This window comes from Streptomyces sp. Ac-502, assembly GCF_045222935.1.
In the GTDB taxonomy this organism is placed as follows: Bacteria; Actinomycetota; Actinomycetes; order Streptomycetales; family Streptomycetaceae; genus Streptomyces; species Streptomyces monomycini.
In genome coordinates this window covers 2,694,694-3,617,439 of record NZ_JBHFFO010000001.1, presented here as the reverse complement: position 1 = coordinate 3,617,439, position 922,746 = coordinate 2,694,694, and the positions used below count along the sequence as shown (strand labels likewise).

696 protein-coding genes, 1 tRNA gene, 3 rRNA genes, 1 other RNA gene, 127 pseudogenes and 4 riboswitches (2 of these 832 cut by a window edge) are annotated in these 922,746 nt (G+C 72.2%); of the genes and pseudogenes, 484 read left to right on the top strand and 344 right to left on the bottom strand.

The genetic code is table 11. From position 1 onward, the window contains the following. Nucleotides 1–761, bottom strand: the 5' portion of a protein-coding gene (locus ACEXOX_RS16310; RefSeq protein WP_406521454.1) for a peptidoglycan-binding protein. Its footprint begins 313 nt before the window's first position; only the first 761 of its 1,074 coding nucleotides appear in the window; the start codon lies at nt 759–761; its stop codon lies beyond the left edge, outside the window. Nucleotides 762–1,037: 276 nt separating this feature from the next. Between ACEXOX_RS16310 and ACEXOX_RS16305 the strand changes: the two are divergent. After that, nucleotides 1,038–3,103: pseudogene (locus tag ACEXOX_RS16305) on the top strand (MDR family MFS transporter). Nucleotides 3,104–3,142: 39 nt separating this feature from the next. Here the strand turns inward: ACEXOX_RS16305 and ACEXOX_RS16300 are convergent. Further along, nucleotides 3,143–3,688 (bottom strand): GNAT family N-acetyltransferase, encoded by a 546-nt coding sequence (locus ACEXOX_RS16300; RefSeq protein ID WP_406521453.1) that lies wholly within the window; start codon nt 3,686–3,688, stop codon nt 3,143–3,145. 203 nt (nt 3,689–3,891) lie between these two features. Between ACEXOX_RS16300 and ACEXOX_RS16295 the strand changes: the two genes are divergently transcribed. Both ACEXOX_RS16295 and ACEXOX_RS16290 read left to right on the top strand, forming a co-directional pair. Beyond that, nucleotides 3,892–4,701: a hypothetical protein gene (locus ACEXOX_RS16295; protein WP_406521451.1), complete on the top strand. Its 810-nt coding sequence runs from the start codon at nt 3,892–3,894 to the stop codon at nt 4,699–4,701. Then, nucleotides 4,698–5,297, top strand: coding sequence for a hypothetical protein (locus tag ACEXOX_RS16290; protein ID WP_406521449.1), 600 nt, complete (start codon nt 4,698–4,700; stop codon nt 5,295–5,297). Before ACEXOX_RS16295 ends, ACEXOX_RS16290 begins: the two co-directional genes overlap by 4 nt. A 31-nt stretch (nt 5,298–5,328) precedes the next feature. Here the strand turns inward: ACEXOX_RS16290 and ACEXOX_RS16285 are convergent, their stop codons facing one another. After that, entirely contained in the window at nt 5,329–5,661 is a 333-nt protein-coding gene (locus tag ACEXOX_RS16285; RefSeq protein WP_406521448.1) for an antibiotic biosynthesis monooxygenase family protein, read from the bottom strand. 72 nt (nt 5,662–5,733) lie between these two features. Beyond that, nucleotides 5,734–6,237: a DUF2000 family protein gene (locus ACEXOX_RS16280; protein ID WP_406521447.1), complete on the bottom strand. Its 504-nt coding sequence runs from the start codon at nt 6,235–6,237 to the stop codon at nt 5,734–5,736. A gap of 135 nt (nt 6,238–6,372) precedes the next feature. On the opposite strand from ACEXOX_RS16280, the gene ACEXOX_RS16275 reads away from it, so the two are divergent. Both ACEXOX_RS16275 and ACEXOX_RS16270 read left to right on the top strand, forming a co-directional pair. Beyond that, nucleotides 6,373–6,897 (top strand): nitroreductase family deazaflavin-dependent oxidoreductase, encoded by a 525-nt coding sequence (locus ACEXOX_RS16275; RefSeq protein WP_406521446.1) that lies wholly within the window; start codon nt 6,373–6,375, stop codon nt 6,895–6,897. A 174-nt stretch (nt 6,898–7,071) separates the two neighbouring features. Beyond that, the gene (locus ACEXOX_RS16270; RefSeq protein WP_406521445.1) at nt 7,072–7,335 is read left to right on the top strand and encodes a hypothetical protein; all 264 of its coding nucleotides are present in this window, start codon (nt 7,072–7,074) and stop codon (nt 7,333–7,335) included. 108 nt (nt 7,336–7,443) lie between these two features. On the opposite strand, the gene proP is transcribed toward ACEXOX_RS16270, so the two are convergent. After that, nucleotides 7,444–8,979: a glycine betaine/L-proline transporter ProP gene (proP, locus tag ACEXOX_RS16265; protein ID WP_406521443.1), complete on the bottom strand. Its 1,536-nt coding sequence runs from the start codon at nt 8,977–8,979 to the stop codon at nt 7,444–7,446. Nucleotides 8,980–9,474: 495 nt separating this feature from the next. Here proP and ACEXOX_RS16260 point away from each other — a divergent pair, with 495 nt between their 5' ends. Then, nucleotides 9,475–10,044 carry a superoxide dismutase family protein gene (locus tag ACEXOX_RS16260; protein ID WP_406521442.1) on the top strand — a complete coding sequence of 190 codons (570 nt, stop codon included), beginning with the start codon at nt 9,475–9,477 and terminating at the stop codon, nt 10,042–10,044. A gap of 192 nt (nt 10,045–10,236) precedes the next feature. Next, entirely contained in the window at nt 10,237–11,238 is a 1,002-nt protein-coding gene (locus tag ACEXOX_RS16255) for an aldo/keto reductase (RefSeq protein WP_406521441.1), read from the top strand. Between the two features lie 78 nt (nt 11,239–11,316). Here ACEXOX_RS16255 and ACEXOX_RS16250 read toward each other — a convergent pair whose 3' ends face one another. Further along, nucleotides 11,317–12,411 (bottom strand): CU044_5270 family protein, encoded by a 1,095-nt coding sequence (locus tag ACEXOX_RS16250; RefSeq protein ID WP_406521440.1) that lies wholly within the window; start codon nt 12,409–12,411, stop codon nt 11,317–11,319. After that, nucleotides 12,404–13,129 (bottom strand): RNA polymerase sigma factor, encoded by a 726-nt coding sequence (locus ACEXOX_RS16245; RefSeq protein ID WP_406521438.1) that lies wholly within the window; start codon nt 13,127–13,129, stop codon nt 12,404–12,406. The genes ACEXOX_RS16250 and ACEXOX_RS16245 overlap by 8 nt, the downstream gene beginning before the upstream one ends. Before the next feature lie 81 nt (nt 13,130–13,210). Between ACEXOX_RS16245 and ctaD (ACEXOX_RS16240) the strand changes: the two genes are divergently transcribed. Both ctaD (ACEXOX_RS16240) and ACEXOX_RS16235 read left to right on the top strand, forming a co-directional pair. Further along, entirely contained in the window at nt 13,211–14,836 is a 1,626-nt protein-coding gene (ctaD, locus tag ACEXOX_RS16240) for a cytochrome c oxidase subunit I (protein ID WP_406521437.1), read from the top strand. Then, a complete protein-coding gene (locus ACEXOX_RS16235; RefSeq protein ID WP_406521435.1) occupies nt 14,833–15,186 on the top strand; it encodes a hypothetical protein in 354 nt (117 codons plus the stop codon). Before ctaD (ACEXOX_RS16240) ends, ACEXOX_RS16235 begins: the two co-directional genes overlap by 4 nt. A 120-nt stretch (nt 15,187–15,306) precedes the next feature. Here the strand turns inward: ACEXOX_RS16235 and ACEXOX_RS16230 are convergent, their stop codons facing one another. The 4 genes from ACEXOX_RS16230 to ACEXOX_RS16215 all read right to left on the bottom strand — a co-directional run bounded on the left by ACEXOX_RS16230 (nt 15,307) and on the right by ACEXOX_RS16215 (nt 18,972). Next, nucleotides 15,307–16,146 (bottom strand): hypothetical protein, encoded by an 840-nt coding sequence (locus tag ACEXOX_RS16230; protein WP_406521434.1) that lies wholly within the window; start codon nt 16,144–16,146, stop codon nt 15,307–15,309. 170 nt (nt 16,147–16,316) lie between these two features. After that, nucleotides 16,317–16,832 (bottom strand): DUF6114 domain-containing protein, encoded by a 516-nt coding sequence (locus ACEXOX_RS16225; protein WP_406521432.1) that lies wholly within the window; start codon nt 16,830–16,832, stop codon nt 16,317–16,319. Then, nucleotides 16,823–17,443 carry a DUF6230 family protein gene (locus ACEXOX_RS16220; RefSeq protein WP_406521430.1) on the bottom strand — a complete coding sequence of 207 codons (621 nt, stop codon included), beginning with the start codon at nt 17,441–17,443 and terminating at the stop codon, nt 16,823–16,825. The genes ACEXOX_RS16225 and ACEXOX_RS16220 overlap by 10 nt, the downstream gene beginning before the upstream one ends. Nucleotides 17,444–17,739: 296 nt before the next feature. Next, complete coding sequence (locus tag ACEXOX_RS16215; RefSeq protein WP_406521428.1) at nt 17,740–18,972, bottom strand: cytochrome P450; 1,233 nt, start codon at nt 18,970–18,972, stop codon at nt 17,740–17,742. Nucleotides 18,973–19,289: 317 nt separating this feature from the next. Between ACEXOX_RS16215 and ACEXOX_RS16210 the strand changes: the two genes are divergently transcribed. Then, the gene (locus ACEXOX_RS16210) at nt 19,290–20,459 is read left to right on the top strand and encodes a steroid 3-ketoacyl-CoA thiolase (protein ID WP_406521426.1); all 1,170 of its coding nucleotides are present in this window, start codon (nt 19,290–19,292) and stop codon (nt 20,457–20,459) included. A 216-nt stretch (nt 20,460–20,675) separates the two neighbouring features. Here ACEXOX_RS16210 and ACEXOX_RS16205 read toward each other — a convergent pair whose 3' ends face one another. The 7 genes and pseudogenes from ACEXOX_RS16205 to ACEXOX_RS16175 form a co-directional block, all read right to left on the bottom strand. After that, nucleotides 20,676–21,116 (bottom strand): transglycosylase SLT domain-containing protein, encoded by a 441-nt coding sequence (locus ACEXOX_RS16205; protein ID WP_406521425.1) that lies wholly within the window; start codon nt 21,114–21,116, stop codon nt 20,676–20,678. Nucleotides 21,117–21,462: 346 nt separating this feature from the next. After that, nucleotides 21,463–22,374: an ECF transporter S component gene (locus ACEXOX_RS16200; RefSeq protein ID WP_406521423.1), complete on the bottom strand. Its 912-nt coding sequence runs from the start codon at nt 22,372–22,374 to the stop codon at nt 21,463–21,465. Beyond that, nucleotides 22,371–24,185: an ABC transporter ATP-binding protein gene (locus ACEXOX_RS16195; protein ID WP_406521421.1), complete on the bottom strand. Its 1,815-nt coding sequence runs from the start codon at nt 24,183–24,185 to the stop codon at nt 22,371–22,373. The genes ACEXOX_RS16200 and ACEXOX_RS16195 overlap by 4 nt, the downstream gene beginning before the upstream one ends. Further along, entirely contained in the window at nt 24,182–25,516 is a 1,335-nt protein-coding gene (locus ACEXOX_RS16190; RefSeq protein WP_406521419.1) for an energy-coupling factor transporter transmembrane component T, read from the bottom strand. Before ACEXOX_RS16190 ends, ACEXOX_RS16195 begins: the two co-directional genes overlap by 4 nt. After that, nucleotides 25,449–26,168 carry an SCO2322 family protein gene (locus ACEXOX_RS16185; protein WP_406521417.1) on the bottom strand — a complete coding sequence of 240 codons (720 nt, stop codon included), beginning with the start codon at nt 26,166–26,168 and terminating at the stop codon, nt 25,449–25,451. Before ACEXOX_RS16185 ends, ACEXOX_RS16190 begins: the two co-directional genes overlap by 68 nt. Then, nucleotides 26,168–27,497: pseudogene (locus ACEXOX_RS16180) on the bottom strand (prenyltransferase/squalene oxidase repeat-containing protein). Before ACEXOX_RS16180 ends, ACEXOX_RS16185 begins: the two are co-directional and overlap by 1 nt. A gap of 206 nt (nt 27,498–27,703) precedes the next feature. Further along, a riboswitch (cobalamin riboswitch) is annotated at nt 27,704–27,838 on the bottom strand. A gap of 57 nt (nt 27,839–27,895) precedes the next feature. Continuing rightward, complete coding sequence (locus ACEXOX_RS16175) at nt 27,896–29,014, bottom strand: MBL fold metallo-hydrolase (protein WP_406521416.1); 1,119 nt, start codon at nt 29,012–29,014, stop codon at nt 27,896–27,898. Nucleotides 29,015–29,280: 266 nt separating this feature from the next. On the opposite strand from ACEXOX_RS16175, the gene ACEXOX_RS16170 reads away from it, so the two are divergent. The 6 genes and pseudogenes from ACEXOX_RS16170 (at nt 29,281) to ACEXOX_RS16145 (ending at nt 37,784) form a co-directional block, all read left to right on the top strand. Then, a complete protein-coding gene (locus ACEXOX_RS16170) occupies nt 29,281–30,732 on the top strand; it encodes an aldehyde dehydrogenase (RefSeq protein ID WP_406521414.1) in 1,452 nt (483 codons plus the stop codon). Between the two features lie 8 nt (nt 30,733–30,740). Further along, nucleotides 30,741–31,022: a ferredoxin gene (locus ACEXOX_RS16165; RefSeq protein ID WP_406521413.1), complete on the top strand. Its 282-nt coding sequence runs from the start codon at nt 30,741–30,743 to the stop codon at nt 31,020–31,022. A 150-nt stretch (nt 31,023–31,172) separates the two neighbouring features. Beyond that, a pseudogene (gene lanKC, locus ACEXOX_RS16160) lies at nt 31,173–33,826 on the top strand (class III lanthionine synthetase LanKC). A 158-nt stretch (nt 33,827–33,984) separates the two neighbouring features. Next, nucleotides 33,985–34,101, top strand: coding sequence for a SapB/AmfS family lanthipeptide (locus tag ACEXOX_RS16155; RefSeq protein WP_063726143.1), 117 nt, complete (start codon nt 33,985–33,987; stop codon nt 34,099–34,101). Nucleotides 34,102–34,219: 118 nt separating this feature from the next. Further along, nucleotides 34,220–35,926 carry an ATP-binding cassette domain-containing protein gene (locus ACEXOX_RS16150; protein WP_406521411.1) on the top strand — a complete coding sequence of 569 codons (1,707 nt, stop codon included), beginning with the start codon at nt 34,220–34,222 and terminating at the stop codon, nt 35,924–35,926. Continuing rightward, nucleotides 35,919–37,784, top strand: coding sequence for an ATP-binding cassette domain-containing protein (locus ACEXOX_RS16145; RefSeq protein WP_406521409.1), 1,866 nt, complete (start codon nt 35,919–35,921; stop codon nt 37,782–37,784). Before ACEXOX_RS16150 ends, ACEXOX_RS16145 begins: the two co-directional genes overlap by 8 nt. On the opposite strand, the pseudogene ACEXOX_RS16140 reads toward ACEXOX_RS16145, so the two are convergent. Both ACEXOX_RS16140 and ACEXOX_RS16135 read right to left on the bottom strand, forming a co-directional pair. Further along, nucleotides 37,710–38,300 (bottom strand): annotated as a pseudogene (locus ACEXOX_RS16140) (response regulator); the annotation flags it as partial. The gene ACEXOX_RS16145 and the pseudogene ACEXOX_RS16140 sit on opposite strands and share 75 nt — an antisense overlap. 100 nt (nt 38,301–38,400) lie before the next feature. Next, entirely contained in the window at nt 38,401–39,054 is a 654-nt protein-coding gene (locus ACEXOX_RS16135; RefSeq protein WP_406521407.1) for a TetR family transcriptional regulator, read from the bottom strand. Nucleotides 39,055–39,339: 285 nt separating this feature from the next. Here ACEXOX_RS16135 and ACEXOX_RS16130 point away from each other — a divergent pair, with 285 nt between their 5' ends. The 3 genes and pseudogenes from ACEXOX_RS16130 (at nt 39,340) to ACEXOX_RS16120 (ending at nt 42,725) form a co-directional block, all read left to right on the top strand. Beyond that, a complete protein-coding gene (locus ACEXOX_RS16130) occupies nt 39,340–40,752 on the top strand; it encodes a glycosyltransferase family 4 protein (RefSeq protein ID WP_406521405.1) in 1,413 nt (470 codons plus the stop codon). Nucleotides 40,753–40,855: 103 nt separating this feature from the next. Then, on the top strand, nt 40,856–41,659 hold the full coding sequence (locus tag ACEXOX_RS16125) for a class I SAM-dependent methyltransferase (protein ID WP_406521404.1): 804 nt from the start codon (nt 40,856–40,858) through the stop codon (nt 41,657–41,659). Continuing rightward, nucleotides 41,656–42,725, top strand: a pseudogene (locus ACEXOX_RS16120) (prenyltransferase/squalene oxidase repeat-containing protein). The gene ACEXOX_RS16125 and the pseudogene ACEXOX_RS16120 overlap by 4 nt, the downstream one beginning before the upstream one ends. Before the next feature lie 34 nt (nt 42,726–42,759). Here the strand turns inward: ACEXOX_RS16120 and ACEXOX_RS16115 are convergent. Then, nucleotides 42,760–43,059, bottom strand: a complete 300-nt coding sequence (locus tag ACEXOX_RS16115; RefSeq protein WP_406526364.1) for a hypothetical protein — start codon at nt 43,057–43,059, stop codon at nt 42,760–42,762. Nucleotides 43,060–43,167: 108 nt separating this feature from the next. Here ACEXOX_RS16115 and ACEXOX_RS16110 point away from each other — a divergent pair, with 108 nt between their 5' ends. Together ACEXOX_RS16110 and ACEXOX_RS16105 are read left to right on the top strand one after the other, a co-directional pair. Next, entirely contained in the window at nt 43,168–43,971 is an 804-nt protein-coding gene (locus ACEXOX_RS16110; RefSeq protein ID WP_406521403.1) for a maleylpyruvate isomerase N-terminal domain-containing protein, read from the top strand. A gap of 112 nt (nt 43,972–44,083) precedes the next feature. Further along, a complete protein-coding gene (locus tag ACEXOX_RS16105; protein WP_406521402.1) occupies nt 44,084–44,326 on the top strand; it encodes a hypothetical protein in 243 nt (80 codons plus the stop codon). Between the two features lie 142 nt (nt 44,327–44,468). Here ACEXOX_RS16105 and ACEXOX_RS16100 read toward each other — a convergent pair whose 3' ends face one another. From ACEXOX_RS16100 to ACEXOX_RS16085, 4 genes and pseudogenes are all read right to left on the bottom strand, one after another. Beyond that, nucleotides 44,469–45,479 (bottom strand): LLM class F420-dependent oxidoreductase, encoded by a 1,011-nt coding sequence (locus tag ACEXOX_RS16100; protein ID WP_406521400.1) that lies wholly within the window; start codon nt 45,477–45,479, stop codon nt 44,469–44,471. A 173-nt stretch (nt 45,480–45,652) separates the two neighbouring features. Beyond that, nucleotides 45,653–46,516 carry a DUF5336 domain-containing protein gene (locus ACEXOX_RS16095; protein ID WP_406521398.1) on the bottom strand — a complete coding sequence of 288 codons (864 nt, stop codon included), beginning with the start codon at nt 46,514–46,516 and terminating at the stop codon, nt 45,653–45,655. A gap of 176 nt (nt 46,517–46,692) precedes the next feature. After that, nucleotides 46,693–47,670, bottom strand: a complete 978-nt coding sequence (locus ACEXOX_RS16090) for an N-acetylmuramoyl-L-alanine amidase (RefSeq protein ID WP_406521397.1) — start codon at nt 47,668–47,670, stop codon at nt 46,693–46,695. A gap of 21 nt (nt 47,671–47,691) precedes the next feature. Further along, nucleotides 47,692–48,341 (bottom strand): annotated as a pseudogene (locus ACEXOX_RS16085) (class I SAM-dependent methyltransferase). Between the two features lie 421 nt (nt 48,342–48,762). Between ACEXOX_RS16085 and ACEXOX_RS16080 the strand changes: the two are divergent. Both ACEXOX_RS16080 and ACEXOX_RS16075 read left to right on the top strand, forming a co-directional pair. Next, nucleotides 48,763–51,024, top strand: coding sequence for an acyl-CoA dehydrogenase (locus tag ACEXOX_RS16080; protein ID WP_406521395.1), 2,262 nt, complete (start codon nt 48,763–48,765; stop codon nt 51,022–51,024). 82 nt (nt 51,025–51,106) lie between these two features. Further along, nucleotides 51,107–52,303, top strand: a complete 1,197-nt coding sequence (locus ACEXOX_RS16075) for a lipid-transfer protein (RefSeq protein ID WP_406521393.1) — start codon at nt 51,107–51,109, stop codon at nt 52,301–52,303. Between the two features lie 33 nt (nt 52,304–52,336). Here the strand turns inward: ACEXOX_RS16075 and ACEXOX_RS16070 are convergent, their stop codons facing one another. Continuing rightward, a complete protein-coding gene (locus ACEXOX_RS16070; protein ID WP_406521391.1) occupies nt 52,337–53,611 on the bottom strand; it encodes a VanZ family protein in 1,275 nt (424 codons plus the stop codon). Nucleotides 53,612–53,781: 170 nt separating this feature from the next. Here ACEXOX_RS16070 and ACEXOX_RS16065 point away from each other — a divergent pair. The 3 genes and pseudogenes from ACEXOX_RS16065 to gcvH all read left to right on the top strand — a co-directional run bounded on the left by ACEXOX_RS16065 (nt 53,782) and on the right by gcvH (nt 56,496). Beyond that, nucleotides 53,782–55,226, top strand: a pseudogene (locus ACEXOX_RS16065) (MFS transporter). Further along, on the top strand, nt 55,219–56,031 hold the full coding sequence (locus ACEXOX_RS16060; protein WP_406521389.1) for an SDR family NAD(P)-dependent oxidoreductase: 813 nt from the start codon (nt 55,219–55,221) through the stop codon (nt 56,029–56,031). Before ACEXOX_RS16065 ends, ACEXOX_RS16060 begins: the two are co-directional and overlap by 8 nt. A gap of 69 nt (nt 56,032–56,100) precedes the next feature. Beyond that, nucleotides 56,101–56,496 (top strand): glycine cleavage system protein GcvH, encoded by a 396-nt coding sequence (gcvH, locus tag ACEXOX_RS16055; RefSeq protein ID WP_406521387.1) that lies wholly within the window; start codon nt 56,101–56,103, stop codon nt 56,494–56,496. A 15-nt stretch (nt 56,497–56,511) separates the two neighbouring features. Here the strand turns inward: gcvH and ACEXOX_RS16050 are convergent, their stop codons facing one another. From ACEXOX_RS16050 to ACEXOX_RS16040, 3 genes and pseudogenes are all read right to left on the bottom strand, one after another. Continuing rightward, nucleotides 56,512–57,150, bottom strand: a complete 639-nt coding sequence (locus ACEXOX_RS16050) for a response regulator (protein WP_406521386.1) — start codon at nt 57,148–57,150, stop codon at nt 56,512–56,514. Nucleotides 57,151–57,301: 151 nt separating this feature from the next. Then, nucleotides 57,302–58,698 (bottom strand): annotated as a pseudogene (locus ACEXOX_RS16045) (condensation domain-containing protein). Nucleotides 58,699–58,820: 122 nt separating this feature from the next. Next, nucleotides 58,821–60,017, bottom strand: a complete 1,197-nt coding sequence (locus ACEXOX_RS16040; protein WP_406526363.1) for a sensor histidine kinase — start codon at nt 60,015–60,017, stop codon at nt 58,821–58,823. A 517-nt stretch (nt 60,018–60,534) separates the two neighbouring features. On the opposite strand from ACEXOX_RS16040, the gene ACEXOX_RS16035 reads away from it, so the two are divergent. From ACEXOX_RS16035 to ACEXOX_RS16025, 3 genes and pseudogenes are all read left to right on the top strand, one after another. Beyond that, on the top strand, nt 60,535–61,401 hold the full coding sequence (locus ACEXOX_RS16035) for a MaoC/PaaZ C-terminal domain-containing protein (RefSeq protein ID WP_406521385.1): 867 nt from the start codon (nt 60,535–60,537) through the stop codon (nt 61,399–61,401). A gap of 58 nt (nt 61,402–61,459) precedes the next feature. Continuing rightward, a complete protein-coding gene (locus ACEXOX_RS16030; RefSeq protein WP_406521384.1) occupies nt 61,460–62,545 on the top strand; it encodes a Zn-dependent alcohol dehydrogenase in 1,086 nt (361 codons plus the stop codon). A 52-nt stretch (nt 62,546–62,597) separates the two neighbouring features. After that, nucleotides 62,598–63,550 (top strand): annotated as a pseudogene (locus ACEXOX_RS16025) (3-oxoacyl-ACP reductase). 163 nt (nt 63,551–63,713) lie between these two features. Here ACEXOX_RS16025 and ACEXOX_RS16020 read toward each other — a convergent pair. Together ACEXOX_RS16020 and ACEXOX_RS16015 are read right to left on the bottom strand one after the other, a co-directional pair. Next, a complete protein-coding gene (locus ACEXOX_RS16020) occupies nt 63,714–63,863 on the bottom strand; it encodes a hypothetical protein (protein WP_406521383.1) in 150 nt (49 codons plus the stop codon). Nucleotides 63,864–64,082: 219 nt separating this feature from the next. Then, nucleotides 64,083–65,471 (bottom strand): hypothetical protein, encoded by a 1,389-nt coding sequence (locus tag ACEXOX_RS16015; RefSeq protein ID WP_406521382.1) that lies wholly within the window; start codon nt 65,469–65,471, stop codon nt 64,083–64,085. 298 nt (nt 65,472–65,769) lie between these two features. Here ACEXOX_RS16015 and ACEXOX_RS16010 point away from each other — a divergent pair, with 298 nt between their 5' ends. The 4 genes and pseudogenes from ACEXOX_RS16010 (at nt 65,770) to ACEXOX_RS15995 (ending at nt 70,941) form a co-directional block, all read left to right on the top strand. Then, nucleotides 65,770–66,636, top strand: a complete 867-nt coding sequence (locus ACEXOX_RS16010; RefSeq protein WP_406521381.1) for a Nif3-like dinuclear metal center hexameric protein — start codon at nt 65,770–65,772, stop codon at nt 66,634–66,636. Beyond that, nucleotides 66,633–67,375, top strand: a pseudogene (locus tag ACEXOX_RS16005) (zinc ribbon domain-containing protein). Before ACEXOX_RS16010 ends, ACEXOX_RS16005 begins: the two are co-directional and overlap by 4 nt. Before the next feature lie 3 nt (nt 67,376–67,378). Further along, nucleotides 67,379–68,572, top strand: coding sequence for a bifunctional RNase H/acid phosphatase (locus tag ACEXOX_RS16000; protein ID WP_406521380.1), 1,194 nt, complete (start codon nt 67,379–67,381; stop codon nt 68,570–68,572). A gap of 446 nt (nt 68,573–69,018) precedes the next feature. Then, on the top strand, nt 69,019–70,941 hold the full coding sequence (locus ACEXOX_RS15995; RefSeq protein WP_406521378.1) for an alkyl/aryl-sulfatase: 1,923 nt from the start codon (nt 69,019–69,021) through the stop codon (nt 70,939–70,941). A 33-nt stretch (nt 70,942–70,974) separates the two neighbouring features. Here the strand turns inward: ACEXOX_RS15995 and eda are convergent, their stop codons facing one another. Both eda and yaaA read right to left on the bottom strand, forming a co-directional pair. Beyond that, nucleotides 70,975–71,619, bottom strand: coding sequence for a bifunctional 4-hydroxy-2-oxoglutarate aldolase/2-dehydro-3-deoxy-phosphogluconate aldolase (gene eda, locus ACEXOX_RS15990; RefSeq protein ID WP_406521376.1), 645 nt, complete (start codon nt 71,617–71,619; stop codon nt 70,975–70,977). Nucleotides 71,620–71,725: 106 nt separating this feature from the next. Next, entirely contained in the window at nt 71,726–72,523 is a 798-nt protein-coding gene (yaaA, locus tag ACEXOX_RS15985) for a peroxide stress protein YaaA (RefSeq protein WP_406521374.1), read from the bottom strand. 216 nt (nt 72,524–72,739) lie between these two features. Here yaaA and ACEXOX_RS15980 point away from each other — a divergent pair, with 216 nt between their 5' ends. Next, on the top strand, nt 72,740–74,203 hold the full coding sequence (locus tag ACEXOX_RS15980; RefSeq protein WP_406521373.1) for an RNB domain-containing ribonuclease: 1,464 nt from the start codon (nt 72,740–72,742) through the stop codon (nt 74,201–74,203). On the opposite strand, the gene ACEXOX_RS15975 is transcribed toward ACEXOX_RS15980, so the two are convergent. Further along, nucleotides 74,190–74,831, bottom strand: coding sequence for a hypothetical protein (locus ACEXOX_RS15975; RefSeq protein WP_406521371.1), 642 nt, complete (start codon nt 74,829–74,831; stop codon nt 74,190–74,192). The genes ACEXOX_RS15980 and ACEXOX_RS15975 overlap by 14 nt on opposite strands. 163 nt (nt 74,832–74,994) lie before the next feature. Here ACEXOX_RS15975 and rnpB point away from each other — a divergent pair. Continuing rightward, an RNA gene (gene rnpB / locus ACEXOX_RS15970) (RNase P RNA component class A) lies at nt 74,995–75,395 on the top strand. A gap of 147 nt (nt 75,396–75,542) precedes the next feature. Here rnpB and pepN (ACEXOX_RS15965) read toward each other — a convergent pair. Further along, nucleotides 75,543–77,774 carry an aminopeptidase N gene (gene pepN, locus ACEXOX_RS15965; RefSeq protein WP_406521370.1) on the bottom strand — a complete coding sequence of 744 codons (2,232 nt, stop codon included), beginning with the start codon at nt 77,772–77,774 and terminating at the stop codon, nt 75,543–75,545. A gap of 14 nt (nt 77,775–77,788) precedes the next feature. Next, a complete protein-coding gene (locus ACEXOX_RS15960; protein WP_406521368.1) occupies nt 77,789–78,058 on the bottom strand; it encodes a hypothetical protein in 270 nt (89 codons plus the stop codon). Nucleotides 78,059–78,742: 684 nt separating this feature from the next. On the opposite strand from ACEXOX_RS15960, the gene ACEXOX_RS15955 reads away from it, so the two are divergent. From ACEXOX_RS15955 to ACEXOX_RS15845, 23 genes and pseudogenes are all read left to right on the top strand, one after another. Beyond that, on the top strand, nt 78,743–79,834 hold the full coding sequence (locus tag ACEXOX_RS15955) for an acetyl-CoA carboxylase biotin carboxylase subunit family protein (RefSeq protein WP_406521366.1): 1,092 nt from the start codon (nt 78,743–78,745) through the stop codon (nt 79,832–79,834). A 377-nt stretch (nt 79,835–80,211) separates the two neighbouring features. Beyond that, a complete protein-coding gene (locus ACEXOX_RS15950; RefSeq protein WP_406521364.1) occupies nt 80,212–80,622 on the top strand; it encodes a ParB/RepB/Spo0J family partition protein in 411 nt (136 codons plus the stop codon). A 391-nt stretch (nt 80,623–81,013) separates the two neighbouring features. Next, on the top strand, nt 81,014–81,253 hold the full coding sequence (locus tag ACEXOX_RS15945) for a hypothetical protein (protein WP_406521363.1): 240 nt from the start codon (nt 81,014–81,016) through the stop codon (nt 81,251–81,253). After that, the gene (locus tag ACEXOX_RS15940; RefSeq protein ID WP_406521361.1) at nt 81,250–81,681 is read left to right on the top strand and encodes a VOC family protein; all 432 of its coding nucleotides are present in this window, start codon (nt 81,250–81,252) and stop codon (nt 81,679–81,681) included. The genes ACEXOX_RS15945 and ACEXOX_RS15940 overlap by 4 nt, the downstream gene beginning before the upstream one ends. Then, nucleotides 81,678–82,721 (top strand): FAD-dependent oxidoreductase, encoded by a 1,044-nt coding sequence (locus ACEXOX_RS15935; RefSeq protein WP_406521360.1) that lies wholly within the window; start codon nt 81,678–81,680, stop codon nt 82,719–82,721. Before ACEXOX_RS15940 ends, ACEXOX_RS15935 begins: the two co-directional genes overlap by 4 nt. 340 nt (nt 82,722–83,061) lie before the next feature. Further along, nucleotides 83,062–84,348: a lysine N(6)-hydroxylase/L-ornithine N(5)-oxygenase family protein gene (locus tag ACEXOX_RS15930; RefSeq protein WP_406521358.1), complete on the top strand. Its 1,287-nt coding sequence runs from the start codon at nt 83,062–83,064 to the stop codon at nt 84,346–84,348. 34 nt (nt 84,349–84,382) lie between these two features. Further along, the gene (locus ACEXOX_RS15925) at nt 84,383–84,781 is read left to right on the top strand and encodes a cupin domain-containing protein (RefSeq protein WP_406521357.1); all 399 of its coding nucleotides are present in this window, start codon (nt 84,383–84,385) and stop codon (nt 84,779–84,781) included. A gap of 71 nt (nt 84,782–84,852) precedes the next feature. Next, nucleotides 84,853–85,340 (top strand): annotated as a pseudogene (locus tag ACEXOX_RS15920) (class I tRNA ligase family protein). Next, complete coding sequence (locus ACEXOX_RS15915) at nt 85,298–86,362, top strand: class I tRNA ligase family protein (protein WP_406526362.1); 1,065 nt, start codon at nt 85,298–85,300, stop codon at nt 86,360–86,362. The pseudogene ACEXOX_RS15920 and the gene ACEXOX_RS15915 overlap by 43 nt, the downstream one beginning before the upstream one ends. A 74-nt stretch (nt 86,363–86,436) precedes the next feature. Further along, nucleotides 86,437–87,684, top strand: a complete 1,248-nt coding sequence (locus ACEXOX_RS15910) for an ATP-grasp domain-containing protein (protein WP_406521355.1) — start codon at nt 86,437–86,439, stop codon at nt 87,682–87,684. After that, on the top strand, nt 87,681–88,085 hold the full coding sequence (locus ACEXOX_RS15905; RefSeq protein WP_406521353.1) for a hypothetical protein: 405 nt from the start codon (nt 87,681–87,683) through the stop codon (nt 88,083–88,085). The genes ACEXOX_RS15910 and ACEXOX_RS15905 overlap by 4 nt, the downstream gene beginning before the upstream one ends. Then, nucleotides 88,082–89,860, top strand: coding sequence for an ABC transporter substrate-binding protein (locus tag ACEXOX_RS15900; protein ID WP_406521351.1), 1,779 nt, complete (start codon nt 88,082–88,084; stop codon nt 89,858–89,860). Before ACEXOX_RS15905 ends, ACEXOX_RS15900 begins: the two co-directional genes overlap by 4 nt. Continuing rightward, nucleotides 89,850–91,187 (top strand): cation:proton antiporter, encoded by a 1,338-nt coding sequence (locus ACEXOX_RS15895; protein WP_406521349.1) that lies wholly within the window; start codon nt 89,850–89,852, stop codon nt 91,185–91,187. The genes ACEXOX_RS15900 and ACEXOX_RS15895 overlap by 11 nt, the downstream gene beginning before the upstream one ends. A 51-nt stretch (nt 91,188–91,238) precedes the next feature. Next, the gene (locus ACEXOX_RS15890; RefSeq protein WP_406521347.1) at nt 91,239–92,270 is read left to right on the top strand and encodes a 3-oxoacyl-[acyl-carrier-protein] synthase III C-terminal domain-containing protein; all 1,032 of its coding nucleotides are present in this window, start codon (nt 91,239–91,241) and stop codon (nt 92,268–92,270) included. Beyond that, a complete protein-coding gene (locus ACEXOX_RS15885; RefSeq protein ID WP_406521345.1) occupies nt 92,270–93,499 on the top strand; it encodes an HAD-IIIC family phosphatase in 1,230 nt (409 codons plus the stop codon). Before ACEXOX_RS15890 ends, ACEXOX_RS15885 begins: the two co-directional genes overlap by 1 nt. Further along, complete coding sequence (locus ACEXOX_RS15880) at nt 93,466–94,080, top strand: hypothetical protein (RefSeq protein WP_406521343.1); 615 nt, start codon at nt 93,466–93,468, stop codon at nt 94,078–94,080. The genes ACEXOX_RS15885 and ACEXOX_RS15880 overlap by 34 nt, the downstream gene beginning before the upstream one ends. A 28-nt stretch (nt 94,081–94,108) precedes the next feature. Then, nucleotides 94,109–94,360: an acyl carrier protein gene (locus tag ACEXOX_RS15875; RefSeq protein WP_406521341.1), complete on the top strand. Its 252-nt coding sequence runs from the start codon at nt 94,109–94,111 to the stop codon at nt 94,358–94,360. 66 nt (nt 94,361–94,426) lie between these two features. Next, nucleotides 94,427–94,753 (top strand): hypothetical protein, encoded by a 327-nt coding sequence (locus tag ACEXOX_RS15870; protein ID WP_406521340.1) that lies wholly within the window; start codon nt 94,427–94,429, stop codon nt 94,751–94,753. A gap of 61 nt (nt 94,754–94,814) precedes the next feature. Then, nucleotides 94,815–95,669 carry a dimethylargininase gene (ddaH, locus tag ACEXOX_RS15865; RefSeq protein ID WP_406521338.1) on the top strand — a complete coding sequence of 285 codons (855 nt, stop codon included), beginning with the start codon at nt 94,815–94,817 and terminating at the stop codon, nt 95,667–95,669. 34 nt (nt 95,670–95,703) lie between these two features. After that, on the top strand, nt 95,704–96,147 hold the full coding sequence (locus tag ACEXOX_RS15860; protein ID WP_406521336.1) for an MmcQ/YjbR family DNA-binding protein: 444 nt from the start codon (nt 95,704–95,706) through the stop codon (nt 96,145–96,147). Further along, nucleotides 96,144–96,509 (top strand): cupin domain-containing protein, encoded by a 366-nt coding sequence (locus ACEXOX_RS15855; protein ID WP_406521334.1) that lies wholly within the window; start codon nt 96,144–96,146, stop codon nt 96,507–96,509. The genes ACEXOX_RS15860 and ACEXOX_RS15855 overlap by 4 nt, the downstream gene beginning before the upstream one ends. Nucleotides 96,510–96,846: 337 nt before the next feature. After that, the gene (locus tag ACEXOX_RS15850) at nt 96,847–97,080 is read left to right on the top strand and encodes a ferredoxin (RefSeq protein ID WP_406521333.1); all 234 of its coding nucleotides are present in this window, start codon (nt 96,847–96,849) and stop codon (nt 97,078–97,080) included. Between the two features lie 31 nt (nt 97,081–97,111). Beyond that, a complete protein-coding gene (locus tag ACEXOX_RS15845; protein ID WP_406521331.1) occupies nt 97,112–98,338 on the top strand; it encodes a cytochrome P450 in 1,227 nt (408 codons plus the stop codon). A gap of 84 nt (nt 98,339–98,422) precedes the next feature. Here the strand turns inward: ACEXOX_RS15845 and ACEXOX_RS15840 are convergent, their stop codons facing one another. Together ACEXOX_RS15840 and ACEXOX_RS15835 are read right to left on the bottom strand one after the other, a co-directional pair. Then, the gene (locus ACEXOX_RS15840; protein ID WP_406521329.1) at nt 98,423–98,911 is read right to left on the bottom strand and encodes a hypothetical protein; all 489 of its coding nucleotides are present in this window, start codon (nt 98,909–98,911) and stop codon (nt 98,423–98,425) included. Then, nucleotides 98,908–99,507 carry an HD domain-containing protein gene (locus ACEXOX_RS15835; protein ID WP_406521327.1) on the bottom strand — a complete coding sequence of 200 codons (600 nt, stop codon included), beginning with the start codon at nt 99,505–99,507 and terminating at the stop codon, nt 98,908–98,910. The genes ACEXOX_RS15840 and ACEXOX_RS15835 overlap by 4 nt, the downstream gene beginning before the upstream one ends. Nucleotides 99,508–99,680: 173 nt before the next feature. Between ACEXOX_RS15835 and ACEXOX_RS15830 the strand changes: the two genes are divergently transcribed. Then, the gene (locus ACEXOX_RS15830; protein WP_406521325.1) at nt 99,681–100,994 is read left to right on the top strand and encodes an MFS transporter; all 1,314 of its coding nucleotides are present in this window, start codon (nt 99,681–99,683) and stop codon (nt 100,992–100,994) included. Between the two features lie 76 nt (nt 100,995–101,070). Here ACEXOX_RS15830 and ACEXOX_RS15825 read toward each other — a convergent pair whose 3' ends face one another. Beyond that, on the bottom strand, nt 101,071–102,063 hold the full coding sequence (locus tag ACEXOX_RS15825) for a GlxA family transcriptional regulator (protein ID WP_406521323.1): 993 nt from the start codon (nt 102,061–102,063) through the stop codon (nt 101,071–101,073). Nucleotides 102,064–102,133: 70 nt separating this feature from the next. Between ACEXOX_RS15825 and ACEXOX_RS15820 the strand changes: the two genes are divergently transcribed. From ACEXOX_RS15820 to ACEXOX_RS15795, 6 genes are all read left to right on the top strand, one after another. Continuing rightward, nucleotides 102,134–103,495 carry an APC family permease gene (locus ACEXOX_RS15820; RefSeq protein ID WP_406521321.1) on the top strand — a complete coding sequence of 454 codons (1,362 nt, stop codon included), beginning with the start codon at nt 102,134–102,136 and terminating at the stop codon, nt 103,493–103,495. Further along, the gene (locus ACEXOX_RS15815; protein WP_406521319.1) at nt 103,495–104,172 is read left to right on the top strand and encodes a hypothetical protein; all 678 of its coding nucleotides are present in this window, start codon (nt 103,495–103,497) and stop codon (nt 104,170–104,172) included. The genes ACEXOX_RS15820 and ACEXOX_RS15815 overlap by 1 nt, the downstream gene beginning before the upstream one ends. Before the next feature lie 304 nt (nt 104,173–104,476). Then, nucleotides 104,477–105,412: an alpha/beta fold hydrolase gene (locus ACEXOX_RS15810; RefSeq protein ID WP_406521317.1), complete on the top strand. Its 936-nt coding sequence runs from the start codon at nt 104,477–104,479 to the stop codon at nt 105,410–105,412. 158 nt (nt 105,413–105,570) lie between these two features. Further along, nucleotides 105,571–106,809, top strand: coding sequence for an MFS transporter (locus ACEXOX_RS15805; protein ID WP_406521315.1), 1,239 nt, complete (start codon nt 105,571–105,573; stop codon nt 106,807–106,809). 19 nt (nt 106,810–106,828) lie between these two features. After that, entirely contained in the window at nt 106,829–108,214 is a 1,386-nt protein-coding gene (locus ACEXOX_RS15800; RefSeq protein ID WP_406521314.1) for an aminotransferase class V-fold PLP-dependent enzyme, read from the top strand. Between the two features lie 71 nt (nt 108,215–108,285). Further along, complete coding sequence (locus ACEXOX_RS15795; RefSeq protein ID WP_406521312.1) at nt 108,286–108,786, top strand: peptidylprolyl isomerase; 501 nt, start codon at nt 108,286–108,288, stop codon at nt 108,784–108,786. A gap of 87 nt (nt 108,787–108,873) precedes the next feature. Here ACEXOX_RS15795 and ACEXOX_RS15790 read toward each other — a convergent pair whose 3' ends face one another. The 9 genes from ACEXOX_RS15790 to ACEXOX_RS15750 form a co-directional block, all read right to left on the bottom strand. Continuing rightward, on the bottom strand, nt 108,874–108,951 hold the full coding sequence (locus ACEXOX_RS15790; protein WP_370443954.1) for a 50S ribosomal protein bL37: 78 nt from the start codon (nt 108,949–108,951) through the stop codon (nt 108,874–108,876). 191 nt (nt 108,952–109,142) lie between these two features. Beyond that, on the bottom strand, nt 109,143–109,934 hold the full coding sequence (locus tag ACEXOX_RS15785; protein ID WP_406521310.1) for a hypothetical protein: 792 nt from the start codon (nt 109,932–109,934) through the stop codon (nt 109,143–109,145). Further along, on the bottom strand, nt 109,880–110,110 hold the full coding sequence (locus ACEXOX_RS15780) for a hypothetical protein (RefSeq protein WP_406521308.1): 231 nt from the start codon (nt 110,108–110,110) through the stop codon (nt 109,880–109,882). The genes ACEXOX_RS15785 and ACEXOX_RS15780 overlap by 55 nt, the downstream gene beginning before the upstream one ends. Nucleotides 110,111–110,130: 20 nt before the next feature. Continuing rightward, complete coding sequence (locus ACEXOX_RS15775) at nt 110,131–111,168, bottom strand: ArnT family glycosyltransferase (RefSeq protein ID WP_406521306.1); 1,038 nt, start codon at nt 111,166–111,168, stop codon at nt 110,131–110,133. A gap of 209 nt (nt 111,169–111,377) precedes the next feature. Next, nucleotides 111,378–111,566: a hypothetical protein gene (locus ACEXOX_RS15770; RefSeq protein ID WP_406521304.1), complete on the bottom strand. Its 189-nt coding sequence runs from the start codon at nt 111,564–111,566 to the stop codon at nt 111,378–111,380. Beyond that, complete coding sequence (locus tag ACEXOX_RS15765) at nt 111,563–112,276, bottom strand: SAM-dependent methyltransferase (RefSeq protein ID WP_406521303.1); 714 nt, start codon at nt 112,274–112,276, stop codon at nt 111,563–111,565. Before ACEXOX_RS15765 ends, ACEXOX_RS15770 begins: the two co-directional genes overlap by 4 nt. A gap of 446 nt (nt 112,277–112,722) precedes the next feature. Beyond that, nucleotides 112,723–113,844 carry a trypsin-like serine peptidase gene (locus ACEXOX_RS15760; RefSeq protein WP_406521301.1) on the bottom strand — a complete coding sequence of 374 codons (1,122 nt, stop codon included), beginning with the start codon at nt 113,842–113,844 and terminating at the stop codon, nt 112,723–112,725. Nucleotides 113,845–114,054: 210 nt separating this feature from the next. Continuing rightward, complete coding sequence (locus tag ACEXOX_RS15755) at nt 114,055–114,870, bottom strand: SDR family oxidoreductase (RefSeq protein ID WP_406521299.1); 816 nt, start codon at nt 114,868–114,870, stop codon at nt 114,055–114,057. Between the two features lie 213 nt (nt 114,871–115,083). After that, nucleotides 115,084–116,010: a DUF4429 domain-containing protein gene (locus tag ACEXOX_RS15750; RefSeq protein WP_406521298.1), complete on the bottom strand. Its 927-nt coding sequence runs from the start codon at nt 116,008–116,010 to the stop codon at nt 115,084–115,086. A gap of 320 nt (nt 116,011–116,330) precedes the next feature. On the opposite strand from ACEXOX_RS15750, the gene ACEXOX_RS15745 reads away from it, so the two are divergent. From ACEXOX_RS15745 to ACEXOX_RS15730, 4 genes are all read left to right on the top strand, one after another. Then, nucleotides 116,331–117,935: an alkaline phosphatase D family protein gene (locus tag ACEXOX_RS15745; protein ID WP_406526361.1), complete on the top strand. Its 1,605-nt coding sequence runs from the start codon at nt 116,331–116,333 to the stop codon at nt 117,933–117,935. 106 nt (nt 117,936–118,041) lie between these two features. Next, entirely contained in the window at nt 118,042–119,361 is a 1,320-nt protein-coding gene (locus ACEXOX_RS15740) for a multidrug effflux MFS transporter (protein WP_406521296.1), read from the top strand. A gap of 11 nt (nt 119,362–119,372) precedes the next feature. Continuing rightward, a complete protein-coding gene (locus ACEXOX_RS15735) occupies nt 119,373–120,563 on the top strand; it encodes a serine hydrolase domain-containing protein (protein WP_406526360.1) in 1,191 nt (396 codons plus the stop codon). A 41-nt stretch (nt 120,564–120,604) separates the two neighbouring features. Next, nucleotides 120,605–121,585, top strand: a complete 981-nt coding sequence (locus ACEXOX_RS15730) for a small ribosomal subunit Rsm22 family protein (protein WP_406521294.1) — start codon at nt 120,605–120,607, stop codon at nt 121,583–121,585. Nucleotides 121,586–121,594: 9 nt separating this feature from the next. On the opposite strand, the gene ddaH (ACEXOX_RS15725) is transcribed toward ACEXOX_RS15730, so the two are convergent. Further along, nucleotides 121,595–122,431, bottom strand: coding sequence for a dimethylargininase (gene ddaH / locus ACEXOX_RS15725; RefSeq protein WP_406521292.1), 837 nt, complete (start codon nt 122,429–122,431; stop codon nt 121,595–121,597). Between the two features lie 106 nt (nt 122,432–122,537). Further along, nucleotides 122,538–122,726, bottom strand: coding sequence for a DUF6243 family protein (locus ACEXOX_RS15720; protein WP_406521290.1), 189 nt, complete (start codon nt 122,724–122,726; stop codon nt 122,538–122,540). 124 nt (nt 122,727–122,850) lie between these two features. Here ACEXOX_RS15720 and ACEXOX_RS15715 point away from each other — a divergent pair, with 124 nt between their 5' ends. Beyond that, nucleotides 122,851–123,453: a TetR/AcrR family transcriptional regulator gene (locus ACEXOX_RS15715; protein WP_406521289.1), complete on the top strand. Its 603-nt coding sequence runs from the start codon at nt 122,851–122,853 to the stop codon at nt 123,451–123,453. A gap of 213 nt (nt 123,454–123,666) precedes the next feature. After that, complete coding sequence (locus tag ACEXOX_RS15710; RefSeq protein WP_406521287.1) at nt 123,667–124,416, top strand: bifunctional DNA primase/polymerase; 750 nt, start codon at nt 123,667–123,669, stop codon at nt 124,414–124,416. 12 nt (nt 124,417–124,428) lie between these two features. Here ACEXOX_RS15710 and ACEXOX_RS15705 read toward each other — a convergent pair whose 3' ends face one another. From ACEXOX_RS15705 to ACEXOX_RS15690, 4 genes and pseudogenes are all read right to left on the bottom strand, one after another. Beyond that, nucleotides 124,429–125,406, bottom strand: coding sequence for a hypothetical protein (locus ACEXOX_RS15705; RefSeq protein ID WP_406521286.1), 978 nt, complete (start codon nt 125,404–125,406; stop codon nt 124,429–124,431). 199 nt (nt 125,407–125,605) lie between these two features. Next, a complete protein-coding gene (locus tag ACEXOX_RS15700) occupies nt 125,606–126,460 on the bottom strand; it encodes a heme ABC transporter ATP-binding protein (protein ID WP_406521285.1) in 855 nt (284 codons plus the stop codon). After that, nucleotides 126,457–127,473: pseudogene (locus tag ACEXOX_RS15695) on the bottom strand (FecCD family ABC transporter permease); the annotation flags it as partial. The pseudogene ACEXOX_RS15695 and the gene ACEXOX_RS15700, both read right to left, overlap by 4 nt. A 210-nt stretch (nt 127,474–127,683) precedes the next feature. After that, nucleotides 127,684–128,733, bottom strand: a complete 1,050-nt coding sequence (locus tag ACEXOX_RS15690; protein WP_406521284.1) for a hemin ABC transporter substrate-binding protein — start codon at nt 128,731–128,733, stop codon at nt 127,684–127,686. A 139-nt stretch (nt 128,734–128,872) separates the two neighbouring features. Between ACEXOX_RS15690 and ACEXOX_RS15685 the strand changes: the two genes are divergently transcribed. The 4 genes and pseudogenes from ACEXOX_RS15685 (at nt 128,873) to ACEXOX_RS15670 (ending at nt 132,907) form a co-directional block, all read left to right on the top strand. Then, a complete protein-coding gene (locus tag ACEXOX_RS15685) occupies nt 128,873–130,360 on the top strand; it encodes an HtaA domain-containing protein (protein WP_406521282.1) in 1,488 nt (495 codons plus the stop codon). A 59-nt stretch (nt 130,361–130,419) separates the two neighbouring features. Next, a pseudogene (locus ACEXOX_RS15680) lies at nt 130,420–130,965 on the top strand (HtaA domain-containing protein); the annotation flags it as partial. 332 nt (nt 130,966–131,297) lie between these two features. Continuing rightward, complete coding sequence (locus tag ACEXOX_RS15675) at nt 131,298–132,020, top strand: HtaA domain-containing protein (protein WP_406521281.1); 723 nt, start codon at nt 131,298–131,300, stop codon at nt 132,018–132,020. A 193-nt stretch (nt 132,021–132,213) separates the two neighbouring features. Next, nucleotides 132,214–132,907 (top strand): annotated as a pseudogene (locus ACEXOX_RS15670) (PhzF family phenazine biosynthesis protein). A gap of 61 nt (nt 132,908–132,968) precedes the next feature. Here the strand turns inward: ACEXOX_RS15670 and ACEXOX_RS15665 are convergent. Together ACEXOX_RS15665 and map are read right to left on the bottom strand one after the other, a co-directional pair. Further along, nucleotides 132,969–133,658, bottom strand: a complete 690-nt coding sequence (locus ACEXOX_RS15665) for a heme oxygenase (biliverdin-producing) (RefSeq protein ID WP_406521280.1) — start codon at nt 133,656–133,658, stop codon at nt 132,969–132,971. Nucleotides 133,659–133,880: 222 nt separating this feature from the next. After that, nucleotides 133,881–134,738 carry a type I methionyl aminopeptidase gene (gene map, locus ACEXOX_RS15660; RefSeq protein WP_406521279.1) on the bottom strand — a complete coding sequence of 286 codons (858 nt, stop codon included), beginning with the start codon at nt 134,736–134,738 and terminating at the stop codon, nt 133,881–133,883. Nucleotides 134,739–134,805: 67 nt separating this feature from the next. Here map and ACEXOX_RS15655 point away from each other — a divergent pair. Further along, a pseudogene (locus tag ACEXOX_RS15655) lies at nt 134,806–135,021 on the top strand (hypothetical protein); the annotation flags it as partial. 105 nt (nt 135,022–135,126) lie between these two features. Here the strand turns inward: ACEXOX_RS15655 and ACEXOX_RS15650 are convergent. Beyond that, nucleotides 135,127–135,408 carry a hypothetical protein gene (locus tag ACEXOX_RS15650; RefSeq protein ID WP_406521278.1) on the bottom strand — a complete coding sequence of 94 codons (282 nt, stop codon included), beginning with the start codon at nt 135,406–135,408 and terminating at the stop codon, nt 135,127–135,129. Nucleotides 135,409–135,640: 232 nt separating this feature from the next. Between ACEXOX_RS15650 and ACEXOX_RS15645 the strand changes: the two genes are divergently transcribed. From ACEXOX_RS15645 to ACEXOX_RS15610, 8 genes and pseudogenes are all read left to right on the top strand, one after another. Further along, the gene (locus tag ACEXOX_RS15645; RefSeq protein WP_406521276.1) at nt 135,641–136,768 is read left to right on the top strand and encodes an exo-alpha-sialidase; all 1,128 of its coding nucleotides are present in this window, start codon (nt 135,641–135,643) and stop codon (nt 136,766–136,768) included. Between the two features lie 89 nt (nt 136,769–136,857). Continuing rightward, a pseudogene (locus ACEXOX_RS15640) lies at nt 136,858–138,158 on the top strand (ABC transporter substrate-binding protein). A gap of 125 nt (nt 138,159–138,283) precedes the next feature. After that, the gene (locus tag ACEXOX_RS15635) at nt 138,284–139,144 is read left to right on the top strand and encodes a carbohydrate ABC transporter permease (protein ID WP_406526359.1); all 861 of its coding nucleotides are present in this window, start codon (nt 138,284–138,286) and stop codon (nt 139,142–139,144) included. Next, nucleotides 139,141–140,100 (top strand): carbohydrate ABC transporter permease, encoded by a 960-nt coding sequence (locus ACEXOX_RS15630; RefSeq protein ID WP_406521274.1) that lies wholly within the window; start codon nt 139,141–139,143, stop codon nt 140,098–140,100. Before ACEXOX_RS15635 ends, ACEXOX_RS15630 begins: the two co-directional genes overlap by 4 nt. A gap of 13 nt (nt 140,101–140,113) precedes the next feature. Next, entirely contained in the window at nt 140,114–140,863 is a 750-nt protein-coding gene (npdG, locus tag ACEXOX_RS15625) for an NADPH-dependent F420 reductase (RefSeq protein WP_406521272.1), read from the top strand. Nucleotides 140,864–141,027: 164 nt separating this feature from the next. Then, entirely contained in the window at nt 141,028–141,330 is a 303-nt protein-coding gene (locus ACEXOX_RS15620) for a hypothetical protein (protein WP_406521271.1), read from the top strand. A 136-nt stretch (nt 141,331–141,466) separates the two neighbouring features. Then, complete coding sequence (locus ACEXOX_RS15615; RefSeq protein ID WP_406521269.1) at nt 141,467–141,664, top strand: hypothetical protein; 198 nt, start codon at nt 141,467–141,469, stop codon at nt 141,662–141,664. 83 nt (nt 141,665–141,747) lie between these two features. Continuing rightward, on the top strand, nt 141,748–142,761 hold the full coding sequence (locus ACEXOX_RS15610) for a transcriptional regulator (protein WP_406521267.1): 1,014 nt from the start codon (nt 141,748–141,750) through the stop codon (nt 142,759–142,761). A 6-nt stretch (nt 142,762–142,767) separates the two neighbouring features. Here ACEXOX_RS15610 and ACEXOX_RS15605 read toward each other — a convergent pair whose 3' ends face one another. Next, the gene (locus tag ACEXOX_RS15605) at nt 142,768–143,934 is read right to left on the bottom strand and encodes a helix-turn-helix transcriptional regulator (protein ID WP_406521266.1); all 1,167 of its coding nucleotides are present in this window, start codon (nt 143,932–143,934) and stop codon (nt 142,768–142,770) included. Nucleotides 143,935–144,276: 342 nt separating this feature from the next. On the opposite strand from ACEXOX_RS15605, the gene ACEXOX_RS15600 reads away from it, so the two are divergent. Both ACEXOX_RS15600 and ACEXOX_RS15595 read left to right on the top strand, forming a co-directional pair. After that, nucleotides 144,277–144,756: a glycine-rich domain-containing protein gene (locus ACEXOX_RS15600; protein ID WP_406521264.1), complete on the top strand. Its 480-nt coding sequence runs from the start codon at nt 144,277–144,279 to the stop codon at nt 144,754–144,756. 39 nt (nt 144,757–144,795) lie between these two features. Further along, nucleotides 144,796–144,927 (top strand): hypothetical protein, encoded by a 132-nt coding sequence (locus tag ACEXOX_RS15595; RefSeq protein ID WP_406521262.1) that lies wholly within the window; start codon nt 144,796–144,798, stop codon nt 144,925–144,927. An 82-nt stretch (nt 144,928–145,009) separates the two neighbouring features. Here ACEXOX_RS15595 and ACEXOX_RS15590 read toward each other — a convergent pair. Next, a pseudogene (locus ACEXOX_RS15590) lies at nt 145,010–145,797 on the bottom strand (site-2 protease family protein). Nucleotides 145,798–145,953: 156 nt separating this feature from the next. Here ACEXOX_RS15590 and ACEXOX_RS15585 point away from each other — a divergent pair. From ACEXOX_RS15585 to ACEXOX_RS15570, 4 genes and pseudogenes are all read left to right on the top strand, one after another. Beyond that, a pseudogene (locus ACEXOX_RS15585) lies at nt 145,954–146,751 on the top strand (DUF6578 domain-containing protein); the annotation flags it as partial. Beyond that, a pseudogene (locus ACEXOX_RS15580) lies at nt 146,680–148,435 on the top strand (ATP-binding protein); the annotation flags it as partial. The pseudogenes ACEXOX_RS15585 and ACEXOX_RS15580, both read left to right, overlap by 72 nt. A gap of 296 nt (nt 148,436–148,731) precedes the next feature. Continuing rightward, nucleotides 148,732–149,877 carry a hypothetical protein gene (locus ACEXOX_RS15575; protein WP_406521261.1) on the top strand — a complete coding sequence of 382 codons (1,146 nt, stop codon included), beginning with the start codon at nt 148,732–148,734 and terminating at the stop codon, nt 149,875–149,877. Beyond that, nucleotides 149,853–150,161: a hypothetical protein gene (locus tag ACEXOX_RS15570; protein ID WP_406521259.1), complete on the top strand. Its 309-nt coding sequence runs from the start codon at nt 149,853–149,855 to the stop codon at nt 150,159–150,161. The genes ACEXOX_RS15575 and ACEXOX_RS15570 overlap by 25 nt, the downstream gene beginning before the upstream one ends. Before the next feature lie 33 nt (nt 150,162–150,194). On the opposite strand, the gene ACEXOX_RS15565 is transcribed toward ACEXOX_RS15570, so the two are convergent. The 3 genes and pseudogenes from ACEXOX_RS15565 to panB form a co-directional block, all read right to left on the bottom strand. Further along, a complete protein-coding gene (locus tag ACEXOX_RS15565; RefSeq protein ID WP_406521257.1) occupies nt 150,195–151,037 on the bottom strand; it encodes an ABC transporter permease in 843 nt (280 codons plus the stop codon). Then, nucleotides 151,034–152,088: pseudogene (locus ACEXOX_RS15560) on the bottom strand (ATP-binding cassette domain-containing protein). Before ACEXOX_RS15560 ends, ACEXOX_RS15565 begins: the two are co-directional and overlap by 4 nt. 193 nt (nt 152,089–152,281) lie before the next feature. Further along, entirely contained in the window at nt 152,282–153,214 is a 933-nt protein-coding gene (panB, locus tag ACEXOX_RS15555) for a 3-methyl-2-oxobutanoate hydroxymethyltransferase (protein WP_406521255.1), read from the bottom strand. Between the two features lie 165 nt (nt 153,215–153,379). Here panB and ACEXOX_RS15550 point away from each other — a divergent pair, with 165 nt between their 5' ends. From ACEXOX_RS15550 to ACEXOX_RS15535, 4 genes are all read left to right on the top strand, one after another. Then, complete coding sequence (locus ACEXOX_RS15550) at nt 153,380–155,002, top strand: MFS transporter (protein ID WP_406521253.1); 1,623 nt, start codon at nt 153,380–153,382, stop codon at nt 155,000–155,002. Beyond that, complete coding sequence (locus ACEXOX_RS15545; protein ID WP_406521251.1) at nt 154,999–155,754, top strand: TetR/AcrR family transcriptional regulator; 756 nt, start codon at nt 154,999–155,001, stop codon at nt 155,752–155,754. Before ACEXOX_RS15550 ends, ACEXOX_RS15545 begins: the two co-directional genes overlap by 4 nt. A 354-nt stretch (nt 155,755–156,108) precedes the next feature. Continuing rightward, nucleotides 156,109–157,116, top strand: a complete 1,008-nt coding sequence (locus ACEXOX_RS15540; RefSeq protein WP_406526358.1) for an endonuclease/exonuclease/phosphatase family protein — start codon at nt 156,109–156,111, stop codon at nt 157,114–157,116. Nucleotides 157,117–157,401: 285 nt separating this feature from the next. Continuing rightward, the gene (locus tag ACEXOX_RS15535) at nt 157,402–158,622 is read left to right on the top strand and encodes an MFS transporter (RefSeq protein ID WP_406521249.1); all 1,221 of its coding nucleotides are present in this window, start codon (nt 157,402–157,404) and stop codon (nt 158,620–158,622) included. Between the two features lie 86 nt (nt 158,623–158,708). Here the strand turns inward: ACEXOX_RS15535 and ACEXOX_RS15530 are convergent. Beyond that, nucleotides 158,709–158,945: pseudogene (locus ACEXOX_RS15530) on the bottom strand (YbhB/YbcL family Raf kinase inhibitor-like protein); the annotation flags it as partial. Between ACEXOX_RS15530 and ACEXOX_RS15525 the strand changes: the two are divergent. After that, nucleotides 158,946–159,592, top strand: a pseudogene (locus tag ACEXOX_RS15525) (SCO6745 family protein); the annotation flags it as partial. It abuts the pseudogene before it with no gap. 70 nt (nt 159,593–159,662) lie between these two features. Here the strand turns inward: ACEXOX_RS15525 and ACEXOX_RS15520 are convergent. Together ACEXOX_RS15520 and ACEXOX_RS15515 are read right to left on the bottom strand one after the other, a co-directional pair. Beyond that, nucleotides 159,663–161,270, bottom strand: coding sequence for a multicopper oxidase family protein (locus ACEXOX_RS15520; RefSeq protein ID WP_406521247.1), 1,608 nt, complete (start codon nt 161,268–161,270; stop codon nt 159,663–159,665). A 97-nt stretch (nt 161,271–161,367) separates the two neighbouring features. Further along, nucleotides 161,368–161,937: a hypothetical protein gene (locus ACEXOX_RS15515; protein ID WP_406521245.1), complete on the bottom strand. Its 570-nt coding sequence runs from the start codon at nt 161,935–161,937 to the stop codon at nt 161,368–161,370. 137 nt (nt 161,938–162,074) lie between these two features. Here ACEXOX_RS15515 and ACEXOX_RS15510 point away from each other — a divergent pair, with 137 nt between their 5' ends. Both ACEXOX_RS15510 and ACEXOX_RS15505 read left to right on the top strand, forming a co-directional pair. Then, a complete protein-coding gene (locus ACEXOX_RS15510) occupies nt 162,075–162,779 on the top strand; it encodes a DUF998 domain-containing protein (protein WP_406521244.1) in 705 nt (234 codons plus the stop codon). Nucleotides 162,780–162,859: 80 nt separating this feature from the next. Further along, entirely contained in the window at nt 162,860–163,696 is an 837-nt protein-coding gene (locus tag ACEXOX_RS15505; protein ID WP_406521243.1) for an alpha/beta fold hydrolase, read from the top strand. Here ACEXOX_RS15505 and ACEXOX_RS15500 read toward each other — a convergent pair. From ACEXOX_RS15500 to ACEXOX_RS15490, 3 genes are all read right to left on the bottom strand, one after another. Further along, on the bottom strand, nt 163,686–165,329 hold the full coding sequence (locus tag ACEXOX_RS15500) for an IS200/IS605 family accessory protein TnpB-related protein (RefSeq protein ID WP_406521241.1): 1,644 nt from the start codon (nt 165,327–165,329) through the stop codon (nt 163,686–163,688). The two genes, ACEXOX_RS15505 and ACEXOX_RS15500, sit on opposite strands and share 11 nt — an antisense overlap. Beyond that, a complete protein-coding gene (locus tag ACEXOX_RS15495; protein ID WP_406521240.1) occupies nt 165,322–165,897 on the bottom strand; it encodes an IS607 family transposase in 576 nt (191 codons plus the stop codon). The genes ACEXOX_RS15500 and ACEXOX_RS15495 overlap by 8 nt, the downstream gene beginning before the upstream one ends. Before the next feature lie 243 nt (nt 165,898–166,140). Continuing rightward, complete coding sequence (locus ACEXOX_RS15490; protein WP_406521238.1) at nt 166,141–166,758, bottom strand: DsbA family protein; 618 nt, start codon at nt 166,756–166,758, stop codon at nt 166,141–166,143. Nucleotides 166,759–167,055: 297 nt separating this feature from the next. Between ACEXOX_RS15490 and ACEXOX_RS15485 the strand changes: the two genes are divergently transcribed. Together ACEXOX_RS15485 and ACEXOX_RS15480 are read left to right on the top strand one after the other, a co-directional pair. Next, a complete protein-coding gene (locus tag ACEXOX_RS15485; RefSeq protein WP_030670291.1) occupies nt 167,056–168,417 on the top strand; it encodes a glutamine synthetase family protein in 1,362 nt (453 codons plus the stop codon). Continuing rightward, nucleotides 168,414–171,451, top strand: a pseudogene (locus ACEXOX_RS15480) (bifunctional [glutamine synthetase] adenylyltransferase/[glutamine synthetase]-adenylyl-L-tyrosine phosphorylase). Before ACEXOX_RS15485 ends, ACEXOX_RS15480 begins: the two are co-directional and overlap by 4 nt. A gap of 82 nt (nt 171,452–171,533) precedes the next feature. Here the strand turns inward: ACEXOX_RS15480 and ACEXOX_RS15475 are convergent. The 3 genes from ACEXOX_RS15475 to ACEXOX_RS15465 form a co-directional block, all read right to left on the bottom strand. Next, nucleotides 171,534–172,370: a phosphatase PAP2 family protein gene (locus ACEXOX_RS15475; protein ID WP_030019827.1), complete on the bottom strand. Its 837-nt coding sequence runs from the start codon at nt 172,368–172,370 to the stop codon at nt 171,534–171,536. Between the two features lie 163 nt (nt 172,371–172,533). Further along, nucleotides 172,534–173,667, bottom strand: coding sequence for a LacI family DNA-binding transcriptional regulator (locus ACEXOX_RS15470; protein ID WP_406521236.1), 1,134 nt, complete (start codon nt 173,665–173,667; stop codon nt 172,534–172,536). A gap of 104 nt (nt 173,668–173,771) precedes the next feature. Further along, the gene (locus ACEXOX_RS15465) at nt 173,772–175,379 is read right to left on the bottom strand and encodes a glycoside hydrolase family 13 protein (RefSeq protein ID WP_406521235.1); all 1,608 of its coding nucleotides are present in this window, start codon (nt 175,377–175,379) and stop codon (nt 173,772–173,774) included. A gap of 354 nt (nt 175,380–175,733) precedes the next feature. Here ACEXOX_RS15465 and ACEXOX_RS15460 point away from each other — a divergent pair, with 354 nt between their 5' ends. From ACEXOX_RS15460 to ACEXOX_RS15430, 7 genes are all read left to right on the top strand, one after another. Continuing rightward, nucleotides 175,734–176,999: an extracellular solute-binding protein gene (locus ACEXOX_RS15460; RefSeq protein WP_406521234.1), complete on the top strand. Its 1,266-nt coding sequence runs from the start codon at nt 175,734–175,736 to the stop codon at nt 176,997–176,999. 14 nt (nt 177,000–177,013) lie between these two features. Further along, complete coding sequence (locus tag ACEXOX_RS15455) at nt 177,014–177,982, top strand: carbohydrate ABC transporter permease (RefSeq protein WP_406526357.1); 969 nt, start codon at nt 177,014–177,016, stop codon at nt 177,980–177,982. After that, nucleotides 177,982–178,821 (top strand): sugar ABC transporter permease, encoded by an 840-nt coding sequence (locus tag ACEXOX_RS15450; RefSeq protein WP_406521232.1) that lies wholly within the window; start codon nt 177,982–177,984, stop codon nt 178,819–178,821. Before ACEXOX_RS15455 ends, ACEXOX_RS15450 begins: the two co-directional genes overlap by 1 nt. Nucleotide 178,822: 1 nt before the next feature. Next, the gene (locus ACEXOX_RS15445; protein WP_406521231.1) at nt 178,823–180,460 is read left to right on the top strand and encodes a glycoside hydrolase family 13 protein; all 1,638 of its coding nucleotides are present in this window, start codon (nt 178,823–178,825) and stop codon (nt 180,458–180,460) included. Beyond that, a complete protein-coding gene (locus tag ACEXOX_RS15440; RefSeq protein ID WP_406521229.1) occupies nt 180,457–181,536 on the top strand; it encodes a LacI family DNA-binding transcriptional regulator in 1,080 nt (359 codons plus the stop codon). The genes ACEXOX_RS15445 and ACEXOX_RS15440 overlap by 4 nt, the downstream gene beginning before the upstream one ends. Before the next feature lie 77 nt (nt 181,537–181,613). After that, complete coding sequence (locus tag ACEXOX_RS15435) at nt 181,614–182,267, top strand: maltokinase N-terminal cap-like domain-containing protein (RefSeq protein ID WP_406521227.1); 654 nt, start codon at nt 181,614–181,616, stop codon at nt 182,265–182,267. An 870-nt stretch (nt 182,268–183,137) separates the two neighbouring features. Further along, nucleotides 183,138–183,836 (top strand): hypothetical protein, encoded by a 699-nt coding sequence (locus tag ACEXOX_RS15430; protein ID WP_406521225.1) that lies wholly within the window; start codon nt 183,138–183,140, stop codon nt 183,834–183,836. Nucleotides 183,837–184,013: 177 nt separating this feature from the next. Here ACEXOX_RS15430 and ACEXOX_RS15425 read toward each other — a convergent pair whose 3' ends face one another. After that, nucleotides 184,014–184,484 carry a hypothetical protein gene (locus ACEXOX_RS15425; RefSeq protein WP_406521223.1) on the bottom strand — a complete coding sequence of 157 codons (471 nt, stop codon included), beginning with the start codon at nt 184,482–184,484 and terminating at the stop codon, nt 184,014–184,016. Between the two features lie 244 nt (nt 184,485–184,728). Between ACEXOX_RS15425 and ACEXOX_RS15420 the strand changes: the two genes are divergently transcribed. Further along, nucleotides 184,729–186,141, top strand: coding sequence for an alpha-amylase family protein (locus tag ACEXOX_RS15420; RefSeq protein ID WP_406521222.1), 1,413 nt, complete (start codon nt 184,729–184,731; stop codon nt 186,139–186,141). Between the two features lie 127 nt (nt 186,142–186,268). Beyond that, nucleotides 186,269–188,908, top strand: a complete 2,640-nt coding sequence (gene pulA / locus ACEXOX_RS15415) for a pullulanase-type alpha-1,6-glucosidase (protein WP_406521220.1) — start codon at nt 186,269–186,271, stop codon at nt 188,906–188,908. 343 nt (nt 188,909–189,251) lie between these two features. Here the strand turns inward: pulA and ACEXOX_RS15410 are convergent, their stop codons facing one another. From ACEXOX_RS15410 to ACEXOX_RS15375, 8 genes are all read right to left on the bottom strand, one after another. After that, nucleotides 189,252–189,779 (bottom strand): GNAT family N-acetyltransferase, encoded by a 528-nt coding sequence (locus ACEXOX_RS15410; RefSeq protein ID WP_406521218.1) that lies wholly within the window; start codon nt 189,777–189,779, stop codon nt 189,252–189,254. A 178-nt stretch (nt 189,780–189,957) separates the two neighbouring features. Next, nucleotides 189,958–190,674, bottom strand: a complete 717-nt coding sequence (locus ACEXOX_RS15405; RefSeq protein WP_406521217.1) for a TetR/AcrR family transcriptional regulator — start codon at nt 190,672–190,674, stop codon at nt 189,958–189,960. 88 nt (nt 190,675–190,762) lie between these two features. Then, nucleotides 190,763–191,857 (bottom strand): PDR/VanB family oxidoreductase, encoded by a 1,095-nt coding sequence (locus tag ACEXOX_RS15400; protein ID WP_406521215.1) that lies wholly within the window; start codon nt 191,855–191,857, stop codon nt 190,763–190,765. A 1-nt stretch (nt 191,858) separates the two neighbouring features. Next, entirely contained in the window at nt 191,859–192,839 is a 981-nt protein-coding gene (locus ACEXOX_RS15395; protein ID WP_406521214.1) for a metal-dependent hydrolase, read from the bottom strand. Nucleotides 192,840–192,918: 79 nt separating this feature from the next. Continuing rightward, nucleotides 192,919–194,919, bottom strand: a complete 2,001-nt coding sequence (locus ACEXOX_RS15390) for a hypothetical protein (protein WP_406521213.1) — start codon at nt 194,917–194,919, stop codon at nt 192,919–192,921. Nucleotides 194,920–195,027: 108 nt separating this feature from the next. After that, a complete protein-coding gene (locus ACEXOX_RS15385) occupies nt 195,028–195,273 on the bottom strand; it encodes a DUF397 domain-containing protein (RefSeq protein WP_030019849.1) in 246 nt (81 codons plus the stop codon). A gap of 124 nt (nt 195,274–195,397) precedes the next feature. Then, complete coding sequence (locus tag ACEXOX_RS15380) at nt 195,398–196,045, bottom strand: LuxR C-terminal-related transcriptional regulator (protein ID WP_406521210.1); 648 nt, start codon at nt 196,043–196,045, stop codon at nt 195,398–195,400. After that, nucleotides 196,009–197,331, bottom strand: coding sequence for a sensor domain-containing protein (locus ACEXOX_RS15375; RefSeq protein WP_406521209.1), 1,323 nt, complete (start codon nt 197,329–197,331; stop codon nt 196,009–196,011). The genes ACEXOX_RS15380 and ACEXOX_RS15375 overlap by 37 nt, the downstream gene beginning before the upstream one ends. 223 nt (nt 197,332–197,554) lie before the next feature. Here ACEXOX_RS15375 and ACEXOX_RS15370 point away from each other — a divergent pair, with 223 nt between their 5' ends. From ACEXOX_RS15370 to ACEXOX_RS15360, 3 genes are all read left to right on the top strand, one after another. Beyond that, the gene (locus ACEXOX_RS15370; protein WP_406521207.1) at nt 197,555–198,364 is read left to right on the top strand and encodes a GNAT family N-acetyltransferase; all 810 of its coding nucleotides are present in this window, start codon (nt 197,555–197,557) and stop codon (nt 198,362–198,364) included. Continuing rightward, the gene (locus tag ACEXOX_RS15365; protein ID WP_406526688.1) at nt 198,361–198,612 is read left to right on the top strand and encodes a hypothetical protein; all 252 of its coding nucleotides are present in this window, start codon (nt 198,361–198,363) and stop codon (nt 198,610–198,612) included. Before ACEXOX_RS15370 ends, ACEXOX_RS15365 begins: the two co-directional genes overlap by 4 nt. A gap of 100 nt (nt 198,613–198,712) precedes the next feature. Next, the gene (locus ACEXOX_RS15360) at nt 198,713–199,288 is read left to right on the top strand and encodes a lysophospholipid acyltransferase family protein (RefSeq protein WP_406526356.1); all 576 of its coding nucleotides are present in this window, start codon (nt 198,713–198,715) and stop codon (nt 199,286–199,288) included. Here ACEXOX_RS15360 and ACEXOX_RS15355 read toward each other — a convergent pair. From ACEXOX_RS15355 to ACEXOX_RS15340, 4 genes are all read right to left on the bottom strand, one after another. After that, entirely contained in the window at nt 199,264–199,866 is a 603-nt protein-coding gene (locus ACEXOX_RS15355; protein WP_406521205.1) for a winged helix-turn-helix domain-containing protein, read from the bottom strand. The two genes, ACEXOX_RS15360 and ACEXOX_RS15355, sit on opposite strands and share 25 nt — an antisense overlap. 244 nt (nt 199,867–200,110) lie before the next feature. Further along, nucleotides 200,111–200,836 carry a rhomboid-like protein gene (locus tag ACEXOX_RS15350; RefSeq protein ID WP_406521203.1) on the bottom strand — a complete coding sequence of 242 codons (726 nt, stop codon included), beginning with the start codon at nt 200,834–200,836 and terminating at the stop codon, nt 200,111–200,113. 57 nt (nt 200,837–200,893) lie between these two features. Beyond that, nucleotides 200,894–201,157 (bottom strand): carboxypeptidase-like regulatory domain-containing protein, encoded by a 264-nt coding sequence (locus tag ACEXOX_RS15345; protein ID WP_406521201.1) that lies wholly within the window; start codon nt 201,155–201,157, stop codon nt 200,894–200,896. 53 nt (nt 201,158–201,210) lie between these two features. Further along, the gene (locus tag ACEXOX_RS15340) at nt 201,211–202,140 is read right to left on the bottom strand and encodes a trypsin-like serine peptidase (RefSeq protein ID WP_406521199.1); all 930 of its coding nucleotides are present in this window, start codon (nt 202,138–202,140) and stop codon (nt 201,211–201,213) included. Between the two features lie 409 nt (nt 202,141–202,549). Between ACEXOX_RS15340 and ACEXOX_RS15335 the strand changes: the two are divergent. Continuing rightward, nucleotides 202,550–203,453, top strand: a pseudogene (locus tag ACEXOX_RS15335) (Gfo/Idh/MocA family protein). A 25-nt stretch (nt 203,454–203,478) separates the two neighbouring features. On the opposite strand, the gene ACEXOX_RS15330 reads toward ACEXOX_RS15335, so the two are convergent. Further along, complete coding sequence (locus tag ACEXOX_RS15330; protein WP_331787454.1) at nt 203,479–203,952, bottom strand: hypothetical protein; 474 nt, start codon at nt 203,950–203,952, stop codon at nt 203,479–203,481. A gap of 222 nt (nt 203,953–204,174) precedes the next feature. On the opposite strand from ACEXOX_RS15330, the pseudogene ACEXOX_RS15325 reads away from it, so the two are divergent. The 6 genes and pseudogenes from ACEXOX_RS15325 to ACEXOX_RS15300 all read left to right on the top strand — a co-directional run. Then, nucleotides 204,175–205,433: pseudogene (locus ACEXOX_RS15325) on the top strand (AMP-binding protein); the annotation flags it as partial. 42 nt (nt 205,434–205,475) lie between these two features. After that, on the top strand, nt 205,476–205,910 hold the full coding sequence (locus ACEXOX_RS15320) for a class I adenylate-forming enzyme family protein (RefSeq protein WP_406526355.1): 435 nt from the start codon (nt 205,476–205,478) through the stop codon (nt 205,908–205,910). A 249-nt stretch (nt 205,911–206,159) separates the two neighbouring features. Next, nucleotides 206,160–206,888, top strand: coding sequence for a response regulator (locus ACEXOX_RS15315; protein ID WP_406521197.1), 729 nt, complete (start codon nt 206,160–206,162; stop codon nt 206,886–206,888). Nucleotides 206,889–206,968: 80 nt separating this feature from the next. Beyond that, nucleotides 206,969–208,777, top strand: coding sequence for a sensor histidine kinase (locus tag ACEXOX_RS15310; RefSeq protein ID WP_406521196.1), 1,809 nt, complete (start codon nt 206,969–206,971; stop codon nt 208,775–208,777). Beyond that, a complete protein-coding gene (locus ACEXOX_RS15305; protein WP_406521194.1) occupies nt 208,774–209,421 on the top strand; it encodes a hypothetical protein in 648 nt (215 codons plus the stop codon). Before ACEXOX_RS15310 ends, ACEXOX_RS15305 begins: the two co-directional genes overlap by 4 nt. 157 nt (nt 209,422–209,578) lie before the next feature. Beyond that, the gene (locus ACEXOX_RS15300; RefSeq protein ID WP_406521192.1) at nt 209,579–209,938 is read left to right on the top strand and encodes a hypothetical protein; all 360 of its coding nucleotides are present in this window, start codon (nt 209,579–209,581) and stop codon (nt 209,936–209,938) included. A 229-nt stretch (nt 209,939–210,167) separates the two neighbouring features. On the opposite strand, the pseudogene ACEXOX_RS15295 reads toward ACEXOX_RS15300, so the two are convergent. Continuing rightward, a pseudogene (locus ACEXOX_RS15295) lies at nt 210,168–212,493 on the bottom strand (germacradienol/geosmin synthase). Between the two features lie 275 nt (nt 212,494–212,768). Between ACEXOX_RS15295 and ACEXOX_RS15290 the strand changes: the two are divergent. Both ACEXOX_RS15290 and ACEXOX_RS15285 read left to right on the top strand, forming a co-directional pair. After that, nucleotides 212,769–213,053, top strand: a complete 285-nt coding sequence (locus ACEXOX_RS15290) for a multiprotein-bridging factor 1 family protein (protein WP_406521190.1) — start codon at nt 212,769–212,771, stop codon at nt 213,051–213,053. A gap of 199 nt (nt 213,054–213,252) precedes the next feature. Beyond that, nucleotides 213,253–213,738: a hypothetical protein gene (locus tag ACEXOX_RS15285; RefSeq protein ID WP_406521188.1), complete on the top strand. Its 486-nt coding sequence runs from the start codon at nt 213,253–213,255 to the stop codon at nt 213,736–213,738. Nucleotides 213,739–214,152: 414 nt separating this feature from the next. On the opposite strand, the gene ACEXOX_RS15280 is transcribed toward ACEXOX_RS15285, so the two are convergent. Then, nucleotides 214,153–217,593, bottom strand: coding sequence for a tetratricopeptide repeat protein (locus ACEXOX_RS15280; protein WP_406521186.1), 3,441 nt, complete (start codon nt 217,591–217,593; stop codon nt 214,153–214,155). Nucleotides 217,594–217,996: 403 nt separating this feature from the next. Here ACEXOX_RS15280 and ACEXOX_RS15275 point away from each other — a divergent pair, with 403 nt between their 5' ends. After that, nucleotides 217,997–218,317 carry a hypothetical protein gene (locus ACEXOX_RS15275; RefSeq protein ID WP_406521184.1) on the top strand — a complete coding sequence of 107 codons (321 nt, stop codon included), beginning with the start codon at nt 217,997–217,999 and terminating at the stop codon, nt 218,315–218,317. 587 nt (nt 218,318–218,904) lie between these two features. Here the strand turns inward: ACEXOX_RS15275 and ACEXOX_RS15270 are convergent. The 6 genes from ACEXOX_RS15270 to ACEXOX_RS15245 form a co-directional block, all read right to left on the bottom strand. Next, nucleotides 218,905–219,741: a hypothetical protein gene (locus ACEXOX_RS15270; RefSeq protein ID WP_406521182.1), complete on the bottom strand. Its 837-nt coding sequence runs from the start codon at nt 219,739–219,741 to the stop codon at nt 218,905–218,907. 376 nt (nt 219,742–220,117) lie between these two features. After that, nucleotides 220,118–221,275, bottom strand: coding sequence for a caspase domain-containing protein (locus tag ACEXOX_RS15265; protein ID WP_406521180.1), 1,158 nt, complete (start codon nt 221,273–221,275; stop codon nt 220,118–220,120). Next, complete coding sequence (locus tag ACEXOX_RS15260) at nt 221,272–221,637, bottom strand: hypothetical protein (protein WP_406521178.1); 366 nt, start codon at nt 221,635–221,637, stop codon at nt 221,272–221,274. Before ACEXOX_RS15260 ends, ACEXOX_RS15265 begins: the two co-directional genes overlap by 4 nt. A gap of 122 nt (nt 221,638–221,759) precedes the next feature. Further along, nucleotides 221,760–222,764 (bottom strand): tyrosine-type recombinase/integrase, encoded by a 1,005-nt coding sequence (locus ACEXOX_RS15255; protein ID WP_406521176.1) that lies wholly within the window; start codon nt 222,762–222,764, stop codon nt 221,760–221,762. Then, nucleotides 222,665–223,036, bottom strand: coding sequence for a hypothetical protein (locus ACEXOX_RS15250; protein ID WP_406521175.1), 372 nt, complete (start codon nt 223,034–223,036; stop codon nt 222,665–222,667). Before ACEXOX_RS15250 ends, ACEXOX_RS15255 begins: the two co-directional genes overlap by 100 nt. Then, the gene (locus ACEXOX_RS15245; RefSeq protein WP_406521173.1) at nt 223,029–223,346 is read right to left on the bottom strand and encodes a helix-turn-helix domain-containing protein; all 318 of its coding nucleotides are present in this window, start codon (nt 223,344–223,346) and stop codon (nt 223,029–223,031) included. The genes ACEXOX_RS15250 and ACEXOX_RS15245 overlap by 8 nt, the downstream gene beginning before the upstream one ends. A 424-nt stretch (nt 223,347–223,770) precedes the next feature. On the opposite strand from ACEXOX_RS15245, the gene ACEXOX_RS15240 reads away from it, so the two are divergent. The 4 genes and pseudogenes from ACEXOX_RS15240 to ACEXOX_RS15225 all read left to right on the top strand — a co-directional run bounded on the left by ACEXOX_RS15240 (nt 223,771) and on the right by ACEXOX_RS15225 (nt 228,415). After that, the gene (locus ACEXOX_RS15240) at nt 223,771–224,001 is read left to right on the top strand and encodes a helix-turn-helix transcriptional regulator (protein ID WP_406521171.1); all 231 of its coding nucleotides are present in this window, start codon (nt 223,771–223,773) and stop codon (nt 223,999–224,001) included. A gap of 712 nt (nt 224,002–224,713) precedes the next feature. Continuing rightward, nucleotides 224,714–225,865, top strand: a pseudogene (locus ACEXOX_RS15235) (DUF3631 domain-containing protein); the annotation flags it as partial. A gap of 399 nt (nt 225,866–226,264) precedes the next feature. Beyond that, entirely contained in the window at nt 226,265–226,747 is a 483-nt protein-coding gene (mobC, locus tag ACEXOX_RS15230; RefSeq protein ID WP_406521169.1) for a plasmid mobilization relaxosome protein MobC, read from the top strand. Then, nucleotides 226,737–228,415, top strand: a pseudogene (locus ACEXOX_RS15225) (relaxase/mobilization nuclease domain-containing protein). Before mobC ends, ACEXOX_RS15225 begins: the two are co-directional and overlap by 11 nt. Before the next feature lie 90 nt (nt 228,416–228,505). On the opposite strand, the pseudogene ACEXOX_RS15220 reads toward ACEXOX_RS15225, so the two are convergent. The 4 genes and pseudogenes from ACEXOX_RS15220 to ACEXOX_RS15205 all read right to left on the bottom strand — a co-directional run bounded on the left by ACEXOX_RS15220 (nt 228,506) and on the right by ACEXOX_RS15205 (nt 231,567). Further along, nucleotides 228,506–229,083, bottom strand: a pseudogene (locus ACEXOX_RS15220) (HAD domain-containing protein). Nucleotides 229,084–229,117: 34 nt separating this feature from the next. Then, a complete protein-coding gene (locus ACEXOX_RS15215) occupies nt 229,118–229,810 on the bottom strand; it encodes a class I SAM-dependent methyltransferase (RefSeq protein WP_406521167.1) in 693 nt (230 codons plus the stop codon). Beyond that, on the bottom strand, nt 229,811–230,722 hold the full coding sequence (locus ACEXOX_RS15210) for an aminoglycoside phosphotransferase family protein (protein ID WP_406521166.1): 912 nt from the start codon (nt 230,720–230,722) through the stop codon (nt 229,811–229,813). A 95-nt stretch (nt 230,723–230,817) separates the two neighbouring features. Then, nucleotides 230,818–231,567, bottom strand: a complete 750-nt coding sequence (locus ACEXOX_RS15205) for a hypothetical protein (RefSeq protein ID WP_406521164.1) — start codon at nt 231,565–231,567, stop codon at nt 230,818–230,820. A gap of 219 nt (nt 231,568–231,786) precedes the next feature. Between ACEXOX_RS15205 and ACEXOX_RS15200 the strand changes: the two are divergent. The 6 genes and pseudogenes from ACEXOX_RS15200 to ACEXOX_RS15175 form a co-directional block, all read left to right on the top strand. Continuing rightward, nucleotides 231,787–232,440: pseudogene (locus tag ACEXOX_RS15200) on the top strand (tetratricopeptide repeat protein); the annotation flags it as partial. 112 nt (nt 232,441–232,552) lie between these two features. Next, entirely contained in the window at nt 232,553–233,770 is a 1,218-nt protein-coding gene (locus tag ACEXOX_RS15195) for a tyrosine-type recombinase/integrase (RefSeq protein WP_406521162.1), read from the top strand. Then, entirely contained in the window at nt 233,731–234,018 is a 288-nt protein-coding gene (locus ACEXOX_RS15190; protein ID WP_406521160.1) for a hypothetical protein, read from the top strand. The genes ACEXOX_RS15195 and ACEXOX_RS15190 overlap by 40 nt, the downstream gene beginning before the upstream one ends. Beyond that, on the top strand, nt 234,018–235,754 hold the full coding sequence (locus ACEXOX_RS15185) for a hypothetical protein (protein WP_406521159.1): 1,737 nt from the start codon (nt 234,018–234,020) through the stop codon (nt 235,752–235,754). Before ACEXOX_RS15190 ends, ACEXOX_RS15185 begins: the two co-directional genes overlap by 1 nt. Next, complete coding sequence (locus ACEXOX_RS15180) at nt 235,751–238,015, top strand: site-specific integrase (protein WP_406521158.1); 2,265 nt, start codon at nt 235,751–235,753, stop codon at nt 238,013–238,015. Before ACEXOX_RS15185 ends, ACEXOX_RS15180 begins: the two co-directional genes overlap by 4 nt. 1 nt (nt 238,016) lies before the next feature. Beyond that, entirely contained in the window at nt 238,017–238,499 is a 483-nt protein-coding gene (locus ACEXOX_RS15175) for a hypothetical protein (protein ID WP_406521156.1), read from the top strand. Between the two features lie 28 nt (nt 238,500–238,527). Here ACEXOX_RS15175 and ACEXOX_RS15170 read toward each other — a convergent pair whose 3' ends face one another. The 5 genes from ACEXOX_RS15170 to ACEXOX_RS15150 are packed head-to-tail and all read right to left on the bottom strand — an operon-like array spanning nt 238,528 to nt 243,049. Next, complete coding sequence (locus tag ACEXOX_RS15170; RefSeq protein ID WP_406521154.1) at nt 238,528–239,052, bottom strand: AAA family ATPase; 525 nt, start codon at nt 239,050–239,052, stop codon at nt 238,528–238,530. Between the two features lie 48 nt (nt 239,053–239,100). After that, on the bottom strand, nt 239,101–239,967 hold the full coding sequence (locus tag ACEXOX_RS15165; protein ID WP_406521153.1) for a glycosyltransferase family 2 protein: 867 nt from the start codon (nt 239,965–239,967) through the stop codon (nt 239,101–239,103). Beyond that, entirely contained in the window at nt 239,968–241,197 is a 1,230-nt protein-coding gene (locus ACEXOX_RS15160) for a glycosyltransferase (protein WP_406521151.1), read from the bottom strand. Then, the gene (locus ACEXOX_RS15155) at nt 241,194–241,898 is read right to left on the bottom strand and encodes a hypothetical protein (RefSeq protein ID WP_406521149.1); all 705 of its coding nucleotides are present in this window, start codon (nt 241,896–241,898) and stop codon (nt 241,194–241,196) included. The genes ACEXOX_RS15160 and ACEXOX_RS15155 overlap by 4 nt, the downstream gene beginning before the upstream one ends. Then, entirely contained in the window at nt 241,895–243,049 is a 1,155-nt protein-coding gene (locus ACEXOX_RS15150; RefSeq protein ID WP_406521148.1) for a glycosyltransferase family 1 protein, read from the bottom strand. The genes ACEXOX_RS15155 and ACEXOX_RS15150 overlap by 4 nt, the downstream gene beginning before the upstream one ends. Nucleotides 243,050–243,194: 145 nt before the next feature. Here ACEXOX_RS15150 and ACEXOX_RS15145 point away from each other — a divergent pair, with 145 nt between their 5' ends. The 8 genes and pseudogenes from ACEXOX_RS15145 (at nt 243,195) to ACEXOX_RS15110 (ending at nt 251,589) form a co-directional block, all read left to right on the top strand. Then, nucleotides 243,195–244,169, top strand: a complete 975-nt coding sequence (locus ACEXOX_RS15145) for a multiprotein-bridging factor 1 family protein (RefSeq protein ID WP_406521146.1) — start codon at nt 243,195–243,197, stop codon at nt 244,167–244,169. Further along, complete coding sequence (locus ACEXOX_RS15140) at nt 244,166–244,729, top strand: peptide deformylase (protein ID WP_406521145.1); 564 nt, start codon at nt 244,166–244,168, stop codon at nt 244,727–244,729. The genes ACEXOX_RS15145 and ACEXOX_RS15140 overlap by 4 nt, the downstream gene beginning before the upstream one ends. A 368-nt stretch (nt 244,730–245,097) precedes the next feature. Then, nucleotides 245,098–246,324 carry an ABC-three component system protein gene (locus ACEXOX_RS15135; protein ID WP_406521143.1) on the top strand — a complete coding sequence of 409 codons (1,227 nt, stop codon included), beginning with the start codon at nt 245,098–245,100 and terminating at the stop codon, nt 246,322–246,324. Continuing rightward, nucleotides 246,311–246,769: a three component ABC system middle component gene (locus ACEXOX_RS15130; RefSeq protein WP_406521141.1), complete on the top strand. Its 459-nt coding sequence runs from the start codon at nt 246,311–246,313 to the stop codon at nt 246,767–246,769. Before ACEXOX_RS15135 ends, ACEXOX_RS15130 begins: the two co-directional genes overlap by 14 nt. A 19-nt stretch (nt 246,770–246,788) precedes the next feature. After that, a complete protein-coding gene (locus ACEXOX_RS15125) occupies nt 246,789–248,759 on the top strand; it encodes a DUF3732 domain-containing protein (RefSeq protein ID WP_406521140.1) in 1,971 nt (656 codons plus the stop codon). Nucleotides 248,760–249,006: 247 nt separating this feature from the next. Then, nucleotides 249,007–249,726: pseudogene (locus ACEXOX_RS15120) on the top strand (tetratricopeptide repeat protein); the annotation flags it as partial. 10 nt (nt 249,727–249,736) lie between these two features. Beyond that, nucleotides 249,737–250,270 (top strand): NUDIX domain-containing protein, encoded by a 534-nt coding sequence (locus ACEXOX_RS15115; protein WP_406521138.1) that lies wholly within the window; start codon nt 249,737–249,739, stop codon nt 250,268–250,270. A gap of 326 nt (nt 250,271–250,596) precedes the next feature. Next, entirely contained in the window at nt 250,597–251,589 is a 993-nt protein-coding gene (locus ACEXOX_RS15110) for a hypothetical protein (protein ID WP_406521136.1), read from the top strand. A gap of 521 nt (nt 251,590–252,110) precedes the next feature. On the opposite strand, the gene ACEXOX_RS15105 is transcribed toward ACEXOX_RS15110, so the two are convergent. Both ACEXOX_RS15105 and glnA read right to left on the bottom strand, forming a co-directional pair. After that, nucleotides 252,111–252,410, bottom strand: coding sequence for a hypothetical protein (locus tag ACEXOX_RS15105; RefSeq protein WP_406521134.1), 300 nt, complete (start codon nt 252,408–252,410; stop codon nt 252,111–252,113). A 557-nt stretch (nt 252,411–252,967) separates the two neighbouring features. After that, on the bottom strand, nt 252,968–254,377 hold the full coding sequence (glnA, locus tag ACEXOX_RS15100) for a type I glutamate--ammonia ligase (RefSeq protein ID WP_406521133.1): 1,410 nt from the start codon (nt 254,375–254,377) through the stop codon (nt 252,968–252,970). Nucleotides 254,378–254,766: 389 nt separating this feature from the next. Between glnA and ACEXOX_RS15095 the strand changes: the two genes are divergently transcribed. Next, nucleotides 254,767–255,234, top strand: a complete 468-nt coding sequence (locus ACEXOX_RS15095) for an RDD family protein (protein ID WP_033038675.1) — start codon at nt 254,767–254,769, stop codon at nt 255,232–255,234. 189 nt (nt 255,235–255,423) lie between these two features. Here the strand turns inward: ACEXOX_RS15095 and ACEXOX_RS15090 are convergent, their stop codons facing one another. From ACEXOX_RS15090 to lipB, 4 genes are all read right to left on the bottom strand, one after another. Next, on the bottom strand, nt 255,424–256,140 hold the full coding sequence (locus tag ACEXOX_RS15090; protein WP_406521132.1) for a DUF4191 domain-containing protein: 717 nt from the start codon (nt 256,138–256,140) through the stop codon (nt 255,424–255,426). A gap of 10 nt (nt 256,141–256,150) precedes the next feature. Further along, on the bottom strand, nt 256,151–256,369 hold the full coding sequence (locus ACEXOX_RS15085) for a hypothetical protein (protein WP_030022010.1): 219 nt from the start codon (nt 256,367–256,369) through the stop codon (nt 256,151–256,153). 228 nt (nt 256,370–256,597) lie between these two features. Beyond that, nucleotides 256,598–257,548, bottom strand: a complete 951-nt coding sequence (lipA, locus tag ACEXOX_RS15080; protein ID WP_030022011.1) for a lipoyl synthase — start codon at nt 257,546–257,548, stop codon at nt 256,598–256,600. A gap of 181 nt (nt 257,549–257,729) precedes the next feature. Next, complete coding sequence (lipB, locus tag ACEXOX_RS15075; protein ID WP_406526354.1) at nt 257,730–258,503, bottom strand: lipoyl(octanoyl) transferase LipB; 774 nt, start codon at nt 258,501–258,503, stop codon at nt 257,730–257,732. Nucleotides 258,504–258,904: 401 nt separating this feature from the next. On the opposite strand from lipB, the gene ACEXOX_RS15070 reads away from it, so the two are divergent. Beyond that, on the top strand, nt 258,905–260,470 hold the full coding sequence (locus tag ACEXOX_RS15070) for a regulator (RefSeq protein WP_406521130.1): 1,566 nt from the start codon (nt 258,905–258,907) through the stop codon (nt 260,468–260,470). A 194-nt stretch (nt 260,471–260,664) separates the two neighbouring features. On the opposite strand, the pseudogene ACEXOX_RS15065 reads toward ACEXOX_RS15070, so the two are convergent. Continuing rightward, nucleotides 260,665–261,889: pseudogene (locus ACEXOX_RS15065) on the bottom strand (FAD-dependent oxidoreductase). 520 nt (nt 261,890–262,409) lie between these two features. After that, on the bottom strand, nt 262,410–263,342 hold the full coding sequence (locus ACEXOX_RS15060; protein ID WP_406521128.1) for a TIGR01777 family oxidoreductase: 933 nt from the start codon (nt 263,340–263,342) through the stop codon (nt 262,410–262,412). 41 nt (nt 263,343–263,383) lie between these two features. Between ACEXOX_RS15060 and ACEXOX_RS15055 the strand changes: the two genes are divergently transcribed. Then, the gene (locus tag ACEXOX_RS15055; protein WP_406521126.1) at nt 263,384–263,875 is read left to right on the top strand and encodes a GNAT family N-acetyltransferase; all 492 of its coding nucleotides are present in this window, start codon (nt 263,384–263,386) and stop codon (nt 263,873–263,875) included. A gap of 50 nt (nt 263,876–263,925) precedes the next feature. Here ACEXOX_RS15055 and ACEXOX_RS15050 read toward each other — a convergent pair whose 3' ends face one another. The 3 genes from ACEXOX_RS15050 to ACEXOX_RS15040 all read right to left on the bottom strand — a co-directional run bounded on the left by ACEXOX_RS15050 (nt 263,926) and on the right by ACEXOX_RS15040 (nt 266,463). After that, nucleotides 263,926–264,762 carry an alpha/beta fold hydrolase gene (locus ACEXOX_RS15050; RefSeq protein ID WP_406521124.1) on the bottom strand — a complete coding sequence of 279 codons (837 nt, stop codon included), beginning with the start codon at nt 264,760–264,762 and terminating at the stop codon, nt 263,926–263,928. Continuing rightward, a complete protein-coding gene (locus ACEXOX_RS15045) occupies nt 264,759–265,361 on the bottom strand; it encodes a TetR/AcrR family transcriptional regulator (protein WP_406521122.1) in 603 nt (200 codons plus the stop codon). Before ACEXOX_RS15045 ends, ACEXOX_RS15050 begins: the two co-directional genes overlap by 4 nt. A 583-nt stretch (nt 265,362–265,944) precedes the next feature. Beyond that, a complete protein-coding gene (locus ACEXOX_RS15040; RefSeq protein ID WP_406526353.1) occupies nt 265,945–266,463 on the bottom strand; it encodes a DUF4240 domain-containing protein in 519 nt (172 codons plus the stop codon). A 132-nt stretch (nt 266,464–266,595) separates the two neighbouring features. Here ACEXOX_RS15040 and ACEXOX_RS15035 point away from each other — a divergent pair. Further along, nucleotides 266,596–267,638, top strand: a pseudogene (locus ACEXOX_RS15035) (SDR family oxidoreductase). Between the two features lie 42 nt (nt 267,639–267,680). On the opposite strand, the gene ACEXOX_RS15030 reads toward ACEXOX_RS15035, so the two are convergent. The 6 genes and pseudogenes from ACEXOX_RS15030 to ACEXOX_RS15005 form a co-directional block, all read right to left on the bottom strand. Continuing rightward, nucleotides 267,681–268,661, bottom strand: coding sequence for a helix-turn-helix transcriptional regulator (locus tag ACEXOX_RS15030; protein WP_406521120.1), 981 nt, complete (start codon nt 268,659–268,661; stop codon nt 267,681–267,683). 181 nt (nt 268,662–268,842) lie between these two features. Further along, nucleotides 268,843–271,502 (bottom strand): annotated as a pseudogene (gene aceE / locus ACEXOX_RS15025) (pyruvate dehydrogenase (acetyl-transferring), homodimeric type). A 215-nt stretch (nt 271,503–271,717) separates the two neighbouring features. Then, complete coding sequence (locus ACEXOX_RS15020) at nt 271,718–272,341, bottom strand: GntR family transcriptional regulator (protein WP_030022023.1); 624 nt, start codon at nt 272,339–272,341, stop codon at nt 271,718–271,720. Nucleotides 272,342–272,517: 176 nt separating this feature from the next. Beyond that, nucleotides 272,518–274,307: pseudogene (gene sucB / locus ACEXOX_RS15015) on the bottom strand (2-oxoglutarate dehydrogenase, E2 component, dihydrolipoamide succinyltransferase). Nucleotides 274,308–274,361: 54 nt separating this feature from the next. Beyond that, a complete protein-coding gene (gene lpdA, locus ACEXOX_RS15010; protein ID WP_406521118.1) occupies nt 274,362–275,750 on the bottom strand; it encodes a dihydrolipoyl dehydrogenase in 1,389 nt (462 codons plus the stop codon). Nucleotides 275,751–276,061: 311 nt separating this feature from the next. Then, nucleotides 276,062–277,611, bottom strand: a pseudogene (locus tag ACEXOX_RS15005) (leucyl aminopeptidase). Nucleotides 277,612–277,974: 363 nt separating this feature from the next. Between ACEXOX_RS15005 and ACEXOX_RS15000 the strand changes: the two are divergent. The 5 genes and pseudogenes from ACEXOX_RS15000 to ACEXOX_RS14980 all read left to right on the top strand — a co-directional run bounded on the left by ACEXOX_RS15000 (nt 277,975) and on the right by ACEXOX_RS14980 (nt 285,459). After that, nucleotides 277,975–280,068 (top strand): hypothetical protein, encoded by a 2,094-nt coding sequence (locus ACEXOX_RS15000; protein WP_406521116.1) that lies wholly within the window; start codon nt 277,975–277,977, stop codon nt 280,066–280,068. A gap of 667 nt (nt 280,069–280,735) precedes the next feature. After that, nucleotides 280,736–282,292 (top strand): annotated as a pseudogene (gene pelF / locus ACEXOX_RS14995) (GT4 family glycosyltransferase PelF); the annotation flags it as partial. After that, complete coding sequence (locus ACEXOX_RS14990; protein WP_406521115.1) at nt 282,231–283,697, top strand: hypothetical protein; 1,467 nt, start codon at nt 282,231–282,233, stop codon at nt 283,695–283,697. The pseudogene pelF and the gene ACEXOX_RS14990, both read left to right, overlap by 62 nt. Nucleotides 283,698–283,830: 133 nt before the next feature. Next, nucleotides 283,831–284,508 (top strand): annotated as a pseudogene (locus ACEXOX_RS14985) (spherulation-specific family 4 protein); the annotation flags it as partial. Nucleotides 284,509–284,580: 72 nt separating this feature from the next. After that, nucleotides 284,581–285,459 (top strand): endo alpha-1,4 polygalactosaminidase, encoded by an 879-nt coding sequence (locus ACEXOX_RS14980; RefSeq protein ID WP_406526352.1) that lies wholly within the window; start codon nt 284,581–284,583, stop codon nt 285,457–285,459. Between the two features lie 73 nt (nt 285,460–285,532). Here the strand turns inward: ACEXOX_RS14980 and ACEXOX_RS14975 are convergent. Beyond that, nucleotides 285,533–286,347, bottom strand: a pseudogene (locus ACEXOX_RS14975) (adenosylcobinamide-GDP ribazoletransferase). Nucleotides 286,348–286,425: 78 nt separating this feature from the next. On the opposite strand from ACEXOX_RS14975, the gene ACEXOX_RS14970 reads away from it, so the two are divergent. Beyond that, nucleotides 286,426–287,163 carry a hypothetical protein gene (locus ACEXOX_RS14970; RefSeq protein WP_406521113.1) on the top strand — a complete coding sequence of 246 codons (738 nt, stop codon included), beginning with the start codon at nt 286,426–286,428 and terminating at the stop codon, nt 287,161–287,163. 39 nt (nt 287,164–287,202) lie between these two features. On the opposite strand, the gene ACEXOX_RS14965 is transcribed toward ACEXOX_RS14970, so the two are convergent. From ACEXOX_RS14965 to ACEXOX_RS14945, 5 genes are all read right to left on the bottom strand, one after another. Continuing rightward, on the bottom strand, nt 287,203–287,901 hold the full coding sequence (locus ACEXOX_RS14965; RefSeq protein ID WP_406521111.1) for a hypothetical protein: 699 nt from the start codon (nt 287,899–287,901) through the stop codon (nt 287,203–287,205). After that, complete coding sequence (locus ACEXOX_RS14960; protein WP_406521110.1) at nt 287,898–289,667, bottom strand: phosphatidylglycerol lysyltransferase domain-containing protein; 1,770 nt, start codon at nt 289,665–289,667, stop codon at nt 287,898–287,900. The genes ACEXOX_RS14965 and ACEXOX_RS14960 overlap by 4 nt, the downstream gene beginning before the upstream one ends. Nucleotides 289,668–289,756: 89 nt before the next feature. Beyond that, nucleotides 289,757–290,803, bottom strand: a complete 1,047-nt coding sequence (gene cobT, locus ACEXOX_RS14955) for a nicotinate-nucleotide--dimethylbenzimidazole phosphoribosyltransferase (RefSeq protein WP_406521108.1) — start codon at nt 290,801–290,803, stop codon at nt 289,757–289,759. A 10-nt stretch (nt 290,804–290,813) separates the two neighbouring features. Continuing rightward, complete coding sequence (locus tag ACEXOX_RS14950; RefSeq protein WP_406521107.1) at nt 290,814–291,581, bottom strand: class I SAM-dependent methyltransferase; 768 nt, start codon at nt 291,579–291,581, stop codon at nt 290,814–290,816. Between the two features lie 62 nt (nt 291,582–291,643). After that, entirely contained in the window at nt 291,644–292,912 is a 1,269-nt protein-coding gene (locus tag ACEXOX_RS14945; RefSeq protein WP_406521106.1) for a bifunctional adenosylcobinamide kinase/adenosylcobinamide-phosphate guanylyltransferase, read from the bottom strand. A gap of 228 nt (nt 292,913–293,140) precedes the next feature. Here ACEXOX_RS14945 and ACEXOX_RS14940 point away from each other — a divergent pair, with 228 nt between their 5' ends. Then, a complete protein-coding gene (locus ACEXOX_RS14940) occupies nt 293,141–293,347 on the top strand; it encodes a hypothetical protein (RefSeq protein WP_406521104.1) in 207 nt (68 codons plus the stop codon). An 83-nt stretch (nt 293,348–293,430) separates the two neighbouring features. Here the strand turns inward: ACEXOX_RS14940 and ACEXOX_RS14935 are convergent, their stop codons facing one another. Both ACEXOX_RS14935 and ACEXOX_RS14930 read right to left on the bottom strand, forming a co-directional pair. Further along, complete coding sequence (locus tag ACEXOX_RS14935) at nt 293,431–294,096, bottom strand: rhodanese-like domain-containing protein (RefSeq protein WP_406521103.1); 666 nt, start codon at nt 294,094–294,096, stop codon at nt 293,431–293,433. A 143-nt stretch (nt 294,097–294,239) separates the two neighbouring features. After that, nucleotides 294,240–295,345, bottom strand: a pseudogene (locus ACEXOX_RS14930) (S1C family serine protease). A gap of 177 nt (nt 295,346–295,522) precedes the next feature. Between ACEXOX_RS14930 and ACEXOX_RS14925 the strand changes: the two are divergent. After that, on the top strand, nt 295,523–295,891 hold the full coding sequence (locus ACEXOX_RS14925) for a hypothetical protein (protein WP_406521101.1): 369 nt from the start codon (nt 295,523–295,525) through the stop codon (nt 295,889–295,891). Nucleotides 295,892–296,235: 344 nt separating this feature from the next. Here ACEXOX_RS14925 and ACEXOX_RS14920 read toward each other — a convergent pair whose 3' ends face one another. Next, nucleotides 296,236–296,973 (bottom strand): class I SAM-dependent methyltransferase, encoded by a 738-nt coding sequence (locus ACEXOX_RS14920; protein ID WP_406526351.1) that lies wholly within the window; start codon nt 296,971–296,973, stop codon nt 296,236–296,238. A gap of 86 nt (nt 296,974–297,059) precedes the next feature. Beyond that, a complete protein-coding gene (locus ACEXOX_RS14915) occupies nt 297,060–297,656 on the bottom strand; it encodes a DUF3043 domain-containing protein (RefSeq protein ID WP_030022050.1) in 597 nt (198 codons plus the stop codon). 316 nt (nt 297,657–297,972) lie between these two features. Here ACEXOX_RS14915 and ACEXOX_RS14910 point away from each other — a divergent pair, with 316 nt between their 5' ends. The 6 genes and pseudogenes from ACEXOX_RS14910 to ACEXOX_RS14885 all read left to right on the top strand — a co-directional run bounded on the left by ACEXOX_RS14910 (nt 297,973) and on the right by ACEXOX_RS14885 (nt 305,431). Continuing rightward, complete coding sequence (locus ACEXOX_RS14910) at nt 297,973–298,761, top strand: PspA/IM30 family protein (RefSeq protein ID WP_406526350.1); 789 nt, start codon at nt 297,973–297,975, stop codon at nt 298,759–298,761. Nucleotides 298,762–298,872: 111 nt separating this feature from the next. Further along, complete coding sequence (locus ACEXOX_RS14905; protein WP_406521099.1) at nt 298,873–299,151, top strand: hypothetical protein; 279 nt, start codon at nt 298,873–298,875, stop codon at nt 299,149–299,151. A gap of 91 nt (nt 299,152–299,242) precedes the next feature. After that, entirely contained in the window at nt 299,243–300,535 is a 1,293-nt protein-coding gene (locus tag ACEXOX_RS14900; protein WP_406521098.1) for a sensor histidine kinase, read from the top strand. Next, nucleotides 300,532–301,218 (top strand): response regulator, encoded by a 687-nt coding sequence (locus ACEXOX_RS14895; protein ID WP_406521097.1) that lies wholly within the window; start codon nt 300,532–300,534, stop codon nt 301,216–301,218. The genes ACEXOX_RS14900 and ACEXOX_RS14895 overlap by 4 nt, the downstream gene beginning before the upstream one ends. A gap of 242 nt (nt 301,219–301,460) precedes the next feature. Beyond that, nucleotides 301,461–304,634 carry an efflux RND transporter permease subunit gene (locus tag ACEXOX_RS14890; RefSeq protein WP_406521096.1) on the top strand — a complete coding sequence of 1,058 codons (3,174 nt, stop codon included), beginning with the start codon at nt 301,461–301,463 and terminating at the stop codon, nt 304,632–304,634. Between the two features lie 249 nt (nt 304,635–304,883). Beyond that, nucleotides 304,884–305,431, top strand: a pseudogene (locus ACEXOX_RS14885) (Uma2 family endonuclease). Between the two features lie 90 nt (nt 305,432–305,521). Here ACEXOX_RS14885 and nadA read toward each other — a convergent pair. Then, nucleotides 305,522–306,709 carry a quinolinate synthase NadA gene (gene nadA / locus ACEXOX_RS14880; protein ID WP_406521094.1) on the bottom strand — a complete coding sequence of 396 codons (1,188 nt, stop codon included), beginning with the start codon at nt 306,707–306,709 and terminating at the stop codon, nt 305,522–305,524. 292 nt (nt 306,710–307,001) lie between these two features. Between nadA and ACEXOX_RS14875 the strand changes: the two genes are divergently transcribed. Beyond that, nucleotides 307,002–307,355: an iron-sulfur cluster assembly accessory protein gene (locus ACEXOX_RS14875; RefSeq protein ID WP_030022062.1), complete on the top strand. Its 354-nt coding sequence runs from the start codon at nt 307,002–307,004 to the stop codon at nt 307,353–307,355. Between the two features lie 85 nt (nt 307,356–307,440). On the opposite strand, the gene ACEXOX_RS14870 is transcribed toward ACEXOX_RS14875, so the two are convergent. Beyond that, a complete protein-coding gene (locus tag ACEXOX_RS14870) occupies nt 307,441–308,871 on the bottom strand; it encodes a hypothetical protein (protein WP_406521093.1) in 1,431 nt (476 codons plus the stop codon). A 225-nt stretch (nt 308,872–309,096) separates the two neighbouring features. After that, complete coding sequence (locus tag ACEXOX_RS14865; protein ID WP_406521091.1) at nt 309,097–309,318, bottom strand: hypothetical protein; 222 nt, start codon at nt 309,316–309,318, stop codon at nt 309,097–309,099. A gap of 141 nt (nt 309,319–309,459) precedes the next feature. Between ACEXOX_RS14865 and ACEXOX_RS14860 the strand changes: the two are divergent. Further along, a pseudogene (locus ACEXOX_RS14860) lies at nt 309,460–310,433 on the top strand (carbohydrate kinase family protein). A gap of 112 nt (nt 310,434–310,545) precedes the next feature. Here ACEXOX_RS14860 and ACEXOX_RS14855 read toward each other — a convergent pair. Beyond that, on the bottom strand, nt 310,546–311,934 hold the full coding sequence (locus ACEXOX_RS14855) for a cysteine desulfurase/sulfurtransferase TusA family protein (RefSeq protein WP_406521090.1): 1,389 nt from the start codon (nt 311,932–311,934) through the stop codon (nt 310,546–310,548). Between the two features lie 278 nt (nt 311,935–312,212). On the opposite strand from ACEXOX_RS14855, the gene coxB reads away from it, so the two are divergent. From coxB to ACEXOX_RS14830, 5 genes and pseudogenes are all read left to right on the top strand, one after another. Continuing rightward, nucleotides 312,213–313,175, top strand: coding sequence for a cytochrome c oxidase subunit II (gene coxB, locus ACEXOX_RS14850; RefSeq protein WP_030022068.1), 963 nt, complete (start codon nt 312,213–312,215; stop codon nt 313,173–313,175). After that, entirely contained in the window at nt 313,172–314,902 is a 1,731-nt protein-coding gene (ctaD, locus tag ACEXOX_RS14845) for a cytochrome c oxidase subunit I (protein ID WP_125056785.1), read from the top strand. The genes coxB and ctaD (ACEXOX_RS14845) overlap by 4 nt, the downstream gene beginning before the upstream one ends. Beyond that, nucleotides 314,899–315,297 (top strand): cytochrome c oxidase subunit 4, encoded by a 399-nt coding sequence (locus ACEXOX_RS14840; RefSeq protein ID WP_030020847.1) that lies wholly within the window; start codon nt 314,899–314,901, stop codon nt 315,295–315,297. The genes ctaD (ACEXOX_RS14845) and ACEXOX_RS14840 overlap by 4 nt, the downstream gene beginning before the upstream one ends. 107 nt (nt 315,298–315,404) lie before the next feature. Further along, nucleotides 315,405–316,004, top strand: a pseudogene (locus tag ACEXOX_RS14835) (Ig-like domain-containing protein); the annotation flags it as partial. Beyond that, on the top strand, nt 315,968–316,678 hold the full coding sequence (locus ACEXOX_RS14830) for a L,D-transpeptidase (RefSeq protein WP_406526349.1): 711 nt from the start codon (nt 315,968–315,970) through the stop codon (nt 316,676–316,678). The pseudogene ACEXOX_RS14835 and the gene ACEXOX_RS14830, both read left to right, overlap by 37 nt. Nucleotides 316,679–316,721: 43 nt before the next feature. On the opposite strand, the gene ACEXOX_RS14825 is transcribed toward ACEXOX_RS14830, so the two are convergent. Further along, nucleotides 316,722–317,123, bottom strand: coding sequence for a hypothetical protein (locus ACEXOX_RS14825; protein ID WP_406521087.1), 402 nt, complete (start codon nt 317,121–317,123; stop codon nt 316,722–316,724). A 297-nt stretch (nt 317,124–317,420) separates the two neighbouring features. Between ACEXOX_RS14825 and ACEXOX_RS14820 the strand changes: the two genes are divergently transcribed. The 6 genes from ACEXOX_RS14820 to ACEXOX_RS14795 all read left to right on the top strand — a co-directional run bounded on the left by ACEXOX_RS14820 (nt 317,421) and on the right by ACEXOX_RS14795 (nt 324,660). Then, complete coding sequence (locus ACEXOX_RS14820; RefSeq protein WP_030020850.1) at nt 317,421–318,041, top strand: heme-copper oxidase subunit III; 621 nt, start codon at nt 317,421–317,423, stop codon at nt 318,039–318,041. A 79-nt stretch (nt 318,042–318,120) separates the two neighbouring features. Next, complete coding sequence (locus tag ACEXOX_RS14815) at nt 318,121–318,930, top strand: c-type cytochrome (protein WP_030020851.1); 810 nt, start codon at nt 318,121–318,123, stop codon at nt 318,928–318,930. Further along, complete coding sequence (locus ACEXOX_RS14810) at nt 318,927–319,991, top strand: Rieske 2Fe-2S domain-containing protein (RefSeq protein WP_406521084.1); 1,065 nt, start codon at nt 318,927–318,929, stop codon at nt 319,989–319,991. Before ACEXOX_RS14815 ends, ACEXOX_RS14810 begins: the two co-directional genes overlap by 4 nt. Next, nucleotides 319,988–321,625, top strand: coding sequence for a cytochrome bc complex cytochrome b subunit (locus tag ACEXOX_RS14805; RefSeq protein ID WP_406521082.1), 1,638 nt, complete (start codon nt 319,988–319,990; stop codon nt 321,623–321,625). Before ACEXOX_RS14810 ends, ACEXOX_RS14805 begins: the two co-directional genes overlap by 4 nt. Before the next feature lie 179 nt (nt 321,626–321,804). Further along, entirely contained in the window at nt 321,805–322,869 is a 1,065-nt protein-coding gene (trpD, locus tag ACEXOX_RS14800) for an anthranilate phosphoribosyltransferase (protein ID WP_406521080.1), read from the top strand. An 84-nt stretch (nt 322,870–322,953) separates the two neighbouring features. Then, a riboswitch (SAM riboswitch) is annotated at nt 322,954–323,071 on the top strand. 170 nt (nt 323,072–323,241) lie between these two features. Beyond that, a complete protein-coding gene (locus ACEXOX_RS14795) occupies nt 323,242–324,660 on the top strand; it encodes an aminotransferase class V-fold PLP-dependent enzyme (RefSeq protein WP_406521078.1) in 1,419 nt (472 codons plus the stop codon). Nucleotides 324,661–324,760: 100 nt separating this feature from the next. On the opposite strand, the gene ACEXOX_RS14790 is transcribed toward ACEXOX_RS14795, so the two are convergent. Together ACEXOX_RS14790 and ACEXOX_RS14785 are read right to left on the bottom strand one after the other, a co-directional pair. Continuing rightward, complete coding sequence (locus ACEXOX_RS14790; protein ID WP_030020856.1) at nt 324,761–325,042, bottom strand: Lrp/AsnC ligand binding domain-containing protein; 282 nt, start codon at nt 325,040–325,042, stop codon at nt 324,761–324,763. Further along, a complete protein-coding gene (locus ACEXOX_RS14785) occupies nt 325,039–325,758 on the bottom strand; it encodes a rhomboid family intramembrane serine protease (protein ID WP_406521076.1) in 720 nt (239 codons plus the stop codon). The genes ACEXOX_RS14790 and ACEXOX_RS14785 overlap by 4 nt, the downstream gene beginning before the upstream one ends. Before the next feature lie 272 nt (nt 325,759–326,030). On the opposite strand from ACEXOX_RS14785, the gene ACEXOX_RS14780 reads away from it, so the two are divergent. From ACEXOX_RS14780 to ACEXOX_RS14760, 5 genes and pseudogenes are all read left to right on the top strand, one after another. After that, a complete protein-coding gene (locus tag ACEXOX_RS14780; RefSeq protein WP_031004082.1) occupies nt 326,031–326,270 on the top strand; it encodes a hypothetical protein in 240 nt (79 codons plus the stop codon). 31 nt (nt 326,271–326,301) lie between these two features. Beyond that, nucleotides 326,302–327,678 carry an NYN domain-containing protein gene (locus ACEXOX_RS14775; protein WP_406521074.1) on the top strand — a complete coding sequence of 459 codons (1,377 nt, stop codon included), beginning with the start codon at nt 326,302–326,304 and terminating at the stop codon, nt 327,676–327,678. A 419-nt stretch (nt 327,679–328,097) separates the two neighbouring features. Then, nucleotides 328,098–329,153, top strand: a complete 1,056-nt coding sequence (locus ACEXOX_RS14770) for an NlpC/P60 family protein (protein ID WP_406521073.1) — start codon at nt 328,098–328,100, stop codon at nt 329,151–329,153. A 264-nt stretch (nt 329,154–329,417) separates the two neighbouring features. After that, nucleotides 329,418–330,446 (top strand): NlpC/P60 family protein, encoded by a 1,029-nt coding sequence (locus ACEXOX_RS14765; protein WP_406521071.1) that lies wholly within the window; start codon nt 329,418–329,420, stop codon nt 330,444–330,446. Nucleotides 330,447–330,549: 103 nt separating this feature from the next. After that, nucleotides 330,550–331,764, top strand: a pseudogene (locus ACEXOX_RS14760) (hypothetical protein); the annotation flags it as partial. Here the strand turns inward: ACEXOX_RS14760 and ACEXOX_RS14755 are convergent. Next, a pseudogene (locus tag ACEXOX_RS14755) lies at nt 331,759–332,981 on the bottom strand (glycosyltransferase 87 family protein); the annotation flags it as partial. The pseudogenes ACEXOX_RS14760 and ACEXOX_RS14755 sit on opposite strands and share 6 nt — an antisense overlap. A 194-nt stretch (nt 332,982–333,175) precedes the next feature. Between ACEXOX_RS14755 and ACEXOX_RS14750 the strand changes: the two are divergent. Then, a complete protein-coding gene (locus ACEXOX_RS14750) occupies nt 333,176–334,318 on the top strand; it encodes a glycosyltransferase family 4 protein (RefSeq protein ID WP_406521069.1) in 1,143 nt (380 codons plus the stop codon). 76 nt (nt 334,319–334,394) lie between these two features. Here ACEXOX_RS14750 and ACEXOX_RS14745 read toward each other — a convergent pair whose 3' ends face one another. Continuing rightward, nucleotides 334,395–336,191: an AMP-dependent synthetase/ligase gene (locus ACEXOX_RS14745; protein WP_406521067.1), complete on the bottom strand. Its 1,797-nt coding sequence runs from the start codon at nt 336,189–336,191 to the stop codon at nt 334,395–334,397. Between the two features lie 307 nt (nt 336,192–336,498). Between ACEXOX_RS14745 and ACEXOX_RS14740 the strand changes: the two are divergent. The 6 genes and pseudogenes from ACEXOX_RS14740 to ACEXOX_RS14715 all read left to right on the top strand — a co-directional run bounded on the left by ACEXOX_RS14740 (nt 336,499) and on the right by ACEXOX_RS14715 (nt 341,635). Continuing rightward, nucleotides 336,499–337,274 (top strand): annotated as a pseudogene (locus ACEXOX_RS14740) (metallophosphoesterase). A 198-nt stretch (nt 337,275–337,472) separates the two neighbouring features. After that, the gene (locus ACEXOX_RS14735; RefSeq protein WP_365847100.1) at nt 337,473–337,946 is read left to right on the top strand and encodes an SRPBCC family protein; all 474 of its coding nucleotides are present in this window, start codon (nt 337,473–337,475) and stop codon (nt 337,944–337,946) included. 2 nt (nt 337,947–337,948) lie between these two features. Continuing rightward, nucleotides 337,949–339,156, top strand: a pseudogene (locus ACEXOX_RS14730) (ArsA family ATPase). Nucleotides 339,157–339,257: 101 nt separating this feature from the next. After that, entirely contained in the window at nt 339,258–339,797 is a 540-nt protein-coding gene (locus ACEXOX_RS14725; protein WP_406521065.1) for a DUF5304 domain-containing protein, read from the top strand. 89 nt (nt 339,798–339,886) lie between these two features. Beyond that, complete coding sequence (locus ACEXOX_RS14720; RefSeq protein ID WP_030020869.1) at nt 339,887–340,828, top strand: ROK family glucokinase; 942 nt, start codon at nt 339,887–339,889, stop codon at nt 340,826–340,828. Nucleotides 340,829–340,834: 6 nt separating this feature from the next. After that, nucleotides 340,835–341,635 (top strand): endonuclease/exonuclease/phosphatase family protein, encoded by an 801-nt coding sequence (locus tag ACEXOX_RS14715; protein ID WP_406521064.1) that lies wholly within the window; start codon nt 340,835–340,837, stop codon nt 341,633–341,635. 24 nt (nt 341,636–341,659) lie between these two features. Here the strand turns inward: ACEXOX_RS14715 and ACEXOX_RS14710 are convergent, their stop codons facing one another. The 3 genes and pseudogenes from ACEXOX_RS14710 to ACEXOX_RS14700 form a co-directional block, all read right to left on the bottom strand. Continuing rightward, entirely contained in the window at nt 341,660–342,913 is a 1,254-nt protein-coding gene (locus ACEXOX_RS14710; protein WP_406521062.1) for a hypothetical protein, read from the bottom strand. A gap of 170 nt (nt 342,914–343,083) precedes the next feature. Continuing rightward, the gene (locus ACEXOX_RS14705; protein WP_406521061.1) at nt 343,084–343,851 is read right to left on the bottom strand and encodes a hypothetical protein; all 768 of its coding nucleotides are present in this window, start codon (nt 343,849–343,851) and stop codon (nt 343,084–343,086) included. Beyond that, nucleotides 343,838–344,634: pseudogene (locus ACEXOX_RS14700) on the bottom strand (alpha/beta hydrolase). The gene ACEXOX_RS14705 and the pseudogene ACEXOX_RS14700 overlap by 14 nt, the downstream one beginning before the upstream one ends. 290 nt (nt 344,635–344,924) lie before the next feature. Between ACEXOX_RS14700 and ACEXOX_RS14695 the strand changes: the two are divergent. From ACEXOX_RS14695 to ACEXOX_RS14675, 5 genes are all read left to right on the top strand, one after another. Then, the gene (locus ACEXOX_RS14695; RefSeq protein ID WP_406526348.1) at nt 344,925–345,755 is read left to right on the top strand and encodes a lysophospholipid acyltransferase family protein; all 831 of its coding nucleotides are present in this window, start codon (nt 344,925–344,927) and stop codon (nt 345,753–345,755) included. Nucleotides 345,756–345,783: 28 nt separating this feature from the next. Next, nucleotides 345,784–347,097, top strand: a complete 1,314-nt coding sequence (gene macS / locus ACEXOX_RS14690; protein WP_406521059.1) for a MacS family sensor histidine kinase — start codon at nt 345,784–345,786, stop codon at nt 347,095–347,097. A gap of 23 nt (nt 347,098–347,120) precedes the next feature. Further along, nucleotides 347,121–347,765: a response regulator gene (locus tag ACEXOX_RS14685; RefSeq protein ID WP_406526347.1), complete on the top strand. Its 645-nt coding sequence runs from the start codon at nt 347,121–347,123 to the stop codon at nt 347,763–347,765. A 233-nt stretch (nt 347,766–347,998) separates the two neighbouring features. After that, nucleotides 347,999–349,027, top strand: a complete 1,029-nt coding sequence (locus ACEXOX_RS14680; RefSeq protein WP_406521058.1) for a 6-phosphofructokinase — start codon at nt 347,999–348,001, stop codon at nt 349,025–349,027. A 183-nt stretch (nt 349,028–349,210) separates the two neighbouring features. Next, the gene (locus ACEXOX_RS14675; RefSeq protein WP_406521056.1) at nt 349,211–350,227 is read left to right on the top strand and encodes a 2-hydroxyacid dehydrogenase; all 1,017 of its coding nucleotides are present in this window, start codon (nt 349,211–349,213) and stop codon (nt 350,225–350,227) included. Here the strand turns inward: ACEXOX_RS14675 and ACEXOX_RS14670 are convergent. Together ACEXOX_RS14670 and ACEXOX_RS14665 are read right to left on the bottom strand one after the other, a co-directional pair. Then, nucleotides 350,193–352,186: pseudogene (locus ACEXOX_RS14670) on the bottom strand (anthranilate synthase family protein). The gene ACEXOX_RS14675 and the pseudogene ACEXOX_RS14670 sit on opposite strands and share 35 nt — an antisense overlap. 164 nt (nt 352,187–352,350) lie before the next feature. Next, a complete protein-coding gene (locus ACEXOX_RS14665) occupies nt 352,351–353,178 on the bottom strand; it encodes an alpha/beta fold hydrolase (RefSeq protein ID WP_406521054.1) in 828 nt (275 codons plus the stop codon). 135 nt (nt 353,179–353,313) lie between these two features. On the opposite strand from ACEXOX_RS14665, the gene ACEXOX_RS14660 reads away from it, so the two are divergent. From ACEXOX_RS14660 to ACEXOX_RS14650, 3 genes are all read left to right on the top strand, one after another. Beyond that, entirely contained in the window at nt 353,314–354,696 is a 1,383-nt protein-coding gene (locus tag ACEXOX_RS14660; protein WP_406521053.1) for a PLP-dependent aminotransferase family protein, read from the top strand. Nucleotides 354,697–354,815: 119 nt separating this feature from the next. After that, nucleotides 354,816–356,165 (top strand): class II 3-deoxy-7-phosphoheptulonate synthase, encoded by a 1,350-nt coding sequence (locus ACEXOX_RS14655; RefSeq protein WP_406521051.1) that lies wholly within the window; start codon nt 354,816–354,818, stop codon nt 356,163–356,165. Between the two features lie 145 nt (nt 356,166–356,310). Then, on the top strand, nt 356,311–356,622 hold the full coding sequence (locus tag ACEXOX_RS14650; protein ID WP_406521049.1) for a bacterioferritin-associated ferredoxin: 312 nt from the start codon (nt 356,311–356,313) through the stop codon (nt 356,620–356,622). A 104-nt stretch (nt 356,623–356,726) separates the two neighbouring features. On the opposite strand, the gene bfr is transcribed toward ACEXOX_RS14650, so the two are convergent. After that, nucleotides 356,727–357,206, bottom strand: coding sequence for a bacterioferritin (gene bfr / locus ACEXOX_RS14645; RefSeq protein ID WP_030020883.1), 480 nt, complete (start codon nt 357,204–357,206; stop codon nt 356,727–356,729). Between the two features lie 155 nt (nt 357,207–357,361). On the opposite strand from bfr, the gene ACEXOX_RS14640 reads away from it, so the two are divergent. Continuing rightward, the gene (locus ACEXOX_RS14640) at nt 357,362–357,985 is read left to right on the top strand and encodes a sulfite oxidase-like oxidoreductase (RefSeq protein ID WP_406521048.1); all 624 of its coding nucleotides are present in this window, start codon (nt 357,362–357,364) and stop codon (nt 357,983–357,985) included. 126 nt (nt 357,986–358,111) lie between these two features. Here ACEXOX_RS14640 and ACEXOX_RS14635 read toward each other — a convergent pair whose 3' ends face one another. The 5 genes from ACEXOX_RS14635 to thiO form a co-directional block, all read right to left on the bottom strand. Then, nucleotides 358,112–359,050 (bottom strand): deoxyribonuclease IV, encoded by a 939-nt coding sequence (locus ACEXOX_RS14635; protein WP_406521047.1) that lies wholly within the window; start codon nt 359,048–359,050, stop codon nt 358,112–358,114. Between the two features lie 173 nt (nt 359,051–359,223). Next, entirely contained in the window at nt 359,224–361,224 is a 2,001-nt protein-coding gene (gene pknB, locus ACEXOX_RS14630) for a Stk1 family PASTA domain-containing Ser/Thr kinase (RefSeq protein ID WP_406521046.1), read from the bottom strand. Nucleotides 361,225–361,431: 207 nt separating this feature from the next. Beyond that, nucleotides 361,432–362,226 (bottom strand): thiazole synthase, encoded by a 795-nt coding sequence (locus ACEXOX_RS14625; protein ID WP_406521044.1) that lies wholly within the window; start codon nt 362,224–362,226, stop codon nt 361,432–361,434. 10 nt (nt 362,227–362,236) lie between these two features. Beyond that, a complete protein-coding gene (gene thiS / locus ACEXOX_RS14620; RefSeq protein WP_030020888.1) occupies nt 362,237–362,455 on the bottom strand; it encodes a sulfur carrier protein ThiS in 219 nt (72 codons plus the stop codon). Further along, nucleotides 362,452–363,759: a glycine oxidase ThiO gene (gene thiO, locus ACEXOX_RS14615; protein ID WP_406521041.1), complete on the bottom strand. Its 1,308-nt coding sequence runs from the start codon at nt 363,757–363,759 to the stop codon at nt 362,452–362,454. The genes thiS and thiO overlap by 4 nt, the downstream gene beginning before the upstream one ends. Continuing rightward, a riboswitch (TPP riboswitch) is annotated at nt 363,757–363,872 on the bottom strand. It overlaps the preceding gene by 3 nt. Before the next feature lie 150 nt (nt 363,873–364,022). Between thiO and ACEXOX_RS14610 the strand changes: the two genes are divergently transcribed. From ACEXOX_RS14610 to ACEXOX_RS14590, 5 genes and pseudogenes are all read left to right on the top strand, one after another. Continuing rightward, nucleotides 364,023–365,303, top strand: a complete 1,281-nt coding sequence (locus tag ACEXOX_RS14610; RefSeq protein ID WP_406521040.1) for an NAD(P)/FAD-dependent oxidoreductase — start codon at nt 364,023–364,025, stop codon at nt 365,301–365,303. A gap of 202 nt (nt 365,304–365,505) precedes the next feature. Beyond that, complete coding sequence (locus ACEXOX_RS14605) at nt 365,506–365,871, top strand: Rv2175c family DNA-binding protein (RefSeq protein WP_406521039.1); 366 nt, start codon at nt 365,506–365,508, stop codon at nt 365,869–365,871. Nucleotides 365,872–366,026: 155 nt separating this feature from the next. After that, a pseudogene (gene thiE, locus ACEXOX_RS14600) lies at nt 366,027–366,676 on the top strand (thiamine phosphate synthase). A gap of 165 nt (nt 366,677–366,841) precedes the next feature. After that, nucleotides 366,842–367,759 (top strand): methylenetetrahydrofolate reductase [NAD(P)H], encoded by a 918-nt coding sequence (gene metF, locus ACEXOX_RS14595; protein ID WP_406521037.1) that lies wholly within the window; start codon nt 366,842–366,844, stop codon nt 367,757–367,759. Nucleotides 367,760–367,812: 53 nt separating this feature from the next. Beyond that, nucleotides 367,813–368,979 carry a hypothetical protein gene (locus ACEXOX_RS14590; protein WP_406521036.1) on the top strand — a complete coding sequence of 389 codons (1,167 nt, stop codon included), beginning with the start codon at nt 367,813–367,815 and terminating at the stop codon, nt 368,977–368,979. An 85-nt stretch (nt 368,980–369,064) separates the two neighbouring features. Here the strand turns inward: ACEXOX_RS14590 and ACEXOX_RS14585 are convergent, their stop codons facing one another. From ACEXOX_RS14585 to ACEXOX_RS14565, 5 genes and pseudogenes are all read right to left on the bottom strand, one after another. Further along, nucleotides 369,065–370,615: a phytoene desaturase family protein gene (locus tag ACEXOX_RS14585; RefSeq protein WP_406521034.1), complete on the bottom strand. Its 1,551-nt coding sequence runs from the start codon at nt 370,613–370,615 to the stop codon at nt 369,065–369,067. Between the two features lie 178 nt (nt 370,616–370,793). Further along, nucleotides 370,794–371,414, bottom strand: a complete 621-nt coding sequence (locus ACEXOX_RS14580) for a DUF4126 domain-containing protein (protein ID WP_406521032.1) — start codon at nt 371,412–371,414, stop codon at nt 370,794–370,796. 429 nt (nt 371,415–371,843) lie between these two features. Next, a pseudogene (locus ACEXOX_RS14575) lies at nt 371,844–372,454 on the bottom strand (TetR/AcrR family transcriptional regulator). Nucleotides 372,455–372,489: 35 nt separating this feature from the next. Continuing rightward, nucleotides 372,490–374,697, bottom strand: a complete 2,208-nt coding sequence (locus ACEXOX_RS14570; protein WP_406521030.1) for a YhgE/Pip family protein — start codon at nt 374,695–374,697, stop codon at nt 372,490–372,492. Then, nucleotides 374,669–375,511: an ATP-binding cassette domain-containing protein gene (locus tag ACEXOX_RS14565; protein WP_406521028.1), complete on the bottom strand. Its 843-nt coding sequence runs from the start codon at nt 375,509–375,511 to the stop codon at nt 374,669–374,671. The genes ACEXOX_RS14570 and ACEXOX_RS14565 overlap by 29 nt, the downstream gene beginning before the upstream one ends. Before the next feature lie 225 nt (nt 375,512–375,736). Here ACEXOX_RS14565 and ACEXOX_RS14560 point away from each other — a divergent pair, with 225 nt between their 5' ends. The 3 genes from ACEXOX_RS14560 to ACEXOX_RS14550 all read left to right on the top strand — a co-directional run bounded on the left by ACEXOX_RS14560 (nt 375,737) and on the right by ACEXOX_RS14550 (nt 377,752). Beyond that, nucleotides 375,737–376,222, top strand: coding sequence for an SAV_6107 family HEPN domain-containing protein (locus ACEXOX_RS14560; protein WP_031003997.1), 486 nt, complete (start codon nt 375,737–375,739; stop codon nt 376,220–376,222). A gap of 95 nt (nt 376,223–376,317) precedes the next feature. Then, complete coding sequence (locus tag ACEXOX_RS14555) at nt 376,318–377,073, top strand: class I SAM-dependent methyltransferase (protein WP_406521027.1); 756 nt, start codon at nt 376,318–376,320, stop codon at nt 377,071–377,073. A gap of 256 nt (nt 377,074–377,329) precedes the next feature. Continuing rightward, nucleotides 377,330–377,752 (top strand): DUF3040 domain-containing protein, encoded by a 423-nt coding sequence (locus ACEXOX_RS14550; RefSeq protein WP_406521026.1) that lies wholly within the window; start codon nt 377,330–377,332, stop codon nt 377,750–377,752. Nucleotides 377,753–378,727: 975 nt separating this feature from the next. Here the strand turns inward: ACEXOX_RS14550 and ACEXOX_RS14545 are convergent. The 4 genes and pseudogenes from ACEXOX_RS14545 to ACEXOX_RS14530 all read right to left on the bottom strand — a co-directional run bounded on the left by ACEXOX_RS14545 (nt 378,728) and on the right by ACEXOX_RS14530 (nt 384,533). Then, on the bottom strand, nt 378,728–381,268 hold the full coding sequence (locus ACEXOX_RS14545) for a transglutaminaseTgpA domain-containing protein (protein ID WP_406521025.1): 2,541 nt from the start codon (nt 381,266–381,268) through the stop codon (nt 378,728–378,730). Beyond that, nucleotides 381,265–382,694: pseudogene (locus ACEXOX_RS14540) on the bottom strand (DUF58 domain-containing protein). The gene ACEXOX_RS14545 and the pseudogene ACEXOX_RS14540 overlap by 4 nt, the downstream one beginning before the upstream one ends. Then, nucleotides 382,694–383,751, bottom strand: a pseudogene (locus tag ACEXOX_RS14535) (AAA family ATPase). The pseudogenes ACEXOX_RS14540 and ACEXOX_RS14535 overlap by 1 nt, the downstream one beginning before the upstream one ends. 272 nt (nt 383,752–384,023) lie before the next feature. Further along, the gene (locus ACEXOX_RS14530; protein WP_406521023.1) at nt 384,024–384,533 is read right to left on the bottom strand and encodes a beta-class carbonic anhydrase; all 510 of its coding nucleotides are present in this window, start codon (nt 384,531–384,533) and stop codon (nt 384,024–384,026) included. Nucleotides 384,534–385,071: 538 nt separating this feature from the next. On the opposite strand from ACEXOX_RS14530, the gene rsmH reads away from it, so the two are divergent. The 17 genes and pseudogenes from rsmH to ACEXOX_RS14445 all read left to right on the top strand — a co-directional run bounded on the left by rsmH (nt 385,072) and on the right by ACEXOX_RS14445 (nt 403,791). After that, nucleotides 385,072–386,031 carry a 16S rRNA (cytosine(1402)-N(4))-methyltransferase RsmH gene (gene rsmH, locus ACEXOX_RS14525; RefSeq protein WP_361142933.1) on the top strand — a complete coding sequence of 320 codons (960 nt, stop codon included), beginning with the start codon at nt 385,072–385,074 and terminating at the stop codon, nt 386,029–386,031. Between the two features lie 88 nt (nt 386,032–386,119). Next, nucleotides 386,120–386,707: a septum formation initiator family protein gene (locus ACEXOX_RS14520; RefSeq protein WP_406521021.1), complete on the top strand. Its 588-nt coding sequence runs from the start codon at nt 386,120–386,122 to the stop codon at nt 386,705–386,707. Nucleotides 386,708–386,710: 3 nt separating this feature from the next. Next, nucleotides 386,711–386,854, top strand: coding sequence for a hypothetical protein (locus ACEXOX_RS14515; RefSeq protein WP_406521019.1), 144 nt, complete (start codon nt 386,711–386,713; stop codon nt 386,852–386,854). A 706-nt stretch (nt 386,855–387,560) separates the two neighbouring features. Next, nucleotides 387,561–389,291 carry a peptidoglycan D,D-transpeptidase FtsI family protein gene (locus ACEXOX_RS14510; protein WP_406521017.1) on the top strand — a complete coding sequence of 577 codons (1,731 nt, stop codon included), beginning with the start codon at nt 387,561–387,563 and terminating at the stop codon, nt 389,289–389,291. 18 nt (nt 389,292–389,309) lie between these two features. Next, nucleotides 389,310–391,072 (top strand): annotated as a pseudogene (locus ACEXOX_RS14505) (Mur ligase family protein). Nucleotides 391,073–391,134: 62 nt separating this feature from the next. Then, nucleotides 391,135–392,568, top strand: a complete 1,434-nt coding sequence (murF, locus tag ACEXOX_RS14500; RefSeq protein ID WP_406521015.1) for a UDP-N-acetylmuramoyl-tripeptide--D-alanyl-D-alanine ligase — start codon at nt 391,135–391,137, stop codon at nt 392,566–392,568. Further along, nucleotides 392,565–393,629, top strand: a complete 1,065-nt coding sequence (gene mraY / locus ACEXOX_RS14495; protein WP_030024670.1) for a phospho-N-acetylmuramoyl-pentapeptide-transferase — start codon at nt 392,565–392,567, stop codon at nt 393,627–393,629. The genes murF and mraY overlap by 4 nt, the downstream gene beginning before the upstream one ends. Continuing rightward, nucleotides 393,626–395,046, top strand: a pseudogene (gene murD / locus ACEXOX_RS14490) (UDP-N-acetylmuramoyl-L-alanine--D-glutamate ligase). The gene mraY and the pseudogene murD overlap by 4 nt, the downstream one beginning before the upstream one ends. Nucleotides 395,047–395,260: 214 nt before the next feature. Beyond that, nucleotides 395,261–396,445, top strand: a complete 1,185-nt coding sequence (gene ftsW, locus ACEXOX_RS14485; RefSeq protein WP_406521013.1) for a putative lipid II flippase FtsW — start codon at nt 395,261–395,263, stop codon at nt 396,443–396,445. A 6-nt stretch (nt 396,446–396,451) separates the two neighbouring features. Further along, nucleotides 396,452–397,536 (top strand): annotated as a pseudogene (murG, locus tag ACEXOX_RS14480) (undecaprenyldiphospho-muramoylpentapeptide beta-N-acetylglucosaminyltransferase). Nucleotides 397,537–397,600: 64 nt separating this feature from the next. Then, the gene (locus ACEXOX_RS14475) at nt 397,601–398,503 is read left to right on the top strand and encodes a cell division protein FtsQ/DivIB (RefSeq protein WP_406521011.1); all 903 of its coding nucleotides are present in this window, start codon (nt 397,601–397,603) and stop codon (nt 398,501–398,503) included. Between the two features lie 274 nt (nt 398,504–398,777). After that, a complete protein-coding gene (ftsZ, locus tag ACEXOX_RS14470; protein ID WP_030024674.1) occupies nt 398,778–400,007 on the top strand; it encodes a cell division protein FtsZ in 1,230 nt (409 codons plus the stop codon). A 13-nt stretch (nt 400,008–400,020) separates the two neighbouring features. Continuing rightward, nucleotides 400,021–400,770, top strand: coding sequence for a peptidoglycan editing factor PgeF (pgeF, locus tag ACEXOX_RS14465; protein ID WP_406521009.1), 750 nt, complete (start codon nt 400,021–400,023; stop codon nt 400,768–400,770). 3 nt (nt 400,771–400,773) lie between these two features. Beyond that, entirely contained in the window at nt 400,774–401,505 is a 732-nt protein-coding gene (locus ACEXOX_RS14460; RefSeq protein WP_406521007.1) for a YggS family pyridoxal phosphate-dependent enzyme, read from the top strand. A gap of 124 nt (nt 401,506–401,629) precedes the next feature. Further along, nucleotides 401,630–402,250, top strand: a complete 621-nt coding sequence (locus ACEXOX_RS14455) for a cell division protein SepF (protein ID WP_030024677.1) — start codon at nt 401,630–401,632, stop codon at nt 402,248–402,250. Nucleotides 402,251–402,321: 71 nt separating this feature from the next. Further along, the gene (locus ACEXOX_RS14450) at nt 402,322–402,615 is read left to right on the top strand and encodes a YggT family protein (RefSeq protein WP_030024678.1); all 294 of its coding nucleotides are present in this window, start codon (nt 402,322–402,324) and stop codon (nt 402,613–402,615) included. 49 nt (nt 402,616–402,664) lie between these two features. Continuing rightward, nucleotides 402,665–403,791 (top strand): annotated as a pseudogene (locus ACEXOX_RS14445) (DivIVA domain-containing protein). Between the two features lie 388 nt (nt 403,792–404,179). On the opposite strand, the pseudogene ileS reads toward ACEXOX_RS14445, so the two are convergent. Then, nucleotides 404,180–407,318: pseudogene (gene ileS, locus ACEXOX_RS14440) on the bottom strand (isoleucine--tRNA ligase). A gap of 615 nt (nt 407,319–407,933) precedes the next feature. Between ileS and ACEXOX_RS14435 the strand changes: the two are divergent. The 4 genes from ACEXOX_RS14435 (at nt 407,934) to ACEXOX_RS14420 (ending at nt 412,475) form a co-directional block, all read left to right on the top strand. Beyond that, nucleotides 407,934–408,794, top strand: coding sequence for a TraR/DksA C4-type zinc finger protein (locus ACEXOX_RS14435; RefSeq protein WP_406521005.1), 861 nt, complete (start codon nt 407,934–407,936; stop codon nt 408,792–408,794). Between the two features lie 241 nt (nt 408,795–409,035). Continuing rightward, nucleotides 409,036–409,713 carry a signal peptidase II gene (gene lspA, locus ACEXOX_RS14430; protein WP_406521003.1) on the top strand — a complete coding sequence of 226 codons (678 nt, stop codon included), beginning with the start codon at nt 409,036–409,038 and terminating at the stop codon, nt 409,711–409,713. A gap of 80 nt (nt 409,714–409,793) precedes the next feature. Beyond that, complete coding sequence (locus ACEXOX_RS14425; RefSeq protein ID WP_406521001.1) at nt 409,794–410,735, top strand: RluA family pseudouridine synthase; 942 nt, start codon at nt 409,794–409,796, stop codon at nt 410,733–410,735. A gap of 138 nt (nt 410,736–410,873) precedes the next feature. Continuing rightward, complete coding sequence (locus ACEXOX_RS14420; protein WP_406520999.1) at nt 410,874–412,475, top strand: Na+/H+ antiporter; 1,602 nt, start codon at nt 410,874–410,876, stop codon at nt 412,473–412,475. A 66-nt stretch (nt 412,476–412,541) separates the two neighbouring features. Here the strand turns inward: ACEXOX_RS14420 and ACEXOX_RS14415 are convergent, their stop codons facing one another. Next, nucleotides 412,542–413,663: a mechanosensitive ion channel family protein gene (locus tag ACEXOX_RS14415; protein WP_406520997.1), complete on the bottom strand. Its 1,122-nt coding sequence runs from the start codon at nt 413,661–413,663 to the stop codon at nt 412,542–412,544. A 105-nt stretch (nt 413,664–413,768) separates the two neighbouring features. On the opposite strand from ACEXOX_RS14415, the gene ACEXOX_RS14410 reads away from it, so the two are divergent. After that, nucleotides 413,769–414,383: a dienelactone hydrolase family protein gene (locus ACEXOX_RS14410; protein WP_406520995.1), complete on the top strand. Its 615-nt coding sequence runs from the start codon at nt 413,769–413,771 to the stop codon at nt 414,381–414,383. 15 nt (nt 414,384–414,398) lie between these two features. Here ACEXOX_RS14410 and ACEXOX_RS14405 read toward each other — a convergent pair. The 5 genes and pseudogenes from ACEXOX_RS14405 to ACEXOX_RS14385 form a co-directional block, all read right to left on the bottom strand. Further along, a pseudogene (locus tag ACEXOX_RS14405) lies at nt 414,399–416,077 on the bottom strand (alkaline phosphatase D family protein). Nucleotides 416,078–416,182: 105 nt separating this feature from the next. Beyond that, nucleotides 416,183–417,037 (bottom strand): thioredoxin domain-containing protein, encoded by an 855-nt coding sequence (locus ACEXOX_RS14400; protein WP_406520993.1) that lies wholly within the window; start codon nt 417,035–417,037, stop codon nt 416,183–416,185. Between the two features lie 168 nt (nt 417,038–417,205). Continuing rightward, the gene (locus tag ACEXOX_RS14395; RefSeq protein ID WP_406520992.1) at nt 417,206–418,045 is read right to left on the bottom strand and encodes a thioredoxin domain-containing protein; all 840 of its coding nucleotides are present in this window, start codon (nt 418,043–418,045) and stop codon (nt 417,206–417,208) included. A gap of 61 nt (nt 418,046–418,106) precedes the next feature. Beyond that, a complete protein-coding gene (locus ACEXOX_RS14390) occupies nt 418,107–418,766 on the bottom strand; it encodes a hypothetical protein (RefSeq protein ID WP_406520990.1) in 660 nt (219 codons plus the stop codon). A gap of 87 nt (nt 418,767–418,853) precedes the next feature. Further along, nucleotides 418,854–420,197: a DUF2252 domain-containing protein gene (locus ACEXOX_RS14385; RefSeq protein WP_406520989.1), complete on the bottom strand. Its 1,344-nt coding sequence runs from the start codon at nt 420,195–420,197 to the stop codon at nt 418,854–418,856. A 280-nt stretch (nt 420,198–420,477) separates the two neighbouring features. On the opposite strand from ACEXOX_RS14385, the pseudogene dnaE reads away from it, so the two are divergent. Both dnaE and ACEXOX_RS14375 read left to right on the top strand, forming a co-directional pair. Further along, nucleotides 420,478–424,019: pseudogene (gene dnaE, locus ACEXOX_RS14380) on the top strand (DNA polymerase III subunit alpha). A gap of 176 nt (nt 424,020–424,195) precedes the next feature. Continuing rightward, nucleotides 424,196–424,441 (top strand): hypothetical protein, encoded by a 246-nt coding sequence (locus tag ACEXOX_RS14375; protein ID WP_406520987.1) that lies wholly within the window; start codon nt 424,196–424,198, stop codon nt 424,439–424,441. A gap of 92 nt (nt 424,442–424,533) precedes the next feature. On the opposite strand, the gene ACEXOX_RS14370 is transcribed toward ACEXOX_RS14375, so the two are convergent. Next, nucleotides 424,534–424,710, bottom strand: coding sequence for a hypothetical protein (locus ACEXOX_RS14370; RefSeq protein ID WP_406520985.1), 177 nt, complete (start codon nt 424,708–424,710; stop codon nt 424,534–424,536). A gap of 272 nt (nt 424,711–424,982) precedes the next feature. Here ACEXOX_RS14370 and ACEXOX_RS14365 point away from each other — a divergent pair, with 272 nt between their 5' ends. The 4 genes and pseudogenes from ACEXOX_RS14365 to ACEXOX_RS14350 all read left to right on the top strand — a co-directional run bounded on the left by ACEXOX_RS14365 (nt 424,983) and on the right by ACEXOX_RS14350 (nt 429,378). Beyond that, the gene (locus ACEXOX_RS14365; protein WP_406520983.1) at nt 424,983–426,323 is read left to right on the top strand and encodes an NYN domain-containing protein; all 1,341 of its coding nucleotides are present in this window, start codon (nt 424,983–424,985) and stop codon (nt 426,321–426,323) included. Between the two features lie 257 nt (nt 426,324–426,580). After that, nucleotides 426,581–427,587 (top strand): annotated as a pseudogene (locus tag ACEXOX_RS14360) (ABC transporter ATP-binding protein). Next, on the top strand, nt 427,584–428,537 hold the full coding sequence (locus ACEXOX_RS14355) for an ABC transporter permease (protein ID WP_406520981.1): 954 nt from the start codon (nt 427,584–427,586) through the stop codon (nt 428,535–428,537). The pseudogene ACEXOX_RS14360 and the gene ACEXOX_RS14355 overlap by 4 nt, the downstream one beginning before the upstream one ends. Nucleotides 428,538–428,802: 265 nt before the next feature. After that, nucleotides 428,803–429,378 carry a DUF2567 domain-containing protein gene (locus ACEXOX_RS14350; RefSeq protein ID WP_406520979.1) on the top strand — a complete coding sequence of 192 codons (576 nt, stop codon included), beginning with the start codon at nt 428,803–428,805 and terminating at the stop codon, nt 429,376–429,378. Nucleotides 429,379–429,709: 331 nt separating this feature from the next. Here ACEXOX_RS14350 and ybaK read toward each other — a convergent pair whose 3' ends face one another. From ybaK to ACEXOX_RS14335, 3 genes and pseudogenes are all read right to left on the bottom strand, one after another. Then, nucleotides 429,710–430,240 carry a Cys-tRNA(Pro) deacylase gene (gene ybaK / locus ACEXOX_RS14345; protein ID WP_406520977.1) on the bottom strand — a complete coding sequence of 177 codons (531 nt, stop codon included), beginning with the start codon at nt 430,238–430,240 and terminating at the stop codon, nt 429,710–429,712. Between the two features lie 74 nt (nt 430,241–430,314). Next, nucleotides 430,315–431,135, bottom strand: a pseudogene (locus ACEXOX_RS14340) (LON peptidase substrate-binding domain-containing protein). Between the two features lie 246 nt (nt 431,136–431,381). Beyond that, entirely contained in the window at nt 431,382–432,947 is a 1,566-nt protein-coding gene (locus ACEXOX_RS14335) for an oxidoreductase (protein ID WP_275128459.1), read from the bottom strand. A gap of 496 nt (nt 432,948–433,443) precedes the next feature. Here ACEXOX_RS14335 and hisD point away from each other — a divergent pair, with 496 nt between their 5' ends. The 9 genes and pseudogenes from hisD (at nt 433,444) to ACEXOX_RS14290 (ending at nt 440,229) form a co-directional block, all read left to right on the top strand. Beyond that, nucleotides 433,444–434,766, top strand: a complete 1,323-nt coding sequence (hisD, locus tag ACEXOX_RS14330; RefSeq protein ID WP_406520975.1) for a histidinol dehydrogenase — start codon at nt 433,444–433,446, stop codon at nt 434,764–434,766. An 8-nt stretch (nt 434,767–434,774) separates the two neighbouring features. Beyond that, nucleotides 434,775–435,890: a histidinol-phosphate transaminase gene (locus ACEXOX_RS14325; RefSeq protein WP_406526346.1), complete on the top strand. Its 1,116-nt coding sequence runs from the start codon at nt 434,775–434,777 to the stop codon at nt 435,888–435,890. Continuing rightward, entirely contained in the window at nt 435,887–436,480 is a 594-nt protein-coding gene (gene hisB / locus ACEXOX_RS14320) for an imidazoleglycerol-phosphate dehydratase HisB (protein ID WP_030020917.1), read from the top strand. Before ACEXOX_RS14325 ends, hisB begins: the two co-directional genes overlap by 4 nt. Beyond that, nucleotides 436,477–436,641, top strand: coding sequence for a hypothetical protein (locus tag ACEXOX_RS14315; protein WP_030020918.1), 165 nt, complete (start codon nt 436,477–436,479; stop codon nt 436,639–436,641). The genes hisB and ACEXOX_RS14315 overlap by 4 nt, the downstream gene beginning before the upstream one ends. Then, nucleotides 436,638–437,303, top strand: coding sequence for an imidazole glycerol phosphate synthase subunit HisH (gene hisH, locus ACEXOX_RS14310; RefSeq protein ID WP_406520973.1), 666 nt, complete (start codon nt 436,638–436,640; stop codon nt 437,301–437,303). The genes ACEXOX_RS14315 and hisH overlap by 4 nt, the downstream gene beginning before the upstream one ends. Nucleotides 437,304–437,314: 11 nt before the next feature. Further along, nucleotides 437,315–438,039: pseudogene (gene priA, locus ACEXOX_RS14305) on the top strand (bifunctional 1-(5-phosphoribosyl)-5-((5-phosphoribosylamino)methylideneamino)imidazole-4-carboxamide isomerase/phosphoribosylanthranilate isomerase PriA). Further along, the gene (locus ACEXOX_RS14300) at nt 438,036–438,431 is read left to right on the top strand and encodes a RidA family protein (protein WP_406520972.1); all 396 of its coding nucleotides are present in this window, start codon (nt 438,036–438,038) and stop codon (nt 438,429–438,431) included. The pseudogene priA and the gene ACEXOX_RS14300 overlap by 4 nt, the downstream one beginning before the upstream one ends. Further along, nucleotides 438,428–439,183 (top strand): imidazole glycerol phosphate synthase subunit HisF, encoded by a 756-nt coding sequence (gene hisF / locus ACEXOX_RS14295; RefSeq protein ID WP_406520970.1) that lies wholly within the window; start codon nt 438,428–438,430, stop codon nt 439,181–439,183. Before ACEXOX_RS14300 ends, hisF begins: the two co-directional genes overlap by 4 nt. Nucleotides 439,184–439,461: 278 nt before the next feature. Beyond that, the gene (locus ACEXOX_RS14290) at nt 439,462–440,229 is read left to right on the top strand and encodes a M23 family metallopeptidase (protein WP_406520968.1); all 768 of its coding nucleotides are present in this window, start codon (nt 439,462–439,464) and stop codon (nt 440,227–440,229) included. A gap of 17 nt (nt 440,230–440,246) precedes the next feature. On the opposite strand, the gene ACEXOX_RS14285 is transcribed toward ACEXOX_RS14290, so the two are convergent. The 3 genes from ACEXOX_RS14285 to ACEXOX_RS14275 are packed head-to-tail and all read right to left on the bottom strand — an operon-like array spanning nt 440,247 to nt 443,645. Beyond that, nucleotides 440,247–440,993, bottom strand: coding sequence for a succinate dehydrogenase/fumarate reductase iron-sulfur subunit (locus ACEXOX_RS14285; protein ID WP_406520966.1), 747 nt, complete (start codon nt 440,991–440,993; stop codon nt 440,247–440,249). Further along, nucleotides 440,990–442,939: a fumarate reductase/succinate dehydrogenase flavoprotein subunit gene (locus ACEXOX_RS14280; RefSeq protein WP_406520965.1), complete on the bottom strand. Its 1,950-nt coding sequence runs from the start codon at nt 442,937–442,939 to the stop codon at nt 440,990–440,992. Before ACEXOX_RS14280 ends, ACEXOX_RS14285 begins: the two co-directional genes overlap by 4 nt. 1 nt (nt 442,940) lies before the next feature. Next, nucleotides 442,941–443,645, bottom strand: a complete 705-nt coding sequence (locus tag ACEXOX_RS14275) for a succinate dehydrogenase cytochrome b subunit (RefSeq protein ID WP_406520963.1) — start codon at nt 443,643–443,645, stop codon at nt 442,941–442,943. 95 nt (nt 443,646–443,740) lie between these two features. Here ACEXOX_RS14275 and ACEXOX_RS14270 point away from each other — a divergent pair, with 95 nt between their 5' ends. The 6 genes from ACEXOX_RS14270 (at nt 443,741) to ACEXOX_RS14245 (ending at nt 449,434) form a co-directional block, all read left to right on the top strand. Beyond that, nucleotides 443,741–444,643, top strand: coding sequence for a LysR family transcriptional regulator (locus ACEXOX_RS14270; RefSeq protein WP_406520961.1), 903 nt, complete (start codon nt 443,741–443,743; stop codon nt 444,641–444,643). A 275-nt stretch (nt 444,644–444,918) separates the two neighbouring features. After that, a complete protein-coding gene (locus ACEXOX_RS14265) occupies nt 444,919–445,485 on the top strand; it encodes a phosphoribosyltransferase family protein (protein WP_030020928.1) in 567 nt (188 codons plus the stop codon). Between the two features lie 103 nt (nt 445,486–445,588). Beyond that, a complete protein-coding gene (locus tag ACEXOX_RS14260; RefSeq protein ID WP_406520960.1) occupies nt 445,589–446,557 on the top strand; it encodes a PLP-dependent cysteine synthase family protein in 969 nt (322 codons plus the stop codon). Then, nucleotides 446,554–447,252 (top strand): YggS family pyridoxal phosphate-dependent enzyme, encoded by a 699-nt coding sequence (locus tag ACEXOX_RS14255; protein ID WP_406520958.1) that lies wholly within the window; start codon nt 446,554–446,556, stop codon nt 447,250–447,252. The genes ACEXOX_RS14260 and ACEXOX_RS14255 overlap by 4 nt, the downstream gene beginning before the upstream one ends. 9 nt (nt 447,253–447,261) lie before the next feature. Further along, nucleotides 447,262–448,197 (top strand): EamA family transporter, encoded by a 936-nt coding sequence (locus tag ACEXOX_RS14250; protein ID WP_406520956.1) that lies wholly within the window; start codon nt 447,262–447,264, stop codon nt 448,195–448,197. After that, nucleotides 448,178–449,434, top strand: a complete 1,257-nt coding sequence (locus ACEXOX_RS14245; protein ID WP_406520955.1) for an ATP-grasp domain-containing protein — start codon at nt 448,178–448,180, stop codon at nt 449,432–449,434. Before ACEXOX_RS14250 ends, ACEXOX_RS14245 begins: the two co-directional genes overlap by 20 nt. Nucleotides 449,435–449,477: 43 nt before the next feature. On the opposite strand, the gene ACEXOX_RS14240 is transcribed toward ACEXOX_RS14245, so the two are convergent. Continuing rightward, nucleotides 449,478–450,110 (bottom strand): TIGR03085 family metal-binding protein, encoded by a 633-nt coding sequence (locus tag ACEXOX_RS14240; protein ID WP_406520954.1) that lies wholly within the window; start codon nt 450,108–450,110, stop codon nt 449,478–449,480. A 428-nt stretch (nt 450,111–450,538) separates the two neighbouring features. On the opposite strand from ACEXOX_RS14240, the gene hisI reads away from it, so the two are divergent. From hisI to lgt, 11 genes and pseudogenes are all read left to right on the top strand, one after another. After that, nucleotides 450,539–450,904 carry a phosphoribosyl-AMP cyclohydrolase gene (gene hisI / locus ACEXOX_RS14235; RefSeq protein ID WP_030020933.1) on the top strand — a complete coding sequence of 122 codons (366 nt, stop codon included), beginning with the start codon at nt 450,539–450,541 and terminating at the stop codon, nt 450,902–450,904. 10 nt (nt 450,905–450,914) lie between these two features. Next, nucleotides 450,915–452,438 carry an anthranilate synthase component I gene (locus ACEXOX_RS14230; RefSeq protein ID WP_406520952.1) on the top strand — a complete coding sequence of 508 codons (1,524 nt, stop codon included), beginning with the start codon at nt 450,915–450,917 and terminating at the stop codon, nt 452,436–452,438. Between the two features lie 170 nt (nt 452,439–452,608). Beyond that, a complete protein-coding gene (locus ACEXOX_RS14225) occupies nt 452,609–453,262 on the top strand; it encodes a TIGR02234 family membrane protein (RefSeq protein ID WP_406520950.1) in 654 nt (217 codons plus the stop codon). Between the two features lie 86 nt (nt 453,263–453,348). Then, nucleotides 453,349–453,594, top strand: coding sequence for an HGxxPAAW family protein (locus ACEXOX_RS14220; RefSeq protein WP_406520948.1), 246 nt, complete (start codon nt 453,349–453,351; stop codon nt 453,592–453,594). 274 nt (nt 453,595–453,868) lie between these two features. Next, entirely contained in the window at nt 453,869–454,231 is a 363-nt protein-coding gene (locus ACEXOX_RS14215; RefSeq protein ID WP_406526345.1) for a DUF2752 domain-containing protein, read from the top strand. Nucleotides 454,232–454,552: 321 nt separating this feature from the next. Then, on the top strand, nt 454,553–455,362 hold the full coding sequence (trpC, locus tag ACEXOX_RS14210; protein WP_406520946.1) for an indole-3-glycerol phosphate synthase TrpC: 810 nt from the start codon (nt 454,553–454,555) through the stop codon (nt 455,360–455,362). A gap of 9 nt (nt 455,363–455,371) precedes the next feature. After that, nucleotides 455,372–455,605, top strand: a complete 234-nt coding sequence (gene trpM / locus ACEXOX_RS14205; protein ID WP_406520944.1) for a tryptophan biosynthesis modulator TrpM — start codon at nt 455,372–455,374, stop codon at nt 455,603–455,605. Between the two features lie 339 nt (nt 455,606–455,944). Further along, nucleotides 455,945–457,249, top strand: a complete 1,305-nt coding sequence (gene trpB, locus ACEXOX_RS14200) for a tryptophan synthase subunit beta (protein ID WP_406520943.1) — start codon at nt 455,945–455,947, stop codon at nt 457,247–457,249. Next, nucleotides 457,249–458,067 (top strand): tryptophan synthase subunit alpha, encoded by an 819-nt coding sequence (trpA, locus tag ACEXOX_RS14195; RefSeq protein ID WP_406520941.1) that lies wholly within the window; start codon nt 457,249–457,251, stop codon nt 458,065–458,067. Before trpB ends, trpA begins: the two co-directional genes overlap by 1 nt. 240 nt (nt 458,068–458,307) lie before the next feature. Then, the gene (locus tag ACEXOX_RS14190; protein WP_406520940.1) at nt 458,308–459,414 is read left to right on the top strand and encodes a DsbA family protein; all 1,107 of its coding nucleotides are present in this window, start codon (nt 458,308–458,310) and stop codon (nt 459,412–459,414) included. Between the two features lie 509 nt (nt 459,415–459,923). Beyond that, a pseudogene (gene lgt, locus ACEXOX_RS14185) lies at nt 459,924–460,965 on the top strand (prolipoprotein diacylglyceryl transferase). A gap of 214 nt (nt 460,966–461,179) precedes the next feature. Here lgt and ACEXOX_RS14180 read toward each other — a convergent pair. Together ACEXOX_RS14180 and ACEXOX_RS14175 are read right to left on the bottom strand one after the other, a co-directional pair. After that, complete coding sequence (locus ACEXOX_RS14180) at nt 461,180–461,533, bottom strand: beta/gamma crystallin domain-containing protein (protein ID WP_406520938.1); 354 nt, start codon at nt 461,531–461,533, stop codon at nt 461,180–461,182. Nucleotides 461,534–461,832: 299 nt separating this feature from the next. After that, nucleotides 461,833–462,735, bottom strand: coding sequence for an aminoglycoside phosphotransferase family protein (locus ACEXOX_RS14175; RefSeq protein WP_406520936.1), 903 nt, complete (start codon nt 462,733–462,735; stop codon nt 461,833–461,835). A gap of 442 nt (nt 462,736–463,177) precedes the next feature. Between ACEXOX_RS14175 and ACEXOX_RS14170 the strand changes: the two genes are divergently transcribed. From ACEXOX_RS14170 to ACEXOX_RS14160, 3 genes and pseudogenes are all read left to right on the top strand, one after another. Continuing rightward, nucleotides 463,178–463,909 (top strand): VIT1/CCC1 transporter family protein, encoded by a 732-nt coding sequence (locus ACEXOX_RS14170; protein WP_406526344.1) that lies wholly within the window; start codon nt 463,178–463,180, stop codon nt 463,907–463,909. A 401-nt stretch (nt 463,910–464,310) separates the two neighbouring features. Then, nucleotides 464,311–468,878, top strand: a pseudogene (gene gltB / locus ACEXOX_RS14165) (glutamate synthase large subunit). After that, nucleotides 468,871–470,331 carry a glutamate synthase subunit beta gene (locus ACEXOX_RS14160; protein WP_406520935.1) on the top strand — a complete coding sequence of 487 codons (1,461 nt, stop codon included), beginning with the start codon at nt 468,871–468,873 and terminating at the stop codon, nt 470,329–470,331. Before gltB ends, ACEXOX_RS14160 begins: the two are co-directional and overlap by 8 nt. Before the next feature lie 104 nt (nt 470,332–470,435). On the opposite strand, the gene ACEXOX_RS14155 is transcribed toward ACEXOX_RS14160, so the two are convergent. After that, on the bottom strand, nt 470,436–471,356 hold the full coding sequence (locus ACEXOX_RS14155) for a serine hydrolase (protein ID WP_406526343.1): 921 nt from the start codon (nt 471,354–471,356) through the stop codon (nt 470,436–470,438). A gap of 341 nt (nt 471,357–471,697) precedes the next feature. Then, entirely contained in the window at nt 471,698–472,237 is a 540-nt protein-coding gene (locus tag ACEXOX_RS14150) for a MarR family winged helix-turn-helix transcriptional regulator (protein ID WP_406520933.1), read from the bottom strand. Between the two features lie 81 nt (nt 472,238–472,318). Between ACEXOX_RS14150 and ACEXOX_RS14145 the strand changes: the two genes are divergently transcribed. Continuing rightward, complete coding sequence (locus ACEXOX_RS14145) at nt 472,319–473,044, top strand: SDR family NAD(P)-dependent oxidoreductase (RefSeq protein WP_406520931.1); 726 nt, start codon at nt 472,319–472,321, stop codon at nt 473,042–473,044. Nucleotides 473,045–473,059: 15 nt separating this feature from the next. On the opposite strand, the gene ACEXOX_RS14140 is transcribed toward ACEXOX_RS14145, so the two are convergent. Next, nucleotides 473,060–473,566 (bottom strand): PPOX class F420-dependent oxidoreductase, encoded by a 507-nt coding sequence (locus ACEXOX_RS14140; protein WP_406520929.1) that lies wholly within the window; start codon nt 473,564–473,566, stop codon nt 473,060–473,062. Nucleotides 473,567–473,711: 145 nt separating this feature from the next. Here ACEXOX_RS14140 and ACEXOX_RS14135 point away from each other — a divergent pair, with 145 nt between their 5' ends. The 3 genes from ACEXOX_RS14135 to ACEXOX_RS14125 all read left to right on the top strand — a co-directional run bounded on the left by ACEXOX_RS14135 (nt 473,712) and on the right by ACEXOX_RS14125 (nt 475,947). Further along, nucleotides 473,712–473,972, top strand: a complete 261-nt coding sequence (locus ACEXOX_RS14135; protein ID WP_406520927.1) for a hypothetical protein — start codon at nt 473,712–473,714, stop codon at nt 473,970–473,972. Between the two features lie 25 nt (nt 473,973–473,997). Next, a complete protein-coding gene (locus ACEXOX_RS14130; protein WP_406520925.1) occupies nt 473,998–475,092 on the top strand; it encodes a hypothetical protein in 1,095 nt (364 codons plus the stop codon). A 93-nt stretch (nt 475,093–475,185) separates the two neighbouring features. Beyond that, a complete protein-coding gene (locus tag ACEXOX_RS14125) occupies nt 475,186–475,947 on the top strand; it encodes an MBL fold metallo-hydrolase (RefSeq protein ID WP_406520924.1) in 762 nt (253 codons plus the stop codon). 51 nt (nt 475,948–475,998) lie between these two features. Here the strand turns inward: ACEXOX_RS14125 and ACEXOX_RS14120 are convergent, their stop codons facing one another. Continuing rightward, entirely contained in the window at nt 475,999–476,523 is a 525-nt protein-coding gene (locus ACEXOX_RS14120; RefSeq protein WP_406520923.1) for a GNAT family N-acetyltransferase, read from the bottom strand. Nucleotides 476,524–476,588: 65 nt separating this feature from the next. Between ACEXOX_RS14120 and ACEXOX_RS14115 the strand changes: the two genes are divergently transcribed. The 5 genes from ACEXOX_RS14115 to ACEXOX_RS14095 all read left to right on the top strand — a co-directional run bounded on the left by ACEXOX_RS14115 (nt 476,589) and on the right by ACEXOX_RS14095 (nt 484,730). Next, complete coding sequence (locus ACEXOX_RS14115; RefSeq protein ID WP_030020956.1) at nt 476,589–477,284, top strand: alpha/beta fold hydrolase; 696 nt, start codon at nt 476,589–476,591, stop codon at nt 477,282–477,284. A 318-nt stretch (nt 477,285–477,602) separates the two neighbouring features. Beyond that, nucleotides 477,603–478,214 carry a sigma-70 family RNA polymerase sigma factor gene (locus ACEXOX_RS14110; RefSeq protein WP_406520921.1) on the top strand — a complete coding sequence of 204 codons (612 nt, stop codon included), beginning with the start codon at nt 477,603–477,605 and terminating at the stop codon, nt 478,212–478,214. Further along, entirely contained in the window at nt 478,211–479,974 is a 1,764-nt protein-coding gene (locus tag ACEXOX_RS14105; protein WP_406520919.1) for a hypothetical protein, read from the top strand. The genes ACEXOX_RS14110 and ACEXOX_RS14105 overlap by 4 nt, the downstream gene beginning before the upstream one ends. After that, nucleotides 479,971–481,590 (top strand): hypothetical protein, encoded by a 1,620-nt coding sequence (locus tag ACEXOX_RS14100; RefSeq protein WP_406520917.1) that lies wholly within the window; start codon nt 479,971–479,973, stop codon nt 481,588–481,590. Before ACEXOX_RS14105 ends, ACEXOX_RS14100 begins: the two co-directional genes overlap by 4 nt. After that, nucleotides 481,587–484,730, top strand: a complete 3,144-nt coding sequence (locus tag ACEXOX_RS14095) for an FtsK/SpoIIIE domain-containing protein (protein WP_406520915.1) — start codon at nt 481,587–481,589, stop codon at nt 484,728–484,730. The genes ACEXOX_RS14100 and ACEXOX_RS14095 overlap by 4 nt, the downstream gene beginning before the upstream one ends. Nucleotides 484,731–484,810: 80 nt before the next feature. Here ACEXOX_RS14095 and ACEXOX_RS14090 read toward each other — a convergent pair whose 3' ends face one another. Together ACEXOX_RS14090 and ACEXOX_RS14085 are read right to left on the bottom strand one after the other, a co-directional pair. Continuing rightward, nucleotides 484,811–485,119, bottom strand: a complete 309-nt coding sequence (locus ACEXOX_RS14090; RefSeq protein WP_406520914.1) for a hypothetical protein — start codon at nt 485,117–485,119, stop codon at nt 484,811–484,813. A gap of 81 nt (nt 485,120–485,200) precedes the next feature. Next, nucleotides 485,201–486,211, bottom strand: coding sequence for a hypothetical protein (locus ACEXOX_RS14085; protein WP_406520912.1), 1,011 nt, complete (start codon nt 486,209–486,211; stop codon nt 485,201–485,203). A 326-nt stretch (nt 486,212–486,537) separates the two neighbouring features. Here ACEXOX_RS14085 and ACEXOX_RS14080 point away from each other — a divergent pair, with 326 nt between their 5' ends. The 9 genes from ACEXOX_RS14080 (at nt 486,538) to ACEXOX_RS14040 (ending at nt 499,641) form a co-directional block, all read left to right on the top strand. Then, on the top strand, nt 486,538–488,199 hold the full coding sequence (locus tag ACEXOX_RS14080) for a hypothetical protein (RefSeq protein WP_406520911.1): 1,662 nt from the start codon (nt 486,538–486,540) through the stop codon (nt 488,197–488,199). A gap of 29 nt (nt 488,200–488,228) precedes the next feature. Then, the gene (locus ACEXOX_RS14075) at nt 488,229–488,708 is read left to right on the top strand and encodes a hypothetical protein (protein ID WP_406520909.1); all 480 of its coding nucleotides are present in this window, start codon (nt 488,229–488,231) and stop codon (nt 488,706–488,708) included. Nucleotides 488,709–488,734: 26 nt separating this feature from the next. Continuing rightward, complete coding sequence (locus tag ACEXOX_RS14070; protein ID WP_406520907.1) at nt 488,735–489,382, top strand: hypothetical protein; 648 nt, start codon at nt 488,735–488,737, stop codon at nt 489,380–489,382. Further along, nucleotides 489,379–490,320, top strand: coding sequence for a hypothetical protein (locus ACEXOX_RS14065; protein ID WP_406520905.1), 942 nt, complete (start codon nt 489,379–489,381; stop codon nt 490,318–490,320). Before ACEXOX_RS14070 ends, ACEXOX_RS14065 begins: the two co-directional genes overlap by 4 nt. Beyond that, a complete protein-coding gene (locus ACEXOX_RS14060; RefSeq protein ID WP_406520904.1) occupies nt 490,251–490,814 on the top strand; it encodes a hypothetical protein in 564 nt (187 codons plus the stop codon). Before ACEXOX_RS14065 ends, ACEXOX_RS14060 begins: the two co-directional genes overlap by 70 nt. Further along, nucleotides 490,703–491,998, top strand: a complete 1,296-nt coding sequence (locus ACEXOX_RS14055) for a hypothetical protein (RefSeq protein WP_406520902.1) — start codon at nt 490,703–490,705, stop codon at nt 491,996–491,998. Before ACEXOX_RS14060 ends, ACEXOX_RS14055 begins: the two co-directional genes overlap by 112 nt. Next, the gene (locus ACEXOX_RS14050; RefSeq protein ID WP_406520901.1) at nt 491,995–494,346 is read left to right on the top strand and encodes a hypothetical protein; all 2,352 of its coding nucleotides are present in this window, start codon (nt 491,995–491,997) and stop codon (nt 494,344–494,346) included. Before ACEXOX_RS14055 ends, ACEXOX_RS14050 begins: the two co-directional genes overlap by 4 nt. Nucleotides 494,347–495,769: 1,423 nt before the next feature. Further along, nucleotides 495,770–498,568, top strand: coding sequence for a right-handed parallel beta-helix repeat-containing protein (locus tag ACEXOX_RS14045; protein ID WP_406520900.1), 2,799 nt, complete (start codon nt 495,770–495,772; stop codon nt 498,566–498,568). Nucleotides 498,569–498,663: 95 nt separating this feature from the next. After that, on the top strand, nt 498,664–499,641 hold the full coding sequence (locus tag ACEXOX_RS14040; protein WP_406520898.1) for a hypothetical protein: 978 nt from the start codon (nt 498,664–498,666) through the stop codon (nt 499,639–499,641). A 159-nt stretch (nt 499,642–499,800) separates the two neighbouring features. On the opposite strand, the gene ACEXOX_RS14035 is transcribed toward ACEXOX_RS14040, so the two are convergent. Further along, nucleotides 499,801–500,724 carry a hypothetical protein gene (locus ACEXOX_RS14035; RefSeq protein WP_406520897.1) on the bottom strand — a complete coding sequence of 308 codons (924 nt, stop codon included), beginning with the start codon at nt 500,722–500,724 and terminating at the stop codon, nt 499,801–499,803. Between the two features lie 265 nt (nt 500,725–500,989). Here ACEXOX_RS14035 and ACEXOX_RS14030 point away from each other — a divergent pair, with 265 nt between their 5' ends. From ACEXOX_RS14030 to ACEXOX_RS14015, 4 genes are all read left to right on the top strand, one after another. Then, nucleotides 500,990–501,802, top strand: coding sequence for a S1 family peptidase (locus ACEXOX_RS14030; protein ID WP_406520895.1), 813 nt, complete (start codon nt 500,990–500,992; stop codon nt 501,800–501,802). 1,267 nt (nt 501,803–503,069) lie between these two features. Further along, entirely contained in the window at nt 503,070–503,768 is a 699-nt protein-coding gene (locus ACEXOX_RS14025) for a response regulator (protein ID WP_406520894.1), read from the top strand. Between the two features lie 5 nt (nt 503,769–503,773). After that, a complete protein-coding gene (locus ACEXOX_RS14020) occupies nt 503,774–504,937 on the top strand; it encodes a sensor histidine kinase (RefSeq protein ID WP_406526342.1) in 1,164 nt (387 codons plus the stop codon). A gap of 675 nt (nt 504,938–505,612) precedes the next feature. Continuing rightward, nucleotides 505,613–508,705, top strand: a complete 3,093-nt coding sequence (locus ACEXOX_RS14015) for an endo-alpha-N-acetylgalactosaminidase family protein (RefSeq protein WP_406526341.1) — start codon at nt 505,613–505,615, stop codon at nt 508,703–508,705. Nucleotides 508,706–508,709: 4 nt separating this feature from the next. Here ACEXOX_RS14015 and ACEXOX_RS14010 read toward each other — a convergent pair. Further along, nucleotides 508,710–510,490, bottom strand: a pseudogene (locus tag ACEXOX_RS14010) (glycoside hydrolase family 35 protein). Between the two features lie 345 nt (nt 510,491–510,835). Here ACEXOX_RS14010 and ACEXOX_RS14005 point away from each other — a divergent pair. The 4 genes and pseudogenes from ACEXOX_RS14005 (at nt 510,836) to ACEXOX_RS13990 (ending at nt 518,082) form a co-directional block, all read left to right on the top strand. Further along, nucleotides 510,836–511,711, top strand: coding sequence for a helix-turn-helix domain-containing protein (locus ACEXOX_RS14005; RefSeq protein ID WP_406520892.1), 876 nt, complete (start codon nt 510,836–510,838; stop codon nt 511,709–511,711). 159 nt (nt 511,712–511,870) lie between these two features. After that, complete coding sequence (gene pepN / locus ACEXOX_RS14000; RefSeq protein WP_406520890.1) at nt 511,871–514,459, top strand: aminopeptidase N; 2,589 nt, start codon at nt 511,871–511,873, stop codon at nt 514,457–514,459. Between the two features lie 403 nt (nt 514,460–514,862). After that, nucleotides 514,863–516,559 (top strand): annotated as a pseudogene (locus tag ACEXOX_RS13995) (pyridoxal phosphate-dependent decarboxylase family protein). After that, on the top strand, nt 516,556–518,082 hold the full coding sequence (locus ACEXOX_RS13990) for a lysine N(6)-hydroxylase/L-ornithine N(5)-oxygenase family protein (RefSeq protein ID WP_406520889.1): 1,527 nt from the start codon (nt 516,556–516,558) through the stop codon (nt 518,080–518,082). Before ACEXOX_RS13995 ends, ACEXOX_RS13990 begins: the two are co-directional and overlap by 4 nt. 118 nt (nt 518,083–518,200) lie before the next feature. Here ACEXOX_RS13990 and ACEXOX_RS13985 read toward each other — a convergent pair whose 3' ends face one another. After that, complete coding sequence (locus ACEXOX_RS13985; protein ID WP_406526340.1) at nt 518,201–520,006, bottom strand: bifunctional metallophosphatase/5'-nucleotidase; 1,806 nt, start codon at nt 520,004–520,006, stop codon at nt 518,201–518,203. A 235-nt stretch (nt 520,007–520,241) separates the two neighbouring features. Here ACEXOX_RS13985 and ACEXOX_RS13980 point away from each other — a divergent pair. Both ACEXOX_RS13980 and pyk read left to right on the top strand, forming a co-directional pair. After that, nucleotides 520,242–520,951 (top strand): annotated as a pseudogene (locus ACEXOX_RS13980) (SIMPL domain-containing protein). Between the two features lie 146 nt (nt 520,952–521,097). Next, nucleotides 521,098–522,534: a pyruvate kinase gene (gene pyk / locus ACEXOX_RS13975; protein WP_406520887.1), complete on the top strand. Its 1,437-nt coding sequence runs from the start codon at nt 521,098–521,100 to the stop codon at nt 522,532–522,534. A gap of 22 nt (nt 522,535–522,556) precedes the next feature. Here the strand turns inward: pyk and ACEXOX_RS13970 are convergent, their stop codons facing one another. From ACEXOX_RS13970 to ACEXOX_RS13960, 3 genes are all read right to left on the bottom strand, one after another. Next, a complete protein-coding gene (locus tag ACEXOX_RS13970; RefSeq protein WP_406520886.1) occupies nt 522,557–523,330 on the bottom strand; it encodes a transcriptional regulator in 774 nt (257 codons plus the stop codon). 21 nt (nt 523,331–523,351) lie between these two features. Continuing rightward, nucleotides 523,352–524,125 (bottom strand): helix-turn-helix domain-containing protein, encoded by a 774-nt coding sequence (locus ACEXOX_RS13965; RefSeq protein WP_406520884.1) that lies wholly within the window; start codon nt 524,123–524,125, stop codon nt 523,352–523,354. Between the two features lie 109 nt (nt 524,126–524,234). Continuing rightward, nucleotides 524,235–524,307: transfer RNA gene (locus ACEXOX_RS13960), tRNA-Leu, on the bottom strand. Nucleotides 524,308–524,406: 99 nt separating this feature from the next. On the opposite strand from ACEXOX_RS13960, the gene ACEXOX_RS13955 reads away from it, so the two are divergent. Then, nucleotides 524,407–525,096: an ANTAR domain-containing response regulator gene (locus ACEXOX_RS13955; RefSeq protein WP_406526339.1), complete on the top strand. Its 690-nt coding sequence runs from the start codon at nt 524,407–524,409 to the stop codon at nt 525,094–525,096. 47 nt (nt 525,097–525,143) lie between these two features. Here the strand turns inward: ACEXOX_RS13955 and ACEXOX_RS13950 are convergent. The 4 genes and pseudogenes from ACEXOX_RS13950 to ACEXOX_RS13935 form a co-directional block, all read right to left on the bottom strand. Further along, nucleotides 525,144–528,107: pseudogene (locus tag ACEXOX_RS13950) on the bottom strand (BTAD domain-containing putative transcriptional regulator); the annotation flags it as partial. A 161-nt stretch (nt 528,108–528,268) separates the two neighbouring features. Further along, nucleotides 528,269–528,952 (bottom strand): annotated as a pseudogene (locus ACEXOX_RS13945) (BTAD domain-containing putative transcriptional regulator); the annotation flags it as partial. Further along, nucleotides 528,942–529,439, bottom strand: coding sequence for a BTAD domain-containing putative transcriptional regulator (locus ACEXOX_RS13940; RefSeq protein ID WP_406520883.1), 498 nt, complete (start codon nt 529,437–529,439; stop codon nt 528,942–528,944). The pseudogene ACEXOX_RS13945 and the gene ACEXOX_RS13940, both read right to left, overlap by 11 nt. Before the next feature lie 62 nt (nt 529,440–529,501). Then, on the bottom strand, nt 529,502–529,771 hold the full coding sequence (locus ACEXOX_RS13935) for a hypothetical protein (RefSeq protein ID WP_406520881.1): 270 nt from the start codon (nt 529,769–529,771) through the stop codon (nt 529,502–529,504). Between the two features lie 424 nt (nt 529,772–530,195). Here ACEXOX_RS13935 and ACEXOX_RS13930 point away from each other — a divergent pair, with 424 nt between their 5' ends. Beyond that, nucleotides 530,196–530,393, top strand: a complete 198-nt coding sequence (locus ACEXOX_RS13930; protein WP_406520879.1) for a hypothetical protein — start codon at nt 530,196–530,198, stop codon at nt 530,391–530,393. 68 nt (nt 530,394–530,461) lie between these two features. On the opposite strand, the pseudogene ACEXOX_RS13925 reads toward ACEXOX_RS13930, so the two are convergent. From ACEXOX_RS13925 to ACEXOX_RS13895, 7 genes and pseudogenes are all read right to left on the bottom strand, one after another. Beyond that, a pseudogene (locus tag ACEXOX_RS13925) lies at nt 530,462–531,183 on the bottom strand (ABC transporter ATP-binding protein). Then, entirely contained in the window at nt 531,180–532,175 is a 996-nt protein-coding gene (locus tag ACEXOX_RS13920; protein WP_406520877.1) for an ABC transporter ATP-binding protein, read from the bottom strand. The pseudogene ACEXOX_RS13925 and the gene ACEXOX_RS13920 overlap by 4 nt, the downstream one beginning before the upstream one ends. A gap of 7 nt (nt 532,176–532,182) precedes the next feature. Beyond that, complete coding sequence (locus tag ACEXOX_RS13915) at nt 532,183–534,054, bottom strand: branched-chain amino acid ABC transporter permease (protein WP_406526338.1); 1,872 nt, start codon at nt 534,052–534,054, stop codon at nt 532,183–532,185. Beyond that, the gene (locus ACEXOX_RS13910; RefSeq protein WP_406520875.1) at nt 534,044–534,973 is read right to left on the bottom strand and encodes a branched-chain amino acid ABC transporter permease; all 930 of its coding nucleotides are present in this window, start codon (nt 534,971–534,973) and stop codon (nt 534,044–534,046) included. Before ACEXOX_RS13910 ends, ACEXOX_RS13915 begins: the two co-directional genes overlap by 11 nt. A gap of 227 nt (nt 534,974–535,200) precedes the next feature. Continuing rightward, the gene (locus tag ACEXOX_RS13905) at nt 535,201–536,433 is read right to left on the bottom strand and encodes a branched-chain amino acid ABC transporter substrate-binding protein (RefSeq protein WP_406526337.1); all 1,233 of its coding nucleotides are present in this window, start codon (nt 536,431–536,433) and stop codon (nt 535,201–535,203) included. Between the two features lie 514 nt (nt 536,434–536,947). Further along, nucleotides 536,948–537,424, bottom strand: a complete 477-nt coding sequence (locus ACEXOX_RS13900) for a PaaI family thioesterase (RefSeq protein ID WP_030020997.1) — start codon at nt 537,422–537,424, stop codon at nt 536,948–536,950. Nucleotides 537,425–537,579: 155 nt separating this feature from the next. Continuing rightward, a complete protein-coding gene (locus ACEXOX_RS13895; RefSeq protein ID WP_406520873.1) occupies nt 537,580–539,868 on the bottom strand; it encodes an FdhF/YdeP family oxidoreductase in 2,289 nt (762 codons plus the stop codon). 243 nt (nt 539,869–540,111) lie between these two features. Between ACEXOX_RS13895 and polA the strand changes: the two are divergent. Next, nucleotides 540,112–542,770 (top strand): annotated as a pseudogene (gene polA, locus ACEXOX_RS13890) (DNA polymerase I). Nucleotides 542,771–542,947: 177 nt separating this feature from the next. Here polA and ACEXOX_RS13885 read toward each other — a convergent pair. Further along, a pseudogene (locus ACEXOX_RS13885) lies at nt 542,948–543,807 on the bottom strand (DUF4184 family protein). A 156-nt stretch (nt 543,808–543,963) separates the two neighbouring features. Here ACEXOX_RS13885 and ACEXOX_RS13880 point away from each other — a divergent pair. The 3 genes from ACEXOX_RS13880 (at nt 543,964) to ACEXOX_RS13870 (ending at nt 547,236) form a co-directional block, all read left to right on the top strand. Beyond that, complete coding sequence (locus ACEXOX_RS13880; protein ID WP_406520871.1) at nt 543,964–545,877, top strand: lytic transglycosylase; 1,914 nt, start codon at nt 543,964–543,966, stop codon at nt 545,875–545,877. Nucleotides 545,878–546,089: 212 nt separating this feature from the next. Continuing rightward, on the top strand, nt 546,090–546,224 hold the full coding sequence (locus ACEXOX_RS13875) for an SPW_0924 family protein (RefSeq protein ID WP_406520869.1): 135 nt from the start codon (nt 546,090–546,092) through the stop codon (nt 546,222–546,224). Nucleotides 546,225–546,243: 19 nt separating this feature from the next. Further along, entirely contained in the window at nt 546,244–547,236 is a 993-nt protein-coding gene (locus ACEXOX_RS13870; RefSeq protein ID WP_406520867.1) for a DUF3068 domain-containing protein, read from the top strand. 34 nt (nt 547,237–547,270) lie between these two features. Here the strand turns inward: ACEXOX_RS13870 and hrpB are convergent. Next, nucleotides 547,271–549,974 (bottom strand): annotated as a pseudogene (hrpB, locus tag ACEXOX_RS13865) (ATP-dependent helicase HrpB). A gap of 268 nt (nt 549,975–550,242) precedes the next feature. Continuing rightward, complete coding sequence (locus ACEXOX_RS13860) at nt 550,243–551,112, bottom strand: class I SAM-dependent methyltransferase (RefSeq protein WP_406520866.1); 870 nt, start codon at nt 551,110–551,112, stop codon at nt 550,243–550,245. A 373-nt stretch (nt 551,113–551,485) separates the two neighbouring features. Between ACEXOX_RS13860 and rpsA the strand changes: the two genes are divergently transcribed. Further along, the gene (rpsA, locus tag ACEXOX_RS13855) at nt 551,486–553,003 is read left to right on the top strand and encodes a 30S ribosomal protein S1 (protein WP_030021005.1); all 1,518 of its coding nucleotides are present in this window, start codon (nt 551,486–551,488) and stop codon (nt 553,001–553,003) included. Between the two features lie 171 nt (nt 553,004–553,174). On the opposite strand, the pseudogene ACEXOX_RS13850 reads toward rpsA, so the two are convergent. After that, nucleotides 553,175–554,190 (bottom strand): annotated as a pseudogene (locus tag ACEXOX_RS13850) (sheath polysaccharide-degrading enzyme). Between the two features lie 449 nt (nt 554,191–554,639). Here ACEXOX_RS13850 and ACEXOX_RS13845 point away from each other — a divergent pair. The 3 genes from ACEXOX_RS13845 to ACEXOX_RS13835 all read left to right on the top strand — a co-directional run bounded on the left by ACEXOX_RS13845 (nt 554,640) and on the right by ACEXOX_RS13835 (nt 557,330). Further along, entirely contained in the window at nt 554,640–555,587 is a 948-nt protein-coding gene (locus ACEXOX_RS13845) for a proteasome assembly chaperone family protein (RefSeq protein WP_030021007.1), read from the top strand. A 103-nt stretch (nt 555,588–555,690) separates the two neighbouring features. Continuing rightward, complete coding sequence (gene coaE, locus ACEXOX_RS13840) at nt 555,691–556,287, top strand: dephospho-CoA kinase (protein ID WP_406520863.1); 597 nt, start codon at nt 555,691–555,693, stop codon at nt 556,285–556,287. A gap of 659 nt (nt 556,288–556,946) precedes the next feature. Then, nucleotides 556,947–557,330 (top strand): tetratricopeptide repeat protein, encoded by a 384-nt coding sequence (locus ACEXOX_RS13835; protein WP_406520861.1) that lies wholly within the window; start codon nt 556,947–556,949, stop codon nt 557,328–557,330. Nucleotides 557,331–557,385: 55 nt separating this feature from the next. Here ACEXOX_RS13835 and ACEXOX_RS13830 read toward each other — a convergent pair whose 3' ends face one another. Further along, entirely contained in the window at nt 557,386–557,763 is a 378-nt protein-coding gene (locus tag ACEXOX_RS13830) for a DUF6343 family protein (RefSeq protein WP_406520859.1), read from the bottom strand. A 200-nt stretch (nt 557,764–557,963) separates the two neighbouring features. Beyond that, nucleotides 557,964–559,502: a UvrD-helicase domain-containing protein gene (locus tag ACEXOX_RS13825; RefSeq protein WP_406520857.1), complete on the bottom strand. Its 1,539-nt coding sequence runs from the start codon at nt 559,500–559,502 to the stop codon at nt 557,964–557,966. 469 nt (nt 559,503–559,971) lie between these two features. Here ACEXOX_RS13825 and ACEXOX_RS13820 point away from each other — a divergent pair, with 469 nt between their 5' ends. The 5 genes from ACEXOX_RS13820 to ACEXOX_RS13800 all read left to right on the top strand — a co-directional run bounded on the left by ACEXOX_RS13820 (nt 559,972) and on the right by ACEXOX_RS13800 (nt 569,862). Continuing rightward, the gene (locus tag ACEXOX_RS13820) at nt 559,972–562,950 is read left to right on the top strand and encodes an SNF2-related protein (protein WP_406526336.1); all 2,979 of its coding nucleotides are present in this window, start codon (nt 559,972–559,974) and stop codon (nt 562,948–562,950) included. Then, nucleotides 562,947–564,662 (top strand): SWIM zinc finger family protein, encoded by a 1,716-nt coding sequence (locus ACEXOX_RS13815; RefSeq protein WP_406520856.1) that lies wholly within the window; start codon nt 562,947–562,949, stop codon nt 564,660–564,662. The genes ACEXOX_RS13820 and ACEXOX_RS13815 overlap by 4 nt, the downstream gene beginning before the upstream one ends. Before the next feature lie 1,356 nt (nt 564,663–566,018). Beyond that, entirely contained in the window at nt 566,019–566,774 is a 756-nt protein-coding gene (locus tag ACEXOX_RS13810) for a helicase-associated domain-containing protein (protein ID WP_406520855.1), read from the top strand. A 196-nt stretch (nt 566,775–566,970) separates the two neighbouring features. After that, nucleotides 566,971–567,429 (top strand): hypothetical protein, encoded by a 459-nt coding sequence (locus ACEXOX_RS13805; protein ID WP_406520854.1) that lies wholly within the window; start codon nt 566,971–566,973, stop codon nt 567,427–567,429. A gap of 42 nt (nt 567,430–567,471) precedes the next feature. Further along, nucleotides 567,472–569,862, top strand: coding sequence for a tetratricopeptide repeat protein (locus tag ACEXOX_RS13800; RefSeq protein ID WP_406520853.1), 2,391 nt, complete (start codon nt 567,472–567,474; stop codon nt 569,860–569,862). Here ACEXOX_RS13800 and ACEXOX_RS13795 read toward each other — a convergent pair. Both ACEXOX_RS13795 and ACEXOX_RS13790 read right to left on the bottom strand, forming a co-directional pair. Further along, nucleotides 569,846–570,823 carry a hypothetical protein gene (locus ACEXOX_RS13795; RefSeq protein ID WP_406520851.1) on the bottom strand — a complete coding sequence of 326 codons (978 nt, stop codon included), beginning with the start codon at nt 570,821–570,823 and terminating at the stop codon, nt 569,846–569,848. The genes ACEXOX_RS13800 and ACEXOX_RS13795 overlap by 17 nt on opposite strands. Nucleotides 570,824–570,897: 74 nt before the next feature. Further along, the gene (locus ACEXOX_RS13790) at nt 570,898–571,821 is read right to left on the bottom strand and encodes a hypothetical protein (RefSeq protein ID WP_406520849.1); all 924 of its coding nucleotides are present in this window, start codon (nt 571,819–571,821) and stop codon (nt 570,898–570,900) included. Between the two features lie 82 nt (nt 571,822–571,903). On the opposite strand from ACEXOX_RS13790, the gene ACEXOX_RS13785 reads away from it, so the two are divergent. Further along, nucleotides 571,904–572,542, top strand: a complete 639-nt coding sequence (locus ACEXOX_RS13785; RefSeq protein ID WP_406520848.1) for a uridine kinase — start codon at nt 571,904–571,906, stop codon at nt 572,540–572,542. A gap of 94 nt (nt 572,543–572,636) precedes the next feature. Next, nucleotides 572,637–573,242, top strand: a complete 606-nt coding sequence (locus ACEXOX_RS13780; protein ID WP_406526335.1) for a DUF1349 domain-containing protein — start codon at nt 572,637–572,639, stop codon at nt 573,240–573,242. A 56-nt stretch (nt 573,243–573,298) separates the two neighbouring features. Here the strand turns inward: ACEXOX_RS13780 and ACEXOX_RS13775 are convergent, their stop codons facing one another. The 3 genes and pseudogenes from ACEXOX_RS13775 to ACEXOX_RS13765 all read right to left on the bottom strand — a co-directional run bounded on the left by ACEXOX_RS13775 (nt 573,299) and on the right by ACEXOX_RS13765 (nt 575,509). After that, entirely contained in the window at nt 573,299–573,841 is a 543-nt protein-coding gene (locus ACEXOX_RS13775; RefSeq protein ID WP_406520846.1) for a DUF1697 domain-containing protein, read from the bottom strand. Between the two features lie 127 nt (nt 573,842–573,968). After that, nucleotides 573,969–574,516 (bottom strand): annotated as a pseudogene (locus tag ACEXOX_RS13770) (methylated-DNA--[protein]-cysteine S-methyltransferase). 111 nt (nt 574,517–574,627) lie between these two features. Further along, nucleotides 574,628–575,509 carry a glycerophosphodiester phosphodiesterase gene (locus tag ACEXOX_RS13765; protein WP_406520844.1) on the bottom strand — a complete coding sequence of 294 codons (882 nt, stop codon included), beginning with the start codon at nt 575,507–575,509 and terminating at the stop codon, nt 574,628–574,630. A 498-nt stretch (nt 575,510–576,007) separates the two neighbouring features. Here ACEXOX_RS13765 and uvrB point away from each other — a divergent pair, with 498 nt between their 5' ends. The 5 genes from uvrB (at nt 576,008) to ACEXOX_RS13740 (ending at nt 583,422) form a co-directional block, all read left to right on the top strand. Then, nucleotides 576,008–578,137, top strand: coding sequence for an excinuclease ABC subunit UvrB (gene uvrB / locus ACEXOX_RS13760; RefSeq protein WP_406520843.1), 2,130 nt, complete (start codon nt 576,008–576,010; stop codon nt 578,135–578,137). Nucleotides 578,138–578,555: 418 nt separating this feature from the next. Next, on the top strand, nt 578,556–579,134 hold the full coding sequence (locus ACEXOX_RS13755; RefSeq protein ID WP_030023542.1) for a TerD family protein: 579 nt from the start codon (nt 578,556–578,558) through the stop codon (nt 579,132–579,134). Between the two features lie 56 nt (nt 579,135–579,190). After that, entirely contained in the window at nt 579,191–581,329 is a 2,139-nt protein-coding gene (locus ACEXOX_RS13750; RefSeq protein ID WP_406520842.1) for a TerD family protein, read from the top strand. Nucleotides 581,330–581,723: 394 nt separating this feature from the next. Next, entirely contained in the window at nt 581,724–582,728 is a 1,005-nt protein-coding gene (locus ACEXOX_RS13745) for a TerC family protein (RefSeq protein WP_406520840.1), read from the top strand. A gap of 235 nt (nt 582,729–582,963) precedes the next feature. After that, complete coding sequence (locus ACEXOX_RS13740) at nt 582,964–583,422, top strand: lamin tail domain-containing protein (RefSeq protein ID WP_406520839.1); 459 nt, start codon at nt 582,964–582,966, stop codon at nt 583,420–583,422. 135 nt (nt 583,423–583,557) lie between these two features. On the opposite strand, the gene ACEXOX_RS13735 is transcribed toward ACEXOX_RS13740, so the two are convergent. The 3 genes from ACEXOX_RS13735 to ACEXOX_RS13725 all read right to left on the bottom strand — a co-directional run bounded on the left by ACEXOX_RS13735 (nt 583,558) and on the right by ACEXOX_RS13725 (nt 587,055). Beyond that, complete coding sequence (locus ACEXOX_RS13735) at nt 583,558–584,214, bottom strand: MBL fold metallo-hydrolase (RefSeq protein ID WP_030023536.1); 657 nt, start codon at nt 584,212–584,214, stop codon at nt 583,558–583,560. Between the two features lie 9 nt (nt 584,215–584,223). Beyond that, nucleotides 584,224–584,994, bottom strand: a complete 771-nt coding sequence (locus ACEXOX_RS13730; protein ID WP_406520836.1) for a maleylpyruvate isomerase family mycothiol-dependent enzyme — start codon at nt 584,992–584,994, stop codon at nt 584,224–584,226. Nucleotides 584,995–585,150: 156 nt separating this feature from the next. Continuing rightward, on the bottom strand, nt 585,151–587,055 hold the full coding sequence (locus ACEXOX_RS13725; protein ID WP_406520834.1) for an FAD-dependent monooxygenase: 1,905 nt from the start codon (nt 587,053–587,055) through the stop codon (nt 585,151–585,153). Between the two features lie 48 nt (nt 587,056–587,103). On the opposite strand from ACEXOX_RS13725, the gene ACEXOX_RS13720 reads away from it, so the two are divergent. The 3 genes from ACEXOX_RS13720 (at nt 587,104) to uvrA (ending at nt 591,450) form a co-directional block, all read left to right on the top strand. Continuing rightward, nucleotides 587,104–587,376, top strand: a complete 273-nt coding sequence (locus ACEXOX_RS13720) for a TetR/AcrR family transcriptional regulator (protein ID WP_406520832.1) — start codon at nt 587,104–587,106, stop codon at nt 587,374–587,376. Further along, a complete protein-coding gene (locus ACEXOX_RS13715) occupies nt 587,373–587,804 on the top strand; it encodes a hypothetical protein (protein ID WP_406520831.1) in 432 nt (143 codons plus the stop codon). The genes ACEXOX_RS13720 and ACEXOX_RS13715 overlap by 4 nt, the downstream gene beginning before the upstream one ends. A gap of 553 nt (nt 587,805–588,357) precedes the next feature. Beyond that, the gene (uvrA, locus tag ACEXOX_RS13710; protein ID WP_406520829.1) at nt 588,358–591,450 is read left to right on the top strand and encodes an excinuclease ABC subunit UvrA; all 3,093 of its coding nucleotides are present in this window, start codon (nt 588,358–588,360) and stop codon (nt 591,448–591,450) included. Nucleotides 591,451–591,616: 166 nt separating this feature from the next. Here uvrA and ACEXOX_RS13705 read toward each other — a convergent pair. Continuing rightward, nucleotides 591,617–592,617, bottom strand: a pseudogene (locus ACEXOX_RS13705) (carbohydrate kinase). 41 nt (nt 592,618–592,658) lie between these two features. Continuing rightward, the gene (locus tag ACEXOX_RS13700) at nt 592,659–593,666 is read right to left on the bottom strand and encodes a LacI family DNA-binding transcriptional regulator (protein ID WP_406520828.1); all 1,008 of its coding nucleotides are present in this window, start codon (nt 593,664–593,666) and stop codon (nt 592,659–592,661) included. A 199-nt stretch (nt 593,667–593,865) separates the two neighbouring features. Here ACEXOX_RS13700 and ACEXOX_RS13695 point away from each other — a divergent pair, with 199 nt between their 5' ends. The 6 genes from ACEXOX_RS13695 to ACEXOX_RS13670 all read left to right on the top strand — a co-directional run bounded on the left by ACEXOX_RS13695 (nt 593,866) and on the right by ACEXOX_RS13670 (nt 599,234). Further along, nucleotides 593,866–594,900, top strand: a complete 1,035-nt coding sequence (locus ACEXOX_RS13695; protein WP_406520826.1) for a zinc-dependent alcohol dehydrogenase family protein — start codon at nt 593,866–593,868, stop codon at nt 594,898–594,900. 6 nt (nt 594,901–594,906) lie between these two features. Then, a complete protein-coding gene (locus ACEXOX_RS13690) occupies nt 594,907–596,355 on the top strand; it encodes a sugar porter family MFS transporter (RefSeq protein WP_406520824.1) in 1,449 nt (482 codons plus the stop codon). A 34-nt stretch (nt 596,356–596,389) separates the two neighbouring features. Continuing rightward, nucleotides 596,390–596,800, top strand: a complete 411-nt coding sequence (locus tag ACEXOX_RS13685) for a Rieske 2Fe-2S domain-containing protein (protein WP_406520823.1) — start codon at nt 596,390–596,392, stop codon at nt 596,798–596,800. Between the two features lie 292 nt (nt 596,801–597,092). After that, on the top strand, nt 597,093–597,644 hold the full coding sequence (locus ACEXOX_RS13680) for a hypothetical protein (protein WP_406520821.1): 552 nt from the start codon (nt 597,093–597,095) through the stop codon (nt 597,642–597,644). After that, nucleotides 597,629–598,786, top strand: a complete 1,158-nt coding sequence (locus ACEXOX_RS13675; RefSeq protein ID WP_406520819.1) for an MAB_1171c family putative transporter — start codon at nt 597,629–597,631, stop codon at nt 598,784–598,786. The genes ACEXOX_RS13680 and ACEXOX_RS13675 overlap by 16 nt, the downstream gene beginning before the upstream one ends. 61 nt (nt 598,787–598,847) lie before the next feature. Continuing rightward, nucleotides 598,848–599,234 (top strand): MTH1187 family thiamine-binding protein, encoded by a 387-nt coding sequence (locus ACEXOX_RS13670; RefSeq protein WP_406520817.1) that lies wholly within the window; start codon nt 598,848–598,850, stop codon nt 599,232–599,234. Nucleotides 599,235–599,298: 64 nt separating this feature from the next. Here the strand turns inward: ACEXOX_RS13670 and ACEXOX_RS13665 are convergent, their stop codons facing one another. After that, a complete protein-coding gene (locus tag ACEXOX_RS13665) occupies nt 599,299–600,273 on the bottom strand; it encodes a hypothetical protein (RefSeq protein ID WP_406526334.1) in 975 nt (324 codons plus the stop codon). A 352-nt stretch (nt 600,274–600,625) separates the two neighbouring features. On the opposite strand from ACEXOX_RS13665, the gene ACEXOX_RS13660 reads away from it, so the two are divergent. From ACEXOX_RS13660 to ACEXOX_RS13590, 15 genes and pseudogenes are all read left to right on the top strand, one after another. Beyond that, nucleotides 600,626–601,276 (top strand): papain-like cysteine protease family protein, encoded by a 651-nt coding sequence (locus ACEXOX_RS13660; protein WP_406520816.1) that lies wholly within the window; start codon nt 600,626–600,628, stop codon nt 601,274–601,276. 4 nt (nt 601,277–601,280) lie between these two features. Further along, complete coding sequence (locus ACEXOX_RS13655) at nt 601,281–602,177, top strand: hypothetical protein (RefSeq protein WP_406520815.1); 897 nt, start codon at nt 601,281–601,283, stop codon at nt 602,175–602,177. A gap of 199 nt (nt 602,178–602,376) precedes the next feature. Next, a pseudogene (gene uvrC, locus ACEXOX_RS13650) lies at nt 602,377–604,535 on the top strand (excinuclease ABC subunit UvrC). A gap of 101 nt (nt 604,536–604,636) precedes the next feature. Further along, nucleotides 604,637–605,527, top strand: coding sequence for an RNase adapter RapZ (gene rapZ, locus ACEXOX_RS13645; RefSeq protein WP_307721268.1), 891 nt, complete (start codon nt 604,637–604,639; stop codon nt 605,525–605,527). Beyond that, nucleotides 605,524–606,588: a uridine diphosphate-N-acetylglucosamine-binding protein YvcK gene (gene yvcK, locus ACEXOX_RS13640; RefSeq protein ID WP_030023513.1), complete on the top strand. Its 1,065-nt coding sequence runs from the start codon at nt 605,524–605,526 to the stop codon at nt 606,586–606,588. Before rapZ ends, yvcK begins: the two co-directional genes overlap by 4 nt. Then, nucleotides 606,579–607,568, top strand: a complete 990-nt coding sequence (gene whiA, locus ACEXOX_RS13635) for a DNA-binding protein WhiA (RefSeq protein WP_003987139.1) — start codon at nt 606,579–606,581, stop codon at nt 607,566–607,568. Before yvcK ends, whiA begins: the two co-directional genes overlap by 10 nt. Before the next feature lie 1,272 nt (nt 607,569–608,840). Continuing rightward, nucleotides 608,841–609,182, top strand: coding sequence for a hypothetical protein (locus ACEXOX_RS13630; RefSeq protein WP_406520813.1), 342 nt, complete (start codon nt 608,841–608,843; stop codon nt 609,180–609,182). A 156-nt stretch (nt 609,183–609,338) separates the two neighbouring features. Further along, nucleotides 609,339–612,296, top strand: a complete 2,958-nt coding sequence (locus ACEXOX_RS13625) for a M14 family zinc carboxypeptidase (RefSeq protein WP_406520811.1) — start codon at nt 609,339–609,341, stop codon at nt 612,294–612,296. Nucleotides 612,297–612,466: 170 nt separating this feature from the next. After that, nucleotides 612,467–613,471 (top strand): type I glyceraldehyde-3-phosphate dehydrogenase, encoded by a 1,005-nt coding sequence (gene gap, locus ACEXOX_RS13620; RefSeq protein ID WP_030017967.1) that lies wholly within the window; start codon nt 612,467–612,469, stop codon nt 613,469–613,471. Nucleotides 613,472–613,585: 114 nt separating this feature from the next. Beyond that, nucleotides 613,586–614,797: a phosphoglycerate kinase gene (locus ACEXOX_RS13615; RefSeq protein WP_406520809.1), complete on the top strand. Its 1,212-nt coding sequence runs from the start codon at nt 613,586–613,588 to the stop codon at nt 614,795–614,797. 6 nt (nt 614,798–614,803) lie between these two features. After that, on the top strand, nt 614,804–615,580 hold the full coding sequence (gene tpiA, locus ACEXOX_RS13610) for a triose-phosphate isomerase (protein ID WP_406520807.1): 777 nt from the start codon (nt 614,804–614,806) through the stop codon (nt 615,578–615,580). A gap of 133 nt (nt 615,581–615,713) precedes the next feature. After that, complete coding sequence (gene secG / locus ACEXOX_RS13605) at nt 615,714–615,950, top strand: preprotein translocase subunit SecG (RefSeq protein WP_030017964.1); 237 nt, start codon at nt 615,714–615,716, stop codon at nt 615,948–615,950. Nucleotides 615,951–616,107: 157 nt separating this feature from the next. Next, nucleotides 616,108–616,443 (top strand): RNA polymerase-binding protein RbpA, encoded by a 336-nt coding sequence (locus ACEXOX_RS13600; RefSeq protein ID WP_003986538.1) that lies wholly within the window; start codon nt 616,108–616,110, stop codon nt 616,441–616,443. A 216-nt stretch (nt 616,444–616,659) separates the two neighbouring features. After that, entirely contained in the window at nt 616,660–618,312 is a 1,653-nt protein-coding gene (pgi, locus tag ACEXOX_RS13595; protein ID WP_406526333.1) for a glucose-6-phosphate isomerase, read from the top strand. Beyond that, nucleotides 618,312–618,575, top strand: a complete 264-nt coding sequence (locus ACEXOX_RS13590) for a hypothetical protein (RefSeq protein WP_406520804.1) — start codon at nt 618,312–618,314, stop codon at nt 618,573–618,575. The genes pgi and ACEXOX_RS13590 overlap by 1 nt, the downstream gene beginning before the upstream one ends. A 610-nt stretch (nt 618,576–619,185) precedes the next feature. On the opposite strand, the gene pgl is transcribed toward ACEXOX_RS13590, so the two are convergent. The 5 genes and pseudogenes from pgl to tkt form a co-directional block, all read right to left on the bottom strand. After that, nucleotides 619,186–619,968 (bottom strand): 6-phosphogluconolactonase, encoded by a 783-nt coding sequence (gene pgl / locus ACEXOX_RS13585; RefSeq protein WP_031007103.1) that lies wholly within the window; start codon nt 619,966–619,968, stop codon nt 619,186–619,188. Further along, nucleotides 619,965–621,092, bottom strand: coding sequence for a glucose-6-phosphate dehydrogenase assembly protein OpcA (opcA, locus tag ACEXOX_RS13580; protein WP_406520803.1), 1,128 nt, complete (start codon nt 621,090–621,092; stop codon nt 619,965–619,967). Before opcA ends, pgl begins: the two co-directional genes overlap by 4 nt. Further along, nucleotides 621,089–622,611: pseudogene (gene zwf, locus ACEXOX_RS13575) on the bottom strand (glucose-6-phosphate dehydrogenase). The gene opcA and the pseudogene zwf overlap by 4 nt, the downstream one beginning before the upstream one ends. Before the next feature lie 6 nt (nt 622,612–622,617). After that, nucleotides 622,618–623,736, bottom strand: a complete 1,119-nt coding sequence (gene tal / locus ACEXOX_RS13570; protein ID WP_406520801.1) for a transaldolase — start codon at nt 623,734–623,736, stop codon at nt 622,618–622,620. 35 nt (nt 623,737–623,771) lie between these two features. Then, the gene (gene tkt, locus ACEXOX_RS13565; RefSeq protein WP_406520799.1) at nt 623,772–625,850 is read right to left on the bottom strand and encodes a transketolase; all 2,079 of its coding nucleotides are present in this window, start codon (nt 625,848–625,850) and stop codon (nt 623,772–623,774) included. Nucleotides 625,851–626,367: 517 nt separating this feature from the next. On the opposite strand from tkt, the gene ACEXOX_RS13560 reads away from it, so the two are divergent. The 3 genes from ACEXOX_RS13560 to ACEXOX_RS13550 all read left to right on the top strand — a co-directional run bounded on the left by ACEXOX_RS13560 (nt 626,368) and on the right by ACEXOX_RS13550 (nt 629,044). Continuing rightward, the gene (locus ACEXOX_RS13560) at nt 626,368–627,354 is read left to right on the top strand and encodes a heme o synthase (RefSeq protein WP_406520797.1); all 987 of its coding nucleotides are present in this window, start codon (nt 626,368–626,370) and stop codon (nt 627,352–627,354) included. A 109-nt stretch (nt 627,355–627,463) separates the two neighbouring features. Beyond that, entirely contained in the window at nt 627,464–627,847 is a 384-nt protein-coding gene (locus ACEXOX_RS13555; RefSeq protein ID WP_406520795.1) for a hypothetical protein, read from the top strand. Nucleotides 627,848–627,988: 141 nt separating this feature from the next. Beyond that, nucleotides 627,989–629,044, top strand: a complete 1,056-nt coding sequence (locus tag ACEXOX_RS13550) for an amidohydrolase (protein ID WP_406520793.1) — start codon at nt 627,989–627,991, stop codon at nt 629,042–629,044. Here the strand turns inward: ACEXOX_RS13550 and ACEXOX_RS13545 are convergent. From ACEXOX_RS13545 to ACEXOX_RS13535, 3 genes are all read right to left on the bottom strand, one after another. Next, entirely contained in the window at nt 629,008–630,048 is a 1,041-nt protein-coding gene (locus ACEXOX_RS13545) for a COX15/CtaA family protein (protein ID WP_406520792.1), read from the bottom strand. The genes ACEXOX_RS13550 and ACEXOX_RS13545 overlap by 37 nt on opposite strands. A gap of 131 nt (nt 630,049–630,179) precedes the next feature. Then, on the bottom strand, nt 630,180–630,896 hold the full coding sequence (locus ACEXOX_RS13540) for an ABC transporter permease (RefSeq protein WP_406520790.1): 717 nt from the start codon (nt 630,894–630,896) through the stop codon (nt 630,180–630,182). 85 nt (nt 630,897–630,981) lie between these two features. Continuing rightward, entirely contained in the window at nt 630,982–631,884 is a 903-nt protein-coding gene (locus ACEXOX_RS13535) for an ABC transporter ATP-binding protein (RefSeq protein ID WP_406526332.1), read from the bottom strand. 417 nt (nt 631,885–632,301) lie between these two features. On the opposite strand from ACEXOX_RS13535, the gene ACEXOX_RS13530 reads away from it, so the two are divergent. The 11 genes and pseudogenes from ACEXOX_RS13530 to ACEXOX_RS13480 all read left to right on the top strand — a co-directional run bounded on the left by ACEXOX_RS13530 (nt 632,302) and on the right by ACEXOX_RS13480 (nt 642,614). Beyond that, nucleotides 632,302–633,174 (top strand): helix-turn-helix transcriptional regulator, encoded by an 873-nt coding sequence (locus tag ACEXOX_RS13530; protein ID WP_406520788.1) that lies wholly within the window; start codon nt 632,302–632,304, stop codon nt 633,172–633,174. Continuing rightward, nucleotides 633,171–634,592 carry a Fe-S cluster assembly protein SufB gene (gene sufB, locus ACEXOX_RS13525; protein WP_406520787.1) on the top strand — a complete coding sequence of 474 codons (1,422 nt, stop codon included), beginning with the start codon at nt 633,171–633,173 and terminating at the stop codon, nt 634,590–634,592. Before ACEXOX_RS13530 ends, sufB begins: the two co-directional genes overlap by 4 nt. A 60-nt stretch (nt 634,593–634,652) precedes the next feature. Continuing rightward, nucleotides 634,653–635,866 (top strand): annotated as a pseudogene (gene sufD, locus ACEXOX_RS13520) (Fe-S cluster assembly protein SufD). Beyond that, a complete protein-coding gene (locus ACEXOX_RS13515; protein ID WP_406520785.1) occupies nt 635,863–636,198 on the top strand; it encodes a non-heme iron oxygenase ferredoxin subunit in 336 nt (111 codons plus the stop codon). The pseudogene sufD and the gene ACEXOX_RS13515 overlap by 4 nt, the downstream one beginning before the upstream one ends. Nucleotides 636,199–636,204: 6 nt before the next feature. Continuing rightward, entirely contained in the window at nt 636,205–636,969 is a 765-nt protein-coding gene (sufC, locus tag ACEXOX_RS13510; RefSeq protein ID WP_406520783.1) for a Fe-S cluster assembly ATPase SufC, read from the top strand. Next, nucleotides 636,966–638,222 carry a cysteine desulfurase gene (locus ACEXOX_RS13505; RefSeq protein WP_406520782.1) on the top strand — a complete coding sequence of 419 codons (1,257 nt, stop codon included), beginning with the start codon at nt 636,966–636,968 and terminating at the stop codon, nt 638,220–638,222. Before sufC ends, ACEXOX_RS13505 begins: the two co-directional genes overlap by 4 nt. Before the next feature lie 21 nt (nt 638,223–638,243). Beyond that, a complete protein-coding gene (sufU, locus tag ACEXOX_RS13500) occupies nt 638,244–638,702 on the top strand; it encodes a Fe-S cluster assembly sulfur transfer protein SufU (protein ID WP_406520781.1) in 459 nt (152 codons plus the stop codon). Then, the gene (locus ACEXOX_RS13495) at nt 638,699–639,034 is read left to right on the top strand and encodes a metal-sulfur cluster assembly factor (RefSeq protein WP_030021265.1); all 336 of its coding nucleotides are present in this window, start codon (nt 638,699–638,701) and stop codon (nt 639,032–639,034) included. The genes sufU and ACEXOX_RS13495 overlap by 4 nt, the downstream gene beginning before the upstream one ends. A 276-nt stretch (nt 639,035–639,310) precedes the next feature. After that, on the top strand, nt 639,311–639,670 hold the full coding sequence (locus ACEXOX_RS13490; RefSeq protein ID WP_406520779.1) for a hypothetical protein: 360 nt from the start codon (nt 639,311–639,313) through the stop codon (nt 639,668–639,670). A 202-nt stretch (nt 639,671–639,872) separates the two neighbouring features. Continuing rightward, entirely contained in the window at nt 639,873–640,433 is a 561-nt protein-coding gene (locus ACEXOX_RS13485) for an ABC transporter ATP-binding protein (RefSeq protein WP_406526331.1), read from the top strand. A gap of 477 nt (nt 640,434–640,910) precedes the next feature. After that, nucleotides 640,911–642,614, top strand: coding sequence for a hypothetical protein (locus ACEXOX_RS13480; protein WP_406520777.1), 1,704 nt, complete (start codon nt 640,911–640,913; stop codon nt 642,612–642,614). A 53-nt stretch (nt 642,615–642,667) separates the two neighbouring features. Here ACEXOX_RS13480 and ACEXOX_RS13475 read toward each other — a convergent pair whose 3' ends face one another. After that, nucleotides 642,668–642,892 (bottom strand): hypothetical protein, encoded by a 225-nt coding sequence (locus tag ACEXOX_RS13475; RefSeq protein ID WP_406520776.1) that lies wholly within the window; start codon nt 642,890–642,892, stop codon nt 642,668–642,670. A 117-nt stretch (nt 642,893–643,009) separates the two neighbouring features. Between ACEXOX_RS13475 and ACEXOX_RS13470 the strand changes: the two genes are divergently transcribed. The 3 genes from ACEXOX_RS13470 to ACEXOX_RS13460 are packed head-to-tail and all read left to right on the top strand — an operon-like array spanning nt 643,010 to nt 644,447. Next, on the top strand, nt 643,010–643,837 hold the full coding sequence (locus ACEXOX_RS13470; RefSeq protein WP_406526330.1) for a Scr1 family TA system antitoxin-like transcriptional regulator: 828 nt from the start codon (nt 643,010–643,012) through the stop codon (nt 643,835–643,837). Continuing rightward, the gene (locus tag ACEXOX_RS13465) at nt 643,821–644,030 is read left to right on the top strand and encodes a DUF397 domain-containing protein (protein WP_406520774.1); all 210 of its coding nucleotides are present in this window, start codon (nt 643,821–643,823) and stop codon (nt 644,028–644,030) included. Before ACEXOX_RS13470 ends, ACEXOX_RS13465 begins: the two co-directional genes overlap by 17 nt. A gap of 51 nt (nt 644,031–644,081) precedes the next feature. Beyond that, nucleotides 644,082–644,447, top strand: a complete 366-nt coding sequence (locus ACEXOX_RS13460) for a VOC family protein (protein WP_406520773.1) — start codon at nt 644,082–644,084, stop codon at nt 644,445–644,447. A 6-nt stretch (nt 644,448–644,453) separates the two neighbouring features. Here the strand turns inward: ACEXOX_RS13460 and ACEXOX_RS13455 are convergent, their stop codons facing one another. Then, a complete protein-coding gene (locus ACEXOX_RS13455; RefSeq protein WP_406520771.1) occupies nt 644,454–645,329 on the bottom strand; it encodes an alpha/beta fold hydrolase in 876 nt (291 codons plus the stop codon). A gap of 88 nt (nt 645,330–645,417) precedes the next feature. On the opposite strand from ACEXOX_RS13455, the pseudogene ACEXOX_RS13450 reads away from it, so the two are divergent. The 8 genes and pseudogenes from ACEXOX_RS13450 to ACEXOX_RS13415 all read left to right on the top strand — a co-directional run bounded on the left by ACEXOX_RS13450 (nt 645,418) and on the right by ACEXOX_RS13415 (nt 651,393). Further along, nucleotides 645,418–645,737, top strand: a pseudogene (locus ACEXOX_RS13450) (DMT family transporter). Further along, nucleotides 645,737–646,278: pseudogene (locus ACEXOX_RS13445) on the top strand (TetR/AcrR family transcriptional regulator). Before ACEXOX_RS13450 ends, ACEXOX_RS13445 begins: the two co-directional pseudogenes overlap by 1 nt. A gap of 168 nt (nt 646,279–646,446) precedes the next feature. Continuing rightward, a complete protein-coding gene (locus tag ACEXOX_RS13440; protein ID WP_406520770.1) occupies nt 646,447–647,460 on the top strand; it encodes a hypothetical protein in 1,014 nt (337 codons plus the stop codon). Between the two features lie 145 nt (nt 647,461–647,605). Then, nucleotides 647,606–648,604, top strand: coding sequence for a 2,3,4,5-tetrahydropyridine-2,6-dicarboxylate N-succinyltransferase (dapD, locus tag ACEXOX_RS13435; protein WP_406520768.1), 999 nt, complete (start codon nt 647,606–647,608; stop codon nt 648,602–648,604). 246 nt (nt 648,605–648,850) lie between these two features. Continuing rightward, entirely contained in the window at nt 648,851–649,366 is a 516-nt protein-coding gene (locus tag ACEXOX_RS13430) for a hypothetical protein (RefSeq protein WP_406520766.1), read from the top strand. A gap of 285 nt (nt 649,367–649,651) precedes the next feature. Continuing rightward, the gene (locus ACEXOX_RS13425) at nt 649,652–649,816 is read left to right on the top strand and encodes a hypothetical protein (protein WP_406520764.1); all 165 of its coding nucleotides are present in this window, start codon (nt 649,652–649,654) and stop codon (nt 649,814–649,816) included. Continuing rightward, nucleotides 649,813–650,520: a hypothetical protein gene (locus ACEXOX_RS13420; protein ID WP_406520763.1), complete on the top strand. Its 708-nt coding sequence runs from the start codon at nt 649,813–649,815 to the stop codon at nt 650,518–650,520. The genes ACEXOX_RS13425 and ACEXOX_RS13420 overlap by 4 nt, the downstream gene beginning before the upstream one ends. A gap of 57 nt (nt 650,521–650,577) precedes the next feature. Then, nucleotides 650,578–651,393, top strand: coding sequence for an EI24 domain-containing protein (locus ACEXOX_RS13415; protein WP_406520761.1), 816 nt, complete (start codon nt 650,578–650,580; stop codon nt 651,391–651,393). Here the strand turns inward: ACEXOX_RS13415 and dapA are convergent. Further along, nucleotides 651,350–652,264 (bottom strand): 4-hydroxy-tetrahydrodipicolinate synthase, encoded by a 915-nt coding sequence (dapA, locus tag ACEXOX_RS13410; RefSeq protein ID WP_406520759.1) that lies wholly within the window; start codon nt 652,262–652,264, stop codon nt 651,350–651,352. The two genes, ACEXOX_RS13415 and dapA, sit on opposite strands and share 44 nt — an antisense overlap. An 86-nt stretch (nt 652,265–652,350) precedes the next feature. Beyond that, entirely contained in the window at nt 652,351–654,006 is a 1,656-nt protein-coding gene (locus ACEXOX_RS13405) for an endonuclease/exonuclease/phosphatase family protein (protein WP_406520758.1), read from the bottom strand. Between ACEXOX_RS13405 and ACEXOX_RS13400 the strand changes: the two genes are divergently transcribed. Both ACEXOX_RS13400 and ACEXOX_RS13395 read left to right on the top strand, forming a co-directional pair. Then, on the top strand, nt 653,996–654,181 hold the full coding sequence (locus ACEXOX_RS13400; RefSeq protein ID WP_406520756.1) for a hypothetical protein: 186 nt from the start codon (nt 653,996–653,998) through the stop codon (nt 654,179–654,181). The genes ACEXOX_RS13405 and ACEXOX_RS13400 overlap by 11 nt on opposite strands. A gap of 330 nt (nt 654,182–654,511) precedes the next feature. Beyond that, complete coding sequence (locus tag ACEXOX_RS13395; RefSeq protein WP_406520754.1) at nt 654,512–656,005, top strand: hypothetical protein; 1,494 nt, start codon at nt 654,512–654,514, stop codon at nt 656,003–656,005. 129 nt (nt 656,006–656,134) lie between these two features. Here the strand turns inward: ACEXOX_RS13395 and ACEXOX_RS13390 are convergent, their stop codons facing one another. Both ACEXOX_RS13390 and ACEXOX_RS13385 read right to left on the bottom strand, forming a co-directional pair. Beyond that, complete coding sequence (locus ACEXOX_RS13390; RefSeq protein ID WP_406520752.1) at nt 656,135–656,575, bottom strand: hypothetical protein; 441 nt, start codon at nt 656,573–656,575, stop codon at nt 656,135–656,137. Nucleotides 656,576–656,598: 23 nt separating this feature from the next. Continuing rightward, a complete protein-coding gene (locus ACEXOX_RS13385; protein ID WP_406520750.1) occupies nt 656,599–657,756 on the bottom strand; it encodes a hypothetical protein in 1,158 nt (385 codons plus the stop codon). 490 nt (nt 657,757–658,246) lie between these two features. Between ACEXOX_RS13385 and ACEXOX_RS13380 the strand changes: the two are divergent. Both ACEXOX_RS13380 and ACEXOX_RS13375 read left to right on the top strand, forming a co-directional pair. Then, nucleotides 658,247–659,721, top strand: a pseudogene (locus tag ACEXOX_RS13380) (alkaline phosphatase PhoX). A gap of 177 nt (nt 659,722–659,898) precedes the next feature. Then, nucleotides 659,899–660,894: pseudogene (locus tag ACEXOX_RS13375) on the top strand (LLM class flavin-dependent oxidoreductase); the annotation flags it as partial. A 49-nt stretch (nt 660,895–660,943) separates the two neighbouring features. Here the strand turns inward: ACEXOX_RS13375 and ACEXOX_RS13370 are convergent. From ACEXOX_RS13370 to ACEXOX_RS13360, 3 genes are all read right to left on the bottom strand, one after another. Beyond that, nucleotides 660,944–661,210, bottom strand: coding sequence for a hypothetical protein (locus tag ACEXOX_RS13370; protein WP_406520748.1), 267 nt, complete (start codon nt 661,208–661,210; stop codon nt 660,944–660,946). A gap of 67 nt (nt 661,211–661,277) precedes the next feature. Beyond that, on the bottom strand, nt 661,278–661,730 hold the full coding sequence (locus ACEXOX_RS13365) for a hypothetical protein (protein WP_406520746.1): 453 nt from the start codon (nt 661,728–661,730) through the stop codon (nt 661,278–661,280). A gap of 489 nt (nt 661,731–662,219) precedes the next feature. Further along, a complete protein-coding gene (locus tag ACEXOX_RS13360; RefSeq protein ID WP_406520745.1) occupies nt 662,220–662,678 on the bottom strand; it encodes a hypothetical protein in 459 nt (152 codons plus the stop codon). Between the two features lie 579 nt (nt 662,679–663,257). Here ACEXOX_RS13360 and ACEXOX_RS13355 point away from each other — a divergent pair. Both ACEXOX_RS13355 and ACEXOX_RS13350 read left to right on the top strand, forming a co-directional pair. Beyond that, nucleotides 663,258–664,166 carry an ABC transporter ATP-binding protein gene (locus ACEXOX_RS13355; RefSeq protein WP_406520744.1) on the top strand — a complete coding sequence of 303 codons (909 nt, stop codon included), beginning with the start codon at nt 663,258–663,260 and terminating at the stop codon, nt 664,164–664,166. Further along, the gene (locus tag ACEXOX_RS13350) at nt 664,163–665,071 is read left to right on the top strand and encodes a hypothetical protein (protein WP_406520742.1); all 909 of its coding nucleotides are present in this window, start codon (nt 664,163–664,165) and stop codon (nt 665,069–665,071) included. Before ACEXOX_RS13355 ends, ACEXOX_RS13350 begins: the two co-directional genes overlap by 4 nt. Before the next feature lie 171 nt (nt 665,072–665,242). On the opposite strand, the pseudogene ACEXOX_RS13345 reads toward ACEXOX_RS13350, so the two are convergent. Together ACEXOX_RS13345 and ACEXOX_RS13340 are read right to left on the bottom strand one after the other, a co-directional pair. Beyond that, nucleotides 665,243–665,641, bottom strand: a pseudogene (locus ACEXOX_RS13345) (flavoprotein); the annotation flags it as partial. Continuing rightward, nucleotides 665,638–666,678 carry a hypothetical protein gene (locus tag ACEXOX_RS13340; protein WP_406520740.1) on the bottom strand — a complete coding sequence of 347 codons (1,041 nt, stop codon included), beginning with the start codon at nt 666,676–666,678 and terminating at the stop codon, nt 665,638–665,640. The pseudogene ACEXOX_RS13345 and the gene ACEXOX_RS13340, both read right to left, overlap by 4 nt. A 517-nt stretch (nt 666,679–667,195) precedes the next feature. On the opposite strand from ACEXOX_RS13340, the gene ACEXOX_RS13335 reads away from it, so the two are divergent. Next, on the top strand, nt 667,196–667,531 hold the full coding sequence (locus ACEXOX_RS13335; protein ID WP_406520738.1) for a hypothetical protein: 336 nt from the start codon (nt 667,196–667,198) through the stop codon (nt 667,529–667,531). Between the two features lie 174 nt (nt 667,532–667,705). On the opposite strand, the pseudogene ACEXOX_RS13330 reads toward ACEXOX_RS13335, so the two are convergent. The 3 genes and pseudogenes from ACEXOX_RS13330 to ACEXOX_RS13320 form a co-directional block, all read right to left on the bottom strand. Next, a pseudogene (locus tag ACEXOX_RS13330) lies at nt 667,706–668,954 on the bottom strand (TerD family protein). A 103-nt stretch (nt 668,955–669,057) separates the two neighbouring features. Next, a complete protein-coding gene (locus ACEXOX_RS13325) occupies nt 669,058–669,330 on the bottom strand; it encodes a GlsB/YeaQ/YmgE family stress response membrane protein (RefSeq protein ID WP_406520736.1) in 273 nt (90 codons plus the stop codon). A gap of 133 nt (nt 669,331–669,463) precedes the next feature. Next, a complete protein-coding gene (locus ACEXOX_RS13320; RefSeq protein WP_406520734.1) occupies nt 669,464–670,273 on the bottom strand; it encodes an NAD-dependent epimerase/dehydratase family protein in 810 nt (269 codons plus the stop codon). A gap of 343 nt (nt 670,274–670,616) precedes the next feature. Between ACEXOX_RS13320 and ACEXOX_RS13315 the strand changes: the two are divergent. The 4 genes and pseudogenes from ACEXOX_RS13315 to ACEXOX_RS13300 all read left to right on the top strand — a co-directional run bounded on the left by ACEXOX_RS13315 (nt 670,617) and on the right by ACEXOX_RS13300 (nt 674,048). Continuing rightward, nucleotides 670,617–671,563 (top strand): annotated as a pseudogene (locus ACEXOX_RS13315) (5-dehydro-4-deoxyglucarate dehydratase). A gap of 37 nt (nt 671,564–671,600) precedes the next feature. Further along, on the top strand, nt 671,601–672,833 hold the full coding sequence (locus ACEXOX_RS13310; protein ID WP_406520732.1) for a hypothetical protein: 1,233 nt from the start codon (nt 671,601–671,603) through the stop codon (nt 672,831–672,833). 20 nt (nt 672,834–672,853) lie between these two features. Continuing rightward, nucleotides 672,854–673,123, top strand: a complete 270-nt coding sequence (locus ACEXOX_RS13305) for a hypothetical protein (RefSeq protein WP_406520730.1) — start codon at nt 672,854–672,856, stop codon at nt 673,121–673,123. Between the two features lie 16 nt (nt 673,124–673,139). Next, a complete protein-coding gene (locus ACEXOX_RS13300; RefSeq protein WP_406520728.1) occupies nt 673,140–674,048 on the top strand; it encodes a hypothetical protein in 909 nt (302 codons plus the stop codon). Between the two features lie 35 nt (nt 674,049–674,083). On the opposite strand, the gene ACEXOX_RS13295 is transcribed toward ACEXOX_RS13300, so the two are convergent. From ACEXOX_RS13295 to ACEXOX_RS13275, 5 genes and pseudogenes are all read right to left on the bottom strand, one after another. Further along, nucleotides 674,084–674,776 carry a class F sortase gene (locus ACEXOX_RS13295; RefSeq protein WP_406520726.1) on the bottom strand — a complete coding sequence of 231 codons (693 nt, stop codon included), beginning with the start codon at nt 674,774–674,776 and terminating at the stop codon, nt 674,084–674,086. A gap of 88 nt (nt 674,777–674,864) precedes the next feature. After that, entirely contained in the window at nt 674,865–675,371 is a 507-nt protein-coding gene (locus ACEXOX_RS13290) for a hypothetical protein (protein ID WP_406520724.1), read from the bottom strand. Nucleotides 675,372–675,711: 340 nt separating this feature from the next. Then, nucleotides 675,712–676,335 (bottom strand): response regulator, encoded by a 624-nt coding sequence (locus tag ACEXOX_RS13285; RefSeq protein WP_406526329.1) that lies wholly within the window; start codon nt 676,333–676,335, stop codon nt 675,712–675,714. Nucleotides 676,336–676,558: 223 nt separating this feature from the next. Beyond that, nucleotides 676,559–677,743, bottom strand: a pseudogene (locus ACEXOX_RS13280) (sensor histidine kinase); the annotation flags it as partial. Between the two features lie 188 nt (nt 677,744–677,931). Continuing rightward, the gene (locus ACEXOX_RS13275) at nt 677,932–678,702 is read right to left on the bottom strand and encodes an IclR family transcriptional regulator (protein WP_406520723.1); all 771 of its coding nucleotides are present in this window, start codon (nt 678,700–678,702) and stop codon (nt 677,932–677,934) included. Between the two features lie 190 nt (nt 678,703–678,892). Between ACEXOX_RS13275 and ACEXOX_RS13270 the strand changes: the two are divergent. Beyond that, a pseudogene (locus ACEXOX_RS13270) lies at nt 678,893–680,439 on the top strand (aldehyde dehydrogenase (NADP(+))). A gap of 11 nt (nt 680,440–680,450) precedes the next feature. Then, nucleotides 680,451–681,002 carry a GNAT family N-acetyltransferase gene (locus tag ACEXOX_RS13265; protein WP_406520721.1) on the top strand — a complete coding sequence of 184 codons (552 nt, stop codon included), beginning with the start codon at nt 680,451–680,453 and terminating at the stop codon, nt 681,000–681,002. Here the strand turns inward: ACEXOX_RS13265 and ACEXOX_RS13260 are convergent. Both ACEXOX_RS13260 and ACEXOX_RS13255 read right to left on the bottom strand, forming a co-directional pair. Continuing rightward, complete coding sequence (locus tag ACEXOX_RS13260) at nt 680,980–681,633, bottom strand: class I SAM-dependent methyltransferase (protein WP_406520719.1); 654 nt, start codon at nt 681,631–681,633, stop codon at nt 680,980–680,982. The genes ACEXOX_RS13265 and ACEXOX_RS13260 overlap by 23 nt on opposite strands. A gap of 381 nt (nt 681,634–682,014) precedes the next feature. Next, the gene (locus tag ACEXOX_RS13255; protein ID WP_406520718.1) at nt 682,015–682,320 is read right to left on the bottom strand and encodes a hypothetical protein; all 306 of its coding nucleotides are present in this window, start codon (nt 682,318–682,320) and stop codon (nt 682,015–682,017) included. Between the two features lie 448 nt (nt 682,321–682,768). Between ACEXOX_RS13255 and ACEXOX_RS13250 the strand changes: the two genes are divergently transcribed. The 3 genes from ACEXOX_RS13250 (at nt 682,769) to ACEXOX_RS13240 (ending at nt 686,395) form a co-directional block, all read left to right on the top strand. Next, nucleotides 682,769–683,983, top strand: a complete 1,215-nt coding sequence (locus tag ACEXOX_RS13250) for a helix-turn-helix domain-containing protein (protein WP_406520716.1) — start codon at nt 682,769–682,771, stop codon at nt 683,981–683,983. A 487-nt stretch (nt 683,984–684,470) separates the two neighbouring features. Then, the gene (locus ACEXOX_RS13245; protein ID WP_406520714.1) at nt 684,471–685,220 is read left to right on the top strand and encodes a DsbA family oxidoreductase; all 750 of its coding nucleotides are present in this window, start codon (nt 684,471–684,473) and stop codon (nt 685,218–685,220) included. 116 nt (nt 685,221–685,336) lie between these two features. After that, nucleotides 685,337–686,395 carry an aminotransferase class V-fold PLP-dependent enzyme gene (locus ACEXOX_RS13240; RefSeq protein ID WP_406520712.1) on the top strand — a complete coding sequence of 353 codons (1,059 nt, stop codon included), beginning with the start codon at nt 685,337–685,339 and terminating at the stop codon, nt 686,393–686,395. 86 nt (nt 686,396–686,481) lie between these two features. Here the strand turns inward: ACEXOX_RS13240 and ACEXOX_RS13235 are convergent, their stop codons facing one another. Further along, nucleotides 686,482–687,792 (bottom strand): alpha/beta fold hydrolase, encoded by a 1,311-nt coding sequence (locus tag ACEXOX_RS13235; protein WP_406520710.1) that lies wholly within the window; start codon nt 687,790–687,792, stop codon nt 686,482–686,484. Between the two features lie 155 nt (nt 687,793–687,947). On the opposite strand from ACEXOX_RS13235, the gene ACEXOX_RS13230 reads away from it, so the two are divergent. Beyond that, nucleotides 687,948–688,529 carry an RNA polymerase sigma factor gene (locus tag ACEXOX_RS13230; RefSeq protein ID WP_406520708.1) on the top strand — a complete coding sequence of 194 codons (582 nt, stop codon included), beginning with the start codon at nt 687,948–687,950 and terminating at the stop codon, nt 688,527–688,529. 415 nt (nt 688,530–688,944) lie between these two features. Next, nucleotides 688,945–690,123, top strand: a complete 1,179-nt coding sequence (locus ACEXOX_RS13225) for a hypothetical protein (RefSeq protein ID WP_406520706.1) — start codon at nt 688,945–688,947, stop codon at nt 690,121–690,123. A 97-nt stretch (nt 690,124–690,220) separates the two neighbouring features. Here the strand turns inward: ACEXOX_RS13225 and thpD are convergent, their stop codons facing one another. The 4 genes from thpD to ectA form a co-directional block, all read right to left on the bottom strand. Next, nucleotides 690,221–691,120, bottom strand: a complete 900-nt coding sequence (thpD, locus tag ACEXOX_RS13220) for an ectoine hydroxylase (RefSeq protein ID WP_406520705.1) — start codon at nt 691,118–691,120, stop codon at nt 690,221–690,223. An 86-nt stretch (nt 691,121–691,206) separates the two neighbouring features. Further along, nucleotides 691,207–691,629, bottom strand: a complete 423-nt coding sequence (locus ACEXOX_RS13215; protein WP_030021321.1) for an ectoine synthase — start codon at nt 691,627–691,629, stop codon at nt 691,207–691,209. Between the two features lie 57 nt (nt 691,630–691,686). Then, nucleotides 691,687–692,955 carry a diaminobutyrate--2-oxoglutarate transaminase gene (gene ectB, locus ACEXOX_RS13210; RefSeq protein WP_406520703.1) on the bottom strand — a complete coding sequence of 423 codons (1,269 nt, stop codon included), beginning with the start codon at nt 692,953–692,955 and terminating at the stop codon, nt 691,687–691,689. A 65-nt stretch (nt 692,956–693,020) separates the two neighbouring features. Further along, a complete protein-coding gene (gene ectA, locus ACEXOX_RS13205; RefSeq protein WP_406520701.1) occupies nt 693,021–693,587 on the bottom strand; it encodes a diaminobutyrate acetyltransferase in 567 nt (188 codons plus the stop codon). Nucleotides 693,588–694,021: 434 nt separating this feature from the next. Between ectA and ACEXOX_RS13200 the strand changes: the two are divergent. Beyond that, a pseudogene (locus ACEXOX_RS13200) lies at nt 694,022–695,112 on the top strand (amidohydrolase family protein). Nucleotides 695,113–695,874: 762 nt separating this feature from the next. On the opposite strand, the pseudogene ACEXOX_RS13195 reads toward ACEXOX_RS13200, so the two are convergent. Both ACEXOX_RS13195 and ACEXOX_RS13190 read right to left on the bottom strand, forming a co-directional pair. Beyond that, a pseudogene (locus ACEXOX_RS13195) lies at nt 695,875–696,854 on the bottom strand (bile acid:sodium symporter family protein). An 85-nt stretch (nt 696,855–696,939) separates the two neighbouring features. Then, the gene (locus ACEXOX_RS13190; protein ID WP_406520700.1) at nt 696,940–697,311 is read right to left on the bottom strand and encodes an ArsR/SmtB family transcription factor; all 372 of its coding nucleotides are present in this window, start codon (nt 697,309–697,311) and stop codon (nt 696,940–696,942) included. Nucleotides 697,312–697,453: 142 nt separating this feature from the next. Here ACEXOX_RS13190 and ACEXOX_RS13185 point away from each other — a divergent pair, with 142 nt between their 5' ends. After that, entirely contained in the window at nt 697,454–697,837 is a 384-nt protein-coding gene (locus ACEXOX_RS13185) for a hypothetical protein (RefSeq protein ID WP_406520699.1), read from the top strand. Between the two features lie 41 nt (nt 697,838–697,878). Beyond that, nucleotides 697,879–698,625 carry an SDR family NAD(P)-dependent oxidoreductase gene (locus ACEXOX_RS13180; protein ID WP_406520698.1) on the top strand — a complete coding sequence of 249 codons (747 nt, stop codon included), beginning with the start codon at nt 697,879–697,881 and terminating at the stop codon, nt 698,623–698,625. Between the two features lie 15 nt (nt 698,626–698,640). Here the strand turns inward: ACEXOX_RS13180 and cobC are convergent, their stop codons facing one another. Continuing rightward, nucleotides 698,641–699,744: an Rv2231c family pyridoxal phosphate-dependent protein CobC gene (cobC, locus tag ACEXOX_RS13175; RefSeq protein ID WP_406520696.1), complete on the bottom strand. Its 1,104-nt coding sequence runs from the start codon at nt 699,742–699,744 to the stop codon at nt 698,641–698,643. After that, nucleotides 699,741–700,220, bottom strand: a complete 480-nt coding sequence (locus ACEXOX_RS13170; protein ID WP_406520694.1) for a cobalamin biosynthesis protein — start codon at nt 700,218–700,220, stop codon at nt 699,741–699,743. Before ACEXOX_RS13170 ends, cobC begins: the two co-directional genes overlap by 4 nt. A 152-nt stretch (nt 700,221–700,372) precedes the next feature. Here ACEXOX_RS13170 and ACEXOX_RS13165 point away from each other — a divergent pair, with 152 nt between their 5' ends. After that, nucleotides 700,373–701,098: a ZIP family metal transporter gene (locus ACEXOX_RS13165; RefSeq protein WP_030021331.1), complete on the top strand. Its 726-nt coding sequence runs from the start codon at nt 700,373–700,375 to the stop codon at nt 701,096–701,098. Nucleotides 701,099–701,136: 38 nt separating this feature from the next. Here the strand turns inward: ACEXOX_RS13165 and ACEXOX_RS13160 are convergent, their stop codons facing one another. From ACEXOX_RS13160 to ACEXOX_RS13120, 9 genes and pseudogenes are all read right to left on the bottom strand, one after another. After that, a complete protein-coding gene (locus ACEXOX_RS13160) occupies nt 701,137–701,781 on the bottom strand; it encodes a VOC family protein (RefSeq protein ID WP_406520693.1) in 645 nt (214 codons plus the stop codon). Further along, entirely contained in the window at nt 701,774–703,171 is a 1,398-nt protein-coding gene (locus ACEXOX_RS13155; protein WP_406520691.1) for a cobyrinate a,c-diamide synthase, read from the bottom strand. Before ACEXOX_RS13155 ends, ACEXOX_RS13160 begins: the two co-directional genes overlap by 8 nt. Nucleotides 703,172–703,226: 55 nt before the next feature. Then, nucleotides 703,227–703,826, bottom strand: a complete 600-nt coding sequence (gene cobO, locus ACEXOX_RS13150) for a cob(I)yrinic acid a,c-diamide adenosyltransferase (protein WP_361142324.1) — start codon at nt 703,824–703,826, stop codon at nt 703,227–703,229. After that, a complete protein-coding gene (locus ACEXOX_RS13145; RefSeq protein WP_406520689.1) occupies nt 703,826–705,961 on the bottom strand; it encodes a putative cobaltochelatase in 2,136 nt (711 codons plus the stop codon). The genes cobO and ACEXOX_RS13145 overlap by 1 nt, the downstream gene beginning before the upstream one ends. 91 nt (nt 705,962–706,052) lie before the next feature. Next, nucleotides 706,053–707,579 (bottom strand): annotated as a pseudogene (locus ACEXOX_RS13140) (cobyric acid synthase); the annotation flags it as partial. A gap of 31 nt (nt 707,580–707,610) precedes the next feature. Beyond that, nucleotides 707,611–708,672: a cobalamin biosynthesis protein gene (locus tag ACEXOX_RS13135; RefSeq protein WP_406520688.1), complete on the bottom strand. Its 1,062-nt coding sequence runs from the start codon at nt 708,670–708,672 to the stop codon at nt 707,611–707,613. A 130-nt stretch (nt 708,673–708,802) separates the two neighbouring features. After that, a riboswitch (cobalamin riboswitch) is annotated at nt 708,803–708,953 on the bottom strand. 171 nt (nt 708,954–709,124) lie between these two features. After that, nucleotides 709,125–709,370: a hypothetical protein gene (locus tag ACEXOX_RS13130; RefSeq protein WP_406520686.1), complete on the bottom strand. Its 246-nt coding sequence runs from the start codon at nt 709,368–709,370 to the stop codon at nt 709,125–709,127. Between the two features lie 37 nt (nt 709,371–709,407). Then, entirely contained in the window at nt 709,408–710,736 is a 1,329-nt protein-coding gene (locus ACEXOX_RS13125) for an anion permease (protein ID WP_406520684.1), read from the bottom strand. 337 nt (nt 710,737–711,073) lie between these two features. After that, nucleotides 711,074–711,918 (bottom strand): annotated as a pseudogene (locus ACEXOX_RS13120) (lysozyme). Between the two features lie 290 nt (nt 711,919–712,208). On the opposite strand from ACEXOX_RS13120, the gene ACEXOX_RS13115 reads away from it, so the two are divergent. The 3 genes and pseudogenes from ACEXOX_RS13115 (at nt 712,209) to ACEXOX_RS13105 (ending at nt 716,746) form a co-directional block, all read left to right on the top strand. After that, nucleotides 712,209–712,862 (top strand): class II aldolase/adducin family protein, encoded by a 654-nt coding sequence (locus ACEXOX_RS13115; protein ID WP_030021341.1) that lies wholly within the window; start codon nt 712,209–712,211, stop codon nt 712,860–712,862. Between the two features lie 246 nt (nt 712,863–713,108). After that, nucleotides 713,109–714,224: pseudogene (locus ACEXOX_RS13110) on the top strand (alpha/beta hydrolase); the annotation flags it as partial. Nucleotides 714,225–715,191: 967 nt separating this feature from the next. Further along, nucleotides 715,192–716,746, top strand: a pseudogene (locus ACEXOX_RS13105) (hypothetical protein). A gap of 257 nt (nt 716,747–717,003) precedes the next feature. Here ACEXOX_RS13105 and ACEXOX_RS13100 read toward each other — a convergent pair. Both ACEXOX_RS13100 and ACEXOX_RS13095 read right to left on the bottom strand, forming a co-directional pair. Then, on the bottom strand, nt 717,004–717,438 hold the full coding sequence (locus tag ACEXOX_RS13100) for a VOC family protein (RefSeq protein WP_406520682.1): 435 nt from the start codon (nt 717,436–717,438) through the stop codon (nt 717,004–717,006). A 220-nt stretch (nt 717,439–717,658) separates the two neighbouring features. Then, complete coding sequence (locus ACEXOX_RS13095) at nt 717,659–718,549, bottom strand: neutral zinc metallopeptidase (protein WP_406526328.1); 891 nt, start codon at nt 718,547–718,549, stop codon at nt 717,659–717,661. Between the two features lie 470 nt (nt 718,550–719,019). Between ACEXOX_RS13095 and ACEXOX_RS13090 the strand changes: the two genes are divergently transcribed. The 3 genes from ACEXOX_RS13090 to ACEXOX_RS13080 all read left to right on the top strand — a co-directional run bounded on the left by ACEXOX_RS13090 (nt 719,020) and on the right by ACEXOX_RS13080 (nt 722,087). Continuing rightward, the gene (locus ACEXOX_RS13090; protein WP_406520681.1) at nt 719,020–720,618 is read left to right on the top strand and encodes an ABC-F family ATP-binding cassette domain-containing protein; all 1,599 of its coding nucleotides are present in this window, start codon (nt 719,020–719,022) and stop codon (nt 720,616–720,618) included. A gap of 346 nt (nt 720,619–720,964) precedes the next feature. Then, complete coding sequence (locus ACEXOX_RS13085; protein WP_030021347.1) at nt 720,965–721,186, top strand: helix-turn-helix domain-containing protein; 222 nt, start codon at nt 720,965–720,967, stop codon at nt 721,184–721,186. 121 nt (nt 721,187–721,307) lie between these two features. Then, nucleotides 721,308–722,087, top strand: a complete 780-nt coding sequence (locus ACEXOX_RS13080; protein WP_030021348.1) for an enoyl-CoA hydratase/isomerase family protein — start codon at nt 721,308–721,310, stop codon at nt 722,085–722,087. A 15-nt stretch (nt 722,088–722,102) separates the two neighbouring features. Here ACEXOX_RS13080 and ACEXOX_RS13075 read toward each other — a convergent pair whose 3' ends face one another. Continuing rightward, the gene (locus ACEXOX_RS13075) at nt 722,103–722,846 is read right to left on the bottom strand and encodes a hypothetical protein (protein WP_406520679.1); all 744 of its coding nucleotides are present in this window, start codon (nt 722,844–722,846) and stop codon (nt 722,103–722,105) included. Nucleotides 722,847–723,038: 192 nt separating this feature from the next. On the opposite strand from ACEXOX_RS13075, the gene ACEXOX_RS13070 reads away from it, so the two are divergent. From ACEXOX_RS13070 to amaP, 5 genes and pseudogenes are all read left to right on the top strand, one after another. Continuing rightward, nucleotides 723,039–723,521 carry an Asp23/Gls24 family envelope stress response protein gene (locus ACEXOX_RS13070; protein WP_406520678.1) on the top strand — a complete coding sequence of 161 codons (483 nt, stop codon included), beginning with the start codon at nt 723,039–723,041 and terminating at the stop codon, nt 723,519–723,521. Between the two features lie 82 nt (nt 723,522–723,603). After that, complete coding sequence (locus ACEXOX_RS13065; RefSeq protein WP_406520677.1) at nt 723,604–723,801, top strand: hypothetical protein; 198 nt, start codon at nt 723,604–723,606, stop codon at nt 723,799–723,801. A gap of 6 nt (nt 723,802–723,807) precedes the next feature. Beyond that, a pseudogene (locus ACEXOX_RS13060) lies at nt 723,808–724,200 on the top strand (hypothetical protein); the annotation flags it as partial. Between the two features lie 7 nt (nt 724,201–724,207). Then, complete coding sequence (locus tag ACEXOX_RS13055) at nt 724,208–724,999, top strand: DUF6286 domain-containing protein (protein ID WP_406520676.1); 792 nt, start codon at nt 724,208–724,210, stop codon at nt 724,997–724,999. Between the two features lie 8 nt (nt 725,000–725,007). Next, nucleotides 725,008–725,612 (top strand): annotated as a pseudogene (gene amaP, locus ACEXOX_RS13050) (alkaline shock response membrane anchor protein AmaP). A 69-nt stretch (nt 725,613–725,681) separates the two neighbouring features. Here amaP and ACEXOX_RS13045 read toward each other — a convergent pair. Next, the gene (locus ACEXOX_RS13045; RefSeq protein WP_406520674.1) at nt 725,682–727,199 is read right to left on the bottom strand and encodes an MFS transporter; all 1,518 of its coding nucleotides are present in this window, start codon (nt 727,197–727,199) and stop codon (nt 725,682–725,684) included. Between the two features lie 144 nt (nt 727,200–727,343). Between ACEXOX_RS13045 and ACEXOX_RS13040 the strand changes: the two genes are divergently transcribed. Both ACEXOX_RS13040 and ACEXOX_RS13035 read left to right on the top strand, forming a co-directional pair. Then, nucleotides 727,344–727,826, top strand: coding sequence for a MarR family winged helix-turn-helix transcriptional regulator (locus ACEXOX_RS13040; protein WP_406526327.1), 483 nt, complete (start codon nt 727,344–727,346; stop codon nt 727,824–727,826). A gap of 83 nt (nt 727,827–727,909) precedes the next feature. Next, nucleotides 727,910–728,920 (top strand): aldo/keto reductase, encoded by a 1,011-nt coding sequence (locus tag ACEXOX_RS13035; RefSeq protein WP_406520672.1) that lies wholly within the window; start codon nt 727,910–727,912, stop codon nt 728,918–728,920. Between the two features lie 103 nt (nt 728,921–729,023). Here ACEXOX_RS13035 and ACEXOX_RS13030 read toward each other — a convergent pair whose 3' ends face one another. The 5 genes from ACEXOX_RS13030 to ACEXOX_RS13010 form a co-directional block, all read right to left on the bottom strand. After that, nucleotides 729,024–729,779 carry an SDR family oxidoreductase gene (locus ACEXOX_RS13030; protein ID WP_406520670.1) on the bottom strand — a complete coding sequence of 252 codons (756 nt, stop codon included), beginning with the start codon at nt 729,777–729,779 and terminating at the stop codon, nt 729,024–729,026. Between the two features lie 5 nt (nt 729,780–729,784). Beyond that, nucleotides 729,785–731,569: a glycoside hydrolase family 15 protein gene (locus ACEXOX_RS13025; RefSeq protein WP_406520668.1), complete on the bottom strand. Its 1,785-nt coding sequence runs from the start codon at nt 731,567–731,569 to the stop codon at nt 729,785–729,787. Between the two features lie 29 nt (nt 731,570–731,598). Next, the gene (locus ACEXOX_RS13020) at nt 731,599–732,435 is read right to left on the bottom strand and encodes an SURF1 family protein (protein WP_406520666.1); all 837 of its coding nucleotides are present in this window, start codon (nt 732,433–732,435) and stop codon (nt 731,599–731,601) included. A 50-nt stretch (nt 732,436–732,485) separates the two neighbouring features. After that, a complete protein-coding gene (locus ACEXOX_RS13015) occupies nt 732,486–732,719 on the bottom strand; it encodes a hypothetical protein (RefSeq protein WP_063726112.1) in 234 nt (77 codons plus the stop codon). A 64-nt stretch (nt 732,720–732,783) separates the two neighbouring features. Then, nucleotides 732,784–733,815 carry a DEDDh family exonuclease gene (locus tag ACEXOX_RS13010; protein WP_406520664.1) on the bottom strand — a complete coding sequence of 344 codons (1,032 nt, stop codon included), beginning with the start codon at nt 733,813–733,815 and terminating at the stop codon, nt 732,784–732,786. 369 nt (nt 733,816–734,184) lie between these two features. Here ACEXOX_RS13010 and ACEXOX_RS13005 point away from each other — a divergent pair. The 3 genes and pseudogenes from ACEXOX_RS13005 to ACEXOX_RS12995 form a co-directional block, all read left to right on the top strand. After that, nucleotides 734,185–735,019 (top strand): annotated as a pseudogene (locus ACEXOX_RS13005) (sterol desaturase family protein); the annotation flags it as partial. Nucleotides 735,020–735,148: 129 nt separating this feature from the next. Then, nucleotides 735,149–735,856, top strand: a complete 708-nt coding sequence (locus ACEXOX_RS13000) for a lysoplasmalogenase (RefSeq protein ID WP_406520663.1) — start codon at nt 735,149–735,151, stop codon at nt 735,854–735,856. A 91-nt stretch (nt 735,857–735,947) separates the two neighbouring features. Further along, nucleotides 735,948–737,615 (top strand): TIGR03086 family metal-binding protein, encoded by a 1,668-nt coding sequence (locus ACEXOX_RS12995; protein ID WP_406520661.1) that lies wholly within the window; start codon nt 735,948–735,950, stop codon nt 737,613–737,615. Here the strand turns inward: ACEXOX_RS12995 and ACEXOX_RS12990 are convergent. Both ACEXOX_RS12990 and ACEXOX_RS12985 read right to left on the bottom strand, forming a co-directional pair. After that, nucleotides 737,576–739,096, bottom strand: a complete 1,521-nt coding sequence (locus ACEXOX_RS12990; protein WP_406520659.1) for a S8 family peptidase — start codon at nt 739,094–739,096, stop codon at nt 737,576–737,578. The two genes, ACEXOX_RS12995 and ACEXOX_RS12990, sit on opposite strands and share 40 nt — an antisense overlap. 192 nt (nt 739,097–739,288) lie before the next feature. After that, the gene (locus tag ACEXOX_RS12985) at nt 739,289–739,495 is read right to left on the bottom strand and encodes a hypothetical protein (protein ID WP_406520657.1); all 207 of its coding nucleotides are present in this window, start codon (nt 739,493–739,495) and stop codon (nt 739,289–739,291) included. Nucleotides 739,496–739,676: 181 nt separating this feature from the next. Here ACEXOX_RS12985 and ACEXOX_RS12980 point away from each other — a divergent pair, with 181 nt between their 5' ends. The 3 genes from ACEXOX_RS12980 to moaA all read left to right on the top strand — a co-directional run bounded on the left by ACEXOX_RS12980 (nt 739,677) and on the right by moaA (nt 742,858). Then, entirely contained in the window at nt 739,677–740,024 is a 348-nt protein-coding gene (locus ACEXOX_RS12980; protein ID WP_406520655.1) for a DUF485 domain-containing protein, read from the top strand. Further along, nucleotides 740,021–741,706 carry a cation acetate symporter gene (locus ACEXOX_RS12975; RefSeq protein ID WP_406520653.1) on the top strand — a complete coding sequence of 562 codons (1,686 nt, stop codon included), beginning with the start codon at nt 740,021–740,023 and terminating at the stop codon, nt 741,704–741,706. The genes ACEXOX_RS12980 and ACEXOX_RS12975 overlap by 4 nt, the downstream gene beginning before the upstream one ends. Before the next feature lie 159 nt (nt 741,707–741,865). Then, nucleotides 741,866–742,858: a GTP 3',8-cyclase MoaA gene (gene moaA / locus ACEXOX_RS12970; RefSeq protein ID WP_406520651.1), complete on the top strand. Its 993-nt coding sequence runs from the start codon at nt 741,866–741,868 to the stop codon at nt 742,856–742,858. A gap of 116 nt (nt 742,859–742,974) precedes the next feature. Here the strand turns inward: moaA and ACEXOX_RS12965 are convergent, their stop codons facing one another. Both ACEXOX_RS12965 and ACEXOX_RS12960 read right to left on the bottom strand, forming a co-directional pair. Next, nucleotides 742,975–743,256, bottom strand: a complete 282-nt coding sequence (locus tag ACEXOX_RS12965) for a hypothetical protein (RefSeq protein WP_406526326.1) — start codon at nt 743,254–743,256, stop codon at nt 742,975–742,977. Nucleotides 743,257–743,516: 260 nt separating this feature from the next. Continuing rightward, nucleotides 743,517–743,891: a DUF3099 domain-containing protein gene (locus ACEXOX_RS12960; RefSeq protein ID WP_406520649.1), complete on the bottom strand. Its 375-nt coding sequence runs from the start codon at nt 743,889–743,891 to the stop codon at nt 743,517–743,519. 218 nt (nt 743,892–744,109) lie between these two features. Between ACEXOX_RS12960 and ACEXOX_RS12955 the strand changes: the two genes are divergently transcribed. After that, nucleotides 744,110–744,388 (top strand): GlsB/YeaQ/YmgE family stress response membrane protein, encoded by a 279-nt coding sequence (locus tag ACEXOX_RS12955; protein WP_030021373.1) that lies wholly within the window; start codon nt 744,110–744,112, stop codon nt 744,386–744,388. Between the two features lie 99 nt (nt 744,389–744,487). Here the strand turns inward: ACEXOX_RS12955 and tyrS are convergent, their stop codons facing one another. From tyrS to ACEXOX_RS12940, 3 genes and pseudogenes are all read right to left on the bottom strand, one after another. Continuing rightward, nucleotides 744,488–745,891, bottom strand: coding sequence for a tyrosine--tRNA ligase (gene tyrS / locus ACEXOX_RS12950; RefSeq protein ID WP_406520647.1), 1,404 nt, complete (start codon nt 745,889–745,891; stop codon nt 744,488–744,490). 130 nt (nt 745,892–746,021) lie between these two features. After that, nucleotides 746,022–747,413 carry a metallopeptidase TldD-related protein gene (locus ACEXOX_RS12945; RefSeq protein WP_406520645.1) on the bottom strand — a complete coding sequence of 464 codons (1,392 nt, stop codon included), beginning with the start codon at nt 747,411–747,413 and terminating at the stop codon, nt 746,022–746,024. 8 nt (nt 747,414–747,421) lie between these two features. Beyond that, a pseudogene (locus ACEXOX_RS12940) lies at nt 747,422–748,952 on the bottom strand (TldD/PmbA family protein). A gap of 207 nt (nt 748,953–749,159) precedes the next feature. On the opposite strand from ACEXOX_RS12940, the gene fabG reads away from it, so the two are divergent. Both fabG and fabI read left to right on the top strand, forming a co-directional pair. Continuing rightward, nucleotides 749,160–749,864 (top strand): 3-oxoacyl-[acyl-carrier-protein] reductase, encoded by a 705-nt coding sequence (gene fabG, locus ACEXOX_RS12935; protein WP_030021377.1) that lies wholly within the window; start codon nt 749,160–749,162, stop codon nt 749,862–749,864. A gap of 5 nt (nt 749,865–749,869) precedes the next feature. Further along, the gene (fabI, locus tag ACEXOX_RS12930; protein WP_406520643.1) at nt 749,870–750,646 is read left to right on the top strand and encodes an enoyl-ACP reductase FabI; all 777 of its coding nucleotides are present in this window, start codon (nt 749,870–749,872) and stop codon (nt 750,644–750,646) included. Nucleotides 750,647–750,722: 76 nt separating this feature from the next. Here fabI and ACEXOX_RS12925 read toward each other — a convergent pair. Then, nucleotides 750,723–751,393, bottom strand: a pseudogene (locus ACEXOX_RS12925) (FadR/GntR family transcriptional regulator). A gap of 201 nt (nt 751,394–751,594) precedes the next feature. Here ACEXOX_RS12925 and ACEXOX_RS12920 point away from each other — a divergent pair. The 4 genes and pseudogenes from ACEXOX_RS12920 to ACEXOX_RS12905 all read left to right on the top strand — a co-directional run bounded on the left by ACEXOX_RS12920 (nt 751,595) and on the right by ACEXOX_RS12905 (nt 754,085). Continuing rightward, nucleotides 751,595–752,931: pseudogene (locus ACEXOX_RS12920) on the top strand (CynX/NimT family MFS transporter). Between the two features lie 4 nt (nt 752,932–752,935). Further along, nucleotides 752,936–753,052 carry an SGM_5486 family transporter-associated protein gene (locus tag ACEXOX_RS12915; protein WP_406520641.1) on the top strand — a complete coding sequence of 39 codons (117 nt, stop codon included), beginning with the start codon at nt 752,936–752,938 and terminating at the stop codon, nt 753,050–753,052. A gap of 207 nt (nt 753,053–753,259) precedes the next feature. Continuing rightward, the gene (locus tag ACEXOX_RS12910) at nt 753,260–753,469 is read left to right on the top strand and encodes a hypothetical protein (protein WP_406520639.1); all 210 of its coding nucleotides are present in this window, start codon (nt 753,260–753,262) and stop codon (nt 753,467–753,469) included. 97 nt (nt 753,470–753,566) lie between these two features. Next, nucleotides 753,567–754,085 carry a SixA phosphatase family protein gene (locus tag ACEXOX_RS12905; RefSeq protein ID WP_406520637.1) on the top strand — a complete coding sequence of 173 codons (519 nt, stop codon included), beginning with the start codon at nt 753,567–753,569 and terminating at the stop codon, nt 754,083–754,085. Between the two features lie 204 nt (nt 754,086–754,289). Here ACEXOX_RS12905 and serB read toward each other — a convergent pair. Continuing rightward, a pseudogene (gene serB, locus ACEXOX_RS12900) lies at nt 754,290–755,536 on the bottom strand (phosphoserine phosphatase SerB). 107 nt (nt 755,537–755,643) lie between these two features. Further along, a complete protein-coding gene (locus tag ACEXOX_RS12895; protein WP_406520636.1) occupies nt 755,644–757,647 on the bottom strand; it encodes a streptophobe family protein in 2,004 nt (667 codons plus the stop codon). A gap of 240 nt (nt 757,648–757,887) precedes the next feature. On the opposite strand from ACEXOX_RS12895, the pseudogene ACEXOX_RS12890 reads away from it, so the two are divergent. Further along, nucleotides 757,888–760,610 (top strand): annotated as a pseudogene (locus ACEXOX_RS12890) (FHA domain-containing protein). Between the two features lie 74 nt (nt 760,611–760,684). Here the strand turns inward: ACEXOX_RS12890 and ACEXOX_RS12885 are convergent. From ACEXOX_RS12885 to ACEXOX_RS12870, 4 genes and pseudogenes are all read right to left on the bottom strand, one after another. Continuing rightward, nucleotides 760,685–761,431, bottom strand: coding sequence for a transglycosylase SLT domain-containing protein (locus ACEXOX_RS12885; RefSeq protein WP_406520634.1), 747 nt, complete (start codon nt 761,429–761,431; stop codon nt 760,685–760,687). Nucleotides 761,432–761,795: 364 nt separating this feature from the next. Then, nucleotides 761,796–762,497, bottom strand: a complete 702-nt coding sequence (locus tag ACEXOX_RS12880; protein ID WP_406520632.1) for a nitroreductase family protein — start codon at nt 762,495–762,497, stop codon at nt 761,796–761,798. 16 nt (nt 762,498–762,513) lie between these two features. Then, nucleotides 762,514–763,632 carry an S-adenosylmethionine:tRNA ribosyltransferase-isomerase gene (locus ACEXOX_RS12875; RefSeq protein WP_406520630.1) on the bottom strand — a complete coding sequence of 373 codons (1,119 nt, stop codon included), beginning with the start codon at nt 763,630–763,632 and terminating at the stop codon, nt 762,514–762,516. After that, nucleotides 763,629–764,266, bottom strand: a pseudogene (locus tag ACEXOX_RS12870) (SDR family NAD(P)-dependent oxidoreductase). The gene ACEXOX_RS12875 and the pseudogene ACEXOX_RS12870 overlap by 4 nt, the downstream one beginning before the upstream one ends. A gap of 202 nt (nt 764,267–764,468) precedes the next feature. Here ACEXOX_RS12870 and ACEXOX_RS12865 point away from each other — a divergent pair. From ACEXOX_RS12865 to ACEXOX_RS12850, 4 genes are all read left to right on the top strand, one after another. Next, the gene (locus ACEXOX_RS12865) at nt 764,469–765,644 is read left to right on the top strand and encodes a GAF domain-containing sensor histidine kinase (protein ID WP_406520629.1); all 1,176 of its coding nucleotides are present in this window, start codon (nt 764,469–764,471) and stop codon (nt 765,642–765,644) included. Then, nucleotides 765,637–766,284, top strand: a complete 648-nt coding sequence (locus tag ACEXOX_RS12860) for a response regulator (RefSeq protein ID WP_406520627.1) — start codon at nt 765,637–765,639, stop codon at nt 766,282–766,284. Before ACEXOX_RS12865 ends, ACEXOX_RS12860 begins: the two co-directional genes overlap by 8 nt. A 215-nt stretch (nt 766,285–766,499) precedes the next feature. Next, nucleotides 766,500–766,739, top strand: a complete 240-nt coding sequence (locus ACEXOX_RS12855; RefSeq protein WP_406520625.1) for a chaplin — start codon at nt 766,500–766,502, stop codon at nt 766,737–766,739. A gap of 112 nt (nt 766,740–766,851) precedes the next feature. Next, nucleotides 766,852–767,097, top strand: coding sequence for a chaplin (locus ACEXOX_RS12850; protein ID WP_406520623.1), 246 nt, complete (start codon nt 766,852–766,854; stop codon nt 767,095–767,097). A 289-nt stretch (nt 767,098–767,386) separates the two neighbouring features. Here ACEXOX_RS12850 and ACEXOX_RS12845 read toward each other — a convergent pair whose 3' ends face one another. Beyond that, a complete protein-coding gene (locus tag ACEXOX_RS12845; protein WP_406520621.1) occupies nt 767,387–768,208 on the bottom strand; it encodes a hypothetical protein in 822 nt (273 codons plus the stop codon). A 107-nt stretch (nt 768,209–768,315) separates the two neighbouring features. Here ACEXOX_RS12845 and ACEXOX_RS12840 point away from each other — a divergent pair, with 107 nt between their 5' ends. The 4 genes from ACEXOX_RS12840 to ACEXOX_RS12825 all read left to right on the top strand — a co-directional run bounded on the left by ACEXOX_RS12840 (nt 768,316) and on the right by ACEXOX_RS12825 (nt 771,630). Then, nucleotides 768,316–769,107, top strand: coding sequence for an ABC transporter ATP-binding protein (locus ACEXOX_RS12840; protein WP_406520619.1), 792 nt, complete (start codon nt 768,316–768,318; stop codon nt 769,105–769,107). Nucleotides 769,108–769,195: 88 nt separating this feature from the next. Beyond that, nucleotides 769,196–769,606 (top strand): NfeD family protein, encoded by a 411-nt coding sequence (locus ACEXOX_RS12835; protein ID WP_030021396.1) that lies wholly within the window; start codon nt 769,196–769,198, stop codon nt 769,604–769,606. 139 nt (nt 769,607–769,745) lie between these two features. Continuing rightward, nucleotides 769,746–770,696: an SPFH domain-containing protein gene (locus tag ACEXOX_RS12830; protein ID WP_406520617.1), complete on the top strand. Its 951-nt coding sequence runs from the start codon at nt 769,746–769,748 to the stop codon at nt 770,694–770,696. Between the two features lie 166 nt (nt 770,697–770,862). Then, on the top strand, nt 770,863–771,630 hold the full coding sequence (locus ACEXOX_RS12825; protein WP_406520616.1) for a sulfite exporter TauE/SafE family protein: 768 nt from the start codon (nt 770,863–770,865) through the stop codon (nt 771,628–771,630). Between the two features lie 12 nt (nt 771,631–771,642). Here the strand turns inward: ACEXOX_RS12825 and ACEXOX_RS12820 are convergent, their stop codons facing one another. From ACEXOX_RS12820 to ACEXOX_RS12810, 3 genes are all read right to left on the bottom strand, one after another. Further along, nucleotides 771,643–772,146, bottom strand: coding sequence for an HNH endonuclease (locus ACEXOX_RS12820; RefSeq protein WP_406520614.1), 504 nt, complete (start codon nt 772,144–772,146; stop codon nt 771,643–771,645). A 443-nt stretch (nt 772,147–772,589) separates the two neighbouring features. Continuing rightward, entirely contained in the window at nt 772,590–773,129 is a 540-nt protein-coding gene (locus tag ACEXOX_RS12815) for a YbhB/YbcL family Raf kinase inhibitor-like protein (RefSeq protein ID WP_406520613.1), read from the bottom strand. Nucleotides 773,130–773,251: 122 nt separating this feature from the next. Beyond that, nucleotides 773,252–774,034, bottom strand: coding sequence for a sporulation protein (locus ACEXOX_RS12810; protein WP_406520611.1), 783 nt, complete (start codon nt 774,032–774,034; stop codon nt 773,252–773,254). A gap of 185 nt (nt 774,035–774,219) precedes the next feature. On the opposite strand from ACEXOX_RS12810, the gene ACEXOX_RS12805 reads away from it, so the two are divergent. The 6 genes from ACEXOX_RS12805 (at nt 774,220) to ACEXOX_RS12780 (ending at nt 783,172) form a co-directional block, all read left to right on the top strand. Next, complete coding sequence (locus tag ACEXOX_RS12805; RefSeq protein WP_406520610.1) at nt 774,220–774,873, top strand: DNA-3-methyladenine glycosylase; 654 nt, start codon at nt 774,220–774,222, stop codon at nt 774,871–774,873. 717 nt (nt 774,874–775,590) lie between these two features. Further along, nucleotides 775,591–777,119, top strand: a 16S ribosomal RNA gene (locus tag ACEXOX_RS12800). Between the two features lie 303 nt (nt 777,120–777,422). Beyond that, nucleotides 777,423–780,544 (top strand): 23S ribosomal RNA (locus tag ACEXOX_RS12795). Nucleotides 780,545–780,665: 121 nt separating this feature from the next. Beyond that, nucleotides 780,666–780,782 (top strand): 5S ribosomal RNA (gene rrf / locus ACEXOX_RS12790). Together the 16S, 23S and 5S rRNA genes form the textbook arrangement of a ribosomal RNA operon. A gap of 126 nt (nt 780,783–780,908) precedes the next feature. Continuing rightward, a complete protein-coding gene (locus ACEXOX_RS12785) occupies nt 780,909–782,363 on the top strand; it encodes a hypothetical protein (RefSeq protein WP_406520608.1) in 1,455 nt (484 codons plus the stop codon). Further along, on the top strand, nt 782,291–783,172 hold the full coding sequence (locus ACEXOX_RS12780; protein ID WP_406526325.1) for a hypothetical protein: 882 nt from the start codon (nt 782,291–782,293) through the stop codon (nt 783,170–783,172). The genes ACEXOX_RS12785 and ACEXOX_RS12780 overlap by 73 nt, the downstream gene beginning before the upstream one ends. 88 nt (nt 783,173–783,260) lie before the next feature. Here ACEXOX_RS12780 and ACEXOX_RS12775 read toward each other — a convergent pair whose 3' ends face one another. The 5 genes and pseudogenes from ACEXOX_RS12775 to ACEXOX_RS12755 form a co-directional block, all read right to left on the bottom strand. Next, on the bottom strand, nt 783,261–785,084 hold the full coding sequence (locus ACEXOX_RS12775) for an IucA/IucC family protein (RefSeq protein ID WP_406520606.1): 1,824 nt from the start codon (nt 785,082–785,084) through the stop codon (nt 783,261–783,263). Next, nucleotides 785,078–785,650 carry a GNAT family N-acetyltransferase gene (locus ACEXOX_RS12770; RefSeq protein WP_406520605.1) on the bottom strand — a complete coding sequence of 191 codons (573 nt, stop codon included), beginning with the start codon at nt 785,648–785,650 and terminating at the stop codon, nt 785,078–785,080. Before ACEXOX_RS12770 ends, ACEXOX_RS12775 begins: the two co-directional genes overlap by 7 nt. After that, on the bottom strand, nt 785,647–786,969 hold the full coding sequence (locus ACEXOX_RS12765; RefSeq protein ID WP_406520603.1) for a lysine N(6)-hydroxylase/L-ornithine N(5)-oxygenase family protein: 1,323 nt from the start codon (nt 786,967–786,969) through the stop codon (nt 785,647–785,649). Before ACEXOX_RS12765 ends, ACEXOX_RS12770 begins: the two co-directional genes overlap by 4 nt. Nucleotides 786,970–787,033: 64 nt before the next feature. Continuing rightward, a pseudogene (locus ACEXOX_RS12760) lies at nt 787,034–788,634 on the bottom strand (pyridoxal phosphate-dependent decarboxylase family protein). Nucleotides 788,635–788,949: 315 nt separating this feature from the next. Continuing rightward, a pseudogene (locus ACEXOX_RS12755) lies at nt 788,950–790,211 on the bottom strand (DUF1015 family protein). Between the two features lie 140 nt (nt 790,212–790,351). On the opposite strand from ACEXOX_RS12755, the gene ACEXOX_RS12750 reads away from it, so the two are divergent. After that, nucleotides 790,352–791,380, top strand: a complete 1,029-nt coding sequence (locus ACEXOX_RS12750; RefSeq protein WP_406520601.1) for an HAD-IIA family hydrolase — start codon at nt 790,352–790,354, stop codon at nt 791,378–791,380. Nucleotides 791,381–791,529: 149 nt separating this feature from the next. Here the strand turns inward: ACEXOX_RS12750 and ACEXOX_RS12745 are convergent, their stop codons facing one another. After that, entirely contained in the window at nt 791,530–792,417 is an 888-nt protein-coding gene (locus tag ACEXOX_RS12745; RefSeq protein WP_406520599.1) for a siderophore-interacting protein, read from the bottom strand. A 107-nt stretch (nt 792,418–792,524) separates the two neighbouring features. Continuing rightward, on the bottom strand, nt 792,525–793,556 hold the full coding sequence (locus tag ACEXOX_RS12740; protein ID WP_406520597.1) for an ABC transporter substrate-binding protein: 1,032 nt from the start codon (nt 793,554–793,556) through the stop codon (nt 792,525–792,527). A 185-nt stretch (nt 793,557–793,741) separates the two neighbouring features. Between ACEXOX_RS12740 and ACEXOX_RS12735 the strand changes: the two genes are divergently transcribed. The 3 genes from ACEXOX_RS12735 to ACEXOX_RS12725 all read left to right on the top strand — a co-directional run bounded on the left by ACEXOX_RS12735 (nt 793,742) and on the right by ACEXOX_RS12725 (nt 796,846). Next, nucleotides 793,742–794,785 (top strand): iron chelate uptake ABC transporter family permease subunit, encoded by a 1,044-nt coding sequence (locus ACEXOX_RS12735; RefSeq protein WP_030024173.1) that lies wholly within the window; start codon nt 793,742–793,744, stop codon nt 794,783–794,785. Beyond that, a complete protein-coding gene (locus tag ACEXOX_RS12730) occupies nt 794,782–795,894 on the top strand; it encodes a FecCD family ABC transporter permease (RefSeq protein WP_406520595.1) in 1,113 nt (370 codons plus the stop codon). The genes ACEXOX_RS12735 and ACEXOX_RS12730 overlap by 4 nt, the downstream gene beginning before the upstream one ends. Nucleotides 795,895–796,033: 139 nt before the next feature. Continuing rightward, nucleotides 796,034–796,846, top strand: coding sequence for an ABC transporter ATP-binding protein (locus tag ACEXOX_RS12725; protein WP_406520593.1), 813 nt, complete (start codon nt 796,034–796,036; stop codon nt 796,844–796,846). A gap of 149 nt (nt 796,847–796,995) precedes the next feature. On the opposite strand, the gene ACEXOX_RS12720 is transcribed toward ACEXOX_RS12725, so the two are convergent. Continuing rightward, the gene (locus ACEXOX_RS12720) at nt 796,996–797,343 is read right to left on the bottom strand and encodes a sterol-binding protein (protein WP_030024178.1); all 348 of its coding nucleotides are present in this window, start codon (nt 797,341–797,343) and stop codon (nt 796,996–796,998) included. 76 nt (nt 797,344–797,419) lie between these two features. Here ACEXOX_RS12720 and ACEXOX_RS12715 point away from each other — a divergent pair, with 76 nt between their 5' ends. From ACEXOX_RS12715 to ACEXOX_RS12705, 3 genes are all read left to right on the top strand, one after another. Then, entirely contained in the window at nt 797,420–797,893 is a 474-nt protein-coding gene (locus ACEXOX_RS12715; protein WP_406520591.1) for a hypothetical protein, read from the top strand. A gap of 7 nt (nt 797,894–797,900) precedes the next feature. Next, entirely contained in the window at nt 797,901–798,716 is an 816-nt protein-coding gene (locus ACEXOX_RS12710; protein WP_030024180.1) for a TlyA family RNA methyltransferase, read from the top strand. Nucleotides 798,717–798,820: 104 nt separating this feature from the next. Continuing rightward, the gene (locus ACEXOX_RS12705) at nt 798,821–799,693 is read left to right on the top strand and encodes an NAD kinase (protein WP_406526324.1); all 873 of its coding nucleotides are present in this window, start codon (nt 798,821–798,823) and stop codon (nt 799,691–799,693) included. Here ACEXOX_RS12705 and ACEXOX_RS12700 read toward each other — a convergent pair. Next, nucleotides 799,629–800,606, bottom strand: coding sequence for a type II CAAX prenyl endopeptidase Rce1 family protein (locus ACEXOX_RS12700; RefSeq protein WP_406520589.1), 978 nt, complete (start codon nt 800,604–800,606; stop codon nt 799,629–799,631). The genes ACEXOX_RS12705 and ACEXOX_RS12700 overlap by 65 nt on opposite strands. Nucleotides 800,607–800,778: 172 nt before the next feature. Then, nucleotides 800,779–801,906: pseudogene (locus ACEXOX_RS12695) on the bottom strand (S41 family peptidase); the annotation flags it as partial. An 828-nt stretch (nt 801,907–802,734) separates the two neighbouring features. On the opposite strand from ACEXOX_RS12695, the gene recN reads away from it, so the two are divergent. The 4 genes from recN to ACEXOX_RS12675 all read left to right on the top strand — a co-directional run bounded on the left by recN (nt 802,735) and on the right by ACEXOX_RS12675 (nt 807,851). Further along, a complete protein-coding gene (gene recN, locus ACEXOX_RS12690; protein ID WP_406520588.1) occupies nt 802,735–804,471 on the top strand; it encodes a DNA repair protein RecN in 1,737 nt (578 codons plus the stop codon). 160 nt (nt 804,472–804,631) lie between these two features. Continuing rightward, nucleotides 804,632–805,414, top strand: a complete 783-nt coding sequence (locus tag ACEXOX_RS12685; RefSeq protein ID WP_406520586.1) for a hypothetical protein — start codon at nt 804,632–804,634, stop codon at nt 805,412–805,414. A 465-nt stretch (nt 805,415–805,879) separates the two neighbouring features. Then, on the top strand, nt 805,880–807,022 hold the full coding sequence (locus ACEXOX_RS12680; protein WP_406520584.1) for a glycosyltransferase family 4 protein: 1,143 nt from the start codon (nt 805,880–805,882) through the stop codon (nt 807,020–807,022). A gap of 142 nt (nt 807,023–807,164) precedes the next feature. Next, nucleotides 807,165–807,851 (top strand): LysE family translocator, encoded by a 687-nt coding sequence (locus tag ACEXOX_RS12675; RefSeq protein ID WP_406520582.1) that lies wholly within the window; start codon nt 807,165–807,167, stop codon nt 807,849–807,851. 23 nt (nt 807,852–807,874) lie between these two features. On the opposite strand, the gene ACEXOX_RS12670 is transcribed toward ACEXOX_RS12675, so the two are convergent. Further along, entirely contained in the window at nt 807,875–809,500 is a 1,626-nt protein-coding gene (locus ACEXOX_RS12670) for a PucR family transcriptional regulator (RefSeq protein WP_406526323.1), read from the bottom strand. Between the two features lie 89 nt (nt 809,501–809,589). Further along, nucleotides 809,590–810,636 (bottom strand): LacI family DNA-binding transcriptional regulator, encoded by a 1,047-nt coding sequence (locus ACEXOX_RS12665; RefSeq protein ID WP_406520580.1) that lies wholly within the window; start codon nt 810,634–810,636, stop codon nt 809,590–809,592. 173 nt (nt 810,637–810,809) lie between these two features. Here ACEXOX_RS12665 and ACEXOX_RS12660 point away from each other — a divergent pair, with 173 nt between their 5' ends. Continuing rightward, entirely contained in the window at nt 810,810–811,814 is a 1,005-nt protein-coding gene (locus tag ACEXOX_RS12660; protein ID WP_406520578.1) for a glycoside hydrolase family 16 protein, read from the top strand. Further along, on the top strand, nt 811,811–812,977 hold the full coding sequence (locus ACEXOX_RS12655) for a beta-1,3-glucanase family protein (RefSeq protein ID WP_406520576.1): 1,167 nt from the start codon (nt 811,811–811,813) through the stop codon (nt 812,975–812,977). Before ACEXOX_RS12660 ends, ACEXOX_RS12655 begins: the two co-directional genes overlap by 4 nt. An 87-nt stretch (nt 812,978–813,064) precedes the next feature. On the opposite strand, the gene ACEXOX_RS12650 is transcribed toward ACEXOX_RS12655, so the two are convergent. Further along, nucleotides 813,065–814,876: a glycoside hydrolase family 15 protein gene (locus ACEXOX_RS12650; RefSeq protein ID WP_406526322.1), complete on the bottom strand. Its 1,812-nt coding sequence runs from the start codon at nt 814,874–814,876 to the stop codon at nt 813,065–813,067. A gap of 436 nt (nt 814,877–815,312) precedes the next feature. Here ACEXOX_RS12650 and ACEXOX_RS12645 point away from each other — a divergent pair, with 436 nt between their 5' ends. The 11 genes and pseudogenes from ACEXOX_RS12645 to ACEXOX_RS12595 all read left to right on the top strand — a co-directional run bounded on the left by ACEXOX_RS12645 (nt 815,313) and on the right by ACEXOX_RS12595 (nt 828,806). Next, on the top strand, nt 815,313–816,992 hold the full coding sequence (locus ACEXOX_RS12645; protein WP_406520574.1) for a CTP synthase: 1,680 nt from the start codon (nt 815,313–815,315) through the stop codon (nt 816,990–816,992). Nucleotides 816,993–817,117: 125 nt separating this feature from the next. After that, nucleotides 817,118–817,744, top strand: coding sequence for an NUDIX domain-containing protein (locus ACEXOX_RS12640; RefSeq protein ID WP_406520572.1), 627 nt, complete (start codon nt 817,118–817,120; stop codon nt 817,742–817,744). 408 nt (nt 817,745–818,152) lie between these two features. Further along, entirely contained in the window at nt 818,153–820,144 is a 1,992-nt protein-coding gene (locus tag ACEXOX_RS12635) for a tetratricopeptide repeat protein (protein ID WP_406526321.1), read from the top strand. 166 nt (nt 820,145–820,310) lie between these two features. After that, nucleotides 820,311–821,426, top strand: a complete 1,116-nt coding sequence (ald, locus tag ACEXOX_RS12630; protein WP_406526320.1) for an alanine dehydrogenase — start codon at nt 820,311–820,313, stop codon at nt 821,424–821,426. A 489-nt stretch (nt 821,427–821,915) separates the two neighbouring features. After that, nucleotides 821,916–822,931, top strand: a pseudogene (locus ACEXOX_RS12625) (ParA family protein). Next, a pseudogene (locus ACEXOX_RS12620) lies at nt 822,928–823,502 on the top strand (hypothetical protein). The pseudogenes ACEXOX_RS12625 and ACEXOX_RS12620 overlap by 4 nt, the downstream one beginning before the upstream one ends. 674 nt (nt 823,503–824,176) lie before the next feature. Then, complete coding sequence (locus tag ACEXOX_RS12615; protein WP_406520570.1) at nt 824,177–825,052, top strand: segregation and condensation protein A; 876 nt, start codon at nt 824,177–824,179, stop codon at nt 825,050–825,052. Beyond that, complete coding sequence (gene scpB, locus ACEXOX_RS12610; protein ID WP_406520568.1) at nt 825,049–825,708, top strand: SMC-Scp complex subunit ScpB; 660 nt, start codon at nt 825,049–825,051, stop codon at nt 825,706–825,708. The genes ACEXOX_RS12615 and scpB overlap by 4 nt, the downstream gene beginning before the upstream one ends. Then, nucleotides 825,708–826,931 carry a pseudouridine synthase gene (locus ACEXOX_RS12605; protein WP_406520566.1) on the top strand — a complete coding sequence of 408 codons (1,224 nt, stop codon included), beginning with the start codon at nt 825,708–825,710 and terminating at the stop codon, nt 826,929–826,931. Before scpB ends, ACEXOX_RS12605 begins: the two co-directional genes overlap by 1 nt. Nucleotides 826,932–827,017: 86 nt before the next feature. Further along, the gene (locus tag ACEXOX_RS12600) at nt 827,018–828,028 is read left to right on the top strand and encodes an ADP-ribosylglycohydrolase family protein (RefSeq protein ID WP_406526319.1); all 1,011 of its coding nucleotides are present in this window, start codon (nt 827,018–827,020) and stop codon (nt 828,026–828,028) included. Next, nucleotides 828,021–828,806, top strand: a complete 786-nt coding sequence (locus ACEXOX_RS12595) for a DNA polymerase beta superfamily protein (RefSeq protein WP_406520565.1) — start codon at nt 828,021–828,023, stop codon at nt 828,804–828,806. Before ACEXOX_RS12600 ends, ACEXOX_RS12595 begins: the two co-directional genes overlap by 8 nt. On the opposite strand, the pseudogene ACEXOX_RS12590 reads toward ACEXOX_RS12595, so the two are convergent. Then, nucleotides 828,759–829,486 (bottom strand): annotated as a pseudogene (locus ACEXOX_RS12590) (DNA polymerase beta superfamily protein). The gene ACEXOX_RS12595 and the pseudogene ACEXOX_RS12590 overlap by 48 nt on opposite strands. Nucleotides 829,487–829,627: 141 nt before the next feature. Here ACEXOX_RS12590 and ACEXOX_RS12585 point away from each other — a divergent pair. From ACEXOX_RS12585 to der, 6 genes are all read left to right on the top strand, one after another. Beyond that, the gene (locus tag ACEXOX_RS12585) at nt 829,628–830,101 is read left to right on the top strand and encodes a YidB family protein (protein ID WP_406520563.1); all 474 of its coding nucleotides are present in this window, start codon (nt 829,628–829,630) and stop codon (nt 830,099–830,101) included. Between the two features lie 220 nt (nt 830,102–830,321). Beyond that, nucleotides 830,322–830,684, top strand: coding sequence for a chorismate mutase (gene aroH, locus ACEXOX_RS12580; protein ID WP_406520561.1), 363 nt, complete (start codon nt 830,322–830,324; stop codon nt 830,682–830,684). Then, nucleotides 830,681–831,766, top strand: coding sequence for a prephenate dehydrogenase (locus ACEXOX_RS12575; protein WP_406520560.1), 1,086 nt, complete (start codon nt 830,681–830,683; stop codon nt 831,764–831,766). Before aroH ends, ACEXOX_RS12575 begins: the two co-directional genes overlap by 4 nt. Nucleotides 831,767–831,925: 159 nt before the next feature. Further along, nucleotides 831,926–832,639 (top strand): (d)CMP kinase, encoded by a 714-nt coding sequence (cmk, locus tag ACEXOX_RS12570; RefSeq protein ID WP_406520558.1) that lies wholly within the window; start codon nt 831,926–831,928, stop codon nt 832,637–832,639. An 89-nt stretch (nt 832,640–832,728) separates the two neighbouring features. Beyond that, entirely contained in the window at nt 832,729–833,316 is a 588-nt protein-coding gene (locus ACEXOX_RS12565; protein WP_406526318.1) for a lysophospholipid acyltransferase family protein, read from the top strand. A 72-nt stretch (nt 833,317–833,388) separates the two neighbouring features. Further along, nucleotides 833,389–834,849, top strand: a complete 1,461-nt coding sequence (gene der / locus ACEXOX_RS12560; protein ID WP_406520556.1) for a ribosome biogenesis GTPase Der — start codon at nt 833,389–833,391, stop codon at nt 834,847–834,849. A 778-nt stretch (nt 834,850–835,627) separates the two neighbouring features. Here der and ACEXOX_RS12555 read toward each other — a convergent pair. Next, nucleotides 835,628–836,440: a hypothetical protein gene (locus ACEXOX_RS12555; RefSeq protein WP_406526317.1), complete on the bottom strand. Its 813-nt coding sequence runs from the start codon at nt 836,438–836,440 to the stop codon at nt 835,628–835,630. A gap of 603 nt (nt 836,441–837,043) precedes the next feature. Between ACEXOX_RS12555 and ACEXOX_RS12550 the strand changes: the two genes are divergently transcribed. Both ACEXOX_RS12550 and ACEXOX_RS12545 read left to right on the top strand, forming a co-directional pair. Continuing rightward, nucleotides 837,044–837,706 (top strand): transglycosylase family protein, encoded by a 663-nt coding sequence (locus tag ACEXOX_RS12550; RefSeq protein WP_406520555.1) that lies wholly within the window; start codon nt 837,044–837,046, stop codon nt 837,704–837,706. 162 nt (nt 837,707–837,868) lie between these two features. Next, nucleotides 837,869–838,339, top strand: coding sequence for a transglycosylase family protein (locus tag ACEXOX_RS12545; RefSeq protein WP_406520553.1), 471 nt, complete (start codon nt 837,869–837,871; stop codon nt 838,337–838,339). On the opposite strand, the gene ACEXOX_RS12540 is transcribed toward ACEXOX_RS12545, so the two are convergent. From ACEXOX_RS12540 to ACEXOX_RS12530, 3 genes and pseudogenes are all read right to left on the bottom strand, one after another. Then, nucleotides 838,308–839,006 carry an ATP-binding cassette domain-containing protein gene (locus ACEXOX_RS12540; protein WP_406520552.1) on the bottom strand — a complete coding sequence of 233 codons (699 nt, stop codon included), beginning with the start codon at nt 839,004–839,006 and terminating at the stop codon, nt 838,308–838,310. The genes ACEXOX_RS12545 and ACEXOX_RS12540 overlap by 32 nt on opposite strands. 82 nt (nt 839,007–839,088) lie before the next feature. Further along, nucleotides 839,089–841,772, bottom strand: a pseudogene (locus ACEXOX_RS12535) (ABC transporter permease subunit). Beyond that, nucleotides 841,769–842,314: a hypothetical protein gene (locus tag ACEXOX_RS12530; protein WP_406520551.1), complete on the bottom strand. Its 546-nt coding sequence runs from the start codon at nt 842,312–842,314 to the stop codon at nt 841,769–841,771. Before ACEXOX_RS12530 ends, ACEXOX_RS12535 begins: the two are co-directional and overlap by 4 nt. A 113-nt stretch (nt 842,315–842,427) precedes the next feature. Between ACEXOX_RS12530 and ACEXOX_RS12525 the strand changes: the two genes are divergently transcribed. From ACEXOX_RS12525 to ACEXOX_RS12505, 5 genes and pseudogenes are all read left to right on the top strand, one after another. Then, nucleotides 842,428–842,985, top strand: coding sequence for a hypothetical protein (locus tag ACEXOX_RS12525; RefSeq protein ID WP_406520549.1), 558 nt, complete (start codon nt 842,428–842,430; stop codon nt 842,983–842,985). Beyond that, a pseudogene (locus tag ACEXOX_RS12520) lies at nt 842,963–844,293 on the top strand (ABC transporter substrate-binding protein). The gene ACEXOX_RS12525 and the pseudogene ACEXOX_RS12520 overlap by 23 nt, the downstream one beginning before the upstream one ends. Nucleotides 844,294–844,748: 455 nt before the next feature. Next, nucleotides 844,749–845,855, top strand: coding sequence for a hypothetical protein (locus tag ACEXOX_RS12515; protein ID WP_406520548.1), 1,107 nt, complete (start codon nt 844,749–844,751; stop codon nt 845,853–845,855). A 71-nt stretch (nt 845,856–845,926) separates the two neighbouring features. Beyond that, nucleotides 845,927–846,097, top strand: coding sequence for a hypothetical protein (locus ACEXOX_RS12510; protein ID WP_030019458.1), 171 nt, complete (start codon nt 845,927–845,929; stop codon nt 846,095–846,097). Nucleotides 846,098–846,150: 53 nt separating this feature from the next. After that, nucleotides 846,151–847,230 carry a helix-turn-helix transcriptional regulator gene (locus ACEXOX_RS12505; RefSeq protein WP_406520546.1) on the top strand — a complete coding sequence of 360 codons (1,080 nt, stop codon included), beginning with the start codon at nt 846,151–846,153 and terminating at the stop codon, nt 847,228–847,230. Here ACEXOX_RS12505 and ctaD (ACEXOX_RS12500) read toward each other — a convergent pair. From ctaD (ACEXOX_RS12500) to ACEXOX_RS12445, 12 genes and pseudogenes are all read right to left on the bottom strand, one after another. Beyond that, a pseudogene (gene ctaD, locus ACEXOX_RS12500) lies at nt 847,220–848,868 on the bottom strand (cytochrome c oxidase subunit I); the annotation flags it as partial. The gene ACEXOX_RS12505 and the pseudogene ctaD (ACEXOX_RS12500) overlap by 11 nt on opposite strands. A gap of 198 nt (nt 848,869–849,066) precedes the next feature. Continuing rightward, nucleotides 849,067–849,342, bottom strand: a complete 276-nt coding sequence (locus tag ACEXOX_RS12495; RefSeq protein WP_030019461.1) for a gas vesicle protein K — start codon at nt 849,340–849,342, stop codon at nt 849,067–849,069. A 40-nt stretch (nt 849,343–849,382) separates the two neighbouring features. Next, nucleotides 849,383–849,604, bottom strand: a complete 222-nt coding sequence (locus tag ACEXOX_RS12490) for a gas vesicle protein (RefSeq protein ID WP_406520544.1) — start codon at nt 849,602–849,604, stop codon at nt 849,383–849,385. Next, nucleotides 849,601–850,428 (bottom strand): GvpL/GvpF family gas vesicle protein, encoded by an 828-nt coding sequence (locus ACEXOX_RS12485; protein ID WP_406520542.1) that lies wholly within the window; start codon nt 850,426–850,428, stop codon nt 849,601–849,603. The genes ACEXOX_RS12490 and ACEXOX_RS12485 overlap by 4 nt, the downstream gene beginning before the upstream one ends. Next, a complete protein-coding gene (locus ACEXOX_RS12480; RefSeq protein WP_030019464.1) occupies nt 850,425–850,748 on the bottom strand; it encodes a gas vesicle protein in 324 nt (107 codons plus the stop codon). The genes ACEXOX_RS12485 and ACEXOX_RS12480 overlap by 4 nt, the downstream gene beginning before the upstream one ends. Next, nucleotides 850,745–851,917: an SRPBCC family protein gene (locus ACEXOX_RS12475; RefSeq protein WP_406520540.1), complete on the bottom strand. Its 1,173-nt coding sequence runs from the start codon at nt 851,915–851,917 to the stop codon at nt 850,745–850,747. The genes ACEXOX_RS12480 and ACEXOX_RS12475 overlap by 4 nt, the downstream gene beginning before the upstream one ends. Next, complete coding sequence (locus ACEXOX_RS12470) at nt 851,910–852,587, bottom strand: DNA primase (protein ID WP_406520539.1); 678 nt, start codon at nt 852,585–852,587, stop codon at nt 851,910–851,912. Before ACEXOX_RS12470 ends, ACEXOX_RS12475 begins: the two co-directional genes overlap by 8 nt. Next, entirely contained in the window at nt 852,584–852,766 is a 183-nt protein-coding gene (locus ACEXOX_RS12465) for a hypothetical protein (RefSeq protein ID WP_406520538.1), read from the bottom strand. The genes ACEXOX_RS12470 and ACEXOX_RS12465 overlap by 4 nt, the downstream gene beginning before the upstream one ends. Further along, nucleotides 852,763–853,008 (bottom strand): gas vesicle protein GvpG, encoded by a 246-nt coding sequence (locus ACEXOX_RS12460; RefSeq protein ID WP_030019466.1) that lies wholly within the window; start codon nt 853,006–853,008, stop codon nt 852,763–852,765. Before ACEXOX_RS12460 ends, ACEXOX_RS12465 begins: the two co-directional genes overlap by 4 nt. A 3-nt stretch (nt 853,009–853,011) precedes the next feature. Continuing rightward, a complete protein-coding gene (locus ACEXOX_RS12455; RefSeq protein WP_030019467.1) occupies nt 853,012–853,752 on the bottom strand; it encodes a GvpL/GvpF family gas vesicle protein in 741 nt (246 codons plus the stop codon). Next, on the bottom strand, nt 853,749–854,180 hold the full coding sequence (locus tag ACEXOX_RS12450) for a gas vesicle structural protein GvpA (RefSeq protein ID WP_406520536.1): 432 nt from the start codon (nt 854,178–854,180) through the stop codon (nt 853,749–853,751). Before ACEXOX_RS12450 ends, ACEXOX_RS12455 begins: the two co-directional genes overlap by 4 nt. Continuing rightward, complete coding sequence (locus ACEXOX_RS12445; RefSeq protein WP_406520534.1) at nt 854,177–854,497, bottom strand: gas vesicle protein; 321 nt, start codon at nt 854,495–854,497, stop codon at nt 854,177–854,179. Before ACEXOX_RS12445 ends, ACEXOX_RS12450 begins: the two co-directional genes overlap by 4 nt. Nucleotides 854,498–854,897: 400 nt before the next feature. On the opposite strand from ACEXOX_RS12445, the gene ACEXOX_RS12440 reads away from it, so the two are divergent. Next, complete coding sequence (locus ACEXOX_RS12440) at nt 854,898–855,113, top strand: I78 family peptidase inhibitor (protein ID WP_406520533.1); 216 nt, start codon at nt 854,898–854,900, stop codon at nt 855,111–855,113. A 115-nt stretch (nt 855,114–855,228) separates the two neighbouring features. On the opposite strand, the gene ACEXOX_RS12435 is transcribed toward ACEXOX_RS12440, so the two are convergent. Continuing rightward, complete coding sequence (locus tag ACEXOX_RS12435) at nt 855,229–856,251, bottom strand: phosphatase PAP2 family protein (RefSeq protein WP_406520531.1); 1,023 nt, start codon at nt 856,249–856,251, stop codon at nt 855,229–855,231. 265 nt (nt 856,252–856,516) lie between these two features. Next, nucleotides 856,517–857,748 (bottom strand): annotated as a pseudogene (locus ACEXOX_RS12430) (hypothetical protein). A gap of 212 nt (nt 857,749–857,960) precedes the next feature. Between ACEXOX_RS12430 and ACEXOX_RS12425 the strand changes: the two are divergent. Beyond that, nucleotides 857,961–859,580 carry an MFS transporter gene (locus tag ACEXOX_RS12425; protein ID WP_406520530.1) on the top strand — a complete coding sequence of 540 codons (1,620 nt, stop codon included), beginning with the start codon at nt 857,961–857,963 and terminating at the stop codon, nt 859,578–859,580. 201 nt (nt 859,581–859,781) lie between these two features. Next, on the top strand, nt 859,782–860,978 hold the full coding sequence (locus tag ACEXOX_RS12420) for an acyl-CoA dehydrogenase family protein (protein ID WP_406520528.1): 1,197 nt from the start codon (nt 859,782–859,784) through the stop codon (nt 860,976–860,978). Between the two features lie 72 nt (nt 860,979–861,050). Here ACEXOX_RS12420 and ACEXOX_RS12415 read toward each other — a convergent pair whose 3' ends face one another. Further along, a complete protein-coding gene (locus ACEXOX_RS12415) occupies nt 861,051–861,503 on the bottom strand; it encodes a cell division protein SepF (RefSeq protein ID WP_406520527.1) in 453 nt (150 codons plus the stop codon). 994 nt (nt 861,504–862,497) lie between these two features. On the opposite strand from ACEXOX_RS12415, the gene ACEXOX_RS12410 reads away from it, so the two are divergent. The 7 genes and pseudogenes from ACEXOX_RS12410 to ACEXOX_RS12380 all read left to right on the top strand — a co-directional run bounded on the left by ACEXOX_RS12410 (nt 862,498) and on the right by ACEXOX_RS12380 (nt 871,501). Further along, nucleotides 862,498–864,303 carry an FAD/NAD(P)-binding protein gene (locus ACEXOX_RS12410; protein WP_406526316.1) on the top strand — a complete coding sequence of 602 codons (1,806 nt, stop codon included), beginning with the start codon at nt 862,498–862,500 and terminating at the stop codon, nt 864,301–864,303. 52 nt (nt 864,304–864,355) lie between these two features. Beyond that, nucleotides 864,356–865,396 carry an LLM class flavin-dependent oxidoreductase gene (locus ACEXOX_RS12405; RefSeq protein WP_406520526.1) on the top strand — a complete coding sequence of 347 codons (1,041 nt, stop codon included), beginning with the start codon at nt 864,356–864,358 and terminating at the stop codon, nt 865,394–865,396. A gap of 77 nt (nt 865,397–865,473) precedes the next feature. Continuing rightward, nucleotides 865,474–866,803 (top strand): annotated as a pseudogene (locus tag ACEXOX_RS12400) (NtaA/DmoA family FMN-dependent monooxygenase). Nucleotides 866,804–866,807: 4 nt separating this feature from the next. After that, a complete protein-coding gene (locus ACEXOX_RS12395) occupies nt 866,808–867,611 on the top strand; it encodes a DUF1684 domain-containing protein (RefSeq protein WP_406520525.1) in 804 nt (267 codons plus the stop codon). 286 nt (nt 867,612–867,897) lie between these two features. Next, a pseudogene (locus tag ACEXOX_RS12390) lies at nt 867,898–868,804 on the top strand (alpha-lytic protease prodomain-containing protein). A 228-nt stretch (nt 868,805–869,032) separates the two neighbouring features. Further along, nucleotides 869,033–869,992, top strand: a complete 960-nt coding sequence (locus ACEXOX_RS12385) for a slipin family protein (RefSeq protein ID WP_406520524.1) — start codon at nt 869,033–869,035, stop codon at nt 869,990–869,992. 445 nt (nt 869,993–870,437) lie between these two features. After that, nucleotides 870,438–871,501 (top strand): annotated as a pseudogene (locus ACEXOX_RS12380) (S1 family peptidase). Between the two features lie 805 nt (nt 871,502–872,306). On the opposite strand, the gene ACEXOX_RS12375 reads toward ACEXOX_RS12380, so the two are convergent. Continuing rightward, a complete protein-coding gene (locus ACEXOX_RS12375) occupies nt 872,307–872,795 on the bottom strand; it encodes a subtilase-type protease inhibitor (protein ID WP_406520523.1) in 489 nt (162 codons plus the stop codon). A gap of 456 nt (nt 872,796–873,251) precedes the next feature. Here ACEXOX_RS12375 and htpG point away from each other — a divergent pair, with 456 nt between their 5' ends. Beyond that, nucleotides 873,252–875,174, top strand: coding sequence for a molecular chaperone HtpG (htpG, locus tag ACEXOX_RS12370; protein ID WP_406520521.1), 1,923 nt, complete (start codon nt 873,252–873,254; stop codon nt 875,172–875,174). Nucleotides 875,175–875,251: 77 nt separating this feature from the next. Here htpG and ACEXOX_RS12365 read toward each other — a convergent pair whose 3' ends face one another. Further along, nucleotides 875,252–875,950 (bottom strand): TetR family transcriptional regulator, encoded by a 699-nt coding sequence (locus tag ACEXOX_RS12365; protein ID WP_406520520.1) that lies wholly within the window; start codon nt 875,948–875,950, stop codon nt 875,252–875,254. A gap of 128 nt (nt 875,951–876,078) precedes the next feature. Between ACEXOX_RS12365 and ACEXOX_RS12360 the strand changes: the two genes are divergently transcribed. Then, nucleotides 876,079–876,843: an SDR family NAD(P)-dependent oxidoreductase gene (locus ACEXOX_RS12360; protein WP_406520519.1), complete on the top strand. Its 765-nt coding sequence runs from the start codon at nt 876,079–876,081 to the stop codon at nt 876,841–876,843. 87 nt (nt 876,844–876,930) lie between these two features. On the opposite strand, the gene ACEXOX_RS12355 is transcribed toward ACEXOX_RS12360, so the two are convergent. Together ACEXOX_RS12355 and ACEXOX_RS12350 are read right to left on the bottom strand one after the other, a co-directional pair. Next, entirely contained in the window at nt 876,931–877,176 is a 246-nt protein-coding gene (locus ACEXOX_RS12355; RefSeq protein ID WP_406520517.1) for a hypothetical protein, read from the bottom strand. A 212-nt stretch (nt 877,177–877,388) separates the two neighbouring features. Beyond that, nucleotides 877,389–878,482, bottom strand: a pseudogene (locus ACEXOX_RS12350) (ABC transporter permease). Between the two features lie 263 nt (nt 878,483–878,745). On the opposite strand from ACEXOX_RS12350, the pseudogene ACEXOX_RS12345 reads away from it, so the two are divergent. Beyond that, a pseudogene (locus ACEXOX_RS12345) lies at nt 878,746–882,551 on the top strand (DNA polymerase III subunit alpha). Beyond that, nucleotides 882,548–883,624: a DNA polymerase thumb domain-containing protein gene (locus ACEXOX_RS12340; protein WP_406520516.1), complete on the top strand. Its 1,077-nt coding sequence runs from the start codon at nt 882,548–882,550 to the stop codon at nt 883,622–883,624. The pseudogene ACEXOX_RS12345 and the gene ACEXOX_RS12340 overlap by 4 nt, the downstream one beginning before the upstream one ends. Here ACEXOX_RS12340 and ACEXOX_RS12335 read toward each other — a convergent pair. After that, nucleotides 883,588–884,253, bottom strand: a complete 666-nt coding sequence (locus ACEXOX_RS12335; RefSeq protein WP_406520515.1) for a pyridoxamine 5'-phosphate oxidase family protein — start codon at nt 884,251–884,253, stop codon at nt 883,588–883,590. The two genes, ACEXOX_RS12340 and ACEXOX_RS12335, sit on opposite strands and share 37 nt — an antisense overlap. Before the next feature lie 717 nt (nt 884,254–884,970). Beyond that, entirely contained in the window at nt 884,971–885,996 is a 1,026-nt protein-coding gene (locus tag ACEXOX_RS12330; protein WP_406520513.1) for a lytic polysaccharide monooxygenase, read from the bottom strand. Between the two features lie 376 nt (nt 885,997–886,372). On the opposite strand from ACEXOX_RS12330, the gene ACEXOX_RS12325 reads away from it, so the two are divergent. The 6 genes and pseudogenes from ACEXOX_RS12325 to ACEXOX_RS12300 all read left to right on the top strand — a co-directional run bounded on the left by ACEXOX_RS12325 (nt 886,373) and on the right by ACEXOX_RS12300 (nt 892,978). Then, nucleotides 886,373–887,656, top strand: coding sequence for an acetyl-CoA carboxylase biotin carboxylase subunit family protein (locus ACEXOX_RS12325; RefSeq protein ID WP_406520511.1), 1,284 nt, complete (start codon nt 886,373–886,375; stop codon nt 887,654–887,656). A 146-nt stretch (nt 887,657–887,802) separates the two neighbouring features. Then, nucleotides 887,803–889,143: an IucA/IucC family protein gene (locus tag ACEXOX_RS12320; RefSeq protein ID WP_406520509.1), complete on the top strand. Its 1,341-nt coding sequence runs from the start codon at nt 887,803–887,805 to the stop codon at nt 889,141–889,143. Next, on the top strand, nt 889,059–889,700 hold the full coding sequence (locus ACEXOX_RS12315; RefSeq protein WP_406520507.1) for an IucA/IucC family C-terminal-domain containing protein: 642 nt from the start codon (nt 889,059–889,061) through the stop codon (nt 889,698–889,700). Before ACEXOX_RS12320 ends, ACEXOX_RS12315 begins: the two co-directional genes overlap by 85 nt. A gap of 181 nt (nt 889,701–889,881) precedes the next feature. After that, nucleotides 889,882–891,213, top strand: a pseudogene (locus ACEXOX_RS12310) (IucA/IucC family protein); the annotation flags it as partial. A 107-nt stretch (nt 891,214–891,320) separates the two neighbouring features. Beyond that, nucleotides 891,321–891,689: a ferric iron reductase gene (locus ACEXOX_RS12305; RefSeq protein ID WP_406526315.1), complete on the top strand. Its 369-nt coding sequence runs from the start codon at nt 891,321–891,323 to the stop codon at nt 891,687–891,689. Beyond that, nucleotides 891,686–892,978, top strand: a complete 1,293-nt coding sequence (locus ACEXOX_RS12300) for a type III PLP-dependent enzyme (protein ID WP_406520506.1) — start codon at nt 891,686–891,688, stop codon at nt 892,976–892,978. The genes ACEXOX_RS12305 and ACEXOX_RS12300 overlap by 4 nt, the downstream gene beginning before the upstream one ends. Here ACEXOX_RS12300 and ACEXOX_RS12295 read toward each other — a convergent pair. After that, nucleotides 892,885–893,853 carry a GNAT family N-acetyltransferase gene (locus ACEXOX_RS12295; RefSeq protein WP_406520504.1) on the bottom strand — a complete coding sequence of 323 codons (969 nt, stop codon included), beginning with the start codon at nt 893,851–893,853 and terminating at the stop codon, nt 892,885–892,887. The two genes, ACEXOX_RS12300 and ACEXOX_RS12295, sit on opposite strands and share 94 nt — an antisense overlap. 205 nt (nt 893,854–894,058) lie before the next feature. Here ACEXOX_RS12295 and ACEXOX_RS12290 point away from each other — a divergent pair, with 205 nt between their 5' ends. Continuing rightward, entirely contained in the window at nt 894,059–894,457 is a 399-nt protein-coding gene (locus ACEXOX_RS12290; protein ID WP_406520503.1) for a GntR family transcriptional regulator, read from the top strand. Then, nucleotides 894,454–894,879 (top strand): VOC family protein, encoded by a 426-nt coding sequence (locus tag ACEXOX_RS12285; RefSeq protein ID WP_406520502.1) that lies wholly within the window; start codon nt 894,454–894,456, stop codon nt 894,877–894,879. The genes ACEXOX_RS12290 and ACEXOX_RS12285 overlap by 4 nt, the downstream gene beginning before the upstream one ends. Nucleotides 894,880–894,921: 42 nt before the next feature. Here the strand turns inward: ACEXOX_RS12285 and ACEXOX_RS12280 are convergent, their stop codons facing one another. Together ACEXOX_RS12280 and ACEXOX_RS12275 are read right to left on the bottom strand one after the other, a co-directional pair. Continuing rightward, entirely contained in the window at nt 894,922–895,278 is a 357-nt protein-coding gene (locus ACEXOX_RS12280) for a hypothetical protein (RefSeq protein WP_406520501.1), read from the bottom strand. A gap of 190 nt (nt 895,279–895,468) precedes the next feature. Then, a pseudogene (locus ACEXOX_RS12275) lies at nt 895,469–896,580 on the bottom strand (DUF5925 domain-containing protein). A gap of 296 nt (nt 896,581–896,876) precedes the next feature. Here ACEXOX_RS12275 and ACEXOX_RS12270 point away from each other — a divergent pair. Beyond that, nucleotides 896,877–898,174 (top strand): annotated as a pseudogene (locus ACEXOX_RS12270) (xylan 1,4-beta-xylosidase). Between the two features lie 3 nt (nt 898,175–898,177). On the opposite strand, the gene ACEXOX_RS12265 reads toward ACEXOX_RS12270, so the two are convergent. The 6 genes and pseudogenes from ACEXOX_RS12265 to ACEXOX_RS12240 all read right to left on the bottom strand — a co-directional run bounded on the left by ACEXOX_RS12265 (nt 898,178) and on the right by ACEXOX_RS12240 (nt 906,948). After that, nucleotides 898,178–902,161, bottom strand: a complete 3,984-nt coding sequence (locus ACEXOX_RS12265) for a lipopolysaccharide biosynthesis protein (RefSeq protein ID WP_406520500.1) — start codon at nt 902,159–902,161, stop codon at nt 898,178–898,180. After that, nucleotides 902,154–902,965: pseudogene (locus ACEXOX_RS12260) on the bottom strand (polysaccharide deacetylase family protein). The gene ACEXOX_RS12265 and the pseudogene ACEXOX_RS12260 overlap by 8 nt, the downstream one beginning before the upstream one ends. Beyond that, nucleotides 902,962–904,101: a glycosyltransferase family 2 protein gene (locus ACEXOX_RS12255; RefSeq protein ID WP_406520499.1), complete on the bottom strand. Its 1,140-nt coding sequence runs from the start codon at nt 904,099–904,101 to the stop codon at nt 902,962–902,964. The pseudogene ACEXOX_RS12260 and the gene ACEXOX_RS12255 overlap by 4 nt, the downstream one beginning before the upstream one ends. Then, a complete protein-coding gene (locus tag ACEXOX_RS12250) occupies nt 904,098–904,913 on the bottom strand; it encodes a glycosyltransferase family 2 protein (RefSeq protein ID WP_406520498.1) in 816 nt (271 codons plus the stop codon). The genes ACEXOX_RS12255 and ACEXOX_RS12250 overlap by 4 nt, the downstream gene beginning before the upstream one ends. A gap of 387 nt (nt 904,914–905,300) precedes the next feature. Further along, the gene (locus ACEXOX_RS12245; RefSeq protein ID WP_406520497.1) at nt 905,301–906,398 is read right to left on the bottom strand and encodes a GNAT family N-acetyltransferase; all 1,098 of its coding nucleotides are present in this window, start codon (nt 906,396–906,398) and stop codon (nt 905,301–905,303) included. 1 nt (nt 906,399) lies between these two features. Next, on the bottom strand, nt 906,400–906,948 hold the full coding sequence (locus ACEXOX_RS12240; RefSeq protein WP_406520495.1) for a hypothetical protein: 549 nt from the start codon (nt 906,946–906,948) through the stop codon (nt 906,400–906,402). A 355-nt stretch (nt 906,949–907,303) separates the two neighbouring features. Between ACEXOX_RS12240 and ACEXOX_RS12235 the strand changes: the two genes are divergently transcribed. Continuing rightward, nucleotides 907,304–908,107, top strand: a complete 804-nt coding sequence (locus tag ACEXOX_RS12235) for an SGNH/GDSL hydrolase family protein (RefSeq protein WP_406520494.1) — start codon at nt 907,304–907,306, stop codon at nt 908,105–908,107. Between the two features lie 86 nt (nt 908,108–908,193). Here the strand turns inward: ACEXOX_RS12235 and ACEXOX_RS12230 are convergent, their stop codons facing one another. Both ACEXOX_RS12230 and ACEXOX_RS12225 read right to left on the bottom strand, forming a co-directional pair. After that, on the bottom strand, nt 908,194–909,693 hold the full coding sequence (locus ACEXOX_RS12230; protein ID WP_406526314.1) for a serine/threonine-protein kinase: 1,500 nt from the start codon (nt 909,691–909,693) through the stop codon (nt 908,194–908,196). Nucleotides 909,694–910,430: 737 nt separating this feature from the next. Next, nucleotides 910,431–912,041, bottom strand: a complete 1,611-nt coding sequence (locus tag ACEXOX_RS12225; RefSeq protein WP_406520493.1) for a DUF4331 domain-containing protein — start codon at nt 912,039–912,041, stop codon at nt 910,431–910,433. 202 nt (nt 912,042–912,243) lie between these two features. Here ACEXOX_RS12225 and sigK point away from each other — a divergent pair, with 202 nt between their 5' ends. The 3 genes from sigK to ACEXOX_RS12210 all read left to right on the top strand — a co-directional run bounded on the left by sigK (nt 912,244) and on the right by ACEXOX_RS12210 (nt 914,103). Next, a complete protein-coding gene (gene sigK / locus ACEXOX_RS12220; protein ID WP_406520491.1) occupies nt 912,244–912,843 on the top strand; it encodes an ECF RNA polymerase sigma factor SigK in 600 nt (199 codons plus the stop codon). Then, nucleotides 912,840–913,700, top strand: coding sequence for an anti-sigma factor (locus ACEXOX_RS12215; protein ID WP_406520489.1), 861 nt, complete (start codon nt 912,840–912,842; stop codon nt 913,698–913,700). The genes sigK and ACEXOX_RS12215 overlap by 4 nt, the downstream gene beginning before the upstream one ends. A 133-nt stretch (nt 913,701–913,833) precedes the next feature. Next, nucleotides 913,834–914,103: a hypothetical protein gene (locus tag ACEXOX_RS12210; protein ID WP_033039582.1), complete on the top strand. Its 270-nt coding sequence runs from the start codon at nt 913,834–913,836 to the stop codon at nt 914,101–914,103. A gap of 31 nt (nt 914,104–914,134) precedes the next feature. Here ACEXOX_RS12210 and ACEXOX_RS12205 read toward each other — a convergent pair. Together ACEXOX_RS12205 and ACEXOX_RS12200 are read right to left on the bottom strand one after the other, a co-directional pair. Next, a pseudogene (locus tag ACEXOX_RS12205) lies at nt 914,135–915,339 on the bottom strand (CaiB/BaiF CoA transferase family protein). Between the two features lie 71 nt (nt 915,340–915,410). Further along, nucleotides 915,411–916,615 (bottom strand): annotated as a pseudogene (locus tag ACEXOX_RS12200) (type ISP restriction/modification enzyme). A gap of 279 nt (nt 916,616–916,894) precedes the next feature. Between ACEXOX_RS12200 and ACEXOX_RS12195 the strand changes: the two are divergent. Beyond that, a complete protein-coding gene (locus ACEXOX_RS12195) occupies nt 916,895–918,256 on the top strand; it encodes an MFS transporter (RefSeq protein ID WP_406520487.1) in 1,362 nt (453 codons plus the stop codon). 67 nt (nt 918,257–918,323) lie between these two features. Here ACEXOX_RS12195 and ACEXOX_RS12190 read toward each other — a convergent pair. The 3 genes and pseudogenes from ACEXOX_RS12190 to hmgA form a co-directional block, all read right to left on the bottom strand. After that, nucleotides 918,324–919,191, bottom strand: a pseudogene (locus tag ACEXOX_RS12190) (poly-gamma-glutamate hydrolase family protein). A gap of 70 nt (nt 919,192–919,261) precedes the next feature. Next, nucleotides 919,262–920,010 (bottom strand): annotated as a pseudogene (locus ACEXOX_RS12185) (GntR family transcriptional regulator). 102 nt (nt 920,011–920,112) lie between these two features. Next, on the bottom strand, nt 920,113–921,438 hold the full coding sequence (hmgA, locus tag ACEXOX_RS12180; protein WP_406520486.1) for a homogentisate 1,2-dioxygenase: 1,326 nt from the start codon (nt 921,436–921,438) through the stop codon (nt 920,113–920,115). A gap of 294 nt (nt 921,439–921,732) precedes the next feature. Here hmgA and ACEXOX_RS12175 point away from each other — a divergent pair, with 294 nt between their 5' ends. After that, nucleotides 921,733–922,746: the 5' portion of a CitMHS family transporter gene (locus tag ACEXOX_RS12175; RefSeq protein WP_406520484.1), read on the top strand. The gene runs 528 nt beyond the window's last position; 1,014 of the gene's 1,542 nt are visible here — the first part of the coding sequence; it begins with the start codon at nt 921,733–921,735; the stop codon falls past the right edge of the window.

Genomic DNA, 922,746 nt, shown 5'->3' with positions numbered 1-922,746 from the left:
CCGGGCGTCGGGGACGAGGTACGGGACGGGCCGGCGGACGGCTGGGCCCTGGTCACCCGCTGCGGCGCCGGTGTGGGAACGGCCGACGGCGGCGCGGCGCGGCGCCCCGGGCCGCCGCCCACCGGGCCGCCGTCGCCGCTGCCCGGGGTGCGGGCGGCGCTGGGCATGTGCCGGTGGTTGTCGGGCAGCGCGCGGTCCTGGTCCGCGTCGTTCAGCAGCGCGCCGCTGAGCAGCACCGCGCCCGCGGCCAGGCCCGCCGCGGAGACCGCCATGGCGGCCAGAGCTGCTTGCTTCTTACGGCGCCGGGAGGCCGCGTACGTGTCGGATTCGGTGTCAGTGCCGGTGCTGATGTGGGCGCGGGCGGGGGCGTGGGAGCCGGCGGGGGCGTCGGCCTTGGCCTCGGCGCCGGTGTGGGAGGCGGCGCAGGTGTCGGCCGGTGAACCGGCGCGCGGGCCGGTCTGTGCCCCCGTCCGCCCTCCGGAGCGCAGGCCCGCGCGTGCCCCGGCGCGCGCGCCCGACCGGGAGCCGGCCGGCGGCACCGTACGGGAGCCGAAGCGCGGCGCGGGACGCGGGTCGGGGCGCATGGCTTCCACCGTCGGGCCCGCCGCCGTACCGGTGGTTTCCGCCCCGTCCGGCAGCTGCACGTACGGGCGTACCCGCAGCGGATCGAAGTCCTCGGCGCCGGCCGCCTCGCACAGGCACCTCGGCCGGCCGTCGTCACGCGTGGGTGCCGAGCAGTGCGGGCAGGACTGAGCCGTCACGAGCGTTCCCCCTCCTGAACCTCTCGATCGGTCAGTGATTATCCCGGTCTGGCCCCTTCCTGCACAGGGAGCCTTCGGGCACCACCGGGCCCCACGGCTCCCAGCAGGCCGTATCCCGCCGAAACGATCAGGATGGAACCGAAGCCCGGCCCCGGCCCCGCACGACCGGCCCGTTCGACCGGGCCCGCACAACCCGCCCGCACGACCCGTACGCCCCACCCGTACACCCACCCGCCCCGAACACCCCGCCCGCCCCGCACGAAGAGAGAGACGCACATGGCGCAGGACACCGGTGCTCCGGCCGCCCCCGGCGAGGGGCAGTCCCGGCGGACGGTCCTCGTCGCGATCGGCGCGCTGCTGCTCGGCCTGCTCATCGCGGCACTCGACCAGACCATCGTCGCCACCGCGCTGCCCACCATCGTCAGCGACCTCGGCGGCCTGGACCACCTGTCCTGGGTGGTCACCGCGTACCTGCTGGCCTCGACCGCCGCGACCCCGCTCTGGGGCAAGCTCGGCGACCAGTACGGGCGCAAGCGGCTGTTCCAGACCGCCATCGTGATCTTCCTGATCGGATCCGTGCTGTGCGGCATCGCGCAGGACATGCCGCAGCTGATCGCGTTCCGCGCCGTCCAGGGGCTGGGCGGCGGCGGTCTGATCGTGCTGTCGATGGCGATCGTCGGTGACATCGTGCCGCCCCGCGACCGCGGCCGCTACCAGGGCCTGTTCGGCGCGGTCTTCGGCGCGACGAGTGTGCTCGGGCCGCTGCTCGGCGGCCTGTTCGTGGACCACCTCAGCTGGCGCTGGGTCTTCTACGTCAACCTGCCCATCGGGATCGTCGCGCTGGCCGTGATCGCCGCCGTGCTGCGCATCCCGGTCCGCCGCACCCCGCACCGCATCGACTACCTCGGCACCTTCCTGATCGCCGCGGTCGCCGCCTGCTTCGTCCTGATGACCTCGCTCGGCGGCGTCAGCTACGACTGGGGCTCCTGGCAGATCATCGGCCTCGGAGTGCTCGGCCTGGTCCTGCTGGCCGTGTTCGTCGCCGTCGAGCGGCGGGCCGCCGAACCGGTCCTGCCGCTGCGCCTGTTCCGCCTGCGCTCCTTCACCCTCACCGCGGTCATCGGCTTCGTCATCGGCTTCGCGATGTTCGGCTCGATGACCTACCTGCCGACCTTCCTCCAGGTGGTGCAGGGCGTCTCGCCGACCATGTCCGGGGTGCACATGCTGCCGATGGTCGTCGGCATGCTGCTGTCCTCGACCGGCTCCGGACAGCTCGTCAGCCGTACCGGGCACTACAAGGTCTTCCCCGTCGCCGGCACCGCCGTCACGGCCGTCGGCCTGCTGCTCCTGCACCAGCTCGGCCCGTCCAGCAGCACCACCGTGATGAGCCTGTACTTCTTCGTCTTCGGCTTCGGGCTCGGGCTGGTCATGCAGGTCCTCGTCCTCATCGTGCAGAACGCCGTCGACTACCAGGACCTCGGTGTCGCCACCTCGGGCGCCACCTTCTTCCGTTCGATCGGCTCCTCCTTCGGCGTCTCCGTCTTCGGCACGATCTTCGCCAACAAGCTGGGGCCCCGGATCGCCGACGCCCTCGCGGGCAAGCAGCTGCCGCCCGGCACCGACCCGTCGAAGATCGCCGAGGATCCGCGTACGGTCGGACAGCTGCCCCCGACGCCGCGGCCGGCGTGCTCGACGCCTACTCGACCTCGATCACCGACGTCTTCCTCTACGCGGCCCCGGTCGTCCTCATCGCCTTCGTGCTGGCCTGGTTCCTGCGCGAGGAGCCGCTGCGCCGGGGCGTCACCGCGCCCGACACCTCCGAGGTGCTGTCCTCGAATCCCGTACACCGTTCCTCGTACGACGAGGTCTGCCGCGCACTGTCCAGACTGGGCAGCCTGGAGGGCCGCAAGGCGGTCTACGAGCGGATCACCGAAAAGGCCGGGCTGGACCTCGCACCCGCGGCGAGCTGGATGCTGCTGCGCATCAACCGCTTCGGGTCGGTGGAGCCCGCGCTGCTCTCCGAGCGCAGCATCGTGCCGTTCCGGGTGATCGGCGCTGCCACCCGGCAGATCGAGGAGCGCGGCCTGGCCGTACGGGAGGGGCTGCCGCTGGTCCTCACCGACAAGGGCCGCGCGGTCGCGGAACGGCTGGCCGCCGCGCGCCGCGCGTCGCTGGCCGAACTGCTCGGCGACTGGTGGACCGAGGACCGGCCGACCGACCTCACGGAGCTGGTCGACGAGCTGACGGCGGAACTGTGCGGCTCGGACGCGGAGAGCCCGCACCAGGACGACACCCGCGGACGGGACGACACCCGCAGACGGTGGCCGCCGACGGGGCGCTGAGCAGAGTCTCGCGCATGGCCCCGCCCCGGGGCATCGGCCTCAACGTCCCGCGGCCGGCCCCGCCGCCACCGCCTTCTCGAAGAACACCTCCGCGTACCGGTCCTCCTTGTACGCGGGAATCTCCTCGTACCCGTACGCCCGGTACAGCGCGACCGCCTCGGTCAGATCCCGCCGGGTGTCCAACCGCAGCCGTTCGGCGCCCAGTTCCGCCGCATGCCGCTCGACGGCGCGCATCAGCACGCCCGCCGCGCCCCGGCCGCGCCAGGGCTCGCGGACGAACACCCGCTTCAGCTCCGCCGTACGCCCGCCGTCGATGAGCAGCAGCCCGGCGCACCCGACGGCCTCACCGGCCTGCCGGGCGATGACCAACACGCCGCCCGGCGCCACCAGTTGCCCGGTCGGATACTCCGCCACGCCCTCGTCGATCTCCTCGGACGTGATCCGCGGCTGGCCGCGCAGGACGTGGTACCGCTGTGCGACCTCGGTGTAGTACTCGCGGAACAGGGCGGTGGCGGCGGGCGAGTCGTCGGGCTCCGTCGAGAGGTGCCAGGTCCCGGGCCGGTGCCTGGTGGCGGCGTCAGTCATGGCGGCATTGTGCCGGTACGGGCGGGGTCGCCGCCTCCGGATAAGTTCGCGCGACGCCCCGCCGGGCCGGGCGGTGGCGCCCGCCGGGCCGGGCGGTGGCGCCCGCCGGGCCGGGCGGTGGCGCCCGCCGGGCCGGACCGCGCGCCTCAAGGGGCCGTCAGCAGCCGGGGTTTGGCGTCCGGCGGCGTGGCTACCCGATCCGTATGTCCCTCACCTTGATCATCGTCCCTGTGGTGGCGCTTCTGGTGATCGCCGCTCTCGTCCTCATGGCACGCGCCAAGGTCGCCCGCAGTGGCAGCAGAGGCCTGCGGCGCCGCTTCGGCCCGGAGTACGAACGGGCCGTCGCCGTGCACGACGGCGACACCGCGGCCGCCGAACGCGAACTCAACCAGCGGCTGGACCGCCACGGCGCGTTCCGCCCGACCCCGCTGACCGCCGAACTGCGCCTCCAGTACGAGGAGCGGTGGGAGGCCGTACAGCGGCAGTTCGTCGACGAGCCGGAACAGGCCGTCGTCGAGGCCGACCTGCTGATCGGCCGGCTCGCCCGCGAGCGCGGCTACCCCGCGGACACCTACGACGAGCAGACCGACGCGCTCTCCGTCCACCACGCGCAGGGCGTCCACGACTACCGCAAGGCCCACGAGACCGCCGTACGCGCCCGGAACAACCGGCCCGAGAACGCCGCCGGTACCGAGGAACTGCGCGCCGCCGTGGTGCACGCGCGCGCCCTGTTCACCGAACTCCTCGAAGCCGGTACGGGCCGCTCCGCCTCGCACGGCCACCGTGACCACGGCCCCCGGAACCACGGCCCGCGCGGCCACGGCCGCGGCGGCACGGCGCACGGCCGCACCGACCCGGCCCGCGACGGCTACGACGGTCACGACCCGTCGGCCGCCCGGTCCGGCCCCCAGCACCACGAGACCACCGCCCGGCGGCTCGGCGACCGGCTGCGTTCCCCCTGGACGCACGGCCGCGGCCACGGGCACGACACTGCGGAAGGCGGTGCGCGATGAGCACCTACGACGAACGCGGTACCGGTCCCGTCGAGACGCCCGGCGAGCGCGCGGCGAGCGAAGGCATGCCGCCCCCGGAGCGCGGAGCCGCGGCGTACGAGGGCGACCGCGGCGCGCAGCAGCCGACCGCACCGCCGCCCACCACCACGTCGGGCGCCACCGAGTCCGTACCGGGCGTGTACGCGGGCCTGCCCGGCACCGAGACCGACTACCCGGCGGGAACGCCCGGCGGCCCCGGCACACCGGGCACTCCTGCCTCGTCCACCCCGGGCTCGTCCACCCCGGGCTCGTCCACGCATGGCGAAAGCTTCGGCCGGGAGGCGGGCGCCCCCGAACCCCTGCTCCCCTCCGACGCCCGGGAGAAGCTGCGGCAGCGGCTCGACCACGCCGTCAACGGCTTCGTCGACCGCCCCCGTGAGGCCGTGCAGGAGGCCGACGGCATCTACGAAGAGCTGGCCGCCCTCCTGCCGGAGGCCCTGGCCGCCCGCCGCCGCGCGTTGCACTCGTCCTGGGAGCAGGGCAACACCGACACCGAACAACTCCGTGTCGCCCTGCGCCACTACCGGGAAACCGCCCAGCGCCTGCTCGACTTCTGAGCCGCCGCCCGCACCCCGGCAACCCGGCGGCTCAGCCCTGTTCCTTCGGCCCGGCCTGCTGCACCACCTCGAACGACCAGAGCGTGGACCCGGATGCGGCGGGCTTGGGCCGCTCGCCGCCTTCCGTGCCGCCGCCCTGGTGCGCGGCCTTCATCGGGCCCTCCATCCAGGCCTGGAACGACTCCTCGTCGCGCCACCGCGTGTAGACGAGGTACTGGTCGGTGCCCTCGACCGGGCGCAGCAGCTCGAACCACTCGAAGCCGTCCGACGACTCGACGGAACCGGCCCGCGCGCCGAAGCGCTTCTCCAGGACCTCCCGCTGTTCGGCGGGAACGGTCAGCACATTGATCTTCACGATGCTCATACCGAACATCGTGCCCCATACCGTCCGGCGGGTGGAGGCCAGGGCCGGTCGGCGGGCCGTCCGGGGCCGGGATCAGCCGTGCAGCTTCAGACCCTTGATCACCTTGTCGACCAGCTTGCGGGGGCCGTGGACCGCCACGCCGACCAGGTCGAGGTCGTCGGCGGCGACGGCGCGGACGACCGCGCGGTTGTCGTCGTCGTTGCCGGTGGTGAACATGTCCGCGGTGTACAGCGCGGTGGGCAGCTCCCGGGAGAGGGCGCGGGCGCGGGTGCGGGCCAGGCCGGCGGAGTCGGCGGCGAAGCACAGGACCGGTTCGCGGAGCAGGGCCAGGTAGTCGTTGGCCGAGGCGTCCTCGTAGCGCTTGCCCATGATGTCGTCGGCGGCATGCGCCACGCCGCTCGCCAGGAAGGCCGTCACATTCAGTTTCTGCCAGGTGGCGAGGTCTTCACGGACCACGAGGGCGGTCTTCGTGGGGAAGCGTCCGGCGGTCTCGGCCGGTGCTTCGGCGGACGGGCCGGCAGCGGACGGGGCGGCCGTCAGGTCGGCAGGGGTTCCGGCGGCCAGGTCGGTGCTCATGTGACGAGTCTGGTCCGGGTGGGGAGCGCTGTATTGAACGCTGGTGCGCCCCGGGGCGGGCCGGCCGCTCCCGAGTGCCGCAGCTCGGCCGGTTGCGTCACTTCCGTTGTCGGTGGGTGGGGTTAGCGTCGGAGTATGTCGAACTCAGAAGCGGGACAGGAGTCGTCGGGGACACCGCGGGCGGCGCGGCGGGTCAGCAGGCCGGCGCGGCCGACGGGCTGGAAGCGGCTTGCCCTGCGCGCTCCGATCCACCTCTACCGGCTCGGTCTCGGTGGTCTCTTCGGCAAGCGGCTGCTGCTTCTGGAGCATCTCGGCCGTACGTCGGGCAAGACCCGGCGCGTCGTCCTGGAGGTGGTGTCGTACGACCGGCAGGCCCGTACCTGGACCCTGGCGTCCGGCTTCGGCCCGGGCGCGCAGTGGTACCGCAACCTCCGGTCGCAGCCCAGGGCCACCATCCAGGTGGGCCGCAGGCGGTGTGCCGTGATCGCGCACTTCCTCCCCGCCGAGGAGGGCGGCCGGATCATGGCGCGGTACGCGCCGAAGCACCCGAAGGCGGCCCGGCAGTTGACGGCGTACATGGGCTTCGAGGTCGACGGCACGGCGGAGGGCTACCGGCAGGCGGGGGAGAACATACCGTTCGTACGGCTCGTGGAGCAGTGACCTGAAGGGGTTCAACGGGGCGGCGGCGCGGCGGTGACGGCCGTGTCCGCTGTTGGGGTTGCAGCCGCCGGGGCGCCGGAGTGTGGCCGGGCCGGGACGGAGGTTTCCCGCCAGCATGGCGGCCGGGGCGTGCGAGGGCGCGGCCCGGTGACGAAAGGGAACCTCTTGTACTCCATGCGGAAGTTCACCCGTGCCGTGGCGGTGTCGGTGTCCGCGGCCGGCGCCGTCCTGGCGGCCGTACCCGCCGCGTCGGCCTGTCCCGCGCACGACCGTGCGGCGGGCGGTGACAGCTGCCGCTTCGCCTACACCAGCTTCTTCCCCTCGCCGTCCGGCGCGACCACGGGTGACGGGCTGTACGCGCACGGCCGGAAGGACCCGACGGGGCGCACCTGCGACAACGGCGGGTGGGTGGGCCCGAACCGCCCGAGCGACACCTGAGGTACGGGCCCCACGGGCACGTGAGAACGCCTGTGCGCGAGGACGGTCTCGTCCTCGCGCACAGGCGTTGTCCGATGTACGGGGCGGGGGCTCGCGCCACCGGCCGTATCAGGCAGGCGACTCCGCTGTCACCCGTCGCTTGCCCGATGCGGCCTTGGAACCCGAGCCCGCAGCGCCGGCCCGGCGCAGCGCGCGTGCCTCCGAATGCGTCTCGACCGCCGGGGGCGACCCTGGCAGCGGCTTGCCCGCGCTCTCCGACATCAGCAGGACCGCGATCCCGCCGACCACGGCGGCGGCCATCATGTAGAACGCGGGCATCATGTTGTTGCCCGTGGCGCCGATCAGCGCGGTCACCACCAGCGGAGTCGTACCGCCGAAGATGGAGACCGAGACGTTGAAGCCGATGGACAGCGAGCCGTAGCGCACCTTCGTCGGGAACAGCGCGGGCAGCGTGGACGGCATGGTGGACGTGAAGCACACCAGCAGCAGGCCGAGGACGGCCATGCCCAGTGCGATGCCGGCCAGCGAACCCTGCCGGATCAGCAGCAGCGACGGCACGGACAGCACCAGGAAGCCGACACAGCCGGTCGCGATGATCGGGCGGCGCCCGAAGCGGTCGGTGAGCCGGCCCGCGAAGGGCTGCACGCACATCATCACGACCATGACCGCCAGTACGACCAGGAGTCCGTGCGTCTCGTCGTACTTCAGCTCCGAGGTCAGGTAGCTGGGCATGTACGACAGCAGCATGTAGTCGGTGACGTTGAAGACCAGGACCAGGCCGACGCAGAGCAGCATCGGGCGCCACTGGCCGAAGATCATCTCGCGCAGGCCGATCCGCTTCTCGGCCTCCCGGCGCTCCTTCTCCTTGGACCGCGCCTCCTTCTCCAGCTGCGCGAAGGCGGGGGTCTCCTCCAGCCGCATCCGCAGGTAGAGGCCGATGACGCCCATCGGGCCCGCGACCAGGAACGGGATGCGCCAGCCCCAGGAGAGCAGGGCGTCGTGGTCGTGACGGAAGAGGTAGGTCAGCAGCGTGACCAGGCCGGCGCCGCCGACGTAACCGGCGAGGGTGCCGAACTCCAGCCAGCTGCCCATGAAGCCGCGCTTCTTGTCGGGCGCGTACTCGGCGATGAAGGTGGAGGCGCCGCCGTACTCGCCGCCGGTCGAGAAGCCCTGGATCAGCCGGGCGACCAGCAGGAGGATCGGTGCCCCGACGCCGATGGAGGCGTACGAGGGGATCAGGCCGATCGCGAAGGTGCCCGCCGACATCATGATCATGGTGATGGCGAGGATCTTCTGGCGGCCGATACGGTCGCCGAGCGGCCCGAAGACCATGCCGCCGATGGGGCGGACGAGGAAGGCCGCGGCGAAGGTACCGAACGTCGACAGCAACTGCGCGGTCGGGTTGCCGGACGGGAAGAAGACCTGTCCGAGCGTGACCGCGATGTAGCTGTAGACGCCGAAGTCGAACCATTCCATCGCGTTGCCGACGGCGGCTGCCGAGACGGCCCGCTTGACCATGGACGGATCGACGACGGTGACGTCGCCGCTGCCCTGCCCCCGCTTCTCCGGTTTCTCCGGCTTCGCCGGGTCGGGTACGGGACCACCGGTACGGGTCCGCGGTGCGACGGGTGACTGCGTCGGCACGTGCTCGCTCGCCTGCGCTCTCTGGGACGACTGCATGGAAGACCCGCGCTGGCGGGTCGGGCCCGCCATGGCGTGACGGGCAAAGAACGACCATAGGGGCAGAGCGGCTCATCACGGACAGTGAGCGTATGACGGCGCAACAGCGCGGATCCCTGCTCCTGGCAGGGAAGGAAGCGCCCCGAGGGTCCTTATCCGGCCTTTATGAATGTGATCCATCTCGCCAGGATCACCGCAACCGAATTGCCCTGTTGTGCGCCGGATATGCACGGCACGGACCTGACCCTGCCCACTCCGGGCGGATGTATGCGGGCCATGCCCCACAATTTTTCCAAGGTTCACCCGGCCCACTTCAGGACCTCCTCGAACCCGCCTCCCGTGTGCCCCGCGGACCCTCTCGCAACCCTTCCCCCACACCTCTTCCATAACGTCCCCGCACACCCCGCCTGACCGAATACCCGGTTCCGGCCGGCGCGCCGGGACGCGAGGGTGCGTCGCATGTCTATCGCTACGGCAGCAGTGCTGACCGCATCACTGGCGATGGCGCCCGCCGCCGCGCCGTCCATGGGAGTGCAGAGCACCAACGTGACCGTCCGTGCCCACTTCACCGCGTCGCCGACGGGTGAGGCCGTCACCCACGACCCGGCCCTGGTGCCCGAGGGCAGCCGGGTCACGGTCGTGGAGAAGCGGTACGGGTCCGGCAAGGACGCCCGTACGGTCGTCGGCCTGCGCCTGGCGGGCCTGGTGCCGGACCGTACGTACGGCGCTCATGTCCACACCAAGCCGTGCGGGGCCCAGCCGGCCGACTCCGGGCCGCACTACCAGAACGTGCCCGACCCGGTGCAGCCCTCCACCGACCCCGCCTACGCCAACCCGCGCAACGAGGTGTGGCTCGACCTGAAGACGGACGCGGACGGCGACGGCGCCTCGGTCGCCAAGGTCAACTGGCACGTCCGCTACGGGCAGGCCCGCTCGGTGGTCGTCCACGAGCACAAGACGCACACCGAACCGGGCCACGCGGGGACCGCGGGCGCCCGCCTGGCCTGCGTCAACGTTCCGCTGGCCTGACGCTGTCGGGCGCCGGGCGCGGAACGGCCTGACGCGTCGGGTGCCGGGCGCGGGCTCGCCGGGCGCCGGACGCGAGCGGCGCGGCAGTGCTCCACCGCCGCGCCGCGGGATCGTCGCGCCCATCAAGCATCAGCCATCCGGCCGTACGCTGCCACTCGGCGGAGCAGACCCGGCGAGTGATGGAGGAACGCCATGAGGTATCGACGGCTCGGTGGGCCGGGCGGGGCCGCGGTGTCGGCCGTGGGGCTCGGGTGCATGGGGATGTCCGTCGCGTACGGGCCGGCCGACCCGGCGGAAGCGCGACGGGCGCTCGACCGGGCCGCGGACCTGGGCGTGACGTTCCTCGACACGGCCGACGCGTACGGGCGCGGCGCGAACGAGGAGTTCGTCGGCGACTGGCTGCGCGGCCGGAGCGCGCGGGAGGACGTCGTCCTCGCGACGAAGTTCGGGCTGCGGCACGACCCGGCGACCGGGCGGGTCGACACGGTGGACACGTCGCCCGCGTACGTACCGGTGGCCTGCGACGCCTCGCTGCGCAGGCTCGGCGTCGAGTACATCGACCTCTATTACGCGCACCGCCGCGACCCCGCCGTACCGGTCGAGGAGACCGTCGGCGCGATGGCGGAGCTGGTCGCGGCGGGGAAGGTGCGTCACCTGGGCCTCTCGGAGGTCAGCCCGCGGACACTGCGCACGGCGCACGCCGTGCATCCCGTCAGCGCGGTCCAGGTCGAGTACTCGCTGTTCACCCGGGGCGTGGTCGAGGGCGAACTGCTCGCCACCTGCCGCGAGCTGGGCGTGACCGTGGTGGCGTACTCGCCCCTCGGGCGCGGGATGCTCGCGGGGGCGCTCGCCTCGCGCGAGGAGCTGAGCGAGGACGACAACCGGCGTCGCTGGCCGCGGTTCTCCGCCGAGAACATCGAGCGCAACCTGGAGCTCGTCCGCGCGGTGCGCCGCGTGGCGGACGAGCTGGAGGTGCCGCCGGCGCGCGCGGCGCTCGCCTGGCTGTTGGCGCAGGGCGAGGACATCGTGCCGATCCCCGGGACGAAACGGGCGCGTTACGTGGCCGAGAACGCCGCCGCGGCGGACCTGACCCTCACCGGGGAACAGGTCGCGCGGCTGCGCGCGGCGGTGCCCGCCGACGCCGTGGCGGGCGCGCGCTACCCGCAGCAGGCTCTGGAGCGGCTCGGTCACTGAGGGACCTGGAGCGGCTCGGTCACCGAGCGGACGGTGCGGGCCTGCCGGAGAGGCATCGCCCGGCGGCCCGCCCGTACCTCACGGCATCCACGCCTCGTACGACAGCACATCCCCCGACTTGATCTTGAAGTCGGGGACGTCCTTCGTCAGCGTCGTCTCCATACCGAGGAGCCGGCCGGTCTCCGGGTTGAGGATGACCAGTTGCAGGGTGCCGTCCATGGACCCGCCCGAGGTGTCCGTGCCGCGGTAGGCGTACGCCTGGCCACGCCGCCCGAGACGGTCGATGACCTGCCCGGCCGGGCGCAGGTCCTTCGTCCGGGAGAGCATCCGGACCAGCGCCGCCGACTCGCGCGGGCCCGGGGTCCACTCCTGGAGGAACGAGGAGAGGGCCATCAGCAGCGGCTGCGTCTCGGTGCCGGCGCCGCTGTAGAAGGTGGACAGGTAGGAGCGCAGCTCGTCCGGGTCGGCGGGCGGCCGGGCGGGCAGGGTGCCGTCCCCGGTGGCCGGGTCGTCCAGGCGGGTGCCCGCCGGGTAGGTCTTGCGGTGCAGGACCTTGCCGTCGTTGACGGTGCGCCACTCGCCGTCGGCGTCGTTGATCACCGGGCGGCCGGGGTGCCGGGGGTCGGTGGCGACGACGAGTTCGGAGCCGCTGCCGTCCGGGTTCCAGCGGGTGATGCGCTCCTCGGGGATGGTGACCGGCGGCTGCGCGTCGGGGCCGGTCTCCATGCTCAGGTACCAGCTCTGCAGATGGCTGCCCCGGTGCGGCTTGGGGGCGTCGTGCAGGGCGCGGGCGTACGCCTCCGCCCGGCGCGCGACCTCGTCCAGCGGCAGGACCGGGGCGTCGGGCTGCACGACGAGCGCGGTCGGGGAGGCCGCCGCCGGTGCCGTGCTGACGCCGGAGAAGGTGAGGGTGAGGGCCGCGATGGCGGCGGCCGAGGCGGCGGTGGCGCCGATGAGCAGACGGCGGGTGCGGCGCGGCCGGGCAGCGCGGGGGAGACGGGCGGGGCGGGAGGCGCGTTCAGGAGTACGCGCCGGCGTGGAAGACGGCGCGTCGGCGCTCGTCAGCGCCGCCAGCCGGTGTTCGGCGCGCGCGGTGAGCGGGCGGTCGCGCCAGGGGCCCTCGTCGGACCGTACGGGATCGGCCTGCCGCAGCAGCTCCAGTTCGTCAGTCAAGGCTGCGGCCTCCGGCTCGGGTCGGCACCGCGGGTGCGGGCAGAGGGGGACGTACAGGGGTACGGCGTGCGGGTGGGCGGTGCGCGCGCGGGCGCGGTGGGGGAGCGGCGCCCGGGTCGGGCCCTGGTTCCGGCGCTTCCTTCGGCCGGAGACGGTCTATCTGCGTACGGAGCCGGTTGCGCGCCCGGTGCAGCCGCATCGCCGCGGCGCTCTGGCTGCAATCGAGGGTGACGGACAGTTCCTGGAGGGTCAGTTCCTCCCAGGCCGTCAGACGCAGCACTTCCTGGTCGGCGGGGGAGAGACGTTCCAGCGCCTCGTGCACCCAGGACCCCGGCCGTTCCGAGTCGGGGCTGTCCACGGTCTGGCGGCGGTGCGCGGCCTCGTGGTTGCCGAGGCGGTGCAGCAGGCGCCGGTAGCGGCCGAAGCCGCGCACCGTGTTCGACAGGCAGTTGCGCGCCACGCCGTACAGCCAGGGCAGCGGGGACGGCGGCAGCTCGGCGCGCCGCCGCCAGGCTATGGAGAAGACCTCCGCCACCACCTCCTCCACGTCGTCCTCCTGCCCGCTGTCCAGCCGGCGGGCGACGAAGCGGCTGACCGCCCAGTAGTGCGCGCGGTAGGCGGCGGCGAAGGCTTCGTCGACGTCCTGGCCGAGGTCTGTGCCGGGGCCCGCGCCGAAGTCCTCGTCCGGGCCGTCCCCGGCGGCTGCGTCCTTGCTCATGATCTCTTGGTGTCCGGCACGCCTGCGATCTTCACACCCTGCCGCGGTGAAGTTTCCGGCGGCCCCGGACACCTACGGTGCATGAAGTCCCCCGTGAAGTGGCTGACGACCACCGACCACAAGACCATCGGCACGCTGTACCTGATCACCTCGTTCGCGTTCTTCTGCATCGGCGGCCTGCTGGCCCTGCTGATGCGCGCCGAGCTGGCCAGGCCGGGCCACCAGATCCTGTCCAACGAGCAGTTCAACCAGGCGTTCACGATGCACGGCACGATCATGCTGCTGATGTTCGCGACGCCGCTGTTCTCCGGTTTCGCGAACTGGATCATGCCGCTGCAGATCGGCGCGCCCGACGTCGCCTTCCCCCGGCTGAACATGCTCGCCTACTGGCTGTACCTCTTCGGCTCGCTGATCGCGGTGGGCGGATTCCTCACGCCGCAGGGCGCCGCCGACTTCGGCTGGTTCGCCTACGCGCCGCTCTCCGACTCCGTGCACTCCCCGGCGATCGGCGGCGACATGTGGGTCATGGGTCTGGCGCTGTCCGGCTTCGGGACGATCCTGGGCGCGGTCAATTTCATCACCACCATCATCTGCATGCGCGCGCCCGGCATGACGATGTTCCGGATGCCGATCTTCACGTGGAACGTGCTGCTGACCGGTGTGCTGGTCCTGCTCGCCTTCCCCGTACTGGCCGCGGCCCTCTTCGCGCTGGAGGCGGACCGTAAATTCGGGGCGCACGTCTTCGACGCGGCCAATGGCGGCGCGCTGCTGTGGCAGCACCTTTTCTGGTTCTTCGGCCACCCCGAGGTCTACATCATCGCGCTGCCGTTCTTCGGCATCATCTCCGAGGTCATTCCGGTCTTCTCCCGGAAGCCGATGTTCGGTTACATCGGTCTGATCGCGGCGACGATTTCGATCGCGGGCCTCTCGGTCACCGTCTGGGCGCACCACATGTACGCGACGGGCGGCGTACTCCTGCCGTTCTTCTCCTTCATGACCTTCCTCATCGCGGTACCGACCGGGGTGAAGTTCTTCAACTGGATCGGCACGATGTGGAAGGGCTCACTGTCCTTCGAGACGCCGATGCTGTGGGCCGTCGGCTTCCTGATCACCTTCGTCTTCGGCGGCCTGACCGGCGTCATCCTGGCGTCGCCGCCCATGGACTTCCACGTGACGGACTCCTACTTCGTGGTCGCCCACTTCCACTACGTCATCTTCGGCACCGTCGTCTTCGCGATGTTCGCCGGATTCCACTTCTGGTGGCCCAAGTTCACCGGCAAGATGCTCGACGAACGGCTCGGGAAAATCACGTTCTGGACGCTGTTCATCGGCTTCCACGGCACCTTCCTCGTCCAGCACTGGCTGGGCGCCGAAGGCATGCTGCGCCGCATCCCCGACTATCTGGCCGCCGACGGCTTCACCACGCTGAACACGGTCTCGACGATCGCCTCGTTCCTGCTCGGCCTGTCGATCCTGCCGTTCCTCTACAACGTCTGGAAGACCGCGAAGTACGGGGAAAAGGTCACGGACGACGACCCGTGGGGCTGGGGACGTTCGCTGGAGTGGGCGACCTCCTGCCCGCCGCCGCGCCACAACTTCACCTCCCTGCCGCGTATCCGCTCCGAATCCCCGGCCTTCGACCTGCACCACCCCGAGGTCGGCACGCCCGGACTGGACCCCGAGAAGGAACGCGAGGTGCTGGTATGAGCGGAAGCACGCCGGTGAGCACGGCCGAGGCCATCAACGAGATCGAGGGATATCTGCTCTGGGAGGCGGAGAAGGACCGCGCCCGCACCCGCGCCCGCGACTTCACCGCCCGCCTGCCGTGGCTGACCCGCGCGCAGCAGGAGGAGGTCGAGCGGCAGTACCAGGCCGACCAGCTGGAATTCTCCCGCGCCTACCTGCGGCGGATCGCCGCCCGCAGCGGAGAACTGCGCGCCGAGTACGAGGGCGTGTACCGGGTGCTGCGGCGCCGGCTGGTGACGGGCCTGCTCGCCGTGGCAGGGGCGCTGGTGATCGGCGCGGTGACGGTCGCCGTCGCCCTCACCGGCGGGTGAGGGCGACGGACTGACGACGACCGGGGGCGCCCGCGGCTGAGGGGTCGGCCCGCGGGCGCCTCCCGGCCGTCAGCCGGAGCCGGCCGTCAGCCGGGACCGTCTGTCAGCCGGGACCGCCTGTCAGCCGGTGACCGTGATCTGCGACGCCGGGTCGGTGGTGTCGGTCACCTTGTACGTGGCGTTGAAAGCCGACGTCGTGGCGCTGGTCGGGCAGCCGAAGCCGCCGACGACCTTCACCGGCACCGAGGCGTTGGTGAAGGTCAGGGTGGACGGCGCGCCGTTCGCCCAGGCGCCGCTCACCGTCGCCGCACCGGTGGGAGCGGCCGTCACCGTACAACTGGCCAGGCCGCTGGTCCTGAGGACGAAACCGGCGGTGGGGATGGTCAGCCCGGCGGTGCTCGGCGCGCCGTTCTGCATGGTGACGCCCCAGTCGCCGGACGTCTGGATGGTGGCGCCGACCCCCGGCATGCTGGTAGTGCACGAGGTGTAGCCGGGCGCCGAGATGCCGTTGCTGACCGGGCCGGAGGCGTTGGAGTTGCCCGGGGCTTCCGGGACCTGGCCGGTGGCCTTGGAGACGGTGCAGGTCACCGTCACCGAACCGGCCTTGAAGGTGGCCTTGCCGCTGAGGGTGGCGGCGTAGGCGTGGCCGGCCGGGGAGACGGTGGTCGGGCCGGCGGTGACCGGGGTCCCGGTGGGCCGGGCGGTGGCCGAGCCGGTCAGGGCCAGGGAGAGGACGCGGTCGCGAGGATGCCCGTACCGGCGGCGAGCAGGGCGCGCGGCCGCCGGGTGACGGAGTGGTGTGCGCGAGAGCGTGCGGGTCTGTGCGTCATCGCGGATCTCCTTCTGCGAGCGGTGTTGGTGGGGCGACGCAGGTGCCTGCGAACACCTGCGGGTCGGAGGGGGTGTGCGGTCCTGCCGTACGCGGGCGACGGGGCCCGGCGGGCCGCCCGTGGCGGGCACCGTCGTACGGGTACGGCAGGCGCCTTCGTACGGGTACGAGGGCGCTGTCTTACGGGCGCGAGGGCGCCGTCTTACGGGTCCGGGAGTGGCGCCGTACGGGCGTGAGGGTGGCGCCGTACGCGTACGAGGTGTCCGGCGTACGCGTACGGCGGTCCTGCCGCGCGGCCCGGTCAGCTCTGCGGCTGGGGGCGGTGCGGTGCGGACGGCTCGCTGTCGGACGGCCCCGCACCCGGCCCGGCACCCGGCTCCGGTCGCGGGCCCGAACCCGTGTCCGTACCCGCGTCCGCCTGCGGTTCCGGCCCGGGCTCCGGCAGCGGGCGTGGCTGCCAGGCGAAGATCATGCCGCCGCCGATGATGCCGACGATCGTGCCGAACAGGAATCCGCCGAGGTTGGACATCACCAGTGCGGCGGTGGCCACCAGGACGGTGAGGATGCCGGCCAGGCCCCGGTAGTGCGGCGCGAACCACGCGGACAGGCCCATCAGGATCATCACCAGGCCCATCAGGACGGACGGGATCCCGGCGATGCCCTGCTGGAGCATGACCTTCAGCGGTGCCAGCGGGATGGCGCAGATCTCCGCACCGGCGACGACGGCCGCCAGCCCGCCCCAGAAGGGGCGGCCCTTGCGCCAGCGCCGCCAGGCCGCACGCCCGCGCCGCCAGGAGCCCTTCCCGGTCAGAAGCATTCCTTCTTGCCCTTGGAGATCTTCATGCTCAGGCCGGTCAGCCGGAACGTGCCGGCGTTGGTGGCCCAGGCCGTCTGCTTGAGGTTGGTGATGTTCACGTCGTCGGCCTGCTGGGCGAACAGGTCCTGCATGCCCTGGGCGGTCGCCGGTCCCTTGTCGAGGGTGGAGGCGTCCCGGCCGATCTCGATGTTGTTGAAGTCCACGTTGCCGGAGAGCTGGGTGGCGTCGACGAAGAGGTCGGTCGCCTTGACCGGCGTCTTGCCGCCGCCCGCGGTGAGGGTGAGGGAGATGTCGCCGATGACCGGCAGCGTGGTGACCACCGACTGGCACAGTTTGTGCAGGTCGGCCTTCTTGATGGCGGTCACGGCCACCGGCAGCAGCTCGCCGCGCGCGTTCTGGTCGACGCCGCCGTACTGGGCGAAGCCTTCGCCGTTGAGAGAGGCGGCGGACACCTTGAACTGCTGTCCCGATACGGCGAACGAAGCCGCCAGCGCGCCGTTGGCCAGCGCGATGGCCAGCGCGGCGGTCCCGGCGAGGGCCGGGACGGACAGCACGGCGAACTTGCGCCAGCTGACCCGCCCCGTGACGTGTCTGCCGTGTGCGTCCTTCATGAGAGTGGTCCCCTTCGAAGTGCGGTGGATCGCGCAGCCGAGAGTTGTGGGGGGACGTGCTGGGCACCGGGCCAGGAAACGGCAAGCGTGTGGCGATCAGGTGGAGGGTGTGAAGAACTGGCCGGTGTTACTGGCGAGTTGAATGTAAGTCTGCCAGTAGCCGTTGGCAAGGTTGAGGACCGAAGGAACCACAGGAGACGCAAAAGAGACGCGGCGGTACGCCACCCGGCGCCGCCGCCGTACCCGCGCGCCTTCGTACAGCTCGGCTCCGCCGCGTCTTCGCGTACGCGCACGCCTCACGCGTACCGGACGCGCAGTTCCTTCACCCCGTTGAGCCACGCCGACCGCAGCCGGCGCGGGGCGCCGGCGAGAGCGATGTCCGGCACGGTGTCGGCGATGGCCTGGAAGATCAGGTCGATCTCCAGGACGGCGAGCGACTTGCCGAGGCAGAAGTGCGGGCCGCCCCCGCCGAACCCCAGGTGGGGGTTGGGGTCCCGGGTGATGTCGAACGTTCCGGGGTTCTCGAAGACCTCCGGGTCGTGGTTGGCGGAGGCGTAGAAGAGGCCGACGCGCTGCCCCTCGCCGATCCGCACGCCCCCCAGGGTGGTGTCCTGGGTGGCGGTGCGCTGGAAGGAGACGACGGGCGTCGCCCAGCGCACGATCTCCTCGGCGGCGGTGCCGGGCCGTTCCCGTTTGTACAGCTCCCACTGGTCGGGGTGGGTCAGGAACGCGTGCATCCCGTGGGTGATCGCGTTGCGGGTCGTCTCGTTGCCCGCGACGGCCAGCAGGAGGACGAAGAACCCGAACTCGTCGGACGCGAGGTTGCCCTCGTCCTCCGCCGCGACGAGCCGGCTGACGATGTCCTGGGCCGGGCACTCCTTGCGGGCCGCGGCCAGGTTCATCGCGTACGAGATCAGCTCGGCCCCCGCGGTGCTGCCGACCTCCTCGGTGACGGCCAGCTCGGGGTCGTCGTACGCGACCATCTTGTTCGACCAGTCGAAGATGCGGGACCGGTCGTCCTGGGGGATGCCGATCAGCTCGGCGATGGCCTGGAGCGGGAGTTCGCAGGCGATGTCGGTGACGAAGTCGCCGGACTCCTTGCCGCGGGCGGCGGCGACGATGGTCCGCGCGCGGTCGCGCAGGGCGCCTTCGAGGGCGCGGATCGCGCGGGGCGTGAAGCCGCGCTGGACGATCTGCCGGACCCGGGTGTGTTCCGGCGGGTCCATGTTCAGCATGATGAGCTTCTGGATGTCGATCTTTTCGCGGGTCATGGCCGCGTTGAAGCGGATGATCGAGGTGTTGCGGTTCGCCGAGAAGACCTCCGGCCGGGTGGAGACCTCCCGGATGTCCTCGTGACGGGTCACCGCCCAGTAGCCGTCGTCGCCGAAGCCGGCGATGCCGTGCGGCTGGGCGTTCCACCAGACGGGCGCGGTGCGCCGCAGCTGGGCGAACTCGGGGAGCGGCACGCGGCGGTGGTAGACGTCGGGGTCGGTGAAGTCGAACCCGTCGGGCAGCGCGGGGCATGGCATCTCGGCGACTCCAGCTCTGGTCCGGCCCGGTGCCGGTCGGGGGTCCTGGCGGCCCGCCGTCGTACGGATGCCGACCGGCGGTCCTGACGGGCCGTCAGCTCATGGCGGTGAAGGTAGTAACGAGTTCTATAAGTGGCAAGGGGGTGCGGGGCGTCAAGTCCGCCCGCGCGCGGCCGTCGGGGGCGGAAGGCCCGTGCAGCACTCTTGCGCGGCCGCCCGCGGCTCAAAGAGACTGGCCGGGGAACTAGAACGCGTACCAGTTCCGTCGTCGGGGTGCCGGGACGTCCTGCGGGACGTGAGGAGAGGACGAGTCAGTCATGGCCGCGGAACCCGTCATCGTGGAAGCCGTACGCACCCCGATCGGCAAGCGCGGCGGCGCGCTCGCCAACCTCCACCCCGCCTACCTCCTCGGCGAGACCTACCGCGAACTGCTCGCCCGCACCGGTATCCAGCCGGACTGCGTGGAACAGATCGTCGGCGGCACGGTCACCCACGCCGGCGAGCAGTCCATGAACCCGGCCCGCACGGCCTGGCTGGCGATGGGCCTGCCGTACGAGACGGCCGCCACCACCGTGGACTGCCAGTGCGGCTCGTCTCAGCAGGCCAACCACATGGTCGCCAACATGGTCGCGGGCGGCGTCATCGACATCGGCATCGGGTGCGGCGTGGAGGCGATGTCCCGGGTGCCGCTGGGCAGCGGCTCCAAGCACGGGCCCGGCAAGCCCTGGCCGGACGAGTGGAACGTGGACCTCCCCAACCAGTTCGAGGCGGCCGAACGCATCGCCCGCAACCGGGGGCTGACCCGCGAGGACGTCGACGCACTCGGGCTGCGCTCGCAGGAGCGGGCCGCGGCGGCCTGGGCCGAGGAGCGCTTCAAGCGCGAGACGTTCGCCGTACAGGTGCCGACGACGGAGGACGAACAGGCCGCCGGGCAGGGCATGTGGCGGCTCGTGGACCGTGACGAAGGGCTGCGCGACACGAGCATGGAGGCGCTCGGCGGGCTCAAGCCGGTCATGCCGACCGCCGTGCACACGGCGGGCAACTGCTCACAGATCTCGGACGGCGCGAGCGCGGTGATGTGGGCGTCCAAGCGGATGGCCCGCGCGCTGAAGCTCCGGCCGCGGGCCCGGATCGTCGCGCAGGCGCTGGTCGGCGCCGACCCCCACTACCATCTCGACGGGCCCGTCGACGCGACGCGGGCCGTGCTGGGCAAGGCCGGGATGTCGCTCAAGGACATCGACCTGGTCGAGATCAACGAGGCGTTCGCGTCGGTCGTCCTGTCCTGGGCGCGGGTCTTCGACCAGGACCTGGAGAAGGTCAACGTGAACGGCGGCGCCATCGCCCTCGGCCACCCGGTCGGCGCCACGGGCGCCCGCCTGATCGCCACGGCGCTGCACGAACTGGAGCGTACGGACAAGGAGTTCGCGCTGGTCACGATGTGCGCGGGCGGAGGGCTGGCGACGGGGACGATCCTCCAGCGGCTGTGAGGGGGGCCGGAGGTGAAAGCCGGGGCGAGGGGCGTTGTCAGTGGCCCCTGTCACACTCCCCTCATGACCGGATCAGGGGTGCGGGGGACGGCGGGCGGTCTCGGCGGGGTGCGCGAAAGCGGCCGGCGCCTGGGGCGTCGGCCGCTTCGGGGCTACGGGGTCACGGGCAGGCCGGTACCGGCGTCAGGGACGCGGGCGGTCCGGGGGCCCGGCCGCTCAGTACCAGTTGTGGGACTGCCAGAACTTCCAGGCGTCGCAGGGGCTGCCGTAGGTGGAGTTCATGTAGTCCAGGCCCCACTTGATCTGGGTCTCCGGATTGGTCTTCCAGTCCGCACCGGCCGAGGCCATCTTCGAGCCCGGCTGTGCCTGGACGAGGCCGTAGGCGCCGCTGGACGGGTTGGTGGCGGTCGGGTCCCAGCCGCTCTCACGCTCGACGATGTTGCTGAAGCACTGGTACTGCGCCTGGTCCGGGATCAGCTTGTGCGCCGCGGCCTTGGCGTCGCTCGCGCTCGCGGAGGAAGGGGCCTGCGCGGGAGTGGCGGCCTGGGCCGGCGTGGCGGCGAAGGCCGAAGCACCCAGGGCGACGGCACCGGCGGCGACGACGGCCTTCTTGTGCAGGGCAAGACGGCTGGTGATCGTGGACGGGGTGACGCTCACGGGAGAAGAAGCCTTCCGGTGGGGTGTGAGGGGCGCCGCCGAGGCTGCGGGCCAGGGGGAAGAGGCACGCTGCTCTCGGCGACACATTCACCTTGGGAAGTGCTCGGGCGGGTTGGCAATCCCCGTACGTACTAGTGGATCTCGCACGCAGGGCGGGAAGTCCCGCCCGTCAGTTCCCGAAGGGGAGCGGATCGAGGGGAGGGGCCGGGCTACGAAGGCGGGTCGTAGGTGACGGAAGTCCTGTGGGTGGGGTCACAGGATCGGGGGATGGGGGTAAGGGTCTATGGCCTAGGCGACCTATTACGCAGGGCGATCGGTGACTATGGCGACCGGGTGCCTTCGAAGGTCACTCGGGGTTGTTCCGGGCTGGTGTTTCCGGTCCCGGTCCCGGTTCCGGTTCCGTCGTGAACGTCGCCGGGGCGTCGAACGCCGCGCGGCGGGTGGCGCGGCGCAGGGCCTTGAGGAGGGTGTGGCCGAGGGTGAGGGTGAGGACGACCGTGACCAGGGCCCGGGGCAGGTCCCAGCCCAGCGAGGTCGCCAGGCAGTAGGCGACGAAGCGGGCCAGATTGTCGGGCAGCGGGTCGCCCGGCACGAACGAGACACCGGTGGCCATACCGCCGATGTAGGGCCAGCCCTGGAGGTTCATGGCCAGGCCGTACAGGACGGCGGAGACCGCGCCGTACACCGCGATCATGGCCAGCTCGCGGCGGCCGCGCAGCCGGTCCGGGCCCGGCAGCAGGCCCGCGCCCATCGCCACCCACCCCATCGACAGCATCTGGAACGGCAGCCACGGCCCCACCCCGCCGGTCAGCAGCGCGGAGGCGAACATCGACACCGAGCCGAGCACGAACCCGAAGCCCGGCCCCAGTACCCGCCCGGACAGCACCATCAGGAAGAACATCGGCTCGATGCCGGCGGTGCCCGCGCCCAGCGGGCGCATCGCCGCGCCCGCGGCGGCCAGCACGCCGAGCATGGCGATGGCCTTCGCGTCCAGGCTGGGCGCCCCGCCCGTCGCGGCGGACGCCGAGGTGTCGGCGATCGTGGCCACGACGACGGCGAGCAGCAGCGGCAGCAGGGCCGCGAACAGCCACGGCGCGTCCTTGGAGTGCGCGAGGCCGGAGGCGGAGTCGGCCAGCAGGGGCCAGCCGAAGGCCATCACCCCCATGACCGAGACGAGGACGAGCGCGGCCACGGCGCGCGGGCCCAGCCGCACCGCCCGTGCCTGCCGGTCCCGGGGAGCGGGGGACGTACGGGTCATGCCGTGGCCTCCAGGGCGTGGGCGACCTGGGGGACGGTGAGCCACGGCAGTGGCGCCAGCACCTTGGAGACCTGCGGTGCGAAGGCGGGCGAGGAGACGACGACCTCGGCGGTCGGGCCGTCCGCGACGACCTCGCCGTCCGCGAGGATGACGACACGGTGGGCCAGCTCGGCGGCCAGTTCTACGTCGTGGGTGGCCAGGACGATCGTGTGCCCCTCGGCGGCCAGCCCGCGCAGCAGCTCCACCAGACGGCCCTTGGCCGCGTAGTCCAGCCCGCGGGTCGGCTCGTCGAGCAGGAGCAGCGGCGGCCGGGCGGTCAGTACGACGGCCAGCGCGAGGGCGAGCCGCTGGCCTTCGGAGAGGTCGCGCGGGTGGGTGCTGTCCTGTACGTCCGGGAGCAGCCGGGTGACCAGGCCGCGGCAGGTGCCGGGGGCGGCGTCCGCGTCGTGGTCGGCGGCGGCGCACTCGGCGGCGACGGTGTCCGCGTACAGGAGGTCGCGCGGCTCCTGCGGTACGAGGCCGACGTGCCGCAGCAGCGTGCGCGGGCCGGTGCGGTGCGGGGTCGCCCCGCCGACGCGTACCGAGCCGGCGGTCGGCTCGTGCATCCCGACGAGGGTGCTGAGCAGGGTGGACTTGCCTGCGCCGTTGCGGCCCATGAGGGCGATCGTCTCGCCGGCGCGGACGGTCAGGCCGACGCGGTGCAGGGCGTCGATCCGGCCGCGCCGTACGGAGAGCCCGACGGTCTCGGCGGCGAGGGGGCTGCCGGAGCCCTCCGGGGCGCGCACGGGCTCTGACCCGGGTGTCACCCCGGCCCGGTGGCGGTCCTCGCGGCGGCGCCACCGCCCGAAGCGCTTACGGGCGGAGCCCCCGTCCTCCGGGCCGGCGTCGGCACCGGCGTCGGCACCGGTACCAAGGCCGGTACCAGGGCCGGCACCGGCACCGGGCGCCCCGGGACCGGCATGCGGCTCCGTCGCCCCGCTTCCCGCCGGCTCCACCCCCGCCAGCCGCTCGCGCAGCGACGACGCCTTGCGGCGGGCGTCGCGTACCGACAGCGGCAGCGGTGACCAGTGGGCGAGCCGGCCCAGGGCCACCACCGGCGGGTGGACGGGGGAGACGGCCATGATGTCGGCGGGCGCGCCGACGACCGGGGGCGAGCCGGGCGCAGGCAGCAGGATGACCTGGTCCGCGTACTGGACGACGCGCTCCAGCCGGTGTTCGGCCAGCAGGACCGTCGTGCCGAGGTCGTGCACCAGGCGTTGCAGCACGGCGAGCACCTCCTCGGCGGCGGCCGGGTCCAGGGCGGAGGTCGGTTCGTCCAGGACCAGCACCTTGGGGTGGGTGGTGAGGACGGAACCGATGGCGACGCGCTGCTGCTGGCCGCCGGAGAGTGTGGTGATGGCGCGGTCGCGCAGGTCGGCGAGGCCGAGGAGGTCCAGGGTCTCCTCGACGCGGCGCCGCATGACGTCCGGGGCCAGGCCCAGTGACTCCATGCCGTACGCGAGTTCGTCCTCGACGGTGTCGGTGACGAAGTGGGCGAGCGGGTCCTGGCCGACGGTGCCGACGACGTCGGCCAGTTCGCGCGGCTTGTGGGTACGGGTGTCCCGGCCGGCCACGGTGACGCGGCCGCGCAGGGTGCCGCCGGTGAAGTGCGGCACGAGGCCGCAGACGGCGTTCAGCACGGTGGACTTGCCGACGCCGGACGGGCCGACGAGCAGGCACAGTTCACCTTCGGGCACGGTCAGGTCGACGCCCTGGACGGCGGGCTCCGCCGCGTCCCCGTAGGTGACCGACACCTGGTCGAAGCGGATCACTGAGGGGACTCCTTCGTGTGCGGCGCGCCCGGCGCCGGAGACTTCCTTACTCGTGCCCGCCCGGAGCCCGGTTCTCCCGGCACGGGTCCCGGTGCGGCCCCCGGCCCCGGTACCGCCCCCGGCTCCGCGGCGGCCCCCGCCCCGGACCCGGACCCGGCCCCCGCCCCCGCCGCCCGCATCGGCAGCGGTGCGACGAACGCCGGAAGCAACCCCACCAGCACACCGGCCGCCGGCCACAGCGGCAGGACGGGAGCGGTGAGCGGGACGGCGGGCGGGTGCAGGGCGGCCGGGTCGTAGGAGTTCGCCCAGATCATCAGGGCGGCCACCGCGATGCCGGAGCCCGACACCAGCCAGGCGCGCAGGCCCCACCGGTCGGGCCGGTAGCGGCTGCGCACGGACCGGCGGCCGCCCAGCCACAGCCCGCCGAGGGCCGCGACGAGTCCGGCGAGCAGCACCGGCAGGCCGTACGCGGCTCCGGTGTCGGCCAGCAGCCCGTACGTACCGGCGCAGACCCCGAGCAGGCCGCCGAGGGTGAGTGCGGTGGTGGTGTGCCGTACGGCGGGCGGTACCTGCGCCGTACGGCCGTAACCGCGCGCGTCCATCGCCGCCGCCAGCGACACCGAACGCTCCAGCGCGCCCTCCAGGACCGGCAGCCCGACCTGGAGCAGTGCCTTGACGCCCCGGTCCGGGCGGCCGCGCAGCCGACGCGCCGCGCGCAGCCGCTGGACGTCGGCGACGAGGTGGGGCGCGAAGGACATCGCGACGACGACCGCGACGCCCGCCTCGTACAGCGCCCCCGGCAGGGACTTCAGCAGGCGGGCCGGGCTGGCGAGCGCGTTCGCGGCGCCGACGCAGATCAGCAGGGTGCCCAGCTTCAGCCCGTCGTAGAAGGCGAAGAGCATGCCCTCCGCGGTGACCCGGCCGCCGACGCGCACCCCGCGCGCCCACTCGGGCAGCGGCACTTCCGGCAGCGTGACCAGGGTGTGCGTACCGGGGATGGGCGAGCCCAGGAAGAACGCGAAGACCAGCCGGATGCCGATCACCAGCAGGCCGAGCTTCAGGAACGCGCCGTACGAGCGGGCCCACGGCGCGTCCGTGCGGCGCGCCGCGACGACGTACCCGGCCACGCCGATCAGCAGGCCCAGCAGCAGCGGGTTGGTCGTCCGGGACGCCGCGGTGGCCAGGCCGAGCGCCCACAGCCACCAGGCGCCCGCGTGCAACGCGGTGGAGCGGGTGGCGCGGGGGCGGCGGCGACGCGGGCGCTCATCCGCGACGGCGGCGGGCCTGCCACCCGGCCGCCGCGCCCAGGACGACCACGACGGCGATGCCACTGATCAGTCCGGCGGAGGGGCCGCCCGAATCGTCGTCCGCCGCCTGCTCGCCGGAGGCGGAAGCGCCCTCGGAAGCACCCGGGTCCGGCGCACCGGAAGCGGAACCGGAGCCGGAAGCCTTGTCCGCGCACCCCGCCTTCGGATACCCGGCGATCGCGCACAGCAGCGCGCTCGCGTCGTACCGCAGCGGCTTGGCGACGGCCGCCAGCGCGTCACCGACCGTCCCGTCCTCCGGCAGCCGCGCGCACTCCGTACGGATCGGCGGCGGGTTCTCCCCGGCCGCCGCCTCCGCCTTCGTACCGAAGTCGAGGACCAGGCCGACGCGCTTGGTGCCGTCCTGCGCGGGCGTCTTCCCGCAGATCGCGGCGAAGTCCGCGGCGCGCCGCGGCTTGCCGACCGCCGCCGAGTCGGCGCCGACGGTGAAACGGAAGCCCGCCACGGCGCCGTCCCGGGGGCGGCTGGTGGCCGGCCCCTCGGTCGCGTACGACCAGCCGCCGTCCCCGGAGGCCGGGGCGCCGGCGGCGGGCCCGTCCCAGAAGGACCAGTAGCGGTACTCCTGCGCCTGGGCGGGCGCCGTGCCCAGGCCCGTGACCGTACCGGCCAGGGCCAGGGCGCCGAGGAGGCGGGCGGAGCGGGACCGCGGCGGGCGCATCAGACGTCGCTCTTCTTCCGGCGGCCGCTGAGCAGGAACCCGGCGCCGATGCTCGCCACGAACACGATGCCGAAGATCCACCACACGCCGGAGTTCTGCTCGTCCTGGTCCTGCGCGTCCTTCTCCGGCGCGGCGGACGGCGCGGAGCTGCCGGCCGGCTTGGGGCCGGTGGCGTTCAGCTGTGCGACCAGGTCGGCGCCGCCGAAGGAGCGCGGGTCGGCGCCCGCGGCGTGCGCGGCGAGCACCAGCTGCGCGTACGCGGCCGGGCCGGCCTCCTTGGCCCAGTTCGCGGAGTTCTTCTCCAGCCACTTCAGCGGCGCCTGCGCGGCGTCGCCGTGCGAGCCGGCGGCGAGGGCCACCACGGCGTCGGCGGTGTTGCCGACGTCGGGCTGGTCCTCGGCACCGGGCATCGCGGACTTCAGGTGCCGGCCATTGGCGCCGAGCACCGCGGCCAGGTAGGCGGCGCCGCCCTCGGCGGCCTGCTTCGGGTCGCGCTTCGCGTCCTGGTCCGCCGCGCCACCGTCGCACTTCAGGGGCTTGACCGGCGCGTTGACGTCCTTGCCCGCCGGGTCGACGACGAAGCCGTCGCCCAGCCCGCCGAGCACGGCGGCGGCCGTGGCGTCCGCGTTCGGGGCCAGCTTGCCGTCCTTGGGCTGGAAGGCGAACGCGCCGCGCTCCCCTCCTTCGCGTCGCAGCCGAGCTGGAAGGTGACCAGCGCGTCGTACGGGGACTTGCCGCCCTTCCGCACGGACTCCGGCTTCTGCCCCGCCGCCTTGAGCGCGCCGATCACCACGGAGGTGGAGTTGGCGTCACTGGGCGAGCCGCCCATCGAGGGCCAGCCGCCGTCGTCGTTCTGTACGGACTTCAGCCACTTCACGGCCTTCTGCACGGCGTCGTCGTGCCCGCCGAGCGCGGCCAGCGCCTGTACCGCGGCGGCCGTCTGGTTGGTGTCCCGCATCGTCTTGTCGTCGCACGCCTTGGCCGGGTCGGCGCGGTAGGCGCTGAAGGCGCCGTCGGAGCACTGCTGCCCGGCGAGCCAGTCGACGCCCGTCACCGACGGACGCACCCCGACGGTGCGCTGCGCGAGGAGGGCGAGCGACTGCCGCCACACGCCGTCGAACTGCGGGTCCTTGCTGCCGTACAGCCCGTCGGGCAGCTTCGACGCCTGCGCGGCGGGCGCGGGGAGTCGGCGGCCGCCACGGGGGCACCGGCCGCGCACAGCACGGCGGCCCCCGCCAGCGCCGCGGCGGCGCGGCGCGCCAGGGCGGCGAAGGTGGGGGCCGTGGAAGCCCTGGGAGCCAGGGAAGCCTGGGAAGCCGTGGTGGCCATCGGGTCGGTGCCTCTCGGATCAGGTCGCTGCGGTGGGTCCGCGGTGGGCCGGTGATGGGTGCCGCGGTGGACGCGCAGCCGCACTCGGACGCCCCGCCGCCCGCCGGTCGGTGACCGGCCGCGGTGGCACCGGGCTCAGCTCCGCATACCTCGACGGTGCCGCGCACCGGCCGTCCGCGCGAGGAGGCGCGGCCTTCCGGTGGCGGGAGCCTTGGTCGTGCCCCAGCGGGTGCTCCGGCTCGCCGGGCGTACGGTGCCGTACGCGTCGGATCACGGTTGCGGGTCAGCGCCGGATTTCCACCGGCTTCCCCCGATCGGGCACAGGATGAAATTGTCTCGCACACCTTAACCGGCGGGCCGGGGAGCCCCGGGTACGGGCTGGCCGGCAGGTGCAGGCCTCACACCGCCCGGTACGTCACCGGCTCCGGCCCCGAGGCCCCCGCTGCTCCCGACGCTCCCACCGCGCCCGGAGCCCCCGGCACCGCCTCCGCCAGCCCCAGCCGCACCAGCCGCCGCAGATGCGCCTCCGCCTCCGCGACCGCGATGGTGCGCGACGCGTACGGGATCCGCTCCCACGGCCGGTTCCACTCCATGGCTTCGGCGAGCTGCCACGGCGTACGGGGTACGGCGAGCAGCGCGCGCAGCCCGGCCAGCCGCTCCTCGTGGTGGGCGAGCAGCTCGCGGACCCGGCCGGCCGCGTCCGTGAACGCGTGCTGGTGGGCGGGGAGCACCTCCGCGGGCGCCAGCCGGGCGACGCGTTCCAGGGAGGCCAGGTAGTCGCCGAGGGGGTCGGCGGGCGTCGCGTCGTCCGGGTCCTCGTAGAGCCCGATGTGCGGGCTGATGCCCGGCAGCAGGTGGTCGCCGGAGAAGAGCCGGCCGTGGCCGGGCCGCTGGGCCGGATGCTCCTCCTCCAGGTGCAGGCACACGTGGCCGGGCGTGTGGCCCGGTGTCCAGACGGCGCGCAGCCGGCGGCCGGGCAGGTCGAGGAGGGCGCCGGGTTCGATCGGGCGATCGGGCAGCGCCGCCCGCTGCCCGGGGAGATCACGTACCGGTCCCTTGGCGCGCACCTGACGCAGGGGCGCCAGGTGGCTGTCGGGCGCGCCGGCCGCGGTCAGCTTGGCGATGAGGTGGTCCAGCCACCGGCCGGGTTCGGTCTCCCGGGTGCGGCGTACGACGGCGGCGTCCGCCGCGTGCATGGCGATCCACGCGCCGGACGCCTCCCGTACGCGGGCGGAGAGGCCGTGGTGGTCGGGGTGGTGGTGCGTGATCAGGACCCCGTGCAGGTCGGTGACGTCGAAGCCGCAGGCGGTGATCCCGGCGGTCAGGGTGTCCCAGGCGTCCGGGTCGTCCCAGCCGGTGTCCACGAGGACCGGGCCGCGGCCGGTCTCCAGGAGGTGGACGAGGGTGTGGCCGAGCGGGTTGTCCGGGATGGGGACGGCGATCGACCACACACCGCCCCGGTGGTCGGTCACCCGGGGCCCGGTCTCCGCCGCCCCCGTACGGGCCGCTGCCGTCATCCGCCGCACCTCCGCTTCCGCGCGGACGCGCCGCGCCCCCGTACGAGCCACCGTGCCACCGGGCCGGAACCCGAACCGGGCCTCCGAGCCGGGACGCCGTGCCGGGCCCTGGACCGGGCCGCCGTGCTGGCCCCCGAACCGAGCCTCCGTGCCCAGCATTGCCCAGCATAACTAGAACTGATATCAGTCCTGATGCAGCGTCAGGAACTTTCCGCACGGCTCCCGTACACGACCACCCACCGTCCGACCCGCAGGAGGCGGCAGCCATGAGCGCACTCGTCGAGTACGAACAGCTCTACATCGGCGGCGAGTTCACCGACCCGGCCGGCGGCGGCACCATCGAGGTGGTCTCGCCGCACACCGAGCAGGTCATCGGCCGGGTGCCGCACGCCTCGCGGACCGACGTGGACCGGGCCGTCTCCGCCGCCCGCGCCTCCTTCGACTCCGGGGTGTGGGCGGACACCCCGCTCGCGGAGCGGATCGCGGTGGTCACGCGCATCAAGGACGCCTTCGCCGTACGGAGTGAGGAGATCGCCCGGGTCATCAGCGCCGAGAACGGCACCCCGTACACCTCCGGCGTGCTGGTGCAGGCGCTGGCCGCGATGATGGTGTGGGACGCGGCGCTCACCGTCGCCCGCGACTTCCCGTTCGAGGAGCGCCGGGCCGGTGTGCTCGGGCCGCTGCTGGTGCGGCGCGAGCCGGTGGGTGTGGTGGCGGCGGTGGTGCCGTGGAACGTGCCGCAGTTCACCGCGGCGGCCAAACTGGCGCCCGCGCTGCTGGCCGGCTGTTCGGTGGTCCTCAAGGTGTCGCCCGAGACGCCGCTGGACGCCTACCTGCTGGCGGACATCGCGAGCGAGGCCGGGCTGCCACCGGGCGTGCTGTCCATCCTCGCGGCGGACCGGGAGGTGAGCGAGTACCTGGTCGGGCACCCGGACGTGGACAAGGTGGCCTTCACCGGGTCGGTCGCCGCGGGCAAGCGCGTCATGGAGGTCGCGGCGCGCAACCTGACGCGGGTGACGCTGGAACTGGGCGGCAAGTCGGCCGCCGTGATCCTGCCGGACGCCGACCTGGACGCCGCGGTGGCGGGCATCGTGCCGTACGCGTACCTGGTCAACGGGCAGGCGTGCATCGCGCAGTCGCGCATCCTGGCGCCGCGCGAGCGCTACGACGAGATCGCCGAACGCTTCGCCGCCGCCGCGTCCGCGCTGCGCGTGGGCGACCCGCTGGACCCGGCGACCGAGATCGGCCCGCTGGTTGCCCGGCGCCAGCAGCAGCGTTCGCTGGACTACATCGCCCTCGGGCAGCGCGAGGGCGCCAAGGTCCTCACCGGCGGCGGGCGGCCGAAGGGCCAGGAGACCGGCTGGTACGTGGAGCCGACGCTGTTCGGCGAGGTGTCCAACTCCATGCGCATAGCCCGGGAGGAGATCTTCGGCCCGGTGATCTGTCTGCTGCCGTACGAGAACGAGGACGAGGCGGTCCGCATCGCGAACGACTCCGACTACGGGCTCTCCGGCTCGGTGTGGACCGCGGACACCGCGCACGGCATCGACATCGCCCGGCGGGTGCGGACCGGTACGTACTCCGTGAACACCTTCAGCATCGACATGCTCGGCCCCTTCGGCGGATATAAAAACTCCGGGATCGGGCGGGAATTCGGGCCCGAGGGCTTCGGCGAGTACCTGGAGCACAAGATGATCCATCTGCCGGCGGAGGGGTGAGGGACGGTATGAGCGGTACGGACGGCAAGGGCGGGAAGGGCGCGGCGGCCGGGCCGGAAGGGCCCCGCTGGCGCGTGGCGGTCGACCGGGGCGTATGCATCGGCTCCGGCCTGTGCGTGGCCACCGCGCCCGGCGGTTTCGCGCTGGACGCGGCCCGCCAGTCGCACCCCGTACGGCCCGAGTGCGAGGCGTCCGACGACGTGCTCGCGGCGGCCGAGGGCTGCCCCGTCGAAGCGATCTCCGTGACGGACGCCGCCACGGGGGAGGCCGTCTTCCCGCCCGAGGAGTGAGCGCCGCGCGGTACGGGTGCGAGGCCCGCGCCCACCGGTGCGTACCGTCGGTAACCCGTGAACTTCTCACGGTGATCTCGTGACATCTGCGACTGTTAACACTCCCCGGCGGCGTGGAACTCTCTGAGCCACGCCGCCGAGGGGGAGACGATGGACAAGCGGTACGAGGTTTACTGTCTCGCCGACAGATTCTTCTACGAGACCCCGGACCGACTGTCCGCCGGAACCGGAGCCGCGTCGGGCCGCGGCCCCCTGTACGAAGCGGCCCAGCGCGCAGTCCCCGAAGGGTGGCGGTGTTTCCTCTCCGGGGACTGGCTCCACGTCAACCCGGTCGACGCCGGAGGACAGCCGCTTCCCGGACTGCCCCCGCAGGGCTGGAAGATCCACGTCTCGGCCTGTACCGACAACGCCGAGAAGATGGCGTCCCAGGTGTGGGACTACTGCGTCGCCCGACTGATCCCGTTCAAGTTCGTGCCGGGTCCGCGGCCGCTGCACCTGCGCAACTCCAAGTACGCCGACCGCGGTTCGAGCGGCAAGTTCGCCACCATCTACCCGTCGGACGAGCAGCAGCTGCACACCGTCCTGCGGGAACTGGGCGCGCTGCTGGCCGGCGAGCCGGGCCCGTACATCCTCAGCGACCTGCGCTGGCAGGACGGCCCCTCTACGTGCGGTACGGCGGCTTCACCCGGCGCTACTGCGTCGACGAGCACGGCAACCTGGTCGGCGCGGTCGAGAACGCCGACGGCAAGCTGGTCCCCGACCGGCGCGAGCCGCGGTTCCACGTACCGGAGTGGATCGAGCTGCCGGACTTCCTCGCCCCGCAGCTCGCCGCCCGCAACTCCACCACCGTCACCGACCTGCCGTACCAGATCGAGTCGGCGCTGCACTTCTCCAACGGCGGCGGCGTCTACCTCGGCCGCGACCGGCGCACCGGCGACAAGGTGGTGCTCAAGGAGGCCCGCCCGCACGCCGGGCTGGCCGCCGACCGCGCCGACGCCGTCACCCGCCTGGAGCGCGAACGGGCCGCCCTGGAGAAGCTGTCCGGACTCGGCGTCGCGCCGGAGGTCCGCGACTGGTTCACCCTGGACGACCACCGCTTCCTGGTCATGGACTTCCTGGAGGGGCGCACCCTCAACGCGTTCTTCGCCGAGCGGCACCCGCTGATGGGGCCGACGCCGGAGCCGTCCGCGCTGGCCGACTACACGCGGTGGGCGCTGGGCGTCCACGCGGCGGTCGAGGACGTGGTGGCCGCCGTGCACCGCCGCGGCGTCGTCTTCAACGACCTGCACATGTTCAACATCATGGTCGCGCCCGACGAGAGCGGCGTGAAACTCCTGGACTTCGAGGCGGCGGCGGACGCCGGCGAGGCGCAGCGGCAGACGCTGGCCCATCCGGGCTTCATCGCCCCCGCCGACCGCACCGGCTTCGAGGTGGACCGCTACGCGCTCGCCTGCCTGCGGCTCGCGCTGTTCCTGCCGATGACCACGCTGCTGGTGATCGACCGGGACAAGGCCGCGCACCTCGCCGAGATCGTGGCGCACGAATTCCCCGACGTACCGGCGGAGTTCCTGGCCGAGGCGGTGGACGTGATCCAGGGGACACCGGGGGCCGACGGGTCCGCGGCGGCGGCGCCCGGCGCGGCCGCGCCGGTGACGGCCCCGCCCGCCAAGCGCCGTACCGGCCCCGCGCCCTACCTCCCCGCCGAACCCGCCGACTGGCCGCACAGCCGCGACGCGATGGTCGCCGGCATCCTGGCCTCGGCCACCCCCGAACGCACCGACCGGCTCTTCCCCGGCGACATCGCCCAGTTCACGGACGGCGGCGGACTGGGGATCGCGTACGGCGCCGCCGGCGTCCTGTACGCGCTCGCCGAGACCGGTGCCGGGAGGTACGGGGAAGGCGAGGAGTGGTTGTTGCGGCAGACCGCCCCGCCTCCTCCCGGCACCTCGCTGGGCTTCTACGACGGACTGTCCGGCGTCGCCTGCGTACTGGACCGGCTGGGCCACCCCGAGCGCGCCATGGAGCTGATGGAGCGGGTCCTCGCCGAGAAGTGGCACCGCCTCGCCCCCGACCTGCACGGCGGCCTGGCCGGCGTCGGCCTGGCCCTCGACCACCTCGCCCGCACCCGCGGCGAACAGGACCTGCGCGACCGGGCCCTGGAGGCCGCCGGGCACACCGCCGACCGGCTGGACGCCTGCGGAAAGCGGGCCGGCCTGCTGCGCGGCGCCAGCGGTCCCGCGCTGCTCTTCCTGCGGCTGTACGAGTCCACCGGCGACCCGGGCCTGCTCGACCTCGCGGCCGAGGCGCTCCGGCGCGACCTGGCGCGCTGCGTACGGAACAAGAACGGCACCCTGGTCGTCGACGAGGGCTGGCGGACGCTGCCGTACCTCGGCGCCGGCAGCGTGGGCATCGCGGCGGTGCTGGACGACTACCTGGTGCACCGCGCGGACGAGGAGTTCCAGGAAGCGCGGACCGCCATCCTGCCCGCCGCCCGGTCCCGCTTCTACGCGCAGCCCGGCCTCTTCCGCGGCCGCGCGGGATGCGTCCTGCACCTGGCGCGCACGACCACGCCGGGCACCGACCTCGACGGTGCGCTGGCGGCCCAGATCTCCTACCTGGGCTGGTACGCCATGCCCTACCAGAAGCACCTCGCCTTCCCCGGCGACCAGATGATGCGCCTGTCGATGGACCTGGCGACCGGTACGGCGGGCTGCCTGCTGGCCCTCGGTGCCGCGCTGCACGACCGGCCCGTCCAGTTGCCCTTCCTCCCGCCGCCGCCCTCCGCGGAGGTCCGGCGGCCCTGAAGCCGGCCCCGGCCACCGTGCCGGAGCCGTACCACCGGGTGCCACGGGGAGACCCGCCACCCGGAACCGCAGCAACACCCGCAACACAGCACCACCCAGCAACACAGCAGTACAGCAACACCAGTACGACTACGTCCCCATAGTGAGAGGAAAGTGTCATGGCGCTTCTCGACCTCCAGGCGATGGACGCACCCGAGCACGGCGGCGGCGGTGGCGGCAGCGAGGCCAGCCTGCTGCTCTGCTGGAGCGAGGCCAGCATCGTCCTGTGTCTCTGACCTGACCGGTCGGTGACCGCTGCCGGAACGCCTGAACCGGCAGCCCAGATCCGGGACTTGTGATCCGGACGTGCGTGCGGCCCCTGCGCGGGCCGCACGCACACCCCGTCGAGAGGCTGTGACCGTGACCCCCGCCGACCGGCTGCTGGCCGGCGCCCTGCGCCACAGCGCCCTGCGCGCCACCGCGCTCCTGCTGCTCACCGCCGCATCGGCCGGCCTCGGCCTGGCCCTGCCCGCCGCTCTCGGGCGCACCCTCGACCTGCTCCTCGACCACCGGCCCGCGGCCGGCTGGCTCACCTTCTGTGCGGCCCTGACCTGCCTGATCGTCCTGCTGGACGCCCTCGACGGGCTGCTCACCGGCACCACCGACGCCCGCGGCACCGCCTGGGTACGGCGGCGCCTGACCCACCACCTGCTCGCCGCCGGACCGCGCGCCACCGAGCGGTACGGGACCGGCGACCTGGTCACCCGCGTCGTCGGCAACGCCACCCACGCCGGTACCGCGCCCACCGCACTCGCCGCCTCCGTCGCCGCCGTCATCACCCCGGTCGGCGCGCTGGCCGCCCTCGCGCTGGTGGACGTGTGGACCGCCGTCGCCTTCCTCCTGGGCATGCCGCTGCTGGCCCTGCTGCTGCGGGCCTTCGCGCGCGACACCGGCGACTGCGTCGGGCGGTACCAGGAGAGCCAGGGCGACATGGCCGGACGCCTGGTCGAAGCGGTCGGCGGCGCCCGGACCATCACCGCCGCCGGCACCCAGCGCCGCGAGGCCGCCCGCATCCTCGCCCCGCTCCCCGGCCTCGCCGAGCACGGGCACCGCATGTGGCACGTCCTGGGACGGTCCACGGCCCAGGCCGCCATGCTCGTACCGCTGCTCCAGATCGCCGTGCTGTGCGTGGCGGGCGTCCGGCTGTCGCAGGGCGCGCTGACCGTCGGCGCGCTGCTCGCGGCCTCCCGGTACGCGGCGCTGGCCTCCGGGATCGGCCAGATCGTCGGCCGGCTGAACAGCCTGGTGCACGCCCGCGCCGCCGCCCGGCGCATCGCGGAGGCCCTGGAGGTGCCCGCGATGCCCTACGGGAGGCGGCAGCTCGGCGCGGGCGGCGGCACGCTGAAGCTGCACGGCGTGACCGTACGGCGCGGCGACCGTGCCGTACTGCGCGGCCTGGACCTCACCGTGCCCGGCGGCACCTCGCTCGCCGTCGTCGGCCGCTCCGGCACCGGCAAGTCCGTGCTGGCCGCCGTCGCCGGACGGCTGGCCGACCCCGACTCCGGCATGATCACCCTCGACGACGTACCGCTGCGCGACCTGTCGCACGACGCCCTGCGCCGCGCGGTCGGCTACGCCTTCGAACGCCCGGCGCTCCTCGGCACCACCCTCCGCGACACGCTGACGCTCGGCTCGTACGCCCCCGGGCGCGAGGAGGTGGAGGCCGCCGCCGAAGCCGCCTGCGCCGCGCCCTTCATCCACCGGCTGCCCGACGGCTACGCGACCCCGTGCGCGGACGCCCCGCTCTCCGGTGGCGAGCTGCAACGCCTCGGCCTGGCCCGGGCGTTCGCGCACGCCGAGCGGCTGCTCGTCCTCGACGACGCCACCTCCAGCCTGGACACCGTCACCGAGCTGAACGTCACCCGCGCCCTGCTGCACGACGTCAAGGCCGCCACCCGGATCGTCATCGCGCACCGCGCCGCCACCGCCGCCCGCGCAGACCTGGTGGCCTGGCTCGACGACGGGCGGATTCGCGCCCTTGCGCCGCACGCCGAACTGTGGGAGCTGCCCGCGTACCGGGCGCTGTTCGCCACGGCCCCGAAGGAGACCGCGCATGTCTGAAGCCCAGCGGCAGGGGACCGCCCCGGGGATCCCGCTGCGGCGGTCCGGACCGCGCTTCCTCAAGCGGCGGCGTACGGTCCTGGCCCGGCTCGCGGGCTGGTCGCTGGTCGAGTCCGCGCAGACCTTCCTGTTCGGGTTCGCGCTCGCACACGCCCTCGACGACGGGTTCCTGCGCGGCGAACCGGTCGTCGGCGCCGCCTGGCTGGCCGCCGCCGCGGTCTGCGTCGGCGCCGGCGCGTACGGTACGGCCCGGGTCTACGGGGCCGTGGCCGACCTGGTGGAACCGCTGCGCGACACCCTGGTCCGCAAGGTCGTCACCCGCGGGCTGTACGCCCCGGACGGCGCGGCGGTCTCCCGGCTGACCCACCAGGTGGAGATCGCCCGCGACACCTTCGCCGGACTGGTGCTGGTGTCCCGCTCGTTCGTCTTCGTCACCGCCGGCGCGCTGGTCGGACTCTGCTCGCTCGCGCCCGTACTCCTGCTGCTGGTGCTGCCGCCGCTGGTGCTCGGCCTGGCGCTGTTCGCCGGGGCGCTGCGGCCGATGGCCCGCCGGCAGGAGACGTTCCTCGCCGCGGACGAGGCCATCGCGGCGGAGACCGGGACGGCGGTCGGCGGGCTGCGCGACATCACCGCGGCGGGCGCGGAACGGACGGTGGCCGACGCGGCGGGCGAGCGGTTCGACGCCGAAGCGCGGGCGTCCGGCGCCCTGGCCCGCTGGAGCGTGATCCGGGTGCTCGCGCTCGGGATCAGCGGCCGGCTGCCCATCGTCCTGCTGCTGGTCGCCGCGCCCTGGCTGCTGGGCCGGGGCGTGACACCCGGCGCGCTGGTCGGCGCCCTCGCGTACCTCACGCAGTCGCTGCTGCCCGCGCTGCAGAGCCTGATGCACGGGCTGGGCACGGCCGGCACCCGCCTGGGCGTGGTGCTGCGCCGCCTCACCGCCGAACCGGCCACCGGCGCGGCGGACGCCCGCCCGCACCGCACGCCCCGCGACGGACACGCCGTCGAACTCACCGGCGTGACCTTCGCCTACGGCCCGCACGCCGACCCGGTCGTGCGCAACCTGGACCTGGCCGTGCCGGCCGGCGGGCACCTGGCCGTCGTCGGCCCGAGCGGCATCGGCAAGTCCACCCTCGCCGCGCTGGTCGCGGGCCTGCTGGAGCCCGGCAGTGGCGAGGTCCGCCGCCCCGCCACCGCGGACCGGGTGCTCGTACCGCAGGAGGCGTACGTCTTCTCCGGCACCGTACGGGAGAACCTGGCCTACCTGTGCCCCGGCGGCCGGGCCCCGGACGCCGACCTGCTGGCGGCCGCCGCGGAGATCGGCGCGGGCGCGCTGCTGGCGCGGCTGGGCGGGCCGGACGCCACGCTCGCCCCCGCCGAACTGTCCGCGGGGGAGCGCCAGCTGTTCGCCCTGGTGCGCGCCTACCTCGCGCCCGCGCCGCTGGTCGTCCTGGACGAGGCGACCTGTCACCTCGACCCGGAGGCCGAGGCCCGCGCCGAACGCGCCTTCGCGGCCCGGCCCGGCGGCACGCTGATCGTCGTCGCGCACCGCATCAGCTCGGCGCTGCGGGCCGACCGGGTGCTGGTGATGGACGGTACGCACGCCCGTACGGGACGGCACGGCGAACTGCTGCGGCGGTCCGCGCTCTACCGCGAACTGACCGGCGGGTGGGCGCACGAGGAGCCCCCGGCCGCCGCGCCGCTACAGCCAGCCCTCGCCGCGCGAGATGCGGATGGCGTCGACGCGGTTGCGGGCGCCCGTCTTGCGGGTGATGGCGGACATGTAGTTGCGCACGGTCCCGGTCGACAGATGCAGGACGCCGGCGATCTCGGAGACCGAGGAGCCCTCGGCGGCCAGTGACAGCACGCTCAGTTCGCGGCGGGTCAGCGGGATGTCGGCGGCTTGCAGGAAGCCGAAGCCCAGCGATCCGTCGATGAACCGTTTCCCCTCCGCCACCTGCCGTATTCCGGTGGTCAGCTGTACCGGCGAGGCCTCCTTGTCGACGTAGCCGAGGGCCTCCGCCTCGAAGGCCCGGCGCAGCGGTCCGGGCCGGTGCGCCGAGCCCAGCACCAGCAGGGCCGGTGATTTTCCCGGGCCTTTCCCTTTCGCGAGTTTGGATAACTTGCGCAATATGCCCGGCCCGGTGGGCTCCGGGCTCTCCGCGTCCACCACGCAGACGTCGGGGCGCACTGTGCGCACCCGTTCCGCCGCGTCACGGGTGGTGGCGGCGGAGACGTCGATGTCGTTCTCCCGGTCGAGCACTTCTGTCAAAGCCCACCGGAACAGACAGATGTCATGCACGAGTAGCACCCGGATCACTGCAGTCCCCCTCCGAACCCCCGTGTACCGGCACCGTTGCGAGTACCCGGAATTCATACCGGCAATGCCGCTGTCATGGACCCGAAGAATTGGCCAAGCGGGGGGCGTGGGGGCGCGCGTTGGGGGAGTGCGCGCCCCGAATGCGCCTCGTTAGGGGTTACCCGTTCGTAGTCTTCGGGTCGGGTACGCGCCGCGGCGCGGTGAGGTCGATGAGCCGGCAGACCGTCTCGATGTCGATCTTCACCTGGGCGATCGAGGCACGCCCGGAGAGCCAGGTGATCAGCGCCGAGTGCCAGGTGTGCTCGATGACCCGGACGGCGGACAACTGCTCCGGCGTCGGCGCGCCGTCCAGCCCTATCGCGTCCAGGATGATCGCGGTGGTGAGCCGGGAGACGGTGTCCACCTCCGGGCTGACCGAACGGTCGGCGAACGTCAGGGCGCGCACCATCGCGTCCGCCAGCTGCGGCTCGCGCTGGAGCGCCCGGAAGGCCCGCATCAGGGTCTGCGCCACCCGGGCGCCCGGTTCCCGCTCCGTCGGCGGGCGCTTGCGCAGCGTCTCGTGCATGTGCCGCAACTGGTCCTGCATGGTCGCCACGAGCAGGTGCACCTTGGAGGGGAAGTACCGGTACAGGGTGCCGAGCGCGACGTCGGACGACTCGGCGACCTCGCGCATCTGTACGGCGTCGAACCCGCCGCGGCCGGCCAGCCGGGCGCTGGCGTGCAGGATGCGGCGGCGGCGGGCCTCCTGACGCGCGGTCAGGGGAGGACTGGCGGGGAGCGTCGCTCCGGCCGCTGTGGAGTCCGTAGTCATATGTCCCATTCCGTGACAGTCCGCCCGCGGTGCGGCGCGTACCGGTCATGCGATCGGCACAGCATGGCAGGGGCGCAGGTGGTGGCGCGAATCACCTGGTGCCGCTCTTTCCGCCGGGTTTCCGGCCGGTAGATTCGAACCTCCTTGAACTGGTCGGTAGCCCACCGGCCGCCGTGGCCCGTCGGCCGGTCACCGGCCGGCCGCGGCCGAACCGTACTGAAACTTGTTCTAGATTAGCGCCAGCGGTTACGCTCCGGCGAAAGTCCAGCGAGAAGGGGGCCGAGAGTGTCCGCCGAGGCCGTCCAGGCAGCCGCGCAGCACCCCGCCGAGGCCCCCGCCGCCTCCCCGGGTCCGGACGGCGACCGCCCCCTGCGCATCGCCCTGCTGACCTACAAGGGCAACCCGTTCTGCGGCGGCCAGGGCGTCTACGTCCGCCATCTCTCCCGCGAACTGGCCCGCCTGGGCCACACCGTCGAAGTGATCGGCGCCCAGCCGTACCCGGTCCTCGACGACGTGGCCGCCTCCTCCCGGCCGGAGTCCGGGGGCGGCGTCACCCTCACCGAGCTGCCCAGCCTCGACCTCTACCGCCAGCCCGACCCGTTCCGCACGCCCAAGCGCGGCGAGTACCGGGACTGGATCGACGCCGTCGAGGTCGGCACCATGTGGACCGGCGGCTTCCCCGAACCGCTCACCTTCTCGCTGCGCGCCCGCCGCCACCTCGCCGCCCGCCGCGGCGACTTCGACGTCGTGCACGACAACCAGACCCTCGGCTACGGCCTGCTCGGCGACCTCGGCGCGCCCCTGGTCACCACCATCCACCACCCCATCACCGTCGACCGGCAGCTCGACCTCGACGCCGCCGAGGGCTGGAAGCGGCGCGTCTCGGTCCGCCGCTGGTACGGCTTCACCCGGATGCAGAAGCGCGTCGCCCGCCGCCTGCCGTCGGTGCTGACCGTCTCCGGCTCCTCCCGCCAGGAGATCGTGGACCACCTCGGCGTACGGGACGGCCGGATCCACGTCGTGCACATCGGCGCCGACACCGACCTCTTCTCACCGGATCCGTCGGTCCCCGAGATCCCCGGCCGGATCGTCACCACCTCCAGCGCCGACGTCCCCCTCAAGGGCCTGGTCCACCTGGTCGAAGCCCTCGCCAAGGTCCGTACCGGAAACCCCCGGGCCCACCTGGTGGTCGTCGGCAAGCGCGCCGACGACGGCCCGGTCGCCGCCGCCATCGCCCGGCACGGCCTCGGTGACGCGGTCGAGTTCGTCAAGGGCATCAGCGACAGCGAACTCGTGAACCTGGTCCGCGGCGCCCAGATCGCCTGCGTCCCCTCCCTCTACGAAGGCTTCTCGCTGCCCGCCGCCGAAGCCATGGCCACCGGCACGCCGCTGCTGGCCACCACCGGCGGCGCCATCCCCGAGGTCTCCGGACCGGACGGCGAGACCTGCATGTCCGTACCGCCCGGCGACGCGGACGCGCTGGCCGCCGGACTGACCCGGCTGCTCGACGACGACACCCTGCGCCGCCGGCTCGGCGCCGCCGGACGCGAACGCGTCCTCGCCCGCTTCACCTGGCGCCAGGCCGCCATCGGCACCGCCGAGCGCTACCGGGAGGCCATCGCCGTGCAGTCCCGGAGCGGGCGCGCCGCCCGCGGCTCCGCGCCCGCCATCGCACCGTCCCCGGCCGGCCGCGCCTGATGCGCACCGGCCGGGCACCGACCCGCACCACCGTGACCACCGCCATGACCCGCCGCCGTCGGCCGTAGCTGCCGCGGACCTCCAGGACGAAAGCAGAGAGCCCTTGCTGACCGTCGACTTTTCCCGATTCCCGCTGGCGCAGGGCGACCGCGTCCTGGACCTGGGCTGCGGCGCGGGCCGGCACGCCTTCGAGTGCTACCGGCGCGGCGCGCAGGTCGTGGCGCTCGACCAGAACGCCGAGGAGATCCGCGAGGTCGCCAAGTGGTTCGCCGCGATGAAGGAGGCCGGGGAGGCCCCGGCGGGCGCCACCGCCACCGCCATGGAGGGTGACGCGCTGGCCCTGCCGTTCCCCGACGAGAGCTTCGACGTCGTCATCATCTCCGAGGTCATGGAGCACATCCCCGACGACAAGGGGGTGCTCGCCGAGATGGTGCGGGTGCTGCGGCCCGGCGGGCGGATCGCGGTGACCGTGCCGCGCTACGGCCCGGAGAAGGTCTGCTGGGCGCTCAGCGACGCTTACCACGAGGTCGAGGGCGGCCACATCCGCATCTACAAGGCCGACGAACTCCTCGGCAAGATGCGTGAGGCGGGCCTGAAGCCGTACGGCACCCACCACGCGCACGGGCTGCACAGCCCCTACTGGTGGCTCAGGTGCGCCTTCGGCGTCGACAACGACCAGGCGCTGCCGGTCAAGGCGTACCACAAGCTGCTGGTCTGGGACATCATGAAGAAGCCGCTGGCCACGCGGATGGCCGAGCAGCTGCTCAACCCGGTCATCGGCAAGAGCTTCGTCGCGTACGCCACCAAGCCGCACCTGCCGGAACGGGCCGCCGGCCCCGTCGCCACGGACGTCACCGCCGCCCCCGTCGCTGAAGCTGACGCTGCCGCCTCCGGGGCCGCCAAGTGACCACACCAGGACGTACCGAACGCCTGGTCCTGCCCGGAGTGCTGACCGCCGAACAGGCGGCCCGCACGGTCGCCGGCATCCTGGCGACCCAGCGCGAGGACGGCGCCATCCCCTGGTTCCGCGGCCACCACCTCGACCCGTGGGACCATACCGAGGCCGCCATGGCCCTGGACGCGGCCGGCGAGCACGAGCGCGCCGAGGCCGCGTACGACTGGCTGGCCCGGCACCAGAACCCGGACGGCTCCTGGTACGCGGCCTACGCCGACGGGAACGCCGCCGCCCCCACCGACCGCGGCCGCGAGACCAACTTCTGCGCGTACCTCGCCGTCGGCGTCTGGCACCACTACCTGTCCACCGGCGACGACACCTTCGTCGACCGCATGTGGCCCGCCGTCTACGCGGCCGTCGAATTCGTCCTCGACCTCCAGCAGCCCGGCGGCGAGATCGGCTGGAAGCGCGAGGACGACGGAACCCCCGTCACCGACGCCCTGCTGACCGGCTCCTCCTCCGTCCACCAGGCGCTGCGCTGCGCGCTCGCCATCGCCGAACAGCGCGAAGAGCCCCAGCCCGACTGGGAGCTGGCCCTCGGACGGCTCGGCCACGCCATCCAGCACCACCCCGAACGCTTCCTCGACAAGGCGCGCTACTCCATGGACTGGTACTACCCGGTCCTCGGCGGCGCCCTGCGCGGCACCGCCGCCAAGGAGCGCATCGAGTCCGCCTGGGAAGACTTCGTGGTCCCCGGCCTCGGCGTACGCTGCGTCCTGCCCAACCCGTGGGTCACCGGCGGCGAGAGCGCCGAACTGGCCCTGGCGCTCTGGGCGATGGGCGAGTCCGACCGTGCCGTGCAGATCCTCAAGTGGGTCCAGCACCTGCGCGCCGACAACGGCATGTACTGGACCGGCTACGTCTTCGACGACGACGCGGTCTGGCCCGAGGAGCAGACCTCCTGGACGGCCGGATCGATGCTGCTGGCCGTGGCCGCGCTGGGGGAGACGAGGCCACCACCGCCGTCTTCGGCGGCGAACGCCTGCCGACCGGACTCGACCCGGACTGCTGCCGCTGACGCGTACGGAGGGGCGCCCCGGTGCTGCCCCTCCTCACCGCTCGATCCGCCGGATACGGGCGGCCAGCGCGTGCCCGACGCACAGGTACACGAGCGCGGGCAGCCCGTAGTTCAGCAGCGTCCGCAGCCAGTCGGCGTCGAAGGTGAAGAGGTTGTAGGACCAGCCCGCCAGCCACCGCGCCGCGCCCTGGACGAAGTGCACCAGGTCGTTGGCGCGGTTCGCGTCGAGCAGGTACATCGCGATCCACAGGCCGAGGATGACGGCCGTGACGTCCGCGACGACGGTGACGGCCGTGGCCGCGTGACTGCTTCCGTACCGGTGTCTCCTGGACATGCCAGCCGGGTAGCCGTACGGGCCCGCGATAAACAACTCCGCGCCCTGCGCGCGCCGTTCGCGGATATCCGGAGGTGGCATCCGCTCCTACCCGTTACTGTGCGACCCATGACGACCATGAACGGAACACTCGACCACGACCGCTACTGCGCCGAAGTCCTCGTGGAGGGCGACCGGTTCCGGGAGACCATCCGGGGCGCCGACCTGACGGCGGCCGTACCGACCTGCCCGGACTGGACCCTGGAAGACCTCGTCCGGCACGTCGGCGGCGCCTACCGCTGGGCCGCCATGACCGTACGGACCCGGGCCACCGAGATGGTGCCCTACGAGACGGTCCCGGAGGCCAAGGGCCCGTCCGCCGACGACCCGGCGGCCCTGGACGCCTGGCTGGAGGAGGGCGCACGGCTGGCCGCCGAGGCGATGCGCGAGGCGGGCCCCGACGCGCCGGTCTGGGCCTGGGCCCCGGGGCAGCCGTCCGGCTTCTGGCCCCGGCGGCTGACCCACGAGACGATCGTCCACCGGGCGGACGCGGCCGCCACCACGGGCGCCGCCTTCCCCCTGGACCCGGCGGTCGCCGCCGACACGATAGAGGAGTGGTCCCAGCTGATGTGCCTGCTCCCCACCCTCCGGCCCGGCCACGCCCTCAACACCCTCCTCGGCTCCGACCGCACCGTCCGCCTGCACGCGACCGACACCCCGCCCGGCGCCCCCGCCGACTGGCTCCTCGACTTCACCGGCACCACCCCCGCCTACCGCCACACCCCCGAACCGGCCACCGCCACCCTCCAGGGCCCCGCCGCCGACCTCCTCCGCGTCTACTACCGCCGCCTCCCGCTCGACACACCGGGCATCGAGGTCACGGGCGACCGGGCGTTCCTGGAGGAGTGGCTGGGGATGGCGGTGTTCGGCTGACCCACCGGCCACGGCGCCCGGCAACGCGACCGGGCGCCGGCTTCTTCGCGGCAGGCCGGGCGCCCGGTCTCTGCTGGTCAGGCCGGGCGACGGCCTCTTCGGGGCAGGCGGCGTGCGGGGCGAAGGACAGCGACAGCTCGTCCGAGTCGATGGACAGATCGAGCTGCGCGTCGAACGCACCCGCCAGCCGGCGCAGCAGCGGCAGCGTCGGCACGGTGCCGCCCCTTCGATCCGCTCGACCTCGTCCTCACCGAGCCCCGCCCGGCGCGCCAGCTCACTCACCGACATCCCGAGCGCACCGCGCACGTCGAACACCGCCTGCCCGAGCGCGATCGCCGCCCGCGCCTCCACGTAGGCCGGGTCACTGTGGTGCTCTTCCGGCACCTGCCACTGGGTGTGGTACGGGGCTTCCATGGCGCGAGGCTAGGAGCGCAGGTGGCAGGGCGGCGGATGGAAAGGGGGTGGTTCACCCGCTCGTGTGGGGGTGTGTGGTGGGGTCAGCCGTTCAGCTCCGCCAGTGCCCGCAACGTCTTCAGGTCGGGGGACGTGACGAGGAGGTCGGTCACCGGGCCCTTGCGCCAGGCGGTGAGGCGGTCGGCGAGGCGGGGGCGGGGGCCGATGAGGGAGATGTCGTCGGCGAAGGTGTCGGGGACGGCGTGGACGGCTTCGTCGCGGCGGCCCTGGAGGAAGAGGTCCTGGACGCGGTGGGCCGCTTCCTCGTGGCCCATGCGGGACATCAGGTCCGCGTGGAAGTTGTGGGAGGCGTGGCCCATGCCGCCGATGTAGAAGGCGAGCATGGCCTTGACGGGGAGCAGGCCCTCGGCCACGTCGTCGCAGAGCTGGGCGCGGGCCATCGGGGCGACGAGGAAGTTCTCGGGGGCGTCGGCGAGGGACGCCTCGTAGGCGTCGGTGCGGTACGGGGACCAGTACAGCGGGAGCCAGCCGTCGGCGATGCGCGTGGTCTGGGCGATGTTCTTGGGGCCCTCGGCGCCGAGGAGGACGGGGAGGCCGGGCCGGCGGGGGTGGGTGATGGACTTGAGCGGCTTGCCGAGGCCGGTGCTGTCCGGGCCGCGGTAGGGGAGCGGGTGGAAGCGGCCGTCGAGCGTCACCGGGGCTTCCCGGCGCAGCACCTGGCGGACGATGTCCACGTACTCCCGGGTGGCGGTGAGCGGGCTCGCGGGGAACGGGCGGCCGTACCAGCCCTCCACCACCTGCGGCCCCGACAGACCGAGCCCGAGCAGCATCCGGCCGCCGGACAGATGGTCCAGGGTGAGGGCCTGCATCGCGGTGGCGGTGGGGGTGCGGGCGGCCATCTGGGCGATGGCGGTGCCCAGCTTGATCCGGGACGTGTGGGCGGCGATCCAGGTGAGGGCGGTGAAGGCGTCGGAGCCCCAGGCTTCCGCGGTCCATACGGAGTCGTAGCCCAGCCGTTCGGCCTCCTGGGCGAGTTCGACGTGCCGGGGGTCGGGGCCGCGGCCCCAGTAGCCGAGCGCCAGTCCGAGTCGCACGGTGGGCCCCTTCCGGGACGGCCGACGGGAGGGAGGAGAAGTGACAGGCGGGCAGGCCGACTTGGCGGTCGGTGCACTGTACGAGGGGCGGGAGGCGAAAGGAAGGCCGGGTACGGCGACGGCCCCTCACCCGGAGCGGGTGAGGGGCCGTACGGCGCGGGCGGCGGCCGGTGTCAGCCGCGCTGGATGCCGGTCGTGTCCTGGAGGACGCCGCGGCGCCCGTCCTGCGTCTGCGCGATGAGCGCCTGACCCCGCTGGTCCACGGCCAGGTACCACGTGCCGGGCGCCAGTTCGGCGATCGGCGTGGGCGCGCCGTCCTCGCCGTACAGCGGACGCGCCACCGGCACCGCGAACCAGAACGGCGCGAAGTCCGCGGCGGGCGCCGGCTGCTGCGCGGCGGCCGGGGAGGGCTGCTGCCCGCCGTACGACTGCGGGCCGGGCTGGGCCTGGGCCTGCCCCGGCTGCGGCTGGCCCTGGCCGGGCTGCTGGGCGCCCGGGTAGCCGTACCCGCCGTGGCCCGGCTGCTGCTGGTGGGCACCGGGGTAGCCGTAGCCCTGGCCCGGAGCCGCGCCGTACGGGGACGGGGTCTGCGGCCGCGGGGCCGGGACGAGGCCGGCCTTCAGAGCCGGTACCAGCGGCGTGGCCACGGCCGCGGCGGCCAGCACGAGCGCGGCGATCAGGCCGAGGATCAGGCCGGCGCCCGCACCGCCGCTGTTGACCGTCGTCCAGAAGGCGAACCAGGCGACGAACACGGTCCACGCGACGCCGAACTGCCCGAGGTCGAGCCCGGCGACCTTCAGCGGCTGCGGCAGGGCGCGGGCCGCCACGATCAGGGCGGCCGCGATCACGCCGGCCAGGAACATGCCCATCAGCAGGGACAGCGAGTCCCAGGCGTTCGTGGACGTGATCTTCGGGCAGAAGCTGCCGGTGCAGTCGGATCCGTCGTACGAGCTGATGTCGAGAAACGAGGCGATGAACAGCAACACCGCTGCTCCGATCACCACGCCGTCGCCTCTAGTGAGGGAGCGGATGTTCACGTAAGGGTCCTTTGTCGGTTCCGGTGTTCTGGTCTTCGCTGTCGCTGCCGTAAGCGCTGGTGGGCGCGTGGCGAGGCACGGGGTGGCCCCCCATCGTAAGGGGGAACCTACCGCCGGATCCTGTGGGCCGTCTTGTAGGTATCGGTCAGGTATCGAGTCGGTATCGGCGCCGCCCGCTAGCGGGTCAGGAAGCCCGTAATGCCCTCGGCGATCCCGCGGGCCGCCTTTTCCCGCCATTGCGGATCGGTCAATTGCGCGGCGTCCTTCGGGTCGCGCATATTGCCGCACTCCAGGAACACCTTGGGAATGCCGGAGAGGTTGAGGCCGCCGAGGTCGGACCGGACGACCAACCCGGTACCGCCGCCCAGGTAATTGGCCGGCGCGCTCCCGGTGGCCGCCACGAAGCGGCCCGCCAGGCGTTCGCCGAGCTCCCGGGACGGGCCGACGATGGCGGAGGTGTCCGCCGCGCCCGCGGTGACCCGGGCGGGCAGGATCACGTGGAAGCCGCGGTTGCCGTCGCCCGCCCCGTCGGCGTGCACGGACACCGCGGCGTCGGCCTTCGCCTCGTTCCCGGCGCGGGCCCGCTCGTCGACGCACGGGCCGTACGGACGGTCGCCGTCCTGGGTGAAGACGACCTTGGCGCCCTCGGCCTGGAGGAGGGTACGGGCGCGCCGCGCGACGTCGAGGGTGAAGGACGCCTCGGCGTAGCCGTCGTTGGTGGAGGTGCCGGTGGTGTCGCACTCCTTGTGCGCGTTGCCGACGTCCACCTGGCGCGCGATCTCGCGGGTGTGGTCGCGGTTGTGGAGGTTGTGGCCGGGGTCGAGGAGGACGACCTTGCCCTGGAGCCGGGTGCCGGCCCGGCCGCCGGGCCCGGCCTGGTCACCCTTGCCGTCACGGTCTCCGCCGGTTCCGGCGTTCCCGCCGTCCGTCCGGTCCGGTCCGCCGTCGCCGGGAGTGCCGTCCGTGCCGGGCCGGCCGTCGGGGGAGGCCGGGGTCGCGGCGGGCAGGGCCCTGGGGGGCTTGTCGCCGCCGTGCCCGCTCGCGGACCGCCAGATCAGCCAGCCCGCGGCGCAGGCGGCCAGCAGTGCGGCCAGGACGACGACGAGGGTGCCGCCGAAACGGCGGCGCGGGGGGAATGTACTGCCGTTCGTCACATCGCGATCGTAGTGGTGAGGTCAGTGTCCTTCGCCGGTACGACGCAGCACGTGCAGCGATCCCTGTACCGACATTTCGGTGAAGGCGCCGGATTCCAGGGCGCGCCGGTAGACGCGGTACGGGGCCTGGCCGCCGTCCGCCGGGTCGGCGAAGACGTCGTGGATGACGAGCAGCCCCCGGTCGCGACGTGCGGCGCCCAGCCCTCGTAGTCGGCGGTGGCGTGCTCGTCGGTGTGGCCGCCGTCGATGAAGACCAGGCCGACGGGGGTGTTCCAGAGCGCGGCGGCCTGCGGGGAGCGGCCCACCAGGGCGACGACGTGGTCTTCCAGCCCGGCCGCGTACAGCGTGCGGCGGAAGGCGGGCAGGGTGTCCATCAGGCCCACCTCGGGGTCGACCACGGTCGGGTCGTGGTACTCCCAGCCGGGCTGCTGCTCCTCGCTGCCGCGGTGGTGGTCGACGGTGACGGCTGTCACGCCCGCCGCGCGCGCGGCGTCGGCGAGCAGGATCGTGGAGCGCCCGCAATAGGTGCCGACCTCGACGAGCGGCATCCCCAGCGCCGCCGCCTCGCCGGCCGCCGCGTAAAGGGCCAGCCCTTCGTCGAGCGGCATGAACCCTTTTGCCGCCTCGAATGCGGCGAGTATCTCCGGCTTGGGGGTGTTCGCGGCGGCCATGGGGATTCCTCCTCGGTCGTACGGTCACCGGAGTGCGGCGGTGACTCATAACGACGGATCGTACGTGCCGTTAATGCGCGGGACGGGCGGGTGGGTGTTCGGTGCCGGGAGGGGGAACGGCGGGTCGGCGGGGAATGGGGCGGGGAATTCCGGAGTCCGGGGAATGCGGCGGTGGGGCAGGTTGCGGGGAATCCGGAGGGGGTGGAGTTCGGAGGGGGCTAGGAGTTCGGGGGTGGGGACGTGTGGGCGGTGGCACCGTACGGCAGGGGGCGCCGCGTGGTCGAGGGCGCCGTGCGGGCGACGGTGCCGTACGGCCGGTGGCGCGGTCCGGGAGTGGGGCCGGCCGGCCCCACGCGGTCAGGCCCATGCGCTGCCCCGTCTGACCTACCGTCAGTTTTGAACGTGTTCTAGTCTGCCCGGCATGGGCATCGGAATCACACCGGAGCAAGGGGAGCTGGCCGAGGCGGTACGGGGGTGGGCGGCCCGGGCCGTGCCTCCGGAGGAGGTGCGCAAGCTGCTCGACGCCGGGCCCGCCCGTCACGGCCGCCCCGCGTACTGGGACGGGCTCGCCGAAATGGGCCTGCTCGGGCCGCACCTGCCGCAGGAGTGCGGCGGGGGCGGCGGCGAACTGCTCGACCTCGCCGTCGTGTTGGAGGAGACCGGCCGTGCCGCGCTGCCCGGCCCGTATCTGCCCAGCGTGCTCGCCGCCGAACTGCTGCGGCGCGGCGGCGCCCCCGATCTGGCGCGGGCCCTGGCCACCGGCGAACGCATCGGCGCGGTGGCGCTCGGCGCGGGCACGCTCCGGGCGGCCGCGACGACGGACGGGTACGTGCTGGACGGCGCCGCGCCGCCCGTCCTCGGCGGCGGCGACGCCGACCTGATCATCCTGGCGGCGGCGGAGACGGAAGCGGCGGAAGAGACCGCCCCCGACGACCCGCCCGCCGACTCGCCCACCGGCCCGTCCGCCGCACCGCCGCGCACCCTCTGGCTCGCCGTGGACGCCGACGCCCTCGCCGTACGCGTGCCGTCCGCCGCCGACCCGACCCGCCCGGCCGCACGCGTGACGGCCGAGGGCGTCACGGTCCCGTCCGCGCGGCTGCTGGACATCGACTCCGCCCTCGTACGGGACCTGGCCGCGACGCTGTTCGCGGCGGAGGCGTGCGGTACGGCGGACCGGGCCCTGCACACCGCCGCCGAGCACGCCCGCGTACGCGAACAGTTCGGGCGGCCGATCGGTCAGTTCCAGGCGGTCAAGCACCTCTGCGCGGACATGCTCTTACGCGTCGAGCAGGCCCGCGCCCTGGCGTGGGACGCGGCGCGCGCCGCGGACGAGGCCCCGGCGACCCGCGGCATGGTCGCCGCGCTGGCCGCCGCCACCGCCCTGGACGCCGCCTTCACCTGCGCCAAGGACTGCATCCAGATCCTCGGCGGCATCGGCTTCACCTGGGAGCACGACGCGCACCTGTACCTGCGGCGCGCGACCGTGGCCCGCCAACTGCTGGGCGGCGGCGCCGAACACCGGCTGCGGGCGGCCGGGTACGGCGCCGGGGGCGCCCGGCGCGAGCTGCGCGTGGACCTGCCCGAGGAGCGGACGCGGGAGGCGGCCCGGTACCGCGAGGAGGCCCGCGCGGTGATCGCGGAGGTGCGCGGCCTGGACCCCGGAGCCGTACGCCGTGAGCTGGCGCCCACCGGGTACGCGGCGCCGCACCTGCCCGCCCCGTACGGTCTGGGCGCCGGCCCCGTACAGCAGCTGGCCGTACAGCGGGAACTGCGGGACGCGGGGGTCCGGATCAGCGATCTGGGGATCGCCACCTGGGTGGTGCCCTCCCTGATCACCTACGGGACGCCGGAGCAGAAGGAGCGCCACCTGCTGCCGACGCTCCGCGGCGACCAGCTGTGGTGCCAGCTGTTCTCCGAGCCGGAGGCCGGGTCGGACCTGGCGGCGCTGCGTACCCGGGCCGAGCGGGTGGACGGCGGCTGGCGGGTCAACGGCCAGAAGGTGTGGACCTCGGCGGCCCAGTGGGCGGGGTACGGCATCCTGCTCGCCCGGACGGCCCCGGAGGTGCCGAAGCACCAGGGCCTGACCTTCTTCCTGGTCGACATGTCGGCACCCGGCATCGAGGTACGGCCGCTGCGGGAGATCACCGGCGACGCGCTCTTCAGCGAGGTGTACTTCGACGACGTCCTGCTGCCGGCGGATGCGGTGGTGGGGGAGGTGGACGACGGCTGGACGGTGGCCCGGCACACCCTCGGCAACGAACGCGTCCACATGGTCGACCAGGTGACTTTCGGCACCGGCCTGGAGGCGCTGATCGAGCGGACCGCCGGACTGGACGGCGCGGTACGCGAGCGGATGGGCGCGCTGGCCGCCGAGGCGCACGCGCTGGCCTGCATCGGGCTGCGCACCACCCTCCAGCAGGTGGCGGGACGGGAGCCGGGCGCCGGTGCCAGCATCCGCAAACTGGTGCAGACCGCGCACCAGCAGAAGGTCGCCGAGCTGGCCCTCGAACTCCTCGGCCCGGAGGGCGCGACGGGTGAGGGCGAAGCGGAACGCGCCCTGCACGGCTTCCTGATGTCGCGCTGCCTGACGATCGCGGGCGGTACGACGCAGGTGCAGCTGAACGTCGTCGCGGAGCGGCTGCTCGGCCTGCCCAGGGATCCGGAGCCGCGCCCGCTGATCTGACCCGTTACCCGGAGACCCGTTACCCGGAGACCCGGACGCCCGGACAGCAGGGCCCGGGGACGCCCCGAGGAGGAGGACGGACATGGCCGGCAAGGCGTACATCATCGGCGTGGGCATGACGAAGTTCGAGAAGCCGGAAACCCGCGACTGGCAGTACTGGGACATGGCGGGGGAAGCGGGCGGCAAGGCCCTCGCCGACGCGGGCATTCCGTACAACGCCGTGGAACAGGCACCGGTCGGCTACTGCTACCAGGCCTCCACGGCCGGCCAGCGCGCCGTCTACGAACTGGGCCTGACCGGCATCCCCGTCTACAACGTCAACAACAACTGCGCGACCGGCGCCACCGCGCTGATGATGGCCCGGCAGTTCGTCGCCTCCGGCCTCAACGACTGCGTACTGGCGCTCGGCTTCGAGAAGATGAAACGCGGCGTGCTCGGCGGCGGCGCGGACAGCGGCGACTTCGCGGCCTCCCCGGTGGCCCGCCACTACGCGGTGATGGCCGCCGCGCACGGCTTCGAGATGACCCCGCCCACCGCGCAGCTCTTCGGCAACGCCGCCCGCGAGCACATGGACCGGTACGGCACCACCGCACGCCAGCTCGCCGCGGTCGGCGCCAAGAACCACCGGCACTCGGCGGACAACCCGAACGCCCAGTTCCAGGACGTGTACACGGTCGAGGAGATCCTCGCCGCCCGGACCGTCCACCGGCCGCTGACCAAGCTCCAGTGCTCACCGACCTCGGACGGCGCGGCCGCCGCCGTCGTCGCCTCCGAACGGTTCGTCCGCGAACACGGCCTGGCCGACCGGGCGGTGGAGATCGCCGGGCAGGCCATGACGACCGACACCCAGGACAGCTTCGCCTCCGGCTCCTGCATCGACGTCGTCGGCCGCCCGATGTCCCGGGCCGCCGCCCGCCAGGCGTACGAGGCGAGCGGCCTCGGCATCGAGGACGTGGACGTGATCGAGCTGCACGACTGCTTCTCGGTCAACGAACTGCTGACGTACGAGGCGCTCGGCATGTGCGCGGACGGCGAGTCCGGCAAGCTGGCCGAGGACGGCGCCACGACCCACGGCGGCCGGTGGGTGGTCAACCCGTCCGGCGGCCTCATCTCCAAGGGCCACCCGCTCGGCGCGACGGGCCTGGCCCAGGCCGCCGAGCTGGTGTGGCAGCTGCGCGGAACGGCGGGCGCCCGTCAGGTACCCGGCGCGCGCGTCGGCCTCGCGCACAACATCGGGCTGGGCGGCGCGGCGGTGGTGACGCTGCTGCGGAAGGGGTGAGGGCCGGAGCCCCGGGGCCCTCGCCCGCCCCGGTCACCCGGCGGCAGCGCGCGCGGGATCGTTGGTCCTGCGTTCGGTCAGGTCGCTGACGCGCCCTTCACCGTCCATACGCAGGTCGAGCCCCGGAGGGAGGAGGACCTTGCCTTCCTGCCGACGCCAGTAGACGTGCCAGCCGCGGCCGGCCTGCCCGTCGTCGCGCGAGACATGGATCTTCGCGTTCTTCAGCCACCCGGGCGCGTACCGGCCGGCGTACGCCTCGGCGATCCGCACGGCATCCGGGCCGGTCGCGGGCCGCGGCTCGGTGCCCGGCACCGCGAAGGCCTGGCCGGACGCCACGTCCGCCGGGGGCATCGAGGCGGTGAACTCGCTCTGGTCCGGCCAGCTCAGCTGGGCCGCACCGGCACCGAAGAAGGCGGTGACGGTGCCGGTACCGTCCTCGCCGAGCGTGACGCTGTGGTCGGTCGCGCGGTACGCGCCACCGAAGGCGGCCCGGAGCCGGCCGTCGATCGCGGCCTTCTGTTCCGCCGTGGCCGCCACGGCGCCCACCGTGCGGCCGACGACGCTGAACTCGGTGAAGGAGAACAGCAGGGCGCCCATGACGACCGCCGCGACTCCGCCGCCGAGGAAGACTCTTCCGGTCGCGCCGGGGGACAAAGGGGTAGCGCGGCCGAACCTCGCGAGGACGGTGCCGGCCGCCGTCCCGAGCAGCGCGCCGAGGCCGTTGGCCACCAGGTCGCTCGTGTCGCACGCCCGTCCTATCGGGGCCAGCGCCTGAGCCGTCTCGATCGCGGCCGGGAGCAGGAGGCCGAGCGCGGCGGTCAGAACCGGACGTCCGGTGGCGAGGACGCCGAGCAGGCCGAACGGCACCAGCATTCCGAAGTTGAGCAGCCCCTGCGTCTGCCGGAAGGGCTCGAAGACATCGAGGTTCACGGTGCAGGACGCCGCTTCGCCTCCGTCGCCGGTGCTCCACAGCGTCAGGGCGAGCGTGGCGGTCGTACAGGCGCCCCACAGTCCCCAGGCAAGGAGGCGGGAGCGTTTCCTGCGGGCGACGGCGCAGATCACCGCGCCCACGGCGCAGGAGAGAACGACGGCGAGGGCGACGAACAGCCCGTGCCCGCTGAAGACGGCGGTCAGCGTACGACCGGGGCCGGGCCGGGGGTGGCGATCGCGGCCACGGTGGGCAACGCTGAACGGCTGGGTGATGCCGCAGGTAATGCCGCAGGTAATGCCGTACGGCTGCGTAGGCGCATGGTGTCTCTCCTGGCAGGTGAGGGCGCGCGTGGTCGGCCGCGCGCTCCCGGTGATCAATGACGGTAACCCTGAAGGGCGCGGACGCGCGGATACCGCCTCGTCCGGCCGGGACCTCCGGCCCGGCCCTGCGACCTTCGGCCCGGACCCGGTGACCTTCGGCGTAGGCCCGCCGACCGGCCACCTCCGGGCCGATAATCCGATGCCGCCGACGCGTGTCAGGTGCAACTATGGAGACCATGCCCCCGACAGCCACCCCCGCCACGCTGCCCGGAAACGCCCGCCGTACCCCGCCCGTCTGGCTGGTGACGCTGCTGGTCTGCGCCGGGCAGTTCCTCGTCGTCCTCGACGTCTCGGTCGTCAACGTCGCGCTGCCGAGCATGCGCACCGGCCTCGGGCTCAGCGAGCTGGGGCTGCAATGGGTGGTCAACGCCTACGTGATCACCTTCGCCGGGTTCATGCTGCTCGGCGGCCGGGTGGCCGACCTCTTCGGGCGCAAACGGATATTCGTCGTGGGGCTCACCCTCTTCACCGTCGCCAGCCTGGCGGGCGGCCTGGCGCAGGAGCCGTGGCAGCTGATCGCGGCCCGCGCGGTGCAGGGCATCGGCGCCGCGGTGCTCTCCCCGGCCACGCTCACCATCCTCACCACCGCGTTCCCCGCGGGCCCGGCCCGGACCCGCGCCATCGCCACCTGGACCGCGGTCGGCGCGGGCGGCGGCGCCGTCGGCGGCCTGGTCGGCGGCGTACTCACCGAGTACCTCTCCTGGCGGTGGGTGCTGCTGATCAACGTGCCGGTCGGCGCGCTCGTGCTGGCCGGGGCGCTGCGCTGGCTCACCGAGAGCCGGCGCGGCGAGGGGCGCCGGCTCGACATACCGGGCGCCCTGCTGGTGACGGCCGGCCTCGCGCTGGTGGCGTACGGCATCGTGCAGACCGAGTCGGACGGCTGGACCTCCGCGACCGCGCTGCTGCCGCTGGCCGCCGGCCTGCTGGTGCTCCTCGCCTTCGTGGCCGTCGAAGCCCGTACGAAGGCACCGCTGATGCCGCTCACGCTCTTCCGGCTGCGCTCGGTGTACGCGGCGAACAGCGCCATGGTGCTGGCCGGCGCCGCGATGTTCTCCATGTGGTACTTCCTCTCCCTCTACGTGCAGAACGTCCTCGGCTACACCCCCTCGAAGCCGGCCTCTCCTTCATCCCGCACTCGCTGAGCATCGTGCTGGGCTCCAAGATCGCGCCGCGCCTGATGAAGCGGGCGGGCGCCAAGACGCTGGCCGTCACGGGCGCGCTGGTCTCCGCCGCCGGCATGCTCTGGCAGGGGCAGATGGACGCCGACGGCACGTACCTCGGCACGCTGCTCGGCCCCGGCGTCCTGATGGCCTTCGGCGCGGGCCTGACCGCCACCCCGATCGCCTCCATCGCCACCTCCGGCGCCGCCCCCTCCGACCAGGGCCTGGTCTCCGGCCTGATCAACACCTCGCGGCAGATGGGCGGCGCGCTCGGCCTGTCGGTCCTGTCCACGGTCGCGGCCACCCGCATCGCGGCGGACCACGGCGGCCGGGCCGCGATGGCCGCCGGGTACGGCCTCGCCTTCCAGGTCGGCACGGTCGTCCTGCTGGCGAGCGTGCTCCTGATGGTCCTTGCCCTGCCGCGCCGACCCGAGGACGCCCACCATGACTGACCCCGCACCCGTGCCCTCCGCTCCCGCCGCCCCCGTCCCGGCGTTCCCCGCCACCGGCCGCCGCGTCCTGGTCAGCGGCGCCTCGCGCGGCCTCGGCCGGGCCGTCGCCCACGCCTTCGCCGCGAACGGCGACCGGGTCGCGGTGCACTACGGATCGCGGCGCGCCGACGCCGAGGAGACCCTCGCCGCGCTGCCCGGCAGCGGCCACGTCCTGCTCGGCGCCGACCTCGCCGACCCGGCCGGTGCCGCCGCGCTGACCGGGGCGGCCGTCGAGGCGCTCGGCGGGCTCGACGTCCTGGTGAACAACGCCGCCGTCAACACCCCGCACCCGCCCGCGACCACGCCGTACGACGACTGGACCGCCGCCTGGCAGCAGCACGTCGCCGTCAACCTGCTCGGCACGGCCCACCTCGGTCACGGCGCGGCCCAGGCGATGATCGCGCAGGGCACCGGCGGCCGGATCGTCAACATCGGCTCCCGCGGGGCCTTCCGCGGCGAACCCGACCATCCCGCCTACGGCGCCACCAAGGCCGCCGTGCACGCCCTCGGCCAGTCGCTCGCCGTCGCCCTCGCCCCGTACGGCATCGCGGTGGCCTCCGTAGCGCCCGGTTTCATCGACACGGACCGGGTGGCCCACCGCCTGACCGGCGCCGAGGGCGCGGCGATCCGCGCGCAGAGCCCGTTCGGCCGGGTCGCCACGCCGGAGGAGGTCGCGGCCGCCGTACGGTGGCTGGCCTCCCCGGAGGCGCAGTGGAGCTCGGGCGCGGTGCTGGACCTGAACGGGGCGTCGTACCTGCGGACGTGAGCGGCCGCCGGACGTCCGTCCCCGCCGGAAGCCTTCCCTCCGCCCGGGCGCGGTGGCACCGTCCGCGGCATGGCGAACATCCCCGCGGATCTTTCGTACACCAAGGACCACGAATGGGTCCGGGTCAGAGGCGATCAGGTCACCGTCGGCATCACCGACCACGCGCAGCGGCAGCTGGGCGACATCGTCTATGCCGAACTGCCCAAGCAGGGCGAGCGGTTCGAGGCGGGTGACGCGTTCGGGTCGCTGGAGTCGGTCAAGGCCGTCACCGAGGTCTACGTACCGCTGACCGGTACGGTCCTCGTGGTCAACGACACCGTCAACGACGCCCCCGAGCAGATCAACGACGAGCCGTACGGCGCGGGCTGGCTGATCGTCCTCCGCCTGTCCCGGCCCGCCGAACTCGACGCGCTGATGGACGCGAAGGGCTACGAGAGCTATCTCCAGGAGGGCACGGAGAGCTGACGGCCCGGCCCGCCGCTACAGCCAGCCGTTCTGGCGGGCGGTACGCGCCGCCTCCATACGGTTGCGCGTGCCGGTCTTGCCGATGGCGCCGGAGAGGTAGTTGCGCACCGTCGCCTGCGACAGGTGCAGCTTCCCCGCGATGTCGGCGACGGTCGCCCCGTCCACGGACGCGGTCAGCACATCGCGCTCACGCTGGGTCAGCGGATTGGGCCCCGCGCTGAGCGCGGCGGCGGCCAGCCCCGGGTCGATGACCCGTTCCCCGGCCAGCACCCGCCGGATCGCCGCCGCCAGCTCCTCCACCGGCCCGTCCTTGACGAGGAACCCGGAGGCGCCCGCCTCCATCGCCCGCCGCAGGTACCCGGGCCGCCCGAACGTCGTCACGATCAGCACCTCGCAGGACGGCAGCGCCTCCCGCAGCTCCGCCGCCGCGTCCAGCCCGCTGCGGCCCGGCAGCTCGATGTCCAGCAGCGCGATGTCCGGCCGCGCCTCCAGCGCCGCCCGCACGATCTCGTCCCCGGCCGACACCTGGGCGACGACCTCCATGTCGTCCTCCAGGTTGAGCAGCAGCGCGAGCGCGCCCCGCATCATTCCCTGGTCCTCGGCGAGAAGGACTTTCACGCATGTGTCGGCCTGCTCGCCGCCCGGGTCGGTCATGGGTCAAGCCTAACCAGCGCGCGGGCGGGCCCTGGTCACGGTGCGGTCATGCGGTCATGCGGCCCCAGCGCTGTCGCCGGACCGGGCGGCCGGGACCCGTACGGAACGGGCCCCGGCCGGCGTTCGGCTCGGATCAGGGGGCCGGGCGACCTCACACGGGCGTCGCGACGCCCTCGCGTGCCACCGACAGGACGATGTCCCGCAGCCGCTCGACGTAGAGCCGCAGGCTGCCGTACGCGGCGTCGGTGTCCGGGTAGCGGCCGGCGAACTGCAGGCCCTCGTGGAGCCTGGTGATCCACGCGCACACCTGGTCGCCGTACGAGACCCGGATCAGCCCGTACGCCTTGAGGTGCTGCCACTGTTCGGAACCGGGGACGTCGCGCGCGTCGACGAACGAGACGATCGAGTACAGGTCGGGGGACGTGGGCCGGAAGTCCGAGCCCAGCAGCCGGAGCACGCGGGCGAGGGGGATCCGGGACAGCGACCGGTTCTCGCGTAACGCGGTACGGACCATCCGCATGGCGGTGTCGAAGTCCGGCGCCTGGCCCACGGGCACCTCGATCGGCGCGCCGCCCACGTACCAGCCCACGGAGTCCGACCACCGGGACTTCGCCCGGGTGTGGAAGGGCACGACGGTGCGGTACACCGGGTGGCCGCCGACGTCGCGGACGATGAGGCCGGTGGCGGCGAGGACGCCGATGAAGCTGCCGCCGTACGGACGGCAGTACGCCTCGAAGGCGGCCGCCGCGGCGTCGTCCACCAGCATCTCGTGCAGGAACTTCTGCGTGGGCAGCGGGCCGGCGGGGTCGAGGCCGAGGTCGAGGGGAAGTTCGGCAGCTTCCCGTCGCACTGGGCGATGAACTTCCGCCAGCGGGCGACGATCTCGTGCGTGTCGTCGACCTCGTCGGCGGTGCTGCGTTCGGTCGCGCAGAAGTCGACGTAGCTGGCGACGGGCGCCGAGTCCACGGTGCGGCGGTCGAGACCGGCCGCGTAGAGCTCGTGGATCTCGGCGGTGATCCGCTGGATGGAGTACGCGTCGACGTTGCTGTGGTCGAACGCCATGTAGACACTCGTACTGTCGTCCCGGACGACCGCGGCGAAGATGAAGTTCGGCCAGCTGAGCGCGTCCGCCGCGATGTCGAATCGATCCTGCAGATGCTGGGTCAGCGCCGCCGCGTCGGTGAAGTCGCCGGCCTCCGTACGGTGCAGCACGACGTCGCCGGCGTCGAGCGTGAACCGCTGCATCTCGTCACCGGCCCAGCGGAAACCGCTGCGCAGCGTCTCGTGCCGGAGGGTCCAGGTCCGCAGCGCCTCTTGCAGGACGTCGAGGTCGGCTCTCTGCGGTATGTCGAAGGCGGTGCCGAGCCAGGTGGGGACGAACAGCCCGTCCTCGCGTACCGATCGTGCCGTGCGCACGTGGGATTCCTGGATGTAGGCGGGCGGGCGCGCATCGTTCGGCAAGCTCGTGGCGGCCTCGACGACCGCCGGGTGCAGGGTCCACTCCACGAGGCGTCCGGGCCGTACCTCGCAACGCTGGATGTCGGTCATGCGCACAGGGGTTCTCCGTTCGTAGTCGCGGGAACTCAGCTACAGGTTGTCCCGGACGGGGCGGGAGTTATCCCATGAGAGCGAAGTTGCACCGTGGGGCGGAACTGTGCGGTAAGGACACGCTAGCGCCTCGTGGGCTCCTCGCCGCCCAACGGCAGCTCCGCCACCAGCCGGAATCCCCGGCGGCCGTCCGCCCCGGCGTCCAGCGTGCCGCCGGCGGCCGCGAGGCGTTCGGTGAGGCCCTTGAGGCCGGTGCCGCCGGTGGTGGCGGGTGCGGCGGACGGGGCGGGGCCGTGGCCGTCGTCGGTGACGGTGAGGCGGGCCCGGTCGCCGGCGGCGTCGGTACGGACCTCGATCTCGCAGCGGGTCGCGCCGCTGTGCCGCACGGTGTTGGTGACGCCTTCGCGCACGACCCAGCCGAGCAGCGCGCTCGCCTGCGGGGGCAGCGGCGGGCCGGACTCGCGTACGACGGGTTCGATGCCGGCGGCCTCCAGGGCGGACCGGGCGCGGTCCAGCTCGGTGCTCAGACTGCCCTCGCGGTAGCCGGTGACCGCCTCGCGGATCTCGGTGAGCGCCTGGCGGCCCACCGCCTCGATGTCGGCGGTCTGGGCCAGCGCCGCGTCGAGGTCGCGCGGCGCGAGCCGCCGTACCGCCTCCGCCTTGACCACGATCACCGACAGGGTGTGGCCGAGCAGGTCGTGCAGGTCCCGGGAGAAGCGCAGGCGTTCCTTCTCCACGGCGGTGCGGGCCAGCTCCTGGCGGGTCGCGTCGAGCTGCTTGACGGTGTCGAAGAGGCTCAGGACGGTGGCGGTGACCATGCCGGAGAGGAAGGTGCCGTAGCCGATGGCGGCGGCCTCCCAGTGGTCGCCGACGAGCCGGCCCGCGATGGTGCCCGCGGAGCCGCTGAGGACGAACAGCAGGATGAAGTGGGGCTTGCCGCGGATGGCCCGGACCGCGCCGGAGGCCAGGGACAGGAGCGGGAAGAAGAGCAGCCAGGAGTGGCCGAAGGTGATCGAGATGGCGTAGGTGACGGCGGTCAGGGCGGCGAGGCCGTACACGGGGACGCGGGAGTCGCGGTAGCGGGGGTTGAAGGCCGAGAAGACGACGAAGATGTAGATCGAGTTGAAGGCGAGCAGGCCGAGGCCCGCCAGCCAGGTGTTCTGCGACTTGCCGCTGATGATGTTGGACAGGGCGCCGACACCCATCAGCAGCCACGGCAGGAAGGTGAAGGCGCGCGGGCCCTTGTCCTTGGCGGAGGTGTCCTTGGCGGGGGCGCTCCCGTCGCTCGTCCCGGCCCCGACGGCCCTGTGCGGCTCGATGGGTACGTCGAACAGGCCGGACCAGCCCGGCCGGGGCTGCTCACGGGGGCGGCGCCGGCCGGGCCGGGCCCGCCCGCCGCACGCGTCCTGCGCCTCCTGACCGTCTCGCCCGTCCCGTCCGTCCGCTTCGGTCTGCCGGTTCCTGCGCACGTTCCGTACTGCCTCTTCCCTGTTCCGCGCCGCTGTCCGCGCTCTGCCGACGACGCTATCGACGCCGTCCGCGGCCTCGGCAGGGGTGAATGTACGCGGTCGGTACCGACAAATGTCACAGAGACGGGCGGTGGGTGCACCGCGCCTACCTGACGGTGCGTCAGGGGGTTCCGGGCTCCCGCCGGATCGGCTATACATGGGAGCCGTCGGATAGAACGCGTTCTAGAACGGCGGGCCGGGCGCCGTGGCCGGCCCCGTACCGCCCGGACCGCCGACGCGACGGCCGACCGCAGGCGACCCCGGCACGGCCGACGGTGCGGACGGCCGGGCCGGGGTCTTCCCACCGTGGTGAAGGAGCAGCAGCCCCATGCCCATCGACGCCGCCAAGGCCACCTCCGCCGAGCCGCGGACCACCGAACTCGCCTGGGAGCCGAAGGACGTCCTGCTCTACCACCTGGGCATCGGCGCCGGCGTGCCCGCCACCGACCCCGGCGAGCTGCGCTACACCCTGGAGAGCAAGCTGCACGTACTGCCCAGCTTCGCGACGGTGGCGGGCGGCGGCATGGCACTGGCCGGCGGCCTGTCCGCGCCCGGCATCGACGTGGACCTGGCCGCCGTCCTGCACGGTGGCCAGACCGTGACCGTGCACCGGCCCCTGCCCGTACGGGGCCGGGCCGTCCAGACGTCCACCGTGCCCGCCGTGTACGACAAGGGGAAGGCCGCGGTCATCGTGCTGCGCTCCGAGACGGCCGACGACGACGGGCCGCTGTGGACGTGCGACACGCAGATCTTCGTCAAGGGGGAGGGCGGCTTCGGCGGGGAGCGGGGCCCGTCCAGCCGGCGGAAGCTTCCCGAGCGCGCGCCGGACCGCACCGTCGAACGGCCCGTACGGGAGGACCAGGCCCTGCTCTACCGCCTGTCCGGCGACTGGAACCCCCTGCACGCCGACCCCGACTTCGCCAAGCTGGCCGGCTTCGACCGGCCGATCCTGCACGGGCTGTGCACCTACGGCATCACGCTGAAGGCGGTGGTGGACGAGGTGCTGGACGGCGACGTGGCGCGCGTCACCGCGTACACGACCCGGTTCGCCGGGGTGGTCTTCCCCGGCGAGACGCTGCGCGTCCGCATGTGGCGGGAGCCGGAGCGGGTCCTGGTGTCGGTCACGGCGGCCGACCGGGAGGACGCGCCGGTCCTGGCGGACACCGCCGTCGAGACCGGCCCGCCGGGTGTGTGAGGACAGGCCCGGCCGCACATGACCACCCCACTCTGGCCGCCCCGCGAAGGGAGCGCACATGCGCGCAGCGATTCAGCACCAGACAGGGCAGGACAAGCTGGAAGTCGTCGACGGTATCGAGGCGGTCGGGTTCGGCCCGGGAAAGGTCCGTATCCGCATCCGGGCCACCGGGCTGTGCCACTCCGACCTGTCCGCGATGAGCGGGGTGCTGCCGCAGCCCGCCCCGTTCGTCCCCGGACACGAGGGCGCGGGCGAGGTCCTGGAGGTGGGTGACGGCGTCGCGGGCCTGTCGGCGGGCGACCGGGTGCTGATGTGCTGGCTGCCCGCCTGCGGTACGTGTCCGTCCTGCAAGCGCGGCCAGACCCACCTGTGCCTGGCCGGGTTCATGAACGCCGGCACCCCCAACTTCCGCCGCCCCGGAGCCGACCCGTCCGAGGTCTTCGGCTTCGCGGGCACCGGCACCTTCGCGGAGGAGGTGGTGGTCGCCGCCAACTGCGCCGTACCGATCCCGGACGACGTGCCGTACGAGATCGCGGCGCTGATCGGGTGCGGGGTGACGACGGGGCTGGGCGCCGCGCTGAACACCGCGCGGGTGGCACCCGGCTCGTCGGTCGCCGTCATCGGCTGCGGCGGCGTGGGGATCTCCGCCGTCCAGGGCGCGCGGGTGTGCGGGGCTACGTCGATCGTCGCGGTGGACCCGGTGGAGACGCGGCGCGAGGCGGCGCTGCGCTTCGGCGCCACGGAAGCGGTCGCCCCGGAGGCGCTGGCCGACGCCGTACAGCGGATCACCGCCGGTGAAGGCTTCGACTACGTCTTCGAGGTCGTCGGCAAGTCCGCCACCGCGCGCACCGCCTACGAGGCGACGCGGCGCGGCGGCACCCTCTGCGTCGTCGGTGCCGGGGCGATGGACGACCACTTCCAGGTCAACATGTTCGAGCTGTTCTTCGACGAGAAGCGCATTCTGCCGTCGCTGTACGGGGGCGGGGACGTGCTGCGCTCCTACGAGCGGGCCGTCGCCCTGTGGCGGGCGGGCCGCATCGACCTGGCGGGGCTGATCACCCACCGGGTGCGGCTCACCGAGATCAACGAGGCGCTGGAGCAGATGCGCACCGGCGTCGCGCTCCGTACGTGCGTCGAGATGTGACCCGTCCCGGCGCGGGTGGCACGCCCCCGACGAACGAGAGGAAGCCGAGAACGTGACTCTTCCCACCGAACGGCCGCTCGACGGCCTGACCGCGATCGTCACCGGGGCGGGCCGCGGCCTGGGCCGGGCGGAGGCGCTGGAACTCGCCCGGCTCGGCGCGGCCGTCGTCGTCAACGACTACGGGCAGCCCGGCCGCGACGGCTCCGGCGCCGCGTCGGCGGCCCCGGCCGAGGAGACCGCCGCCGAGATCCGCGCGGCGGGCGGCGAGGCCGTCGCGCACGTCGGCGACGTCGCCGACCACGAGACGGCCCGCGGCCTGGTCCGGGAGGCCGTGGACCGCTGGGGCAAGCTGGACGTGCTGGTCAACAACGCGGGCATCCTGCGTGACCGGATGGTGTTCTCCATGACGGAGGACGAGTGGGACTCGGTGATCCGCGTCCACCTCAAGGGCCACTTCAACACCACGCATTTCGCCGCCGCCCACTGGCGCGAACGCTCCAAGGCCGCCGGTGCCGCCGTGTACGGGCGGATCGTCAACACTTCGTCCGAGGCGTTCCTCGCGGGCTCGGCGGGCCAGCCCAACTACGCGGCGGCCAAGGGCGGCATCGTCGGCCTCACCACCTCCTCGGCGCTCGCCCTGGCCAAGTACGGGGTCACCGTCAACGCCATCTGCCCGCGCGCCCGTACCCGGATGACCGAGGACGTCTTCGCCGGGTTCGAGGTGCCGGGGAGGGGGCCCTCGACGCGCTGGCCCCCGAGCACGTCGCGCCCCTCGTCGGCTACCTGGCCTCGCCCGCAGCGGCGCGGGTCAACGGGCAACTGCTCGTGGTGCACGGCGGCATGGTCGCGGTGGTCGAACGGCCCAGGGTGGCCGCGCAGTTCGACACCGCGAAGGACGCTTTCACGTACGCGGAGCTGGACGGCGTCCTGACGCCGTACTACGCGGAGCGCCCGCCGGACGAGACGTTCGCGGCGGCGGAGGTGCTCGGCCTCAAGCGGAGGTGAGTCCTCCGGCCCCCTGACACACCCGACGGCCGTGCCCGCCGTGCCCCTGACCGGGCGGCACGGAGGTCACGGCCGTCGCGTGGCGCGCGGCCCGGGGCGGGCGGGCCCCACGGGCCCGGAGCGGCCCCGGAGGCCCGGACGCGGGCTCTCGGGCGTCCCGCGGCTACTGGTCCCGGCGGTGCCTGCCGTTCGGGGACGCGGCGGTGTCCTCCGAGGCGGCCGGGCCACGGTGTTTGCCGGCGCCTGCCGCCGCGGCGGCCCGGTCGGCGTCCTGCCTGCGCGCCTGGGTCGTATCGGTTCGGGCTTCGGACATGTGGGGAGTCACTCCGTCGGATCGCTTACGGCGGTACGCGTCGGACCTCTCCCAGTCACCACTGGGACCCAGTCACCGCTGGGACCCAGTCACCGCTGGGACCCAGTCACCGCTGGGACCCAGTCGCCACTGGGACCCAGTCACCACTGGGAAGTGCCGCGGCGAGATGCCGTCGGCGGCCGGTCGACCGCCGATCCTAACGAAGCGAACGATCTTGCTCTACCGGGCTTCCCGGGCCGCCAGCGGCGCCTGTTGCAGCGGCACCGGTCTGCACGGAGAGGGATGCGCGGACGCGCCGTACGGTTCCAGGGTCACGGGTTCCGCTTGTGTGAATGGTGTGGAGGGAGCGGGCGGTGGCGGCGTACGGACGTGCAGCCCCGCGGGAGTTGAGGGGATACGTACCCATCGTGCGGCTCTGACCGGAAAACCGGCGGGCGTCGGATCACCGGAGGAAGCGCCGGACGGACCACCGGACGGACCACCGGAGGCACCGGGCACGGCAGGCGGCTCCGCGCGACGCCCGGCGCCCGCGGACAGCACGACGGGCGCGGCATCCCGGGGCTGCGCCCCCGTGGCCGCCGCCGGCAGCCGGGCCACCCCGCACGGCACCGCCGGTGTCTCGAACGGCAGCCGCAGTTCGCCGTCCGCCGTCCACAGCCCGGTGCCCGCCAGCCACCCGCGCGGCGGCGGCAACTGGCGCAGTCGGCGCTCCGCCGGCCGCCAGACGCCCAGCCAGGTCCCGGCGGCCGCGTCCACACGGAACGCCACCGCGCAGCTCTCCGGCGCCAGCGCCTGCCCCGACTGCACGGCGAACGGCCGCAGCGCCGCGTCCGGCAGCCGCAGGCACTCCGGGAAGCGCACCGGCAGCGCGCTGCCCAGCACGCCCCAGCCCAGCCGGTCGTGCCCCGCCGCGTCCGACCGCAGCACCAGCAGCCCGCTGTCCGGGTCGGCCAGCAGCAGCCGGTCGTTGCTCTCCTCGGTGATCTGGAGCAGCGGGCTGACCTCGCCGCCGCGCTCCAGATCGACCGCCACCGTCTTGGTGCGCCCCGCCACCTCCTGGTCCAGGGCCAGCAGCCGGCCCGTACGGTCCAGCCAGACGCCGCCCGTGCAACGGCCCTCGATCTCGGCGACGCAGGCGGGCACGGAGCGCGCCCGGCCGGGAACGGTGGACGGCCGCCCGTCGTGCACCAGCCACAGCACGGTGGAGCGCTCGCCGGGCGCCAGCGCGTACGCGCGCGAGCCGCACGGCGCGGCGGGCAGCAGCGTCAGCTCCGCCGTCTCGACGGCGCCGAGCGGCAGCTCGCCGGTGCCCGGGCCGGTCGGGTACAGCAGGCCGAGCGTGCAGCGGTCCGCGACCCGGCGCCGGATCAGCACCCGGCCGTCCGTCAGGGGCAGCAGCCCGGTGTCCGCCTCCTCGGGCTGGTGGCCGGGCAGGGGGACCGCGTACGGCTCGGGGCCCGCCAGCGTCCAGCGCTCGGGGTACCAGCTCCCGGTGCTGCGGTGCCGCGCGAGCCGGGCGGCGTAGGAGCCGTCGGCGGCGATCGTCAGCGCCGCGCCGTGCTGCCGGGTTTCCGGCGTCGCGGCGTCCTCGGTGACACAGGCTGTCATCGAGTGCTCACCTCCAGTCAGTGCGGTCGAAGCTAGTTTTCGCACTCTCAAACGAGGAGAGAAGGTTGCGGCACTTCACGCGAAAGAGTGGCTGATGTCCGGTTCGCCTTGAGGTGCGAGGGGTGATTGTGCTTTGTGCGGCGGGACGGGGCGGCGGCGGGAGCGGCCACGACGCCGGAGGGCCCCCGGCGGCCCCGGTGCCCGCCGTACGCCTCGGCGGCCGCGGCGCTCCCGGCCTGCCGGGCCGCCGCCCGAAGCGGCCCGGCGCGGTGGTGCGGCTGGGAGGTAACCTTCCCCCGTGCCCGTACTGTCTGAAGTCCTTGCCGCGCTCGACGCCCTCTGGCCCCCCGAGCGGGCCGCGTCGTGGGACGCCGTCGGCACGGTCTGCGGTGATCCGGACGCCGAGGTGCGCCGGGTCCTGTTCGCCGTCGACCCCGTCCAGGAGATCGCCGACGAGGCGGTCCGGCTCGGCGCCGACCTGCTCGTCACGCACCATCCGCTCTACCTGCGCGGTACGACCACGGTCGCGGCCGGCACCTTCAAGGGCCGCGTCGTGCACACGCTGATCAAGAACGATGTCGCGCTGCACGTCGCGCACACCAACGCCGACACCGCCGACCCCGGCGTCTCCGACGCCCTGGCCGGCGCGCTGGACCTGCGGATTCTGCGTCCGCTGGTGCCGGACGAGACCGACGCCCACGGCCGCCGCGGCCTGGGACGGATCTGCGAGCTGCCGCACCCGATGACGCTCGCGGAGTTCGGCCCGTACGCCGCCGCCCGGCTGCCCGCCACCGCGCAGGGTGTCCGGATCGCCGGCGACCCGGACCGTACGATCCGCACGGTCGCCGTCTCCGGCGGCTCCGGCGACAGCCTCTTCGACGACGTACGGGCGGCCGGTGTGGACGCGTTCCTCACCGCCGACCTGCGCCACCACCCCGCCTCCGAGGCGACCCAGAAGAGCCCGCTGGCACTGCTGGACGCCGCGCACTGGGCCACCGAGTGGCCCTGGTGCGAGCAGGCCGCGGCCCAGCTCGACGAGATTTCCGACCGGCACGGCTGGAACCTGCGCACCCACGTGTCGCGCACGGTCACCGACCCCTGGACCGCCCACGCGGCGTCCGATGCCCGCACGACCCCGACGAACACATCAGGAGCCCCCCGCTGAACGCCGCGCCCGCCGACCAGATCCGCCTCCTCGACGTCCAGGCCCTGGACGTGAGGCTCAGCCAGCTCGCGCACAAGCGCAGGACCCTTCCCGAGCTGGCCGAGATCCAGACCCTGGAGGGCGACCTCACCCAGCAGCGCGACCTGCTCGTCGCCGCGCAGACCGAGGAGAGCGACACCACCCGCGAGCAGACCAAGGCGGAGCAGGACGTGGACCAGGTGCGCCAGCGCGCCGCCCGCGACCAGCAGCGCCTGGACTCCGGCACCAGCACCTCGCCCAAGGACCTGGAGAACCTCCAGCGGGAGATCGCCTCCTCGCCAAGCGCCAGGGTGACCTGGAGGACGTCGTCCTGGAGGTCATGGAGCGCCGCGAGTCCGCCCAGGAGCGGGTCACCGAGCTGACCGGACGCGTGGAGTCCGTCCAGGCCAAGGTCAACGACGCCACCGCCCGCCGGGACGCCGCCTGGGCCGAGATCGACGCCGAGGCCGACACGGTCCGCAAGGAGCGCGAGCTGACCGTCGCCGACATCCCGGCCGACCTGCTCAAGCTCTACGACCGGCTGCGCGAGAAGCAGGGCGGCCTCGGCGCCGCCCGCCTCTACCAGCGCCGCTGCGAGGGCTGCCGCCTGGAGCTGGACATCACCGAGCTGAACGACGTGCGCAGCGCGCCCGCCGACAAGGTCGTGCGCTGCGAGAACTGCAGCCGCATCCTGGTGCGCACGCCCGACTCGGGCCTGTAGACCGTGGCCCGTACGTTCGTCGTCGAGGCCGACGGCGGGTCCCGGGGCAACCCGGGGCCCGCGGGCTACGGCGCGGTCGTCATCGACCCGGAGACCGGGCAGGCGCTCGCCGAGGCCGCCGAGTACATCGGTACGGCGACCAACAACGTCGCCGAGTACCGGGGCCTGGTCGCCGGCCTGCGCGCCGCGTACGCGCTGGACCCGGAGGCGGACGTCCGGGTGCGGATGGACTCCAAGCTCGTCGTGGAGCAGATGTCCGGGCGCTGGAAGATCAAGCACCCGGACATGCGGCCGCTGGCGGCGGAGGCGCGGAGCGTCTTCCCGCCCGCGCGGGTGACGTACGAGTGGATCCCGCGCGAGGAGAACAAGCACGCCGACCGGCTCGCCAACGAGGCGATGGACGCGGGCAAGGCGGGCCGGCAGTGGGAGCCGCGGGACTCGCGGGCCGAACTGGACGCGGGCGGTCCGGCGCGCAGTGCCGCCGCCCGCGCGGCCGACGCGGCGGCGGAGGCCGCGGAGACCGGGGCGGCCGACGAGCCCAAGGCGCCGCCGGCCGGCTGGGCGCCCGCCGACCTGGGCGCGCCGACCACCCTCGTCCTGCTGCGGCACGGCGAGACCGCGCTGACACCGCAGAAGCGGTTCTCCGGCAGCGGCGGCTCCGACCCGGAGCTGTCCGAGGCCGGCCACCGGCAGGCCGAAGCGGTCGCCGCCGCGCTCGCCGCCCGCGGCACCGTCCAGGCCGTCGTCAGCTCGCCCCTCAAGCGCTGCCGGCAGACGGCCGAGACCGTCGCGGCCCGCCTCGGCCTGGACGTACGCGTCGACGAGGGCCTGCGCGAGACCGACTTCGGCGCCTGGGAGGGCCTGACCTTCGCCGAGGTCCAGGAGCGCCACCCCGAGGACCTCACCGCCTGGCTCGGCTCCGCCAAGGCCGCGCCCACCGGCGGCGAGTCCTTCGCCTCCGTCGCGCGCCGCGTAGCCCTCTCCCGCGACAAGCTGCTGGCCCGGTACGCGGGCCGCACGGTGCTGCTGGTCACCCACGTCACCCCGGTCAAGACGCTGGTACGGCTGGCCCTCGGCGCCCCGCCGGAGGCCCTGTTCCGGATGGAACTCTCCGCCGCGTCCCTGTCGGCCGTCGCGTACTACGCCGACGGGAACGCGTCGGTACGGTTGTTGAACGAGACGGCGCATCTGCGGTGACGCAGCGGACCGTGCGCCCCTGAGGCGTCCCTGAGGAACCTCACCGCCTGTGTGCCCCAGAAGGGCCGCGGGCGGTTTTCCGTATCGCCGGTCGGTTTTTTCCGGGCTGTTGCCGACCTGCCGCCCGTCTTTTCCAGCCCCGTTCATCTGGCGTGTTCCCTGCGCTTTTCTTCGCTGCGGGGCCGGTTCAGGCTGCTGGCTTGATTGGTTCCTTGTAACCCGCACACCGGTTTCATAGCGTCGCTCGCACACCACGGCGCGATCGCGCCTTTTCCCTCGCCTCATGCGTGAATTCCGCATGCCTGTACGGAGGTTGGTATGCCCAGCGAGTACACCGAGCCCGTCGAGATTTCCCCGTCCGTCGCGGAGGCCAACCGGAAGGCCGCGGAGCGCCTTCGGGAGCGCGGTTCGCAGGACTTCGAGGACGCGCAGCGGGGCTGCTGGCGGTGCCGGACGTACCGGCGATCCATTCCCGGTCGGACAGCGGCAAGGTGGTGTGGAGCTTCACGGCGTACGACTTCCTCACCGACGGCGACGAGCAGGCGCCCCCGACCGTCAACCCGAGTCTGTGGCGCCAAGGTCAGCTCACCGCGGTGGCCGGGCTGTTCCAGGTCACCTCAGGCGCCCGCGGCGGCGTCCACCAGGTGCGCGGCTACGACCTGTCCAACATGACGATCATCGAGGGCGATCGCGGGATCATCGTCATCGACCCGCTGGCCTGCTACGAGACCGCACAGGCCGCCCTGAAGCTGTACCGCGACACCACCGGGAACCGGAACCCGGTCAGCGCGCTGATCTACACCCACAGCCACGTCGACCACTTCGGCGGCGCCCGCGGCCTGTTCGCCGAGCGGAACGACGAGATCCCCGCCGACCTCGCGGTCCTCGCGCCCGACGGGTTCCTGGAGCACGCCGTCAGCGAGAACGTCTACGCGGGCCCGGCGATGCAGCGCCGCGCCGAGTACATGTACGCGGCGGGGCTGGACAAGAGCCCGTACGCGCAGATCGGTTCGGGCCTGGGCCTGACCGTCTCCACCGGCGAGGTCACCCTGCTGCCGCCGACCGACTGCATCGGCGGTGGCCAGGCCGTCGCGGGCGACGACTGGTCGCCCGCCGACGTCATCCCGTGGCGGGCGGGGCTGCACCGCCGCGTCATCGACGGCGTACGGCTGCTCTTCCAGCTCACGCCCGGCACCGAGGCGCCCGCGGAGATGAACATCTACCTCCCCGAGCTGCGGACCCTGTGCATGGCCGAGAACGCCACCCACAACCTGCACAACATCCTCAGCCTGCGCGGCGCCCAGGTGCGGGACGCGCACGCCTGGGCGAAATACCTCACCGACGCGATCCAGACCTTCGGCGAGCACACCGAAGTGGAATTCGCCTCGCACCACTGGCCGCGCTGGGGCAAGGAAAGCATTCTCGAATTCCTCAGCAATCAGCGGGACATGTACGCGTACCTCAACGACCAGACGCTGCGGCTCGTCAACCGCGGATACACGGGCATCGAGATCGCCGAAGAACTCCGGCACCTCCCCGCCGGTCTCGCCGAGCACTGGTACAACCAGGGCTACTACGGCTCGCTCAGTCACAACTTCAAGGCCGTGTACCAGCGGTACATGGGCTGGTTCGACGGAAATCCCGCCCACCTGTGGAATGTGCCGCCGACAGTCGCCGGTACGCGCTACGTGGCGGCGATGGGCGGCGCCGAGGCCGTCGTACGGAAGGCGCAGGAGGCGTACGACGGGCACGAGAGCGACCCGGACGCGTACCGCTGGGTCGTGGAACTGCTCAACCACGTCATCTTCGCCGACCCCGCCACCGTCCCCGAGAAGGCGGTCCAGGACGCCAAGGCACTCCAGATCAAGGCCTTCGCGCAGCTCGGCTACGGCGCCGAGAACGGGCCGTGGCGCAACTTCTACCTGACCGGCGCGGACGAACTGCGCCACGGCCCGCAGGAGCCCACCAGCAAGGGCGCCCCCGACCTGGTCCGCAGCATGACCCTGGAACAGGTCTTCGCGGCGATGGCCCGCAGCGTGGACGGGCCGAAGGCGGCACAGGAACAGCGCGCCGCGATCGTCCTCCAGTGGCAGTTCACGGACACCGGGCAGGAGTGCACCACCACGCTGCGCAACGGCGTTCTGGTGTACGTGGACGGCAAGGACCTGTACGCGGGCAAGCCGCAGGCCACCATCTCCCTGACCCGGGCGGCGTTCGACTCGCTGATCCTCGAAGGCCCGCTGTTCCGGCGGAACTTCGACGCGGCGGTCAAGGCGGGCAGCATCCGCGTCGACGACCAGCCGGCGGCGGACACCGTCTTCGGCTACCTGACGGTGCCGGACCCGTCGTTCCCGATCGTCACGCCGTAGCACCTGCGGGCCCGCACCGCCGCGGCGTCGCCCTCAGCGCAACGCCGCGGCCTCGCGGGCCAGCCGCTCCACCCGGCCCCAGTCCTTGGCGCGCAGCGCGTCGGCCGGCAGCATCCACGTACCGCCCACGCAGCCCACGTTCGGCAGCGCCAGGTAGTCGGGCGCGGAGGCCAGGCCGATGCCGCCGGTCGGGCAGAACCGGGCCCGGGGGAGCGGCGAGGCGAGCGACTTCAGGTACGCGGTGCCGCCCGCGGCCTCCGCCGGGAAGAACTTCATCTCGGTCACGCCCTCGTCGAGCAGCGTCACCACCTCCGACGCCGTCGAGACACCCGGCAGGAACGGCAGGCCGCTGGCCTTCATCGCGGCCAGCAGCCGCGGCGACCACCCCGGGCTGACGAGGAAGCGGGCGCCCGCCGCGACGGCCGTCTCCACGTGCCCCGGGGTCAGGACCGTACCGGCGCCGACGACCGCCTCCGGGACCGCGTCGGCGATGGCCCGTATCGCCCGCGGCGCGGCCGCCGTACGCAGCGTCACCTCGATGGCGGGCAGCCCGCCCGCCACGAGCGCGCGGGCGAGCGGGACGGCGTCGGCCGCGTCGTCGAGGACCACGACCGGGATCACGGGGGCGAGGCCCAGTACGGAGGGCGGGGCGGCGGGGGAGGGGGCAGCGTCAGTCACGGGCCCATAGTGCGCCCGCCGCACAGCATCCGCAACGACTGTTGCAAATACTGCAACGCGGCGGTCTGAGTGAGTGGGGACGTACCCTCCGCCCCCAGTCCCTCCCCTACAACTCCCTCACCACCACATCGATCGCCCACGCCTTGCCCGCCTTCGCCGGCGCCTCGGCCTCCACCACGTACCCGAGGTCGCCCAGCGCCTCGACCAGCTCCGCCGGGCCGTCCGGCGTCCGCCCCTCGGTCAGCAGGTCTCGGACCAGCCGCCCCTTCGTCGCCTTGTTGAAGTGGCTCACCACCGACCGCTTCTCGACACCGTTCACGATCTTCGACTGGAGCACCCGCACCGTCGCCGTACGGCCCGCGACCTCACCCTTCGGCTTCCAGGCCGTCGCGTACGCCGCCGACCGCAGGTCGAGGACCAGCCCGTCCCCGGCGGCCGCGGGCAGCACCTCGGCCATCGGCGCCCGCCAGTACGCGCCCAGCGCGCCCAGGCCCGGCAGCTTGACCCCCATCGAACAGCGGTACGACGGGATCCGGTCGCCCACCCGTACCGCGCCCCACAGTCCCGAGAACACCAGCAGTGACGACCCGGCCAGGCGCCGCGCCGCCGCGTCCAGCGTGGCGAGCCCCAGCGCGTCGTACAGCACGCCCGTGTAGATCTCCCCGGCCGGCCGCGTCCCGGCCTCGCGCAGCCCGGCGTTCTTGGCGATCTCGCCCTTGAGGCCGTCACTCAGCCCCAGGACCTCCTGCGCCTTCGTCTCGTCCGCCGCGCACAGCCCCACCAGCTCTTCGAGGACCGCCTCCCGCGCCGGGCCCAGCCCGGGCAGCGACAGCGCCCCCAGGTCCAACGGCTTCCCGCCCCCGGACGCGGCCTTCCCTTCGGACGGCGGCAACAACACGAGCACGCGCTTCTCCTTAGCCTTCTGTGCACTGGCCCCGCCACTTTACGGTTCGCCGCACGGACGGGCCGCAGCCCGAGGGGGCCCGCCCCGGCGCCCCTTTCGTCGCCTCCCCAGAACTCCCGCCGCAGCCCTCCCGCCGCCGCCTCCGAACACCCCCTTCCCCCTCAGCCCTCCCACCCTGACGTGCCCCCGCCCCCCAACCGCCCTACGCTCAAAAGCATGCCCCGCCGCCACCTCCGCGTGACCGCCGCAGCCGAGGCGCCCGTGCGTGCCGCGCTACGGGAACTGCGGGCGCGACTGGACATCCCCCAGACGTTCCCGCCCTCCGCGCAGGCCGAGGCGGACAGTGCCGCGCGCTGGCCGCACCCGCCCGCCGACACCGCCGCCACCGACGCGACCGACATCCCGCTGTTCACCGTCGACCCACCCGGCTCGATGGACCTCGACCAGGCGATGTATCTCTCCCGGCGCCCCGGCGGCGGCTACCGCGTCGACTACGCCATCGCCGATGTGGCCTCCTTCGTCACCCCCGGCGGCGCGCTGGACGCCGAGGCGCACCGCCGCGTGACGACCCTCTACTTCCCCGACGGACACGTCCCGCTGCACCCACCCGTCCTCGGCGAGGGCGCCGCCAGCCTGCTCCCCGACGAGGACCGCCCCGCCGTCCTGTGGCGGCTCGACCTCGACGCGGACGGCGCGCTGCGCTCGACGGACGTACGCCGGGCCCTCGTCCGCTCCCGGGCCCGCCTGGACTACGAAGGCGTGCAGCACGCCATCGACTCCGGCACCGCCGAGGAGCCCCTCTCCCTCCTCCGTACGATCGGACGCCTCCGCGAGGAGCAGGAGGCCGCCCGCGGCGGCATCTCCCTCAACGTCCCCGAGCAGGAGATCGTCGAGCACCCGGACGGCTACGCCCTCACCTACCGCGCCCCGCGCCCCGCCGACGCCTGGAACGCCCAGATATCCCTGCTCACCGGCATGGCAGCGGCCGAGCTGATGCTCGCCTCCGGCACCGGCGTCCTGCGGACGCTCCCCACCGCCCCGGACGGCGCCGTCGCCCGCCTGCGCCGCACCGCCCACGCCCTCGGCGTCGACTGGCCGCACCACACCTCGTACGCCGCCCTCATCCGCACCCTCGACCCCGCCCGCACCACCCACGCCGCCTTCCTCCAGGACTGCACGGCCCTGCTGCGCGGCGCCGGCTACACCGTCTTCGACGGCGACCCGCCGACCCCGGAACACGCCCGGCACGCCGCCGTCGCCGCCCCGTACGCGCACGTCACCGCGCCGCTGCGACGCCTCGCCGACCGCTACGGCGCCGAACTGTGCCTGGCCGCGGCGGCCGGCAGGGAACCGCCCGACTGGGTCCGTACGGCACTGCCCGCCCTGCCCGGCGAGATGACGGAGGGCGGCCGCCGGGCCGCCCGGGTCGAGCGGGAGTGCGTCGACCTCGTCGAGGCGGCCCTGATGCGGGACCGGCTGGGCGAGACCTTCGACGGCTATGTGGTCGACGTCCAGGACGGCCGGCCGGACCGGGGCACGGTGCACCTGGACGACCCGGCCGTGATCGGCCGTATCGACGGCGGCGAGCAGGTTCCGCGGCTGCCGCTGGGCCGGCGCCTGCGCGTCCGCCTCACCGAAGCGGACCCGGGCCGCGCCCCGGTCCGCTTCACACCGGCGTGACCGTGTCCCGGCCCCTGCCGCCCTCGCCCTGGCCGTCCCGCTCCCGTCCTTCCTCTCGCTCTTCGGCCCGCCGGGCCAGCGCCTCCCGTACGGCGGCGACCGCGGCCCGGCCCTCGTCCGCGTGGAAGCGCACGGTACGGGCCTCCACCCGCTGCCCCAGCAGCTTCACGGCGGTGACCGGCTCGGTCAGCTCGACCGTCACACAGGTCTGCGCCGCCACCGCCACCTCCAGCACACCGTCCCGCTCCTGCGCCTGCCGCCCGGCCGTCTCCGTCTTCGGGAACCGCAGGTCGTAGCGGACGGACGCGATCCGCTCCAGCGGTATCCACACGTCCAGCAGCGCGCCGTTGCGCACGCGCAGCCCGGCGGGCCCCACGACGTGCGGCCGGGTCACGGCGGCGGCCTGGAAGCCCAGCACCATGGCCAGGGTGTAGAGGTCCAACGCCAGCATGATCCAGTGCGCGACCGGCAACCCGGCGAGCAGAAACGTGACGCCGACCGTCTCCACCGCGCACACGAACACGAACCCGTACAGCATCGGCGCCTGCGCCCGCGCATACCCGAGCGCCCGCTCCCCGGCGCCCACACCGTCCCGCCGCCGCGTCACCCACAGTCCCAGACTGGCCATCCACCGCTTCTCGTACGCCAGTAACCGCCGCCCGGTGCTTCCACCGCGTCCTTCGTCCACGTAACGCCCCCTCCCGATACGTTCCCGCACCCAGTAGAAACGTTGTCGCTACGACAAGGTCAAGCCCTCGTCGGCCGGGAGGTACCATGGTCCGCACGGCGGACGAGCCGGCCGGACGGCCGCGTGGGGATGCATCGCATCCTCCCGAGGAACGTCCGGGCTCCACAGGGCAGGGTGGTGGGTAACGCCCACCCGGGGTGACCCGCGGGACAGTGCCACAGAAAGCAGACCGCCGGTGCCGTAAGGCGCCGGTAAGGGTGAAACGGTGGTGTAAGAGACCACCAGCCTCCGAGGTGACTCGGAGGGCTAGGTAAACCCCACCCGGAGCAAGGTCAAGAGGAAACACCCCGGTGTTTCTGCGCGGACGACCGAGGGCGGCCCGCCCGAGTCCGCGGGTAGACCGCACGAGGCTGCCGGCAACGGCAGCCCTAGATGGATGGCCGTCTCCCGACGGGCCGCAAGGCCCGCCGGCGACAGAACCCGGCGTACAGGCCGACTCGTCCGCCCCACTTCCCCGCTTCGGCAGGCAGGTGGGGTGACCGGTGCCGAAGCTGTCCTTCACTCGCCGGACGGAGCGGAATCGCCTCACGCTCCGGGAGCGCGAGGCAGTACGGCACGCACCGGTCCCACGGCTCCCGTGCGAGGGCCGGGTCAGCTCTCCTCCGCGCTCCTGCGGACCTCCAGCGCTCGGGACAGGTCGTACGTCAGGTCGTTGACGGCGCGGCGCAGGGCGGCGGGCAGAGCGGGATGGGCCAGGAGGTTCTCCGCTGCCGTGAGGGTCTCGGGAGCGGCGGCGTGTCTGGGGTAGAGGTGTTTGATCAGGAGGTCGAGGGTCAGGTCGCCGTAGTGGGCTGCCGCGGCGGGGAGTTCGGTGAAGAAACGCTCGACGTACGGGGCGGTCAGGGCGGCCTGTTCGGGGTGCCAGAAGCCGTCGGCCAGGGCCAGCAGCTCGTAGTTGGAGACTTCCTCCGAGGAGAACAGCCGCTGCCAGGCGGCTTCCTTCGCGGCCGGGTCGGGCAGCGCCGCACGGCACTTCGCCACGCCCTCGTCCGCCCCCGAGCCGACGTCCGCGGCGTGCGCCGCCGTCAGCTCCCGCGGGCCCAGGGCGCCGAGCACGGTGAGCCGCAGCCGGATGCGCCAGGCCAGGTCGCTGCTGAGGTGCAGGCCGGCGGGGAGCGGGGCGGCCGGAGCCCCGGATCCGGTGCCGAGCCAGCGGCGCAGTTCGGCGGTGTCGTCGGTGAAGTCGACGAGCGCGCGGAAGAGGGTCAGCGCGGTCTGGTCCCCGGCCCCGGTGCGGGCGAGCCTTTCGCGGAGCGCGGCGGCGACGCGCGCGAGCGCGGCCGGCCGGCGGGCGGGGAGCAGGAAGCGGTCGGCGACATCGAAGCGGGCCTGCTCCAGCACCTCGGTCAGGATGGGCAGCTCCGGCTCCACGGCGACCATCACGGCCACCAGCGAGAGGTGCTCCTCGGCCGGGTGGGCGCCGTCCTGTACGGCCAGCAGCAGCGAGGCCCACACCATCGCCCGGTTGATCGGTGACAGGGCCGGGAGCAGGGCGGGCAGCGCGGCGAGCGAACGCTCGTCCAGGCGGATCTTGGCGTAGGTGAGGTCACCGTCGTTGAGCAGGGCCAGTTCGGGTGCGGGCAGGCCGACCAGGTCCGGTATCGCGGTGCGGTCGCCGTCGATCGCGGCGCGTACCAGGGCGGTTCGGCCATCGGCGGTGTAGAGGCCGATGCCGAGGGTGTGCGGACGCAGCACCGGGTGGCTGTCGGGCGCGCTCTGGTGGACGGTGGCCGAGGTGATCGTTCCGTCCCGCGTGGTCAGCTCCAGGCGCAGGGTGTTGACGTTGGCCGAGGTGAGCCAGAGGTCGGACCAGCGGTCGAGGTCGAGCCCGGCCTCGCCCGGGGCGGACCCGAGGGCGTCGAGGAAGTCCCGGTACGTGGCGGTCGAGTAGGCGTGCCGCTCGACGTAGGTACGCAGCCCCGCGCGCAGCGCCTCGTCGCCGATCACGGTGGCGAGCTGGCGGAGCGCGGAATGCCCCTTGAAGTAGGAGATGCGGTCCAGGTCGAGGAGGGCGGAGGCGACGTCCCGGGCCTGGAGGCTGACCGGGTGCGTGGACGGGCGCTGGTCGGCCGCGTACGCCTGGCCCTTGCGGCGGGCGGCGAACGTGGTCGGCGGGCCGGTGAAGCGAGTGACCTCGCTGGTGACCCGGTGGGCCAGGTAGTCGGCGAAGGTCTGCCCGAGCCAGAGGTCGTCCCACCAGGCGCTGGTGACGAGTCCGGCCATCCACATCAGGGAGATGCCGTGCGCGAGGACGACGGCCCTGGTCTCACGCTCGCTGTCCGTGGCGCCGGAGCTGAAGACATAACTCTCGCGCAGCAGCACCAGGCCGGGGTGGTCCAGGGACAGGACGCTGAACTCGGGGGCGAAGAGCTGGTCGAACGCGGGCAGGTGGTAGGGGGAGCCGAAGAGCCGGTGCCCCTCGTCCAGGCACTGACGGGTGACCTCGAAGAGTTCGCCGAGGTCGTCCTTCAAGGCATCGGCGAGGGAGGCCCGGCAGTGCAGGCCGAGCCGGGTGCCGCGGTGCTGTGCGTGGTACGAGGCGTACGGGCCGGCGGCCACCGTGGTCAGGTACGTCGCCTGCGGCGCGGTGGGGCCGGCGCGCCAGTGTCCGGGGCCGGTCTCGGTGGTCTCGCCGGTCGCCAGCACCCGCCAGTGCGCCGGGACGGTGATGTCGAAGGTGAAGGGCGCCTTGAGGTCCGGCTGGTCGAAGCAGGCGAAGATGCGCGGCGCCTGGTCGACGTAGGGGAAGCCGTAGACGTAGACCTCGCCGTCGGCGGGGTCGGTGTAGCGGTGCAGGCCCTCGTTGCTCCGGGAGTAGCGCATGTCGGCGGTGACGATCAGTTCGTTGTCGGCGGCGAGGCCGCCGAGGGGAACCGGCCGTCGGCCAGCCGGCCGGGGTCCAGAGCGGTGCCGTTGAGGGTGACGGAGCGCAGCGCCGACGGCCGCAGGTCGACGAAGGTTTCCTGCTCCGGCAGTTCTGACCGGAATCGAATGGTGGTGACGGAGCGGAACACCTCCTGACCGGTGAGGTCGAGAGCCACGTGATAGGAGTCCACGGCGACCGTGGCGGCACGGTCGGTCGCCTCGGTCTTGGTGAGACTGGGCATGTTCCACCTCTTTCAGCGGGGTGTCCCGCTGTGCAGACAAGGGTTCGAAGACGGCTGCGGCCCCCGGGGTGGGCAGTGGCGTGAACCCTTCGCTTGAGTAGGGCGCGGAAGGCCCCGGCGGGGCCGGGATAATTATTCGGGTGACGGTCTGTACACGTCAATGCAGCACATCAGGCGCTGGTCGGACCTAAACATTCCACTTTTGCGGGTAATTCCGTCGCGCCGTCCGCAGAGATTTGGCCGGTAGTGGACGGATGGATTCCGGCTGCGCTGTTCGAGCGCGGACATTCTTCAGTTGTACGTTGAAGGACCGGCCGCGCGCGGCTCCGCCGAGCGGCGGGCAGGACCCGGCGCGACCTCGCGGAACAGGCATGATGTGGGGTGGCGAGGAATCCGGACGGGGGCATTCCCGGGGGTTCCGGAGGGCATTGTTTTGAGATTTCTTTGCGTCACTCCCGCCACACCAGTCACTCTGACCACTCCCTCGACATTGCCCTGATGCCCTGGGTAGTCTCGATCCCTGCGTTCTGAGTCGCAAATTAGGTGATCTTCGGTCGTCGGCCGAGTGGGCGACCGAAAAGGCGTGGAGGGGAAGTCCGAGACGTGGGAAGTTCTGAAGACAACGAGGCGGGATTGCCGCTGCTGCTTCTTGTCGGGTCGGGAATGCAGCCTTATCGCGAGTATTTGCTCCGTTCGATCGGCAAGGAATTCCGTATTCACCTCTTCCACGAGTCGCAGCCGACGTGGGAGGTTCCGTACCTGGACGGCTCGACCGTTCTGGAGAACACCTGCGACGGCTTCGCCATGGCCGCCGAGGCGGGAAAGCTGCACGCCGCCACAGCCGTAAGCGGAGTGCTCTGCTGGGACGAGACGCGCATCCACGCCACCGCGTACGTGGCCGAGGCCCTCGGCCTGCCGAACGGTGATCCCGCGGTCATCTGGAGGCTGCGTGACAAGGCGCAGACGCGAGCGGCGCTGGACGTCGCCGGCGTGCCGCAACCGCGTTCCGTCCCCGTCGGCACCGTCGAACAGGCCCTCGCGGCCGCCGGACGGATGGGCTACCCGGTCGTCCTCAAGCCACGCGGGCTCGGCGCCAGCCTCGGCGTCATCACGGTGGACGACCCCGCCGCGCTGCGCGCGGGCTTCGGCTTCACCAGCTCCGTCGCACTGCCGGAGGGGGTCGTCTACAACTCCCCCGAGCCGTACCTGGTCGAGGAGTGTGTGCGCGGCGAGGAGATCAGTGTCGACGCGGTCGTGCACGACGGCGGGGTCACCCCCGTCTTCATCGGCCGCAAGGTCGTCGGATACCCGCCGTACGCCGAGGAGACCGGCCACTTCGTCGACGCGGCGGACCCGCTGCTGACCGACCCGGAGCTGTGCCGGGTGCTGTCCGAGGCGCACGCCGCGCTGGGCTTCACCGACGGCTGGACGCACACCGAGTTCATGCTCACCGCGGACGGGCCCAAGCTCATCGAGGTCAACGGCCGGCTCGGTGGCGACCTCATCCCCTGCCTCGGCCACCTGGCCACCGGCATCGACCCCGGCCTCGCGGCCGCCTCGGCGGCGTGCGGGCTGCCACCGGACCTGCGGGCGACCCGGCAGCAGGTCACCGCCGTCCGCTTCTTCTACGTGGACGACGAGGACACCACCCTCGGGGAGGTCGCCTTCCGGGGCGAACTCCCCCGGCCGTGGACCAGGCCGTGGTGGTGGCCCGGCCGGGCGCCGTGGTCTCGCCGCCGCCCAAGGGCACGGTGTGGGGACGCATCGCTTACGTGACGGTCGCCGCGCCCACCCGTACCGAGGCCCTCGCCGCACTGGACGCGGCGGAGTCGGCCCTGGTCGTCCGTACGGGCTGACGGCACCGCCGGTCCGTTCCGCGCGTCCCCGCGGTGCACGGCCGAGGGCCCGGGGCCCGCCACGGCCGACGCGCGAGGTGCCCTTCCCGGCCCGGTCCCGGGGACGCCGGGACCGGCACGTCCCGTATCCCTCCGCGCCGGCCGGCCGTGACCGCGTCCCGGCAGAAGCAATCAGCTGTACCTGTGCAGTCGCAGAGCAAGGTCCTTTCGCCGCAAACTCCACGCGGGAGAGCGCAAATGAGTCAGAAGGAAAGAGTCTTGGTATCGGCGATTCTCCCCGGAGAATCGCCCCGCTTCGTGCAACAGGACGAAGCGCATATCAGGCGCCTCGCCGAAACCGACAGCGAACTGCCCCCGATCCTGGTACACCGGCGCACCATGCGCGTCATCGACGGCAGCCACCGGCTGCGGGCGGCGCTGCTGCGACAGCGCGAGTACATCGACGTCGAGTTCTTCGACGGGACCGAGGCGGAAGCGTACGTGATGGGCATCCAGGCCAACACCGCGCACGGTCTGCCGCTCTCCCTGGCCGAGCGCAAGGCGGCCGCCGGCCGCGTCATCCAGCTCCAGCCCGAGCGGTCGGACCGGGTGATCGCCCGCATCACGGGACTGTCCGCCAAGACCGTCGGCGCCCTGCGCGGGCGTTCGAGTGAGGAAATCCGCAGCCGAACGCCCGGCTCGGCAGGGACGGCCGGGTCCGGCCGCTGAGCTTCGAGGAGGGGCGGCGCCGGGCACTGGCCGTCATCAAGGAGCGGCCGGACGCCACCGTACGGGAGATCGCCCGCGAGGCCGGGGTGTCCATCGGTACGGCGCACAGCCTGCGCGTGCAGGTCGAGCGGGGCCGGCCGGCCGAACCGGCGGACGGCGCGGAGACCGGGTGCCGGATCGACGCCTGCGCCGACCGCACCCCTCCGGACGAGGCGCAGGCCAAGAAAGCGCCGCCGCGCGACGTGGCACGCGTGGCGTACCCCTTGGACAACCGGCGGGCCCCGGACGTGACGTCGCGGATCTCCGGACCGGTCGGCGAGCCCGGGGAGCGGGGCAGCAGCCGCGGCTCCCGGGGACCGCCGGGGCGTGCGGCAGCCCGGTCTACGTGCGGATGGAAAGGCTCCAGCGCGATCCCTCGCTGCGCTTCTCCGAGCGGGGCAGGTCCATGCTGATCTGGCTGCGCCGGTGCCTGGTCACCGCGAACGAGGCCGAACTCGAACTCGGCGACCTGCCGCAGCACCTCCTGCCGACCGTGGCCGGCCTCGCCAAGGAATGCGCCGACGAATGGCAGCGGCTCGCCGGCGAGTTGAACAGCCGCACCCGTCAGCTCGACCTCCAGGACCTGAAATGATCATTCGGTTCGATCATGTGGGGGTGGCGACGGGCGATCCGGCGGCGGCGGGGCACCTGCTCTCCGACCTCGGGCTCGTCAGGTCGGACACGGGTACGGCAGAGGCGTACGGCGTCAGTTGTGACTTCTGGTCACCGGGCGCGGACGCGACGGGGGCCGCGGTGGAGCTGGTCGCACCGCTGTGCGCCACCGCGGCGGTCCAGGGCCACCTCGACCGCCACGGACCGGGGCTGTACCACGTGGCCTTCGAGGTCGACGACGTACAGGCCGAGCTGGACCGGCTGCGGACGGACGGATTCGTACCGGTCGACACGGAGCCGAAGGCCGGTGCGCGCCCGGGTATGCGGGTCGCGTTCGTCTACGCCAAGCGGCCCGCCGGCCTGCTCGTCGAACTGGTGCAGTACGACCGGGCGGAGCGGCCGGCATGAGGGCCGCGATCGCCGGCGGCGGGCTGGCCGGGGCGGCTCTCGGCTGGCGTCTGGCGCAGCGCGGCGTGTCGGTGACGGTGTTCGTGGCGGGAGCGGGCCGGTGGCGGGACGCGACCGGCGCCTCCGGCGGGCTGGTCCGCGGGTTCGACACCGATCCGGACACCGGCCGTCTCGCCGCCGAGAGCCTGGCCGAGCTGCGTGGCGACCCGCGGCTGCGGGACTGGGCGGGCTACCAGGAGGGCACGTCGACCTACCTGCTGCCGCCCGACGCGGACGTGGACCGGGCCCGCGGCACGCTGCGGACCGTGGACGCGCTGCTGCCCGGCTCGGCCGAACTGCGGCCGGCGGCCGGTCTCGCCCCCTTCCGCGGCCTGCCCGAGGGCACCTGGTGCGTGCGCGAGCGGTACGCCGGCCACATGTCACCCGGGCGGCTGCGCGACAGCCTGCTGAGAGCCGTCGCCGACCTGGGCGGCACCCTGCGCTGTGAACCCGTGCTGGGCGTCCTGCCCGGTCCGGCCCTGCGCCTCGGTCCCGGCGTCGAGCGCCGCTACGACGTGGTGGTGCTCGCCACCGGGCCGTGGACGCCGCGCCTCCTCGACCGGTGGGGACTGCCCGGCCAGGAGCTGAGCACCCGCCAGATCCAGTACACCCTGGGCCGGACGGTGCCGCCGGGGCTCGGCGCCTTCGTCGACGAGACCTCCGGTCTGTACGGGCGGCCGGTCGGCACCGGCCAGATGCTGCTGGGGCTGCCGACCACCCGCTGGGGTGTGGGGCCGGACGAGGTGGCCCCGGATCCGGCGCTGGTCCGGCGGGTCGCCGAGTGCGCGGGCCTGCGGCTCGGGCTGACGGCCTGGCCCGGCCCGGGAGCGCGCACGGTGGCCTCGCTCGACTGCTACCCGGTCGGCGGGCGCGGGGGCCTGGCCCTGCGTGGCTGCCGACCGGACAGCGCGCTGTACACCTTCGCCGGAGGTGGGGGAGGGGCCGCGAAGACCGCCCTGGCCGCCGGCCGGCTGGCGGCCCGCACGCTGTGTTCCGCCTGACCTGACGCCCGGTTTCCGCGAAGCGCGGTGCCCCGGAACCGCTGTCCCGCGAATCCGCGTCACGTTGCCGCCTTTGCGGCCGCCGCTCGCCGAGTCACTGTCCCCCGTGTCGTACCGACGCGTCCCTTCTTCTTTCCGGCGTCCTGACGTGGGAACTGCCCACCTTTTTCCTCCGCCTTTCCCGGCGGTATTTTTCCGTGCCCTGTTCCGGCCCGCCGGAAAATGGAACGTGAACATGGTGTGGACCTTCCCGGCTCTCTCATTTTCTCAATCATCGCGCTAGTATTCCGTTCCGTGAGTCCGTGCAGACCCGTCCAATTGCCCGTGATGGGAGAATGTCTTGACGGAGCATGACGTAGAAGTTCTGGCCATAGGCGCAGGACCGGCGAACCTGGCCCTTGCCGTGGCCATGGAGGAAAGCGCCGGAAGTGATATTGCGAAGAACGCGCTGCTGGTCGAGGAACACGCCGATGTGGCCTGGCAGCGCGGCATGCTGCTGCCCTGGACGCAGAGTCAGGTGTCTTTCCTCAAGGATCTGGTGACGCTACGCAACCCACGCAGTAAGTTCTCCTTCGTCAATTACCTGCACGCGGTCGGCAGGCTCGACGAATTCATCAACCTGGGGACCTTCACCCCCTACCGCCAGGAGATATCGAACTACCTCCGATGGGTCGCCGACTCGCTGTCCGACGTACGGGTCGAGTACGGTCGGCGTGCCGTGCGGATCGCCCCGACCCACAACGCCGCCGGCCGGGTCGACGGTTGGCGCACCAGCTTCGCCAACGGCACCGCGCTCACTTCCCGCAGCGTGTCGATCGGCGCGGGCCGGGACCCGCGCATCCCGGCCGAGCTGCGGAACCTGCCGGCCGATCAGCTCGTCCACAGCGCCGAGTTCAGTGAGAAGGTCGCCAAGCTCGACGCCGCAGGCGCCCGCCGCATCGTCGTCGTCGGCGGGGCGCAGAGCGCCGCCGAACTGGCGTGGGCGGCGCACCAGGGTTTCCCCGAGGCGCGCGTCACGATGGTGATGCGTTCGATCGGGCTGAAGAACTACGAGTCGTCGAGGTTCACCAACGAGATCTTCTACTCGTCGTTCATCGACGACTTCCACGCCGCCCCCGAAGAGGCGCGGCGCCAGCTCCTCCGGGAAATGCATCTGAGCAATTACGGCGGTCTCGCCCCCGGCATGCTCGAAACCCTCTACCGGCAGCGGTACCTGGAACGTCTGACCGGTGGGGAGCGGCTTTTCCTCACCACGATGACCGACATCACCGGTTCCCGGACGGACGGTGACGACATCGTGCTGTCGCTCAAGGACCGGCGTACCGGACTGCCGAGCGAGCTCCGCTGCGACGCGGTGTTGCTGGGCACCGGATTCAACAGTGCGATGCCGCGGCTCATCCAGGACCTGACGGATTCTCTGGGGCTGCAGAAAACGGTCGTCGACCGTGGGTACCGACTCCGGGTGCCGGACTGCGACGGCGCGTCCTGCTTCTTGCAGGGGGTCAACGAGGCCACCCACGGAATCGCCGATTCGCTGCTGAGTGTCCTCGCCAGCCGGGCCCAGGACATCGTCGACGGGCTCTTGGCGGAACGGTCCGGCGGCCGGCTGCTCGCCGAGGTCGGCTGAGGATTTGCCCGCACCACAGACACCGAGTGGAGACATGACTGTGCCCATGGAGATCCGCTCGCTGCGACGCGGCGAGCTGAAGCCCGACAACCAGCTGCGGGCCCAGCGGCTGATGCCCTGGCCGCGGCTGAACGCCCCTTTCGAGGGCTCGTGGTGCGTGGCCGCGCCCGGCGTCTCGTCGGGCGCCCACGGCCATCACGAATACGAGATCTGGATCGCGGTCAGTGGCGCCGCGGAGATCCTCGTCGAAGGCCGACGTGTCCCGTTCACCACCGGCGACATCATCCACTTCGTCCCGGGGACCGAGCACCAGCTCGTCAACGACTCGGACGAGGACTTCGAGATGTACGCCCTGTGGTGGGACGCCGACATGACGGAACGGTTCGCCGCACGGCACCGGACCGCCGCCGGCGCCGAGGGGGCGCGGCCGTGACCGCCGGCGACCGCCCGGTGATCATCATCGCGGCCACCCCGACCCCCAACGGGGACCTGCACGTCGGGCACATGGCCGGGCCGTACCTCGCCGCCGACATCTACGCCCGCCAGCTGCGCGCGGACGGCACCCGGGCGACGTACACCACGGTGACGGACAACAGCCAGACCTACGTGCTGACCACGGCGGCCCGTCAGAACCTCGCCCCCAGGAGCTCTGCGACCGGTCGACGGCCGCGATCGAGCAGTCCCTGACCGCGCTCGGCATCGAGCTGACCGCCCCCGCCGGCCGGGTGCTGCCGCCGGTCGACGACCACTACCGCGCCGCGGTCACCTCCTTCGTGCGGGCCCTGCGCGACGCGGGCCGGCTCCGGGAGCGTACGGTGCGGCTGCCGTACGCCCGGGAAAGCGGACGCTACCTCTACGACGGCCTGCTCAACGGCCGCTGCCCGGCCTGTGACGCGTCCAGCGGGGAGGCGCCTGCGAGGACTGCGGCCACCCGAACAACTTCGACGAACTGCTCGACCCGCGTCATGCCCTCGACCCGCGGGAGACGGTGATCTTCCGCGAGGAGCGCATCCTGGTGCTCCCGATGGAGGAGTACCGCGCGGAGCTGACCGCGCACCTGGACGCCGTCGCCGGCCGCTGGCGCCCGCATCCGCTGCGTCTGGCCCGCGAGCTGCTGGCGCGTCCGCTGCCGGTCATCCCGGTGACCTTCCCCGGCACCTGGGGCGTACCGGCGCCCTTCGAGGACTTCGCCGGGCAGATCGTCTACCCGTGGGCGGAGGCCATGCCGGCGTCGATGTACGCCACGTGGTGGGCACACGGCAGCCCGGCGGACCTGCCGTACGACGCGTTCTGGAAGGCGGACCGGGACGCGGAGCTGGTCTACTTCCACGGTTTCGACAACGTGTACCACTGGTCCGTGATGGACCTGGTGCTGCTGCTCGCGCACGGCGACCGCTACATACGGCCGTACGCCAGTGTGTGCAACGAGTTCTACGAGCTGGAGCACGCCAAGTTCTCCACCAGCCGCAACCACGTGGTCAGGGCGGGCGACCTGGTCGCCGACGTGCCCCGGGACATCGCCCGCTACTACCTGGCGCTGACCGCGCCGGAGCGGGAGCGCACCAACTTCGACCCGGCCGAGCTGGCCGCTCACCCGCTGGCCGGCGAGTGGAACGAGCTGGCCGCGGTCGTGGACACGTTGCTGGCCGGCCGCGACTTCCAGGAACCGCTGCCCGTCACGGACGAGGGGCGCCGCGCCGACGCGCGGCTCGCGGCGCGGCTGCGCGCCTGTTTCGCACCGGAGACCTTCAGCCTGGCCCGCGCGGCCCGGTTGATCGCCGAGCGGACAGCCGAACTCCGCGACACCGCAGCCGGGTTCGCCGCTCCCGGCGACTTCCTGCTCGCCGTGCGCACCCTGCTGGCCTGGTCCGCGCCGATTCTCGTGGACGTGGGCAGGCGAGCCGCCGAGGGCGGTGTCGACCTCAGCCTGTCCGGCGCCCGGGACACGGTGGTGGAGAAGATCGCGCCGTTCCGGCTGCCCCGGCTGCCCGAGAGCACCGGTACGCACGGCTGACGCCACGGCGCGGCCCCGGTCGGACGCCGCCCGCGCGACAACCCCGAGTGCCACACCGAGGCATGGAGTGCCATGTGAAGCTGCTCACCATCGAGACCACGCAATACCTGGACTACTACATATCCCGCTACCGGCAGGTGCAGGGCCACGGCATCGACCTGTACGTCCTCAACGGCGAGGGCACCGAGGACTTCTGGCCGCGGGAGAAGTACCGGCTCGCCGGTACCCGCGACCTGGACACCATCGTCAAGACCGCCCAGGAGTGGCACCGCACCGAACGGTTCGACGGCGTCATCACCTTCTCGGAGTCCGCGGTCATCACGGCCGCCGCGGTGGCCGAGGCGCTGGGCCTGCCGGGCATCGGGCAGGAGGCCGCCATCGCGTGCCGCAACAAGTACCTGATGCGCCGCGCCCACGAGCGGGCCGCCGCGCCGCATCCGCGGTTTCGCCTGGTGGACTCGCTCGACGAGGCCCGGCAGGCGGCCGAGGACTTCGGGTACCCGCTCATCCTCAAGCCGACCATGGGCGCCGGCTCGCACTTCGTCTTCAAGATCGATACTCCGGAGGAGCTGGTGGACCGCTACGAGCGGGCCGCCAAGGGAATCCAGGACCTCTTCTGGGCCCGCTCCGAGGCGTCCGGCGTGGACCTGGGCCCCAACGGGCTGCTGATCGAGTCCTATCTGGACGGCCGCGAGTACCTGATGGAGGTACTGGCCTGGGACGACGAGGTGTACCTCGGCTCGGTGGTGGACCGCGTGACCGAGGAGAACGGCACCTACGACGACGACGTGCACCACGCGCCGACCTCCCTGTCGCCGGCCGACCTCAAGGCCGTCCACGAGGTGGTCGCGGCCGGATGCCGGGCACAGGGGCTGCGCCGCAGCGTCGGCCACGCGGAGGTGCGCTTCCACGAGGGCAAGCCCTACCTGCTGGAGATCGCGGCCCGGGTGGGCGGCGGAGGGCTGGACGAGATCTCCCGGCTGACGGCCGGCTACGACCCGGTCAAGGCCGTCGTGGACGTCGGCTCGGGCGTCAAGCCCGAGGTGCGGCACTACCGGCCGACCGGGACCCACATCACCGCCATGTGCCTGATCTGCGACGCGGGCACGGTACACCACGTGGACGTACCGGCGGAGGTCGCCGAGTCGGAGCACACCTTCCTGCTCAAGATCACCGCTCGGCCCGGTGACGTCATCCTGCGGCCGCCGAACGGCAACACCATCTTCGGCTTCCTGGGCACGACGGGCACCTCGCTGGACGACGCCATGCGGCGGATGAACGACTACGCAGCCAAGATCACGGTCACTCTGGAGCCGCAATGATCAACTATGACGGCAGGAAGTTCCGGCCCGTCGGGACGGACCCGGGCGAGTCCGGCCGGGTCGCCGTCTACCACCAGGAAGGCGACCTGCTCTGGGGCGAGTTCACCGGCGGCGACGCCCGCCGGGGCGTCCTGAGCGGTGTCTGCGCCCCGGACGGCGCGCTGGAGTTCGCGTACTGCGTCGTACTGACCGACGGCGCCGTCGTCTCGGGCCGGTGCCGGTCGCGGCCCGAGGTCCTCGCGGACGGCCGTGTCCGGCTGGCCGAGCGCTGGGAGAGGTTCGGCGCGCACGCCGCCAGCGGCGTTTCGTGCATCGAGGAGATCCGCGGTCCCCGAGGTGCACCGGCCGGCGCCGGCGCACCGGGCCGCGCCGCCACCACCAAGGACGGAAACCGACGATGACCGCTGCCGAAGAACGCAAGCCGAAGCGGGGCGGCACCGTCACCTGGGCCTGCGCGCCCGGTTTCCCGCCCGCGGTGATCTTTCCGTTCACGCCGGCCGAACGCATGGGCACCCGGAACGTCCTGGAATTCCAGGCGCTCATGTACAGCACCCTCTACTACTTCGGCAGCAACGGCCTGCCCGAACCGGACTGGGACCGCAGCATCGGCGAGCAGCCCCGCTGGAGCGCGGACGGGCTGACCGTCACCATCAAGGTCAAGCCGTGGAAGTGGAGCAACGGCGAGACACTGTGCGCCGACAACGTGCTGTTCTGGGTCAACCTGATGAAAGTCAAGGGCGACCGCTACGGCGAGTACGTCCCCGGATACTTCCCCGACAACCTGACGGACTACGGCAAGCGCGGCGAGGACACCGTCTACTTCACCTTCGACCGCCCGTACTCCCAGCGGTGGGTGCTGATGAACCAGCTCAGCACCATCACCCCGCTGCCGAAGTCCTGGGACCGTACCGCCGAGGGGCCGGCCAACGCCTCCGGCGACCCGGCCGACGTCGAGGCGGTCTACGCCTACCTCATGGCCGAGCAGGGCGACATCGTCGACGAGGGCAACACGCACCGCACCCGGTGGGCCGACAGCCCTGTCTGGTCCACGGTCAGCGGCCCCTGGCGGCTCAAGAGCTACACCGTCGAGGGCGTGGTGACCTTCGTACCCAACGAGAGCTACTCGGGGCCCCACAAGCCCTACCTCGACGAGTTCCGGCAGGTACCGACCTTCTCGGACGAGGAGCAGTACGAGATGCTCCGGCGCGGCCCGCGCGGCAAGGACGCGATCCAGGTCGGCTACCTGCCACTGAGCTTCGCCACCGAGCCGACCACCAGCCCCGACAAGGGCGGCCCCAACCCCCTCGACAACTACCGCCTCGTTCCCCAGACCGCCTACTGCGTCCGTTACACCGCGCTGAACTTCAACAACCCGACGGTCCGCGGGAAACTCTTCCATCAGACGTACTTCCGGCAGGCCCTCCAGTCCTGTCTGGACCAGGACGCCGCGGTCCGCGACATCTACCAGGGCTACGCCTACCGGCAGAACGGCCCGGTACCGATGTACCCGGAGACCGACTTCGTCTCGCCCCGGCAGCGCGAGGGCGCCTGGCCGCTGCCCTTCGACGTCGACCACGCCAGACGGCTGCTGGAGGACAACGGCTGGGACACGAGCGTCACCCCCGCCGTCTGCGTCCGGCCCGGCACCGGTCCCGGAGAGGCGGGCGAGGGCATCCCGGCGGGCACCGAGCTGACGTTCCTGCTCCGTTACGCCGAGGGCCGCCCCGCCCTGACCCGGCTGATGCGTCAATTGCGCGCGGACGCCGCCAAGGCCGGAATCGACGTACGGCTCGAAGAGGTCTACGGATCGGTGCTGGTCGCGGAGGACGCCCCCTGCGAGGCGGGCCCGGACTGCCTGTGGGAGGCGTGCTGCTGGAACGGCGGCTGGGTCTTCCACCACCCCACCGGCGAGATCCTCTTCAGCACCGGCGCGGGCGGCAACTTCGGTCACTACAGCGACGCGGAGGCCGACCGGCTGATCGACGCCTCGGTGACCACCGACGACCCGCAGGCCCTCTACGACTACCAGGACTACATCGCCGAGCAGGTGCCGGTGCTGTTCACCCCGAACTTCCCCATCCGGCTCTTCGAAGTCTCCGAGGACCTGCACGGCTTCGAGCCCGTCAACCCGTTCGGCATGATCAGCCCGGAGAACTGGTACTACCTTGAGGACTGATCCGGCGACCCTCCAGGCGGCGCTGCCCGTCCCACCGCTGGGCAGCCACTCCCTCCTCGTCCTGCTGCTCCAGCTCGCCGCGCTGCTGGGCCTCGCCCTGCTCCTGGGCCGCCTCGCGGTCCGTCTCGGCTGGCCGGCGGTGGTCGGGGAGCTGTGTGCCGGGGTGCTGCTGGGGCCGTCGGTCCTGGCGCACCTCGCGCCGCCCGTCTCGCGCTGGCTGTTCCCGAGCGTGGCGGAACAGGCGCATCTCCTGGACGCGGTGGGCCAGTTCGGCGTCCTGCTGATGGTCGCCGTCAGCGGGCTCCACCTCGACCTGGGACTCGTCCGGCGCCAGGGCGCGACGGCCGCCCGGGTCAGCTTCTTCGGCCTGGTCGTGCCGCTGGGCCTGGGCCTGGCGCTGGGGCTGGTCCTGCCGGCCACCCTGTTCGGACCGAACGGCGACCGCACCGTCTTCGCCCTGTTCCTCGGCGTGGCGATGTGCGTCAGCGCCATCCCGGTGATCGTCAAGACGCTGATGGACATGAACCTGCTGCACCGCGACATCGGGCAGCTCACCGTCACCGCCGGCATGATCGACGACGCGGTGGGCTGGATGCTGGTGTCGGTCGTGACCGCGATGGTCACCGCCGGATCGGCCGGTGTGACGGTACTGGTGTCGCTGGCCGCGATCGCCGGTACGCTCGCCGTCGCCCTGCTCGTACGGCGGCCCCTGCGCGCACTGTTCTCGGCCGCGCGGCGCGCGGAGGGGGACGGACCGGTCACCGCGCTGACCGTGGTGCTGGTGCTGGCCGCCGCCGCGGGCACCCACGCCCTGGGTCTGGAACCGCTGTTCGGGGCGTTCGTGTGCGGGGTGGTGATCGCGGCGTCCGGCGGTGTGCGGCCGGCGCGGCTCGCCGCGCTGCGCACGGTGACGATGGGCGTACTCGGGCCGCTGTTCCTCGCCTCCGCGGGCCTGCGCATGGACCTGACCCAACTGGCCGACCCCCAGGTCGCCCTTATGGGGGCCGCGACCCTGGCCCTCGCCGTCATCGGCAAGTTCGCCGGGGCCTACCTCGGCGCCCGTACCAGCCGGCTCGGCCGGTGGGAGGCGGTGGCGCTGGGCGGCGGCATGAACGCCCGCGGTGTCGTCGAAGTGGTCATCGCCCTGGTCGGACTGCGGCTCGGCGTCCTGACCACGGCGACGTACACGGTGATCGTGCTGGTCGCGGTGGTCACCTCGCTGATGGCCCCGCCCGTCATCCGGATGGCCATGAACCGGATCGAACAGACCCCGCTCGAAGAGCAACGCCGGCTGGCCCACGCGGGCGCGGCCGCCGGCCAGGCATAGACCACCCGCCTCGATGGCGCGTCGAGGCGGCAGAATCCGCAGGGAGACCACGTGACCACCACCCTTCCAGAGTTCGGCATAGCCGGGTACGGCTGCGCCTTCGGTGAGGACCAGGACGTCGCCTCGACCGCCGGGCAGTTCGTCGACGACCCCGAGCGGGTGTTCCGCTGGGGCTACCGGACCTTCCACCGCGCGGCCCCGGACGTCACCGCCACCCACCTGGCCGCCGAGGCCGGCCGGGCCGCCATCGCCGCGGCCGGACTGAGCGCCGGCGACATCGACTACGTCGTCCTCGCCCTCTCCGACGTGCCCGAATACCTCAACTTCGACTCCAGCGCGGCCCTCGCCCGCGAACTCAAGATCCACCTCAGGCCGACCCTGCTGCTCGGCGAGGGCTGCGCCTCCGGCGTCACCGGACTGGGCAACGTCGCCGGCCTCTTCGCCACCCAGCCCGACCTCACCCACGTCCTGTTCGTCGCCGTCAACCGCGTCAGCGAGTACCACCGGAACCGGATGAAGGTGAACAACTCCATCCACAGTGACGGCGCCAGTGCCGTCGTGCTGCGCCGCGGGCACACCGCCGGGCGGTGGCTGGCCACCACCCAGTTCACCGACCCGGAGGTGGCCGACTGGTTCCGCACGGACCACGGCGGCGCGGTGTCCCCCGTCGCCCCCGACGGCTGGTCGTCGCGCAGCGACGTCAACGGCCTGGAGCGGGTGCAGGAACACTTCCGGGCCGACCCCAAGGGCCTGCGGGACTTCGTGCAGGCGCTCAACCGCAGGCTGGTGGAGGTGGTCGACCAGGCGTGCGCCCGCTCCGGCGTAGCCCGGGCGGACCTGGCCAAGGTCGTCCACCTCAACGACAACCAGGGCTCCTTCGAGGAGATCTCCGATGAGTTCGGCATCCCGATGAGCCGCACCAACGCGGCCCTCGCCGCACAGCACGGACACATGGGCGCGGCCGACCACCTGGCCACCCTGGCGATGCTCACCGAGAGCGGCGAACTCACCACCGGCGACCTGGTCGCGCTGATCGGCATATCGATCGGTATGCGCTGGTACTGCACCCTGGTCAGGATCTGATGTCGGAGACGGTCATCGCACTCAAGGACGCCGTGGCGTCCGGCACTGCCCCCGGCCCCGCGCTCCGGCTGGCGCTGGCCCGTATCGACGACCCGGCCGCCCTGCGCCGGGCAGGACGCGCCCTGACAGGGCTCGCGGACCCGTCCGGCGACCTGCGGCCGGCCCGCGTCGCCGTGGTCGCGGACTGCACCGTCGGCGCCTTCGAACCGATGCTGCGGGCGGGCCTCGTGGGGGCCGGAGCGCTCCCGGAGATCGTCACCGCCCCGTACGGCGCCTTCGACCTGACGCTGGCCACCGGCGGCTTCGACCCCGCCAGCGACGTGGTGAGCTGCCTGCTCGACGCGTCGTACTTCCTTCCCGGCGACCTGGACCACGCGGAGCCCGGCACGGCGGCGGACCACCTCACGCAGCGGCTGGCGCACCTGCGCGGCCTCGTCACGGCGGCCCTGGCCGCCACCCACGCGACCCTGGTGCTGCACACCGTCCCGCTGCCCGGCAACGTCCGCGACGGCGTGCTCAGCCTGCGCGCCCGCGGCGAACTGACCCGGCTGTGGTACCGGCTCAACCTCGGGCTGCTGGAGCTGGCCGAGACCTCACCGCAGATCGAGGTGGTGGACCTCGCCGGGCTGCTGGCCGACTCCGCCGCACCGGCCCGCGACGACCGCCTGCACAGCTACGCCGATCTGCCGTACAGCGACGCGGCACTGTTCGTCCTGGCCCGCGAGGTCCGGCGGATCACCCAGGCCCGCCTGGGACTGTCCAAGAAGGTGCTCGCCCTCGACCTGGACAACACCCTGTGGGGCGGGGTCCTGGGCGAGGTGGGCGCGGAGGGCGTCGCCCTCGGCGGCCTCTACCCCGGCAAGGCGTACCAGGAGTTGCAGCGGACCGCGAGCCGGCTGCGGGACCAGGGCGTCGTCCTCGTCCTCGCCAGCAAGAACGACGAGGAGCCGGTGCGCCGGGCACTGCTGGAGCACCCGGAGGCGGCGCTGCGCCCCGACGACTTCTCGGTGCTGGTGGTCAACTGGGACTCCAAAGCCGCCAACCTGACGCGGGCGGCCGGGTCGCTGGGCCTGGGGCTGTCCTCGGTGGTCTTCATGGACGACTCGCCGTTCGAGCGGGGGAGGTCGAGGCGCGGCTGCCCGAGGTCGCCGTCATCGACGCGGGCGGCGATCCCGCGGGGCTGGTCACCTCCCTGGTGCGGCACGGCTGGTTCGACGTACCGGAGCTGACCGGCACGGACCGCAAACGGCCCGAGCTGTACCGGGCGCGGAGCCTGCGCAGCGACTTCTCCGGCGGGTTCGCCTCGGCCGAGGACTACCTCAAGGCGCTCGACCTGCGGGTGGCCGTCGAGCCGGTCACCCGGTTCACCGCCACCCGCGTCGCCCAACTGGCGGCCCGCACCAACCAGTTCAACCTGACCGGGGTGCGCTTCGACGAGGCGGCCACGGTAGCCATGCTCACCGACCCGGCGTACCTGGTGGTGTCGGTCTCCGTACGCGACCGCTTCGGCGACGAGGGCGTGGTCGGCGCGGCCTGGGTGGAGAAGGCGGCGGACGCCTGGCATGTGCGGAACCTGGTGCTCAGCTGCCGGGTCCTGGGCCGGGGCGTGGAGTTCGCCGTGGCGGGCCGGCTCGCCCGGCAGGCCCGGGAGGCCGCGGTGCCCCGGCTCACGGGGGCGTTCGTGCCGTCCGCGAAGAACGCGGTGGCGGCGGCCTTCTGGGAGAAGGCGGGCTTCGTGCCGGCCGGCGAGGGAGCTTCGAGTTCGCCCCCGCGGAGATGCCCGACCCGACCCCGTCATGGATCGAAGTGACCAGTGGCGGACCGACTGAGGAGGACGCGTGAACGGCACCACTTCGGAAGACATCGGCGCGACCGTGCTGGACGTCGTCAGCGACGTCCTCGGCCGGTCCCCCGAGGCCCTGCGGGACCAGCCGGTGCTGGCCGCGCACGACTGGGACAGCATCGCGTCGCTGGAGGCGCTGGCGCAGCTGGAGAGCGGCTTCGGCATCCGCCTGGAGCTGCGGGAGTTCCACGCGGCCCGCACGGTGGACGACATGACGGCCCTGGTCGCGGCGGCCCTGGGCCGCTGAAGCCCCGGCGGCCCGGCCGCACCGGCCTACCAGTCCACCGGCCCACCGGCCAGAAAGGAAACGAGCGTGAGCCTGCTCGAAATCCGCTTTTTCACCGTGCACCCCGGCAGGCGCGAGGAGTTCGACCGCCTCAGCCGTGAGGAAACCATTCCCCTGATGCGCCGCTGGGGCATCACGGTGCTCACCGGCGGCCCCGCCCTCAACGACGAGGACGGTTACTGCCTGGTGCGGGCCTTCGCCTCCGAGGAGGAGCGGGTCGGCCTCCAGGAGCGCTTCTACGCCAGTGCCGAATGGAACGACAACTACGACAAGCCCGTGATGGCGATGATCGCCGACTACAAGACGGTGGTCCTCCCGCTGACCCCGGAACTCAAGCGCCGGTTCGGAGCCTGAGCCGACCCCGCTCCCCGGCCCCCCACCCGGGGCCACCGCCCCGTCCTCGAAGGGAACACCCATGTCCCGTACCGCCGTGCCCGCCCAGGAGCGCGCCACCCGCGAGCCGCGCGTGGCCACTCCGCGCCGGCTGCTGATGTGCCGGCCGCAGCACTTCGACGTCACGTACTCGATCAACCCGTGGATGGACCCGCGCAAGCCGTCCGACACCGGTGTCGCCCTGCTCCAGTGGGAGCGGCTGCGCGAGCTCTACCTCTCGCTCGGCCACACCGTCGAGGTCATCGAACCCGACCCGGCCTTCCCCGACATGGTGTTCGCCGCCAACGGCGCCACCGTCGTCGACGGCAAGGTCCTCGGCGCCCGTTTCCGCCACGTCGAGCGGACCGGTGAGGGGCCCGCCTACTTCCAGTGGTTCCTGCGCAACGGCTACGAGGACGTCCTGTGGCCGGAACACATCAACGAGGGCGAGGGCGACTACCTCACCGTCGGGCGGCGGCTGCTGGCCGGCACCGGGTTCCGCACCGACCCGCGCTCGCACGCCGAGGCCCAGGAGTTCTTCGGCATTCCTGTGACCGGGCTCACTTTGGTCAACCCGAACTTCTACCACCTGGACACCGCGCTGTCGGTACTGTCCGATGACGAGATCATGTACTACCCGGCGGCCTTCTCTCCCGGAAGCCTCGCGGTGTTGCGCGAACTCTTCCCGGACGCCGTCACCGCGTCCGACGAGGACGCCGCGGCGTTCGGCCTCAACGCCTTCTCCGACGGCCGCCACGTCGTCCTGCCGCAGGCGGCCACCGGGCTCGCCGACCAGCTCAAGCGGCGCGGCTTCGAGCCGGTCGGCGTGGACATCGCCGAACTGCTCAAGGCCGGCGGCAGCGTCAAGTGCTGCACGCTGGAGCTGCGTGACCGGTGAGGCATCGGCGGTGACACGAGGAAGGAAGCGGTCGATGGCGACTGCGCAGGACGTCAGACGGGTGACGAGCGCGTTACCCCGCAGCTATGAGGCGCTCGTACGCGACCAGGCGAAGTTCCGGGTCGGGCGGCTGGTCTACCTCGCGCTGTCCCGGGACGAGGAGTCGATGGGCTTCGCGTACCCGCGCGAGGAGCGGGCCGCACTGGTCGCCTCCGCCCCGGAGGTCTTCTTCATGCCGGTCCCCTCGGACGAACGGTACAACTGGGTACGGGCCCGGCTCGCTCCGCTGGAGCGGCGGGAACTGCGCGAGATCGTGGTGCACGCCTGGACCATGGTGGTACCGAAGTTCCTCGCGGCGCAGCAGTCCGAACTGCTCCGTGCCACCGACGGCTCCCCTTCCGTACCCGGTGCGCCGGCCCTGGACGCACCGGTCCCGGACACACCGGCCCGCCACGAGGACGAGGGAGCCGCGCGTTGAGTGACGCCGAGCTGTTCGACATCAAGGAGCTGTCCGCCCGCCAGGACGCCGACGACCGCCGTTACCTGGAGTTCCTGCGTGTCCCGGCGATGAGCGCCGGGGTGTACGTCCTGGCGGCGGGGAGCGAGGACCCGCAGAGCCCGCACGGTGAGGACGAGCTGTACCACGTGCTCGCCGGCCGTGCCGTCCTGACGGCCGGTGAGCGGGAGTACGAGGTGGCGGCCGGCTCGGTCTGCTTCGTACCCGCCAAAATGCCGCACCGCTTCCACACCATCACCGAGGACCTGCGGGTGCTCGTCTTCTTCGCCCCGTGCGAGCGGGAGCCAGACGCTCCGGCGGGGCCGGACGCCGTACGGCCGTGAGGGTCGGCGGACCCGCCGCCGGCGGGTCCGCCGGGTCCCCGGCGCGTTCGACTGCCTCGATTCCCCGGCTGAACGCCGGTCGAGCATTGCCCGCCCGCGACTCGGCTCATAAAGTCGCAGAGCCGCAACCGTCGTCCCTCCGTCACCGCCCGGCACACCCGCACCGGTGACCGGCACCCACGCGTTCTCCCCTCCCGCGCTTCTTCCCCCGCGATGTCCTCCGCCACCACATCGCCCTCCCGCGATGCCGCCGGTGCCGCCACCGGCCGGCGGCGGGGCCGCCCCTCGCGGTTCCGTACTCCCTCGCAAGCCAACGCACCAGGTGAGGAGCTACACGATGTCCGCAGAACCCCGCTGGCGCGTCACGGTCGACCGCGACGTGTGCATCGGCGCCGGAGTGTGCATGGGCGACCTCCCGCACCGGTTCCGGTTCGTGAACGGCCAGTCGCAGCCGGTCGACGCAGAGATCGACGCCGACGACGAGGTACTGGCCGTCGCGGACTCCTGCCCGCGCGAGGCGATCCAGGTCCTGGAGATCTCCAGTGGCCGGGTCATCGCGCCCCTCGACTGACCGGCAAGCAGACAGGAAAGAGGCCCACGCTGTGCATACCCAACCGACCGAAGAGCTGGAGAAGCTCTCCGCGGAATTCGTCCAGGACGTCTACGAGCTCTACGCCCGCCTGCGGGCGGAGGGGCCGCCCCGCAAGGTCCTGATGCCGCACGGCATCAAGGTCTGGATGGTCACCCGCTACGACGACGTACGGTCCCTGCTGGCCGACGGACGGGTGAGCAAGGACGGCCGGCGCATCAACGAGATGTTCGCGCGCCACTCCGAGACGCCCACCGAGGCGCCGGCCGCCGTCAACGACGACCTGGCGGCGCACATGCTCAACAGCGACCCGCCCCAGCACGCCCGGCTGCGCCGACTGGTCGGCAAGGCGTTCACCGAGCGCCGCACCAAGGCGCTGCGCCCGCGCATCGAGGCGATCACCGACGAGCTGCTCGACCGGCTGGCCCAGCGGCCGGACGCCGACCTGATCGAGGACCTGGCCGCCCCGCTGACCATCACCGTGCTGGCCGAACTGCTCGGCGTGCCGCCGGAGAACCGCACGGTCTTCCGGCAGTGGACCAACACCCTGGTCGGCGCCAACCACACCGAGGAGGAGGTGGCCGCCGCCTCCGCCGCGGTCGCCAAGTTCACCGAGGACCTGATCGACGCCAAGACCGCCGAGCCCGGCGAGGACATGTTCAGCGCCTTGGTGCAGGCCACCGAGGATGGCGACCGGCTGACCAAGACCGAACTGATCGCCATGGTCTTCCTCCTGGTCGTCGCGGGCCACGACACCACCCTGAGCATGATCGGCAACGCCGTGCTCGCCCTGCTCAAACACCCCGAGCAGCTGGCCCTGCTCCAGGAGCGGCCCGAACTCCTGCCGAACGCGGTCGACGAACTGCTGCGCTACGAAGGCCCGGTGGGCATGGCGACCTTCCGTTTCACCACGGAGGACATACCGGTGGGCGGCATCACCATCCCCGCAAAAGAGATCGTCATGGTGGCGCTGGGCTCGGCCAACCGCGACGCCGCCAAGTTCGAGAACCCCGACGCGCTGGACATCACCCGGCGCATCGGCGGCCACCTCGCCTTCGGACACGGCATCCACTACTGCGCCGGCGCGCCCCTCGGCCGCCTGCAGGTGGAGATCGGAGTCAGCCGGCTGCTCCAGCGCTTCCCGCAGCTGCGCCTGGCCGCGAAGTCCGAGGACCTGGAATGGAAGGCCAGCACGATCATGCACGGCCTGGTCGGGCTGCCGGTCACCCTCAACGCCTGACCGGCACCCGCGGCGGCCGGCCCGGCCGCCGTCCCACCGGAGGAACCGGGCGGGGCGGGGCCGTGCCGTCCGGGCCCGCCCGGCTCAGCCGGTACGGCTCAGGCTCATTGTCCAGTTGGTCTCCCACGTACCGCCGCCGTCCGGCGAGAAGGCCTGCTCCCAACGGGCCGCGTCCGCGGTGATCCCCGACCAGACGAAACGGCACGGCACCACGGCGTCCTCGTGGGCCTCCTCGCCGTGGAACTCGCCGCGCCGGTCCGTGTCGAAGCGGCCGACGATCGGCGCGGACAGCCGGCCGCTGAGGCTGGTGGACCAATTCAGTGACCACTCGGCGCTCCGCGGGTCGTACAGCCGCAGCGTCAGCCCGCTGAACCCCTTGGTGGTGAAGGTGATCTCGTCGAGGTTGGCGGCACCGGCGAAGAGGGTGCCGTGGCACACGGCCGTCCCCGGGAACTCCTCCCACGCGTCGCTCCCCGTGAGGGGCGCGAGCAGCCGACGGTTGTGCACGTGCCAGGTGCCGATGAGGAAGTCGAAGTCGCCGGGCCCCGGACGGTACCGCGTGTCAGCGCTCACGCGCCCGCCTCCTGGGTGCCGAGGTGCGCGCGGAGCAGTCCGCCCGGCCAGGAGAACTCCGGTGCCTTGTCCTGTCGGCGGAGCGCCTGGGAGACCACCGCGCCGGTGAGTTCGGCCTCGAAGTCCAGACGCGGGTAGCGCTCCTCGATGGCGGCCTTCACGGCCCTGCCCCCGGGGCCCGGGTCCTGGAAGTCGCTGAGCACGCCCAGCCGGGTCAGCATCGTGACGGGCCCGCGGCGCTCGGCGATCTGCGGGGAGGTGTGCAGCGCGATGGCCTCCCAGACGACGTCGATCTGCTCGGGGTCCAGGCCGCGCCCGGCGAGGAAGGCACCGGCCGCGTCGGCGCCCTCCACCTCGAATCGCTGGGGGCCGTCATGCTCGTCGGCCGTTCCGAGGTCGTGCAACAGGCAGGCGTAGTAGAGCAGGTCGGGGTCGAAGTCCGTGGCAGGGACCATCTCCCGCCGGGCCGCCTCGTGCAGCGCCCACAAGTACGTGCGGACGCTGTGGTTGGCGATCGAGGGGTGTTCCCGTGCGGTGACGATTTCGAGTGCCGCCAGCGCACCCGGGTGCTGGGGAAGGGCATCAATTTCGATCATCACTCCACCCTAGGGAGCGGGCGCCGGTGCGCCAGGGGCGTGGACGCCGAATTCCCGACAATCCGCCGCCGAATTCCCGACCCTTTACCGCCCGTTGGCCCGCTGACCGATGACGTATTCCCCAGTGGGCCGCCCGCGACCCCCGCGGGCGCACGAGAGAGATGCGACGACGTATGGCGACCGATACTCAACAGACGCCCCCGACCACCGTCGGAATATGGGCCACGTTCCGTGGCTCACCGCTCGCGGTGAAGACGATTCTCGCCGGTGTGCTCGCCAGCCGCCTCGGCGGATTCCTGAACATCTTCCTCGTCCTCTATCTGACCGACAGGGGGTATTCGGCCGAACAGGCCGCGTTCGCCCTGGGTGTCTACGGCATCGGCGGCGTGGCCGGCGTCTTCCTCGGCGGCACCCTCGCCGAGCGGCTCGGCGCGCGCAACGCGACGGTGCTGGGCATGGCGTCCACCGCCGCACTGACCGCGGCCCTCCTGTACCTGCCCGGCTACGGTCTGCTGCTGGCGGCGATCGCCCTGGTCAGCATGGCGGCCCAGCTCTACCGTCCGGCGTCGACGACCCTGCTGTCCGATCTGACGTCCCGCGACGGCCAGGTCATGATCTTCGCGATGTACCGCTTCAGCCTGAACCTGGGCACCACGATCGCCCCGCTCCTCGGCTTCGCCCTCTACAACCTGGACGACAGCTACGCCCTCCTCTTCTGGGGCGAAGGCGCCGTCGCGCTCGGCTACGCCGTGCTCGCGCGGGTCACCATCCCGGCCCGCCCGCGCCCGACGGCGCCGGGGGAGACGGAGACGGACGCCGCCGGGGAGACGGCAGCGGACGGTTACCGGGTGCTGTTCCAAGACCGGCGCTACCTGCTGTTCCTGCTGGCCGCGATGGTCAACGCGATGGTCTACGTGCAGTACTTGTCGACCCTGCCCCTGGATGTGAAGGCGTCGGGGATGCCCATCCTCTGGTACACCGTCGCGGTGTCGGCGAACGGATTCATCGTGATCGCCTTCGAGCTGGGGCTGACCAAACTCTCGCAGAAGTGGCCGATGAAGATCACGATCGCGGTGGCATGGACCCTGATCGGTCTCGGCGTGGCCCTCTACAGCCTGCCGCTGGGCGCCGCGGTGGTCATCGGTGCCACGCTGGTGTGGACGCTGGGCGAGATCGTCGGCGGGCCCTCGGTCTTCGCCTACCCCGCGCTGGCAGGACCGGCCCGGCTGCGCGGCCGTTACATCTCCTCGTTCCAGTTCGCCTACGCGCTGGGCATGGCCCTCGGACCGGCCCTCGGCGGTGTGCTGTTCACCCGGCTCCAGCACGGCGTATGGCCGGTGTTCGGCGCACTCGGCCTCTTCGCGGCCGTACTGGGCGTGGCGGCGGTACGCGTACCGTCCGCATCGGCGACCGCCGGACCGGACGCGGACGCGGACGCGGACACCGCCGAGCCCCAGGACGCCGGGGCCGGCGGTACCCGGACCTGACCGCGGCCCGGCGGGAGCGCGCGGCCCCGCCGGGGTCCGCGGCGGCCGGCCGCCGCGAAACCTCGCGCGGTACGCCTCAGGACGCGGCGCTGCGGAGCTGCCGCTGGGCGGCGGCGCGGTGCCGGAAGACGTGCCGGTAGGTCTGCGGGGAGACGCCGGTGACCCGGCCGAAGTGGTAGCGCAGGTTCGTCGCGGTGCCGAAGCCGCTGTGCCGGGCGACGCTGTCCACCGGTTCGTCCGTGGTCTCCAGCAGTTCCTGCGCCAGCCGTACCCGCTGCTGGAGCAGCCACTGGAGGGGCGTGGTGCCCACCGCCTCCCGGAAGCGCCGCGCGAAGGTCCGCTCGCCGAGGTTCGCCACCCGGGCCAACTGCGGCACGGTCAGCGGCTCTTGCAGGTGGTCGCGGGCCCACTGCAGTACGGGAGCCAGCTCGTCGCCCTCGCGGGGGCGCGCGGGCGGCTTCGTGTACTGCACCTGCACGCCTTCACGGTGCGGCGGTACGACCATCCGCCGGGCGATCTCCGTGGCGACCGCCGAGCCGTGGTCCTGGCGTACGAGGTGCAGGCACAGGTCGATGGCGGCACCGCTGCCGGCGGACGTGAAGAGATTGCCGTCCTCGGTGTAGAGCACGGAAGGCGTGAAATCCACCTCCGGAAAACGATGTCCAAAATCCGCCGCGTTCATCCAGTGGGTGGTCGCCGGACGGCCGGTCAGCAGACCGGCGTGCGCGAGCACGTACGAGCCGGTGCACAGGGAGACGATCCGGCGCCCCAGCTCGTGGGCCTTGCGCACGGCGGCGATCAGGGACGCGGGCGGATCGAGCTGGACGGCGCGGGCACACGCCGCCACGATGACGGTGTCCGCCTCCAGCAGGTCGTCCATGTCGTAGGGCGCCTCGATCCGCAGGCCGGCCGGGGTCCGCAGCGGCGTCGGCTCCGCCGCGCACAGCCGTACTTCGTACCAGGGATCGGCGATGTCGCTGCGGTCCACACCGAAGACCTCGCAGGGTACGGCCAGTTCGAAGGTCGGCGTCGCATCGGTGACCGCGATCGCCACGACATGACGGGGCATGGCAGGAACTTAGCGCACGTCGGCAGTTCTGCAGGTGTTCCCAGGGTCTTGTTCACGTCAAGCTACCGACGTGACGGAGACGTTGATCAAGGGCGCCGCCCCGGAGGGCGGGCTCACCGCCGTACAGGGCACCGCCTTGTACGTCGGCGCCGTGCTGGGCACCGGAGTGATCGCCCTGCCCGCCCTCGCCGCCGAGGCCGCGGGCCCCGCCTCCCTGCTGGCCTGGATCGCCATGGTGCTGGTCTCCGCGCCGCTGGCCGCCTCCTTCGCGGCGCTCGGCGCCCGATTCCCCGATTCGGGAGGCGTGTCGACGTACGCGCGGCTGGCGTTCGGCGACCGGCCGGCGGCCGTGGTGGGCTGGTGCTTCTACCTGGCGGTCCCCACCGGTTCGAGCGCGGCGGCCCTCTTCGGGGGCGCGTACGTCTCCGAAGCCCTGGGCGGCTCCACGCTCACCACCGTCGCGACCGCCGCCGGCCTCATGGTGGCGGTCACCGTGTTCAACGCCGCCGGCGTGAAGGTGGCCGGACGCTTCCAGCTGGCCTTCGTGGGCTTGCTGATCGTGCTGTTGCTGCTCGCGCTGGCGCTGTCCCTGCCGTACGCGCGGGCGGCGAACTTCCAGCCGTTCGCTCCGCACGGCTGGTCGGCGATCGGCCCGGCGGCGGCGCTGCTGGTGTGGAGCTTCGCGGGGTGGGAGGCGATCACGCACCTGGCGGCGGAGTTCCGCCGGCCGGCCCGTACCGTACCGCTCGCCGCGGGCCTGGCCGTGGTGATCGTCGGCGTGCTGTACGTGTCGGTCGCCTTCGCCGTCATCGCCGTACTGGGACCGGGCGCGGCGGACACCGAGGCGCCGCTGGGCGAACTGATGGCGCGCGGCCTGGGAGGCCACGCCCGCCTGCTCGCCGCCGGGGCCGCCCTGCTGCTCACCCTCGGCGCGATGAACGCCTACTACGCGGGCGCGGCCAAGCTCGGCGCCGCCCTGGGCCGGGACGGCGCGCTGCCGGCGTGGCTGGCCCGCGGCAGCGTCGCCGGCGAAGTGCCGCGCCGCAGCCTGGGCGTGATCTCCGTACTGGGCTTCGCGGCCCTGTTCGCGACGGTCCTCACGCGCACGGGCGCCCGCCCGCTGGTGTTGCTGACCACCGGCTCCTTCGTGGCGGTGTACGCGATTGGGGTCGCCGCCGCGATCCGGTTGCTGCCGCGCCGCAGCAAGGGGCGCGCGGCGTCCTTCGCGGCGCTGGCCGCCGTTGTGGTCCTGCTGGCGATGTCGGGCGGCTATCTGCTGTGGCCGCTGGCCGTGTCCGGGGCGGCCCTGCTGTACGTGGGGTGGCGCCGGCGGCGGGCACCCCGGGACGGCCCGCCGGCCGCCCCCACGGACGGGCCCTTTGCGGCCCGGCCCGCCACACCGGACGTCGTCGAGGCCTCGGAGGTCGTGTGATGGGAAACGAGCTGCTGTCCGGCGCGGGGGCGCGGACGTCCGATGCGCGGGACGCCGCGGCGCCGGATCTGGAGACCCTGCGCGCCGCCGTCGCGGCGTTCACGGGCGGGGCGTCCGCCACGGCCACGGACCGGACGGAACTCGATCCGGCGCTGCACGGCCATCGCCGGGAACTGCTGCGCTGGCTGAACTCCTGGGGCTGCCGGCTGCGGTATCCCCGGCCGGGCGAGATCGACCTGTTCGAGGTCGGCGTGCGGGACTGGTGGACCCGGTGGGCCGCCGCCCTGCCCGTCGGCGGCTCCCTCGCGGAGCTGACCGACCCGCAGATCGACGCCGTGGCGGGCGGCTTCGAGGACCTGTCCGCGGTGCCCGTGGGGGCTCCGGAGCGGTCCCGTCCGCTGGGGCCTACGGCCGCCTCCAAGCTGCTGTACCGGCTGTGCTCGCGGGCCGTGATGCCGTGGGACGAGGCCATCGCCCGCCGCCTGCACGGCACCCGGGACGCCGCCGCCTTCGCGGCCCACCAGCGTCTGGGGCGGTCCTGGGCGCGGCACCTGCTCGCCGAGACGGGGCTCGACGAGCAGGCGGTGGCGGTCGAGCTGGGCGGCCCGGGCCGTTCCCTCGCGAAGATCCTTGACGACTACTGCTACCTCCGCTTCACCCGGGAGACGGAATGGTGACGCGTACCGCGCACGAATCCGGCCACCTGGAGCACCGAATTCCGGCCGAATGGCGGGAATGACCCGCCAGTTTTTCCCCATGGTCCGGCGGGGAGTCCGGCGGGTATCAGCACCATCCGACACCAGCTGTATATGGCAGGAATTCAGTGGCCGCTGACGGTTCTGATGATTGCCGCCCGGCGGGAGACTCCGGAATCCTTGAACAGCGGTGCGTCGGGATGCCGGACACCGCGGCCGCCGGGCCGATCGCGAAGGCGAAAAACGGCCATGGCCCCGTGAGCACGTGAGTGAGGAAAGACCAACGATGATCCCAGCCGCAGAGACCTTCGACGGCACGTGGCCCTACCGGCCGCATTTCACCGACGCAGCGGGATTCCGGCAGCATTATGTGGACGAGGGGGCCGAGCACGGCGGCCCCGTCGTGTTCCTGCACGGCGAGCCGACCTGGGGCTACCTCTGGCGCCATCTGATCGGCCCGCTCGCCCGTGAGCGGCGGGTCGTCGTTCCCGATCACATGGGCTTCGGCAAGAGCGCCACTCCGGCGGACCGTACGTATCTCGCCGCCGAGCACGTGGACAATCTGGAGACGCTGCTCGTCGACGTCCTCGACCTGCACGACATCACCCTGGTCCTGCACGACTGGGGCGGCCCCATCGGCACCGGGTTCATGCTGCGGCACCCCGACCGCGTCGCCCGGATCTTCGCCACCAACACCGTGCTCCCGCTCGGCCTGCCCGGTTACGACAAGCTGATGGCCGAGAACATGGCCGACAGCCACTGGTTCCGCTGGGCGGGCGCCGCCCACGCGAACGGCACACTGGAGCGGGCGCTGGGCGGCGCGGGGGACAGTGTCACCCACCTGATGCTCTCGTTGCAGACCATCGCCCGGCCGCAGATCGTCACGCCCACCTGGGTGCGTGCCTACGCCGCGCACTTCACCGACCGGGCCGCCTGCGAGGGTGTGCTCCGCTTCCCACAGCAGCTCGTGGCCCCGGACCCGGAGGCGGCCCCCGCACCGGACCCGGACCCGGCCGCCGTCGCCGCCGTACGCGCCAAGCCCGCCATGCTCGTGGAGGGGATGCGCGACACCGCGCTGCTGCCTCGCCACGTCGTCCCCGCCTTCCGGCTCGCCTTCCCCGACGCCCCGGTGATCGAACTGCCGGACGCCGGGCACTTCCCCTCCGAGGACGCCCCCGAGACGCTGCTGGCACTCCTCCAGCTCTTCCTTCAGACCACCTGACCACACCGGCAACGTCACCCTCGACCGGGTCACCGACACACGCCGCGCAGCTCAGGCCCCCGGTTCCCGGCAGCCCCTCCCGGGGACAGCCGGCCGACCGCGCCCACCCGGCCCGCGCGTCACCTCGGGGCCCGGTCCGTCCTTGGAGGTGCTCTCCCATGGTCCGTCGTGTATGGCTGCTGATGCTCGCGGTCGGTACGTTCGCCATCGGCACCGACGGTTACGTCATCGCCGGTCTGCTGCCCGAGATGGGGCGCGACCTCGGCGTCTCCGACAGCCAGGCCGGCCAGTTCGTGACCGTCTTCGCGCTGGCCTACGCGATCGGCGCCCCGCTGCTGGGCGTCGCGATCGGCAGCCTGCCGCGCCGCCCGCTCCTCATCGGCAGTCTCGCCCTGTTCGCCCTTTCCAACGTCGCTGCCGCGCTCGTCGATTCGTACGGGACGATGCTCGCCGTACGGGTTCTCGCGGCGCTCACCGCCGCCGTGTTCACCCCGGCCGCGGCCGCTGCCGTGCCGCCGCTGGTGCCCGCCGAGGAGCGCGGCCGGGCGCTGGGCACCGTGGGGGCCGGCATCGCCGTGGCCACCGCCATCGGCGTGCCGCTGGGCACCTTCATCGGCGGGGCGTTCGGCTGGCGCACCACGTTCGTGGTGGTGGCCGGACTGAGCGTGCTGGCCACGGCCGGTCTGCTGTGGAAGCTCCCGGCGATGCCGCCCGAGCCCGCGGCCGGCATCATGACGCGGCTGTCCGTGGCCCGGGTCCGCGGCATCCCGACCGCGCTCGGCCTCACCGTGCTGTGGATCTCCGGCGCGTTCACCGTCCTGACCTTCATGAGCCCGGTCCTGGACGCGATCGCCGGCATCCGCGGCGGAATGCTCAGCATCTGGCTGATGATCTTCGGTGTCGCGGCGGTGGCGGGCAACGCGCTGGGCGGCCGGGCCGCCGACCGCCTGCCCACCACCCGGCTCATGGTGATCAGCACCTGCGGCCTGACCGTGGCCCTGGCCTCCCTGGGCGCGCTCGGCTCGCTGGGCGTGCACGGCTCGCTCGGCGCCGCCCTGGCGGCCGTGGCCCTGGTGGTCTGGGGCATCTTCGGCTGGTCCTTCGCCCCGCTCCAGCAGCACCGGCTCGTGGAGCTGGCACCGCAGTCGGCGGGCGTCGTCCTGTCGCTCAACGCCAGCGCCATCTACGCCGGAATCTCCCTCGGCGGGTTCCTCGGCTCCGTCGCCCTCGACCACTCCGGCGCCTTCGCCGTCGGCTGGACCGCCGCCGGCCTGGAGATTCTCGCCGTCGCCGCCGCGGTCGCCATCGCGGTCCGCGTGAAGCGGCACCACCAGGGCGCCCCCACGGCCTCCGCGGCTTCGCCCACGAGCGCGGACAGCACATCACTGCCTCTCTGACGACGAACGGGGAACCGCCTTGAACGCCTCTCCCAGACCCTCGCCCACCACGGAGCCCGGCACCGGCCGGAGCGCCCTGAGCCGCCGCGGCTTCGCCACGGCCGTCATCGGCGCCACCGCGGTCACCGGATTACCGGCGGCCACGGCCCAGGCGGCCACCGCCCGGGCCGGCTCCGCCACGCCTGCCGCCCCGGGCGCCTTCGACCCGCGGGACTGGACGTCCGTACGCGACCAGTTCGCCCTGTCGCGCGACTACCTCCAGTTCTCGGCGTACGTCCTCGCCTCGCACCCACGGCAGGTACGCGAGGCCATCGACCGCACCCGCGACCAGCTGGACGCGGACCCGATAGCCGTCGGCGCCGGCTTCGTCGACGAGGACCGCAGCCTGGAGGTCCGCACCTCCCTGGCCGGCTACCTCGGCTGCCACGCGGACCACGTGGCGCTGACCGACAGCACCACCATGAGCCTCGCCCTCCTCTACGGCGGCCTGAAGCTGCGGCCCGGCCAGGAGATCCTCACCAGCGAACACGACTTCTACGCCACCCATCAGGCGCTCCGGCTGCGCAACCAGCGGGACGGCACGCCCGTCCGCAAGATCCGGCTGTACGGCGATCCGGCGCGTGCCACCACCGACGAAATCGTCTCCCGTATCGTCCGCGCCCTCACCCCGCACACCCGCGTGCTGGCCCTGACCTGGGTCAACTCCGACAATGGCGTCAAGCTGCCGGCGCGGGCGGTGGCCGACGCGCTACGGGAGGTCAACGCGCGGCGGGCCCGCGCCGACCATGTCCTGCTCTGCCTGGACGGGGTGCACGGCTTCGCCGCCGAGAACGTCACCATGGAGGGCCTGGGCTGCGACTTCTTCGCCACCAGCACCCACAAGTGGCTGCACGGTCCGCGCGGCACGGGCCTGTTGTGGGGCAAGCCCGAGCACTGGCCCCTCGTGCGGCCGGTCATCCCCAACTTCAGCCGGGAGGGCTACGAGGGCTGGGTCGGCGGCCGGGACCCGGTGGCGGCCCCCGCGATCCTCGGAACGCCCGGCGGCTACCACTCCTTCGAACACCGCTGGGCCGTCCCCGAGGCCGTCCGCTTCCACGAGATGATCGGCCGGGCCCGGGTCACCGCCCGCATCAAGTCCCAGGCGGCCCTCCTCAAGGACGGCCTGCGCAGGCTCCCCGGTGTGCGCGTCCTGACCCCCGACGACCCGTCGATGTCGGCCGGCGTCGTCTGCTGCACGGTCGAGGGCTGGACCGCCGCCCGCGCGGAACACGAACTGCGCGCCGCCCATCGCGTCATCGCCACCGAGACCCCCTACGCCGAGCCGCACCTGCGCTTCGGCCCCACCGTCGTCACCGGCCCCGAGCAGACAGCGAAGGTCGTCAGGGCCGTGGCCGCCCTCCGCTGACCCGGCCCGCTCCGGCACCCCGCGCCGACCTGGGGCGCCGGGGCGGGTGGGGAAGTGGAAGGATGGGACCCATGAGTTCCAACGTATTTTTCGACATCACCATCAACGGCGACAAGGCCGGCCGCATCGTTTTCAAGCTGTACGACGAGGTCGTGCCCAAGACCGCGCGCAACTTCCGTGAGCTGGCCACCGGCGAGCACGGCTTCGGTTACGCCGGTTCGCCCTTCCACCGGGTCATCCCGGAGTTCATGCTCCAGGGTGGCGACTTCACCCGCCGCAACGGCACCGGCGGCAAGAGCATCTACGGCGACCGCTTCGCGGACGAGAACTTCGAGCTGAAGCACGACCGCCCGTTCCTGCTCTCCATGGCGAACGCCGGCAAGAACACCAACGGCTCGCAGTTCTTCATCACGACGGTGGCCACCCCGTGGCTGGACGGCGCGCACGTGGTCTTCGGCGAGGTCGTCGAGGGCTCTGACCTGGTCAAGAAGATCGAGGGCCTGGGCTCCCGCTCCGGTGCCACCTCCGCGACGATCGAGGTGGCGGACTCGGGCGTCGTGGACGCCGCGTAACGGGTACGCAGCACCCTGAGACATGCGAAGACCCCCGGGACGGTGTCCCGGGGTCTTCGCATGTCCGGAGTCCGGCGGGCGGACCGCTCAGGACTGGGGACGGCTGCCGTGGTTGGCGCCGTTCTTCCGGCGGGCCTTCTTCTTACGGCGTCGCTTCGACGACATGGCGTCTCCTCTCCGCAGGGGTTTGCAGGGCTTTCCTCCGCATTTCTACCATTTCACAGCGGTGGCCTGTCCTGCGATCCCGGGGCCGGATACCCGACTCAGGGAGCCCCACACGTCTCGTGAGACACATCACGGGCAACGAGGGGAGGGGCGGGAGGGTGCGGGGAGGAGGGAGAGAAGGGTGAGAGGGGTCAGTGGGGGTGGGTGCAGTCGTAGAGGGGTTCGGGGAGTGAGGGGTCGGCGGAGGCCGCGTACGTCTTCGGGTCGACCTTGGTGCAGGTGGTGCGCACCCAGGCGTTGATCTTGGACGTCTCGGAGGCGTTGCCGGCCGCGGGGGTGGTGGGGTTGAGGAGGGCGAAGCGCAATTGGCCGGAGGCGATCAGGTGCCGGTACTCGGCGAGGGTGACGGAGGTGGCCATTCCGGCGAAGCCGCCCAGCGGCAGGATCGGCAGGCCGGTGTGGGTGATGGCACGGGAACGGGCCCAGCCGCCGTCGGCGGAGAGGGTGTACGTGGCGTTGCCGTCGTGCCGCTGTACGTAGTTCAGCAGGCGCTTCTGGGCGGCGGTCAGCGGGGCCGGTGACATGTCGTACGAGGCGCCGCCCGCGCCCCCGTAGACCGCGCTGCCCGGTGCGCCGGCCGTGGCGTTCTGGCCGCCGGGTCCGGCGTGCGCCTCGAAGGACGAGCCCGCGTACCGCTGGTCCAGTACGGACAGTGACCAGGCCGCCGGGGCGGCGAACAGGGCTACGCAGGTGGCGGACAGGGCCATGAGGGCCACAGGGCGCAAGCGGCGGCCGGTGGCGCGGCCGTACGAGAGAAGGGTCACGATGCTGACGAGCGCTGCTGTGATGATCGCCGGGATCAGCCAGGGGGCGAAGCCGGTGTGGTCGGCGGCGAGGGAGGAGGCCCAGGCGGCCTGGACGGTGATGGTCAGGGGAGGAGCAGGCGCGCAGGGGCGCTGGTGGCGGTGCGGTGGGCGCGCCACAGGGTGACGGCTCCGGCGGCGGCCAGCGCGGCCAGCGCGGGGGCCAGGCCCGCCACGTACGCGGTGTGCGGGATGTCGACCACGCTCAGGACGACGGCCGTGGTCAGCAGCCAGCCGCCCCACATCAGGTAACCGCCGCGCAGCCGGTCCGTACGGGGGCGCCTGCCGCGCCGCACCAGGCCGTGGGCCAGGCCGATCAGGGCGAGGGGTACAGCCAGCCGATCTGTGGGGTGAAGCGGGAGGTGAGGAGCTTGTACCAGGTGTTCTTCTCACTGCCCAGGCTGACCATTTTGCGGGAGGCGCCGGAGGGTTTTCCGCCGGTGGCCGGTCGGGGGTGTGGCTGCGTGCCTGTGGCGGGTGGACTGGTGTGGTCGGTGGGGCCCGCGGGCTGCATGGCGGAGCCGCCTGGTCCGCCTGACCCGCCGGGCCCGCCCGGTCCGCTGTTCGCCGGGCGGCTGAAGCCGTTGTACTGGAAGACCATCGACAGCGCGCTGTTGTTCGTCGAGCCGTCCGCGTACGGGCGTACGTCCTTCGGAGTGAAGGTCATCATCAGTACCCACGAGAACGACACCGCGAACAGCACGGCCCCGGCGGTCAGCAGATGGCCGATCCGGGCGCGCGCCGTGACGGGTGCGGTGACGAGGTAGCCGACGGCCAGCGCGGGGACGACGAGCCAGGCCTGCATCATCTTGGCCTGGAAGGCCAGGCCCACCCACACGCCGGCCCAGACCAGCGAGCGCAGACGGGCGCCGCGTGCGGCGAGCTGGTAGCGGTCGACGGCCAGGACCAGGCACATGATCAGGGCCGCGTCGGGAATCGGGTGGCCGAACAGGGAGGCGGTGACGGGGGTGAGGGTGAGCAGCCCGGCGGCCAGGAGGCCGGTGGCGGGGCCCTGCCAGCGCCGTACGACCCGGTAGAGCACGAGGACGGAGACGACGCCCTCGACGCACTGCGGCAGGGTCAGGGCCCAGTCGTGGAAGCCGAAGAGGCGGGCGGAGAGCGCCTGCGGCCAGAGGAAGCCGCCGATCTTGTCGAGGGTGATGGTGGCGGACGGGTCGTAGGCGGTGAAGAGGAAAGCCTTCCAGCTCTCGGTCATGCTGCGGGCGGCGACGGAGTAGTACGGGGCCAGGCCGCTGGTGGTGATGTTCCACGCGTACAGGAGTGCGGCCAGGGCCGCGACGCCGAGCAGGGCGGGGCGCGCCCAGCGGGGCTGGCCTTCGGGTGAGCGCCACACCTCCCAGCGGCGGCGCGGCCGTCGGCCCGGTGTGGTGTCGAGGGGGAGGGCGTGCGCTGGGCGGGCGGCGAAAGCGTCGCGGGCCGGGTGGGGGAGGCGGCGGAAGGCAGGGAGTCGGAATCGGGCAGGCCGAAGGGCGGTTTGGCGGCCATAGGGGGAAGTCAGCTCTCGAATCGGTGCGGACGGGCTGCCGGGTCCGGGCCGGCCGGTCAGTTCTCCGGCTTGCCGAGCAGCAGCAGGTAATAGTCCACGTGCTCCCGGCAGAATGTACGGAACGGTTCCATCAGCGGATCGGTGTGGGCGACGGCCTCTTTTCCGAAACGCTGCTCGATGGCGTCACGCTGTTCCTGGTAGAGCACGTGCATCAGCTCGCCGCACAGTGCGACGTTCGCTGTCATGTTCTGTATGCGGGCGATACGGAATCCGGCTTCTTCGACCTCTTCGAGAAGCGTGGCGAAGGGGGTGGGCGGCGGGGACGCCCACAGCCGGGTGAACGCCTCGGTCTCCGGGGGACGGCGGTGCCGCGCCGGGCGAACTCCGTCATCAGCAGACGGCCGCCGGGCCGCAGGACGCGCCGGGCCTCACGCAGGCCGGCGGGCCGGTCCGAGAGGTGCGGGAAGCAGTCGATGGACCAGGCCGCGTCGTACGTGTCGTCCGCGTGATCGAGCCGCATCACGTCGCCGTACGTGAAGTCGACCCGTCCTTCGAGACCGGTGGCGGCGTTCAGCCGTTCCCCGCAGCGGGCCAGTTGTCCCCGGCTGACGGTGATGCCGGTGACCCGGCCGCCGGTGCGCCGGGCCAGGTGGAGGGCGGGGCCGCCGGTGCCGCAGCCGATGTCGAGCAGGCGGGGGTCCGGCGGGAGACCGTCGGCCAGGATGTCCGCGAGGTACGCGGTCTGCCGGTCCTGGGCGAGGCCGGACAGGCCGAGGAGGGAGGCGGCCGCGGTCCGTTCGCCGTGCGGGACGAACATGCCGACGTGCAGGGCGCTGCGGCCGAGCACCATGGCGAGCAGGTCGCCGAACCGGTCGTACATCGCGCCGACTTCTTCGGGAGCGGGAGCGGGAGCGGGCGCCGGGCCGCTGTTCGCACTGTTGTCGGCCACTGTCATGGAAGTCCCCTCGCGACGGATGGTCGGGCAAGGAATCAGTGAGCAGGGAGTGCACTTCTGCTCGGTGGACGCTAGCACCGAATTGCGTGGAGTGGGGGCTTCCATTCCGCAAGGGAAAAATTCGGACAGTGGTGGGTGGGGAATGCATGATCGGTTTTGGGGTGCTGCTCCGGCGTAATGGCAGCCGGTGGAGGGGCGTTGCTGATGAGTTTTCGATGAGAAGGGCATGAAAAGCGTGAGAATGGCGCCGCGGGCATACCTTTTTCTGCATAACGTGTGCGTGAATTGTCGGGCAGCCCCGGAAATGAGAGCTCCGGGGAACAACCCCGTGATGCGGTACCTGCCGTCCGGAGGGGCGCCGCTGGGCGCGCCCCTCCGGACGGTGCGTGTGACGGTCCGGTTCGGGTTCCGGCTGCGGGCCGGACGTACCGTACGCGGGAGTTCGGTCAGCTCGACTGCGCCTCGTCGTAGAGGTTCTCGGCATCGGCACCGAAGTACGGCCCGAACATGGTGTTCGGCAGGAAGGTGTAGCCGAAGCTGTTCACCGAGGACTGGAGGCCGGTGCCGCCGGCCTCGTCGAACGAGGTGAACCAGGGGCCGCCGCTGGAGCCGCCGGTCATGTTGCAGGACAGGCCGTGGTCCGTGGAGAACAGCGGGTCCTTGATGGTGTTGCCGCTGCAGTAGACGAGTTTGCTGCCGTCGTACGGCGCCGCGGCGGGGTAGCCGAACGCGTACATCGGCTTGTTGTAGCCGGTGTTGAAGGCGAGGCCCTGACCGCCGACGACATCGGTCAGCCGCTGTCCGCCGACCGGGGCGACGACCGCGGCGCCGATGTCGTAGTTGATGTTCTCGCTCGCTGTCCACTGCGGCGTGCTGAGGGTCTTCGATGCGGCCCATTTGCCGTACGGGGCCTGGCCGTCGTGGTAACCGGGCACGAAGACCCAGTCGCCGTGCCAGGCGCCGTTGAGCTTCACGCAGTGCCCGGCGGTGAGCACCGTGCTCTTGTTCGCGCTGGTGACGGCGTTGCCGGAGCAGGAGGCGGTACGGCCCTGGTACGTGAAGAACACCCGTCCCGCGGTGTTGGTCACGGCGCCGCCACCGGTCCACGGGGCGCCTGCCTGCGGGAACGCCTTGGGGGCCGGGGAGGGGGCGGACGTGGTGGTGGCGGGGCGGGAGGGGCGTACAGTGCGCTCGGTGCCGCGCTGGACGGGTGGGGCGGTCGGGCGCGTTGTGCCGCCGGATCGTTTCTCCGCGGCGGTGGATCGTTTCTTCTCAGCGGCGGACCGTTGCGCCGGCCCGTCGGTCCCGGCCGACAGCAGGTCCAGCGGGGTGGCCTCGCGCATCCGCTCCGCCGTCCAGAAGTCGGCCACGGAGGAGGGTGTATCCGTACCCGCACCCGTACCCGCACGGGCCGAGGACGTGTCCGTGCCGACCGGACCGGCCGCGCCCGCCGCACCGGTCTGCGGAGCCGAGACGAGCAGGGCGCCGGCGGCGGTCAGGGCGCAGGCGACGGCCCGGGACGCGCCGCGCCGACGGGTGCCGGGGGAGGTACTGACGTTTCGTCTCACGCGTGACTCCTTCTGCAAGGCCGCGCGATGGCGAACCGCGCGGCCGTCGACTACGTGACCGCGGGTCCCGCGGCCCGGCAGATGAGCGGTGCGGATGGACGTGCGTCAGGAAGAGTCCCACCGGACGCGCCGTCTGTCAGGAGCGCGTCGCGCCGAAGTCGGGGACGCGGGGCGGCGGGCGGGGAGTCGGCGACGGCGGCCGGGTGACCGTCAGCCGCGGCCGATGTACGGCATGGCTGTCGCCAGCACCGTCGCGAACTGCACGTTCGCGCCCAGCGGCAGCTGCGCCATGTGCAGGACCGTACGGGCCACGTCCGCCGCGTCCATCACCGGCTCGACCGCCGTACTGCCGTCGGCCTGAAGGATGCCGGTCCGCATCCGCCCGGTCATCTCGGTGGCCGCGTTGCCGATGTCGAGCTGCCCGCAGGCGATGCCGTACGGACGCCCGTCCAGCGAGAGCGACTTGGTCAGGCCGGTCATGGCGTGCTTGGTGGCGGTGTACGCGACGGAGTGCGGGCGCGGCGCGTGTGCGGAGACCGAGCCGTTGTTGATGATGCGGCCGCCGCGCGGGTCCTGGTCCTTCATGGCGCGGAAGGCGGCCTGGGCGCAGAGGAAGGCGCCGGTGAGGTTGGTGTCGACGACCGCGCGCCAGTCGTCGTACGCCAGTTCCTCCAGCGGTACGGGCGGGCCGAACGTTCCGGCGTTGTTGAACAGCAGGTCCAGCCGGCCGAACCGGTCGCGAGCGGCGGCGAAGAGGGCGTCCACCTGGTCGGGGCGGGTCACGTCGGCCGGGACGCACAGCACGGCGGGGCTCTCGGGTCCGTCGGCGTTCCGCTCCGCCTGGCGGGCGGTCTCCGCAAGGGCGTCGGCGCGCCGCCCGGCGAGCACCACCGACCAGCCGGCCCCGGCGAGGGCCAGGGCGACGGCCCGGCCGATGCCGGAACCGGCACCGGTGATCAGCGCGGTCGGCGCGGGTGCGGGCGGGGTGGCGTCACGGGCTGCGGTACCGGCGTCGGATGTCGTCATGGCGGCAGGGTAGGGGGCGGGGCGTGCGCCCGGGGAACCGGCGCTCGGGGGACCGGCGCCGGGAATCGGTGCCCGGAGACCGGCGCCCGGAGAACCGCTGTCCGGTTCACCCCGCCCCGCCCTCACCTGCCCCGCCCTCACCTGCCCCGCCCTCACCTGCCCCGCCCTCACCTGCCCCGCCCCCACCCGCCCCGCACTCACCCCGCCCCGCACTCACCCCGCCCCGTGAAACCCCTTGAGCACCGCCGCCTTGGCCGCGGCGAACTCCTCGGCGGTCAGGATGCCGTCCCGGTGCAGTTCGCCGAGTTCACGCAGTCGGCGGAGCAGGACGTCGGGGTCCTGGCCGCCGCCCTGGGAGCCCCGTTCCGCCGCCGCCTCCAGGGCCGGTGCGGGCTGCGCCGAGGCCACCGGGGCCGCCGCCCTCGGCGCGGATCCGCCGGACGGGTGCGGCAGCCGTGCCGCGACCGCGGCCGCGAGCAGGGCGGTGCGGCCGCTCTCCTTCTTGAAGCCCCACAGCTCGATGGCGTTCGGGTCGTGCTCCGGCTTGAGCTTCGCGGTGACGCCCTTCGGGCGGAAGCGCAGATAGCCGGACTCCAGCCCGGAGGCGGGGCGCCAGTCGACCCCTGCCAGGTCGGCGAGGGCGAAGTCCCGCGCACCCGCGTGCTTCTTGCTCTCGCTGGTGGACCAGCGCCAGTCGATGTGCACCTGCTCCCCGTCGAAGGTCGCCACGCCGTCCACGCCCGCGGCGGACAGCGGCACGGCGGGGCCCGGCAGCAGATAGCGGTCGGTGGGCCCGGTCACCACCTGGTCGAGGAGCAGGGACTGGCGCACCTCGTCGGCGAAGTACTCGGCGACGCCGGTACGGTCCGGGTCCACGCTCACCTGGTAGGGGTTGGCGTCGTCCGGCAGGCTGCCGCCGGTGACGTACAGCAGCGGGTCGGCGCCGTCCCGCAGCCGCAGGCGCAACCGTCCGCCCTTGCGGGCCGGTTCGTACGCGATGCCCGCGAGCGCCTCCAGCGGTACGGAGGTCTCGCCGAGGTCCTGCCGCAGCCGGTGCACGCCCCGTTCCTGCCCCGGCACGATCCACACCCGGTCACCGTCGAAGGACCACGTGCCGTCGCGCACCATCAGTTCAGCCATGTCCCGAATCCTACGGAAACGCCGCTCCGGCGGCGGAGGGCGAGCCCGGCGCTTCAGGCGCTGTCGGCCCTGTCGGCCCGGTCGGCGCTCCGGGCCCGCAGGCCCGTCCGCCGCGATTGTCCGCGGGCGTCCGATACGGGCGCAGTCCTCATCCGGTTGTCATGTGTGCGTCGAACCCGGGACAGCGGGACGCCGTCGTCCGCCCCTCCAATCGCTGGTGACAACACCAGCCCAGGGAGGGGCAGATGGCCCGTCAAGGTCAGCACGAGCAGGACGCGCGGCCCGCACAGGGGCCGCAGGGCGCCCCGTACACCCAGGAGATGCGGGCCACCGCCGCGCACCTCGCCCGGCGCCGCTTCCTCACCGGCACCGGGGCCGCCGCGGCGCTGGCCTTCGCGGCCAACCTGCCGGGCACCGGCGTCGCGTACGCCGCCGCCGAGGCCGACGCCCGCAAGATCACCGAGAACCCGTTCACACTCGGGGTGGCCTCCGGCGACCCGCTGCCCGGCTCCGTCGTGCTGTGGACCCGGCTCGCCCCGAAGCCGTACGAGCCGGGCAGCGGCATGCCCAAGGCCCGGGTGACGGTGCGCTGGGAGGTCGCGTACGACGAGAAGTTCCGGCGGCTGGCAGGGCGCGGGCGAGGCGAGGCGCACCCGGAGTTCAACCACGCGGTGCACATCGAAGCCACCGGCCTCGCACCGGACCGCGTCTACTACTACCGCTTCCGCGCCGGCAACTGGATCAGCCCGGTCGGCCGCACCCGCACCGCGCCCGCGCGCGGGGCGCAGAACAAGGAGCTGCGTCTGGGCGTCGTCTCCTGCCAGGCGTACCACGACGGCTACTACACCGCCCACCGGCACCTGGCCGCAGAGGACCTGGACGTGGTCTTCCACCTCGGCGACTACCTGTACGAGTATCCGGTGAACGCCGTCGGAGGGGCCCGCAAGTACACCGACCGCAAGCTCCCCGCGCGCTTCAACCGCGAGACGGTGACGCTGGAGGACTACCGGCTGCGGTACGCGCTCTACAAGTCCGACCCCGACCTCCAGGCCGCGCACGCCGCCCATCCATTCATCGTCGCCTGGGACGACCACGAGGTGGAGAACAACTACGCGGACGACGTCAGCGAGAACAACGCCCCCAAGGGCGAGTTCCTGCTGCGCCGGGCCGCCGCCTACCGTGCGTACTGGGAGAACCAGCCGCTGCGCCGCCCGCAGCGCCCGAACGGCCCGGACGCCCAGCTCTACCGTCGCGTGCACTTCGGGCAGCTCGCCCAGTTCGACGTGCTGGACACCCGCCAGTACCGCTCCGACCAGGCGTACGGCGACGGCTGGCACGCGCCGGGCCCGGAGTCCACGAACGCCGCCCGCACCCTGACCGGCAGCAAGCAGGAGCGCTGGCTCGTCGATGGCTGGCGGTCCTCCTCGGCGCTGTGGAACGTGCTGCCGCAACAGGTCACCTTCGCCGAGCGGCGCAACGCCACCGGCCCCGGCCACAAGCTCAGCATGGACTCCTGGGACGGCTACCCGGCCTCCCGGGAGCGGGTGCTGAAGGGCGCGGAGGCGGCGGGCGTGGACAACCTCGTCGTGCTGACCGGCGACGTGCACGTGCACTACGCGTTCGACATCAAGCGGGACTTCCGGGACGAGAAGTCGCGTACCGCGGGCGTGGAGTTCGTGACCACCTCGATCGCCAGCGGCGAGGACGGGGCGGACAAGCCGGCCAACTGGGGCACGTACATGGCGGCCAACCCGCACCTGAAGTTCTACAACGGCCGGCGCGGATATGTGACCGTCACGCTGGACCGGGAGAAGGCGCGGGCCGACTTCCGTACGGTGGCGAAGGTGACGAAGCCGGGGGCGCCGGTGATCACGGCCGGGTCGTTCGTGTCCGAGGCGGGCAGCCCGGGGCTCAAGCCGGCCTGAGACACGAGGGCGGAAGTCGGGCCCTGGGGCCCTGGCCGAAAGCGCGCCGGGGGTCTCTCCGTGCATGACACCATGGTCAAGCCATCAAACATCCATGGAGACACTCATGACGGACCCCGGCACCGGAACGACGGAGCCCCAGGACAGCGTTCCGATAGCCGAGCGGGACGTGGCGGCGGCACCCGCCGCGTCCCGCCGTACCAGCCTGCTCGTCACCCTGATCCTCGGCGGCCTGACCGCGGTGCCGCCGCTCTCCATGGACATGTACCTCCCGGCCCTGCCGGAGGTCACCGACGCGCTGCACAGCCCGGCCGCCACCGTCCAGCTCACCCTGACCACCTGCCTCGCGGGCATGGCCCTGGGGCAGATGGTCGTCGGCCCGATGAGCGACAAGTGGGGCCGCCGCCGGCCGCTGCTCGCCGGCATGGTGATCTACGTCATCGCCACCGCGCTGTGCGCCCTGGCCACCAACGCCGAGCTGCTCATCGCCTTCCGCCTGCTCCAGGGCCTGGCGGGCGCGGCCGGCATCGTCATCGCCCGGGCCGTGGTGCGCGACCTGTACGACGGCGTGGCGATGGCCCGGTTCTTCTCCACCCTGATGCTGATCTCCGGCGTCGCCCCCGTCGTCGCGCCGCTGATCGGCGGGCAGATCCTCCAGGTCACCGACTGGCGCGGCGTCTTCGTCGTGCTCACCGTCGTCGGCGTGCTGCTCACGCTGCTGGTCTGGCGCCGCCTGCACGAGACGCTGCCGCCCGAGCGGCGGCACTCCGGCGGCCTCGGCGAGGCCCTGCACACCATGCGCACCCTGCTCGCCGACCGAGCCTTCTCCGGCTACCTGATCGTCGGCGCGTTCGCCTTCGCCGCGCTGTTCGCCTACATCTCCGCCTCGCCGTTCGTGATCCAGGAGATCTACGGCGCCTCCCCGCAGACCTTCAGCCTGCTGTTCGGCGTCAACTCCGTGGGCCTGGTCCTGGTCGGCCAGATCAACGGCAAGGTGCTGGTCGGCCGGGTCAGCCTGGACATGGTGCTGGGCATCGGCCTGGGCCTGGTCACCGCCGCCGCGACGGCGCTGCTGCTGATGGCCGGCGGCGTCTTCGGCGAGGTCGGGCTGTGGCCGATGGCCGCCGGGCTGTTCGTCCTGATGTCCGCGATGGGCCTGGTCATGCCGTCGGCCAACACCAAGGCGCTGCTGCGCTCGGGGCACGCGGCGGGCTCCGCCTCGGCGCTGCTGGGCACCTCCACCTTCCTGCTCGGCTCCGTCGCCTCGCCGCTGGTCGGCATCGCGGGCGAGCACACCGCCGTACCGATGGCCGTGGTCCAGCTCTCCTGCGGCGTACTGGCGCTGCTGAGCTTCCTGGGAATGTGCCGCCCGTGGCAGCGTAGGGAGGAGACCGCCACCGGGACCGGCGAGAGGACCAGGCTCTGAACGCGACCGGACTGCGACACGGCACCCCCGCCGCCGCGGGGCTGGACCCCGCCTGGACGCGGCGCCTGGTCCACGGGGTGCGGGAGGCGACCGAGGGGCCCGCGCCCTGGTGCGCGGGCGCCGTGGTGCTCGCCGGGCGCGGCCCGGTGGTCGCCGCCGAGGAGGCGGCGGGCTGGGCGCTGCGCTACGCGGGGTACGACCCCGAGCGCGACCGCGGTGTGGAGCTGCCCCGGGAGCACCGGGAGCCGATGCGCGTCGGCACCGTCTTCGACCTGGCCTCGCTGACCAAGCTGTGCACCGCGATCGTGGCGGTCCAGCAGGCCGAGCGGGGCCTGCTGGACCTGGACGCCGCGGCCGGCCGCTGGCTGCCCGGCTTCGCCGACGGCATCACCGTCCGCAGCCTGCTCACCCACACCTCGGGACTGCGCCCGGAGCTGCCGTTCTACGAGCGCCACGGGCGCACGGCCCAACTGGAGCTGCTGTGGGCGGAAGCGGCGGCGCCCGCCGCGCCGCCCGGCAGCACGTACCGCTACTCCGACCTCAACCTCATCGCCCTCCAGCTGATCCTGGAACGCCTCACCGGCCTGCGGCTGGACGCCCTGGTGGCGGGCGGGATCACCGGCCCGCTGGGCATGACCAGCACGGCGTTCGGGCCGCTGGCCCCGGCGGGCGTGGCCGCGACCGAGGACCAGCGGCGGCCGTGGGCCAAGGCCGACCGCGGCATGGTGCGCGGCGCGGTGCACGACGAGAACGCGTGGGCGCTGGGCGGCGTCGCCGGGCACGCGGGCCTGTTCTCGACGGCGCAGGACCTGGCGGTGCTGTGCCGGACGCTGCTCGGCGGCGGCGCGTACGGCCGGGAGCGCATCCTCAGCGCGGAGTCGGTGGCGCTGCTGCTGGACCCGCCGGGCCTCGGCTTCGGCGTGGACCAGCCGTACTTCATGGGCGAGCTGGCGGGGCGCGGAGCAGCCGGGCACACCGGGTTCACCGGTACGAGCCTGGTGCTGGACCGGGCGACCGACACGTTCCTGGTGCTGCTGGCCAACACCGTCCACCCGCGGCGGCGCGAGGCGGGCAGCGCGCCCCGGGCGGCGGCCGCGACCCGGCTGGCACGGGCGGTACGGGCCGGCGGCGGGCCGCACGCGTACGGAACGGGCGGGCCGGGGCGGCGGCCGGCCGGGCCCGGGCGTCCCGGCCCGCCGTGAGACGGGTCCGGGGCCCGCCGCTGCCCCGTAAAATGGCGGGAATGCACGACGAACTGCGCGCCGCACTGGCCGGCCTGCTCGACGGCCTGCCGCCCACGCAGGCCGCGCGGGCCGTCGACCGTCTGATCGCCAACTACCGGGGCCGGACCCCGACCGACGCCCCGGTCCTCAGGGACCGCGCGGACGTCGCCGCGTACGCCGCCTACCGGATGCCCGCGACCTTCGAGGCCGTACGGCACGCGCTGGACGCCTTCGCGGCGCGGCTGCCCGGCTGGGCGCCCGCCTCCCACGTGGACATCGGCGGCGGCACCGGCGCCGCGACCTGGGCGGTCGCGGCCACCTGGGACGGCCACCGCACGACCGTGTACGACTGGGCCGAACCGGCGCTGGAGCTGGGCCGCGAGCTGGCCGACGGCGTCCTGCCGGACACGGACTGGCAGCGCCGGGTCATCGGCGCGGGCATGGCGGTCCCGGAGGGCACGGACCTGGTCACCGTCTCGTACGTGCTCGGCGAGCTGCGCCCGGAGGACCGCCGCGCGGTCGTCGGCGCGGCAGCCGGGGCGCCGGCCGTCGTCCTGATCGAGCCCGGCACCCCGGACGGTTATCTGCGCATCCGCGAGGCCCGCGAGCAGCTCACCGACGCCGGTCTGCGCGTCGTCGCGCCGTGCCCGCACAGCGGTGGGTGCCCGATCGTGCCGGGCGAGGACTGGTGCCACATGGCCGCCCGGGTGACCCGCTCCTCGCTGCACCGCCAGGTCAAGGGCGGCTCGCTGCCGTACGAGGACGAGAAGTTCAGCTATGTCGCGGCGGTGCGGCCGGACGTGGTGGGCGGCGCGGACGGTGCGGCGGCCGCACCGGCGCGGATCGTCCGCAAGCCCCAGCTCCGCAAGGGACAGGTCCTGCTGGACCTCTGTACGGAGGAGGGGCTGCGGCGCGACACGGTCACCAAACGGCACGGCGACTGCTACAAGGCCGCCCGCGACGCCGAATGGGGCGACGCCTGGGAGCGGCCGACGGGCTGACCGTTCCCCCTACGGGAGGGCCGCCCGTAGCTCCTGCGTGCAGCACTTGACGCTGCCGCCGCCCTTGAGCAGTTCGGCCAGGTCCATGCCCACGGGCTCGTACCCGCGCTCGCGGAGCGGAGCGAAGAGCCCCACCGCGGCCTGCGGCAGCAGCACGTGCCGCCCGTCGCTGACCGCGTTCAGCCCGAACGCCTCCGCGTCCGCACGCGAGGCGATCAGGGCGTCGGGGAAGAGCCGGGCCAGCACGGCCCGGCTGCCCGCCGAGAAGGCGCCCGGGTAGTACATGACCTCCGAGTCCGTCGCGTCGTCCAGCACGCACAGCGCCGTGTCGAGGTGGTAGTAGCGCGGGTCGACCAGGTCCAGGCCGATCACCGGACGGCCGAAGTACTCCTGCGCCTCGGCGTGCGAGAGCGGACTGCTGCGGAAGCCGCGCCCGGCCAGCAGCCACGACGCGGTGACCGCGAAGTCCCCCTCCGCCTCGTTGACGTTCTCCGGCTCGCGGACCTCGGTGAAGCCGTGGTCGCGGTACCACGCGGCATGGACGGCGGCCTCGCCGCGGCGCTCCTCGAAGGCGAACCGCGCGCCGAGCACCCGGCCGTCCACGACGGTGGCGCCGTTCGCGGTGTAGACCATGTCCGGCAGGCCGGGGTGGGGCCGCAGTTCCTCGACGGTGTGGCCGAGTGCGCGGTAGCGGTCGCGCAGCACCTCCCACTGGGCCAGCGCCAGCGGCAGATCGACGGGTTTGTCCGGGTCCATCCAGGGGTTGATGGAGTAGCTGACCTTGAAGTGGGCCGGCGGGCACATCAGGTAGCGCCGGGGACGGGCGACGCGCGGAGGTGTACGCAAGGAAGGCTCCTCACGGTGGGTGGGGCGCGGAGGCGTACGAGGTGTGTACGCGCTCAAATGGTCCACCGTGAGGAGCTCGTTGCGCAGTGATCCGTTCGGGTGGTTTTCACCCCTGGCGGGTTTCTCCGGCGCCGCGCTGCTCCTGGAGTCTGCGCAGCAGCGCGCGCCGCTGCGCCATCGGGTCGGTGCCGCCGCCCACGCCGTTGCCGCCCCGGCCGCCGCGCAGCGCGCCGCGGGAGAGCTTGCTGCGGGTACCGCCGATGCCGAGCATGTTGCCCGCGCTGCCCTTGCTCATGGGGTCGTCTCCTTCGTCCATCGATGGGACGAGACGGTTCGTCTCGCTCGATGACGAGTCTGTGCGAGACGCTCCGTCTTGTCAAGACGATACGTCTCGCCTCACCTGTCGGTAGACTCCGGGCATGGCCAACAAGACGGCGCCCGACGCCTCCCGCCGCAGCGAACGCTCCCGCCGCGCCATCTTCGACGCGGCCCTCGACCTCGTCGGTGAGGTCGGCTACCAGAAGCTCACGATCGAGGGCATCGCCTCCCGCGCCGGCGTGGGCAAGCAGACGATCTACCGCTGGTGGCCCTCCAAGGCCGCCGTCCTGCTGGACGCCTTCACCCAGGACGTGGAGGGGTACGAGGCCGGGCTGCCGGACACCGGCGACCTCGCCGCCGACCTCAAGTTCGTCCTGCGGGCCACCGCCGACGAGTTCAACGACGAGAAGTGGCAGGCCCCCTACCGCGCGCTCGCGGCGGCCGGCGCGAACGACGCGGAGCTGTCGGCGCGCTTCGTCGAGCGGCTGCTGGAGCCCGGGATCGCGGTGTACGTGAAACGGATGCGGGCCGCCCAGGAGGCGGGCGAGATCGGGCCGGAGGTGGACGTACGGGTGGCGGCCGAGCTGGTGCTGAGCCCGTTCTCGCAGCGCTGGCTGATGCGCACCGGCGAGCTGACGTACGCGTTCGTGGACACGCTGGTCGACATGGTGCTCGCCGGTCTGCGGCCGCGTACCTCCGGCTGACCGGCGCCCCCGGGGGCGCGCACTCCCGGGTGAGGCGCCGGGATCGCCCAGGGGGCGTGAAAGGTAAAGGAAAGTGAACGAAGTGGGGTGGAAACCGACCGTATTGGTGGGATTCGCCCGTTCTCCGGTCACCCCGGATCCGTACTCCGGTCACCCGAAGAGGAGGATGGTGGCAGCATTGATCCCAGACCACCGCTCGAAGTGAGGGGATAGATGGAACGCAAGAGCAGGTTCTCCCAGTGGCTTCGCCGGCCGAGGAGCGGTTCGGACGGCGGCGATACGGACACGGGATCGGCGGCCGCGCAAGGCCGCGAGGACCTGCTGCTGGCGGTCGCCGACGCCGGTTTCCCGCTCGCTCCGGCCGCCCACCCCTCCGGCTACGGCTGTTCCTGCGAGCGCATCGGCTGCCCCACGCCCGGCCGGCACCCCGTCTCCTTCGGCTGGCAGACCGTCGCCAGCACCGACCGCGAGAAGGTCGCCGCCTGGGCGCGCGCCCATCCGCAGGCCAACTTCATCACCGCCACCGGCATCGCCCACGACGTGCTGGACGTCCCCGTCGAGGCGGGCCGCAGCGCCCTGGAGCGGCTGGAGGCGGCCGGCATCGAGGTCGGCCCGGTCGCGCTGAGCGGCGCGGCGCTCGGCCAGGGCCGGATGCTGTTCTTCACCGCCACCCGCGGCACCCCGGACGACGAGGACGAGTGGTGGCCCTGCGAGCTGGACTGCCATCCGGAGACCATGGACGAGCATCCGGGCCTGCGCTGGCACTGCCGCGGCAGCTACGTCCTCCTGCCGCCCTCCCGCCTGCCGGGCGACCAGCCCGCGGTGTCCTGGCTGCGCGGCCCCGAGCGGCCGGTGCCGGACCCGCTGACGCTGCTGGAATCGCTCACCGACGCCTGCGCCGCGTACGCGGACCAGCAGCCCGATCACGACCACGAAGCCGCCGCCTGGCCGATCGGCCGGTGACGCCCGTCCCGCCTACAGCGACTTCGCGGACGTCTTCGCCTCCAGCCGGTGCAGGACGCCGACCTTCCCGTCGGCGCCCGCCGCCGGAACCTTCACCACCTGCTCCGACAGGGTCGTGAACGTCATCCGGTTGGACGGCTTCGCCGGACCGTCCATGATCCCCTTCAGCTCCGGGCCGATGCTGATCCGCGACCCCTCGGAGACCGTCTTCTGCTGGTGGTAGTAGGTCGAGAAGAAGACCAGCGCGCCGCCGTCCTTGGTGCGCAGCGCGACCGGCGCGTACGTGGACGCCTGGTCCTCGTACTGGATACGGGAGCCCGGCTGCCGCCCCTGCCGCTCGCGCAGCGCCCGCCACCGGTCGGTGTGCGGCCCCGGGGCGAAGGTGTCGCCCTTGCCGGTGTTCAAGTACGCCGCGTACGCCTCGCCCAGCTCGCCCGGCGCGACCTTCAGCCCGGAGTCCTTCGCGTCGGCCGGCACCACCTCGGCGAAGCCGTCCTGGTCCGTCTTGAACTGCGGGATCTCCTCGTCGGTCAGCGAGGACAGATAGCTGGCCTTCCACTTCGCGCCGGCCGCGTCCCGGGTGAACACCAGGAACCACCGCGCGTTGCTGCGGTTGCTGACCGCGTCCGCCAGGAACACCTTCGGCCAGCCCGCCTGCTTGGGCACGGTGAACGTCGGGTTGGTCAGCTTCAGCGGCGGGAACTTGGGGTTGCCCCGAGGGCTGACCGCGTGCCCCGCCTTGGTGAGCGCCTGGTCGACGGCGAGCAGCGAGTCCGTCTCGTAGGTCGGGTTCACCTTCGGGTCGAGCTTGCTGTTGGACGTGTTGAAGCCGTCGACGAACTGCTGGAGCGCCGTGGCGGCCTCGTCCTTCGACACCGCCGGCAGCATCTCCCGTTCGCCGTGCACGGTCATGCACCCGCTCAGCGTCAGCAGCGCCGCGCTCGCGGCGGTCAGCGCTACGGGCACCCGGAACGGCGACCTGCGTGTCATGGGGCTCGGGCTCCTTCGGGGCGACCGGGGCCGGGGCGGCCTGGGCGGCCGCCGGGGTGGCGAGATTCGGCGCAACCCTACCGGGGAGGGGAGGCGGGCGGGCGCGGGGACCGGCAACAGCGCCCGCACCGTGACCTGGCGGACGGCCGGCCCCACCGGCCATTACGGGACGCAACGGCCGCGCCCGGACACGAACCGGTCAGGTTTCACGCAAAGGCATGACCAGGGGAACGCCGGTGCGCGGGTGCCCGATCACCTCGACCGGCTGCCGGTAGACCCGGCTCAGCAGTTCCGCGCCGAAGACCTCGCCGGGCGGGCCCTGCGCGGCGATCCGCCCGCCGTGCAGCAGGGCCGCCCGGTCCGCGTACGCGGCGGCCAGCCCCAGATCGTGCAGGACCACCGCCACCGCGGCCCCCGCCGCCGCCCGCTCCCGGCAGAGCCGCAGCACCAGTTCCTGGTGGCGCAGGTCCAGCGCGGCGGTCGGCTCGTCGAGCAGCAGCAGCGGGGCGCGCTGGGCCAGGACGCGGGCGAGCGCCACCCGGGCCCGTTCGCCGCCGGACAGCGCGGAGAACGGCCGGTCCGCGAAGCCGGTCACCTCGGTCGCCGCCATCGCCTCCGCGACGGCCGCCTCGTCCTCGTCCTCGCCCGGGGTGCCCGCCCAGGGCGCGCGGCCCATCCGTACGACGTCCGCCACCGTGAACGGGAAGGACAGCGCGGCGGACTGCGGCAGGACGGCCCGGCGCAGCGCGAGTTCGGGCGCGGTCCAGGCGGTGGCGGGGCGGCCGTCGACGCGTATGCCGCCGGTGGTGGCGGGCAGGTCGGCGGCGAGCGCGGCGAGCAGCGTGGACTTGCCCGCGCCGTTCGGCCCGACGAGCGCCAGCACCTGGCCCGCGGTCACCTCCAGATCGATGCCGTCCAGGACCGTACGGCCGCCCAGCCGTACGCCGAGACCGTGGGCTTGCGCGTACGCCGTGCCCGCGGCGACGGGCGCGGGCAGCGTACGGGCGCGCTTCGCGAACCACGTACCGAGCGCCGGAAACCGTCCCCGGCTCATGCCCAGCCCCCTTGCTTGCGGCGGGTCCTGCGCAGCAGCCAGAAGAAGAACGGGCTGCCGAACAGGGCGGTCAGGACACCCAGCGGCAGTTCCGCGGGCTGGGCGACGGTGCGGGCGGCGAGGTCGGCGACGACCAGCACCAGCGCGCCGCCCAGGGCGCTGCCCGGAATCAGGAAGCGGTGCCCGGGCCCGGCCGCCATCCGCAGCAGGTGCGGTACGAGCAGGCCGACGAAGGAGATGACACCGGCCACCGCCACGGCCGCCGCGGTGAGCAGCGCGACGACCAGGATGAGGACGACGCGCAGCCGCTCCACGTCGACGCCGAGGTGCCGGGCGGGGCGTTCGCCGAGGGCCAGGAGGTCCAGTTTGCGGGCGTAGCAGGGGGCGACGGCCAGCCCGGCGACGGCACACGGCAGGACCGCCAGCACCTTGGGCCAGACGGCCCCGGACAGCGAGCCGAGCTGCCAGAAGGTGATCTGCGAGACCTGCGCGTTGTCCGCGAAGAAGAGGAACAGGCCGATCAGCGCGCCGGCGAAGGCGTTCACCGCGATGCCGGTGAGGATCAGCGTGACGACCTCGGTACGGCCGCCCGAGCGGGACAGCGCGTAGACGACCAGGACGGTCAGCAGGCCGGTGGCGAACGCGCAGGCCGGGACCGTCCACATGCCCAGGAAGCCGAGGCCCAGCGCGATCGCGCCGACGGCGCCGACCGCGGCGCCCGACGAGATGCCGATGACGCCCGGCTCGGCGAGCGGATTGCCGAACACGCCCTGCATCAGCGCGCCCGCGCAGCCGAGCGACGAGCCGACGAGCAGGGCCAGCACGACGCGCGGCAGCCGCACGTTCCACAGCACGCTCTCGCCCACCCGGTCCAGCTCGGCGCCGCCGAGGTGCAGATGGTGCAGGAGCGAGCCGAGGACGTCGCCGAGCGGGATGCGGTACGCGCCGAGCCCGGCGGAGAGCAGACAGCCGGCCAGCAGGGCGAGGGCGAGGCCGGTGGTCAGGAGGGTGGTGCGGGGGACGCGGTGCGGGGGTGGCGGGGGGCTCGCGGCAGCGGCCGAGTCCGTGGCGGAGTGCCCGCCCGTGCCGGAGTGCGTACCCGCGCTGGGGCGCGAGTCCGTGCCGGAGTGCGAGCCCGCTTCCGTGCCGGAGCGCGCGCCCGCGCCCGTACCGGTGCCCGCGCCCGTACCTGTACCCGTGTCCGTCCGGGGAGTGCCGTCATCTCACTTCCCCTTGGCGTGGATCTGCTGGACCAGGGAGCGCAGTACGGCGTCCGTGCGGGGCCCGTAGTTGAGCAGCACGCCGTCGTCGACGGCGGCCACCCGCCGGTCCATCCCGGCCGGGGTCTGCGCCACGCCGGGGATCTTCACCAGTCCGTCGATGCCGCCGACGGACTCCAGACCCTTGGTCATCACGAGGATGACGTCCGGCGCGGCCTTGGCGAGCGCCTCGCTCGTGATCGGGGCGAAGTCCTTCTCCAGGCCCGACTCCTTGCCCGCGTCGATGCCGCCGGCCGCTTCGATCAGCGAACCGGCACCGGAGCGGGCGCCCCCGATGAGGTAGACGGAGGCGGAGCCGCGCAGGTAGAGGAAGGCCACCCGGGGGCGGTCGGCGGCTTCCGTGCCGCCGTGCGGGGCGCTCTTGCGGACGGCCTCGATCCGCTGGTCGGTCCGGGTCTTGAGGGCTTCGCCCGCCGTACGGACACCGAGGGCCGCCGCGACCGCGTCGATCCGGGTGTCCACGTCGGCGAGCCGCGTCGCGGGCTTGAACGTGACGACCGGGACACCGGCGTCGCGTATCTGGCCGACGGCCTCCGCCGGTCCGGTGGTGGTGTCGGCGAGGACCACGTCGGGCTTGAGCGAGAGCACGCCTTCCGCCGACACGTCGTGCGCGCGGGTCACCACGGGCAGCTTCGCCGCCTGCTCGAAGGTGGCGGTGATGTCGCGCGCGACGACCCGGTCGCCGAGCCCGAGGGAGAAGACGATCTCCGAGAGGGAGCCGGTGAGCGGCACGATCCGGTCGGCCTTGCGCACCGTCACGTCGTGGCCGTCCGCCGACCGTACGGTCGCGGGCAGTTCGGGCCGGGGCGCCGGGCCGGTCAGCGGCTCGACGCGGTCGGCGGAGGGCCGGTCGGCGGACTGCGCCGGGGGAGCGGCGGCGTCCGTACCGCCGCCGCAGCCGACGAGCGCGAGGGCCAGCGCCAGGGTGGTGGCGAGTGCCGCCGCGGGGCGTGACAGGCGCCGGCTGCCCGGCTCCCGGAAGGTTGCTGTCACTGTCCCGCCTTTCTGTGTACGCCAGTTGACCGGTACCGGTGGTGCGGGCGGGGGCCCGGCCGACTCCCGGGGTTCCGCTGCGGTCGCGGTTAGCTTAGGTTAGCCTTCCCTTATTCGCTAGCCCTCGGAGGGGTCCTCCATGCTGCCGTTCAGACCGGCCGGCGGCCGTGCACACGGCCGCGCCCGCGTGCTCGCCGCCGCCTTCCTGGTGGCACTGCTGGGCACGCTGCTCCCCGCGCTGCCCGCGGCTCCCGCCCAGGCGGTGGCCCGCACGGTCGCGGGAGGCCGGCTGGACTGGGGTATCAAGTCCTCCTTCCAGTCGTACGTCACCGGGCCCATCGCGCAGGGCAGTTGGACCGTGAACGGCGGCGCCGCCACGGTCGGCGACAGCCGGTTCCGCTTCCACTCCGCCACCGGCGGCTACGACCCGGACAGCGGCGCCCTGACGGCCGGCTTCTCCGGCGGCGTCCACTTCACCGGCCACCGCAAGCCGGACGGCTCGTACGAGATGGACCTGACCATCAGCCGTCCCCAGGTCGCCGTCGCCGACGGCCGCGGCACCCTCTTCGCCGACATGACCAGCAAGGAGAAGGGCACCGGCCGCGTCACCACGGCCGCCCGGGTGCCGCTCGCCACCCTGGAACTCGGCGGCGTCGACACCCGGGGCGGCGGCACGCCCGTCGCGCTGACGAACGTCCCGGCGAAGCTGACCGCGCAGGGCGCGCGCGCCTTCGCCGGGTACTACACGGCAGGGACGCGGCTCGACCCGGTGAGCCTGTCCGCCGATGTACGCGCGGACGGCGGGCAGAGCCCGGAGCCCAGCCCGGAAGCCACTCCCTCCGGTGGCGGTGACGGTGCCGGCGACGGCGCCGAGGGCGGCGACGCCCGGCGTGGCGCCTTCACCGAGGCCGCCGTCGACTGGGGCGTCCGCCGTACCTTCCGCGAGTACGTCACCGGCGCCATCGCCCATGGCAGGTGGCAGCTGTCCGACGGCGCCCAGGACGGCGGCGCACTCTTCCGCTTCCCGCGCGGCAAGGGCACGTACGACGTCGAAAAGGGCACCCTCGACGCCGACTTCACGGGAAAGCTGCACTTCACCGGCGAGAACCTGGACCTGACCCTCACCGCCGTCTCGGTCACGGTGCGGGACGGCCGCGGCACCTTCGCCGCCGACGTCACCCACGACGGCACGACCACCGAGGGCACCCCGCTGGCCACCTTCGAGGCGAAGCGGCTCACGCCCGAGAAGGGCCTGATCAAGCTCACCGAAGTGCCGACGCGGCTCACCGCCGACGGCGCGAAGGCGTTCGGAGGCCTGTACCGGGAGGGCACGGACATGGACCCCGTGTCCCTCGCGGTCGCCGTCGACAAGAAGGCCACGCTGCCCGCCCTCCCCGACCTCGGCACCGATCCCAAGGCCGCCGCCGCGGACGGGAAGACGGACGGGAAGGCGGACGGGAAGCAGGCGGAGAAGGCCGCCCCCGAGCAGACCGCGCCCGCCTCGTCCGGCTCCACCCGCACCGTCGTCCTCCTCGTCGCGGCCGGCGTGCTGCTCGTCGCCGTCGCCGCCTTCCCCGTCCTGCGCGCCCGCCGCCGTACGGCCCCCTCGGCGCCCCCGAAGGACTGACCCACCGCACCCCCCACCGCACCCCCCACCGCACCCCCACCCAAGGAGAGCCACCGACCATGGCCGCCATCCGCCGCCCGCTCGCCCTCGCGGCAGCCATCGCCACCGCCGCCACCACCGCGGCCCTCTGCCTGCCGTCCGTCGCCACGGCCGCCCCCGCGACCGGCACGGCAGCGCCGAAGATCCAGCTGACGAACGGCACGCTCGACTGGGGCGTCAAGGAATCCTTCCGCAAGTACGTCAAGGGCATGGCGCACGGCGAGATCACCACCGCCGACGGCGCGCGGCAGGCCCCGGACAACGGCCCGTTCACCTTCACCAACGGCACCGGCACGTACGACATGAGCACCCACGCCGTCGCCACCACCTTCCAGGGCAGCGTCCGCTTCACCTCGAAGATGCACGGCTTCGACATCCAGCTGGCGGACCTGAAGGTCGCCACGAAGGGCACGTCGGGTGCCATCACCGCGGACGTCACGGCGGCGGGCACGACGCAGGACGACGTGGCCCTGGCCTCGCTCGACCTGTCGGCGGTACGGCCGGGCAGCGGTACGGGCGGCGCGATGACGTTCGCGAGGATCCCGGTGAAACTGACCGCCAAGGGCGCCGAGGCGTTCAACGGCATGTACAAGGAGGGCCAGGAACTCGACCCGGCCACGCTGACGGTGACCCCGGAGGGCACGCCAGGGAAGCCTGCGCGGCCCGCACCGGGCGGGAAGGACCAGAGCGGCCACAGCGGTCAGGACGGCAAGGACGGCAAGAAGGGGGAGCAGACCGGCGGCGAATCCGGCGAAAAGCAGGGCCTCCACGCGCACTCGGGTGCGGACTCCGGTTCGGGCTCGGGCAGCGGTTCCGGTACCGGCTCCTCGGACCGGAAGCCGGGTTCCGCCGGCGCCCCGCCTCCGGCGCCGCCGCGTCCGCCGCCGCCTCCGGCAAGGTGCTCGACGGCGCCCTCGACTGGGGTGTCAAGCAGTCCTTCCGCGAGTACATCACCGGCCCCATCGCGCACGGCAAGGCCGAACTCGCGGGCGGCGCCGTCACGTCCGCGGCCGGTTACCGCTTTCCCAAGGGCCACGGCACGTACGACGCCGCCAAGGCCTCCCTCGCCGCGCAGTTCAACGGCTCGGTCCGCTTCACCGGCCACGACGGTGTCCTGGACCTGAAGTTCAGCAACCTCAAGGTCACGGCGAGCGGCACCAAGGGCACACTGGTCGCGGACGTCTCGGCCAAAGCGCGCGCCACCGGCAAGGTCACCGACACGCCGGGCATGGCGGTGGCCGACCTCAAGATTCCCGCCGGGGCCCTCGCCGCCAAGAACGGTGTCGTCACCCTCAAGAACGTGCCCGCGACGCTGACCGCCGCAGGCTCCAAGGCGTTCGACTCCATGTACAAGCCCGGCCGGGCGCTCGACCCGGTGACGGCCGTAGTCGCAGTCGACCCCAAGGCACAACTGCCCGCGAGCAGCGGCGACGCGTCCGGCTCCTCGGCCGTCACCGGCGGCACCGCGAGCTTCAGCAGCGGCAGCGGCGCCTCCGGCAGCGGCTCGCTCGCGGCCACCGGCGCCACCGTGCCCAGCGGCGCGCTGGCGGGCGTGGCCGGTGCGCTGATCGTCGCGGGCGGCGCGGCCACCTATGCCGTACGCCGCCGCACCGCTCTGTAACCCGCCCTCCGGACCCCCCCCACACCCCCGGGGCTCCGCACCCCAGGGGCCGCCTCCCCACACCCCACACAGGCGAGCCCCGGGCCCAGGGGCCGGCCGTACCCGCCGCGCACGCCTCCGCGCGGCGGGTACTTCGGCGTTGTGGCGTGCCCCCGGTGATCCGCTGCCGCCGCACGCGCGATGGAATACGGTCATGACAGCGCCAGAGGCCCCCGAACTGCATGTCGTACGCGTCTTCTGCGGCCCGGACGGCCGGGGCGGCAACCCCTGGGCGTCGTACGGAACGGAGCGGCCGTACCGGACAGTGCCGCGCGCCAGGCGCTCGCCGCCGAACTCGGCTTCAGTGAGACCGTCTTCCTCGACGGTGCGGGCGGTGGCCGGCCCGGCACGCTCGACATCCGCACCCCCAGCGTGCGACTGCCCTTCGCCGGACACCCCTTGGTCGGTACGGCGTGGCTGGTCCGGCACCTCGGGCAGCCGGTGGCCGCGCTGCACCCGCCAGCCGGCGAGGTGCCGGTCACGTACGAGGGGAGACCGTCTGGGTGCGCGGGCGCCCGGAGTGGTCCACGGGGCGCCGTACGCAGGAGTACGCGACGGTGGCGGAGGTGGCGGCGCTGCCCGGACCGCCGCCCGGGGAGGGCCCGCTCTACGTCTGGGCGTGGCGGGACCGCGGCGCGGGGACGGTACGCGCCCGCTACTTCCCCCGCCGCGGTGACGGCATCGTGGAGGACGAGGCCACGGGGGCCGCGGCGCTCACCCTCACCCACGAACTCGGCCGTGCCCTGGACGTCCGCCAGGGCACCGGCTCCCGCATCCTGACGCGCCCGCACGCGGACGGCACGATCGCGCTGGGCGGCCGGGTGCTGCCCGTACGGACGGCGCCCTGACGGGAGCCCGGAGCGGGGAAGCCGGTCACTCCCGTCCGCTCACTCCCGTCCGTTCACGCGTTCACGCGCTCAGCGGGAACTCTGCCCCCAGCTCACGGAAGACCGCCGTGTTCAGCGCGAAGGCGCGCTTGCACTCGTCGACCACCCGCTGCTTCTCCAGGTCGTCCACCGGCAGCGCGTCCAGCAGCTCGCGGTACTCCCGTTTGAAGGCGGCGGGGTTGCCTATCCCTTCGAAGACGTAGAAGCGCACGCCGTCGCCCTTGCGGGCGAAGCCCCAGGTCTTCTCGGCCGTACCGCGGATGATCTGGCCGCCGGAGAGGTCGCCCAGGTAGCGGGTGTAGTGGTGCGCGACATAGCCGGCGGGCCAGCGGGCGGCGCACTCGGTGACGCGGTCGGCGTACGCGGCGGTGGCCGGCAGCGGCTCCAGGCCCGTACGCCAGGACGGGCCGCCGAGGTGGGCGAGGTCCCGCTCCAGCTCTGCCGTACGGGCCAGCTCAGGCCGGAGGAACGGTCCGGCGACCGGGTCCCCGGCGAGCGCCTCGGCGGCGCCTTCCAGCGCGCGGTAGACGAACCACAGCTGCTCGGTGTAGCGCCGGTAGGCCGTGACGCCGAGTTTGCCGCCGAGCAGGTCGCCCATGAAGGACGAGTTCTCGGCCTCCGTGTGCTGCTCGTGCGACGCGGTGCGGATCAGGGTGGAGAACGGCACCGATGCGGCGGCGTGCGCGGACGGGGTCGAGCTGGGCGCGGCCAAGGCGGACCTCCGGGGACCGATGGGGTGCGTACGGGAACAGATTGTGGTTGGTTAGGCTTACCTAAGTCAACCTGTTCCCGACGGGGCGTCGGCAACCGTGCCGACGACATGTCGGCAACGTTCCCGACATCATGTCGGTAAAAACCCCGCGACGAAAGCCCCCGTGGCACGGAAGGCGGAAGCCGCGGGGGCCGGAACGTCGGGCGTTACGGGAAGGTATGCCTACGGCAGGGTGAGGATCTCCGCGCCCGTCTCCGTGACGACGAGGGTGTGCTCGAACTGCGCGGTGCGCCTGCGGTCCTTCGTCACCACCGTCCAGCCGTCCTCCCACATGTCGTACTCGTGGGTGCCCAGCGTCAGCATCGGCTCGATGGTGAAGGTCATGCCGGGCTTGATGTCGGTGGTGTGGTGCGGGCTGTCGTAGTGCGGGACGATCAGTCCGGAGTGGAAGGACGAGTTGATCCCGTGGCCGGTGAAGTCGCGGACGACCCCGTAGCCGAAGCGCTTGGCGTACGACTCGATGACCCGGCCGATGATGTTGATCTGGCGGCCCGGCCTGACCGCCTTGATCGCGCGGTTCAGGGACTCGCGGGTCCGCTCCACCAGGAGCTTGGACTCCTCGTCCACGTCGCCGCACAGGTACGTGGCGTTGTTGTCGCCGTGCACGCCGTTGATGTACGCGGTCACGTCCAGGTTCACGATGTCGCCGTCCTTCAGGACGGTCGAGTCCGGGATGCCGTGGCAGATGACCTCGTTGACCGAGGAGCACAGGGACTTCGGGAAGCCGCGGTAGCCGAGGGTGGAGGGGTAGGCGCCGTGGTCGCACATGAACTCGTGGGCGACCCGGTCCAGTTCGTCGGTGGTCACGCCCGGAGCGATCAGCTTGGCGGCCTCCTCCATCGCCTGGGCGGCGATCCGCCCCGCGATGCGCATCCGCTCGATCGTTTCCGCGTCCTGCACCTCGGGGCCCGTATAGGGGGTGGGCGCGGACTTGCCCACGTACTCGGGGCGCGGGATGGAGGCGGGGACGGGGCGAGTGGGGGAGATCGTCCCCGGGACAAGAAGCGACTGGCCAGACATGCCAGCGAGTGTATCCGTGGCCCATCGGGCAGGATGGCGGCACAGGTGTCGCAGACAGGAGGCCGTGATGGCGCTGTTCAAGAGGCGGACGGCCGGCAAGGCCGGCGAGTGGTACTACTGCCTCAAGCACGGAACGGTCGAAGAGGGCCCCGAGTGCCGCGCCGCCGACCGCTTCGGTCCGTACGCGACGCGCGAGGAGGCGGCCCACGCGATGCAGACCGCTGACGAACGCAATCGGGAGTGGGAGACGGACCCCCGCTGGCACGAGAAGGGACAGGGCCCGGGGAGGAGAAGAGCCAGGAGTAGGGGCGGGGCCCCGGCCCCGGTCACACCGCCGCGTACAGCACTGCCCGCCCGTGCCGGTGCACCCGTGAGGTTCAGCCGCTGGTCAGGCTGACCAGGCAGGACCCGGCGGGCAGTGCCGCGTACTACCCCACGCCTCATGGGCGCGGGAGGGGCCCCCATGCCCGAGCGCCCGTGGCGCGCCCAGGTCGTCCGCCAGGAACGGGAAGATCGCCATCGGGAAGGCGAAGAGCATGGCGGTCAGGTCGACGGCGTACGTACCGAAGAAGTCGGCGGAGGAGCGCCACGACGCCAGGTCGGGGAGCAGGGCGGCGGACCGGCGGGAACGTTGCGGAGGGGAGGGGTTTCTTCGGTCGCAACGCACCATCGTGCGGCGGCGCCGGGGCGGCGGGCGACGGAATTCCGGGCGGGCGGGCAGCGGCCGGACGGGGTGGACGCCAGGTGTCCGGAAGGCGGCTTTCCGGTGCCGTGCGTGCCGTGGCGACGCAGTCGGGTGGCGGCCCGCGTCATCCGTGTGCCGTGCCTTGACGGCCAGTTGGGGGCTCCCTATGGTCACGCTGACAGAGGACGTCCTACGTCCGGTCTGCCGGGGAGGACCCATGGCTCACCAGACTTCCGTTCCGTTCCGTGCCGGGTCCGAGGGTTACGCGAGCTTCCGCATCCCGGCCGTGGTCAGCACCGGCCCCGCGGCTTCCGACGGCACCGCCACCGACCCCGGCACCCTGCTCGCCTTCGCCGAGGGCCGGGTGCACAGCGCCGCCGACCACGGTGACATCGACATCGTGCAGAAACGCTCCGCCGACGGCGGCCGCACCTGGGGCCCGCTCCAGACCGTCGCCCGCAACGGCACGGGCACCGCGGGCAACCCGGCACCGGTGGTGCTGGACGGCGGCCGGGTCCTGCTGGTGCACGTACGCAGCGCCGCCACGGCCACCGAGGACCGCATCCGCCGCGGTCTGGTGTCCGCCGCCGACGGACGGCGCGTCTGGGTGCAGCACAGTGACGACGAAGGCGCCGCCTGGAGCCCGCCGCGCGAGATCACCGCGCAGGTCAAGCGCGCCAACTGGCGCTGGTACGCCACCACCCCCGGCCATGCCCTCCAGCTCCGGCGCGGCCCGCGCGCCGGCCGCCTGGTCGTCCCGGCCAACCACTCCGTCGCCCCCACCGTCTCCGGCGACAACGGCACCGAGGGCCGCTACAACGGCGGCCATGTCCTGCTCAGCGACGACGGCGGCGCGAACTGGCGCATCGGCTACACGGACAGCAACCCCAACGGCTACATCAACGCCAACGAGACGACCGCCGCCGAACTCCCCGACGGCACGCTCTACTTCACCACCCGCAACGACTCCCCGGCCCCCGGCAACCGCGCCGACGCCCACTCCGCCCCCGCGGACGCCGGCGAGCGCCTGATCAGGCCGTTCCGTCCGCAGGCAGGCCTCGTCGGGCCCGTCGTCGAAGGCAGCGCGCTGCACCTGGGGGAGCCCGACGTACTGCTCTTCTCCGGCCCCGCCGACCCGGACGCCCGCGCCCTGATGACCGTACGGGCCAGCCGCGACCGCGGCCTGACCTGGCACCCCGCGCACACCGTCGACGGGCTCCCGGCCGCCTACTCCGACCTCGTACGGATCGACGCGGCGACCGTCGGGCTGCTCTACGAGACGGGCGACTTCAGCGCCTATTCGACGATCACCTTCCGCCGCATCCCCGTGGAGGAGCTGGTATGAGCACCGGGACGTACGACAGCGGCCGGGAGCAGGGCCGGGAGCAGGGCCGGGAGCACGGCCGGGGGCAGGGCCGCCTTCGTCGCCGGGCCCTGCTCGGCGGGGCCGCCGCGGCCGCCGCCGGGTTCGCGCCGGCCGGCTGCGGCGACGGCGCTGACGGCGACGCGGCCCCGCAGGAGCGCAAGAAGGGCCAGAAGATCACGCTGTCGTTCTGGTCCTGGGTGCCGGGCATCGACAAGCCGGTGGACCTGTGGAACAGCGGGCACCCCGAGGTGCAGGTCGAGGTGGAGACGGTGTCCGCCGTGGACGGCCGTCAGTACGCCAAGATGCACGCCGCCGTCAAAGCCGGGAACCCGCCGGACCTGGCCCAGATCGAGTTCCCCGTCGTACCCGGCTTTCTGCTCGACAACGCCCTGATGGACCTGTCCGCGCTCGGCGTCGCCCGCTACAAGGACCGGTTCGTGGGCTGGCAGTGGCAGCAGTCGGTGTTCGGCAAGGGCGTCTACGCCGTCCCGCAGGCGTCCGGCCCGATGGGGCTCTTCCTGCGCCAGGACCTCTTCGACCGGTGGAGCATCCAGTTCCCGCAGACCTGGGACGAGTACGAGGAGGCGGCGAAGGCGGTCCGCCGGCAGGGCGCCTGGATCGAGACGTTCGCTCCCGCCAACGGCAACCGTTTCGCCGGGCTGGCCTGGCAGGCGGGCGCCAAGTGGTACGCCGCCCAGGGCGACACCTGGACCGTGCACATCGACGACGAACCCACCCGCAAGGTCGCCGACTACTGGGAGTCGCTGGTCCGGCGCAAGCTCGTCAAGACGATCCCGGACCGGCAGAACGCCTGGTACAAGGACATCCAGACCGGCGCCATCCCGGCCTGGATCGGCGCCAGCTGGGGCGACGCCCTGCTGGCGGGCAACGCGCCCGGCACCAGGGGGCATGGCGGGCCGCGCCCCTCCCGCAGTGGCGGAAGGGCGCCGACGCGCACGCCAACTGGGGCGGTTCGACCACCGCGATCTTCGCGAAAGCCTCCTACCCCAAGGACGCGCTGGACTTCGCCCTGTGGCTCAACAGCGACCCGAAGTCCATCGCGCTGCTGATCGACGGCGGCTACGGCTTCCCGAGTGCGAAGAAGGGCTACGCCACCGCCGACCTCGACGTGTACCAGGACTTCTTCGGCGGGCAGGCGTACAGCAGGGTCTTCGCGGACGCGGGCGCGCACGTCGACACCAGCTGGCAGTGGGGGCCGGGCGTGGACACCCTCTATCAGCGGCTCGGCGACGCGTTCACCGAGGCGCTCGGCAGCGGCGGATCGTTCCGCTCCGTGCTCCGCGCCGTACAGGCGCAGACCGTCTCCGACCTGCGGGGCAAGGGCCTGAAGGTGGAGAGCGGCGGGTGAGCGGAACGGACCGGGGCCGGGCCGCCACCGGGTGCGTACAGCGCACGCGTCACCCCCGTAACTCCCGTAATCTCCGGCTCACCCGTACCGAAGCCCGCAACGCCCGCGCCGCGGCCGCCTTCGTCCTGCCCTTCCTCGCCCTCTTCCTCCTCTGCTTCGTCGCCCCGATCGTCTACGCCGTCCACCAGAGCCTGCACCGCACCGAGCGCACCGGCCCGCTCGGCCTCGGCGGCCAGGAGCGCGAGGTCTTCGCGGGCCTCGCCAACTATGCGCACGCGCTCACCGACGACCGTTTCCTGACCGGCTTCGGCCGGGTCCTGCTCTTCGGTGTCGTACAGATACCACTGATGATCGCCCTGGCGACCGTCCTCGCCCTCCTCCTGGAGAGCGCGAGCGCGCGCGGCATCCCGTTCTTCCGCAGCGCGTTCTTCCTGCCGTACGGCGTCCCCGGCGTCATCGCCTCCATCCTGTGGGGCTTCCTGTACGTACCGGGCATCAGCCCGCTCGTGGAGATCGCCGGATCGCTCGGCCTGCACGTGGACTTCCTGGCCCGCGACACCGTCCTGTGGTCCATCGCCAACATCGTCACCTGGCAGTTCACCGGCTACAACATGCTCGTACTGATCTCCCAGCTCAAAGCCGTACCGGACGAGCTGTACGAGGCGGCGCGCATCGACGGCGCGAACGCCTGGCACCTCGCCCGGCACATCAAGATCCCGCTGATCCGGCCCGCGCTCGTGCTGACCACCGTCTTCAGCATCATCGGCACGCTCCAGTTGTTCGCCGAACCGATGGTGCTACGGCCCCTCGCCGCCACCATCGACTCCGGCTTCACCCCCAACCTGCACGCCTACAGCGAGGCGTTCGTCAGCAACAACCAGCACATCGCGGCGGCCGAGGCGGTGCTGCTGGCGCTGGTCGCCTGCGTGCTGTCGTTCGGCTTCCTGCGGCTGGTCGGGCAGCGCGGCGACGGGAGCGACCGATGAGCCGGGCCGCCGGGCGCGACGCCTCCGGCCACGACGGCCCCGGCCACGACGCCTCCGTACGGCCGTCCGGAAGCCCTGCCCGCCCCGCACGCCGCTCCACCCGGGCCGCCGCCACCCGCCCACCCCTCCGCTACCGCGTCATCACCGCCTCACTCCTCACCGTCGCCGCGCTCTACTTCCTCACCCCTGTCTACTGGCTCGTCGTCTCCGCCACCAAGAACAGCGCCGACCTCTTCGGCACCTTCGGCTTCTGGTTCGCCCACCCGCGCCCCCTGGAACACCTGCGGGACGTCCTCACCTACGACCACGGCATCTACGTACGCTGGTTCACCAACTCGCTCCTGTACGCGGGCGTCGGCGCCCTCGCCGCCACCCTGCTCTCCGCGGCGGCCGGCTACGCGCTCGCCAAGTTCCCGTTCCCGGGCCGCGAGGCCGTCTTCAACCTCGTCCTCGCAGGCGTCCTGATCCCCGGTACGGCCCTCGCCCTCCCCCTCTACTTCCTCTTCAGCACCATGGGCCTCGCCAACACCTACTGGGCCGTGCTCCTCCCCAGTGTCGTGAGCCCCTTCGGCGTCTACCTCTGCCGGATCTACGCGGCGGCCGCCGTACCCGACGCACTCCTGGAAGCGGCCCGCATCGACGGCGCGGGCGAGGCCCGTATCTTCGCCGGCCTGGGCCTGCGCCTGATGACCCCGGCCCTGGTCACCGTCTTCCTCTTCCAGTTCGTCCACATCTGGAACAACTACTTCCTGCCGCTGGTCATGCTCGCCGACTCCGACCTGTATCCGATCCAGCTCGGCCTGACCTCCTGGACCGGGTACGCGGACCGCCGGCCGGAGCTGTACCAGTACACGGTGGGCGGCGCGTTCCTGTCCGTACTGCCGCTGATGGTGCTGATGACCGTCCTGCAGCGGTACTGGCGTACGGGGCTCACCGAGGGCAGCGTGAAGGCGTGACAGTATCGCTGTCATGACTACTCCTGACGACGCGACGACCGGCAACGGCGCGCAGCCCGTGAATGTCGCCACCGAAGCCAAGAAGGCGCTCAAGAGGGACCCCTGGGACCTCCCCGACGTGTCCGGCCTCGTCGTCGGCGTCCTCGGCGGCACCGGCGACCAGGGGCGCGGCCTGGCCTACCGGCTCGCCCGGGCCGGCCAGAAGGTGATCATCGGCTCGCGCGCCGCGGAGCGGGCCCAGACCGCCGCCGGCGAACTGGGCCACGGCGTCGAGGGCGCGGACAACGCCGAGTGCGCGCGGCGCAGCGACATCGTCATCGTCGCGGTCCCGTGGGAAGGCCACGCCAAGACCCTCCAGTCCCTCCGCGAAGAGCTGACCGGAAAACTCGTCATCGACTGCGTCAACCCGCTCGGCTTCGACAAGAAGGGCGCCTACGCGCTCAAGCCGGAGGAGGGCAGCGCCGCCGAACAGGCCGCGGCCCTGCTCCCCGACTCCCGGGTCACCGCCGCCTTCCACCACCTCTCCGCCGTCCTCCTCCAGGACCCGGAGATCGAGGAGATCGACACCGACGTGATGGTGCTGGGCGAGTCCCGCGCCGACACCGACCGGGTCCAGGCCCTGGCCGCCCGCATCCCCGGCATGCGCGGCGTCTTCGCCGGCCGCCTGCGCAACGCGCACCAGGTGGAGTCCCTGGTCGCCAACCTGATCTCCACCAACCGGCGCTACAAGGCGCACGCGGGACTGCGGCTCACGGACGTGTAGCCACCGGGCAGGCCGGTCGCTGTCCTGCAAGGCTGTCCACTTCCGTGGAGGGCTGTGCGTCCGGTACGGCGGGCGAGGGAAGGAGTGTGCCCCATGCGGTGGTTGCCCCGGCCGCCCGCCCGGACAGACCGGGAGCACGGGCGGCGGGTTCCGGAAGGAACGCGATGTCCCGTACGGACAAGACGAAACCCCTGTGGATACGCCACGCGGAACACGACCCCCGCCCGGCCCATGATCACCGCTACGGCCCCTGCGACCTGCCCCCGCACCCGACGCGGAAGCCCGCGGACACCCGCTGCCGGTGGGAACACCCCAGCGTGATCCTGTTCGGCTCCACCTGCTGCGCGGGCTGCCACAAGCGCGGCTGCGTCAAGGAGTGGCAGGGCTACGTCAAGACCGGCAACCGCCAGCAGCGCTACGCCGGCCGACGCGAGGCCCGCCGCTGCACGGCAGCGGACGACGACTGACCCGCCGACGGGGGCGGCCCCACGGGCCCGCCCCCGTCCCCCTGCGCACCGTCTCCCGAACCCTCGGCATCCGCCCCCGGCCCCATGGTGGACACTGGAGGTAAACCCCATACCCCCTCGCACAGGAGCCGACCCCATGCCCCGCCTCGCCGTCTTCGCCCTCGTCGTCTGCGCCCTCGCCGTCGCCGCGGCCGTCGTCTCCTTCACCCAGGGCAGCTGGCTCGGCATCGTGTGGATCCTGATGGCGGGCATCTCCAGCAACATGGCGTGGTTCTACGTACGCAAGTCGAAGATGGATCGCGAGCGGCGTGCAGGGACGCCCGTAGCGAGCTGAGATCCGACCGGGGCCCGGCCCCGGCGCCCTGGGCCCTGGCACGTGCAAGAGCCCCTACCTTGGTGTCAGAGGTAGGTGATGCCATGTCTCCGGAGATCTTGTCCGACCTCCGCCGCCACCTGATGCCGCCCCTCGGGCTCGTCGACGCGCTCGGGCCGCCCGAGGGAGGCGTACCCCGCAGCACGCTCCTCCAGGACATCGACGAAGCACACGCCCTCTACCATGCCGACCGCTACGACTCGGTCGCGCGGCGGCTGCCCGGCATCCTCTCCGCCGCCGGAGGAAGCGTGCGCACGGCCGACGGAGATGATCAGCAGCGCCAGGCCCTGGTGACCCGCGCCCGCGCCCTGTTCCTGGCGGGCAAGTTCTTGACCCAGGTCCGGCAGTACGTCCTGGCCTACCAAGCGCTGGCCTCAGGCATCCGGGACGCCCGGGAGGCCGAAGCGACGCCCACCGCCGCCGTCGGGGTCATCGGCATGTGCTGGCTCCTGCTGCGACAGGACCGCTTCGCCGAATGCGCGGACCTGGCGTCGGACACCGCCGACGCGATGGAGCCCAAGATTTCGAAGGCGACGCCGGAGGAACTGGCCGTCTGGGGCGAACTGCTGCTCCGCGTCGCAGCCGCTGCCGTACGCAACAACTGGAAAGCGGAGGCGGAGGATGCCCGCAGAATGGCCGCCACCGCCGCACAGGCCATCGGCCGCGAACACACCGACTTCCGGACCCACTGGGGACCGTTCGGACCGGCCACGGCCGAGATCAAGGTCATCGAAGACCTGTCACTGAAAGGGGACGCGCGGGGCGTCCTGCGGCGAGTGGACACCGGACCACTCCACCCGGACAGCCTCAAGGCGTACGGCACCCCCACCAGCAATGTGTGGGGCCGCTACCGGCTGGACGTCGCACAGGCCCACAGCCGGACCGGCGCCCACCATGACACCATCGGCGAACTCATGGGCATCTACCGCTCCCACCCGGAGTGGATGCGGCATCAGCCGATGGCGCGCCGCGTGCTGGAGAAGGTGCTCAAGACCCGGACACGCACCTCGACCAAGGGCATGCGAACCCTGGCCGCTCACCTGGGCCTCGACGGCTGACCATGCTCAGAGTGCGTACGGATCCGCGTGCATGGCGTCGATCAGATGCTTGAGGGTGTCGCGGAGCCGGGCCGGCGCTTTTGCTGAGCCGAGTCCGTTCTGTGCGGCTTCGTCCAGCAGCCGCAGGGTCCGTGCGGACGCAGTCTCGCCGACGGTGGGCACTATTCCGACGGCCAGCTCTTCCGCGTCCCGCCACGCGTGCAGATGCAGCAGGCAGTCCAGCAGCCGGGCAGGGGCCATGCCCCGGTGGCCGACCACGGGCCCGCCTCGCCGCTCCGCTGAGCGCTGGAGGAAGTGCACGGCGCCCGCGTGGTCGCCCGCGGTCTGGAGTGCGTGCCCGTGATGCCCGTCGATCTCGTTGGGCATGATCCACCATGACCAGGCGGGATCGTCCGACTTGCCGTCGCACTCCAGCAGGGAGTGCGCCTTCTCGAACATCCGGCCCGCCCCGGCCAGGTCGCCGCAGCCCGCAAGCCCTCTGGCCTCACGCATACGAAAGATCGCCTCGACACGTGGTGACAGGCGCCCCTGCTCGATGACCGCGCGCGCCACGGCCAGCTCCTCGCGGTACCGTCCGAGCCAGCCGGCGTGCATCGCCATGTTCTGCAGGATGAGCAACTCGATCGACCGGTCACCCGACAGCCTCGCCAGGAACAGCGCCTCCCGGTTGAAGCGGCGAGCGGCTTCGTGCTGCTCGGCGTCGAAGAGGACCCAGCCGGCGATTTCGGCCAGCTCACTCGCCGCCGCTCTGATGTCGCGCTCGTACGTACTGTCGTAGTCGCCGTCCCCCAGCCGCCTGTGCACGCTCTTGAAGGTGCGTGCCGCCACCTCGGCGACGGGCATCCCCGTCAACTCGTTGTCCAGAAAGACCAGCCGCTGTGACGCCTCCCGGATGGCCTGGACGTACTCGGATCCGCGCGTCTCGTTCAGGCGGAGCAGCGGTACGCGGTCGTGACCGTCCTCGCGCAACTGCCTCGCCGGGACGTCCAAGGCGGCAGCGATGAAGGAAAGCCATTCCCGGGGAACCCGTTTCCCCAGCTCCCACCTGCTGACTTCCTTGCGCGTCACGGGATCGCCGCAGACGCCGGCGGCCTTGCAGACCTCGCGCGCCAGCCACGCTTGCGAGCGCTCGCCCCGAAGGTGGCGGATGCGAGCCCCGATATTTTCCGGCATGACTCCATAGTGGCCGACACGCGGCCGGCAAGAGGCCGACATGGGGCGGCTGTTGCATGTGGCGCGGTGGCGACATGGTGCTCTCGTGAACGAACCCCGCCGCACCCTGGACCCCCCGGTGTACCTGCCGGACCCGTACGGGGATGACATCGACCCCGTCCCGAAGCCCGGTTGTGCACGCTGCGCTGAAGAACACCGCCGCCGCGCCGATGCTCGCGCAGCCGGTTTTACGGCCACGGCCGTAGTCGCCAGCATCGAAATCCGGCGCCACCCACACCTGGACAGCAAGACGAACGGCCAATGGTGACGATGAGCCCGTTCCGATCACAGAAGGAGCCGCACGTGAAGAACGCACGGGAACTGATCAGCGCTGCCGCGCACGTCAGCATCGTGAGTACCGTCCAGGACAACAATCCGGGCATGGACGTCGCCACTGCCGTCCGCATCACCGACGAAGGCCTGAAGTTCGTCTCCGCCAGCGCTGCCACCCCCGGCGCACCGCTCGCGCCGTCCCGCGTCGTGGACGAGGGCTGGCACGCGCTCATCCTTCACACGGCCGTGTACGAGGAGCTGTGCGCAGCGCTGGGGCACCGCGTGCACCACTACCCGGGGTACGCACCGGAGAACTACGACCCGGCGATCCTGGAACGTACCCAGGACGCCATCAGGGCGGCAGGCTACGACGTCGACAGTGACCTTTGGGGGCCTCCGGCAGGAACGGAGCTGGTGACGGTCGCCGCCCGGTGCCAGCACTCCCCACCGGACGGCGGGCCGATCAAGCCCATGCCCGCGCCACGGCCTCCATGCCGCGACAAGCCGTAGTGGACTTCTGCCACACTCGGCACATCGACAGGAGGCCTCATGGCTGAGTGGACAAACTCCCGATACGCCGAACTGGTGCGGTCCTACCGGGCAGCCGAGGAGGAGGGGCACGCCGACGTCCCGCTCCGCGGCTTCGTCATTCCGGACACCGCCTCAGGACAGCCGGAATAACGCCGGGACTCTGAACCCTGCTCGCGAGCGCACGTGCTCGTGGGCAGGGCTGGTGGAGAGCTGTTACGCCAGGCCCGCCCCACTACGGCACCTGCGGCTCTCCCTGCCAGAAGCGGAACAGCTGCTGGCCGAAGTACGTGTCCCAGTTGGTGATGCCCAGGGCGCGCAGGATGGCGTCGACCGCGTCGAAGAAGACGGCGTTGACGCCGGGGATCCACAGGAGGCCGAAGACGGCGAGCAGGCCGAACGGGGCGATGGGCTCGACCTGGCGGCGGATCTTGTACGAGAGCCAGGGTTCGATGACGCCGTAGCCGTCCAGGCCGGGGACCGGGACGAAGTTGAGGATGGCGGCGGTGACCTGGAGGAGGGCAAGGAAGGCGAGGGCGAAGCGGAACTGCTGGGGGACGCCGTCCATGGCGCCGAGCCAGAAGGGGGCCGAGACGACGGCCGCGAAGAGGATGTTCGTGAGGGGCCGGCCGCCGAGATCAGGCTGTGCCGCCAGCGGCCCTGGATACGGCCGCGTTCGATGAAGACCGCCCCGCCCGGCAGGCCGATGCCGCCCATGATCACGAAGATCACCGGCAGCACGATGCTGAGCAGCGCGTGGGTGTACTTGAGGGGGTTGAGGGTGAGGTACCCCTTGGCGCCGATGGAGATGTCGCCGCTGTGCAGCGCCGTGCGGGCGTGCGCGTACTCGTGCAGGCAGAGCGAGACGATCCAGCCGGAGACCACGAAGAGGAAGACGGCGAAGCCGGGGCTCGCCGCGAGGCGTCCCGTCCAGACGGCCCATCCCGACACCGCCATGACGGCGACGAGCGCGAGGAAGACCGGGCTGACGCGGCGGTCGGTGCGCTGGGCTGATGTGGTCATGGTGTGGGGCTCCTGGGTGTTGCCGTGGGACTCGGTGTGGGTGGCGGTGTCGGCGTGCGGTGCCGTTACGGGCAGCCATGACCGTATCCGCGGACGGGGCGGCCGTGCACGGAAAACGACAGGCGGCGGGCGGGAGGTTCCAGGCAGTCTGGGCCCATGACGGAATCGGGCGCGGTACGGACGGTACGGGTGTTCCACCGCGACTGGGAGATGGAGTGCTGCGGCACGCCGTTCTCGGTGGGGGACGAGGTCGCGTGGCCGCTGGTCTTCGAGAGCGTTCCGGAGGCGGACACGGCGGTCTGGGCGGACTGCCTGGACGAGCGGGGACTGCTGCGGGTGGCCACGCTGCACGGTGACGCGGCGGACAAGAGGTACGGCGCGTCGCGGATCGCGGGGCGTGTCCGGTCGATCCACGTGGTGATCGTGGGGTACCGGGGGCTGAGCCGGTGCCCGGTGAACGATGGTCGCGTCCGGTCGAGCGTTGCCCGAAGCGGTTCTCCGACCGTGTCCCGGAGGGTGTGGGCCGTCGGGACGGGAAGGGTGGCACGGGGCCGGGCGGCGGGAGGGCGTGTACGGGGCCGGGTGGCGGGCGGCGCGGGCCGGGCGGCGGTGGCTGGGCAGGTCAGGGCGAGGGGATTGCCTCCGGGGCGAGGGGGCTTATCGGCGGGTCGAACGCGGCGTCGTCGTCGAGGTCGATGTGGCGTGCGCGGAGCGCGGCGCGTGAAGCGGCCGCCCGTACAGGACAATGGGCCGGTGCGCTACGGAATCCTCGGCACCGCCCAGGCCCACCGGAGCGACGGTACGCCCGTCGCCCTCGGTGGCTCGCGGCTGCGCGCACTGCTCACGGCGCTCGCGCTGCGGCCCGGGCGTGCGCTCACCGTCGACCTGCTGATCGCGGACGTCTGGGGCCCGGAGCCGCCCGCCGACGCGAACGGCGCGTTGCAGGCCCTGATCGCGCGGCTGCGCCGGTCCGTGGGCCGGGACGCGATCGCCTCCGTACACGGCGGGTACCGGCTGTGCGCCGACCCGTCCGACGTGGACCTGAACCGTTTCGAGGAACTGGCCGCCGAAGGGGCGCAGGCCCTGGAGGGCGCCGATCCGGTCAAGGCCGCCGTGCTGCTCGACGACGCCCTCGCGCTCTGGCGCGGCCCGGCGCTGGCCGACCTCCCGGAGGCGGCGGGCGAGGCGGCGCGCGCCGAGCGCGGCCACCTGGACGCCCGCCGCAACCGGCTCGCCGCGGAGGTCGCCCTCGGGCGCCCCGGCCAGGCGCTGCCCGCGCTGGCGTCCCTGTGCGCGGACCATCCGCTGGACGAGCCGCTCCAGGCCCTGCGCCTGCGCGCCCTGCGGACCGCGGGCCGCACGGCCGAGGCGCTCGACGCGTACGCCTCGGTGCGGGCTGCCATCGTCGATCGGCTGGGCGTCGAGCCCGGTCTCGAACTGCGAGGACTGCATGGGGAGTTGCTGCGGGGGAAGATGGTCCCGCGGGGCGGGCGGAGGCGGCGGAAGCGGGGGTGGCGGTTTCGGGCGTGTCGGCTCCGGACGTGCCGGCTTCAGGCATGACGGCTTCTGGCATGACGGCTTCGGGCATGACGGCTTCGGGCATGACGGCTTCGGGTGTGTGGGCTTCGGGTTCCGGTGGTGGACGGGCCGGCCGGCGGGGTGCGGGGACGGCTGTGAGCCCGTCGGCGGGGAGCGGTGCCCGTAACGGGTCCGGCGCCCGGCCTGGGAACCTGCGGTCGCGGCCGACCTCCTTCGTGGGCCGGGAGGACGACCTGGCCGCGATCCGCGCCGACCTGGCCGCCCACCGCCTGGTGACCCTGCTGGGTCCGGGCGGCGCGGGCAAGACGCGGCTCTCGCAGGAGAGCGCCGAGGCGGCGGCCGCCGCCGCGCCGGACGTCTGGACGGACGGGGTGTGGTTCGCGGAGCTGGCGCCCGTGGACGACCCGCAGACCGTCCCGGAGGCGGTGCTCACCGCTCTCGGGGCGCGCGAGACCGTGCTGCGCGGCACCACCACCGAGGAACTGCGCGCCGCCTCCGACCGGTCCGCGTACGACCCGATGACCCAGCTCGCCGAGTTCTGCGAGCACCGGCGGATGCTCCTGGTCCTCGACAACTGCGAGCATGTGATCGGCGCCGCCGCCGACCTGGCCGACCGGCTGCTGGCCGAATGCCCCGGCGTGACGGTGCTGGCCACCAGCCGGGAGCCGCTGGCCGTGCCGGGGGAGGCGGTGCGGCCGGTGGAACCGCTGCCCGACCCGGTCGCGCTGCGGCTGCTGGCCGACCGGGGGCCGCCGCGCGGCCCGGGTTCCGTATCGAGGACGACCCGGTCGCCTGCGCCGAGATCTGCCGGCGGCTCGACGGGCTGCCGCTCGCCATCGAACTGGCCGCCGCCCGGCTGCGGTTGCTCGGCCCGCGCCAGCTGGCCGACCGGCTGGACGACCGGTTCCGGCTGCTGACCAGCGGGAGCCGCACCGTACTGCCCAGGCAGCAGACGCTGCGCGCGGTGGTGGACTGGTCCTGGGACCTGCTCGACGACGCCGAACGGGCCGTGCTGCGCCGACTGTCGGTCTTCTCCGGCGGCTGTGATCTGGTCATCGCGGAGGAGGTCTGCGGGGACGGGCCGGAGGGGTTGGAAGGGGCAGGCGGTGCGGAGGGGCCTGAAGGGCCGGACGGGCTGGAAGGGCCGGACGGGCGGGGTGGCGTGGCGGGCTCCCGGACGCGGGTGGCGCCCCGCGACGTGGCCGTCCTGCTCGGTTCGCTGATCGACAAGTCGCTGGTGGTCGCGGCCCAGGACGGCGACGGGCGGATGCGCTACCGGCTGCTGGAGACCGTCTCGGAGTACGCCGGTGAGCGCCTGGACGAAGCGGGGAGCGGCCCGCGACCGAACGGCGTCACCTGGTCGCCTACCGCGAACTCGCCCGTAACGCGGACCCGTTGCTGCGCGGCCCCGAGCAGCGCGCCTGGCTGGACCGGCTGGAGCTGGAACACGACAACCTGCGCACCGCGCTGCGCCGGGCCGTCGCCGCCCACGACGAGCACGAGGCCCTGTGCCTCGTGCTCTCGCTCCAGTGGTTCTGGACGCTGCGCGACCACCGCGCCGACGCCCGCGCCTGGTCGGCCGCCGTGGCGGCCCTCGGCCCCGACCCCTTCGCGCTGCCCGTCGAACCGGCGCCCGTGCTGCACGCCCGGCCCATCGACGCGCCACCGCCGATGGACCCCGAACAGCTGAAGGAGGCGCGCCGCGAGGCCCGGCTGGTCGGGCTGGCCAGCGTCGAGAGCGACATCGAGGCGCTGCGCAAGCGGGAACTGCGGGACGAGCTGACCGGCATCCTGGCCGCCTACCGCAGTGGCCTGCCGCAGACCTGCAAGCTGCCGGGCGTGATGTGGTACTACGCGGTGCTGCTGACGGGCCGGTTCGACGAGCTGGCGCAGATGGCGGAGGACGCGGTACGCGCCTGCCGGGAGTACGGCTACGCGTGGGAGCTGGCCTTCGTCCTCCAGCTGCGTTCCAAGATCTTCAACGACCGGCCGGACGGCCTGGCCCAGGCCCGCAGGGACGCCGACGAATCCCTGGAGATCTTCGTACGGCTCGGGGACGCGTGGGGCGCGGCGGAGGCCATCGCGGGGCGCGGCGAGTCGCGTGAGGGGCGCGGCGAGTACGCGCTCGCCGCCGAGGACTACCGGGCGGCCATCCGCTACGCCGAGGAACTCGGGGCGCGCAGCCAGGTGCTGCTGCTCCAGACCCGACTGGGCAGCGTGCTGATCGAGGACGACGACGAAGCGGCTGGCGAGCGGCTGCTGTACGAGGTGCTGGAGCGGGCGAAGGAGCGAAACAGCGGCCGGGACGCGGTGTCGTTCGCCCACCTGACGCTCGCGATGCACCTCACGTGCGCGGGCCGGCTCCAGGAAGCGCGCGGCCATCTGGAGGAGGTGCGCAAGGCGTTCGGCCAGCGCGGACCGGAGATGTTCAAGGGCGTGCTGGCCATGTCCCTGGTCTCCCTGGACGTCGAGGAGGGAAGTACGGCGCCGACATGCTGCCCCGGATCCGGTCGGCCATGGAGCTGTTCCAGGACGAACTGACGCAGATCGTCGCGCCCGACCTGCCCGTGATCCAGCTCCTGACCGGGGCGCGGGCGCTGCTGGGCGTACGGGGCGCGGCGGCCGGCGGCCCGGACGCGGCGCGGCTGATCGGCGCGTACGACGCGCTCCGCTCCCGCTCGCACCGGCCGCAGCGGATCATCCGGAAGGGCCGGGCGGCGGCCGAGGCGGAGGCACGCGCGGCGCTCGGCGACGACGCCGCCTACGAACGGGCGTACGCCGAAGGCGGCGGCCTCTCTCTCGAAGAGGCCACCGCCCTCATCTGACGCGAGCCGGGCGAAGGTGACGCGTCAGGGCTCTCAGGTCTTCTTGCGGAACTTGTTCACCGCGAGGGGCGCGAAGACCAGGGTGATGCCGGCGGTCCAGGCCAGGGTGATCAGTACGGGGTGGGCGACCGCGCCCTGGCCGTTCATCAGGGCCCGGGCCGCGTCCGCCAGGTTCGACAGCGGGTTGATCTTGGTGAACGCCTCCATCCAGCCCGGCATCGTCGTGGGCGGGGCGAATATGGAGGAGCCGAACTGCAACGGCATCAGCACCATGAAGCCCACGCCCTGCACCGCCTGCGGCGTCTTCATGGTCAGCCCGAGCAGCATGAAGATCCAGGTCAGCGAGGAGCCGAAGAGCAGCGCCAGGGCGACGGCCGCCAGCAGCTCCAGCGGGCCGGTCCGCAGGTCGAAACCGATCAGGAACGCCAGCGACAGCAGGATGACGGTGGAGACCAGCATCCGCCCGGACTCCACGAGCATCTTCGCCGTCAGCACCGAGGAACGGGCGATCGGCATCGTGCGGAAGCGGTCCATCACCCCCTTGTTGAAGTCGTCGTTGACACCGGAACCGACCGACATGGCGATGTTCAGCCCGCCCATCGCCAGCAGACCGGGGATGATGTAGTTCACGTACGCGGAACGGTCGCCGCCCAGGCTGCCGCCCATCGCGCCGCCGAAGACGTACACGAACAGCAGCGTGAAGACGATCGGCATCAACAGGGCGTCGAACATCGACTCCGGGTCGTTCTTGATCTGCATCGCGTTGCGGCGCACCAGGGCGCCCGTGTGACGCAGATGGGCCCGCGGGCCGATCCGGCCCTCGTCGGCACCCGGCCGCTGCGGCTTGCCCGGCGCCGCCACCGTCGCGGCACTCATGCCGGAACCTCCTCGAACTGCTTGTCCTGAACGTCCTGCGGGTGACGCGGCCCGTCCTCGGGGCCGCCGCTGCCTGCCTCCGAGGTCTTCTGGCCGGTGATGGCCAGGAACACCTCGTCCAGGCTGGGCAGGTGGGTGTTGATGCCGGAGATCGTGAAGCCCCGCTCGCCGAGCATGCCGACCACGGCGGACAGCTGCTCGTCGCTGACGATCGGCACGTTGACCACGCCGTCCTCGGGGTCGGCGGTGGCGCCCGCGACGCCGTCCAGTCCGGCCTGCGCGATGGCGCCGACCATCCGGTCCAGCTCGTCGCGCTGCGCCGGGCGTATCTGGAGCGTGCGGCCGCCGACCTTGGTCTTCAGCTCGTCGACCTCGCCCTCCGCGATGACCCGGCCGCGGTCGATGACCGTCAGCTCATTGGCCAGCTGCTCGGCCTCTTCCATGTACTGGGTGGTGAGCAGGACCGTCGCGCCGTCCCGCACCATGCCGCGGACCTCGTCCCAGACCTCGTTGCGGGTGCGGGGGTCGAGGCCGGTGGTCGGCTCGTCCAGATACAGCACCGCGGGCCGGCCGATCATCGAGGCGGCCAGGTCCAGGCGGCGGCGCATACCGCCGGAGTACTTGGCGGCGGCCCGGCCGGCGGCCTCGGTGAGGAGAACCGCTCCAGCAGCTCGTCGGCCCGCGCGCGGGCGTCCTTGCGGGAGAGGTCCAGCAGCCGGCCGATCATGTACAGGTTCTCCCGGCCGGAGAGCTTCTCGTCGACCGAGGCGTACTGGCCGGTGAGGCCGATGGTGCGGCGCAGCGCACGAGGCTGGCGCACCACGTCGAAGCCCGCCACGGTCGCCGTGCCGGCGTCCGGGACCAGCAGTGTGGACAGGCAGCGGACCAGCGTCGTCTTGCCCGCGCCGTTCGGCCCGAGCACACCGAGCACGGTGCCTTCCCGCACATCGAGATCCACCCCGTCCACGGCCTTCACCTCGCCGAAGTGCTTGACCAGCCCCCGCACTTCGACGGCGTTCCCCGCGCCGTTGGATGTCGTCTTTCGTGTCATGCCCCCACGATGGCAGGCACCACTGACAAACGACCGACAGCTGACCGACAGCCCAGGTGGGAGCCGTGCGGGGACGTGCGGGGGACGTGCGGGGACGAGGCGGCGGGCCGGCGGCGGGTGTCGGCGGTGGACCGATGGCGGGCCGGCGGCGTACCGGTGGCGGCGCCGGGAAGACGCCGCCACCGGAGTCCCGTCAGCGGAAGCTGTGCTCCTGGGCCGGGAACGTGCCGCCGACGACCTCTTCCGCGAAGTCCTTGGCCGCGCTGCCCAGGACGTCGCGCAGATTCGCGTACTGCTTGACGAAGCGGGGCACATGGCCGCTGGTCAGGCCGGCCATGTCCGTCCAGACCAGGACCTGGGCGTCACAGCCGATGCCGGCGCCGATGCCCACCGTGGGGATGTGCAGCGAGCGGGTGACCTCGGCGGCCAGCTCGGCCGGTACGGCTTCCAGGACGACGGAGAAGGCCCCCGCGTCCTGGACGGCCTTGGCGTCGCGCAGCAGTTGCTGGGCCGCCTCCTCGCCGCGGCCCTGCACCGGGTAGCCCCCGTACGCGTTGACGGACTGCGGCGTCAGGCCGACGTGGGCCATGACCGGGATGCCGGAGGAGACCAGCAGCTCGACCTGATGGGCGGAACGCTCGCCGCCCTCCAGCTTGACCGCGCCCACACCGGCCTCCTTGACCAGGCGGGTGGCGTTGCGCAGGGCCTGGACCGGGCTCTCCTGGAAGGCGCCGAAGGGCAGGTCGGCGACGATCAGGGCGCGCTTGGTGCCGCGGACGACGGCCGCGGACAGCATCGTGATCTCGTCCATCGTGACCGGCACGGTGGACTCGTACCCGAGGTGGCAGTTGCCCATCGAGTCGCCGACCAGCAGCACCGGGATGCCGGCCTCGTCGAAGACGGACGCGGTCATCGCGTCGTAGGCGGTGAGCATGGGCCACTTCTCGCCGCGCTCCTTGGCGGCGGCGATGTCGCGCACGGTCACGCGGCGTGAACTCTTCCCTCCGTACAGCGCCTTCTTGCTGCTGTCGGATACGGGCTTGGCGGCGGATCCGCCGGGCGCGGGTGTCCCGGGCGCGGGTGTCCCGTCCGCGGACGGATTCTGGGCAGGCGAAAGCTGCGTCATGGCGACGGCTCCTGTTCGTCATCTCGAAGCGCCCTGACGGCGTCTCCGGACTCCCTTCCATGCTGGCACGTGCCGCGGGGGAAGTGGAAGGGGCGTCGCGGGGGTGCCCTGGACACCCCCGCGATACGGAACGGGCCCGTATCGGAATCGGCGTAGGGTGGGGACATGGCCAGCTCATCGACCCCCGCCGGCATAACCGACGCGCCCCGGCTCGTGCCGGAGCACATCCACCGCCGCCGCTGGGTGATCCTTTCCGTCCTGATGCTCAGCCTGCTGATCGTGGTGCTGGACAACTCGATCCTCAACGTGGCGATGAAGACGATCGCCACCCCGGCCCCCACCGGCCTCGGTGCCACCCAGAGCCAGCTGGAGTGGGCGATCAACTCCTACACGCTGGTCTTCGCGGGCCTGCTGTTCACCTCCGGGCTGCTCGGCGACCGCCTGGGCCGCAAGAAGGTGCTGATCTTCGGACTGGTGGTGTTCGGCGCCGGCTCCGTGCTGGCCGCCGTCGCCGGGTCACCTGGCCAGCTCATCGCCTTCCGGGCCGTGATGGGCCTGGGCGGCGCCTTCGTGATGCCCGCCACCCTCGCCATCCTGATGAACGTCTTCGAGCGGGACGAGCAGCCGAAGGCGATCGGCATCTGGGCGGGCGGCGTGGGCCTGGCCATCGCGATCGGCCCGATCGCGGGCGGGCTGCTGCTGGACCACTTCTGGTGGGGTTCGGTCTTTCTGGTGAACGTTCCGATCGTGCTGGTCGCCCTGGCCGCGATGGTCCTCCTGGTCCCCGACTCCAAGAACCCCCGGCCGGGCAAGCTGGACCCGGTCGGCGTGCTGCTCTCGGTCGTCGGCCTGGTGCTGCTGGTGTACGGGATCATCAAGGGCGGCCAGCTCGCCGACTTCACCGATCCGCAGGTGCTGGGGACCGTCCTGGGCGGACTGCTCGTCCTGGTCGGATTCGTGCTGTACGAGAAGCGCATCGATCACCCGTCGATCGACGTCGATCTCTTCCGCAAGCCGGCTTTCTCGGCCGCCGTCGGTGCCATCGCGCTGGTCTTCTTCGCGCTGATGGGTGTCACGTTCTTCGTCGTCTTCTACGTCCAGAGCGTGCGCGGCTTCACGCCGCTCCAGGCGGGCCTGCTGATCCTGCCGCTGGCCGCCGCCCAGATGATCTTCGCGCCCCGGGCCCGGCACGTCGTCGACCGCTTCGGCTCACGCGTGGTCTGCACGGTCGGGATGCTGCTGGTCGCCGCCACCATGTCCGGCTTCCTGCTGCTGGACACCGACACCCCGATCTGGGTGCTGGAAGTGCTCTTCTTCGTCCAGGGCACCGGCATGGCGCACATCATGCCGCCGGTCACCGTGTCGATCATGCAGGCGCTGCCGCGCGAGAAGGCGGGCTCCGGATCGGCGCTCAACAACACGTTCCGGCAGGTCGGCGGCACGCTCGGGGTCGCCGTACTGGGCTCGCTGCTGTCCACGGTCTACCGCGACGGCATCGAAGGGACACTGCGGTCCGTCCCCGGCCTGACCGAGGCCGCCCGGCACGCGGCGGGCGAGTCCATCGAGGCGACACTCGGGCTCGCCCGGATCCTGGGCCCGGCCGGGCAGGCACTGAAGGGCGACGCGACCGCGGCGTTCATCCACGCCATGCACGTCACCGCGCTCGGCTCCGCCGCCATCGCGGTGCTCGGCGCCGTCGTGGTCGCCGCCTTCCTGCCGGGCAGGATGGGGAACGACGCGCGCGGTACGGGCCGGGCGAAGCAGGAAAAGGCGGAAGCACGGACATGAGCGGGACGCCGGGGGTCGAAGTGACGGAAGGGGACGTGGCGGGGGAAGACCTGGCCGGGGAGGGCGTCGCGGCGCAGGCGGAGGCGGCGGTTCGTACGCCGGACGCCGCGGACCGACCGGACGCTGCGGACGCCGCGGACGCCCCGGCCCCGGACCCCCACGCGGAAGGCCCCCGCCGGGGCCGCCCCCGCAGCGCGGCCGCCGACACCGCGATCATCGAAGCCGTACTGCGCATGATCGAGGACGGCGTCTCCATCGGGGAGCTGTCGATGGAGGGCATCGCCCGTGAGGCAGGCGTCGGCAAGGCCACCGTCTACCGGCGCTGGCCGGGCAAGAGCGCCCTGATGCTGGACGTGATGCGCTCGCTGGACACGGACGTCCCGCCGCCGGCCGGGGTGTCCGTACGCGACGACCTCGTGGGCATCATCGAGTTCCTGCGCATCCGCGGCCTGGCCAAGCGCAACTCGGCGCTGCTGCGCACCGTCGTCACGCACGTCAAGGCGCAGCCCGCGCTCTGGCGGGAGTACCACGAGACGGTGGTGCAGGCCCGCCGCGAGGTGCTGCTGTCCGTGCTGCGCCGCGGCAGGGAGCGCGGTGAGGTGCGGACGGACCGGGACATCGACCTGCTCGCCGACCTCTTCGTGGGCCCGGTGCTGTCCCGGGCCGTGCTGCACGAGTGGGCGGACCTGCCGGAGGGGCTGGCCGAGGAGATCGTCGACACGGTGCTGGACGGCGTACGGCCGCGGGGCTGACGTCCGGCCGGCGCCGCCCGACGCCGGGCCGGTGCCCGCCCGTGGCTCGTCGTCCAGAGACCGTCCAGAGATCGTCCGAAGACGGTCGGAGAGATCCGGTCGTCAACCGCCCGACAACAGCGCCCCATCGAGCGACAAGCAGCCGCGGAAGGCGCCTCACCTGTCCGCTCCATGACGGGACTATGCCCGTTCTGTCACAGCCCCCGCCACGGCCCTCGCGGCAGGAACCCCGAGCCGTCAGCGCGCCGTCTCCACTTCTAAGAAAACGCATTACGGGCCATCGCCTAGGGTCGGAGACCACAGGTGGGGCGTACGGAGCACGGCAGTGAGGGCAGCGGCATGGCGCAGGCATACATGACGGAGTCGGGGCAGGGCCAAGACCCTGAGCGGGCCGCCTCCGGAACACGGCGCCTGCGCGACTGGTGGCGCCCGGAGGGCATGTGGCGGCGGGGCATCGTGCTCGCGGTCCTGGCGGTCCTGCTCGGGCTGCTGATGATCGTGCACGCGCACGTCCCCAACACCGTGGGCAACCTCGGCAGCCTGCTGGAGACGTTCCTGCCGTGGCTCGGTCTGCTCGGCGTCCCGGTGCTGCTGATCGCCGCCGTGCTGCGGCGTTCCACGACGGCGATCATCGCGCTGCTGCTGCCCGCGGTCGTCTGGGTCAGCCTCTTCGGCGGACAGGTCACGGACAAGAAGGGCACCGGCGGCAACCTGACCGTCGCCACCCACAACGTGGACGCCGACAACCCCGACCCGGCGGGCACGGCCAGGGACATCGTGAAGTCCGGCGCGGACGTGGTGGCCCTGGAGGAGCTGACCGGCGACGCGCTGCCCACGTACAAGGAAGGGCTGGCCAAGGCGTACCCGTACCGCACGGTGCAGGGCACGGTCGGGCTGTGGAGCAAGCACCCGATCTCCGACGCCGCGCCCGTGAACATCAAGATGGGCTGGACCCGCGCGCTGCGCGCCACCGTCAAGGCGCCCGACGGCCGGCAGGTCGCCTTCTACGTCGCGCACCTGCCGTCGGTACGGGTCAAGCTCAACGCGGGCTTCACCGCCAACCAGCGCGACAACAGCGCGGCCGCCCTCGGCGAGGCGATCTCCAAGGAGCGCATCGAGCAGGTCATCCTGCTCGGCGACCTCAACGGCACGATGAACGACCGTTCGCTGGCCCCGGTCACCTCGCAGCTGCGCTCGGCCCAGGGCGCGGCGGGCGACGGCTTCGGCTTCAGCTGGCCGGCCGGTTTCCCGATGGCGCGGATCGACCAGATCATGATGAAGGGGATCGACCCGGTGTCCTCCTGGTCGCTGCCCCGGACCGGTAGTGATCACCTTCCGCTCGCCGCCTCGGTCAAGATCTGACAAAGCCCGGACGGCCGCGGCGCCCCGGCCGAGCAGGCACTTGCCCGCTCGGCCGGGGCGCCGCGACCGTCCGTCGCCGCTCCTGCGCAACATTCCGTTCTCCCGTCGGAATGAATGGGCTGAGAGACTTTGTTCCGTAGAAGAACTTACGGACATCCAGCCGCGTACGCCGTACGGAACCCCGGCGCCCCGGCGCGCCGCACGGACCGCTCCGGTGCTCCGGTGCCCAGCGCATCGCAGCACCACCGTGCCCGGGACCGTACGCACGTTTTCGAAAGGTCTCTCATGCCCCTGGCGCTGCTCGCGCTGGCCGTCTCCGCCTTCGGCATCGGCACCACCGAGTTCGTGATGATGGGTCTGCTGCCCAATGTCGCGGACGATCTGGGTACGTCCGTGCCCACGGCCGGCTATCTCGTCTCCGCCTACGCCCTCGGCGTCGTCATCGGCGCCCCGCTGCTGACCGCCCTCGGGTCGCGCATCCCGCGCAAGCGGATGCTCCTGCTGCTGATGGCCGTCTTCACCGTGGGCAACCTGGCCTCGGCCCTGGCGCCCAGCTTCGGTCTGCTGATCGCCGGCCGGCTGCTCGCCGGGCTCCCGCACGGCGCGTTCTTCGGTGTCGGCGCGGTGGTCGCCGCCCGGCTGGTCAAGGAAGGCCGGCAGGCCCGCGCGGTGGCCACCATGTTCCTCGGCCTGACCGTCGCCAACATCGTCGGCGTGCCCGCCGCGACCCTGCTCGGCCAGCACCTCGGCTGGCGCGCGACCTTCCTGGTCGTGGCCGCCATCGGCCTGGTGGCGATGGCCGCGCTGGCCCGCCTCGTACCGCACATGCCACGCGCGGAGCACGGCGGCGTGGCCCACGAGATCCGCGCCATGGGCAACCGGCAGGTCGTCCTCGGCCTGGTCACCGCGGTCTTCGGCTTCGCCGGAGTGTTCGCCGTCTACAGCTACCTCGCCTCCATGATGACCGAGGTCTCCGGCTTCGCCGAGGGATCCGTCCCGCTGGTCCTGGCGCTCTTCGGCGCCGGTATGACACTGGGCGCGCTGGCCGCGGGCCCGCTGACCGACCGCGCGCTGCGGCCCACGCTGTACGGGGCGCTCGGCGCCCTCGCCGTGACCCTCGTGGTCTTCACCTACGCGGTGCACGTGCAGTGGGCGGCCCTGGTCTGCGTCGTCATCCTGGGCGCGGTCGGCTTCATGACCACCACCCCGCTGCAGATGCTGGTCATGAAGAAGGCGCAGCACGCGCCCACCCTGGCCTCGGCCTCCAACCACTCGGCGTTCAACCTGGCCAACGCGGGCGGCGCCTGGGTCGGCGGCGTGGCCATCGCGGCGGGCTGGGGCTGGACCTCCCCGGCGCTGGTCGGCGCGGTGCTGGCCGTCATCGGCCTGGGCATCGCGGTGACCGCCGGACTGCTCGACCGCGGCGGCTCCGGGTCCTCGCGCATCGTCGCGAGCAGCGAGGACGCCGACGACGTACCGGCGGAACTGCCGGACCGGGTGAACTGACCCGGCGCCGCCGGACCACCGCGAGAGCGGCCCCCGACCACGACCGTGGCCGGGGGCCGCTTCTGTCGTTCCGGGGTGCGGGAGCGTCAGGCGGCAGGGGTTTCGGCGGTGGCGGTCAGGACCGCGCGGCCGAGGGTGCGACCGGACATGGTGAAGCCGAGGACGGCCGGGGTGGCGCCGGCCGGGACGCCGATGGACTCGACGTCGAGGGCGTGCACCACGACGAAGTAGCGGTGCGGACCGGGCCCGGCGGGCGGGGCGGCCCCTGTGTAACGGGCGGCGTGGGCGTCGTTGGGCAGTTGGCAGGCGCCCTCGGGCAGCACGTACGGCGGTACCTCCCCGCCGCCTGGACAGTCACCGCCCCTGAGGCAGTGGTCGCGGCCCGGCAGCGCGGCATGGACAAGGCGCTGCGGCGGCTGCTCGGCGAGGACGCCTGCACGTCGCACGACATGGCCGAAGCCGCCGAACTGGCGTTGCGCGCCACCGAGGTGTGCCGCCGCGAGGCGCGGCCGTTGTACGCCGCGAACGCCGGCCTTCCCGTGCCCGAGGAGCCGCACCTGGCCCTGTGGCACGCCGCGACGCTGCTGCGCGAGCACCGGGGCGACGGCCACTTCGCCGCCCTGGCGGTGGCCGGCCTGACCGGGATCGAGGCGCTGGTCCTGCACAACGCCACCGGCACGGCGCCGACATCGGCGCTCTTCATGCGGACCCGCGGCTGGTCGGCCGAGCAGTGGGCCGCTGCCCGGGACGGGTTGCGCGAGCGTGGGCTGCTGGACGGGGCGGGGGCCTCACGGAGTCGGGCATAGCCCTGCGCGGGGAGGCGGAAGCCCTCACCGACCGCCTCGACGCCGCCCCGTACGACCATCGCGGTCCGGCCGCCACCGCGCGGCTGACCGAGTTGGCCGACGGTTTCGCCAAGGCGCTGAGGGCCGCGGGCGCCTTCCCTGCGCACGCGTTCGGCAAGGGCTGAGGCGTGAGCCCGAGGTGAGTGCGCGCGAGCGGGGCCGGCCGCCGGACGGCCGGCCCCGCTCCCGTACCGCCTACTTCCGGTACCCGAGGACCGTCATCATCCCGGACTCCGCGTGGTAGACGTTGTGGCAGTGCAGCATCCACAGGCCGGGGTTGTCCGCGTCGAGGTCGACGTCCAGCCGGCGGCCCGGCAGCACGATCGCGGTGTCCTTGCGCGGCCCGCCGTCCGGCAGCGCGAAGGTGTGCCCGTGCAGGTGCATCGGGTGCCACATGGTGGTGTTGTTGCGGAACGAGAGCCGTACGCGTTCCCCGGCCCGCACCGGATAGCGCTGGTCCGGCGTGTACTTCTTGCCGTTGACGGCCCAGTCGTACTTCTCCATCGAGCCGGTGAGGTCGAACCGGAGGGTCCGGTCCGGCTTGCGCGCCGCCAGCCGCACCGGCCCGTCGGCCTTCAGCCGGTCGGCCGTCAGCAGCCGCCCGTCCAGCTCCTTCGGCCGTACGGACTCCTCGGGAGCCGCCCCGCCGCCGGTGCGCAGCACGGCCAGCGCGGTCCGCTTCTTGCCCTCGGCGAGCGCGGTCAGCGGGAAGACGCCGTCCTTGACCGTGACCACCACGTCGTAGCGCTCGCCCATGCCGAGCAGCAGGGCGTCCGTCGGGGCGTGGGTGACGGGGTAGCCGTCGGTGTGCGTCACGGTCATGGTGTGGCCGCCGAGCGCGACGCGGTACGCGGTGTCGCCGCCCGCGTTGACGAAACGGATGCGGACCCGGTCGCCGGGGCTCGCGCGGAAGGTCTGCGGATCCTGCGGCGTACGGCCGTTGGCCAGGTGGTACGGGTGGTCCACGTCGCCCGCGTCGCCGCCCAGCAGCTTGCTGGCGGCGCCCATCAGCATGCGGGAGGGGCCGGCGGGGGAGGGCGCCGCGCGACCGCCCATGGAGTGTGCCCCATGATCCATCCCGCCATGCCGCATCCCGCCATGATCCATTCCCCCGTGGTCCATGCCCTTGGACAGTTCGGCCAGCACCGCGTCCGGCGTGCTGCCGTGCACCCCGTCGACCCAGTCGTCCAGGACGACCACCCACTCCTTGTCGTAGGCGAGGGGCTCCTTCGGGTCCTCGACGATCAGTGGCGCGTACAGACCGCGGTCCTGCTGCACGCCCGAGTGCGGGTGGAACCAGTACGTGCCGGGGTGGCTGACGGCGAAGCGGTACGTGAACGAGCCGCCCGCCTTCACGGGACGCTGGGTCAGGTCCGGTACGCCGTCCATGTCGTTGCGCAGGGCCAGGCCGTGCCAGTGCAGGGAGGTGGCCTCGGGCAGGTGGTTGGCGAGCGTCAGTTCCAGGGTGTCGCCCGCGGTGACCCGTACCTCCTTGCCGGGCAGGTCGTCCCCGTACGCCCAGCTGCCGACCGTACGGCCGCCCAGGTCGAGCCGGGCGGCGGTGGCGGTCAGCGCGACCTTCCGTACGGGGCCCGAGCCCCGCTTCGCCTCGGCGGCGGCCACTTCCGGGCCGCCGGGGGAGACGTAACCTTCCGGCGCCTCGGCCGGGTTGCCGGCGTGGCCCGAGTGGGCGGCGTCCTTCGTGCCGTCCGTGCCGGAGCCCGACGAGCAGGCGGCGAGCAGGCCGCTGCCGGCGGCCGCGATGCCCGCGCCGAGCACGGCGCGGCGGGTGTGCGTACGCATGGTGGAGAAACACCTCGTAAGGGTGGGAAACGGTTGCGGTGAGCGCGCGTGAGCCGGGCCGCGGACGCGCGCAGGCGTCGGCGGCCGGGCCGCGCGTCTACACGCGCAGGACCGAGAGCCGGGCGAGGTGTTTGTGCCGGGGGACCGGTGGCGGCAGGGGGCGCAGGCCGCGCAGCAGTCGGGCCCGTACGGCAGCCAGCAGGTCGGCGGCCTGCCGGCCCAGCAGTCGTCCCGTACGGACGAGGGCGAGTACGCAGAGGGAGAGCACGGCCAGGCAGACCGCGCCGGGATTCATGGCGTGGTGGTCGTCGGCGGTGGCGGAGCCCTGGGCACGGGGTGGAACCTGAGGCGCGTGGTGTGCCTGAGGCGCGGACTGTGCCTGTATCGGGTGGTGTGCCTGAGGTGCCGACTGTGCCTGTAGCGGGTGATGTGCCGGCGGCGTGTGTCGGGTCTGTAGCGCGTGCTGCGTCTCAGGGCCGGGGCGTGCCTCGCCGACGGGCTGCTCCTGATGTGCCGCGGGCAGCGGCCCCGAGCCGTGCCCGCCCACCGGGTGCCCCAGCGTGTGCATGCCGACGATGCCGACGATCAGCGCGGCGAACAGCAGCAGACGGCCGCACCACGCGGCGGCCTTCCCCCGGCTTCCCCGGCTTCGCGCTGCGTACGGCATGTCGACGGCCCTCCCGGTACCACTGCCCAGCACCCTACCCCTGTGGGGTATCCCCCTCCCGAGGGCCCCGGACCGCGCGCACTTTGCCTATCCTTGACCTTCCCAGGCGCCCCAGGCGTCCCAGCCCGACCTCCAGGATGTCCGTGCAGCCGAGCAAGAGCCGTCGCGCCGCCCCCGTACTCCTCCTGCTCGGTGCGGTGGCGTACACCGCCTGGGTCCTGGAGGTCGTCCTGTCCACCGGCCTCGACCCGGTCCGGACGTACGTCAGCGAACTGGCCGCCGCCGACCGGCCGCTCGGCGGCCTGTTCCGCGCGACGGACCTGCTCGCCGGACTGCTGGTACTGGCGGGCGCGGTCGCCGCGCTCCGCACCCTTCCTCGCCGCCCCTGGGCCACGGCGGGCTGGGCGGCGCTCGCCCTCTTCGGCGCCGCCACCGCCGTCGACTCCCGGCTGCCGCTGAGCTGCGCGCCCACCAGCGACCCGGAGTGCGCGGCCCGCGAGACCGCGGGCCTGGTGCCCGCCACCCATACCGCGCACGCGATCAGCAGCTCGCTGGCCATGGTGGGCGCCCTGGCCGGGCTGGTCCTGCTGACCGTGGCCGCCCGCCGGTACGGCTGGTGGCCGCCGCTCGGCCGCGTCGCGCCGTGGCTGACCCTGGCCGAACTGGCCGCCACCGCCTGGACGCTCTCCTCCATCGCGGCCTTCACCGAAGGCCACGGCACCTGGGCGCTGGGCGTCGGCCAGCGCCTCCAGGTGCTGCTCGTCGCCCTGTACGTCGGGCTGCTCGCGTGGTGTGTCGGGCGAGCGGGCACCACTACGGGGAGGGAAGGGGAACCGGTATGAGCGGGGACGGCGAGCGGCGGAGGCGGAAGAGCACGAGAGACGGCACGAAGGGATCCCCGGGCGTCCCCGGACCCGGCCGCATGCTGCGCGTCGACGGCGTGGTGCTGCACGTACTGTGCGAAGGCAGCGGCCCGGTGTGCGTGCTCAGCGGCGGGCTGGGCATGAGCTGGTTCGACTGGGACGCGGTCGCGGCCCGGCTCGCCCCGCACCGTACGGTGGTCCGCTTCGACCGGCCCGGCCTGGGGCTGAGCGCGCCCGCCCAGGAGCCGCCCACCGCCGTGGGCGAGGCCGCCCGGATCGCGCACGTCCTGGACGCGCTCGGGCTGCCCGGCCCGTGCACCGTCGTCGGCCACAGCCTGGCCGCCTTCCACGCCGAGGCGTTCGCCCGGCTGTACCCGGACCGCACCGCGGGCATCGTGCTCGCCGACGGCAGCGTGGAGGAGGACCCGCGGCCGCTGCTGCCGCGTGCCGTCCGTACGGCCTGGGCGGGCGGCCTGGCCTCCGTACTCTCGGCGGCCGGGGTGCCGCGCGCCCTCGGCCCGGCCGCGCGCCGGCTGACCACCCGCGTCCTGACCGTGCGCGACCACCCGCGTGATCCGTACGAGACCGGTGCCTACCGCACCAGCCGGGTGCTGCGCGCCTGCGCCCTGGAGAACGCGACGTACGGCTACCAGGCCGCCGAGGTCGCCGCGCTGCGCCCGGACCGTCCGCTGCACGGCGTGCCGGTGACGGTCCTGGCGGCGTACGAGGGCAGCGAGACACCGCGGGAACTGCGCTGGCTGGAGCGGCAGCGGGCACTGGCCACGCAACTCGGCGGCACCTTCGCCGTCGCCGCCCCGGCCGGACACCTGGTGATGGCCGACGCGCCGGACGCGGTGGCCACGGCGGTCCTGTCGCTCACCGTTCCTAATCAGTGAGCAGGAGTGAGTCTTGGACCCATACCGGCTCAACTGGCGCATCCCGAACGGTTTTGGATGCGCTGGTTGCCCGCGTTCCTGCCGCGTCCGGCTGCACGCATCGGGTGCGTGGTCCGGGTACGCGGGGGCGGGTTTCCTCACGCCCCTGGTCATGCGGTCCGGCCTGGGCGGTCCGATGCCCACGACGATCACTCCGGTCGTCGTGGGGCGGTGCCGTCCGTCGCCGGATCGCATGCCCGAGGGCGCGCCTGCCGATCGCCACCGAGGCGGCGGCGTGTCGGGAAGTCTTCCTGTTCTTGCTGGTCAGCGGCTTCTGCCAGTGCTCCGCGCCCCACCTGGAGGTGTAGGCGGGATCGACGGCGATCACGCTGATACCGGCCTCGGCGCACATCGACAGGAGCCGGGCGCGGAGTTTGCCGGTGGGGATGCCGGAGACGAGCTGCCGGAACTTCTTCTTCCGGCCGTGCTTCTCCCTGGTGGTGGAGTCGGTGAAGTCGAGGTCTTCGATCGCGATGGCCTGCATCCCGCACGTCGTGGCCCAGTGCAGGAGGCGGGTGAGGGCGTGACGGAGCTGGGCGTCACGGTGGGTGGCGGTGCCGGTCAGGTCGTAGTCGAAGCGGCGGGGCGCACCGGTCGGGTTGCCGTGCTCGTCCAGCAGCCAGGCGGCCAGGTGGTCGGCGTTGGTGTCCACGCCGATCACGCCCGAGGCTCGCAGCGCATCGAGCGGGACCACGGGCAGGTCTTTACGCGTCCACGATGCGTCGAGGTACCAGCGTCCCCGGGTCACGTCCAGGTGGATGCGGTAGGCCACAGCCCGGTTGCAGGTGACGCGGTCGCGCCACTCTGCGCCCCGGTGGGGGAAGGCGACGCGGGCGGCGAGGACGTACCGGCCGTGCCGGGCGTTCGCGTGCTCGGCGAGCGGGGCGGGGAGCTTGATGCTGACCTCGCCGTCGGGGGTGACGCGGATGGTCTCGTTGCCGTGCCGCTTGCCCAACTCGCCGTCCGCGGTCAGGAACCAGCGGGCCGCCTCCCACTCGGACCGCCACTGCTCGGGCGTCTTCTTTGCGGCGGTGAGGTGGTGGCGCTGGTTGAGCAGACGGCGGCCACCGCGCACCACGCAGACCTGTCCGGCCTCCCGCTCGGCGCGCACCCGCTCGCAGCGGTCTTCGAGGATCGCCAGGCGGCGCGTCTTGGCGAACCATTCGTGCTTCGACCGGTAGCCGCCGGGCCTGCCCCGACTGCCCTTCTGCCCGACGGGCAGGGACAGCCGGTGGCGGATCATGCGGATACCGGCGTCCAGGGACATCAGGTGCTGGTGCTGGGCGCGGCGGGACAGGCCCCACTGGTCGTGGGTGCCGGCAGTGACCGACCCGGCCCACCGGGACGACGACAGGGCGCTCAGGTCCCGCTTCCGCCCGGCCCAGGTGTCGGTGCAGTGGTCCAGACCGTCACGGCACCTGCGGGCCAGATCGGCGCAGGCGAGGCGTCCCATGTGCTCGCCGACCAGGCGCAGCATCTGCTCGTCCTCGGGCGTGAGGCCCTTGAGGCGGTCGCGGATGCTGACGCCGGACGGCCCGTCGGCGACGAACGGACGGGCGATCTGCCGCAGCGGCTTCCGCTTCTGCTCAGCCATGCTCGGCGGCCTGAAGCGCCTTGCGGGCCCGGTTCTTCGTCGACCGCCGCCCATACAAGCGGGCACACAACGACGTCAGCACCTCCACCACATCGCGCACCAGGTCGTCTTGCACCTCACCGTCGTCCAGGGCGACGAGGCGACGCCCGTGCGCGGCCAGCGCAGCCTCGACAAGCTCGACGTTCATCCGCCCAAGGCGGTCCTTGTGCTCGACCACGACCGTGGTCACCGCCGGATCGGCCAGCAGCCGCTGCGCCTTCGGCCGGGCGCCGTTCATGCCGGAGGCGATCTCCGATTCCACCCGCACCACGGGACGGCCGGTGGCCGCAGCCCAACGGGTCAGCCGGGCGACCTGACGCTCAAGGTCGTCCTTCTGGTCGTGGGAGCAGACACGGGCATACAGGCCCAGGCCGCCCACCGCTTCCGGCGCAGCGTTGGCCTTCACATTCACCAAGATCGTGCGCGGCCCGACCCGCTGAGCCGGTACCGGCAACGTCCCCTCACGGAACCAGCGATACGCGGTCTGCGGATGCACGCCCTGCGACTTCGCCCACTCCGTCAGATTCACACCCGGACAACGACACTCACTCAGGCATGGTTACGCTCACTCCCGCAACCTTGGAGATAGGCAGTTGATTACCCCTGACCTGGAGGGCCCGCAGCGCGGACGCTGAACCTGCCGCCCACAGTCGGGCAGCAGCCTCCCACTCCGCGAACGTCCGGCAGGCCGTGTCGGTCGTGATCGGCCGGATCGAGAGCTACGTCGTGAAGTAGCCGGCCGGCCGAACCGCGCCGGTGGAATCGCGGATGCTCACGGCTTCGCCGTCCGCCGCGCCCGCAGCTCGAAGAGGTGCGGTACGGACGCGGCGCCTACGAACGCGTCCCACAGGCGGTCGGCCTCCGCGCCGGTCGGTGTGGGCGCCACCACGGGCCCGAAGAAGCCGCGTTCGCCGCGGCGGGTGGTGAGGACCGTGACGGGCGAGCCCGCGTCCTCGCCGGAGTACTCCTGCGCCTGCTCGCGGGCCCGGGCCACCGGCCGGTCCAGCGCGGCGTCGTGCAGCGCGTCGGCATAGGTCGCGGCGCCCGCCTCCGCCAGGCACCGTTCGGCCAGCTCCGGCGACGGGTCGGCGTCGCCGTCGAACACCGCGGCGCCGTACGCGGCGTACACCGTGCCGGTCAGGGTGTCCCGGCCGTCGGCGTGCGCGGCCTCGGCCAGCCGCAGCAGACAGCGGCTCCCGGCGGCGGCCGCGCGGCGCTTGGCGGGCAACTCGTCCAGAGGCGCCCCGTCGGTCAGGTCGAAGGCGCGGTAGGACAGCGGGATGCCCCGGCGCCCGGTGGCGTCCACCAGCCAGCACGCGGTGCGCCAGGTCCAGGGGCACGCGGAGTCGAAGTAGAACGTCACGGCCGTGACGTCGAAGTGCTTGCTCACGGGTTCTCCTCGGCCGTCGGCGGGCACTCGGGGGAGGCGCGGACCAGGACCGGTCCGGCGTGGCGGCACGGCCCCGGGCGCCAGTGGGGCAAAGCGGGATGATCCGGGCCGCCCTCTCCCGGAGTACCGCCCACCGCCCCCGGGCAAACGTGCCGGTGTCGCCCCGGGTCCGGCGGTTCTGTTCCCGGCCGAGGGTGCGTAATGTGACGGTAACCCCCTCACGTGATACTGGTGTGCCACACCTCGTTGCCCGATGGGGTGGGGACGGGCCGATTGACCTGCAAGGATTGGTGAGCCATGGACAAGCAGCAGGAGTTTGTGCTCCGTACGCTGGAGGAGCGCGACATCCGCTTCGTACGACTGTGGTTCACCGATGTGCTGGGCTTCTTGAAGTCCGTGGCCGTGGCCCCCGCCGAACTGGAGCAGGCGTTCGACGAGGGCATCGGCTTCGACGGCTCCGCCATCGAGGGCTTCGCGCGGGTGTACGAGTCCGACATGATCGCCAAGCCGGACCCGGGCACCTTCCAGATCCTGCCCTGGCGCGCCGAGGCCCCCGGCACCGCCCGGATGTTCTGCGACATCCTGATGCCGGACGGCTCCCCGTCCTACGCCGACCCGCGCTACGTCCTCAAGCGCATCCTGGCCAAGACCTCCGACCTCGGCTTCACCTTCTACACCCACCCCGAGATCGAGTTCTTCCTGCTCAAGGACAAGCCGGTGGACGGCACCCGGCCGAGCCCGGCCGACTCCTCCGGCTACTTCGACCACACCCCGCAGAACGTCGGCATGGACTTCCGCCGCCAGGCGATCACCATGCTCGAATCGATGGGCATCTCGGTGGAGTTCAGCCACCACGAGGGCGCCCCCGGCCAGCAGGAGATCGACCTGCGCTACGCCGACGCGCTGTCCACCGCCGACAACATCATGACGTTCCGGCTGGTGATGAAGCAGGTCGCGCTGGAGCAGGGCGTGCAGGCGACGTTCATGCCCAAGCCGTTCTCGGAGTACCCGGGTTCGGGCATGCACACCCACCTCTCGCTCTTCGAGGGCGACCGCAACGCCTTCCACGAGTCCGGCGCCGAGTACCAGCTCTCCAAGGTCGGCCGTTCCTTCATCGCCGGACTGCTGCGGCACGCGGGCGAGATCTCCGCCGTCACCAACCAGTGGGTCAACTCCTACAAGCGCATCTGGGGCGGCGCCAACCGCACCGCCGGCGCCGGCGGCGAGGCCCCCTCGTACATCTGTTGGGGCCACAACAACCGCTCCGCGCTCATCCGCGTCCCCATGTACAAGCCGGGCAAGATGGGCTCCACCCGGGTCGAGGTCCGCTCCATCGACTCCGGCGCCAACCCCTACCTGACCTACGCGGTGCTGCTGGCCGCCGGCCTCAAGGGCATCGAGGAGGGGTACGAGCTCCCGGCCGGCGCCGACGACGACGTGTGGGCGCTGTCCGACTCCGAGCGCCGCGCCATGGGCATCGAGCCGCTGCCGCAGAACCTCGGCGAAGCTATCGACCTGATGGAGCGCAGCGAACTGGTCGCGGAGACCCTCGGTGAGCACGTCTTCGACTTCTTCCTGCGCAACAAGAAGCAGGAGTGGGAGGAGTACCGCTCCGAGGTGACCGCGTTCGAGCTGCGCAAGATGCTGCCGGTCCTGTGACCGCGCACCCCGCTCCGCAGGGCCAGGGGCGGCGCAGCAGCGCCTTCTCGCGGCTGCTGCGGTACGGCTTCACCGACCCGTCGGCGGCGGGGCGGCTGCTGGAGGTGCCCGAACTGGCCGCCGTACGGGACGACTCGGTGCTCCTGGAGGCGCTGGGCGGCACCGCCGACCCGGACCTGGCGCTGACCGCGCTGGTGCGGCTGGCGGAGGCGCAGGACGAGGACGAGCGGCACAAGCTGCTGTCCACGCTGATCACCGCGAAGCCGCTGCGCGACCGGCTGCTGGGGGTGCTCGGCGCGTCCGAGGCGCTCGGCGACCACCTCGTACGGCATCCGCGCGACTGGCGGTCGCTGGTCACGTACGAGGCGGCCGACCTGCATCCGACCACGCCGGAGTTCGAGGCGGCGCTGGCCGAGGGCGTCTGGGGCGAGCGGGGCCGGGACCGGCCGCGCCCGGACGCGCTGCGCGCCGCGTACCGCCGGTGCCTGCTGGGCATCGCGGCGCGCGACGTGTGCGGGACGACCGATCTCGCCGAGACCGCCGCGGAGCTGGCCGACCTGGCGACCGCGACGGTACGCGCCGCGCTGGAGATCGCCGGCGAGGAACAGCCCACCGACGCCGCCGCCTGCCGGCTCGCCGTCATCGCGATGGGCAAGTGCGGCGGCCGGGAGCTGAACTACGTCTCGGACGTGGACGTCATCTTCGTCGCGGAGGCGCGCGACGGCACCGAGGAGGCCAAGGCGCTCCAGGCCGCGACGCGGCTGGCGGGCCGGATGATGCGGGTGTGCTCCGACGTCACCGCCGAGGGCACGATCTGGCCGGTGGACGCCAACCTGCGCCCCGAGGGCCGCAACGGCCCGCTCGTGCGCACCCTCAACAGCCACCTCGCCTACTACGAACGCTGGGCCAAGACCTGGGAGTTCCAGGCCCTGCTCAAGGCCCGGCCGATGGCGGGCGACGAAGAGCTGGGCAAGGAGTACGTGGCCGCGGTCACCCCGCTGGTCTGGCAGGTCTCCGAGCGCGAGAACTTCGTGACCGACGTACGGCAGATGCGCCGCCGCGTCGTGGAGAACATCCCCGCCGCCCAGGTCGACCGCGAACTGAAGCTGGGGCCCGGCGGGCTGCGCGACGTGGAGTTCGCCGTCCAGCTCCTGCAACTGGTGCACGGCCGCAGCGACGGCACGCTGCACAGCCCGAGCACCCTGGAAGCCCTCTCGGCGCTGGCGTCCGGCGGCTACGTGGGCCGCGAGGACGCCAAGGCGCTGGACGCCGCGTACTGCTTCCTGCGCACGCTGGAACACCGCATCCAGCTCTACAAGCTCCGCCGCACCCACCTGATGCCCGAGGACGAGCCCGACCTGCGGCGACTCGCCCGCTCCATGGGCCAGCGCACCGAACCGGTGACGACGCTGCGCAAGGAGTGGAAGTGGCACGCCCGCGAGGTGCGGCGGCTGCACGAGAAGCTGTTCTACCGGCCGCTGCTGGACGCCGTCGCGCACCTGGAGCCCGGCGGGACCCGGCTCTCCGCCAAGGCCGCCGGCCAGCGCCTCGAAGCGCTCGGCTACGCCGACCCGGTCGCCGCGCTGCGCCACCTCGAAGCGCTGGCCTCCGGCGTCACCCGCAAGGCCGCCATCCAGCGCACCCTGCTGCCGGTCCTGCTCGCCTGGTTCGCGGACTCCGCCGACCCGGACGCCGGACTGCTCAACTTCCGCAAGGTCTCCGACGCGCTCGGCAAGACCCCTGGTACCTGCGGCTGCTGCGCGACGAGGGCGCCGCCGCCGAGAACCTGGCCCGCGTCCTGTCGGCCGGCCGCTTCGCCCCCGACCTGCTGCTGCGCGCCCCCGAGGCGGTCGCGCTGCTCGGCGCCAAGGACGGGCTCCGGCCGCGCTCCCGTGCCGCGCTGGAGCAGGAGGTGCTGGCCGCGGTCGGCCGCGCGGAGGGCGCCGAGCAGGCCGTCGCCGCGGCCCGCGGGGTACGACGGCGTGAGCTGTTCCGTACGGCCGCCGCCGACCTGATCGGCGCGTACGGCACCGAAGGCCACCCGGCCGAGGCGGACCGCGGCCACGCCGCCGACGTGATCGGCACCGCCGTCTCCGACCTGACCGCCGCCACCATCGCGGGCGCGCTGCGCGCCGCCGTACGCGACCAGTGGGGCGACACCCTGCCCACCCGCTTCACCGTCATCGGCATGGGCCGCTTCGGCGGCCGGGAGCTGGGGTACGGCTCCGACGCCGACGTGCTGTTCGTGCACGAGCCCCGCGAGGGCGCCGACGAGCAGGAGGCCGCCAAGGCCGCGCACGCCGTCGCCAACGAGATGCGCCGCCTGCTCCAGCTGCCGTCCTCCGACCCGCCGCTGCCGATCGACGCCGACCTGCGGCCGGAGGGCAAGACCGGACCGCTGGTCCGCACGCTCTCCTCCTACGCCGCCTACTACCGGCGCTGGTCGCTGGTGTGGGAGTCACAGGCCCTGCTGCGCGCCGAGCCGGTCGCGGGCGACGCCGACCTGGGGGAGCGCTTCATCGAGCTGATCGGCCCGCTGCGCTACCCGATGGAGGGCCTGGGCGAGGACGCCGTACGGGAGATCCGCCGGCTCAAGGCCCGGATGGAGACCGAGCGGCTGCCGCGCGGCGCCGACCCGACCACCCACACCAAGCTGGGGCGCGGCGGCCTCAGCGACGTGGAGTGGACCGTACAGCTGCTCCAGATACAGCACGCCTGGAACGAGCCGGGACTGCGCACCACCCGTACCCGCACGGCGCTGGCGGCGGCCCGCGACGCCGGGCTGCTGGCCACGGAGGACGCGCAGATCCTGGACGAGGCGTGGGTGCTCGCGTCGCGGGTGCGCAACGCCACGATGCTGGTACGGGGCCGCCCCGGCGACACGTTCCCGTCGGACGCGCGGGAGCTGGCGGCGGTGGGCCGCTACCTCGGGTACGAGGAGGGGCACGTCGGGGAGATGCTGGACGACTACCGGCGGACGACCCGCAGGGCCCGCGCGGTGGTGGAGGAGCTCTTCTACGGGGCGGCGGGCTGAGGACGGGCCCGGGGCGGGCAGGTCCGGGTCGGCAGGTCCGGCTTCGGCCGGTCCGGGCCGGACGGGCCCGGGGCCCGCGGCCTCAGGCCGTGGCCACCCGTCGCGGCAGCCGGTGCGGCAGCGCCGCGTACCAGGCGAAGGCCAGGCCGATGCCGAAGGCGAGGCACAGGATGCCGCCCACCGCGTCGAGCCAGAAGTGGTTGGCGGTGGAGACGATGACGACCAGCGTCGTCGTCGGGTAGAGCAGGCCCAGCACCTTGGCCCACACCGGCTTGGCGATCAGCGCGATCATCACGCCGCACCACAGCGACCACCCGATGTGCATGGACGGCATCGCCGCGTACTGGTTGGACATCGACGCCAGGTTGCCGGACGCCATCGAGCCCCAGGTGTGGTGGACGATGACGGTGTCGATGAAGCCGCCGCCGTTCATCAGGCGGGGCGGGGCCAGCGGGTAGAAGTAGTAGCCGACGAGGGCGACGCCCGTGGTGGCGAAGAGCGCGAGGCGGGCGGCCGCGTACCGGCCGGGGTGCCAGCGGTAGAGCCAGACCAGCACACCGATGGTCAGGATGAAGTGCAGCGTGGCGTAGTAGTAGTTCATCGAGACGATGAGCCAGGTCACCGAGTCCACGGCGTGGTTGACGGTCTTCTCCACCGCTATGCCGAGGGTCTGCTCGGCCTGCCAGATCCAGTCCGCGTTCTTCAGCGCCTGGGCCTTCTGCTCGGGCACGGCGTTGCGGATGAGGGAGTACACCCAGTAGCTGACCGCGATCAGCAGGATCTCGAACCAGAGCCGCGGGGTACGGGGAGAGCGCAGGCGGGCCAGCCGGCCACCGGAGGGCGCACTGGGCGCTTCGTCCTCGGTGGGTGGCGGCACGGCCGTACGGCCGTCAAGAGTCTTCACATGCGCTTCACCCATAGGCAGACAGTCTGCCAGAAAGGGGTCGGCGGCCGATCACCCTCCGGTCGGGTCCTGGGGAGGCCCGCCTAGCACCTTAGGGGAGGCGCCTCCCCCACCCCGGTCGGGGGTGGCTCTGCCTTTCGGCAGGGACGGACCGGGCCGCCGGACACCGCCGGACCACTCAGGCAGAGCTTCCGTCCGTACCGGGCCTGCTGCCTTCCGGGCCGGACCGTTCTCCGTCCGTACCCGCCCGGCTGCCGTCCGTGGCGGCGGAGCCGCCCTGACCGGGGACCCGGACGGTCTTCGGCGCCGAAGCGGTGGAACCGCGGACGACCAGCTCCGGGTGGAAGACGAACTCGCTGTGCGGCGCCGGGGTGCCGCCGACCTCCTCCAGCAGGGCGCGCACCGCCGCCTGCCCCATCGCGGTGACCGGCTGCCGGATCGTGGTCAGCGGCGGGTCCGTGAAGGCGATCAGCGGGGAGTCGTCGAAACCGACGACGGAGACCTCCCGCGGCACGTCCAGGCCCTGCTGCCGGGCGGCCCGGATCGCGCCCAGGGCCATCATGTCGCTGGCGCAGACCACCGCCGTGCAGCCGCGGGCGAGCAGCGCGCCGGCCGCGGCCTGCCCGCCCTCCAGGGTGTACAGGGAGTGCTGGATCAGCTCCTGGGCCGCCTCCCGGTCCAGGCCGAGCTGCTCGTTCATGCTGTGCAGGAAGCCCTCGATCTTGCGCTGGACGGGCACGAAGCGCTTCGGCCCCAGGGCCAGCCCGATCCGCTGGTGGCCCAGTGCCGCCAGATGGGTGACGGCGAGGCGGATCGCGGCCCGGTCGTCCGGCGAGACGAAGGGCGCCCGCACCTTGTCGGAGAAGCCGTTGATCAGGACGAAGGGCACGCCCTGGCCGCGCAGCTGCTCGTAGCGCTGCATGTCGGCGGAGGTGTCCGCGTGCAGTCCGGAGACGAAGATGATCCCGGCGACGCCGCGGTCCACCAGCATCTCGGTCAGCTCGTCCTCGGTGGAGCCGCCCGGCGTCTGGGTGGCCAGTACCGGGGTGTAGCCCTGGCGGGTCAGCGCCTGGCCGATGACCTGGGCGAACGCCGGGAAGATCGGGTTCTCCAGTTCCGGGGTTATCAGGCCGACCAGCCCGGCGCTGCGCTGCCGCAGCCGGACGGGACGCTCGTAGCCGAGCACGTCGAGCGCGGCCAGCACGGACTGGCGGGTGGTGGCGGAGACACCGGGTTTTCCGTTGAGCACCCGGCTGACGGTGGCCTCGCTGACACCCGCCTGCGCTGCGATGTCGGCCAGCCGGGCGGTCATGGAGGGGACTGTACCGGTCGCCTGTCGGATTGCCCACGTTGCCCGCACCGCTCGGCGGCGGGCCGTGCCGCCGGGCGGCCCGTCCGGTGCGCGGGAGCCGCCCGTCAGAGGGCCCACCAGGTGCAGGAGTCGCCCGGCAGAACGGCGGTGGCGCCGTCGGCGGGGACCGTCGCGGAGGAGAGCAGCAGCCGTCCGGGGCGGGGCAGTTCGACGGCGCGGTCCAGGGTGTTCAGGGTGCACAGCAGCTCCGTACGCCCCGGGCGGCCGGTGCGGGTGAAGGCCAGCAGCCCGTCGGGGGCGTCGGCCCAGGCGAGGTCCCCGTCGCCGAGGCACGGGTGCGCGCGGCGCAGGGCCAGCGCCGCGCGGTACAGCTCCAGGGTGGAGGCCGGGTCGCCGGTCTGGGCCCGTACGGACAGGTCCTTCCAGGAGCGCGGCTGGGGCAGCCAACTGCCGCCGGGACCGAAGCCGTACGCGGCCGAGTCGCCGCACCAGGGCATCGGGACGCGGCAGCCGTCGCGGTACCCGTCCTGTCCGTCACCGCGGAAGAACGCGGGGTCCTGGCGCACTTCGTCGGGCAGGTCGGTGACCTCCGGCAGGCCCAGCTCCTCGCCCTGGTACAGGTAGGCCGAGCCGGGCAGCGCGAGCATCATGAGCGTGGCGGCACGGGCCCGCTGGAGGCCGCCGAGGCGGGTCGTGTGCCGGACCACGTCGTGGTTGGACAGCACCCAGGAGGTGGTGGCGCCGACCGAGGCGGTCGCGGCGAGGGAGGCGTCGACGACGGCGCGCAGCGAGGCGGCGGACCAGTCGGCGGTCAGGAACTGGAAGTTGAACGCCTGGTGGCACTCGTCGGGGCGGACGTACAGGGCGAGCCGCTCGGGGCTGGGGGCCCACGCCTCGGCGACGCCGATGCGCTCGCCGGGGTAGGAGTCCAGCAGCCGGCGCCAGGCGCGGTGGATCTCGTGGACGCCGTCCTGGTCGAAGAAGGGCAGCACCTGGCTGCCGATGAGCTTGGCCTGCTCCTTGTGGCCGATGTCGGGCAGGCCGGGGGCCTTGACCATGCCGTGGGCGACGTCGATGCGGAAGCCGTCCACGCCGAGGTCGAGCCAGAACCGCAGGACCGACTCGAACTCGGCGTGCACGTCCGGGTCGTCCCAGTTCAGGTCGGGCTGCTGCGGGGCGAACAGGTGCAGGTACCAGTCGCCGCGCTCGGTACGGGTCCAGGCGGGCCCGCCGAAGACCGACTCCCAGTCGTTGGGCGCCAGCTCGCCGGAGGCGCCCTTGCCGGGGCGGAAGATGTAGCGCCGGCGGGCCAGTTCCGGGTCCTGGAACCAGGGGTGCTGGTCGGAGGTGTGGTTGGGCACGATGTCGACGATCACCCGCAGGCCCAGCGCGTGCGCCGCCCGTACCAGGTCGTCGGCGTCCTGGAGGCTGCCGAACAGCGGGTCGACGGAGCGGTAGTCGGCGACGTCGTACCCGCCGTCGGCCTGCGGGGAGGCGTAGAACGGGGTGAGCCAGACGGCGTCCACACCCAGTTCGCGCAGGTAGGGCAGGCGTTCGCGGGCGCCGCGCAGATCGCCGATGCCGTCCCCGTCGCAGTCGGCGAAGGAGCGGACGTACACCTGGTAGATGACGGCGTCGCGCCACCAGCCGGGGCGCCCGCCGGGCTCCGCCGCCGCGTGGCCGGGGTCGGTCGAGGTCAGCTCCTGGGTCATCTGGCATCCCTGTTCGAGAGTGGGGCGATTCGGGGCAGAGCGTCCATGCATCGTCTTGCAGGGTCCAGGCATCGATCGTCGGACGGTCGTCTACGGACTCAACGCGCGGAGCACGGCGGGGTGACGGGCCCGTGGGCGCTCGGAGCCCTGGTGAGCGGCCTGCTGGGGTGCGGCGGGCGTGGCGTGCGCGGGCGCCGCCCCCTGTAACGCCTTCCTGTCTCCTTGCAGAAATTTACCGCAAGGTCTTTCGAATTGATGTCGGCGCTGTTACGTTCCTGTCCGCCATCACAGGCGTTCCGAACGGCCGGGCAAGGCGTTCCGACGCCATCTCGGGCGTTCCCTTAAGGAGTTCACATGCGGCGTGGCATGGCGACTACCGCGTTGGTCGCGGGTCTGGCAATGGCGGCGACGGCGTGCGGAGGCGGCGGCGGAGGCGACCAGCAGAGCGGGGGCGAGCTGTCGGGCACCGTGACCTTCTGGGACACCTCCAACGACGCCGAGAAGGCGACGTACAAGAAGCTGGCCGAGAGCTTCGAGAAGGAGCACCCGAAGGTCGACGTGAAGTACGTCAGCGTCGCGTTCGGCGAGGCCAACGCCAAGTTCAAGAACGCCGCGGGGGCCGGCGCGGGCGCCCCCGACGTGATGCGCACCGAGGTCGCCTGGGTCGCCGACTTCGCCAACCTCGGCTACCTCGCCCCGCTGGACGACACCCCGGCCCTGGACAACACCGGGGACTACCTGCCGCAGGCGCTCGGCAGCACCAGATTCAAGGACAAGACCTACGCGGTGCCGCAGGTCACCGACACCCTCGGCCTCTTCTACAACAAGCGGCTGCTCAAGCAGGCCGGTGTCGAGGTCCCCAAGACCGTCGCCGAGCTGACCGCCGCCGCCAAGCAGATCAAGGAGAAGACCGGCGCCACCGCGCTGTACCTGCGCGGCGACGACCCGTACTGGTTCCTGCCCTACCTCTACGGCGAGGGCGGTGACCTGGTCGACGCCCGCGACAAGGTCGTCACGATCGACGACGACGCCGGTGTCAAGGCCTTCAAGGCCATCAAGGACCTGGTCGACGCCAAGGCCGCCGTCACCGACGCCACCGACGGCCAGGAGAACCAGCTCAAGGCCCTCAAGGACGGCAGCGTCGCGATGGCCGTCAGCGGCCCCTGGGACCTCGAAGGCGTCCGCGCGGGCAAGGAGTTCAAGGACAGGAAGAACCTGGGCATCGCGCCCGTCCCCGGCGGCAGCGCCTCCCAGGGCTCCCCGCAGGGCGGCTGGAACCTCTCCGTCTACGCGGGCTCGAAGAACCTCCAGGCGTCCTACGCCTTCGCCAAGTACATGAGCTCGGCGAAGATCCAGCAGCAGACCACCGAACAGCTGAGCCTGCTGCCCACCCGCAAGTCCGTGTACGAGGTGCCGTCCGTCAAGAACAACGAGATGGTCGCCTTCTTCAAGCCCGCCGTCGACAAGGCCGTCCAGCGCCCCTGGATCGCCGAGGGCAACGCCCTCTTCGAGCCGATCAAGGTCCAGATGAACAAGGTCCTCACCGGCGCCAGCACCCCCGAGCAGGCCGCCAAGGCCGTCGGCGACAGCTACCGCAAGCTCCTCAAGGACTACAAGTGACGGACACCGCGCGGATGGCCCGGGCCCGGCGGAAGGAGGCTGCCGCCGCCGCGCCGCCGGGCCGGGTACGCAGAGCCCTGGGCACCCACTGGTACGCCTGGACCATGGTCGCCCCGGTGGTCCTCGTCATCGGCGTCATCATCGGCTATCCCCTGGTCCGCGGCCTGTACCTGTCGCTGACGGACGCCAACGAGGCCAACGTCGAGCGCAACATCGGCATGAACCACATCCCGGCCACCTACAAGTTCACCGGCCTGGAGAACTACACCGAGATCCTCGGCGACAACGTCTTCTGGGGCCGGCTCGGCTGGACCGTGCTGTGGACGGTGGCCTGCGTCGCCCTCACCTTCTCCATCGGCCTGGCCCTCGCCAACCTGCTCAACCGCGGGCTGCGCGGCCGCACCTGCTACCGGCTGGCGCTGATCCTGCCCTGGGCCATCCCCGCCTTCGTCTCCGTCTTCACCTGGCGGCTGCTCTACAACGAGAAGAACGGCCTGCTGAACAAGCTCCTGGCGGGCGGCGGCATCGACGCGGTGCCGTGGCTGAACGACCCGACCTGGGCCAAGCTGTCGGTCATCGCCGTCAATGTCTGGCTGGGCGTACCGTTCATGCTCGTCGCGCTGCTCGGCGGGCTCCAGTCGATCCCCGGCGAGCTGTACGAGGCCGCGGAGATGGACGGCGCCAACGCCTGGCAGCGGTTCCGCAACATCACCCTGCCCGGTCTGCGCGGCGTGAGCAGCACCGTGATCCTGCTCTCCACCATCTGGACGTTCAACATGTTCCCGGTGATCTACCTGCTCACCCGGGGCGGCCCCGGCGACGCCACCGAGATCCTGGTGACGTACGCCTACCGGCTCTCCTTCGTCGACAGTCCGCGGGACTTCGCCGGCTCGGCCGCCTGGGGCGTGCTGATCCTGCTCCTGCTGTCCCTGATCGCGGTGGTCTACCGCCGCTCGCTGCGCAAGCAGGGTGAGGTGTGGTGATGGCCAAGTCCCCGCGCGACAGACGCAGCCCGCTGGCCTCCGTCGGCCTGCACGCGACCCTCCTGACCGCCGCCGCCGTCGCGGTCTTCCCGCCCCTGTGGCTGCTCATCACCTCCTTCAAACCGAAGAACGACGCCTTCTCCACCGAGCTGGTCACCCACTTCACCTTCGCCAACTACCGGCACGTGATCGCCGACACCCAGTTCCTGGCCTGGTTCGGCAACTCGCTGGTCGTCGTCGGCATCACCACCGTCCTCGGCGTGTTCGTCGCGGCCACCACCGGCTACGCCGTCAGCCGCTTCCGGTTCCCCGGGATGCGCCCGCTGATGTGGCTGCTGCTGATCACGCAGATGTTCCCGGTCGCCGTGCTGATCGTGCCGCTGTACAACCTGATGGCGAGCCTGGGCCTGCTCAACCAGCCGGCCGGTCTGGTCGTCACGTACCTGACCATCGCCGTCCCGTTCTGCGCCTGGATGATGAAGGGCTTCTTCGACACCATCCCGGTGGAGATCGACGAAGCCGGACGCGTCGACGGTCTCAACCCCTTCGGCACCTTCTGGCGCCTGGTCCTGCCGCTGGCCCGCCCCGGCCTGGCCGTCACCGGCTTCTACACCTTCGTGACGGCCTGGGCCGAGGTCGCGTACGCCTCCGCCTTCATGACGGGGGAGGAGAACCTGACCCTCGCCGGCGGCCTGCAGACCTTCGTCAACCAGTACGTCAACGACTGGGGCTCGATGACCGCCGCCGCCGTGATCATCGCGGTCCCCGCCGGCCTGGTCTTCGCCTTCGCCCAGCGCCACCTCGTCGCCGGACTGACCTCCGGCACCACCAAGGGATGACATGACCCAGCAGACCACCCAGCACCACGCCACCGGAGCGCCCGCCGACGCCGCGGACGCGACCGCACCCGGTGCCACCCAGTGGTGGCGCGACGCGGTGATCTACCAGGTCTACCCGCGCAGCTTCGCCGACGGCGACGGCGACGGCATGGGCGACCTCCCGGGCATCCGCACCCGCCTGCCCTACCTCAGGGACCTGGGCGTCGACGCCGTCTGGCTCAGCCCGTTCTACTCCTCCCCGCAGGCCGACGCGGGCTACGACGTCGCCGACTACCGCGTCATCGACCCGGCCTTCGGCACCCTCGCCGACGCCGAGGCCGTCATCCGCGACGCGCACGGCCTGGGCCTGCGCGTCATCGTGGACGTCGTCCCCAACCACTGCTCCGACCAGCACGCCTGGTTCCGGCAGGCGCTGGAGGAGGGCCCCGGCTCGACGCTCCGGGACCGTTTCCACTTCCGCAAGGGCCGCGGCGAGAACGGCGAACTCCCGCCCAACGACTGGGAGTCGGTCTTCGGCGGCCCCGCCTGGACGCGCGTCACCGACGGCGAGTGGTACCTCCACCTGTTCGCCCCCGAACAGCCCGACTTCAACTGGGACAGCCCGGCCGTCCAGGACGAGTTCCGCTCCATCCTGCGCTTCTGGCTCGACCTCGGAGTGGACGGCTTCCGCATCGATGTCGCCCACGGCCTGGTCAAGGCCCCCGGCCTGCCCGACATGGGCCGCAAGGACCAGCTCAAACTCCTCGGCAACCAGGTCCTGCCCTTCTTCGACCAGGACGGCGTGCACCAGATCTACCGCTCCTGGCGCACGGTCCTGGACGAGTACGCGGGCGAGCGCATCGGCGTCGCGGAAGCCTGGACCCCCAGCGCCGACCGCACCGCCCTCTACCTGCGCCCCGACGAACTCCACCAGGCGTTCAACTTCCACTACCTCGGCACCGGATGGGACGCCGCCGCACTGCGCGCCGCCATCGACGACTCCCTCGACGCCATGCGGCCCGTGGGCGCCCCCACCACCTGGGTCCTGTCCAACCACGACGTCGTACGGCACACCACCCGCCTCGGCGGCGACGCGCGCCGCGCCCGCGCGGCCGCCCTCCTCATGCTCGCCCTGCCCGGCTCCGCCTACGTCTACCAGGGCGAGGAACTGGGCCTCCCCGAGGTCACCGACCTGCCCGACGAGGTCCGCCAGGACCCCGCGTTCTTCCGCGGCGACGGCCAGGACGGGCTGCGCGACGGCTGCCGGGTCCCGATCCCGTGGTCCGGCGACACGGCCCCGTACGGCTTCGGTACGGGCGGCAGCTGGCTCCCGCAGCCGCCGGAGTGGGCGGGGCTGAGCGTCGCCGCCCAGACCGGCGACCCGGCCTCCATGCTGGAGCTGTACCGTACGGCCCTCCGGCTGCGCCGCACCCACCCCGGGCTCGGCGCGGGCGACGAGGTCGAGTGGCTGGACGCACCCGAGGGCGTCCTGGCCTTCCGCCGCCCCGGCGGCTTCGTCTGCACGGTCAACACCACACCGGAGCCCGTACGCGCCCCCGCCCACGCCGGCTGGCGCCCGCTGCTCTCCTCCGGCGAACTCCGCACCGTGGACGACGAACTCACCCTCCCGGCGGACACCGCCGTGTGGTGGGAAGCGTGACCGACCTCCCCGACGCGCCGCCGGCCGGGGGCAACGGCCCCCGGCTGGCGCACATCGCGGCGCAGGCCCGGGTCAGCGAGGCGACCGTCAGCCGGGTGCTGAACGGCAAGGCGGGCGTGGCCCGCGGCACCCGGCAGCGGGTCCTGGCCGCCCTCGACCTGCTCGGCGGTGAACGCCCGGTACGTCTGCGGCGCGCCAGTGCCGGACTGGTCGGCCTGATCGTCCCGGAGCTGACCAACCCGATCTTCCCGGCCTTCGCCCAGCTCATCGAACAGGCACTGGCGGGCCACGGCTACACGCCCGTGCTGTGCACCCAGCTCCCCGGCGGCGCCACCGAGGACGAACTCGTCGAGCAGCTCGAAGCCCGCGGTGTCACCGGCATCATCTTCCTCTCCGGCCTGCACTCCGACAGCACCACCGACCCCGCCCGCTACAACCGCCTCACCGACCGCGGCCTCCCGTACGTCCTCATCAACGGCCACCACGAGGGCATCGCCGCTCCCTTCGTCTCCCCGGACGACCGGGCGGCCTCCCGTATGGCCGTACGCCACCTCGCCGAACTCGGCCACCGGACCATCGGCCTGGCGGTCGGCCCGGTCCGCTACGTCCCGTCGCGCCGCAAGGCCGAAGGCTTCGCAGCGGCGCTGAAGGAGGAATTCGGCCTGCGGAAGGAGGCGGCCGAACACCTCACCCGCCACACCCTCTTCGGCGTCGAGGGCGGCCACGCGGCAGCCGCCTCCCTCCTGGACGCGGGCTGCACGGCGGTCGTCTGCGGCAGCGACCTGATGGCCCTCGGCGTCGTACGGGCGGCCCGCCAGCGCGGCCTCGACGTACCGGGCCGGATCTCCGTCGTCGGCTTCGACGACTCCCAGCTCATCGCCTTCACCGACCCGCCGCTGACGACCGTGCGCCAGCCGGTACGGGCGATGGCCTCGGCAGCCGTGGACGCGCTGATCGAGGAGGTCCGCACCCGCGCGGACGGCGACGGGCCGCCCGACCGGCACACGGAGTTCGTCTTCCAGCCGGAGCTGGTGGTACGGGGATCGACCGCCCGGCTCCCGGAGCCGGCGGGGTAGCGCGCACGGCCGCGGATGGCAGGATGACCACACAATCGCGTGATCACCGCCACCACTCGACGGGAAGGTGCCTGACCATGGCCGTCATCCACCACACCACCCTCTCGCCCACCAAGCTGGAACTCCTCGCCCGCTGGCTCCCCGCCCAGTCCTGGTACGCGGGCGACGGTGCCGCCCCGGACCTGACCACGGCCGGCGGCTTCCGGCTGGACGACCCGGAGGGCGAGGTCGGCATGGAGTTCATGGTCGCCACCGACTCCTCCGGCGCCGCACCGGTCCGCTACCACGTCCCGCTCACCTACCGGGGCGCACCGCTGCCCGGCGCCGACCACGCACTGATCGGCACCCTGGAACACGGCGTACTCGGCAAGCGCTGGGCCTACGACGGCACCCACGACCCGGTCCTGGTGGCCCAGCTCTTCGCCCTCCTCACCGGCCAGGCCGAGGCCCACGCCCAGAGCGTCAGCGACACCCTCGACCCCACCGTCCAGGCCCGACTCACGGGCACCGACCACAGCGCCGTACAGGCCCCTGCCTCCGTGACCCAGAGCCCGTCCGCCACCGACATCCTCGTCCGCTCCACCCACCCGCTGCTCCTGCGCGTCCACCGCGTCCTGACACCGGACGAGAGCGACGGCGGGGCCACGACGGGCCACATCAGCGCGACGTGGACCGAGGCGTCGGGGGAGCGGGTGCGGGGGGTGTTCTTGACGGTGCATGAGGGGGCGTGAGATGTCGGACCGACGGCGCCGGACGCGCGCGATGCCGTGCAGGCCCTGAAGGCCGCGACGACCGCGCTCACCCGCCGAGCGGCGAACCGAGCAGCCAGTTGCCCGGGGCGTCCGGGTCCGGGCTGAGGTAGAACTCCTCGATGGCCTGGCGGAACTCGGCGTGGCTGATGACGCCGTCGCCGTCGCGGTCCAGCCGCTGGAAGGCCGGGCCCGAGGTCTCCGGGGGATGTGCAGCGCCTCGTACATCCGGACGTATTCGTCGGTGCTGAGCACGCCGTCGCGGTCGGTGTCGAGGGCCTGCATGAGCGCGTCGACGATCTGCAGCACGACGTGCTCGAAGGTCTTCGGGTCGGTGACGTGCGAGCGCATCAGGTCGATGAACGGCCGGCGGCCGACCCGGCCTTCGTCGTCCGTGCCGCCGGCGGCGCGCAGGATCTCCCACCACCTGCCGAACGCCTCGCGCAGCGCGGCCCGGTTCTCGTGGTCCCCGGGGCGGGCCACCGCCAGGAACAGCCCGGCCATCACCTCGAAGTCCGCGTGGGTGAGCCAGCCGTCCTCGGTGCGGTCGAACCAGTCGAAGAGAATGCTGAACTTGCGGTCGAGGGCGTCGTTGGCCATCGCACTCACCGTCCTTCCGCGGGGCGTCAGAGGCGCGTTCCATGCAACTGCCGGTGCAGGGCGCGGACAACGACGGTTCGGGTCAGGTTGTCCGCGCGGCCGGGTTCCGCGGTCCGGCCCGGCACCCCGTCGCTCGTCGCAGCCGTGTTAGCCGGGTGTTAGCGGAGCGGCAGTACTGCGCTAGTGGCCCCGGACAGAGTGGGTGACGTACCGAGCAGACACCACGTCACCGATTGCCCCCGGGGGTTCGTCATGAGCGCCAGCACCACCGTCCGCACCGCCCGTCGCCGTACGCTGCGGGTCGCCGCCGCGGCCCTGGTCGCGGCGGCCGGCCTGTCCCTGACCGCCTGCTCCGGCTCGGATGCCACCGGCACCAAGGCCGCGGGGCAGACGGACATGGGCACGGTGGCCGAGTCCCGCGACGCGGGGTCGTCCGCAGGGCCGCAGGGGGCCGAGGTCAAGGCGGGCGCCGCCTCCGCGGCGGACGGCAAGGCCGGTGCCGTGGGCCCGCAGGCCGCCCGGCCCAAGGCGGGGGCCCCGGTCCGCACCGTGCCCCTGGCGGACGGCATCAGCAAGGCGGAGATCCGACAGCTCGGTGACCAGCACTACCGGGCCAAGATCGTCGCCCGTGGTGACGTCCTCGCCACGCTGGAGACCAGCCAGCGTGACGCCGGTCTGGACGCCAACGACATGTTCGTCGTGCTGTCGCTGGACGGCAAGGTGCACTCCTGGATGGGCGGCGGCCATCAGGGGCCGGGCACCTTCAAGCTGGCGGGCGGCTGGACGGCCAAGGTCACCAAGGTCGGCGAACTGCACTACCGCGCGCAGATCCTCGGCAGGGGAGGCGTGGTGTACGGCACGGTCGAGGCCGACCAGCAGGACGCCGGGCTCGTCGCCAACGGGGTGCCCATCGTGCTCAGCACCGGTGGTGTGATCAGCGCCCACGCGTAGCCACCGGTGCTCGTCGGGGCAGCTCGGGACGTTGCGGTCCGGAGTTCAGGGACCCGCTGACCGCTTTCCGGCTTCCGGCTTCCGGCGGGGAATCGTTCCGCCGACGTGGTGTTGAGAGAGTCCGCTGCTCCGAAGCAGCGGACTCTCCGCGTTCCGGATGCCGTCCGCCCGTCGGGATCACTTGGCGTCGAGGAATTTCTCCAGGAACGAGGCGGGGGCGTGGCGGGCGACGGCCGCGCAGGTGACGCACAGGGCGACTCCGACGAAAGTGACGGCGGAGAAGTTCCCGACCAGGAGCAGGACGAGCATCAGTACGGCGGCCACCACGGGCACCACCACCCTTACGGGTCGCACCCGTTCCTCCTGGGCGTGCAGCGCGCTCGCGATGTCCTGGCTGCGTAGCCGGCGCTGACGTTCCCGTTCCCTGCGCCACTCGGCCTCCCGCCTGGCCTCCTCCTGGGCTTCCAGGTGCTGCCGCATCTCCGCCATGGCGGATTCCTGCTCGGCGCTCCGCTCCGGCGGTGTGTGCACATGGAGGTCGCCCTCGAAGGAGCCGGTCTGGATCACCAGTCCGTGGTTGACCTCCGCGCTGAACACGTTCGTGACGGTTTTCTCGTCGATGTCCCGGCGCTGTATGTCATCCCCCATGCCACCGACGGTACCGGCGCTCCATCGGGAGCACCATCAACATCCGCGCCCGGCAGGGCGTGCGGCTTCAGGGCTGTACACCCCGCCGGGCGCCGCGCTTTGGTGGTGGGGACCGCCGTCGCGCCGTGGTGCCGGCACGTCGTGCCGCCGTAGCGTCGTTGCAATCTCTTGCGCAAACTATTGCACCCATCAAGCGCGGCGGATAGAACAACGGCTGAACACCTCCCACCCCTCAGGAGGAACCATGGCCCCCACCCGCCGCAGGCGACCCGCGCGCAGACCCGTGGCCGCCGTGCTCGCGCTCCTCTCCGGTGCGGCGGCGGCCGTTCTCGCCCCGCCGCCGCAGCCCGCGCACGCGGCGCCGCCCGGGACCAAGGACGTCACCGCCGAACTCTTCGAGTGGCGCTACGCGTCGGTCGCGAAGGAGTGCGGGACCACGCTCGGGCCCGCCGGTTACGGTCATGTGGAGGTGTCCCCGGCCACCGAGCACATCCAGGGCGGCCCGTGGTGGACCTCCTACCAGCCCGTCAGCTACAAGATCGCCGGGCGGCTCGGCGACCGGGCGGCCTTCGAGAACATGGTGGACGCCTGCCACGCGGCTGGGGTCAAGGTGATCGCGGACGCGGTGATCAACCACATGGCGGCCGGCTCGGGCACGGGCACCGGCGGCTCGCCGTACACGAAGTACGACTACCCGGGGACCTACCAGCGCCAGGACATGGACGACTGCACCGGCCAGATCACCGACTACCGCGACCGCTGGAACGTGCAGCACTGCGAACTGGTCGGCCTGGCGGACCTGGACACCGGCGAGCCGTACGTCCGGTCCCGGATCGCCGCGTACCTGAACGACCTGCTGTCGCTCGGCGTGGACGGCTTCCGGATCGACGCGGCCAAGCACATGCCGGCGGAGGATCTCGCCGCGATCAAGCGGCAGTTGAAGAATCCTTACGTCTACTGGAAGCAGGAAGCGATTCACGGGGAGGGCGAAGCCGTCTCCCCGGCCGAGTACCTGGGGAACGGCGACGTACAGGAATTCCGGTACGGCCGCGACCTCAAGCGCGTGTTCCAGAACGAGAAGCTGGCCTATCTGAAGAACTTCGGCGAGGGCTGGGCCTACCTGCCCTCCGCGCAGGCCGGGGTCTTCGTCGACAACTGGGACACCGAGCGCAACGGCTCGACGCTGAGCTACAAGGACGGCGCGGACTACACCCTCGCCAACGTCTTCATGCTGGCCTGGCCGTACGGGGCGCCCGACGTCCATTCGGGGTACGAGTTTTCCGGCCACGATGCCGGGCCGCCCAACGGGGGCGCGGTGACAGCCTGTTGGCAGGACGGCTGGAAGTGCCAGCACAACTGGCCCGAGATTCGCGCCATGGTCGGCTTCCGCAACGCGACCCAGGGCGCGCCCGTCACCCACTGGTGGGACAACGGCAACGACGCCATCGCCTTCGGGCGCGGCGACAAGGGCTACGCCGTGGTCAACCACGAGGGCAGCGCGCTGACCCGTACGTTCCAGACCGCGCTGCCGGCTGGCACGTACTGCGACGTACAGAGCCGCAAGCCGGTGACGGTGGGCGGCGACGGGCGTTTCACCGCCACCCTCGCCCCGAACACGGCGCTCGCGCTGCACGTCGGCGCGCGTAGCTGCGGCTGACCCGTACCCGCACCCGACGCCCGACGCCCGACGTCCGAGGACCGAGGCCCGAGGCGGCGGCGGGCCGGGGACGTCAGCCACCCCCGGCCCGCCTCGCACGTACCGAACGTCCTGAAGGAGTCCTTACGTGAGGCGCACCCTCCGCCGTACCGTCGCAGCTGTGGCCATGGCCCTGTGCGCGGCGGTCCTGCCCGCCCCGCCTTCCGCGAACGCCGCACCGCCACCGGCTCCCGCCACGGCGGCGGCCCAGTGGATCGACCGCGACACCGTGGTCTGGAAAGGCGCCCGACGGGCGGACGCCCAGCTGGAGTTCGGGGCGGAGGGGGAGGGGCAGGGGGTACGGCGGATACGGCTCACGCCCGGCGCCCTGACCCCGGACGAGCAGGCCGCGTACCCGCATCTGAGGAACTTCCCGGCGTTCGCCGTCGACCCGCGCGACCGGAAGTTCACCCTCACCGCGCTGCGCGACCGGCTCGTCGCCGTCCAGCCGGACGCCGACGGGCGGCGCGTCAGCACCGGCGTCCAGCTCCCCGGCGTACTGGACGACCTGTACGGCCCGGCCGCGGCCACGGCGCCGCTCGGCCCGGTCTTCCGGCGCGGCAGCCCCACCCTCTCCGTCTGGGCGCCGACCGCCCGCACCGTCGCGCTGGAACTCGACGGCCGTACGGTCCCGATGCGGCGGGACGACGCGAGCGGCGTGTGGCAGGCGCGGGGCACGCGCGGCTGGGCGGGCAAGCCGTACCGGTACGTCGTGACCGTCTGGGCGCCCACCGCCGGCCGCTTCGTCACGAACAAGGTCACCGACCCGTACGCGACCGCCCTCACCGCCGACTCCACCCGCAGCCTCGTCGTCGACCTCGCCGACCCGCGCCTCGCGCCGAAGGGCTGGGACCGGCTCAAGAAGCCCGCCGCGGTGCCGCTGAACCGGGCCCGCATCCAGGAGCTGCACATCCGGGACTCCTCCGTGGAGGACCGCACCTCGCGCCACCCGGGCCAGTACCTCGCCTTCACCGACCGTCGCTCGGACGGGATGCGGCACCTCAAGGCCCTCGCCGACGCCGGCACCTCGTACGTCCACCTGCTGCCCGCGTTCGACATCGCGACTATCCCGGAACGGCGCTCCGAGCAGGCCCGCCCGGACTGCGATCTGGCGGCGCTGCCCGCCGACTCCGAGCGGCAGCAGGAGTGCGTGGGCAAGGCCGCCGCGCGTGACGCGTACAACTGGGGGTACGACCCGTTCCACTACACCGTGCCGGAAGGCTCGTACGCCTCCGACCCCGACTCGCCACGGGCCCGGACCGGCGAATTCCGCCGCATGGTGCAGGGCCTGAACGGCGCCGGACTGCGCGCCGTCATGGACGTCGTCTACAACCACACCGCCGCGAGCGGCCAGCACGCCCTGTCCGTACTGGACCGGATCGTGCCCGGCTACTACCACCGGCTGCTGGACGACGGCTCCGTGGCCACCTCCACCTGCTGCGCGAACACCGCGCCCGAGCACAGGATGATGGGCCGGCTCGTCGTGGACTCGATCGTCACCTGGGCCCGGCAGTACAAGATCGACGGCTTCCGGTTCGACCTGATGGGACACCACCCGAAGGCCAACATCCTCGCCGTACGCAAGGCCCTGGACGCGCTGACCCCCGCCAAGGACGGAGTGGACGGCAAGGCGGTCGTCCTGTACGGGGAAGGCTGGAACTTCGGCGAGGTCGCGGACGACGCGCGCTTCGTGCAGGCCACCCAGCGGAACATGGCTGGGACGGGAATCGCCACCTTCAACGACCGCGCGCGCGACGCCGTACGCGGCGGCGGGCCCTTCGACCCGGACCCGCGCGTCCAGGGCTTCGCCTCCGGCCTCGCCACGGACCCCAACGCCTCGCCCGCCAACGGCACCCCGGCCGAACAGCGCGCGCGCCTGCTCCACTACCAGGACCTGCTCAAGGTCGGCCTCACCGGCAACCTCGCCGACTACACCTTCACCGACACCTCCGGCCGTACGGTCAAGGGATCGGACGTCGACTACAACGGCGCCCCGGCCGGGTACGCCGCCGCCCCCGGCGACGCCCTCGCCTACGCCGACGCCCACGACAACGAGACGCTCTACGACGCCCTCGCCTACAAACTCCCGCAGGACACCTCGGCCACCGACCGCGCCCGGATGCAGGTCGTCGCCCTGGCCACCGCCGCGCTCTCCCAGGGCCCGGCCCTCTCCCAGGCGGGCAGCGACCTGCTCCGGTCGAAGTCGCTGGACCGCAACTCGCACGACAGCGGCGACTGGTTCAACGCCCTGCACTGGAACTGCCGGGACGGCAACGGCTTCGGCCGCGGCCTGCCGCCCGCCGCCGACAACAAGGACAAATGGCCGTACGCCCGGCCGCTGCTCGCCGACCCCGCCCTGCGCCCCGGCTGCCCGCAGATCACCGCCACCTCCGCCGCCTACCGCGACCTGCTCCGCATCCACGCCACCGAACCGGCCTTCGGGCTCGACAGCGCCGACGCCGTACAGGACGCGCTCTCCTTCCCGCTGTCGGGGAGGGAAGAGACACCCGGCGTCGTGACCATGCGGCTCGGCAAACTGGTCGTGGTCTTCAACGCGACGCCGCAGCGGCAGCTCCAGCACCTGCCGTCGCTCGCGGGCCGGCGGTACGGGCTGCACCGTGTACAGGCGCGCGGCGCTGACCCGGTGGTGAAGACGGCTTCGTACGAGAAGCGGACGGGGACGTTCGGCGTCCCGGCGCGTACGGTCGCGGTGTTCGCCGCGCGGTGAGCGGCCGCGCCACTCATGGGCGGCCGCCTCGCGCCGCCGCCGCGTCGTCGGGTCGTCCATGGGCCGCCCTGCCCATGGACGACCCATCCGCCGATGGCGGCTCCGGGGCCTGTTTCCCCCGTGGACCGTCCCCCATGGTTCCCCCATCCGTCCGCCGGAGCGGACTCCATGGGCCCCCGTGATCCCGTGCCCTCAGGCCCCGGTGACACCACTGTGCGCCGTCCGGGAATTGTCCGAAAGCCCTGGCGGCGCCGGACAAAGGGCCGTACAACCCGCATCGGTTGCGCGGCGGACCGGCGCGCGCTGGTGAAGTGCGCCGGTTGTGCGCTCCCTGCGCCCGCGCCTACGCCCCAGGTCCGGGCAGCTGCTTCTCCAGCAGCGTGACGGTGTACCGGCTCCCGTCCGAGCCCTCCTTCGCCCGCTGCTCGCCGACGGCCCGGTAGCCCGCACTCTCGTAGTACGGCCGCAGGCGCGGATTGCTCGACTTGCAGTCGAGGCGGCTCAACGGACGGCCCGCCTCGGCGATCCGCCGCTCGGCACGGGCCAGCATCGCGCGGCCGGTGCCCGCCGGCGCCCGGTCGCGGTCGACCATCAGCCGGTGCAGATAGCCCGCGACGGGCGGCTGCGGGCCCCACGCGGGAAGGTCCTGCCACCACAGCTCCCACGCCCCGGCGATCTCCCCGCCCACCTCGGCGAACCAGACCTCGTCCTGCTTGATCCGCAGCCGGAAGTGCTCCGCGTCCCGCTCGCCGGGCGTCCACTGGTTGATCCCGCGGCCCTGCATCCAGCGGGCGGCGCCGTCGTAGAGCGCGACGAGGGCGGCCACGTCGGCGTCGGTGTCCGCGGCGCGGCGGAAGGTGATCATCTCCATGCGCGGATTGTGCCCCAGCGGTACCGGAACGGGCTCGTCCGTCTCAGGACGGTTGAGGTCAGGATGGCTGCGGTTCCGACGGCTGCGGTTCCGACGGCTGAGGTCAGGACGGCCGTGGTTCCGACGGTTGTGGTCAGGACGGCCGTGGTCCCGACGGCTGTGCTCAGGACGGTTGTGGTCAGGACGGCTGTGGCGCCAGCGCCAGCAGCCGGGTCAGCAGATCGCCGAACGGCCCGTCGGACGGCTCCCCGGCCAGCACCCGCCCCAGGACCCCGGCCATCTCCTCGTCGTACGCGGCACTCACCGCCGCCAGCGCCGCGAAGTCGTGCACCAGCTGGCGCTCCAGTTCGCCGCGCGGAATGGCGCGGCTGTCCAGCCAGATCAGCGCGGTGGTCTCGGCGAGCGAGATCCAGGAGCGGACCACCAGTTCCGTCCGCGGAGCGGGCCCTTCCACCCCGAGGTGGGAGAGGATCTGCTCGTACGCGGCCTGGCGCACCCCGTCGATCATCGCGCTCGTCCGGCCCGATCCCACGGCCTCCATGGCGCCGATGGACGGGCCGCCGCGCATCAGCGCGGAGAAGCCGGGCCCGTGCTCCTCGACGAAGTCGAAGAACCGTTTCATCACGCGGAGCAGGCGGGCGCCGAGCGGCCCCTCGTGCGGTTCCACGAAACGGGCGGCCAGTTCGTCGGCCGCCCGGCGCAGCGCCGCCTCGTACAGACTCTGCTTGCCCGGGAAGTAGTGGTAGACCAGCGGCCGGGAGATGCCCGCCGCCTCGGCTATCTCGTCGATCGAGACCTCTTCCGGTGCCCGGTGGCTGAACAGGCCGAGCGCCACGGCGATCAGCTGCTCGCGTCGTTCCTCGACACCCATCCTGCGGCGCGCCCCGTTGGTCATGCGCACACCCTAACCACCGGGGAGGCACCGCGGAATCGAGCGACCGGGGGCCGGACGGCGGGGACCGGCCCGGCCCGGCGGGCGGACGTCAGAGGTCGAGCACCAGGCGTTCCCCGCGGGCCCGCGAGACGCAGATCAGCATCGAGTCGTCCCGCTCGGCGTCGGTCAGCAGCTCGTCGCGGTGATCGACCTCGCCGGAGACCACCCGCTGCTGGCAGGTGCCGCAGAAGCCCTGCTCGCAGGAGTAGGGGAGGTTCGGCAGGGCCTGCTCGCGAATGGCGCGCAGGGCGCTGCCGTCCGCCGGGACGGTGACCGTGCGGCCGGTGCGCCGCAGCTCCACCTCGAACTCCGCGTTCTCGCCCGGCGCCGGCGTGGCGGCCGGCGCGAACCGCTCGGTGTGCAGGGTCAGCCCGCGCGCTCCCTGCGGCAGCAGCCCGGCCACGGCGTCCATCAGCGGATCAGGGCCGCAGCAGTAGACGGCGGCGTGTGGCGGGGCGTCGGCGAGCGCGCCCGCCAGGTCCGGCAGCCCGTCCTCGTCCTCGGCGACCACCGTCACCCGGTCCGACGCCGCGCCCGCCAGCTTCTCGATCTCCGTCAGGAACGGCATCGACGCGCGCGACCGCCCGCCGTACACCAGCCGCCAGGGCACGCCCTCGGACTCGGCCTGCCGCAGCATCGGCAGGATCGGCGTGATGCCGATGCCGCCCGCGATGAACAGGTAGGCGTGGCACTCCTCCAGCCGGAAGCGGTTGCGCGGCCCGCGCACCTCGACGGTGGTGCCCTCGTGCAACTGCTCGTGCACCTCGCGCGATCCGCCCCGGCCGTCCTCGATCAGCCGTGTCGCGATCGTGTACGAGCCGGTGTCGGCGGGGCTGCCGCACAGCGAGTACTGCCGTACGGCGCCGGAGGGCAGCACCACGTCGAGGTGGGCCCCGGGCTCCCAGCCCGGCAGGCCGTCGCCTTCCAGGCGCAGCCGTACGACGCCCTCGGCCTCCTCCGCGCGCTCCACGACCAGCAGGCGCAGGGGTCCCGAGCGGTTCCGGCCCTGGCCGGAGACGGGCTGTTCCAGCGCGGGCATCGGCCACAGCGGCGACCGGCCGATGCGCCGCCGGAGGGCCCGCTGGACGACCAGCGCGGCTCCGGCGGCGACCAGGACCGTACGTATCCGGGGCAGGGACGGCATCTCAGGCGGCTCCTGTCGGGTGCTCTGTCGGCTGGTTCATCGGCTGCTTCGCCGGGCGGGCCTCGGCGGCGGTCGCGGCGGGGGAGCCGGCGAGATAAGCGGCGGCCTGCTCGGTACTGCCGTACCGCGAGGGGTGATAGGTCCGGCTGAGGTACTGGGGGATGGAGCGGGCCATGGCGCCGGGGGCGGGCAGTACGCCTTGCCGCCCCGCGCGGAAGAACTCCCTGAAGCTGGCCCTGCCGTCCGGGAGCGAGGGGTCGTTCGCCATGAAGAAGCGGGTGCCGCGCTGCCAGAGGAAGACCAGCGCGGAGAACGCGGTGGCCCAGGTCCGCACCCGTCGCCGGTATCCGCCGTCCAGGTGCGTGAACAGGTCGAAGGCGACCGAGCGGTGCTCGACCTCCTCGGCGCCGTGCCAGCGCAGCAGGTCCAGCATCGTCGGATCGGCGCCCCTGGCGTCCAGCGCCTCCGCGTTGAGCACCCAGTCCCCGAGGAACGCCGTGTAGTGCTCGATCGCGGCGATGATCGCGACGCGCTCCATCAGCCACCACTGGCCCGCCCGGCCCGGCGGCAGTGGGGGCACCGCCCACGCGTTGAGCAGTGGGGGACGGTCGCCGAGCAGCTTCTCGAAGAGCCAGTCGACCTGCGCGGTGTACGGGGCCGGGTCCAGCCCGAGCCGCTTGAGGTGCGGCAGCACGTCGTCGTGCGCCTGGGAGTGCATCGCCTCCTGGCCGATGAACCCGATCACGTCCTCCCGCAGCCGGGCGTCCCGGATCTGCGGCAGCACCTGCTTGTAGACGTGCACGAACCAGCGTTCGCCGGCGGGCAGCAGCAGGTGCAGCACGTTGATGGTGTGGGTGCTGTCCGGGTCGCCGGGGATCCAGTGCAGGGGGGTGTCCGCCCAGTCGAAGGCGACGTCGCGTGCTTTCAGCGGGGTGTGCTCGGAGGCGACCGGCCGGGGCCGCAACGAGGCCGTATTAGACATGGCGTCAATGTACTGGCGGGTACGAAATCGGCAACAGGCTTCGGGCCGGAAAATCCGCGGGGCCGCGCGCACCGTCGGGCTATCGCAGCCCCCGCACCCGCTCCCCGCTCCGCAGCCGCCCCGACAGCTCGGCCCGGGCGCCCGCCGCGGCCGGTACGGCCAGCTGCGGGCCCGCCGCACGGCCGGTGGTCCCGCCGCTCGCGCTGACCTCCGTGAGCTGTCCGCTGCCTGCGGCCACCAGCCACCACTGTCCGCCGGGCGCCTTCCACACCACCCCGGCCAGCGCCCACGGCTCGCGCGGGCCGCATCCCGGGCCGCCCTCGGAACGCGCCACCACCGTGCCCGGTGCGTACCCCTGCCCGCCCGTAGGTGGTGTCTGGACCTGCGCGAAGGTACGGCTGCCCGCGCCCCGCCAGGTCTCGGCGCGCGTGCACACCCACGTCGCGGTCCCGCCCCCGGCGGGCAACCGCTGCTGCGCGAACGTCCAGGAGTTGACCGTACGGACGCCCTGACCGCGGAGCCCGCCGAGGTGGCACGCCGTGCGCGCCCAGGCGGTACGCGCCTGCGGTCCGCCGTCCGGTCCGTCCGGGTCGCCGGGCCGGTCCGGTGACCCGGACGTCAGGCGGGCCGGGAGCAGTTCGCCGAGGTCGGTGAAGAGGTGGCCGTCCATCCGCAGGGCCTGCCAGGCGGTGCAGGTGGTGGCGCGCGCGGGGGACGGTACGGGGCCGGTCGTGCCGTCCTCGCCGATGGGCAGGGGGCGGGCCGCGCCGGTGGGCTCCAGCAGGTCGGTCAGCTCGGTGCGCCCGGTCCAGGGGGCGGTCAGGTAGCGGACGTTGCTGTCCGTACGGCTGAGCACCAGGGCGGTGGCGGAGGAGTCGTCAGCGCCGTCCGTACGGGCGAGGTCCAGCACCGCGCCGCCCGTCCCGTCGGAGCCGTCCGCAGGTTCCGCATACCGCACCACGCGCAGTCCGTCGTACAGGAGCACCACCGCGGCACGGTCCGCCACGCCCGCGTAGAGCAACTGTGGCGGGCCGGCCGCAGGGCCCTTGGCGGTGCCCGGGGTGGCCGAGACCTGTACGTCCGGGCCGGGCCTGGCCCACACGGCCAGCGCGCGCCGCAGCAGCGCCCGGTCGTGCGTACGGTCTCCCCGGGCAGGCCATGCCGACAGGCCCCGCCGCGTCGCGTTCCGCCACGTGCCGGCGGCGGCCCGGGTCACCTGGGCGGGGTCCAGGGCGGCCTGCGCTGCCGCGTTCTCGGTGTACGGGGGAGCCGCGGCGCCATCGGGGCCCCGCCCGCCGCCCGGCACGGTCAGCAGCGCACCGCACACCAGCGCCGCCGCCCCCGCCAGCGCCGTACGCGCGTGCCGGCGGCGGCGCAGGAGGTCGGTGGGCCGGGCCTGGAGGGAGCAGGGGTCGAACTCGGCGGATTCCAGCAGTGCCCGGTCCCGGCCGCCCGCCGCCGGAGCCGCACCGGACGCCGCGGCGAGCGCGCCCCGCACGTCCTCGGCCCCGGCCGCCTCCAGGACCGCCCGCACGTCCGTGTCACCGAGGCCCTCCAGCGCGCGCAGCACATACGCCGCGCGGGCCGCTGCGGGCAGCGCCGACAGGGCGCGGTGCAGGGTGAGTTCGTCCATGCCGCCGGAGCGGGGGAACAGCCGCAGTCCCCAGACCTGCGGCAGCAGCGGCGACATCGGGGGTACGGGCACCTCGCGGCGCACGAACGGCAGCCGCACCCGGGGGTGTTCGGCGACCAGGGACGCGCGCAGCACCCGTAGCCGTACCAGCGCGTAACCGGGGTCGGTGACCGGCCGGCCGGGGCGGCGCTGGGACGGCAGAGCATGCGGCTGTGCGGGAACGCCCTTGCGCGGCAGCGCGCGCTGGACGACCGAATGCGCCGTCAGGACACGCCGGTTGCGCCCCAGCGTGGGCGGCAGCACCAGATAAGCCAGGCGCGTCAGCCGCGGATAGTGCTCGACCAGGGCCGCCTCCGCCTGGTCGACACCGACGAAGGCGGCCGGAACGCCACCGGACCCGGGGCGCGGGCCGTCCGGACGGGGTGCTGTTGCCTGCTGCTGCTCCACGGTCGGTGAAACGAGTGAATCCTGGGATGGTCACCTGAATCACCACGCGCCCCGGTCGGTCACCACGCGCCCCCGGACGGCGCCCCGCCCCGCCCGCCCCGGTACGGACTATCCCGGGCGGTGTGTGACGTCCAGGTCGAACTCCCCGTCCCGCGCGCCCAGGACGAACGCGCGCCACTCCGCCTCGGTGTACCGCAGCACCACGTCGGGCTCCTTGGAATTGCGCATGGCCACCGCGCCCTGTTCCAGGAAGGCGATCTCCACCGCCTCCTCGGACTCGCCGGGGGCGCGCTGCCAGGTGGCGTCGGAGATGTCGAGGGCGTAGAGCCACTCCTTGTCAGCTGCGGCACTCATGCGGTGAACTCCTCGCTCGCGGTCCGTACGGGTCTGCGTACGGATCGTCAGCGTACGCGGTGGCCGGATGAGCTTCCAGCGGTCCTCGGAGGTGTGCTACAGGAGCCCGCCGGGGCCGGCGGGTTCAGCCGCGGTCCAGATAGGCCAGCACCGCCAGGACCCTGCGGTTGTCGTCGTCGGACGGCGGCAGTTCCAGCTTTCCGAAGATGTTGGAGGTGTGCTTGGCGACGGCACGTTCGGTGACGACCAGCTTGGCCGCGATGGCCGTGTTGGAGCGCCCCTCGGCCATCAGCTCCAGCACCTCGGTCTCGCGCGGCGTCAGCCGGGCCAGCGGCCGGTCCTGCGACCGCCGGGACAGCAGCTGGGAGATCACCTGCGGGTCCATGGCCGTACCGCCGGCCGCCACCCGCCGTACCGAGTCGATGAACTGCTCGGCGTCGAAGACCCGGTCCTTGAGCAGATAGCCGATGCCGCCCGTGCCGTCGGCCAGCAGCTCGCGCGCGTACAACTGCTCCACGTGCTGGGACAGGACGAGCACCGGCAGCCCGGGCCGGGCACGGCGGGCGGCCAGCGCGCACTGCAGGCCCTCGTCCGTGAAGGAGGGCGGCAGCCGTACGTCGACGACCGCGATGTCCGGCTGCTCCTCGGCCAGCGCCCGCGTCAGGTCGGGCCCGTTGTCGACCGCGGCGGCGATCTCGAAGCCGAACGCCTCCAGCATCCGTATCAGACCGTCTCTCAGGAGGAAGAGGTCTTCGGCGAGCACAACGCGCACGGAATCTCCAGCGTCACCAGGGTGGGGCCGCCCGCCGGGCTGCTGACGGCCAAGATGCCGTCGAATGTACCGAGTCTGCGTTCGAGTCCGCGCAGGCCGGAGTGCGTACCGGTCTGGCCGGGCACCCCCGGGCCATCCGCGGGAGGCAGGACGACGCCGCCGCGGCCGTCGTCGCCGACGGTGATCCGCAGCCGCCCGTCGATGTGCTCCAGGTCCACCCACGCCCGCGTGGCGTCCGCGTGCTTGGCGGTGTTGGTGAGCAGCTCGCTCACCGAGAAGTACGCGGCCGACTCCACCGGCGCCTCCGGACGGCCCCCCAGCCGCCCGGTCACCTCCACCGGCAGCGGCATCCGCAGCGCCAGCGCCCGTACGGCGTCGTCCAGGCCGCGTTCGGCCAGCACCGGCGGGTGGATGCCGCGCACCAGGTCGCGCAGTTCGGACAGGGCCTCCGCCGAGGACGTACGGGCGCGGGCGACCAGTTCCTTGGCCTGCGCCGGATCGCGTTCGATCAACGCCTCGACGGTGCCCAGGTCCATGCCCATCGCGACCAGCCGCGCCTGCGCGCCGTCGTGCAGGTCCCGTTCGATGCGGCGCAGCTCGGCCGCCGAGGCGTCCACCGCGTCGTGCCGGGTCTCGGTCAGCCGGGCCACCCGGGCGGCCAGCTCCGCCTTGGGCGGGGTGAGGAAGACCGCGGCGAGCCGGAAGTGCAGGGCCAGCAGCTCCGGGTTGAAGCGGGTCGCGGCGAGCGCCGCCGCGCCCAGCACCGGCATGAAGGCCACCTGCACAGGGTCCGAGGCGTACAGGAACCCGTACGTCTGGCCGCCGAGGTCCACCCCGTTCCAGACCAGTACCGGGAGGACGAACCCCTCGATGCCGAACACGATCAGCAGGGCCGGAAGCAGCGCCGTGAGGAACCCGGCCACCATGTCCACCAGCAGCCACAGCAGCTCCCGCCAGGTCGCCGGGTCGCTCAGCACGTGCTGGCAGCGCTGCGCCACCCCCGGCAGGCCGGGCTGCGGGCCGGGCGGCGGCCGGTATCCGGCCGGTATGCGGATGCCCGACCAGTCGAGTGCCCACGCCCGCCGGTGGTCGGCGAACCGGCGGGTCAGCCGTACGACCCACGGGGTGGTCAGCCAGCCGGGGCCCACCATGAGCAGGGCGAGCGAGGTGAGGGTGAGCGAGAAGAGCAGGACCGACCCCACCAGCGAGACGGCGGCGAGCCCCGACCCCGTGCGGCGGCAACCAGTGTTCGGCGGACCCTCATCCGTACGCTCCCTGCGCTTCACGTGCCCGGACGTCGGGCACGGGAACAGTCTGCCGGGTGGAGATGTCCAGGTCACTGGGCTTCGCCCCCAGGGAGGGGTGTAGCCAGCCCCACCATCGCGGGCCGCCGCGGGCCGGTGCCCGCCGCACCCTGCCGAACCCGGTGCCCCGGCCTTTCCCCGGTCTCCCGCATCCGCGCCCCCTGCCGGCCTCACCACGTCTCGACTTCCCCGGACGGAGAGCCCCATGAGCGTCCCCGCGACCGTGTCCGCCGCCACCCCGACAGCCGCCACGCCGACCACCCCACCGGTCGTCCCGCCGGCCGCGTACGAGACCTCGATCGCCGGCACACCGGACCTGGTACGCGCCGCCCAGCGGCTGCGTCACCAGGTCTTCGGCGAGGAGATGGGCGCCACCCTGCACTCGCCCCTGGCGGGCCACGACATCGACCCCGTCGACGACCTCGCGGACCACCTGATCGTCACCGAGACCGCGACCGGCGACGTGGTCGGCACCTACCGGCTGGTGCCGCCCGGACGCGGCGACCGCCTCTACTCCGACGGCGAGTTCGACCTGACGGCGCTGGCCGCGCTGCGCCCCTCGCTCATCGAGGCCGGGCGCTCCTGCGTCCACCCGGACCACCGCGGCGGCGCCGTCATCAACCTGATGTGGGCCGCGCTGGCCCGCTACACCCTGCTCTCCGGACACCGCTACCTGGCGGGCTGCGCCTCCGTACCGCTGGGGGACGGCGGCGCGGCCGCGACCGCCGCCTGGGAACTGGGCCGCACCCGGTACGCCGCGCCGCCCGGTCTGAGCGTCTCCCCGCACCGGCCGTGGCGCCCCGAAAAGCCGGGACCGGACGCGCGGCCGGGCCTGTCGCTGCTCCCGCCGCTGCTCCGCGGCTATCTGCGGATCGGCGCCTGGGTCTGCGGTCCGCCCGCCCACGATCCGGAGTTCGACGTCGCCGACTTCTTCGTCGTGCTGGACATGGAGCGCCTCGGCGACCGGTACCGCCGCTTCTTCCTGGGGGACCAGCCGTCCGGGAGCCGGGCGTGAGCACCTGGGACGTACGGTCCGAGTGCACGACCGGCTGTGCCGCGCACGCCGTGCCGCGGGTTCCGTTCACGGAGGCCGCCCGGCGCTGTGCCGCCTTCGCGTACGCCGCGGGCCGCGCGCTGCGCGACGGCGAGCGGATGGCCGAGCCGGCGCGGCTGCGGGCTCACGCCCGCGCGGTGCTCGGCGCGATCGGCGTACGGCTCGTCGTGGCGACGCCGGAGGCAGGGGGAGGGCGGCGGGCACGGTGACGGCGTTGGCGGCGGACCCGGCGACGGCCATGGCGGCGGACCCGGCGGGCCTCTCGGTCCCGGCCGTGCCCCTCGCGGCACCCTCTTCGTCGCCAACCACATCTCCTGGCTGGACATCCCCGCCCTCCTCGCCGTCGAGCCGGTGACCCTGCTCGCCAAGCGTGAGATCGGCGACTGGCCGCTGGTCGGCGCCCTCGCCCGCCGCGCCGGCACCCGTTTCATCGACCGCGACAATCCGCGGCACCTGCCCGCCACCGTGGCCTCCTTGGCGGACCTGCTGCGCTCCGGACGGTCGGTGGCCGCGTTCCCACAGGCCACCACCTGGTGCTCGGTGGCGTACGGCGCCTTCCGGCGGGCCACCTTCCAGGCAGCACTGGACGCGGGCGCCCCCGTACGGCCGGTGACCATCGCCTACGAACAGCAGGGGCTGCCCAGCACGGTCGCGGGCTTCCTCGGTGACGAGGAATTCCTGTCCTCCGTACGGCGGGTGGTCGGCGCGCGCGGTCTGACGGTCCGCGTCACCGTGCACCCGCCGCTGCTCCCGCACTCCGGCGCGCACGACCGGCGCGCACTGGCGGAACGCGCCCGCGCGGCCGTCAACGGCACCGTCAAGGGGCCGGCCCGGCAGCATGGAGACCGCGTGACCGCCGGTCAGGCGCTCGGTACGTACTTGTAGCCGACGCGCCGTACGGTCACGATCGACGAGCGCAGGCCCGCGCCCAACTTGCGGCGCAGCCGGGCGACATGGACGTCGACCGTACGGCCGTCGCCGACGTGCCCGTATCCCCACACCGTGGTCACCAACTGGTCGCGGGTGTGCACCCGGTGCGGGTGCGCCACGAGATGGGCGAGCAGCTCGAACTCCAGGTACGTCAGATCCAGGGCCCGGCCGTGGACGTGCACGGTCCGCTGCTCGGGGTCGATACGGACGTTCGCGTCACCGGTCGTGGCCGGAGCGGGGGCCGGCTCCCCGGCGGACACGGGCGGTACGGCCGCGGCCGGTACCTGTTCCGCCGGGACGAGCACGAGGTAGCCGACCATCGCCGGCTGCCCCGGGAGCGCCGGAAGGCTGTGCTGCGGCGCCGGGAGCCAGGTCGCCCCGGAGGTGAGCAGCTCGGCGACCGGCGGCAGCTCGTCGGGTGCCACGGCGCGCAGGCGCTGTCGCTGCCTGCCGGGCACGGCGGGGACGGAGGAGGCGGTGGCGGTCGCGGAGGCGGCGGCGGAAGTGGCAGGCAGGGTACGGACGTTCGTCATGATCGTCAGCTCTTTCGCGCAGAGGGGCGTCGGTGGACGTCGTGCGCGCGGGCAGGGCTGGAGACGCGCTGGAAGGCGTCTGGGAGGTGTGTGCGGGCCCGCGCTCAGTGCGCGCGGCAACACAGACGGTCGAAGTGATGTCCCTGCCGGGACGGCCAGAAGGGCTCGAGGTCGCTGCGACCCGTCGCGGTGTCGGTAAGGCTGGCCATGACCCCATTCAATCAGACAGCCGGTGATCTGTCCTTCACGCGGCCTGCGGACCGGCACGAAACGGACGGCGCGGCGGGGCGGCCGTACGGCGGGGGAGCGGGGCGGCCGTACGACGGTTGCGCGGGGTGGTGCGGGACGGGAGGCGCAGGGGGACGGCCACGCGGTGGCGGATCTTGAACGCGGCGCCCGCTCCCATGCCCAGCAGCAGCGCCGTCAGGTGCCCCGCGTCCGTGAAGTCCCGCCGTCGGTCCAGGAGCGGACCGACGCCCAGTGCCAGCAACCCCGCCGTGGCCGCCGCCCGCGCGCCGCGGTGCGGTAGGGAGACGGCGAGCGCGCCCACCGTGGCGTAGAAGCCGTAACTCGCGCCCACGTCCACCGCTCGCTCGGTGTCGGGCGTGACCGCCTTGTGGGACAGCGCGCGGGCCGCCCGCAGCCCGCCGTACACGAGCATGCTGGCGCCGATGTGCCCGGCGGCGAACATCGCGGCGGCGCGCCGGGTGCCCCACGCCGCCTCGGCCGTGCCGAGCGCCGCGAGCAGCGCGAGTCCGTACGGGACGGGCAGCGGGCTCTCCACGAACACGGCGCTGGTCGCCAGCGTCCGCCAGCGGCCCGCCCGCAGGTTGTCGACGTTGGTGGAGTGCGCGCGCAGCAGCTCGGCGCGCTCCTGCGCGGGAAGCCGCGCGGTGGCGTACGCGCCGAGCTGGACAGCGCCGACGTACAGCGGGGCGAGCCAGGGAGCGTAGGCGGAGGGCGCTTTCATGCCCTCCATCATCCCTGGGCAGGGGCCGGACCGGCCGGACCGGCCCCTGGCCCCGGTTCAGGCGAGGCGGATCTCGACCGGGTCGGCCGATCCGCCCCGCACCGTGACCGCGGTCCCGGCGACCTGTGACGCGCCGCCCCGCTCCGACCGGCACTCGACGGTGTAGCCGCCGTCGGTGCCGGCGGAGAGGGTGAAGCGCCCCTCGTCGTCCGTGAGCGCGGCCACGTCCGGGAAGGGCCCGGGGCCCGCGGCGAGGTACACCCGGGCGTCCGGGACGGGCCGGCCGTCCGCGTCCACCACGACTCCGGAGATCACCGTCATACCGGGACCTTTCGTTTCCTGGTGCCGGTCGGTCAGGTCTGCCGAGCGGCCTGTCAGGCCTTCCACGACACGTAGTTGTTGTACACCGGCGTGGTGATCCGCGTACCCGAGTTGGTGGCCGCGCCGCCGTACGCGTGGATCGCGATGCCGTACCGGCCGCCGTTGTAGAAGTGGTAGACGGAGCTGCCGCTCTGGCCGCCCGCCGTGTCGATGTCGTAGTACACCTTGCGCGGGCCGACGGAGGCGACGCCGCGCGCGTCGTACCACTGCGTACCGGCCGGCTTGTCGCCCGGGTACCCGGAGATGTTGCCGACGGTCTTGAGCAGGTCCGCGTCGGACCACACGCCGAAGCCGAACCAGCCGGTGGTGTTGCCGAGGTTGTTGGGCAGGATGATGGCGCCGTAGTCGTAGTTCTCGTCGCCGTTGTTGGCCCAGCCGTTGACCGTACGGAAGCTGGTGCTGGTCACGACGCCGTACGGAAGGGCGTTGCCGTTGCGGCCCGGCATCACGTTGATGCTCTTGACCCAGCCGTCGCGCCCGGCGACGCCGCTGTTCTTGATGTAGACGACGTGCCCCGCGGTGGCCAGCGTGTGCGGGCCGATGAACCAGCCCGTGCCGATCCAGCGGGAGTTGTCCGCCGCGGTGATCAGCAGCGAGCAGTGCACCCGCCACGGGTACACGGACGTGTCGGTGATCTGCACCCGGTCGTCCGGGCCGTGCACGGTCTCGGCGGCGACCGGGGGCGGACCGAAGGACGCCTCGCCGATGTCCGGCAGCACCGCGGTCGGCGGCTGCCAGAGCTGCTCGGGCGTGCCCTCGGGACGGTTGTAGCCCCGTACGTTCTCCAGCCCGTCGGCAGTCGCCCTGGCCGCGTCGCCCTGCGGCCCCTCGGACGGCTGCTGTACGGCCAGCTCCTCGGCGCTGAGGACGACGTGCTGCTCCTCTGGTTCGTTCGAAACAGCAGTGTGGAACTCGATCGGCATTGCGGGTCACCGAGCCTCTCGGGTCTCGCGGTGCACTGTGGGAGTTCTCCTCGATGGAGTCCTCTCCTTGTACAGCGGTCCCGGGAGCCGGACAACGAAAGTTGCGGCGAATTCTTGCGGATGGCCCTCTACTACGTCATCCGTCCCGAAGTGCCCCGCCGTCAGCATGAGATTCCCACCGAAAACGGGACGCCCCGGCCACGGAGAACTTCCGCACGGAGAACGGGCACGGCCGGACCTTGCGGGCCGGTGCGTGGCGCGCCACGACGCGCGCGACGTGCGCGCGCGGGCGGGGGTGCGGGGGTGCACGGATGGGGGAGTGCCGGACGCGTCGGCGGGGGCGGGGATGGGCGTGCGGGGCGGCCCGGCGTACAGAGGTGCCCTTGCGCAGCGGGGCACACTGGCGGGCATGACGACGACCTTGCGCATCGGACTCCTCGGCACCGGACCCTGGGCACAGCGCGTCCACGCCCCCGCCCTCGCCGCGCACCCCGGCGTCACCTTCACGGGCGTCTGGGGACGCCGCCCGGAAGCCGCCGCCGAACTGGCCGCGAGCCACGGCACCCGTCCGTACGCGACCCCCGAGGACCTGTTCGCCGACACCGACGCCGTCGCCGTCGCGCTGCCGCCGTCCGTCCAGGCGGACCTCGCCGTCCGGGCCGCCGACGCCGGCCGGCACCTGCTTCTGGACAAGCCCGTCGCCACCACCGTCGCCGCAGCGCGCGCGGTGGCCGACGCGACCGACCGGGCGGGCGTCGCCTCCGTCGTGTTCTTCACCGCGCGCTTCGGCGTCGCGGAGGGGAGTGGACCGACCGGGCGGCCGCGGCCGGTGGCTGGTTCACCGCGCACGCCGACTGGCTGGGCTCGGTCTTCGCGGCCGACAGCGACAGTCCGTACGTGGACTCCCCTGGCGCCGCGAGAAGGGCGCCCTATGGGACGTCGGCCCGCACGCGCTGTCCCTCCTGCTGCCCGTCCTCGGAGATGTGGAGCACGTCACGGCCGCCCGGGGCCCCGGCGACACCGTGCTGCTCACGCTGCGGCACTCGGGCGGCGCGGCGAGCTCGGCGACCGTCAGCCTGACCGCCCCGCGCGCGGCCTCCGGAGTCTCCGTCACGCTGTACGGCACCTCGGGCACCACCGCGCTCCCGGGCCGCCAGGACGGCCCGGACGTGGCGTACGGGCGCGCCGTGGACGCGCTGCTCACCGCCGTACGCACCGGTGAACGGCACCCCTGCGACGTACGGTTCGGACTGCGGGTGACGGAGGTGCTGGCGGCGGCGGAGGCGGCGTTGGGGGCGGGACCGGGGGCCTGAGTGACGGGTGAGGCCCGGGCGCCCCTCACTTGATCAGCGCGTTCGCCACCGCGATCAGCAACCCGAGCGCGGCGTCGGCCACCCCGATGAGCGCGGCCCCGCGCCTGCGGTACCCCATCCGCAGCGCGGCGGCCGTGCCCCAGCCGAACAGCAGCGTGGCGTTGAGCGCGAGCCCGGCCGCCGTGGTGGGCCCTTCGGGCCAGCCCCAGCCCCCGGCGGCCAGCAGCAGCACCACGGTGGGGAGCGAGGCGACCACGAGTGGCCACTCGTCGATCAGCCGGTGCCCGAGCGCGTACCAGCGGTGGCCCGCGCTGTCGCCGCGGTGGGTGGACATGTGGTGGGCGTAGCCGTGCGCGAGCGCCGCGGTGGCGGCCGTGACCAATACCCACAGCGCGTCGTAAACGGGCGTGAACGGCGTTCCCTCGCTCTGCAGGGCGGCCAGCAGCGCACTGGCGAGCACCGTTCCGTACACGCCTCCGAACAACATGTTGGAACGCACGAAAGGCTCTCTTCCAGGTGATACCGCGATACCGCAATGCCGCGGTACGGAAATGGAGTGACGAGCCGTCCAGGCTAATCGGCGGGTCCGTTCCTTTCCTCACCGTAACGGGGGAGAAAGAAATGGCCGAAGGTATGACAACGCGTGGCGACGGGATGTGCGTACCGCTGCCGGGCGGGCCGCGCGCACGGAACGTCTCCGCCCCGGCCCGCTCCCCCTCCCATGCCTCCCCGGGTATCGCTACATGCCGGAATTGGTCTTGGAAGGCATGAGAGATCGCGCCTAACGTCGTGCTCGCGCCCTTCGCGCTCCCCGTCCGTACACATTCCCCTTCCCCATCCGCACGCACTCCGCGCCGCCCACGCGCCGCGCGCCGGTGCGCTGTACGACAAGGAGGCGCAGCTCATGACAGCGTTCACGAGTTACGTCGAAAGCATCCTGCGAGAACTGGCGGACCACCCGGAACGCCGGGTGCTGACCACTTCCGACGGGCGGGACGTCACCGCCGCCGCATTTCACGACAGCGTGCACCGCACGGCGGCGGAACTGGCCGACCGCGGCATCGGGCGCGGCCATACCGTCTCGATGCTGTCCGGCAACCGGCCGGAAGCGCTGTCCGCCCGGTACGCGGTCAATCTGCTGGGCGCCAGGATCGTCCTGCTGTACGAGGGGCAGGCCCCGGAAATCCAGGCGCGCGTCGTGGAGAGCGCCGAGACCGTCCTGCTTCTCGTGGGTCCGGAATCGGCCAAGCCCGCCGCGGAACTGCTCTCCCATCTGGACGGCGCCGCGCCGGACGTCCTGCTGCTCGCCCCCGGCGACCCCGGCACCCTCGGCGGCCTGGACGCCGAGGACCTGACCGCCGCGGCCGCCGCCCGCCCGTCGGGCCGTACGGTCGAGAGCGCGGCCGGCCCCGACGACGACTGGTGCATCCGCTACACGGGCGGCACGACCGGCGTCCCCAAGGGCATCCAGATGGCGCACCGCCCGTACGCGCAAGCGGTCGCGTACTCCTTCACCTCCGCAGGCGACCCGCCCCGCCTGCTCGCCTGCACCTCGCTCGCCCACCTGGCCGGACAACTGGCCGACATGACGCTGGCCGCCGGGGGCAGCGTCGTCCTCCAGGACGGCTTCGACGCCGGCGCGGTGCTCGCCGCGGTGGCCCGCGAACGCATCACCCACATGTGGCTGCTGCCGCCCTCCTCTACCACCTGCTCGACCACCCCGATCTGGCCACCACCGATCTCAGCAGCCTCACCCGCATCACTTACGGCGGCTGCCCGGCCTCTCCCGCCCGGCTGCGGCAGGGCCTCGACCTCCTCGGCCCGGTCCTCTACGGCTGGTACGGCCAGTCCGAGGCCCTGCTGCTCACCGAGATGAGCCCCGACGAGCACGGCAGGACCGGGCAGGGAGGCCAGATCACCGTCGGCCGGCCCGTACCCGGCGTGACGGTCGAGATCCGCGACGAGGACGGCCACCGCCTCCCGCCGGACACCAGCGGCGAGGTGTACGTCCGCTCCGAGGGCATGATGACCGGCTACTGGAAGAAGCCCGAACTGACCGCGCAGGTCATCCGCGACGGCTGGGTACGCACCGGCGACGTCGGCTACCTGGACGAAGCGGGCTACCTCTACCTGATGGACCGGGTCAAGGACATGGTCATCGTGGTGGGCGGGCACGTCTACCCGGGGGAGCTGGAGGATCTGCTGCACACCCACCCGGACGTCGCGCACTGCGCGGTCTTCGGCGTCCGCACCGCCGACGAGGAGGAGAAGGTGCACGTCGCCGTCGTCCCCGCACCGGGGCGCACGGTCGAGCCTGCCGCGATCACCGCGTTCGTGGTGGCGCACAAGGGCGCGATGTACGCGCCGAGCGGTGTGCACCAGGTGGACACCATCCCGCTCACGTCGGTCGGCAAGCCGGACAAGAAGCGGCTGAAGGCGGAGCTGGTGGAGGGGTAGCGGGCCCGAAGGCGGGGCGGGGCGGGGCGGGGCGGTCGTGGCCGGGGCGGCCGCTGTCGTGCGCGGGGTCCGCGTGGCAGGGACGCCCCCGTACCGAAGCCGCCGCCGGCGGCTCGCCCCGTCCGTCATCAATTCCTCACACCATGCGAGACACGACGTCATGAACAGCACGCATCCTGGTCAGCTCCTGTCCCCGCCGTACGCTTTCGACGAGCGTCCGCCCGGCCACCGCTTCGGAGACCCCGCCCCATGACCCGTGTGCTGCTCATCGAGGACGACCCCGCCGTACGCAAGGGTGTCCATCTCGCGCTGCGCCGCCGCGGGCACGAGGTCGAGACGGCGGCCAGCGGCGAGACCGGACTCCTCGCGCTGGACCGCTTCCGGCCGGAGCTGGTGCTGCTGGACCTGATGCTGCCCGGCATGAGCGGCCTGGAGGTGTGCCGCCGCATCCGCGAGACGCAGCAGATCCCGATCATCATCCTGTCGGCGCGCGGCGACGACATCGACATGGTGGTGGGGCTGGAGGCCGGCGCGGACGACTATGTGGTCAAGCCCGCCGGTGGCGAGGTGCTCCAGGCGCGGATGCGGGCGGTGCTGCGGCGGGTGGCGGGGGAGGGGCGCGGCGACGGGGCGCCGCAGGCGGATTCCGTGGCCGCCGCTTCCCCGCCCCGCGCCTCCGTCACGACGTACGGCGCGCTGACCATCGACCGCGCCGCCCTCCTGGTCGCCAAGAACGGCCACGCACTCGTCCTCGCCCCCTCCGAACTGAAGCTGCTGCTCTTTCTGTCCGACGCGCCCGGCCAGGTCTTCAGCCGCCAGCAGCTCCTCGAACAGGTCTGGGAGCACAGCTTCTACGGAGACGTACGGCTGGTGGACGCGTGCGTGATGCGGCTGCGCGCCAAGATCGAGGACGATTCGCGCGCGCCCACGTACGTCCAGACGGTACGGGGGTTCGGCTACCGCTTCGGACCGCTGTGAGCACCGGGGCGTCCCGGCGCGGGAGCGCGTCGGCGCGGGGCAGGAGCGCGCCGGCGCGGCGCCGGGGACGGCTGAGCGCCGTGTACACCCGGTGGCGCGGGCTGCGCACCCGCCTCATCGTCGGCTTCCTCGTCGTCTCCGCGCTCAGCGCGCTGATCACCGCGGCGCTCACCTTCCGGCAGGCCCGTACGGCGATACTGGCCCGCACGCAGAACACCGCCGTGCACGACCTGCGCGCCCAGCTCCAGTCCCTCGGCCCCGACCTGCCGTTCCCCCCGCAACGCGAGGACCTGCAAAACCTCGTCGTCCAGCTCGACCGGGCCGGCGGGTCCCGGAACTGGCGCACGTACGCGCAGTACGAGGACACGCCGGTGGTGCCGGGGCCGTGGGGCACGGGCCCCGGTGGGACGGCGCCGGAGGAAGGCGGAGCGGCTGCGGGTGGGGTTCGGGCGGCCGGCGGGGCGGTTGCGGATGGGGCCCAAACGGTCGGCGGAGCGGCTGCGGGCGGGGTCCGGGCGGGCGGCAGCGCGGTCACCGACGGCCTGCGCGCCGCCGTGCGCGAGCACCACGCGCCCATCTTCCAGCGCGTCGACCGGGGCGGGCAGCCCTGGCTCGCGATCGGCGTGCCGGTGGATTTCACGGCCCCGGACGCCCCCGCCCCCGGAACAACCAGCACCCCCGGCGCACCCTCCTCCTCTCCCACCTCTCCCACCTCTTCTTCCCCCTCCTCCCCACCCGGCGTCACCAAACCCTCCGGCCTCATCGTCTACGCCGAATTCGCCCTCGACGACGAACAGGCCGACATCTCCGCCCTGGTCACCGCCGCCCAGGCCGGCGCGCTGCCCGCGCTCGCGCTGGCCGTCGTGCCCGCGCTGTTCGCCGCCCGCCGCGTACTGCTGCCGGTACGCCGTCTGCGCGAAGCCGCCGAACGCATCACCTCCGGCGAACTGGACACCCGCTCCCCGGTGACCGGCCGCGACGAACTCGCCGACCTCACCGTCACCTTCAACGAGATGGCCCGCGCCCTGGAGAAGGACGACGCCGAACTGCGCCGCATGGAGGCCAACGCGCGGCGCTTCGCCGCCGACGTCTCCCACGAACTGCGCACCCCGCTGGCCGCCATGTCCGCCGTCACCGAGGTCCTCGACGAGGACGCGGCCCGGCTGGACCCGGACACCGCCGACGCCGTACGCCTGATCAGCGACGAGACCACCAAGCTCGCCCGCATGGTGGAAGACCTGATCGAGGTCTCACGCTTCGACGCGGGCGCCGCCGACCTGCTCCTGGACGAGATCGACGTCGCCGTCGCCCTGCGCAAGACGCTCCAGCTGCGCGGCTGGCAGGACCAGGTGGAGACCGGCCTCCCGGAGGGCCTGCGGGTCCGCCTCGACCCACGCCGTATCGACGTGGTCGTGGCCAACCTGGTCGGCAACGCGCTGCGGCACGGCGGCGCCCCCGTACGGCTGACGGCGTCCACGACGTCGGGACGGCTCCGTATCGACGTGGCCGACCAGGGCCCCGGCATCGACCCGGAGGCCCTTCCGCACGTCTTCGACCGCTTCTTCAAGGCCGACGCCGCCCGCGCCCGCTCCAGCGGCAGCGGTCTGGGCCTGGCCATCGCGATGGAGAACGTACGGCTGCACGGGGGCACGCTGCGCGCCGCCAACGGGCCGGGCGGGGGAGCGGTGTTCACGGTGGAGCTGCCGCTGGAGCCGACGACGGGACCGGGCCCTGGGCACGGCCCGGGTCCTGGGCGCGGGCCGGGTCCTGGGCGCGGCCCGGGTCCTGGGCGCGGCCCGGGACCTGAGCGAGAGGCCACCCCCTCCCCAACAACCTCTCCCACCCCTCCAATTTCTTCCACCCCTCCCACCCCCGAGGACCGCCCATGAGGAGCCCGACCCGAGCGGCGCCGGGCGCGGCCACGGCCTCCTACCTGGCGCTCTTCGTCACGATCCTCCTTGTCCCGGCCCTCTTCCTCACCGGCTGCGGCATCGCCCCCACCGGCTACGTCCAGGCAGGCGCCCCCGCTCAGGGCATCCGGCAGCCGGGCACCGACACCTACACCGCCCGGATCTTCTTCCTCTCCCCGCTCGGCATCCACGCCGCCGCCCGCCCGGCCGACGGCCCGGTCGGCCCCCAGGAAGCCCTCGACCTGCTGATGAAGGGGCCCACCGCCGCCGAACAGGCGCGCGGACTGGTCAGCGTGGTGCCGCCGATGCCCGGCGGGCTGACCGCCGTACCCACGACCGGCGCGGTCAGCGTCCACCTCCCGACACCGGTGGCCCGGATGGAGGCGGCGGCGGTCCACCAGATCGCGTGCACCGCCGCCCACGCCGCCATCCTCGGCGGCCGCCCGGCCACTCAGGTCGACGTCCGGATGTACGAGCCGGAGAGCCGGGGCAGCCCTTGGACGGTGCGCTGTTCCAGCAACGGACTGGCCCTGCCGACCGCCGGCCCCGACACCAGGCAGAACCCCACCCCGAACGCCTCCCCGTCCCCCACCGCGAAAGCCCCGTCGTCCCCCGCCCCGTGAGCCTTCCCGGCCCCCACCCCACCAGCCTCCCGAGCCCCCCGCCCCGCACCCCCGAAGTACTCCCTGACCAGGCGGCTTTGTCAGTGGTCGGCACTAAAATTGGAGGCAGTAAGGAAGCAGTCCAGGACTGCTTCTCCGCTGCCCCAGGAGGTTGCCGATGGCCGTAGCCACACTGCCCACGAGCACCGCGGTCGCGAAGAAGACCGCGTCGGCCGCCAAGGCCGCGAGGGCCACGACGACCGCGTACGGCAAGACCGCCGCGCGCCGGGTGGTCCGCCGCACGCCGATGGCCAAGAAGCCGCTGCCCGCCGGCCTCCCGCGCGAGTGGTACGAAGCCCACAACCGCCGCCTGAAAGCCATGCGCCTGGCGATAGCCCTGCTCGACGGCGGTGTCTACACCCCGGAGCGGGCCCGCAACCGCACCATCCGCACCACCGCGGCCCGGATCGGAGTGCACCCGCCCTCCAACACGACCTGCCGCCTGGTCCGTTCCCTAATCACCGAGAACGCCCGCTGAACCGGCAGGCGACGCGCCGCCGCCTGCGCGCGAACACGAGCGACGACTCCCACCGACCCTGACCGACCACGGCCCGGCAGCCGCCGCGCACGCCCACCTTCATCGGCCCCGTTTTCGCTCCGCTCCTGACCCACTCCAGACGTCCTGACCTGACCGGCCCCTCCCGGCCCGACCGGGAGGGGCCACACGTCATGCCCAAAAACGCAGGTCAGCGACGCCTTCGCCGCATCTACGGCATTCCGGCGACCCGAGGCACCACCCGGGCCGCCGAAGTCCCCAGCCCGGTAGGCCGACCACTCCACCCGTGGCCCCCCGTACCGACCTTCGTCGAGCCGCCCTGAACACCAACCCCACCAACCCCACCAACCCTCTCCAACGCCACCCCTGACCCTCCCTTGTGCCGCCGCAAATCCTCCTCCCGATACCGCCGGCATCCCCGGTGCCAGGTGAGGATCCCGGACATCCAGTTCTCCAGTTCCTTCACATACCCGTCCAGCAGTTCCCGTGCCTCGGCCGAAAGGTCGAAATCGTCGTACAGCACCGGGAGTTCGTTCGCCGCCACATGCTGGAACTCCCGCATGCGTGACGTCATGAGGTCATGGACGATCGCGAGCGCCGTCGGGTAGTCGCAGTCGAAGAAGTTCTGCACCACCAGAATCCCGTTGTGCACTTCCCCTCGTACTCGATCTCCTTCTGGTACGAGAACACGTCGTTCAGCAGCGTCGCGTAGTCGGTGGCCGCGTTCTCCAGGGACCGCATCGGGCCACTCCGGTAGACCTCCTCAGGAACGCGCCGCCCGTGCCCGATACGGCTCAGACTCATCGTCATGTCCGAGCCGAACGTCGCCCGCCGCATCTCGACGTAGTCCACCGGATCGGGAATGCGGTGCAGCGCCTGATTCTCCAGCTCCCAGATCCACGCGGCCGTCATCACCTCGACGGAGTCCCGGAACATCTGCCGCGCCCGGGTGTCCATCGACTCCGTGGTCCGACGCCACAGATCCGCCAGCCCGCGTTCCATCGCATTCACCGGCTCCGGAGCGGCCGCGCCTCCTCCACCTTCTCCACGGGCATGAACGCCGAAAGCCGCGCATTGCACGCCTTGGCCCCGGCGATGTCCCGCGTAGCCCCGAACACCGCGGGGTAGTAGTCGTCCCCGTACGTCCCCCAGGTCAGCCACTGCGACTCCAGGTCCAGTTCATCCGGCCCCGCATCGGGGTGCAGCCCGGCAGCGCACAGCGGAAAGTCATAATCCGAGACCTTCTCCACGCTCCAGACATCCGACAGCGGCACCCCTGCCTGCGGCCGCAACATCCCCATGTCTCCGGCCCACTCCACCGTGTTCACCCGGGCCGCGTCCAGGTGCGGACTCAACGTCGTCGCGAACGGCATGTAGAAGTCCGGCAACCGTGAGGGCCCCACCTTCCGGTACGGCTGGTGCGTGAAGTTCCGCAGCCGCTTGGCCCCCGTAACCGCCATCGCCCGCCGGACATCGACCCCGGAAGTCCCGATCCCCCCGAACACAAAAGGCGACCAGCCTTCCGCACCCCCACCTACCTTCTCCCCACCCCCGTTCATATACCGACTCGACCTCATGTGCCATTCATGGCCACCCGACTGCCAGTCCTGCAACCCCTTGGCATAAGCCAGCACATCCGCGCACTCCCGCGGACCCAGCCCCTTCTCCGCGAACAGCACCGGCAGCTCCGTCACCACCGTGTTCTCGAACTGCTGCACCCGAGAGGTGATCAGATCGTTGACCGCGTCCGCCGCCTCCTGAGTGCTGCACCCGAAGAAGTTCTCCAGCACCAGCACCCCATTGCTGAGCTCTCCTTCCTCCTCGGTCTCCCGCTGGTACGAGAACAGATCGTTCCGCAGATGCACCCCGTCCGAGAACGCGTCCTTCAGCACCCGCAACGGCCGCGACCCGGCAACCGCCGCCGGCACCTCGGCCCCCGCCGCGAACTCCACCAGCCCCGCCGACCACGGCGCCCCGCCGACCTTCCGGCGCATCTCGATGTATTCGACGGGATTCGGCAACCGCCCCGCGTTGATGTTCGAAAGCTCCCACAGCGACTCGTTGAGCAAATGCTCGGTGTTCTCCCGGAAACGAGCCCGCCACCCCTCCGACATCGAAGGCACCGTCCGCGCCCACAGATCCGCCAGCCCCGCCTCCACCGGGTTGGTGGGCTCCGGCACCGGCGTGTCCAGCTCCATCGGCATGAACAACGGCAACCGGTCCAGATAGGCCTTCCCGCCGACCCGATCCTGCGTCCGCTTGAAAGCCTCCAAAAAATGATCGTCGAAGAAGAAGACCCACACGTACCAGTCCGTTACCAGCGACAGCACGTCCGCCGAGCAGTCCGGATGCGTATACGCACACAGCAACGCGTAATCATGCGCATCCAGATCCCCCTCCTCCCAGATCCCCGACCCCTCCAGCATCCCCATCCCCCGGGCCCACTCCTTCGCATGCCCGCGAGCCTCCTCCACATGCGCATTCAACCGCGCCGGATACGGCAGATAGAACCCCGGCAATTCAAACGGCTGCCCCACCACTGCAAAATCCTTTCGCCGACCAACTTCCCCATCCACCAGGACAAGCGCCCCCTTCACGCAGGCAAGCCCCCCGCCCACCTCCCCACGCCACCCGCCCAGCGGCCACAGCACTACCCACCCCACCCACCACTTATCCACCGCCTTGACAGACCGCAAGTGCGTGTGATTCCCCCTACTTTCCCACCGATATCGCACGCATTTGCGACATCGCATGGCGACGGCCGCCCGGGAGTAGTGTCCGCGGCAACAACACACATCACGGAGTCGGCTGCATGACATACGGACATGACGACGACGCTGCTCCACGCATCGGACGGAACATCGCGCGGGCCCGTAAAGCCCGCGGCCTGACACAGCTCCAGTTAGCCCAACGCATCCCCTGCTCGAAGTCCCTGGTGGAACGGGGGCACCAGCCCGCCACGCCCTCTTTCACCGCGGGCGCCGCGCGAGCACTCAACATCCGTCTGGGCCACCTCACCGGCCAGCCCTACGAAGACCCCCACCGGGGACGCGTCCACGTAACGATCCCTGACATCCAGCGCTCCATGCTCAGTTAGGACTTGCCCGCCGACGACCTACCGGCTCGCCCCCTCGACGCTCTCACCGCCGACGTGAGCCGAATTCCCGCCCTCGGCCGTAAGGCCCGGTACGGACAACTCGGTGCGGCCCTCCCAGCGCTACTGGACGATCTATTTGCGCTCCCAAGCCATGGACCGGACGCAGTGGGCTGCCCGGGAGCCGGGTGATCATCTGCGTATGGCCCGTACGCAGTGGGAGCGCTCGACACTGTTCCTCCAGGCCGCGACGTACGGCCGAGGCAGGAAACTGCTGGACCGCGTACGTCATGACCTCGGTGAAGACATCGCACACATGGACCCGGCCACACTCAGCGTGCACGGCGCCTCCCATCTGCGTGCGGCGATATTCGCCGCACGAGCCTCCGATGCGAGTGCCGCGCAAGAGCACCTGGACGCGGCCGCGGATGCCGCCCGGTTGCTGGGCGAGGACGCCAACCACTACGGCTTGGAATTCGGGCCGGACAACGTTGCGATACATCGCCTCGGTGTTGCCGTGGAGACGAACGACGCCCCCGAAGTCATCCGCCTGACACGAACCACGCGCCTGCCGAGCACGGTCGCGCCCGTAAGGGCCGGCTACTGGTACATCGACGCTGCAAAGGGATTGCTCGATCACGGACAGTGTGAATTCTGGACCCGCGCTCCGCTCCGGACGGGCGGCTGACCGCAAGCAAGAAGACGGTCGCCGCCCGCAGCGCCTGAACGAAGCAGCGAGGGCCGCTACCCCGATTTCGGAGTAGCGGCCCTCGCGGTGAGCATGACGTCAGGGGACTGACGATCCCGCCTCTTAGATGTCGAAGTACAGCCGAGAAACGGCCCTGACCTGCAAGCTTCCTAGGATCGACTGATCACCGGTGCACAATGGGTGCACACGACGGGCTCCTCCGCAGCCCAGAGGCCAGAACCTCACCGCGACGCTGGCTCGCTGAACGGCAACTCGTCCCGCGGACCAGCCCTCCCGGCCTCCCCCAGCGAAGCAGCGAGGATCTGACAGACCTCAACTCGTTACCCCTGGTCGCATTCTTCTAGCATCGCGTGACCTGATACTGAGGCCACTTAGCCGATGCTCAGTGAGCAGTCACTCGCGCCCACCAGGCGGTTGCCCCCTTAGGACGGATTGGAGGTGCGCGGCTGCCGAGCGCTCCCCGGCTGGGTCCCCCGCCTCACGGAAGAGCGAAGCCGCGAGGGCAAGGGAGATGGCAGCTTCTTCGAGGCGTTGGACAGTCGCGAGTGTCACACCGCGGCTCGCCAGGGCTCTGGCCTGACCTTCGTGGTCACCAGACTCAGCGTAGCGTTCCGCAGAGGCCGCGAAGGCATCTATGGCCGGCTCTGGACGGCCTGAAGCTTTGAGAGCTGAGCCGAGGTGACTCAGCGCCTCGGCCTCACTCGCGCGATTGCCAACTGCACGCGCGGTGCACGCTGCATTGTCGAAGGCATTGGCGGCCTCATCGAAACGCTGCATCTCGTGCAGAGTTCCACCAAGTTGAATCAGCGCCACAGCCTCGGCAGCCTGATCGCTGGCCTCACGCAAGACATTCACAGCGTGTGCAAGGCCATCGACGGCTGCATCGGGGAGGCCGTCCGCTCTGAGAGCTGCTCCGCGGTTGGTCAGCGCCCTGCCCTCTGCCCGGTGATCCCCGGCTTCACGAAGTGCCTTCGCAGCCGTGGCGTAGACATCTGCAGCCTCTCTGAATCGCCGCATCGGCATGAGAGCCACTCCAAGGTCCATCAGCGCTTCTCCTTCGAGGAGACGGTCACCTGCATCGCAAAATGCTTCTGCGGCAGCCTTGTAGGAGTTGATCGACTCGTCGTGCCTCTCCGCTCCTTGAAGGGCAGAGCCAAGGGTCTGGAGCGCTTGACCCTCGCAGTGTCGGTCATGGACCTGGCGAAAGTATCCGACGGCACTTGTGCAGGCATCTGCGGCGTCGTCGAACTGGCGCGCCCGCAAAAGTGTCGAAGCCAAGTTGTGGAGGGCGGCACCCGTGCTGTGCTGGTCGCCAGTAAGACGGAAGGTGGCAACGGCTTCCCTCCCGGAGGTCATCGCTTCTTTGAGTTTGCGCTCCGATCTCAGAACTGTGCTGAGGTTGGACAACGCTGCGCCCTCGCCGTGACGATCTCCAACCCCTCGGAAGGCTGCGGCTGCGGCCCGTAGAAATTCCGCAGCGTCTTCATTCTTCCCTGTCTCGGTCAGGACCGCCCCGAGAGCACTGTGCGCCTTGGCTTGTCCGTGTAGATCGCTGATCTCTCGAAATAGAACAGAGGAACCCAAAAGGATATCTATCGATTCGTCAAATCTGCCGTCGCCCTGAAGTGCAATCCCAAGGTTGATGAGTGCAGTTCCCTCGTTGAAGCGATCGCCGCTATCGCGAAATATTTCCACAGCATCATTCAATGCTTCAATAGCCTCCGCATGCCTGTGTAACTCGACCAAGGACGCGCCGAGATTGACGAGCACTCTTCCCTTGCCATGAAGATCCTCCATTTCGCAATACATGTTCAGGGCCCTGTTGAGGGCGTCCAGAGCCTCATCGGCTCTACCCAAGGATTCGAGCGTCAGCCCTAGGTTTGCCAAGGCGTGTGCCTCGTTCTGAATATTTCCGGTCTTGCGGGCTGCAGTGGCAGCAAGGTTGAGGATTTCGATCGCCTCGTTGAATCGCTGTATCTCGGTCAGTGCTCCGCCGAGGCGCATCAGAGCCGAGCCTTCCGTGTGGTCATCTCCGACCTCGCGGAGGATAGCCAGAGCGTCCTTGAGGTGATTGATGGCTTCGCTATGTCGGCGTAATTCCATCAGGCCGGCGCCAAGGTTGGCTAGCGCTAGACCTTCAGCCCGACGTGCCCTGACCTCCCGTGAAAGGGTGACTGCAATATGCAAATTGTGGACGGCGTCTTCATACTCTCGCATCTCGATCATGGCAGCGCCGAGGTTCGTGACCGCCCCGGCTGCAACATGAATATCGCCGGTCTCACGGAAAATGGCTATCGCCGGGGCAAGGGCGCTGGATGCTTCATGGAAGCGTCGGGTCTGCATGAGGGCAGCACCGAGATTGTTGAGAATCATTCCTGTGCTGCGCCGGTCACCTATGGTTTGACACGCCTCCAGAGCGAGTGACGAGACTTCTATCAGATCATCGAAATACCGGCTGTAGTTGAGAAAATTCGCGATATCTGCAGCTAGTTCTATGGCGACCCTGTTGTGACCGATGCGGGGAGCCTTCGCGATTGCTGCTATGAGGTTGGTGCGCTCAGCCTCCAGCCACTCCAACGCCATTTTATGTCCGGCGAAATGATCAGACGGCTCAGCCCCAGGCTCAAGATGAAGATTCGCGGCATAGACGCTGCGCTGATAATGGTTCAGGAGTCGAGTGACAGCGGCTTGGCGGTCCGCCTGGCCCCCATACGCTTCCCCGCAGTCACTCGCGTACAGACGGACGAGATCGTGCATATACCACCGCCCCCAGGTATTGCCGGCATTTATCAGATGTGCGCGCGAGAGGTCAGCTAGGAGAGTTTCAGCTGAAGCTCTATCCAGGTCGATCAAGTGGGCGACAGATTCGCTGGATACGTCCGGGCCAGGATTGAGAGGAAGTAGGTGAAATAGGCGAGCTTGAGGTGCAGTCAACCTTTCATAGGAAAGGGTGAAGGCTGATTGCACAGCCCTATCGTTTCGCTTCAGATGGTTCAGACGCGTTTGAGCCTCAGCCAAGGCTTCGCGTACGGAGGACAAAGGGCGTGCAGGTATGTCAGCGAGCAAGTTTGCACAGATATCGAGAGCTAAGGGGAGATGCCCGCAGAGTTCCGCGATCTCCGTCGCATCGTCAGGCTCGTGGTCGACGCGAGTGTCGCCGGGGCCCCGAGCGTGGCGCAGAGCGGCGCGAATCAGTCCAACCGACTCATCAGGGTGCAGCACCGGTACTTCGTACAGGCGGGCACCCACGTCGAGCGTGTCCCGGGAGGTTATCAAGGCGGCAGTGACGTCGTCGTTTGGCAGAAGAGGACGCACTTGCTCAGAGCTGGAGACGTTGTCCAGGACAATAAGGATCCGTTTGCCCTGCTCGGCGTAGGCTGCCAGCACGGTGCGGAAGAGACGCGAGCGACTCTGTATATCGTCTGGTATGTGCTCGACTGGTATCGCGAGCGAACGCAGTAGCCCGTCCAACGCCCGTTCTGGGGTTACGCGGCGTTCGGCGTCGTAGCCGTGGAGGTCCAGGAACAAGGCTCCGCCGGGAAACCAGTTGGGCGTCTTGACTCCTTGAGCGGCCACCTGCAGAACGAGCTCCGTCTTACCGACCCCTGCCAACCCAGACACCGCAACACGCGGCTTCATCTGTTGTTGACCGTCCGGAGCGATCTGGTCCAGCAGCTGTGATCTCAGCACCTCCCTGCCGGTGAAGCTCGGAGAACCCGGAGGCAGGCCGGACAGGGCCGGGGTGACCTTCGGAGGTAGCTGGAGCGTGATGTCGCGCCCCTGGATCACAGCCTGTAAGAAGACCCCGCCCGTGATCTTGTTCGTTACGTCCACACTCGCGCTCCAAGAATCGGACCTGCCTGAGACTTGCGTCAACGCTCGTGTCGCTGGGCCGGCCACCCGCTTCCGGGGCAATGCCGTCCCCCACCCACGTTGATACGGACATCATTGCAGTCCGGTGCCCCGAGAGCTGGGCATCCCATGTGGCGTGCTGATGGGGTGGCTGCTTCTTCGGGTGGCTGGACATTACCTGGTTAGCCTGCGAGGAACCGTGGCTTCTCCTAGCGTGTCTACTTCTGCTGAGTGTGTGTAGTAACGAAAGGTGGTGCAGGGTGGACCCGGTGTCGGTTGGACTGTTGGCGGCGTTGGCGGGGGAGTCGGCGGCGAGGTCGGCAAGCAGGCGTGGACAGGGCTAAGTGATCTGGTGAGGCGCCCGTTCCAGCGCGGCCACGGCACTGTGGACGTTCCTGTGGTCAGTTCAGGGGAAGCGGAATTGGCGAGGCTGGAGCAGGCGCCGAACGATCTGGCGCGGGCCCAGGCACTCAGTACGGTGTTGGCGGTGCGCGCCGCTGTAGATGCAGGCTTCTGCGCTGATTTGCACCAGTGGCATGCCGCGGCGAAGTTGGTACGCGCGGGCGACGGTGACGTGAGCAATGCGATCAGCGGAGGCACCTTCAACGGCCCGACGCTGCAAGGCAGGGACTTCTCGGGAGTTTCCTTCGCCAGCGCATCCCCTCTGCCAGCCGCTTCTGGGGCTGATACATCACTACAGGAATGAGGAGTATCGCGGACCAGTAGGAAGTGTCAGTTGATTAGAGGGCCGGCCCGGTAGAGCTTCCCTACGTCATGAGAAGGGTCGGACTCCCGGCAAAACTGTGAGGGCTGCTTCTAAGACTGGGAAGCAGCCCTCGCAGGCACTTTCTGGCACCGAGTCAGGTAACTCGCGAAGTACGGCTGGGTGCATGCTCTGACGTGCACAGGTGGCCTGATGGCGAGGAGCCAGGCGCACATGCTTGGGGGAGAGGCAGGCAGACCGCACGCTGGCGCGGTGCCGCAGCTTCGCTCCTGACCGCTCTGGATGACAGCTCTACGGGAGCAGACACGCGAGTGGGCCGGGCTCGTCGTAGTTGGACGTGAGGTGCGGCACGCGATGAGGATGCACATCAGCGCTGGCAGCTGCGGCTACCGCTCTGGTCAGGGACTTACTTTTGGCTGTGCAGCATGCTCAGGGTCGACCGTGTGCCCGGTACTCGGTGGCGAGTCCCGGGGGTCTGCAAAGCAAGCCGGCCCCGCCGTGCAGAACCCCACACGGCCTCTCGTTCCCAAACAGCATCCCCGCCGACATGATGGTCGGCTGTGAACGAGTTAGTGATTGCTCTCGTGGCAGCAGTGTTCGGGCTGGCGGGCACCGTGCTGGGGGCTGTCGTCGCGGCACGAGCGACGAAAGCCGGAGCCGACAAGAACGCCGAGACCGTTCGGCGGCAAGTAGAGGACCAAGCGACTGCCGAGCATTCCCATTGGCTGAGGCAGCAACGGCTCAACGCGTATGAAGGGTTCCTCGAAGCCTGAGATGAGTGCCTCCGCCTCACCCAGGCTCCCGGCGATGGTGACCCGGCGAGCGCAGATCCACTGAAAGAGGCCGCTGGCCGCATGGCGGAGCGGGCGAGACGCATCGCGCTCTTGGGGCCGCCCGAGGTTACTCAGGCGGCTGAGAACCTGGCCGAGACGATGCAGCAAGACGTCGATGCCACTGCCAAGTTCGCTCAGGCGGCAGAGGCCGGGCACTCGGCCATGGACGAGCGCCCAGCCGATGTCGATGCTCTTCAAACGACCATGGAGCACTTCGAGGAACGCGCGGGACAGCTGCAAGAACTTCTGTCTACTGCCCATGAGCGCGGCGAGAGCCTCGACGGTCACCCGCTTCTGTCGGAGGTGCTGGAGAGTGCTGACCAAAATCAGGCTGCTTTCCAGGAAGCGCTCGGAGACCTTCAGGCGAACTCCGATCAGTTGTCCGCCCTTGTAGATCAAGCCGCAACGGTGGTTGATCTGATCATGCGTAACCAGGTAGCACGCGAACTCAGCCGTCAGCAGTTCACGGCTGCGGCGCGTCAGGCCCTCGGTACCCCGCCCCTGTCCGAGAAACCATGAACATCCGACAGAAGGTGCAGCTTGCTTGGTCTCTCCGGCACCGATGAGGCTCACCGCCCGTACGTGCGAGCTGCACGCTGACGCCAGGGCTGAGCATGCCGTTGCAGGTCGGCAAGCACGGCGCGAGCGTCATATGCCGACCAGATCCAGCCGCTGTCCTCAAATCGCCGGTCGCCGAAACCTGCCCTCTGCCACACTCCAGAACTGACGTACCAAGCACTGAAACGGGGGTATCGGCGCAATGGCGCAGACGAGGAAGGGCTACTACCGGGCGGGGCACTACGTGAGGCCGTCGTCGGTCTCCAGCCAGGCCAAAAAGCCAGCTGCATGGGTGATCGTGGTCGGAGCGATCTTGCTGATCGCTACTTGGAACACTCTCTTCGGAGGTGAGGGCGACAAGTCGACGCCCGAACCGAAGCGGACGACTCAGTCAGCCACGGAGTCTCCGTCGCGCTAGCCGGCGGAACGCTCGACTCCAACCAGACGACGTGCGGGTGTTGTGGGCAGGGTCGCGTCTCTCTGCGGGCTCAGTTGCTTCGGCCTCAGCGGCTGCTGACCGTAGACGTTCCCACGCCTGGTGCCAGTCGTTCAACAGCTCTTCCGGCATGCCGCAGGCGGTCAGGTAGGTCCCGGTCGTCTTCCATGCCCTTGGCAGACCCTTGCGGTTGAGGAGGTTGCTGACCGTTCCGACGGAGATCTGTCCGCCGGAACGGTGACTGACGGCAGCGTGAGTGAGGCCACTGACCACACGTACTTGCCTCAGCGCAGAGAAGAATCCTTCAACGGTCCGGATAGCGGCAGGGTCTGGCCATGAGCGGAGTTCAGTCCGACTTCTGTCGGTGCCCCTCGCCACCGGGGTCCGGCTGAATGCGGGGTTCCAGCCCAGCGCGAGCTGACCGTTGCTGTTTCGCTCTCGTCCTTGCGGGACAGGGCGGCCCTTCTCTGACAGCGTCTTCCTCAACTGCCGAAATACGCTGTCAAGGTCCAGCTTCTCGGGGCCTCCTGCGATACCGGTGTTAAGGATCGCTAGTAGTTCTCCCGTGAACGCCGTATGGGTCTCTCCGGGCGGGGCGAGTGCCTGGCGGGTCTCCGAGGCCGCAGCGAGCAGGTATGTCCCTTCGACATCGGCCTGGGCAGCCAGTTCCGAGGGCCCCATCGTTCCCAGGGCGAGCCCTCCGTAGCAGCAGTCGAGTATGACGACGACTCGCTCCGCCCGTCCCTCCAGCAGTGCACGGCGAAGCCAGTCGTATGGAATCCCCGTTTCCACCCGTTGCTGTCTGGATTGAGGCAGCCCCAGGTAGAGCTCGCCCTCTGGGGTGACCAGACCATGCCCCGCGTAATACACGAGCAACGTGTCCCTGGCCGTCGCGCCGGCACTCCGCACGGCATCCATTACGGTCACCGCGCTGGCCGGGTTGGAGAGGACAGTGCAGTTGTCCTGATCAAGGCTCCACGATGTAGGTCCGGAGAGCACCTCGGCCAAGGAGCTGAGGTTATTGGAAACGGCAGGAAGGTCTTCGAGGAACTCGTACGTGTTCGTTCCGATCAGTACCGCCTTCGAGGCGCCGGGGTCCGGCAGTACGCTCAACTCTCCGTGCCCCTCTGGCTGTCTCCCTGCCCCTCCTGGAGGAGGCGGATGATCCGCTCGATCTGTTCCTCGCTGCAGTCGGTCAGGGCGTCGGCAAGGTCGTTGCGCCGTACCGTGACCCGCGAGGCCCGCGGCCGTGTCCGCTTCCAAGCGGCGAGCGCCAGCGCGAAGTTCGCGGCGTTCCATCCGTTGTCAGTGATCAACTGCAAGACGTCGGCCGCTGCCCCCATCTCGCCCTCGCGCGGTGCTCGTTCGCGCATCTCCAGGGTGGCAGTACGACGGATCTCAGGTTCTCTGCGAAGCCAATTGAGCAGCGAACGGAGTTCATCGTCTGCTGGCTCGACACTAACCTCAACGCGCATGTGATCCCCCATCGTGTACTCCGGGCCGTAGTACTCACAATCATGTTCGGGTATGGCCGGAACGCGAGGGGGCGTCTTCGCGCAACCTTCCCGGTGAGACCCGGAATCAGGCGTGGAAGAGACTATGCAGCGACTCGATATCGTCGGCCGATCGCCCTGCGCGCCTTCTCGGCCGCGTCGCCTACTCGATGGACATAACGGCGCAGGGTGAAGGCGGGATCCTCGTGGCCAAGCAGGTCGGCCAGCGTGTAGACGTCCACGCCCTCCTTGATCGCTTTCGAGGCGAACAGGTGACGCAGGGCGTGCATCATCTTGTCGCGGCACTCCTCCCACTTGCGGCCCTTGCCGACCGGCTTGTCGTTCACCGCCTTGATGGCGTCGCTCGCCTCCAAGGCCGCCTTCCAGAGGTAGTTGAAGTAGTTCTTGTTGAGCGCCTTGCGCTCGCGTGTGGTGAACATGAGGCGCACGGTGACCAGCTCGCCGTCCTTTTCCAGCCATGGCAGCGTGACCTCGACCGCGGGAAACTCCCGCATGTGCGCGCGTAGGAGCGTCGCCAGATCCTCGTCGAGAGGGGCCCGGCGGTCCTTCGGGTCGTCCTTGGCACCGCCCTTGGGTGGCGCGAAGACAAGCGTGCCGCGGTGATGCGTGATCTGGCGGCAGATGTGGACGGTCTTGTCGTCCTCCGACCAGTCCACGTCGTCCGGGCTGAAGCCGAATATCTCGCCCTGCCGCATCCCGAGGCCACGACCACAGTCGACCGCAGCCTGGTAGCGATCCGGCAGGTGCTTGCGCAGGTCGTCCGTCTGCTCCCGTGAGAGCGGCACGTCCTTGGACGCCTTCTTCGACCGCCTGGGCTTCACGCGTTTGACGGATCCGGTGTCGCAAGGGTTCTTCGGGATCAGGTCGTCGTCCACCGCCATGGTGAGGATGGAGGACAGGTGGGTGAAGACCAGGCCGACGGTGGTGCCGTCGAGCACCTGTAGCCGGCGTTTGATCCACGTCTGGACCGTGGACGCCTTGACCTGCCTCAGCTTGAGATCTCCCAGGGGCCCGATGATGTGGTTCCGGACGCGGGACTCGTACTGGTGATACGTCCGGGGTTGCTGAACGTCTGGTTCGCCAGCCACTGCTTGGCGACCGTCTTGAACAGCGTGTCGCCGTTCTTCGGGGCGATGTACGTACCGTCGTCGACGGCCCCGCGCATCCGCGTCAGGTGCTGGCGCGCGTCCTCGTAGCGATCAAAACTTTCGCTTTGCTGCTGCCCGTCGGGGTCACGCCACCGCGCCAGCCAGCGCTTTCCGCGCCCGTGCTCACTGGACGGGACCTTGCCGTGGGCCCTGCACTTCTCCTCGCCGGGTTGCGGCCGCTTCTTGTGCCAGCGGTCGTACGGCTCAGCCAAGGAGGGCCTCCTGCACGAGGTTGAGGGGCTGAGCTGCGGAGCGGGAGGTGACGCCGAGCTCCGTCCACCGGGGCAGAAGGGCAGCCGGGGGTATGCCGAGGGCGGCGGCGATGGTGACGAGGTCGTCGATGTCGCAGCGGCGGCGGGCGCGCTCGGTGCGACTGAGGGCGATGTTGGTCAGTGGCCGACCCAGTGCGGTGCAGCGTTGGGCGAGCTGGTTCTGGGAGAGATCACGCGCCAGGCGCAGGCTCTCAATGGCGCGGGCGGCCTGGCTTCCGGCCGGACCTATTTCGATGGGTCGTGTTGCCATGACAGAAAGCTGTAACTCGAATTACCGGGCCGTGGCAAGTGGTGACTCTGAAAATTTCCATAACTCGCATCCGACGGGTAATTCGAGAGTCGGGATGAGCGATTCAGTGAAGCCGGAATTTTGTGCTATGGTCCCGCGTCGCCGCTGCGGCGACAGGCATCGCCGCTCGTCACAGCACCCTCCTGGCCTCGTGGTTCTCTCTGGGAGGGTTGATCGGTTCCGCCCGGACCTTCCGGTGGTAATCGGTCAGGTGGGACTCTGATTTTTCGGCGATGAAGATCAACAGGGGATTTGCTTTTACGGTGACAGTCCAGTCGGCGATGTGCCGTTTGGTGGGGCCGCGAAAGCTCTGCACAATGCCGCTGGATGCGGCAGGAAAACTGTGGTCATCATGTCCAGCCCCCTAATCCCGTGAAGGAGACCCATGCCCCGAAACCCTCGCCCCGCAATCGCTACCGGCAGCACGAGCCGCACCCCGCTGGCCACGCCGGAGGAGGTCGCCGCCTACCTCGGTGTGCCGGTGAAGACCCTCTATCAGTGGCGGCACCGCCGTACGGGCCCGAACACCCTCAAGGTCGGCCGCCACCTGCGCTACCGCTGGCCGGAGGTGGACGAATGGCTCGCAGCCCAGGCCACGTACGACCTCACGGCCTGACCGGCACCGAAACAGTGCGGCCCCCGGCGCGCCAACGCCGAGGGCCGGCTCCCCAACTCGCTGCCCTTTCCTGAACAAACGAACCGGTGAGAGGCGGGGCTTCGCCCGCCCTGCTTCTCACCAGAGAGGAACATCCATGGGCGACTCTACGTCCCCCGCTGCTTCGAACACATCCTCCAAGGTCGTGTGGCCGTAGGTCGCGGTCCCCGGTCAGGGCATTCCCGGGCGCCGTCCGGACGAGCTCGACATACAGTCCCCTGTAGTGCGGACCACGGGCCAACCGGACCACGGCGTTGGTCCGCAGCCATCCGAGGGCGCGGACCGATCCGTCGACGAGGCGCGGACCACGCTACCGACTCCGTTCCAGACCGCCGCAGGAGCAGACAAGAAGCAGGTCAGCGACGCGCGGACCGGACCACGGGCCGCGGACCACACCGGTCCCGGCGGACCAGATCGCCTCCCGAGTGCGGACCAGGGCTCTGGTCTCGGTCCGCTGGTTCCGGATGCGGGCATCGATCCTCACGACACGAGCGGTGCACCAGAAGACTGCGATGGTGACCGTGGTCCCCACCAGCCACTGCGGACCAGCGGCCCTGCGGCGGAGACCGCGCAGCGCGGAACCGTGGCCGCCCCTGACGCCGGGCAGGAGGACGGAGGCCACGACGGTGCCGGCGTCGAGGCGACCGGTGACGGGGCCACACTGCTGGACGAGTTGCGGTCGGCGATCGGCCGGTACGTGGTGGCGCCGAGCGAGGAGGCACTGACCGCGGTCACCCTGTGGGTGGCGGCCTCCCACATTCAGCCCGCCCTGCAGCACGCGCCCCGCCTCGCGGTGGTCGCGGCGACCAAGGGGGCCGGCAAGTCCCGCGTCCTGGACGTGCTCCACGAGACCGTCCACCAGCCGATGATGACCGTGAACACCTCCCCGGCGGTGGTCTTCAGGGTCATCGGCAAGAACCCGCCCACGCTGCTGGTGGACGAGGCCGACACCATCTTCGGCCCCAAGGCGGGTGACAAGGAGGACCTGCGTGGCCTGCTGAACGCCGGGCACCAGCGCAACCGGCCCGCCTGGCGCATCTCCGGACCAGAACACAAGCCCACCCCGTATCCGACCTTCGCCATGGCCGCGATCGCGGGGATCGGCGACCTGCCGGACACGATCATGGACCGGGCGGTCGTGCTGCGGATGCAGAAGCGCAAGCCCGGCGAGAAGATCACCCCGTTCCGCTCGCGCTACGCCAAGCCCGAACTCAACGCGCTGCGCGACGGGCTGGCCGCCTGGCTGGGGCCGCTGCGCGGGACGGCCGCCCGTATGGTGCCAAGGATGCCGGTCGAAGACCGGGCCGCGGACACCTGGGAGCCGTTGGTCATCGTCGCTGACCTGGCCGGTGGTCACTGGCCGGACAAGGCCCGCGCGGCCTGCCTCATGATGACCCGGTACGAGGCCGTCCAGGACGAGCAGAGCAGCCTGAAGACGCGACTGCTGCGTGACATCCACCGCATCTTCGCCGAGAACCAGGACCCTGAGGTCCTGGCCACGCAGGATCTGGTTGCTGCTCTGATCCAAGATGTGGATGGCCCGTGGGCGGAGTATGGCACCAAGGGCCTGAACGCCTACCACCTGGGCAACCTGCTGCGGGATTTCGGCATCAGCTCGGCCAATTACCGGTTCACCAAGGACAAGCAGGCCAAGGCATACATGCGCAACCGCTTCCTCGACGCCTGGGCCCGCCACTGCCCCGATCTCACTGAGACCGCGCCCGAACCGGCACACGGCGCCGCGCCCGCGCGCTCGGTGGTACACACGCTGCCGCCCGTCGGACCTCCAGGGAATTTCCCGGCCCCGAGCGCGCCCGCTGACCCCAGCCTGAGTCCGTATCACTGCGTCGCATCCGTCCCCGCGCAGGTCAGCGCGGGGACGGATCGCCTTTCCGGGACGCATCTCTCCGTACCTGTCCGTGTGTCCGTACCTGTGCTGACCAGCCCTGCGACGGATGCAACGGACGTGACACCACCAACGCACATGCCACCGGAGCACCACCATGCACGACAACCGCACCAACGACTCCACCCCTTCGCGCCGCCGCAGGGGATGGTTCGGCCTGGGCCGACGAACAGCAGCAAGTTGGAGCGAACGAGCCTCTAACGAGGCTTCGTCCGCGCTTGCCCCCGCCCCTGGGGTGGCGGAGGAGGAAGCCGGGCGCCAGCGGACGCCCGAGCCAGGGGAGGGGTGGCCCAGCCCAACGCTGTCCCTTCCGGCACTGTGCCTGTCGAGCCGCCTGCCGACGCCGCGCCGCCCGTCGAGACCCCCTCGTGGCGCGAGCCCGACGCCCCGACCCTGCCCGCGCTGATGAACCGCAAGCGCACCACCGAGAAGCGCGACCAGGACAAGACCATCCGCTTCACCCCCACCGCGGTCCGCATCATCGCTGCGGAGGCTTCGCGGCGCGGTCAGAAGTTCGCCGGGTTCGTCGGCGACGCCGCACTCGCCGTCGCCCTAGGCCAGACCACCCTGACCGGCAGCCCGGAAGACGACCCGGCCCGCCCCGTGGTGGAGGCCGTCGAGGCGCACGTCACCGCGCTCAACCGCATCGGCAACAACCTCAACCAGATCACCATGGCCATCAACAGCGGAACCATCCCCGACCAGGCCGAGGCCGTACTCGACCACGTAGGTCGGGCCATCGAGCGCAGCTACCAGTTGACGGACAAGCTCATGGAGGAAGGTGCCGCGCGTGGTGCCTGATGTATCCACCGGCTCCGACACCCGCGGCCTGATCAAGTACCTGTTCGACAAGGGGCGGCGCGAGGAACACACCGACCCGCACATCGTGGCCGCCTGGGACATGGCCGGCGCCCCCGACCCCGGCCGTGACCGGCGTGCCACCTTCAGCCTGCTCGCCAAGCGCCTCGACCACCACGTCGACCTGCGCACACGCGAACTCGGCACCAAGCCACCCAAGCACGTGTGGCACTGCCCGGTGCGCACCGCGCCCGGTGACCGCTACCTGAGCGATGTCGAGTGGGCCGAGGTCGCCCGTCGCGTCGTCGCCGCCGCTGGCATTGCCCCCGAAGGAGACGCCCAGGCATGCCGGTGGATCGCCGTGCGGCACGCGGATGACCACATTCACATCCTGGCCACCACCGTCCGCGCCGACGGCCGCCGCCCGCGTACGAACCGGGACGGTTGGCGAGCCCAGAAGGAGTGCCGGAAAATCGAGACCGAGTACGGCCTACGCCGCCTCAAGTCCGGCGACCTGACCGCCCCCAAGACGCCCACCGGGGCGGAGCGGGCCAAGGCCGAGCGGCAAGGTCAGGAGGTGACCGCGCGGGAGTGGCTGCGCGAACGCGCGTACGCGGTTGCCGCCGCTGTCCAGAGCACCGACGACTACTTCACCGTCCTTACCTCGCTCGGCATCCAGGTCAGGCCGCGCATCAGCGCCAGGACCGGCGAGGTAGACGGCTACAGTCTGGCTGCCCCCGGCGACACCGTTTTCTTCGGTGGTTCCGAACTCGCCCCCGACCTGTCGTACAAGCGCCTGGCCGAACGCCTCCCCGGCCAGAAGATCGCTGACCGTCCGCAACCGGCGGCGGATCCGGCCGACCCGTGGCGTCGCACCGCATCAGCCGTCCGCGCAGCCCACACCGTGCTCGAAACGGGTGACGCCGCTACCGCCCAGGGCCACCTGGACGCCTTCGCCGACACCCTGCACAATCTGGCCCGCGTCACACCCCCGGCCCGCACCGAGCCGAACTGCAAGCGGCGGCACAGGCGTTCAACCGGGCCCGCCGCTCGTCAATCCGAGCCGACCACCAGGCTGCTACTGAGCTTCGCCAAGCCGCCAAGGAACTCGTCTACGCTCCCGACGTTCCGGGCGGAGTCGCCATCGCTCTCGTATTCACCGCCCTGCACCTGGCCCGTGCCGCTGCCCGGTGGCACGAGCAGCGCGGCCACGAGCAGCAGGCCGCTGCGGCCGAAGAAGCCTTCCACCACTTGCAGGAGGGCTACCGCCAAGCCGCCGAGCCCGCCCTGGCAGACCTCGCCCAACGTGTCCCGCGCCCCCAGACCACCCAGCGCTTTGAGGCCACCGTGCGTCAGGCCCTCCCCGACCACTCTGACCGCATCATTACCGACCCCGCCTGGCCCGCCCTGACCACCACCCTTGCCATGACCGAAAGCGCCGGCCACAACGCCCACCGCCTCCTCGCCGAGGTGGCCGCCCGCCGGGAACTCGACACGGCTGAACGCCCCGCCGAAGTCCTCAACTGGCGCATCACCGTCCAACCCAACAAGCGCGCACAGGCAGCACAGAAACGAAGTGCCTTCCGCGGCACTTCGCCCATGCCGATCGCACTGCGACCTCCGGCCACAGCGGTAAACACGAGGCCCGATGAACGTGGTCGTCATCGATAGCGGTACCTCCAGTCGGTATCGCTGAGTTCCGACCTGATGCCCTCGCCGCTACGAGCGGGGAGGGCATCAGCGCTTCCTGACGAATCTCTGTCACGCGGCTTCGGCGCCGTGCGGCGTGTCCGCCGCGCCGGTCCGTGCGCTTCGCAGCTGCGCCGCCCACGCCGTGATCTGGGTGAGGTGTTCGAGGAGCAGCCCGACATGAGGGTCAGGCTGTACCAGGAGGGTCGTCAGCCCGCCAGCGGTACGTTCTGCGGCCCAGGTGTGGTCGAGGCTGGTGAAGTCGTCGTCGATCCAGGCGACCGGTGCGTCACCGAGCCAGCTGTCGACGTAGTCGCGTTTCCACAGGTAGCCGTTGGGGTGGCTGGTCGTGATCTGTGGGCGGGGAAGGTCGACGTACGGGAGGGGCGGGAGGCCGAGCAAGGGCCCGATCATGGTGGCGGCGTCCTGGCGCCAGCTCGTGCACCAGACCGGCACGAAGAGTTCAGCGCGGATGAGGTCCAGGAGCATGGAGCCGTGGGCTGGGTTCAGCCAGACCGTGACGGGCTGGTCAGGGTTCCGGCCGGCCGGGAGGACGTCGTGGCGGTCGTGGGTTGCCGGGGTGGTCCCGTCCGGGGAGGAAAGGGGATCAGGACGCCGTCGATGTCCATGAGTAAGTAGGGCAGGCGCATCGGTACCTCCGGGTAGGTGGGTGAGGCGTGTGGGTCAGCCCTTGCGTGCGGTGATGAGGAGCGTGGTCGGGCAGGAGCCGCTGCGAGAGCCGTAGAACTCCTGAGCCGCGGTGAGCCGCAGACCAGCACGGTCCAGGTGGGTGGCCCAGCGGTTGGTGTCGAACTCCCAGCGGGCGATCGGCAGGCGGGAGCCATCAGGTACCGCGACGTAGTCCCGGAGCGGCCGGTCATCGAGGGAGGGACGTCGCCCTCCCCGAGCGGGGTGCGGTACGGAGAAGGCCAGGATGCGGCCTGGGCGCAGACGGTCTGCGATGGCCGGCAGCAGGAGCTTGGGGTCGACGAGGCCAACGGCGCCGAAGACGGAGTAGATCGCGTCGTAGCGGTCCTCTCCGGCCTCCAGATAGTGGAGCGCGTGGCCGGCGGCGAAGGTGACGCTGGCCAGGCGCCCGTAATGGGATCGGGCACGACGGACCTGGAGGCCGACGAGGTCCACGCCGGTAGCTATGGCCGCTCGTCGGGCGGCGAGGTAGGCGACATTGTGCCCGGGGCCGCAGCCGAGTTCCAGGACCCGCATGCGCCGCAGGTCCGTGCCGAGGATTTCCGAGCCGGGGCCGAGTCCCGGTCGGGTGGTCCATTCCATGCGGCGGGGGACGGGCAGGGGCTGTGCGGGTTTGTGCTGGGTGCGTTGGAGGGCGTGGGCGTGCCAGGGGGAGGCTTGGGCCAGCATCTAGACCTCCAGGAGCTGGAGGATGTCGGTGAGGTGGCGGCGGACGACCTTGATGTAGGCGGGGTCGGTGGCCGGGTCGTTGATCCAGCGGATGGACTGCTCCATGAACCACTCCATGGCCCACATCCGGTGCCATCCCAGCGCCCATGCCTCCGCCGACAGCCCACCACGTCGGGCCAGGGCGTCGGGAGATCCGCCCTGGACCGCGTACGTCTCCAGGAAGGCGCGCAGGCGTGCGGGGTCGGGGGTGTCGATGGTGCCGTGCCAGCTGGCGAGGTCGAGCAAGCCAGGACCGGTGAAGGCGCGGGCGAAGTCCAGCAGCCGCCAACCATGGTGGCCGAGGTGGAGGCTGGTGGGGTGGAACTCGGAGTGCACCCAGCCGAAGGGAGCGATAGCCGCGCCCTCTGCCCGCGTGTCGGCGGCCTTGGCGATCTGCCCCAGGCCGGTTTCGATGTCGTCAGTGTCCTGCCAGCGTCCGGCCCCGCGCAGGTGCCCGAGATGGTCCAGGGCTCGAAGAGGTAGTTCTCGAAACCCCTTCTCATCCAGCGTCGTCAGTGCGTGTGCCGGCTCTGCTCCGTGCAAGGCAACCGCGGCAACGGCACCGTCGAGGCTGTCGGCCTCACGGACCGGCTCGCCGAGGTCTTCCAGCAGCATGCCGAGCCAGCCCTCACGTACGGCCGAGGCGTGGACCTGCGGCACGGGTACGCCGCAGGTGTGGGCCAGGCGAAGGGCCTGGTCCTCGCGGTCGAACGGTCGTTGGGCGTACTTGAAGATGGCTGTGCTCCTGTCGGGAAAGGTCAGCCGTTCGACGCCGGACATCGACCACACCCGTACCTTCGCCCGCTGCGGTGCGGGTTGGGTGGTGAGGGTGCACAGGTCGGTGAGCAGTTCGGCGATCAGGGTCTCGTCCATGGGCGGTGCTCCGGTCGGTGAGGTGAGCTGGTGGTGTCCGGGGCGGGCGAAGACGGCCGGCCCGCCCCGGAGCCGTACGGGTGCCGCGAGAGCGGTTACGCGGCCGGGGTCACGCGGTGGGCGTAGACCCGTTCGATCCACCCGGCCTTGAAGGCGGCCAAGTCCTCGCAGAAGGTGGCCATCGACGCACCGTAGGGCGCGACGACGCCACCGGACTGGTCCGGCACGGACTGGCAGCCGTGCACCAGCCGCCCGCCGAGCGCGGCATGCGCCTTGATGGACTCGATCCGGCGGTGCTCGTTGAACCAACCTCCGTGGTAGACCTCGTCGAGCAGGCCGCCCATCGCCTCGTCGAGGTCGAAGACGACGGAGGTGGCGGCCGGGAAGAACCAGCACGGGCCGACATTGGAGATGCGCCCGTCCAGCTCCACCTTGTTCAGCGCCATCAGTGTTGCGGCCTCGCGCAGCATCCGCAGATGCGCCGCGGTGACCTGCGGCAGGCCCAGACCCGCCAGGTGCTCCTCGCGGAAGAGGTAGGCGTACACCTCGTACGCGGTGGCCAGCACGCGGGCCGCGTCCGAGGTGGACTCGGCGTGCTCCTTGATGAACTCCAGTGCCAGCTGCTCGACCGCGCTCTCCGCGGTCTCCTCGACGGGCAGCAGCCGGGACTTCACCAGCTCCCAGTCGGCGACGAGCCAGCTCGCGGACTCGAATCGGAAGAAGTACTCGGCCGGGTCGATGGTGATGCGTCGGCCCTCGACCTGGATGCCGGACAGGCGGCTCCAGCGCGGATCGAATGCCTCGGGCAGCTCGACCGTGATGGCCGCGGTATTGATGATGGTCACCGTGTCTCCGTCTCTCATCAGACGGGCCGGGGCATAGGAATGCCCGGGCCCATGGCGGTGTACGGAACTGCGGGAGCCGCCCGGCCGAGGGGGAGCCTGAAACACGGTCTTGCCGTTCCGGGCGGCTGCGAATAAGTGAACCGCCCGCCACACACAGTGGGTACGGTGGTGAGGGGGCCGAGGGGTATACACGGTTTACAGCTCTGGATCGGAGAGGCCGTGGCAGCGCCCAGAGAACCCAACGCACGCCTGCGCGAGACCATCGAGGCCATCGGCTGCACATACGAGGCGCTGGCCAAGGACGTCCGCCGCATCGCCGCTGAGAACGGCGAGATCGTCAACACCAATAAGTCGGGCGTCTCCCACTGGGTGAACGGCATCCGGCGCCCCTCCGGCCGGATCCCGCAATACGTCGCCGAGGCGCTCTCCCGGCGCGCCGGTCGCACCATCACCCCTACCGACATCGGCTTGCTAGCCGCCGAAACACCCGCCCGCGGCGACGCTGACCCGGTGATTGCGGCAACCGAACTCGGCAGAGCTGATGTCGAGCGCCGCCGCTTCCTCGCGGTCGCCACCTTCACCACAGCCGGCGTCGCCATGCCACTGGGCTACGACCATGAGGCCACCTCCCGCATGCTCCGCGCCAGGACCACCACCACCGTGGTCGGCGCGGAGGACGTCGAGGTGGTCCGGCAGATCACTGCCGCCTTCAGCGCCGCCGACGAACGCCTCGGTGGCGGCCACGGGCTGACAACTGTCACCGCCTACCTCTCCGACACCGCCGCGCCGATGCTCCGTGCCCGCTTCCCCGCCGAAGACGTACGCCGTGCCGCCTTCGGCGCGGTCGCCGAACTCGCCTACCTCGCGGGCTTTGTTGCTGCTTAGTTGCAGTGTCTCTTTGGGCGCCCTGGGAGGGCGCCGAGCCGCTTGACAAGCGAGTTTGGGGGTTGCTTGTGATCGTGTCTCATAACTACTCTCCTGCCCCATGCATCAAGCGATCTACTCCGGACAGGAGTGGGAATCCTGGGGCCTCGCCGCACGCCCGGTGATCCCCGAAGGCATGCCCGTCCTGATCGACGACGACCTGCTGTTCGAGGACGCCGGTGTTCCACGGCCTGCCGTCGCGGTCAACCGCTGGCTCCGGGAATTGCCCGCCAACGGGGCCCCTGCGCCGAAGACATGGCGGTACTACGCACAGATACTCCGGGAGTGGATGGCGTTCCTCGCGGAGCGCGGGGTGTCGCTGTTCGGCGAACGCCCTGCTTTGAAGGCCGCGTTGAGCGCCTACGCCGTACACCGCTCGTGCGGCCCGCTGGACGCCCGGTTCGAGGCAACGACCTGGAACCAGCACATGAGCGTGCTGAGCGGCTTCTACCGATGGGCCGTCGCCGAGGGGTACGCGGTCGCGGAGCCCTTCACCTACAAGCAGGCGCAGACCTCATACGGGGACGTCGCCCAGGTCCAACTGGCCAATCAGGCCCGTCGCCGCACGCCGAAGCCCCATGTGACGATCAAGTACCTGGAGGCCGACTTCGCAGAGCTCTTCCTCAAGGCCCTGGCGGGCCTGGCGCCCGACGGCACGGAGGATGTCTCCTACCGGGGCCGGGAGTTGGAGCGCAATGCCGCGGTGGGGCGTCTCGCGTTGTCCACGGGCCTGCGCCGCCAGGAGTTCACGCACTTGCTGGCGGTCGAGATTCCGCCGCTCCCTCGTAAGCGATCGCCGTTGCCGGTCCCGTTCCCGGTGCCCGCAGGGGTGACCAAAGGCCGGAAGTTCCGTACGACGTGGATCGACTACGACGCCCTCGCGGAAGTGCACCGATACTTGCGACTGACCCGGCCCTTGGCGGCGGACGGCTCTCCGTGGCAGCCGCCCATGAGCTGGGGGAGCCGCTGGTCGTTACCCGGGCAGATGCCCGAGGCGGCCGGGTCAACGGCGTTCGGGTTGCCTGGGATGCCCTGCGGCCGGCCGAACGTCGTCGTCTGGTGGCGCCTGACGGCGGTTCGATGCTGCTGGCGGTGCGTCCGGACGGCGGACCGTTCACTGCGTGGCCCACAGTTTTCGCCCGTGCCTCCGAGCGGATCCGTGAACGCTTCGAGCCGCGGTTCCCGCATGTTCATCCCCATCGGCTCCGCCATTCCTTCTCGATCAGGACCCTTGAACAGATGGTCAGCGGCTACTACGCGCAGGCGGCCCGGATGGTGAAGGAGACCGATGCCGATGCCGCGCTGAAGCTCTACCTGTCCAAGGCCGACCCGCTGATGGTGCTGCGGGACCTCCTTGGTCACTCTTCAGTGCTCACCACGGAGTCGTACCTGCGGCGCTTGGACATGACCCGCATCTACCGCGACGCCTACGAACAGTCCGGCTGTGAACTCGGCCTCGGGGGCGAGCAGGCCGCCGCGGACCGTGAGGCGGATAGCGAGTTCGACGATGAATGCGAGGACTTCTGATGTCGGCCGAGATGATCGATGCCCCGCTGGGCCTCTCCTGCGCCTTCACCCGAGGTACGCACGCTGTGATTCCGGTCGAGGACGGCCACAATCCGCAGCTGGCCCGCGAACTGTTGACAGGGCTGCTGTCGCTGATCCATCCGCACGGCCGCCTTGATTCCCAGCAGAGCGTCCAGCGTTTCACGCGCGCGATCTCGTGGTTCACCGAGACGCTCTCCGACGAGGGCTACACCGGCGGGGCCGCCGGGTTGACCCGCGCGCGGTTGGCCCAGGCGTGGTGGGGCAGCGAACACCGTCGCGAGACGGCGATCCGTAAGATGCTCGCCGCCTTCGATGACGCATATCCCACGCTCGCGCCCGAAGTCCGGGAGTTCGTCGACGGCCGGGTCTTCAACTATGCGAAGGACTACGCACCGCTGGTCCCCTACGACGAAGGAGAATGGCGGCAGTTGGAGGAGCTGTGCCGAGACGCGGTCAAGGAGTCGTACGCGAAGCATCGCCGGGCCCTGGAAGCGGCTGAGCGCGGCCAGGACCCGGTCGAGCACGGCTGGACCTTCGAGAACGTGTGCTGGCTGCTCGCACGCAAGGGGCCCGTCAGCGCGTCTGAGCTCGCGCTGTCGTACGGCTGGCCGGTCTGGAAGGTGAGTGAGAAGTACCGGGGGCTGCACCATGTCAGCGCGGCGCTGTTCCCCGACTCCGAGGTGGCGATCGGCTACCAGCTGCTGTTCAGCGTCTACACCGGAATCGTTCCCGACGGCATCGGTGGCCTTGACCTCGATGGCGTGGAGTGGGCCGGAGACAGCACGATCCTCCTGAGCTATCTCAAGGGCCGCACCGCGACAGAGAGCCTCACCCTCAACCGCCGGGCGGTGCGGTTGCTGGAACAGTGGCTTCGGCACTCAGCTCCATTGCGGGAGTTCGCGCCGGAGGAACGGCGAGGCGAGATGTGGCTGCGGCAGCAACTGCGGTACGGCCGCCTGGATCGCTGGCAGAGCGAGCCCATCCAGCACACCAGCTTCAACACCTGGCTCGCACGGCGGCGCACGGCCGAAAGCGACGGACTACCGAAGAGCATCCACCGGCACCGCATCCGCACGACGTTCGAGTCCCTACGGGACCGGCAGGCGTGGTTCGGCAGCACCAGAGCCACCGTCGATCCGAACCACAGCCCGCAGATCGAGGGCGACCGCTACTTGGCCGCACCCACCGTGGCCCAGCGCGACGACATCGACACGCTCATCGAGACAGCCCAGGCCGACCTCCTCCGCAAGGCACATCCACCCCAGGTGATGACCGACGACGAGATCGCCGACTTCGCCGGGAGCTTCCCGCAACTGGTGAAGGAGCTGGAACTCGACGAGGCGGCCATCGCCGAACTCACCGGCGGCCAGCGCGATGTCTTCGTCGCGGCCTGCGCCGATCCTCTCTCGGGGCAGCACGGCCCGGCGGGCAAACCCTGCCCCGCGAGGCCCTGGGTCTGCCTGCTGTGCCCACTCGCCGTCTTCGCACCGCGTCACGCACCGAACCTGCTGCGGCTCAACGCCTACTTCACCCGTCAGTGGCAGCAGATGCAGGCCACGCACTTCATGGCCGTCTTCGGCCCGTACGCCCAGCGCATCGACGAAGTCCTCGACGCCTTCCGCAACCAGGCTCCCGACCTTCTGGTGACCGCTGCCGCCGAGGTCGCCGACACCGACGACGAACTGCCGCTCCTGCCGGAGGAACGCACCGCATGAACGTCATCAGCAACCTCGACCCACACCACGAACGGGAAGCGTCGCCCTTCGCAGGGTGCGATGTGTGCCAGACCTGCGGATTCGAGCAGCCCTCCGGGGCGCCGTCGTTCGTCTTCGAGCAGGACGTATGGGACTTCACCCACGTCATAGGACTGCCCGCCTACCTTCAGCGAAGCTCGCTGATCCTGGACTTCGCCTCGATCGCCAACCCTCGCTGGCGGCGCGTGGCCAAGGAGTTCGTGCTCGCGCTCATGGCGCCGGACCACGAACACGTACGGACGCTCGCCCAGGCGAACCGAACTCCTCGGACCCTGACCACCTGTGCCCTCAAGTTCGATGCACTGGTCAGATGGCTGAACTGGCTCACTGAACAGGGCGTTACCGCACTGCACGAGGTGACCGACCAGCTCTGCTTCGCGTTCGTGATGGAGCGGGCCCAGCGCCGGAACAAGGACGGCAAGGTCGTGGGGCGCCAGGAGAGTGTGGCCGCCGCTGCCGCCCAGACGATTGCCGATGTGGTCCGCTACAACGAGCTGTTCACCACGGACCAATTCGCCGAGGGACTCCGGCCGTTCAACGGGCAGCCGGGAACGATCGTGGCAGGGAAGAAGCGGCCGGCCAACGGGGAGAACTCGACCCCCGTCGTGTCGCCGGAGGTCTTACAGCCCTTGCTCGCGGCCTGCCTCTACATGGTGCAGAGCTTGGGCCCGCATGTGGTCGAGTTCGTCGGCCAGGTCGCCGATGCGCGCCGAGAGCGCGACTTGCTGGCGAGGCCCGTCTACGTCAGGGACGGGAGGCGAACCCCCAAGACGGACGGCAAGCCCGGAGGGGCCCAGTGCCCGCTGGACGGCCCGACCCGAGAGGTTCTCCTCGCCGCCATCGAGCACCGCATCGCCGAGGGCAGACCCCTGGACCGGTTGCCTTCACACCAGATCGCAAGGCGACGCAACAACGGCACCCTGGCCTCCACCGATCCATTGCTGCCTGTCAACTTCTCCGCCGTGGCCAGGGACGCCGGCATCGGAAGTTTCCCGATGCCCTGGGTGAGCCTTCTGCGCGAGGACTTGGAACGGGCCGTGGCCGCGGTCGGCGTCGAGGCGCCGTTCGGCCGTGATGCGGTGCACGTGCCGAGGGCAGATGCCCAGGGAAGCGTCCCTTGGACAGCGCCACTGGGCGAGTTGGACGCGAGCCCGCTGGTCGCGCGCATGCGGTCGGCATGCCTGTTGCTGACCGCGGCCGTCAGCGGAATGAGAGCCAGCGAGCTCGCCGAGCTCCTGGTGGGATGTCGACGACCGCCGCAGGAGTCCTACCGGGGGCTGCGGCGCTTCCGCATCGGCGGCAAGCTCATCAAGGGCCAGGGACTTGGCGGCACCGACGACGAATGGGTGGTGACCGAGGAGGTCTACGAGGCCATCGCACTGGCCGAGAGCCTCCACGACTCCTCCGGCCCGCACCTGTTCACGGTGTCCGGGTTCGCCTCCGCCTACAAGAGCTTCCGGCGCTGGGTGAACGGTCAGGCCGGCCAGCGACTCGGACTCGCGCCGATCCCCGACGGACCGGTGAATCTGCGCATGCTCAGAAGATCGCTCGCCGTCGAACTCGCCTACCGCCCCGGCGGCCTCCTCGCCGCGAAGATCCACCTGAAGCACGTGTCGGTCGTCACCACCGAGGGCTACGCGAACCGTCCCGGCGGATCGCAGTCCCGATTCCTCGCGGAGGTCGGCAAGGAGGAGGAGAAGCGGAACCTCTCCATCGTCACCGAGGAGTGGGAGAACGCCCGCGCGGGGATCAAGCCGTCCGGCCCTGGAGCCCGTGACCTGCTGGAGTTCTTCCGGAGCGTGGACGGCAAGCTCGACGACCAGCTGCAGACAGCGCCAAACGTGATCACCAATGATCAGCAAGTCCGCGGCATGCTCACGAAACGAGCCAAGACCCTGCACCTGGGGACCGCGAACTACTGCTGGTTCACCGACCCCGCCAAGGCTCTGTGCCTGAAACTCGCGGGGACACCCACCGCAGACCGACCGCTGATCGGCATGTGCGACTCGGCTCGCTGCCCGCAAGCCACCCATCACCCCCGCCATCGCCCGGTCTGGGAGAAGACCATCGAGCAGAGCAAGGTGTTCATCGGGATGCTAGGGCGCGGACAGAAGGCCGAACGCGCCCGGTTGGAGGCGGAGTTGACCCGCGCGGAGAAGGTCCTCTCGGAGATCGATGCCGCCAGCGAGGGGCCGACAGCCGCGGCCGGGACGGAGGACTGAGATGGGACGTCTGACGGCGGAGACCCGCGCCCGGAACGAAGAGGCGATCCGGGCGGCGATGGACCGGCTGCTGGCCGGAGCGATCCCGCCGGGCGGCGGGTGTGATCTCAAGACCCTGGCGGCCGAGGCCGGAGTGACCCGCACCGGCTTCTATCCGAAGGGAGATCGCCCAGGCCCCTACCAGCACCTCGCCGAGGAGTTCGAACGGCGGGTGAAGGACGCCCAGGCTGCCGGGATCGTCACGGATGCCAGGACATCCCAGATCGAGCGGTTGAAGGCCCAGGTCGCCGAGCTGAAGGAACGGCTCACCGAACGAGACGCAGATCTCGCCGGACTCACGGCTTTCAAGACCCTCGCGATCTCCCGGCTGGCCGCCCAGCACGAGGAGATCGAGCGGCTGAGGGAACAGGTCGCCGCAGGTGGCAACGTCAGCCGCCTGCCCGCCGCCCGTCCCGGCATGGCGCCGTACGGGTCGTGTAGCTGAACCGCTGCCCAGACCGAGGCCCGGCGGCCTACCGCCCTCGGGCCTCGGTGAGTGCCGTCACCAGCACGTCCAGGTCGCCGGTGTAGATGATCACGTCCTCGTCGGCGGTGGGGGGATCGAAGCGGGCGAAGAAGTCGTCCAGGGCCTCGGGTGTGACGGTCAGCGCGTTGGCGTCCTGGCGTGCGTTGCGCTCGGACAGGCGCCGCAACAGCTCGTCGCGGTCGGCGGGCAGGTAGACCACAACGGGCAGGCCGCCCGCTTCGCGGGCGGCCTGCCGCCAGACGTCGCGCTCGGCACGGCGCCACAGGCCGTGGTCCAGGACGACGTCGTTCCCGGCCTCGAGCTCCTTGCTGAACCGGTCCCGGATCGCTTCGACCACGGGCCGTTCACGCTCGAAGTAGGTGTGCTCGGGGTAGTCCACGCCGTACCGGCCATGCAGGCGGTGGACCTCCTCGTCCACGGACAGCCGGAGGTAGCCGCGGGCGGCCAGGGCCTGGGCGACGGTGGTCTTCCCGGAGCCGGTGAGGCCGGCCAGGAGTACGGCGAGGGGCACGTGGTCATCCTTCCGCGACATGCTGTCCGCGCGTGAGAGCGTCGTACGTCAATCCTGGCCGCTGTGGGCATGGGGACGCCAGGTGGTGAAGATGTTGCGGGCCTCGGAGGGCCAGCTGAAGGGCATCCGGTCCAGACTCACCCGGCGGAACGCGAACCGCGGATCGCTGGTGTTGATCACGCCGCCGTGTCGGCCGACGTGGGCCAGCAGGCGTCCGGCCTCGTCGCGGACGGCCGGAGTGTTTTCCTGCCAGGTGCCGGAGGCGAAGTGCTGGACCCTGCGGCGCAGGTCGTCCAGGACGCCCGAGCGCCACTTGAAATGGTGAACCGCACAGATGCGGTCGGCGTCCGGCCGGTGGCCCGGAGAGCGGTGGTTGCCGGAGGAGACGGTGACGTCGTGGCGGGCGAGGACGATCTTTCTCGGGTCGCCGTGCAGGAGCCGGTGGGTGAGGTGGCCGCCGAGGGGATAGGCGAGATCGAGGCCGTCTTCGGGCCTCCAGCCGGTCAGGCGTCCGCTGGCGGCGACGCGGTCGAGCATCAGACCGCCCACCACAGGTTTTCCGGACTTCTCGGCCTGGGCGATCACCTCGCTCAAAGGGGCGGGGTACTGCTGGAATTCATCAGCGTCGGCCAGCACGTGCCAGCCGGGACCGGCCCGGTGCCGCAGGGCGTCGCGGAGCTGGGTGTTGGTGTGCTCGTGCCACGGTCCGGTACTGGTGCCGGTGGGGATGATGCCCAGCTCGCGGCAGGCCGCCTGGAGGTCGTGCCGCTGGGCGTCGGGGACGTGGTCGGGGAAGTGGAAGGCGATCAGAAACCGCTCGATGCCCAGCAGCCGGTAGTGGCGGGCCCAGGCGGCCAGCAGCGGCGGCTCGACGGGGCCGACGACGGCGATCAGCGCGGGAAGCGTGCTCAGCATTCAGGACTCCTTCGTGCGCAAGGGGGCGAAGGTGTGGGTGAGGAAGTCGGCCTGCTCGGAGGCCGACCGCATCCCGAGCAGGCCCGGGGCCTCGAGCCCGGGGTAGTCGGGCGGCTGGCGGATGACGGTGTGCAGGGCATCTGCGAGGGCGTTCGGGTCGCCGGCGGGGAACGTCAGGGCCCAGGACTGGCCGTCCAGGCGGGTGGTGAGGGCGCCGTCGTGTTCGGAGACGACCAGGGGGACACCGAGGCGGGCGGCATCCATGACGAGCCCGGATTCCTTGCCGGTCCCCGGGCAGCGACTGACGAGGGCGGCGTCCGCGGCGGCGTACACCAGCCGCAGCACCGTCTCGCTGACCGGGCCGGGCACGGTATGCACCCGCAGGCCGGGCAGGGACCTCCACCGCTCAAGGACGGCCTCGTCGAGCGGGCTGCCGGTGACGACCAGGTGCAAGGGCTCCTTGAGCCGGTCCAGGGCGGCATCGACGACGGCGATGTCCTTGTAGGGCCACCAGCCGCCGACCATGCAAACCACCGCCTCGGAGGCGGGGATGTCGAACGCGGCCCGGCCTCCCTCACGTTCTGCGTCACTCAGGCGGCGGCCGTCGTCGACCGCGAAGGCACCCACTACCGCGGGCAGGTCGGCGAAGGCCGCAGCGAACTGATCGCCGACGGCCTGGGTCGGGTATACGGCGATCACCTGTTGCTCGCCCCGGCGGGCGAGGCGGCCCAGAAGCCGTACGACGGCGTCCTCGGTCGTGACCGCCTCGTGGACGAACCGCAGGTGCGGCTGCCCGCCCAGGAGAGCGGAAGCTCCGTGCAGGGCCTCGCTCGCGGTCAGGATCACTACCGCGTCGGCGCCGGACTCCAGCCGGCGGGCGGACCGCAGGGCGGACGCCTCGGCCAGGCAGCGGGCGATGAGGGTGATCTGGTGCGGGACCCTCCGCAGTCGGCGGGGCCAGCGGCGCGAGCCGAACACACGCTGTCCGGCCGTGGAGAGCCCGGCCGCCAGCCGGGAGACGGCCCCCAGCGCGGTCGCGACCGCTCCGGCCGGAGCCGTCACCAGCCGGGCGTCCGCCTCGTGCAGGGCACGTACCGACTCGGAGGCGATCCCGGGCGTGGCGATGACGAGGCTGCCGGGCCTCGCCCCGGCGAGGGCCGTCAGCGCGTGCTGGTGGTGCCCGCCCTGGCGGTTCGCGTAGGGCTCGATGAGTACGAGCGGGCCCGTCATCCGGACACCGCCTGGTCCCCGTGGGCGGCGGTGAACCTCTCCCGCAGCCAGGTGGGGTCGTTAAGGTGGTCGAACTGCTGCGGGTCACGCGCGGCCCGGCGGGCGAAATCGACGCCCTCGGTGGCCCCGGCGGCGGCGTAGGCGGCGAACTCGCCACTGCGGCTGAGCATCCAGGCATCGACGCGCTGGTGGGCGTCGTCGTCGGCCATGCCGTACTCGCTGCCGCGGGCGAACATCGCGCACTCGCGGAAACCGGCCTTCCAGGCGTGGAAGGGGCTCTGGTTGAACCGCGTGATCCCGGCGGTGTGCTCGGCGAATTCGATCCGGCCGGGCAGGGCGGCCAGTACGTCCACGGCGTCGCCCATCTCCCGCAGAGCACTGCGGCGGATCAGCTTCAGGCCGCCGTAGCCGTAGGTCAGGCCGTTGACCGGGTTGACCGCCCGCCACACCCGCATGGAGACGCCCTCGTCCAGAGGCTCGACGATGGCCACATCGAAGTCGGTGTCGATGGCGAAGTCCCCGTCGGCGAGGAAGAACTGCTCGCGCTCGACGACCTCGGCGCACAGCCGGTAGGCCCGGCGCATCCCGTGCACCCCGTGCAGGCGCTTGACCGTGCCGCCGAGCGTCCGCTGGAGCCGGGAGTGCAGGGAGTTGGCCATCGGCTCGTCGTAGGAGAGGAAGACGGCGTCGAAGCCGGTCACGAGATCGCCTCCAGGTAGCGGGCGGCGACCAGGGTGGGGGTGAAGTCGGTGGTGGAGGTGTGTGCCCGCTTGGCGTGGACGGCGTGGAACTCGTCGTCCGTGGCGAGCCGTTCGGCCAGGGCGATGGCTTCGTCCGGGGTGGTGAAGCACAGCTCGGGGTCGATGTGTTCGGCGAGCCAGCCCAGCTTCGGCGAGATGACCGGCAGGCCCATGCCCTGGCAGTCGATGACGCTCATCGACCACGGGCAGCCGGGCCGGAACGGGGCGATACCGAAGCGGGCGCCGGCCAGCAGGTTCTTGTAGCGGACGCGGTCGCCACGGTCGGAGACGACCTGGACGTGCGGCAGCGCGGCGAGCTTCTCGCGCATCTTCTCGGGGCTGTCGTCCAGGCCCTTGCGCTCGGCCCGGCGCTGGCCGAACAGGTCCATGACCCGCAGCCGCACGGTGCCGGAGGCGCTGAGCCCGCGGGCCAGGTCCACGAACTGCTCGGTGCCGTAGTGCGCGTACAGCCGGTGGTTGTAGACACCGATTGCCGTACCGGTCGTGGGCCGGACCGTGGAGGGGTCGCGGACCAGACGCTCGTCACGCGGCGCGGGCACCACCCGCAGCTTCTCGCCCAGGTCCACCGTCATCCGGGTGGCGGCGGCCGACACCCAGGAGGCGGCTGTGGAGGAGTGGACCATCACCCGGTCGCACGCGGCCAGGCCCGCGGCGAACGCCAGCAGCACCGGCCGCCCGAGCCCCGCGTCATCCAGCGACGGGTCGAGCAGCATCTGCCCGCCGCCCGCGAACGAGAACGGCAGGTAGTGGCAGTACCCGGCCAGCAGCGCATCCGACCCGGCCTCCAGCAGAGCCGTGCGAACGGCCGGGGCCTCCTCGATCTGGTTGGCCACCACCACATCCGGCTTCTCCGCACCGATCAGGGCCACCAACTCGTCGATGTCCGCCGAGAACCGGGCCCGGTACTTCGTCCCGGGCGCCTTCGTCTGGTGGAAACCGCAGCGGGCATCGCCGGCCGCGGCCGGGGCAGCAACCGTCACCTCGGCCCCGGCGTCCGCCAGGGACGGAGCCAACAGGTCCGCGAAGATCCACCCCGAATCCGCCGACAACCGGTCGGGGTTGGAGATGTTGAGCAGGTACAGCACGCGCATGGTTGCGTCGCCTCCCTTATCTGCCCGGAGGGTCGATCCGGGCCGCTGAGGGAAGGAAAACGGCGACGGACGTCGTGACGGGATGATGAACTTGGATCACTCACGGTTCATTCATGCTCACCAAGTGACGCGGAGCGGGGCTTCGATGGACGCGCACAGCGAGGAGATCACCGTCGAGCAGGCGGCCGAGGACTTCGCGGCCGAGGTGGCGCGCTGGCGGGAAGTACGCGGCATGTCCAAGCGGGCATTAGCGCTGGCCATGGGCTTTGACCCGTCGTACGTCAGCCACGTCGAGTCCGGCCGCCACAAGCCCACCGAGGAGTTCGCCCGGCTCGCCGACGAGCACCTGAACGCTGGGAAGGCGATCTGGCGGCGCTGGTGCGACTACGAGCAGGCCCGGACGAGGTCCCGGCGCCAACCCACGGCCCCACCGGCCCAGCGCAGGCACGAGCAGCCGTACGCCACCGGGTCCGCCCTCGTCGTCGAACACGACGCCGCCCGCCTCCAGTACGACGGCCACTCCTACCGCCTCACCATGAGGCGGCGGCTGCGAAACACCGGCGACGAACCGGTGACCCGCTACCTGATCCGCATCTCCGTCGACCGCTACCCCGGCGACCCCGAGCAGTCCAACGCCCACTACCGAGTCCACCCGCTGACCTGGGACGAACTCGACCTCACCGCCACCTGCCGCGGCGAGACGATGCGCTGGCAGGCCAAACACGATCGCGACGCCTTCAAGGAAGTCTGGCTGCTGTTCGACAACGAACACGGCCGCTTCCCGCTCTACCCCGGCGAATCCGTTTGGATCGAGTACGCCTACACCGTCGGCGACGATAAATGGGGCAATTGGTTCCAGCGGGCCGTCCGCCTGCCCACCGAACAACTCGAAGTCCAGCTCGCCTTCCCCGCCGCCCTCGGCCCCGTCGTGTGGGGCACCGAGACCTCCATGACCGCCGAAGCCTCACCCCTGCGGACCCCGCCCGTCCGCAGCGACGACGGTGAACTGAGGCAATTCACCTGGATCACGACCACGCCCGCCCTCCACGCTCGGTACCGTCTTGAGTGGAGGTTCCGGGCCCGGCCCGAACACAACACGGAACAAGGGGACTTCAGGTGATTGACGTGCGGCCCAGCCAGCAGATGCGAGACCTCGGAGTCGTCCAGCACGGCGCCGGCATCCTGGCCGAACCGGCCCGCGCCTTCACCCTGCCCGCCGAGCGCGACGACGCCGAGCGCATCACCGACGAACTGTTCGCCGCGATGGAACGGATCGGCCAGGTCCACCCCTTCGCCAAGGGCATGGGCATCGCCGCCCCGCAGATCGGCATCGGCCGCACCGCCGCCGTCGTCCAGCCGCCCGGCGACGCACCCGCCGTGATCCTGCTCAACCCGCGGATCACCGACCGCTCCGCAGAGCTGGACGAGCAGTACGAGGGCTGCCTGAGCTTCTTCGACGTCCGCGGCCTCGTCCCCCGCCCCCTGAAGATCACCGTCGAGACCATGGCCCTGACCGGCGAGACCGTCACCACCGTGTACGAGCGCGGTCTCGCCCGCCTCATCCACCACGAGATCGACCATCTCGACGGCCTGCTGTACACCGCCCGCATGAGGACCGGCGTCGACCCGATCCCGGTGGAGGAGTATCGCCAGACCGGCCGGGCCTGGGCCTACGAGTAGGCCGCACCGGGCGGGCTCCGCCCTCACCCTGCCAGGCGGATGCCGTTCACGACCGCGACGCCGAGCCTCGGATCTGAATCACGCCGCCCAGGTGCGTGGTGCGGACGATCGACGAGCTCGCCCAAGCCATGGCCGACGCCCTCGCTCCGTAGGAGCCGCTCCGTACCTGCGCCAGCGTCATCAAGATGTACATGCTCAAGTCACCCGCCTCACGCTGATTCGCGGGCTGCCGCAACGGTCAGCGCGGCTACTACGGGCAGCTGGCCAGCACTTGTAACGGCTCGGAAAGTTTGGCAGTCCGTGTTTTACCTGCGGCGCGGCCATGAAATGATCGCTGCACTCGGTCACTAGAGGGAGGCGGTGGGTGCATGACCAGCCCGGGGAATCCCTTCGAAGCTTCGGCGTCAGCGCTCGGATACCTCTACCAGCTCCGCGTGGCGCTCCAGCGCTGTGTGGAGCTCTCCAGGGGCGGGATCGAGTGGAGTGTGGCGATTGAGGCAACGGACGATGTCCAGGCCCTCATCGGGTCGCAGACCGAGCTGACCCAGCTCAAGAAGCGGGCAGACAACGTGAGACTGACGGACCTGTCGTCGGACCTGTGGAAGACGATCAGGGTCTGGTCACACGCCGCCACCGAGGGGCACATCGATCTTGCCGAGACAAACCTCTACCTGATTACCACCGCAGAGCTGCCGGACGACAGTGCGGGGTTCCTCCTGCAGCCCAAGGCCAGCGGGCACCGTGACGAGCAGGCTGCCGAGGCCCTCCTCGTCCAGGCGCGGCAGTCCTCGAAGAGTACGACGTTGGCCAAGGCCTTCGAGGCGTTCGACGCGCTCGGGGCGCAACGCCGAGCCGAGCTCATCAGCCGGATCGAGGTCATCGGTGACGCGCCGGGGATGGACTCCATCAGGGAGAACCTGCTCGGCTACGCAAGCCTGGCCGTCGAGCGCCGGTTCGCCGAGTCCTTCCTTCAGCGTCTTGAGGGGTGGTTCTTCGAGCGGGCGTCCGTCCAGATGAGCGTCCCGGGATCAGCCCCGGTGACCGGCGCCGAGTTCGACGAGCTGTTCAACGATCTACGCAATCAGATCGGTGAGCACAATCTGCCGGTCGACCCTGATATCGCCGCGCTCACGGCTGCTGCCCCGGCCGCTGCCGATGCCGCCGACAAGGTGTTCGTGCATCAGCTCCGGCTGATCGACGTGGGCGCGGAGCGGATCGGCTATGCGGTTCGGGACTGGGTGAGGGCTTTCGCTCAGCGCTCCCGCTGGGCGAACGAGAACCTGCTGCGTGCCGGCGAGATCGGAGCGTATGAGCGCAGGCTCATGGAGGAATGGCAGTCGCGCTTCGCCGAGATGCGTGAAGACCTCGGTGATGAAGCCACCGAGGAAGAGATGAAGCGTGAGGCCAAGCTGATCTACAGGTGGGTCGACCGGGAGGCCCGGCTTCGTATCCGCACCGGTTGTGAAGAGGTGTTCGTCGTCAAGGGGTCGTACCAGATGCTCGCGGACGAGCTGCGGGTCGGGTGGCATCCGGACTTCAGCGCCCGGCTGGCGGCTCTGCTGGAGCCGGCTGGAGCCGCTGATGGCCGAGCGTGACCTCAGCCGCGAGGAGCGCGCCCTGTTCAACCCGGCCTTCACAGCACTCGTGTGCGTTCGGGCTGTGCAGGGCTACGAGAAGCAGTACCGTTCCGCCTGCCCGCTTCCAGTCGCAGTGACCGCAGCGGTCATGGCCCTCCAGCCGTCCATCCGGACGGCACTGCCCGCCACCATCCGCACCGGGCTGATGAACTGGCTCGATGAGAACGAGGCCGTGCGCGTGGCCATGGGTCTCAACGCCGCCGCCCTCGCCGCCGTCGTGCGACCAGGCCTGCTCTTCGCCCTTCAGAGCGATGTGCTCAGGCTTCAGGGCTCTGAGCTAACGGTGAAGCCACGGGCCGTGACGGCCCTCACGGACAGCCCCGAACAGAACACCGCGATCCAAAAGCCGCCCACCAACTCGGGCGCTGGCTGCCCAGCACCGGCAGCATCAGCACCGTCCTGACGCTCCTGGGAGTCCAAGCGTGACCTTTCAGATCCAAGCGGTCACCGTCTACGGCAAGCAGCCCGGACAGGTCCGCACGGTCCCGTTCCGCACCGGCGCCCTGAACATCGTCACGGGTGACTCCCGGCGCGGAAAGAGCGCGCTGCTGACGATCATCGACTACTGCCTGGCCAGCTCCGACTACCCCGTCAAGGCAGGCAAGGTCCGCAAGTACGTGGGTGCCTACGCCGTCACCCTGGCGAAGCCCGACCAGCAGCTCTTCGTCGCCCGGCGCGCCCCGGAGCCGGGGAACGCCGTGAGCACCGTGCTGTGTGTCCTGTCCCAGGCCCCGGACACCCCGCCTCCCCCGCTGGAAGAGCTGACCTTCGCGACGCCCTTGGACACCGCCAAGGACATCCTCAGCGACTTCTGCGGCATCGACCGCACCGTCAAGGTGCCCGCGGTCGCCCGTGCCCAGACCATCGCTCCGTCGATCCGCCACGCGCTCTACTTCTGCTTCCAGGCCCAGAACGAGGTCGCCAACCCCGACCTGCTGTTCCACTCCCAAGGTGAGGAGTGGCGGCCGAACACCATCCGGGGTGTGATCCCGTACTTCCTTGGCGCCGTCGACCCCGAACAGGCAGCGCTGCGCAACCGGCTGCGGCTCCTGCGCCGGGACCTTTCCGACCTTGAAGCCAAACTCGCCCAGGCCCGCGACCTCGGCCCAGCGTCGGGCCAGGCCCGAGCGCTGCTCACCGAGGCGGTCGAGGCAGGGCTTCTGCCGCACCGCGACAGCGAGCCGACGGCCGAGGAGATCCTTGGCCTTCTGCGGTTCGCCCTGGAGGGCAGCATCCGGCTGGAGCTGGAGCCCCGACCGGACAACGACGGCGACCCGTTGGCCGCCGCCATCGGCCGGCGTACTCAGCTGCGCCGCGCCGTCGGGCAGTCTCGAGCCCGCATCGCCGACCTCAAGCGCGCGGTTGAGGAGAATGACGACTTCGCGGGAGAGGCAAGGGAGCAGCGCCGACGTCTCGCGTCTCTCGGTTTGATGCGGCTGTCTCCGGACACCTCCCAGGCCACACAGTGCCCGGTGTGCGAGAGCCCGATCGCCTCGGCCAACACCACGGTGGCGACGATCATGCACGACCTCGAACGCCTCGACGGCGATCTGCAGGTGATCGGCAGCGACACACCCGCCCTGCAACGCCAGGTGGCCCTGGAGGAGGAGCAGCTGCAGCAGCTGCGCGCGGCGCTCTCCCGCAGCCAGGACGAGATCAACGAGATCAGCGCCGGGCTGCGCGCGCTGCAGCAGGAGCCGGACCAGACGCAGCGGGCCGCCCATGTGCGAGGCCGTATCAGCCTTTACCTCGACACCACCGCCCAGCATGTGAGTGCCCCGCAGGTCGAGGACCGCCGCGACGACCTCCAGCGGCAGATCGCCGAGTTGGAAGAGCTCCTGAGCGACGACACCCAGGGCGACCGTCTCACCAGTTACCTGTCCCTGATCAGCCAGAACATCCGCACCAAGGCTGCCTCACTGGAGCTCGATCACTCGGACGCGCCCATCCGCCTCGACGTCAACCGGCTGACTGTCGTCGCCGACACGGCCGACGGTCCCGTCCGGCTCGCCGACATGGGCAGCGCCGAGAACCACCTGGGTTACCACGTCGCCACGCTGCTGAGCCTGCACGAGTGGTTCAGCGAGCACCGCGGACCTGTCCCGCGGACGCTGATCCTCGACCAGCCGTCCCAGGTGTACTTCCCGCCCGACTACACCGGCGAGCCCACACCCCAGGGGACCGACCTCAGCCACCTGCTGAACATCTACCGGACCATCAACGACACCGTCCAGGCACTCGACGGCGCGCTCCAGGTCATCGTCGTCGAGCACGCCGACCTGGCCGACCCGCTCTTCCGTGACCACGTCGTCGAACGCTGGCGCTACAGCAACAACCAGGCCCTCGTACCTCCGGAGTGGATCACTGAACCGATCGACGACGAGGACGAGTAGCCCGGCACTCGGCCTTCGGAGTCCGCTCCACGCCGAGTGCACCTGCCGCCGTATAGTTCGAAGCCTGTCAGCGTGACGGACCACCGAATCAGCCAGTGGACATCGAGCTGCTGACCCTGTCGCCGAACAGTGTGACCTTAGTCACGCGCCAGTGAAGGAATGAGACACTGTGATCCTGCGTGGCGTGTTGGCGCCTCGGGGCTCCGGTCCCACGTAAAGCGACACACCCGCGGGGGACACGGCATCTGCGGCGACAACCGGCTGGAAACACCACGACCTCGGACAGGAAGGCGCAGCCCAGCGCTACTACCAGGTCGGCTACCAGCTCGCCTGCGAAGCCGACCCCCATGGCCACGCCGCCTGGATGATGCGCGCCCTCGCCCACCAAGCCCTCAGCCTCAAACAGCCCCACCACTGCGTCGACCTCGTCGAAGGAGCCCTCGCCCGCGGCCTCGGCCACGTCGACGGCCAGACCGAAGCCCTCCTCCACATCACCCACGCCCGCGCCTACGCCGCCGTCGGCGACAAGGCCCCCGCGGCCCGCGCTCTACTCGCCGCCGAAGACGCCCTCCTCCGCGACGACAGACCGCAGCCCAGCTTCTCCCTGGTCAGCGGCCCGGCTGCCGGCACCGTCGCCAGTCACACCGCCCGCACCCTCACCGACCTCACCGACCATCCCGGCACCGAACTCCAGCACCGAGCCGCCCTCACCCGCTGGGACCCGATCAAATACAAGCGCGTCCACGCCCTCACCTACGCGGACCTCGGCGACAGCCTCGCCGCCCAGGCCCGCGCCGACGAAGCCGTCGCTGCCTGGACCCAAGCCCTCACGCTCATGAACGGCATGACGTCCGACCGCACCCGCAAAGCGATCTCCTCCATCAGATCGACGCTCGCGATCTACCAACGCCGCAAGGTGCCCGGAGCCGCCGACCTCGCCCGCCGGGCCCGCGAAGCCCTGACCTAACTGACCTACTATGCCGATCAACCCGGCCGACGAAGGGATCACCGTGGCTCAGCCGAACACCGACGACCGCCCCCAAGCCCTCAAGCCCGCCCTCGACTCCATGACCCTCCTCGTCGCGGCCGTCATCGTCCACGACAAGGCCACCAACCGCGTCGTCCTCCTCCAACGCAGCCAGAACGCCAAGTTCGCCCAGGGCATGTGGGACCTCCCCGTAGGCAAGAGCGAACCCGGCGAGCCCATCACAGAGACCGCCGTCCGCGAGCTCTACGAGGAGACGGGCCTGACGGTGAAGCCGGAGTCCCTGAAGGTCGCCCACATCATCCACGGCGCCTGGGGTGTCGAGGCCCCTAACGGCTTCCTCACCGTCGTCTTCGCCGCCCATGAATGGTCCGGCGAGCCCGAGAATCGCGAGCCCCGGAAGCACGCCCAGGTCCGGTGGGTCGGCACCGACGCTATTCCCGAAGCGTTCGTCGACACCACCGCCAGCGCCCTGCGTCGCTACCTGGTCGGCGGAGCGGAAGTCTCCCTGGATGGCTGGAGCTAGCGTCGGGCGTCCGCCTCGGCTGTCAGTGCTCGCCGCTACGCTCCCGAGCGTAGCGACAACGTGGGAGGGGTCACATGGCGGCGGAGCGAAAGTGCCCTGAATGCACGGTGCGGGACAACGCCAACCGTAATGGGAAGCCCGGAAGGTGTGTTGTGTGCATCGACAAGCGCTACCGGCACACCGGTTGGGATCCTCGCGGGCCCTACGTGTCTCCGAAGCACATGCGTCTGTGTGTGTGCCTCGAGTGCGAACGGCCCGATGAGGTCAGTTATGCCGAAATCCGTAACAGAGACAGTCGATACTGCTACTGGTGCGTCAGTCGTCAGATGTACGAGCGCGGACTCGCGGCAGAGCCGTCACGCTGGGACATCACACTGGAGCAGGTTGCCCAGATCGTGATCGGTGACAACTTTCTGGCGCGAGGAGCTGATGGCGAAATACTCGCCGCACCAGATCTCGCCCGACAGATGGAAGATGTCTGGTCACTCGTGGACGTCGAGTGCGCTGTGTGCGCAACCATCTCCCGATGGAGCGCATCGTGGAGCCTTAGCAACCCTGAAGCTGCAGGTCGCAGCCGATGTATGTACTGCCACTCGCGGCCCATGGGGCCCTGGCAGAACGACTTCTTCAGGCAGCATGGGCTGGTGCGTGAGCACGACGGGTACGCCCGGCTCGGTCAACGAGTCGCCGCCCACTGCGAAGTCTGTGGGTACAAGCGCAGTATCTCGATCTCCGAACTCAAGAGCGGTGTCGCCCCTTGCCTCAACTGCGCTGAAGCCGCTGACCCCGATGCCATGCACATCGTCTACCTGATGCACTTCCCTGCATTCCGTGCATACAAGGTCGGCTTCACGAGCACCGAGGTCCGACACGACAGGATCGCCTCCCACACGGCACACGGCGGCATGCTGATTGAGCAGCACAAGGTGCCGAACATGGAGGCTGCGCGGACAGTGGAAAACGTCGTGCTCCGTGCTGTGCAGGACTTTCCGAGTGGCTGCACAGAACGGGACTTCCCCCAAGGCGGCTACACGGAGACCTGGAGCGATGACGCGCCCGCTATCGATCTCGGTGATGTCGTATCCCAGCTGGCCCGAGGCGAAGCACCTGGCTTTGATCGGCTGGGTAAGTTCAGGGCTTACTTCGAGGATGAGCCACCGACCATCGAGGAACTGCTTCCATTTCGGCGCATCGAGACCGAAGAGGTAAACGGAGCTACGTTCCACCACGTGGGCTTTAGTGAGCCTCTGGAACAGGTGTACCGCAAGATCCAGGCACGCCGGGAGGCCCTACCTGCTGATCACGGCGAACTTGCGTGAGACGTGCGGTCGGGGACCGAATCGCCTTCGGCGAGGACGTTGAGCCGGGCGCGCAACAGCCGGCAGGCCAACGCAACGGCGCGGTGGATACTTCCGCCGCAATACCTGATGCGGTGCTGCCTCCGAAGGCATGGACCCGATGCTGACCTGGGTACATAGGTGCACCCCTCACGCACGAGATCGCCTCCCAAAACCGCCCGGGCCCCACTACGGACCAGATCCAGTGCGGCCGAGTCCGCTGTAGCCTCGCCGAGCGCCACGACCGCGACACCGGCCGCGAAGCCATAGTGGACGCAGTCCGCCACATCCCCGCCGCACTCGACTACGCCCGACGAGCCCTGTCGTTGACCCCCTCACGTACGGCCTGATGCTAGTCAGCCCAGGGGGTCGCCATCGACGCTTGGCCCGGATGCGAGGGAGCCGAAGCCCTTGAGTGCGAGTGGCGGAAGACTTGGCGGAATGGCGCCGTTTACGAGGCGGAATCACCTCGCGCGGAGTCGCATAGGAGGAGCCGCGCGTCATTAATGGATGCCATCTGGGGCATCCAGCGCATTCCGCGCCAACTCGGCGAACGCCGAGAGTTTCTGTTTGAGCTCTGAGACTGCCTCGGTCACGTTCCGGGAGCGTTGCCCCAATGTCGAGTCGTCGTACGCCTGCCGGGCGTGGATGAGGGAGTATGACTGGGCGTTGCTGGTCGCCGTGGTTGCAAGGTTCACGATGTCTTCGGCGAGATCAGCGACGCTGCGCGGCCCTTCGATCATGACGATTGGGCCAGCGGTTCGTACTGTGGGAAGTAGAGCTGATGCCTTCTTCCAGGCCACTTCGAGTTCCTCCGGGGAGTGATCTCCCCGAATCGCGGCATATGCCATAGAAGAGAGGCACCCAAGTGCCTCTTGGTGCGCGGTGATGGCCTCAAGGAATCGGCTGTAGACCTCGCGCCGCCCCTGGCGTCGCCACTGTGAGTGCTGGCTGCGCCCTTGAGTTCGTCCCGACAGTGCAGCCGCGCCGATGGTCCCACCCGCACCGAGGAGACCTCCCACCGCCGCACCGAGAAGGGCAGCCACTCCAGCATCCATTTCAACACTCTTGCACCTTCATCAGGTGGCCCGGGGGCTATCTCAGGAACCCACAGCCACCCAATACGTAGGTCTCGGGCGAGGCGGAGGACCCAACGAAACAGCGAGGGCCGCCGCCCCGAACTTGGAGCAGCAGCCCTCACCGCAATTTCTGACGCCAAGTCAGGCAACTCGCTGGCCGGTGCACACTCGGTGCACAAGGCCCCGGAAACCCAGCAGAACCAACAAGAAACGCTGAGACGTGTTTCCGCAGGTCAAACTAGGTTCGCGAGGCTCCTGTCAAGGTCACCCGACCCCGCTTCTTAGATGTCGAAGTAAAGCTCGAACTCGTGCGGGTGCGGCCGGAGCTGGATCGGGGCGATTTCGTTGGTGCGCTTGTAGTCGATCCAGGTTTCGATGAGGTCGGAGGTGAAGACGCCGCCCTGCTGGAGGTACTCGTTGTCGGCTTCCAGGGCGTCGAGGACGGCCGGGAGGCTGGTGGGGACCTGGGGGACGCCCGCGTGCTCCTCGGGGGCGAGTTCGTAGAGGTCCTTGTCGATCGGCTCGGCGGGCTCGATCTTGTTCTTGACGCCGTCCAGGCCCGCGAGGAGGAGGGCGGAGAAGGCGAGGTACGGGTTCGAGGACGGGTCCGGGGCGCGGAACTCGACGCGCTTGGCCTTCGGGTTGGAGCCCGTGATCGGGATGCGCATCGCGGCGGAGCGGTTGCGCTGCGAGTAGACCAGGTTGACCGGGGCCTCGAAGCCGGGGACCAGGCGGTGGTAGGAGTTCACCGTCGGGTTGGTGAAGGCGAGGAGCGACGGGGCGTGCTTGAGGATGCCGCCGATGTAGTAGCGGGCGGTGTCCGAGAGGCCCGCGTAGCCCTGCTCGTCGTAGAAGAGGGGCTCGCCGCCGGTCCACAGGGACTGGTGGACGTGCATGCCGGAGCCGTTGTCGCCGAAGATCGGCTTGGGCATGAAGGTGGCGGTCTTGCCGTTGCGCCAGGCGACGTTCTTCACGATGTACTTGAAGAGCATCAGGTCGTCGGCGGCGGCGAGGAGCGTGTTGAACTTGTAGTTGATCTCCGCTTGGCCGGCCGTGCCGACCTCGTGGTGCTGGCGCTCGACCTTCAGGCCGGCCGCGTCGAGCTCCAGGGAGATCTCGGCGCGCAGGTCGGCGAAGTGGTCGACCGGGGGAGCCGGGAAGTAGCCGCCCTTGTAGCGGACCTTGTAACCGCGGTTGTTGACCTCGGAGCCGGTGTTCCAGGCGCCGGCCTCGGAGTCGATGTGGTAGAAGGACTGGTTCGCCGACGTCTCGAAGCGGACGTTGTCGAAGACGTAGAACTCCGCCTCCGGACCGAAGAACGCGGTGTCGGCGATGCCGGTGGAGGCGAGGTATGCCTCGGCCTTCTTCGCCACGTTGCGCGGGTCACGGCTGTACTGCTCGCCGGTGATCGGGTCGTGGATGAAGAAGTTGATGTTGACGGTCTTGTCGCGGCGGAACGGGTCCACACGGGCGGTGGAGAGGTCGGCGCGCAGAGCCATGTCGGACTCGTGGATGGCCTGGAAGCCGCGGATCGAGGAGCCGTCGAAGGCGAGCTCCTCGGTCGGGTCGAACGCCTCCGCCGGAACCGTGAAGTGCTGCATCACACCGGGCAGGTCGCAGAACCGGACGTCGACGAACTTGACGTCTTCGTCCGCGATGAACTTCTTGGCCTCATCGGCGTTCTGGAACATCCAACTCCTCCTAGCCCGGTCACCGGCGGTCGGCGGACGCGGGATTGCTACTCGGAGCGCGTCATGTGCGGTGGCGCGCTTGCCCGACCATAGGCAGGCGGGATTTCCCAAGCATGACCCATTTGTTTCGCCGAGGTTAACCGCCGCGCGGCCCGTTCGGGGAGGTGATGTGCGGGGGATGGGTCGGCGGAATTGATCATTCCGGAGGCTTGGGGGACCGGCTGGGAGCTGCTGAGCGCCGTGGGAAGGGGCAGGGAGGGGACGGGACGGGACCGTACCGTCGCGCCGTGTGGCAGGGGCGTCGCACGGTGTCCCCGGTGCGCCCCTCGGGCGCTCTCCGCGGCGCCCCGCGAGCGGGCGAACGTATGCGGTCGCAGTACCGTGGACGGGTGGACAACAGGCAAGCAATCGGATCGTGGATCTCCGGGCCTCGCGCGGCAGCCGAGGACATGGGTGTCGAGTTCGGCTACCGCGGACAGCAGCTCGGGCTGCCCGAGGAGGGGCCGGGCTCGATCGCGCGTCCCGGCCGGCGCTTCGCCGCCCTCTTCATCGACTGGGCCCTGTGCTCGCTCGTCGCGTACGGGCTGCTCAGCCACGGCCGGGCCGAGTCGACGAGCAACTGGGCGCTGGCCGTCTTCGTGGTGCTCAGTGTGCTGACGGTCGGCACGGTGGGCTTCACGCCGGGCAAGCGGCTGGTGGGCCTGCGGGTGGTCGCCGAGGGCGGCGGACGGCTGCCCCTGCTGCGCGTGGTGCTGCGGACGGTGCTGCTGGCGGTGGTCATCCCGGCGGTGATCTGGGACCGCGACGGCCGCGGCCTCCACGACCGGCTGGCCCGCGCCGTACAGGTCCGGATCTGAGGCGTACGTACGGACGGCTGCAAGGGCCGTACGGGGGACAGGGCGGGGTGGCGCGGGGCGTACGGACACACCGGTCACCCCCCAGCCTTCCAAAACCCCCGAGGGGCCCGGGACCACAAGGTCCCGGGCCCCTCGGCCGTTCCGGTGACGGGCGCCGGGCGCCGCGTCGTGCTGTACCGCGGGTGCGGTTCAGCGCATCTTGCCGCCGCCGCCCTTCGGCATCCGCATGCCGCTCTTGGGCATCGGACCCTTCGGGACCGGCATGTTGCTCATGAGGTCGCCGAGTGCGCGCAGGCGGTCGTTGGTGGCCGTGACCTGGGCGCCGGGCAGGGTGCGCGGGAGCTTCAGGAGCGTCGTACGGATCTTCTTGAGCGGGACCTGGCCCTCGCCGTCGCCGACCACGAAGTCATGGACCGGGGCGTCGCCGACGATCCGGGCCATCCGCTTCTTCTCGGCGGCCAGCAGGCCGCGTACGCGGTTCGGGTTGCCCTCGCCGACGAGGACGATGCCCGCCTTGCCGACGGCGCGGTGCACGACGTCCTGCTGGCGGTTCATCGCCACCGCCGGGGTGACGGTCCAGCCGCGGCCCACGTTGTCCAGTACGGCCGCCGCCGCGCCGGGCTGGCCTTCCATCTGACCGAAGGCGGCTCGTTCGGCACGGCGGCCGAAGATGATCGCCATCGCGAGGAAGGCCAGCACGAATCCCAGGATGCCCAGGTAGACGGGGTGGCCGATCAGGAAGCCGAGGACGAGGAGAACGCCGAAAACGACGATGCCCACGCCGGCGACGACAAGACCGACCTTGGGGTCGACCCGACGGGTCATCTTGTAGGTCTGGGCGATCTGCTTCAGTCGCCCGGGGTTCGCAGCGCCCTCAGCGCTGTCTGCTTTTGCCTTCCTCGCCATGGGGCGCAGTTTACGTGGCGTTCGGGCCCTCGGTCGCCGCGGCCTCCAGTACGTGCTGGGCCTCGTGCCGGTCCCTGGCGCGGCGGCGGTCCTCCAGCACCGATGTCCACGCGTTCCGGCGGGCGGTGCGCTGGCCTGCGCGCATCAGTACGGACTCCACCGCGCGCAGGGCATCGGTGACCGACGGGATGGGGAGAGCGGCGGTGGCGCGAGCGGGCGCGGCCTGCATGACGGGTTCCCCTTCTGGAGGAATGGTGGACGCGTTCTGTGAAGCCATCGTTACAGATCGGTGTTACCAACTGATGACCCGCGGGTCAAACACCGATGAAACGTTGACGCGGCCCGCACCGCCCCAGCCTGGGGAGGTGCGGGCCGCGTCATGACACTCTGTGCCACGTTTCACATTCCGGTCCATGGGTCGTACGGCCCTGTGCGGGGCGGAACGGCCCTGTGCGGCTCAGACGGCCTGCGCCGACTCCTGGACCTGACGGCGCTCGATCGCCTGCTGGTACAGCCGGCCGGCGCGGTAGGAGGAGCGGACCAGCGGACCGGACATGACGCCGGCGTAACCGATCTCCTCGGCCTCTTCCTTCAGCTCCACGAACTCGGCGGGCTTGACCCAGCGCTCGATGGGGTGGTGCCGCACCGACGGGCGCAGGTACTGCGTGATCGTGATCAGTTCGCAGCCCGCGTCGTGCAGGTCCTGGAGCGCCTGGCTGATCTCCTCGCGCTCCTCGCCCATGCCCAGGATCAGGTTGGACTTGGTGACCAGGCCGGCCTCGCGGGCCTTGGTGATGACCTCCAGCGACCGCTCGTAACGGAAGCCGGGGCGGATGCGCTTGAAGATCCGCGGCACCGTCTCGACGTTGTGCGCGAGCACCTCGGGGCGCGAGGAGAAGACCTCGGCGAGCTGCTCGGGGACCGCGTTGAAGTCGGGGATGAGCAGTTCGACGCCGGTGTCGGGCATCGCGGCGTGGATCTGGCGCACGGTCTCCGCGTACAGCCAGGCGCCGCCGTCGTCCAGGTCGTCGCGCGCGACGCCGGTGATCGTTGCGTACTTCAGTCCCATGGTCTGGACGGATTCGGCCACCCGGCGCGGCTCGTCACGGTCCAGTTCCTGCGGCTTGCCGGTGTCGATCTGGCAGAAGTCGCAGCGGCGGGTGCACTGGTCACCACCGATGAGGAAGGTCGCCTCGCGGTCCTCCCAGCATTCGTAGATGTTGGGACAGCCCGCCTCCTGGCAGACCGTGTGCAGGCCCTCCTTCTTGACCAGGCCCTGCAGGTGGTTGTACTCGGGGCCCATCTTCGCCCGGGTCTTGATCCACTCGGGCTTGCGCTCGATGGGGGTCTGGCTGTTCCGGACCTCCAGGCGCAGCATCTTGCGTCCGTCGGGTGCGACAGCGGACACGTCCGGCTCCCTACGACTTCGTTTCTTCGGCGTACACCAGGGTACGCCCGTCAATTCGCACGTCTTTACGTGCAGGCCAACCCCGTATGACAGGGGGCATTCCTCGCGGTCCGTTTCGGTGGCCCGGTGACCGGCCCGGCCGGTCCGGGAAGGACCGGGGCGGACCCGCCCGGTGGCCGGCTCAGACCGCCCGCGGGAGCAGCACGGCGTTCTCCAGCACGTCGCGCAGGTGCTTCTCGACGACGGGCAGGACGTCGGCGATGGTGATCTCCCGGCCGAGTTCGTTGGCGAGGGAGGTCACCCCGGCGTCCCGGATGCCGCAGGGCACGATCTTGTCGAACGAGGTGTTGTCCGGGTTCACGTTGATCGCGAAGCCGTGCATCGTGACGCCCTTGGCGACACGGATGCCGATCGCGGCCAGTTTCCGGTCCTCGCGGCGCTGGCCGGCGTTGGACGGGGCGTACTCCGGACCGTTCAGCCGGGGGTCGAACTCCTCGTCGGCCGTACGGGGGTCGAAGTCGAGGGAGAGACCGCCGAGCTGGGGGCGGTCGGCGACCGGGTCGCCCAGCACCCAGACGCCGCTGCGGCCCTCGACCCGGGTGGTCTCCACGCCGAACTCGGCGCAGGTGCGGATGATGGCCTCTTCGAGACGCCGTACGTGGGCGACGACGTCGACCGGGCGCGGGAGCTTCTGGATCGGGTAGCCGACCAGCTGGCCGGGACCGTGCCACGTGATCTTTCCGCCGCGGTCGACGTCGATGACCGGGGTGCCGTCCAGGGGGCGCTCGCTGTCGTCAGTGCGCCGGCCCGCCGTGTAGACGGGCGGGTGCTCCAGCAGCAGACAGGTGTCCGGGACCTCGTCGGCGAACCGGGCGGCGTGCACCCTGCGCTGCTCCTGCCAGGCCGACTCGTAATCGACGGCGTCGGCGCCGAAGCCCAGCTGTACAAAGCGCAGCCCCTCGGGTACGGGGTGTCCCCCCGAGAGATCGCAGTCACGGCAGCTCCTCTTCGAACTTTGATACGTCCTTCGCGCCCACGCCAACTGTACGGCGGGGGCGGACGGCACCTGCACGCGCCCGGAGCGGGGGCTTGATGCGCGGGCGCACGGGAGCGCTCCGGGAGCCCCCGGGGCACTCCCGGGGCCGCCGTTGCGCAATCGGGGCGGGGCCGCCCGGAGACGCGTGGAGGAGAGTGCGAGCCCTGCTCACACGATCGGATGAACGCGTGGCGAAGGCGGCGAGAAAGCCGCTCAAGGCCGTTACATTCGCGCCGTTCCACGAGGGCAGGGAGCAGCGCCGGACAGGGTCAGCCGAACCCGGGCAGCTCGGCCCGGAAGGCAGGAGACCGGTAAAGCTGATGACGGAACGACCCCCACAGCGCACGCCCAACCGACAGCTCGCCGCGCTCATCGCGGAGGCGGGATTCTCCAACGCCGGGCTGGCCCGACGGGTCGACCAGCTCGGCCTGGAGCACGGGCTCGACCTCCGGTACGACAAGACGTCGGTGACGCGCTGGTTGCGCGGGCAGCAGCCCAGAGGCACCACGCCCGCACTGATCGCCGAGGTCTTCACGCGCAGACTGGGACGCCGGCTGTCGGCCCAGGACCTCGGCCTGGACGCCTGCGCGCCGGTGTACGCCGGGCTGGAGTTCGCGTCCACGCCGAGCGAGGCGGTGGACATCGTCAGCGGCCTGTGGCGCAAGGACTCCGGCAGCCACGCGGAGCTGCGGAAGATCGCCTTCACCCCGGCCGGGCTGGTGGTGCCCAGCCGGGACTGGCTGATCGGACGCGCCGACGAGCGGGTCGCGCACGGTGACGCGGCCGAGCCCGCCGGCCGGCTGCACACGCCGGGCCGGATGCAGGTGTCGGTGCCCCGGCAGCGGCAGTTGGACCGGGCGGGCCACGACCGCGCGGGCCACCCCGAACGGCCGGAGCGCGCGGGGGCGGCCGAACGCGCCGGGCGCGCGGAGCACGCCGAGCGCCCCGAGCGCACGGCACGACCCGACCGGGCGCACGCCTACCGGGTGTCCGCCGGTGACATCAAGGCGCTCCGCTCGGTCGGCGAACTGTTCCGGGCGCTGGACCACGCGTACGGCGGCGGGCACGCGCGCCAGGCCCTGGTGCGCTACCTGGAGCACGAGGTCGAACCGATGCTCCGCGGCACGTACGGCGAGGCGGCCGGACGGCGGCTGTTCGCGGCCGCCGCCGACCTGACGCGGCTGGCCGGCTGGACGTCGTACGACATCGCCGCGCACGGCCTGGCGCAGCGCTACTTCGTCCAGGCGCTGCGGCTGGCACAGGCGGCCGGGGACCGCGCGTACGGCGCGTACGTCCTGGTGACCATGAGCCGGCAGGCCGTCTACCTGGGGCACGGGCGGGAGGCCGTCCAGCTGGCCCGGGTCGCCCAGCAGGGGGTCGGCAGCAACGCGCCGCCCGTCGTCCAGGCCCTGCTGCACTCGGCGGAGGCGCGCGGACACGGCGTACTGACCGAGGTACGGGCGTGCACGGCCTCACTCGCGCGGGCGGAAAGGGCGCTGGAGACGGCGCGTCCGGGGGACGACACGCCCTACTGGGCGCGGTTCTTCGACGAGGCCCAGCTCGCCGACGAGCTGGCGCACTGCCACCGCGACCTCCAGCAGTTCCGGGCGGCCGCGCAGCACGCGGAGCGCTCGCTCCAGCTGCGGGGCGCCGGCTTCGCCCGCAGCCGGCTGTTCTGCCGGGTGGTGCTGGCGACGGCACGGCTCGGTCTGGGCGAGCTGGAGCAGGCGTGCGCCCTGGGCGCGGAGGCGGCGCTCCAGGCGTCCGAGATGCGGTCCGTACGGGCGCACGAGTACGTCCGCGAGTTCGAGCGCCGACTGGAGCCGTACCGGGACGCGGCGGCGGTACGGGGGTATCGGGACCGGGTGGCGGCCATGAAGGGGTGAGGGCGCGGGGCGAGGGGACGTGGGCGGAGGGGGGCAGCACGAAGGGAGCCGTACGGAGGGTGACGGGTGGGGCCGGTGGGGCGGGGCGCGGGGTGCGGCCTGCTCCTTCGGCGTGGTGGGCCCGGCCGGGCCCTGTGGGTGTGTGTGGCCCGGCCGGTCGGTGGGTCAGGGGTAGGGGGCGGGGTCGGGAGGTGTCAGGCCGCTGCGGACAGTTCGCAGGGCTCGTGGAACGGGGGCAGGCGGAGGTCGTCGAGGGCGGCGCGGGCGGCCCGGCGGCCGGAGCGCAGGGCGCCCTGGACGGTGCCGGTGTCCCGGTGGTCGCCGCACACGTACAGCCCGGCCAGCAGCCGGACGGACCGGTCCGGGTCGTGCGGTACGGGCATGGCCGGGACCGCCTCCGAGTCGTGGTGGGCGGCCAGCAGCTTCCAGGCGTCGGTGGAGGTGCCGTAGATCCGGTCGAGCTGGGGCCGGACCGTCTTGTCCAGCGCCCGGGCGGGCAGCGTCGCCGGGGCGCCCAGCACGGTCGTGGTGATCAGAGCGCGGCCGGCGGGGGCGCGGGACGGGTCGGTCTCGCTGGCGACGTAGGTGTGCGCGACCGGGCCGTCGGCCGGCAGGAAGAGCACCGGTTCGCGGGACGGGGGACTGTCAGTGGTGTGGTGGACGATGGTCACCGGGTGGAAATCGGGGGTGCGCAGCCCCGGGAGCAGCTCTGCCGCGTCGCGCGCTCCGGTGGCCACGAGCACCGCGCGGCAGGGGAACCGCCCGTGGTCTGCGGTGGTGACGCTGGTGGTCGAGACGGAGACGGCGCGTACGGAGGTGCGCACGGTGCCGGGGGAAGGGAGGCGGCGAGGAGTTCGGGCAGCGCCGAGGCGCCGCCGACGGGCAGGCACAGCCGCCCGCGGGCGAAGGCTCGCAGGGCCTGGGCGGCGCTGCGGCTGGAGCCGGAGAGCGCGGGATCACAGAGGAGGGCGGACAGGAGGGGACGCAGGAACCCGTCGGGGATGTACGGCGGGAAGGGCGGACGGGCGGCCAGTGCCTGGGCGACGGGGCGGTCGGCACGCCGCTCGGAGCGCGAAAGGGCGCGCGCTGCCAGAAGTGCGCCCCTTGTGCTCCGGGGGCACCGACGCGGTGCGTCCGCTGGCCGTTGTGGAGGCAGAGTCCGGGGGAGAAGTGACGCAGGGCCAAGCCGTTGAGGCCGGGGGTGGTGCGGAGTTCGGGGTACGAGGTGACGAGTAGTTGGCCGGTGCGGTCCAGCCGGAAGCCGTCCAGCCGGTCGGTGGTGGTCCGGCCGCCGGTGCGTGGGGCGGCCTCCAGCACGGTGACCGTGGCTCCCGCGCTGGTCAGATGGTGGGCGGCGGCGAGACCGGCGAGGCCGGCCCCGACGATGACGACGTCCACGGTCGATGCGGTGCGCAGCACGTGCCCTCCCGAGGTCGGTCCCGGTGCCGGCGCTGAGGGGCTCTTGCCCCGAACCGGCGCGCGGGATGCCGAGTTCGTGAGGTTGGAACCATAAGAAACGCCGCGGCGGGGGCGCGATCGCGCGTAGACCGCGCACGGGCGCACGATGCGGCACGATGCGGCACGGAGTGCCGCGAGGGGGCGGGATGGTGCGGGGCGTTGCCGGTTGAAGCGCCGTCGGCGTCGGGGTGGTGGGGTGGCACCCAGGGTGGTGTGCCTCCGGTGGTGTGCCTCCGGCGGGGACGGGCTTTGACTGCGGGTGGTGGCCGGGGCGCCTTCGGCGGGATGGGGTGGGGCGGGGCCCGCCGGTGGTGTGGGTGGTGCGGGCGGGGCCGGGGGTCCGGGGCGGATTCCTGGACTGCTGCGCTTTACGTCCTGGAACCCACTCCTCCGCCCCGGCCCCCGGTCTCGTGGCGGGCCGCGCCTCGATGGGGGTGGGAAAGAGACAAGACGTGGTGCCGCCCGGATGGGGAGAGAGAAACTAACCGGCCAGGGCCGAGCGGATCGCCCCGTCCACCGTGGGATGGGCGAACGTGAAGCCGGAGTCCAGGAGGCGTTGGGGGATGACGCGTTGGCTGGACAGGATGTTGTCGGCGAACTGGCCCAGGGCCAGCCGCAGGGCGGGGGCCGGTACGGGGAACGGGGTGGGGCGGTGCAGTACGCGGCCCATCGCCGCCGTGACCTCGCCATTGGTGACCGGCTCGGGTGCGGTGAAGTTGACCGGGCCGCTCAGCTCTTCGGTCGCGATGAGGTGCCGGAGAGCGGCGATGTGGTCATGCAGGGAGATGAAGCTCCAGTACTGCCGGCCGCTGCCGAGCCGTCCGCCCAGGCCCAGCTTGAACAGGGGGAACAGTCGTCCCCAGGCGCCGCCCTGGCGGCCCACGACCAGCCCGGTGCGGGGGAAGACCGTCCGGATGCCGGCTTCGACTGCCGGGGCGGCGGCCTCCTCCCAGTCGACGCAGACGCGGGCCAGGAAGTCGTCGCCGGGCGGCGCCGACTCGTCCGTCCGCCGGTCGCCGGTGTCGCCGTAGTAGCCGATGGCGCTGCCGCAGACGAAGACGCGCGGCGGGGTGTCCAGGGAGGCGATGGCCTCGGCGAGCGCCGCCGTACCGAGGACGCGGCTGTCCCGGATCGTGCGCTTGTACGCGTCGGTCCAGCGGTGGTCGCCGACGCCGGCGCCCGCGAGGTGCACGACGGCGTCGCAGCCCGCGAGCCCGGCGGCGTCCACCTTCTGGCGTTCGGGGTCCCAGCGCACCTCGTCGGCGCCGCGCGGCGGGCGCCGGACGAGCCGGACGATGTCGGGCCGCTCCCCGGCTTCCGGCGGGCGGGTGGCGCTCTCCGCGCGAAGGGAGCGCAGGAGTGCCGTTCCGATGAGACCGGTCGAGCCGGTGATGGCGATCCGCATGACAGCCATACTGCCGGTTCGGGGAGCGTATACATGGCACAGTGGCACGCATGTCCGAATCGTTCGTCCGTACCGCCGTTTTCGCCGATGAAGAGCAGCTTGCCGTGATCGACCGCCGTACGTGGTCGACGCTGCACGCCGTGACGCCCCGGCCGCAGTCTCCGTACGGCCGGTTCTTCGACGACCGGCACCGGCCCGAGGACCTGCTGGTGGCGGAGAACGCGGGGCAGCTGGCGGGCTTTCTGCGGATGGTGCCGCCGACGGCGCTGCCCTGCAACGCGCACGTCCGGCAGATCCAGGGCCTGGCCGTGGACATCTGGGCGCGCGGCCGGGGCATCGCCCGTACGCTGATGGACGCGGCGTGCGCGCAGGCGGCGGACGAGGGCGCCCGCCGGATCACCCTGCGCGTCCTCGGGCACAACGCTCCGGCGCGCAGGCTCTACGAGTCGGCGGGCTTCGAGGTGGAGGGCGTTCTGCCCGAGGAGTTCCTGCTGGAGGGCAAGTACGTCGATGACGTGCTGATGGGCAAGAAGCTGAACTGAGCGGCCGGGGCGGCCTTCAGGGAGTGAGCGCCTTCAGAAGACGAGTGCCGTCAGGAGACGAGTGCCTTCAGGAGGACGTCGGCGAACTCGGCCGGGTGTGTGGTCGTACCGGTGTGCCCGCCGGGGAAGTGCAGGAGTTCCGTGCCGAAACGTTCGGCCAGGAAGGCGGCCGGCCGGTAGGACAGCTCGCCGCGGGAGTCCTGGCCGCCGGCCAGGACGAGCCGGTCGGTCAGCGTCGCCAGGTGTGCGGTGTCCGGGGCGTAGGACATGAAGGGGGCCACGATCTGCCCGACGAAGTACGGCAGGTTGGCCATGGTCTGCTCGGCCCGCGCCGCGGCCTGCGGCGGAAGCTTCATCTCAGGCTGGGGTTCGGAGGCGCTGCCGTCCTTCCTGAGGCCCGCGGCGAACACGGCCATCGCCGGCATGAGCCCCTCGGTACGGAACGTCTCCTGTACGCGTGCGACGAGCGCGCGGTGTTCGGCGGCGTCCGGCAGGACCTCCACCACCGGCGGCTCGTGCGCCACGACGCGTGCGAGGCGTTCGGGGTGGGTGGTGAGCAGGTGCAGGGCGGCGATCGCACCCGAGCTGATGCCGAGCACCCGGGCGGGTTCGCCGGGCGACAGCAGCTCCAGCATCCGGAACGCGTCGTCGGCGTGCTCGGCCACGTGCTGCTCGGCCCCGGGGTCGTCCAGCACGCTACGGGACATGCCGCGCGGGTCGTAGGTCGCGACGGTGTGTGTGGCGGCCAGCTCGTCGGCGATGCCGTCCAAAGAGGCCGCGCCGCCCGCTCCGCCGGGTATGAGCAGCAGCAGCGGTCCCTGGCCGCGCACTTCATAGTGCAGAGTCGCGCCGTTAACGCGCAGGCTGCCGGTGGTCGGGCCGGTCATGTTTGGTCTCCTTCTCGGGTTTCGCGGGGCGAGGGCCAGTGCGTCAGGGCGGTGTGGAGGGCGTCGAGGGCGCGGACCCAGGAGTCCTGCGGCGACCGTTCATGCGCGAAGCCGCCGGCGGCTTCCAGGGCGACGAAGCCGTGGAACGTACTGCGCAGCAGCCGAACCGCGTCGGTCAGGTCGGGTTCGGCCAAGCCGTAACCGCGCAACATGCCATAGGTCAGCTCGACCGCGCGTCGCGGCCCGGGGGCGTTCGCGGCCAGTGCGGGGTCGATCTTCAGCGGCAGCTGCGTCGCCATGTAGCGGCCGGGATGGGCGGCCGCGTACTCCCGCCAGGCGTCGGCGAACGCGACCAGCGCGTCCTTGCCCGCGAGGCCGGCGATCGCCTCCGCGATACGGATGGTCTTCTCGTCCGCCGCCAGCAGCGCGATCCGCCCGCGCAGGTCGTCCAGGCCGCGTACGTGCGTATACAGACTCGCGTCCTTCACACCGAGCCGCCGCGCCACCTGCGACATGGTGACCTGGTCGAGTCCGACCTCGTCCGCCAGCTCGGCGCCTGCGAGCGTCACTCGGTCCGCCGTTAGTCCGGCTCGTGCCATGTGCCTGCTCCCTTACCATTAGCTAGGCGCTCTAGGTTATTCCTAGGGCTACTAAGTTATACCTAGGAGCCCTAGGTATAACTTATGGTCCCTAGGCCCGGCAACGGGTTTAGGCAGCCCACAGTCGTGCGTGGCCTGCGTTGTGGCGCGGTGAGGGAATAGCCCCGTAGTCGCGGGGATCGCTTGCGAAGGCGGCGTTCGGTAACGCAGGGGGTGGGGGCCGTACGCGCGGGGACCACTTGAAGGTGGCGCCGAAGAAGGTCGCCGACATGGGAACACCCCCGCACCCGCGGGGACCACTAGCCCAGCAGGATCCGGCGGCGCACGGTGCCGGGAACACCCCCGCCCCCGCGGGGACCACATGATGACCGGGCCGTCGTGCCTGCGCAGGGTGGGAACACCCCCGCCCCCGCGGGGACCACCTGCTCATGCGGAGAGAGGTCTCCGCGGTCCGCGGAACACCCCCGCCCCCGCGGGGACCACCGGCCGCCACCAGTGACTTTGTCAGGCGAGGCAGCGGTTTTTGCTTACTTTCATCGATGCCTCGGTGGTCTCGCTGTCTCGCTGCGCAACGTGCAAGGCGTCACGTCCCGTACCGATCCCACAACTGCGGAAAGCGTTCCGCCAGCACGCGATCGTCGTCCAGGTCCAGGTAGGTGCCGAGGGGCTCGCGGGGCTGGGGTGGTAGGCCGAGGTCGGGGATTTCGGCGCCGGTGAGTTGTTCGTACGCCTCGTCCGCCGCGTACCCGAGTTCCTCCGCGTCGCCGTCCACCTCGTCGTCGAACGCGTCCAGCAGGTCGGCGAGGTGGTCGGGGTCGTGCACGGCGCCCTCGAAGACTTCCCGGCCCTGGCCGATCAGCCAGCTGCGGAAGTTGTCGAAGGCGTCGTCGCTCGCGCCGCCGAGCAGGATGCCGGCCGCGGCCCACAGATCCCAGGTGTAGGCGCGGCTGTCCCGGGACTCGAAGTGCCGGGCGAAGTCCACCACCGAGTCGGGGTCGAGTGCCACCAGTCGTTCGACGAGCGCGTCCGCCTGCTCCTCCGGGTCGCCTTCGGCGGCCTCGCGGGAGCTGTCGATCAGCTGCCAGAACTCCGTCTCGTCCATCACGGGTACAGCATCGTTCCTGCCGCACGGCGCCGCACGCGGAGTGCCCCAGATGCGACGGTGTCGTTATCCGCGGCCCCTCGCGCGGAAAAGCGGACACAAGGTGTCGGGTTTCGGCGAGAGGGTCGTGGCATGACAGAAGGAGAACACACCATGGCCGAGGCAGGCAGCCCGCGGGGACCGCTCACCGGGAAGGTCGCGCTGGTCGCCGGCGCCACGCGTGGCGCGGGCCGGGCGATGGCGGTGGAGCTGGGCCGGGCCGGTGCCACGGTCTATGTCACCGGCCGTACGACCAGGGAGCACGTCAGTGAGGTCGGCCGGGCGACGGAGACGATCGAGGAGACCGCGGAGCTGGTGACGGCGGCGGGAGCGGCGGGAGCGGCGGCCCGGAGGGAGGACGAGCGGAGGCAAGGCGAGCGGAAGGAAGGCGAGCGGAAGGGGGCGAACCGGCCGGTGGCACGGGCGTCGCCGTGCCGACGGACCATCTGGATCCGGTGGCGGTACGGGCGCTGACCGAGCGCATCGACCGTGAGCAGGGGCGGCTGGACATCCTCGTCAACGACCTGTGGGGCGGGGACGTGCATGTCGAGTGGGGCAAGAAGATGTGGGAGCACGACCTGGAGAAGGGGCTGCGGGTGCTGCGGCTCGGGGTGGAGAGCCACATCATCACCAGCAGTTACGCGCTGCCGCTGCTGATCCGCCGGCCCGGCGGGCTGCTGGTGGAGGTGACGGACGGTACGGAGGAGTTCAACCGGCGCTATCGGGAGCCTTTCTACTACGACCTGGCCAAGAGCGGGCCGATCCGGATGACGAAGGGGCTGGCGCAGGAACTCCCGGAGTACGGCTGCACGGCGGTGTGCCTGACGCCGGGCTGGTTGCGGTCGGAAGCCATGCTGGACACCCACTTCAAGGTCACCGAGGAGGACTGGCGGGCGGGCTGCGAGCAGAACCCGCACTTCGCGATCTCCGAGACACCGGTGTTCGTCGGGCGGGCGCTGGCGGCGCTGGCCGCCGACCCGGACGTGGCCCGCTTCAACGGGCAGGCGCTTTCCAGCGGCGGTCTGGCGAAGGAGTACGGCTTCACGGACGTGGACGGGTCGGCGCCGGACGCCTGGCGCTACATCACCGAGGTCGAGCAGGCGGGGAAGCCGGCGGACACGGCCGGGTATCGGTAGCGGCACCGGTACCGGCACGGGTACCGCACGGGCGGCCGCGTCTCACGGCTCCCCGTGCGACCCGTACAGCCCGTGCATGCGCGCCGCCGCGGCGGCGAACCGTTCCCGCAGCTCCGGCGGGCCGAGCACCTCCGCCTCCGGGCCGAGGCCGAGCAGCTGGCTGTAGGCGACGTCCAGGGACTCGACGGGCAGGGTGACGGTGGTCCGGCCCTGCTCGTCGGGTTCGCCCGCCGCGGTTAGGGCCTCCTCGGCGCCGGCGCGGTCGGTGACGTGCCGTAGCCGGCGGGTGCCCGTCGGTGTCAGCCGTACGACGACCTCGTCCCGCAGGATCGAGCGGGCGAACTGGGCGGCCCGCTCCGCCCAGAAGGCGGGCAGGTCGAAGTCCGGGCCGCGGGTGAAGCGGTCGTCGAGGGGCGTGACGGAGGTGAAGCGGTCGATGCGGTACACGCGCATGTCCGTGCCGGACCGGGCCGCGAGGTACCAGACGCCTGCCTTGAGCACCAGGCCGTACGGCTCCAGCTCGCGCTCCACCTCGGTGTCCGTGCGGCGGTAGCGGGTGGCGATGCGCCGGTCGTCCCAGACCGCGTCCGCGACGGCGGGCAGCAGCGCAGGAGTGGCCGGTTCGCGGTACCAGGCGGGGGCGTCGAGGTGGAAGCGCTGGGCGGCGCCGTCCGCGGCGTCCCGCAGTTCGGGCAGCAGCGCGGCGGAGACCTTGAGGCGGGCGGCGGAGGCGGCGTCGGCGAGGCCCATGTCGCGCAGCGCGGCGGGCACACCGGACAGGAACAGTGCCTCGGCCTCGCTGCGGCCGAGGCCGGTGAGCCGGGTGCGGTAACCGCCGATGAGACGGTAGCCGCCGGCCCGGCCGCGGTCCGCGTAGACGGGTACCCCGGCCTCGGAGAGGGAGAGTACGTCGCGGGCGACCGTACGCTCCGACACCTCCAGCTCCCGCGCCAGTTCGGCGCCGGTCATGGACGGGCGGGACTGGAGCAGCAGCACCATTTTGATCAGCCGGGCAGCGCGCATGGCTGCATCATGCCGCGCGAAGGCGCGGCCCGGCGCACGTCCGTTGTTCCCGTGCGCGAGGAAGATCCCGTGCGGAGACCCCGGGCGCGGTTCAGGTGGTCTCCGCACGGGAGCGGGGGGCGCCGGCCGGAGCCGGCGCGAGGGGACGCGGCGGGCGGACCTCCCGCCGCGTCCCGAGGGCCTACAGGCCGTACCGCTCCTTGGCCTCCTTGACCGTCTCCGCCTTCACGTCGCCGCGGCGGGCCAGCGCGGCCAGTGCCTGCACGACGACCGACTGGGCGTCGACGCCGAAGTGGCGGCGGGCCGCCTCGCGGGTGTCGGAGAGGCCGAAGCCGTCGGTGCCGACCGAGGTCCAGTCCTGCTCGACCCACGGGGCGATCTGGTCCGGTACGGCCCGCATCCAGTCGCTGACCGCGACGACCGGGCCGGGGGCGCCGGCCAGCGCGCGGGTCACGTACGGGACGCGGTCCTCGCCGTCCAGGCGGGCCGCGTCGCACTCCAGTGCGTCGCGGCGCAGCTCCGTCCAGGACGGGGCCGACCAGATGTCCGCCGCCACGCCCCAGTCGCGGGCCAGGATCTCCTGGGCCTCCAGGATCCAGTGGATGGCGGTGCCGGAGGCCAGCAGCTGGAGGCGGGGTGCGTCGGCAGCGGCGGGCTCGGCCTCCTTGAAGCGGTAGAGGCCCTTGAGGATGCCCTCCTCGACGCCCTCCGGCATGGCGGGCTGCACCTTGGTCTCGTTGTAGACCGTGAGGTAGTAGAAGACGTCCTCCGCGTCCGGACCGTACATCCGGCGCAGGCCCTCCTTGACGATCACCGCGACCTCGTACGCGAACGCCGGGTCGTAGGAGAGCGCCGCCGGGTTGGTGGAGGCGATCAGGTGCGAGTGGCCGTCCGCGTGCTGGAGGCCTTCGCCGGTCATCGTCGTACGGCCGGCCGTGGCGCCGATGACGAAGCCGCGGCCCAGCTGGTCGGCGAGCGCCCAGAACTGGTCGGCGGTGCGCTGCCAGCCGAACATCGAGTAGAAGATGTAGAACGGGATCATCGGTTCGCCGTGGGTGGCGTACGAGGTCGCCGCCGCGGTGAAGTCGGCCAGCGAACCGGCCTCCGTGATGCCCTCGTTGAGGATCTGGCCGTCCTTGGCTTCCTTGTAGTACAGGAGCTGGTCGCGGTCGACCGGGTCGTAGGTCTGGCCGACGGGGGAGTAGAGCCCGGCGGACGGGAACAGCGACTCCATGCCGAAGGTACGGGCCTCGTCGGGCACGACCGGCACCCAGCGCTTGCCGGTCTCCTTGTCCCGCATCAGGTCCTTGACCAGGCGGACGAACGCCATGGTGGTGGCGATCTCCTGCGAGCCGGAGCCCTTCTTCAGGGCGTCGAACGCCTTGTCGGAGGGCATCGGCAGCGGCTTGGCGACGACCTTGCGGGCCGGGGCCGGGCCGCCGAGGGCCGCGCGGCGCTGGCGCAGGTACTCCATCTCGGGGGAGTTCTCGTCCGGGCGGGCGTAGGGCACCACGTCCGCGTCCAGGGCGCTGTCCGGGATGGGCAGCTCCAGGAGGTCTCGCATGGCGCGGAACTGCTCGCCGGTGAGCTTCTTCATCTGGTGGTTGGCGTTACGGGACTCGAAGCCCTCGCCGAGGGTGTAGCCCTTGACGGTCTGCGCCAGGATGACGGTCGGCGCGCCCTTGTGCTCGACGGCGGCCTTGTACGCGGCGTACACCTTGCGCGGCTCGTGGCCCGCGCGGGAGGTCTGGAACAGCTCCAGCAGCTTGGCGTCCGACAGGCCCTGGGCGATGCGGCCCAGCGCCGGGTCCGAGCCGAAGAAGTGCTCGCGCAGGTAGGCGGCGTCGCGGGTGGCGTACGTCTGGAACTGCGCGTCGGGGGTCTCGCGCAGGCGGCGCAGCAGGGCGCCGTCGGTGTCCTGCGCGAAGACCTCGTCCCAGGCCTGGCCCCACAGGGACTTGATGACGTTCCAGCCCGCGGCGCGGAACTGGGCCTCCAGCTCCTGCACGATCTTGAAGTTGGGGCGGACCGGGCCGTCCAGGCGCTGGAGGTTGCAGTTGATGACGAAGGTCAGGTTGTCCAGGCCCTCGCGGCCGGCCAGTGCCAGTGCGGCCGTCGACTCGGGCTCGTCCATCTCGCCGTCACCGAGGAACGCCCAGACGTGCGAGTTGGCGGTGTCCTTGATGCCGCGGTGCTCCAGGTAGCGGTTGAAGCGCGCCTGGTAGATCGCGGAGAGCGGGCCCAGGCCCATGGAGACGGTGGGGAACTCCCACAGCCAGGGCAGGCGCCGCGGGTGCGGGTAGGAGGGCAGGCCGTCGCCGGCCGCCTCCTGGCGGAAGCGGTCGAGCTGGTCCTCGGTGAGGCGGCCTTCGAGGAAGGCGCGGGCGTAGATGCCGGGGAGGCGTGGCCCTGGATGTAGAGCTGGTCGCCACTCCCGTCGGCTTCCTTGCCGCGGAAGAAGTGCTGGAAGCCGGTCTCGTAGAGCCAGGCCGCCGAGGCGAAGGTGGCGATGTGGCCGCCGAGGCCGAGGCGGGAGCCGCGGGTGACCATGGCGGCCGCGTTCCAGCGGTTCCACGCCGTGATCCGGGCCTCCATCGCCTCGTCGCCCGGGAACTCGGGCTCGGCGGAGGTCGGGATGGTGTTGACGTAGTCGGTTTCGAGCGGCGCGAGGCCGGGGGCACCGGTGTGCTCCACGGCGCGGCGCATCAGGTAGGCGGCGCGGTGCTCCCCTGCCGCCTTCGTGACGGCGTCCAAGGACTCGCGCCACTCGGCCGTCTCCTCCGGGTCGCGGTCCGGGACCTGGTCGAGCTGGCTGTACGGCATACGTACGGGATCGGGCATGGGTGGCCCCTTTCCGGACGGAGGAGGGAGGTGCGATGAGTGCTTTGGCAGGCAGGGGTCGCGCCCCACGTATGACGATACGCCTCTGATCGATGATCGATCAATGCAGGGTGAAGGAAAAACCGCAGGTCGGCACGGGGTGCCAGCCTTTCGGGCACGGGGTGCCAGACTGCCTGCGGCTCCGAATCGAAGGGGGAGGGGTCCTGACCTGCGCGTCAGACCCTGGGCGCGCAGCTCAGTACGTGGGTCTTCAGCAGCTCGCCGATCCTCGGGTCGCGCCGCCGGAACGCGTCCACGATCTCCTGGTGGTCCCGCGCGTGCGACCGCGGCTCCGGGCTGAACCAGCGGATCGAGAGCGTCGTCCACACCTCGACCCCCAGCGACTCCCAGGTGTGCAGCAGGACGGCGTTACGGGCGGCGCGCACGATCTCGCGGTGGAAGGCCACGGTGTGCCGCACCTGTGCCTCACCGTCGCCGTGCCGGTCCGCCTCGCACAGAGCCGCCACCTCGCGGTCCAGCGCCGCGCAGTCCTCGGCCAGCCGCCCGGCGGCCAGTTCGGCGGCCACCTGCTCCAGGCCGGCCCGTACCGGGTAGCTCTCCTTGAGGTCGTCCGCGGTCAGATTCCGTACCCGTACGCCCTTGTTCGGAGCCGATTCGATCAGCTGGAGCGACTCCAGCTCGCGCAGCGCCTCCCGTACGGGCGTCTGGCTGACCTCCAGCTCGACCGCGATCCGCCGCTCCACGATCCGCTCACCGGGCTGCCAGCGGCCGCTGACGATCCCTTCCAGGATGTGCTCGCGGATCTGCTCGCGGAGCGAATGGACGACGGGCGGGGTCATGACGTGCTCCTTCAGAGCGTGCGGCAGACGGCGGCCGGGGTCCCGCACCGGAAGGCGGTACGGGAGACCACCGCAGGACGGCCATTATCCGTGCAACGAAAACGGGTCGGCCCCGGCTCGTACGAACTTGTACGAACCGGGGCCGACCCTGCACACCTACGCGGTGGCTACCGTGTTCAGAGACCGATCTCGGTCTCGAACTCGCCGGCCTCCAGGATCTGCTTGACCGTCGTCAGGTAACGGGCCGCGTCGGCACCGTCCACCAGGCGGTGGTCGTAGGAGAGCGCCAGGTAGGTCATGTTGCGCACGGCGATGGTCTCGCCCAGCTCCGGGTGGTCGACGACCACCGGGCGCTTGACGGTGGCGCCGATGCCCAGGATGCCGACCTGGTTCGGGGGCACGATGACCGTGTCGAACAGCGCACCGCGCGAGCCGGTGTTGCTGATCGTGAAGGTCGCGCCCGACATGTCGTCCGGGCTGATCTTGTTGGTGCGGACCTTGCCGGCCAGCTCCGCGGTCTTACGGGCGATGCCGGCGATGTTCAGGTCGCCCGCACCCTTGATGACCGGGGTCATCAGGCCCTTCTCCGCGTCCACCGCGATACCGACGTTCTCGGTGTCGAAGTAGGTGATCGTGCCCTCGTCCTCGTTGATCCGGGCGTTGACGACCGGGTGGGCCTTCAGCGCCTGGACAGCGGCCTTGACGAAGAACGGCATCGGCGAGAGCTTGACGCCCTCACGCTGCGCGAAGGCGTCCTTGGCCTTGTTGCGCATCCGCATGATCTTGGTGATGTCCACCTCGACCACGGAGGTCAGCTGCGCCTGGCCGTGCAGGGCCTTCATCATGTTGTCGCCGATGACCTTGCGCATCCGCGGCATCTTGACGGTCTGGCCGCGCAGCGGGGAGGCCTCGATGGCCGGAGCCGTCGACTTGGCGGCAGCGGCCGGGGCGGCGGCAGGCGCGGCCTGCTGCTTGGCGGCCTCGGCGGCGGCGACGACGTCCTGCTTGCGGATACGGCCGCCGACGCCGGTGCCCTTGACCGAGCCCAGGTCCACGCTGTTCTCCTGGGCCAGCTTGCGGACCAGGGGGGTGACGTACGCGGCGTCCGCCTCACCCGCGGCCGGGGCCGGGGTGACGGGCGCGGCGGCCGGAGCCGGCGCCGGGGCCGGAGCGGCCGGGGCCGGGTCCGGGGCGGGGGTGGTGACCTGCTGCGGCGCGGAGGCCGAGGGGGCCTGCGGAGCCGGAGCCTCCTGCTTGGGGGCCTCCTGCTTCGGGGCTTCCTGCTTCGGGGCCTCCTGGGCGGGGGCCGGAGCCGGGGCGGCGGGGGCCTCGGCCTCAGCCGGAGCAGCACCCTTCGCACCGATGACGGCGAGCTTGGCGCCGACCTCGGCGGTCTCGTCCTCGCCCACCAGGATCTCCAGCAGGGTGCCGGCGGTGGGGGCGGGGATCTCGGTGTCGACCTTGTCGGTGGAGACCTCCAGCAGCGGCTCGTCCTCGGCCACCTCCTCGCCGACCTCCTTGAGCCAGCGGGTGACGGTGCCCTCGGTCACGCTCTCGCCGAGCGCGGGGAGGACGACGTCGGTACCCTGGGCGCCGCCGGCGGGGGCCGCGGGGGCCTCCTGCTGGGGGCTTCCTGGGCGGGGGCCGCAGCGGGCTCCGGCTGCGCCGGGGCCTCCTCGGCCGGTGCCTCGGCCTGCGCCGGGGCGGAGTCGGCCGCGGGGGCGCCGCTGCCGTCGTCGATGATGGCCAGCTCGGCGCCGACCTCGACGGTCTCGTCCTCGGCCACCTTGATGGAGGCCAGCACGCCGGCGGCGGGGGCGGGGATCTCGGTGTCGACCTTGTCGGTCGACACCTCCAGCAGGGGCTCGTCGGCCTCTACGCGCTCACCCTCGGCCTTCAGCCAGCGGGTGACGGTGCCCTCGGTGACGCTCTCGCCGAGCGCCGGAAGGGTTACGGAAACCGCCATGGTTTCTCTTGCTCCTTACAGAAAAGTGCGGATGTGGTCGCGCCCGGACCGGGATCAGTCGTGGGAGTGCAGAGGCTTGCCGGCCAGGGCCAGGTGGGCCTCGCCGAGCGCCTCGTTCTGCGTCGGGTGCGCGTGGATGAGCTGCGCAACCTCGGCCGGCAGGGCCTCCCAGTTGTAGACCAGCTGGGCCTCGCCGACCTGCTCGCCCATGCGGTCACCGACCATGTGGACGCCGACCACGGCACCGTCCTTGACCTGGACGAGCTTGATCTCGCCCGCGGTCTTGAGGATCTTGCTCTTGCCGTTGCCCGCGAGGTTGTACTTCAGGGCGACGACCTTGTCGGCACCGTACAGCTCCTTGGCCTTCGCCTCGGTGATGCCCACCGAAGCGACCTCGGGGTGGCAGTACGTCACGCGCGGCACGCCGTCGTAGTCGATCGGCACGGTCTTGACGCCGGCCAGCCGCTCCGCCACCAGGATGCCCTCGGCGAAGCCGACGTGCGCGAGCTGGAGGGTCGGGACGAGGTCACCGACGGCCGAGATGGTCGGCACGTTGGTCTGCATGTACTCGTCGACCAGGACGTAGCCGCGGTCCATGGCGACCCCGGCCTCCTCGTAGCCCAGGCCCTGGGAGACCGGGCCGCGGCCGATGGCGACCAGCAGCACCTCGGCCTCGAAGGACTTGCCGTCGGCCAGCGTGACCTTGACGCCGTCCTGGGTGTACTCGGCCTTGTCGAAGAAGGTGCCCAGGTTGAACTTGATGCCGCGCTTGCGGAAGGCCCGCTCCAGCAGCTTGGAGCTGTTCTCGTCCTCGACCGGGACGAGGTGCTTGAGGCCCTCGACGATGGTCACGTCGGTGCCGAAGGACTTCCACGCGGAGGCGAACTCGACGCCGATGACGCCGCCGCCCAGCACGATCGCGGACTTCGGCACGCGGTCCAGCTTCAGCGCGTGGTCCGAGGAGATGATGCGGTCGCCGTCGATGGTCAGGCCCGGCAGGGACTTCGGCACGGAGCCGGTCGCCAGCAGGACGTGGCGGCCCTGGACGCGCCGGCCGTCGACGTCGACGGAGGTGGGGGAGGACAGCCGGCCCTCACCCTCGATGTAGGTCATCTTGCGGGAGGCGACCAGGCCCTGCAGCCCCTTGTACAGGCCCGAGATGACCTCGTCCTTGTACTTGTGGACGCCCTCGATGTCGATGCCGTCGAAGGTGGCCTTGACACCGAACTGCGCGGCTTCGCGGGCCTGGTCCGCGATCTCGCCGGCGTGCAGCAGGGCCTTGGTGGGGATGCAGCCGTTGTGCAGGCAGGTGCCGCCGAGCTTGTTCTTCTCGATCAGGGCGACGTCCAGGCCCAGCTGCGCCCCGCGCAGGGCAGCGGCGTAACCACCGCTACCGCCTCCGAGGATCACTAGGTCGAAAACGGTGCTGGCGTCGTTCGCCACGTCACGTCCTCCATGCATGGGTACGCCGGAGCCGGTCGTCGGTGACCGGGCGGCGGCTGTTGATCGGCCGCTTCTTGGATCGGCCCTGGGTAAGGGGGCCCTGTCCTGCCAAGAACCCATCTTCGCACTTGTTGAACGCGACCGGGACGGCGGGCCGGGCTGTGGGACGGCACGACGGCCGTTCCGGGGGTTGCGCGTGCGGTTACCAAGGCGTACGGGTGTACGGATTTCGTCGAGGGCGAACACGCGCGTACGGCCCCGGGCGCCGGGCCCGGGGCCGTACCGACAAAGCGGGAGCAACCGCGACAGGGTCAGCCGAGGTCGCCGTCCGCGGTGTGCTCGGCCAGCCGCACCAGGGTGCGGACCGCGGAGCCGGTGCCACCCTTGGGGGTGTAACCGAAGGGCGCGCTCTCGTGGAAGGCCGGGCCGGCGATGTCCAGGTGCGCCCAGGTGATGCCCTCGCCCACGAACTCCTGGAGGAAGACGCCGGCCAGCAGGCCGCTGCCCGCCCGCTCGCCCACGTTCTTCAGGTCGGCCACCGGGGAGTCCATGCTCCGGCGCAGCTCGGACGGCATCGGCATCGGCCAGGACGGCTCGCCGGCCTCCTCCGAGATCTCGTGCAGGCTCGCCCGGAAGGCGTCGTCGTTGGCCATGATCCCGAAGGTCCGGTTGCCCAGCGCCATCACCATCGCGCCGGTCAGCGTCGCGACGTCCACGATCGCGTCGGGCCGCTCCTCCGAGGCGCGGGTCAGCGCGTCGGCCAGCACCAGGCGGCCCTCGGCGTCGGTGTTCAGCACCTCGACGGTCTTGCCGTTGTACATGGTCAGCACGTCGCCGGGGCGCATCGCGTTGCCCGAGGGCATGTTCTCGGCGAGCGCCAGCCAGCCGGTGACGTTGACCCGCAGGCCCAGCCGGGCGGCGGCCACGACCGCGGCGAACACCGCGGCGGCGCCGCTCATGTCGCACTTCATGGTCTCGTTGAAGCCGGCCGGCTTCAGGGAGATGCCGCCCGAGTCGTAGGTGATGCCCTTGCCGACGAACGCCAGGGTCTTTTCGGCCTTCGGGTGGGTGTAGGCGATCCGCACCAGCCGCGGCGGGTTCTCCGAGCCCTGGCCGACGCCCGTCAGGCCGCCGTAGCCGCCCTTCTTCAGGGCCTTCTCGTCCAGCACCTCGGCCTTGAGGCCGAACTCCTTCGCGGCGGCCTGGGCCTGCGCGGCGAAGGCCTTCGGGGTGAGGTCGTTGGAGGGGTGTTGATCAGGTCGCGGGCGCGGTTGACCTCGGCGGCCAGCGTCTCGGCGCGCTCGGCGGCGGCCTTGAAGGCCTTGTCGCGCGGCTTGCCGCCGAGGATCGCGATCTCGGCCAGCGGCGCCTTGCCGTTGCCCTCGGCCTTCTTGCCGCCGCGGGCGGTCTTCGCGTCGCCGTTGCCGCTGCGGTACGCCGTGAAGGTGTACGCGCCGAGCAGGGCGCCCTCGGCGATCGCCGCGGTGTCCCCGGCGTCGCCGACGGGCAGCGCGAAGGCGGCCTTCCTGGTGCCGGCCAGGGCGCGGGCGGCGGCGCCGGCGGCGCGGCGCAGCACCTCGGGGTCGTACTCCTCGTCGCCGGCCGGGGCGTCGCCCAGGCCGACCGCCAGGACGACCGCCGCCTTCAGGCCGGAGCCGGCCGGCAGCTTGGTGACCTCGCCCTCGGCACCGCTCGCGCCGAGGGTCTCCAGGACGGCGGCGAGCCCGCCGTCGAACGCCTTGTCCACGGCTTCGGCGCCGGGGGCCAGTACGACGCCCTTGGCGTCCTTGGCCACGCCGACGACAACGGTGTCCGCACGCAACGTCGCGGCGGAGGATGTGCTGAGGGTCAGTGCAGTCACGGTGATGAGAGTCCTGTTCCGTCCGGTTGTCCGTTCGCGCCGAGGGCGCTGCTGCGGCCGAGCCTACGCTCGGGGGCGCCGGACGTAACCGCTTGATGCCGTACCGGCCCGTCCCGTCACATCTGCATCACGTGCCTCAATCGCCCCAACTCCGCCGTGCGTCAGGGGAGTTGCCGGTTCCGCCGCGCTCCGGGCCCGCCCGCACGCGAGGTCCTGTCGTCAATCTCCGTGCGTCGAATGAGACGTGCGTCACAGTAGTGGCGACTGCGGGATAGACGGACGTGAACCTTCGCATGATGTGCACGAGCCTGCCCGGTACCGCTTCCGGCAGCAGGGGGACTTCCGGGGGAAGGGACTGCGCCCATGGGCAGCAACGGCATGCCGGCCGCCGGACCGGCCAAGGTTTTGACCGCGTTAGCCGCAGCGATGATCACGGCACTGCCACTGGTGGTGAGCACCCCCGCCGCCGCGCGGACCGCGCCCGCGGTGACGGACGGGGTGCCCCGGATCGACCTGCGGGTCCTGGTCGTGAGCGACGGCGGTGAGTCCACCGACGCGATCGTCGCCGAACTGCGCGGCCAGGGTGTCCCGTACACCACCGTCGATCTGACGAGCCCGGGCCGCCCGGTGATCGACGCGGCGTTCCTCAGTGACACCGTGGACGGCCGGCCGCGCGCCAGGTTCCAGGGCGTCGTACTGCCGAACGACAATCCGTTCGGCACCGCCGCCTCCACGGAGCTGGCCGCCCTGAAGGCGTACGAGACCACGTACCAGATCCCGCAGGTGGACGCGTACACCTACGCCCGGCCCGATGTCGGCCTGCGCACGCCCGACGACGGCGGTTACGCCGGGGTGCTGGACGGCTTCGCCACCCGCACCACCGCCGCGGGCAAGGCGGGCCCCTTCGGCTACCTCAAAGGCGCGGTGCCCTTCGAGGACGCCGACCCGCAGGCCTCCGAGAGCTACGGCTACGTCGCGCAGCCGCTCGCCGACCCGCCCGCCGGGGCCACGTTCACGTCTTACCTGGACGCGGCGGTGCCGGGCACCTCCGCGCGCGGCTCGCTGATCGGCGAGTACGCCCGCGACGGCCGCCGCGAACTGGTCGTCACCTTCGCGCAGAACCGCTACCAGCAGCAGTTCCGGCTGCTCGCCCGCGGCATCGTGGACTGGCTCACCCAGGGCGTCCACCTGGGCCAGAGCCGTAACTACTTCTCCGTCCAGGTCGACGACGTCTTCGCCCCGGACGCCCGCTGGGACGTCGAGAACAACTGCACCCCCGGCGACTTCGACTGCCCCTCCGGCGTCCCGGACACCACCCCGATCCGGATGAGCGAGGCGGACGCCGCGTACGCCGCCCAGTGGCAGCGGGAGAGCGGCTACCGGCTGGACATGGTCTACAACGCGGGCTCCGGCGAGGAGTGGAAGGCGGAGCACGGCGGGGTGGACGCGATGGCCGACCGGCTGCTCGCCGACAAGGACGCGTTCCGCTGGGTCAACCACACCTGGACCCACCCCTTCCTCGGCTGTGTCCAGGACACCTCGACCGTGCCCTGGCGCTGCGCCAAGGACTGGCTCGGCAACACCCGGTGGACCAGCCGCGACGAGATCACCGGCGAGATCGAGAAGAACCACGCCTGGGGCGTGGCCAAGGGGCTGGAGGTGGACCCGGCGGAGCTGGTCACCGGCGAGCACTCCGGTCTGAAGTCCCTGCCGCAGCAGCCGCAGGACAACCCCAACCTGGCGCCCGCGCTCGCCGCCACGGGCGTCAAATGGCTGGCGAGCGACAACTCGCGGGAGTCCGCGCAGCGTCCGGCGGGTGCGGCGCTGACCGTGCCGCGCTATCCGATGAACGTGTACTACAACGTGGGCAAGGCGGCCGAAGAGGTCGACGAGTACAACTGGATCTACACGAGCAAGGCCGACGGCGGCAGCGGGATCTGCGAGACCGACCCCCACTCCACCTGCATGCCGGCGCCGCTGCCGACGGACACCGGCTACGCCTCGCACATCGTCCCGCAGGAAGCGCGGACCGCCCTCGGGCATGCTCTGGCCAACGATCCGCGGCCGCACTACATCCACCAGTCGAACCTCGCCGAGGACCGGATCGCCTACCCGGTTCTGGACAAAGTTCTGGCCGACTATCGGGGGTTCTTCGAGGACAGCACCCCGGTCGTCAACCAGCGCCACCGGGGCATCGGACGCGAGATGCAGCAGCGTGCGGCCTGGCAGAAGGCCCTGGACGACGGTTCGGTGACGGCGTACAGAATTGGCGACGTTGTCACCGTCACGTCGCCGGACGGGGTGGCCGCTGCGGCTACGATGCCCGACGGGACCAGAAAGCAATTCGCCGACGGGACCGCGGAATTCGGCGAACGCTACGCCGGACGGGTATCGGAGTGGGCCACAGCGCAGTCGCCCGGAGCAGCCATCACACTCAAGCTTCCGACAACCGCCTGACACGTCCCCGGCTCCGCCCGGCCCGCGCACCCGGCCGGGCGCGCCGGGACCGGGCGGCCGGTGTCCGCCCGCTTCCCGCCACCACCGCCGATGTCCCGCACCGAACCCTGCCCGCCCGCCACCGTCCCCGAGGGCGCCCGGCGGCCGTGCCCGCGCACCGCGGCACGCGCCCGGCCGCACCCGCGCCCGCGGACAGCGCCTCGCACCACCGCACGCCGCACCACGTCACCGCACGCCGCACCACAGTTCCCGCACCCGTACGCCTGTACGGACGCGCAGGTACGGACGCGTCCGCACAGGTGTCCCGCGGCCGTGCCCGCACCCCGGCGCCGGCCCACCGCACCCCCGCCCCCGCAGCACCGCACGCCCCCACGTCCCGCACCCGCACCCGTATGTCCCCGCACCCGCACGTCCCCGCACCCGTATGTCCCCGCACGTCAGCACGTGCACGCCCCCGCAGCTCCGCACGTGCGCCCCGCACCAGGCCGGCACGGCCGCCGGCCGCGACGCGCCCGCACGGTGCCCGCAGCACCGCGCCCGCGCGTTCCGTACCGCTCCACTCAGCACTCACTCCCGGGGGGATTTCGCCATGAACGCAACCCTGTACGAGGTCGGCAGCCCACATCACCGGCCCGACGACGCGCCGCAGCCCGGCAGGCACGTCACCATGCTCACCGAGGGGACCTATCCGCACGTCCACGGCGGCGTCTCCACCTGGTGCGACCAGCTCGTACGGGGTATGCCCGAAGTCCGCTTCAACGTCATCGCGCTGACCGGCAGCGGCCGTGAGCCGGTGACCTGGGACCTGCCCGACAACGTCTACGCGCGCTCCTCCGTGCCCATGTGGGGTCCGCCGCCGGGCCGGCGCACCGCCGGGCTCTTCCGCGCGCGCGAGCGCCGCCGCTTCGTCGACATCTACGAGCGCTTCCTGCTGTCCATGCTGGACCCGCAGTCCTGCACCGACTTCGGCACCGAGCTGTACGCACTGGCCGCGCTGGCCCGCGAAGGACGCCTGAGCGCCGCGCTGCGCACCGAGTCCGCGCTGCGTTCCCTGATGTGGATCTGGACCCTGCCGCACGTCGCCACGCGTGCGGCCGGCCCCACCGTGCACGACGCGCTGACCGCCACCGACCTGCTCGAACACGCGCTGCGCCCGCTGTCCGTACGGGTGCCGGAGGACAGTGTCGCGCACGCGGTCAGCAACGGCCTGGCCTGCCTGCCCGCGCTGGCCGCGAAGAAGTTCGACGGCGTACCGTTCCTCCTCACCGAGCACGGGATATACCTGCGCGAGCGCTACCTCGGCTACCGCTCCGACGCCCAGCGCTGGCCCGTCAAGGCTCTGATGCTCGGCTTCTACCGGCAGCTGACCATCGAGAGCTACCGGGCCGCCGACCTGGTCACACCGTGCAACAAGTACAACAAGCGCTGGGAGGAGCGCGGCGGCACCCCGCCCGAGAAGCTCCGCACCGTCTACAACGGCGTCGACGTCCAGCAGTTCCCGCACGCCGAACGGGAGCCGGACGCTCCGACGCTGAGCTGGGCCGGGCGGATCGACCCGATCAAGGACCTGGAAACCCTCATCCGGGCCTACGCGTTGTGCCGCGCGGAGGTCCCCGACCTGCGGCTGCGCCTGTTCGGCGGGGTGCCGGCCGGCGGCGAGGCGTACAAGACCCGCTGCGAGAAGCTGGCCGCCTCGCTCGGGGTGACCGACGGGCTCAGCTGGGAGGGGCGTATCGACGACGTGGCCCGCGCCTACGCCGCCGGCAGCATCGTCATGCTCTCCAGCATCTCCGAAGGCTTCCCGTTCAGCCTGATAGAGGCCATGTCCTGCGGCCGCTCGACCGTCTCGACCGACGTCGGCGGAGTGCGCGAGGCGGTCGGCGACACCGGGCTCGTCGTACCGCCCCGCGAACCCGAGGCGATGGCCAAGGCCACCCTGGAACTGCTCAAGGGCGGCTGGGAGAAGCGGGCCGAACTCGGCAGCCGGGCCCGGCAGCGGGTCATCGACCAGTTCACCCTGCGCCGCTCCGTCGACGGCTTCCGCACCATCTACCGCGAACTCGACGGCGCGGGCCGGCAGGCCGCCGAGCAGCAGCAGGACCAGTGGACCCTCCAGCTGCGCGGGCCCTGGAACGCCCCCTCGCCGCCGACGGGGCCGGCTGGTGAGCGGATCCCTGTGGCTGGTGCCGGGGGAGGGCGGCAAGGACCGGGTGGACGACCTGCCGGACGTACCGCGACCCCGGCGCCCGCAGTGGGCCGCCCCCGACCCGGTCGACGAACTCGCCGGGCGGATGGGCGAGCTGATCGCCGCCGCCGTGCACCCCGACGAGATCGCCGCCGTCATCGAGTCCGACGGCATGAGCGACGACCAGATCAAACTCACCTACGGGCGCGAGAACTCCTTCGCCCTCGCCGAGGAGCTCTACGCACGGGTCCCGCGCGCCTACCCGGAACCGGACCGCGCGGTCACCGACCCCTGGCGGGTCAGCCTGCTCGGCTGCCTGCTGCGCGCCCTGGTCTTCGCCCTGCCGGGACTGGCCTACGTCGTCGGCTCCCACCTGCTGTCCGGCCCGCCGGACGCCCGCGGGCTGCCCGCGGGAACGATGCCGCTGCTCGCCGGGGCCCTGGCCGGCTGGGTCTGGAACCAGGCGCTCGCCCACCGCGCCTACTCCTGGCTCGGCCTGGGCGCCCGGCGGGCCGCCGCCCGGGCCCTGGCCGTCGGCGCGCCGCTCGGCGCGCTGGCGGGCGCGGCCGCCGCCTGGATCGTCGGCGCCGCCGACGCGGACGCGCCCGGTGCGGTGGCCTTCGCCGCGGGCCAGGCCGCCTACCTGGGCGCGGCCACCACGCTCCTCGTCTTCGGGCGGGAGCGGTGGCTGCTGTGCGCCCTGGCGCCGGTCGCGCTCGGCGCCGCGCTGATGGCGGTGTACGTGCCGCCGGACGCCGTACGGGCCGCGCTGCTCGTCCTGTCGCTCGGCGTCGCCGTCGCGCTGGCCGCCGTCACCGTCCTGCGCTGCCGCCGCGAGCCGCGGCAGGACGGGCCGGCGCCGCGAGCCGTGGCGTCCGTGCCGTACGGGGTCTTCGGGCTGGCCATCGGGGTGCTGGTGCTGCTCACGGCGCTCGGCGACGTGCTGCGGTACGGGGCCGAGGCCGAGGTCGCCGCGCCTGCCGCGGTGGCCCTCACGCTCAGCATGGGCCCGGCCGAATGGCTGCTGTACCGCTATCGCAGCCGGGCCGTCGCCGGGCTGCGTTCCAGCACCACCCCGGCCGGGTTCTGGCGCGCGACCTCCGGCGCGCTGGCCCGGTGCCTGGCCTCCTACCTCGTCGTACTCGCCGTCCTCGGCGGCGTCGGCAGCCTGGTGTGGCGGCAGGGGCCGCCGATGGACGCGGCACACGGCCTGGGACTGCTGTGCCTGGGCGTCGTGCTGTGGACCGCGCTCCTCCTCCAGGCGTTCGGGATGGTGCCGGTCGCGGCGGCGGTGTGCGGGGCGGCCGCGGCCGCCCAGACCGTGGTCCTGGTGGCCGGGCCGCTGTCCCCGGCCGTCGCCCAGCTCACGGTCTGCGGTGCCGCCGCGCTCGTCCTGGCCGCCGTGGGTTCGGCGTTACTGGGACGGGCCACGGCGCACCGCTGAGCTGCCACCGGAGCGGCGCCCAACCCCTCCGTAAATCCCCCTCTTGACCGGTAACGGGTACCGGGTCCGGGTGTCGTCGCGGGTGCTCGTATGCTCAGCGTCTCGTCCCATTTCCGACAGGAGCCCCCGAACCATGACCCGGCCGTCTTCGCGGCAGTCCCGTCCGGCCTCCCGCCGCCTGCTGGTCCCGCTCTACGAGCACCCGGCCGAACGCCCGGACGTCTGGCGGCGGCTGATCGCGGCGGCGCCGGATCTCTACGGTGTGGTGCTCAACCCGGCCAGCGGTCCCGGTACCGCCCCCGACCCGGAATTCGCCGCGGTCGCCGGGCGGTTACGGGAAGCGGGCGTACGCGTCCTGGGCTACACCGACACCGCTTACGGGCGCCGCCCGCACGCGGCCGTCGTCCAGGACCTGTTGCGTCACCGTGACTGGTACGGGGCCGACGGCGCCTTCTTCGACCAGGCCGCCGCCGAGGCCGGGCTGCTCGCGCACTACCGCCGTCTGGCGGTCGCCGCGCGCGCCGCCGGGGCCGGCACCGTGGTCCTCAACCACGGTCTCCATCCGCACCCCGGTTACCTCGACTTCGCCGACCTCCTGGTCACCTTCGAGAACACCTGGGCGGCGTACGAGAACGCCGAGGTCCCGGAGTGGACGGCCCACCACCCGCCCGAACGGTTCTGCCATCTCGTCCACGGCCTCCCCGCGACCTGCGCGGAGGCCGCCGCCGAGCTGGCACGGCGGCGTGGGGCCGCCGTGCACTGCGCCGTTCCCGGCACCGCGCCGCATCCTTGGGACGCCCTTCCCCCTTACTGGAGATCGCTCGATGACGCCCCCGCACTTCCGTACGAATCTCCTGCGCAAGAACCCCTGAGCAAGAATCTCCTGCGCAAGAGACGCCCTCTCTCCCTCTCCCTCCTTCTCGGCTCGCTGCTGCTCGTCACCACCGCCTGCTCCCAGACGCCGGCCGGCCCGGCCGGCGGTGACGCGAGCGCCGGCCCCGGCAGCTCGAACAGCGCCAGCCAGGCCAGCAGTTCGGGCAGCTCCGGAGGCGGCAAGTCCCGCACGATGTGGCACCCCAAGGTCGGCGTGGACTGGCAGTGGCAGCTCACCGGCAAGTTCGACCCGTCCGTCGACGCGCCGGTCTACGACATCGACGGTTTCAAGCAGGACGCCTCGGTCGTCGCCGACCTCCACAAGCGCGGCCGCAAGGTCATCTGCTACATCAGCGTCGGCGCCCACGAGGACTTCCGCCCGGACGCGTCCCGCTTCCCCAAGGACGTCATCGGCGAGGAGAACGGCTGGGAAGGCGAGAAGTGGCTCGACATCCGGCGCCTGGACGTGCTGCGCCCGCTGATGGCGAAGCGCTTCGACATGTGCCGTGACAAGGGCTTCGACGCGGTCGAGCCGGACAACGTCGACGGCTACAAGAACGAGACCGGCTTCGACCTGAAGGCAGAGGACCAGCTCGCCTTCAACCGCATGATCGCCGAGCTGGCCCACGACCGCGGCATGTCCGTCGGCCTCAAGAACGACCTCGACCAGATCCCCCAGCTCGTCGGCGACTTCGACTTCGCCGTCAACGAGCAGTGCGCCCAGTACGACGAGTGCGCCAAGATGACCCCCTTCATCAAGGCCGGCAAGCCCGTCTTCCACGTCGAGTACGAACTCCAGGCCGCCCAGTTCTGCTCCGCGACGAAGCGCCTGCACTTCAGCTCGTTGCAGAAGCGGAAGGACCTGGACGCCTGGCGCAAGGCCTGCTGACCCTGACACCGGGCCGGAAGGCGTGAAGCGGGTCCCCGCCCATCGCGGGGGTCCGCTTTCCGCTGTGCGGCCCTCAGCCCAGCGCCAGCACCACCACCGCCGTCAGCCCCGTCGTCTCCGCGACGGCGCCGAAGACGTCGCCGGTGATGCCGCCGAAGCGGTGGCGGCAGCGGCGCAGGGCCGCTTCTCCGACGGCGAGGGCGAGGAGGGCGGCCAGGGCGGCGTGGAGGGCGCCCCAGCCGCCCGAGTGGGTGCTGCCGAGGGCGGCGGAGAGGGCGATGACGACGGCGGCCGCGACGGCCGCCGCGGGCAGCGGCACCGTACCGGCCACGGCGGCGCCCAGCCCTCCGGGGCGGGCCGGGGGACGCCGGGGCGGGCGGCGAGGGTGAGGGCGCAGCGGGCGGTGACGGCCGAGACGAGGGCGGCCGCCGCGCCGGCTGCCCAGCCCTGTTCGTACAGGTGGGCGAGAGCGGCCACCTGGGCCAGCAGGGCGAAGAGCAGGGTGATGACGCCGAACGGGCCGATGTCGGACTGCTTCATGATGCGCAGCGCGTCCTCGGCGGGCTTGCCGCTGCCCAGGCCGTCGGCGGTGTCGGCGAGGCCGTCCAGGTGGAGGCCGCGGGTGAGGACGGCGGGGACGGCCGCGGTGGCGACGGCGGCGAGCAGCGGGCCGCTGTCCAGGAGGAGGAGCCCGGTGCCCAGGGCGGCCGCGGCCAGGCCGATCACCAGCCCGGCGACCGGCGCGCACAGCATGCCGCCGCGTGCCGCCGGCCGGTCCCAGCGGCGCAGCCGTACGGGCAGCACGGTCAGCGTGCCGAAGGCGAAGCGCATGGCGTCCCCGAGGGTGGGGGAAGGCGAGGGGCCGGACGGGGCGGCGGCGTCGTTCATCGCGGCAGGCTAACCCGGCTGCCCCGGACCGTACGGCGCTAAATTGCCCCTATACGCGACAAATGGGGAGTACGTGGCATGGGTCACTGGTGGTTCCGCAACATCGTCGAGCCGGGGAAGCTGCCCCTGCTGCTCGCACTCGTCTCCTTCGTGCTGACCTTCGTCGTGACCCGGATGATCACCCGGCTGATCCGGGCCGGGAAGGGGCCCTTCCGGAACATCTCGCCGGGCGGCCTGCACATCCACCACGTCGTGCCGGGGGTGGTGCTCATGGTGGTCGGCGGGTTCACCGCCCTGGCCGGCGGGCGGCACGGCTACGGGTCGGGAATCGCGGCGGTGCTGTTCGGGATGGGCGTCGGGCTGGTGCTGGACGAGTTCGCGCTGATCCTGCACCTGGACGACGTGTACTGGAGCGAGCAGGGCACCAAGAGCGTGGAGATCGTGATCGTCACGGCCGCGCTGGTGGCGCTGATCCTGGGCGGCGCCCTGCCGTTCGGGGTGAACGAACTGGGGCCCGGCGAGTTCCACAACCGCTTCCGGGTGGTCCGGACGGTGGGGATCAACTTCCTGTTCGCGCTGGTGGCGCTCTTCAAGGGCAAGGGCCGGATGGCGGTGATCGGGGTGTTCGTACCGTTCGTCGCGCTGCTCGGGGCCGTCCGGCTGGCCCGGCCGAACTCCCCGTGGGCGAAACGGTTCTACCGGCGGCGCCCCAAGGCCCGTGCCAAGGCGAAGGTCCGTGCCTTCCGGCACGACCGGCGCTGGAACGGGCTGCGCCGCCGGGTGAACCACGTCATCGGCGGGACGCCGACCCACTGAGGGCCCGCGTGCCGGGCGGCCGTGCGCCCGGCACGCGGGTCAGCCGCCGGCCCGCACCTGCTGCTCGCCCCGCGGTTTGCGGCGCCGGTGCAGCACCTCCCACACCCCGCACAGCGCCAGCACCGCCACGACCGCGGCGATGTGCTCCCGGCCCGCCAGGTTGTTCTTGATGAACACCACCTCGTAGACCATCGACAGCACCACCAGCGCACACGTGAACCACGCCCGGTAGACCCAGCACACGAAGATCCCCAGGCCGACCACCGCCGCCGACGGGCCGGTGTCGTGCACGAACGCGTCCGTCGGCGGCAGGCCGATCGGGTTGTCCGGACCGAGCCAGATGCCGATCCGCGCGTACATCGTCCCGGCCAGCGTGGCCGCGTACGCGATCAGCAGCGTCCGGGCCCGGCCCAGGCAGATCTCGCAGATGCCGAAGACCAGCAGGAGCTGCGCCAGCGCGCCCCACACCGGCAGGTCCAGCGCGGGCACGAACAGCGACAGCGGCGTACGCAGCAGTGCCAGCCACAGGTGCTCGTCGGCCTGGACGGAGCCGATGTTCTGGACGAACTGGTAGCCCCAGGACTGGTTCTGGACGATCTGGAAGAGGGAGGTGAGCAGGACCGCGGAGATCGTCATGGGGATCGCCAGCAGTTTTTTCGTACGGAGGCCGGACCACACGGTCCGGACCAGCAGGCCCCACTCGGCACGCACGGCGCGGCGCAGGACCGGCTCGCTCATCTCTTGGTCTCCAGGTGTTTGCGGTTGAGCCACTTCGGCAGCCCGGGAGCCTCCAGGAAGCCCTCGGCACGGGCGGCGGCGAGGCCGATGCGCAGCAGGTCGGTGCTCTTTTCGAAGAGCATGTACCGGGGCTCCCAGATGGGCCGGTATTTCGCGTTGGCGCGATAGAGCGATTCGATCTGCCACCACCGGGAGAAGAAGCTGAGCAGCGAGCGCCACAGGCGCAGCACCGGACCCGCGCCGAGCCGCGAACCGCGTTCGAAGACGGAGCGGAACATCGCGAAGTTCAGTGACACCTGAGTGACGTCCACCTCCTTCGCCCGCTGGACCATCTCCAGCACCATGAACTCCATCAGCCCGTTCTCGGACTCCCGGTCGCGGCGCATCAGGTCCAGCGACAGCCCCTTGGCGCCCCACGGCACGAAGCTGAGCAGCGCGCGCAGCGCACCCTCGGCGTCGGTGCATTCGAGCATCACGCAGCGGCCGTCACCGGGGTCGCCGAGCCGGCCCAGCGCCATGGAGAAGCCGCGCTCGGTCTCGCCGTCGCGCCAGTCGTCGGCCAGCTTCAGCAGCCGGTCCATCTCGGCCTCGGGGATGTCCTCGTGGCGGCGGATGCGGACGGTGTAGCCGGCCCGCGCGACACGGTTGTACGCCTGCCGGACGGTCCGCATGGCCCGCCCCTCCAGCGTGAACTCCCCGGTGTCCACGATCGCCTCGTCGCCCAGCTCCAGCGCGTCCAGGCCGTGCCGGGCGTAGATCGTGCCACCCTCCTCGCTCGCGCCCATCACGGCCGGTGCCCAGCCGTGCGAGCGGGCCTCGGCGAGCCACAGGTCGATGGCGCCGGGCCAGGCCTCCGGGTCGCCGATCGGGTCGGCGGAGGCGAGCGAGACCCCGCCGACGACGCGGTAGGTGACGGCGGCCTTGCCGGTGGGGGACCAGATGACGCTCTTGTCGCGGCGCAGCGCGAAGTAGCCCAGCGAGTCCCGGTCGCCCTGGCGGGCCAGCAGGCCGCGCAGCCGCTCCTCGTCCTCGGGGGTGATCGGGTCGGTGCTGCGGACGGACCGGAAGGCGGCCCACAGCACGAGCAGCAGCAGGACCGTGCTCATGACGTTGATGACGACGTTGGCCCAGTTCGGCGTGGCGATACCGGGGAAACGGTCCTCCTCGGCGGTGATGGAGACCAGCCGCATGACGCCGTAGCGCCAGCGGTCCAGGAACGTCGAGTGGTGGCTGTCGTGCGCGGTGTTGGCGACGGTGACCAGCAGCCCCGCGAGCAGCGAGGTCACCAGCAGGCCGCCGAGCGCGACGGCCGCGGCCAGCCTGGGGTTGGAGCGGTCGCCCTTGGCGTAGAACTCTTTCCTGCCCACGAGCAGTGAGACGACGAACAGCAGCGTCACCACGAAGGAGAACCAGTTCTGCCCGTGCTGCCGGAACTCCGGCGCGGCCACCATCGCGAGCGCGAACAGCACGAGGAAGAGCCCGGACAGGATCAGGTTCAGTATCCACGCGGCGCGTTTGCGGCGCCGCATGGTGACCGCCAGGAACAGCGAGAAGACACCGGCCGCGAAACCCGCGGTGAGCAGGTACGGGGTGAAGAACTCATCGACGTTGTGCCGGCGGATGTCCTGTCCGACCGACACCCACACGGCGCTGAGGAAATTGATGAAGGTGACGGCACGCAGGTACCAGACGGCGTACGCGGCACCGCGTCGTGACCACCGACCGCGGGTGCGGTCCTCATCCGGGCTCAAACGGACTTCTCCCATGAAACTTGATCATATGGGGGCGCCGTCGATGCCCGGATCCACTGGAATCCGGCCGTCAAGGGCCGCGAGCCGTTGCCGGCCGGCGTCCCTCAGTCGCGTACGGGCAGGTCTGCCGCCAGGGCCGCGGCCGCCTGCACCAGTGGCAGCGCGAGCAGCGATCCCGTCCCCTCGCCAGCAGTGACGCCGTGATCGAGCAAAGGGTTGAGCGCGATCCGGTCGAGTGCCTTGGACTGCGCCGGCTCGCCGCTGACCTGCCCGGCCAGCCACCAGTCCGGAGCCCGGAACGCCACCCGCTGCGCCACCAGCGCGCAGGCCGCCGAGACCACCCCGTCCAGGATCACCGGGGTGCGCCGGACCGCGCTCTGCAGCAGGAAGCCGGTGATCGCGGCCAGGTCGGCGCCGCCGGTGGCGGCCAGCAGCTCCAGCTGGTCGCCGAGGACCGGCCGGGCCCGGCGCAGCGCGTCGCGGATCGCCGCGCACTTGCGCATCCACGCCAGGTCGTCGATGCCCGCGCCGCCGCGCCCGGTGACCACCGAGGCGTCGGTGCCGCACAGCGCGGCGATCAGCGCGCTCGCCGGAGTGGTGCCGCCCACGCTCAGGTCGCCGAGCGCGACCAGGTCCGTACCGGCGTCCGCCTCCTCGTCGGCGACCGCCATGCCCGCCCGGAAGGCCCGCTCGGCCTCTTCGGGCGACAGCGCGTCCTCGATGTCGATCCGGCCCGAGCCGCGCCGTACCCGGTGCCGGGTGACGTCCTCCGGCAGCTCCGCCGGGTCGCAGTCCACCGCTATGTCCACGACCCGCACCGGGACACCGGCCCGGCGCGCCAGCACCGCCGCCGGGCTCGCCCCGTCCAGCACGTCCCGCACGAGCTGGTGGGCGGTACCGGCCGGGCGGCCCGAGACGTCCAGCGACGCCACCCCGTGGTCGCCGGCGAACAGCACGGCACGCGGCCGCCCGATCGGCCGTACCGGCACCTGCTGCTGCGCGGCGGCCAGCCACTCGCCCAGGTCGTCCAGCCGCCCCAGGGCCCCGGGCGGCACCGCCAGCCGCTGCCGGCGCTCCTCGGCATCGCGGCGCGCGCCGCCGTCGGGGCGCTCGATCAGGTGGGCGAAGTCATCGAGGTTCAGGGCGCTCATTCGGCGCAGATTACCGGGAACGGCGCCCGGCGGCCCGCTCCGGGTCGGCCGGGGCGCCGCGGGTGCCGGGGCCCGGACCGGTCCGGGCGCCTCCGGAGGCGGAGCCCGGGGCGGTCCGCCGCGTGCCGAAGCGGATCTCGGTGACCGTACGGGCGGGGGTGTGCAGCAGCGGTACGTGCTCCCGCCACCGCGCCAGACGCCCGGCGAGCGGTCCGCGGCCGGGCGGCGGCACCTCGCGCACCGCGACGATGTTCGGGTGCGCGCCCGCCACCCTGGGCCGGTCGGCTGCGTCCATGCCCCAGCGCAGTGGCGGAGCGCCGGGCGCCGCCCGCACGCCCGTACGCGCCCGGTCCCGGCCCGCGCACCAGCGGGGCACCGCGTCGAAGACCAGCGCGCCACCGGGCAGCCGCTCCGCGCACGCCGCGAACAGCGCGCGGACCTCGGGCGGCCGCAGGAACATCAGCAGCCCGCGCGCGGCCACCACCACCCCGCGCTCCGGCGCGCGGACCGCCTCCAGCCAGCCGGGATCGGCCACCGGATGCGCGAGGGTCCGCCGCCGGGGACCGTCCGGCAGCAGCATCCGGCGGACCGCGGCGCTCTCCGGCGGCTCCACGGCCAGCCAGTCCAGCCGCCCGTCGTCCAGCCGCCAGAAGGCCGCGCTGCCCGGCCCCTCGCCGAGCGCCACGACCGTGGCGAAGGGGTGCTGCCGTACGTACGCGCGTACGGCCGCGTCGAGGCGGCGCGAGGTGCTGGTCGCCGGACCATCCGTTTCGGTCACCGGACCAGACCACCCGTCCCGGCGGACCCGGGCAAGCGGACACGGGCGCGGCCCGGCCGGTGTCATCCGCGCAGCGCAAGCGCCTGCCCGGCGACGACCAGCAGGACGTGTTCGCACTCGGCGCCGAACATCGCGTTCAGCCGACCCAGTTCGTCGCGGAAACGGCGGCCGGACGCGGTGGCCGGCACCACCCCGGAACCGACCTCGTTGCTCACCGCCACCACCGGACGCCGGGTGCCGCGCACCGCCGCGACCAGCTCGTCCACCCGCGCGCGCAGCTCCCGCTCACCGCCCGCCGCCCACTTCGCGTCGTCCCACGCGCCGACCTCGTCCATGGCGTGCGTCAGCCACAGGGCGAGACAGTCGATCAGCAGCGGTGAGTCGTCCGGGGCGGCCTGCGTGACGGGCCCGCCCGGCCGGTCCTCCGGCCGGGCGCCGCCTTCCAGGAGCGGCAGCAGGTCACAGGTCTCCGTCGTACGCCAGGACGCCGGACGGCGCTCCCGGTGGGCCGAGACCCGCGCCGCCCACTCGCTGTCCCCGTCGCGGGTGCCGCCGGTCGCGACGTACAGCACATCGGGGAAGGCGGCCAGCCGCCGCTCGGCCTCCGCCGACTTGCCGCTGCGCGCGCCGCCCAGCACCAGCGTGCGGCGCGGCAGGTCGGGTACCGCGTGGTACTCGCCGACCAGCAGCGACGTGCCGTCCGGCACGGTGCGCGCCCCCGCCGCCGCCAGCCGGCGGTGCAGCTCGGGGCCCGGCGGCACGGTGTGGTCCAGGTGGACGCCCAGCACGTCCGTCGCCGCGTCCACCGCGCCGCTCGCCCGCAGCCGCGCCAGCGCGTCCGGCCGCCCCAGGACGTCCAGCAGGACCATGTCGTACGGGCGGACGCCCCGGCCGTGCCCCTCGCCGTCGGCCGCGCCGGCCGGCGCGGCGCCCGGCGGCAGGTACAGCAGCCGCTCGCCCTCGGCGCCGCCGACCTCGTAACCGGTGCCCGGCACGTCCACGGCGACGGCCCGCACCCGGTGCCCGTCCAGCAGCGCCAGCTCCCGGCCGTCCGCCACCCGCCCCGGCTGCGGCAGCCCGGCGGGCACCTCCATGGCCGGACCGTCGTGCGGATGCGAGAGCAGCACCTGCCGTACGGCGGTGAGCGAGTGCCCGGCGCGGGCGGCCGCGAAGGCCGGACCGGGCGTCAGGTCCAGGAGCAGCGCCCCGTCGACGAGCAGCGCGGTGGCCGCCCGCGCCTCGTCGCCGACGGCGGAGGCACAGGCGGCGCAGGGGCAGCCGGGGCGCGGCAGCCCGCTGGGGGCTCCGGTGCCGAGGAGAGTCAGTTCCACCCGCCGATTTTCCCCGCCGGTGCCGACCGGGCGCGCGGGGGCCCGTCTCGACACGGCCGTTAGGCTGCGGAACAGCACCTACGCGGGACGTACGCCGCGCGTTCGCGGGGAATACGCCGCTCGTACGGCGCTCGTGCGCAGGACAGCAGCAGGACCGCACCGCGGCGCCCCGCGGTGCGGCAGCGGTACGCGAACCAGCAGGCACTCGGTGGGACCCAGGAGGCGGACATGGCGTGGACGTGGCGGTTCGAGAAGGCCGACGGTACGGAGACGGAGCCCGCGGCGGAGCCCGAGGACTTCACGACCCAGGGGGACGCGGAGTCCTGGATCGGCGAGGTGTGGAAGGACCTCCTCGAAGGGGGCGCCGACAGGGTGACGCTCTTCGAGGACGGCAGCGAGATCTACGCGATGAGCCTGCACGCCGACGTGGGGTGACCGCGGACCGGCGCCGGCCCGTGGCTCGGCCATGGACCGGCACCGGCCGGGCCGCGGCCCGGCCGGTGCCCCGCCGGTCGCGGCTATCCGTCGTTCTCCGCCCCCTCGCGGCCGGGGACGACGACTGGGAGCCCCGCGGTTTCCCACGCTTCCAGGCCTCCCGCCACGGTGTGGACGGAGGACCGGCCCGCGCGGATCGCCCGCGCGCCGCCTTGCACGCTGCGGGCGCCCGTGCGGCATATGAAGGCCAGCGGGCCGTCGGGCAGATCCGACAGCGACGCCGGCAACGTGCCGAGCGCGGCGTGGACGGCGCCGGCCGGGTGGCGCGCCGCCCATTCATCGTCCTCCCGGACATCGACCAGCGTGAGTTCCCCGTCCACGACGCGGCGGTGTGCCTCGGCAGGAGACAGGCCGGCGGGCGGGTGACCGTCGCCGGAGCCCGGGCTCCATGGCGTGGCGGGCAGGACCGTCCGGACCGCCTCGTAGTTCGAGGCATGGGCGACGGCGATCCGCTGTCCCAGCATCGGGCAGACGTTCATCGCCTCTTCCCAGTGAGCGGTGGACTCCCATTCCGCCACGTTGACGAGGGGGAAGGTGCTCCCCGGAACGATCGAGCGGAACATGTACGTCCGGATGAACCCGGGCTGAGCGGCCATCACCGCCGCCGCGTCCTGCCAGACGTCGAGGTACGCGCTCTCCTTCTCCTCGTCGATCTCGATCGGAATGATGACGACATGGCGGTCTTCCATCTGCTGCGTCCTCCGCTCCGCAAGGCGGTCGCGCCTTCCGGCGTGCTGCTTTCCGGCGCGCTGCTTTCCGGACGCAGAGTGCGCACGCGTACTGCGGAGCGGCAAATAACGTTGCTGAACCGGCAATCCGGTGACGGCAGGACCTAGATCGTTCCCAGCGTCACCTTCACCGTCTTCCGCGCACCGTCCCGGTCGACCGTGACGTCCACCTTGTCGCCCGGCTTGTGGCCCGCCAGCGCCTCCGACAGGGCCTGCATCGTACGGACGGCCGTCCCGCCGAACTTCACGACGACGTCACCGGCCTCGATGCCCGCCTTGTCCGCCGGACCGCCCTCCTTGACGCTCGCGACGCTCACCCCGGCGCCCTCGAAGTCCTGGCCGGCCAGGGTGCGGCCGGTGATGCCGAGCGCCGCCCGGCCCGAGTTGGTGACCTTGCCGTCCTTGATGATCTGGTCGGCGATGTTGCGGACCGTGGACGCCGGGATCGCGAAGCCGATGCCGGGTGCCGCGCCCTCGCCCATCTGCGGGTCCGTGGCGGCCAGCGTCGGGATGCCGATGACCTGGTCGGAGAGGTTGACCAGGGCGCCGCCGCTGTTGCCCGGGTTGATGGCCGCGGAGGTCTGCACCATGTTCGCGAGGGTCGCGCCGGTGCCGCCGCCGCTGCTGGGTTCGCTGACGGTGCGGCCGGTCGCCGAGACGATGCCCTGCGTCACGCTGCCGGACAGCCCCAGCGGACTGCCCATGGCGAGCACGATCTGCCCGATCTCGACCTTGGCGGAGTCGCCGAACGTCGCCGGCTTCAGGTCCTTCGGCGCGTCGTCGATCTTGATGACGGCGAGGTCCTGCTCCGGGTAGGAGGCGACCAGCGACGCGTCCAGGGAGCGGCTGCCGCGCGCCGTGGTGACCTTGAACTTCTTGTCCTCGCCGACGACGTGCGCGTTGGTGACGACATGGCCGCGCGCGTCGTAGACCACCCCGGAACCCAGCCCCTCCCCGGTGGTGATCTGGACGACCGACGGCAGGACGTCCTTGACCACCTTCTGGTACGCGTTCTGGAGGTCGGTGCTGACGCTGGGGGCCGCCGCCTTGGCGGGGAGGTGACGGCGGCCGCGGAGGCCGACGAGGAGACGTCCTTGCCGGGCCCGGCGGAGGAGTCGGAGCCGGAGCAGCCGGCCACCAGCGCGGCCGCGCAGAGGGCGGCGGCCGCGGCGACCGCCGCCCGGCGGCGGGAAGTCAGTGAAGGCGTCATGGCTGAAGTGTCCCGTCAGGGCGTCCGGTCCGCCGCCTCATCGGACGCCGTGGCGAGAAACTGCGTCGCCGCCAGCTCCCCGTACAGCGGATCGTCCGCCACCAGCTGCGCCGCGGACCGAGGGGCGAGAAACTCTGGGACGGCACCCGCAAGCGGCTCAAATTTGAGGAGGGCGTGGTGGCCGCGGTACCGGCGACGGCGCCCCGCCACCTGAGTTCGCGGACCGGCACGTACCGCTACGAGTGCTGCATGTGCCGGAAGAAGGTGCTCAGCAAGTCGGAAGCGCGCAGCATCAAGGAGAACAACTGGTACGAGATCGATCACGTGGAAGGCGTCATCGCCAACGTGCACCGCTCGGTGGACCCCCTGAAGCGGACCGTGCCGCTGGGGGAGAACATCTACCGTGATGCCGAGGCGATCAGCCTGGACGACGCCAATGCGGCGGGGAGCCAGATCAGAAACCTCCGCGTCCTGTGCAAGCACTGCAACGGCGGCCGCCGGGCGGCCAGAAGCGAGAGCCGTTACATGGACATGTACGGCCCGTAGTGGACCAGCGGCGCCTACTACGGGCCCGGGGCCGAGCAGTACGCGGACCCCGCGGCCGCGGGCCAGGCCGGTCCGGAGATCGTCACGGCCGGGCCGGGCGGCGGGGCGTACGGCGGTCAGTCGTACGGTGGCGGCCAGGCGTACGGCGGTTACGGCGGCGGGTCGTACGGCGGCGCGAACGTCGTCACGGTCGAGCCCGGAGGCCAGTCGTACGGAGGCCAGTCGTACGGCGGTGAGTCGTCCTATGGCGGCCACGGCGGCTACGGCGGCCAGGAAACGGAGGTCCCGGGCTACGACGTCGTCACCGTCGAACCCCGGCGCCGCCGCTGAGAGCGGGCGCCGGCTCAGCCGCCCTGGCGCCCCTCGCCGCCCGCCCCGCCCCGTACGCCGCACAGGTGCAGCAGTGCCGCCACCGCCCGGTACGGGTCGGTGCGTCCGGCCCGGGCCTCGGCGGCCAGCAGCCGTTCCAGCTCGCCGTCGGCGGGCAGCGGCGCGTCGTCCGCCGCGGTGTCGGTGAAGACCCGTACGCCGTACCAGGTCTCCAGCGGCGCGCCGATCCCGTCGAGCGTCGCGGTCAGCGCCGCCAGGCGGTCGGCGCGCGCCGTGAGGCCGAGGCGGTTGACGTACTCGGCCGTGTCGAAGGCGCCCAGGGCGCCGTCCCAGTCACCGGACAGGCCGGGCCGCATCGCGAGCGCGTCGGCGTTGCGCACCACCAGGGACAGCAGTCCGCCGGGTGCCAGGACGCGGGCCAGCCCGGCCAGCATCGGGTCCGGCTCCGCCACGTACATCAGGACGCCGTGGCAGAGCACCATGTCGAAGGCGCCGGGGAGGAAGTGCACGCCGGTGTCCCGGCCGTCCCCCTCGATCAGTTCCATCCGCTCCTGGATGCCGGCCGGCTCCTCCGCCAGCGCGGTACGGGCCGCCGCCAGCATCGCCGGGTCGGACTCCAGGCCGGTGACCTTGTGGCCGGCCCGGGCCAGCCGCAGTGCCTGGGTGCCCTGGCCCGCGCCCACGTCGAGCACCCGCAGCCGCTGCCCCACCGGGAAGCGGGCCGCGATCTGTTCCTCCAGCTGGCGGGCCACCAGCTCCTGCCGGACGGTGTTGCGCAGGCCGTCCAGCCCGCCCAGCCACCGTTCGGCACCGGGCGAGAAGCCCAAAGGGGTTGCGTTCAGGGCCGCTCTCCGCGCTTGACCTGCGGCTTCGGCAGACGCAGCCGGCGCATCTGGAGCGTGCGCATCAGGGCGTAGGGCTTGACGCCCTTGTGGTTCTCGTTCGGGAAGCGCTGCTTGAGGCGCTTGTTCAGCGAGAACCACAGCACGAACGAGTCGACAACGATCAGCACGATGATGAACAGCCACAGCAGCAGCGCGATGTTCTGGATCCCCGGCTGGCGCAGCATCGTCAGCACCAGGATGATCACGGCCATCGGCAGGAAGAACTCCGCCACGCACCAGCGCGAGTCGACGAAGTCGCGGGCGAAACGCCGCACCGGACCCTTGTCGCGGATCGGCAGGAACCGCTCGTCGCCGTTGGCCAGCGCCTCGCGCTGCCGGGCCATGTCGGCGCGGCGCGCCTCACGCGACGCCTTCGTCGCCTCCTTGCGGTTGGCCGGCGTCTGCGCGCGCGTACGGCGCTGCGACTGCGCCTGGCTCCGCTTCGGCGTCGGGCGGCCCTTGGGGGCCTGCGGGTCGCGGGGCTGCTTCGGCTCGGACGCGGTCACCTTGGCGGTCGCGGCCTGCTCATCCTTCGAACGGCTTCGGAACACACACGCAAGAGTACGGGTTGGCCGCGCATGGACCACAGCGGCATGGGGAACGATCCGGCAACGGCGCGGATCCGCGAGGGGCACCGCGCAGGGGACATTCGGCGCGAAAGGTGCGTGGGGTGGGTTCCCGGGGCCGTCCCTACTCCTTGCGCCGGATGGCGGCGGCATCCTGATCGTCCTGCAGGAGGAGCGCATCCGGGGCCGAACAGTGCGGTAATGGAACCGAGGCCCGTACTGTGGGGTCTGTAGATGTGCTGGAGCCGAAGCCCGATGTAACTCGGTCAGAAGGGGGCGCGCGAGGCCCATGAGCGGTGTCATGAAGCGGATGGGGATGATCTTCCGCGCGAAGGCCAACAAGGCCCTGGACCGGGCCGAGGATCCGCGCGAGACCCTTGACTACTCCTACCAGAAGCAGCTGGAGCTGCTGCAGAAGGTGCGCCGCGGCGTCGCCGACGTGGCGACCTCCCGCAAGCGCCTGGAGCTGCAGCTCAACCAGCTCCAGAACCAGTCCTCCAAACTGGAGGACCAGGGCCGCAAGGCCCTCTCGCTCGGCCGTGAGGACCTCGCCCGCGAGGCGCTCTCCCGCCGGGCCGCCCTCCAGCAGCAGGTCACGGACCTGGAGACACAGCACCAGACGCTGCAGGGCGAGGAGGAGAAGCTCACCCTCGCCTCCCAGCGTCTTCAGGCCAAGGTCGACGCCTTCCGTACGAAGAAGGAGACGATCAAGGCCACGTACACCGCCGCCCAGGCCCAGACCCGGATCGGCGAGGCGTTCTCCGGCATCTCCGAGGAGATGGGCGACGTCGGCATGGCCATCGAGCGCGCGGAGGACAAGACCGCGCAGATGCAGGCCAGGGCAGGTGCCATCGACGAGCTGCTGGCCTCCGGCGCGCTCGACGACCCGACCGGTATGGCCAAGGACGACATCACCGCCGAACTGGACCGCCTCTCCGGGGGCAGCGACGTCGAGCTGGAACTCCAGCGCATGAAGGCGGAGCTGGCCGGTCCGGGCGCCGACAAGCAGGCCATCGAGGGCGGCCAGGCGGGCCAGGGCCAGCAGGCCCCGCAGGCGCAGCCCGGGCAGCCGCGTTTCGACAAGCAGTGACGGCCGGCGGCCGCTGGCCTCGTCGGTACCGCCGCACCGGGCCAGGCCGCCGCACCGGGCCCGGTCCTCGCACCGGACCAGGCCGCCGCACCGGACCAGAAGGAGACCGTCGTGATCGTACGGATCATGGGGGAGGGGCAGGTGAAGCTCGACGACGCGCACTTCGTCGAGCTGAACAAGCTGGACGACGAGCTGCTCGACGAGATGGAGAGCGGCGACGAGGCCGGTTTCCGGCGCACCCTGAGCGCCCTGCTGGACGCGGTGCGCCGCCTCGGCGCCCCGCTGCCGGACGACTCCCTGGAACCGTCCGAGCTGATCCTGCCCGCCGAGGACGCCACCCTCGACGAGGTCCGGCAGATGCTCAGCGACGACGGCCTGATCCCGGGCTGAACCGCCGCCCGGTCCGCCGGGCGGCCCGTACCACCTCCAGCGCAGGCAGCGCCCCGGATCCCGCACGGGACCGGGGCGCTACCGTTTGCCCGTGACTCCCCTCGCCTCCGGGCAGCCCGGTCCGCGTCCGGGCGGCGGCCCGCTCGCCTGGATACGCGCCCACCCGTACGCGTTCGACAGCGCGCTGGCCCTCGCCGTCGTCGTGGCGATCCTGGTCGGCGCGGTGGCCGAGCCGCACGGCCCGCACGGACCCCGGTTCGGCGAACGCGAACTGACCGCCACCACCGTGGTCCTCGCGGTCGCCGCCGGCGGCGCCCTGGTACTGCGCCGCCGCTTCCCGCGCAGCGTCCTGGCGGCCACCGGCCTGTGCACCGTCCTCGAACTGCTCCTGGAGAGCGGGGTTCCGCGCGCCCCGGTCTTCTGCTCCGTGGTCATCGCGCTGTGCACCCTCGCCGCCCGCACGGACCGCTCCACCACCTGGCGCGTCGGCGCGCTGACCGTCCTCGGCCTCACCGCCGCCGCGATGCTCCTCGGGGACCGCCCCTGGTACGCGCAGGAGAACCTCGGGATCTTCGCGTGGACCGGCATGGCCGCCGCGGCCGGTGACGCGGTCCGCAGCCGCCGCGCCTTCGTGACCGCCATACGGGAACGGGCCGAACGCGCCGAGCGCACCCGCGAGGAGGAGGCCCGGCGCCGCGTCGCCGAGGAACGGATGCGCATCGCCCGCGAACTGCACGACGTGGTCGCGCACCACATCGCCCTGGTCAACGTCCAGGCCGGAGTCGCCTCGCACGTCATGGACAGCCGCCCCGACCAGGCCAAGCAGGCGCTGGCGCACGTACGCGAGGCATCCCGCTCCGCCCTCGACGAGCTGCGCGCCACCGTGGGTCTGCTGCGCCAGTCCGACGACCCGCGGGCCCCCACCGAACCCGCGCCTGGCCTCGGCGTGCTGGACCAGCTCGTGGACGGTTTCGTCCGCGCCGGACTGCCCGTCACGCTCGACGTCCCGGAATCGGCGGACGCGCTGCCCGCAGCCCTCGACCTCACCGCGTACCGCGTCGTCCAGGAGGCGCTGACCAACGTCCACAAGCACGCCGGTACGGGCGCCCGCGCCACGGTCCGCATCGCCCGGGACACCGACGCCCTGACCGTCACGGTCCTCGACGACGGCGGCACCCCCGGCCCGTCTTCCGGCCCCCGGGAACCCGGCGGCGGCCACGGCCTGATCGGTATGCGCGAGCGGGTCGCTGCCCTGCGCGGCACGGCCGAGACCGGCCCCCGCCCGGCCGGCGGCTTCCAGGTACGCGTACGGCTGCCGCTCCAGACCTCCCAGCCCACCCGGGCCGAGACGCCCGCCCGCATCTGCACGAGGGACACCGGATGACCATCAAAGTACTGCTCGCCGACGACCAGGCCCTGCTGCGCAGCGCGTTCCGCATCCTCGTGGACTCCGAGCCCGACATGGAGGTGGTGGGGGAGGCGTCCGACGGCGCCGAGGCGTACGAGCTGACGCGGGCCACAGCGGCCGACGTGGTGCTGATGGACATCCGGATGCCGGGGGTGGACGGACTCGCCGCCACCCGCATGATCAGCGCCGATCCGGACCTGGCCGCGGTACGCGTGGTCATCCTGACCACCTTCGAGGTCGACGACTACGTGGTGCAGGCGCTGCGGGCCGGGGCCGGCGGATTCCTCGGCAAGGGGGCCGAGCCGGACGAACTGCTCAGCGCCATCAGGATCGCGGCGGCCGGTGAGGCGCTGCTGTCGCCGGCCGCCACGAAAGGGCTGATCGCCAAGTTCCTCGCACAGGGGGAGGGACCGGCCGAGGACGGCCCCGGGCGGCCCGGGGCCGCCGGGCTGGACACGCTGACCGGGCGGGAGCGCGAGGTGCTGTCGCTGGTCGCGGGCGGGCTGTCCAACGACGAGATCGCGGAGCAGCTCGCGGTCAGCCCGCTGACCGTCAAGACGCACGTCAACCGGGCCATGGCCAAGCTCGGCGCGCGCGACCGGGCCCAGCTCGTGGTCATCGCGTACGAATCGGGGCTGGTGCGCCCGCGGGTGCGGTAGGGACGGGTCCGCCCACGGGTGCAGCAGGGGGTGGAGACGGCCGTACTCCGAACGCTGTACGGCGGGTGGGGCGGAAACCGACCTGGGAGCGAGGAAAAGCCGGTGGGGCGTGACGGATCGTTTAGTCGGGCCTGTGGTGCCCGCCCGAGGAACGCCGCCCACGACGCCGTACGCCTCGCCGTACCGAGTCGTCCCGAACCGTCGTCCCGCACGCCGTACAGAACAGAAGAGAGACCCCACCCATGTCCTGGCTGTCCCGACTCAGCCTCGTACAACGGGGCCTGACAGCGCTGATGTCGATCGTCGCGATCGCCTTCGGCGCCATCGCGATCCCCCAGCTCAAACAGCAGCTCCTGCCCACCATCGAACTGCCCATGGTGTCCGTGCTGGCGCCCTACCAGGGCGCCTCGCCCGACGTCGTCGAGAAGCAGGTGATCGAACCGCTGGAGGACGGAATCCAGGCGGTCGACGGCATCAAGGGCGTCACCTCGACGGCGAGCGAGGGCTCGGCCGTCATCATGGCCCAGTTCGACTACGGCAACGACTCCAAGCGGCTGGTCGCCGATGTGCAGCAGGCCGTCAACCGGTCCAGGGCCAAGCTGCCGAAGGACGTGGACCCGCAGGTCGTGGCCGGTTCGACGGACGACATCCCGGCCGTCGTGCTCGCCGTGTCCGGCGGCAAGGACGAGCAGGCGCTGGCCGACCGGCTCGACCGCAGCGTGGTGCCGGGCCTGAAGAACATCGACGGCGTCGGCCAGGTCACCGTGGACGGCGTCCGGGACCGCGTCGTCGCCGTCACCCCCGACGACGCCAAGCTCGCGCAGGCCGGGACGACGGCCGCGGCGCTCGGCCAGGCCCTGGAGGCGGGCGGCGCGTCCGTGCCCGCCGGTTCGTTCGCCGAGAAGGGCCGCAGCAACACCGTCCAGGTCGGCTCCGGCTTCACCTCCGCGCAGCAGATCCGCGACCTGCCCCTCGCCCCGGCGGCGGGCCCCGGCGGGTCCGGCGGCGCGGGCGGCTCCGGGGGCGCCGCGGCGGGCAAGCCGGTACGCCTCGGTGACGTCGCCACCGTCAAGGAGGAGGCGGCCACCCCCACCTCCCTCACCCGCACCAACGGCAAGCCCAGCCTGGCCGTCATGGTGACCATGGGCCAGGACGGCAGCGCCGTCGACATCTCCGAAGCCGTCCAGGACAAGCTGCCGGAGATCCGTACGGCGCTCGGCAAGGGCACCGAGGTCACGGTCGTCTCCGACCAGGGCCCGGCGGTCTCGAAGTCCATCGAGTCGCTGACCACCGAGGGACTGCTCGGCCTGGTCATGGCCGTGATCGTGATCCTGGTCTTCCTGCTCAGCCTGCGCTCGACGCTGGTCACCGCGGTCTCCATCCCGCTGTCCGTCGTCATCACGCTGATCGTGCTGTGGACCGGCGACCTGTCGCTGAACATGCTCACCCTCGGCGCGCTGACCATCGCCGTCGGACGCGTCGTGGACGACTCGATCGTCGTCCTGGAGAACATCAAACGCCACCTCGGCTACGGCGAGGAGCGGCAGCAGGCCATCCTGGCCGCGGTCCGCGAGGTGGCCGGCGCGATCACCTCCTCCACCCTGACCACGGTGGCGGTCTTCCTGCCCATCGGCGTGGTCGGCGGCATGGTCGGCGCCCTGTTCGGGTCCTTCTCGATCACCGTCACGGTCGCCCTGCTCGCCTCCCTCCTCGTCTCCCTGACCGTCGTCCCGGTCCTCTCCTACTGGTTCCTGCGCGCCCCGGAGATACCCGAGGGCACCGACCCCGAGGAGCTGCGCCGCGCGGCCGAGGCCAAGGAGAGCGGCAGCCCGCTCCAGCGCCTGTACGTGCCGGTACTGCGCTTCGCGACGCGCCGCCGCGTGACCAGCGTCGTCATCGCCGTCGTGGTCCTCCTCGGGACCTTCGGCATGGCACCCCTCCTCAAGACCAACTTCTTCGACCAGGGTGACCAGGACACGCTCAGCGTCAAGCAGGAGTTGAAGCCCGGTACCAGCCTGACGGCCGCGGACGCGCAGGCGAAGCGCGTCGAGAAGATCCTCGGCGGGCTCGACGGGATCGAGGACTACCAGGTCACCGTCGGTTCCTCCGGCTTCATGGCCGCCTTCGGGGGCGGCAGCGGCGCCAACCAGGCCTCCTACCAGGTGAAGCTGAAGGACGCGGCGGACTCCGGGAAGGTCACCGACCAGCTCCGCGCCGAACTCGACAAGCTCGGCAAGGACATCGGCGAGACCACCGTCTCCTCCGGGGGCGGCGGCTTCGGCAACCAGGACCTGAGCGTGGTGGTCAAGGCCGCCGACGCGGATGTGCTGAAGAAGGCGTCCGAGCAGGTACGGTCCGCCGTCGCCGGACTCGACCACGTCACCGACGTGCAGAGCGACCTCGCGCAGAGCGTGCCCCGCATCTCCGTCCAGGCCAACGAGAAGGCGGCGGCCGCCGGTTACAGCCAGGCCGCCCTCGGCCAGGTCGTCGCCCAGGCGGTGCGCGGCACCACCAGCGGCAAGGCCATGATCGACAACGCCGAGCGGGACATCGTCGTCAAGTCCGCCCACCCGGTCACCTCCGAGGCGGCTCTGCGCGCCCTCCCCGTACCGACCCCGGCCGGCCCGGCCGAGCTCGGCGACCTCGCCACGATCCGTACGGTCGCGGGCCCGGTCCAGAGCACCCGCATCGACGGCGCCCGGTCCGCCACCGTCACCGCCAAGCCGACCGGCGACAACACCGGCGCGGTCACCGCCCAGCTCCAGACGAAGATCAAGAACCTGAAGCTGCCGGAGGGCGCCACCGCCGAGATCGGCGGCGTCTCCGCCGACCAGTCCGACGCGTTCTCCTCGCTCGGCCTGGCCATGCTCGCCGCCATCGCGATCGTCTTCATGCTCCTGGTGGGAACGTTCCGGTCCCTGATCCAGCCGCTGATCCTGCTCATCTCGATCCCGTTCGCGGCGACCGGCGCGATCGGCCTGCTGGTCGCGACGGGCACCCCGATGGGCGTCCCGGCGATGATCGGCATGCTGATGCTCATCGGCATCGTCGTCACCAACGCGATCGTGCTGATCGACCTGATCAACCAGTACCGCGCCCAGGGCTACGGCGTCGTCGAAGCCGTCGTGGAGGGCGGCCGCCACCGGCTGCGCCCGATCCTGATGACGGCCCTCGCCACGATCATGGCCCTGCTCCCGATGGCCCTGTCCGTGACCGGCGACGGCGGCTTCATCTCCCAGCCGCTGGCCGTGGTCGTCATCGGTGGCCTGATCACGTCCACGCTGCTGACACTGCTGCTCGTACCGACGCTGTACGCGATGATCGAACTCCGCAAGGAGCGCCGCGCCGCGAAGCGTGCGGCGAAGCGCCCGCAGCCCGCCGACGAAACCCGCACGCCGGAGGCGGCGGGGGTCTGATCCGCACACAGGCCAGCCCGTCCCAGGAGGTCTCTGGGACGGGCTGAGCTATGCGCCAGGCCGTCTTGAGCGTTGCGATGAAGGCGGCTGAACCGTACTCTTCGCGCCCCTCTGCGGGGGATGCGGACGAGCCGCGTCAACTAAGCTGGCCTCAGCCGTCCGACCGCGTCCGCGATCCGGGATCAAGGCCCCTGGCCGCCGTTTTCGAGGCGCCTGGAGGAAGCCGTGACCGCCGAACTCCCCGACTGGATGATCCCGCCGAGGCCCAGTGGCTGGGAAGCCGACGACCTCGACCACCTTCCCCAGGCACCGCGGCACACCGAACTCATCGACGGAACCCTGATCTTCATGATGTCGCCGCGGCGGTCCTGGCACTCCCGGCTCGTGGAGAACCTGACTTTCGCGCTGCGGCAATCCGCCCCTGCCGGGTTCGAGACCGAGCGGGAGCTGACCGTCCGGCTCGACAAGAAGAGCCGCTTCGAGCCGGACGTCCTGGTCGCCACCGCCACGTACGATCCCGACCGGACCTGGTACGCGCCCGAAGACGTTGCCCTGGTCATCGAAGTCGTCTCGGAGGAATCCGCGGACCGTGACAGGTCCCTGAAGCCCTTCAAGTACGCACGGCCAGGATTTCCCACTTCTGGCGCATCGAGGACGAGGGTGGCGTCCCCTCCGTGCACACCTACGAGATAGACGGCATGACCGGCGCCTATGTGGCCACCGGCATTCACCGGGGCCGGCTGAAGGTCTCCGTCCCGTTCCCTGTCGACATCGACCTCGACGGCCTCGTGCCCTGACCTGGGCGAACTCCTGCATTGCCGCGGCCCGCACCGGCCTCCTCGCCCGGTGCGGGCCCATGGGCCACATTCCTGCGCGCCCAAGGCGCCCTACGGCAGCGCCAGCATCCGCTCCAGCGCCAGCTTCGCGAAGCTCTCCGTCTCGCTGTCCACCTGGATGCGGTTGACGACCTTGCCCTCGGCGAGGGATTCCAGGGTCCAGACCAGGTGGGGGAGGTCGATGCGGTTCATGGTGGAGCAGAAGCAGACCGTCTTGTCGAGGAAGACGATCTCCTTGTCCTCGGCGGCGAAGCGGTTGGCCAGGCGGCGGACGAGGTTCAGTTCGGTGCCGATGGCCCACTTGGAGCCGGGCGGGGCGGCCTCCAGGGCCTTGATGATGTATTCGGTGGAGCCCACGTAGTCGGCGGCGGCGACGACCTCGTGCTTGCACTCGGGGTGGACCAGGACGTTCACGCCGGGTATCCGGGCCCGTACGTCCTCGACGGATTCGAGCGAGAAGCGGCCGTGTACGGAGCAGTGGCCCCGCCAGAGGATCATCTTGGCCGCGCGGAGCTGCTCGGCGGTGAGGCCGCCGTTCGGCTTGTGGGGGTTGTAGACGACGCAGTCGTCCAGGGACATGCCCATGTCGCGTACGGCGGTGTTGCGGCCCAGGTGCTGGTCGGGCAGGAACAGGACCTTCTCGCCCTGTTCGAAGGCCCAGTCCAGCGCGCGCTTGGCGTTGGAGGAGGTGCAGATGGTGCCGCCGTGCTTGCCGGTGAAGGCCTTGATGTCGGCGGAGGAGTTCATGTACGAGACGGGGACGACCTGCTCGGCCACACCGGCCTCGGTGAGCACGTCCCAGCACTCCGCGACCTGCTCGGCCGTCGCCATGTCGGCCATGGAGCAGCCGGCGGCCAGGTCGGGCAGGACGACCTGCTGGTCGTCGGAGGTCAGGATGTCGGCGGACTCGGCCATGAAGTGCACACCGCAGAAGACGATGTACTCGGCGTCCGGCCGGGCCGCCGCGTCGCGCGCCAGCTTGAAGGAGTCGCCGGTCACGTCCGCGAACTCGATGACCTCGTCGCGCTGGTAGTGGTGCCCGAGGACGAAGACCTTGTCGCCGAGCTTCGCCTTGGCGGCCCGGGCACGTTCGACGAGACCGGGGTCGGACGGGGCCGGCAGGTCGCCGGGGCAGTCCACGCCGCGCTCGCTCTTGGGGTCGGCCTCGCGGCCGAGGAGGAGCAGCGCGAGCGGGGTCGGCTGGACGTCCAGGGGCTGGGCGGTGGTCACGACACGCACCCTCTCTTTTCGTCTGAGCACGGCCGGCGGGGCCGTACCGAGGGCCGGCAGTGGCACCGAAACCCTTTTCGTCTATTTGACGTTATCTATCATAACCGCTTCATGTCACTTTGACGATGGGCATCGCGTCGATGTGACGCATCCCCGTGCACGGGCCGCCCGCGACAGGTGCGCAGTGTGCGAGCATGAAAGACGAAAGAACGAGAACACGTCGCGCCAGCCGGAATGAATTCCGGGCCCCGTCGGTTGCAGCCGAGGGCAAGCGGTCCGTACCAACCCGGGAGAGATCTAGATGAGCGTTCAGGACGAGACAACCGTCAGCGACGGCATCATCCTGTCCGACGCGGCCGCGTCGAAGGTGAAGGCCCTGCTGGAACAGGAAGGCCGCGACGACCTCGCGCTGCGGGTGGCCGTCCAGCCCGGCGGCTGCTCCGGACTGCGCTACCAGCTCTTCTTCGACGAGCGGTCGCTCGACGGCGATGTCGTCAAGGACTTCGACGGCGTCAAGGTCGTCACCGACCGGATGAGCGCCCCGTACCTGGGCGGCGCCTCCATCGACTTCGTCGACACCATCGAGAAGCAGGGCTTCACGATCGACAACCCGAACGCCACGGGCTCCTGCGCCTGCGGTGACTCCTTCAACTGATCCAGGCGATCGGCAGGACGTACGACGGCGGCGCCCCCTCTGGGGAGCGCCGCCGTTGTCGTATCCGCGCCCGGTGCGCGTACGGCTACTTCGCCGGCACCTCCTTGCCCGTGGACGCGTCGATCACGTCCCGCCCGGCCAGCGGCTGCTCCAGCGGCACCGTCCGCGTGAACTGCTTCGCCATCTTCACGCAGATCTGGTTCGGCTTCTTCTCCTTGCCGATGACCTCGGCCTTCACAGTCTTGCCGGTCTGCTCGGCGGTCGCCGAGTACGTGCTGCACACGCCGCCCCAGAAGTGCAGCTTGAGCGACTTGCCGTCCGCGCTGACCTCGTACGACTCCAGGCCCATCGCCCCGGCCTTGCCCGACGGCTTGCCACTGTTGGGCGGCTGGGCGGGGTCGGACGGAGCGCCGCCGTCGCCGTTCTTGACGTACTTCGGGTCGACGGCGGGGTGGGTGACCGTACCGCCGCCGGCCCGCTGGACCTTGTAGAGCCACGAGGGCACCAGCGCCTGGCGGCCGCCGACGTACTGGGCCGAGAGGCCGAAGACCGCGCCGGTCACGTCGGCGGGCTTGCGCGCGGCGGCATGGCCCGCGCACGGCTCGACGCCCGCGGTGTCGGTGTCCTGTTTCTTCTGCGGCTCGGCCGTCGCGCACCCGCCGATGCCGGGGCTCGCGCCGCGGTGCGCGGCATTCAGCCGCTCCAGCGTCTTCTCGGCGCTCTGCACCGGGTACGTGTGCCCCTTGACCGGCTGGGCCAACTGCCCGCTGCCGCCGACGACCTGGCCGTCCGAGCCGACCCGGATCTCGCTCTGCCAGCCGTACGTGGGCAGCCCGCCGATCACCGGGGTGGCGCTGACCGTCCGTACCGCGCCGGACAGGCCGCTCGCGTCCAGCTCGGCGTTCTTCTGGCCGAGCGCCTCCAGCACCGGCTGCGCCGCCTGCTTCGCCTTCTCCGGGGAGACGGCGTCCTTGGTGCCGCTGTCGTTCTGGGCGGAGGTGTCGCCGCCCGGGCAGCCGGGCCCGCTCGCCTGCGAGCCGCTGCCGCCGCCCTTCGGCGCTGTCTCCGCGCAGCCGGTCCCGCCGGGGGTGCCGTACTGCGAGTACGTCCAGGCGCCCGAACCGCTCTTGGCCACCTCCAGGACGGGGCTGCGCGCGTCCCGCGTCAGGCCGCCCACCTTCCAGGAGTCGCCGTCCGAACGCACCTTGCCGGGCAGGTCCAGTGCCTTCGCCAGCCGGGCCACGGCTTCCTGGGTGACCTCGCCGCGCGGCTGGTAGACCGGTGCCGAGGAGGGGCCGTCGGGCAGCTTGGCCGCTGCCCGGTAGCCCGCGCCCTGCGGGTCCGGCTCGCCGGGCGCGATGCCGCTGCGCGAGCCCGTCTCCTTCGCGTGACCGTCCAGGGCGAGCGGCGGCGGGCCGCCTTCCGGGCGGGCGCCGGTGCCGCTCTCCCCGCCGCCGGAGGTGCTGGAGGCCCAGTAGGCCGCGCCGCCGCCGGCCAGCAGCACCGCCGCGGCCACCGAGGCCGCGATCAGCGGGCTGCGCCGGCGCCGTGCGGTCGTCTCCCGGGTGTCGTCGCTGGAATGCTCCCCGCCGGTGGCGGGGAGTGTCCTCGGTGCTCACCGCATCGCTCCTTCGGCTCCGCTGAACAACTGACGCGCCCTCCTGCGTGGGAAGGACGCGGGTTGGACGGAGCCGGTGCGTCCGCGGTTCCCCGGGCCCGGGGGCCGGGCCCGGGAGGGTGCTCAGTCCCCGTACTCGGACATGCCCCTGACCAGGGCGGCGGAGGAGGCGGGGACGCTGATCCCGTGCAGTTCGCGGGCGGGCGGCGCCGGTGCCTGGCGGCCGCTGCGCCAGTGCGGTGCCATCCGCGCGCAGTCGCCCAGCAGCTGAGCCATGGACTCCGGTTCGGGCGCGGGGCGAACTGCGGACGAATGGCGTGTGACGCCCTTCACATACTTGGTCATACGCGCACCGTACGCATCCGGCGCCGCGCGAAGAAAGCCCTACTATTGGGTAGTTTCGGCTGGTGGGCCGAGATCAGGACAGCCGGTACCGTTGACCAACGTCCGCCTCGTCCTTCCGCCTCCCGCAGGAGCAGACCCGTCGTGCGTATCGCAGTCACCGGCTCCATCGCCACCGACCACCTGATGACCTTCCCCGGCCGTTTCGCCGATCAGCTGGTCGCCGACCAGCTGCACACGATCTCCTCTCCTTCCTGGTCGACGAACTCGACGTCCGGCGCGGGGGCGTGGGCCCCAACATCTGTTACGGCATGGGCCAGCTCGGCACCGCGCCGATCCTGGTCGGCGCCGCCGGCAACGACTTCGAGGAGTACCGCGCCTGGCTCGACCGGCACGGTGTGGACACCCGCTCGGTCCGCATCTCCGAGGTCAAGCACACCGCCCGCTTCGTGTGCACCACCGACGCCGACCACAACCAGATCGGCTCCTTCTACACCGGCGCGATGAGCGAGGCGCGCCTGATCGAGCTGCACGCCGTCGCCGAGCGCGTCGGCGGCCTCGACCTCGTCCTGATCGGCGCGGACGACCCGGAGGCCATGGTCCGCCACACCGAGGAGTGCCGTAGCCGCGGCATCCCCTTCGCGGCCGACTTCTCCCAGCAGATCGCCCGGATGGACGGCGACGTCATCCGTACCCTCATGGACGGCGCCGCCTACCTGTTCAACAACGAGTACGAGGCGAGCCTCATCGAGTCCAAGACGGGCTGGACCGCCGAGGAGATCCTGGCCAAGGTCGGCACCCGGGTGACGACGCTGGGCGCCGACGGCGTCCGCATCCAGCGGGCCGGCGAGCCGGACATCGTCGTCGGCACCGCCGAGGAGAAGACCAAGGCCGACCCGACCGGCGTGGGCGACGCGTTCCGGGCCGGCTTCCTGTCCGGGCTCTCCTGGGGCGTCGGCCTGGAGCGCGCCGCGCAGGTCGGCTGCATGCTGGCGACGCTGGTCATCGAGACCGTCGGCACCCAGGAGTACGAGCTGCACCGCAGCCACTTCATGGACCGCTTCACCAAGGCGTACGGGCACGACGCGGCCGCCGACATCCGGGGCCACCTGGCCTGATCGGACCGCCGTACAGGGGTGGCGGGCCGCGCGGGCCCGCTGCCCCCGGTCGCGTCCCGTGCCCCGGCCCGTTCCGTGCCCCGGCCCGGCCCGGGGCCCGGCCCGCCCCTGGTCACACGAGGCGCCGCACCACGTACGCGGTGCCCCGCCCGGCCGCCCGCTCGCCCACGTACTCCTGCCCCCGCATCCCGCACCACGCGGGAATGTCCAGCCGCGCCGCCTCGTCGTCCGCCAGGACGGTCAGCGTGGCGCCCACCGGCACGTCGCCGATCACCTTCGCCAGCTCGATGACGGGCACCGGGCAGCGCTTGCCGAGGGCGTCCACGACGTGTTCCGCGGCGGGGGAGGGGCCGGTTTCCGGCCGCGCGGCCGCCGGGGCGCCGAGCTGTTCCCGTACGGAGCGGACCGCTTCCGGGAGGACGTCCAGGAAGCGTTCGACGTCGGCCTCGGCGGTACCCGGCGGCAGTGACACCCGGACGTTCCCCTCCGACAGCACGCCCATTGCCCGCAGCACATGGCTCGGCGTCAGGGTGCTGGAGGTGCAGGACGAGCCGGACGAGACGGAGAAGCCCGCCCGGTCCAGCGCGTGCAGCAGGGTCTCCCCGTCGACATAGAGACACGAGAAGGTGACCAGGTGGGGGAGCCGGCGCACGGGATCGCCGACGACCTCGGCGTCCGGCACCGCCTCGGCCACCCGCGTACGGATCCGGTCCACCAGCTCCCGCAGCCGTACCGCCTCGGCCGCCGCCTCCGCCCGTACGGCGCGCAGCGACGCCGCCGCCGCGACCACCGCGGGCAGGTTCCCGAAGCCCGGCACCCGGCCGGACTCCCGCTCGTCCTGCGGCCCCTGCGGCGCGAACCGGGTGCCCTTACGGACGGCCAGCAGCCCCACACCCGGCGGACCGCCCCACTTGTGCGCGCTGGCCGTCAGCAGCGACCAGGCGCCGCCGACCGGCCCCCAGGGGAGCGACTGGGCGGCGTCCACCAGCAGCGGCACGTCCGCCTCCCGGCAGGCCGCCGCGGCCGCCTCCACCGGCTGCTCGGTGCCCACCTCGTGGTTCGCGGACTGGAGGGCCGCCAGCGCGGTGTCCGGGCGCAGCGCGGCGGCGAGGCCCCCGGCGTCCACCCGGCCCGTACGGTCCACGCCGACCTCGGACACCGTGCCGCCCGCCGCCTCGTGGACCGCGGCGGCGTGCAGGACGGAGGAGTGCTCCACCGCGGAGTGGACCAGATGGCGGCCGACACGCCGACGCGCGGCGAGCGTGCCGGACATGGCCGAATGCACCGCCTGCGTCCCCGATGGAGTGAAAACGAGCTCGTCGGGGCGGCAGCCCACGGCCTCCGCCGCGGCCTCCCGCGCGGCGTCCAGCAGCAGCCGGGCACGCCGGCCCTCCCGGTAGGGGCGCGCCGGGTCGGCCCAGCCCTCGTCGAGCGAGGCGAGCAGGGCTTCCCGGGCGACCGGGTGCAGGGGGACGGCCGAAGCGGCGTCGAAGTAGGACACGCCCCAGACGCTAGCGCGTCGTACGCGCGTCCGGGCGTGGCGTCAGATGGCCGCCGGAGCCCGGCATTCCGGGGCGCGGGGGCTTCCCCCGGATGCCGCAGCCACCCCTTCGGGGAGCGGTGCGGCGCGTTGGGCACCCTCCCCGCGCGACCCCAAATAGCGTCCAGTAGGGTTTGGTCCGCATAAACATCCAAACCCCTGCCCGTGCCAGGGCCGGCGACCGACCAGCGAGACGGCCGCAGCCGGTCTCGCGGGCGAGACTCTCGGGAAGGCGCTACGTGAGTCCCAACGGCTCCGACCGCTCGTCGCGGCGCCCGATGCGGCGGAAGCTGCCGCAGGTGCTGGCTGCGGGACTGGTCCTGGCAACCGCGACCGGTTGCACATACAAGGACTTTCCCAACCTCGGCATGCCCAATCCGGCTACTGAAGAGGCGCCGCGGATCCTCTCCCTTTGGCAGGGCTCCTGGGCCGCCGCCCTCGCAGTGGGCGTGCTGGTGTGGGGCCTGATCATCTGGAGCTGGATCTTCCACCGCCGCAGCCGGACCAAGGTGGAGGTCCCCGCACAGACGCGGTACAACATGCCCATCGAGGCGTTGTACACCATCGTTCCGTTCATCATCATCGCGGTGCTCTTCTACTTCACCGCGCGCGATGAGAGCGAACTCCTCAAGACTTCGAAGAAGCCCGACCACGTCATCAACGTGGTGGGCTATCAGTGGAGCTGGGCGTTCAACTACCTGGAGAACGTGGACGGCAAGGCCGACACCACGAACATCAACTCCAAGGAACTCGACGCGATCCCGGACAAGTGGAAGAAGAATGTCCCCGCCGGCGCCGACGGCGTGTACGACGAGGGCATTCCGGGCACGCGGAACCCGCAGACCGGCAACCCGGGTCCGACCCTGTGGCTGCCCAAGGGCGAGACGGTCCAGTTCGTCCTGACGTCGCGTGATGTCATCCACTCGTTCTGGGTGGTGCCGTTCCTGATGAAGCAGGACGTGATCCCCGGCCACACCAACGTCTTCGAGGTGACCCCCAACAAGGAGGGCACCTTCATGGGCAAGTGCGCCGAGCTCTGCGGCGTCGACCACTCCCGGATGCTCTTCAACGTCAAGGTCGTCTCCCCCGAGAAGTACCGGGAGCACCTGAAGGACCTGGCGAAGAAGGGCCAGACCGGTTACCTGCCGTCGGGCATCAAGCAGACGGATCACGCCAGGAACGCGGAGACCAACAACAAGTGAGCATCCTCAACGAACCTCAGGGTGCCGCCGCCGCAACGGCTCCGGCAGCACCACCCGCACGAAAGAAGTCTCCCGGCTCCGTCGTGGTGAGCTGGCTGACGACCACTGACCACAAGACCATCGGTACGCTCTACCTGGTCACCTCGTTCGCGTTCTTCTGCATCGGCGGCCTGATGGCCCTGCTGATGCGCGCCGAGCTCGCTCGTCCCGGCACGCAGATCATGTCGAACGAGCAGTTCAACCAGGCGTTCACGATGCACGGCACGATCATGCTGCTGATGTTCGCGACGCCGCTGTTCTCCGGTTTCGCGAACTGGATCATGCCGCTGCAGATCGGCGCGCCCGACGTGGCGTTCCCGCGGCTGAACATGTTCGCGTACTGGCTGTACCTCTTCGGCTCGCTGATCGCGGTGGCCGGCTTCCTCACCCCGCAGGGTGCGGCGGACTTCGGCTGGTTCGCCTACTCGCCGCTGTCGGACGCGGTGCGTTCGCCCGGCGTGGGCGCGGACATGTGGATCATGGGTCTGGCCTTCTCCGGCTTCGGCACGATCCTCGGTTCGGTCAACTTCATCACCACGATCATCTGCATGCGCGCCCCCGGCATGACGATGTTCCGGATGCCGATCTTCACCTGGAACGTCCTGCTGACCGGTGTGCTGGTCCTGCTGGCCTTCCCGGTCCTGGCCGCCGCGCTGTTCGCCCTGGAGGCGGACCGTAAATTCGGGGCGCATGTATTCGACGCGGCCAATGGCGGCGCATTGCTGTGGCAGCACCTCTTCTGGTTCTTCGGCCACCCCGAGGTGTACATCATCGCGCTGCCGTTCTTCGGCATCATCTCCGAGGTCATTCCGGTCTTCTCCCGGAAGCCGATGTTCGGTTACATCGGTCTGATCGCGGCGACGATTTCGATCGCGGGCCTTTCGGTCACCGTCTGGGCGCACCACATGTATGTGACGGGCGGCGTGCTCTTGCCGTTCTTCTCGTTCATGACATTCCTCATCGCGGTACCGACCGGTGTGAAGTTCTTCAACTGGATCGGCACGATGTGGAAGGGCTCCTTGTCCTTCGAGACACCGATGCTGTGGGCGGTCGGCTTCCTGATCACCTTCACCTTCGGTGGTCTGACCGGCGTCATCCTGGCGTCGCCGCCGATGGACTTCCACGTCTCGGACTCGTACTTCGTCGTGGCGCACTTCCACTACGTCATCTTCGGCACCGTCGTCTTCGCGATGTTCGCCGGCTTCCACTTCTGGTGGCCGAAGTTCACCGGCAAGATGCTCGACGAGCGGCTCGGCAAGATCACGTTCTGGACGCTGTTCGTCGGTTTCCACGGCACCTTCCTGGTCCAGCACTGGCTGGGCGCCGAGGGCATGCCGCGGCGTTACGCGGACTACCTGAACGCGGACGGCTTCACCACGCTGAACACGATCTCGACGATCGCCTCGTTCCTGCTCGGCCTGTCGATGCTGCCGTTCATGTACAACGTCTGGAAGACGGCCAAGTACGGCAAGAAGGTCGAGGTCGACGACCCGTGGGGCTACGGCCGCTCGCTGGAGTGGGCGACCTCCTGCCCGCCGCCGCGGCACAACTTCCTCACGCTGCCGCGCATCCGCTCCGAATCCCCGGCGTTCGACCTGCACCACCCTGAGATCGCCGCGATGGAGGCCATCGAGAACGAGGGCCAGAAGGACACGGCGCTCTTCGGCGGCAAGGAGGTCGGCAAGTGAAGATCCAGGGCAAGATGTTCATCTGGCTCTCCGTCTTCGTCCTCGCCATGGCGATCGTCTATGGCGTCTGGTCGAAGGAGCCGGCGGGCACCACCGCGCTGTTCCTCGCCTTCGGTCTGTGCATCATGATCGGTTACTACCTGGCGTTCACCGCGCGCCGGGTGGACGCCGGAGCGCAGGACAACGACGAGGCCGAGGTCTCCGACGACGCCGGCGAGCTGGGCTTCTTCAGCCCGCACAGCTGGCAGCCGCTGTCCCTCGGTGTCGGTGGCGCGCTCGCCTTCCTGGGCGTCGTCTTCGGCTGGTGGCTGCTCTTCTTCTCGGCCCCGGTCATCCTGATCGGCCTGTTCGGCTGGGTCTTCGAGTACTACCGCGGCGAGAACCGCACGCAGTAAGCGGCTCCCGTGCACCGGGCGGGCCCGGACACCTCTCCAGGTGTCCGGGCCCGCCCGTTGCAGTCCTCCAGCGCGCCGCGGCCGGGGGATTTTCCTACTTTGGGGTCATGAGCCTCAGACCACGACACCGGACGGCGCTCGGCTGCGCCTTCCTGCTGGCGCCCCTGGCGGCAGGCGCCACCGCCTGCGGCGGTTCGTCGTCGGACCCGCTCTCGGCCGCGCCGTACGACGCGGCCGGGCAGATCTCGGCCAACGCGCCCGGAGACGGCCGCAAGGCGGACCCGGACAAGCCGCTGGAGGTCTCCACCACCGGTGACGAGGCCCGGATCACGGACGTGACCGCCACCGACGCCTCCGGCCGCTACATCAGGGGCGAACTGGCCGCCGACGGCAGGCAGTGGCGCACCACCGTCCCGCTGGCCGCCGGCACCCGCTACACCGTGCGGGTGAGCACCGAGGACGAGGACGGCGCGCCCGGCCGCAAGGTCCTCCAGATCGACACCGAGGACACCGGCGACCGGCTCAACGTGAAGCTGGGGCCCGACAACGGCACGTACGGGGTCGGGCAGCCCGTCACCGCGGCGCTCAGCAAGCCCGTCAAGGACCCCAAGGCCAGGGCGATCGTGGAAGGCGCCCTCAAGGTCCGCTCCACGCCGCGTGTGGAGGGCTCCTGGCACTGGGTCGACAGCAAGACGCTGCACTTCCGCCCGCGCGAGTACTGGCCCACGCACGCCGACATCGAGGTGCGCAGCAACCTGGAGGGCCTGAAGATCACCGGCGGGCTGTACGGGGGCGCCGCCAAGCCCGTGAAGCTGCGCACGGGGGACCGGGTGGAGGCCGTCACGGACGCCGCGGCGCACACCATGACGGTCACCCGCAACGGCGAGGAGATCAACACCATCCCCGTCACCACCGGCAAGCCCGGCTACTCCACCCGCAACGGCACCAAGGTCGTCCTCGGCAAGGAGGGCTTCGTACGGATGCGGGGGAGAGCATCGGCATCCCGTCGAGCAGCTCGGACTCCTACGACCTGCCGGTCTACTGGGCCACCCGGGTGACCTGGAGCGGCGAGTACGTGCACGCGGCGCCCTGGTCCGTGGGATCGCAGGGCGCCGCCAACGTCAGCCACGGCTGCACGGGCATGTCCACCGGCAACGCCAAGTGGTTCTTCGACACCGTGCGGGTCGGTGACATCGTCAAGGTCGTCAACAGCGGCGGCGAGACCATGACGCCCTTCGACAACGGCTTCGGCGACTGGAACATGCCGTGGAAGCAGTGGCGCGAGGGCAGCGCGCTGGACAAGAACAAGCCCAGCACCACAGGCGAGCAGGACCAGCGGCCGGGACCCGAGAATGCCGCCCGGCTGCGCCCGCAGGCCTGAAGGCCTCTCAGAAGGGCCCTCGAAAGGGCCCTCAGGAGGCCGCTCAGGCCTCCGTGAGGAGCCTGCGGCGCAGCAGCCCGGCCAGGGCGTCCGTGAACTCCACGGGGTCCACAGGGTGCGTCACGGCGGCGTCCGCACGGCTCCAGGTCGCCAGCCAGGCGTCCTGCGGGCGGCCGATGAGCAGCAGCACCGGCGGGCAGCGGAAGATCTCGTCCTTGATCTGCCGGCAGACGCCCATACCGCCCGCGGGCGCCGTCTCGCCGTCCAGGACGCACGCGTCGATCCCGCCCTGCTCCAGGGCCGTCAGGACGGCGGGCAGGGTCGCGCACTCCACGATCTCCACCGGCGGCACGTCGGCGGCGGGCCGGCGGCCCGTGGCGAGCCGTACCTGTTCGCGGGTGTCGGCGTTGTCGCTGTAGACCAGCACCGTGGCAGTCGCCTGCATCGTTCCTCCACGCTTCTCGGCGGTACGGCTTCGGGCGGGGCGTCACCCGGCCGCCGCCGGGGAGTGCCTCCAGCGCGGATGCTACTGCTCGTACGGCGGCACGCAGGAGGGTTCGGCACGATCCACGATCTGACCGACGGCCCGTCAGGACTGGTCGGAGCGGGGGCACGGGGCCGTACGGCGGGTCCCGGGTCCTCCCTTCGGGCGACTGCCGGAGTGGGCCGTACGAGCAGGGCATACGCCCTTGACACACCGAACGGCACCCCCGGAGTGAGGGCGGGATAAGCGACCGACATAATGTCGGTCGTGGCGACAGCAACGACAGTAGAAACCGGGCACGCGCACCCGTCGGTCAATCGGCCGAACCTCACCAGCGTCGGAACCATCATCTGGCTGAGTTCCGAGCTGATGTTCTTCGCGGCCCTCTTCGCGATGTACTTCACCCTTCGATCGGTGACCGGGACCGAGTATTGGAAGGAATCCGCCGATGCGCTGAATCTTCCGTTCTCCGCGACGAACACCACGATCCTGGTGCTCAGCTCCCTGACCTGCCAGCTCGGTGTGTTCGCAGCCGAGCGCGGCGATGTCAAGAAGCTCCGGACCTGGTTCGTGATCACCTTCATCATGGGTGCGATCTTCATCGGCGGTCAGGTCTTCGAGTACACCGATCTGGTCAAGGAAGAGGGCCTCTCGCTCTCGTCCGGCCCGTACGGCTCGGTGTTCTACCTGACCACCGGCTTCCACGGACTGCACGTGACAGGCGGTCTCATCGCCTTCCTGCTGGTCCTGGGCAGGACGTACGCGGCCAAGAGGTTCACCCACGAACAGGCCACCGCGGCCATCGTCGTGTCCTACTACTGGCACTTCGTCGATGTCGTCTGGATCGGCCTCTTCGCCACGATCTACCTGATCCGCTGACCGGTCCCGCACCGGAACGGCGCATCAGACAGACATAGCCAAAGCATCGACGCAGAAGATCCTGACACCGGGGTAATCCGTGAAAAAGCTCTCCGCACGACGGCGCCATCCGCTGGCGGCGCTCGTCGTCCTACTCTTCGCGCTGGCGGTCACTGGGGGGCTGTACGCCGCGTTCGCGCCTGCGGACAAGGCTCAGGCCGATGACACCGCCCAGTCTCTTGCCATCAAGGAGGGCAAGAAGCTCTTCGCCGTCGGCTGCGCCAGCTGCCACGGCACCGGCGGTCAGGGCACCTCCGACGGCCCGAGCCTGGTCGGCGTGGGCGCCGCCGCCGTCGACTTCCAGGTCGGCACCGGCCGGATGCCGGCGCAGCAGCCCGGCGCCCAGGTGCCGCGGAAGAAGAACATCTACAGCCAGGCCGAGATCGACCAGCTCGCGGCGTACGTCGCGTCGCTGGGTGCCGGTCCCAGCGTGCCGGGCAAGGAGCAGTACAGCAAGGACGGCGCGGACATCGCCAAGGGCGGTGAGCTGTTCCGTACGAACTGCGCGCAGTGCCACAACTTCACCGGTAAGGGCGGCGCCCTGACCAACGGCAAGTTCGCACCGACGCTCGAAGGCGTGGACCCGAAGCACATCTACGAGGCCATGGAGACCGGCCCGCAGAACATGCCTTCCTTCGGTGACGGTTCGCTGTCCCCGCAGAACAAGAAGGACATCGTGTCCTACCTCGGCGCCGTCAACAGCGACGACACCCCCAGCCCCGGTGGTCTGGGCCTGGGCGGTCTCGGCCCGGTCAGTGAGGGCCTCTTCGGTTGGATCGCCGGCCTGGGCGCGCTGATCGCGGTCGCCATCTGGGTCGCAGCCCGGACTACGAAGGCCAAGAAGTCATGAGTGAGACTGGACGACACGAAGACGTGCCAGAAAAGAACCTCCCCGGTGAGCGGGACACGGCTCACGGCGGCGCGGTCGAGCCGGCGGACAACCCGTTCGCCGACCCGGGGCTGCCGCCCCACGAGCACCGCATCCAGGACATCGACGAGCGGGCCGCCAAGCGCTCCGAGCGCGCGGTCGCCTTCCTCTTCACCCTGTCGATGCTCGCGACGGTCGGCTTCATCGCCGCCTATGTGATCTTCCCGGTCGACGAGATCACCTACATCTGGCCGTTCGGCCACGTCAGCGCGCTGAACTTCTGGCTCGGTCTGACGCTCGGTGTGGCGCTCTTCTGCATCGGCGCCGGCGCGGTCCACTGGGCCCGCACGCTGATGTCCGACGAGGAGGTCGCCGACGACCGGCACCCGATCGAGGCGGCCCCCGAGGTCAAGGCCAAGGTCATGGAGGACTTCCGCGCAGGCGCGAAGGAATCCGCGATCGGCCGCCGCAAGCTGGTCCGCAACACCATGTTCGGCGCGCTGGCCCTGGTGCCGCTCTCCGGTGTGGTGCTGCTGCGCGACCTCGGTCCGCTGCCGGAGAAGAAGCTCCGTACGACCGGCTGGAAGAAGGGCATCCGCCTGGTCAACCAGTCGACCAACCTCCCGCTGCGTCCCGAGGACATCGCGGTCGGCTCGCTGACCTTCGCCAAGCCCGAGGGTCTGGAGGAGGACGACCACGAGTTCAACCAGAAGATCGCCAAGGACGCCCTGATGCTCGTGCGGATCCAGCCGCAGAACATTAAGGACAAGCAGGAACTGGACTGGTCGCACGAGGGCATCGTCGCCTACTCGAAGATCTGCACCCACGTGGGCTGCCCGATCAGCCTCTACGAGCAGCAGACGCACCACGTGCTGTGCCCCTGCCACCAGTCGACCTTCGACCTGGCCGACGGCGGACGCGTGATCTTCGGTCCCGCCGGACACGCCCTGCCGCAGCTGCACATCACGGTCAAGGACGGCTTCCTCGAAGCCGTCAGCGACTTCGCGGAGCCCGTCGGCCCGAGCTTCTGGGAGCGCGGATGAGTAACGAGACGAGCGCGACCACCACGCGCCGCGGCCAGGCGCCGCGGGGCGAGCGGATCGCCGACTGGGCGGACGGCCGGCTGGGCATCTACAGCCTCGCCAAGTCCAACATGCGCAAGATCTTCCCGGACCACTGGTCCTTCATGCTCGGTGAGATCTGCCTCTACAGCTTCATCATCATCATCCTGACCGGCGTCTACCTGACGCTGTTCTTCCACCCGAGCATGGCCGAGGTGACCTACCACGGCTCGTACGTGCCCATGCACGGGATCCGGATGACGCAGGCGTTCGAGTCGACGCTGGACATCAGCTTCGACGTGCGCGGCGGTCTGCTCATCCGGCAGATCCACCACTGGGCGGCCCTGGTCTTCCTGGGCGCCATGATGGTGCACATGATGCGGGTGTTCTTCACCGGCGCCTTCCGCAAGCCGCGCGAGGTCAACTGGCTGTTCGGCTTCCTGCTGCTGGTGCTCGGCATGTTCACCGGCTTCACCGGCTACTCGCTGCCGGACGACCTGCTCTCCGGCACCGGCGTCCGGTTCATCGAGGGTGTCATCCTGGCGATGCCGCTGGTCGGCTCGTACCTGCAGATGTTCATCTTCGGCGGGGAGTTCCCGGGGCACGACATCATCCCGAGGTTCTTCACGGTGCACGTCCTGCTGCTCCCCGGCATCATGCTGGGTCTGCTGGTGGCGCACCTGATCCTGGTCTTCTACCACAAGCACACGCAGTTCCCGGGTGCCGGCAAGACCAACAAGAACGTCGTCGGCATGCCGCTGCTGCCGGTCTACATGGCCAAGGCCGGAGGCTTCTTCTTCCTGGTCTTCGGCGTGATCTCGGTGATCGCGGCGGTCGCCAGCATCAACCCGGTGTGGGCCATCGGCCCGTACCGGCCCGACCAGGTGTCCACCGGCGCCCAGCCCGACTGGTACATGGGCTTCGCCGAGGGTCTGGTCCGTGTGATGCCCGGCTGGGAGTGGGACATCTGGGGCCACACCATCAACTTCGGTGTGCTGATCCCGATCCTCATCTTCCCGCTGGTGCTGGTGGCGATCGCGGTCTACCCGTTCGTCGAGTCCTGGGTCACCGGCGACAAGCGCGAGCACCACATCCTGGACCGCCCGCGCAACGCCCCGACCCGTACCGGCTTCGGTGTGGCCTGGCTGACCGCCTACCTCATCATGCTGATCGGCGGCGGCAACGACCTGTGGGCCACCCACTTCCACCTGTCGCTGAACGCGCTGACCTGGTTCGTCCGGATCGGCTTCTTCGTCGGCCCGGTGGTGGCCTTCATCGTCACCAAGCGGATCTGCCTGGGCCTCCAGCGCCGGGACCGCGACAAGGTGCTGCACGGACGCGAGTCCGGCATCATCAAGCGGCTGCCGCACGGTGAGTTCATCGAGGTGCACGAGCCGCTCAACCAGGAGCAGCTGCACACGCTCACCCAGCACGAGCAGCCCAAGCCGTTCGAGATCGGCCCGGAGGTCGACGAGAACGGTGTCGAGCGGAAGGTCAAGCGGACGACCAAGCTCCGCGCCAAGCTCTCCAAGGGCTACTACGGCGAGGACAACGTCATCCCGAAGCCGACCCCGGAGGAGTACAAGGAGATCACCAGCGGCCACGGCCACCACTGATCCCCGCCGTGTGACCCACGGCTAGTACCACCCCGCGTAAGTACGCCACCCAGAGGGCCCCGTCCTTCCCCAAGCTCTTAAGGAGCAGGGGAGTCCCCATTCGGACGGGGCCCTTCGGCATGCCGGGGCGCCGGATAAGGTTTCGGCACCAGCAGGACACGAATCCAGGAGTGTGGACCATGAACGTTGCGACCCCGAACGGCGGCGACAGCGTGGCGGTCCGCACCTGGCCGGGCGTCCTGGACGCACTCCTCCAGGGCCGCGACCTGGGCGCCGACGACACCGCGTGGGCGATGGACCGGATCATGCGCGGCGAGGCCACCGACGCGCAGATCGCGGGCTTCGCGGTGGCGCTGCGTGCCAAGGGCGAGACGGTCGCCGAGATCACCGGCCTGGTACGGGCGATGTACGCGCACGCCAACCTCATCGACGTGCCGGGCCCGAGCGTGGACATCGTCGGCACCGGCGGCGACGGCGCCAAGACCGTCAACATCTCCACGATGTCCTCGATCGTGGTGGCCGGCACCGGCGCGAAGGTCGTCAAGCACGGCAACCGCGCCGCCTCGTCGGCCAGCGGCGCGTCCGACGTGCTGGAGAAGCTGGGCGTCAACCTGGACCTGACCCCGCGCCGGGTCGTCGAGGTCGCCGAGGAGGCCGGGATCACCTTCTGCTTCGCGGTCAAGTTCCACCCGTCGCTGCGGCACGTGGCGCCCGCCCGGCGCGAACTGGGCATCCGTACGACGTTCAACGTGCTGGGCCCGCTGACCAACCCGGCGAAGGTACGGGCCCAGGCCACCGGCGTGGCCGACGCGCGGATGGCGCCGATCCTGGCCGGCGTGCTGGCCGAACGCGGCTCCAGCGCGCTGGTCTTCCGGGGCGACGACGGACTGGACGAACTGACGACCACCGCCACGTCGAAGGTCTGGGTCGTCCGGGACGGCGGCGTGCGTGAGGAGGCCTTCGACCCGCGGGACGTGGGCATCGGCCTGGTGCCCGTGGAGGCGCTGCGCGGCGCCGACGCCTCGTACAACGCGGACGTGGCGCGCCGCCTGCTGGGCGGCGAGACCGGGCCGGTGCGGGACGCGGTGCTGCTCAACTCGGCCGCGGCGCTGGTGGCCCTGGAGCCGACCGAGGCGCCGCTGAACGAGCAGCTCGCGGCCGGCATCGAGCGGGCCGCCGAGGCCATCGACTCGGGGGCGGCCCGCCGGGCGCTGGAGCGGTGGGTGGCGGCCAGCAACGCGTGACGGCGATCCGCAGTGGCGCGGGGCCCGGTCCGGGATACGGACCGGGCCTTGCGCGTTCCCGATCGTGTGGCATGATGCTGATCAGGTCACGAGTGACAGCGACTACGGCCCCGGCCCGCTGTCCGGCAACCCTCCGTCCGTGGCGGGGTGCCCCGGGTGATGACCAGGTCGCAGGCAGCGAGGTCTGCGGCAAGCGCGGATCCCTCGCCAGGGATCCTGGTCCTTGAGGGAGATCTCCCGATGATTCAGCGAATGCGTTAGGGCCGTTCGGCCCCGTTTTCCGCACCCCTTTTTCTTTCACCGCTGTCGGCCGGCCCCGCTTCGGCGTGTGGGCCCCGCAGCGAAGTCGCCCTGCCTTCACGGGAGTTCGCCATGCCTGTTTCCGCTACCGCTGCCGCCGCCCCTACCGCTACCGCTGCCGCCACCGATGCCGCCTCCGATGCCGCTGTCTGTGCCCCGCTGCCCGTGCTGGGCCGGGACGTGCTGGTCCCGCTCGTCACCGGCGGCGAGGTCGAGTACGCGGCGCTGGACATCGCCGCCAGCGCCCCGGCGCTCCAGCGCGTCTGGGACGACGTGGCCGCGTACGCCCCGTACTACGGCAGCGTCCACCGCGGCGCGGGCTACCTCTCGCAGCTGTCCACCGACCTGTTCGAGAACAGCCGGGCGGCGGTGGCGGACTTCCTCGGGTGCCGGGAGGGCGACCAGGTGGTCTTCACCCGCTCCACCACCGACTCGCTGAACCTGCTGGCCGCCGTGCTGCCCGCGGACACCCGGGTGTTCGTCTTCGAGACCGAGCACCACGCCTCGCTGCTGCCCTGGGAGCAGCGCGCCGACGTCGAGGTGACGTACCTGGACGCGCCCCGTACGCCGCGGCAGGCGGTGGACACGCTGGAGCGGGCGCTGGCCGAGCGCGAGCCGTATCGGAATGCGCTGGTCTGCGTGACGGGTGCTTCCAATGTGACCGGTGAGCTGTGGCCCGTACGGGAGCTGGCCGCCGCGGCGCACGCGCACGGCGCGCGGATCGTGCTCGACGCCGCCCAGCTCGCCCCGCACCACCCGGTCGACATCGCGGAACTGGACGTGGACTGGGTCGCCTTCTCCGGCCACAAGCTGTACGCGCCCTTCGGCGCCGGCGTGCTGGCCGGGCGCGCCGACTGGCTCCAGGCCGCCGAGCCGTACCTCGCGGGCGGCGGCGCCAGCCGTACGGTCGCGCGCCGCGCCGACGGCGGGGTGGACGTCGACTGGCACACCACCGCGGCCCGCCACGAGGCCGGATCGCCCAACGTCATCGGCGTCTACGCCATCGCGGCCGCCTGCAAGGCGCTCACCGAGGCGGGCTTCGAGGGCCTGGTCGCCCGGGAGCAGCGGCTGGTCGAGCGGGTACGGGCGGGCCTCGCCGAGGTGCCCGAGGTGACCGTGCTCTCGCTGTTCGGGGACGACGCGCCGCGGGTGGGCGTGCTGTCCTTCGTCGTCGAGGGCTGGAACAGCTCGCACTTCGCGGCGGCGCTCTCCGCCGAGTACGGCATCGGCGTGCGCGACGGGCTGTTCTGCGCGCACCCCCTGGTACGGACCCTGCTGGGCGCCGAGTCCGAGGCGCCGGGCGAGTGCGGCGCACCCGAAGGAGCGCCGGGGGAGCGGAGCCTGAACGCCATCCGGGTGAGCTTCGGGGCCGGTACGCCCGACGAGCACGTGGACCGTTTCGTCCAGGCCGTCAAGGAACTGGTGACGCAGGGCGCGCGCTGGAGCTACCGCACCGAGGACGGGCGCTGCGTGCCGGACACCGCGGCGTAGCCCCTTGAACCGCCCGCGCCGCGGCGCTCCGCTGTCCGGGCGCCGCGGCGTGGGTCTCGTACGTGGTGGCGGTGGCGGTGGTGGTCCGGCGGTCGCCCGGTCAGGCGTCCAGGCCGATGGCGAAGGCCGCTTCCAGGTCGTGCTGGGAGTACGTACGGAAGGCGATGTGCGTCTCCGTGGAGGCGACGCCCGGCACCTTGCTGATCCGGCCCGGGATGACGTCCGCCAGGTCGTCGTGCCGGGCCACCCGCACCAGCGCGATCAGGTCGTGCGCACCGGTGACCGAGTAGACCTCGCTGACGCCCTCCAGAGCGGCGATCTTCTCCGCGATCTCCGGGATCTGGTCCACGCTGGTCTTGATGAGCACGATCGAAGTGATCACGGTTGGCTCTCTCCCTCGGCCGCCTGCTGCTTCGCCGTTCCGGCGGAGTCCACCCTACCGGTGGCCGCGGCGGTTCCCCCGGCCGGAGCGGGGCCCGGCCGGTACCGCACCCAGGCGTACAGGAAGCCCACCGCGAAGCCCACGACATGGGCGAGATAGGCCACGCCCGGGGTGCTGGGGTCGCGCTGCGCGGCGATCCACTGGAGGACGAACCAGAACAGCAGCACGATCCACGCCGGGAAGCGCAGCGGCAGGAAGAAGAGGAACGGGTAGATGCTGGTGACCCGGGCCTTGGGGAAGAGGTAGAGGAACGCCCCCAGCACCCCGGAGATCGCTCCGGAGGCGCCGACCAGGGTCTGTCCCGAGGAGGCGTGCGCGGCCGCGTAGCCCATCAGGGCCAGGTAGCCGGTCACGAGGTAGAAGAGGGTGAACGGCAGCCTGCCCATGCGGTCCTCGGCCATGCCGCCGAAGACGTACAGGAAGAGGACGTTGCCCAGCAGGTGCAGCCAGCTGCCGTGCACGAACAGGGCGGTGAGCGGCGTGAGCAGCGGGCCGGGGGAGCCGCTCCACAGGTCGCGCGGGATGACGCCCCAGCGTTCGAAGTACGCGGTCTGCGCCTGGACGACGGCGTCGCCGGTGCCGTATATGCCGTTGAGGCCGGAGGCGGGCCCGACGACGAAGACCACGCAGCACAGGGCGATCAGGACGTTCGTCATTCGGGAGAACACGGTCAGCACCGAGCGGGCGCGGGGCGTCCGGGGGTCAGGAGCGGGGCCGTCATGAAGTGATCATGGCGTAATACGGGCAATCGGGACAGAGTGCCTCGCCGCGTCCCGCCTCCTGGGCGGGGCCGCGCCGTACACGTGTCAGGCCGTAGGGTAACGGTCAGTACCCCGCGTACTTCCGCAGTCCGACGGCGCACCGCGGGAAGCCCCCGAACGACAGCACGAGCCCCGCTCGCCCGAGCGCGACGAAAGAGGACGACACCATGGCTGTTCCCCTGCCGACGGACGGGACCCGGTGGCGCTGCACCCTGTGCGGCAATCTGACGCGCTTCGACGTCACCCGCCGCTCCGAGGTCGTGGAGTACCTCCACCTCGACCTCGCCGGGGAGCCGAAGGTGGAGGAACGCGAGGTGCTCAGTGAGAGCATCGAGTCCGTGCGCTGCCGCTGGTGCAACGCGGTCGACCAGATCGAGCTGGTCGACCGGCCCGGCGCCAGTGCCTGAGTCGAGCGCCTGAGATCGGAGCGATGCAGCAGTGGTGGAGCGTCCAGAAGGGCCCGCGGGGGCGGAGCACGGTGCCGAGGCCGGTACGGCCGAGGCGGACGAGGTGCTCGACCGTCCCCTGCCCGAGGGCGTGCGGCGCCGGGTCGTGGCGCTCACCGCGGAGTCCTTCGGCGGTCTGACGGTCGCCGAACTTCCGCCGCCGCTGCGGCAGTACGCCCGGTTCACTCCCAGCCGCCGGGCCAAGTTCGCGGGCAACGCGATGGCGGCCGCGCTGGAGAACGACGCGGTCTTCCGGCAACGGATCGCGGGCCGGCTGCGCGAGGCCCAGCCGGAACTGGCCGAGGCGCTGGACAACGGCACCCCGCCCGCCGCCGCCGACCCGCTCGATGTCGCGGCGGCGGCCTATGTGCTGCGCCCCGAAGGCTGGGTCAAGCTGGTCGCGGCGGCCGGCGAGGAGGCGCAGCGCGCCCGCGCGGAACAGGCCGGCGAGGAGGCCGAACGCGAGCTGGCCGCGCTGCGCGAGGAGCTGGCGCGGGCCCGCGCCGAGGCCCGCGCCGAGGCCGACCGCACCCGCGGCGACCTGGACGCGCTGCGCAAGGAGAACGAGTCGTTGCAGCGCAAGCTGCGCAGCGCGCTCAGCGACGTCAAGCGGGGCGAGGCGGCGGCGCGCAAGGCCGCGGCGGAGGTGGAGTCCGTACGGGCCGCCGCCGCGCAGGAGAAGGCCATGGCCGACAGCGAGGCGCGCCGCCTGAAGGCCCGTGTCGCGGAGGTCGAGGCGTCCCTGGAGGCGAGCCGCCGCGCCACCCGTGAAGGCCGCAGTGTCGAGGACATGCGGCTGCGGCTGCTGCTGGACACCGTCCTGGACGCCGCCCAGGGGCTGCGCCGGGAACTGGCCCTGCCGCCCGCCGACACCCACCCGGCGGACACCGTCGACGCGGTGGCCCCGGGCAAGATGACGCCCAAGGACATCGCCACGCGCGCACTGTCGGAGACCGACCCGGCCCTGCTGGACCAGCTGCTGGCGCTGCCGCAGGCTCACCTGGTGGTGGACGGTTACAACGTCACCAAGACCGGTTATCCCACGATGCCGTTGGACAAGCAGCGGCTGCGGCTGCTGGGCGGCCTCGCGGTGCTGGCCGCCCAGACCGGCGCGGAGATGACGTGTGTCTTCGACGGGGCCGAGCTGGCCGCGCCGGTGCTGCTCGCGCCGCCGCGCGGGGTGAGGGTCCTCTTCAGCAAGCCGGGTGTGACGGCGGACGAGCTGATCCGCCAGCTCGTACGGGCCGAGCCGCCCGGCCGTCCGGTGGTGGTCGTCTCCACGGACCGCGAGGTGGCCGACGGGGTGGCCAAGGCGGGGGCGCGGCCGGTCGCATCGGCCCTGCTGCTGAAGCGACTTGCCCGTACCTGAGTCGTACGTTCCGTCCGTACGACTTGTCCGGAACGCGCTTCCCGGAGGGGGGTACGGGGCAGGACTGGCCCGAGCGTCCGAGGGGGAACCGGTGGACGCTGCGGCGCTCGCGACGGAGGAAAAGGTGTACCCATCAACGAGGCGCCTCATGCCTGTCGTTCGTCTCTGAGTGTCAAGTGACCATTACTGCGTGTGTGATGTTGGTAAAGGATGAGGAGCATCCAGCAGTTTTTTCCGGTGAGGATTTGAAGCGATCACAACTCGGTTACTAAGGTCAGGCCTCAACCCTTCATGCAGTTGATCATCCACCCGGGATGAACAGTGAAGGAACCGCCGAGTCCGCGGTGTTCACACGCGGAGCCGGGGTCCCGTACCCCCCACGCCCGGTAGGCGGCTGAAGGAAGAAGGAGCTCGCCTCCGTGGCGTCCCACCGTCGACCCAAGCAGCCGAGCCGCACCCGCGTGACCGTCCTCACCGCGACCGCAGCGGCAGCCGTCGCCCTCTCGTCCCAGGCCGCCCACGCCGACCCGAAGCCGAAGAAGGAAGACGTCAAGTCCGAGGTCGACAAGCTCTACGAGCAGGCGGAGCAGGCCACCGAGAAGTACAACGGGGCCAAGGAGGACCAGGAGAAGCTCCAGAAGGAGGTCGACGCCCTCCAGGACAAGGTCGCCCGCGGCCAGGGCGAGCTGAACGATCTCCGCAAGGGCCTCGGCGCCGTCGCCTCCGGCCAGTACCGCAGCGGCAGCATCGACCCGTCCGTGCAGCTGTTCCTCTCCGGCGACCCGGACACCTACCTCGACAAGGCCGCCACTCTCGACCAGTTGAGCGGCAAGCAGGCCGAGCAGCTGAAGACCATCGCGGACAAGCAGCGCCGGCTCGCGCAGGAGCGCGCGGAGGCCGCCGGCAAGATCAAGGACCTCTCGGACACCCGCAAGGCACTGGGTGACAAGAAGGACGAGATCAAGGGCAAGCTCGCCAAGGCGCAGGAACTCCTCAACACGCTGACCGCCAAGGAGAAGGAAGAGCTGCGGAAGGAGGAGGAGAAGAAGCAGGGCCAGAGCCAGGGCCAGGACCGCTCCAGCCGCGGCAACGAGCGCCCCGACCTCGGCAACGACGTCCCGGCCTCGCAGCGCGGCGCCGCCGCCCTGGCCGCGGCCGCCTCGAAGATCGGTTCGCCCTACGTATGGGGCGCCACCGGCCCCTCCTCGTTCGACTGCTCGGGCCTGACCTCCTGGGCGTACCAGCAGGCCGGCCAGGGGCTGCCGCGCACCTCGCAGGCGCAGGCCAACGCCGGTACCCGGATCGGCTCGCAGAGCGCGCTCAAGCCGGGCGACCTGGTGCTCTTCTACGGCGACCTGCACCACATCGGCCTGTACGCGGGCAACGGCCAGGTGCTGCACGCGCCGAAGCCGGGCGCGTCCGTGCGCTACGAGTCGATCAACAACATGCCCTTCCAGTTCGGCGTCCGCGTCTGACCTCCCGCCGGCCGCGTCCCGCGCTCGCGGGACGCAGCCGGACATGCCGCCCGATCGGGCGAATTGCGGTGTGTGCCGCTGACTTCCCGCCCCGCCGGTGACCTGCGCAGTCACCGGCGGGGCGGCTTTTTCCCTACCGGCGACGGGTGTTGCGGGTCTTTGGCCGCGGGCCACCGGCGCCGTTACTGTCTGCCCTCGCAGCTGCCGGTTTGCGTCCGCCCGCCCCGGGTGGCAGGGGCTGCACGGAAGGGAGTGCGGCCTCACGTGGCGTCCCACCGCCGTGTCTCACAGTCCGCCCTGGCCGGTGCGACCAGGGCCACCGTCCTGTCCGCCGCCGCGGTCACCGCCGCCGCCGCGCTGTCCGCCGGCGCGGCGAACGCCGTCCCGGGTCCGGCGCCCGCCGAGGTCACCTCGCGCGTCGACGCCCTCTACGAGCAGGCCGAGAAGGCCACCGAGCAGTTCAACGGGGCCAACGAGCGGGCGCGCACGCTGCGGGCCGACGTGGCGGCCCTCCAGGACCGGGTGGCCCGCGGCCAGGAGCACGTCAACCGGCTGCGCGGCCGGCTCGGCGCCGTCGCCTCCGCCCAGTACCGCTCCGGCGGCCTGGACCCGTCCCTGAAGCTGCTGCTGTCCGAGGACCCGGCGCACTACCTCGACAAGGCCGCCGCCCTGGACCGCATCCAGGGCAAGCAGGCCGGGGAGCTGCGCGAGCTCCAAGGTGCCCAGCGCGGCCTGGAGCAGGAGCGCCGGGAGGCGACCGGGAAGCTGGCCGCCCTGGAGGCGAGCCGGCAGGACGTGGTGCGCCACAAGAAGGACGTCGAGGAGAAACTGGCCGCGGCGCGGCGCCTGCTGAACTCGCTGACCGGCGCGGACCGGGACGCCTACGACCGCGCGAACCGCGGAGTCGGACGGTCGCTGCCCGACCTGTCCGGGCCGCCGCCCGCCTCCGGCCGGGCCGGAGCCGCCGTCCAGGCGGTGCGCGGGGCGATCGGCTCCCCGTACGCCTGGGGGCGGTCCGGCCCGTCCTCCTTCGACTGCTCCGGGCTGATGCAGTGGGCCTACGCGCGGGCCGGAGTCTCCATCCCGCGCACCTCGCAAGCCCAGCGCGGCGCCGGGCAGCAGGTTCAGGTCAGTCAGGCCAAGCCGGGGGACCTGGTCATCTACCGGGACGACGCCAGTCATGTCGGTATGTATGTGGGCAACGGACAGGTGGTGCACGCCCCGTATCCGGGCGCCCGGGTGCGCTCGGACCCCGTCGGCATGATGCCCATCTCGTCCGTAACCCGACCCTGACCGCTGTCCGTACGCGGCGCCGGTGCTTACGATCAACCGCGTGGCAGGGCGACGGACGACGCGGCGGACGGCCCGGCGGATCAGGACGGCGCTCTGCGCGACCCTGCCGTCGGCGCTGCTGCCGCTGCTCGCGGGCTGCCAGGACCCGGCCGGCGCGGCGCAGGACGCCCCGCCGGGCATCCAGCGGATGCTGGACCGGCGCGCGGCGGCCGTGCGCGACCGGGACGCCGGGGCCTTCCTCGCCTCGGTCGACCCGCACGCGGCCGCGTACCGCGCCCAGCAGCGGGCGGTGTTCGCCAACCTCGCGCAGGTGCCGCTGGGCGCCTGGTCGTACGAGCTGGTGAAGACCGACGCGTTCGGCCTGCCGGCGGTGGTCGGCGCGGAGGGCCGCCGGGTGGCCGCAGAGGTACGGCTGCGCTACCGGCTGACCGGGTACGACAACGCGCCGGTCACCTCCGTGCAGTACCTGACGCTCACCGACCGCGGTGGCCGGTGGCTGATCAGCTCCGACTCGGACGGCGCCGGGAGCGGGCGGCGCAGCGCGCGCCAACTGTGGGACCAGGGGCCGGTCCAGGTCGTCAAGGGGCGCCACAGTCTGGTCCTCGGGGTCCGCCGTGGCACCGCGGCGCTGCGCGAACTGGCGGACCGTACGGACGAGGCCGTGCCCGCCGTCGCCAAGGCGTGGCCCGGGAAGTGGGCCGGGCGGGTGGTGGTCGAGGCACCGCGGTCGCTGGACGGGATGGCGGAGCTGCTGAACGCCGACGACCCTTCCGGCTACCGGGGCATAGCGGCCGTCACGACCGGCGAGGCGGGCCCGGCACCGGCGGCACCGGCCGACCGGGTCGTCGTCAACCCGGAGGCGTACGGCGAACTGTCCGCCGCCGGGCGTCAGACCGTACTGACCCACGAGGCCACCCACGTCGCGACGCGCACGGCCACCACCGCCGCCACCCCGCTCTGGCTCTCCGAGGGCTTCGCCGACTGGGCCGCCTACCGTGGCGGCAGCCGCCCGGCCGCCGCCGTCGCCCCCGAACTCGCGCACGCCGTGGCCAAGGGCGCCCCGCCGTCCCGGCTCCCGGCCGACGGCGACTTCCGCTTCAGCCGGGGCGCGCGGGAGCTGGCCCGCTCGTACGAGGGCGGCTGGCTGGCCTGCCGCATGATCGCCGACCACTGGGGCGAGAAGCGGCTCGGCGCGTTCTACCGGGCGGCGGGGCGGGGCGGCACGGAGAGCGCCGGGCGGGCGATGCGCGACCAACTGAATCTGAGTCCGGCGGAGTTCACCCGGCGGTGGCAGGCGTACGTGGTGCGGCAGCTGGGGGACGCGCCGCGGCCCGGTGACCGTCGAGCGCCACAGCCGCCGGCAGGCGGTCAGCGAAGCGGCCACGAGCAGGGCGTTGCGCACGGCCAGCAGGACCACGCCCGTCCCCTCGCTGGCCACGACGTCCACGAACCGTACGGGGAACTCCACCAGCGTCGCGCCGGTCGCGAGCAGGACCAGGACGGCGGGCGGCCCCATCCGGCTCGCCCGCAGCGTCATGCACACGGCCGCCGCGCCGACCAGCCAGATCATGTACTGCGGGCTGATCACCCGGCTGGTGGTGACGAAGAGCAGGACGGCGGTGAAGGCGGCGTCGGCGAGCGTGGCGGACGTGCACCGCCGCGCGCGCAGCCGCCACAGCAGCAGCCAGCCGAAGGCCGCCACGGTCAGGAGCTGCGCCAGGGAGCTGACCAGCGGCACGTACGGGCCGACGAACTCCACGGAGCCGTAATGCAGCAGCACCTGTCCGTCCCAGCCGAACTGCCGGGCGAGATGGAAGACGAGCGCGCCGAGCGACTCCACCTCCGTACCCCGGTCGCGCTGGAAGGTGAGGAAGGCCAGCCCGCCAGGGGCCCAGGCGGCGCAGAGCGCGGTGACCGCCAGCGCGCTGACAGCCGTCGTGCCCCACAGCTGCCGCGCGCGGCGGCCCCGCAGGGGCGCGCCGGTCAGCAGCAGCACCGGCCACACCTTCAGCAGCGCGCCGAAGGCGATCAGGGCGCCGGAGACGCGCGGGTGCCGGGCGGCGGCGAAGAGCGCGGCGACGGCCACGGCGGTGACCATCAGGTCGTACCGGGCGTACGCGGTGGGGCCGAGCAGGGCGACCCCCGCGGTCCAGACCCAGGCACCGGTGAGACGTTTACCCGGCCGCCGGCCCGCGTACAGGAGCAGCGCGAAGGTGACCGCGTCGGCGGCGCACGCCAGGACGAAGAACGCCGAGGCGTAGTCCAGGAAGGGCAGTAGCCCGGGGAGAGGACGGCGAGCGCGGCGGCCGGCGGATACTGCCAGGCCACGTCGTCCTGCGGGAACGCACCGGACTTCAGGACCTCGGACCAGCCGTGGTAGATCCCCGAGATGTCGCTGGTGACGTCCGGGCCGGGCAGCACCAGCACCTTGAACACGCACAGCAGCAGCACCGCCCGGGTCGCGGCCCAGACCACCGTCGGCGGCGCCGGCGCGCGCACCGTGTCCCTCGGCTGCCGGCTGCCGGCCCTGCCCATCGCCACCTCGTCCCGTCGTCCGCGGCTGGCCGTGTCCCTCCGCGTCCCCCTACCTCCGCGTCCGTCTGTGTCCCCCCGCGCCCGCCCGCGTCCGTCCAGGTGGACGGGGCCGTGTCACGACCGTAGACGAGTCATGCGCGTGCCGGGGCGGTCCCCGCCGGTCGTGTCCGGTGACCCGGTACTGTGCCAGGGCAATGGACAAGACGCTGATCGTCACGAACGACTTCCCGCCCCGCCCCGGCGGCATCCAGGCCTTCCTGCACAGCATGGCGCTGCGCCTGGACCCGGACCGGGTCGTGGTCTACGCCTCCACCTGGAAGCGGAGCAAGGAGGGCGTCGAGGCCACCGCGCGCTTCGACGCCGAGCAGCCCTTCCCCGTCGTACGCGACCGGACGACGATGCTGCTGCCGACACCCCGGGTGACCAGGACGGCCACCGCCCTGCTGCGCCGGCACGGCTGCTCCTCGGTGTGGTTCGGAGCCGCCGCGCCGCTCGGCCTGATGGCGCCCGCGCTGCGCCGGGCGGGCGCCCGCCGGATCGTGGCCACCACGCACGGGCACGAGGCGGGCTGGGCGCAGTTGCCCGCCTCCCGTCAACTGCTGCGGCGGATCGGCGAGGGCACCGACACGATCACCTATCTGGGCGAGTACACCCGCTCGCGGATCGCCGCCGCGCTGACGCCGGCCGCCGCCGGGCGGATGACGCAACTGCCGCCCGGCGTGGACGAGAAGACCTTCCACCCCGGCTCCGGCGGCGGCGAGGTACGGGCCCGCCTCGGGCTCGCCGAGCGGCCGGTCGTCGTCTGCGTCTCCCGGCTGGTGCCGCGCAAGGGCCAGGACACCCTGATCGAGGCGATGCCGCGGATCCTGGCCGACGTGCCGGACGCGGTGCTGCTGATCGTCGGCGGCGGCCCGTACGAGAAGCAGCTGCACGCGCTCGCCGTCGAGAAGGGTGTCGCCGACGCGGTGCGCTTCACCGGGGCCGTGCCGTGGGAGGAACTGCCCGCCCACTACGGCGCGGGCGACGTCTTCGCGATGCCGTGCCGCACCCGGCGCGGCGGGCTGGACGTGGAGGGCCTGGGCATCGTCTACCTGGAGGCGTCCGCCACCGGACTCCCGGTCGTGGCGGGGGACTCCGGCGGCGCGCCGGACGCCGTGCTGGACGGCGAGACGGGGTACGTCGTCCCGGGCGGCTCCCCGACGGTCGCCGCCGAACGCGTCGTCGCGCTCCTGAAGGACCCCGCCGCCCGCCGCCGCATGGGTGAGCGCGGCCGCGCCTGGGTGGAGGAGAAGTGGCGCTGGGACCTGCTGGCGGAACGGCTCAAGGAGCTGCTGTAGGGAATCGCCGCAGCCGGACGCGCGAACGCCGGGCGGGCTGGAGAACCGGCCGCCCGGCGTTGTGACACACCGGCTCTTACGGGCGGTAGATCGCCTCGATGTCCTCGGCGAAGTCCTTCGCGACCACGTTGCGCTTGAGCTTCAGCGACGGCGTCACGTGCCCGGACTCCTCGGTGAACTGCGTCGGCAGGATGCGGAACTTGCGCACCGACTCGGCCTTGGAGACGGCCGCGTTGCCGTCGTCCACGGCCCGCTGCACCGTGGCCAGCAGCTCCGGGTCCTGGCTCAGCTCGGTGACGCTCTGCCCGGCCGGGCGGCCGTGCTCCGCCGCCCAGCGCGGCAGGAACTCCTCGTCGAGGGTGACCAGCGCGCCGACGAAGGGCCGGCCGTCGCCGACGACCATGCACTCGGCGATCAGCGCGTGCGCCCGGATGCGGTCCTCGATGACGGCCGGGGCGACGTTCTTGCCGCCCGCCGTCACCAGGATCTCCTTCTTGCGGCCGGTGATCGCGAGGTAGCCGTCCTCGTCGAGGGTGCCGATGTCACCGGTGTGGAACCAGCCGTCGGAGAGCGCTTCCTTGGTCGCCGACTCGTTGTTCCAGTACTCGGTGAACAGGTGCTCGCCGTGCAGCAGAACCTCGCCGTCGTCGGCGATGCGCACCACCGAGCCGGGCAGCGGCTGGCCGACCGTACCGATCTTCTGGCGGTCCCACGGGTTGAAGGCGGTGGCCGCGCAGGACTCCGTCAGGCCGTAGCCCTCCAGGGCGGTGAAGCCGATGCCCCGGTAGAAGTGGCCCAGGCGCTCGCCCAGCGGCGCGCCGCCGGAGATGGCGTGGGTGGCGCGGCCGCCGAGCACGGCGCGCAGCTTGCCGAAGACCAGCTTGTCGAAGAGCTTGTGCTTGAGCCGCAGGCCGAGGGCGGGCCCGGCCTGGGTGTCCAGCGCGCGGCTGTAGGCGATGGCCGTCTCGGCGGCCCGGTCGAAGATCTTGCCCTTGCCCTCGGACTGCGCTTTGGCCCGCGCCGAGTTGTAGACCTTCTCGAAGACCCGGGGGACGCCGAGGATCAGCGTGGGGCGGAACGAGGCGAGATCGTCGGTGAGGTTCTTGATGTCCGGGGCGTGGCCGAGCTTGATGGGGGCCATGACCGAGGCCACCTGCACCAGCCGTCCGAAGACATGGGCCACCGGCAGGAAGAGCAGCACCGAGGAGTGGCCGGTGCGGAAGAGGGGTTTGAGGCGCTCGACGACGTTGCCGCACTCGGCGAAGAAGCTGCGGTGGGTCAGCACACAGCCCTTGGGCCGGCCGGTGGTGCCGGAGGTGTACACGATGGTGGCGGGCGAGTCGGCGTCGGCGAGGGCGCTGCGCTCGTCCACCTCCGCGTCGGTGACACCGGCGCCGGCCGCGCGCAGCCGGGCGATGGCGTCCCGTTCGATCTGCCAGATGTTCTCCAGCGCGGGCAGCCGGTCCCGTACGGACTCGACGGCGGCCTCCTGTGCGGGGGACTCGACCACACAGGCCACCGCGCCGGAGTCGCCGAGGATCCACTGCACCTGTTCGGCGGAGCTGGTCTCGTAGACGGGGACGGTGACCGCGCCCGCGCTCCAGATCGCGAAGTCCATCAGGGTCCACTCGTACCGGGTGCGCGACATCAGGCCGATCCGGTCACCGGGCCGGATGCCGGCGGCCATCAGGCCCTTGGCGGCGGCCCGTACCTCGGCGAGGAAGACGGTGGCCGTCACGTCCTGCCACCGGCCGTCGACCTTGCGGCCCATGACGGCGACATCGGGGTGCTGCGCGGCATTGCGGCGGATCAGATCCGTCAGGTTGCCGTCCGCGGGGACCTCGTACAGGGCCGGAAGGCTGAACTCGCGCAAGACTGCTGCTCCTCTATGGCGCCGGCGTCACGACGCTGTGTGCTGGCCGGCTGCGGTCCATGATCAGGCAGGGGGTGGTGGACTGCCCGGACGTTACCCACCGGTATTGCTTTTGGGATAGGGGGTTACGCCCAGATGTTCGATGCGTCACACGCTGCGTGACACGCGTCCGGACACGCCTTGGGACTGCTTCGCGCAGACTAGACCAGGCTTTCGGTGACCGGGAAGTAACCGCAGGTCGGACCCGCCTCCCGGCGGCGCCCCGGCCCCCTCCCGGCCGTACGCCTTTCGATCTAGGGTGACCGTCATGCGAGTCCATGTGGTCAGCGACGTACACGGCAACGGGCGGGACCTCGCCACGGCGGGCGACGGGGCCGACGCCCTGGTCTGCCTGGGGGATCTCGTGCTCTTCCTCGACTACGCCGACCACTCCCGCGGCATCTTCCCCGACCTCTTCGGCACCGAGAACGCCCACCGGCTGGTCGAGCTGCGCACCGCCCGCCGCTTCGAGGAGGCCCGCGCGCTGGGCCGCCGCCTGTGGGGCGACGTCGAGCGCGAGGGCGGCGGCCGGATGGCCGTCATCGAGCAAGCCGTCCGACGGCAGTACGCCGAACTGTTCGCCGCCTTCCCGGAGCGGACGTACGCCACCTACGGCAACGTGGACCTCCCCCACCTGTGGCCCGAGTACGCCGGACCCGGCACCACCGTCCTGGACGGCGAGCGGGTGGAGATCGGCGGCCGCGTCTTCGGCTTCGTCGGTGGCGGCCTGGAGACGCCGATGCGCACCCCGTACGAGATCAGCGACGAGGAGTACGCCGCCAAGGTCGAGGCCGTCGGCGAGGTGGACGTGCTGTGCACGCACATCCCGCCGGACGTGCCGGAGCTCTGCTACGACGTCGTCGCCCGCCGCTTCGAACGCGGCAGCGCCGCCCTCCTGGACGCGATCCGCCGGACCCGCCCCGCTACGCGCTCTTCGGACACGTGCATCAGCCGCTGGCCCGGCGGGTACGCGTCGGCGCCACCGAGTGCGTCAACGTGGGGCACTTCAACGCGACGGGAGCGCCGTACGTCCTGGAGTGGTGACAGCCTTCCCGGGGTCTTCCCGGGGCCTTCCCGGGGCCTTCCCGGGGCTTCCCCGAAAGGCCCTCCCGGGGGCCGCCTCCAGGGCCGACCGGATCGGCCGGGACGCCGGTCCGGCGCGCTTTCGCCGCGCGGTAGCCTTCAGCAGCAGGGATACGCGTCTGGCGGACCGGCACGAATCGGCATGGAGGAGTCACGGCGATGGCCGAACACACCAGCTCTAGCATCACGATCGAGGCGGCACCCGCCGAGGTGATGGGAGTGATCGCCGACTTCGACCGCTATCCGGACTGGACCGGCGAGGTCAAGGAAGCCGAGATTCTCAGCAAGGACGACCAGGGCCGCGCCGAGCAGGTCCGCCTGCTGCTGGACGCCGGCGCGATCAAGGACGACCACACCCTCGCCTACACCTGGATCAGCGACCACGAGGTCAGCTGGTCGCTGGTGAAGTCCCAGATGCTGCGGACGCTCGACGGCTCCTACCGGCTGGTGCCGCTGGCCGGCGGCGCGCACACCGAAGTGACGTATCAGCTCACCGTGGACGTCAAGATCCCGATGCTCGGCATGATCAAGCGCAAGGCGGAGAAGGTCATCATCGACCGCGCGCTGGACGGGCTGAAGAAGCGCGTCGAGAGCGGCCCCGCGGCCCCCGCCGGCGAGGCCAAGAGCCTTTGACCATGCGTACCGTCCTCGTGACCGGTCCCGGCGGCGCCGGCCGCACCACCGTCGCCGCCGCCACCGCCCTGGCCGGTGCCCGGCGCGGTGAGCGCGTCCTGCTGCTCACCGCCCGCGGCGGCGCGGCGGAGCGCGCCCTGGGCACCCGCCTCGGCCACCCCGGCGACGGCCCGGTGCCCGTCGTGCCCGGCCTGCACGCCAAGTGCGTCGACGCCGGTGACCACTTCCGCCGCGAAGTGCTCGCCTTCCAGGAGCGCGCGGGAGCCGCCCTCGACCTCCTGGGCGCCGCGCCCCTGGACGAGGACGAACTGACCGAACTGCCGGGCGCGGAGGCGTTCGCGCTGCTCCACGAGCTGCGCGCGGCCCACGAAGCGGCCGGCGGATCCGACGGCCCGCAGACGGTCGTCGTCGACATGCCGCCCGCCGCCGACACCGTCGCCCTGCTCGCCCTGCCCGAACAGGCCCGCCGCTACCTCCGCCGCCTGCTGCCGCCCGAACGCCAGGCCGCCCGCGCGCTGCGGCCGGTGCTGGCCCAGCTGGCGGGCGTGCAGATGCCCACCCAGAAGCTGTACGAGGCCGCGGAGCGCTGGAGCACGAACTCGCCGCCGTCCAGCGGATCATCGACCACCCGGGCACGACCGTACGGATCGTCACCGACGCGGGCCCGGCCGCCGTCGCGGACCTGCGGGAGGTGCGCTCGGGCCTCGCCCTGTACGGGCACCGCACCGACGCCGTCGTCGCCAACCGGCTGCTGCCCACCGGGTCGGCCGACCCGTTCCTGGCGGCGCTCTCCGGACAGCAGCAGAGCGCGCTCAAGGCGCTCCGCGAGGAGTTCCCCGAAGCGCCGGTCGTCGAGGTGCCGCACCTGGGCCGCGACCCCGAGGGCACCGAGGAGCTGGACGAGCTGATCCGCGGCACGGTCGGCGAACCGGCCGCCCCCGGGGATGCCGACGGCACCTGGACCGTCGAGGACCGGCTGGCCTCGGACGGCATCCTGGTGTGGCGGGTGCCGCTGCCGGGCGCCGAACGCGACGGGCTGGGCCTGCTGCGGCGCGGCGACGAGGTCGTCGTCACCGTCGGCCGCTTCCGGCGGATACGCACCCTGCCCTCCGCGCTGCGCCGCTGCTCGGTCTCCGGCGCCGGGCTGCGCGACGACGCGCTGCACATCCGTTTCACCCCCGACCCGGACCTCTGGCCCCGCGGTCACTGAACGGCACACCGCCGTTCGGGTAACGTCGGGAGAAGCAGCACCGCCGCGCACCCGCCGCCCACGCGGGTCCAGATCCGCCTCGCCGCAGGAGTGAGTCCGCCATGAGCGATGCCACCGAGCGCCCCGCCGACCGTACGGACCGGTTCGACGCCGATGCCTGGGAAACGGCCTGTGCCGAGGACCTGGCGGCCGAGAAGGCCCGCCGCCGCGCGCAGTACGGCCCGCCGCCGGGCAGCGCCGCCGAGGAGCTGCGCCGCCTCGCGGAGGCCGTCACCGACAAGCTCGCCGGCATCCAGCTGCCGGGCGCGCTCGCCGGAATGGCCGCGCAGGGCGCCGTGCAGCAGCTCTTCCGGCAGGCCAAGGCCGTCGTGGAGCCGGTCGTCGAACGCAATCCGGACGTCTTCGACCACCTCGCCGCCGCCGGATCGGAGCTGCTGGCCGCCTACCGCTCGGCCGTCGAGAGCAGCGAGCGCCGCTGGACCCGTGCGGCCGCCGACGAGGCCGCGCAGGCCGACCCGCGGGAGGCCGCCGGGCCGGGCACCGCACGCGACGGCGACGACACCGGCGGCAAGCGTGACGACCCGGGCGCCCGCCGGGACGACGAGGGTCCGGCCGGCACCGAGCGGATCGACCTCGACTGACCGACCCCTCGCGGCCGGAGGGCACGGGCGCCGCCCCGCACTCCGGTACGGTTGTACGCGGCGGGGTACGACCAATAACTGAGGGACACATGGGACTCACCATCGGCGTCGACATCGGCGGCACGAAGATCGCGGCCGGCGTGGTCGACGAAGAGGGCACGATCCTCGAAACGTGCAAGGTGCCGACCCCGCAGGCCACCGACGAGCTGACAGAGGCCATCGCCGACGCCGTCCGCACCGTCGGCGCCGACCACCAGGTCGAGGCCGTCGGCATCGGCGCCGCCGGTTACGTGGACGAGAAGCGGGCCACCGTCCTGTTCGCGCCCAACATCGACTGGCGCCACGAGCCGCTGAAGGACAAGGTCGAACAGCGCGTCGGCCTGCCCGTCGTCGTCGAGAACGACGCCAACGCGGCGGCCTGGGGCGAGTACCGCTTCGGCGCCGGCCAGGGCCACAGCGACGTCATCTGCATCACCCTGGGCACCGGCCTGGGCGGCGGCATCATCATCGGCAACAAGCTGCGCCGCGGCCGGTTCGGCGTCGCCGCCGAGTTCGGCCACATCCGCGTCGTACCGGACGGCCTGCTGTGCGGCTGCGGCAGCCAGGGCTGCTGGGAGCAGTACGCCTCCGGCCGCGCCCTGCTGCGCTACGCCCGCCAGCGCGCCTTCGCCACCCCCGAGAACGCCGAGGTGCTGCTCTCCCTGGGCGACGGCACCTCCGAGGGCATCGAGGGCCGGCACATCAGCGAGGCCGCCCGCCAGGGCGACCCGGTCGCCGTCGACTCCTTCCGCGAGCTGGCCCGCTGGGCCGGCGCCGGCCTCGCCGACCTGGCCTCGCTCTTCGACCCGTCCGCCTTCATCGTCGGCGGCGGCGTCTCGGACGAGGGTGAACTGGTCCTCGACCCGATCCGCAAGTCCTTCCGCCGCTGGCTGGTGGGCAACCAGTGGCGGCCGCACGCCCAGGTGCTCGCCGCCCAGCTCGGCGGCAAGGCCGGACTGGTCGGCGCCGCCGACCTGGCCCGCCAGGGCTGACCCGCGGTGCCGGCCGAGCTGCCCGCCTCCCGTACCGAGCCGGGCTCCGCTTCCGAGGACTTCGCATCGGGCGGAGGCGGAGTGGGGCGGAGCGGCTCGGCCGTGCTCCGTGTGCTCAGTTACAACGTCCGTTCCCTGCGCGACGACCGCGCGGCGCTGGCCCGGGTGATCCGGGCCTGCGCCCCGGACGTCGTGTTCGTGCAGGAGGCGCCGCGGTTCTTCCGCTGGCGCAAGAGCGTGGCGAAGCTGTGCCGGGCGACGGACCTGGTGCACGTGACGGGCGGCGCCACCGCCGCCGGCCCGATGATCCTGTCCTCGCTGCGCGCCCATGTGGAGCGCACCGAGGACGTCCTGCTGCCCCGCACCCCGGGCCTGCACCAGCGCGGTTTCGCGACCGCGGTGGTACGGATCGGGGGCGCCCGGGTCGGCCTGCTCAGCTGTCACCTCAGCCTTCAGGCCGACGAGCGGTACGACCAGGCGGGCCTGCTGCTGGAGCGGCTGCGCGCGCTGGACACCCCGTACGCCGTCGCGGCCGGTGACCTGAACGACCGGCCGGACGGGCGTGCCTTCCGGCGGCTGGCGGGCTCGCTCACCGACGCCTGGACGGCGGCGCCGTGGGGCGGCGAGTACACCTCCACGCCCCACGACCCGCACCAGCGCATCGACGCCGTCTTCACGACCGACGGCGTCGAGGTGCTGGGCTGCGGCGTACCGCGCGACCTGCCGGGCCTCGCCCACGGCGACCTGCTCGCCGCCACGGACCATCTGCCGGTGCTGGCCGCACTACGGGTGCCGGCCGCCGCGTAAGGCGAGCTACGGTTCCGGCGGTGCTCAGGACAGCTTCATGTTCGGTTCGCCGCGCCCGTTGCGGCCGGGGCCGCCGCCGGTGCAGGTGAGCCGGCTCTTGGGAGCCTTGTCGCTGTTCACCGAGGTGTACGCCTGCCGCAAGCAGTTCCGCAGGGCCAGCTGACCCCAGTGGTTCGGGTGCAGCGCCTCCTGCACCTGGAACGGCGGCAGCACCGCGGTGACCGTCCGCACCCAGCTGATCCACTCGGTCTTGTCGGACGCCCCCGGGTCCGTCCACCGGTTCACCGTGCCGCGCACCGGCTCGACCAGCCCGACTCCGCGCTCGCACAGGCGGTGCCCGTCGAAGGCGTGCGTGACGTCGAGGAAGCGGACATTGTCCAGCCCGCTCTTGTCGATGCCCCGCTGCACGGCCCGGCCGACGGCCGGCAGCACGCTGTCCACCGCCCAGTCGGCGTCCCGGTCGTTGAACGCGCAGCCGCCCATCGTCTGGCGCGCGCCCAGCGCCGCCGGGTAGCGGAAGTCGCGGCCGTGCGGGATGGGGGCCGGATAGTTCTGCACGACCACGTCGTACTCGTCGGTGTCGTGGCCGGCCCGCAGCATCGCCCGCTTGACGTTGCGCAGCCCGCCCGCGATGTCGTCCGCCCGCCGCTCCACCGCCTGGTCGGTGAACCGGGCGCGGTTGGCCGCGTCCTGGCTGCACGACTTCGGCAGCGGGCTCAGGTACGCCAGGACGCAGGACGTGACCACGTCACCGAAGCGGAAGTCGTTGCCGCCGATCGAGACGGCGACCATCCGCACCGGATGGTCGCGGGCGTACTCCTCCAGCTGCCTGGCCTGCCCCGGCACGCCCGCCGCGTCCGAGAAGTCCAGGCCCGGCTTGGCGACGCCCTTCGAGGACCGGAAGGAATCGGTACGGGCGCCGGAGCAGGCCAGGTTCTCGCTCGCGGTGCCGGGCAGCCCGAGGTGGATCTCGGCGGAGCGCGAGCGGTGGCACTTGGGGATGCGCTCGGCGGTGCGGTTCGCGTTGTCGAAGTACGCGGTCGCGCCGAGCGCGTCGACGCGGGGAAGTTGGCCGGGTTGGCGTTGGTGTTGCCGGCCCAGCGCCCGGCCTCGCCGGAGATGTAGGAGTCGCCGAGGGAGACCACCGCGCCCGGCCCGGGGGCCTGCCGCTGCTGCGGCGGACTGGCCGCGGCGGGCACGGTGGCGAGCAGGCCCGTCACCGCGGCGGCCGTCGCGGCGGCGGCCGCCACCCGGACGCGACGACGTGGACGGGGACATGACGACGAGAACGGATGGCGCACGGGGGTCCTCCCGGGAACACGGCCGGATACTCGGCGTGATCCTTCCCGTTCGCGGCGTCAACGTCGGTCAGGACACCTGGCGCGCGAGGGTGAATCCCCGGGCGTGCGGGGGACGGCGGCCCGGCCGCGGGGCGGCGGCCGGTACGGTCATACGACCGCGCCGCCGCCCGGCAGCTCCTCGTCGTCCTCGTCGTCGTGCTTCATCCGGGCCACCAGCGTCGCGAAGCCGCCCAGGAAACCGCCGATGCCCAGCAGCGTCAGCCACCACGTGACGGGCTGCTGCAACAGCACCATGAGCACCAGCAGCAGCGGCCCGCCGAGCACCGCGATCCAGGCGAACTTGGCCGTCACGTCGGCCTTGGGCAGCGGAGGCGGCTCGGGCGGCACGAAGTGCCCTTCGTCCGTCCCGTCGAGGCCGTCACCGGACGCCTCGGACGCCTCGGACGCCGACCAGTCGCGCGGTCCGACGCCGGGCGCGAAGACCACGAAGCTGCCCACGCCGTTCTTGCCGGGCCCGTCCGGGGCGCCGGGGGAGGGCTCGCTGCGCGGCCGCTCCTCTACCGTCAGGCCGCCGTCGTCCCGGTCGGTGCGGTCCGCGGGGTCGGTACGGTCGGCGCGGTCCGTACGATCCGTACGGTCCGTGCGTCCCGGGTCGCTCTTCTCGGGCGGCTTGCCGTCGGGGCGCCGCCCGCCGTCGGCGCGGTCCTCGCCCGTCCTGCCCAGGTCGGCGCGGGCCGGCCCGGTGTCCGTACCGCCGCTGCCGGACGGCTCGCCGGCCGCCCTCGGGCCCGTGCTGGAGACCGGTCCGTCCTCGTCCGGGAAGGCGGGCGCCTTGCCGTACCCGGCCACGATCTCGGCCCAGGCGGCTTCCTCGTCCAGCGGGTCGCGGGGGTCGCGGGGGCTACGCTCCTCCACCGGTGGCCGTCTCCTCACTCTCCACGCCCGTGCGCACGCTCGGTGCCAGACGGGCGATGAAGTCGTAGGTGTCCTCGAAGATCCGCTCGGCGTCGTGGTCGAGCGTGGCGACGTGGTAGCTGCGCTCCAGCAGCGTCTGCCGTACGTCCGTGGAGGACACCCGGCTCAGGATGCGCTCGGAGTCGGCGGGCGGCACGACGTGGTCCTGCGGGCTGGTCAGCACCAGCAACGGCTGGGTGACCCGGGGCAGTTCGGCGTCGACGAGCTGGAAGAGACGGCGCAGCGAGTGCGCGGCGTGCAGCGGCACCCGGCTGTAGCCGGTCTCGGCGGACCCCGGCTTGGCGATGTCGTTCGCCACGCCCTTGGTCGTACGGACCAGGTGCCGCAGCACGGGCAGCAGCGGGGCGGCCGCGTCGTGCACCTTGTTGCCCGGGTTGACCAGTACCAGGCCGCTGACGGCGGGGCCGTGCACCTCGGCCAGCCGCAGCGCCAGCGCGCCGCCCATCGACAGGCCGCAGACGAAGACCTGCTCGCACCGTCCGGACAGCGACCGCAGCTCGCGGTCGACCTCGGCGTACCAGTCCTGCCAGGTGGTGAGCTGCATGTCCTGCCAGCGGGTGCCGTGGCCGGGCAGCAGCGGGAGCGAGACGGTCAGGCCGCGGTCGGCCAGGTACTCGGCCCAGGGGCGTACGGACTGGGGGAGCCGGTGAAACCGTGGCAGACGAGGACGCCGGTCCGGCCGCCCTCGCGGCGGAACGGCTCGGCTCCGGGGAGCAGCGGCACCGGGGGACTCCGATCGGTGAGGGGCCGGGCGGCAACGGGTTGCGCGGGTTACTGGAAGCCTACGCGGAGCGGCGCCGGGCGGATAGGTCCGAAAGCCCCCGCGGAGCCCGCTCGTGCGCCCCGAGCGCCGTGGCCGTGCGCTCCGTACGGGCGCCCCGGCGGTACGGAGCCGCGGGGCGGGCGGGCCGGGCGGAGCCGCCGGCGGGCGGGCCGCCGAGAAGAGGGGGACGCCGGGGCAGGTTAAGGTCTTTGCGTCACACACAGGAGGCAGTGGGTTGATCTACGGCGCAATGAAGTTTTCCATCGGCGGATCGCTGAAGCTGGCTTTCCGCCCCTGGGTGGAGGGCCTGGAGAACATCCCCGCAACGGGACCCGCGATCCTGGCGAGCAACCATCTGTCCTTCTCGGACTCCTTCTTCCTGCCCGCGGTGCTCGACCGCAAGGTCACCTTCATCGCCAAGGCCGAGTACTTCACCTCGCCGGGCGTCAAGGGCAAGCTGACCGCCGCCTTCTTCAAGGGCGTGGGCCAGCTGCCGGTGGACCGCTCGGGCGCGCGCGGCGCGGGCGAGGCGGCGATCAAGAGCGGCATCGAGGTGCTGGAGCGCGGTGAGCTGTTCGGCATCTACCCGGAGGGCACCCGCTCGCCGGACGGCCGGCTCTACCGGGGCAAGCCCGGCGGCCTGGCCCGGGTGGCGCTGGCCACCGGCGCCCCGGTCATCCCCGTCGCGATGATCGACACGGAGAAGGTGCAGCCGCCCGGCAAGGTCATGCCGAAGATGATCCGGCCCGGCATCCGGATCGGCACGCCGCTGGACTTCAGCCGGTACCACGGCATGGAGGGCGACCGCTTCATCCTGCGCTCGGTGACCGACGAGGTCATGTACGAGATCATGAAGCTGTCGGGCCAGGAGTACGTGGACATCTACGCGACCGCCGCCAAGCGGCAGATCGCGGACGCGGCCAAGAAGAAGGCCGAGGCGGAAAAGGCCGAGAAGGCCGAGAAGGCCGAGAAGGCCGAGAAGGCCGAGAAGGCAGAGAAGGCAGAGAAAGCGGCCAAGGGCGGCAAGGGGCAGGCCGCGCCGGCCGCGGACCGGCAGGGCAGGACCGGCAGCGGGGCGTAGGCACGCCCCGGCACAGGGTGGGGGCGACATGACAGAGGCAGAGACACGGCCCGCGGCCGGCACGGCGGCGGGCAAGGGCAAGGGGCGGCCGCAGCGGGTGGTCCGGATGTCGGTGGAACTCCCGCTGTGGCGGGCGCTGACCGGTTACCGCGTCCTGACCCTGGCCTACGTCCTGGTCCTGTTCGTGTTCTCGTACAAGAAGTACGCGCACCCCCTCGTCGCCGCCGCCTACATGACGGCGCTGACCGTGTGGATGGCCTTCACCTGGCGCCGTACCACCTCGGCGGAGCGCTGCACCCGCGCCTTCCTCATCGGCGACCTGTCCTTCGCGCTCGGCGGCATCCTGCTCACCCTGGTGGCGGACAGCCACGAGCGGATCATGGACGGCGCGGCGACCCTGCCCTCCATCTGGACGGCGGGCGCGGTGCTCGGCTTCGCCATCAAGGGCGGCTGGCGCTGGGCCGCGGTGGCCTCGGCGCTGGTCGCCGTCGTCAATCTGGTCGAGCGCCAGGAGCTCGCCCGCGACACGATCCACAATGTCGTCCTGGTGTGGGTGGCGAGCGTCGCCATCGGCTACGTGGTCGAGGTGGCCCGGGCCAGTGAGCGCACCCTCGCCCGCGCCCTCCAGATCGAGGCCGCCACCCGGGAGCGGGAGCGGCTGGCCCGGGACATTCACGACAGCGTCCTGCAAGTCCTGGCGATGGTGCAGCGGCGCGGTGCCGCGATCGGGGGCGAGGCCGCCGAGCTGGGCCGGATGGCCGGGGAGCAGGAGGTCGCGCTGCGCACGCTGGTCTCCAGCGGACTGGTCCCGCGGCCCGGTACGGCCGTCTCCGCCGCCGGGGAGGACGCGGTCCGCACCCCGCAGGAGGCACTGGCCGCGCCGGTGCCGTGCGCCGAGGACGGCCCCGACGCCGGGCCCTGCGACGTACGGGCCCTGCTCGCGCCGCACGCCGGCGCGCGCGTCACGTTCTCCGAGCCGGGCGGGCCCGTCGTGCTCCCGGCGGCGGCCGCCGCGGAGCTGGCGGCCGCCGTCAGTGCCGCGTTGGACAATGTCAGGGTGCACGCGGGTGCCGAGGCACAGGCGTGGATCCTGGTGGAGGACGAGCCGGACGAGGTGGTCGTGACGGTGCGGGACGACGGTCCCGGCATCCCCGAAGGGCGCCTCGCGGACGCCGAGCGGGAGGGCCGGCTGGGGGTGGCCCTGTCGATCCGCGGCCGGCTGCGGGAGCTGGGCGGCAGCGCCGACTGGATCTCGGTCCCCGGCCAGGGCACGGAAGTGGAGCTGAAAGTCCCCAAGGGCGGAGCGCCCGAGGGCCGGAAACGGGGGAGGAGCACGGCGTGAGCGAGCCGCAGGGCGTGAAGGTGATGGTGGTCGACGACCACCCGATGTGGCGGGACGCGGTCGCCCGCGACCTGGCCGGGGCCGGGTACGAGGTGGTGGCGACGGCCGGGGACGGGCCGCAGGCGGTGCGCCGCGCGCAGGCCGCGGCGCCCGACGTCCTGGTCCTGGACCTGAACCTGCCGGGCCTGCCCGGCGTGGAGGTCTGCCGGGAGCTGGTCGGCGCCAACCCCGCCCTGCGGGTGCTGGTGCTCTCCGCGAGCGGTGAGCACGCCGACGTGCTGGAGGCCGTCAAGTCGGGCGCTACGGGCTACTTGCTCAAGTCGGCCAGCACCGAGGAGCTGTTGGACGCGGTGCGTCGTACGGCGGCCGGCGACCCGGTGTTCACGCCGGGCCTGGCCGGGCTGGTGCTGGGGGAGTACCGCCGGCTGGCGACCGAGCCCGCCCCGGCCGCCGAGGACGAGCCGGGCGCGCCGCAGCTGACCGAGCGGGAGACCGAGGTGCTGCGCCTGGTCGCCAAGGGCCTGTCGTACAAGCAGATCGCCGACCGGTTGGTCATCTCGCACCGCACGGTCCAGAACCACGTGCAGAACACCCTGGGCAAGCTCCAGCTGCACAACCGCGTCGAACTGGTCCGGTATGCGATAGAACGGGGCCTGGACGAGGTCTAGGGTCCCGGCCCGCACGGTCCGGGAGTCCCGTGAGGGCACCGGCCGCTTGTGCGCAATGCGCTCGTACGAGTGAACGCTTCGCGTCAAGTCCCCGGCATTTCCGGGGAATTCGCTTTCCGCCCCATCCCGGGGTGACGTGCATCACCATTAGCGTGACCGGCGTCGGCACAGCACGGCCGCGCGCGGCCAACCGGCGGGTGCGCGGCCCCTCACGGGATGAAGGTGAAGAAGCGATGCGGGTCGGAGTACTGACCGGCGGCGGTGACTGCCCCGGTCTCAACGCGGTCATCCGAGGCGTGGTGCGTAAGGGCGTTCAGGAGTACGGCTACGACTTCGTCGGCTTCCGGGACGGCTGGCGCGGGCCCCTGGAAGGCGACACGGTACCGCTCGACATCCCCGCCGTACGCGGCATCCTGCCCCGCGGCGGCACGATCCTCGGCTCCTCGCGGACCAATCCCCTCAAGCAGCAGGACGGCATCCGCCGGATCAAGGACACCCTCGCCAAGGAGGAGGTCGAGGCGCTGATCACGATCGGCGGCGAGGACACCCTCGGCGTCGCGGCCCGGCTCTCCGGCGAGTACGGCGTGCCCTGCGTCGGCGTGCCCAAGACGATCGACAACGACCTGTCCGCCACCGACTACACCTTCGGCTTCGACACCGCCGTCGGCGTGGCCACCGAGGCCATCGACCGGCTGCACACCACCGCCGAGTCGCACATGCGCGTCCTGGTCGTCGAGGTCATGGGCCGGCACGCGGGCTGGATCGCGCTGCACTCCGGCCTGGCCGGCGGCGCCAACGTCATCCTCATCCCCGAGCAGCGCTTCGACATCGAACAGGTCTGCGCCTGGATCGAGTCCCGCTTCAAGGTCCGGTACGCGCCGATCGTGGTGATCGCCGAGGGCGCCATGCCCAAGGACGGCCAGATGGTCCTCAAGGACGGGTCGAAGGACTCGTTCGGGCATGTGCGGCTGTCCGGCGTGGGCGAGTGGCTGGCCAAGGAGATCGAGGAGCGTACGGGCAAGGAGGCCCGGACGACGGTGCTCGGCCACACCCAGCGCGGCGGCACGCCCAGCGCCTTCGACCGCTGGCTGGCCACCCGCTTCGGCCTGCACGCGATCGACGCGGTGCGGGACGGGGACTACGGGAAGATGGTCGCCCTGCGCGGCACGGACATCGTCCGGGTGCCGCTGGCGGAGGCGACCGCGAGGCTCAAGACCGTCGACCCGAAGCTGTACGCGGAGGCGGGGGTCTTCTTCGGCTGAGCCCGAGCGGCGTGCGGGCGGGCCGGGCACCGACAAGCCCGCCGTACGCCGCCGTATGTCGCCGAACGCGTCGGACGGGCGGCCGGGCCGCCTCCCGCGCCGTATATTCGGCCCTGTCGCCGCATATGCCCTGAAACGGGCGGCGGCGACCGGACCGCATGACCGGCAACGTCGGGAGACACCGTGGAGATCATCGCGTTCGGCGTGCAGGCGGACGAGCGGCCGCTGCTGGGGCAGGCCTTCGCCGGCCGCCACCAGGTCCGCTGCCTCGACGTCTTCCTCAACCGTGACACCGCCCCCATCGCCGCGGGCTACGAGGTCGTCAGTGTCAGCGTCAACGCCGACCTGAACGCCGAGGTGATCCAGGAGCTGGCGGCCGGCGGCACGAAGATGATCGCCCAGCGTGCCACCGGCTACAACAACATCGACCTGGAGGCCGCGGCCGACCTCGGGCTGACCGTCGGCCGGGTCTCCGCCTACTCGCCGTACTCGGTCGCGGAGTTCGCCTGGGGCCTGGCCCTGGCCGTCGACCGCCGGATCGTACGGGCCGCCAACCGCACCCGGAACTTCGACTTCCGCCTCGACGGGCTGATGGGCCGCGACCTGCACGGCCGCACCGCCGGTGTGCTCGGCACCGGCAAGATCGGCGAGGCGTTCACCCGGATCGCCCACGGCTTCGGCATGCGGCTGCTGGGCTGGGACCTCGCCGAGAACCCCCGCTGCGCCGAGCTGGGCATGACCTACGTCGGCCAGGACCGGCTGTTCGCCGAGTCCGACCTGATCAGCCTGCACGTACCGCTGACGGAGGCGACCCGCCACCTCGTCGACGCCGCCGCGCTGGCCGCCATGAAGGACGACGCGATCCTGGTCAACTCCAGCCGCGGCGGCCTCGTCGACACCGCGGCGCTGGTGGAGACCCTCAAGGCCGGCCGGCTCGGCGGGGTCGGCCTGGACGTCTACGAGGAGGAGGCCGGGCTCTTCTTCTTCGACAAGTCCCTCGAAGTCGTCCACGACGACACCCTCGCCCGCCTGATGACCTTCGGGAACGTGCTCGTCACCTCGCACCAGGCGTACTTCACCGAGGACGCGGTCGGTCAGATCGTCGACGCCACCGTACGCAACGTCGAGGACTACCTGGCCGGCCGCACCAACGAGAACTTCCTCGTCACACCAGGACAGCGGCCAGCAGCCGCGCGGTGATCGCCGCGCCGTCCAGCGTCAGCACGGACTCCGGGTGGAACTGCACCCCGGCGAACCCGGGACCGCGCAGCGCGTGCACCTCGCCGGAGTCCGCGTCCCGGCTCAGCTCGACCCGGTGCATGGCCAGTTCGGCCACCGCCGTCTCGTCGCAGCGGGCCGTGAAGGTGTTGTAGAAGCCGACGGTCTCCGGGCGGCCGAAGAAGTCGATGCGCTCCTGCGCGCCCTGGAACGGCACTTCCTTGCGTACGATCTCCAGCCCCAGCTCAGCGGCGATCAGCTCGTGCCCGAGGCAGACACCGAGCAGCCCGTGCCGGTGGTCGCCGACCAGTCGCGCGGTCAGCGCGCGCAGCAACCGCATCTTCGGGTCGGCGGCGTCCGACGGGTCGCCCGGGCCGGGACCGAGCACGACCGGCCCCTCGTGCGCCGCCACGGCCTCCCGCAGCCCCGGCTCGTCGTACCGGCGCACGGTCACCGTCAGCCCCGAGGTGCGCAGCAGGTGCGCCAGCATCGCGGTGAAGGTGTCCTCCGCGTCGATCACCAGCGCGTGGCCGGACAGCGCGGCGGTCGGCGCGGTGCTCTGCATCCGCAGCCAGAAGGGCGCGAGGTCCGCGCGGCGGGCGTCGAGCGCGGCCCGCACCCGCGGGTCGTCCGCCAGCCGCGGCCGCCCGGCGGTCTCCTCCGTACGGTCCGGCGCGGGGCGCACGCCGAGCGCGGTCAGCACCCCGGCGGCCTTGGCGTGCGTCTCGGCGACCTCGGCGCGCGGGTCGGAGGCCCGTACGAGGGTGGCGCCGACCGCGACCCGCAGCCCGCCGTCCGCGCCGATGTCCGCCGTACGGATCAGGATCGGCGAGTCCAGCGTCTGCGCGCCGCCCGCGTCCCGCCCGATCAGGGCCAGCGCCCCCGCGTAGTAGCCGCGCCCGCCCACCTCGTGGCGCCCGATCACCCGGCAGGCGTTCTGCACCGGCGAGCCGACGACGGTCGCGGCGAACATCGTCTCCCTCAGCACCTGACGCACGTCGAGCGAGGAGCGGCCGCGCAACTCGTACTCCGTGTGCGCGAGGTGCGCCATCTCCTTCAGGCGCGGCCCGACCACTACACCGCCCATGTCGCCGACGGTGCACATCATCTTCAACTCCTCGTCCACGACCATGGACAACTCCTCCACCTCCTTGCGGTCGCCCAGGAACTCCAGCAGGTGCTCGGGGCTCGGCCCCTCGGCCGGGTAGCGGTAGGTGCCGCTGATCGGGTTCATCACGACCGTCCCGCCGGACATCCGTACGTGCACCTCGGGGCTGGCGCCGACCAGCGTGCGCACACCCGGCCGGTGCACGACGTACGTCCAGTACGCGCCGCGCTCACCGGCCAGCAGCCGCCGGAACAGCGCGAGCGCGTCGGCCGTTCCGAAACCGGGGATCTCGCCCTGGAAGGTGCGCCGGACGACGAAGTTCGCGCCCTCGCCGGTCCCGATCTCGTCCCGCAGGACGCGCTCGACGATCCCGGCGTACGCGTCGTCGGAGACGTCGAAGGCGCCGCCGCGCACCTCCACCTCATGGGCGGGCAGCTCCGCCAGCACCTCGTCCAGCGGCAGCTCGTACGCCTCCTCCGGGCGCAGCACCGCCAGGGGGTGCCGTCGTCGCGGACGTCGAACCCGCGCTCGCGGATCTGCCGGAACGGGACGAGCGCGAGCGCGTCGGTGACCGCGGCGCCGCCGTCCGGCACGCCGTCGCCGAGCGGGATGCCGTCCAGCCGTGCCACCTCGGTCACCTCGCCGACCAGTACTTCGACAGTGCCGGCGGTGTCGGCGGCGGGACGGCCGGGCGTACGGCGGTGCAGCAGGGCGAACGGCGGGCAGCCGGGGGACAGCAGGCGGCGCAGGACGTCGGCGGTGCCGGCTTCGGTGCTGCCCACTGCGGTGGTGCCAACTGCGGTGATGCCGGCGTCGGTGGTGGAGCGAGGCATGTCGGCGGTTCCTTCCGGGAGGGAGGAACGGCCCGTACAGCACGGAAGGCCGCCCCTCGGGCGGCCTTCGCGATGTCAGTGGTTACGCGCGATCAGTGGGCCGCCGGATGAGCGGTCCACCACCAGTTCATGTTCATGGTTGGTTGCGCGTGCATGGCGGCACCCTACCCGACACGCTCCGGCAGCGCCGCGAGAAAAGCGGTGAGCGCGGCGTCGAAGGCGTCCGGCTGTTCGAGGTTGGGCAGGTGGGCGGCGTCCTCGACGACGGTCAGGCGCGCGTCCGGGATGCGGTCGCACAGGAACTCGGCGTCGGCGACCGGGGTGTAGGTGTCGTCGCGGCCGACCAGGACGAGGGCCGGTACGGCGAGCCGGGTCAGCGTATCGGCGTAGTCGGGGCGTTCCGCGCGGCCCCGCAGAGCTGCGGCGGCGCCCTCGGGCGGCGCGCCGAGCATCATGCGCCGTACGTGCTCCGCGACGGCGGGCCGGGTGGCGATGGTGTGCGGCGAGACCATCTTGTCCAGGGCTTCTTCCGTGTAGCCGTGCATTCCTTCGCGCAGCAGCCGGTCGGCCATGGCGTTGCGGGCTCGGTGGCCCTCGGGGGTCTCGGCTCGCGCGAAGGTGTCCGCGAGGACGAGGGCGCGCAGCCGTTCCGGGAAGCGGCGGGCGCACTCCATGGCGATCTGGCCGCCCATGGACAGGCCGCCGAGGACGATGCGGTCCGTCACCCCGAGGTGGTCCAGGAGGGCGGCGAGGTCGGCGGCGAAGGTCTCCAGGCGGGTCGTGCCCGGGACGACCTGGGTGGCGCCGTAGCCGCGCAGGTCCGGTACGAGGACGCGGTGGCCGGCGGTGGCGAGTGCGGTGGTCTGCGGGGCCCACATCGTGTGGTCGAAGGGGTGCCCATGGATGAGCAGAATCGTTTCTCCGCCGGTGTCCGTCCCGCCGGTGTCCTCGTACGTGGTGGTGATGCCGTTGACGGTGGCTGTACGCAGCACAACTCGCCCCTGTTCGTAGGATCCTGACGTCCGGCCTGTTGACGGCTCGATGCTAGGACGCACACCATCTCGGTGCAATAAAAACATTGCACTCGGTGCAATGATGGACACCTGAAGTGACAACCGGGAGGGCCCGTGGAGGACTACCAGCGCATCGCCGACGCCGTCGCGGCCGACATCGCCGCCGGGCGGCTGCGCCCCGGCGACCGGCTCGCCACCCAGCGCGCCTTCGCCCGCGCCCACGGCATCGCCAACTCCACCGCCGCCCGCGTCTACCGCGAACTGGCCCGCCGCGGGCTGACCGTCGGCGAGGTCGGCCGCGGCACGTACGTACGCGCCGCCCAGCACGCCCCCGGACCCGCGCTCGCCGAACCCGCCGCCCCCGCCCGCCGCACCCGCGTCAACCTCGAACTCAACTACCCCGAGGTCCCCGGGCAGGCCGCTCTCCTGGCCCGCGGTCTGGAGCCCTTGCTGCGCCCCGACGTGCTGAGCGCGGCCCTGGCCGTCGCCCCCGCCACCGGCTCCACGGCCGCCCGCGCGTGCTTCGCCGCCCTCCTCGCCCGCGGGGAGTTCCGCCCCGACCCCGCGGGCCTGCTCTTCGCGGGCAACGGCCGCCAGGCCATCGCGGGCGCACTCGCCGCGCTGGTGCCGCCCGGCGGCCGCCTCGGCGTCGAAGCGCTCACCTATCCGCTGGTCAAGTCCGTCGCCGCCCGCCTCGGCGTCACCCTCGTACCGCTCGCCGGCGACGCGTACGGCCTGCACCCGGACGCCGTACGGGAGGCCCACCGCGGCGCCCCGCTGCACGCCGTCTACCTCCAGCCGACGCTGCACAACCCGCTCGGCGTGACCATGCCCGCCGGGCGCCGCGCCGAGCTGGCCGAGACGCTGCGCGCCCTGGACCTGTGGGCCGTCGAGGACGCCGTCTGGTCCTTCCTCTTGGACGACGGCCGGCAGGCCGGCCTGCCGCCGCTGGCCGCCCTGGCCCCCGAGCGCACCCTCCTGGTCGACAGCCTCTCCAAGCGCCTGGCGCCCGGCCTGACCGCCGGCCTGGTCCTCGCGCCGCCCGCGTCCGCCGACCGGGTCGCCGCCGCCTTGCGCTCCGGCGGCTGGACGGTCGGCGGCTTCGCCCTGGACGCCACCGTCCGCTGGCTGCTGGACGGTGTGGTGACGACGGTCGTCGAGGCCAAGCGCAAGGACGCCGCCGCCCGGCAGGCGCTGTTGCGCGAGCACCTCGACGGCTTCCGGGTGCGGGCCGACCCGGCCTCCTACTTCGCCTGGTGGGAACTGCCCGAGGGGTGGCGCGCGGAGACCTTCCTCGCGGCCGCCGCCCGGCACGGCATCGCCGTCACCCCGGCCGCCGCGTTCGCCGTCGGCGCGGAGGGGACGCACGGCGCCGCGCCCGCCCCCAACGCCGTCCGCGTCGCCCTCGCCGCGCCGGCGCCCGACGACCTGGCGTACGCGCTGCGCACGCTGGCCGCCATCGCCCGCGGCGCCCCGGAGGACTCCGTACCGGACTGAGCCGCGCGGGCGCACCACCGGGCCGGGCGCGCGCCCCCGGCGGTCCACGGGAGTGGGACCTTCGTCTCACATCCCGGTCGGCGAGATGGACCCCCGTCCGGACCCCGTAAAGTTGACGCGTGACCGTGAACGCTGAAATCCACGCCGGTGGCAACACCTGGCGAGACCTGCCCGCGGCGCAGCAGCCTGAATGGCCGGACCAAGAGGCTCTGCGCGATGTGATCGCCGAGCTGGAGTCCTATCCGCCGCTCGTCTTCGCCGGCGAGTGCGACCAGCTGCGCGAGCGCCTGGGAGAGGTCGCCCGTGGTGAGGCGTTCCTGCTCCAGGGCGGCGACTGCGCGGAAGCGTTCGACGCCGTCTCCGCCGAGCACATCCGCAACAAGCTCAAGACCCTGCTCCAGATGGGCGCGGTCCTCACGTACGCCGGGTCGGTCCCGGTCGTCAAGGTCGGCCGGATCGCGGGCCAGTACAGCAAGCCGCGCTCCAAGCCCACCGAGACCCGCGACGGGGTGACGCTGCCGACCTACCGCGGCGACTCCGTCAACGGCTTCGAGTTCACCGAGGCGGCCCGCATCCCGGACCCGCAGCGCCTGAAGCGGATGTACCACGCCTCCGCCGCGACGCTGAACCTGGTACGGGCCTTCACCACCGGCGGCTACGCCGACCTGCGCCAGGTGCACGCCTGGAACCAGGACTTCGTGAAGTCCTCCCCGTCCGGGCAGCGGTACGAGGCGCTGGCGCGCGAGATCGACCGCGCGATGAACTTCATGAACGCCTGCGGGGTGGACCCGGAGGAGTTCAAGACGGTCGAGTTCTACGCCTCCCACGAGGCGCTGGTGCTGGACTACGAGTCCGCGCTGACCCGTACCGACTCGCGGACCGGCAACCTCTACGACGTCTCCGGCCACATGGTCTGGATCGGCGAGCGCACCCGTCAACTGGACGGCGCGCACATCGAGTTCGCCTCCCGCATCCGCAACCCGATCGGCGTCAAGCTGGGTCCGACGACGACCGCCGAGGACGCGCTCACGCTCATCGAGCGCCTCGACCCGGAGCGCGAGCCGGGCCGGCTGACCTTCATCACCCGGATGGGCGCGGACAAGATCCGCGACAAGCTGCCCGAGCTGGTCGAGAAGGTCACCGCCTCCGGCGCGCAGGTCGCCTGGATCTGCGACCCGATGCACGGCAACACCTTCGAGGCCGCCTCCGGGCACAAGACCCGGCGCTTCGACGACGTGCTGGACGAGGTCAAGGGCTTCTTCGAGGTGCACAAGGGCCTGGGTACGCACCCGGGCGGCATCCACGTCGAGCTGACCGGCGACGACGTCACCGAGTGCGTGGGCGGTGGCGACGAGATCTTCGTCGACGACCTGCACCAGCGCTACGAGACCGCCTGCGACCCGCGGCTCAACCGCAGCCAGTCGCTGGACCTGGCGTTCCTGGTGGCGGAGATGTACCGGGGCCAGTGAGTCACCGGCCCGGCCGGGCCGTACGTACACGCCGATGGGGCGCGGATCACAGGATCCGCGCCCCATCGGCGTTGTTAACGGACTTTCGTCCCGGGTAAGGTAAGGGTAACCTCACTGCGGAACAGGTCGACGGAGGTGAATCCGCGTGTACGTCTGCTCGTGCTTCGGCATCACGGAGCAGCAGGTCCGTGAGCACGCGGAGTCCGGTGCCTGCACCCCGCGCCAGATCGCTTCCGCCAGCAAGGCCGGCACCGACTGCGGCGGCTGTGTCCGCCGCATCCAGGCGCTGCTCGGCCGGGGCACGTGCCCCCGGCGCGAGCTGATCGACCAGGGCGCCCCCGAACCGCTCGGCGCCGAGGCGTCCGGCGGTAAGGCCGCGGGGACGGGTGTCGGCGGGCCCGGTCCGTACGACATCGCGCCGCAGACGGCGCCCGGCGTCCTCCCGGAAGCAGCCTGAAGCCACCCCGGACACGGCACGCCGACGCGCCGCCGCCCGGAGTGCCGTCCGTACGGCTTGGCGGAAGGAACGGTTCGCTCGGGCGGCCGTTCCAGCAGGCCGCCTCAGCCCTCCGGCTGCTCGATCACCTGGGCGAGGTACAGCGGCTCGCCGAGCTTCTCGATCAGGTCCAGCTGGGTGTCCAGATAGTCGATGTGGTGCTCCTCGTCGGCCAGGATGGACTCGAAGATGTTGGCCGAGGTGATGTCCCCCTTGGTCCGCATCACGTCGATGCCCCGCTTGAGGCGGTCGATGGCCTCCACCTCGATCTGCCGGTCCGCCTGGAACATCTCGGTGACGGTCTGGCCCACCCGGACGTGGAAGAGCCGCTGGTAATTGGGCAGGCCGTCCAGGAAGAGGATGCGGTCCGTGAGGATCTCCGCATGCTTCATCTCGTCGAACGACTCGTGCCGGGTGTACTTGGCGAGCTTGGTCCAGCCGAAGTTCTCCTGCATCTTCGCGTGCAGGAAGTACTGGTTGATGGCGGTCAGCTCGGCGGTCAGCTGCTCGTTGAGGAATTCGATGACCTCGGGGTCGCCCTGCATGACAGCGGGCTCCTTCCACGCGAGTACCGGCAGGTGTCGCGCATCCTTGCACCGTGGTGAGCTGGGCGTCCAGTAAGTGCACGCTTAGTACGAGTTGCCCGAATCGCTGCCGCCCTGGTCACCGGCACGCCCGAGGGTCTGACACCATGGAGAGCATGGGTCAGCCCGAAAGCCGCGAAGCGGAGCATCCTCAGCTGCCTCCGGGGCAGCGACTGCAACGGGGATGGCCGGTCACGCACTACGGCCCGGTGCCGAAATTCCGGCCCGAACGCTGGGAGTTCCGCGCTTTCGGCGCCACCGCGGACGGCGACAAGCACTGCTGGACACACGAGGAATTCACCGCGCTGCCCTATACGACCGTTGTGGCCGACATGCACTGCGTGACGAAGTTCAGCATGCTCGGCGCCGAATGGGGCGGGGTCTCCACCCGGACGGTCCTCGACCTCGCGCCGCCGGCCCCGGATGTCACCCATGTGATGGTGTGGGCCGAATACGGATTCAGTTCGAACCTCAAGCTGGCCGACTTCGCCGACGCCAAGTCCCTGTTCGCCACCCACCGCTCCGGCGAACTGCTCACCGCCGAGCACGGGTTTCCGGTCCGCCTGATCGTGCCGCACCTGTACGCCTGGAAAGGGCCCAAGTGGGTACGTGGAATCGAATACATGACGGCGGACCGCCGCGGCTTCTGGGAGGAGCGCGGCTATCACAACCTCGGCGACCCGTGGCGCGAGCAGCGCTACTCCTACCAGGAGGGGCCGGGGGACGGACCGGAGCTGTAGCCGTACCGGCCCGTAACCGCGTCGGCGCCTGCTCGTAGCCGTACCGGCGTCAGCCCGTAGTCGTACCGGCCCGTGATCGCACCGGCACCTGCCCGTAGCCGGTACCGGGCGCCCCGGCCCGCCGTCTCAGGCCGGGTGCCGAAGGTCCTTCAGCCGGGCCACGTCCGCCGCGTGCCCCTCCTTGCCGCCCGGGGTCTCGATCACCAGCGGTACGCCCAGGGTGGCCGGGTGCCGGAACAGCTCACCGAACGGGTCGGCGCCGATGTGCCCCGCGCCGATGTTCTCGTGGCGGTCCTTGTGCGCGCCGACGACGTCCTTGGAGTCGTTGGCGTGGATGAGTTTCAGCCGCCCCTCGCCCGCGACGTCGACCAGCTCGTCCAGCAGCGCCTTCATCCCGCCGGGCGCCGCCATATCGTGCCCGGCCGCGAAGGCGTGGCAGGTGTCCAGGCAGATGCCCAGCTTCGGGTGCCGGTCCAGCGCGTCGAAGTACGGGCCGAGGTCCTCCGCCAGCGCGCACAGTGAGGCGCCCTGACCCGCCGTCGGCTCCAGCAGCAGCCACGGGTCGTCGTCGTGCGTCAGCTCCTCCAGCAGCGGACGCATCCGTTCGCGTACCTGCGCCAGGGCCTCGGCGCGGGGGCGCCCGCCGGTCGCCGAGCCGGTGTGCACCACCACGCCCCGCGCGCCGATCGCCCGGCCGCGCCGCAGCGAGTGGCGCAGCGAGAGGACGGACTTCTCGACGGTCTCCGCGGTGTGCGAGCCGAAGTTGATCAGGTAGGGGGCGTGCACGTACGCCGGGAGCGCCTCCCGCTCGCACGCCTCCCGGAACGCCTCGTCCTGCTGCGGGCTGCCGGGCGGCGTCGCCCAGCCGCGCGGGTTGGCGACGAAGACCTGTACGGCCTCGCCGCCGATGTCACGGGCGTACGGGACGCCGACCTTGGCCAGACCGCCGGCCACCGGGACGTGGCCGCCGACCGGATTGCGCTCCCGGGCGCGCTGCTGGGAGGCCTGCCGGGCGTCCTGCGAAACGTTCTGCGGAGAGTTCTGCGGGGAAGGGGAGGTGCTCACCCGTCAAGGGTGCCAGGTGCCGGGCGCCCGCCACGGTGTGCGGGCGGGCGTCCTTGCTCACAGCGGGACAGCGGGACAGCGGGCCTCGGGGGCAGCGGGACAGCGGGCCTCGGGGACAGCGGGTCTGGGGGGCCTGGGGGCCTGGAGGACGGCGCCCGAGGCGCCGCCCCGGCTCACAGCACGCTCTCCAGCCGGATGGTGATCCTGCTGCCCTTCGCCGCCTGCCCGCCGCCCGCGACCGACTGGCTCGCGACCTTGTCCTTCGGGAACAGGAACGGCTTCTTGACCTCGACGTCGAAGCCCGCGTCGGACAGGGCCTGCCGTGCGTCGGCCTCGGTCTTGCCCGTCACGTCCGGCACGGTCACCATCTCGGGGCCCTCGGAGAGCGTGAGCGTGACGGTGTCGCCCCGGCCCAGCTTGCCGTCCGCCCCCGGCGCCTGCCGGGCGACCTTGCCCTTGTCGTGCGGGGAGTGCACCGTAGCGTCCGCGATCTTCACCTCGAAGCCCGCGCCGCGCAGCGTCGCCTCCGCGTCCGCCCGGTCCCGGCCGGTCACGTCCGGCACGTCGACCTCGGCGCCACGGCTGACCGTGAGCGCGACGGCGGTCTCCGGGCGCCGCTTGCTGCCCGCCGCCGGGTCGGTGCCGATCACCGACCCCTTGGCGACCTCGTCGGAGAACTTCTTGTGCACCGTGCCGACGGTCAGCCCCAGGTCGCGCAGCTTGCGCTTGGCGTCGGCGACCGGTGTGCCCGCCAGGTCGGGCACCTGCACGATCTCCGGGCCCTTGGACAAGGTGATGGTGACCGTGCCCGTACCGCGGATGCGTTTGCCGTTCTCCGGCTCCGTGGCCATGACGTGGCCACGCTCCACATTCGGGCTGAAGGCGCGCTGCACCTTCACCTCCAGGCCCTCGTCGCGCAGCGTCTGCTCCGCCTTCGCCTGCGTCATGTCCAGTACGGCCGGGACGGTGGTGAACTGTCCGGAGTTGATGTACCAGACGCCCGCGCCCACCACCAGCACGAGCAGCACGGCCGCGATCACCGAGGCCGTCCTGCGCCGGGTCCGCAGCAGCCCGGTCCACGCCCCGGCCCAGGGCCCCGTCCGCGGGGCGGCCGCCGCCGGGCGCAGCCGGGTGGTCGGCTCGGCCGCCGACACCGGGGCCGGTGGCGGGGTCTCCAGCCTGCTGGTGTGGTTCGGCGGCTCCTCCAGCGGCAGCGGCTGCTGCACGGCGATCCGCGGCAGCACGCTCGTACGGTCCTCGGAGCCCGCCGCGGCACCGCCCGCCGGTGCCTCGTTGGCCTGCGGCGGCACCGCGTCCAGCTGCGCGTCGGTCAGCTCGGCCCGTACCGTGCGCGTCTGCGCGAGCAGCGTCACCGCGTCCTGCGGGCGCAGCTCCGGGCGGCGCGCGGTGGCCGCGGCGACCAGGTCGTCGAGCTGCGGCGCCAGCTCGGGCGCGTACGTGGAAGGGGCCGGCACGTCCTCGTGGAGGTGCTGGTAGAGCACCTGGGCGGCGCTGCCGCCGGTGTGCGGCTTGCCGCCGGTCAGCATCTCGAACAGCACGACACCGCACGCGTAGACGTCCGCGGGCGGACCGGCCGTGCCGTCCTCGATCTGCTCGGGCGCCAGGTAGGAGACCGTGCCCAGGACCGAGCCGGTCGAGGCGGTGCTGTTCGTGTCCACGGTCCGTACGAGGCCGAAGTCGGCGACCTTGACCCGGCCGTCGTCGCCGATCAGGACGTTCTCCGGCTTCATGTCGCGGTGCACCAGCCCGGCCCGGTGGGCGGCGCCCAGCGCGGCCAGGATCGGCTCCACGATGTCCAGCGCCGCCCGCGGCTGGAGGGCGCCGCGCTCGCGCAGGACGTCGCGCAGCGTGCACCCGGCGACGTACTCCATGGCCAGGTACACGTACGTGCCGTCGGTGCCCTGGTCGTAGACGCCCACCACATTGGGGTGGTCGAGCCGGGCGGCGGACTTGGCCTCGCGGATGAAGCGGTCGACGAACGCGGCGTCGGCCGCCAGCGACGGGTGCATCACCTTCAGGGCGAGCACCCGGTCCAGCCGGGTGTCCACGGCCCGGTAGACCGTGGCCATGCCGCCGGCGGCGACGCGCGCCTGCACCTGGTACCGGCCGTCGAGCAGCTGCCCGACCAGCGGGTCCTGAAGGGTCGTATCCACGGCAGACGAGTCTACGAGCCGCCACGGCGGTGCCGGACGCCCTGCCCGGGAACCCGGGGCCATTGCATCCGAACAGTGACAGGGGCGGGCCGCGGACCGGCCGGGATGTGCGGGATGCCCGTTTCGCGGGGCGAGCGGTGGCGGGCCGTGGCGGGCGGCGGCCGGTCAGGGACGCTGCCCGCCGTGCCTCGGGAAGGCCGCGGCCGATCAGAAGGCCGGGCGCTCCGGATCCAGCGCGGCGACGCCCTCCACCGGGGAAGAAGCTTCCGCGTAGTGACGGCGGGGGATACGACCGGCCCGGTACGCCAGCCGGCCGCCTTCGACCGCGTGCCGCATCGCCTCCGCCATCAGGACGGGCTCCTGCGCCCGGGTCACCGCCGAGGCCAGCATCACCGCGGCGCAGCCCAGCTCCATGGCCAGGGCGGCGTCGGAGGCGGTGCCGGCGCCCGCGTCAAGGATCACCGGGACCCCGGCCCGCTCGGTGATCAGCTGGAAGTTGTGCGGGTTGCGGATGCCCAGCCCGGAGCCGATGGGGGAACCCAGCGGCATGATCGCCGCACAGCCCACGTCCTCCAGCTTGCGGGCCAGCACCGGGTCGTCGCTGGTGTACGGCAGGACGGTGAAGCCGTCGTCCACCAGGGTCTCCGCGGCGTCCAGCAGCTCGACCGGGTCCGGCAGCAGCGTGCGCTCGTCCGCGACCACCTCCAGCTTGACCCAGTCGGTGCCCAGCGCCTCCCGGGCCAGCCGGGCGGTCAGGACCGCCTCGCCCGCGGTGAAACAGCCCGCGGTGTTCGGCAGCACGCGGATGCCGTGCCGTTCCAGTACGGACAGCACCGAGCCCTGCACGGTCGGGTCCAGACGGCGCATGGCGACCGTCGTCAGCTCCGTACCGGAGGCGAGCAGCGCCCGTTCCAGGATGCCGAGACTGGGCGCTCCGCCCGTCCCCATGATCAGTCGGGAGTCGAAGGTGGTGTCGGCGATGGTGAGGAGGTCGTCGGCCATGACGTACGGATCAGCCTCCCTGGACTGCGGTGAGGACCTCGACGCGGTCGCCGTCGCCGAGCGCGGTGGCGGGCCACTGGCCGCGCGGCACCACGGCCTCGTTGACGGCGGCGGCCACGCCGCCCGGTGCCGTGGTCAGACCGGCGACGAGCCGGTCCAGGGTGAGCCCGCCGGGGAACTCCCGGGGCTCGCCGTTCACGGAGACGGTGATGGGCGTGGTGACGGTCATACGGGCTGCTCCTGAGGGGCGGGGGCGGTCGCGGGAGCCTGGAGGGAAGTGGACGACGGCACGGGACCGGACGAGGGCGCGGGACCGGACGATGCCGGGAGCCCGGGCGCGCCCGGCGCGAAGCGGTCCGGGGTGAACGCCCGCGCCTCCTCAGGCAGCGGGCCGCCGGTCAGCGCCGCCGCCATCACGTCGCCCGTGACCGGCGTCAGCAGCACCCCGTTGCGGTAGTGGCCGGTCGCCACCAGCAGGCCGGGCAGCGCGGTCGGGCCGAGCAGCGGCGCGTTGTCGGGCGAGCCGGGGCGCAGCCCGGCGCGGGACTCGACCAAGGGCAGTTCGGTGATGCCGGGGACCAGTTCATGGGCGTCCCGCAGCAGCTCGTAGACCCCGCCCGCGGTGACCGTGGTGTCCCAGCCCAGCTCCTCGCTGGTGGCGCCGACGACCAGCTCGCCGTTCTCGCGCGGTACGAGGTAGAGCGGGCCGCCGCGCACCACGGCCCGTACGGTGCGGGACAGAAACGGTACGCCGCCGGGCAGGCCGTCCGGCATCCGCAGCCGCAGCACCTGGCCCTTGACCGGGCGGACCGGCGGCAGCACGTCCTCGGGGACGCCCGCCAGCAGCCCGCTCCGGCTGCCCGCCGCGAGCACCACCTGCCCGGCCGTGACCCGGCTGCCGTCGGCCAGCCCGGCGCCGGTGGCGCGGCCCCGCACGACGGTCAGCCGCTCGGCCGCGGCGCGGTGGAAGGCGACCCCGGCCCGCTCACAGGCGGCGAGCAGCGCGGCGGCCAGCCGTCGCGGGTCGACCTGGTGGTCCCCGTCCACGCGCAGGCCCCCGCGCACGCCCGGCGCGAGCAACGGCTCCAGGCGCCGGCACTCGCGCCCCGTCAGCCACTCGGACTCCAGGCCGCTGCGGAGCTGGAGGGCGTGCAGATCGCGCAGGTGGGCGCGGTCGTCGGCGTCCAGCGCGACGGCCAGGGTGCCGCACCGGCGGTAGCCGACATCCAGACCGCTCGCCTCCGTCAGCTCGGCGGCGAACTCCGGATAGCGGCGCGCGGAGGCGAGATTGAGGCCGAGCAGCGTCTGCTCGCCGTAGTGCAGCTCGGTGACGGCGGCCAGCATCCCCGCCGCGACCTGGGCGGCGCCGCCGCCGGGGGCCGGGTCGGCGACGGCGGTCCGCAGCCCGAGCAGGGCCGCCCGCCAGGCGGTGACCAGGCCGATGATGCCGCCGCCGACGACGAGCACGTCCGGGCTCGCGCCGGACGCGGCGGCCGCCCCGGGGGGCGTCGAATTCCGTGCGGGTGGATGCATGGGCGTCCAGCCCCTCCCTTCGCCGGCATGACCCGGATCAGGTTCGTACGGTCGGAGGCCGCGTCAGCCTCCCTCTCAGCCCGGTCGCGTCCGGGCTCCCGCGTGTGCGTTCACCGGCAACCCTAGTACGGGCCGCCGACGCGCCGTAAGGGAGCGCCGGGTGCGGGGCGCGGGGGCCGGCGGGTTACGGGCCGTGACCTTGTGTCATAGATCTCGTCGCGCGGTGCTCCAGGTCGCGAGACACCCCGTCCTACAGTGATCGGGTGAGCGAGCAGACCCAGCCCCAAGACCCTGACCGCGCGCGCCAGGACCGCGAATCCGCCGAACGCGCGGCCGAGCGCACCCGGCGCGCCGTCATCGTCGGCGCCGGACTGGCCGGTGTGCAGACCGCCGTCGCCCTGCGCGAACAGGGCTGGCGCGGGGCGGTCACGGTGCTCGGCGAAGAGCCGCACCAGCCGTACGACCGACCGCCGCTGTCCAAGGCCGTGCTGCTCGGCAAGGCCGACGGGTCCGCCTTCGACGTCGACTTCGAGGCGCTCGGCATCGAGCTGCTGCTGGGGCGGCGCGCCATAGGGCTCGCGGCCGACTCGCGGGTGCTGGAGACGGACGCCGGGCCGCTGCCGTACGACCACCTGGTCATCGCCACCGGCGCCGAGCCGGTCACCCTGCCCGGCTGTGACGGGCTGCCGGACGTCCATGTCCTGCGCACCCTCGACGACGCCGAGCGGCTGCGGTCGGTACTGGCCGGGCAGCGTGAGGTCGTGGTCGTCGGCGCGGGCTGGATCGGCGCGGAGTTCACCACAGCGGCGCGCGAGGCGGGCTGCCCGGTGACGGTCGTCGAGGCCGCCGACCGGCCGCTGGCCGGCGCGCTGCCCGCCGAGGTCGCCGCTCCCATGGCGGCCTGGTACGAGGACAGCGGCGCCCGGCTGCGTACCGGCGCCCGGGTCGCCGCGGTCACCGAGGGCGCGGTGACGCTCGCCGACGGCGCGGTGCTCACCGCCGACGCGGTCGTCGTCGGCATCGGTGCCCGCCCCGCGACCGCCTGGCTGGCCGGGTCCGGCATCGAGCTGTCGTCCGAGGACCGCTCCGTCCTGGCCGACGAGCGGCTGCGCACCACGCTGCCCGACGTGTACGCGGTCGGCGACTGCGTCTCCTTCCCGTCCGCCCGCTACGGCAGCCGCCTGCTGGTCCACCACTGGGACAACGCCCTGCACGGGCCGCGCACGGTCGCCGCCACCATCGTCCGCGGCGCCGCCGAGGGGCCGGTGTACGACCCGGTCCCGTACTTCTGGTCCGAGCAGTTCGGGCGTTTCGTGCAGTACGCCGGGCATCACGCGGGCGCCGACGAGACGGTGTGGCGCGGCGACCCCGAGAGCGCGGCCTGGTCGGTGGTGTGGCTGCGCGAGGGCGTGCTCGTCGGACTGCTGGCGGTCGGCCGGCCCCGCGACCTGGCCCAGGGCCGCAAGCTCATCGAGCGGGGCGCGGTGCTGGACCGGCGGAGGGCGGCGGACGCGTCCGTACCGCTGAAGTCGGCGGCGGTCTGAGGCGATCCGGGGCGGTCCGGGGCGGAATCCGGGGCCGGGGCCGGGGCCGTAGCTCCTGCGGGTGGCGTGTCCGGCGGTACGACCGACAGCGCGTCCGGCGGCACGTTCGGCGGGGTGTTCGGCAGCGCGTTCGGGTGCTGTGGGCTGCGCCGATGGCGATGCCCGGCTACCGGCTGTCAGTGCGAGGTGGCAGGCTTGTCCCGTGACCGAGATTGACGCAAAGATCGATGGACTCGTCCCCGCCTGGCTCACCCTCCCCGACATCGCCGAGATGATCGGCGTCGAGGTGACGCGTGTGCGGCAGCTGGTGAAGGAGGGCCAGCTGATCGCGGTGCGCCGCGGCGAGAACCGTGCCCTGCATGTGCCGGCCGACTTCATCAAGGACGACAAGGTCCTCAAGGGCCTCGTCGGGACGCTGACGCTCCTGCGGGACGACGGCTTCACCGACGAGGAGATGCTGGAGTGGCTCTTCACCGCCGACGAGACGCTGCCCGGCACCCCCGCCCAGGCCCTGCGTGAGAACCGCGGTACGGAGGTGAAGCGCCGGGCTCAGGCGCTCGCCGTCTAGACCCGCTCCCCGCTGCGGGGCGCACCCGTGCGTCGAGTGCGTCCGCAGCCGTACCACCGTCGCGCCCGCACCCGCGGCCGCGACCGTCTTCGCACCATTGGCGTACGGGCCGGAAGGCCCGGCCCGTACGCCGTAGACCTGGGGGGACCCGTCCGATGAGCACCGCACGCCACGCCCTGTCCGACGCCCGGCTCTACCTGTGCACGGACGCCCGCAAGCGCCAGGGCGACCTCGCGCAGTTCCTGGACGCGGTGCTCGCGTCGGGCGTGGACGTCGTGCAGCTGCGCGACAAGGGCATGGAGGCCGCCGAAGAGCTGGCCCACCTGGAAGTCTTCGCGGACGCCTGCCGCCGGCACGGCAAGCTGCTCGCGGTCAACGACCGCGCCGACGTCGCCCACGCCATCGGCTCGGACGTCCTGCACCTGGGCCAGGGCGACCTGCCGGTGCCCGCCGCCCGCGCCGTTCTCGGCGACGACGTGCTGATCGGCCGGTCCACCCACGCCGAGGCGGAGGTGGACGCCGCGCTGACCGAACCCGGCGTGGACTACTTCTGCACCGGCCCCTGCTGGCCCACCCCGACCAAGCCCGGCCGCCACGCCCCCGGCCTCGGCCTGGTCCGCCACGCCGCCGCGCGGCGGCCCGAGCGCCCCTGGTTCGCCATCGGGGGATCGACGCGTCCAACCTGGACCAGGTACTGGACGCGGGCGCCCGCCGGGTGGTCGTCGTCCGGGCGATCACCGAGGCCGGGGACCCGGGGGCCGCGGCCGCCGACCTGGCGAAGCGGGTACGCGCCCGCGGGCAGTGACCGCTCCGGCGCGGGCCGCCCGTACCGCTCCGCCGTGGGCCCGTTCGTACGGGAGATGGCCCGGCGTCGGCCGGACGGTGTCCACGGTGTGGACCGGAACGCGGCTATCCGGGCATTTCGCCGGAGTCGGTTGGTGCGCGGGAAGCCGGTGGATAATCTGCACGTATGGCCCTAGGCACAGCTTCCACCAGGACTGATCGCGCACGGACCGTGCGCGACCTGCTCGCTTCCGGCAAGCAGTCGTATTCGTTCGAGTTCGCCGCCCCGAAGACGGAGAAGGGCGAGCGGACGTTGTGGAACGCCATTCGCCGGATCGAGGCGGTCGCGCCGACCTTCGTCTCCGTGACGTACGGGGCGGGCGGCACCTCCCGCGAGGGCACGGTGCGCGCGACCGAACGGATCGCCACCGACACCACTCTCACCCCGGTCGCCCACCTGACCGCCGTCAACCACTCCCTCGCCGACCTGCGCAACATCATCGGGCAGTACGCCGACGCCGGTATCCGCAACATGCTCGCGCTGCGCGGCGACCCGCCCGGCGACCCGATGGGCGACTGGGTCCAGCACCCCGAAGGCGTCCTGTACGCCGCCGAACTGGTCCGGCTCATCAAGGAGTCGGGCGACTTCTGCGTCGGCGTGGCGGCCTTCCCGGAGATGCACCCGCGCTCCACGGACTGGGACACCGACGTGCGGCACTTCGTCGACAAGTGCCGGGCCGGCGCGGACTTCGCGATCACCCAGATGTTCTTCTACGCCGAGGACTACCTCCGGCTGCGGGACCGGGTCGCCGCGGCGGGTTGCGAGACGCCCGTCATCCCGGAGATCATGCCGGTCACCAACGTCCGCCAGATCGAACGGTTCGCGCAGCTCAGCAATGCCGCCTTCCCGCCCGAGCTGGCCGAGCGCATCCTCGCGGTCAAGGACGATCCGGCGGCTGTACGCTCCATTGGCATCGAGTATGCGACGGAGCTGTGTGCGCGCTTGATGGCCGAGGGAAGTCCCGGGTTGCACTTCATTACCCTGAACCACTCCACGGCGACGCTGGAAATCTACGAGAATCTGGGTCTGCACCAGCAGTCCTGACGGCGGTTTGCCGCACCACGGCGGCCTCTCGGGGCGGCGGAAGAGGGGCGTACATGGGCTGGGTGGTCCTCTACATCGCATTCGGCTGTGTCGCCCTCTGGCTCCTGAGTGAAGTGCTGCTCCAGTACAAGGCCAGACTGCGGTGGCGGCTGCTGGCCTTCACCGGCTTCCTCGGTGTGGTCGTCGGTGTCGTCATCCCGTCGGTGATCGTGATAGCGGCCGGCGCCATCGCCTTCGCCGTCGGGCAGACCTACGTCACGCTCTCCTTCCGCAGCGGTTTCCAGTCCGGCTGGGCGCTGCGCGGCAAGCGCCGGGACAGCGGCAAGCGCGGCGACAACCGGCGGCGCCGGGCCAAGGGCGGCGGCCGGGCCGCGGACGCCGGGCCGACCCTCCAGGTCAGCGGCCTGGAGGCGGTCCCCGCCGCGGGGGAAGCGGTCACCGGGGCGGCGGACGGCGGCACGCCACCGGCCGGCACGGCCGCGTACGACGGTACGGCCGCGTACGGCAGCACGGCGGCGTTCGACGGCATGGACCCGTTCGACGGCACGGACCCGTTCGCGGGCGTCGAGGGCTCCGGGAGCGGTTACGGGGGCGGTGACTCCAGCGAGGTGTACGCCCCGCAGCCGATCCCCGAGGAGACCGGCCAGTACGGCATATACAGCTCCGACGCCCGCTCGCAGGAGCCCGGCTACGCCGCGTACGACGGCTACGGGGGATACGGGCAGGACGCCTACGGCTACGACGGCGGTTACGGCGCCGCCGCCCAGGGCGGGCAGGACGCCTACCCCGACCACTACAGCGCCTACGGCACGGACCAGGGGCAGGGCCAAGGCCAGGGGCAGGGCCAGAGCCACGAACAAGGCCACGGCCAGGGCGGACTCCCCGGTCAGGGCGGGTTCCCCGGCCAGCAGCAAGGCGGGCAGGCGCCCTACGCCGACCCGTACATCGGCCAGCAGCAGTACGCCGGGCAGTACGACCCGTACGACCAGCCCGACGCCTTCGGGGGCACCCAGGCCTACCCGGCGCAGCAGTACACCGGCGTGCAGGACCCGTCGCAGGGCCAGGCGCAGCCTTCCTACGGCGACACTCCGCCCGGCGGGGTGTGGGTCCCTCAGCAGCGCGGCAACGAGCCCACCGCCGACCAGCCGTACCCGCCCTACCAGCCCCCGCAGGACCAGAACCAGAACCAGGGCTACGACGGGCAGCAGTACCGCTACTGAGCGGCCGACGGGCGCCGACTGGTCGCGCGCGGACACCCTCGGAGCACCCGCGGACGCCCTCTGCCCGCTCGCCGGCGCCCTCGGGTCACTCCGAGCCGCGCCAGTCGTCCCCGTTCACGATCAGGCCCGCGACGAGGGCGCCCGACATCCCGGCGTGCGCCAATCCGCCGCCCGGGTGCGTCCAGCCGCCGACCGCGTACAGCCCCGGTATGCGGGTGCGGTTGGCGGGGCGCAGGAAGCGGCCGCCGGCCCCGGCCAGCGCCGGGCCCGGTATCGCTTCGCCCTCGGCGGGCGGCAGCACGGCCCGCCACAGCACCCGCTCCCGCAGCCCTGGTACCGCCGCCTCGGCGGCCGCCACCAGCCGGTCGGCGGCCGCTGCCTGCGCGGCCGTCTCCCCGGCAGCCCCGGAATCCCCGTCGGTTACCGCGGTGGGCGGCACGGCCAGCTCTCCGTACGGCGCGATCGCGGCGCTCAGCGTCACGGCCTCGTGGCCATCGTCCGGCCGGGACGCCGGATCGTCCGGGCGCAGCACCGTCACCGTCGGACGCTCGCACAGCGCCCCGGGGCCCGCCCCGAAGAGCGTGCCCAACTCCGCCGCACGGTCGGCCGCGTGGACCACCGTGCGGTGGACCGCGTCGGCCGGCCGGGGGCCGCGCAGCGCGAGGGCGACCGTGAACCGCCCTGGCGTCCGGCGGTGTGCGTCGGCGTCGGGCCGTACGTCGTCCGCGCCCCACGGCTCCGCGCCCTTCAAAAGGGCCGTCAGCCGCTGCGGAGCCACGCCCGCGACGACCGTGTCCGCCTCGACGACCCCGCCGTCGCGCAGCTCCACACCCGCCGCCCGGCCGTCCGCCTCGACGACGCGCGTCACCTCGGCGCCGAAGGTGAACTCTACCTTCCGGGCCAGACAGCGCTCGTACAGCGCGTCGGCCAGCGCCCGGATGCCGCCGCGCGGATACCAACTTCCGAAAGTCTGCTCCATGTACGGCAGGACCGCGGCGCTCGCCGGGGCGGTGCGCGGGTCGAAGCCGTACGCCAGGGCGTAGCTCTCCAGGAGGGCGGCCAGCCGCGGGTCCTTGAGCTCGTGGGCGGCGATGCCGGCGAGGGAGGCGTCCGTGACCGGCTTGCGGCGCCCGAACAGCCCGCGCTTCGGCAGCGCCGGGTACGGATCACGCCCGAGGACCTGCCAGTCGGGCCACAGCGGCTCCTCCAGCAGCGGGCGGCGGGTCCGGTCCCAGGCGTCGCGGGCGCGGCCCAGGAACGCGCTCCAGCGCTCACCCGCGCCCGCGCCGAGCGCGCCGTCCAGCGCCGCGAGCACACCGGCCCGCGACGCGTTGGGCAAGGACACGGCCGAGCCGTCGGCGAAGACGTGCCGGGCGGCCGGGTCGACCTGGGACAGCTCGACGACGCTCTCCAGCGGCTCGCGGCCGGTCTTGACGAACAGGTCGCGGTAGACGGCGGGCAGATGCAGCAGCCCGGGGCCGGTGTCGAAACCGAAGCCCGCGCGCTCGAAGCGGCGCACCGCACCGCCGTAGGTCGTCCCACGTTCGTACACCGCCACCCGGTGGCCCGCGACGGCCAGCCGGGCGGCGGCCGCCATCGCGCCCATCCCGGCGCCGATCACCGCAATCCGTGCCATGCCTGCGACTTTATCCGGCACCACTGACAACGCCGCTCCCGCCCGGTACCGGCGGCCGCACCCGGGCCCGTACCGCGCAGTCCGGACGGCCCGCCCGTGCTCGTACGGCGATGGCCGGACGGCCCGCCCGATCCCGTACCGCGCCGGCCGGACGGCCCGGCCCGGCGGGCGCCCTGGCTCAGCCCACCGGCGTCGAGCCCTCTCGTGCCGCCGCCAGGTGCCGCTCCTCCCGCCGCTGCCGCCTGCGCCGCAGGAAGCGCCGTACCCGCGACCACAGGAACGCCACCAGCACGATCCCGGCGACCAGCAGCACACCGGCGACGATCGCCGCGGCCACCGGGTGGAACACCGCGAAGACCACGATGCCCGCGACCCCGAGGTCCTCCAGGGTGCTCAGCACGAAGTTGCTGGCCGGTTCCGGCGAGGTGTTGACCGCCATCCGCGTGCCCGCCTTGACCAGATGGCTGACCAGCGCGCTGGTGCCGCCCACCGCGCCCGCCGCCAGCTCGGGCAGCGACCCGTCGTGACCCGCCAGCAGCGCCGCCACGACCCCGCCGGACACCGGTCGTACGACCGTGTGCACGGCGTCCCAGACCGAGTCCACGTACGGGATCTTGTCGGCGACCGCCTCGATCAGGAAGAGCACCCCCGCGACGATCAGCACATCGGCGCGCTGCAACGAGGCGGGCACCTCGTCGGCGGCTCCGGTGGCTCCGAGGACGCCGAGGAGCAGCACGACGGCGTAGGCGTTGATGCCACTGGCCCATCCGCTGGTGAAGACAAGGGGGAGTACCGACACGCAGAGATCGTAACCAGCCGCTGCGCGCCGGTGCTCAGGTTTGAGTATGCGTACTCAGTCGCCGAGATGAGTAGGTACGCGGATGGGCTGCGACCTGCGCGGACGGAAGAGTGTGCAGCACGGAAGGGACGCCGGGCCGGCACCGCCGGCACGGGGCGGCGGAACGGCACGGCAGCCCGGACGTGACGGGGGAGCACGGGGGAAGATAGGGGGCTCCACAGGGGAAAGTACGGGGGTACGGGGCCCCACGGGGGAAGCGCTGTCCTGGACGGATCGCCGGGGGAACGATCCGGTCCGGGGCAGCGCGCCTGGTACGGAACAGCGGCGGCGGCCGGCTCACGAAGCCGGCCGCCGCCGCTGTGTGCGCCCCGGGGCGCACTCGGGGGCACTCCGGGTGCGGGACGGGCACCCGGAAGCGTCCGCGGGCGCCTACGGGTGCCCGCTCACCCGCCCCTGAAGGAGCCGGGACAGCGACGCGTGCACGTCGTCGATCGACCGGTGCGGCTGGTAGGACTGCCAGTCCAGCGCCGCCACCAGCACCATCCCGAACAGCGCGGACGCCGTCAGCGGGATGTCGATGTCCTCGCTCAGCTCGCCGCCCGCCACCGCCTCCCGGAGCACGCCCTCCACGACCGTGATGGCCCGCTCCCGCACCACCATCAGCGTCGACTGCCAGGCCCGGTTCGTGCGCCACAGCTCGGCGACGTAGAGCTGGGTCAGCGCCGGGTAGCGGGCGATGAAGTCCAGCCCGGCCCGGATCATCGCGTCCAGCGCGTCCACCCGGCTGCCGCCCCGGTCCGCCGACGCGTCGGCCGCCTCCTGGAGGAGGTGGCCAGCAGCTCGATGCCGTGCCGCAGCAACTCCTCGAAGAGTTCGTTCTTGCTCGCGAAGTTGTAGTACACGGTGCCCTTCGCGACACCCGCGCGCTCGGCGATCTCGTCCACCGTCGTCGAGGAGAAGCCCTGTTCGGCGATGAGCGTGACGGCGGCCTCGAAGAGCTTGCGCCGGGTGGTCTGGCGGCGCGTGCTGGAGCTGTCCATGGGGGAGATTGTGCCGCTCCCGGAGGCCCGCGCGCTCACAGGCTCAGCTCCGGGTGGAGGTCCTTCATCCGGAGGACCTGCTTCCCGCGCGCCGCCCAGGCGGTCAGCGCGAGCGCGGCCGCGGTGAAGGCGAGCAGGACGGCGCTGCCCTGCCACACGGGCGCGAGGTCGCCGCCCGTGATGAGCCGCCGCAGCCCCTCGACGATGTAGCTCATCGGCAGGTACGGGTGGACGGCGTTGAAGAAACCGGGACTGGTCTGCACCGGGTACGTACCGCCCGCCGACGTCAGCTGGAGCATCAGCAGTGCCAGCACCAGGATGCGCCCGGCCGGCTCGAAGCGGGCGTTCAGCCACTGCACGATCGCCGCGAAGCAGGCCGTGGCCAGCAGCAGGAACCCGATCGTGCCGGCCGGCCGCTCCATCTGGAGGCCGAGCCCGTAGTGCAGGACGGACATCAGCGCGGCCGTCTGGAGCACCCCGAGGGCGAACACCGGCAGCCACCCGGAGACCGCGATCCGCCAGGCACCCGCGCCCATGACGAGCGCGCGCCGGTTGAGCGGCGGGATCAGCATGTACGCGACCATCGCGCCGACCCAGAGGGAGAGCGGGATGAAGTACGGGGCGAAGCCGGTGCCGTAGTTGGGCGCGCGGTGTGCCGCCTGGGAGGCGAGCTGCACCGGGTCGGACATCACCCGCGTACGGGCGTCCCGGTCCTCCTTGCCGTAGTCGGGGATCTGCCGCACGCCGTCGTGCAGCCCGCCCGCCAGCTTGCCGGAACCGTCGGAGAGCTTGAACATGCCGCCGTACAGGGTCTGCGCGCCGTCCTCCAGCTTGCCGACCCCCTGGTCGAGGTCGCCCGCGCCGGACGCGGCGCGGCCCGCGCCGTCGTGCAGCTTCCGGGCGCCGTCGGCCGCCTGGTCCGCGCCGTCCGCCAGCTTCCCGGTGCCGGCGGCCAGCTTGCCGGCGCCCGCGGAGACCTGGTGGGCGCCCGCGTTGAGCTGGTTGATCTTCGCGACCGCGGCGTCCATGTCGGCGCCGAGGGTCGGGCCGCGCCGCGCCAGTTCGCCCGCCAGGCGGTGCAGTGTGTCGAGGTCGCGGCCGAGTTGATCGAGGTTCTTCTGGTCGTGGACGTAGCCGCTGATCTCCTCGGCCTTGGCCGCGGCGGCGGCCGCCTGATCCTTGAGCTGCTTCAGCTCGGCGCAGGAGGCGTCGGGCCGCGCCGCGTCGCCGCACCGCTGCCGGTAGAAGGCCGTGAGGTGGTCGGACATCCCCCGGGAGAGCCGGGCACCCGCGTCGGCCGCGCGGGGCAGCTTGTCCAGGTTGTCGCGTACGGCCTCGGAGCCGTCCGCGACCACCTTGGCGATCCGGCCGATCTCCTTGCCGTGCGCCCGTAGGAAGGGCCCCACTTCGCCCACCACGCCGTTGACCTTGTCGGCCAGCTGCTGCGTGCCCTGGGCGACCTGCCCGGAACCGGAAGCCAGCCGGTCCGCTCCCTGGGACGCGGCGGACGCGCCCTTGGAGAGGTCGGCGGTACCGGCGGCGAGCCGGCCGGCGCCCGCGTCGAGGTCCTTCAGGCCGGCGGCCAGGGTGCCGCTGCCGTCCTTCGCCGTACCCAGCCCGTCCTTGAGCTTGCCGGTGCCGTCCTGGGCCTGTCCGATGCCGTCCTTGAGTTTCCCGGCGCCGTCCGCGGCCTCCTGCGTCTTGTCGTGCAGTGTCGAGAAGGAGACGAAGATGTTGTCGTAGAAGGCGCGCGAGGACTTCGCCGAGGCCGCCGAGCGCACCTCGGAGAAGACGGTGCGGGAGATCTGTCCGACGATGTAGTTGTTCGCGTCGTTCGTACGGACCCGGAGCGCGCCGGTCTCCGGACGGTCGCCCGAACTGGACGCGATCCGCTTGCTGAAGTCCTCGGGCACGGTCAGCGACAGGTAGTACGAGCCGTCCTCGACGCCTTTGCCGGCCTCCTGGGCACTCACCTCGTGCCAGTCGAAGGTGTGGCTGTCGCGCAGCCCGTCCACGATGCTGTCGCCGGCCGTGATCTTCTTGCCCTTGGCCTCGGCGCCCGCGTCCTCGTTGACGAGCGCGACGGGGATCTTGTCCAGGCGCCCGTACGGATCCCAGAAGGAGAACAGGTACAACGCGCCGTACAGGAGCGGCAGCAGGAGCAGGGCGATCAGGGCCGCCATCGGCAGCTTGCCCCTCCCGAACCGCTTCAGCTCAAGCGCGGCCAGCCTCGGCGAGCGCATCCGCTGCCCCCTTCTCGTCGTCGCGGGAGCCGGTGCCGGTGCCGAGAGCGGTTTCGGTGTCGGCTTCGGCTTCGGTGCCCCGCCCGTCGCCGCGCGGGGTGGTGCGTACCACGACCGCGCCGTCCGGCGCCTGGCTGCACACCGCGAGCACGGTCGTGCCGGACTCCGCGAGGGAGCGCAGCGTCGCCCAGAGGTCGGCGCGTTCGTCGTCGGAGAGCTTCATGTCGGTGTCGTCGAGGGCGAGCAGGCGGGGTCGGCTGATCAGCGCCAGAGCTATCGACAGGCGCAGCGCCTCCGGCCGCTCCAGGTCGCGTATGGACGTCCGGTCTCCCTTGGGCAGAGTGGCCAGATCCAGGCCGGCCGCTTCCAGGGCCGTGTCGATCCGGGCGCGGGCTGCTGCTGTACGCTCCCGGCGCGGGCGCGGCAGCGCGCTACGGGCGCCTCCCCGCAGCAACTGGGAGAGAGTTGCGAACCGTCGCTGGAGCAGGGTGCGTTCGCGCAGATGCTCGGCCACGGTCAGCGCGGGTTCGAGATCGGTGACACCGGGTACGTGCGCAAGAGCGGTGACCGCTCGTACCGCCGTCTTCTTCTTCGGCAGCGGCAGGCCCGCGACCTCGGCCGTACCGGCGGTGGTCGCCATCCGGCCGGTGAGCGCGAGCAGCAGGCAGGTGCGTCCGGAGCCGGACGGGCCCTCCACGGCGATCAGCGAACCCGGCTGCGCCGCGAGGCCGACGTCCCGGAAGACCCAGCCGCGCGGGCCCCGGAGGCCGTAACCCGTGGCGGTGACGGCCGCCCCGTGCGGGGTGTTGTGCACGATCCCTCCCTTGAACTGACCAGTCAGTTCAAAAAGTATGCGCAGCCTTGTCATGTCTCCGCAAGGGGGTCGGCGGGGTCCGCCCGCTTTCCGGCGAACGGAAGGATCTCTTCGCATTACCCCTGCTTTCCGGGGAAAGAGCAGGTCAGAGCCGATTGTCAGTGGTGTGCCGCACGATGACCCCATAACGGTCCTGAACCGTCATACGACGACAGGAGGTTCGTCATGGCAGCCAGTTCGGCCGCGGGCAGCTCCGCGGCGTACGGCCCTCCGGGCGATGTCCACCCCGTCCTGCGCCGGGCGGCCGCGCCGCCCGCCGCCCTCGACCTGCTCGCCCAGGCGCAGCGCGGCATCGACGAAGCCCGCGGCCTGGAAACCCCCAACGAGCGCTACGCCACCGCCCACCTCGCCGCGCTCCGCACGGCCGCCGCCGTCCTCGCCGTGCGCGGCCGCCCGGAGACGAGCCTCCGCCGTCGGCAGCGCATCCGCAGCGCCTGGGAGGTCCTGCCCGAGGTCGCTCCCGAACTCGCCGAATGGAGCGCGCTGTTCGCCTCCGGGGCCCAGCGCCGCGCCCGCGCCGAGGCGGGCATAGCCGGCGCGGCCGGCCCGCGCGACGCCGACGACCTGATCCGCGACGTGGCGATGTTCCTGCGCCTGGTGGAACGGATGCTGCTCCTCCAGCCGGTGCTCCCCTCGCAGCGGGCGGGGTGAGGGGGCCGGGCAGCAGCGGGGCTGCCGGGCCGTTCCCGCAGGTCCCATTAGGGTGGTACCCATCAGTTCATGCCCCCGCCGAGGAGCCACCCGCCGTGTCTGACCCGCTGCGCCCGCGCGCATCCCTTCGTACCGCCGTGGTCTGGGAGGTTCTCAAAGACGCCCTGGAGCACCGGGCCGAAGCCGCCGGGCGGGACGCCCTCGACGTCCTGGACACCGGCGGCGGCACGGGCAACTTCGCCGTGCCGGTCGCGCTCCTGGGCCACCGCGTCACGGTGGTGGACCCCAGCCCCAACGCCCTCTTCGCCCTGGAACGGCGGGCCGCCGAGGCGGGCGTCGCCGACCGGGTGCGCGCCGTGCAGGGCGACGCCCACGGGCTGTTCGACGTGGTCGAGCCCGGCGGCTACGACGCCGTGCTCTGCCACGGCGTGCTGGAGTACGTCGACGACCCGGCCGAGGGTGTGCGCAACGCGGTGGGCGCGCTGCGCCCGGCCGGCACGCTGAGCCTGCTCGCTGCCGGACTCGGCGGCGCCGTCCTCGCCCGCGCCCTGGCGGGCCACTTCACCGAGGCCAGGAACGCCCTGTCGGACCCGGCGGGCCGCTGGGGCGACGGCGACCCGGTGCCCCGGCGCTTCACCGCCGAGCAGCTCACCGAGCTGGTCTCGGACACCGGCCTGCGGGTCGGCGCCGTGCACGGCGTACGGATCTTCGCCGACCTGGTGCCCGGCGTGCTCGTGGACACCGAGCCGGGCGCGATGGACGCCCTGCTCAAACTGGAGGCAGCCGCCGCCGAGCAGCCCGCGTTCCACTCGGTCGCCACCCAGCTGCACGTCCTCGCCGAGCGCGGCTGACGCCCCCGGCCCGCTTTCCCGCACGTGCAGTCGGCCACAGGCCACCCGATCAGCCGCTTCGCCCCGTATGATCGGGGTACAGCGTCCGGCATGACGGATCGGCGGGTGGGGAATGCAGGCTGCAAGCACCACCGACCGCCGTGGCGGCCCGGACAGTGAATTGGCGTAGAGGGGCGGGTTTCACGGGGGCGATTCCCTGCCTATCCTGAAAGGGTCGCACCCGGTCGCCCCCGCGACCGACGAGTAGGAGGACTCCGTGCCGCTCTCGGAGCACGAGCAGCGAATGCTCGAGCAAATGGAGCGAGCGCTGTACGCCGAAGATCCCAAGTTCGCGACAGCGCTTGAGGGAAGCGGGCTGCGTACGTACACCCGGCGACGGGTCTACCAAGCGGTCGCGGGCTTCCTGGTAGGTATCGCGCTCCTCATGGCCGGAATGGTCGCACAGCAGATCTGGGTCAGCGTGGTGGGCTTCCTCGTCATGCTGGGCTGCGCGGTGCTCGCGGTCACCGGATGGCGCAAGGCCCCCAAGCCGGGCGAGCAGCAGGCCGCGGCAAGCGGCCGAGAGGGACCCGGCGGCCCCGGCGGTGCATCCGCCCGCCGTCAGGCCAGGCAGCGCCGCTCGATGATGGACCGGATCGAGAGCCGCTGGCAGCGCCGCCGCGACGAACAGGGCCACTGAACACACCGCGGACCTCCTCCTAGTCCGCGCCCCGCCTCACGATGCGGCCGTCCGATACCGGACGGCCGCTTTTCGCGCGCCCAGCACCCGCACCGGGCCGAGCGGACCGCCCCCGGCCGGTAGCCGCGAGAGCCGCAGCCGAGTACGGGCCCGGGCCTCCAGACTTCGTCCTACGGCCCGCTCCCTCCGGTCGTACGGCGACGGACGGCCGGTGGGGGCAGGCGTCCCCCCACCCTCGTACGTGACAGCCGACCGCGTACGGGAGGGTGCGGGACCGTAGGACGAAGTCTGGAGGGCCCGGGCCCGCCCCACGGTCGAGCGGCCCGCAGTACGGCGGAGTTTCGGCGCCCGACGGTGGGCTGGAGTCCGTAGCCGACTGGCTGCCTGTACCGAGCGGCGCTCCCTCGGTCCGGACACGGGACCGGCCCTACAGACTTCGTCCTACGGTCCGGCCCCTCCGGTCGTACAGCGACGGACGGCCGGTGGGGGCAGGAGTCCTCCCGCCCTCGCCGCGGAAGCCGACCGCGTACGGGAGGGTGCGGGACCGTAGGACGAAGTCTGGAGGGCCCGGGCCCGCCCCACGGTCGGGCGGCCCGCGGTACGGCGGAGTTTCGGCGCCCGATGGCGGGCTGGAGTCCGTGGCCGACTGGCTGTTTGTGCCGGGTGGCGCTCTCCTCGGTGCGGGCACGGGGCCGGCCCTACAGACTTCGTCCTACGGTCCGGCCCCTCCGGTCGTACGGCGACGGACGGCCGGTGGGGGCAGGCGTCCTCCCGCCCTCGCCGCGAAAGCCGAAGACGTACGGGAGGGTGCGGGACCGGAGGACGAAGTCTGGAGGGCCCGGGCCCGCCCCACGGTCGGGCGGCCCGCAGTACGGCGGAGTTTCGGCGCCCGACGGCGAGCCCGCCCCAGCCGTCTTCGCTCTTTGCGACCGTGAGGGCGAAGACGACCTGGTGTGCCTCACCCAGGGGCCGGGGCTACGGCCTGCCCCTTGAGAGGCGCACCGCGCCTGCCGCGCGCCGCACCGCCGTGGCCGGTGGGCTTGTCGTGCAGCGGGTCACGAAGGCGGACCAGCGGGACGAGAGGGTCCACAGGGCCCGGGCGGCCGAGCGGGGCGCCAGGAGGGCACGTAGGCGCAGGCGGCGGGAGGCGCCGTCCCGCAGGCCGGCGCGGACGCGTCGCACCTCGTCGGCGAGGCCGGACGCCGGACGCGGCTCGGGGGCGTAGAGGACCTGTTCCACCGAGGCCGCGACGCGGCGAGCCGCTGCCGCCGCCGCGCCGTCCAGCTCACCTATGCGTACGATGCGCTCCGCCGCCTTGCGCGGGGTCAGGGAATCGTCCGGCAGGATGCCGTAGTCCCAGCCGGAGTCGACCAGTTCCCGCCAGGCCGCGAGCGTGCGGGCGGTGCCGTACTGCCCAGGACGCGCGCCGCCCGGCGGCTCCGGCGGCCCGTCGGAGGCCCAGGAGGCGCCGTCGACCGCCTCCGGGGGGCCCGTGAGCGCTCCGGCCGGGCCGTCCCCGCCGGGGCGGCCGCCGTGCAGACGCTGGGAGCGGGCCCGCAGCCGCCACAGCAGCGGCAGCACCGGCACCAGGAGCAGGAGTAGCGCGCCGACGCTGACGGCCGTGACGGTCCAGGGCGAGGGACCGTCGTCCGCCGGGCCGCTCGTCGACTGCGCGGGCGGGGTCCAGCAGGGGCCCACGCGCCGCTCGGCGGGAGCGCAGCTCTGCGAGGGCGACGGCCCCACGGGCGCCACCGCCGAATGCGACGGCTGCGGCGCCGGAGCGTTGGTCCCGCCGGTGGACGGGGTGTCGGCGAGGGTGTAGTCGGGCGGCGTGCCACGGCTCGGCGTCGGCTCGAAGCGCGTCCAGCCCGTGCCCTCGAAGTACAGCTCGGGCCAGGCGTGCGCGTCCTTGAGGCCCACCGAGGTGGAGCCGTCGCTCTGCCGGGTGCCGGGGGTGAATCCGACCGCGACCCGGGCCGGTATGCCCAGCGTGCGTGCCATCGCCGCCATCGAGAAGGCGAAGTGCACGCAGAAACCCTCTTTCTGCTCCAGGAACCGGGCGATGGCTTCCGTGCCGCTGCCGGCCCGTACCTCCGTGTTGTAGGTGAAGCCGCCGTTGAGCGAGAACCAGTCCTGGAGGCGGACCGCCTTGTCGTACGCCGACCCGGCGCCCCGCGTCACCTGCCGCGCGGTCTCGCGCACCACCGGCGGCAGCGAATCCGGCACCTTGGTGTATTCCCGCGTCAGTTCGGCGGGCGGCGCGGGCGAGGTGTCCAGCTGGTGTGCGGTCGGCCGCACCAGCAGGCTCTCGACCTGGTACTGCGCCCCACGGGTGTTCTGCCCGCGGTCGCCGACCAGCGTGCGGCCCTCCGGCTCGAAGCGCCAGCGCCCGGCGATGTCCACGTGGGAGGCGGGGTAGGGCAGCGGCAGCCAGTTCTGGGCGTACCAAGGAGCGGCGGAGACGGAGGTGTTGACGGTGGTGACGTCCACCTTCGGGCTCAGCCCCGCGGGGTCGGGCAGCCGGTCGGGCACATCCTTGACGGCGCGCTCGGACGGCTTCCACGCCGTACCGTCGAACTGGTCGAGGGCGACGATCCGCAGATACAGGTCACGGGTGTCCGAAGCGGTGGTGCGGTAGTTGAGGACCTGCCGGTCCTCCGGCTGGTTGAGGCTGTTCTGCAGGGAGACCAGCGGGTTCACCGCGGAGATCGTGCCGCCGCCGCCCGCCCCGCGGCCGGCCACGGCCGGGCCCAGCAGCCCGCCGCCCAGGGACGGCAGCACCGCGGGCACCACCAGGGCGACGCCCAGCACCAGCGCGCCGATCCGGCGGCCCGTACGGACCGGGGCGTACGCCGGGCCGCCCGCGGTGGAGGCGTAGCTCTGGCCCTTGGCGACCGGCGGCCGCCCGGCGTCGGAGGTCCGGCCGCCGAACACCCGGCCCCACTGCGAGAGCCGGTCCCGGCCCTCGGCCAGGAGAAGCAGCAGGTAGCCGGCTCCCGCGATCAGGAACCACAGCCAGCCCGCGCCGCCTTGGGAGAGCCCCGCCGCCACCGAATACAGCGCGAGCAACGGCAGCCCGGCGGGCGCCGCGCTGCGGTACGTCACGGCCAGCGTGTCCACCACGAGGCCGACCAGCAGCACCCCGCCGACCAGCAGCAGGCGGATACCGGCCGTCACCGGCGCCGGTATGGCGTAGCGGCCGACGTCGGCGACGCCCTCCTGTGTCAGTTCGCCGAGCTCCCGGAACGCGTCGGGCCCCGGCAGCACCCCGCCGATCGCCTGGTCGTTCGCGAAGAGCACGGTGAGCAGCAGCAGCGCCACCACGGCCTGCGCCGCGACGGTCAGCGGCCGCGCCAGTGGCATCCGGCGGGCCAGCGCGCCCGCGCCGGACACGATGATCAGCAGGACGGCTGCCTGCATCATCCAGCCGACCGGGTCCACCAGCGGCAGCAGCGCACTGGACGCGCACAGCGTCGCCACCGCCGCGCACACCGTCAGCCGCGCCCGCCCGCTCATGCCGTCACTCCGCTTCCCGGTGCCGCGGCCGGCCCGGCGGATCCGGGTGCCGCGGACGGTCCGTGCGCCGCGGCCGGCCCGCTGCCGCCCGCGGGCCCTTGCCGCACTCCGGCCACCTGGTCCGCCTGCCGCCACAGCGCCGTCAGCGCATCGCCCGGTGACACCGGCAGCGCCTTCCAGCCCGCCTCACGGAGCATCCGCAGGCGCTCGGCGAGCGGCCGCCCGGCCTCGCCGGTACGCGGCCCGTCGGCCCCCGGGACCAGGCGGCGCTGTCCAGGACGAACGCGACCGCCGTCCCGCTGCGCTGCCGCATCCGCCCGGCCACCGCGGCCTGTTCCTCGTCCAGGTCGCCGAAGAACGCGACCAGCAGCCCTTCGTTGCCGCCGCGCAGCACGTCGTACGCCCGGGCCAGGCCCGGTTCGGCGGAGTGCTCCACCACGGCGAGGGTGTCCAGCAGCAGTCCGGCGGTGTCGGCGGACTCGGTGCCGCCCGCCCAGCCGCCGGCCCCGTCCGGGCCTGGTAGGGACGTGCCCGTGTCGGTCAGGAAGCGCACCGAGAAGCCACGCTCCAGCAGGTGGACCGCCGTCGACGCGGCGCCCGACACCGCCCATTCGAACGCGGAGTCCGGCCCGGAGCCCTGATGGGCCGTGCGCCGCGTGTCCAGGAGGACCGTGCAGCGCGCCTTCTGCGGCTGCTCCTCCCGGCGGACCATCAGCTCGCCGTAGCGCGCGGTGGAGCGCCAGTGGACGCGACGCAGGTCGTCGCCGTGGCGGTAGCCGCGGGGGATGACGTCGTCCTCGCCGGCCAGTGCGAGGGCCCGCTGCCGCCCGTCGCCGTAACCGGAAGCCTCGCCGGTGAGCCGCACCGGCGGCAGCTGCTCGACCCTCGGCACCACCGTCAGGATGTCCTGGTCGCTGAAGGAACGGGTCAGCTCGCACATGCCGAACGGGTCGGACAGCCGCAGTTGCAGCGGCCCCAGCGGATACCGTCCGCGCAGGTCGGAACGGACCCGGTAGGACACCTCGCGGCGGCCGCCCGCCTCCACCCGGTCCAGGACGAACCGGGGCCGCGGGCCGAGCACGTACGGCACCCGGTCCTGGAGCATCAGCACACCGGTGGGCAGCCGCGAGACGTTCTCCACCCGCAGCAGGACCCGCGACTCGGCGGCGGCCGGCACCCGGGCGGGGGAGAGGGTCCGGCTCCCCGCGACCCGGTAGCGGGTGCGGTGCAGCACCAACGCGCACACCAGGGGCAGCGCGGCCAGCAGCAGTCCGACCCGGAGCAGGTCCGTCTGCCCGAGGGCGTACGCGCACACGGCGGCGGCCACACCCGCCGCCAGGAAGGACCGGCCACGCGTCGTCAGCCCCGCGAAGGCGGCCCGCAGCCCGCCGGGCTCCGGAGCTTCCTCGGTCCCCCCGCCCGTCATCAGTACCCCCGGGCGCCGGGCGGCTGCTGCGCGTGCGGTCGTGGCCACTGCTGGGCCGAGGGGTCGGGGACCGGCGTACGGCGCAGGATCTCGACCACGACCTGCTCGGCCGTACGGCGGTTCAACTGGGCCTGGGCGGTCGGCAGCAGCCGGTGCGCCAGCACCGCCACCGCGAGGGCCTGCACATCGTCCGGCAGGGCGTACTCCCGGCCGGACAGCGCCGCGGACGCCTTCGCCGCGCGCAGCAGGTGCAGCGTCGCCCGCGGCGAGGCACCCAGCCGCAGCTCGGGGTGGTTGCGGGTGGCGGCCACCAGATCCACCGCGTATCTGCGGACCGGTGCGGCGACGTGGACCGCGCGCACCGCGTCGATCAGCTTCAGTATCTCGTCGGCGTGCGCGACCGGCTGCATCTCCTCCAGGGGAGAGGCGGCGCCGTGCACGTCCAGCATCTGCAGCTCGGCCTCCGGGCTCGGGTACCCGATCGAGACCCGCGCCATGAAACGGTCCCGCTGCGCCTCCGGCAGGGGTAGGTGCCCTCCATCTCGACCGGGTTCTGGGTGGCGACGACCATGAAGGGCGCGGGCAGCTCGTAGGTCTGACCGTCCATCGTGACCTGGCGCTCCTCCATCGACTCCAGCAGCGCGGACTGGGTCTTGGGCGAGGCGCGGTTGATCTCGTCACCGATCACGATCTGGGCGAAGACCGCGCCGGGCTTGAACTCGAAGTCCCGCCGCTGCTGGTCGTAGACGCTCACACCGGTGATGTCCGACGGCAGCAGGTCGGGGGTGAACTGGATACGCCGCACCGAGCAGTCGATGGACCGGGCCAGAGCCTTGGCGAGCATCGTCTTGCCCACGCCCGGCACGTCCTCGATGAGCAGATGGCCCTCGGCGAGCAGCACGGTCAGCGAGAGCCGCACGACCTCCGGCTTGCCCTCGATCACGCCCTCCACCGACCGGCGGACCCGCTCCGCCGTGGTGGTCAGATCTCCCCGCGCGCCCGGCTCCGGCCGCGCGGGGTGACCTCCAAGGCTCGCCTGCTCGTCATAGGTCGTCACCCGGCCCTCCTCGGCCCTTGCCCCGCGCTCCGGAGAGCACGGGATACCCCGCTTGCGGGCACACGTCCTCCGTACGGACCGGCCCTCCCCGCCCTGCGCCGCCCGGCCGCACGGCCGCGACGACGTCACTCACGCATTCTCGCCGCCCGCGCCGCCCCGCGTCATGGCCTGTGGATAACTCACCCGACGGGCCGCGTCACCACGGTCCCGGGCACGGCACCACGGCCGCGGGGCAGGGCCCCGCGGCCGTGGACTTCCCGTATGTGCGGCACCTACCGCGGGTCGATCTCCCGCAGCAGACCCGTCGTCACATCGAAGACGAATCCCCGTACATCGTCCGTGTGCAGCAGGAACGGCGAGGTCCGGACCCGCTGCATGGACTGCCGGACGTCCTCGTCGAGGTCCTTGAACGCCTCGACCGCCCAGTTGGGGCGCTGTCCGACCTCGGCCGCCAGGTCGTGGCGGAAGTCCTCGGTCAGGCTGAGCAGTCCGCAGCCCGTGTGGTGGATGAGGACGACCGAGCGGGTGCCCAGCGCCCGCTGGCTGATCGTCAGGGAGCGGATGATGTCGTCGGTGACGACGCCGCCCGCGTTGCGGATGGTGTGGCAGTCGCCGAGCTCCAGGCCCAGCGCGGCGTGGAGGTCGAGGCGCGCGTCCATGCACGCCACGACGGCGACCTTGAGGACGGGCCGGGCGTCCATGCCCGGATCGGTGAAGGCGGCGGCGTACTTGCTGTTGGCCTCGACGAGGCGGTCGGTGACCGTGCCGCCCGCGGGGGCCACGGCGCTGTCGGTCGAGGGGGCAGCGGCTGCGAGGCAGGTATCGACATAGCAACACGGTAAAGGGCGTCGGGCGATAAGGCTGCACGTGGGGACGGGCATAGGGGGCACCGAGGCGTCGTGTGAGGTTTTCCACACGCCCCCGCAGTCTGCCGCCGATCGGGTGAAAGCGGCCTTTTCGCCCGTGCCGCGGGCCTCGGGCCGGGTGGTCCCACGGCTCTCCGGAGCCGCCCGAAAATCTTCCGAAAACCCCGGACGGCCGGTGCGGGACGCGCGGAACCGGTTGATTGACCCCGCGCGGCAGTGGACTAAAGTGGCGCGAAGTGGGAGGCGTGACGCTCTCCTCGGATCCCGAATCCTTCGCGTGCGATCTGCACGTACGGCTCGGCCTCCTCCCGCTCCAACCGGTCCGCCGACGGCACTTCCCCGTCGTCGGAGGGCCACTTCCCCTTCAGAGCGGGCGGGGACCAAGCGGTACGTGCGGCATTCCCCCAGCCAGCGGCCGGGGGACCCACCTGCCGCCCACCCCATCGGAAGGCGCATGAGCAGCAACGATCGCCACGTACCCGTCATGCTCCAGCGGTGTCTGGACATGCTCGCCCCCGCACTCGCCGAGCCCGGCGCGGTCGTCGTCGACTGCACGCTCGGCCTCGGAGGGCACAGCGAGGCGCTGCTCGCCACGTTCCCGGCAGCACGTCTGATCGCCCTCGACCGCGACCCGGCGGCCCTGAAGCTGGCGGGGGAGCGCCTGGCGCCCTACGGGGACCGCGCCACCCTCGTGCACGCCGTCTACGACGAGCTGCCCCGGGTGCTGGCCCGCCTCGGCGTCCCGCGCGTCCAGGGAGTCCTGTTCGACCTCGGGGTCTCCTCGATGCAGCTCGACGAGGCCGACCGCGGCTTCGCGTACGCGCAGGACGCGCCGCTCGACATGCGCATGGACCAGACGACCGGTATGAGCGCCGCCGAGGTCCTCAACACCTACCCGCCCGGCGAACTGGTCCGCATCCTGCGCGCATACGGCGAGGAGAAGCAGGCCAAGCGGATCGTCGAGGCCGTGGTCAAGGAGCGCGCCAAGGAGCCCTTCACGCGCAGCGCGCGGCTGGTGGAGCTGATCCGCGACGCCCTGCCGCAGGCGGCCAAGCGCACCGGCGGCAACCCCGCCAAGCGCACGTTCCAGGCGCTGCGCATCGAGGTCAACGCCGAACTGGCCGCCGTGGAGAGCGCCGTGCCGGCCGCCGTACGGGCCCTCGCGGTGGGCGGCCGGATCGCCGTGCTGTCGTACCAGTCCCTGGAGGACCGGATCGTCAAGCAGGTCTTCGCGGCGGGCGCGGCCAACACCGCGCCGCCCGGCCTGCCCGTCGTCCCCGAGCAGTACCAGCCGCGGCTGAAGCTGCTCACCCGCGGCGCCGAGCTGCCGACCGAGGAGGAGATCGCCGAGAACCGGCGCGCGGCCCCCGCCCGGCTGCGCGGCGTCGAGCGCATCCGCGAGGACATCGCGTGAACCGGCCGGGGCGCACGCGCCCGGGGACCGGACGGCTCTCGGGCCTGTTCGCCTCCGGAGCGGGGGCACGGCGGCGCGTACGCCGTTCGTGCTTCTCGTGGTCGTGCTCCTCGGTTCCGGCCTGATCACGCTGCTGCTGCTGAATTCCGCGCTCAACCAGGGCTCCTTCGAGCTGAGCAAGCTGGAGAAACGCACCAACGAGCTGACGGACGAGCAGCAGGCGCTCCAGCAGGAGGTGGACGCCTACTCGGCGCCGGGCGCGCTGGACGAGCGAGCCCGCGAGCTGGGCATGGTCCCGGGCGGCAGCCCGGCGTTCCTGGAGCCCGACGGCACGGTACGCGGCAAGCCGAGCGCGGCCCCGGGCGGTACGGGACCGATGAGCGCGCGCACCCCGTCGCGGTTCACCGTGCCGGGCCCCCGGACGGCGCCGGGCCACGCCGCCGCGCCGGTCCCCGGGCCCCGGCCGTCCGCCGGGCCGCAACCGTCCGCCGCGCCCGCCGCCCCGGCCGCGAGGCTGCCCGACCAGCCGCTGCCCGACCACCCGATGCCCGCGCTCTCCGCACCCGGCCGTCCGCTGCCCGGCGCCCCCGGGGCCGACGGCCGGAAGGCGGCCGGACCGCCGCGCCCGGCCCCCGGCGCGGCAGCCGGCTCCGTTCCGACGACTTCCGGCAGGTGAACCGTGACGTACGAGAACGCCGAAGCCCTGCCTGGGGGCGCGGCCCTGCCCGAGGCCGTGGCCGCAGCCGTTGCGCCCGCGCCCGCGCTCGCCTTCGGGTGCGTACCCCTCGCCCGTAGGACCGCACCGGAGGAGGGCGTCGCATGACCGACCCCAAGGGCCCGCGCTCCGGCGGCGGCTCCGGTTCGGGTTCCGGCTCCGGCTCCGGTTCGAGGGGGCCGGTCCCAGAGCCTCCGGATCTGGAGCCTCCGGCCCCAAGGCCCCCGGCGCCAAGACGCCCGGACCCTCCAAATCCTCCGCGGCGAAGGCCGCCGGCTCCCAGGCGTCCGGCCCCAAGCCCGCCGGCTCCAAAGCCTCAGGCTCCAAGCCCGCCGGATCGAAGTCCACCGGATCGAAGCCCGCCGCCCCCCAGGCCCCCCGTAAGACCGGCAGCGGCTCCGGCACGAGCCCGGCCGCCGGCTCCCCCTCCCGTACCGGCTCCACCTCCCGCCCCGGCGCTGCGGCGGGCTCCAAGGCGCCCACCGCCCCGGACCCCCGCCGCCGCGTCCCCCGCCCCACCCCGCCCGACGGCCGCACCACCCGGCCCCGCGGCGCCCCGGGCCAGAACGGCGGAAGCGGCGGAAGCGGCGGAGGCGGCGGAACCAGCCGCCCCCAGCCCCGCCCCGCGTCCCAGTCCCGCCCCGCAGCCCAATCCCGCCCCGCCTCCGCACGCCCCACCACCACCAAACGCGCCCCCCGCCCCCGCACACCGACCCTGCGACTGGGCAGCCCGCGCCCCCGGCTGCGCCTGGTCTCGCTCGGTCTGGCCCTGATCCTGCTGGTCTTCGTCGTCCGGCTGTTCCAGGTGCAGGCCGTGGACGCCGGTGCGTACGCGGCCAAGGCCAACGTCAACCGGTATGTCCCGGTCAAGCTGGCCGCCGAACGGGGCGCGATCACCGACCGGGACGGTGTGGACCTGGCCACCACGGTCGACGCGTACGACATCACCGCCGACCCCAGCCTGTTCGCGCCCGACAAGATCAAGATTCAGGGCGCGCCGCAGCAGGCCGCCGCCCTGCTCGCGCCGATCCTCCACGAGGACCGGGCCGCCCTGGCCAAGAAGCTCGCCACGCCCGGCTCCCGCTACGTCCGGCTCTCCCGGCAGCAGACCCCGCAGGTCTGGAAGCAGATCAAGGACCTGCGCAGGGAGCTGGACGCCAAGGCGGCCAAGCAGCCCAAGAGCGAGCGCCGCCCCAACGTCCTGGTCGGGATCTTCGCGGACAAGCACAGCAAGCGCGTCTACCCCAACAAGGACCTCGCCTCCGGGGTGCTCGGCTTCGTCAACAGCGAGGGCCGGGGCGGCGGTGGCCTGGAGGCCCGGCTCGACCAGCAGCTGGCGGGCAAGGACGGCAAGCTGATCTACGCCCAGTCCGGTGGCCGGCGGGTGCCCACCGCGGGCACCCAGGAACACCCGGCGGTGCCGGGCACCGACGTCGAGCTGACCCTGGACCGCGACATCCAGTGGATGGCCCAGCAGGCCATCACCAAGCAGGTCGCCGAGTCCCAGGCCGACCGGGGCTACGTCGTCGTGCAGGACACGAAGACCGGCGAGATCCTGGCCTTGGCCAACGCCCCCGGCTTCGACCCCAACGACATCTCGAAGGCCGACCCGGAAGCGCTGGGCAACGCCGCTCTCACCGACGCCTTCGAACCCGGCTCCACCAGCAAGCTCATGTCGATGGCCGCCGTCCTGGAAGAGGGCGCGGCGACCCCCGCCACCCGGGTCACCGTCCCCAACCGGCTGCACCGCGGCGACCGCAACTTCGCGGACGACATCGACCACCCCACCTGGCACCTGACCCTCAACGGTGTCCTGGCCAAATCCAGCAACATCGGCACCATCCTGGCCACCGAACAGCTCGGCAAGACCCGGCAGGAAGCCAACCAGGTGCTCTACTCCTACCTGCGCAAGTTCGGCCTCGGACAGCCCACCGGACTCGGCTTCCCCGGCGAGACCCCCGGCCTGCTGGCCCCGCCGCAGAAGTGGAGCACCTCGCAGCAGTACACGATCCCCTTCGGGCAGGGCCTGTCGCTCAACGCCGTCCAGGCCGCCTCGGTCTACTCCGCCATCGCCAACGGCGGCGAGCGCGTCGCCCCCACGCTCATAAGGGGCACCACGGGCCCGGACGGCCGGTACCGGCCCGCGCCGCGGCCGCACAAGAGCCGGGTGGTGAGTGAGAAGACCGCCAGGACGCTGGCCACCATGCTCGAATCGGTGGTCGACGACAAGGAGGGCACCGGCGCCAAGGCGAAGATCGACGGGTACCGCGTCGGCGGCAAGACCGGCACGTCCAACCGGGTGGACCCGAAAACCGGCCGTTACCACGGCTACACCGCCTCCTTCGCCGGGTTCGCCCCCGCCGACCAGCCCCGTATAACCGTCTACTGCGCCGTCCAGAACCCGACCAAGGGAAGTTACTTCGGCGGCCAGGTGTGCGGCCCGATCTACCAGCAGGTCATGGAGTTCGCGCTCAAGACGCTCCAGGTCCCGCCGAGCGGCGCCCAGCCCCCGCGCCTGCCCGTCACCTTCAAGCCAGGCGAATGAAAACGAGGCAGCACCGCCGTGACGACCATCACGCCCGACCCCGGGAACCGCTCCGGCACGCGGCCCTCACTTCGCCCCGAGGCCGCCGCGCCCGGTACGCTCACCGCCGTGTCACACGCTGATCAGTCCCACCACGCCCAGAAGGACGCCCCCGGGAAGTTTCCGGGAGCGCCCCGCCCAGAGCGGGTCCGCGCCACCCCCTCGCGGACCTCGCCGAGCAGTTGGGCACCTCGGTGCCGGCCACGGCGGACGCCGCCGACGCCGTCGTCACCGGCATCACCCACGACTCCCGGGCCGTGCGGCCCGGCGACGTCTACGCCGCGCTGCCCGGCGCCCGCTTCCACGGCGCCGACTTCGCCAACCAGGCCGCCGACCTCGGCGCCGCGGCGGTCCTGACCGACCCGGCGGGCCGCGAGCGCGCCGCCGCGACGGGCCTGCCCGTCCTGGTCGTGGACGAGCCGCGGGCCCGGATGGGGGCGCTCGCCGTCTCGATCTACGGCGACCCGGGCAGCGATCTCCTGCAGATCGGCATCACCGGCACCTCCGGCAAGACCACCACCGCCTACCTCGTCGACGGCGGCCTGCGCGCCGCGGCCGGGAAGGCCGCTCAGGAGGAGCAGCGCGCAGCGGCTCAGCCGGGCGACGGCGGCGGCCGCCGGGCGGGCCTGACCGGCCTGATCGGTACGGTCGAGTCCCGGATCGGCGACGAGCGCCTGAAGTCGGAGCGCACCACGCCCGAGGCCACCGACCTCCAGGCACTGTTCGCCGTCATGCGCGAGCGCGACGTGCGGGCGGTGACGATGGAGGTCTCCAGCCACGCGCTGGTCCTCGGCCGGGTCGACGGCTGCGTCTTCGATGTCGCGATCTTCAACAACCTCAGCCCGGAGCACATGGAGTTCCACTCCGGGATGGAGGACTACTTCCAGGCCAAGGCGCAGCTGTTCACCAAGGCGCGCAGCAAGGCCGGCGTGGTCAACCTCGACGACGAGTACGGCAAGCGGCTGGCCGCCGGCGAGTCCGAGGTGCCGGTCACCACGTTCTCCGCCGAGGGTCACCCGGACGCCGACTGGCGTGCCGCCGACGTCGAGGTCGGCACGCTCGGCTCCACCTTCACCGTGTTGGGCCCCGACGGCGTGTCCGTACGGGCCGCCTCGCCCATCCCGGGCCCGTTCAACGTCGCCAACGCGCTGGCCGCGATCACGGCGCTGGTCGTGGCCGGCGTGGACCCGCAGACCGCCGCCGACGGCGTCGCCGCGGTGCCCGGCGTCCCCGGCCGCCTGGAGCGTATCGACGCGGGCCAGGACTACCTGGCGGTCGTGGACTACGCCCACAAGACCGACGCGGTCGAATCGGTCCTGCGCGCCCTGCGCAAGGTCACCGAGGGCCGTATCCACGCCGTGCTGGGCTGCGGCGGCGACCGCGACCCGCACAAGCGCAAGCCGATGGGCGCGGCGGTCGCCCGACTCGCCGACACCGCCGTACTGACTTCCGACAACCCCCGTGGCGAGGACCCCCTCGCGATCCTCGCCACGATGCTGGCGGGCGCCGCCGAGGTGCCCGTCCACGAGCGCGGCACCGTGCTGGTCGAGGAGGAGCGGGCCACCGCCATCGCGGCCGCCGTCGCCCGCGCCGAGCCCGGCGACACCGTGATCGTCGCGGGCAAGGGCCACGAGCAGGGCCAGGACATCGCCGGAGTGGTCCGCTCCTTCGACGACCGTCAGGTGCTGCGCCAGGCCATCGAGGCTTCGATGACACCGCAGCAGCCGAACCACCAGGGATGACACACCGCCATGCGCGCAAAACCCTTCGAACGGCACGACCTGCCCACGGCCGGGGGTGAGAAGTGATCTCCCTGTCCCTCGCCGAGATCGCGAACATCGTCGGCGGGCAGCAGCACGACATACCGGACCCGGAGGCCCAGGTCACCGGCCCGGTCGTGTACGACTCCCGTGAGGTGCGCCCCGGCAGCCTCTTCGCGGCCTTCGCCGGCGAACGCGTGGACGGCCACGACTACGCCGCACGCGCCGTCGAGGCGGGCGCGGCGGCGGTCCTCGCCGCGCGTCCCGTCGGCGTCCCCGCGATCGTCGTGGACGACGTGGTCGCCGCCCTCGGGGCGCTGGCCCGCGCCGTCGTCGGCCGGCTGGGCGCCTGCGTCGTCGGGCTCACCGGCTCGGCCGGCAAGACCAGCACCAAGGACCTGATCGGCCAGCTCCTGGCCCGCCGGGGGCCGACGGTGTGCCCGGTGGGCAACCTCAACAACGAGATCGGGCTGCCGGTGACCGCGCTGCGCGCGGACGACGGCACGAAGTACCTCGTGCTGGAGATGGGCGCCCGCGGCGTCGGCCACATCCGCTACCTCGCCCAGCTGGTCCCGCCGCGCATCGGCGTGGTCCTCAACGTGGGCTCCGCGCACATCGGCGAGTTCGGCGGCCGCGAGCAGATCGCGCAGGCCAAGGGCGAACTGGTCGAGGCGCTGCCCACCGCGGCCGAGGGCGGCGTCGCCGTGCTCAACGCCGACGACCCGTACGTACGCGCCATGGCCTCCCGTACGAAGGCCCGTACGGTCTTCTTCGGCGAGTCCGCGGAAGCCGCCGTACGGGCCGAGGACGTCCGGCTCACGGCGCTCGGACAGCCGGCCTTCACGCTTCACACACCCTCCGGGTGCAGCGACGTGACCATGCGGCTGTACGGTGAGCACCACGTGTCGAACGCGCTTGCCGCGGCCGCCGTCGCCCATGAGTTGGGCATGCCCGTGGACGAGATCGCCGTCGCGCTCTCCGAAGCCGGCACGCTCTCCCGCTGGCGGATGGAGGTCACCGAGCGCGCGGACGGTGTGACGGTCGTCAACGACGCCTACAACGCGAACCCGGAATCCACGCGGGCGGCGCTCCGCGCGCTCGTGGCGATGGGCGAAGCCTCCAAGGAAACGGGAGGCCGTACGTGGGCGGTGCTCGGTGAGATGGCCGAGCTCGGCGGGGAGTCACTCGCCGAACACGACGCGGTCGGGCGCCTGGTCGTCCGGCTCAACGTCAGCAAGCTCGTGGCGGTCGGCGGCAGGGAAGCGGCCTGGCTCGACATGGGCGCCAAGAACGAGGGTTCGTGGGGTGAGGAGTCGGTGCACGTGTCCGACGCGCAGGCGGCGGTCGACCTGTTGCGCAGCGAGCTGCGGCCGGGTGACGTCGTGCTGGTGAAGGCCTCCAGGTCGGTCGGCCTGGAACGGGTCGCCGCGGCATTGCTGGGCGACGCCGGTGTCGAGGGCGGAGCCGCCACCCGATGAAGCAGATCCTCTTCTCCGGAATGATCGGACTCTTCCTGACGCTGATCGGCACCCCGCTGCTGATCAAGCTGCTGGCCAGGAAGGGCTACGGGCAGTTCATCCGTGACGACGGCCCGCGCGACCACCACAGCAAGCGCGGTACGCCCACCATGGGCGGCATCGCCTTCATCCTGGCCACGCTCATCGCCTACGCGCTGACCAAGGTCATCACCAGCAGCAACCCGAGCTTCTCCGGTGTGCTGGTGCTGTTCCTGATGGCCGGCATGGGCCTGGTGGGCTTCCTCGACGACTACATCAAGATCGTCAAGCAGCGTTCGCTGGGCCTGCGGGCCAAGGCGAAGATGGCCGGCCAGCTGATCGTCGGCATCGCCTTCGCGGTGCTCTCGCTCCAGTTCGCCGACCTGCGCGGCCAGACCCCGGCCTCCGACCGGCTGTCCTTCACCCAGGACTTCGGCTGGCAGATCGGTCCGGTGCTCTTCGTCATCTGGGCGCTGTTCATGATCCTGGCGATGTCCAACGGCGTGAACCTCACCGACGGCCTGGACGGCCTGGCCACCGGCGCCTCGGTGATGGTCTTCGGCGCGTACACCTTCATCGGCATCTGGCAGTACCAGGAGTCCTGCGCCAACGCGATCAGCGCCGGGCCCGCCTGTTACGAGGTACGCGACCCGCTCGACCTCGCGGTCGTCGCCTCCGCCCTGATGGGCGCCTGCTTCGGCTTCCTGTGGTGGAACACCTCGCCCGCGAAGATCTTCATGGGCGACACCGGTTCGCTGGCCCTGGGCGGCGCGCTGGCCGGTCTGGCCATCTGCTCCCGTACGGAGCTGCTGATGGCCGTCCTCGGCGGCCTCTTCGTCCTGATCACCATGTCCGTGGTCATCCAGGTCGGCTCCTTCCGGCTCACCGGCAAGCGGGTCTTCCGGATGGCGCCACTCCAGCACCACTTCGAACTCAAGGGGTGGTCCGAAGTCCTTGTGGTGGTCCGGTTCTGGATCATCCAGGGCATGTGCGTGATCGTGGGCCTGGGTCTCTTCTACGGCGGCTGGCAGGCCGCCAAGTGACCGGCCTCGACCTCGCCGGACAGCACGTGACCGTGGCCGGTCTCGGCGTGAGCGGCGTGCCCGCCGCCCGCGCCCTGGCCGGTCTCGGCGCCGTCGTCACCGTCGTCAACGGCAGCGACGGCGAGCGGGAGCGGGCGCAGGCCGCCCCCTGGAGGAGCTGGGCATCACCGTCCGCCTCGGCGACGGCGACACGCTTCCCGAGGGCACCGGCCTCGTCGTCACCACCCCCGGCTGGAAGCCCGCCAGTCCGCTCTTCCAGGCCGCCGAGGCGGCCGGCGTCCCCGTGTGGGGCGACGTGGAGCTGGCCTGGCGGATGCGCGGCCCGGACGCGCCGCCCTGGCTCGCGGTCACCGGCACCAACGGCAAGACCACGACCGTACGGATGCTGGCAGCCATCCTGGAGGCCGAAGGGCTGCGCACGGCAGCCGTCGGCAACATCGGCGTGCCCCTGGTGGACGTGGTGCTGGAGCCGTCCGGTACTTATGACGTGCTCGCCGTCGAGCTGTCCAGCTACCAGCTGCACTGGGCGCCCTCCGTACGCGCCCACTCCGCCGCGGTCCTCAACCTGGCCCCGGACCACCTCGACTGGCACGGCTCCATGGAGGCGTACGCCGCCGACAAGGGCCGGGTCTACGAGGGCAACACCGTGGCCTGCGTCTACAACGTCGCCGACCAGGTGACCGAGGACCTGGTGCGCGAGGCCGACGTCGAGGAGGGCTGCCGCGCCATCGGCTTCACCCTCGGCACCCCGGGCCCCTCCCAGCTGGGCGTCGTCGAGGGCATCCTCGTCGACCGGGCCTTCGTCGAGAACCGGCAGAAGCAGGCCCAGGAACTGGCCGAGGTCTCGGACGTGACGCCCGCGGCCCCGCACAACATCGCCAACGCCCTCGCCGCGGCGGCCCTGGCCCGCGCCTTCGGCGTGCGCCCCCAGTCCGTACGCGACGGCCTGCGCGCCTTCCACCCGGACGCGCACCGCATCGAGCACGTCGCGGACGTCGCCGGGGTCGCGTACGTGGACGACTCCAAGGCCACCAACACCCACGCCACGGAGGCGTCGTTGGCGGCGTACGAGCACATCGTCTGGATCGCCGGCGGCCTGGCCAAGGGCGCCACCTTCGACGAACTCGTCCAGAAGTCCGCCGGGCGGCTGCGCGGCGCGGTCCTCGTCGGCGCCGACCGGGCGCTCATTCGGGAGGCCCTGGCGCGACACGCCCCTAATGTCCCGGTGGTCGACCTCGACCGGACCGACACTGGGGCGATGTCCGAAGCCGTACGGGAGGCAGCGCGCCTGGCCCGGCCGGGCGATACGGTCCTGCTGGCCCCGGCCTGCGCCTCGATGGACATGTACCTGAACTACACCAAGCGGGGCGAGGCCTTCGCCGACGCGGTCCGCACACTGGCCGCCCAGGAACAGTAGTCCGCACGTCCCCGCCGCGTCGAGGACGCACGGCGCAGCGCACTTGTGGAGGGGACGAGGATGACGGCCCGATCGGCGAAGGCCGCGCCGCCGCGCCCGCGCGGCGGCCCGGCCTCGGCCCGCGCCTGCCGCGCGGCGGCGCCCCCGTAACCCGCGCGGTCTGTACACCCAGGTCCGCCGGGCCTGGGACCGGCCGCTGACCGCCTACTACCTGGTGGTCGGCGGCAGCCTGCTGATCACCGTGCTCGGCCTGGTGATGGTCTACTCGGCCTCCCAGATCAAGGCGCTCCAGCTCGGGCTGGCACCGACGTACTTCTTCCGCAAGCAGCTCTTCGCGGCGGTGCTCGGCGGCATCCTGATGCTGGTGGCGGCCCGGCTGACGGTACGGCTGCACCGCACCCTGGCGTATCCGCTGCTGGCCGTCTCGGTCTTCCTGATGACCCTGGTGCAGATCCCCGGGATAGGGGTCGCGGTCAACGGCAACCAGAACTGGATCAACCTGGGCGGCCCCTTCCAGATGCAGCCCAGCGAGTTCGGCAAGCTGGCGCTGGTCCTGTGGGGCGCCGACCTGCTGGCGCGCAAACAGGACAAGAAGCTCCTCGCCCAGTGGAAGCACCTGCTGGTGCCGCTGATCCCGATGGCCTTCCTGCTGCTCGGTCTGATCATGCTGGGCGGTGACATGGGCACCGCGATCATCCTGACCGCGATCCTGTTCGGCCTGCTGTGGCTGGCCGGCGCCCCGACCCGGCTCTTCGTGGGGGTGCTCGGCGCGGCCGTCGTCATAGGGGCGCTGCTGATCAAGACCAGCGCCAACCGGATGGCCCGGCTCGCCTGCATCGGCGCGACCGACCCCGGACCGCAGGACCAGTGCTGGCAGGCCGTGCACGGCATCTACGCGCTGGCCTCCGGCGGATTCTTCGGTTCGGGACTGGGCGCCAGTATGGAAAAATGGGGTGAACTCCCTGAACCGCACACCGACTTCATCTTCGCCATCACCGGGGAGGAACTGGGGCTTGCGGGGACGCTGTCGGTGCTCGCCCTCTTCGCGGCTCTAGGCTATGCGGGTATCCGCGTGGCCGGACGCACGGAGGACCCCTTCGTGAGGTACGCAGCGGGAGGCGTGACCACCTGGATCACGGCCCAGGCCGTGATCAACATCGGTGCGGTGCTCGGTCTGTTGCCGATCGCCGGTGTCCCGCTGCCGCTGTTCTCCTTCGGAGGTTCCGCCCTGCTGCCGACGATGTTCGCCATCGGTCTGCTGATCGCCTTCGCGCGTGACGAGCCCGCTGCACGGGCGGCACTGGCCATGCGGCAGCCTGTTTTCGGCAGGAAACTGGCTGGGGTGAGACGGAAGACGATGAGACGGCGCGTCAAGAAGCGACCGTCCGGAGAGCGGTGAATTTCGGTGCATGTCGTACTCGCCGGTGGGGGACCGCCGGCCACATCGAGCCCGCGCTCGCCCTCGCGGACGCCCTGCGCAGGCAGGACCCGACCGTGGGGATCACGGCACTCGGCACGGAGAAGGGACTGGAGACCCGGCTGGTGCCGGAGCGGGGCTACGAGCTGGGGCTGATCCCGGCCGTACCACTGCCGCGCAAGCCCACGCCCGAACTGATCACCGTCCCCGGGCGGCTGCGCGGCACGATCAAGGCCGCCGAACAGATCCTGGAGCGCACGAAGGCGGACTGCGTCGTCGGTTTCGGCGGTTATGTCGCGCTGCCCGCCTATCTGGCCGCCAAGCGGCGCGGGGTGCCGATCATCGTGCACGAGGCCAATGCCCGCCCCGGGCTGGCCAACAAGATCGGCTCGCGGTACGCCAAGTACGTCGCGGTCAGCACCCCGGACAGCAAGCTGCGGGACGCCCGGTACGTGGGCATTCCGTTGCGCCGTTCCATCGCGACCCTCGACCGGGCCGCGGTCCGCCCCGAGGCGCGGGCCGCCTTCGGGCTGGACCCCAACCTGCCGACGCTGCTGGTGTCCGGCGGCTCGCAGGGTGCCCGGCGCCTCAACGAGGTCATCCAGGCGGCCGTGCCGGCGCTTCAGCGCTCCGGTATCCAGGTGCTGCACGCGGTCGGCCCGAAGAACGAAATGCCGCATGTGGACAACATGCCGGGAATGCCCCCGTATGTACCGGTACCGTACGTGGACCGGATGGACCTCGCGTACGCCGCGGCCGACATGATGCTCTGCCGCGCGGGCGCGATGACCGTCGCCGAACTGTCCGCCGTCGGGCTCCCGGCCGCCTACGTACCGCTGCCCATCGGCAACGGTGAACAGCGGCTCAACGCCCAGCCGGTGGTCAACGCCGGCGGCGGCCTGCTGATCGACGACGCGCAGCTGACGCCGGAGTGGGTGCAGGGCCAGGTGCTCCCGGTGCTCGCCGATCCGCACCGGCTGTACGAGATGTCCCGCGCGGCGTCCGAGTTCGGCCGCCGGGACGCGGACGAGCTGCTGGTCGGGATGGTGTACGAGGCGGTCGCTGGCCGCTGACGGACGGTACGGCCGTGCTGCCCCGGGGGTGGACCCCGGGGTGGCGGCCGGAAGGAGAGGGAGCGTGGCCGGACCGACGACCGCCCGGCGCGGTGAGAAGAAGTCCGCGCGCTCCGGCCCGCCCTCGTCCGGAAAGGCAGGAAAGGCCGGGAAAGTCGGTAAAGCCGGTTCCAGCGGCGGGGGAGGGGCCAAGAAGCCCGGGCAACAGGGCGGGTCGTCCGGCTCCCCGGACGGGCGCCCCGGTCCGCGGGTCCGTTTCAGGGTGCCGTCCCGCCGTACTCTGATCATCGCACTGGCCGGCGCGGTGCTGCTGGCCGGCTTCGGCACCTGGTCCCTGTACGGCTCCACCTGGCTGCGCACGGAGGCCGTCAAGGTGAGCGGTACGGGGGTTCTGACGGTCGATGAGGTCGTACGGGCCGCCGCGGTGCCGATGGACACCCCGCTCGCCTCGGTGGACAAGAAGGCCGTCGCCGACCGGTTGCGCGCGAAACTTCCGCGTATCAAGTCCGTTGCGGTCAGGCGCTCCTGGCCGCACACGGTCAGCCTGAAAGTGACCGAAAGGCAGCCGGAACTCGTTATTCAAACGGGCGGAAAGTTCGTCGAAGTGGACGCCGAAGGGACGCGTTTCGCCACGGTCGCCGCCGCCCCGAAGGGCGTCCCGCTTCTGAAAATGGCCGTACGTGACAGCCCGGGACTGCGGCGGTTCGGCGCCGACCGGCTCCGGCGCGCGGCCGGCACCGTCGTCACCGCCCTGCCGAAAGCGCTCCACCAGGACGTTCGCACCGTCGAGGTGCGCTCCTTCGACGCCATCACCCTGAAGCTGACGGACGGCCGTACCGTCGTTTGGGGGAGTGACGAACGCAGTACGGCGAAGGCCAAGGTGCTCGCCGCGGCGCTGAAAGCGGCGCGTGACGCGCGCCACTTCGACGTGAGTGTGCCCACCGCACCCGCGGTGTCCGGGAGTTGACGTGTGTACCCGCAGGCCAGCACCCTGGATGGCTACCACTATGGGTGATCACATAGGGTGAAAAGAAAAACGGGAGGTTCGGCGTGTTCGTTGAACGTGCGCCACTTGTCGACTTAGTGTCTCGTTCCAAAGAGTCCCAGGAACACAGGCACTGGTAACCCTAAACTTCAGCGTTAGGGTTCGGGTCGGCACTACGAACCGTCCCATCGGCATCAGTCGACGTCCGCACCCCGGTGCGGCGGCGACACGTAACTCGAGGCGAGAGGCCTTCGACGTGGCAGCACCGCAGAACTACCTCGCAGTCATCAAGGTCGTCGGCATCGGCGGCGGTGGCGTGAACGCCATCAACCGGATGATCGAGGTCGGGCTCAAGGGCGTCGAGTTCATCGCGATCAACACCGATGCACAGGCCCTGCTGATGAGCGACGCCGACGTCAAGCTGGACGTCGGCCGGGAACTCACCCGTGGGCTGGGCGCAGGCGCCAACCCAGACGTCGGCCGCAAGGCGGCCGAGGACCACCGTGAGGAGATCGAGGAGGTCCTCAAGGGGGCCGACATGGTCTTCGTGACCGCGGGAGAGGGCGGCGGCACCGGCACCGGCGGTGCCCCCGTCGTCGCCAACATCGCCCGCTCGCTCGGCGCCCTGACGATCGGTGTGGTCACCCGCCCGTTCACCTTCGAGGGCCGCCGCCGCGCGAACCAGGCCGAGGACGGCATCGCCGGCCTGCGCGACGAGGTCGACACCCTCATCGTGATTCCCAATGACCGACTGCTGTCCATCTCGGACCGCCAGGTGAGCGTGCTCGACGCGTTCAAGTCCGCGGACCAGGTACTGCTGTCGGGTGTCCAGGGCATCACCGACCTGATCACCACCCCGGGTCTGATCAACCTCGACTTCGCCGACGTCAAGTCCGTGATGTCCGAGGCCGGCTCGGCCCTCATGGGCATCGGCTCGGCGCGCGGCGACGACCGCGCGGTGGCCGCCGCGGAGATGGCGATCTCCTCGCCGCTCCTGGAGGCGTCCATCGACGGCGCCCGCGGCGTGCTGCTCTCCATCTCCGGCGGCTCGGACCTCGGTCTCTTCGAGATCAACGAGGCCGCGCAACTGGTCAGCGAGGCGGCCCACCCCGAGGCGAACATCATCTTCGGCGCGGTCATCGACGACGCGCTCGGCGACGAGGTCCGGGTGACCGTCATCGCCGCGGGCTTCGACGGCGGCCAGCCGCCGGCCCGTCAGCAGACCGTGCTCGGCAGCCAGAACAACGGCAAGCGCGAGGAACCGGCCCCGGCCCCCAGCCGCCCGGCCCCGCAGGCCGAGTCCCGGCCGTCGTCCTTCGGCAGCCTGGGCTCGGTGCCGGTACGGGACGAGGAGCCGGCCCCGGCCGACCCGTCCCCGCTCGGCGAGGTCCCGCCGCCCCCGACCGCCTCGCCGCAGGTTCCGCCGGCCCGTCCGTACTCGGACACCGCGGCCGAGGAGCTGGACGTCCCCGACTTCCTGAAGTGACCGAAGTCCCGACGTGATAGGGCAACAGCACCCGGTGCTGACGAACGACACGAGCGGCGCGCACTTCGCCTCCACCGACCGGTGGGGCGGGGTGAGCGCCGCTCCGTATGCCGAGCTGAATCTCGGGGGCGCGGTCGGCGACGACCCCGGCGCGGTACGGACCAATCGCGAACGGGCGGCGAAGGCGCTGGGCCTGGACCCCGCCTCCGTCGTATGGATGAACCAGGTGCACGGCCGTGACGTGGCCGTGGTCGACGGTCCCTGGCGCGACGGCTCCGAGATCCCCTGCGTGGACGCGGTGGTGACGGCCCGCCGGGGCCTGGCCCTCGCCGTCCTGACCGCCGACTGCACCCCGGTGCTCCTCGCCGACCCGGTCGCCGGGGTCACCGGCGCCGCGCACGCGGGGCGTCCGGGGCTGGTGGCCGGGGTGGTCCCGGCGACCGTCGAGGCGATGACCGCGCTCGGCGCCGACCCGGCCCGCATCGTCGCCCGTACCGGCCCCGCGGTCTGCGGACGCTGCTACGAGGTGCCCGAGGCGATGCGCGCCGAGGTCGCCGCGGTGGTGCCCGAGGCCTGGGCCACCACCTCCTGGGGCACGCCCGCGGTGGACATGGCCGCCGGGGTCCGTGCCCAACTCGCCGCGCACGGCGTACAGATGGGTGAGCATTCCCACATCTGCACGCTGGAGTCGGCGGACCACTTCTCGTACCGGCGGGACCGCGTCACCGGGCGGCTCGCGAGCTATGTATGGCTGGGATGCTGAGCTGTGACGGATCGTAGGACCGAACTGGCGGACAATCTGGCGCGCGTGGAGGAACGAATCTCCACCGCGTGTGACAAGGCCGGCCGCAAGCGGGAGGACGTGACCCTCATCGTGGTCACGAAGACCTACCCGGCGAGCGACGTGCGGCTGCTCGCGGAACTGGGCGTCCGTCAGGTGGCGGAGAACCGTGACCAGGACGCGGCACCGAAGGCCGCGGCCTGCTCGGAACTGTCCCTTACCTGGCACTTCGTCGGTCAGTTGCAGACCAACAAAGTGCGGTCTGTGGCCAATTACGCCGATATTGTGCAGTCGGTCGACCGGGCCAAGCTGGTCACCGCGCTGTCGAAGGAAGCGGTACGGGCCGGCCGCGAGCTCGGCTGCCTGCTCCAGGTGGCACTTGACGCCGAGTCCGGTGCCGCCCGGGGAGAGACGGGAGAGCGCGGCGGGGTCGCCCCGGCCGGGGTCGCCGCGCTCGCCGACGCCGTCGCGGACGCCGAAGGGCTGCGCCTGGACGGCCTGATGACGGTGGCTCCGCTGACCGGCCCTTATGCCGGGCGGCCCGGTGCCGCTTTCGAGCGTTTGATGGAAATCTCATCCGACCTGCGCGTGAACCATCCTGCTGCGAACATGGTGTCGGCAGGGATGAGCGCGGACCTTGATGAGGCCGTGGCTGCCGGGGCGACACATGTGCGCGTCGGCACTGCGGTACTCGGAGTCCGACCACGGCTCGGGTAACGTCGCCAAGCAAGTCGGACCACAGCACAAAATATGGTCATTGCCCCCAAAAGGAGGGCAGGCCGCGTGGATTCAAGGCGCCAGGTGACGGAGCCGATCCACCACAGAGCGGAGGACGCAGAGAATGGCCGGCGCGATGCGCAAGATGGCGGTCTACCTCGGCCTCGTGGAGGACGATGGGTACGACGGCCGGGGGTTCGACCCCGACGACGAGTTCGAGCCCGAGCTTGACCCGGAGCCCGAACGGGGGCGGCGACAGCAGACCCAAGTACCCACCGAGCCGCACCCGGAACGGGACGAACCCGTCCGAGTCGCCCAGCCTCCCGCTCAGCGCGAGTCCGCCCCGCTGGCTGCCGAAAGCGGACGACCCGCCCGAATCGCCCCCGTGGCGTCCATCACACCCGACCGTCCGAATCTGGAGAAGAACGCACCGGTGATCATGCCCAAGGTTGTGTCCGAGCGGGAGCCTTACCGCATCACGACGCTGCACCCCCGGACCTACAACGAAGCCCGTACCATCGGGGAACACTTCCGTGAGGGCACTCCGGTGATCATGAACCTCACGGAGATGGACGACACGGACGCGAAGCGACTTGTCGACTTTGCGGCCGGTCTCGTCTTCGGCCTGCACGGCAGCATCGAGCGGGTGACGCAGAAGGTGTTCCTGTTGTCGCCTGCTAACGTCGATGTCACGGCGGAGGACAAGGCCCGCATCGCAGAGGGCGGGTTCTTCAACCAGAGCTGAGACGCAACACCGGGCACACCGGGCCGAAAGCGCCCAACACGACAGCATGGCAAGGGGAGAGGACACCGCGGATGAGCATCGCTGGACAGGTGATCTACATCGCGTTGTACTGCTTCCTCATCGTGTTGATCTTCCGGCTGGTGATGGACTATGTCTTCCAGTTCGCCCGTTCATGGCAACCCGGCAAGCCGATGGTGGTCGTTCTGGAGGCCACCTACACTGTCACTGATCCGCCACTCAAGCTCTTGCGGCGGGTCATTCCGCCGCTGCGTCTCGGGGGCGTGGCGCTCGACCTGTCCTTCTTCGTATTGATGATCATCGTCTACATCCTGATCACCGTCGTGAGGACGGTGTTGTTGGTGTGAACGATACGGTCTTGCCGATTGCCGACGACTACGTTGAGGTGAAGTAGAGATGCCGTTGACCCCCGAGGACGTGCGGAACAAGCAGTTCACGACCGTCCGCCTCCGAGAAGGCTATGACGAGGACGAGGTCGATGCCTTCCTCGATGAGGTCGAAGCCGAACTGACCCGACTGCTGCGGGAGAACGAGGACCTGCGCGCCAAGCTGGCCGCCGCGACGCGCGCCGCCGCGCAGAACCAGCAGCAGAACATGCGCAAGCAGCAGGACCAGCAGCAGCAGGACCAGCAGCAGCACCAGCAGGGCAGGCCCGGCGCTCCCGTGCCCGCCGCCATATCCGGTCCGCAGCCGGTGCCGCCGCAGCAACAGCAGCAACAGCAGCAGTTGGGCGGCCCGCCGCAGCTGACCGGAGGAGCCCCGCAGCTCCCGGCCGGGCCCGGTGGCCACGGCCCTGGGCCCCAGGGCCCGCACGGCCCCGGCCCGATGGGCCCCGGCGGTCCGCTGGGCGGCCCGATGGGCGGTCCCGGTGGACACGGTGGCCCGCAGCTGCCGCAGCCGGGCCAGGGCCCGGGCGGTGACAGTGCCGCTCGTGTGCTGTCGCTCGCGCAGCAGACCGCCGACCAGGCGATCGCGGAGGCCCGTTCCGAGGCCAACAAGATCGTGGGCGAGGCGCGCTCGCGTGCGGAGGGTCTGGAGCGGGACGCCCGCGCCAAGGCGGACGCGCTGGAGCGGGACGCGCAGGAGAAGCACCGCGTCGCGATGGGGTCGCTGGAGTCGGCCCGCGCCACGCTGGAGCGCAAGGTCGAGGACCTGCGCGGCTTCGAGCGCGAGTACCGTACGCGGCTGAAGTCCTACCTGGAGAGCCAGCTGCGCCAGCTGGAGAACCAGGCCGACGACTCGCTGGCGCCGCCGCGGACGCCGGCGACCGCCTCGCTGCCGCCGTCGCCGTCGATGGCTTCGGCCGGTGCCGGGTCCATGGGGGGCAACCACGCCATGGGTGGCGGGCAGTCGATGGGGGTCACGGTGGTGGCTCGGGCAACGCTCCGTCCTACGGCGGGCAGCAGCAGATGTCGCCGGCGATGACGCAGCCGATGGCTCCGGTGCGGCCGCAGGGGCAGCAGCCGATGCAGCAGGCGCCGTCGCCGATGCGTGGGTTCCTCATCGACGAGGACGACAACTGAGCGGAGGCGCGCTTCGCGCGTAGTCGTCGCGTGTAGCGCGTGGTCGGCAATCAGGGCTGGGCCCCTGGGGTGATCCCCGGGGGCCCGGTTCTTTTGCTGCCCGGTGGGGGTGCGCGTCTTGCGCGATGGGTCCGGTGGGTGGGGGCTCGGGGGCACTCCGGGGTCACTCCTCGGCACCGTGCACGTCCACGGTGATGTCATGGTGAACCCAGATACCCGGCTGCCTGCGGGGAGACCCCTGCGTACCCCCGAGCCCTGGCCGTCTGGCGGCTTTCAGTGCGATTTGGGCTGGTGTCCTATAGAAACGCCCAAGCTGCTTGTACGGCAACGGCCCCCGACGCTCGGTGCGTCGGGGGCCGTCGTGTTGCTACACCTACCTGCTCGGTGGTTATGCCTCGGTCTTCTTGAGGCGGAACGTGAGGGTCAGGCTTTCGTCCTCGAATGCCTGGCCGTACGTGTCATCGGCCTCGCCCTGGGCGAAGTCGGTGGCCAGGACCTCGTCGGCGATGAGGTCATGGTGGTCGGTCAGGGCTGTGCGGACCTCTTCGTCGGGGGTCTGCCAGCGGAGGGTGATGCGGTCGGCCACGTCCAGGCCGCTGTTCTTGCGGGCTTCCTGGATGAGGCGGATGGCGTCGCGGGCCAGGCCCGCGCGGCGCAGGTCGGGGGTGATCTCCAGGTCGAGGGCCACGGTGGCGCCCGCGTCGGAGGCCACCGACCAGCCCTCGCGCGGGGTCTCGGTGATGATGACCTCGTCGGGGAGAGGGGGACCGTCTCGTCGTTGACGGTGACGGTCGCCGTGCCCTCGCGCAGGGCGAGGGAGAGGGCCGCGGCGTCGGTTTCGGCGATGGCCTTGGCGACTGCCTGGACGCCCTTGCCGAAGCGCTTGCCGAGGGCGCGGAAGTTGGCCTTGGCCGTGGTGTCCACCAGGGAGCCGCCCACCTCGGAGAGGGTGGCGAGGGCGGAGACGTTCAGCTCCTCGGTGATCTGGGTGCGCAGCTCGGGGGAGAGCGTTTCGAAACCGGAGGCTGCCACCAGGGCGCGGGAGAGGGGCTGGCGGGTCTTGACGCCGGACTCCGCGCGGGTGGCGCGGCCCAGTTCGACCAGGCGCCGTACCAGGACCATCTGCTTCGACAGTTCCGGGTCGATCGCCGAGCGGTCCGCCTCGGGCCAGGTGGAGAGGTGGACCGAGTCGGGGGCGTCGGGGGTGACCGGGACGATCAGGTCCTGCCAGACGCGTTCGGTGATGAACGGGGTGATGGGGGCCATCAGCCGGGTGACCGTCTCGACGACCTCGTGGAGCGTGCGCAGGGCCGCCTTGTCGCCCTGCCAGAAGCGGCGGCGGGAGCGGCGTACGTACCAGTTGGAGAGGTCGTCGACGAAGGAGGAGAGGAGCTTGCCGGCGCGCTGGGTGTCGTATGTTTCGAGGGCGTCGGTGACGCCGTCGGTGAGGGCGTGGAGTTCGGACAGGAGCCAGCGGTCGAGGAGCGGGCGCTCGGCCGGGGTGGGGTCGGCGGCGCTGGGGGCCCAGTGGGAGGTCCGGGCGTACAGGGCCTGGAAGGCGACTGTGTTCCAGTAGGTCAGGAGGGTCTTGCGGACGACTTCCTGGATGGTGCCGTGGCCCACGCGGCGGGCCGCCCAGGGGAGCCGCCGGCCGCCATGAACCAGCGGACGGCGTCGGCACCGTGCTGGTCCATCAGCGGGATCGGGTCGAGGGTGTTGCCCAGGTGCTTGGACATCTTGCGGCCGTCCTCGGCGAGGATGTGGCCCAGGCAGACGACGTTCTCGTACGAGGACTTGTCGAAGACGAGGGTGCCGACGGCCATGAGGGTGTAGAACCAGCCGCGGGTCTGGTCGATGGCCTCGGAGATGAACTGCGCCGGGTAGCGCTTCTCGAACAGTTCCTTGTTCTTGTACGGGTAGCCCCACTGCGCGAAGGGCATGGAGCCGGAGTCGTACCAGGCGTCGATGACCTCGGGGACGCGCGTCGCGGTGCCCTGGCACGTGGGGCAGGGGAAGGTGACGGCGTCGATGTAGGGACGGTGCGGGTCCAGGCCGGACTGGTCGGTGCCGGTGAGGTCGGTGAGTTCGGCCAGGGAGCCCACGCAGGTGAGGTGGTCCTCGGCGCAGCGCCAGATGGGGAGGGGCGTTCCCCAGTAGCGGTTGCGGGAGAGGGCCCAGGCGATGTTGTTGTTGAGCCAGTCGCCGAAGCGGCCGTGCTTGACCGACTCGGGGAACCAGTTGGTGCCCTCGTTCTCGCGCAGCAGGGCGTCCTTGACCGCGGTGGTGCGGATGTACCAGGACGGCTGGGCGTAGTAGAGGAGCGCGGTGTGGCAGCGCCAGCAGTGCGGGTAGCTGTGCTCGTAGGCGACGTGCTTGAAGAGTAGGCCGCGGGCGTCGAGGTCGGCGACGAGGTGTTCGTCGGCCTTCTTGAAGAACTGACCGCCGACGAGGGCGAGGCCCTCCTCGAAGGTGCCGTCGGGGCGTACCGGGTTGACGACCGGCAGGCCGTAGCCGCGGCAGGTCTTGAGGTCGTCCTCACCGAAGGCCGGGGCCTGGTGGACCAGGCCCGTACCGTCCTCGGTGGTGACGTAGTCGGCGTTGACGACGAAGTTGGCGTCCTCCAGCTCGACCAGGTCGAAGGGGCGGCGGTAGGCCCAGCGCTCCATCTCGCGGCCGGTGAAGGTCCGGCCGGTCGTGGTCCAGCCTTCGCCGAGGGCCCTTTCGAGGAGGGGCTCGGCGACGACGAGCTTTTCCCGGCCGTCGGTGGCCACGACGTAGGTGACGTCGGGGTGGGCCGCGACGGCGGTGTTGGAGACCAGGGTCCAGGGGGTGGTCGTCCAGATGAGGAGTGCCGCCTGGCCGGCCAGCGGGCCGGAGGTCAGCGGGAGGCGGACGAAGACGGAGGGGTCCACGACGGTTTCGTAGCCCTGGGCCAGCTCGTGGTCGGACAGGCCGGTGCCGCAGCGGGGGCACCAGGGGGCGACGCGGTGGTCCTGGGCCAGCAGGCCCTTGTCGAAGATCTGCTTGAGGGACCACCAGACCGACTGGATGTAGTCGGGGTCCATGGTGCGGTACGGCTCGTCCAGGTCCGTCCAGTACCCCATCCGGGTGGTCAGGTCGGCGAAGGCGTCGGTGTGGCGGGTCACCGACTCGCGGCACTTGGCGTTGAACTCGGCGATGCCGTACGCCTCGATGTCCTTCTTGCCGTTGAAGCCCAGCTCCTTCTCGACGGCCAGCTCGACCGGCAGGCCGTGGCAGTCCCAGCCGGCTTTGCGGCCGACGTGGTAGCCCCGCATGGTGCGGAAGCGGGGGAAGACGTCCTTGAAGACGCGGGCCTCGATGTGGTGGGCGCCGGGCATGCCGTTGGCGGTCGGCGGACCCTCGTAGAACACCCACTCGGGGCGTCCCTCGGACTGCTGGAGGGTACGGGCGAAGACCTTCTGCTCGCGCCAGAAATCGAGCACCGCGTGCTCAAGGGCGGGCAGGTCTACCTGGGCGGGTACCTGGCGGTACTGAGGCTGTGACATCGGGACGTTCCTCCGGCGGACACCTGCTGCGTTCTCCGTCCGGAGGGACGAGAGCCTGGGCCCCCGCGGTACCACCCTCCTTGGCGGTGCGGGCTGCACCGCCCCCTCATTGGGGTCGCGAGGCCGGTTCTACTGACCCGCGGCCCGCCTGCCGGCCGTCCGTGGGCGTTCTTCCGGCGGCTCTGGGGTGATCTTCACGTCGCGCACGCCTCCGGGCTCGCACCGTCCCCGGATCGCTCATCGCTGCGTACGACGCTACTCGTCCCGTCGGCGCCTTTCGCTGCCCACAGTGTACGGGGCACCGACGGTGCGGGCCGACCGGTTCTCCGGTCTGCGCCGAGTGAGGTAGCGGGCGCCGAGGACGTGACCCGAATGGCGATACGCAGGGCGCGGGAGTCGGCGCCCGCGCGCCGGGCGGCCGGGGCCGGGCTCCGCGCGGGCCGTGGGCTGGCGGATTACCGCTCGGGCAGGTGGGCACAACGGATGCAGACCCGGCTGCCGCGGGGGAGACCGGGCCGGAAAGGGCGGTGCGTCCCGTTGCCGCGTGCCTTGAGGCGATTTATCGTTCCGGTCACGATTCGCGAGCATGATCACATAAGTGAAGGGGTCGCGGCCATGGTGGCGAAGAAGACCGCCGCGAAGAAGAGCACGGCGGATGCCGGAAAGGCCGCGGCCGACAAGCCAGGGCCCGCGGCGAAGAAGCGGGCGTCCGCCGCCACGGCGATGAGCGCGGAGGCCGTACCGGACACCCCGGCGGACGCCGTACCGGACACCCCTGTGGAGGAGCCGGAGCACCCGCCCGCGGCCGGGCACACGGCGAAGAAGACGCCGGGCGGCAAGGCCACGGCGAAGAAGGCGGCGAAGAAGGAGGCCGGGGAGCCCCCTGCGGACGGCGGGCCCGCGCCCCGGAAAGCCGCCGCGAAGAAGGCGGCCAAGAAGACCGCACCTGCCGAGAAGGCGGTGCCCGCGAAGAAGACGGGAGCCAAGACGGTGGTGGAGAAGCAGACTCCGGGCGGGGCACCGGCCGCCGAGGCGGAGCAGGACGGGACGCCGGGCGCGGTGCCCAAGGCGCGCGCCGCGGACCCCGGCGAGCTGGCCGTACGGCCCGGCGAGGACCCCTGGACGCCGGCCGAGGTCGCCGAGGCCCGTACGGCACTGCACGACGAGGTCACCCGGCTGCGTGCGGAGATCGAGGCGTCCGAGGACGCGCTCGCCGGGCTGATGCGGGACTCCGGCGAAGGGACGGGCGACGAGGCCGACACCGGCAGCAAGAACATCACCCGCGAGCACGAGATGGCGCTGGCCTCCAACGCCCGCGAGATGCTGCTCCAGACCGAACGCGCGCTGGAGCGCCTGGACGCGGGCACGTACGGCCTGTGCGAGAACTGCGGCAAGCCGATCGGCAAGGCCCGGATGCAGGCGTTCCCCCGGGCGACGCTGTGTGTGGAGTGCAAGCAGCGGCAGGAGCGGCGGTAGGGGCGGAGGGGAGCGGGGTAGGCAGGAGGGGGCAGGGGCGGGAGTGGCGGTAGGGGGCCCGCCAGAGGTCGTCGGGGCCGTCGGGGCGGGTGGTCCGGTGGGCGGTCGGTGGCGGCCTGCGAATGAATCACCCGAGGCCGAGGGGACCGTACCCACGGTGTCCGTACGCCTGTGCCGTACCCTCGTCCTCAGCCGGGGGCGGCCTGGCGTGCGGGAATCGACGGGCTGAGGGGCTCACAACGTGGCAGAGGCGGAGCGCATCACCGGTACGCCGGAGACCGGGCCGGATTCCGAGCCGGGGACGGCGGCGGTGCCGGGAGCCGGGGGGAGCGCCGAGGGGACGGCGTCGCGGGAGCGGCAGCCGGACGAGGGCCGGGACGAGAACGCGGACGGCGGCGAGTCCGGTGCCACCGCGGCCCGGGCCAAGGGCCGGGGCAAGCGGCGGATCGGCACGCTGTTCCTGGTCGCGGCCGTCGTCTACCTCCTCGACCTGGGCAGCAAGGCGCTGGTGGTCGCGAAGCTGGAGCACCACGCCCCCATCGAGGTGATCGGTTCGCTGCTGCGCCTGGAGGTGATCCGCAACCGCGGTGCCGCCTTCAGCATCGGCGAGGCGCTGACGATCTTCCTCACCATCATCGCGGCGATCGTGATCGTGGTGATCATCCGGATCGCCCGCAAGCTCTACAGCCTGCCGTGGGGCATCGCGCTCGGCCTGCTGCTGGGCGGCGCCTTCGGCAACCTCACCGACCGGATCTTCCGGACGCCGGGCGTCTTCGAGGGCGCGGTGGTGGACTTCATCGCCCCTGCCCACTTCGCGGTCTTCAATCTCGCGGACTCCGCGATCGTCTGCGGCGGCATCCTGATCGTGATCCTGTCCTTCCGCGGCCTGGACCCGGACGGCACGGTCCACAAGGACTGAGGGCCCGTGCCGTACGGCCCGCGGGCCCCGGACGACCGGGGCCGGCCGGAGTGTCGCCGCGGGCTGACATACTCGGTGATGTGAGCACGATTCCCGAGATCCGCACCCTGCCCGTACCGGACGGCCTGGAGGGCGAGCGCGTCGACGCCGCGCTGGCCCGTATGTTCGGCTTCTCCCGTACGAAGGCCGCCGAGCTGGCGGCCGACGGGAAGGTCCGGGTGGACGGCGCCGAAGTCATGAAGTCCGAGCGGGTGCACGGCGGTGCCTGGCTGGAAGTGGAGATGCCGCAGGCCGCGCCACCGGTGGAGATCGTCGCCGAGCCCGTCGAGGGCATGGAGATCGTGCACGACGACGACGACATCGTCGTGATCGTCAAGCCGGTCGGCGTCGCCGCGCACCCCAGCCCCGGCTGGACGGGCACCACCGTCATCGGCGGGCTGGCCGCCGCCGGCTTCCGCATCGCGACCTCCGGCGCCGCCGAGCGCCAGGGCATCGTGCACCGCCTCGACGTCGGCACCTCCGGCCTGATGGTGGTGGCCAAGTCCGAGCGCGCGTACACCCTGCTCAAGCAGCAGTTCCGGGAGCGTACGGTCGACAAGCGCTACCACGCCCTGGTGCAGGGCCACCCGGACCCGATGAGCGGCACGATCGACGCCCCCATCGGCCGGCATCCGCAGCACGACTACAAGTGGGCGGTGACGGCCGACGGCAAGCCGTCGGTGACGCACTACGACCTGATCGAGGCGTTCCGGGCGGCCAGCCTGCTGGACATCAAGCTGGAGACGGGGCGTACGCACCAGATCCGGGTCCACATGTCCGCGCACCGCCACCCGTGCGTCGGCGACCTGACCTACGGCGCCGACCCGACGCTCGGCAAGCGGCTGGGCCTCACCCGGCAGTGGCTGCACGCGATGCGGCTGGGCTTCGAGCACCCGGCCGACGGGCAGTGGGTGGAGTTCGAGAGCGCCTACCCCGAGGACCTTCAGCGCGCGCTGGACCGGGTGCGGGCCGAGAGCGCCTGATCCGCCGGCCCTGAGTCACGGATGCTGAGGTAGGCCGGACGGCCGAGCGGCCGGACCGCTCGTCCGAGCGGTTTTTGCGGGCTTCATGGCAGGCTTGGGTCAGAACGTGATCGATCTCGACCCCGGAGTGCAGCCACCGTGGACCAGCTGGCCCTGATGTTCGTCCTACTTCTCGGGGCCGTGGTCATGGTCCCGGTCGGTGACCGGCTGGGCCTGCCGTCGCCGGTCCTGATGACGCTCGGAGGCGCGGTACTGGCACTGCTGCCGTTCGTGCCGAACGTGGAGGTGCCGCCGGAGTTCATCCTCCCGCTGGTGCTGCCACCCCTGCTCTACGCCGCGGTGCAGCGCACCTCCTGGCGGCAGTTCACGGCCAACATCCGGCCCATCTTCCTGCTGGCGGTGGCCCTGGTCTTCGCGACCACGGCCGCCGTCGCCGCCGTCGCGCACGCCATCGTCCCCGGCATGCCGATCGCCGCGGCCGTGGTGCTCGGCGCCCTGGTCGCGCCGCCGGACCCGGTCGCCGCGACCGCCGTCGCGGGCAAGCTGGGGCTGCCCCGCCGGATGGTCTCCATCCTGGAGGGCGAGGGGCTGTTCAACGACGTCACCGCGATCGTGCTGTACCACGTCGCGCTCGCCGCGGCCGTCAGCGGCTCCTTCTCGGTGCCCGGCGCGGTCGGCTCGCTGGTGCTGTCCGCGGTGGTCGCCATAGCGGTGGGTCTGGTGCTGGGCTGGGTCGCCAACAAGCTGATGGGCCTGCTGGGCGACCCGACGCTGCAGATCGGCCTGACGCTGCTGGTGCCGTTCGTCGCGTACGTCCTCGCTGAGGAGTTCGAAGGGTCCGGGGTGCTGGCGGTGCTGACCACCGCGCTGTTCCTCGCCGAGTACGCGGTGGACGCCGACGACGTGATGGGCCGGCTGGCCGGCTACACCTTCTGGGAGATCGTCGACACCCTCGTCACCGGTGTCGCCTTCGGGCTGATCGGCCTGGAGCTGCACAACGTCATCAAGGTGGCTTCCGGTCGCTGGGGCGAGATGCTCGGCATCGGAGCCGCCGTCGTGGTGGTCGTGGTGGGCGTCCGGCTGCTGTGGCTGCTGCCCGCCGCCTGGCTGGCCAAGCGGATGCACAAGCGCCGGGACTTCGACGAGGACATCCCGCTGAGCTGGCGGGAGACCGTGATCATGTGGTGGTCCGGGATGCGCGGGGTGGCGTCCGTCGCGCTGGCGCTGGCCATCCCGTACACGATCGACGGCGGCGGGGACTTCCCGGCCCGTGACGAGATCCTGTTCATCGCCTTCGCCGTGGTGCTCTCCGGGCTCGTCGTGCAGGGCCTGTCGCTGCCGACCCTGGTCAAGAAGCTGCGGGTCAAGGCCGACTCGGAGGCCGAGGAGAAGCTGGAGCACGAGCTGGCGCTCCGGGTGATCAAGGCGTCCAAGCGGCGCCTGAAGGAGATCCTGGAGGTCGAGGAGCTGCCGGAGGAGATCAGCGAGCAGCTCGCCCGGCGCGCCTACGACATGGGTGCGCGCATCGCGCCGGACATCGTGGACGACGACCGGCGGGAGCACTTCGAGAAGCGCATCACCCGGATGAAGAAGGTGCAGAGCATCCAGAGCGAGATGCTCTCGGCCGCCCGCCACGAGGTGCTGGCGGCGCGCAGCGAGCCGGGCGCGGACCCGGAGATCGTGGACCGGGTACTGCGCCAGCTGGACATGCGCAGCCTGCGGGGCGCTCCGCTGCCGTAAGGCCGGGAGGCGGGAAGGGCGTAGGGCCAAAAGGGGCGGGGTGCGTTCGCACCCCGCCCCGTGCCGTCAACCGTCCAGTCCCGGGCCCTTGTCCAGGGTCCCCGGACGTCGCTCCGTGTGCGTCTCCATGAGCCGGGCGGCGTCCTCCCCGCCGTCGGGCGCGGCGGCGGTGACCACCCGCGGCAGCGCGTACGGGTGTTCCGCGCGCAGCCAGTCGATCATCCGCTCGCGGACCTCGCAGCGCACCGACCAGATGGCGTCCGAGTCACGGGCGGTGACCAGGGCGCGTACCTGGATCGTGGTCGGGGTGGTGTCGGTGACCACCAGGCTCCAGCCGCGGCCGTCCCAGTCGGTGCTGTTCTGCAGGATCTCGTGCAGCCGCTCGCGCATCTTCTCCACGGGCGCCGCGTGGTCGAGGTGGAAGAAGACCGTGCCGGTCATCTGCGCGCCCCCGCGCGACCAGTTCTCGAACGGCTTGCTGGTGAAGTAGGACACGGGCATGGTGATCCGCCGCTCGTCCCAGGTCCGTACGGTCAGGAAGGTCAGGGTGATCTCCTCGACCGTGCCCCACTCCTTGTCCACGACCACCGTGTCCCCGATGCGGACCATGTCGCCGAAGGCGATCTGCAGGCCGGCGAAGAGGTTGCCGAGGGTGGACTGCGCGGCGACACCGGCCACGATGCCGACCAGCCCCGCCGAGGCCAGCATGGACTGGCCGACCGTCTGCATCTTGGGGAAGGTCAGCAGCATCGAGGCCGCGGCGACGACGATGACGATCGCCGTGACCACCCGCTGGATCAGGGTGACCTGGGTACGGACCCGCCGCACCCGGGCGGCGTCCCGCGCGCCCGCCGCGTACCGGGAGTACGAGGACTCCACGATGGCCGCCGAGGCCCGGATGGCGAGCCAGGCGGTGGCCGCGATCAGGACGAGGGAGAGAATCTGGCCGAGGCCCGCTTCGTGGTCCTCGATGAACCGCAGACCGGTTCTGTCGTAGAAGCCGCGCAGCAGCGCGGTGACCAGCACCACTTGCAGGGGGACACGGCAGCGCCGCAGCAGGCCCCACAGTGGCGTGTCCGGGCGGGCGGTGTCGGCCCGGCGCAGTGCCAGGTCGGCGAGCCAGCCCAGGACGAGCGTCACGACTATGGAGCCGCCTACGACGGTGAGCGGACGAAGCACGTCCTCCATGGACACTTCCGGTCCTCCTAGATGTGGTCAGCTTCGTGCCGGTACCTACTGACCGTAACTGGCACGATGGTGGAAGTGCGATCCAATGACAGGGAAGTGAAAGCAGTGGCCTCTTCGTCCGCCTCGCCGTCCGCGGCGCCCGCGAAACCCTCGACGGTTGTCCTGTTCCATTCGGTGTGCGGCCTGCGGCCCGCGGTGCACGCCGCCGCCGACCGGCTGCGCGCGGCCGGTCACGAGGTCGTCGTACCGGACCTCTTCGACGGGCGGACCGCGGACACCGTCGAGGACGGTGTGGTGATCAAGGACGAGATCGGCAAGGACGAGCTGCTGGTCCGTGCCGTGACCGCCGCGGCGCCGTACTCCGACCGGGGCGTGGTCTACGCGGGCTTCTCCTTCGGCGGCGCGGTCGCCCAGAATCTCGCCCTGGGGGACGAGAAGGCACGCGGCCTGCTGCTGATGCACGGCACCTCGGACATCGCCGACGACGCGGCCGTCGACGAGCTGCCCGTCCAGCTGCACGTCGCCGACCCGGACCCGTTCGAGCCGCACGACTGGCTGAACGCGTGGTACCTGCGGATGGGGCGGGCCGGCGCGGACGTGGAGGTCTACCGCTACCCGGGCGCCGGGCACCTCTTCACCGACCCCGACCTGCCGGACTTCGACGAGGAGGCCGCCGAGAGCGCCTGGAAGGTCGCCCTCGGCTTCCTCGACTCGCTGTAAGGGGGGCGGAGCGGGTCAGCGCACCGGCTGCCGCACCCGCTCCACCCGCTGGGTCCCGGAGAGGGTCCGGTAGGAGCGTGCCAGTGCGGTGGTGGCGTGCGGGTCGGTCCGGTCGGAGACGGTGTAGTAGTCCATCTGCGTGCGTTCGGCGCTGACGTCCAGGACGCCGTAGCCGTGCGAGTCCATGTCCAGCCACTTCACATGGCGGTTGGCGGCCCGGACCGCGGCGACGCCGACCAGCGAGACGGTGTGCGGGGCGACGTGCAGGAAGTCGTCCACGTTGTCGGAGGTGACCGAGGTGACCACGAACTCGGTGGCGACCGGCGGCGTGGCCGGGTAGGTCGCGGCCTTCCCCGGCACCTCGTTGGCCCACGCCATGTGGATGTCGCCGGTCAGGAAGACGGTGTTGCCGATGCCGCGGTCGCGCAGGTGGGTCAGCAGCTCGCGCCGGTCGTCGGTATAGCCGTCCCACTGGTCGGTGTTGACCGCCAGGCCCTCCTTCGGCAGGCCGAGGAGTTCGGCGAGCGGCGCCAGCAGATGGGCCGGTACGGAGCCGAAGGCGACCTGGGAGATCATCACGGAGGTGCCGACCAGCCGCCAGGCGGTGTCCGAGCGCTCCAGCCCTGCCTTGAGCCAGTCCAGCTGGGCCCGCCCGGTGATCGAGCGCCCCGGGTCGTCCACCTTCCCGCTGCCCGGCTTGACCTGTTCGTCCCGAAAGGTCCGCAGGTCGAGCAGGTGCAGGTCGGCGAGCTTGCCGAAGCGCAGCCGGCGGTAGGTGGTGCCCGCCGTGGAGGTCCGTACGGGCATCCACTCGAAGTAGGCGCGCTTGGCGGCGGCCATCCGCGTCGCCCAGTCGCCCTCGGTGCCGGGGGTGTGGTTCACGGCGCCGCCGGACCAGGCGTTGTCGGCGAACTCGTGGTCGTCCCAGATCGCGATCATCGGATGCGCGGCGTGCAGGGCCCGCAGGTCGGGGTCGGTCTTGTGGACGCCGTGCCGGGTGCGGTAGTCGGCGAGCGTGATGATCTCGTGGGTGGGGAGTGCTGCCGTACGGTCTTGCCCGAGGCGGGGAAGCCGCCGGTCGCGTACTCGTAGAGGTAGTCGCCGAGGTGCAGCACCGCGTCCAGGTCACGGCGGGCCGCCAGGTGCCGGTACGCGGAGAAGTAGCCCGCCTCCCAGTTGGCGCAGGAGACGACGCCGAAGCGGATGTTGGGGGCTTTCGCGTCGTGGGCGGGGGCGGTGCGGGTGCGGCCCACGGGCGAGTGGGTGCCGGCGGCGGTGAAGCGGTAGTAGTAGGCGGTGGCCGGCGCCAGGCCGCGTACGTCGGCCTTGACGGTGTGGTCGGCCGCGGCCGTGGTGGTCGCGGTTCCCCGCGCGACCACCGTGCCGAAGTCCGGGTCGGCCGCCACTTCCCAGCCCACCGTGGTGTCCGGGCCGCGGCCGGAGCCGGGCACTGCGCCGGGCTCGGGCGTGACCCGGGTCCACAGCAGGATGCCGTCCGGGAGCGGGTCGCCGGAGGCCACGCCGTGCTGGAAGACCTGGGCGTCCGTACGGGGCGAGGCGTCCGTGCCGCTCTGCGGGTCCGTACCGGTCCGGGCGGCACGGGCGGGGCCTGCGGTGGCGAAGGGCAGCAGGGCGGCGGAGGCGGCTGCGGCCGTAACGGCGGTGCGACGTGATATCTGGTCATGATCGGTCACGGCCGATCACCATACTGTCGAGTAGGGCACTACGGGAGGGCTCGCGCAGGAAGTTCGCCCTCCCGTAAACAGATGTCCGCCGGGCCGGTGCTCCGGCCCCCGCGGCTACTTCTTCGCGTCCTTCGCGGGCCCGAACTCGTCGTCGATCATCTTGTTGAAGTTGGCCGTGGCGAGTTCCTTGTACTGCTCCTTGGTCATCTGCTTCTGCGGGACCGGCGGCAGCTTCAGCTTCTTGTCGCCGTGCAGGAACGCCGGGGTCCCGGTCACGCCCTTGCGGCCGAAGAGCGCGGTCATGTCCATGGTCCAGCGGTCGTACGTACCGTTCTTGACCGCCGCCTGGAACTTCTCGTTGTTCTTCAGCTCGGGCACCTGATCGGCGACCTCGATCAGCTTCTTGTCCTTGGCGTAGGCGTCGTCGGCCTCTTCGGGGTGGTTCTTCTCCGCGTACAGCGCGGTCTTGTACTTGAGGAACGCCTCCGGGCCGACGTCCAGGGCCGCGCCGAGCGCGCTGAGCGCGTTCTTGGAGCCCTCGCCGCCCTGCCCGCCGTCGATGAAGGTGTACATCGTGAAGCGGATCTTGTAGCGGCCGTCCTCCATGCCCTTCAGGAGGGCCGGGCCCGCGCTCTGCTCGAAGCCCGCGCAGGCCGGGCAGCGGATGTCCTCGAAGACCTCCAGGGTCTCCTTCGCCTCCGGCTTGCCGATGACGATCTCGGTGCCGTTCTTGCCGCTGGTGTGGGCGGGTTTGACCAGGTCCGCCTCCTTGGCCGCCTCCCAGCCGGTGGGCTCGTTCGCCTTCATGATCCCGAAGCCGATGCCGCCGGCTATGACCAGGACACCGACCACCGAGCCCGCCACCACGAGCTGCCGGCGGATCTTCTCCTTCTTCTTCTGCCGCTCGCGCTCGGCACGGATCCGCTCGCGGGCCGCCTGCTTGCTCGCCTGGCTGTTGCGGTCGCTCATGGTGCTTACCGACTCCCTGTCCCCAGTGACCCGTGCCCGGCGGCGCGCGGTCCGCTTCGTGCGGAGTCTGCCATGAGCACGGCGATCTGCCGGGTCAAGATTTGGCATCGGCGTACGACGGAGCCCCGGACCGGAAGACCGGCCCGGGGCTCCGCGAAGGGCGGCGGGTCAGCCCTTCATCGCCTTGTCGACATCGGCGTTGAACGCGTCCGGCGTGGACGGGGCGACCTTGCCGTTCGCGGAGTCGGTGCCCAGCACCGTGTCGTCCATCTTCACCGTCGGGGTGCTCTTGACGTCCTTGAAGCCGTTGAAGGCCTCGGACATCTCCATCGCCCAGCGGTTGTACGTACCGGCCTTCACCGCGTCCTGGAACGTGGCGTTGCCCTTCAGGGCGGGCACCGTGTCGGCGATCTTGAGCAGATAGTCGTTGTCGGCGAACTTGTCCTGCCGCTCGTCGGGGTGGAACTCCTTCGAGAACAGCGCCTCCTTGTACTTCAGGAACGCGTCCGGGCTCACGTTGAGCGCGGCGCCCATCGCGCTGAGCGCGTTCTTGGAGCCGGTGCCCTGGAGGTTGTTGTCCAGGAAGGTGCCGAGGTGGATGGAGGCCTTGTACTTGCCGTCCTTGAGGTCCTTCTGGATCGTCTCGCCGACGTTCTGCTCGAAGCCCGCGCAGCCCGGGCAGCGGGCGTCCTCGAAGAGCGACAGCGTGTGCTTGGCGTCCTTCTTGCCGACGATGATCTCCGTGCCGTTCTTGCCGGAGGTGTTGGCCGGCTGGACCAGCTTGGCGCTCGCCGCGTCGGACCACTTGGCGGAGCCGCCGCCGGAGTCGCCGCCGCCCGAGTTGGCCACGGCGACGCCGATGCCGCCCGCGACGGCCAGCACGGCGACGATCGAACCGCCGACGGTCAGCTGCCGGCGGATCTTCTCCTTCTTCTTCTGCCGCTCGCGCTCGACGCGCAGCCGCTCGCGGGCTGCCTGCTTGTTGGCCTGGCTGTTGCGGTTGCTCATGACTGTCCTGCTCCTGGGAAAGGTGTGAACGGGTGCCTGTCCAGAGGCCGCGGCCCGAAGGCTACGCGGCGAGGGAACAGGGCGGTCCACGCCGTACGACGCAGTGCACGAGCAGCGGGACGGCCCGCGGGGCCGGCTCCGTACGCGCGGTACGGGCGGCCCGGCGGTGCGGCACGGGCAGCGCCCGGACGACCGCCACCGCCAGCAGCAGCGGCCGGAACGCGAACGCCGTCACCGCCCCCAGCAGCTGGGCCAGCGCCGCCTCGCCCCGCCGCAGCCAGGCCGCCGCGAGCAGCCCGACGGCGACGTGCACGGCGAGCAGCAGCAGCCAGGTCGCGGCAGGGGTCCGGTCCTGCGGCGACAGGTGCGCCAGGGGCGTGCCCACGTCACCGCCGCCGCACAGCAGATCCACGCCCAGGGACCGCAGCGGCCCGGTGACCGGGCCGCCGGCCCGCCCGTAACAGGTGTGCTGGCCGGCGCTGAAGACCGTGTCGGCGGCCAGCTCCAGCGGTACGAGCAGGGCGGCGATGCGCCAGTAGCCGCGCTCCCGGCCGGCCAGCGCGTACGCGACGGCGAAGACGGCGGCCGACAGGGCGGCGACGGTGGTCAACGGCAGCGGCATCCGGGACAGCAGCACATGACCCGCGGCGGACAGCGTCACGCACAGCGCCGTGAAGAGCGCTGCGCGCAGTGCCCGCAGGTGTGCCGCCGAGATGTCCATTGCAGCGAGTCTGCCATGGTCCGGTGTAAGCGGGCACTAAGAGGCGTGAACTCGTCGCCTGTGCGCCCTCTCACCCGGTGGCGCGGCTCACAGGCCGGGAATGCGGCCGTTGCGGAAGAGATCCACGAACGTCTGGTGATCGGCGCGGGCCCGGGCGCCGTACGCGTGCGCGAAGTCCACCAGCAGCCGGCCAAAACCGTCCTCGTCGGCGGCGATGGCCGCGTCGATGGCGCGCTCGGTGGAGAACGGCACCAGGGAGTGGCCGCTCTCGTCGTCCGCCGCGGCGTGCATCGTCGCGGTCGCCCGGCCCAGGTCCGCGACGACCGCCGCGATCTCCGCCAGGTCGTCGATGTCCGACCAGTCCAGATCGACCGCGTACGGGGAGATCTCGGCCACCAGCTGGCCGGCGCCGTCCAGCTCGGTCCAGCCCAGCCACGGGTCGGCGTGGTCCTGGAGGGCCCGCTGCGAGATCACCGTGCGGTGCCCTTCGTGCTGGAAGTAGCCGCGCACCCGCGGGTCGGTGATGTGCCGGGAGACCGCCGGGGTCTGCGCCTGCTTCATGTAGATCACGACGTCGTTCTCCAGCGCGTCGCTGTTGCCCTCCAGCAGGATGTTGTACGAGGGCAGGCCCGCCGACCCGATGCCGATGCCGCGGCGGCCCACCACGTCCTTGACGCGGTAGGAGTCCGGGCGAGTCAGGCTGGACTCGGGCAGCGTCTCCAGATAGCCGTCGAAGGCCGCCAGGACCTTGTAGCGGGTCGCGGCGTCCAGCTCGACCGTGCCGCCGCCCGCGGTGAAGCGGCGCTCGAAGTCGCGGATCTCGGTCATCGAGTCCAGCAGGCCGAAGCGGGTCAGCGAGCGGGCCATCCGCAGCGCGCCCAGCAGCGGCCCCTCGGCCGTGTCCAGGGTGAACGGCGGCACGTCGTCGTCCTTGGCGCCGGTGGCCAGGGCGTGGATGCGCTCGCGGTAGGCGGTGGCGTAGATCCCCACCAGCTCGCTGATCTGCTCGTCGCTCAGCGCCTTCGCGTAGCCGATCAGGGCGACGGAGGCGGCGAAGCGCTTGAGGTCCCAGGTGAAGGGGCCGACGTACGCCTCGTCGAAGTCGTTGACGTTGAAGATCAGCCGGCCGGTGGCGTCCATGTACGTGCCGAAGTTCTCGGCGTGCAGATCGCCGTGGATCCACACCTGGCCCGTGCGCTCGTCCTCGTACGGACCGCTGCCCGGGCCGCCGTCCCGGGTGTGGAGGTCGTGGTAGAAGAGGCAGGCCGTGCCCCGGTAGAAGGCGAAGGCGGAGGCGGCCATCTTCCGGAATTTGACGCGGAAGGCCGCCGGGTCGGCGGCGAGCAGCTGGCCGAAGGCGGTGTCGAAGACGGCGAGGATCTCCTCGCCGCGCTGAGCGGCGTCCGGCGCCGGGACGAGCTGGGACGACATCGCGGGTGCCTCCTGAGGCAGGTGCTGCAGACGGTTGTGCCGCCTCTTCCAACGGCCGAGGCTACTCACGAGTGCCCGCCCGTCGCCCCTCGTGGAGGCGCTGCGCGCCGGGGTCCGCTCTCCGCCCGTCGCCCGGCCCCGGCCGGGCCGCCGTCCCCGTCAGGTTGTCGGTCGGGGGTCGTAGACTTCACAACCGTCCCCGTTCCCGCCGCCGCGGCCCGGCCCCCTCGGCCGAGGCGCCGGCGTGCCCGCAGTACCCAGTCTCCGGAGGTCTTCCGCCGTGGCCAAGCCGCCCTTCACGCACCTGCACGTGCACACCCAGTACTCGCTGCTGGACGGCGCCGCGCGGCTGAAGGACATGTTCGAGGCGTGCAACGAGATGGGGATGACCCACATCGCCATGTCCGACCACGGCAACCTCCACGGCGCCTACGACTTCTTCCACTCCGCCCAGAAGGCCGGCGTCACGCCGATCATCGGTATCGAGGCGTACGTGGCGCCCGAGTCGCGGCGCACCAAGCGCAAGATCCAGTGGGGCCAGCCGCACCAGAAGCGCGACGACGTCTCCGGTTCCGGTGGTTACACCCACAAGACGATCTGGGCGGCGAACAGCACCGGCCTGCACAACCTCTTCAAGCTCTCCTCCGACGCGTACAAGGAGGGCTGGCTCCAGAAGTGGCCCCGGATGGACAAGGAGACGATCTCCCAGTGGTCCGAGGGGCTGATCGCCTCCACCGGCTGTCCCTCCGGTGAGCTGCAGACCCGGCTGCGCCTCGGCCAGTTCGACGAGGCCCTGAAGGCCGCCTCCGAGTACCAGGACATCTTCGGCAAGGACCGCTATTTCCTGGAGCTGATGGACCACGGCATCGAGATCGAGCGCCGGGTCCGCGACGGCCTGCTGGAGATCGGCAAGAAGCTCGGCATCCCGCCGCTGGTCACCAACGACTCGCACTACACCTACGCGCACGAGGCGAGCGCCCACGACGCCCTGCTGTGTATCCAGACCGGCAAGAACCTCTCGGACCCCGACCGCTTCCGGTTCGACGGCACCGGCTACTACCTGAAGTCCACGGACGAGATGTACGCCATCGACTCCTCGGACGCCTGGCAGGAGGGCTGCCGCAACACCCTCCTGGTCGCCGAGCAGATCGACACCACCGGCATGTTCGAGAAGCGCGACCTGATGCCGAAGTTCGACATCCCGGAGGGCTACACCGAGGTCACCTGGTTCAAGGAGGAGGTGCGGCGCGGCATGGCCCGCCGCTACCCCGACGGGGTCCCCGAGGACCGGCAGCGGCAGGCCGAGTACGAGATGGACATCATCCTGCAGATGGGGTTCCCGGGGTACTTCCTCGTGGTCGCGGACTTCATCATGTGGGCGAAGAACAACGGCATCGCGGTGGGCCCGGGCCGAGGTTCCGCGGCCGGCTCGATCGTCGCGTACGCCATGGGCATCACCGACCTCGACCCGATCACCCACGGACTGATCTTCGAGCGGTTCCTCAACCCCGAGCGCGTCTCCATGCCCGATGTCGACATCGACTTCGACGAGCGCCGGCGCGTCGAGGTGATCCGGTACGTCACGGAGAAGTACGGCGCCGACAAGGTCGCCATGATCGGTACGTACGGCAAGATCAAGGCCAAGAACGCGATCAAGGACTCGGCCCGTGTGCTGGGCTACCCGTACGCCATGGGCGACCGGCTCACCAAGGCCATGCCCGCCGACGTCCTCGGCAAGGGCATCGACCTCTCCGGCATCACCGATCCCCAGCACCCGCGCTACAGCGAGGCCGGCGAGATCCGGGGGATGTACGAGAACGAGCCGGACGTGAAGAAGGTCATCGACACCGCCAAGGGTGTGGAGGGCCTGGTCCGGCAGATGGGCGTGCACGCGGCCGGCGTGATCATGTCCAGCGAGCCGATCGTCGACCACGCCCCGCTGTGGACGCGGCACACCGACGGCGTGACCATCACGCAGTGGGACTACCCGCAGTGCGAGTCGCTCGGCCTGCTGAAGATGGACTTCCTGGGCCTGCGCAACCTCACCATCATGGACGACGCCGTCAAGATGGTGGAGGCGAACAAGGGCAAGAAGCTGGAGCTCCTGGAGCTCCCGCTGGACGACCCCAAGACCTATGAGCTGCTCTGCCGCGGAGACACCCTCGGCGTCTTCCAGTTCGACGGCGGCCCGATGCGTTCGCTGCTGCGCCAGATGCAGCCCGACAACTTCGAGGACATTTCCGCCGTGTCGGCCCTGTACCGACCGGGTCCGATGGGCATGAACTCGCACATCAACTACGCGGAGCGCAAGAACGGCCGCCAGGAGATCACGCCGATCCACAAGGAGCTGGAGGAGCCGCTCAAGGAGGTCCTGGGCCTGACCTACGGCCTGATCGTCTACCAGGAGCAGGTCCAGAAGGCCGCCCAGATCGTCGCCGGGTACTCCTCGGCGAGGCCGACGTCCTGCGCCGCGTGATGGGCAAGAAGAAGCCCGAGGAGCTGGAGAAGAACTTCGTCCTCTTCCAGGCCGGTGCCCGGAAGAACGGCTTCAGCGACGAGGCGATCCAGGCCCTGTGGGACGTCCTGGTCCCGTTCGCCGGCTACGCGTTCAACAAGGCGCACTCCTCCGCCTACGGGCTCGTCACGTACTGGACCGCCTACCTCAAGGCGAACTACCCGGCGGAGTACATGTCCGCGCTGCTCACCTCGGTGCGCGACGACAAGGACAAGTCGGCGGTCTACCTGAACGAGTGCCGCCGGATGGGCATCAAGGTGCTCCCGCCGAACGTGAACGAGTCGCTGGCGAACTTCGCCGCCCAGGGCGACGACGTGATCCTCTTCGGCCTGACCGCCGTCCGCAACGTCGGCCAGAACGTGGTGGACTCGATCATCCGCTGCCGCAAGGCCAAGGGGAAGTACACCTCCTTCCCCGACTACCTCGACAAGGTCGAGGCGGTCGTGTGCAACAAGCGCACCACCGAGTCCCTGATCAAGGCGGGCGCCTTCGACGAGATGGGGCACACCCGCAAGGGCCTGACCGCGCACTACGAACCCATGATCGACAACGTGGTGCAGGTCAAGCGCAAGGAGGCCGAGGGACAGTTCGACCTCTTCGGCGGGATGGGCGACGACACCGCCGACGACGGCCCCGGCTTCGGCCTGGACATCGAGTTCTCGGACATCGAGTGGGACAAGACGTACCTGCTCGCCCAGGAACGCGAGATGCTCGGGCTGTACGTCTCCGACCACCCCCTGTTCGGCCTGGAGCACGTGCTGTCCGACAAGGCGGACGCGGCGATCTCCCAGCTGACCGGCGGTGACTATTCGGACGGCTCGATCGTCACCATCGGCGGCATCATCTCCGGCCTCCAGCGCAAGATGACCAAGCAGGGCAACGCCTGGGCCATCGCCACCGTCGAGGACCTGGCCGGTTCCATCGAGTGCATGTTCTTCCCGGCCACCTACCAGCTGGTCTCCACCCAACTCGTCGAGGACACCGTCGTCTTCGTCAAGGGGCGCCTGGACAAGCGCGAGGACATCCCGCGGCTGGTCGCCATGGAGATGATGGTCCCCGACCTCTCGGAGGCCGGCGCCAACGCCCCCGTGACGATCACGATCCCCACGGTCAAGGTCACTCCGCCGCTGGTGGAGAAGCTGGGCGAGGTCCTCACCAGCCACCGCGGATCGACCGAGGTGCGGATCAAGCTCCAGGGGACGCGCAAGACGACGGTGCTCCGGCTGGACCGGCACCGGGTGACACCGGACCCGTCGCTCTTCGGCGACCTGAAGGTGCTGCTGGGACCGTCCTGCCTGGCGGGCTGAGCCGTGCGCGGTGCCCGGGGCTCCGGCTCCGGGCACCGCGCTTTCGCGAGCGTGCGACTTTGTACAACCGCGAAACTCATTTGCCCAACCGGTGCGAAGTCATGGCGTAAACCGGACATCTACGCGAGTAGCGTTCCCGGCAGGAACGAACATTCGCGTGAGGGATGGTTTCGCCGATGAACGCAGCAGTGATCAGCAAGGCCGTTTTTCTTCTCAGGGACGCCCACCTCTCGCCCCTACAGGCCCGCCGCGGCCTGGCCGCCTACTTCCCGGGCCTGGGCATGACCGACCGGGTACGGCACGTCCAGGCCGCCTACGACATCGTCAACGGCGGCCGGCCGGGACCCCGGGCCAAGGCGTCCGACCTGACGCAGCCCCGCTACTTCGCGGCGGCCCACGAACGGCACGGCTTCACGGACTGAATCCGGAAGGCCGCCGGAGCGCAGACGGCGCACAGCGCGCAAGAGGGGCGCACCCCACACGGGTGCGCCCCTCTACTGCTGTACGGCGAAGGTCAGTTGTGACCAAAACGGCGCTCGTGCTTACGGGCAACGTCGCGCGGGGTCGCGTCCACGGGCTGGGCCGACGTCTGGGCCTCCATCGCCGACCGCTCGGCGTCCTGCCGGTTGCGCTCGGTGGTCTGAGCGCCCTTCTGCTGCTGATTACGGTCGCGATTCTTGTTCTTGGCCATGACCGTGCCTCCTGAGGGGGATCCTGGGATCGGGGCCGTGACCAGGCTTACACGGGCCATTGATGCGCGCATTTCGGGCAATTACCGTGCGTAATGCACCGTGTCGTGTGCGGTGTTCGCCCTGGATGCCGAATCCGCCACGCCGATGATCGAGTTCGGGCAGTTAACCCCCGTACGGTCGGGCAGACTCGAAGGTAAAGCGGGAGAAAACCTCGTGCCACAGGCCGAGCCGGGGGCGTCCGACTTCAGCACCTCAGGGAAGAGGGTGGAACGTGGATCGCTGCGTCGTCCTGGTGGACGCCGGATACTTGCTGGGCGCCGCCGCGAGCCTGCTCGCCGGAGAACCCACCCGGTCCCGGATCACCGTAGATCACGCCGCCCTCATCCAGGGCCTGCGCCAGCGCGCCGAAGCCGACACCGAGCGGCCGCTGCTGCGCATCTACTGGTTCGACGGCGCGCCCGACCGCGTGCCGCAGCCCGAGCACCGGCGGCTGCGCGTCATGCCCCGGGTCACCGTCCGGCTCGGCGCGCTGACCCGCAGCGACGGCCGCTGGGCGCAGAAGGGGGTCGACGCCGCGATGCACGCGGAGTTGACCGAACTGGCCCGTAACCGCGCCTGCTCCGACATCGTCCTGGTCACTGGCGACGGCGACCTGCTGCCCGGCCTGATGTCGGCCAAGGAGCACGGCGTCGCCGTGCACCTGTGGGCGGTGCAGGCCGCCGACGGTGACTACAACCAGTCGGAGGACCTCGTCGCCGAGGCGGACGAGCGGCGGGTGCTCGACCGCGCGTGGATCACCCGCGCGGTACGGCTGAAGGAGCTCGGCGGCCCCTGCGCGCCGCCGCCCGTACCGCGGCCCGAGATCGCCGCCATCCTCTCGGCGCCGCTGCCCGAGTCCGCCGTCGCGGCCGCCGCGGCCGCGGCCTCCGCCGCACACGACGCCGAGCGGGCCGCCGCCCGTGAGCGCAACGGCGCGAACGGAACGGCGCGCCCGACACCCGCGCCCGCGGAGCGGACCGGCCCCACGGGCCCCTGCGACCGGCCGGGGACCGCCGCCGAACGGGACGGCGAAGGCGGCGCGGCGGGCGGCAGGGGCACACCGGTCCCCACCCCGAAGGACCTCGCCGACCTGAACCGCGGTCCCGGCGCCGGACCGGGCGGGTCCGCCGCGGCCCCGGCGCCCGTGCCGAGCGCGACGCTGCGCTGGTCCTCGGACAAGGGCTGGGTCGAGCGCGGCGGCCCGGTGGGAGAACCGCCCGAAACCGCCTCGCTCCCGACCCTCGCCCAGCTCACCAGCGCCGAGCAGCGCTGGGCCGACCGGGAGGAGGACATCACGGCCGTCAGCGGCGACCCGTTCGAAGTGGGCCAGGTCTTCGCCCGCCGCTGGACGGAACGGCTCTCCGACACGGCCCATCTCCAGCAGATCTCCACGGAGTACCCCCGCATCCCGCACCGCATCGACGGCGAACTTCTCCGCTATGCCGCCCGCTTCGGCCTGCTCGCCCACAAGGACGACCAGATCGACGAGCACGACCGCTATGCGATTCGCGCCGGATTCTGGCGCGAAGTCGACCTTCGGACGGCGGCGTCGCACGTGTCGGCGGGGGAGTAGGGGCCCGGCGGGGGCGTCCCGGGTACGGGAGCCACCGCGCGTCGCCCGGTCCCGGCCGGTGGGGCGGGCGCCGGTCACCCGGGTGGGCGCCTCGCCCGGTGGCGGTGCTCGGGCCCTCTCGGCGGGCGCGGCAGCCACCGCCCGGCGGGAGGTGGTGCGCCGCTGAGCGCCGGGTCGGCCGGGGCGGTGCGGCCGCCGCGCGCAGGGGGTGCGGACAGCCGTGGCCTCGGCAGCGCGTACGCTCGTTGCTCGTGAGGATGGGTGCGAAGCGGGTGGAGTGCGGCGAGCCGGTGTGTGCCGTGCGCGACCTGGTCAAGACGTACCCCGCGGTACGCGGGCGGCGGGGAGCGGTGGGGGCGCCGGCCGTACGGGCCAGTGACGGGATCAGCTTGGACGTGCGCCAGGGGAGATCTTCGGGCTGCTCGGGCCGAACGGAGCCGGCAAGTCGACGCTGGTCCGGCAGCTCACCGGGCTGCTGCGCCCCGACTCCGGCAGTGTCACCGTGCTGGGCCACGACCTCGTCCGCCACCCGGAGCGCGCCGCCCGTCTGCTCGGCTACCTGGGCCAGGAGTCCAGCGCCCTGGACGAGATGACGGTCGCCCTCGCCGTGGAGACCACCGGCCGGCTGCGTGGCCTGCCGGCCCGGGAGGCCCGCGCCGAGCGCGACGCCGTCGTGGAGGAACTGGGGCTCGGCGACATCGCCGGGCGCCCCCTCAAGCGGCTCTCCGGGGGCCAGCGCCGCCTCGCGTGCTTCGCCGCCGTCCTGGTCGGCGAGCGGCCGCTGCTGGTCCTGGACGAGCCGACCACCGGCATGGACCCGGTGGCGCGCCGCGCCGTCTGGGCCGCCGTGGACCGGCGCCGGGCGGAACGCGGCGCCACCGTGCTGCTCGTCACCCACAACGTCATCGAGGCGGAGAGCGTCCTGGACCGGGTCGCGGTGATCGACCGGGGCAAGGTCATCGCCTGCGACACGCCCGGCGGGCTGAAGGACCTGGTGGGCGAAGAGGTCCGGCTGGAGCTGGTGTGGCGGGAGCGGGCGCCGCTGGACGTGCCCGAGGTGGCCGCCCTGGGCGAGACCGCACGGACCAACGGACGGCGCTGGACCCTGCGGCTGGCCCCGGACCGGGCGCGGGAGGCGGTGGCCGCCGTGACGGCCGGCCCGGCCTTCGCCGCGCTGGACGACTTCACGCTCGCGACGCCGAGCCTGGAAGATGTGTATCTCGCGCTGGGGGGCCGTACGGAGGAAGGCTTGGTGAAGGCGTGAGCGTGGTTCCCGCGGAGGCGCAGGCGAAGGCGGCGGAGCAGGCGGAGACGACGGCGGAGACGGAGACGACGGCGGAGACGGGGACGCGGGCACGGACGGCGGCACCGGCCGCGGCTGGGCCGGAGAGCGCTTCCGGGCCTGCCGCCGGACCGGAGAGCGCTGTCGCGCCGCCCCCGGACCCGGACACCCCGTCCGCCGCGCCCCTGGCGCCCGCCGCCCGTCTGCTGCCCGCGCTCGCCGCCGTGTACCGGGCCCAGCTGTCCCGGGCCCGGGTCGCCCGGATCCCGCTGCTGTTCGTGGCCACCTTCCAGTCCGTCGGGATCATGGTCCTGATGCGCGGTGTGGTCGACGGCGGCGACGCCGCGCGGGCCGTCGTCGCCGGCTCCAGCGTGCTGGTCGTGGCGTTCGTGGCGCTGAACCTGCTGGCCCAGTACTTCGGGCAGCTGCGTGCCAGCGGCGGACTCGACCACTACGCCACGCTGCCGGTGCCGCCCGCCGCCGTGGTGCTCGGCGCGGCCGCCGCGTACGCCTCGTTCACCGCGCCGGGGACCGTGGTCACGGCCGTGACCGGCTGTCTGCTGTTCCAGCTGCCGATGACCAACCTCTGGGTGCTGATCGCGGTGATCCCGCTGGCCGGAGCGGCCCTCGCCGGGCTCGGCGCGGCACTGGGACTGCTCGCGCCGCGACCGGAACTGGCCACACTCTGCGGCCAGTTGGGCATGTCGGCGGCCCTGCTGCTGGGTGTGCTGCCGGCCGCCCGGCTGCCCGTGCCGATCTCGTACGCACGGGACCTGCTGCCGTCGACGTACGGGGTCGAGGCCCTGGCGCGCGGGTTCGATGCCCGTCCCGACTGGCTGGCGGTCCTCGTGGACCTGGGGATCTGTGCGGCGGTCGGCGTGCTGTCACTGGCCGTGGCGACGTGGGCGTACCGCCGGGCGGCCGTACGGTGACGGACCCGGCGGACGGCCCGGTGGGGCGCGGGGCCTCCGGCGGTCCCGCCGACGGTGCCGGGCAGACCGGCCGGAACCGGCCGCGCAGCCGTCCTGCCGACAGCGGCACCGCATCCACCTGGCACGATGACAGGGTGACCGCACCGCAGACGCCGCAGCCGCACGAGAACCAGCCGCACGACAACCGGGCGACCGAGCAGACGTACAACCCCTGGGCCGGTGCGTCCGGGGCGACGTCCGGCCATCCGACCTCCGGGGGTCCGCCGTGCAGGACCGGGCCGAGTTCCGCCGTGAACTGCTGGAGGCCGCGCTGATCGCGCTCGTGGTGACGGTGTTCGGCGTACTGCTGGGCGCCCTGTGGGCGTGGCTGGCGCCGCACGTCCCGCTGATCGCGGACGGCAGCGGCAACGTCTACCTCAAGAACATCGAGGGCGAGGAGGCCATCGGCGGGGACGGCACGTTCATCCTGCTGGCCCTCGGCTTCGGCGTGGTGTGCGCGGCGGGCGCGTTCCTCTTCCGCCGGGGCGGGGGCATCCCGCTGGTGGTGGCGCTGGTGGTGGGCGGACTGCTCGGCTCCGTGGTGGCCTGGCGGTTCGGCATCTGGCTGGGCCCGACGTCGGACCTGGCGGAACTCGCGAAGGAGGCCGGCAAGGGCGTCCCGTTCGACGCGCCGCTGCGCCTCCAGGCCAAGGGCGCGCTGATCGCCTGGCCGGCCGGCGCCATGATCGCGCATCTGCTGCTGACCGGACTCTTCGGCCCCCGCGACCCGGAGCCGCCGCAGCCGGAGTGGTACCCCGGAGGGCAGCAGAGCCCGCAGACCCCGCCGCCTTCGGACAGCTGACGGCTGACGGGGTCGCACCGCGCGTCGGGTCCGTCCGCTCTCTCAGGCGGGCCGGCGCCCGTGGTTGGCCTTGCCCTTCTTGATGCGCCACTTCCGCTTACGGGTCTTCTTCGACATGGGCGTACCTCCTCCACGGGTCGTAGCGGAGGACGGGGCAGGCGTAAAGGCCCGGCGTCGTGACGGGCGGGGCGTACGGGGTACATCCGGCCGCGCGCGGCACGGGGTACGGCGCGCGGGGCACTCCAAGGCGCCCCGGCAGCCCCAGATGCCCCGGCATCGAGGCACCCTGGCTCGCGGCGCACGCGTACCGGGCAGCGCCGGGCCCTTCCCCTCAGCCGCGCGCGATCTCCGCGAGCGTCGCCTCCGTGAGCTGCTGGAGATCGGCGGGGGCCAGCTCGACCTCCAGGCCGCGGCGACCGGCGGACACGCACACCGTCCCGTGCGCGGCCGCCGACGCGTCGAGCACCGTACGCAGGCGCTTGCGCTGGCCGAGCGGGGAGATGCCGCCGCGTACGTAGCCGGTGCTGCGTTCCGCGGCGGCCGGGTCGGCCATCGTGGCCCGCTTGCCGCCGGCCGCGGCGGCCAGTGCCTTGAGGTCGAGGGAGCCGGAGACCGGTACGACGGCGACGGTCAGCGCGCCGTCCACCTCGGCGAGGAGCGTCTTGAAGACCTGGTCGGGGGAGACCCCGAGCGCTTCGGCGGCCTCCTCGCCGTACGAGGCGGCGGCCGGGTCGTGCTCGTACGCGTGGAGGGTGAAGTCGACGCCCGCCTCGGTGAGGGCGACCGTCGCCGGGGTGCCGCCGGCGCCGGCCGGCTGCTTCCCGTTCTTCGGCTGCTTGGTCCGCTTCGGCTTCTTGGACATGATCGTCGCGCCTCGGCTCGCTCGTAAGTCGTCGGTAGGGGTAGGGGTACGGGTGCGGGGCGGTGCCCGCGTGCTCAGTTGGGGCTGGTCGGGTGGCGGGTCAGGTCCACCGCGGGCAGCGACGGGAGCTTACCGATCACCGCGGTCTCCTGGCGAAGGAGTTTCAGCTCCTGCGTGAGCCGGGCCGCGACGTCCGGCGCCTCCAGGAGCCGCTGCTTGGCCGGGATGTCGAGCACGGCGGCGGCCGCCACCAGGTACGACAGCACCGACGGCTCGCCGGGCAGGTCCTGGCCGCCGGCGAGGGTGCGCTCGTTCGCCCAGGCCAGCCGCTTCTGGTAGGTGCGGAAGGCCCGTACGACACCGGAGGCCAGCGCGCCGGCGCCCTCGCCCTCGGTCTCCGCCAGCTCCTCCACCTCGCCCATCAAGTACGGGCCCGAGGCGTCCACCGACAGCAGCGTGAAGCGGGTGGTGCCGGTGGCCAGTACCTCATACCCGGAGGCGTCGGGCCCGGCGCCGGGGAGAGCGCCGCCTCGGCCGTGGCCTCGGTACCTTCGTCGGGGGCGAGGGCCGAGCCGGGGGCGCCGCTCTTCTCGCGGATGGTGGCCGCGTCGGCCACGCAGCCCACGGTGTGGAAGGCGCTGATCGGGTCGGGGCCGAAGCCGGCACCCGGACCGTCGGCGGGCAGCGCGGTGCTGTCCGGCAGACCGGGGGCGGAGGGCGCCACCTCGCGGCCGTCGCGGATCGCGACGACGCCGAAACGGCGTTCGTCTTCGGGCAGGGCGAGGAGGTCGCGCATCATCGCCCGGTACCGCGCCTCGAAGACGTTGAGCGGGAGGACGAGTCCCGGGAACAACACCGAGTTCAGCGGGAAGAGCGGTAGGCGCACGGAGGTCACAGCCCGTAAGCCTAGAGCCTGCGGAGACGGGAGTGGTTCGCGGCCCGCGATCCGGGACGCGCGGGGAAGGGCGGAGCGGCCCCTCTTCCGGCGGCGTACGGCCCCGGACCGGCTCCGCGCAGGTTCCGGAGCCCGGCCCGTCCGCGCGCCCCCACGCGCTCCCGCGCCCGCCCGCCGCAGGCGTGACGCGCCCGCTCCAGCGGCAGTGACGCGCCTGCCGTGACCCGCCCGCCGCAGCACCCCCGGCTACTGCCGTCGCAGCAACCGTGACGCGCCCGCCGCGACCGTCGTCGCCAGGACCCACCCGGCCAGGATCATCACCGCGGCGACCCACTGGGAGCCGCCGTCCGGTTTCCACGACGAGCCCTGGTAGAGGTCGATCACCGGCAGCAGCAGGTCGAGGGAGTAGAGGTACGGGTTCCAGGGCGGCGCCTCGCCGGGCTTGAGGGCCGGGGGCGGGGACTGGGCGAAGTACACCGTGCCGAGGGCCCACAGGATCGCCATCCACACCGCGGCCCGCCCGGGCCGGTAGCCGTACGCCACCGTCCAGTCCTGGAGGAAGCCCCACAGCTTGGCGGCCATCGGCAGCGTCTCGCGCCGCCGCCGCTGCTTGGCGAGCAGCACCTCGCGCGCGTCGGAGTCCTCACCGCCGCTGCGCAGCGCGGTGGCAAGCATCTCGTACGGCTCCGGCGCGTACTCCGGCGTGGCGGCAGCCACCCACTCCAGCCGCCGGGACAGCGGGAAGTGGCCGCGCGGGATGAGCGTCTCGTAGTTGAAGCCCGCCATCCACAGGCCGCCGAGGCCGGGCCAGCTCGCCGCCTTGTCGACCAGGTTGACGACCCGCGCGCCGGAGAGGATGACCCGTCCGCGCTGCGGCCGCTCGCCCAGGAAGCGCAGCTCCGGCGTCTGGATGCGGCGCAGCGACAGCTCCTGGTCGGCCTCCATGATGAAGCGGGCCTGTTCGAAGTCGACGGCGTCGCCGAAGCGCCCGTCGTCCAGCCGCATCCCGCCCTCGCACTCGAAGCGCTGCATACGGGTGCCGCGGGTGGGGGTGTGGGCGATGCCGTACGGGGGTGTGGCGGTGGTGCTGGAGAACGGCGAGCTGGCCAGGCCGGCGCCGGTCAGGTACAGGGTGCGCTCGACCGTCATCTGGGGGGCGTTCAGGGCGCGCCGCCCGTACGGGTTGCTCAGCCGGCTGCCGCGCAGGCTCAGCGACACTCCGATGGTGGCGCCGCGCAGCGACAGCTCGCCGTAGGACTCCATCATCTCGGCCTGGAGGTCCTGGGCGACGGTGAGCCCGTCCGCCATCACCGAGCGGCCCTGCCGGTCCTTGTGCACCACCGTCTGGTTGAGCAGCAGGTCCGTACCGATGTGCGCGTCCGTCAGGCGGATGCCGGAGCGGACGACGCAGCGCGGCAGGTGCAGGTCGCCTTCGGTGTGCAGCCGGGCCGCCTCGACCCGGGGGATCGCGCAGCCGACCATCCGCAGGGTGGTGAAGCGGCTCTCGGGCAGCACGACCTCGTTCTGGAAGCGGCAGTCGCGCAGCTCCACGAATGGCTTGATCGTGCCGCCCGCGAGGTCGAGAGTGTCGGTGATGTACGCGCCTGCCAGTTTCAGCGCGGAGACCCGTCCGGGCTGTGCGGGCGGTCCTTCCAGCAGCAGGAGCGCGACGATCCGGGCGCGCACCCGCCGCTCCGGGCCCCACCGGAACTGCCCGTGCGGGTCGTCCCTGGCCGGATCGCCGGTGCGCAGGTCACAAGTGCTGCCGTTGCGGAACGCCTGCCACAGGCTCCACTCGGCAGGGTTCAGCATCAGCGCCGCGGGTGCGTCGCCCTCCTCCGGCGTGGCCACCGTGCCTTCCCCCTTTCCCCGCTCCCCCGAGCGGGTCCGTACGGTCCCGCGTGTGCGGGGCCCGCGTCCAACCGTTTCCGCGCGCCGCCTGTCCGTCCGCCGGGCGTGCGGCGTGCCGCCGTGCGGGCCGGACCGGCCCCGGGAGCCGCTTCCGTGCCCCGTCCCCCGTGTGTCCGCCCCGTCACGCCGCGGCCCGTACGCCCGTACGAACCCCATGCCCGCTACGTGACCGCCTGAACACGCGCGGTGAGGATCACTTCGAGACGGTCTTGCGGCCGGCCGGACCCGCGGCCGCGCGACCGGGCCCCGGCGCGGCCCCCGGCGCCGTCTCGGCACGCCCCGACGCGACCCCGACACCGCCCCGGTCCGTTCCGGTACCGCGCCTCACCGACCGAGCTGTGTATCACCGACCGATACGGGCGCTCGGGCGCGGGAACGGGTCTGAGACACTGGAGGGGTGATCTCCCGAATCGATCTGCGCGGTGACGCCCTCCCCGAGGGCGGCGCCCTGCGCGACCTGCTGCCCCGTGCCGAGTTCGACGTGGAAGCCGCCCTGGAGAAGGTGCGGCCCATCTGCGAGGACGTGCGCCATCGTGGGACGGCCGCGCTGATCGAGTACGCCCATCGGTTCGACGGGGTCGCCATCGAGCGCGTACGCGTGCCCGCCGAGGCGCTTCAGCGGGCGCTCGCGGAGCTGGACCCGGCCGTCCGGGCCGCCCTGGAGGAGTCGATCCGGCGTGCCCGGATCGTCCACCGCGAGCAGCGCCGCACGGACGTCACCACCAAGGTCGTCCCCGGCGGCACGGTCACCGAGCGCTGGGTCCCGGTCGAGCGCGTCGGCCTGTATGTACCCGGTGGCCTGGCGGTTTACCCGTCCTCCGTGGTCATGAACGTGGTTCCGGCGCAGGAGGCGGGCGTCGAAGGCGTCGCCGTCACCTCCCCGCCGCAGGCGGAGTTCGGCGGCCTGCCGCACCCGACCATCCTCGCCGCCTGCGCCCTGCTCGGCGTGGACGAGGTGTACGCGGCCGGCGGCGCCCAGGCCATCGCCATGTTCGCGTACGGCACCGAGGAGTGCCGCCCGGTCAACCTGGTCACCGGCCCCGGCAACATCTACGTCGCCGCCGCCAAGCGTCTGCTCAAGGGCCGGATCGGCATCGACGCGGAGGCCGGGCCCACCGAGATCGCGGTCCTCGCGGACGCCACCGCCGACGCCGCGCACGTCGCCGCCGACCTGATCAGCCAGGCCGAGCACGACACGCTCGCGGCCGCCGTCCTGGTCACCGACTCGGCCGAACTGACCGCCGCCGTCGAGACCGAGCTGAAGACCCAGGTGGCCGCCACCAAACACACCGAGCGGATCAGCACCGCGCTGGCCGGCCGGCAGTCCGCGATCGTCCTGGTGGACGGCGTGGACGAGGGCCTGAAGGTCGTCGACGCGTACGGCGCCGAGCACTTGGAGATCCAGACCGCCGACGCGTCCGCGGTCGCCGCCCGCGTGCGCAACGCCGGCGCGATCTTCGTCGGCCCGTACGCGCCCGTCTCGCTCGGCGACTACTGCGCCGGCTCCAACCACGTCCTGCCCACCGGCGGCTGCGCCTGCCACTCCTCGGGCCTGTCCGTCCAGTCGTTCCTGCGCGGCATCCACGTCGTGGACTACAGCCGCGACGCGCTGGCCGAGGTCGCCCACCATGTGGTGACCCTCGCCGAGGCCGAGGACCTCCCGGCCCACGGCGCGGCGCTGAAGGCCAGGTTCGACTGGAAGATCCCGCAGGGCGAGTGAGCGAGCACGTGACGAAGATCGACGACCTTCCCATCCGGGACGAGCTGCGCGGCAAGTCCCCCTACGGCGCGCCGCAGCTGGACGTCCCCGTACGCCTGAACACCAACGAGAACCCGTACCCGCTGCCCGAGCCGCTGGTACGGCGGATCGCCGAGCGGGTCACCGAGGCCGCCCGCGAGCTGAACCGCTACCCCGACCGGGACGCGGTGGAGCTGCGCACCGAACTGGCCGCCTACCTGACGCGCACCGGCGGCCACCAGGTCACCGCGGCCCACGTCTGGGCCGCCAACGGCTCCAACGAGGTCATCCAGCAGCTGCTCCAGACCTTCGGCGGGCCCGGCCGCACCGCCATCGGCTTCGAGCCCTCGTACTCCATGCACGGCCTGATCTCGCGCGGCACCGGCACCGGCTGGATCTCCGGCCCGCGCAACGACGACTTCACCATCGACGTCGAGGCGGCCGTGGCGGCCATCGGCGAGCGGCGGCCCGACGTGGTCTTCGTCTGCTCGCCCAACAACCCCACCGGCACCGCCGTCGCCGCCGAAACGGTCCTCGCGCTGTACGAGGCCGCGCAGGCGGCTCGCGCGGACACCGGCGGCGCGCTGGTCGTCGTGGACGAGGCGTACGGCGAGTTCAGCCACCGCCCCTCGCTGCTCCCGCTGATCGAGGGCCGCCCCAACCTGGTCGTCTCGCGCACCATGTCCAAGGCGTTCGGCGCCGCCGGGCTGCGCCTTGGCTACCTGGCCGCCGACCCGGCCGTGGTCGACGCCGTCCAGCTCGTCCGCCTGCCGTACCACCTCTCGTCCGTCACCCAGGCCACCGCGCTCGCCGCCCTGGAGCACACCGACACGCTCCTGAAGTACGTCGACCAGCTCAAGACCGAGCGCGACCGGCTGGTGGACGAGCTGCGCGCGGCCGGCTGCGAGGTGGTCGACTCCGACGCCAACTTCGTCCAGTTCGGCTCGTTCGAGGACCAGCACGCCTTCTGGCAGGCCCTCCGCGACCACGGCGTCCTGGTCCGGGACAACGGCGTGCCGGGCTGGCTGCGGGTCACCGCGGGAACCCCCGCCGAGAACGACGCGTTCCTCGACGCGGTCCGTGCAGTACTGAAGGAGAACCGATGAACCGCGTTGGGCGCGTGGAGCGCACCACGAAGGAGACCTCGGTGCTGGTCGAGATCGATCTCGACGGCACCGGACAGGTCGAGGTGTCGACAGGCGTCGGCTTCTACGACCACATGCTCGACCAGCTCGGCCGGCACGGCCTGTTCGACCTCAAGGTCAAGACCGACGGTGACCTGCACATCGACACCCACCACACCATCGAGGACACCGCCCTCGCGCTGGGTGCCGCCTTCAAGCAGGCCCTCGGCGACAAGGTCGGCATCTACCGCTTCGGCAACTGCACCGTCCCGCTGGACGAGTCGCTGGCCCAGGTGACCGTCGACCTCTCCGGCCGCCCCTACCTGGTGCACACCGAGCCGGAGAACATCGCGCCGATGATCGGCACGTACGACACGACGATGACCCGGCACATCCTGGAGTCCTTCGTCGCGCAGGCGCAGATCGCCCTGCACGTCCACGTCCCGTACGGGCGCAACGCCCACCACATCGTGGAGTGCCAGTTCAAGGCGCTGGCCCGCGCGCTGCGCTACGCCAGCGAGCGCGACCCGCGCGCCGCCGGCATCCTCCCGTCCACCAAGGGAGCGCTGTGAACGGCCTGTCCACCGTCTTCATCGTCCTCGGTCTCTTCCTGCTCGGCGGGCTCTACTCCTTCTGGAAGCAGGGGATGGGCAAGAGCGTGCTCGTCCTGCTGGGCATCGGCTCGGCCATGTGCCTGGTCGCCGGCGTTCTCCGCCTGGATGTGTGGAATTGAGTACCGCACCCGCGAAGAGCACCGCACCCGCGAAGAAGGTCGTCGTCTTCGACTACGGCTTCGGCAACGTCCGCTCCGCCGAACGCGCCCTCGCGCACGTCGGCGCCGATGTGGAGATCACCGGTGACTACGACAAGGCGATGAACGCCGACGGCCTGCTCGTCCCCGGCGTCGGAGCCTTCGCCGCCTGCATGAAGGGCCTGCGCGAGGCCCGCGGCGACTGGGTCATCGGCCGCCGGCTGTCCGGCGGACGCCCGGTCATGGGCATCTGTGTCGGCATGCAGATCCTCTTCTCGCGCGGCATCGAGCACGGCGTGGAGACCGAGGGCCTGGACGAGTGGCCCGGCACGGTCGGCCCGCTCAAGGCCGACGTCGTCCCGCACATGGGCTGGAACACCGTCCAGGCACCGGAGGGCACGCGGCTCTTCGACGGCCTGCCCGCCGACGCCCGCTACTACTTCGTGCACTCCTACGCCGTACGCGACTGGGAGCTGGAAGTCGGCAACCCGAACATGCGCGCGCCCCAGGTCACCTGGGCCACACACGGCGAGCCGTTCGTGGCCGCCGTCGAGAACGGCCCCCTGTGGGCCACCCAGTTCCACCCCGAGAAGTCCGGCGACGCCGGCGCCCAGCTGCTGTCCAACTGGACCAAGACCCTCTAGGACCCTCCGCGATGAGCAAGCTCGAACTCCTCCCCGCCGTCGACGTCCGCGACGGCCAGGCGGTCCGCCTCGTGCACGGCGAGTCCGGCTCCGAGACGTCCTACGGCGACCCGCTCCAGGCCGCGCTGGCCTGGCAGCAGGCGGGCGCCGAGTGGCTGCACCTGGTCGACCTCGACGCGGCGTTCGGCACCGGCGACAACCGCGAGCGGATCGCCGAGGTCGCCCAGCGCATGGACATCAAGGTCGAACTCTCCGGCGGCATCCGCGACAACGCCTCCCTGGAGGCCGCGCTCGCCACCGGCTGCAAGCGCGTCAACCTCGGTACGGCCGCGCTGGAGACCCCCGAGTGGGTCGCCGAGGTCATCGCCGAGCACGGCGACAAGATCGCGGTCGGCCTGGACGTCCGCGGCACCACCCTGCGCGGCCGCGGCTGGACCCGCGACGGCGGCGACCTCTACGAGACGCTGGCCCGCCTGGACTCCGAGGGCTGCGCCCGCTACGTCGTCACCGACATCAACAAGGACGGCACCCTCCAGGGCCCCAACCTGGAGCTGCTGCGGAACGTCTGCGCCGCGACCGACAAGCCGGTCGTCGCGTCCGGCGGCGTCTCCTCCTTGACGACCTCCGGGCGATTGCCACCCTGGTACCGGAAGGCGTCGAGGGCGCGATCGTCGGTAAGGCGCTCTACGCCAAGGCGTTCACCCTGGAAGAGGCATTGGAGGCCGTTTCGTCATGACCATCGAGCGCGCGCAGACCGACAGTCCCTGGGAAGAGATCATCGGCTTCGCGCGCGCCGTGGCGGCCGGCGACCGCGTTCTGGTCGCCGGCACGATGCCACTGGTCGACGGCGTGCTGTACGGGGAGGGCGATCCGTACGAGCAGACGAAGGTCGCCTTCACCAGCGCGCTGGAGGCCCTAAAGCCGTTCGGGCTCGGGGCCGGTTCGGTCGTCCGCACCCGGATGTACCTGACCCACGCGCGGGACGTGGACGAGGCGGCCCGCGCCCACAAGGAACTCTTCGACGCCGTACGGCCCGCCACGACCCTGGTCGTGGTCTCCGGCTTCGCCGACTCGCGCGTACTGGTCGAAGTCGAACTCGAAGCATGCAGAGAGGCCACGAGCACATGACCCTGGCGGTCCGAGTCATCCCCTGCCTGGACGTGGACAACGGCCGGGTCGTCAAGGGCGTCAACTTCCAGAACCTCCGCGACGCCGGCGACCCCGTCGAGATGGCCAAGGTCTACGGCCAGGAGGGCGCCGACGAGCTGACGTTCCTGGACATCACCGCGTCCTCCGGCAACCGCGAGACCACCTACGACGTGGTCCGCCGCACCGCCGAACAGGTCTTCATCCCCCTCACCGTCGGCGGCGGCGTCCGTACCCCCGAGGACGTCGACAGACTCCTGCGCGCCGGCGCGGACAAGGTCGGCGTCAACACCGCCGCCATCGCCCGCCCCGACCTGATCCGTGAGATCGCCGAACGCTTCGGCAGTCAGGTCCTGGTCCTGTCCGTCGACGCCCGCCGCACCGAGACCGGCTCCTTCGAGGTCACCACGCACGGCGGCCGCCGCGGCACCGGCCTCGACGCCGTCGAATGGGCCCACCGCGCCGCCGAACTCGGCGCCGGCGAGATCCTCCTGAACTCCATGGACGCCGACGGCACCAAGGACGGCTACGACACCGAGATGATCGCCGCCGTCCGCGAGCACGTCACGGTCCCGGTCATCGCCAGCGGCGGCGCGGGCCGCCTGGCGGACTTCCCGCCCGCCGTCGAGGCAGGCGCCGACGCGGTGCTGGCCGCCTCCGTCTTCCACTTCGGTGAGCTGCGGATCGGCGAGGTCAAGGAGACGTTGCGGGGGGCGGGGCATCCGGTGCGGTGAGCCGGCAGCATGTGCTTCTGTTGAGCCGAGGCACTCTCCACACACTGGTGGAGAGTGCCTCGGCGCGTGTTTGCCTCTGGGGCCCACAGCAGCCGTCTTGCCTCCGAGTGACACCAAAGGAACCTGAAGGGAACTGCGAAGGGCCGGAACCCGGGCGCGTAACGGGCCTATCGGGACAGCCGCTGACCGATTCGCCCATGGTGCTTGTGTTCATGGACGGGGCCTCCATACCGTGCTGGCGTTCGGATCCCGGATGCCCACCGGAAGGACGCCCCGCCATGATGTTCTCCCCGACCGGCCGTCACCGAGCACCCCGCCGCCGCAGAGGTGCGGGGCGATTACTCACCCGCGCCTCGACCGCGGCCGCGACCCTCGCGCTGCCGGTCGTCGGCGCGTCCGTCGCCTCCGCCGCGGACGGCGGGACGTACACCGTCGCCCCCGGTGACAGCCTCTCCGGGATCGCCGCGAAGCAGGGGGTCAAGGGCGGCTGGGCGAAGCTGTACGCGAGCAATCGCTCGGCGGTCGGCGGTGATCCTGATCTGATCAAGGTCGGTACGAAACTGAAGCTCAGCGGTAAGGCCGCGACACCGCAGCGGCACGCCTCGCGCTCCGCCGCCCGGCCTTCCGTGCGCGCCGCGTCCGGCGACGCCGTGCGGCCGGTGCGCGGCGGCACCCTCACCGCCGGGTTCGGGGCCGGTGGCGGCCACTGGGCCAACGGGCACACCGGGCAGGACTTCGCCGTACCGGTCGGCACCGCCGTCCGCGCCGCCCGCGGCGGCACTGTGGTGAAGGCGGGCTGGGGCGGCGCGTACGGCTACGAGGTCGTCGTCCGGCACCACGGCGGGTCGTACACGCAGTACGCGCATCTCTCGCAGATCCGGGTGCCGGTGGGCGCCACCGTCGGCGCCGGCGAGCGCATCGGGCGGTCCGGCGCCACCGGCAACGTCACCGGACCGCATCTGCACTTCGAGGTACGGTCGACGCCCGCCTACGGGTCGGCGGTCGATCCGATGGCCTGGCTGCGCCGGCACGGCGCGTTCGACTGAGGCGAAGGGTTTCCGCGTCAGCGCCTGCCCTTGCGGGCCGCCCGTACGTACTCCCGGTTCATCTTGGTGATGCTGAACAGCGGGATGCCCTTCGGGCAGGCGGTGGCGCATTCTCCGGCCAGGGTGCAGCCGCCGAACCCTTCGTCGTCCATCTGCCCCACCATGTCGAGCACCCGGGTCTCGCGTTCCGGAGCGCCCTGCGGCAGCACGTTGAGGTGGTTGACCTTCGCCGAGGTGAACAGCATCGCCGAGCCGTTCGGGCAGGCCGCCACGCACGCGCCGCAGCCGATGCACTCCGCGTGTTCGAAGGCGAAGTCGGCGTCCGGCTTCGGTACGGGCGTGGCGTGGGCCTCGGGGGCGGCGCCGGTCGGCGCGGTGACGTAGCCGCCGGACTGGATGATCCGGTCGAAGGCGGAGCGGTCGACGACCAGGTCCCGTACGACGGGGAAGGCCGCCGCGCGCCACGGCTCGACGTCGATCGTGTCGCCGTCCCGGAAGGAGCGCATGTGCAGCTGGCAGCTGGTGGTGCGCTCCGGTCCGTGCGCCTCGCCGTTGATGACCAGGCTGCACGCGCCGCAGATGCCCTCGCGGCAGTCGTGGTCGAAGGCGACCGGGTCGTCGCCCTGGAGGATGAGTTCCTCGTTGAGGGTGTCGAGCATCTCCAGGAAGGACATGTCGGGGGAGATGCCGTCCACGTCGTAGGTGGACATGCCGCCGTCGGCGTCGGCGTCGCGCTGCCGCCAGACGCGCAGGGTGAGCTTCATGCGTAGCTCCGCTGGGTGGGGTGGACGTACTCGAAGACCAGGTCTTCCTTGTGCAGGACGGGTGCGGCGCCGGTGCCGGTGAATTCCCAGGCGGCGGCGTAGGAGAACTCCTCGTCGCGGCGCTCGGCCTCGCCGTCGGGGGTCTGCGACTCCTCGCGGAAGTGGCCGCCGCAGGACTCGGCGCGGTGCAGCGCGTCGAGGCACATCAGCTCGGCCAGCTCCAGGTAGTCGACGATGCGGTTGGCCTTCTCCAGCGACTGGTTGAACTCTTCGCCGGTGCCGGGCACCTTGATGCGGCGCCAGAACTCCTCGCGGATCTGCGGGATGCGGTCGAGCGCCTTGCGCAGGCCGGATTCCGTACGGGCCATGCCGCACAGCTCCCACATCAGCTCGCCCAGTTCGCGGTGGAAGGAGTCGGGGGTGCGGTCGCCGTCGACGGACAGCAGGAGGTTGAGCTGGTCCTCCGTCTCGGCGAGGGCTTCCTGGACGGCGGGGTGGCCGGCGGTGATCTCGTCGTGGTGCGGGTTGCGGGCCAGGTAGTCGTTGATCGTGGACGGCAGCACGAAGTAGCCGTCGGCGAGGCCCTGCATGAGGGCGGACGCGCCGAGCCGGTTGGCGCCGTGGTCGGAGAAGTTGGCCTCACCGATCGCGAACAGGCCGGGAACGGTCGTCTGGAGGTCATAATCGACCCACAGCCCGCCCATCGTGTAGTGCACGGCGGGGTAGATCCGCATCGGGACCTCGTACGGGTTCTCCGCGGTGATCCGCTCGTACATGTCGAAGAGGTTGCCGTACTTGTCCTCGACGGCCTTGCGGCCCATCCGCGCGATGGCGTCGGCGAAGTCCAGGTAGACGCCCTGGCCGCCGGGGCCGACGCCACGCCCCTCGTCGCACACGTTCTTGGCGGCGCGGGAGGCGATGTCGCGGGGGACGAGGTTGCCGAAGGAGGGGTAGATCCGCTCCAGGTAGTAGTCGCGCTCGGCTTCGGGGATCTCGGCGGGCGGCCGTGTGTCGCCCTTGGCCTTCGGGACCCAGATACGGCCGTCGTTGCGCAGCGACTCGCTCATCAGCGTCAGCTTTGACTGGTGGTCGCCGGTGCGCGGGATGCAGGTGGGGTGGATCTGGGTGAAGCAGGGGTTGGCGAAGTACGCGCCGCGCCGGTGGGCGCGCCAGATCGCGGTGGCGTTGGAGTTCATGGCGTTGGTCGACAGGTAGAAGACGTTGCCGTAGCCGCCGGAGGCGAGGACCACGGCGTCCGCGAAGTACGTGTCGATCCGGCCGGTGATCAGGTCGCGGGCCACGATGCCGCGGGCCCGGCCGTCCACGACGATCAGGTCCAGCATCTCCGTACGCGGGTGCATCTCGACGTTGCCGGCGGCGATCTGGCGGGAGAGTGCCTGGTAGGCACCGAGCAGCAGTTGCTGTCCGGTCTGGCCGCGGGCGTAGAACGTACGGGAGACCTGGACGCCGCCGAAGGAGCGGGTGTCGAGCAGGCCGCCGTACTCGCGGGCGAAGGGCACGCCCTGGGCCACGCACTGGTCGATGATCTCGACGGAGATCTGCGCCAGGCGGTGCACGTTGGACTCGCGGGCGCGGAAGTCGCCGCCCTTGACGGTGTCGTAGAACAGGCGGTGCACGGAGTCGCCGTCGTTGCGGTAGTTCTTCGCCGCGTTGATGCCGCCCTGCGCGGCGATGGAGTGGGCACGGCGCGGCGAGTCCTGGTAGCAGAACTGCACGACGTGATAGCCCTGCTCGGCGAGCGTGGCGCCCGCGGAGCCGCCCGCGAGGCCGGTGCCGACCACGATGACGGTGTGCTTGCGGCGGTTGGCCGGGTTGACCAGCTTCGCCTGGAAACGGCGGGTGTCCCAGCGCTCGGCGACCGGGCCCTCGGGCGCCTTGCGGTCGGCGACCGGTTCCCCGGTCGCGTACTCGGTGTAGGAGGTCATGTCAGCTCACTGCTCCGGTCACGACGGCCACCGGTACGGCGACGAAGCCCGCCGTCAGCACCAGGGCGAGGAGGTTGGCGACGGTCTTGAGCACCCGGTCGCGGGCGGCGCTGCCGACGCCCAGCGTCTGCGCGGCGCTCCAGAACCCGTGCCGGACGTGCAGGCCGAGGGCGAGCATCGCCACGATGTAGAGCGTGGTGACGGGCCAGCGGTCGAAGGAGGCGATCAGGTTCTGGTACGGGTGTCCGGCCTCGGCCCGCGGGTTCACCGTCAGCGTCGTCAGGTCCAGGATGTGCCAGACGATGAAGAGGGCGAGGATGACGCCGCCCCAGCGCATGGTGCGGGTGGCGTAGCTCTGCCGCGGCTTCTTGTGCACGTACTTGTCCGGCCGCGCCCTGATGTCGCGGCGGCTGAGCTGGAAGGCGGCCACGCCGTGCGTGACGACGGCGGCCAGCAGCACCACCCGGGCGATCCACAGGAACCACTCGTGGTGCAGGAAGGGTTCGCCGACGGTCCGAAGCCAGTGCGCGTAGCCGTTGAACTCGTCGGAGCCGAAGAAAATCTTGAGGTTGCCCATCATGTGCGCGACCAGGTACAGCAGCATCACCACGCCGCTGGCCGCCATCGCGGTCTTCTTGCCGACGGTCGAGCGCCACAGCAGGCCCGCGAAGGACGGCCGTCGTTCCGTCCGGGTGTCCAGTGCCATGGGTCCCGACGGTAAGGACCGGCCGGCCCATCAGTCCAAGACATGGTCCGGCTCATCTCCATAGGCAATGCCTATCGGTGCCTATCATCGGCCGTATGCAGCCCCAGCAGCTCCGCTATTTCGTGGCGGTCGCGGACACCCGCCACTTCACCCGCGCCGCCGAGCGCGAGCATGTCGCGCAGCCCTCCCTCTCGCAGCAGATCAAGGCCCTGGAGCGGGAGCTGGGCGCGGACCTGTTCCACCGGGCGCGCGGCCACATCACCCTCACCGACGCGGGCCGGACCCTGCTGCCGCTGGCCCGGCGCATCCTCGCCGACACCGAGACCGCCCGGCGCGAGGTGCAGGAGGTCGCGCAGCTCAGGCGCGGCCGGCTGCGGCTCGGCGCGCCGCCCAGCCTGTGCGCGAGCCTGGTCCCGGACGTGCTGAGCGTCTTCCACACCGCCTATCCGGGCGTGGAACTGGTCGTCCACGAGGACGGTTCGCAAGACCTCGTCAGGGTCCTCGCCGCCGGTGAACTGGACCTGGCCCTCATCATCACGCCGCTGCCCGAGCAGGCCCCGGCCCTGGCCACCGCCGAACTGCTGCGCGAGGAACTGGTCGTGGTCTCCGCGCCGGACCGCCCGGCCCCGGTGGGCGGCGGCCGGCGGATGCGCGTCGAGGACCTGCGGGACCGGCCGCTGGCGATGTTCCGGCGCGGCTACGACCTGCGGGAGTTCACCACGGCGGCGTGCCGGGCGGCCGGGTTCGAGCCGGTCTTCACCGTGGAGGGCGGTGAGATGGACGCGGTACTGGGCTTCGTACGGGCCGGGCTGGGCGTCGCGGTCGTGCCCAGCATGGTCGCCGAACGCTCGGGGCTGCGCGTCACCCGCTTCGCGACGCCGGGCATGCACCGGGTGATCTCGGTGGCGCACCGGGGGGACGTCTCGCCGCCGCGGGCCGCCCGGGAACTCCGGCGCATACTGCTGGCACAGCTGGGACTGGAGCGGCCGGGCGGCTGACGCGACATGGCGCGCGACGGCCCCGACGGGGGCCGGGGGCGGGACGCTTTTCGGCCATGCGGCCGAGAAAATACGCGCCCCCATACGGGGTGTCACCCAGGTGGCAGGGGGCGCGAACCGGTGCGAGGCACAGGGGCCCCAACGAGAACAGGCTGTTTCCGGGCACAATCCAGGGCGACCATTGCCTTTTCTACGTTTGCGGCGGTAAAAAAGGCTGCACTTGCCGGACAACGGCACAGTGATGCGCGCCACGGGGGAAAGGCACAGGAAATCCGATGTTGCTGGAAGAGGTTTACGCAGGCGCGCCGACCGTCAAATCGGGTCGGCATCTCACCACGGTCAACGAATTCACCGACCAGTCACCCGCACTCCGCCCGGAAGTACTCGCGGAGGCGACCAGCCGACTGATCGAACTGGGTAGTTTCGAGACCGGGAAGATCCTGGTCGAGGAGGACAAGGGCGCGATTCTCGGCAGCGCGGTGTCGCTGGCCGTCGGGCTGCCGCTCGCCGTCGCCCGCTGGTACACCTACGACCTGAGCGGGCACGGCATCTCGGTGCCGCTGGACAGCGAGTACTTCGCGGGCACGCTCTTCGTCAACGGCGTCGAGCCGGGCGACCGGGTGACGATCGTCGACGACACCATCAGCACCGGCGGCACCCTGATCGCCCTGATCGAGGCCGTCCGGGCGGCCGGTGCCCGGGTGGAGGAAGTCCTGGTGGCGGTGGAGAAGCCGGAGAACGGCGGCCGGCAGCGGGTCGCCGAGCGCTTCGGCATCGAGGTCCGCTCGGTCATCCGTATCGCGGTCGACCCGGAGTCCGGCCGCGTGGCCGTCCTGGGCTGAACGCCGCACGGGGCACGCCGCCGCACGCCCTCGCGCGCGTCGCGTCCCCCTCTCCGTACGCATGCCGGAACACCACCGTTCACGCCCGCCCGAGGAGTTTCGTGTGAGCACGACCAGCCCCGGCGCCGATACCGGCCGCACACCGCTGTACGAACTGCGCCACATCGCCGAACCCGGAGCCGCACGCGTATTCGCCAAATGCGAATTCCGTAATCCGACCGGAAGTCACAAGGACCGCGTCTTCTCCTACATGATCGATGAACTGGAGCGGATCAAAACGATCAGCCCCGGAATGACCTTGGTCGAATGTTCGACCGGAAATGGCGGCGCCGCGCTGTCCCGCGTCGGCGCCCAACGCGGATACCGCATCGTCGTCATCATGCCGGAAGGCATGACCGAAGAGCGCCGGAAACAGATCGCCTCCTGGGGCGGCACGGTCGTCGAAACCTCCGCGGACGGCTTCCTGCTGGAGGGCGAGGAGACCGCCCGGCGGTACGTGGCCGAACACCCCGGCAGCCACTTCCTCGACCAGTCCACCAACCAGCTCAACTGGCGTGCCTGGCGCTCCTGCGGCCGCGAACTCGTCGCCGACCTGCACGCGGCGGGCGAGACCCCCGGCCACTTCATCTGCTCCATCGGCACCGGCGGCACCTTCACCGGCATCGCCGACGTCCTCAAGAGCGCCCACCCCGCCCTGCGGACGTGGGCCGTCGAGGTGGACCGCTCGGCCGCCCTGTACGCCAAGCGCCACGGCCTGCCCTTCGAGCACCACAGCCACAACATGATGGGCCTGGGCCCGGGCAAGGTGCCGGCCAACCTGCGCGAGGAACTCGTCGACGAGGTCGAACTGATCACCGGCGACGACGGCTGGAACACCATGAAACGCCTCATCTCCGAGGAGGGGCTGCCGGTCGGGCCCACCGCCGGCGGCAACATCTTCGCCGCCCAGCGGCTGGCCAGGACCCTGCCGCCCGAAGAGATCGTGGTCACCGTGCTGTTCGACTCCGCCTGGAAGTACCTCAGCATCTGGGACGGCCGGTACGAGCAGTACGGGGCGGGGACGGACTCATGAGCGCCGAGCGGCTTTCCACGGCGGAGCCGGACCTCGCGGCGCGCCTGGCCGCCGTCACCGGCCGGCTGGACCTGGCCTGTACGCGGGCCGGGGTGCCGCCCCGGGACGTACGGTTCGTCGCCGTCAGCAAGTTCCACGGCCCGCCCGCGATCGCCGCCGCCCTGGAAGCCGGACACCGGCACTTCGGCGAGAGCCGGGTGCAGGAGGTGCAGGGCAAGTGGCCGCCGCTGCGGGAACGCTTCCCCGGCACCCGGCTCCACCTCATCGGCCCGTTGCAGACCAACAAGGCCGGGGCGGCGGTCCGCGCCTTCGACGTGCTGCACAGCGTGGACCGGCCACGCCTGGCCGCGGCGCTGGCCGCCGCCATGGACCGCGCCGGGCGCCGCCCGGACTGCTTCCTCCAGGTCAACACCGGCGACGAACCGCACAAGAGCGGCGTGCCCGCCGCCGGGACGGACGCGTTCGTCAAGGAATGCGTGGACACCTACGGCCTGCCCGTCGTCGGCCTGATGTGCATCCCGCCGTACGGCAGCGACCCCCGCCCGCACTTCAGAACGCTGCGCGCCCTGGCCGCCGCGTCGGGCCTGCGGCAGCTCAGCATGGGGATGAGCGCCGACTTCGAGACCGCGGTGGCCGAAGGCGCGACCACGGTGCGGGTCGGCGAGGCGGTCTTCGGGCCGCGGCCGCGGCGCTGAGGAGGCGCCGTGACCGCGCTGCTCGTCTTCAGCCTGTTCTCCGCCCTGGTGGACGTCTTCGCCGCCGAACGCCTGCAGCACGTGGATCCGGGGAGCGTGGCCGCGGTCGCCTTCACCCTGACCGGGGCGTTCTTCTGCCTGCTCGCCGTCGTGCGGCTGCGCCCGGCCCGGCTGCTGGCCGTCGTCCGGGCGCACGCCGCCGACCTCCTCGTCCTCAACATCACCACCGCCGTGACCTGGCTGACGCTCCTCTACGCCCTCAAGCTCATGGAACCGGCCGTCACCAACGTGGTGTCGATAGCCATCGGCCCCGCCTTCACCGTCCTGCTCCAGGCCCTGTGGTGGAAGCGGGACCGCGTCCTGCCCGGCGAGATCCTCTCCGCGGCCGGCATCCTGCTCACCCTCGCCGGACTGGTCTGGGCGTCGCTGGACGGCCGCAGCGGCGTGGGCGACCGGGCCGCCCTGGCCATGACGCTGGGCCTGTGCGCCGCGGTCGTCTCCGGTGCCGGCGGGGCCGCCAACGTCGTCTTCTCCGCCCGCCTGGGCGCGGCCGGGGTGGACGTGCCCACCGTCATGGGGCTGCGGTTCGGCCTGGTGGCGGCGGTCGGCTGGACACTGGCGTCCTTCTCCGGGGCCGAGCAGCTGGGCCGGGCGCTGGTGCCCGGCGCGGTGGTGGCCGTCATCGGCGTCTCGATCCCCGCCTGTCTGGTGCAGATCGGGGTGCGCAAGGTGACCCCGATGACCGCCTCCATGATCTGCGCGCTCGCGCCCGCCATGACCCTCCTCCTCCAGCTGGCCGACTCCCGGCTGACGTTCTCGGTGCCGTCGACCCTCGGCATCGCCGTGATCACCGTCTTCATCGCGATCGGGCTGCTGGCCCGCCGGGGCGCGCCCCCGGCCGCGGTGGCGCAGGAAAGCAGGACCCATGCAGTGTCTGATCGTTGACGCCTACTCCACCGGCCGTTTCCTGCCCGCCGCCCTCGCCGAACGCGGGGTCAAGTGCGTCCATGTGCAGAGCACCCCGGCCCTTCCCTCCTACCTCACGCGGACCTTCCCGCAGGGCGCCTTCACCGAATGCCTGGTGCACGACGGCGACCTGGAGGCGCTGCTGGACGCGGTCCGCCCGGCCGCCCCCGCCTTCGTCCTGCCCGGCAACGAGAGCGGCGTCGACCTCGCCGACACCCTCGCCCGCCGCCTCGGCCTGCCCGGCAACGCCCCGGACGAGCGGCGGGTACGGCGCGACAAGTACGACATGGCGATGGCCGTCCGGGCCCACGGGCTGCGCGCCCCCGACACCCTGCGCACCTCGCGCTTCGACACCGCCCTCGGCTGGGCGCGGGCCCACGGCCGCTGGCCGCTGGTCGTCAAGCCCGCCGACAGCGCGGGCACCGACAACGTCTTCTTCTGCGCCGACCCGGTCGAACTGTGCACCTCGTTCGGCCACATCCTCAGCTCGTCCAACATCCAGGGCAACCGCAACGGGACCGTCGTCCTCCAGGAACGCCTGACCGGCACCGAGTACTTCGCCAACAGCGTCAGTGTCGACGGCCGCCACCACATCGCCGAGATCTGGCGCTACCACAAGCGGCGCGGCCGCAGCGGGGCGGCGATCTACGACTACGAGGAGCCGCTGACCGCGCACGACCCCGCTGCCGCCGCCCTCGTCCCGTACCTGCTGGGCGTCCTGGACGCGCTCGGGGTGCGGTGGGGGCCCGCGCACTCGGAGGTCATGCTGACCGACGAGGGGCCCGTCCTGATCGAGACCGGCGCCCGGCTGGCCGGCAGCATCCTGCCGCACGTGGTCAGCCGCTGCTTCGGCACCAACCACGTGGAACTGACCGCCCTGGCCGGCAGCGACCCGGCGGCCTTCGCCGCCCGCGCCGCCGTCCCGGCCGAGCCGCGCACCAATCTGCGCTACGTCTCGCTGATCTCCCCGTTCGCGGGGCGGCTGACGTCCCTGGACGGCTTCGAGCGGCTGCGCGAGCTGCCGTCGTACGCCGACCACCACCTCGGTGTCCGGGCCGGCGACTTCCTCAGCCCCACGGTGGACTCGGCGACGTCACCCGGCGTCTGCTACCTCCTGCACGAGGACGAGCGGCAGATCGAGACGGACTACCGGCGGCTGCGCGTGCTGGAACTCCAGGAGCCGGGCGGGCTCTACGAGGTCGACAGGGAACGGTGAAACGCGGGCCCGGGGCCGACGGAGCGCCCCCGGGCCCGACTGCCTACAGGCCGAGCCCGGCCTCCAGCACCTTGGCCACCGCGTCCTTGTCCCCGTCCAACCGCACATCGGCCACCGTCTGCCGGCCGAACGTGAACAGCAGCAGCTCGCCCGGCTCCCCGGTGGCCGTGACGACCGGCGTGCCCCGGTGGGCCACCGCGGTCCGGCCGTCCGGCCGCCGCAGCACCAGCCCCACCGGTGACTTGCGTCCCAGCAGCCGCGCCATCTTCTCCAGGCGGGACCACAGGGCGTCCGAGAAGACCGGGTCCAGCTCACGCGGCGTCCAGTCGGTCTGCGCCCGCCGTACGTCCTCGGAGTGGACGAAGAACTCGACCGTGTTGGACGCCTCGTCGATCTGCTTGAGCGAGAACGGCGACAGCTTGGGCGGACCGGTCCTGATCAGCCGCAACAGCTCGTCGAACGGCTTCGCGGCGAACTCCCGCTGCACCCGCTCCAGGCGGCTCGCCAGCGGTTTGAGCAGCAGACCGCCGGCGGCGTCCGCACGCCGCTCACGCACCACGACGTGTGCGGCGAGGTCCCGCGCGGTCCAGCCCTCGCACAGCGTCGGCGCCTCGGATCCGGCGCTCTCCAACAGGTCGGCAAGCAGCAGCCGTTCGCGCTTCGCATGGGTCGACATGGACCCACCCTACGACCGGGATGCGGCAGGTGCCACGGTGCCGCGCTCCGGCCACGGCGTCGGGTACGTCCGGATGCGTGGCCGGATTCCGGTCCGCCGGCCGGCCCGGAGCCCTCGGACGTACGGCAGCGGCGCCGCTCCTCGGCCGTACGGCAGCGGCCCCGTGGCCCGGCCCCGGCCCCGCGTCCCGGCCCCGGCTTCGCGTCTCCGTCCCGGCTTCGTCCCCGCCGTACGGCGTCAGCCCCGCAGCAGCAGGACGACCGCGACCAGCAGCCCGGCGATGAAGATCGCGAGCAGTACCGCCGACGCGACCTTCGCCGTACGGTCGGCGTCCGGAGGCGGCGGCTGGCGGTTCATGGAGGCAGGATGCCGTACGCCACCCGCACCGCGCGCGCCGTCAGGTACGCGGCACACGGCACAATGGACGCATGAGCAGCCGCGTCCCGAATTCCCAGCTCGACCCGGCCGTCGCCGCCCGCCTCAAGCGGGACGCCGACGGTCTGGTCCCCGCCATCGCCCAGCAGTACGACACCGGCGAGGTGCTGATGCTCGGCTGGATGGACGACGAGGCGCTGCACCGCACGCTCACCACCGGCCGCTGCACGTACTGGAGCCGCAGCCGCCAGGAATACTGGGTCAAGGGCGACACCTCCGGACACGTCCAGCACGTGAAGTCCGTCGCCCTGGACTGCGACGCGGACACGGTCCTGGTGAAGGTCGACCAGGTCGGCGCGGCCTGTCACACCGGAGCCCGTACCTGCTTCGATGAGGATGTGCTCACCGAAGGGCAGTAGGCTCCGCGCCATGACCTCGGGAACCACCGGCACCGCCACGCCAGACCTGGAGAACTTCCGCACGCTCGCCAAGGACCGGCGGGTCATCCCCGTCACCCGGCGCCTGCTCGCCGACGGCGACACCCCGGTGGGCCTCTACCGCAAGCTGGCCGCTGAACGCCCGGGCACCTTCCTGCTCGAATCGGCCGAGAACGGCCGTACCTGGTCCCGGTATTCCTTCATCGGCGTCCGCAGCGCCGCGACCCTGACCGTGCGCGACGGGCAGGCGCACTGGCTGGGCACCCCGCCGGTCGGCATGCCCGACGGCGGCGACCCGCTCGCCGCGCTCCGCACCACCGTCGAGGCGCTGCACACCCCGCGTGACCTGATCGAGGGCGAGGGACTGCCGCCCTTCACCGGCGGCATGGTCGGCTACCTCGGCTACGACATCGTGCGCCGGCTGGAGAAGATCGGCGACAGCACCACGGACGACCTCGGCCTGCCCGAGCTGACCATGCTGCTCACCTCCGACCTGGCCGTACTGGACCACTGGAACGGCACGGTCCTGCTGATCGCCAACGCCATCAACCACAACGACCTGGACACCGGCGTGGACGAGGCGTACGCGGACGCCGTGGCCCGGCTGGACGCGATGGCCTACGACCTGGCCCGCCCGGCCCCCGCGAGCGCCGCGGCCCTGCCGCCCTCCGAACTGCCCCCGTACACCGCGCAGTGGGGCGGCCCCGCCTACCAGGAGGCGGTCGAGGACGTGAAGGAGCGCATCCGCGCGGGCGACGCCTTCCAGGTGGTGCCCTCGCAGCGCTTCGAAACCGCCTGCACCGCCTCCGCGTTGGACGTCTACCGGGTGCTGCGGGCCACCAACCCCAGCCCGTACATGTACCTGCTCCGCTTCGAGGACGGCATCGACATCGTCGGCTCCAGCCCCGAGGCGCTGGTCAAGGTCGAGAACGGGCAGGCCACGCTGCATCCCATCGCGGGCACCCGGCCGCGCGGCGCGACCGTCCCGGAGGACCAGGCCCTCGCCGACGAGCTGATGGCCGACCCGAAGGAACGCGCCGAGCACCTGATGCTCGTCGACCTCGGCCGCAACGACCTGGGCCGGGTCTGCGAGCCCGGCAGCGTCGAGGTCGTCGACTTCATGTCCGTCGAGCGCTACAGCCATGTCATGCACATCGTCTCCACCGTCACCGGGCGGCTGGCGCCCGGCCGTACCGCCTTCGACGTGCTCACCGCCTGCTTCCCCGCGGGCACCCTGTCCGGCGCCCCCAAGCCGCGCGCGATGCAGATCATCGAGGAGCTGGAGCCGACCCGGCGCGGCCTGTACGGCGGCTGCGTCGGCTACCTCGACTTCGCCGGCGACTCCGACACCGCCATCGCGATCCGTACCGCGCTGCTGCGGGACGGCACCGCGTACGTCCAGGCGGGCGCGGGCGTCGTCGCGGACTCCGACCCGGTGGCGGAGGACACGGAGTGCCGCAACAAGGCGGCCGCCGTACTTCGGGCGGTGCACACGGCCAACGGGCTGGGGGCCTGAGCACGGCCGGCGGACCGGGGGACTCGGGCCGGCGGGCCGGGGCCTTGATCGCGGCCGACGGGCCCGGACCTGAGCACGGTGGCTCGCGGACCGGGGCCTGAGCAGGGCCTTCGCGGGGCAGGGGGACCGCGCGCGGGAAGCGGGCGCGCCGCCTCCGTACAGTGGTGGGTGTGACTGCCGTAGACCCTTCCCGTACCGGCGCGACAGTGTCCCCGTCGTCCTCGCCGCCCAAGCCCGCACGCAGCGGCAAGAGCCTGGCCCTCGCGCTGATCGCCGGTGCGGCCGGTGCCGCCGTCGTGCTGCTGGCCTCCGGCCGCACCTGGGCGAAGGCCACCGCCGTCGTCGCCCAGGGGCAACTGCCGCAGACCGCGTCGGGACAGGACGTCACGGGCGTGCCCGGCGCGCTCGCCATCGTCGGGCTGGCCGCCCTGGTCGCCCTCTTCGCCGTGCGCGGCGCGAGCCGGACGGTGGTGGCCGTGCTGCTCACCCTCAGCGGCCTGGGCACCGTCGTCGGCGCGTACCTCGGCATCTCCGACACCGCCGCGCTCCGCGAGAAGGCGGCCACCGCGACCGGACTGTCCGACGCCGGCGTGCAGGACGTCTCGCACACCTTCTGGCCCTGGGTGGCGGTCGTCGGCGGCGTCCTGCTGCTGATCGCGGGGGTGCTGGCGCTGCTGTACGGGCGCCACTGGCCCGCGATGTCCGCGCGCTACGAGCGCGCCGGCGCGGCTCCCCGCAGCCCGCGCCGCGCCGCCGCCGCGGACCCGGACCGCCCGGAAGAGATGTGGAAGTCCCTGGACCGGGGCGAGGACCCGACCCGGTAGTGGCCGCACCCCGGCCATCGGGGACAATGGACCGCGAGGGATCACCGCGCCCCGACTCAGGCGCGAAAAAGCTACGAGGAGCACTCATGTCGAGCAGTGGCCACGGACACACTCCCGCCGCCTGGACCGGCGTCATCATCTCGTTCATCGGCTTCTGCGTCGCCGGCGCCTTCATCGTGCTGGCGAACGTGCCCGGTTTCTGGGCGGGCATGGTCCTGATCGGCCTCGGTGCCGTGGTGGGCGGCGTGATGCGCCTGGCCGGCATGGGCCAGGGCGGCAAGAAGGCCTCGACCGGCCACGGTCCGGCCAAGGTCCGGCCCCAGGAGGGCTGAGTCCCCGCCGGGCCCGGCCCGACGGCAGCGGATCCTGTGACGGCGCGGCCTCGCGGCCCGTCCGGAGGAGTGCCCCGGTGGCACCACCCGTACGGTGGCCCGGGACCGCGCCGTCCGCCTGTCCGGAAGGACGGGACGGGACGGTCGGTGGGGTCGGCACGGTCGCCCGTACGGCGGCCGCCGCGCTGCGCCCCCGCCCGGCCGGCCGCACAATCGCCACGTGAGTGAACCCGTGGCACCGGCCGTCCGGCGGCTCGCGGCGCCGCTCGGCGCCATGGCGGCCGTCGTCGCCTCCTTCGCCTTCGTGGGGCTCGTCGACCCCAACGAGCCCGGTCACTACCCGGCCTGCCCCCTGCTCGCCCTCACCGGCATCTACTGCCCGGCCTGCGGCGGACTGCGCAGCGCGCACGCCGTCGCGCACGGCGACCTCGCCACGGCCGCCGGGGCCAACGTGCTGGCAGTCGCCGGTTACGTGGCCTTCGCGCTCTTCTGGGCCGCCTGGACCGCACGGGCGGCACGCGGGCTCCCGACGTCGGGGCCACGGCCCGCGGCGGCGCACTGGTGGACGCTGGCCGGGCTGCTGCTCGTCTTCACGGCCGTACGCAATCTTCCGTTCGGGGAAGCGTTGACTCCCTGACCGACCCGGGCCGCCCGGGGCCGGGGCGGGGTGGGCAGGAGGGTTTCCCTCCGTTTCCGTACCGTCTCCGGACGCGGTACGGGAAGCCTGTCACGGCATCTGGATCAAGGTCGCGGAGATCCTCGCGGCGGGGCACCGAAAGTCCACCTGACCTGCGGGTTCACCGTCCTCGGCGAGGTGCCCGCGTCCACCTGGTGGGACTGCCGTCAACCGGATGTGAGACCTTTGCCCCTCGCCGGATACCATCGGAGAGCCTGACGGGGTGACACTGCCCCGGAGGGCGACTGTCACCCTCCACCGCTCAAGAAGGAGGCCGCTCGCGTGAGTGTGCTCGACGAGATCATCGAGGGAGTCCGCGCCGACCTCGCCGAGCGGCAGGCGCGTGTCGGCCTCGACGAGCTCAAGGAGCGGGCCCTCAAGGCGCGCCCGGCCAAGGACGGAGTCGCGGCCCTCAAGGGCGACAGCGTCACGGTGATCTGCGAGGTCAAGCGCTCCAGCCCGTCCAAGGGCGCGCTCGCCGCCATCGCCGACCCGGCCGGCCTCGCCGCCGACTACGAGGCGGGCGGCGCGGCGGTCATCTCCGTCCTGACGGAGCAGCGCAAGTTCGGCGGCTCGCTCGCCGACCTGGAGGCCGTACGGGCCCGGGTCGACATCCCCGTCCTGCGCAAGGACTTCATCGTCACCGCCTACCAGCTGTGGGAGGCCCGCGCGTACGGCGCCGACCTGGCGCTGCTGATCGTCGCCGCGCTGGAGCAGGAGGCCCTGGTCTCGCTGATCGAGCGCGCCGAGTCGATCGGGCTGACGCCGCTGGTCGAGGTGCACGACGAGGAAGAGGTCCAGCGGGCCGTGGACGCCGGTGCGCGGATCATCGGGGTCAACGCCCGCAACCTGAAGACCCTCGAAGTCGACCGCGGCAACTTCGCGCGGATCGCGCCGGAGATCCCGGACCACATCGTCAAGATCGCCGAATCGGGCGTGCGCGGGCCGCACGACCTGATCGCCTACGCCAACGAGGGCGCCGACGCCGTCCTGGTGGGCGAGTCGCTGGTCACCGGCAAGGACCCGAAGGCCGCCGTCGCCGACCTGGTCGCGGCCGGCTCGCACCCCGCCATCCGGCACGGACGGGGCTGACCCCTCCCCATGATCTCCGCCCGCCTCCACCGCCCCGGCCCGGGACCCGTCCCGGGGCCGGCCGGCGTGCTCGCCGCGGCCGGTGCCGCGCGCGATCCGCACGCGGCGCTGGGGCGCGGGTGCCGGCCGCGCGGCTGCCGGGCGCCGGCCCGCCGGGTGCGCGGGCGGCGGGTCAGGTATCACATCGGCGCGGAGCCGGGCCAGATCAACGGCCGCCGATGGCGTCGTGACGGCGCGCTGTAGCCGCTCGTTGCCCGGACATGGGTGATTGATCCCCGTACGGGGATTCTGTCCTCAGTGTCCGTTCGTTCGCGCCATGTCGGCCCGGGTGCCGTTCCGTCCCGCTCCCTGCCGGTCCGGCAGGGTGGCCCGACGGGCCGTCCGCCCGCGGACCGTGGCGTGCGCAACGCTCCGCGGCCCCGCTTCCGTCCATGCCCCGCCATTCCGTCTCCACGTCCTCGCCGTACGCGGCGCACCCGTGGTGCCGCGCGAGGGGCGCGTCGGGCGCGGGGCGCACCGCACACCGTGATGCCCGTAGATCCATACTTCCGGGGCAGTCGCCCCGTTCAAGGAGTACGTCGGATGTCTTCTGACTTCTTCATCCCGGACCCGGAGGGTCAGGTCCCGAACGCCGCAGGATACTTCGGCGACTTCGGCGGCAAGTTCATCCCCGAGGCGCTGGTCGCCGCGGTGGACGAGGTGGCCGCCGAGTACGAGAAGGCCAAGGCGGACCCGGCCTTCGCCGCCGAGCTGAACGACCTGATGGTCAACTACACCGGGCGGCCCAGCGCCCTGACCGAGGTGCCGCGGTTCGCCGAGCACGCCGGCGGCGCCCGGATCTTCCTCAAGCGCGAGGACCTGAACCACACCGGCTCGCACAAGATCAACAACGTGCTGGGCCAGGCGCTGCTCACCCGGCGCATGGGCAAGACCCGGGTCATCGCCGAGACCGGCGCGGGCCAGCACGGCGTGGCCACCGCCACCGCCTGCGCCCTCTTCGGCCTCGAATGCACCATCTACATGGGCGAGATCGACACCGAACGGCAGGCCCTGAACGTCGCCCGGATGCGGATGCTCGGCGCCGAGGTCATCGCCGTGAAGTCCGGCAGCCGCACCCTCAAGGACGCCATCAACGAGGCGTTCCGGGACTGGGTCGCCAACGTCGACCGCACCCACTACCTCTTCGGCACGGTCGCCGGACCGCACCCCTTCCCGGCCCTGGTCCGCGACTTCCACCGGGTCATCGGCGTCGAGGCCCGCCGCCAGATCCTGGAGCGCGCCGGGCGCCTCCCGGACGCCGCGGTGGCCTGCGTCGGCGGCGGCTCCAACGCCATCGGCCTCTTCCACGCGTTCCTGAAGGACACCTCCGTACGGCTCGTCGGCTGTGAGCCCGGCGGCCACGGCGTGGCGACCGGCGAACACGCCGCCACCCTCACCGAGGGCACCCCCGGCATCCTGCACGGCTCCCGCTCCTACGTCCTCCAGGACGAGGACGGGCAGATCACCGAGCCGTACTCGATCTCCGCCGGACTGGACTACCCGGGCATCGGCCCGGAGCACTCCTACCTCAAGGACTCCGGCCGCGGCGAATACCGCGCCGTCACCGACGACGCGGCCATGCAGGCCCTGCGGCTGCTGTCGCGGACCGAGGGCATCATCCCGGCCATCGAGAGCGCCCACGCGCTGGCGGGCGCCCTGGAGATCGGCCGGGACCTGGGCACGGACGGGCTGATCCTGGTCAACCTGTCCGGGCGCGGCGACAAGGACATGGACACCGCGGCCCGCTACTTCGGGCTGTACGGGGCGCCCGCCGACGACGCGGTGGAGGCCGACGACACCGACGCCACGGACACCGCGCTCGGCGCGCACGACGAGGGGAGCAAGTGATGGCGGGCAACGTCGGGCTGCTCAGCAGCACCCTGGCCGCGGCCAAGGAGGAGAACCGGGCCGCGCTGGTCGGCTATCTGCCGGCCGGCTTCCCGACCGTGGACGGCGGGGTACGGGCCGTCACCGCGATGATCGAGGGCGGCTGTGACGTCGTCGAGGTCGGGCTGCCGCACAGCGACCCGGTCCTGGACGGTCCGGTCATCCAGACCGCCGACGACATCGCGCTGCGCGGCGGCGTCAGGATCAAGGACGTCATCCGTACGGTCGGCGAGGCCCACGCGGCGACCGGCGCTCCGGTGCTGTGCATGACGTACTGGAACCCGGTGGACGCGTACGGCGTCGAGCGCTTCGCCGCCGACCTGGCCGCGGCGGGCGGGGCCGGCTGCATCCTGCCCGACCTGCCGGTCGAGGAGTCCGGGGTGTGGCGCGCGGCGGCCGAACAGCACGGACTGGCCACCGTGTTCGTGGTCGCGCCGAGCAGCCGGGACGAACGCCTCGCGAAGATCACCGAGGCGGGCAGCGGCTTCGTGTACGCGGCCTCGCTGATGGGGGTCACCGGCACCCGTGAGTCGGTCGGCCGCGAGGCGCAGGGCCTGGTCGAGCGCACCCGGGCCACCACCGACCTGCCGGTCTGCGTCGGCCTCGGCGTCTCGAACGCCGAACAGGCCGCGGAGGTCGCGCGGTTCGCGGACGGGGTCATCGTGGGGACCGCCTTCGTCAAGCGGCTGCTGGAGGCCGGGGACGACCTGGAGGCCGGCCTCGCGGGCGTCCGCGCACTGGCCGGTGACCTGGCGGCGGGCGTACGCAAGCGGGGGTGACTCCGGGCGGCGTGCGGTCGGGTGTCTGGTGTGGACGGTCGCTTGCTGTGGTCGGAGCTTGCTGTGGTCGGTCGTCCGCTGTGGTCGGAGGCCGGCTGTGGTCGGACGGCTGATGCGGTCGTACGTCTGAGTCGGCGCCGGCGCGTGTCCGGGCCGGTGTCCGGCGAGGCTGTCCCTCGTTAGGACGAAGAACGCGGCGGAGGGGTGCGAGGGCGCCCCTCCGTTTCGTTGTTCAGGGGCGTGAGCCAGAACAATCAAGACAAAAAGAGCAGCGCCCGTGAGCGGCTGCAGGCCCAGCGCGCGAAGGAGAAGGCGCGTGAACGGCGCGGCCGCCAGCTGAAGGTCGCCGGGGCGGTGGTGGCGGTGCTGGCCATCGCCGGCGGCGTCGGTGTCTGGGCCGCCTCCTCCTCGGACGACGACTCCGGCAGCGGCAAGGTGGCCCTGCCCAAGGGCACCCAGGACAGCGACAAGCCCGCGGTGCCGGTCGGCAAGAAGGAGGCCCCGTCCACGCTCACGGTGTGGGAGGACTTCCGCTGCCCCGCCTGCGCCCAGTTCGAGAAGGGCTTCCGCGGCGCCATCCACGAGCTGGAGGACGCCGGACTGCTCAGGACCGACTACCACCTCGCGACGATCATCGACGGCAGCATGCGCGGCAAGGGATCGGCCACCGCCGCCAACGCCGCGCTCTGCGCCCAGGACGCGGGCCGCTTCCGCGAGTACCACGACGTGCTGTACGAGAACCAGCCACCGGAGCAACAGGACCGGTTCGCCGACAAGAAGTACCTGATCCAGCTGGCCGGCAAGGTGAACGGTCTGGTCAGCGACACCTTCGAGCAGTGTGTCGACAAGGGCACCTACATGGACTTTGTGTACAAGTCCAACTCCGCCTTCACCAACTCCGGCCACCAGGGCACCCCGACGGTCCTGCTGGACGGCAAGAACCTCGCGGAGGAGAAGAACCTCACCCCCGACGGGCTCAAGCAGAAGGTGCGGGACGCCGCCAAGGACAAGAAGGCGGGCGGGGCTTCCGGGGCCGCCGGGTCCTCCGGGGCCGCCGGGAACAAGGCGTCCGGCGCGAAGTCCGGCGGCGCGGCAGCGGAGCACGGAGGCGGCACGGTCGGCGCCTCGGCGGGCAGCAGCGCCGGGCACTCGGCGGGCAGCGGGTCAGGGCACTCGGCGGGCGCTTCGGCCGGTACCAGCCACGGTGCCGGGCAGGGGGCCGGAGCGGGCCGAGAGGCCGGAGCCGGGGACGGGGCCGGCGCGGGCCACGGTGCCGGGCAGGGGCACAGCGCCGGGGTGGACACCGGGCAATCGGGCGGGAGGGCGGACCGGGTTCCGAGCCCTTGACCGGCTCTTGACCGGGCTCTTGATCGGGTCCTGGACCGGCCCTCGGTCGGGTCCTGGACCGGCCCTTGACCGGATCCTTGGCCGGACTCTTGACCGGCCCTTGGCCGGGGCTTCGGTCGAGCCCTCGGCCGTCGTCGTGCGGTGACGGTTCGGCGCGGTGCCTGCCGTGCGCGCCTCCGCGCTCGTGCTCGGGCCCGCGCGCAGGCCGGTGCCGGGCGGGCCCGGTCGCCGTCCGTGTTCCGGGGCCGGCCGGGGCCTGACCGTGCGCTGGTCGCGTCCGTGACCGAGCGACAGCCGGGTACGTGACCGAGCGACAGCCGGGTACGTGACCGGGCGTCGGAGCAGGCCGTTGACCGGCCGCCGGGTGGAACCGTGACCGGCCGCCGGGCGGAACCGTGACCGACCGCCGACCGGTCCCGTAACCGACCTCCGACCGTGACGGTCGTTACACAGCCGTAGCCGGGTGGGTTGTCGCCGCGCCCACCTGGCGCGGTAGCGTCGTCCCTGCCATGGACCTCGCATTCATTCCCAGCCCTTCGACGGGCGTCGTACACCTCGGCCCGATTCCGCTGCGCGGGTACGCCTTCTGCATCATCATCGGCGTCTTCATCGGCGTCTGGCTCGGCAACAAGCGCTGGATCCAGCGCGGTGGCCGCTCCGGGACCGTCGCGGACATCGCCGTGTGGGCCGTGCCCTTCGGGCTCGTCGGCGGCCGCCTCTACCACGTCATCACGACGTACGAGCCGTACTTCGGCGAGGGCGGTCACCCCTCAACGCCTTCAAGGTCTGGGAGGGCGGCCTCGGGATCTGGGGCGCCGTCGCGCTCGGCGCGGTGGGCGCCTGGATCGGCTGCCGCCGCCGCGGCATCCCGCTGCCCGCCTACATGGACGCGCTGGCGCCCGGCCTCGCGCTGGGCCAGGCGATCGGCCGCTGGGGCAACTGGTTCAACCAGGAGCTCTACGGCCGCGCCACCGACCTCCCGTGGGCGCTGAAGATCAGCGACGACCCGTCCATCGGCCGGGTCGGCGGCACCTACCACCCGACGTTCCTGTACGAGTCGCTGTGGTGCATCGGTGTCGCGGTGCTCGTCATCTGGGCGGACAAGCGCTTCAAGCTGGGCCACGGACGGGCGTTCGCGCTGTACGTGGCGTCCTACTGCGCCGGCCGCGCCTGGATCGAGTACATGCGGGTCGACGAGGCCCACCACATCCTGGGCCTGCGCCTGAACGTCTGGACCGCGCTCCTCGGCCTCGTCGTGTCCGTCGTCTACATCGTGGTCTCCGCGAAGAAGATCCCGGGCCGCGAGGAGGTCGTCGAGCCGGGCGCGCTGGACGCGGCCGCGGACGGCACCGGGACGGGGAGACCGGCGCCGAGTCGAAGAAGGCCGGCGCCAAGGCGGCGAAGACCGAACCCGAGGCCGCCAAGGCGGCGCCCAAGACGGCCAAGGGAGCGCCCAAGGCCGCGGGCAGCGGCGAGGGGAGCGCGGCCGAAGGTCCCGCGAAACTGACGAAGGACGCCGGATCCGGGAGCCGGAGCGGCAAGGACTCCTGACGCCGGTCGTGCCGCCCGGCGTCACGCCGCGCGGCACACCGCCGAAGACCGGCAGAGGCCGCCCGGACCCCAGCGGGGTCGGGGCGGCCTCCGCCGTTTCCGGCGGTATGCGCGTCACGGGAATTCATTTTCCCGCCCGGAACGCGGCCGTGTCAGAAATGGGCAGTCAGGGAAAATGCCCATGCCCGGTACCGGCCGGTTCCATGCGCTGCCGTCACAGAATTTCGATGGACTTCACCTTCGGCGGACGGTTGGGGTAGGAAATGTCGGTCCACCGGTTGACCCGCACCGAATCGCCGTTGGCGTCGTAGTAGATCAGGTCGTTGTTGCCCGTGTAGATCCTGTCGACCCACCAGCTGCCGAAGTCGATCCGCCCGCGGTTGGCGTAGCAGTCCACGCTGTTCTTGTTACCGCTGTGCGACCAGATCTTCAGGAAGTTCTCCCCGGCGCGGCACTCGACCTTGTCGATGGCGAATGCGTTGCCGGTCGGCATGGTCACGGTGAACATGGCAGCCGCGGCGAACGCCACGGCTACGGAACGCCCGACCCTTTTCGTCTTGGACAGCATGTGTTCTCCTCAATTCGAATGTCGAACCGGAGGGCACGCGGCGACCGACGCACATCGCGGCGTGCCGAACGAATATCCGAACGACCCGGAACCGCGGTCATCAGATCGTCTCGTCCTGACAAAAAAGACGATCCTGTAAATCTCCTGTAGGTGGCAATCTTCTTCTTGGTCCCCGACTGGAATACGCCCCCGATTGTCCGGATCGGCTCTATGTCTGATGAGTTGTCAGCTTCGAACCTTAGTGTCGGCTGACGTGGCTACCGCCGCAAAAGCCCTGCTCCGCGCCGGTCTCGGGTGGTTCAGCCGCCGGCCAGGGCTATGAGGAACCGCGTCTCCGGGTCGTCCCGCCGCGCGCAGATCGCGAGGGCCGCGTTGAGGGCGGCCAGGGCCCGGCACCAGCCCAGTACGCGGTCGGGGGACTGGCCGGGCACCGACGCGGCCAGTGCCTCGGCCCGCTCTTCCAGCGCGGCGAGCGTCGTGACTCCGCCCAGCACCCAGTCCGCCGCGTCGAAGTCGGGATCGCCCCACGCGGGCCGCGGATCGATGGCCACCATGCGGGCGCCCGGCCCTGACAGCACGTTGCCCGGGTGGAGATCGCCGTGCACCAGGGCCCGGGGCCCGCTGGTGGCGAGATCCAGGGCCGCCGCCCGGGCCCGGCCGAGCACCACCGGATCGAGCGGGCCGCTGACGCCGGACGCCGCCAGTCTGCGGCCCGTCAGGTGGAAGAGGAAGTCGACCCGGTGCGCCAGGGGTTGCACCACCGAGGGTTTCTCCGGTGTGGGAGCGGGGGCCCGCAGATCCCGCAGCAGGGCCGCGACCTCGGGCAGACGCCAGTTCAGTTGCCTCACCGGCACGCCCGGCTTCACGTCCTCCAGCAACAGGGCGCCGGCCGGGAGGTCGTGCGCCAGTAGTGGGACGACCGACGGGGTACCGGCCCAGGCGGACAGGGCTTCAGCCTCCTCGCGGGCGATGGCGGGCTCCGGTGTGAGCTTCAGCCATGCCGAGGTGCCGGTGTCACGGCGCCGGCAGCGGAACACCCGCGAGGTGCCGCCACCGTCCGCCTCGACAAGGTCCAGGCGCCAGCGGGCGGTGAGGGCGCCCACGAGACCCGGCAGGGACTCGCACCAGGCGCGCACCTTCTCCCCGAACCGGACGACGAGCCGGTCGCGCACCTCCGGCGCGACACGGGCCAGCTCTCGCACCGTGGCTCCCGCAGTCGGATGATGTCGTCCGTTCATGTCCCGTCCCCGTCGCGCGTCGCGGTTCATGGGCCGCCGGCCCGTACACCGGCAGTCCGTACACGTGCAGTCCGTCCACCGGCGGTACGTACACGTGCGGTCCGTACACCGGCAGTTCGCCCACCGTCGGTGAACCTGTGATCAGCATCCCGCGCCGGGCCTCCCGGCCGCATTGAGGTTTTCCGCAGGATCGTCTGCGGTTTCCCGCACCCCGCGTACGCGCCCGGTGTGATCCACCCCTCACCACCGCCTGAGCCGCCCACAAAACCGCAGGTCAGCGCAGTAAGTTCGGCCTTCCTTGCTAGCGCGGCGGGGTGTGCGGCGCATAGCTTCGAGGTGTTGGAGGGGGAAGCGCCGGCATCGGCCCACACCTCGCGAGAAGGGAACGGGTCCCCATATGTCTGTCATGGATGTCATGGACGCTTCGGCGCCCACGCACATAGCCCACCGCGACAACCACACCCACCGCGACGTGAACGGCGGCTGGCTGCGCCCCGCCGTCTTCGGCGCGATGGACGGGCTGGTCTCCAACCTCGCCCTGATGACCGGCGTCGCCGGCGGCGCGGCCTCCCAGCAGACCATCATCATCACCGGCCTCGCGGGCCTGGCCGCAGGCGCGTTCTCCATGGCGGCCGGCGAGTACACCTCGGTGGCCTCCCAGCGGGAGCTGGTCCTCGCCGAACTGGACGTGGAGCGGCGGGAGCTGCGCAAGCACCCCAAGGACGAGCTGGAGGAGCTGGCCGCGCTGTACGAGTCGCGCGGTGTGGAGCCGGAGCTGGCCCGTGAGGTGGCCAGGCAGCTGTCGAAGGACCCGGAGCAGGCGCTGGAGATCCATGCCCGCGAGGAGCTGGGCATCGACCCGTCCGACCTGCCCTCGCCTACGGTCGCCGCCGTCTCGTCCTTCGGTTCCTTCGCGCTGGGCGCCCTTTTGCCCGTCCTGCCGTACCTGCTGGGCGCCTCTCAGTTGTGGCCCGCGGTGCTGCTGGCGCTGGTGGGGCTCTTCGGGTGCGGAGCCGTGGTGGCGCGGGTGACGGCGCGGTCCTGGTGGTTCAGCGGTCTGCGGCAGCTGGCCCTCGGCGGCGCGGCGGCGGGTGTGACGTACGTCCTGGGCACACTGTTCGGTACGGCCGTAGGGTGACCCTTCGTGCAGCGCTATGCGGGCCCCCGTATAACTAAAGCGTTACCAGGCGGTTTCGTTCGATGGGGGCCGGGCATAAGGCCCAAGCGTTGCGGGCAATGTCGCCTGCTCGAAAACGACGCACACGACGCCGGTGGAGGCCGATCCGTCCGCCCGCGTCCTCGGTCCACCGCCACGAGTGGTGTCCGCATCCTGGAAGGCTCTATCCGCTTTTCGAGAAGCGAGCCATCCTGTAACCTGCACGAAATTTCGCGGAGGGCCAACGTCGTCCCTCGGTACTGCCCCCCAGAGCCGAGCGCCTGGGAGGGACCCCCATTGCCACGACGACGTTGGGAGAGCCGATGCGTTCCGCGTCCACGCACTCCGCGACCACCGGCAGCGCCAGCGCCGCCTGGTCGCCCATGGACGGGCGCCCCGCCCCGCAGGGAATGTACGACCCCGCAACGAGCACGACGCCTGCGGCGTCGGCTTCGTGGCGACCCTCACCGGCGAGCCCAGCCACGCACTGGTCGAACAGGCCCTCACCGTCCTGCGCAACCTGGAGCACCGCGGCGCGACCGGCTCCGAGCCCGACTCGGGAGACGGTGCCGGCATCCTCCTCCAGGTCCCGGACGCCTTCCTGCGCGAGAGCGTCACCTTCGCCCTGCCCGACGCCGGCGCGTACGCCGTGGGCATCGCCTTCCTGCCGTCCGTCGCCGAGGACGCCGCGGCCGCCGTCTCGCGGATCGAGACGATCGCGTCCGAAGAGGGCCTGGACGTCCTCGGCTGGCGGGTCGTCCCGGTGGCTCCGCAACTGCTCGGCAACGGCGCCCGCGCCACGATGCCCGCCTTCTCCCAGCTGTTCGTGGCCGACAAGCACGGCCAGGACACCGGCCTCGCCCTGGACCGCAAGGCGTTCGTGCTGCGCAAGCGCTGCGAGCGCGAAGCGGGTGTGTACTTCCCTTCGCTGTCGGCCCGCACCATCGTCTACAAGGGCATGCTGACGACCGGGCAGTTGGAGCCGTTCTTCCCGGACCTGTCCGACCGCCGCTTCGCCACCGCGATCGCGCTGGTGCACTCCCGCTTCTCCACGAACACCTTCCCGAGCTGGCCGCTGGCCCACCCGTACCGCTTCGTCGCCCACAACGGTGAGATCAACACCGTCCAGGGCAACCGCAACTGGATGCGCGCCCGCGAGTCCCAGCTCGCCAGCAAGCTCTTCGCGGACGCCACCGGCGACAGCACGAACCTGGAGCGGCTCTTCCCGGTCTGCACGCCGGACGCCTCCGACTCCGCCTCCTTCGACGAGGTCCTGGAGCTGCTGCACCTCGGCGGCCGCTCGCTGCCGCACTCGGTGCTGATGATGGTCCCGGAGGCCTGGGAGAACAGCACCTCCATGGACCCGGCGCGACGGGCCTTCTACGCGTACCACTCCACGATGATGGAGCCCTGGGACGGCCCGGCCTGTGTCACCTTCACCGACGGCACCCAGGTCGGCGCGGTCCTGGACCGCAACGGCCTGCGCCCCGGCCGCTACTGGGTCACCGACGACGGCCTGGTGGTTCTCTCCTCCGAGGTCGGCGTCCTGGACATCGACCCGGCCAAGGTCGTCCGCAAGGGCCGCCTGCAGCCCGGCCGGATGTTCCTGGTGGACACCGCCGAGCACCGCATCATCGAGGACGACGAGATCAAGGCGCAGCTCGCCGCCGAGAACCCGTACCAGGAATGGCTGGACGCGGGCCTGATCGAGCTGGCCGACCTGCCCGAGCGCGAGCACATCGTGCACACCCACGCCTCGGTCACCCGCCGTCAGCAGACCTTCGGCTACACCGAGGAGGAGCTGCGCGTCATCCTCGCGCCGATGGCCAAGGCCGGCGCCGAGCCGATCGGCTCGATGGGCACGGACTCGCCGATCGCCGCTCTCTCCGAGCGCCCGCGGCTGCTGTTCGACTACTTCACCCAGTTGTTCGCGCAGGTCACCAACCCGCCGCTGGACGCCATCCGCGAGGAGCTGGTCACCTCGCTGATCTCCTCGCTCGGCCCGCAGGGCAACCTGCTGGAGCCGACCGCGGCCTCCTGCCGCAGCGTCATGCTGCCCTTCCCGGTGATCGACAACGACGAGCTGGCCAAGCTCGTCCACATCAACGCCGACGGCGACATGCCGGGCATGAAGGCCGTCACCCTGTCCGGTCTGTACCGGGTCTCCGGCGGTGGCGAGGCACTGGCCGCCCGGATCGCCCGGATCTGCGCCGAGGCCGACGCCGCCATCGAGGACGGCGCCCGCCTGATCGTGCTCTCCGACCGGCACTCGGACGCCGAACACGCCCCGATCCCGTCCCTGCTGCTCACCGCCGCGGTGCACCATCACCTCATCGGCACCAAGCAGCGCACCCAGGTCGGGCTGCTCGTCGAGGCCGGTGACGTGCGCGAGGTGCACCACGTCGCGCTGCTCATCGGGTACGGTGCCGCGGCCGTCAACCCGTACCTGGCGATGGAGTCCGTCGAGGACCTGGTCCGCGCCGGTACGTTCCTGCCGAAGGACACCGACCCCGAGCCCGCGATCAGGAACCTGATCAAGGCGCTCGGCAAGGGCGTCCTGAAGGTGATGTCCAAGATGGGCATCTCCACCGTCGCCTCCTACCGGGGCGCGCAGGTCTTCGAGGCCGTCGGCCTGGACCAGGCCTTCGTGGACGCGTACTTCCACGGCACCACCACGAAGATCGGCGGCGCCGGCCTCGACGTGATCGCCAAGGAGGTCGCCGCCCGGCACGCCAAGGCGTACCCGGCCACCGGCATCGCCGCCACCCACCGCGCGCTGGACATCGGCGGCGAGTACCAGTGGCGCCGCGAGGGCGAGCCGCACCTGTTCGACCCGGACACGGTCTTCCGCCTCCAGCACTCCACCCGCTCGCGCCGCTACGACATCTTCAAGCAGTACACGGAGCGGGTGAACGAGCAGTCCGAGCGGCTGATGACGCTGCGCGGCCTGTTCTCCTTCAAGTCCGACCGCCCCGCGGTGCCGCTGGAGGAGGTCGAGCCCGTCTCCGAGATCGTCAAGCGCTTCTCCACCGGCGCGATGTCGTACGGCTCCATCTCCCAGGAGGCGCACGAGACCCTCGCCATCGCCATGAACCAGCTGGGCGGCAAGTCCAACACCGGTGAGGGTGGCGAGGACCCGGAGCGCCTGTACGACCCGGCGCGCCGCTCCGCGATCAAGCAGGTCGCCTCCGGCCGCTTCGGCGTGACCAGCGAATACCTGGTCAACTCCGACGACATCCAGATCAAGATGGCGCAGGGCGCCAAGCCCGGCGAGGGCGGCCAGCTGCCCGGCCACAAGGTCTACCCGTGGGTCGCCAAGACCCGGCACTCGACGCCCGGCGTGGGCCTGATCTCCCCGCCGCCGCACCACGACATCTACTCCATCGAGGACCTCGCCCAGCTCATCCACGACCTGAAGAACGCCAACCCGCAGGCCCGCATCCACGTGAAGCTGGTCTCCGAGGTCGGCGTCGGCACCGTCGCCGCGGGCGTCTCCAAGGCGCACGCCGACGTGGTCCTCATCTCCGGACACGACGGCGGTACGGGCGCCTCCCCGCTGACCTCCCTGAAGCACGCGGGCGGCCCCTGGGAGCTGGGCCTGGCCGAGACCCAGCAGACGCTGCTGCTCAACGGCCTGCGCGACCGGATCGTCGTGCAGACCGACGGCCAGCTCAAGACCGGCCGCGACGTGGTCATCGCCGCCCTGCTGGGCGCCGAGGAGTACGGCTTCGCGACCGCGCCGCTGGTGGTCTCCGGCTGCGTCATGATGCGCGTGTGCCACCTGGACACCTGCCCGGTCGGCATCGCCACCCAGAACCCGACGCTGCGCGAACGCTTCAGCGGCAAGGCCGAGTACATCGTCAACTTCTTCCAGTTCATCGCCGAGGAGGTCCGCGAGATCCTCGCCGAGCTGGGCTTCCGCTCGCTGGAGGAGGCGGTCGGCCACGCCGGCCTGCTGGACACGTCCAAGGCCGTCAACCACTGGAAGGCGCAGGGTCTGGACCTCGGGCCGCTGCTGCACGTGCCCGAGCTGCCCGAGGGCGCCGTACGCCACCAGATCACCGTCCAGGACCACGGCCTGGCGAAGGCGCTCGACAACGAGCTGATCAAGCTGTCCGCCGACGCGCTGTCCGCGGACACCGCCGAGGCCGCGCAGCCCGTACGGGCCCAGGTGGCGATCCGGAACATCAACCGGACCGTCGGCACCATGCTCGGCCACGAGGTGACCAAGAAGTTCGGTGGCGCCGGCCTGCCCGACGACACCATCGACATCACCTTCACCGGCTCGGCCGGCCAGTCCTTCGGCGCGTTCCTGCCGCCCGGCGTCACACTGCGCCTGGAGGGCGACGCCAACGACTACGTCGGCAAGGGCCTCTCGGGCGGCCGGATCGTGGTCCGCCCGGACCGCGGCGCCGACCACCTGGCCGAGTACTCGACCATCGCGGGCAACACCCTCGCCTACGGGGCCACCGGCGGCGAACTGTTCCTGCGCGGCCGCGTCGGCGAGCGGTTCTGCGTCCGCAACTCCGGCGCCACGGTGGTGTCCGAGGGCGTCGGCGACCACGGCTGCGAGTACATGACGGGCGGGCACGCCGTCGTCCTGGGCGAGACCGGGCGCAACTTCGCAGCCGGTATGTCCGGCGGCATCGCGTACGTGATCGACCTGGACCCGGCCAACGTCAACCGTGAGCTGACCGCGGCCGTGACCACCGAGTTGGACGCCACCGACCGGCAGTGGCTGCACGACGTCGTGCGCCGCCACCAGGAGGAGACCGGCTCCACCGTCGCCGCGAAGCTGCTCGCCGACTGGGACACCGCGCTGGCCCGCTTCAGCAAGGTCATTCCCGCCACCTACCAGGCAGTGCTCGCCGCCAAGGACGCCGCCGAGCGAGCCGGGCTCTCCGAGTCCGAGACCCACGAGAAGATGATGGAGGCGGCGATCAATGGCTGACCCCAAGGGCTTCCTGACCACCGGCCGCGAGGTCGCAAAGACCCGCCCCGTCGAGGAGCGCGTCCGAGACTGGAACGAGGTCTACGTCCCCGGTTCGCTGCTGCCGATCATCAGCAAGCAGGCCGGACGCTGCATGGACTGCGGCATCCCCTTCTGCCACAACGGCTGTCCGCTCGGAAACCTCATCCCCGAGTGGAACGACTACGCCTACCGCGAAGACTGGACGGCCGCCAGCGAGCGGCTGCACGCGACCAACAACTTCCCGGAGTTCACCGGTCGCCTGTGCCCGGCCCCCTGCGAGTCGGCGTGTGTGCTGGGCATCAACCAGCCGCCGGTGACCATCAAGAACGTCGAGGTCACCATCATCGACAAGGCGTGGGACAGCGGGGACGTCACCCCGCAGCCGCCGGAGCGCCTCAGCGGCAAGACCGTCGCCGTCATCGGCTCGGGCCCGGCCGGCCTGGCCGCCGCCCAGCAGCTGACCCGGGCGGGCCACACCGTCGCCGTCTACGAGCGCGCGGACCGTATCGGTGGTCTTCTCCGCTACGGCATCCCCGAGTTCAAGATGGAAAAGCGCCACATCAACCGCCGTATCGAGCAGATGCGGGCGGAAGGCACCAAGTTCCGTACGGAGGTGGAGATCGGCCGGGACATCGACGCCGCCAAGCTGCGCAAGCGCTACGACGCCGTCGTGATCGCCGCCGGTGCCACCACCTCCCGCGACCTGAAGGTCCCCGGGCGCGAGCTGAACGGCGTCCACTTCGCGATGGAGTACCTGCCGCTCGCCAACAAGGTGCAGGAGGGCGACCTGACCGTCGCCCCGATCACCGCCGCGGGCAAGCACGTCGTGGTCATCGGCGGCGGCGACACCGGCGCGGACTGCGTCGGCACGGCGCACCGCCAGGGCGCGGCGTCGGTCACCCAGCTGGAGATCATGGGCAAGCCCGGCGACGAGCGGAACCCGGACCAGCCCTGGCCGACCTTCCCGATGCTCTACAAGGTCACCTCCGCGCACGAGGAGGGCGGCGAGCGGCTGTACTCCGTCTCCACCACCCACTTCGAGGGCGACGAGGACGGCAACGTCCAGTGGCTGCACCTGGCCGAGGTGGAGTTCAAGGACGGCCGTCCCGAGACGAAGCCGGGTACCGAGCGCAGGATCCCCGCGCAGCTGGTCACCCTGGCCATGGGCTTCACCGGCACCGACCAGGACAACGGCCTCGTCTCACAGTTCGGACTGGAGCTGGACGCGCGCGGCAACATCGCCCGCGATGCCGACTTCGCCACCAACGTCCCCGGCGTGTACGTTGCGGGTGACGCCGGTCGCGGCCAGTCGCTGATCGTCTGGGCCATCGCCGAGGGCCGCTCCGCCGCCCGCGGTGTGGACCGCTTCCTGGCGGGCGCCAGCGCGCTGCCCGCTCCCGTCAAGCCGACGGACCGCGCACTGACCGTGTAGCGGCCCCGGCTCACAGATGTCCCGTACAACGACGTGCGGAACACCCGCGGCGCCTGTCCACCTCCCCGACCGGAGGGCAGGCGCCGCGATCTACGCGTGCCGGATCACCGTCCGGTTTCGGGCACCAGCGAGCCGTCCGACGTGTCGGGGAGAATCCTGGCAGCACGGGCTTCCCGGACCGGACGCGCCGTCCCGTCGAGGTCCTTGTGCAGGGTGCGGGCGAGGTCTTCGATCGTTCGGACGCCGGCGTCCATGTTCGGGTGGTCCGCGGTCAGGACGACGAGCCCGTAGTCATGTCCTCCACCGGTGACCGCGCCGACGCTGTGCACCCGCCAGCCGCCGCTGCTCCGTTGCAGCCAGCCGTTCTTGACGTGCACCTTCGCCCCGGCCGGTGCGCCGGCCGGCACGCCCCAGCGCTGCTCGGGCACCACCCGGCCCATGAGGTCCAGGGCGTAGGCGCGGGAGGCGCCGCCGAGCACGGAGTTCTCGGAGGTGAGGAGCCGCATCAGGGTGAGCTGATCGGCGGCGTTGATCTGGGTCAGGCCCCAGTACCCTTCCGTGTCCGGAACGGTGTTGCGCATTCCGGCGAGCCGCAGGAAGCTGTTTATCCGCCCGAGGCCGGCCCGCTTCCACAGTGTGGTCGTGGAGTCGTTGTCCGAATGCGTAATCATTTTTTCCGCGAGCTTTTTCTCGTCCGCGGTCAGAGCGCGCTGTTCTTCCTGGGCCTGCCGCAAGAGGGTGCCCAGCACCACGACCTTCACGACACTCGCCGAGTCGTACTGCCGGCCCGCGTCGTACGCGCACCGGGTGTCGCTCGTGCGGTCGTACAGGGCGAACGAGGTATGGCCGGAGGGGTGCGAACTCAGCACCTGGCCGAGATCCTTCGCGAGCCGGTCGGCGAGCCCGTCCTTGGTGGACGTGCAGGTCACCTTCGGGGCCGCCGGCTGTGCCGGTGTCGCCGCGGCGGCCGTCGCCGGGGCCGCGGCCGCGAGGAGCGAGGAGAGGGCGGCGGTGAGCACCGGCACGGCGGCGAAACGCCGCCGGGTGGAATCCAGGGTGCGTATTCGATGGCGCAAAGTGTTCCTTCGTCTTTCTGCTCGTGTTCACCGGCAGGGCGTGGAAAGGAGGCATGGCGGCAGGGGTACTGCCGGTCGTTGCGCGGGGAATTCAGTCGTTGACCGGGCGTAGGGCCCGGTGTTGTGCACCGACCCGTCGGATCAGTGCGATTCACGCCGCAGGAGCATCCAGCACGAACGTTTCTGTGTCAATGGTGGAAATAACGCCACAGGGGTCGCTCACCGGCCGCCGGGGGAGACGTACGACTGCCCGCGTGGGGGCGGCGCGGGGGCCGGGGCCGGGGCGGGCGTTATTCCCCGACCTGTGTGATCCGGTCGTCGCCCAGGCGCGTCTGGACGTCCTGGAGCAGCAGCTTCAGCAGGCCGGCCAGCTGCTCCTGCTGGTCCGGCTTCAAGCCGCTGACCAGCTCCGTCTCGCGGTGCAGCACCCGGTCCACGGTCTCTTCGACGAGCGTGTGTCCGGCCGGGGTCAGCTCGACCCACACCGTGCGGGGGCGGCCCTCGCCCGGGCGGCGGACGACCAGGCCCTCGCGCTCGGCACGGGCCACGCGCTGGGAGATCGCGCCGGCCGTCACCATGGAGCGGGCGGCGAGTTCGCGGGTGCTGAGGGTGTACGGGGTGCCGGCGCGGCGCAGCACGCTCAGCAGGTCGAGGGTGGCGGTGTCCACGCCGGCGCGGGCCAGCACCCGGCGCCGGTCGTCGCCCAGCAGCTTGGCCAGCTGCCACAGGGGTGTGACGATTCCGATGGACGAGACGGGCATGCCGGGGCGCTCGCGTTCCCAGGCGTCGGCGATCTCCTGGACGGGGTACGGGGCGTCCGCGCTTGCCATGGGCCCTCCTGCGAGTGTTATGTTCAGACCTAAATTCAGATCTAAATTTAGGTCTCAACGTATGACGTCGGGAGCTACCTTATGTCACGCACCATCCTGGTCACCGGCGGCGCCACCGGCATCGGCCTGGCCGTCGCCCGCCACTTCGCCGCCCAGGGCGACGCGGTCACCGTCACCGGCCGCCGTCCCGCGCCCCTGGAGAAGGCCGCCGAGGAGACCGGCGCCCGCGCGGTCGTCTGCGACCACACCGATCCCGCCGCGCTGGCCCGCCTCCTGGACGAGCTGCCCGAGCGGATCGACGTCCTGGTCAACAACGCCGGCGGCAACACCGACTTCGACGACGCGCCGGGCGACGACCTGGCCTCGTACGCACGGGCCTTCCGCGCCAACCTGGACGCGAATCTGCTCACCGCGGCCCTGACCACCAAGGCCCTGGAGGGCTGGCTCGCCGAGGGTGGCGCCGTCGTGCACATCGGCTCGATCGCCGCCGACCAGGGCTCGGGCTCCGGCGCGTACGGAGCGGCCAAGGCCGGACTCACCACCTGGAACCTCGACCTGGCGAAGGAGCTCGGCCCGCGCGGCATCACCGCCAACGTCGTCTCGCCCGGCTACATCGAGGACACCGAGTTCTTCCGGGACCGGCTCGCCGACGAGCGGCGTACCTGGCTGGTGGACGCCACCGCCACGGGGCGGGCCGGGCGGCCGGGGGACGTCGCGGCGGCAGTCGCGTTCCTGGCGTCCGAGGGGGCGCGGCACATCACGGGGCAGGTGCTCAACGTCAACGGGGGTGCTTACAGGACGCGGTGAGGCGGCCGGTGAGGGCTAGTTCGACTCCTCGGCCCGGTCCTCCTCGGACCGGTCCTCCTCTTCGACGAGCCGGGGCGGGAAGCCGCCCGTGGCGATCGGCCCCCACCGCAGCGGCGTCACCCGGATCAGCGACTTGCCCTGCGTGATCATCGCGGCGCGGTACTCGTGCCAGTCCGGGTGCTCGCCCGCGACGTTGCGGTAGTACTCGACCAGCGGCTCGACCGAGTCCGGCGCGTCCAGGACCTCCGCCTCGCCGTCGACCTGCACCCAGGGGCCGTTCCACTCGTCGGAGAGCACGAGCACGCTCACCGAGGGCGCCCGGCGGGCGTTGCGGACCTTGGCGCGCTCCGGGTACGTCGCCATCACCAGCCGCCCGGAGTCGTCGACGCCGCAGGTCAGCGGCGATGCCTGGGGCGTGCCGTCGGAGCGCCGGGTGAGCAGGACCGCCCGGTGCCGGGGACGTACGAACTCCAGCAGGCCGTCGAGGTCCACGTGGGTGTTGGTGGCGATGGAAGGACTCATACCGGCGAGCCTAGGCCGTGGAGCGCGCTCGAAGGGGGCGACGTCCCGTGGAGCGGCGCGGTCCGCCGTGTCCGCGCTATTGACTAAAAGTCAGCCGGGAACGACGCTGCTGGGCAGCCGTCGTAGCCGCACCCCGGGAGGACTGGTGGGTACAGGTTCGAGCACCGACGCACGGACCGGCGCGGGCGGGGACAGCGAGGCGTTCCGGGCCCTGACCGAAGCACTCGGCGCCCCGCCGCCGCCCGGCCTCGCCGCCGCCGCGCCCGAAGAACTCGGCGTGCTGACGCGCGCGTTGCGCGCCCGTAAGGAGAGCCGCGCGGCGGGCCTCAACGACGCGGCCGAAGAGGCCCTGAAGCTGGTGCCCGCCCTCGCCCGCGGCCCCGTGCGCCGCATCCTGTTCCGCTGACCCAGCCGACCGGACGGTGGTCCCCATGGACACGCTCAGCAATCGCGCCGAGGCACAGAAGATCGCCCAGTTGCTCGATGTCCTGCCGGAACAGCTGGAGTTCCTGCACGGGCTGCCCGCCGAGGACGTACGGCAACTCCGCGCCCGTACCGTCGACACGCTCTTCGACGATGTACCGGACATGCTCGACCGGATCGCCGCCGCCACCAAGCTCGTACCGGCCGGTGTCGCCGCCGCGATCTCGCAGAAGGCGCTCGGGCCGCGGCTGGCCGCCTCCGTGGCCGGGCGGCTGGACCCCGGCCGCGCCGCCGACATCATCGAGAAGCTGCCGGTCGCCTTCACCGCCGAGTCCTGCGGCCACCTGGACCCCCGCCGGATCGCCGGGATCGTCGACCGGCTGGACGAGGACCTCGTGGTCCGTATCGCCGTCGCCCTCGCCGAACGCGGCGACCACCTGACGATGGGACGCTTCGTCGGCCACCTGCGCGACGGGGCCCTGGAACGGATCCTCCAGCTCATCGACGATGAGGTGGTGCTGCGCGTCGGGTTCTTCATCGACCTGCCGGAACGTCTGGACGCCGTCCTGGAACTGATGGGGGAGGAGCGGCTGGCCTCGGTGGTGGCCGCGGCCGGCAACGGTCTGTGGCCCGAGGCGCTGGCCGTGGCCGGGCTGGCCGGTCCGGAGCGGCGCGCCCGGGTGGCCGCCCTCGCCGCCCGCCAGGACCCCGTACGGCTGGACGGGCTCGTCCGTACCGCGCACGAGCAGGGGCTGTGGGAGTCGCTGCTGCCGCTGGTGGCCCTGCTGTCCGAGGAGGACCGGCGGGCGGTCGCCGCCCTGCCGTCGCTGCGCGACGCCCAGGTGCTCGGCGCGGTCGTCCGGGCGGTCGTCGCGACCGGTCTGTGGGCGGAGTTCCTGCCGCTGGTCGCGGAGTTGCCGCCGGAGTCGCGCAAGGTGGTGGCGGACACGGCGGGGGCACTGCCGGACGCGGCGCTGGACGCGATGGTGCTGGAGGTCGAGAAGCAGGACCTGTGGGACGCGGTACTGCCCCTGGTGGAGATCATGGACGAGCCGGCCAAGGAGCGGGTCTTCGCGCTGCCGGCCTTCCGGGAGCAGGGGTAGGTCTGTGGGCGGCGGCGGGGTTCGCCGTCCGCTCAATCCGCCCTGGGCGCAAAGTGGATGGCTTCGTGAGGGTCGCCCGCTAGCGTCCGGACCATGACTGCTTCTCCCGATGCCGGTCGTGTTTCTGCCGGCCCTGTCCCGATCGTCCCCGATGTCTGGCAACTGCCGTTCCCGGTGGGCCATGTCCACCTCGTGCGGCTGTCCGACGGCGGTTTCGCGGCCGTCGACACCGGCGTTCTGGGCTCAGCCCCGGTGATCCTGGAGGCGGTGACCCGTCTCGCCGGAACGCCGGACGCGCTGCGGCAGATCGTGCTGACCCATTCCCACGTCGACCACATGGGGTCGGCCGCCGACCTGGTGGCCGCCACCGGCGCCCGGGTCCTGGCGGGCGCGGCGGACGTCCCGGCCGTCACCGGCACGGCGCCCGAGCCGCCGCCGACGCTCACCGCCACCGAGGCGCCGCTGCTCGAACAGGCCCTGGCCGGCATGGCGGAGGCGGGCACGCCGCCGCTGAAGCATGTACAGGTGGACGTCGAACTTCGTGACGGCGACATCCTCGACGACTGGCCCGAGCCCGCCCACGTGCTCCACGTCCCCGGTCACACGCCGGGCAGCACGGCGCTGCACCTGCCTGCCGCCGGTGTGCTGTTCACCGGCGACCTCATGGGAACGGGGCCGGACGGCCGGGTCGTCCTCGGTCCGTTCAACGTCGACCGGGCGGCGGCCGTCGCGTCCTTCCGGCGGCTGGCCGCGCTGCCCGGCGTGGACACGCTGTGCGTACCGCACGGCGTTCCGGTCCGTACGGGGGCGGCACGTGCCCTGGCCGCGGCCACCCCCGAGACCGACTGGCTGTGAGCCGGGCGGCACCAGCGGGAGATCACGGGCATCACGGGCGCGGTACGACGGTCATCGGGCCGCGTAGGCGACCGTCCTGAACGGCCAGTCCGCGGCCAGCCAGTCCCGTACCGCTTCGTACAGGGGCCGGTCCAGGTCGGCGCGGTCGGCCCGTACCCAGGAGCGGACCGTCGCGTCCGGGGCCGGACCCGGGGCTCGGTCCGGAATCCCGGGCGCCGTCTCGCCCGGTTCCGTACTGGTAGCGCCATGTTCGTCCCGTACGGGATAGATGTACACGCACCCGATCACCTCGCCGCCCGGTAGCCCGATGACGGAGTACGTGAAACCCGTGCGCCGCTCGAAGTCCCGGGCGTGCCGCCGCAGGTCGCCGAGGTTCTCCTCGGGCGTCATCCCGGCCTCGGGCGGCCAGCCGCGGCCGGTGTAGCCGGGGGTCGCCCTGATGTGCGTGATGCTGGTGGCCCAGGCGGCGTGGTCGGCGGCGTTGTGGTCCGGAGTGAGCGGTTCCAGCCGGAAGCGGTCGGTGGTCGGTCCACGGGGGACGACGAAGTCGGCGGGCACGAAAGGCGGATGGCTCATGAGGTGAGAATAGGGTCCGGCGCGTCGCCCGACCGTGGCGCGGAACGGAACGGAAAGGCTTCTCCATGCAGCTGCACACCCAGGAGTGGGGTACCGGCGACCGGGTCGCGGTGCTGGTCCACGGCATCATGTCGGACCACCGGACCTGGCGCCGGGTGGGGCCCGCGCTGGCCGGGCGCGGCTACCGCGTCATCGCCGTCGACCTGCGGGGCCACGGCGCCAGCCCGCGTGGCCCGTACAGCGACGAGCTGTTCGCCGACGACCTGGTGGAGACCCTGCCCGCGGGCGTGGAGGTGGCCCTCGGGCACTCGCTCGGCGCGATGGCGCTGTCGCTGGCGGCCGAGCGGCTGCGCCCGCGGCGCGCCGTCTACTCGGACCCGGCCTGGACCCTGGGCAACACCGAGCGGCCGATGGACCCCGCGCTGTTCGTCGAGTTCAAGCGCGCCACCCGGCAGATGATCCGGGGCTTCAACCCGCGCTGGGAGGAGGCCGACGTGGAGATCGAGATGGCGACGATCGAGGCGTGGGACTCGGACACGGCGCTGGCCCTGTCCGGCGGTGACCTCAAGGAGCGCATACCGGAGCGGCCGGTGGTGCCCTCCCTGGTGCAGGTGGCCGGGGAGGGTTTCCTGTTCACGGAGGCGGACAAGGAGCGAGTGGCGGAGCGCGGCTTCGAGGTCCGGACGGTCGAGGGCGCCGGGCACACCATCCACCGGGACGACTTCGACGGCTTCATGAAATCGCTGGAAGGCTGGATCTGACCGGAGGCCGGAACCGACCGGAGGCCGGATCCGACCGAAGGCTGGATCTGACCGAGCGGCACCCGGGTCTGCCGCGACGTCATCCGCATCCGACCCGGCGGTATCCGTCCCGGCAGAAGCGGCTGCCGGTTTTGGCACCTGATGTTCAATCTTGTACCACCAAGGGGTGGCTGGAAGCGGCGACGGGCGCCGGCCCCGCCCGGGGCGCTTTGCCGCGGTCCGCGACGGCTGATTAGGGTGTGGTCCGTGGTAGTAGCAACCACCCGCCCCGGTCGGCCCGCGGACCGGCGACCCGAAATCCCCTGAGGCAGCACAGCGATGACCGAACCGGCGATACCGGCCCGGGGCCCCGCCGCCGCGCCGGAACGCCCCACGCCGGTCCCCCCGCCACCCGCCAGGCCGCTCACCGAGGAGCGCATCACGGCCCTCGTACTGTCGTACCGCCAGACGCTGTTACGGTACGTCACCGGCCTGCTGCCCGCCGATCCACAGCGCGCGGAGGACGTCGTCCAGGAGACGCTGCTGCGTGCCTGGCTGGAGAGCGACCTCTCCCGTGTGGGGGACGCCCGGCGCGCAGCCGGGTGGGAACCCGGTCTGCCGTGGCTGTTCCGGGTCGCCCGCAACGTCGTGATCGACTGGAGCCGGCGCGACAGCTCCCGGCCGGCGGTGCCGACCGGACTGCCGCCGGAGACGGCCGGCCCGGCGGACGAGGTCGCGCGCGTCGTGGAGCGGACGCACGTCGTCGGGTTGCTCGCCCAACTGTCCCGCCCCCATCGAGAGGTTCTGGTGTACACATACCTGCTCGGCTGTTCCGGACCCGACACGGCGCACGCGCTGGGCATACCGCCCGGCACGGTCAAGTCCCGGCTGCACCACGCGATGCACCACCTGCGGCGGGCCGCCGCGCCCGACGCCCGGGACCGCGGATGAGCGGCCCGGGCCGGATCGCGCCGCCGGGCACGGCGGCCGTCGTGGCACCGGCGCAGTCCCCGGTGCCGCTGGCCCTCGGTATGCCGGACCGCACCTCCTGGCTGATCCTCATCGGCTTCCTCGTCGTCCTGATCCTGCTCATCTGGCTGCTCGCCCGGGCCGTGCGCAAACAGGGCGGCTTCCGCCGCGCCTGCCGCCGGGTCGCCTGGGAGGTCCGGATGACCGCGCGGGCTTTCACCGCGCCGCTCCGCGCCTATCTGCGGCACCGGCGCTGCGCCCGGACCCTGGCCGCGTACTTCGCCGACCCGGCCGCGTACGAGCTGTCCCGCGCGGCGCTCGACCGCGCGGACGCGGACGCGGGCGACGACTGCTACGCGCCGACCGTCCAGCTGGCGCAGGCCAGGGACCGGGTGCACGTCGTCGTCGCGGGCCGCGACCCGGCCGGTGCCGCAGGACCGGTTCTGCCCTGGACCGACGCGGCCGCCGAACCGGGGGAGTGGACCTGGTCGGCGCCCGCCGACGCGGTACGGGGGTCGTCGGCGGCGCACGGTCGCGCCGTACGGCTGCCGCTCGTCCTCGGTGTGGACCGCAAGTCGTCGGGCGTGGTGCTCGTCGACTGGCTGCGCGGCCCCGCGGCGCTGGGCGTCGAGGGCGACCCGCGGGTGTCCCGCAGCGTGCTCCAGGCGCTGACGGCCCAGGTGGACCGGATGCCGGACGGGCCGCCGGTCCTGGTGGCGCACGGCGTGCACCCGCGCTTCCCGGGCCGCCCGCTGGACGAGATCCTCACCGAACTGTCCGTGGACCGGTGGACGGATCCGGCGCAGGGACCGGAGCACGGAACGCAGCAGGCACCGCGGACCGCGGACGCGACGGCGGTCCCGGTGGTCGTCTGCTGGGCGCCCACGGCCGACCAGGCGGCACGGCTGGCGGACCTGTGCGCACGGGGACGTGCCCGCGCGCTCGTCGGCGGGCGCCTGCCGGGCGCCTGCTGGGTCCTGCACGCCGAACCGGACGGGCGGCTGCTCGGCCCCGGGCCGCGGGTGGACGTGGAGTCGCCCGCGCTCGGCGGCGCCGTGGCCCGCACCGTACGGCGCAGGCAGCCCGCACCGCACTGCGTCCTGCCGGGCGCCGGTACGGGCATGGACATGAACATGGGGACACATCCGGGTACGGGCACGGGGCCGGGCGCCGGTCACGTCGGCCCCGCCGGGTCCGTACCCGAACCGGGCTTCGCCCAGCCGGACCTGCACAAGCCCGCACCCGCGCCCGCCCCGGCTCCCGCCGAGCCGGTGTGGGAAGAGACGGCCGTACTTCCGCCGGTGGCACAGCCCGCTCCGGCCGCCCAGCCGGCCCCGGCCCCTTGGCCCGCCGCGCCGCCCGCGCACGGTGACCACGGAGGCGGCGCCGCCCACCAGGGCACGTTCCCCCGCGAAACCGCCGCTTTCGACGCCGACTTCGCCGAGCCCGAGCCGGGCGCCCCCGCTCCGGCCACCGCTCCCGGGGCGGCGCCCGCACCCGTACCCGCGCAGCGGCCGGACGCCCCCGGCGCCCAGCCCACTGGCGGCCCCGACAGCGGCTCCGGCCCCGACGCCGGCGCCGACTTCGCGGAGCCGGACCTGGCCGAGCCCCGGGCCGCCGCCGCGCCGCCCGGCCTGGCCGGGGTGTCCGCCGCCTCCGGCACCCGCGGCGCCTCCGACGCCGACTCCGACGCCGACTCCGACCCCGCCGATCCCCAGGAACGGACCCCTCGTACCCCGTGAGACTCTTCGTCACCCTCGCTCCGGCCGCTCCGGCCCGGCCCGGCTCCCCGCAGCCCGCCCCCGAGCGGCGCGACCTGGTTCTGCACACCCCGGGCACGACCACCGTCGGCGCCCTGTCCGCGCGTCTCGCCGGCGACCACGCCTCCGGCGACACGCCCCCCGCCCTCTTCCTCGGCGACCGTGAACTCCCCGCCGACCTGCCGGTGTCCGCCACCGGCATCCGCGACGGCGCGACGATCGGCATCGGCGGTCCCGTACCGCCCGAGCCGGACGGCGGCTACGGTCCCGACCGCACCGAGCTGCCGCCTCCGTCCCGCTCCGCCGACGGCGAGCGGCTGCCGCGCGCGCCCCGCGTGGAACTCCAGCTGATCGGCGGCCGGGGCGCCGGGCGGGTCTGGCCGCTGGACCTCGGTACGCACACCATCGGCCCGGCGGCGGGCAGTTCCGTACGGCTCCAAGGCCGTGACGTGCCCGGCGCGGGCATCCGGGTCACCGTCCGCCCGGACGGCACGGTGCTGCTGGACGTCGGTCCGGCCGCCGCCCGCCCGACCGCCGACCGCACGGCGGCGCACAGCGGCAGGCAGACGCCCGGCCACCGCACCGACGTGGCCCTGTCGGTGCCCGAGCCGCCGCCCGCCCGGCCGCGTGCCGACGCGACCCCGCTGCCGCCCCCGCCGCCGCCCGAACTGCCCGACCCGTACGCCGACACCCACCTGCCGGTCCCCGAGGGCTGGGTGGAGTGGCCGCTCGGCGGAGAGCTGCGGCTGGGCGAGTACCTGCTGCGGATCGCCGAGCCCACCGAGGCGGACGCCGCGGTGACGGCCTCCGAGGACGGCGCCCACCTGGACTTCAACCGGCCGCCGCGGATCGTCCCGCCGCTGGTGCCGGAGCGGTTCACGCTGCCCTCGCCGCCCTCGCCGCCGCCCCGGCGCACCATCCCGCTGCTGGTGGTGATCGCGCCGATGTTCATGGGCATCGGCATGGTCGTCTTCCTGCACTCGTACTTCTACCTGATCTTCGCGTTCTTCAGCCCGGTGCTCGCCATCGGCAACTACATCAGCTCCCGGCGCAGCGGCTGGCGCGACTTCCTCACCTCGGTCGCCAACTACCGCGCCCGGCGCGCCTCGCTGGAGGACGACGTCAAGGGCATGGTCGAGCGCGAGCGCGGCCTGCGGGTCGCCGCCGGGCCCGACCCGGCCGCCGCCGGCATGTGGGCCGTCGGCCCCGGCGCCCGGCTGTGGGAACGCCGCCGCGGCCACCCCGACCACCTGCTGCTGCGCGTCGGCACCGTCCGCCAGGCGTCGCTGCTGACCATCGAGGACAGCTCCCGCGAGGACAACCACCGCTCGGTGAACTGGCAGATACCCGACATGCCGATCGGCGTGGACCTGTGCGGGGACGGCGTCATCGGCATCTCCGGCGAGACCGACGCGGCCCGTGCCCTGGCCCGCTGGACGGTGGCGCAGGCCGCGGTCCTGCACAGCCCCCGCGACGTACGGATCACCGTGCTCACCGACGCGGCGGGCGCGCCCGCCTGGGAGTGGGTGCGCTGGCTGCCGCACGCCCGCCCCGGCGAGGGCGGCATCGCCGCGCCCCCACCGGCGGGCCCACCGTGACCGTCGGCAACGACCCGGAGACGGTCGCCAACCGGGTCTCCGAACTGGTCTCCGCGATCCGCTCCCGGGCCCGTTCGCGGGAGACCGCGATGGGCGGCGCGCTGCTCGCCGAGCCCGACCTCGTCGTGGTGCTGGACGGCGCCCGGCGGCTGCGTGACGTGCCCGGTGTGGTGCAGGTGCTCAAGGAGGGCCCGTCCGTACGGGTCTTCCTGATCTGCCTCGACCAGGAGGAGCGGATGCTCCCCGAGGAGTGCGTCACCGTCTGCACGGTCGGCGCCCGCGAGGTGACGCTGCGCCGGACCGGCAGCGCCGACCTCACCGGCATCCGCCCCGACCTGGTGGACACCGGCTGGTGCGAGCGGATCGCCCGCGCCCTGGCCCCCGTACGCGACGTCACCCCGGACGGCTCCGACGGCCTGCCGGACCGCGTCAAGCTGCTGGACCTGCTCGGCCTGGAGCCGCCGCAGGCCGCCGAACTGGCCGCCCGCTGGACCAAGCGCCCGGCCTCCACCGGCGTCCTGCTGGGCGCCGGCTACACCGGCCCGGTCACCTTCGACCTGGTCAAGGACGGTCCGCACGGCCTCATCGCGGGCACCACCGGCGCCGGCAAGTCCGAACTCCTCCAGACGCTGGTGGCCTCCCTGGCGGCGGTCAACCGGCCGGACGAGATGACGTTCGTGCTCGTCGACTACAAGGGCGGCAGTGCCTTCGCGGGCTGCGAGCGGCTGCCGCACGTGCTGGGCATGGTCACCGACCTGGACAGCCACCTGGTCGAGCGGGCCCTGACCTCGCTGACCGCCGAACTGACCCGCCGCGAACGCCTCCTGGCCGACGCGGGCGCCAAGGACCACACCGAGTACCGCGCGATGCGCCGCCGCGACCCCGCGATGGCGCCGCTGCCGAGGCTGCTGCTCATCATCGACGAGTTCGCCACCCTCGCCCGCGACGTGCCCGAGTTCGTCCCCGGACTGGTCGGCATCGCCCAGCGCGGCCGTTCGCTCGGCCTGCACCTGCTGCTCGCCACCCAGCGTCCGGCCGGCGTGGTCACCGCCGACATCCGCGCCAACACCAACCTGCGGATCTCGCTGCGCGTCACCGACGCCCTCGACAGCCAGGACGTCCTGGAGGTCAACGACGCGGTCAGCATCTCCAGCGACACCCCGGGCCGCGCCCTGGCCCGGATCGGGCACCGTTCGGTGCTGCCGTTCCAGACCGCGTTCGTCGGCGCCGTACGCGACGCCGCGCAGGCCACGTCCCAGGACGCCGGGGACGCCGCGGACACCGAGCAGAGCACGGCGAAGGGAGCGCAGTCCGACGCCGACGTGTGGACCAGCGAACTCACCTGGTCGCTGCTGGGCCGTACGGCCGCCGAACCGGCCGAGGAGACCGCGGACCTCTTCGACGCCATCCAGGAGGCGATGGACGACCGCGACGCGCCCACCGACCTGACGGCCCTGGTCGACGCGGTCCAGCAGGCCGCCGCCGAGCTGGAGATCGACCGGCAGCCCAGCCCTTGGCTGCCCGCCCTGCCGCACGCCGTAAGCCTGGCCGAACTCCCCGACCGGCCCGACCCGGCCGACGGGCGTCTCGCGCCGGTCGTCTGGGGCCTGGCCGACCTGCCGGGCGCCCAGCGCCAGGAGCCCCTGGAGCTGGACCTCACCCGCTTCGGGCACCTGTACGTCCTGGGCACCCCGCGCTCCGGCCGCTCCCAGGTCCTGCGCACCATCGGCGGTGCCCTGGCCCGGCGGCACTCCAGCGCCGACGTGCACCTGTACGGCATCGACGCGGCCGGCGGCGCCCTGTCACCGCTGGCCGCGCTGCCGCACTGCGGCGCCGTCGTACCGCGCGCCGACCTGGAACGGCTGGGCCGCCTGCTGTCCCGCCTGACCGCCGAGATGAGCGCCCGCCAGGAACTGCTCACCTCGCACGGCGCGGCCAACCTCACCGAGCTGCGCGCCTTCCTGCCGCCCGCCGAACGCCCCGCCCACGTCGTCGTCCTGATCGACGGCTGGGACTCGCTGGCCGCCCTGCTCGGCGACCACGACGGCGGCCGCCCGGTCCAGGAGCTGACCTCGCTGATCCGCGAGGGCGCGCCGATGGGCCTGCACGTCATCGCCACGTCCGAACGCGCGCTGATGACCGGCAAGGTCGCCTCGCTCAACGACGAGCGGCTGCTGCTGCGGCTGACCGACCGCAACGAGTACAGCCTGGCGGGCATCCCGCCCAAGCAGGTGCCGGCCGTCGTCCCGCAGGGCCGCGGCTGGCGCGGCGGCAGCGCCACCGAGGTACAGGTCGCGCTGCTGGGCGAGCGGACCGAAGGACCGGTCACCGGCCGCGACCAGGCCGAGGCGCTGAAGCGGATCGGTGAACGGGCCGAACAGCGCGACCGCGACGTGCCCGCCGCACGCCGCCCCGCGCGCGTGCTCAGCCTGCCGCGTCAGGTGTCCTTCACCGACGCGTACGAGAAGGTCCCGGCCGCCGACCGGCGCCCGCTGTGGGGCCTGCTCGGTGTCGGCGGCGACGAACTCGGCGCCATCGGCGTGGACTTCGCGGCCGACGCGCCGTCCTTCCTCGTCAGCGGCCCGCCCGGCAGTGGCCGGTCCACCGCGCTCACCACGCTCGCGGTGTCCCTGCTGGCCGGCGGCACCCGGGTGGTCGCGCTCACCCCGCGCGAATCGCCGCTGCGGGGCCTGGCCCGGCACCCGCGCGCCGTGGTCATCCAGGACCCGGACCCGCTGGCCGACGAGGTGACCGCGGCGCTCAACGCCGAGCCGGGGCCCGCCGTGGTCCTGGTCGACGACGCCGACCTGCTCGCCCAGCTGCCCGCGGCCGACGCGGCGCTGCGCGAGGTCGCCACCACCGGCCGGGACCGCGGCATCGGCCTGGTCGCCGCCGCCACCGCCGAGACGCTGACCTCGGTGGGCATCGGCTGGCTCGGCCTCGTACGGCGGGTGCGCAAGGGCGTGCTGCTGTCGCCGCAGTCGCCGAGCGAGGGGGACATCCTGGGCGTACGGGTGCCGTACGACCTGCTGCGCGGCCGCCCGACGCCGGGCCGCGGCCTGACCGTCGACCCGGTCAGCGGCGCGCTGGTGTCGGTGCTGGTGCCGGAGACGGTGCTGCGCGACGGCGACGCCGGCTGACCGCACGGCAGGCACACACGACGGTGCCCCGCCACCGGACGAGAGGTCCGGCGGCGGGGCACCGTCGTACGTACGGAAGGTCAGCCGGCCTTCTTGGTGCCCGCCGCGATGTCCGCGTCCATCTTCTCGATGTTGTTCTTGATCTGGTTGAACTGGCTGGCGAAGGAGTTGATGCTCTCCACGGCCTTCTGCAGCGACGCGGTGAGGTTGTTGTACGACTCCTTCAGCGCCGGGCTGCTCTGCTGCATGAACATGCCGTTGTCCAGCAGGCCCTCGACGGAGGTCTTGGTGCTCAGCAGCAGCGGGTTGATGTCGTTGACGGCCTGGTTCATCACGCCGGAGACGCGCTGGATCTCGTTGTAGTCGATGTTGATGTTGCCTGCGGGCATGGTGCTGACTCCCTGGATCGGTAGGGGGATGGGTGCGGATCCGGACGGGGTCCGGGGCGCGGCGGGCCGGGGAGGAGGCCGTCAGTCGTCGGACTTCTTCGGCTTCCAGCCGGTGTCCCCCTCGGCGTCGTCGCTCGTCCACTCCTCCGTCTTGCCGTCGGTCACCACGGTCTTGGTGCCGCTGCCGTCCTCGTTGACCTCGATGGTGGTGGTCACCTCGTGGCCGTTGAGTTCGACGGAGGAGTGGGTCGTACCTTTCACCGTCTGCTCGTTGCCGTCCTCGTCGGGACCGACGGTGGTGTAGGTGGTCCTGGTGTCCCGGTGACCGGTCTTCTGGTCGGTGACCGAGGTGGTGGTGCCGGTGGTCGTGCTCTCGTTGCCCTCGGTGTCCTTCGTCTTGCTGTTGAAGTCGTCCGTGGTGGTCTTGTGCTCCGGCGTCTCGGTCTTCGTGGACGTGCCGGTGGTGTTCGTGACGTTGCCGAAGACGTCCGTCGACTTCGAGTCGTACGTACCGTCGTCGTGGTAGTTCGTGGTGTCGGTCGCCTTCAGGCCGGTCTTGGTCTCCATGGTCGTGGTGACCTTCGTCGGCTCGCCGTCCGGCCCGTACTCGTACGTCGTCGTGGTCTTGTTGCCGTGCCCGTCGTCGGTGGTCCACTCGTGGGGACGCTCACCGGGCTTGTCGGGCTCCTCCGGCAGCAGCTTCGGGTCGAGGTCCGGGTGCTCCTTCTTGGCCTTCTCGACCGCGTCGTGCCAGGCGTTCCACTCCTTGTCGCGGGCCTTCCACAGGTCGGCGGAGATCTGGGCGCTCTGCTTGGCCGCCTTGTTGGCCAGGTCGAAGTCCCAGTCGGCCCACTTCTTCGCGACGCCCTCGTAGAGGTTCTTCAGCTTCTCCAGCTTCTCCTCGGAGCGCTTGAAGGAGCCCTTCCACGTCGAGTAGTACTTGCGGATCGCCGCGACGGCCACCCGGGAGCCGACCTCGTCGACCGAGTACTCCTGCTTGCTCTCGCGGGCCTGCTTGACCTCGTCCTTCAGCTTGCCGGACTTCTGCGCGACATCGTTGAGCAGCTCGTAGTCAACGGCTATGTCGGACACGGTCACACCCCTCGCGCGGTTCGGAGATCACTTCACGTCTCACATGGTCAAACGCAAGCGGAAGCGGAACGGTTCACCCCTGATCCGCGGAAGCGGCCCGAAGTGATGTCGTTCACACAGTGAACCGATCACCCCGCAGATACGTAAACGTAGGTGTGGTGTCCCATGATCCGGATGCGCCGAGCGCGCCGGCCGTGACACCTGTGAACGGTCTGCTGCACGAAGGGAAGAGGCTTGGCTACGCGTCCCGGTGACTGGGGGCCCTCGGCCTCGACGGCGACCCGACCCCGGGTGACGCCGCCGCCATCACCACCATCGCCGACGCCATGCGCGACCTCGCCACGCACGCGGGCACCATCAACAACGGCCTCAAGGCGCTCCAGCAGACCGCGGGCGACGGACAGCGCTTCATCGGCAAGACCGCCGACCAGCTGCGCGACATGGTCGACGACCACCTGCACAACTTCGTCGGCCATGTGTCGGACTCCTTCAACCAGGCCGAGGCGGCGCTGCGCAAGTACGCCACCGCCGTCACCGACGCGCAGGCCGACGCCGACGCGGCGCTCACCGCCGCCCAGGGGCTGGACAAGGACGACCCGCAGCTCCAGACCCACAAGGACCGGGCCGACGACGCGCAGTCCGCGCTCAGCACCGCGGCGAGCACCCTGGACAAGTCGCTGACCTCCGCCGGGTCGCTGATGGTCCAGCCGGTCAGCGACTGCGACCTGTTCTGGGAAGCCTTCCAGTGGCTGACCATCATCCTGTCGGTCATCGCCATCTTCACCGGCGGCGTGCTCGCGATCCTCGCCTGGGGCATGAACGCGGTCCTGCTGATCAAGACCATCGTCGACTTCAGCCAGGGCAAGGCCAGCGGCCTGGAGCTCGGCCTGGCCTTCCTCGGCGTGCTCTTCCCCACCACCAAGGCCCTGCCGGTCGGCTCCATCCTCAAGGGCCTGGGCAGCGTCCTCAAGGGCGGCGTCGAGGGCATCGCGGGCGCCGGGAAGAACATCATCAAGGAGATCGGCCACTTCTCCTCGCTGCACAACATGCCGAAGATCGTGGTGGCGCCGATCGTGCTCGGCATCCACGCGGCCCCCGCCTTCAACGTCGTCAACGGCGTGAAGGGCCTCGGCAACTTCGCCAAGGGCGGCTGGGAGTCGCTGGCGGGCACCGTCGTCAAGGACTGGGCGAAGTTCACCGGACACATCGACGGCAACTGGGGCAAGGTCGGCGCGTACGCGAAGATCAACTTCGAGCGGCTCGGGCGGGCGGGCATCGCCACCGTCGTGCCCCTGGACTTCACCGAGATGGGCGTGCTGGGCTTCGGCGGCGCCGCGCGGCTCGCCTTCGCCGAGCGTGTGCTGGGCATCAAGCAGCCGGATCTGCACCAGTTGCTGGCCAACGCGGGACGTACGGACGCGGCGCTGGCCGGCGGCGTCCACACCGGTGACTTCGGCGCGCTGGCGCCGTTCCGGCCCGTCGGCGGGAATGGTGTGCACTTCGTGCCCGGCGGCTTCGTCGATCTGTCGGCCCTGCACTTCGTCCCCGGCGGCTTCGGCGGCGTCTCCTTCCCCGGGGTGCACATCCCCTCCGTGTCGCCGGGCGGACTCACCAGGTTCCCGGGCGCCCTCGTCCCGAACAACATCGGCGGGCTCCACCTGGACGGGCTCGGCGCGTTCCGGCCCGGCGGCCTGGGGACGTTCAACTTCAACGGTGTCGGCAACCTGATGCCCAACGGCATCGGCTCGTTCGGACACGGCGGACTGAACCTCAACATCCCCGGCAACCTGGGCGGGTTCGGGGTCAAGGGGCTGGGGAACGTCCCGCACGTCGGCGTGAACATGCCGAACGGGATCACCGCGCCGACCGGAATCACCGTGCCGACCGGCGTCACCGTGCCGCACACCGGTGTGAACATGCCGCACGGCATCACCGTGCCCGGCGGCTCCCTCCCCACACCGGCGCACACCTCGACCAGCCCGGACTGATCGCCACCCCCGACCTGCACATGCCGGGCATGACCACGCTCGACAACGGCCTGAGCGTCCCGGACGTGCACGGCGCCGGCGCCACCCAGCTGATCCAGCAGACGGACTTCGCGGCCGGCCACATCCGCCTGGACAACAACCTGCTGCTGTCCGGCAACACCGCCATCGACCTGCTCAAGGACGCCCACGGCTCGTCCGGCGTGCTCGGGCACGTGCCGGAGAGCACCAGCGTCCACGTCCCCGAGACCTCGTTCGAGAACACCTTCGTGCACGGCATCGGCGACGGCCACTCCATGGCCCGCGGCGCGATCGGGCACGGCGAGGCCCTGGAGGACATGACCTTCCCCGAGCTGACCGCGCTGGCCAACGGCGACGTCGCGGTCACCGCCTTCCACGGGGACGGCATCAGCTTCCGCATCGGTGACGCGGCCCCTCGTACGATCACCGCCGATCACCTGGCGGCCACGGCACCGGGCACGCCCGTCACGACGAGCCCCCGCAGAACCTGACGGGCAATCTGACGAGTACGCAGCACGTGCCCGGCACCACGCAGGTGCCGGGTGTGCACGGCGGTGCGGAAACGATCCGGCCGACGGGCGTGGGCGCGCAGGGCGACGTCCCGCTCCTCGCGGGCGCCGTACCCCCACCCCGTAACCTCGCCAAGGCCCCCGCCGACGTACCGGCATCGGTCGGGGTCAACGACCCGATGCGGCTGAAGACTCCGGAATTCAAGACCGGCACGGCACCCGGAGCCGGCGCGGGCGCCACCACCAAGGCGACGCCCCAACCCGCCGTCAATGAACACGACATGGCGATGAGCCTGCTGGACACCGGCGACCGCAAGCCGGTCCCGTCCGCTGGCCACAGCGCCACCTCGAACAGCCCCTCCGGCGTGTCCGCCCTCCCCGACCTGGACGGCGCGGGCGCCCGCGGCGCCACCGGCCCCGCGGACCACAGCGCCCTCGACCTGATCGCCCACCCGGGCGGCCCCGCGAAGGCGGAGGACGAGGCCGTGGCCGGCATACCGGCCGCCGTTAAGGCCACCGACAACGCGCCCGCCCCGACGCCCGTACCCGCGCCGAAGGCCGAGACGCCCACCCCCGCGCCCGGGGCGAAGGGGCCCGGCACCGTCACCGCGCCCCCGGCAGCCGCTTCGGCGGTTTCTCCGGCGCCGCGGCCATGAACCACCGCCTGCGCGTCCGCAACGACCTGATCCTGGGCGGCTCGGTCGGCCCGGAGGCCGGGGCCAAGCTCAACGCGTGGGCCGGGTACGAGAACGCGCTGTCGCAGCTCGGCAAGGCGGAGCGCAAGGTGGACGAGCTGACGCCGCCGCCCGGCGTGACCGCGGGCAAGCCCTCGCCCGCCCTGACCGAGGCCCTGGACGACCTGGGCATCCAGCGCGTCGAGGTCGCCAAGGCCGAGGCCAAGCTGGACGAACTGGGCATCGACGCCACGCGCACCCGCACCCAGATCAACGCCCTCACCGGCGGCATCTTCGGCGAACACGGCCTCGGCGGCGGACCGCGACCGCACCCGCAGCCGGAGACGCGGGCGGTTCCGGCGGTCGACAAGGGCAAGGGCACGGCGGACCTCGCGGACGCCGAGCCGGTCCCGGCGGTCGACAAGGGCAGGGGCACCGCGGGCTCCACGGACTTCGAGCCGGTCCCGATGGCCGGCAAGGGCAAGGGCAAGGGCACAGCGGCGGACGTCGCGGACTTCGGGCCCGTCCCGCATGTCGACAAGGGCAAGGGCAGAGCCGGCAACGCGGACTTCGAGCCGGTTCCGACCATCGACAAGGGCAAGGCCAAGGCCGACTTCGCCGACTCCGCGGACTTCGGGCCCGTCCCCGAGACGCACCTCCCGCGCCCCCGGCGCAGGACCGCCTCGGCCACACCCCCGGTTCCGGCATCGGCGACCGGGCCGCGGCCCGGCACGAGATCGTCACCGGTGGCGCGAGCGGCCCGGAGGCCGACCTGCGGCTCGGTGCCTGGGAGCGGTACGAGCAGACCTCGTTCGACCTCGCCCGGGCCCAGGGCAAGGTGGACCGGCTGGTGCCCGGGGCGGGCCACCCCGGCCCGTCCAAGCCGTCCGCGGCGGCCGTCGACGCGCTCGACGACCTGAACGTCAAGCGCGCCGAGTTCGACGACGCCGAGGCCCGTCTCGGCGAACTGGACATGGACCCCCACGCCATCCGGCAGCAGATCGACGACGCCAACGACGCGATCGCCGTCGAGCGCTTGCAGCGTGGCGAGTACGTCGGCCCGCTCGGCGGCGCGCCGGCCCCGCACGGCGGCGACCCGCTGCCGGTCGGGCCGCACGACTGGTCCCCCGACCCGCGGGCCCCGCGCGCCCTGTGGCCCGAGCCCGGCACCCACGCCGCGGGCCGCACCATGGTCAACCAGTCCTTCCGCGACATGCCGTTCGCGGGCCACCAGCCGCTCACGGGCGGCGACTACCTGAGCTGGATGCGGGCGAGCACGGGGAGGGCCGGCCGCTGTCCTACGTGGTCAACACCATCGTCTCGTACAGCGAGATCGGCGGCGGCAAGCTCCAGGACTTCCTCAACTCGATCACCCGCGGCCTGGAGGGCTACGACGGCCGCCTCGGCGTGGTGATCGGCGTCAACGGCAAGCTGGAGGACCTCGCCGCCATCCACCGCGCGATGGACGACGCCCTCGCCTCGACGCACTTCGACCACCCGCTGGCGATGGTGGCCACCACCTTCTACGGCGACAACTTCCCGTACGGCACCATCCGCAACCTCACCATGACCAGCCCGGCGGCCCGGTCGATGGCGCACTCGATGATGCACGGCGGCGGAGCGGCCGGCCCCAGCCACCCGTACTGGGCCTTCATGGACTTCGACGTGTACGAGCACACCGTCCCCAGCGGCCGGCACGTCTTCGACCACTTCGACCGGGAGCTGAACCTCGGCGAGGGCGGCGCCGTGGACGACTGGGCCAAGAAGCTCCCCGACGACCCGGGAGCCGCGGCGAAGGGGTCCGGCGACTCCGTGACGGTGCCGGACGTCCCCGGCACCCCGCCGCTGCGCCCGCTGGTGATGACCGGCGGCTACCGGGTGCCGGGGAAGACCGGCGAGACGGTCATCGTCGACGGCGTCGCGGTGGACCGCTCGGTCGAGGACCTGATCAAGGCGACCAAGACCCGCGATGACACCCCCGACGGGATGGTCTTCACCCAGCAGGACGTGGACAAGTTCGCGTCCGTCGTCGACTCCGACATGCGCATCCGCGCCCTGATGGCCGACTACCACGGACTGCTGCCGTACGGGCCCGAGCCGAACCTCTTCGTGGACGCCGCCGCCACCATGGTGGACGACGTGAAGCTGGGCGCGGGCGACTGGCGGCCGGTCCGGTTCGGCGGCGGCACCGGCGAGTACAAGGGCCTGCGGGAGCGGCTCAACCACTTCAACGCCTGGGAACTGGACCAGACCCTGCCGGACGTGCCGGGTAACGCGGTCGCGCGCGAGATCGCCGCCGCCAACTCCGCGCTGCCGGACCGCGGCACCGCGTTCGTCGCCGACTTCGTGAACGGCGCGGTCCCCACCGACCTGTCCCGCCTGATGTCCGGCTACTACAAGCACGGCAAGGCCGGCGGCGTCGGCAACATGCCGCAGGAGCACCTGACCCCGAAGAACGTGGTGGAGCACGTCTTCGCCCGGGCGGACTTCGACCTGGACCCGAGTCTGTCGTGGACCAAGGGCACGAAGATCGGAAAGATGCGCGAGGACCTGCTGAAGGGGAAGTCCCCGAGCAGGGCTACACGGACGACCCGTTGAAGCCCATCGGCGTGAACGGGCAGCGGCCCGAGTTCAACGAGCACCCCCGGGCCACCCTCGACCGGCTGGGCGCCGGGCTGGGCGGCGACGCCAACACCCTCGGCCTGCACATCTCCATCCACGTACCGGGCCGCGCGGACGGGCTCGTGGTGGGCATCGTGCCGGCGGAGAAGCGGTTCCTCGGCCACGCGATGGTCACCGCCACCGAGGAGGCCGCGTACAAGCGGCTGCACAACTACGTGATCGCCGAACTCCTGCCCCAGGGCGGCCTGCCGAACGACTCGCTGCTGCGAGCCCTCCCGGAGCCGCCCCCGCCCACCGCCGGCGCGAAGGCGGGCCGGATCACGCCCGGCGCGATCCCGGACGCCCCGACGCTGCTGACGCAGGTGCAGCGGCAGATGGGAGGCAAGAACGGCTTCGAGGACCTGGTCAACGACACCTACACGCGGGGCCTCGACGGCCGCGCGCTGACCGGTCGGCTGGTCACCGGGCGCCTGGACCCGGATGTGTCGGACATCAGCCCGATCGAGCAGATTATGCTGGATCGCTACGCCCAGGCGCTCAACCGTCCCCTGGAGATCCGGGGCGCGGACGGCTCCGTCCACACGGTCGACGTCACGGCACGCAAACCGGGCCCGCCGCTCTACCTGACCTGGGTCCCGGACCACGGCGGCCCGCACTCCGGACACTGGGACGTGAGCAACGCGGCGCCGCCCGCGCGGCTCGGCTTCGAGCCCGGCTCCGGGATCGGCGAGCGTTCCGCGGTCCGGCACGACATCATCACCGGCGGCTCGGGCGGGCCGGAGGCCGACCTGCGGCTCGGCGCCTGGCAGCAGTACGAGCAGGCGTCGACCGACCTGGCGCGTGCTCAGCAGAAGGTGGACGGACTGGTGCCCAGGGCCGGGCAGCCCGGCCCGTCCAAGCCGTCCGCCGCGGCCGTCGGCGCCCTCGACGACCTGGGCGTCAAGCGCGCCGAGTTCCAGCACGCGCAGACCCGCCTCGACGAGCTGGGCATGGACCCGAACGCCATCCAGCGGCAGATCGACGACGCCAACCACGCGATCGCCGTCGACCGCGCGCAGCGCGGCGAGTACGTCGGCCCGCTCGGCGGCGCGCCGTCCCGGCACACCAACCTCACCCAGGCGTTCGACGACCTGGACGTGGCCGGCGGCCCGTCCGCGCACCACGCCGACGACCTGGACATGACGGAGGCGCCCGCACCCGCCGGCGCGGGCGACGACGCGACCCCGACGCCGCACGGCGACGACCCGATGGACGGGACCGGACCCTACGGCGACCTGGGCCACGGCGGCCCGCCGACCGCCGGACCGCTGCCGCACGACCTGCAATGGCAGCAGGACGTGCCGAACCTCGGCAACCAGGTCACCCGCGGCGACGTCACCGTCAACGGCGCCTTCCAGCGGCTGCCCGGATTCGGGCAGCGCCCGCTGACACCGGACCAGTACACGAACTGGATCCACGCCAGCCTCGACCGGCAGAACCCGATGGCGTACGTGGTGAACACCGTCGTCCGGGCCAGTGACATCGCCGGAGAAGCGGGACGCCGGCGGCTGCGGGACTTCCTCACGGCGATCACCGCCGACCCGAACAACGAGTACCGGGGCAAGTTCGCGGTGGTGATCGGCGTGAACGGCCGCGCGGACAAGATGGCGGACGTCAACGCCGCGGTCCGCGGCGCGCTCGACGGACTGGACGTGCCCTACCCGGTGGCCGCGGTCGGCATCGGCTGGACCGGCAAGGACTTCCCCTTCGGCACCATCCGCAACGTCACCATGACCAGCCCGCCGAGCCGGTACCTGGTCCGCTCGATGATGTACGACCCGCACCAGCCGGCGCACCCGTACTTCTCCTTCATGGACTTCGACACCTACCAGCGGCTCGTGCCCAGCGGCGACCACGTCTTCCAGCACTTCGTCAAGGAGTTCGAGATGGGCGGCGACGGCATCCCGCCGCTGCGCCCCCTGACCATGTCCGGCGGCTACCGCCTGCCCGAGGGAACGTGCCGGGCGCCGACACCGCCCAGCTCATCGAGGACACCAACAAACGCCTGGCCGACGAGCACGCCAAAGCCGTGGCGAAGGGCAAGGACGTCGGGCCGCCGCACACGGTCTCCGAGGCCGACCTGCCCGCCTTCGACATCGCCGTCCGCGCGGACATGCGGGCCCGCGTCCGCCTGGCCCGTATCCACCCGCTGCTGCCCTACTCGCCCGAACCCAACCTCTTCACCGACGCCGCCGCGACCCTGCTGGACCGGGTCGGCCCCGGCTGGCAGCCCATCAGGTTCAGCGCCGGCACCAGCGAGTTCAACGGCCTGGCCGAGACCCTGAACTCCTTCAACGCCTGGGAACTCGACCGCACCCTGCCGGTACTGGACCGCTCGGCCTTCCCCGGCGACTCCCTCGTCCACCGGCTCACCGACCGGGAGATCGAGGCCGTCGCCCAGCGCCCGTACGACCGGGCGTACGGCACCGACGTCGAGACACCGACGGCCGGGCAGATCGACGCCGTACGACAGCGGCTGGCCGCCCGCGGCCCGGGCGGCGGCGACGGACCGCTCAGCACACCGGAGATCGACGCGGTCAGCCGGCTGCTCACTTCCGGGGAACTCAACGCCATCGCGACCCGGCAGGCGGAACGCCTGATCGCCGCGCACACCATCACGCTGCCGGACCGCGGCGTGCCCTTCGTGACCGACTTCGAGGGCGCGGCCACCCCCACCGACCTGTCCCGGATGATGGAGGGCATGTTCGGGGAACGGCCCGCGCTGCCGCAGGACCACAACGACGTCCGGCAGGCGATGGGCCGGATGTTCGGCCGCGACTCGTTCACGGACTTCGACCCCCAGACGTCCAGGAGGGTCAAGAGCGGCCTGCACTGGGCCGACCGCCGGGACGACCACCTGACGAAGAACTCCGCCACCGGACTCTCCCGCGACCCGCTGGCACCCGTCGACCCGGGACACGGCACGACCCACTCGCCACGGGACGTCGTGAGCGGGCTCGACGGCCTGGGGACCGACCGCAACACCCTCGGCTTCAACGTCTCCGCACCCATTCCCGACGACGCGGGCCTGTCGCTGCGGACGGGCGTGCCGCTGAACGACAAGGCGTTCGCGAGCCTGGCGGCGGCGACGCACCCCGAGCCGGCCGGGTTCATGCGCAACCTGCACCTCGTCGTCGCCGGATACCCGCCGGTGCACTCGCCGCCCCGGTCCCTGTTCCACGCCCTGGAGAACACCGCCGACGGCGCCGGCGCGCCGGGCCACACCCCGGGCAACCTGCTCGACGCCGTGGAGCAGTACCTCAGGAGCAAGCCCAAGGGCAGCAAGGACCCCGTCATCAAGCTGGTGCTGGCCGAGGCGGACCGGGCCGGAACGGGCTCCCGCGACCTGTTCGCCACCCTGGCGACCGGGCGGCTCGACCCGCACGGCTCGTTCGCCGCCGGCTCGCCGGCCGAACTCTCGGTACGCCTCTACGCCCAGGGACTGGGCGCCCGCATCCGCGTCATCGACGGCGACGGCATGGTGGTGCACGAGGCCGCGCCGGGCACGACGGGCGCGCGGACCCGCCCCCGCCCCGGCCTCGACTTCCGCTGGGAACCGGACCCCGACGGCGGTTGGCACTGGACCGTACGGGAGTCTGACGACATGGAGGAACCGGCCGGCCAGCCGGTCAAGCGTCCCCGCAAGGGCAAGGGACGCGCTGCCAGGCCTCCCCGGACGGACGACGAGGACACGACCATGGGCGACGCATGACCACCGCAGAACACCCGGGCACCGGGACGGTCCACACAGTCGCCGCCGGGCAGCCGGCGGCGCACGCCACCCTGGGCGCCGCGCTGCACGCGGCCGCACCCGGCGACGAGATCCGCATCGCGCCCGGCACCTACGAGGAAGCACTGCGGATCGACCGTGACATCGTCCTCCGCGCACACGGCGGCACGGTCACCCTCGCCGCCCCCGGCGGCACCACCCCGGCGCTCGAAGTGCTGCCCGGCGCCCGGCTGACGCTCGACGGGCTGACCGTACGCGGCGGCGCCGCCGACCGGCCCGCCGTCCTGCTGTCCGGCGGCATCACCCACTGGCACGGCGGCGGCACCGACCGCGGACGCCTGGAGGTGCTGCGCGAGGCCGCGCTCACCATGACCGGCGCCCGCCTGACCGGCGCGGCCCTGGCCGGAGCGCTGATCCGTACCATCGGCGCGGTCCGCCTCACCGACTGCGTCCTGGAAGGCGCCCAGGGCACCGGCGTGGTCGTGGGCGGCGACTCCCGGCTGGAGCTGACCGGCACCCGGATCAAGGGCGCCACCGGCTCCGGAGTACGGGTCCGCGAGGACGCACACCTCGTGCTGCGCGACTGCCTCATCGACGGCGCGGGCCGCAGCGGCCTGCTGTTCGAGGACCGGTCGGCGGCCCTGCTCGTCGACTGCCGCATCCGCGACTGCGGCGGCGAAGCCGTACGGGTGCTGGACTCCTCACCGGTACCGCGCGACGCCGACCCGTACGAAGCCGCCGACGGACAGATCCCGTCGCAGGCCGACGGCGGACTGCTGCTGTACGGCTGCGAGCTGACCGGCGCGGGCGCGGACGCCCTGCACGTCGCCGGGTCCGGCGACGCCGTGCTCGACGGCTGCGTACTACGCGACGGCGGCGGCGCCGGAGCCACCGCGGGGGAGCGGGCCCGGGTACGGCTGGCCGACACCCGGATCGTACGGACCACCGCCGCCGCCCTGACGGCCCACGGCACGGCCCGGCTGGAGGCACGCGGCACGACCGTACGCGGCTCGTCGGCCAACGGCGTGCTCGCCACCGGCTCCGCCACCGTCTCCCTGACCGACAGCGAAGTGACGGACTGCCGCTTCAGCGCCGTGCACGCCGGCGGCGACGCCGGGCTGACGCTGACCCGGCTGCGCGCCGGAACCACCCCCGAACACGGACTGCACGCCGTCGCCGACAGCCGCCTGACCCTCACCGAGGTCCACCTCACCGACTGCGGCATGTCCGGCCTCGACCTGTCCGGCGCGGCAGCCGCCGAAGCGACCGAACTGTCCGTCGTCCGCTGCCGCAACGGCGTCGTCGCCGCCTCCGGCGGCACCGTGCGCCTGACCGGCTGCACGGTCACCGACGCCGAACGCGCCGGACTCACCTTCGGCGGCGGCGACGCGGAGCTGACCGGCGGCCGCGTCCTGCGCGCCGGCACCGCCGGGCTGGTCTTCCAGGGCGGCGCCACCGTACGGGCCGCGGACGTGGACATCACCGAAGCGGCCGGTTCCGGCATGGTGGTGGCGGCCGGCGCCACGCCCGGCGTCCGTGCCGTACGAATCACCCGCCCCGGCAAGAACGGCCTGATCGTCGACGCCAAGGGCGCCGGCACCTTCGAGGACTGCGAGATCACCGGGCCCGGCTTCCCCGCCATCCACCTGGGCGAGGCGGCCGCCCCCGCCCTGACCCGGATCCGCGTCCAGGACGCCGAGGCCGACCTGAGCACCGAGGACGGCGCCGCACCGAAGGTCCGCGACTGCGTGTCCTGGCAGGTCCAGGACGCACAGTGGCCCGCGCCCTTCGCCCCCGTCCCGGCCGCCGCCGCGGCCGCCGCGAGCGGCGCGCAGTCCGCCGGCACACCGACCGGCGACGGCACCACGACCACGGTCCCGCCCACCGAGGCCGACCTCGACGAACTCCTCGGCGAGCTGCACGAACTGATCGGCCTGGAACGCGTCAAGCAGGACGTCGCCTCGCTCGTCAAGCTGATGCGCATGGTCCAGCGCCGCGAAGCGGCCGGACTGGCCGCGCCGCCGCTCAGCCGCCACCTGGTCTTCGCGGGCAACCCCGGCACCGGCAAGACCACGGTCGCCCGGCTCTACGGCCGCATCCTGGCCGCCGTCGGCCTGCTGGAGAAGGGCCACCTCGTCGAGGCGGACCGCTCCGCGCTGGTCGGCGAGTACGTCGGCCACACCGGCCCGAAGACCCAGCGGGTCTTCATGGAGGCGATGGGCGGCGTGCTGTTCATCGACGAGGCCTACTCGCTGGCGCCCGCCCACGCCACCGGCGGCAACGACTTCGCGCAGGAGGCCATCGCCACCCTCGTGAAGCTGATGGAGGACCACCGCGACGCGGTCGTGGTCATCGTCGCCGGATACCCGGTCGAGATGGAGCACTTCATCGACTCCAACCCCGGCCTCGCCTCCCGCTTCAACCGCACCCTGCTGTTCGAGGACTACGGCACCGAGGACCTGGTGCAGATCGTCGAACAGCACGCCTCGGCCCACCAGTACGAACTCACCGACGCGGCCCGCGACACCCTCGTCGGCTACTTCGACCACGTCCCGCGCGACGGCCGGTTCGGCAACGGGCGCTCCGCCCGGCAGACGTTCCAGGCGATGACCGAACGGCAGGCGTACCGCGTCGCGGAGAACGACGCCCCGTCCGAGGCGGACCTGCGGACGCTCTCCGAACTGGACGTACCGGAACTGGAACTGCCGAAGCAGGACCTGCCGCAGGCGGAGCCGACCGCCGGCCCCGGCGGACCGCAGGCACCGCCGCAGCCGTAGCCGTCCGGCCCCGGCGGGCCCGTCCAGCGGGCCTGACCAGCGCCCCGCCGGGCCCGGCCCGACACCCCCGACCACCCCCCCAGGAGGAACCCCCGTTGTCACAGCCGAACAAGAGCGCCGGACCGGACCGCTCCGGCGCATCCGACCCGTCCCGGTCCGGTTTCGCGGAAGCCTTCTCCAAGGGCGCGCGCACACCGAAGCGCGGCCTGGCACCCGGGCGCCGGGTGTGGAAGACGGCGCTCGGCCTGCCCGTCCTGGCCGGGGTCGGCGTGGGCGCGGTGGCGCTCGCCACCCTCGGCGTCTCCCAGGTGCGCTTCGGGGACGGCCAGGAGCAGGCCGTCGCCGCCAAGCAGCCGCAGCAGACCAAGACCGGCAACCCGCTGCCGTCGGCCAAGCCCGGCAAGGCGCCCGGCGCGACACCGGACAGCAAGAAGCCCGACGCGGCCGAGCCGGAGGCGGAGAAGACCCCGTCCGGCACCCCCACCCCCAAGAAGACCCCGAAGCCCGACCCCAAGAAGCCCGATCCGCCGAAGGCCAAGGGCGCCGACGCCAAGGTCACGTACGAGGGCATCGCGGGCCCCGGCTGCCCGACGCCCCCGCGCGGCGGCTACCACCAGGCCGGCGTCCACGGCGAGGTCGGCGTGGGCTGGTACGGGCTCAGCGGCGGCAGCACCCGCGACGGCGGCTGCAGCGGCCAGTTCACGTCCGTACCGATGTCCGGCGACCCGAACAAGGACACCGACAACAACATCATGTGGTGGTGGGAGCCGGGCCCGGAGTCCCGCAGCTGCCAGGTGCAGGTCTACGTCCCCTGGGGCCCCAGCGAGCGTGACGTCCAGGGCAGCCCGACCCACTACCAGGTGCTCACCGACCCCTTCAACGCGGGCACCAAGGTCGGGGACTTCGCCATCGACCAGGTCGCGCACCGGGGCAGCTGGCAGACGGTCGGCACCTTCCCGGTCCGCCAGAACAAGATCGGCGTGAAGCTGATGGACCGCGGCGACAACCACTCGCCGGGCCGGGACCGCGCTCACCACGGGGCGGGGGCGGCGAAGGTGGTCTGCCACGGCTGAGGCGGGGTGACCTGGGCTCTGGGCTCTGGCAGGTGCTGTCGGAGCTGCTGCCGGGGTGCGGCTATGTGGCGCTATGTGTCGTTACATTTCGCTAGGTATCGCTAGGTATCGCGTGGTGTCGCTACGTGTCTCTACGTGCGCTACGTGCCTCTACGTGCTCTACGTGTCGCAATCCAGCTCCGTGCGGCACAGTCCGCAGCGGGCCCGCAGACGGCCGCGCACCGGGACGCGGATGCGCTGATGGCATGTCGGGCAAGGGAAGGACACGCGCAACGGCGCACTTCCCTCGAAGGCGTAGCCGCCGCCCGGCGCGCGGCCGCCGGGCCGGCCGGCGCGCCGCGGGTCCTGGGCCGCGCGCCGGGCTCCGGCGTAGCGGCGGCGGCCCGCCCAGCCGGCCGCGGCCAGCGGCGGCTGCTGCGCGTCGCGGCGGGCCAGCGCCATGCCCGCCTTGTAGGCGTCGTACGCCTGCGGGCTGGTGAACCATGGCGCCGGGTCCTCGCCGAAGAGCAGCGCGCGCTTGGCGAGGACGTAACCGAACTCCTCCGGGGTCAGATAGCCCAGCTTCTGCGCGAACGGCCCGTGTTCGCGGTACGCGTCCAGCAGCAGCCAGCCCGCGCCCAGGTAGGCGGTGGCGGTGTCGGTGAGGATCTCGTTGTCACGGGTGCCGGGGAAGGACAGGTCGAGGCGGTGCAGATAGACGTGCATCACCTCGTGGGCGAGGGCGGCGCCGATGTCCCGGCGGTGCGTCTTGAAGCGGGAGTTCAGCTCGACGAAGTACTCGGGACCGGCGTTCAGTTCGACATTGGCGGCGAGGTTCATGTCGCGGAAGGCGACGATCACCCGGGCGTCGGGCAGCCGCAGGTGCTGCACCATGGCGCGGGCCACCCGCTGCGCGCCCGCGTACAGCTCCTCCCCGTCGTCGAAGGCGACTTCGGCGGGCGGCACGCTCGTGTCGAAGGTGCGCACCGTGTCGTACGACAGGCGTCTGTAGAGCGCGGTGACGGCCGCGCGCACCGTGTCCAGGTGCGGGTATCCGTGCTCGATGTCACCGCCGGAACTGCCCGGTCTTCCCGTCGCCGCCACCCGACCACTGTACGTCTCGCCAGGAACGTCCGGTATGGGCTGTAGGTGACATGGGTAGAACAGGAGTTGGCCAGATGTACACCCTTGCCACTGTGATCGCCGAGTCCACATAATCCAAGGGCGCTTTGCGGGCTCATCCCCCACTGGGTCCGGACGCCTTGCGGCGTGCTGCCGACTCATCGGCACGTTCTGCGGCGGTCCTTTCCGGTTCTCGCGTTGGCATGGGCCTGACATCGACGTGCAACCCCCCACGAAAGGAAGCCCGTTGCGAAGCCAGCTGAAGAACCTGAAGAGAGCCACCGCCACCGCGGCCGTCGCCCTCGCGGCCGTCAGCCTCCAGCCCGCCGCCGCCAACGCCGCGCCCACCCCCACACCGCAGGCCGACGGCGTCCACACCAAGATCGTCGGCGGCACCAAGGCGAGCCAGGGCGAATTCCCGTTCATGGTCCGGCTCTCGATGGGCTGCGGCGGCGCCCTCTACGCCAAGGACGTCGTGCTCACCGCCGCCCACTGCGTGGACGGCAGCGGCCCCAACACCTCCATCACGGCCACTGCGGGCGTCGTCGACCTGGAGGACTCCAAGGCCGTCAGCGTCAAGTCCACCGAGGTCCTCCAGGCCCCCGGCTACAACGGCAAGGGCAAGGACTGGGCGCTCATCAAGCTCGCCAAGCCCATCGACCTGCCGACCCTGAAGATCGCCACCGACGACAAGCTCACCTCCGGCGAGTTCGACATAGCCGGCTGGGGCGCCGACAAGGAGGGCGGCCAGCAGCAGCGCTACCTCCTCAAGGCCAAGGTGCCCTTCGTCGACGACGCCACCTGCAAGAAGGCCTACGGCGACCAGCTCACCCCCGGCGAGGAGATCTGCGCCGGCCAGCTCGACACCGGCGGCACCGACACCTGCCAGGGCGACTCCGGCGGCCCGATGTTCCGCAAGGACGACGCCGGCCAGTGGCTCCAGGTCGGCATCGTCAGCTGGGGCGAAGGCTGCGCCCGCCCCGGCAAGCCCGGCGTCTACACCGAGGTGAGCACCTTCGCCGCGGACATCAAGAAGGCGGCTGAAGGGCTGGCGGGCTGACGGGTTGGCCTGCTGATGGACTGAGGTCTGCCCGGCTGACGGTCCGGTGACCGATGGGTCGGCGGCCGATGGAGCGGCGGGCTGATGGTCCGGTGACCGATGGGTCGGCGGGTTGACGGTCGCCACGTAGCGCGGTCGCCGCGTCCCGGTGCCGGAGGGCATCGGGGCGCGGTCGCGCCTTTCGGCCCTCGGGGCCAACGGGTCCTGGCGGGGGCCTGCTGGGCTTGGCCGGGATGTATGGGGCCTTGTCGGGGTTTGGCCGGGGTGTACTGGGCCTGGTTGGGACAACCGGGTTCGTACCGAGTCCTGCTGAAGCCTGGCCGGGTTGCACCGGATCCTGCCGGGGCCTGGGCGGGGTGTACCGGGCCCTGCTGGGGCCTGGCCGGGGTGTACCGGGTCCTGCCGGGGCCTGGCGGGTCCTCCTGGAGAGGTACCCCGCTCGTCCTTTCGGTCGGGGTACGGGCGCCGACGCCTGGCCGGAAGGCCGATACCCGTCCGGGTGCCTTCTTCCTAGCGTGGGCCGGGTGACCACCGAGCCCCGCCACCGCCGCACGCCACAGCCTCCGGGTCACGGCCCCGCCCGCCCTGGCGACCACCGGACGACGGCGATCGCCGCCCTGCTGCTGGCCGCCTCCGCCGCGGCCGTCACCTGGCTGCTGCTCGGCAGCGGCGGCCATGATCTCCGGGCCGTCCCCACGACGGCCTCCACCCTTGCCGGAACCGACCGGGCCGACTGGGCTGTGCGGGCCGACGGGGCTGACCGGGCCGACGGGGCTGACCGGTCCGACGGGGCCGACCGGATCTCCTGGGCCCCCGGGCCGCCCATTCCGGCAGCGCCGCCCGCATCGGTGGCGACTGTGCCGTACGAGCACCCTGGCCCCGCGACTGCCCGGCCCCGCACTGTGCCGCTCGGGTTCCCAGGCCCCGCGGCTGCGAGTACGCCGGGCACCCGGGCCCGCCCCCGCCAGCCTGCTACCGACCCCCGCCCCCGATGTCCTGCTGCCGGCCCCTGCCCCCGCCGTCCTGCTGCCGACCCCCGCACCCGCCGCCCGCCTGCTGCCGCCCCTCGCACCACGATGGCCGGCCCGCCGCACCAGCGGCCCGCCGGTGACCGGTCCGGTCCGGTCCGGCCCCAGCGGTTGCGGGGCGCGATCACCGAAGATCAGATGGAACGCAGCGGGAGCGGCCCGGACCGCTGCCGAGCACCGGGTACGGGGCGCGGCGCACGACGTACGACGCACGGACAGGGCGAGGGGCACCGAGGCACATGGCGATCAGCGTGGTCATCGCGGACGACCAGGAGATGGTCCGGACGGGCTTCCGGATGATCCTGGAGAGCCAGCCGGACATCGAGGTCCTCGCCGACGTCGTGGACGGCGTGGCGGCCCTGTCCGCGGTGGAACGGCTGCGCCCCGACGTCCTGCTGCTCGACATCCGGATGCCCGAGGCCGACGGCCTGGAGGTCACCCGCCGACTCGCCGAGCGTGCCGCCGCCCACCCCGAGTACGGGCACAAGCCGCGCATCGTCATCGTCACCACCTTCGACGTCGACGCCTATGTGCACGCCGCGCTGCACGGCGGCGCCTCCGGCTTCCTGCTCAAGGACGCCAGCCCCGCCATGCTCGTGGAGGCGGTACGCGCCGCCGCGGCCGGTGACGCGCTGATCTCGCCCGCGATCACCGTACGGCTGCTGCGCGAACTGGCCCCCGCGGCGGCCGGCGGCCCCACCCGTACCCTCGCCGAGCCGCTGACCGACCGCGAACAGGACGTCGTACGTGCCCTCGCCCGCGGCCGGACCAACGCCGAGATCGCCGCCGAACTCTACGTCTCGCTGTCCACCGTCAAGACTCACCTCGCCAACGTCCAGACCAAACTGGACGCCCGCAACCGCGTCGAGATCGCCGCCTGGGCCTGGGAGAGCGGACTCGCCACGGGCGGCACCGGCGGCGGACCGGCCGTACCGTGAGCCCGCTGACCGGGTGGGCACGCGCCCACCCGCGCAAGGCCACCGCCGGCAAAGCCGCCCTCGCCGCGGTCCTGCTCTTCCTCGTCGGCTTCGAGGGCGTCGCGCTGGCCCGGCAGCCCACCCGCCCGCACGCCACCGTCGTCGTCGCCGCTGTCGTCGTGTGCCTGTGCTCCGTGCCCAACGCGCGCGTCCCGCTGCGCGTCCGTGCCTGGACCGCCGTGAGCGTCTCCCTGGCCGCTTCGGTGGTCCTGATCGCCGGACAGCACGCCCTCGCGGTGTGGGGCCTCGGCGAAGGCATCGCCCTGCTGGTCCTGCTCACCGGTGTGGTGCACCGCGCCCCCGGCCGCACCGCCGCCGTCCTCGGCCCCCTGCTGGGCCTGGCCTGCGTTCTCGCCCCGATGCGCGACATCCGGCTGGGCCTGTGGACCGTCGTCTACGGCGTGCTGACCGTCGTCGTCAGCGCCTATTCGATGATCCTGCGCTGGCAGGACGCCCAGCGGATACGCGACCTGGCCGCCGTACGGACCGCCGAGCGCCTGGAACTCGCCCGCGAACTGCACGACGTGGTCGCCCACCACGTCACCGGCATCGTCGTCCAGGCCCGCGCCGCCCGCTTCACCGCACTCGGCGGGCCCCAGGCGGACGCCGCCTTCGAACGGATCGAGACCTCCGGCGGCGAGGCGCTGAGCGCGATGCGCCGCCTGGTCCACGTCCTGCGCGAGGGCGCGGCTCGCAGTCGGCCGCTTGCCGGGCTGGCCGACGTGCACACCCTCACCGAGGCCTACGCGCGCACCGGCCCGCCCGTCACCCTGCTCATCGAAAAGGGCCTCGACGAGACGGTTCCCGCCGAAGTCGCCGCCGCCGTCTACCGCATCGTCCGCGAAGCCCTCACCAACATCCGCAAGCACGCCGCGGACGCCACCGCCGTCCGCATCAAGCTCCGCACCGTACCGTCCGGCCTGGAACTGCGCGTCGCCGACGACGGCGGACACCCCGCCCCCCTCTCCGAACAGGCCGGCGGCGGCGGTTTCGGCCTGGCCGGCCTCACCGAACGCGCCGAGGCGCTGGGCGGCCGACTGACCGCAGGCCCCGCACCAGAGGGCGGCTGGGAGGTACGGGCGGTGCTGCCGTTGACGACGGGGGAGGACGAGGAGGACGGAGAGGCCTAGGCCGCTGATGTGAAAGCTGCTGCCTGACTCCCTCGGCGCCGCTGACGCTCTCGAAGCCGTCGCACACGCCTGGCGTACTGCCCGGCCTGCGCCCTCCACACCTGACCGCTCGCCTCGGCTTCGTCCATCTCGCCAATATATGGGGGCGGCAGCGTGCGAAGTCCGCCCGATCCAAGATCCGGAAGAAGCGCCCTGGGAGCAAGCAGGGCACGAGGAGCAAGGAGGGTACGGGGCGAGTCCGGCCGGCTCGGCAACCAGTACGCGCCGCACCGGACGTACGAAACCTCCTCGGCACCGGTCCGTTAGTCCAACACCTCCCGCCTCTTTGTCCATGGGCGCGCCCGGCGCGCACCGAGCACCCTGTCCCGCGACGGAGAGAGCCGGTGCGAAGGACGGAGAGCGCTCGTGAACGGACCGACAGGAGCGGAACAGTTGGCGGGCGCGGAACAGCCGGCGGGCGCGCGGCAACCGGCGGACGGCGGCCAACCGGTGGACGTGGAAGGCCCGTCCGCTGGGGGAGGGGCGGCGCCCGCGGACGTACCGGCGCCCGCGGACGTACCGGCGCCCGCGGACGTACCGGCGGACGCGGAAGCACCGGCGGACGCCGGTCCCCCGGCCGGCGCGGAGCCCGGCCCCACCCGTAGAAAACTCGTCGTCGGTACCGCGCTCGCCGGGATCGCCGCCACCCTCCCACTCGGCGCCACCAGCGCGTACGCCGGAAGCACCGGCGCCGGCCCCTACCCGCCGCCCCGTGCCGGTGAGGCGGTGCTGCGGTCCGGGGCCCTGGAGGTCCGCGTCGACACCGGCTTTCCCCGCGTCCTCTCCTACACCGACCGGGGCACCGGCGCCGTCCTGTACGGCCAGCCCGACCCGGTCACCCGGCTCCTCGTCGACGGCACCACCCGCACGCCCCGGGTCACCTCCCGCCCGGCCGCCGACCGCATCACCTACACCCTCGCCTTCGACGGCGGCACCGAGATCGACGCCGAGATCACCGTCAGCGGATGGCGCGTCGACTGGCGCGTCACCAGGCTCGCCGACACCCCGGCCCTCCGCGTGGGCACCCTCCAGATTCCCGGGCTCGCCCTGCTGAGCGTCCGCAGCGACCAGCCCGCCGCCGCCCTCCTGACCGCCCGCATCGACCTGGACAAGGCCAAGAGCGGGGACACCCTCGTCCGGATCACGCCCGCCACCCCGGTGGACGCCGCCCCCACCGGATGCGCGTACGCGGTCGTCGCCACCGGGAAGCTGGCCGCCGCCGTCGAGACCAACACCGTCTACGACACACCCAGCGGCGCCACCACATGGGAGAACGGTCGGCTGTGGCGGCAGACCACCGCGAGCGGCGGCCACCGCTACGCGCGCCTCGGCTGCGGCCAGTGGACCCACCGCGCGGCCACCGCGCCCCCGCACGACACCGAGCCCCTGCCGTACGCCACCGTCGTCCTCACCCGCGACCGCAACGGCGACGGCACCGCCGACTGGCAGGACGCGGCCATCGCGCTGCGCGACATCATGGCCGACCCGCTCGGCGCCGACGAGCAGCACCTGCGCGTCGTCGCCCACATCCCCTTCAACTTCGCCAGCCAGGCCACCAACCCCTTCCTGACCACCCTCGACAACGTCAAACGGATCGCGCTCGCCACCGACGGGCTGCGGCAGTTCACCCTCCTGAAGGGCTACCAGTCCGAAGGCCACGACTCCGCCCACCCCGACTACGGCGGCAACCACAACACCCGCGCCGGAGGCCTCGCCGACCTCAACGCCCTGCTGCGCGCCGGAAAGAGCTGGCACAGCGACTTCGCCGTGCACGTCAACGCCACCGAGTCCTACCCCGTCGCGCACGCCTTCTCCGAGACCCTCGTCGACAAGAACGACGCGCAATGGGACTGGCTCGACCAGTCCTACCGCATCGACGCCCGCCGCGACCTGGTCTCCGGCGACATCGTCCGCCGCTTCCGGCAGCTCCGCGAGGAGACCGACCCCGCCCTCAACACCCTCTACATCGACGTCTTCCGCGAATCCGGCTGGAACTCCGACCGCCTCCAGCGCCACCTGCGCGCCCAGGGCTGGCAGGTCACCACCGAATGGGGCCACGGCCTGGAGCGCTCCGCCCTGTGGGCGCACTGGGCCAACGAGACCGACTACGGCGGCGACACCTCCCGCGGCATCAACTCCCGGCTCATCCGCTTCGTCCGCAACCACCAGAAGGACGTGTTCGCGGACAAGTGGCCCACGCTGCTGGGCGGCGCCCGGATGGGCAACTTCGAAGGCTGGGTCGGCAAGACCGACTGGCACGCCTTCTACCGGATCATCTGGATGGACGCGCTGCCCGCCAAGTACCTCCAGGCGTACCCGATCCGCACCTGGCGCGACCATGAGATCACCTTCGAGGGGCCGACCGCCACCGCCGTCACCGACACCGGAGGCACCCGCCGCATCACCACCGACGGACGCCTGGTGTACGACGGCGGCACCTACCTGCTGCCCTGGGAACCACGCCGCGCCACCGACCCCGAGAAGCTCTACCACTACAACCCCGGCGGCGGCACGACCACCTGGACGCTGCCGCGCGGCTGGTCCGGCACCCGGAGCGTGTACGCCTACCGCCTCACCGACCAGGGCCGGAGCCGTCCGCAGCGGCTGACCGTGCGCGGCGGCAAGGTCACCGTCACCGCCGCGGCCGGACAGCCGTACGTCCTCTACCGCCGCCCCGCCCCGGCCCAGGGCGGCCGCGGCTGGGGCCAGGGAAGCGGCGGACACGGCCGGCACGGGGCCGGCCGGACCGGGCCCGGCTGGGGCGAGGGCACGCCGCTCGCCGACCCCGGCTTCCACTCCGGCACCCTCGACGCCTGGCAGGTCAGCGGCCCCGCCACCGTCGAGCCGAGCGCCCTCGGAGACTACGAACTGGTCGTCGGCGCGGGCGGCGCGGCAGCCGTCAGCCAGCGGATCGCCCGCCTCGCACCCGGCACGTACACGGCCTCCGTGCAGGTGGAGGTCGGCGCGCGGCCGGGGGAGCGGCGCCGGGCCGCACTGGAGGTACGCACCGGTGACGGCGTCACGGCCGCCAACTGGACCGACACCTCCACCGCCGCGAACTTCGTCGCCGCCGACCGTAAACACGGCACTCGCTTCCAACGGATGTTCACCCCCTTCACCGTCCCCGAGGGCGGCGGCCCCGCCACCCTCACCCTCCGCACCGCGGCGGGCACTCCGCGTATTCGGTTCGACAACGTGCGGGTCGTCGCCGCGGTTCCCGCGCACCGGCCGGGCACCGTCGCGTACGAGGATTTCGAGCACGTACCGCAAGGCTGGGGCCCCTTCGTCAAGGGCGACGCGGGCCAGGTCACCGACCCGCGCACGCACATCGCGCAGCGGCACGCGCCCTTCACCCGGCGCGGCTGGAACGGCAAGGCCGTCGACGACGTCATCGACGGCGGCCAGTCCCTGAAGTCCCGCGGCGAGAACGCGGGACTGGTCTACCGGACGGTGCCGCACACCGTGCGTTTCCTGCCCGGACGCCGCTACCGGGTCAGCTTCCGCTACGCGAACGAGAAGGCCGGCCAGTACGCCTGGATCACGGCCGTCGACACCCCCGGAGCCCGCGAACTGAGCCGCACCCCGCTGCCCGTCGCCACCCACCCCACCTCGCACACCTACGAGTTCACCGCCCCGGAGAGCGGCGAGGCGTGGGTGGGGCTGCGCAAGACGGGCGGCGACGGGAAGGCGGAGTTCGTCCTGGACGTCTTCGAGGTACGGGAGGTCTGACGCGTCAGGGCACCAGACGGGGCGCCCCTGCCCGCTCTCCCTCAAGGGCGGGGGCGCCCTCCAGCTCCAGCAGGAGCAACTCGTTGGCGCCCGGACGCAGCGCCGGGCCGGGGACGAACAGGGTCCGCTGCGGACCGGCCGCCCAGTAGCGGCCCAGGCAGAACCCGTTCACCCAGGCGAAGCCGCGCGTCCAGCCGGGCAGTTCGAGGGCGGCGTCCCCGGGGAGGGAACAGTCAGCGTGGCCCGGTGGAGGCCCAGCCGCCCGGAACCGAAAGGACGGTCGCCGCATTCCCTGAACGGCACCCGACGCACCGCCGCCGCGTCCTCCAACGCGTCCAGCCGCAGCCCTCGCGCCCGTACACCGTGCAGGTACTGCCGCTCGTGCAGCACCCCGCCCGTGATGCCCTTCGGCTCCCCGAGCCGCGGCCCGTAGTTGACCCGCCCCAGCGACTCCACCCACAGCTCCACGGTGGCGGGCCCGGTCACCGCCGCGCCGATCTCCGCGTCCTCCTCGTAAAGAGTCGGCCCGCGCGCCCCGTCCACGTACGTCACCGCCAGATCGCGCAGCCCCGCCACCCGCAACGGAAGCGGCCCGCGCGGCCCGGGAACCTCGAAGCGGTACCGCACCACACCACGGTCCACGTCCAGCTCCTCGAAGGTCGGCGGCACGCCCGACGTCACCTCGGGACCGCCGAGAACGTCCAGTACGTCCGCGAGCGGCGCCCACCCGCCGGCCTCGGCCCGTACGGGCGCGGCGAGAACCGGCGACGGAACGGGAATCTCCGGCAGCGGGTCCGGCGCATACGGGGCCAGAACGTCACGGAAGCGGTGGAACTTCTCCGTAGGGCGCCCGCGTTCATCGATCGGCGCGTCGTAGTCGTACGACGTGACGGTGGGCCGCAGAGCCCCGTCGTGCAGCTCGCCGGAACGATTCGCCCCCGCCCAGCCCCCGAAGTTCGTACCACCGTGCGCCATGTAGACGTTGACCGACGCACCACACTCCAGGATCTCCCGCAGCGCGTCCGCCGCGTCCCCCGAAGAGCGCGCCACCGAAGCGTCACCCCAGTGGGAGAACCAGCCGCACCAGAACTCCATACACATCAGCGGGCCACGCGGCCGATGACGGCGCAGCGCCGCGAACGCCTCCCGCGCCCCCGACCCGAAGTTCACCGTCGCCAGGACACCGGGCACCGAACCACCGGTCAGCATGTGGTCCTCCGGGCCGTCCGAGGTGAACAGCGGCACACTCACCCCCAGACCACGCAGCAGCTCCACCATGTGCCCCAGGTACTCCCGGTCGCCGCCGTACGACCCGTACTCGTTCTCCGCCTGCACCATCACCACCGGGCCGCCACGGTCGTACTGCCGCGCCACCACCTGCGGCAACAGCCGCCCGAACCACGCGTCCACCGCCCGCAGGTACTCCGCGTCACGGGTCCGCACCCGCCGCCCCGACGGGCCGGTCAGCCAGTGCGGCAGCCCGCCGTTCTCCCACTCCGCGCAGATGTACGGACCGGGCCTGACCAGCGCGAGCAACCCCGCCGCCCGCGCCGCGTCCAGGAAGCGGCCCAGCGCCTCCGGGTCACGGTAGGTGCCGGGCCGCGGCTCGTGCAGATTCCAGGGCACGTACGTCTCGACGCAGTTCAGCCCCATGGCGCGCAGCATCGCCAACCGGTGCCCCCACTGCGCCTCGTGCACCCGGAAGTAGTGCAGGGCCCCCGACAGCAGCCGCACCGGCCGCCCGTCCCGCTCGAAGTCCCGCTCGCCCACCACGAACCCGCCCATACCGCCCGCCCTGTCCCGTTCCGCCGTCCCGGCCCGCCCGGTGCTCGGTCCGCCTGCTGTCCCGATCCGCCCGGAGCTCCGGTCCGTCCGCCGTCCCGATCCGCCCGGTGCTCCGGTCCGCCCGTCGTCCCGATCCGCCTGGTCCTCCGGTCCGTCCGCCGTCCCCGTCACCCTCATCTCTGGCGGCACCGGAATCCATGGACAAAGATCGGCAGTGATTGGACGGAACTCGAACAGAACTCGGACGGAAATCGGGCGGCGCAGGGATCTCATCGGTAGGGAAACGCAAGCAACCGGCCGGACACGGACATGCCACCCGGTAGGTGGCGACGGGAGGACGCCCGCATGTACCACACGTGGATGCGGTACTTCACACCGCGCCCGGTCCACCACCGGCTCGGCCTGGTCTGCCTCGGCGTCGGACTCCAGCACGGCCCCCTGCCACCCGTCGGCCCCCGCGTCCTCGACCACCACGTCGCCGTCGTCGTCCACGCCGGCCGCGGCTGGTTCACCACCCCCGACGGCACCCGCACACCCGTCACCGCCCCCGCCCTCCTGTGGCTCCTCCCCGGCGTCCCCCACCACTACGGCGCCGACCCGCACACCGGCTGGGACGAGAGCTTCGTCGACTTCACCGGCCCCGCCACCACCACCTACACCGAACTCGGCTACATCGAACCCGACCGCCCCCTCGTCCCGCTCGCCGACACCGCCGGCGCCCGCACCGCCGTCGGCCGCATCACCCGCGCCGCCCGCCGCGGCAACCCCCTCCTGGAAGTCGAGACCGCCGCCGCCGTCCACGAACTCCTCGTCGCCCTGCGGCACGCCCGCGCCGACACCGACGCGGACGGCGACCCCGTACTCCAGGCCCTCGCCCGCGACGCGTTCCTGCCCCTGTCCGTCGCCGAACACGCCGCCCGCCACGGCATGACCCCCGCCGCCCTGCGCACCGCCGTACGCCGCGGCGCCGGATGCAGCCCCAAGGACTACCTCCTGGCCATCCGCCTCGGCCACGCCAAAGAACTCCTCGCCGCCACCGAACTCCCCGTCGCCGCCGTCGCCCGCCGCGTCGGCTACACCGACCCGGCCTACTTCAGCCGCCTGTTCACCCGCCGCGTCGGCACCGCACCCGTCCGCTTCCGCGCCCGCCAGGGACACCACGTCCCCGGCGGCTGGTCCACCCGCGTACCCGACCCCGACGACCCGCCGCGGATCGGCTGAGACGGCCACGGAGCAGGGCGCGCCGCGAACGCGGGAAGCACACGCGGAGCACGCGCCGAGGACGCGCGGAGCACCCGCCGAACACGCCCGGGACCCGGCCGGGCCGGGAAAATCGCGGGTCGAGTGCGCGGTGTCAGTGCCGTACGGCAGCATGAGGACATGCCCGCACTGACGCGCGACGAGGCGCAGACCCGAGCCCGACTCCTCGACGTCCACCGCTACGCGATCGACCTCGACCTCACCCACGGCCCCGAGCACTTCGTGTCCCGCACGGCCGTCCGCTTCAGTGCGCGCACCCCGGGCGACACCTTCATCGACGTCGCACCGCACGAGCTGCGCTCCGCCACCCTCGACGGCCGCCCCCTCGACCCGGCCGCCCTCGACGGCAACCGCCTGCCGCTCACCGGCCTCACCGAAGGCGACCACGAACTCCGCCTCGAAGCGACCATGCCCTACTCCCGCACCGGCGAGGGCATGCACCGCTTCACCGACCCCGCCGACGGCGAGACCTACGTCTACACCCAGCTGTTCCTGGACAACGCCCAGCGCGTCTTCGCCGCCTTCGACCAGCCCGACCTGAAGGCCGTCTTCGAACTGGGCGTCACCGCACCCGACGGCTGGACGGTCCTCGGCAACAGCACCGTCACCCGCCAGGACGGCGAGACGAACCACGTCGTCCTCGCTCCCACCCCGCCCATCAGCACCTACCTCGTCGCCATCGCGGCCGGCCCCTGGCACACCGTCCGCACCGAACACGCCGGACTGCCCTTCGGCATCCACTGCCGCGGCTCCCTGGCCCCCCACCTGACCGCGGACGCCGAAGAGATCCTCGACATCACCCGCCGCTGCTACGACCGATACCACACCCTCTTCGACGAGCCCTACCCCTTCGACTCCTACGACCAGGCGTTCGTCCCCGAGTTCAACATGGGCGCCATGGAGAACCCCGGCCTGGTCACCCTCCGCGACGACTTCGTCTTCCGCTCCGCCGTCACCGACACCGAACGCCAGTCCCGCGGCATGGTCATCGCCCACGAGATGGCCCACATGTGGTTCGGCGACCTCGTCACCCTCGCGTGGTGGGACGACATCTGGCTCAACGAGTCCTTCGCCGAGTACATGGGCTACCAGGTCCTCTCCGAGGCCACGCACTACACCGACACCTGGACCGACTTCGGCATCGCCCGCAAGAGCTGGGGTTACGACGCCGACCAACGCCCCTCCACCCACCCCGTCGCCCCCGCCCCCGAGGACGTGCCCGACACCGCCTCCGCCCTCCTCAACTTCGACGGCATCTCCTACGCCAAGGGCGCCTCCGCCCTGCGCCAGCTCGTCGCCTGGATGGGCGAGAAGGACTTCCTCGCCGGCATCAACGACCACATCTCCCGCCACCGCTTCGGCAACGCCACCCTTGCCGACTTCGTCGACTCCCTCGCCCAGGCCACCGACCGGGACGTGCACACCTGGGCCGCCAGCTGGCTGCGCACCACCGGCATCGACACCCTCACCCCCGTCGTCGACACCGCGCCCGGCGGCGGCTGGACCCTGCGCGTCGACCAGGACGGCAGCCGCCCCCACCACCTCACCGCCGGCCTGTACGACCGCGACCCCACCGACCCCACCCGCCTCGTCGCCCGCGACCACCTCGCCTGGGACATCCCCGCAGCGGCACCCCAGGACCCCGGCACCACACCGGCCGAAGGCACCGCCCCCACCGGCACACGGGACGGCGCCCCGCAGCGCCTCCACACCGTGCCCGGCCCCCGCCCCGCCCTCGTCCTCCTCAACGACGGCGACCTCACCTACGCCAAGGTCCGCCTCGACCCCACCTCCTGGGACACCGTCCGCACCGCCCTCTCCGGCCTGCCCGACGCCCTCACCCGCGCCGTCGCCTGGAACGCCGCCCGCGACATGGTCCGAGACGGCGAACTGCCCCCCACCGCCTACCTCGACGCCGCCCGCGCCCACCTCCCGTACGAAACCGACATCGCCATCGTCTCCGGCGCCCTCGCCTTCGCCCGCACCCAGATCGCCGACCGCTACCTCCCCGCCGCCGACCGGCCCGCCGCCCTGAACACCCTCAGCACCATCGCCCGCGACATCCTGCGCCGCACCGAAGGCTCCGAGAACGGCGACGGCCAAGGACTGCGCCTGGCCGCCGTCCGCACCTTCATCGACAGCGCCACCACCCCCGACGGCATACAGGACTGGCTCTCCGGCGGCAGCGTCCCCGGCGGACCCGCCCTCGACCCGGAGCTGCGCTGGCGCATCCTCGGCCGGCTCGCCGTCCTCGGCGCCACCACCCCCGCCGCCATCGAGGACGAACTGGCCCGCGACCCCAGCGCCACCGGCCGCCAGGGCGCCGCCACCTGCCACGCCGCCCTGCCCGACCCCGCCGCCAAACAAGCCGCCTGGGACGCCCTCTTCGCCACCGACGAGCACACCGACCTGTCCAACTACCTCTTCAACGCCACCGCCGCCGGCTTCTGGGCCCCCGAACAGCTCGATCTCGTACGCCCCTACGTCACCCGCTACTTCCCCGAAGCGGTGGCCCTCGCCGCCCGCCGCGGCCCCGCCCTCGCCGACTCCGCCGGCCGCTACGCCTTCCCCACACCCTGCGTCGACCCGGCCACCCTCCACCTGGGCGAGGAGTGCCTGCGCACCGCCGACCCGTCCCCCGCCCTGCGCCGCAAGCTCATCGACCAGCTCGACGACCTGAGGAGGGCGCTGCGGGTACGGGGCGAGTGACGGCACCGTGCGAGGGGGCGGGCCCGGCCGGGCCCACGGGTTCGGCCGGTTCGGTGGATTCGTTCGGTGGATTCGTTCGGTGGATTCGGGTGGGTCGGCGGATTCGGGTGGCCCGGTGCGGCCGGTGGGTTCGGTGGGGCCGGCGGATCCGGTGGACCCGGTGGACCCGGTGGGACAGCCGGGGGAGCGACGGCGGGATGACGGCCGCCGAGCCCACCGGGCCGCGCCCCTACCCACCCCCGCCCCAACCCCTACGGACTGCATAGCAGGCAATACGATCACCGCCGCCCCGCCCAGCGCATGGGTACCCCTTTCGGGTTGAGCTCGCCCAGCTCGGCAGGTACGCCACCCGGCCCCGGACAGTCTGTGGTGTGCCCGCTGTCGCGCACCCGAAGGACCGCCCATGAACACCCCGCCCCTCGCCGGCGGAGCCGCAGGCCCCGATGCTCTGCGGCCCCTCCTCGGCACCGTCCTCGACGCACTGCGCGACGGTGCGGAAGCCCGGGGCGGGCCCCTGCCCGCCGGGGGCCCCGGCCGCGTCGCCGCGCGGCTGCGGGAGGTCACCGGGCCCGTCCTTCCCGAGACCGGCCGCGGTCCGCACGAAGCACTGCGCGCCCTCGTCCACGCCCTGGCCGAAGGCGCGGCCGACCCCGCCGACCCGCACTGCGCGGCCCACCTGCACTGCCCGCCGCTGGCCCTCGCCGCCGCGGCCGACCTGGCCGCCGCCGCCCTCAACCCGTCCATGGACTCCTGGGACCAGGCCCCCGCGGCCTCCGCCCTCGAAGCCCGCACGACCCGCGAACTCGCCGCCCTCGTGTACCCGTACGGACCGGACGACCCCACACATCCGTACGGGCCCGGCGGCCCCACTCACCTGTACGGAGCCGGCGGCCTCACGCCCCCGTACGGACCCGGCGGTCCCACGCCCCCGTACGGACCGGATGGCCCCACGCCCCCGTACGGGCCGGACGGCCTCACACCCACATACGGACCCAGCAGCCCCCACGCCCGTACGGACACAACAGCCCCACGCCCCCATACGGACCCGGCGCCCCCGTCCATCCCTACAGGCCCGACACCCCCACGATCCCCGGACGTCCGCACGAGGACGAACAGCCCGACGCCCTCGTCACCACCGGCGGCACCGAGGCCAACCAGCTCGGCCTCCTCCTCGCCCGCGAACACGCCCGTACCCGCCACTCCGAGCCGTTGCGCGTCGTCTGCGGCGCCAACGCCCACCACAGCATCCACCGCGCCGCCTGGCTCCTCGGCCTCCCCGAACCCCTCACCCTGCCCACCCCCGACGGCATCCTCGACCCCCACACCCTCCACACCGCCCTCACTGACCTCCGTCACCCCGGCAACCCCGGGGGCCCCGCCGTCCCCGTTCTCGTCTGCGCCACCGCGGGCACCACCGACACCGGCGCCATCGACCCGCTGCCCGCCCTCGCCGACCTCACCCGCACCCACGGCGCCCGTCTCCACGTCGACGCCGCGTACGGTGGCCCGCTCCTCTTCAGCACCACCCACCGCGCCCTCCTCGACGGCCTGCACCGCGCCCACACCGTCACCCTCGACCTGCACAAACTCGGCTGGCAACCGGTCGCCGCCGGCCTCCTCGCCGTCCCCCGCACCGCCGACCTCGCCGCGCTCACCCACCGCGCCGCCTACCTCAACGCCGACGACGACACCGAAGCCGGCCTCCCCGACCTCCTCGGCCGCTCCCTGCGCACCACCCGCCGCCCCGACATCCTCAAAATGGCCGTCACCCTCCAGGCCCTCGGCCGTACGGGCCTCGCCGACCTCGTCGACCGCACCCTCGCCGCCGCCCGCACTCTCGCCGGCCTCATCGACGGCCACCCCGCCTTCGAACTCCACTCCCACCCCACCCTCAGCACCGTCCTCTTCCGCCCCACCGGCGCCGACGACACCACCGTCGCCACCATCCGCCGCCGCCTCCTGCACCACGGCCGCGCCGTCCTCGGCCGCGCCGCCACCCCCACCGGCCTCTGGCTCAAGGCCACCCTCCTCAACCCCTACACCACCACCGACGACCTCGCCTCGCTCCTCAAACTCGTGGAAGGCCACACCCCCCGATGAGCACCACCCCCCACCCCGAAGCCATCACCCTCCAACTGCCGTCCCCGGACCCCGGACGCCCCGCACACACCGGCCTCCACGCCACCGTCACCCGGCCCCCCGCTCCCGAACCCGCCACCACCCGGCCGCCCACCGACCCCGACACACCACTGGACCTCGCCGGCATCGGCATCGGCCCCTTCAACCTCTCCCTCGCCGCCCTCGCCCAGCCCCTCACCCACCTGCGCACCGCCTTCTACGACCAGCGCCCCGCCTTCCGCTGGCACCCCGGCCTCCTCATCGAGGACGCCACCCTCCAAGTCCCCTTCCTCGCCGACCTCGTCACCCTCGCCGACCCCGCCAGCCCCTGGAGCTTCCTGAACTACCTCAAGCACCGGGAACGCCTCTTCCCCTTCTACTTCGCCGAACGCTTCCACATCCACCGCGCCGAATACGACGCCTACTGCCGCTGGGTCAGCGAGAACCTCCCCGGCCTGCACTTCCGCCACCAGGTCGACGCCGTCCGCTGGAACAGCGACCGCGCCTCCTTCGAAGTCGACTACACCGAGCTGGGCGAGGACGGCGAAGCCGAAGCCCTCGGCCGCACCCACGCCCGCAACCTCGCCCTCGGTATCGGCACCGTCCCCCACGTGCCCGACCCCCTCAAACCCCTCGTCGACGCCCCCGCCGTCCCCGTCCTGCACGCCGCCGACTACCTCGCCCACCGCGAACGCCTGCTGACCGCCGACCACATCACCGTCGTCGGCGCGGGACAGTCCGGCGCCGAAGTCTTCCTCGACCTGCTGCGCTCCCGCCCCGCCGGCCGCGAAGGCCTCCACTGGCTGGCCCGCACCGCCGCCTTCGCCCCCATGGAATACAGCAAACTCGGCCTCGAACACTTCACCCCCGACTACACCCGCTACTTCCACGCCCTCCCCGAACCCGTACGCGACCAGCTCCTCCCCGGCCAGTGGCAGCTCCACAAGGGCATCGACCACGCCACCCTCGCCGCCATCCACGACGAGCTCTACCGTCGCACCCTGCACGGCGGCTGGCCCGACGCCACCCTCACCCCCGGCGTCACCGTCCGCACCGCGGGACGCGTCGGCACCACCAAGGTCGAACTCCATCTCGACCACCCCCACCAGGGCGCCCGCTCCCGCCTGACCACCGACGCCGTCGTCCTCGCCACCGGCTACCGCGAAGGCCGTACCGACACCCTGCTCGCCGCCCTCGACCCCTACATGCGCCGTGACGCCGCCGGACGCCCCCGTATCGACGCAGACCAGCGCCTCCTCCTCGACCCTTGCGTCAACGGCTCCGTCTACGTACAGAACGCCGAACACCACACCCACGGCGTCGGCACCCCCGACCTCGGCCTCTCCGCCTGGCGCAGCGCCACCATCCTCAACTCCCTCACCGAGAGCACCACCTACCCCCTCCCCTCCCGCACCGCCTTCACCACCTTCGGCCTGCGCCCCTCCCCGCCCCGCAACCTCACCGACATCCCCCGCCCCAACTCCACCCTCATCGAAAACCCCTGACCCACCCGGCCCAGGCTCCACCCCGATGGACACCTGGGCCGTCGCACACCGCGCCGGGCCAGCACACCCCGGGCTCAGAACACCGGCACTCCGTCCCGGGCCAGCACACCCCCGTGGGTCAGAACACCGGCACCCCGTCCCGGGTCAGCCGCCAGTCCTCGGACGCGAATCGCGCCGGGTCGATCTCCCCGGTCTCCTTCACCCACCCGATGATCACATTCCGGATCTCCTCCGACGTCGACCACACCTGCGGCGCCTTCGCCACATGCGGGTAGTTGCCGCCGCCGCTCGCCCGGTAGTTGTTCACCGCCAGCACGAACCGCGCGTCGTCCGCCACCGGCTTCCCCTCGAACGACAGCTTCCCGATCCGCCGCCCCGGCTCCCTCGCGACGTCGATCTCGTACGACACACCGCTCACCGCGTCGTAGTTGTAATCCGGAATGCCGTCCGCATTCGTCAGCTTCGCCGGATCGACCGGACCGCCCGCCGGCGTCCGCACGTAATACCGCGCGGAGAACTCCAGATACTCCCGCAGCTGCTTCCCGGTCAGCACCCGCGCCTCCAGCGTATTGTCGAACGGATACAGCGCGGCCATCGACCGGATCGTCACCGCACCCGCCGGAACCGCCGCCGACCGCGAGAAACACGAAGCCTGCGACAGCACCGGCAACGTCGCGTACTCACCACCGGCCAACGCCTTTCGCACCGCCTCCGCCTGCACGAACGCGATGAAATCCAGCACCGGCGTGTCTTTGTACGGCGCCTGCGCCGCGGTCATCTCCGCCTTCGACCGCCCGATGACCTGATTGACGTACGCCACCACCTTCCGCTGCTCGGAACGCAGCAGCCGAGTGATCCGCGAATCCTCCGGCACGGTATTGGAATTCAGCACCTTCGCCGACACCGACTCCACCGACCAGCGCCCCCGCGACCGCACCAGCTCGAAGTCGAACAGGGTCAGCCGCTGCCCCCACTTCAGCGGCTCCGACAGCACCACCGCGCGCCCCGACTCACGATTCACCACCCGCCGCTCCGGCACCTCCACATGCGCGTGCCCCACCAGAATCGCGTCGATCCCCGGCACCCGCTCCGCCACCAGCGCCGCCGCGTTCTCCACATGCGGCAGCTGATCCCCGTACGACGACGTACCGCTCGTCCCCGAATGCGCCGACACGATCACCACGTCCGCGCCCATCGACCGCAGCTTCGGCACCCACTTCGCCGCCTGCTCCGCCAGCCCCGGAAACGCCAGCTTCCCCTGCACATGCGCCCTGTCCCAGATCGCGACCCCCGGATTCGTCAGCCCCAGCACCGCCACCTTCACCTGACCACCGCACGGCGTACGGAGCCGCTTCATCCAGTACGGCGGAAAAGCCGGCCGCAACGACTTCGCGTCCACCGCGTTCGCCCCCAGCAGCGGGAAGTCGCAGTGCTCCTCGAACTTGCGCAGCACCTTCAGGCCGTAATTGAACTCGTGATTGCCGAGCGCCGCCGCGTCATAACCGATGGCGTTCATCGCCTTCGCCATCGGATGCACCGGACCGTTCGGACCCGTGATCGGATCGACCTTCGCGTAGTAGTACGCCAGCTGCGTACCCTGAATCGTGTCACCCGCGTCGATCAACAGCGTATTGCGGGCACCCTTCTCCTCCCGGACCCGCCGCACCAGCGTGGAAATCTTCGCCAGCCCCACATCGTTGTGGTCCTTGTCGTCGAATTCCGCGTCGGCCGCGTAATCCCAGTTGAAGACATTGCCGTGCAGATCCGTGGTCCCCATGACCGTGAAGGCGTAACGCCGCGCGGGCCGCGCCCCGCCGCCGGACACCGGTGCGGCCGCCGCCGACGGCGCCCCCGTACCGATGAGCGCGGCCCCCGCGCCCGTGGCGACCGAACTCCCCAGGAACTTCCTACGGCCGAGCGGCATGAACATCTCCTTCGACGGAACACGGCGGCGGCGGGCAACGGCGACGGCCCCGCGGCGTAAACCGCCGGGACCGTCGCCCACCGCGACACTCCTGCCACCGCAACACTCATGGACAACGCGCGTAGATTCTGGCTCAGCAGCCCCGCCCGCAACAGTCCCCACAGGTTGCGATCAGATGACCGCCCACCCCGGCCCCTCCCTGACAAACGCCCCACCCCGTGCCAGGCTGCCCCCCATGACCGACCCCGACACCCGGCCCGCCGCCCACCCGTACGGCACCCCCGACGCACCCCGCCTCGCCGTACGCGGCGAAGCCCGCATCGAGGCCGACCCCGAGATCGCCCGCATCGACATCACCGTCCAGGCCCGCGGCACCGACCGCACCACCACCCTCAACGACCTCACCCACCGCAACGACCAGGTCCTCACCCTCGTCAAGAGCTACGGCGACGCCGTCGAGAAACTCGACACCGGCGCCTTCTCCGTCACCCCCGAAATTACCGCCAAAGGCCGCCACGAACGCGTACGCGCCTATCACGGACGCGTCCGCGTCACCGCCACCCTCGCCGACTTCACCGCCCTCGGCGAACTCACCACCCGCCTCGCCGACCTCGACCTCACCCGCGTCGACGGCCCCTGGTGGGCCCTGCGCCCCGACTCGCCCGCCCACCGCGAAGCCCGCCGGCAGGCCGTGCACGAAGCCGTCCAGCGCGCCCGCGAATACGCCGAAGCCCTCGGCGCGCGCCTCGACGCCGTCCTCGAACTCGCCGACACCGGCGCCGACGACGCCACACCGATGCCCGTACCCGGCGGCGCGTTCCGCTCCGTCGCCTACGGGGAGCGGCCGCGGCCGAAAGCGCCCCCGCCCTCGACCTCGAACCCGCGCGCCAAGAGGTGTACGCACAGATCAACGCCCGCTTCACGATGACCCGCCCCACCCTGTGACCCCGAGCGCCACCACTGGCACTTATCCGCTCATAGGAGCACCGGCGCGCGCATTCAACTACTTGTCAAGAGCCTTTCACATAAAGGCCGTTGGGCAGTCACTTCCCCACAGTTCCCTACCTATGAGTAGGTCGTAGGGTCGAACCATGCGCCGAGCAAAGATCGTCTGCACACTGGGACCCGCCACCGACTCGTACGAGCAGATCAAGGCACTCGTCGAAGCCGGCATGGACGTGGCCCGCTTCAACCTCAGCCACGGCACCTACGCCGACCACGAGGCGCGGTACGAGCGGGTACGCAAAGCATCCGAGGAGACCGGCCGCAGCGTCGGCGTCCTCGCGGATCTTCAAGGTCCGAAGATCCGACTCGGCCGCTTCCGCGAAGGCCCCGTACTTCTCGAACGCGACGACGCCTTCACCATCACCGTCCGCCCCGGCGTCCAGGGCGACCGCCACTGCTGCGGCACCACCTACGAAGGCCTCGCCGACGACGTCACCCCCGGCGAACGCATCCTCGTCGACGACGGCAAGGTCACCCTCCAGGTCACCGACGTCCGCGACACCGAGGTCCACACCAAGGTCGTCGAAGGCGGCATGGTCTCCGACCACAAGGGCCTCAATCTCCCCGGCGTCGCCGTCTCCGTCCCCGCCCTCTCCGAGAAGGACTGCGAAGACCTCCGCTGGGCCCTGCGCATCGGCGCCGACATCATCGCCCTCTCCTTCGTCCGCAGCGGCGACGACATCGACGACGTCCACCGCATCATGCGCCAGGAGAACTGCTTCCGGCCCGTCATCGCCAAGGTCGAAAAACCCCAGGCCGTCGACGCCATCGACGCCATCGTCGCCGCCTTCGACGGCATCATGGTCGCCCGCGGCGACCTCGGCGTCGAAATGCCCCTGGAAACGGTCCCGATCGTCCAGAAGCGCGCCATCAAACTCGCCAAACGCAATGCGAAGCCGGTCATCGTCGCCACCCAGATGCTCGACTCCATGATCGAGAACTCCCGGCCCACCCGCGCCGAAGCCTCCGACGTCGCCAACGCCGTCATCGACGGCACCGACGCGGTGATGCTCTCCGGCGAGACCAGCGTCGGCAAGTACGCCACCGAAACCGTACGCACCATGGCCCGCATCGTCGCCGCGGCCGAGGAGGACATCCTCACCAAGGGCCTGCCCCCGCTCACCGACCGCAGCAAACCCCGCACCCAGGGCGGCGCCGTCGCCCGCGCCGCCGCCGAGATGGGCGACTTCCTCGGCGCCAAGTTCCTCGTCGCCTTCACCCAGTCCGGCGACACCGTCCGCCGCCTGTCCCGCTACCGCTCACCCATCCCGCTCCTCGCCTTCACCCCCGAACCCGCCACCCGCTCCCAGCTCAACCTCACCTGGGGCGTCGAAACCTTCCTCGGCCCCAAGGTCGACTCCACCGACGAGATGGTCGCCCAGGTTGACGAAGAACTCCTGCGCATCGGCCGCTGCGAACGCGGCGACGTCGTCATCATCACCGCCGGCTCCCCGCCCGGCGTCGCCGGCTCCACCAACCTCGTCCGCGTCCACCGCATCGGCGAGGACGACTCCCCGGAGTAGCCCGCCACCCGCGGACACCGCTTCAGTACTTGGGCCCGACGTGTGCATCCATCAGCTCCACGGAAGCACGGCGGGCCACCGAGACATTCTGCGCGCGACGACTGTGACGGGCCTGCCGCCAGGCCACCCCCACCGCGTCCAGCGTGTCCGTACAGAGCCGGACGATGTCGGCCGAGGCGTTGGTGAAGAAATACCGCGGATACTCGTACCGCTTGCGCACGCCGCCTACGAGGCGGGTCGCCCAATTGGTGATCCGGCAGCCGTCGGAGTGGAAGAGGCCGCGAATGAATTCCCAGGGGTGAGCGTCGACGATGCGCTGCTGCCAGGGCTCCAGAACAATCGGACGGTCGTGCTTCTTACCGGGCCCGTGCTGGGGGAACAGGCAGGGCCAGTGAGCGCTGTAACAGGACACCATGACGCAGCCCTGCTTACGCACCAGGCAGACGCTGTTGCCGGTCCCCGCTCGGAGCACCGCCGCACGACAAGCGTCGATGAGGCCCGGCCACGCATCCGCACACGCGATCCGCATGACGAAGCCGCCGTGCGGGTGCGGACTGATGCAGCCGTCCCCCAGGTAGAGCCCGAGCAGATACGCGTACGCGGCGGCATCGGCGGGCGGCCGCGGCTCACTCGCACACCGCACGCACTCCGTCCTCGGGCGGGCGAGAGGTTCCAGCCTGACGCGCCACTCGCGCATCGCCGACCGCGATATCCCGGTCTCCTTGCTGACGGAGTTGAGGCTACGCCCTTGGGCCAGGAGGGCGAGGGCGCGTTTGCGGGTGGGGATGTCGTACATGGCCGAGTCCGCCTTCAGAGATCAGTACTTCGGGCCGATGTGGATGTCCATGAGGGCTACGGAGGCACGCTGCGCCACGGAGATGTTGAACGGGTCACCGAACTTCCGGGTGATCTTCCATTCGATGCCCACGGCCGTCAGGGTGTCGGAGCAGATTTTCAGGATGTCCTCGGACTTGTTGGTGAAGAAATAGCGGGGGTATTCGTACCGCTTGGACTGACCGCCGACGAGCTGCGTGGTCCAGTTGGTGACCCGGCATCCGTCCGAATGAATCAAGCCGCGGATCAGTTCCCACGGATAGGCGTCGACGATCTCCTGTTGCCATGACTCCAGGACGATGGGCCGCTCGTGCTTCCTGCCGGAGCCGTGCTGGGGGAAGAGGCACGTCCAGTGCCGGGTGTAGGACTTCACCTCCACGCACCCCGTCTTCTGGCGTCGGCCTGTGGACGGCATGGCCATCACTTTGCGCATGGCCTCCTCGGCCTCGTCTACGAGGCCGGGCCAGGCATCACCGCAGTAGACGGACAAGTGGTGCTGTTTCGTTTTCGAGACGATGTGGCCGTCGCCGAGATAGAGGCCGAGTAAGTATGCGTAGCCCCTGCGGTCGAAGGGCCGGGGTGCGCAACGGGGGCAGTCGTGGGCGCGCTCGAACGGCTCGCCACGGCGCTTGCGGTCTTCGTGGCGCCACCAGCCGACGGTTCCGCGCGGGACGTCGAGTTGCTGCGCCACCATGCGATTGGTGACGCCCTGCCGAAGGAGCTCCAGGGCTCGTTGACGCGTATCAAGGTCGTACATGAATACGAGCTTGGCGGGATGTCTGCCCGAGCGGGCTGATTCGCTGCTGCGTTCACCGCGTAGAGTGAAGATCGCCAACCGGCGGGTCGCCTTCGAATCGAAGGTGAAGTGCCCTGGGTGGGATTCGAACCCACGCTGTCGGTGGTTTGAGCACCGTGTCTCTTCCGCTGGACTACCAGGGCTTACCTTGAAAACCAAGGCTAGCGGAGACCCGCCGTGCCTCAAACATACAGGAGATAGGTAGGCTCATGGGGCACCACCTGCCTGGAACGAGGAGACCCGTGAGCGCCGCCGAGCCCGAGCAGCCCGTCGCCGAGGACGATCAGTCGCATGTCCCGCCGCAGACCACGCGTGTGGTCATCGCCGAGGACGAGGCCCTCATCCGTCTCGATCTCAAGGAGATGCTGGAGGAGGAGGGGTACACCGTCGTCGGCGAGGCCGGGGACGGGGCGAAAGCCGTGGAGCTGGCCCGGGAGCACCGGCCGGACCTGGTGATCCTGGACGTGAAGATGCCGATCCTCGACGGGATCTCCGCCGCCGAGAAGATCGCCGAGGAGAGCATCGCCCCGGTGCTGATGCTCACCGCGTTCTCGCAGCGCGAACTGGTGGAGCGGGCGCGGGACGCCGGGGCCATGGCGTACCTCGTCAAGCCGTTCAGCAAGAGCGACGTGGTGCCGGCGATCGAGATGGCGGTGAGCCGGTTCACGGAGCTGAAGACGCTGGAGAAGGAGGTCGCCGACCTCACCCAGCGCCTGGAGACCCGCAAGCTGGTGGACCGGGCGAAGAGCGTTCTGCAGACCCAGTACGGGCTGACCGAGCCGGCCGCCTTCCGCTGGATCCAGAAGACGTCGATGGACCGCAGGCTGTCCATGCAGCAGGTCGCCGAGGCGGTCATCGAGGACGCCGAGGAGAAGAAGCAGCAGAAGGAACAGCAGAAGGACAAGGACAAGAAGGTCAAGGAAGGCGAGTAGCGGTCAGGGCTGGCGCGCGGCGGCGGGGTGCGCGGTGCCGGGAGGCCGAGCAGGGCGCGTACGTCGTCGGCCTCGGGGGCGCGCAGCGTCGTGAAGAGCCGTAGCGCCTCCTGCCAGGCGACGTGCGCGCGTTCCGGCCGGTCGGCTGCCCGCAGGGCGTGGCCGAGGGTGACGAGGACTTTGGCGCGTCGCCAGGTACCGCCGTTGATCCGGAGTGCGCTGAGGGCGGTTTCCGCGTGGCGTGCGGCTTCGAGGGGCTGCCCGGCTTCGAGGCAGGCTTCGGCGAGCCGGTAGAGGGCGAGACCGGCCCACAGGCTCTGGCGTTCTTCGTGGAAGAGCGCCAGAGCTTCGGTGTACCTGGACCGTGCCGCGTCCAGCCGGCCGGCTGCGGCTAGGGTGAGGCCTGTCGTGTACAGGCCGTGTGCCAGTCGGGCGGAGGCGCCGAGGTCGCGGTGGTGGCGGAGGGCACGGTCCGCGGCGGCCAGGGCTTCCTCTTGCCGTCCGAGTCCGAGCAGGGCGCGCGCCTGGTAGGCGAGTACCGCGGCTTCGCCGTACCGGTCGTCGTCGCGCCGGAAGGCGTCGAGAGCCTGGGTGAAGTGCGTGAGGGCGTCCCCGTGGCGGTGGGCGGTGAGTGCTTCGACGCCGCGGAGGTTCAGGGCTCGGCCGCGTACGACGGGGTCGTCGGCGAGCTGTCCGAGGGTGAGGGCCGCGCGGGACTGGATCTCGGCTTCCCGGAAGCGTCCGAGCCGGGCGTGGGCGCGGCTGAGGAGGAGGCGGGCGCGGGCTTCGGTGGTGGTGTCTCCTGCTTCGTGGGCGGCTTCGGCGAGGGGGTGGGCGGTCTGCTCGTACTGGGGGAGGAGGACGGAGGGGGCGAGCAGGTCCTGGGTGAGGAGGAGCAGGTCGGTGGCGGGGCGCAGCTCGTGGGGGCTGCGTCCGGGGGTGGTGGCTTGCCGTGCGGCTGCCAGGAGGTTGTGGCCCTGGGTGAACACCCAGTCCAGTGCGGCGTTGCGGCTGGTGAACACGGTGCCGGGCCGAGTGGCCGGGGTGAGGTGGTCGAGGAGTCGGTCGCCGGGGCATTTGAGCTGGTGGGCGTCGGTGGCGGTGGCGAGGTAGTGGTGGAGCAGCCGGGTGAGGGCTGCCGAGCGCGCTTCCGGTGGGTGCTCGTCGCGTTCGGCGCAGGAGCGGGCGTAGAGGCGTACGAGGTCGTGGAAGCGGTAGCGGCCGGGGGCGGCGGTCTCCAGGAGTGAGGTGTCGACGAGGGATTCGAGGAGTTCTTCGGTGCTGCTGGTCCCGTCGATGCCGCTGGTCTCGTCGGTGTCGGTGTCCGTGCCCGTGTCGAGCAGGGCGGCCGCCGCGGGGAGCGAGATGTCCGGGCCGTCGGCGAGGCCGAGGAGGCGGAAGGCCCGTGCCTGCCGTGGTGTGAGCAGTCGGTAGGTGGATTCCAGGGCGGCTGCCACGGCGAGGTCACCGGCACGCAGTTCGTCGAGTCGGCGGCGTCCGTCGGCGAGTTTGGCGGCGAGGGTGGAAACGGTCCAGGTGCGGCGGGCGGCGAGCCGGGCGGCGGCGATGCGGATGGCGAGCGGCAGGTGGCCGCAGGCGTGGACCACCTCCCTGGCGGCTTCGGGTTCGGCGGCGACACGCTGTTCGCCGACGATCCGGGTGAAGAGGGTCACGCCCTGGGCCGGGCTCATGACGTCGAGGTCGACGAACCGGGCGCCGGCGAGGTCGACGAGGCGGGAGCGGCTGGTGACGAGGGCCGCGGAGCCGTCCGTGCTGGGCAGGAGGGGACGGACCTGGGCGGCGTCGTGGGCGTTGTCGAGGAGGACGAGGACGCGGCGGTCCGCGAGGAGGGCGCGGTAGCGGGCGGCGCGTTCGTGGGTGCCGTCGGGGATGTCGGGTTCGTGGGTGCCGAGGGCGCGGAGGAAGGCGCCGAGGACGGTTGCGGGGTCGGTGGGGGTGTGGGTGGCCTGGAGGTCGGCGTAGAGCTGGCCGTCGGGGAAGCGGTCGCGGGCGAGGTGGGCGACGTGGACGGCGAGGGTGGTCTTGCCGACGCCGGGAGGGCCGCTGATGGCCGCGATCGGTGTGAACAGCCCGTCGGTGGGGGTGAGGTGGTCGCGCAGGTGGGTCAGGGTGGTGTCGGGGGCGACGAAGTCCGGGACGGTGGCGGGCAGTTGCAGGGGGATGACGGGGGCTGGTTCGTCGGTGTTCCGGGGCGCTGGGGGGCCCAGTTCGGGGTCGGCGGTCAGGATGCGCTGCTGGAGGTCGGAGAGGGCGGGGGCGGGGTCGACGCCGAGTTCGTCGGCGAGCAGGCGGCGGGTGTCGGCGAAGACGGCGAGTGCTTCGGCCTGCCGGCCGCTGCGGTACAGGGCGAGCATGAGGAGTTCGCGGAGGCGTTCGCGCAGGGGGTGGGCGGCGGTGAGCGCGGTGAGTTCCGAGACGGCTTCGGTGTGGTGGCCGAGTTCGAGGTCGAGTTCCAGGCGCGTCTCCGTGAGGGACAGGTGCCATTCCTCCAGGCGGGTGCGCTGGTTCTCGGCGTAGGGCCCGGGGAGGCTGGCCAGCGGTTCGCCGTCCCACAGGGCGAGGGCGGAGTCCAGGAGGCGGCGGGCCGTGTGGCGGTCGCCGGCGGCGCGGGCGTTCTCGGCTTCGGCCGCGTACCTTTCCGCGTGATCGAGGTCGAGGTCGAGTGGCTGGTCGCGCAACCCGCGCAGTGCGTAGCCGCCGGATTCGGCGACCATCATGTCCGCGTGTGCTCCGAGTGATTTGCGGATGCGTGAGGCGTAGGTGCGCAGTGCCGCGAGGGCGGCGTGCGGTGGTTCGTCGCCCCAGAGGGCGTCGACGAGTTCGGCCGCGGTGGCGGCCCGTCCGCCGCGGAGCAGCAGGAGGGCGAGGAGGGCGCGTTGCTGCGGGGATCCGGCCGCGAGTGGTGTCGTGCCGCGCCAGGCCCGTACGGGTCCGAGGACGGTGAAGCGGACGGAGTCCTGGTGGGGGCCGGGTGTGCTGCGGCTCGGCAGGGAGCGGGGGAGGGGGGCGCGGTGTCCGGAGTGGTGGTGGGGTGGGGTGGGGTGGCGGTGACCGGCGGGGCGGGTGTGGCCGGGGTTTCCGCGTCGTCCTTGATCGCGGCGTGGAGTGCCTGGAGGCGGGGCGGCAGGCCGGTGTCGTGTGCCGCCTCCAGGGTCGCGTCGTAGCGTTCGAGGACGCGCAGGGCTTCGGTGGTGCGGTCGGTCCTGTGGAGGGCGGTGGCGAGGTGGGCGTGGAAGGTTTCGTCGTGGGGGTGTTCGGCTACGAGGGTGCGCAGTTCGGGGATGGTGCGGGCGGCGTGTCCGGTGCGGAGGTCGGCTGCGATGCGCAGGCCGAGTGCTTCGGTACGCAGGTTGTCCAGGCGTTGTATGTGGGGGGTGAGTCCGGTGCCGGTGGCGAGGCCGGTGAGGGCCGGGCCCCGCCAGGCGGAGAGGGCGTTGGCCAGCAGGGCCTGGGCGGCGGCGGGGCGGTCTTCGGTCAGGTGGATCCTGGCCTCGTCGACGGCGGTGACGAAGCGGGTCAGGTCGATGTGTTCGGCGGGGAGGTGCAGGGCGTAGCCGTCCTGCTCCCAGGTGAGGACGCGGCGTCCGGTGCCGTGGCCGGCGGTCTTGTCGAACTGTCGGCGGATGCGGTGGACGTGGGTCTGGATCTGCTCTCTGGGAGTGGCGGGCGGGTCGGTGCCCCAGATGTCCGTGGTGAGGGCGGGGAGGGGGACGGTCTGGCCGTGGTGCAGCAGCAGGGCGGCGAGCAGCGCCTGCTGGCGGACGGCGGCGGGGGTGACGTCTACGCCGTCGAGGGTGAGTTGGAGTGGTCCGAGGACCCGCGCTTCAAGATCCATCGCGCCGGTCCGCAGGGTCGGGGAGGGCGACGTCGTACGGCGCGGTGCCGTGCAGGAGGGCCGCGTGCGCGTGTGCCAGGGCCGGCGGCCGGATGCCGTCGGCGCGGTGCCGTCGTTCGAGTTCTTCGCCGATCAGGCGGGTGGCGCGGCTCTCCGCCCCGCTCACGCACAGGGCGCGGGCCAGGGCGATGACGATGCTCTCGTCGTCGGGGTGCCGGTCGTGCAGGTCCTGGAGGGCGAGGGTGGCCCGGGAGACCGCTCCGGTGGCGAGCAGCGCGTCGGCCCGGCGTTTGCCGGTGTCCAGGTGGATCTCGGTGAAGGTGCGCCGGGTGGTGCGTACGAAGGCGGAGGGCTGGAGGCCGGTGAGGGGTTCGCCGCGCCACAGGGCCAGTGCCGCGTCGAAGCGGTCGAGGGCGCCGTGGTGGTCGCCTCGGGCCTGGTGGTCGGCGCCGTCGTCGGCGAGGTGGCGGAAGCGGTCGGTGTCCACGTGGCCGGGGGCGACGTGGAGGACGTAGCTGACGTTCTCCGGGGTGTGGCCCGGGTGGGTGGTCAGGCGTGCCGGGTGCTCGTGGCCCGGGCCTTCGTACCGCGCCAGGGTGCGGCGCAGGTGGTGGATGTGCAGGTGGATGGCGGAGATCGCGGAGGCGGGGGTGGGCCGGGCCAGACGCGTTCGCGGAGTGCGGCGACGGTGAGGGCCTGGCCGGGCTGGAGGAGCAGGGCGGTGAGGACGGCTCGGCGCTGCGGGGGGCCCAGTGCGACGGGTGTGCTGCCGTAGTGGGAGGTGACCGGCCCCAGCAGGCCGAAGCGGAGCGTTGCCACGTCTCTGTGCCCCTTCCGGTGCTCCGGTGCGCTGTACGCGCTGCCAAGGAACTTAGCAGTGCATTCAGTGGACGTTAAGTGAGCGTGGATTATCGCTGGTTGGAGCCTTGGTCGGGGTTGTATGAAGGGGTTCAGCGTTCGTTTACACAGGGCGTTCACTCTTGCAGGACAGCGTCCTGAGACTCATGCCTGGTCCGGCGCGCTTTCGGCGGGGCCCCGGGGGTGGTAGCCCGGGAGCCCTGCCTCGCCGTATTTCTTTCCCAACTGTGGCCCACTGGGCGCCGTTTGGGCTACCGTCGTTCCGACTCTTCGCGTCGCCGTGCACCGGTCGCGGGCTCCCTTACCACGGGCCTGTCCGGCGCGTTCCGCGGTCGTGCGCCGAGGTCGCCCGCTGGATCAGGCATGGTCGAAGGGAGAGTGCGTCATGCACTCGGAAGTCTGGATGTGGCTTGCCGCCGGGGTGGTGGTGACGCTGGCCTTCTTCGGGCTGGTCGCCTATCTCGTACGGGAGTTGAAGTCGACGCGTCGGCTGCCGGCGGTGCTCGCGGCCGTCGCGGTGCTCATCGGGGCGCTGCCGGCGGTGCTCTACGCGCTGTATCACGCGTTGGTGGCGACTCTGTAGGCCTTCGGGCCGGGCGGGGCCCCGGTCCGCCGGTGTCTCCGCGGACCGGGGCCCCGAAGCGCCTTCCCTCAGTCCTCTCCCAGATAGGCCTTCCGCACGGACTCGTCGTGCAGAAGCTCCTGCCCGGTGCCTGACAGGACGACGGTGCCGGTCTCCATGACGTGGCCGTGGTCGGCGAGGGAGAGGGCGGCCTGGGCGTTCTGTTCGACCAGGAGGATGGTGGTGCCCTGGGCGCGCAGTTCGCGGATGGTGTCCATGATCTTCTGCATCATGATGGGGGACAGGCCCATGGAGGGTTCGTCCAGCATCAGCAGTCTGGGCCGGGACATCAGGGCGCGGCCCATGGCGAGCATCTGCTGTTCGCCGCCGGAGAGGGTGCCGGAGGCCTGGCGGCTGCGTTCGCCGAGGATGGGGAAGAGCTCGTAGACGCGCCGGATGTCGGCCTCGATGCCGTCCGGGTCCTTGCGCAGGAACGCGCCGAGCTTGAGGTTTTCGGCGATGGTCAGGCGGGGGAAGAGGCGGCGGCCTTCGGGGAGTGGGCCAGGCCGCGCTCGACGATCTTGTGGGCGGGGACGCCGATGAGTGGCGCGCCGTTGAAGGTGATCTTCCCGGTGAGGGGTTTGAGGAGGCCGGAGAGGGTGCGCAGGGTGGTGGTCTTGCCGGCGCCGTTGGTGCCGATGAGGGTGACGACCTGGCCGGCCTGGACGGTGAAGGAGATGCCTTTGACGGCTTCGATCTTGCCGTAGGCGACGCGCAGGTCCTCGACCTGGAGAAGCGGGGGTGTGGTCATCGGGCGTCTCCTTCCGGGGTGTGGTTCCCGGGTGGGGAGTCGCCCGGTGGGCGGTCCTCGGGTGGGGTCTCGGCGCGGAGGGCGTCCTCCGGGGCGGCGGCGCGGGGGGTGTCTTCCTGGACGGCGGGGCCGTGGCCGGCGGCGCGGGCCTGTTCCTCCGCGGCCCGTACCTCGGCCGCCTCTTCGGCGCCGGGTGCGTCCTCGAAGGGCGTACCGAGGTAGGCGGCGACGACGCGTTCGTCGGCCTGGACGGTCTCGGAGCTGCCTTCGACGAGTTTCTCGCCCTGGACGAGGACGGCGACGCGGTCGCAGAGGTTGAAGATGAAGCGCATGTCGTGCTCGATGACGAGGACGGCGGTGCCCTGGTCGCGGATGGCGAGGACGAGGTCGCGGGTGGCGCGGGTCTCCTGGGGGTTCATGCCGGCGGTGGGTTCGTCGAGGAGGAGCAGGCCGGGGTCGCTGGCGAGGGCGCGGGCGATCTCCAGCTTGCGCTGTTCGCCGTAGGACAGGTTGCGGGCGAGGTGGTCGCGTTTGGCGGCGAGGCCGGTGAACTCCAGGAGCTGCATGGCGCGTTCCTCGGAGGAGCGTTCGGCCTTGCGGAAGCCGGGGCCGCGCAGGAGGGCGGACCAGAGCCCTTCCTTGGTACGGGTGTGGCGGCCGACGAGGGTGTTCTCCAGGACGGTCATGTTGGCGAAGAGGCGGATGTTCTGGAAGGTGCGGGCGACACCGGCCTTGGTGACGAGGTGGGGTTTGCGGGAGAGGCGGGTGCCTCGGTAGCTGACGGTGCCTTCGGTGGGGGTGTAGAGGCCGGTGAGGCAGTTGAAGAAGGTGGTCTTTCCGGCGCCGTTGGGGCCGATGAGGCCGACGATCTCGCCGGTCCGGACGGTCAGGTCGACGCCGCGTACGGCGGTCAGACCGCCGAAGCGCATGGTGACGCCGGCGGCTTCGAGGACGGTGTCGGCGGTGCCGGTGGATGCCGTGGGTGTGGTCATGGTCTCGTCACGCCTTCGCCTGGGTGCCGCCGCCGAGGGCCTGGTCCCCGTCGGGCAGGCGCGTATCGGGTACGTCGAGCTGGCCGGTCTCGTGGAATTCGAGCTGTTTCCTGCGGTCGGGGATCAGGCCCTCGGGGCGGAAGCGCATGAGCAGGACGAGGGCGAGGCCGAACAGGAACAGCTGGTAGTCCTGGAGGAAGTCGAGTTTGGCGGGGATCAGGAAGAGCAGGGCCGCGCCGACGAGGGGGCCGCTGAGGGTGCCCATGCCGCCGAGGATGACGGCGGCGAGCAGGAACGCGGAGTTGGGCGGGGTGGGCCCGGCGAACTGGAACTGCTCGGGGGTGGCGGTGGTGACGACGTGGACGTGCACGGTGCCGGCGAATCCGGCGAGGGCGGCGCCGAGGGCGAAGGCGAGCAGGCGCAGCCGGAAGCTGTTGACGCCCATGGCGACGGCGGCGGTTTCGTCCTCCCGGATGGCGATCCAGGCGCGGCCGATGCGGGAGGCGGCGGCCCGGCGGAAGACCAGCACGACGACGGCGGTCACGAGGATCATCAGGAGGTAGTAGTTGCCGTAGGTGGCGATGGTGAAGCCGAGGATCTGGTGGGGTTCGCCGAAGTTGAAGCCGAAGATCTCCAGGTTGGGGATGTTCGGGATGCCCATGGCGCCGTTGGTGACGTCGGGGCCGGTGGTGCCGTTGAGGTTGAGCATGGCGATACGGAAGATCTCGCCGAAGCCGAGGGTGACGATGGCGAGGTAGTCGCCGCGCAGGCGCAGGGTGGGGGCGCCGATCAGCACGCCGAAGGCGAGCGAGGCGGCGGCGCCGGTCAGCAGGGCGGCCCAGAACGGGAAGTGGAGTCCGAGGGCCGATTCGGGGCTGCCGGAGACGAGGGCGGCCGCGTAGGCGCCGACGCCGAGGAAGGCCACGTAGCCGAGGTCGAGCAGGCCGGCGAGGCCGACGACGACGTTCAGGCCGAGCGCGACGGTGGCGAAGATCAGGATGTTGGCGCCGATGATCGTGTACTGGTCGGTGTCCTGGGTGAACGGGAAGCAGGCCGCGGCGGCGAAGGCCGCGGCGAGCGCGACGCCGCGGTGCCGGGCGGTGATCTCCGTGAGGCGGCGGACGAGTCCGGCGCGGAGCAGGGCGGGCGTGGCGAGGGCGACGAAGATCAGATAGCCGACGAAGGGTGCGCCGTCCTCCGCGTCGATGCCGTACGTGAAGACGTACAGCCCGGCGCCGAAGGCCGCGGCGATGACCAGGATCTCGCCCCAGGAGGGCAGGGGCCGGGCGGGTTCGCGCGGCGGTACGGCGGCCAGGGCGCCCGTGAAGCGCTGCCGGGCGCCGGGGGCCGGGGCGGCCTCCCGGTCCGCCGGGGCGGGGCGGTCGGCGGGCAGGCCGAGGGCGCCGAGGAACGTGGCGAGCGCGGCGGCGCCCGCGATGTAGCCGCCGGCTTCGAGGTTGACCAGGCCGCCGAGCTGGACGGCGATGGCGCCGAGCGTGAACCAGGTGGCGGCCAGAGTGGCGAGGGACGCGAACAGGACGGGGGAGGTGCGGCCGGCCGGGGTGAGCCGGCCGAAGCCGCGGACGCCGAGGCCGGAGAGGGCGAACAGGAGGGTGAGGACGCCGCCGGCGAAGGTGATCAGTTGCAGGCCGGCCGGGGAGCCGTAGTAGGTGAGGTCGCCGGGGAAGTCGCTGCTCCAGGTCCAGGGCAGGGCGGTGGAGGCGGCGGTGGCGAGGGCGGCGGCCGCGGTGCCGAGGAGGGCGCCGCGTTCGGGGAGACGGAAGACGCCCGGGGGCGCCGCGTCGCGGTCCCGGCCGTCTTCCCGGGGCCGTTGCCGCCGTTGGCGGGTGTGGTGGTGGTCATCGCTATCACGCCCGATCCGCGACGCGTTCGCCGAGCAGGCCCTGTGGCCTGAGCAGCAGGACGAGGATGAGGAGGACGAAGGCCCAGACGTCCTTCCAGGCGCCGCCGCCGAACTGCTGCATGCCGGGTATCTCCTCGACGTAGCCGGTGGCGAGCGCTTCGGCGACGCCGAGGACGAGGCCGCCGAGCATGGCGCCGTAGATGTTGCCGATGCCGCCGAGGACGGCCGCGGTGAAGGCCTTCAGGCCGAGGATGAAGCCCATCCGGAACTGCACCTCGCCGGTGCGCAGCCCGTAGGCGACGGCGGCGATGCCCGCGAAGACCGCGCCGATGGCGAAGGCCAGCACGATGATCCGGTCGGTGTTGATACCCATGAGCTTGGCGGTGTCCGGGTCCTGGGCGGTGGCCTGCATGGCGCGGCCGCTGCGGGTGCGGGCCACGAAGAAGCCGAGGGCGATCATGCAGACCGGGGCGGCGACGATCACGAAGATGTCGCCGCGCTGGACGGTGGCGCCCAGGATCTCGAAGGAGTCCCCTTTGAACTGCGGGAAGACCCGGGCCTTGTTGCCCTCGGGGTACCACATCCAGACGGCCTGCTGGAGGGCGATGGACAGCCCGATGGCGGTGATCAGGGGCGCGAGGCGGGGCGCGCCGCGCAGCGGCCGGTAGGCGAAACGTTCCGCTGCCACGCCGACGAGACCGGAGACGAGGACGGCCCCGAGGAGCATCAGGGGCAGCGCGAGGAGGAGGGACGTGCCGGACGGCATGACGAGGTAGACGGTGAGCGCGCCGAAGCCGCCGACCATGAAGATCTCGCCGTGCGCGAAGTTGATGAGCTGGACGATGCCGTAGACCATCGTGTAGCCGATCGCGATGAGTCCGTACATCGCGCCGAGGATGAGTCCGTTGGCCAGCTGTTGCGGCAGTTCGTTCACCGCAGGGCCTCCGTGGGGTGGGAAGACGGTACGGGCGGTGGCGGCAAGCCCGTGTGCCTGAGGGCTGCGCCCTAGGGCGTTCGTGGCGTCCTGGCGCGGCCCGGGGGCACTGGCCGGTGGGGTGGAGCGGCTGGGTCCGGCGGACCCGGGACCGCGGACGGTCCGGGCCCGCCGGCCTCGGCGGTACGGGGCGGCCGGCCCTGGCGGTACGGGCCGGCCCGGCCGGGTCAGCTCTTGCCGGCCTTGTCGAACTTCTTGAACTCGGCGCTGAAGCGGGCGACCCACTTGCCCTGGTCGACCTGGTAGGCGGTGATCATGGTGTTGGTGGTGTCGCCGTACTTGTCGAAGGAGATGTGGCCGGTGACGCCGTCGAAGGAGACCTGGTTCATGGCGTCGACGACCTTCTTGCGCGCGTCGGCGGGCAGCTTGCCGCCGTTGTCCCCGACGACCTTCTTGACGGCCTGGATCAGGGCCCAGGTGGCGTCGTAGGTGGAGCCGCCGTACGCCTCGTAGCGGTCCTTGTAGCCGGCGGCCTGGTAGTCCTCGATGAACTTCTTCGCGGAGGCTAGCTCTTCGACGGGCTTGCCGACGGAAGAGGCGTAGTCGCCCTGCGCCTTCTTGTTGAGCTTGATGTAGTCGGCGCTGTACATGCCGTCGCCGCCCATCAGGGGCACGGTGACGCCGCCGTCCTTGAGCTGCTGGCTCAGCGGTCCGGACGCGGGGTACTCACCGCCGTAGAAGACGACGTCCGGCTTGGCCGCCTTGACCTTGGCGACGACGGCCTTGAAGTCGCGGTCCTCCGGGTTGACGTGCTCGGAGCCGACGATCTTGCCGCCCAGCTTGGTGAACTGGGTGCGGAAGGAGGCGGCGAGGCCGGCGCCGTAGGTCTTCTGGTCGTCGATCACGTAGGCGTTCTTGAACTTGGCCTTCTCCCAGGCGAACTGGCCGTCGAAGGCGCCCTGCACCTCGTCGGTGGTGGCCGTGCGGAAGTAGGTGGAGAACTGCCGCACGCGCTTGTTCTGCTTCCAGTCCTTGCCCTGGGTGAGGTCCGGGGTGGTGTTGGCGGGGGAGATCAGCGCCACGCCGTTCTGCTGGGCGACCTGCTGCATGGACTGGGCGACGCTGGAGTTCAGCGGGCCGACGATGCCCAGGACGTCCTTGTCGCCGGCCAGCTTGGTGGCGTTCTGCTGGCCGACGTTGGCCTGCGCCTTGTCGTCGAGCGGTTCGAGCTTGAACTCGACGCCCTTGACCTCGCCGGCCTTGTTGGCGTTGTCGACGGCGAGCTGGGCGGAGTTGCGGATGCCGAGGCCGAGGGCGGAGAGTTCGCCGGTGATCGGGGCGTCGAGTCCGATGGTCACGGGCGTCTTGGACCCCTCGCCGCCCTTCTTGTCGTCGCCGCGGGAACCGCATGCGGAGAGCGTGAGGGCGCCTGCGGTGACCGCGGTGGTGAGTATGAGCAAGGAACGGTGACGCACGATCAGTCCTTTCCCTGGCGCGGTCGGGCGCGTCGCACGACCGTTTCGCGCGCCGGGCTGTACGGGTGGTACAGGGTCCGTGCTCGCAACGCGCGCCCGGCGGCGCGGTGACTGGCGGTGACTCTAGAGCGGTGCCCGGCGACCTGACAGCGGCGCTGACCGGGATGTGACGCTCTTGTTATGACCGTCGATGAGCGTTTTGCCCTCATGCTCCTTACATTCGGCGCGGACACCGAGCGGAGCGTGAACTGGCACTTCCCGCAGGGGATTTGGGGCTGATCATGGTCCGGACGTCCGCATATCGGATGGGGCGCGCGGGGCGGGGGAGGGGGTCGGTGCAGCGGAGGGGGCCCGGCGGCGGTGGCGCCCTCCGCGCGTGCTACGGAGCGTTACGGTGCGCGGGGGCGTACGGCGTGACGCGGACGACGGGGATCACGCGCCCCAGGGCGTACGGCGGCGGCCCCGCTCCCTCTTCGGGAACGGGGCCGCCGGCAGGGGATCAGCCGCGGTGGTACACCGACGCGTCCACGTCGCGCAGCATGCAGGTCAGGCGGGCGCTGCACACGCGCTTGCCGTCCTCGTCGGTGATCGCGATCTCGTACGTGGCGGACGAGCGGCCGCGGTGCAGCGGGGTGGCGACGCCGGTGACCAGGCCGGAGCGGGCGCCGCGGTGGTGGGTGCAGTTCAGGTCGACGCCGACCGCCAGCTTGGTGGGGCCGCCGTGCAGCATCGCGCCCACCGAGCCGAGGGTCTCGGCGAGCACCGCGGAGGCGCCGCCGTGCAGCAGCCCGTACGGCTGGGTGTTGCCCTCGACCGGCATGGTGCCGACGATCCGCTCCGGCGCGGCCTCCAGGACCTGCACGCTCATCCGCGTACCGAGGTGACCGGCGGAGAACAGCGCGGCGAGGTCCAGGCCGAGCCCGGCCCACTGGTCGATGATCTCCTGCGGAAACGTGGTCGCGCGCTGCTCGCCCATGTCCTGGGGCTCCGTTCGTGTGCCGGTGGCGGCGGTCGTGGCACGCCGGAGCGGCGCCGGTCCGACGCCGGTCGTTGAGTCGTGCACGTTCTTATCAGGCCAAGGAGCGGCGGTACGGGCCGGGGGCGGCGGCCCGTACCGTACGCGCCGTCCGGTCACGTCTGCGGCGCCACCGGCTCCAGGCGGACCACCAGCGACTTCGAGGCGGGGGTGTTGCTGGTGTCGGCGGTGTGGTCGAGCGGCACCAGGACGTTGGTCTCCGGGTAGTACGCCGCCGCGCAGCCGCGCGCCGTCGGGTAGTGGACGACCCGGAAGCCGGGCGCGCGCCGCTCCGTACCGTCGGTCCACTCGCTGACGAGGTCCGTGTACGAGCCGTCGGCCAGGCTCAGTGCGCGGGCGTCGTCGGGGTTGACCAGGACGACGCGGCGGCCGTTCTTGATGCCGCGGTAGCGGTCGTCGAGGCCGTAGATCGTGGTGTTGTACTGGTCGTGCGAGCGCAGCGTCTGGAGGAGCAGCCGGCCTTCGGGCAGGTGGGGGTATTCCACGGGTGCGGCCGTGAAGTTGGCCTTGCCGGTGGCCGTGGGGAAGCTGCGGCTGTCGCGCGGGGCGTGCGGGAGGGCGAAGCCGCCGGGGCGGGCCACCTTGGCGTTGAAGTCCTCGAAGCCGGGGATGACGCGGGCGATCCGGTCACGGACCGTGCCGTAGTCCTTCTCGAAGTCCTCCCAGGGGGTGCGGCTGTCCGGCCCGAGGGCGCGGCGCGCGAGACGGGCGACGATGGCGGGCTCGGAGAGCAGGTGGGGGCTGGCCGGCGCGAGGCGGCCGCGCGAGGCGTGCACCATGCCCATGGAGTCCTCGACGGTCACGAACTGCTCGCCGCCCGCCTGCACGTCGCGCTCGGTACGGCCCAGGGTGGGCAGGATCAGGGCGCGGGCGCCGGTGACGACGTGCGAGCGGTTGAGCTTGGTGGAGACGTGGACGGTCAGCCGGGCGCGGCGTACGGCGGCCTCGGTGACGTCCGTGTCGGGGGTGGCGGAGACGAAGTTGCCGCCCATCGCGAAGAAGACCTTGGCGTCGCCGTCGCGCAGCGCGCGGATCGCCCGTACGACGTCGTAGCCGTGCTCGCGGGGCGGCGCGAAGCCGAACTCCTTCTCCAGGGCGTCCAGGAAGGCGGGTGCGGGGCGCTCGAAGATGCCCATCGTGCGGTCGCCCTGCACGTTGCTGTGGCCGCGCACCGGGCACACGCCCGCGCCGGGGCGGCCGATGTTGCCGCGCAGCAGCAGGAAGTTGACGACTTCCTGGATGGTGGGGACGGAGTGCTTGTGCTGGGTCAGGCCCATGGCCCAGCAGACGATCGTGCGGCGCGACGCCAGGACCATCTCCAGCGCGCGCTCGATCTCCTTGCGGGTCAGTCCTGTGGCGGCGAGCGTGGCGTCCCAGTCGTCGTCTGCGCGGGCGGCCGCGGCGAATTCCTCGAAGCCGTGGGTGTGCTCCTCGACGAACTCGGTGTCGACGGCGCCCTCGGTCTCCAGGATGAGCCGGTTCAGCGTACGGAAGAGGGCCTGGTCACCGCCGAGGCGCACCTGGAGGAAGAGGTCGGTCAGGGCCGTGCCGCGCCCGGCGAGGCCGCGCGGGGACTGCGGGTTCTTGAAGCGCTCCAGGCCCGCCTCGGGCAGCGGGTTGATCGAGATGATCTTCGCGCCGCCGGCCTTGGCCTGCTCCAGGGCGGAGAGCATCCGGGGGTGGTTGGTGCCCGGGTTCTGCCCGGCGACGATGATCAGATCGGCCTTGTACAGGTCCTCCAGCAGGACACTGCCCTTGCCGATGCCGATGGTCCCGGTCAGCGCGGAGCCGGACGACTCGTGGCACATGTTCGAGCAGTCGGGCAGGTTGTTCGTGCCGAATTCGCGGGCGAAGAGCTGGTAGAGGAAGGCGGCCTCGTTGCTCGTACGGCCGGAGGTGTAGAAGACCGCCTCGTCGGGGGAGTCGAGCGCGGTCAGCTCCTCGCCGACGATGTCGAAGGCCCGCTCCCAGGACACCGGTACGTACCGGTCGGCGCCCTCGGCCAGATACATGGGCTGGGTCAGGCGGCCCTGCTGCCCGAGCCAGTAGCCGCTGCGGTCCGCGAGGTCGGAGACCGGGTGGGCGGCGAAGAAGTCGGGGGTGACGCGGCGCAGCGTGGCCTCCTCGGCCACGGCCTTGGCGCCGTTCTCGCAGAACTCGGCCGCGTGCCGGTGCTCGGGCTCGGGCCAGGCGCAGCCGGGGCAGTCGAAGCCGTCCTTCTGGTTGACCCGGAGCAGCGTCAGGGCCGTGCGGCGCACGCCCATCTGCTGCTGGGACATGCGCAGCGCATGGCCGATGGCCGGCAGGCCGACGGCGTAGTGCTCGGGCGGCGTGACCTCGGGCGAGTCCTGGATCGGGTCCGAAGCGGGCGGCTTGCCTGCCATGGCGCTCTCCCTTGAGCCGAGTGGTGTGCTGTTGGGGTACGGCGCCGCCGACACCGCGGGGCGACGATAGGTGCCGTATACAGAATCCTGTCACGGACGGCTGACGGCGGCGCCGCCGCGGTCGTCGCGGCGGGGATTGTCAGTGGGGCGTGGCAGGATCGGGGTGTGGCAGCAAAGGCAGCGAAGAAGAGCGAAGCGACCGGCACCGAAGCGGTGGGGGGCGGCCGTCCCCGGCTGCTCCTGATGGACGGGCATTCCATGGCGTACCGGGCGTTCTTCGCCCTGCCCGTGGAGAATTTCACCACCGCCACCGGGCAACCGACCAATGCGATCTACGGCTTCGCGTCGATGCTCGCGAACACCCTGCGTGACGAGGCGCCCACGCACTTCGCGGTGGCCTTCGACGTCTCCCGCAAGACCTGGCGCTCCGAGGAGTTCCCCGACTACAAGGCGAACCGCACCAAGACGCCCGACGAGTTCAAGGGCCAGGTCGAGCTGATCGGCGAGATGCTGGACGCGATGCACGTCAAGCGTTTCGCCGTGGAGGGCTTCGAGGCCGACGACGTCATCGCCACCCTCGCCACCCAGGCCACCGCCCAGGGCTTCGAGGTCTCCATCGTCACCGGCGACCGCGACTCCTTCCAGCTGGTCACCGACGACGTCACGGTGCTGTACCCCACCAAGGGCGTCTCCGAGCTGACCCGCTTCACCCCCGAGAAGGTCCAGGAGAAGTACGGCCTGAGCCCCGCCCAGTACCCGGACTTCGCGGCGCTGCGCGGCGACCCGTCCGACAACCTGCCCGGCATCCCCGGCGTCGGCGAGAAGACCGCCGCGAAGTGGATCAACCAGTTCGGTTCGTTCGCGGAGCTGGTGGAGCGCGCCGAGGAGGTCAAGGGCAAGGCCGGGCAGAATTTCCGCGACCACCTGGAGGCGGTCAAGCTCAACCGCGTCCTGACCGAGATGGTGCGCGACGTGGAGTTGCCCTGCGGCCCCGCCGAGCTGGCGCGCGCGGCGTACGACCGCTCGGCGCTGACCGTCTTCCTGGAGGGCCTGGAGATCCGCAACCAGGGGCTGCGGGAGCGGCTGCTCGCCGCCGACCCGGGCGCGGCGGAGGCCGAGGACGCCGGGCCCGCGCCCGCCGAGGTGGAGATCGACGGCACGGTCGCCGGCGCCGGCGAGCTGGCCCCTGGCTGGCCGAGCACGGCGGCAAGCTGCTGGGCGTCTCCACGGTCGACACCTGGACGGTCGGCAGCGGCAGCGTCGCCGAGGTCGCCCTGGCCACCGCCGAGGGCCCGGCCGTCTGGTTCGACCCCACCGAGCTGGACGAGGCCGACGAGCGGGCCTTCGCCGCCTGGAGCGCCGACCCCGCGAGCCACAAGGTCATGCACAACGTCAAGGGCCTCATGCGGGTCTTCGGCGAGCACGGCTGGACCATCGACGGCGTCACCATGGACACCGCCCTCGCCGCCTACCTGGTCAAGCCCGGCCGCCGCTCCTTCGCGCTGGACGCCCTGTCCGTCGAGTACCTGGGCCGCGACCTGGCCCCGGCCGCCGAGAGCGACGGCCAGCTCGCCTTCGGCGCCGACGACCGCGCCCAGGCGGACGCCCTGATGAACCAGGCCCGCACGGTCCTCGACCTCGGCGCCGCCATGACCACCAAGCTCGACGAGGTCGGCGCGGCCGGTCTGCTGCGCGACCTGGAGCTGCCCACCAGCGTGCTGCTGGCCCGGATGGAGCGGGCCGGCATCGCCGCCGACCGCGGCTGGCTGGAGCGCATCGAGCAACAGTTCGCCGCCGCCGTCCAGCAGGCCGTGCAGGAGGCGCACGCCGCGGCGGGCCACGAGTTCAACCTCGGCTCGCCCAAGCAGCTCCAGGAAGTCCTCTTCGGCGAGCTGGGCCTGCCCAGGACCAAGAAGACCAAGACCGGTTACACCACCGACGCCGACGCCCTGGCCTGGCTCGCCGCGCAGACCGAGAACGAACTCCCGGTGATCATGCTGCGCCACCGGGAGCAGTCCAAGCTGCGCACCACGGTCGAGGGCCTGATCAAGACGATCGCGGCGGACGGCCGCATCCACACCACCTTCAACCAGACCGTCGCCGCCACCGGCCGCCTCTCCTCCACCGAACCGAACCTGCAGAACATCCCGGTCCGCACCGACGAGGGCCGCGCCATCCGCCGCGGCTTCGTCGTCGGCGAGGGTACGAATCCCTGCTGACCGCCGACTACAGCCAGATCGAGCTGCGCGTGATGGCCCACCTCTCCGAGGACGCGGGCCTGCTCGAGGCGTTCACCTCCGGCGAGGACCTGCACACCACCGTCGCCTCCCAGGTCTTCTCGGTCGCCAAGACCGAGGTCGACCCGGAGATGCGCCGCAAGATCAAGGCGATGTCCTACGGCCTGGCGTACGGCCTGTCGGCGTTCGGCCTGTCCCAGCAGCTCGGCATCCAGCCCGACGAGGCCCGCCGCCTGATGGACAACTTCTTCGAGCGGTTCGGCGGGGTGCGCGACTACCTCCAGGACGTCGTCGACAAGGCCCGCGCCACCGGCTACACCGAGACGATCATGGGCCGCCGCCGCTACCTCCCCGACCTGAACAGCGACAACCGCCAGCGCCGCGAGATGGCCGAGCGGATGGCGCTGAACGCCCCCATCCAGGGCACCGCCGCCGACATCGTCAAGGTGGCGATGCTGCGGGTCGACGAGGCCCTGCGGGCGGCCGGTCTCACCTCCCGGATGCTGCTCCAGGTGCACGACGAAATCGTGGTGGAGGTGGCGCCCGGCGAGCGCAAGCAGGTCGAGGAGCTGGTGCGGCGCGAGATGGCGGGCGCCGTGGAGCTGCGCGCTCCGCTGGACGTGTCGGTCGGCTCCGGCGGGGACTGGGAGTCGGCGGCGCACTGAGCCGTGTGACGAGCGGTGCACTGAGCCGTGTGACGAAGGGGAGGCGCCGCGCGTACGGACGGGGTGCGGCGCCTCTGCCGCTCGGGTGGCGCCTCCGCCTCCTGGCCGCTCGGGTGATGCCTCTGCCTCCCGGCCGCTTGCGCGGCGCCCTCGCCTTCCAGCCGCGCGGATGGCCGTCTACGGTCGCGCGCCGGAGTGGTCGTACGCGCCTGTGCCCTCGGCCCGGCGCGTGCGGCGATGCAGCAGCCGTACCGCCACCGCGTACAGCGGCAGCCCGAGGGCGAGCCCCGCTCCCGCGCCGAAGAGCACGGTCGGCACATAGTCGAACCAGGTCACGGCCAGGGCACCGAACTCGGCGCGGGCCCGCAGCGTACGGTGCACGGCCCCGCCGACCAGGCACAGCGCGAGCAGCGCCACGCCGAGCAGCCGCCGCCGTCCGGCCAGTACCGGCAGCCCGGCCGGAGCGGGGGCTCCGGCGCCTGCCGCACTGCGGTCCACAGGAACCAGCCGATCAGGGCCAGGGCCAGCGCCGACGTGCCGTACTGGACGTACGTACAGAGCGGGAAGCCCCCGACGACCTCGTTGAGGACGGGCACCAGCCGGGTGCCCCAGCGGCCCGGATGTGTGAACGCGTCCCAGACGATGTGGGTCAGCGCGCCCAGCACCGCCGAGACGTAGAACCACACGGCGAACGCCGTGAGCGGCCCGCGGCCCGCCGGCCAGGGGCGGCCGCGCACCACCGCGTACACCCTGCCGCGCCAGGACTCCGGCAGCAGCGCCACCAGCGGTTCGCGCAGCAGCAGCCAGCCGCCCACGAGCAGGGCGGTGACCAGCACGTCCACCGTGAGCATGCCCGGCAACCCGTGCGTGACGTCGCCGAAGAGCATGGCGCCGGGCAGCACGGTGTCGGCGTAGTAGGTCAGGTCCGGCGCGAACGATCCGGCGACGAGAGCCGAGGCGATCAGCGGCCCGCGGGCCGTCCCGGTCCGCCGCAGGGCCGGGAGTACCGCGGCGGCATGGCTGAGTGTGAACGGCATGACTCTCTCCCTGATCGTTTAAGATCAGTATGTCTGGCGTTGAGAGCAGTAGATGCCCGCCGGAAGTTGTCGTAGTGTCACGTGAGTTGGGAGCGCCGGGGAGCGCTGCACGGCGCCGTGCGCGCGGTGGAGCAACGCGGAGGGGACGGGCAACAGATGGCAGCCACATTCGGGCGGAGGCTCCGCAAGGGAGCGGCCTCGACGGCGGTGGCGGCGCTCGCGCTGGCCGCCCTGACCGCGTCCCAGGCGCCGGGAGCGGCCGAGGCCAGGGCCGGGAACAGTACGGAGGACCCCGCGGCGGCGGGTGACACCCCCATCGACGGCGGCTCGCCCTACTACACCGACCTGCCGCCCCTGAACAGCCCGGTCAAGCCCGGCGGTTCGCCCGGCACCGGCGGCCCGGCCGTCACCGGACCGGCCGAGGCCGGCATTCCCGCCACCGTCCTGGACGCGTACAAGAAGGCCGAGGCCCGCGTCGCCCAGTCCGACCCCGGCTGCCGGCTGCCCTGGCAACTGCTCGCCGCCATCGGCAAGGTGGAATCCGGCCACGCCCGCGGCGGAGCCGTGGACGCCGAGGGCACCACCGTGCAGCGCATCACCGGCCCGCAGCTCAACGGCAACGGCTTCGCGAAGGTCACCGACACCGACCACGGCGTCTTCGACGGCGACACCACGCACGACCGCGCGGTCGGCCCGATGCAGTTCATCCCCTCGACCTGGTCCCAGGGCGGCCCCGACGGCACCGGCTGGGGCGCCGACGGCAACGGCGACGGCAAGAAGGACCCCAACAACATCTACGACGCCGCCCTCGGCGCCGGCCGCTACCTCTGCGCCAACAACCGGGATCTGTCCGCACAGGGCGATCTGGACAAGGCGATCCTCGGCTACAACCCGTCGAGGGAGTACCTGAACACGGTCCTGTCCTGGGTCGCCTTCTACCGCAAGGGCACCCACGAGGTCCCCGACGGCAAGGGCCTGCTGCCGGTGCACCGCGGTGGCACGGGCAGCGGCCGGGCCGTCGCCGCGGGCGCCGGGCCCACTCCTGGCCGTACGACCTTCCCCGGCTCCCGGCCCGGCACCGTACACGGCGACGGCGGCAAGGACACCGGCGGCAAGACCACCGAGCCCGGCCCCGGCGGCAGCAAGCCGGGCGGCGGCACACCGGGCGGCAAGCCGGGCGGTGGCAAGCCGACGACCCCGCCCACGGGCCCCGGCCCCTCCAAGCCCGACCCCAGCAAGCCGCCGACCACCCCGCCCACCAAGCCGCCGACCAAGCCCGCGCCGGTCACCGCACTGGAGCGGCTCGGCGCCAAGGACCTCACGGCCACCGCGGGCGAGGACTTCGCCGAGCCGGTACGCGTACGGGCGAAGAACGCCGACGGCAAGCCGGTCGCGGGCGTACCGGTCGACTTCCGTGTCGTCGGCGAGACCGGCGCCCGTTTCGCGGGCAAGACCGACCACGCCACCGTCCTGACCGGCGCCGACGGCATCGCCACCGCGCCGAAGCTCAGCGCGGGCGACCGGGCGGGCAGCTTCACCGTCCGGGCGACCGCGGTGGGCCGCCAGGTGCCGCCGGCCGACATCCGCGCCACCGTCAAGGCCAAGCCCGCGCCCGAGCCCAAGGCCGACGCGCTGGCCCGCACCTCCGGCAAGGAGCTGACGGCCAAGGCCGGCACCTCCTTCGCCGAGGGCGCCGTCGAGGTCAAGGCCACCTATCAGGGCAAGATCGCGGCGGGTGTCGCGGTGACCGCGACCATGGTCACCGACGACCCGAAGCAGCCCGTGGAGAACGACGAGGGGCCGTACTTCGCCGGTAGCGGTGCGGGTGCGGGTGCCGGTAGCGCTGCCGGTGCGGGCAAGGGGTCCGGCCCGGACGCGGACAAGGCCAAGGCCAACGGCAACGACAAGGCCGAGGACAAGCCGGTCCGCAGCCTCACCCTCAAGACCGGTGCCGACGGCCTGCTCACCCTGCCGGAGATCCGCACCGACGGGCAGGCCGGCACCTTCCTGCTGCGCCTGACCACCGCCGACGGCGCGGTCCTGACCGTGAAGCTGACCGTCACGCCGTAACGACCGCGCGTACGCCGAAGCCACTGCCACCGCCGTCCCGCTCCCACCGAGCCGGACGGCGGTGGCAGTCGCGGTCCCGGAAGGCGGCTGTGGTGCAACGTGTTCTCATCTGCGCCGCCCGTTGCTACGGTGCCCCAGCCCTGACGCCCTGACGCCCTGACGACTTGATCCGTTGACGCTCCGACGCCCTGACAGCTCAAGGGAGGCCGACCATGCGCGCACTGACAGCCGTCGCGATCGGACTGGCCGCGGCCTTCGCCCTCGTCCTCGCCGTCACCGCGGCCGGCGTGCCCAGCGGCGCGACCTCACCCGAACCGCTGCGCACCACGGTCCCCGCACACCCCTGAGAGGGAGGGCGCCACCGCCATGCGACGCAAAGCCAGCCTGGTCCTGCTCGCCTTCGCCGTCTTCTTCGCCACGCTGTCCCCGCTGCTGCGCTGGTACGCCTTCCCCGGGCTCGCCAAGATCCCGCCCAACCAGTACCAGGACATGGTCCTGGAGGCGAAACCCGCCACCCTCCTCGACTACGGCACGATGCGGGCCCGCCAGGTCCCCAAGGTCTCCATCGTCCAGACCCTCAAGGGCAACGTCGAGGAGTCCGAACGCATCGAGCGGACCGCCGGCCGCGACGTCGTGGTCTGGGACGCGCTCTCCCACGTCGTGGGCCCCGACGGCACGATGGTCTCCCAGATCCCCGAGCGCTACATCTTCGACGCCCACACCCAGGAACCCGTGCACGCCACCGGCGAAATGGTCGACGGCGATCCCGTACGGCGCACCGGCATCGAGTTCAAGTGGCCCTTCCTCGCGGAGCCGCGCGACTACGACTATTTCGACGCGCAGACCCGTACCTCCGCCCCCATCCACTACCGGGGCACCCGCACCTTCCGTGGCCTGGACGTGTACTACTTCGAGCAGACCATCCCCTGGACCAAGGTCCCGCTCCCGAAGAAGATGCCGGTCCAGGGCATCACCCCGCAGGCCGTCGAGAAGGCCGGCACCAGCCGCTGGTACAGCACCAAGCGGATGTTCTGGGTGGATCCGGTCACCGGAGCGCCCGTCAACGGGGAAGAACTCCACCGCGAGGAGCTGCGTGGCGGCAGCCTCGTCCCCGGCGGCGGCAAGGTCACCGCCTTCTCCGGACACGTCAAGATGCGGCCGGACTACGTGGCGGCCACCGTCGCCCTGGTGACCTCGCAGCGCCGGCTCGTCCTGCTCCTCACCAGCTACCTGCCCTGGGGCTTCCTCGGCCTCGGCGCCGCACTCCTCACCCTGAGCCTCGTACTGGAGGCACGCGGCCGCCGTCCGGACCGGGGGCGCCCGGAGCCGGAGCGTGCCGAGCCCGTCAGCTCCGCTTGATACCGAGCCCGCCGGCTCTGCTGAACCGAGCGGGTCAGCTCCGCTTGAGGCGCGCCGTCGTGTACCGGGTCGGCTGGGCGCCCGACGGGTCCTCGGGCCAGGGGTGCTTCGGGTACCGGCCGCGCAACTCGGCCCGTACGGACCGGTAACCGTCCTTCCAGAAGGACGCCAGATCGGCCGTGACGGCCGCCGGACGTCCGGCGGGGGACAGCAGGTGTACGAGGACGGGGACGCGGCCGCCCGCCACCCGGGGGACTCCTGCCAGCCGAACAGTTCCTGGAGCTTGACCGCCAGAACGGGCTGCTCACCGCCGTAGTCCACCCGGACCCGCGACCCGCTCGGCACCTCGATGCGCTCCGGCGCCAGCTCGTCGAACCGGACCGCCGCCCCGCTCGCCCACGGCAGCAGCCGCGCCAGCGCCTGGCCGGCGTCGATCCGCTCCAGGTCGGCGCGCCGCCGGGCCCGGCCCAGCTCCACTCCGAGCCAGGCGTCGAGCTGCGTCAGGAGCGCCTCGTCCGAGACGTCGGGCCAGTCGCCGTCCAGTACCCGGTGCAGGAAGGCCATCCGCTGCCGCAGGGACCGGGCGCCGTCGGTCCAGCGCAGCAGGCCGAGGCCGTCTCCGCGCAGCCCGTCCCCGCGCAGCCCGTCCTCCAGGGCCTCCCGGACGAGGGCGGGGGCGGGGGAGCGCAGGGGGCGGGCCACCAGTTCGACGGCGCCGAGCCGTTCGACGGAACGGGCCACCACGTCCCCGTCGGCCCAGCGGACCTCCTCGCCCGACGCGTACAGCGCTCCGGCCGCCGCGCGCGCGGTGTCCTCGTCGATCACGGCCGCCAGCCGGACCCGCGCGGACGCCGCCGCCACGGGCCGGTCGGCGACCGCCACGGCCAGCCACGGCGCGCTGCGCAGCCGTGAACCGTCCGTCAGCTCGGCTCCGGTCCCCGACGCCATCAGGAACGCGCCCGCGCCCCGGGCCCGCGCCACCCGCTCGGGGAACGCGAGGGCGGCCACCAGCCCGGCGGCCGCGTCGTCGCCTTCGCCGGCACCGGCACCCGTATCAGCCCCCGCACTGAGTTTTGTACCCGCACTGCCCCTTGCGCCGGCACTGTTGGCGGAACGGTTCGAGCCGGCCTCCGACGCCGCGACCGTGCGCTCTTCGGGCCGCTTCCGCGAGCCGGCCGTCACCGCCGAGGCCAGCCGGCGGGCCTCTTGGCGCCAGCGGGCACCGTACGCGTCCTGTCCCCGCCGGGCCGTACGCCACGCGGCCGCCAGATCGTCCCCGTACTCGCGCGGCGGCTCCTCGCTCAGCAGCGCGACCACCTCGGCGGCACGGCGCTCACCGATCTGGCGTGCGCCGTCCAGCAGCGCGCGCGCCAGGCGCGGGTGCAGGCCGAGCCGGGACATCCGTACGCCCCGGTCCGTGACCCGGCCGTCCGCGCCCACCGCGCCGATCGCCGTCAGCACCTCGCGCGCGGCGGCCAGCGCACCGGCGGGCGGCGCGTCGAGCAGGGCCAGGCCCGCCGCGTCCGGATCACCCCAGCAGGCGGCTTGCAGCGCGAACGCGGTGAGGTCCGCGACCTTGATCTCCGGCGCCGGGAAGCGCGGCAGCCGCCCGTCCTCGCCCTCGGACCAGCAGCGGTAGACCGTTCCCGGCGCCTCCCGCCCGGCCCGTCCCGCACGCTGCCGCGCCGACGCCTGGGAGGCCCGTACGGTCGTCAGCGCGCTCAGCCCCCGCGCATGATCGGTACGGGGTTCCCGCGCCAGCCCGCAGTCCACGACCACCCGCACACCCGGCACCGTCAGGCTCGACTCGGCCACCGAGGTCGCCAACACCACCCGGCGCCGGTCCGCACCCCCGGCCAGCACCGCGTCCTGGACGGCGGCCGACGCCCGCCCATGCACCTGCAACACCTCGGTACCGGCGTCCGCGACCTCGCCCAACTGCCCCGCCACCCGCGCGATCTCGCCGACCCCCGGCAGGAAACACAGCACGTCCCCCGACTGCTCGCGCAGCGCCCGCCGCACCGTCGCCGCGACGTGCCCGAGCAGCGCCGGATCGACCCGCATACCGTGCGCGGGCCGCACCGGCCGCTCCGGCGGCGCCCAGACGACCTCCACGGGATGGGACACTCCTGCGGCCTCGATCACCGGGGCGGCGGCCTCTGCGTCGCTCACAGTGTCGGCACCACTGCCCAGCAGACGGGCCCAGCCCGCCGCGTCCGTCGTCGCCGAGGCCGCGATCAGCCGTAGCTCCGGGCGCAGCGTCGCCCGTACGTCCAGGAGGAAGGCGGCGGCGGTGTCGGCGTCCAGATGCCGCTCGTGACACTCGTCGAGCATCACGGCGTCGACGCCCGACAGCTCGGGGTCCCGCTGCAACCGTTGCAGCAGCACACCGGTGGTCACGACCTCGACGACCGTGCGGGGCCCGGCCCGGCGCTCGCCGCGCACGGTGAAGCCGACCCGGTCGCCCACCTGCTCACCCAGCAGCCAGGCCATCCGCCGGGCGGCGGCACGGGCCGCAATCCGGCGCGGCTCGGCGACGAGCACGCGGCGGGGGTGTCCGCAGCGGTTCCCGGACGGTTCTGACTGGTCAGACCGGCCAGCGCCAGCGGCACCAGGGTCGTCTTGCCGGTGCCCGGGGGCGCGCAGAGCACCGCCGCGCCGTGCCCGGCCAGCGCTTGCTCCAGGGCGGGCAGGGCGGTCCGTACGGGCAACTGGGCGAGGGCGTCGTGGCGGATCACGCCACCAGTTTCCCGGAACGGTCGGGGTGGGGTGGTGCGGGGCGTTGCCGGACCGTTCCTTCAGCCCACCACCCGGACCGTTTCTTCAGGCCGCGACCCGGACCGTTCCTTTCAGGCCGCGACGCAGACGATCTCAGCCCGCGACACAGGCCACCGCAGTCCATGACGCAGGCCACCCCGGCCTCCTGACGCAGGCCACTCCGGGCCGCTGACGCAGGCCACCCCGGGCCCCTGGCACAGGCCGCCTCCGTCCGCGACCCGAGCCACCTCAGTCCGCGACGCAGACGAAGATCGCCGTACCGGGGATCAGGTTCCCGCGCAGCGGCGACCAGCCGCCCCACTCCTGGGTGTTCCACTCCGGCCACTCGGGCTCGACCAGATCCACCAGCCGGAAGCCCGCGGCGGCCACGTCCCGCACCCGGTCGCCCAGCGTCCGGTGGTGCTCCACGTACACCGCCCGGCCCGTCTCGTCCTGCTCGACGTAGGGCGTGCGGTCGAAGTAGGACGCGCCGACGCTCAGGCCCTCCGGGCCCGGCTCGTCGGGGAAGGCCCACCGGATCGGGTGGGTCACCGAGAACACCCAGCGACCGCCCGGCCGCAGCACCCGCCGTACCTCCCGCAGCACGCGCACCGGGTCGGCGACGAAGGGGATCGCCCCGTAGGCGGAACACGCGAGGTCGAAGGAGGCGTCACGGAAGGGCAGCGCGCCCGCGTCCGCCTCGACCAGTCCGACCTGCGCCGACACGCCCGGGGCCGGGCCCGGGCCGGTGGGCTCCGCCGGGTCGGCGGTGGGCTCAGCCCCCGTACCGATCCGCAGCGCGTGCTGGAGCTGCCGGTGCGAGAGGTCGAGCGCCACCGGGTGGGCGCCCTGCGCCGCCAGCCAGCGGGAGCACTGGGCCGCGCCCGCCCCGATCTCCAGGACGCGCCGTCCCTTCAGCCCGGTCGCGGGCCCCAGGAGCCCGGCCTCCGCCTCGTCCAGCCCCTCGGGGCCCCAGACGAACCGGTCGTCCCCCAGGAACGCTCCGTGATCGTTCTGGTACTCGTCCGCATTGCGGTCCCACCAGCCGCGGCTGGCCCGGCTGCTCTCCGTGTCCGAGGCGGCACGTCGTGTCGCCTCCGGCTCGTACTCTTGGATCATTGCGCCCGTCGTCGTACTCTTCGCTGAGCTTGTGGCTGCCGGTGGCCCAGAGGCCCTCACGGCCTCGCGGAACATGGCGTGTGCCGGTTATGGGGCGTTCCGCCCCGGGTGTGCGTCTTCGCGCATTGACCGTGTCCGGCTGCCCCCGTATGCTACAAGTTGCGCTGCGGGCCTGCGCACCTCAGACGGAGCAGGTCGCGCTCGCATCTGTATGTATGTCCCCTCGGTTTTCGGGACGCTGCCGGTGCTTCGGTTGGTTAGGAGTGCCGGGTTCAGCCGTCCCTGACGCTGTCCGGTCTTATGCAGAAGCGACACAGGCTCTCGGCGTAGCAGTACCTACGACTTCAATGTCCGTACCGGAGCCCTTTCCCACATGACGAGCAGCACCGAGACCACCGCCACCACCCCGCAGGTTGCGGTCAACGACATCGGTAACGAGGAAGCCTTCCTCGCCGCGATCGACGAGACGATCAAGTACTTCAACGACGGCGACATCGTCGACGGCGTCATCGTGAAGGTCGACCGGGACGAGGTCCTGCTCGACATCGGTTACAAGACCGAAGGCGTTATCCCGAGCCGCGAGCTCTCGATCAAGCACGACGTCGACCCCAACGAGGTCGTCGCCGTCGGTGACGAGATCGAAGCCCTTGTTCTCCAGAAGGAGGACAAGGAAGGCCGCCTGATCCTCTCGAAGAAGCGCGCCCAGTACGAGCGTGCCTGGGGCACCATCGAGAAGATCAAGGAAGAGGACGGGATCGTCACCGGCACCGTCATCGAGGTCGTCAAGGGTGGTCTCATCCTCGACATCGGCCTCCGTGGCTTCCTGCCGGCCTCCCTGGTCGAGATGCGCCGCGTGCGCGACCTGCAGCCCTACGTGGGCAAGGAGCTCGAGGCCAAGATCATCGAGCTGGACAAGAACCGCAACAACGTGGTCCTGTCCCGCCGTGCCTGGCTGGAGCAGACCCAGAGCGAGGTCCGTCAGACCTTCCTCACCACCCTCCAGAAGGGTCAGGTGCGCTCCGGCGTCGTCTCCTCCATCGTCAACTTCGGTGCCTTCGTGGACCTGGGTGGCGTGGACGGCCTGGTGCACGTCTCCGAGCTGTCCTGGAAGCACATCGACCACCCCTCCGAGGTCGTCGAGGTCGGCCAGGAGGTCACGGTCGAGGTCCTGGACGTCGACATGGACCGCGAGCGCGTCTCCCTGTCGCTCAAGGCGACCCAGGAAGACCCGTGGCAGCAGTTCGCCCGGACCCACCAGATCGGTCAGGTCGTCCCGGGTAAGGTCACCAAGCTCGTTCCGTTCGGTGCGTTCGTGCGCGTCGACGAGGGCATCGAGGGCCTGGTCCACATCTCCGAGCTGGCCGAGCGCCACGTGGAGATCCCGGAGCAGGTCGTCCAGGTCAACGACGAGATCTTCGTCAAGGTCATCGACATCGACCTGGAGCGTCGCCGGATCTCGCTGTCGCTGAAGCAGGCCAACGAGTCCTTCGGCGCCGACCCGACGGCGGTCGAGTTCGACCCGACCCTGTACGGCATGGCCGCGTCCTACGACGACCAGGGCAACTACATCTACCCCGAGGGCTTCGACCCGGAGACCAACGACTGGCTGGAGGGCTACGAGGCCCAGCGCGAGGCGTGGGAGACCCAGTACGCCGAGGCGCAGCAGCGCTTCGAGCAGCACCAGGCCCAGGTCATCAAGTCGCGCGAGGCCGACGAGCAGGCTGCGGCCGAGGGCGCGGCGGCTCCGGCCGCGGGCGGCTCGGGCAACGCCGGCGGCGGCAACGTCTCCGGTGGCTCGTACTCCTCGGAGTCGGCGGACAACTCCGGCGCCCTGGCGTCGGACGAGGCCCTGGCCGCGCTGCGCGAGAAGCTGGCCGGCGGCCAGAGCTGATCGCGTCCCGGTGCCGGTGAGCGCCGCCGGCAGGACCCGGTGAGCGCTGACAGGTAGGACATGGAAGGCCCGCTCCCCTTGTGGGGGCGGGCCTTCGTCGTGTTCGGGGCGGAGAGAGCGTCCGGGGGCAGGGGTGTATGGGGCAGGGGTTGTTCTACTGGCGGCGGGGTCTTATCCGACCGGGACGCCCGGGGTGGCGATCCCGCGTCCGCCCGTTACCGTGTTGTCGCCGGAAATCGTCACTGGGCAGTTGGACGCGTTGTAGTTGGTGATGTGGAAGCCGTAGCGGTTCGGGCCCGACGCTCCGCCGAGGTCGGACCGGTTGCCGCGGAAGACCGTGCCGCAGCCCCAGCCCGGCTGCTGGCTGTGCGTCTCATAACCGTTGTTACGGGTGTGCGTGCCGGTGTTGCCCTCCACCAGGACCTTGTTGCCCTTGATGTCGGCCCACGAGTCGTCGTAGTGGGCGCCGGTCAGCCCGCTGCCGTCGAACGTATTGCCGATGATCTTCGCCCCGGTGGTGCCCTCCTTGATGTCGATGTTCTCGCCACCGACGCCGGGCCCGATGGTGTTGTGCAGGATCTGCACGTTGTCGCTCTTGTCCCCGGTCCCGCCCGCGCTGCCCACGTACACCCCCTCACCCATGCCGCTGCCGTCCCGCCCGGTGTCGTAGATCCGCGAGTCCTTGATGACGCCGTCCTTGCTGGACTTACGGAAGTGCACCCCTCCATGTCCAGGCCGTGCACGGTGACGGAGTCGAGGATCACGCCGTTCGCCGCGTCCGTCACGATGCCCTTCTGGCCGCCGGTGACGGTGATGCCCCGTACCGTCCAGTACGAGGCGCCGTTCAAGTGGAGCCCGTAACCGCTGCTCGCGGTCAGCACGGCCTTGGCCGAGCCGGTGAGAGTGATCCGCGCGGCGGCGCCGGCCGCGGTGGCGGCCTTGAAGTTGCCCTTGTACGCGCCGTCCGCGAGCCGGATGGTGTCGCCGGGCTTGGCAGCTGACAGCGCGCTCTTGAGCTGGGCGGCGGTGGAGACGTCGATGGTGCGGGCTGGGGCTGGAGTGACGGCCGAGGCGGAGGCCGGGGCAGGCCCCGGAGTGCTCCCGCGCGCCGCGGCGGAGGCCGGGAGCAGAACGCCGACGCTCAGCAGCGCGGCGGCGGGGAGCGGCAGAAGAGAACGCGTACGCATCGATGCGCCTTCCTGTACGTGAACGGAGAACGTCACCATGAACAGGGAACGGTGGTGAAGGTAGCACCGATCGATGCGCGGTCAACTGCGGGAGGCCGGTGAGGTGTTGGGGGAGCGGTGGCGGCAGGATCGACCTCAAGGGTCGGATGGGAATCGACCGGCGTGGCGCGTCAGCCCGAGCTTCGGTGTGGCTGACTGGCCCACCAGGCTCCACCGCCCCACACCTCCCTGATTCCGGATGTTCACCGACGTGAACATCCGAGTGTGCGTCTCGCCTCCGTCGCGGACCCCGCGACCCGAAAGCCGCGTCCCGCGACCCGCAAGGTGACGGTCGGCGTAGCGATCACGTACCCCCGTCCGTGTGGCGCCGGCGAGTGGTGGATCGCGGTGGGAATGCCGGGAGCACGTACGACGTTCTGGGGGACGGACATCGAGGAGGAGCGGTCACTGTGTTGGATCCCCAGGGTTTGTACGAATGGGAGCCGAGCGGGCTCGCGGCGGTAGAGGCGATCACCGCGCGGGACTCCGCGGGGTTGGTGCTGCTGTACCACTTCGACGGCTACATCGACGCCGGTGAGACCGGCGACCAGATCGTGGAGCGGCTGCTGGGCAGCCTCACCCACCGGGTCGTCGCCCGCTTCGACCACGACCGTCTCGTCGACTACCGCGCCCGCAGGCCGCTGCTCACCTTCGAGCGCCACCGCTGGACCGCGTTCGAGACCCCGAGCATCGAACTGCGGCTCGTCGAGGACGCCACCGGCGCGCCGTTCCTGCTGCTGTCCGGTCCGGAGCCGGACGTGGAGTGGGAGCGTTTCGCCGCCGCGGTGCGGCAGATGGTGGAGCGGCTCGGCGTACGGCTGGCGGTCAACTTCCACGGCATTCCGATGGGCGTCCCCCACACCCGCCCCGTGGGCATCACCCCGCACGGCAACCGCACCGACCTCATGCCCGGCCACAGCAGCTTCTTCGACGAGGCCCAGGTGCCGGGCAGCGCCGAGTCGCTGATCGAGTTCCGGCTCGCGGAGGCAGGGCACGACGTGCTGGGCGTGGCCGCGCACGTACCGCACTACGTGGCCCGTTCCCCGTACCCGGACGCGGCGCTGACGGCGCTGGAAGCGGTGACGGCCGCCACCGGACTCGTGCTGCCGACCGCGGCACACTCGCTCCGCACGGAGGCGCTGCGCACCCAGGAGGAGATCGAGCGGCAGATCTCCGAGGGGGACGAAGAGCTGGTCGCGCTGGTGAGCGGCCTTGAGCACCAGTACGACGCCGTGGCCGGGGCGGAGAGCCGGGGAAACCTGGTCGCCGAGCCGATGGAACTGCCGTCCGCGGACGAGATCGGCCGGGAACTGGAGCGCTTCCTCGCGGAACGCGAAGGCGAGAACGGCGGCGCCTGAGGGCAGGCATTGAGGGCAGGCACCTGAGGAACAGCTGCCGCCCGTCGGTCGCCGGTCCGATGCCCGTGGCCGGGAGTGGACCGAGCCGTATAGCGTGGGCCCCATGGTGAAGGTGGGGCTTACGGGTGGTATCGGCGCAGGCAAGAGCGAGGTGTCGCGGCTGCTGGCGTCGTACGGCGCGGTGATCGTGGACGCCGACAAGATCGCACGTGAGGTGGTCGAGCCCGGCACTCCCGGACTCGCCGCCGTGACCGCCGAGTTCGGCGAGGACGTGCTGGCCGCGGACGGCACCCTGGACCGCCCCGGACTGGGCGCGATCGTCTTCGCCGACCCGGAGAAACTCCAGGCCCTGAACGCGATCGTGCACCCGCTGGTGGGCGCCCGCTCGGCCGAACTGGAAGCGGCGGCCGGCCCGGACGCGGTGGTCGTGCACGACGTACCGCTGCTCACTGAGAACGGCCTCGCACCCCTGTACGACCTGGTCGTCGTGGTCGACGCCACGCCACACACCCAGCTCGACCGGCTGGTACGGCTGCGAGGCATGGCCGAGAGCGAGGCCAAGGCCCGCATGGAGGCACAGGCGACACGCGAGAAGCGCCTCGCGATCGCCGACCTTGTCATCGACAACGACGGCCCCCTGGAAGCCCTGGAACCCCAGGTACGCCAGGTATGGCAACACCTCCGCGAGCGAACCGGCTGAGCTATCGGGCGGATCCCCCCGGGCGTGCTCACAAGCACCGAGGCGACTCCGAGGCGACCTTTCATCTCCGTCAGTGTGTGAAGGCAGCCCGCGCGACCGGCACCTGCCCCGGCGGGCCGGGCACACACCGGGTCGGGCATACATCGGGCCGGGCACACATTCGGACAGCGCTCGCCCCGACACCCCTGGCCATTGAAGCCACCGGCATCCTGACGCCAGCACCCCAGCACCCCAGCTCGCCGCTCCCGCACTCCGACTTTCCCGGCCCCTGCCCCCCGCCCCCCGGGCCCCCGGCCCCCCCGCCTCCCCACCCTGCCTCCTGCTCCCCTGCCAAACCGCCCCGCCCCGCGCCCAGCCCCGCGCCTTGGCCCTCTGCGCCCCCGTTCCCTGCGCCCCACTCCCTGCGCCCCCAGCGTCCCGATGCCCCGCCATCCCGGTGCCCCGTCGCCCCGAGATGCCCCGCCCTCCCAGCAACCGAACGGCCCATACGAACACCTGACGCCACCAGGTTGCGGGCCGCCGGAGTGGGGAATGCGACGGGCAACGTGCTTGTTGAGCCGCACGTAACGCCTGCCGAGCGGGTGACGCATGGGCTTGCCCGTACCGAAGCGGCGAACCTTGTGCGGGTGATGGCCCGTGGCACGGGAAAGGAGACGGCCGTGGCCGAACGCAGCCCCGAGACGAACGTCATCGACTTCCGGGCCGCCGAGCAGTTGCTGGCGGCCCGCGACCCGCGCGGCGCCGTGCAACTCCTGGACCCGGTCATCGCCGCGCACCCGGAGAACACCGCCGCCCGCCTCCTGCGCGCCCGTGCCTTCTTCCTCGCCGCGCAACTGCGTCCGGCCGAACTGGAATTCCAGATCGTCCTGGAGCGCGAACCGGACAACGCCTTCGCCCACTTCGCCCTGGCCCGCACCCTTCAGCGCGCTAACCGGCCGGAAGAAGCCCAGCGTCACTTCCGCCTGGCCGCGGCTCTCGACCCCCGCCCCGAATTCATCGAAGCTGCCCGCTTCGAACCCTCGGAAGGCTCGGAAGAGTCGTAAGGCTCGACTCGCCTTGGCCTGCCCTGACCCAGCCCTGGCTCGCCCGAGGCCGTCCCTAGCGGCCGTCGCCTATTCGTCCTCGGTCACCTCCTTCCCCGTTGTCGTCCTCGCTCCCGTCCGCCTCGGCCTGGTCTCGGCACCGGTTGCTCGGGCCGCGACCGTCCGGCCAGCCGCCACACCGACCACGGTCGGGTGGGCTGAGGCGCGGTGGCCCGGCGCCAGAACCGTGGTCCGGTTCGTACGGCGGCACATCCTTTCCCGGCTGGTAGTGCGGGCCTTGGCGGATGTGCCGTATCACCATCGCCAGGTCCGTCGCGGCCAGTGCGGCCACCACGGCGCACGCTGCTGCCCACCCCGGCCTGCCGGCCAGCACGAATGCCACCGTGCCCGCCGCGGCCCACAGCAATCCCCACAACGCCAGCCAACGGCGCATCTTCAGCGGGCTGCGTGCTTGAAGAGGCTCATTACCGGTACGCATCACCCATCACCACTCACCACCACTCATCACGCATTGCTTCCTGCAGACCGTTCGTGCGGTGTCGAGGTATCTTCCAGGGTCCTCCTGATCTGGGGTCCGCGTCATGTGGTCCGAGAGCGCCCCGCCGCGTGCCCGGTGTGTGGTGTGCCGCGCGCTCATGGTGATTCCCTGGGCAGGTCCGGGCGAGGGTCGCCGGCCGGGTGGCTGTTGAGCCATGACAGACCGCCGATGTCCAGCCGGTTCCGGGCCCGAGTGACCGCTACGTAGGCCAGGCGCGCTTCCGCGAGGTCGACGGGCCCGGGGAGCGGCTCACCGCGCTCGTCCCGTTCGTCGAGGTCGTCCGGGCCCGTGAAGTCGTCCGCGATCCGGACCGTCGGCCACTCCCGCCCTTTGGCCCGGTGCGCCGTCGAGACGGTGACCTCAGCCGCTTCCTCCTCCGACAAGCGGTCCAGCGCTTGCAGCACCGCCTCCGTTCCGTGCTCGTCGACCAGTTCGACCAAGGGTTGGAGATCCCGCCCCGACGGGTCGTACTCCGCGTACTCCCGCAGCTCCTGCCAGGACTCGAAGAGCATCAGTTCGGGGTGGGACGGGCGGCGGCCCGATCGGAGGTCGTGCGCGGACTGCGCCAGCGCGGCCAGCGCTCCGCCGCCACCCGCCAGCGCCACCCGACGGCCCTGTTCGAGCTGGCGTATCACCTCCACCATCGCTCCGACGTTGGTCCGGCACAGGACCGCGTCCGGTCTGGGGACCTTTCCCAGCTCCGTGACCAGCCACGGTGAGCCGTCGAGCCGGATCGGGGCGGCGACGATGGCCAGCCAGCGGTTGGCCTCCGCGGCCAGCTCCGGGCCGAAGCGGAAGGACCGGGACAGGGTCAGCTGTCTTCCGTCGAAGGCACTCATCACGTCGCGTGCTCCACGCCAGCCGTAGATGGCCTGCGCGGAGTCCCCGACCATGACCAGCTGGGCATGCCCGCGCTGCGAGGTGAAGATCTGCTCGACCACGGGGTTGGTGTCCTGGGCCTCGTCGAGAAGAAGGAAGTCCGCCGCGATCTTCGGGCCGCTCAGTGCCCATATCTTCAGGTAGTGATCGTGCTCGAAGCGCACGGTGCCCCGATCGGGATGCTGGAGGTCCGTCCAGGCCTTGCGGGCGAACGGCAGGACGACCTCCGACAACTGCCCGTGCAGCACGTCCGTCTCGGCTCCGCGCAGCCGGGGCACATGCTGGTCCGTGAGATCCGGGTCGGCGGACTGGCAGAACTGGGAGACAGTGCGCAGGGCCGAGTACGACAGGGCCTTGTTGCTGATCCGGCGGGCACCGATGCGGACGGTCATCCCGGTGTCGATCCCCAGGGCGGCGCCGACGCGCCAGCTCGCCTGCCGTGGAGCGTTCAGCCGGGCCCGGTAGTCCTTGCCTACGGAGGCGTACGCGAGCGCGTGGGCCGTACTGCAGGTGACGTGGTCGGGAAAGCGCCGGGAGGCATCCCGCGCGATCGCCTTGTTGAAAGCGATGTAGCGGCCCTGCCCGCACGGCGGGCGCCCGCGTGGGGGCGGGCAGTGGGCCAGCATCGCGAGCGTCGTGGTCTTGCCTGTGCCCGCTCCGGCCTGGATCACGAGGTGGTCGCCCGTGCGGAAGGCGTCCGCGGCGGCGGTCTGCTCGGCTGTCGGGTGGTGTGTGTCGGTGGTCGGACGGTTCATGACGGCCCCCTCGCCGTGGCTTTTTCGTCACTGTGTGTGACGACGGAATCGACGGCAGCCGATCGCGAGCCGGGCGTGGGATTTCTCTCGCGGCCTGTGGATAACTTCGCTCCGAGGCTCGTCGGCGGGGCCGTTGTCAGTGCCGTCTGCTTCCATCGATCTCACACGGTCCGAGCGGTTCCGAGGCTCGGTCGTGGCGCTGTCGGCGGGGTTCCGGCTTCGGTCCGTCACCGTCGTCGGCAGGCTGTGGAAGGGAGGGGTGGGCGTGGACGACCGTAAACTCGCAGGTCGGGGTGTGGGACAGCCGAGACGCGAGCGGCGAACGGCGGGAGCAAAGGCCGCGAAGGGGGCGGGGGCGGGTCAGGCGCGAGGGGTACGACGGGAGCTAGGGAAAGGCGACGGCATGGCGGAGAGCGGAGAGGCAGCGGGACAGCGGGTGTCCGCCGCCGGACTGCCGTCTGCCGGTGCCGTGGGGCGAACGGGCCGCGTGAGGCGGGAGGAGCAGGAGGAGCGGGGGAGTGCGGACGCTTCCGCGTTGGTTCGCTGTGCCGTGGTGTTCCTGCCTGCCGAGCCGCCTCGGGCCGGCCGGTTCGCTTTCTGGCGGCCGGACGGTGGCCCGCTTCCGAGCACCTCCCCGGCTGCGGAGGATGACGCGGGGGCACCCGGCCCGGCGGGGGTGGACAGCGCGACAGGGGAGGCAGAGGCGACTGGCGCGGCGGAGGCCGCCGAGCTCACGGTCGCGCGGCGGCACGGCAACGGTGCCCGTAGACGTACGGTCCCCGCGGTGCTGCTTCCCGTCGCCGAAGCGGTTCCCCTGCTGGCCCGCGCCCGGCACGACCCGTCCGCTCACCCCGCCGCTGCCTGCTGGGGCGCGGCCGTCCTGCACGCCCTGAACCTGGCCGCGCGAGGCCGCCTCCTGCCCGGACTGACCGACCGGGATCTCGACGCGTGGCGCGCCGGACCGCTGGAGCCCGAGGACGTCGCACACCTCCGGGCGGTCGCCGCCGCCATGCCGCCCGAGGGGTACGCCGTTCCGCTCCCCGACAGCAGTCCGTTGCAGCTCCACGACCCGGCGCTGCTGGTCAGGGCCCTCGTGGACGCGGTGGCGGACGCGCTGCCCCGTACGCCGGCGGCGGCACATCTGACCGGCGCCCCTTTCGCGGCAGCGGCGCCGCAGTACCTGCCCGGCGCGCGGGACTGGGCTGCCGAGGTGGCAGCCGGGGTGGATGCCGGGGTGCGGCTGTCGCTGCGGCTCGATCTGGCCGCCCACGGGCTCTTCGACATGAGGGCGGAGCCCGGGGTGGTGGAGGGCGACGCCCCCACCGAGGCTGAGGCGGATCATGTCGCCGCGGAAGAACGCAGTGCCGCGGCAGCCGTTCTCCAGGTGCACAGCCTCACCGACCCCACCCTCGTCACCGACGCCGTACAGCTGTGGGAGGGCGAGGGCCCCGACCACTTCGGCCCGCGCGCCCGCGTCGACACCCTCCTGGCCTTGCGCCGGGCCGCCCGCGTCTGGCCCCCGTTGTCCCGTTTCCTGGAACGGCCGGTCCCCGACGTCCTGCCGCTGGCCGAGGAGGAGCTGTACGAGCTGCTGGGCGACGCGGCGCCCCGCCTGGCCGCCGCAGGCATCGCCGTGCACTGGCCGAAGGAGCTGGCTCGCGGACTGACCGCGGCCGCCGTCATCCGCCCGGCCCCCGGCTCCGCGGCCGACGGATTCGGTTTCTTCGACACTGAGAAGCTGATGCAGTTCCGCTGGCAGGTGGCCCTGGACGGCCAGCCGCTCTCCGAGGCGGAGATGGACACTCTCGCGGAGGCCCACCGGCCCGTGGTGCGGCTGCGCGACCAGTGGGTGCTGGTCGACCCGGCACTCGTCCGCAAGGCCCGCAAGCGTGAGCTGGGCTATCTGGACCCGGTCGACGCCCTGGCCGCGACGCTGAACGGCTCCACCGAGGTGGACGGCGAAGAGATCGAGGTGGTGCCCCTGGGCGCCCTCGCCGCCCTGCGCTCCCGCCTGACCGGCGATGCTCCCGTACCGCCGCAGCCCGCCGGGCTGAACGCGACCCTGCGCGACTACCAGCTCCGCGGCCTGGCCTGGCTGGACCGGATGACGACCCTCGGGCTCGGCGGCTGCCTCGCCGACGACATGGGCCTCGGCAAGACCATCACGGTCATCGCCCTTCACCTCCACCAACGGCCCGCCGCCCCCGTCCTCGTGGTGTGCCCGGCCTCCCTGCTCGGCAACTGGCAGCGCGAGATCGAGCGCTTCGCCCCCGGCGTGCCCGTACGCCGCTTCCACGGCACCGGCCGCAGCCTGGACGACGTGGCCGGCGGCTTCGTCCTGACCACCTACGGCACGATGCGTTCGAGCGCCGCCGCCCTGGCCGCCCGCCCCTGGGCCTGGGTCGTCGCGGACGAGGCGCACCATGTGAAGAACCCGCGGTCCTCCACGGGCAAGGCACTGCGCGGCATCAAGGCCCCGGCGCGCATCGCCCTCACCGGCACCCCCGTCGAGAACAACCTCTCCGAGCTGTGGACCCTCCTCGACTGGACCACTCCCGGTCTCCTCGGTTCCCTGAAGACCTTCCGCGCCCTGTACGCCCGCGAGGTCGAAGGAGGCGAGGAACCGGAAGCCGCCGAACGCCTCGCCCGGCTGGTCCGCCCGTTCATCCTGCGCCGCAAGAAGTCCGACCCCGGCATCGCCCCCGAGCTGCCTCCCAAGACCGAGACGGACCACCCGGTCGCGCTGGGCCGCGAGCAGGCCGCGCTGTACGAGGCGGTCGTCCGCGAGACCCTGGCCCGCATCGAAGCGGCCGAGGGCATCGCCCGCCGCGGCCTCGTGATGAAGCTGCTGACCGCCCTCAAACAGATCTGCAACCACCCCGCGCAGTACCTGAAGGAGGCCGCTCCCGGCCTGGCGGCCCGTTCGGGGAAGCTGGAGCTGCTGGACGAACTGCTCGACACGATTCTCGCCGAGGGCGGCGCGACGTTGATCTTCACGCAGTACGTGGAGATGGCGCGCCTGCTGGAGAAGCACCTGACCGCGCGCGGCATCGGCAACGCCCTCCTGCACGGCGGTACGCCCGTGCGGGTCCGTGAGGAGATGGTCGACCGGTTCCAGTCCGGCCGTACACCGGTCTTCCTGCTGTCCCTGAAGGCGGCCGGCACCGGACTCAACCTCACCAGGGCCGGACATGTCATCCACTACGACCGGTGGTGGAACCCGGCCGTCGAGGAACAGGCCACCGACCGGGCCTACCGCATCGGCCAGACCCAGCCGGTCCAGGTCCACCGGCTCATCGCCGAAGGGACGGTCGAGGACAACATCGCGGAACTGCTCACCGCCAAGCGGGCCCTCGCGGACGCCGTCCTCTCCGGCGGCGAGACCGCCCTCACCGAACTGACCGACGCCCAGCTCGCCGACCTCGTCTCCCTGAGGAGGGCCGCATGAGCCGCCACCCACGTCCCTTCCCTGGGGGCGGCGCCGACCGCTTCCCGTCGCCGGGTGAAGACGTGCCTTCAGCCGGCCGTCCCGGTCGCGGCCCCGGGCAGGGCCGCCCGGGGCTCGCGGCAGGACACCTGCCGGGGCACCTGGACCGCTCCGACCGGTCACGGACGTTTCCGCCGCTGCCGCAGCGTTCCGGCGCCCGAGGGCTGTTCGCCGAGTCGTGGTGGGGAAGCGCCTGGCTGGACGCGCTGGAGACCACGGCCCTGGACAGCGGCCGCCTCGCCCGCGGCCGTGCGTACGCGCGGGAGGGCAACGTCGACACGATCAACATCACCCCCGGGCGCATCGCCGCCTCCGTACGAGGCAGCAGGCCGCGCCCGTACAACGTGGCCATCCGCCTCCAGCAGCTCGCCGACGACGAATGGACCGTCCTCCTGGACTCGGTGGCGGCCGAGCCGGCCCAGCTCACCGCTCTCCTGGCCAAGAAGCTGCCGAAGGCCGTCGCCGAAGCGGGCGTACGGCTGCTGCCCGGCCCGGGCGACCTCGTACCGCGCTGCTCCTGCCCCGACCACGGCAACCCCTGCAAGCACGCCGCCGCGGTCTGCTTCCAGGTGGCGCGGCTGCTGGACGCCGACCCGTTCGTCCTGCTCCTCATGCGCGGCCGCGGCGAACGCGAACTCCTCGACGAGCTGTCCCGCCGCAACGCGACACTCACCGCCCGCGAATCGCGCAGCGCGCAGTTCGCGCCGCCGGGCACGGCTGCCGGGCCGTTGTCCGACGCCCCCAGCGGCCCGCGCGCCGACGCGCGGGCGGCAGCTGCGGCGGGCAGGACTGCGAAAGCCGGCACCGCGCCGGGTGATTCCGGAGCCGTGGGGGAGGAGCGGGCGAGTGGGAGCGCGGAGGCGGAGTACGCGCCGGATTCCGCGCCGCCGGAGCCGGGCCGACAAGTCCGCGCGCCCCGCGGCGTGCCCGCCCGTGCTGCCCTGGCCGACAGGCTGCTGCCGCCCCTGCCGCCACCCATGCCCCTCCCGCCACAGCCCGGGCACGCCCCTGCCCTCCCGGACGCCGACGGCCTTCCGCTGGACCCGGGCGCCCTCGAATTCCTCGCCACCGACGCCACGGCCCGGGCACACGCCTACCTGAGCCGCATATCGGCCACCACCCCGGAGCCGCAGGCCGGCAGCCCACGCTCCCCGTTCGCGCACCCGGCCGGGCCGGGGCTCCCGCCCGCGCACCCGGCCGAGGCGAGCCTCCCGCAGGTGTCCGGCCGGTCCCCGTTCCCCGCCCTCACCCCCTGGCAGGACGGCATCAGGCTGGCCGCCGGCGCCCACCCCACCGCCGGTCTGACCTCCACCACCCGCGCCCTCTACCGCGATCTCGCCGCGGCCACCGGCCGTACCGTCACGGACGTGGCCCGCGCCGTCGCGGCCTGGCGTCAGGGCGGTCCCGAAGGGCTGGACCTGCTCGACGCCACCTGGAACCCGCCGGCCGGTGACTTCGACCGCGCCCGCAGCGCCCTGACCGCCGCCGGCCTCCCCGCCCTCCGGCCCCGGTACAACCACCTCACCGACCCCGCCCGTGGCATCCAGCTCCGCTTCGGCCACGACAACCGCTGGTATCCGTACGAATCCGACCCCGGCACCGAGGACTGGTGGCCCACCGGCCGCGCCAACGCCGACCCGGCGGGGGCCCTCACCGCACTGCTCGGCCGATGACTAACCTCGAAGCCGTGGAAGGCCTCGACACACTCACCCGCTCCCTCGCCCAGCGCACCCCCGACGAGCTGGCCGCCCTGCTCACCCGGCACGCGGAACCGCTGTCCCGCAGGCCGGCACCGACCAGGCTCCGTGAGCTGGCCGGCGCCCTCTGGTCGTACGAAACCCTCCACCACACCGTCCTCCATCTCGACCACCCCCGTCTCCATGTGCTCGCCGCCACCGCCCGCATCAGCCAGGACCTGGCCCGGAGCGCCGCCCCCGTACCCGCGGCCCCCACGGCCGGAGCCGACTACCAGTCGTTGATGGCGCACCGGCTGTCGTTCCCGGACCTGGCCACCGAACCGGTCCTGGTGGACGACGCCTTCCGGGCCCTCGGCGCCGCCGACCCTGGCCCCGCACGCGACGCCGTCACCACCGCCCTGGAACTCCTCTACGCGGACGGGCTCGCCGCCCCCACCGAGAACGGCGCCATCGTGGTCCCGCCGCGTACGCCGCAACTCCTGGCCGCCCATGACCTGGGGACCTTCACCCCCGTCGCCCCGCGCTTCCCGGAAGCCGCAGCTTCGGAAGCCGCGATTCCGGGCGCCACAGTTCCGGAAGCCGCTGAGCCGAGAGCCGGCGCCCCGGAAGCGCTCGTCCCCGCCCCCGCCTCCCTCCGGGGCGAGTCCCAGGCCGCCGCGTCGGCCCTCGCCACCATCCTGGACCGGCTGCTCGCCGCGCTCGCCGCCCAGCCCGCGGCTCTCCGCAAGACCGGCGGCCTGGCGCTGCGCGAGATCAAACGGCTGGCCAAGACGGCGGGGACGTCCGAGGCCCGTACCCGCCTCCTGCTCGATCTCGTGCTCGCCGCCGACCTCGTCGCCCTGAAGCGGACCCCCGCCGGCATCACGGCGGTGCCTACCGGGTCGTACGACGCATGGCTCGCCAAGGCGCCAGGCGAGCGGCTGGCGCCGGTCCTCACCGCCTGGACCACTCTCTGGGCCGTCCCCACGCACACCCCGTTCGGCGAAACCCCCACCGCCTTGGTGCGCGGCGAAGACCGGCACGCTCCGGCGCTGCGCCACGCGCTCCTCAAAGCCCTGGCCAGTGCCCCGGCGGATGAGCGGCTACCCCGGCTACCGGGGGGCACGCCGCTCTCGTCCCGACCGGCAGAGGTGTCCGGGCCATCCGGGGCGTCCCGGCCTTCCGGGGGTTCGGGGCATCCGGGGCGTCCCGGCCTTCCGGGGGTTCGGGGCATCCGGGGCGTCCCGGCCTTCCGGGGGGATCGGGGCATCCGGTTCGTCCCGGCCGTCCGGGGCGCCGGACCACCGGCCCGACCTGCCCGCTCTTCTCCGTGCAGCGGCCTGGCACCGGCCGTTGGCCGTCGTCGGGGAGCCGCTGGCCGAGGACCGCGCCGCGCACATCCTGGACGAGGCCGCCTTCCTCGCGCTCGTCGCCCACGGCGCTCTGACCCCACTGGGCCATGCTCTGCTCGCCGTGTCCCCCGGGGACCCCGACGCTCTCCGCTCGCACCTCCGGGAGCTGCTTCCGCCACCCGTCGAGCAGGCCCACTTCCAGGCCGATCTGACGGCCGTCGTGCCGGGGCCGCCGGCAGCGGCCCTCGCCGGCCTGCTGTCCTCGGCCGCCGAGCGGGAGTCCGAAGGGCACGCCGTGACCTGGCGGTTCACCCCGGCATCCGTACGCCGGGCGCTCGACGCCGGACTCACAGCCCCGGACCTGCTCGCCGCACTTGCCGCGGTGTCCGCGGCGGGCCCCCTGCCGCAGCCCCTCACCTACCTCGTCCAAGACACCGCCCGTGCCCACGGCCGGATGCGGGTACTGCCCACCGCCTGCTGCATCCGCTCCGACGACGAGGCCCTGATCCGCGAACTCGCCGCCCACCGCGCCCTCCAGGACCTCGGCCTGCGCGCCATCGCTCCCACGGTTCTCGCCAGTGCCCGGCCGCCCGCCGAGACACTCGAAGCGCTCCGCGGCGCCGGTTACGCCCCCGCGCTCGAATCCGAAACCGGCACCGCGTCCGTCGAACGCGCCACCGGCCACCGCGCCGGTGTCACCTCGTCCGGCTGCGCGACCGCGCCCTTGGCCCTTGCCCGACGACTCCTTTCGGGGTGAGGGGAGCGGCGGAGGACGGTGACTGTCAGTGGGGTCAAGTAGCTTGGGAGAAGTAGGAGTCGGAGGGGCGAGCGGAGGGAACGGGCGAAGCGGGCGGGGGCGGGACACTTTCCCCTACCGTGGCAGCGACGCACCGTGACAGCGAGCCCGTCCGTACACCTCGTACGGCTCGTACGGCGGGAACAAGGGGGGACCGATGGACGCGGAGTTGACGGCGCTCGCGACGGCGGGGGCGACGGCGCTGGTGCAGCAGATGGTGACCGAGGGCTGGACGCAGGCGCGGCAACGGGTGGCGGCGTTCTTCTCGCGGCGTGGGGGCGGCGGTGAGGAAGAAGCGCTCGAAGGGGAGCTGGAAGTGTCGCGCACGGAGCTGGTGACCGCGCAGCGCGACGGTGACGAGGACGGCGCGGCCGACGTGGCGGCCGAGTGGCGGGTGCGGCTGCGGCGGGCGCTGCGCGACGACCCGGCGGCAGCCGAGGAGTTGCGGCGGCTGCTGGCGGAACTGCGGCCGGACGAGGGCACCAGGGTCGAGGTGCGAGAGGTGCACAACTCCATCAGCGGCGGAGTGCACCACGGGACGACCATCCAGGCCGGCGTGGTCACCCGGCTGGACCAGCGCGGCGGCGGGTTCGGCGAAGGGCCCGCTCGTGGCTGACCGGGAGCCTGGCGCTCCGGACCCCTTCCCACCGCCGCCGGTGTGCGCAACGAAATCAGCGGCGGGACGGTGTACGGAGCCGTCGTACAGGCCCGGACGATAGGCACGGTGACGATCCGGGAGACCGCCCCGGCGATCATGCCGGGTGCGCCGGTGCCTCGTACGCTGCCTCCCGGCACCCGCCATTTCGTCGACCGTGACGCCGTACTGGCCGAGGTGACGCGCTTACTGGACGAGGCGTCGCCGAAGAGCGACGCCGACGGTGCGGGGGACGCCGGAGCGCCTCTCGTGGTCGTCCTGTGGGGACCGGGCGGCGTGGGCAAGTCGGCCACCGCCCTGCGCCTGGCCGCCGCGCTGCGCGGACGATTCGGGCAGGGCGAGCTGTACGCGGACCTGCGCGGGGCGTCCGCCACGACCGCGGCCGCGCCGTCCGACGTACTGTCGCGCTTCCTGCGGGACCTCGGGGTCCACCGGGACTGGATACCGGCGGACCCCGACGCCCAGCAGAGCACGTTCCGCAGCGTGACGGCGGACCGGCGCATCCTCACGGTGCTGGACGACGCTCATTCCGCCGCGCAGGTGCGGCCGTTGCTCGCCGCGTCACCGGGCTCCCTGACGATCGTGACCAGCCGGGCCGACCTGGGCCGCCTCGTGATCGAGTACGGCGCGCACACCATACGGCTCGGACCGCTGCGCACCCCCGACGCGGTGGGGCTGCTCGCCCGTCTGGGCGGTACGGGCCCGGGAGTCGAGGCGGTGGCGCGGCGGTGTGGCGGCATGCCGCTCGCGCTGTGCGCGATCGGGGCACGCGCCGCCGGCAGGCGACAGCCGGACTGGGAACTGCTGGAGCGCGAAATGAGCACGAGCGGTGACGACGAGGCAGCGCGTGCGCCGTACGGAGGGGACACGGCGGCCGACGCCACACCGTCCGTCTCGCCGGACTCCGCACCAGCCGCCGCAGCTGCCCCCACCGAACCGGCCACCACCCCAGCCACCTCTCCGGCCGCCACCCCAGCCACCTTTCCAGCCGCCGCACCGGACACCACCCCAGGCACCGCGCCGGACGAGCCGATGCGCGGCGCGATGGACGCCTCGTACGGGCATCTCTCGGAGGGCGCGGCCCGGCTGTTCCGGCTGACGAGTCTGCGGCCGTGGCGGCATGTGACGCCGGGCGCCGCCGCGGCGGCCGCAGGGATACCCGAGGACGCGGCGGGCTCCCTGCTCGCCGAACTCGCGGACGCACGGCTGCTGGAGGACGCGACCGACGCGGAGCGGGCGGCGGAATCCGGGTCCGAGGGCCGGATCGACGCTGCTGGCCAGGCGTGTTACCGGTTTCACGACCTGTGGCGGCAGTACGCGCAACAGCGTGCGCTGACCCAGGACGGCATCGCGGGGGCCGCGGCAGCCGTCCGCCGTACGCTGCTCTGGTACTTGCGGGCCGCGGCCGCGGCCGACGCGTGCGTGCTGCCCGGCCGCTGGCACCTGGGGCCCGCGTACACACGGCTGGCGGGCCGGCCCGCGGCCTACGAGAACGGCATCAGCGCGCTGGCCTGGCTGCGGGACGAACGGGAGAATCTGGCGGAGGCGGTCCGGGCCGCTGACGACCACGGACTCGACGACCTGACGTGGCAGTTGTGCGAGGCCATGTGGGGGCTGCACCTACGGCTCGGCTACCACCAGCAGTGGGTCTCCACCCACCGGCTCGGCGTCGAGGCCGCCGTCCGGTGCGCGGAGGAGTGCTCCGAGGCCGAAGGGCGGATGCGCGCCCAGCTCGGCTTCGCTCATCTGGGACTGGCGGAGTACGGCCAGGCGCGGGCCCAGTTCGCGGAGGCGGCCGCGGCGGACCGGCGGGCCGGACACGTGCGGGGCGAGGCGACGGCGGTGGAGTCCCTGGGACTGCTGCATCTGAAGCAGGAACGGTGGGGCGAGGCCGCCGAGTGCTTCCGGTCGGCCAGGCAGCTGGCGCGGCAGGTCGGCGACCCGCGTGCGCTGGCCCTGCTCGAACACCACCTCGGACGGGCGCTCCAGGGCATGGGCCGCTACGAGGAAGCGGTCGTTCAGCTGCGGCACGCGCAGGAACTGATACGCGCGCTGCCCGACCCGTACAACGAGGCCAGGGTGCTGATGAGCCTCGGACGGACCCTGCTCGACGCCGGACGCGCAGAGGAGGCGGACGAGCCGCTCGGCCGCGCCGCTTCCGTCATGGCGGCGGAAGGCTCGGTCGTCCAGCAGGCGGATCTGGCGGAGCTGCGCGCCGACCGGGCCGCCCTGGCCGGGGACGTGGCGGGCGAGATCCGGTGTCTGCGAGCAGCGCTCGACTGCCATGAGAGGACGGGGTCACCCAGGACCGGTGCCGTACGGGCACGGCTCGACCGGGTGGAGACGGCCCGGCGGAGGGTGGCTACGGAGGGGGAGGTCAGCGAGGAGGAGTGATCGTGACCTGCACGTGGTGGCCGGTGTCGCCCGTGACCACGACCAGGCCGTCGAGAAGTTCCTCGACGGGCTTTCCGCGCTCGTACCAGGCGTAGAGGGCCGAGGCGTAGACGGCCGGATCGCACAGGTCGCGGTGGCCGTCCGCGCCGGGCGCCGCGGTGAGGGTGACCAGACGTCCGTCCGGAATGCGTACGAGGCAGGTGTCCGGCGCGGTGACACACGCGGCCATGGCGCAGTGCCGGTGACGCCGCATCGCCTCCTGCGTCCACGCCGCGGGTTCGGGCCGGGAGTCGTGGAGCACCAGGTCGGCGAGGGCGAGCCGGGTCACGTCCGGGACGTGCTCGTGGACGGCGGTGTGGGCGCCGGGGTGCACAGGGGTGTGTGAGGTGGGGCGTTGGGTGGTGTGTGAGGTGGCGTGGGGAGAGGCGTGGGATGCGGTGGGGGCGGCAGGCTGAGGTGAGGCCGGGGCTGCGGTCGGCTCCGGGGTCGGGGCCGGAGCCGGGTACGTTGCCGCGCCGACGCCTTCCGCATGGCGGGTGACGGCTATCTCGGGAGGCGCGGCGGGGCGGTGGTCGCGCAGGTGGGTCAGGACCTGGAGGGGAGCCAGGAGCGGAGAGGCGGGCGGGATGTCGGAGGGCAGGCCACCGTACGAGGGATCGAGCAGCCGCGGCAGGTAAGCCGGAGTGCCGGGCTCGGCGAGGCCGATGAGGCCGTAGAACGTGCGCCGGAGCAGAGCGGCCGAGCCGCCCGGAGAGGAACTGGCCAGGGCGGTGAGCTGGGCGTAACGGTCGGGGCGGTGGCCGGCCAGCAGCTCGTCGAGCTGGGGGAGGAGCGGTTCGTACGGGCGGAGCCGGGGTGCCGTGCGGCCCAGTTCGGCGACGGGCGACGCCGGGTCGAGATCTGCCTCCGGGAAGGCGCCGAGCAGGACGGGCGTGCCGAGGGCGGCCGCGTAGTACGTCACGCTGCCGTGATCGCCTATGACGGCGTCGGCGGCGGCCAGGACCTGCCGCCACGGCCCGAGCGGCGGGACGACGATCAGTCCGGCCTGCTCGGCACGGCGCAGCCAGGCACGTACCTGACCAGGGCCGTGACCGTGCCAGATGTTCGGATGCAGGACGGCGCAGCAGCGGTGGGAGTCGACGGGAAGTTCGCGGGTGAGACTCTCCAGGAGCCGGGGAAGACGTCGTCGGCGTCGCCGAACAGGGAACGCGGCCCCCAGGTGGAGTTGACGACGACGAGGCGCCGGCCGGCGGACACGCCGAGGGCGCGGCGGAAGCTGTCCCGGTGGGGGAGCGCGGCCAGCAGGCGGTCGAAGCAGGGGTCACCGGCCAGGACGGCGGTACGGGCGGCGGGCGGGCAGGCGTGCCGGAGGCGTGCGAGCTGCTCGGGGTGGGACAGGACGGTCGCCGTCGCGACGGGCACACCGTCCCGCAGCAGCCACTCCGGCGAGAGCCCGAAAACCGGCGCTCGCCCGGCATCCCCTCCGGCCCCGGCTCCCGGTGTCCGGTGTCCGGTGTCCGGTGTCCGGTGTCCGGTGTCCGGTGTCCGGTGTCCGGTGTCCGGTGTCCGGTGTGGGAAGCCTCTTATTGTAGCCGATGCCGTGTGACAAGACGGCCAACTTCCCCTGATGAGGTGGAGTTCACCGCCGTAGCTGGCGCTGACCGCCAGGTCCACCGGAGTCTCCACGGCCTGCTCCCAGGGCAGGACGGGCAGCCCGGCGTCCGCCAGCAGTTCCGGTACGCCGTGCAGATACGGCGAGGAACCCGTACAGGTGGCCAGGCACTGGACGCGCGGGTCGGCGTCGAACAGGGGGAGCACGTCCAGGAGCCGGGTGGCGGAGGTGACGTTGTGCACCACGAACAGGACGCGCGCGGCCCTGGCCCGGGTGGACCACTGCGGCGCTTCCGGGCCGACCGGAACCCGCAGCCACCTCTGCCCGTCCGTGACCGCTTCCCCCACACGCCTCACCCTTCACCCCTGGCTCGACCGGCAACCCTAACCGGTGTGCTCGTCCGTCCGCCGCGCCCGGCACAATGAAGAAGTGCGGCTCGAAGCGATCACCTGGGACCGGCTGACGGACGCGCTCGCCGAGCGCATCGGTGCGACGGCGTCGGCGGACGGCGGGCCATGGCTGCGGGCCGCCGTCGACGGGGCGCCGGCCGCCCGCCCGGCCGACGTCGCCGGACGGCTCGCCGAAGCGCTGCGGCTGCGCGGCAGGCCCGTACACGTCGTCGCGGCCGACGGCTTCCTGCGTCCCGCCTCCCTGCGCCTGGAGTACGGGAAGGAAGACCCGGACGCGTATTACGACACGTGGTTCGACCGGCAGGCGCTCTGGCGGGAGGTGTTCACACCACTCGACCCGGGCGGTACGGGGCGGGTGCTGCCGGATCTGTGGGACCCCCGGACGGACCGGGCCACGCGCAGCCCGTATGCCGAGCTGCCGCCGGGCGGCGTACTGCTTCTGCACGGTCCCCTGCTGTTCGGCCACTGGTTCCCCTTCGACCTGTCGGTCCACCTGAAGCTGTCGTCCGCCGCGCTGGCCCGCCGCACTCCGCGGGACGAGCGGTGGACGCTGCCCGCCTTCGCGCGGTACGAGGAGGAGGTACGGCCCGAGGAGGCCGCCGATGTCGTCGTGAAGGCGGACGATCCCGACCGCCCGGCCTGGAACGGACACGGCTGACCCCCACCACCGACAATCCGTCACGGCCGGGGGCAGCGCCGGTTAGCGTGAGCCGATGACCACGACGCGCGAAAATCCGGGAGGGGCGCTGCGCATGGCGGACATCGGCTGGGACACGGACACGGACGCGGCGCGGTGGCTGAACCCACCGCCACAAGCGGTGCGGGAGCCGGCGGCGACGGGCGGCGGCACGCTGGTCGTCACAGCCGCCGAGGGGAGTGACTTCTGGCGGCGGACCAGTTACGGCTTCGCCCGGGACACCGGCCACGCACTGCTGACGGCCTTCCCCGCGGACTCGGCCGTCGAAGTCTCCTTCATCGCCGCTTTCGACGAACTGTACGACCAGGCCGGGGTGATGGTGCGGGTGGACGACCGCACCTGGACCAAGGCCGGGGTGGAAATGAGCGACGGCGCGCCCCAGTTGGGCGCGGTGGTCACCCGTGAGTGGTCGGACTGGTCGCTGGCGCCCGTACCGTCCTGGGCGGGGTGCGAGGTCACGGTGCGCGTGAGCCGCAGTGGTGACGCGCTGACCGTACGGGCGCGGCGTGAACAGGAGCCGTGGCGCATGGTGCGGCTGGCGCCCCTCGACCCGGAGGCGAAGGCGACCGCCGGGCCGTTCTGCTGCGCGCCGCAGCGGGCCGGTCTGCAGGTGCGATTCACCCGCTTCGCCACGGGCCCGGCCGATACGTCCCTCCACTGAGCGGGCCGGGCCGATACCTCACTCCACTGAGCGCCCGCCGCGCCCCCCGGGCCGTGTCAGACGTCGGCCAGGGCCAGCAGCTTGGTCACCGTGTTCCAGTTGCGGGCCGTGGCCGTCACGCCGAGCCGGGCGCGGGACACGGCCTCGGCGAGCCTGGAGCGGCCGACTCCGCCCGGGCACCACAGGTACAGTTCGCGGCCGATCAGTTGCAGCCGGTCCGGGGCGTGGGCGCCGGAATCCAGCGCCGCCAGCGGGGCCACGTCGGCGGGTATGCCGGACAGAAACGTCACATGCAGGGTCTTCGGCTCCGCCTCCGCCTCCGGGAACGGATTGGCCGCGACGGTGGCGGCCAGCTCGTCGCGCGTGCGGACCATCACCGGAACGGGAAAGCCCAGGTCGTCGGCGATCCGCGCCTCGATGCGGCGGGCAGTCTCCGCGGGCGGCGTGCCCGGGTCGGCGAAGACGATGTTGCCGGTCTGCAGGAGGACCGTCACGTCCGTGTGGCCCAGCGACGCGAACAGCTCGCGCTGCCGCGCCATGGGGAACTTCTTGTGGCCTCCGACGTTGATGCCGCGGAGCAGGGCTACCTGGCGGGACATGGCAGATACGCGTCTTTCGGTCGAACGGAGCGAGAGGACGGTGGGCGCGGAGCCGAGGGAACCGGAGCGCGAGGCCGTCGGCGTAACTGGGGAAGGGCAGCGGTACGGGACCGAGGCCCGGCCTCCGTCAGAAGAGAGGCTGCGGGAGGACGCCCTCCAGAGCCAGCAGCCGGCGTTTGGTCTCCAGACCACCGCCGAACCCCCGATGCCGCCGTCACTGGCCACCACCCGGTGGCAGGGCACGACGACCGGGAGCGGGTTGGAGCCCATGGCCGCGCCCACCGCTCGGGCGGCTCCCGGTTCACCGACCCGGTCGGCGAGATCCTGGTAGCCGACCACCGTGCCGTACGCGACGCCGGCGGCCAGCGCACGCAGCACCCGCTCGTTGAAGCCCGCGGACAGGGACCAGTCCAGCGGGACGGTGAAGGTGTGCAGACTGCCGTCGAAATACCGGGTCAGCTCGTCGGCCGCCGTGGCCAGGTGGGGTATCTCCGGGAGCGGTTCGCGGCCGAACGCCTGCCGGAGACGGTCCAGCGCGCGGCGGGTGGTGCGCTCGTCGGCGTGGAAACCGACCAGCGCCAGCCCTTCGCGGGTCGCCGCGAGCAGCAGCGGGCCGATGGGGGTGTCCAGCACGCGCCAGGCCCAGTCGGCCTGCTGATCACGCTCTGCGTTCATCACGGCATCAGCCTATGGCCTGCCACTGACAACGCCCCCGGAACCGGGTCCAGGGGCGTTGCCGACAGCGGCACCGGGGCCGGTCACCGTCCCAAAGCCAGCAGGTACGGTCTAACGGGCCTCGCCCTCCAGGGCGTCGCGGACGACGTCCGGCTTGTTGCTGATGATGCCGTTCACACCCTGTCCGGCGGCCTTGACCGCGCCGGCGGCGTCGTCGACGGTCCAGGTGAAGACCTCCAACGGCCGGCCGTGCGGGCCCTTGACCTTGTGGACGGCCGCGACATAACCGGCGTCGATGGACTTGTACTGGGGGTTGATCTGGTCGGTGAAGGCCGCGTACTTGGGCAGCTCGGCGACGGCGGGCGTGCCGAGGAAGCCCGTCTTGACGTCGGAGCGCAGGCTGTGGACCTTCTTCACCGAGCCGGCGTTGAAGCTCTGCACGATCAGCCGGTGCTTGACGTGGTGGCGGTCCAGCCAGCCGTCCTCGCGCAGCTCCTTGAGGATCTGCCGCTCGATACCGGGGTAGAGCTCGGGCGCCTTGATCTCCATCAGCAGCTTCTGGCCGTTGTCCTCGACCGCGTCCATGTAGTCCTCCAGCGTCGGCACCCGCTCGCCGGCGAACTTCGGGCCGAACCAGCTGCCGGCGTCCAACTGCTCGATCTCCGCGAGCGTGAAGTCGGCGACGTTCCAGGGCGCGCGGCCCGGGAAGACCTGCTCGGCGTCGGTCGTCCGGGCGAGCGACGTGTCGTGCACGACGACCAGCTCGCCGTCCTTGGTGCGCTGGACGTCGTTCTCCACCCAGGTGACCCCGAGGTCGGCGGCCGCGTCGACGGCGGCGAGGGTGTTCTCGGGTGCGTGGGCGGAGGCGCCCCGGTGGGCGACGACCTCCACTCCGCGGTGCCCGTCGGCGGCCTGTGCGCCGGTGGCGGGGAGCAGGGACGCGGCCAGGCCCACGAGCGCACCGGCGACAGTGGCGACAGGACGGATACGCATACGAACTCCTAGTGACGGCGTGAAGGCGGACGCGTCCCGGGACCGGGACCGGCCCGGGCGGGTCGGTCGGAGCCGGGTACGCGGCCGCCGTCCCGGCTTCGGTCGGCCGGGAGCGGAGCCGGAACCCCTACGGGGAACGCGGTGGATCCGAGGTCGGACGCGCAGAGAGTCGCAGCCGGGATGTACCGGAAGACAGGCGTCTGATGGACAGAAATTGAACGAGAAGTGTCCTGTGCTCCGTGTTTGAACGCCTCGGTCCCGTGATCCCCGCACCCGGCACGCAATATCCGTACGTGCCGGATCCGACCCGGAGTGCGAAGCCCCGGCCGCCACGCCCGCGGGCCGGGGAAAGGCCCGCCCGGCCCCGCTGGCCGGTTCTGGGCTTGTGTCCGCCGCGGCCCGGTCCCGACGGGCGCCGCCCACCGTCGCCCGTCGGCGGAACCGCTGGTCGGAGCGTTTTCCGGCCGGTTGTCAGTGGGGAGTCGTACGGTTGGTTCCATGCGGCCCGTATCCAAGATCGAACGCACGGTGGCGCCTTTCGAGGTCGTCAGCCCCTATCAGCCCAGCGGCGACCAGCCGGCGGCCATCGCCGAGCTGGAGCAGCGCGTCCGCGGTGGTGAGAAGGACGTCGTCCTGCTCGGCGCGACCGGCACCGGAAAGTCGGCGACCACCGCGTGGATGATCGAGAAGCTGCAGCGTCCCACCCTCGTCATGGCGCCCAACAAGACCCTCGCGGCGCAGCTCGCCAACGAGTTCCGTGAGCTGCTGCCCAACAACGCCGTCGAGTACTTCGTCTCGTACTACGACTACTACCAGCCCGAGGCGTACGTCCCGCAGTCGGACACCTACATCGAGAAGGACTCCTCGATCAACGAGGAGGTCGAGCGACTGCGCCACTCCGCGACGAACTCCCTGCTCACCCGGCGTGACGTCATCGTGGTCGCCTCGGTCTCCTGCATCTACGGCCTGGGCACGCCCCAGGAGTACGTGGACCGCATGGTGCCGCTCAAGATCGGTGACGAGATCGACCGCGACCAGCTGCTGCGCCGCTTCGTCGACATCCAGTACACCCGCAACGACATGGCCTTCACCCGCGGCACGTTCCGCGTCCGCGGCGACACCATCGAGATCTTCCCGGTCTACGAGGAGCTGGCCGTCCGCATCGAGATGTTCGGTGACGAGATCGAGGCGCTGTCCACGCTCCACCCGCTGACCGGCGAGGTCATCAGCGAGGACGAGCATCTGTACGTCTTCCCCGCCAGCCACTACGTCGCGGGCCCCGAGCGCATGGAGAAGGCCATCGCCGGCATCGAGGCGGAGCTGGCCGAGAGCCTCGCCACGATGGAGAAGCAGGGCAAGCACCTGGAGGCCCAGCGCCTGCGGATGCGGACGACCTACGACATCGAGATGATGCGCCAGGTCGGCTCCTGCTCCGGCATCGAGAACTACTCGATGCACATGGACGACCGCGCCCCCGGCACCGCGCCGAACACCCTCCTGGACTACTTCCCGGACGACTTCCTCCTGGTCATCGATGAGTCGCACGTCACCGTGCCGCAGATCGGCGCGATGTACGAGGGCGACGCCTCCCGCAAGCGCACCCTGGTCGAGCACGGCTTCCGGCTGCCGTCCGCCCTCGACAACCGGCCGCTGAAGTGGGAGGAGTTCCTGGGGCGGGTCGGCCAGACCGTCTACCTGTCGGCGACGCCCGGCTCGTACGAGCTCTCGCGCTCCGACGGCTATGTGGAACAGATCATCCGCCCGACCGGCCTGGTCGACCCCGAGGTGATCGTCAAGTCCACCGAGGGCCAGATCGACGACCTGGTGCACGAGATCCGTACGCGAACGGAGAAGGACGAGCGGGTCCTGGTCACCACCCTCACCAAGAAGATGGCCGAGGACCTCACGGACTACTTCGTCGAACTGGGCATCCAGGTCCGCTACCTGCACAGCGACGTGGACACCCTGCGGCGGGTGGAGCTGCTGCGGGAGCTGCGGGCCGGCGAGTACGACGTCCTGGTCGGCATCAACCTGCTGCGGGAGGGCCTCGACCTGCCCGAGGTGTCGCTCGTGGCGATCCTGGACGCCGACAAGGAGGGCTTCCTCCGCTCGGGCACGTCCCTGATCCAGACCATCGGCCGGGCCGCCCGAAACGTCTCCGGCCAGGTCCACATGTACGCGGACAAGATCACCCCGGCGATGCGCAGGGCCATCGACGAGACCAACCGCCGCCGGGAGAAGCAGCTCGCGTACAACAAGGAGAAGGGCATCGACCCGCAGCCCCTCCGCAAGAAGATCGGCGACATCGTCGCGACCCTCGCGCGCGAGGAGATCGACACCCAGGAACTGCTGGGCACCGGCTACCGCAAGGGGGCCGAAGGCAAGGACGCCAAGGGCAAGGCACCGGTGCCCGCGCTGGGCGGGAAGGCGGCCAAGGGCAAGGCCGCGAAGGGCGGCACACCTACCGACCGGCCGGCCGCGGAACTGGCCGAGCTGATCGAGGAGATGACCGACCGGATGCGGGCCGCCGCCGCGGAGCTCCAGTTCGAGGTGGCCGCCCGGCTGCGCGACGAGGTGGGGGAGCTGAAGAAGGAACTGCGGCAGATGAAGGAGGCGGGGCTGCGCTGAGGGGGCGAGGGCGCGAGACGGGGGATCGGCCAGGAGGCGATTGGCGAGGGGGATCGGCGAGGGGCTGATCGGTGAGGGGGGATTTCGTCGAAGGGGCGCTCCCGGTGACGGGGCAGGCCGGGGTGACGAGTGCGATCGGGTGGCCGGGCGTACGGCGGTTTCCGCCTGTCGTCGTACGGCAGATCGGCTCGCCCCGGCCGGGTGGCGGGGTGCTCGTCCCGCTGCTGTCGTACGGCCCAGGTTCGTCCCCGCGCCGCTGGGCGGGGGCTCGCCCGGGGCTACCCGAAAGATGCGGGCTGTGTTGCAGGAACGCCACAAAGCGCGGGGCAGGTGCGTGCCGGGGGCGGGCCGTGCATAGGGTCGGGGGATGCCGTCGGGGAGGCGGCGACGGGGAGAACAGAGCGAGAGGGGACGGCACGTGTCGGTCAACTTGTCCAAGGGGCAGGGCATCAGCCTGGCGAAGTCCGACGGGGGGACGCTGACCGCGGTACGGATGGGGCTGGGCTGGCGTTCGGCGCCCCGCCGCGGGCTGTTCGGATCGCGCACCCGGGAGATCGACCTCGACGCCTCGGCGGTGCTGTTCGCCGACAAGCAGCCGATGGACGTCGTCTTCTTCCAGCACCTGATCAGCGACGACGGGTCGGTGCGGCACACCGGCGACAACGTGGTCGGCGGCGCGGGCCAGGGCGGGGACGACGAGGCGATCCTCGTCGACCTGTCGCGGGTGCCGGTGCACATCGACCAGATCGTCTTCACCGTGAACTCCTTCACCGGACAGACCTTCGCCGAGGTGCAGGACGCGTTCTGCCGCCTGGTCGACGAGACCACCGGCCAGGAACTCGCCCGCTACACCCTCACCGGCGGCGGTGACTACACCGCGCAGATCATGAGCAAGGTGCACCGTTCCGGCAGCGGCTGGCAGATGACCGCGATCGGCGAACCGTCCGAAGGCCGTACGTTCAAGGACGTCGTCCCGGCGATCCTGCCGTACCTGTAAGCACGCACCAGCCCCGTCCGCGAGCACGGGGCGCACGACATTCCGGGGGAACGACGATGACGGCCGAGCTTGTCCGAGGGCAGAACCACCCGCTGGACCGGACGCGTGTGGAGATCAGGATCGCGGCGGGCGGGCCCGTCGTCGCGGGGGTGACGCTCGCCGGCGAGCGGGGTGATCTCGCGGGCGCCGAAGCGGTGGCCCACCCGGGCGCGCCGCGTCGCGACGGCGTCGAGGTGCCCCGGCAGGCCGCCGCCGAGCACCGGATCGCGGTGGACCTGGACGCCGTGCCCGCGGCCGTGCACCGGGTGAGCGTGCTGCTCGCGCTGCCCGTCGGCATCGGCGGCCCGGCGGTCTTCGGCGCGGCGGCGGCACCGTTCGTCGCCGTCACGGGCCTGGACGGTAGGGAGCTGGCCAGTTACACGCTCGTCGACCTCGACGCCGAGACCGCCGTCGTGGCGGTGGAGCTGTACCGCAGGCAGGGTGCCTGGAAGGTGCGGGCCGTGGGGCAGGGGTACGCGGGCGGGCTCGCCGCACTGCTCCAGGACCAGGGCCTGCCGCAGGCCACGGGCACGGGACTGGCCTCGGAGATCCAGGCAGCGGTACGCAGCGGCCACGCGCGTTCGGTACCGGTCCCCACCGCGTCGCCCGGCCCCAGCCCGTCGCGCAACCCCGCCGCGCCATCCGGTCCCGCCGTATCACGCAACCCTGCCGCGCCATCCGGTCCCGCTGCGTCGTCCGACTCCGCTGCCTCGTCCGACCCTGCCGTGCCGCTCGCCCCAGCCGCCTCACCCGGCCCCGTCGACTACCGGCATCCCAAACGCCGTACCTCGCCCCCGCAGCCCCGCCAGGACGTCCCAGCGGCACCATCGCCCACGCCCGCCACACCCGCACCCACACCTGCCCCGCCCCTCGCCTCCACCCCCACCGCGCCCCCGCCCGGCGAGGCACGCCCCGCCGGTCCGGTAGCCGGTGACGCCGCCGGCCGGACCCCGGAAGAGCGGCTCTACAACCAGGTCTGGGGCATGTTCGAGGACCTGTCGCGGACGGTCGCCGCCTACCGCAGCGCCATGGACTTCGCCCAGTCCCGCCTGGCGAAGGAACTGGACACCGTCAACGCCGACCCCCGCAACCGCATGGGAGCGGCCGCCGAAGCGGCGCGTGCCGCCGCGCACGACAAGCACGCCCGCCTCGCGGCCCAGGCCCGTGAGGTGCTCGACCGCGATCTCGCTCAGCTCACCGCCGAGGCCGAGGTGGTCGAGCCCGCCCTGCCGCCGGCCTTCGCCGCTTGGAGCAGCCCCGTCTGGCAGGGTTACCGGCCGCCGGAGGAGTATCCGACGGCGGTGCGGCTCGGTGATCTGCGTCTGCCGGAGTGCCCCGACCTGCGCATCCCCATGCTGGTACGGCTGCCGATGAACCGCGGTCTGTGGATCGACAGCGGGCGTCCGGAGACGTTCGCCGGTGCGGAGACGGCCGACGGCGCGTTCGGGAGCGGCTTCGACCTCGACGGCCTCGAAGGGATCGACGGCCTGGGCGGCGGCCCGGACGGGACCGAGCCGCTCGACGCGGCCGAGGTGCGGCGCCGGGCGGTCGACACGGCCGTCACGCTCGCCGCCCGCCTGCTGGCCGTCCACCCGGTCGGCGAACTCACCGTCCACGTCATCGACCCGGCCGGCTCGGCGGCGCCCGCCTTGGCGCCGCTGCTGGAGACGGGCGCGCTCCGCGAGCCTCCGGCCGCCGGCGCGCAGGGCGTGACCGCGGTGCTCGGCGAACTGACCCGGCGCGTGGACCTCGTACAGATGGCGGTCCGCAACCAGGCGGCGGAAGCCCTGCCGCCGGACCTGGACACCGCCGAGCAGCTGCTGATCGTCCACGACTTCCCGCACGGTTTCGACGACCGCGCCGTCAACCAGCTCCGCTACCTGGCGGACGAGGGCCCGTCGGTCGGCGTGCACCTGCTCATGGTCGCCGACCGGACCGAGGCCCGGGAGTACGGGCCCGTGCTGGACCCGCTGTGGCGTTCCCTGCTGCGCGTGACGCCGGTGCCGGACGCCCACCTCGCCGACCCCTGGGTCGGGCACGCCTGGACGTACGAGCCGTCGCGCGTGCCGGACGGCAGCCGGGTGCTCCGCAAGGTCCTGGGCGACCTGGCGGAGGCCCGCCGGTCGCAGGGCCACAGCCGGACCCGCGAGCGCTGACCACGCCGGGGCGGGCGGCAAAACCAGGGAAACCGGGAAAACCGGGAAAACCGGGAAAGGAAAACCGGAGAAACCGGCGAAGTCCGCGATCTCATGCCCTGCCCGCGCCCCCGCCCCACCCGCGGTCAAGCCCGCGCCCCCACCCGCCACCCCCTCCGCAGCCCCATCTGACCAGCGCATTTACCCAACTCTTTACTATTCATTGCCCTTCCTTTACTCTAGTACTGCGGAGGGGAGTATTCCTGCGCGACGTCCCCGTCATCACGGATCGCGCCACTGACGAGATCCCGGGGCGTCGGCCCGTCTCGGGGAGCGCGGCACCAGCGCTCCCGGGTGGAAGAGACCTCCGGCAGCGACGACGCTGTTAGTGCCGTACGACTCTGCCGGAGGAGCAGTGGACGTTTCCCTGACCCTGTGGGTGCTGACCATCATCGGTCTGTGCGCCCTGATCACCGCCGATTTCTTCATCGGCGGCCGAAAACCGCACGAGGTCTCCCTCAAGGAGGCCGGTGCCTGGACCGCCGTGTGGGTCGCTCTGGCCGCGCTCTTCGGACTCGGGCTGTTCGTCTTCGGCGGCGGACAGCCGGCCGGTGAGTTCTTCGCGGGCTTCATCACCGAGAAGTCGCTGAGCGTCGACAACCTCTTCGTCTTCGTCCTGATCATGGCGAAGTTCGCGGTGCCGACGATCTACCAGCAGCGGGTGCTGATGGTCGGTGTACTGATAGCGCTCGTGCTGCGCGCCGGGTTCATCGGCGCGGGCGCCGCGATCATCGCCAACTTCTCGTGGGTCTTCTACATCTTCGGCGCGTTCCTCATCTGGACGGCCTGGAAGCTGATCAAGGAGGCCCGTGCGGAGGAGCAGGACGAGGAGTTCGAGGAGAACCGCTTCCTGAAGATGGTCGAGAAGCGGTTCCCGTCGACCGACAAGTACCACGGGACCAAGCTGTTCGTCGTCGAGAACGGCAAGCGCCTGATGACGCCGATGCTGATCGTCATGCTGGCGATCGGCACCACCGACGTCCTGTTCGCGCTGGACTCGATCCCCGCCATCTTCGGTCTCACCCAGGACCCGTACATCGTCTTCACCGCCAACGCCTTCGCCCTGATGGGCCTGCGGCAGCTGTACTTCCTCATCGGCGGTCTGCTGAAGAAGCTGGTGCACCTCTCCTACGGCCTGTCGATCATCCTCGGGTTCATCGGCGTGAAGCTGGTGCTGCACGCCCTGCACGAGTCGGGCGTGAGCGTCCCGGAGATCAGCATCCCGGTCTCGCTCGGCGTGATCTGCGCCGTCCTCGTCGTCACGACGATCACGAGTCTGCGGGCCTCGAAGAAGCAGGCCCGCGCGGAGGCGGAGGCCGCCGGGACGAAGGAAGATGCCAAAGACGCCGTGGACGTCTGACCGGCTGTCCTGAGGGGCGGTCCCACCGCTCCGGCGCGTTCGGGGAGGTCCGGCGGGTGCACCGCGGGCCCTCCCTCATGCGGTACGGGCATATGCGTACGTCACGTATGCGCCCTGCGCGCGCCCGTGCCCCCACGGCCCCGTACAGTGCGCGCATCGTTGGCCGCGCGCCCTCAGGAAGACCGTCGCCCCACCGGCCACGGCCCGTCCGGCGCGCACTGTCCCGAGGGGGACCATGCGTCATCACACCAAGGCGGCCGCCGCAGCCGCACTCGCGATATCCACCGCGGTCGGAGGGCTCGTCACGGCGGCACCGGCGTCCGCCGCCGGGTCCGTGCACCTGACGAAGATCTACTACAACAGTCCCGGCAACGACAACGGCTCCAACGCCAGCCTCAACGCCGAGTGGGTGCAGATCAAGAACTCCACCTCGCGTGCCGTCAGCCTCAAGGGCTGGAAGCTGACCGACGCTTCCCGGCACACGTACACCTTCGGCACGTACAGCCTGGGGGCGGGGAAGACCGTGACGGTGCACACCGGCAAGGGGCGCGACACGGCCGCCCACCGCTACCAGAACAGCCGTGCCTACGTGTGGAACAACACCAAGGACACCGCGACCCTCAAGAAGCCGTCCGGCGCGCGCGTCGACAGCTGCGGCTACAACAACGCGCGCCGGGCCTTCGTGAACTGCTGACGGAACGGCCGCCCGGACCGATCCACCGTGAACTGCTGAGGGAAAGGCCGCCCGCACCGGTCCGCTGACCGGGCGGGCGGCCCGCACCGCGGACCGGCGCGGACGGGCAACCGCCCTTCCGGCCCTTCCGGCCCTTCACCAGCCGCGTGCGCGCCACTCGGCGAGGTGCGGGCGCTCCGTGCCCAGCGTGGTGTCCGAGCCGTGCCCCGGGTAGACCCAGGTCTCGTCGGGCAGCTGGTCGAAGAGCTTGGCCGAGACGTCGTCCAGAAGGCTGGCGAACCGCTCCGGGTCGTCCCAGGTGTTGCCGATGCCGCCGGGGAAGAGGCAGTCGCCGGTGAAGACGTGCGGGTGCCCGTGCGGGTCGTCGTAGACCAGGGCGATGCTGCCCGGCGTGTGTCCCGCCAGGTGGCGGGCGGTCAGCCGCACCTCGCCGACCGTGAGGGTGTCGCCGTCCTCGACGGGCACGTCCGTCGGTACGGGGATGCCCTCGGCGTCGTACCGGCCCGCGTACGTACGGGCTCCCGTCGCGTCCACGACCTCGCGCAGCGCGCCCCAGTGGTCACCGTGCTGATGGGTGGTCACCACGGAGGCGATGCCGTCCTCGCCGATCAGACTGAGCAGGGTGTGCGGATCGGCGGCGGCGTCGATCAGCAGCTGCTCGCCGGTCGCGCGGCAGCGCAGCAGGTAGGCGTTGTTGTCCATGGGGCCGACCGCGACCTTGGAGATCATCAGGTCGGCCAGCTCGTGCACGTCGGCCGGTCCGCCGACCTTCACTGCTCCCGTGTAACTCATGAACCCACCCTAAAGCGGCGGAAGGGCCGGAAGGGGGCCGCCCCGGGTGTCGAGGCCGGTGCCTTTGCCCCGGCCGGTGAGCCAGCCGACGAGTTCGGTGGGGGACCCGGACACCACCAGGTACGGGACGTCCCCGGCATCCTCGGTGACCCTGCCCGTGTGCTCCGTACGGCCGGTCCGCCACCGCCGCCCGTCGGGGGTGCGCAGTTCCACGGCCGGTACGTCGACGTGCCCCGCGAACTTCTTCCCGGTCAGGAACGCCAGTTCGGCGTCGACGAAGGCCGTCGGCAGCTGCTCGATGCCGTAGCCGACCCCGAGGTCGATGCGGTGCAGCTCGACCTCGGTCAGCCGGCGGAACGGCAGCCGGGCGGCGCGTTCCAGGACGCCGTTGCGCATCTCCAGCTCGTACTGCCAACGGGCGGACGGCAGCGCCGCCGCTGCCGCGTCGAAGCGCTCGGCGCTGGACCGCAGGTCGTCCAGGTGTACGGCGAGCGGCCGGTCGGCGCCTTCGGCGATGTCGGCGTCACGGGCCTCGGCACTCGCGTACATCGGGGTGCGGACGCCGGTACGCGCCCAGGTCAGCAGGTTGACCAGGGCGTCGGCGTTGCGTGCCACGTGGGCGAGCAGATGGCCGCGGGTCCAGTCGGGCAGCAGAGACGGTTCTCCGATCGCCTCGTCGTCCAACTTGCCCACGTCGACGAGCAGTCGTTCGGTCGCCTCACGGACGGAGACGGTGTCCTGTGCGAAACCCGGCGCGGAGTCGGGCACGTTGTCGGTCATGGTCCGAAGCTAGCGCCGCGGCGGCTTCTGCGGGAGTCGGCCTGCACGGATCCGGGCGTACGCGGGAGGGTGTACGCGGGCGGCGCGCGCGGCGTGTGGGCAGCTCGGCGGGCCTGGCCGGGCCGGCGGGAAGCCGGTCCGGCCAGGCCGCGTCCGTCATCCGGCCGGGGCGTCAGGAGTGCCGAACCACCGCCGCAACGCGTCGTCGAGGGCGCCGGGTTCCTCTGCCGTGCGGATCTCGGCAGCCGGCGTCCGGGGGGCGGTTGCCACACCGGCCGTACCGGCGTCCCCGGGCATACTGGCCACACCGGCCGTACTGGCTGCACTGGCCGCACCGGTCACTCCGGACACACCAGCCGCACGGACTGAAGCGATACCTGCGCCTGCGGTCACCACAGCCTCCCCGCCCTCGGTCTCGGCGCCCGCCCCTCTCCCGCCCTGCCACGCCTCCGTACCGGCGGCCCAAGCCGTGATCCCGTCCGGCCGTACCAGCAGCCCGCCCAGCTCCGGACGGCTCGGACAGCGGCCGGTCACCACGCGCACCCGCCCCGCGTACCCGGAGGCCCACTCTGCGGCCTGCCGGGCCGTCTCCGGGTCGTCGGTGAGGACGAGCAGCAGTCCCTGCCCGTCCCGGAGGTGGCCGGCGAGCCTGCTGCCGTCGGCCAGTTCCAGGTCGGGGGCGCTGCGGCCGGTCAGCGGGTGGTCGCCGGGCAGGTCGTAGCCCTGCCACACGCCGGAGATCTTCCTGACGAAGTAGGTGGTGCCGGTGACGGTGCCGATCAGGTCGCGGACCACCTCGCGCAGCGCACGGGCGTGCGGCTCCGGCCGCATCATCGCGATCTGGGCGCGGGTCCACTCCAGCACCCACGCGCCGATCGGGTGCCGCTCGGCGGTGTAGGTGTCCAGCAGTCCTTCCGGGGCGTGGCCGTGGATCGTCGCGGCGAGCTTCCAGCCCAGGTTCATCGCGTCACCGATGCCCAGGTTCAGTCCCTGGCCGCCGAACGGCGAGTGCACGTGCGCCGCGTCGCCGGCCAGCAGGACGCGTCCGGAACGGTAGTCGGGGACCTGGCGGGCGTTGTCGGTGAAGCGGGTGGCGGTGAGCACCTTGGTGATCGTCACGTCGGTCCCCGAGGTCCGGCGCAGGCTGGTCTGCAACTCCTCCAGGGTGATGGGGGCGTCGCGGTCCGCGGGCGGGCCGTCGAACTCGACGGTGAGGATGCGGCCGGGCAGCGGGCCGTGGGCGTAGATGCCGGTCGCCGTCTCGTTCCAGCCCGCGCCGAGCTTCTCGGACCCGGTCAGCTCCACCATCGCCTGGTGACCGGTGATCTCCGGGGCGGTGCCGGGGAAGGGGAACCCCGCGAGCCTGCGGACCGTACTGCGCCCGCCGTCGCAGCCGACCAGCCAGCCGGCCTGAAGGGCCTCTCCCGCTGCCTCTCCCGCGTCCTCCCTCGCTGCCTCTCCAGCCGCTTCTCCACTCGTGTGGCCGCCCTGGGGAACGTCCGCGCCGTCGGCCCCCGCGACCCGGCGCAGACGCACCGTCACGCCGTCGTCCGCCGCGTCGAATCCGGTCAGTTCCACTCCGCGGCGCACCACGACGCCGAGTTCGTCGGCGCGTTCGGCGAGCAGCCGCTCCAGTGCCAGCTGGGGTACCAGCCCGACGTCACCGGCCGGTCCGGCGTCGTGGAAGCCGGGATCGGACGCGTCCAGGAGCTCGGCGGGCAGCATGATGCCCGCGAAGTGCCCGGCGAACTTCGGCGCCGCGCGCACGGGCGTCGCCCCGGCCTCCTGCCGCTGCCGCATGAAGGAGCTGAAGCGGCCGAGTGCCTCCGCCTGCACCTCGGCGAGCGCGGGCAGCAGCCCGCGGCGGTAGAAGGCCTCCGCGCTGGGCGTGTTGACGGCCCCGGCCTTGATCGTCTCGTCCGGTGCGGTCAGCCGCTCCAGGACGACGACACGCACCTGGCGCAGGGCGAGTTCGCAGGCGAGCATCAGTCCCACGGGGCCGGCGCCCGCGATCACCACGTCCGGGCGGGCGGCAGTGCCGCCGGCTGTCTTCATGTCCATGCGCAGAAGTGTAGTCACTAAAAATTTGTTTCGGCTAAAATTTTGGTCATGGCTGACGGTACGGAGAAGGGCGGGCGGCGCGGCGCGCCGCGGGCGGCCGCGGACGGCGGCGGGCTCTCGCTGCGTGAGCTCAAGAAGATCCGGACCCGCGAACGGATCTCCGGGGAAGCGACCCGGCTGTTCGTCGAGCGCGGCTTCGACCACGTCACGGTCGCCGAGGTCGCCCGCGCCGCCGAGGTCTCGACGATGACGGTCTTCAACTACTTCCCCGCAAGGAGGATCTCTTCCTGGACCGCGTCCCGGAGATCGTGGAGCTGGTGACGCGCGCCGTGCGGGAGCGGGGCGAGGGGCGCTCGCCGCTGGAGGCGTTGCAGGGCCTCGCGCTCGATCTGCTGGCGCAGCGGCATCCGCTCGCCGGGGTGGGGGAGTGGGTCGGTTACTGGTGGCGGGTGCTGGTGGAGTCGCCGGCTTTGATGGCGCGCGGGCGTGAGGCGCTGGAGGAGTTCGAGGGGACGCTCGCCGGGCTGTTCGCGGAGGCCGAGGGTGCCGGGCCGGACGCGTACGGGCCGAGGATGGCCGCGGCGCTGACCGTGGCCGCGTACCGCTCCGTGTACGCGACGGTCGTCCGGCGGCAGCTCGCGGGGGTCCCGGTCGAGGAGATCGCCGCGGAAGAGGGGGAGCTGCTGCGGCACACCTTCGAGGTGCTGTCACGGGTGGTGCGGACGGGGCCGCAGGTGCGCGAGGGCTGAAGTACCGGACCGGCCGTACGAGCGCCGGGCCGCCCCTGCGCACCCCTGAGCCCCGGACGGCCCCGGCCCCGGACGGCCCCGCACGGCCCCGGCCCCGCGCGGCCCCGAAATTCGAACAGCACCCACCCGGCGCCCGCCCCGGCCGTGACTTCGGACACCTTCACCCCCGTTCCTTCCGGTGCCGGTTTCCCGCCGCGGCGGCCCTGGTACCGGAGGGAACCAGGAACGCCGGGCGGGCGTGGGTGAAGGGGGTACGGCCTGTGGGTGATCGCGAGGAAGAGACGCGGACCGCCGCGCGTTGACATCAGCGACCACACGTTCGGGTGAAGCGGTGCGACTGACCCCGCAATTCGAATGCGCGTGCTATAGGCTCGTGTGTGGCATCAATAAGACATCGCCGCGGCAGCCCCCATACCCTGGGGCGGGGGCTCGCCCAGTTTCCGTGCCCATCAGGCCCGGCGCCCGGACGACCGGGTCGCCCGACCGCCGCCGTCAGGGCCGCACGCAGCTGGGCCGCGGCCTCCCGCCCCTCTCCAGAAAGGTGCCGACCGGCGTGGCCGACCGTCTCATCGTTCGTGGCGCTCGCGAGCACAACCTCCGGAACGTCTCGCTCGACCTGCCCCGAGACTCCCTCATCGTCTTCACGGGGCTCTCCGGCTCGGGCAAGTCCTCGCTCGCCTTCGACACGATCTTCGCCGAGGGGCAGCGCCGCTATGTCGAGTCGCTCTCCTCCTATGCCCGGCAGTTCCTCGGGCAGATGGACAAGCCCGATGTGGACTTCATCGAGGGCCTGTCCCCCGCGGTCTCGATCGACCAGAAGTCGACTTCGCGCAACCCGCGCTCCACGGTCGGCACGATCACCGAGGTCTACGACTACCTCCGTCTGCTGTTCGCCCGGATCGGCAAGCCGCACTGCCCCGAGTGCGGCGACCCGATCGCCCGGCAGTCGCCGCAGGCCATCGTCGACAAGGTCCTGGAGCTGCCCGAGGGCAGCCGCTTCCAGGTGCTGGCCCCGCTGGCGCGCGAGCGCAAGGGCGAGTTCGTCGACCTCTTCTCCGACCTCCAGACCAAGGGCTACAGCCGTGCCCGCGTGGACGGGGAGACGATCCAGCTCTCCGACCCGCCGAAGCTCAAGAAGCAGGAGAAGCACACGATCGAGGTGGTCGTCGACCGCCTGACCGTCAAGGACAGCGCCAAGCGGCGGCTGACCGACTCCGTCGAGACCGCCCTCGGCCTCTCCGGCGGCATGGTCATCCTCGACTTCGTCGACCTGGACGAGGACGACCCGCAGCGCGAGCGGATGTATTCGGAGCACCTGTACTGCCCGCGCGACGACCTGTCGTTCGAGGAGCTGGAGCCCCGCTCGTTCTCCTTCAACTCGCCCTTCGGCGCCTGCCCCGACTGCACCGGCATCGGTACGCGCATGGAGGTCGACCCCGAGCTGATCATCCCGGACGAGGAGAAGTCCCTCGACGAGGGCGCCGTCCACCCCTGGTCGCACGGCCACACCAAGGAGTACTTCGGCCGGCTGGTCGGCGCGCTCGCCGACGCCCTCGGCTTCCGTACGGACATCCCGTGGGCCGGGCTGCCGCAGCGCGCCAAGAAGGCGATCCTCAACGGCCACCGCACCCAGATCGACGTGCGCTACCGCAACCGCTACGGCCGCGAGCGCTCGTACACCACCGCGTTCGAGGGCGCCCTGCCGTTCGTCAAGCGGCGCCACCAGGAGGCGGAGAGCGACAGCAGCCGCGAGCGCTTCGAGGGCTACATGCGCGAGGTGCCCTGCCCCACCTGTGAGGGCACGCGCCTGAAGCCGATCGTCCTCGCCGTCACGGTCAAGGGCCGCTCGATCGCCGAGGTCTCGGCCATGTCGATCAGCGACTGCGCCGACTTCCTGCGCGAGATGAAGCTGGACGCCCGCGAGAAGAAGATCGCCGAGCGGGTCCTCAAGGAGGTCAACGAGCGGCTGAAGTTCCTGGTCGACGTCGGCCTGGACTACCTCTCGCTGAACCGCGCCGCGGGCACCCTCTCCGGCGGCGAGGCCCAGCGCATCCGGCTCGCCACCCAGATCGGCTCCGGCCTGGTCGGCGTGCTGTACGTGCTCGACGAGCCGTCCATCGGCCTGCACCAGCGCGACAACCACCGGCTCATCGAGACGCTGGTGCGCCTGCGCGACATGGGCAACACCCTCATCGTCGTCGAGCACGACGAGGACACGATCAAGGTCGCCGACTGGGTCGTGGACATCGGCCCGGGCGCCGGCGAGCACGGCGGCAAGGTCGTGCACAGCGGCACGATGAAGGAACTCCTGGCGAACAAGGAGTCGGTCACCGGGCAGTACCTGTCCGGCAAGAAGGCCATCGTGACGCCCGAGGTGCGGCGGCCCGCCGACCCGAAGCGGCAGCTGACGGTGCACGGCGCGAAGGAGAACAACCTCCGCGACATCACCGTCTCCTTCCCGCTCGGCGTGCTCACTGCGGTCACCGGCGTCTCCGGCTCCGGCAAGTCCACCCTCGTCAACGACATCCTCTACACCCACCTGGCGCGCGAGCTGAACGGCGCCAAATCGGTGCCGGGCCGCCATGTGCGGGTCGCGGGCGACGACCTCGTGGACAAGGTCGTGCACGTCGACCAGTCGCCCATCGGCCGTACGCCGCGCTCCAACCCGGCGACGTACACCGGTGTCTTCGACAACATCCGCAAGCTGTTCGCGGAGACGATGGAGGCCAAGGTCCGCGGCTACCTGCCGGGGCGCTTCTCCTTCAACGTCAAGGGCGGCCGCTGCGAGAACTGCGCGGGCGACGGCACGATCAAGATCGAGATGAACTTCCTGCCGGACGTGTACGTGCCGTGCGAGGTCTGCCACGGCGCGCGCTACAACCGGGAGACCCTGGAGGTCCACTACAAGGGCAAGTCCATCGCCGAGGTGCTGGACATGCCGATCGAGGAGGCGCTGAGCTTCTTCGAGGCCGTGCCGACCATCGCCCGGCACCTGAAGACGCTCGACGAGGTCGGTCTCGGCTACGTCCGGCTCGGGCAGTCCGCGCCGACGCTCTCCGGCGGTGAGGCGCAGCGCGTCAAGCTCGCCTCCGAGCTGCAGAAGCGTTCCACGGGCCGTACGGTCTACGTCCTGGACGAGCCGACCACCGGTCTGCACTTCGACGACATCAGCAAGCTGATCAAGGTGCTGTCCGGCCTGGTCGACAAGGGCAACTCGGTCATCGTCATTGAGCACAACCTCGACGTGATCAAGACCGCCGACTGGATCGTGGACATGGGCCCCGAGGGCGGCAACGGCGGCGGACTGGTCGTCGCCGAGGGCACGCCGGAGGAGGTCGCGGCGATCCCCGCCAGCCACACCGGCAAGTTCCTGCGCGACATCCTGGGCGACCGGGTCAGCGACGCGGGGCCGGCCACGGCCGACGGGGCGAGGAAGCGCGTGGCGCGGAAGACCGTCGCCGCGACGAAGGCCCCGGCCAGGAAGGCCGTCTCCGCGAAGACGGCCACGAAGGCATCCGCGACGAAGGCATCCGCCACGAAGGCGACGGCCAAGAAGGCGGCCGCCGAGCCCGCGGCCGCCAAGACGGCCAAGCCTGCCGTCAAGAAGACGGCGGCCAAGAAGGCGACGCGGGCCCGCAAGGCCTGACAGCCCCTCCGTCGCAGAACGGGCCGCCGTCCACTCGGAGGAGTGGACGGCGGCCCGTTCGCGTGCCGCGTGCCGCGTGGTGCGCGGCCCGGCCCACCCGGCCGCGTCCGGCCCGACCTGCCCCGGCCCATCCCGCCTCGTCCGGCCCGGCCTGTCCCGGCCCCCGTCACTCCCTCGGCGTGCCGTCACTCCGGCCCGCGTCGCACCTCAGCGCGTCAGCGCTCGCCCCCGCCAGCTCCGCCGCGTACGGCGGCTGCGCGCCCGGCCGGGAGCAGGTCACCGCGGCCGCGTGAGCCGCGAAGCCGAGGATGTCGCGCCAGGCGTCGGGGGTGAGGGCGGCGAGCGCGTCGGGGGACAGGGCGCCGTGCGCGTCGAGGCGGTGCAGCAGCGCCGCGTTGACGGTGTCGCCCGCGCCGATCGTGTCGGCGACCTCGACCCGCTCGCCGGGCACCGCGATCTCCGGACCGCCGCCCGGCGTCCGTACGGACAGTCCGTCACCGCCGCGCGTGAGCACGACCGCCGCGGGGCCGGCCGTCAGCCAGTCCTTCACCGCGGCCGCGACCCCTCGGGGCCGGCCAGCCACTCCGCGTCCTCCTCCGAGAGCTTCAGCAGCGTGACGTGCGGCAGCCAGGCGCGGAAGCGGGCGCGGTAGGCGTCCGCGTCCGCGATCAGCCCGGCGCGGATGTTGGGGTCCAGCGCCGTGAAGATCCCCTGCTGTGCCGAGCGGCGCAGCAGAGCCTCGTACGCGCTCGCGCCCGGCTCCAGGACCAGCGAGCAGGTGCCGAACGACACCGCCCGTGCGGCGGCGGGCAGTTCGTCCGGGAGGGTGAACAGCCGGTCGGCGGTGCCGTCGGCGTAGAAGCCGTAACCGGCCGAGCCGTCCGGGCTGATGTCCGCGACGGCCAGGGTGGTGGGCTCGGTGCCGCGCTGGACGAGCGAGGTGTCCACGCCGTCCGCCCGCAGCCCGCGCAGCAGTTCCTCGCCGAACGTGTCGGTGGAGACCCGCGAGCAGAACGCGGCGGGCGAGCCGAGCCGCCCGAGGGCGAGCGCGGTGTTGTACGGGCCGCCGCCCCGGCGCGGCAGCAGCGCGGGCAACGGCCCGTCCCCGGACGGCGATTGCGAGCTGGGGACGAGGTCGATCAGGGCCTCGCCGGCGACGACGATCACGGCATCCTGGCCTTTCTGGGGGAGGGGCGGGTCGGGTGGGGTCAGTGTCCGGCGCCGGTGCAGCCGCAGGAGTCGCGGTGCACGTACGTACAGGGCAGCCGGAGGGTGCGGGGCGGGCGGTCCGGTTCCTCCAGCCGCTCCAGCAGCAGCCGGACCGCGGCGGCCCCGATCTCCTTGCTGGGCTGGGAGATCGCGGTCAGGCGCGGTGCGAAGAGGTCGGCCCAGGAGAAGTCGTCGAAGCAGGCCAGCGCGATGTCGCGGGGGACATCGCGGCCCAGGTCGCGCAGCGCACGCAGGGTGCCGATGGTCATCGCGTTGTTGGCGGTGATGATGGCGGTGGGCGGTTCGGGGGCGGCGAGCAGGTGCCGGGTGGCGTCCTGGGCGCCCTCCGCCTCGGAGTTGCCGCCCGCCAGAAGTTCGGGGGCGAAGGGCAGCCCGCGGACGCGCAGGCCCTCGCGGTAGCCCTGGACGCGTTCGGTGGTGGTGCTCAGTCCGGGCAGCCCGGCGACCAGTCCGATGCGGGTGTGACCGAGATCGGCGAGGTGCTCGACGAGCTGCCGTACAGGGGCGGTGTTCTCGGCGCAGACCTGGTCGTACGCGTCGCCGACGAGCCGGTCCAGGAAGACGGCCGGAACCTTGCGCCGGGTCAGGTAGTCCACCATGCCCGCCGGCTCGGCGGACGGCGCGACGATCATGCCGTCCACCCGGCGTTCGTGCAGCAGCCGGACGACCTTCTGCTCGTGCGCGGGATCGTCGTGCGGATCGGCGATCAGCAGGCTGTAGCCGGCCTCCAGGGCGCCGGCTTCGACGCCCTGGAGGATCTCGGTGAAGTACGGGTTGCTGATCGCGGAGACCGCGAGGCCTATGGAGCGGGTGCGCGCGGTGACCAGGGAGCGGGCCAGCGTGTTGTGGGTGTAGCCCAGCTCGTCGATGGCCGCGAGGACGGCGGCGCGGGTGTCGGGGCGTACCGGCCGGGTCTCGTTGAGCACGTGCGAGACCGTGGCCACGGAGACTCCCGCCTGCCGCGCCACATCGACCATCGTCGTCATCCGGTCCGTCTCCCCGAGTCCCTTGTCGTTTTGGTGGTCCTGGTGTCGTCCTGGTGCGCCGGCCGGAGGTCCGGCCGCCGGTACGTAGTCCATCACAGCCTAGACGTAAACGCTTGCGCAAACGTTTACCCCCGGGTTACGTTCACGCCACTCCACCCCGCAACACCCGCAACACCGCACGAAGACGTGAGGAGGCGCCATGCGCGCTGTCGTGGTCACCGAGCCGGGCCGTACCGCCCTGACCGAGGTTCCCGATCCCCGGCCGGAACCAGCGGAGGTCGTTGTACGCGTCTCCTCCTGCGGGCTGTGCGGGACCGACATGCACATCCTGGGCGGCGAGCTGCCCGCCGTGCCCTACCCGCTGATCCCCGGTCACGAGCTGACCGGCGAGGTGGTGGCCGTGGGCGAGGGCGTCACCAGTCCCGCCGTCGGCGACCGCGTCGCCGTCAACCCGAACATGCCGTGCGGCGCCTGCCACTACTGCCGTATCGGCCGCGCCAACCTCTGCGAGGACTACCGGGCGATCGGCGTCACCCAGGCGGGTGGTTTCGCCGAGCTGGTCGCCGTCCCCGCGCGCTGTTGCCACCTCGTCCCGGAGTCCTTCTCCGAGGCCGCCGCGGGCCTGATCGAGCCGCTGTCCTGCGCGGTGCACGGCCTGAACCGGCTGCCCCGCCGCCCCGGCGAGCACTACCTGATCTACGGCGCCGGAACGATGGGCCTGATGATGGCCGCCCTGGTCCGCACCGCCGGTGCCGCCTCGGTGTCCGTCGTGGACCTCAACAAGGACCGGCTGGCCTTCGCCGAGAGCTTCGGCCTGGACGCCGCCGTCACCAGCGCCGACCAGCTCGGCCGCGAGCCCGGCTTCGAGGTCGTCGTCGACGCGACCGGCGCGATCCCGGCCATCGAGGACGGCCTCGGCCGGGTCCGCAAGGGCGGTACGTTCCTCCAGTTCGGCGTCACCGACCCGGCCCGTTCCGCGAAGTTCTCGCCGTACCTGGTCTACCACCACGAGATCGACATCATCGGCTCGATGGCCGTCCACAACAGCTTCCAGCCCGCCATCGACGTACTGGAAGCCGGACTCGACCTCGACCCGCTGGTCAGCGACGTGTACGGGCTGGAGGACTTCGACGAGGCGGTGGCCCGCTTCCGGGCCGGCACCGGCCGCAAGATCCACATCGCGCCGCAGCAGGGCTCCCGTACGGCGGCCCCGCAGTCCGCGCGAAAGGGGTGACCGGCCGTGCCCGCACGCATCAAGAACGCCCTGATCTGGGTCTTCGGCGCCCTCGGCGGCATCCTGTGGGGCTATGACACCGGCGTCATCTCCGGCGCCATGCTCTTCATCAAGAACGACATCGCGCTGACGCCGCTCCTGGAGGGCATGGTCGTCTCCGGCCTGCTGGTCGGCGCGATGCTGGGCGCGGGCCTGTCCGGACGGCTGTCCGACTCCTGGGGCCGGCGCCGGCTGATCCTGGCCGCCTCCGCCGTCTTCATCCTCGGCACCCTCGGCGCCGCTCTGGCCACCACCCCCTGGACGCTGATCGCCTTCCGCTTCGTGATCGGCACCGGCGTGGGCATCGCCTCCGTCGTCGTACCGCTCTACCTGACGGAGCTGGCGCCCAAGCACCTGCGCGGCGGGCTGACCTCGCTGATGCAGCTGCTGGTCACGGTCGGCATCTTCCTCGCGTACGTCACCGACTACCTGCTCGCCGGCGCCGAGGCGTGGCGCTGGATGATCGGTCTGGGCGTGGTGCCCGCCGCGATCCTCGCGCTCGGCATCATCACCCAGCCGGAGAGCCCCCGCTGGCTGGTCGGCAAGGGCCGCAACGACGAGGCGCGGCACGTCCTGACCCGGCTGCGCGGTACGGGCGGCGCGGCCGACGCCGAACTGGCCGAGATCGAGGAGACCGAACGCGTCGAACGGGCCGAGAGCCGCCCGCTGACCCTCAAGGACCTCGCGGCGCCGCGGCTGCGGCCGGTCCTCCTCATCGGGATGCTGCTGGTCTTCTTCCAGAACTTCGTCGGCATCAACACGATCATCTACTACGCGCCGACGCTGCTCACCGACATCGGCTTCGGCTCCGACGGCGCGATCCTCGCCAACGTCGGCATAGGGCTGCTGAACATGCTGATGACGCTGCCCGCCATGCGGCTCATCGACCGCAAGGGACGCAAGCCGCTGCTCCTGTACGGCGCGCTCGGGATGTGCGCCGCGATGCTGGTGCTGGCCGTCACGAACCTGTCCGGCCTCGGGTACGGGGCGGCGCTGTCCACCCTCACCCTGTTCGGCATCGCCCTGTACATCGCGTCCTTCGCCGTCTCCTGGGGGCCGGTGCAGTGGGTGATGCTGCCGGAGCTGTTCCCGATGCGGATCCGGGCCGCCGCGGTGAGCCTGTGCGTCATGTTCAACTGGCTGTTCAACATGGTCGTCTCACTGGTCTTCCCGACCCTGCTGCGCGCCTGGGGCGCCGGCGTGAACTTCCTGTTCTTCGCCGTGACGACGTTCGGCGCCTTCGTCTTCGTACGGAAGCTGCTGCCGGAGACCAAGGGCCGCAGCCTGGAGGAGATCGAACGGGACCTGCTCAAGGGCCGGTCGGGCCATCCGGAGGACCGCGACGGGGGCCGGTCGGGTCAGCCCGAAGCGGACGGATCGGTACCGGTATCGTCGGGAGCCGACGCCGCGGGGTGACGCCGCGCCCTGACCAGAACTCTGGGAGTACGACATGAGCCAGCCCCCCGCCCGCCGGACCGTGCTGCGAGGGGCCGCGCTCGTCGGCGCGGCGGGCTTCGGCGTCGCCGCCTGCTCCGGCGGCGGCTCGGACGAGGCGTCCGCGACACCCGCCGAGCCCGTCGCCCTGGGCGCCGCCGCCGAGGTACCGGTCGGCGGCGCCAAGCTCTACCGCGAGAGCCGCCTGCTCGTCTCGCAGCCCGAGAAGGGCCAGTACAAGTGCTTCAGCGCCAAGTGCACCCACGCGGGTTGCGTACTGGACAAGGTCGAGCGGAACCAGGGCAACTGCCCCTGCCACGGTAGCCGGTTCGACGTCACCACCGGCAAGGTCATCCAGGGACCGGCCTCCAAGCCGCTGCCGGAGGTGCCCGTCAAGGCCGAGGGCGGGAAGCTGATCGCGGGCTGACGGGCTGACGGGCTGACGGGCTGACGGGCTGACGGGCTGACGGGGGCGGCGGGGTACGCGCCGGGCGCCGTAACACAGTGCGATTGGCCGGAAACGGACTGCTCGGCGGCAAGGGACTGACAGGGGGCCGGGTGACGATCTACGATCGCACGACGCGTGGCACGGATGGCGCGCGAGGGGGTGTCGTCGTGCTGGTTTCCTCGTGTCTCCACCCGGCGGCGGCAGCATGACCGGGCGTCGCTACCGGGTCGTCTGCCCTCCTGTACCCACAAGCCATGGAGAGCCACCCGCGATGCACTGGAGGCGACTGCGCCGCCGCTGCCGGCGCGTGATCGACGGGATACCGCTGCCCGAGCCGTTCTCCGCCCAGGAACTGTGCGCCCGGCTCGCCGCCGACCGGGACCGCCCGCTGCGGCTGCTGACCCTGCCCACCCCGACCGGGCTGGGGATGCCGACCGGCATGTGGCTGGCCACCGAGGAGGGCGACTACGTCTTCTACGACGCGCAGACCAGCCCGCTCCACCAGGAGCACATCATCCTCCACGAGATCGGCCACCTGGTCTGCGACCACCGCATGGCCGTCGAGGACCCCGGGCTCTTCCGCCACATCGACATCGAGGACCCGGCGTCCATCCGTCGGGCCCTGGGCCGCACCCGCTACTCCGACCGCCAGGAGCAGGAGGCGGAGATGATCGCCAGCCTCATCCTGGAGGGCGCGGGGCGGGTGCCCGCGCCGACCCTGCTGTCCGGCACGCTCGGCGGGCTGGCGTCCGGCATGGGCCTGCGGTCCGGTACGGGCCCGCGCGACACCCGTCACCCGGGGGCACCGTGTTCACGTGGCTGACGGACCTCGCCTGGCTGGAGGACGCCGGCATCGTGGCCCTGTGGGCGGTGGTGCTCGCCCGGGCGCCGCAGGGCCTCAAGGACCGGGCGCAGCGGCCCCTGTGGTTCGCCATCGTGATGATCGCGCTGGCCATGTCGATGCACCTGGAGCCGGTCACCGCCGTCCTGGCCCGCCTCGTGCCGGGCGCCCACTGGGTGGACCTGTCCACGCACCTGTTCAGCATCGTCGACGCGGCCGCCGTGCTGTGGTTCATCTTCCAGGCGGCGGGGCGGCAGCGCCGTACCGTCCTGGTGTTCGGCGCCGCTCTCGCCGTCATGCTGGCGCTCGTCGCCCTCGACCTGACCGGCCCGCCGCACGCGCGCAACCAGATCACGCCGTCGCCGGACATCCCGAGCGTGCCGGACGCCTACTGGTACGTCTTCTTCGCCTTCCACCTGACGGCCGACACCACCTGCGGATTCGTCTGCTGGTCGCAGGGCCGTACCGGCGCGCCCCGGCTGCTGCGGTACGGGCTGCGGCTGTTCGGCACCGGCATCCTGCTGGCGTCCCTGCTGTGGGTGCTCAAACTGGCCTACCTCCAGACCCGTTCACCGGTCTTCGGCCCGCTGTTCTCGCCGGTCACCGGCGTCGAGGCGCTGTTCATCGCGGCAGGGGTGGCGCTGCCCGTACTGGCCGGGGCCCGGCAGCTGTGGCGGGACCGCGCGTCCTACCGGGGGCTGGCCGTGCTGTGGCGGGAGCTGACGGCGGTCACCCCCGACGTGGTCCTGGGGTCGGACGGCCGGCTGCGCAACGCCGTGCTGCCGCTCCAGCTGCGCCTGTACCGGCGCGTGATCGAGATCCGCGACGCGATGATCGTGCTGCGGGACTACGTCACCCCGGCCACGCTCGACGGGGTCCGCCGGCACGTGGGGGAGCGGGCCGTTCCCGAGCACCTGACCGACGCGCACGTCACCGCCTGCTGGCTGGCCGCCGCCCTGCACGCGCGCCGCACCGGGGAGGCACCGCGGGCCCAGACGGCCAATCTCGCGGGCCCCGGCGCGGGCGATCTCGGCGAGGAGGTCCGCCACCTGCTGCGGATCGCGGATGCCTACCGGTCTCCCGTGGTACGCGAGTACCGGGCGGTGCACGTCGGCAGCGGGTGACGGTGCCGCGCCACGGCCGGCCGCCGACGGGCCGCCGTTTCCCTGCGAGGAGAGGAAGACCGTGCTCATTGCCTTCGCCCTGACGCCCATGGGCGTGGAGGAGAACGGCGCGGCGTACGTCGCCGACGCGATCAAGATCATCCGGGAGTCCGGGCTGCCGAACCGCTCGGACTCCATGTACACGATGATCGAGGGGGACTGGGACGAGGTCATGGACGTCGTCAAGCGCGCCACCGAGGCCGTCGCCGACCGCGTGCCGCGCGTCCAGGTCAGCATCAAGATCGACGTATGGCCGGGGATGGACCGCCCGCTGGACGGCAAGATCTCGATGCTGGAAAGGCGCGTCGCGGACAACGCGGCGGCCGCGAGCGCCCTGGACGCCCGTACGGCGGCCGCGGACGCCGACGCGTCGGGCGTCCCGGCCACCGGGGCGGGACCGGCCTCCTAGGCCGCATCCCCGTTTCGAGGGTTCACCCCAGGGGCGCGTCTCCTGGAGGGCGCCCCGCCCGGGGTCACCCCCAATCCCACCCGATCCCCACGATCCCGGGCCGTACGCCCTGTTCCACCAGGTGTACGGCCCGGTGCTGCCCGCTCAGCGTCAGCTCCTGCTGACCCGAGCGGGGCGCGCCCGCCTTGGTCTGCGTGAAGCGGCGGCAGCGGACCGGCAACGCCGCCTGGTCGAAGCACACCTGGAGAACGTACTGGCCGCCGGCGAAGCGGAAGCCGCGTACGTACTCCGCGCTCTGGCCGCCGCTGCCGTCCTCGAAGCTGTGCCCGAAGACGTGGGTGTCGCCGGTGCGCAGCCGGACGTCGAAGAGCAGCTCGGCGACCACCATCGCGGTGGCCGCGTTCCGGCGCACCCGTCCCAGGCGGCAGTTCTCCCCGGCGGTGACGGTCACCCGTGACGGGTCGCAGCCCGCGTCGCCCTGGTGGATGGCGATGTAGCGGTCCACGCCGTCCCGGTGGGCGCGCACCACCTGGAGGGAGCGCCGACCGCTCAGCTCGCGGCCGGCTCCGATGTGGACCCATTCGTGGTGGCCGACCGTGTGCAGCCCGCCGTCCGTGGGCGCCTCCAGCTCGGCGAGGAGCGCGTGCAGGGCGTCGGACGGGTCGAAGAGCGAGCGGTAGGAGCGGGCGGCCGGGCGCTCCGTCGTCTCCGCTCGCGCGCCGCCTTCGGGGACCAGCAGCCGGTGCAGGGAGCGCGCGGGCAGGTCGAGGACGTCCTCCAGGGCCCGTACGGCGCGCAGCGACTCGGGGCGCTGCGGGCGCCGCGCCCCTTGCTGCCAGTAACTCAGGCTGGTCACGCCGACCTTGATGCCGCGCTGTGCCAGCTTGTGCTGGACGCGGTGCAAGGCGAGGCCGCGGGCGGCCAGGGCGGCCCGCAGGGCCAGGTGGAACGGTCCGGTCCGCAGAATCTGCGTCAGTTCGCCCGATTGGGGGAAGCCGGGCTGCTTTCCGGGTGCGCCCGAGGCCCCTGGTGCGGGGATCGCTCGTGTGCTTCCTGATGTTCGAGAGGCGTTTCCTGAGGTTTTCCCCGAGGTGTTCCGTGAGGAGTTCCATGAGGTGTATGTGGTGCCTGTTGTGTCATGTGCTGATTCATCGCCCAACCCTCCGGCGCGCGCGGTGAACGTTCACAACCGGACTTCACACCGTGCGCTGTCCCTGCCTGTCCGCTGCAGTACGCCGGGCACGAGCCGTTCACACCCGGCACCGGACGTCCACACCCCCATGTCACCCCGCATTGAAGCGTGTTGACCTGCTCCCGACAACACCCGATGCTCCTGACCAGCATCCGGATGCGCTCCTCCATCCCCACCCCCTCACCGGGAGAGGAACGCCATGACCTGTGCACCACGCACCCGCGGCGCACGCCGCAGATGGCTGTCGGCCGCGGCACTGTCGGCCGCCGCGCTGACCGCCGTACCCGCGACACCCGCCACCGCCGCGCCCGCCCCCACCGGCACGGCGGTCCAGGCGGCCCCCGCCGCGCCCGCCTCACAGGGCGCGCTCGCCGCGAACCGGCTCGACATCTCCATGCAGGCTCAGGAGAAGACCAACTGGTGCTGGGCCGCCTCCGGCAACACCATCGCCACCTTCTACGGAGGAAGGTACAGCCAGAACCAGTTCTGCAACGCGGCCTTCAACCGCTCGCAGGGCAGCACCTGCCCCAACAACCAGGCCACACTCGGCAATGTGCAGAACGCCTTCGACTGGATGGGCGTCAACCCGGGCTCGTACGTCACGGGCCACCTGCGCTACGGCACCGTCCAGAACGAGATCAACGCGGGGCGCCCCGTGGAGACCCGCATCCAGTGGTCCTCGGGCGGCGGGCACATGCACGTGATCTACGGTTTCGACACCGCCGACAACTGGGTGTACTGGGGAGACCCGTGGGGCTCCAACAGCCGCTACAACTGGGGCGACTACAACTACTACGTCAACGGCAACTCCTTCTCCTGGACCCACTCCCTCTACCGGATCGGAGCCTGAGGCCATGACCGAGCACAGAGCTCCGGCCGTGTCCGGCACCGCCGCCGGGCGCGGCACCCCGGCCCTCCGCGCCGCCATACGGGCCGCCGCCACCGGCGCGCTCACCGCCGCCTTCCTCGGTCTCGCGCCGCAGGGCGCGCTGGCCGCCACCCCCGCACCGCCGCCCGCGCCCGCCGCGTCGGCCGTCACCGCCGCCCGCACGGCGGCCACCGCGCCGGACACCCTCGCGACGCTCTCCCGCTTCTTCGCCCGCGACGGCGCGGTCGCCCGGACGAAGGCACGGCCGCGGATCGAGGGACGGACCGTGCCCGTGTACGTCCTGTCGGCCGACTTCGTCCGCGGCAAGGCCGGGGCGCCCGTCTCCCGGCTGGAGTTCCTGGCCAGCACCGCGGTCTCCGCCGACGGGCAGAAGGCGTCCGTGTGGACCGCCGAGTCCGGCGGCTCCTGGAAGGTCGTCAACATCGCGACCGGCGACGACGAGGCCCGCTACAGCGCGGCCGGCGACGGCGGCACGGTCTTCCAGGAACCGCAGATCAACGCCTGGTACGAACAGCGCGGCGACCGCGTCCGGCCGCTGGACGCCGAGGCGCGCAAGGCGGTCGGCGCGGGCGGCACCACCGTCGCCGCGTACCAGAAGCGGGTGGCCAAGGCGTACGGCGACAAGCTGCCCGGCTCCGCGTACGACCGGCGCGGCGCCGCCGGCGGGTACGGCCCGCAGGCGTCCGGCGCCGACGGCGGGGCCGCCCAGGAAGGCACGCCCGGACAGCCCGTCGCGGCCGGCGCCGCGGCGGGCGACAGCAGCGGCCCGGTGACCGCCGCCTCGGCCGTCGCGGGCACCGCCGCCCTGCTCGCCCTCGGGCTCTCCGGCGCCGCGGCGCTGCGCAGGCGCCACAGCCGCTGAGACCCGCCCGGGGCGCCGCCCCGGCACCCGGCCCGGACGGACCCCACCCGTCCGGGCCGGACGAACCCCACCGGTCCGGGCCGGGCGCCCCGCGCCCGCGCGTGCGGCAGCGCCTCCTCCCGCGCCGTACCCCCGGCGTGCATGCCCGCAGCGGCCCACGGTCCGCCCGCTGTCACTGCCCCCAAGTAGGGTGGGCGGCATGGCAGACCCCAGCAGTTACCGACCCAAGCCGGGACAGATCCCCGACTCGCCCGGGGTCTACAGATTCCGTGACGAGCACCGCCGCGTCATCTACGTCGGCAAGGCCAAGAGCCTGCGCCAGCGCCTGTCCAGCTACTTCCAGGACCTGGCCAATCTCCACCCGCGTACCCGCACCATGGTCACCACCGCGGCATCCGTCGAGTGGACGGTCGTCAACACCGAGGTCGAGGCGCTCCAGCTCGAATACACCTGGATCAAGGAGTACGACCCGCGGTTCAACGTCAAGTACCGCGACGACAAGAGCTATCCGTATCTGGCCGTCACCCTCAACGAGGAGTACCCCAGAGTCCGGGTCATGCGCGGCGCCAAGAAGAAGGGCGTGCGCTACTTCGGCCCGTACGGCCAGGCCTGGGCCATCCGCGAGACCGTCGACCTGATGCTGCGCGTCTTCCCCGTACGGACCTGCTCCGCCGGGGTCTTCAAGCGCTCCGCCCAGATCGGCCGCCCCTGCCTGCTCGGCTACATCGGCAAGTGCTCGGCCCCCTGCGTCGGCCGCGTCTCCCCGAAGAGCACCGCGAACTGGCCGAGGAGTTCTGCGACTTCATGACCGGCCGTACGGGTGCCTACATCCGCCGCCTGGAGAAGTCCATGCAGGAGGCGGCCGAGGAGATGGAGTACGAGCGGGCGGCCCGGCTGCGTGACGACGTGGACGCGCTCCGGCGGGCCATGGAGAAGAGCGCCGTGGTGCTCGCCGACGCCACCGACGCCGACCTGATCGCCCTCGCCGAGGACGAGCTGGAAGCGGCCGTGCAGATCTTCCACGTCCGCGGCGGCCGGGTGCGCGGCCAGCGCGGCTGGGTCACCGACAAGGTCGAGAACGTGGACACCGCCGCCCTCGTCGAGCACGCCCTCCAGCAGTTGTACGGCGAGGAGAGCGGCGACGCCGTGCCCAAGGAAGTGCTGGTCCCGGCCCTGCCCGACCCGGTCGAACCGATCCAGCAGTGGCTCACCGTGCGCCGCGGCTCCAACGTCTCACTGCGCATCCCGCAGCGCGGCGACAAGAAGGACCTGATGGCCACGGTCCAGCGCAACGCGCAGCAGGCCCTGGCCCTGCACAAGACCAAGCGCGCCTCCGACCTGACCACCCGCTCCCGCGCCCTGGAGGAGATCGCCCAGGCCCTCGGCCTGGACTCGGTGCCGCTGCGCATCGAGTGCTTCGACATCTCCCACCTCCAGGGCGACGACGTGGTGGCCTCGATGGTGGTCTTCGAGGACGGCCTGGCCCGCAAGAGCGAGTACCGCCGCTTCCAGATCAAGACCTTCGAGGGCCAGGACGACGTCCGGGCCATGCACGAAGTCGTCGGCCGCCGCTTCCGGCGCTACCTCCAGGAGAAGCAGCAGACGGGGGAGTGGGACGAGGAGGCGCCCGCCGGCGAGGACGAGACGGCCGCCGCAGGGTCCGCCGCCGAACCCACCGCCGGGCCCGCCACCGAATCCACCGCCGTGCCCACAGTCGGGCCCGCAGCCGGTCCCGCCACCGGGCTCGCCACTGGCCCAGCCGACGAGGACGCGCCCGTGGCCACCGGCCCCACCGACGAGGAGGGCCGCCCCAAGCGCTTCGCGTACCCGCCGCAGCTCGTCGTCGTGGACGGCGGCCAGCCGCAGGTCGCCGCCGCCCAGCGGGCCCTGTCCGAGCTGGGCATCGACGACGTCGCCGTCTGCGGCCTGGCCAAGCGCCTCGAAGAGGTCTGGGTGCCCGACGAGGACGACCCCGTCGTCCTGCCCCGCAGCAGCGAGGGCCTCTACCTCCTCCAGCGCGTCCGTGACGAAGCCCACCGCTTCGCCATCGCCTACCAGCGCAACAAGCGCGGCAAGCGCCTCAAGACCGGGCCGCTGGACAGCGTCCCCGGCCTCGGCGAGAGTCGCCGCCAGGCCCTGCTGAAGCACTTCGGCTCGGTCAAGCGGCTGCGCGCCGCACGGATCGAGGACATCTGCGAGGTGCCCGGCATCGGCCGCAAGACGGCCGAGACGATCGCGGCGGCGCTGGCCGGAGCGGCCCCGCCCGCCCCGGCAGTGAACACCGCCACAGGAGAGATCATTGAGGATGACGTGACCCCGCCGGCCGCGTTGTCGTCAGAACGGGGGCAGGAACGATGAGCAGCAGTACCGAGCAGCACAAGCACGACACGCGGGAAGCGCAGGACACCCGGCCTCCCCGCACGACAGAGAGAGACGGTGCACAGGTGAGTACGGGCGCGATGCGCGATGCCGACACGGGCGAGAGTGCCGCCATCCCCGAGTTGGTGATCATCTCCGGGATGTCCGGGGCCGGCCGCAGCACGGCCGCCAAGTGCCTGGAGGACCTCGGCTGGTTCGTCGTCGACAACATCCCGCCCGAGCTGATCCCGCCCATGGTCGAGCTGGGCGCCCGCTCGCAGGGCAACGTCGCCCGGATCGCCGTCGTCGTGGACGTCCGCGGCCGGCGCTTCTTCGACAACCTCAAGGAGTCCCTGGCCACCCTCGACGCACAGAGCGTCAAGCGCCGCATCGTCTTCCTGGAATCCTCCGACGAGGCCCTGGTGCGCCGCTTCGAGTCCGTCCGCCGCCCGCACCCCCTCCAGGGCGACGGGCGCATCGTCGACGGCATCGCCGCCGAACGCGACCTGCTGCGCGAGCTGCGCGGCGACGCCGACCTGGTCATCGACACCTCCAGCCTGAACGTCCACGAGCTGCGCGCCAAGATGGACGCCCAGTTCGCCGGCGAGGAGGTGCCCGAGCTGCGCGCGACGGTCATGTCCTTCGGCTTCAAGTACGGCCTGCCCGTCGACGCCGACATGGTCATCGACTGCCGCTTCATCCCCAACCCGCACTGGGTCCCCGAGCTGCGCCCCTACACCGGCCTGAACGACGAGGTCTCCGGCTACGTCTTCGGCCAGCCCGGCGCCAAGGAGTTCCTGGACGGCTACGCGGAGCTGCTGCGCATCGTCGCCGAGGGCTACCGCCGCGAAGGCAAGCGGTACGTGACCATCGCCGTCGGCTGTACGGGCGGCAAGCACCGCAGCGTCGCCATGTCCGAGAAGCTCGCCCACCGCCTGGTCTCCGAAGGCGTCGAGACCGTCGTCGTCCACCGGGACATGGGGCGCGAATGACCGCCCGTCCCCTGCGGCTGCGCCGGGTCCGCAAGTTGGTCCCGGGCAGCCGCTCCGGCAGGGGCGCCACGCCCAAGGTCGTGGCGCTCGGCGGCGGCATGGGCCTGTCCGCCTCGCTGGCCGCGCTGCGCCGCATCACCGGCGACCTGACCGCCGTGGTCACGGTCGCCGACGACGGCGGCTCCAGCGGCCGGCTGCGCGACGAGCTGGGCGTCCTGCCGCCCGGCGACCTGCGCAAGGCGCTCGCCGCGCTGTGCGGGGACGACGACTGGGGCCAGACCTGGTCCCGGGTGATCCAGCACCGCTTCACCAGCGAGGGCGAACTGCACGACCACGCCGTCGGCAACCTCCTCATCGTCGCCCTGTGGGAACAGCTCGGCGACCACGTCCAGGCCCTGGACCTGGTCGGCAAGCTGCTCGGCGCGCACGGCCGGGTGCTGCCCATGTCTGCCGTACCCCTGGAGCTCCAGGCCCTGGTCAAGGGCCACGACGAGACGCGCCCGGACGAAGTCTCCACGGTCCGCGGCCAGGCCACGGTCGCCCTGACCCCCGGCGAGGTGCAGTCCGTGCACCTCGTCCCGGAGGATCCGCCCGCCGTGCCCGAGGTCGTCGCCGCGGTCCGCGACGCGGACTGGGTGGTGCTCGGCCCCGGCTCCTGGTTCTCCTCCGTCATCCCGCACCTGCTCGTGCCCGAGCTGCGCGAGGCGCTGGAGGAGACCAAGGCCCGTAAGGTCCTCTCGCTGAACCTGGCACCCCAGCCCGGCGAAACCGATGGCTTTTCCCCGCAGCGTCATTTGGAGGTTTTGGCCCGACACGCCCCTAAACTCGCCTTCGACGTGGTGCTGGCCGACCGGGCCGCCGTGCCCGACACCGAGAGCCTGACCGTCGCTGCCAAACAGCTCGTGGGCAGCGAGGTCGAGCTGGCGGAGGTCGCCGCGCCCGGCAGCCCCTGCGGCACGGCGGAGACCCACAAGGGTGCCGCCCGGCACGACCCGGAGCTGCTGGCCGCCGCGTACGACCGTATTTTTCGGATGCATGGAAGGATCGGCCCATGGCGATGACGGCAGCGGTGAAGGACGAAATCTCCCGGCTCCCCGTCACCCGGACCTGCTGCCGGAAGTCGGAGGTCTCGTCGATCCTGCGGTTCGCGGGTGGTCTGCACCTGGTCAGCGGCCGGATCGTGATCGAGGCGGAGCTGGACACGGGCATCGCCGCCCGACGGCTGCGCAAGGACATCCTGGAGATCTTCGGCCACTCCTCCGACCTGGTGGTGATGGCCCCCGGCGGCCTGCGGCGCGGCAGCCGCTACGTCGTACGGGTCGTCGCCGGCGGCGACCAGCTCGCCCGCCAGACCGGCCTGGTCGACGGCCGCGGAAGGCCCATCCGCGGCCTGCCCCCGCAGGTCGTCTCCGGGGCCACCTGTGACGCCGAGGCGGCCTGGCGCGGGGCCTTCCTCGCCCACGGCTCGCTCACCGAGCCCGGCCGCTCCTCCTCCCTGGAGGTCACCTGCCCCGGGCCCGAGGCCGCCCTCGCCCTGGTCGGCGCCGCCCGCCGGCTCGGCATCGGCGCCAAGGCCCGCGAGGTACGCGGCGTGGACCGCGTCGTCGTCCGTGACGGTGATGCGATTGGCGCGCTGTTGACGCGCCTGGGGGCCCACGAGTCCGTACTGGCCTGGGAAGAGCGGCGGATGCGCCGCGAGGTCCGCGCCACGGCCAACCGCCTCGCCAACTTCGACGACGCCAACCTGCGCCGCTCGGCCCGCGCCGCGGTCGCCGCGGGCGCCCGGGTCCAGCGCGCCTTGGAGATCCTCGGCGAGGAGGTGCCCGAGCACCTCGCTGCGGCCGGCCGCCTGCGCATGGACCACAAGCAGGCCTCCCTGGAGGAACTGGGCGCCCTCGCGGACCCGCCCCTGACCAAGGATGCCGTCGCGGGCCGCATCCGCCGCCTCCTGGCCATGGCCGACAAGCGCGCCCAGGACCTGGGCATCCCCGGCACGGAGTCCAACCTGTCGGAGGAGATGGCGGACGGCATGGTCGGCTGAGATGGCGCGTTCCGCGCCGGAGGCCGGGTAGGGGTTTCGTTGCCCGGTGGCGGGCTGGGCGCCGTGGCCGACTCATCGCCCGTACCGGGCGGCGCCTCCCGTACCGGGGTACGTGACCGGGCCTCCAGACTTCGTCCTACGGCCCGCCCCCTCCCGCCGTACGGCGACGAACGGCCGGTGGGGGCAGACGTCCCCCCACCCACACCGCGAAAGCCGACCGCGTACGGGAGGGTGCGGGACCGGAGGACGAAGTCTGGAGGGCCCGGGCCCGCCCCACGGTCGAGCTGCCCGCAGTCCGACGGAGTTTCGGCGCCCAGCGGCGGGCTGGGCTCCGTAGCCGACTGGCTGCTTGTACCGGGCGGCGCTCTCCTCGGTCCGGGCACGGGACCGGCCCTACAGACTTCGTCCTACGGTCCGACCCCTCCCGTCGTACAGCGTCCGATGGCCGGTGGGGGCAGGCGTCCCCCCCCACCCTCGTACGTGACAGCCGATCGCGTACGGGAGGGTGCGGGACCGTAGGACGAAGTCTGTAGGGCCCGGGCCCGCGCCGCCTTCGAGCCTCCCGCGGGACGGCGGAGTTTCGGCGCCCGATGGCGGGCTGGGGTCCGTGGCCGACTGGCTGCCGGTGCCGGGTGGCGATCTCCTCGGTCCGGGCACGGGACCGGGCCTACAGACTTCGTCCTACGGTCCGGCCCCTCCGGTCGTACGGCGGCGGACGGCCGGTGGGGGCAGGCGTCCCCCCCACCCTCGTACGTGACAGCCGACCGCGTACGGGAGGGTGCGGGACCGTAGGACGAAGTCTGTAGGGCCCGGGCCCGCGCCGCCTTCGAGCCTCCCGCGGTACGACGGAGTTTCGGCGCCCGATGGCGGGTCGGGCTCGGTGGCCGACTGGCTGGCCGCGTCGGGTGGCGCTCGCTGTTCCGAGTCACGGGACCGGCCCTCCGGACTTCGTCCTGCGGCCCGGCCCCTTCCGTTGTAGGGCGAGCATCGACCGGTGGGGGCAGGTGCCCGCCATCCCGGGTACGTGTCAGCCTGACGCGTACGGGAGGGACCAGGCCGCAGGTCCGCTCGCGGCCCGGGAAAGCATGTGCGCCCCTGGGCGGCCGCTGTCTGGCCTGAGGTGATGGACGCGGTACGGATCAGGCCGATGCGCGAAGAGGATCTTCCGGCGGTGGAGCGGGCCTCGGCGCTGACGTTTCTGGATGCCGATCGGCGTGATCGCAGGGTCAGTGCCCCGGAGCCGGAGTTGCGGTCCGTCGCCGCTGCTCGGCGGTGGACCGACCTGATGCGCTGATACCTGGGCACGGACCCGGACGGCTGCCGAGTCGCGGTGGTAGCGGAAGCGGGCGCAGGCCCGGCGCCACCCGCCGGTACCGGCTCGCCGGGTTCTCGCTCCACCTGGCCGCCGGGCGTGCCGACACCGCGCAGCGGCTGCTGTGGGAGGCGCTGGCCGCGTCGGACGGCCGTATCCTCGTCAACTGCATCACCGCCCCCAACGAGTGGGCGGTCGACGTCGGTCTCGCCGCGGGGCTGGCCATCGGCCAGGAGGGCTACATCGCCGTCCGCGGCCTGCCCGGCCCGGCGCCCTACCTGGCCGACGGTCGCTTCCTGTGAATCGCGCGGGTGCGCGCAGCGCACGGTGGTGCGACGTCTCCGGGAGCTTCTCGGCCACACCTCTGCCATCCGCCACACCCCGTATTGACATGATCATGCAGCGTGACCAGTCTGTCGAACGCCTATTCACGAGAAGGACGACGGCAAGGGGGGCTCATGAGACGCAGGGCGAGATCCTTACTCGCGGCGGCGGCGTTGCTGCTGGGAGGGGTGGTGGCGGTGCCGGCCGCGCAGGCGCAGGCACGGGCGGAGGACGGGGCGGGGCGGGACGCGGCCGGGGTCTGGACGGCCGAGGTCACCAAGGCGCAGGTGCCGCTGCTGCTCAAGGCGGGGGTGGACGGCCACGAGCTGACCGCGCAGGTGCCGAGCGCCGGTAAGGCGGAGGTCGAGGTGTACCTCTCCGCCGGGCAGGCCGCCGGGCTGCGCCGACAGGGCGTGGCGCTGACGCGCAAGATCGTGTCGGCGGAGACGCAGCGCAGGCTCAAGGCCCAGGGGGACGGGGTCTTCCGTCCGTACCTGGGTGCCAACGGCCTGATGAAGGAGATGATCGACACCGCGCGGCACCACCGCGACCTCGCCAAGGTCGTCAGCATCGGCAAGACCGTCAAGGGCCGCGACATCATGGCCCTGAAGCTCACCAAGAACGCCGACAAGATCGGGGACGGTGCCAAGCCCGCGGTGCTGTACCTGTCCAACCAGCACGCCCGGGAGTGGATCACTCCTGAGATGACCCGCCGGCTGATGCGGTACTACCTGGCCGGGTACGGCAAGGATCCGCGGCTGACCAGGATTCTCGACACCACCGAGCTGTGGTTCGTGCTCTCCGCCAACCCGGACGGTTACGACTACACCTTCGAGAGCCCGCAGAGCCGGCTGTGGCGCAAGAACCTGCGGGACAACAACGGCGACGGCAGGATCACGCCCGGCGACGGCGTCGACCTCAACCGGAACTTCTCCTACAAGTGGGGCTACGACAACGAGGGTTCGTCCCCGAACCCGGCGGGTGAGACCTACCGCGGCCCGGCCGCCGTCTCCGAGCCCGAGACCAAGGCGCTGGACGCCTTCGAGAAGCGCATCGGTTTCCGGTACGCCATCAACTACCACTCCGCCGCCGAGTTGATCCTGTACGGCGTCGGCTGGCAGGTGGCCACGCCCACTCCGGACGACGTCCTCTACCGGGCGCTGGCCGGCACGCCTGAGAAGCCGGCGATCCCCGGCTACCGCCCGCAGGTCTCCTCCGAGTTGTACATCACCAACGGTGAGGCCGACGGCCACGCGTCCAACGTCAACGGCATTCCCATGTTCACCCCGGAGATGTCGACCTGTCAGACGGTCTCCAACGCCGACCCGGACGACGAGTGGAACGCCGCCGACTGCCAGTCCGTCTTCAACTTCCCCGACTCCGAGAAGCTCATCCAGGCGGAGTTCGAGAAGAACATCCCCTTCGCGCTCTCCGTCGCCGAGAGCGCCCGGCGCCCCGACCAGCCCGTCTCGTCCGTGGGGATGAAGGCGCCGGACTTCACCCCGCACGCCTTCACCGCCTCCTACGCCCGCGGCGAGGACCAGGAAGTCGCCGTCACGGCGCGCAAGTCCGTACGGGACAAGGAGCTGAACTACCGCGTCAACGGCGGCCGCCGGCACACGGAAGAGCTGGAGGCGTGGAAGGGCGGTGAGACCTACGGGGGCGAGGACAACCTCCACTTCGACCAGTACCGGGCGTCCGTCGAAGGGGCCGATCCGGGGGACAAGGTCGAGGTGTGGTTCTCCGGTCGTACGCGCGACGGCAAGACCACCAAGAGTGAACCTTTCACCTACACCGTCGCCGAGCGGCCGCGCGCCGACACCCTCGTCCTCGCCGAGGAGGGCGGCACCACCCCCGCGCAGCACACCGCCGCCTACACCAAGGCGCTCGCCGCGAACGGCCACCGCGCCGCGGTCTGGGACGTCGCCCGACAGGGTGCCCCGGACGCGCTCGGTGTCCTGAGCCACTTCGACAACGTCGTCTGGTACACCGGAGCGGGCCGTCCGGGCGGCGCCACCCTGCTGGCCGTACGCGACTACCTCAACGAGGGCGGCAAGCTGCTCGCCGCGGGTGAGCAAGCGGGCGGCACCGCCGTGGTCGGCCGGGCCGTGACCGACGACTTCAGCCAGTACTACCTGGGTGCCGGCAGCCGCGTCCCCGTCAAGAACCCGCCCGCCTTCAAGGGCGCCGGCAAGCTGGCCGGCGCGGAGGTGAAGCTCGGCGACGCGCCGGGCAACCCGCTGGACTCCGCGGGCGCCCACTCGGTGATCTCCGACGAGCTGCCGCCGGCCACGTTCCCCCAGTTCGCCAGCGCCGCGGCCGGCGACTACCCGGGAGTACGGACGCCGTTCCAGCCGTACGAGGGCGACTGGTTCGCCGCCGCACAGCACCGCGACTCCTCCTGGATGCGGCTGTCCCGGACCGTGGACCTGACCGGCGTGACCGCGGCCGACCGGCCCACCCTCCAGTTCATGCTCAGCCACGACACCGAGGACGGGTACGACAACGCCGTCGTCGAGGCGCACACCGTGGGCCGGGACGACTGGACGACGCTGCCCGACGCGAACGGCGGCACCCGCACCGACGTGCCCGCCGAGTGCGGGGCGGGCTACTACCTGGCCGCGCATCCCTTCCTCCAGCACTACCTGACCCGCACCGGCACCGAGTGCCGCAACACCGGCACCACCGGAGCGTGGCACCGCTTCACCGGCGCCTCGGACGGCTGGCGGCCGGTCGCCGTCGACCTGTCCGCCTACGCCGGGCAGCGTGTCGAGCTGGCGCTCTCCTACGTCACCGACCCCAGCACCGGCGGCCGCGGCGTCTTCGTGGACAACACCAGGCTCACCACCGGTACCGGCGGCGAGCCGCTGGAGGGCTTCGAGACCTCGCTCGGGCCCTGGGCCGTTCCCGGGCCGCCCGCCGGCAGCCCGCCCGCCACGGGCGACTGGGCCCGCTCCAAGGAACTGTTCCGGGCCGCCGGCGCGGTGACCACGCGGGACACCGTCCTGCTGGGCTTCGGCCTGGAGCATGTACAGACCGCCGCGGAACGGGCGGAACTGACCGGCGCGGCGCTCAAGGCCCTCGACGGCTGACCGCGCCCTACTCTCTCGGCGAACAGGGCGGCCCGTGGCCCCAGAGTGGGCCCGGACCGCCCCTGTCAATGTCACGTACGTCTCGTATTGGGGGTAGGGTCGGAGGCGGTCGGGGACATCCCATACAGCTCGCCGGTACTGCACCGGCGCACCAACGAGGAGATCGGTTCGTGACGATCCGCGTAGGCATCAACGGATTCGGCCGCATTGGTCGCAACTACTTCCGCGCGCTCCTGGAGCAGGGTGCGGACATCGAGATCGTCGGTGTCAACGACCTGACCGACAACGCCACCCTGGTTCACCTGCTGAAGTACGACACCATCCTGGGTCGTCTGAAGCACGACGTCAGCCACACCGACGACACCATCACGGTCGGCAAGCAGACCTTCAAGACGATGGCCGAGCGCGACCCCGCCAACCTGCCCTGGGGCGAGCTGGGCGCCGACATCGTCATCGAGTCGACCGGCATCTTCACCAAGAAGGCCGACGCCGAGAAGCACATTCAGGCCGGCGCCAAGAAGGTCCTGATCTCCGCGCCCGCCAAGGGCGAGGACATCACGATCGTGATGGGCGTCAACCAGGACAAGTACGACGCGGCCAACCACCACGTCATCTCCAACGCCTCCTGCACCACCAACTGCGTGGCGCCGATGGCCAAGGTTCTCGACGAGAACTTCGGCATCGTCAAGGGCCTGATGACGACCGTCCACGCGTACACCAACGACCAGCGCATCCTGGACTTCCCGCACTCGGACCTGCGCCGCGCCCGCGCCGCCGCGGAGAACATCATCCCGACCACGACGGGCGCCGCCAAGGCCACCGCGCTGGTCCTCCCGCAGCTGGAGGGCAAGCTGGACGGCATCGCCATGCGCGTCCCGGTCCCCACCGGCTCCGTGACCGACCTGGTCATCGAGCTGGAGCGCGAGGTCACCAAGGACGAGATCAACGCCGCCTTCCAGAAGGCGGCCGAGGGCCAGCTCAAGGGCATCCTGGAGTACACCGAGGACCCGATCGTCTCCTCGGACATCGTCAACTGGCCGGCCTCCTGCACCTTCGACTCCTCCCTGACGATGGCGCAGGGCAAGAGCGTCAAGGTCATCGGCTGGTACGACAACGAGTGGGGCTACTCCAACCGCCTGGTGGACCTGACCACCTTCGTCGGCGGCCAGCTCTGACACCTGCCTGATCAAGGCCAGGGCACGTAGATGTGCGGAAGGGGCTCGTAGGGCGCACCGAAGCGCCGTACGGGCCCCCTCCCATGACCGACCTACGCAACGGAGTCACTTCGCATGAAGACGATCGACGATCTCGCCCAGGACGGGCTGTCCGGCAAGCGGGTCTTCGTCCGCGCGGACCTCAATGTGCCGCTGGACGGCACCAGCATCACCGACGACGGCCGCATCCGCGCCGTCCAGCCGACGATCGCCAAGCTCGCGCAGCTCGGCGCCAAGGTGATCGTCGCCTCCCACCTGGGCCGTCCCAAGGGCGCCCCCGACCCGGCCTTCTCGCTGCGCCCGGCCGCCGAGCGCCTCGGTGAGCTGATCGGCCGCGAGGTCGCCTTCGCCACCGACACGGTCGGCGAGTCCGCCCGCTCCGTCGTCGCCGGGCTCGGGGAGGGCGAGGTCGCCGTCCTGGAGAACCTGCGCTTCAACCCGGGCGAGACCAGCAAGGACGACGCCGAGCGCGGCGCCTTCGCGGACCAGCTCGCGGACCTCGCGGACGTGTACGTCGGTGACGGCTTCGGCGCCGTGCACCGCAAGCACGCCTCCGTCTACGACCTGCCGGCCCGCCTGCCGCACGCCGCGGGCGACCTGATCGCCGCCGAGGTCACCGTCCTGAAGAAGCTCACCGAGGACGTCAAGCGCCCCTACGTGGTCGTGCTCGGCGGCGCCAAGGTCTCCGACAAGCTCGCCGTCATCGACGAGCTGCTCGGCAAGGCCGACCGGCTGCTGATCGGCGGCGGCATGGCGTACACCTTCCTCAAGGCCAAGGGCTACGAGGTCGGCATCTCCCTCCTTCAGGAGGACCAGATCCCGAAGGTGACCGAGTACATGGAGCGCGCCGAGAAGAACGGCGTCGAGCTGGTCCTGCCGGTCGACATCCTGGCCTCGGCCGACTTCCCCGACCTGAAGACGAAGGCCAAGGCCGACTTCGTCACGGTCGACGCCGACAGCATCCCCTCCGACAAGGAGGGCCTGGACATCGGCCCGAAGACCCGCGAGCTGTTCGCCTCGAAGATCGCCGACGCCGAGACCGTCTTCTGGAACGGCCCGGTCGGCGTCGCCGAGCACCCCGACTACGCCGGCGGCACCACCGCCATCGCGCGGGCCCTGCTGAACTGCGACGGCTTCACCGTCGTCGGCGGCGGCGACTCGGCCGCCGCCGTGCGCTCGCTCGGCTTCGACGAAAATGCTTTCGGCCACATCTCGACCGGCGGCGGCGCCAGCCTCGAATACCTCGAAGGCAAGACGCTCCCCGGCCTTGCCGCTCTGGAGGACTGAAGAACCGTGACTGACCGTACCCCGCTGATGGCGGGCAACTGGAAGATGAACCTCAACCACCTTGAGGCCATCGCACACGTCCAGAAGCTCGCCTTCGCACTCGCCGACAAGGACTACGAGGCCACCGAGGTCGCGGTCCTGCCGCCCTTCACCGACCTGCGTTCGGTGCAGACGCTGGTCGACGGCGACAAGCTCAAGATCAAGTACGGCGCCCAGGACCTCTCGGCGCACGACTCCGGCGCGTACACCGGTGAGATCTCCGGCGGCATGCTGGCCAAGCTCAAGTGCAGCTACGTGGCCGTCGGGCACAGCGAGCGCCGCCAGTACCACGGCGAGAACGAAGAGATCTGCAACGCCAAGGTCAAGGCCGCCTTCCAGCACGGCATCACCCCGATCCTGTGCGTCGGCGAGGGCCTGGACGTCCGCAAGGCCGGCAACCAGGTCGCGCACACCCTCGCCCAGGTCGACGGCGGCCTGAAGGACGTGCCGGCCGAGCAGGCCGAAACCATCGTCATCGCCTACGAGCCCGTGTGGGCCATCGGCACCGGCGAGGTCGCCACGCCCGAGGACGCGCAGGAGGTCTGCGGCGCGATCCGCCGCCGCCTCGCCGAGCTGTACAGCCAGGAGCTGGCCGACAAGGTCCGCATCCAGTACGGCGGCTCGGTGAAGTCCGGCAACGTCGCCGCGATCATGGCGCAGCCGGACGTGGACGGCGCCCTGATCGGCGGCGCGGCGCTGGACGTGGACGAGTTCGTCAAGATCGTCCGGTTCCGCGACCAGTAGCAGCTATGACGACGGGCCAGGCCCGTCGTACCCTGTCGGGGCCGGGCCCGGTGCCATGCGCGCCGCCCGGCCCCGTACCATTCGATCTTCTTCGGTACGTCCCGTCCGTCAGTCCTAGAGAGTTGGTCCAGCCGTGGTCATCGGGTTCTCGGTAGCCCTCATCGTCTTCAGCCTGCTGCTGATGATGCTGGTGCTCATGCACAAGGGGAAGGGCGGCGGCCTGTCCGACATGTTCGGCGGCGGCATGCAGTCCTCGGTCGGCGGTTCCTCCGTCGCGGAGCGCAACCTGGACCGCATCACCATCGTGATCGCCCTGTTCTGGTTCGCCTGCATCGTCGTACTCGGCGTCCTGATGAAGCTGGACAGCTGACGAACTGTCGAGGACGCGGCCTATCATGAGGGCGGCGTCCTCGGTGGGGGTGTAACTCCTGTCACTGGACGCGCGTTGGGCCTTACGTAGACTGGGGCGCTCGCAGCGCGACTGCTGTTCGATGCTTCGCAGCACCATTACGCAGGGAGTTACAACCGTGGCAAGTGGCAACGCGATCCGAGGAAGTCGGGTCGGGGCGGGGCCGATGGGGGAGGCCGAGCGAGGCGAGTCCGCGCCGCGCATCCGCATCTCCTTCTGGTGCTCGAACGGGCACGAGACTCAGCCCAGCTTCGCCGGCGACGCGCAGATTCCTGACACCTGGGACTGCCCGCGCTGCGGCTTCCCGGCAGGCAAGGACCGGGACAACCCGCCGGACCCGCCGCGCACCGAACCGTACAAGACGCACCTCGCGTACGTCCGGGAGCGCCGGAGCGACGCCGACGGCGAGGCGATCCTCGCCGAGGCCCTCGCCAAGCTGCGCGGAGAGATCTGACGGACCAGCACACACCACACGACCGGCCCGGCCGGAGGGACGACGCCCTCCCGGCCGGGCCGTCCGCGTATCCGGCCGGTCGGCCGGGTACCGGCGGAGGTGCTGAAACGGTTCGCTGGGGCGGCCGACAGCGGGGGGACACCTCATCCCGCTCCCTGATCAATTAGGTTGGGAGACGGCGGGGCCGGTACGAGAAGAAGAAGGCTGATGTCCGAGATGAACGCAGAAGGCCGCAACAGGCTCGACCAGACGCCTGAGTGGACCGCGCTGAACAAGCACCGGGAACAGCTCGGGGAGGTGCGACTGCGCGAGCTGTTCGACCAGGACCCGGAGCGCGCCGGACGCTACACCCTCAAGGTCGGCGACCTGCACCTGGACTACTCCAAACACCTGGTCACCGACGAGACGCTGCGCCTGCTGCGCGAGCTGGCCGCGGCCCGGGGCGTCGCCGAACTGCGGGACGCGATGTTCCGCGGCGACAGGATCAACGTCACCGAGAACCGGGCCGTGCTGCACACCGCGCTGCGCGCCCCCGAGTCCGCCACCGTCGAGGTCGACGGCGAGAACGTCGCCCCCGCCGTGCACGCCGTGCTCCGCAAGATGCAGATCTTCACCGACCGGGTGCGCTCGGGCGAGTGGAAGGGCCACACCGGCAAGCGCATCAAGACGGTCGTCAACATCGGTATCGGCGGCTCCGACCTGGGCCCGGCGATGGCGTACGAGGCTCTGCGCGCCTACTCCCACCGCGACATGCAGTTCCGCTTCGTCTCCAACGTGGACGGCGCGGACCTGCACGAGGCCGTCCGCGACCTCGACCCCGCGGAGACGCTCTTCATCGTCGCCTCGAAGACCTTCACCACCATCGAGACGATCACCAACGCCACCTCCGCCCGCGACTGGCTGCTGACCGGCCTGCGGGCCGGCGAGGACGCGGTGGCCAAGCACTTCGTCGCGCTGTCGACCAACGCCGAGAAGGTCGCCGACTTCGGTATCGACACCGACAACATGTTCGAGTTCTGGGACTGGGTCGGCGGCCGTTACTCCTACGACTCCGCGATCGGCCTCTCGCTCATGATCGCGATCGGCCCGGAGCGGTTCCGCGAGATGCTGGCCGGTTTCCACCTCGTCGACGAGCACTTCCGCTGCGCCCCCGCCGAGGAGAACGTGCCGCTCCTGCTCGGCCTCCTGGGCGTCTGGTACGGCAACTTCTGGGACGCCCAGTCGCACGCGGTCCTGCCGTACAGCCACTACCTCTCCAAGTTCACCGCGTACCTCCAGCAGCTCGACATGGAGTCCAACGGCAAGTCCGTGGACCGCGAGGGCAACCCGGTGCACTGGCAGACCGGCCCCGTCGTGTGGGGCACACCCGGCACCAACGGTCAGCACGCGTACTACCAGCTCCTCCACCAGGGCACGAAGCTCATCCCCGCCGACCTCATCGGCTTCGCCAAGCCGGTCGAGGACCTGCAGTCCGGCCTGGTGGCCCAGCACGACCTGCTGATGGCCAACCTCTTCGCCCAGGGCCAGGCGCTGGCCTTCGGCAAGACCCCGGACGAGGTACGGGCCGAGGGCGTGCCCGAGGAACTGGTCCCGCACAAGACCTTCGAGGGCAACCGCCCCACCACCACCATCCTGGCCGAGGAACTGAGCCCCTCCGTCCTCGGTCAGCTCATCGCCCTGTACGAGCACAAGGTCTTCGTCCAGGGCGCGATCTGGAACATCGACTCCTTCGACCAGTGGGGCGTCGAACTTGGCAAGATCCTCGCGAAGCGGGTCGAGCCCGCGCTGACCGAGGGCGCGGACGTCGAGGGCCTGGACGCCTCGACGAAGTCCCTGGTGGCCACGTACCGCGCGATGCGGGGCCGCTGATGGCGGCGGAAGAGGGGATCCTGGTGAGCTTCCTGGACCTCCTCACCCCGGAGAACCGGGCATGGCTCACGAGCCTCCCGGAGGCCGAACAGCGCGACGTGGCGACCCGTCACCTCGAAGCCGTGCAGGGCGACAAGGAACACGGCCTGGGCCGGTACGACACCCACGACACACAGGTGGAGGGCGTCGCCGTCGGCGACCTCCAGGACCCCGGCCACCTCGCCAACGCGATGGTCCGCCAGGAGCAGGAACGACGGTCGTGACGGGCTGAGGCCCGGCGGGGAGCGGCGCGGGCCCGGGCCCTACGGACTTCGTCCTCCGGTCCCGCACCCTCCCGTACGTCTTCGGCTTCCGCGGCATGGGGGAGGGACACCTGCCCCCACCGGTCGTCCGCCGCTGTACGACGGGAGGGGCCGGACCGTAGGACGAAGTCTGTAGGGCCGGTCCCGTGCTCGGACCGAGGAGAGCGCCGCCCGGTACAGGCAGCCAGTCGGCCACGGACTCCAGCCCGCCGCTGGGCGCCGAAACTCCGTCGGACTGCGGGAGGCTCGACCGTGGGGCGGGCCCGGGCCCTACAGACTTCGTCCTACGGTCCCGCACCCTCCCGTACGTGTTCGGCTTTCGCGGTGTGGGTGGGGGGACGTCTGCCCCCACTGGCCGTTCGTCGCCGTACGGCGGGAGGGGGCGGGCCGTAGGACGAAGTCTGTAGGCCCGGTCCCGTACCCCGGTACGGGAGGCGCCGCCCGGTACGGGCGATGAGTCGGCCACGGCGCCCAGCCCCCACCAGGCGCCGAAACCCTCTTGGTCAGTTGGAAACCACGCCGAACGGCCCCGCTCCCACCCGGGAACGGGGCCGTTCGGTGTACGGCGGTGTCAGGCCGATGCCGGCGGGTACAGGCCGCGCGGCAGTTGCGAGGCGGCCGCCTCGTCCAGGAGCCACAGCGTGCGGCTGCGGCCGTACGCGCCCGCGGCCGGGGCCTGGATCTCCCCGGCGCCGGAGAGCGCCATCGCCGCGGCCTTCGCCTTGTCCTCGCCCGCCGCGAGCAGCCAGACCTCCCGTGCCGCGCGGATCGCGGGCAGGGTGAGGGAGAGGCGGGTGGGCGGGGGCTTGGGGGCGCCGTGGACGGCGACGACCGGGCGTTCCGTCTCCCGTACGGCGGGCAGCTCGGGGAAGAGCGACGCGACGTGGGTGTCCGGGCCGACGCCCAGCAGGAGGACGTCGAAGGACGGGACGGGACCGTGGTCCTCGGGGCCCGCCGCGGCGCCCAGCTCGACCGCGTACGCCTCCGCCGCGGCGTCCGCGTCGTTGCCGTACGGGCCGTTGGACGGGGCCATCACGTGCACCCGCGCCGGGTCCACCGGAACGCTGTCCAGCAGGGCCTCACGGGCCTGCGTGTAGTTGCGCTCCGGGTCGCCGTCCGGAAGGAACCTTTCGTCGCCCCACCACAGGTCGAGGCGCGACCAGTCCACCGCGTCCCGGGCGGGCGCCTCGGCCAGGGCCGCGAGCAGCCCGTTGCCGTTGCGGCCGCCCGTCAGGACGACGGAGGCGGAGCCGCGGGCGGCCTGGGCGTCCACGATCTTCGTGATCAGCCGGGCCGCCGCGGCCTTGGCCATCAGCTCCTTGTCGCGGTGGACGACGACCTGCGGCGCGCTCACTCGGATGCCGCCTTGGAGGCCGCCTTCTTGGAGGCGGACTTCTTGGCGGGCGCCTTGGCCTTGGTGTCGGAGGGCTCGGAGCCCTCCGACGCCTCGGACTTGGTGTCCGCCGCCTTCGCCGGATCCGCCGCGTCAGCGGGAACCGGCTCGTCGGACGACTCGGCCGCCCTCGCCGCCAGCGGGGTCTGGGCCCGCTGCGGCTCGCCGAGCCGGTCGACGCCGTACTTCAGCGCCGAGGCGTACGTGTCGTCCGGGTCGAGCCGGCGCAGTTCCTCCGCCAGGAGTTCCGCGGTCTCGCGCCGCTTGAGCGCGACGTTGCGGTCGGGCTGGCCCTGCATGGAGAGCGTGGCCAGCGAGCCGTCCGCACGGTCGAGCGCGACGGGGCCGCAGTCGGTCTCCATCCGGACGGCGGTCAGGCCAGGGCCGGTCGAGAGGAGCCGTCGGACGGGGACGCCGAGGCGGTCCGCGAGCCACATGCCGAGGAGTTCGACGCTGGGGTTGAACTCCTCGCCCTCGACCTCGACCTCGGCGACCTTGCAGGGCAGCTGGTCGAGCGCCGCGGCCAGCATCGAGCGCCAGGGCGTGATGCGGGTCCAGGACAGGTCCGTGTCGCCGGGCGAGTACGCGTCGGCGCGCTCGGCCAGCTCCCGGATCGGGTTCTCGGCGGTGTACATGTCGGTGACGCGCCGCTGGGCGAGCGCGCCGAGCGGGTCGCGTGCCGCGTCCACCGGGGCGTTGACCGGCCACCACACGACGACCGGGGCGTCCGGCAGGAGCAGCGGCAGGACCACGGACTGGGCGTGGTTGATGGCCTCGCCGTAGAGCCGCAGGACGACCGTCTCACCCGTACCGGCGTCCGCGCCGACGCGGACTTCGGCGTCCAGGCGGGCCTTGGCGCGGTCGCGGGGCGACCGGCTGACGCGCTTGATGACGACGAGGGTGCGCGAGGGGTGCTCGCGGGACGCCTCGTTGGCGGCCTTCAGGGCGTCGTAGGCGTTCTCCTCGTCGGTGACGATGACGAGGGTGAGCACCATGCCGATGGCGGGGGTGCCGATGGTACGACGGCCCTGGACCAGCGCCTTGTTGACCTTGCTGGCCGTGGTTTCCGTCAGATCGATCTTCATGGCCGACGCCAGCTCCGTCCGTCTCGTGCGAGCATTTCGTCCGCCTCGTCCGGTCCCCAGGTCCCGGCCGTGTACTGCGCGGGCTTGCCGTGCTCGTCCCAGTACTCCTCGATCGGGTCGAGAATCCGCCAGGACTGCTCGACCTCCTCGACGCGCGGGAAGAGGTTGGCGTCACCGAGCAGGACGTCCAGGATCAGGCGCTCGTACGCCTCCGGGCTGGACTCGGTGAAGGACTCGCCGTAGGCAAAGTCCATCGAGACGTCCCGTACCTCCATGGAGGTGCCGGGCACCTTCGACCCGAAGCGCATGGTCACGCCCTCGTCCGGCTGGACGCGGATGACCAGGGCGTTCGCGCCCAGTTCTTCGGTGGCGGTGTGGTCGAAGGGGAGTGCGGCGCGCGCTGGAAGACGACCGCGATCTCCGTGACGCGGCGGCCCAGGCGCTTGCCGGTGCGCAGGTAGAAGGGGACGCCCGCCCAGCGGCGGTTGTCCACCTCCAGCTTGATCGCGGCGTAGGTGTCGGTACGGGAGTTCGGGTCGATGCCGTCCTCCTCCAGGTAGCCGACGACCTTCTCGCCGCCCTGCCAGCCGGCCGCGTACTGGGCGCGCACGGTCTCCTTGCCCAGGTCGGCGGGGAGCCGTACGGCACCGAGCACCTTGGTCTTCTCGGCGACCAGCGCGTCCGCGTCGAAGGAGGCGGGCTCCTCCATGGCGGTCAGCGCGAGCAGCTGGAGGAGGTGGTTCTGGATGACGTCACGGGCGGCGCCGATGCCGTCGTAGTAGCCCGCGCGGCCGCCGATGCCGATGTCCTCGGCCATGGTGATCTGGATGTGGTCGACGTAGGACCGGTTCCAGAGCGGCTCGAAGAGGGTGTTGGCGAAGCGCAGCGCCAGGATGTTCTGGACCGTCTCCTTGCCCAGGTAGTGGTCGATGCGGAAGACCGACTCGGGCGGGAAGACCTCGTGGACGATGCGGTTCAGTTCCTGGGCGCTGGCCAGGTCGTGGCCGAAGGGCTTCTCGATGACCGCGCGGCGCCAGCAGTCGCCCTGCTGGTCGGCCAGGCCGTGCTTCTTGAGCTGCTGGACGACCGTGGGGAAGAACTTGGGCGGTACGGACAGGTAGAAGGCGAAGTTGCCGCCGGTGCCCTGGGCCTTGTCGAGTTCCTCGATGGTGTCCTTGAGGGTCTCGAAGGCCTCGTCGTCGTCGAAGTTGCCCTGGACGAACCGGCAGCCCTGGACGAGCTGCTGCCAGACCTCTTCGCGGAACGGTGTGCGGGAGTGCTGTTTGACGGCCTCGTACACCTCCTGCGCGAAGTCCTGGTGCTCCCACTCGCGGCGGGCGAAGCCGATGAGGGAGAAGCCCGGCGGCAGCAGCCCGCGGTTCGCCAGGTCGTAGACGGCAGGCATCAGCTTTTTACGGGACAAATCGCCCGTGACGCCGAAGATGACCAGGCCCGACGGCCCCGCGATACGCGGGAGCCGTCGGTCCGCGGCGTCACGCAGCGGATTGCTGCTGGACAAGGTGGGTCAGCCCTCCGAAGGAGCGAGGCGCTTGAGCTCCGCCTCAGTGGACTTGAGCAGGTCGTTCCAGGACGCCTCGAACTTCTCGACGCCCTCGTCCTCCAGCACCTGCACGACGTCGTCGTACGAGATGCCGAGCTTCTTCAGCGCGTCGAGGTCGGCCTGCGCCTGCTCGTAGCTGCCGCGCACCTTGTCGCCGGAGATCTCGCCGTGGTCGCCGGTGGCTTCCAGGGTGGCCTCGGGCATGGTGTTGACCGTGTTCGGCGCCACCAGCTCCTCGACGTACATGGTGTCCTTGAGCGACGGGTCCTTGACGCCGGTCGAGGCCCACAGCGGACGCTGCTTGTTGGCGTGCGCCTTGTCCAGCGCGTTCCAGCGGTCCGAGGAGAAGACCTCCTCGTACGCCTGGTAGGCGAGGCGGGCGTTGGCGACGGCGGCCTTGCTCTTCAGGGCCTTGGCCTCGTCGGTGCCGATCGCGTCCAGGCGCTTGTCGGTCTCGGTGTCCACGCGGGACACGAAGAAGGACGCCACCGAGTGGATCTTGGACAGGTCCAGGCCGGCGGCGTTGGCCTTCTCCAGGCCCTCCAGGTAGGCGTCCATGACCGCGCGGTAGCGCTCCAGCGAGAAGATCAGCGTGACGTTGACGCTGATGCCCCGGGCGATCGTCTCGGTGATCGCCGGCAGGCCCGCCTTGGTGGCCGGGATCTTGATGAGCGCGTTGGGGCGGTCCACCAGCCAGGCCAGCTGCTTGGCCTCGGCGACGGTGGCGCGGGTGTCGTGCGCCAGACGCGGGTCGACCTCGATGGAGACCCGGCCGTCCTGGCCGTCGGTGGCGTCGAAGACCGGGCGCAGGATGTCGGCCGCGTCCCGGACGTCCGCCGTGGTGATCATCCGGATGGCTTCCTCGACGGTCACCTTGCGGGCCGCGAGGTCGGTGAGCTGGGTGTCGTACCCGTCGCCCTGCGAGATGGCCTTCTGGAAGATCGACGGGTTGGTGGTGACACCGACGACGTGCTGCTGGTCGATCAGCTCGGCCAGGTTGCCGGACGTGATCCGCTTGCGGGACAGGTCGTCCAGCCAGATCGCGACGCCTTCGTCGGAGAGGCGCTTGAGTGCGTCTGTCATGGGGTTTGCATCTCCTACTTGATCGTGTACGGGCGTCAGCGCTGGGCCGCTGCGAGGGATTCCCGGGCCGCCGTGGCGACCGCGTCGGCGGTGAAGCCGAACTCGTGGAAGAGGACCTTGGCGTCCGCCGAGGCACCGAAGTGCTCCAGCGAGACGATGCGGCCCCGGTCGCCCACGTAGCGGTGCCAGGTCAGGCCGATGCCGGCCTCGACCGCGACCCGGGCCTTGACCGTCGGCAGCAGCACGCTGTCGCGGTACCCCTGGTCCTGCTCCTCGAACCACTCGACCGACGGCATCGAGACGACGCGCGTCGGGATGCCCTCGGCCTGCAGCGCCTCGCGCGCCTCGACGGCGAGCTGCACCTCGGAGCCGGTGCCGATCAGGATGACCTGCGGCTCGCCGCCCTCGGCCTCGAACAGCACGTAGCCGCCCTTGGCCGCGGCGGGGTTCGCCTCGTACGTCGGTACGCCCTGGCGGGTGAGCGCGAGGCCGTGCGGCGCCGGCTTGCTCTGGTGGCGGCGCAGGATCTCGGCCCAGGCGGTGGCGGTCTCGTTGGCGTCGGCCGGGCGGACGATGTTCAGGCCCGGGATGGCGCGCAGCGCGGACAGGTGCTCGACCGGCTGGTGGGTCGGGCCGTCCTCGCCGAGACCGATGGAGTCGTGCGTCCACACGTAGGTCACCGGCAGCTGCATGAGCGCGGCGAGCCGGACGGCGGGGCGCATGTAGTCGGAGAACACCAGGAAGGTGCCGCCGTAGATGCGGGTGTTGCCGTGCAGGGCGATGCCGTTCATGGTCGAGCCCATGGCGTGCTCGCGGATGCCGTAGTGGACCGTGCGGCCGTACGGGCTGGCCTCGGGCAGCGGGTTGCCCTCGGGCAGGAACGACGAGTTCTTGTCGATCGTGGTGTTGTTCGAGCCGGCGAGGTCGGCGGAGCCGCCCCACAGCTCGGGCACGACCGCGCCCAGCGCCTGGAGGATCTTGCCGGAGGCGGCGCGGGTGGCGACGCCCTTGCCGGTCTCGAAGGCGGGCAGCGCCTTCTCCCAGCCGTCCGGCAGCTCGCCCGCCTGGATGCGGTCGAACTGGGCGGCGCGCTCCGGGTTGGCCTCGCGCCAGGCGGCGACGGCCTGGTCCCACGCGGCGTGCGCCTCGCTGCCGCGCTTCCAGGCGGCGCGGGTGTGCTCGATGACCTCGTCGGAGACCTCGAAGGACTTCTCCGGGTCGAAGCCCAGCACCTTCTTGGTGGCCGCGACCTCTTCGGCACCCAGCGCGGAGCCGTGCGCGGCCTCGGTGTTCTGGGCGTTCGGGGCGGGCCAGGCGATGATCGAGCGGGCCGCGATGAACGAGGGACGCTCGGTCTCCTCCTGGGCCGCCTTCAGGGCCTTGGCCAGGCCGACCGGGTCGAGGTCGCCGCTGGGCAGCTGGTCGACGCGCTGGACGTGCCAGCCGTACGACTCGTAGCGCTTGATCGTGTCCTCGGAGATCGCGGTCTCGGTGTCGCCCTCGATGGAGATGTGGTTGTCGTCCCACAGCAGTACGAGGTTGCCGAGCTTCTGGTGGCCCGCGAGCGAGGAGGCCTCGGCCGAGACGCCTTCCTGGAGGCAGCCGTCACCGGCGATGACCCAGACGGTGTGGTCGAACGGCGAGGTGCCGGGCGCCGCCTCCGGGTCGAACAGGCCGCGCTCGTAGCGGGCGGCCATGGCCATGCCCACGCCGTTGGCGACGCCCTGGCCGAGCGGGCCGGTCGTGGTCTCCACGCCGACCGTGTGGCCGTACTCCGGGTGGCCGGGGGTCTTGGAGCCCCAGGTGCGGAAGGACTTCAGGTCGTCCAGCTCCAGGCCGTAGCCGGCCAGGTAGAGCTGGATGTAGAGGGTCAGGCTGGAGTGGCCCGCGGAGAGGACGAACCGGTCTCGGCCGGCCCACTTCGCGTCCGCCGGGTCGTGCCGCATCAGCTTCTGGAAGAGAACGTAAGCGGCCGGCGCGAGGCTCATGGCGGTACCCGGATGGCCGTTACCGACCTTCTGCACGGAATCCATGGCCAGGACGCGGACGGTATCGACGGCCCGCTGGTCCAGGTCGGTCCACTCGAAATCTGTGGTGGTCGGCTTGGTGCTCACCCTGAGTCAGGGCTCCTCTCCACATGTCGAATGCCGGGGACGGTTTGTCCGCCGGGCGTTGTCGAGCCTACCCCTGCATCCACGGCCGTCTTTTCGACGGAGCGTCGACGGCTCACCCGAGGAAACTCGACGCCTTAGGCAACCAAATCCGGACTCCGGACATTCCCGCCCCGGACGAGACGGCCACCACTCCAGACTGCCGGGCGGCGCCCGCCTTCGCCTCCTGAACGGTGTGAACGGCGGGCGAAGCGCCCGCGAGGGCGCGCCCGTGCGCAGCGGCGGCGGGGCACGAAAGGTGCCGGGGCCGGGGCGCGGCACGCCCAGGGACTCGCCGGGGGTACGGCCCCGCTGCCCCCGGTACCCCCTCAACACGACCCCACCCCCGCGAAGGCCGTCGTATGGCCAACGTCTAAAGTGGCGTGGTACGCGCAAGCCTTAACCGGGTCTTCACGGCCGGGAACGCTTGCTGGCCTTATCTTCGCGGCGCAAGCCGCTGATGTTACTTCCAGGGGTGTGCGTGACGGCCGTCGAATCCCGTCCTGCCGGTCGGGGCACCTCCCGTGCCCTTGAGGCTACGGGGGACCTAGCCCAGGGCCCGCAGGGTTCAGGTCACCGTCCGTTCGGGGCCCGTGTCAAGGCGTTCGTGGCGCTGACCAAGCCGCGCGTCATCGAGCTGCTGCTCATGACGACGGTGCCGGTGATGTTCCTGGCGGCCGGCGGCGTCCCCGACCTCTGGCTGGTGCTGGCCACCTGTGTGGGCGGCTATCTCTCCGCCGGCGGCGCGGCCGCGTACAACATGTACATCGACCGCGACATCGACGCCCTGATGGACCGCACCTCGCAGCGGCCGCTGGTCACCGGAATGGTCTCGCCCCGCGAGTGCCTGGTCTTCGCGACCGCGCTGGCGGTCGGCTCGACGGCCTGGTTCTGGTTCCTGGTCAACCCGCTGTCGGCGGTGCTGTCGCTCGCGGCCCTGCTGTTCTACGTCGTCGTCTACACGATGATCCTCAAGCGGCGTACCGCGCAGAACATCGTCTGGGGCGGCATCGCGGGCTGCATGCCGGTCTTCATCGGCTGGTCCGCGGTGACCAACACCGTCTCCTGGGCCTCCGCCGTCCTCTTCCTCGTCATCTTCTTCTGGACGCCGCCGCACTACTGGCCGCTGTCGATGAAGGCCAAGGACGACTACGAGCGGGTCGGCGTGCCGATGCTGCCGGTCATCGCGGGCAACAAGGCCGTGGCGCGGCAGATCGTGGCGTACAGCTGGGTGATGGTCCTGGTGTCGCTGCTGCTCCAGCCGCTCGGCTACACCGGCTGGTTCTACACGGTGGTGGCGGTGCTCTGCGGCGCCTTCTGGCTGAAGGAGGCGCACGGTCTCCAGGCCCGCGCCAAGGCCGGGATCACCGGGGCCAAGCTGAAGGAGATGCGGCTGTTCCACTGGTCGATCACCTATGTGTCGCTGCTGTTCGTCGCCATCGCCGTGGACCCGTTCCTGCGCTGGTAGGAGCTTGCGCCGAGATGTCCGCCGGGCCCGTCACGATCCGTTCGTGGCGGGCCCGCGGCGTACCGGGCGGGCCTTCCGCCGCTGATTACCGACGGGTAGCATCCTGTCCATGGCAGACATTCAGCAGGCGGATGCGGCGGACGAGCAGACCGGCGGGCAGCCCGCGCCGGGCCGGGCGGACAAGCGGGCCGAGCGGCGGACCGCCCGGCTGGCCAAGGACATCGCGGCGTTCGCCGCCTCCCACGGCGGCAGCGCCGACGGCCAGCTCGCCCACATCGCCCGCGGCAGCGTCCGGATCGCGCTGGTCGGCGCCGACGGCCAGTGGGGCAACCTCGTCGCCGGGACGCAGGACGTCGCACGGGCCGCGGCCGAGCGGGCCGGGGTCACCCTGCACGAGGAGTTCGACGGCGAGCTGGCGGCCAAGGTGCGCACCGGTCCGTACGAATGGTCGCGGATGGCGGGCATCCAGGTGGGTGGACCGGCCAACCCCTGAGGCCGGGGCCGGGCCGGGCCCGCTACCTGACGGCCGCGTCGTCCGTTGAGCCCACCAGGGGCGGCGTCCGTGCCGCGCCGGGTGGGCTTTCGGCGCCGCGGGCGCCTTCGGCTCCGGCGAGGATTCGGCGAGGAGGGGCGGATGGACCGACTGCCACCGCTCGTGGACCAGCACAGCCACGGCGCGCTCCACGGGGACCTGGGGCTCGGCGCCTTCGAGGCGCATCTGGCCGCCGCCTCGGGCGGCCACGGGCCAGCACCGGCCGGCACCACCTTCTTCGACAGCTGGACCGGCCTCGGCGTACGCCGCTGGTGCCCGCCCCTGCTGGGCCTGGAGGCGCACTGCTCGCCCGCCCGCTATCTGGCCCGCAGGCGGGAGCTGGGCGCCTTCCACGCGAGCCGTCTGCTGCTGCGCGGCGCCGGTATCGGAACGTTCCTGCTGGAGACCGGCGCCCCCAGCGAGCTGACCACGGCCGGTGAGCTGGCCGCCGCCGCGGAGGCGGGCGCCCACGAGGTCGTACGGCTCGAACCGCTCGCCGAGCAGATCGCGGACACCTCCGGCAGCGTCGGCTCCTTCGTCGGCTACACGGCGGAAGCGATCTACGCGGCCGCCCAGGACGCCACCGCCTTCGCCTCCGGTGCCCCCTTCTGCGAGGGGCGCGCCCCCGAGGCGGCCGAGGTGCGGCGCGCGGCCGAACGGTGGCTGCAGGGCCGCAGGCCGGGGGAGCGGCTGACCGAGCCGTCGCTGCTGCGGCACCTGCTGTGGAGCGCGGTCGCCACCGGCGTACCCGTACAGCTGCACGGTCCCGACCCGCTGCCGCTGGCGGGATTCTTGCAGGCCACCACCGGTATCGGTACGGACCTGGTGCTGCTGCCCCGGCCGCCGCACCACCGCCGTGCGGCGCAGCTGGCCGCGGTCCATCCGCACGTCTACGCGGACGCCGGGCCGGACCCTGAGGAAACGCTCAGGCAGGCCCCGTTCGGCAAGCTGATGTTCTCCACAGGGGCACGGGCGCTGCCCGAGCTGTACGTGACGGGCGCGCGCTTCTTCGTACGGGCCGTCGAGCGGGTCGTACGGGAGTGGGCGGAGGAGGGCATGTGCGCGCGGGCGGACGCGGGGCGGATCGCCGCCATGGTCGCGTCCGGGACCGCGCGCCGTGTCTACCGGCTGGAGGAGGAGGTGCCGGCGGCCGGCTGAGGTGCGGTGGGGGCGGGCACCTCAGCGCTCGCGGCCGCGGCGGTGCCGACGCCGTCGGCGGGGGAGTCGCCCGTACCGGCCGGTACGGGGCCGCGGTCGCGCAGCGCCAGGTAGATGCGCAGCACGCAGATCCACACCAGCGTCGAGACGAGCATGTGCAGGCCGACGACGATCTCCGGCAGGCCCGCGAAGTACTGGACGTAGCCGATGACGCCCTGGAGCAGGATGCAGCCGAACAGCTCCAGCATCATGCGGCGCGGCGCGGCCGGTGCCTTGACGGCGCGCAGCGTGAACCACAGGGCCACCGAGAGACCGACGACGATGTAGACGAAGTCGACGTGCAGCTGGGTGATCTCGTGCCAGTCCACCGGGATGCGGTGGACCTTCTTGGCGTCGCCCGCGTGCGGTCCGGCGCCGGTGACGACCGTGCCGATGACGGTGAGCGCGCCGGTCGCCAGGACCAGCAGCCCGGCGAGCTGGCGCACCGGCCGCGCGACCAGGTCGCGTGGTGCCTCGTCGCCCTCTGCGGCCCGCCGCCAGGCCAGCACGGAGACCGTGAGCAGGGCGGTGGTGAGGAGGAAGTGCGCGGCGACGAGGTACGGGTTCAGGCCGGTCAGGACGACGATGCCGCCCCAGACGGCGTTGCCCATGACGATCCAGAACATCGCCCAGCCGAGCCGGGTGAGCGAGCGGCGCCGGGGCGCGCGCGCCCGCGCCGCGATGATGAACACGCCGATGAACGCGCACAGCACGTACGTCAGCAGACGGTTGCCGAACTCGATGAGGCCGTTGATGCCCATCGCGGAGGTCGGCGTCAGGCTGTCCGGGGTGCACTTGGGCCAGGTCGAGCAGCCCAGCCCGGACTGGGTGAGCCGGACGGCGCCGCCGGTCACGACGATGACGACGGACATCACGACGGTGGCCAGCGCGGCCCGCCGTACGAAGGCGGCGCTGGGCTGCCAGCGGCGCGCGATCAGCTCAAAGGGGTTCCACGTGTTCGGCACGCAGCCATCGTAGGCGGCGGCTTGTGCAAAGTTTCACGAGGGGGTGGGCAACGCGCGGGCCTCTTACGCAACCGCAGGTCACACCCGTTCCCGACGGCCTGCTCCCAGCAGCCACTCCCTCGGAAGTGCCGCTACTCCCAGCGGAAGAACCTGGCCGCCGCGCCCAGCCCGAGCACCGCCCACACCGCGAGAATGCCCAGGTCGGCCCACGGCACGCCCGCGCCGTGCTGGAGAACGTCCCGCAGGCCGTCCGACAGAGCGGAGATCGGCAGCAGCCCGAGCACCGACTGCGCCGCGTCCGGGAACTTGTCCAGCGGCACGATCACGCCGCCGCCCACCAGCAGCAGCAGGAAGACGAGGTTGGCCGCCGCCAGGGTCGCCTCTGCCTTGAGCGTGCCCGCCATCAGCAGGCCGAGGCCGGAGAACGCCGCCGTGCCGAGGACGAGCAGCAGCACCACCGACAGCGGATTGCCGTGCGGGGACCAGCCCAGCGCGAACGCGATCACCGTCAGCAGTACGACCTGGAGGATCTCGGTCACCAGCACCGAACAGGTCTTCGCCGTCATCAGCGCCCAGCGCGGCAGCGGCGAAGCGGCCAGCCGCTTCAGGACCCCGTACCGGCGCTCGAAGCCGGTCGCGATGGCCTGCCCGGTGAAGGCGGTGGACAGCACGGCCAGCGCCAGGATGCCGGGTGTCAGGAAGTCGACGGCCTTGCCCTCGCCCGTGTCGACGATGTCGACGGCGGAGAACAGCACCAGCAGCAGCGTCGGAATGACGACGGTCAGCAGCAGCTGCTCGCCGTTGCGCAGCAGCATCTTCGTTTCGAGGAGGGCCTGCGCGCGGATCATCCGGGGCAGCGGCGCCGCGCCGGGCCGGGGGCGAAGGTGCCGGCGGTGCCGGCCGCGCCGCCCCCGTCCGTCGTGCCGGTGGCGGTCATGAACGCAGCTCCTTGCCGGTCAGTTCGAGGAAGACGTCCTCCAGGGTGTGCCGCTCGACCGCTATGGCGTCCGGCAGCACGCCGTGCTGCGCGCACCAGGAGGCGACGGTCGCCAGCAGCTGCGGATCGATCGTGCCCGTCACCCGGTACGTGCCGGGCGTCAGCTCGGCCGCGGCGCTCTCCGCCGGCAGCGCCTTGAGCAGCGCGTTCAGGTCGAGGCCGGGCCGCCCGGTGAAGCGCAGGGTGTTCTCGGCGCCGCCCTTGCACAGCTCCTCGGGGCTGCCCTGGGCGATCACCCGCCCGCCGTCGATGATCGCGACGTCGTCGGCGAGCTGCTCGGCCTCGTCCATGAAGTGGGTGGTCAGTACGGTGCTGACGCCGTCGGCGCGCAGTTCCCGTACGAGGTCCCAGGTCGCGTGCCGGGCCTGCGGGTCCAGCCCGGCCGTCGGCTCGTCCAGGAAGACCAGCTCGGGGCGGCCCACGACGGCCATGGCCAGCGCGAGCCGCTGCTGCTGGCCGCCGGACAGCCGCCGGTAGTTCGTACGGCCGCAGCTGCCCAGACCCAGCCGGTCCATCAGCAGGTCCACGTCGACGGGGTGCGCGTGCAGGCCGGCGGTGTGCCGCAGCATCTCCTCCGCCCGGGCGCCCGCGTAGACGCCGCCGGACTGGAGCATCACGCCGATACGGGGCCGTAGCGCCGCGGCGTCGGCGACCGGGTCCAGGCCCAGGACGCGGACGGTGCCCGCGTCGGGGCGGCGGTAGCCCTCGCAGATCTCGACGGTGGTGGTCTTCCCGGCGCCGTTGGGCCCGAGGACGGCGGTGACCGAGCCCGCCTCCACCCTGAGGTCGAGACCGTCCACCGCGGTCTTGGTCCCGTACCGCTTGACCAGGCCGGTGATCTCGACGGCAGGCGGACGGCCGGGGGCCCGGGGGTGTCCCCGGAGGAGGCGCTGCGCATGACCGGCAGTCTACGAAGCGCGCGGGTGTCCGCAGGAGCGGGGGCGAAAAGGTGCGGGCTCCTGCCGGATCGGGAACCGGAAAAGACGGACCGGCGCGACAAAAAGTACGGACTCCTTCGGGTGGGGGAGCGGGGCGGCCCCTGCGGGGTGTAGATCATCCGGGCTCCGGGCCAGGGGTGCCGAGTGGCCCTCCGGCTGCCGTCGGAACCGGCGAACCCGCAGGTCACGGGGTGGTCGGCACACTCGTACGAAGCCCGGACCGGTGCGGCAATTAGGTGACCCTAAGTGATCGAGGCCACCGGTCCGTGATCCCGCCGAGGGTTGTCTCGGCCTGGGGAATTACGCAACAATGGCGTTGTGAAATACGCGAGCGAGGAACAGGAAGGCACCGCGGCCCGCCCGGCCGGCGGGCCGGATCGCCCTGCGCCCGCACGCTCGGCGCGGTCCGCCTCCGGTGCCGCGCCGCACCATGACGAACAGCAGGGCACGCGCAACGACGAACAGCAGGGCACACGCAACCGCGTCGCGCGTTCCATCCTCGACCACGGTCCGTCCACCGCGGCCGAGCTGGCCCTCAGGCTGGAGCTGACCCAGGCGGCCGTCCGCCGCCACCTCGACACCCTCGTCGCGGAGAACGTGGTCGAGCCCCGCGAGAAGCGCGTCTACGGCGCGCGCACCCGCGGCCGCCCGGCCAAGGTCTTCGCGCTCACCGACTGCGGCCGGGACGCCTTCGACCAGTCCTACGACCAGCTCGCCGCCGACGCGCTGCGCTGGATCGCGGAGAGCGCGGGCGGCGGTGAGCTGGGCGAGGCCGCGATCGCGGCGTTCGCCCGCGCCCGCTTCGCCGCGCTGGCCGAGGGCTACCGCGCGAGCGTGGAGTCCGCGTCCCCCGAAGGACGTACGCAGGCGCTTGCCGAGGCGTTGACCGCGGACGGGTACGCTGCTACGGCACGCAGCGCGCCCAGTCATCAGCTGGGTGAACAGCTCTGCCAGCACCACTGCCCGGTCGCCCATGTCGCCGAGCAGTTCCCGCAGCTGTGCGAGGCGGAGACCGAGGTCTTCTCCCGCCTGCTGGGGACCCACGTGCAGCGTCTTGCCACCATCGCCCACGGCGACGGTGTCTGCACGACCTTCGTCCCGAAGGGCCGCGAGGCCGCCGGCAAGACCGCCCACCGCACCACCAAGACCACCAATGCTTCTGCAAGCACGGCCGGGAGGAACCCCGCATGACTCTCCCCACGGAGACTGCTCACCCTGAGCTTGAGGGCCTGGGCACGTACGAATACGGCTGGGCCGACTCCGACGTGGCCGGCGCTTCCGCCAAGCGCGGCCTGTCCGAGGAGGTCGTCCGCGACATCTCGGGCAAGAAGAACGAGCCCGAGTGGATGCTCAAGCTCCGCCTCAAGGGCCTGAAGCTCTTCGACAAGAAGCCCATGCCGAACTGGGGCTCGGACCTGTCGGGCATCGACTTCGACAACATCAAGTACTTCGTGCGCTCCACGGAGCAGCAGGCCGCCTCCTGGGAGGACCTGCCCGAGGACATCAAGAACACCTACGACAAGCTGGGCATCCCGGAGGCGGAGAAGCAGCGGCTGGTCGCGGGTGTGGCCGCGCAGTACGAGTCCGAGGTGGTCTACCACCAGATCCGTGAGGACCTGGAGCAGCAGGGCGTCCTCTTCCTGGACACCGACACCGCGCTCAAGGAGCACCCGGAGCTCTTTCAGGAGTACTTCGGCACGGTCATCCCGGTCGGCGACAACAAGTTCGCCTCGCTGAACAGCGCGGTGTGGTCCGGCGGCTCGTTCATCTACGTCCCCAAGGGCGTGCACGTGGACATCCCGCTCCAGGCGTACTTCCGCATCAACACCGAGAACATGGGTCAGTTCGAGCGGACGCTGATCATCGTCGACGAGGACGCCTACGTCCACTACGTCGAGGGCTGCACCGCCCCGATCTACAAGTCCGACTCGCTGCACTCCGCGGTCGTCGAGATCATCGTGAAGAAGGGCGGCCGCTGCCGCTACACGACGATCCAGAACTGGTCGAACAACGTCTACAACCTGGTCACCAAGCGCGCCGTCGCCTACGAGGGCGCGACCATGGAGTGGGTCGACGGCAACATCGGCTCCAAGGTCACGATGAAGTACCCGGCCGTCTACCTGATGGGCGAGCACGCCAAGGGCGAGACCCTGTCCATCGCCTTCGCGGGCGAGGGCCAGCACCAGGACGCGGGCGCCAAGATGGTCCACATGGCTCCCCGTACGTCCTCCAACATCGTCTCCAAGTCGGTGGCGCGGGGCGGCGGCCGTACGTCCTACCGCGGTCTGATCGAGATCGGCGAGGGCGCCGAGGGCTCCAAGTCCAACGTGCTCTGCGACGCCCTGCTCGTCGACACCATCTCCCGCTCGGACACCTACCCGTACGTGGACGTCCGCGAGGACGACGTCACGATGGGCCACGAGGCGACCGTCTCCAAGGTCAGCGACGACCAGCTCTTCTACCTGATGGCGCGCGGCCTGTCCGAGGACGAGGCGATGGCGATGATCGTGCGCGGCTTCGTCGAGCCGATCGCCCGCGAGCTGCCGATGGAGTACGCGCTGGAGCTGAACCGGCTGATCGAGCTGCAGATGGAAGGCGCGGTCGGCTGACGCCCCCGCCCACGCAGCGACTGATTTCTCACGAGGAAGAGAGCACGACGACAGCCATGGCTGAGGCTCACAACGCCCCCACTCTCGGCTCCGCTCGAGCGGGGGACCCCACCGGCGGGTTCCACCACCACCGGCTCGATCGCGGTGGCCGCCGAGTCCACCGTCGCCACCCGGATGAGCGCCCCGCCGTCCTACGACGTGGCGGACTTCCCGGTGCCGCACGGCCGCGAGGAGGAGTGGCGCTTCACCCCCTCGCGCGCCTGAAGGGCCTGCACGACGGCACCGCCGTCGCGTCCGGCGCCGACCTGAAGATCGACATCACGGCGCCCGAGGGCGTCACCCACGAGCTCGTCGAGCGCGGCGACCCGCGGGTCGGCAAGGCCGGCAAGCCCGTCGACCGGATCGCCGCCCAGGCGTACAGCTCCTTCGAGAAGGCGTCCGTCATCACGGTGCCCAAGGAGACGGTGCTCACCGAGCCGATCCGCATCGCGGTGCACGGCGAGGGCGGCACGGCCTACGGCCACCAGGTGATCGAGCTGGGCGCGTTCGCCGAGGCCGTCGTCGTGATCGACCACACCGGCGACGCCACGCTCGCCGCCAACGTCGACTACCTGATCGGCGACGGCGCCAAGCTGACCGTCGTCTCCGTGCAGGACTGGGACGACACCGCCGTCCACGTCGGCCAGCACAACGCGCTGGTCGGCCGGGACGCCGGCTTCAAGTCCGTGGTCGTCACTTTCGGCGGCGACCTGGTCCGGCTGCACCCGCGGGTCACCTACGCGGCCCCCGGCGGCGAGGCCGAGTTCTACGGCCTGTACTTCACCGACAACGGCCAGCACCAGGAGCACCGCCTCTTCGTCGACCACGAGGCGGCCAACTGCCGCTCCAACGTCGTCTACAAGGGCGCCCTCCAGGGCCAGGACGCGCACGCCGTCTGGATCGGCGACGTGCTCATCCGGGCCGCCGCCACCGGCACGGACACCTACGAGCTCAACCGCAACCTGGTGCTGACCGACGGCGCCCGGGTCGACTCGGTGCCCAACCTGGAGATCGAGACCGGCGAGATCGTCGGCGCCGGCCACGCCTCGGCGACCGGCCGCTTCGACGACGAGCAGCTGTTCTACCTGATGGCCCGCGGCATCCCGGCCGACGAGGCCCGCCGGCTGGTCGTCCGCGGCTTCTTCACCGAGCTCGTCCAGCAGATCGGCCTGCCGGACGTCGAGGAGCGCCTGATCACCAAGATCGAGGCCGAGCTGGAAGCATCGGTGGCATGAGCCCGGCCTACGTACGCGCCTGCGGGCTGGCCGACCTGGAGGAGGGCAGCCCCAAGCGCGTCGAGATCGACGGCGTGCCGGTCTCCCTCGTCCGTACCGAGGGGGAGGTGTTCGCGATCAACGACATCTGCTCGCACGCGAACGTCTCCCTGTCCGAGGGCGAGGTGGACGACTGCGCGATCGAGTGCTGGCTGCACGGCTCCAGCTTCGACCTGCGCACCGGCAAGCCGTCCGGGCTCCCCGCCACGCAGCCCGTCCCCGTATACCCCGTAAAGATCGAAGGAGAGGGCACGGACGCTTCCGTGCTCGTCTCCGTCACCCAGGAGTCCTGAGTCCCCATGGCAACGCTTGAGATCCACGACCTGCACGTCTCCGTCGAGGCCGAAGGCGGCCCGCGCGAGATCCTGAAGGGCGTCGACCTGACCGTGAAGCAGGGCGAGACGCACGCCATCATGGGCCCCAACGGCTCCGGCAAGTCCACCCTCGCCTACTCGCTGGCGGGTCACCCCAAGTACACGATCACCAGCGGCACCGTCACCCTCGACGGCGAGGACGTCCTGGAGATGTCCGTCGACGAGCGCGCCCGCGCCGGCGTCTTCCTCGCCATGCAGTACCCGGTCGAGGTCCCCGGCGTCTCGGTCTCCAACTTCCTGCGTACCTCCGCCACCGCCATCCGCGGCGAGGCCCCCAAGCTGCGTACGTGGGTCAAGGAGGTCAAGGAGGCCATGGAGCGGCTGTCCATGGACCCGGCCTTCGCCGAGCGCAACGTCAACGAGGGCTTCTCCGGCGGTGAGAAGAAGCGCCACGAGATCCTCCAGCTGGAGCTGCTCAAGCCGAAGATCGCGATCCTCGACGAGACCGACTCCGGCCTGGACGTCGACGCGCTGCGCGTCGTCTCCGAGGGCGTCAACCGCGTCCGCGAGGGCGGTGACGTGGGCACCCTGCTGATCACCCACTACACCCGGATCCTCCGGTACATCAAGCCCGACCACGTGCATGTCTTCGCCAACGGCCGGATCGCCGAGTCCGGCGGCCCGGAGCTGGCGGACAAGCTGGAGGCCGAGGGCTACGAGGAGTACGTGAAGGGTGGCGCAACCGCGTGACAAAGCTGCCGGGCCTCCTCGACACAGAGGCGATCCGCAAGGACTTCCCCATCCTGGAGCGACGGATCCACGACGGGAAGAAGGTCGTGTATCTGGACAACGCGGCGACCTCCCAGAAGCCCCGCCAGGTGCTTGACGCGCTGAACGGGTACTACGAGCGCTACAACGCCAACGTCCACCGCGGCGTGCACGTGCTCGCCGAGGAGGCCACGGCGCTGTACGAGGGCGCGCGCGACAAGGTCGCCGCGTTCATCAACGCGCCGAGCCGCGACGAGGTGATCTTCACCAAGAACGCCTCCGAGTCGCTGAACCTCGTGGCCAACATGCTCGGCTGGGCGGACGAGCCGTACCGGGTCGACCACGACACCGAGATCGTCATCACCGAGATGGAGCACCACTCCAACATCGTGCCGTGGCAGCTGCTCTCGCAGCGCACCGGCGCGAAGCTGAAGTGGTTCGGGCTGACCGACGACGGCCGGCTCGACCTGGACACGATCGACGAGGTCATCACCGACCGCACGAAGATCGTCTCCTTCACGCTCGTCTCCAACCTGCTGGGCACCGTCAACCCGGTCGAGGCGATCATCCGCCGCGCCCAGGAGGTCGGCGCGCTGGTCTGCATCGACGCCTCGCAGGCCGCCCCGCACATGCCGCTGGACGTCCAGGCGCTCCAGGCGGACTTCGTGGCCTTCACCGGCCACAAGATGTGCGGTCCGACCGGCATCGGCGTCCTGTGGGGCCGCCAGGAACTCCTGGAGGACCTTCCGCCGTTCCTCGGCGGCGGCGAGATGATCGAGACCGTGTCCATGCACTCCTCGACCTACGCCCCCGCGCCCCACAAGTTCGAGGCGGGCACGCCCCCGATCGCGCAGGCCGTCGGCCTCGGCGCGGCCGTGGACTACCTCACCTCGATCGGCATGGAGAACATCGCCGCGCACGAGCACGCGATCACCGAGTACGCCGTCCAGCGGCTGCTGGAGGTCCCGGACCTGCGCATCATCGGCCCGGCCACGGCCGAGGACCGCGGCGCGACGATCTCCTTCACGCTCGGCGACATCCACCCGCACGACGTGGGCCAGGTCCTGGACGAGCAGGGCATCGCGGTCCGGGTCGGCCACCACTGCGCGCGGCCGGTCTGCCTGCGGTACGGAATTCCCGCGACCACGCGGGCGTCTTTCTACCTGTACTCCACTCCGGCCGAGGTCGACGCCCTCGTCGAGGGGCTGGAGCACGTCCGCAACTTCTTCGGATGAGGACGAGGACTGACTGAAGCCGTGAAGCTGGATTCCATGTACCAGGACGTCATCCTGGACCATTACAAGCACCCGCACGGGCGCGGTCTTCGGGACGGCGACGCCGAGGTGCACCACACCAACCCGACCTGCGGTGACGAGATCACCCTGCGCGTACGGCTCAACGGTGCGACCGTGGAAGACGTGTCGTACGAGGGCCAGGGCTGTTCCATCAGCCAGGCCAGCGCGTCCGTGCTCAACGACCTGCTGGTCGGCAAGGAGCTGGGCGAGGCGCAGAAGATCCAGGAGACCTTCCTGGAGCTGATGCAGTCCCGCGGCCAGCTGGAGCCGGACGACGCGATGGAGGAGGTGCTGGAGGACGCCGTCGCGTTCGCCGGCGTCTCGAAGTACCCGGCCCGCGTCAAGTGCGCCCTGCTGAGCTGGATGGCTTGGAAGGACGCCACCGCCAAGGCCCTCTCCGAGGAGGCGAAAACCGCATGACCGACAACGCAGTGACCACCAAGCCGGCCTCGGAGGAAGAGGTCCGCGAGGCCCTCTACGACGTCGTCGACCCCGAGCTGGGCATCGACGTCGTCAACCTGGGCCTGATCTACGGCATCCACGTGGACGACGCCAACATCGCCACCATCGACATGACGCTCACCTCGGCGGCCTGCCCGCTGACCGACGTCATCGAGGACCAGGCGAAGTCCGCCACGGACGGCATCGTCAACGAGCTGAAGATCAACTGGGTCTGGATGCCGCCGTGGGGCCCGGACAAGATCACCGATGATGGGCGTGAGCAGCTGCGGGCGCTCGGGTTCAACGTCTGATCTCTTCCGTTCCCCCAAGGAACATTTCGCGGCTGTGCCCGCCGGGATTTCTCCGGCGGGCACAGCCGTTTTCGGGTCCCGGGCGCACGGCAGAAATCGCGATATGTGCCCCGGAAAGATTTCCTCCGGTATGCCATCCCGGATGGCCCCCGCCCTGCCGGTGCGAACGACCGGAACAATGCTTACTTCCGCGCTCCTCGGCTGTAATGCTCGTCGGCGTTCCGCACCCTTCGGCACCGGCCGGAGGGTGTCTTCGTCGCAGGGGAAGGACGCACCATGAAGAGAACCGGGCGATTAGCGACGCGTGCTGCCGTGGTGATCGCGGGGGTCGCCATAGCAGCGGGGTCCACCACCGCCTTCGCGGACATGGACCGCTACACCTCGGGTGCCCACTCGTGGCGCACGGGTGGCGGGAAGCAGGTCGGACTGCAGGACACCAAGGGAGACGGCAACTCCGTAAAGGCCGAGTACAACCGCAACCGGCCCAGCAACTCGCTGTACACCCTGTGGAACCACAGCGGTCGAGGCACCAAGGTGTACAGCAACAAGGGCGGCACGGTGTGGGACATGCGCGTCTGCACGGAGATCGACAAATGGCCGGACGACTGCTCCAACTGGTGGAGCGACGACCACTGAGCCGTAACGGCCTGCTCTGACAGAGCGCTGCCCGGGATCTTCTCCGCCCGGGCAGCGCGTTGCCGATTTTTCTCCGAAAGGCGGGCGGCGTGACGGAAGCGTTGTTGCCCCTGGACATTCATGCGCTGCGGTACGAAGTGGGGGCCGGCGCTTGTTCGAAGGGCTCGGACTCGCGGTGCGCGCCGGCGAATCGGTGGCCGTCATGGGGCCGTCCGGATCCGGGAAGAGCACGCTTCTCTCCGTCGTCCTGGGGCTGGTCCGGCCTGATGCGGGAACGGTTTCCGTAGCGGGACACGATGTGGCGCGATTACGGGGCCGCCATCTGGCGGAGCACCGGCGGAAGCACATAGGCATGATCTTCCAATTCGGAGAATTGCTGCCGGAACTCACTCCCGTGGAAAATGTCGCCCTGCCCGCCCTGCTGGACGGCGCGGACCGGGACCGCGCCTATGCCGACGGCCGGAAACTCCTGGACGAACTGGGCGTGCCCGCCGCCGGCACGGCGACCGGTGACCTGTCCGGCGGCGAGCGGCAGCGGGTCGCCGTGGCGCGGGCTCTGATCGGGAGTCCGTCGCTGCTCCTCGCGGACGAACCCACCGGCGCGCTCGACGCGGAGACACGTGACCACGTGGCCGGGACGCTGTTCGCCGTACCGGCCTCACGTCAGTGCGGGCTGCTCGTCGTGACACACGACCCCTCGGTGGCGGGCCGGGCCGACCGGGTCATGCACTTGGAACAAGGTGCCCTCGCGGGTGCGCGGTGAAGCGCGGCCGGATGCGCCACATGCTGCGCATCGGCCGGGCGGCGGGGCGGTCCGCCGAAGGCGGCCGAGCGCGCTTCTGGGCCCTGCTGGCCGCTACGGCGGTCCTCGCCGTGACGCTCTGCTCGTCAGCCGCCACGGCTGCGACGTGGGAGGGCCGCGAACAGCGGGGGCCGCGCGCGTCCCGACCTTCGCCGAGCAGGGCGACCGGCCTTCGGCTCTCTGGAGCCGCTACTGGGACGGCTACCAAGGGCGCCAGTTCACCGTGGTCGTCATCGCTCCTCTCACCGAGGACGCGCCGCTGCCGCCCGGAGTCGCACGATGGCCGGGCCCCGGTGAGGTGTTCCTGTCACCGGCGTTGGCCGACGGACCCGCGAGCGAGGGCTTCCCCGCCGCTACGGTACCCAGGTCGGCACCATCTCGGCCGAAGGGCTGGCATCGCCCGGCGAACGGCTGGCCTACGTGCGCCCCACCACGGCCATGCTCGGTACCGCACAGATGGAGAAGATCGTCGGGTACGGAGGCCCCGGCCCCGTCTTCGGCGACCTGCGGGTGGTCGGGCCACGGTCGTCCATGCTGGCCGTCATCGGCGTACTGCTCGGCCTCCCCGCCCTGGGGCTGGCGGCAGCGGCGGCCAGAATGGGTGCCGCCGGAAGAGACCGCCGCGACGCACTGCTGCGCACTCTCGGCGCCGGCCGGACGGCACGCGCATGGATGGACATCGGCGCCGCCGTCCGGCCCGTGTGCGTCGGCGCCTCAGTCGCGGCCCTCCTCACCGTTCCGTTCCTGCTGACAGACATCGAACTGCCCTGGATCGACTACACGTTGTACGCTCCGGACCTGCGACGGGTCGGCGGGACCCTGGCGGTCGCCGTGGCGGCCTCCGCCGTGGGGATGCTCGGCCTGATCCTCCTGCTGCGTCCGGCCGCCGCGCGCAAGGGAATGTCCACCACACCCCGTGCGGCGGGCAGCGGACTGCTGCGACTGCTGGCTCTGGGCTCCTGCCCGGCCTTCCTCGTCCTGGCCCTGACATCGAAGAGTTTTGGAGCACAACGCTCGGCCGCCGCCTACCTGTTCGCGGTCGTCGGCGTGTGGGCCACCCTCCCCTGGGTGATCGGCTGGATCGCTTCGCGCGTCAGCGGCAGGGCATCGAGATCACCGCACCCCGGCGGCGACCCGGCACGCCTGATAGCCGCCCGCACCACCGCGGCCCGCCCCGGCACGGTGGTGCGTCTGGTGGCCGCCATGGTCATCGCCATCGGAGTCGTCGGACAGACACAGATCATCACCAGCCTGCTGTTCGCCCGCTCCGGTGACGAGGAACAGCTGAAGTCCGCACAAGGGCAGACCATGGCGCTCGTGCAGACGTCGGCCGTGCGGCTCACGGACGCGTTCACCGCCGCGCTTCCCGCCGGGGCGCACGCCGTCGCCGTCAGCGCGGGAGACATCCGGCCGGACGGTTCCAGCGGCAGCCGGATTCTCCAGGGGCCGTGCGACAGCCTTCGCGCACTACGGCTGCCGTGCCCTGCCGCCGGAGAGGAGGCGCACGTACCGTACGGCGACCTCGACCAGCGCCTGCGCGTGTCCGGCTACCAGAGTTTCGGCCCGACGCCCGCCATCGTCCGTACCGGGCCGGTCGTCGCCGTCAACCGGCCCGAGGGGCTACAGGCCGTCCTGTTCACCGACAGCGACGAGCCCATGGACATCCCGGCCGTCAAACGTGCCGCGCACCTCCACTTGAGTGTGAAAGCCCTCGCCGAACCCGTGGCCGAGGACGGAGTGAAGTCCTTCACTGTCGGATACCAGTCCCGCTGGATCCCCTTCCTCGGCACCATCGGCACGGTCGTCCTGCTCACCGCCATGGCGCTCGCGTCCCTCTCGGAATTCCTGCGCTTCTCGCAGACCCTCGCCCCGCTCACCGTGCTCACCGGCCGGAGCAGGATCTTCCACACGACGGCTTTCTGGTGCCTGGGAGCCCCGCTCCTGGGCGCGGGCGCGGTCGGCGCCGCCGCTCACGTCGTCCTGGTCCAGCCCGTCACGGGAGGAGAAGGCGGCGCGACCCTGTCCTGGAACCTCGTCACGGCCGTCCTGCTGGCCACGGCACTCCTGGCCGCCGCGGCAACGGCTGCCGGTGGTGCCACGGCCGCGCGCCGCGCGCAGATGTGGCGACCTCGCGCCGACTGATCAGGAGCGGCTGTGCCCCCGGGGTTCTCCGGCGGGCACAGCCGTTTCCGCGTCTACTTGCTCGCCGCCCGGAACACCTCGGTCATCTGCATGGCGGTGACGATGTTGATACGGCCGGTCTCGATGAGGTGCGCGGGCGCGCCCAGCCCGGCCACCGGGTGCGGGTCCAGCCGGAGGCTGGGGAACTGGATGCCGACGGCTCGGGCGGCCTCGCCGAGGTCACACATGATTTCGCGGGCGGTTTCGGCGGGGGAGAGGTTCTCGTAGGGGTGGGACATGCGCTGTACCTCCGTAGGGGGCGGGTGGTTGTTTCCGCTTACAGAGTGGAGTCGCGCGAGTACGCTCGCCAGCAGGTGACGCGTGACAGCGCACGGGTCACGCAAGGGGGTAAGTGCATGGCTGGTCGTCGTATTCCGAAGTCGCGTACGGCGTACGGAGAGGAATTGCGAGAGCGGCGGGAGGCGGCCGGTCTGACGCAGGAAAAGCTGAGCGAGCGCGCCGTGATGTCGCGCACTCACATCGCCCACATCGAAGCGGGTAGGCGAAAGCCGGCTCCGGACGACGCACGGCGTCTGGATCAAGTGCTGGACACGGGTGGGGTGTTTGAGCGGTTCCTGCCGGCGTTGGACACTCGGACTTTGGCTGAGCACTTCGAACAGGTGGCAGATTTTGAGCAACAGGCAACGGTGATCCGCGAGTACGGGGCCACGTTGGTGCCGGGCTTGCTTCAGACGGAGGCGTATGCGCGCGCAGTGTTCCGTGCCTACTACCCGCCGAAGAGCGCCGAGGAATGTGACGGCCTGCTCGTCACGCGGCTGGAGCGGTCGGAAATCCTGGCCGATCCGGTGTCTCCCGTTTTCTGGGTGGTGCTCGACGAGGCAGTTGTGCGAAGGCCGGTCGGTGGGCCCGGAGTGATGGCGGCGCAGTTGCGGCACATCACCGAACTGGGAGAGCGCGAGCGAATTCGCCTTCACGTTCTGCCTTTTTCGGCCGGAGCTCACTCGTTGCTGGAGAGCGGCTTGATGCTCATGTGGTTCGATGACGCACCTCCTATCGCCTACGTGGAGGGCCTGCACTCCGGCACGGTGCATGACGATCCGACGGTAGTTCTGGACAGTCAGGCGGCCTACTATCGGGTCTTGGGCGACGCGCAGTCGCACGAGGAGTCGTTGAGCCTGCTCAGGGCAGTCGCGGAGGGCTACGAACATGAACGGCAGCAGTAACGACCTCGCGGGGTGGCGCAAGTCCACTTACAGCGGGGGCAGTGGGGGTAACTGCCTTGAAGTGTGGGATGGGATATCCGGGCTGATCCCGGTACGGGACTCCAAAGATCCGCACGGCCCAGCGCTGATCTTCCCCCACACCGCGTTCGCGGCCTTCGTCAGCGCCCTCAACCGCGGGGACTTCTCCGCCTGATCGCCCGTCCAACCCCTGACACGGCCATGCCCGCCCGGCACACTGGCGGACATGGCCGTTTCTCTGTACCAACTCTCCATCGACGCGCACGACCTGAAGGGGCTCGCCACCTTCTGGGCCCAGGTGCTGGACTGGCGCATCGTGTACGAGGACGAGGAAGAAGTGATCATCGCGGTGGACGAGAACGCACTGCCGGGCATCGGTTTCCTCGCCGTACCGGAGGCGAAGGCGGTCAAGAACCGGCTGCACATCGAACTCTCGCCGGACGACCAGGCCGCCGAGGTCGAGCGGATCATCGGGCTCGGGGCGCGCCGGGTGGACTTGGGGCAGGGGGACGACGTGTCGTGGGTGGTGCTGGCGGATCCCGAGGGGAACGAGTTCTGCGTGCTGAGGCCGAAGAAGTCGTTGGTGGACTGACCGACGTCACCTGCCTGCCGGAGTTCTCTCGACCAGCGTCGTGAGGATCGACCGGGCATGTGTCCACAGCAGCGCCCCGCCGGCTCCCGGCACGACATGACGACGTGCGCCGGGTATACGTGCAGCGAGCAGAGCCCCGTGGTCGGGCGAATGGCTGGTGTCCTGCTCGCCGTACCAGATGTCGACCGGGACGTGGACCTCGGCGAGCGGGAAGGGCCACCGCCCCATCGCCAGGACCGTGTCGCGGGCGTACCCGGCGGTGCCTTGAGCGAATGCCTCGTCCAAGGCCCTGCGGTAACCGGCCGCGAAATCAGGGTCCTGATACACGGCGAGGTCGCACTGCGGGCTTCCGGCCATGACCATGTTCCACATCGCGTCCGCGGTGAAGCTCGCGAACAGCTCTTCGGCGCCGGCCGGATCGCGCGCGGTCCGCTCGACGAGGCTGCGCAGGCCCGGCTCCAGAACGGAGGCGAACTGCGGCGCGGCGACCTCGTCCGCACCGGAGACGACGGCCAGTGCCGAGGCGACCCCCGCCGCGGCGCAGGCGAGAGCGAACGGGGCACCTTGCGAGTTCCCGACCACAGCGGGGTGCCCCAGCCCGCGCAGCCGACAGAGGCGCCGGATGTCGTCGGCGAATTCGGAGAACGTGCGCCCGGGGGCGGGCGTCGAGGCGCCGAGTCCCGGACGGTCCACGGAGACGAGGCGCACTCCGAGCGCGTCGACAACGCCCGCGCCGAAGCCCAGCCACCGACTCGTAGCCGCACCCGGACACAACAGAGCGGGCACGCCGTCCGGCGGCCCCCACTCGGACCAGCCGAGCAACCGCCCGTCAGGCAGAGCGCTCTTGCCCAGCCGATCAGGTGCATCCACATATTCCGACATGATCAACATCATGGCCAGGAGCAGGGCGTCCCGCACCCGACTTTTCCCTTGTGTACGCCCGTACGCATCGTTGTGTACGATCGTACGTATGGTGTATCTGACGCTTGCCGGAGCGATCGTCTCCGAGATCCTCGCGACGACCGCGATGAAGTACAGCGACGGCTTCAGCAAGCTGTGGCCCTCGCTGGGGACCGTGCTGGGCTACATCGTCGCGTTCACGCTGCTCGCCAAGACGCTGAAGTCGATGGACGTCGGCACGGCGTACGCGATCTGGGCCGGGGCCGGAACGGCGGTGGTCGCCGCGATCGGGATGGTGTTCCTGGGGAGGCCGCGAGCGCCGCGCGGATCGTCGGGCTGCTGCTGGTGATCGCGGGGGTCGTCGTGCTGAATCTGGGCGGGGCGCACTGATGCCGCGCCGTTACGACCCGGACCGGCGGCAGCGGATCATCGACGCGGCGATCCGCGTGGTGGGCAGGCGGGGCATCGCCGGGCTCAGTCACCGTGCGGTGGCGGCCGAGGCGGACGTACCGCTGGGGTCCACCACGTACCACTTCGCCTCGCTGGACGATCTGCTGGTGGCGGCGTTGCGGCAGTCCAACGCGGAGTGGCTGGCCGGGATCGAGGAGTGGGAGCGGGGGTGGACCCCTCGGTTCCGCTCGCGGACGAGCTGACGAGGCTGGTCGAGGAGGAACTGCTGGGCGACGACCGGGCGCGGGTGGAGCTGGAGTACGAGCTGTATCTCGCGGCGCTGCGGCACGAGGTGGTGCGCCCGCTCGCGGCCGAGTGTGTCGACGACATGGTCGGACTGCTGCGGCGGCGGACCGGCGACGAGGGCACCGCGCGGGCGCTGGTGGGGCTGATCGACGGGCTGGTGTTGCAGTACTTGCTGACGGGGCGGGAGTTCGACCGGGCGGAGGTGCGGGACGCGGTGGCGCGGGTGATCGGGTGAGGCGGTGGCAGGGGATGGCTGCCGAGGCCGTCCGGGGCGCCGTTCCTTCGCCACTCAACTTGTGGCGTGTGTCCGTTCCCGTGTAGATCTTGTCCGTTAATGATCATCTGGGGGTTCGTGCGGCGCTTCGCGCCCGTAACCACCGGCGGTACGAGGCGAGCGAAACACGTGAAGAGAAAGGCCCGGGGCGCGGGCGAGCAGGCGGACGGTACCGAGAACTGGTACACCGGACCGGCCTGGCAGGACCGTGACGGGAAGGCCGCGCGGCGGCGGAAGCGGATACGTACCGGCGTGGCGGCGGTGATCGTCGCCGCTGGGGTGGTGACGTTCGCCGTGAACCCCGGGGACATCCGGTCGAAGCTGTCCGGCGTGGTCGGCGGCGACACCGTGGCCAAGCCCCTGCCGGCCGAGACCGCGGCGCCCGGCGCCGCGCCGGACGGCGAGGCGTTCCCCGCCACCCCCACCCTGAAAGAACCCTTCGCCGGCTCGCCCGCCGTACGGTACGCGGACGGCGTGGCGGGCATCGTGCCGCCGGAGGCCAAGGCCGTGGGGCGGTTGTCGAAGGACGAGGTCGCGGCGGTCCTGCGGCAGGCGAAGGAACTCCTGGTCGACGCCAACCTGAACCCGCGCACGCTGCGCGGCGAGCGGCCCGCGGCGGCGCTGGACCTCCTTGATCCGCTCCAGCCCGGAACGCGGCAGGACCTTGAAACCTGGCTGGCCGAGCCGGGCCGGGAGCACGACCCGTTGCGACTGTTCACCCGTTTCGACCCGCACGAGGTGCGGCCCGCCGGCGACGTCGTCAAGACGCGGGGGCGGATGACGTTCGAGGAGGGGCAGGACGGCGCGCTGGCGGTCCACGCCGACTACACCTTCGTCTACCCGGTCGTACGAGCCGCCCAGGGCGCCTCCGAGGTGACCCGTACGGTGGTCCGCCGGGTGGTGGACTTCGAGGTCAACGACCCCGAACGCTTCCAGGCGACGCCGGGCAAGCTGGCGCTGGCCCGCTTCGACTCCGACTTCGGCAACACCGCCTGCGAGGTGTACGACGGCTTCCTGCACCCGCAGTTCCCGGACAGCCGGTCGGGGTCCATGACGTCGGGGCCGACCGTCGATCCGTACGACCGCAGCAAGGAGCTGAGCGGGGACAAGAGCACCGGATGCGGCACGGTGAGCCGGATATAGGTGCCGGGCCGCGGCGGGCCAGGGGCCGGGCCCCGGGGACCCGGCCTGACTCCGCGTCCCGGCCCCGGGGGACCTGGCCTGGTCCCGCGTCCCGGCCCCCGGGACCGGTTCGCCTCCGCAGCCCTCTCCCGGTTAAGTTTTCGACATGACCGATGCTGCTACCTCCACCCCCTCCCGTACGACTGGCGCCGTCGCGGCCGGACTCGCGACCGTCACCACCGACGGCACCGTCCTCGACACCTGGTTCCCCGCGCCCGAGCTGGTGGCCGACCCCGGCCCCGCCGGGACCGAGCGGCTGACCGACGAGCGCGCCGTCGAGCTGCTCGGCGAGGCCGCGCCGAAGGCGGTCGGCCCGGACCCGCGCCGTGGGGTCGAGGTCGTGGCCGTCCGTACGGTCGTCTCCTCGCTGGACGACAAGCCGCTGGACGCGCACGACGTGTACCTGCGCCTGCACCTGCTCAGCCACCGGCTGGTCAAGCCGCACGGCCAGAGCCTGGAGGGCATGTTCGGCCTGCTGGCCAACGTCGCCTGGACCTCGATCGGCCCGGTGCCCGTCGACCGGCTGGAGACCGCGCGCCTGAACGCCCGCGCCGAGGGCCTGCACCTCCAGGTGACCAGCGTCGACAAGTTCCCGCGGATGACCGACTACGTCATGCCGACGGGCGTACGGATCGCCGACGCGGACCGCGTACGGCTCGGCGCGCACCTCGCCGCCGGCACCACCGTCATGCACGAGGGCTTCGTCAACTTCAACGCGGGCACCCTCGGCACCTCGATGGTCGAGGGCCGCATCTCCGCGGGCGTCCTCATCGGTGACGGCTCGGACATCGGCGGCGGTGCCTCCACCATGGGCACCCTGTCCGGCGGCGGCAAGCAGATCATCTCGATCGGCGAGCGCTGCCTGCTCGGCGCGGAGTCCGGCATCGGCATCGCGCTGGGCGACGAGTGCGTGGTCGAGGCAGGCCTGTACGTGACCGCGGGCACCCGCGTCACCATGCCCGACGGCCAGATCGTCAAGGCCGCCGAACTCTCCGGCGCCGACAACATCCTCTTCCGCCGCAACTCCACCACCGGCACCGTCGAGGCCCGCCCCAACAAGGCCAACTGGGGCGGCCTGAACGACGTACTGCACAGCCACAACTGATCGCCCTGGGCGGCCGCACGTCGCGGCCGCCTATTAGACCAACGCCCTGACCTGCTGCTGAGCTGTCGGCAATCGTCGGCGCTGGTTAACGTTGAGTGCCCTTCCGCGGCCTCAGGATGGCCGGGAAGGGCACTCGTGTGTCAGGGGGAAAGATGTGCCACATGGCAGTATCCAAATATGGATCAGGGGTTAGCGGCCGTTCTGGGTGCGGCAGTGGGCGTTGTTGGGGCCATGGGAGCGGCGACCGTGACCTACTTCGGCGTGCGGCATCAAGCGGCTGCCGCGGCGGCGGGTGAGCACCGTCGAGCTGTTAGGTCTGAGAGGGTCGAAGCGTTCTCCTCCTTCATCGAGTCAGTTCAGGGGGCGCACGACGCGCTCATCGATGCGCGTGTCGTTCTGCTGAATCTTGCTAGTGCAGCCGATGAGACGGAGCTGGTGGAGGAGGCGGAGTCCGCGCTGGAGCATCTGCAAGAGGCGAGGCCCGCGATTGGGGCTGCAGCCAAGTGGCAGGCCAGGATCCTCGTCCTGGGCCCTCAAGGCTTGGTCGAAAGCTCTCACAATGTGCTACAAGCCTTGCGTGGCCGTCTTTTCGTGCTGGCCGGCGTCATGCCTGGAATGAGCAGTGGGGTTGAGGACACGGGTGACTGGCGTGAGCGCGACGACGAACACAGACATTCCTGGGCAGCTTCCTTCGGAAGGTTCACGGCGCGGGCGGCGCATGCCTTAGAAGGTCGGGAGGTACCCCTGTCCTTGAGCGGATGAGGACGTGTGAGCCGCGCGTCAGCGTGCAGCTCTGGAGGAGCCTCCGGTTCTACGAAACGCCCCTGCTCTACATCACAAGCAGAACAGCCACACCCGAGCTCGCAGCTCCGCACCTGGCACCAGCGGCGCAAGACGGTATGCACAGCGGCCTGACGGGATCCTCCCACCGGTCCGCTGTTGTGCGCGGTGGGTTGGCTGTGGCCGGTATCGGACGGTGCCAATCGGAGCATTCCTGGGCACCATGGCGGGACGGAGTCCGACGACCAATCCGTACCGGGAGGCGTCATGAGGCTGGGTAAAGCGCTCGCTGTCGGTTTCGCGGAGGAGGACGTGGAGTGCGTGGAAGACGTGCCGTGCGCGGCGGAGACAGTCGTGGAGGCGGCGCTTCCTGACCAGGCGGCGGCCGGCGGCGTGCCGGAGCGGCGGGAGCCGGTGCCGGCCGGGCGATGAGGCTGCGGCTGCCTGAGGAGCGGCCCGCCACGCCGCCCGCGGGATTCAAGCTCGCGCATCCGGTGATCTCGCACGACGGGACGCGGGCCGGGTTCGCCGGGGTGTCGCTCGGTGGCGCGCTGCCGTACGGGTTCGTGGATGAGGCGCGCTGTGTGTACGGGCGGCGGCATCGCAGTCCCGCCCTGCGCTGCGACTGCGGTTTCTACTGCTTGCACACGTTCGACCAGGCACTCGCCCTGGCGTGTGCGAGTGAGTATCGGCGAGCGGTGCTGCTGGAGGTCACCGTGCTCGGCGCGTACATCCGCTTCGAGCGCGGGATGCGGTACGAGCGGCAGCGGGTGCGGGTGGCGCGGGTCGGTGCGTGTGCGTGCGGGCGGGTGCCGTGTGCGTTCGCGGATGCGGGGTGGGGGCGTACGGGGTGGCGGGTGCTGACGGCCGTCTGCGCGGAGTGCGCGGCCCGGCGTGGGCGTACGGCGTTCGCGTCGTGGACGGCGGTGAGCTTCGCGGAGTTCGTACGGCGTGGGGGCGGGCCGCTGCGGATCGTGGCGGGCGGGGAGCCGCAGGAGACGGACGGGGAGAAGGAGGCGGTGACCGGGGTGCGGTCGGTGCCCGAGCTGGCCGCCGAGGCCTCGCTCATGCAGGCCCGGCTCGACTGGTTGCAGCGGCAGCTGGCGCGGTTCACCGGTGGCGGCAAGGTTTCGTAACCGGATCCGTACCGTACGGAGACGGAGGCCGACCGGGCGCCGTCTAGGCTGACGCACATGCGCGATCTTGTGGCGGGAACGGGGTACCTCGGGAAGGGGCAACGATGGGTTGCCCGGCACGGGCGGTGGTGGGGGTTCGGGATGATTCCCGCGCTCATCGCCCTCGTGCTGTACGCGGGGGCGCTGGTCGCGCTGGCCTTCTTCGCGGGTGACCTCGCGGCCTGGGCGACGCCCTTCGCCGACGGCTGGGGATCGCCCTGGCGGGGGCTGCTGCGCGGGCTGTTCGTCGCGCTGCTGTTCGCGGGCGGGCTGCTGCTGTCCGTGCTGACCTTCACCGCCGTCACGCTGCTGATCGGTGACCCGTTCTACGAGTCGCTGTCGGAGAAGGTGGAGGAGAGCGAGGGGAGCTGCCCGCCGGGGACGGGAATGTCGTTGTGGCGGGAGTTGTGGGTCTCGCTCCGGGACAGTGTGCACGTGTTGGTGCGGGCTGCCGGTTTTGGGCTGCTTTTCTTCGTGCTGGGCTTCATCCCGTTCGTCGGGCAGACCGTGGTGCCCGCGATCGGGTTCTGTGTGTCGGGGTTCTTCCTGACGGTGGAGCTGACCTCGGTGGCGATGCAGCGGCGCGGCATTCCGGTGCGGGAGCGGCTGCGGATGCTGCGCGGCCGTAAGGGGCTCGCCGTCGGGTTCGGCACCCCGCTGGTGCTGCTGTTCCTCGTACCGTTCGTGGCCGTGTTCCTCATGCCGGGCGCGGTGGCGGGTGCCACGCTGCTCGTCCGCGACCTCACGGGGGAGGACGAGGAAGCGGTGGAGGAGGACGGGGAGGACGGGGCTACTGCTGTGCCGCCTTCAGGGCCGTCGCCAGCTCGCTGGTGACCTCGGGGCCTGCTGCCAGAAGCGGCGCGCGGACCGGTCCGGAGGGTAGTCCGAGCGCGTTCAGCAGAGCCTTTGCGGTGACCGCGCCGGGGTGTGCGGTGCCCGTCATCGCTGCGATGAGCGGTACGAGGCGGAGGTGGCGGCGCGTGGCCTCGGCCGGGTCGCCCGCGTCGTACGCGTCGAGGACTGCCCGTACCTCCCGGGGCGCGGCGTTGGCCACCGTGCTGACGCAGCCGACGGCGCCCATGGCGCGCAGGGGGAGGGCCTGTTCGTCGCAGCCGGCGTAGTAGGCGAGGCCGGTCGTGGCCAGCACCTTCGCGGTCTTCATGAGGTCGTACGCGCAGTCCTTGACGCCCTGGACGCGTGGATGCTCCGCCAGCCGTCGGAGGGTGTCGGTGGTGAGCGCGGTGCCTGCGCCGGTGCGTCCGGGGATGTCGTAGAGCATGACCGGCAGGGCGGTGGCGTCGGCGACCGTACGCAGGTGGTGGGCGACGGCCTCCTGGCCGGGGCACGAGTAGGCGGGGGCGGCGACGAGCAGGCCGTGGGCACCGGCCCGTACCGCGGTGCGGGCCAGTGCGACGGTGTGCCGGGTGTCGCTGGTGCCCACCCCGGCGGTGATCCGCGCCCGGTCGCCGACCGCCTCCACCACGGCCCTGATCAGGGCCTCCTTCTCGGCGTCGGTGGTGGTCGGGGACTCGCCGGTGGTGCCGCTGAGGACGAGGCCGTCGCAGCCCCCGCCGACGAGGTGGACGGCGAGGCGCTGGGCGCCGTCGAGGTCCAGCCCGCCGTCGGCGCGGAACGGGGTGACCATGGCGGCGGTGGTGCGGCCGAAGGGCGGTGGGGACGGGACCCTGCTGCTCGTCGAGGTCATGGAGCGGAGTCTGGCCCCACCGCAGTCTTCAGGTCTACTTAGATGTGCTCCCATCAAAGGTAAGCAGCGCTACGGAAAGCAGCGGGCTACGGCTTGAGGCGCAGCACCTGCGGGTCGTGGTCGCTCGACTGGTCCGCGTACTCCGCGTTGATGTGGACGATGTCGTAGTCCACGCGACGCAGGTGGCGGCTGGTGAGCATGTGGTCCAGTACCTGCGAGTTGCCCTGGTAGACGTAGCCGTAGCGCTCGCCGCGCGGCAGGCGGTCGACGAGGTCGGTGAGGACGCCGTCGGCGGTCAGGGCCTTGAGGGCGGGGGAGAACTGGAAGTCGTTGAGGTCGCCGGCCACCACGACGTCGGCCTTCGGGTCCACGGCCAGGACGTCCTCGACGAAGCCGTGCACCGCCTCGGCCTGCTGGACGCGCTGGGTCTCCGACGTACGGGCCGGAGGCTGGAAACGGCTGTCGAGACCCTGGTCGCCGCCCTTGGAGTTGAAGTGGTTGGCGACGACGAAGACGGGGCGGCCCCGGAAGCAGAACTGGCCCACGAGCGGCTTGCGGCTGTTGGCCCAGGCCGTGTTGCCGGGGTCGATACGGCCCGGCGAGGCGGAGAGGCGCGGCTTGCCGTGCGAGCCGGTCACCTTGACGGGGGTGGTGGCGTCGCCCCCGGCGACGTCCGTGAACGTGACCCGGGCGGGGTTGTAGAGGAACGCGGTGCGGATGTTGCCGCCGGGCTGGCCGCCGTCCTGGTTGTTCGCGGGGTCGATCTGCCGCCAGGCGTAGGAGGGGCCGCCGGCCGCCTTGACGGCGTCGGTGAGCCGCTGGAGCGTCGCGTCCGCTGAAACGGTTCCGTCGTTCGTGGGGCCGTTGTCGTCCTGCACCTCCTCCAGCGCCACGACGTCCGGCGACGCGAGGTTCTTCACCAGCGCCTCGGCCAGCCGCGCGAACTTGGCGGGCGGTGTCTTCGGGGAGAGGTTCTCGACGTTGTACGTGGCCACGGCCAGCTCGTCGGCGCGCTGCTTGCGGGTGGTCTCGCGGGCCGGGCCGCGGTCGTCGAGCGTGCCCAGTTCGGTGGCGGCGATCCCGTACCCGCCGAAGTTGTCGTAGTCCAGCGGGCCCGCGGTGGTGCCGGTCAGCCGGTCGCCGGTGTCGGCGACGGGGAAGGGCCGCTGGGCGAAGGGGATGAGTGATGTGATCTTGATGCGGCCGGGGTTGGGGTCCCGGTACGAGCCGTACAGCGCGCCGCCGCGCACGGTGCGGCCGTGGCGGGGCTCGGCGGTCGCCCACAGCTCGTTGTGGGAGGTGGTGGGGCCGACGACGGAGGCGTCGGCGAGCGAGACCCGCATGCCCTCCAGGGACTCGTAGCGGTCCAGGGCGTACGCGGTCGGGCGCAGCGGCAGGTTCTCGATGCTCTTGCCGCCCGCGGACGGGGCGTAACGGTCCGGCACGGTGGCGGCGGTGAGCTTGACGGCCGCCGGGAGCGGGTTGCCGGAGGACGCCACGGTCCAGTCGGCGTCGGTGATCTCGGTGACGGACTGGAGGCCGGCCTGCTCGCCGCCCGGGTAGTACTCGCCGACCGTGCCGGAGACCCGTACGGAATCGCCGACGGCGGCCTTCGGTGTCTGCTTGCCGGTGAAGACGAAGACCGCCTCGCTGGTGGCGGGGTCGCGGTCCGGCCGCGGGTCCTGCACCCAGAAGCCGCGGGCCGAGCCGAAGGCCCGTACCGCCGTGACCGTGCCGGGCACGTCGGCGACCTGCTGGCCCGCGAAGGGCGAGAGCCGGGTGGCGCCCTGGATGTCGTGGATACGGGTGACCGCGGCGGAGGCGGTCTGCGGGACGGCGAGCAGCCCGCCGGTCAGCGCGGCCGCGACCAGCGCGGTCAGCGTGACGGGCCTGCGCAGGGCACGGCGGCGGGGGTAATACGGGATGACCGGGGCGACCGGGGTGCGAGGGTTTCACGGGGTGTATGTGACGTACGGGACGAAGCGTGCGGCGGTATCTGCGCGGACACGGAGAGCCTCCGGAAGGCGGGCGAGGGGGCGGAACAGCGTGCGAAAGGCGTGAACGCAGCGGAGCGGAAACGGTCCGGCAGCCTCTACGCGCGTCAATCTCTTGTGTGGCCACGGCAGTTGTCAAGGATCGCCGGGTGTACGGGAACGGAAACCAAGGTGAACCGCCCGAGATGCACGGAATTCCGTCTACGCTGGGGCTTCGCACGAGCCGTAGTCCGCACGAGGAGCTGAGCCCGAGATGTCCGCAGACCGCCCCACCCTGCCGCCGGTGCGGCTGCACTCCGACGCGGAGCTGGCGCGGGACGCGCTGAGCGCACCGCTCTTCGCCCGTGCCGCGCAGCTGGCCCGCTGGGCCGAGGCCGGTGTCCCCGTCGGAGTCGGCGGTGAGCTTCTTGACGAGCAGCTGCCCGGCGCCGTCGACCACCTCGGTCTGGCCGGGGACGAGGACGGCGTCGGGTACGCCGCCGAAGCCTGGCAGCTCGCGGTCGACACCGGTCTGGTGGAGATCGAGGAGAGCGCGGAGGACGGCGACGAGCTGCCCGACGACGCCGCCACCGGCACCGCCGCTCCCGGCGAGGAACTGTCCCTGCTGACCTCCGGCAGCCCGCAGGACATCCTCGACATCTGGCTCGGCGGCATGGAGACCGTACTGGCCGACGCCGTGGCGCCGGACCTCTCCGACATCGCCGACCAGATCGCCGAGGGCGGCGAACTGGACCTGGACGCGATCGACTGGAACCCGGAGGAGGAGGCCGAGCTGCTGGACGGCATCCTCGGCAACCTCTACCTGCTCACCGCCCTGAACGAGGACCCCGAGCAGTCCGTGCCGCTGCCCGCCCTCGCCGCCTCCATGATCGTCCCGGACGACATGGACGAGCCCACCGACGACATCCTCGAAGAGGTCTCCGAGGCGATGATGCGGCTCGACGACCAGTTCCGGGTGCTGCAGCCGATCGGCCTGGTCGACTACCAGCCGGTGGACGAGGCGCTCATCGAGGAACTGGACGAGGACGGCACCACGACGCGCGCGGCCGAGCCGCTGGAGGACGAGGACGTCTCCCGGTACGGCATGGTCCGGCTCACCCCGCTCGGCGTCTACGCCGTACGCGCCCGGATGCTGGACGCGGGCGTCGACGCGCCGGCCGTCGGCGACCTCACCGACAAGGGCGCCGACGTCCTCCTGGACGCGCTGCCCGACTACCCGGAGCCCCTGGCGCAGGCCGAGTCCGAGCAGTGGCTCGCCGCCCGTACGCCCGTCGACGCCGCCCGTGACCTGCTCTCGGCCGCCCGCGGCGACGACGAGGACGGGCCGCGGCGCCGGCTGGCCTGCCAGCAGACGCTGTCGCTGGCCGGGGCGGAGGCCGAGCCCGCGCTGCGCGAGGTGCTCGACGACGGGCAGCTCGGCGGCCTGGCCCGGGTCTGGCTCGCCGAGCGCGGTGCCGCCGACATCCCCGAGCCGACCCAGGACATGATCTTCTGGCTGACCGTGGACACCATCGCGGCACAGCTCGGCGCGGCCGAGGCCGACGAGGAGAGCGCGGCCGAGCTGCGCGGCCTCGTCGAGGGCGTGGTCGGTCAGCACAACGGCTTCTTCGACGCCGCCTGGCGGGTGGACCACCCGGCGACCTCCGACGTGCTGGAGGCCATGGGCCGCCTCCACCCGGACAAGAAGACCGCCAAGGAGGCCCGCAAGGCCGCGTTCAAGGCGCGGTCCCGGCGGCAGGCGGGCTGAGCGGTCGAGGCTTTCCGACAGGGGAAGCCTCCTTGCCACGAGGGGCCTCCCGGCTCCACGTGACCGGCGGGCGGCGGAAGCACCTCGGTGCTCCCGCCGCCCGCCGGCGCGTTCCGCGGCGGTGCGCGGTCAGCACACCAGCTGCGTCACACAGTTGAACGTGGTGGACTGGCCGTTGAAGCCGTAGGTGCAGCGGTAGGACAGCGGGACCTGGAACTGGCCGATGATGGTGATCGTCGTGGCGCAGTTGCCGCCGGTCCCCGGACGCTTGCCTTCGATCCGCAACGAGCTGCCGATCGAGCCGCCGGTGATGTCCCACGGGGCGCCGCAGATGCCGGAGGTGATCCGGCCGCCCGTGATGGCGTTGGTGTTCGGGTTGTAGCTGACCTCCATGTCGAAGGTGAGCGCCTGGTTGTGGAGCGCCATCTTCTGGGTGACCTGGAGGGCTTCGGCAGAGACGTCGCGCTGTACGGCGAACGCCTCGTCCCGGGTCTTGACCTCGGACCCCTGGGCGTTGACGAACTGGTGCTCGCGGCCCGGACCCTTCCTCTTCTGCGCTGCGCTTGTCATGGCTCTCCCTCGGGCTCGGTGGGTCAGGCCAGCTGCTCGGCGATCTCGACGCGCAGCAGCGTGCGGACGGTCTCGATGTGGTTGACGACGGTGACCGTCGACGAGCCCGCGAAGAGCAGACCGACCGCGACGTTGTCGAGCGAGGTGACCAGCGAACCGGAGTCGCCGCCCGCCGAGATGTTCGTGGTCATGATCTGGTCCTTGAAGCGCGCCGTGCCGGCCGTGCCGTAGTTGACGTCGACCGTGGCGTCGGTGGAGACGATCCGCCCGAAGCTGATGTTGGTGGTCCGGCCGGTCTTCTTGACCAGGTCGCCCACAGCGACCGACGACTTGCGGCGCCACGCGCGCGGCGCGCCGCTGAAGTACTGCTGCCGGGTGGCGTCCTCGAACTCGATCTTCGCGAGGGCCGCGTCCACCACGTTGTTGTGCTGCGTCAGCGGGATCTGCGGGGCGAACTGGATCGAGATGAAACGGTCCAGCGTGCCGATCCGGTCCGCCGGGTCCGTACCGCCGTCGAACTTGCCCGGCTGGAGTACGGAGCTGCCCAGCGGCGCCCGGTTGGAGTCCGCCAGGACGTGGTTGTTGCTCAGGATGTAGAACTTGCCGGGTACGCCGAGGCCGGGCGCCGGCGGGTTGGTCTGCGCGCCGGGCAGGAAGTCGTACACCACGCTGCCCAGCGTGCCCGCGGTGACCTGCACGTTGCCGACGGAGAAGCCGGCCGGGCAGGGACGCATGCGGCGCTTGAGGAGCTGCGGCTCCAGGGCGCTGCCGAGCTGGCTCAGCTCTTCGAGCAGCGGCTGGGCGAGCGCGCCCATCCGGCCGCCGTTGCCGCCGAGGCCCTGCTCCTGCGCCATCGACCGGCCCTGAGCGCTCGGTACGCGCTGCTGGGCCTGCGCGGAGATGTGGCCGACGGCCAGGACGTCGGTCGGGGTACCGTCGTCCATCTCCCGGGGGATCATGTCCCGTTCAGGGAGCATCGACTCCGGGACCTTCTGCGTGACGAAGACCAGGACGGCTTCCTCGCCCGTGGGCTCGCCGTTGGTCCACTTCACGCCGTGCCCGAAGCCGACGACGTTCGCGGTCGGGTTCTGCGGGTGCATGAAGTCGGAAAGTGCCTGTTGACGGGAGGTGTCGCTGACCTGACCTCCGGTGGGTCCACGCATCATCTCGGGCTGGTTCACACCAACCACCTCTTCCCCGGTGGGCGTCCCGCGCGGCTCTCAGCCGTGCGCCCGGGCCGTGCGGGCAGGAGTGCTCCTACGGGCGGGAGTGCTCCTGCGGACGGGCGGCTACGGCTGTGGGGCGGGACCGCGTTCGCTTCACGAGCCCGGGGCCGGGTACGGCGGCGGGCTCTCAGGGAGGGCGGGAACCCGGCACGGACTGCTCCCCGGGCAGCTCCGTGCAGCCGCGGATGCTCCGCTCTCCCTATGGGTGATGCAGGTAGGGACTGTCTATTGCCGGGCCGGTCGGCGGTCAAGGAGGTACGCGATAAATCTTGCGCTTGCTGCGCAGATGCCGCTGATGACCTTGTTTGCCATGGTTTTCCGGGCTGAGGAGGCACGCTTCCGGACATCGCTGTGTCGTGCGGGGTTCAACCGGTGTTCGCCGGGGCGCGCGAGGGTGTGCGGCGCAGGGCCAGAGCACACCGAACCGGCCGTCCAGGAGATGCCCATGCCGCTCACCCGCAGAGACTTCGCCAAGCGCTCCACCGCCGCCGGTGCCGGCGTCGCACTGACCGGCAGCGTGGGCGTCCTGGCCACCGCACCCGGCGCCGTCGGGCGGGAGCTCCCGGATCAGGGGCGTCCGGAAGCGGACGCGCCCGCCCCGGCCGCCGGCGCACGAGGGCGCGCACCGGGGTACGGGCCGCTGATCCCCGACCCGGCGGGCATCCTGGCGCTGCCCGCCGGATTCTCGTACCGGATCATCACCCGGGCCGGTGTCACCACTCTGGAGAGCGGTGAGCCCACCCCTCCCACCACGACGGCACCGCCACCTTCCAGGGCCCGCGCGGCACCACCCTGCTCGTCACCAACCACGAGCTGAAAGGGCCGCGCGCGCAGTGGCCGCACCCCGTACCGCTCGCCGACGGCCTGGTCTACGACCCGGCGGCAGCCGGCGGCTGCACCGTGGTCGAGATATCCCGGGACGGCTCGCACGTCTCCGAACGGGTCGGCATCGCCGGCACCTCCACCAACTGCGCCGGCGGACGCACTCCCTGGGGAACGTGGCTGACCTGCGAGGAGACCGAGGACAAGGCCGGCCGGAACGGCATGACCAAGGACCACGGCTACGTCTTCGAGGTCGACCCCCTCGCCCCGCACGACCCCCACCCCACCCGGGCTCCCCGCCCTATCAAGGCCCTGGGCCGCTACGCCCACGAGGCCGTCGTCGTCGACCCCAAGCGCGGCCACCTCTACCTCACCGAGGACGCCGACCGCCCCAACGGCCTCCTCTACCGCTGGACCCCGCCGCACGGCTTCCAGCACGGCCGCGGGCGGCTGCGCACACTCGCCGACGACGCGGGCGTCCTGGCCGCGCCCCGCTGCTACGACTCCGGCGGCCGCTTCGTGGACGACCTCTCCCGCGCGACGCGAACCGGTACGGTCTACGGCGTCGACTGGGTCGAGGTCCCCGACCGCGACGCCCGCCACACCCCCGTACGCCGGCAGTTCGCCGACAAGATGATCACCCGTGCCCGCAAGCTGGAAGGCATGTGGTGGGCCGACGGCGGCGCGTACGTCGTCGCCTCGTACGCCCGCGAGGAGAGCCCGGTCCGCCACGACGGCCAGGTCTGGTTCTACGATCCGCGCCGCCGCACCCTGACCCTGAAGGTGCTGCTCGGCGTCAACTCTGACCCCGGCCGGGACGGCGCCTTCGACGGCCCCGACAACATCACCGTCTCCCCGTACGGCGGCCTGATCATCGCCGAGGACGGCGAGGGCGTCCAGCACCTCTTCGGCGCCACGGACGACGGCCGTACGTACCCGGTCGCCCGCAACGACCTCAACATCGGCACCGCCGACGACCCCGAGTACAGCGAATTCACCGGCCCGGTCTTCTCCCCGGACGGCCGCACCCTGTTCGCCAACATCCAGCAGCCGGGGATCATGCTGGCGATCACGGGGCCCTGGCGACGGCAGCGGTGACCGCCGCGCGCCTGGGAGGCCGCCGTACCCCGTGCGCCCCACCAGGAATCCCGGCCGGAACGCGCACGTTGTACCGAGGGTGAGCACGCGGAAGAGCACGACGACCCAGGCACCCGGGAAGGAGCCGGCCGGGACTCCGGACGCGCCCGGCGACCAGGCCCCCGCCTCCGTACCCCCTTCTCCCTCCTCGACCGCTCCCGCACCCGCGAGGGCCACCCGGAGGCCGAGGCGCTCCGCGACACGGTGGACCTCGCGCGGCACGCCGAAGCGCTCGGCTACCACCGCTTCTGGGTCTCCGAGCACCACAGCGTGCCGGGCGTCGCCGGCTCGGCACCGACCGTGCTCGCCGCCGCGGTGGCCGCCGCGACCTCCCGTATCCGGGTCGGAACGGGCGGCGTCATGCTGCCCAACCACCGCCCGTTGGTCGTCGCCGAACAGTTCGGCGTCCTCGCGTCCCTCTTCCCCGGCCGCATCGACATGGGCCTCGGCCGGTCCGTCGGCTTCACCGACGGCATCCGCCGCGCCCTCGGCACCGACAAGGACGCCGCCGACTCCTTCGCCTCCCAACTCGCCGAACTGACCGCCTACTTCACCGACGGCCCGCGCCCCCACCCGCAGGTGCACGCCCGCCCGGCGGAGGGCCTGCACGTCCCCGCCTTCGTCCTGGCCACCGGCGCGGGCGCGGACATCGCCGCCCGCGCCGGACTGGCCCTGGTCATCGGCGACCTGCGCGGCCGCGAACCGATGCGGGAAGCCGTCGACCGCTACCGCGCCGCCTTCGAGCCCTCACCGCTGTGGCCCCACCCGTACGTCGTCGTCTCCGGCACCGTAGCCGTGGCCGAGACCCGCGAGGCGGCCCGCGACCTCCTGCTCCCCGAGGCCTGGTCGATGGCCTACTCCCGTACCCACGGTGTCTTCCCGCCTCTGGAACCGGCCGAGTCGATCGCCGCCCGCGAACCGTCCATGCCGCCCAAACAACGCGACCTGTACGAGTCCGCCCTCACCGGCCACATCCACGGCACGGAGGCAGAGGTGGCCGCCGAACTCGACGCCCTGCTCACCTTCACCGCCGCCGATGAATTCCTGGTGACGACCAGTACGTATGACCGGGCGGGGCTGGTGGAGTCTTATGAGCGGCTGGGGCGGGTGGTGGGGTTGACGGGGGCGGACTGATCGGGGAAGGGCGCGGTGTAGGACGAATGCGGCGGGCCTGCGAGCGCGCCTATCCGTGATTGAGCCAGAACAACAGGCCGAAGGCGCCGAGGAAGACGACGGCTACGACTCCTCCGGCTCTCGGACGCCGGCGCACTATTGCGCAGCGCGCGTAACCCGCGACGACGACGGCCCAGCCGAGGGCGTACAACCCCCACCCCAGGGCTCTGCCGGTGTCGTCCCGCACGATGCGGAACGACAGGTATGCCAGCATGACGAGAACGACCGATGCTGACCACAGCGCGTCTTCGCCTTTTTGCCGGCGGGACTTGGGCATGCGTTCCTCCACTGCTGCCGGTGCCGGGCACCCCCAGGAGGACTGCCCGGCACCGGTGGGACGGTTCTTACTGGCCGGTGAGCCAGCCGATCAGCTCATCGAGGACCATGCCGGGGGACGCCTTGATGACCCACTTGGCCGGGTTCCAGTTGGACAGGCTGTTCACCCAGCGGTTGAAGGCGTCGGTGCCCCGCTTGGCCGCGGCGATGGCCGGCTTGAGGAGGTCACCCGACTTCTTGAGCAGGGCCTTGAGGGCTTCGACCTTGGCGCTCGCGTGCTGCGCCTCGTCGACCCGCTGTGCCGCGGCGGCGAGTTCGGCGATCTGCTCGGCGGTCAGGTTCGCCTCGCCGTTGGTGGCGGTGGCCGGGGAAGCGGCCTTGTGGGCCGCGAGCTCGGCCGCGGTCAGGGCGGGCGTGGCCGCGTGACGGCTGTGCTCGACGGCGTTCGCCGCAGGGGCGGCGACGCCGAGAGCCACAGCGGCGACAGCGGTGCTTGCGGCGATCCGCAGGCGCTTGTTCACGTTATCCTCCGTGATACAGGGAGGTGGGCGGGGCGGTACCGGTCAAAGTTCTCCTCCGCCCACCTGTCTGGTTGTGTACATGCCGATCCGGCCGGCGATCGTGCGTCCGCCCGTTCGGTGGTTCGGCCGGGTGCGGTTCCCTGGTCAGAGCACCATGCGTCCGACCAGGAACAGCGCGGCCAGAGCGAGGGCCGCCAGGAGTCCCCGTTCTCCGGGGAGCGCAGCGCTGCGCGCACGCTGTCCGCGATCCGTCGGTACGACAGGCGCAGTGAGTCTCCGAGCGGCATGGGTGTGCCGATGACGTCGGTCAGGAAGTAGAGCGCGAGAGGGCTGATGACGGCCGCGCCCACCAGGGCCGGAGCGGACTCGGCGAAAATTCCCAGCAGGACCAGGAAACCGATGCCCGCGGCCCACAGGGCGCACCGCGCCTTCGCCGGCCAGGCGAAGCCCTGTCGGTCCCGTTCACTCATGAGCCATCACCGGCCCGGGTCAACGGGTGCGGGCCGGTGCGCTGAAGAACTCCAGAATGGTGTTGATGAACGCCTGCATCTCGCTGGGATCGCGAGCCAGCTTGGTCGTCTTCAGGTATTCCTTCAGCGCGCCCGCGCCGTTCTTCGCGGCCTTGATGGCGCCGGTGACGACACCGGCGCCATACTTCCAGACCAGCTTGGCGACCTTCACGGGCCACGCGTGCTGGGCATCCGCCATCGCCGGGTGCTGAGACGTCGCCCCGGAGAGCGACTCGGCGAAGTCGTGCCGCGCATGCGGGGCGCCGGGGAAAAATGCCTCGGCGAGCTCGTCGGCCGTCGGGTTGTCCGGCAGCTTCTCGACGGCCGCCGCGATGCGGTCGGCCTCCGTGTCGGAAACAGGAAGCGCCGTCGCGGACTGCGACTGCGTCCGATGGGCTTCCATAGCTGAAGCCATGGGCGCCGAAATGCCGAACGCCACGGCGGCGACGGCAACAGTGGCGGCCGTACGAAGGTGCTTACGGTTCACGTTGTACCCCCTTTTATGGAAACGACTTTGGCAAGTCATGGAGCCCGAATGGATTCCTGGCTTTACCTGCTGTCAATTTCCCGACTGGTCAGGCCGGGACGAGATGACTGTCCATGGTCCAGACCAATAATTTCAAGCCGCAGCGGCTTATTGTGACTCAGCTCACCCTGCTAACCCAAGCTCGACGCACCCCCGTGGCATCGTTTCCATGGTCATTATGGCCTCACGCAGCATCAATGAAGGCCTTGGGTTGCCATCACGGCAAGCCCCGCCTGTCTGCCCGAGACGCAAATCCCCACCGGAGACGCGGCGGCGGCGCCCTGCTCACACTGAGTGACCTATCTCTCAACCGCTTATGAGGAGTTGCATCGCTTGGCGAACGCATTGGAGAGTCTTTACGACGCTCCTCGATGAGGTCGGCGAGAGGTGCCGCAAATTACCCTCCCGTGCAAAGCGGTTGAGGCGGCCTCGCGTTCCTCGTTCACCCGGTACACCCATAAGGCTCCCCATGGAAAGCCGAAAACCCGTTTCATGAACAACATCGCCGCGCTTGCCGCCTGCGATCTCAGCAAGTCGTACAACGGCAGGACCGCCGTGGACGACGTGTCTTTGACGCTGTCGGCCGGAAGCGTGACCGCATTCCTCGGCGCCAACGGCGCGGGCAAGACCACCGCCCTACGCCTGATGCTCGGTCTGCTGAAACCCGACACGGGCCACACCCTCTACGGAGGCCGACCTCTGCACGCCTGGCGGGACCCGGCCCGGGTGGTCGGTGCCGTCATGGGTGGCGTTGCCGGCCACCCCAAACACACGCTGCGCGACCACTTGCGCATGGTCGCCGCCGGCGCGGGGGCCGACGACGAGATGGTGGGCGCGGCCCTGGAGCGTGTCGGCCTGACGGCCGCCGCCGGCCAGCGGCTCGGGAAGCTGTCCCTGGGCATGGGGCAACGCGCCGGCATCGCTCAGGCGCTGATCGGTGACCCGGCCGTGCTGGTGCTCGACGAACCGGTCAACGGGCTCGACCCGCACTCGATCCACTGGTTGCGTACTCTTCTGCGCCAACTGGCCGATGACGGCAAGGCCGTTCTCATCGCCACTCACCTGCTGGCCGAGGTCGAACAGCTCGCCGACCAGGTCACCGTGCTCGCCCAGGGCCGCGTCGTCGCACAGACCACGGCCGCCGAACTGGGCGACCGGGCCACCGGTCACGTCGTCGTCCAGGGGCCGGACCTCGACCGGTTGCTCCCACTGGTGCGCCGGCACGACGCCGTCCTGGAACCCACCGGGCCAGGCAGCGCGCGCGTATCCGGCATCGACCGCTTCCGGATCGGCGACTACGCCGCCGAGCAGGGCATCCCCCTGCACTGGCTCGAAGAGCGCAGACCGTCATTGGAAGAGTTCTATCTCTCCGTCGCACAGCAGGAGTTCGCAGCCCGGTGAATCCCCACGCGCCCGCCACGCCGCCCACCCCGGCCTCACCACCTCTCACTGCCCCCACTTCCCCCGCCCCCACGTCCCTCATCACCGCGCTGCGGCGAGCGATGCGATACGAGATCCGGCGGCTCCGGGGCCTGACCTCCACCCGGATCGTGCTGGGACTCCTGTGCGCGGTCAGCATCCTCAACGGCATCCTGCTGCGGACGGACCTGCCCACGGCACCCGACGGCGCCCCGCTGGCCATCGGCCCTGCCGACCTGGCCGACTGGCTCCAGCACAGCCCCACCGCCCAGCAGGTCCCGCTGAGCGCCTTGTTGCTCGTGTTCGTATTCGGCACCGGCCCTGTCGCCGGCGAACTCCGGTACGGGACGGCACGCACCACCTGGCTGACCGTGGGCAGCCGCGGCATCGCCTACACGGCCAAGCTCATGGTCGGTGTCGCCGCCGTCATCGGCGCAGCCGTCCTGAGCCTCATGCTCCAGAGCGCGGTGGGCGCGACCACGCTCGCCCTCACCGACGCTCCCCAGCCGGCCTGGAGCGAAGCCGGCGGCCCGGTGCTGCGCTACCTCCTCGTCATGGGCTGCTGGCCCGTCCTGGGAGCCGGCCTCGCCGCGCTGCTATGCAGCCGGGTCGCCACCGTCCTGGCCCTGACGCTGTGGCCGATCCTGGCCGAGCGACTGACCGGGCTCCTGCTCGGCAAGCTCCCCGGCCTCGGCGGCATCACCGAGGTCCTGCCGTTCGCCGCGGCCCGGGCCGCGATGCGCGCGGAGCGCGGCACCGACCCGTTCACCCAGGCCCTGGTCGGCAGCTCCCTGCCCGCCGGAGCCGCTACGGCACTGTTCGTTCTCTTCACGTTGGCCGTCGGCGCGCTCGGCTGGTTCGCCTACGCGCGACGGTCCACCGCGTGACGTGACGCCGTACGGCCGGCGCTCCTCGCCCGCCTCACCGACCGCGTCCAGCGCCAACCGCCACGGATAATCGTCCAACCGCTCACCACCGGTGCCGGGCGTGTGCGGCTCCCAGGCGCCCGGCCCGTACAGCACACGCACCCCCAGGTCGCGCAGCACCCGCACCGAGCGCCGGGTGGCCGGGTGCGCGTCGAGGGCCGTGGACCAGAACGGCAGCGCGACCACCGGCAGCCCGAGCCCGACGGCTTCGGTGAGCAGGCCGAGGGCGTAGGTGTCGGCGATGCCGGCGGCCCACTTGTTCACGGAGTTCATCGTCATGGGCGCGACGATCACCGCGTCGGGCGGCGGATTGCGCTTCGCCTCGCCCGCCCGGCGCCAGTCACTCCGCACAGGCCGACGGGAGACGTCCTCCACCGCGGCCACATCCAGAAACCCGCCCGCCTCGGCCGCAGGCGTAGCGATGACACACACGTCCCAGCCGTCGGCCACGGCGCCTTCGACCAGGCGGACGACTCGGGCAGCGGGACCGGCCGCGCACACGATGATGTAGAGCACTCGCGGTGTGCTCATACCGGCACCTGCGCCCGGTGCGCCAGCGAGCGGAGCAAGGGAGCGCGCCCGGCGCGGTCACGTTGCAGCAGTTCCCCGATCAGTTCCCGCGTCACAGTACGGGACCGTACCTCCTCCGGTGCGGCCTTCTCCGCGGCCAGCAGCGCACGGACCGCTGCTTCCGTACGGCCGCAGGCGTGCAGAGCACGTGCTACGTCCGACCAGTACGTTGCTCGTCTCTCGGCCACCGCGAGCTGCTTGGGGATCACGGCCCGCGCCGCTTGCAGGGCGCAGCCTGCGTCACCGAGCGCGAGAGCGATGGACAGACGGTGCAGCGCCACGTTGTTCGCTCCGAACGCTGTCCACTGACGATTCGTCGCTTCTTGCAGCAAGGCAGCGGTACGTTCGGCTTCGTCGAGCAACTCCGCTGCCGCGTCCCGGTCCTCGCCCAGCGCGGCAGCCCACGCTCCGCGCAGCAGCAGCGCGCCGAAGACCGCGACGTTGTCGGGTGCTGATCTGCACACCCGCCCACCGAGACGATCGACACCGGTTACTGCCACGCGCACCGCTTGTTTTCGGTGGCCGACGGCGGCGACGGCATGGGTCAGGATCCGGTATGCCGAGGCGATCGCTGCCGGGTTCTCGGTCCGCCGGGCGGCTGCCGCTGCCTTCTCGGCAGCGATCCAGGCTGATGCCGGGTCGTCGTACTTGAGGAGCAAGGTCGCTGCCACGTGGTAGGCATGGACCGCAAGCAGATCCATGGCTCGTTGCTCGGGCAGTGTGGTCCCGGGACACTCGAACCGGGTCAGCAGAGTGGGCAACTGCCGCGTGAGCCGCGCGTAGCCACATGCCTGAACGAGGCGCTTGGCTTCCGCGAGGTCCCGGTGCAGCGCATCGATGGTGCGCGGTTCCTGCTCGCTCACCGTTCCGGTGAGGACGTCCCGGATGCCGTCCAGCGGATCAGAGCCGGGGGTGGGCAGCACATCGTCGGGGCCGGTGGGGATCGCCGCCGAGCCGGCCACGGCAAGGGAGTGGGATACGAAAGTCCGTCGTCGCATGTCTCCTTCGTTCTGGGGCGGCGCGGAAGTTTCGTTCGCCTCAGGAGGCAGAGGCCGGACGCGGCGCCGGAAACCGAGGGTTTCTGGCGGGCACCCGAAGAGAGCTGTGAGTACGGACCGTGCCGTGGGGTGGGGCCAGCCCGGAGTCAGGGACTCCCACCGCCGTACTTGGCGCACCGTCACCGTCGTGTCGATGCCCAGCTCGAACGCCTTGTCCTGGAAGGCGATGACGAAATCGACCTGGGTGTGCAGGCCCGCATTGATACGGGCCCTGACAAGAGCTGGGTTACCCGGGGGCCTGGCATGGCGAACCTCCGTGCTGTGTCTCGGCCCAGAGTACGGGCGCGGAGGGGTGGCCAAGACATGAATGTCCTGGCGAATGTCCGCAAGAATTGCCTTCTGCGCTGCCTCGTACTTGAGCACTGGACGCGGTGTTCTTGGCAGCATGATGATTCCCGCGAAGAGCAGTGCCTCCGCCTTCCTCCCCGACTGGGTTCCCCGTGGAGCGGGATTGCGAGTGGTGCGTGACGTGGCCGCGCTCGGCGTGGATGTCGTCTGGCTGCCACTGTCAACGGGAGAGCGGGTCCTGAGGCAGTTGGGTGGCGGGTCCGGGGCGGTCATCGAGGATCACCGGTGTCCGGCCGGGTTGTGCTGGGTGGTGCCCGCCGGTATGGCCGGTGGGGTGCGGCTGCCGTTGTGGGGTGACGCGGGGGTGGGGGCGGCCCTGTATGTGCCGGGGCTGGAGATGTGCAGTGAGCGGCTGCGGTGGCGGGTGCGGCCGGAAGCGGGGGCGTTGGTCACGAGTGCGGTGGCCTTGCGGGCGGCTGTCATCGCCGTGGAGGGCGCGCTGTGATCGGGTGTGCGGACTGCGGTTCCGTACGGGACGTGACCGTCATCGGTACCGTGCACGCGGCCAGTGGGGGTGGGGCCGATGTCGGGCTGTGTGCGGGGTGCGACGAGAAGCGGGAGAAACGGCGCAGGGGCGGCACCCGCTCGCGCGGGGCCGCCCCTGGTGGGAGTCAGGCGGTCAGAGTGCCGCGCCGCCCGGTTTGACCATGCCGCGGACGGTGCGGGAGTCGACGAATTCGCCCAGGGCGGTCATCTCCCATTCGCCGGAGAACTGGCGGATGAGTTTGGCCATCATCACGCCCGTGCGCGGTTCGGAATGGGTGAGGTCGAAGCGGACCAGTTCTTCGCCGGTCTGGGCGTCGAGCAGGCGGCAGTAGGCCTTGGCGACGTCGGAGAACTTCTGGCCGGAGAAGGAGTTGACCGTGAAGACCAGGCCGGTGACCTGCGGGGGATACCGCCGAGGTGGACGGTGATGGCCTCGTCGTCGCCGGCGCCCTCGCCGGTGAGGTTGTCGCCGGAGTGCTGGATGGCGCCGTTGAGGATCTGGAGCTTGCCGAAGAAGCAGTTGTCGACCTTCTTGCGGTCCGGGCCGTAGGCGATCACGGACGCGTCCAGGTCGATGTCCTTGCCGCGGTAGGCGGGCTCCCAGCCCAGGCCCATGCGGACCGAGGAGAGGAGCGGTTGGCCGCCCTTGACCAGGGAGACGGTCTGGTTCTTCTGGAGGTTGACGCGGCCCTTGTCGAGGTTGATCTTGCCGGCGCCGGGCATGGGAGCCGCGGCAGGAGCGGAAGCGGGCGCGGCTGCCGCGGGCGGCGGGGCCATGGGCGCCGGGGCGCCGGTGGGCGGGCCCCACTGGGCGGCGGGCGGGGCGGCGGGGGTGCCGCCGGCGCCGCCGGAGGGGCTTGCGGGGCCGGGGCCGGGGCCGGGGCGGCCGGTTCCTCGACGCTGACGCCGAAGTCCGTGGCGATGCCGGCCAGGCCGTTCGCATAGCCCTGACCGACCGCGCGGACCTTCCAGGCGCCGTTGCGCCGGTAGATCTCGACGACCACGAGGGCGGTCTCCGCGCCGAGCTGGGGCGGGGTGAAGGAGGCGATGACGCTGCCGTCGGCGGCGTTGCGGACCGTGCCGGTCGGTTCGGTGCCGGCGAAGGTGGCGCCGGGCGCGTCCAGGCTGGCGGTCACGACGATCTTCTCGATGCCGGCGGGCACCGCGGCGGTGTCCACCGTGATCGTGTCGCCCGCGCCGGACGCGCCGGACGTGTGGGTCACGCCCGGTCCGGCCGGCTGGTTGTAGAACACGAAGTCGTCGTCGGAACGCACCTTGCCGTCGGCGGTGAGCAGCAGGCCCGACACATCGAGCCGCACGGGCGCGGTGACGTCCACCGCCACCCGCGGGGCGGTGAGCGGGAGGTTCGAGCCAGGAGTCATAGCGGTCATGCCGGGGATAACGAGTGGCCTTCCTTTGCGGTTCCATTACCGAGAGCCGGACGGGTCCGGACGGAGCAGGACGGGGCTGCCGCCCCGTGAGGGGTCAGCGCCGTTCGCGGCTGTTGCCGAACAGCAGGCGGTAGGCGATGAGCAGGACCAGGGAGCCGGCGATGGCGGCGATCCACATCGACGGCTCGAAGAAGTCCTTCGGGATCGGCTTGTCCAGGAGCTTCGTGGAGAGCCAGCCGCCTATGAAGGAGCCGACGATGCCGATGAGGGTGGTGCCGACGAGGCCGCCCGGGTCCCGTCCGGGCAGCAGGACCTTGGCGATGACGCCTGCGATCAGTCCCAGTACGAGCCAGCTGACGATACCCATGGTGCGTTCCTCGTTTCCTGCGCGGTTGCGCAAATGATTGATACGTAGACAAGGACGCCTGGAGGGTGGGGTGGGGTTGCGTCGGTGGCTGTCGGGTCGTGGCGCGGGCACCTCCGTCCGGGCCGCGGGGTTCTCAGTACGGCCAGATGGGCGGATCGACGCAGAAGGAGCCGCCCAGGTGGGCGTGTTCCGGGTTGTCGGGGTCGAGGGCGCCGTGCGCGGCGAGGAGGTCGGCCGCGTACGGCTCGGAGTCGTCCTGCGGCACGTAACCGAGCGAGCGGGCCGTGGTCAGGTCCCACCAGAGGCGGGTGTTGGCGGAGGAGCCGTAGACCACCGTGTGGCCGACGCCTTCGGCGGTGAGCGCGGCGTGCAGCAGGCGCGCGCAGTCCGGCGGGCTCAGCCAGATCGACAGCATGCGGACGGTGGTGGGCCGCGGGAAGCAGGAGCCGATGCGGACGGAGACCGTCTCGATGCCGTGCAGGTCCCAGTAGAGGGAGGCGAGGTCCTCGCCGAACCCCTTGGAGAGGCCGTAGTACGTGTCGGGGCGGCGCGGGGTGTCCACGGGGATCGCGCCGGAGCCGTCGGCGGGGCGCGGGGTGAAGCCGACGGCGTGGTTGGAGGAGGCGAGGACGACGCGGCGGACGCCTTCCTCGCGCGCCGCCTCGTAGAGGTTGTAGGTGCCTTCGATGTTGGCGCGCAGGATCTTCTCGAAGGGGGCTTCGAGGGAGATCCCGGCGAGGTGGACGATCGCGTCCACGCCGCGCACGGCCTCGCGGAGGGCTTCCTCGTCGGCCAGGTCGGCGGTGACGGCGTCCGGCGCGTCGTCGATGGTCCGCTGGTCGAGGAGCCGGAGCCGGTAGCCGTACGGGGGCAGCAGTTCGCGCATCAGGGTGCCGAGGCCGCCGGCGGCGCCGGTGAGCAGGACGGTGCGGGGTGCGGGCATGGGGCTCCTCCGGGCGGGCTCGGGCGTACGGCTTCATCCGGGCTCGGGTGTACGGCTTCATCCGCGGACGGCGTTCAGGTAAGTGGACGATCGCAGTCACCGTAGGAAGGCGCGCCGGACAGGGTCAAGGTGCTTGACGGCCGGTGAAGTGTGGTTGTGGGGGCGGGGATTCGGGGGTGGCGCGGTCGCTCCGGGTCCTTGACCGGGCCGGAAGTGCTGCCCTAGCGTGAGCGTGTTCATGAGTATGGGCGCCAGTCAAGGACGTGTACGTGCATCTGTGGCGGCGACACCACGCCCGTACACGCCTCCTTCACGAGCATGTCGAGCCTGTCAGGGAGAGCCCGTGACCTCAGCCCCGCCGCTCGCCGAGCGCCTCGACGGACTGCTGTTCTTCCCCGTGACCGCGTACGGCCCCGACGGCGCTCTGAACCTGGCCGCCTTCCGCGCCCATGTGCGCGCCGGTGTCGACGCGGGCGCGGCCGCCGTCTTCGCCTGCTGCGGTACGGGCGAGTTCCACGCGCTGACCCCGGAGGAGTTCCGGGACTGTGTGACCGCCGCCGTCCAGGAAGCGGCCGGGCGGGTCCCGGTGCTGGCCGGCGCCGGGTACGGCACCGCGCTGGCCGTACGGTACGCCCGGCTCGCCGAGGCGGCCGGCGCCGACGGGCTGCTGGCCATGCCGCCGTACCTCGTCCTCGCCGACCAGGCGGGCCTGCTGCGGCACTACACCGACCTCGCCGCAGCCACCGCGCTGCCCGTCATCGTCTACCAGCGCGACAACGCCGTCTTCACCCCGGAGACCGTGGTCGCCTTCGCGCGCACCCCCGGCATCATCGGCCTCAAGGACGGCCTCGGCGACCTCGATCTGCTGCAACGGATCGTCAGTGCGGTGCGTACCGAGGCGAGGGGGAGAAGTTCCTGTACTTCAACGGGCTGCCGACCGCCGAGCTGACCGGCCTCGCCTACCGCGGGCTCGGCGTCCGCCTGTACTCGTCGGCCGTCTTCGCCTTCGCCCCGGAGATCGCCACCACCTTCCACCGTGCCTTCGAAGACGGCGACGACGTGACGGTCGGCCGGCTGATCGACGGCTTCTACCGGCCGCTGGTCGAGCTGCGCAACCAGGGGCGGGGGTACGCGGTCTCGCTGGTCAAGGCGGGGGTACGGCTGCGCGGGACGGATGTCGGGCCGGTCCGGCCGCCGCTCGGGGAACCGGCGCCGGAGCACGTCGAGGCGCTGGCCGCGCTGATCGGACAGGGCCTGACGCTGGCCGGCGCTCCGGCGGACGGCCGGTGATGCGCGCCGCCGAGTTCGCCGCAGCGGACGGCCGGTGATGCGCGCCGCCGCGTTCCTCTACCCGTGGGACGTGGTCGGCGACCCGGACGCCGCCCGCCGCGTCGCCGACCTCGGTGTCCAGCAGGTCACCCTGGCCGCCGCCTACCACTCCACCCGGGCGCTGACCCCACGTCACCCCCGCCACCGCATCGTCACCGCCCGGCACTCGGCCGTCCTGTACCCGTCTGACCCGGAGCGCTGGGCGGGTCGCGCCCTGCGCCCGTACAGGCAGGACTGGGTGGCGGATCCGGACCCCTTCGGCGCGGCGGCGCGGGCGCTGGCGGATGCGGGCTTGGAGGTGCACAGCTGGGTCGTACTGGCTCACAACACGCGCCTGGGCACCGAGCACCCCGCCATCGCCGTACGCAATGCCTACGGTGACCGCTACCCCTGGGCGCCCTGCATTGCCCGGCCCGAGGTGCGTGCCTATCTGTGTGACCTGGCCGCCGAGGCGGCGGTACGGCCCGGCGCGCGCGGCACCGAGCTGGAATCCTGCGGCTGGTACGGGCTGGCGCACCTGCACGCCCACGACAAGACCTGCGGCGTGCCGCTCTCCGGCGCTGCTCAGTACCTGATGTCGCTGTGCTTCTGCGAGGTCTGCGAGGCGGACTGCACGGCGCTGGGCGTGCCGGCGCGGGAGGTGCGGGGCGCGGTCGTACGGGCGCTGGAGCCGGTGTGGGCGGGCGCGCACGGAGGCGGGGCGGGCGAGGGGCGGGCGGGGGAGTGGCGCGAAGTCGAGCGGCTGCTCGGCGGCGAGCTGTCGGGGCTCGTACGGCGCCGGCGCGACGATGCCGCGCGCACACTCCGGCGGGAGGTCGTCGCGGCCGTACGGATCGCCGCCGACGACGGTTTCCGCGTGCTGCTGCACACCGATCCGGCCGGGCACCGCTGCGGGGCGAACGCGGGCGCCGATCCGGCGGACGTCCTCGCGCACGCCGACGGGGTGGTGGTGCCGTGCACGGGCGACGACGCGGCCCGTACGGACGCGCTGGCGCCGTTCGCGGGGGTACGGGCCCGCTCGGCCACGCTCCCGGACACGCCCGCCTCCGTCGTCGCCGCCAACCTCACCGTCGTCACCGCGATGGGCGGCCGCCCCGGCTCCCTCGCCGCCGATGCCGCGCACGCCGCCGCTCTCGGCGCCGACGAGCTGCGGCTGTATCACGCGGGCCTGGCGGGCGACGGGGACCTGGCGGCCGTACGGCGTGGGCTGGCGGCCGTACGGAAACGGTAGGGGACGCTGACAGCCGTACGGTGACGGTGGAGGCCGGCGGCCGCGCCTACAGGTGCCGTCCGCCGGGGGCGAAGAGCCCCGTACCGCCATGTGAAGACCACCGCGCGAAGACCGCCCCGCCCGTTCCGCTCCGCCCGCTCCGCACGGTGATCTACTACAACGCGTTCCGTTTCGCGGCCGTGCTCCTCGCCGTACGGCCAGGGCCGCGCGCCGGAGAAGCCAACGTGCCCGTCGCCGCCGGCACCCGCGAGCGCACCGCGCGCACGACGGCGGGCACGACCACGAAATGACCCTGGAAGGAACGCCATGACACAGCGCATCCTCGACCTCGACCGGGAAGAACTGGCTTCTCTGCGGGGCCGGGAGCTGACCGAGGCGGTCGCCGCCGCCGAGGGCCGCACGATGGTCGCCGAGGTCTTCGCCGAGCGCGCGGCGCTCTCCCCGCACCCCGACGGCCACGCGGGCGTGCACAACATGGAGCTGGTCTCCGCCTTCGGCGCGGACATCGTCGTCCTCAACCTCATCGAGCGGGCCTGGGACGGGGAGTGTCTGCGGCTGCCCGGGCTGGGCACCTTCACCAGCTTCGCCGACCTCGCCTCGTACGTGGGCCGCCCGATCGGCGTCAACCTCGAACCGGGCGACGTGCCGGAGATCCGCCGGGCCGGGCCCGAGCAGGCCCGCCGCCTGATCGACATGGGCGCCGCCCTGCTCTGTCTGACCGCCAACCCCGGCACCGGCGGCAGCTTCGACGGCCTGGCCCGCGTCACCGACGAACTGCGCCGGGGCCTCGGCGACGACGTGGCGCTGTGGTCCGGCAAGATGCACCACGCGGGGCATCCCGAGCGGGTGACCGCCGGACGGCTGACCGCGCTGGTGGACGCGGGCGCCGACGGCATCGTCCTGCCGCTGCCCGGCACCCTGCCCGGCCTCACCAAGGAGCGGGCCGCCGAGGCGGTCGCCGCCGTCCAGGACGCGGGCGCGGTGGTGATGGGGGCGATCGGTACGAGCCAGGAGGGCGCGCACGCCGACATCGTTCCCCAACTGGCGCTGACGGCCAAGGAGATCGGTGTGGACGCGCACCACTTCGGGGACGCGTTCCTGCCGGGCATGTGCGACCCGGAACTGCTCTACGCCTACTCCGTGGCGGTCCGCGGCCGGCGCCACACCTGGAAACGGATGGCGCTCAACGGGCGCGGGAACCGCATCCCCGGCTGAGGCCGGGAAAAAGGGAGGGAGGCGCCGGGGCGGGCTCAGCCGTCGCTCGCGCGTGGGGCCGGTTCGCGCTTCGTACCGGTCAGGTGGCCAAAGACCACCACGTTGCCCAGGTACTCCTGCCGGGCCTTGCTGTAGCCGCCGCCGCAGGTGATCAGCCGTAGTTCGGGGCGGGAAGCCGGTGCGTAGACCTTCTTGTCGGGGAAGTCCTCGCCGTCGTAGACCTCGACGGCGTCGACGGAGAAGAGCGCGGTCCGGCCGTCCGCGCGGACGATCTCCACCGTGTGGTTCTTCTTCAGGGAGCCGAGGTTGTAGAAGACCGCGGGCCCGGAACGGTTGTCGACGTGGCCCGCGATCAGCGAAGTGCCGGTGGTGCCGGGCGTGTTGCCGTCCGCGTACCAGCCGGCGAGGTTCTTGTCCTCCTGCGGCGGGGTCGCCAGGCCGCCGCTCTCGTCGAGACCGAGGCGCGTCAGCGGCGCGTCCACGCCGACCGACGGGATACGCACCCGCAGGGGCCGGGCGGCCGGCATCGGCGGAGGCGGCGGGGCGGGGGCCGCGGACGGCCCGGGGTGCCGCGGGCCCGCGGCGAACCCCTGGTCGGCGGAGGGCTGCGGCGGCGGCGCCTGGGCCTGGGCGCCGTGGCCCATCAGCCAGATGCCGGTGCCCATCGCGCCCGCGGTGAGCAGGGCTATGAGGCCTTGGTCGCCGCGGCGGCGGGTGGTGTGTGCCATGGCTGTCGTGCCTCCGGGAGCCGGGTGTCCGGGTGCGCTGCGGACCGCCGGGCCGCCGGACCGGTCGCGTCCGACGGCCCGCGAAGGATCAGGCCGAGCCGTCCGCGCGACGGCGGCGCACCATCCACACGCCACCGGCGGCGGCCGCCAGCAGTACGCCCGCACCGGCGACGATCTCCGTGGTGCCGGAGCTCTCACTGGTGGTGCCCAGACCGGTCTTCGTCTTGCCGTGCGGGGTGGTGCCGGCGGTGACCCGCACCGTGCCGGAGATCTCCGTCCCGTTGGCGCACTTGCCGCCGATGCCGTAGTTGCCGGGCTTGGTGGCGGCCGATACCCGCACGGAGCCCTGCACGTTTTCGGTGTGCGTCTGGCCCTTCGACGACAGCGTGATCCGGCCGGCGCCCAGAGTGCTGGCGTCGACGGTGGCCGAGCCGTTCTTGCCGCAGGCGCTGCTGTTGAGGTTGACCGAGTTGCCGGCCTTGACCGGGTTGGGCGTCACCTCGATGCTGCCGGTGGCCGCGAAGGCCGCGGAGGTGGACAGGCCGAGGGCGGCGACGGACAGCGCGGCACCGGTGAGAACGCGAGTGGAACGCATGGGACGAACCTCCACGAGGCACGGACCGCGGCACACCGCAGCGCCGCAAAGGAAGTTGGGGGAGTTCCGCGCCTCCTGCAATCGAGGTAAACGGCCGGGCGCGCCGGAAGCCTGTTGACGCGATGTCAGAACTCCCGCGCACGGTCGGCGTGTCGCGCATGATCGGGTACGTTTTGGCAGGTCAGAGGCTGGGTGGTCGTGACGTTCGGTGACGTTACGGATTGGGTTGAACGGGTGACGGATATTTCGCGCGGAATGTGGTAGTGGCGCTGCGTAATCGAGTGTCACGGAGGGTGGCCGGCTGTCCCTCGGAGCCGGTCCGCCGCCCCCCCCCCGCTCCTCATCCCGGCCGGACGAACCCGCTCTCGTACGCCGCGATCACCGCCTGGGTCCGGTCCCGCACCCCCAGCTTGGCCAGCACCCCCGCGACGTGCGTCTTGACCGTCGCCGGGCCGACCGCCAGCCGGTCCGCGATCTCCGCGTTCGTCAGGCCCTTGGTCATCAGCCGCAGCACATCCGCCTCACGGTCGGACAGGCGCGCCCGCAGGGCCCGCGCCGACTCGCGCGCGGCCCGCGCCCCCGCGTACCGGGCGGCCAGCTCCCGTACCGCCGCCGGGAACAGCAGCGAATCGCTGCGTGCCACCATCCGCACCGCCTGCACCAGGTCCTCCACACCGGCCCGCTTCAGCAGGAAGCCGCTGGCGCCGGCGCGCAGCGCGTCGTACACGTACGCGTCGTTCTCGAAGGTCGTCACCACGACGATCCGCGGCGGGTCCGGCATGGCCGCCAGCACCTGTTCGGTCGCCCGGATACCGTCGATCTCCGGCATCCGTACGTCCATCAGCACGACGTCCGGCCGCAGTTCGCGGATCAGCGGTACGGCCTCGGCGCCGGTGGCCGCCTCGCCGACGACCTCCATGTCCGGCTCGGCGCCGAGGATCGCGCGCAGCGCCGTACGCACCATCCGCTCGTCGTCCGCGAGGACGATGCGCAGCGGGGGAGGGGCGGCGTCGGTACGGGTGTCCGGGCGCCCCGTGTCCGTGCCGATACGGGGGTTCGGGCGCCCTTCGTCCGTGCCGGTACGGGGGTCCGGGCGTCCCTCGTCCGTGCCGGTACGGGTGTCCGTGCGCCCCTCGCCCGCGTCGGTGCGAGCGTCCGCGCGCCCCGGGTCCGTGCCGCTCACCGGGACGCCCCCAGGGGAGCCGTACGGCCAGCCGCCATACGCCGTCCCGGCCCGCGGCCCGGGCCTCGCCGCCCAGCAGGCGGGCGCGTTCGGCGATGCCGGGCAGGCCGCGACCGCCGCCGGGGCGGGGTGTGCCCGCGGCCGTGTCGCTCGGCGTGTCCGCCGGGTCTCTCCGCATGGGGTTCTCCACCGTGATCCTCAGTTCGTCGGCATCCAGGGCGATCCGCAGCCGGACCGGTACGGCACCGGCGTGCCGCAGCGCGTTGCTGAGACCTTCCTGCACGATCCGGTACGCCTCCCTCGACACCAGCGCCGGCAGCCGCCCGCACTCGTCGTCGACGTCCGCGTCGATCCGCAGCCCGGCGGCGCGGGTGCGGTCCAGCAGCGCGTCCAAGGCGTCCAGCGCCGGTGCGGGCGCGTCGGCCGGGCCGTCCCCGTCCTCCCGCAAGATCCCCAGTACGGTGTCGAGTTCGGCGACCGCGCTCCGGGTGGTCTCCTCGATGGCCAGCAGCGCCTGCCGCGCGAACTCGGGGTCGGCGTCGAGCACCCGGCGGGCCGCGCCCGCCTGGAGAGTGACCGCGCTGAGCGCGTGCCCCACGGAGTCGTGCAGCTCGCGGGCGAGCCGGTTGCGGGAGGCGAGGTCGGCGGCCCGGCGTTCGGCGGCGGCCAGCCGGTCGGCGGGCGTGCGGCCCAGCAGTACGGGCGCCAGACGGGCCAGCAACCGGCCGCCCGCCCACGTGGCGCCCGCCACCAGGGCGAGCAGGCCGAGCCCGGCCAGCGGGCCGAGCGCGCCCGCCAGCTCGGGCCAGCCCTGCTCCTCGTGCCGCAGCGGGTCCGCCACCGGCAGGAGGATCAGCACCACGGCGGCGGGCGGTGCCGACAGCGTCAGGCCGCTGACGATGCCGCCGGCGGCCAGGTGCGCCGCGAACCACAAGGCTGTACGACGCCGGGCCGCCCACGAATCGGCAGGCTCCTCGGCCAGTTCGGCGGTCACCGCCGGGGGCAGGCCGCACAGCGTCCGGGTCGCGGTCGACTCCAGTGTGCGCAGTACCGGGAAGAGCAGCGCGCTGAGGGCGCCGAGCGGCAGCGCGGCGCCGAACGCGGCGAAGTGCCACAGGAAGTCGGAGAACGGGTTCACGCCGCTGACGAACAGCGGCACGAGGACCGTCGCCAGGAGGAAGTACGGCATCAGCAGGGCGCCGCCGAGGACGAGATGCACCCAGCGGCCGAGAAACAGGCGCGCGCCGCTTGCCGGCGATCCGCCGGGCGTCGCCCCCGACTTCCGGTCCGACGTCGCACCGGCCCGTGAACCGGATGTCACACCGCCCCCTGAACCCGATGTCGCACCTGGCTTCGAACCGAACCTCAAGCTGATTCTCAAAGGTGTCGCGTCGCCAGTGTCAGCCGGTCCCGCGCGTCGAGCAGCGCGTCCTTGATCAGCTGCTCGTGCCCCGGGCTCAGCCGGGCCACCGGCACCGAGCAGCTGACCGCGTCCCGCGCCGGGGTGCGGTACGGGACCGCCACGCCGAAGCAGCGCAGGCCGAGCGTGTTCTCCTCGCGGTCGACGGCGTACCCCTGCTCACGTACCAGGCGCAGCTCCTCGATGAGCCGTTCGCGGTCGGTGACGGTGTGCTCGGTGAGAGCGTCGAGCTTCTCCGGGAGGAGTGCCCGTACCTGGTCGTCGGTGTACGTGGCGAGCAGCGCCTTGCCCAGGGACGTGGAGTGGGCGGGCAGCCGACGGCCTACGCGGGTGAACGGGCGCAGGTAGTGCTGGGACTGGCGGGTGGCCAGGTAGACGACGTTGGTGCCGTCCAGCCGGGCCAGGTGGATGGTCTCGGTGGTGTCGTCCGCGAGCCGGTCCAGGGTGGGGCGGGCGGCGGCCACCACCTCGTCCCCGTCGATGTAGGAGGTGCCGACCAGCAGGGCGCGGACGCCGATGCCGTACCGGGTGCCGGTGGCGTCGGTCTCCACCCAGCCCAGCTCGACGAGGGTGCGCAGCAGCATGTAGAGGCTGGACTTCGGGTAGCCGACGGCCTCCTGGACGGAGGCCAGGCTGTGCATCCCGGGGCGGCCCGCGAAGTACTCCAGCAACTCCACCGTGCGCACCGCGGACTTGACCTGCGCTCCGGTGGTCTCGGCAGCGGGCATCGGCCTTGACCCCTCAGTTCGGACAGCCATAGAGTCCCGGCGGACGTCACATTCACCAGCTGGGACAGCGTTCAGCATAGCGAACGGCGTCCTGGACGCGACAAGGGTTCGCCGGGAGGAATGCGCGGTGGCAGCAGCACCAGTCTGGAGTGTCGACCCCCGTACCGGGAAGCGGCGCGAGCAGGTCGCGGTGGAGGCCACGGCGGCCGAGGTCGACGCCGCCGTACGGGCTGCCCACGACGCCCGGGGAGCGCTCGCCGACCGCCGCGTCCGGGCCGCCCTGCTGCGGCGCGCCGCCGACCTGCTGGACGGGGCCGCGGAGCGGATCGTCGAGGCCGCCGAAGCGGAGACCGCGCTCGGCCCCGGGCGGCTGACCGGTGAACTCGGCCGTACGACGTACCAGTTGCGCGCGTTCGCCGACGCGGTCGACGAGGGCGCCTTCCTCGACGTACTGATCGACCACGCCGACCCCGCGCTCACCCCGCCCCGCCCCGACCTGCGCCGCTACAAGATCCCGCTCGGCGTCGTCGCGGTCTACGCGGCCAGCAACTTCCCGCTCGCCTTCTCCGTGCCCGGCGGCGACACCGCCAGCGCCCTCGCCGCCGGCTGCCCGGTCGTCGTCAAGGCCCACCCCGACCACCCGGCCACCTCGGAACTGAGCGCCGCCCTGCTGCGCCGCGCCGCGACCGAAGTCGGCCTGCCCGCGGGCGTGATCGGACTGGTGCACGGCTTCGAGGCGGGCATCGAGCTGGTCCGGCACCCGCTCGTCGCCGCCGCGGGCTTCACCGGATCGGTACGCGGCGGACGCGCCCTGTACGACGCGGCCGCCGCCCGCCCGCACCCGATCCCCTTCCACGGCGAACTCGGCAGCCTCAACCCGGTCGTGGTCACCGAGGCCGCCGCCGACGAGCGCGCCGAGCAGATCGGCACCGGCCTGGCCGCCTCGATGACCCTCGGCACCGGCCAGTTCTGCGTCAAGCCGGGGCTCGTCCTGGCGCCGCGCGGCCCGGCCGGAGACCGCCTGGAGCGCTCCTCACCGAGGCGGTCAGCACCACCGAGGCCGGGGTGCTCCTGGACCACCGGATGCGCGACGCCTTCCTCGACGGCGTACGGGAACGGGCCGCGCTGCCGGACGTGCAGGCGCCCGTGACGCCCGGCGCGGGCGGCGAGCACACCGTCAGCGCGGGCTTCCTCACCGTCCCGGCGGCCCGGCTCGCCGAGAACGGCGGCACCCACGACCTGCTCCTGGAGGAGTGCTTCGGGCCGGTCACCGTCCTCGCGCGCTACACCGACGACGCTGAAATCGGCGCCGTACTGGCCCGGCTGCCCGGCAACCTCACCGCGACGCTCCAGCTGGGAGCGGCGGAGTGCGCGGGCGAGGACGGGGCGGCGGACGCGGCGGAGGACGGAGCCGGAGGCGGGGACGGTACCGGACGAGGCGCCTCCGCCGGCCGTACGGGCCGGGGCGCGCGCCTGCTGGCCGCGCTCACCCCGCTCGCCGGCCGGGTGCTCGTCAACGGCTGGCCGACCGGCGTCGCCGTGGCCCCCGCCCAGCACCACGGCGGCCCCTACCCGGCCACCACCTCCACCGCCACCTCCGTCGGCGGCACGGCGGTCGAACGCTGGCTGCGGCCGGTCGCCTACCAGGACACCCCGCCCGCCCTGCTCCCGCCGGAGCTGCGCGAGGACAACCCGCTGAACCTGCCCCGCCGAGTCGACGGCCGCCCCGAAAGGTGACGTACGCGCACATGACCCACACCCCGGAAGCGCCCGCCACGGCCGCCGCCCCCGCCACCCTCGTCCGCGACGCCACGGCCGCCGACCTCGACGTCATAGTGGACCTGCACCAGCGCGCCCGCGCGACGTACTACCGCGGCCGCGTGCCCGACGCGCAGCTGGACGACCCGGCCGAGCGCGAGCGCTGGCGCGAAGGCTGGGCGCACGGCCTCGCCCGTACGGACGCCACCGTGCTGTGCGCGGAACGGGACGGCGTGGTGGTCGGCGTCGCCTCCTACCGCCGCGAGGACGGCGCGCCCGCCGACACCGTCAAACTCTTCCAGCTCCACGTGGACCCGGACCGCTGGCGCGGCGGCATCGGCTCCGCCCTGCACGGCGCCTGCGTCGCGGGCTGGCGGGCGGCGGGCGTCACCACCGCCCGCCTGGACGTGTACTGGCACAACCAGCGGGCCCGCGCCTTCTACACCCGGCACGGCTGGCAGCCGGACGCGTCCCGCCGCCCCGCCCCGGACGCCACCCACCTCGACCTCGTGCTGTCGCTCAGCCCCGCCGCCGCCCGATGATCTGAAGCCGCTCGGCGGTGCGCCCGTCCAGCGTCGGCACCGTGTCCGTGCGCTCGGCCTCCACCGTGAAGCCGTGCGCCCGGACCAGTCCGCGCAGCCGGTCCGGCTCGTGGTGCCGGAACACCCCGCCGTCGGGCGTCCCGAACACCCCGTACGTCCCGAACCGGTCCGCGTACTCCTCGTAGCGCGCCACGTCCCACCGGTCGCGCTGCAACGGCATGTCACTGACGTACAGCACCCCGCCCGGCCGCACCACCCGGCCCAGCTCCGCGACGATCTTCCGCTGCTGTACGGAACCGGGCACGCACGTCAGCACGGCGAACAGCAGCGCGGCCCCGAAACTCCCGTCCCCGAACGGCAGCGGCAGCCCCGCACAGTGCTCGATCCGCACCCCCGGATGCTCCCGCCCACCCCGCTCCACCAACGCCCGCGACACATCCACCCCACGCACGTCCGCGAACCCGGCCGCCACCAGCTCGGCGGTCAGCCGCCCGTACCCGCAGCCGTAGTCCAGCACGGGCACCTCACGCGGCACGTACGCGTCCAGCAGCTCCGGATCGAGCGGATGGGTGAACGACTTGGCGGCCCCGGCACGCTCCCAGAACTCCCGCGTATCCTGGCGGATCTCCATGGGCGGACGTTACCGCGGAGGGGGCGGGGTGGGCGGTCGTTCGGGCGTCGTACGGCCATCGGCCCGGACCGAGCCGCCGGCCGGCCACTGGACCGGGCCGCCGCCCAGGGGCTGGGGAATAGCCGACACCCGTGGGAGGCTGCCCGCCCGCCACTGTCCGCACGGGAGTTGGGCGGAGCAGGGAGCCCTGCCCGGTGCGGTGACCACACGCGGGCGGGGCTGTGGTTCCCCCATCCGGCCGCTGGGCCCAGACGACCGGACGGGCAGGGGCGGGCTGTCAGGGCAGTGCGCGGGAAAGGGCGAGTACCACGATTCCCATGACGATCAAGAAGACTCCCAGCACGGCCGCAGACGCCTCATTCGCACCGCGCCGCTTGCCCCTCACTTCGCCGTCGCAGGCTTCGTAAAGGTGGTGACGTCCTCTTCCGTGTGCTTCTTGAACTTTGTGTGTCCCTTCTCGTCTGCGTGGGCGCGAATCCATGCGTTCGCCGGCAGGGGGCTGTCCCAACCGGAGGAGCAGGCGTCGCACATCTCGCCGCCGTCCTGTTCGGTGACGCACTCGGCGAAGTGCTTCCGGATGCCGGTGATCTGAATTTCCATGCGCGTCGGCACGGGGGCGGGGGGTGCCATGGTCGTACCTTCGGACTGGGGGAGGTTGAGAGCAGCGTCGCCGCCGCTGGTGCGCATACGGAGCACACCGTCGTGCCCGCGTGAGCGCATGAGCCGGGTGAGGTGTTCCCGGCCGGGGCCAGGGATGCGTTTGGTCACTTGTGGTCACCGTTTCTTGAGGTGCGTCGGTAGGTGATCAAGCCGCGCAAACCGTCAAGGTGTGCGAAGAGTGGGTCGGAATCAGCGGCTGTCCCTTCGCGATCGGCCGTCTGTACGTGCGCACCAGGGCTCCGTCGAAGGGGTATTGCCACTCGTCTGGGGCCTCCATGCCGTACCTCCGGTTCTTGCCCCTGCGTTGCTGTGTCGGATGACATCGGCTCCGCACCGATGGGGTGGTTGCATCGGCCAGCGAACCAGCGGGTGTTGGGGACGTCCACGGCAAAAAGGCCGCAGTCCTGCCGCATCCATGCCGCGCTGGCTAGGCTGACCTGCGGAGAAACCTTCGGACGAGAGAGGGTCGGCCACGATGGCTTGCAAGCGGCGGAGGCTGGCGGAGCGCCGGAAAGCGTGCGGCTACAACCAAGAAGCATTCGCAGAAGCAGTCGGCGTAGATCGCACTACTGTCCAGCGTTGGGAAAGCGGGCAGAACGGCCCTCAGCCCTGGCAACGCCCGAGAATCGCGAAAGCCCTGGACATGACGTCCAACGAACTTGAGACGCTCCTGGCGCCTGACGGAAGTTACTCGCGCCGACTTCCACTGGGGTGGCTTTCCGTGGCTCCTCCGACTGACGACGATGAGTTCGAAGCTCTCGAATTGGCGCGACGAGTGGCGGCGAGCGACGTGGGGAGGGAGACTCTCAACCGGCTGGAAGCCGCGTTCGACGAGTCGGCCATGGCGTACCCGGTGTCACCTCCTCAGGAACTGTTGCAGCGAGTACGTAAGCACTCGGCTTACGTGGGCCACCTCATGGATGCCCGTATGACTCTGGCCGAACAGCGACGCCTGTATGCGGTCGGCGGCTGGTTTCAGCTTCTAGGCGCTACGTTGCATATTGATCTCCATCAAGGCCTCGCCGCTACAGCTCGGTTGCAGACAGCAGCCACACTCGCCCAGCACGCGGAGCATCGAGAGATCGAAGCTTGGTGCTACGAGACAGACGCTTGGCGAGTCCTTACGGATGGGCAGTACGGGCGTGCGCTGGAGCTGTCTTTGCTCGCGCAACAGCTTGCACCGACAGGTAGTTCCGCGGAGATCCAAGCAACGGCGCAAGAGGGGCGGGCGAGAGCGCGCCTTGGCGAACGGACTGAAACCTATGCCGCCATAGACCGTGTGCAGCGAAAAGCGGTGTCCATGGTCCCGTACAAGGGGACGGAACATCATTACCAGTATGACCCGGCGAAGTCGTTGGCCTATGCAGCCACAACGCTCGCATGGGTAGGTGACCCGGCAGCAGAAACGTACGCGCGGGAAGTCATTGCCCGACTGTCCCCTGTCGCCGACATCCATAAATGGCCCCGACGCGTCGCTTCGGCGAACATCGACCTTGCCTTGACGCTGCTCAGCAGTGATCGGCTGGATGAAGCGTGTGATGCGGCTCAGCGCGCGATTCTGTCGGGCCGTGTCGTGCCGTCAAACCATTGGCGTGCTCTGGAAGTCGTCAAAGCCGTGGAGGCCCGTCAACTGCCGGAAGCTGCGGACCTACGAGAGGCCTACCAGGGTTTGAAAGCACTAGAAAACTGAAACAGGAAGATCCCCGTGACCAGCCCTTGCGGGAGCAACCACGGGGCTCAGCGCCTCAGCCGTTCAGTACGCCAATGAGGCGCGCGGTAGCCTTGCCCGTCGAGCCCCCACGCCGCAATAGAAATCAATCCGAGTGCGGAACACTGGCTTGGATCTGAGCTGTCCGAGATCATCCACCTGGACGCCACCGTTGGTCAGCCCGGTGACGGCCCAGTCTTCCTCGTCTCCGCCGAACCTTACCGCGAACATTTCCGAGCCGTATCACGGTCGGCGCAAGGGTGCCCGTTCCCATATTCGTCTGCCCGGCATCCAGAATCGGAAAGCCGTTGTACCGAGTGATCTCCTTTTGAGGCAGGTCCTCCCGGCGTCCGTACCGCCTGTGACGCCGCACACTCGCACATGTCACCGCGCCGGGGAATAGCCGCCACCCCCGGAAGGTTGTCCGCCACTGTCCCCTTCGTACCGATCATCTGAGGAAACACCTGACATGCGCGTCGAGATCTGGGCGGACATCGCCTGTCCCTGGTGCTACATCGGAAAGGCCCGCTTCGAGAAGGGGCTGGCCGGGTTCGCGCACCGGGGTGAGGTGGAGGTCGTCCACCGGTCCTTCGAACTCGACCCGGAGGCGGAGCCCGCCGGGGGCACGCCGGTGCTGGAGATGCTCGCGCGGAAGTACGGGGTGTCGCGGGAGCAGGCCGAGGCCATGGAGGCGCGGGTGGCGGAGGCGGCCGCGGGGGAAGGGCTCGGGTACCGGTCCGACCGGATTCACGGGAACACCTTCGACCTGCACCGGCTGCTGCACCTGGCCAAGGAGCGGGGCGCGCAGGACGCGCTGCTCGGCGGGCTGTACCGGGCCAATTTCGCGGAGGCGCGGGCGCTGGGCGACGGGGATGTGCTGACCGAGGTGGCGGTGGCCGCCGGGTTGGACGAGGACGACGTGCGGCGGGTGCTGGCGGACCGGGACGCCTACGCGGAGGCGGTGCGGGCCGACGAGCGGGAGGCGGCGGAGCTGGGGGCGCGCAGCGTGCCGTTCTTCGTGATCGACCGGCGGTACGGGATCTCCGGCGGGCAGCCGGCCGAAGTGTTCCGGCAGGCGTTGGAGCAGGCGTGGGGAGAGGGCGGTGCGTCTGCGCAGGGTGAGACGGCGGCGCTGGGTGACGAGGGGGCAACTCCGAAGGACGAGGGGGCCGCGCCGGGGTGTGAAGGGGATGCGTGCCGGCCCGGTACGGGGAGCTGACCCCGGCGGGTCCGGCGGAGTGGTGAGGCGCTGAGCTGCGGAGATAAGGCGCGCTTGGCGCCGCGCAAACGGAATTCGCGATGGACGGCGGGCGGCCGGGCGTCCACAGTGGGGGCATGCAGCGCATCGAGCCACTTGGTGGGGACGAGTTCGCGCCCCGGACGACGTATCTGAACTCCGCGTCCAGCGGCCTGCTCCCGGCCCGTTCGGCCGCCGCCTTGCGCGCGGCCGTCGAGGAGTCCGTCTCCTACGGGACCATGGGCCAGGACTATTTCGGGCCGGCGGACGCCTCCCGGGCCGCCTTCGCCCGGCTGCTGCACGTACCGCCGGAGCGGGTCGCGATCGGCGGGGCGGTCGCGGTGCACGCCGCGCTGATCGCCGGGTCACTCGCGAACGGGGCCGAAGTGCTGGTGCCCGAGGGCGAGTTCAGTTCGCTGGTCAACCCGTTCGCGGCCCGGGCCGGGATGAAGCTCCGTACCGCGCCGCTCGCCGAGCTGGCCGACGCCGTGCGGCCCGGTACGGCGCTCGTCGCCTTCAGTGCCGTCCAGGCGCTGGACGGACGGATCGCCGACATGCAGGCGGTACGGGCCGCCGCCGCAGCCCACGGAGCGCGCACCCTCCTGGACGTCACGCAGGCCGCGGGCTGGCTGCCGCTGCGGGGCGGTGACTTCGACTACGTGGTGTGCGGGGCGTTCAAGTGGCTGCTGTGTCCGCGCGGCGCCTCCTTCCTGGTGTGTGGAGACGACGGGCTGGAAGCGCTGCACGCCGGGTGGGTGGCCGGTGCGGACCCGTTCGAGTCCAACTATGGGCCGATCCTGGAGCCGGCGGCCGGCGCGCGCCGCTACGACGAACCGCACGCCCACTACTCGTACGTGGCCGCCGCGCAGTCCCTCGCCCTGCTGAACGAGATCGGCGTCGAGACCGTGTACGCGCACAACAACGCGCTCGCCGACCGGTACCGCGAGGGGATCGCGGCGCTCGGCCACACCCCGCTGCCCGCGCCCGGCTCGGCGATCGTGTCCGTGCCGGGGCTCGCGGACGCGGCGGACCGGCTGGCGGCGGCGGGCGTACGGATCGCCGTGCGCGCGGGCAGCCTCCGGGCCGCCTTCCATCTCTACAACTCGTCGGACGATGTGGAGCTGTTGCTGGAGGTGGTGGGGGAGAGGCGACGGTAGGAGGACGGTGGCAGGAGGGCGGCGGTGGCAGGAAGCTCTCCTCGGTGCCGCCCGGTGCCGCCCGCTGTCGGCCCTCCCCAAAAGCGTCAGACCTCTCCGCGCACCATCCGGGTCAGCCGGTCCAGCACCGCGCCGCCGCCCGCGTGCAGCCCGTCGTGCTCCCACTCGTTGGTCACCCAGGTCCGCAGTCCGCGGATCTCCCGCGCGGTCTCCAGGGAGTGGGCGGTGTCGACGTACATGTCGTCGGCGTAGACGGCGGCCACGGCCGGGACCTCGTTGGCCGCGAGGCGGTCGGCGTCGTACAGATCGGGCCAGTCGGCGCGTTCGGCCAGCGCCTGTGCCGTCTCCTTGAGGGGGCGCAGCGACGGGTCGGTGTCGAAGAGCCAGGGGTGGACCGTCTCGCCGGTGAAGTGGACGGGCCGTCCGCCGTCCAGCGCCGTGCCGACGTCGAACTCGGGGAACTCGGTGCGGACGCGCTCCGCGGCCCAGCCGGTGCCCCCGGACGCCACCGACCGCTGGGCGTAGATCGCTTCGTGCAGGACGGCGAACAGCGGGGCGGCGGTGAAGGAGAGGTGGCCCTGCACGGCCTGGAGAAAGGATTCCGCCAGTTCGGGGCCGGCGGGGCCGGTCACCCACGCGTCCTCGATCAGGTAGTGCAGGACGTACGAGCCGGTGCCGGTCCCCAGCATCCGGCCGAGCCCCTGGAACGCCTCCGCCGTCAGCAGCCCGCCGCCGGGCAGCCGCGCCGGGTGGTCCCGCAGGTGCGCGGCGATACGGCGGACGCGCTCGATGTCCTGCGGGTAGCGCGCGTAGTGCGCGGCGTTCTTGCGGGCCACCCTCGGGTACGCGGCCCGGTAGACGTCCTCGGCCGTGGCCCGCAGCCCCGGCAGGCCACCCGTGATCATGACCTCGCGCAGGCCCTCGGGCGCGTACGAGAGATAGGTCGTGGCGCAGAAGCCGCCGAAGCTCTGCCCCAGGACGCTCCAGCGCGCGTCGGGACCGGCCAGTTCGCGGCGGAACAGCTCGGCGTCCCGCACGATCGCGTCGGCGCGGAAACGCGCCAGATAATCGGCTTGTTCACGCGGGCCGCCGCGCAGCGCCAGGGTCTGCCGGTTGGCCGGCGTGGAACGGCCGGTGCCCCGCTGGTCCAGCAGCAGCACCCGGTAGTGGTCCAGCGCGCTCGTCAGCCAGGAGGTCCGGCCCGGCGGACGCGGTGACGCGTAGCCGGGGCCGCCCTGGAGGTAGACGAGCCAGGGCAGTTCCTCGTGCTCCCGGCCGGGCGCCACGGCTTCGCGCCCGTACACCGTCAGCCGCTCACCGTCCGGCACGGCGTGGTCCAGCGGCACGTCCAGGAAGTGGTCGGTCAGTACGACACCGGGCAGCCGGTCGGTCCTCATGTGTGCTCCTTGGTCCTCTTCGGCCCCGCACCCCTTCGGAGCCACCCGGATCGTGCGGCACCCACCGGCCGCCGCGCAATTCGGCCGGACGGACGGCTACCGCGGAGGAAGGCGAAAGGCTAGGAATGTCACCACACACTCACGAGGTGGTGCCGGTGGACGGGACAACCAGGTACCCGCCGCGCGACCGGGAGCTGCACCGGCGGCTGGTGTACGGGGACGAATCCGCGCTGGGCGAGGCGTACGACGCCTACAGCGCGCTGGTCAGGGCGGTGGCCCGGCGGGTGACCGGCAGTACGGCGGTCGCCGGCGAGGTCACGCAGCGCGTCTTCATCGAGCTGTGGACGTGCCCGTACGCCTTCGAACCCGGCCACGGCTCGCTGCGCGCCTGGCTGAGCATCCGCGGCCACCACGGCGCGGTGGCCCGGGCCCGGGAAGCGGAGGCGGAGCGCGCGGCGTGCGGTACGGAAGAGGAAGACGCGGCGCCCGAGGCCGTCGAGGAGGCGCGGGTGGCGCTGCACACCGCGCTCACCGAACTGCCCCTGCCGGAACGGGAGGCGCTGCACCTGGCATGCTTCGCCGGGCGTACGTACCGGCAGGTCGCGGTGGAACTGGGCATCGCGGAGACGGCGGCCACCGCCCGGCTGCGGAACGCCCTGAGCGCTCTGGCCGACCGGCTCGCCGGGCCGTCGGCCGGCCCCGGCAGCCCGGCCGACGAGGCGCGGGACGAGTGCTGAGACAGGCTCTGAATGCCGGGCGGCGGCCGCGGGCAGCAAGGGAAATGACAGGCGGGCGCGCGGCCCGGCCGGGCGGTGGAACAGCGAGAAGGGGCGTGTGATGGGCGCGGGAGGCAGGAACGGGCGGGGTGGGACGGGTGGTTCGGGAGGCGGTTCGGGGGATGGGGACGGTCGTGGCGGTGCGGATGGTCCGGGCGGTACGGGAGGTGCCGGGGGGCCGGGCGACATGGGTGGTACGGGAGGTGCCGGAGGGCCGGGCGACATGGGTGGTACGGGCAGCGTGAGCGGTCCGGGTGGGGCGGGTGCTTCCGGAGGGGCGGGTGGTTCGGGCGGGAGCGGAGGGCCGGACGACCCCGGGAACCCCGCCGGTCCGGACGGCCCCGGTGAGCCCGGCGGCGCGGACGGCCCGTCTGCCGTGCACGAGGAGGTCAGCGCGCTGCTCGCGGCGTGGGCGCTCGGCGCCGACATGCCGGGCGACGACGCGCGGGTCCGCGACCACCTGCACGACTGCGCCCCCTGCGCGGCCGAAGCGCGGCGGCTGCGGGAGACCGCACGGCTGCTGGACGAACCGGCGCCCGGCGGCACGGGCCGCGGCGCCGGGCGCAAGGCGAACGCGGGCCTGGCGCGCGGACGGCTGATGGCCGCGGCCCGCGCCGCGCGCCCCGGCCAGGTCACGCCGGCCGCCCACGCCGCTCCGTACGCGGGTGCGGTGGCCTGCCTGGACGCGCTGCTGCGGGAGCTGGACCACGCCCCGGCCCGCTGGGGCACCCCGGTCGTGCACGACTGGGACGTCCAGGGCACCGTCGCCCACCTGGTCGCGGCAGACGAAGTGCTGGCCGAGCGGCTGGGCCTGGCGCCGGTGACGGAGGCGGGCACGGGCCTGGGGCCGACGCCCGGGACGCGGCCGCCGGAGGGGTACGTGCCGGAGAGGTACAGGTCAGAGGGGTACGGGCCGGAGGGGTACGGGCCGGAGACCGGCGCGGACGCGGACCCGGACGCGCCGGCCGCGGGACGGCCGGCCGACGCGAGCGCCCCCTGGGAGCTGCGCTGGGCCGCCCGTACGCACGAGGTGGTGACGTACGAACACACCCGGCCACCCGCCGAGACCCGGGAGGCGTGGCGCACCCAGGCACACGGGCTGCTCGCGCTGCCCGAGGCGGGCGACGAGCAACTGGCCGCCACGGCCACGACGCTGATGGGGCTGCGGCTGCCGGTCGCCGACCACTACGTGATCCGCGCGTTCGAGACCTGGGTGCACACCCGGGACATCGGGCGGGCGCTGGGCCGTACCGTACCGCCGCCGCTGCCGGTGCACCTCCAGCGCTTCCTGGGGCTGGCGGTGCGCATCCTGGACCTGGCGATGGGACCGGACGCGCAGCCGGTGCTGCTGTCGGTGGAGGGCGAGGCGGGCGGCGACTGGGTGCTCGGTTCGGTCGCCGAGCCGATCGCCGCCGAACTGGTCCTGGAGGCCACCGACTTCCTGCTGCTCGTCGGCGGCCGGCAGGATCCGGACGAGATCGCGCGCGGCCAGGCGGGCGACGCGGCCGCCTCGCAGCGGCTGCTGGAGACGGCCACGTCGCTGGCCTGGCTCTGAGCCGAGGGCGCGGGTACGGCCCCGGTCGCCCGACCGGGGCCGTACCCGCACTCCGCGCCGTGCCGTGGTGCCCCGCCGGCACCCTACGGCGCGGAGGTCACTTCACGGGGGTGAAGTCACGTGCGCCGATGTACTCCGGGCGCGGGACCGGCGCCGCGAAGGGCTCCACCGCGGTGTTCTCCACGCTGTTGAACACGATGAAGACGTTGCTGCGCGGGTACGGCGTGATGTTGTCGCCGGAACCGTGCATGCAGTTGCAGTCGAACCAGGTGGCCGAACCGGGCTTGCCGGTGAACAGCTTGATGCCGTGCGCGTCGGCCAGCTGGGCCAGCGCCTCGTCCGAGGGCGTGCCCGCGTCCTGCATCTGCAGCGACTTCTTGTAGTTGTCCCGCGGCGTCTCGCCGGCGCACCCGAGGAAGTGCCGGTGCGAACCCGGCATGATCATCAGGCCGCCGTTGGTGTCGTGGTTCTCCGTCAGCGCGATCGAGACCGACACGGTCCGCATGTTCGGCAGGCCGTCCTCGGCGTGCCAGGTCTCGAAGTCGGAGTGCCAGTAGAACCCGGAGGCGCCGAAGCCCGGCTTGACGTTGATCCTGGACTGGTGGACGTACACGTCCGAGCCCAGGATCTGCCGGGCGCGTCCCACCACGCGCGGGTCGGAGACCAGCTTGGCGAACACCTCGCTGATCTTGTGCACCTCGAAGACGGACCGGATCTCCTGGGACTTCGGCTCGACGATGGAGCGGTCGTCCGCCCGCATCGCCGGGTCGTTGACCAGCCGGTCCAGTTCGGCGCGGTACACCGCGACCTCTTCCGCCGTCAGCAGCTCCCCGATGGCGAAGAAACCGTCGCGTTCGAAGTCGCTCAGCTCGGCCGGCTGGAAGGGCCCCTCCGTGCCGGGCTGCGACCACACCACCGGGTCCTGTCGCGGGGTCATCACCTCGGTGGTTCCCCGGGTCGGGTACAGGTCGGCGGTGCGCTCGGGTGCGGTGGTCATGGTGTTGCCTTCCTCTCCTCTCGTACGTGCTTTCCTTCTCGCGCCTTCCTCAGCTGCCGGACGGGGCAGGGGGTGCGCCGAGCGCGTCAGCCGTTCTGGGCGGCGGGCTCGGGCTCGGGCTCGGTGAGCAGCGGGTACACGCCGTTCTCGTCGTGGTCCTCGCGGCCCGTCACCGGCGGGTTGAAGACACACACGCAGCGGAAGTCCTCCTTGATGCGCATGGTGTGCTTCTCGTGCCCGTCGAGCAGGTACATGGTGCCCGGGGTGATGGTGTGCTTCTCACCGGTCTCGTCGTTGGTGAGCTCGGCCTCGCCCTCCACGCACAGCACGGCCTCGATGTGGTTGGCGTACCACATCGACGTCTCGGTGCCGGCGTACAGCGTGGTCTCGTGCAGCGAGAAGCCGACGCGCTCCTTGGCGAGCACGATGCGCTTGCTCTCCCACGTGCCCGACTTGGCCTTGACGTGGCGGTCGGTGCCTTCGATGTCCTTGAAGGATCGGACGATCACGGTGTTCTCGTACCTTTCTGTGGTGCGGACAAGGAGTGGTGCGGTTGCGGGGTGCGCTCAGGCGCAGTCGCGGACCGCGCGGGCGAGGATGCGAAGCCCCTCGTCCAACTCCTCGGGGGTGGTCGTCAGCGCCGGCAGCAGCTTGACGACCTCACTCTCCGGGCCGGAGGTCTCGATGAGCAGACCCAGCTCGAAGGCGCGCTTGGCGATCTTGTTGGCGAGCGGCTTGTCGGAGCACTCCAGGCCCCAGACCATGCCGCGGCCGCGGTACTCGGCGATGGCGGCGGGGTGCTCCTCGACGATGGCGCGCAGGTGCGACTCGATGATCTCGCCGCGGGCCAGCGTCTGCTTCTCCATCTGGCCGTCGGCCCAGTACGTGTCCAGGGCCGCCGCTGCGGTGACGAAGGCCGGGTTGTTGCCGCGGAAGGTGCCGTTGTGCTCGCCCGGCTCCCAGATGTCCAGCTCCGGCTTGAACAGCGTGAGCGCGAGCGGCAGGCCGTAGCCGCTGATGGACTTCGAGACGGTGACGATGTCCGGCACGATGCCCGCCTCCTCGAAGGAGAAGAACGCGCCGGTACGGCCGCAGCCCATCTGGATGTCGTCGACGATCAGCAGCATGTCGCGGCGCTTGCACAGCTCGGACAGGGCCCGCAGCCAGTCGGCGCGGGCGACGTTGATGCCGCCCTCGCCCTGCACCGTCTCGACGATCACGGCGGCCGGGGTGTTCAGACCGGAACCACTGTCCTCCAGCAGCCGCTCGAACCAGAGGAAGTCCGGGTAGGTGCCGTCGAGGTAGTTGTCGAACGGCATGGGGGTGCCGTGCACGAGCGGGATGCCGGCACCGGCCCGCTTGAAGGCGTTGCCGGTCACCGCGAGGGCGCCCAGCGACATGCCGTGGAAGGCGTTGGTGAAGGAGACGATCGACTCGCGCCCCTTGACCTTGCGGGCCAGCTTGAGCGCGGCCTCCACGGAGTTGGCGCCCGTCGGGCCGGGGAACATGACCTTGTAGGGCAGGTCGCGGGGGCGCAGGATGGTGTTCTGGAAGGTCTCCAGGAACGCACGCTTGGCCGTGGTGGACATGTCCAGGCCGTGGGTGACGCCGTCGCGCTCGATGTAGTCGATCAGGGCGCGTTTGAGTACGGGGTTGTTGTGCCCGTAGTTCAGTGACCCGGCGCCGGCGAAGAAGTCGAGGTAGGTGTGCCCGTCCTCGTCGTACATGCGGCTGCCCTGGGCGCGGTCGAAAATGGTGGGCCAGCCGCGGCAGTAGCTGCGTACGTTGGATTCCACGGTCTCGAAGACGCTCAGGTCGGGCTGGGTGATGGTCACAGCATGCTCCTGGGAGATGAGTGGCGTGAGCGGGGAGAAGTCTGCGGGGGCTGCGAAAGAAGCGGTCAGGGGCGGTGCCCGGCAGGGGGGCCGAGCGGACCGATGCGGTGGAGCACCTCGGCGTCGTGCCCCTGCTCCGGGAAGTGCCCGGCGTCGAGGAGGACTTCACGTGCCAGCGGCGCTTCGTGGCGCTCGGCGAACGAGGCGAAGAGACGGTTGGACGCCGCGTTGTCCTCGGTGATCGTGGTCTCGATGCGACACACGCCCTGTTCCTCGGCGACGCGGGTGACCAGGCCGTCCAGAAGGGCGGCGGCCAGTCCGCGGCCGCGGTGCGCCTCGTCGACGGCGACCTGCCAGACGAAGAGCGTGTCCGGGGACTCGGGGCGGAGGTAGCCGGTGATGAAGGCGGCCGGCTCGCCCTCGCCGTCGCGGGCGACGGCGGAGGTGGCGGCGAAGTCGCGACACCACAGCAGGTAGCTGTAGGAGGAGTTCAGGTCCAGAGCCTTGGAGTCGCGGGCGATGCGCCAGATCGCGGCTCCGTCCTCCACGCGCGGTGTGTCGAGCTTGAAACCCTCCGGCATTTCTCTGATATCGCTTCGGGCACCTGCATGGTCTGCTTGTGCGGCGGTCATGCGAATTCAATTTACCCAGGGAAAAAGGAAAATGCATCGCGAGGAGGGGTTACGCGGGGAGGTGCTCCTGTGTTATCGCGCGGGGGTGCACGAGCGCGCGAAACGACTGCACGATGTACGGGTTTGCCCGGAAAATAGGGGGCGAAGTGGACAGGGTGTGGGGTCGGTCACAGCTCCGTAACGTCCTGGTGACCCGACGGAATTACCTGCTCCGGCACTAGCGAAATCTTGGCGTTTGAGCTGCGAAAAAGCGGGCAGAAGAATACGGGAAGCTGCGCACTGGAGAATTGGAAATTCGCCGGTAAAAGATGTACCGCAAGAAAAGCCCGGGTGTCCACGGTGTTTCTGTGGAGCGGATCGCCGTACGGGGTCGCCGTGCTCCCGCGGCCCGGACCCCGTGCGGCCCGCCGCGCCGCGCGTCATACAGTGCGGCCATGAGTGAGAGCGTGGTGCTGCACATCAAGGGCAGGGTCCTGACCGGGCCGGACGACGTGCGCGACGAACTCTGGGTCGTCGACGGCCGGGTGACCTACGAACGGCCGGCGGGCGCGCGCGAGGTGACGACCGTTCAGGGCTGGGCGCTGCCCGGCCTGGTCGACGCCCACTGTCACGTCGGACTGGACGCCCACGGGCCGGTGGACGAGGCGACCAGCGAGAAACAGGCGCTGACCGAGCGGGAGGCGGGCACCCTGCTGCTCAGGGACGCCGGCTCGCCGTCCGACACCCGCTGGATCGACGACCGCGAGGACCTGCCGCGGATCATCAGGGCGGGCCGCCACATCGCCCGTACCCGCCGCTACATCCGCAACTACGCCCACGAGATCGAGCCCGAGGACCTGGTCGCGTACGTCGCGCGGGAGGCCCGGCGCGGTGACGGCTGGGTCAAGCTGGTCGGCGACTGGATCGACCGCGAGACCGGCGACCTGTCGGCCTGCTGGCCGCGCGGCGCCGTCGAGGCGGCCATCGCCGAGGCGCACCGCCTCGGGGCCCGGGTGACGGCCCACTGCTTCGCCGAGGAGTCCCTCGCCCCGCTGGTCGAGGCGGGCATCGACTGCATCGAACACGCCACCGGCCTCACCGAGGAGACCATCCCGCTGTTCGCCGAGCGCGGCGTCGCGATCGTCCCCACCCTCGTGAACATCGCGACCTTCCCGACCCTGGCGGCCGGGGGTGAGAAAAGTTCCCCGCCTGGGCGAGCCACATGAGGAGCCTGCACGAGCGCCGCTACGACACCGTACGCGCGGCGTACGACGCCGGGGTGCCCGTCTTCGCCGGCACCGACGCGGGCGGCTCGCTCGCGCACGGCCTGATCGCGCAGGAGGTCGCCGAACTGACCAAGGCGGGCATCCCCGCGGTGGACGCGCTCGCGGCGACGACGTGGGGCGCGCGGAGGTGGCTGGGGCGGCCGGGCCTGGAGGAGGGCGCTCCGGCGGACCTTGTCGTCTACGACGGGGATCCGCGCGCGGACGTACGGGTGTTGGCGGCGCCGCGGCGGGTGGTGTTGCGGGGGCGGGTGGTGGGCTGACCCGCTTGCGGGCCGGTTTTCCGGTCTGCGGTAGCACGGGCCCGGGCCCTACGGACTTCGTCCTCCGGTCCCGCACCCTCCCGTACGTGTTCGGCTTTCGCGGCGTGGGTGGGGGGACGCCTGCCCCTGCCGGTCGTCGGACGCCGTACGGCGGGAGGGGGCGGGCCGTAGGACGGAGTCTGGAGGGCCGGTCCCGTGGCTCGGCTACAGCGAGCGCCACCCGGCGCTACCAGCCAGTCGGCCATAGAGCGCGACCCGCCGTCGGGCGCCGAAACTCCGCCGTACTGCGGGCAGCTCGACCGTGGGGCGGGCCCGGGCCCTACGGACTTCGTCCTCCGGTCCCGCACCCTCCCGTACGTGTTCGGCTTTCGCGGCGTGGGTGGGGGGACGTCTGCCCCCCACCGGCCGTCCGTCGCCGTACGACCGGAGGGGCCGGACCGTAGGACGAAGTCTGTAGGGCCGGTCCCGTGCCCGGACCGAGGAGAGCGCCGCCCGGCACAGGCAGCCAGTCGGCTACGGACTCCAGCCCGCCGTCGGGTGCCGAAACTCCGCCGTACCGCGGGCCGCCCGACCGTGGCGCGGGCCCGGGCCCTACGGACTTCGTCCTACGGTCCCGCACCCTCCCGTACGCGGTCGGCTGTCACGTACGAGGGTGGGGGACGCCTGCCCCCACCGGCCGTCCGTCGCCGTACGACCGGAGGGGTCGGACCGTAGGACGAAGTCTGGAGGGCCGGTCCCGTGGCCTGGTGCGGGGTAGCGGCGTCAGTGTTCGCGGCGGGCGCTTCGGGCCATCCAGGCGGCCACCAGTGCGCCCGAGATGTTGTGCCATACGGAGAAGACGGCCGCCGGGAGTGCCGCCGCCGGGCTGAAGTGGGCGGTGGCCAGGGAGGCCGCGAGGCCGGAGTTCTGCATGCCGACCTCGAAGGCCATCGCCCGGCGGGCCGGTTTGCCCAGGCGGGCCAGGCGGCCTGCCCCGTAACCGAGGGCCAGGCCCAGGCCGTTGTGGAGGACGACCGCGAGGACGACCAGTGCCGCCGCGTCCTTGATGCGTGCGGCGCTGCCGGAGACCACGACCAGCACGATGGCCGCGATCGTCACGGCGGACAGCCACGGCAGCGCGCGCAGCGCGCGGTCGACCCAGCGGCCCGCTACGAGCCGGACGAGCAGTCCGCCGAGTACCGGCAGCAGCACCGTCTTGAGGATGTCGGTCACCATCACCCCGGCGTCCACGTCGAGGAACTGGCCGGCGAGGAGGAGGGTCAGCGGCGGGGTGATCAGGGGGCGAGGACGGTGGAGACGGTGGCGACCGAGACGGAGAGGGCGACGTCGCCGCGGGCCAGGTAGGTAACGACGTTGGAGGCGGTGCCGCTGGGTGCGCAGCCGACGAGGATGACGCCGGCCGCGAGCTGCGGGGGCAGGTGGAGGGCGGTGGCGATCAGCCAGCCCAGGCCGGGCATGATCACGTAGTGGGCGACCAGGCCGAGGCCCACCGCCCAGGGCCGTTTGGCGACCGCGGCGAAGTCCGGCGGTGTCAGCGTCAGACCCATGGAGAACATCACCACGCCGAGCAGCCACGGGACGGCGGGTGCCCAGCCGGTGAACGGTGCGGGCCACAGCAGCCCGACGGCGCCCGCCGCGATGACCAGGAGAGGGAAGACGGTGACGGCACGCCGCGCCGCCCGGTCGGAGGCGGGCAGGTCACCGGTGGGGGCGGGGTGCTGGCTGAGCTGTTCGGTGGGCACGGCGGCACCTTAGCGCCGGGCCGCGTGTACGGGGCAACGGGTTCCGGATGGTGGACGGGGGCGGGGGCCGGGCCTCGTCGTGGGGTCAGGTGTTTGTGGCGGCTTCCGCCTCCGCCGCCTTGAGCAGGGCCGCCAGCAGTCCGGGGAACCGTGCCTCCAGGTCGTCCCGGCGCAGCGAGATGTAGCGCTCCCGGCCGATCCGGCGGGTGTGGGTCCAGCCCGCCTGCCGCAGGACGCGGAAGTGGTACGAGCCGGTGGCCCGGGTCACCGGCAGTTCGATGTCGCCGCAGCCCGCCTCGCCGTCCGCCGCGAGCCGCCGCACGATGTGCTGCCGCAGCGGGTCCCCGAACGCCTGGAGGAGCGGGCCGAGGCGGATGGCGCCGGTGTCCGGCTGGTCGGCGTCGGCCGGGGGAGAGGCCGTGGGGGGCGTGCTGAGGGCGGTCTCCGTGGGAGCCATGTTTAGAGAGCCTTCTAAGTGAGTGATACGGTCCGGATCATCGACGCTTCGATGGTCTTCTAACTGTTGGTCCGAGGCAAGCCGCCACGCACTTCCTTGCGTCGCGTGCCCTTTCCGCCGCCGTCCGAGACGAGGTCCCGCCATGTCCGCCACCGCCGCACCGAACCCGTCCGAATCCCCGCTGCGCACCCTCTTCTGCATCGGTGTCACCCAGGAGTTCTTCAACGCCGGTGACGAGGAGCGGGCCGCGGTGGCCGCCGCCATCCCGCCCGCCTTCGCCCGGCTCGCCGAGCGCTTCGGCGTCCGTGTCCTCGGCACCCTCGACGACGACCAGCTCATGGTCGGCGCGTCCGCCGCCTGGCCCTGGACCTCGTACATCCTCGCCGATGTGCCCGACCTGGACACCGTGTCCCGGATCTGCGGCATCGTGCGCGACACCGAGGTGGGCGCCGGGGGCGTCCGCCTGTGGCGCTATCTGCGGATCGAGGCGCGGGCCGGGCGTCCGCTGTTCTTCGGCACCGAGTGACCGTTCCGTTCCGGCCGTCCGTTCTCAGGAAGGAGCACTCCGTGCTCGACACCGGCCTCGCCGACCGTACTGTACTGATCACCGGCAGCGCCCAGGGTCTCGGCGCCGCCCTCGTCCGCGCCTTCCACGCCGAAGGCGCGTACGTGGCGGCCCTGGACCGCGACGAGGTGGCCAACCGGGCCATGGCCGCGGACCTCGACCCGGGCGGGGAGCGCATCCGTACCGTCCACGCCGATCTGCGCGACCTCGCCGCCGCCGAGGAGGCCTGCCGTACGGTCCGCGCCTGGCGGCCTGTGGACGTCCTGGTCAACAACGCGGCCCGGCCGCCGGCCGCCTCCCTGTGGGAGATCACCCCGGAGGAGTGGGACGAGGTCTTCGCGGTCAACCTGCGCGCCGTCTTCTTCCTCACCAGGGCCGTCGCCAAAGACATGCGCGAACGCGGCTACGGGCGCATCGTGAACATGGCCTCGATCGCCGGGCAGACGCCCCGGCCCACCGGCGCCGCGTACGGGACCTCCAAGGCCGGACTGATCGCGCTGAGCCGGGTCTTCGCCGCCGAACTGGCCGGCGACGGCATCACCGTCAACACCGTCGCACCCGCGATGATCGACACGCCGATGGTCCGCTCCGTGTCGCCCGAGGCGCTGGCCGGGCTGACCGCGCGGGTGCCGCTCGGGCGGATCGCCACTCCGGAGGAGGTGGCCCGCGTCGCCGTCTTCCTGGCGTCGGAGGAAACGTTCGTCACCGGTGCCACGTACGACGTCAATGGCGGGGCGCTGATGCGCTGAGGGAACCGGGGGAGGTCAGCCGGTCAGGGCCTTTTCGAGTGCCTCCGTGAAGCGGTCGGTCGTCGCCCGGTCCCGTACCGCCAGCCGCAGCCACTCCGGGCCCAGCCCCGGAAACGTGTCGCCGCGCCGTACCGCGAAGCCGAGGGTCCGCAGCCGGGTGCGGACGGCCGCCGCGTCCGGCAGCCGGACCAGGACGAACGGGCCCTCGGCCGGTGCCATGGTGTGCACCCGCCGGCCGTCGGGCCCGCGTACCTGTGCCAGCCGGGCCAGCAGGTGGTCCCGGTCCGCCACGATCTGCCGGGCCGCGTCCGCCGCCTCCGCCAGCGCCGCCGGTTCGCAGCACGCCTCGGCCGCGGCGAGGGCCGGTGCCGAGACCGGCCACAGGGGCTGGGCCCGCTCCAGGTCCGCGATGATCTCGGGGGCGGCCAGGACGTATCCGATCCGCAGGCCCGCCAGGCCCCAGGTCTTGGTCAGGCTGCGCAGGACGACGAGTCCGGGTACGTCCGTACGCGACGCCAGCGACGCGCGCTCGCCGGGCACCGCGTCCATGAACGCCTCATCCACGACCAGGGTGCGGCCGGGCCGCGCCAGCCGGGCGATCTCCTCGGCGGGGTGCAGGACGGAGGTGGGGTTGGTCGGGTTGCCGACGATGACGAGGTCGGCCTCGTCGGGGACCGCGTCCGCGGCCAGCCGGAAGCCGTTCCGCTCGGTGAGCAGCAGCCGTTCGACCGGGTGCCCGGCGTCGCGCAGCGCCGACTCCGGCTCGGTGAACTGCGGGTGCACGACGAGCGGCCGCCGTGCCCGTACGGCGCGGGCGATCAGGACGAACGCCTCCGCCGCGCCCGCCGTCAGCAGCACCCGCTCCGGCGGGAGGCCGTGCCGCGCCGCCACCGCCCGGCGCGCCGGAACGCCGTCCGGGTACGCGGCGAGCCCGTCCAGCGAGGCCGCGATGCGTGCCTTGAGCCAGGCCGGCGGCGTATCGGCGCGTACGTTGACCGCGAGATCGGTCAGCCCGGCGTCGGCGCCGCGCACTTCCGCGTCCCCGTGGTGGCGCAGGTCCGGTTCGTACGAGGGCGGGCCGGGTATGCCGCCGGGGGCGGCGGACGGCGGGGTGGTCACGACGTCTCCTTGGTGCAGAGGTGGTGAGGTGTGCGTCCGTGTGCCACGGCGCAGGTGGCCCGGGCCCCGGGCCGCGACGTGCGTTTGCCGACGAGGAGCCGGGCCGTGCGGGCGTCGGAGACCGCTGCGGGGTCCGTGCCGGGGGCACTCGTGGCGAGGGCGTCCGCGCCCGCCAGTGCGGCGGCCTCCGCGACGCTCGGCGTGCCGGTGGCGGCCAGCGCCGCGGCGGACGGATGCGGTACGGGTACGGCGGCCAGTACCGCGGCCGGGTACGCCAGCAGTGGCACGCCGAGCCGCTCGGCCGCCTCGGCCAGCCCCGGCTCCGCCGCCTTGGTGTCCACGGTCGCGAGCGCGGTGATCGCTCCGGGTGTCATGCCCACGGCCGCGAGAGTGTCCTTGACGAGTGCCAGTACCTCGGTGGCCCGGACGCCCCGGCGGGCGCCGACGCCGACGACGAGGACCGGTGCCGCGCTCATCGCGCCCGTCCCGCCCCGCGGACAGCCGGGTTCCGTACGTCCGGGACCCGGGCAGCCGGGCCCTGGATGTCCGCGCTCCGGACATGCGGGATGCCCGGCCGGTCAGTAAGCAGGAGTGAGGGGTGCCGGAACCCCGGGGAAGGGGTGAGACCGTGCCGGTGGTCATCGCGCTGGGCGCGTTCCTGATGACCCTGGTCGGCGGCTGGGTCGCCCACCGGGTCACCGACCGCCGCCATCTGGTCCTGGGGCTGGCGGGCGGCCTGATGCTGGGCGTGGTCGGCCTCGACCTGCTGCCCGAGGCGCTGGAGGCGGCGGGCGAGGAGATCCACGGAGTGCCGGCCGCGCTGCTCTGCTTCGTCCTGGGTTTCCTCGCCGCGCACGCGGTGGAACGGCTGCTGGCGGTCCGCAAGGCGGCGCACGGCATGGACCCGGAGGAACGGGTGCCGCAGGTCGGCCTGACGGCCGCGGCCGCCATGGTGGTGCACAGCTTCATGGACGGCTTCGCGATCGGCCTGGCGTATCAGGTGGGGCGGGAGATGGCGGTGGCCGTGGCGATCGCCGTCATCGCCCACGATTTCGCGGACGGCTTCAACACGTACACCATCACCAGTCTGTACGGGAACGCCCGCAACCGGGCGCTGACCATGCTCGGCGCGGACGCGGTGGCCCCGCTGGCCGGTGCCGCCTCGACGCTGCTGTTCACCCTTCCGGAGCAATGGCTCGGGATTTACCTGGGCTTCTTCGGCGGCGTCCTGCTCTACCTGGCGACCTCCGACATCCTCCCGGAGGCGCACCACGACCATCCCGCGCTGTCCACCCTGCTGTGCACGGTGGCGGGCGTCGGCTTCATCTGGCTGGTGGTCGGCCTGGCGGGCTGATCCGGTGCGCCGGGAGTGCGCGCCACCGGGGAGGAACGTCACGGCGCGCCGGCTCCCAGGCCGACCGAGACCGGTCCGTTGCGGCCCTCCAGTACGGCCGACAGGCCCGGTTCGTCGCCTGCGCCGACGCTGAGCGTGGCACCGAGGGCGGCCAGTTCGGCGCGGATCGTCGACGGGTCGGGGTGCGTGCCGGAGAGCGAGCGCAGCGGTACGACCGGCAGGCCCTGCGTGGCCGCCGGGTGCGGCGTGTCGCCCCAGTCGAGCAGGAACGGGACCAGGCCGCCGCCGGTACGCGGCGGCGTCAGCGTCCAGGAGAGGGTGCCGCCGTCCGGTGTGCGGCGGGACATCACCACCGGCTCGCCCGGGTCGTACCCCAGCGCGCGGGCCTGTGCCACATGCCGGGCGATCCCCCGCACCCGGACCGCCCAGTGGGCCAGCCGCGGGCCGCGCAGCGCGTCGATGCCGAACCAGCGCGGCGCCTCGGGCGCGGGCTGCGCCGGGTCCGGTCCGATGATCTCCAGGTAGGCGCCGTCGCCCAGGCCCAGCAGGGCGTTGCGGGTGCCCCGGCCCGGGTGGCCGCCGCCCGGCACCGGCCGGACACCGGTCAGCGCGGCGACCTCGGCGGCGGTGCCCTCCAGGTCGGGCGTGGCGAGGACCAGATGGTCCAGTACGGCGTCAGCCACAGCGGGCCTCCAGCGGCGGGCGGTCGGCGGCACGGGCGGCCAGGCGGTGGGCCAGCGACGGCTCGGCCGCCCAGTGGACGTGCAGGTACGAGGCGTGCACCCCGTCCTGTACGTGGCCCTCCACCCGGCGCGCGGGATGGGTCATGCCCCAGGCGGGGGACGCGCCCGCGCCCGGTTCCAGCACCGTACGGTGGAACTCGTGGCCGCGCACCCGCGTACCGGCCACGGCCAGGGCGTTGTCGGTCAGCGCCACCGCCTCCCGGTAGCCCAGCGTGAGCCGTTCCGACATCCGCGCGTCGGCGGGCAGCACCCCGCACATCGGCTTGCCGTCGAGGGTCCGGGACAGGTACAGCAGCCCCGCGCACTCGGCGACGACCGGCGCGCCCGAGGCCGCCAGATCCACGACGGCCCGGCGCAGCGGCTCATTGGCCGACAGCTCGGCCGCGTACATCTCGGGGAAGCCGCCGCCGATCACCAGGGCCTGCGTCCCGGCGGGCAGCCGCTCGTCGCGCAGCGGGTCGAAGACGGCCACCTCGGCACCGGCGGCCGCCAGCAGTTCGGCGTGCTCGGCGTACGAGAACGTGAACGCGGCGCCGCCCGCGACGGCCACCACTGGCCGGCCTGGGACCGCGGCCGCGCCCCGCGTGCTCTGCGCGACGGCGAGCGCCGGGTCCCAGGCCGTGCCGGTCAGTTCCGGCGCGCTGTGCGCCAGCGCCAGCAGCGCCTTGAGGTCGCAGCCCTCCCGTACCTGGGCGGCCTGCGCCCGTACGGACTCCAGCGCGTCGGCCTGCCGTTCGGCGACCGGGATCAGGCCCAGGTGCCGCGACGGCGTCCGCACCTGCGGCGCCCGGCGGAGCGCACCGAGGACCGGTACGCCCACCTCGTCCAGGGCCGCGCGCAGCAGCTCCTCGTGCCGGTCCGAGCCGACCTTGTTCAGGATCACCCCGGCCAGCCGCACCCCGGGGTCCCAGGACGCGAAGCCGTGCACCAGCGCCGCCACCGAACGGGACTGCGCCGAGGCGTCCACGACCAGCACCACCGGGGCCCGCAGCAGCTTGGCGACCTGCGCGGTGGAGGCCAGTTCGCCGAGGCCGGAGGCGCCGTCGTACAGCCCCATCACGCCCTCGATCACCGCCAGGTCGGCGCCGGCCGACCCGTGCAGGAACAGCGGCGGCACCTGGTCGGGGCCGCACAGGTACGCGTCCAGGTTGCGGCCCGGCCGGCCCGTCGCCAGGGCGTGGTAGCCCGGGTCGATGTAGTCCGGCCCGACCTTGTGCGCGGAGACCGTGAGCCCGGCCTCGGTGAAGGCCGCCATCAGGCCGGTGGCGACGGTCGTCTTGCCGCTGCCCGAGGCGGGCGCGGCGATGACGAGCCGGGGGATCGTACTCACGGTCTGACTGCTCCTGGTCCTGCCGTCGGCGTCGCTGAGGTGTCCGGCCGCGCCGTCACCACTCGATGCCCCGCTGGCCCTTCTGGCCCGCGTCCATCGGGTGCTTGACCTTGGTCATCTCGGTCACCAGGTCCGCGAAGTCGCACAGCTCCTGCGGCGCGTTGCGCCCGGTGATCACGACGTGCTGGTGGCCCGGCCGGTCGCGCAGGACGGAGACGACCTCGGCGGGGTCCACCCAGCCCCAGTGCATCGGGTAGGCGAACTCGTCGAGCACGTACAGCTTGTACGTCTCGGCGGCCAGGTCGCGCTTGACCTGCTCCCAGCCCTCGCGGGCCGCCTCCTCGTTGCTGAACTGGGAGTCGCGCTGGACCCACGACCAGCCCTCGCCCATCTTGTGCCAGGCGACCGTGCCGCCCTCGCCGGTCTCGCCGAGCACCCGCAGCGCGCGCTCCTCGCCCACCTTCCACTTCGCCGACTTCACGAACTGGAACACCCCGACCGGCCAGCCCTGGTTCCAGGCCCGCAGCGCCAGCCCGAAGGCGGCGGTGGACTTGCCCTTGCCGGGGCCGGTGTGGACGAGGACCAGCGGGCGGTTGCGGCGCTGGCGGGTGGTGAGTCCGTCGTCCGGGACGACGGACGGCTGTCCCTGAGGCATCAGGCGGCCTTCCGAGTGGTGTGGTGGTTGCCCTGTCCGCGGACGTCGCGGACGAGCGCGGAGACACTGTCCGCGCGCAGTTCGTCGAGGGTGACGGCGGTGCCCTGGAGGTCGCGGGCCAGTTCGCCCGCCAGTCCGAGCCGTACCGGCCCGGCCTCGCAGTCGACGACCACCGAGGCGACGCCCTCGGCGCCGAGCAGCCGTGCGGCGCGCGAGGTGCGCACCAGCGGCTCGGGGCCGCCGGTGGCCCGCCCGTCGGTGACGACGACCAGCAGCGGCCGCCGCGAGGCGTCCCGCAGCCGTTCCACCCGCAGCACCTCGTGGGCCTTGAGCAGGCCCGCGGACAGCGGTGTCCGGCCGCCGGTGGGCAGCGACTCCAGCCGGGCCGCGCCCGCCTCCACCGACGAGGTGGGCGGCAGCGCCAGTTCGGCGTCCGCACCGCGGAAAGTGATCATGCCGATCTTGTCGCGCCGCTGGTAGGCGTCGAGCAGCAGCGAGAGCACGGCGCCCTTGACCGCGCTCATCCGCTTGCGCGCCGCCATCGAGCCGGACGCGTCCACGACGAAGAGCACGAGGTTGCCCTCCCGGCCCTCGCGCACCGCCTCGCGCAGATCGTCCCGGCGCACGACCAGACCCGGGCCGCGGCGGCCGCGCGCCACCTGGTGCGGCGCGGCGGCCTGCACGGTCGCGGCCAGGTGCAGCTTGGTCAGGGTGCCCTGCGGGCGCCGCGCGCCGGTGGTCCGGCCGTGCGCCGTACGGGCGCGGGAGCGGCGGCCGTCCGCGCCCTCGCCGAGCCCCGGGACGTCGAGTCGCCGGGTACGGAAGGGCTCGCCCGCGCCGACGGCGGCCGTCTCGCCGACCTCGCCCGGGGTGTTGTCCCTGTCGCCCTCGGACTGTGCCTTCGGGTCGGCCGGAGCCGGGTCCGCCTCCGGGGCCTGCTGCTGCTCGGGCAGTTGCGGCTGGTCGTGCGCCTGCGGCTGGTCGTGCGGGGCCTGGGCGTCCTCGCCCTGCGGGCCGTCCGTGCCGCCGTCACCGTCCTGCGGCGGCTGTCCGCCGCCGGGCCCGTCGGGGCCGCCGTCGGGGCCGCCGTCCGGGTCGGGTTCCGGGTCGTCGTCCTCGTCGGCGGCGAACTCCTCCAGCGTCTGGTCGAGCTTGTCCTCGTCCAGGCCGGGGGCGTCGAACGGGTTGCGGCGGCGCCGGTGGGGGAGCGCCAGCAGGGCGGCCTGCCGTACGTCCTCCTCGCGGACGTCCGTACGGCCCGCCCAGGCGGACAGCGCGCAGGCGGTACGTGCCATCACGATGTCGGCGCGCATGCCGTCCACCTCGAACGCCGCGCACACCGCGGCGATCTGCCGCAGCACCGCGTCCCCGAGGACCACGTCCGGCAGCAGCGCCCGCGCGGCGGCGATCCGCTCCCGCAGCTCGCCCTCCTCGACGGCCCAGCGCGCGGCGAAGCCCTCCGCATCCGCGTCGTAGGCCAGGCGGCGCCGTACGACCTCCACCCGCTGGTCCGGCTCGCGGGACGCGGCGACCTCCACGGTCAGCCCGAAGCGGTCCAGCAACTGCGGCCGCAGCTCGCCCTCTTCGGGGTTCATGGTGCCGACGAGCAGGAAGCGCGCGGCGTGCCGTACGGAGACGCCCTCGCGCTCCACGTACGAGGCGCCCATGGCGGCGGCGTCCAGCAGCAGGTCCACGAGGTGGTCGTGGAGGAGGTTGACCTCGTCGACGTACAGGATGCCGCGGTGCGCGTCCGCCAGCAGGCCCGGCTCGAACGCCTTCACGCCCTCCGACAGGGCCCGCTCGATGTCCAGTGCGCCGACGAGACGGTCCTCGGAGGCGCCGACGGGGAGTTCGACCATACGGGCCGGGCGGTCCTCGGCGCCGGCCGCCTCGTGCGGGCCGTCCGGGCAGGCCGGGTCCGGCGCGGCCGGGTCGCAGGAGAAGCGGCAGCCGGTGACGACCGGGACGTCCGGCATCAGCGCCGTCAGGCCCCGTACGATCGTCGACTTCGCGGTGCCCTTCTCGCCGCGGACGAGCACCCCGCCGATGGCCGGCGAGATGGCGTTGAGCAGCAGGCTCAGCCGCATGTCGGACATGCCGACGACCGCGGTGAACGGGTAAGGGACCGATGCCATTAAGGAGTACCCCTTCGAGGGACGTGCGATGTGCGGGCGCGGCAGAGGCCGCGCCGGGTGCGGCCGGGGTGCGGGGTGGCGGCGGTATCGGCGGCGCCCCCGGTGGTACGAACGGCAGTCCCGCCGGTACGCCGTCCTCGATGAGCCGCAGCAGCGCCTCCGTGTCCGCGTGCTCCTCGATGAGATCGCCGAGCCGGTCGAGCTGTTCCTCGCGCAGCGCGGCGAAGCTGGTGTCCGGCGCCGGGACGAACGCGCGGCCCGCGTCGGCGGCCACCCGGCGCAGGAACGCCCGCCGGAAGCCGTCGCTCTCCAGGGAGCCGTGCCAGTGGGTGCCCCAGACCGCGCCGGACCGGCAGCCCGCCAGGAAGGGCTCACCGCCGTCGATCTCCGCCACGCCATGGTGGATCTCGTACCCCTCGACCGGCTCGCCCAGTGCCTCGCCGGACGGCCGGGCCAGGGTCTTGTCCGCCGCGAACCGGACGCGGACGGGCAGCAGGCCCAGCCCGTCCACCGTCCCGGCCCTCGATTCGACCTCGTCCTCGATCCGTTCGCCCAGCATCTGGAAGCCGCCGCAGATGCCGAGCACCGGGCGCCCTTCCGCGGCCCGCCGCCGCACCGCGTCCGCGATGCCGCGCTCGCGCAGCCACTGGAGCGCGCGGACGGTGCCGCGGGTGCCGGGCAGGACGACGAGGTCGGCGTCGGCCAGTTCCTCGGGGCGGTCCACGAACCGCACCACGACGCCCGGTTCGGCGGCGAGCGCGTCCACGTCCGTGAAGTTCGACATCAGCGGTACGGCGGCCACCGCGACCCGCAGCACGTCGGCGCCGTGCGGCGGCGCGACGACGCTCTCGCGGACCGCGCCGCGCAGCGACACCCGGAGGCCGTCCTCCTCGTCGATGCCGAGGCCGTGCGCGAACGGCAGCACCCCGAGGGTGGGCCGCCCGGTCAGCTCCTTCAGCATGTCCAGGCCCGGCTCCAGCAGCGTCACATCGCCGCGGAACTTGTTGACGAGGTAGCCCGCGACCAGCGCCTGGTCCTCCGGGGACAGCAGCGCCGTGGTGCCGAAGAACGAGGCGAACACCCCGCCCCGGTCGATGTCGCCGACCACCACGGCCGGGATACGGGCGGCGCGCGCGATGCCCATGTTCACGATGTCGGTACGCCGCAGGTTGATCTCGGCCGGGCTGCCCGCGCCCTCGCAGATCACCGCGTCGTGTGTACGGCGCAGCTCCTGGAGGCAGTCCGTGACCGTACCGAGCAACTGCTCCTGCCGGCCCGCGTGGTAGCCGCGCGCGCTCAGCTCGCCCACCGGCTTGCCCATCAGCACGACCTGGCTGCTGCGGTCACTGCCCGGCTTCAGCAGCACCGGATTCATCAGCGCGCTCGGCTCGACGCGCGCCGCCGCGGCCTGCATGGCCTGCGCCCGCCCGATCTCCGCGCCCTCGCGCGTCACGAACGAGTTCAGCGACATGTTCTGCGCCTTGAAGGGCGCCACCTTGACGCCCTTGCGGGCCAGCCAGCGGCAGATGCCCGCCGTCACCACACTCTTGCCCGCGTCGGACGTGGTGCCCGCCACCAGCAGCCCGCCGCCGAGCGGCGCTTGACCCGGTCCGTTCACGTGGCACTCCTCGCCGTCCGCACTTCGCTGCTCACTTGGCCCTCCCGGCGGTGCGGGATCGTCGTACCGATCCGGCTGCACGGGATCGCTGCGCCGGTCCGGCCGTACGGGATCGCTGTACTGCCCCGGCCGTACGGGACCGTCGTACCGCCCCCGCCGCCAGCCGGCCCGCGACCGTGGCCGCCAGGGCCAGCACGCTCACCCGGCGCGACAGGGTCACGGCCCGCTCGATGTCCGGCACCGCGACCGGCCGGCCCGCGTCGCCGTTGAGCACCGGCCGGTGCTCGACCCGGCCGCCGTACGCCAGGGTGCCGCCCAGCCGTACGCCCAGCGCGCCCGCGAAAGCGGCCTCCACCGGGCCCGCGTTGGGGCTCGGGTGGGACGGACCGTCCTGCCGCCAGGCGCGCAGCGCGCCCCGCCGGTCCGGCCCGGCCAGCACCGCCAACGCGGCGGTCAGCCGGGAGCCGGGGTAACCGGCCACGTCGTCGAGGCGGGCCGAAGCCCAGCCGAAGCGGCGGTGGCGCGGCGACTTGTGCCCCACCATCGCGTCCAGCGTGTTCACGGCCCGGAAGGCCAGCAGCCCCGGCACACCGGCGACCGCGCCCCAGACCAGGGCGCCGACCACCGCGTCCGAGGTGTTCTCGGCGACGGACTCGACCACCGCGCGCGCCATCTGCTGCCCGTCCAGGGCCTGCGGGTCGCGCCCGCACAGATGCGGCAGCCGCTCGCGCGCCACGTCCAGGTCGCCCGCCGCGAGCGCGCCGCCGACGGCCCGCGCCTCGCGGCCCAGCGAGGTGCCGCCCAGGACGGCCCAGGTGGCGGCGGCGGTCAGCGCGACGGAGGCGGGGAAGGCGGCGGGGGAGCGGCGTACGGCGCGGTCGAGCAGCGCGGCACCGGCGGCGGTACCGCCCGCGAGCAGCGCGGTGTGCAGGGCGCCGGTCCCGCGGTGGTCGCGCCACAGACGGTGTTCCACGGCGGCCGCGGCCCGCCCGAAAGCGGCCACGGGGTGGCCGCGCCGGGGGTCGCCCACGACCAGGTCGCCGAGGAAACCGAGGGCCGCGCCGCACGCGTAGCCGGCGTGTTCGGCACGCATCGGATCAGACCGCCGTCGCGCCTCGGAGGGATGGCGTGGGGGTACGTCCAGCAGATTGCGCACTGCGGCCGGGCATGGCGGTAGGTCCTCACTCAGGGTCCGCGCCCTGGCTCGACGGGTACGGCGACAAGAGTCTCCTGGCTCCCCGGATCGGCGCTTCCCCCGGCCTTCCAGTCCGTACGGGAACCTGCGTCGCGGGACGCGGACCGTGGCCCTTGGTGGAGGGGCGCTCCCCGGTGACAGTGGCGGGACCGCGCCGGATTCTCACCGGACTTCCTCATCTGTCGCCGATTGGCTCCGGCAGTCCACCACGCTCCGCCAAGCCCGTCAACTCACGCTTGACCTGCGGTGCGGGGTGGTGGCGCTGCCTGTGTCCCAGAACACAGACGTCCGGTGGCCGTGGCGGGGACGCCGCGGCCACCGGACGCGGTGGTGCCGTGTCGTGCCGCGGCTCAGGCGGCGACGATCAGGTAGATCCCGTACGCCACGGCCGCGGCGCACAGCGCGAAGCAGGCGTACGCCCCGGCCCGCGCCGCCCCGCCGGAGCCGGCGGGCCCGCCGGCGGTCACCGGCGCGCCCTCCTGCCGCGGCTTACGGGACGTGCCGACGATGCCGAGGGTGAACAGGCCCACGATCCCGACCGTCACGAACAGCGTGACGCCGAAGACCTGGCCGAGAGCTGCCCAGTCGATGCTCATTGCGTTCTCGTTCCTTCGTGGGAGCCGTGCGGCCGGGTCAGCCGGCGGCCGAGCCGGCCTTGGCACGGCGCCCGGCGCGCTTCTCGTGCGGGTGGGCGGCCACCGGGGCGGCGATCACCGGGGCGGCACCGACCGGGTCCGCGATCCGGGCCCCGGCCACGGCGGGGGCCGGGATGGCGGCCGCGCCCGCCGCGACCGGGCCCGCGGGAGGCGGGGAGACGGCCTGCAAGGCGGCGGTGACGACACCGGCGGGCTCGGCGGCCGGGCCCTCGTTGACGTTGGTGTGGTCCACCGGCTTGCGCCGGGAGGCCACCCAGATCGCGCCGCAGACGGCGAGCGCCAGCACGGCGACGGTCGCGATGCCCCAGTCGCCCTGGTCCGCCAGGAGCGCGGCGCCCGCGGCGACCAGACCGGCGGCCGGCAGCGTCAGACCCCAGGCGGCGGCCATCCGGCCCGCCGTGGACCAGTGCACCACGCCGCCCTTGCGGCCCAGGCCGGAGCCCATGACCGCACCGGAGCAGACCTGGGTGGTGGAGAGCGCGAAGCCGAGGTGGGAGGAGGCCAGGATGGTGGCCGCGGCGCCGGTCTGGGCGGCGAAGCCCTGCGGCGGCTGGATGTCGGTGATGCCCTTGCCCATCGTGCGGATGATCCGCCAGCCGCCCAGGTACGTGCCGAGCGCGATGGCCAGACCGGCCGAGGCGATGACCCACAGCGGCGGGTCGGCGTGCGGGGCGACCACACCGCCGGTGATCAGCGCGAGGGTGATCACACCCATCGTCTTCTGGGCGTCGTTGGTGCCGTGCGCGAGGGAGACCAGGGCGGCTGAGGCGATCTGCCCGGCGCGGTAGCCCTTGGCGGTGTCCTCCTCGGCGCGGTCGCGGGCCAGCCGGTAGGTCAGCCGGGTCGCGGCCGTCGCGGCCAGACCGGCCACGATCGGAGCGGCGACGGCCGGGATGAGGACCTTCATGACCACCGCGCCGCCGTGCACGCCGCTCGGGCCGACGGCCACCAGGGTCGCGCCGATCAGACCGCCGAAGAGGGCGTGCGAGGAGCTGGAGGGGAGCCCGGCCAGCCAGGTGACCAGGTTCCAGACGATGGCGCCGACCAGCCCGGCGAAGATCACTTCTGGTCTGATGCCGGCGGTCTCGTCGATGATCCCGCCGGAGATGGTCTTGGCGACCTCCACCGACAGGAACGCGCCGACCAGGTTGAGGGCCGCCGACATCGCCACCGCGATCTTGGGCTTGAGTGCCCCGGTGGAAATGGTGGTGGCCATGGCGTTGGCCGTGTCGTGGAAGCCGTTCGTAAAGTCGAACACCAAGGCCGTGACGATCACGATCCCGATGAGAAGCGTGATGTGTTCCATTCACCCAGGCAATCAGTTCGTTGGGCAGTGACGCTCGGGACCGTACGGACGACGGGTGAACGGAAGGTGAACTGGGGCGGGCGCCACAGTGACGCCCCCGCAGGGGTGGTGCGGAGGCGTCCAGGCCGTCTCCCGGGGCCCATGCGTATCAGCACGGGCGCCTCGTGCGGCGCAGGCGTACCGGGGGCGGGTGCGTCGGGGGGCGGGCGTGTTGGGGGCGGGCGTGTCGGGGCCGGGCGTTTTGGGTGGCGCAGGCGTACCGGGGTCGAGCGTGGCGGGATGCCGGGCGCGTCGGGGTGTCGCGGTGTCGGGCGCGTCGGGGTGCCCGGTCGGCGTGTCAGCCCCGTGCGAAGCGCCGTAGCCCGGTGACCGTGCCGTTCCACTTGTTCTGGTCGCCGGGCAGCGCGCCGGCTCCGGCGTGCTGCCAGATGCTCGGGTACGGCCAGCCGGCGGGCAGCTTGCCCGGGGTGCTGTGCCAGTGGGCCAGCCACAGGGGGTGGCGGCGAACGCCCGGCTGCCGCCGGTGCAGCCGTTCCACCACCGGGCCGTCGTGTAGATCACCGGCCGCCGACCGGTCTGCCGCAGCACCTCGTTGCTGAAGCCGCGGACCCACCGGACCAGCGCGGTGCCGCTCATCCCGTAGCAGGCGTGCTCCCGGTCGTACGGGTTGTGCTCCAGGTCGAGCGCCGGAGGCAGCGTCCAGCCGTCCGCCTTCCAGTGGCCGCCGTGCCGCAGGAAGTACCGGGCCTGCGCGCGGCCGGAGGACGCGTTCGGTACGCCGAAGTGGTACGCGCCGTGCAGCAGGCCCGCCTTGCGCGCGCCGCGGTACTGCCGTGGGAAGTGCGGATTGCGGTACCAGGTCGACTCGGTGGTCTTCACGTACACGAAACGGCCGCCCTTCGCCCGTACGGACTTCCAGTCGACGCTCCCCTGGCGCGAGGAGACGTCGTGCCCGACGGGCTTGCCGGAGGCCTCGGCGGCGGGGGCCGTGGGCAGGGCGGTGGACAGGACGCCGGTGAGCGTGCCGAGCGCCAGGGCCCCGGCGGCCAGCCGGTGCTGGCGGTTGCGCGGGCGGCGGGAGGGACGGTGGGGTGGGCGCTGTGTGTCGGGCGGGCGCTGCGCGTCGGGCGGCTGGTGGGACGGCTGTTGCGTACCGGACGGGCGATCGCGGTCACGGGCCATGGTTCCCCCAGGAATTCCCCCGATGGCTACGTGCATGACAGATGGCGACGTGCATGACAGGCGCTACGTGCATGACAAAGCTCCGGAAGCGTACCGAGAGATCACCACAAGACGGTCGTCGCCCGGTCAAGTCCGCCCGAGGTACCGCCGGTCCGACATGGCGGATACCGGAGGGCCGGGATCCGCCCCACGGGTACCCACCAGCCCCGTACGGTGTCGGCAGCCCCGCGCGCACCACGCCCGCGCGCCCCCACCGGACCCCGCCCGCACCGCACACCGGAGGCACACGCATGACGGACCCGGAAGCCCTCGACCACGCCTGGGACGAGCTGGTCGCCACCGCCCGCCGCACGGTCGCCGACGGCCTGGTCGTCGGCACCTCCGGCAACGTCTCCGTGCGCGTCGGCGACCTCGTGCTGGTCACCCCCAGCGGCGTCCGCTACGACCGGCTCGGGCCCGGTGACCTCACCGCGGTGGATCTCGAAGGCCGCCAGACCCGCGGCACGCTGCGGCCCACCAGCGAACTCCCCATGCACCTGGCCGTCTACCGCGCCACCGACGCCACCGCGGTCGTACACACGCACGCGGCCCACGCCACCGCCGTCTCCACCCTCGTCACCGAACTCCCGCCGGTGCACTACATGACCGCGGCCCTCGGCGGGCCCGTCCGCGTCGCGCCGTACGCCCTCTACGGCACCGAGGAGTTGGCCGGGAACATGCTCGCCGCCCTGCGCGACCGCACCGGCTGCCTCCTCCAGAACCACGGCACCATCGTCCACGGCGACACCCTTGACGAGGCGTACGACCGCACCGCCCAGCTGGAGTGGATGTGCCGCGTCTGGCTCGCCGCCGGCTCGCTGCCCGGCCGCACACCCACCCTGCTCACGCCGGAACAGCTCGACGCGGCCGGCGAGCAGCTGCGCGGCTACGGGCAGGGTCGCTGACGGATAGCGCCGCTGACGGGCAGGGCCGCTGCGTACGGCGACGGGCGACGGGCGACGGCGTACGGCGACGGGCGACGACCGCCGGGCCTCGTCCGATGGCAGCCGGGCCCTGCCTGAGGCACCCGGGCCCCCGTACCTCACGCGACAGCGACCGGGCCTCGCCCGACCGCCCGCGGGCCCGCCCGCCGTCACCCGGGCGCGCGCGCCCACTGGCCGCGGCCGCGACGCCCGCCCACACTGGGGAGGATGCGTCTGGGTACCGCGGCAGCAGCCGCCACCACGGTGATCGGTACCGGCGCGGCCGCGGTGGCGGCCGGCCGGTACGCCAGCGACATGGTCCTCAAACCCGCGCCCGACCGGCCGCTGCCGGGCGACCCCCGGCTCACGGTGCATGCCACCGGCCCCGGGCGGATCACCCTCACCCGCAGCCTCGCCTCGCTGCGCCCCGGCACCTACGGCCTCACCGGCGCGGGCGGCCATGCCATCGTCGGCCCCCTGCTGGACGACGTGCCGCACCCGGCGGACACCGTCGTCCGCCGCCTGGAGCGGGTCACCCACGGCACCCTCCAGCCGGGCGCGAGGATGCGCCTGACACCCCAGGTGCACATCGGCAACCCGCGCGACGCGCTCGGCCTCGACGCCGCCGACGTCGACATCCCCGGAGAACTGGGCGCCCTGCCCGCCTGGTTCGTGCCGGGCGCCCGGGAGACCTGGGTCATCACCGTGCACGGCCTGGGCACCACCCGGGAGCACCCCATGGTGGTCATGCCGTTCCTCAGCGACCAGCGGCTGCCCGTCCTGGACCTCGCCTACCGCAACGACGTCGGCGCTCCGCACACCGCCGACGGCATCAGCCACCTCGGCGACTCCGAATGGCGCGACCTGGACGCCGCGATCCGCTACGCCGTCCAGTACGGCGCCGAACGCGTCGTCCTGCACGGCTGGTCCACCGGCGCCTCCATGGCCCTGCACGCCGCCGCCAACTCCGCGGTCCGCGACCGCATCGCCGGCCTCGTGCTGGACTCGCCGGTCCTGGACTGGCAGGCCACCGTCCGCGCCCTGGCCGCCGCCCGCCGCGTCCCCCGCCCGCTGCTCCCGCTGGCCGTACGCGCCGCCGAGGGCAGCACCGGGCTGCACGCCGGACGGCTGGCCGAAGCCTGGACCGCCGACCTGCTCACCGTGCCGACCCTGCTGATCCATGGGCCCGACGACACCCTGGCCCCCTGGTCGGCCTCCCGCGAACTGGCCTCCCGCCGCCCCGACCTGATCACGCTGCACCCGGTACCGCACGCCCCGCACGCCGCCATGTGGAACGCCGACCCGGCCACGTACGAAGAAACGCTCCGCCGCTTCCTCACCCCCTCATGTGAGCCGGCGGCGCGGCTTCCCGGAGTGGCCGTGTCGTGCCCGTGCGGCCTTCGGGCGGTCGCTTCCGTGCGGCCTCGGGGTCGGCTCTCGCTGTGCGGCCTTTGGGGCGGTCAGCCCTGTCCGGCCTCCGGCCGGTTGATCCTGCGTGGCCTCCAGTGTGGTGTGGTCGGGCCTGTGCGGCCTTCGGGGCGGTTGTCCCTGTGCGGCCTCGGCCTTCGGGACGACCGTTCCTGCGCGGCCTGCGGCCTGGTCGTTCGCGTGCACCCGCTGGAACGGTCGTTCTCGCGCTCTCTCTGGGCGGATCGTTTCCGGGCGCTCGCTGGGGCGGACCGTCGCCGAGCGGCGGGGTGGGCCGTTTCCGTGCGTCCTCCGGTTGGTCCGTTCCCGCGTCTCGTCCGGGGCCGCCTTTCCGCAGCCTGCGGGCCGTTCCGTTTCCGCGCGCCTCGGGGCCTCGGGGCGGCCTCCCCATAGCCCTCCGGGCCGTTCCGCTTCCGTGCGTCCTCCGGCTGGTCCGTTCCTGCGCCTCGGGGCGGCCTTCCCCGCAGCCTCGATGCGGTTCCGTTTCCGCGTCCTCCGGCCGTTCCGAGCCCGCGCGCCCTCGGGCCTTCGCGTGTTCACACGCCTCCCACGGCGCGACCCGTGCCCTGGCACCGCGGCCCGTGGCAATGCGCCCCGCGCCCCTCGCCTCCGACGGCGACTTGCCCGTGTCGTGATGGCCTGTCGGCGCGGTCCGCGGCACCCGGGCGGCCCGTGGTGACCCGGCGCTACGGACGGTGGCCACACCGCGCGCGCCCCGGGGCCGCCCCTTCGTACGGCCTGCGGCCACTCCCCGTACAGGCCCTGGTGGCCCACGCGTACGGTCCGTGCCGGCCGCCCCGTGCGCCCCTCGTGCGTCGGGCCGCCGGAACGTACCGACCGTTCCGATTGGGCTTTCGGGCCGTCAGCGGGAAGACTGCACCCTGTGACGTCCCGTACTCCGCGCGACTCCCGGCTCCGACTCGTCCCCCGTCAACCGATTGCCGCCGCCCGCCGAGCGGTGAGCACCCGGGCCGCCCGGCCGGCGCCCCGGCCGCCCCAGGGCACACCGCCGCCCGCGGAACTGGCCCGGCAGGCCCGGGCCGGCCTGGCCGGTGCCGTACGTCTCGCCCGCTGGGCCGACGGTGAGCACGGCGCGGGCGCCGGGCTGCGGGCCGGCACGGACGGTGCCCTCCCGGCGGACGTCGTCGAACAGGCGGCGGACGACCTGCGGCTGACCCCGGGCCAGGTCCGTACGGACTGGGACCTGGCCCGGCTGGCCGGACTCGTCGAACTGCACGGCGGCGTGGCCCGCCCGGGCTGGCGGCTGCGCGCCTGGGAGCGCGACGACACCGCCGCGCTGCGCGGCTGGGTCGCGCTCTTCGACGCCTGGTCGCTGGCGCGCCCCGCGCCCCCGGCGCCGGGCCGACCGCCGTCGCCGAGGTCGTCGAGGCCGTGCCGCAGCTGCTGTCCCTGCTGCACCTGTCGGCCGGCCCGGTACGGGTCCCGGTCCTGCTGGACATGCTGGAACAGCGCGTCGCCGAACTCCGCACCGAACGCTGCGAGGTGCCGTACGGCCCGGACCGCGCCCCGGACGCGGGACCGGCCCCTGGCACGGCCGCGCCCCCGGGCCCGGGGGCGGCCCCGGACTCGGGCGCAGGTCCGGGAACGGACCCGGGCACAGCTTCGGGAGTGGACCCGGGCACGGCCTCGGGAGCGGCGCGCGGCGGAGCGGCGGGTGACACCGCGGGGGTGTCACTCGCGGAGCTCCTGGACTGGTCGCTGGAGGGCCTCGCCGCCGTCGGGGCACTCGTCGTGCGCGACGGCGCCAAGACCGGTGTGCCCGCCGAACGCGAAGCCCTGCTCACCCCCTCGGCAACTGGTCGGTCTGGGTCAAGCTGGAGCAGATCTGCGTCGCCGCCCAGAGCCCGGCGGGCAACATCGAGCAGTCCGCCGAGGCGATGCTGCGCGGCTGCGCCCGGCTGACCCCGGGCCCGGCGCGCGCCGAATACCGCGCCTGGCTCGCCGCCCGGTCGGCGGGCAGCGCCGTCGAGGAACTCCTCGACGTCGCCCGCGGCGAGGACGCGCTGCTGCGCGGCCTGGCCTTCGAGGCCCTGCGCGCCGTCGGCGCGCCCGCCGAACCGGCCGTACGCGCCGCCGCCGACGAGGCCGCGCTGCGCCCGTACGCCCTGCTCTGGCTCGTCGAGCACGAGGGCGGTGACCCGGAGACCGCGCCGGACGTGCTCACCCGCGAGGAGTCCACCTGGCTGTGGGTGGACACCGCCGCGGCCGTCGCCGACCACGGCGAGAGCCAGCTGCTGATCCGGCACCTCGACTCGGCCGTCCAGGGCTCGGTCCCGCGCCTGCTGGAGGAGGTACGGGCCGTCGGCCACCCGCGCACCGTGCAGGTACTGGTCGCCCTGGCCGCCGCCCACCCGGACCCGGCCCTCGCCAAGGCCGTCCGCCGCGCCGCCTTCCAGGTGCACACCGGCGGCGCGTGACGCCTCCCGGGGGCGGGCGCCCGCCCCCGGAACGGCACCCGACGGTCCCGCCCCTTTCGCCAACGCGCGATCCCAGGCGAGCGCGCGCCAGCGCCCCTTTAGCGCCCCATCAGCGCCTCCTCAACACTCCCTCAGCACCTTTCCAGTGCTCCGTCAGTGCCTTCCCAGCGCTACCTCGCTACCTCTCCAGTGCTCCGTCAGTGCCTCCCCAGCGCTCCCTCAGTGTCTCCCCGGTGTCCCCATTCCTCAGCCGCCCTTCAGGCCTTCGGCGCCGCCGGTGCGTATGTGCCGAACGTCCAGAGATTGCCCTCCAGATCGCGGGCCGTGTACTCCCGGGAGCCGTAGTCCTGGTCCGTGAGCGGCAGCGCTATCTCCACCCCGGCCTGCTCGGCCCGGCGGTGATGCGCGTCCGGGTCCGCGACGGTCACGTACACACCGACCGGGCCGCCACCGCCCAGCGCCTCCTCGTACGCCCCGCCGGCGCCCTTCGAGCCCAGCATCACCACGCCGTTGCCGAAGGACAGCTCGGCGTGCAGCACGGCGCCGCTCTCGCTCTCGTACAGCGCGCTCTGCGTGAAGCCGAAGGCTTCCGTCAGCTGCTTGACCGCCGCCTTCGCGTCGCGGTACTGCAGCGTCGGGCAGAACGTGGGAGAGCCCGCAGTCCCTGCCGCGCCTGCCGCCACGTCGGTCATGACGATCACCTTTCCCATCCTGCGATCAGGTCGTTCCGAGCCCCGCTCTGAGACCCACATCACAGTGTGGCACCAGGGTCTGACAACGCCCCCGAACAGCCTCTGACCAGCACCGCACCGCACCACGCTGCTCCGAGAAGCACCGAGAAGCACCGAGAAGCACCGAGAAGCACCGAGCCGCACCGAACCGCTCCGCCGTCCGTCCGCCGCTCCGGCGGTCTCAGCGGAACGTGTCACAGCGTCCGGCGTCCCCCGTGCGGAGCCCGGCCGAGAACCACCGCTGCCGCTGCGCCGCCGACCCGTGCGTCCAGCTCTCCGGGGTGATCCGGCCCTGGAACCGTTCCTGGATCCGGTCGTCGCCGACCGCGGCCGCCGCGTCGAGCCCGTCCCGTACGTCCGCCTCGGTGAGATCGGTGATCAGCGGCCGCCCGGTGGTCTCCTCGGGCGTGCCGGTGGCGTGCCGGGCCCACACGCCCGCGTAGCAGTCGGCCTGGAGCTCCACCTTGACGGCGTCGCTGTCCGCGCCGGGCCGCCCGCCCTGGGACCGGCGCAGCGTGCCCGCCAGGTTCTGCACGTGGTGCCCGTACTCGTGCGCCACCACGTACGCCTGCGCGAACGGCCCGCCCTCGGCGCCGAACTTCGTCCGCAGCTCGCGGAAGAAGTCCAGGTCCAGGTAGACCCTGCGGTCGCCGGGACAGTAGAACGGCCCGACGGCCGAGGTCGCGGCCCCGCACGCGGTGTCCGTCCGGCCGGTGAAGAACACCGTCGGCGCCCGTCCGTACGAGGCGGCCTGCCGCCGGAACTCTTGCTGCCAGAAGGACTGGGCGCTGTTGACGACCGCCACGATCCGGCAGTCCTCCCTGCTGTTGGCGTCCTGCCCGGTCCGGCACCGCTCCTGCACCCGTTCCGACGCGGAGGCGGTGGCTTGCGGGGGATGGTCCGACTCCGTCAGCCCCAGTTCGTCGGGGCCGATGCCGAAGAACAGGCCGGCGACAAGCGCGATCAGCCCCGCCAGCCCGCCCCCGACCGTGGCCCGCCCGCCGGGCAGCCGACTGCCGCGCCGGTCCTGGACCTGCGAGGTGTCCAGCCCGGCGTCGTCGTCGAACCGCATGGCCGCACCGCCCTCCGCCGCGCCCTCCCGGCGGCGCACACCGCCTCGCCCCATCCAGCCGCGCCCACCGCCGGGCCGCGACCCCGGGCGTCCGAACGGGCGAGGGGACAGTAGCTGGCGGGGGCGGGGGAGGAGCGCCCCGAGGGCCGGCTCACAGCGGGCCCGTACGGCCGCACCGCAACCGGATCACCACCGCACCCCGACCGCACCACGGCCTACCCCGGCCGCCCCACCCCGACCGCCCCACGGCCCTACCACGACCGGATCCCGGCCCTCCGGCAGCCCGGGAAAACTGCTTGCACGTCACCGCTAGACTGGTCCGTATGGCAATTCTCCTCGTGCATTAGACGGCGCCGGCACGCCGCCCAACGCCGCCCGTCCGCACAGGCTTGTGCCGTGTACGGGGCGCGCCGCGCGGCTGTGATCACCCCCGTCCTTTCCGCTGTCCTCATCTGCCCTGGAGTCTTCCCTTGATCACCGCCTCCGGCCTGGAGCTGCGCGCCGGCGCCCGCGTCCTCATCGAGTCCGCCTCCTTCCGTATCGCCAAGGGCGACCGGATCGGCCTGGTCGGCCGCAACGGAGCGGGCAAGACGACCCTCACCAAGGTCCTGGCGGGCGAGGGCATCCCCGCCGCCGGCACGGTCACCCGCTCCGGCAACGTCGGCTACCTGCCGCAGGACCCGCGCACCGGCGACCTCGACGTCCTCGCCCGCGACCGCATCCTGTCCGCCCGCGGCCTGGACGAGGTCCTGCGCAAGATGCGCGAGAACGAGGACCGGATGTCCAACGGCAAGGGCGCCACCCGCGAAAAGGCGATGAAGAAGTACGAGCGCCTGGAGACGGAGTTCCTGACCAAGGGCGGCTACGCGGCCGAGGCGGAGGCCGCGACCATCGCCGCCAGCCTGGGCCTGCCGGACCGCATCCTCGGCCAGCCCCTGCACACCCTCTCCGGCGGCCAGCGGCGCCGCGTCGAGCTGGCCCGGATCCTCTTCTCGGACTCCGACACGCTGCTCCTGGACGAGCCGACCAACCACCTCGACGCCGACTCGATCGTCTGGCTGCGCGACTACCTGAAGAACTACCGCGGCGGCTTCATCGTGATCTCCCACGACGTCGACCTGGTCGAGACCGTGGTGAACAAGGTGTTCTACCTGGACGCCAACCGCTCCGAGATCGACATCTACAACATGGGCTGGAAGCTCTACCAGCAGCAGCGCGAGGCCGACGAGAAGCGCCGCAAGCGTGAGCGCGCCAACGCCGAGAAGAAGGCCGCGCAGCTGCACTCGCAGGCCGACAAGATGCGCGCCAAGGCCACCAAGACCGTCGCCGCGCAGAACATGGCCAAGCGCGCCGACAAGCTGCTCGCCGGCCTGGACGCCAAGCGCGCCTCCGACAAGGTCGCCAAGCTGCGCTTCCCGGACCCCGCGCCCTGCGGCAAGACCCCGCTGACCGCCGAGGGCCTGTCGAAGTCGTACGGCTCGCTGGAGATCTTCACCGACGTCGACCTGGCCATCGACAAGGGCTCACGGGTCGTCATCCTCGGCCTGAACGGCGCGGGCAAGACGACGCTGCTGCGGCTGCTGGCGGGGGTGGAGAAGCCGGACACCGGCGAGGTGCGCCCCGGGCACGGCCTGAAGCTGGGCTACTACGCCCAGGAGCACGAGACGCTCGACCCGGACCGCACGGTCCTGGAGAACATGCGCTCGGCCGCGCCGGACATGGACCTGGTCGAGATCCGCAAGACGCTCGGCTCCTTCCTGTTCTCCGGCGACGACGTCGACAAGCCCGCGGGCGTGCTTTCCGGCGGCGAGAAGACCCGGCTGGCGCTGGCCACCCTGGTCGTCTCCTCCGCCAACGTGCTGCTCCTGGACGAGCCGACCAACAACCTCGACCCGGCCAGCCGCGAGGAGATCCTCGGCGCGCTGCACACCTTCACCGGCGCCGTGGTGCTGGTCTCCCACGACGAGGGCGCGGTGGACGCCCTCCAGCCGGAGCGCATCATCCTGCTGCCCGACGGGGTCGAGGACCTGTGGGGCCAGGACTACGCGGACCTCGTCGCGCTGGCCTGAGGGCCGTCCGAGGGCCGGGAGGGATCAAGGGCGTATGGATCATTCGGCCGACGGGTGATCCATCATCTGAGTGAGAGCGGCTCGTACATCGGCGAGCCTCCCTGTGACGGCCGGGCCCCAGGGGCCCGGCCGTCATCATTTCGTACCAGCCCCCTCTGACCTGCTCATTCGCGGCGAAACCCGTGGTCGGAGCGGTGAAATTCCTAACGGAACCCCTAATTCCAAGAGTCAATACGGCGCCCACGACACCAAACGATGTCCCACGGACCTTGCTGAATGGGTGGCCAGGAACGCGGGAAGGGGTGATCATGAGAGTCCAGAGCGCACTTCCCACGAGGAGGCACGGGTGGCCGAGACTCTGAAGAAGGGCAGCCGGGTGACCGGCGCCGCGCGCGAGAAGCTCGCGGCAGACCTGAAGAAGAAGTACGACTCCGGAGCGAGCATCCGGGCGCTGGCCGAAGAGACCGGCCGCTCCTACGGGTTCGTGCACCGGATGCTCAGCGAATCCGGTGTGACCCTGCGTGGTCGTGGCGGAGCCACCAGGGGCAAGAAGGCCGCCTCGGCCTGACCGAGGCGTTCCGCTCCGGGAGCTACGGTGCCACCCGGTCGGTCGAGCAGGCGACCGGGTGGTTACTGTTCAGTCACTTAAGCACGCACGTGCGGTCGGCTGACTGACTCGGAGGCGCTCCATGACCCTGCTCGACAAGGACGGTGTGCGGCTCACCGTGGACGACGTGATCGCCACGGTGACCCTCGCCGGACCGGCCAAACGCAACGCGCAGTCGCCCGCCATGTGGCGGGCGCTGGCCGAGGCCGGATCACTGGTGCCGGGAGACGTCCGGATCGTGGTGCTGCGCGGCGAGGGCAAGTCCTTCTCCGCCGGCCTGGACCGGCAGGCGTTCACGCCCGAAGGCTTCGACGGCGAGCCGTCGTTCCTCGACATGGCACGCGGCCCGGACAGCGAACTGGACGCCATCATCGCCGAGTACCAGGAAGCGTTCACCTGGTGGCGGCGGAACGACGTGGTGTCCATCGCCGCTGTCCAGGGCCACGCGATCGGCGCCGGCTTCCAGCTCGCGCTCGCCTGCGACCTGCGGGTGTGCGCCGACGACGCGCAGTTCGCCATGCGGGAGACCAGCCTCGGACTGGTGCCGGACCTGACCGGCACCCACCCCCTGGTCGCCCTGGTCGGTTACGCCCGCGCGCTGGAGATCTGCGCCACCGGCCGCTTCGTCCACGCCGACGAGGCCGAACGCATCGGCCTGGCCAACCTCGTGGTGCCCGCCGCCGACCTGGACGGTGCCGTCGCGGACCTCGCGGGAGCCCTCGTCGCCGCGCCGCGGGACGCCGTCATCGAGACCAAGGCCCTGCTCATGGGCGCCGCCTCCCGTACGTACGAGGAGCAGCGCGCCGCCGAACGCGCCGCGCAGGCACGCCGGCTGCGCGACCTGGCGGGCCTGGGCGAGTAGCGCGTACGGCGCGGCTCAGGAGGCGCCGGGCGGTTCGAGGGCGGCGACGAGCACCGCGACGGTGGAGCGCCCACCGTCCGCCGGCTGTCCGGCGCCCGCCGCTTTCCCGACCGCGTCGCGTACGTCCCGCGCCACGTCCAGCGTCCGCCGGTCCGGCGCGACGGCCAGTTGCACGAGTACGTGCCCGTCCTCCACGCGGACCGGCCGGGACAGCGCACCCAGGGCCGGTACGAGACGTACGACTCCCGGGACCCGCAGCGCGGCCGTTTCCAGAGGGCCTGCGTCGGCCGTGGCCCCGCTCCCGCCCGGCGCGTCACCGGGAGAAGCGTCGTCGTCCCGGCCACCGCCCGCTGCCTCTTCCCCCTCGTCGAGCAGGTCCGTGACCCGCACATCGACGACGGACACCTCCAGGCCCAGCCGCTCCGCCGCACACGCCAGCAGCGCTTCCCGCAGCAGGCCCGCGGAAGCCGGGACCGGGCGCCCGGCCGTGGCCGCGACTTCCGTCTCGATCAGCAGCGGTCCCGGCGGCAGCGCGCTCGGCGGTTTCGGGACCGCCGCTTCCGGCGCGGCGTCCGCGTCCGCCAAGGACAGCCGGAGCGTACCGATCCGCAGCCCCGGCAGTGCGTCGCCCGCCTCCCGCAGTACCCCGGCGGCCGCCCGCTCGGCGATCCACGCCCCGTCCGACGGGCCGCCCAGCGGCAGCAGCCGGCCGAGTCCGAGCTGCCGCCGTACCGCCGTCACCAACTGGTCACCGGCCACCGGCCGTCACCTCTTTCCCGAACAGTCCTTCCACCTTGCCGCACACCCGGCCGGGCGGCAGGGCCACGTACCCGAATGGCGGTAACCCGACCACTCCGCTGCCGCATCCCCGCAGCGGGCCCGGGGAAGCCGCCTTACTGTGGAAAACGGAGCGGCTTGCAGCTCCGACCCCTCGGAAAGGGACGATCGGCGATGACCGAGAGCGCACAAGGTAACCGGCCCGAGCCGCGGACCGGAGACTCGCAGGGCAAGACGCTGGGAGCCAAGCGGGGCGGCGGCGACCCCGCGGCCCGTGGGCGTACCACCATCGCCGACGGTGTCGTGGAGAAGATCGCCGGAATGGCGGCCCGCGACGTCATGGGCGTGCACGCGATGGGCAGCGGCTTCGCCCGCACGCTCGGCGCGGTGCGCGACCGGGTGCCGGGCGGCGGCAAGTCGGTGACCCGCGGTGTCAAGGCCGAGGTCGGCGAGGTGCAGACCGCGCTGGACCTGGAGATCGTCGTCGAGTACGGCGTCTCCATCGCGGACCTCGCCCGGGTTGTACGGGAGAACGTCATCTCCGCCGTGGAGCGGATGACGGGCTTGGAGGTCGTCGAGGTCAACATCGCGGTGAGCGACGTGAAGCTGCCCGACGACGAGGAGGACGAGGACGACGAGGAGCCGCGCCTCCAGTAGGCGGGCCGGTCCTCCAGACGACAGGCGCCGGGGCTTCGCTCCGCAGGACCCGGCCGGGGTGGTAGCGAAGGGAAGCGCGTAGATGAGCATGGCCGTGATCGGTCTGTTGGCCGGAATGGCGCTGGGCTTCGCCGGATACTTCGGCGGTTTCGGGGCCTTTGTACTGGTAGCGGCGCTGGGCGCCATCGGATTCATCGTCGGGAAGTTCGTGGACGGCGACCTGGAGGCCGGGGAGTTCTTCCGGACCCGTACGGGCGACCGCGACGACCGGCGGAGGTGACGCCCGGTGGCGACCGTGTCCCCCGCGGCCGCGGCACCCGGCGCCGCCCAGCCGGCCGTACCGGCCGGTGAACGGGGCGCCACGAGGATCGCGGACCGGGTCGTGGCCAAGATCGCCGCGCAGGCCGCCCGCGAGGCCCTGCGCGACGCGTCCACGGCACCCACCGACGCCCACGCCTCGGTGACGGTACGCCGGCGCGACGGACGGCGGGACTTCGGCGAGGCCCGGGTACGGGTCGCCGTCGAACTGGGCTACCCCTCCGACATCGGCGCCCAGTGCGGCGCCGTACGACGGCAGGTCACCCAGCGGGTCCGCGAACTGGCCGGCATGTCGGTGCCCGAGGTGACCGTCCAGATCGAGCGGCTGCACGCGCCCCAGACGGAGCGGTCCGGCCGGGGAGGGTGCGATGAACGACGACGATCCCGATCTGCGGCACACCCAGCGGCTGCCCACCCTCGACAAGTCGGCGGGCGCCACGGCGGTCCCGCCCGGCGAGGACGGCTCCGGCACTCCTTCCGGCCAGGGCGGCTCCGGTCCTTCGGACGGCCCGGACAACCCGGACGGCCGGGGCGATTCCGGTCCTCCAGGCGACGGCCCCGGGCACACCGGCCCGGCGGACACCGGGCAGTCCCCCCGCGAGGAGACCGACGGCGGCGGCCGGGCCCGGCGCTTCTGGGCGGCCCGGCGCGTACCGTCCACACTGGTCGCGCTCGTCGTGCTCGGCGCCGCCGGACTGCTGCTGTACGACGTGGCCGCCGTACGCGCCGACCGCCCCGCGATGGCCTGGCGCAAACGCCTCGCCACCGAGCTGGCGTCCCGCCACCTGGACGACGTCTGGGTCCTCGCGGGCGCCGCGGTGGCCGTGGCCCTCGGCATCTGGCTGCTGGTGCTCGCGCTGACCCCCGGCCTGCGCGGCGTGCTGCCGATGCGGCGCACGACACCGGACGTACGCGGCGGCCTGGACCGCGCCGCGGCCGCCCTGGTGCTGCGCGACCGGGCCATGGAGGTGCCGGGCGTGCAGTCCGTACGGGTCGCCGTCGGCCGCCGCCGGGCCAAGGCACGCGCGGTCTCGCACTTCCGCGAACTGGACGAGGTACGGAGCGACCTGAACACGGCGCTCGGCGACGGGCTGCGGCAGCTGGGCCTCGCCCGGCGTCCCGCGCTGTCCGTACGGGTGCGCCGGTCGGCGAAGAGGTGAGCACGGCGATGCGCAAGGTCCTGCGAACGGTCAACCGGGTACTGCTGGCCCTGACGGGCCTGGTCCTGATCGTTGTCGGCGGCACGGTGCTGCTCGGCGGCTTCGACCTGCCGGGCAAGGGGGTTTCGACCTGCCGACCGGCGGACGCTGGTCCCGGCCCGACGACGTGCTGCTGCGCGACGCGGACCGGACGCGCTGGACGGACAGCGGCTGGTGGTGGCCGGTGGTCATCGCGGTCCTGGCCGTCCTCGTCCTGCTGGCCCTGTGGTGGCTGCTGTCCCAGTTCCGGCGGCACCGGCTGCGCGAGATCCTCGTGGACAGCGGCGACGGCGAGGGCGCCCAGCTGCGCGGCCGCGCGATGGAGAACGTCCTGACGGCCGAGTCCGAGTCGATGGACGGGGTCGACCGGGCCCGCGTACACCTCACCGGCCGCCGCACCGAACCCCGCGTACGAGCCGGTCTGGCACTCGCCCCGCACGCGAACCCCTGCGCCGTGATCGCCCGCTTCTCCTCGGAGGTCATCACCCATGGCCGTACCTCGGCCGGCCTGGAACGGCTGCCGGCCGAGGTACGGCTGCGGGCGGTCAAGCACCGGGCGGAGCGGGTGACTTAGCGGGACACATCGCGACGCGTCCGCTTTTTGGTGCGGTTCGCCGCTTCGCGTGCGGCCCCCAGCCGGGGCTCAGACGGTGAGGTGCTGCTTGGTGCCGGAGCCGTCGGCCGTCGTCTCGGGGGTGATGCCGTGCTGCTCTTCTTCAGGGCGGCCCTTCTTGGGCAGCAGGAAGGTGATCGCGAAGAAGGCCACCAGCAGGCACGCCTGGACGAGCAGCGCGCGGTGGAAGCCGCCGGTGAAGTCACCGGTCTTGGCCCGGGCGAAGAACACCGAGCCGAAGACCGCGACGCCGATGGAGCCGCCGACTGCCTGGACCGCCGACAGGACACCGGAGGCGGATCCGATCTCGTCGTCGTCGACCGCGGCCAGGATGAAGCTGAACAGGGCGGCGATCACCATGCCGGCGCCGATGCCCGCCACCGCCACGCCGGGAACGATGTCCCAGATCGAGAACGAGGCGGCGTCGAGGCCGTCGAGCTCGCACCACAGCACGGCCGCGCCGGCCAGCTGGACGAGCGGCCCGATCTGGAGGACCTTGCGGCCGATCTTGTCGGCGAGGAACGCGCCGCTGACGGCGCCGCCGATCGCGGTTCCCACTGCGAGGGGCAGGTTGCCCAGCCCCGCGTCACCGGCAGTGAAGTGCTGGCCGATCTGGAGGAACAGGGTCAGCACGAGCTGGGTGCCGATGAGCCCGCCGAAGAACAGGGCGATACCGCCGAGCCCGACGGTGAAGGCCGGCTTGCGCAGCAGGGCCGGGGCCACCAGCGGCGCGCGCCCCGCGGCGGCCGTGCGGCGCTGCCGGAGGGCGAAAAGGGCGAGACCGATCACCGAGGCGGCCATGGACAGCCACGTCCACAGCGGCCAGCCGTTCTCCTGCCCCTGGTTGAGCGGCAGCACCAGCAGGGCGCAGGACGCCACGACCAGGGCGGCGCCGGTCATGTCGACCCGTACCGTGCGGTCGCCCGCCTTCTTCGGTACGAACGTCGCGGCGACGGTCAGTGCCGCGACGCCGATGGGCAGGTTGATCAGGAACACCGACCGCCAGCCCAGGCCGAAGAAGTCGCCCTCGATGAGGAAGCCGCCCAGGACCGGGCCGATGATGCCGCCCAGGCCGAGAACGGGTCCGAAGATCGCGAAGGCCTTGGTGAGTTCGGGTCCGGAGAAGTTCTCCCGCAGCAGGCCCAGGCCCTGGGGCAGCAGCATCGCTCCGGCGATGCCCTGCAGCAGACGGAATGCGATCAGCGCCTCGATGTTCGGCGCCGTCGCGCACAGCAGCGAGCTTGCGGTGAAGGCCGCCAGTCCGATCAGGAACATCCGGCGTCGCCCGTAGCGGTCGCCGAGCCGGCCGCCGAGCACGAGCCCGGCGCCCAGGGTGAGGGCGTAGCCGCCGATCACCCACTGCAGCCCGACGGAACCGGCGCCGAGGGACTTCTCCAGGTCCGGTCCGGCGACGTTGACGATCGAGGCGTCCAGGAGATCCATGATCTCCGCGACGATCATCACCGCCAGGATCAGCCACCGCCACCGGTAGGGCTCGGTCGTCTCGACAGGGGTGGGGGACGGGTCACGCACGCCAGGTACCTCCATGGTGAAGTAATTCCATCGTGAAGGTAAAGTGGTGACGGTAGGTTGTCAAAGCGGGACAACCGTGCGGACCGTGTGACAGGAGAGAAGGCCGGAAGCGTGGAGGAAGCGGTGCGCGACGGTGTCGCGGAGCAGCGTGAGCGGCTGATGGAGTCGCTGAGGATCTACGGCGGCCACTACGCCGAACTCAGCCGGCGCTTCGCCGCCTGGCTGGGCCTGCACTCCACGGACGCGACCGCGGTCCTGGAGATCGCCGCCGCCGAGGAGCGCGGCACGCCCCTGTCACCGGCACGGCTGAGCGAACGGATCTCCCTGTCCACGGGCGCCACCACCGCGCTCCTGAACCGTCTCGAAGCGGCGGGACACATCACGCGGGCCCGCGAGCACTCCGACCGCCGCATCGTCACACTGCGCAGCGGCGGGCACATCCAGGAGCGGGCGGACGAATTCTTCGGCCCGCTCGGCCACCGCCTCGACGCCGCGATGTCGCACTACCCGCCTCAATTCCTGGAACAGGTCGAAGCGTTCATGGCCGACCTGAACACCGCCCTGGACAACCACCTCACGGAACAGGACGCGGTGACACCGCGTTCCCTCCGCAGCCCTGACCCTGATGGACGGACTTCCTGACAGGGCGCACATGCCCCACGCCTCCGATTGCCGGACCAGGACGTATTGCGTTGGAGCGCGCTCCAACGCCTAGGTTCGGCAGCATGCGATACAGCAAACTCGGAACGACCGGGCTGGAAGTCTCCGCCATCGCCCTCGGCTGCATGAGCTTCGGTGAGCCGGACCGGGGCGGTGAGCCCTGGTCGCTGGGGGCGGACGCCAGCCGGGAGATCATCAAGCAGGCCCTGGAGGGCGGCGTCAACTTCCTCGACACGGCCAATGGGTACAGCGCCGGAAGCAGCGAGGAGATCGTCGGCCAGGCGGTCAAGGACTTCACCCGGCGCGAGGAGGTCGTTCTCTCCACCAAGGTCTGGATGCGGATGCGCCCCGGCCCGAACGGCGCCGGGCTGTCCCGCAAGGCGATCTTCGCCGAGCTCGACGCCTCCCTGAAGCGGCTGGGGACCGACTACATCGACCTGTACCAGATCCACCGCTGGGACTACGACACCCCGATCGAGGAAACCCTCGAAGCGCTGCACGACGTGGTCAAGGCCGGGAAGGTCCGCTACATCGGAGCCTCTTCCATGTACGCCTGGCAGTTCGCCAAGGCCCTGTACCTGGCTGACCTGAACGGCTGGACCCGGTTCGTGTCGATGCAGGACCACTACAACCTCATCCACCGAGAAGCAGAGCGGGAGATGTTCCCGCTCTGCGCCGACCAGGGCATCGGCGTGATCCCGTGGAGCCCGCTGGCGCGGGGCAGGCTGACGCGGGCCCGGGACACCGCCACGGCGCGAGCCGAGACCGACGCGGGCGGCAAGATCCTCTACCGCGACGAGGACCAGGCAGTGGCCGAGCGCGTCCACGAGATCGCGGGCAAGCGGGGCCTGTCGCCGGCCCAGGTCGCCCTGGCCTGGGTCATGCGCAACCCGGTGGTGACCTCGCCCGTCGTCGGGGTGACCAAGCCGGCCCAGCTGGCCGACGCGGTCGCAGCGGTGGACGTCGAACTCGACGAAGACGAGGCCGCCTACTTGGAGGAGCCCTACCAGCCGCACGAGGCCGTCTACCTGGAGGAGTCCTTCTACACGTCGCAGCCTGTGGCGGGCTCCCGGTAGTCCGGGCTACCCCCGGGCTTTCGACGAGTCCTCGGCGTCGGCCTTCACGGCCCTGAGCAGCCGACGTCCGCGATGAGAACGGTGCTCAGTCCCCGCCCCGCCCTCAGAACCCCCGCCGCTTCCCTCCGTCCACCGGCACCATCACCCCGGTGACGTACGACGCCGCGGGCGACAGCAGAAACGCGGTCGTCCGGCCGAATTCCTCCGGTTCGCCGTAGCGGCGCAGGGGGATGGAGGCGCTGTTGCGGGCACGGGACTCCTCCGGGTCTCCGGAGAGCGTGTCCAGCTGGGTCATCCGGTCCGTGGCGATACGGCCCGGCAGGACGCCGAAGACGCGGATGCCGCGCGGGCCCAGTTCGTCGGCGAGGGCCTTGGCGTAACCCGCGAGGCCGGGGCGCAGACCGTTGGAGAGGGCCAGGCCGTCGATGGGCTCGTGGACCGAGCCGGACAGCACGAAGCCGATCGCGCCGCCGTCGCCGAGTGCGGCGGACGCCGTGCGGGCGAGGCGTACCGCGCCGAGGAAGACCGACTCGAACGCGGTCTGCCACTGGTCGTCGGTGGTGCCGGTGGGCGTGCCCGGGGGCGGGCCGCCGACGCTGACGAGGATGCCGTCGAGGCGGCCGAAGCGCTCGCGGGCGGTGTCGACCAGGCGCGCGGCGGCGTCCGGGTCGGCGTTGTCGGCGGCGACGCCGTGCGCGCGGTCGCCGAGCGAGGCCGCGGCGGCCTGCGCGCTGTCCGCGCTGCGGCCGCTGAGGACGACGTTCGCGCCGTCGGCGACCAGTTCCCGCGCGGTGGCGAAGCCCAGGCCGCGGGTGGCGCCGGTGACGATGTAGGTCCGGTCGGTGAGTCCTAGATCCATGGGGGTCAGTCTGCCCCGTCGCACCCGAACATGGTGAAGGCGGTGCTGATGAGGCCGATGTGGCTGAACGCCTGGGGGAAGTTGCCCAGCTGGCGGCCGGCGACCGGGTCGTACTCCTCGGCCAGCAGTCCCAGGTCGTTGGGCAGCCGCAGCAGCCGGTCGAACAGCTCCCGGGCCTCTTTCCGCCGTCCGGTCAGGTGCAGGGCCTCGGCCAGCCAGAACGAGCAGACCAGGAAGGTGCCCTCGTCGCCCGGCAGTCCGTCCACGGAGGTGGCGTCGGTGCTGTAGCGCCGTATCAGGCCGCCGTGCGCCAGCTCCGCGCGGACCGCGTCGACCGTGCCGACGACCCGCGGGTCGTCGGCGGGCAGGAAACCGAGGCGCGGGATCAGCAGCGTCGCGGCGTCCAGCAGGCCCGAGCCGTAGGACTGGGTGAAGGTGTTGCGCTCGGCGTCGTAGCCCTTCTCGCACACCTCGCGGTGCACCTCGTCGCGCATCGCGCGCCAGCGGGCGACGTCCCCCTCCAGCTCCGGGTCGGACTCGACGGCCTTGATGGCGCGGTCGGCGGCGACCCACGCCATGATCTTGGAGTGCACGAAGTGCCGGCGGGGTCCGCGGACCTCCCACAGCCCCTCGTCCGGCTCGCGCCAGTGGGACTCCAGGAAGTCGAGCAGCGAGCGCTGGATGTTCCAGGCGTGCGGCTTGGACGGCAGCCCGGCGACGCGCGCGATGTGGAAGGAGTCCAGCACGCCGCCGTACACGTCGAGCTGCCGCTGTTCGACGGCGGCGTTGCCGATGCGTACGGGGGTGGAGCCGGCGTAGCCGCCGAGCCAGGGCAGTTCGGCCTCCGGGAGCCGCCGCTCGCCGCCCAGGCCGTACATGATCTGGAGGTCGGCCGGGTTGCCGGCCACCGCGCGCAGCAGCCAGTCCCGCCAGGCCGACGCCTCGTCGGTGTATCCGGCGGTGACCAGCGAGTTGAGGGTCAAGGTGGCGTCGCGCAGCCAGCAGAAGCGGTAGTCCCAGTTGCGTACGCCGCCCAGTTCCTCGGGCAGCGAGGTGGTGGGGGCCGCGACGATGCCGCCGGTGGGCGCGAAGGTCAGGGCCTTGAGCGTGATCAGGGAGCGCAGCACCTCGGCCCGGTACGGACCGTCATAACGGCAGTGCGCCGCCCACGCCCGCCAGTCCTCCAGGGTGTGTTCCAGCGCCTCGTACGGATCGATCTCGGCCGGGCGCGGCTCGTGGGAGGGGTGCCAGGTGAGGATGAACGCCACCCGCTCGCCGGCCGCGACGCCGAAGTCCGAGCGGGTGCTGAGCCCCTCCCCGTACGTCTTGACCTCGGGCTCGGTGCGCAGCCACGCGGAGTCCGGCCCGGCCACCGCCACCCGGCACCGGCCGACGTGCCGCACCCAGGGCACGACCAGCCCGTAGTCGAAGCGCAGCCGCAGCACCCCCTGCATGGGGACGTCGCCCTCCAGACCCTCCACGATGCGTACGAGGTCGGGCGCGCGGTCGCGCTGCGGCATGAAGTCGGTGACCTTCACCGAGCCGGTGGGGGTGTGCCAGACGGTGTCCAGGACGAGGGAGTCGCCGCGGTAGGAGCGTTCGGGCCGGGCGTCGGGGTCGGCGGGGGCGAGCAGCCAGTGCCCGTTCTCCTGGTCGCCGAGGAGCGCCGCGAAGCAGGCGGCGGAGTCGAAGTGCGGCAGGCACAGCCAGTCGACGGAGCCGTTCCGGCCGACCAGGGCGGCGGTCTGCAGGTCGCCGATGAGCGCGTAGTCCTCGATGGGTGCGTGCACGCGGCGTCCCTTCCGTCGGCGACCGGCGGCTACTCCGTGCTGGCGACTGTACGGCTCAAGGGCTCGGCAGGGGCGGATTCGGCGGTGCCGTCGCCCTCCGCGGCGGCGGCGAGCCGGTCCTTGCGCTCCCGGCGGACCAGGACGAACCAGCCGACGGGCACGGCCGCGGCGAACAGCCACCACTGGACCGCGTAGGCCATGTGCGGGCCGATGCTGTCGTGGTCCGGCTCGGGCACCAGCTCGGGCGTGCCGCCGGGCGGCTTCGGCGCGGTCTGCTCGATGTAGCCGCCGAGGACCGGCCGGTGCAGGGCCTCGGCCTGCCGCTCGCTGTTGATCAGCATGACCTGGCGGTCGGGCAGGCCGCGCTTGTCCTTGATGCCGCTGCCTTCGGTGGTCTCGTCCGCCATCATCCGGCCGGTGACGGTGACCCTGCCCTTGGGGGCGGCGGGGACGTCGGGGAAGCGGGTGAGGTCGTTGCCCGCGGCGATCCAGCCGCGGTTGACCAGGACGGTGGCGCCCTTGCGCGGACCCTGGTCCAGGACGAGCGGCGTCAGCACGTAGTAGCCGATGGTCTTCTCGTCGGCGGCGGTGCGCTGACGGACCACGACCTCGTGCCGGGTGTCGTACGTGCCGGCGGCGGTGACCCGGCGCCACATGTCGTCGCGGGGCAGCGTCCGGCCGGGGGCGGTCAGGTCGGTGACCGGCACCGGGGCGGCGTGCAGGTTGTCCGCGATGAGCTGGTTCTGCGCGACCCGGTGCTCATGGCGGTGGTACTGCCAGAACCCCAGCTTGATCATGACGGGGATCAGGACGAGGCCCACGAGGGTGAGGATCACCCACTGCCGGGACAACAGGAAGCGGTACACCCCACGAGGGTACGACCGGGGCACCCGGCACCCCGCCGCCGGGGTCCGCCTCAGACCCGGTCGACGATGCCCGCCTGCCCCTCGGCGCGGGCGCAGTGGGCGCCGCAGAACCAGCGCCCGGCGGCCTCCACGCCCTGGCCGATGATCTGGCACCGGCAGTGCTCGCAGATCGGCGCCATGCGGTGGATGGCGCAGGAGAAGCAGTCGAAGACGTGCACCGCGCCCTGTGCGTGCACCTCGAACGTCATGCCGTACTCGTTTCCGCAGACCTCACAACGTGCCATGCGCCACAGCGTGCGGGTGCGGCGGGCGGCGGGGCGAGCCTGCGGCAGGCGTGTTGTGAGGGCTTCACCCGGACGCAGGCGCCGGGGCCACGTCCTGGAGGAGCTGCATGAAGGCCGCCTCGTCGATCACCGGCGTGCCGAAGGAGGCGGCCTTGGCGGTTTTGGAGGTGCGGGCCTCCGGGTCGTTGGTGACCAGCAGGCTGGTCAGCCGGGAAACGCTGGTGGCCACGTGCAGTCCGGCCTCGATCGCGCGGTCCTCCAGCAGCTCGCGGTCGACGGAGGTGTCACCGGAGAACGCCACCCGCATCCCCTGCACCAGCCGGGCACCCGGCTCGTACCGCCCAGGGTTCGGGTACGGGCAGGCGGGCCGCTTGCGCGACGGGCGCCAGCTGGTGGGCCGGTAGGCGGCCGCGGCCGGCCGCTGCCGGGGCGCCGCCGGGCCGTCCGCCCACTCGGTGAGCGGCTGGCAGGCCAGCAGCGGCAGGCGCAGGTTGGCCTGGGCGGCCAGCCGCAGACTGGGCCGGAACGCCTCCGCCAGCACCCGGGCGTCGTCGAGCGCGTGGTGGGCGTGCTGCTGGGTGACGCCGTAGTGCGCGGCGAGGGACTCCAGCTTGTGGTTGGGCAGCGGCAGTCGCAGTTCTTTGGAGAGCGCGATGGTGCACAGCCGCTGCCGTACGGGCGCCTCGGCCTCGGCGCGGGCGTACTCGCGGGCGATCATCGACCAGTCGAACATCGCGTTGTGGGCGACCAGGACGCGCCCTTCCAGCCGCTTCGACAGCTCGGGGACGATCTCCGGGAAGAGCGGCGCGGCGGAGAGCATGTCGCTCGTCAGACCGTGGATCCACACCGGGCCCGGGTCCCGCTCCGGGTTCACCAGGGTGTACCAGTGGTCCTCGACCTCGCCGTGGATGTCGAGGCGGTACACGGCGGCGGAGACTATCCGGTCGTCGCGGGCCAGGCCGGTGGTCTCCACGTCGACGACCGCGTACCCCTTCGGATACGCGGCCGGCCAGGAGGCGGCCGCCTCCGGAGGGGACGGCTGCTGCCCGATCGCCGGGGTGATCGGGCGGGCTGCTGCCATACGGTCTTCGAGCATGGTCACTGAGGATACGGGCCCCCACTGACAGCGCCACCGCCCTCCCCGTACCGTCCGGCGCTCCGGCGCGGCCCGTGACGGTGCGGGCAGGCGCGGACGTGCGCGAACGCCGCGTGCGCGGCCTCCGGTTGGGCCACGATCGAGGGACGCGGCGACACGGTGGCGGGCGGTCCTCCGTGCGGTGCTGCCGGCTGCTCCCCTTCTGTGGTGCTGCGTCGTACCCCTCCTGTGGCGTTACGTCGTAAAGGTCCGGTTCGGGGGAGTGGTGGGGTACGGGCCTGACGGTGCCCCCTCCCTGACACTCCTTCTTACATACTTCTCGGTAACAACCCCTAGCGAGGGTCCCGTCGGCGCCTTTATGGTGCCGACATGCCGCACCTGCCCGATGTCGTGCTGTGGTCCGTGCCCGCTTTCGTCGTCCTCACCGTGGTGGAGATGGTGAGCTACCGCCTCCATCCCGACGAGGACGCCGCCGGGTACGAGACCAAGGACGCGGCGACGAGCGTCGGCATGGGGCTGGGCAGCCTGGTCTTCGACGCGCTGTGGAAGATCCCGATCGTCGCCGTCTACTCGGCCGTCTACACACTGACGCCGCTGCGCGTGCCCGTCCTGTGGTGGACGCTGCCGCTGATGCTGCTCGCCCAGGACTTCTTCTACTACTGGTCGCACCGCGGGCACCACGTCATCCGCGTCCTGTGGGCGTGCCACGTCGTGCACCACTCCAGCGAGAAGTTCAACTTCACCACCGCCCTGCGCCAGCCCTGGACGACCTGGACGGTCTGGCCGTTCTACCTGCCGATGATCGCGCTCGGCGTGCATCCGGCCGCGGTCGCGTTCTGCTCGGGCGCCAACCTCGTCTACCAGTTCTGGGTGCACACCGAGCGCGTCGGCAAGCTGCCCCGGCCTTTCGAGTACGTCCTGAACACGCCCTCGCACCACCGGGTGCACCACGCCTCGCAGGGCGGCTACCTGGACCGTAACTTCGGCGGCATCCTCATCATCTGGGACCGGATGTTCGGCTCGTTCGTCCCGGAGACGGAACGCCCCGTGTACGGCCTCACCAAGAACATCCACACCTTCAACCCGCTGCGCGTCGCCACCCACGAATACGCGGCCATCGCGCGCGACGTCCGGGCGGCGGGCAACTGGAGCGAGCGGGCAGGACGGGTGTTCCGGGGGCCGGGGTGGCAGCCGGCGGGGGCGTGGACAACAAGGCGCCCGGGAAGAAGAAGGCGCCCGAGGCCGCCAAACCCGTCGCGTCTGCCAAACCCGCTAAACCCGCCAAATCCGCTAAACCCGCCAACTCCACCGGCGCCACGAAGGAGCCCGTCGCGTGACGACCGCCGCGCGCACCGCGCGGTTCCTGCTCGGCGCCTTCGCCGTGCTGACCGCCGTCCACCTCGGCGCGCTGCTCGCCGGGACCACCACCGTCGTCCATCTGACCAAACCGGCCCTGATGCCGGTCCTCGCCGGGTACGTGCTGGCCGCCGGAGCGCCAAGGCTGCTCGCCGTCGCGCTGCTCTTCGGCTGCGGCGGCGACACCCTCCTCCAGACCGGCGACGACGCGCTATTCCTCGTCGGCATGGGCTCCTTCGCCGCCGGACACGTCTGCTACCTGGTCCTCCTCGCCCGGCGCGGCGCCTTCCCGGGCGGCCTCCGGCTCTCCGGACCGCTCGCCGCCTGCTACACGGCCCTCTGGCTCGGCTTCGTCGCCCTGCTGTGGCCGGACCTGGCGGCGGACATGCGGCTGCCGGTCGCCGCGTACAGCCTGCTGCTCACCGCGACGGCGCTCAGCGCCCTGCGGCTCGGGCCGCGGGCCGCGCTCGGCGGGCTGCTCTTCCTGCTCTCCGACTCGCTGCTCGCCACCGGTCTGGCCCATTGGCAGCAACCGCCCGCCGCCCAGTTCTGGGTGATGCTGACCTACGCGGCGGCTCAGTACGCGCTGGCCGACGGCGTACGGCGGACGTACACGGCAGGGGAGCGGGCGGGGGACGCGGGGGCCGCACGAGCGTACGGTGAGGTGCGCAGTACCCCTGCCTGAGCCGGCCCGGCCGTCGCCGGCCACCGGCCTGACCTGCGGTGACGGCCGCGGACTTGAGTCTCCCGCCGGGGGAGACCGGACAGTGGACGGCATGAACGAGGACGACGGCGGCCTGCTGCCGATCGGCGCGCTGGCCCGGCTCACCGGAGTCACGGTGAAGACGGTCCGGCGCTGGTCCGACGAGGGCCTGCTGCCGCCCGCCGCCCGCACCCCCGCGGGCTACCGCCTGTACGGCCCGGACGCCCCCGCCCGCCTGGAGATCGTGCGCACCCTGCGTGAACTCGGCATCGGGACCGCGGAGATCCGCGCCGTCCTGCACAGCCGGCGCACCGTCGCCGACACCGCCCGGCACTGGGCGGACGCGCTGGACGCGCAGATCCGCACCCTGCGGCTGCGGCGCGCCGTACTGCTGGCGGTGGCCGCGCGGGGGACCGCCGCCGAGGAGTTGCCGGACGTGCACCGACTGGCCCGCCTGACCGCCGTCGAACGGCGCCGCATCATCGAGGAGTTCGTCACGGACGCCCTCGACGGCGTGGACGCCCCCGCCTACCGCGCCGGCCTGCTGGCCGCCGCCCCCGACCTGCCCGAGGACCCGGCGCCCGAGCAGCTCGGCGCCTGGGTCGACCTGGCCGGACACGTCCAGCGTCCCGAGGTGCGGGCCGCGCTGCGACGGCTGGCCGAGTACAGCGCCCGCACCACCCCCGCCGCACCGTCCGCGACGGCCGCCGAGGACGCGGCGCGCGTCGCCCACCTGATGCGCGAGCGCGGTGAGGCGGCCCTCGCCGCCGGTCTCGCCGCCGACTCACCGGCGGCAGAGCCCGTCGTGGCCGAGCTGATCGCCGCCTGGCTGCCGACTCAGGCCGACCGCGCCGGCACGGCAGGCCCACCCGAGCGGGACGATGCCCGCGCGCGCCGCGCATTGCTGGAGCAGTTGGAAGCCGCCGCCGAGCCGCATATCGAGCGGTACTGGCAGCTGATGTGCGCCGCCACCGGCCGCCCGCAGCCACCGCATTGGGGCGCGGCGGGCGCCTGGACGGCCGCCGCACTACGTGCCCACCCCGAGCCCGGCCCGGGCCTTGTCCTGCCGCCCGCACCGGACGTGCAGCGCGCGCTGTACGTGTACGAGCGGGTGGCCGCGCACGTCGCCGCGCTGGTCGACGCCGTACCGAGGGAAGCGCTGGAGCGGCCCACACCGTGCGCCGACTGGACCGTACGGCAGCTGATCGACCACATGACGTGGGAAAACCTCATGATCACCTCGATCGCCCGGGACGCGCCGCGCACCGACCCGGACGCCGGCCACCTGGGCGACGACCACGCCGCCGCCTTCCGGGAATCGGTGGCCGGGCTGCTCGCCGCCTTCACCGGCAGCGGGATGCTGGAGCGCACCTACGGCCCGTACGGGGCGCCCGGCGCGCTGTTCGCGCAGCAGGCCGCGGTCGAACTCCTCGCGCACGGCTGGGACCTGGCCCGCGCCCTCGGCGCGCCGAGGCGACCTGGCGCCCGAGGTCGCCGACGAGGTGCTGGCAGCGGCCCGCGGCATCTACGGGGCGGCGCTGCGGACGGAGGGCGGGTCGTTCGCCCCGGAACGGCCCGCGCCGGAAGGGGCGGGCGGCGCGGACCGGCTCGCCGCCTACCTGGGCCGCTGAAACAGCACGGGGGCCGGGCGGTCACCCCGCCCGGCCCCTGCCGCGGACCGTCACCGGTCCGTCGGCCGCGTCAGTCCTGGACCGCGTCCAGCGCGTCCACGATGCCGTAGCCGTAGTGGCCGTTGACGTGCTGCGTACCGGTGCACGTCTTGTCGGCGGTCGGGCAGCCCGGGTTGTCAGCCTGCATCTTCAGGAGCCACTGGATCTCCTGCGGGCTGGACTTGGGGTGGGTGCTCTTCAGCAGCGCCACGACGCCGGCCACGTGCGGGCTGGCCATCGAGGTGCCCTGGAGGTAGCCGTAGTCACCGCCGGGCATGGTCGACAGGATGCCGCCGTGCTTGGCGGGCAGCTCCGGAACCTGGCGGGAGTCGCCGCCCGGCGCCGCCACGTCGATCACGCCGTTGCCGTAGTTCGAGAAGTACGACTTCAGGCCCTTCACGCCCGTCGAGGCCACCGAGATGGTGCCCGGCAGCTGGCTCGGGACGTCCCAGCACTTCTTCGGGTCGATCGTCCGCGAGGCCGGCGTGGAGTCGTTCGGGCTGGAGGTGTCGGTCAGCTTCGCCGCCGCCAGGTCCAGGTTGGAGTTGCCGGCCGCGGCGACGTTCACCACGCCCTTGCCCTCGGCGTACTTGGCGGCCCGGCCGACGGCGTCCACGATGGCGCCCTGGTCCAGGTCGTCCTTGCAGTTGAACATCCACGGGTCGACGTAGTAGCTGTTGTTCGTCACCTTGGCGCCGTGGTCGGCCGCGAAGACGAAGGCGCACACCACGCTCTCGGCGTAGAACAGGCTGGTCTGCGGCTCGCTGACCTTGATGGCGGAGAGCTTCACGCCCGGCGCCACACCGGCCACGCCCACGCCGTTACGGGCGGCGGCGATGGTGCCCGCGACGTGCGTGCCGTGGTAGTCCTCGGCCGGGTCGTACGGACGCCAGGCGCCGGGGGAGGTGTCCGGCACGCCGCCCACGCAGTTCGCGGACTGCTTGGGGGCGAAGTTGGCCTTCAGGTCCGGGTGGGTGTCGTCCACACCGGTGTCGATGACCGCGACGGTGACCTTCTTGCTGCCCTCGTCGATCTTCGCGGCCTGGTCGGCCTTGATCGCGGGGAGGTCCCACTGGAGCGGCTCCAGCGGCTCCTTGTCGTCGCCCGCGGCGTTGGCCACGCGGGCCGCCTTGGCCGCCTTGTCGGCGGTCAGGCGCTCGACCTTCTGGGGCTTGCCGACGTCCGTGGTGGCGGACGCCTTCAGCGGGGACGTACGGGTGGCGCCGGCGGACTGTACGCCCGGCGCCTTGCGTATGGTGGCCGCGAAGAGCGGGTTCGCCGAGTGGACGACGATCACGCCTATCTTCTCGTGGGCGACGACCACCTTGCCGCCGGCCGCCTTGATCGCCTTCGTGACCTTGCCGACCGAGGCGTGGCCCGGCGTGGCGTTCACGACGTACGAGAGCTGCGGTCCGGCAGCGGTGGCGGCGGCCGGGGCCGCGTCCTGGGACGCGGCGGTGGCCGCGGCCGGCAGGAAGCCGAGGGATGCCGTCAGAGCCAGACCGAGCGGCACGGCAAGCGCCCGCACCCGTCTGGATCGGGGATGCGCCATGGGTACTCCACATCATCCGTAAGACCGCCCGAACGCCGATTGCGTACGGGCAGGTGCATACCGCCGTCCGGGGGAATGGCCCCTGCGTGCGGCAAGTCCCCGTGAAGTTATCCGTGTCGACCACGGAACATCAATGGATCAGGGAGAAAAGCTGCCACAAGCCGCGGATTGATGCCCCGTCAGGCACGGGTGTCACGGACGGGTCACAGGGCCCCGGGAAGCGCGCCGCAGCGCCGCCAGGCTCAGCGGCGGCAGCACCGGCCGGCGGCCGTACCAGCGGCCCGGTGCCGTCCGTACGGGCCGCCGCGGGACCGCGGCCGCGGCGACGGGAGCGGGCAGCCGCACGGTTCCGTACGGGCGGCGGCCCGGCCCCGGGGGCTCGGTGTGCGGTGTGGACATCACACTCCGCCCAACGAACGGGCCCGGCCGCGGTGGCGGCCGGCACCCGTGCTTCCTGCGGAATTCAACCAACCAACCACTGTCACTTCGGATGCCGCCCCTCTACGATGCGTGATCCGGATCACTTACGCACCCTTTACCGCCGGGCTCCGCCGTCCGCCCTACGCCACCAGGAGATTCCGTGAGCACCGCACCGCCGCCCACCGGCCCGGGGCCGCACCGGCCGCCGGACTTCATCGAGGTCCAGGCGAGCCAGGAGTTCGGCGAACTGCGCCGTTCGTACCGTTCGTTCGCCTTTCCGCTCACCGTCGCCTTCATCCTCTGGTACCTGCTGTACGTGCTGCTCTCCAGCTACGCGGGCGGCTTCATGGGCACCAAGCTCTTCGGCAACGTCAACGTCGCCTTCGTCCTCGGCATCGCGCAGTTCGTGACCACCTTCCTCATCGCCTGGTGGTACGCCCGGCACGCCGCCGCGAAGCTGGACCCCAAGGCCGCGGCGATCAAGTCCCGTGTGGAGGGTGACGCATGAGCGCGGCCGAACTGATCACCACCGGTACGGGGCGGATCACCACCGGTACGGGACGGCTCGCCGACGGCGCCGCCCAGCTCGCCGCGGGGGGCGCGGGCGAGCACCGGACGCTGATCATCACGCTGTTCGCGGTCTTCGTCGCCGCGACGCTGGGCATCACCGTCTGGGCCGGGCGGCAGACCAAGGGCACCGAGGACTTCTACGCGGGCGGCCGCCAGTTCAGCGGCTTCCAGAACGGCCTGGCGATCTCCGGCGACTACATGTCCGCCGCGTCCTTCCTCGGCATCGCCGGGGCCATCGCGCTCTTCGGTTACGACGGCTTCCTGTACTCCATCGGCTTCCTCGTGGCCTGGCTCGTGGCGCTGCTGCTGGTGGCCGAACCGCTGCGCAACTCGGGCCGGTTCACCATGGGGGACGTGCTCGCCTACCGGATGCGCCAGCGGCCGGTGCGCACCGCGGCGGGCGTCTCCACCATCATCGTCTCGATCTTCTACCTGCTCGCCCAGATGGCGGGCGCGGGCGCCCTGGTGACGCTGCTGCTCGGCATCACCAGTGAGGCCGGCAAGATCCTGGTCGTCGTCCTGGTCGGCATCGTGATGATCCTCTACGTGTCCATCGGCGGCATGAAGGGGACCACCTGGGTCCAGATGGTCAAGGCCGTCCTGCTGATCGCGGGCACCCTGCTCATCACGTTCCTGGTGATGCTCAAGTTCGACTTCAACATCTCCACGCTGCTGGGCAAGGCCGCCGAGGAGAGCGGCAAGGGCGCCGCCTTCCTGGAGCCCGGCCTGAAGTACGGCGTGACCGCCACCTCGAAGATCGACTTCATCTCGCTGGGCATCGCGCTGGTCCTGGGCACGGCCGGCCTGCCGCACATCCTCATCCGCTTCTACACCGTGCCCACCGCCAAGGCCGCCCGGAAGTCCGTGAACTGGGCGATCGGCATCATCGGCGTCTTCTACCTGATGACCATCGCCCTGGGCTTCGGCGCCGCCGCCCTGATCAAGCCCGAGACGATCATGGCGTCCAACAAGGCGGGCAACACGGCCGCCCCGCTGCTCGCCCAGGAGATCGGCGGCGGCGCCGACTCCACCGGGGGCGCGATCCTGCTCGCGGTGATCTCCGCGGTGGCCTTCGCGACCATCCTCGCCGTCGTCGCCGGACTCACCCTGGCCTCGTCCTCGTCCTTCGCGCACGACCTCTACGTCAACGTCATCCGCAAGGGACAGGCCACCGAGAAGGAGGAGGTGCGGGCGGCCCGCTGGGCGACCGTCGGCATCGGTGCCGTCGCCATCGTCCTCGGCGTCTTCGCCCGCGGCCTGAACGTCGCCGGCCTGGTGGCCCTCGCCTTCGCCGTCGCGGCCTCCGCCAACCTGCCGACGATCCTCTACAGCCTGTTCTGGAAACGGTTCACCACCCAGGGCGCGCTGTGGTCCATCTACGGCGGACTGGCCTCCTCCGTGCTGCTGGTGCTCTTCTCGCCGGTCGTCTCCGGCAAGCCGACCTCGATGTTCCCCGGCGCGGACTTCCACTTCTTCCCCCTGGAGAACCCGGGCCTGATCTCCATCCCGCTGGGCTTCCTGCTGGGCTGGCTGGGCTCGCTGCTGTCCAAGGAGGAGCCGGACGTGAAGAAGTACGCCGAGCTGGAGGTCCGCTCCCTGACCGGCACCGGGGCGCACTGACCGCGGCGCTCCGTACGTCCGTACCGACGGCGGGCGGGGCGGCGTCGTAGATCCCTACGACGCCGCCCCGCCCGCCTCGTGACATCTCACCCGTGCTCGCTGTCGGACCCATCGCGTAGGCTCGACAGCGAACTGACCGGACTCGGGCTGGGGGCCTCAGTGCTCATCGACACATTCGGGCGCGTGGCCACCGACCTGCGCGTCTCGCTGACCGACCGGTGCAATCTGCGCTGCACGTACTGCATGCCGGAAGAGGGCCTGCAGTGGCTCGCCAAGCCCGACCTGCTCACCGACGACGAGATCGTCCGCCTGATCCGTATAGCCGTCACCGACCTGGGCGTCGAAGAGGTCCGCTTCACCGGCGGCGAGCCGCTGCTGCGCCCCGGGCTCGTCGGCATCGTGGAGCGCGTCGCCGCCCTGGACAACCGCCCCCGGATGTCGCTGACCACCAACGGCATCGGCCTGGAGCGCACGGCCACCGCCCTGCGCGCCGCCGGACTGGACCGCGTCAACGTCTCCCTCGACACGCTGCGCCCGGACGTCTTCCGCGCCCTGACCCGCCGCAAGCGCCACGAGGACGTGCTGCGCGGCCTGGAGGCGGCCCGCGCCGCCGGCCTCACCCCGGTCAAGGTCAACAGCGTCCTGATGCCCGGCTTCAACGACGACGAGGCACCCGACCTGCTGGCCTGGGCGATCGCCCACGACTACGAGCTGCGCTTCATCGAGCAGATGCCGCTCGACGCCCAGCACGGCTGGAAGCGCGAGGGCATGATCACCGCCGGTGACATCCTCGCCTCGCTGCGCACCCGCTTCACGCTGACCCCCGAGGGCCAGGAGGAGCGCGGCTCGGCGCCCGCAGAGCGCTGGACCGTGGACGGCGGCCCGCACCGCGTCGGCGTCATCGCCTCCGTCACCCGCCCGTTCTGCCGCGCCTGCGACCGTACGCGGCTGACCGCCGACGGCCAGGTCCGTACGTGCCTGTTCGCCACCGAGGAGACGGACCTGCGCGCCGCGCTGCGCTCGGAGGACGTCCCGGACGCGGAGATCGCCCGCATATGGAAGCAGGCGATGTGGGGCAAGAAGGCCGGGTCGGGCCTGGACGACCCGTCGTTCCTCCAGCCCGCGCGCCCGATGTCGGCGATCGGGGGCTGACCGCGGCCGCACCTGGGTGGCCCGGGGCGCCGGCTGCCAGAGGCCGGGCCAACTGCCAGAGGCCGGACCAATGACGGCGGCCGGCCGCAGGCCAGGGGCAGCCCTCAGCGGGTTCCTCAGCCGTCGGCCGGGCGCCCGGCGGCGCCCTTCTCCCACTCCTCCAGCGTCACGACGTCCTTCAGGAAACCGCGCAGACCGAGGAAGTGGGACAGATGCTCGCGGTGCTCCTCGCAGGCGAGCCAGGTCTTGCGGCGCTCCGGCGTGTGCAGCTTCGGGTTGTTCCAGGCCAACACCCACACCGCGTCGGCGCGGCAGCCCTTGGCCGAGCAGACCGGGGTGTCCGCCGCGGCTTCCGGCGCCCCGCCGGCCGTACCGGGGAGACCGGGAAAGCCCGGCAGACCCGGGAAGTGCGGTGGTGCGGCATCGCCGGAGGGGCCGGAATTCGGGGCGTCAGGGGAGTTCACGGCCTCAACCCTACGTCGCCGCCGGAGCGGACATGGCGACGCCGGGCAGCCACGGGGGAGCCGCCCGGCGTCGGTCCGTCGCTCCGACGGGGGATGCGGAGCGCGTACGCAGTATGTCACGCGGGAGTGGGCCCGGTGCACCGGAACCGCATGATTGATCTGAGCTTTTCTTGAGCTTTGAGATCAGGCCCGGCTCAACTCGGTTCCCGCCGCGGCCCGTCCGCTTCCGGCCCGGCCGCTTCCGGGGCCGGTTCCGCCGGGCCGGCGGTGCCCCCGGGGCCCAGCATCGGCCGGGTGGGAGCCGGTATGAAGGTGGACGGCAGTGAACGTACGTTCTCCCGCCCCGCGTTGGCGATGACGACCGCGACGTACGGCAGCAGGATGCCCAGTGCCAGTGTGGCGATGGCCACGTGACGCTCGATGTTCCAGAGTACGGCGGTGAGTACGACGGCCACCGTCCGCAGCGACATCGAGATCACATAGCGCCGCTGCCGGCCCCGCACATCCTCGGTCAGCCCCTGCCGTGCTCCCGTGATCCGGAAGGGCTGGGCGCCGGTCTGCTTCCGCATCACGTTCCACCGCCTGCTTGTCGTGCCGGATTCTCCCCGGTTCCGCACCGCTCCCACGTTACGCCGCGTCTGCGCCGCCTTCGAGACCGGGGCGCGATACGCCGGGGCCGGGTCCGCACCGCCGAGCCGCGTACGGTCCGCTCCGGCGTGCGGCGTAGCCGGTCCGGGGCGAAACTGGCTGGGCACGCTCACGTGCGCGCGCCGCATTAGGAGGCGACATGACCTGGTTGTGGGCAATCATCGTCGGCCTGGTCCTGGGCCTGATCGCCAAGGCGATCCTCCCGGGCAAACAGCAGATCCCGCTGTGGCTGACCGTGGTCTTCGGCATGCTCGGCAGCGTCCTGGGCAACTGGCTGGCCACCGGTATCGGGGTGAACGACACCAAGGGCGTCGACTGGACGCGGCACCTGCTGCAACTGGTCGGAGCGGTGGTGATCGTCGCCATCGGCGACCGGCTCTGGACGGCCATCCGCGGTCACGGGAGAGAAACGACCTGACCGGCCCCGAACGCGGAACGGCCGGTGCGCACCGCGTGCGCACCGGCCGTCGCCGTACCCGGGGGCGGAACGTTCGTCCGCGCGCCCCGGTCCGTACGACTACCGCCCTTCGAGCTGTGCCAGCTTGCGGCCGGCCTTCAGGTAGGCCGCGCCGGAGAGACCGGCGAGCCGCTCGGCCAGTACCTCGCCCAGCGGCCGGATCACCTCGGACTCGGCGAGCGTCAGCGTCTGCTGGCCCTCCGGGGTCTCCACCACCAGGCGCAGCGCGTTCTGCTTGGCCAGCCGACGGGCCGCCGAGGCGCTCGGCGTGAACTCCAGGACCTTGGTCAGGACCGCGGCCACCGTCTCCGCGCCGTGCTCGGCGACGTCCACCGCCGGCAGGGTGCCGACGTCGGCGAAGGACTTCTTGGAGAACTGCGCCACGAACCCGGCGCGCGCGGCCATCGCCGCCTCCAGGCCGTACAGCGCCGCCACGACCTCGCCCGCCAGGACCTTCTTCAGGTCCATCGGGTGCAGGCTCTTGTCCGCGACCCGGGCCAGGACGACCGCGATCTCCTCGTCGGTCCACTCCGTCCACGCCTTCAGGTACGGCTCCATCAGCCGGTCCGGCACCGACATGATCTTGCCGAAGACGTCGTCGGCGGGGGCGCTCAGCCCGACGTAGTTGCCCTTGGACTTGGACATCTTGGCGCCGGTGCCGTCGGTGCCCTCGATCAGCGGCATCGTGACGACCAGCTGCGGCCGCTGCCCGCGCAGCTCCATGAGCTTGCGGCCCATCTGGAGGTTGAGCAGCTGGTCGGCGCCGCCCAGCTCCACGTCGCACTCCAGTGCCACCGAGTCCAGGCCCTGCGCGACCGGGTAGAGCAGCTCCGTCATCGTCAGCCCGGACCCGGCCGCGAGGCGGTTGCGGAAGTCCTCACGCTGGAGCAGCTGCGAGACCGGCACCTGGGCGAGCAGACCGAGCAGCTCGGGGAAGGTGTACGGCGCCAGCCACTCGCTGTTCTGCCGGAAGCTGACCTTCTCGAAGTCGAAGAACGGCCGGACCTGGTCGCGGTAGCTGGCCAGGTTGGCGGCGATGTCCTCGTCGGTCAGCGGCGGGCGCTCGGCGGTACGGCCCGACGGGTCGCCGATCTTGGCGGTGAAGTCACCGATGATCAGCGTCACGTCGTGCCCGAGCCGCTGGAACCGGCTCAGGATGATCAGCGGCACCGCGTGCCCGAGGTGCACGTCGGTGGCGGTCGGGTCGATGCCCAGCTTGATGTGCAGACCCTTGCCCGCGGCGCGGCGCTCCTCGATCCGCTCGGCGAGCCGGTCCACGCCCGGCAACACCTCGACGGTACGGGAGGCGATCAGCTCGGCCTGCTCCTTGGCGGGCAGGTCCGTCAGGTCGAGATAGCGCCGCTCGCCCGTCTCCTTGAGCAGCTCCGCGACGGTGGCGTCGGCGGAGAGGTCTGCGGAGAGCAGCGAGCTGGCGCGGGCGACGGATTCGCCGAGGCGTGTCATGGCGTTCCTGATCGGTCGGTGTTCCCGTACGGGAGGACAGAGGGAGAGTCTATTAGAGCCGCAGGCCGGCCCCGGTGGAGCCGGTGGCCGGGCCCGTCGGGCGCCCGCCCGGCCACCGGCCCCACCGGCCTCACACCCCCGGACTGACCGAACTCATGTTGAAGTCCGGGACGCGCAGGGCCGGCATCGCCGCGCGGGTGAAGTAGTCGCTCCACTCCCGGGGCAGCGTGCGCTCCGTACGGCCCACCTCCACCGCCCGTCCCAGCAGGTCCACCGGCGACTCGTTGAAGCGGAAGTTGTTCACCTCGCCGGTCACCTCGCCGTTCTCGACCAGGTAGACACCGTCCCGGGTCAGGCCGGTGAGCAGCAGCGTCGCCGGATCCACCTCGCGGATGTACCAGAGGCAGGTCAGCAGCAGCCCTCGTTCGGTGCCCGCCACCATCTCCGCCAGCGACCGGCTGCCGCCGCCCTCCAGGATCAGGTTGTCGATGCCGGGTGCCACCGGCAGTCCGGTCAGTCCGGCGCTGTGCCGGGTGGTCACCAGCCGCCGCAGCTCGCCGTCGCGTACCCAGTCGGTCGGCTCCAGGGGCAGCCCGTTGTCGAAGACGGAGGCGTCGTCGCCGGAGGAGTGGGCCAGGACGAAGGGGGCGCACTCCAGGCCAGGGGCGCCCGGATCGCTGCGCAGTGTCAGCGGCAGCTCCGCGAGCTTCGACCCGACGAGGGTGCTGCCCCCGGGCCGTGAGAAGACCGAACGGCCCTCCGCCGCGTCCCGGCCGGTCGCCGACCACTGCTGGTAGACGAGCAGGTCGGCGACGGCGGACGGCGGCAGCAGGGTCTCGTACCGCCCGGCCGGCAGTTCGACGCGCCGCGCCGCCCAGCCGAGCCGGGTGGCCAGCTCCGCGTCCATGGCCAGCGGGTCCGCGTCACGGAAGTCACGCGTCGACCGGCCCGCCCAGGCGGACCGGGTGCGGTCCGGGGACTTGGCGTTCAGCTCCAGCGTCCCGGTGGGCTGGTCGTGCCGCAGCCGCAGCCCCGTGGACGAGCCGAGGTAGGACGACACGACCTCGTGGAACGCGAATCCGTACAGCTCACGCCCACCGTCCCCGGCCCGCTTGAACGCCTCGCCCAGCGCCGGCGCGAAGGCGTCGAAGACCGCGGAGGACGTCTCGGCGGGGGCCTCGGTGAAGTCCGGCGCCGGCGCCGCACCGGAAACCGGCGGCGCGGCATCCTCGGCCGGCCCGGCCGCCCGGGCGGCCGCCTCCGCCTCCCGCACCAGCGGCTCCAGGTCGGCGGAGGTCACCGCTGCCCGCGACACCACGCCGGACGCGGTGCCCTGCCCGCCGTCGACGGTGGCGACGACGGTCAGCGACCGCCCGCGGGTGACCCCGTTGGTGGTCAGCGCGTTGCCCGCCCAGCGCAGGTGGGCGCTGGACCGCTCCTCGGCGATGACCACACAGCCGTCGGCCCGGGACAGCTCCAGGGCCCGCTCGACGATCTCGTGGGGCGCGTTCGCCCGCGGCATACGACTCCTCATCGGCCCGCCTCCCGCGCCGTGTTCAGAATACTGACCCCGGTGAACAGCGCCGACGGACACCCGTGCGACACCGCGGCAATCTGCCCCGGCTGCGCCTTCCCGCAGTTGAAAGCCCCTCCGAGGACGTACGTCTGCGGGCCTCCGATGGCTGCCATCGACCCCCAGAACTCCGTAGTACTTCCCTGATAGGCAACATCCCGGAGCTGTCCGCAAAGCTGCCCGTTCCGGATGAGATAGGCCCTCTGCTGGGTGAACTGGAAGTTGTACCGCTGCATGTCGATCGACCAGGACCGGTCCCCGACGACGTAAATACCGTGTTCCACCCCGGAGATCAGGTCTCGCGTGGACGGTCCCTTCGGGGCGGGTTGCAGGGAGACGTTCGCCATGCGCTGGACGGGGACGTGTGCGGGGAGTCCGCGAACGCGCAGCCGTTGGAGCGGGGGAGCCGGTGAGTTTCGCGATGCGGCGGTCGAGTTGGTAGCCGACCAGGGTGCCGTTTCTGATCAGGTCCCAGGACTGGGCCGCGACGCCCTCGTCGTCGTAGCCGATGGTGGCCAGGCCGTGTTCGGCGGTGCGGTCGCCGGTCACGTTCATCACCTCGGAGCCGTACGCCAGTGTGCCGAGCTGGTCGAAGGTGGCGAAGGAGGTGCCCGCGTACGCCGCTTCGTAGCCCAGCGCGCGGTCCAGCTCGGTGGCGTGGCCGATCGACTCGTGGATGGTCAGCCACAGGTTGGACGGGTCGACGACCAGGTCGTAGCGGCCGGGTTCGACGCCGGGGGCGTGCAGTTTCTCGGTCAGGTGGGACGGCATACGGTCCAGTTCGGCGTGCCAGTCGTAGTGGCCGCCCGTCAGGTACTCCCAGCCGCGGCCCACCGGCGGGGCGAGGGTGCGCATCGAGTCGAACTCGCCGGTCGCCGGGTCCACCGCGACCGCCGTCAGCTGAGGGTGCAGCCGGATGCGCTGCTGGGTGGTGCCGGTGCCGGCGGTGTCCGCGTAGAACTTGTTCTCCTGGACGGTCATCAGCGAGGCGTCGGCGTGCGCCACGCCCGGCGCGGCCAGCAGCCGGGCGCTCCACTCGGCCAGCAGCCCGGTCTTGTCCGCGTCCGGTACGTCGAACGGGTTGATCTCGTAGGAGGAGATCCAGGTGCGGTCCGGGTAGGCGGGTTCGTCCGCCAGCTCGACCCGTTCCGTGGAGCCTGCCGCTTCGGTCACCTTGGCGGAGAGTTTCGCCATCGCCACGGCCTGCCCGGCCACCCGGGCGGCGGCATCCATCGTCAGGTCCACGCCGGACGCGAACCCCCAGGCCCCGTTGTGCACCACGCGCACCGCGTAGCCCAGGTCCGTGGTGTCGGAGGCCTCCGAGGGCCGCGCGTCCCGCAGCCGCCAGGACGCGCTGCGCACCCGCTCCAGGCGGAAGTCCGCATGGGCGGCGCCCAGCGCGCGGGCCCGCGCCAGCGCGGCGTCGGCCAGCGCGTGCAGCGGCAGCGCGAGGAAGGTCTCGTCGATCGAACGAGGTGTGACAGGCAAGGCGTCCTCCCGTGGTCGGCGCCATGAATCATGCCCTGCGCGGAGCCCCCGGCCCACCCCGCAGGGCAACCCCGCCGCGGCGCCTTCTGTAGGGACCCGACAGTGACCGGCGTGCGCGCCTGTCCGGGCTCGATTCTCCGTACGAGGCCGGTGACCGATAGTTTCGTAGCGAACGCAGGTCGGACAGGACACGGAAAGGGTGATCTCTTGAGCCGCTCGGTTCTGGTCACCGGAGGCAACCGCGGCATTGGCCTCGCCATCGCCCGGGCCTTCGCCGAGGCAGGCGACAAGGTCGCCATCACCTACCGCTCGGGAGAGCCGCCCGAGGGATTTTTGGCCGTGAAGTGCGACATCACGGACGCCGAGCAGGTCGAGCAGGCCTACAAGGAGATCGAGGAGAAGCACGGCGCGGTCGAGGTGCTGGTGGCCAACGCCGGCGTCACCCGCGACCAGCTGCTCATGCGGATGTCCGAGGAGGACTTCACCTCGGTCCTGGACACCAACCTCACCGGCACCTTCCGGGTGGTCAAGCGCGCCAACCGCGGGATGCTGCGGGCACGCAAGGGCCGGGTCGTACTGATCTCGTCCGTCGTGGGCCTGCTGGGCTCCGCGGGCCAGGCGAACTACGCCGCCTCCAAGGCCGGGCTGGTGGGCTTCGCCCGCTCGCTCGCCCGTGAGCTGGGCAGCCGTAACATCACCGTCAACGTGGTCGCGCCCGGTTTCGTCGACACCGACATGACCCGCGCGCTCAGCGACGAGCAGCGGGAGGGCATCGTGAAGCAGGTGCCGCTGGCGCGCTACGCGCAGCCCGAGGAGATCGCCGCCTCGGTCCGCTTCCTGGCCTCCGACGAGGCCGCGTACATCACCGGAGCCGTCATTCCCGTCGACGGCGGATTGGGCATGGGTCACTGATCAGCATGAGTGGAATCCTCGCAGGCAAGCGCATTCTGGTCACGGGGGTCCTCACGGACGCCTCGATCGCCTTCCACGTCGCCAGGCTGGCGCAGGAGGAGGGTGCCGAGGTCGTGCTGACCGGGTTCGGCCGGCTCTCCCTCGTCGAGCGCATCGCCAAGCGGCTGCCGAAGCCCGCCCCGGTCATCGAGCTGGACGTGCAGAACAAGGAGCACCTGGACGGCTTGGCCGCCAAGGTCACCGAGCACTTCGGCGACGACCAGCTCGACGGTGTCGTGCACTCCATCGGGTTCGCCCCGCAGGACGCGCTGGGCGGCAACTTCCTGAACACCGAGTGGGAGTCGGTCGCCACGGCCGTCGAGGTCTCGGCGTACTCCCTCAAGGCCCTGACCATGGCCCTGCTCCCGCTGCTGGAGAAGCGCGGCGGCTCGGTCGTCGGCATGGACTTCGACGCGCAGATGGCCTGGCCGAAGTACGACTGGATGGGCGTCTCCAAGGCGGCGCTGGAGGCCACCTCCCGCTATCTGGCCCGTGACCTGGGCCCGAAGAACATCCGCTGCAACCTGGTCTCGGCGGGTCCGATCAAGTCGATGGCCGCCCGCTCGATCCCCGGCTTCGAGGAGCTGACGGACGTGTGGTCCACCCGCGCCCCGATCGGCTGGGACCTCACCGACCCGGAGCCGGCCGGCCGCGGCGTCGTCGCGCTGCTCTCGGACTGGTTCCCGAAGACCACCGGCGAGATCGTCCACGTCGACGGTGGCGTGCACATGATGGGTGCCTGACGCCCGTCAGCGCCTGAAACGCCGTAACGCTGCCCGTCCCGGTCCGCCGGGGCGGGCAGCGTGCGTGGTACGGGGCTCAGCCACCCGCCCGGCAGCCGAAGGGGTGCGCGCTCGCCTCGGTCGCGGCGCGCTCGTCGTCGCCCGCGCGGATCGCCGCGACCAGCCGCGCGTGGTCCACATGCGCCTCGGGCCGCAGCACGTCGCCCACGTCGGCGCGCAGAAACTCCCGCAGTACGCCCCCGAGGTCGGCGTACAGCTCGGCCAGGACCTCGTTGTGCGAGGCCGCGACGACCGCCATGTGCAGCGTCGCGTCGGCCTCCACGAACGCCGTCGCCGCGCCGGACTCCCACGCCCGCTCGCGCCGCTCCAGCGCGGCGTCGAGCTGCCGCAGGTCCTGGTCGGTGCGGCGCCGGGCGGCCAGCCGGGCCGCCGTCGCCTCCAGCGCGCTCCGCAGCTCCGCCACGTGCCCGGGGTCGGCGTCCGCGAAGCGGCGGTTCATCACCCCGGCCAGTTCGCTGGTCGCGGCCACGTACGTGCCCGACCCCTGCCGGATGTCCAGCAGACCGTTGTGCGCCAGGGCCCGTACGGCCTCGCGGACGGTGTTGCGGGCCACCCCGAGCTGTTCGACCAGTTCGGGCTCGGTCGGGATACGGGAGCCCACCGGCCATTCACCGGACGTGATCTGCGCCCGCAGCTGGGTGATCACCTGGTCCGCCAGCGCGGAGCGCCGGGGGAGGTCAGTGGCATGTCAGCGCTCCAGGAAGACGGGAGACGGAAGCCCGGCAGGGGGCACCGTGAGGAGCCCGGCAGGAGGCATCGCGAAAGGCCCGGCAAGGGGTACCACGAGAGGCCCGGCAGGGGGCACCGCGAGAGGATACCGAGCGCCGGAGCCGGGGGACCGGGAGCCTGGATGCGAATTCGTTGGACAGGCATTCATCCCATGATTCTATGATGCTGTCCATGACAGACGACTCCCTCGCGACCCTCGGCCCCGGTGCCGGAGCCCCGGACACCCCGCCGGAGCGGCACCCGGCCGGACGGCCCGGGCCCGCCGCGACGCCGGAGCCGGTCCGCGCCCCGGCCGCCCGGCGGGGGCTGCCGTTCCTCATGGTCGCCGGCCTGGTCCTGGCCGCCCTCAACCTCCGCCCCGCCATCACCAGCCTCGGCCCGCTCATGGAAGAGGTCCGGTCCGGCCTGGGCATGAGCGCCACCGTGGCCGGGCTGCTCACCTCCGTACCGGCCCTGTGCTTCGCGGTCTTCGGCACCGCCGCCCCGCGGCTGGCCCGGCGCTGGGGCCCCGGCGCGGTCGTCTGCGCCGGAATGGCCGCCATCGCCGCGGGCGTCGTCGTACGGCCCTACACCGGCAGCACCGCCGGCTTCCTCGCCGCCACCGCGCTGGCCCTCGCGGGCATCGCGGTCAGCAACGTCCTGCTGCCGGTGGTCATCAAGACCTGGTTCCCGGACCGCGTCGGCCCGCTCACCGGCCTGTACTCGATGGCCCTCGCCCTGGGCACCTCGCTGGCCGCCGCGCTGACCGTTCCCATCACGTCCGCGCTCGGCGGCAGCTGGCAGTCCGGCCTCGTGGTGTGGGCGCTGCTCGCCGTACTCGCCGTCCTGCCCTGGCTGACGGTCGTCCGCGGCCGCGGGGAGAGAGCGGGCCCGCCGTCCGGCAGCCCGCCGCACCGGCCGCGGCGCTGCGGGTCAGCACGTCGCCGACCGCCTGGGCGCTGGCCGTCTTCTTCGGCCTCCAGGCCACCGCCGCGTACATCACCATGGGCTGGATGCCGCAGATCTTCCGCGACGCCGGAGTCCCGGCGGGCACCGCGGGCGTCCTGCTCGCCGTCACGATGGCGATGGGCGTACCGCTCTCCTTCGTGCTGCCCCGGGTGGCCGCCCGGATGCGCAACCAGGGGCCGCTGGCCGTCGGGCTCGGCATCTGCGGACTGGCCGGCTACGCCGGCCTGTGGCTGGCCCCGGCCTCCGGAGCCTGGGCCTGGGCGCTGCTCCTGGGCATCTCCAACTGCTCCTTCCCGCTGGCCCTGACGATGATCGGGATGCGCTCGCGCAGCGCCGAGGGCGTCGTACGGCTGTCCGCCTTCGCCCAGAGCGTCGGCTACCTGATCTCCATCCCCGGACCGCTCCTGGTGGCCACGCTCTACCAGCACAGCGGCGGCTGGGGACTGCCCATCGCGCTGATGGCCGGGCTGATGGTGCCCCAGATGGCGGTCGGGATGCTGGCGGGCCGGGACCGCCGGATGGAGGACGAGGCCGAGGTGCGACACTGAAGCCATGCCAGTGCTCGAACCGAATCCGCCGGGCGGACAGAAGAAGCTGCTCATCGTCCTGGGCGCGATGCTCGCCGTGACCGTCGTCATCGCCGTCATCGCGAGCCTCGCCTCACCCTGACGTGCCTCGGACGCGCCTGACGCGCCGTGCGGAGGTGGGGACAGCCCCACCGTCCCCTAGGGGGCCAGGGTCAGGGGCAAGTGGGTGGCGTACCGGATGGGAACGGCCCCCGCGGCACCCTAGGTTCGAAGCACACCGTGCCGCTGCGGTGGACGCGGCCGCACCACGCGGCCGCGTCGTCCCCGCCGATGCCCCCGGAGGCCACCGATGTCCGCCGTCTCCAGCAGGCCGTCCGTCCCCCGCAGCCCGGGCACGCGCACGGGCCTGCCGTGGTGGGCCGTGGCTCTGGCCGTCGTCTCCTTCGTCGCGCTGCTCGTCGTCATGACGGCGCCGTCCACGGCGCACGCGGTGAGCGCTTCCCAGGGCCTGGCGCCGGTACTCGAATTCCTCGCCCGCCTCGTCGGCATCGGGGTCTGAGCCCGGTGACGGCGGCGCGCCGGAGGAGCGTTCACCCTGCGGAGGGAGCGCCTCAACACCTCGCGCCCCGCGCTGCGTTTCGTGCGAAGCTGGACACATGAGCGCCGAAACACCTCGCCGGATTGTCCTTCTTCGCCATGCCAAGGCCGACTGGTCGCAGGAGAGCGACCACGAGCGCCCCCTCGCGGAGCGAGGCCGTAAGGACGCCCCGGTCGCCGGTCACTGGCTGGCCGGAGCCGGGATCACTCCCGACCTGACCCTGTGCTCGACCGCCGCGCGGACGCGCGAGACCTGGAAGCTCGCCGTGAGCGAGCTGCCGCAGCGCCCGAAGACCGTCTACGAGGAGCGGCTGTACGAAGCCTCCCTCGGCGAACTGATCGCGCTGCTGAACGAGACCTCCGACGAGGTGACCGACCTGATGCTGGTCGGCCACAACCCCGGGATGCACGCCCTCGCCGACGCGCTGGCGGGCGAGGCCGAGGGCGACCTGCTGGCGCGGATGAACCGCAGCGGCTTCCCGACCTCCTCGATCGCCGTACTGACCTTCACCGGCTCCTGGAAGACGGTCGAGCACGGCGTCGGCCGCCTGGCGGCATTCTGGGCGCCGCACGCCTGACCCGGTGACCCGGCCGCACCGAACGGACGAGGGCTCCGACGCCGTGTGCGCCGGAGCCCTCGTCCGTGTCCGGGGGAGGGGGCGGGAGGCAGGCTCTCAGCCGTCGTGCGGCCCCGGAGGGTGAGCCGGCCCTCGGTCGTCGTGCGGGCCCGGAGGCAGCGACGGCTCTTGGCCGTCGTGCGGGTCCGGAGGGAGAGACGGTCCTCAGTCGTCGTGCGTGTCCGCGGCCTCGACCTCTTCGCGGGTGATGCCCAGCAGGTACAGCACGGTGTCCAGGAACGGCACGTTCACCGCCGTGTGCGCGGCCTGGCGCACCAGCGGCTTGGCGTTGAAGGCGACCCCCAGGCCCGCCGCGTTCAGCATGTCCAGGTCGTTGGCGCCGTCGCCGATCGCGACGGTCTGCGCGAGCGGCACACCGGCCTCGTGCGCGAAGCGGCGCAGCAGCCGCGCCTTGCCCGCCCGGTCCACGATCTCGCCCGTCACCTTGCCGGTGAGCCTGCCGTCCACTATCTCCAGTGTGTTGGCGGACGCGAAGTCCAGCCCCAGCTCCTCCTGGAGCGCGTCGGTGACCTGGGTGAACCCCCGGACACGACGCCCACTTGGTAACCCAGGTGCTTCAGGGTGCGCACCAGCGTCCGCGCGCCAGGAGTCAGCCGTACCTCCTTGCGCACCAGTTCCACCACCCCCGCGTCCAGCCCCTCCAGGAGCGCGACACGGGCGTGCAGCGACTCCTCGAAGTCCAGCTCGCCGCGCATCGCCGCCGCGGTCACCTCGGCGACTTCCCGCTCGCAGCCCGCGTGCGCCGCGAACAGTTCGATGACCTCGTCCTGGATGAGGGTGGAGTCGACGTCCATGACGACCAGCCGCTGCGCCCGGCGCTGCAGCCCGGAGGCGACCACCGCGACGTCCACGCCGAGCGCGGCCGCCTCGGTGGCCAGCGCGGTGCGCAGCGGCTCGGTCGGGGTGCCGGAGACGGCGAACTCCACGGCGGTGACGGGGTACTTGGCGAGCCGGAAGATACGGTCGATGTTGCCGCCGGTGCCGGTGATCGCGGCGGCGATGGCGGCGGTGGACTCCGCGGTGAGCGGGTGGCCGAGGACGGTGACGTGCGAGCGGCCGGTGCCGCGCGGCCGGTTGTCGCCGATGCCGGAGATGATCTCGGCCTGGAGGTTCAGCGACTCGGCCCAGCTGTGAACGGTGGCGCGCAGGTCGCCCTCGGTGACGCCGGACGAGCCGTCGGCCGGGACGGGGGTGGTGACCAGGACGCACAGCACGATGCGGCCCCGGGTGACCACCTGCTCGATGTCGACGACGTCGACGGAGTAGGCGGCGAGAGTGTCGAAGAGCCCGGCGGTGATGCCGGGCCGGTCCTTGCCGAAGATCTTGACGAGAAGGGTCGGTACGTCATCGCCCGGTACGGCGGTGGCAGGCGGGATCTGCGATGCGCTCATGGTGCTCTTACGGTAACCGGCCCGCGCCGGCTGCCGTACAGGTGTCCGTGGTACGGACGGCGCCTCGCCCCCGACACCCGCCCCGGCACCTTGCCCCGACGCCCCGCTCAGCGCCCTTCTCCCGGCCGCCCGGGCGGTGGCGGCCCTTCGGGCGGCTCCTCCGCCGGGTCCTCGCGCCGCTGCCGCGGCCTGCCGTGCGGCTTCGGCGGCACCAGGGGACGTGGGGGAGGCGGCGGCCGGTGCCCGCCGTCCAGCGTGGGGTGGGACTCGGGCGGCGCAGGGGTCTCCGGCGGCCTGCTCCCGGGGCGCCGGGCCGTCGGTGCCGCGTGCCCGGCGGGCGGCGGGCCCCAGTTTTGGGTGTGCGGGGGCTGCTCCGGAGGTGGCGGCCAGGTCTGGGTCTCCGGCAGGGGCCCCGGCGGTGGCGTCGGCCAGCTCTGCCTGCGCGGCGGCCCGCCGGAGGACGGCTCGGGGGAGGCCCCGGGCGGCTCCGCACCCTGAGGCGGGCGCATGTAGGGGTTGGTGTCGGCGTGCGGCGGCCGGTGGGCGGGGGAGGGGGTGTACGGGCCGGGCCGGTAGGCGGCATCGGGGTAGTCCTGGGCGCCGGGACGCCCGTACCCCTGGGTACGGGACTCCTGCGTACGGGCCCCATGCCCTCCGCCGTCCTGCCGCCCACCCTCCGCCAACCGCTCCGCGCCACCGGGCAGCCGTACCGCCCGCCGCCCGGCAGCCCCGGTGGCGCACGCCAGGAGCCCGCCCAGCAGGCCCGCCGCCGCTCCCCACACCGCCCCCAGCGCGAACGCCGCCGGCACGCTCCCGCGCAGCTCCAGACCCGCGCCGAAGGCGTCGAACCCGAAGACGGACAGGCTCGCGTTGGCCGAGACCCCGGTCAGGTGGACCCACAGCGGCAGTGTCAGCGCCGTCAGCCCGCCCAGGCCGGCCGCGCACCGCAGGGCGAACGGCAGCGTCCGGATGCCCTCCCGTGGCGAACGGATCGCCGTGAGCACGCCCGCGAGCAGCATCAACAGCGCGGCGGCCACCGGCAGCAGCCACACCCGGCCGTCCAGCTCGGCCAGCCGTCCGACGGTCAGCTGGATGTCGTTCCGCCCGTCGAGCAGCCGGTCCACGGGGTCGGGCAGGAACCGGGTGAGCACGCCGGACGCGCTGCCGTGCCAGGGGACGAACAGACCGAGCGGGATGCCCAGCCAGACGCCGTTCGGGGCGGCGAGCAGCGCCGCGCCCAGTACCCGCCGGGGATGGTCGTCGCCGACGGCCGCGTACCCGGCTGCCGCCAGACCCGCGGCCACCGCGACCAGGGCCACGGTGACCAGCGCCGACGCCGCGGGCCGCACGTATCGGTGGGCCGCCTCCAGCGCACGGGGCAGCGGCGCCCGCCGGGCCGCCAGCACCGCGATGAGCAGGACCCCCAGGACCCACACCGCGCCACCGGCGAGCGAGGCACCGGTGTCCACCGCGAACCCGACGGACGCCTCGGCGCCGATGAGGTCGGCGATCTGTCCGGACAACCCGCCGCCGTCGCCTCCGTCGCCGATGCCGAGGTCGCCCAGGCCGTCGCGCAGCCGGTCCAGCAGTCCGCCGTCGCCGCTGCCGCCTCCCGAGCCGCCGCCTCCGCCGCCGATCAGCCCGCCCAGCCCGGCCAGCGTCTTGCCGTCGATCGTCACGGTGTCGTGTCCGGCCCAGGCCAGGAAGGCCAGCAGCGCGACGAACAGTCCCGCCGACGCCCCGATCCTGGCGACCAGTTCACCCCACCCGAGCGTCGCGCCGGCCTGGCGCAGCGAGCGGGCGAACACCCACCCCAGTACCAGGGCACCCACCAGCCCCACGCCCAACGGGGCGAGGTCGACGGCGGACCGGGCGGCCTGTCCCTCCAGCCCGAAGGCGCTCACATCGCCCGACGGCGTCACCGAGCCGCCCACGGCCAGCACCACCGCCGCGGCCGTCAGCGGTCCGAGCGACGCCGCCGAGTCGGCGCCCAGCAGATGCAGCCCCAGCGCGGCCACCCCGGCCATCGCCAGGAACGCCCAGCTGACCGCGGCGACGGCGGACAGCACCACGTCGCCCCAGCGGATTCCCGCGGTCCTCGCGGCGGTCATCGGCAGCCCCCGATCCCAGACGGCACGCCCCGAACGCGCGCGATGCCATGATCCGTACGCATCCATGGGCATCCGTGGGCGCTTACCACTCTCCGTGGGCCTTTCGCCGCCGTCAACGCGGGCGGCTCATGACCTTGCGCGACCGGTTTTTTGGCTCCGGGCACCGCGCCTGAAATAGTTCCTCACGATGTTCGCCATCCCTAGACTTCCCATACAGGGCGTCACTCGGGGGACTATGTAATGGGGCATGGAGTGCCTGAACTCGTACTCGAATTGAACGGACGGACCTGGACGCTCGACCCGTCCCGGTCCTACAGCCTGGGCAGAGATCCACAGGGCGACATGGTGCTGGACGACGCCAGGGTCTCCTGGCGGCACGCCACCGTCCGCTGGGGCGGGCGCGGTTGGGTCATCGAAGACCAGGGCAGCACCAACGGCACGTACGTCCAGGGGCAGCGGATCCACCAGATGGAGATCGGCCCCGGCTCCGCGGTGCATCTCGGCAACGCCACGGACGGCCCGCGGCTGACCCTGTCCGGCAGTGCCGCGCCGGCCGGTGCGCACGGCGCGCCGAGTGCGATGGCTCCGCCGCAGGCCGCCAGGCCCGTGCCGCAGCAGCAGGGCGCGCCGGGCTGGGCCGCGCCGCCGCAGGCCCATCAGCCACCGGTCCATCAGGCACCCGCCCATCAGCCACCGGTCCATCAGGCACCCGCCCATCAGCCACCGGTCCATCAGGCACCCGCCCATCAGGCTCCCGCCCACCAGGCACCGGCTCATCAGGCCCCGCCCCGTCAGGCGCCCCACCAGCCCCCGGCCCACCAGGTGCCGCAGCAGGGCTGGAACCAGCCGCCGCAGGCCTCGTACGCCCAGCAGCCCCCGCACGGCGGACCCGCCGTGGCCCAGCAGCCCCCGCGTCCCAGCAGCCTCCCGGGGACCGGTCCCGCGGCGCCGCCCCGCCGGTCTACGGCGACCGCAGCCCGACCACGTTCCACCGCCTCGACCTCGGCCGCGTCATGCGCATCGGCCGCGCACTGGAGAACGAGCTGGTCGTCTCCGACCTCCAGGTCTCCCGGCACCACGCCGAGTTCCGGGCCACGCCCGACGGCCGCTTCGAGATCCACGACCTCGGCAGCCACAACGGTACGTACATCAACGGCCAGCCGGTCCCCAAGTCCGGCAAGGCGCCGGTCGGCCCGAACGACATCATCGGCGTCGGCCACTCCACGTTCCGGCTGGTCGGCGACCGGCTGGAGGAGTTCGTCGACACCGGCGAGGTGTCCTTCTCCGCCCGCCACCTGACCGTCACCGTCGACGGCGGCAAGCAGATCCTCAAGGACGTCTCCTTCGGCGTCCCGGAGAAGTCGCTGGTCGCGGTGATCGGCCCGTCCGGGTCCGGCAAGTCCACCCTGCTCAAGGCGCTGACCGGCTACCGGCCCGCCGACCAGGGCGACGTCCTGTACGACAACCGCAACCTCTACAAGCAGTTCGCCGAGCTGCGCCAGCGCATCGGCCTGGTCCCGCAGGACGACATCCTCCACAAGGAACTGACCGTCCAGAAGGCCCTGAAGTACGCGGCCAAGCTGCGCTTCCCGGGCGACACGGCGGAGGCCGAGCGCAAGGCCCGTATCGACGAGGTGCTGCGCGAGCTCAAGCTCGACATCCACAAGGACAAGAAGGTCACCTCCCTCTCCGGCGGCCAGCGCAAGCGCGTCTCGGTCGCCCTGGAGCTGCTGACCAAGCCGTCCCTGATATTCCTGGACGAGCCGACCTCCGGCCTCGACCCGGGCATGGACCGCGACGTCATGCAGCTGCTGCGCGGCCTGGCCGACGACGGCCGTACGGTCCTGGTGGTCACCCACTCCGTCGCCGAGCTGGCCCTGTGCGACAAGCTGCTGGTGATGGCGCCGGGCGGCGGCGTGGCCTACTTCGGTCCGCCCGAGGAGGCGCTGAACTTCTTCCAGTACGACTCCTGGGCGGACGTCTTCTCCGCCTTCGAGAACTACCGCGACTACGACTGGATGGGCCGCTGGCGCGGCTCCCCGCACTACCAGATGTACGCCGCGGACATCGACGCCGTGGCCCCGCAGTCGGTCCCGGTCCAGGCACCCCCGGCCCGGACGCAGAAGTCGCAGAGCTGGGGCTCGCAGCTGTGGACCCTGATGCGGCGCTACGTCTCCGTGCTCGCCTCCGACCGTGGCTTCCTCGGCCTGATGCTGATCCTGCCGGCGGTGCTCGGCGTGGTCTCCATCCTCATCCCCAGCCAGCACGGCCTCGGCTACGGGCCCAAGGGCCCCAACCGCGACGCCAGCACGATCATGCTGATCCTGGCGGTCGGCATGTGCTTCTCGGGCGCCGCCAACTCGGTCCGTGAGCTGATCAAGGAGCGGGTCATCTACGAGCGCGAACGGGCCACCGGCCTGTCGCGTTCCGCGTACCTGATGTCCAAGGTGATCGTGCTCGGCGTGGTCACCGCCTTCCAGGGCGTGATCATCGCGGCGATCGGCTTCACCCCGCGCAAGATGCCCACCGAGGGCGTCCTGTTCAAGAGCCTGCCGGCCGTCGAGATGGCGCTCGCCGTCATCGCGCTCGGCTTCACCTCGATGATGTTCGGCCTGATCATCTCGGCGCTGGTCAGGACCGCCGAGAAGACCATGCCGCTGCTGGTCATGTTCGCCATCGTGCAGGTGGTCTTCACCGGTGTGCTCTTCCAGCTCTTCGACACGGTCGGCGTCGCCCAGGTGGCGTGGCTGATGCCGTCGCGCTGGGCGGTGGCCGCGATGGGCGCGACCGCCGACATGAACACGCTGCTGCCGTGGGAGGCGGGCAACCCCGACCCGCTGTGGAAGCACGAGGCGAGCGTCTACGCGATGGACCTGGTCATCCTGCTCGCGCTCGGCGTGGCCCTCGCCTTCGTGGTGGCCCGGCTGCTGCGCCGCCACGAGCCGGAGGTCATGCGCAAGTAGGAGCGCACGGCACGGCGGACGCCGCGGGGCGGCACCCACAGTGGGTGCCGCCCCGCGGCGTGTGTGCGTCCGGCTCAGTACGCGGAGTTCACGTTGTCCATCGAGCCGTAGGTCGCGGCGGCGTACTTGCACGCGGCGGTGATGTTGGCGACCGGGTCGAAGATGTCCCAGGACGTGCCGTCGACGTGGTACGCCTGGAAGGTCGGGTCGATGACCTGGAGCAGGCCCTTGGACGGGGTGCCCTGCTGCGCGTTGGAGTCGTAGCCGTTGACGGCCTGCGGGTTGCCGGTCGACTCGCGCATGATGTTGCGGTAGATGCCGTCGTAGGAGCCGGGGATGCCCTGCTTCTGCATGATGTCCAGCGACTCGCGGATCCAGCCGTCCAGGTCGTTGCTGTACGTCTTGGCCGGCTCCGGGGCCGGGGCGGCGGCACGGTCGGCGGACCGGCTCGCAGCCTCCTGGTCCTTGCGCTCCTGGTCGGCCTTGGCCTTGGCGTCGGCCTCTTCCTTGGCCTTGGCCGCCTTCTCGTCGTCCTCGGCCTTCTTCTTGGCCTCGGCGGCGTCCTTCTCGGCCTGCTGCGCGGAGGCGTCCGCCTGCTTGCCGATGGTGTCCTGCTGGGTCTTGGCCGCGGTGTCGACCGCGCTGAAGGCGACCGGCTTGACGTTCTGGACGGCCGCCTGGTCGTGGCCCTGCTTGGCGTCGGCCGAGCCCGGTACGACGGCGAAGACCAGGGCGGCGGCACCTGCCGCGGCGACGCCGGCGGCCGAGAGCTTGTGCGTCCGGTTCAGGCGGGCGTAGCCGGGAATGGCGTGCTTGGGCATGGGGGGACTGACCTCTATCCGACGGGGGTGCGCCGCTGTGGCCGGGAAAGGCGGTGAACGCCGAGTTCTGTCCACGGCGCCGAGCGACGGGAGTCATTGTTAGCGGCCGAAAATTCGACGAGCAAAGAGCCCATTTACGATGCCGCTTAGTGGAACCCGGGGCGCGGATATCGCGTCACGGCCGGGTTCTCCCGGTCTTCTGGCCGGGTCCACCCCAGGTACAGCCCGCATCATCCAAAAGTCGTACGCATGCCGGAAAGCCACTAATGTCGTTCGTAAGTGACCTGGGTCCTATGTGCGGCGTCACACCGGGCACGAGGTTTAGTTGCCCGGTGTGATTGCGTTCGCACAGTGCGTCAGTGAATTAGATCTCCACCAGCACCTGGTCCAGGGTCTTTCGGACCAGATCCGGTACGCGACAGTCCCGCGCCGGATATCCGACCGGAATCACGGCGAACGCCTTCTCGTTGGCCGGCCGCCCCAGCACCTCCTGGAGGAAGCGCATCGGGCTCGGCGTGTGCACCAGCGCCGACAGGCCCGACAGGTGCAGCGCGGACAGCAGCATCCCGACCGCGATGCCCACCGACTCGTCCACGTAGTAGTGCTTGTGCTTGCTGCCGTCCGGGCCCAGCCAGTACCGCTGCTCGAAGACGACGACCAGGTGCGGCGCGTCGGTCAGATGCGGTTTGATCTCGTCGGTGCCCAGCGGCCGCAGCGCCGCCAGCCACTCCTCGCCGAGCCGCCCCGCGTAGGAGACACGTTCCTCCTCCTCCGCGGCCTCCCGGATGCGCCGCCGCACCTCCGGATCCTTGACCAGGACGAACGTCCAGGGCTGCTGGTGCGCCCCGGAGGGCGCGGTGGCCGCGCAGGCGATGGCGTCCTTCACCGCCTGCTCCGGCACCGGATCGGCGGAGAACTGCCGGACGGTCCGCCGCCGGTCCATCCGCTCCCGCAGCTCGGCGGCGCGGGCCAGCGATTCGCCGGCCGGCATCCGCTCGGGGTGGTACGGCACCGACCGGTAGGGATCGCCGTGGGTCGGTGTCCAGTTCCTCGTTGATGTCGACATGCTCCGAGTCTGGAGCTCAGGACGGCAGGACGAGGTGGAGATCCCCGAACTCGTGCCACAGGTACCGCTGCCGTACGGCCTCCGCGTACGCCCGGCACAGCGCGTCCCCGAAGGCCGCGCCGCCCGCGGCCGCCCGCCCCACCGCCTCCAGCATCAGCAGGTGCGACGCCTCCGGCTCGTGCAGCCCGGTCAGCAGCCCGTCCACCGCCCGCACCCCGCGCCCCGGGGTGACGACCAGATCGGTCCACCCGGAGGCCGCCCGGATCCGCCCGGCCCCGTCGGCGGCGGACTCCAGGGCCCGTACGGCCGCCGTCCCCACCGCCAGCGTGCGGCCGCCACCCGCCCGCGCCGCGTTGATCTGCCACGCCGTGGACGGCGGCACCGCGAAGCGCTCCGGGTACGGCGGCTCGTACGCCTCCGCCGACGCCACCCCCGTGTGCAGCGTCACCGGCGCGATCTGCACACCCCTGCTCTCCAGCCGCGCCACCAGGGACGCGGTGAACGGCCGCGCCGCACTCGGCATCTCCGCGCTGCCCCCGCCGTCCGGCGAGCCCACCGCGAACACCGTCTGGTACGCGGACAGCGGCTGGTCCCGGTCCGTGTAGCCGTACCGGACCGGCCGCCCGTACCGGCGCAGCACGTCCAGGACCGGCGCTCCCGACATCCGCGCCCACCACAGCCGTACGCTCCCGGGCTCCACCGGCGCCCGCAGCACCAGCCGCGCGCCGCCCGGCAGCCGCACCACCGCGCCCGCCGGACCGCCCGCCCGCTGCCGGGTACTGCCGCAGCCGTCCGGCGTCCGCAGCTCCACCGCCCAGTCCCCGGCCGCCACCCCCGGCCGCGGATACCGCCGGTCCGCTCGCGTCGAGAAGTGCACCACCACCGGCTCGCCGCGGCCCCGCCCGTCCCCGATCCGGCCGTCCAGCGCCGCCGGCAGGGTCCGCGAGGTGTTCACCACCAGCACGTCCCCGGCCGACAGCAGCTCCGGCAGCTCCCGGAACGCGTGGTGCGCCGGCTCCGCCGTACCCCGGCTGACCAGGAGACGCACCGCGTCCCGCCCCCGGCCCGGCGCGCGCTGCTCGGCCGGCTCCCGCGCCGACAGCTCGGCCGGCACCCGCAGCACCTCGGCGGTCACCGGGCACCGTCCAGCAGGCCCGGCGCCGCGTACCGCCCGCTGGCCGCGCCGGCGTCCAGCAGCCGCAGCAGCGCCGGTACGACCGTCTCGGGCAGCGGGCACCCGGAGTCGTCGTCCGGCACGGCCGCCCTTCGGAGCTGATGTTGAGCACGGCCCCACCGGGGGCGGGAGCTTTGACCGTTTCTGCCCCTATAGGTGCGGCGTCATCCCCTATATAGGGAGAAGAGGCGGGCCCCGCGAAGAGCCCCGAGGCCCGCAACAACGGCAGCGCCTCCTGTGCGAGCCCCAGCGGCGCCACCGCGTTGACCTCCAGCGCCGCCCGCAGCCCGTCCAGCGGCTGCGCCTCCAGCCGCACCAACGGCTCGGCACCCAGCACGCTCGCGTTGTTCACCAGCAGATCCAGCCCGCCCGGCCCCCGCGCCGCGGCCACCAGCTCCGCCCGGTGCCCGGCGTCCGCCACGTCCCCGGGCAGCGCCACCACCCGCGCTCCCGCCCGGCGCAGCCCCCGCGCCGCCTCCTCCAGCGGCCCGGCCGACCTCGCGTCCACCACCAGGTCCCAGCCACGCCCGGCCAGCGCCGCGCCCAGCGCACGCCCCAGCCCCTTCGATGCCCCCGTGATGACCGCCACCGGCATGGTCCGCACCGCCTCTCGCCTCGATGGGCGCCGTCATCGCCCCGATCCGCGTCCTCCCTGCTCACGCTAGGAACCGGGCCGCCCGGGCCGCCTCGGGCAGCGGGCGGGACGGCCCAGGGCACTTCGCCCTAGTCCGGTGGGCCTAAGCGAAGGCCGCCGGTGGTCCGATACGGCTGTCAGTGCCCGCCGGTACCGTGAAGCCATGACCAACGGACCGGGGGACGGACACGGGCCGGGTGACGGGCCGGGCGCCGGGATCCCCGCTGTGAGCAGCGCGATCCTCGCCATGAGCCGGCACCTGGAGGTGCGCGACGTGCTCAAGACGATCGTCGCCTCCGCCCGCGAGCTGCTCGACGCCGAGTACGCCGCCCTCGGCGTGCCCGACGACCACGGCGGCTTCGCCCAGTTCGTGGTCGACGGCGTCAGCGAGGAGCAGTGGAAGGCCATCGGCCCGCTGCCGCGCCAGCACGGCATCCTCGCCGCGATGCTGCACAACGCCACCCCCGAGCGGCTCGCCGACGTCCGCGCCGACCCCCGCTTCGGCGGCTGGCCCGCCGCCCACCCGGACATGTCCGACTTCATCGGCCTGCCGGTCGCCGACGGCGACGAGATCCTCGGCGCGCTCTTCCTCGCCAACAAGAAGTGCCCCAAGCCCGCGGGCGGCTGCGGCTTCACCGCCGAGGACGAACGGCTGCTCGGCATACTCGCCCAGCACGCCGCCATCGCCCTGACCAACGCCCGCCTGTACGAGCGCAGCCGCGAGCTGACCATCGCGGGGGAGCGCGCCCGGCTCGCCCACGAACTCCACGACGCCGTCGCCCAGAAGCTCTTCTCGCTCCGGCTGACCGCCCAGGCCGCCACCGCACTGGTGGACCGCGACCCGGCGCGCGCCAAGGGCGAGTTGCAGCAGGTCGCCGCCCTCGCCGCGGAGGCCGCCGACGAACTGCGCGCCGCCGTCGTCGAATTGCGGCCCGCCGCCCTGGACGAGGACGGCCTCGTCGCCACCCTGCGCTCCCAGACCCAGGTCCTGGACCGCGCCCACCACGCACACGTCACCTTCGAGGCCCAGGGCGTACGGGCCCTGCCCGCCTCCCAGGAGGAAGCACTGCTGCGCGTGGCCCAGGAGGCCCTGCACAACGCCCTGCGGCATTCCGGCGCAGGCCGCGTCGAGGTCACCCTCGTACGGCACGGCCAGGGCGCCCTGCTGCGCGTCGCCGACGACGGCCGCGGCTTCGACACCGGCGCGGTCCGCCGCGCCGGCCGTCACCTGGGGCTGGTGTCGATGCGCGACCGGGCAAGCGGCGTCGGCGGTCGGCTCAATGTGGAATCGGAGCCCGGCAAGGGCACTGCTGTGGAGATGGAGGTGCCTGGTGGGTGACACCGGAGCAATTCGGGTGCTGCTGGTCGACGACCACCAGGTCGTCCGCCGCGGACTGCGCACGTTCCTGGAGGTCCAGGACGACATCGAGGTGGTGGGGGAGGCGTCCGACGGCGCCGAGGGCATCGCCGCCGCCGAGCAACTGCGCCCGGACGTCGTCCTGATGGACGTCAAGATGCCGGGCATGGACGGCATCGAAGCCCTCCGCAAGCTGCGCGAACTGGACAACCCGGCCCGCGTGCTGATCGTCACCAGCTTCACCGAACAGCGCACCGTCGTCCCGGCACTCCGCGCGGGCGCCGCGGGCTACGTCTACAAGGACGTCGACCCGGACGCGCTGGCCGGAGCCATCCGTTCCGTGCACGCCGGACACGTCCTGCTCCAGCCGGAGGTGGCCGGCGCGCTGCTCTCCCAGGAGGAGGGCAACCACGGCCAAGGGCGCGGTACGTCACTGACCGAGCGGGAGCGCGAGGTCCTCGCCCTGATAGCGGACGGCCGCTCCAACCGCGAGATCGCCCGCGCGCTGGTGCTGTCCGAGAAGACCGTCAAGACCCACGTCTCCAACATCCTGATGAAGCTCGACCTGGCCGACCGCACCCAGGCCGCCCTCTGGGCGGTCCGGCACGGCATCGGCGCCTGAGGGGCGGCGGCCGGGGCCGCACCGGCACCGGCCGGCCGGTGCCGCCCCGGCGCCGGTCCGACTATCAGGGCGTGCGCCGGTCCGCCGTCATCCCATCCGAGATTCATACCGTCGGGTGGACGTCACCCGTGTGGCGCAACCCGTCAGGCGTCCGGCCGTTCTCCATGGCGTGCCGCGGAAGTCGACCGCGGCCGTTGTGAGGAGAGGTCAGAGAAGTGAAGAACATCAAGAGGGCCGTGGCCGTCACGATCGCGACCGGCGGACTCGCCGTCGCCGGTGCCGGTATCGCCTCCGCCCAGGGTGTCGCGCAGGGCCACGCCGTGAACTCGCCCGGCGTCGTCTCCGGCAACCTGCTCCAGGTCCCGGTGCACATCCCGGTCAACGTCACCGGCAACACCGTCTCGGTCGTCGGCGTCCTGAACCCGGCCTTCGGGAACCGCAGCCACAACTCCTGACCGCCTCCGCGCGACGGGCCGGCCCGGCCACCCACCCCCGACGGGCCGGCCCCGCCGAGCGCCCGATGACCACCACCCCACGGCCCCGCGCCGACACGTGAGGAACACTTCCATGAACACCGCCAAGAAGGCCGCCCTCGTCCTCGCCACCGCCGGACTGGCCGCCGGTGCCGCCGCCGGGTCCGCCGCGGCGACCGGCCACGCGCACGCCAACGGCGCGGCCACCAAGTCCCCCGGTGTCCTCTCGGGCAACCTCGTACAGGTCCCCGTGGACGTGCCCGTCAACGTCTCCGGCAACACCGTCAGCGTCGTCGGTGTGCTCAACCCGGCCCACCACAACGCCGCCGCGAACCACTGACCCACGGCACACCCCGCCGCGCACCCCGGACCGCGTGACCACCCGCGTCCACCCGGAGGCCCCGCCCGACCGCACCCCGGCCGGCGGGGCTTTCCCGTACGGAAGCGGCCCGGCCCCGCCCGCCGCCGCTCACCCCCGCCCGCCGCCGCTCACCCCCGCCCGCCGCCGCTCACCCCCGCCCGCCGCCGCTCACCCCCGCCCGCCGCCGCTCACCCCCGCCCGCCGCCGCTCACCCCCGCCCGCCGCCGCTCACCCCCGCCCGCCGCCGCTCACCCCCGCCCGCCGCCGCTCACCCCCGGCGCCGCTCCGCCTCCTCCACGTACGCGTTGTACGCCGCCACCTGCGCCCGCCGGGCCGTGCGCTCCACCGGACGCAGCGCCTCGGCCCGCGCCGCCATCTCGGACGCGCTCACCGCACCGCCGTGCTCCCGCCCGTCCCCGCCGGCGCTCCGCGCGATGCCGATGAGCGCGCCGACCCGCTGCGCCAGCTCCAGCACCCGCACCGCCCGCGGCGGATAGCCGGGCGCCAGCACCTGCCGTCCGGCCTCGGCCCGCGCGCGGTACGCCTCCAGTGCCGCCTGCGCGACCGGCCCGGAGCCCGCCACGTCCAGCCGGGAGAGCACCTCGGTCGCCTCCCGCAGCGCCTCCGCCAGCTCCCGCTCCGCCTCGCCGAGCGAGGGCACGTCCGCCGGGGGCGCGTCCCGGACGGGCAGGCAGTGCCAGACCACCTCGACATGCACGTCCTCGCGCGGCACCCCGGCGCCCTCCGGGCCGGACTCCCACACCTCCGGGACGAGCCCGAGCCCCGCCCCGGACGCCAGCACCGCCTCCTCGGCCTCCAGCGCCCGCGCGTTGAACTCCGGGGGACCGCTCAGCCCCAGCGGATGGCCCGGCACCGGCAGCGCCACCCGCAGGCCGGTCGCCCCCAGCGCCCGCAGCCGCCCCAGGGCGAGCGTCAGCCCGACCGGACCCGGCTCCCCGGGCAGGTCCAGCACGCGGTGCGCCGCGTCGTCGTCCGCGATCCGCTGCGCGGCTTCATCAGGTGAGACAAGCCCGGCCAACAGGGCATTTCCCCACGCGGCCAGCCGTCCCGAACGAGGTTCATCGAGCATGTCCCCAGCCTAAGGACAGGCACTGACATCGCGTGGCGTAGGTTTGCAGGGGGATGCGCCCACAGGCGCACGAGACCGACCGATATGCAATGGGAGACAACGCGCTCATGAGCGATGTGCTGGAGCTGGTGGACGTATCCGTGGTCCGCGAAGGACGGGCTCTGGTGGACCAGGTCTCCTGGTCGGTCAAGGAGGGCGAGCGCTGGGTGATCCTCGGCCCCAACGGCGCCGGCAAGACCACCCTGCTCAACGTCGCCTCCAGCTACGTCTTCCCGAGCACCGGCACCGCCTCGATCCTCGGCGAGACCCTCGGCAAGGTCGACGTCTTCGACCTGCGCCCGCGCATCGGCGTGGCCGGCATCGCCCTCGCCGACAAGCTGCCGCGCAGCCAGACCGTCCTGCAGACCGTGCTCACCGCCGCATACGGCATGACCGCCGGCTGGCGCGAGCAGTACGAGGACATCGACGAGCAGCGCGCCCGTGCCTTCCTCGACCGGCTCGGCATGAACGAGTACCTCGACCGGAAGTTCGGCACCCTCTCCGAGGGCGAGCGCAAGCGCACCCTCATCGCCCGCGCGATGATGACCGACCCCGAGCTGCTCCTCCTGGACGAGCCCGCGGCCGGCCTCGACCTCGGCGGCCGTGAGGACCTCGTACGCCGCCTCGGCCGGCTCGCCCGGGACCCGTACGCCCCCTCCATGATCATGGTCACCCACCACGTCGAGGAGATCCCGCCGGGCTTCACCCACGTCCTGATGATCCGCCAGGGCAAGGTACTGTCCGCCGGACCGCTCGACCTGGAGCTGACCTCCAGCAACCTCTCGCGCTGCTTCGGCCTGCCCCTGGTCGTCGAGCGCAACGGCGACCGCTGGACCGCCCAGGGCCTGCCGCTCTCCTGAAGAACTCCGCACCGCCGCGCCTTTCCTGACCGGACGGCCCCTGTCCCGGGCCGTCCGGCGGATCTACCATGAAGGCGTGGATCCATGGGTGTGGTGGCTCATCGCCGCCGTAGGACTGGGCATTCCGCTCGTCGTGACCGCGATGCCCGAGTTCGGCATGCTCGCGGTCGGTGCCGTCGCCGGCGCCGTCACCGCGGGACTCGGCGGAGGCACGGTGATGCAGTTCGTCGTCTTCGCCGCCGTCTCGGTCGCGCTCATCGCGGTGGTACGCCCCATCGCCAACCGCCACCGGAACCAACGCCCGCAACTGGCCTCGGGGATCGACGCCCTCAAGGGCCGTTCCGCCACGGTCCTGGAGCGGGTCGACGCCTCCGGCGGCCGGGTCAAGCTGGGCGGCGAGGTCTGGTCCGCCCGCGCGCTGGACGGGGACCAGGTCTACGAACCGGGCCAGAAGGTGGACGTGGTGGAGATCGAAGGCGCCACCGCGGTCGTCATGTGAGCGTTCAAGCCAGTCGTCGTACGAGCGCACGGATGAGGCGAAGCGCCTGCGTGGCGGCCGGTCGCTCTGAAAGACTCGATCAAGACCAGGCCGGCACCGGCCGCCGCAGTCAGCAACCGAGGGGTACCGGGGAGCCGCAGTGCAACCGATCATCATCGTCCTGATCATCCTGGTGGTGCTCGTATTCATCGCACTCATCAAGACGATCCAGGTCATCCCGCAGGCCAGCGCCGCCATCGTCGAGCGCTTCGGCCGCTACACCCGCACCCTGAACGCGGGCCTGAACATCGTCGTCCCGTTCATCGACTCCATCCGCAACCGCATCGACCTGCGCGAACAGGTCGTCCCCTTCCCGCCGCAGCCGGTGATCACCCAGGACAACCTGGTCGTGAACATCGACACCGTCATCTACTACCAGGTCACCGACGCGCGCGCCGCGACGTACGAGGTCGCCAGCTACATCCAGGCGATCGAGCAGCTCACCGTCACGACCCTGCGCAACATCATCGGCGGCATGGACCTGGAACGGACCCTGACCTCCCGCGAGGAGATCAACGCGGCCCTGCGCGGCGTCCTGGACGAGGCCACCGGCAAGTGGGGCATCCGCGTCAACCGCGTCGAGCTCAAGGCCATCGAGCCGCCGACCTCCATCCAGGACTCGATGGAGAAGCAGATGCGCGCCGACCGTGACAAGCGCGCCGCCATCCTCCAGGCCGAAGGTGTCCGGCAGTCCCAGATCCTCACCGCCGAAGGCGAGAAGCAGTCCTCGATCCTGCGCGCCGAAGGTGAGGCCAAGGCCGCCGCGCTGCGCGCCGAGGGCGAGGCCCAGGCGATCCGGGTGGTCTTCGAGTCCATCCACGCCGGCGACCCGGACCAGAAGCTGCTGTCCTACCAGTACCTCCAGATGCTGCCGAAGATCGCCGAGGGCGACGCCAACAAGCTTTGGATCGTGCCCAGCGAGATCGGCGACGCCCTCAAGGGCCTCGGCGGTGCCATCAGCAGCTTCAACCCCGCGGGCGGCGGCGCCCCGGCCGGCGGCCCCGGCACGACCAAGTCCGCCCCCCACCGCGAACAGCCGACCATCGACTGACCCGGTTCTCCCGGCGCGGTCCGGTTCCTGTGACCCGGTTCCTCCCGGCGCCGCCCGGTTCCTCCCAGGGCCCGTCCCCGGCAGCACGCCCGTAGTGCTGTCCCCGGGGGCGGGCCCTGGTGCATGATCAGGCCGGACCGTGCCGATCATGTACGAGGGAGCCCGTATGACCGTCTGGGAAGCGCTCGCCGTCCTCGGCGCGGGCGGCGCGGCCGGCGCGATCAACGTCGTCGTCGGCTCCGGAACCCTGATCACCTTCCCGGTCCTGCTGGCCATCGGTCTGCCGCCGGTCACCGCCAACGTCTCCAACACTCTCGGCCTGGTGCCCGGTTCGCTCAGCGGCGCCTTCGGCTACCGCCGCGAACTGGCCGGCCAGGGACGCCGCATACGGCGCTTCGGCGCCGCGGCCCTGGCCGGCGGACTCATCGGCGCGGCCCTGCTCCTGGTGCTGCCCTCCGACGCCTTCGACGCGATCGTGCCCGCCCTGATCGCCGTGGCGCTCGTCCTCGTCGTCCTCCAGCCCCGGCTCGCCGCCGCCCTGCGCGCCCGCCGCGAACGCAACGGCACCACCGTCCGGACGGACGGTGGTGCCCTGCTGCTGACCGGCCTCTTCTTCGCGAGCATGTACGGCGGCTACTTCGGCGCCGCCCAGGGAGTCATCTACCTCTCCCTGATGGGCCTGCTGCTCAGCGAAGACCTGCAACGCCTCAACGCCGTCAAGAACGTGCTGGCCCTGTTCGTCAACGGCGTCGCCGCGCTCTTCTTCCTCTTCGCCGCGCCCATCGACTGGCTCGCCGTCGTCCTGATCGCCGCGGGCTCGGCCCTCGGCGGCCTGGTCGGCGCCAGGATCGGCCGCCGGCTGCCGCCCGCCGTACTGCGCGGGGTGATCGTCGCCGTCGGCATCGCCGCGATCACCCAGCTGCTGCTGAGGTGACCCGCCGGGACGCTACGCCGGCAGCCCCAGCCACTCCGGCAGTTCCTCCCGTACGGCACCGGCCAGCGCCGCCACCAGCGCGTCCGCGGGCGTCGGCTCGAACGGCCGGGTCAGCAGCCGCATCCCCGCCTGCTCCGGCGTCCGGTCCGCCTTACGGTGATTGTCCTCGACGCAGGACGCGACCGTGTTCAGCCAGCTGTCCCCGCCGCCGCGCGACCGCGGCACGATGTGGTCCACGGTCGTCGCCCGCCGCCCGCAGTACGCGCACCGGTGCTGGTCCCGCACCAGCACACCCCGCCGCGACCACGCCGCCTGTCTTCGGAACGGCACCCGTACGTACCGGCTCAGCCGGATCACCCGCGGCACCGGCACCTCCACCGCCGCCGCCCGGATCTGCAGCCTCGGATGCGCCTGCTCGACCACGGCCTTGTCCTGCATGACCAGCACCACCGCACGCCGCAGCGACACCGTCGCCAGCGGCTCGAAGCTCGCGTTGAGCACCAGTGTCTCGCGCATCCCGTCCACCTCCCGCTCCCCGTTCGCCGCTCGGCGAAGTGGCTCCACTGTGCAGCTCCAGTGATCCCCTGGACAACGCAATTTCCGCACGCCACAAGGGTGATGGGAGATGACGGGGAGGTGAAGGTACGGGTGCGCGAAAGGGGGCGGAAGGAAGCACGCCACGGCGCACAGCGGGCGGCACGCCCCGGGGCCCCACCCCCGTGCGTTCGCCGGGACCCCGGAGCGTATGGCAGCCGGCGCGGCCGTCCGACACGAGAGCGGACGCCGGCAGACGGCCGGCGACACACCTGCGCCCCGCCGTCCCCGCCGCTGCGGTACCGGCTGCCCGACGGCCGTCCTGCGCGCCGTTTGCCAGCCACGCACCACTGTGCGAGCGGAAGCGCCGGGGCGCAACGGAATTAGGGCCGGTTTCCGCCTCCGGGCGGGCACCGGCCCTCTGCTCAGCTGTCGGCCGGCACCTCGTACTCGCCGATCAGCTGCGCCCGCCCGATCGCGTGGAACCGCAGATTGAAGCCGACCACGGCCGGCGTCGCGTCCGCGTCCGGCCCCAGCTTCTCCCGGTCCACCGCGTACACGGTGAAGACGTAACGGTGCGGCCCGTCACCGGGCGGCGGCGCCGCACCCGTGAAGTCCGACGACCCCGCGTCGTTGCGTACGTGGACGGCCCCCTCCGGCAGCCCCTTCATGGCACCGCTGCCGGCACCCGCGGGCAGCTCGGTGACCGAAGCGGGGATGTCGAAGACCGTCCAGTGCCAGAAACCGCTGCCGGTCGGCGCGTCCGGGTCGAAGCAGGTGACCGCGTAGCTGCGGGTCCCCTCCGGCGCGCCCTCCCACCGCAGGTGCGGCGAGGTGTTGCCCTCCGCCTGCACCTGCGCCGACGGGAGCCTGCCGCCGTCGGTCACCTCGTCGCTCACCACGGTGAAACCGGCCACCGGCGGATGGAAATCGTGCGGGAGCGGCCGGCGCTTGAGCTCGGACACCTGGGCACCTCCTGAGTCGCGAATGGACACCTGTCCGGCCAGGTTAGATCCTGCGCCGCGGCCCCCGGCGCCCGGCCGGGGGTGCGACACGCGGCCCCGGCCGGGGATACGGCACGGACCCGTCAGAGCCAGTTGCGCTTGCCGCCGACCTCGGCCAGCCACTGATTGAGGTACGCCGCCCAGTCGGTCGCCTGATAACCGTCCAGCGGCACCACGAACGAGCGGTACGCGTCGCTGCCCTCGCTGAACAGCCCCGGCTTCTTGTCCATCTCCAGCACCACGTCCATCTCCCGGTCGTCCGCCACGAAGGACAGCTCGACCTGGTTCAGACCGCGGTACTGCTGCGGCGCGTGGAACTCGATCTCCTGGTAGAAGGGCAGCCGCTGCCGGGTGCCGCGGATGTGCCCCTGCTCCAGGTCCGCGCTCTTGAACCGGAACCCGAGCCGGCCGAACGCGTCCAGCAGGGCCTGCTGCGCCGGCAGCGGATGCACGTTGACCGGATCGAGGTCGCCGGAGTCCACCGCACGGGCGATCGCCAGCTCCGTCGTCACCCCCACGTGCATCCCGTGCAGCTGCTGCCCGAGGAACGACGTCACCGGCGTCTCCCACGGGATCTCCAGCCCGAACGGCACCGTGTGCACCGCACCGGCCTGCACCTCGAAGGCCCCGCCGAGCTGGAGCTTGGTGAACTCGACGTCCCGCTTGTACTCCTGCTCACCGCCCTCGACCTCCACCCGCGCCTGGAGGCCCACCGACAGCTTCTCGATCTGCTGGGCGACCGAACCGCCCTCGATCCGCACCTCGCCCTGCACGACCCCGCCCGGCACGACGTTCTCCTCGAAGAGCACCGTCTCCACCGACGCGCCTCCGGCCCCCAAGCTGGCCAGCAGCTTCTTGAACCCCATGCTCGTTCCTCCCCAGGCAGACGCCTGTACCTCGTGTGATGCGCCGTGATCGCGGCCGCCGGTCGTCAGCTACCCACGCCGGACGGCGCGGACCGGTTCCGTGGGCGACACCCTTCCAACGGAACGCCCCGGTGGCCAGTCGCCCACCCGGTGCTTCGCGTCGCTCTCCGTTACCCTTGATCCGCATGATCGTCGCACCGGACCGCCGACCGCTCACGCGGGACTTCTTCGACCGTCCCGTCCTGGACGTCGCGCCTGAGCTGCTCGGCCGCACTCTCGTACGCCGCACCCCGCAGGGGCCGATCGAACTGCGCATCACGGAGGTAGAGGCCTACAACGGCTCCTCGGACCCGGGCTCCCACGCCTACCGGGGACGCACCGCGCGCAACGCCTCGATGTTCGGACCTCCCGGTCACGCGTACGTGTATTTCATCTACGGCATGTGGTTCAGCCTCAACCTGGTCTGCAACAAGGAGGACACCGCCAGCGGTGTGCTGCTGCGGGCCGGCGAAGTACTCACCGGAACGGAGCAGGCGGCCGAGCGCCGCCCGAAGGCACGCAACGCCCGCGAACTGGCCAAGGGCCCGGCCCGGCTCGCCACCGCCCTCGACATCGACCGCTCCCTGGACGGTACGGACATCTGCTCCACCGACCCGGACCAGCCACTCACCGTCCTGCACGGGCACCCGGCGGACGCCGCCGAGGTGCTCAACGGACCGCGTACGGGCATCAGTGGCGAGGGCGCCGTGCACCCGTGGCGCTTCTGGATCGACGGCGATCCCACCGTCAGCCCGTACCGCGCCCACGTGCCGCGCAAGCGCCGGAGCAGGGCTGCTTGACTCTGCGCTCCGGACCGCCTAACGTGGCCCGAGCCGCTTGACACGGGCAGCGCTGTCTGCGCGGGCCGCCGAGCGACGCGAACCCACTACCTACGAACGATCACCCCTGGCGGGGTCTTGTTTCGCTTGCCGAAATTCGAACCCGCCACGGCGCGATTATGTGCCGCAGGGGAATTCGCCTAAAGTAGTGATCACGCCGAAAGGCGTAACACGCCCCACCGACGGGGCATCGGAAACGAATTCGGTCCGGCAACGGACCGGGAACCGAATCTGATAACGTCGGAAGGGCCGGAAAGCGAAAGCCGGAAGGCCGCCCCGCTCCAACAGGGGCCGGAAACGGAAAGCGGAAACGCCGAACGGATCTGGTAAGGTTGGAACCGCGAAGAAGCCGAAAGGCCGAAACGCACCGGCGAAAATCAGGACCGCGAGGATCTGATAGAGTCGGAAACGCAAGACCGAAGGGAAGCGCCCGGAGAGCCTGGTGAAACAGGCACAAAGGAAGCGTCCGTTCCTTGAGAACTCAACAGCGTGCCAAAAGTCAACGCCAGATATGTTGATACCCCGTCCACCGGCAGCAGCCGGAGGATGAGGTTCCTTTGAAAAGCCCACCAGCACTTAACGGTGCGGGTGGCACACACAGCGAGGACGCTGTGAACGGGAAGCCTATTCCGCTTCCTGTTCCGCTCTCGTGTGTGTTGACCCGATTACGGGTAAACATTCACGGAGAGTTTGATCCTGGCTCAGGACGAACGCTGGCGGCGTGCTTAACACATGCAAGTCGAACGATGAACCTCCTTCGGGAGGGGATTAGTGGCGAACGGGTGAGTAACACGTGGGCAATCTGCCCTGCACTCTGGGACAAGCCCTGGAAACGGGGTCTAATACCGGATATGACACACGACCGCATGGTCTGTGTGTGGAAAGCTCCGGCGGTGCAGGATGAGCCCGCGGCCTATCAGCTTGTTGGTGGGGTAATGGCCTACCAAGGCGACGACGGGTAGCCGGCCTGAGAGGGCGACCGGCCACACTGGGACTGAGACACGGCCCAGACTCCTACGGGAGGCAGCAGTGGGGAATATTGCACAATGGGCGAAAGCCTGATGCAGCGACGCCGCGTGAGGGATGACGGCCTTCGGGTTGTAAACCTCTTTCAGCAGGGAAGAAGCGCAAGTGACGGTACCTGCAGAAGAAGCGCCGGCTAACTACGTGCCAGCAGCCGCGGTAATACGTAGGGCGCAAGCGTTGTCCGGAATTATTGGGCGTAAAGAGCTCGTAGGCGGCTTGTCACGTCGGATGTGAAAGCCCGGGGCTTAACCCCGGGTCTGCATTCGATACGGGCAGGCTAGAGTTCGGTAGGGGAGATCGGAATTCCTGGTGTAGCGGTGAAATGCGCAGATATCAGGAGGAACACCGGTGGCGAAGGCGGATCTCTGGGCCGATACTGACGCTGAGGAGCGAAAGCGTGGGGAGCGAACAGGATTAGATACCCTGGTAGTCCACGCCGTAAACGTTGGGAACTAGGTGTGGGCGACATTCCACGTCGTCCGTGCCGCAGCTAACGCATTAAGTTCCCCGCCTGGGGAGTACGGCCGCAAGGCTAAAACTCAAAGGAATTGACGGGGGCCCGCACAAGCAGCGGAGCATGTGGCTTAATTCGACGCAACGCGAAGAACCTTACCAAGGCTTGACATACACCGGAAACGTCTGGAGACAGGCGCCCCCTTGTGGTCGGTGTACAGGTGGTGCATGGCTGTCGTCAGCTCGTGTCGTGAGATGTTGGGTTAAGTCCCGCAACGAGCGCAACCCTTGTTCTGTGTTGCCAGCATGCCCTTCGGGGTGATGGGGACTCACAGGAGACTGCCGGGGTCAACTCGGAGGAAGGTGGGGACGACGTCAAGTCATCATGCCCCTTATGTCTTGGGCTGCACACGTGCTACAATGGTCGGTACAATGAGCTGCGATACCGCGAGGTGGAGCGAATCTCAAAAAGCCGATCTCAGTTCGGATTGGGGTCTGCAACTCGACCCCATGAAGTTGGAGTTGCTAGTAATCGCAGATCAGCATTGCTGCGGTGAATACGTTCCCGGGCCTTGTACACACCGCCCGTCACGTCACGAAAGTCGGTAACACCCGAAGCCGGTGGCCCAACCCCTTGTGGGAGGGAATCGTCGAAGGTGGGACTGGCGATTGGGACGAAGTCGTAACAAGGTAGCCGTACCGGAAGGTGCGGCTGGATCACCTCCTTTCTAAGGAGCACTTCTTACCGGCCTTCGGGCTGGTCAGGGGCCAGTACATCGGCGAATGTCCGGTGCTGGTTGCTCATGGGTGGAACGTTGACTACTCGGCACACTTGGCTCACTGGTCACTAGTACTGCTTCGGCGTGGAACGTGTCAGGGGGCGAGGGTGTCGGGCACGCTGTTGGGTGTCTGAGGGCACGGACGGAGACGTCTGTACCTTCAACGCCGGCCCCGGTAAAGGCCTGCTTCGGCGGGTTGTGACGGGTGGCTGGTCGTTGCTTGAGAACTGCACAGTGGACGCGAGCATCTGTGGCCAAGTTTTTAAGGGCGCACGGTGGATGCCTTGGCACCAGGAACCGATGAAGGACGTGGGAGGCCACGATAGGCCCCGGGGAGCTGTCAACCAAGCTTTGATCCGGGGGTGTCCGAATGGGGAAACCCGGCAGTCGTCATGGGCTGTCACCCGCTGCTGAACACATAGGCAGTGTGGAGGGAACGCGGGGAAGTGAAACATCTCAGTACCCGCAGGAAGAGAAAACAACCGTGATTCCGGGAGTAGTGGCGAGCGAAACCGGATGAGGCCAAACCAGTCACGTGTGATACCCGGCAGGGGTTGCGTGGTTGGGGTTGTGGGAGTTCTCTTGACCGGTCTGCCGGCCGGTCGGCGAGTCAGAAACCGTTGGTGTAGGCGAAGGACATGCGAAAGGTCCGGCGTAGAGGGTAAGACCCCCGTAGCTGAAACATTAACGGCTCGTTTGAGAACCACCCAAGTAGCACGGGGCCCGTGAAATCCCGTGTGAATCTGGCGGGACCACCCGCTAAGCCTAAATATTCCCTGGTGACCGATAGCGGATAGTACCGTGAGGGAATGGTGAAAAGTACCGCGGGAGCGGAGTGAAATAGTACCTGAAACCGTGTGCCTACAAGCCGTGGGAGCGTCGCTATGCAGCTTGCTGCATAGTCGTGACTGCGTGCCTTTTGAAGAATGAGCCTGCGAGTTTGCGGTATGTTGCGAGGTTAACCCGTGTGGGGAAGCCGTAGCGAAAGCGAGTCCGAAGAGGGCGTTGAGTAGCGTGCCCAAGACCCGAAGCGGAGTGATCTAGCCATGGGCAGGTTGAAGCGGAGGTAAGACTTCGTGGAGGACCGAACCCACCAGGGTTGAAAACCTGGGGGATGACCTGTGGTTAGGGGTGAAAGGCCAATCAAACTCCGTGATAGCTGGTTCTCCCCGAAATGCATTTAGGTGCAGCGTCGTGTGTTTCTTGCCGGAGGTAGAGCACTGGATAGGCGATGGGCCCTACCGGGTTACTGACCTTAGCCAAACTCCGAATGCCGGTAAGTGAGAGCGCGGCAGTGAGACTGTGGGGGATAAGCTCCATGGTCGAGAGGGAAACAGCCCAGAGCATCGACTAAGGCCCCTAAGCGTGTGCTAAGTGGGAAAGGATGTGGAGTCGCAGAGACAACCAGGAGGTTGGCTTAGAAGCAGCCACCCTTGAAAGAGTGCGTAATAGCTCACTGGTCAAGTGATTCCGCGCCGACAATGTAGCGGGGCTCAAGCACACCGCCGAAGTCGTGTCATTGCAGTACATACTCCTAACGGGGACTGTGATGGGTAGGGGAGCGTCGTGTGCCGGGTGAAGCAGCACCGGAAGGTAGTTGTGGACGGTTCACGAGTGAGAATGCAGGCATGAGTAGCGATACACACGTGGGAAACGTGTGCGCCGATTGACTAAGGGTTCCTGGGTCAAGCTGATCTGCCCAGGGTAAGTCGGGACCTAAGGCGAGGCCGACAGGCGTAGTCGATGGACAACCGGTTGATATTCCGGTACCCGCTTTGAAGCGCCAAACATCGAATCAGGCGATGCTAAGTCCGTGAAGCCGCCCTGAGCTCTTCGGAGCGTAGGGGAGTGGTGGAGCCGACGGACCAGACTTGTAGTAGGTGAGTGATGGGGTGACGCAGGAAGGTAGTCCAGCCCGGGCGGTGGTTGTCCCGGGGTAAGGGTGTAGCCCGTGCGGTAGGCAAATCCGTCGCACGTTAAGGGTGAGACCTGATGCCGAGCCGATTGTGGTGAAGTGGATGATCCTATGCTGTCGAGAAAAGCCTCTAGCGAGTTTCATGGCGGCCCGTACCCTAAACCGACTCAGGTGGTCAGGTAGAGAATACCGAGGCGTTCGGGTGAACTATGGTTAAGGAACTCGGCAAAATGCCCCCGTAACTTCGGGAGAAGGGGGGCCATTGCTGGTGATGAGTTTTGCACTCTGAGCTGGTGGTGGCCGCAGAGACCAGCGAGAAGCGACTGTTTACTAAAAACACAGGTCCGTGCGAAGCCGTAAGGCGATGTATACGGACTGACGCCTGCCCGGTGCTGGAACGTTAAGGGGACCGGTTAGCTCCATTTCGGTGGGGCGAGGCTGAGAACTTAAGCGCCAGTAAACGGCGGTGGTAACTATAACCATCCTAAGGTAGCGAAATTCCTTGTCGGGTAAGTTCCGACCTGCACGAATGGCGTAACGACTTCTCGACTGTCTCAACCATAGGCCCGGTGAAATTGCACTACGAGTAAAGATGCTCGTTTCGCGCAGCAGGACGGAAAGACCCCGGGACCTTTACTATAGCTTGATATTGGTGTTCGGTTCGGCTTGTGTAGGATAGGTGGGAGACTGTGAACTCGTCACGCCAGTGGCGGGGGAGTCGTTGTTGAAATACCACTCTGGTCGTGCTGGATGTCTAACCTGGGTCCGTGATCCGGATCAGGGACAGTGTCTGGTGGGTAGTTTAACTGGGGCGGTTGCCTCCTAAAGAGTAACGGAGGCGCCCAAAGGTTCCCTCAGCCTGGTTGGCAATCAGGTGTTGAGTGTAAGTGCACAAGGGAGCTTGACTGTGAGACTGACGGGTCGAGCAGGTACGAAAGTAGGGACTAGTGATCCGGCGGTGGCTTGTGGAAGCGCCGTCGCTCAACGGATAAAAGGTACCCCGGGGATAACAGGCTGATCTTCCCCAAGAGTCCATATCGACGGGATGGTTTGGCACCTCGATGTCGGCTCGTCGCATCCTGGGGCTGGAGTCGGTCCCAAGGGTTGGGCTGTTCGCCCATTAAAGCGGTACGCGAGCTGGGTTTAGAACGTCGTGAGACAGTTCGGTCCCTATCCGCTGTGCGCGTAGGAGTCTTGAGAAGGGCTGTCCCTAGTACGAGAGGACCGGGACGGACGAACCTCTGGTGTGCCAGTTGTCCTGCCAAGGGCATGGCTGGTTGGCTACGTTCGGAAAGGATAACCGCTGAAAGCATCTAAGCGGGAAGCCTGCTTCGAGATGAGGGCTCCCACCCCCTGGAGGGGTTAAGGCTCCCAGTAGACGACTGGGTTGATAGGCCAGATATGGAAGCCCGGTAACGGGTGGAGTTGACTGGTACTAATAGGCCGAGGGCTTGTCCTCAGTTGCTCGCGTCCACTGTGTGGTTCCCGGGTTGCGAACAGTCGCAGCGTCGGTGAACCAAGTTCCACTGTTTCATTTAATTAATTGAAGAGTGTGCTTGTTCGCTTGAACCCGATAGGGTTTCGGTGGTCATAGCGTTAGGGAAACGCCCGGTTACATTCCGAACCCGGAAGCTAAGCCTTTCCGCGCCGATGGTACTGCAGGGGGGACCCTGTGGGAGAGTAGGACGCCGCCGAACAATCTTTGGAGGACCCTTGGTCCCAGCGTTCACGCTGGGGCTGAGGGTCCTTTTTGTTTGGTCGAAGCGCGCCGGAGTGAACGGTGCGCGAGAATGTTTGCAGTACCGAAGACAGGAGTCACGTCGATGTCCCCCAACTCTTCCGACGATCGCTCGGAGCGCCGGCCCCAGCGGCGCGAGGGCGGTGACCGCGGCGGTTTCCGGCGTGACGACCGTGGCCCGCGCCGCGACGACGACCGTGGCGGCCGGCCCTCCGGCGGCGGCTTCGGCGGTGGGCGCCGGGACGACCGTGGCGGCGGCTTCCGCCGTGACGATCGTGGCCCCCGCAGGGACGACGACCGTGGTGGCAGCTTCCGCCGCGACGACCGTGGCGGCCGCCCCTCCGGTGGCGGCTTCGGCGGCGGCCGTGACGACCGCGGCCCGCGCCGCGACGACCGCCGCGATGACCGCCGGGACGACCGTGGCGGCTTCCCGCGCGACGACCGTGCCCCGCGCCGTGACGACCGTCGCGACGACCGCGGTGGCTTCCGCCGCGACGACCGCCCTGGCTTCTCGCGTGACGACCGTGCCCCCGCGGCCCGCGCCGCGATGACGACCGTGGTGGCAGCTTCCGCCGCGATGACCGTGGTGGTCGGCCCTCCGGCGGTGGCTTCGGCGGCGGCCGTGACGACCGTGGCCCGCGTCGCGACGACGACCGTGGCGGTTTCCGCCGTGACGATCGCCCGCGTGGTCCGCGCCGCGATGACGACCGTGGTGGCAGCTTCCGCCGCGATGACCGTGGTGGTCGGCCCTCCGGCGGTGGCTTCGGCGGCGGCCGTGACGACCGCGGCCCGCGCCGCGACGACGACCGTGGTGGTCGCCCCTCCGGTGGCGGCTTCGGCGGTGGCCGTGACGACCGTGGTGGCTTCCGTCGCGATGACCGTGGCCCGCGCCGGGACGACGAGCGTGGCGGTCGACCCTCCGGTGGCGGCTTCGGTGGCGGCCGTGACGACCGTGGCCCGCGCCGCGACGACGACCGTGGTGGTTTCCGTCGCGACGACCGCCGGGACGACCGCGGTCCCCGTCGTGACGATGACCGTGGTGGTCGGCCCTCCGGTGGCGGCTTCGGTGGCGGCCGTGACGACCGTGGCGGTTTCCGTCGCGATGACCGCGGCCCGCGTCGTGACGACGACCGTGGCGGCTTCCGTCGCGACGATCGTGGCCCGCGCCGCGATGACGACCGTGGTGGCTTCCGCCGTGACGACCGTGGCGGTCGGCCCTCCGGCGGTGGCTTCGGCGGCGGCCGTGACGACCGTGGCCCGCGCCGCGACGACCGTCGGGACGACCGCGGTGGCAGCTTCCGCCGTGACGACCGTGGCCCCCGCCGCGACGACGACCGCGGTGGCTTCCGCCGGGACGACGACCGGGGCGGGCGCCGCCCGTACGGTGCCGGGCGTGGCCGCGACGACCGCGGTGACCGCGGCGGGTTCCGCGACGACCGCCGGGACGACCGCCGCGACCGGGAGCCGATCAAGCGGCTGCCGATCCCGGACGACGTCACGGGCGAGGAGATCGACAAGGACGTACGGCAGGAGCTGCTGAGCCTGCCCAAGACGCTCGCCGACGACGTCGCCAGGAACCTGGTCATGGTGGCCAAGCTGCTCGACGAGGAGCCGGAGAGGGCGTACGAGTACTCGCGCGTGGCGCTGCGGCTCGCGTCGCGGGTCCCCGCCGTGCGTGAGGCGGCCGGCTTCGCCGCGTACGCCAACAGCAAGTACGGCGAGGCGTTGGCGGAGTTCCGCGCGGCCCGCCGGATGACCGGCAGCGTGGAGCTGTGGCCCGTGATGGCCGACTGCGAGCGCGGTCTCGGCCGCCCCGAGAAGGCCCTCGCCATGGCCGGTGAGCCCGAGGTGCAGAAGCTGGACCGGGCCGGTCAGGTCGAGATGCGGCTGGTCGCGGCCGGTGCCCGGCGCGACCTGGGCCAGACCGACGCGGCCGTCGTGACGCTGCAGAGCCCCGAGCTGGCGTCGAACTCCGTACAGCCGTGGACCGCCCGTCTGCGCTACGCGTACGCCGACGCGCTGCTGGAGGTCGGCCGCGAGGACGAGGCACGCGAGTGGTTCGCCAAGGCGCTGGAGGCCGACCAGGGCGGCACCACGAACGCCTCGGACCGGCTGGCCGAGCTGGACGGCGTGGAGTTCACGGACGCGCTGGACGAGGACGAGGACGAGGACGAGGACGGCCACGAGGACGAGGACGGTGCCGGCCACGGGATCACGGACGCGGCTCCCGAGGCCGGGAACGTGGCCGAGGCCGTGACCGAGGAGCCCGCCGCCCCCGTGCGGCAGGACGCCTCCGAAGGCGACGCCCCCGCCGAGGCCCCGCGCGAAGGGCGCCCCGAGCAGGGCTGAGGCCATCGCGGCCCGGCCGTCTGACGGCACATGAGTGAAGGGCGGGACCCCACCGGGGTCCCGCCCTTCACGCGTTTCCGCCCGGGTGTCAGGCTCCGGCGGCCGGGGCGAAGCGGGCGATCGGGTTCTCCAGCGTGCCGATCAGCTGGAGCGCGCCGGCCGGGTCCTGGAGGTCGACCATCTGCTCGTTGTTCCGCAGCTGGAGGCGGTTCAGGCAGGACAACGCGAACTCGTCCGCGAACATGTCGTACCGCCGGAACTTGTCGGCGAGCTGCGGGTTGGCCTCCTGGTAGGCGCTCACGCAGTCGGCGACCGTACGCCAGAAGGTGTCCTCGTCCAGCACGTCGTTCGTGACCAGGATGCCGCTGAGGAAGCGGAAGAAGCAGTCGAAGACGTCCGTGAAGAGGGAGAGGAGCTTCTTGTCCTCGGGGACGTCGGCGCGGATGCGCTCGACGGCCGGCGGCAGTACCGCGTCCGGGTCCATCACCGCGATCTCCTCGGCGATGTCCTTGAAGATCGCGCGCTGTACGGTGCCGTCCTCGATGACGAGGATGACGTTCTCGCCGTGCGGCATGAAGACCAGGTCGTAGGCGTAGAACGCGTGCAGGACGGGCGTGAGGTACGCGTCCACGTAGCGGCGCAGCCAGTCCGCCGGGGCCAGGCCGGACTCTTCGACGAGGGCCGCGGCCAGTGAGCCGCCCTCGGGGTCGGTGTGCAGCAGGGAGGCCATGGTGGCGACCCGCTGGCCCGGTTCGAGGGTGGGCACCGGGCTCTCGCGCCACAGGGCGGCGAGCATCTTCAGGTACGGGGAGCCCTTGGCGGTGGCGGCCTCGTACTGGCGGTGGTGGTAGCCGATGGCGGCGCGCTCGCGGATGATCGAGAAGCGGGCGGCCTGGAAGGTCTCGTCGCTCGCGATCAGGCCCGCGAGCCAGTCGTTGATGGCCGGTGTGGCCTCCATGTAGGCGGCGGACAGGCCGCGCATGAAGCCCATGTTGAGGACCGACAGGGCCGTCTTGACGTAGTGCTTGGACGGGTCGCTGGTGTTGAAGAACGTCCGGATGGACTGCTGGGCCAGGTACGCGTCGTCGCCGGGGCCGAGGCAGACGAGGTGCTGCTGGGCGACCTCGGCGGCGAAGGTGACGGAGAGCTTGTTCCACCACTGCCAGGGGTGGGCGGGGATGAGGTGGTAGTCGGCCAGGTCCAGGCCGAGGTCGCGCATCGTGGCGGCGAACCGCTCCAGGGTGGCGCCGCCCAGTTCGTCCCGGACCAGTCCGTCGTAGTCCAGGCCCTCGCCCGCGGTGAAGGTGGAGCGGTCGCGGCGCGCGGCCAGCCAGATGAGGTGGACCGGGCTCGCCGTCTCGGGGGCGTACGCGTGGTACTCGTGCACGCCGAAGCCGAGGCGGCCGTTGTTGGCGACGAAGCAGGGGTGGCCCTCGGACATGCCGGTCTCGATGGTCTGGAAGTCCGCTTTCGCCAGTTCCGCGGCGGCCAGGGGACCGGCGGCCAGCTTGTAGGCCGTACCGGAGAGGGTGGAGCTGATCTCCTCCAGGTAGACGGGGAGGATGTCATCGCTGAGGGCGAGGGTGCGGCGCAGCTCGATGAAGAAGTCGAGGGCGTCCAGGGGGACCTCGGCGCCGTCGCGGCGGCGGGTGATGGCGTCGGCGTCGATGTGCCAGTGGTCCAGGCTCAGCCGGCGGGCGGCGAAGCGGTACTCGACACGGTCGTCGTCGCTGCGTACGACGTAGTGGCCGTCCTCGGGCAGGCGCTGCGGCGTCAGCAGGCGTTCGTGGGCGAACTCGGCGAGGGCCTTGCGGACGAGGAGGCGGTTGGCGCGCGCCCACAGCTCGGGGGTGAGGTGGCGGACGGCGTCGGGTGCCGCGGCCTCGGTGGTGTCCGCGGTGGGGTTCAGCATGGGTTTTCTCCTCGGGCGGCCAGGAACTGGTCGCGGGTGCAGGTGCTCAGGTACGCCTCGCCCTTGGGCAGCGTGACCGTGCGTTCGATCTCGAAGCCGACGGCCTTGTTCAAGGCGTGTACCGCGGTGTTGCCGGTGGCCGGTTCGACGACGACGCGCCGGTTGCCGGGCTCGGCGAACAGCGCGTCCATGACGGTGGTGATCACGGCGAGGGTGAAGCCGTGCACCGGGGTGTCGGCCGGCGCGGTCAGGAAGTGCATGCCGACGTCGCCGGGCGCGGCCTCGTGGACCTCGGTGACCTCGCGGTGCGCCGGGTCGTAGCGCTCCATCAGGAAGGCGGGGACGCCGTTGTGCAGACCGATGAAGGCGTCGTGGTACGGGTCGGCGTCGATGCGTGCGAACTCCGCCTCGACGGCCGCGAGGTCCGCGTCCTGCATCATCCAGTACACGGCTTTGGGGTGGGTGACCCAGCCGTGCAGCAGCTCCGCGTCGCCGGCCGGGTCGACCGGGCGCAGGGCGAACTCGCCGAGCGAGGCGTGGGTGCGGGTGAAGACGGGCGCGGTCATACGGGCGAGACCTCCACGGGGTGGTGCGGGCCGGCCGGGGCGGCGAACTCCTGGAAGGCGATGGACTTCTCGACCGGGTAGTACTCGCGGCCGAGCAGTTCGCGGATGATGCAGGAGTTGCGGTACGCGGCCATGCCCAGGTCGGGGGTGACGAAGCCGTGGGTGTGCAGTTCGGCGTTCTGCACGAAGATGTCGCGGCCTGCGGTGTCGATGCTGTAGTTGCGGGCGACCGCGTAGCGGCCGGCGTCGTCCCAGGCGATGCGGTCGGTCAGCGGGGCGAGGAACCGCGGTGTCGTGTACCGGTATCCGGTGGCGAGGATCAGGCCCTGGGTGGCGTGCGTGAAGTCCTGGCCCTGTTCCTCCTGGCGCAGGCCGAGGGTGTACGTGGCGGAGGCCGGGTCGTACGCCGCTTCGACGAGCGCGGTGTTGGTGAGCAGCCGGGTCGGGCAGGGGCCGTGCAGGTTCTTCTGGTAGAGCAGGTCGAAGATCTCGTTGATCAGCTCGGAGTTGATGCCCTTGTAGAGGTTCTTGTGCGAGGCGTTGAGCCGGTCGCGGGTGGCCGCGGGCAGGGCGTGGAAGTAGTCCACGTACTCCGGAGAGGTCATCTCCAGGGTGAGCTTGGTGTATTCGAGGGGGAAGAACCGGGGGGAGCGGGTGGCCCAGGTCAGGTGGTAGCCGTGGCTGTCGATGTCCTGGAGGAGGTCGTGGTAGATCTCCGCGGCGCTCTGGCCGCTGCCGACGATGGTGATGGAGTCCTTGGCCTGGAGGGCGGCCTTGTTCTCCAGGTAGTCGGCGTTGTGCAGGAAGTCGCCGCCGAGGCCCTGGCAGGCTTCGGGGATGTGCGGCGGGGTGCCGGTGCCGAGGACGATCTTGCGGGCGCGGTAGGTCTTCTTCTCGCCGGTGGGCAGGTGGTCGGCGTGGACGACGTAGACCTGCTCGCTCTCGTCGTACTCGACGGTGGTGACCTGGTGGCCGAAGCGGATGCTCGCCAGTTTGGCGGCGGCCCAGCGGCAGTAGTCGTTGTACTCGGCGCGCAGCGGGTAGAAGCTTTCGCGGATGTAGAAGGAGTACATCCGTCCCGCTTCCTTCAGGTAGTTCAGGAAGGAGAACGGGGAGGTCGGGTCGGCGAGGGTGACGAGGTCGGCCATGAAGGGCACCTGGAGGGTGCTGGTCTCCAGCATCATGCCGGGGTGCCAGTCGAAGGACGGTTTGTCGTCCAGGAACAGGCCGTCGAGCTCGTCGATGGGCTCGGTCAGGCAGGCGAGGCCGAGGTTGAAGGGCCCGAGGCCGATGGCGATGAAGTCGTGAGGGGCGGACACGTGGGGTCTCCGTTTGCGGGGTGTCGGTCGGCCGTCGGCTGTGGGGGCCGGTCGGCGGGGACGGTCAGCTCGCGGCGCTGAGGGCCGGTTCGGGGCGCGCGGCGAGGTACGCGCCGGCGTGCTCGGCGATCAGGTCGAGGACCGTGGCGATGTCGGCCAGTGTGGTCTCGGGGTTGAGCAGGGTGAACTTCAGGTAGTGGCGGCCGTCGACGACGGTGCCCGCGACGATGGCGTCGCCGGAGGCGAACAGCGCTTCCCTGGCGTGCAGGTTGACCTCGTCGCTCAGTACCGGGTCCCGGTCGTCGGGGTACGGCAGGTAGCGGAAGACCAGGGTGCTCAGCTGGGGTTCGACCACGACGTCGAAGCGCGGGTCGTCGTCGAGGATCTTCCAGGCGTCGGCGGCACGGTCGATCACCTCGTCGAAGAGCTCGCCGATGCCGTCGGCGCCCATGGTGCGCAGCGTCAGCCAGAGTTTGAGCGCGTCGAAGCGGCGGGTGGTCTGGATCGATTTGTCGACCTGGTTGGGGATGCGGCGCTCGGCCATCCGTGCCGGGTTGAGGTAGTCCGCGTGGTACGTGACGTGCCGCAGGGTGGCGTGGTCGCGTACCAGGACGGCGCTGGAGCTGACCGGCTGGAAGAAGGACTTGTGGTAGTCCACCGTCACCGAGTCGGCGCGTTCGATGCCGTCCAGGAGGGCGCGGCGGCGGGAGACCAGCAGGCCGCAGCCGTACGCGGCGTCCACATGCATCCATGCGTCGTACCGGGCGCACAGGTCGGCGACCTCGGGCAGCGGGTCGATGCTGCCGAAGTCGGTGGTGCCCGCGGTGGCGACGACGGCCATCGGGATCAGGCCCTCGGCCTCGCAGCGCGCCAGTTCGGCGGCGAGCGCGTCGGCCCGCATCCGCTTGTCCGGGCCGCACGGCACCGCGATCACGGCTTCCGCGCCGAGGCCCAGCAGGGTGGCTGCCTTCTCGATGCTGAAGTGGCCGGCCTGGGAGGCGAAGATGCGCAGCCGGGGCAGGATGTCGGTACGGCGTACCGGAGTTGTGGCGCCCTGGAGTCGTTCGCCCGGAATGCCTGCGTCCGGGGCGTTCTCGCGGGCGAGGGCCGTACGGCACGCCTCGTCGCGGGCCAGCAGCATGGCCTGGAGGTTGGACTGGGTGCCGCCGCTGGTGAAGATGCCGTCGGCGCGTTCGCCGAGGCCGATGCGCCGGGCGGTCCAGTCGATCAGGCGGCGCTCGATGAGGGTGCCGCCGGCGCTCTGGTCCCAGGTGTCCAGCGAGGAGTTGACCGCCGAGAGGACGGCCTCGCCGACGAGGGCGGGGATGACGACCGGGCAGTTGAGGTGTGCGAGGTAGCGCGGGTGGTGGAAGTAGACCGCGTCGCGCAGGTAGACCTCTTCGAGTTCGTCGAGGGCGGCGGCGGGGTCGTGCAGCGGCTGTTCGAGGTCGATGCCGGCCACCGTGGGGAGAGGCCGTCGACCGTGACGCCGGTGAAGGGGCGTTCGGTCGTGGATATCTTGTCGGCTACGCGGGCGACGCCTTCGGCGACGGAGCGGCGGTAGTGCTCGGTGGTGCTGTCGTTGAACAGCTGCGACCGGCTGTCCGGCGCCCCGGTGTGTGCGGCGGGCGACGGGTCCTCGGCGGAGTGCGCGAGGAGAGTCATGAACGTGTCCTCCCTGATGCGGACTTGCTCACGTGGGGGGATGCGCATGGAACGCCCGCGCTGGGGCAGAAGACCGTTTGGCGCAGGGGGAACGGCTCCATCCGCTTACGTGATGAGGTAAGCCTAACCTAACTTATGTGGCGGGAGGGAAAGGGGTGCCGAGGCGCCGGCGCGGGACGCGGGCGCCGGTCCGGCGGCGGACGGGAGGAAGCCGTACAGCCCGGGAGCAGGCGTCGATACGGCCCGGATCGGGCGTCGGTGCGGCCTGGATCAGGCGCCGATACGACTTGGAACAGGCATCGGTACGCCCCGGAATCAGCCCTCTTCGTCCAGTACGCGCAGTACCAGACCAGTGGCCGGCTTCGGCCCGAAGGACGTCGATTTGCGCGGCATGGTCACCCCGTCCAGTGCGAGTTGGCGCACCTTTTGCTCAAGGACCGGGCGCATCAGGACGGCCGTACCGCCGTGTTTCGCCGCCTGCTCGACGGCGTCCGCGGCACTGTGCAGATAGCTGATCTCGGACGAGTGGTCGCGGATCCGCCACACCTCGTCCAGCAGGACCGAGTGCAGCACGGTGGCGTCCAGCTCACGCCACGCCGCGGGGCGGTCCCGGCGGATCGTCCGGCCGAGCAGCTCCGGGTCGGGGCGGTCCAGCACGCAGAACCGCTCCGGTCCTGACGCCAGCAGGAAGGCGTTGCCGGGCGTCGCGTCCAGCACCGCCAGCGCCGCGTCGAGCGGGCCGTCCAGCGGCCGGACGCGGAAGGCACCGTCCAGACCGGCCAGCGCGTCGTCCAGCGGCAGATGCGGCAGCACGCGGTGGATGGCCCGAACCTGGAGGGGTGGCGGGCGGAGTCCACGAGCAGCACCAGGCCGCTGGTCCAGGGACTCGCCGTGCCGTTGCCGGGGTGCTCCTCGCGCAGCCGCTGGTAGGTGGCCCAGCGGTGGTGCCCGTCGGCGATCAGGGCGTGCCGTACGGCGAGATCCTCGTCGACCGCGGTCAGGTCGGCGGGGTCGGTGACGGCCCACAGGCGGTGCGCGAAGCCGTCCTCGGTCGTGGTGGCGAGCAGCGGTGTGGTGCGGACGGTCCGTTCGATGACGCCGGTGGCGCCGTTGCCGGTGCCCTGGCCGACGTAGGACAGGAGCAGCGGCTCGAAGTTGGCGGCGGTCGCGCGCATCAGCGCGGCGCGGTCCTCGACGACCTCGGGGATCACGTCCTCGTGCGGCAGGACGGGACCGTCGAGTTCGAGTGCGCCGATCAGGCCGCGCTGCAGGAGGCTGCCCTTGCTCTGCTCGTACACGTAGAGCGCGGGCCGGTCGTCGGTCGCCAGGACGCCCTGCGCGCGCCAGCGCCGCAGCGTCTCGGCGGCCTGACGGTGCCGGGTGGCGGGGTCGGGGGCATGCGGGAGGATGAGCCGCACGATGTTGTACGGGTCGGCCGTTTCGAGGTGGCGCACACCGTCCGGCCGTACGACGACGTCGTACGGCGGGGAGGTGACGGCCGTGAGGCTGCTGACGCGGTCCGGTGCGTAGCGCAGCCCGCGGAAGGGGTGGAGGCGGAGGCCGTCGGTGCTGGTCATTGGGGAATGCTATGCCGCCTTCGGGAGTGCGGGATGATCGGGGGAAACCGTTGTCCCGCCGGATATATCGGTAGGCCGGGTTCCGTTTCGCGGGGCCCGCGCGACCGGCGGAACCACCTGTGCAGAAGGAGCGAAACGGCATGAGCGAGCGGGTGCGCAAGCAGCCCGGACGGTGCGAACGGGCACTGAGCGAGGCATACGACACGGCGCTGCTGGACCTGGACGGAGTCGTCTACGCCGGCGGCTCGGTGATCGAGCACGCCGTCGCGTCGCTCAGCACGGCCCGGGACGGCGGTATGCACCTGGCGTACGTGACCAACAACGCCTCCCGGACGCCGGACGCGGTCGCCGGCCAGCTCACCGGCTTCGGGCTGCCCACCGCCCCGACGGACGTCATCACCTCGGCGCAGGCGGTCGCCCGGCTGATCGCCGGGCAGGTGCCCGACGGGGCGCGGGTGCTGGCGGTCGGCGGCGAGGGCCTGCGGGTGGCGCTGCGCGAGCGCGGCCTGGTGCCGGTGGACTCCGCGGAGGACGACCCGGCCGCGGTGGTGCAGGGATTCGACCCGAAACTGAACTGGGAACGGCTGGCGGAGGCCGCCTACGCGGTCCAGCGCGGCGTGCCCTGGTTCGCCTCGAACACGGACCTGACGATCCCCAAGGAGCGCGGCATCGCGCCGGGCAACGGCGCCCTCGTGGAGGTCGTACGGACCGCCACCGGCGGCACGCCCCAGGTGGCGGGCAAGCCGGAGACGCCCATGCACCGCGAGACGGTGCTGCGTACGGGCGCGCAGCGGCCGCTGGTGATCGGCGACCGGCTCGACACGGACATCGAGGGCGCCTACAACGGCGGTGTGGACGCGCTGCTGGTGCTGACCGGCGTGACCACCGCGGCCGAACTGCTGGCCGCTCCGCCGCAGCACCGCCCCACGTACGTGGACGCGGACCTGCGCGGCGTGCTCGGCCCGCAGCCGGGGGTGTCCGAGGAGACGGACGGCGGCTTCGGGTGCGGCGGCTGGACGGCGTCCGTACGGGACGGCGTACTGGCGCTGGACGGCGACGGCGCGCCGCTGGACGGGCTGCGGGCGCTGTGCGCGGCGGCCTGGACGACGGCTGGGGACGGTACGTGCGGCGCCGACGCGGGGAAGGCGTTGGCGCGGCTCGGGCTGTGACGCGCAAGCGCTGTGAGGGCAAGCGTTGTGACGCGCAAGCGTTGTGAAGCCAGGAGGGGCCCCGCTCGCTGACGAGCGGGGCCCCTCCTTCTGGTGCGTGTACGGACCGTCGTACACGCACGGTACGGGTGGCCGGAGCCGAGGCCGGGTCAGTCCTCGTTGCCGGCGGCCGTGCTCGCGATGTACTCCGCGAGCAGGTCCTCCTCGCTGGCGCCGCGCCGCCAGTAGCCGGTGAACTTCACGGCCCGGCGGTCGAACCCGCGCTCCCGCACGAGGTGGCGGCGCAGCATCTTCACGTTGCCCGCCTCGCCCGCGATCCAGGCGTACGGCGTGCCCTCGGGCAGCTCGGCGGCACGGACCGCCTCCAGCAGCGCGTCCTGCCCGTCCGCCGGCCGCTCGTCGGCCGCGAGCCAGGTGATGTCGGCGTCCGCGAAGGTGGGCAGGTCCTGGCGGTCGGCCGCGTGGGCGACGGACAGGAAGACCTTGGCCTGGGTGCCGGGGGAGAGCCAGGCCAGGATGCCGGCCACGGCGGGCAGCGCCGTCTCGTCGCCCGTCAGCAGGATCCAGTCGGTGCCGGGCGGCGGGCGGAAGTCGACACCGCCGTTGTCCTCGACGGCCGGGCCGAGGACCGAGACGCGGTCGCCGGGCACGGCGGACGCCGCCCAGCGCGAGGCCGGGCCGCCGGCCGCGGTGCCCGGGGCGTCCGCGCCGTGCAGCGCGAAGTCCACGTCGATCTCGGCGGGTTCGTGGCGCTGCTCGCGGATGGTGTACGAGCGCATCAGCGGCCGCTCGGCCGGGTCCTGGGCGCGCCAGGCGGGGTACCAGTTCTCGCTCTGGTCGGCGAAGACCGGCTCGGACTGGTGGGCCTGCGGGAGGAACAGTTTGAAGCGCTGGTCACGGCCGCCGGAGGCCATCTCGTCGAGCCGTTCGCCGCCGAAGGTGATCCGGACCATGGAGGGGCCGAGCCGCCGGGTGCGCACGACGTGGACGTCGAAGAAGCGGAACGGGGTGGTGGCGGGTGCGGCGGTCGTGGTCATGCGGAGGAACCTCCCGGAACCGTGACTCGGTGACTGCGGTGGGGGCGGGGCGGGCAGTGCGGTGCGGCGCCGTGGCCGGCCGGTGCGGCGGCCGGCCACGGCGTGCGTCAGGCGACCTTCTTGGCGTTCTGGATGACCTTGGTGAGCTCCTCCATCAGCGGCGCGGCGCCCGCGTAGGAGAAGCGCGGCTCGCTGGACCAGCCCGTGACCTGGCCGGCCTTGACGGCGGGCAGCTTGTTCCAGGCGGGCTTGGCGGCCAGGTCCTTGGGCTGGAGGGCGGAGGTGCGGTTGTCGAGCATGAGCACGTCGGCCGGGTACTTGTCGGCGTTCTCCCAGCTCAGGTTCTCGAAGTAACCGCCCTTGTCCAGATTGTCGGGGACGATGATGTCCACGCCCAGCGACTTGAAGTACATGATGTCGGAGTTGATGCCGGGGTTGGAGGCGTAGAAGAGGTCGGCGCTGCCGGAGCAGGCGAGGACCCGGACCGGATTGGACTTGGCGGCCTTGCGCAGCTCGGCGGCGGCCTTCTCGAAGCGGGCCTTGGCGTCGGTGACCTTCTTGGCCTTCAGATCGGCGCCGAGGGACTGCGCCAGCTCGGCGTACCGCTCGATGATCTTCACCAGCGGGGTACGGGACGCGGTGATCGCCACCGTCTCGGCCAGCTTGGTGATCTTGTCCTTGCTCTCGTCCGGCACGAACCACAGGGCGCCCGGCTCGAACATGTTGGTGATCAGCAGGTCAGGGTTGAGGCCCGCGTACTTCTCGACTGCGAACTGGTTGTACGCGTTGCCGATGATGGTCAGGCGGTCCACGTCGATGTCGCCGGCCTGCGCGTCCGGCTTGCCGTTCTTCAGCTTGGTCGGGCCGAAGACGCCCACGACCTGCTTGTCGACGCCGAAGTCGTACAGCGCGGCCGCGGTGCCGGTGAAGGCGACGATGCGCTGCGGCGTGTGGTCGAGCGAGACCTTCTTCCCGCGGTCGTCCGTGAAGGACCAGGCGCCGCCCTTGACGTTCCCCTGCGAGCCCGCGTCCTTGTCCTTGCCGCCTCCACAGGCGGCCAGCAGGGCGCCGATGCCGACGGCGCCACCGGCGGCGAGAACGCCGCGTCGGGACAGGGATACGCTACGGGGGGTGCTCATGGTCGATGCGCTTCTCTCTGGGCTGGGCCTCGGCACGGCCGTCAGGACTTGACGGGACTTCAGCCGGTCGTTCACGGTCTTCGGTGCGTTTCCGGACGGACTTCAGGACGGACGGCAAAGGGCCGGTAAAAGGCCCTGCGGAACGACTTGATGTCTGATCGTGAGGGTAGGCTAACCTAACTCCCGTGTTGGTTGACAGTCCCCCCGAAGCAGCAAACGCCCCCGCGGCTCCGCGGCGGCGGCAGATCACTCGCTCGGCGGGGCTCGTCGCCTCCGTCGGCCTCCTGGTGGTCGTCACCGCCCTGGGTATCGCCGTCGGCGCGAAACAGGTACCCCTCGACCAGGTCTGGCACGCCCTCTTCCACTACACGGGTGACGACACCGACGTGGTCGTACGGGACGTCCGCCTGCCGCGTACCCTCCTCGGCCTGCTGGCCGGCGCGGCCCTGGGGCTGGCCGGCACCGTGATGCAGGCACTGACCCGCAACCCCCTCGCCGACCCCGGCGTCCTCGGCATCAACGCGGGTGCCTCGGCGGCCGTCGTCTCCGCCATCAGCTTCCTGGGGATCACCTCACTGACCGGGTACGTGTGGTTCGCCTTCCTCGGCGCCGCGGTCGTCTCGGTCGCCGTGTACGTGCTCGGCGGCACCCGCAGCGCCACCCCCGTACGGCTCGCGCTGGCCGGCACCGCCCTGTCCGCCGTACTGATCGGCTACATCAACGCCGTCAACCTCCTGGACACCGCGGCGCTGGACCGGATGCGCTTCTGGACGGTCGGCTCGCTGGCCTCCGCCACCACGGAGACCGTGCAGGAGGTCGCGCCGTTCCTGCTGGCCGGCGCCGTCCTGGCGCTCGCCGTCGGACGCCCCCTGAACGCCATCGCGCTCGGCGACGACCAGGCGCGGGCCCTGGGCGCCCGGCTGACCCGCACCCGGGTGCTGGCGATGGTCGCCGTCACCCTGCTGTGCGGCGGCGCGACCGCCGCCTGCGGCCCGATCGTCTACGTCGGCCTGATGGTCCCGCACGTCGTCCGCGCCGTCACCGGCCCCGACCTGCGCTGGATCCTGCCGTACTCGGCGGTCCTGTCGCCGGTCCTGCTGCTCGGCGCCGACGTCCTGGGGCGTGTCGTGGCGCGGCCCGGCGAGATCCAGGTCGGCATCGTGACGGCCGTCGTCGGCGGCCCGGTCTTCATCTACCTCGTACGGCGTCGGAGGATGGCCCAGCTGTGAGTTCCACCGTCAAGACCGACACCGGCCGGAACGATTCCGCGGCCACCGGCCGGGACACCGCCGCGCGGACCGGCAGGCCCGTACGGGCGGTCCGCACCGCCGGCGGGCTGTCCCTGCGCCTGGACGTACGGACCCTCGTCGTCTCCGTGCTGCTGGCCGCCGTGGCCCTGTTCGCGAGCGTGCTGCTGATCGGCACCGGCGACTTCCCCATGGGCCCGGGAGACGTCCTCGCCACCCTCACCGGGTCCGGCACCACCGCGCAGGAGTTCATCGTCAACGACCTGCGGCTGCCGCGGGTCCTGGTCGGACTGCTGGTCGGCGCCGCCTTCGGGGTCGCCGGAGCCGTCTTCCAGGCCGTCTCCCGCAACCCGCTCGGCAGTCCCGACGTCCTCGGCTTCTCCCAGGGCTCGACGGTCGGCGCGCTGCTCGTCATCGTCTTCTTCCAGGGCGGCACCTTCGCCATCGCGGCCGGTTCGGTCGCCGGCGGCATCGTCACCGGGCTGGCGATCTTCCTGCTGGCGTGGAAGGGCGGCATCCACGGCTACCGCTTCGTGCTCGTCGGCATCGGCGCCGCCGCGATGCTCTACGCGATCGTCCTGTACCTGATGACCAAGGCGAACATCGTCGAGGCCACCCAGGCCGTCACCTGGATGACCGGCACCCTCAGCGGCCGGGACTGGGACCAGGTCTGGCCGCTGGCGATCGTCTGCGTCCTGCTGATCCCGCTGGCGCTGCTGTACGGCCGGCCGCTGCGGATGCTGGAGATGGGCGACGACGCCGCGTACGCGCTGGGCGTCCCGGTCACCCGGGTACGCGTGGTCCTGCTGGCGGCGGCCGTCCTGCTGGTCGCCGCGGCCACCGCGGCGGCCGGGCCGATCGCCTTCCTCGCGCTGACCGCACCGCAGCTGGCCCGCCGGCTGACCCGCTCGCCCGGCCCCAACCTGCTGCCCGCGGGCCTCATGGGCGCCGCCCTCCTGGTCACCGCCGACTGGCTCTCGCAGCAGATCTTCGGCGCCGACCAGCTTCCGGTGGGCGTGCTGACCGGCCTGCTCGGCGGTGGCTACCTGCTGTGGCTGCTGGCCTCCGAACGCAAGGCGGGACGGATATGAGCCCGAGCCCGCGGGGCGCCGCACGGCAGCCGGAAACGGCCCCCGCCGCCGTCCCCGTCCCCGCTCCGGCCCCCGCCCCCGTCACACCGACCGAGCCGCCCCAGGCCCCCACGACGCAGACCGCTACAAGGAGCAACCAGTGAGCCGTCTCACGGCCGAGAACGTGACCCTCGCCTACGACCAGCGGGTCATCGCCGAGGACCTCTCGGTGGCCATACCGGACCAGTCCTTCACGGTCATCGTCGGACCGAACGCCTGCGGCAAGTCCACGCTGCTGCGCGCCCTGTCGCGGATGCTCAAGCCCGCCGCCGGTTCCGTACTGCTGGACGGCGCGGCGATCTCCTCGCTGCCCGCCAAGAAGGTCGCCCGCACCCTCGGGCTGCTCCCGCAGTCCTCCATCGCGCCCGACGGCATCACCGTCGCCGACCTGGTCGCGCGCGGCCGCTACCCGCACCAGGGACTGCTGCGCCAGTGGTCGGGCGAGGACGAGCGGATCGTACGGGAGTCCATGGACGCCACCGGCGTCGGCGAACTGGCCGAGCGCTACGTCGACGAACTCTCCGGCGGACAGCGGCAGCGCGTGTGGATCGCGATGGCCCTCGCCCAGCAGACACCGCTGCTCCTGCTGGACGAGCCGACCACCTACCTCGACATCCAGCACCAGATCGAGGTGCTGGACCTGTGCGCCGAACTCCACGAGGAGCAGGGCCGCACCCTCGTCGCCGTCCTGCACGACCTCAACCACGCCGCGCGCTATGCCACCCACCTGATCGCGATGCGAGCGGGCGAGATCGTCGCCGAAGGGCCGCCGGAGCAGGTCGTCACGGCCGACCTGGTGGAGCAGGTCTTCGGCCTGAAGTGCCAGGTCATCGACGACCCGGAGACGGGCACGCCGCTGGTGGTGCCGGCGGCGCGCAAGGCGCGGGCGGCCGCGGGGGTCGGGGCGTCCTGAGCGCGGGCGGCCGGGCCGGGAGGCCGAGGCGGCCTGCGGCCGGGCCGCGGTACAGGGCGGCCTGCGGCGGCGGGGGCCTGGTGGCCGGGCCGCGGTGCAGGGCGGACTGCGACGGCGGGGGCCTGGTGGCCGGGCCGGCTGCGTCGTGGTTACAGCAGCGACCGCAGGCGCAGCAGGTCGCGGAAGCCCGCCTCCAGCTTGACCCGGCCGCTGCCCCACGCCTTGGCGAAGTGCAGCTTGCCGTCGACCATGGCGACCAGATCGTCGCCGCGCATGGCCAGGCGGATCTGGGCCCGTTCGGGCGGCGGCCCGGGGACGTTCGTGACGTCCTCCAGGGTGCCGTTCGCCAGCCGGCCGGTGAACGTGACGTCCAGGTCGGTGATCCGGCAGCTCAGCGAACGGTCGAACGCGGCCGCGCTGCGGACGTCGCCGTCGGCGGTGGAGAGGTTCTGTGCGAGCCGGCCGAGGGCGGCGCGGCACTCTTCGAGGGTTGCCATCGAGATCGACGATACGCCGGTACGGGACAGGCGGGCGGTGACCCGGTCGGCGGGCGGTTCGAGGTAGCGTCGAGGCATGGAAGAGCCGAAGGAGCCGGTGGGCGGCGGGATGCCGGACGAGCGGGTGCCGGACGGGCCTGATGCCGGTGGTCCGGACGGCAGGGGCCGGGACGGTCTGGACAGCCGGACCGGGGACGGCCTGGACGGCCCGGAGCGCAACGGTACCGCGCCCGCCGGGCCGCAGCCGCTGGGTGTCGTGGTCACGCCCACCGGGGACGCCGCCGTCGACGCCCAGCTGCGGCGCCTGGCCGACGCCGACCACCTCGCCGCGAGCGGACACCTCGCGGTGTACGAGGATGTGCACCGGGGACTGCGCGACGCGCTGGCCGCGCTCGACCGGCGCCCCGGGCCCGCCGGTCCGTCCGGCACCGGCCCGTCCGGCACCGGTCCGTCCGTTTCCGGCCCGTCCGGCACCGGTCCGTCCGTTTCCGGCGCGTCCGGCGCGCCCGCGTCCCCGCAGCCGTCCGCAACGTACGACAACAGGAGCTGAACCACAGGTGGCAGGAGTGGCACGACGCCGACTCGACGCGGAGCTGGTGCGCCGCAAGCTGGCCCGTTCCCGCGAGCACGCCAGCCAGCTGATCGCCGCGGGGCGGGTGACCGTCGGCGGGACGACGGCGACCAAGTCCGCCACCCAGGTGGAGACCAGCGCGGCCCTGGTCGTGCGTGACGACGACAGCGACCCGGACTACGTCTCGCGCGGCGGCCACAAGCTGGCCGGGGCCCTCGCCGCGTTCGCACCCCTCGGCCTGAAGGTGACGGGCCGCCGCGCCCTGGACGCGGGCGCCTCCACCGGCGGCTTCACGGACGTCCTGCTGCGGGCCGGCGCGGCACACGTCGTCGCCGCCGACGTCGGATACGGGCAGCTCGCCTGGTCGCTGCAGAGCGACGACCGGGTCACCGTCAAGGACCGCACCAACGTGCGCGAACTGACGCTGGAGCAGATCGACGGCGAGCCCGTCGACCTCGTCGTCGGCGATCTGTCCTTCATCCCGCTGGGCCTGGTGCTGCCCGCCCTCGTCCGCTGCGCGGCGCCCGACGCCGACCTGGTGCTGATGGTCAAGCCGCAGTTCGAGGTCGGCAAGGAGCGCCTCGGCAGCGGCGGAGTGGTGCGCAGCGCCGAACTGCGGGCCGAGGCGGTACGCGGTGTCGCCGGGCGGGCCGCCGCACTCGGGCTGGGGGTGGCGGGGGTGACCGCGAGCCCGCTGCCCGGTCCCTCCGGCAATGTCGAGTACTTTCTGTGGCTGCGCGCCGGGGCGGATGCACTCGACCCGGCGGACGTCGACCGAGCAGTGGCGGAGGGGCCCCGTTGACCAGTTCTGAAGCATCCGGAGCGGCTGAGACAGCCGGCTCGCGCACCACCTGTACCGCACCGCCGGAAGGCTGCCCGGAGCCGTCCGGGGAACGTACGGTCTTCCTGCTCGCGCACACCGGCCGCCCCGCGGCCGTGCGCAGCGCCGAACTCGTCGTCCAGGGACTGCTGCGCAGCGGCATCGGCGTGCGGGTCCTGGCCGAGGAGGCCGCTGATCTGCCGCTGCCGGCGTCCGTGGTGCGCGTCGAGTCCGAACAGTGCGCGGCCGAGGGCTGCGAACTGCTGGTGGTCCTCGGCGGGGACGGGACGCTGCTGCGCGGCGCGGACTTCGCCCGTACGTCCGGGGTGCCGATGCTCGGCGTCAACCTCGGCCGGGTCGGCTTCCTCGCGGAGGCCGAACGGGACGACCTGGACAAGGTCGTCGACCGGGTCGTGACCCGCTCCTACGAGGTCGAGGAGCGGATGACCATCGACGTCCTCGTGCGCAACAACGGCAGCATCGCGCACACCGACTGGGCACTGAACGAGGCGTCGGTGGAGAAGGCGGCCCGGGAGCGGATGCTGGAGGTTGTCACCGAGGTCGACGGGCGGCCCGTCTCGCGCTTCGGCGGCGACGGCGTCGTGTGCGCGACCCCGACCGGCTCCACCGCCTACGCCTTCTCGGCGGGCGGCCCGGTGGTCTGGCCCGAGGTCGAGGCCCTGCTGATGGTGCCGATCAGCGCGCACGCGCTGTTCGCCAAGCCGCTGGTCACCTCGCCGGACTCGGTGCTGGCCGTCGAGGTGCAGCCCAAGACGCCGCACGGCGTGCTGTGGTGCGACGGCCGCCGCAGCGTCGAACTGCCCGCGGGCGCCCGGGTGGAGGTCCGCCGCGGCGCCACACCGGTACGCCTCGCCCGTCTGCATCACGCCTCCTTCACCGACCGTCTGGTGGCCAAGTTCGCCCTGCCGGTGGCGGGCTGGCGCGGCGCACCGCAGTAGCCGCGTCGGGGCGGACGGGTATCGGCTCCGCGTCGGGGCGGACGGATAACGGCGCCGCGTCGGGGTGAACGGGTATCGGCTCCGCGGCGGGGTGGGCGGAGTTCGGCTCACCCCGGGCCTGGAGCGGCCGTACGGTCACGGCTGCTCCGGGCCCGCGGAGTGTCACGAGCGCGGCCGTGAGCGACGCGACCGCGCCGAGGACCAGGGCGGGCGCGGCGTGCTCGGTGTAGCCCGGGAACACCGACTCGACGACGTTGATCGCGGTGTGCACGACGACGGCTGTCAGCACGATCCCGCCGGAGCTGGCGTACAGCCGGACCATCAGGACCCGTAGCGCGACCGAGCCGAGCACCTGGCCCGCCGTCCACGAGGCGGAACGGCCCGCCTGGGCGTACGCGACGACGTGCCAGGCCGCCCACACCAGGCCGATGACCAGGCCGGCGCCGAGCGGCCCCCACCGCTCCCGCAAGGGCCGCAGCAGGTACCCCGTCCACCCCGCCTCCTCGGCAGCGGCGGCGACGAAGTACAGGAGGAGGAGCAGCGGCACGGACGCGAGCGGGGAGTGCGGTCCGGTGGGCGGCGCTCCGGCCGCCGACAGCAGCCCGTACGTCACGAGGAACAGGGCGGGTACCAGGAGCACGGCCGACGCCCAGCAGCCGGGCCGCGTCGCGCCGCGTGCCGAGAACGTCCGCCGCACCAGCCGGCGCACCCCGCGCCCGCCCTCTTCGCGGAAGAGGAGCAGCGAGGCCACCGCCACCGGCAGGACGAACTGGAACGCGCTCAGCGGCATGCCCATGGGCAGGGCACCGGACAGGTCGAAGACCGCGCCGGCCGCCCAGAACGGGACGGAGAGGGCCGTCAGTAACGCGATGAACCCGAAGGGCGATCTGCTGCCCGTCTCGGCCGGAGTCATGACGCCGGGTGGCCGGAGCCGGCGGCCAGGAGGGCACGGGCGCGGGACAGGGCCGGGTCGCGGCGGGCAGCCAGGTCCGCGGCGGCGAAGACCGGTATGCGGACGGCCGGGGGATGCCCGTCCCGTCGAAGGTGCGGCCGTCCGCGGTCAGGAACTCCTCGTTGGGCAGTGCGAACCTCCAGCCGTTCGGCAGGGTGCGGTCCAGGGTGTCGGAGAAGACGCCCTGGGTGTTCTCCCCGATGCGGACCGGCGCGGGGGCGCGGCCGAGCAGGGCCTGGGCGAAGGTCTCGCCCGCACTGATCGTGAGCGGTCCGGTCAGCAGCGCGAGCGGGCCCGTGTAGCGGGGGCCGTCGTGCGGACACACCCATGCGGGCTGGTCAGGGGTGAACTTCCGCGGGTCGGCCGGATCGTTGCGCGCGTGTTTGCGGTACGCGAGGTGGGGGCGGCCCGTCAGGCGGGAGGCGACGCGCAGCCCCAGAGGGTCCGAACCGCCGCCGTTCAGCCGCAGATCGACGACGAGGCCGCGCAGGGCCTTCGGGCCGGACGTACGGCCCCTGGTGAGCACGGCGTCCAACGCGCGGTCCAGCTCCGCGACATCGCTCTCGTAGTCGTCCTGGTCGGTGTAGCCCGTGAAGGACGTGATGCGGAGGTAGCCGAGACGGCCGGGGAGATCGGCGTAGGAGAGCGCGCCACCGGCCCACCGGCGCAGGGTGACGTCCCGGCCGAGGGCGGCCGTGATCGCCGCGTCCACCTGCTTCAGGAGCGCGGGGGTGGGGGCGGGCGTCCCGGGCCGCGACCCCGCGTACCTCCGGCCGGGGCCCGCGGACAGGTTGGTGTGCCCGTCGTGCAGCGGCTCGATCATCGCGCGCAGCACGGCGAAGAGCTCGTCGTCGGTGGTCCGCGCGGTGACCCGGGGGCGGTACCGGGCCCGTACGGCGGCCCAGTCGATCTTCTTGGCGGCGAAGAACGGGTAGTTCTCGGCGTAGGTCTGCCAGAAGACGTCGAAGACCGCACGGGGGTCCTTCGCCGGGCGCTGGTGGCAGTGGGCGGGCAGCGCGGCGATCCGGTGGAGTGTGCGGTACCCGACGTTGTCCTGGATGCTCAGGCGGGCCACGCCGGGGCTCTGCGGCGCGACCGTGACGCGCGCCGCGTCCGGCACGGCGAATTCCACCTGGCCCGCGGGGCCCGGCGGGCCCGTACGGACACCGTCGGCGGGCCCGGGGCGGCAGCTGACGGCCGTGGTCTCGTACGGACGGAGCCGCCGCTCGTCGATCGCGACGAGGGTGCCGTACCCGTCCATCCGCCACACGCCTTCCAGAGAATCAGGGGGCCGTGCCGAGGGCCGCGCCGCCAAGCCTTCCGTCGTACGGGCCGTGTGCGCCCCGGCGGACGATGCACCGGCGGACGGCGTACAGGCGGTGACCAGGGTGGCGGTGGTCAGGAGGAGGGCGGCTCGCCGGGTGGGCGGGTGATCGGTCATGGTGGTTCCCCCGTCGGGTGATGGTTCGGGTGGCCGTCGGCTGCGGCGGCTGGAGGGGCGCCCTCCGGTTTTCCTCCGGTTCTCCGGCGCCTGCCGCTGCGCCGGACCGGGCCCAAGGCTCCGGACGCCGCTCCGTCGTCCGGAGCCTCGGGCCCGTCACGCCGCTGCGGGTGTCTCCGTGGCGCGGCGGCGCAGGGTGGCGTGGACCGGCAGACCGGTGTCGGTGAGCAGTGCCGACCGGAACACGCCGCTGGATATCTCCATGGCGGCCGCTGTCCCGGACAGGTACGGCAGCGGGCTCCCGCACGCGGCCCGCAGCTCCGCTTCCGCCCGCGCCCCCGCAGCCGCCCATGGCCCCGCTTCCGCCCGCGGCTCTGCGACCCCGTTGCCGCCCCCGTTGCCGCCTGTCGGACCACCGTGGGGCGGTGCCCCGGGCCCTGTCCTGCCTTCTGCCGTCGCTCCGCCAGCCATGTGGCTTCCCCCGATCGTCTTCTGCTTCACAGCGTGACGGGCGGGACGGGGGTACCGCCATGAGGAAAACATCCGTTCTTGTGGTGGGGTTTTCCGCAGGACGAAGCGGTCGGGGGAGGGGGAGGCCGTCGCGGGGCGGGCCCGGGACCTCGTAAGGTCGTACCCGTGTTGGAGGAGATGCGGATCAGGTCCCTGGGCGTCATTGACGATGCCGTCGTCGAGCTGTCGCCTGGTTTCACGGCGGTGACCGGCGAGACGGGCGCGGGCAAGACCATGGTCGTCACCAGCCTCGGGCTGCTGCTCGGCGGGCGCGCCGACCCCGCCCTGGTGCGGATCGGAGCCAAAACGGCGGTCGTGGAGGGCCGCATAGCGGTGGGCCGGGCGGCACCGGCCGCGGTGCGCGCCGAGGAGGCGGGCGCCGAACTGGACGACGGAACGCTGCTGATCAGCCGCACGGTCTCGGCCGAAGGCCGCTCGCGCGCCCATGTCGGCGGGCGCTCCGTCCCGGTCGGGCTGCTGGGGGAGTTGGCGGACGACCTGGTGGCCGTGCACGGCCAGACCGACCAGCAGGGCCTGCTGCGCCCGGCCCGGCAGCGGCAGGCACTGGACCGCTACGCGGGCGACGCGGTGTCCGTACCGCTCGCCAAGTACACCGCCGCGTACCGGCGGCTGCGCGCCGTCGCCGCCGAACTGGACGAGCTGACCACCCGGGCCCGCGAACGGGCCCAGGAGGCCGACCTGCTGCGCTTCGGCCTGGAGGAGATCACCGCGGCCGAACCGCAGCCGGACGAGGACACCGAACTGGCCGCCGAGGCCGAACGCCTCGGCCATGCCGAGGCGCTGGCCTCCGCCGCCGCGGCCGCGCACGCCGCGCTCGCCGGCAACCCCGAGGACCTGGAGGCCGTCGACGCCAGCACCCTGGTCGCGGGCGCGCACCGGGCGCTGGACGCCGTACGCAGCCACGACCCGGAGCTGGCCGCGCTCACCGAGCGGCTGGGCGAGATCGGCATCCTGATGGCGGACGTGGCCGGCGAACTGGCCAGTTACGCGGACGGACTGGACGCGGACCCGCTGCGGCTGGCCGCCGTCGAGGAGCGCCGGGCCGCGCTCACGCACCTGATGCGCAAGTACGGTGCGGACATCGCCTCCGTGCTGACCTGGGCCGAGGAGAGTTCGGCCCGCCTCGCCGAGCTGGACGGCGACGACGACCGGATCGGCGAACTGGCGGCGGAGCGCGACGCGCTGCGCGCGGAACTGGGTGAGCTGGCGCAGGCGTTGACCGACGCCCGGGAAGCGTCGGCGAAGCGATTCGCCGACGCGGTGACGGCCGAGCTGGCCGAGCTGGCCATGCCGCATGCCCGAGTCAGCGTCCAGATCAGCCAGACGGAGCTGCCGGAGACCGCCGACAAGAGCGACGGCGTCGAGGTCGGCGGCCGTACGGTGGCCTACGGTCCCACCGGCGCCGACGAGGTGGAACTCCTCCTCGCCCCGCATCCCGGCGCGCCGCCCCGCCCCATCGCCAAGGGCGCCTCGGGCGGTGAACTCTCCCGGGTGATGCTCGCGGTCGAGGTGGTCTTCGCCGGTTCCGACCCCGTACCGACGTATTTGTTCGACGAGGTGGACGCGGGCGTCGGCGGCAAGGCCGCCGTGGAGGTCGGCCGCCGGCTGGCCCGCCTGGCCCGGTCGGCCCAGGTCGTGGTCGTCACCCATCTCCCGCAGGTCGCGGCCTTCGCCGACCGGCAGCTGCTCGTGGAGAAGACCCACGACGGTTCGGTGACCCGCAGTGGTGTCACGGTCCTGGAGGGCGAGGACCGGGTCCGCGAGCTCTCCCGGATGCTCGCCGGGCAGGAGGACTCCGAGACGGCGCGCGCACACGCGGAGGAACTCCTGGAAACGGCCCGCGCGGGACGCTGAGGCGGGGGCCGACGGAGGAGGCGAGGGCCGAAGCCGCAGACGGGGGCGGAGCCGAAAGCCGGAGCCGGAGGAAGGGCCGGAGCCGGAGCCGTGCCGTACGGATGCATGATGCACCGGCCCGGCGCCCGCCGCGCCGCCCGGCAGCCCTACCCTGTCGATCATGATCGGAACGTTGCGCAAGGGCCTGCCGTCAGCTGTCGCGGCAGGTGTCACCCGCGTCGTGTACGGACAGCTGCGGCGCCGGCCGCCCGGCGGGCGCGGGCGCTGGGAGCGCACGAACCACGCGGGCCGCACGGTCGACCTGTACGGCGGGCCCGCCACCGTGGCGGGCACCGCGCTCGCGGCCGTGACCGCGCCGGGACTGTCCGCCCGTACGCGCACGGCGGCAGCGCTGGCCGTCCTGGCGGCCGGGGGCTGCGGTACGTACGACGACCTCGCCGGGGCGGGTGACCCCCGGCGCGGCTTCCGGGCCCACCTGTCGGCCCTGCGGGACGGGGAGTTGACCAGCGGCGCGGTGAAGCTGCTCGGAATCGGCGCGGCCGGGCTGGCCGCCGGTGCGCTGATCAAGGACCGGCCGCTGGACAAGGTGCTCGCCGGGGTGGTGATCGCGGGCGCCGCGCACGCCGTGAACCTGGTGGACGTACGGCCGGGCCGGGCGGCGGTGGCCACGCTCGCCGCGGCGGCGCCGGGGCTGCTGCGAGGCGGCCCTGCGGGGGCCCTGGCGGCGGCGCCGACGGGAGTCGTGGCGGCGGTCCTCGCGGACGACCTGGGGGAGCGCACCATGATCGGCGACGCGGGCGCCCACGCCCTGGGCGCCGGGCTCGGCCTGGCCGTCGCCGCCGGATGCGGCCGCGCGGGGCTGGCCGTGCACGCGGCCGCCCTGATCGGGGCCGCGGTGGCCGGTGACCGGGCGGGGGCGGCAGAGGCAGGCGGACCGGGCTGAGGCCGGAGAGGCCGGAGAGGCCGGTAACCGGTCCAGGGCCGCAGAGGCCGGCGACCCGGCCGGGACCGCAAAGCCGCCTGACCGGATCGGGACCGCAAGGCCAGGGGACCGGATCGGGACCGCAAAGCCGGGCGACCGAACCGGGACCGCAGAATCCGCCGACCGGCCCGCCCGGACGGCCGCGTCCGGCGGCGCGTAACGGCCGGACCCCGCGTCAGGTCACTGCCGCTGGGCCGACCGAGTGGGGCGTTTGTCGCCCATATGGGTGGTCAGGTGGGTGTATGGGCGATGTGTGCCCTTGGAACGGCTCGTCGGCGGTCCCGTATGCACGGCGCGGGCTGGCATCCTGGGGGCGCAGCGCGTACAGCCGCGCGACCGCGCCCCCGTACCGGCACCTGCCCCGGTCGGTGCCGGACCCGTGGCGCGCCGCCCGGTCCGCCCGCCGACCCCAGGAGCACCGCCCACGTGATCAGCACCCCGGCCCCGCCGCACGGACAGTCGCCGCTGCGCACGGTCCAGGTGCTGGGCCGGGGCAGCGCGGGCAGCGCCGCCCATGTCCGTTCGCTGGCCGCCGGGCTGGTGGCGCGCGGGGTGCGGGTGACGGTGTGCGCGCCGCCCGCCGCCGAGGACACGTACGACTACACGGACGCGGGCGCGCGGTTCGTGCCGGTGCCGCCGCGCGCCGACCCGGCCGGGGTGACGTCGCTGCGGGCCGCCTGCGGGGACGCCGACCTCGTGCATGCGCACGGTCTGCGGGCGGGCCTGCGCGCCGCGTTGGCCCTCCAGGGCACGCGGGGCCGCCGGGTCCCCCTCGTGGTCACCTGGCACACCAAGGCGCACACGGACGGGGCCCGGGCCCGTCTGGTCCAGCTGCTGGAACGACGGGTGGCGCGGGCCGCCGCGGTCGTCCTGGGCGCGTGCGCGGACCTGGTGGACCGGGCACGCGAACGCGGCGCCCGGGACGCGCGCCTGGCCCCGGTCGCCATCCCGGCGCCCCGGGCGGGCGGCCGCCCGCTGACGGCGGAGGACCGCCCCGCCCACAAGCAGCGCGCCGAACTGGGCGCCGTGGACCGTCCCTTGATCCTCGTCGTCGGCCGACTGGAGACGTGCCAGGGGCACGACTTCCTGCTGGACGCGGCGCACGCCTGGTGCGCCCTGGACCCGCAGCCGATGGTCGCGGTGGCGGGGGAGGGCGGGCAGCGCGAGGCGCTCCAGTGGCGTATCGACGGCGAGAACCTGCCGGTACGCCTGCTCGGCCGCCGCGACGACGTGCCCGAACTCCTCGCCGCCGCCGACCTGCTGGTGCTGCCCAGCCGCTGGGAGGCCCGCTCGCTGATCGCCCAGGAGGCGCTGCGGGCCGGTGTCCCGCTGGTGGCCACCGATGTCGGCGGCACCCGTGAACTGGTCGGCCACGCCGCCGAACTGGTCCCGTACGGCGACGCGGCGGCCCTCGCCCGCACCGTCCTGGAGCTGCTCGCCGACCCCGCCCGCCGGGACACGCTCGCCGCCGCCGGGCGCGCGCAGGCCGCGGGCTGGCCGACCGAGGACGCCACGGTCGCGCAGGTGCTGAGCGTGTACGACGAACTGATGCAGCGGCGGGAGGAATGAGCGACCCGGTCCGGGCGGCCGGCCCCGGGCGTCCGGATGCCGGAGCGCCCCGGCAGACTGCCGGTGGGTAGAGTCGCCCGGCACCGCGCGCGATCTTCACATCGCCCGCTTCCAGACACGCCCCGTACGACAGGAGGCCGCTGTGACGGCTGCGCTTCTCGGCTTCGCGCTCTTCGCCCTGCTGGTGACGATGGCTCCCGGGCCGGACACCCTGCTGGTGCTCCGCAACTGCCTGCGCGGCGGCAGACGCGCCGGGGCCGCCTCCGCGCTCGGGGCCGCGGCGGGCTCGCTGGCCTGGGCCGTCGCCGCCGCGGCAGGCCTCGCGGCCGCTCTGCAACGCTGGGACGCCGCCTTCATGGCCGTACGGCTGGTGGGCGCGGCCTATCTGGCCGTACTGGGTGCGCAGGCCTTGTGGGCTTACCGGCGGGCGGCCGCCGGTGCCACGGGCGCGGCAGGGGAGGCCGGCGGCCAGGCCATGACGGACGCCATGGACACCACGAACGCCACGGGTGCCGCGGCGGTCCGGCCGACGCAGGCGTTCCGGCAGGGCCTCTACAGCTGCCTGCTCAACCCCAAGGTCGGCATCTTCTTCGTCGCGGTCGTCCCCCAATTCCTGCCGCAGGGCCACTCGGTGCTGGGGACGACCCTGCTCTTCGGCGTCATCGACGCCGTGATCGCGGCGGGCTGGCTGCTGCTGGTGGCGGTGGGCGCCGGGCGGCTGCTCCGCTGGCTGCGGCGGCCCCGGGTGCACCGCAATCTGGAGCGCGGTACCGGCGGCGTCCTGCTGGCCCTGGGCATCGGCACCGCGGTCGAGACGCTGCGGGCCTGAGCGAGCCCCTCCTGGGGGCGCCCTCACCCCCGTTCCGTATGCCTCCTGGCCCGTAGCGCCAGCCGCAACCCGAGCACCGTCTGCGGGTCCTCCAAATCGGTGCCCAGCAACTGGGCGATGCGGGCCAGCCGGTCGTACAGCGTCTGCCGGTTGACGTTCAGATCACGTGCAGTCTCCGCCTTGCGGCCCGCGCTGGCCAGGTACGCCTCCAGGGTCGGCAGCAGCGGCTGGCGGGCGGACCGGTCGTGGACGAGCAGCGGGCCGACGGCGCGGTCCACGAAGTCCGTCAGGACACCCTGTTCGCCGTGCTCGCGCATCCGCCACAGCAGCAGCTCGATGTCCAGCCGGCGCGCATCGTGCCAGGGCTGTTCCGGCAGGCCCTGCGCGGCGGCGGCTGCCTCCGTCGCGTGCCGCAGTCCGGGGCCCGCCGCCGGCCAGTCGCCCGCCGTGCCGACCACGACCACCGGGCGCCGCGCTGCCGGGGAGTCCGCCCCGGCCCGTTCGACCCCGGCGCGCAGGGCCTCGGCGACCCGGTCGGCGACGGCCGTACGGTCCTGGCCCGCGCGCAGCGCGACGAGCAGCGGCACCCGGCCCTCCACGGGACGTACGCCCAGCAGGACGGGCACGCCCAGCGCGGCCAGCTCCTCCCGCAGAGCGCGGGCCAGCACGGCCCAACTGCCCGGTGTGGGCAGATGGGAGGGCAGCCGCATCACCACGGGAAGAATCGATTCGCCGCCCGGCCGGAACCCCAGCAGGCGGGCCTGCGCCGGAGCCTCGCCCGCGGTGATCCGCCCCTCCGCCAGATCGGCCAGGAAGTCACCGCGGCCACGCGCGGCCAGCACCTCCTCCTGCCGGGACTGGAGCATCACCACGGCGAGCAGGTCGGCGGCGCGCTCGGCGGCGATCCGGTGCACCGGCGCGACGGGCGCGTTGACGGGCAGCAGGACCAGGCGGGCGCGTACGGCGTCGGGGCCGGGCCCGCCGCCGGGCACGTCCACCCGCAGGCCGGTCTCCCGCAGCCCCTCCCACGCCTGGAGGGGATCGGCGTCAGCGGCGCCGCCGTCGTCCGGGCCCGCCGCGTACAGAGGGCTGCCGTCGGGGGCTTCCAGGCAGAGCGGGTTGCCGGTGAAGGCGGCCAGCCGCCGCAGCACCTCGGGGGCGCCGCCGCCGCGCAGCAGGACGTCCGTACAGCTGCGCAGGAGTTCGTCGGCCTGCCGCAGCAGCAGGTAGTGGCTGTTGACCAGCTCGGTGTGGATCTCCTCGGTCACCGTGACGTACGGGACCTCGCGGTGCAGCTGCACCAGCGGCAGGCCGCAGGCCCGCGCGCTGTCGACGACGGCGGACGGCAGCGCCTCGAACCGGGAGCCCAGCTCCACGACGAGGGCGGCGATCTCCCGGTCGGCCAGCTCGCGGACGAAGGCGCGCTGCTCGGAGGGGCGGGCGCCCAGGCCCAGGCCGGTGGTCAGCAGCAGCTCGCCGCCCTTGAGCAGGGAGGCGATGTGCGGTACCTCGCCCGCGTGCACCCAGCGTACGGCGCGGTCGAGGCGGTCCTCGCCGGCCAGCACCTCGGGCAGCCCGCGTCGCAGCGCGGGCAGCTCCAGTGCCCTGCGTACCGTGATCACCGCTTCGATCTTCGCTTCCGGCCCCATGGCGGGGAACGCTACCCGCAGTCCGCTGACCGGACGTACCGGGACGGTCACCCCTCCTCCTCGGACCTCGGACCTCGGAGCGGGCCCGCTCACCCCGACTCCCTGACCACCAGCCTCGCCGCCGTGACCACCGAGGACAGCTCGTCCCCGGGAGCCTCGGCGTCCGCCCTCAGCCGCCGCAGCAGCAGCCGTGCCATCAGGCGGCCCATCTCCTCCACGTCCTGGCGCACCGTGGTCAGCGGCGGGTCCGTCCACGCCGCGGGGTCCAGGTCGTCGTACCCCACCACGCCGACGTCCTGCGGCACCCGGCGGCCGTGCGCCCGCAGGGTCCGCAGCGCGCCGGAGGCCATCAGGTCGGAGCAGACGAAGACGCCGTCCAGGTCCGGTGCGGCGGCCAGCAGCCGAGCCATGGCGCGCTCGCCGCCCTGGGCGGTGAAGCCGCCGTCGGCGATCAGCCGGGGGTCGGGCGCGGCGGGGGCCAGCGCGTCGCGGTAGCCGTCCAGGCGGTCCTGGGCGGAGGTCTGGTCGAGCGGCCCGGTGATCACGGCGATCCGGCGGCGGCCGCGGTCACGGAGATGGCGTACGGCCTGCCGGGCGCCGTCGCGGTTGTCGGTGTCGACGTACAGCGGGCGCGGTCCGTGGCCGGTGTCCGCCCAGCCGGGGCGGCCGCCGTAGACCGTGGGCAGTCCGGAGGCCTCGGCCATCGCGGGCAGCGGGTCGTCGCGGTGCAGCGAGAACATCAGTACGCCGTCGGCGTGCCCGGCGGCCAGGTAGCGGCCGACGCGGTCGCAGTCGGCGCGGGTCTCCTGGAGGAGCAGCAGGAGTTGGATGTCGGCGGCCGACAGTTCCCGGCTGATGCCGCGCAGTTGGCGTCCGAAGAACGGGTCGGCGAAGACCCGGGCCTCCGGTTCGGCGATCACCACGGCGACCGCGCCGGTGCGGCGGGTCACCAGGGAGCGGGCCGCGCTGTTCGGTACGTACCCGAGGTCGGTGACCGCGCGCCGGACCCGTTCGCGCACTTCGCCGCGGACCCCGGCGCCGCCGTTGACCACGCGGGAGACCGTCGCGCGCGAGACGCCGGCCCGCGCGGCGACCGCTTCCAGTGTCGGCCGCCCGCCTTTCGATGTACGCACCATTCAACCCCCGTAGGTGAAATCGGGCCAACTCGTTGGTCCATGCCAAACCTTGACGGCTCGGCGGGAAGTCGGCACTGTGTGCCCCAACACGGCATGAGAGCGCTCTCACACCTTCTCAGGCCGCGTGTGAACACGGAACTCCTCATCACCCCACGTCGCCGAGGAGCTATGTCATGAACACGAAAATACCCGTACGGAAGCGGGCCCGGGCCAGAACCGCGTCACTGCTCGGCGCGCTCGGCGCCGCCTTCGCCCTCGTCCTCGCCTGGCCACCCGCCCTGCCCACCGCTTCGGCCGGCGCACCGGCCGCCGTACCGGCCGGCCCGACTGCCTCGGTCGCCTCGGCCGCCGCGTTCAAGGAAGTGTGGCGCACCGACTTCAACGGCGCGGCGGGCTCCCGACCGTCCGCCGACGACTGGATCATCGACACCGGCAAGGGCTACCCGGGCGGCCCCGCCAACTGGGGCACCGGTGAACACCAGACCTACACCAACCGCCCCGAGAACCTCCAGCTCGACGGCGCGGGCCACCTGAAGATCACCGCCCTCAAGAACGGCGCCACCTGGACCTCGGGCCGCATCGAGACCCGCCGCACCGACTTCGCCGCCCCCGCCCGCGGCAAGCTGCGCATCGAGGCGCGCGTCCAGATGCCGAACATCTCCGGCGATGCGGCGCTCGGCTACTGGCCCGCCTTCTGGACGCTCGGCGCCGAGTTCCGCGGCAACTACTGGAACTGGCCCGGCATCGGCGAGTACGACATCATGGAGAACGTCAACGGCGCCAACCGCGTCTGGGGCGTGCTGCACTGCGGCGTCAACCCCGGCGGCCCCTGCAACGAGGCGCAGGGCATCGGCAATTCCCGTGTCTGCCCCGGCGCCGCCTGCCAGGCCGGTTTCCACACCTACGCCCTGGAACTGGACCGCACCGGATCCACCGAGTACCTCCACTGGTCCGTCGACGGGCAGCGCTTCCACACCGTCAGCTCCGCCCAGATGGACGCCGCGACCTGGGCCAGGACGACCCATCACGGTCACTTCCTCCTGATCAACCTCGCGATGGGCGGCGCCTTCCCCGACGCCGTCGCGGGCCGCGCCACCCCCACCGACGCGACACGCCCCGGCGCCTCCCTCCTCGTCGACCACGTGTCCGTCTCCGTCCAGCAAGGAGCCACCGCATGATCTCCCGTCGCACCCTCATCGGCGGCGTCGCCGCGACCGCCGCCGCCGGAGCCGGTGCGGGCCTGCTCGCCCGCACCGCCGGTGCCGCGCCGGCCGGCGCCGCCGCGGACGGACTGCCGCTGCACGTCGTCAACCGCACGGGCCGCTACGCCAATTCGGCCGTCTGGATCTACATCGTCGGCAACGTCGGCGGCCAGCAGGTACGCGTCACCCCACAAGGTGACATCAAACCCATAGCCCTCGGTGACAACCGACCGGACGGCTTCACCGACTACGCCATGCCGCTCGCCGCGAACGGCACCACCACCCTGCGGATCCCGCGGATGTCCGGCCGGATCTACGCGTCGCTCGGCTCCAAGCTCAAGTTCAAGGCCGTACGGGACGGCAACGGCCAGCCCGCGCTGGCCTACCCCGCGGGGTGGGTGTCCGGCGACCCCAACTACCCGATCGTGCACGACTGCGCGGAGTTCACGTACGACGGGGCCGGCATGCACTGCAACACCACGTCGGTCGACATGTTCAGCGTCCCGATGTCCATCCGCCTCACCGGCGCCCGGGACCAGACGGCCGGGGCGCTCAAGGCCGGTGCGCGCTCCCGCATCTTCTCGGAGATCGGCCGCACGCCGGGCTTCGGCAAGCTCGTCGTCGGCGACAAGCGCGTCATCGCTCCCAGCCACGGCCTGGACGCCGGGCTGTTCGACCGGAACTACCTCGCCCCGTACATCGACCGCTCCTGGAACGCGTACACGTCCAAGGACCTGAAGGTCACCACCAACAGGGGCACCTTCACCGGCCGGGTCAGCGGCGGACAGTTCAATTTCCGCGGCCCCGCCCAGTTCTCCATCGCCAAGCCCTCCACCCGTGACGTGCTCTTCTGCCACGGCACCCTGCAAGCCCCCAACGACGGGCTGCGCGGCCCGGTCGCCGCGGTCCTCGGCGCCGCCCTCAACCGCGCCACCCTCGCCGACCACGCGGCCCAGCCCACCACCGACGCGGGCACCTTCTACAAGGGCCAGCTCGCCAACCACTACGCGCGCGTCCTGCACGCCGAGGCCGCCGACGGCAAGGCGTACGGCTTCGCCTTCGACGACGTGGCCAACTTCGCCTCGTACATCGAGGACGGCGCGCCGCGCGAGATGACCCTCACACTGACGGCCTTCTGAGCCGCCCGGAAGCAAAAAACGATCCGAAAACAAGAACGAGGGGCCACGGCACCGCTGCCGTGGCCCCTCGGCCGTCCGTGTCCTGCGTCAGCCGCCGTACGCGCCGCTGGCCGTCAGCCGCAGCGCCGTGTCGATCAGCGGGACGTGGCTGAACGCCTGCGGGAAGTTGCCCACCTGCCGCTGGAGCTTGGAGTCCCACTCCTCGGCCAGCAGGCCCAGGTCGTTGCGGAGCGCGAGCAGCTTCTCGAACAGGATCCGGGCCTCCTCGACCCGCCCGATCATCGCCAGGTCGTCGGCCAGCCAGAACGAGCACGCCAGGAACGCGCCCTCGTCGCCCTCGAGACCGTCCACCCCCGCGTCGTCGCCCGAGGTGGGGTAGCGCAGGATGAAACCGTCCTCGGTGCCCAGCTCGCGCTGGATGGCCTCGATGGTGCCGATCACCCGCTTGTCGTCCGGCGGCAGGAAGCCCATCTGCGGGATCAGCAGCAGCGAGGCGTCCAGTTCCTTGGAGCCGTAGGACTGCGTGAAGGTGTTGCGCTCCTTGTCGTAACCCTTCTCGCACACCTCCCGGTGGATCGTCTCGCGCAGCTGCTTCCAGCGGTCCAGCGGGCCGTCCACGTCACCGGACTCGATCAGCTTGATCGTGCGGTCCACCGCGACCCAGGTCATCACCTTGGAGTGCACGAAGTGGCGGCGCGGGCCGCGCACCTCCCAGATGCCCTCGTCCGGCTCGTCCCAGTGCTTCTCCACCCACTGGATCAGCTTGAGCTGGAGCAGCGAGGCGTAGTCGTTGCGGGCCAGGCCGGTGTTGTGCGCCAGATGCAGCGCCTCGGTGACCTCGCCGTAGACGTCGAGCTGGAGCTGTCCGGCGGCGCCGTTGCCGACCCGGACCGGCTGGGAGTTCTCGTACCCGGTCAGCCAGGTCAGCTCGTTCTCGCCCAGTTCCCGCTCGCCCGCGATCCCGTACATGATCTGCAGGTTCTCCGGGTCGCCGGCCACCGCGCGCAGCAGCCACTCGCGCCAGGCGCGGGCCTCCTCGCGGTAGCCGGTGCGCAGCAGCGAGGAGAGGGTGATCGCCGCGTCGCGCAGCCAGGTGAAGCGGTAGTCCCAGTTGCGCGAGCCGCCGATGTCCTCGGGCAGCGAGGTGGTGGGCGCCGCGACGATGCCGCCGGTCGGCGCGTACGTGAGCGCCTTCAGCGTGATCAGCGAGCGGACCACCGCGTCCCGGTACGGGCCGTGGTACGTGCAGTGGTCGACCCACTCGCGCCAGAAGTCCTCGGTGGCCTCCAGCGCCGCCTCCGGCTCCGGCACGTGCGGCGGGCGGCTGTGCGAGGGCTGCCAGCTGATCGTGAAGGCGATCCGCTCGCCCGGGCCGACCGTGAAGTCCGCGTAGGTCGTCAGGTCCTTGCCGTAGGTCTCGGCGTCCGTGTCGAACCACACCGAGTCGGGCCCGGCGACGGCGACCGTACGCTCGTCGATCTTGTGGACCCACGGCACCACCCAGCCGTAGGAGAACCGCATGCGCAGCGCCGAACGCATCGGCACCCGCCCGCTGACGCCCTCCACGATACGGATCAGCTGCGGTGTCGCGTCCTCGCGCGGCGGCATGAAGTCGATCACGCGCACGGTGCCGCGCGGGGTGTCCCACTCGGACTCCAGGACGAGCGAGTCGCCCCGGTAGCGGCGTCGGTCGGCGGGCAGCGGCCCGCCTTCGGGGCTGTGTGCGGGCCCCAGCCGCCAGAAACCGTTCTCTTCCGTGCCCAGCAGTCCTGCGAAGACCGCGGGTGAGTCGAAGCGGGGCAGGCACAGCCAATCCACCGTGCCGTCCCGGCACACAAGACCGGCGGTCTGCATATCGCCGATGAGTGCGTAGTCCTCGATGCGCCCGGCCACGTGCATCTCCCGTCGAACTGGAGTGACGCCCCCCATGGGACGTGTGATCTTGTCCGTCCTGCCCATGAAACTCCGCCGAGCAGCGAGTCCGGAAATCGGGCGGGGGTGGTGCCTTGCCGGACGGCCCGTGGCGAGTGTCCGAGCAGGATACGACGCACGGCAGTGATCCGCTTGCCGCTGCGGTGGGACAGTGCTGCGCCGAACGGGTGGCCTGGGTCACGCGCGGCGCCGCGCGCCCCGTGGGAGACGGCCGTACGTGTGCGCCGTGAGCGTGGCCGGGCGCGACCATGCCCGGTCGCTGATAGCCTGGTACCCCGTGGACCGAGGGGCCTGGCGCCAGTCGTACGGCACCCCCGACCGCAGCGAAGGCACCCCTGAAAACCGCAGGGCGTGGCTGATTCGCACCTCTTCACCACGCGACCACGGGAGCCCCCTCTTGGCCATGCCGCCGAAATCCACGACGACCAAGCACCTTTTCGTCACCGGGGGCGTCGCCTCCTCGCTCGGCAAGGGCCTCACCGCCTCCAGCCTGGGCGCGCTGCTCAAGGCGCGGGGCCTGCGGGTCACGATGCAGAAGCTCGACCCGTACCTGAACGTCGACCCCGGCACCATGAACCCGTTCCAGCACGGTGAGGTCTTCGTCACCAACGACGGAGCCGAGACCGACCTGGACATCGGCCACTACGAGCGTTTCCTGGACGTCGACCTCGACGGCTCCGCGAACGTCACCACCGGCCAGGTCTACAACACCGTGATCGCCAAGGAGCGGCGCGGTGAGTACCTGGGCGACACCGTGCAGGTCATCCCGCACATCACCAACGAGATCAAGCACCGCATCCGCCGGCTGGCCCACGAGGACGTCGACGTCGTCATCACCGAGGTCGGCGGCACGGTCGGCGACATCGAGTCGCTGCCGTTCCTGGAGACCGTCCGCCAGGTCCGCCACGAGGTCGGCCGGGACAACGTCTTCGTCGTGCACATCTCGCTGCTGCCCTACATCGGCCCCTCCGGCGAGCTGAAGACCAAGCCGACCCAGCACTCGGTCGCGGCGCTGCGCAACATCGGCATCCAGCCGGACGCCATCGTGCTGCGCGCCGACCGCGAGGTGCCCACCGCCATCAAGCGCAAGATCTCGCTGATGTGCGACGTGGACGAGGCCGCCGTCATCGCCTGCCCGGACGCGCCCTCCATCTACGACATCCCCAAGGTCGTGCACGCCGAGGGCCTGGACGCGTACGTCGTGCGCAAGCTGGACCTGCCCTTCCGCGACGTGGACTGGACCGTCTGGGCCGACCTGCTGGACCGGGTGCACAACCCCGACCACGAGGTGAAGGTCGCGCTGGTCGGCAAGTACATCGACCTGCCCGACGCCTACCTGTCGGTCACCGAGGCGCTGCGCGCCGGCGGCTTCGCCAACAAGGCCCGCGTCAAGATCAAGTGGGTCACCTCCGACGACTGCAAGACCCCGGCCGGGGCCAAGCAGCAGCTCGCCGACTGCGACGCGGTCTGCGTCCCCGGCGGCTTCGGCGACCGCGGCGTGGACGGCAAGGTCGGCGCCATCACCTACGCCCGCGAGAACAAGCTGCCGCTGCTCGGCCTGTGCCTGGGCCTCCAGTGCGTGGTCATCGAGGCGGCCCGCAACCTGGCCGGCATCGAGGGCGCGAACTCCACCGAGTTCGACCCGGCCGCCGCCGACCCGGTCATCTCCACCATGGCCGAGCAGATGGACATCGTCGCCGGTGAGGGCGACATGGGCGGCACCATGCGGCTGGGCATGTACCCGGCCAAGCTGGCCGATGGCTCGATCGTGCGCGAGGTCTACGACGACCAGCCGTACGTCGAGGAGCGCCACCGCCACCGCTACGAGGTCAACAACGCCTACCGCGGCGAGCTGGAGAAGAAGGCCGGCCTGCTGTTCTCCGGCACCTCCCCGGACAACAAGCTGGTCGAGTACGTCGAGTACCCGCGCGAGGTGCACCCCTACCTGGTCGCCACCCAGGCGCACCCGGAGCTGCGCTCCCGCCCGACCCGCCCGCACCCGCTCTTCGCGGGCCTGGTGAAGGCGGCCGTCGAGCGCAAGACCGGCGCCGCCGCCGGCGCCAAGAAGGGCGCCAAGGCCTGATCCCGCGGACGGCCGGTCCCCTCGCAGCGCGCGCGGGGGACCGGCCGCCGTTGGGTACGGTTGACCGGGGTACCTGGCCTTTCACGGCCAAGTGCCCCGGTCGACTGCTTTGCGGAAGGACGTACATGGCCATCCAGGACACCCCGGAAGCGTGGCGGGTCACCGCCACGGCGACGCCGTTCACCGGCAAGAAGACCAGCATGCGTACGGACGAGGTCGTCATGCCGGACGGCTCCACGGCCACCCGCGACTACCAGGTCCACCCCGGCTCGGTGGCCGTCGTCGCGCTCGACGAGGAGGACCGGGTGCTGGTCCTGCGCCAGTACCGCCACCCCGTGCGGCACAAGCTCTGGGAGGTCCCGGCCGGACTGCTGGACGTCCCCGGCGAGAACCCGCTGCACGCCGTCCAGCGCGAGCTGTACGAGGAGGCCCACGTCAAGGCCGAGGACTGGCGGGTGCTGACGGACGTCTACACCACCCCCGGCGGCTGCGACGAAGCCGTACGGATCTTCCTGGCCCGCGATCTGTCCGAGGCCGAGGGTGAGCGCTTCGAAGTCTCCGAGGAGGAGGCCGACATGGAGCTGGCGCGGGTGCCGGTCGCCGACCTGGTGCGCGGCGCGCTCGCCGGCGAACTGCACAACAACTGCCTGGTGGTCGGCGTGCTCGCGCTGGCCGCCGCCCGCGCGGGTGACGGACTGGACGCGCTGCGCCCGGCCGACGCGCCGTGGCCGGCCCGCCCGTTCGAGGCCTGAGCGCCGCTCCCCGGCTCCGTACGGTCCCGCGGTCCGATGATGTGCTGATCCGGACGGGTGACTCGGCCGTCGCGCTCCACCGGGCGTGTGACGGGTCGTGAACTACGCTCGGCAGCGTGCCCGTACGCGACCGCGACGGGCTCGTAAGCGCAGGTGGACGGGAGCGTGACCCGTGGCGGATCAGTCGGTGGGCGGGGGACACGTCCCGCCGGGGAAGGCGGGCGGGCCCGCGACGGCGGCACGGCAGCGGCCGGGGCCGGACCCGGACGGCACGGCCGCGGAGTCCGCCGGCGACCGCGCCGCTCCCGGCCGGGACTTGGCGGGGAGCACCGCCGCGGCCGGACCGGGGCGCCGCAGGCCCCCGCCCGCCGGACCGTCCCGCCCGCCGCCACCGCGGCCGGCGGCTTCATCGGCCGCCGCCGCGAACTGAAGTCCCTGCGCGCCGACATCGCCCGTACGGGCCTGGACACCCTCTCCGGCCGCCGGGGCGCCCGCAGCCGCGTCCTGCTGATCGCCGGGCGCCCCGGCTCCGGCCGCAGCGCCCTCGCCGCCGAACTCGCCCGGCAACTCGCCGACGACTACCCCGACGGCGTACTGCGCGCCACCCTGAGCACCCCGGGCGGCGGCCCCGTACCCCTCGACCTCGTCGCCCGTGACCTGCTCACCGCCCTCGGCGCCCCGGTCAAGCCCGGCGCCGCCGAGGACGAGCTGACCGAGGCGCTGCGCGCCGCCCTCGCCGAACGCCGCGCCCTGCTCCTGCTGGACGACGCGGCCGGCGCCGAGCAGGTCGAACCGCTGCTGCCGGACGCCGCCGACTGCCTCGTCGTCGCCGTCTCCGAAGGCCCGCTCACCGGCATCACGGACGTACGGCCCTGCACCCTGGGCGGCCTGGACAACGCGTCCGCCGTCGAACTGCTCAGCCGGTACGCGGGGCCCACCCGCATCACCGTCGACCCGCGCTCCGCGGACGCCGTCGCCGAGGAGTGCGGCGGCCGGCCCGCCGCGCTCGTCCTGGCGGGCGGCTGGCTCGCCGGGCACCCCAAGAACTCCGTCGCCGACCTCCTCCAGGCGCTGCGGGACGTACCCGAACAGGCCGACGAGCCGGCCGGCGGCCGCCCCATGGCCCGCGCCTTCCGGCTCGTCTACGCCACCCTGCCGCCGGTCGCCGCCCGCACCCTGCGGCTGCTCACCCTCGCCCCGGCCGGACTGGTGGACGCGCACATCGCCTCCGCCCTCGCCGGCTGCTCGGTGGCCGCGGCCGAGGCGGCGCTCCAGGACTTCGCCGCCCGGGGGCTGCTGCGGCCGGTGGAGGACGCGGAGCCGCAGCCGTCCGGGCCCGGTGCCCCGGCCGCCGGGAGCGCCGGCCTCCAGGCGCAGTACCGGATGCCCGGCTGCCTGGTGCAGCTCGTACGCGCCGCGCTGCACGAGAAGGAACGGCCCGCCGAGATCCAGCTCGCCCGGGCCCGCATGCTGGAACGCACCGTACGGCTGCTCCAGTCCTGCCGGGCGCTCGGCGAACCCGCCGGGTCACCGGCCCGGCAGAAGGTGGCCGGCCTGCCGCGCTCGCTGCGCTTCGTGTCCGCCGCCTCCGCCGCCGCCTGGCTGCGCAGTCGCCGGCCCGCCCTTCTGGAGGCGGCCCGGATCGCCGTCGAGGAAGGCGAGCTGGACACCCTGGACCGGCGCCTGATGGCCGCGATCGTACGCACCCTGATCGCCCACCAGGGCGCCGAGGCCGCCGCGCCCGACCTCTACGGGCTGCACGGACTGGTCTTGGAGGTCGCCGAACGGCGCGGCCTGGCCCGGGAGCGGGCCGCGGCGCTGCTCAACCTCGGTGACCTGGACGCGCAGGCCGGGCGGACCGCCGACGCGATGGCCCGCTACCGGGGCGCGCTGACCGCGGCACGCGAGGTCAGGGACCCCGTCGCGACCGTACGGGCGCTGGAGTCGCTGGGCGGTACGTACACGGAGCTGGGGGACTGGCAGCGGGCCGCCGACTGGTACGGGCGGGCGCTGGAACTGCGGATGACCCGCGGCGAGAACGCGGACGGGGCCCGGCTGCACGGCCGGATCGGCGCGGTGCTGACCTACGCGGCGCGCTGGGGCGAGGCGCTCAAGGAGTGGCGGGCCGCCTACGGGGCGTACCGGAGGCTGGGCGACGTGGCGGGCCAGGCGCGCGCGCTCGGCGAGGCGGCGCGGGTGCAGGAGTACGCGGGCCGCCCCGAGGAGTCGCTGCGGACCTGCACCGCGGCCCTCTCCTTGGCCGCCGAGGCCCGCGACGGACGGCTGGAGGCGGCGCTCCAGCTGCGGATCGCGGACACCCTCGACCGGCTCGGCGACCCGGCAGCCGCAAGGCTGCACCGGGGTCTGGGGGAACGGCTCCTCTCAGATCACCCACAGTGACCTACGAAATCGGTGGTGTTCCTCTCAGTAACAGATGCTTTGCAAGGCTAGACAACTCGGAATCCTTAAATAGACTGGCCGGGCCGCGGACACCGCGGTCAGTCCCGGCATGCCTGGCATGCATGGATTTCCTCCTGCAAGCTCTCTTACAAGGACCGTGATCGACGTGAAGGTCGGCATCCCCCGCGAGGTCAAGAACAACGAGTTCCGGGTGGCGATCACGCCCGCCGGTGTGCACGAGCTGGTCCGCCACGGCCACCAGGTCGTCATCGAGAAGGACGCCGGCCTCGGCTCCGCCATCCCGAACGAGGAGTACGTCTCGGCCGGCGCCGAGATCCTCGACACCGCCGACGAGGTCTGGGCCACCGCGGACCTGCTGCTGAAGGTCAAGGAGCCGATCGCGGAGGAGTACCACCGCCTCCGCAAGGACCAGACCCTCTTCACCTACCTGCACCTGGCCGCCTCCCGCGAGTGCACCGACGCCCTCCTGGAGTCCGGCACCACCGCCATCGCCTACGAGACGGTCGAGACCCCGGGCCGCCAGCTGCCGCTGCTCGCCCCGATGTCCGAGGTCGCGGGCCGCATCGCCCCGCAGGTCGGCGCCTACCACCTGATGCGCCAGGCCGGCGGCCGCGGCGTGCTGCCGGGCGGCGTGCCGGGCGTTGCCGCGGGCAAGGCCGTCGTCATCGGCGGCGGCGTCTCCGGCTGGAACGCCGTGCAGATCGCCGTGGGCCTCGGTTTCCACGTCACCCTGCTCGACAAGGACATCAACAAGCTGCGCGAGGCGGACCGGATCTTCGGCACCAAGGTGCAGACGATCGTCTCCAACGCCTACGAGCTGGAGAAGGCCGTCGTCGAGGCCGACCTCGTCGTCGGCGCGGTCCTCATCCCGGGCGCCAAGGCCCCGAAGCTGGTCACCAACGAGCTGGTCGCCAAGATGAAGCCCGGAAGTGTCCTTGTCGACATCGCGATCGACCAGGGCGGCTGCTTCGAGGACTCGAAGCCGACCACCCACGCCGAGCCGACCTTCCAGGTCCACAACTCGGTCTTCTACTGCGTGGCCAACATGCCGGGCGCGGTGCCCAGCACCTCCACCTACGCCCTGACCAACGCCACGCTGCCCTACATCGTGTCGCTGGCGAACAACGGCTGGGTCGAAGCGCTGCGCCGCGACGCCGCCCTGGCCAAGGGCCTGAACACGCACGACGGCAAGGTCGTCTACGGTCCGGTCGCCGAGGCGCACGGCCTGGAGGCCACCGACCTGGCGGCGCTGCTCGGCTGAGGCGTCAATAGCGCGCGTCAATGACGCACTGCCGGCCGGGCCTTGTCCACAAGGCCCGGCCGCGGCCGTTCGCCGACACGCCGCACGCCCGGCACGGCACGAGCAGACCCCAACTCGCCGAGAACGTAACCCTTTAACCGATTCGCACACCCTCGAAACCTCGGGCTTGTGCGGCTTGCACCCTTGACATCGGCATGTTCGATTGCCGACACATCGGGCCGGGTCCGGCGGATTGTGTTGCTGCGAACGCCCGACACGCCATAGAGTCGCCAACCGTCGGCATAGTGCCACGCTGACCTATCGATAAGTTTCCTGGTCACATCCAAGGAGGTAAGACGACTTGTGAATGAGTCGACATTTACTCCCGGAGGTGGTCGACCAGGAGCGGTTGCACGGGGCCAGGGTCCCTCGGGGCTCCAGGCTGTCGGCTCCGTCGCTGTCCACACCTTCGCGACCCGACAGAGCCCCACGACGACAGCCCACCAGAGCATGGACGGCCATCACGTGAACGCCATGGCCGGCGACCGGGGCGGCTCAGATCCCACCCGGCTCGCCGACTACGACGACCTGCCCGAGGGGCACTTCTACGACCCGGACGCGGAGTACGAACCGGACCCCGAATACGCGGCCACGCTCGCGCCGGACGCCGCCCGCCAGCGCCGCGAACGTGTCGGCCCCACCGGGCGCCCCCTTCCCTACTTCCCGATCCCAGGACCGTTGACGGACCACGGCCCCGCCAAAATCATCGCGATGTGCAACCAGAAGGGCGGGGTGGGAAAGACCACCTCGACCATCAACCTGGGTGCCGCGCTCGCCGAATACGGCCGACGGGTGCTGCTCGTCGACTTCGACCCGCAGGGCGCGCTGTCCGTCGGGCTCGGCGTCAACCCGATGGAACTCGACCTGACGGTCTACAACCTGCTCATGGAGCGGGGCATGTCGGCCGACGAGGTACTGCTGAAGACCGCGGTTCCCAACATGGACCTGCTGCCCAGCAATATCGATTTGTCAGCCGCCGAGGTCCAGCTGGTCAGCGAGGTCGCGCGCGAGTCGACGCTCCAGCGCGCGCTGAAGCCGCTGATGGCCGACTACGACTACATCGTCATCGACTGCCAGCCTTCCTCGGCCTGCTCACCGTCAACGCGCTGACGGCGGCTCACAAGGTCATCGTCCCGCTGGAGTGCGAGTTCTTCGCGCTGCGCGGTGTGGCGCTGCTCACCGAGACGATCGAGAAGGTCCAGGAACGGCTCAACCCCGACCTGGAACTCGACGGCATCCTGGCGACGATGTACGACTCGCGGACCGTACACAGCCGTGAGGTGCTCGCGCGCGTCGTCGAAGCGTTTGACGACCACGTCTACCACACCGTCATCGGCCGTACCGTGCGCTTCCCCGAGACCACCGTCGCGGGTGAGCCGATCACCACGTACGCGTCCAACTCCGTCGGTGCCGCCGCCTACCGACAGCTGGCCAGGGAGGTGCTCGCCCGGTGTCACGCCGAGTGAGTCTGCCCGGAGCCGACGAATTGTTCCGCACGACCGGGGGTCGGGGCTGCAGTCCCCGGCGCCCCGCAAGCCGAATGGGGTCCCGCCGGGTGGTGGGGAGACGGCGCGCGTTCCCGCACCCGGCAGCGAGCCGGAGCCGGCGCCGGTGCCCGGCGAGGAAACGACCCCGCGCCAACGGCGGGGTGAGCCGGATTCCGGCGCGGAGGGTTCGGCGGCCGAACACGGAGGCCGTGGCACGGAGGCGGACGGCCCGAAGGGGCGCCGCCGGCAGGACACGGAGTCCGCGGCGCCGCAGCCGGCCGCGGCCCAGCAGGCCGCTTCCTCGCGTCGCCGGGGGCGCGGGGCGAACCGGCGGCCGAGCGGCCGCGAGCGGCACGACGAGAAGATCACGGTCTACGTGTCCGCCGAGGAACTGATGGATCTGGAGCACGCGCGGCTGGTTCTCCGTGGGGAGCACGGGCTCGCGGTCGATCGTGGGCGGATCGTCCGCGAGGCGGTGGCGGTGGTGCTGGCGGATCTGGAGTCGCGGGGGGATGCGAGTATTTTGGTGCGGCGGTTGCGGGGGCGCTAGCGCGCCGGGGTGGGGTGTTGGGCCTTGCGCTGCGCGCTGCGGTGTGCGCTGGCGCGCGGCTCGCATGGGTTGCGTTGTGGGGCGGGGGCGCGCAGGGGGCCAACTCCTCGGCACCGTGCACGGCCTGGTCAGGAACACAAGGGAACGCAGATACCCGGCTGCCTGCGGGGATGGCCCCCTACACGCCCCCTCGGGCCGGTTTGGCGAGTCCGGGGCAGCTGGGGGAATTTTTCGATCACCCTGGTGCCCGCCCCCCTGGGGGTGAGGCGCATGGGGTGGAGGCGGTAGGGCGGGCTGCTGTACGGCGGTGGGACGCGCGCGCCGGGCCGACGGGCGCAGTGCGCGGCAGAGCCGCGCTGCCCGGCACCTGGCCTGTGAATGTGCCCGGCCCGATCGCTTCCGATAGTCGCCGTACGGCCAGGGCTCGGGGACACGTAGGGGCTCCCCGCAGGCAGCCGGGTATCTGCGTTCCCCTATGTTCCTGACGTGGACGTGCACGGTGCCGTGGGGGCACCCCCGGCCGAAGGCTGGGGGAGAGTGACCCCTGCGGGGCCCCGAGCCCCCCACCACCGGACCCAACGCGCAAGGCGCGCACCCACGGGCGCGCGCCTTGGAATTTGGCTGGTGCCGGGGCGGCTACGCTTGAGGCCCCCGTCGCCCCCTTCTGGATCACGATGCTCACGACCGAAGACCATGTTCCGTCCGTCGAGGACGGTGAGGGCGCTGTGGTCGGGGACGGGAAGTTCACCGTTCGGCTGGAGAACTTCGAGGGGCCTTTCGATCTGCTGCTTCAGCTGATCTCCAAGCACAAGATGGACGTCACCGAGGTCGCGCTGTCCAAGGTGACGGACGAGTTCATGGCGTACATCCGGGCCATGGGGCCGGACTGGGACCTGGACCAGACCACCGAGTTCCTGGTCGTGGCGGCGACGCTGCTCGATCTGAAGGCGGCGCGGCTGCTGCCGGTGGCCGACGTGGAGGACGAGGCGGACCTCGCGCTGCTGGAGGCGCGTGACCTGTTGTTCGCGCGGCTGCTGCAGTATCGCGCGTACAAGCGCATCGCGGACATCTTCAGCGAGCGGCTGGAGGACGAGGGGCGCCGTTACCCCCGTACGGTCGGTCTGGAGCCGCACCACGCGGAGCTGCTGCCCGAGGTCGCCATCAGCATCGGTGCCGAGGGGTTCGCGCGGCTCGCGGTGAAGGCGATGCAGCCCAGGGCCCGGCCGCAGGTGTATGTCGATCACATTCACGCGCCGCTGGTCAGTGTCAGGGAGCAGGCGGAGGTGCTGGTGGCGCGGTTGCGTGCGGTGGGGGAGGCCGGCTTCGCCGAGCTGGCCGAGGACGCGCCGGACACGCTCACCGTCGTCGCGCGCTTCCTGGCGCTGCTGGAGCTGTACCGGGAGCGGGTGGTGGAGCTGGACCAGGAGCAGGCGCTGGGGGCGCTGACGGTCCGGTGGACGGGCGGGGCGGAGGCCGAGCCGGTCGTTACGGACGAGTTCGACCGGGAACCCGGGCCGGAGGCCCCGACGGGTGAGGAGGATGCGGGGTGAGTGACGTGGAGGTGGCGCACGGGGAGGCGCAGGACGCCCCGGTAGGGGCGCTCGGTGTCGGGGAGCTGGAGTTGCGGCCCGCGCTGGAGGCGGTGCTGATGGTCGTGGACGAGCCCGCGACCGAGGAACACCTGGCCAGAGTGCTGGAGCGGCCCCGGCGGGAGGTGGCGCTGGCGTTGCGGGAGCTGTCGGAGGAGTACGCGCGGCAGGGGCGCGGGTTCGACCTGCGGCTGGTGGCCGGGGGGTGGCGGTTCTACACCCGTCCGGCGTACGCGGACGCCGTGGAGAGCTTCGTGCTGGACGGCCAGCAGGCGCGGCTGACGCAGGCCGCCTTGGAGACTCTGGCGGTGGTCGCGTACCGTCAGCCGGTCAGCCGTTCCCGGGTCTCGGCCGTTCGCGGGGTGAACTGTGACGGTGTGATGCGCACCCTTCTCCAGCGCGGTCTGGTGGAGGAGACGGGGACGGAACCTGAAACAGGTGCGATCCTGTACAGGACGACGAACTACTTTCTGGAGCGGATGGGCCTGCGTGGCCTGGACGAGCTCCCGGAGCTCGCTCCCTTCCTCCCGGAGGCGGAGGCGGTCGAGGGCGATTCCCGGGAAGGTGTTCCGTCGTTCGACGTAGACGACAGCGGCGACTCTCAGACGGATCATTGATGCGAAGCAGCGGCAGGAACAACAGGGACACCGGTAGGGGCAACAACTACCGGGGTGCGGGCAACAAGAAGGACGAGAAGCAGCAGCGCGCCGGCCGGCCCCGTCCCGAGGAGCGCCGCTACGACGTGGGCGAGGGCGGTCCGGGCCGTGGCGACGGCGGAAGCCGTGGCGACGGCGGTGGCCGGGGCGGTTCCGGCGGCCGTGGCGGCCAGGGCGGCGGCCAGGGTGGCCGTGGCGGCTCCGGCGGTTCCGGCGGCCGTGGCGGTGCTCCGGACCGGGGCGACGAGCGCAGGGGCCGCGGCGCGGCAGCCCGCGGCGGCGCCAAGGGTGGTCCCCGTACCAGCCCGAAGAGCGGCGGCAAGCCCGGTGGCAAGGGCCCGCAGCAGCGTGGCCGGGGGCAGGCCCCGGTGCGGCCGCGTGAGTACGACGCGCAGGTGGAGGAGCGCAACCGCGCCCGCCACAGCAAGCCGCAGATCAAGACGCCGAAGACCTTCGGTGACCAGGAGGGCGAGCGCCTGCAGAAGGTGCTGGCCCGTGCGGGCATGGGCTCGCGCCGGGCGTGCGAGGAGCTGATCGACCAGGCGCGGGTCGAGGTCAACGGGCAGATCGTCATGGAGCAGGGCGTCCGCGTCGACCCGGACAAGGACGAGGTCAAGGTGGACGGCCTGACGGTCGCCACGCAGTCGTACCTCTTCTTCGCGCTGAACAAGCCGGCCGGTGTCGTCTCGACCATGGAGGACCCGGACGGGCGTCAGTGCCTGGGCGACTACGTGACCAACCGCGAGACGCGGCTGTTCCACGTGGGCCGGCTGGACACCGAGACCGAGGGCATCATCCTGCTCACCAACCACGGCGAGCTGGCCCACCGGCTGACCCACCCGCGGTACGGCGTGACGAAGACCTACCTGGCCGCGATTCAGGGCCCGCTCCCGCGTGACCTGGGCAAGCAGCTCAAGGAGGGCATCCAGCTGGAGGACGGCTACGCGCGCGCCGACCACTTCCGGGTGGTGGAGAACACCGGCAAGAACTACCTGGTCGAGGTGACCCTGCACGAGGGCCGCAAGCACATCGTGCGCCGGATGCTGGCCGAGGCGGGCTTCCCGGTGGACAAGCTGGTGCGGACGGCGTTCGGGCCGATCGCGCTGGGCGACCAGAAGTCGGGCTGGCTGCGGCGGATGACCAACACCGAGGTCGGCATGCTGATGCGCGAGGTCGAGCTGTAAGCATCGGGTGCGGGGCACCGCGTGCCTTGTCAGACGGTGGAACCACCCCTTATTGTCACTGTGACGATTAAGGGGTGGTTCTTTTCATGGCGTCCGCCGCGACCGGATCGCTCATCGGGCTGGCGCTCGGTGACGCGCTCGGGTACCCGACCGAGTTCCAGGATGTCCGCGCGATCGAGGCCGCGTACGGCCCGTGGCGGGGGTTGGGGCTGCCCGATCCCGCGTACGTCACCGACGACACGCAGATGACGATCGCCCTCGGACGCGGCCTGCGCACCGCCATGGCGGCCGCGGGCGGCGGTCTGGACGCCGCGAGCCTGGTCCCGCCGGTCCGGCGCACCTACGTCGAGTGGTGGCGCTCCCCGGACAACAACCGGGCGCCGGGCAACACCTGCCTCACCGCCTGCCACCTGCTCAGCGACGCCTCGCGCCCGTGGGTCGAGGCCAGCCGTACCGGCTCCAAGGGGTGCGGCGCGAACATGCGGGTGGCGCCCGTGGGGCTGGTGCCGGGGCTGAGCCGGGAGCAGCGTTCCGGGGCAGCACAGCTCCAGTCCGCGTTGACGCACGGGCATCCGACCGCACTCGCCGCCAGCGACCTGACCGCGTACGCCGTGCACCTGCTCGCCCAGGGTGCCCGGCCGGACGAGCTGACCGGGCTGCTGCGCTCGTACGCGGTCGAGAGCCGTACCGTCTACCGCGCCGACTGGCTCGAAGACCTGTGGAAGTACGCCCAGGATCCGTCGCCGGAGCACTTCATCGCGCGCGGCTGGGACGACTGCCTCGGCGTGCTGGACCGGCTGGACGCGGCGCTGCGCGCGCCCGCCCCGGAGGCCGACCCGTGCCTGGCGACCGGCGCCGGCTGGATCGCCGAGGAGGCGCTCGCCACCGGCCTGCTGTGCTTCCTGCTCTTCCCCGAAGAGCCGCTGACCGCGCTGCGCCGGGCCGCCTGCTCCTCCGGCGACTCCGACTCGATCGCCTGCCTCGCCGGGGCCTTCGCCGGCGCCCACCTGGGCGCCGGGGCGTGGCCCGAGGAGTGGGCGGGCCGGATCGAGTACCGCGACGAGCTGCTGGCGCTGGGGGAGGCGTGGGATGCGTAGTGCTGCCCTGGAGGCGGCCGGTCTGCCGGAGATCGACCTGGGGACGGTGACGGCGGGGGAGGGGGACCCGCTGGTCTTCGCGACGGTTTCCGGCGCGCACCTCTACGGGTTTCCCTCCCGCGACTCGGACGTGGACCTGCGCGGCGCGCATCTGCTGCCGGCCGCCGCGCTGGTCGGACTGCGGGAGCCGGACGAGACGCGGTCCTGGATGGCGGACCGGGACGGCGTCGAGGTCGACCTCGTCACGCACGACCTGCGCAAGTTCGCGCGGCTGCTGCTGCGGCGCAACGGCTACGTACTGGAGCAACTGCTCTCACCGCTGGTGGTGCGGACGAGCGCGGCGCACGAGGAACTGGTGGCGCTGGCGCCCGCCGTCCTCACCCGCCATCACGCCCACCACTACCGGGGCTTCGCGAACACGCAGTGGCGCCTCTTCGAGAAGACCGGCGAGCTGAAGCCGCTGCTCTACACGTTGCGGGTGCTGCTGACCGGCATTCACCTGATGGGCAGTGGTGAGGTGCGGGCGCATCTGCCCACGCTGACCGGGCTGGTGGCGGCGCCTTCGTACGTAGCCGAGCTGGTCGAGGCGAAGGCCGCGGCGGAGCACGGGTCCGCCGCCGACCTGGTGGACGTGGAGCGGCTGCGGGCCGACGTGGCGGAACTGCACGGCCGACTGGACGCGGCGCAGGCCGCCTCCACGCTGCCGGACGTCCCCGGCGGGTACGACGCGCTACACGACCTCGTCGTACGGGCCCGCCTCGGCGCAGCGCAGCGCTGAGGCACGCCGGGCGCGGAACAGGAAGTCCTCGACGCGGCGGCGGTCGGGCTCCGGCGGCAGCGGTGAGCCGGGCCCGGCCGCCGCGGCCTGCTCGGTCAGTACGGTCATCCGGCGCTCGACCTCGGCCCAGGGCACCTCGCCGCGCCGGACGGCGAGCAGTTCCTCGCGCGCCTCGCCGACGTCCAGCGTCAGGATGCCCGTACGCAGCAGGTCACGGGCGGAACGCAGCAGCCGCAGCAGGTGCATCGCGTGCTTCCAGCGGGGCGCTCCGTGCTGCCGTACGTCCGCCTCCAGCTTCTTGAGCTGGCCGGCCGCGTAGCCGGTGAAGGTGCGGTGCACATGGCGGGAGAGGAAGGCGCCGCGCAGCGCGAGGAGTTCGCGGCCGGTGGCGTCGGCGTGTTCGACGAGGGGGAGTGCAGGCACTCCAGGATGTTCGGGTTGGCGCTCAGTGCCAGTGCGCAGAAGCGCTCCAACTCCCAGGAGAACTCCTCCTCGCGCGGCCCGTCCACATGCGTCGGCGGCTTCTCGAAACGCCAGAACAGCGGGGTGGGCGCGAGGTAGACCCCGCGCCGGTCGGTGTCGCTGGCGCCGGTGGCCAGTCCGAAGGCGCGCGAACCCATGACGCAGGCGTAGACGGTGTGTCCGGTGACCAGGGCGTGGCCTGCGGCGGAGGTCGGCATGAGGGGGATTGTGGCTGGTGGGAGCGGTACGGCGCCAGCCGGTTCCGGGTGGCGGAAACCCCGCGCGTCGGTACGTTGGAATGACGTCACTCGTCGCGCGGGCCTCATCGACACTGCCGGATTTCGCGAAAGGGCACGGACATGACGGGATCACCAGACTTCGGGAGACCGACGGGCGGACTGCCCGGTGGCGGTCAGGGCGGCGCGGCGGGAAACCTCGTCGGATCGCTGCTCGGAGCGCTAGGCGGGACCGGCCCCGGCGGGCTCGGCGGCCCCGGCCTTGGACCCGGACCCGACTCCGGAGGCCATGGCGGCGGCATACAGGCCGTGCTCGGCAAGCTCCTCCAAGGCGAGCTGGGACGGCAGGCGCACTCCTGGGTGGGACGCGGCGCCAACGAACCGGTCACCCCCGAACAGGTCGCCCAGGCGCTGCCCGGCGAGACCCTGCGGCGGATCGCCGAGGAGCACGGCGTCAGCGCCCAGGAGGCGGCCCGGCAGCTCGCGCACACGCTGCCGCAGGCCGTGGACCGGCTGACCCCCGACGGCCGGATACCGCAGGATCCGGCGCTCCAGGACCTCGTCGCCCGCCGGCACCGGATCGCCGGACGGAGTTAGCCCCGCCGCGCCTCCTCGGGACGCGTCCCGCGTCCCGTATACGGACGGCCGGTGTCCCGTACACGGCCGGTCCGCGTCTCGCACCCGGCCGGTCCGCGTCTCGCGGACCGGTCGGCGTCGTGTTCGGGTGCCGGACCTGGCTAGGCTTGCGGGGATGAGACCGGTGGCCGGTGCGGAGCGCCGCCGGGCGTCGTGGACGGACGTTCAGGGGAGCGGAAACGTGGCGGTACGAGCGGTACGCGGGGCCGTGCAACTGGAGCGGGACGAGGCCGGACACATGCACGAGCAGGTGTCCGCGCTGCTGACGGCCGTCCTGGAGCGCAACGCCCTGGCCCCGGACGACCTGATCAGTGTGTGGTTCACCGCCACCCCCGACCTGCACAGCGACTTCCCTGCAGTCGCCGCGCGGCAGCTGGGCATCACCGACGTCCCGCTGATCTGCGCGCAGGAGCTGGACATCGCCGGTGCCATGCCGCGCGTGGTGCGTGTCCTCGCGCACGTCGAGACCGGCCGCAGCAAGGCCGAGGTGCAGCACGTCTACCTCGGTGCCGCCGGGGCCCTGCGGAAGGACATCGCCCAGTGAGGACCGCGCTCGTCGTCGGCACCGGCCTGATCGGCACGTCCGTCGCCCTCGCGCTGCACGGCCGCGGCGTCCAGGTGTACCTGGCCGACCACGACCCGGACCAGGCCGAGACCGCCGCCGCGCTCGGTGCCGGCACCGCCGCGGAGCCGCCCGGGCCGGTGGACCTGGCCGTGGTGGCCGTACCGCCCGCCCACGTCGCGCCGACGCTGGCCGCGCTGATCCGGCGCGGCGCCGCCCGCGCCTACCTCGACGTGGCCAGCGTCAAGGGCGGTCCGCGCCGCGAGCTGGAGGCGATGGGCTGCGACCTGACGGCGTACCTCGGCACCCACCCGATGGCGGGCAAGGAGCGTTCCGGGCCGCTCGCCGCGACCGCCGACCTCTTCGAGGGGCGGCCCTGGGTCCTGACCCCCGCCGAGGGCGGCGACACCGAGGTGCTCAACCTGGCGCTGGAGCTGGTCGCGCTGTGCCGCGCGGTGCCCGTCGTCATGGAGGCGGAGGCCCACGACCGGGCCGTGGCCCTGGTCTCGCACACGCCCCAGCTGGTCTCCAGCCTGGTCGCCGCCCGCCTCCAGGGCGCGGACGAGACCGCCGTACGGCTGTGCGGCCAGGGCATCAGGGACGTGACGCGGATCGCCGGGTCCGCGCCCCGGATGTGGATGGACATCCTCTCCGCCAACCCGGGGCCGGTCGCCGACGTGCTCAGTGAGGTCTCGGCCGACCTGGAGCAGACCGTACGGGCGCTTCGCGCGTTGCAGGCGGCCGACGAGGACAAGCGTGCCGAGGGGGCGCGCGGCGTCGAGGACGTGCTGCTGCGCGGCAACGCGGGCCGCGAGCGGGTGCCGGGCAAGCACGGTGCCGCCCCGGCCGCGTACGAGATCGTCGCGGTGCACATCGGTGACCAGCCGGGCGAGCTGGCCCGTATCTTCTCGGACGCCGGGCGGGCCGCGGTCAACATCGAGGACGTCCGCATCGAGCACGCCACCGGCCAGCAGGCGGGCTTCATCCAGCTCATGGTCGAGCCGCAGGCGGCGCCGATACTGATGGCGGAGCTGCGCGAGCGGGGCTGGTCGATCCGGCAGTAGCCGGGGCCGGTGCCCGGGGCGGGGAGCGGACCGGTGGGCCGGACCCGCGGGCCGGGGCGTACGGGCTGCACGGGGCGCCGCTGCTTGCCAGTAACCTTGTGCGGGGCCCCGTGCGGCGGCCCCCGTCCCGCCCCGTGATCGAGGAAGGTGCCCGACACCGTGGAAACCCCCGCCCGGACCGCCCCGGCTGCAGTGATTGTCGCCATCGACGGCCCCGCAGGCACGGGCAAGTCCAGCACCTCCAAGGCCGTCGCCGCCAAGCTGGGGCTCGGTTACCTGGACACCGGTGCCCAGTACCGCGCGATCACCTGGTGGATGCTGAGCAACGGCGTCGACGTGCACGACACCGTGGCCGTGGCGGACGCCTCGGCCAAGCCCGTGATCGTCTCCGGCACCGACCCGGCCGCCCCGACGATCACCGTGGACGGCCTGGACGCCGCCGGTCCGATCCGCACCCAGGAGGTCACCGCGGCCGTCAGCGCCGTCAGCGCCGTCCCCGAGGTACGGACCCGGATCACCGAGCTCCAGCGGGAGATCGCCGCCGACGCCCCGGAGGGCATCGTCGTCGAGGGCCGGGACATCGGCAGCACGGTGCTGCCCGACGCCGACCTGAAGATCTTCCTCACCGCGTCGCCGGAGGCCCGCGCGGCCCGCCGCAGCGGTGAGCTGACCGGCAAGGAGGCCGCCGACCTGGCGGCCACCCGCGAGGCCCTGGTCAAGCGGGACGCGGCCGACTCCAGCCGCAAGACCTCGCCGCTGGCCAAGGCGGCCGACGCGGTCGAGGTGGACACCACCGACCTCACGCTGGAGCAGGTCATCGAGTGCGTGGTCACCCTGACCGAGGCGGCGATGGCCGCGAAGGCGGCGCGGTGAGGCGGAGCGGCGAGGCGGCCGACGCGGCCGGCGACCGACTGCCCAGCGCGAGCGGCGCCGCGGTCGGCCGGCGGATCGGCATCGGCCTGATGTACGGGCTGTGGAAGCCGCGGGTGCTGGGCGCCTGGCGGGTTCCGTCCGCCGGGCCGGTGATCCTCGCGGTCAACCACGCGCACGGCCTGGACGGCCCGATGCTGATGGGCACCGCGCCGCGGCCGGTGCACTTCCTGATCAAGAAGGAAGCGTTCGTCGGCCCGCTGGACCCGTTCCTGCGCGGCATCGGCCAGCTGAAGGTGGACCGCTCCGGCACCGACCGCAAGGCCGTCACCGACGCGCTGGCCGTGCTGGCGGACGACGGCGTGCTGGGGATCTTCCCCGAGGGCACCCGGGGCGAGGGTGACTTCGCCTCGCTGCGCGCGGGCCTGGCGTACTTTGCGGTGCGCTCCGGCGCGCCCGTGGTACCGGTGGCCGTGCTGGGCAGCGCGGAGCGCCGGAGCCGGGCGATAAAGGCGCTGCCGCCGCTGCGCAGCCGCGTCGACGTGGTCTTCGGCGACGCCTTCGAGGCGGGCGACGGCAGCGGCCGGCGCACCCGTACGGCGCTGGACGCGGCCACCGTACGCATACAGGAGCGGCTGACCGCTCACCTTGCCCAGGCCAGGCGCCTGACGGGGCACTGAACGAGACTTGAACGGCGGCCCGCGGACGAGCGGGTGACCGTTACCGATGACGGAGAACGAGGAACGGACTTCATGAACGACCAGACCCCCACCGGCGACGAGCACGGTGCGCTTGGTGACGCCGAGTACACGGAGTTCATGGAGCTCGCCGCCCAGGAGGGCTTCGACCTGGAGGAGGTCGAGGGCGACATCGCCGCGGCCGGGCACGGCCCGCTGCCCGTCCTCGCCGTCGTCGGCCGCCCCAATGTCGGTAAGTCGACCCTGGTGAACCGCATGATCGGCCGCCGCGAGGCGGTCGTCGAGGACAAGCCGGGCGTCACCCGCGACCGGGTCACCTACGAGGCCGACTGGAACGGCCGCCGCTTCAAGGTCGTCGACACCGGCGGCTGGGAGCAGGACGTGCTCGGCATCGACGCGTCCGTGGCCGCCCAGGCCGAGTTCGCGATCGAGGCCGCCGACGCGGTGGTCTTCGTCGTGGACGCCAAGGTCGGCGCCACCGACACCGACGAGGCCGTCGTCAAGCTGCTGCGCCGGGCCGGCAAGCCCGTCGTGCTGGTCGCCAACAAGGTGGACGGCCCGTCCGGCGAGGCGGACGCCGCCATGCTGTGGTCGCTGGGCCTCGGCGAGCCGCACCCGGTCTCCGCGCTGCACGGCCGCGGCACCGGCGACATGCTGGACGCCGCCCTCGAAGCGCTGCCCGAGGCGCCCGAGCAGTCCTTCGGCACCCCGCTCGGCGGGCCGCGCCGGATCGCGCTGATCGGCCGTCCGAACGTCGGCAAGTCCTCGCTGCTGAACAAGGTCGCGGGCGAGGAGCGGGTGGTCGTCAACGAGATCGCCGGCACCACCCGCGACCCGGTCGACGAGCTGATCGAGCTGGGCGGCAAGACCTGGAAGTTCGTGGACACCGCGGGCATCCGCAAGCGCGTCCACCTCCAGGAGGGCGCCGACTACTACGCCTCGCTGCGCACCGCGGCCGCCGTGGAGAAGGCCGAGGTCGCGGTCGTCCTGATCGACGCGAGCGAGTCCATCAGCGTCCAGGACCAGCGGATCATCACGATGGCCGTGGAGGCGGGCCGCGCGCTGGTCATCGCGTACAACAAGTGGGACCAGCTGGACGAGGAGCGCCGCTTCTACCTGGAGCGGGAGATCGAGCGGGACCTCGTGCAGATCCCGTGGGCGATGCGGGTCAACGTCTCGGCGCGCACCGGCCGCCACATGGAGAAGCTGGTCCCGGCGATCGAGACCGCGCTGGACGGCTGGGAGACCCGCGTCCCCACCGGCCGGCTGAACGCCTTCCTCGGTGAGATCGTCGCCTCCCACCCGCACCCGATCCGGGGCGGCAAGCAGCCGCGCATCCTCTTCGGTACGCAGGCGGGCACCAAGCCGCCGCGCTTCGTGCTCTTCGCCTCCGGCTTCCTGGAGGCCGGCTACCGCCGCTTCGTCGAGCGCCGGCTGCGCGAGGAGTTCGGCTTCGAGGGGACGCCGATCCACATCTCCGTGCGGGTGCGCGAGAAGCGCAGCAAGAAGAAGTAGCAGCAGGAAGAAGCAGCCGTCGGCGCGACGGCGAAACGGTGGCGGGGCGGCTCCTGGGGGCCGCCCCGCCACCGTTTTCGTGCGCGGGAACACGGGACGTACGGGAGAGGTGCCGGGCGTACGGGACGGGCGGGGACGTACGGGTTGTGCGGGGAGGTACGGGCGTACGGGTGTACGGACCGCTCAGTGACCGTGCGGGCGGTACTCGCGGGGGGCGGCGGCAGCGCCGGGGGAAGTGGCCCCGGTGGTGGCCGCCCGCGTGGTGCGGATGGCCGTGGAAGGACTGGCGGGAGACCGGCTCCCAGTGGCCGGACGACGGGAGGTGGCCGGTCGCGGTGGTCGTACGGCCCCAGATGCTCCGCATCGCCTCGGCGCTCAGCCCTTCCTCGCCGCTCCGGTCCCCCGGCAGTGCCCGGAAGGACCGGCGGTACTCGGCGTAGAGCGCGTCGAAGATCGGCGTGGCCGAGGCGGGGGCGGCGTGCGGGGCCGTCATGGTCGCCGTGGTCGCGTCGTGCGACGGGCGCATACCGGGGATCTGGTAGGGATACGGGACGCGGGAGGAGGGGTCGTATGGGTGCACGTCTGTGCCAACGACCCGGATGCTCCCGGGATGCGGGCTCTGCGAAGAATCGGCTGATCGGAGGGGAGCGCGACCGGCTCACGAGCGGCTCTCGGCGCTTCCGTACGGCGGCGCCCCGGCCCGCTCCCGTACGACGGCGCCCCGGCCCCGCCCTGTGCGGGGGCGGAGCCGGGGCACCGGAAGAGGGGAGCGCGCGGGTCAGGTGCCGGCCAGCGGCATGGAGGCGGCCACCAGCCTGCTCTCCGCCGCGGCCTTCTCCATGGCCTCGCGCATCAGGTCCTCCCGCGGCTGGTGGCCCACGGCGCCGACCGGCGCCGCGTACACCAGGACGGTCCGGGCCTTGGCGGCGGCGGTGCGCCAGCCGTCCGAGACGGGCAGGGGCTGGTGCGCCTGCCACCACGAGCTGGGCTGGCCGCCGTCGCTGCCCGGCTGGAGGATGGCGTGCAGCTGCCCGGCGGCCAGCAGCACCGACCAGCCCGGGTTGGGGGCGGGCAGTACGGACATGTCCGTCACCGTGGCGAAGCCGTGCTCCAGGAGCAGCGGGAGGAACGCGTCGCCCGGCTCGGTGGAGCCGGGGCGGGCGATGGGCCCGGCGGGCTCGACGACCAGCGCCGGCCGCAGGTCGTTCTCGACCAGGACCAGACCGCAGGTGACACCGAGTGTCGCCTGCCGGTGCTCGCCGGGGAGGGCGGCGAAAGGGGTGGCGGGCGGCGGCGCCGCGGGCGGTTCGGCGGCCCGGCCGTCCTCGCCGGTGATGGAGCGTACGGCGCCCTGGAGCTGCTCCTCGGAGACCGGTACGACCTGCGAGGGGATGCACGACGCGTGGGCGAAGGCGAGCACCGCGGTCTCCTCGCCCACGAACAGGACGGTGCTGGTGCGCTCCTGCTCGCTGTCGCCGGGGGTGCGGCAGGAGGTGCAGTCGTAGTTGCCGGGGGCGTTGCCACCGGCCAGCAGGCGGTCGGCTTCTTCGTCACCGATCTCGGCGCGAACGTCGTCACTGACGTCGAGCATGCGCGGCACGGATGGCTCCTCGATCGTTGCGCGGGCTGCCGGGCGGTGCCCGGCTCGTACCAGGACAACGGGCGATCTGTGGCAGGAGTCACGCGCGGCGGGGTACCGGATCGAACCGTTCGAAGCGGAGCGTGAGCTGCGGACCGGAACCGCTCACTCCCTGCCAACACGTGTCGGCAGCACGGAAGTTGGGCGGGTGAGGTGGGTCACAGATCGCCGGGCGGTCCGGGTGACAAATGCGGAAATCGAGCAATCAAGTGGGTGGCCGGTTTTGGCTGATACCTCCGGTAACAGCCGACTGGTCAGGGAGGACGGCGCCACGGTTGATAACCGTGCGTGAGCCTCCCTACATTCTCCGGCCGTGTGCACCGAGCACCGCCCGGGGACGCCCGCCGTCCGCATCCGCCGGCCCGCACCACGGCCGGTACGCCACGCGACACCCGGCTCACGAGCCGGATCGGGTGGCACCGGATGCATCGCACGCAGCACCACCGAGCACGACCGGCACCACCCCGCGGCGGGCGGGGTGCCGCGGACCGCGGACGCACGATGCGCCCGCCCCGCGTCACCAGGGGGCTTCCCGGGGTCGTGGAGAGGGATTCCATGCCTTTCTCGAAGGGCGTCATACGCCGTGACATCGCCGCGCTCGCCGGGGCGGCCCTGGTGGCCCCGCTCGCGCTGATGGCCGCCACCGCCGGACCGGCGCAAGCGGCGGACGGCGGAGTGTGGGACCGCATCGCACGCTGCGAGAGCAGCGGCAACTGGCACATCAACACCGGCAACGGGTTCTCGGGCGGCCTGCAGTTCACCCACAGCACCTGGCGCGCGTACGGCGGCACGGCGTACGCGCCGACGGCCGCCGGGGCCAGCCGCGCCCAGCAGATCGCCGTGGCCTCCCGGGTCCAGGCGTCGCAGGGCTGGGGCGCCTGGCCGACCTGCGCCGCACGGGCCGGTGCGTACGGGAGCACCCCCAAGGCGCCGAAGGCGTTCCGTTCCGGCCAGAGCGGCGGCAAGCGGCATGTGCACAAGGACGTCCGCCGGGACGTGGGCGCCAAGATCGGCAAGAAGGCACGCGGCACCGGCGGCCACGCCGACCGCGGCCGGGTGCGGGCCGGCACCGGCGGGTACACGGTGCGGCAGGGCGACACGCTCAGCCGGATCGCCGCCGCGCACAACGTGAGCTGGCACCGGCTGTACGCCGCCAACCGGAGCGTCGTCGGCGGTGATCCGCACCTGATCGTCCCGGGGCAGCGGCTCTCGCTCTGAGCCACGGGGCCGCCGTACGGCGCGCACGGGCCGCGGAACGGCCTGCGGCCCCGGCGCCCGTACTCCGAACGCCCCACCCGGCCGTCCACCGACCGGGTGGGGCGTCGCGCCGTCCGGGCGCGGCGGCGCGCGGGTACGCGCGGCCCTGTTTAGCGTGACCCGATGTCCCATTCTTTTCGGGCGCTGATGCCCAAGCGTCTCGCGAGAACCGGCCGCCGCAGAGTGGCCGTCCTGTCCCTCGTCCCGGCCGTCGTCCTGCTGTGCGTGCCCGGCGGCGCGCAGGCGCGGGACATCGCGCACCACCTGTCGTCCCCGGCTGGCTGCTCCCTCGGCAAGGGGCCGTGGAACTGCATCGCCGAGTGCGAGAGCGGCGGTGACTGGCGCAAGAACACCGGCAACGCGTTCTACGGCGGACTGCAGTTCCGGCAGTCGACCTGGAAGCAGTACGGAGGCCTGGCCTACGCGCCGCGCGCCGACCTCGCCACCCGTAAGGAGCAGATCGCCGTCGCCGAACGGGTGCGGCGCACGCAGGGCTGGTCGGCCTGGCCGTACTGCGCCAAGCGGTACGGGCTCGGCAAGCGGGACCGGGCGCTGTCCGGGCTCACGGACTGGTCGGTGACGCCGGACCGGTGAGCCCGGGGAAGCGGGCCGCCTCGGCCGGTTCGCCGGCGAAGGCGACGGTGCCGCGCCGCAGGACGTACGCGACCGTGGCGGCGCGGCGCAGGGCGGGCGGCAGTGTCTGCTCGGCGACGAGGACGGTGCGCCCGGCGGCCGCGAGGTCGCCGAGCAACGCGTACGTGCGTGCGGTGGCGGCCGGGGACATGCCCTGGGCCGGTTCGTCGAGGAGGAGCAGCCGGGCGGGCCCGGCCAGCGCGCGGGCCACGGCGAGCATCCGCTGCTCGCCGCCGGAGAGGGTGCCCGCGCGGCGGCCGAGCAGCGCGCGCAGCTGCGGGTAGGCCCCCAGGGCCGGACCGACGCCACCGTCCGGCGCGGCGAGTTCCAGCTGCTCGCCGACGGAGAGCGAGCCGAACACGGCGCCGCGCTCGGGCACCAGGGTCAGTCCGCGGCGCGCGCGGGCGTGTGCGGGCAGCCGGGTGATGTCCGTACCGCGCCACATCACCCGCCCGGCGGAGACCGGCACGGTGCCCGCGAGCGCGCGCAGGACCGTGGTGCGGCCGGAACCGTTGCGCCCGAGGAGTACGGTGACGCGGGCGCCGGGTACGGCGAGGTCGATGCCGTGCAGGGCCTCCAGGGAGCCGTAGCGGACGCGGGCCGCGTACAGGGCCGTCTCGATGGTCATGCTGTCGCCGCTGTCGCCGCTGTCGCCGCTGTCGTCGCCGTCCCGGGCCGCCGCGGCCGGCTCCCCGTCCGCTCCGGTCCGTTCACGGCCGCGGCTCCGCCAGGACGCGGCGGGCGGGCCCCCGGGCCACGATCCGGCCCGCCGCCATCGCGTAGACCGTGTCGGCCAGCCCGGCGACCAGGTCGAGGTCGTGCTCGACGACGAGCAGGGCCGTGCCGTCGGCCGCGACGGCGCGCAGCACACCGGCGAGCGTGGCCACCTCGGCGCTGTCCAGGCCCGCGGCGGGCTCGTCCAGCAGCAGGGTGCGCGGGCGGCCGGCGAGGGCGCGCGCCAGCTCGACGCGGCGCAGGGTGCCGGTGTCCAGCCCGGCGACGGGCGCGGCGCGCAGCGGTCCGTCGAGGGAGAGCAGGTCCAGCGCGCGGCCGGTGGCGGCGGCCGGGTCCGGTACGCCGCTCTGCTCGGCGCCGACCCGGACGTTCTCGGCCACGGTCATCCCATCGAACACGGCGAGCTGCTGGAAGGTCCGGGCCAGCCCGAGGCGGGCCCGGACGTGCGCGGGGCGGTGGGTGATGTCCGTCCCGTCCAGCAGCACCCGGCCCGCCGTGGGGTGCAGGGTGCCGCACAGACAGTGGAACAGGGTGCTCTTGCCCGCCCCGTTGGGCCCGATGAGCGCGGTGACCCGGCCCGGTGCCACGGTCAGGTCGACGCCGGCCAGGACGGTGAAGCCGTCGTAACGGGCGTGGAGGGAGCGGGCGGTGAGGCGGCCGGAGGGGGTGGGGCGCTTGACAGTGGCGGGGGAGGAGGGAAGTGCTGGTGCGGGAGGGAGCACTGGGGCGTGGGACGCGGGCGCTTTCGCGGCGGCGGGTCGGCGGGGCTCGGAAACGCCGCCCGGTGCCACCTTCGCCCGTATCCGCGCCCCCAGGGGAGTCAGCCGCGGCTCCGGCGCCCCGGACAGGCGGGCCACGGCCTCGCGCAGGGCGGCGTACGGGCCGCTCGGCAGCCGCCCGGCGAGTACGGCGAGCACACCGATCACCGCGGCCGCCGCGCCGCCTCCGGCCCCCGAGTCCAGGCCGACCAGCAGGACCGCCGCGGCGAGCGCCGCCAGCAGGCTGTCGGCGCCCAGCACGAGGACGGCCGCGAACCACAGCAGGCCGCGCACCGGGTCGTAGGACGCCGGGTCGAAGGCGCGCAGTGCCATGCCGAGCATTCCGCCGCCCAGGGCGGCCAGCGCGGCGCCCACCGTGAAGGCCGCCAGCTTCAGGGCCGGTACGGGCACCCCGGCGGCCGCGGCCCCCGGCTCGTGGTCGCGCATCGCGGCCAGCGCGCGCCCGGTGCGGCCGCGGCGCAGTGCCGCCACCCCGAGCAGCGCGAGGCCGAGCAGGGCCAGTTCGAGGACGTAGTACGCGCGGTCGCCGCTGAAACCGGTGGGGCGGTCGAGGGAGAGCCCGGCGGTGGCGTACGGCTGGGCGAAGACGAACCGGCTGACGGCGACCCCGAAGGCGAGGGTGGCCAGGGCCGTGGCGAGGCCGTGCCGCCGCAGCGCGGGCCAGCCGGTGAGCAGGCCGAGCGGTGCGGTCAGCAGGACGGCCAGCAGCAGGGCGGTCAGCCCGGGGACGGCCGGCAGGCCCGGGAAGCGGCCCGCCGCGAGCAGTGCGGTGAACAGGGCGCCCAGCCCGGCGTACGCGGCCTGCCCCAGGGGATCTGGCCGCCGCGCCCGGTGACGACCACCAAGGAGAGCAGCACCACGGCGAGCGCCGGAACCTGTACGGAGGTGCGCAGGTCGCCGTACGCGAAGCCCAGGGGCAGCAGGAAGAGGATGCCGCAGACCAGCCAGGCACGGCCGTCGTGGTCGGGCAGCCGGACGGTGCGCAGGGCCGGGGCCGTGCCATGGGGCGCGTCCGGCAGGGAGCGGGGGACACCGAGGCCGCGCAGGGCCAGGGCGGCGGCCAGCAGGGCCACGACGAAGAGGTTGGCGCCGACGGCCTGGACGAGGGGTTCCAGACTGCCGCCCGGGTGCAGCCGGGTGAGCTGGCTCTGTGCGACGCCGATCGCCAGGGCCACGGCCACCGCCACCGGCAGGCTGCGCAACCCGGCCGCCACCGCGACGGCCATCACCTCCATGACGAGCAGCGGCAGCCCGTACGGGTCCAGGCGCAGCAGCGGTGCCAGCAGTACACCCGTCAGCCCGGCGGTGAAGGACCCGAAGGCCCAGCCGGCGGCGGCGACCCGGTCGGCGTCGATGCCGCTGAGGACGGCGAGCGGCCGGTTGTCGACGACGGCGCGCAGATCGCGTCCGAAGCGGGTCCGGCGGGTGACGACGGTGACCCCGGCGGCGAGGGTGACGGCCGTGCCGAGCTGCACCCAGGGGTCGTCCGGCAGCAGCGCGGGCGCGTCCGCGCGCGCTCCCGGCCCCCACAGCAGTCCCGCGGCGCCGACCAGCAGGACGAAGACGCCCAGGGAGGCGACCAGGGTGCGGGCCGGACCCGTACCGCGTACGGACAGCGGGCGGAAGACGGCGCGGTCCAGCGCCAGTCCGATGCCGGGCGCGACGAGGAGGAGGGTGACGGCGGCGCCGAGCGGCAGCGGCCAGTTCCAGCCGACCACCAGCTGCCGCAGGACGTAGGCGCACACCATGGCGACGGCGCCGTGCGCGAAGTTCAGCACGCCGGTGGCCCGGTAGGTGACGATCAGTCCGATGCCGGTGAGCGCGGCGGCGCTGCCCACCGCGAGCCCGGCCAGGGTGAGGTCGTACGAGAGTGAGCTCACCGTTCCGGGCCGGGGCGCGGGGCGTCCGGCTCGCAGACGGGGCAGGGGGCCGGAGGGGGCGCGTCCGCTTCCGGCGGTCCGCCGACGGCGGGGCGGGCGTCCGGCCGTCCGGCCACGAGCGGGCAGCCGGGCCGGTGCAGGAGCGTTCCGCCGGGCACGGTGAGGGACAGGCCGGCCTCCGCGTCCCGGCCCTTCCGCGCGGCTGCGGCCTCGCCCGCCACCGCCGCGCTCCCGCCGGCCGCCCGCTCCCCGCCGTCCGCCGCCGTACCCTCCGCCCCGTACGTCACCAGCAGCCCGTACAACTCCTCGACGCGCGCCGCCGCCAGGCCCTGATCGCCCCGCGCCACCAGCACGGCACCCGCGACGATCAGGGCGGCGCCCGGGATCGTGCAGGAGGCCAGGAACGGGATCTGGCGCTCGGCGAACCGCTCGCCGGAGACGCCGTACCAGCCCGCCGCACACAGCACCGCCCCACCCGCAAGCGACGCCCAGCCGCCCCACGGGGCCAGGCGCGCTCCGAACCGTGTTCGCGCGTTGCGCATCACGCCCCCTCGCGGCTTCCGGCGAATGCCTGCACTATGCCCTGTGGGAACAGCACCTAGAAGGCTTGTGCCAGACCGGTCGCGGCCGGTCGCGACGACAGGCGGTGGTGTACATGACGGTCCGTGGGGGGCGTGCACGGCGGGCTCCGGCGCTGGTGGCGGCGGCGGTGCTGCTGGTGACGGCCGGAGCGGCGGGTTGCAGTGACGCCGAGGACGGCGGGCAGCGCGCGCCCAGCGGGGCCTCCTCCGCCCCGGAAGACGGCGGTACGGGAACAGCGACCGCCGGTACGCCGTCCTCCCGTGGCGACGCCCCGGCCGATCCAGCCGCCGCCGAGCAGGAGATCAAGGAGAACTGGCAGAAGTTCTTCGATCCGAAGCTGTCCAACGCGGAGAAGGCGAAGTACCTCCAGAACGGCGAGGAACTCCAGCTGCTGCTGGAGGCGTTCAACGGCGACCAGCGGGGGCAGCAGGTCGCGGCGCGGGTGTCCGACGTACGGTTCACCTCGGCGACCGCGGCCGACGTGACGTACAGCCTCACCCTCAAGGGCGCCACCGCGCTGCCGAACGCCAAGGGCGCCTCCGTGTACCAGGACAAGGTGTGGAAGGTGGCGCTCAAGACCCTGTGCGCGCTGGTGGGCATGAGCGGCAATGCGGACGCGCCGGGCTGCTGAGGCGGCCGGCGCCGCCGCCACGGCGCTGCTGCTCGCGCTGACCGCCGCCTGCGGAAGCAGGCTGCCGGAGAGCGACTTCGAACACCGCGGGGACGCGTCCGCCACCGGCCGGGCGCGGGAGCCGATCGTCGTCGGGATCATCACCAGTACGACGAGCCCGGTGGGCGGCGAGGCGTTCACCGGGCCACGGGACGGCGCGCTGGCGTACTTCGCGGACCTGAACGCGAAGGGCGGCGTCAACGGGCGGCCGGTGCGCGCGGTGACCTGCGACGACGGGGGCAGCGGCGTCGGCAACAACGAGTGCGTGCGCGAACTGCTCACCGAGGGCAAGGTGTTCGCGCTGGTCGCGACCACCGCGCTGGACTACGCGGGCGCGCCCCGGGTCTCCGCGGCGGGCGTGCCCGACGTCGGGGGGCAGCCGGTCGGCGCCGCGTACGACACGTATCCGCATCTGTACGGGATCTACGGCAGCCGGGCGCCACGGGACGGCAGGGCGGCGGGCTGGGACGGGAAGCTGTACGGCGGCACGGAGGTCTACCGCTACTTCAAGCGCGTGCAGCGGGCCCGCACCGCCGCCGTCGTCTCCTACAACCAGGCGGCGTCCGCCGCGTACGCCCGGCTGATCGTGCGCGGTCTGGAGGCCGAGGGGTACGACGTGACCAGCGAGCAGGTCGACTTCGCGCTGCCCAACTTCCCCGCGGTCGCCGCCGGGCTGCGCGACCGGGGCGCCGATCTGGTCTTCGACGCGATGGACACGCACGGCAACGCGCAGCTGTGCGAGGCGATGGACGCGGCGGGCGTCCGGCCGACCGCCAAGGTCACGAACGTACAGAACTGGTCGGACTCGGTCGCCAAGGACTACAAGGACTCGCCGGGCTGCCGCAACGCCCTGTGGGCCACCGGCGCCAGCCGCAACTACGACGATCCGGGGGCGGGCCGGGCGGCGCGGCGGTACGGGACTTCCGTGCCGGGATGGCCCGGCACGCCCAGGACGGACCGCTGTCGCAGTGGCAGCTGGAGGGGTGGGCGGCCGCCATGTGGTTCGCCGACGCGGCGCGCTCCTGCGGGCAGCGGCTCACCCGCGCGTGCGTGGAGCGCTTCGTCGGGCAAGGCGCGCCCTACACCGCCCGTGGCCTGCTGCTTCCCGCCTCGTACCGGCCGCTGTCCGAGCCGCCGGCCACCGACCGGACCTGCCTGTCGGTCGCCCGCTGGCGCGACGCGGCGCGTGGCGGCCGGGGCGGCTGGGTCACCCAGGGCAACATGGACACCACCTGTTTCACCGTCCCCCAGCTTCCGTACCGGCCCTGAGGGCCCGCCCGCCACCACCGGCCCGGCCGGCCGGCCCGAGGGCCCCGGCGGAGCGAGCCGGTGGCTGCACACCTCGTGACGGGACGCCCCGGGACGGCATAACTTGTGGCGTTACAGCACGGCACAGACCCGACGATCAACGGTTCGGGAAAGTTCCTCGACGCCGCTACCGATGTCCTAACTCTTTCGGAACAAGTTGGCCAAAGGCCTCAACCCGGAACCCCGGACCACGGTCCAACCGTTCAACGGGACAGACAGCGGGACTCGTCCGCGGCGACCAAGGGATACGGGGACGGAATACGGGGACGGATGCACAGCTCATTCCTGATTCACCACGCCCACGGCACCGGAGGGGCGGCCCGGACCGGCGCCCGGCGGACGCGACCCCGCCCGGAGCACGGGGCGTACGCAACCAAGGACGCGGCGCAGGCCGCTGTGAGAGGGGTGCGGAGGGTATGAACGCGTCGACGCAACTGCCCGTGACGGGCGCCGGGACGGCCGGTCCCGAAGCCGTCGCTCCCGTGCGGGCCGAGCCAACGGCCCCCGCCGGGCCGGACACCGCGGTCCCCGCCGGTACGGACGCCACGGCCGCCGGCCGCGGCGCCCGCGCGGCGGACAGGGCCGCCCAGCCGCTGCGCGCGGACTGCATAGCCGACTCCGCCGGCGGCCTGACCTTCGACATCACCGCCCCGCAGGGCACCAGGCCGGTCTGGAGCGCGGCGCTCGTCCTCAGTCCGCGCGACGGCGGCGCCGACGAGGAACTGCGGCTGCCCCTCGGGCCGAACGGCTCCGGGTGCCTGCGGGCCGTCCTGCCCAGCACCGTCGCGCTCCCCGAGGGCCGCTGGAACACCTACGCCGACCTCGGCGACGGCCGCGGCCCGCAGCGGCTGCTGCCCGGCGACACCGACCTGGGCCCGCTGGTGGGCCGCCGCCCGCTGGCCGGGATCGGCCGGCTCGGCGTCCGCATCCCGTACGCCACCAGGTCCGGCAGTCTGGCGCTGCGCAGCTGGCTGCGCGGGCAGCACGCCGAGGCCGGGGACGTCCTCGTCGACGCCGGCGGTGTGACGGTGGCGGGCCGCCTCTACGGCGCCGCACTCGGCCCCGGCGCCCGCGCCGAGGCCACGGTCCACCGCGGCGGCCCGGAGACGGCCGGCACGGCCTCCCGCATCACCGTCCCGCTCACCGGCGTCGGCCCCGACTTCGCCTTCACCCTGCCCTCCGCGCGGCTCGCGGAGCGCTGGCAGGGCGGCAGCGAACGCTGGGACCTGTGGCTGCGGGTGGCCGAGGAGGCCGAGCCGGTCCGTATCGCCCGGCTGCTCGACGACGTACCGGAGAAGGCGGAGACCGTCAGCCACCCGGTGCTGTCCGCCGGCTGCCCGTCGGGCCGGCTGCGCATCGGCCCGTCCTACACCCGCGACAACGACCTGACGGTCCGGGTCACGGGCGACGGGCCGGACGGGATGACCGGGACGGGCGGGCCGGACGCGACGCACGGACCGGACACGACGTACGGGCCGGACGGGATGAACGGGACGGACGGAACGGACCCGGCCGGTTCTTGACCGAGTCTCGTCAGACGGCACGCATAACACCGCACGCCGGGGGCACTCGGAGCAGCGGAGGTGCGATACACATGGTTCCTGTCATTCTGGTACTGCTTCTGGCTTTGATCCTGTTCGGCGCGGGTTTCGCGCTCAAGGCACTGTGGTGGGTGGCCGTCGCGGTCCTGGTCGTATGGCTGCTGGGCTTCCTGTTCCGTTCGACGGGCGCGGGCGGTGGTCGCACACGCTGGTACAGGTGGTGACCCGGGAGAGACGCGGACGGTAGCTGTCCGCATGTGCTGCCAGACTGCCCGGCATGGTGGAAACCTCGGCACGACTGCTGCGTCTGCTCTCTCTCTTGCAGGCACACCGCGAGTGGACGGGCGCGGGCCTCGCCGACCGGCTCGGCGTGACCCCGCGCACCGTCCGCCGTGACATCGACCGCCTGCGCGAACTGGGCTATCCCGTCCACTCGGCCCCCGGCACCGCCGGGGGCTATCAACTGGGCGCGGGCGCCGAACTGCCACCGCTGCTCCTCGACGACGAGGAGGCGGTGGCAGTCGCCGTGGGGCTGCGTACCGCGGCGGCCGGCGGCGTCGAAGGCATCGAGGAGACCTCCGTACGGGCCCTGGCCAAGCTGGAACAGGTGCTGCCCCACCGGCTGCGCCGCCGCGTCGGCGCCCTCAACGCCTTCACCGTCCCCATGCTCGGAGCCCCGGGTCCCCGGGTCGACGCCGCCACCCTCACCGAACTGGCCAACGCCTGCCGGGACAGTCAACGGCTGCGCTTCGCCTACGCGAGCCACGACGGTACGGCCGGCCGCCGCACCGTCGAGCCGCACCGGCTGGTGTCCGCGCAGCGCCGCTGGTACCTCGTCGCCTGGGACGTGGACCGCGCCGACTGGCGGACGTTCCGCGCCGACCGCATCACCCCCACCCCGCCGCACGGCCCGCGCTTCACCCCGCGCCCCGGCCCGGCCGCCGACCTCGCCGCGTACGTCTCGCGGGGCGTCTCCACGGACGTCTACGCCCAGCGGGCCACCCTCGTGCTGCACGCCACCGCCGAGGAGGCCGCCCAGCGGATCAGCCCGTCCGCCGGCGTCGTCGAACCGCTCGACGACCACCGCTGCCTGCTGCACACCGGCGCGCACCGCCTGGACGTCCTGGTCGTCCACGCCGTCCTGCTGGGCTTCGACTTCGAGGTGCGCGAGCCGCCGGAGCTGACGGACGCGATACGGGAGGTCAGGGACCGGCTGACCCGGGCGCTGCACCCGGATCCGGCTCGTCCTTCGGAGACGGCCCCGACCTCGGCCCCGACTGCTTCCGCGACGCCTCCGCTTCCTGAGCCTCCCGCGTCTCCCGCGTCTCCCGCGTCTCCGGAGCGTCCGGCGGGCTGAGCCGCGCGATCTCCGGATGGTGCAGATCAAAGGCGGGCGACTCCGAGCGGATGCGGGGAATGGTCAGGAAGTTGTGGCGCGGCGGCGGACAGGAGGTCGCCCACTCCAGGGAGCGGCCGTAGCCCCACGGGTCGTCCACCTCGGCCTTCGTGCCGTACTTCGTCGTCTTCCAGACGTTGTAGAGGAACGGCAGCGTGGACAGGCCGAGCAGGAAGGCGCCGACGGTCGAGAGGGTGTTGAGCGCGGTGAAGCCGTCGGCGGACAGGTAGTCGGCGATCCGGCGCGGCATCCCCTCCACCCCCAGCCAGTGCTGGACGAGGAAGGTGGTGTGGAAGCCGGTGAACAGCGTCCAGAAGTGCACCTTGCCCAGCCGCTCGTCGAGCAGTTTCCCGGTGAACTTCGGCCACCAGAAGTAGAAGCCAGCGAACATCGCGAACACGACCGTGCCGAAGACGACGTAGTGGAAGTGGGCGACGACGAAGTACGTGTCGGTGACGTGGAAGTCCAGCGGCGGCGACGCCAGGATCACCCCGGTCAGCCCGCCGAACAGGAAGCTCACCAGGAACCCGACGGCCCACAGCATCGGTGTCTCGAAGGACAGCGAGCCGCGCCACATCGTGCCGATCCAGTTGAAGAACTTCACCCCCGTCGGCACCGCGATCAGGAACGACATGAACGAGAAGAACGGCAGCAGCACCGCGCCCGTCGCGAACATGTGGTGCGCCCACACCACGAGCGACAGCCCGGTGATCGCCATCGTGGCGCCGATCAGCATCACGTAGCCGAAGATGGGCTTGCGCGAGAAGACCGGGATGATCTCGGTGATGATGCCGAAGAACGGCAGCGCGATGATGTAGACCTCGGGATGCCCGAAGAACCAGAACAGATGCTGCCACAGCAGCGCGCCGCCCCACTCGGCGTCGAAGACCACCGAGCCGAAGCGCCGGTCCGCCTCCAGCGCCAGCAGCGAGGCCGCCAGCACCGGGAAGGCGACCAGCACCAGGATCGAGGTGAACAGCACGTTCCAGGTGAAGACCGGCATCCGGAACATCGTCATGCCCGGCGCGCGCATCCCGATGATGGTGGTGATGAAGTTGACCGAGCCGAGGATGGTGCCGAAGCCGGAGAGCGCCAGCCCCATGATCCACATGTCGGCGCCGATCCCGGGGAGCGGACCATCGAACTGAGCGGGGCGTAGGCGGTCCAGCCGAAGTCCGCGCCGCCGGTCGGCGTCAGCAGACTGCCCAGCACGATCAGGCCGCCGAAGAGGAACAGCCAGTACGCGAGCATGTTCAGCCGCGGGAAGGCCACGTCGGGCGCGCCGATCTGCAACGGCATGATCTCGTTGGCGAAGCCCGCGAAGGCCGGGGTGGCGAACAGCAGCAGCATGATCGTGCCGTGCATCGTGAACGCCTGGTTGAACTCTTCGTTCGTCAGGATCTGGAGCCCGGGGCGGGCCAGTTCGGCGCGCATCAGCAGCGCCAGCAGACCGCCGACGAGGAAGAAGCCGAACGCGGTGATCAGATAGAGATGGCCGATCTTCTTGTGGTCGGTGGTGGTCAGCCAGTCCACCACCACCGCGCCGGGCCGCCGCGCCCGCACCGGCCCCGGGCTCGCCTCCACGGTGTCCGTACCCATCTGCGCCACCTCGTTCGCCAAGAGACACCGGAGCGGCCGGACCCGCCGGCGCGCCCGGGAAATCGGTAAGAGACGTGCTGGACGTGCTCAGGCTCAAGCCATGATGGCCGTCCCGGCCCGGTCGCGCGAGAGGGTGTGCGCAGCCCGGCCGGATCATTGCGGCGGGCCGCGGCGGGCCGCCGGGCGCGGCGCGGGGATTCACTCCCGGGGCATCAGCGGACCCAGCGGGCCGAGGTCGAGGTTGAGTTCGTCCTTCCCGATGCCGTACCGCTCGCACAGCTCGCCCATCCGCCGCTCCAGGAGCATCAGCGTCAGACCGATCCGTTCCTCCTGGTCCTCGGACAGATCGCCCTGGTCCACGCGGCGCAGCGCCTGCCGTTCCATGAGCTGGTGCAGCAGTTCCACCACGGTCAGCACGAGCCGCACCAGGTCGCGCTCCACGGTGTCCTCGTCCAGTTCCACACGCCGGCTCACGGCGCCACCTCCTCCTCGGCTTCCCCGGCTCCTCGGGGCGTCACGGATCCAGCTCCTCGAACGGCGAGGGAACGTTGGCGTTGACCGAGCTGATCAGGGCCCGCAGATCGATCCGTACGAGATCCACCTCGGCGATGCGCAGCGTGAGGTCGCCCACGATCACCGCGCCGCCGCCCAGCAGCCGGTCCAGCAGGTCGACCAGCGCGATCTGCCGCTCGGCCAGTGGATTGTCCGGCTGCGGGCCGGCCACCGGGGACGTCATACCGCACCGGTCCCGGTGTCCCCGCCCGCCTCCGGGGGCTGCGGAGGCTGCGCGAAGGAGTACGGGGCCCACGGTCCGGTCAGCTCGATCCGCAACCCCGGGCTGCGGTCCGCCAGTTCACCGACCAGTCCCGCGAACGCCCCGGCCTGCTCGCGGGGGATCAGATAGGCCCCGTTGAGCACGTTGCGGCCGCTGACCCCGGACAGCCGGGCGTCCTGCGGGCGGTGCAGCCGGCTGCGCTCGGCGAACTTGTCCAGCGCCTCGTGCGCGGCGCGGGCCAGCTCGTCGGCGCGCCGCTGGTTCTGCTCCTGCGCCTGCCGGTGGGCGAGCCGCCGGCGCAGGAAGTCGCGGCCCGAGCCGTCCGCGGCCGCCTCGCGCGCGGAACCGCCCGCGGGAACGGCGGGCTTGGCGGCCCCGGCGTCCTCGACGTACGCCTTGACGCCCCACTCCATCCGGCCGTCCAGGCTCACCAGCGTGCTCAGGAACTCCTCGGCGCGCTGCGCGAGGACCTGTCGGACCCCGCGCGTGTCGCGGTGGACCGTCACCAGGCGCAGCGGCAGCACACAGAACTCCGCGGCCGCGGTGTCCACCACGCTGCGGTGCGCCCGGGCGGTCCGCTCCAGCCACGCCATGTCCTCCAGGTGGGCGCGGAGCGCCTCCTCCTCGAAGTCGGCGGCCGGCACCCGGGAGACCAGGGCGGACAGCGCGCCCTCCGTGACGGCCTCCACGGGTGCGTCCGCGACGCCGAGCAGTCCGTCCGGCGGTCGGCAGCCTGCCCGGGCGACGGCGTAGGTGTACATCAGCCCGGCGCCGTGCGTACTCAAGTGATCTCCTCTCGCGGCTCCTGGTCGCCCTCCAGGGCGGCGATCCGCTCGCGCAGCCGTTCGTTCTCCTGGGCGAGTTCGCGGCGCCGGGCACCGGAGGACAGCGACGGGTCGTCGCGCCACCAGTCGATGCCCATCTCCTCCGCCCGCTCGACCGAGGCCACGATCAGCCGCAGCTTGATCGTGAGCAGCTCGATGTCGAGCAGGTTGATGCGGATGTCCCCGGCGATGACCACGCCCTTGTCCAGGACGCGTTCGAGGATGTCGGCGAGGTTGGCGCCGCCGTTCGAGCCGTACGGGGAGGGGACCTGGGAACTCATCGGGCCGGCTCCGGCTCCCGCTCGTCCTCGGTGTCCTCCGCGTCCTCGGCGTCGGCCGGTTCCTCGTCGTACTCGTCCGCGGCGTCCTCGTCGTCGTACGCGTCCTCGGGCTCGTCGGCGTCGTCCTCGTACTCGTCCGTGGCGTCGTCCTCGTCCTCGGCGGCCGCCTCGGTGTCCGCGTCCTCGTCCTCGGCTTCCGGTTCCCCGGCGTCCTCGTCGTACGCGTCCTCGGCGTCGGGCTCCTCGTCGTCGCCGGACTCCTCCTCGTACGCGTCCTCGGACGGCTTGCCCTCGCCCTCGGTGTCCTGCTCGGCGCGGTCCTGATCCTCGCCCTGCTCGTCGCGCTCCTGTTCCTCGCGCTCGACGGCCTCGTCGTGGCCGACCACGACCTCGCCGTCCCGGATCTCACCGCGCCACTCGCCGGTCGCCTCGCCCCGCATCATCACGAAGCGGCGGAAGTTCTTCAGGTCGAGCCGGGCGCGGCGGCCCTGCGCCCGCCAGATGTTGCCGGTCTTCTCGAACAGGCCCTTGGGGTAGTACTCGATGACCAGCAGGACGCGGGTGAGGCCGGCGGCCAGCTCGTGGAAGGTGACGACGCCCTTGAGCGTGCCCTTGGCGCCCTCCGAGGTCCAGCTGATGCGCTCGTCGGGGAGCTGCTCGGTGGTGTGCGCCTTCCAGCTGCGGGTGGACCAGAAGATCTTGGCGCGCCAGTTGGAGTCGGTGTCGTCCGCGGACTCCACCCCCTGCACCCCCTTGGCGAAGGTGCTGAACTCCTGGAACTGCGTCCACTGGTTGTACGCCTCGCGCACCGGCACGCCGACGTCGACGTCCTCGCTGATCGTGACGAACTTGCCCTTGCCGCCACCGCCCTTGCGCCCGCCGGTGAGCTTCTTGAAGGCGCCCTTGACGGAGTTCTTGGCGGTGTCCTTGACCGCGCCCTTGAGGGTGTCCTTGATCACCGGCCCGATCAGGCTGTCGCTGCGCCCCTCGGCCACGTCCGTGAGCCGGGTGGTGGCCTCGCCGAGCCGCTTGCCGGTGGACACCAGCAGGCGCTGGGCCTGCGCGGCGGCGAACGAGACGGCTTCTTCCTTGAGGCGGTCGACGGCCGGGTTGCCGGCCACGGTGTCCTTGACGGTGGCCATCGGGCCACCGGACTTCGTGTCAGCCACGGTCCTCACCTCCGCTCCGGCGGGTGCCGGCACGGGCCGTCTTCTTCGCGGCCGAGGCGGTCTTCTTCGGCGCGGCGGCCGCCTGCTTCGCGGGCCGCTTGCGCTGGTCCGGCGCGGCCTTGGAGCCGGATCCGGAGCCGGACCTGGCGCCGGACTTGGCGGGGGTCTTCGAGGACCGCGCGCTCTGCTTCTTGGCGGCGCCGCGTCCCTCACCCCCGGACTTGCGCGTACCGCCGCCGCGGCTCTTCGACGCGCTCTCCTCGTCCTCGCCCTCGCCGGAGGCTTCCTCGTCGTGCCGCCCGCCGCCGGTCGCGCCGCGTACGGTGTCCGCGGCCTTGCCGGCGGTCCCGCCGGCGTCCAGCTGGTCGCGCACGTTCAGCGTCCGCTCGTGCAGGCTGTCCGCCAGGGAGTCGAGGCGCTTGGTGACCAGTGCGCCGGTCGCCGCCTTGCCCACACCCTTGAGGTCGCCGCGCAGCTGTTCGCGCAACTCCTTGAGCTGCGGGTTGGCGGCTATCTGGTCGTTGACCAGGGACACCAGTTGCTGCGGGCTCAGATTTAGGCGCTTGCCCAGGACCATGCTGCCGATACCGATGGCGAGCTTGGCCTTCTTGGTGCGGCCGAGCAGATAGCCTCCGGCGACGGCCAGCACCAGTGCCGGCCGGTTCTTCATGTCGGGGATCTCCTCCACGTCAGGTCGCGCTCGTCCGCCGTCCCGTTCACGGCCCGGTCGTCCGGCGCGATGCTTGCTGGGGATCTCGTACTGTCCGGTTCGGTGATGTCCAGGTGGTGCGGGGATGCCGCTCCGGGGAGCGGCGCGGGGGCCGGGGCGGCCCGGAAGTCCTTCCTCACGCCCCGGCCTGCCGTCGCCGCAGTTCTTCCAGTCGGTCCAGCAGCGCGTCCTCGCGCCGGTCGAACTCGGCCTCGTCGATCTGTCCGCTGTCCAGCTGCTCCGCCAGTTCCCGCAGTTCGCGCTGGACCACGGCCGGGTCGTAGTACTGCCGCTCGGCCTCGGTGAGGACCTGCCGCAGCACCCAGCCGGTGCCCCGTACGGGGGCGGCCGGGAGCAGCAGCAGTTCCTTGATCAGGCCCATCGGTCACTCCGCGGCGGCGGACTCTAGCGGGCGGACGAAGCTGTACGGCGGGAGCGGCCCGTTGACCAGCAGCTCCAGGTGCGGATGGTCGGCGCCGAGCCGGTCGGCGGCGTCCAGGAACGCGGCCGCGTCCTCGCGCCGCATCAGGAACGACAGGTTGACCAGCCAGCCGGAGCCCTCGGGCCCGGGGCAGGACTGCTCCGCCTTCGGAACCAGCGCCGCCTCCACGGTGTGCGCGTCGGCGACCTCGCGGGCCCGTACGGCGTTGGCGACCAGCTCGCCGAGCCGCAGCTTCTGCTGGTACGCGCCGCCGCCGGAGGCCTGGTTGGCCTCGTTGAGGGCGCGGATCTCCGGCTCCTCCGTCAGTACCCGCCGCAGGACGTCCTCTTCGCGGTGGGCGGCCTTGACGTTGTACTCCACCCGCCCGTTGAGGTCGTCCAGCTGCGCCTTGTAGTGCTCGGCGTGCTCGGTGAGGACGGCCTGGACCGCCTCGTCGTCGTCGGAGAGCGAGCCGAAGCGCAGCGGCAGTACCGCTCCGTCCGCCCCGGCCTCGGTCAGCACGTGCTGGTGGGCGAGCAGGTCGCGGCGCTTGGGCCGCAGCTTGTCGGGGCAGTCGCTGACGATCGCGGCCAGGTCGCCCTGGCGGACGATGCGGACCGGGCGCGGCGGGTCGCCGATGCCCAGGATCTCCTGCTCGGGCTTCGGGTGGTCGGCGCGGGCGATGCCGTAGACGTACGTGCTCACTCGCTCTCCTCCTTCTTACGGGAGGTGGTGCGCCGCGGCCTGCGCTGCGGTTCGCCTTCGCTCTCGGCCTTCTCGCGTCCCGAGCCGATCGCATCGGCGAAGGTCTCGGCCGCGCCGGAGAGCGCGCCCTTGGACTTGCCCTTGGCGCCGGACTCGGTGACCTGGCCGACGACGTCGGGCAGGCCGGGGCTCTTGTTGGCGCCGGTCTCCAGGTCGAGGCGGTTGCAGGCCTCGGCGAAACGCAGGTAGGTGTCGACGCTGGCCACCACCACACGGACATCGATCTTGAGAATCTCGATACCGACCAGTGAGACGCGGACGAACGCGTCGATCACCAGGCCGCGGTCGAGGATCAGCTCCAGTACGTCGTAGAGGCCACTGGTGCCGCCCCCGCCCCCGGACTGCTGTTGTGCCGGGACAACGGTCATGACTGTGGTCTTCCTCTCGCACGCTCGTAGCGGCTGACGCGCCGGTAGCCCGTGAGCATGCCGTCCGGGTCGAGCGAGACCTCGTACAACGCCATGAGGCTCATCGTCTCGGGGACCCGGGCGAGCTCCAGTACCTCGGTCTCCAGGACCCAGCCGTCCTCGGTCTTCTCGAACCGGGACACGGTCTCGGGGTTCAGTCCGGTCAGCTCGGCGAGCTGTTCCCGGGCCGACCGCAGGAGTTCGGGTGTGCTGGGGCGGGCGGACGCCGCTCGTCGGTTGTTGCTCTTGTCCGGTGTGTTCGCTGTGTTGTCTCCCATGGGCTCCTCGGCATCAGCGAGTACCGCACGGTGGGGGAGTCAAACCCGCCGACCGGCACGGATGCTCGCGAAATATGCTGCGGCGGCGTGCCGTCGGCGCATTTCCGGGATGTCGGACACCGTGAAAAGGAAGGAATAAACGGCTGCTGACGGGGAATTAATTCCGGCCGCTCCGGGAGGGGTCGAAGGCGGCCGCCGACAGGCGATCAAGGCTGAAATCAGACCGCCCTCGATTCCCACCCGGTTGGTGCAGTGCCCGGCTCGTACGGGTGACGGAATCGAAGGCAAACACGCGCTGTCATGCTGTGACAGAAGTGTGACCAAGGGAGGACCGGACGGGTACGCGCGTATGGCACCCCGGCCCTTCCACCTGCTGCGCGGTACGCCTACGGTGACTGTCATGGCACCCGTACCGAACTCCCCTTTCGAGCCCGACGACGACCCCGAGAGCTATGTCGGGCTGGCGCAGCAGGCTGCCGAGGAACGCGCCCGCGCACACGGCTGGACCACGGTCCGTTCGCTCGCGCCGGGCGCGATCATCACCATGGAGTACCTGGGCGGCCGCCTGAACTTCGAGGTCAAGGACGGCTCCGTGACCCGCAGCTGGAAGGGCTGAGCGGCCGGCGGCGGACCCGGACAAGGCGACGGCCCCGGCGCTCGGAAGGAGCGGCCGGGGCCGTCGGCCACGCGGGGAGAGGCTGTGCGTACCGTCCCCGCGGGTCCCCTGGCGGTCAGTTGCCGCCGGTGCGGCCGCGGACCGGTGCCGGGGCCAGCGGCGCGGTGCGCGGCGCGCGGTCCGCGTGCGGCGGGCGCCGGCTGCCGGTCGGGGTGACCGGGGTGCGCTCCGAGCGGACCGTGTGCGGCCGCGGCGGGTGGTGCGGGCGGCTGTCCGCGGTACGGGTGGCGGCGCCCGGCCTGGCGGCGCCCATCGCGTCCCGGACCAGCACCTCTTCCTCGGGCGCCGGCCGCGGCGCGGACAGGCCGGTATGGGCGTGTGCCGGGGCGAGCGGCGCGGGCGCCGGCAGCCAGCGGGTGCGCAGCCGCAGCCACAGGGCGGTCAGCCGGGACTCGGCCCACTCCACCCCGGGCTCGAACCAGGGCAGCGCGAGCAGCACCAGCAGTCCGGCGGCCCAGCCCAGCAGCACATCGCTGACCCAGTGGGTACCGAGGTAGACGGTGGTCATGCCCACGCCCAGCGCACCGAGCGCGGCGATCACCGAGAGTGCGCGGCGGCGCAGCGGAGTGGTCGCCAGGTAGGCCAGGACGCCCCAGGTGACGACGGCGTTGGCGGTGTGTCCCGAAGGAAATATATCGCCGCCCAGCCACATCTCGTTGGCGCCGATGGTGGTCGCGTAGTGCGGGCCGAGCCGGCCCATGCCGAGCTTGGCGGCGCCCGCGGTGATGTTGAGCAGCAGCAGCGAGGTGCCGAGCACCAGCAGCGGGTGGAGGTTCTTGGTCCGCCAGCAGCGCCAGCCCAGCCAGGCCGCGACGGCCACCGCGGTGGGGCCGCGCTGGCCCAGGACCACGAAGTAGTCGAGGAAGGCGTGGATCTCCGGCCACTGCTTGTACGGCCGGAAGAGCATGGCCTGCCAGTCGAAGGTGACCAGCCATGAGGTGGCGAGCACACCGGCCACGATCGCCACGTACACCGCGAGCGTGCCCCCGAACAGCCACCAGCGGGTCCGGGTCATGCGTGACGGCGGGCGGTCGGGCGGGTGCTCCTCCATCTGGTCGAGCTTGTCATCGGTACGCACTCAATCGACGTTACCGCGTGTGATGTCGGCGCTTGGTCAAACTGTGAGCTTTGTAATGACGATGTGATGTGCAACCTGTCTCAAACGCGACTTTGGCCAGGGGATTTCGGAAGGAATTCAACGGCCGTCGGATTGCGTCCGGCGGGGGCGTCGAAGGGGGCCGCGAGCGGCTTCTTTCCAATTCACCGGCGAAGTTTATCGCCGATTCGCGCGGGTGTCGCGGTCCGTTTCCCCGGAGCGGCGCGTACGGAAGGGAATCCTCCGTTCACGGCGGGCCCGAACCGTTCAGCCAGAACGCCCCGTACACCGCCGACCCCGCGCTGACCAGGGCCAACACGGTCCAGGCCGCCGCCGGACGCCATCGTGCCAGCCCGGCGGCGAGCGGCAGCAGCAACGGATAGGCGGGCATCATCAGGCGCGGCTTGGAGCCGAAGTACCCCTTGGCCGTCAGCGCCAGCAGCAGGACGACGCCGCCGTAGACGAGCAGCGGCAGCGGCTGCCCCCGGCGCGCGCCCAGTACGTACAGCCAGACCACCAGGGCGACACCGGCCAGCAGCCCGAGGCCCGCCGGAAAGCCGAGGTCCCACAGGAACGAGGCGAAGGCCACGCCGCCGTCGAAACCGTTGCCCCAGCCGCCCTGGACGTCCAGATAGGCGGTGAGCCCGCCTTCCCGGGCGCCCACCCAGAGGAAATAGCCGCACCAGCCGAGCGGCGCCAGCAGCACGCCCAGCAGCATCCGCCGGTGCCGGCGCAGACGCGGCCCGCCGCCCGGCCCGGCAACCGCTCCGCCGTCCGCCGGCCCGCCACCTGTCGGCCCGCCGCCCGGCGCGCGGTCCCGCCACAGCGTCACCGCCGCGGTGATCCACACCGCCGCGACCACCGCGGCCCCCACCGGCCGGGTCAGTCCCGCCAGCGAGGCCAGCACCCCCGCGGCCACCCACCGCCCGGTCAGCACGCAGTACACCCCCACGCGGCGAGCGCGGTGAACAGTGACTCCGAGTACGCCATCGACTGCACGATCCCCACCGGCAGCGCCGCCCACAGCGCCGCCAGCGCGACACCGGCCCGCGGCCCGTGCAGTCGCTCGCCGGTCAGGTACAGCGCCCAGGCGGCGGCGAGCGACGCGAGCCAGGACACCGCCAGCCCGGCGTCGGCGGCGGACAGCGACGTCACCGCGGACAGCCCCCGCTCCAGCCACGGCAGCAGCGGGAAGAACGCCAGGTTCGAGTGCACGTCCCCGTTGGCCAGCTGGACGCTGTAGCCGTACCCCTGCTCGGCGACCCGGGTGTACCAGAGCGAGTCCCAGCGGGCGGTGAGCAGCGGGTGCCAGCTCTTGCCGTGCGCGGCGGACCAGGCCGCCAGCACGACGAGCCCCAGCGCCCGGATCGCGGCGTACACCAGCAGGGCGGGGGCGGCCCGGCGCAGCGCGGAGGGCAGCCGAGCCGTCCGGCCGGGGCCGCTCCGCTCCGGGCCGCGGAAGGGGGCAAGATCGTTCATCCGGCCGATTATCCCGTGGCCGGAGTCCGCGGCCCGTCAACGGGTATGGGAACCGCCGGGCCCTGCGACGAGCGTCTCATCATGGGGTGAGCCACGCGTCATGTCACGCGACTCGCGTAGTCTGACGTCTCAACTCGCCCGTCCGCCGGTTCCGCCGGAGCGCCTCCCGCGCCCCGGCTCGCGGCCGCGAGAGCATGACAGGAGGTACGCGAATGTCCGGGACGACCACGTCCGGCAGCGAGCGGACGGCGGGTGTTCCCCGGCATGGAGGTGGCGGCGCCAACCGCTGGACCGTTCTGGTCGTGCTCTGCGTCAGCCTGCTGTTCGTCGCGCTGGACACCACCATCCTGTACGTGGCGGTGCCGTCGGTCACCGAGGACCTGCGTCCCGGGCCGGTGGAACTGCTGTGGATCGTGGACATCTATCCGCTGATCGCGGCGTCCCTGCTCATCCTCTTCGGCACGCTCGGCGACAGGGTGGGCCGCCGCCGCATCCTGCTCATGGGGTACGGCCTGTTCGGCGCGGCCTCGGCCGCCGCCGCGCTGGCCCCCAACCCGCAGACGCTGATGATCGCCCGGGCCCTGCTCGGCATCGGCGGCGCGATGATCATGCCGGCCACGCTGTCGATCCTGCGCCAGGTCTTCCCCGACCGGCGCGAGCGGGCGGTCGCCATCGGGGTGTGGAGCGCGGTGGCCGCCGTCGGCGCCGCGGTCGGACCGGTCCTCGGCGGCTTCCTCGTCGAGAACTTCTGGTGGGGCTCGGTCTTCCTCATCAACATCCCGATGATGGCGGTCATGGCCCTGATAGGACGCTGGCTGCTGCCGGAGTCCCGGGGCGAGCGCAACGGGCCCTGGGACACCCTCGGCGCCGTCGTCGCGGCGCTCGGCGTGCTCGGTGTCGTCCTCGGCGTCAAGCGCATCGGCAGCGGCGAGACCCTGCTCGGCCCGACCACGCTGGGCTCCATGCTCGTCGGTGTCCTGCTGCTGATCGTCTTCGTACGGCGCCAGCGCAAGCGCGAGCATCCGCTCATCGACATGCGGCTGTTCGCCCGCCCCGCCTTCGGCACCTCGGTGGGCTGCATCGTGCTGGCGATGCTCGCCCTCGTCGGGCTCCAGCTGATAGCCGTGCAGTACCTCCAGCTCGTCCTCGGCCTGAGCCCGCTGGAGACCGGGCTGCGGATGCTGCCGCTGGTCTTCGCCGCGATGGCCGCCGGGCTCACCGGCTCGAAGGTCTTGCAGGCCGTCGGGCCGCGGGTGATGGTCTCGCTGGGCTTCGTGCTCACCGCGGCCGCGGTGCTCTGCCTGACCGCGATGGACGAGACGGACCGGCCCTGGCTGCTCGTCCTCGGCTTCGTGCTGCTCGGCTTCGGCTTCCAGAGCACGCTCTTCGGCGCCTACGAGTCGATGCTCAGCGAGGCCCCCGCCGACCAGGCGGGCGGCGCGGCGGCCATCGGCGAGACCTCCTACCAGCTCGGCGCCGGCATCGGCGTGGCCCTGCTCGGCAGCGTCATGAACGCCGCCTACGCACCGGGGCTGGCCCACGTGGACGGCGTTCCGGAGCGGGCGTCCGCCTCGGCCGCGCACTCGCTGGGGGAGGCGTACAAGGTCGCCTCCTCGCTCGGGGGCAAGGCTCAGGGGGTGCTGCGTGACGTCGCGCAGGCCTCCTTCGTCCACGGGCTGCACGTCACGCTCGTCGCCAGCGCCGTGCTGCTGCTGGTCGGCGCGGCGATCGCGCTGCGACTGCCGCGGCGGGCCGCGGACTCGGGGGACCGGACCGACAGCGACGGGACGCACTGCGGCCAGGAGCCGGCGCGCGCGAACACCGGACGGTAGCGGGGATCAAGGGAGCGGGGACTGCCGCGGCGCGGGGAGTACGGCGCTGAGCGGGGGTTTCGCGCACGAGGCGGGACATTCGGGCGGAGGTGACGCCCACGGCGGGGGCTCTTGCCGCCGTGCCGTGGCCGCCCGTAACGTCGGACCCGGATAACTAACACCGCTAGTTTTTGTGCGCGCGCAGCTACCGGAGGCCCCGCCATGTCCGCATCCCCGACCCCGAAGCTCCCGCCCTTCGACGCGGAAGACCCGCTGGGCCTCGACGACCTGCTCTCCGACGAGGACCGGGCGGTACGCGCCACCGTCCGCCAGTGGGCCGGCGACCGGGTCCTGCCGCACATCGCCGAGTGGTACGAGCAGGGCGAACTGCCCGGCATCCGCGACCTGGCACGCGAACTGGGCTCCCTCGGCGCCCTCGGCATGGCACTGACCGGCTACGGTTGCGCGGGCGCCTCGCACGTCCAGTACGGCCTGGCCTGCCTGGAACTGGAGGCGGCCGACTCGGGTATCCGCTCGCTGGTCTCCGTCCAGGGCTCGCTCGCCATGTACGCGATCCGGCGCTTCGGCTCCGAGGAGCAGAAGCAGCGCTGGCTGCCGGACATGGCGTCCGGCGAGACCATCGGCTGCTTCGGCCTGACCGAGCCGGACCACGGCTCCGACCCCGGCGACATGCGCACGTACGCCAAGCGGGACGGCGGCGACTGGGTGCTCACCGGCCGCAAGATGTGGATCACCAACGGGTCGGTGGCCGGCGTCGCGGTGGTCTGGGCGCAGACCGACGACGGCATCCGCGGCTTCCTCGTCCCGGCCGGCACCCCCGGCTTCAGCGCGCCCGAGATCCGGCACAAGTGGTCGCTGCGTGCCTCGGTCACCAGCGAACTGGTCCTGGACGAGGTACGGCTGCCGGCCGACGCGATGCTCCCCGACGCCAAGGGGCTGGGCGGCCCGCTGCGCTGCCTGGGCCACGCCCGGTACGGCATCGTGTGGGGCGCGATGGGCGCCGCGCGCGCCAGTTTCGAGGCCGCGCTGGAGTACTCCCGTACCCGCGAGCAGTTCGGCAGGCCCATCGGCGGCTTCCAGCTCACCCAGGCCAAGCTGGCCGACATGGCGGTGGAACTGCACAAGGGCATCCTGCTCGCCCACCATCTGGGGCGGCGCTTCGACGCGGGGCGGCTGCGGCCGGAACAGATCAGCTTCGGCAAGCTCAACAACGTACGGGAGGCGATCGACATCTGCCGTACGGCCCGGACGGTCCTCGGCGCGAACGGGATCTCGCTGGAGTACCCCGTCATGCGGCATGCGACGAACCTGGAATCGGTGCTCACCTACGAGGGCACCGTCGAGATGCACCAGCTCGTGCTGGGCAAGGCGCTCACCGGACTCGACGCGTTCCGCTGAGCGGAGCCGGCCGGTGGCCGGGGGCGTCGGCCGCCCCGGCCACCGGCCGGAACGACGGACCGGCCCCCGCTCTCAGCTCTGGTTGAAGAAGCCGCCCTCGGGGCGGCGCCGGCCGGGCTCACCGCTGAGGATGCGGTAGTCGGCCGGGGTGAGCAGGAAGACGCGCGTGGCGACCCGCTCGATGGAGCCGCGGAGCCCGAAGGTCAGCCCGGCCGCGAAGTCCACCACGCGCTTGGCGTCGGAGGAGTCCATCGCGGTCAGGTTGACGATGACGGGGATGCCGTCCCGGAACAGCTCCCCGATGCCGCGGGCGTCCCCGAAGCCCTCCGGGGTGACGGTGGCGATGCGGGTGCCCTGGTCCTGGGCGCTCTCGTCGGTGACCTGGACGCGCGGGTCGGTCACCCAGGGGCTGTTCCCGGTGCTGCCGGGCTCGGACCCCTCGGCGTAGTCGTCGTCGTAGTAGCGCTCGTCATCGTTGTCGTCGACGAGGCCCAGCCAGGCGCTTGCCTTGCGTACCGATCCCATTGACGCCTCCTCTCACCCGCGGTCTGTGTGTCCGCACCTCTATCGTCGTCCATGATGCGGATGCTCTGCCAAGTGGATAGCCGCCGCACGGGGGTTCGTGACACATCTGGTGCAAAGAGGGTGGCATGGCGTCAGAACAGGGAAGAGTCGCGGGAACTGACCGTGTGAAGGCTGTCACATCGAGTGTCGGAACGTCCAGTGGCCGACCGGTACCCGATCGTTCTTGCATCCAAACCGGACGGAATGCGAACCGCCCATGTGCGGGCGGTGTCCCGTTCCACCCCGTACGGGGGTCAGGTGAACCCGGCCGGCCGCAGGTACGAGGCGCGGCGTTGACCCGGGGCCGCGCCGGCGGCCCGGCAGCGCGACTGCCGAACTTTGTCGACAATGCGTTACCGGGGCCGGACGGGGCAGGCGTGGAGCGAGGGTGAGGCGTGGAACGTCAGGCAAGGGCGGAGCTACGAGGGGAGGGGTGCGCCGGCGGGGCGCGGAGGTGTGAAGGCGCGGCGGACGGGAGGAGAAGCCGCGAAGGGCCCGGCCGGAACGGCGTCGGGCGGGCAGCGGGTCAGCTCAACAGGACGCCGACCACACACGACCGAAGTCGATGTGGTCGCGGGTGACCAGCCACTGCCGTGAGTCCATGCGGCCAAGTGGAACAGGCATCCGGTTTCCCGTCAACCATGACGTGCCCCGCTGCCCACAGTCCGGACAGCCTTGACAGCGGGGCGTCCCGGGCACATAGCCTCAAGGATCGGACGTGCTGAGGGGCGCGGTCCGGTGGCGGCCTCCGGGCCCGTGTGTGAAGACGCCCAACTCCCAGTGGGATCACTGCGTCCACGGAGCCTTCACGCATGTCTGCGACCGACAACGCGCCGCACCCCGCGCCGCCCCCGCGGCCCCTCCACCCCCGTCCCGCACCCCGGACCGTACCCGGACCCACGCCCCGGACCGCCCCGCCGTCGTCCTCGTCGGCGCGGGCCCGCGCGGCACCGGGCTGATCGAGCGCATCGCCGCCAACACCCCCGAGCTGTACGGCGACACACCCCTGGACCTGCACCTGGTCGACCCGTACCCGCCGGGCGGCGGGCGCGTCTGGCGCCGCGACCAGTCCCCGCTGCTGTGGATGAACTCGACGGCCGAGGACGTCACCATGTTCACCGACGCGTCCGTCGAGCTGCGGGGACCGGTACGCCCCGGGCCCTCGCTCGCCGAGTGGGCCGCCCGGGTGCGCGCGGGCGAGCTCTCCGTACCGGGCGAACTGGCCGCGTCGGTACGCGCGTTAGGGCCGCGGGGCTTCGCCGGACGGCAGGTGCAGAGCGCCTACCTGGAGTGGGTGTACGAGCAGGCGGTGGCCGCGCTGCCGCCGGGCATCGCGGTGCACGAGCACCGCTGCCGCGCGGTGCGGGTCACGGGCCCGCGCGGCGGCCGGCAGCAGGTGTGGCTGGAGGACAGCCCTACCCCGCTCGCCGCCGACCTCGTCGTCCTCACCCTCGGCCACCTCGACGCCCAGCCGTCGCCGGAACAGCGGACCCTGGCCGCCTTCGCCGCGCGCCACCACCTGACCTACCTGCCCTCCGACTTCACGGCGGACTCCGGCCTGGACGCCCTGGCCCCCGGCGAGCCGGTGCTCGTGCGCGGTTTCGGACTCGCCTTCGTCGATCTGATGGTGCTGCTCACCGAAGGGCGCGGCGGCACGTACGAGGCCGGGCCGGACGGGGAGTCGGTGTACCGGCCGTCGGGGAAGGAGCCGGTCCTGTACGTCGGGTCGCGGCGCGGCGTCCCGTACCACTCCAAGATCGGCTACACCTTGCGGGGCGAACGGCCGCCGCTGCCGCGCTTCTTCGGCCCCGCGCAGGTGGACGACCTGCTCGCCCGGCCCGGCGGCTACGACTTCCGGCGCGACGTCTGGCCGCTCATCGCCAAGGAGCTGGGCCACGCCCACTACCACCGGCTGTTCACCGCGCACCCGGAGCGGGTCCGCGGCGACCGGGCCGCCTTCGAGGAGCGGTACGCGGCCGCCGGACCGCTCGGCCCGGAACTGCGCGCGCTGGTCGCCGCCGCAGTCCCCGACCCCGCCGACCACCTCGACCTGGACGCCCTCGACCGGCCTCTGGAAGGCGTCCGCTTTTCCGGCGCGGACGCCTTCCAGGACGGCCTGCGTGCCTGCATCGAAACCGACCTCGCCCGGAGGCACGACCCCGCCCACAGCCCCGACCTGGCCGTCTTCCTCGCCCTGCTGTCGGTGTACGGGCAGCTGGTACGGCTCGGCGACCACGGCCCGTGGTGGCACGGCTTCTTCAGCCACCTCGCCTCCGGGCCGCCCGGCCCCCGCCTGCGGCAGTTGCTCGCGCTGTCCCGCGCCGGAGTGGTGCGCTTCCTCGGCGCCGGCACCACCGTCACCGCGGACCCGGAGCGCGGCGTGTTCTCGGCCGCGAGCGAAAGCGTGCCGGGCGTACGGGTCGAGGCCCGGGCGCTGGTGGAGGCGCGGCTCCCGCAGCCCACCGTGACGGACACGAAGGACGCCCTGCTGCGCGGCTTGTACGACGACGGGGCCGCCGCCACCGGCAGCGGCCTGCTCGCCGTCGACCCGGGTGACGGCCGGGTGCTGGACCGCGCCGGACAGCCGCACCCGCGCCGCTTCGCGCTCGGCCCGCACACCGACGCCCGCGCCTCAGGCGCCTTCGCCCGGCCCCGTACCAACGCGCCCGCCTTCCGGCAGAACGACGCCACAGCCCGCGCCCTGCTGCGCTTCCTGCGCGCACACGCCGTACCGGAGCCGGCCCGGTGCCCACCCGGCTGAGCAGCACCACGGCAGCCGCCACCCCACGTGCACAGCGACGAAAGGCCGTCCCATGCCCCAGCCCTCCTGCTCCCTGCGCCCCCTGCACCTCGCCTTCGCGCTCGACGGGCCGCCCCGCCGGGCCCGCCGCGCCCCCGAGGTCTACGACCCGGAGCACTACGTCCGCCTGGCCCGGCTCGCCGAGCGCGGCACCCTGGACTTCGTCACCCTCGGCGACTCCTTCGCCCGGCCGGGCCCGGACGCGCTCGCCGTCCTCGCCCGGGTCGCGCCGCGCACCGGCCGCGTCGGCCTGGTCCCGGCCGTCACCACCACCCACACCGAGCCGTTCCACGTCTCGACCGCCGTGAACACCCTGGACTGGGTCAGCCGCGGCCGGGCGGGCTGGACGGTGGAGGTGTCCGGCACCCCGGCCGAGGCCCGCCTCTTCGGCCGCCGGGACGCCGCGCCCGCCGACGCGCTGTGGCGGGAGGCCGGCGAGGTCGCCGACGTGGCCGCCCGGCTGTGGGACAGCTGGGAGGACGACGCGGAGATCCGCGACACCGCGACGGGCCGGTTCGTCGACCGCGACAAGCTCCACCACGTCGACTTCCGCGGCGCCTCCTTCTCCGTACGCGGGCCGTCCATCACCCCCAGACCGCCGCAGGGCCGCCCGGTCGTCGCCGTCGACGCCACCGCCCGGCCCGCGCGGCAGGTGGCCGCGGCGCACGCGGACGTCGCGTTCGTCCGGGCGGAGGACCCCGCCACGGCGACCGCCGCCCGCGCCGACCTGCGCGAGCGCGCCCGCGCGCTGGGCCGCGACCCGGACCGGCTGCTGGTCCTCGCCTCGCTGCCGGTCGAGCTGTACTGCTCCGGTGACGCCGTCGGGCTCGCCGACCTGCTCGGCGACTGGCACGCGGACGGCGCGGGCGACGGCTTCCACCTGCGGCCCGCCGACCCCGCGCGCGACCTCGCGCTGCTCGTCGACGGCACCGTGCCGGTGCTCCAGCACCGCTGCCTGCTCCGCCGCTTCTACCCGGGCGCGACGCTGCGCGAGCACCTCGGCCTGCCGCGCCCGGCCAACCGTTACGCCTCGGCCCGGAAGGTCTCCTCGTGACCAGGTCCAGCACATCGACGCGTACGGCGCCCACGCCCGCGGCGCCGGCTCCGGCCGCCGCGCCCGGCCTCCGGCGCATGCACCTGGCGGCCCACTTCCCCGGCGTCAACAACACCACCGTCTGGGCCGACCCGGGGCCGGCTCGCAGATCGACTTCGCCTCGTTCGAACACCTCGCCCGTACCGCCGAGCGCGGCCGCTTCGACTTCTTCTTCCTGGCCGAGGGGCTGCGGCTGCGCGAGCACAAGGGCCGTATCCACGACCTGGACGTACTGGGCCGCCCGGAGTCGATCACCGTACTGAACGCGCTGGCGGCCGTCACCGACCGGCTGGGCCTGGCCGCCACCGTCAACACCACCTTCAACGAGCCCTACGAACTCGCCCGGCGGCTGGCCACCCTGGACCACCTCAGCGCGGGCCGCGCCGCCTGGAACGTGGTCACCACCTCCGACGCGTTCACCGGCGAGAACTTCCGCCGCGGCGGGTACCTCGACCACGCCGACCGCTACACCCGGGCCGCCGAGTTCGTCGCCACCGCCCGCGAACTGTGGGACTCCTGGACGGCGGGAGGGTGCCGCGGCCGGTCGCCCACCAAGGCCCGCACTTCCGCGTCCGGGGCGCCTTCACCCTCCCGCGCAGCCCGCAGGGCCACCCCGTCGTCATCCAGGCGGGCGACTCCGCCGAGGGCCGCGCCTTCGCCGCCGCCACCGCCGACATCGTCTTCACCGGCTGGGGGCCCGGGGGCCGTCCCCCGGGTAGATGCGGCACCCGGCACAGCACGCTCGCGACAGGCCAGGAGTTCTACGCCGACGTCAAGGGCCGGCTGGCCGCCCACGGCCGGACCGCCGATTCCCTGAAGATCATGCCCGGTGTCACCTTCGTCCTGGGCGACACCGCGGCCGACGCCCAGGAACGGGCCGCCGTGATCCGACGGCAGCAGGTCTCCCCGCAGAACGCGCTGCTGGCCCTCGAACAGGTCTGGGGCGTGGACCTGTCCGGGTACGACCCGGACGGGCCACTGCCGGACATCGACCCGGACCCCGGCTCCCAGCTCGCCCAGGGCCGCGTCAGGATCGCCGACCCGAAAGCGGTCGCCGACCGCTGGCGGGCGCTGTCCGAGGCCAAGGGCCTGTCCATCCGGGAGACCGTGATCGAGACGACCGGACGGCAGTCCTTCGTCGGCACGCCCGCCGCCGTCGCCGAGGAGATGACCGCCTACGTGGCGGCCCGCGCCGCGGACGGCTTCATCCTCGTACCGCACCTGACCCCCGGCGGCCTGGACGACTTCGTCGACCGGGTGGTGCCGCTGCTCCAGGAGCGCGGCGTCCTGCGGACGGAATACGCGGGCACGACCCTGCGCTCTCACTTGGGGCTGCCGGATCCGGTACGTCCCGTAGGGAAGGACTGACCGTATGAGCACCACGAGCAGCACCGGAACCCAGGCCGAACAGCACTGGCAGACCTGGCACGAGCGGCGCGCCGCCGAGATCGCCCTCCCGTACGGCCCGCTCGCCCTGACCGCCACACACTGGCTCGCCGGCTTCCCCGACGGCCACCTCGACGGCGTACCGGGCCACTGGAGCGCGGGCGGCGACGCGGTGCTCCTGCGCGCGGCCGCCGCCGACGGACTGACCGTCGACGGGGCGCCGCTGGACGGCACCGTACGGCTCGGCGCGGACGGCGCCCCCGCGACCGCCCGGGTGGCGCACGACGGCCGGCGGCTGCCGGTGCTGCGCCGCGACGGGGAGTGGGCCGTACGGATCTTCGACCCCGGCTCCGCGGCCCGGCGCACCTTCGGCGGCATCGACGTCTTCCCCTACGACGAGCGCTGGGTACGGCCCGGACTGTTCCGGCCGTACGGCGCGGCACGCACGGTCCAGGTGCCCAACGCCGACGGGCGGGAGCGGGGCCTGGGGCTCGCCGGTGAACTGGCCTTCACCCTCGACGGCGACGAGCACACCCTCCAGGTCGCGGTCGAGGCCGACGGCACCCTGTGGGCCGTCCTCGCCGACGCCACCAGCGGCACGGACAGCTACCGCTTCCGCTTCCTGCGGACGCCGGCCCCCGCAGCCGACGGCACCGTGCCGGTGGACCTCAACCGCACCCTGCTGCCGCCCTGCGCCTTCGCCGACCACTTCGTCTGCCCCTTCCCGCCGCCCGGCAACACCCTGCCCTTCGCCCTGCGTGCGGGGGAGCGGAACCGCATCATGCGCTGAACCGTCGAACCTCCGACCGAGGGGTCAACCACCGTCCCGGCAGCGAGAGTTGAGGCTGCCGGGACGTGTGTGCGTACGGGCTCGACGCTGCTGTGGCGTGTGTGCGTACGGGCTTCGGGCGGGCGTCCGAAAGGCACCCTTGCGCGGGCGGTCCCCGCCCTCGAAACTCCCGAGCAGCGCTGTCCGGGGCACGCACCACAGGGACGTGCGGAGTCCCGCGGGCCCACCGGGCAGCGTCATGCGGACCTGCCCACCGGCAGGTCTTCCGATCCCCTCGGAGGCAGCAGTGAGGTTCGAGCGCACCACCCCCGGAGCGGCATCGCGAGACGCGGGCGGCTGATCGCCCTCGCGTCCGGGCTGGCCGCGATCGGCGCCATGACCCTGCCGACCGCCCACGCGGGCGAACCCGCCCCGCCCACCACGTTCAGCGCGTCCCAGCTCGCCGCCGTGAGCGACTCCGTACGCTCCGCGGACGTCGCGGGCACCGCCTGGGTCGTCGACCCGAAGACCAACAAGGTCGTCGTCCAGGCCGACAGCCGGGTCACCCAGGCCCAGCTCGACACGATCAAGCAGGCCGCGGGCGCCAACGCCGGTGCGCTGAAGGTGGAGCGCATACCCGGCGTGCTGCGCAAGCTGATCTCCGGCGGCGACGCCATCTACGCGACCAGCTGGCGCTGCTCCTCGGCTTCAACGTCAAGAAGGGCAGCACGTACTACTTCTTGACGGCCGGACACTGCACCGACGGCAACCCGCCCTGGTACACCAACTCCTCGCACAGCACGAGCATCGGCCCCACCGCCGGCTCCAGCTTCCCGGTCAACGACTACGGGCTGGTCCGGTACAGCAACACCAGTGTGCCGCACGAGGGCACGGTCGGCGGCCAGGACATCACCAAGGCCGGCGACGCGACCGTCGGCCAGAACGTCACCCGCCGCGGCTCCACCACCGGCACCCGCACCGGCAAGGTCACCGGCCTGAACGCCACCGTCAACTACGGCAACGGCGACGTCGTCTACGGCATGATCAAGACCACCGTGTGCGCCGAGCCCGGCGACAGCGGCGGCCCCCTGTACGCCGGGAGCACCGCGCTCGGCCTGACCTCCGGCGGCAGCGGCAACTGCTCCTCCGGCGGCACCACGTACTTCCAGCCGGTCACCGAAGCGATCAGCGCGTACGGGGTCAGCATCTACTGACGCCCAGGGCCGTCCGGGCCCGGCGTACCGCGCCCGGACGGCCCCCGCACACCACCCTGCTCCACGCAGCCGGCAGCACCCGGGCCCCCGTCCGCACCCGCGGGCGGGGGCCCTTCGCCGGCGGCGTGCGGGCAAGGCCGACGCGCACCCTCGACCGTTCCCGGGGCCGGTCATACCGTGGTGAGGACGCACTGACCCGGACACGGGCGCATACGGCAGGGGGCCGTGATGGTCGAGGAACTGGTGACGGCCGGGATCGCGCTGGCCTCGGCGGGCGCGGTGTACGTGGCGGCGGCGGCGCGGGTGGTCAAACAGTACGAACGGGGCGTCGTCCTGCGGCTGGGCAGACTGACGTCGGTCCCGCGCGAGCCGGGCTTCACCATGATCGTCCCGGGTGTCGACCGGATGCGTAAGGTCAACATGCAGATCGTCACGATGCCGGTGCCCGCCCAGGAGGGCATCACCCACGACAACGTGACGGTCCGGGTGGACGCGGTGGTCTACTTCAAGGTCGTGGACGCCGCCGACGCGGTGATCAAGGTCGAGGACTACCGCTTCGCGGTCTCCCAGGTCGCCCAGACCTCGCTGCGCTCCATCATCGGCAAGAGTGACCTCGACGACCTGCTCTCCAACCGGGAGAAGCTCAACCAGGGGCTGGAAGTGATGATCGACAGCCCGGCGCTGGGCTGGGGTGTGCAGATCGACCGGGTGGAGATCAAGGACGTGTCGCTGCCGGAGACCATGAAGCGGTCGATGGCCCGCCAGGCGGAGGCCACCCGCGACCGGCGGGCCCGGGTCATCAACGCGGACGCCGAACTCCAGGCGTCCAAGAAGCTGGCCGAGGCGGCCCAGGCGATGTCCGACCAGCCCGCCGCGCTGCAACTGCGGCTTCTGCAGACGGTGGTGGCGGTCGCCGCCGAGAAGAACTCCACGCTCGTGCTGCCGTTCCCGGTGGAGCTGCTGCGCTTCCTGGAGCGCTCCGGGCTCCAGGCGCAGGCCCAGACGGAGGCGTACGAGCGGCGGGGGGCGGCGGCCGCGCCGCCGTCCGCGCCCCGATCGGCCCCGCCGTCCGCGCCTCAATCCGCTCCGCCGTCCGTCCCGCCGTCCGTCCCGCTGTCCGGAACCGCGCCGGATGCCGAAGCGGCGGCCGCGCTGGAGGAGTTGCCGGAGGCGGAGCAGCTCCCCTGACGCGGGAGCGGCGGTTCCCGGGGGCGGAAATACTGTCCTGGTGTGCGAAAGAAGTCCCTCGCTGGGCTGAATCTCCTGTACGGCGTTCCGGCGCCGGTGGGTGAAGACCGGCCTGGAACATCGGTTTTCGGACAGGTGTAGACCGCACCCGAGGCCCGTTTCCGTCCACTCCAAAGTGTCCGTTTGGTGTCCGCACAGGGAAACGACGTGCGCGGATATCGGAACGCGGGACGAACGACCGGTCGGGCGCGTTCCGTTCTCCAGACCGGATCTCGTTCTTGTGCGCGAGCCCCGTTAATCGGAATACTCGAATCGCGCATTGGCATGGACGCGACTTCCTGCGGCAGGCTGCGCAGGCGACTCCCGTTCCGTGTCTGTTCCTCAACACCCTCCGGGCCCGCGGCCCCCACACACCGCGGCCCATCCCCCCACGGAAGGCTTTGAGTTGAAGCACCGACGGAATACTCAGCGGCGCGCAGTCCTGGCCGGCGCGGGCGCGCTGGCCCTCGCGGCCACCGCGACGCTCACCCTGGCCAACGCCAACGCGGCGGACGGACCGGCCGCCAAGCAGCTGACGCCCGCCGCGGCCACCGCGCTCGCGTCCCAGCTCAGCGGCCACGCGGCCGGTTCGTACTACGACGCGGCGGCGAAGAAGCTGGTCGTCAACGTCACCGACCGGGCGGCGGCCGACGCGGTACGGGCCAAGGGCGCCGAGGCCAGAATGGTCCGGCACAGCCTCGCCCAGCTCGACGCGGCCCGGCAGACGCTCAAGCAGCGGGCCACCATCCCCGGCACCGCCTGGGCGATGGACCCGCGGACCAACAAGGTCGTCGTCACCGCCGACCGCACGGTCTCGGGCGCGAAGCTCGACAAACTGAACCAGGTCGTCAAGAGCCTGGGCAGCAAGGCCACGCTCCAGCGCAGCAAGAGCGAGTTCACCCCGTTCATCGCCGGCGGTGACGCGATCTGGGGAGCAGCTCCCGCTGCTCGCTCGGTTTCAACGTCACCAAGGGCGGCCAGCCCTACTTCCTGACCGCCGGGCACTGCGGCAACGCCGTCAAGTCGTGGTCGGACAAGCAGGGCGGCCAGGAGATCGCGAGCACCGAGGACTCCAAGTTCCCGGGCAGTGACTACGCCATCGCCAAGTACACCGCGGACATCGCGCACCCGAGCGAGGTGAACACCTACGGCGGCAGCCCGCAGAAGATCACCAAGGCCGCCGAGGCGACCGTCGGCCAGAAGGTCACGCGCAGCGGCAGCACCACCCAGGTGCACGACGGCACGGTCAAGGCGCTCAACGCGAGCGTCAACTACCAGGAGGGGACGGTCGAAGGGCTGATCCAGACCGACGTCTGCGCCGAGCCCGGCGACAGCGGCGGCGCGCTGTACGACGGTGACGCCGCGGTGGGTCTGACCTCGGGCGGCAGCGGCAACTGCTCCTCGGGCGGCGAGACCTACTTCCAGCCGGTCCCGGCGGCCCTGAAGGCGGTCGGCGCGGAGATCGGCTGACGCGGGCCGGCCGTGACACCGGCCGGCCGTGAGGCCGATGTGCTGAGTGCGGCCATTCCGTAGTGGAACGTCTCCCGGCGGCAATTGCCGCCGGGAGACGTTTGCCGTTTTCCGGCGTTGCGTACGGCCGGCATGGCGCGGCGTCGGAGCCGGCAGTCCAGCGGTCGGCAAAAGATTAGGAAAGGAGGCTGTGTAAATACTGCCGGGCCGGTGGATGCCGACCGGGCGGCGCACGGCGCCCGGTGGCATGGCTTCCGGTGGCGACGAGCCCTTGCTTCCAGGGAATCGTTTCCATGACGTTATACGAGCCGTTGAAATGTTGACGGGAATGTCATGTGACCCGCCCATTCGAAGGAGTGTGAGGCACCTCTCAAGGGAGTCGCTTTCTTGGAGAGGGGTCGCCAAATGTCCGGTATGGGAGTGTTTCACCGGCGCGGTGCGTGACGACTTCAGGAAGTCGGGAGTCCTTTGCGGAATTACCCTTCCGGCTTTTCCCGTTCGGCGGTCGGAACGGATTTGCCAAGCCCGTCGCGGCTGGCTCTAATGATGCATCAGCCCCGTGGCCGAAATGAATCCGGCGAGCAGCCGGAGAGCCGCGCGCCGTGCCGTTCCGGCGGGCGGTGCGAGGGCTTCCGCGCTGCCGTCCCGTGGAGGGGCGGGGCGGCAGCGCGGTGCGCGGGCCGCGCGCGGAGCAACGGCGGCGGCCGGCCCCCGGGCATCCGTGAAGATGCCCGGGGGCCGGCCGGTGGTGCGGCGGCGAGGAGGCGGCCGCACCGTTCAGCGGGTCATCGCTCGACCGGAGCCGTCAGAACTCGAAGACCAGACCCTTGCCGCCCTCCATCGCGCAGGGGTTGGCGAAGGTGTGCTCGTAGGCGACGCGGCGGCCCTGCCAGACACCGTTCGCGGTGACCGTGACGGGGTTCCACTCCTTGGTGCACATACGGTCCGCGGCGGACTTGGTGATCGCGTCGAAGTCGCCGTTCACGGTGCGCAGCTGGGCGCAGGCGGCACGCGCCGTCGGGTGCGTGCCGGTTCCGGACGAGCTACAGCTCAGCGACACCGCGCGCTGGATGGAGGCCGTAGCGGCGGTGTCCCCGTACCCCACGGTGAGGACCAACTCCGAGGGTGCGTACAGGCTCTTCGGCGTCGCGGGCTGCGCCTGGGCCGTGGTGGCCAGGCCGCCGAGCACGAGCGCCGCGCCGAGCGCGATCCCCCAGTGATGTACCGCATTTTCGAACTCTCCTTCGGTTGTCGTCTCGAATGCCGGACAGTGAGGAGTCTGGCCGAGGCGCATCAGGAAAGCACATCGGTCGGTGACTTTCAGTCGTTGGTTGAAAGCGCTGTGTGCTGGCGTGAAGTGACGCGACGGGCGTTTCGGTACGTGATGTGTGCTATGCCGCGCGGTCAGCGGGAACATCGGGGGTGCGGGGTTCCGGCCGGGGCGGGTGTGCGGCGAAAAGCGGCCAACTCCCGTTGTTCGTGGGGGTGCAGGGAGCTCGTGGGGGTTCGTCGCTAATGGCCGAAGTGCGGCTGCCGACGGAGCGTGTCGGGGGAGTGGCGGGGCGTGAGAAGGCGTCGGCCCGGCGCGCGAGGGGGCGTCCGCGCCCACGGGGCGCACCGCCGCTCGCACTGCCGTTCGCGCCGCTGCCCGTACGGCTGGGCCGCGGAAGCGCGCATACCGCCTGACCGGCTCATCTACAGTTTCTCGGGACGGTCCGCCACCTGGTGACACAAGAAGGAATTGACACATATGCCGACCGAGACGTTCGAGTTCCAGGTAGAAGCACGCCAGCTCCTGCAGATGATGATCCACTCGATCTACTCGAACAAGGACGTTTTTCTGCGCGAGCTGATCTCCAACGCCTCCGACGCGCTGGACAAGCTGCGCCTCGAAGCGCTGCGCGACGAGTCGCTCGACGCCGATGTCTCCGACCTGCACATCGCCATCGAGACCGATGGTGAGGCCCGGACGCTGACCGTCCGCGACAACGGCATCGGTATGTCGCACGACGAGGTGGTCCAGCTCATCGGGACGATCGCCAACTCCGGCACCGCGAAGTTCCTCCAGGAACTGAAGCAGGCCAAGGACGCGGCCACCGCGGAGGGGCTGATCGGCCAGTTCGGCGTCGGCTTCTACGCCGCGTTCATGGTGGCCGACGAGGTCACGCTGGTCACCCGCCCCGCCGGACAGAGCGAGGGCACCCGCTGGTCGTCGACCGGCGAGGGCACGTACACCGTCGAGCCGGTCCAGGACGCGCCGCAGGGCACCGCGGTCACCCTGCGGCTCAAGCCGGTCGACCAGGAGGACCAGCTCTTCGACTACACCTCCCGCTGGAAGATCAGGGAGATCGTCAAGCGCTACTCCGACTTCATCACCTGGCCGGTCCGGATGGCCCCCGAGGCCCCGGCCGAGGACAAGGAGGGGGACGCCGAGGACGGCAAGGCCCCCGAGCCCGAGACGCTCAACTCGATGAAGGCGCTGTGGGCGCGCTCCCGGGACGAGGTGAGCGACGAGGAGTACCACGAGCTGTACAAGCACATCAGCCACGACTGGTCCGACCCGCTCGAAACGCTCCGGATGCAGGCGGAGGGCACGTTCGAGTACCAGGCGCTGCTGTTCCTGCCGTCCCGCGCGCCGCAGGACCTCTTCGCGCGCGAACACCGGCGCGGAGTGCAGCTCTACGTCAAGCGCGTCTTCATCATGGACCACTGCGAAGCGCTGCTGCCCGAGTACCTGCGCTTCGTCAAGGGTGTCGTCGACGCGCAGGACCTCTCGCTCAACGTCTCCCGCGAGATCCTCCAGCAGGACCGCCAGATCCAGCTCATGCACCGCCGGCTGGTGAAGAAGGTGCTGTCCACCGTCAAGGAGATGATGGCGCAGCGCCCGGAGAACTACGCCACGTTCTGGGGCGAGTTCGGCCGGGTCGTCAAGGAGGGCCTGCTCAGCGACCACGAGAACCGCGACGCCATCCTGCGCATCGCCTCGTTCCCCACCACCCACGACCAGGAGAAGCCGGCCACCCTCCAGCAGTACGTCGAGCGCATGAAGGAGGGCCAGGAGCACATCTACTTCATGACCGGCGAGTCCCGTACCGCCATCGAGAACTCGCCGCACATGGAGGCCTTCCGGGACAAGGGCTACGAGGTGCTGCTGCTGACCGACCCGGTCGACGAGGTGTGGGTCGAGACCGTCCCCGAGTTCGACGGCAAGGAGCTGCGGTCGATCGCCAAGGGTGAGGCGGACCTCGCGAAGGAGGAGTCCGAGGAGGACAAGGCCGAGCGCGAGAAGCGGCAGGAGGACTTCGCCGGGCTGCTGTCCTGGATGACGGAGCGGCTCGGCGAGGAGGTCAAGGAGGTACGGCTGTCCTCCCGGCTGACCGTCTCCCCGGCCTGCGTCGTCTCGGACACCGACGACGTGACCCCGGCGCTGCGGAACATGTACCGCGCCATGGGCCAGGAACTGCCCGAGGCCAAGCGCATCCTGGAACTCAACCCGGGCCACCCGCTGGTCGAGGGGCTGCGCAAGGCCCACGCCGAGCGCCCCGACGACGCGGACCTCGCCGGGACGGCCGAGCTGCTGCACGGCATGGCGCTGCTCGCCGAGGGCGGGGAGCTGAGCGACCCGGCGCGCTTCACCAAGCTGGTGGCGGAGCGGCTGGAGCGCGCGCTGTAGGCGCTGGGGCGGGGCTCGTTCCGTAAGAGCCCGTGGCCAAGGCTGCCGCCGGGTCCTTCAAGGGCCCGGCGGCAGTGTCATGCCCGGCGCCGGTGGCAGGTCCGACACCGGTCCAGCCCGGACAGGCCGGCCGTCAGCGCGCGCATCCCCCGCACCACCAGCTCGGCAGGGTCGTCCGCCTGCCCTTCCGGGGTTTCGTCCGCCGCCCATGTCTCCACCGCGACCCGCATCGCGGTGTTCGCGGCCGCCGCCGCGAGCCGTACCTCCGCCGGTCCGCCGTCCGTCAGCCCGGCGAGGACGGGGATCAGCGCCTCCTCGGAGTCGTGGTGCACCCGGTGCCAGACCGAGCGCAGCGCCGGATCGTCCCGCATCACCCGCAGCAGCCCGCGCGTCCACCGCAGCGCCTCGGCGGCCCGCTCGTCGGACGGCGTCAGCGCCTGCCGCGCCGCTTGCTCCAGCACGTCCCGTACGCACCGGCCGTCCGCCTCCGCCGCGAGCCGGCGCAGGTCGGCGAGCCACTGCCGTACGCCGACGGCCAGCAGCGGTGCGACCGCGTCCTCCTTGGCGCGAAAGTACCGGTAGAAGGTGCGCAGGGCGACGCCCGCGGACCGGGCGATGTCGTCGGCGGTGACGGCGCTGCCGCGCTCGGCGAACAGGGCCGCCGCGGCGCGGGCGATCTCCAGCTGGGTCTCCGCCTTGCGCCGCTCGGTCAGGGAGGGGGCGGCGGGCGGCAGGGGAGCGGGGGCCGGTGCGGTGGGGCGCGGTGCGGTGGGCATGGGGTGAGCTTACGTCGTCCGTACGCCGAACTGGCATGCCGCGCTGATGTGGCACATCGTGCCACCTAGGCGTACGGTGCCGGTGTCGTCCGCGGCGGACGCGGACACCGAAGGCAGGAGAGAGCCACATGGAGCGCTTCGACGGACGCCGCGTCCTGATCACCGGAGCCGGGTCGGGCATCGGACAGGCCACCGTCCACCGGGTCCTGGCCGAAGGCGGCCGGGTGGTGGCCGCCGACATCAGCGAGGCGGGACTGAAGGCCACCGCGGAGCGGGCCGCGGCCGACGGTCACGCCGGCCGGCTGAGCACCGCGGTCCTGGACATCGCGGACGAGGCCGCGGCGCGCGCGGGCGTCGCCGCCGCCGTCGGGGAACTGGGCGGACTGGACGTCCTGGTCAACGCGGCGGGCATCCTGCGCGCCTCGCACACCCACGAGACCAGCCTGGACGCCTTCAACCGGATCATCGCGGTCAACCTGACCGGCACCTTCCTGATGATCCGCGAGGCACTGCCCGCGCTGCTGCGCGGCCGGGCGCCGGTGGTGGTCAACTTCAGCTCCACCTCCGCCGCGTTCGCGCACCCGTACATGGCGGCGTACGCGGCCAGCAAGGGCGGCATCCAGTCCATGACCCACGCCATCGCGAGCGAGTACGCCAAGCAGGGGCTGCGCGCGGTGTGTGTGGCGCCGGGTTCGGTGCGGTCCGGCATGACCGACGACCCGGGCCTGCCGGCGGACGCCGACATGAGCCTGTTCGGAAAGCTGCTGCCGGCCATCGGCGAGGGCTTCGCGCCCCCGGAGACGGTCGCGGGCGTCATCGCGATGCTGGCCTCCGAGGACGGCGCGTTCATCACCGGTACGGAGATACGTATCGACGGCGGTACGCACATGTGAGGCGTGCCTGAAGGCCCTGGTCCCACCTGCTGGAACGAGGGCCTTCGCAAGCAGCCCCTTCTCGGGCAGGGGCCGGCTCAGAACCGCTTACCTGCACCGCTCCCACTTCAGGGTGTGAATCCGCTCCTGTTCCAGTGCGCGGTTCATGTGCCGGGTGAGTTCGGCGATCCGCCCCTGGCTCGGACGCGGCTGGCCCATTTCGCAGCCTATTGCTTCCTCGAAGTCGGCCGCCTCGACGGCGTGGGCGCGTGCGAGTCGCAGGTACTCCACGCACTGGGCACTGGCGGCCTGTGCGGGAGCGGCGACGGTGACCGTCCCTCCCGCGATCACCATGGTCGACAGAGCCGCGGCCAGCAGAGTTCGGCCAGCATGAGGCATATCGGAAAACCCACTCGTGTGAACCGGCAAACGGGAAGCGGTGGGCGGGCCGGCCCGCCCACCGTGCCGGCACTCTGCTCATCGGTAAGGGTGTGCCCACCTCTCTGTGCGGGATCAGGCCAGGTCACCGGGTGATTTGGCGCGGCAGCGTCCTTGCCGTACCGCCGTCACTGCCGCACCTCGCTGCGGTTGATCACCGTCCGGCCCTTGGTGAGGGCGGAGAAGGCCAGTGTCAGGACGGTGCCGGCGACGGCCCACGCGGAGAGCACCAGCAGGGGGCCGGTCACCGCGTTGCCGTGGAAGTACGCGATGGAGCGGGCCACCCAGGTGCCCGCGCCCGGCGGCAGCGCGGGGCCGATCGCCCGCCAGAAGTCCGGCAGCAGGGGGTACGGGTAGGCGCCGCCCGCGCTGGGGTTGCCGGCGATCACCACCACGAGGATGGTCAGGCCGATGCCGATGATCCCGGCGATCGCCTGGAAGGCGAAGGTGGTGGCGCCCACCGCGAACACGATCAGCGCGCCCAGGCCCCACAGTCCGTACAGGCTGCCGGGCATGGCTCCCAGGACGGGGCCGATGACGACGGCGCCGGCCAGGCCGGTGAGGATCGAGTAGACGGCGAGGGCGCCCAGCCGGACGACCGCCCGCTTGAGGTTGACGGGGCGGGCGCCGAAGCTGATCGCGAGGATCGCGGCGCACAGGTAGCCGCCCACGCACCAGCCGACCACCAGGTAGAACGAGGACAGGCCGCGGGTGTCGTCCTTGTCGGCGGGGGCGATGTCCTGGACCTGGACGGTGCGCTTCTGGGCCTTCTCGGCCTGGGTGACGACCTGTTCGACGGCCTGGGAGAGCGAGGCTCCGGAACCACTGGCCACCAGCAGCTTGTCGGTGGTGCCGCGCGGGTCGATGATCAGCGCGCCGTCGATGTCCCGTTCCTTGATCTGCCGTGCCGCGTCCGCCTCGGAGGAGGCCGCACGGGGGCGAGCGGGGAGCCCGGCAGCTTGTCGAGCCGTTCGACGAGCTGTCCGCTCATCTGCTGGGGTGCGACGACCGCGAGCGGTACGTCCTTGGGCTTCGGGGAGTGGAAGGCGCCCGCGTACGACGCGATGAACAGGGCCGTCAGGGCCAGTACGCCGATCATCAGCAGAGCGGCCCGCCCGGAGATCGCGTCCTTCACCTCCCCGAGGAAGCTCCTGTCCCGGGTGTCCTGGTCCCGGGTGTCCTGGTCCCGGATCCCGCGGGTGCCGTCGTCCGCCGTGGCCATGCGCCGCTCCCTCGCCCTGTCGTGCCGAGCAGGTCTTCCGTGCTCGGGCAGGTCTTTCGTTCTCAGGCCTTTTGCCCCATATCTTCCGTCCCATTACGGATCTTCGCAGGCCGGGCGGGCTGATCGGGGCGGCGGAGCGTCCGGAGCGGACGGAGACGGGTGCTGTTCGAATTTCGTACGGTTGTTCGAGAAAAGAGTTATGGTGGAACCGCGACGGGGGACGCAGCAACGGTCAGGGGGTGTACGAGCGGCAGGAGGCGCGGATGCCACGGTTCACGCATCTGCACACCGCCTCGGGGTTCTCCCTGCGGTACGGCGCCGCCCACCCGGAGCGGCTCGCCGAGCGCGCCGCCGAACGCGGCATGGACGCCCTCGCGCTGACCGACAGGGACGGCCTCGCCGGAGCCGTCCGCTTCGCCAAGGCCGCGGCCTCGGCCGGTGTCCGCCCGCTGTTCGGCACCGAACTGGCGGTGGCCGCGCCCGAGAGCAGCCCTACGGTGCCGGGCGCCGCCCCGGGGACGGCCCGGCGGCGCGTCCCGGTGCGCGGCGGCGCCTTCATCGACGAGTCGGCGGCCCGCGCCGTCTTCCTCGCCCGGGACGGCGCCGCCGGCTGGGCCATGCTCTGCCGCCTGGTCTCGGCCGCGCACGCCGCCACCCTGCCGGGCGATTCCACCCGGCCCGTACTGACCTGGGCCGCGCTCACCGAAGCGGTGCGCGCCGGAGCGCCGGACGCGGTCACCGTCCTGCTCGGCCCGGACTCCGAGCCCGGCCGCGCGCTGGCCGCCGGGCGCCCCGACCGCGCCGCCCGGCTCCTCGCCCCCTGGCGCGAGCTGTTCGGTGACGCGCTGCGCCTGGAGGTCGTCGACCACGGCCGTACCGGCACCGGCCCCGGCTCGCTGCGCCTGGCCGCCCGCACCCTCGGCTTCGCCGTCGAACACGGCGTCCGGGCCGTCCTGACCAACGCCGTCCGCTACGCCGACCCCGGCCAGGGCCCGGTCGCCGACGTCCTGGACTCCGCCCGCCGCCTGATGCCGGTGGACCGGCACCGCCCGGAGGCCCGGGACAGCGGCGAGCGGTGGCTCAAGGACGCGAACGCGATGGCCCGCGCCGCCAAGCGGATCGCCGAGGCGGCCGGACTCGGGCGCGCCACCGCGCGACGGCTGCTGGAGATGACCGAGGAGACGGCCGCGCGGTGCCGGGTCGACCCGGAGGACGACATCGGTCTGGGCACCGTGCACTTTCCCGAACCGCGCCTGGTCGGTGCCGCGCGCCGCACCGCCGGACGGGTGCTGCGTTCACGCTGCGCCGCCGGAATGGTGCTGCGCGGCTACGACCGGCGCCGCGAGTACTGGGAGCGGATGGACCACGAACTGGACATCATCGAACACCACGGCTTCGCCTCGTACTTCCTGACCGTCGCCCAGGTCGTCGAGGACACTAGGGGCCTGGGCATCCGGGTCACCGCGCGCGGCTCCGGCGCGGGCTCGCTGGTCAACCACCTGCTGGGCATCGCGCACGCCGACCCGGTCGAACAGCGGCTGCTGATGGAACGCTTCCTGTCCAAGCGCCGCGCGGTGCTGCCCGACATCGACATCGACGTGGAGTCCGCGCGCCGTCTGGAGGTCTACCGCGCGATCTTCGACCGGTTCGGCACCGAGCGGGTCGCCACCGTCGCCATGCCCGAGACCTACCGGGTCCGGCACGCCGTACGGGACGTCGGCGCCGCCCTGGGCATGGACCCGGCCGAGGTGGACCGGCTGGCCAAGGCCTTCCCGCACATCCGGGCGCGCGACGCCCGCGCGGCCCTCGCCGAGCTGCCGGAGCTGCGCGGCGTGGAAGCGGACCGGTACGGGCCGATGTGGGACCTGGTCGAGGCGCTGGACGCGCTGCCGCGCGGTATCGCCATGCACCCGTGCGGGGTGCTGCTCTCGGACGCCTCGCTGCTGGACCGCACCCCCGTCGTACCGACCCGCGGCGAGATCCCGCACCGCGACGGCGGGGGCGGCTCCCCGCTGCCGATGTCGCAGTTCGACAAGGAGGACGTGGAGGAGATGGGGCTGCTCAAGCTGGACGTGCTGGGCGTACGGATGCAGTCCGCGATGGCGCACGCGACCGCCGAGATCGGGCGGGTCACCGGCCGCGGCGTCGACCTCGACGACCCGGCGCAGGTACCGCCCGGCGACCCCGCCACGTACGGCCTGATCCGCTCCACCGAGACGCTCGGCTGCTTCCAGATCGAGTCGCCGGGCCAGCGCGACCTGGTCGGCCGGCTCCAGCCCGCCACCTTCCACGACCTGGTGGTCGACATCTCGCTGTTCCGCCCCGGGCCGGTCTCGGCCGACATGGTGCGGCCCTTCATCGAGGCCCGGCACGGCCGCCGGCCCGTCCGCTACCCGCACCCGGACCTGGAGGAGCCGCTGCGCGAGACCTACGGCGTGGTCGTCTTCCACGAGCAGATCATCGAGATCCTGCGGATCATGACCGGCTGCGACCGGGGCGAGGCGGACGAGAAGCGGCGCGCGTTGTCCAAGCCGGAGGTTCAGGGGCAGGTGCGCGCCTGGTTCGTGGAGCGGACCGGGCGGCGGGGGTACACCCCCGAGGTGATCGAGCGCACCTGGGAGATCGTCGAGGCGTTCGGTTCGTACGGCTTCTGCAAGGCACACGCGGTCGCCTTCGCGGTGCCGACGTACCAGTCCGCCTGGCTCAAGGCGCACCACCCGGCGGCCTTCTACGCCGGGCTGCTCACCCACGACCCGGGGATGTACCCGAAGCGGCTGCTGCTGGCGGACGCGCGGCGGCGCGGGGTGCCGGTGCTGCCGTTGGACGTGAACCGGTCGGCGGCCGTCCATCGAATCGAACTGGTGTCCGGTGGTGTGGGCGCGGGCGCGGGCGCGGGGGACGGGGGCGGCCCGGCGGCCAGGCCCGGAGAGGGGCCGCCCCCGCGGTCTGGGGGTTGCGGCTCGCCCTCGCCGACGTGCACGGCATGAGCGAGGCCGAGGCCCGGCGCATCGAGGACGGGCAGCCCTACTCCTCGCTGCCCGACCTGTGGCGGCGCGCCCGCCCCAGCCGCCCGGTGGCCGAACGCCTCGCCCGCGTGGGCGCGCTGGACGCCTTCGGCGCCAACCGGCGCGACCTGCTGCTGCACCTGGCCGAACTGCACGGCCAGCAGCGGGGCGTGGCCGCGGGGCAGCTGCCCCTGGACGCGGGGGACGGCGCCGCCGCGCCCGTCGAGGCGGTCGAACCGGCCGGGCTGCCCGACCTGACCGACGTCGAGAAGCTCAGCGCCGAGCTGGGCGTCCTCGGCATGGACACCACCCGGCACCTGATGAGCGACCACCGGGAGTTCCTCGCGGAGCTGGGGGCGCTGCCCGCCAAGCGGCTGGGCGACGCCGAGCACGGGGAGACGGTGCTGGTCGCCGGGGCCAAGGCGGCCACCCAGACCCCGCCGATCCGCTCAGGACGCCGGGTCATCTTCACCACCCTCGACGACAGCACGGGCCTGGTCGACTGCGCCTTCTTCGACGATTCGCACGAGAGGTGCGCGCACACCGTCTTCCACTCCTGGCTGCTGCTCGTACGCGGTACGGTCCAGCGGCGCGGGCCGCGCAGCTTCAGCGTGGTCGGCGCCGCCGCCTGGAACCTCGCCGAACTGGCCGAACTGCGCCGCGAGGGCGGCCTGGAGGCGGTCACCGCGCGCCTCGCGGAAGAGGGCCGGCCGACGGCGGAGCCGGCCGGTCCGGTGGACGGCGGGACAGCGGGTGGCGGGCCGCTGGAGGGCGGGCCGATGGGTGGCGGACCGGTGGGCGGCGGCGGGGTGCCGCGCCGGGTGCACAGCGAACCGGGCCGTGCGGGTTCGGCGGCGGCCGAGGCGACATGGGCGGCGGACCGGGCTCCGGCACCGGCCGCCGCGTCCGGGGCCGGAGCGGACCCGGCGGCCGCGCCGGCCGGTCGCACCATCCGGCTGGAGACCGGCTACGAACTGCACCCCTGGGCCGATCTCCGCCCGGCGGGCGAAGGCGCCGCCACCGGACGCAAGCTGTGGCACGCCAGCCCGGGGAGCGCGGGATGACCGGCGGAAGCGGAACGCCCGCCGGGGCCGGCGCCCCCGCCGAGATGCTGTACGTACGGTTCCGCGCCGCCGGGGACGGGGCCGGGGACAGGGGCCGGGACGCTCCGCTGGACGAGGAGACGTACGGTCATCTCCTGCGGCTGCTCGGCCAGTTCACGCCCGTGATCGAGGCGCTGCCGCCGGACGCCGCGCTGGCCGACGTACGGGGAGCGCTGCGCTACTTCGAACGGGACGCCGCGGGCATCGCCGAGCTGATCCGGCTGCGGGCGCTGGCCTGGTACGGCGTGCGGTGCACCATCGGTGTCGCCGGGAACCCGCTGCTCGCGCGGATGGCGGCGCAGGGCGCCGCGCCCGGCGAGGTGCGCCGGGTCCCCGGGGACGCCGTCGCGGACTTCCTCGACCGCAAACCGGCCGCCGCCCTGCACGGTGTCGGGCCGGCGACCGCGCGCGCCCTGTGCGCGTACGGGCTGGACAGCGTCGGGCGGATCGCCGCCGCGCCGCCCGCCACCCTCCAGCGCATCCTCGGCGCGAAGACCGGCCGGGCGGTGTACGACAAGGCCCGCGGCATCGACCCGAGCCCGGTCACCCCGAACGCCGCAGCGCGCTCCATGGGCGCCGAACACTGCTTCGCGCACGACGAACTGGACCCGGACCGGCGGCGGCGCGCGCTGCTCTCGCTCGCGGACGACCTCGGCGCCCGGCTGCGCGGCAGCGCCCGTGCGGCCCGCGCGCTCACCCTCACCGTCCGCTACGCCGACCGCTCCACGACGACGCGCACCCGGCGGCTGCCCGAACCGACCGCGCACGGGCCCGCGCTGACGGACGCGGCGTACGCGCTGCACGCGGCGCTCGGGCTGCAACGGGCCCGCGTACGGTCCGTGTCACTGCGGGCGGAGGACCTGTGCCGCGCCGAACACGCCGCCCGGCAGCTGACGTTCGACCCGGCCGAGGACAAGGCGCGCCGCATCGAGGCCGCCGTGGACCGGGCGCGGGAACGCTTCGGCGAGGCGGCGGCCCGGCCCGCGGCGAAGCTCGCTCAGCCGTACAGCCGTTCCGCGTACCGCGGGCCGTAGTGCTCCTCCAACTGCTCCAGCGGGATGTCGGGGACCTCGACACCCTTGGCTATGCGGGCCCGTGAGGGCAGCGCTTCGGGCTGCCAGCTCTCCGGCTGCCACATCCGGGAGCGCAGGAACGCCTTGGAGCAGTGGTAGAACACCTCGTCGATCTCGACGAGCAGCACCAGCCGGGGGCGGTTGCCCCGGACGACCATGGCGTCGAAGAACGGGGCGTCGCGCAGGATGCGGGCGCGGCCGTTGACGCGCAGGGTGTCGCCGCGGCCCGGGAGGACGTAGTTCAGTCCGACCTGCGGGTTGGCGAGGATGTTGCGGAAGCCGTCCACGCGCTTGTTGCCGGGGCGGTCCGGTATCGCGATCGTGGTGTCGTCCAGCACCGTCGTGAAACCGGCGGGGTCGCCCTTGGGGGAGACGTCGCACCGGCCCTCGGCGTCCGAGGTGGCGACGTAGCAGAACGGCGAGCGCGCCAGCCACTGCCGGTCGAGGTCGTGCAGCCGGTCGCGGACCTTGTACAGCGCGTGGTCGCTCGGCTCGCCCATCAGCTCCCGCAGCTCGCGCTCGGACGCGACCTCCGTGACCCCCGCGGCCTGCCAGGTCTCCGCGCCTCCGGTCCGCTCGCTCGTCGTCACGGCGTCCTCCCCCTCGTCGGCAAGCTCAACTCACCCGCGACTGTACGGGATGCCACTGACATCGCCTGGCGTGGGGCCGCGCGCCTCAGCCGGCCGGCAGCGCGGCCGTGCACGCATCGGCCAGGTCCTCCGCGTGGCCGGGCAGCGGGGTGCCGCCGCGCAGGTGGCGGCGTACGAGCGAGCGACAGGGGTGCGTCGATGACCGCGAGGGGGACGCGTTCGGCGTCCTGCGGGGTGCGCGCGCCCAGATCCCGTGCCAGGGCGTCCATCGCGTCCCGCACCCGCCGGTGTACTGGAAGACAGCCTCGACCGCGCCGAACTCGCCTGTACGGGAACGGTCGCGCGCCCCGCGCGCTGGAGCCCGTACGTACACCTGCTGCGGCGTCTGATGGGAGATTCCCGGGATTCCTCCGCCGGAACGGGAATCTCCGCCCTGCCGCCGGTCGCTGAGACATGACACGACGTGGGAAGCGCCACGGCTGTGCGCGCCTGCCGTGCTGCCACGCCGCACCACAGGGGAGTGCGGCGCGGCAGCGGGGCGCGCGCGGAGGCGCCGCCGCCTCCTGAGGTGAAGGAAAGGGGCGGCGGCGCCAGCTGTGGGGGTGCCCCCGTGAGGCCAGTGGGGATGACCTCACGGGGGCTGCGGGGCCAGTGGGGGATGACCTCGCAGGGCGGGCCCTGTGTGGGGGGAAGGGCCCTGGGGAGGAAGCGGAGGGGTCAGCCGCGCTGCCGGGCCGCCTTGCGGCGCGCGCTCGCGAACAGGACCGAGGCGCCCAGCGCCAGGACGGCCGCGCCGCCGACGGCCATCGGTGCGGTCGAGCTGTCACCGCCGGTCTCCGCGAGGTGACTGCCGGCCGCCTGCTGCGCACCGGCCTGCTTCGGGTCCACCTCCTTGGCCGCACCGCCGTCGGGGTGCGCCGCGTTGCCCGCGGCGGCGTCCGACGCCTTGCCGGTGTCCCCGGCAGCCTGGGTGCCACCGTGCGCGCCGTGGCTGCTGTGGTGCATGTGGTCGATGGTCGACCTGCCCGCTTCGGCGGCGATCTGCTGATCGCTCGGCGCCGAGGCGGCCGGGGCCGAGACGGCCGCGCCCTTGCCCGTACCGCCGCGGCCCTTGCCGAAGACCACGTCGGAGCACGTGTAGAACGCCTCGGGGCTGTCCGAGCGCTGCCAGACGCTGTAGATCAGGTGGCGGCCGGACTTGGCGGGCACCTTGCCGCTGAAGACGTAGTCGCCGCTGGTCAGCTTGGGGTTGGTGACCTTGGCGAACGGTTTCGCCTCCAGGTCCGACCACTTGAGCGGCTTGGTGGGGTCGTAGCCGTCCTTGGTGATGTAGAGCTCGAAGGAGCCGCGGTGCGGGGCGGTCGCCTTGTACCGGAAGGTGTGGCTGCCCGCCTTGAGGCGCGTGGACGGCCAGTCGGCGCGCGGCAGGTCCAGTCCCTTGTACTCGGGGCTATTGGCACTGCACAGCTTGCCGTCCGGGATGCGCTTCTTCGACTGCCCGCCCGCGTTGCCGTCCCGTACGCCGTTCCAGTCGTACAGGGCCTGGGTGCCGCCGGCCGCGACCATCGCCTTGCAGGCCGCGGACTTCGGGTGCTCGGGGCCCTCGGCGAAGCAGGCGGAGATCCGGCTGACCGGGTCGGTCATCGAGCCGTGGGCGACGGCCGGGGTCGCGGTGAGCGCGGTGAGCACCAGCGGGGCGATGCCGGTCAGGGTGATCCCGGCTGCCGTGCGGCGAGCGGTCATCGTGGGGGTCTCCTTCGTCGGATCGGGGGAGCGGCACCGGCCGGGCGCTCGGCCCGGGGCGGTGCGATCAGCACGCTAGCCCCGCTGAGCAGCGCATTTCGGTCCGGAAGCCGGTTCGCGGTGATCTTTATGGCCCTCTTAAGAAAGAGCTGAGGAGGGATTAAGTCCGGGGGCCTCCGAGGGCCTCCGGGGCCGGAGCGAGGGGGCGCGAGGGCGCGAAAAGGGGTGGGGAGGCGTGAAGAAGGGGCGGGAAAAGGGGTGGGGAAGCCTCGGGAAAGGGGTCGGGGGACCTGGGAAAAGGGCGGGGCAAGGGGCGACACGGCGGCGGGCGGCACGAGTTGACAAGGTTAGGTATGCCTAACCTAATCTTGCGCAGGTGAACGAGGCCGCACCCCCGAACGACGCCTGCGCGGGCCTGATCCTCCTGGCCCGCAACCCCACCGACTCCGTCACCGAAGGCTTCCTGCCGGCCGCGGCCCGCCTCGGCCTCGCCGTGACGCTGCTGACCGACCAGCCGGACGCCCACCACGAGGCGTACGAGCGGTACGCGCGCGAACGGAGCGGGGGCGGGCCGTCGGCGGGAGCGCTGCCCGGCAGGCTGGAGATCGTACCGTGCGACGTGCGGGACTTCCGTGCCGTGATCGCGCGAATCGCCGCACAAGCGACGAGAGTTGGGGCACCCTCCGCAATCTTCACCAACAGTGACCACCTCCAGGCCCAGGCCGCCCTGGCTGCCGACTACTTCGTGCTGCCCGGCAAGGACTGGCGGGCAGCGCTCCGCACGAAGAACAAGGCCGAACTGCGGCGCGGCCTGGCCGCCGCCGGACTGGACACCGTCCGATCCGCCGAACTGACGCCGGGCGGCGATGCCCCGGCCGGGCACGGCATCCCGTACCCCTGCGTGCTCAAACCGCGCGAAGGGGTCGCCAGCGAGGACGTCTTCCTGGTGGCGGACGACGCGGAACTGGCCGCGCGGTGCCGCGAGACCCGGGTACGGCGGCCCGGCGCCGCGCTGGTCCTGGAGGAGTACCTGGACGGCCCGCTGCACACCCTGGAAACCCTCGGCGACGGGCACGTACTGCACCCGCTGGCCTCCTTCCGTACGGACATCTCGCCGCCCCCGCACTTCATCGAGGAGCGACTGACCCTCCTCCCCGAGCCGCCCGGCCCCTGCACCGGGCAGGTGCTGGAGCAATTACGCGCGCTCGGCGCCGGATTCGGCGCCTGCCACACCGAGTACGTGGACCAGGGCGGCCGGGCCAGGATCGTCGAGGTCAACTACCGCGCCATCGGCGACCGGTGCGACCTCGCCCTCGCCGAAGCCCTGGACCTCCCGCTCTTCGAACTGATCATCCGTACGCACCTGGGGGAGCCGCTGCCGGACGCCCTGACCGTGCGGCGCGGCACACGGGTGCGCATGGAATACGTGTGCGCCGACCGGGACGGGACGCTGAAGGCCGCGCCGGAGGCGCACGTACAGGAGGCGGACGGCGTCCGCCTCGACTACCGGCCCTTACGTGAGACGGGCGAGCGGCACCCGCTGTACCGCACCAACCGGGACTTCCTCGGGGTGCTGCGGGCGACCGGCCGCGACGAAGGGCGCATCGACACGGCCGTACGGGAGTTCCTGGCCGCACACTGTTGGGAGATCGTGCCGTGACGACGGTGGCGGGAGACGGCGTACCGGACACACTGCGGGGGGCGACGGAAAGGGGCGTCCCGGAGGACGAGGCTCCAGAGGACGGGACTCCGAAGGACGGGGCTCCGGAGGGCAGGGCTCCGGACAGCGGAGCGGAAGAGGACCTGATGCGGCGCGTGCTGAGCACGCTGCTGCGCGAGGACGCGTACGGGCTGCGCCGCCGCGCCGGCACGGTCCGCCGCCCGGACGGCGACTGGCTGCGGCTGGCCCTCCCGGACGGGCCGGTCCTGGTCCCGGTCGAGGCCGACGGCTTCCAGTGCGAGACCGCCGCCCGCAGGGCAGAGCTGAAGCGCGCCGACGGTACGCGGGCGACCGGGGTGGACGGCATCATGGGCGTACTGCGCACCGCCGTGCCGCCCGAGGACCGGCCGGGCTTCGACGCCTTCACCGACGAGTGCCACCAGGCGCTGGCCGCCGCCCGGATGCAGGCCGCCGCGCGCGCGGCGGTGATCGCCCGCCTCGGCCCGCACGCGGGCGGCGGCGCGTACGGCGGGAACAACGGGGCATCGGCTACGTCCGGCCCGGCCGCCGGGGGCCGCGGCGCGGCGGCCCGTGCGTACGGAGCGGAACGCGGCGCGTACGACGGCGACCGCGCCTGGTGCGGCCCCGGCGGCGCGCTCGACTACGACACGCTCGCCGCGTACCGCGACCACCCCGTCTACCCCACCGGCCGGGCCCGCCTCGGCCTGGACGAGGCCCAGATCCGCGGCTACGCCCCGGAGTTCGCCCCCGGATTCGCGCTGCGCTGGCTGGCCCTCCCGCGCGAGGCCGTCAACGGCGACCCGGCGACGCTGCCCGCCTGGTGGCCCGCCCCGGGCGACCTGGGCCTGCCCCGGCTGGACGGCAGCCACCTCGCCCTGCCCGTCCACCCGCTCACCGCCGAAGGGCCGCTGGCCGAAGCGCTGCGCCTCCGCGGCCTCGAAGACGGCGCGCGGCTCGCCGACCTCGCCTGGCTGCGGGTACGGCCCACCCTGTCGATGCGGACCGTCGCCGTCACCGACGACCCGTACACCCACCTCAAACTCCCGCTCGCCACCGCCACCCTGGGCCGCCTCAACCGGCGCGGCATGAAACCCGGCACGCTCGTGGACGGCGCGGTGGGCCAGCGGCTGCTGGAGACGGTCGTCGACCGGCACCCGCGCTTCGCCGAGACCGTGCTGCTCGCCGACGAGACCACCCACCTGGACGCCGGACACGACCTGCTGGCCACTCTGGTGCGCCGCTTCCCGAAGGGCAGCGGCGGCACGGCGGCGGTGTGCGGCAGCGCCGACGGGCTGAAGGGGCGCGGAGCCTGCGCGGCCTGCGCGGGTCCAGCGGGCTGCGCGGCGCCCGGGTGGTGCCGCTGGCCGCGCTCGCCGCCCGGATGCCGGACGGCTCACTCGTCGCCGACGACCTCGCCCGCCGCTTCTACGGCGGCGACCTGCTCGCCCTCCTCGACGCCTACCTGACGCTCCTCCTGGACTGGCACACCACCCTCTTCGCGTACGGCATCGCGCTGGAGTCGCACCAGCAGAACACCTCCCTCGTCCTGGACGAGGTGGCCGGACGCCCGCGCCTGCGCCTGCTGCTCAAGGACAACGACGGGCCGCGGGTGAACACCGTACGGCTGGCCGCCGTCCTGGGCGGGGACGCCGCCGACCTGTGCGGATTCGACGACCGGCGCATCCTGGTGGGCGGCGACGCCCCGGTGGCCGATGTCTTCGCCACCATCACCGTCCACCTGTGCGCCGGGGCCCTCGCCTTCGAACTGGCCCGGCTCGGCCGCGCGCCGCTGCCGGTCCTGCTCGGGCAGCTCAGAGCGCGGCTGACGGAGGCCGTCGACCGGCTGGAGGCCGCGCCCGGAGCCGCCGCCGCCGTCCTGCGCCACCGCGTCCTGGACGCCGACCGGCTGCCGGTCAAGGCCATGGTCACGGCCGGCAGCCTGCTGTCGAAACGCCGGTCGGGGGCGTCGGACGTCAACAAGTTCTACGTCACCGGGCCGAATTACCTGGCGCCGGGCCGGTGACCGCTTCGCCGGTTCCGTGCCGCCCGGCGTGACGCCCCTCCGGGCCCGCTGACACGTTCCGGGCCCAGGAGGGCCCGAGGGCTCCGGAGGCCCAGCCCGCCACTGCCCCCCACCGCCCCCATGGCCGGGCCCACGCCCTCCTCCCAGGTTTCCGCTCCCCACCCCTGTTGGAGTCCCCGCAATGCCCCTCGCCCCCTCCCGTACCACCGGCACGGACGACCGCACGGTCCCGCTCACGGCCGACGAACCCGTGGCCCACACCCTCCTGAACTGTCTGCTGCGCGAGATCTGCGGCCCGGAACGGCAGGCCACCGTGGCCGGTACGCACCTGCTGCTCCGGCTGCCGCGCTGCGGCGAACTCCTGCGGGTCCGCCTGCGCCGCGTCTCGCTCACCGGGGCGCACCGCTTCACCGGCCCGGCCGGGCGGTGGTGCGACGGCGGCTGGCACGAACTGGGCTGGGAGGAACTGGCCGCGTGCGCGCAGCGGGAGCTGGAGCTGCGGACGGGCGTACGGAACGAGGAATTCCGGGCGCAGGTCGCGTCGAGCCACGCGGGCGTCGCCGCCGCCCTGGACCACGCCGCCGCCCACGGCCGGGCAGACAGCCGGAGCACCGACCCGCACGCCCGCTATCTGCGCTCCGAACAGTCGCTGCTGTTCGGCCACCGCTTCCACCCGACGCCCAAGTCCCGCACCGGCAGCGCCACCGAGCTGGGCCCGCTACGCCCCCGAGGCCGGAGCCCGCTTCCCCTGCGCCACCTGGCCGTACGCGCCGACCGGGTACGTGAGGAAGCCGCCGCCCCCGCGGCTCTGACCGCGCTGGACCGGCAGGGCGAGGTGCCCGACGGCTACCGGCTGCTGCCCGCGCACCCCTGGCAGTACGCCATGCTCCGCGCGCACCCCGCCCTGCGGGACGCCGTACGGCGCGGTGACGTGCTCGACCTGGGGGAGCGCGGCGACACCTTCGCGCCCACCGCGTCCGTCCGCACGCTCTACGACGGCCGGAACTTCCTCAAGTTCAGCCTCAACACCCGCATCACCAACTGCGTACGCAAGAACGCCGACTACGAACTGCGCGGCGCCGTCGCCCTCACCCGCCACCTGGAACCCGTCGCCACCGCCCTCACCGCCCGCTTCCCCGGCTGCGGCCTGCTGCGGGAGCCCGGCTACCGTACCGTGGACGTGGGCGACCGGGAACTGGCCGAAGGACTCGGCGTGATCGTCCGGGAGGGGCTGGACGCGCGGCTGCGGCCCGGCGTCACCCCGCTGCTGGCCGCCGCCGTCGCCGACGAACACCCGTCGAGCAGCGCCCAGTTCGGCGAGCTGCTGCGCGGCGCCGACCCGGTGGCGGCGCTGCGCTGGTGGGACGCGTACCTCTCGCTGCTCGTACCGCCCGTGCTGGCCGCCTACTTCGACCACGGCGTGATCCTCGAACCGCACCTCCAGAACGTCGTCGTCGGCGTCGACGCCCTCGGCACGCCCGTCCAGGCACTCTTCCGCGACTTGGAAGGCACCAAGCTGCTGCCCGGCCGGCACACCGCGTTCCTCGACAGCCTGCCGCAGGACGTGGCCCGCCCCTCTTCTACACACCGCAGCGGGGCTGGGACCGGGTCGTCTACTGCCTGCTGGTCAACCACCTCGCCGAGATGGCCGCCGCCGTCGCCGACCTGCACCCGGGGCTGGAGGGCGAACTGTGGCGCGCCGTACGCGGAGTGCTGCGCGAGCGGAGCGCCGCCCACGGCGAACCGGCCGAACTGCGCGCCCTGCTGGCCGGCGCACCACTGCCCGCCAAGGCCAACCTGCTGACGCGCTGGGGGCGCGCGGCGGACCGGGAGGCGGAATACGTGCACATCACCTCGTCCGTCGGACCCGGCGCAGCGCGCGGTACGGCGAGCGGTACGGTGTCCGACGGCCTCGCAGCGCCCCGCACGCGCACCGCATCCCGGGCCGCTTCCCGCGCCGCCTTCCCCCGCCCCCGGAGCACCTCATGATCACCGAGCTGGCCGCGCGCCAGGTGGACCTCCTCACGGCCGGTCACCCGGGCCCCGGCAGCGCCCTCGAAGGACCGCTGCCCGCCTATGTCTACGACCTGGCCGACCTGGACGCCCACGCGGCCTCTGTACGGGCCGCGCTGCCGCCCGCCGTCGAGCTGTACTACGCGGCCAAGGCCAACCCGGACCCGCGTCTGCTGCGGACCCTGGCCCCGTACACCGACGGCTGCGAGGTCTCCTCGGCGGGCGAAGCCGCCCATGTGCGCGCGGCCGTGCCCGCGCTGCCCCTGGCCTTCGGCGGACCGGGGAAGACCGAGGCGGAACTGCGCGCCGCCCTGGACCTGGGCGTCGAACGCTTCCACCTGGAGAGCGAGCACGAACTGCGGATGCTCTCCGCCCTTGCCCGGGAAGCCGGCCGGACCGCCGACGTGCTCCTCCGCGTCAACCTGCCGCTCGGCGCGGGCGTGACGGCAGGCGCCGCGCTCGCGATGGGCGGCCGGGCCACCCCCTTCGGCCTCGACCCGGCGCGCGCGGAACACTGCCTGCCGCTGCTCTGCGACGGACCGCTACGGCTGCGCGGCATCCACGCCCACCTGGCCAGCGGCCTGGACGCGCCCGCCCAGCTCGCCCTCGCCGCCCGCATCACCGAATGGGCCCGGCACTTCGCCGCCCGGCACGGCCACTCCCTGTGCGAGGTCGGCCTCGGCGGCGGCATGGCCGTCGACTACACGCGCCCGGACACCCGCTTCGACTGGGCGGCGTACGGTACCGGACTTGCCGAGCTGGCCGACCGCTACCCCGAGTTCACCCTGCGCATCGAGCCGGGCAGGGCGCTGACCGCCTACTGCGGCTGGTACGTGACCGAAGTCCTGGACGTCAAGCACAGCCACGGCGAAGCCTTCGCCATACTGCGCGGAGGCACCCACCACCTGCGCACACCGGTCGCCAAGGGACACGACCACCCCTTCGTCGTCCTGCCCGTCGAGGAGTGGACCCGTCCCTGGCCGCGCCCGGGCGCCCACGGGCAGGAGGTCACCCTCGCCGGGCAGTTGTGCACTCCCAAGGACGTACTGGCGCGCCGGGTCCCCGTCGCCCACCTGCGCGCCGGCGACCGGATCGCCTTCGCCATGGCCGGCGCGTACGCCTGGAACATCTCGCACCACGACTTCCTGATGCACCCACCGCCGGCCTTCCACTACACGGGCGAAGACGAACCGGCGGACGCACCCGTGGGGCGCGCGCGGCGCAGTTCGCGGACGCAGTGCCACTCGGCGGCGAACGGACGGTAGCCCAACGCGGCATTGACGGCGAGCATCGGGGCGTTCGCGGCATCGTTGGACGTGAACGCCTCCGTACAGCCGGCGTCCCGGGCCCGGCGCAGGGAGTCGGTCTTGGCGAGCCTGGCCAGCCCCCGGCCCCGGTGGGCGCGGCGGGTACCGGTCATCTCGGAGCCGTAGCGGCCCTGCCCGTCCGTGACGGCCAGGCTGAACGCCGCGATCTCACCGTCGACCGTCACCACCGTCGTCAGGTCCAGGTCGGTGTCCGGATGCTCCCAGGTGTGGACGAGCCAGTCCTCGTACGTCATCGCGTCGACGGTCAGGTCGTCCGGCTCGTCCGCCGTGACCTCGGCGTCCACCGCGAACAGCGGGCGGGGGTCGGCGCCGAAGTCGGCGGCGGTACGCAGCTCCGTACCGGACGGAAGGCGCGCGGGCAGCGGTGGCAGGGCGGCGTGGGCGAGGCCGAGACGGAGGTAGCGGGCCACGCGCAGGCGGCGGTAGCCGCGGCGTTCGGCGAAAGCCAGCGAGCGGGGGTCGTCGTGCGGGTGGGCGTGCAGATGGGTGACACCGAGACCGGCCAGGTGGCCCTCCGCCGCGTCGAGCAGGGCGCGGCCCACGCCCAGCCCGCGGTACCCGGGGTCCACCAGCAGCGCGACGACGCCCTGCCCGGCCGTGCTGCTGTCGTGCCGGACGCTCGCCTTCACCACGCCGACGACCCGGCCGCCGGCCTCCGCGACGAGCACCCGCAACCGCCGGGCGGCGGGCGCCTCGGCGACCTCCCAGGCGACGGACTGCGGCGTCGAGATCCCGTAGGGCAGCACTCGGTGCCGCACCTCGCTGACGTCCCGGGCGTCGGAGCGGTGGAAGGGCCGCACGGTGATAGTCATCCGCGGGACGGTACGCCCACCGCCCGGACGCCGCCTCCGAATATCGCGGGGGCGGCACCGCAGCACGGCCGGGCCGGAACGGCCCTCGCCGGCGCGCGTCCCGGCACGACATGTGTGGCCCTGCGGACACGGCGGGCACCGCTGGCGCACAATGGGGGCGACCCACCCCTGCGACTCTCGCAACCCCCGTACCAGGAGCGCCACCGTGGCCGTCCAGCAAGCGCCGCCCCTGCGGCTGACCATCGACCCGGACGCGGCGGACGCGCCGTTCGAGCAGGTCCGGGCCCAGATCGCCGGTCAGGCCCGGGCCGGCGGTCTGCCGGTCGGCCGCAAACTGCCCACCGTACGCGGCCTCGCCGAACAGCTCGGCCTGGCCGCCAACACCGTCGCCAAGGCCTACCGCGCCCTGGAGACGGACGGCGTGATCGAGACGCGCGGGCGCAACGGCACCTTCATCGCGGCGGCCGGCGAGGCGGCCGACAAGGAAGCGGCGGCGGCCGCCGCCTCCTACGCCCGGCGCGCCCGCCGCCTCGGCCTGGACCACGAGGCCGCCCGCACCGCCGTGATGGACGCCCTGCGCGCGACCTACGGAGACGACGCGTGACCGCCCTCGCCCGCGTCCAGTGCACCGCCCTGGACTGCCCCGACCCGATGCGGCTCGCCCGCTTCTACGCGGAACTGCTCGGCGGCGAGATCAACCGCCCGACCCCTCTGTGGACCACCGACGACTGGGTCACCCTGCACACCGAAGGCGGCACGGTCCTCGCCTTCCAGCGCGCCCCTGACCACCGCCCGCCCCGCTGGCCGGACCCGGAGCACCCCCAGCAGTCCCACCTGGACCTCGGCGTGGAGGACGTGGAAGCCGCGCACCGGCAGGTGCTCGACGCGGGCGGCACCCTGCTCGACGCCACCCACGGCGGCGGCCCGCACGGTTTCCAGGTCTACGCCGACCCGGCCGGACACCCCTTCTGCCTCGTGCGGGAACGGCCCGGCGACCGGCAGTCGTACGGGCAGAGCACCGCATGACCGGACGGTAGGCCCTCGTCGTCGCCCCGCCCCCCGCGTCGTTCAGCGCAGCCAGGCGGGGTGGCCCTTGGGTTGGGGAAGGCCGGGGTACGGCGCCGGGTAGGCGACGCGCGTGACGATGTGGCAGTGGTTGCACCACCACAGGCAGCCGTCCGCGTCCACGTCGTCCCCTTCGCACGCCATACAGGTGTCGCCCGCGATGCCGGCCGCCACGCCGCGATGGTTGCCGTTGGCCATCCGCCGCTCGTACGCCGTGCGTTCCGAGGTGTAGCAGTGCAGGCACAGCGCCTCGTTTAGACCCGGCAGCTTCACCGTCTCCTGGCCGCACCGGCACATCAGCACGCCGACATGGCGCGGGTCCAAGCCGACCGGTCCGCCGCGCGGCCTTCCTTGAGTCATGCCGGAACCTTTCTTGTACCGGCGCATCCACCGCACCGCGTCTTCACCGGGCCACCGCCCCGCGTCCCCCATCGTCCTCTCGGCCGCGGGGCGCCGCTGGGTTTTTGGCAGATCAACCGACGGGCCGGCGCCCCCGCCGCCACAGATGCCCCGCCGCCACAGACGCCCCTCCGAAACAGACGCTCCGCCGCTACAGATAGAGTCCCGCGTCCGCGCCCGAGTCCTGCGCCGGGACCGCGGCGGGGCCGGTGCCGCGGCGCAGCGCGTACAGCTCCGCCAGGGTCGCCCCGTCCCGGCCGACGCCGTCCTCCTTGCCGAGCCAGCGCACCGCCTCGGCGCGGTTCAGCGGGCCCACCTCGATACGGGCCAGACAGCGGCCGGGCCGTACCACCGCGGGGTGCATCCGCTCCAGGTCCTCGTTGGTCGTCACCCCGACCAGGACGTTGCGGCCCTGGCCCAGCAGCCCGTCCGTCAGGTTCAGCAGCCGGGACAGCGCCTGCCCCGCCGTGTGCTTGGCCTCGCCGCGGATCAGTTCGTCGCAGTCCTCCAGCAGGAGCAGCCGCCAGCGCCCCTTGCCCGCCGCGTCGTCCTCGCCGATGGCGATGTCCATCAGGTAGCCGATGTCGTTGAAGAGGCGTTCCGGGTCCAGCACGCAGTCGACCTGGCACCAGTCGCGCCAGGAGCGGGCCAGGGTGCGCAGCGCGGAGGTCTTGCCCGTACCGGGCGGTCCGTGCAGCAACAGCAGCCGCCCGGAGATCTCCTCCGGGGCCACCTTCATCAGCCGGTCCAGCGCGTCGGCCACCGGCGCGGTGTAGTTGGGGCGGATCTCGTCCCACGTCCCGGCGGAGATCTGCCGGGACGTGCGGTGCGGGCCGCGCCGGGGGAGAGGTACCAGAACCCCATCGAGACGTTCTCGGGCTGCGGCTCCGGCTCGTCCTCCGCGCCGTCGGCGGACTGGCCCAGCACCTTCTGGGCCAGCTCGTCGGTGGTGGCCGTGACGGTCACGTCCGCGCCGCGGTTCCACCGCGACACCAGCAGGGTGAAGCCGTCGCCCTCGGCCAGGGTCGCGCTGCGGTCCTCGTCGCGGGCCGAGCGCAGCACCTTGGCACCGGGCGGCAGCAGCGTCAGGCCGGATTTGACCCGGTCCACCGAGCGGCTGCGCGCGTACGGCTGCTGGCCGTTGGCGAACCGCCCCAGGAACAGGGCGTCGACGACATCGGACGGCGAATCGCTGTCGTCCACGGTCAGACGGATCGGAAGGGACTCCTCGGCGGGGGACGGCTGGACGCGGTCGGCACACATGACCACCATGATCCGGCAACAGCGCCCGCCGCGTACACGGAATTTCCCCTGTCAGCGGGTCTTTCTTCGAGAACCCGGCCGACAGGCGGACCGGCCTCCCGCACTTCCCGGGAAACCGGCCGTCCGGCCCGCGAAGCTGGCTAGGCTGGCCCGTTGTGGGACGTCATGGGGAACGTCACGGTGGGGACCGGCACGCCGGTACGGGGGCGGCGCGGTCGCGGCCCCCGTCGGACGCGTCGGACGACGGGCGGAGCCGCAGGTTTCGCAACCGGTCCCGGGCCACCGCCCTGCTCGCGATGGGCGTGGCGGTGCTGGCCATGGCGCTGGCGATGTGCGGCTTCCCGCCGGAGAACGGCAGCGGCGGCGGACGGGCCGCCGGCTCGCCCGGCGCGCAGGTCGGCTGGGGCTTCACCCACACCGAGTACAGCGCGGACCGCGGTGAGGAGCCGGCCACCGCCAGTGCCGACCGGCTGCTGTCCGCCGACCCGATGCCGCAGAACCAGCACGTCATGGGCTGGGGCGCGCAGAACCCCGAACCGAGTCCGGGGAAGTACGACTTCAAGGAGCTGGACAGCCGCGTCGACCTGATCCGCCGGACCGGCGGCACGCCCGTACTGACGCTGTGCTGCGCCCCGGACTGGATGAAGGGCGGCAAGGCGGGCGAGACGGACTGGAGCCGGCTGGAGAAGGCGCCGAGCCCGGAGCACTACGCGGACTTCGCCGCACTGGCCGGCACGATCGCCCGCCGCTACCCGGACATCCGGCACTTCATCGTCTGGAACGAGCTGAAGGGCTTCTTCGACGAGAGCCGCAACCGCTGGGACCACGAGGGCTACACCCGCCTGTACAACATGGTCTACCGGGAGCTGAAGAAGGCCGACAAGGACAACCTGGTGGGCGGCCCGTACGCGGTCATGGACAGCTACGCGCCCGGCGACGACACCTACGCCTCCGACGTCAAGGGCCCGTGGGGCAGCCTGGACCGGCGCACCGTCGACGCCGTCGAGTACTGGAACGAGCACAAGGCGGGCGCGGACTTCGTCGTCGTGGACGGCTCCAGCTACACCAAGGACGACCGGTACGTGCCCGACGCGTTCACCGCCACCCGCAAGTTCGCCGACGTCGGTCGCTGGCTGCGGAAGACGACCGGCCTGCCGCTGTGGTGGGCGGAGTGGTACGTCGAGGTCGCCGACCGCAACGACGACCGCCGCGGCTGGAGCGAGCCGCGCCGCACCGCCACCCAGGCGAGCGCGCTGATCTCCATGGCCGAGGGCGGCGCCACCAGCGGCTTCTACTGGAACCCGCAGAACGAGGGCGCCGACTGCCCCGGCTGTCTGTGGCGCAGCACCGAACTCCGGGACGGCGGCGGCCGGCTGCCCATGATGGACCTGCTGTCCCGCTTCTCCCGCGCGTTCCCGCCCGGTACGTCCTACGAGCGGGTCGCCGTGGGCGGGGCCGCCGCGCGGACGTCCGCGTGCTCGGCGACGACGAGGACGTCCTGGCCGTCAACACCCGCGACCGCCCCGTACGGGTGACGGTGGGCGGCAAGCCCGTCACCCTGGACGCGTACGGGATCCAGTGGCTGAAGCGCTGACGCTCACGACATCGTCACGAACCGCTGGACGAGAGCGACCAGGAACACCAGCAGCAGCGGCAGGGTGAACCAGAAGGAACTCTGCATCCACCGCAGCTTGCGCACGCTCGGCGGCAGCGCCACCCGCACCACCTCGCGGGCCCCGAGCAGCAGGATCAGCGCGCCGGCGGCCAGCGCGCCGACGACCGACCACGACGTCCACGTGATGCGCGGTCCGGCCGGGCCGGGGTCCGGCTCGTCCACCGGGCCCGGCGGCTGCTGCTTGAGCTCGTACAGCGCGGCGTGCTCGTTGCTCATCACGCGCCGCAGTTCCGGGCGCTGGTCCAGGGCGGTACGCAGCCGCTGCTCCCAGGTGGCGGCGTAGCCCGAGCCGAGGCGCAGCGACTCCGCCTGGGCGCGGTTGACCATGAAGTAGGAGTGCGGCCCGGCCTCGCGCAGCGCGTCGACGACCGAGTCGGTGAGCACCGGGTCCCGCGGGGCGAGGACGGGGACGTACTGCACCCGTTCCATGTCCTTGGCGCCCCACGGTATGGCCGGTGTGACGTCGTTGACCGTGTCGTTGGACGGCCAGAGCAGCCGTGCCGTGGGCCGGTCGTGCGCGTAGACGTAGTCCATCGCGGCGACCTCGCCCGGCCGGACGCGCTCGAACGGCTCGTTGCCCCAGCGCGCCACCAGGAAGCCGGTCATCAGCACCACGCCGGTCAGCAGGGCGGCGAGCGGGCCCAGGCCACGGCGGGTGCCGGCGGCGCGCGGGAACAGCGCGAGCGCGCCGAGGACGCAGGCGCCGGGCAGCGCGAACATGAACACCCGCAGCGCCATCTCGCCGCCGTAGGACTGCATCCCGAAGGCGAGGAACGGGACGAAGGTCAGCACCAGCAGCGACCGTTCGGAGAATCCGGCGGCGCGCCGCCGCAGCACGCCCCAGCAGGCCAGCGCCAGCACCCCGCCGGCCAGCGCCACCCGTGCGTACAGCACCAGTTTGTGGGTGGTGTCGCCGGTGCCGATCCGGCCGGTGACGGACGAGGAGACATTTCCGCCGATGCCGCCCACGCCGCCGAACAGCTCGTCGAAGTGCCCGGACCAGTACGGCTCGGCGAGGAAGCCGATCCAGACCACGACCACCACGCCGAACAGCAGCGGCAGCCCGTACAGGGACGTCCGGCGCACCAGCACCAGGAAGGTCAGCACGCCCAGCATCACGAACGGCGTGAGCTGGTGGCCCGCCACGGACGCCGTGAACAGCAGGGCCAGTACGGCCAGCAGCGCGACCCGCTGTCCCCGCCCGGCGGGCGCGACCTCCGCCTCGCCGGGCCAGCGCTTGCCGCGCAGCACCCGCGGATCGCGGAACCACACCAGCAGGACCGCCGCGAAGACCAGATACAGCAGATACGTGAAGCCCTGCGGGGAGAAGTAGTCCTGGCCGACCCAGCCGCACAGCGCGAACAGCCACGCCGCGCTCCACTTCGCGCGCCAACCCGCCCGTACGGACTTCAGCAGCAGGAACACCGGAGCCAGGTACAGCAGTTGGATGGTCAGCGGCCACCAGCGCAGCACCTGGGTGAAGTCCGTGACACCGCACGCCTCGGCGAGGAACTGGGCTGCCGCGAAGAAGCCGGGCCAGCTCCAGCGCGCGTCCAGGTCCGGTACGGCGGTGCCGGTCCGGTCGATGTGGTCCAGGAAGCCCAGGTGCTGCCAGGCCGTCGGGAAGCGCGGCTCGGCCTCCAGGACGGCGGGCAGCGCGTGCAGGGCCACCACGGTCAGGATCAGTACGGCCGTCAGCAGGGCACGCCGCGGCCGGGACAGCCACAGGGCCGAGGCGAAGGCCAGTACGAGCAGGACGGCGCCCAGCAGGGTCGCCGTGGGCAGCACACTGATCAGGCCGAGCCCGCCCATCCGGTCCAGGTCCGCGTCGCCCATGCCGCGCAGCGGCAGCCAGAACAGCGCGAGGGCGGCGATCAGCAGCGCCCAGACGCCGAGGTCGGGGCGGTCGGACAGTCGGGCCGTGAGGCGGGTGCCGAGCGGGCCGGGGGCTGTGAGCCGGTCCTTGAGCGGGGCGGACGCGGCGAGCCGGGCGGCGGCGGGCGCGGCAGCGGGAGGGGCGGCGTCGGGGGACGCGGCGGCTGCGGCATCCGGAGCCGGGCCGGAGCGGTCCGGCGGCGCGTCGTCCGCCGTAGGCGCCGCGGCCGGTTCCGCCCGGAACATCTTCGTGGGCGCGGCGGGCGGGGCGGGCGCGACAGGCCCGGTGGCCACCGGCCGCTCCGTACCGCCGTCCCCACCGGCCCCGCCGTTCCTGCCGACCCCTACATCCCCGCCGACCCCGCCGTTCCCACCGTCCTGCGCCCAGGACGGCGCCGGCGGCCGGACGTCCGGCCGGCGTTCCATGTGGTCGAAGTCCACGTGCAGCCCCAGCGGCACCGTGTCCACGTCCCGCAGCGCCCGCTGCGCCCAGCCGGGCCGGTGCGGCACCGCGCCGTTCGCGCCGTCCGTACCGTCCGCCGCTTCCCGCGCGCGGTCCGGCATCGGCGGTACGGCGGTGTCCGGGCCGGGCGCCCGCGCGTCCCCGAGGTCGCCGTTGACCGCCAGGTCCGCCAGGTCCCCGTCCGGCGCCAGCCCTTCGGCGGGCGCCCGTGTCAGCGGCGCGGAGGGGTGCCCCTTGAGGATGCGGTACAGCTTGACGGACGCGATCGAGACGATCACCGCCAGGCTGGAGATCTCCGCGACGCCCGCGCCGGTCAGCCCCATCCGCGGCAGCAGCAGCACCGTCAGGCCGAGCACCAGGAGGCACAGCAGGCCCTGCATGTACGCCAGTCCGGACGTGCGGCTCTGGGCGCGCAGCACCGCGAAGTAGACCTCCATCACGACGCGCAGCGCGGCGCCCACCGCGAACCAGCGCAGCAGCGGGGTGGCGGCGTCCGCGTACCCCTGGCCGAAGACGGCGAGGATGTACGGCGCGCACACGAAGAGGAAGAGACAGACCGGGATCATGATCCGGGCCATCCGGCGCAGCGCGGCCCGGGTGTTCTCGGCCAGCCGGGCCGGGTCGTGCGAGCCCTCCACGGTCAGCGAGGCGCCCATGTTGATGGCGAGCAGGTTGACCGTGCCGCCGATGGTGGTGGTGATGTAGAAGTACGCGTTGTCGGCGGAGCTGACCTGGGAGGCGACCAGCACCGGCACCAGGTAGACGACGGCCAGCGAGAAGAGCGAGCCCGTGTAGTCGCCGGCCAGGAAGCGGCCCAGCTCGCGCAGGGACGGTGGCCGGGCGGTGCGTGCGGTGGCCTTCACGTGCCGGGGCACCAGCCGCCGGAACACCAGCCAGCCCAGCGGCAGCACGGACACCCCGATGGCGGCGACCCACGAGACGAAGACGCCCGCCAGCGGGATCGCCGTGGCGAACACGATCAGCAGCCCCAGCTTGACCGTCGAGAAGATCAGGTTGCCGACCGGCACCCACAGCGCGCTGCGCAGCCCGGTCAGCACCCCGTCCTGGAGGGTCAGCACCGACCAGGCGATCACCGCGACGACGAACCCGAGCCCGTGGACCGGCCCGTGCAGGAAGCGGTACGAGGGCCCCCACAGGTTCAGGGTGAGCAGGAAGACGGTCGCGGCGAGCGCGACGACCACCGAACTGCCCAGGTACGTACGGAGGACCAGCCGCCCGGTGGCCCGGCCGGCGATCGGGATGTAGCGGGCCAGCGCGCCGGTCAGCGTCAGCGAGGTCAGTCCCGCCAGCAGCTTCATCGCGGCGATGGCCGCCGAGCCCTGGCCGACCGCGGACTCCGTGTAGTACCGGGCCGCGATCAGCCAGAACCCCAGACCGAGCAGCCCGGAGATGCCGGTGTTCAGCATCAGCGCGTAGGCGTTGCGGAACAGCTGGCTGCCCCCGCCGCCCTTCCCGCCGGGCCCCAGGCCGCCGAACAGGCGTCGCCGCCCGCCCCCGGCCGGTTCCCGTTCCGTGTGCCGCTCGGTCCGGGTGGTCGTGTCAGACACGGCTTCCGTGCACCTTCCCCACTGCCTTGGCCGCCTGACGGGCCCTGCGGACCACGGCGTATCCCTTGGTGAGCGCCCGCTCCCGGGCGAAGTACCGGCCGACGGCCCGGCCCTCCACCAGCCGCGCGAACTCCTCGGTGGCGGTGTCACGCCGTACTGTCAGCCGGGTCAGCGCGTACGGGCCCTGGCAGCGGCCCGCCAGGGCGTTGTTCACCGCCAGCGACTGCCGGAAGCCCGCGCCGCGCACCGCCCGCCGCACCCGCCGGCTGGAATGACCGTAGGGGTAGGCGAACGACACCGGGGAGTGCCCAGTTCGTCGGCGACGAGGTGCTTGCAGCGGGTGACCTCGAACCACAGGCGGTCGTCGGACATCTGGTCCAGCTGCGGGTGGGTGTGGCTGTGTCCGCCGATCTCCATCCCGGCGGCGGCCAGTTCGCGCGTCTGGTCCCAGTCCAGCATGGTGTCCAGGGCGCCCCCGGTGTCGTACGGGCCGCGCAGCCAGCCGGTCGAGACGAACAAGGTGGCCGCGAAGCCGTGACGGGTCAGCGCGGGCAGGGCGTGCCGGTGCACGCCCTCGTAGCCGTCGTCGAAGGTGATCAGCACCGGCCGCTCGGGCAGCGGCCGGCCGCCCCGCCACGCCGCCCCCAGCTGTGCCGTGGTCAGCGGGGTGAAGCCGCGGTCGTCCAGCACGGCCATCTGCTCGGCGAACGCCCGCGGTGTCACGGACAGGTCCAGCGCGGCGGGCGAGGGCGCGTGCGCGATCGCGTGGTACATCAGGATCGGCACCGTCCACGGTGTGGTCATGCCACCGCCCCCTCGTTGCCCGGGGCCGCGGACCCGCCGCCCGCCCGGGAGGCCGCGGGGACCGTCGGCCCGTCCGGTTCGTGCGGGCCCGCGGGTTCCCGGGCCGTACCTCCCGTCCGGTCGTCCGGCACGGGTACCACCACGAAGCCGCTGTCACCCACCGTCCGCCGGTCGCGCCGCGCCCGCAGGCTGCCGAGCGCGTAGCCGAACGCGGTGGCGGACACCCCCGCGACGATCGCGCCCGCCCGGCCGGCGCCGCCGGGCCGCCGCAGCAGCGCGTCGCGCACACCGCGCGCGACGCCCGCCGGGAGCACCCGGGTCGCGTAGCGCCGTTCCGTCGACAGTCCGTCCCTGGCGCCCACGCTGCGCGTCACCAGCGCCTTGGACAGGCCCTCCGCGTACGTACGGGAACGGAAGTACGCGAAGCGCTCCCGGCCCGCCGGCACCCGGTGGTGGATCACCGACCGGTCGTCGACCAGCAGCACCGCGTCCGGCACGGCGTGGGCCAGCCGGATGCACAGCTCGGTCTCCTCGCAGCCCAGCGGCCGCTTCCCGGCGTCCCGGCCGATGCCGGTGGCGAACCCGCCGGCGATCTCGAACGCCTCCCGCCGGAAGGAGGCGTTGCCGCCCAGGACGTTGCGGACGCGGACGGTGTGCGGGCCGCCGGCGCCGGCGGGGAACAGCCCCCGGTACGCGCAGCCCACCACCCAGTCGAACTCCTCGGGGAACCAGGCCGGCCGGCGCCCGGAGGCCCACACCGGCTCGGTCCGGCCGCCGACGGCCAGCACCCGGGGATCGGCGTACCCCTCGGCGAAGTGCAGCAGCCAGTCGCGTTCGGCCACCGCGTCGTCGTCCAGGAAGGCAATCACCTCGCCGGTGGACTCCGCGACGCCGGTGTTGCGCCCGGCGGACAGGCCGCGCGGCCCGGCGTTGGCCAGTACGCGTACCGGGCCGTCCGGCCCGGGTGACGCGAAACGTTCCCTCAGCCGGTCCAGCAGGGCCGGATTGTGGTCGACCACGAGCAGGGTCTCGTGGGCCGGGTGGGACTGGCCGTGCACCGAGGCCACCGCGGCGAGGATGTCGTCCCAGCGGTCCTCGGTGTACGCGCAGACGACCACGGAGACGCGGACGCTCAAGACGCCTCTCCCGTGATCATGGCCGGGCGGGCGGGGCGCTTGCGGCGCGTGCTGCGCTCGCGCAGTATCACCTTCAGCACCCGGAAACCGTCGCGCACGGCCCGCAGATTGCTCACGCCGTGGATGCGGTTGTACTCGTGGCTGGGGATCTCCTGCACCTTCAGCCCGGCCTTGACCACGCGGATGTTCATCAGCGTCTCGACCTCGAACCCGTTGCAGTCCAGGGCGATCCGGTCCAGGCAGTGCCGCCAGAAGGCGTTGTAGCCGTAGCACAGGTCGGTGTAGCGGGCGCCGAACTTGGCGTTGACCACGGTGGTCAGCACCCGGTTGCCCAGCTTGCGCACCGGCGTCATGTCGTCGGTGCCGCCGCCGTTGGCGAACCGCGAGCCCTTGGCGAAGTCCGCGCCCCCCACCAGCGCGGAGACATAGCTGACGATCTCGGCGCCGTCCGCCGAGCCGTCCGCGTCGACCATCACGATGATGTCGCCGGTGCACGCGGCGAACCCGCTGATCAGGGCGTCCCCCTTGCCCTTGCCGCGCTGTTCGACGACCGTGATGTCCGGGCGCAGTTCGCGCGCGACCGCCACCGTGTCGTCGGTGGAATTCCCGTCCACCAGGACGACTTCGTGTATCCACTCCGGAAGTGTCTTGAAGACGTACGGGAGATTCTCCGCCTCGTTCATCGCGGGTATCACGACACTGACCGGCGGAGCTATGGCCAGGTGTGAGGAAACGGGGCGGTATTGCCCCTCCGTGCGCACCGGCGTCAACGGCTTCGGGCCCGTTTCCGCGGAGTGGAGAAATGAACTCATGAGTCTTTTTCCCTCTCGTCCGGTGGGCCGCCCACCCCCGGGCGGCCCGGATGGGTATCCGGTTCGAAAGGGGGTTCACACCCCGTTCAGGACGGCAAAGATCTTTTCGCCGGGTGAACAGGGTGAGCTGGCATGTGTGTTTCCGGCCGCGCGGCACGTGTCCCGATGATCGGCCTGGTTCTCGGCATGTGAAGATCGGACACGGCACCCCCTACCGCGCCCCGCCCCGGGCCCTGCCGCGGCGCTCCCGAGCCCTCCCCTGGAGCCGCCTCGCATGACGTGCCGGTGCGGGTGGTGTACGACGGTATTGATGACTGGGACTCTATGGCAATACCTCGACCTCGTATCCCGTTCTGGGTCATTGGCGGATATGGGACGGTCCATTGATCAGCCGCGCGACCGGATTCGGCCCATCCGTTTGAGGAGACGATCGGCCGGCTCGAACAATTCCGGCCGGGACACCACCGTGTTGCGCAATGCCCGCACCGGGACGCGGTGTGCGCGATGGTACAGCGCGACCGGATGACGGTGCCGTGACACCCATCCTTCGGAAACGGTCAGTTCACGCGTCTTGAGACAGTCCTTGTACTGTTTCTCACCGCGCCCCAGATCGACGTAGGAGATCCTTTCGGCGGCGGCCCCCTCGGCCATGCGCAGATGCAGCACCAGGCCGGGCGAGAACTTCGCGTACGCCGGGTCGTACGCGGGGAACCAGCAGGACAGCACCCGCTCGGAACGGATGCCGAAGTGCGCGGCCACCGGCGTGTCGCCCGCGTAGAGCACCGACAGCAGGCCGGCGAAGGACGTGGTACGGGTGTGGAAGAGCTGGTCGACGAGCTGGACGATCCAGGGGTGGGCGAAGCGGTCGCTACGGCCCGTCCTGCGGTACTGCGCCGACTTCCAGTCGAGCAGCCGGCGCAGCACGGCCGGGTCCCGTTCGTCGTGCACATACCGCACCGGGCCGATCTCCCGGCCCAGTTTGCGTTCCTTGGTCCGGGTCCGGCGGGTGAACTTGGGGGAGTTCTCCAGCAGCCACGCCAGGTACGCCTCGTACCCCCGGTCCAGGTCGATGACGGGGGAGGCGAAGCTGTGCACCGGCACCGTCTCGAACGGCTTCTGGCCCTCCACCAGGTGGTCGAACTCCAGCACCGACAGCCCGCAGGCCTGGAGCAGTTCGCGGGCGTCCCACTGGAAGCCGGGCCGGTGCACCAGGCCCTGGGCGTCGGAGACCCCCAGCCCGATCGCCCGCCCGACACCCAGCGCCGAGCGCTGGAAGGGCAGGAACGCGGCCGGTTCGCCGTCCTCCCGGATCACCGCGATGCGCACCCCGCGACGGCAGCGGCCGACGGCGAGGGCGAACTCGGGTGCGAGGAAAGGATTGGCCAGCTGAGGGGTGCCCAGCAGATGGGCCTGCGACTGCACCGTGCTCCACGCCGCCCGGTCGGTGCCGTTGAGTTCACCCGGGCGGTACACGCTGATGTCCACGTCAGTTCGTCCGACTTCCCCGTCCACGGGCGCCGCTGTGCCGGCGCCGCACGCTGACCCCTAGGAACACGATGCCGCTGAGCACGGTGACGGCCACCACCCCGCCCCGCGCCGACCAGATGTGCAGCGCGAGCATGGCCTGGGCGACCAGCAGGTCCACCGCGACGGCCGCGGCCCCCGCGACGACGGCCCTGCTCAGCGGGTCGAGGCGCCCCAGCGCGGTGGCGACGGCCGCGGCGGGCGCCAGCACCAGGAAGAAGAGGGTGCAGGGCGCGCGCAGCGGCGAGGCGATGTCGGCGAGCGCCAGGAAGGCGCCCACGCCTCCCACCGCCACGGCCGCCCCGGCCAGTACGGGTGCCGAGTCGGCGCGCAGCCGCCCGCCGCCCCGGCCGTCCGCGCCCGGCTCCGGGCCGCCCGGCTCCGGGCCGCCCGGCTCCGGGCCGCCCGGCTCCGGGCCTCCCGGACCGTCGTCTCCCGGACCGCCGTACGCGGGCCCGTCGGCGGCTCTGCCGCCGTCCGGTGTGTTGCCGTTGATGGTCTTGATGTGCATTGGCAGCTTTGCCCCCAGAACCGCCTGATGCCGGGCTTCAATGTCGCGCAGCGGGCGCGCGGGCGTCAAGACGCGAAGAAGGTGTGAACGGGCCATGTCCGGTGCGTGGTTGGACGCTTGACGCCATGTGGCGGAGAAGGGGCGCCGGAGGCGGGCCCGGCCCGGTCGCCGCGGTGCGGGGTTCCGGCGCACCGGTGCGCAGGTCGGAATGTGGGTATGTCATATACGCGTCATCCCGATGCCGTGACACGTCCACCGGGATCACCCGTGATTGTGAGAATGCGTGTCAACACTTCCCGTACCGGACGGGTCCTGCTACATCAGGGATGGCAGAGATCCTGCTCAGGGAGGTTCCATGAGACTGTCCCGACGCGCGGCGACGGCGTCCGCGTTCCTCGTCACCACGGCGCTCGCGCTCTCCGGCGCGAGCGCCGCCGTGTCCGCACCCCGCCCCAAGGCCGTCGACTACGTGGCCCTCGGCGACTCCTACTCCTCAGGCGTGGGGGCGGGCGGCTACGACAGCGGCAGCGGCTCCTGCAAGCGCAGCACCAAGGCGTACCCGGCCCTGTGGGCCGCCGCCCACCGACCCGCTTCCTACCACTTCACGGCCTGCTCCGGCGCCCGCACGGGAGATGTGCTGGCCAAGCAGCTCGCCCCGCTCACCTCCGGCACGGACCTGGTGAGCATCACCATCGGCGGCAACGACGCGGGCTTCGCCGACACCATGACCACCTGCGCCCTCCAGGGCGAGACCGCCTGCCTGAACCGCGTCGCCACGGCACGCGCCTACGTCAAACAGACGCTGCCCGGAAAGCTGGACCAGGTCTACGACGCCATCGACGGCAAGGCGCCCGCCGCCCGGGTCGTCGTCCTCGGCTACCCCCGCTTCTACAAACTCGGCGGCTGCTCCGTCGGCCTCTCGGAGAAGTCCCGCGCGGCGATCAACGCCGCCGCCGACGACATCAACGCCGTCACCGCCAAGCGCGCCGCCGACCACGGCTTCACCTTCGCGGACGTCAACAAGACCTTCGCCGGACACGAGATCTGCTCCTCGGCCCCCTGGCTGCACAGTGTGACCCTGCCCGTGGAGAACTCCTACCACCCCACCGCCGATGGCCAGTCCAAGGGCTACCTGCCCGTCTTCGACTCCGCCGCCTGACCCCGCCCCCACCCCCTCAGGAGAAGTCCCGCCCGCCGGGTGGGGCTTCTTCCCTATCCGGGGCCAGGGGCCAGGGGCCGCTGACGCTACGTCTGCGGGCTGCCGTCACCCGTGCCGGTCGCTCCGCCGTACGGCCCGCCGTCCGTGGCCCCGTCCGTGGCCGAGCCGGAGGAGGTCGTGGGAGCCGACGTGGTCGGCGCGGTGGTGGTGGGGTGTCCGGTCGACGGCGGCCGCCCGGTCGTACGGGGAGGGATGGTGGGGTAGGTGTGACCGGGCGAGGTGGTGCCGGGGTACGTACGGCCGGGAGTGGTGGCGGCCGGGGGAGTCGTGGCGGACGACGTGCCGCCGGAAGCCGACTGCCCCGGGGAAGCACCGCCGCCCGTCCCGCCGCCTCCGCCGTCGCCGGTGCTTCCTCCCGAGCCGCCGCCCGTCGTACTGCCCGGTGTACGGGCCGGTGTGCCGCCGTCGTCCAGCAGCGCGTACGCCACTCCGCCCGCCGCCAGCAGGGCGAGCAGCGCCCCCGCCATCAGCACCCGGACCGAGCGCCGCCGGCGCCGCTCGGCCTCCTGGTCGACCGCGGTCGTCGTCGTGGTGTCCCCGCCCGGCGTTCCGGCCGGCGGGCCCGGCATCGGCGTCGCGGGCCCGTACCCGTACCTGGCGGCCGCGTGATCGGCGGTGACCGTCGGCGGCTGACCGGGCGGCACCACGACCGTGGGCGTCGCGCCGCCGGCCGCCACCGCCTCCAGCATCCCCTGCGCCTCGGCCGCGTCCAGGCGCTCCCGCGGCTCCTTGCGCAGCAGCCCTTCCAGTACGGGCGCCAGCGGGCCCGCGCGGCGGGGCGGCGGCAACTCCCCGTCGACCACCGCGCGCAGGGTGCTCAGCGGGGTGTCCTGACGGAACGGCGAATGTCCCTCCACCGCCGCGTACAGCGTCACACCCAGCGACCACAGGTCCGATTCCGGACCCGCCTGCCGGCCCAGCGCCCGCTCCGGCGCCAGGAACTCCGGTGACCCGACCAGCTCGCCGGTCAGCGTCAGCGCGGCGGAGCCCGCCACCCGCGCGATGCCGAAGTCGGTCAGCACCACCCGGCCGTCGTTGGACAGCAGGACGTTGCCCGGCTTCACGTCCCGGTGCAGCACGCCCGCCGTGTGCGCGACCCGCAGCGCGGCCAGTACCTGGGCCCCGATGCCCGCGGCCCGGGCGGGCGCCATCGGGCCTTCCGCGTCCAGGGCCTCGGCCAGCGACAGCCCGCGCACCAGCTCCATGACGATCCACGGCCGCCCGCCCTCGGACACCACGTCGAAGACGGTCACCACGTTGCGGTGCGAGATACGGGCCGCGGCCCGGCCCTCCCGCTCCAGCCGCGTGTAGAGCAACTCCTCCTCGCGGCCCGTCAGGTCGCGCGGCGCCCGTACCTCCTTGACGGCGACCTCGCGGGCCAGCACCTCGTCCCGGGCCCGCCACACCACACCCATACCGCCCCGGCCCAACTGGTCGACCAGCCGGTAGCGCCCCGCCAGCAGCCGTCCGCCGTCCCCGCCGCCCAGCGGGCCGCCGGTTCCCGCACTGCCAGGACCCTCGCTCATGGACGAGCCCCCTCGCGAAAGAGCGATGCGGTGGAAACGTACCTCAACCGAGCGTTGTTGCCGCCCCCTTGAGCAACAATCCGCAGCCGAGCAGCAGGACGACGCCAGGTCCAGCACCTTCCGGGCGCCGTCGGCGTCGCCGTGCAGCTCCCGCACGTACGCGAGCCGGGTGAAGGCCGGGAGGCCGGGACGCACCGCGTCGGCGTGCCGCGCCGCCGCGAGCGCCGCGTCGTAGCGGCCCAGCTCGACCAGCGCGTCCACGCGGACCGCCAGCGCCCGCTCGCTGTACGGATTGACCGCGAGCGCGGCGTCCGCGTCCCGCAGCGCGGCACGGAAGTCGTGCCGCGCGGCGGCCAGCGCGCCCCGCCCCGCCAGCCCGGCGTCGTTCCCCTGCGGGCGCAGCGCCAGCGAGCGGCCGAGGGCACGTTCGGCCTGCGGGTAGCGGGTCGGGTCGCCGGTCGTCCGTGCCTGCTCGACGTAGGCGGCGCCGAGCTGCGCCCACCCGCGCCAGTCCCCGGGCCGCGCACGCAACTGCGTCTGGAGGGCGGTCACGGCGCCGGCCGTCGTGCCGCGGCCCACGGGGACGTCGGACGACGGCGGCGCGGGCACGAGGGCAGGTGCCCGGCCGCCGTCATCGCCCAGCGCGAGCCCGCCGACGGTGATCCCGCACGCGAGGAGCACGGTCCCGACGGCGGCGGCCAGCCGGCCGCGCACGCTCTTGGGCGCCTTGGGATGTTTCAACGTCCGGCCCTCGACCGCCGGTTGGCGCGCAGCCACAGCAGTCCGACGCCGACGAACACCAGTCCGGCGGCGCCCGCCGAAGCCGACGCGATCAGCACGGCGTCGTCGTCACCGGTACCGCTGTCCTGCGGCCGCAGGCCGGTCTGGAGGCGGGCGGACTGGTTCGACGAGCCCTGGCCGCTCCCGCTCGCGCTGTCGCCGCTGCCGCTCTTCCTGGCCGCCGGCCCTTCGGAGCCGGAGGTGGGCAGCGCCAGGTACGGGAAGGTCTTCCCGAAGGCCCGGTCGTTGGCGTCGACCGCGTCCCCCAGGTCGTTCTTCTGCCCGACCAGCTCGCCCTCGACGACCTGGAGCGAGATGTCCACGACGTCGTCGGTGAGCCGCCGGCCGTTCGGGTAGCCCGCGTTGTCCCCGTCCAGGACGCCGAGGCGCTTGGGCCGGCCGGTGGGCTGGACGGAGGTGTTCAGCCGCAGCGCCTCGGCGGGGCGGACGTCGGGCGGCTGGTTGAGCTTGGGCACGCCGGTCAGGAACGCCTGGACCAGGTCCTTGCGGGGCAGTGCCGGTGCCTTGATCCCGTAGATCTTCTCGATCAGCCGGGCCAGCTCGGGGTCGGTGACGTACTTCAGGAACTGCGCGTCGTTCCACGGCGCCGACGCGTTGAAGCGGTCCTTGTCCTTGAGCGGGACGACCAGTTCGTTGACGAGCGGGTTGGCCATCCGGGACACCTGGGACCAGCCGCCGGAGGCGTTCTTGCGCTGGGTGGTGGACCAGACGCCGATCACCGGCTGCGCGGCGGACTGCCGCAGGGTGCTGGTCGGCACCTGGAGGGCGACGGACTGCACGTTGTAGCCCGCGAGGGTGTCCCGGCCGACCTCCGAGAGGTCACCGCCGTACAGCAGGTCGAAGGCGCGGAGGTCCAGGAAGAACGGGTCGTCCGCCTGGCCCGCGAAGGACTTCGCGCCGCCCGCGACCGGGCGTACCGCCTGGTCCCGCAGCTTCTGGTAGTCCGGCATCGACGCCTTGCCGACGTTGGAGGGCGCGGCGATCAGGTTGTCCGCGGCCTTCGCGCTGGAGACCACCTTCTGGTCCTTCAGCCGCAGCAGGTCGATGTCGTACGTCTGGTAGAAGTTCAGGTCCTTGTCGTCGAGGGACGTGACCTGGCCGGTGTTGTGGAGGAACGTGTCACCGCTGCGGTAGTTGTCCTTGAAAGTCCAGCGGTAGATGAGGTCGCCCTGCCCGTCCCCGTCGCTGTCCACGTGCACGTCGTACTGGGCGTCGGTGGCGAACTTGTAGAAGTTCGGGCCGCCGGCGGGCTCCGCGAAGGGCCACCAGTTCACCGTCAGCGTGGTGGTGTCCGGCTTGTCGGGGCTCTGGTAGGCGTACACGTCCGTGGTGTCGTACTCGGGCTGCCCGGAGATCTGCGGCGCCTCCCGGTGGCTGGCGGCCTGCGCCGAGCGGAGCGAGAGCGGCCCCGCGGCCGCGCCGGCGATGCCGGCGGTGGCCAGCGAGCCGCACGCCAGTACGGCGACGGTCCGGCGGCTCGTGCGCCTGCCCTTCTTCCCGGGCTCCCACGGCCTGGGGTCCTGCACGTCCTGCGTGGTGGCGGTCATCGCCTCGGTCCTCCCCCTCGAACGGGCCGGACGGGCCGGCCTGGTCGCACCGGCACGGCGGCGCTTCTGCCGTACCGGTGCTCGGCGGCTATTCGGGGCCGCGCGCCCCGCGGATGGGTACGGATTTCGCGCGCCCCGAGAAACCGGGGCCCGCCGGACCGGACCGCCGCGCGTCTCGCCCCGAATCCACCCCGGCGGGACAATGACCGGTCGGCACGGGAACGGGGTGAGCCGCGTGGACTCCAGAACGGGTGCGGGGCGCGGCGCCGAGGTGCTGCTGCCCCTGATCGCGCGGGGTGACCACGGCGCTTTCGAAGAGCTGTACGACCTGGTGTCGCCCCCGGTCTTCGGCATGGCCCGGCGGGTGCTGCGGGACACCGCCCAGGCCGAGGAGGTGACGCAGGAGGTGCTGCTGGAGATCTGGCGGCGGGCCGGGCGCTACGACCCGGGGCGCGGCAGCGCGCTGTCGTGGATCCTCACCCTCGCCCACCGCCGGGCGGTGGACCGGGTGCGGTCGGCGCGCGCCGCGAGCGAGCGCGACGAACGGGCCGCGCGGCGGGGCGCGGTGGCCGTCTTCGACGAGGTGGCCGAGGAGGTCGAGGGCACCTTCGAGCGGGAGTGGGTACGCCGGTGCCTGGAGCGGCTCACCGCCTTGCAGCGGCAGTCGGTCACGCTGGTGTACTACGACGGCTACACGCACCGGGAGGCGGCGCGTCGGCTGGCCGTACCGCTCGGCACGGTCAAGTCCCGGCTGCGTGACGGGCTGGCGCGGCTGCGGGACTGCCTGGCGGGTGCCGTATGAGCCGCCGCCCGCCGTACACGGCCCTCCGGGAGGCGTGGCGCGCCGGGCGGCGGGGCGCGCACGCCCTGGCCGCCCCGTACGCCCTCGACGCCCTCGGCCCGCGCGAACGCCGCCGCTTCGAGCGGCACTTGCGCCGCTGCCCGGACTGCGCGGCCGAACTGCGCGTCCTCACCGAGGACGCCACCTGGCTCGCCCGCGCCGCCGCCCGCCCCGCACCCGACGACCTGCGCACCCGGGTGCTGGCGGCCGCCCTCGCCACCCCGCAGGAGGCCGTCACGGAACCGGAATCGGTTCCTCCGGCTGCGGGGCGTACGGCGCGTGCGGCGGAGACCGGCACCGGCACGGCGCGCGCCCGCCCGCGCCTGTCCGCCCGGCTCGGCCCCCGCGTCGCCGCCGCGGTCACCGCGCTGAGCCTCGTCGTCAGCGCGCTGCTCGCCCTTCAGCTCGCCCGTACGGACACCGAACTGGACCGGCAGCGCGCGGTGACCCAGGCCGTGAACGCCGTCCTGGCCGCGCCGGACGCGCTGGCCGTCTCCGGCCGCCCGATCGGCGGGCGGTCACTGAGCGCGGTCGAGTCGGTCACCATGAACCGGGCCGTGGTGAACGCCGCCGGACTGCCCCCGCCGCCCGACGGGTACGCGTACCAGCTGTGGCGGATGCGCGACGGCCTCGCGACCGCCCGCCCGGCCGCGATGCTGCCGTACGACCGCGGGTCCTGCACCGCGGGCCCCGCCGTCGTACGTGATCTTCGGCACGGCGGCGCCGGGCCCGCGGACCGGCTGGCGGTCACGCTGGAGCCGGCCGGCGGCTCCGCCAGGCCCACGACCTCGGTACTCAGCCAACTCGCCCTCGGTTGACAGTGATCCGTAAGGTGGCGTCAACGTCGGTGTGCGGGAGGTGAATACCGGTGACCGGGCCGCGCGCGTGTCGCGGGAGAGAGATAGGGTTACCCTGCCCGGGCCGGGTGCCCTCGTACGGGTGGGGAGTGTCATGGAACAGATAACAATGCGCAGCAGGCCACGAGTGCCTGCCATCAGTTGCGGGAGCGGCGCGTCCAGCGCGCGGCTCGACCGCCATCTCGCGGTGCTGGGCGGACCCGCCGTCCCGCACCGGGAGACGGAGGGCGCGACATCGTTGATGCAGGAGCTCACTGCTCGTGATCACCGGCGCAGCAGGACGAGCCGCGGCGCCAGGGTGTCGCTGTTCGCACCGCTGCGCAGGCTGCGTCGGTCGCTCTTCGGCGGCCACGGCCACGGCTGAGGTTCGGCCGGACGACACCGTTCCCGGTCCCTCAGGCGACCACACCGTCCCGGCGCAGCGCTGCTATCCGCTCGCTCGTCAGACCCAGAGCGCTCAGCAGCGCGTCGGTGTGTTCGCCGAGGGCCGGGACGTCCCCCATCACCGGCCCCGCACTTCCGGGCAGCGTGACCGGCGGCAGCAGCGCACGCAGCGGCCCCGCCGGTGAGCCCACCTCCCGCCAGCGGTCCCGCGCCGCGAACTGCGGATGCCCGGCCAGCTCCGCCACCCCGTTCAGCCGCGCACAGGCGATCCCCGCCGCCTCCAGCCGCCGTACGGCCTCCTCGACGCCCATCCCGGCCAGCACCTCACCCACCACGCCGTCCGTGGTGTCCCGGTTGGCGACGCGTGCCACATTCGTCGCGAACGCCGGATCCTCGGCCAGTTCGGGCCGCTCCAGCACCTGCCGCGCCAGCCGCTGCCACTCCCGGTCGTTCTGCACGGACACCAGCACCGGCTGCCCGTCCGCCGTCGGATAGGCGTTGTACGGCGCGATGACGGCGTGCGCGACCCCCGTGCGCGCGGGGGTGCGCCTCCGTACATCCCGAAGTACAGGGGATGCCCCAGCCACTCGGCCAGCGCGTCCAGCAACGCCACCTCCACCGGGCCGCCGCGCCCGGTCGTGCCGCGGCGCAGCAGCGCGGCCAGCACACCGGAGAACGCGTACATCGCCGCCGCGATGTCCGCCGCCGGTATCCCGGCCTTCGCGGGCTCCTCCGGCGTCCCGGTCAGCGAGACGAGACCGGCCTCGCACTGCACGAGCATGTCGTAGGCCCGCTTGTGCGCGTACGGGCCGTCGGGTCCGTAACCGGAGATGTCGACGGCGACCAAGCGCGGGTGCCGGGCGCACAGTGCCGCCGCGTCGAGCCCGAGGCGGGCGGCCGCGCCCTGCGCCAGGTTCTGCACGAACACGTCGGCGTCGGTGATCAGTTGTTCCAGCAGCGCGCGTCCGCGCGGGTCCTTCAGGTCCAGCGCCAGGGACTCCTTGCCGCGGTTGGCCCACACGAAGTGCGAGGCCAGACCGCGTACGGAGGTGTCGTAGGAACGGGCGAAGTCGCCGCCGTCCGGCCGCTCGACCTTGATCACCCGGGCGCCGAGGTCGGCGAGCTGCCGGGTCGCGAACGGCGCGGCCACGGCCTGTTCGACGGCGACGACGGTGATGCCCTCCAGGGGCGGCGGCTGTGGCGCGATGTGATCCATGGTCGGAGCACCTACCCGCCGCCGCGCGCCGGGCAACGCACCGGGCCGCACGGTCGCGTCACAGCAGCGTGCTACAACAGGGCGAACTGCCCCTCCGGGCCCTCCTCGTGGTGATCCAGGACGGAGGCCGGCCGGCGGGCGGCAGCGGGCGGCGGCAGCACCCCCGCCGCGCGCAGCTCGGACGTCTCGACGCGCGGTCCGTCCACCGTCCGCCGGTGCACGTCCTCCAGCGCCGGGCGCAGTTCGGCCGCCAGCGCCAGCACCGTGATCAGCTCCAGCAGTTCGGTGGTCCACTCCTGGGGCCAGGCGGCGGGACGTACCGCTTCCAGGCTGCCCGGCTCGGCCACCGCGGCCGTACGGCGCTCGAACCACGCCTCCAGCACGGGCACGCCGCCCGCCTCCGCCTCCCAGGCCGCCCGCGGCACGGGGAGACCCGGCCGGGCCCGAGGAGCAGCGCCTCCTCGTCCGGCAGGTAGGAGATGCCGTCGGGCAGTCCGCGGGCGGGCAGCGGAGCCCGTACGTAGGGCCGCCGGCCGCCGGGCATCCGAGGACGGTCACCGGCGCGCGCCCCGTACGCCGTCCCGGCACCCCGTGCGCCCCTCGTCTGGAGCCACAGCAGCCGCTCGCCCAGCCCGACCCCGTCCTCCCACACCCCGGCGTCGGCGGTCAGCGGCACGACGGCGCCGGACGGCTTGGACCGGGCGCTCGCCACCGTCCAGGCGAGCACCTCGGCGGCGCCCACCGGCCGGTACAGCCGCCGGGCCAGCAGCTCCGCCAGCCCGGGAGCCAGGTTCGGCTCGCAGCCGCCGGGCCGCCGGTAGAGCGGCCGGATGCGGCCGGGACGCCCGGCCGGTGACCGGCCGTCCGGCAGCAGCGCGGAGGCGACCAGGGCCGGTCCCTCCGTCTGCGGCACGTGCCCCAGCTCCACCACGAAGACCTGCCGCCCGTCCGCGACCCGCCACAACTCCGGCCGGGCGCTGTCGATCAGCCGGTGGTCGGGCAGCAGCCACTGCCGGTCGTACGGGCCGTGCAGGACGCGCACCGGCTCGGGACACGGCCCGCCGGTGTGCGCGAGCCGTCCGGTGGGCGTGGTCTGGCCGGGCAGCTGGGGCACGGCCGTGCGCAGCGTACGGGCGCGGCTGGGCCGGAACAGCCGCTCGCGCGCCGCGTCGTCCCCGGCCGCGTGCAGCGCCGCCCAGCGGGCCCGCAGCGTGGCGGCGTCCGGAGCCATCACCCAGCCGCGGCCGAGCCGCAGGGGCGCCGCCGACCAGGGCATCAGGTCGTCGAGCCGGGGCGCCGCCGCGAGCCTGCCGCCGCTCCCCGTGGCCTGTGTCACCGTCACGCGGTCGCCCTCCCTGGACCTGCAATGCGCTCGGTTCGCTGGGGGCATCGTAACGGCGGCGGCCGGAGGCGGTCTTTTGCGAGTGATCACCGAGGGGTACGGTCCAGGCCGTACGCCGTGCCGCGGTGCGCCCGTGCAGCGGAACGCCGTACGCCGCAGGCCCGGTCGTCAGAGCCCGGGCCCGGGCCGCCGCCGTCCGCCGGGAGGAGCGCCATGACCGCCACGCAGCTCACCGGGGCGCGGGCGGGAGCCCGGCTGGACCGGCTGCCGCCGTCCCGCTGGCACCGCCGCCTCACCTTCACCGTCGGCATCGGTGCCTTCTTCGACCTCTACGAGATCTTTCTCGGCGGGGTGCTGGCCGCGGTGCTCGCCGAGCGCTGGCACCTGGACCACACCGCGAAGTCCTGGGTGATCGCCGCGGGGTTCCTCGGCATGTTCGTGGGCGCCAATGTCCTGTCGGTGCTCGCGGACCGCTTCGGACGACGCCGGATGTTCCTGGTCAACCTGGGCGCGTACTCCCTGTGTTCGCTGCTCTGCGCCTTCGCGCCGAACGCCGAGTGGCTGATCGCCCTGCGCTTCCTGGCCGGGCTCGGCCTCGGCGCGGAACTCGTCCTGGTGGACACCTACCTCGCCGAGTTCCTGCCGCGCGCGGTCCGCGGCCGCTACATCGCCTGGGCCTACACCTTCGGCTTCCTCGGCGTGCCGGTGGCCGCCTTCGTCGGCGCGCGCCTGGTGGCCACGCGTGAACTGTTCGGCGTCGAGGGCTGGCGCTGGCTGCTGGTGGCGGGCGCCCTGGGCGCGGCGTTCATCCAGCTCATGCGCGCCCGGCTGCCCGAGTCGCCGCGCTGGCTGGTCGTGCACGGCCGTGAGGAGGAGGCCGCGCGGATCGTCACGGACATCGAGGAGCGCGTCGCGCGGGAGACCGGCGAGACCCTGCCGTCGGTCGCGGTGGAGGCGGAGGTGCCGCAGCGCCGCGTCCCGCTGGGCGAGATGTTCCGCGGCGACCACCGGCGGCGCACCCTCATGTGGTGGCTCTTCCAGGTGCTCCAGACCGTCGGCTACTACGGCTTTGGCTCGCTGGCGCCGGTCGTGCTGACCGCCAAGGGCCACACCGTCACCGCGTCACTGAGCTACGCCGCGCTCAGTTTCTGCGGCTATCCGATCGGTTCGGCCCTGTCCGTACCGCTGATCGACCGGATCGAACGCAAGACGCTGATCATCGCCGCCGCGCTGGGCATGGCCGGGTGCGGCCTGGCCTTCGGCTTCGCCGACGCGGACTGGCTGATCGTGAGCGCCGGCTTCGCGCTGACCGTGTGCAGCAACGTCTTCTCCAACGCCTTCCACGTCTACCAGACCGAGATCTTCCCCACCGGCCTGCGCAGCAGCGCCATCGGCATCGCCTACTCGCTGTCCCGGCTCACCTCGGTGATCCTGCCGTTCGTCGCGCTGACCGTGCTGGCGGACCTCGGGCCCGGCGCCGTCTTCACTGGCTCGGCGGTACTGATGGTGCTGCTGTGCCTGGACGTGGCGCTGCTGGGGCCGCGCAGTACGGGGCGCAGCCTGGAGCGGATCTGAGGATCCGAGGAGCTGCGAGGGCGTCTGGAAGGCGGGCGGGCCGGCGCACCGGCACCGCCCGCGGCGATCAGAGAATGACCTGGTCCGAGCGGGTCTCCAGGCGGGCGATCGCCTTGCGGCAGGCGCCGGAGAACTTCTTGAACTCGTCGTTGGTGCTGCCGGGACGCCCGTCCATCGTGTCCTTGTCGAAGAAGGACGCGCGCAGTTCGGTACTGAGTTCCAGCTGGCCGCCCTTGCCGAGCATGGTGCGGTTGCAGGGGTTGGCGGGGTTGACTCCGGCCAGGTCCGGGAAGTCGTCGCCATCCACCGTCTTGAAGTGCTTGCCCAGCTCCTCGTGCAGCAGCTTCTTGAAAGCGGCGTTAAGGCCGCCGACCACGACCACCTTGGGGTCCTGGCCGCCGCGTACACCGGCCTGCTCAGCGGTGCAGCCGTGCAGGCTCAGGACGTTGAGGCTGGAGGCCGCCATGGAGAGCGCGACATGGTCGTCGCAGTGCTTCGCGGTGACGTGCAGGTCGCGGTTGGATCCCAGGTTCATGCTGGGCAGCCGCAGCCCCTCGAACATCCAGTAGTCGTACACCGGCTCGCCCGGGAAGAGTGCCGCCAGGGTGTCGGGCAGGTAGCCCGCTATGCCCAGGCACAGCTCGGAGGTGCCCTTCTCGATGCCGCCGCCGTGCAGCGCCATGATGGTCGTGCGGTGGTACGGGTGTCTTTCCCCCGCTCGTTGTCGAGCAGCTCGTGCCGTCTGTAGCGGCGCGCGAACTGGATGCCCTCCTGGCCGGAGAGCTTCTTGTACAGATCTGTGTTGGTGTCGTACACGTCCTTGTCGGACGTGGCATGGGCCAGGGGGCTCCCAGGCCCGTCATCAGCGGGGTGCTGCTGAGGGCTGCCGCGCCGAGCGCGGCGGTGAGGACCGTACGACGGTTGATGGGTGACATGTCGCACATCTTCACCTGCCGCTCCGTCGGCGCCTCCACCGGGGTGGCCCATCGCGGGCCGAAGGCCGGATCAGTGCGCGTCCAGCGTCACCGTGAAGGAGAACCGGTCGCCCCGGTAGTGGATCAGGGCGACGTCCACCACCCGTCCGTCCTGGTCGTAGGTGATGCCCGTGTAGTGCAGGATCGGGCTGAGCAGCGGCACCTGGAGCAGCCGGGCGGTCTCCGGGTCGGCCAGCCGCGCCTCGACCGTGTCCGTGATGCGGGCGATGGCCACGCCCACCGCGTCCCGCAGCACCTTCGTCATCGGCCAGCGCTCCAGGTCCGCGGGGTCCACGCGGGCGGCGACGTCGGGGTGCAGGAAGTTCCGCGCGTGGTTCGTCGGCTCGCCGGTCCTCGCGTCGCCGCGCAGCCTGCGGTACGCGGTCACCTCCGCCAGGCCGGGGAAGTACTCCGCCAGCTCGGACGGCACCGCGGCGGCCCGTGCCCCAGCAGTTCGGTCCGCATGCCGGACTGCTGGGCCACGATCGCGTCCACCGAACCGAGCAGCCGCACCGGCGCCCCGCGCCGCGCGCTCGGCTCGATGAACGTGCCGCGTCTGCGGTGCCGGCTGATCAGCCCCTCCGTCTCCAGCTCCTTGAGCGCCTGGCGCATGGTCAGCACGCTCACGCCGTAGTGCGCGGCGAGCGCGTCCTCGGTCGGCAGGCGCAGCGGGGCGCCGGGGGAGCGGCCGAGTATGGACGCGCGCAGCGACTGCGAGACCTGGTACCACAGCGGCAGCTTGCGGTTCAGGTCCAGCGAGTCGGGGGCGAAGGTGGTCACGACGACTCCGTATCAGGGGCCGGACGGTGCCCGGCCGGCTCTGTGCTCGCAGGGACCGGACGGTGCCCGGTCAGCCCGGTCAGCCCGGTCAGCCCGGTGCGCTCAGGGGCGGAAGTGGCGCTCAAGACCCTGCCACACACCGTCGTAGCCGCTCTGCAGGTGGTCGGCGCCGGCCGCCTGCCCGGTGAGGGTGACCGGCCAGCGGGTCTCGAACATGAACGCCAGCCCGTCGTCGATCTTCTGCGGCTTCAGCTCCGCCGCGCTCGCCCGGTCGAAGGTCTCCCGGTCGGGGCCGTGCGCGGACATCATGTTGTGCAGCGAGCCGCCACCGGGGACGAACCCTTCCGCCTTGGCGTCGTAGGCGCCCTCGACCAGCCCCATGTACTCGCTCATCACGTTCCGGTGGAAATAGGGCGGCCGGAAGGTGTCCTCGCCGACCAGCCAGCGCGGCGCGAAGACCACGAAGTCCACGCCCGCCAGGCCCGGGGTGTCGGACGGCGAGGTCAGCACGGTGAAGATCGAGGGGTCCGGGTGGTCGTAGCTGATCGAGCCGATGACGTTGAAGCGGCGCAGGTCGTAGACGTACGGGACGTGGTTGCCGTGCCAGGCCACGACGTCCAGCGGCGAGTGGTCGTACGTCGCCTTCCAGAGGTTGCCGCAGAACTTGTTGACGATCTCGAAGGAGCCCTCCTCGTCCTCGTACGCGGCGGTCGGCGCGAGGAAGTCCCGGGCGTTGGCCAGTCCGTTGGCACCGATCGGGCCGAGGTCGGGGAGCTGGAAGGGCTGTCCGTAGTTCTCGCAGACGTAGCCGCGCGCGGTGGCGTCGAGCAGTTCCACGCGGAAGCGGACGCCGCGCGGGATCAGCGCGACGTGCCCCGGTTCGGCGCGCAGCAGGCCCAGTTCGGTACGGATCAGCAGGCCGCCGTGCTCGGGCACGATCAGCAGTTCGCCGTCCGCGTCGCTGAACACCCGGCGTTCCATGGAGGCGTTGGCGTGGTAGAGGTGGATCGCCATGCCGGTGCGCTGGGTGGCGTCGCCGTTGCCGCCCAGGGTCCACAGACCGGCCAGGAAGTCGGTGGGGGCCTCGGGCGCGGGGAGCGGGTTCCAGCGCAGGCGGTTGGGGTCGGGGGCGGTCTCGGTGAAAGGGGCGCCGCGCAGTGCGCCGTTGTCCGTCCGTGTGAACGCCGGGTGCGCGGCGGACGGGCGGACGCGGTAGAGCCACGTACGGCGGTTGTGGGCGCGCGGCTCGGTGAACGCCGAACCGCTCAGCTGCTCCGCGTACAGGCCCAAGGGCGCGCGCTGCGGGGAGTTGCGGCCCACCGGGAGGGCGCCGGTGACCGCCTCCGAGCTGTGCTCGTTGCCGAATCCCGAGGAGTACGCGAGCCCTTCGGCCGTCTTCCTCGCCCGCTCGTTGCCCGTGCCTGTCATCGCGCGCTCCCGCCGCTCAAGGGGATCCAGTAATCCTATGGAGGACCTTAGGATTGCGGACCCGGCCCGTCAACGGAGACTCTCGGCCACGTCCGGCACGCCGTACGCGGTGCCGGTCCGTACGCGCGCGGGCCGCCGGGCCGGCCGGACCTCGGCACCCACACCGCTCGCACCGCCCGCTGTTTTGCTCGTATTGCTCGCGCGTCAAGACCTTGTTAACGAAAGTTTCGGCCACCTACCGTCGCCTCGACCGCCGTCCCGGGCGGTGTTCGAAGGCGAACGTGAGGTACCCCCATGCTGACAATCCTCGGATTCGTCATGATCGCCACCTTCCTGGCGCTGATCATGACGAAGAAGATGTCGCCGATGGCAGCGCTCATCCTGATCCCCGCGCTCTTCTGCCTTCTGGTGGGCAAAGAGGCGCATTTGGGCGAGTACGTCCTCAAAGGCGTGGGCGACCTGGCGCCGACCGCCGCGATGCTGATGTTCGCCATCATCTACTTCGGCGTGATGATCGACGTCGGGCTGTTCGACCCGGTGGTCCGGGGCATCCTGCGGTTCTGCAAGGCGGACCCGGTCCGGGTCGTGGTCGGCACCGCGCTGCTCGCCGCGATCGTCTCGCTCGACGGCGACGGCTCCACCACCTTCATGATCACGGTGTCCGCGCTCTACCCGCTCTACCGCCGCCTGAAGATGAGCCTGGTGGTCATGACGGGCGTCGCCGCCACCGCCAACGGCGTGATGAACACCGTCCCGTGGGGCGGCCCGACCGCCCGCGCCGCCACCGCCCTCAAGCTGGACGCCGGCGACATCTTCGTCCCCATGGTCCCGGCGCTGGCCACCGGCCTGGTCGCGGTCTTCCTCCTCGCGTACGTCCTCGGCCGCCGCGAGCGCAAGCGGCTCGGCCTGCTCACGCTCGACGACGCCGGGGCCGCGACGGAGCGCCCGGCGCCCGGGCGGACGGCCGGCGAGCCGGTGCTCGCCGCGGCGACCGGGGGATTCGGGGCCCGCGTCCGTACGACTGTCCTGCGTACGGCGGCGCTGCGTACGGCGAAGGCGCGTCCCGCGGTGGCGGTCGGCGGCAGCGGCGGCTCGGTTCCCGCAGGCACCGCGACCGGTGGCGCGGCCCCCGGCACCGACGGTTCGGCTCCCGCAGGCACCGCGACCGGTGGCGCGGCCCCCGGCACCGACGACTTCCAGGGCCTGGACCCGCACCGCGCCACCCTGCGCCCCAAGCTCTACTGGTTCAACGCCGCCCTCACCGTCGCGCTGCTGGTCCTCCTCGTCCTCCAGACCCTGCCCATCCCG

Excerpts from the sequence above, each read along its gene's own strand:
- ACEXOX_RS16300 (WP_406521453.1), bottom strand. The coding sequence starts at position 3,688 with ATGACTGACGCCGCCACCAGGCACCGGCCCGGGACCTGGCACCTCTCG.
- ACEXOX_RS16295 (WP_406521451.1), top strand. The coding sequence starts at position 3,892 with ATGTCCCTCACCTTGATCATCGTCCCTGTGGTGGCGCTTCTGGTGATC.
- ACEXOX_RS16290 (WP_406521449.1), top strand. The coding sequence starts at position 4,698 with ATGAGCACCTACGACGAACGCGGTACCGGTCCCGTCGAGACGCCCGGC.
- ACEXOX_RS16285 (WP_406521448.1), bottom strand. The coding sequence starts at position 5,661 with ATGAGCATCGTGAAGATCAATGTGCTGACCGTTCCCGCCGAACAGCGG.
- ACEXOX_RS16280 (WP_406521447.1), bottom strand. The coding sequence starts at position 6,237 with ATGAGCACCGACCTGGCCGCCGGAACCCCTGCCGACCTGACGGCCGCC.
- ACEXOX_RS16275 (WP_406521446.1), top strand. The coding sequence starts at position 6,373 with ATGTCGAACTCAGAAGCGGGACAGGAGTCGTCGGGGACACCGCGGGCG.
- ACEXOX_RS16270 (WP_406521445.1), top strand. The coding sequence starts at position 7,072 with ATGCGGAAGTTCACCCGTGCCGTGGCGGTGTCGGTGTCCGCGGCCGGC.
- ACEXOX_RS16260 (WP_406521442.1), top strand. The coding sequence starts at position 9,475 with ATGTCTATCGCTACGGCAGCAGTGCTGACCGCATCACTGGCGATGGCG.
- ACEXOX_RS16255 (WP_406521441.1), top strand. The coding sequence starts at position 10,237 with ATGAGGTATCGACGGCTCGGTGGGCCGGGCGGGGCCGCGGTGTCGGCC.
- ACEXOX_RS16245 (WP_406521438.1), bottom strand. The coding sequence starts at position 13,129 with ATGAGCAAGGACGCAGCCGCCGGGGACGGCCCGGACGAGGACTTCGGC.
- ctaD (WP_406521437.1), top strand. The coding sequence starts at position 13,211 with ATGAAGTCCCCCGTGAAGTGGCTGACGACCACCGACCACAAGACCATC.
- ACEXOX_RS16235 (WP_406521435.1), top strand. The coding sequence starts at position 14,833 with ATGAGCGGAAGCACGCCGGTGAGCACGGCCGAGGCCATCAACGAGATC.
- ACEXOX_RS16225 (WP_406521432.1), bottom strand. The coding sequence starts at position 16,832 with ATGCTTCTGACCGGGAAGGGCTCCTGGCGGCGCGGGCGTGCGGCCTGG.
- ACEXOX_RS16220 (WP_406521430.1), bottom strand. The coding sequence starts at position 17,443 with ATGAAGGACGCACACGGCAGACACGTCACGGGGCGGGTCAGCTGGCGC.
- ACEXOX_RS16215 (WP_406521428.1), bottom strand. The coding sequence starts at position 18,972 with ATGCCATGCCCCGCGCTGCCCGACGGGTTCGACTTCACCGACCCCGAC.
- ACEXOX_RS16210 (WP_406521426.1), top strand. The coding sequence starts at position 19,290 with ATGGCCGCGGAACCCGTCATCGTGGAAGCCGTACGCACCCCGATCGGC.
- ACEXOX_RS16200 (WP_406521423.1), bottom strand. The coding sequence starts at position 22,374 with ATGACCCGTACGTCCCCCGCTCCCCGGGACCGGCAGGCACGGGCGGTG.
- ACEXOX_RS16185 (WP_406521417.1), bottom strand. The coding sequence starts at position 26,168 with ATGCGCCCGCCGCGGTCCCGCTCCGCCCGCCTCCTCGGCGCCCTGGCC.
- ACEXOX_RS16175 (WP_406521416.1), bottom strand. The coding sequence starts at position 29,014 with ATGACGGCAGCGGCCCGTACGGGGGCGGCGGAGACCGGGCCCCGGGTG.
- ACEXOX_RS16170 (WP_406521414.1), top strand. The coding sequence starts at position 29,281 with ATGAGCGCACTCGTCGAGTACGAACAGCTCTACATCGGCGGCGAGTTC.
- ACEXOX_RS16165 (WP_406521413.1), top strand. The coding sequence starts at position 30,741 with ATGAGCGGTACGGACGGCAAGGGCGGGAAGGGCGCGGCGGCCGGGCCG.
- ACEXOX_RS16155 (WP_063726143.1), top strand. The coding sequence starts at position 33,985 with ATGGCGCTTCTCGACCTCCAGGCGATGGACGCACCCGAGCACGGCGGC.
- ACEXOX_RS16145 (WP_406521409.1), top strand. The coding sequence starts at position 35,919 with ATGTCTGAAGCCCAGCGGCAGGGGACCGCCCCGGGGATCCCGCTGCGG.
- ACEXOX_RS16135 (WP_406521407.1), bottom strand. The coding sequence starts at position 39,054 with ATGACTACGGACTCCACAGCGGCCGGAGCGACGCTCCCCGCCAGTCCT.
- ACEXOX_RS16115 (WP_406526364.1), bottom strand. The coding sequence starts at position 43,059 with ATGTCCAGGAGACACCGGTACGGAAGCAGTCACGCGGCCACGGCCGTC.
- ACEXOX_RS16110 (WP_406521403.1), top strand. The coding sequence starts at position 43,168 with ATGACGACCATGAACGGAACACTCGACCACGACCGCTACTGCGCCGAA.
- ACEXOX_RS16080 (WP_406521395.1), top strand. The coding sequence starts at position 48,763 with ATGGGCATCGGAATCACACCGGAGCAAGGGGAGCTGGCCGAGGCGGTA.
- ACEXOX_RS16075 (WP_406521393.1), top strand. The coding sequence starts at position 51,107 with ATGGCCGGCAAGGCGTACATCATCGGCGTGGGCATGACGAAGTTCGAG.
- ACEXOX_RS16060 (WP_406521389.1), top strand. The coding sequence starts at position 55,219 with ATGACTGACCCCGCACCCGTGCCCTCCGCTCCCGCCGCCCCCGTCCCG.
- gcvH (WP_406521387.1), top strand. The coding sequence starts at position 56,101 with ATGGCGAACATCCCCGCGGATCTTTCGTACACCAAGGACCACGAATGG.
- ACEXOX_RS16050 (WP_406521386.1), bottom strand. The coding sequence starts at position 57,150 with ATGACCGACCCGGGCGGCGAGCAGGCCGACACATGCGTGAAAGTCCTT.
- ACEXOX_RS16035 (WP_406521385.1), top strand. The coding sequence starts at position 60,535 with ATGCCCATCGACGCCGCCAAGGCCACCTCCGCCGAGCCGCGGACCACC.
- ACEXOX_RS16030 (WP_406521384.1), top strand. The coding sequence starts at position 61,460 with ATGCGCGCAGCGATTCAGCACCAGACAGGGCAGGACAAGCTGGAAGTC.
- ACEXOX_RS16020 (WP_406521383.1), bottom strand. The coding sequence starts at position 63,863 with ATGTCCGAAGCCCGAACCGATACGACCCAGGCGCGCAGGCAGGACGCC.
- ACEXOX_RS16015 (WP_406521382.1), bottom strand. The coding sequence starts at position 65,471 with ATGACAGCCTGTGTCACCGAGGACGCCGCGACGCCGGAAACCCGGCAG.
- ACEXOX_RS15980 (WP_406521373.1), top strand. The coding sequence starts at position 72,740 with ATGCCCCGCCGCCACCTCCGCGTGACCGCCGCAGCCGAGGCGCCCGTG.
- ACEXOX_RS15975 (WP_406521371.1), bottom strand. The coding sequence starts at position 74,831 with ATGGCCAGTCTGGGACTGTGGGTGACGCGGCGGCGGGACGGTGTGGGC.
- pepN (WP_406521370.1), bottom strand. The coding sequence starts at position 77,774 with ATGCGCTACTCCCGGAGCAACGAGGGCCTGCACCGCTACACCGACCCC.
- ACEXOX_RS15960 (WP_406521368.1), bottom strand. The coding sequence starts at position 78,058 with ATGCCCAGTCTCACCAAGACCGAGGCGACCGACCGTGCCGCCACGGTC.
- ACEXOX_RS15945 (WP_406521363.1), top strand. The coding sequence starts at position 81,014 with ATGGAAAGGCTCCAGCGCGATCCCTCGCTGCGCTTCTCCGAGCGGGGC.
- ACEXOX_RS15940 (WP_406521361.1), top strand. The coding sequence starts at position 81,250 with ATGATCATTCGGTTCGATCATGTGGGGGTGGCGACGGGCGATCCGGCG.
- ACEXOX_RS15935 (WP_406521360.1), top strand. The coding sequence starts at position 81,678 with ATGAGGGCCGCGATCGCCGGCGGCGGGCTGGCCGGGGCGGCTCTCGGC.
- ACEXOX_RS15925 (WP_406521357.1), top strand. The coding sequence starts at position 84,383 with ATGACTGTGCCCATGGAGATCCGCTCGCTGCGACGCGGCGAGCTGAAG.
- ACEXOX_RS15905 (WP_406521353.1), top strand. The coding sequence starts at position 87,681 with ATGATCAACTATGACGGCAGGAAGTTCCGGCCCGTCGGGACGGACCCG.
- ACEXOX_RS15900 (WP_406521351.1), top strand. The coding sequence starts at position 88,082 with ATGACCGCTGCCGAAGAACGCAAGCCGAAGCGGGGCGGCACCGTCACC.
- ACEXOX_RS15885 (WP_406521345.1), top strand. The coding sequence starts at position 92,270 with ATGTCGGAGACGGTCATCGCACTCAAGGACGCCGTGGCGTCCGGCACT.
- ddaH (WP_406521338.1), top strand. The coding sequence starts at position 94,815 with ATGTCCCGTACCGCCGTGCCCGCCCAGGAGCGCGCCACCCGCGAGCCG.
- ACEXOX_RS15860 (WP_406521336.1), top strand. The coding sequence starts at position 95,704 with ATGGCGACTGCGCAGGACGTCAGACGGGTGACGAGCGCGTTACCCCGC.
- ACEXOX_RS15850 (WP_406521333.1), top strand. The coding sequence starts at position 96,847 with ATGTCCGCAGAACCCCGCTGGCGCGTCACGGTCGACCGCGACGTGTGC.
- ACEXOX_RS15835 (WP_406521327.1), bottom strand. The coding sequence starts at position 99,507 with ATGATCGAAATTGATGCCCTTCCCCAGCACCCGGGTGCGCTGGCGGCA.
- ACEXOX_RS15830 (WP_406521325.1), top strand. The coding sequence starts at position 99,681 with ATGGCGACCGATACTCAACAGACGCCCCCGACCACCGTCGGAATATGG.
- ACEXOX_RS15825 (WP_406521323.1), bottom strand. The coding sequence starts at position 102,063 with ATGCCCCGTCATGTCGTGGCGATCGCGGTCACCGATGCGACGCCGACC.
- ACEXOX_RS15815 (WP_406521319.1), top strand. The coding sequence starts at position 103,495 with ATGGGAAACGAGCTGCTGTCCGGCGCGGGGGCGCGGACGTCCGATGCG.
- ACEXOX_RS15810 (WP_406521317.1), top strand. The coding sequence starts at position 104,477 with ATGATCCCAGCCGCAGAGACCTTCGACGGCACGTGGCCCTACCGGCCG.
- ACEXOX_RS15805 (WP_406521315.1), top strand. The coding sequence starts at position 105,571 with ATGGTCCGTCGTGTATGGCTGCTGATGCTCGCGGTCGGTACGTTCGCC.
- ACEXOX_RS15795 (WP_406521312.1), top strand. The coding sequence starts at position 108,286 with ATGAGTTCCAACGTATTTTTCGACATCACCATCAACGGCGACAAGGCC.
- ACEXOX_RS15790 (WP_370443954.1), bottom strand. The coding sequence starts at position 108,951 with ATGTCGTCGAAGCGACGCCGTAAGAAGAAGGCCCGCCGGAAGAACGGC.
- ACEXOX_RS15770 (WP_406521304.1), bottom strand. The coding sequence starts at position 111,566 with ATGACAGCGAACGTCGCACTGTGCGGCGAGCTGATGCACGTGCTCTAC.
- ACEXOX_RS15765 (WP_406521303.1), bottom strand. The coding sequence starts at position 112,276 with ATGACAGTGGCCGACAACAGTGCGAACAGCGGCCCGGCGCCCGCTCCC.
- ACEXOX_RS15755 (WP_406521299.1), bottom strand. The coding sequence starts at position 114,870 with ATGACGACATCCGACGCCGGTACCGCAGCCCGTGACGCCACCCCGCCC.
- ACEXOX_RS15750 (WP_406521298.1), bottom strand. The coding sequence starts at position 116,010 with ATGGCTGAACTGATGGTGCGCGACGGCACGTGGTCCTTCGACGGTGAC.
- ACEXOX_RS15745 (WP_406526361.1), top strand. The coding sequence starts at position 116,331 with ATGCGGGCCACCGCCGCGCACCTCGCCCGGCGCCGCTTCCTCACCGGC.
- ACEXOX_RS15740 (WP_406521296.1), top strand. The coding sequence starts at position 118,042 with ATGACGGACCCCGGCACCGGAACGACGGAGCCCCAGGACAGCGTTCCG.
- ACEXOX_RS15730 (WP_406521294.1), top strand. The coding sequence starts at position 120,605 with ATGCACGACGAACTGCGCGCCGCACTGGCCGGCCTGCTCGACGGCCTG.
- ACEXOX_RS15720 (WP_406521290.1), bottom strand. The coding sequence starts at position 122,726 with ATGAGCAAGGGCAGCGCGGGCAACATGCTCGGCATCGGCGGTACCCGC.
- ACEXOX_RS15715 (WP_406521289.1), top strand. The coding sequence starts at position 122,851 with ATGGCCAACAAGACGGCGCCCGACGCCTCCCGCCGCAGCGAACGCTCC.
- ACEXOX_RS15710 (WP_406521287.1), top strand. The coding sequence starts at position 123,667 with ATGGAACGCAAGAGCAGGTTCTCCCAGTGGCTTCGCCGGCCGAGGAGC.
- ACEXOX_RS15705 (WP_406521286.1), bottom strand. The coding sequence starts at position 125,406 with ATGACACGCAGGTCGCCGTTCCGGGTGCCCGTAGCGCTGACCGCCGCG.
- ACEXOX_RS15700 (WP_406521285.1), bottom strand. The coding sequence starts at position 126,460 with ATGAGCCGGGGACGGTTTCCGGCGCTCGGTACGTGGTTCGCGAAGCGC.
- ACEXOX_RS15685 (WP_406521282.1), top strand. The coding sequence starts at position 128,873 with ATGCTGCCGTTCAGACCGGCCGGCGGCCGTGCACACGGCCGCGCCCGC.
- map (WP_406521279.1), bottom strand. The coding sequence starts at position 134,738 with ATGTCTGGCCAGTCGCTTCTTGTCCCGGGGACGATCTCCCCCACTCGC.
- ACEXOX_RS15650 (WP_406521278.1), bottom strand. The coding sequence starts at position 135,408 with ATGGTGCGTTGCGACCGAAGAAACCCCTCCCCTCCGCAACGTTCCCGC.
- ACEXOX_RS15645 (WP_406521276.1), top strand. The coding sequence starts at position 135,641 with ATGGCTCACCAGACTTCCGTTCCGTTCCGTGCCGGGTCCGAGGGTTAC.
- ACEXOX_RS15630 (WP_406521274.1), top strand. The coding sequence starts at position 139,141 with ATGAGCCGGGCCGCCGGGCGCGACGCCTCCGGCCACGACGGCCCCGGC.
- npdG (WP_406521272.1), top strand. The coding sequence starts at position 140,114 with ATGACTACTCCTGACGACGCGACGACCGGCAACGGCGCGCAGCCCGTG.
- ACEXOX_RS15620 (WP_406521271.1), top strand. The coding sequence starts at position 141,028 with ATGTCCCGTACGGACAAGACGAAACCCCTGTGGATACGCCACGCGGAA.
- ACEXOX_RS15615 (WP_406521269.1), top strand. The coding sequence starts at position 141,467 with ATGCCCCGCCTCGCCGTCTTCGCCCTCGTCGTCTGCGCCCTCGCCGTC.
- ACEXOX_RS15610 (WP_406521267.1), top strand. The coding sequence starts at position 141,748 with ATGTCTCCGGAGATCTTGTCCGACCTCCGCCGCCACCTGATGCCGCCC.
- ACEXOX_RS15605 (WP_406521266.1), bottom strand. The coding sequence starts at position 143,934 with ATGCCGGAAAATATCGGGGCTCGCATCCGCCACCTTCGGGGCGAGCGC.
- ACEXOX_RS15595 (WP_406521262.1), top strand. The coding sequence starts at position 144,796 with ATGGCTGAGTGGACAAACTCCCGATACGCCGAACTGGTGCGGTCCTAC.
- ACEXOX_RS15570 (WP_406521259.1), top strand. The coding sequence starts at position 149,853 with ATGGAGCTGTTCCAGGACGAACTGACGCAGATCGTCGCGCCCGACCTG.
- ACEXOX_RS15565 (WP_406521257.1), bottom strand. The coding sequence starts at position 151,037 with ATGAGTGCCGCGACGGTGGCGGCGCCGGGCAAGCCGCAGCGGCCGGGT.
- panB (WP_406521255.1), bottom strand. The coding sequence starts at position 153,214 with ATGACGCAGCTTTCGCCTGCCCAGAATCCGTCCGCGGACGGGACACCC.
- ACEXOX_RS15550 (WP_406521253.1), top strand. The coding sequence starts at position 153,380 with ATGGCCAGCTCATCGACCCCCGCCGGCATAACCGACGCGCCCCGGCTC.
- ACEXOX_RS15545 (WP_406521251.1), top strand. The coding sequence starts at position 154,999 with ATGAGCGGGACGCCGGGGGTCGAAGTGACGGAAGGGGACGTGGCGGGG.
- ACEXOX_RS15540 (WP_406526358.1), top strand. The coding sequence starts at position 156,109 with ATGACGGAGTCGGGGCAGGGCCAAGACCCTGAGCGGGCCGCCTCCGGA.
- ACEXOX_RS15535 (WP_406521249.1), top strand. The coding sequence starts at position 157,402 with ATGCCCCTGGCGCTGCTCGCGCTGGCCGTCTCCGCCTTCGGCATCGGC.
- ACEXOX_RS15520 (WP_406521247.1), bottom strand. The coding sequence starts at position 161,270 with ATGCGTACGCACACCCGCCGCGCCGTGCTCGGCGCGGGCATCGCGGCC.
- ACEXOX_RS15515 (WP_406521245.1), bottom strand. The coding sequence starts at position 161,937 with ATGCCGTACGCAGCGCGAAGCCGGGGAAGCCGGGGGAAGGCCGCCGCG.
- ACEXOX_RS15510 (WP_406521244.1), top strand. The coding sequence starts at position 162,075 with ATGTCCGTGCAGCCGAGCAAGAGCCGTCGCGCCGCCCCCGTACTCCTC.
- ACEXOX_RS15505 (WP_406521243.1), top strand. The coding sequence starts at position 162,860 with ATGCTGCGCGTCGACGGCGTGGTGCTGCACGTACTGTGCGAAGGCAGC.
- ACEXOX_RS15500 (WP_406521241.1), bottom strand. The coding sequence starts at position 165,329 with ATGGCTGAGCAGAAGCGGAAGCCGCTGCGGCAGATCGCCCGTCCGTTC.
- ACEXOX_RS15485 (WP_030670291.1), top strand. The coding sequence starts at position 167,056 with ATGGACAAGCAGCAGGAGTTTGTGCTCCGTACGCTGGAGGAGCGCGAC.
- ACEXOX_RS15475 (WP_030019827.1), bottom strand. The coding sequence starts at position 172,370 with ATGGGTGAAGCGCATGTGAAGACTCTTGACGGCCGTACGGCCGTGCCG.
- ACEXOX_RS15470 (WP_406521236.1), bottom strand. The coding sequence starts at position 173,667 with ATGACCGCCCGGCTGGCCGACATCGCAGCGCAGGCGGGTGTCAGCGAG.
- ACEXOX_RS15465 (WP_406521235.1), bottom strand. The coding sequence starts at position 175,379 with ATGACCCAGGAGCTGACCTCGACCGACCCCGGCCACGCGGCGGCGGAG.
- ACEXOX_RS15460 (WP_406521234.1), top strand. The coding sequence starts at position 175,734 with ATGCGGCGTGGCATGGCGACTACCGCGTTGGTCGCGGGTCTGGCAATG.
- ACEXOX_RS15455 (WP_406526357.1), top strand. The coding sequence starts at position 177,014 with ATGGCCCGGGCCCGGCGGAAGGAGGCTGCCGCCGCCGCGCCGCCGGGC.
- ACEXOX_RS15450 (WP_406521232.1), top strand. The coding sequence starts at position 177,982 with ATGGCCAAGTCCCCGCGCGACAGACGCAGCCCGCTGGCCTCCGTCGGC.
- ACEXOX_RS15445 (WP_406521231.1), top strand. The coding sequence starts at position 178,823 with ATGACCCAGCAGACCACCCAGCACCACGCCACCGGAGCGCCCGCCGAC.
- ACEXOX_RS15435 (WP_406521227.1), top strand. The coding sequence starts at position 181,614 with ATGGCCGTCATCCACCACACCACCCTCTCGCCCACCAAGCTGGAACTC.
- ACEXOX_RS15430 (WP_406521225.1), top strand. The coding sequence starts at position 183,138 with ATGAGCGCCAGCACCACCGTCCGCACCGCCCGTCGCCGTACGCTGCGG.
- ACEXOX_RS15425 (WP_406521223.1), bottom strand. The coding sequence starts at position 184,484 with ATGGGGGATGACATACAGCGCCGGGACATCGACGAGAAAACCGTCACG.
- ACEXOX_RS15420 (WP_406521222.1), top strand. The coding sequence starts at position 184,729 with ATGGCCCCCACCCGCCGCAGGCGACCCGCGCGCAGACCCGTGGCCGCC.
- ACEXOX_RS15410 (WP_406521218.1), bottom strand. The coding sequence starts at position 189,779 with ATGGAGATGATCACCTTCCGCCGCGCCGCGGACACCGACGCCGACGTG.
- ACEXOX_RS15405 (WP_406521217.1), bottom strand. The coding sequence starts at position 190,674 with ATGACCAACGGGGCGCGCCGCAGGATGGGTGTCGAGGAACGACGCGAG.
- ACEXOX_RS15400 (WP_406521215.1), bottom strand. The coding sequence starts at position 191,857 with ATGCCGTCCCTGCCCCGGATACGTACGGTCCTGGTCGCCGCCGGAGCC.
- ACEXOX_RS15395 (WP_406521214.1), bottom strand. The coding sequence starts at position 192,839 with ATGTCTAATACGGCCTCGTTGCGGCCCCGGCCGGTCGCCTCCGAGCAC.
- ACEXOX_RS15385 (WP_030019849.1), bottom strand. The coding sequence starts at position 195,273 with ATGAGTGCCGCAGCTGACAAGGAGTGGCTCTACGCCCTCGACATCTCC.
- ACEXOX_RS15370 (WP_406521207.1), top strand. The coding sequence starts at position 197,555 with ATGAGCGTCCCCGCGACCGTGTCCGCCGCCACCCCGACAGCCGCCACG.
- ACEXOX_RS15355 (WP_406521205.1), bottom strand. The coding sequence starts at position 199,866 with ATGACGAACGTCCGTACCCTGCCTGCCACTTCCGCCGCCGCCTCCGCG.
- ACEXOX_RS15350 (WP_406521203.1), bottom strand. The coding sequence starts at position 200,836 with ATGAAAGCGCCCTCCGCCTACGCTCCCTGGCTCGCCCCGCTGTACGTC.
- ACEXOX_RS15345 (WP_406521201.1), bottom strand. The coding sequence starts at position 201,157 with ATGACGGTGATCTCCGGAGTCGTGGTGGACGCGGACGGCCGGCCCGTC.
- ACEXOX_RS15340 (WP_406521199.1), bottom strand. The coding sequence starts at position 202,140 with ATGCCGATCGAGTTCCACACTGCTGTTTCGAACGAACCAGAGGAGCAG.
- ACEXOX_RS15320 (WP_406526355.1), top strand. The coding sequence starts at position 205,476 with ATGATGACCGGCTACTGGAAGAAGCCCGAACTGACCGCGCAGGTCATC.
- ACEXOX_RS15315 (WP_406521197.1), top strand. The coding sequence starts at position 206,160 with ATGACCCGTGTGCTGCTCATCGAGGACGACCCCGCCGTACGCAAGGGT.
- ACEXOX_RS15305 (WP_406521194.1), top strand. The coding sequence starts at position 208,774 with ATGAGGAGCCCGACCCGAGCGGCGCCGGGCGCGGCCACGGCCTCCTAC.
- ACEXOX_RS15300 (WP_406521192.1), top strand. The coding sequence starts at position 209,579 with ATGGCCGTAGCCACACTGCCCACGAGCACCGCGGTCGCGAAGAAGACC.
- ACEXOX_RS15290 (WP_406521190.1), top strand. The coding sequence starts at position 212,769 with ATGACATACGGACATGACGACGACGCTGCTCCACGCATCGGACGGAAC.
- ACEXOX_RS15285 (WP_406521188.1), top strand. The coding sequence starts at position 213,253 with ATGGCCCGTACGCAGTGGGAGCGCTCGACACTGTTCCTCCAGGCCGCG.
- ACEXOX_RS15260 (WP_406521178.1), bottom strand. The coding sequence starts at position 221,637 with ATGCGCGTTGAGGTTAGTGTCGAGCCAGCAGACGATGAACTCCGTTCG.
- ACEXOX_RS15245 (WP_406521173.1), bottom strand. The coding sequence starts at position 223,346 with ATGGCAACACGACCCATCGAAATAGGTCCGGCCGGAAGCCAGGCCGCC.
- ACEXOX_RS15240 (WP_406521171.1), top strand. The coding sequence starts at position 223,771 with ATGCCCCGAAACCCTCGCCCCGCAATCGCTACCGGCAGCACGAGCCGC.
- ACEXOX_RS15215 (WP_406521167.1), bottom strand. The coding sequence starts at position 229,810 with ATGCTGGCCCAAGCCTCCCCCTGGCACGCCCACGCCCTCCAACGCACC.
- ACEXOX_RS15210 (WP_406521166.1), bottom strand. The coding sequence starts at position 230,722 with ATGGACGAGACCCTGATCGCCGAACTGCTCACCGACCTGTGCACCCTC.
- ACEXOX_RS15195 (WP_406521162.1), top strand. The coding sequence starts at position 232,553 with ATGCATCAAGCGATCTACTCCGGACAGGAGTGGGAATCCTGGGGCCTC.
- ACEXOX_RS15190 (WP_406521160.1), top strand. The coding sequence starts at position 233,731 with ATGGTCAGCGGCTACTACGCGCAGGCGGCCCGGATGGTGAAGGAGACC.
- ACEXOX_RS15185 (WP_406521159.1), top strand. The coding sequence starts at position 234,018 with ATGTCGGCCGAGATGATCGATGCCCCGCTGGGCCTCTCCTGCGCCTTC.
- ACEXOX_RS15180 (WP_406521158.1), top strand. The coding sequence starts at position 235,751 with ATGAACGTCATCAGCAACCTCGACCCACACCACGAACGGGAAGCGTCG.
- ACEXOX_RS15175 (WP_406521156.1), top strand. The coding sequence starts at position 238,017 with ATGGGACGTCTGACGGCGGAGACCCGCGCCCGGAACGAAGAGGCGATC.
- ACEXOX_RS15165 (WP_406521153.1), bottom strand. The coding sequence starts at position 239,967 with ATGCTGAGCACGCTTCCCGCGCTGATCGCCGTCGTCGGCCCCGTCGAG.
- ACEXOX_RS15160 (WP_406521151.1), bottom strand. The coding sequence starts at position 241,197 with ATGACGGGCCCGCTCGTACTCATCGAGCCCTACGCGAACCGCCAGGGC.
- ACEXOX_RS15150 (WP_406521148.1), bottom strand. The coding sequence starts at position 243,049 with ATGCGCGTGCTGTACCTGCTCAACATCTCCAACCCCGACCGGTTGTCG.
- ACEXOX_RS15145 (WP_406521146.1), top strand. The coding sequence starts at position 243,195 with ATGGACGCGCACAGCGAGGAGATCACCGTCGAGCAGGCGGCCGAGGAC.
- ACEXOX_RS15135 (WP_406521143.1), top strand. The coding sequence starts at position 245,098 with ATGACCAGCCCGGGGAATCCCTTCGAAGCTTCGGCGTCAGCGCTCGGA.
- ACEXOX_RS15130 (WP_406521141.1), top strand. The coding sequence starts at position 246,311 with ATGGCCGAGCGTGACCTCAGCCGCGAGGAGCGCGCCCTGTTCAACCCG.
- ACEXOX_RS15115 (WP_406521138.1), top strand. The coding sequence starts at position 249,737 with ATGCCGATCAACCCGGCCGACGAAGGGATCACCGTGGCTCAGCCGAAC.
- ACEXOX_RS15110 (WP_406521136.1), top strand. The coding sequence starts at position 250,597 with ATGTACGAGCGCGGACTCGCGGCAGAGCCGTCACGCTGGGACATCACA.
- glnA (WP_406521133.1), bottom strand. The coding sequence starts at position 254,377 with ATGTTCCAGAACGCCGATGAGGCCAAGAAGTTCATCGCGGACGAAGAC.
- ACEXOX_RS15090 (WP_406521132.1), bottom strand. The coding sequence starts at position 256,140 with ATGGCGAGGAAGGCAAAAGCAGACAGCGCTGAGGGCGCTGCGAACCCC.
- ACEXOX_RS15085 (WP_030022010.1), bottom strand. The coding sequence starts at position 256,369 with ATGCAGGCCGCGCCCGCTCGCGCCACCGCCGCTCTCCCCATCCCGTCG.
- ACEXOX_RS15070 (WP_406521130.1), top strand. The coding sequence starts at position 258,905 with ATGACGGAACGACCCCCACAGCGCACGCCCAACCGACAGCTCGCCGCG.
- ACEXOX_RS15060 (WP_406521128.1), bottom strand. The coding sequence starts at position 263,342 with ATGGCTGTCATGCGGATCGCCATCACCGGCTCGACCGGTCTCATCGGA.
- ACEXOX_RS15055 (WP_406521126.1), top strand. The coding sequence starts at position 263,384 with ATGTCCGAATCGTTCGTCCGTACCGCCGTTTTCGCCGATGAAGAGCAG.
- ACEXOX_RS15050 (WP_406521124.1), bottom strand. The coding sequence starts at position 264,762 with ATGACCGGCCCGACCACCGGCAGCCTGCGCGTTAACGGCGCGACTCTG.
- ACEXOX_RS15045 (WP_406521122.1), bottom strand. The coding sequence starts at position 265,361 with ATGGCACGAGCCGGACTAACGGCGGACCGAGTGACGCTCGCAGGCGCC.
- ACEXOX_RS15040 (WP_406526353.1), bottom strand. The coding sequence starts at position 266,463 with ATGGACGAGACGGAGTTCTGGCAGCTGATCGACAGCTCCCGCGAGGCC.
- ACEXOX_RS15030 (WP_406521120.1), bottom strand. The coding sequence starts at position 268,661 with ATGCGCGCTGCCCGGCTGATCAAAATGGTGCTGCTGCTCCAGTCCCGC.
- ACEXOX_RS15020 (WP_030022023.1), bottom strand. The coding sequence starts at position 272,341 with ATGACCCCGCCCGTCGTCCATTCGCTCCGCGAGCAGATCCGCGAGCAC.
- ACEXOX_RS15000 (WP_406521116.1), top strand. The coding sequence starts at position 277,975 with ATGGGCAGCAACGGCATGCCGGCCGCCGGACCGGCCAAGGTTTTGACC.
- ACEXOX_RS14970 (WP_406521113.1), top strand. The coding sequence starts at position 286,426 with ATGGGTCACTGGTGGTTCCGCAACATCGTCGAGCCGGGGAAGCTGCCC.
- ACEXOX_RS14965 (WP_406521111.1), bottom strand. The coding sequence starts at position 287,901 with ATGAGCGAGCCGGTCCTGCGCCGCGCCGTGCGTGCCGAGTGGGGCCTG.
- ACEXOX_RS14960 (WP_406521110.1), bottom strand. The coding sequence starts at position 289,667 with ATGGGAGAAGTCCGTTTGAGCCCGGATGAGGACCGCACCCGCGGTCGG.
- cobT (WP_406521108.1), bottom strand. The coding sequence starts at position 290,803 with ATGAGCGCCCTGAACCTCGATGACTTCGCCCACCTGATCGAGCGCCCC.
- ACEXOX_RS14940 (WP_406521104.1), top strand. The coding sequence starts at position 293,141 with ATGGCGTGGACGTGGCGGTTCGAGAAGGCCGACGGTACGGAGACGGAG.
- ACEXOX_RS14935 (WP_406521103.1), bottom strand. The coding sequence starts at position 294,096 with ATGGAAGACCGCCATGTCGTCATCATTCCGATCGAGATCGACGAGGAG.
- ACEXOX_RS14910 (WP_406526350.1), top strand. The coding sequence starts at position 297,973 with ATGAAGCGGATGGGGATGATCTTCCGCGCGAAGGCCAACAAGGCCCTG.
- ACEXOX_RS14895 (WP_406521097.1), top strand. The coding sequence starts at position 300,532 with ATGACCATCAAAGTACTGCTCGCCGACGACCAGGCCCTGCTGCGCAGC.
- ACEXOX_RS14890 (WP_406521096.1), top strand. The coding sequence starts at position 301,461 with ATGTCCTGGCTGTCCCGACTCAGCCTCGTACAACGGGGCCTGACAGCG.
- ACEXOX_RS14875 (WP_030022062.1), top strand. The coding sequence starts at position 307,002 with ATGAGCGTTCAGGACGAGACAACCGTCAGCGACGGCATCATCCTGTCC.
- ACEXOX_RS14865 (WP_406521091.1), bottom strand. The coding sequence starts at position 309,318 with ATGACCAAGTATGTGAAGGGCGTCACACGCCATTCGTCCGCAGTTCGC.
- ACEXOX_RS14825 (WP_406521087.1), bottom strand. The coding sequence starts at position 317,123 with ATGCAGGCGACTGCCACGGTGCTGGTCTACAGCGACAACGCCGACACC.
- ACEXOX_RS14820 (WP_030020850.1), top strand. The coding sequence starts at position 317,421 with ATGTCGGTCGTGGCGACAGCAACGACAGTAGAAACCGGGCACGCGCAC.
- ACEXOX_RS14810 (WP_406521084.1), top strand. The coding sequence starts at position 318,927 with ATGAGTGAGACTGGACGACACGAAGACGTGCCAGAAAAGAACCTCCCC.
- ACEXOX_RS14805 (WP_406521082.1), top strand. The coding sequence starts at position 319,988 with ATGAGTAACGAGACGAGCGCGACCACCACGCGCCGCGGCCAGGCGCCG.
- trpD (WP_406521080.1), top strand. The coding sequence starts at position 321,805 with ATGAACGTTGCGACCCCGAACGGCGGCGACAGCGTGGCGGTCCGCACC.
- ACEXOX_RS14795 (WP_406521078.1), top strand. The coding sequence starts at position 323,242 with ATGCCTGTTTCCGCTACCGCTGCCGCCGCCCCTACCGCTACCGCTGCC.
- ACEXOX_RS14785 (WP_406521076.1), bottom strand. The coding sequence starts at position 325,758 with ATGACGAACGTCCTGATCGCCCTGTGCTGCGTGGTCTTCGTCGTCGGG.
- ACEXOX_RS14780 (WP_031004082.1), top strand. The coding sequence starts at position 326,031 with ATGGCTGTTCCCCTGCCGACGGACGGGACCCGGTGGCGCTGCACCCTG.
- ACEXOX_RS14750 (WP_406521069.1), top strand. The coding sequence starts at position 333,176 with ATGGACAAGACGCTGATCGTCACGAACGACTTCCCGCCCCGCCCCGGC.
- ACEXOX_RS14735 (WP_365847100.1), top strand. The coding sequence starts at position 337,473 with ATGGCCGAACACACCAGCTCTAGCATCACGATCGAGGCGGCACCCGCC.
- ACEXOX_RS14725 (WP_406521065.1), top strand. The coding sequence starts at position 339,258 with ATGAGCGATGCCACCGAGCGCCCCGCCGACCGTACGGACCGGTTCGAC.
- ACEXOX_RS14720 (WP_030020869.1), top strand. The coding sequence starts at position 339,887 with ATGGGACTCACCATCGGCGTCGACATCGGCGGCACGAAGATCGCGGCC.
- ACEXOX_RS14710 (WP_406521062.1), bottom strand. The coding sequence starts at position 342,913 with ATGTCCCCGTCCACGTCGTCGCGTCCGGGTGGCGGCCGCCGCCGCGAC.
- ACEXOX_RS14695 (WP_406526348.1), top strand. The coding sequence starts at position 344,925 with ATGAAGTTTTCCATCGGCGGATCGCTGAAGCTGGCTTTCCGCCCCTGG.
- macS (WP_406521059.1), top strand. The coding sequence starts at position 345,784 with ATGACAGAGGCAGAGACACGGCCCGCGGCCGGCACGGCGGCGGGCAAG.
- ACEXOX_RS14685 (WP_406526347.1), top strand. The coding sequence starts at position 347,121 with ATGGTGGTCGACGACCACCCGATGTGGCGGGACGCGGTCGCCCGCGAC.
- ACEXOX_RS14680 (WP_406521058.1), top strand. The coding sequence starts at position 347,999 with ATGCGGGTCGGAGTACTGACCGGCGGCGGTGACTGCCCCGGTCTCAAC.
- bfr (WP_030020883.1), bottom strand. The coding sequence starts at position 357,206 with ATGCAGGGCGACCCCGAGGTCATCGAATTCCTCAACGAGCAGCTGACC.
- ACEXOX_RS14640 (WP_406521048.1), top strand. The coding sequence starts at position 357,362 with ATGGGTCAGCCCGAAAGCCGCGAAGCGGAGCATCCTCAGCTGCCTCCG.
- ACEXOX_RS14625 (WP_406521044.1), bottom strand. The coding sequence starts at position 362,226 with ATGGCCGACGACCTCCTCACCATCGCCGACACCACCTTCGACTCCCGA.
- thiS (WP_030020888.1), bottom strand. The coding sequence starts at position 362,455 with ATGACCGTCACCACGCCCATCACCGTCTCCGTGAACGGCGAGCCCCGG.
- thiO (WP_406521041.1), bottom strand. The coding sequence starts at position 363,759 with ATGCATCCACCCGCACGGAATTCGACGCCCCCCGGGGCGGCCGCCGCG.
- metF (WP_406521037.1), top strand. The coding sequence starts at position 366,842 with ATGGCCCTAGGCACAGCTTCCACCAGGACTGATCGCGCACGGACCGTG.
- ACEXOX_RS14590 (WP_406521036.1), top strand. The coding sequence starts at position 367,813 with ATGGGCTGGGTGGTCCTCTACATCGCATTCGGCTGTGTCGCCCTCTGG.
- ACEXOX_RS14585 (WP_406521034.1), bottom strand. The coding sequence starts at position 370,615 with ATGGCACGGATTGCGGTGATCGGCGCCGGGATGGGCGCGATGGCGGCC.
- ACEXOX_RS14570 (WP_406521030.1), bottom strand. The coding sequence starts at position 374,697 with ATGCGCTCGCCGAGGCTGGCCGCGCTTGAGCTGAAGCGGTTCGGGAGG.
- ACEXOX_RS14560 (WP_031003997.1), top strand. The coding sequence starts at position 375,737 with ATGGCAGCCAGTTCGGCCGCGGGCAGCTCCGCGGCGTACGGCCCTCCG.
- ACEXOX_RS14545 (WP_406521025.1), bottom strand. The coding sequence starts at position 381,268 with ATGAGCGGGCGGGCGCGGCTGACGGTGTGCGCGGCGGTGGCGACGCTG.
- rsmH (WP_361142933.1), top strand. The coding sequence starts at position 385,072 with ATGAGCAGCAACGATCGCCACGTACCCGTCATGCTCCAGCGGTGTCTG.
- mraY (WP_030024670.1), top strand. The coding sequence starts at position 392,565 with ATGAAGCAGATCCTCTTCTCCGGAATGATCGGACTCTTCCTGACGCTG.
- ACEXOX_RS14455 (WP_030024677.1), top strand. The coding sequence starts at position 401,630 with ATGGCCGGCGCGATGCGCAAGATGGCGGTCTACCTCGGCCTCGTGGAG.
- ACEXOX_RS14450 (WP_030024678.1), top strand. The coding sequence starts at position 402,322 with ATGAGCATCGCTGGACAGGTGATCTACATCGCGTTGTACTGCTTCCTC.
- ACEXOX_RS14435 (WP_406521005.1), top strand. The coding sequence starts at position 407,934 with ATGGTGGCGAAGAAGACCGCCGCGAAGAAGAGCACGGCGGATGCCGGA.
- ACEXOX_RS14415 (WP_406520997.1), bottom strand. The coding sequence starts at position 413,663 with ATGGAGGACGTGCTTCGTCCGCTCACCGTCGTAGGCGGCTCCATAGTC.
- ACEXOX_RS14400 (WP_406520993.1), bottom strand. The coding sequence starts at position 417,037 with ATGAGCGACCGCAACAGCCAGGCGAGCAAGCAGGCGGCCCGCGAGCGG.
- ACEXOX_RS14395 (WP_406520992.1), bottom strand. The coding sequence starts at position 418,045 with ATGAGCAACCGCAACAGCCAGGCCAACAAGCAGGCAGCCCGCGAGCGG.
- ACEXOX_RS14390 (WP_406520990.1), bottom strand. The coding sequence starts at position 418,766 with ATGGACATCTCGGCGGCACACCTGCGGGCACTGCGCGCAGCGCTCTTC.
- ACEXOX_RS14385 (WP_406520989.1), bottom strand. The coding sequence starts at position 420,197 with ATGTCGTCCCAGCTCGTCCCGGCGCCGGACGCCGCTCAGCGCGGCGAG.
- ACEXOX_RS14375 (WP_406520987.1), top strand. The coding sequence starts at position 424,196 with ATGAACGCAGCAGTGATCAGCAAGGCCGTTTTTCTTCTCAGGGACGCC.
- ACEXOX_RS14370 (WP_406520985.1), bottom strand. The coding sequence starts at position 424,710 with ATGGCCAAGAACAAGAATCGCGACCGTAATCAGCAGCAGAAGGGCGCT.
- ybaK (WP_406520977.1), bottom strand. The coding sequence starts at position 430,240 with ATGTCCAAGAAGCCGAAGCGGACCAAGCAGCCGAAGAACGGGAAGCAG.
- ACEXOX_RS14335 (WP_275128459.1), bottom strand. The coding sequence starts at position 432,947 with ATGCTGAACCCTGCCGAGTGGAGCCTGTGGCAGGCGTTCCGCAACGGC.
- hisB (WP_030020917.1), top strand. The coding sequence starts at position 435,887 with ATGAACCGCGTTGGGCGCGTGGAGCGCACCACGAAGGAGACCTCGGTG.
- ACEXOX_RS14300 (WP_406520972.1), top strand. The coding sequence starts at position 438,036 with ATGACCATCGAGCGCGCGCAGACCGACAGTCCCTGGGAAGAGATCATC.
- hisF (WP_406520970.1), top strand. The coding sequence starts at position 438,428 with ATGACCCTGGCGGTCCGAGTCATCCCCTGCCTGGACGTGGACAACGGC.
- ACEXOX_RS14290 (WP_406520968.1), top strand. The coding sequence starts at position 439,462 with ATGATGTTCTCCCCGACCGGCCGTCACCGAGCACCCCGCCGCCGCAGA.
- ACEXOX_RS14285 (WP_406520966.1), bottom strand. The coding sequence starts at position 440,993 with ATGAAGCTCACCCTGCGCGTCTGGCGGCAGCGCGACGCCGACGCCGAC.
- ACEXOX_RS14280 (WP_406520965.1), bottom strand. The coding sequence starts at position 442,939 with ATGACCTCCTACACCGAGTACGCGACCGGGGAACCGGTCGCCGACCGC.
- ACEXOX_RS14275 (WP_406520963.1), bottom strand. The coding sequence starts at position 443,645 with ATGGCACTGGACACCCGGACGGAACGACGGCCGTCCTTCGCGGGCCTG.
- ACEXOX_RS14270 (WP_406520961.1), top strand. The coding sequence starts at position 443,741 with ATGCAGCCCCAGCAGCTCCGCTATTTCGTGGCGGTCGCGGACACCCGC.
- ACEXOX_RS14265 (WP_030020928.1), top strand. The coding sequence starts at position 444,919 with ATGTTGCTGGAAGAGGTTTACGCAGGCGCGCCGACCGTCAAATCGGGT.
- ACEXOX_RS14255 (WP_406520958.1), top strand. The coding sequence starts at position 446,554 with ATGAGCGCCGAGCGGCTTTCCACGGCGGAGCCGGACCTCGCGGCGCGC.
- ACEXOX_RS14245 (WP_406520955.1), top strand. The coding sequence starts at position 448,178 with ATGCAGTGTCTGATCGTTGACGCCTACTCCACCGGCCGTTTCCTGCCC.
- ACEXOX_RS14240 (WP_406520954.1), bottom strand. The coding sequence starts at position 450,110 with ATGTCGACCCATGCGAAGCGCGAACGGCTGCTGCTTGCCGACCTGTTG.
- hisI (WP_030020933.1), top strand. The coding sequence starts at position 450,539 with ATGAGCAGCCGCGTCCCGAATTCCCAGCTCGACCCGGCCGTCGCCGCC.
- ACEXOX_RS14230 (WP_406520952.1), top strand. The coding sequence starts at position 450,915 with ATGACCTCGGGAACCACCGGCACCGCCACGCCAGACCTGGAGAACTTC.
- ACEXOX_RS14220 (WP_406520948.1), top strand. The coding sequence starts at position 453,349 with ATGTCGAGCAGTGGCCACGGACACACTCCCGCCGCCTGGACCGGCGTC.
- ACEXOX_RS14215 (WP_406526345.1), top strand. The coding sequence starts at position 453,869 with ATGGCGGCCGTCGTCGCCTCCTTCGCCTTCGTGGGGCTCGTCGACCCC.
- trpM (WP_406520944.1), top strand. The coding sequence starts at position 455,372 with ATGATCTCCGCCCGCCTCCACCGCCCCGGCCCGGGACCCGTCCCGGGG.
- trpB (WP_406520943.1), top strand. The coding sequence starts at position 455,945 with ATGTCTTCTGACTTCTTCATCCCGGACCCGGAGGGTCAGGTCCCGAAC.
- trpA (WP_406520941.1), top strand. The coding sequence starts at position 457,249 with ATGGCGGGCAACGTCGGGCTGCTCAGCAGCACCCTGGCCGCGGCCAAG.
- ACEXOX_RS14180 (WP_406520938.1), bottom strand. The coding sequence starts at position 461,533 with ATGCTGTCCAAGACGAAAAGGGTCGGGCGTTCCGTAGCCGTGGCGTTC.
- ACEXOX_RS14170 (WP_406526344.1), top strand. The coding sequence starts at position 463,178 with ATGGATGTCATGGACGCTTCGGCGCCCACGCACATAGCCCACCGCGAC.
- ACEXOX_RS14160 (WP_406520935.1), top strand. The coding sequence starts at position 468,871 with ATGGCTGACCCCAAGGGCTTCCTGACCACCGGCCGCGAGGTCGCAAAG.
- ACEXOX_RS14150 (WP_406520933.1), bottom strand. The coding sequence starts at position 472,237 with ATGGCAAGCGCGGACGCCCCGTACCCCGTCCAGGAGATCGCCGACGCC.
- ACEXOX_RS14145 (WP_406520931.1), top strand. The coding sequence starts at position 472,319 with ATGTCACGCACCATCCTGGTCACCGGCGGCGCCACCGGCATCGGCCTG.
- ACEXOX_RS14140 (WP_406520929.1), bottom strand. The coding sequence starts at position 473,566 with ATGAGTCCTTCCATCGCCACCAACACCCACGTGGACCTCGACGGCCTG.
- ACEXOX_RS14130 (WP_406520925.1), top strand. The coding sequence starts at position 473,998 with ATGGACACGCTCAGCAATCGCGCCGAGGCACAGAAGATCGCCCAGTTG.
- ACEXOX_RS14125 (WP_406520924.1), top strand. The coding sequence starts at position 475,186 with ATGACTGCTTCTCCCGATGCCGGTCGTGTTTCTGCCGGCCCTGTCCCG.
- ACEXOX_RS14120 (WP_406520923.1), bottom strand. The coding sequence starts at position 476,523 with ATGAGCCATCCGCCTTTCGTGCCCGCCGACTTCGTCGTCCCCCGTGGA.
- ACEXOX_RS14115 (WP_030020956.1), top strand. The coding sequence starts at position 476,589 with ATGCAGCTGCACACCCAGGAGTGGGGTACCGGCGACCGGGTCGCGGTG.
- ACEXOX_RS14110 (WP_406520921.1), top strand. The coding sequence starts at position 477,603 with ATGACCGAACCGGCGATACCGGCCCGGGGCCCCGCCGCCGCGCCGGAA.
- ACEXOX_RS14105 (WP_406520919.1), top strand. The coding sequence starts at position 478,211 with ATGAGCGGCCCGGGCCGGATCGCGCCGCCGGGCACGGCGGCCGTCGTG.
- ACEXOX_RS14090 (WP_406520914.1), bottom strand. The coding sequence starts at position 485,119 with ATGCCCGCAGGCAACATCAACATCGACTACAACGAGATCCAGCGCGTC.
- ACEXOX_RS14080 (WP_406520911.1), top strand. The coding sequence starts at position 486,538 with ATGCGCGACCTCGCCACGCACGCGGGCACCATCAACAACGGCCTCAAG.
- ACEXOX_RS14075 (WP_406520909.1), top strand. The coding sequence starts at position 488,229 with ATGACCACGCTCGACAACGGCCTGAGCGTCCCGGACGTGCACGGCGCC.
- ACEXOX_RS14065 (WP_406520905.1), top strand. The coding sequence starts at position 489,379 with ATGAACCACCGCCTGCGCGTCCGCAACGACCTGATCCTGGGCGGCTCG.
- ACEXOX_RS14045 (WP_406520900.1), top strand. The coding sequence starts at position 495,770 with ATGACCACCGCAGAACACCCGGGCACCGGGACGGTCCACACAGTCGCC.
- ACEXOX_RS14025 (WP_406520894.1), top strand. The coding sequence starts at position 503,070 with ATGGCGATCAGCGTGGTCATCGCGGACGACCAGGAGATGGTCCGGACG.
- ACEXOX_RS14005 (WP_406520892.1), top strand. The coding sequence starts at position 510,836 with ATGTACCACACGTGGATGCGGTACTTCACACCGCGCCCGGTCCACCAC.
- pepN (WP_406520890.1), top strand. The coding sequence starts at position 511,871 with ATGCCCGCACTGACGCGCGACGAGGCGCAGACCCGAGCCCGACTCCTC.
- ACEXOX_RS13990 (WP_406520889.1), top strand. The coding sequence starts at position 516,556 with ATGAGCACCACCCCCCACCCCGAAGCCATCACCCTCCAACTGCCGTCC.
- ACEXOX_RS13985 (WP_406526340.1), bottom strand. The coding sequence starts at position 520,006 with ATGCCGCTCGGCCGTAGGAAGTTCCTGGGGAGTTCGGTCGCCACGGGC.
- pyk (WP_406520887.1), top strand. The coding sequence starts at position 521,098 with ATGCGCCGAGCAAAGATCGTCTGCACACTGGGACCCGCCACCGACTCG.
- ACEXOX_RS13970 (WP_406520886.1), bottom strand. The coding sequence starts at position 523,330 with ATGTACGACATCCCCACCCGCAAACGCGCCCTCGCCCTCCTGGCCCAA.
- ACEXOX_RS13965 (WP_406520884.1), bottom strand. The coding sequence starts at position 524,125 with ATGTACGACCTTGATACGCGTCAACGAGCCCTGGAGCTCCTTCGGCAG.
- ACEXOX_RS13930 (WP_406520879.1), top strand. The coding sequence starts at position 530,196 with ATGCACTCGGAAGTCTGGATGTGGCTTGCCGCCGGGGTGGTGGTGACG.
- ACEXOX_RS13920 (WP_406520877.1), bottom strand. The coding sequence starts at position 532,175 with ATGACCACACCCACGGCATCCACCGGCACCGCCGACACCGTCCTCGAA.
- ACEXOX_RS13900 (WP_030020997.1), bottom strand. The coding sequence starts at position 537,424 with ATGGGCGAGCAGCGCGCGACCACGTTTCCGCAGGAGATCATCGACCAG.
- ACEXOX_RS13895 (WP_406520873.1), bottom strand. The coding sequence starts at position 539,868 with ATGGCAGGCAAGCCGCCCGCTTCGGACCCGATCCAGGACTCGCCCGAG.
- ACEXOX_RS13880 (WP_406520871.1), top strand. The coding sequence starts at position 543,964 with ATGGCAGCCACATTCGGGCGGAGGCTCCGCAAGGGAGCGGCCTCGACG.
- ACEXOX_RS13875 (WP_406520869.1), top strand. The coding sequence starts at position 546,090 with ATGCGCGCACTGACAGCCGTCGCGATCGGACTGGCCGCGGCCTTCGCC.
- ACEXOX_RS13870 (WP_406520867.1), top strand. The coding sequence starts at position 546,244 with ATGCGACGCAAAGCCAGCCTGGTCCTGCTCGCCTTCGCCGTCTTCTTC.
- ACEXOX_RS13860 (WP_406520866.1), bottom strand. The coding sequence starts at position 551,112 with ATGATCCAAGAGTACGAGCCGGAGGCGACACGACGTGCCGCCTCGGAC.
- rpsA (WP_030021005.1), top strand. The coding sequence starts at position 551,486 with ATGACGAGCAGCACCGAGACCACCGCCACCACCCCGCAGGTTGCGGTC.
- coaE (WP_406520863.1), top strand. The coding sequence starts at position 555,691 with ATGGTGAAGGTGGGGCTTACGGGTGGTATCGGCGCAGGCAAGAGCGAG.
- ACEXOX_RS13830 (WP_406520859.1), bottom strand. The coding sequence starts at position 557,763 with ATGCGCCGTTGGCTGGCGTTGTGGGGATTGCTGTGGGCCGCGGCGGGC.
- ACEXOX_RS13825 (WP_406520857.1), bottom strand. The coding sequence starts at position 559,502 with ATGAACCGTCCGACCACCGACACACACCACCCGACAGCCGAGCAGACC.
- ACEXOX_RS13815 (WP_406520856.1), top strand. The coding sequence starts at position 562,947 with ATGAGCCGCCACCCACGTCCCTTCCCTGGGGGCGGCGCCGACCGCTTC.
- ACEXOX_RS13805 (WP_406520854.1), top strand. The coding sequence starts at position 566,971 with ATGGACGCGGAGTTGACGGCGCTCGCGACGGCGGGGGCGACGGCGCTG.
- ACEXOX_RS13780 (WP_406526335.1), top strand. The coding sequence starts at position 572,637 with ATGGCGGACATCGGCTGGGACACGGACACGGACGCGGCGCGGTGGCTG.
- ACEXOX_RS13775 (WP_406520846.1), bottom strand. The coding sequence starts at position 573,841 with ATGTCCCGCCAGGTAGCCCTGCTCCGCGGCATCAACGTCGGAGGCCAC.
- ACEXOX_RS13765 (WP_406520844.1), bottom strand. The coding sequence starts at position 575,509 with ATGCGTATCCGTCCTGTCGCCACTGTCGCCGGTGCGCTCGTGGGCCTG.
- uvrB (WP_406520843.1), top strand. The coding sequence starts at position 576,008 with ATGCGGCCCGTATCCAAGATCGAACGCACGGTGGCGCCTTTCGAGGTC.
- ACEXOX_RS13750 (WP_406520842.1), top strand. The coding sequence starts at position 579,191 with ATGACGGCCGAGCTTGTCCGAGGGCAGAACCACCCGCTGGACCGGACG.
- ACEXOX_RS13740 (WP_406520839.1), top strand. The coding sequence starts at position 582,964 with ATGCGTCATCACACCAAGGCGGCCGCCGCAGCCGCACTCGCGATATCC.
- ACEXOX_RS13735 (WP_030023536.1), bottom strand. The coding sequence starts at position 584,214 with ATGAGTTACACGGGAGCAGTGAAGGTCGGCGGACCGGCCGACGTGCAC.
- ACEXOX_RS13730 (WP_406520836.1), bottom strand. The coding sequence starts at position 584,994 with ATGACCGACAACGTGCCCGACTCCGCGCCGGGTTTCGCACAGGACACC.
- ACEXOX_RS13725 (WP_406520834.1), bottom strand. The coding sequence starts at position 587,055 with ATGGACATGAAGACAGCCGGCGGCACTGCCGCCCGCCCGGACGTGGTG.
- ACEXOX_RS13720 (WP_406520832.1), top strand. The coding sequence starts at position 587,104 with ATGGCTGACGGTACGGAGAAGGGCGGGCGGCGCGGCGCGCCGCGGGCG.
- ACEXOX_RS13700 (WP_406520828.1), bottom strand. The coding sequence starts at position 593,666 with ATGACGACGATGGTCGATGTGGCGCGGCAGGCGGGAGTCTCCGTGGCC.
- ACEXOX_RS13695 (WP_406520826.1), top strand. The coding sequence starts at position 593,866 with ATGCGCGCTGTCGTGGTCACCGAGCCGGGCCGTACCGCCCTGACCGAG.
- ACEXOX_RS13685 (WP_406520823.1), top strand. The coding sequence starts at position 596,390 with ATGAGCCAGCCCCCCGCCCGCCGGACCGTGCTGCGAGGGGCCGCGCTC.
- ACEXOX_RS13680 (WP_406520821.1), top strand. The coding sequence starts at position 597,093 with ATGCACTGGAGGCGACTGCGCCGCCGCTGCCGGCGCGTGATCGACGGG.
- ACEXOX_RS13660 (WP_406520816.1), top strand. The coding sequence starts at position 600,626 with ATGACCTGTGCACCACGCACCCGCGGCGCACGCCGCAGATGGCTGTCG.
- ACEXOX_RS13655 (WP_406520815.1), top strand. The coding sequence starts at position 601,281 with ATGACCGAGCACAGAGCTCCGGCCGTGTCCGGCACCGCCGCCGGGCGC.
- rapZ (WP_307721268.1), top strand. The coding sequence starts at position 604,637 with ATGCGCGATGCCGACACGGGCGAGAGTGCCGCCATCCCCGAGTTGGTG.
- yvcK (WP_030023513.1), top strand. The coding sequence starts at position 605,524 with ATGACCGCCCGTCCCCTGCGGCTGCGCCGGGTCCGCAAGTTGGTCCCG.
- whiA (WP_003987139.1), top strand. The coding sequence starts at position 606,579 with ATGGCGATGACGGCAGCGGTGAAGGACGAAATCTCCCGGCTCCCCGTC.
- ACEXOX_RS13625 (WP_406520811.1), top strand. The coding sequence starts at position 609,339 with ATGAGACGCAGGGCGAGATCCTTACTCGCGGCGGCGGCGTTGCTGCTG.
- ACEXOX_RS13615 (WP_406520809.1), top strand. The coding sequence starts at position 613,586 with ATGAAGACGATCGACGATCTCGCCCAGGACGGGCTGTCCGGCAAGCGG.
- pgi (WP_406526333.1), top strand. The coding sequence starts at position 616,660 with ATGAACGCAGAAGGCCGCAACAGGCTCGACCAGACGCCTGAGTGGACC.
- ACEXOX_RS13590 (WP_406520804.1), top strand. The coding sequence starts at position 618,312 with ATGGCGGCGGAAGAGGGGATCCTGGTGAGCTTCCTGGACCTCCTCACC.
- opcA (WP_406520803.1), bottom strand. The coding sequence starts at position 621,092 with ATGAAGATCGATCTGACGGAAACCACGGCCAGCAAGGTCAACAAGGCG.
- tal (WP_406520801.1), bottom strand. The coding sequence starts at position 623,736 with ATGACAGACGCACTCAAGCGCCTCTCCGACGAAGGCGTCGCGATCTGG.
- ACEXOX_RS13555 (WP_406520795.1), top strand. The coding sequence starts at position 627,464 with ATGGCAGACATTCAGCAGGCGGATGCGGCGGACGAGCAGACCGGCGGG.
- ACEXOX_RS13550 (WP_406520793.1), top strand. The coding sequence starts at position 627,989 with ATGGACCGACTGCCACCGCTCGTGGACCAGCACAGCCACGGCGCGCTC.
- ACEXOX_RS13540 (WP_406520790.1), bottom strand. The coding sequence starts at position 630,896 with ATGATCCGCGCGCAGGCCCTCCTCGAAACGAAGATGCTGCTGCGCAAC.
- sufB (WP_406520787.1), top strand. The coding sequence starts at position 633,171 with ATGACTCTCCCCACGGAGACTGCTCACCCTGAGCTTGAGGGCCTGGGC.
- ACEXOX_RS13515 (WP_406520785.1), top strand. The coding sequence starts at position 635,863 with ATGAGCCCGGCCTACGTACGCGCCTGCGGGCTGGCCGACCTGGAGGAG.
- sufC (WP_406520783.1), top strand. The coding sequence starts at position 636,205 with ATGGCAACGCTTGAGATCCACGACCTGCACGTCTCCGTCGAGGCCGAA.
- ACEXOX_RS13495 (WP_030021265.1), top strand. The coding sequence starts at position 638,699 with ATGACCGACAACGCAGTGACCACCAAGCCGGCCTCGGAGGAAGAGGTC.
- ACEXOX_RS13490 (WP_406520779.1), top strand. The coding sequence starts at position 639,311 with ATGAAGAGAACCGGGCGATTAGCGACGCGTGCTGCCGTGGTGATCGCG.
- ACEXOX_RS13485 (WP_406526331.1), top strand. The coding sequence starts at position 639,873 with ATGGGGCCGTCCGGATCCGGGAAGAGCACGCTTCTCTCCGTCGTCCTG.
- ACEXOX_RS13480 (WP_406520777.1), top strand. The coding sequence starts at position 640,911 with ATGCTCGGTACCGCACAGATGGAGAAGATCGTCGGGTACGGAGGCCCC.
- ACEXOX_RS13475 (WP_406520776.1), bottom strand. The coding sequence starts at position 642,892 with ATGTCCCACCCCTACGAGAACCTCTCCCCCGCCGAAACCGCCCGCGAA.
- ACEXOX_RS13470 (WP_406526330.1), top strand. The coding sequence starts at position 643,010 with ATGGCTGGTCGTCGTATTCCGAAGTCGCGTACGGCGTACGGAGAGGAA.
- ACEXOX_RS13465 (WP_406520774.1), top strand. The coding sequence starts at position 643,821 with ATGAACGGCAGCAGTAACGACCTCGCGGGGTGGCGCAAGTCCACTTAC.
- ACEXOX_RS13460 (WP_406520773.1), top strand. The coding sequence starts at position 644,082 with ATGGCCGTTTCTCTGTACCAACTCTCCATCGACGCGCACGACCTGAAG.
- ACEXOX_RS13455 (WP_406520771.1), bottom strand. The coding sequence starts at position 645,329 with ATGTCGGAATATGTGGATGCACCTGATCGGCTGGGCAAGAGCGCTCTG.
- dapD (WP_406520768.1), top strand. The coding sequence starts at position 647,606 with ATGACCGATGCTGCTACCTCCACCCCCTCCCGTACGACTGGCGCCGTC.
- ACEXOX_RS13425 (WP_406520764.1), top strand. The coding sequence starts at position 649,652 with ATGAGGCTGGGTAAAGCGCTCGCTGTCGGTTTCGCGGAGGAGGACGTG.
- ACEXOX_RS13420 (WP_406520763.1), top strand. The coding sequence starts at position 649,813 with ATGAGGCTGCGGCTGCCTGAGGAGCGGCCCGCCACGCCGCCCGCGGGA.
- ACEXOX_RS13415 (WP_406520761.1), top strand. The coding sequence starts at position 650,578 with ATGCGCGATCTTGTGGCGGGAACGGGGTACCTCGGGAAGGGGCAACGA.
- dapA (WP_406520759.1), bottom strand. The coding sequence starts at position 652,264 with ATGACCTCGACGAGCAGCAGGGTCCCGTCCCCACCGCCCTTCGGCCGC.
- ACEXOX_RS13395 (WP_406520754.1), top strand. The coding sequence starts at position 654,512 with ATGTCCGCAGACCGCCCCACCCTGCCGCCGGTGCGGCTGCACTCCGAC.
- ACEXOX_RS13390 (WP_406520752.1), bottom strand. The coding sequence starts at position 656,575 with ATGACAAGCGCAGCGCAGAAGAGGAAGGGTCCGGGCCGCGAGCACCAG.
- ACEXOX_RS13370 (WP_406520748.1), bottom strand. The coding sequence starts at position 661,210 with ATGCCCAAGTCCCGCCGGCAAAAAGGCGAAGACGCGCTGTGGTCAGCA.
- ACEXOX_RS13355 (WP_406520744.1), top strand. The coding sequence starts at position 663,258 with ATGAACAACATCGCCGCGCTTGCCGCCTGCGATCTCAGCAAGTCGTAC.
- ACEXOX_RS13340 (WP_406520740.1), bottom strand. The coding sequence starts at position 666,678 with ATGCGACGACGGACTTTCGTATCCCACTCCCTTGCCGTGGCCGGCTCG.
- ACEXOX_RS13325 (WP_406520736.1), bottom strand. The coding sequence starts at position 669,330 with ATGGGTATCGTCAGCTGGCTCGTACTGGGACTGATCGCAGGCGTCATC.
- ACEXOX_RS13320 (WP_406520734.1), bottom strand. The coding sequence starts at position 670,273 with ATGCCCGCACCCCGCACCGTCCTGCTCACCGGCGCCGCCGGCGGCCTC.
- ACEXOX_RS13310 (WP_406520732.1), top strand. The coding sequence starts at position 671,601 with ATGCGCGCCGCCGCGTTCCTCTACCCGTGGGACGTGGTCGGCGACCCG.
- ACEXOX_RS13300 (WP_406520728.1), top strand. The coding sequence starts at position 673,140 with ATGACACAGCGCATCCTCGACCTCGACCGGGAAGAACTGGCTTCTCTG.
- ACEXOX_RS13295 (WP_406520726.1), bottom strand. The coding sequence starts at position 674,776 with ATGGCACACACCACCCGCCGCCGCGGCGACCAAGGCCTCATAGCCCTG.
- ACEXOX_RS13290 (WP_406520724.1), bottom strand. The coding sequence starts at position 675,371 with ATGCGTTCCACTCGCGTTCTCACCGGTGCCGCGCTGTCCGTCGCCGCC.
- ACEXOX_RS13285 (WP_406526329.1), bottom strand. The coding sequence starts at position 676,335 with ATGGTGCGTACGGCGCTGCGCGCGATCCTCGGCGCCGAGCCGGACATG.
- ACEXOX_RS13275 (WP_406520723.1), bottom strand. The coding sequence starts at position 678,702 with ATGCCCGCTGCCGAGACCACCGGAGCGCAGGTCAAGTCCGCGGTGCGC.
- ACEXOX_RS13265 (WP_406520721.1), top strand. The coding sequence starts at position 680,451 with ATGACCCACACCCCGGAAGCGCCCGCCACGGCCGCCGCCCCCGCCACC.
- ACEXOX_RS13260 (WP_406520719.1), bottom strand. The coding sequence starts at position 681,633 with ATGGAGATCCGCCAGGATACGCGGGAGTTCTGGGAGCGTGCCGGGGCC.
- ACEXOX_RS13255 (WP_406520718.1), bottom strand. The coding sequence starts at position 682,320 with ATGCGCACCAGCGGCGGCGACGCTGCTCTCAACCTCCCCCAGTCCGAA.
- ACEXOX_RS13250 (WP_406520716.1), top strand. The coding sequence starts at position 682,769 with ATGGCTTGCAAGCGGCGGAGGCTGGCGGAGCGCCGGAAAGCGTGCGGC.
- ACEXOX_RS13245 (WP_406520714.1), top strand. The coding sequence starts at position 684,471 with ATGCGCGTCGAGATCTGGGCGGACATCGCCTGTCCCTGGTGCTACATC.
- ACEXOX_RS13240 (WP_406520712.1), top strand. The coding sequence starts at position 685,337 with ATGCAGCGCATCGAGCCACTTGGTGGGGACGAGTTCGCGCCCCGGACG.
- ACEXOX_RS13235 (WP_406520710.1), bottom strand. The coding sequence starts at position 687,792 with ATGAGGACCGACCGGCTGCCCGGTGTCGTACTGACCGACCACTTCCTG.
- thpD (WP_406520705.1), bottom strand. The coding sequence starts at position 691,120 with ATGACCACCGCACCCGAGCGCACCGCCGACCTGTACCCGACCCGGGGA.
- ectA (WP_406520701.1), bottom strand. The coding sequence starts at position 693,587 with ATGACCGCCGCACAAGCAGACCATGCAGGTGCCCGAAGCGATATCAGA.
- ACEXOX_RS13190 (WP_406520700.1), bottom strand. The coding sequence starts at position 697,311 with ATGGCTCCCACGGAGACCGCCCTCAGCACGCCCCCCACGGCCTCTCCC.
- ACEXOX_RS13185 (WP_406520699.1), top strand. The coding sequence starts at position 697,454 with ATGTCCGCCACCGCCGCACCGAACCCGTCCGAATCCCCGCTGCGCACC.
- ACEXOX_RS13170 (WP_406520694.1), bottom strand. The coding sequence starts at position 700,220 with ATGAGCGCGGCACCGGTCCTCGTCGTCGGCGTCGGCGCCCGCCGGGGC.
- cobO (WP_361142324.1), bottom strand. The coding sequence starts at position 703,826 with ATGCCTCAGGGACAGCCGTCCGTCGTCCCGGACGACGGACTCACCACC.
- ACEXOX_RS13145 (WP_406520689.1), bottom strand. The coding sequence starts at position 705,961 with ATGGCATCGGTCCCTTACCCGTTCACCGCGGTCGTCGGCATGTCCGAC.
- ACEXOX_RS13135 (WP_406520688.1), bottom strand. The coding sequence starts at position 708,672 with ATGCGTGCCGAACACGCCGGCTACGCGTGCGGCGCGGCCCTCGGTTTC.
- ACEXOX_RS13130 (WP_406520686.1), bottom strand. The coding sequence starts at position 709,370 with ATGAGCATCGACTGGGCAGCTCTCGGCCAGGTCTTCGGCGTCACGCTG.
- ACEXOX_RS13125 (WP_406520684.1), bottom strand. The coding sequence starts at position 710,736 with ATGGAACACATCACGCTTCTCATCGGGATCGTGATCGTCACGGCCTTG.
- ACEXOX_RS13115 (WP_030021341.1), top strand. The coding sequence starts at position 712,209 with ATGACGGACCCGGAAGCCCTCGACCACGCCTGGGACGAGCTGGTCGCC.
- ACEXOX_RS13100 (WP_406520682.1), bottom strand. The coding sequence starts at position 717,438 with ATGACCGACGTGGCGGCAGGCGCGGCAGGGACTGCGGGCTCTCCCACG.
- ACEXOX_RS13095 (WP_406526328.1), bottom strand. The coding sequence starts at position 718,549 with ATGCGGTTCGACGACGACGCCGGGCTGGACACCTCGCAGGTCCAGGAC.
- ACEXOX_RS13080 (WP_030021348.1), top strand. The coding sequence starts at position 721,308 with ATGACCCTGCTCGACAAGGACGGTGTGCGGCTCACCGTGGACGACGTG.
- ACEXOX_RS13070 (WP_406520678.1), top strand. The coding sequence starts at position 723,039 with ATGACCGAGAGCGCACAAGGTAACCGGCCCGAGCCGCGGACCGGAGAC.
- ACEXOX_RS13065 (WP_406520677.1), top strand. The coding sequence starts at position 723,604 with ATGAGCATGGCCGTGATCGGTCTGTTGGCCGGAATGGCGCTGGGCTTC.
- ACEXOX_RS13055 (WP_406520676.1), top strand. The coding sequence starts at position 724,208 with ATGAACGACGACGATCCCGATCTGCGGCACACCCAGCGGCTGCCCACC.
- ACEXOX_RS13045 (WP_406520674.1), bottom strand. The coding sequence starts at position 727,199 with ATGGAGGTACCTGGCGTGCGTGACCCGTCCCCCACCCCTGTCGAGACG.
- ACEXOX_RS13040 (WP_406526327.1), top strand. The coding sequence starts at position 727,344 with ATGGAGTCGCTGAGGATCTACGGCGGCCACTACGCCGAACTCAGCCGG.
- ACEXOX_RS13035 (WP_406520672.1), top strand. The coding sequence starts at position 727,910 with ATGCGATACAGCAAACTCGGAACGACCGGGCTGGAAGTCTCCGCCATC.
- ACEXOX_RS13030 (WP_406520670.1), bottom strand. The coding sequence starts at position 729,779 with ATGGATCTAGGACTCACCGACCGGACCTACATCGTCACCGGCGCCACC.
- ACEXOX_RS13015 (WP_063726112.1), bottom strand. The coding sequence starts at position 732,719 with ATGGCACGTTGTGAGGTCTGCGGAAACGAGTACGGCATGACGTTCGAG.
- ACEXOX_RS13010 (WP_406520664.1), bottom strand. The coding sequence starts at position 733,815 with ATGCTCGAAGACCGTATGGCAGCAGCCCGCCCGATCACCCCGGCGATC.
- ACEXOX_RS12995 (WP_406520661.1), top strand. The coding sequence starts at position 735,948 with ATGAACGAGGACGACGGCGGCCTGCTGCCGATCGGCGCGCTGGCCCGG.
- ACEXOX_RS12990 (WP_406520659.1), bottom strand. The coding sequence starts at position 739,096 with ATGGCGCATCCCCGATCCAGACGGGTGCGGGCGCTTGCCGTGCCGCTC.
- ACEXOX_RS12985 (WP_406520657.1), bottom strand. The coding sequence starts at position 739,495 with ATGTCCACACCGCACACCGAGCCCCCGGGGCCGGGCCGCCGCCCGTAC.
- ACEXOX_RS12975 (WP_406520653.1), top strand. The coding sequence starts at position 740,021 with ATGAGCGCGGCCGAACTGATCACCACCGGTACGGGGCGGATCACCACC.
- ACEXOX_RS12960 (WP_406520649.1), bottom strand. The coding sequence starts at position 743,891 with ATGCGGAAGCAGACCGGCGCCCAGCCCTTCCGGATCACGGGAGCACGG.
- ACEXOX_RS12955 (WP_030021373.1), top strand. The coding sequence starts at position 744,110 with ATGACCTGGTTGTGGGCAATCATCGTCGGCCTGGTCCTGGGCCTGATC.
- tyrS (WP_406520647.1), bottom strand. The coding sequence starts at position 745,891 with ATGACACGCCTCGGCGAATCCGTCGCCCGCGCCAGCTCGCTGCTCTCC.
- ACEXOX_RS12945 (WP_406520645.1), bottom strand. The coding sequence starts at position 747,413 with ATGCCGCGGGCGAACGCGCCCCACGAGATCGTCGAGCGGGCCCTGGAG.
- fabI (WP_406520643.1), top strand. The coding sequence starts at position 749,870 with ATGAGTGGAATCCTCGCAGGCAAGCGCATTCTGGTCACGGGGGTCCTC.
- ACEXOX_RS12915 (WP_406520641.1), top strand. The coding sequence starts at position 752,936 with ATGCCAGTGCTCGAACCGAATCCGCCGGGCGGACAGAAGAAGCTGCTC.
- ACEXOX_RS12910 (WP_406520639.1), top strand. The coding sequence starts at position 753,260 with ATGTCCGCCGTCTCCAGCAGGCCGTCCGTCCCCCGCAGCCCGGGCACG.
- ACEXOX_RS12905 (WP_406520637.1), top strand. The coding sequence starts at position 753,567 with ATGAGCGCCGAAACACCTCGCCGGATTGTCCTTCTTCGCCATGCCAAG.
- ACEXOX_RS12895 (WP_406520636.1), bottom strand. The coding sequence starts at position 757,647 with ATGACCGCCGCGAGGACCGCGGGAATCCGCTGGGGCGACGTGGTGCTG.
- ACEXOX_RS12885 (WP_406520634.1), bottom strand. The coding sequence starts at position 761,431 with ATGCCCAAGCACGCCATTCCCGGCTACGCCCGCCTGAACCGGACGCAC.
- ACEXOX_RS12880 (WP_406520632.1), bottom strand. The coding sequence starts at position 762,497 with ATGTCGACATCAACGAGGAACTGGACACCGACCCACGGCGATCCCTAC.
- ACEXOX_RS12865 (WP_406520629.1), top strand. The coding sequence starts at position 764,469 with ATGACCAACGGACCGGGGGACGGACACGGGCCGGGTGACGGGCCGGGC.
- ACEXOX_RS12850 (WP_406520623.1), top strand. The coding sequence starts at position 766,852 with ATGAACACCGCCAAGAAGGCCGCCCTCGTCCTCGCCACCGCCGGACTG.
- ACEXOX_RS12845 (WP_406520621.1), bottom strand. The coding sequence starts at position 768,208 with ATGCTCGATGAACCTCGTTCGGGACGGCTGGCCGCGTGGGGAAATGCC.
- ACEXOX_RS12840 (WP_406520619.1), top strand. The coding sequence starts at position 768,316 with ATGAGCGATGTGCTGGAGCTGGTGGACGTATCCGTGGTCCGCGAAGGA.
- ACEXOX_RS12825 (WP_406520616.1), top strand. The coding sequence starts at position 770,863 with ATGACCGTCTGGGAAGCGCTCGCCGTCCTCGGCGCGGGCGGCGCGGCC.
- ACEXOX_RS12820 (WP_406520614.1), bottom strand. The coding sequence starts at position 772,146 with ATGCGCGAGACACTGGTGCTCAACGCGAGCTTCGAGCCGCTGGCGACG.
- ACEXOX_RS12810 (WP_406520611.1), bottom strand. The coding sequence starts at position 774,034 with ATGGGGTTCAAGAAGCTGCTGGCCAGCTTGGGGGCCGGAGGCGCGTCG.
- ACEXOX_RS12805 (WP_406520610.1), top strand. The coding sequence starts at position 774,220 with ATGATCGTCGCACCGGACCGCCGACCGCTCACGCGGGACTTCTTCGAC.
- ACEXOX_RS12785 (WP_406520608.1), top strand. The coding sequence starts at position 780,909 with ATGTCCCCCAACTCTTCCGACGATCGCTCGGAGCGCCGGCCCCAGCGG.
- ACEXOX_RS12775 (WP_406520606.1), bottom strand. The coding sequence starts at position 785,084 with ATGCTGAACCCCACCGCGGACACCACCGAGGCCGCGGCACCCGACGCC.
- ACEXOX_RS12770 (WP_406520605.1), bottom strand. The coding sequence starts at position 785,650 with ATGACCGCGCCCGTCTTCACCCGCACCCACGCCTCGCTCGGCGAGTTC.
- ACEXOX_RS12750 (WP_406520601.1), top strand. The coding sequence starts at position 790,352 with ATGAGCGAGCGGGTGCGCAAGCAGCCCGGACGGTGCGAACGGGCACTG.
- ACEXOX_RS12745 (WP_406520599.1), bottom strand. The coding sequence starts at position 792,417 with ATGACCACGACCGCCGCACCCGCCACCACCCCGTTCCGCTTCTTCGAC.
- ACEXOX_RS12740 (WP_406520597.1), bottom strand. The coding sequence starts at position 793,556 with ATGAGCACCCCCCGTAGCGTATCCCTGTCCCGACGCGGCGTTCTCGCC.
- ACEXOX_RS12720 (WP_030024178.1), bottom strand. The coding sequence starts at position 797,343 with ATGGCAACCCTCGAAGAGTGCCGCGCCGCCCTCGGCCGGCTCGCACAG.
- ACEXOX_RS12715 (WP_406520591.1), top strand. The coding sequence starts at position 797,420 with ATGGAAGAGCCGAAGGAGCCGGTGGGCGGCGGGATGCCGGACGAGCGG.
- ACEXOX_RS12700 (WP_406520589.1), bottom strand. The coding sequence starts at position 800,606 with ATGACTCCGGCCGAGACGGGCAGCAGATCGCCCTTCGGGTTCATCGCG.
- recN (WP_406520588.1), top strand. The coding sequence starts at position 802,735 with ATGCGGATCAGGTCCCTGGGCGTCATTGACGATGCCGTCGTCGAGCTG.
- ACEXOX_RS12685 (WP_406520586.1), top strand. The coding sequence starts at position 804,632 with ATGATCGGAACGTTGCGCAAGGGCCTGCCGTCAGCTGTCGCGGCAGGT.
- ACEXOX_RS12670 (WP_406526323.1), bottom strand. The coding sequence starts at position 809,500 with ATGGGGCCGGAAGCGAAGATCGAAGCGGTGATCACGGTACGCAGGGCA.
- ACEXOX_RS12665 (WP_406520580.1), bottom strand. The coding sequence starts at position 810,636 with ATGGTGCGTACATCGAAAGGCGGGCGGCCGACACTGGAAGCGGTCGCC.
- ACEXOX_RS12660 (WP_406520578.1), top strand. The coding sequence starts at position 810,810 with ATGAACACGAAAATACCCGTACGGAAGCGGGCCCGGGCCAGAACCGCG.
- ACEXOX_RS12655 (WP_406520576.1), top strand. The coding sequence starts at position 811,811 with ATGATCTCCCGTCGCACCCTCATCGGCGGCGTCGCCGCGACCGCCGCC.
- ACEXOX_RS12650 (WP_406526322.1), bottom strand. The coding sequence starts at position 814,876 with ATGCACGTGGCCGGGCGCATCGAGGACTACGCACTCATCGGCGATATG.
- ACEXOX_RS12645 (WP_406520574.1), top strand. The coding sequence starts at position 815,313 with ATGCCGCCGAAATCCACGACGACCAAGCACCTTTTCGTCACCGGGGGC.
- ACEXOX_RS12640 (WP_406520572.1), top strand. The coding sequence starts at position 817,118 with ATGGCCATCCAGGACACCCCGGAAGCGTGGCGGGTCACCGCCACGGCG.
- ACEXOX_RS12615 (WP_406520570.1), top strand. The coding sequence starts at position 824,177 with ATGCTCACGACCGAAGACCATGTTCCGTCCGTCGAGGACGGTGAGGGC.
- ACEXOX_RS12605 (WP_406520566.1), top strand. The coding sequence starts at position 825,708 with ATGCGAAGCAGCGGCAGGAACAACAGGGACACCGGTAGGGGCAACAAC.
- ACEXOX_RS12600 (WP_406526319.1), top strand. The coding sequence starts at position 827,018 with ATGGCGTCCGCCGCGACCGGATCGCTCATCGGGCTGGCGCTCGGTGAC.
- ACEXOX_RS12595 (WP_406520565.1), top strand. The coding sequence starts at position 828,021 with ATGCGTAGTGCTGCCCTGGAGGCGGCCGGTCTGCCGGAGATCGACCTG.
- ACEXOX_RS12585 (WP_406520563.1), top strand. The coding sequence starts at position 829,628 with ATGACGGGATCACCAGACTTCGGGAGACCGACGGGCGGACTGCCCGGT.
- ACEXOX_RS12565 (WP_406526318.1), top strand. The coding sequence starts at position 832,729 with ATGTACGGGCTGTGGAAGCCGCGGGTGCTGGGCGCCTGGCGGGTTCCG.
- der (WP_406520556.1), top strand. The coding sequence starts at position 833,389 with ATGAACGACCAGACCCCCACCGGCGACGAGCACGGTGCGCTTGGTGAC.
- ACEXOX_RS12555 (WP_406526317.1), bottom strand. The coding sequence starts at position 836,440 with ATGCTCGACGTCAGTGACGACGTTCGCGCCGAGATCGGTGACGAAGAA.
- ACEXOX_RS12550 (WP_406520555.1), top strand. The coding sequence starts at position 837,044 with ATGCCTTTCTCGAAGGGCGTCATACGCCGTGACATCGCCGCGCTCGCC.
- ACEXOX_RS12545 (WP_406520553.1), top strand. The coding sequence starts at position 837,869 with ATGTCCCATTCTTTTCGGGCGCTGATGCCCAAGCGTCTCGCGAGAACC.
- ACEXOX_RS12540 (WP_406520552.1), bottom strand. The coding sequence starts at position 839,006 with ATGACCATCGAGACGGCCCTGTACGCGGCCCGCGTCCGCTACGGCTCC.
- ACEXOX_RS12530 (WP_406520551.1), bottom strand. The coding sequence starts at position 842,314 with ATGCGCAACGCGCGAACACGGTTCGGAGCGCGCCTGGCCCCGTGGGGC.
- ACEXOX_RS12525 (WP_406520549.1), top strand. The coding sequence starts at position 842,428 with ATGACGGTCCGTGGGGGGCGTGCACGGCGGGCTCCGGCGCTGGTGGCG.
- ACEXOX_RS12515 (WP_406520548.1), top strand. The coding sequence starts at position 844,749 with ATGAACGCGTCGACGCAACTGCCCGTGACGGGCGCCGGGACGGCCGGT.
- ACEXOX_RS12510 (WP_030019458.1), top strand. The coding sequence starts at position 845,927 with ATGGTTCCTGTCATTCTGGTACTGCTTCTGGCTTTGATCCTGTTCGGC.
- ACEXOX_RS12505 (WP_406520546.1), top strand. The coding sequence starts at position 846,151 with ATGGTGGAAACCTCGGCACGACTGCTGCGTCTGCTCTCTCTCTTGCAG.
- ACEXOX_RS12490 (WP_406520544.1), bottom strand. The coding sequence starts at position 849,604 with ATGACGTCCCCGGTGGCCGGCCCGCAGCCGGACAATCCACTGGCCGAG.
- ACEXOX_RS12480 (WP_030019464.1), bottom strand. The coding sequence starts at position 850,748 with ATGAGTTCCCAGGTCCCCTCCCCGTACGGCTCGAACGGCGGCGCCAAC.
- ACEXOX_RS12470 (WP_406520539.1), bottom strand. The coding sequence starts at position 852,587 with ATGAAGAACCGGCCGGCACTGGTGCTGGCCGTCGCCGGAGGCTATCTG.
- ACEXOX_RS12460 (WP_030019466.1), bottom strand. The coding sequence starts at position 853,008 with ATGGGCCTGATCAAGGAACTGCTGCTGCTCCCGGCCGCCCCCGTACGG.
- ACEXOX_RS12450 (WP_406520536.1), bottom strand. The coding sequence starts at position 854,180 with ATGACCGTTGTCCCGGCACAACAGCAGTCCGGGGGCGGGGGCGGCACC.
- ACEXOX_RS12445 (WP_406520534.1), bottom strand. The coding sequence starts at position 854,497 with ATGGGAGACAACACAGCGAACACACCGGACAAGAGCAACAACCGACGA.
- ACEXOX_RS12440 (WP_406520533.1), top strand. The coding sequence starts at position 854,898 with ATGGCACCCGTACCGAACTCCCCTTTCGAGCCCGACGACGACCCCGAG.
- ACEXOX_RS12425 (WP_406520530.1), top strand. The coding sequence starts at position 857,961 with ATGTCCGGGACGACCACGTCCGGCAGCGAGCGGACGGCGGGTGTTCCC.
- ACEXOX_RS12420 (WP_406520528.1), top strand. The coding sequence starts at position 859,782 with ATGTCCGCATCCCCGACCCCGAAGCTCCCGCCCTTCGACGCGGAAGAC.
- ACEXOX_RS12415 (WP_406520527.1), bottom strand. The coding sequence starts at position 861,503 with ATGGGATCGGTACGCAAGGCAAGCGCCTGGCTGGGCCTCGTCGACGAC.
- ACEXOX_RS12405 (WP_406520526.1), top strand. The coding sequence starts at position 864,356 with ATGCCCCAGCCCTCCTGCTCCCTGCGCCCCCTGCACCTCGCCTTCGCG.
- ACEXOX_RS12395 (WP_406520525.1), top strand. The coding sequence starts at position 866,808 with ATGAGCACCACGAGCAGCACCGGAACCCAGGCCGAACAGCACTGGCAG.
- ACEXOX_RS12385 (WP_406520524.1), top strand. The coding sequence starts at position 869,033 with ATGGTCGAGGAACTGGTGACGGCCGGGATCGCGCTGGCCTCGGCGGGC.
- ACEXOX_RS12375 (WP_406520523.1), bottom strand. The coding sequence starts at position 872,795 with ATGCGCCTCGGCCAGACTCCTCACTGTCCGGCATTCGAGACGACAACC.
- htpG (WP_406520521.1), top strand. The coding sequence starts at position 873,252 with ATGCCGACCGAGACGTTCGAGTTCCAGGTAGAAGCACGCCAGCTCCTG.
- ACEXOX_RS12365 (WP_406520520.1), bottom strand. The coding sequence starts at position 875,950 with ATGCCCACCGCACCGCGCCCCACCGCACCGGCCCCCGCTCCCCTGCCG.
- ACEXOX_RS12360 (WP_406520519.1), top strand. The coding sequence starts at position 876,079 with ATGGAGCGCTTCGACGGACGCCGCGTCCTGATCACCGGAGCCGGGTCG.
- ACEXOX_RS12355 (WP_406520517.1), bottom strand. The coding sequence starts at position 877,176 with ATGGTGATCGCGGGAGGGACGGTCACCGTCGCCGCTCCCGCACAGGCC.
- ACEXOX_RS12340 (WP_406520516.1), top strand. The coding sequence starts at position 882,548 with ATGACCGGCGGAAGCGGAACGCCCGCCGGGGCCGGCGCCCCCGCCGAG.
- ACEXOX_RS12330 (WP_406520513.1), bottom strand. The coding sequence starts at position 885,996 with ATGACCGCTCGCCGCACGGCAGCCGGGATCACCCTGACCGGCATCGCC.
- ACEXOX_RS12320 (WP_406520509.1), top strand. The coding sequence starts at position 887,803 with ATGCGGCGCGTGCTGAGCACGCTGCTGCGCGAGGACGCGTACGGGCTG.
- ACEXOX_RS12315 (WP_406520507.1), top strand. The coding sequence starts at position 889,059 with ATGCCGGACGGCTCACTCGTCGCCGACGACCTCGCCCGCCGCTTCTAC.
- ACEXOX_RS12300 (WP_406520506.1), top strand. The coding sequence starts at position 891,686 with ATGATCACCGAGCTGGCCGCGCGCCAGGTGGACCTCCTCACGGCCGGT.
- ACEXOX_RS12295 (WP_406520504.1), bottom strand. The coding sequence starts at position 893,853 with ATGACTATCACCGTGCGGCCCTTCCACCGCTCCGACGCCCGGGACGTC.
- ACEXOX_RS12280 (WP_406520501.1), bottom strand. The coding sequence starts at position 895,278 with ATGACTCAAGGAAGGCCGCGCGGCGGACCGGTCGGCTTGGACCCGCGC.
- ACEXOX_RS12250 (WP_406520498.1), bottom strand. The coding sequence starts at position 904,913 with ATGAGTTCATTTCTCCACTCCGCGGAAACGGGCCCGAAGCCGTTGACG.
- ACEXOX_RS12240 (WP_406520495.1), bottom strand. The coding sequence starts at position 906,948 with ATGCACATCAAGACCATCAACGGCAACACACCGGACGGCGGCAGAGCC.
- ACEXOX_RS12235 (WP_406520494.1), top strand. The coding sequence starts at position 907,304 with ATGAGACTGTCCCGACGCGCGGCGACGGCGTCCGCGTTCCTCGTCACC.
- ACEXOX_RS12230 (WP_406526314.1), bottom strand. The coding sequence starts at position 909,693 with ATGAGCGAGGGTCCTGGCAGTGCGGGAACCGGCGGCCCGCTGGGCGGC.
- ACEXOX_RS12225 (WP_406520493.1), bottom strand. The coding sequence starts at position 912,041 with ATGACCGCCACCACGCAGGACGTGCAGGACCCCAGGCCGTGGGAGCCC.
- sigK (WP_406520491.1), top strand. The coding sequence starts at position 912,244 with ATGACCGGTCGGCACGGGAACGGGGTGAGCCGCGTGGACTCCAGAACG.
- ACEXOX_RS12215 (WP_406520489.1), top strand. The coding sequence starts at position 912,840 with ATGAGCCGCCGCCCGCCGTACACGGCCCTCCGGGAGGCGTGGCGCGCC.
- ACEXOX_RS12210 (WP_033039582.1), top strand. The coding sequence starts at position 913,834 with ATGGAACAGATAACAATGCGCAGCAGGCCACGAGTGCCTGCCATCAGT.
- ACEXOX_RS12195 (WP_406520487.1), top strand. The coding sequence starts at position 916,895 with ATGACCGCCACGCAGCTCACCGGGGCGCGGGCGGGAGCCCGGCTGGAC.
- hmgA (WP_406520486.1), bottom strand. The coding sequence starts at position 921,438 with ATGACAGGCACGGGCAACGAGCGGGCGAGGAAGACGGCCGAAGGGCTC.